The sequence below is a fragment of the Polynucleobacter sp. 73C-SIWE genome (genome assembly GCF_018882465.1).
Lineage (GTDB): Bacteria > Pseudomonadota > Gammaproteobacteria > Burkholderiales > Burkholderiaceae > Polynucleobacter.
In genome coordinates this window covers 57,672-799,467 of record NZ_JACVOK010000002.1, presented here as the reverse complement: position 1 = coordinate 799,467, position 741,796 = coordinate 57,672, and the positions used below count along the sequence as shown (strand labels likewise).

745 protein-coding genes, 21 tRNA genes, 1 other RNA gene, 2 pseudogenes and 2 riboswitches (1 of these 771 running past the window's edge) are annotated in these 741,796 nt (G+C 45.1%); of the genes and pseudogenes, 369 read left to right on the top strand and 400 right to left on the bottom strand.

The window, feature by feature from the left end; translation table 11 throughout:
* Positions 1-181: 181 nt before the first annotated feature.
* Positions 182-1,006 (top strand): uroporphyrinogen-III synthase, encoded by an 825-nt coding sequence (locus tag ICN17_RS10315; RefSeq protein WP_216237549.1) that lies wholly within the window; start codon positions 182-184, stop codon positions 1,004-1,006.
* Here the strand turns inward: ICN17_RS10315 and ICN17_RS10310 are convergent.
* The gene (locus ICN17_RS10310; RefSeq protein WP_216237546.1) at positions 1,003-1,575 is read right to left on the bottom strand and encodes a chorismate lyase; all 573 of its coding nucleotides are present in this window, start codon (positions 1,573-1,575) and stop codon (positions 1,003-1,005) included. The genes ICN17_RS10315 and ICN17_RS10310 overlap by 4 nt on opposite strands.
* A gap of 2 nt (positions 1,576-1,577) precedes the next feature.
* Positions 1,578-3,083 carry a DEAD/DEAH box helicase gene (locus tag ICN17_RS10305; RefSeq protein WP_216237544.1) on the bottom strand — a complete coding sequence of 502 codons (1,506 nt, stop codon included), beginning with the start codon at positions 3,081-3,083 and terminating at the stop codon, positions 1,578-1,580.
* Between the two features lie 250 nt (positions 3,084-3,333).
* On the opposite strand from ICN17_RS10305, the gene leuE reads away from it, so the two are divergent.
* On the top strand, positions 3,334-4,011 hold the full coding sequence (gene leuE, locus ICN17_RS10300) for a leucine efflux protein LeuE (RefSeq protein ID WP_216237542.1): 678 nt from the start codon (positions 3,334-3,336) through the stop codon (positions 4,009-4,011).
* On the opposite strand, the gene ICN17_RS10295 is transcribed toward leuE, so the two are convergent.
* Positions 4,012-5,409 carry a coniferyl aldehyde dehydrogenase gene (locus tag ICN17_RS10295; protein WP_216237541.1) on the bottom strand — a complete coding sequence of 466 codons (1,398 nt, stop codon included), beginning with the start codon at positions 5,407-5,409 and terminating at the stop codon, positions 4,012-4,014.
* A 48-nt stretch (positions 5,410-5,457) separates the two neighbouring features.
* Between ICN17_RS10295 and msrA the strand changes: the two genes are divergently transcribed.
* Complete coding sequence (msrA, locus tag ICN17_RS10290) at positions 5,458-6,030, top strand: peptide-methionine (S)-S-oxide reductase MsrA (RefSeq protein WP_216237539.1); 573 nt, start codon at positions 5,458-5,460, stop codon at positions 6,028-6,030.
* On the opposite strand, the gene pdxH is transcribed toward msrA, so the two are convergent.
* The gene (gene pdxH, locus ICN17_RS10285) at positions 6,027-6,662 is read right to left on the bottom strand and encodes a pyridoxamine 5'-phosphate oxidase (protein ID WP_216237536.1); all 636 of its coding nucleotides are present in this window, start codon (positions 6,660-6,662) and stop codon (positions 6,027-6,029) included. The two genes, msrA and pdxH, sit on opposite strands and share 4 nt — an antisense overlap.
* A 20-nt stretch (positions 6,663-6,682) precedes the next feature.
* Between pdxH and ICN17_RS10280 the strand changes: the two genes are divergently transcribed.
* The 6 genes from ICN17_RS10280 (at position 6,683) to ICN17_RS10255 (ending at position 14,608) form a co-directional block, all read left to right on the top strand.
* Positions 6,683-7,435 carry a ThiF family adenylyltransferase gene (locus ICN17_RS10280; RefSeq protein WP_216237534.1) on the top strand — a complete coding sequence of 251 codons (753 nt, stop codon included), beginning with the start codon at positions 6,683-6,685 and terminating at the stop codon, positions 7,433-7,435.
* A 246-nt stretch (positions 7,436-7,681) separates the two neighbouring features.
* On the top strand, positions 7,682-9,064 hold the full coding sequence (locus tag ICN17_RS10275) for an amino acid permease (protein ID WP_216237531.1): 1,383 nt from the start codon (positions 7,682-7,684) through the stop codon (positions 9,062-9,064).
* 12 nt (positions 9,065-9,076) lie between these two features.
* Entirely contained in the window at positions 9,077-10,195 is a 1,119-nt protein-coding gene (ald, locus tag ICN17_RS10270) for an alanine dehydrogenase (protein WP_216237530.1), read from the top strand.
* A gap of 107 nt (positions 10,196-10,302) precedes the next feature.
* Positions 10,303-10,878: a TMEM165/GDT1 family protein gene (locus ICN17_RS10265; RefSeq protein WP_216237527.1), complete on the top strand. Its 576-nt coding sequence runs from the start codon at positions 10,303-10,305 to the stop codon at positions 10,876-10,878.
* Between the two features lie 52 nt (positions 10,879-10,930).
* Positions 10,931-13,540: an aminopeptidase N gene (gene pepN, locus ICN17_RS10260; RefSeq protein WP_216237525.1), complete on the top strand. Its 2,610-nt coding sequence runs from the start codon at positions 10,931-10,933 to the stop codon at positions 13,538-13,540.
* A gap of 69 nt (positions 13,541-13,609) precedes the next feature.
* On the top strand, positions 13,610-14,608 hold the full coding sequence (locus tag ICN17_RS10255; protein ID WP_216237523.1) for a class 1 fructose-bisphosphatase: 999 nt from the start codon (positions 13,610-13,612) through the stop codon (positions 14,606-14,608).
* A gap of 20 nt (positions 14,609-14,628) precedes the next feature.
* On the opposite strand, the gene cphA (ICN17_RS10250) is transcribed toward ICN17_RS10255, so the two are convergent.
* The gene (cphA, locus tag ICN17_RS10250; protein WP_216237521.1) at positions 14,629-17,199 is read right to left on the bottom strand and encodes a cyanophycin synthetase; all 2,571 of its coding nucleotides are present in this window, start codon (positions 17,197-17,199) and stop codon (positions 14,629-14,631) included.
* Positions 17,200-19,395: a cyanophycin synthetase gene (cphA, locus tag ICN17_RS10245; protein ID WP_216237520.1), complete on the bottom strand. Its 2,196-nt coding sequence runs from the start codon at positions 19,393-19,395 to the stop codon at positions 17,200-17,202.
* Between the two features lie 204 nt (positions 19,396-19,599).
* Between cphA (ICN17_RS10245) and ICN17_RS10240 the strand changes: the two genes are divergently transcribed.
* The 11 genes from ICN17_RS10240 to ICN17_RS10190 all read left to right on the top strand — a co-directional run bounded on the left by ICN17_RS10240 (position 19,600) and on the right by ICN17_RS10190 (position 30,871).
* Positions 19,600-21,948, top strand: coding sequence for an ABC transporter ATP-binding protein (locus ICN17_RS10240; RefSeq protein ID WP_216237518.1), 2,349 nt, complete (start codon positions 19,600-19,602; stop codon positions 21,946-21,948).
* Positions 21,945-22,412 carry a DUF1854 domain-containing protein gene (locus ICN17_RS10235; RefSeq protein WP_216237516.1) on the top strand — a complete coding sequence of 156 codons (468 nt, stop codon included), beginning with the start codon at positions 21,945-21,947 and terminating at the stop codon, positions 22,410-22,412. Before ICN17_RS10240 ends, ICN17_RS10235 begins: the two co-directional genes overlap by 4 nt.
* A gap of 15 nt (positions 22,413-22,427) precedes the next feature.
* Positions 22,428-22,503 (top strand) — tRNA-Thr (locus ICN17_RS10230).
* Positions 22,504-22,817: 314 nt separating this feature from the next.
* On the top strand, positions 22,818-23,816 hold the full coding sequence (locus ICN17_RS10225) for a tripartite tricarboxylate transporter substrate binding protein (RefSeq protein ID WP_216237670.1): 999 nt from the start codon (positions 22,818-22,820) through the stop codon (positions 23,814-23,816).
* Between the two features lie 83 nt (positions 23,817-23,899).
* Positions 23,900-24,427, top strand: a complete 528-nt coding sequence (locus ICN17_RS10220) for a tripartite tricarboxylate transporter TctB family protein (protein WP_216237513.1) — start codon at positions 23,900-23,902, stop codon at positions 24,425-24,427.
* Positions 24,428-24,460: 33 nt separating this feature from the next.
* On the top strand, positions 24,461-25,960 hold the full coding sequence (locus ICN17_RS10215) for a tripartite tricarboxylate transporter permease (RefSeq protein WP_216237511.1): 1,500 nt from the start codon (positions 24,461-24,463) through the stop codon (positions 25,958-25,960).
* Positions 25,961-26,056: 96 nt separating this feature from the next.
* A complete protein-coding gene (locus tag ICN17_RS10210) occupies positions 26,057-26,428 on the top strand; it encodes a DUF2946 domain-containing protein (RefSeq protein WP_216237510.1) in 372 nt (123 codons plus the stop codon).
* 81 nt (positions 26,429-26,509) lie between these two features.
* A complete protein-coding gene (locus ICN17_RS10205; protein ID WP_216237507.1) occupies positions 26,510-28,654 on the top strand; it encodes a TonB-dependent receptor in 2,145 nt (714 codons plus the stop codon).
* Positions 28,655-28,656: 2 nt separating this feature from the next.
* A complete protein-coding gene (locus ICN17_RS10200; RefSeq protein ID WP_216237504.1) occupies positions 28,657-29,907 on the top strand; it encodes a sialidase family protein in 1,251 nt (416 codons plus the stop codon).
* Positions 29,904-30,389: a TlpA disulfide reductase family protein gene (locus ICN17_RS10195; protein WP_216237502.1), complete on the top strand. Its 486-nt coding sequence runs from the start codon at positions 29,904-29,906 to the stop codon at positions 30,387-30,389. The genes ICN17_RS10200 and ICN17_RS10195 overlap by 4 nt, the downstream gene beginning before the upstream one ends.
* Before the next feature lie 14 nt (positions 30,390-30,403).
* Positions 30,404-30,871 (top strand): copper chaperone PCu(A)C, encoded by a 468-nt coding sequence (locus ICN17_RS10190; protein WP_216237498.1) that lies wholly within the window; start codon positions 30,404-30,406, stop codon positions 30,869-30,871.
* 77 nt (positions 30,872-30,948) lie between these two features.
* Here the strand turns inward: ICN17_RS10190 and ilvD are convergent, their stop codons facing one another.
* Positions 30,949-32,643: a dihydroxy-acid dehydratase gene (gene ilvD, locus ICN17_RS10185; RefSeq protein WP_216237497.1), complete on the bottom strand. Its 1,695-nt coding sequence runs from the start codon at positions 32,641-32,643 to the stop codon at positions 30,949-30,951.
* Positions 32,644-32,871: 228 nt separating this feature from the next.
* Between ilvD and ICN17_RS10180 the strand changes: the two genes are divergently transcribed.
* Together ICN17_RS10180 and ICN17_RS10175 are read left to right on the top strand one after the other, a co-directional pair.
* Complete coding sequence (locus ICN17_RS10180) at positions 32,872-33,513, top strand: response regulator transcription factor (RefSeq protein WP_216237495.1); 642 nt, start codon at positions 32,872-32,874, stop codon at positions 33,511-33,513.
* Positions 33,514-33,579: 66 nt separating this feature from the next.
* Positions 33,580-34,569: a RodZ family helix-turn-helix domain-containing protein gene (locus ICN17_RS10175; RefSeq protein WP_216237493.1), complete on the top strand. Its 990-nt coding sequence runs from the start codon at positions 33,580-33,582 to the stop codon at positions 34,567-34,569.
* Between the two features lie 25 nt (positions 34,570-34,594).
* On the opposite strand, the gene ICN17_RS10170 is transcribed toward ICN17_RS10175, so the two are convergent.
* The 3 genes from ICN17_RS10170 to ppa all read right to left on the bottom strand — a co-directional run bounded on the left by ICN17_RS10170 (position 34,595) and on the right by ppa (position 37,187).
* Complete coding sequence (locus ICN17_RS10170; protein WP_087910253.1) at positions 34,595-34,933, bottom strand: P-II family nitrogen regulator; 339 nt, start codon at positions 34,931-34,933, stop codon at positions 34,595-34,597.
* Between the two features lie 69 nt (positions 34,934-35,002).
* Positions 35,003-36,622, bottom strand: a complete 1,620-nt coding sequence (locus ICN17_RS10165) for an NAD+ synthase (RefSeq protein ID WP_216237491.1) — start codon at positions 36,620-36,622, stop codon at positions 35,003-35,005.
* Between the two features lie 28 nt (positions 36,623-36,650).
* Positions 36,651-37,187 (bottom strand): inorganic diphosphatase, encoded by a 537-nt coding sequence (ppa, locus tag ICN17_RS10160; protein ID WP_216237489.1) that lies wholly within the window; start codon positions 37,185-37,187, stop codon positions 36,651-36,653.
* Between the two features lie 170 nt (positions 37,188-37,357).
* Here ppa and ICN17_RS10155 point away from each other — a divergent pair, with 170 nt between their 5' ends.
* Together ICN17_RS10155 and ICN17_RS10150 are read left to right on the top strand one after the other, a co-directional pair.
* The gene (locus tag ICN17_RS10155) at positions 37,358-39,418 is read left to right on the top strand and encodes a sodium-translocating pyrophosphatase (protein ID WP_216237486.1); all 2,061 of its coding nucleotides are present in this window, start codon (positions 37,358-37,360) and stop codon (positions 39,416-39,418) included.
* A 111-nt stretch (positions 39,419-39,529) separates the two neighbouring features.
* On the top strand, positions 39,530-39,703 hold the full coding sequence (locus tag ICN17_RS10150) for a hypothetical protein (RefSeq protein ID WP_216237483.1): 174 nt from the start codon (positions 39,530-39,532) through the stop codon (positions 39,701-39,703).
* A 40-nt stretch (positions 39,704-39,743) separates the two neighbouring features.
* On the opposite strand, the gene trxB is transcribed toward ICN17_RS10150, so the two are convergent.
* Complete coding sequence (gene trxB / locus ICN17_RS10145; protein WP_216237480.1) at positions 39,744-40,700, bottom strand: thioredoxin-disulfide reductase; 957 nt, start codon at positions 40,698-40,700, stop codon at positions 39,744-39,746.
* Positions 40,701-40,805: 105 nt separating this feature from the next.
* On the opposite strand from trxB, the gene ICN17_RS10140 reads away from it, so the two are divergent.
* The 3 genes from ICN17_RS10140 to serS are packed head-to-tail and all read left to right on the top strand — an operon-like array spanning position 40,806 to position 45,105.
* A complete protein-coding gene (locus ICN17_RS10140) occupies positions 40,806-43,043 on the top strand; it encodes a DNA translocase FtsK (RefSeq protein ID WP_216237479.1) in 2,238 nt (745 codons plus the stop codon).
* A 6-nt stretch (positions 43,044-43,049) separates the two neighbouring features.
* Positions 43,050-43,733: an outer membrane lipoprotein carrier protein LolA gene (locus tag ICN17_RS10135; RefSeq protein WP_216237477.1), complete on the top strand. Its 684-nt coding sequence runs from the start codon at positions 43,050-43,052 to the stop codon at positions 43,731-43,733.
* A gap of 46 nt (positions 43,734-43,779) precedes the next feature.
* Entirely contained in the window at positions 43,780-45,105 is a 1,326-nt protein-coding gene (gene serS, locus ICN17_RS10130; protein ID WP_216237475.1) for a serine--tRNA ligase, read from the top strand.
* On the opposite strand, the gene ICN17_RS10125 is transcribed toward serS, so the two are convergent.
* The gene (locus ICN17_RS10125; RefSeq protein WP_216237473.1) at positions 45,102-45,524 is read right to left on the bottom strand and encodes a type II toxin-antitoxin system VapC family toxin; all 423 of its coding nucleotides are present in this window, start codon (positions 45,522-45,524) and stop codon (positions 45,102-45,104) included. The two genes, serS and ICN17_RS10125, sit on opposite strands and share 4 nt — an antisense overlap.
* Complete coding sequence (locus ICN17_RS10120) at positions 45,524-45,769, bottom strand: AbrB/MazE/SpoVT family DNA-binding domain-containing protein (protein ID WP_087910242.1); 246 nt, start codon at positions 45,767-45,769, stop codon at positions 45,524-45,526. Before ICN17_RS10120 ends, ICN17_RS10125 begins: the two co-directional genes overlap by 1 nt.
* Before the next feature lie 133 nt (positions 45,770-45,902).
* Between ICN17_RS10120 and ICN17_RS10115 the strand changes: the two genes are divergently transcribed.
* Positions 45,903-45,992, top strand: a tRNA-Ser gene (locus ICN17_RS10115).
* Positions 45,993-46,038: 46 nt separating this feature from the next.
* On the top strand, positions 46,039-46,299 hold the full coding sequence (locus tag ICN17_RS10110) for a hypothetical protein (RefSeq protein WP_216237471.1): 261 nt from the start codon (positions 46,039-46,041) through the stop codon (positions 46,297-46,299).
* Positions 46,300-46,315: 16 nt separating this feature from the next.
* Here the strand turns inward: ICN17_RS10110 and ICN17_RS10105 are convergent, their stop codons facing one another.
* Positions 46,316-47,149: a hypothetical protein gene (locus ICN17_RS10105; RefSeq protein ID WP_216237469.1), complete on the bottom strand. Its 834-nt coding sequence runs from the start codon at positions 47,147-47,149 to the stop codon at positions 46,316-46,318.
* A gap of 187 nt (positions 47,150-47,336) precedes the next feature.
* On the opposite strand from ICN17_RS10105, the gene ICN17_RS10100 reads away from it, so the two are divergent.
* Positions 47,337-47,552 (top strand): YdcH family protein, encoded by a 216-nt coding sequence (locus ICN17_RS10100; protein ID WP_216237467.1) that lies wholly within the window; start codon positions 47,337-47,339, stop codon positions 47,550-47,552.
* A gap of 15 nt (positions 47,553-47,567) precedes the next feature.
* Here the strand turns inward: ICN17_RS10100 and ICN17_RS10095 are convergent, their stop codons facing one another.
* Positions 47,568-47,912, bottom strand: a complete 345-nt coding sequence (locus tag ICN17_RS10095; protein WP_216237465.1) for a zinc ribbon domain-containing protein YjdM — start codon at positions 47,910-47,912, stop codon at positions 47,568-47,570.
* A 60-nt stretch (positions 47,913-47,972) separates the two neighbouring features.
* On the opposite strand from ICN17_RS10095, the gene ICN17_RS10090 reads away from it, so the two are divergent.
* On the top strand, positions 47,973-49,793 hold the full coding sequence (locus ICN17_RS10090; protein ID WP_216237464.1) for an AsmA family protein: 1,821 nt from the start codon (positions 47,973-47,975) through the stop codon (positions 49,791-49,793).
* A gap of 8 nt (positions 49,794-49,801) precedes the next feature.
* Here the strand turns inward: ICN17_RS10090 and ICN17_RS10085 are convergent, their stop codons facing one another.
* The 5 genes from ICN17_RS10085 to ICN17_RS10065 all read right to left on the bottom strand — a co-directional run bounded on the left by ICN17_RS10085 (position 49,802) and on the right by ICN17_RS10065 (position 51,634).
* Positions 49,802-50,149 (bottom strand): phage holin family protein, encoded by a 348-nt coding sequence (locus ICN17_RS10085; protein WP_216237463.1) that lies wholly within the window; start codon positions 50,147-50,149, stop codon positions 49,802-49,804.
* A gap of 68 nt (positions 50,150-50,217) precedes the next feature.
* Complete coding sequence (locus tag ICN17_RS10080; RefSeq protein WP_216237667.1) at positions 50,218-50,418, bottom strand: SlyX family protein; 201 nt, start codon at positions 50,416-50,418, stop codon at positions 50,218-50,220.
* Between the two features lie 13 nt (positions 50,419-50,431).
* A complete protein-coding gene (locus ICN17_RS10075) occupies positions 50,432-50,653 on the bottom strand; it encodes a hypothetical protein (RefSeq protein ID WP_216237462.1) in 222 nt (73 codons plus the stop codon).
* Complete coding sequence (locus tag ICN17_RS10070) at positions 50,646-51,071, bottom strand: putative toxin-antitoxin system toxin component, PIN family (protein ID WP_216237461.1); 426 nt, start codon at positions 51,069-51,071, stop codon at positions 50,646-50,648. Before ICN17_RS10070 ends, ICN17_RS10075 begins: the two co-directional genes overlap by 8 nt.
* A gap of 14 nt (positions 51,072-51,085) precedes the next feature.
* Positions 51,086-51,634: a YaeQ family protein gene (locus ICN17_RS10065; RefSeq protein WP_087910234.1), complete on the bottom strand. Its 549-nt coding sequence runs from the start codon at positions 51,632-51,634 to the stop codon at positions 51,086-51,088.
* A gap of 98 nt (positions 51,635-51,732) precedes the next feature.
* On the opposite strand from ICN17_RS10065, the gene ICN17_RS10060 reads away from it, so the two are divergent.
* The 4 genes from ICN17_RS10060 to ICN17_RS10045 all read left to right on the top strand — a co-directional run bounded on the left by ICN17_RS10060 (position 51,733) and on the right by ICN17_RS10045 (position 57,624).
* Complete coding sequence (locus tag ICN17_RS10060) at positions 51,733-53,346, top strand: NAD(P)/FAD-dependent oxidoreductase (protein ID WP_216237460.1); 1,614 nt, start codon at positions 51,733-51,735, stop codon at positions 53,344-53,346.
* A gap of 25 nt (positions 53,347-53,371) precedes the next feature.
* Positions 53,372-54,787 carry an oxygen-independent coproporphyrinogen III oxidase gene (gene hemN, locus ICN17_RS10055; protein WP_216237457.1) on the top strand — a complete coding sequence of 472 codons (1,416 nt, stop codon included), beginning with the start codon at positions 53,372-53,374 and terminating at the stop codon, positions 54,785-54,787.
* Between the two features lie 181 nt (positions 54,788-54,968).
* Positions 54,969-55,598: an OmpW family protein gene (locus tag ICN17_RS10050; protein WP_216237454.1), complete on the top strand. Its 630-nt coding sequence runs from the start codon at positions 54,969-54,971 to the stop codon at positions 55,596-55,598.
* A 103-nt stretch (positions 55,599-55,701) separates the two neighbouring features.
* On the top strand, positions 55,702-57,624 hold the full coding sequence (locus ICN17_RS10045; protein ID WP_216237451.1) for an ATP-binding cassette domain-containing protein: 1,923 nt from the start codon (positions 55,702-55,704) through the stop codon (positions 57,622-57,624).
* Between the two features lie 6 nt (positions 57,625-57,630).
* Here the strand turns inward: ICN17_RS10045 and ICN17_RS10040 are convergent, their stop codons facing one another.
* The 4 genes from ICN17_RS10040 to ICN17_RS10025 form a co-directional block, all read right to left on the bottom strand.
* Positions 57,631-57,939: a chaperone modulator CbpM gene (locus ICN17_RS10040; protein WP_216237449.1), complete on the bottom strand. Its 309-nt coding sequence runs from the start codon at positions 57,937-57,939 to the stop codon at positions 57,631-57,633.
* A gap of 5 nt (positions 57,940-57,944) precedes the next feature.
* On the bottom strand, positions 57,945-58,925 hold the full coding sequence (locus ICN17_RS10035; RefSeq protein ID WP_216237446.1) for a DnaJ C-terminal domain-containing protein: 981 nt from the start codon (positions 58,923-58,925) through the stop codon (positions 57,945-57,947).
* 62 nt (positions 58,926-58,987) lie between these two features.
* The gene (locus tag ICN17_RS10030) at positions 58,988-60,535 is read right to left on the bottom strand and encodes a UxaA family hydrolase (RefSeq protein ID WP_216237444.1); all 1,548 of its coding nucleotides are present in this window, start codon (positions 60,533-60,535) and stop codon (positions 58,988-58,990) included.
* A 54-nt stretch (positions 60,536-60,589) separates the two neighbouring features.
* A complete protein-coding gene (locus tag ICN17_RS10025; RefSeq protein WP_216237664.1) occupies positions 60,590-61,291 on the bottom strand; it encodes a pirin family protein in 702 nt (233 codons plus the stop codon).
* 79 nt (positions 61,292-61,370) lie between these two features.
* Between ICN17_RS10025 and ICN17_RS10020 the strand changes: the two genes are divergently transcribed.
* The gene (locus tag ICN17_RS10020; RefSeq protein WP_216237442.1) at positions 61,371-62,822 is read left to right on the top strand and encodes a TAXI family TRAP transporter solute-binding subunit; all 1,452 of its coding nucleotides are present in this window, start codon (positions 61,371-61,373) and stop codon (positions 62,820-62,822) included.
* On the opposite strand, the gene ICN17_RS10015 is transcribed toward ICN17_RS10020, so the two are convergent.
* The 3 genes from ICN17_RS10015 to ICN17_RS10005 form a co-directional block, all read right to left on the bottom strand.
* Positions 62,823-63,275 carry a phosphate-starvation-inducible protein PsiE gene (locus ICN17_RS10015; protein WP_087910226.1) on the bottom strand — a complete coding sequence of 151 codons (453 nt, stop codon included), beginning with the start codon at positions 63,273-63,275 and terminating at the stop codon, positions 62,823-62,825.
* A 108-nt stretch (positions 63,276-63,383) separates the two neighbouring features.
* The gene (locus ICN17_RS10010; protein ID WP_216237439.1) at positions 63,384-64,658 is read right to left on the bottom strand and encodes an NAD(P)/FAD-dependent oxidoreductase; all 1,275 of its coding nucleotides are present in this window, start codon (positions 64,656-64,658) and stop codon (positions 63,384-63,386) included.
* Between the two features lie 13 nt (positions 64,659-64,671).
* Positions 64,672-65,004: a c-type cytochrome gene (locus ICN17_RS10005; RefSeq protein WP_087910344.1), complete on the bottom strand. Its 333-nt coding sequence runs from the start codon at positions 65,002-65,004 to the stop codon at positions 64,672-64,674.
* A gap of 181 nt (positions 65,005-65,185) precedes the next feature.
* Here ICN17_RS10005 and ICN17_RS10000 point away from each other — a divergent pair, with 181 nt between their 5' ends.
* The 5 genes from ICN17_RS10000 (at position 65,186) to ICN17_RS09980 (ending at position 70,396) form a co-directional block, all read left to right on the top strand.
* A complete protein-coding gene (locus ICN17_RS10000) occupies positions 65,186-66,907 on the top strand; it encodes a glycosyltransferase family 39 protein (protein ID WP_216237438.1) in 1,722 nt (573 codons plus the stop codon).
* The gene (locus tag ICN17_RS09995) at positions 66,904-68,151 is read left to right on the top strand and encodes an exo-alpha-sialidase (RefSeq protein WP_216237437.1); all 1,248 of its coding nucleotides are present in this window, start codon (positions 66,904-66,906) and stop codon (positions 68,149-68,151) included. The genes ICN17_RS10000 and ICN17_RS09995 overlap by 4 nt, the downstream gene beginning before the upstream one ends.
* The gene (locus tag ICN17_RS09990; protein WP_216237436.1) at positions 68,151-68,771 is read left to right on the top strand and encodes a hypothetical protein; all 621 of its coding nucleotides are present in this window, start codon (positions 68,151-68,153) and stop codon (positions 68,769-68,771) included. The genes ICN17_RS09995 and ICN17_RS09990 overlap by 1 nt, the downstream gene beginning before the upstream one ends.
* 175 nt (positions 68,772-68,946) lie before the next feature.
* Positions 68,947-70,008: a DUF3300 domain-containing protein gene (locus ICN17_RS09985; protein WP_216237435.1), complete on the top strand. Its 1,062-nt coding sequence runs from the start codon at positions 68,947-68,949 to the stop codon at positions 70,006-70,008.
* 19 nt (positions 70,009-70,027) lie between these two features.
* Positions 70,028-70,396, top strand: a complete 369-nt coding sequence (locus tag ICN17_RS09980; RefSeq protein WP_216237434.1) for a Rap1a/Tai family immunity protein — start codon at positions 70,028-70,030, stop codon at positions 70,394-70,396.
* A gap of 64 nt (positions 70,397-70,460) precedes the next feature.
* On the opposite strand, the gene ICN17_RS09975 is transcribed toward ICN17_RS09980, so the two are convergent.
* Genes ICN17_RS09975 through fabI form a run of 6 tightly spaced genes read right to left on the bottom strand, consistent with a single transcriptional unit; the run spans position 70,461 to position 76,806 of the window.
* On the bottom strand, positions 70,461-71,465 hold the full coding sequence (locus ICN17_RS09975; protein ID WP_370625978.1) for a Bug family tripartite tricarboxylate transporter substrate binding protein: 1,005 nt from the start codon (positions 71,463-71,465) through the stop codon (positions 70,461-70,463).
* Between the two features lie 55 nt (positions 71,466-71,520).
* Positions 71,521-72,366, bottom strand: coding sequence for a CoA ester lyase (locus tag ICN17_RS09970; RefSeq protein WP_216237433.1), 846 nt, complete (start codon positions 72,364-72,366; stop codon positions 71,521-71,523).
* 15 nt (positions 72,367-72,381) lie between these two features.
* Complete coding sequence (locus ICN17_RS09965) at positions 72,382-73,758, bottom strand: MmgE/PrpD family protein (protein ID WP_216237431.1); 1,377 nt, start codon at positions 73,756-73,758, stop codon at positions 72,382-72,384.
* A gap of 31 nt (positions 73,759-73,789) precedes the next feature.
* On the bottom strand, positions 73,790-74,674 hold the full coding sequence (locus tag ICN17_RS09960) for a MaoC family dehydratase N-terminal domain-containing protein (protein WP_216237429.1): 885 nt from the start codon (positions 74,672-74,674) through the stop codon (positions 73,790-73,792).
* A gap of 21 nt (positions 74,675-74,695) precedes the next feature.
* The gene (gene chrA / locus ICN17_RS09955) at positions 74,696-76,024 is read right to left on the bottom strand and encodes a chromate efflux transporter (RefSeq protein WP_216237427.1); all 1,329 of its coding nucleotides are present in this window, start codon (positions 76,022-76,024) and stop codon (positions 74,696-74,698) included.
* On the bottom strand, positions 76,021-76,806 hold the full coding sequence (fabI, locus tag ICN17_RS09950; protein WP_216237426.1) for an enoyl-ACP reductase FabI: 786 nt from the start codon (positions 76,804-76,806) through the stop codon (positions 76,021-76,023). Before fabI ends, chrA begins: the two co-directional genes overlap by 4 nt.
* A 50-nt stretch (positions 76,807-76,856) precedes the next feature.
* Here fabI and ICN17_RS09945 point away from each other — a divergent pair, with 50 nt between their 5' ends.
* The 5 genes from ICN17_RS09945 (at position 76,857) to ICN17_RS09925 (ending at position 83,242) form a co-directional block, all read left to right on the top strand.
* Positions 76,857-78,725, top strand: coding sequence for an extracellular solute-binding protein (locus ICN17_RS09945; RefSeq protein WP_216237425.1), 1,869 nt, complete (start codon positions 76,857-76,859; stop codon positions 78,723-78,725).
* 11 nt (positions 78,726-78,736) lie between these two features.
* Positions 78,737-79,801, top strand: a complete 1,065-nt coding sequence (locus ICN17_RS09940) for a microcin C ABC transporter permease YejB (RefSeq protein WP_216237657.1) — start codon at positions 78,737-78,739, stop codon at positions 79,799-79,801.
* Positions 79,798-80,823: an ABC transporter permease gene (locus tag ICN17_RS09935; protein ID WP_216237424.1), complete on the top strand. Its 1,026-nt coding sequence runs from the start codon at positions 79,798-79,800 to the stop codon at positions 80,821-80,823. The genes ICN17_RS09940 and ICN17_RS09935 overlap by 4 nt, the downstream gene beginning before the upstream one ends.
* A complete protein-coding gene (locus ICN17_RS09930; RefSeq protein ID WP_216237423.1) occupies positions 80,820-82,457 on the top strand; it encodes an ABC transporter ATP-binding protein in 1,638 nt (545 codons plus the stop codon). The genes ICN17_RS09935 and ICN17_RS09930 overlap by 4 nt, the downstream gene beginning before the upstream one ends.
* A gap of 137 nt (positions 82,458-82,594) precedes the next feature.
* Entirely contained in the window at positions 82,595-83,242 is a 648-nt protein-coding gene (locus ICN17_RS09925) for a C40 family peptidase (protein WP_216237422.1), read from the top strand.
* A 12-nt stretch (positions 83,243-83,254) separates the two neighbouring features.
* On the opposite strand, the gene ICN17_RS09920 is transcribed toward ICN17_RS09925, so the two are convergent.
* Complete coding sequence (locus ICN17_RS09920; protein WP_255538418.1) at positions 83,255-84,139, bottom strand: patatin-like phospholipase family protein; 885 nt, start codon at positions 84,137-84,139, stop codon at positions 83,255-83,257.
* 231 nt (positions 84,140-84,370) lie between these two features.
* Here ICN17_RS09920 and scpB point away from each other — a divergent pair, with 231 nt between their 5' ends.
* The 13 genes from scpB to arsB all read left to right on the top strand — a co-directional run bounded on the left by scpB (position 84,371) and on the right by arsB (position 97,594).
* A complete protein-coding gene (gene scpB / locus ICN17_RS09915; RefSeq protein WP_216237420.1) occupies positions 84,371-85,048 on the top strand; it encodes an SMC-Scp complex subunit ScpB in 678 nt (225 codons plus the stop codon).
* A gap of 6 nt (positions 85,049-85,054) precedes the next feature.
* Positions 85,055-86,830 (top strand): pseudouridine synthase, encoded by a 1,776-nt coding sequence (locus ICN17_RS09910; RefSeq protein WP_216237418.1) that lies wholly within the window; start codon positions 85,055-85,057, stop codon positions 86,828-86,830.
* A gap of 174 nt (positions 86,831-87,004) precedes the next feature.
* Positions 87,005-87,496, top strand: a complete 492-nt coding sequence (gene rimP / locus ICN17_RS09905) for a ribosome maturation factor RimP (RefSeq protein WP_216237416.1) — start codon at positions 87,005-87,007, stop codon at positions 87,494-87,496.
* Positions 87,493-88,974, top strand: a complete 1,482-nt coding sequence (gene nusA, locus ICN17_RS09900) for a transcription termination factor NusA (protein ID WP_087910206.1) — start codon at positions 87,493-87,495, stop codon at positions 88,972-88,974. Before rimP ends, nusA begins: the two co-directional genes overlap by 4 nt.
* Positions 88,975-88,987: 13 nt before the next feature.
* On the top strand, positions 88,988-91,729 hold the full coding sequence (gene infB / locus ICN17_RS09895; RefSeq protein WP_216237414.1) for a translation initiation factor IF-2: 2,742 nt from the start codon (positions 88,988-88,990) through the stop codon (positions 91,727-91,729).
* 18 nt (positions 91,730-91,747) lie between these two features.
* Positions 91,748-92,116, top strand: coding sequence for a 30S ribosome-binding factor RbfA (gene rbfA / locus ICN17_RS09890; RefSeq protein ID WP_216237413.1), 369 nt, complete (start codon positions 91,748-91,750; stop codon positions 92,114-92,116).
* Positions 92,116-93,027: a tRNA pseudouridine(55) synthase TruB gene (gene truB, locus ICN17_RS09885; RefSeq protein WP_216237412.1), complete on the top strand. Its 912-nt coding sequence runs from the start codon at positions 92,116-92,118 to the stop codon at positions 93,025-93,027. Before rbfA ends, truB begins: the two co-directional genes overlap by 1 nt.
* A gap of 51 nt (positions 93,028-93,078) precedes the next feature.
* Entirely contained in the window at positions 93,079-94,896 is a 1,818-nt protein-coding gene (gene typA / locus ICN17_RS09880) for a translational GTPase TypA (RefSeq protein ID WP_216237411.1), read from the top strand.
* A gap of 127 nt (positions 94,897-95,023) precedes the next feature.
* A complete protein-coding gene (locus ICN17_RS09875) occupies positions 95,024-95,278 on the top strand; it encodes a type II toxin-antitoxin system Phd/YefM family antitoxin (RefSeq protein ID WP_216237409.1) in 255 nt (84 codons plus the stop codon).
* Positions 95,278-95,694, top strand: coding sequence for a type II toxin-antitoxin system VapC family toxin (locus ICN17_RS09870; protein WP_216237407.1), 417 nt, complete (start codon positions 95,278-95,280; stop codon positions 95,692-95,694). The genes ICN17_RS09875 and ICN17_RS09870 overlap by 1 nt, the downstream gene beginning before the upstream one ends.
* A gap of 51 nt (positions 95,695-95,745) precedes the next feature.
* Positions 95,746-96,075 (top strand): helix-turn-helix transcriptional regulator, encoded by a 330-nt coding sequence (locus tag ICN17_RS09865; RefSeq protein WP_216237405.1) that lies wholly within the window; start codon positions 95,746-95,748, stop codon positions 96,073-96,075.
* Positions 96,066-96,551 carry an arsenate reductase ArsC gene (locus ICN17_RS09860; RefSeq protein ID WP_216237655.1) on the top strand — a complete coding sequence of 162 codons (486 nt, stop codon included), beginning with the start codon at positions 96,066-96,068 and terminating at the stop codon, positions 96,549-96,551. Before ICN17_RS09865 ends, ICN17_RS09860 begins: the two co-directional genes overlap by 10 nt.
* Positions 96,548-97,594, top strand: coding sequence for an ACR3 family arsenite efflux transporter (gene arsB / locus ICN17_RS09855; protein ID WP_216237402.1), 1,047 nt, complete (start codon positions 96,548-96,550; stop codon positions 97,592-97,594). The genes ICN17_RS09860 and arsB overlap by 4 nt, the downstream gene beginning before the upstream one ends.
* A gap of 66 nt (positions 97,595-97,660) precedes the next feature.
* On the opposite strand, the gene ICN17_RS09850 is transcribed toward arsB, so the two are convergent.
* Positions 97,661-98,086, bottom strand: a complete 426-nt coding sequence (locus ICN17_RS09850; RefSeq protein WP_216237400.1) for a universal stress protein — start codon at positions 98,084-98,086, stop codon at positions 97,661-97,663.
* A 292-nt stretch (positions 98,087-98,378) separates the two neighbouring features.
* Here ICN17_RS09850 and ICN17_RS09845 point away from each other — a divergent pair, with 292 nt between their 5' ends.
* The 5 genes from ICN17_RS09845 (at position 98,379) to ICN17_RS09825 (ending at position 102,862) form a co-directional block, all read left to right on the top strand.
* Positions 98,379-99,272 carry a pseudouridine synthase gene (locus ICN17_RS09845; RefSeq protein ID WP_216237399.1) on the top strand — a complete coding sequence of 298 codons (894 nt, stop codon included), beginning with the start codon at positions 98,379-98,381 and terminating at the stop codon, positions 99,270-99,272.
* Between the two features lie 6 nt (positions 99,273-99,278).
* A complete protein-coding gene (gene dusA, locus ICN17_RS09840; protein WP_216237397.1) occupies positions 99,279-100,364 on the top strand; it encodes a tRNA dihydrouridine(20/20a) synthase DusA in 1,086 nt (361 codons plus the stop codon).
* Positions 100,365-100,416: 52 nt separating this feature from the next.
* A tRNA-His gene (locus tag ICN17_RS09835) sits at positions 100,417-100,492 on the top strand.
* Positions 100,493-100,625: 133 nt separating this feature from the next.
* A complete protein-coding gene (locus tag ICN17_RS09830) occupies positions 100,626-101,927 on the top strand; it encodes a glycosyltransferase family 2 protein (RefSeq protein WP_255538397.1) in 1,302 nt (433 codons plus the stop codon).
* Positions 101,924-102,862: a hypothetical protein gene (locus ICN17_RS09825; protein ID WP_216237395.1), complete on the top strand. Its 939-nt coding sequence runs from the start codon at positions 101,924-101,926 to the stop codon at positions 102,860-102,862. Before ICN17_RS09830 ends, ICN17_RS09825 begins: the two co-directional genes overlap by 4 nt.
* Before the next feature lie 8 nt (positions 102,863-102,870).
* On the opposite strand, the gene ICN17_RS09820 is transcribed toward ICN17_RS09825, so the two are convergent.
* The gene (locus ICN17_RS09820; RefSeq protein WP_216237393.1) at positions 102,871-103,365 is read right to left on the bottom strand and encodes a hypothetical protein; all 495 of its coding nucleotides are present in this window, start codon (positions 103,363-103,365) and stop codon (positions 102,871-102,873) included.
* Between the two features lie 139 nt (positions 103,366-103,504).
* On the opposite strand from ICN17_RS09820, the gene ICN17_RS09815 reads away from it, so the two are divergent.
* The 4 genes from ICN17_RS09815 (at position 103,505) to ICN17_RS09800 (ending at position 107,725) form a co-directional block, all read left to right on the top strand.
* Complete coding sequence (locus ICN17_RS09815) at positions 103,505-104,728, top strand: HD domain-containing phosphohydrolase (RefSeq protein ID WP_216237391.1); 1,224 nt, start codon at positions 103,505-103,507, stop codon at positions 104,726-104,728.
* A 3-nt stretch (positions 104,729-104,731) separates the two neighbouring features.
* Positions 104,732-105,547: a GGDEF domain-containing protein gene (locus ICN17_RS09810; protein WP_216237389.1), complete on the top strand. Its 816-nt coding sequence runs from the start codon at positions 104,732-104,734 to the stop codon at positions 105,545-105,547.
* Between the two features lie 63 nt (positions 105,548-105,610).
* Positions 105,611-106,393 carry an SUMF1/EgtB/PvdO family nonheme iron enzyme gene (locus ICN17_RS09805; protein WP_216237387.1) on the top strand — a complete coding sequence of 261 codons (783 nt, stop codon included), beginning with the start codon at positions 105,611-105,613 and terminating at the stop codon, positions 106,391-106,393.
* 3 nt (positions 106,394-106,396) lie between these two features.
* Positions 106,397-107,725, top strand: coding sequence for an ATP-dependent RecD-like DNA helicase (locus tag ICN17_RS09800; protein WP_216237385.1), 1,329 nt, complete (start codon positions 106,397-106,399; stop codon positions 107,723-107,725).
* 3 nt (positions 107,726-107,728) lie between these two features.
* Here the strand turns inward: ICN17_RS09800 and ICN17_RS09795 are convergent, their stop codons facing one another.
* From ICN17_RS09795 to ICN17_RS09780, 4 genes are read right to left on the bottom strand one after another with little or no spacing between them, the layout of a single operon-like run.
* Positions 107,729-109,318 (bottom strand): gamma-glutamyltransferase family protein, encoded by a 1,590-nt coding sequence (locus ICN17_RS09795; RefSeq protein WP_216237383.1) that lies wholly within the window; start codon positions 109,316-109,318, stop codon positions 107,729-107,731.
* A 34-nt stretch (positions 109,319-109,352) separates the two neighbouring features.
* Entirely contained in the window at positions 109,353-110,333 is a 981-nt protein-coding gene (locus tag ICN17_RS09790) for a tripartite tricarboxylate transporter substrate binding protein (RefSeq protein ID WP_216237381.1), read from the bottom strand.
* Between the two features lie 43 nt (positions 110,334-110,376).
* Complete coding sequence (locus tag ICN17_RS09785; protein ID WP_216237379.1) at positions 110,377-111,762, bottom strand: FAD-binding oxidoreductase; 1,386 nt, start codon at positions 111,760-111,762, stop codon at positions 110,377-110,379.
* 26 nt (positions 111,763-111,788) lie between these two features.
* Positions 111,789-112,190 carry a nuclear transport factor 2 family protein gene (locus tag ICN17_RS09780; RefSeq protein ID WP_216237377.1) on the bottom strand — a complete coding sequence of 134 codons (402 nt, stop codon included), beginning with the start codon at positions 112,188-112,190 and terminating at the stop codon, positions 111,789-111,791.
* A 94-nt stretch (positions 112,191-112,284) separates the two neighbouring features.
* Here ICN17_RS09780 and ICN17_RS09775 point away from each other — a divergent pair, with 94 nt between their 5' ends.
* The gene (locus tag ICN17_RS09775; RefSeq protein WP_216237374.1) at positions 112,285-113,625 is read left to right on the top strand and encodes an aspartate aminotransferase family protein; all 1,341 of its coding nucleotides are present in this window, start codon (positions 112,285-112,287) and stop codon (positions 113,623-113,625) included.
* Here ICN17_RS09775 and ICN17_RS09770 read toward each other — a convergent pair whose 3' ends face one another.
* Both ICN17_RS09770 and ICN17_RS09765 read right to left on the bottom strand, forming a co-directional pair.
* Positions 113,626-114,354, bottom strand: coding sequence for an LrgB family protein (locus tag ICN17_RS09770; protein ID WP_216237372.1), 729 nt, complete (start codon positions 114,352-114,354; stop codon positions 113,626-113,628).
* Positions 114,347-114,694, bottom strand: a complete 348-nt coding sequence (locus ICN17_RS09765) for a CidA/LrgA family protein (RefSeq protein WP_216237371.1) — start codon at positions 114,692-114,694, stop codon at positions 114,347-114,349. Before ICN17_RS09765 ends, ICN17_RS09770 begins: the two co-directional genes overlap by 8 nt.
* Positions 114,695-114,839: 145 nt before the next feature.
* On the opposite strand from ICN17_RS09765, the gene ICN17_RS09760 reads away from it, so the two are divergent.
* The 6 genes from ICN17_RS09760 to soxA (ICN17_RS09735) are packed head-to-tail and all read left to right on the top strand — an operon-like array spanning position 114,840 to position 119,586.
* On the top strand, positions 114,840-115,289 hold the full coding sequence (locus tag ICN17_RS09760; RefSeq protein ID WP_216237369.1) for a (2Fe-2S)-binding protein: 450 nt from the start codon (positions 114,840-114,842) through the stop codon (positions 115,287-115,289).
* Between the two features lie 10 nt (positions 115,290-115,299).
* Positions 115,300-117,516, top strand: a complete 2,217-nt coding sequence (locus tag ICN17_RS09755) for a xanthine dehydrogenase family protein molybdopterin-binding subunit (RefSeq protein ID WP_216237367.1) — start codon at positions 115,300-115,302, stop codon at positions 117,514-117,516.
* 25 nt (positions 117,517-117,541) lie between these two features.
* Positions 117,542-117,982, top strand: coding sequence for a sulfur oxidation c-type cytochrome SoxX (gene soxX / locus ICN17_RS09750; protein WP_255538395.1), 441 nt, complete (start codon positions 117,542-117,544; stop codon positions 117,980-117,982).
* 2 nt (positions 117,983-117,984) lie between these two features.
* Positions 117,985-118,467 (top strand): SoxY-related AACIE arm protein, encoded by a 483-nt coding sequence (locus ICN17_RS09745; protein ID WP_216237363.1) that lies wholly within the window; start codon positions 117,985-117,987, stop codon positions 118,465-118,467.
* Positions 118,464-118,793, top strand: a complete 330-nt coding sequence (locus tag ICN17_RS09740; RefSeq protein ID WP_216237362.1) for a thiosulfate oxidation carrier complex protein SoxZ — start codon at positions 118,464-118,466, stop codon at positions 118,791-118,793. Before ICN17_RS09745 ends, ICN17_RS09740 begins: the two co-directional genes overlap by 4 nt.
* A gap of 7 nt (positions 118,794-118,800) precedes the next feature.
* Positions 118,801-119,586, top strand: coding sequence for a sulfur oxidation c-type cytochrome SoxA (gene soxA / locus ICN17_RS09735; protein WP_370625977.1), 786 nt, complete (start codon positions 118,801-118,803; stop codon positions 119,584-119,586).
* Between the two features lie 3 nt (positions 119,587-119,589).
* Here the strand turns inward: soxA (ICN17_RS09735) and purU are convergent, their stop codons facing one another.
* The 4 genes from purU to ICN17_RS09715 all read right to left on the bottom strand — a co-directional run bounded on the left by purU (position 119,590) and on the right by ICN17_RS09715 (position 123,809).
* Entirely contained in the window at positions 119,590-120,444 is an 855-nt protein-coding gene (purU, locus tag ICN17_RS09730; RefSeq protein ID WP_216237359.1) for a formyltetrahydrofolate deformylase, read from the bottom strand.
* A 35-nt stretch (positions 120,445-120,479) separates the two neighbouring features.
* The gene (locus tag ICN17_RS09725) at positions 120,480-120,908 is read right to left on the bottom strand and encodes a hypothetical protein (RefSeq protein ID WP_216237357.1); all 429 of its coding nucleotides are present in this window, start codon (positions 120,906-120,908) and stop codon (positions 120,480-120,482) included.
* A complete protein-coding gene (locus ICN17_RS09720) occupies positions 120,886-121,299 on the bottom strand; it encodes a surface-adhesin E family protein (protein ID WP_216237355.1) in 414 nt (137 codons plus the stop codon). The genes ICN17_RS09725 and ICN17_RS09720 overlap by 23 nt, the downstream gene beginning before the upstream one ends.
* 77 nt (positions 121,300-121,376) lie before the next feature.
* Positions 121,377-123,809: a penicillin acylase family protein gene (locus tag ICN17_RS09715; protein WP_255538394.1), complete on the bottom strand. Its 2,433-nt coding sequence runs from the start codon at positions 123,807-123,809 to the stop codon at positions 121,377-121,379.
* A gap of 161 nt (positions 123,810-123,970) precedes the next feature.
* Here ICN17_RS09715 and ICN17_RS09710 point away from each other — a divergent pair.
* Positions 123,971-124,059: transfer RNA gene (locus ICN17_RS09710), tRNA-Leu, on the top strand.
* A 148-nt stretch (positions 124,060-124,207) separates the two neighbouring features.
* Positions 124,208-124,552, top strand: a complete 345-nt coding sequence (locus ICN17_RS09705; protein ID WP_255538393.1) for a hypothetical protein — start codon at positions 124,208-124,210, stop codon at positions 124,550-124,552.
* Between the two features lie 3 nt (positions 124,553-124,555).
* Here the strand turns inward: ICN17_RS09705 and ICN17_RS09700 are convergent, their stop codons facing one another.
* From ICN17_RS09700 to ICN17_RS09680, 5 genes are read right to left on the bottom strand one after another with little or no spacing between them, the layout of a single operon-like run.
* The gene (locus ICN17_RS09700) at positions 124,556-124,969 is read right to left on the bottom strand and encodes a biopolymer transporter ExbD (protein ID WP_087910179.1); all 414 of its coding nucleotides are present in this window, start codon (positions 124,967-124,969) and stop codon (positions 124,556-124,558) included.
* Positions 124,970-124,971: 2 nt separating this feature from the next.
* Positions 124,972-125,664 carry a MotA/TolQ/ExbB proton channel family protein gene (locus ICN17_RS09695; protein WP_216237351.1) on the bottom strand — a complete coding sequence of 231 codons (693 nt, stop codon included), beginning with the start codon at positions 125,662-125,664 and terminating at the stop codon, positions 124,972-124,974.
* A 7-nt stretch (positions 125,665-125,671) separates the two neighbouring features.
* Positions 125,672-126,346, bottom strand: coding sequence for an energy transducer TonB (locus ICN17_RS09690; RefSeq protein WP_255538392.1), 675 nt, complete (start codon positions 126,344-126,346; stop codon positions 125,672-125,674).
* 8 nt (positions 126,347-126,354) lie between these two features.
* Positions 126,355-127,161 (bottom strand): glutamate racemase, encoded by an 807-nt coding sequence (murI, locus tag ICN17_RS09685; RefSeq protein ID WP_216237348.1) that lies wholly within the window; start codon positions 127,159-127,161, stop codon positions 126,355-126,357.
* A 24-nt stretch (positions 127,162-127,185) separates the two neighbouring features.
* Positions 127,186-128,709, bottom strand: a complete 1,524-nt coding sequence (locus ICN17_RS09680) for a fumarate hydratase (RefSeq protein ID WP_216237346.1) — start codon at positions 128,707-128,709, stop codon at positions 127,186-127,188.
* Positions 128,710-128,883: 174 nt separating this feature from the next.
* On the opposite strand from ICN17_RS09680, the gene acs reads away from it, so the two are divergent.
* The 7 genes from acs to nadB all read left to right on the top strand — a co-directional run bounded on the left by acs (position 128,884) and on the right by nadB (position 140,346).
* Positions 128,884-130,857 carry an acetate--CoA ligase gene (acs, locus tag ICN17_RS09675; protein WP_216237344.1) on the top strand — a complete coding sequence of 658 codons (1,974 nt, stop codon included), beginning with the start codon at positions 128,884-128,886 and terminating at the stop codon, positions 130,855-130,857.
* A gap of 46 nt (positions 130,858-130,903) precedes the next feature.
* A tRNA-Ser gene (locus ICN17_RS09670) sits at positions 130,904-130,994 on the top strand.
* A 61-nt stretch (positions 130,995-131,055) separates the two neighbouring features.
* Positions 131,056-133,479 (top strand): DUF748 domain-containing protein, encoded by a 2,424-nt coding sequence (locus tag ICN17_RS09665; protein ID WP_216237342.1) that lies wholly within the window; start codon positions 131,056-131,058, stop codon positions 133,477-133,479.
* A gap of 9 nt (positions 133,480-133,488) precedes the next feature.
* Complete coding sequence (locus ICN17_RS09660; protein WP_216237340.1) at positions 133,489-133,707, top strand: hypothetical protein; 219 nt, start codon at positions 133,489-133,491, stop codon at positions 133,705-133,707.
* Between the two features lie 174 nt (positions 133,708-133,881).
* The gene (locus tag ICN17_RS09655; RefSeq protein ID WP_216237339.1) at positions 133,882-135,684 is read left to right on the top strand and encodes an NAD(P)H-dependent oxidoreductase subunit E; all 1,803 of its coding nucleotides are present in this window, start codon (positions 133,882-133,884) and stop codon (positions 135,682-135,684) included.
* 21 nt (positions 135,685-135,705) lie between these two features.
* Entirely contained in the window at positions 135,706-138,600 is a 2,895-nt protein-coding gene (gene fdhF / locus ICN17_RS09650; RefSeq protein WP_216237338.1) for a formate dehydrogenase subunit alpha, read from the top strand.
* 90 nt (positions 138,601-138,690) lie between these two features.
* The gene (gene nadB / locus ICN17_RS09645) at positions 138,691-140,346 is read left to right on the top strand and encodes an L-aspartate oxidase (protein ID WP_216237337.1); all 1,656 of its coding nucleotides are present in this window, start codon (positions 138,691-138,693) and stop codon (positions 140,344-140,346) included.
* A gap of 18 nt (positions 140,347-140,364) precedes the next feature.
* Here the strand turns inward: nadB and ICN17_RS09640 are convergent, their stop codons facing one another.
* From ICN17_RS09640 to ICN17_RS09630, 3 genes are read right to left on the bottom strand one after another with little or no spacing between them, the layout of a single operon-like run.
* Positions 140,365-140,625 (bottom strand): hypothetical protein, encoded by a 261-nt coding sequence (locus ICN17_RS09640; protein ID WP_216237336.1) that lies wholly within the window; start codon positions 140,623-140,625, stop codon positions 140,365-140,367.
* A gap of 1 nt (position 140,626) precedes the next feature.
* Entirely contained in the window at positions 140,627-140,863 is a 237-nt protein-coding gene (locus tag ICN17_RS09635) for a DUF1902 domain-containing protein (protein ID WP_216237335.1), read from the bottom strand.
* Positions 140,864-140,876: 13 nt separating this feature from the next.
* On the bottom strand, positions 140,877-141,374 hold the full coding sequence (locus tag ICN17_RS09630) for a hypothetical protein (RefSeq protein WP_216237334.1): 498 nt from the start codon (positions 141,372-141,374) through the stop codon (positions 140,877-140,879).
* Positions 141,375-141,512: 138 nt separating this feature from the next.
* Between ICN17_RS09630 and ICN17_RS09625 the strand changes: the two genes are divergently transcribed.
* On the top strand, positions 141,513-141,851 hold the full coding sequence (locus ICN17_RS09625) for a hypothetical protein (RefSeq protein WP_216237332.1): 339 nt from the start codon (positions 141,513-141,515) through the stop codon (positions 141,849-141,851).
* 5 nt (positions 141,852-141,856) lie between these two features.
* Here ICN17_RS09625 and ICN17_RS09620 read toward each other — a convergent pair whose 3' ends face one another.
* Positions 141,857-142,624 carry a hypothetical protein gene (locus ICN17_RS09620; RefSeq protein WP_216237330.1) on the bottom strand — a complete coding sequence of 256 codons (768 nt, stop codon included), beginning with the start codon at positions 142,622-142,624 and terminating at the stop codon, positions 141,857-141,859.
* Positions 142,625-142,842: 218 nt separating this feature from the next.
* Here ICN17_RS09620 and ICN17_RS09615 point away from each other — a divergent pair, with 218 nt between their 5' ends.
* From ICN17_RS09615 to ICN17_RS09575, 9 genes are all read left to right on the top strand, one after another.
* The gene (locus ICN17_RS09615; protein WP_216237328.1) at positions 142,843-143,139 is read left to right on the top strand and encodes a hypothetical protein; all 297 of its coding nucleotides are present in this window, start codon (positions 142,843-142,845) and stop codon (positions 143,137-143,139) included.
* 102 nt (positions 143,140-143,241) lie between these two features.
* Positions 143,242-144,849 (top strand): EAL and HDOD domain-containing protein, encoded by a 1,608-nt coding sequence (locus tag ICN17_RS09610; protein WP_216237325.1) that lies wholly within the window; start codon positions 143,242-143,244, stop codon positions 144,847-144,849.
* Positions 144,850-144,884: 35 nt separating this feature from the next.
* Positions 144,885-145,211 carry a hypothetical protein gene (locus ICN17_RS09605; protein ID WP_216237323.1) on the top strand — a complete coding sequence of 109 codons (327 nt, stop codon included), beginning with the start codon at positions 144,885-144,887 and terminating at the stop codon, positions 145,209-145,211.
* Between the two features lie 403 nt (positions 145,212-145,614).
* A complete protein-coding gene (locus ICN17_RS09600) occupies positions 145,615-146,019 on the top strand; it encodes a hypothetical protein (RefSeq protein ID WP_216237321.1) in 405 nt (134 codons plus the stop codon).
* 146 nt (positions 146,020-146,165) lie between these two features.
* Complete coding sequence (locus tag ICN17_RS09595) at positions 146,166-147,482, top strand: EAL and HDOD domain-containing protein (protein ID WP_216237320.1); 1,317 nt, start codon at positions 146,166-146,168, stop codon at positions 147,480-147,482.
* A gap of 53 nt (positions 147,483-147,535) precedes the next feature.
* Positions 147,536-148,186 carry a response regulator transcription factor gene (locus tag ICN17_RS09590; protein ID WP_216237317.1) on the top strand — a complete coding sequence of 217 codons (651 nt, stop codon included), beginning with the start codon at positions 147,536-147,538 and terminating at the stop codon, positions 148,184-148,186.
* A gap of 142 nt (positions 148,187-148,328) precedes the next feature.
* Positions 148,329-148,616, top strand: a complete 288-nt coding sequence (locus ICN17_RS09585; RefSeq protein WP_216237315.1) for a flagellar protein FliT — start codon at positions 148,329-148,331, stop codon at positions 148,614-148,616.
* 12 nt (positions 148,617-148,628) lie between these two features.
* Positions 148,629-149,522 (top strand): flagellar hook-length control protein FliK, encoded by an 894-nt coding sequence (locus ICN17_RS10470; RefSeq protein ID WP_216237313.1) that lies wholly within the window; start codon positions 148,629-148,631, stop codon positions 149,520-149,522.
* On the top strand, positions 149,515-149,787 hold the full coding sequence (locus tag ICN17_RS09575; RefSeq protein WP_216237311.1) for an EscU/YscU/HrcU family type III secretion system export apparatus switch protein: 273 nt from the start codon (positions 149,515-149,517) through the stop codon (positions 149,785-149,787). Before ICN17_RS10470 ends, ICN17_RS09575 begins: the two co-directional genes overlap by 8 nt.
* Before the next feature lie 4 nt (positions 149,788-149,791).
* Here ICN17_RS09575 and fliE read toward each other — a convergent pair whose 3' ends face one another.
* Positions 149,792-150,172, bottom strand: coding sequence for a flagellar hook-basal body complex protein FliE (fliE, locus tag ICN17_RS09570; RefSeq protein ID WP_216237309.1), 381 nt, complete (start codon positions 150,170-150,172; stop codon positions 149,792-149,794).
* A gap of 200 nt (positions 150,173-150,372) precedes the next feature.
* Here fliE and fliF point away from each other — a divergent pair, with 200 nt between their 5' ends.
* The 17 genes from fliF to ICN17_RS09485 all read left to right on the top strand — a co-directional run bounded on the left by fliF (position 150,373) and on the right by ICN17_RS09485 (position 165,273).
* Entirely contained in the window at positions 150,373-152,025 is a 1,653-nt protein-coding gene (gene fliF / locus ICN17_RS09565; RefSeq protein ID WP_370625976.1) for a flagellar basal-body MS-ring/collar protein FliF, read from the top strand.
* On the top strand, positions 152,012-153,016 hold the full coding sequence (fliG, locus tag ICN17_RS09560) for a flagellar motor switch protein FliG (protein WP_216237307.1): 1,005 nt from the start codon (positions 152,012-152,014) through the stop codon (positions 153,014-153,016). Before fliF ends, fliG begins: the two co-directional genes overlap by 14 nt.
* Complete coding sequence (locus ICN17_RS09555; protein WP_216237305.1) at positions 153,009-153,641, top strand: FliH/SctL family protein; 633 nt, start codon at positions 153,009-153,011, stop codon at positions 153,639-153,641. Before fliG ends, ICN17_RS09555 begins: the two co-directional genes overlap by 8 nt.
* Complete coding sequence (gene fliI, locus ICN17_RS09550) at positions 153,641-155,083, top strand: flagellar protein export ATPase FliI (protein WP_216237303.1); 1,443 nt, start codon at positions 153,641-153,643, stop codon at positions 155,081-155,083. The genes ICN17_RS09555 and fliI overlap by 1 nt, the downstream gene beginning before the upstream one ends.
* Entirely contained in the window at positions 155,080-155,535 is a 456-nt protein-coding gene (fliJ, locus tag ICN17_RS09545) for a flagellar export protein FliJ (RefSeq protein WP_216237302.1), read from the top strand. The genes fliI and fliJ overlap by 4 nt, the downstream gene beginning before the upstream one ends.
* 4 nt (positions 155,536-155,539) lie before the next feature.
* The gene (locus tag ICN17_RS09540) at positions 155,540-156,667 is read left to right on the top strand and encodes a flagellar hook-length control protein FliK (protein WP_216237300.1); all 1,128 of its coding nucleotides are present in this window, start codon (positions 155,540-155,542) and stop codon (positions 156,665-156,667) included.
* Between the two features lie 11 nt (positions 156,668-156,678).
* Positions 156,679-156,996 (top strand): BLUF domain-containing protein, encoded by a 318-nt coding sequence (locus tag ICN17_RS09535; protein WP_216237299.1) that lies wholly within the window; start codon positions 156,679-156,681, stop codon positions 156,994-156,996.
* Between the two features lie 137 nt (positions 156,997-157,133).
* Positions 157,134-157,562, top strand: a complete 429-nt coding sequence (locus tag ICN17_RS09530) for a hypothetical protein (protein ID WP_216237298.1) — start codon at positions 157,134-157,136, stop codon at positions 157,560-157,562.
* 132 nt (positions 157,563-157,694) lie between these two features.
* Positions 157,695-158,207 carry a flagellar basal body-associated protein FliL gene (gene fliL / locus ICN17_RS09525; RefSeq protein ID WP_216237297.1) on the top strand — a complete coding sequence of 171 codons (513 nt, stop codon included), beginning with the start codon at positions 157,695-157,697 and terminating at the stop codon, positions 158,205-158,207.
* Positions 158,208-158,222: 15 nt separating this feature from the next.
* A complete protein-coding gene (fliM, locus tag ICN17_RS09520) occupies positions 158,223-159,227 on the top strand; it encodes a flagellar motor switch protein FliM (RefSeq protein ID WP_216237296.1) in 1,005 nt (334 codons plus the stop codon).
* On the top strand, positions 159,220-159,567 hold the full coding sequence (gene fliN / locus ICN17_RS09515; RefSeq protein ID WP_216198903.1) for a flagellar motor switch protein FliN: 348 nt from the start codon (positions 159,220-159,222) through the stop codon (positions 159,565-159,567). Before fliM ends, fliN begins: the two co-directional genes overlap by 8 nt.
* Before the next feature lie 16 nt (positions 159,568-159,583).
* Positions 159,584-160,147, top strand: coding sequence for a flagellar biosynthetic protein FliO (gene fliO / locus ICN17_RS09510; protein WP_216237295.1), 564 nt, complete (start codon positions 159,584-159,586; stop codon positions 160,145-160,147).
* Positions 160,144-160,908: a flagellar type III secretion system pore protein FliP gene (gene fliP / locus ICN17_RS09505; RefSeq protein ID WP_370625975.1), complete on the top strand. Its 765-nt coding sequence runs from the start codon at positions 160,144-160,146 to the stop codon at positions 160,906-160,908. Before fliO ends, fliP begins: the two co-directional genes overlap by 4 nt.
* 20 nt (positions 160,909-160,928) lie before the next feature.
* The gene (gene fliQ / locus ICN17_RS09500) at positions 160,929-161,198 is read left to right on the top strand and encodes a flagellar biosynthesis protein FliQ (protein WP_216237292.1); all 270 of its coding nucleotides are present in this window, start codon (positions 160,929-160,931) and stop codon (positions 161,196-161,198) included.
* An 18-nt stretch (positions 161,199-161,216) separates the two neighbouring features.
* Positions 161,217-161,993: a flagellar biosynthetic protein FliR gene (gene fliR / locus ICN17_RS09495; protein ID WP_216237290.1), complete on the top strand. Its 777-nt coding sequence runs from the start codon at positions 161,217-161,219 to the stop codon at positions 161,991-161,993.
* Between the two features lie 5 nt (positions 161,994-161,998).
* Positions 161,999-164,437, top strand: coding sequence for a tetratricopeptide repeat protein (locus ICN17_RS09490; protein ID WP_216237289.1), 2,439 nt, complete (start codon positions 161,999-162,001; stop codon positions 164,435-164,437).
* Positions 164,438-164,451: 14 nt separating this feature from the next.
* Positions 164,452-165,273: a DUF5672 family protein gene (locus ICN17_RS09485; RefSeq protein ID WP_216237288.1), complete on the top strand. Its 822-nt coding sequence runs from the start codon at positions 164,452-164,454 to the stop codon at positions 165,271-165,273.
* A 143-nt stretch (positions 165,274-165,416) separates the two neighbouring features.
* On the opposite strand, the gene ICN17_RS09480 is transcribed toward ICN17_RS09485, so the two are convergent.
* From ICN17_RS09480 to flgA, 10 genes are all read right to left on the bottom strand, one after another.
* Positions 165,417-166,220, bottom strand: coding sequence for a glycosyltransferase family 2 protein (locus ICN17_RS09480; protein ID WP_216237287.1), 804 nt, complete (start codon positions 166,218-166,220; stop codon positions 165,417-165,419).
* Complete coding sequence (locus ICN17_RS09475; protein ID WP_216237286.1) at positions 166,208-167,452, bottom strand: class I SAM-dependent methyltransferase; 1,245 nt, start codon at positions 167,450-167,452, stop codon at positions 166,208-166,210. Before ICN17_RS09475 ends, ICN17_RS09480 begins: the two co-directional genes overlap by 13 nt.
* The gene (locus tag ICN17_RS09470; RefSeq protein WP_216237285.1) at positions 167,445-168,329 is read right to left on the bottom strand and encodes an SDR family oxidoreductase; all 885 of its coding nucleotides are present in this window, start codon (positions 168,327-168,329) and stop codon (positions 167,445-167,447) included. The genes ICN17_RS09475 and ICN17_RS09470 overlap by 8 nt, the downstream gene beginning before the upstream one ends.
* A 309-nt stretch (positions 168,330-168,638) precedes the next feature.
* On the bottom strand, positions 168,639-169,376 hold the full coding sequence (locus ICN17_RS09465) for a M48 family metallopeptidase (RefSeq protein WP_216237283.1): 738 nt from the start codon (positions 169,374-169,376) through the stop codon (positions 168,639-168,641).
* 22 nt (positions 169,377-169,398) lie between these two features.
* Positions 169,399-169,773, bottom strand: a complete 375-nt coding sequence (locus ICN17_RS09460) for a hypothetical protein (protein ID WP_216237282.1) — start codon at positions 169,771-169,773, stop codon at positions 169,399-169,401.
* An 88-nt stretch (positions 169,774-169,861) separates the two neighbouring features.
* Positions 169,862-170,656 (bottom strand): flagellin, encoded by a 795-nt coding sequence (locus ICN17_RS09455; RefSeq protein ID WP_216237280.1) that lies wholly within the window; start codon positions 170,654-170,656, stop codon positions 169,862-169,864.
* Positions 170,657-170,844: 188 nt separating this feature from the next.
* Positions 170,845-171,648 (bottom strand): flagellin, encoded by an 804-nt coding sequence (locus ICN17_RS09450; RefSeq protein WP_216237278.1) that lies wholly within the window; start codon positions 171,646-171,648, stop codon positions 170,845-170,847.
* Positions 171,649-171,886: 238 nt separating this feature from the next.
* Positions 171,887-172,684 (bottom strand): hypothetical protein, encoded by a 798-nt coding sequence (locus tag ICN17_RS09445; protein ID WP_216237276.1) that lies wholly within the window; start codon positions 172,682-172,684, stop codon positions 171,887-171,889.
* A gap of 16 nt (positions 172,685-172,700) precedes the next feature.
* Positions 172,701-173,015 (bottom strand): flagellar biosynthesis anti-sigma factor FlgM, encoded by a 315-nt coding sequence (gene flgM, locus ICN17_RS09440; RefSeq protein WP_216237275.1) that lies wholly within the window; start codon positions 173,013-173,015, stop codon positions 172,701-172,703.
* A 91-nt stretch (positions 173,016-173,106) separates the two neighbouring features.
* Positions 173,107-173,868 carry a flagellar basal body P-ring formation chaperone FlgA gene (gene flgA, locus ICN17_RS09435; RefSeq protein ID WP_216237274.1) on the bottom strand — a complete coding sequence of 254 codons (762 nt, stop codon included), beginning with the start codon at positions 173,866-173,868 and terminating at the stop codon, positions 173,107-173,109.
* A gap of 210 nt (positions 173,869-174,078) precedes the next feature.
* Between flgA and flgB the strand changes: the two genes are divergently transcribed.
* From flgB to flgJ, 9 genes are read left to right on the top strand one after another with little or no spacing between them, the layout of a single operon-like run.
* Entirely contained in the window at positions 174,079-174,513 is a 435-nt protein-coding gene (gene flgB, locus ICN17_RS09430) for a flagellar basal body rod protein FlgB (RefSeq protein WP_216237273.1), read from the top strand.
* A gap of 20 nt (positions 174,514-174,533) precedes the next feature.
* A complete protein-coding gene (flgC, locus tag ICN17_RS09425; RefSeq protein WP_216237272.1) occupies positions 174,534-174,941 on the top strand; it encodes a flagellar basal body rod protein FlgC in 408 nt (135 codons plus the stop codon).
* Between the two features lie 14 nt (positions 174,942-174,955).
* Positions 174,956-175,627, top strand: a complete 672-nt coding sequence (locus ICN17_RS09420; RefSeq protein WP_216237271.1) for a flagellar hook assembly protein FlgD — start codon at positions 174,956-174,958, stop codon at positions 175,625-175,627.
* Positions 175,628-175,647: 20 nt separating this feature from the next.
* Positions 175,648-176,820, top strand: a complete 1,173-nt coding sequence (locus ICN17_RS09415) for a flagellar hook-basal body complex protein (protein ID WP_216237270.1) — start codon at positions 175,648-175,650, stop codon at positions 176,818-176,820.
* Between the two features lie 33 nt (positions 176,821-176,853).
* Entirely contained in the window at positions 176,854-177,594 is a 741-nt protein-coding gene (gene flgF / locus ICN17_RS09410) for a flagellar basal-body rod protein FlgF (protein WP_216237269.1), read from the top strand.
* A 32-nt stretch (positions 177,595-177,626) separates the two neighbouring features.
* A complete protein-coding gene (gene flgG, locus ICN17_RS09405) occupies positions 177,627-178,412 on the top strand; it encodes a flagellar basal-body rod protein FlgG (RefSeq protein WP_216198849.1) in 786 nt (261 codons plus the stop codon).
* 17 nt (positions 178,413-178,429) lie between these two features.
* Positions 178,430-179,110, top strand: a complete 681-nt coding sequence (locus ICN17_RS09400; protein WP_216237267.1) for a flagellar basal body L-ring protein FlgH — start codon at positions 178,430-178,432, stop codon at positions 179,108-179,110.
* A gap of 11 nt (positions 179,111-179,121) precedes the next feature.
* Positions 179,122-180,276, top strand: a complete 1,155-nt coding sequence (locus ICN17_RS09395; protein ID WP_216237265.1) for a flagellar basal body P-ring protein FlgI — start codon at positions 179,122-179,124, stop codon at positions 180,274-180,276.
* Between the two features lie 9 nt (positions 180,277-180,285).
* Positions 180,286-181,443 carry a flagellar assembly peptidoglycan hydrolase FlgJ gene (flgJ, locus tag ICN17_RS09390; RefSeq protein WP_216237263.1) on the top strand — a complete coding sequence of 386 codons (1,158 nt, stop codon included), beginning with the start codon at positions 180,286-180,288 and terminating at the stop codon, positions 181,441-181,443.
* Positions 181,444-181,460: 17 nt separating this feature from the next.
* Here flgJ and ICN17_RS09385 read toward each other — a convergent pair whose 3' ends face one another.
* The 11 genes from ICN17_RS09385 to ICN17_RS09335 form a co-directional block, all read right to left on the bottom strand.
* Positions 181,461-182,255 carry a flagellar motor protein MotB gene (locus ICN17_RS09385; RefSeq protein ID WP_216237261.1) on the bottom strand — a complete coding sequence of 265 codons (795 nt, stop codon included), beginning with the start codon at positions 182,253-182,255 and terminating at the stop codon, positions 181,461-181,463.
* A 2-nt stretch (positions 182,256-182,257) separates the two neighbouring features.
* Positions 182,258-182,998, bottom strand: a complete 741-nt coding sequence (locus ICN17_RS09380) for a flagellar motor protein (protein ID WP_216237259.1) — start codon at positions 182,996-182,998, stop codon at positions 182,258-182,260.
* Entirely contained in the window at positions 182,980-183,711 is a 732-nt protein-coding gene (locus ICN17_RS09375) for an RNA polymerase sigma factor FliA (protein WP_216237257.1), read from the bottom strand. Before ICN17_RS09375 ends, ICN17_RS09380 begins: the two co-directional genes overlap by 19 nt.
* A 15-nt stretch (positions 183,712-183,726) precedes the next feature.
* Positions 183,727-184,203, bottom strand: a complete 477-nt coding sequence (locus ICN17_RS09370) for a hypothetical protein (protein ID WP_216237255.1) — start codon at positions 184,201-184,203, stop codon at positions 183,727-183,729.
* Positions 184,196-185,488: a flagellar biosynthesis protein FlhF gene (gene flhF / locus ICN17_RS09365; protein WP_216237254.1), complete on the bottom strand. Its 1,293-nt coding sequence runs from the start codon at positions 185,486-185,488 to the stop codon at positions 184,196-184,198. Before flhF ends, ICN17_RS09370 begins: the two co-directional genes overlap by 8 nt.
* Entirely contained in the window at positions 185,485-187,563 is a 2,079-nt protein-coding gene (gene flhA / locus ICN17_RS09360) for a flagellar biosynthesis protein FlhA (RefSeq protein WP_216237253.1), read from the bottom strand. The genes flhF and flhA overlap by 4 nt, the downstream gene beginning before the upstream one ends.
* A complete protein-coding gene (gene flhB / locus ICN17_RS09355) occupies positions 187,560-188,744 on the bottom strand; it encodes a flagellar biosynthesis protein FlhB (protein WP_216237252.1) in 1,185 nt (394 codons plus the stop codon). The genes flhA and flhB overlap by 4 nt, the downstream gene beginning before the upstream one ends.
* A 122-nt stretch (positions 188,745-188,866) precedes the next feature.
* Positions 188,867-190,828, bottom strand: a complete 1,962-nt coding sequence (locus tag ICN17_RS09350) for an MCP four helix bundle domain-containing protein (protein ID WP_216237251.1) — start codon at positions 190,826-190,828, stop codon at positions 188,867-188,869.
* An 89-nt stretch (positions 190,829-190,917) separates the two neighbouring features.
* A complete protein-coding gene (motB, locus tag ICN17_RS09345) occupies positions 190,918-191,850 on the bottom strand; it encodes a flagellar motor protein MotB (RefSeq protein ID WP_216237250.1) in 933 nt (310 codons plus the stop codon).
* Positions 191,851-191,876: 26 nt separating this feature from the next.
* A complete protein-coding gene (gene motA / locus ICN17_RS09340; protein WP_216237248.1) occupies positions 191,877-192,740 on the bottom strand; it encodes a flagellar motor stator protein MotA in 864 nt (287 codons plus the stop codon).
* A 108-nt stretch (positions 192,741-192,848) separates the two neighbouring features.
* The gene (locus ICN17_RS09335) at positions 192,849-193,604 is read right to left on the bottom strand and encodes a class I SAM-dependent methyltransferase (RefSeq protein ID WP_216237246.1); all 756 of its coding nucleotides are present in this window, start codon (positions 193,602-193,604) and stop codon (positions 192,849-192,851) included.
* 158 nt (positions 193,605-193,762) lie between these two features.
* Between ICN17_RS09335 and ICN17_RS09330 the strand changes: the two genes are divergently transcribed.
* Both ICN17_RS09330 and ICN17_RS09325 read left to right on the top strand, forming a co-directional pair.
* Complete coding sequence (locus ICN17_RS09330; RefSeq protein ID WP_216237244.1) at positions 193,763-194,371, top strand: FlgO family outer membrane protein; 609 nt, start codon at positions 193,763-193,765, stop codon at positions 194,369-194,371.
* A 160-nt stretch (positions 194,372-194,531) separates the two neighbouring features.
* On the top strand, positions 194,532-194,960 hold the full coding sequence (locus tag ICN17_RS09325; RefSeq protein WP_216237242.1) for a FlgO family outer membrane protein: 429 nt from the start codon (positions 194,532-194,534) through the stop codon (positions 194,958-194,960).
* 29 nt (positions 194,961-194,989) lie between these two features.
* Here ICN17_RS09325 and ICN17_RS09320 read toward each other — a convergent pair whose 3' ends face one another.
* Positions 194,990-197,371 carry a response regulator gene (locus ICN17_RS09320; RefSeq protein ID WP_216237240.1) on the bottom strand — a complete coding sequence of 794 codons (2,382 nt, stop codon included), beginning with the start codon at positions 197,369-197,371 and terminating at the stop codon, positions 194,990-194,992.
* Between the two features lie 250 nt (positions 197,372-197,621).
* Between ICN17_RS09320 and flhD the strand changes: the two genes are divergently transcribed.
* The 4 genes from flhD to ICN17_RS09300 all read left to right on the top strand — a co-directional run bounded on the left by flhD (position 197,622) and on the right by ICN17_RS09300 (position 200,972).
* Positions 197,622-197,954 (top strand): flagellar transcriptional regulator FlhD, encoded by a 333-nt coding sequence (gene flhD, locus ICN17_RS09315; protein WP_370625974.1) that lies wholly within the window; start codon positions 197,622-197,624, stop codon positions 197,952-197,954.
* 17 nt (positions 197,955-197,971) lie between these two features.
* Positions 197,972-198,535 (top strand): flagellar transcriptional regulator FlhC, encoded by a 564-nt coding sequence (gene flhC, locus ICN17_RS09310; RefSeq protein ID WP_216237238.1) that lies wholly within the window; start codon positions 197,972-197,974, stop codon positions 198,533-198,535.
* Between the two features lie 79 nt (positions 198,536-198,614).
* A complete protein-coding gene (locus ICN17_RS09305; protein ID WP_216237236.1) occupies positions 198,615-198,941 on the top strand; it encodes a hypothetical protein in 327 nt (108 codons plus the stop codon).
* Between the two features lie 45 nt (positions 198,942-198,986).
* Entirely contained in the window at positions 198,987-200,972 is a 1,986-nt protein-coding gene (locus ICN17_RS09300) for a response regulator (protein ID WP_216237234.1), read from the top strand.
* A 4-nt stretch (positions 200,973-200,976) separates the two neighbouring features.
* On the opposite strand, the gene nadC is transcribed toward ICN17_RS09300, so the two are convergent.
* From nadC to pgi, 5 genes are read right to left on the bottom strand one after another with little or no spacing between them, the layout of a single operon-like run.
* Positions 200,977-201,849, bottom strand: coding sequence for a carboxylating nicotinate-nucleotide diphosphorylase (gene nadC / locus ICN17_RS09295; protein WP_216237232.1), 873 nt, complete (start codon positions 201,847-201,849; stop codon positions 200,977-200,979).
* Between the two features lie 50 nt (positions 201,850-201,899).
* Positions 201,900-203,027 carry a quinolinate synthase NadA gene (gene nadA / locus ICN17_RS09290; RefSeq protein ID WP_216237230.1) on the bottom strand — a complete coding sequence of 376 codons (1,128 nt, stop codon included), beginning with the start codon at positions 203,025-203,027 and terminating at the stop codon, positions 201,900-201,902.
* Between the two features lie 39 nt (positions 203,028-203,066).
* On the bottom strand, positions 203,067-204,452 hold the full coding sequence (locus tag ICN17_RS09285) for a phosphomannomutase/phosphoglucomutase (RefSeq protein ID WP_216237228.1): 1,386 nt from the start codon (positions 204,450-204,452) through the stop codon (positions 203,067-203,069).
* Positions 204,453-204,455: 3 nt separating this feature from the next.
* Complete coding sequence (locus ICN17_RS09280; protein WP_216237227.1) at positions 204,456-204,644, bottom strand: hypothetical protein; 189 nt, start codon at positions 204,642-204,644, stop codon at positions 204,456-204,458.
* Between the two features lie 25 nt (positions 204,645-204,669).
* Positions 204,670-206,157, bottom strand: coding sequence for a glucose-6-phosphate isomerase (gene pgi, locus ICN17_RS09275; protein WP_216237225.1), 1,488 nt, complete (start codon positions 206,155-206,157; stop codon positions 204,670-204,672).
* A 100-nt stretch (positions 206,158-206,257) separates the two neighbouring features.
* Here pgi and ICN17_RS09270 point away from each other — a divergent pair, with 100 nt between their 5' ends.
* Together ICN17_RS09270 and ICN17_RS09265 are read left to right on the top strand one after the other, a co-directional pair.
* The gene (locus tag ICN17_RS09270; RefSeq protein WP_216237224.1) at positions 206,258-207,391 is read left to right on the top strand and encodes an NAD(P)/FAD-dependent oxidoreductase; all 1,134 of its coding nucleotides are present in this window, start codon (positions 206,258-206,260) and stop codon (positions 207,389-207,391) included.
* Positions 207,392-207,411: 20 nt separating this feature from the next.
* Positions 207,412-207,501 (top strand) — tRNA-Ser (locus ICN17_RS09265).
* A gap of 45 nt (positions 207,502-207,546) precedes the next feature.
* Here the strand turns inward: ICN17_RS09265 and ICN17_RS09260 are convergent.
* Positions 207,547-208,779: a patatin-like phospholipase family protein gene (locus tag ICN17_RS09260; protein WP_216237222.1), complete on the bottom strand. Its 1,233-nt coding sequence runs from the start codon at positions 208,777-208,779 to the stop codon at positions 207,547-207,549.
* A gap of 117 nt (positions 208,780-208,896) precedes the next feature.
* Here ICN17_RS09260 and ICN17_RS09255 point away from each other — a divergent pair, with 117 nt between their 5' ends.
* Together ICN17_RS09255 and ICN17_RS09250 are read left to right on the top strand one after the other, a co-directional pair.
* Positions 208,897-210,351: an ATP-binding protein gene (locus ICN17_RS09255; RefSeq protein WP_216237220.1), complete on the top strand. Its 1,455-nt coding sequence runs from the start codon at positions 208,897-208,899 to the stop codon at positions 210,349-210,351.
* Between the two features lie 85 nt (positions 210,352-210,436).
* On the top strand, positions 210,437-212,548 hold the full coding sequence (locus ICN17_RS09250; RefSeq protein ID WP_216237218.1) for an alkyl/aryl-sulfatase: 2,112 nt from the start codon (positions 210,437-210,439) through the stop codon (positions 212,546-212,548).
* Between the two features lie 17 nt (positions 212,549-212,565).
* Here ICN17_RS09250 and ICN17_RS09245 read toward each other — a convergent pair whose 3' ends face one another.
* The gene (locus ICN17_RS09245; RefSeq protein ID WP_216237216.1) at positions 212,566-213,795 is read right to left on the bottom strand and encodes a CaiB/BaiF CoA-transferase family protein; all 1,230 of its coding nucleotides are present in this window, start codon (positions 213,793-213,795) and stop codon (positions 212,566-212,568) included.
* A 77-nt stretch (positions 213,796-213,872) separates the two neighbouring features.
* Here ICN17_RS09245 and ICN17_RS09240 point away from each other — a divergent pair, with 77 nt between their 5' ends.
* Both ICN17_RS09240 and ICN17_RS09235 read left to right on the top strand, forming a co-directional pair.
* Positions 213,873-214,862: a tripartite tricarboxylate transporter substrate binding protein gene (locus ICN17_RS09240; RefSeq protein ID WP_216237214.1), complete on the top strand. Its 990-nt coding sequence runs from the start codon at positions 213,873-213,875 to the stop codon at positions 214,860-214,862.
* A 9-nt stretch (positions 214,863-214,871) separates the two neighbouring features.
* Positions 214,872-215,669: an enoyl-CoA hydratase/isomerase family protein gene (locus ICN17_RS09235; protein WP_216237212.1), complete on the top strand. Its 798-nt coding sequence runs from the start codon at positions 214,872-214,874 to the stop codon at positions 215,667-215,669.
* 17 nt (positions 215,670-215,686) lie between these two features.
* Here ICN17_RS09235 and hemW read toward each other — a convergent pair whose 3' ends face one another.
* Genes hemW through rph form a run of 3 tightly spaced genes read right to left on the bottom strand, consistent with a single transcriptional unit; the run spans position 215,687 to position 218,203 of the window.
* Positions 215,687-216,868, bottom strand: a complete 1,182-nt coding sequence (hemW, locus tag ICN17_RS09230) for a radical SAM family heme chaperone HemW (RefSeq protein WP_216237211.1) — start codon at positions 216,866-216,868, stop codon at positions 215,687-215,689.
* Between the two features lie 5 nt (positions 216,869-216,873).
* Positions 216,874-217,464, bottom strand: a complete 591-nt coding sequence (rdgB, locus tag ICN17_RS09225) for an RdgB/HAM1 family non-canonical purine NTP pyrophosphatase (protein ID WP_216237208.1) — start codon at positions 217,462-217,464, stop codon at positions 216,874-216,876.
* A gap of 7 nt (positions 217,465-217,471) precedes the next feature.
* Entirely contained in the window at positions 217,472-218,203 is a 732-nt protein-coding gene (gene rph, locus ICN17_RS09220; RefSeq protein WP_216237207.1) for a ribonuclease PH, read from the bottom strand.
* A 53-nt stretch (positions 218,204-218,256) separates the two neighbouring features.
* Here rph and ICN17_RS09215 point away from each other — a divergent pair, with 53 nt between their 5' ends.
* From ICN17_RS09215 to ICN17_RS09200, 4 genes are all read left to right on the top strand, one after another.
* The gene (locus ICN17_RS09215) at positions 218,257-219,195 is read left to right on the top strand and encodes a YicC/YloC family endoribonuclease (RefSeq protein ID WP_216237205.1); all 939 of its coding nucleotides are present in this window, start codon (positions 218,257-218,259) and stop codon (positions 219,193-219,195) included.
* Positions 219,196-219,211: 16 nt separating this feature from the next.
* Complete coding sequence (gmk, locus tag ICN17_RS09210; RefSeq protein WP_216237204.1) at positions 219,212-219,850, top strand: guanylate kinase; 639 nt, start codon at positions 219,212-219,214, stop codon at positions 219,848-219,850.
* A 45-nt stretch (positions 219,851-219,895) separates the two neighbouring features.
* Positions 219,896-220,099, top strand: a complete 204-nt coding sequence (gene rpoZ / locus ICN17_RS09205) for a DNA-directed RNA polymerase subunit omega (protein WP_011902918.1) — start codon at positions 219,896-219,898, stop codon at positions 220,097-220,099.
* A 105-nt stretch (positions 220,100-220,204) separates the two neighbouring features.
* On the top strand, positions 220,205-222,517 hold the full coding sequence (locus ICN17_RS09200) for a bifunctional (p)ppGpp synthetase/guanosine-3',5'-bis(diphosphate) 3'-pyrophosphohydrolase (protein WP_216861848.1): 2,313 nt from the start codon (positions 220,205-220,207) through the stop codon (positions 222,515-222,517).
* 14 nt (positions 222,518-222,531) lie between these two features.
* Here the strand turns inward: ICN17_RS09200 and greB are convergent, their stop codons facing one another.
* Positions 222,532-223,032, bottom strand: a complete 501-nt coding sequence (gene greB / locus ICN17_RS09195) for a transcription elongation factor GreB (RefSeq protein WP_216237202.1) — start codon at positions 223,030-223,032, stop codon at positions 222,532-222,534.
* Between the two features lie 18 nt (positions 223,033-223,050).
* On the opposite strand from greB, the gene ICN17_RS09190 reads away from it, so the two are divergent.
* From ICN17_RS09190 to ICN17_RS09160, 7 genes are all read left to right on the top strand, one after another.
* Positions 223,051-223,127: transfer RNA gene (locus ICN17_RS09190), tRNA-Arg, on the top strand.
* 163 nt (positions 223,128-223,290) lie between these two features.
* Positions 223,291-224,454, top strand: coding sequence for an ABC transporter permease (locus tag ICN17_RS09185; RefSeq protein ID WP_216237201.1), 1,164 nt, complete (start codon positions 223,291-223,293; stop codon positions 224,452-224,454).
* Positions 224,454-225,221 carry an ABC transporter ATP-binding protein gene (locus tag ICN17_RS09180; protein ID WP_216237200.1) on the top strand — a complete coding sequence of 256 codons (768 nt, stop codon included), beginning with the start codon at positions 224,454-224,456 and terminating at the stop codon, positions 225,219-225,221. The genes ICN17_RS09185 and ICN17_RS09180 overlap by 1 nt, the downstream gene beginning before the upstream one ends.
* Positions 225,218-226,150 (top strand): MlaD family protein, encoded by a 933-nt coding sequence (locus tag ICN17_RS09175; protein ID WP_216237199.1) that lies wholly within the window; start codon positions 225,218-225,220, stop codon positions 226,148-226,150. The genes ICN17_RS09180 and ICN17_RS09175 overlap by 4 nt, the downstream gene beginning before the upstream one ends.
* The gene (locus tag ICN17_RS09170) at positions 226,147-226,773 is read left to right on the top strand and encodes a membrane integrity-associated transporter subunit PqiC (protein ID WP_216237198.1); all 627 of its coding nucleotides are present in this window, start codon (positions 226,147-226,149) and stop codon (positions 226,771-226,773) included. Before ICN17_RS09175 ends, ICN17_RS09170 begins: the two co-directional genes overlap by 4 nt.
* A gap of 42 nt (positions 226,774-226,815) precedes the next feature.
* Positions 226,816-227,601 carry an SDR family oxidoreductase gene (locus tag ICN17_RS09165; protein WP_216237196.1) on the top strand — a complete coding sequence of 262 codons (786 nt, stop codon included), beginning with the start codon at positions 226,816-226,818 and terminating at the stop codon, positions 227,599-227,601.
* The gene (locus ICN17_RS09160) at positions 227,598-230,078 is read left to right on the top strand and encodes an ABC transporter permease (RefSeq protein ID WP_216237194.1); all 2,481 of its coding nucleotides are present in this window, start codon (positions 227,598-227,600) and stop codon (positions 230,076-230,078) included. Before ICN17_RS09165 ends, ICN17_RS09160 begins: the two co-directional genes overlap by 4 nt.
* Positions 230,079-230,088: 10 nt before the next feature.
* On the opposite strand, the gene ICN17_RS09155 is transcribed toward ICN17_RS09160, so the two are convergent.
* From ICN17_RS09155 to ICN17_RS09140, 4 genes are read right to left on the bottom strand one after another with little or no spacing between them, the layout of a single operon-like run.
* Positions 230,089-230,625 (bottom strand): RDD family protein, encoded by a 537-nt coding sequence (locus ICN17_RS09155; protein ID WP_216237192.1) that lies wholly within the window; start codon positions 230,623-230,625, stop codon positions 230,089-230,091.
* A 27-nt stretch (positions 230,626-230,652) separates the two neighbouring features.
* Positions 230,653-231,270 carry a DUF3106 domain-containing protein gene (locus tag ICN17_RS09150; protein ID WP_216237191.1) on the bottom strand — a complete coding sequence of 206 codons (618 nt, stop codon included), beginning with the start codon at positions 231,268-231,270 and terminating at the stop codon, positions 230,653-230,655.
* Positions 231,271-231,284: 14 nt separating this feature from the next.
* Positions 231,285-231,746: a DUF3619 family protein gene (locus ICN17_RS09145; protein ID WP_216237190.1), complete on the bottom strand. Its 462-nt coding sequence runs from the start codon at positions 231,744-231,746 to the stop codon at positions 231,285-231,287.
* Positions 231,743-232,312 (bottom strand): RNA polymerase sigma factor, encoded by a 570-nt coding sequence (locus ICN17_RS09140; RefSeq protein ID WP_216237189.1) that lies wholly within the window; start codon positions 232,310-232,312, stop codon positions 231,743-231,745. Before ICN17_RS09140 ends, ICN17_RS09145 begins: the two co-directional genes overlap by 4 nt.
* Positions 232,313-232,504: 192 nt before the next feature.
* On the opposite strand from ICN17_RS09140, the gene ICN17_RS09135 reads away from it, so the two are divergent.
* The 6 genes from ICN17_RS09135 to ICN17_RS09110 all read left to right on the top strand — a co-directional run bounded on the left by ICN17_RS09135 (position 232,505) and on the right by ICN17_RS09110 (position 239,202).
* Positions 232,505-234,292, top strand: a complete 1,788-nt coding sequence (locus tag ICN17_RS09135) for an acetolactate synthase 3 catalytic subunit (protein ID WP_216237188.1) — start codon at positions 232,505-232,507, stop codon at positions 234,290-234,292.
* Positions 234,292-234,783: an acetolactate synthase small subunit gene (ilvN, locus tag ICN17_RS09130; protein ID WP_216237187.1), complete on the top strand. Its 492-nt coding sequence runs from the start codon at positions 234,292-234,294 to the stop codon at positions 234,781-234,783. Before ICN17_RS09135 ends, ilvN begins: the two co-directional genes overlap by 1 nt.
* A 52-nt stretch (positions 234,784-234,835) precedes the next feature.
* A complete protein-coding gene (ilvC, locus tag ICN17_RS09125) occupies positions 234,836-235,852 on the top strand; it encodes a ketol-acid reductoisomerase (protein WP_087910092.1) in 1,017 nt (338 codons plus the stop codon).
* A gap of 42 nt (positions 235,853-235,894) precedes the next feature.
* Positions 235,895-236,542, top strand: coding sequence for a phosphatidylserine decarboxylase (locus tag ICN17_RS09120; RefSeq protein WP_216237185.1), 648 nt, complete (start codon positions 235,895-235,897; stop codon positions 236,540-236,542).
* A gap of 25 nt (positions 236,543-236,567) precedes the next feature.
* A complete protein-coding gene (pssA, locus tag ICN17_RS09115) occupies positions 236,568-237,428 on the top strand; it encodes a CDP-diacylglycerol--serine O-phosphatidyltransferase (protein WP_216237182.1) in 861 nt (286 codons plus the stop codon).
* Between the two features lie 226 nt (positions 237,429-237,654).
* Positions 237,655-239,202, top strand: a complete 1,548-nt coding sequence (locus ICN17_RS09110) for a 2-isopropylmalate synthase (RefSeq protein WP_216237181.1) — start codon at positions 237,655-237,657, stop codon at positions 239,200-239,202.
* A gap of 38 nt (positions 239,203-239,240) precedes the next feature.
* On the opposite strand, the gene ICN17_RS09105 is transcribed toward ICN17_RS09110, so the two are convergent.
* Entirely contained in the window at positions 239,241-239,837 is a 597-nt protein-coding gene (locus ICN17_RS09105) for a YSC84-related protein (RefSeq protein WP_216237180.1), read from the bottom strand.
* 216 nt (positions 239,838-240,053) lie between these two features.
* Here ICN17_RS09105 and rpsO point away from each other — a divergent pair, with 216 nt between their 5' ends.
* A complete protein-coding gene (rpsO, locus tag ICN17_RS09100) occupies positions 240,054-240,323 on the top strand; it encodes a 30S ribosomal protein S15 (protein ID WP_068948469.1) in 270 nt (89 codons plus the stop codon).
* Positions 240,324-240,326: 3 nt separating this feature from the next.
* Here the strand turns inward: rpsO and ICN17_RS09095 are convergent, their stop codons facing one another.
* Complete coding sequence (locus ICN17_RS09095) at positions 240,327-240,524, bottom strand: hypothetical protein (protein ID WP_145954953.1); 198 nt, start codon at positions 240,522-240,524, stop codon at positions 240,327-240,329.
* Between the two features lie 66 nt (positions 240,525-240,590).
* Here ICN17_RS09095 and pnp point away from each other — a divergent pair, with 66 nt between their 5' ends.
* The 21 genes from pnp (at position 240,591) to ICN17_RS08990 (ending at position 260,980) form a co-directional block, all read left to right on the top strand.
* Positions 240,591-242,747, top strand: coding sequence for a polyribonucleotide nucleotidyltransferase (pnp, locus tag ICN17_RS09090; RefSeq protein WP_216237179.1), 2,157 nt, complete (start codon positions 240,591-240,593; stop codon positions 242,745-242,747).
* A 32-nt stretch (positions 242,748-242,779) separates the two neighbouring features.
* Positions 242,780-243,778, top strand: coding sequence for an NAD(P)H-quinone oxidoreductase (locus ICN17_RS09085; protein ID WP_216237178.1), 999 nt, complete (start codon positions 242,780-242,782; stop codon positions 243,776-243,778).
* 15 nt (positions 243,779-243,793) lie between these two features.
* A complete protein-coding gene (gene tpiA, locus ICN17_RS09080) occupies positions 243,794-244,552 on the top strand; it encodes a triose-phosphate isomerase (protein WP_216237177.1) in 759 nt (252 codons plus the stop codon).
* A 21-nt stretch (positions 244,553-244,573) separates the two neighbouring features.
* On the top strand, positions 244,574-244,918 hold the full coding sequence (gene secG, locus ICN17_RS09075; RefSeq protein ID WP_216237176.1) for a preprotein translocase subunit SecG: 345 nt from the start codon (positions 244,574-244,576) through the stop codon (positions 244,916-244,918).
* 86 nt (positions 244,919-245,004) lie between these two features.
* Positions 245,005-245,089, top strand: a tRNA-Leu gene (locus ICN17_RS09070).
* Positions 245,090-245,199: 110 nt separating this feature from the next.
* Positions 245,200-245,559 (top strand): NADH-quinone oxidoreductase subunit A, encoded by a 360-nt coding sequence (locus ICN17_RS09065; protein WP_011902892.1) that lies wholly within the window; start codon positions 245,200-245,202, stop codon positions 245,557-245,559.
* A gap of 5 nt (positions 245,560-245,564) precedes the next feature.
* Positions 245,565-246,047 carry an NADH-quinone oxidoreductase subunit B family protein gene (locus ICN17_RS09060; RefSeq protein WP_087910080.1) on the top strand — a complete coding sequence of 161 codons (483 nt, stop codon included), beginning with the start codon at positions 245,565-245,567 and terminating at the stop codon, positions 246,045-246,047.
* A gap of 3 nt (positions 246,048-246,050) precedes the next feature.
* Complete coding sequence (locus tag ICN17_RS09055) at positions 246,051-246,650, top strand: NADH-quinone oxidoreductase subunit C (RefSeq protein WP_216237175.1); 600 nt, start codon at positions 246,051-246,053, stop codon at positions 246,648-246,650.
* Positions 246,651-246,653: 3 nt separating this feature from the next.
* On the top strand, positions 246,654-247,907 hold the full coding sequence (locus ICN17_RS09050) for an NADH-quinone oxidoreductase subunit D (RefSeq protein WP_216237174.1): 1,254 nt from the start codon (positions 246,654-246,656) through the stop codon (positions 247,905-247,907).
* A gap of 23 nt (positions 247,908-247,930) precedes the next feature.
* The gene (gene nuoE, locus ICN17_RS09045) at positions 247,931-248,437 is read left to right on the top strand and encodes an NADH-quinone oxidoreductase subunit NuoE (RefSeq protein ID WP_216237172.1); all 507 of its coding nucleotides are present in this window, start codon (positions 247,931-247,933) and stop codon (positions 248,435-248,437) included.
* On the top strand, positions 248,434-249,732 hold the full coding sequence (gene nuoF / locus ICN17_RS09040; protein WP_216237169.1) for an NADH-quinone oxidoreductase subunit NuoF: 1,299 nt from the start codon (positions 248,434-248,436) through the stop codon (positions 249,730-249,732). Before nuoE ends, nuoF begins: the two co-directional genes overlap by 4 nt.
* Before the next feature lie 31 nt (positions 249,733-249,763).
* Positions 249,764-252,079, top strand: a complete 2,316-nt coding sequence (gene nuoG, locus ICN17_RS09035; RefSeq protein WP_216237167.1) for an NADH-quinone oxidoreductase subunit NuoG — start codon at positions 249,764-249,766, stop codon at positions 252,077-252,079.
* 8 nt (positions 252,080-252,087) lie between these two features.
* Positions 252,088-253,161 carry an NADH-quinone oxidoreductase subunit NuoH gene (gene nuoH / locus ICN17_RS09030; protein ID WP_216237166.1) on the top strand — a complete coding sequence of 358 codons (1,074 nt, stop codon included), beginning with the start codon at positions 252,088-252,090 and terminating at the stop codon, positions 253,159-253,161.
* A gap of 11 nt (positions 253,162-253,172) precedes the next feature.
* Complete coding sequence (gene nuoI, locus ICN17_RS09025) at positions 253,173-253,664, top strand: NADH-quinone oxidoreductase subunit NuoI (RefSeq protein ID WP_216237164.1); 492 nt, start codon at positions 253,173-253,175, stop codon at positions 253,662-253,664.
* A 21-nt stretch (positions 253,665-253,685) separates the two neighbouring features.
* Complete coding sequence (locus tag ICN17_RS09020; protein WP_087910073.1) at positions 253,686-254,333, top strand: NADH-quinone oxidoreductase subunit J; 648 nt, start codon at positions 253,686-253,688, stop codon at positions 254,331-254,333.
* The gene (gene nuoK / locus ICN17_RS09015; protein WP_087910072.1) at positions 254,330-254,638 is read left to right on the top strand and encodes an NADH-quinone oxidoreductase subunit NuoK; all 309 of its coding nucleotides are present in this window, start codon (positions 254,330-254,332) and stop codon (positions 254,636-254,638) included. Before ICN17_RS09020 ends, nuoK begins: the two co-directional genes overlap by 4 nt.
* A gap of 2 nt (positions 254,639-254,640) precedes the next feature.
* Entirely contained in the window at positions 254,641-256,698 is a 2,058-nt protein-coding gene (gene nuoL, locus ICN17_RS09010) for an NADH-quinone oxidoreductase subunit L (protein ID WP_087910071.1), read from the top strand.
* Positions 256,699-256,722: 24 nt separating this feature from the next.
* On the top strand, positions 256,723-258,189 hold the full coding sequence (locus tag ICN17_RS09005; RefSeq protein WP_087910070.1) for an NADH-quinone oxidoreductase subunit M: 1,467 nt from the start codon (positions 256,723-256,725) through the stop codon (positions 258,187-258,189).
* 10 nt (positions 258,190-258,199) lie between these two features.
* The gene (gene nuoN / locus ICN17_RS09000) at positions 258,200-259,699 is read left to right on the top strand and encodes an NADH-quinone oxidoreductase subunit NuoN (RefSeq protein WP_216237162.1); all 1,500 of its coding nucleotides are present in this window, start codon (positions 258,200-258,202) and stop codon (positions 259,697-259,699) included.
* A gap of 130 nt (positions 259,700-259,829) precedes the next feature.
* The gene (locus tag ICN17_RS08995) at positions 259,830-260,429 is read left to right on the top strand and encodes an NUDIX domain-containing protein (protein ID WP_216237161.1); all 600 of its coding nucleotides are present in this window, start codon (positions 259,830-259,832) and stop codon (positions 260,427-260,429) included.
* Positions 260,430-260,494: 65 nt separating this feature from the next.
* Positions 260,495-260,980: a DUF1178 family protein gene (locus ICN17_RS08990; RefSeq protein WP_216237160.1), complete on the top strand. Its 486-nt coding sequence runs from the start codon at positions 260,495-260,497 to the stop codon at positions 260,978-260,980.
* A 66-nt stretch (positions 260,981-261,046) separates the two neighbouring features.
* Here the strand turns inward: ICN17_RS08990 and ICN17_RS08985 are convergent, their stop codons facing one another.
* Positions 261,047-262,567, bottom strand: a complete 1,521-nt coding sequence (locus ICN17_RS08985; RefSeq protein ID WP_087910066.1) for a CoA-acylating methylmalonate-semialdehyde dehydrogenase — start codon at positions 262,565-262,567, stop codon at positions 261,047-261,049.
* Between the two features lie 164 nt (positions 262,568-262,731).
* Between ICN17_RS08985 and ICN17_RS08980 the strand changes: the two genes are divergently transcribed.
* Together ICN17_RS08980 and ICN17_RS08975 are read left to right on the top strand one after the other, a co-directional pair.
* The gene (locus ICN17_RS08980; RefSeq protein WP_216237159.1) at positions 262,732-263,853 is read left to right on the top strand and encodes an NADH:flavin oxidoreductase/NADH oxidase; all 1,122 of its coding nucleotides are present in this window, start codon (positions 262,732-262,734) and stop codon (positions 263,851-263,853) included.
* A 53-nt stretch (positions 263,854-263,906) separates the two neighbouring features.
* Positions 263,907-264,869, top strand: a complete 963-nt coding sequence (locus tag ICN17_RS08975; RefSeq protein ID WP_255538411.1) for a tripartite tricarboxylate transporter substrate binding protein — start codon at positions 263,907-263,909, stop codon at positions 264,867-264,869.
* Between the two features lie 7 nt (positions 264,870-264,876).
* Here the strand turns inward: ICN17_RS08975 and ICN17_RS08970 are convergent, their stop codons facing one another.
* A complete protein-coding gene (locus ICN17_RS08970; protein ID WP_216237157.1) occupies positions 264,877-266,187 on the bottom strand; it encodes an amidase in 1,311 nt (436 codons plus the stop codon).
* Positions 266,188-266,268: 81 nt separating this feature from the next.
* Here ICN17_RS08970 and ICN17_RS08965 point away from each other — a divergent pair, with 81 nt between their 5' ends.
* The gene (locus ICN17_RS08965) at positions 266,269-266,931 is read left to right on the top strand and encodes a SprT family zinc-dependent metalloprotease (RefSeq protein ID WP_087910062.1); all 663 of its coding nucleotides are present in this window, start codon (positions 266,269-266,271) and stop codon (positions 266,929-266,931) included.
* A gap of 55 nt (positions 266,932-266,986) precedes the next feature.
* Complete coding sequence (locus tag ICN17_RS08960) at positions 266,987-268,078, top strand: tartrate dehydrogenase (protein ID WP_216861831.1); 1,092 nt, start codon at positions 266,987-266,989, stop codon at positions 268,076-268,078.
* Positions 268,079-268,086: 8 nt separating this feature from the next.
* Here the strand turns inward: ICN17_RS08960 and dnaQ are convergent, their stop codons facing one another.
* From dnaQ to ICN17_RS08935, 5 genes are all read right to left on the bottom strand, one after another.
* Complete coding sequence (dnaQ, locus tag ICN17_RS08955; protein WP_216237156.1) at positions 268,087-268,797, bottom strand: DNA polymerase III subunit epsilon; 711 nt, start codon at positions 268,795-268,797, stop codon at positions 268,087-268,089.
* A complete protein-coding gene (locus tag ICN17_RS08950) occupies positions 268,797-271,895 on the bottom strand; it encodes an efflux RND transporter permease subunit (protein ID WP_216237155.1) in 3,099 nt (1,032 codons plus the stop codon). Before ICN17_RS08950 ends, dnaQ begins: the two co-directional genes overlap by 1 nt.
* Positions 271,892-273,202, bottom strand: coding sequence for an efflux RND transporter periplasmic adaptor subunit (locus ICN17_RS08945; protein WP_216237153.1), 1,311 nt, complete (start codon positions 273,200-273,202; stop codon positions 271,892-271,894). Before ICN17_RS08945 ends, ICN17_RS08950 begins: the two co-directional genes overlap by 4 nt.
* A 111-nt stretch (positions 273,203-273,313) precedes the next feature.
* Positions 273,314-273,778 carry a ribonuclease HI gene (rnhA, locus tag ICN17_RS08940; protein WP_216237151.1) on the bottom strand — a complete coding sequence of 155 codons (465 nt, stop codon included), beginning with the start codon at positions 273,776-273,778 and terminating at the stop codon, positions 273,314-273,316.
* Between the two features lie 4 nt (positions 273,779-273,782).
* Complete coding sequence (locus ICN17_RS08935; protein ID WP_255538382.1) at positions 273,783-274,565, bottom strand: class I SAM-dependent methyltransferase; 783 nt, start codon at positions 274,563-274,565, stop codon at positions 273,783-273,785.
* Positions 274,566-274,601: 36 nt separating this feature from the next.
* On the opposite strand from ICN17_RS08935, the gene gloB reads away from it, so the two are divergent.
* The 7 genes from gloB (at position 274,602) to ICN17_RS08900 (ending at position 284,448) form a co-directional block, all read left to right on the top strand.
* A complete protein-coding gene (gloB, locus tag ICN17_RS08930) occupies positions 274,602-275,411 on the top strand; it encodes a hydroxyacylglutathione hydrolase (RefSeq protein ID WP_216237147.1) in 810 nt (269 codons plus the stop codon).
* The gene (locus ICN17_RS08925) at positions 275,411-276,808 is read left to right on the top strand and encodes a transglycosylase SLT domain-containing protein (protein WP_216237145.1); all 1,398 of its coding nucleotides are present in this window, start codon (positions 275,411-275,413) and stop codon (positions 276,806-276,808) included. The genes gloB and ICN17_RS08925 overlap by 1 nt, the downstream gene beginning before the upstream one ends.
* 29 nt (positions 276,809-276,837) lie before the next feature.
* The gene (locus tag ICN17_RS08920; RefSeq protein WP_216237143.1) at positions 276,838-278,721 is read left to right on the top strand and encodes a propionate--CoA ligase; all 1,884 of its coding nucleotides are present in this window, start codon (positions 276,838-276,840) and stop codon (positions 278,719-278,721) included.
* Positions 278,722-278,959: 238 nt separating this feature from the next.
* A complete protein-coding gene (carA, locus tag ICN17_RS08915) occupies positions 278,960-280,153 on the top strand; it encodes a glutamine-hydrolyzing carbamoyl-phosphate synthase small subunit (RefSeq protein ID WP_216237142.1) in 1,194 nt (397 codons plus the stop codon).
* Positions 280,153-283,416 carry a carbamoyl-phosphate synthase large subunit gene (carB, locus tag ICN17_RS08910; RefSeq protein ID WP_216237141.1) on the top strand — a complete coding sequence of 1,088 codons (3,264 nt, stop codon included), beginning with the start codon at positions 280,153-280,155 and terminating at the stop codon, positions 283,414-283,416. Before carA ends, carB begins: the two co-directional genes overlap by 1 nt.
* Positions 283,417-283,474: 58 nt before the next feature.
* Entirely contained in the window at positions 283,475-283,951 is a 477-nt protein-coding gene (greA, locus tag ICN17_RS08905) for a transcription elongation factor GreA (RefSeq protein ID WP_087910051.1), read from the top strand.
* 26 nt (positions 283,952-283,977) lie between these two features.
* Entirely contained in the window at positions 283,978-284,448 is a 471-nt protein-coding gene (locus ICN17_RS08900) for a DUF4149 domain-containing protein (RefSeq protein WP_216237140.1), read from the top strand.
* Positions 284,449-284,509: 61 nt separating this feature from the next.
* Here the strand turns inward: ICN17_RS08900 and ICN17_RS08895 are convergent, their stop codons facing one another.
* The gene (locus ICN17_RS08895) at positions 284,510-285,136 is read right to left on the bottom strand and encodes a YhbY family RNA-binding protein (RefSeq protein ID WP_216237139.1); all 627 of its coding nucleotides are present in this window, start codon (positions 285,134-285,136) and stop codon (positions 284,510-284,512) included.
* A gap of 126 nt (positions 285,137-285,262) precedes the next feature.
* Between ICN17_RS08895 and ICN17_RS08890 the strand changes: the two genes are divergently transcribed.
* The 11 genes from ICN17_RS08890 (at position 285,263) to phoR (ending at position 297,041) form a co-directional block, all read left to right on the top strand.
* Positions 285,263-285,937 (top strand): RlmE family RNA methyltransferase, encoded by a 675-nt coding sequence (locus ICN17_RS08890; protein WP_216237138.1) that lies wholly within the window; start codon positions 285,263-285,265, stop codon positions 285,935-285,937.
* Between the two features lie 167 nt (positions 285,938-286,104).
* Positions 286,105-287,985: an ATP-dependent zinc metalloprotease FtsH gene (gene ftsH, locus ICN17_RS08885; protein WP_216237137.1), complete on the top strand. Its 1,881-nt coding sequence runs from the start codon at positions 286,105-286,107 to the stop codon at positions 287,983-287,985.
* A gap of 39 nt (positions 287,986-288,024) precedes the next feature.
* Positions 288,025-288,864: a dihydropteroate synthase gene (gene folP / locus ICN17_RS08880; RefSeq protein WP_216237136.1), complete on the top strand. Its 840-nt coding sequence runs from the start codon at positions 288,025-288,027 to the stop codon at positions 288,862-288,864.
* Between the two features lie 44 nt (positions 288,865-288,908).
* Entirely contained in the window at positions 288,909-290,252 is a 1,344-nt protein-coding gene (gene glmM / locus ICN17_RS08875; RefSeq protein WP_216237134.1) for a phosphoglucosamine mutase, read from the top strand.
* 164 nt (positions 290,253-290,416) lie between these two features.
* Positions 290,417-291,439, top strand: coding sequence for a phosphate ABC transporter substrate-binding protein PstS (gene pstS, locus ICN17_RS08870; protein WP_216237133.1), 1,023 nt, complete (start codon positions 290,417-290,419; stop codon positions 291,437-291,439).
* An 89-nt stretch (positions 291,440-291,528) separates the two neighbouring features.
* Complete coding sequence (gene pstC / locus ICN17_RS08865) at positions 291,529-292,515, top strand: phosphate ABC transporter permease subunit PstC (protein WP_216237131.1); 987 nt, start codon at positions 291,529-291,531, stop codon at positions 292,513-292,515.
* Complete coding sequence (pstA, locus tag ICN17_RS08860) at positions 292,512-293,378, top strand: phosphate ABC transporter permease PstA (protein WP_216237130.1); 867 nt, start codon at positions 292,512-292,514, stop codon at positions 293,376-293,378. Before pstC ends, pstA begins: the two co-directional genes overlap by 4 nt.
* A gap of 8 nt (positions 293,379-293,386) precedes the next feature.
* Positions 293,387-294,223 carry a phosphate ABC transporter ATP-binding protein PstB gene (gene pstB / locus ICN17_RS08855; protein WP_216861830.1) on the top strand — a complete coding sequence of 279 codons (837 nt, stop codon included), beginning with the start codon at positions 293,387-293,389 and terminating at the stop codon, positions 294,221-294,223.
* A gap of 13 nt (positions 294,224-294,236) precedes the next feature.
* On the top strand, positions 294,237-294,944 hold the full coding sequence (gene phoU, locus ICN17_RS08850; protein ID WP_216237128.1) for a phosphate signaling complex protein PhoU: 708 nt from the start codon (positions 294,237-294,239) through the stop codon (positions 294,942-294,944).
* A 14-nt stretch (positions 294,945-294,958) separates the two neighbouring features.
* Positions 294,959-295,672, top strand: coding sequence for a phosphate regulon transcriptional regulator PhoB (phoB, locus tag ICN17_RS08845; protein ID WP_216237125.1), 714 nt, complete (start codon positions 294,959-294,961; stop codon positions 295,670-295,672).
* A gap of 64 nt (positions 295,673-295,736) precedes the next feature.
* The gene (gene phoR, locus ICN17_RS08840; RefSeq protein WP_216237123.1) at positions 295,737-297,041 is read left to right on the top strand and encodes a phosphate regulon sensor histidine kinase PhoR; all 1,305 of its coding nucleotides are present in this window, start codon (positions 295,737-295,739) and stop codon (positions 297,039-297,041) included.
* Here the strand turns inward: phoR and ICN17_RS08835 are convergent.
* Together ICN17_RS08835 and ICN17_RS08830 are read right to left on the bottom strand one after the other, a co-directional pair.
* Positions 297,038-297,238, bottom strand: a complete 201-nt coding sequence (locus ICN17_RS08835; protein WP_087910038.1) for a hypothetical protein — start codon at positions 297,236-297,238, stop codon at positions 297,038-297,040. The two genes, phoR and ICN17_RS08835, sit on opposite strands and share 4 nt — an antisense overlap.
* Positions 297,239-297,320: 82 nt before the next feature.
* A complete protein-coding gene (locus ICN17_RS08830; protein WP_216237122.1) occupies positions 297,321-297,797 on the bottom strand; it encodes an MgtC/SapB family protein in 477 nt (158 codons plus the stop codon).
* Positions 297,798-297,895: 98 nt separating this feature from the next.
* Between ICN17_RS08830 and ICN17_RS08825 the strand changes: the two genes are divergently transcribed.
* From ICN17_RS08825 to ppx, 3 genes are all read left to right on the top strand, one after another.
* Positions 297,896-299,338, top strand: coding sequence for a DUF2252 domain-containing protein (locus tag ICN17_RS08825; RefSeq protein WP_216237119.1), 1,443 nt, complete (start codon positions 297,896-297,898; stop codon positions 299,336-299,338).
* 75 nt (positions 299,339-299,413) lie between these two features.
* A complete protein-coding gene (locus ICN17_RS10435; RefSeq protein WP_370625973.1) occupies positions 299,414-299,626 on the top strand; it encodes a GDCCVxC domain-containing (seleno)protein in 213 nt (70 codons plus the stop codon).
* Positions 299,627-299,724: 98 nt separating this feature from the next.
* On the top strand, positions 299,725-301,287 hold the full coding sequence (gene ppx / locus ICN17_RS08820; protein ID WP_216237117.1) for an exopolyphosphatase: 1,563 nt from the start codon (positions 299,725-299,727) through the stop codon (positions 301,285-301,287).
* A gap of 8 nt (positions 301,288-301,295) precedes the next feature.
* Here ppx and ICN17_RS08815 read toward each other — a convergent pair whose 3' ends face one another.
* From ICN17_RS08815 to ICN17_RS08800, 4 genes are read right to left on the bottom strand one after another with little or no spacing between them, the layout of a single operon-like run.
* Entirely contained in the window at positions 301,296-302,222 is a 927-nt protein-coding gene (locus tag ICN17_RS08815; protein ID WP_216861829.1) for a GNAT family N-acetyltransferase, read from the bottom strand.
* Positions 302,223-302,266: 44 nt separating this feature from the next.
* Entirely contained in the window at positions 302,267-302,671 is a 405-nt protein-coding gene (locus ICN17_RS08810; RefSeq protein WP_216237116.1) for a diacylglycerol kinase, read from the bottom strand.
* 13 nt (positions 302,672-302,684) lie between these two features.
* Positions 302,685-303,713, bottom strand: coding sequence for a glycosyltransferase family 1 protein (locus tag ICN17_RS08805; protein ID WP_216237115.1), 1,029 nt, complete (start codon positions 303,711-303,713; stop codon positions 302,685-302,687).
* Complete coding sequence (locus ICN17_RS08800) at positions 303,710-304,519, bottom strand: UDP-2,3-diacylglucosamine diphosphatase (protein ID WP_370625972.1); 810 nt, start codon at positions 304,517-304,519, stop codon at positions 303,710-303,712. The genes ICN17_RS08805 and ICN17_RS08800 overlap by 4 nt, the downstream gene beginning before the upstream one ends.
* Before the next feature lie 115 nt (positions 304,520-304,634).
* Between ICN17_RS08800 and ICN17_RS08795 the strand changes: the two genes are divergently transcribed.
* On the top strand, positions 304,635-305,411 hold the full coding sequence (locus ICN17_RS08795) for a 1-acyl-sn-glycerol-3-phosphate acyltransferase (RefSeq protein WP_216237114.1): 777 nt from the start codon (positions 304,635-304,637) through the stop codon (positions 305,409-305,411).
* Between the two features lie 66 nt (positions 305,412-305,477).
* Positions 305,478-306,383 (top strand): polyphosphate kinase 2, encoded by a 906-nt coding sequence (gene ppk2, locus ICN17_RS08790; RefSeq protein WP_216237113.1) that lies wholly within the window; start codon positions 305,478-305,480, stop codon positions 306,381-306,383.
* On the opposite strand, the gene ICN17_RS08785 is transcribed toward ppk2 (ICN17_RS08790), so the two are convergent.
* Both ICN17_RS08785 and ICN17_RS08780 read right to left on the bottom strand, forming a co-directional pair.
* Complete coding sequence (locus ICN17_RS08785; RefSeq protein ID WP_216237112.1) at positions 306,380-308,461, bottom strand: TonB-dependent receptor; 2,082 nt, start codon at positions 308,459-308,461, stop codon at positions 306,380-306,382. The genes ppk2 (ICN17_RS08790) and ICN17_RS08785 overlap by 4 nt on opposite strands.
* An 81-nt stretch (positions 308,462-308,542) precedes the next feature.
* A complete protein-coding gene (locus tag ICN17_RS08780; RefSeq protein ID WP_216237111.1) occupies positions 308,543-308,911 on the bottom strand; it encodes a hypothetical protein in 369 nt (122 codons plus the stop codon).
* A gap of 60 nt (positions 308,912-308,971) precedes the next feature.
* On the opposite strand from ICN17_RS08780, the gene ICN17_RS08775 reads away from it, so the two are divergent.
* From ICN17_RS08775 to ICN17_RS08760, 4 genes are all read left to right on the top strand, one after another.
* Positions 308,972-309,048 (top strand) — tRNA-Pro (locus ICN17_RS08775).
* Between the two features lie 37 nt (positions 309,049-309,085).
* Positions 309,086-309,162, top strand: a tRNA-Arg gene (locus tag ICN17_RS08770).
* 175 nt (positions 309,163-309,337) lie between these two features.
* Positions 309,338-309,916: a hypothetical protein gene (locus tag ICN17_RS08765; RefSeq protein WP_216237110.1), complete on the top strand. Its 579-nt coding sequence runs from the start codon at positions 309,338-309,340 to the stop codon at positions 309,914-309,916.
* Between the two features lie 11 nt (positions 309,917-309,927).
* Entirely contained in the window at positions 309,928-310,188 is a 261-nt protein-coding gene (locus ICN17_RS08760; protein ID WP_216237108.1) for a hypothetical protein, read from the top strand.
* Positions 310,189-310,656: 468 nt separating this feature from the next.
* Here the strand turns inward: ICN17_RS08760 and ICN17_RS08755 are convergent, their stop codons facing one another.
* Complete coding sequence (locus ICN17_RS08755; RefSeq protein WP_216237106.1) at positions 310,657-312,270, bottom strand: FMN-binding glutamate synthase family protein; 1,614 nt, start codon at positions 312,268-312,270, stop codon at positions 310,657-310,659.
* A gap of 169 nt (positions 312,271-312,439) precedes the next feature.
* On the opposite strand from ICN17_RS08755, the gene ICN17_RS08750 reads away from it, so the two are divergent.
* From ICN17_RS08750 to ICN17_RS08735, 4 genes are all read left to right on the top strand, one after another.
* On the top strand, positions 312,440-313,789 hold the full coding sequence (locus tag ICN17_RS08750; protein WP_216237105.1) for a glycerophosphodiester phosphodiesterase family protein: 1,350 nt from the start codon (positions 312,440-312,442) through the stop codon (positions 313,787-313,789).
* Positions 313,790-314,364: 575 nt separating this feature from the next.
* Positions 314,365-314,883 carry an arsenate reductase (azurin) small subunit gene (locus ICN17_RS08745; RefSeq protein WP_216237104.1) on the top strand — a complete coding sequence of 173 codons (519 nt, stop codon included), beginning with the start codon at positions 314,365-314,367 and terminating at the stop codon, positions 314,881-314,883.
* Between the two features lie 15 nt (positions 314,884-314,898).
* On the top strand, positions 314,899-317,379 hold the full coding sequence (locus tag ICN17_RS08740) for an arsenate reductase (azurin) large subunit (RefSeq protein WP_216237101.1): 2,481 nt from the start codon (positions 314,899-314,901) through the stop codon (positions 317,377-317,379).
* A 64-nt stretch (positions 317,380-317,443) separates the two neighbouring features.
* Positions 317,444-318,022, top strand: a complete 579-nt coding sequence (locus tag ICN17_RS08735; protein WP_216237100.1) for a nitroreductase — start codon at positions 317,444-317,446, stop codon at positions 318,020-318,022.
* Here the strand turns inward: ICN17_RS08735 and arsH are convergent, their stop codons facing one another.
* Positions 318,023-318,733 carry an arsenical resistance protein ArsH gene (arsH, locus tag ICN17_RS08730; RefSeq protein WP_216237098.1) on the bottom strand — a complete coding sequence of 237 codons (711 nt, stop codon included), beginning with the start codon at positions 318,731-318,733 and terminating at the stop codon, positions 318,023-318,025. It lies immediately after the preceding gene.
* A gap of 95 nt (positions 318,734-318,828) precedes the next feature.
* On the opposite strand from arsH, the gene ICN17_RS08725 reads away from it, so the two are divergent.
* From ICN17_RS08725 to ICN17_RS08665, 13 genes are all read left to right on the top strand, one after another.
* Positions 318,829-319,158, top strand: coding sequence for a helix-turn-helix transcriptional regulator (locus ICN17_RS08725; RefSeq protein WP_216237096.1), 330 nt, complete (start codon positions 318,829-318,831; stop codon positions 319,156-319,158).
* Positions 319,149-319,634, top strand: a complete 486-nt coding sequence (locus tag ICN17_RS08720) for an arsenate reductase ArsC (RefSeq protein ID WP_216237629.1) — start codon at positions 319,149-319,151, stop codon at positions 319,632-319,634. Before ICN17_RS08725 ends, ICN17_RS08720 begins: the two co-directional genes overlap by 10 nt.
* On the top strand, positions 319,631-320,302 hold the full coding sequence (locus tag ICN17_RS08715) for an MIP/aquaporin family protein (RefSeq protein ID WP_216237095.1): 672 nt from the start codon (positions 319,631-319,633) through the stop codon (positions 320,300-320,302). Before ICN17_RS08720 ends, ICN17_RS08715 begins: the two co-directional genes overlap by 4 nt.
* Before the next feature lie 413 nt (positions 320,303-320,715).
* A complete protein-coding gene (locus ICN17_RS08710; RefSeq protein ID WP_216237094.1) occupies positions 320,716-320,880 on the top strand; it encodes a hypothetical protein in 165 nt (54 codons plus the stop codon).
* Positions 320,880-321,707, top strand: coding sequence for a cation transporter (locus ICN17_RS08705; RefSeq protein WP_052728766.1), 828 nt, complete (start codon positions 320,880-320,882; stop codon positions 321,705-321,707). The genes ICN17_RS08710 and ICN17_RS08705 overlap by 1 nt, the downstream gene beginning before the upstream one ends.
* Before the next feature lie 17 nt (positions 321,708-321,724).
* Positions 321,725-322,060, top strand: coding sequence for a YnfA family protein (locus ICN17_RS08700; RefSeq protein WP_046330089.1), 336 nt, complete (start codon positions 321,725-321,727; stop codon positions 322,058-322,060).
* 212 nt (positions 322,061-322,272) lie between these two features.
* Complete coding sequence (locus ICN17_RS08695; protein ID WP_216237093.1) at positions 322,273-322,608, top strand: hypothetical protein; 336 nt, start codon at positions 322,273-322,275, stop codon at positions 322,606-322,608.
* Positions 322,609-322,678: 70 nt separating this feature from the next.
* Positions 322,679-323,962, top strand: a complete 1,284-nt coding sequence (locus ICN17_RS08690) for a TolC family protein (RefSeq protein ID WP_216237092.1) — start codon at positions 322,679-322,681, stop codon at positions 323,960-323,962.
* 13 nt (positions 323,963-323,975) lie between these two features.
* Positions 323,976-324,548 carry a hypothetical protein gene (locus tag ICN17_RS08685; RefSeq protein ID WP_088527196.1) on the top strand — a complete coding sequence of 191 codons (573 nt, stop codon included), beginning with the start codon at positions 323,976-323,978 and terminating at the stop codon, positions 324,546-324,548.
* Positions 324,545-325,585 (top strand): efflux RND transporter periplasmic adaptor subunit, encoded by a 1,041-nt coding sequence (locus ICN17_RS08680; RefSeq protein WP_088527197.1) that lies wholly within the window; start codon positions 324,545-324,547, stop codon positions 325,583-325,585. Before ICN17_RS08685 ends, ICN17_RS08680 begins: the two co-directional genes overlap by 4 nt.
* Before the next feature lie 10 nt (positions 325,586-325,595).
* A complete protein-coding gene (locus tag ICN17_RS08675; protein WP_216237091.1) occupies positions 325,596-328,718 on the top strand; it encodes an efflux RND transporter permease subunit in 3,123 nt (1,040 codons plus the stop codon).
* Positions 328,719-328,733: 15 nt separating this feature from the next.
* The gene (locus tag ICN17_RS08670) at positions 328,734-329,102 is read left to right on the top strand and encodes a hypothetical protein (protein WP_088527199.1); all 369 of its coding nucleotides are present in this window, start codon (positions 328,734-328,736) and stop codon (positions 329,100-329,102) included.
* A 272-nt stretch (positions 329,103-329,374) separates the two neighbouring features.
* Positions 329,375-330,595 carry an integrase gene (locus ICN17_RS08665; RefSeq protein WP_216237089.1) on the top strand — a complete coding sequence of 407 codons (1,221 nt, stop codon included), beginning with the start codon at positions 329,375-329,377 and terminating at the stop codon, positions 330,593-330,595.
* A gap of 29 nt (positions 330,596-330,624) precedes the next feature.
* Here ICN17_RS08665 and ICN17_RS08660 read toward each other — a convergent pair whose 3' ends face one another.
* Together ICN17_RS08660 and ICN17_RS08655 are read right to left on the bottom strand one after the other, a co-directional pair.
* On the bottom strand, positions 330,625-331,374 hold the full coding sequence (locus ICN17_RS08660; protein WP_088527201.1) for an AAA family ATPase: 750 nt from the start codon (positions 331,372-331,374) through the stop codon (positions 330,625-330,627).
* Between the two features lie 82 nt (positions 331,375-331,456).
* A complete protein-coding gene (locus tag ICN17_RS08655) occupies positions 331,457-332,281 on the bottom strand; it encodes a hypothetical protein (protein ID WP_088527202.1) in 825 nt (274 codons plus the stop codon).
* A 271-nt stretch (positions 332,282-332,552) separates the two neighbouring features.
* Here ICN17_RS08655 and ICN17_RS08650 point away from each other — a divergent pair, with 271 nt between their 5' ends.
* A complete protein-coding gene (locus ICN17_RS08650; RefSeq protein ID WP_216237086.1) occupies positions 332,553-333,233 on the top strand; it encodes a hypothetical protein in 681 nt (226 codons plus the stop codon).
* A 23-nt stretch (positions 333,234-333,256) separates the two neighbouring features.
* On the opposite strand, the gene ICN17_RS08645 is transcribed toward ICN17_RS08650, so the two are convergent.
* Together ICN17_RS08645 and ICN17_RS10415 are read right to left on the bottom strand one after the other, a co-directional pair.
* Positions 333,257-333,823 (bottom strand): site-specific integrase, encoded by a 567-nt coding sequence (locus tag ICN17_RS08645; RefSeq protein ID WP_088527204.1) that lies wholly within the window; start codon positions 333,821-333,823, stop codon positions 333,257-333,259.
* A gap of 364 nt (positions 333,824-334,187) precedes the next feature.
* The gene (locus ICN17_RS10415; protein ID WP_255538379.1) at positions 334,188-334,637 is read right to left on the bottom strand and encodes a hypothetical protein; all 450 of its coding nucleotides are present in this window, start codon (positions 334,635-334,637) and stop codon (positions 334,188-334,190) included.
* A gap of 370 nt (positions 334,638-335,007) precedes the next feature.
* Between ICN17_RS10415 and ICN17_RS08635 the strand changes: the two genes are divergently transcribed.
* The 3 genes from ICN17_RS08635 (at position 335,008) to ICN17_RS08625 (ending at position 336,534) form a co-directional block, all read left to right on the top strand.
* A complete protein-coding gene (locus ICN17_RS08635; RefSeq protein ID WP_216237084.1) occupies positions 335,008-335,448 on the top strand; it encodes a DUF6641 family protein in 441 nt (146 codons plus the stop codon).
* 63 nt (positions 335,449-335,511) lie between these two features.
* A complete protein-coding gene (locus tag ICN17_RS10410) occupies positions 335,512-335,856 on the top strand; it encodes a hypothetical protein (RefSeq protein ID WP_255538378.1) in 345 nt (114 codons plus the stop codon).
* Positions 335,857-336,357: 501 nt separating this feature from the next.
* Positions 336,358-336,534 (top strand): hypothetical protein, encoded by a 177-nt coding sequence (locus ICN17_RS08625; protein ID WP_216237082.1) that lies wholly within the window; start codon positions 336,358-336,360, stop codon positions 336,532-336,534.
* A 3-nt stretch (positions 336,535-336,537) separates the two neighbouring features.
* On the opposite strand, the gene ICN17_RS08620 is transcribed toward ICN17_RS08625, so the two are convergent.
* Positions 336,538-336,717: a hypothetical protein gene (locus tag ICN17_RS08620; protein WP_216237079.1), complete on the bottom strand. Its 180-nt coding sequence runs from the start codon at positions 336,715-336,717 to the stop codon at positions 336,538-336,540.
* A 304-nt stretch (positions 336,718-337,021) separates the two neighbouring features.
* Between ICN17_RS08620 and ICN17_RS08615 the strand changes: the two genes are divergently transcribed.
* Both ICN17_RS08615 and ICN17_RS08610 read left to right on the top strand, forming a co-directional pair.
* Positions 337,022-337,252, top strand: a complete 231-nt coding sequence (locus tag ICN17_RS08615) for a hypothetical protein (RefSeq protein WP_216237077.1) — start codon at positions 337,022-337,024, stop codon at positions 337,250-337,252.
* 2 nt (positions 337,253-337,254) lie between these two features.
* Entirely contained in the window at positions 337,255-337,947 is a 693-nt protein-coding gene (locus ICN17_RS08610; RefSeq protein WP_216237075.1) for a CDP-diacylglycerol diphosphatase, read from the top strand.
* 27 nt (positions 337,948-337,974) lie between these two features.
* Here the strand turns inward: ICN17_RS08610 and ICN17_RS08605 are convergent, their stop codons facing one another.
* The 3 genes from ICN17_RS08605 to ICN17_RS08595 all read right to left on the bottom strand — a co-directional run bounded on the left by ICN17_RS08605 (position 337,975) and on the right by ICN17_RS08595 (position 341,321).
* Positions 337,975-339,918 carry a PhoX family phosphatase gene (locus ICN17_RS08605; protein WP_216237073.1) on the bottom strand — a complete coding sequence of 648 codons (1,944 nt, stop codon included), beginning with the start codon at positions 339,916-339,918 and terminating at the stop codon, positions 337,975-337,977.
* A 74-nt stretch (positions 339,919-339,992) separates the two neighbouring features.
* Positions 339,993-340,232: a hypothetical protein gene (locus ICN17_RS08600; RefSeq protein WP_216237071.1), complete on the bottom strand. Its 240-nt coding sequence runs from the start codon at positions 340,230-340,232 to the stop codon at positions 339,993-339,995.
* Between the two features lie 24 nt (positions 340,233-340,256).
* Positions 340,257-341,321 (bottom strand): ABC transporter ATP-binding protein, encoded by a 1,065-nt coding sequence (locus ICN17_RS08595; RefSeq protein WP_216237069.1) that lies wholly within the window; start codon positions 341,319-341,321, stop codon positions 340,257-340,259.
* Between the two features lie 68 nt (positions 341,322-341,389).
* Here ICN17_RS08595 and ICN17_RS08590 point away from each other — a divergent pair, with 68 nt between their 5' ends.
* From ICN17_RS08590 to ICN17_RS08565, 6 genes are all read left to right on the top strand, one after another.
* Positions 341,390-342,955, top strand: coding sequence for an iron ABC transporter permease (locus tag ICN17_RS08590; protein ID WP_216237067.1), 1,566 nt, complete (start codon positions 341,390-341,392; stop codon positions 342,953-342,955).
* A gap of 106 nt (positions 342,956-343,061) precedes the next feature.
* Positions 343,062-344,072 (top strand): extracellular solute-binding protein, encoded by a 1,011-nt coding sequence (locus ICN17_RS08585; RefSeq protein ID WP_216237066.1) that lies wholly within the window; start codon positions 343,062-343,064, stop codon positions 344,070-344,072.
* Positions 344,073-344,364: 292 nt separating this feature from the next.
* On the top strand, positions 344,365-345,135 hold the full coding sequence (locus ICN17_RS08580; protein WP_216237065.1) for a methyltransferase domain-containing protein: 771 nt from the start codon (positions 344,365-344,367) through the stop codon (positions 345,133-345,135).
* An 11-nt stretch (positions 345,136-345,146) separates the two neighbouring features.
* The gene (locus ICN17_RS08575) at positions 345,147-346,493 is read left to right on the top strand and encodes an APC family permease (protein WP_216237064.1); all 1,347 of its coding nucleotides are present in this window, start codon (positions 345,147-345,149) and stop codon (positions 346,491-346,493) included.
* Positions 346,494-346,610: 117 nt separating this feature from the next.
* Positions 346,611-347,009: a VOC family protein gene (locus ICN17_RS08570; RefSeq protein ID WP_216237063.1), complete on the top strand. Its 399-nt coding sequence runs from the start codon at positions 346,611-346,613 to the stop codon at positions 347,007-347,009.
* Between the two features lie 115 nt (positions 347,010-347,124).
* The gene (locus ICN17_RS08565) at positions 347,125-347,733 is read left to right on the top strand and encodes an alternative oxidase (protein ID WP_216237062.1); all 609 of its coding nucleotides are present in this window, start codon (positions 347,125-347,127) and stop codon (positions 347,731-347,733) included.
* Between the two features lie 73 nt (positions 347,734-347,806).
* Here the strand turns inward: ICN17_RS08565 and ICN17_RS08560 are convergent, their stop codons facing one another.
* Positions 347,807-348,184, bottom strand: a complete 378-nt coding sequence (locus tag ICN17_RS08560; RefSeq protein WP_216237061.1) for a carboxymuconolactone decarboxylase family protein — start codon at positions 348,182-348,184, stop codon at positions 347,807-347,809.
* A gap of 78 nt (positions 348,185-348,262) precedes the next feature.
* On the opposite strand from ICN17_RS08560, the gene ICN17_RS08555 reads away from it, so the two are divergent.
* The 4 genes from ICN17_RS08555 to ICN17_RS08540 all read left to right on the top strand — a co-directional run bounded on the left by ICN17_RS08555 (position 348,263) and on the right by ICN17_RS08540 (position 350,615).
* The gene (locus tag ICN17_RS08555) at positions 348,263-348,649 is read left to right on the top strand and encodes a hypothetical protein (protein WP_216237060.1); all 387 of its coding nucleotides are present in this window, start codon (positions 348,263-348,265) and stop codon (positions 348,647-348,649) included.
* Positions 348,650-348,720: 71 nt separating this feature from the next.
* Positions 348,721-349,404, top strand: coding sequence for a DUF3313 domain-containing protein (locus ICN17_RS08550; protein ID WP_216237059.1), 684 nt, complete (start codon positions 348,721-348,723; stop codon positions 349,402-349,404).
* Between the two features lie 9 nt (positions 349,405-349,413).
* Positions 349,414-349,674 carry an EF-hand domain-containing protein gene (locus tag ICN17_RS08545; protein ID WP_216237058.1) on the top strand — a complete coding sequence of 87 codons (261 nt, stop codon included), beginning with the start codon at positions 349,414-349,416 and terminating at the stop codon, positions 349,672-349,674.
* Between the two features lie 44 nt (positions 349,675-349,718).
* Positions 349,719-350,615, top strand: a complete 897-nt coding sequence (locus ICN17_RS08540; RefSeq protein WP_216237057.1) for an alpha/beta fold hydrolase — start codon at positions 349,719-349,721, stop codon at positions 350,613-350,615.
* A gap of 8 nt (positions 350,616-350,623) precedes the next feature.
* Here ICN17_RS08540 and ppk2 (ICN17_RS08535) read toward each other — a convergent pair whose 3' ends face one another.
* Both ppk2 (ICN17_RS08535) and ICN17_RS10430 read right to left on the bottom strand, forming a co-directional pair.
* Positions 350,624-351,409 carry a polyphosphate kinase 2 gene (gene ppk2, locus ICN17_RS08535; protein ID WP_370625971.1) on the bottom strand — a complete coding sequence of 262 codons (786 nt, stop codon included), beginning with the start codon at positions 351,407-351,409 and terminating at the stop codon, positions 350,624-350,626.
* A complete protein-coding gene (locus ICN17_RS10430) occupies positions 351,410-351,682 on the bottom strand; it encodes a serine/threonine protein kinase (RefSeq protein WP_216237055.1) in 273 nt (90 codons plus the stop codon).
* 127 nt (positions 351,683-351,809) lie between these two features.
* On the opposite strand from ICN17_RS10430, the gene ICN17_RS08525 reads away from it, so the two are divergent.
* On the top strand, positions 351,810-353,018 hold the full coding sequence (locus tag ICN17_RS08525) for an MFS transporter (protein ID WP_216237054.1): 1,209 nt from the start codon (positions 351,810-351,812) through the stop codon (positions 353,016-353,018).
* A gap of 33 nt (positions 353,019-353,051) precedes the next feature.
* Here the strand turns inward: ICN17_RS08525 and ICN17_RS08520 are convergent, their stop codons facing one another.
* The 4 genes from ICN17_RS08520 to wrbA form a co-directional block, all read right to left on the bottom strand.
* Positions 353,052-353,237 (bottom strand): hypothetical protein, encoded by a 186-nt coding sequence (locus tag ICN17_RS08520; RefSeq protein WP_087909997.1) that lies wholly within the window; start codon positions 353,235-353,237, stop codon positions 353,052-353,054.
* Between the two features lie 92 nt (positions 353,238-353,329).
* Entirely contained in the window at positions 353,330-354,745 is a 1,416-nt protein-coding gene (locus tag ICN17_RS08515) for an FAD-binding oxidoreductase (protein ID WP_216237053.1), read from the bottom strand.
* A gap of 2 nt (positions 354,746-354,747) precedes the next feature.
* A complete protein-coding gene (locus tag ICN17_RS08510) occupies positions 354,748-355,137 on the bottom strand; it encodes a DUF2069 domain-containing protein (protein ID WP_216237052.1) in 390 nt (129 codons plus the stop codon).
* Positions 355,138-355,142: 5 nt separating this feature from the next.
* Entirely contained in the window at positions 355,143-355,745 is a 603-nt protein-coding gene (gene wrbA, locus ICN17_RS08505) for an NAD(P)H:quinone oxidoreductase (RefSeq protein ID WP_216237051.1), read from the bottom strand.
* Positions 355,746-355,767: 22 nt separating this feature from the next.
* Between wrbA and ICN17_RS08500 the strand changes: the two genes are divergently transcribed.
* The 4 genes from ICN17_RS08500 (at position 355,768) to ICN17_RS08485 (ending at position 359,497) form a co-directional block, all read left to right on the top strand.
* A complete protein-coding gene (locus ICN17_RS08500; protein ID WP_216237050.1) occupies positions 355,768-356,616 on the top strand; it encodes a YhjD/YihY/BrkB family envelope integrity protein in 849 nt (282 codons plus the stop codon).
* 85 nt (positions 356,617-356,701) lie between these two features.
* The gene (locus ICN17_RS08495) at positions 356,702-357,157 is read left to right on the top strand and encodes a CBS domain-containing protein (protein WP_216237049.1); all 456 of its coding nucleotides are present in this window, start codon (positions 356,702-356,704) and stop codon (positions 357,155-357,157) included.
* 53 nt (positions 357,158-357,210) lie between these two features.
* Positions 357,211-358,326 (top strand): chorismate synthase, encoded by a 1,116-nt coding sequence (gene aroC / locus ICN17_RS08490; protein WP_216237048.1) that lies wholly within the window; start codon positions 357,211-357,213, stop codon positions 358,324-358,326.
* 13 nt (positions 358,327-358,339) lie between these two features.
* Positions 358,340-359,497, top strand: coding sequence for an MFS transporter (locus tag ICN17_RS08485; protein ID WP_216237047.1), 1,158 nt, complete (start codon positions 358,340-358,342; stop codon positions 359,495-359,497).
* A gap of 23 nt (positions 359,498-359,520) precedes the next feature.
* On the opposite strand, the gene ICN17_RS08480 is transcribed toward ICN17_RS08485, so the two are convergent.
* The 5 genes from ICN17_RS08480 to ICN17_RS08460 are packed head-to-tail and all read right to left on the bottom strand — an operon-like array spanning position 359,521 to position 363,151.
* Complete coding sequence (locus ICN17_RS08480) at positions 359,521-360,312, bottom strand: peptidylprolyl isomerase (RefSeq protein WP_216237046.1); 792 nt, start codon at positions 360,310-360,312, stop codon at positions 359,521-359,523.
* 60 nt (positions 360,313-360,372) lie between these two features.
* Positions 360,373-360,657 (bottom strand): BolA family transcriptional regulator, encoded by a 285-nt coding sequence (locus ICN17_RS08475; protein ID WP_216237045.1) that lies wholly within the window; start codon positions 360,655-360,657, stop codon positions 360,373-360,375.
* Positions 360,654-361,202, bottom strand: a complete 549-nt coding sequence (locus ICN17_RS08470; RefSeq protein WP_216237044.1) for a septation protein A — start codon at positions 361,200-361,202, stop codon at positions 360,654-360,656. Before ICN17_RS08470 ends, ICN17_RS08475 begins: the two co-directional genes overlap by 4 nt.
* Before the next feature lie 37 nt (positions 361,203-361,239).
* Positions 361,240-361,650, bottom strand: coding sequence for a peptide-methionine (R)-S-oxide reductase MsrB (msrB, locus tag ICN17_RS08465; RefSeq protein WP_216237043.1), 411 nt, complete (start codon positions 361,648-361,650; stop codon positions 361,240-361,242).
* A 34-nt stretch (positions 361,651-361,684) separates the two neighbouring features.
* Positions 361,685-363,151, bottom strand: a complete 1,467-nt coding sequence (locus ICN17_RS08460) for a YdiU family protein (protein WP_216237042.1) — start codon at positions 363,149-363,151, stop codon at positions 361,685-361,687.
* A 55-nt stretch (positions 363,152-363,206) separates the two neighbouring features.
* Between ICN17_RS08460 and ICN17_RS08455 the strand changes: the two genes are divergently transcribed.
* Positions 363,207-363,698, top strand: coding sequence for a PaaI family thioesterase (locus ICN17_RS08455; protein ID WP_216237041.1), 492 nt, complete (start codon positions 363,207-363,209; stop codon positions 363,696-363,698).
* 14 nt (positions 363,699-363,712) lie between these two features.
* Here the strand turns inward: ICN17_RS08455 and ICN17_RS08450 are convergent, their stop codons facing one another.
* The gene (locus ICN17_RS08450) at positions 363,713-364,555 is read right to left on the bottom strand and encodes an NRDE family protein (RefSeq protein WP_216237040.1); all 843 of its coding nucleotides are present in this window, start codon (positions 364,553-364,555) and stop codon (positions 363,713-363,715) included.
* Between the two features lie 14 nt (positions 364,556-364,569).
* Positions 364,570-365,544 carry a folate-binding protein YgfZ gene (locus ICN17_RS08445; RefSeq protein WP_216237039.1) on the bottom strand — a complete coding sequence of 325 codons (975 nt, stop codon included), beginning with the start codon at positions 365,542-365,544 and terminating at the stop codon, positions 364,570-364,572.
* A gap of 20 nt (positions 365,545-365,564) precedes the next feature.
* Here ICN17_RS08445 and mltG point away from each other — a divergent pair, with 20 nt between their 5' ends.
* From mltG to ICN17_RS08415, 6 genes are all read left to right on the top strand, one after another.
* Positions 365,565-366,632 carry an endolytic transglycosylase MltG gene (mltG, locus tag ICN17_RS08440; protein WP_216237038.1) on the top strand — a complete coding sequence of 356 codons (1,068 nt, stop codon included), beginning with the start codon at positions 365,565-365,567 and terminating at the stop codon, positions 366,630-366,632.
* A 16-nt stretch (positions 366,633-366,648) separates the two neighbouring features.
* Positions 366,649-367,284, top strand: a complete 636-nt coding sequence (gene tmk, locus ICN17_RS08435; RefSeq protein WP_370625970.1) for a dTMP kinase — start codon at positions 366,649-366,651, stop codon at positions 367,282-367,284.
* A 12-nt stretch (positions 367,285-367,296) separates the two neighbouring features.
* Positions 367,297-368,427 (top strand): DNA polymerase III subunit delta', encoded by a 1,131-nt coding sequence (locus tag ICN17_RS08430; protein ID WP_216237037.1) that lies wholly within the window; start codon positions 367,297-367,299, stop codon positions 368,425-368,427.
* Between the two features lie 31 nt (positions 368,428-368,458).
* On the top strand, positions 368,459-369,250 hold the full coding sequence (locus ICN17_RS08425; protein ID WP_216237036.1) for a TatD family hydrolase: 792 nt from the start codon (positions 368,459-368,461) through the stop codon (positions 369,248-369,250).
* The gene (locus tag ICN17_RS08420) at positions 369,247-369,957 is read left to right on the top strand and encodes an ankyrin repeat domain-containing protein (protein ID WP_216237035.1); all 711 of its coding nucleotides are present in this window, start codon (positions 369,247-369,249) and stop codon (positions 369,955-369,957) included. Before ICN17_RS08425 ends, ICN17_RS08420 begins: the two co-directional genes overlap by 4 nt.
* 141 nt (positions 369,958-370,098) lie before the next feature.
* Positions 370,099-370,551, top strand: coding sequence for an ion channel (locus ICN17_RS08415; protein WP_255538377.1), 453 nt, complete (start codon positions 370,099-370,101; stop codon positions 370,549-370,551).
* Between the two features lie 4 nt (positions 370,552-370,555).
* On the opposite strand, the gene ICN17_RS08410 is transcribed toward ICN17_RS08415, so the two are convergent.
* From ICN17_RS08410 to hyi, 5 genes are all read right to left on the bottom strand, one after another.
* Positions 370,556-371,521, bottom strand: a complete 966-nt coding sequence (locus ICN17_RS08410; RefSeq protein ID WP_216237033.1) for a DUF3108 domain-containing protein — start codon at positions 371,519-371,521, stop codon at positions 370,556-370,558.
* 44 nt (positions 371,522-371,565) lie between these two features.
* Entirely contained in the window at positions 371,566-372,135 is a 570-nt protein-coding gene (locus ICN17_RS08405) for an HNH endonuclease (protein WP_370625969.1), read from the bottom strand.
* 79 nt (positions 372,136-372,214) lie between these two features.
* On the bottom strand, positions 372,215-372,802 hold the full coding sequence (locus ICN17_RS08400) for a YqiA/YcfP family alpha/beta fold hydrolase (RefSeq protein WP_216237032.1): 588 nt from the start codon (positions 372,800-372,802) through the stop codon (positions 372,215-372,217).
* Between the two features lie 9 nt (positions 372,803-372,811).
* Complete coding sequence (glxR, locus tag ICN17_RS08395) at positions 372,812-373,711, bottom strand: 2-hydroxy-3-oxopropionate reductase (RefSeq protein ID WP_216237031.1); 900 nt, start codon at positions 373,709-373,711, stop codon at positions 372,812-372,814.
* Positions 373,712-373,743: 32 nt separating this feature from the next.
* Complete coding sequence (gene hyi, locus ICN17_RS08390) at positions 373,744-374,523, bottom strand: hydroxypyruvate isomerase (protein ID WP_216237030.1); 780 nt, start codon at positions 374,521-374,523, stop codon at positions 373,744-373,746.
* A 151-nt stretch (positions 374,524-374,674) separates the two neighbouring features.
* On the opposite strand from hyi, the gene ICN17_RS08385 reads away from it, so the two are divergent.
* Entirely contained in the window at positions 374,675-375,283 is a 609-nt protein-coding gene (locus ICN17_RS08385; protein ID WP_216237029.1) for a hypothetical protein, read from the top strand.
* Positions 375,284-375,354: 71 nt separating this feature from the next.
* Here ICN17_RS08385 and ICN17_RS08380 read toward each other — a convergent pair.
* The 4 genes from ICN17_RS08380 to gltX form a co-directional block, all read right to left on the bottom strand.
* A tRNA-Asp gene (locus ICN17_RS08380) sits at positions 375,355-375,431 on the bottom strand.
* 44 nt (positions 375,432-375,475) lie between these two features.
* Positions 375,476-375,551: transfer RNA gene (locus ICN17_RS08375), tRNA-Glu, on the bottom strand.
* A gap of 35 nt (positions 375,552-375,586) precedes the next feature.
* Positions 375,587-375,662: transfer RNA gene (locus ICN17_RS08370), tRNA-Ala, on the bottom strand.
* Positions 375,663-375,740: 78 nt separating this feature from the next.
* Positions 375,741-377,138, bottom strand: coding sequence for a glutamate--tRNA ligase (gene gltX / locus ICN17_RS08365; RefSeq protein WP_216237028.1), 1,398 nt, complete (start codon positions 377,136-377,138; stop codon positions 375,741-375,743).
* Positions 377,139-377,202: 64 nt separating this feature from the next.
* Between gltX and ICN17_RS08360 the strand changes: the two genes are divergently transcribed.
* Positions 377,203-378,168, top strand: a complete 966-nt coding sequence (locus ICN17_RS08360) for an Hsp33 family molecular chaperone HslO (RefSeq protein WP_216237027.1) — start codon at positions 377,203-377,205, stop codon at positions 378,166-378,168.
* 3 nt (positions 378,169-378,171) lie between these two features.
* Here ICN17_RS08360 and ftsB read toward each other — a convergent pair whose 3' ends face one another.
* The 4 genes from ftsB to ICN17_RS08340 are packed head-to-tail and all read right to left on the bottom strand — an operon-like array spanning position 378,172 to position 382,373.
* On the bottom strand, positions 378,172-378,477 hold the full coding sequence (ftsB, locus tag ICN17_RS08355; protein ID WP_216237026.1) for a cell division protein FtsB: 306 nt from the start codon (positions 378,475-378,477) through the stop codon (positions 378,172-378,174).
* Positions 378,478-378,493: 16 nt separating this feature from the next.
* The gene (eno, locus tag ICN17_RS08350; protein ID WP_216237025.1) at positions 378,494-379,786 is read right to left on the bottom strand and encodes a phosphopyruvate hydratase; all 1,293 of its coding nucleotides are present in this window, start codon (positions 379,784-379,786) and stop codon (positions 378,494-378,496) included.
* 52 nt (positions 379,787-379,838) lie between these two features.
* A complete protein-coding gene (gene kdsA, locus ICN17_RS08345) occupies positions 379,839-380,702 on the bottom strand; it encodes a 3-deoxy-8-phosphooctulonate synthase (protein WP_216237024.1) in 864 nt (287 codons plus the stop codon).
* 9 nt (positions 380,703-380,711) lie between these two features.
* On the bottom strand, positions 380,712-382,373 hold the full coding sequence (locus ICN17_RS08340; protein ID WP_216237023.1) for a CTP synthase: 1,662 nt from the start codon (positions 382,371-382,373) through the stop codon (positions 380,712-380,714).
* A gap of 123 nt (positions 382,374-382,496) precedes the next feature.
* On the opposite strand from ICN17_RS08340, the gene ICN17_RS08335 reads away from it, so the two are divergent.
* Together ICN17_RS08335 and acnB are read left to right on the top strand one after the other, a co-directional pair.
* The gene (locus ICN17_RS08335) at positions 382,497-382,685 is read left to right on the top strand and encodes a superinfection immunity protein (RefSeq protein WP_216237022.1); all 189 of its coding nucleotides are present in this window, start codon (positions 382,497-382,499) and stop codon (positions 382,683-382,685) included.
* Positions 382,686-382,852: 167 nt separating this feature from the next.
* On the top strand, positions 382,853-385,438 hold the full coding sequence (acnB, locus tag ICN17_RS08330) for a bifunctional aconitate hydratase 2/2-methylisocitrate dehydratase (protein ID WP_216237021.1): 2,586 nt from the start codon (positions 382,853-382,855) through the stop codon (positions 385,436-385,438).
* A 68-nt stretch (positions 385,439-385,506) separates the two neighbouring features.
* On the opposite strand, the gene ICN17_RS08325 is transcribed toward acnB, so the two are convergent.
* The 3 genes from ICN17_RS08325 to ICN17_RS08315 are packed head-to-tail and all read right to left on the bottom strand — an operon-like array spanning position 385,507 to position 391,015.
* A complete protein-coding gene (locus ICN17_RS08325) occupies positions 385,507-386,268 on the bottom strand; it encodes a spermidine synthase (RefSeq protein ID WP_255538376.1) in 762 nt (253 codons plus the stop codon).
* 13 nt (positions 386,269-386,281) lie between these two features.
* Positions 386,282-390,319, bottom strand: coding sequence for a phosphoribosylformylglycinamidine synthase (gene purL / locus ICN17_RS08320; protein ID WP_216237020.1), 4,038 nt, complete (start codon positions 390,317-390,319; stop codon positions 386,282-386,284).
* Positions 390,320-390,340: 21 nt separating this feature from the next.
* Positions 390,341-391,015 (bottom strand): ABC transporter ATP-binding protein, encoded by a 675-nt coding sequence (locus ICN17_RS08315; protein WP_216237019.1) that lies wholly within the window; start codon positions 391,013-391,015, stop codon positions 390,341-390,343.
* Between the two features lie 50 nt (positions 391,016-391,065).
* Between ICN17_RS08315 and ICN17_RS08310 the strand changes: the two genes are divergently transcribed.
* Positions 391,066-391,728 carry an arylesterase gene (locus ICN17_RS08310; protein ID WP_216237018.1) on the top strand — a complete coding sequence of 221 codons (663 nt, stop codon included), beginning with the start codon at positions 391,066-391,068 and terminating at the stop codon, positions 391,726-391,728.
* Positions 391,729-391,740: 12 nt separating this feature from the next.
* Here ICN17_RS08310 and ICN17_RS08305 read toward each other — a convergent pair whose 3' ends face one another.
* The 9 genes from ICN17_RS08305 to ispD all read right to left on the bottom strand — a co-directional run bounded on the left by ICN17_RS08305 (position 391,741) and on the right by ispD (position 400,981).
* Entirely contained in the window at positions 391,741-393,204 is a 1,464-nt protein-coding gene (locus ICN17_RS08305) for a peptidylprolyl isomerase (protein ID WP_216237017.1), read from the bottom strand.
* Positions 393,205-393,304: 100 nt separating this feature from the next.
* Positions 393,305-393,380, bottom strand: a tRNA-Val gene (locus tag ICN17_RS08300).
* Positions 393,381-393,496: 116 nt separating this feature from the next.
* A complete protein-coding gene (lon, locus tag ICN17_RS08295) occupies positions 393,497-395,929 on the bottom strand; it encodes an endopeptidase La (RefSeq protein WP_216237016.1) in 2,433 nt (810 codons plus the stop codon).
* 178 nt (positions 395,930-396,107) lie between these two features.
* Positions 396,108-397,466 (bottom strand): ATP-dependent Clp protease ATP-binding subunit ClpX, encoded by a 1,359-nt coding sequence (clpX, locus tag ICN17_RS08290; protein WP_216237015.1) that lies wholly within the window; start codon positions 397,464-397,466, stop codon positions 396,108-396,110.
* Positions 397,467-397,484: 18 nt separating this feature from the next.
* Positions 397,485-398,114, bottom strand: a complete 630-nt coding sequence (gene clpP, locus ICN17_RS08285) for an ATP-dependent Clp endopeptidase proteolytic subunit ClpP (protein WP_087909958.1) — start codon at positions 398,112-398,114, stop codon at positions 397,485-397,487.
* Positions 398,115-398,155: 41 nt separating this feature from the next.
* Positions 398,156-399,493: a trigger factor gene (gene tig, locus ICN17_RS08280; protein ID WP_216237619.1), complete on the bottom strand. Its 1,338-nt coding sequence runs from the start codon at positions 399,491-399,493 to the stop codon at positions 398,156-398,158.
* A 56-nt stretch (positions 399,494-399,549) separates the two neighbouring features.
* Positions 399,550-399,636: transfer RNA gene (locus ICN17_RS08275), tRNA-Leu, on the bottom strand.
* Between the two features lie 79 nt (positions 399,637-399,715).
* Positions 399,716-400,219, bottom strand: a complete 504-nt coding sequence (gene ispF, locus ICN17_RS08270; RefSeq protein WP_216237014.1) for a 2-C-methyl-D-erythritol 2,4-cyclodiphosphate synthase — start codon at positions 400,217-400,219, stop codon at positions 399,716-399,718.
* A gap of 9 nt (positions 400,220-400,228) precedes the next feature.
* Positions 400,229-400,981 (bottom strand): 2-C-methyl-D-erythritol 4-phosphate cytidylyltransferase, encoded by a 753-nt coding sequence (gene ispD, locus ICN17_RS08265; RefSeq protein ID WP_216237013.1) that lies wholly within the window; start codon positions 400,979-400,981, stop codon positions 400,229-400,231.
* Positions 400,982-401,004: 23 nt separating this feature from the next.
* Here ispD and mfd point away from each other — a divergent pair, with 23 nt between their 5' ends.
* Together mfd and serB are read left to right on the top strand one after the other, a co-directional pair.
* Positions 401,005-404,547, top strand: coding sequence for a transcription-repair coupling factor (gene mfd / locus ICN17_RS08260; protein WP_216237012.1), 3,543 nt, complete (start codon positions 401,005-401,007; stop codon positions 404,545-404,547).
* A 23-nt stretch (positions 404,548-404,570) separates the two neighbouring features.
* A complete protein-coding gene (gene serB / locus ICN17_RS08255) occupies positions 404,571-405,458 on the top strand; it encodes a phosphoserine phosphatase SerB (RefSeq protein WP_216237011.1) in 888 nt (295 codons plus the stop codon).
* A gap of 48 nt (positions 405,459-405,506) precedes the next feature.
* Here the strand turns inward: serB and ICN17_RS08250 are convergent, their stop codons facing one another.
* From ICN17_RS08250 to ICN17_RS08220, 7 genes are all read right to left on the bottom strand, one after another.
* Positions 405,507-406,691 carry an acetyl-CoA C-acyltransferase family protein gene (locus tag ICN17_RS08250; RefSeq protein ID WP_216237010.1) on the bottom strand — a complete coding sequence of 395 codons (1,185 nt, stop codon included), beginning with the start codon at positions 406,689-406,691 and terminating at the stop codon, positions 405,507-405,509.
* 69 nt (positions 406,692-406,760) lie between these two features.
* Positions 406,761-408,119 (bottom strand): 30S ribosomal protein S12 methylthiotransferase RimO, encoded by a 1,359-nt coding sequence (gene rimO, locus ICN17_RS08245; RefSeq protein ID WP_216237009.1) that lies wholly within the window; start codon positions 408,117-408,119, stop codon positions 406,761-406,763.
* 2 nt (positions 408,120-408,121) lie between these two features.
* Positions 408,122-408,682: a polyhydroxyalkanoate synthesis repressor PhaR gene (phaR, locus tag ICN17_RS08240; protein WP_216237008.1), complete on the bottom strand. Its 561-nt coding sequence runs from the start codon at positions 408,680-408,682 to the stop codon at positions 408,122-408,124.
* Between the two features lie 118 nt (positions 408,683-408,800).
* The gene (locus tag ICN17_RS08235) at positions 408,801-409,541 is read right to left on the bottom strand and encodes a 3-ketoacyl-ACP reductase (protein WP_216237007.1); all 741 of its coding nucleotides are present in this window, start codon (positions 409,539-409,541) and stop codon (positions 408,801-408,803) included.
* A 41-nt stretch (positions 409,542-409,582) separates the two neighbouring features.
* Entirely contained in the window at positions 409,583-411,214 is a 1,632-nt protein-coding gene (gene phaC / locus ICN17_RS08230; protein ID WP_216237006.1) for a class I poly(R)-hydroxyalkanoic acid synthase, read from the bottom strand.
* A 110-nt stretch (positions 411,215-411,324) separates the two neighbouring features.
* On the bottom strand, positions 411,325-412,086 hold the full coding sequence (gene pgeF / locus ICN17_RS08225) for a peptidoglycan editing factor PgeF (protein WP_216237005.1): 762 nt from the start codon (positions 412,084-412,086) through the stop codon (positions 411,325-411,327).
* Positions 412,083-413,123, bottom strand: coding sequence for an RluA family pseudouridine synthase (locus tag ICN17_RS08220; RefSeq protein WP_216237004.1), 1,041 nt, complete (start codon positions 413,121-413,123; stop codon positions 412,083-412,085). Before ICN17_RS08220 ends, pgeF begins: the two co-directional genes overlap by 4 nt.
* A 71-nt stretch (positions 413,124-413,194) precedes the next feature.
* On the opposite strand from ICN17_RS08220, the gene ICN17_RS08215 reads away from it, so the two are divergent.
* The gene (locus tag ICN17_RS08215) at positions 413,195-414,025 is read left to right on the top strand and encodes an outer membrane protein assembly factor BamD (RefSeq protein ID WP_255538373.1); all 831 of its coding nucleotides are present in this window, start codon (positions 413,195-413,197) and stop codon (positions 414,023-414,025) included.
* An 86-nt stretch (positions 414,026-414,111) separates the two neighbouring features.
* Here ICN17_RS08215 and alr read toward each other — a convergent pair whose 3' ends face one another.
* The gene (gene alr / locus ICN17_RS08210) at positions 414,112-415,203 is read right to left on the bottom strand and encodes an alanine racemase (protein ID WP_216237618.1); all 1,092 of its coding nucleotides are present in this window, start codon (positions 415,201-415,203) and stop codon (positions 414,112-414,114) included.
* A gap of 74 nt (positions 415,204-415,277) precedes the next feature.
* On the opposite strand from alr, the gene lplT reads away from it, so the two are divergent.
* The gene (lplT, locus tag ICN17_RS08205) at positions 415,278-416,597 is read left to right on the top strand and encodes a lysophospholipid transporter LplT (RefSeq protein ID WP_216237002.1); all 1,320 of its coding nucleotides are present in this window, start codon (positions 415,278-415,280) and stop codon (positions 416,595-416,597) included.
* On the opposite strand, the gene ICN17_RS08200 is transcribed toward lplT, so the two are convergent.
* Genes ICN17_RS08200 through scpA form a run of 8 tightly spaced genes read right to left on the bottom strand, consistent with a single transcriptional unit; the run spans position 416,594 to position 425,667 of the window.
* Positions 416,594-417,094, bottom strand: a complete 501-nt coding sequence (locus ICN17_RS08200) for a DNA polymerase III subunit psi (protein WP_216237001.1) — start codon at positions 417,092-417,094, stop codon at positions 416,594-416,596. The two genes, lplT and ICN17_RS08200, sit on opposite strands and share 4 nt — an antisense overlap.
* Positions 417,091-417,606 carry a ribosomal protein S18-alanine N-acetyltransferase gene (gene rimI / locus ICN17_RS08195; RefSeq protein ID WP_216237000.1) on the bottom strand — a complete coding sequence of 172 codons (516 nt, stop codon included), beginning with the start codon at positions 417,604-417,606 and terminating at the stop codon, positions 417,091-417,093. Before rimI ends, ICN17_RS08200 begins: the two co-directional genes overlap by 4 nt.
* On the bottom strand, positions 417,606-418,334 hold the full coding sequence (tsaB, locus tag ICN17_RS08190) for a tRNA (adenosine(37)-N6)-threonylcarbamoyltransferase complex dimerization subunit type 1 TsaB (protein WP_255538372.1): 729 nt from the start codon (positions 418,332-418,334) through the stop codon (positions 417,606-417,608). Before tsaB ends, rimI begins: the two co-directional genes overlap by 1 nt.
* A gap of 33 nt (positions 418,335-418,367) precedes the next feature.
* Positions 418,368-418,835 (bottom strand): VOC family protein, encoded by a 468-nt coding sequence (locus ICN17_RS08185; protein ID WP_216237615.1) that lies wholly within the window; start codon positions 418,833-418,835, stop codon positions 418,368-418,370.
* 9 nt (positions 418,836-418,844) lie between these two features.
* Positions 418,845-420,881 (bottom strand): acetyl-CoA carboxylase biotin carboxylase subunit, encoded by a 2,037-nt coding sequence (accC, locus tag ICN17_RS08180; protein ID WP_255538367.1) that lies wholly within the window; start codon positions 420,879-420,881, stop codon positions 418,845-418,847.
* A 15-nt stretch (positions 420,882-420,896) separates the two neighbouring features.
* Positions 420,897-422,429: an acyl-CoA carboxylase subunit beta gene (locus tag ICN17_RS08175; protein ID WP_087909941.1), complete on the bottom strand. Its 1,533-nt coding sequence runs from the start codon at positions 422,427-422,429 to the stop codon at positions 420,897-420,899.
* Positions 422,430-422,439: 10 nt separating this feature from the next.
* Positions 422,440-423,465 carry a methylmalonyl Co-A mutase-associated GTPase MeaB gene (gene meaB, locus ICN17_RS08170; RefSeq protein WP_216236999.1) on the bottom strand — a complete coding sequence of 342 codons (1,026 nt, stop codon included), beginning with the start codon at positions 423,463-423,465 and terminating at the stop codon, positions 422,440-422,442.
* A 15-nt stretch (positions 423,466-423,480) separates the two neighbouring features.
* Positions 423,481-425,667 carry a methylmalonyl-CoA mutase gene (gene scpA, locus ICN17_RS08165; protein WP_370625968.1) on the bottom strand — a complete coding sequence of 729 codons (2,187 nt, stop codon included), beginning with the start codon at positions 425,665-425,667 and terminating at the stop codon, positions 423,481-423,483.
* Positions 425,668-425,760: 93 nt separating this feature from the next.
* Here scpA and ICN17_RS08160 point away from each other — a divergent pair, with 93 nt between their 5' ends.
* The gene (locus ICN17_RS08160) at positions 425,761-426,399 is read left to right on the top strand and encodes a GntR family transcriptional regulator (protein WP_216236998.1); all 639 of its coding nucleotides are present in this window, start codon (positions 425,761-425,763) and stop codon (positions 426,397-426,399) included.
* A 72-nt stretch (positions 426,400-426,471) separates the two neighbouring features.
* Here the strand turns inward: ICN17_RS08160 and ICN17_RS08155 are convergent, their stop codons facing one another.
* Complete coding sequence (locus ICN17_RS08155) at positions 426,472-426,816, bottom strand: cytochrome c (protein ID WP_216236997.1); 345 nt, start codon at positions 426,814-426,816, stop codon at positions 426,472-426,474.
* Positions 426,817-426,829: 13 nt separating this feature from the next.
* A complete protein-coding gene (locus tag ICN17_RS08150; RefSeq protein WP_087909937.1) occupies positions 426,830-427,195 on the bottom strand; it encodes a cytochrome c in 366 nt (121 codons plus the stop codon).
* Between the two features lie 177 nt (positions 427,196-427,372).
* Here ICN17_RS08150 and ICN17_RS08145 point away from each other — a divergent pair, with 177 nt between their 5' ends.
* Positions 427,373-427,831 (top strand): RidA family protein, encoded by a 459-nt coding sequence (locus ICN17_RS08145; RefSeq protein WP_216236996.1) that lies wholly within the window; start codon positions 427,373-427,375, stop codon positions 427,829-427,831.
* 2 nt (positions 427,832-427,833) lie between these two features.
* On the opposite strand, the gene ICN17_RS08140 is transcribed toward ICN17_RS08145, so the two are convergent.
* Positions 427,834-428,484 carry an NTP transferase domain-containing protein gene (locus tag ICN17_RS08140; RefSeq protein ID WP_216236995.1) on the bottom strand — a complete coding sequence of 217 codons (651 nt, stop codon included), beginning with the start codon at positions 428,482-428,484 and terminating at the stop codon, positions 427,834-427,836.
* Positions 428,485-428,540: 56 nt separating this feature from the next.
* Here ICN17_RS08140 and ICN17_RS08135 point away from each other — a divergent pair, with 56 nt between their 5' ends.
* Complete coding sequence (locus ICN17_RS08135) at positions 428,541-429,500, top strand: XdhC family protein (RefSeq protein WP_216236994.1); 960 nt, start codon at positions 428,541-428,543, stop codon at positions 429,498-429,500.
* A 15-nt stretch (positions 429,501-429,515) separates the two neighbouring features.
* Here ICN17_RS08135 and parC read toward each other — a convergent pair whose 3' ends face one another.
* Complete coding sequence (gene parC, locus ICN17_RS08130; protein WP_216237606.1) at positions 429,516-431,810, bottom strand: DNA topoisomerase IV subunit A; 2,295 nt, start codon at positions 431,808-431,810, stop codon at positions 429,516-429,518.
* A gap of 161 nt (positions 431,811-431,971) precedes the next feature.
* Complete coding sequence (locus ICN17_RS08125) at positions 431,972-433,960, bottom strand: DNA topoisomerase IV subunit B (RefSeq protein WP_216236993.1); 1,989 nt, start codon at positions 433,958-433,960, stop codon at positions 431,972-431,974.
* Between the two features lie 79 nt (positions 433,961-434,039).
* Between ICN17_RS08125 and ICN17_RS08120 the strand changes: the two genes are divergently transcribed.
* The 9 genes from ICN17_RS08120 to thiE all read left to right on the top strand — a co-directional run bounded on the left by ICN17_RS08120 (position 434,040) and on the right by thiE (position 443,068).
* Positions 434,040-435,260, top strand: a complete 1,221-nt coding sequence (locus ICN17_RS08120; RefSeq protein WP_216236992.1) for a CaiB/BaiF CoA-transferase family protein — start codon at positions 434,040-434,042, stop codon at positions 435,258-435,260.
* A 3-nt stretch (positions 435,261-435,263) separates the two neighbouring features.
* Complete coding sequence (locus ICN17_RS08115) at positions 435,264-436,496, top strand: MFS transporter (protein WP_216236991.1); 1,233 nt, start codon at positions 435,264-435,266, stop codon at positions 436,494-436,496.
* Positions 436,497-436,686: 190 nt separating this feature from the next.
* Positions 436,687-436,761, top strand: a tRNA-Arg gene (locus tag ICN17_RS08110).
* A 224-nt stretch (positions 436,762-436,985) separates the two neighbouring features.
* Positions 436,986-437,819: an NUDIX domain-containing protein gene (locus ICN17_RS08105; RefSeq protein ID WP_216236990.1), complete on the top strand. Its 834-nt coding sequence runs from the start codon at positions 436,986-436,988 to the stop codon at positions 437,817-437,819.
* A 75-nt stretch (positions 437,820-437,894) separates the two neighbouring features.
* Positions 437,895-438,003, top strand: a riboswitch (TPP riboswitch).
* 70 nt (positions 438,004-438,073) lie between these two features.
* Entirely contained in the window at positions 438,074-439,978 is a 1,905-nt protein-coding gene (gene thiC / locus ICN17_RS08100; RefSeq protein ID WP_216237604.1) for a phosphomethylpyrimidine synthase ThiC, read from the top strand.
* A gap of 14 nt (positions 439,979-439,992) precedes the next feature.
* The gene (locus ICN17_RS08095) at positions 439,993-441,132 is read left to right on the top strand and encodes an FAD-dependent oxidoreductase (protein ID WP_216236989.1); all 1,140 of its coding nucleotides are present in this window, start codon (positions 439,993-439,995) and stop codon (positions 441,130-441,132) included.
* Positions 441,123-441,320, top strand: a complete 198-nt coding sequence (thiS, locus tag ICN17_RS08090; protein ID WP_216236988.1) for a sulfur carrier protein ThiS — start codon at positions 441,123-441,125, stop codon at positions 441,318-441,320. Before ICN17_RS08095 ends, thiS begins: the two co-directional genes overlap by 10 nt.
* A 6-nt stretch (positions 441,321-441,326) precedes the next feature.
* Positions 441,327-442,145: a thiazole synthase gene (locus ICN17_RS08085; protein WP_216236987.1), complete on the top strand. Its 819-nt coding sequence runs from the start codon at positions 441,327-441,329 to the stop codon at positions 442,143-442,145.
* The gene (gene thiE, locus ICN17_RS08080; protein ID WP_216236986.1) at positions 442,145-443,068 is read left to right on the top strand and encodes a thiamine phosphate synthase; all 924 of its coding nucleotides are present in this window, start codon (positions 442,145-442,147) and stop codon (positions 443,066-443,068) included. Before ICN17_RS08085 ends, thiE begins: the two co-directional genes overlap by 1 nt.
* Before the next feature lie 21 nt (positions 443,069-443,089).
* Here the strand turns inward: thiE and thiD are convergent, their stop codons facing one another.
* Positions 443,090-443,974 (bottom strand): bifunctional hydroxymethylpyrimidine kinase/phosphomethylpyrimidine kinase, encoded by an 885-nt coding sequence (gene thiD / locus ICN17_RS08075; protein ID WP_216236985.1) that lies wholly within the window; start codon positions 443,972-443,974, stop codon positions 443,090-443,092.
* A gap of 21 nt (positions 443,975-443,995) precedes the next feature.
* Here thiD and ICN17_RS08070 point away from each other — a divergent pair.
* The 5 genes from ICN17_RS08070 to ICN17_RS08050 all read left to right on the top strand — a co-directional run bounded on the left by ICN17_RS08070 (position 443,996) and on the right by ICN17_RS08050 (position 448,748).
* Positions 443,996-444,071: transfer RNA gene (locus ICN17_RS08070), tRNA-Asn, on the top strand.
* 97 nt (positions 444,072-444,168) lie between these two features.
* Positions 444,169-445,488, top strand: a complete 1,320-nt coding sequence (locus ICN17_RS08065; protein WP_216236984.1) for a U32 family peptidase — start codon at positions 444,169-444,171, stop codon at positions 445,486-445,488.
* Between the two features lie 3 nt (positions 445,489-445,491).
* Positions 445,492-446,028, top strand: coding sequence for a hypothetical protein (locus tag ICN17_RS08060; RefSeq protein ID WP_216236983.1), 537 nt, complete (start codon positions 445,492-445,494; stop codon positions 446,026-446,028).
* A gap of 20 nt (positions 446,029-446,048) precedes the next feature.
* The gene (locus tag ICN17_RS08055) at positions 446,049-446,927 is read left to right on the top strand and encodes a transporter (RefSeq protein ID WP_216236982.1); all 879 of its coding nucleotides are present in this window, start codon (positions 446,049-446,051) and stop codon (positions 446,925-446,927) included.
* A 72-nt stretch (positions 446,928-446,999) separates the two neighbouring features.
* Positions 447,000-448,748 carry an IlvD/Edd family dehydratase gene (locus ICN17_RS08050; protein WP_216236981.1) on the top strand — a complete coding sequence of 583 codons (1,749 nt, stop codon included), beginning with the start codon at positions 447,000-447,002 and terminating at the stop codon, positions 448,746-448,748.
* Positions 448,749-448,764: 16 nt separating this feature from the next.
* Here ICN17_RS08050 and ICN17_RS08045 read toward each other — a convergent pair whose 3' ends face one another.
* Together ICN17_RS08045 and ICN17_RS08040 are read right to left on the bottom strand one after the other, a co-directional pair.
* Positions 448,765-450,441 (bottom strand): AMP-binding protein, encoded by a 1,677-nt coding sequence (locus tag ICN17_RS08045; protein WP_216236980.1) that lies wholly within the window; start codon positions 450,439-450,441, stop codon positions 448,765-448,767.
* Positions 450,442-450,449: 8 nt separating this feature from the next.
* On the bottom strand, positions 450,450-451,007 hold the full coding sequence (locus ICN17_RS08040; protein WP_216236979.1) for a 5'-methylthioadenosine nucleosidase: 558 nt from the start codon (positions 451,005-451,007) through the stop codon (positions 450,450-450,452).
* Between the two features lie 11 nt (positions 451,008-451,018).
* Between ICN17_RS08040 and ICN17_RS08035 the strand changes: the two genes are divergently transcribed.
* A complete protein-coding gene (locus ICN17_RS08035; protein WP_216236978.1) occupies positions 451,019-451,537 on the top strand; it encodes an adenine phosphoribosyltransferase in 519 nt (172 codons plus the stop codon).
* Here the strand turns inward: ICN17_RS08035 and ICN17_RS08030 are convergent.
* The 7 genes from ICN17_RS08030 to ICN17_RS08000 form a co-directional block, all read right to left on the bottom strand.
* On the bottom strand, positions 451,534-451,815 hold the full coding sequence (locus ICN17_RS08030; RefSeq protein WP_216236977.1) for a YqjK-like family protein: 282 nt from the start codon (positions 451,813-451,815) through the stop codon (positions 451,534-451,536). The genes ICN17_RS08035 and ICN17_RS08030 overlap by 4 nt on opposite strands.
* Complete coding sequence (locus ICN17_RS08025; RefSeq protein WP_087909910.1) at positions 451,812-452,180, bottom strand: phage holin family protein; 369 nt, start codon at positions 452,178-452,180, stop codon at positions 451,812-451,814. The genes ICN17_RS08030 and ICN17_RS08025 overlap by 4 nt, the downstream gene beginning before the upstream one ends.
* Positions 452,181-452,186: 6 nt before the next feature.
* Positions 452,187-452,522: a YqjD family protein gene (locus ICN17_RS08020; protein ID WP_216236976.1), complete on the bottom strand. Its 336-nt coding sequence runs from the start codon at positions 452,520-452,522 to the stop codon at positions 452,187-452,189.
* A gap of 30 nt (positions 452,523-452,552) precedes the next feature.
* On the bottom strand, positions 452,553-453,014 hold the full coding sequence (locus ICN17_RS08015) for a Smr/MutS family protein (RefSeq protein WP_216236975.1): 462 nt from the start codon (positions 453,012-453,014) through the stop codon (positions 452,553-452,555).
* A 25-nt stretch (positions 453,015-453,039) separates the two neighbouring features.
* Positions 453,040-453,339 (bottom strand): hypothetical protein, encoded by a 300-nt coding sequence (locus ICN17_RS08010; RefSeq protein WP_087909908.1) that lies wholly within the window; start codon positions 453,337-453,339, stop codon positions 453,040-453,042.
* Between the two features lie 349 nt (positions 453,340-453,688).
* The gene (locus ICN17_RS08005) at positions 453,689-454,264 is read right to left on the bottom strand and encodes a phasin family protein (RefSeq protein ID WP_216236974.1); all 576 of its coding nucleotides are present in this window, start codon (positions 454,262-454,264) and stop codon (positions 453,689-453,691) included.
* A gap of 194 nt (positions 454,265-454,458) precedes the next feature.
* Positions 454,459-455,187 (bottom strand): transporter substrate-binding domain-containing protein, encoded by a 729-nt coding sequence (locus ICN17_RS08000; protein WP_216236973.1) that lies wholly within the window; start codon positions 455,185-455,187, stop codon positions 454,459-454,461.
* Positions 455,188-455,486: 299 nt separating this feature from the next.
* On the opposite strand from ICN17_RS08000, the gene ICN17_RS07995 reads away from it, so the two are divergent.
* From ICN17_RS07995 to ICN17_RS07965, 7 genes are read left to right on the top strand one after another with little or no spacing between them, the layout of a single operon-like run.
* Complete coding sequence (locus ICN17_RS07995) at positions 455,487-456,323, top strand: alpha/beta fold hydrolase (protein WP_255538366.1); 837 nt, start codon at positions 455,487-455,489, stop codon at positions 456,321-456,323.
* Positions 456,320-456,763: a CoxG family protein gene (locus tag ICN17_RS07990; RefSeq protein ID WP_216236971.1), complete on the top strand. Its 444-nt coding sequence runs from the start codon at positions 456,320-456,322 to the stop codon at positions 456,761-456,763. The genes ICN17_RS07995 and ICN17_RS07990 overlap by 4 nt, the downstream gene beginning before the upstream one ends.
* Positions 456,764-456,778: 15 nt before the next feature.
* Entirely contained in the window at positions 456,779-457,651 is an 873-nt protein-coding gene (locus tag ICN17_RS07985; RefSeq protein WP_216236970.1) for a xanthine dehydrogenase family protein subunit M, read from the top strand.
* The gene (locus ICN17_RS07980; RefSeq protein WP_370625967.1) at positions 457,596-459,929 is read left to right on the top strand and encodes a xanthine dehydrogenase family protein molybdopterin-binding subunit; all 2,334 of its coding nucleotides are present in this window, start codon (positions 457,596-457,598) and stop codon (positions 459,927-459,929) included. The genes ICN17_RS07985 and ICN17_RS07980 overlap by 56 nt, the downstream gene beginning before the upstream one ends.
* Before the next feature lie 4 nt (positions 459,930-459,933).
* Positions 459,934-460,416, top strand: a complete 483-nt coding sequence (locus ICN17_RS07975; protein WP_216236969.1) for a (2Fe-2S)-binding protein — start codon at positions 459,934-459,936, stop codon at positions 460,414-460,416.
* Between the two features lie 19 nt (positions 460,417-460,435).
* Entirely contained in the window at positions 460,436-461,410 is a 975-nt protein-coding gene (locus ICN17_RS07970; RefSeq protein WP_216236968.1) for a tripartite tricarboxylate transporter substrate binding protein, read from the top strand.
* A gap of 5 nt (positions 461,411-461,415) precedes the next feature.
* On the top strand, positions 461,416-461,805 hold the full coding sequence (locus ICN17_RS07965; RefSeq protein WP_216236967.1) for a RidA family protein: 390 nt from the start codon (positions 461,416-461,418) through the stop codon (positions 461,803-461,805).
* 146 nt (positions 461,806-461,951) lie between these two features.
* Here the strand turns inward: ICN17_RS07965 and ICN17_RS07960 are convergent.
* The 6 genes from ICN17_RS07960 to cysS form a co-directional block, all read right to left on the bottom strand.
* A tRNA-Ser gene (locus ICN17_RS07960) sits at positions 461,952-462,046 on the bottom strand.
* Between the two features lie 77 nt (positions 462,047-462,123).
* A complete protein-coding gene (locus tag ICN17_RS07955) occupies positions 462,124-463,374 on the bottom strand; it encodes an aspartate kinase (protein ID WP_087909905.1) in 1,251 nt (416 codons plus the stop codon).
* 84 nt (positions 463,375-463,458) lie between these two features.
* Positions 463,459-464,754, bottom strand: coding sequence for a tRNA lysidine(34) synthetase TilS (gene tilS / locus ICN17_RS07950; RefSeq protein ID WP_216236966.1), 1,296 nt, complete (start codon positions 464,752-464,754; stop codon positions 463,459-463,461).
* Positions 464,720-465,691, bottom strand: coding sequence for an acetyl-CoA carboxylase carboxyltransferase subunit alpha (locus tag ICN17_RS07945; protein ID WP_216236965.1), 972 nt, complete (start codon positions 465,689-465,691; stop codon positions 464,720-464,722). The genes tilS and ICN17_RS07945 overlap by 35 nt, the downstream gene beginning before the upstream one ends.
* A gap of 9 nt (positions 465,692-465,700) precedes the next feature.
* Entirely contained in the window at positions 465,701-466,372 is a 672-nt protein-coding gene (locus ICN17_RS07940) for a DNA-3-methyladenine glycosylase (protein WP_216236964.1), read from the bottom strand.
* Positions 466,357-467,775 carry a cysteine--tRNA ligase gene (gene cysS / locus ICN17_RS07935; RefSeq protein ID WP_216236963.1) on the bottom strand — a complete coding sequence of 473 codons (1,419 nt, stop codon included), beginning with the start codon at positions 467,773-467,775 and terminating at the stop codon, positions 466,357-466,359. The genes ICN17_RS07940 and cysS overlap by 16 nt, the downstream gene beginning before the upstream one ends.
* A 60-nt stretch (positions 467,776-467,835) precedes the next feature.
* On the opposite strand from cysS, the gene ICN17_RS07930 reads away from it, so the two are divergent.
* Genes ICN17_RS07930 through ICN17_RS07920 form a run of 3 tightly spaced genes read left to right on the top strand, consistent with a single transcriptional unit; the run spans position 467,836 to position 469,996 of the window.
* A complete protein-coding gene (locus ICN17_RS07930) occupies positions 467,836-468,708 on the top strand; it encodes a M48 family metallopeptidase (RefSeq protein ID WP_255538364.1) in 873 nt (290 codons plus the stop codon).
* Positions 468,708-469,211, top strand: coding sequence for a peptidylprolyl isomerase (locus ICN17_RS07925; RefSeq protein WP_087909900.1), 504 nt, complete (start codon positions 468,708-468,710; stop codon positions 469,209-469,211). Before ICN17_RS07930 ends, ICN17_RS07925 begins: the two co-directional genes overlap by 1 nt.
* A complete protein-coding gene (locus ICN17_RS07920; protein WP_216236962.1) occupies positions 469,208-469,996 on the top strand; it encodes a UDP-2,3-diacylglucosamine diphosphatase in 789 nt (262 codons plus the stop codon). The genes ICN17_RS07925 and ICN17_RS07920 overlap by 4 nt, the downstream gene beginning before the upstream one ends.
* 20 nt (positions 469,997-470,016) lie before the next feature.
* On the opposite strand, the gene ICN17_RS07915 is transcribed toward ICN17_RS07920, so the two are convergent.
* Positions 470,017-470,805 carry an inositol monophosphatase family protein gene (locus ICN17_RS07915; RefSeq protein ID WP_087909898.1) on the bottom strand — a complete coding sequence of 263 codons (789 nt, stop codon included), beginning with the start codon at positions 470,803-470,805 and terminating at the stop codon, positions 470,017-470,019.
* Between the two features lie 129 nt (positions 470,806-470,934).
* On the opposite strand from ICN17_RS07915, the gene ICN17_RS07910 reads away from it, so the two are divergent.
* Positions 470,935-471,684: an RNA methyltransferase gene (locus ICN17_RS07910; RefSeq protein WP_216236961.1), complete on the top strand. Its 750-nt coding sequence runs from the start codon at positions 470,935-470,937 to the stop codon at positions 471,682-471,684.
* Between the two features lie 23 nt (positions 471,685-471,707).
* Complete coding sequence (cysE, locus tag ICN17_RS07905; protein ID WP_216236960.1) at positions 471,708-472,466, top strand: serine O-acetyltransferase; 759 nt, start codon at positions 471,708-471,710, stop codon at positions 472,464-472,466.
* Positions 472,467-472,478: 12 nt separating this feature from the next.
* On the opposite strand, the gene ICN17_RS07900 is transcribed toward cysE, so the two are convergent.
* On the bottom strand, positions 472,479-473,087 hold the full coding sequence (locus ICN17_RS07900) for a peptidylprolyl isomerase (RefSeq protein WP_216236959.1): 609 nt from the start codon (positions 473,085-473,087) through the stop codon (positions 472,479-472,481).
* A gap of 53 nt (positions 473,088-473,140) precedes the next feature.
* Here ICN17_RS07900 and ICN17_RS07895 point away from each other — a divergent pair, with 53 nt between their 5' ends.
* A complete protein-coding gene (locus tag ICN17_RS07895) occupies positions 473,141-474,373 on the top strand; it encodes a cupin domain-containing protein (RefSeq protein ID WP_216236958.1) in 1,233 nt (410 codons plus the stop codon).
* A 109-nt stretch (positions 474,374-474,482) separates the two neighbouring features.
* A complete protein-coding gene (locus ICN17_RS07890; RefSeq protein WP_216236957.1) occupies positions 474,483-474,668 on the top strand; it encodes a hypothetical protein in 186 nt (61 codons plus the stop codon).
* 57 nt (positions 474,669-474,725) lie between these two features.
* Here the strand turns inward: ICN17_RS07890 and bamC are convergent, their stop codons facing one another.
* The 9 genes from bamC to ICN17_RS07845 form a co-directional block, all read right to left on the bottom strand.
* A complete protein-coding gene (gene bamC, locus ICN17_RS07885) occupies positions 474,726-475,871 on the bottom strand; it encodes an outer membrane protein assembly factor BamC (protein ID WP_216236956.1) in 1,146 nt (381 codons plus the stop codon).
* On the bottom strand, positions 475,868-476,740 hold the full coding sequence (gene dapA, locus ICN17_RS07880) for a 4-hydroxy-tetrahydrodipicolinate synthase (RefSeq protein WP_216237598.1): 873 nt from the start codon (positions 476,738-476,740) through the stop codon (positions 475,868-475,870). Before dapA ends, bamC begins: the two co-directional genes overlap by 4 nt.
* Positions 476,741-476,816: 76 nt before the next feature.
* Positions 476,817-477,338 (bottom strand): class I SAM-dependent methyltransferase, encoded by a 522-nt coding sequence (locus ICN17_RS07875; protein ID WP_370625981.1) that lies wholly within the window; start codon positions 477,336-477,338, stop codon positions 476,817-476,819.
* 52 nt (positions 477,339-477,390) lie between these two features.
* Positions 477,391-478,593 (bottom strand): tryptophan--tRNA ligase, encoded by a 1,203-nt coding sequence (locus ICN17_RS07870; RefSeq protein WP_216236954.1) that lies wholly within the window; start codon positions 478,591-478,593, stop codon positions 477,391-477,393.
* Between the two features lie 29 nt (positions 478,594-478,622).
* On the bottom strand, positions 478,623-479,474 hold the full coding sequence (locus ICN17_RS07865) for a 3',5'-nucleoside bisphosphate phosphatase (RefSeq protein WP_216236953.1): 852 nt from the start codon (positions 479,472-479,474) through the stop codon (positions 478,623-478,625).
* 9 nt (positions 479,475-479,483) lie between these two features.
* Positions 479,484-480,587 carry a cell division protein ZapE gene (zapE, locus tag ICN17_RS07860; RefSeq protein WP_216236952.1) on the bottom strand — a complete coding sequence of 368 codons (1,104 nt, stop codon included), beginning with the start codon at positions 480,585-480,587 and terminating at the stop codon, positions 479,484-479,486.
* The gene (lpdA, locus tag ICN17_RS07855) at positions 480,588-482,024 is read right to left on the bottom strand and encodes a dihydrolipoyl dehydrogenase (protein WP_216236951.1); all 1,437 of its coding nucleotides are present in this window, start codon (positions 482,022-482,024) and stop codon (positions 480,588-480,590) included.
* 12 nt (positions 482,025-482,036) lie between these two features.
* Positions 482,037-483,236, bottom strand: a complete 1,200-nt coding sequence (gene odhB / locus ICN17_RS07850; RefSeq protein ID WP_216236950.1) for a 2-oxoglutarate dehydrogenase complex dihydrolipoyllysine-residue succinyltransferase — start codon at positions 483,234-483,236, stop codon at positions 482,037-482,039.
* Between the two features lie 42 nt (positions 483,237-483,278).
* Positions 483,279-486,134 (bottom strand): 2-oxoglutarate dehydrogenase E1 component, encoded by a 2,856-nt coding sequence (locus ICN17_RS07845; RefSeq protein ID WP_216236949.1) that lies wholly within the window; start codon positions 486,132-486,134, stop codon positions 483,279-483,281.
* A gap of 300 nt (positions 486,135-486,434) precedes the next feature.
* Between ICN17_RS07845 and ICN17_RS07840 the strand changes: the two genes are divergently transcribed.
* Positions 486,435-487,133, top strand: a complete 699-nt coding sequence (locus ICN17_RS07840; protein ID WP_216236948.1) for a helix-turn-helix domain-containing protein — start codon at positions 486,435-486,437, stop codon at positions 487,131-487,133.
* A 64-nt stretch (positions 487,134-487,197) separates the two neighbouring features.
* Here the strand turns inward: ICN17_RS07840 and ICN17_RS07835 are convergent, their stop codons facing one another.
* The 16 genes from ICN17_RS07835 to ICN17_RS07760 form a co-directional block, all read right to left on the bottom strand.
* Entirely contained in the window at positions 487,198-487,482 is a 285-nt protein-coding gene (locus ICN17_RS07835) for an H-NS family nucleoid-associated regulatory protein (protein WP_216236947.1), read from the bottom strand.
* Between the two features lie 194 nt (positions 487,483-487,676).
* A complete protein-coding gene (locus ICN17_RS07830; protein ID WP_216236946.1) occupies positions 487,677-488,096 on the bottom strand; it encodes a PaaI family thioesterase in 420 nt (139 codons plus the stop codon).
* 30 nt (positions 488,097-488,126) lie between these two features.
* A tRNA-Pro gene (locus ICN17_RS07825) sits at positions 488,127-488,203 on the bottom strand.
* Positions 488,204-488,228: 25 nt separating this feature from the next.
* On the bottom strand, positions 488,229-488,579 hold the full coding sequence (locus ICN17_RS07820) for a MerR family transcriptional regulator (protein ID WP_087909883.1): 351 nt from the start codon (positions 488,577-488,579) through the stop codon (positions 488,229-488,231).
* Entirely contained in the window at positions 488,557-488,880 is a 324-nt protein-coding gene (locus tag ICN17_RS07815; RefSeq protein ID WP_087909882.1) for an integration host factor subunit alpha, read from the bottom strand. Before ICN17_RS07815 ends, ICN17_RS07820 begins: the two co-directional genes overlap by 23 nt.
* Before the next feature lie 45 nt (positions 488,881-488,925).
* Positions 488,926-491,382 carry a phenylalanine--tRNA ligase subunit beta gene (gene pheT, locus ICN17_RS07810; protein WP_216236945.1) on the bottom strand — a complete coding sequence of 819 codons (2,457 nt, stop codon included), beginning with the start codon at positions 491,380-491,382 and terminating at the stop codon, positions 488,926-488,928.
* 27 nt (positions 491,383-491,409) lie between these two features.
* On the bottom strand, positions 491,410-492,456 hold the full coding sequence (gene pheS, locus ICN17_RS07805; protein WP_216236944.1) for a phenylalanine--tRNA ligase subunit alpha: 1,047 nt from the start codon (positions 492,454-492,456) through the stop codon (positions 491,410-491,412).
* A gap of 28 nt (positions 492,457-492,484) precedes the next feature.
* Positions 492,485-492,850, bottom strand: coding sequence for a 50S ribosomal protein L20 (rplT, locus tag ICN17_RS07800; RefSeq protein WP_028818624.1), 366 nt, complete (start codon positions 492,848-492,850; stop codon positions 492,485-492,487).
* A 25-nt stretch (positions 492,851-492,875) separates the two neighbouring features.
* A complete protein-coding gene (gene rpmI / locus ICN17_RS07795) occupies positions 492,876-493,073 on the bottom strand; it encodes a 50S ribosomal protein L35 (RefSeq protein ID WP_011902674.1) in 198 nt (65 codons plus the stop codon).
* A gap of 127 nt (positions 493,074-493,200) precedes the next feature.
* Positions 493,201-493,725 (bottom strand): translation initiation factor IF-3, encoded by a 525-nt coding sequence (gene infC / locus ICN17_RS07790; RefSeq protein WP_201721516.1) that lies wholly within the window; start codon positions 493,723-493,725, stop codon positions 493,201-493,203.
* 42 nt (positions 493,726-493,767) lie between these two features.
* Positions 493,768-495,690: a threonine--tRNA ligase gene (gene thrS, locus ICN17_RS07785; RefSeq protein ID WP_216236943.1), complete on the bottom strand. Its 1,923-nt coding sequence runs from the start codon at positions 495,688-495,690 to the stop codon at positions 493,768-493,770.
* Between the two features lie 111 nt (positions 495,691-495,801).
* A tRNA-Val gene (locus ICN17_RS07780) sits at positions 495,802-495,878 on the bottom strand.
* Between the two features lie 18 nt (positions 495,879-495,896).
* Positions 495,897-497,918, bottom strand: coding sequence for a bifunctional (p)ppGpp synthetase/guanosine-3',5'-bis(diphosphate) 3'-pyrophosphohydrolase (locus ICN17_RS07775; protein WP_216236942.1), 2,022 nt, complete (start codon positions 497,916-497,918; stop codon positions 495,897-495,899).
* Positions 497,919-497,931: 13 nt separating this feature from the next.
* Positions 497,932-499,800 (bottom strand): alpha/beta fold hydrolase, encoded by a 1,869-nt coding sequence (locus tag ICN17_RS10465; protein WP_216236941.1) that lies wholly within the window; start codon positions 499,798-499,800, stop codon positions 497,932-497,934.
* A gap of 35 nt (positions 499,801-499,835) precedes the next feature.
* Positions 499,836-500,486 (bottom strand): CoA transferase subunit B, encoded by a 651-nt coding sequence (locus ICN17_RS07765; protein ID WP_216236940.1) that lies wholly within the window; start codon positions 500,484-500,486, stop codon positions 499,836-499,838.
* Positions 500,487-500,534: 48 nt separating this feature from the next.
* Complete coding sequence (locus ICN17_RS07760) at positions 500,535-501,236, bottom strand: CoA transferase subunit A (RefSeq protein WP_216236939.1); 702 nt, start codon at positions 501,234-501,236, stop codon at positions 500,535-500,537.
* Positions 501,237-501,403: 167 nt separating this feature from the next.
* On the opposite strand from ICN17_RS07760, the gene ICN17_RS07755 reads away from it, so the two are divergent.
* From ICN17_RS07755 to ICN17_RS07740, 4 genes are read left to right on the top strand one after another with little or no spacing between them, the layout of a single operon-like run.
* A complete protein-coding gene (locus ICN17_RS07755) occupies positions 501,404-503,074 on the top strand; it encodes an electron transfer flavoprotein-ubiquinone oxidoreductase (RefSeq protein ID WP_216236938.1) in 1,671 nt (556 codons plus the stop codon).
* 2 nt (positions 503,075-503,076) lie between these two features.
* Positions 503,077-503,463 carry a lactoylglutathione lyase gene (gene gloA / locus ICN17_RS07750; RefSeq protein ID WP_216236937.1) on the top strand — a complete coding sequence of 129 codons (387 nt, stop codon included), beginning with the start codon at positions 503,077-503,079 and terminating at the stop codon, positions 503,461-503,463.
* A gap of 2 nt (positions 503,464-503,465) precedes the next feature.
* Positions 503,466-504,638, top strand: a complete 1,173-nt coding sequence (locus ICN17_RS07745) for a GNAT family N-acetyltransferase (RefSeq protein WP_216236936.1) — start codon at positions 503,466-503,468, stop codon at positions 504,636-504,638.
* A complete protein-coding gene (locus ICN17_RS07740) occupies positions 504,635-504,898 on the top strand; it encodes a DUF1289 domain-containing protein (RefSeq protein ID WP_216236935.1) in 264 nt (87 codons plus the stop codon). Before ICN17_RS07745 ends, ICN17_RS07740 begins: the two co-directional genes overlap by 4 nt.
* A gap of 50 nt (positions 504,899-504,948) precedes the next feature.
* On the opposite strand, the gene ICN17_RS07735 is transcribed toward ICN17_RS07740, so the two are convergent.
* Together ICN17_RS07735 and ICN17_RS07730 are read right to left on the bottom strand one after the other, a co-directional pair.
* Positions 504,949-506,556 (bottom strand): ABC-F family ATPase, encoded by a 1,608-nt coding sequence (locus ICN17_RS07735; RefSeq protein WP_216236934.1) that lies wholly within the window; start codon positions 506,554-506,556, stop codon positions 504,949-504,951.
* Positions 506,557-506,654: 98 nt separating this feature from the next.
* On the bottom strand, positions 506,655-507,365 hold the full coding sequence (locus tag ICN17_RS07730) for a queuosine precursor transporter (RefSeq protein ID WP_216236933.1): 711 nt from the start codon (positions 507,363-507,365) through the stop codon (positions 506,655-506,657).
* A gap of 91 nt (positions 507,366-507,456) precedes the next feature.
* Between ICN17_RS07730 and ICN17_RS07725 the strand changes: the two genes are divergently transcribed.
* Complete coding sequence (locus ICN17_RS07725) at positions 507,457-508,635, top strand: acyl-CoA dehydrogenase (RefSeq protein WP_216236932.1); 1,179 nt, start codon at positions 507,457-507,459, stop codon at positions 508,633-508,635.
* A 4-nt stretch (positions 508,636-508,639) separates the two neighbouring features.
* On the opposite strand, the gene mnmH is transcribed toward ICN17_RS07725, so the two are convergent.
* The 17 genes from mnmH to ICN17_RS07640 form a co-directional block, all read right to left on the bottom strand.
* On the bottom strand, positions 508,640-509,713 hold the full coding sequence (gene mnmH, locus ICN17_RS07720; RefSeq protein ID WP_216236931.1) for a tRNA 2-selenouridine(34) synthase MnmH: 1,074 nt from the start codon (positions 509,711-509,713) through the stop codon (positions 508,640-508,642).
* 5 nt (positions 509,714-509,718) lie between these two features.
* On the bottom strand, positions 509,719-510,141 hold the full coding sequence (locus ICN17_RS07715) for a thioesterase family protein (protein WP_216236930.1): 423 nt from the start codon (positions 510,139-510,141) through the stop codon (positions 509,719-509,721).
* A 17-nt stretch (positions 510,142-510,158) separates the two neighbouring features.
* Positions 510,159-510,503 (bottom strand): TIGR01244 family sulfur transferase, encoded by a 345-nt coding sequence (locus tag ICN17_RS07710; protein WP_216236929.1) that lies wholly within the window; start codon positions 510,501-510,503, stop codon positions 510,159-510,161.
* 55 nt (positions 510,504-510,558) lie between these two features.
* The gene (locus ICN17_RS07705) at positions 510,559-511,005 is read right to left on the bottom strand and encodes a YeeE/YedE family protein (protein WP_255538362.1); all 447 of its coding nucleotides are present in this window, start codon (positions 511,003-511,005) and stop codon (positions 510,559-510,561) included.
* A 1-nt stretch (position 511,006) separates the two neighbouring features.
* Positions 511,007-511,444, bottom strand: a complete 438-nt coding sequence (locus ICN17_RS07700) for a YeeE/YedE family protein (RefSeq protein WP_216237595.1) — start codon at positions 511,442-511,444, stop codon at positions 511,007-511,009.
* A 25-nt stretch (positions 511,445-511,469) separates the two neighbouring features.
* The gene (locus tag ICN17_RS07695; protein ID WP_216236928.1) at positions 511,470-512,591 is read right to left on the bottom strand and encodes a YeeE/YedE family protein; all 1,122 of its coding nucleotides are present in this window, start codon (positions 512,589-512,591) and stop codon (positions 511,470-511,472) included.
* A gap of 20 nt (positions 512,592-512,611) precedes the next feature.
* Complete coding sequence (locus tag ICN17_RS07690) at positions 512,612-512,929, bottom strand: hypothetical protein (protein WP_255538361.1); 318 nt, start codon at positions 512,927-512,929, stop codon at positions 512,612-512,614.
* A gap of 58 nt (positions 512,930-512,987) precedes the next feature.
* Positions 512,988-513,911 (bottom strand): MBL fold metallo-hydrolase, encoded by a 924-nt coding sequence (locus ICN17_RS07685; RefSeq protein WP_255538360.1) that lies wholly within the window; start codon positions 513,909-513,911, stop codon positions 512,988-512,990.
* Between the two features lie 65 nt (positions 513,912-513,976).
* The gene (locus ICN17_RS07680; protein ID WP_216236926.1) at positions 513,977-514,414 is read right to left on the bottom strand and encodes a DsrE family protein; all 438 of its coding nucleotides are present in this window, start codon (positions 514,412-514,414) and stop codon (positions 513,977-513,979) included.
* Positions 514,415-514,434: 20 nt separating this feature from the next.
* The gene (gene soxB, locus ICN17_RS07675; protein ID WP_216236925.1) at positions 514,435-516,165 is read right to left on the bottom strand and encodes a thiosulfohydrolase SoxB; all 1,731 of its coding nucleotides are present in this window, start codon (positions 516,163-516,165) and stop codon (positions 514,435-514,437) included.
* Positions 516,166-516,224: 59 nt separating this feature from the next.
* Positions 516,225-516,863, bottom strand: coding sequence for a sulfur oxidation c-type cytochrome SoxX (soxX, locus tag ICN17_RS07670; protein WP_087909858.1), 639 nt, complete (start codon positions 516,861-516,863; stop codon positions 516,225-516,227).
* A gap of 19 nt (positions 516,864-516,882) precedes the next feature.
* Entirely contained in the window at positions 516,883-517,698 is an 816-nt protein-coding gene (gene soxA / locus ICN17_RS07665; protein ID WP_216236924.1) for a sulfur oxidation c-type cytochrome SoxA, read from the bottom strand.
* Positions 517,699-517,741: 43 nt separating this feature from the next.
* Positions 517,742-518,050 (bottom strand): thiosulfate oxidation carrier complex protein SoxZ, encoded by a 309-nt coding sequence (gene soxZ, locus ICN17_RS07660; RefSeq protein WP_087909856.1) that lies wholly within the window; start codon positions 518,048-518,050, stop codon positions 517,742-517,744.
* 55 nt (positions 518,051-518,105) lie between these two features.
* Positions 518,106-518,558 (bottom strand): thiosulfate oxidation carrier protein SoxY, encoded by a 453-nt coding sequence (soxY, locus tag ICN17_RS07655; protein ID WP_087909855.1) that lies wholly within the window; start codon positions 518,556-518,558, stop codon positions 518,106-518,108.
* 67 nt (positions 518,559-518,625) lie between these two features.
* On the bottom strand, positions 518,626-519,714 hold the full coding sequence (locus ICN17_RS07650) for a c-type cytochrome (protein WP_216236923.1): 1,089 nt from the start codon (positions 519,712-519,714) through the stop codon (positions 518,626-518,628).
* Positions 519,698-521,098 carry a sulfite dehydrogenase gene (gene soxC, locus ICN17_RS07645; RefSeq protein ID WP_216236922.1) on the bottom strand — a complete coding sequence of 467 codons (1,401 nt, stop codon included), beginning with the start codon at positions 521,096-521,098 and terminating at the stop codon, positions 519,698-519,700. Before soxC ends, ICN17_RS07650 begins: the two co-directional genes overlap by 17 nt.
* A gap of 32 nt (positions 521,099-521,130) precedes the next feature.
* Complete coding sequence (locus tag ICN17_RS07640) at positions 521,131-521,466, bottom strand: metalloregulator ArsR/SmtB family transcription factor (RefSeq protein WP_216236921.1); 336 nt, start codon at positions 521,464-521,466, stop codon at positions 521,131-521,133.
* Positions 521,467-521,573: 107 nt separating this feature from the next.
* Here ICN17_RS07640 and modB point away from each other — a divergent pair, with 107 nt between their 5' ends.
* Both modB and ICN17_RS07630 read left to right on the top strand, forming a co-directional pair.
* Entirely contained in the window at positions 521,574-522,227 is a 654-nt protein-coding gene (gene modB / locus ICN17_RS07635; protein WP_216236920.1) for a molybdate ABC transporter permease subunit, read from the top strand.
* Positions 522,227-523,333, top strand: coding sequence for an ABC transporter ATP-binding protein (locus tag ICN17_RS07630; RefSeq protein WP_216236919.1), 1,107 nt, complete (start codon positions 522,227-522,229; stop codon positions 523,331-523,333). Before modB ends, ICN17_RS07630 begins: the two co-directional genes overlap by 1 nt.
* Here the strand turns inward: ICN17_RS07630 and ICN17_RS07625 are convergent.
* The 24 genes from ICN17_RS07625 to ICN17_RS07510 all read right to left on the bottom strand — a co-directional run bounded on the left by ICN17_RS07625 (position 523,323) and on the right by ICN17_RS07510 (position 545,766).
* Positions 523,323-523,940, bottom strand: coding sequence for a bifunctional 2-polyprenyl-6-hydroxyphenol methylase/3-demethylubiquinol 3-O-methyltransferase UbiG (locus ICN17_RS07625; RefSeq protein ID WP_216236918.1), 618 nt, complete (start codon positions 523,938-523,940; stop codon positions 523,323-523,325). The two genes, ICN17_RS07630 and ICN17_RS07625, sit on opposite strands and share 11 nt — an antisense overlap.
* 22 nt (positions 523,941-523,962) lie before the next feature.
* Positions 523,963-525,171, bottom strand: coding sequence for an O-succinylhomoserine sulfhydrylase (locus ICN17_RS07620; protein ID WP_216236917.1), 1,209 nt, complete (start codon positions 525,169-525,171; stop codon positions 523,963-523,965).
* Between the two features lie 60 nt (positions 525,172-525,231).
* Positions 525,232-526,770 carry an amidophosphoribosyltransferase gene (gene purF, locus ICN17_RS07615; RefSeq protein WP_216236916.1) on the bottom strand — a complete coding sequence of 513 codons (1,539 nt, stop codon included), beginning with the start codon at positions 526,768-526,770 and terminating at the stop codon, positions 525,232-525,234.
* Positions 526,771-526,774: 4 nt separating this feature from the next.
* Positions 526,775-527,341, bottom strand: coding sequence for a CvpA family protein (locus ICN17_RS07610; RefSeq protein WP_216236915.1), 567 nt, complete (start codon positions 527,339-527,341; stop codon positions 526,775-526,777).
* Positions 527,341-528,141, bottom strand: a complete 801-nt coding sequence (locus ICN17_RS07605; protein WP_216236914.1) for an SPOR domain-containing protein — start codon at positions 528,139-528,141, stop codon at positions 527,341-527,343. The genes ICN17_RS07610 and ICN17_RS07605 overlap by 1 nt, the downstream gene beginning before the upstream one ends.
* 3 nt (positions 528,142-528,144) lie before the next feature.
* Positions 528,145-529,470 carry a bifunctional tetrahydrofolate synthase/dihydrofolate synthase gene (gene folC / locus ICN17_RS07600; protein WP_216236913.1) on the bottom strand — a complete coding sequence of 442 codons (1,326 nt, stop codon included), beginning with the start codon at positions 529,468-529,470 and terminating at the stop codon, positions 528,145-528,147.
* Between the two features lie 4 nt (positions 529,471-529,474).
* The gene (gene accD / locus ICN17_RS07595) at positions 529,475-530,362 is read right to left on the bottom strand and encodes an acetyl-CoA carboxylase, carboxyltransferase subunit beta (RefSeq protein WP_216236912.1); all 888 of its coding nucleotides are present in this window, start codon (positions 530,360-530,362) and stop codon (positions 529,475-529,477) included.
* A 5-nt stretch (positions 530,363-530,367) separates the two neighbouring features.
* Entirely contained in the window at positions 530,368-531,165 is a 798-nt protein-coding gene (trpA, locus tag ICN17_RS07590) for a tryptophan synthase subunit alpha (protein WP_216236911.1), read from the bottom strand.
* 8 nt (positions 531,166-531,173) lie between these two features.
* Entirely contained in the window at positions 531,174-532,367 is a 1,194-nt protein-coding gene (gene trpB / locus ICN17_RS07585) for a tryptophan synthase subunit beta (protein WP_087909843.1), read from the bottom strand.
* A 30-nt stretch (positions 532,368-532,397) separates the two neighbouring features.
* On the bottom strand, positions 532,398-533,075 hold the full coding sequence (locus tag ICN17_RS07580; RefSeq protein ID WP_216236910.1) for a phosphoribosylanthranilate isomerase: 678 nt from the start codon (positions 533,073-533,075) through the stop codon (positions 532,398-532,400).
* A 17-nt stretch (positions 533,076-533,092) separates the two neighbouring features.
* The gene (gene truA / locus ICN17_RS07575; protein WP_216236909.1) at positions 533,093-533,920 is read right to left on the bottom strand and encodes a tRNA pseudouridine(38-40) synthase TruA; all 828 of its coding nucleotides are present in this window, start codon (positions 533,918-533,920) and stop codon (positions 533,093-533,095) included.
* A gap of 18 nt (positions 533,921-533,938) precedes the next feature.
* Entirely contained in the window at positions 533,939-535,321 is a 1,383-nt protein-coding gene (locus ICN17_RS07570; protein WP_216236908.1) for a FimV/HubP family polar landmark protein, read from the bottom strand.
* The gene (asd, locus tag ICN17_RS07565; protein WP_216236907.1) at positions 535,321-536,478 is read right to left on the bottom strand and encodes an aspartate-semialdehyde dehydrogenase; all 1,158 of its coding nucleotides are present in this window, start codon (positions 536,476-536,478) and stop codon (positions 535,321-535,323) included. Before asd ends, ICN17_RS07570 begins: the two co-directional genes overlap by 1 nt.
* Before the next feature lie 35 nt (positions 536,479-536,513).
* A complete protein-coding gene (gene leuB, locus ICN17_RS07560; RefSeq protein ID WP_216236906.1) occupies positions 536,514-537,584 on the bottom strand; it encodes a 3-isopropylmalate dehydrogenase in 1,071 nt (356 codons plus the stop codon).
* Between the two features lie 21 nt (positions 537,585-537,605).
* Positions 537,606-538,253, bottom strand: coding sequence for a 3-isopropylmalate dehydratase small subunit (leuD, locus tag ICN17_RS07555; RefSeq protein ID WP_216138958.1), 648 nt, complete (start codon positions 538,251-538,253; stop codon positions 537,606-537,608).
* A gap of 23 nt (positions 538,254-538,276) precedes the next feature.
* The gene (locus tag ICN17_RS07550; RefSeq protein WP_216236905.1) at positions 538,277-538,483 is read right to left on the bottom strand and encodes a hypothetical protein; all 207 of its coding nucleotides are present in this window, start codon (positions 538,481-538,483) and stop codon (positions 538,277-538,279) included.
* A gap of 10 nt (positions 538,484-538,493) precedes the next feature.
* On the bottom strand, positions 538,494-539,903 hold the full coding sequence (gene leuC / locus ICN17_RS07545) for a 3-isopropylmalate dehydratase large subunit (RefSeq protein ID WP_216236904.1): 1,410 nt from the start codon (positions 539,901-539,903) through the stop codon (positions 538,494-538,496).
* 17 nt (positions 539,904-539,920) lie between these two features.
* Complete coding sequence (gene gltA / locus ICN17_RS07540) at positions 539,921-541,234, bottom strand: citrate synthase (protein WP_216236903.1); 1,314 nt, start codon at positions 541,232-541,234, stop codon at positions 539,921-539,923.
* An 82-nt stretch (positions 541,235-541,316) separates the two neighbouring features.
* Complete coding sequence (locus tag ICN17_RS07535; protein WP_216236902.1) at positions 541,317-541,586, bottom strand: succinate dehydrogenase assembly factor 2; 270 nt, start codon at positions 541,584-541,586, stop codon at positions 541,317-541,319.
* Positions 541,583-542,287 (bottom strand): succinate dehydrogenase iron-sulfur subunit, encoded by a 705-nt coding sequence (locus ICN17_RS07530; protein WP_087909832.1) that lies wholly within the window; start codon positions 542,285-542,287, stop codon positions 541,583-541,585. Before ICN17_RS07530 ends, ICN17_RS07535 begins: the two co-directional genes overlap by 4 nt.
* A gap of 16 nt (positions 542,288-542,303) precedes the next feature.
* Positions 542,304-544,082, bottom strand: coding sequence for a succinate dehydrogenase flavoprotein subunit (sdhA, locus tag ICN17_RS07525; protein ID WP_216236901.1), 1,779 nt, complete (start codon positions 544,080-544,082; stop codon positions 542,304-542,306).
* 4 nt (positions 544,083-544,086) lie between these two features.
* Positions 544,087-544,452, bottom strand: a complete 366-nt coding sequence (gene sdhD, locus ICN17_RS07520; protein ID WP_216236900.1) for a succinate dehydrogenase, hydrophobic membrane anchor protein — start codon at positions 544,450-544,452, stop codon at positions 544,087-544,089.
* Between the two features lie 24 nt (positions 544,453-544,476).
* Positions 544,477-544,896 (bottom strand): succinate dehydrogenase, cytochrome b556 subunit, encoded by a 420-nt coding sequence (sdhC, locus tag ICN17_RS07515; protein WP_216236899.1) that lies wholly within the window; start codon positions 544,894-544,896, stop codon positions 544,477-544,479.
* Positions 544,897-545,028: 132 nt separating this feature from the next.
* On the bottom strand, positions 545,029-545,766 hold the full coding sequence (locus ICN17_RS07510; RefSeq protein WP_216236898.1) for a GntR family transcriptional regulator: 738 nt from the start codon (positions 545,764-545,766) through the stop codon (positions 545,029-545,031).
* Positions 545,767-545,915: 149 nt separating this feature from the next.
* Between ICN17_RS07510 and ICN17_RS07505 the strand changes: the two genes are divergently transcribed.
* Positions 545,916-546,905, top strand: coding sequence for a malate dehydrogenase (locus ICN17_RS07505; RefSeq protein WP_216236897.1), 990 nt, complete (start codon positions 545,916-545,918; stop codon positions 546,903-546,905).
* A gap of 13 nt (positions 546,906-546,918) precedes the next feature.
* On the top strand, positions 546,919-547,293 hold the full coding sequence (locus ICN17_RS07500) for a hypothetical protein (RefSeq protein ID WP_216236896.1): 375 nt from the start codon (positions 546,919-546,921) through the stop codon (positions 547,291-547,293).
* A gap of 61 nt (positions 547,294-547,354) precedes the next feature.
* Here ICN17_RS07500 and ICN17_RS07495 read toward each other — a convergent pair whose 3' ends face one another.
* Both ICN17_RS07495 and yaaA read right to left on the bottom strand, forming a co-directional pair.
* Complete coding sequence (locus ICN17_RS07495; RefSeq protein ID WP_216236895.1) at positions 547,355-548,566, bottom strand: DUF2863 family protein; 1,212 nt, start codon at positions 548,564-548,566, stop codon at positions 547,355-547,357.
* Positions 548,566-549,342, bottom strand: a complete 777-nt coding sequence (gene yaaA, locus ICN17_RS07490) for a peroxide stress protein YaaA (protein ID WP_216236894.1) — start codon at positions 549,340-549,342, stop codon at positions 548,566-548,568. Before yaaA ends, ICN17_RS07495 begins: the two co-directional genes overlap by 1 nt.
* A gap of 59 nt (positions 549,343-549,401) precedes the next feature.
* On the opposite strand from yaaA, the gene ICN17_RS07485 reads away from it, so the two are divergent.
* From ICN17_RS07485 to ICN17_RS07425, 13 genes are all read left to right on the top strand, one after another.
* Positions 549,402-550,601 carry a pyridoxal phosphate-dependent aminotransferase gene (locus ICN17_RS07485; RefSeq protein WP_216236893.1) on the top strand — a complete coding sequence of 400 codons (1,200 nt, stop codon included), beginning with the start codon at positions 549,402-549,404 and terminating at the stop codon, positions 550,599-550,601.
* Between the two features lie 8 nt (positions 550,602-550,609).
* Positions 550,610-551,341: a glutathione binding-like protein gene (locus ICN17_RS07480; protein WP_216236892.1), complete on the top strand. Its 732-nt coding sequence runs from the start codon at positions 550,610-550,612 to the stop codon at positions 551,339-551,341.
* 1 nt (position 551,342) lies between these two features.
* Positions 551,343-552,197: a 3-hydroxybutyryl-CoA dehydrogenase gene (locus ICN17_RS07475; protein WP_216236891.1), complete on the top strand. Its 855-nt coding sequence runs from the start codon at positions 551,343-551,345 to the stop codon at positions 552,195-552,197.
* A 37-nt stretch (positions 552,198-552,234) separates the two neighbouring features.
* Positions 552,235-552,714, top strand: a complete 480-nt coding sequence (locus ICN17_RS07470) for a DUF3429 domain-containing protein (RefSeq protein ID WP_370625965.1) — start codon at positions 552,235-552,237, stop codon at positions 552,712-552,714.
* A 7-nt stretch (positions 552,715-552,721) separates the two neighbouring features.
* Positions 552,722-554,035: a replication-associated recombination protein A gene (locus tag ICN17_RS07465; protein WP_216236890.1), complete on the top strand. Its 1,314-nt coding sequence runs from the start codon at positions 552,722-552,724 to the stop codon at positions 554,033-554,035.
* 10 nt (positions 554,036-554,045) lie between these two features.
* Complete coding sequence (locus tag ICN17_RS07460; RefSeq protein WP_216236889.1) at positions 554,046-554,672, top strand: 2-hydroxychromene-2-carboxylate isomerase; 627 nt, start codon at positions 554,046-554,048, stop codon at positions 554,670-554,672.
* A gap of 50 nt (positions 554,673-554,722) precedes the next feature.
* Positions 554,723-555,298 (top strand): peptidylprolyl isomerase, encoded by a 576-nt coding sequence (locus ICN17_RS07455; RefSeq protein WP_216236888.1) that lies wholly within the window; start codon positions 554,723-554,725, stop codon positions 555,296-555,298.
* A 24-nt stretch (positions 555,299-555,322) separates the two neighbouring features.
* Positions 555,323-557,146: a bifunctional chorismate-binding protein/class IV aminotransferase gene (locus ICN17_RS07450; protein ID WP_216236887.1), complete on the top strand. Its 1,824-nt coding sequence runs from the start codon at positions 555,323-555,325 to the stop codon at positions 557,144-557,146.
* 9 nt (positions 557,147-557,155) lie between these two features.
* Positions 557,156-557,716: an NUDIX hydrolase gene (locus ICN17_RS07445; protein ID WP_216236886.1), complete on the top strand. Its 561-nt coding sequence runs from the start codon at positions 557,156-557,158 to the stop codon at positions 557,714-557,716.
* Positions 557,717-557,738: 22 nt separating this feature from the next.
* Positions 557,739-558,476 carry a leucyl/phenylalanyl-tRNA--protein transferase gene (gene aat, locus ICN17_RS07440; protein WP_216236885.1) on the top strand — a complete coding sequence of 246 codons (738 nt, stop codon included), beginning with the start codon at positions 557,739-557,741 and terminating at the stop codon, positions 558,474-558,476.
* Positions 558,473-559,228, top strand: a complete 756-nt coding sequence (locus ICN17_RS07435) for an arginyltransferase (RefSeq protein WP_216236884.1) — start codon at positions 558,473-558,475, stop codon at positions 559,226-559,228. Before aat ends, ICN17_RS07435 begins: the two co-directional genes overlap by 4 nt.
* Before the next feature lie 9 nt (positions 559,229-559,237).
* Positions 559,238-560,272, top strand: a complete 1,035-nt coding sequence (locus ICN17_RS07430) for a quinone-dependent dihydroorotate dehydrogenase (protein ID WP_216236883.1) — start codon at positions 559,238-559,240, stop codon at positions 560,270-560,272.
* Positions 560,273-560,366: 94 nt separating this feature from the next.
* Complete coding sequence (locus tag ICN17_RS07425; RefSeq protein ID WP_216236882.1) at positions 560,367-561,191, top strand: IclR family transcriptional regulator; 825 nt, start codon at positions 560,367-560,369, stop codon at positions 561,189-561,191.
* Here ICN17_RS07425 and ICN17_RS07420 read toward each other — a convergent pair whose 3' ends face one another.
* Positions 561,192-562,205: a serine hydrolase gene (locus ICN17_RS07420; protein ID WP_216236881.1), complete on the bottom strand. Its 1,014-nt coding sequence runs from the start codon at positions 562,203-562,205 to the stop codon at positions 561,192-561,194.
* A gap of 98 nt (positions 562,206-562,303) precedes the next feature.
* Positions 562,304-563,191 carry a DMT family transporter gene (locus ICN17_RS07415; protein ID WP_216236880.1) on the bottom strand — a complete coding sequence of 296 codons (888 nt, stop codon included), beginning with the start codon at positions 563,189-563,191 and terminating at the stop codon, positions 562,304-562,306.
* A 193-nt stretch (positions 563,192-563,384) separates the two neighbouring features.
* On the opposite strand from ICN17_RS07415, the gene ICN17_RS07410 reads away from it, so the two are divergent.
* Positions 563,385-563,939 (top strand): phasin family protein, encoded by a 555-nt coding sequence (locus ICN17_RS07410; RefSeq protein ID WP_087909809.1) that lies wholly within the window; start codon positions 563,385-563,387, stop codon positions 563,937-563,939.
* A 57-nt stretch (positions 563,940-563,996) separates the two neighbouring features.
* On the opposite strand, the gene lpdA (ICN17_RS07405) is transcribed toward ICN17_RS07410, so the two are convergent.
* From lpdA (ICN17_RS07405) to aceE, 3 genes are read right to left on the bottom strand one after another with little or no spacing between them, the layout of a single operon-like run.
* A complete protein-coding gene (gene lpdA / locus ICN17_RS07405; RefSeq protein WP_216236879.1) occupies positions 563,997-565,775 on the bottom strand; it encodes a dihydrolipoyl dehydrogenase in 1,779 nt (592 codons plus the stop codon).
* A gap of 10 nt (positions 565,776-565,785) precedes the next feature.
* On the bottom strand, positions 565,786-567,390 hold the full coding sequence (aceF, locus tag ICN17_RS07400) for a dihydrolipoyllysine-residue acetyltransferase (protein WP_216236878.1): 1,605 nt from the start codon (positions 567,388-567,390) through the stop codon (positions 565,786-565,788).
* 13 nt (positions 567,391-567,403) lie between these two features.
* A complete protein-coding gene (aceE, locus tag ICN17_RS07395; protein ID WP_216236877.1) occupies positions 567,404-570,100 on the bottom strand; it encodes a pyruvate dehydrogenase (acetyl-transferring), homodimeric type in 2,697 nt (898 codons plus the stop codon).
* A gap of 295 nt (positions 570,101-570,395) precedes the next feature.
* Between aceE and ICN17_RS07390 the strand changes: the two genes are divergently transcribed.
* From ICN17_RS07390 to ICN17_RS07375, 4 genes are read left to right on the top strand one after another with little or no spacing between them, the layout of a single operon-like run.
* Entirely contained in the window at positions 570,396-572,822 is a 2,427-nt protein-coding gene (locus ICN17_RS07390; RefSeq protein ID WP_255538354.1) for a PAS domain-containing sensor histidine kinase, read from the top strand.
* A 36-nt stretch (positions 572,823-572,858) separates the two neighbouring features.
* On the top strand, positions 572,859-573,503 hold the full coding sequence (locus tag ICN17_RS07385) for a response regulator transcription factor (RefSeq protein ID WP_216236875.1): 645 nt from the start codon (positions 572,859-572,861) through the stop codon (positions 573,501-573,503).
* 19 nt (positions 573,504-573,522) lie between these two features.
* On the top strand, positions 573,523-574,377 hold the full coding sequence (gene folD / locus ICN17_RS07380) for a bifunctional methylenetetrahydrofolate dehydrogenase/methenyltetrahydrofolate cyclohydrolase FolD (RefSeq protein ID WP_216236874.1): 855 nt from the start codon (positions 573,523-573,525) through the stop codon (positions 574,375-574,377).
* Positions 574,378-574,396: 19 nt separating this feature from the next.
* Complete coding sequence (locus ICN17_RS07375) at positions 574,397-576,520, top strand: M3 family metallopeptidase (protein ID WP_216236873.1); 2,124 nt, start codon at positions 574,397-574,399, stop codon at positions 576,518-576,520.
* A 3-nt stretch (positions 576,521-576,523) separates the two neighbouring features.
* Here ICN17_RS07375 and ICN17_RS07370 read toward each other — a convergent pair whose 3' ends face one another.
* From ICN17_RS07370 to hrpA, 14 genes are all read right to left on the bottom strand, one after another.
* A complete protein-coding gene (locus ICN17_RS07370; protein ID WP_255538353.1) occupies positions 576,524-577,648 on the bottom strand; it encodes a formylglycine-generating enzyme family protein in 1,125 nt (374 codons plus the stop codon).
* Positions 577,649-577,655: 7 nt separating this feature from the next.
* On the bottom strand, positions 577,656-578,624 hold the full coding sequence (locus ICN17_RS07365) for a transporter (protein WP_216236872.1): 969 nt from the start codon (positions 578,622-578,624) through the stop codon (positions 577,656-577,658).
* A gap of 12 nt (positions 578,625-578,636) precedes the next feature.
* Positions 578,637-580,148, bottom strand: coding sequence for an arylsulfatase (locus tag ICN17_RS07360; RefSeq protein ID WP_216236871.1), 1,512 nt, complete (start codon positions 580,146-580,148; stop codon positions 578,637-578,639).
* A 156-nt stretch (positions 580,149-580,304) separates the two neighbouring features.
* Positions 580,305-580,913 (bottom strand): glutathione S-transferase, encoded by a 609-nt coding sequence (locus ICN17_RS07355; RefSeq protein ID WP_216236870.1) that lies wholly within the window; start codon positions 580,911-580,913, stop codon positions 580,305-580,307.
* A gap of 30 nt (positions 580,914-580,943) precedes the next feature.
* Positions 580,944-581,792: an exodeoxyribonuclease III gene (gene xth / locus ICN17_RS07350; protein ID WP_216236869.1), complete on the bottom strand. Its 849-nt coding sequence runs from the start codon at positions 581,790-581,792 to the stop codon at positions 580,944-580,946.
* Positions 581,785-583,236, bottom strand: coding sequence for a nitrogen regulation protein NR(I) (gene ntrC / locus ICN17_RS07345; protein WP_216236868.1), 1,452 nt, complete (start codon positions 583,234-583,236; stop codon positions 581,785-581,787). The genes xth and ntrC overlap by 8 nt, the downstream gene beginning before the upstream one ends.
* Positions 583,233-584,354 (bottom strand): nitrogen regulation protein NR(II), encoded by a 1,122-nt coding sequence (gene glnL, locus ICN17_RS07340; RefSeq protein WP_370625980.1) that lies wholly within the window; start codon positions 584,352-584,354, stop codon positions 583,233-583,235. Before glnL ends, ntrC begins: the two co-directional genes overlap by 4 nt.
* Before the next feature lie 26 nt (positions 584,355-584,380).
* Entirely contained in the window at positions 584,381-585,796 is a 1,416-nt protein-coding gene (gene glnA, locus ICN17_RS07335; RefSeq protein WP_087909795.1) for a type I glutamate--ammonia ligase, read from the bottom strand.
* Between the two features lie 201 nt (positions 585,797-585,997).
* Positions 585,998-586,855 (bottom strand): molybdopterin-binding protein, encoded by an 858-nt coding sequence (locus ICN17_RS07330; RefSeq protein ID WP_216236866.1) that lies wholly within the window; start codon positions 586,853-586,855, stop codon positions 585,998-586,000.
* Complete coding sequence (locus ICN17_RS07325) at positions 586,848-587,717, bottom strand: EI24 domain-containing protein (protein ID WP_216236865.1); 870 nt, start codon at positions 587,715-587,717, stop codon at positions 586,848-586,850. The genes ICN17_RS07330 and ICN17_RS07325 overlap by 8 nt, the downstream gene beginning before the upstream one ends.
* Before the next feature lie 44 nt (positions 587,718-587,761).
* Positions 587,762-588,733: a sterol desaturase family protein gene (locus tag ICN17_RS07320; RefSeq protein WP_216236864.1), complete on the bottom strand. Its 972-nt coding sequence runs from the start codon at positions 588,731-588,733 to the stop codon at positions 587,762-587,764.
* Between the two features lie 3 nt (positions 588,734-588,736).
* Complete coding sequence (locus ICN17_RS07315) at positions 588,737-589,525, bottom strand: polysaccharide deacetylase family protein (protein ID WP_216236863.1); 789 nt, start codon at positions 589,523-589,525, stop codon at positions 588,737-588,739.
* A gap of 8 nt (positions 589,526-589,533) precedes the next feature.
* Entirely contained in the window at positions 589,534-590,565 is a 1,032-nt protein-coding gene (locus tag ICN17_RS07310) for a cytochrome D1 domain-containing protein (protein WP_216236862.1), read from the bottom strand.
* Positions 590,566-590,624: 59 nt separating this feature from the next.
* Positions 590,625-594,623, bottom strand: a complete 3,999-nt coding sequence (hrpA, locus tag ICN17_RS07305) for an ATP-dependent RNA helicase HrpA (RefSeq protein ID WP_216861824.1) — start codon at positions 594,621-594,623, stop codon at positions 590,625-590,627.
* A 53-nt stretch (positions 594,624-594,676) separates the two neighbouring features.
* On the opposite strand from hrpA, the gene argA reads away from it, so the two are divergent.
* Entirely contained in the window at positions 594,677-596,041 is a 1,365-nt protein-coding gene (argA, locus tag ICN17_RS07300) for an amino-acid N-acetyltransferase (RefSeq protein WP_216237588.1), read from the top strand.
* Between the two features lie 22 nt (positions 596,042-596,063).
* Complete coding sequence (locus ICN17_RS07295; protein WP_087909789.1) at positions 596,064-596,336, top strand: oxidative damage protection protein; 273 nt, start codon at positions 596,064-596,066, stop codon at positions 596,334-596,336.
* A gap of 270 nt (positions 596,337-596,606) precedes the next feature.
* On the opposite strand, the gene rpiA is transcribed toward ICN17_RS07295, so the two are convergent.
* A complete protein-coding gene (rpiA, locus tag ICN17_RS07290) occupies positions 596,607-597,317 on the bottom strand; it encodes a ribose-5-phosphate isomerase RpiA (protein WP_216236861.1) in 711 nt (236 codons plus the stop codon).
* A gap of 105 nt (positions 597,318-597,422) precedes the next feature.
* Between rpiA and tal the strand changes: the two genes are divergently transcribed.
* Positions 597,423-598,388, top strand: coding sequence for a transaldolase (gene tal, locus ICN17_RS07285; RefSeq protein ID WP_216236860.1), 966 nt, complete (start codon positions 597,423-597,425; stop codon positions 598,386-598,388).
* Between the two features lie 22 nt (positions 598,389-598,410).
* Here tal and ICN17_RS07280 read toward each other — a convergent pair whose 3' ends face one another.
* Genes ICN17_RS07280 through rnr form a run of 3 tightly spaced genes read right to left on the bottom strand, consistent with a single transcriptional unit; the run spans position 598,411 to position 601,780 of the window.
* A complete protein-coding gene (locus tag ICN17_RS07280) occupies positions 598,411-598,596 on the bottom strand; it encodes a DUF2892 domain-containing protein (RefSeq protein ID WP_216236859.1) in 186 nt (61 codons plus the stop codon).
* A gap of 19 nt (positions 598,597-598,615) precedes the next feature.
* Positions 598,616-599,383 carry a 23S rRNA (guanosine(2251)-2'-O)-methyltransferase RlmB gene (rlmB, locus tag ICN17_RS07275; protein ID WP_216236858.1) on the bottom strand — a complete coding sequence of 256 codons (768 nt, stop codon included), beginning with the start codon at positions 599,381-599,383 and terminating at the stop codon, positions 598,616-598,618.
* A 15-nt stretch (positions 599,384-599,398) separates the two neighbouring features.
* Positions 599,399-601,780, bottom strand: coding sequence for a ribonuclease R (rnr, locus tag ICN17_RS07270; RefSeq protein WP_216236857.1), 2,382 nt, complete (start codon positions 601,778-601,780; stop codon positions 599,399-599,401).
* A 157-nt stretch (positions 601,781-601,937) separates the two neighbouring features.
* Between rnr and ICN17_RS07265 the strand changes: the two genes are divergently transcribed.
* A tRNA-Leu gene (locus ICN17_RS07265) sits at positions 601,938-602,024 on the top strand.
* Positions 602,025-602,120: 96 nt separating this feature from the next.
* Here the strand turns inward: ICN17_RS07265 and ICN17_RS07260 are convergent.
* The 17 genes from ICN17_RS07260 to ndk form a co-directional block, all read right to left on the bottom strand.
* Positions 602,121-602,618, bottom strand: a complete 498-nt coding sequence (locus ICN17_RS07260; RefSeq protein ID WP_216236856.1) for a hypothetical protein — start codon at positions 602,616-602,618, stop codon at positions 602,121-602,123.
* Positions 602,619-602,638: 20 nt separating this feature from the next.
* Positions 602,639-603,322, bottom strand: coding sequence for a dienelactone hydrolase family protein (locus tag ICN17_RS07255; protein ID WP_216236855.1), 684 nt, complete (start codon positions 603,320-603,322; stop codon positions 602,639-602,641).
* Positions 603,323-603,879: 557 nt separating this feature from the next.
* Complete coding sequence (locus tag ICN17_RS07250) at positions 603,880-604,371, bottom strand: hypothetical protein (protein ID WP_216236854.1); 492 nt, start codon at positions 604,369-604,371, stop codon at positions 603,880-603,882.
* 69 nt (positions 604,372-604,440) lie between these two features.
* The gene (locus ICN17_RS07245; RefSeq protein WP_216236853.1) at positions 604,441-606,657 is read right to left on the bottom strand and encodes a malate synthase G; all 2,217 of its coding nucleotides are present in this window, start codon (positions 606,655-606,657) and stop codon (positions 604,441-604,443) included.
* A gap of 52 nt (positions 606,658-606,709) precedes the next feature.
* The gene (locus tag ICN17_RS07240; RefSeq protein WP_216236852.1) at positions 606,710-608,050 is read right to left on the bottom strand and encodes an adenylosuccinate synthase; all 1,341 of its coding nucleotides are present in this window, start codon (positions 608,048-608,050) and stop codon (positions 606,710-606,712) included.
* Positions 608,051-608,090: 40 nt separating this feature from the next.
* A complete protein-coding gene (locus tag ICN17_RS07235; protein ID WP_216236851.1) occupies positions 608,091-609,251 on the bottom strand; it encodes an ATP phosphoribosyltransferase regulatory subunit in 1,161 nt (386 codons plus the stop codon).
* A 20-nt stretch (positions 609,252-609,271) separates the two neighbouring features.
* Positions 609,272-610,141, bottom strand: coding sequence for a protease modulator HflC (hflC, locus tag ICN17_RS07230; protein ID WP_216236850.1), 870 nt, complete (start codon positions 610,139-610,141; stop codon positions 609,272-609,274).
* Complete coding sequence (gene hflK / locus ICN17_RS07225) at positions 610,138-611,595, bottom strand: FtsH protease activity modulator HflK (protein WP_216236849.1); 1,458 nt, start codon at positions 611,593-611,595, stop codon at positions 610,138-610,140. The genes hflC and hflK overlap by 4 nt, the downstream gene beginning before the upstream one ends.
* Positions 611,585-612,826 (bottom strand): GTPase HflX, encoded by a 1,242-nt coding sequence (hflX, locus tag ICN17_RS07220; RefSeq protein ID WP_255538404.1) that lies wholly within the window; start codon positions 612,824-612,826, stop codon positions 611,585-611,587. Before hflX ends, hflK begins: the two co-directional genes overlap by 11 nt.
* Positions 612,819-613,058 carry an RNA chaperone Hfq gene (gene hfq / locus ICN17_RS07215; protein WP_087909775.1) on the bottom strand — a complete coding sequence of 80 codons (240 nt, stop codon included), beginning with the start codon at positions 613,056-613,058 and terminating at the stop codon, positions 612,819-612,821. The genes hflX and hfq overlap by 8 nt, the downstream gene beginning before the upstream one ends.
* Before the next feature lie 123 nt (positions 613,059-613,181).
* A complete protein-coding gene (gene der / locus ICN17_RS07210; protein ID WP_216138894.1) occupies positions 613,182-614,546 on the bottom strand; it encodes a ribosome biogenesis GTPase Der in 1,365 nt (454 codons plus the stop codon).
* Positions 614,543-615,709 carry an outer membrane protein assembly factor BamB gene (gene bamB / locus ICN17_RS07205; RefSeq protein WP_216236847.1) on the bottom strand — a complete coding sequence of 389 codons (1,167 nt, stop codon included), beginning with the start codon at positions 615,707-615,709 and terminating at the stop codon, positions 614,543-614,545. The genes der and bamB overlap by 4 nt, the downstream gene beginning before the upstream one ends.
* Positions 615,709-616,368: a tetratricopeptide repeat protein gene (locus ICN17_RS07200; protein WP_216236846.1), complete on the bottom strand. Its 660-nt coding sequence runs from the start codon at positions 616,366-616,368 to the stop codon at positions 615,709-615,711. The genes bamB and ICN17_RS07200 overlap by 1 nt, the downstream gene beginning before the upstream one ends.
* 60 nt (positions 616,369-616,428) lie before the next feature.
* The gene (gene hisS, locus ICN17_RS07195) at positions 616,429-617,748 is read right to left on the bottom strand and encodes a histidine--tRNA ligase (protein ID WP_216236845.1); all 1,320 of its coding nucleotides are present in this window, start codon (positions 617,746-617,748) and stop codon (positions 616,429-616,431) included.
* 30 nt (positions 617,749-617,778) lie between these two features.
* A complete protein-coding gene (ispG, locus tag ICN17_RS07190; RefSeq protein WP_216236844.1) occupies positions 617,779-619,047 on the bottom strand; it encodes a flavodoxin-dependent (E)-4-hydroxy-3-methylbut-2-enyl-diphosphate synthase in 1,269 nt (422 codons plus the stop codon).
* Between the two features lie 13 nt (positions 619,048-619,060).
* Positions 619,061-620,248 carry a 23S rRNA (adenine(2503)-C(2))-methyltransferase RlmN gene (gene rlmN / locus ICN17_RS07185; RefSeq protein ID WP_216236843.1) on the bottom strand — a complete coding sequence of 396 codons (1,188 nt, stop codon included), beginning with the start codon at positions 620,246-620,248 and terminating at the stop codon, positions 619,061-619,063.
* A 42-nt stretch (positions 620,249-620,290) separates the two neighbouring features.
* Complete coding sequence (ndk, locus tag ICN17_RS07180) at positions 620,291-620,716, bottom strand: nucleoside-diphosphate kinase (protein ID WP_087909768.1); 426 nt, start codon at positions 620,714-620,716, stop codon at positions 620,291-620,293.
* 268 nt (positions 620,717-620,984) lie between these two features.
* Here ndk and ICN17_RS07175 point away from each other — a divergent pair, with 268 nt between their 5' ends.
* Positions 620,985-621,686, top strand: a complete 702-nt coding sequence (locus tag ICN17_RS07175; protein WP_216236842.1) for a Bax inhibitor-1 family protein — start codon at positions 620,985-620,987, stop codon at positions 621,684-621,686.
* A 327-nt stretch (positions 621,687-622,013) separates the two neighbouring features.
* On the opposite strand, the gene rlmD is transcribed toward ICN17_RS07175, so the two are convergent.
* The 16 genes and pseudogenes from rlmD to dnaX form a co-directional block, all read right to left on the bottom strand.
* Positions 622,014-623,450, bottom strand: a complete 1,437-nt coding sequence (rlmD, locus tag ICN17_RS07170) for a 23S rRNA (uracil(1939)-C(5))-methyltransferase RlmD (RefSeq protein WP_216237586.1) — start codon at positions 623,448-623,450, stop codon at positions 622,014-622,016.
* The gene (locus tag ICN17_RS07165) at positions 623,443-624,264 is read right to left on the bottom strand and encodes a 3'-5' exonuclease (RefSeq protein ID WP_216236841.1); all 822 of its coding nucleotides are present in this window, start codon (positions 624,262-624,264) and stop codon (positions 623,443-623,445) included. Before ICN17_RS07165 ends, rlmD begins: the two co-directional genes overlap by 8 nt.
* A gap of 17 nt (positions 624,265-624,281) precedes the next feature.
* The gene (locus ICN17_RS07160; RefSeq protein ID WP_255538351.1) at positions 624,282-625,043 is read right to left on the bottom strand and encodes a peptidoglycan DD-metalloendopeptidase family protein; all 762 of its coding nucleotides are present in this window, start codon (positions 625,041-625,043) and stop codon (positions 624,282-624,284) included.
* Positions 625,044-625,069: 26 nt separating this feature from the next.
* Positions 625,070-625,693, bottom strand: a pseudogene (locus ICN17_RS07155) (protein-L-isoaspartate(D-aspartate) O-methyltransferase); the annotation flags it as partial.
* Positions 625,694-625,722: 29 nt separating this feature from the next.
* Positions 625,723-626,511: a 5'/3'-nucleotidase SurE gene (gene surE, locus ICN17_RS07150; protein WP_216236839.1), complete on the bottom strand. Its 789-nt coding sequence runs from the start codon at positions 626,509-626,511 to the stop codon at positions 625,723-625,725.
* 22 nt (positions 626,512-626,533) lie between these two features.
* Positions 626,534-629,611 carry a CusA/CzcA family heavy metal efflux RND transporter gene (locus tag ICN17_RS07145; RefSeq protein WP_216236838.1) on the bottom strand — a complete coding sequence of 1,026 codons (3,078 nt, stop codon included), beginning with the start codon at positions 629,609-629,611 and terminating at the stop codon, positions 626,534-626,536.
* The gene (locus tag ICN17_RS07140; protein WP_255538350.1) at positions 629,612-630,883 is read right to left on the bottom strand and encodes an efflux RND transporter periplasmic adaptor subunit; all 1,272 of its coding nucleotides are present in this window, start codon (positions 630,881-630,883) and stop codon (positions 629,612-629,614) included. It abuts the gene before it with no gap.
* Positions 630,884-630,892: 9 nt separating this feature from the next.
* Positions 630,893-632,341, bottom strand: coding sequence for a TolC family protein (locus ICN17_RS07135; RefSeq protein WP_216236837.1), 1,449 nt, complete (start codon positions 632,339-632,341; stop codon positions 630,893-630,895).
* 253 nt (positions 632,342-632,594) lie between these two features.
* On the bottom strand, positions 632,595-634,010 hold the full coding sequence (locus ICN17_RS07130; RefSeq protein ID WP_216236836.1) for a carbohydrate porin: 1,416 nt from the start codon (positions 634,008-634,010) through the stop codon (positions 632,595-632,597).
* 234 nt (positions 634,011-634,244) lie between these two features.
* A complete protein-coding gene (locus ICN17_RS07125; RefSeq protein WP_216236835.1) occupies positions 634,245-634,472 on the bottom strand; it encodes a ParD-like family protein in 228 nt (75 codons plus the stop codon).
* 1 nt (position 634,473) lies between these two features.
* Positions 634,474-634,620: pseudogene (gene recR / locus ICN17_RS10460) on the bottom strand (recombination protein RecR); the annotation flags it as partial.
* Entirely contained in the window at positions 634,598-634,966 is a 369-nt protein-coding gene (locus ICN17_RS07115; RefSeq protein WP_216236834.1) for a DUF86 domain-containing protein, read from the bottom strand. The gene ICN17_RS07115 and the pseudogene recR (ICN17_RS10460), both read right to left, overlap by 23 nt.
* Positions 634,963-635,253 carry a nucleotidyltransferase family protein gene (locus ICN17_RS07110; protein ID WP_216236833.1) on the bottom strand — a complete coding sequence of 97 codons (291 nt, stop codon included), beginning with the start codon at positions 635,251-635,253 and terminating at the stop codon, positions 634,963-634,965. The genes ICN17_RS07115 and ICN17_RS07110 overlap by 4 nt, the downstream gene beginning before the upstream one ends.
* A gap of 110 nt (positions 635,254-635,363) precedes the next feature.
* Entirely contained in the window at positions 635,364-635,978 is a 615-nt protein-coding gene (gene recR / locus ICN17_RS07105; RefSeq protein WP_216236832.1) for a recombination mediator RecR, read from the bottom strand.
* A gap of 23 nt (positions 635,979-636,001) precedes the next feature.
* Positions 636,002-636,325, bottom strand: a complete 324-nt coding sequence (locus ICN17_RS07100; RefSeq protein WP_072582156.1) for a YbaB/EbfC family nucleoid-associated protein — start codon at positions 636,323-636,325, stop codon at positions 636,002-636,004.
* A gap of 65 nt (positions 636,326-636,390) precedes the next feature.
* Positions 636,391-638,058, bottom strand: a complete 1,668-nt coding sequence (dnaX, locus tag ICN17_RS07095; protein WP_216236831.1) for a DNA polymerase III subunit gamma/tau — start codon at positions 638,056-638,058, stop codon at positions 636,391-636,393.
* Positions 638,059-638,090: 32 nt separating this feature from the next.
* On the opposite strand from dnaX, the gene ffs reads away from it, so the two are divergent.
* Positions 638,091-638,189, top strand: an RNA gene (ffs, locus tag ICN17_RS07090) — signal recognition particle sRNA small type.
* 110 nt (positions 638,190-638,299) lie between these two features.
* Here the strand turns inward: ffs and ICN17_RS07085 are convergent.
* The 4 genes from ICN17_RS07085 to ICN17_RS07070 form a co-directional block, all read right to left on the bottom strand.
* The gene (locus ICN17_RS07085; protein WP_216236830.1) at positions 638,300-638,518 is read right to left on the bottom strand and encodes a hypothetical protein; all 219 of its coding nucleotides are present in this window, start codon (positions 638,516-638,518) and stop codon (positions 638,300-638,302) included.
* Between the two features lie 165 nt (positions 638,519-638,683).
* The gene (locus ICN17_RS07080) at positions 638,684-639,313 is read right to left on the bottom strand and encodes a nucleotidyltransferase domain-containing protein (protein WP_216236829.1); all 630 of its coding nucleotides are present in this window, start codon (positions 639,311-639,313) and stop codon (positions 638,684-638,686) included.
* Between the two features lie 334 nt (positions 639,314-639,647).
* Positions 639,648-640,991 (bottom strand): VWA domain-containing protein, encoded by a 1,344-nt coding sequence (locus tag ICN17_RS07075; RefSeq protein ID WP_216236828.1) that lies wholly within the window; start codon positions 640,989-640,991, stop codon positions 639,648-639,650.
* Positions 640,992-641,205: 214 nt separating this feature from the next.
* Positions 641,206-641,562 carry a hypothetical protein gene (locus tag ICN17_RS07070; protein WP_216236827.1) on the bottom strand — a complete coding sequence of 119 codons (357 nt, stop codon included), beginning with the start codon at positions 641,560-641,562 and terminating at the stop codon, positions 641,206-641,208.
* A gap of 78 nt (positions 641,563-641,640) precedes the next feature.
* Between ICN17_RS07070 and dcm the strand changes: the two genes are divergently transcribed.
* Positions 641,641-642,678: a DNA (cytosine-5-)-methyltransferase gene (gene dcm, locus ICN17_RS07065; RefSeq protein WP_216236826.1), complete on the top strand. Its 1,038-nt coding sequence runs from the start codon at positions 641,641-641,643 to the stop codon at positions 642,676-642,678.
* A 78-nt stretch (positions 642,679-642,756) separates the two neighbouring features.
* On the top strand, positions 642,757-643,509 hold the full coding sequence (locus ICN17_RS07060; RefSeq protein ID WP_216236825.1) for a hypothetical protein: 753 nt from the start codon (positions 642,757-642,759) through the stop codon (positions 643,507-643,509).
* Here ICN17_RS07060 and ICN17_RS07055 read toward each other — a convergent pair.
* Both ICN17_RS07055 and ICN17_RS07050 read right to left on the bottom strand, forming a co-directional pair.
* Positions 643,506-644,087, bottom strand: a complete 582-nt coding sequence (locus ICN17_RS07055) for a SprT-like domain-containing protein (RefSeq protein ID WP_216236824.1) — start codon at positions 644,085-644,087, stop codon at positions 643,506-643,508. The two genes, ICN17_RS07060 and ICN17_RS07055, sit on opposite strands and share 4 nt — an antisense overlap.
* Positions 644,088-644,096: 9 nt before the next feature.
* Positions 644,097-644,660: a hypothetical protein gene (locus ICN17_RS07050; protein WP_216236823.1), complete on the bottom strand. Its 564-nt coding sequence runs from the start codon at positions 644,658-644,660 to the stop codon at positions 644,097-644,099.
* A 204-nt stretch (positions 644,661-644,864) separates the two neighbouring features.
* Between ICN17_RS07050 and ICN17_RS07045 the strand changes: the two genes are divergently transcribed.
* The 3 genes from ICN17_RS07045 (at position 644,865) to ICN17_RS07035 (ending at position 646,267) form a co-directional block, all read left to right on the top strand.
* Positions 644,865-645,071, top strand: a complete 207-nt coding sequence (locus ICN17_RS07045; RefSeq protein WP_255538348.1) for a sigma factor-like helix-turn-helix DNA-binding protein — start codon at positions 644,865-644,867, stop codon at positions 645,069-645,071.
* Between the two features lie 108 nt (positions 645,072-645,179).
* Positions 645,180-645,650, top strand: coding sequence for a hypothetical protein (locus tag ICN17_RS07040; protein ID WP_216236821.1), 471 nt, complete (start codon positions 645,180-645,182; stop codon positions 645,648-645,650).
* Entirely contained in the window at positions 645,647-646,267 is a 621-nt protein-coding gene (locus tag ICN17_RS07035) for a hypothetical protein (RefSeq protein ID WP_216236820.1), read from the top strand. Before ICN17_RS07040 ends, ICN17_RS07035 begins: the two co-directional genes overlap by 4 nt.
* A 397-nt stretch (positions 646,268-646,664) precedes the next feature.
* On the opposite strand, the gene ICN17_RS07030 is transcribed toward ICN17_RS07035, so the two are convergent.
* The 4 genes from ICN17_RS07030 to ICN17_RS07015 all read right to left on the bottom strand — a co-directional run bounded on the left by ICN17_RS07030 (position 646,665) and on the right by ICN17_RS07015 (position 649,827).
* Positions 646,665-646,979, bottom strand: a complete 315-nt coding sequence (locus tag ICN17_RS07030) for a DNA-binding transcriptional regulator (RefSeq protein ID WP_216236819.1) — start codon at positions 646,977-646,979, stop codon at positions 646,665-646,667.
* Positions 646,976-647,314 carry a toxin gene (locus ICN17_RS07025; RefSeq protein WP_216236818.1) on the bottom strand — a complete coding sequence of 113 codons (339 nt, stop codon included), beginning with the start codon at positions 647,312-647,314 and terminating at the stop codon, positions 646,976-646,978. Before ICN17_RS07025 ends, ICN17_RS07030 begins: the two co-directional genes overlap by 4 nt.
* A gap of 364 nt (positions 647,315-647,678) precedes the next feature.
* Positions 647,679-649,586, bottom strand: a complete 1,908-nt coding sequence (locus ICN17_RS07020) for a DUF3857 and transglutaminase domain-containing protein (protein WP_216236817.1) — start codon at positions 649,584-649,586, stop codon at positions 647,679-647,681.
* 19 nt (positions 649,587-649,605) lie between these two features.
* Positions 649,606-649,827: a hypothetical protein gene (locus ICN17_RS07015; protein ID WP_216236816.1), complete on the bottom strand. Its 222-nt coding sequence runs from the start codon at positions 649,825-649,827 to the stop codon at positions 649,606-649,608.
* A 202-nt stretch (positions 649,828-650,029) separates the two neighbouring features.
* Here ICN17_RS07015 and ICN17_RS07010 point away from each other — a divergent pair, with 202 nt between their 5' ends.
* The 4 genes from ICN17_RS07010 to ICN17_RS06995 are packed head-to-tail and all read left to right on the top strand — an operon-like array spanning position 650,030 to position 651,304.
* Positions 650,030-650,344, top strand: a complete 315-nt coding sequence (locus ICN17_RS07010) for a hypothetical protein (RefSeq protein ID WP_216236815.1) — start codon at positions 650,030-650,032, stop codon at positions 650,342-650,344.
* A gap of 2 nt (positions 650,345-650,346) precedes the next feature.
* Positions 650,347-650,670 (top strand): hypothetical protein, encoded by a 324-nt coding sequence (locus ICN17_RS07005; protein WP_216236814.1) that lies wholly within the window; start codon positions 650,347-650,349, stop codon positions 650,668-650,670.
* Positions 650,667-650,867: an RNA binding protein fox-1 homolog gene (locus ICN17_RS07000; protein ID WP_216236813.1), complete on the top strand. Its 201-nt coding sequence runs from the start codon at positions 650,667-650,669 to the stop codon at positions 650,865-650,867. Before ICN17_RS07005 ends, ICN17_RS07000 begins: the two co-directional genes overlap by 4 nt.
* A 2-nt stretch (positions 650,868-650,869) precedes the next feature.
* The gene (locus ICN17_RS06995; protein WP_216236812.1) at positions 650,870-651,304 is read left to right on the top strand and encodes an HAD domain-containing protein; all 435 of its coding nucleotides are present in this window, start codon (positions 650,870-650,872) and stop codon (positions 651,302-651,304) included.
* Positions 651,305-651,309: 5 nt separating this feature from the next.
* Here ICN17_RS06995 and ICN17_RS06990 read toward each other — a convergent pair whose 3' ends face one another.
* Genes ICN17_RS06990 through ICN17_RS06980 form a run of 3 tightly spaced genes read right to left on the bottom strand, consistent with a single transcriptional unit; the run spans position 651,310 to position 652,197 of the window.
* Positions 651,310-651,660 (bottom strand): hypothetical protein, encoded by a 351-nt coding sequence (locus ICN17_RS06990; RefSeq protein ID WP_216236811.1) that lies wholly within the window; start codon positions 651,658-651,660, stop codon positions 651,310-651,312.
* Complete coding sequence (locus tag ICN17_RS06985; protein WP_216236810.1) at positions 651,653-652,015, bottom strand: hypothetical protein; 363 nt, start codon at positions 652,013-652,015, stop codon at positions 651,653-651,655. The genes ICN17_RS06990 and ICN17_RS06985 overlap by 8 nt, the downstream gene beginning before the upstream one ends.
* A complete protein-coding gene (locus tag ICN17_RS06980) occupies positions 652,012-652,197 on the bottom strand; it encodes a hypothetical protein (RefSeq protein ID WP_216236809.1) in 186 nt (61 codons plus the stop codon). The genes ICN17_RS06985 and ICN17_RS06980 overlap by 4 nt, the downstream gene beginning before the upstream one ends.
* Before the next feature lie 148 nt (positions 652,198-652,345).
* Here ICN17_RS06980 and ICN17_RS06975 point away from each other — a divergent pair, with 148 nt between their 5' ends.
* The gene (locus ICN17_RS06975) at positions 652,346-653,317 is read left to right on the top strand and encodes a YafY family protein (protein WP_216236808.1); all 972 of its coding nucleotides are present in this window, start codon (positions 652,346-652,348) and stop codon (positions 653,315-653,317) included.
* Positions 653,318-653,323: 6 nt separating this feature from the next.
* On the opposite strand, the gene ICN17_RS06970 is transcribed toward ICN17_RS06975, so the two are convergent.
* The 15 genes from ICN17_RS06970 to ICN17_RS06900 all read right to left on the bottom strand — a co-directional run bounded on the left by ICN17_RS06970 (position 653,324) and on the right by ICN17_RS06900 (position 663,452).
* Complete coding sequence (locus ICN17_RS06970; RefSeq protein WP_216236807.1) at positions 653,324-653,818, bottom strand: hypothetical protein; 495 nt, start codon at positions 653,816-653,818, stop codon at positions 653,324-653,326.
* Positions 653,815-654,267 carry a DUF3293 domain-containing protein gene (locus ICN17_RS06965; protein ID WP_216236806.1) on the bottom strand — a complete coding sequence of 151 codons (453 nt, stop codon included), beginning with the start codon at positions 654,265-654,267 and terminating at the stop codon, positions 653,815-653,817. The genes ICN17_RS06970 and ICN17_RS06965 overlap by 4 nt, the downstream gene beginning before the upstream one ends.
* A 1-nt stretch (position 654,268) precedes the next feature.
* A complete protein-coding gene (locus tag ICN17_RS06960) occupies positions 654,269-654,544 on the bottom strand; it encodes a hypothetical protein (RefSeq protein ID WP_216236805.1) in 276 nt (91 codons plus the stop codon).
* A 63-nt stretch (positions 654,545-654,607) separates the two neighbouring features.
* Positions 654,608-654,883 carry a hypothetical protein gene (locus ICN17_RS06955; RefSeq protein ID WP_216236804.1) on the bottom strand — a complete coding sequence of 92 codons (276 nt, stop codon included), beginning with the start codon at positions 654,881-654,883 and terminating at the stop codon, positions 654,608-654,610.
* Between the two features lie 97 nt (positions 654,884-654,980).
* Positions 654,981-655,343, bottom strand: coding sequence for a hypothetical protein (locus ICN17_RS06950; RefSeq protein WP_216236803.1), 363 nt, complete (start codon positions 655,341-655,343; stop codon positions 654,981-654,983).
* 22 nt (positions 655,344-655,365) lie between these two features.
* Positions 655,366-655,821 carry a hypothetical protein gene (locus tag ICN17_RS06945; protein WP_216236802.1) on the bottom strand — a complete coding sequence of 152 codons (456 nt, stop codon included), beginning with the start codon at positions 655,819-655,821 and terminating at the stop codon, positions 655,366-655,368.
* A gap of 91 nt (positions 655,822-655,912) precedes the next feature.
* A riboswitch (SAM-I-IV-variant riboswitch) is annotated at positions 655,913-656,010 on the bottom strand.
* Between the two features lie 113 nt (positions 656,011-656,123).
* The gene (locus ICN17_RS06940; protein WP_216237581.1) at positions 656,124-656,669 is read right to left on the bottom strand and encodes an HD domain-containing protein; all 546 of its coding nucleotides are present in this window, start codon (positions 656,667-656,669) and stop codon (positions 656,124-656,126) included.
* Between the two features lie 32 nt (positions 656,670-656,701).
* Complete coding sequence (locus ICN17_RS06935; RefSeq protein WP_216236801.1) at positions 656,702-657,670, bottom strand: hypothetical protein; 969 nt, start codon at positions 657,668-657,670, stop codon at positions 656,702-656,704.
* 27 nt (positions 657,671-657,697) lie between these two features.
* Positions 657,698-658,561, bottom strand: coding sequence for a hypothetical protein (locus ICN17_RS06930; protein WP_216236800.1), 864 nt, complete (start codon positions 658,559-658,561; stop codon positions 657,698-657,700).
* Entirely contained in the window at positions 658,558-660,027 is a 1,470-nt protein-coding gene (locus ICN17_RS06925) for a DUF4407 domain-containing protein (protein ID WP_216236799.1), read from the bottom strand. Before ICN17_RS06925 ends, ICN17_RS06930 begins: the two co-directional genes overlap by 4 nt.
* Positions 660,028-660,255: 228 nt before the next feature.
* On the bottom strand, positions 660,256-660,606 hold the full coding sequence (locus ICN17_RS06920) for a YkgJ family cysteine cluster protein (protein ID WP_216236798.1): 351 nt from the start codon (positions 660,604-660,606) through the stop codon (positions 660,256-660,258).
* 56 nt (positions 660,607-660,662) lie between these two features.
* A complete protein-coding gene (locus ICN17_RS06915) occupies positions 660,663-661,211 on the bottom strand; it encodes a TIGR00645 family protein (protein WP_216236797.1) in 549 nt (182 codons plus the stop codon).
* Positions 661,212-661,353: 142 nt separating this feature from the next.
* Positions 661,354-661,497 (bottom strand): hypothetical protein, encoded by a 144-nt coding sequence (locus tag ICN17_RS06910; protein ID WP_201721488.1) that lies wholly within the window; start codon positions 661,495-661,497, stop codon positions 661,354-661,356.
* 144 nt (positions 661,498-661,641) lie between these two features.
* Positions 661,642-662,952, bottom strand: a complete 1,311-nt coding sequence (locus ICN17_RS06905) for a Y-family DNA polymerase (protein WP_216236796.1) — start codon at positions 662,950-662,952, stop codon at positions 661,642-661,644.
* Positions 662,952-663,452 carry a LexA family transcriptional regulator gene (locus tag ICN17_RS06900; RefSeq protein ID WP_216236795.1) on the bottom strand — a complete coding sequence of 167 codons (501 nt, stop codon included), beginning with the start codon at positions 663,450-663,452 and terminating at the stop codon, positions 662,952-662,954. The genes ICN17_RS06905 and ICN17_RS06900 overlap by 1 nt, the downstream gene beginning before the upstream one ends.
* Positions 663,453-663,666: 214 nt before the next feature.
* Here ICN17_RS06900 and ICN17_RS06895 point away from each other — a divergent pair, with 214 nt between their 5' ends.
* Both ICN17_RS06895 and ICN17_RS06890 read left to right on the top strand, forming a co-directional pair.
* Positions 663,667-664,734, top strand: a complete 1,068-nt coding sequence (locus tag ICN17_RS06895; protein ID WP_216236794.1) for a tartrate dehydrogenase — start codon at positions 663,667-663,669, stop codon at positions 664,732-664,734.
* Complete coding sequence (locus ICN17_RS06890) at positions 664,731-665,693, top strand: tripartite tricarboxylate transporter substrate binding protein (RefSeq protein ID WP_216236793.1); 963 nt, start codon at positions 664,731-664,733, stop codon at positions 665,691-665,693. The genes ICN17_RS06895 and ICN17_RS06890 overlap by 4 nt, the downstream gene beginning before the upstream one ends.
* 98 nt (positions 665,694-665,791) lie before the next feature.
* On the opposite strand, the gene ICN17_RS06885 is transcribed toward ICN17_RS06890, so the two are convergent.
* Positions 665,792-669,328, bottom strand: coding sequence for a UvrD-helicase domain-containing protein (locus ICN17_RS06885; RefSeq protein WP_370625964.1), 3,537 nt, complete (start codon positions 669,326-669,328; stop codon positions 665,792-665,794).
* Complete coding sequence (locus ICN17_RS06880; protein ID WP_216236792.1) at positions 669,325-672,315, bottom strand: PD-(D/E)XK nuclease family protein; 2,991 nt, start codon at positions 672,313-672,315, stop codon at positions 669,325-669,327. Before ICN17_RS06880 ends, ICN17_RS06885 begins: the two co-directional genes overlap by 4 nt.
* Before the next feature lie 110 nt (positions 672,316-672,425).
* Here ICN17_RS06880 and trxA point away from each other — a divergent pair, with 110 nt between their 5' ends.
* The 5 genes from trxA (at position 672,426) to ICN17_RS06855 (ending at position 678,009) form a co-directional block, all read left to right on the top strand.
* Positions 672,426-672,752 carry a thioredoxin TrxA gene (gene trxA / locus ICN17_RS06875; RefSeq protein WP_087909738.1) on the top strand — a complete coding sequence of 109 codons (327 nt, stop codon included), beginning with the start codon at positions 672,426-672,428 and terminating at the stop codon, positions 672,750-672,752.
* 268 nt (positions 672,753-673,020) lie between these two features.
* Positions 673,021-674,283, top strand: a complete 1,263-nt coding sequence (rho, locus tag ICN17_RS06870; protein WP_011903147.1) for a transcription termination factor Rho — start codon at positions 673,021-673,023, stop codon at positions 674,281-674,283.
* A gap of 163 nt (positions 674,284-674,446) precedes the next feature.
* Positions 674,447-674,794 (top strand): type B 50S ribosomal protein L31, encoded by a 348-nt coding sequence (locus ICN17_RS06865; protein ID WP_087909737.1) that lies wholly within the window; start codon positions 674,447-674,449, stop codon positions 674,792-674,794.
* Positions 674,795-674,895: 101 nt separating this feature from the next.
* On the top strand, positions 674,896-676,614 hold the full coding sequence (locus tag ICN17_RS06860; RefSeq protein ID WP_216236791.1) for a glycosyltransferase family 39 protein: 1,719 nt from the start codon (positions 674,896-674,898) through the stop codon (positions 676,612-676,614).
* Positions 676,615-676,617: 3 nt separating this feature from the next.
* Complete coding sequence (locus ICN17_RS06855) at positions 676,618-678,009, top strand: MATE family efflux transporter (protein WP_216236790.1); 1,392 nt, start codon at positions 676,618-676,620, stop codon at positions 678,007-678,009.
* Positions 678,010-678,020: 11 nt separating this feature from the next.
* Here the strand turns inward: ICN17_RS06855 and ICN17_RS06850 are convergent, their stop codons facing one another.
* From ICN17_RS06850 to ICN17_RS06815, 9 genes are all read right to left on the bottom strand, one after another.
* Positions 678,021-679,058 carry a hypothetical protein gene (locus ICN17_RS06850; RefSeq protein WP_216236789.1) on the bottom strand — a complete coding sequence of 346 codons (1,038 nt, stop codon included), beginning with the start codon at positions 679,056-679,058 and terminating at the stop codon, positions 678,021-678,023.
* A gap of 16 nt (positions 679,059-679,074) precedes the next feature.
* On the bottom strand, positions 679,075-679,665 hold the full coding sequence (lpoB, locus tag ICN17_RS06845) for a penicillin-binding protein activator LpoB (RefSeq protein ID WP_216236788.1): 591 nt from the start codon (positions 679,663-679,665) through the stop codon (positions 679,075-679,077).
* 35 nt (positions 679,666-679,700) lie between these two features.
* On the bottom strand, positions 679,701-680,057 hold the full coding sequence (locus ICN17_RS06840; protein ID WP_216236787.1) for a YcfL family protein: 357 nt from the start codon (positions 680,055-680,057) through the stop codon (positions 679,701-679,703).
* A gap of 12 nt (positions 680,058-680,069) precedes the next feature.
* On the bottom strand, positions 680,070-681,857 hold the full coding sequence (locus ICN17_RS06835) for a COG3014 family protein (protein ID WP_216861822.1): 1,788 nt from the start codon (positions 681,855-681,857) through the stop codon (positions 680,070-680,072).
* 126 nt (positions 681,858-681,983) lie between these two features.
* Positions 681,984-682,976: a tripartite tricarboxylate transporter substrate binding protein gene (locus ICN17_RS06830; RefSeq protein WP_216236786.1), complete on the bottom strand. Its 993-nt coding sequence runs from the start codon at positions 682,974-682,976 to the stop codon at positions 681,984-681,986.
* An 8-nt stretch (positions 682,977-682,984) separates the two neighbouring features.
* Positions 682,985-683,548: a disulfide bond formation protein B gene (locus ICN17_RS06825; protein WP_216236785.1), complete on the bottom strand. Its 564-nt coding sequence runs from the start codon at positions 683,546-683,548 to the stop codon at positions 682,985-682,987.
* Positions 683,545-683,697, bottom strand: a complete 153-nt coding sequence (locus ICN17_RS10455) for a DUF5993 family protein (protein ID WP_370625979.1) — start codon at positions 683,695-683,697, stop codon at positions 683,545-683,547. Before ICN17_RS10455 ends, ICN17_RS06825 begins: the two co-directional genes overlap by 4 nt.
* Before the next feature lie 63 nt (positions 683,698-683,760).
* The gene (locus ICN17_RS06820; RefSeq protein ID WP_216236784.1) at positions 683,761-684,453 is read right to left on the bottom strand and encodes a fumarylacetoacetate hydrolase family protein; all 693 of its coding nucleotides are present in this window, start codon (positions 684,451-684,453) and stop codon (positions 683,761-683,763) included.
* A 34-nt stretch (positions 684,454-684,487) separates the two neighbouring features.
* Entirely contained in the window at positions 684,488-684,769 is a 282-nt protein-coding gene (locus ICN17_RS06815) for a SemiSWEET transporter (RefSeq protein WP_216236783.1), read from the bottom strand.
* A 107-nt stretch (positions 684,770-684,876) separates the two neighbouring features.
* Between ICN17_RS06815 and ICN17_RS06810 the strand changes: the two genes are divergently transcribed.
* Complete coding sequence (locus tag ICN17_RS06810) at positions 684,877-685,875, top strand: tripartite tricarboxylate transporter substrate binding protein (protein WP_216236782.1); 999 nt, start codon at positions 684,877-684,879, stop codon at positions 685,873-685,875.
* 63 nt (positions 685,876-685,938) lie between these two features.
* On the opposite strand, the gene ICN17_RS06805 is transcribed toward ICN17_RS06810, so the two are convergent.
* The 3 genes from ICN17_RS06805 to ICN17_RS06795 form a co-directional block, all read right to left on the bottom strand.
* Positions 685,939-686,334 carry a cytochrome c5 family protein gene (locus ICN17_RS06805; protein WP_216236781.1) on the bottom strand — a complete coding sequence of 132 codons (396 nt, stop codon included), beginning with the start codon at positions 686,332-686,334 and terminating at the stop codon, positions 685,939-685,941.
* Positions 686,335-686,407: 73 nt separating this feature from the next.
* A complete protein-coding gene (gene modA / locus ICN17_RS06800; RefSeq protein ID WP_216236780.1) occupies positions 686,408-687,163 on the bottom strand; it encodes a molybdate ABC transporter substrate-binding protein in 756 nt (251 codons plus the stop codon).
* A 29-nt stretch (positions 687,164-687,192) separates the two neighbouring features.
* Complete coding sequence (locus tag ICN17_RS06795) at positions 687,193-688,215, bottom strand: substrate-binding domain-containing protein (protein WP_216236779.1); 1,023 nt, start codon at positions 688,213-688,215, stop codon at positions 687,193-687,195.
* Between the two features lie 75 nt (positions 688,216-688,290).
* Here ICN17_RS06795 and ICN17_RS06790 point away from each other — a divergent pair, with 75 nt between their 5' ends.
* The 3 genes from ICN17_RS06790 to ICN17_RS06780 all read left to right on the top strand — a co-directional run bounded on the left by ICN17_RS06790 (position 688,291) and on the right by ICN17_RS06780 (position 690,238).
* Positions 688,291-689,115, top strand: coding sequence for a substrate-binding domain-containing protein (locus ICN17_RS06790; RefSeq protein WP_216236778.1), 825 nt, complete (start codon positions 688,291-688,293; stop codon positions 689,113-689,115).
* A gap of 86 nt (positions 689,116-689,201) precedes the next feature.
* Positions 689,202-690,005, top strand: a complete 804-nt coding sequence (locus tag ICN17_RS06785) for a substrate-binding domain-containing protein (RefSeq protein ID WP_216236777.1) — start codon at positions 689,202-689,204, stop codon at positions 690,003-690,005.
* Between the two features lie 8 nt (positions 690,006-690,013).
* A complete protein-coding gene (locus tag ICN17_RS06780; RefSeq protein WP_087909723.1) occupies positions 690,014-690,238 on the top strand; it encodes a molybdopterin-binding protein in 225 nt (74 codons plus the stop codon).
* Positions 690,239-690,318: 80 nt separating this feature from the next.
* Here the strand turns inward: ICN17_RS06780 and ICN17_RS06775 are convergent, their stop codons facing one another.
* Positions 690,319-690,900: a hypothetical protein gene (locus tag ICN17_RS06775; protein ID WP_255538344.1), complete on the bottom strand. Its 582-nt coding sequence runs from the start codon at positions 690,898-690,900 to the stop codon at positions 690,319-690,321.
* A gap of 146 nt (positions 690,901-691,046) precedes the next feature.
* Here ICN17_RS06775 and ICN17_RS06770 point away from each other — a divergent pair, with 146 nt between their 5' ends.
* The 4 genes from ICN17_RS06770 to selD all read left to right on the top strand — a co-directional run bounded on the left by ICN17_RS06770 (position 691,047) and on the right by selD (position 694,422).
* Positions 691,047-691,493 (top strand): GNAT family N-acetyltransferase, encoded by a 447-nt coding sequence (locus ICN17_RS06770; RefSeq protein WP_216236776.1) that lies wholly within the window; start codon positions 691,047-691,049, stop codon positions 691,491-691,493.
* A 16-nt stretch (positions 691,494-691,509) separates the two neighbouring features.
* The gene (locus tag ICN17_RS06765; protein ID WP_216236775.1) at positions 691,510-691,938 is read left to right on the top strand and encodes a YbgC/FadM family acyl-CoA thioesterase; all 429 of its coding nucleotides are present in this window, start codon (positions 691,510-691,512) and stop codon (positions 691,936-691,938) included.
* 111 nt (positions 691,939-692,049) lie between these two features.
* Positions 692,050-693,336 (top strand): DEAD/DEAH box helicase, encoded by a 1,287-nt coding sequence (locus ICN17_RS06760; protein WP_216236774.1) that lies wholly within the window; start codon positions 692,050-692,052, stop codon positions 693,334-693,336.
* A 24-nt stretch (positions 693,337-693,360) separates the two neighbouring features.
* Positions 693,361-694,422, top strand: coding sequence for a selenide, water dikinase SelD (selD, locus tag ICN17_RS06755; RefSeq protein WP_216236773.1), 1,062 nt, complete (start codon positions 693,361-693,363; stop codon positions 694,420-694,422).
* Here selD and ICN17_RS06750 read toward each other — a convergent pair.
* Positions 694,408-694,677 (bottom strand): cupin, encoded by a 270-nt coding sequence (locus tag ICN17_RS06750; RefSeq protein ID WP_216236772.1) that lies wholly within the window; start codon positions 694,675-694,677, stop codon positions 694,408-694,410. The two genes, selD and ICN17_RS06750, sit on opposite strands and share 15 nt — an antisense overlap.
* Before the next feature lie 57 nt (positions 694,678-694,734).
* On the opposite strand from ICN17_RS06750, the gene ICN17_RS06745 reads away from it, so the two are divergent.
* Entirely contained in the window at positions 694,735-695,028 is a 294-nt protein-coding gene (locus tag ICN17_RS06745; RefSeq protein ID WP_216236771.1) for a DUF1330 domain-containing protein, read from the top strand.
* A gap of 61 nt (positions 695,029-695,089) precedes the next feature.
* Here ICN17_RS06745 and ICN17_RS06740 read toward each other — a convergent pair whose 3' ends face one another.
* Positions 695,090-695,278: a hypothetical protein gene (locus tag ICN17_RS06740; protein ID WP_087909716.1), complete on the bottom strand. Its 189-nt coding sequence runs from the start codon at positions 695,276-695,278 to the stop codon at positions 695,090-695,092.
* A 405-nt stretch (positions 695,279-695,683) separates the two neighbouring features.
* On the opposite strand from ICN17_RS06740, the gene ICN17_RS06735 reads away from it, so the two are divergent.
* Both ICN17_RS06735 and ICN17_RS06730 read left to right on the top strand, forming a co-directional pair.
* Complete coding sequence (locus ICN17_RS06735; RefSeq protein ID WP_216236770.1) at positions 695,684-697,270, top strand: rhodanese homology domain-containing protein; 1,587 nt, start codon at positions 695,684-695,686, stop codon at positions 697,268-697,270.
* A 370-nt stretch (positions 697,271-697,640) separates the two neighbouring features.
* Positions 697,641-697,862, top strand: a complete 222-nt coding sequence (locus ICN17_RS06730; protein ID WP_216237570.1) for a TIGR02450 family Trp-rich protein — start codon at positions 697,641-697,643, stop codon at positions 697,860-697,862.
* Positions 697,863-697,920: 58 nt separating this feature from the next.
* Here the strand turns inward: ICN17_RS06730 and ICN17_RS06725 are convergent, their stop codons facing one another.
* Positions 697,921-698,448, bottom strand: a complete 528-nt coding sequence (locus ICN17_RS06725) for a hypothetical protein (RefSeq protein ID WP_087909713.1) — start codon at positions 698,446-698,448, stop codon at positions 697,921-697,923.
* 106 nt (positions 698,449-698,554) lie between these two features.
* Here ICN17_RS06725 and ICN17_RS06720 point away from each other — a divergent pair, with 106 nt between their 5' ends.
* Positions 698,555-698,941: a group II truncated hemoglobin gene (locus tag ICN17_RS06720; protein WP_216236769.1), complete on the top strand. Its 387-nt coding sequence runs from the start codon at positions 698,555-698,557 to the stop codon at positions 698,939-698,941.
* Positions 698,942-698,970: 29 nt separating this feature from the next.
* Here ICN17_RS06720 and ICN17_RS06715 read toward each other — a convergent pair whose 3' ends face one another.
* The 3 genes from ICN17_RS06715 to ICN17_RS06705 are packed head-to-tail and all read right to left on the bottom strand — an operon-like array spanning position 698,971 to position 701,614.
* Positions 698,971-700,188 (bottom strand): NAD(P)/FAD-dependent oxidoreductase, encoded by a 1,218-nt coding sequence (locus tag ICN17_RS06715; RefSeq protein WP_216236768.1) that lies wholly within the window; start codon positions 700,186-700,188, stop codon positions 698,971-698,973.
* Positions 700,189-700,191: 3 nt separating this feature from the next.
* A complete protein-coding gene (locus ICN17_RS06710) occupies positions 700,192-700,704 on the bottom strand; it encodes a hypothetical protein (RefSeq protein ID WP_216236767.1) in 513 nt (170 codons plus the stop codon).
* Between the two features lie 52 nt (positions 700,705-700,756).
* Complete coding sequence (locus ICN17_RS06705; RefSeq protein WP_216236766.1) at positions 700,757-701,614, bottom strand: LOG family protein; 858 nt, start codon at positions 701,612-701,614, stop codon at positions 700,757-700,759.
* Between the two features lie 197 nt (positions 701,615-701,811).
* Between ICN17_RS06705 and ICN17_RS06700 the strand changes: the two genes are divergently transcribed.
* Entirely contained in the window at positions 701,812-702,006 is a 195-nt protein-coding gene (locus ICN17_RS06700) for a hypothetical protein (RefSeq protein ID WP_216236765.1), read from the top strand.
* 80 nt (positions 702,007-702,086) lie between these two features.
* Here ICN17_RS06700 and ICN17_RS06695 read toward each other — a convergent pair whose 3' ends face one another.
* Positions 702,087-703,502: an MBL fold metallo-hydrolase RNA specificity domain-containing protein gene (locus ICN17_RS06695; protein ID WP_216236764.1), complete on the bottom strand. Its 1,416-nt coding sequence runs from the start codon at positions 703,500-703,502 to the stop codon at positions 702,087-702,089.
* Positions 703,503-703,564: 62 nt separating this feature from the next.
* Between ICN17_RS06695 and ICN17_RS06690 the strand changes: the two genes are divergently transcribed.
* A complete protein-coding gene (locus ICN17_RS06690) occupies positions 703,565-704,449 on the top strand; it encodes an NAD(P)H-hydrate dehydratase (protein ID WP_216236763.1) in 885 nt (294 codons plus the stop codon).
* A 6-nt stretch (positions 704,450-704,455) separates the two neighbouring features.
* Complete coding sequence (locus ICN17_RS06685) at positions 704,456-705,433, top strand: DMT family transporter (RefSeq protein ID WP_216236762.1); 978 nt, start codon at positions 704,456-704,458, stop codon at positions 705,431-705,433.
* An 18-nt stretch (positions 705,434-705,451) separates the two neighbouring features.
* Here the strand turns inward: ICN17_RS06685 and ICN17_RS06680 are convergent, their stop codons facing one another.
* The 3 genes from ICN17_RS06680 to ICN17_RS06670 all read right to left on the bottom strand — a co-directional run bounded on the left by ICN17_RS06680 (position 705,452) and on the right by ICN17_RS06670 (position 708,014).
* The gene (locus ICN17_RS06680) at positions 705,452-705,688 is read right to left on the bottom strand and encodes a protein tyrosine phosphatase (protein ID WP_216236761.1); all 237 of its coding nucleotides are present in this window, start codon (positions 705,686-705,688) and stop codon (positions 705,452-705,454) included.
* Positions 705,689-705,839: 151 nt separating this feature from the next.
* On the bottom strand, positions 705,840-706,988 hold the full coding sequence (locus ICN17_RS06675) for an aminotransferase class V-fold PLP-dependent enzyme (RefSeq protein WP_216236760.1): 1,149 nt from the start codon (positions 706,986-706,988) through the stop codon (positions 705,840-705,842).
* Positions 706,989-707,102: 114 nt separating this feature from the next.
* Entirely contained in the window at positions 707,103-708,014 is a 912-nt protein-coding gene (locus ICN17_RS06670) for a DMT family transporter (RefSeq protein ID WP_216236759.1), read from the bottom strand.
* Positions 708,015-708,153: 139 nt separating this feature from the next.
* Between ICN17_RS06670 and ICN17_RS06665 the strand changes: the two genes are divergently transcribed.
* The 4 genes from ICN17_RS06665 (at position 708,154) to ICN17_RS06650 (ending at position 710,630) form a co-directional block, all read left to right on the top strand.
* A complete protein-coding gene (locus tag ICN17_RS06665; RefSeq protein WP_087909699.1) occupies positions 708,154-709,299 on the top strand; it encodes an alpha-hydroxy acid oxidase in 1,146 nt (381 codons plus the stop codon).
* A 177-nt stretch (positions 709,300-709,476) separates the two neighbouring features.
* On the top strand, positions 709,477-710,085 hold the full coding sequence (locus ICN17_RS06660; RefSeq protein WP_255538343.1) for a hypothetical protein: 609 nt from the start codon (positions 709,477-709,479) through the stop codon (positions 710,083-710,085).
* 23 nt (positions 710,086-710,108) lie between these two features.
* On the top strand, positions 710,109-710,297 hold the full coding sequence (locus tag ICN17_RS06655; RefSeq protein WP_216236758.1) for a hypothetical protein: 189 nt from the start codon (positions 710,109-710,111) through the stop codon (positions 710,295-710,297).
* A 156-nt stretch (positions 710,298-710,453) separates the two neighbouring features.
* Positions 710,454-710,630 (top strand): hypothetical protein, encoded by a 177-nt coding sequence (locus ICN17_RS06650; protein ID WP_216236757.1) that lies wholly within the window; start codon positions 710,454-710,456, stop codon positions 710,628-710,630.
* Positions 710,631-710,674: 44 nt separating this feature from the next.
* Here the strand turns inward: ICN17_RS06650 and ICN17_RS06645 are convergent, their stop codons facing one another.
* Entirely contained in the window at positions 710,675-711,775 is a 1,101-nt protein-coding gene (locus ICN17_RS06645) for an alkene reductase (protein ID WP_216236756.1), read from the bottom strand.
* Positions 711,776-711,915: 140 nt separating this feature from the next.
* Here ICN17_RS06645 and ICN17_RS06640 point away from each other — a divergent pair, with 140 nt between their 5' ends.
* Positions 711,916-712,083 (top strand): rubredoxin, encoded by a 168-nt coding sequence (locus tag ICN17_RS06640; RefSeq protein ID WP_087909695.1) that lies wholly within the window; start codon positions 711,916-711,918, stop codon positions 712,081-712,083.
* Between the two features lie 53 nt (positions 712,084-712,136).
* Complete coding sequence (locus tag ICN17_RS06635) at positions 712,137-713,303, top strand: NAD(P)/FAD-dependent oxidoreductase (RefSeq protein WP_216236755.1); 1,167 nt, start codon at positions 712,137-712,139, stop codon at positions 713,301-713,303.
* Positions 713,304-713,381: 78 nt separating this feature from the next.
* Here ICN17_RS06635 and ICN17_RS06630 read toward each other — a convergent pair whose 3' ends face one another.
* A complete protein-coding gene (locus tag ICN17_RS06630; protein ID WP_216236754.1) occupies positions 713,382-713,975 on the bottom strand; it encodes a urate hydroxylase PuuD in 594 nt (197 codons plus the stop codon).
* A gap of 26 nt (positions 713,976-714,001) precedes the next feature.
* Positions 714,002-714,580, bottom strand: a complete 579-nt coding sequence (sodB, locus tag ICN17_RS06625; RefSeq protein WP_216236753.1) for a superoxide dismutase — start codon at positions 714,578-714,580, stop codon at positions 714,002-714,004.
* Between the two features lie 154 nt (positions 714,581-714,734).
* On the opposite strand from sodB, the gene ICN17_RS06620 reads away from it, so the two are divergent.
* Complete coding sequence (locus ICN17_RS06620; protein WP_216236752.1) at positions 714,735-715,679, top strand: hydroxymethylglutaryl-CoA lyase; 945 nt, start codon at positions 714,735-714,737, stop codon at positions 715,677-715,679.
* A 66-nt stretch (positions 715,680-715,745) separates the two neighbouring features.
* Here ICN17_RS06620 and ICN17_RS06615 read toward each other — a convergent pair whose 3' ends face one another.
* The 3 genes from ICN17_RS06615 to ICN17_RS06605 are packed head-to-tail and all read right to left on the bottom strand — an operon-like array spanning position 715,746 to position 718,296.
* A complete protein-coding gene (locus ICN17_RS06615) occupies positions 715,746-716,522 on the bottom strand; it encodes a 3-hydroxybutyrate dehydrogenase (RefSeq protein WP_216236751.1) in 777 nt (258 codons plus the stop codon).
* 53 nt (positions 716,523-716,575) lie between these two features.
* A complete protein-coding gene (locus tag ICN17_RS06610; RefSeq protein ID WP_216236750.1) occupies positions 716,576-717,079 on the bottom strand; it encodes a YqaA family protein in 504 nt (167 codons plus the stop codon).
* Complete coding sequence (locus ICN17_RS06605) at positions 717,079-718,296, bottom strand: CaiB/BaiF CoA-transferase family protein (RefSeq protein WP_255538342.1); 1,218 nt, start codon at positions 718,294-718,296, stop codon at positions 717,079-717,081. Before ICN17_RS06605 ends, ICN17_RS06610 begins: the two co-directional genes overlap by 1 nt.
* Before the next feature lie 140 nt (positions 718,297-718,436).
* Here ICN17_RS06605 and ICN17_RS06600 point away from each other — a divergent pair, with 140 nt between their 5' ends.
* Together ICN17_RS06600 and ICN17_RS06595 are read left to right on the top strand one after the other, a co-directional pair.
* A complete protein-coding gene (locus ICN17_RS06600; protein WP_216236749.1) occupies positions 718,437-719,606 on the top strand; it encodes an acyl-CoA dehydrogenase family protein in 1,170 nt (389 codons plus the stop codon).
* A 9-nt stretch (positions 719,607-719,615) separates the two neighbouring features.
* Complete coding sequence (locus tag ICN17_RS06595) at positions 719,616-720,800, top strand: CaiB/BaiF CoA-transferase family protein (RefSeq protein ID WP_216236748.1); 1,185 nt, start codon at positions 719,616-719,618, stop codon at positions 720,798-720,800.
* On the opposite strand, the gene cls is transcribed toward ICN17_RS06595, so the two are convergent.
* Genes cls through ICN17_RS06580 form a run of 3 tightly spaced genes read right to left on the bottom strand, consistent with a single transcriptional unit; the run spans position 720,797 to position 723,224 of the window.
* A complete protein-coding gene (gene cls / locus ICN17_RS06590; RefSeq protein WP_216236747.1) occupies positions 720,797-722,275 on the bottom strand; it encodes a cardiolipin synthase in 1,479 nt (492 codons plus the stop codon). The genes ICN17_RS06595 and cls overlap by 4 nt on opposite strands.
* Positions 722,272-723,024: an endonuclease/exonuclease/phosphatase family protein gene (locus ICN17_RS06585; protein WP_216236746.1), complete on the bottom strand. Its 753-nt coding sequence runs from the start codon at positions 723,022-723,024 to the stop codon at positions 722,272-722,274. Before ICN17_RS06585 ends, cls begins: the two co-directional genes overlap by 4 nt.
* Positions 723,024-723,224: a hypothetical protein gene (locus ICN17_RS06580; RefSeq protein ID WP_216236745.1), complete on the bottom strand. Its 201-nt coding sequence runs from the start codon at positions 723,222-723,224 to the stop codon at positions 723,024-723,026. Before ICN17_RS06580 ends, ICN17_RS06585 begins: the two co-directional genes overlap by 1 nt.
* A 67-nt stretch (positions 723,225-723,291) precedes the next feature.
* Here ICN17_RS06580 and ICN17_RS06575 point away from each other — a divergent pair, with 67 nt between their 5' ends.
* Together ICN17_RS06575 and ICN17_RS06570 are read left to right on the top strand one after the other, a co-directional pair.
* On the top strand, positions 723,292-723,987 hold the full coding sequence (locus ICN17_RS06575) for an ABC transporter permease (protein WP_216236744.1): 696 nt from the start codon (positions 723,292-723,294) through the stop codon (positions 723,985-723,987).
* On the top strand, positions 723,980-724,687 hold the full coding sequence (locus ICN17_RS06570; protein WP_216236743.1) for an ATP-binding cassette domain-containing protein: 708 nt from the start codon (positions 723,980-723,982) through the stop codon (positions 724,685-724,687). Before ICN17_RS06575 ends, ICN17_RS06570 begins: the two co-directional genes overlap by 8 nt.
* Here the strand turns inward: ICN17_RS06570 and ICN17_RS06565 are convergent, their stop codons facing one another.
* The 12 genes from ICN17_RS06565 to ICN17_RS06510 all read right to left on the bottom strand — a co-directional run bounded on the left by ICN17_RS06565 (position 724,688) and on the right by ICN17_RS06510 (position 735,638).
* Positions 724,688-724,957: a hypothetical protein gene (locus ICN17_RS06565; protein ID WP_216236742.1), complete on the bottom strand. Its 270-nt coding sequence runs from the start codon at positions 724,955-724,957 to the stop codon at positions 724,688-724,690.
* Between the two features lie 11 nt (positions 724,958-724,968).
* Positions 724,969-726,024 (bottom strand): formate dehydrogenase subunit gamma, encoded by a 1,056-nt coding sequence (locus ICN17_RS06560; protein WP_216236741.1) that lies wholly within the window; start codon positions 726,022-726,024, stop codon positions 724,969-724,971.
* 47 nt (positions 726,025-726,071) lie between these two features.
* Positions 726,072-726,308, bottom strand: a complete 237-nt coding sequence (locus ICN17_RS06555) for a hypothetical protein (RefSeq protein ID WP_216138806.1) — start codon at positions 726,306-726,308, stop codon at positions 726,072-726,074.
* Positions 726,308-726,964 carry a formate dehydrogenase FDH3 subunit beta gene (gene fdh3B / locus ICN17_RS06550; protein WP_087909679.1) on the bottom strand — a complete coding sequence of 219 codons (657 nt, stop codon included), beginning with the start codon at positions 726,962-726,964 and terminating at the stop codon, positions 726,308-726,310. Before fdh3B ends, ICN17_RS06555 begins: the two co-directional genes overlap by 1 nt.
* A gap of 27 nt (positions 726,965-726,991) precedes the next feature.
* Positions 726,992-729,970, bottom strand: a complete 2,979-nt coding sequence (locus ICN17_RS06545) for a formate dehydrogenase subunit alpha (RefSeq protein ID WP_216236740.1) — start codon at positions 729,968-729,970, stop codon at positions 726,992-726,994.
* A 69-nt stretch (positions 729,971-730,039) separates the two neighbouring features.
* On the bottom strand, positions 730,040-730,261 hold the full coding sequence (locus tag ICN17_RS06540; RefSeq protein WP_216236739.1) for a hypothetical protein: 222 nt from the start codon (positions 730,259-730,261) through the stop codon (positions 730,040-730,042).
* A gap of 115 nt (positions 730,262-730,376) precedes the next feature.
* Positions 730,377-731,024 carry a molecular chaperone gene (locus ICN17_RS06535; protein WP_216236738.1) on the bottom strand — a complete coding sequence of 216 codons (648 nt, stop codon included), beginning with the start codon at positions 731,022-731,024 and terminating at the stop codon, positions 730,377-730,379.
* On the bottom strand, positions 731,021-733,111 hold the full coding sequence (locus ICN17_RS06530) for a 4Fe-4S binding protein (RefSeq protein ID WP_216236737.1): 2,091 nt from the start codon (positions 733,109-733,111) through the stop codon (positions 731,021-731,023). The genes ICN17_RS06535 and ICN17_RS06530 overlap by 4 nt, the downstream gene beginning before the upstream one ends.
* Positions 733,112-733,122: 11 nt before the next feature.
* Positions 733,123-733,671 carry a DUF3306 domain-containing protein gene (locus ICN17_RS06525; protein WP_216861821.1) on the bottom strand — a complete coding sequence of 183 codons (549 nt, stop codon included), beginning with the start codon at positions 733,669-733,671 and terminating at the stop codon, positions 733,123-733,125.
* A complete protein-coding gene (locus ICN17_RS06520; RefSeq protein WP_370625963.1) occupies positions 733,671-734,192 on the bottom strand; it encodes a DUF3305 domain-containing protein in 522 nt (173 codons plus the stop codon). Before ICN17_RS06520 ends, ICN17_RS06525 begins: the two co-directional genes overlap by 1 nt.
* 32 nt (positions 734,193-734,224) lie before the next feature.
* Positions 734,225-735,313, bottom strand: coding sequence for an iron-sulfur cluster carrier protein ApbC (apbC, locus tag ICN17_RS06515; RefSeq protein WP_216236735.1), 1,089 nt, complete (start codon positions 735,311-735,313; stop codon positions 734,225-734,227).
* Between the two features lie 130 nt (positions 735,314-735,443).
* Positions 735,444-735,638, bottom strand: coding sequence for a heavy-metal-associated domain-containing protein (locus tag ICN17_RS06510; RefSeq protein WP_216236734.1), 195 nt, complete (start codon positions 735,636-735,638; stop codon positions 735,444-735,446).
* A 51-nt stretch (positions 735,639-735,689) separates the two neighbouring features.
* On the opposite strand from ICN17_RS06510, the gene ICN17_RS06505 reads away from it, so the two are divergent.
* Entirely contained in the window at positions 735,690-737,963 is a 2,274-nt protein-coding gene (locus ICN17_RS06505) for a cation-translocating P-type ATPase (protein ID WP_216236733.1), read from the top strand.
* A gap of 7 nt (positions 737,964-737,970) precedes the next feature.
* Here ICN17_RS06505 and ICN17_RS06500 read toward each other — a convergent pair whose 3' ends face one another.
* Positions 737,971-738,768: a DUF3047 domain-containing protein gene (locus tag ICN17_RS06500; protein ID WP_216236732.1), complete on the bottom strand. Its 798-nt coding sequence runs from the start codon at positions 738,766-738,768 to the stop codon at positions 737,971-737,973.
* A gap of 48 nt (positions 738,769-738,816) precedes the next feature.
* Here ICN17_RS06500 and ICN17_RS06495 point away from each other — a divergent pair, with 48 nt between their 5' ends.
* The 3 genes in view from ICN17_RS06495 to ICN17_RS06485 are tightly spaced (at most 50 nt apart) and all read left to right on the top strand, a layout consistent with a single transcriptional unit that may run on beyond the window.
* Positions 738,817-740,313, top strand: a complete 1,497-nt coding sequence (locus ICN17_RS06495) for a glycosyltransferase family 39 protein (protein WP_216236731.1) — start codon at positions 738,817-738,819, stop codon at positions 740,311-740,313.
* A 50-nt stretch (positions 740,314-740,363) separates the two neighbouring features.
* Positions 740,364-741,407 (top strand): lysylphosphatidylglycerol synthase transmembrane domain-containing protein, encoded by a 1,044-nt coding sequence (locus tag ICN17_RS06490; protein ID WP_216236730.1) that lies wholly within the window; start codon positions 740,364-740,366, stop codon positions 741,405-741,407.
* An 18-nt stretch (positions 741,408-741,425) separates the two neighbouring features.
* A protein-coding gene (locus ICN17_RS06485; protein ID WP_216236729.1) for a glycosyltransferase family 9 protein crosses the window boundary here: on the top strand, positions 741,426-741,796 show its start. 889 nt of this gene lie beyond the right edge of the window; only the first 371 of its 1,260 coding nucleotides appear in the window; its start codon is at positions 741,426-741,428; its stop codon lies beyond the right edge, outside the window.

Below are 741,796 nucleotides of genomic sequence, written 5' to 3'. Positions count from 1 at the left end.
CTGCAAATTCGCTCTTTTGTCGCGAGCACTGATGGCAAAGCCATCTGCCTAGCCCATGGCAAAGGAGTAGTGCAATCACTTGCCGATGCAGAAGCACTAGGTTTGGCTGTTGCCCAAGATTTACTAGCGCAAGGTGCGGCGGAATTGATTCCGAAGATTACTAAATAAAATCATTGCAGCGATGAGCACTAAAACCATCATCATCACTAGACCTAGCGGGCAAGCGCGACAGTTGATAGAGGTTCTCACGAATAGCATCGAGCAAAGTGGCGTTGCTAAGCGTAGCCTCCCAGAAATAGTCTCATTGCCATTGCTAACTATTGTGCCTAAGACAGATGATCGGCTTGCAGATCACATGGCTACCGCTTTAACAGATGCAGATCTTGCAATCTTCGTTAGTCCCAATGCTATTGAATGTGTGATGCGTTTATTAGAGCGTGATTGGCAAGAATTTTCTAAGAAGATTATTCCAGTCGGTGTAATGGGTGGCAGTAGCAAATTGGCACTTCAAAATCATGGCATTGGCCAAGAAAAAAATCCTACGCCTGTCATCATTCCTCAGAATAATGAGCAGTGGGATTCAGAGGGTTTATGGCATGAGTTACAAGCTCTTGGCTGGGACTGGAATCACAAGAAGGTCATTATCTTTAAAGGCGAGGGTGGTCGTGAGTGGTTAGCTGACACCTTAGTAAAAGCAGGCGCAACGGTTGAGGCGATTTCTACATACACTCGCGTACCGTTAGATCTTGATAATCCTGCTTGGCACGCAATTCATGAGATGGATTTCTCAAAATCACTTTGGTTACTCACATCATCTGAAGCAGTACGTTATTTAGGTCAAGTGCTTCAGGATCAATTTCATCAGGGTCTACAAAGTGCAAGTGCCTTATGCTCACACCATAATATTGCGGATGCGGCTGAGCAGGTTGGATTTGGAGAAGTATTTACCACCGACCCTGGTGACGAGGCTCTCATTAAAGCCAGCTTAGCCTGGCTAACGATCTAAGCTTTTGAGAATCGAAGTAAGGCTGGCAAAAAAATTTCATTTACCAGAATTGGATGTCCTTTGAGTTTATAAAGGGTGCGACGAGCCCACAGGGGTGAACTCAATTCAGGATAATTCTTAGAGCACTTTTTCCACAAAGCACTACTCTTATCTAAGCGTGCAATATCTCGCGGCGGCTTTGCTTTGGAGTGTTTGCGTGTTTTAGCAAAGAGCACCGCTCCCAAAGGCTTGCTGCCAAGCCGCAGCACCGCATGATTGCTGCCACTAGAGCTCAAAGTAGGAATAACGCTATGCGCCATCACCAAAGGAATATTGTTTGCGCATAAAAGCACTTCACGTACTCTACAGCGTCTAATCTTGAAGTGGAAATAGCGACTTTCGTCACTATTTAGTGATTGAGGGCAGTCTCGTAAAACTTGAACTTCGAGTTTTTGACCAATAGCTTTCTCAATTTTTTGGGTGAGTGACCCAGTATCGCTAAGCCAGAGTTGCCACTTTCGTGGCGCCCGATGAATTCCACCGGAACCGACTCGATTCCATGAAGAACGGAGACGATTACGGTGAATCATATTTAGCTGCCGCTAAAGTTCCGACGTTGACCGCCAGACTTTGGTTTAGCAAAACGTGGGCCTGCAGGACGTGCCGGACGTGAGTCAGCGGAACGAGCAGGGCGTGAATCAGCGGAGCCATTCGAACGGGCTTCGAAATGATTGCCTGAGCGATTACCACCGCCTGAGCCACCACCACCAAAACGCGATTCAGAACGTGCGCCTGAGCCATAACGACCACCACCGCCACCACCAGAACGACCGCCACCGCCACCACCAGAACGACCGCCGGGACGACCACCGCCTCCACCAAAGCTTGGCTTGGCTTGTGGCTCAAGACCAGCGATGACTGAAGCTACGATATCTTGCTGTGTAAAACGCTCGATATTGCGAATCTTCGCGCGATCGCGATGTTCAACCAAAGTGATTGCTACGCCATTGCGACCAGCACGACCAGTACGACCAATACGGTGTGTGTAGTCTTCTGGTTTCATTGGCAAGCCAAAGTTAATCACGTGACTAATACGTGGCACATCAATACCGCGAGCCGCTACGTCAGTTGCTACCAAAATCTTGGTATGACCTTTACGTAAGGACTCTAGGCGACGCATACGTACAGCTTGAGGCATTGCACCGTGTAGGGCAGTTGCTTCATAACCATTTGCACGCAATGTGTCAGCGATTTTTTCGCTTTCAACTTGGGTGCTTGCGAACACAACTGCTTGATCCAAACTAGCATCAGCCAAAATGTGCTCAAGTAATTTATGTTTATGTGACATGCTGTCAGCCCAATGCAGCTTCTGTTCGATGTTAGCGTGCTTTTCGCCTGCATGAGCAAGTTCAATTCGCTTAGCATCTGTAGTCAATGCATTTGCTAGAGACATAATCTTTGGCGCAAAGGTCGCAGAGAACATCAAAGTTTGCTTGCGACCCGCACAACGCTTATCAATTGCCTCGAGATCGTCAGCAAAACCCATGTCAAGCATGCGATCAGCTTCATCAATGACGAGTTGCTTTACATCATCTAAGCGAATTGCTTTGCTATCGCACAAGTCGAGTAAACGACCTGGGGTTGCAACAACTAACAAGGCACCTTTCAGAGCTTGGATTTGTTTGCCATAAGGCATGCCGCCCATGACAGTTGCAATACGGATTCCCTTCATGCCACGAACTAAGTTCACCGCATCAGCAGTAACCTGTTGAGCTAATTCACGAGTAGGACAGAGCACTAATACTTTAGGTTGTGCGCGACCTGGTACAGGTGAATTATTCGGGTTATCTTCGATGAGTTGATTAATCAAAGGCAATAAAAAGGCTGCGGTTTTACCGCTACCGGTTTGGCTGCTGACCAATAAGTCACCACCAGCTAAAGCAGCAGGAATAACCTGTGCTTGCACGGAAGTGGCTTGGGTAAAACCCAGTTCAGCAACGTTTTTTAGGAGTGGTGCCGCTAGGGCGAAATTCTGGAATTCATTTCCAGCGCTTTTTGAGTCTTTCGACTCGTGTTTAGTTTCTTTAGAAAAAGTCATGCTATTACACATCCCCTCAAAGGGATGTCTCCGTATGTTGCATCCATGGTTTTATGGGATGCGATGGTCAAAGGCATCGACCATCAGACAGGCGGCAGCGCGTTTTATGAACTTCGGTGTTTATGACTTCTAAACGGTACGCTGAAATATAGCTGGGGGGCGATGAATCAAATTGCTTTAAAAAGCCTCTCATTATGACAGTTTGAGGGGGTGATTACAAGGGTTTTCCCGAATTAATTATGATGGAGAGATGGAATTTTTCTCTTTAGACCTATTCAACCCTTCAAACGCAGGAATTGTTGATTTCACGAGCTATTTGCTCGGCACCCTCTTCATCATTTTATTGCCGGGTCCCAACTCACTTTATGTCTTAACTACTGCAACGCAAAGAGGATGGAAATTTGGGGCTTGGGCAGCGCTGGGCATTTTTATCGGTGATTTAGTTTTGATGCTTGCAGTTGCCTTGGGCGCTAGTTCATTGTTAATGTCATCACCAGTGCTTTTTGCCATCATCCGAGTTCTGGGTGCGGCCTATCTAGCCTGGATGGGGATTGGCTTGCTGCGGAGTGGTCAACAGCGTTGGGCATTGGGCAGACCTTCAGAAGTTTATGAAATCCAAGCGCGTCTTATGCAATTACATCCATTCACAGCGGCACTTCTTTTATCACTGACCAATCCTAAGGCAATTTTTTTCTTCATCGCCTTCTTTTCACAGTTTATTCGCCCCGATTTTGATAATCCTGCATATACCTTTTTATATCTAGCAACCGTTTTGCAGCTGATGAGCATGACCTATCTGGCGGCCTTGATTTGCATAGGCCAATTCTGCTCAAGATTTTTTGAGAGTCATCCACGCTGGGGCGCTAGTCTCTGGATGTTGGCGGGGCTGTTATTTATTGGATTTGCTCTACGCCTATTAATTGCTTAATTACTTTAGCTGCTTTAAGAGGCGCTCAGTCTTTTTTCCATAGGGCGGTCGAGCAGGTTTAGTGCCCTTGAGAAGATTGCTGCCCAAAAAGCCACGTACTTCCAAAATAGGTTTTGCATGGCTGAAAGTATCGAAGCCCGTTTTACCGTGATAGGAACTCATGCCGCTAGCACCAATTCCACCAAATGGTAAAGACTCTACAGCGGCGTGCAATAAGGTGTCATTAATTGTCACACCACCAGAGCGAGTTTCATCTAGAACGCGCTGCATATTCTTCTTTTCTTTGCCAAACCAGTAGAGGGCTAAGGGGCGTGGTCTGCTGTTAACATAAGTAACGGCTGCGGCAGTGTCTGCAATAGTTACGATTGGCAGAATGGGGCCAAAAATTTCTTCGTGCAGAACGCGAGCTTGAGGCGGCACATCAATCAGTAGAACAGGCGCAAACCTTCTAGCTCCAGCGGATGGATTTTTGAGTAGTGGAATGGCTTTTGCACCGCGATCTAGCGCATCACTAACTATGTGTTGCCAATATTGCAACTGATCATCATCAATGGGGCCTGTGAGCTCTTCAGGATTACTAAATTGAGTTTGGGCTTCAGTCTGTAGCGCTTCAATAAATGCCGTTTGATTGCTTTGTTCAGTCAGAATGTAATCAGGGGCAATACAAGTTTGACCACTATTGAGTAGCTTGCCATAAATAATAGCGGCAGCTGCATCTTGAAGTTTGGCGCTTGGATCAATGATGGCTGGCGTTTTGCCACCAAGCTCTAAGGTCACTGGAGTGAGGTTTTCGGCAGCAGCACGCATTACTTTTTTACCAATGGCTTCTGATCCGGTAAACAGGAGATGGTCAAATGCTAGTGCAGCGAATTGTTCTGCTACGTCAACGCCACCAGTGCTAACGCAAAATTCACTTGGGTGAAAATATTCTTGAATCAATCCCGCTAAAAATCCAGAGGTGCGAGAGCTACGATCAGAAGGCTTGAGCCAAACCCGATTTCCAGCAGCAAGTGCAGCAATGGCAGGAACTAGGGCCAATTGAATGGGGTAATTCCAGGGGCTCATGATCCCAACCACACCAATTGATTGACTTTGAAGCCATGCTTCCGTAGAGCCCATATAAAAGGGAACCTCTATTTGCACAGGCTTCATCCATTCTTTGAGATGTTTGCGGGTGTACTTACAGGCCTGATACACCATCTGAAATTCAGCAAGGCGCGTTTCAATAGGGTGGCGAACTCCAAAGTCTGCCGTCAACACTTTGCAGATCTTTTCTTCATTGGCTTCAATCATTTTCTCGATTCGGCCAATACGCTCCAATCTGACCTCAAGGCTGGGATTTGGCTCAGCAGCATAGGCTGCTTTAATTTCATCAAGCTGGATGGTGAAGCGATTCATAGTTTTTAATAGTTGGCAGATATTGAAATAAGGCATTAGGATAAAGCCATGAACGAAACCCTTGATAAAAACCAAACCACTTTAGAGCGCGCAACTTTGGGCGGCGGCTGTTTTTGGTGCCTTGAGGCTGTTTATCAGCAAGTTTCCGGGGTTAAATCAGTCGTTTCTGGATATGCTGGAGGCACAAGACCTAATCCCACATATGAAGCGATTTGTACTGGCGTTACAGGGCACGCGGAAATTGTGGACATCCTCTTTGATCCCCAAGTCATTTCCTTTCGAGATCTATTGGAGATCTTCTTTGTGATTCATGATCCCACGACATTGAACTACCAAGGTAACGATCATGGCACTCAATATCGATCGGTCATCTTTACGCACAGCGATGAGCAATCCAACATTGCGCACGAGGTAGTTAAAGAGCTTGACGATTCTAAAATTTACTCTAGGACAGTAGTGACACAAATTGATGCGGCACCTACGATTTTCCCTGCTGAGGACTATCACCAGAATTACTTTGCGCAACACCCTAATCAAGGTTATTGCATGGCAGTGGTTGCGCCTAAGTTAGCAAAGTTCAGGGCGAAATTTAAAGCGCTGATAGCGCCGCAATACTCTTAAGGAGCTAGGCGGTTTACTTGCCAAGTCGATCCATTGAACTTGTAGTGAATGCGATCGTGTAACCTGGAAGGGCGGCCTTGCCAGAATTCAATTTCAGTTGGGCGTAAGCGATACCCGCCCCAATGCTCGGGCCGTGGTGGGGTATTTCCAAACTCTGCGGTGAAGCGTTTCTCAGCTTCCTCCAAAAACTCACGATTTGGAATGGCTGAACTTTGTGGGGAAGCCCAAGCGCCAATCCGTGATGCAGGAGGCCTAGAGTGGAAGTATTCATCACTTTCTGCGGCGCTCACTCGCTCTACAACTCCTTGAATTCGCACTTGACGCTCTAGTTCATGCCAATGAAAAAGCAGTGCGGCTTGAGGTCGGATCGCCAATTCTTTGCCTTTTTGGCTCTTATAGTTAGTAAAAAAGGTGAAACCGTTTTCGTCTGCGCCTTTTAGTAAGACAATACGAGCTGATGGATTACCTGCTTTATCGGCTGTAGCCAAAGTCATGGAATTGGGTTCAGGGCACTCCGCTCTCACAGCTTGGTCAAACCAAAGTTGAAAAAGTGGAATTGGATTACCCGGAACGTCAGTTTCTGAAAGCTGGCCAAAGGTATAGTTTTTACGAAGTTGAGCAATAGAGTCCATTATTTCAGTATAAAGAAGCTATGGCAGAAGACAAGATAGAAGAAAGTACCGAAGATCGTCGTTTTGGCGGGGTCTCTAGACTCTATGGCTCAGAGCTGCGTGAGCGTTTTCGTAATGCTACGGTGGTGGTGGCTGGTCTAGGTGGGGTTGGCTCCTGGGCAGCTGAGGCATTAGCTCGAACCGGAATTGGTCACCTTGTCTTGGTTGACTTTGATCATATTGCGGAGAGTAATACTAATCGTCAATTACATGCTCTCGAGGGTCAGTACGGCAAGGCCAAAGTTGAGGCGATGACGCAGCGTATTTTGCAAATTAATCCAGAGATCACATTAACTCCTTGCGATGAATTTTTAACTCCAGAAAATTTAGATGTACTCATACCAAATAATGCATTGGTATTAGATGCTACGGATTCAGTGCAAACCAAAATTGCGTTATCGGTATGGGCAAATAAAAATAATCGTGCACTAGTCATGTGTGGAGCTGCTGGCGGTAAGACTGATCCAACCTCGGTGCGTTGTGATGATCTCTCTCGAACTGAGCAAGATGCCTTATTGGCAAAAGTAAGACAAGGACTCAGACAAGATCACGGCTTCTCCAGAAACTTAAAGAAGAAAATTGGGATTCGTGCGATTTACTCCCATGAGCCTAGGGCTGGCGCTGCGAATGGTGGCTTAGCGTGCTCGGGATATGGTTCTACCGTGATGGTGACTGCGGCCTGCGGCCTTGCAGCTGCTGCTGAGATTTTGAATCTCATAGCTGCCCAAGCTTAGCTACAACTTTACTTGCACTAATTCCTTAAGGGGATTCCCTGTAGGAAATTACTGATTATTTTGCAATCAGAAATTATTTCTGACTTTCCTTGCTCTTGATTTAAAAGACATTTCTCATTTAAGCAATTTCCTTTTTATATCTTTAATCACTTTAGGTATTTTTATCCCCTAGTACATCTGCCAAGCACTCCCTAGACTCTGCTTCGTTGGTAAATCAGCCAATGACAAATCGAAAGGAGGTCTCTTTTGCAGACTGAACACACTGGCTTAAAACGCCATCTCAAAGTAAGACACATTCGCTTGATGGCATTAGGGTCAACGATTGGCGTTGGTTTATTTCTAGGATCAGCAAGTGCAATCAAAATTGCTGGGCCGTCGATTCTCTTGGGCTATTTACTAGCAGGAATCGTTGCCTTTATCGTATTGCGCGCACTTGGTGAAATGGCGGTGCATGAGCCTGTCGCGGGATCCTTTGCAGCTTATGCCAACAGCTATGTGGGCCCATTGGCAGGTTATATGGTCGGCTGGGGCTATTGGACGTATTGGGTTGTGGTTGGCATTGCTGAGGTCACTGCGGTTGGTATTTACATGGGCATTTGGTTCCCAGAAACGCCACAGTGGGTCTGGGCGCTGTCTTCGATCGTGATGATGGGTTTAATCAATCTCATCGCCGTCAAAGTATTTGGTGAATTTGAATTCTGGTTTGCCTTAATTAAGGTAGTAGCAATTATTGCCATGATTGCTCTCGGTGGATCAGTGATCTTGTTTGGTTTTACCAATGATTGGCAGCCGATTGGTTTGAGTAATCTATGGCAACACGGTGGCTTCTTCCCGAATGGTATTAGTGGAATGTTGCTCTCACTACAGATGGTCCTATTTGCCTATGTTGGTATTGAGATGATTGGCTTATCTGCTGGTGAGGCAGAGAATCCGCGCAAAACAATCCCCATGGCAATTGACTCACTAGCGTGGCGCATCTTGATTTTCTACATGGGAGCCATCTTGGTCATTCTGGCGATTTTCCCTTGGAACGAAGTAGGTCAGCAGGGTAGCCCCTTTGTGGTGATGTTTGAGCGTATTGGTCTGCGGGAAGCCGCTGGCTTGATTAACTTTGTTGTCATTACTGCGGCGCTGTCATCATGTAATGCCGGGATCTTCAGTGGTGGCCGACTCTTGTACTCGCTATCGAGCAATGGTTACGCTCCAGCCCCGTTTGCAAAGTTATCAAAGTACGGCGTTCCCCATCGAGCAGTGATCGTCACCGTTGCGGTCTGTATGACAGGCGTTGTCTTGAACTACTTTGTGCCTGATAAGGCATTCCAATACATCATGGCTGCAGTGACCTTTGTTGGTTTGATGGTCTGGATTGCGATCTTATTTACGCAACTTCAATTCCGCCGCTCATTAACTAAGGCCCAGGCCGCTGAACTTGCGTATCGCACTCCTTGGTATCCGTATTCCTCATGGTTTGCTCTGGCATTCATTTTCTTGGTAGTTGTGCTGATGGGTTTTCATGAGGATGCACGGATCGCTTTGTTATTAGGGCCGTGTCTATTAGCGGTGTATCTGGCGATGTTTTATATCGTTGGCTTACACCATAAAACAAAAAGTAATCGTGAATTTAAATAAAGGGAGATAACAATGATTATTGGTGTACCGCAAGAAGTTAAAAATAATGAGTTCCGAGTTGGATTAACTCCGGGAAATGTCAGGGGGCTTTGTAAACAAGGCCATACCGTTCTGGTTCAGCGGGGTGCGGGTGAGCAGATTGGCCTCACAGATGAGTCTTATCGAATTGCTGGTGCTTCCCTGATTGATAGTGCGGCAGAAGTGTTTCATAAGGCCGAGATGATTGTGAAGGTCAAGGAGCCTCAAGCACAAGAGTGTGCAATGCTCCGCGAAGATCAGATTCTGTTTACTTACCTACATTTAGCGCCAGATCCAAAGCAGACCAAGGCTTTGCTTGATTCTGGCGCCACTTGCATTGCCTATGAAACAGTAACTGCTGTGAATGGGGCTCTGCCACTATTGGCGCCGATGAGCGAGGTCGCTGGTCGCATGTCGATTCAGGCTGCAGCCTCTCATTTAGAAAAAACGCATGGCGGCTTGGGCGTACTGATGGCAGGTGTACCGGGTGTATCTCCAGCGAAGATCGTAATTTTGGGTGGCGGGGTCGTAGGACGTAATGCTTTGCAAATGGCTGTCGGTATGGGCGCTGATATTTGCATCTTTGATCGTGACATAGATCGCTTACGTCAGATCGATATGCATTACGGCAACCGCGTAAGAACCTTTTATTCTGATAACTTACTAATAGAGCAAGAAGTCTGTGAGGCAGATGTTGTAATTGGTGCAGTGTTGCTGCCCGGTGGCGCAGCGCCAAAGTTGGTTACCCATGAGATGGTGAAAAAAATGAAGCCAGGCTCAGTAGTGGTGGATGTGGCAATTGATCAGGGCGGATGCTTTGAAACTTCTAGGCCTACTACACATGCTGACCCCACTTTCTTAGTAGATGGTGTATTGCATTATTGCGTTGCCAATATGCCTGGTGCGGTTGCAAGAACCTCCACTTTTGCATTAACCAACGCCACCTATCCATTTGTAGAGGCCTTAGCCAACCGTGGTGTTATGAAAGCCTTATCGATAGATCATCACTTGCGAAACGGTCTAAGTGTGCATAAGGGGGCATTAACCTCTCAACCAGTGGCTCTAGCACAAGGCCTAGACTTTTCTTTGGCAGAAGAGCTCTTGCTTGCTTAAGCTGGTTTTATAGAGATTAGTAGTTCTTGTGGCTTGTGGGTACGCTGGGGATTTAAACTATCCTCAACGTACTACTGATTGCTGTATTTACTGGAACCACTACCTTCATGGATGTTTCTGCTCTAGCCCTCTCTACTGGCGTTGTCGCCTTAGCGGAGATGGGTGATAAAACTCAACTTCTCTCTTTGATGTTGGCGGCACGCTATCCCAAGCAGGCCTTAGCAATTATTATGGGCATATTGATTGCCACTATTGCTAATCATGCTTGCGCAGCTTTGCTGGGCCATTGGCTCACGACTTTGGTTTCTCCAGATGTGATGCGCTGGATTTTAGGTTTGAGCTTCTTAGGAATCGGGCTATGGCTCCTTGTCCCGGATCATATTGACGATGCAGCCGGATCAAAGGTAGCTGATCGTGCATGGCAAGTATTTCTGCTAACGGTTGGCCTATTCTTCTTGGCTGAGATGGGGGATAAGACCCAAATTGCAACGATTGCTCTAGGTGCGCGCTATGAAGATGTTTTCTCTGTAACGGTTGGCACCACATTAGGGATGATGCTGGCCAATGCTCCAGCAGTCTGGATTGGTCAAAAATTTACCAAGCGTATGCCCATTAAGTGGGTGCATGCCGTTGCCGCCGTGACCTTTATTGCCATTGGTATTGCCACGCTGATCTGGGGTTAGTAGCCCTAATGGCGAGTCTGCAGCGACTCTAGCCAAGGCTTAAAATAAACCCATGAAAACTGATCTGCCACAGAGCTTTCGTCGGCTCGAATACCGTCCTCCTGTTTATACCTTTGATCAAGTAGAGCTTGATATAGCTTTAGATCCCGCACGTACGATTATCAAAAGTCGGATTGAGGTCTTGCCAGGCAAGAGCTTTGAAGCAGGGGCACCATTAGTGTTGGTTGGCCAAGAGTTGGAGTTTGTGAGTTTGCGTATTAATGGAGAGGCTCATCGCCACTTTGAGCTCACCCCTGAATTTTTGACTATTCATTCTTTGCCAAATGAAGGTAAGGATAAATTCATTGTTGAAATCATTTGCGTTTGTGTTCCTGAGAAAAACACCTCTCTCATGGGCCTATATGTTTCGAATGGAAACTTCTTTACGCAATGTGAGGCTGAAGGCTTCAGAAAGATTACTTACTTCCTAGATCGCCCTGATGTAATGGCACGCTATCGCGTGACATTGCGTGCCCGCGAAGCTGAGTACCCCGTTCTTTTGTCAAATGGCAACTTACTCAATACTGAAAAATTGCCAAACGGATGGCATAGCGCTACCTGGGAAGATCCATTTCCCAAGCCATCTTATTTATTTGCGCTGGTGGTCGGTAAGTTAGAGTGCGTTGAGGAGACTATTACTACTAGCAGTGGCGCGAAGAAGCTCTTGCAGATCTGGGTGGAGCCCCATGATCTGAAGAAAACACGTCATGCCATGGATTCTTTAATCGCCTCGATTCATTGGGATGAAAAACGTTTTGGCCTGGAGTTAGATTTAGAGCGCTTCATGATTGTGGCAGTGGGTGACTTCAATATGGGCGCGATGGAAAACAAAGGGTTGAATATATTCAATACCAAGTTTGTACTCGCACAACCTGAAACGGCAACCGATGCAGACTTCGCCAATATTGAAAGCGTTGTTGCACACGAGTATTTCCATAACTGGACTGGTAACCGAGTAACTTGCCAGGATTGGTTCCAGCTATCTCTCAAAGAAGGCTTAACGGTATTTAGAGATCAAGAGTTTTCTGCTGATCAAATGGGTAGTGAATCGGGCAGGGCGGTTAAGCGCATTGAAGATGTCCGTTTGCTGCGTCAACTGCAGTTCCCTGAAGATGCAGGTCCGATGGCTCACCCTATTCGTCCAGATGAATATCAGGAAATTAGCAACTTCTATACCGTGACTGTGTATGAGAAGGGCTCAGAAGTAGTTCGCATGTATCAGACCTTACTCGGTAAAGAGGGTTTCCGTAAGGGTATGGATTTGTATTTCAAGCGCCATGATGGCCAGGCGGTTACTTGCGATGATTTCTTGCTGGCAATGGCAGATGCTAATGGCAGAGACCTCACCCAATTTAGAAATTGGTACAGCCAAGCAGGTACCCCGAGAGTGAAAGTTCAAGAGCATTACGATGCGAGCAAAAAACAGTATCAAATCACATTGACTCAAAGCTGCGCCCCAAGTCCAAGTCAGTCTGAGAAAAAACCTTTTCATATTCCACTGAAGATGCGCTTGATTACTAAAGGTAATGATCAAGTAGAGCAGTTATTAGAATTGATGCAAGCCAATCAAACTTGGACTTTTGACAATATTGATGAGCGCCCAGTGCTGTCGATTAATCGGAATTTCTCAGCCCCAATCCATTTAGATTTTGAGCAAAGTGAAGCTGACCTTTTGACGCTGCTCTCATCCGATGATGATCCCTTTAGCCGCTGGGAAGCTGCTCAGAGGCTAGCGATGCAAATGATTTTGAACAATCGTTTGCCTGATGAGAAATTGATTAATGCCTATCGCGATCTCTTGCTAGACCCTAAGCTGGATCCAGCCTTTAAAGAGCTTGCCTTGACGCTACCTGCAGAGTCATATCTTTACGAGCAGTGCGCTAGCGTAGATCCACAGAAAATCTTTGCCGCACGCCGTGCATTCCGCAGAGAAATTGCGAAGCAGTTGCAATTAGAGTGGGCTGCAATCTATCAACAAATGCAAACACCGGGGCCATTTAAGTCTGATGCAGTCGATTCTGGTAAGCGCGCTCTAAAGAACCTAGCTCTGAGTATGTTGCTGGAAGCCAATAAGGATGTTTGGGCGCTAATGGCAGTAAATCAATACCGCGTTGCTGACAATATGACTGATCGCTATGCTGCTTTAGCTGGCTTGGTGACTCATGGGGCGAAGGAAGCAAAAGACTGCTTGATTGATTTCTATGAGCGCTTTGCTAATGATGCCTTGGTCATTGATAAGTGGTTTGGATTGCAATCAAGTCGTCCACCCGTTGATGGTCTTGAGTCAACCCTGGGCGATGTCAAGAAATTACGTGAGCATCCTGCATTTAAGATGAATAACCCGAATCGCGTCCGTAGCGTGATTCATGCTTTCTGCTCCAATAATCCTGCAAGCTTTCACCAGGCGGATGGCAGTGGTTACGAGTTTTGGGCTGATAGCGTTCTGGCTTTAGACCCAATTAACCCTCAGGTTGCAGCTCGCTTGGCGAGAGCCTTGGATCGCTGGCGTTTATTTGCCCAACCCTATCAAGATAAGATGAAAGCAGCTCTAGAGCGCGTGGCAGCATGTCCAACCCTTTCTCCAGATACCCGAGAGGTGATTGGCAAGGCTTTAGGTAACTAGTCTTTTGGATAACAGGGCAAAATAGAGTCCTAAAGAACGTCATTAGCATTAACCATTGGAGAAATACTTTTGTCCTCAAGCACCAATAACAACTTCAAGCAATATTTAGTAAGCGCTAAACCTAAAGGCGTCGCTATTCCTGCTGGCCTGCAAGATTTATTGCTCGCAGTAGTCAATACCTGCTCGACCTTAAGTCATGAAGTAGCCCAGGGTGCTTTGATTGGTTTGCTAGGTTCTGCTGGTAGCGGTAACGTACAGGGTGAAGTACAGCAAAAACTCGACATCATTGCTAATGACCAATTAATGGATGGCGTCAAAGGCTGCAAATCACTTGCTGGTCTTGCCTCTGAAGAAATGGAATTGCCTGTACCAGTGCAGGGAACCGGTGATTACCTACTCTTGTTTGATCCACTCGATGGCTCATCTAATATTGATGTAAATGTTTCTATTGGAACCATTTTTTCCATTCTCAAGAAGCAAGATCCTAATACGCCTTTGCAGACCTCTGATTTCTTATTATCAGGACGTCACCAAGTGGCTGCTGGCTACGTGGTTTATGGCCCGCAAACTACAATGGCTCTGACTTTAGGTGATGGTGTGGTGATGTTCACCTTAAATAAAGAGACTGGCGAATTCTTATTAATTAAAGATGCTGTGACTATCTCCCCTGCTACCAAAGAGTTCGCAATCAATATGTCCAATATGCGTCACTGGGCTGATCCGGTGCGCCGTTATGTTGAAGAATGCTTGGCTGGCACCACGGGTGTTCGTGACAAAGACTTCAATATGCGCTGGATTGCATCCATGGTAGCTGACGTGCACCGCGTGTTATCTCGGGGTGGCGTATTTATGTACCCTTGGGATAAACGTGATCCAAAAAAGGCCGGGAAGTTGCGCTTAATGTATGAAGCCAATCCAATGAGCTTCTTGGTAGAGCAGGCTGGTGGCGCTTCCATTAATGGTACTCAGACCATTATGGATCTAGAGCCTACAGGTTTGCATGAGCGTGTCTCAGTGATGTTGGGGTCTAAAGAAGAAATTGATCGCTTACGGCAATACCATTCGTAAGCGATAGCCCAAGTTTGATCTTAGGGCTTTACTTTTTCTTTGAGGTAGGCAAGCGACTCTTCTACTTGATCAATCAGAATGAGGCAGATATCTCCAGCAGAGATATCCTCTAGAGCGGTATCAATCGCCTTAAATTCCCCGTGAATTTCTTTCACTTGCTTGGCTTTAGTTGCGCCTACTAAGCCTTCTTGCAATAGTTTAAGTACTTCGCCATCTTCACGACCGCGTTGGCAAGCATCTTGATACAAGATGACGTTATCAAATGAGTTCCCCAAAATACGGGTGAGATCACGAATATCTTCATCGCGTCGATCGCCGGCACCACTAATCACAACATGACTTTTCTTAGGCTTCATGGCTTGAATAGCGCTAGCTAGCGCACGCATTGCATCTGGATTATGGCCATAGTCAGCAATGACGGTTGCACCGTTGTGCTGGAACTGATTGAAACGACCTGGTACTGAGTTTGCATCGCTTTCAAAACTGTAGAGGGCGCGTGCAATTTTCTCAGCATCCAATCCGAGTGCCCAGGCGGCACCGATTGCGGCCATTGCATTTTCTACTTGGAAGCCGAGTACCCCATTTTGGGTGATTGGGATTTCGCTTACAGGGAAGCGATACACAATTTTTGCACCCTTCGAGGCAAGAATGTGGCTGCCATCAAAGTAGATCACCTTCTTATTCTTGGCGCGATGTGCTGCAATGACTGGGTGGTGTTGATTCTGAGCAAAGAAAATCACTCGGCCAGAGCACTTATCACCCATTTTGACCACGATAGGATCTGCGGCATTGAGTACGGCGGCGCCAGTAGGTGCAACGTTTTGCACGATGACACGTTTAAGAATCGCTAAATCCTCAACACTGGTGATGTAGTTCAAGCCGAGATGATCACCTTCGCCAATATTGGTGACTACAGCCACTTCACAGCGATCAAAGCCAAGGCCTTCGCGTAACATTCCACCGCGGGCTGTTTCTAGCACGGCAGCATCAACATCTGGGTGCATTAATACATTGCGAGCACTCTTGGGACCGCTGCAATCCCCAGAGTCAATCAAGCGATGATTAATGTAGACACCATCAGTTGTCGTCATTCCGACACGAAGACCGGTCTCATCTAATAGGTGGGCAATTAAACGGACAGTAGTTGTTTTGCCATTGGTTCCGGTGACGGCGACCACCGGAATGCGACCGTCATCACCGGGAGGGAACATGGTATTAATGATGTCTTCACCAACAGGACGACCTTTTCCGTATGAGGGCTTGAGGTGCATGCGCAAGCCAGGGGCAGCATTGACCTCAACGATGCCCCCACCTTGCTGCTCTAATGGTTTGTAGATAGATTCACATAAGATATCTACACCTGCAATATCAAGCCCAATCATTTGTGCGGCCGCTACAGCACTTGCAGCTACATCGGGATGGACATCATCAGTGACATCGGTGGCCGTGCCGCCAGTGCTGAGATTCGCGTTATTGCGAAGTAGTACACGTTCACCAGTTTTCGGAACATGCTGAGGAGTGAGTCCATTACTAGCTAGATGAGTTAAAGCAATGTCATCAAACCGAATTTTAGTGAGAGCAGTTGCATGACCATCGCCACGCAACGGATTTTTGTTTTCGATTTCAACCAATTCGGCAACAGTATGCATACCGTCGCCAACAACTTGAGCGGGCTCTCGACGCGCTGCGGCTGAAAGACGGTTACCAACTACGAGTAGACGATAGTCAGCACCAGGAAGGTAGCGCTCAACAATGGTTTCGCGACCAAAGCCTTGGGTGACCTCAAAGCCAGCGCGAACCTCTTCTTCAGTTTCTATATTGGCTACTACACCTTTACCTTGATTGCCATCTTTGGGTTTGAGAACAATCGAGCCACCAATTTTTTGGGCAGCACGCCAAGCATCATCAGCAGTAGTCACAACCTCACCAATGGGCACTGAAACACCTGCGGCAGCGAGTAAGTTTTTAGTGAGATCTTTATCTTGTGCGATTGCCTCGGCAATTGCACTGGTATCACTAGTCTCGGCCGCTTGAATGCGTTTTTGTTTGCTGCCCCAACCAAACTGCACCATGCTGCCTTCCGTCATGCGGCGGAAGGGAATATTGCGCTGTACAGCTGCATCAACAATAGATCCAGTGCTAGGACCTAAGCGAACATCTTCATATAAGGCCTCTAGCTCAGAAAGAGCAGCGGCGAGATCAAGCGGCATATCATTCAATGTCGCCTGAATGAGTGCAAAGGCAAAGTCAAAAGCCATGCGGCCAACAACCTCTTCGGTGTATTCAACAACGACTTGGTACACCCCAACATCGATGGTTTGAACTGTGCGACTAAAGGTCACTGGGCAGCCAGCTTGTGCTTGCAGTCCAAGGGCGGCGTATTCTAAAGCGTGCGCTAGAGACAGTTTTTCATTAGGGGCGCCACGACGCATGCTTCCAAGCTGCGGAAAGCGTTCACGAATCTTATTTTCAAACTGCGGGATCGAGTCAATCGAGCGTTCAGATGCTTCACAAGAGACAATTGCTTCTAGTGCAGTATGGCGACTCCATAAATTGGGTCCGCGTAGCATGCGGATACGAGTGATTTCCAATTAGACCCCTGAGGAATTTGTGACATCAGGCATGAAAGTTTCCACTCCTGCTTTAATAATGCTAAATGGAATCTCTAGAGCCCAGGCAGCGCCGATTGCGGCAGCAAGACTTAAATGTGGAGCCCACTCCGATTTCGGATAATTTTGGATAAAAGAGGGCACTGGGATTACCAGTGTTTCTGAATCACCTTGCATGAGGGTAATGGCTGTAGGGGTTGCAATAATGACTCTTCCCTTATTTTTTTGATGTTCGGTAATGACGCTTGAATTACGATTTTCCGAGAAATACATCACCTCGCCTTTAGATAGCTCGGCCATCTTCACAATCATTGCATCATCCGCATTCAGAACGCAAACGCCAGTAGGTAATACAACATCAACCTGAGTTCGTACTACATTAAATAATTGATCTTCATCGCTAATGTTGTGTTCTGGAAATAGACCTTGAGGATCTACGTTCAGAACTATCCCCACATGACATTGATCATAGGATAAGCCTTCGAGCAAAAGTGAGGCATTGTTATTTTCGATAACCGCCAGTTCTATTGTTCTGTTTTGTAGTGTACGTCTACCATTTTCCCAATTGGATTGAGAGGTACGAGTAATAGATCTGCTACCAAAATATAAATCTTTGCTAGAAGATAATCCAACATTCACATTGGTGAGTCTTGCAAAATGCGCAACCATTTCAGCGGTGATCGTTCTGCCCTTGCTGCCGCTGATGCCAATGATAGGAATGCGGAAATCTAAGTCTGGAGGGAATAGATGCTCAGCAATTGCTTCGCCAACGGGTTGTGGCTTACCGCTGGCTGGTTTTAAATGCATTAGAAGGCCGGGGCCAGCATTCACTTCCACAATGGCGGCATTTTGTTCAGCCAGTGGGCGGCCGATATCTTGCGCAACCAAATCTATACCGGCAATCTCAAGACCAACGACGCGCGCTGCTAAAGCTACTTGATAGGCAACATCTGGATGAACTAAGGCAGTGACATCAAAGGCGACGTTACCATTGCTCTGAATCAGCACTTTTTGATCTAATGCTGGAACACTTTCACCAGTAAGTTGTTGGCGTGCAAGCTCCAGCTCTACTGCTGAATCAATTTTTACTGGATTAAGTGGGTGCTCTTCTGCATTTCCGCGACGTGGATCAGAATTAATTTGTATTTGAACGAGCTCGCGAATAGTGTGTTGACCATCACCAGTCACCCAGACGGTCTCTCCTTTTGCAGCGGCAACCACTTTATTACCAACCACAAGAAGGCGATGCTCGTCACCGACAATGTGACGTTCCACAAGCACTTCGCTGCCTTCATCAATTGCTACTGCATAAGCAGCTTCAATCTCTTGTTGGGTGAAAAGATTGATGAATACGCCGCGACCGTGATTACCGTCAATAGGTTTAACTACAACAGGTAAACCAATATCTTGAGCGGCTTCCCAGGCATCATCGGGACTAGTAACGGTTCTACCTTCTGGAGTAGGAACTCCTGCACTTCGTAACAAACTCTTTGTTAAGTCTTTATCTCTTGAAATCGTTTCAGCAATGGCGCTCGTTTGGTCTGTTTCAGCGGTCCAAATACGACGTTGTTTAGAGCCGTATCCAAGTTGAACTAAGTTCCCGCTGGATAAACGGATATGCGGAATTTCACGGGCAGTAGCTGCATTCACAATGCAGGCGGTACTGGGCCCTAAGCACAGATCATCGCTTAACTCTCGTAACTCTTCGATGATGTTATTTTTCTGCGCAATCGGATCGCCACTATCCTGAATTAAGGTTAGCAAAAGGTCCCGAGCGTGTGTAAATGCTTTTAGAGTTACCGCCTCTTCTGTTGCGCTGACAATAACCTTGTAAACGCCTCGACCGCCTCCATCTCGGGCTCTTCCAAAGCCGCCGGGGATGCCTGCTAAGTTTTGCAGTTCAATGGTTAGATGCTCTAGGATGTGACCAGGCCAGGTACCTTCTTCAACACGCTTTAAAAAACCGCCTGGCTCTCCATAGCTGCAACGATGCTCATGAAGACTAGGGAGGCAAGCACATAGACGCTCATAGAAGCCAGGTATTTTGTCTGATGGATAGTCTTCTAAATCCCCGATATCAATCAAAACCTCTAGAGCTGGGTTATAGCTCCACATATTAGGGCCACGAAGATGCCTGTGGCTGAGAATCTCAATCGATTTATCTTGTAATTGGGGCATGTTGGGAAATTGCGAGTGCTGGGGCCGGGCATTGGCCATGACTCGTCAGACAGTCTCTCTATTTATAGTTTTTATTTAAAACTCACAAAATTAGCAAAAATACATAAAAAGGCCTACTTATATCAATTTAACGTTTTTTAGAGCTCTAAAGTTGACAGGAGCTATAAATCTAAAAAATCTAGCTCCACTATACTTTTAGTACCGATGAAGCTCGAAATCCTCCCTTTTGCCCCCGTATTGCCAAGCTATTGGCAGTCTATTTTGCAGGGTGAAAAATCTCCAGTCCGCAGCCCAGAGGCCTTGCTGGCATGGGTAGAGTTGGATTTGGATGCGGAATTGTGCTTTGAGAAAAGCCTGTTATTCCTGAATGAAGACGGCCTGTATTGGACCGATGGCAAGCAATTTGAGTCTTGGCCCATTGGGCGAGAAGAGCATTTAGCGCACGGCGACCATGCAGGGGTGGGTCATCTCAGACTGGAATCAGCCGATCACCTGCTTCGGACTTGGTATTTCACTTTGGCAGTCAATCCACAGATATTGCGTTTGCAATCCAGGTTTAAGCAGCTATCCAAAGGTGAAGAGCAAGACAATGCAGAAGCTAGTGAATACGACAAGCAAGTTTGTCAAGCTTGTTTAAGTCCAAAGCCAGCAAATTCTGATTCATGTCCCACTTGTGATCCAGAGGATGATGCGCCACCTTCCACGTGGACGCTCTTTAAATTATGGCGTTTTGCAAAGCCATACAAAAAACAACTTGCATTAGGTTTTGTGCTTACTTTGTTATCTACTGGTGCAACCCTAATCCCACCGTATCTCACGATGCCATTAATGGATCATGTTTTGATTCCGTATGAACGTGGCAATCCAATTGATTTTCATTTGGCGAGCATGTATTTGCTGGCTTTATTCGCTGCAGCGATTGTCGCTTGGGCTCTGGGTTGGTGGAAGACCTATTTACTTGCATTGGTAAGCGAGCGCATCGGCGCTGATTTGCGCAACACGACCTTTGAGCACTTACTGAAACTTTCCTTAGAGTATTTCGGCGGAAAGCGTACTGGGGACTTGATTGCGCGTATTGGGGCAGAGACTGATCGCATCTGCGTTTTCTTGTCCTTATACGCCGTAGATTTTGCAACTGATGTACTCATGATCACCATGACTGCAGCAATCTTGGTATCGATTGATCCCTTGCTTGCCTTGGTGACACTAGCGCCATTGCCATTTATTGTGTGGATGATTCATGTGGTACGCGATCGCTTGCGTTTTGGTTTTGAAAAGATTGATCGCATTTGGTCTGAAGTGACCAATATCTTGGCCGACACCATCCCAGGAATTCGTGTCGTGAAAGCATTTGCTCAAGAAGATCGTGAACTCAAGCGCTTCGTAGATTCAAATAAACACAATTTACAAATTAATGATCGCGTCAATCGTGTGTGGGGATTATTTTCTCCAACCGTCACCTTGCTTACCGAAACCGGATTATTGGTTGTGTGGGGTTTTGGTATTTGGCAAGTGGCTCACCAAAAAGTCACCGTTGGCGTGTTGATTGCTTTCTTGGCCTATATCGGACGCTTTTACATTCGCTTAGATTCAATGAGCCGAATTGTTTCTCACACCCAAAAAGCAGCAGCAGGGGCCAAGCGTATCTTTGATATTTTGGATCATGTATCCAGCGTTCCTGAGCCGATTAATCCAGCCCCATTAGAACGGCCAGTTGAAGGCCGTATTTCCATGCGTGGCGTAGGTTTCCGCTACGGTAACCGTGCGGTATCTAAAGGCATTGATTTGGATATTGCCCCTGGTGAAATGATTGGTTTGGTAGGGCATAGTGGTTCGGGTAAGAGCACATTAGTGAACCTGATTTGCCGTTTTTACGATGTGAGCTCCGGCTCGATCGCACTCGATGGGCGCGATATTCGGAGTATTCGAATCTCTGACTATCGTAAATGTATTGGCTTGGTCTTACAGGAGCCATTCTTGTTTTTTGGCACGATTGCTGAGAATATCGCTTATGGAAAACCTGATGCTACTCGGGAAGAAATTATTGAAGCGGCTCGAGCAGCACACGCCCATGAATTTATTCTGAGACTGCCACTGGGTTACGATTCTTTAGTGGGTGAGCGTGGCCAATCTCTATCGGGTGGCGAGCGTCAACGAATCTCTATCGCACGAGCACTTCTCATTAATCCAAGTATTTTGATTTTGGATGAGGCGACATCATCGGTTGATACCACTACCGAAAAAGAGATTCAGCGTGCTTTGGATAACTTAGTGAAAGGCCGCACAACCATTGCGATCGCACACCGTTTGTCGACACTCAGAAAGGCCGATCGCCTGGTGGTGCTTGATAAGGGCGAGATTGTAGAGATTGGCTCACACGAACAATTGATGGATGCTCAAGGGGCTTACTACACCTTGTATCAGGCACAACTGCGTCATGCGGCTGAGTTGGTTGAGGGCGTTGCAATTGGTGAGAGTCTTGAGGAGCGCCAAGATGAAAAGCAAGAAGAAAAATTAGAAGTCATTGCAAAGAATATTGGGGGTGGTGTATGAATAAGACCCATCAGCTAGAACGAGACTCACTTGGCCGCTTGGTTTTTATTGATGCTAAGGGTGAGCGACATCTTGGTGTTTATCCGGTCCGAGCATTCCCTATTACCGCACCTAGTGCTGGCGTTGGTATCATGAACCAGTCAGGCAAAGAAGTGTGTTGGTATCCAGACGTTGCGCTGATTCCGCAGGTAGAACTCACTTTGATTGAAGAAGAGTTAGCGGCTCGCGAATTTATGCCCGTCATTGACAGAATTACTAAGGTATCGACATTTGCCACACCAAGCATTTGGGATATTGAAACGGATCGCGGCCCAACGCGAATTCGTCTTAAGGGCGAGGAGCATATCCGCAGAATTGCAGGTAATACTTTGTTGATTGCTGATGCCAATGGCCTACAGTTTTTAATTAAAGATTCCACGCAGTTGGATAAGGTCAGCAAAAAGCTGCTGGATCGATTTCGCTAGAATAAAAACGGATTTGCCGCTTTAGCTCAGTCGGTAGAGCAGTTCATTCGTAATGAAAAGGTCGCCAGTTCGATTCCGGCAAGCGGCACCAGTCTCTCTACTAGGGTAAACACTTAGCTTTTTACTTCATCCGTCTTTTGCAGCAATCCAAGCTAATAACCATTTTTGTTATGTGCATTTATTGTGCATTAAATGCAGTTTTTTATTCTGGATCTAAGTACACTCAAGACTGTCTTTGGCTTGATTTATCAGGGTTTCTACTAGATTGCAGAAGCTCTTGTGGATCGATTTTGAAATTATTGATGGCAGTCAAGTTATGTTGAGTCATCTTGTTTAAAAATCACTCACACATTAGATAAGCCAGATATAAATTGGCAAACCATTTTTGGAGGAGCATATATGAAGATGAAGTTAAAAGGGGCATTGATTTCCACCGCCTTAGCCCTCGGTGTCGCTGGTGCATCACCTGCATTTGCTGCATGGGAACCAACTAAACCTGTTGAGTTCATCATTCCTGCTGGTCCTGGTGGTGGCGCTGATCAAATGGCGCGCATGATCCAAGGCATCATCACTAAAAACAATTTAATGAAGCAAGCAGTGATCCCTGTAAACAAGGGCGCTGGTGCTGGTGCTGAAGGCTTCCTCGCCATGAAGGAAGCTAAAGGTGATCCAAATAAGATTGTGATCACACTTTCTAACTTGTTTACTACTCCATTAGCAACAGGCGTTCCATTTAACTGGCAAGACATTACTCCAGTAGCCATGTTGGCGCTCGACCAATTCGTTTTATGGGACAACGTTGACAAGCCTTACAAGACTGCTAAGGAATATATCGATGCGGCTAAGGCAGCAGGCCCAGGTAAATTCAAAATGGGCGGTACAGGCTCAAAGTCTGAAGACCAGATCATTACTGTAGCGATTGAAAAAGCCACTGGCGCTAAATTTACTTACATCCCATTCAAAGGGGGTGGCGATGTTGCTGTTCAGCTCGTTGGTAACCACATTGATTCTTCTGTAAACAATCCAATTGAGGCAGTTGCTCAGTGGCGTGCAAATAAATTACGTGCATTGTGCGTATTTGATGACACCCGTATGCCATACAAAGAGAAGGTTACTGATACACAGTCATGGTATGACGTACCAACCTGTAAAGAAGCTGGCGTGCCTACTGACTATGTGATGTTGCGCGGCATCTTTATGGCTCCAGGCGTAACTCAAGAGCAAGTTGATTTCTATATCGAGCTGTTCAAAAAAGTTCGTGCTACACCAGAGTGGAAGAAGTTTATGGCTGATGGCGCATTCAATCAGACATTCATGACTGGAAAAGAGTTCAGAAACTGGCTCACATTAAACGAAGCTTTACATAAGCAACTGATGTCTGAGGCTGGCTTCTTAGCTAAGTAATTTGTAGGAAATTGGATAGGGCCTCCACTAGGGGGTCCTATTTTTAAGTGGTGTATTAATAACTTTATTGATAAACAAAGCAAATGTCTGAACATACAAATAATTCAAATCAAGAATCAGCGATCAGCGTTAGAGCAATGGATATCATCACTGCGCTCGTATTTATTGCGATTGGCCTGACGGTGATGGTAGGCAGCCTGAAGTTGGGTGCTAGTTGGGGCGCTGACGGTCCTGAAGCGGGATATTTCCCCTTCTACATTAGCTTGATTATTCTGCTTTCAAGCACAGTCACTCTTTACCAAGCCGCAATCGTTAATAAGAAAAAGAAAACAGAGTCATTTGTCGATAGCGAGCCTTTAAAGCAAATTATGGCTGTGCTTTTGCCTGCGATCGTTTTTGTGTTGGGCGTGCAATTGATTGGTATTTATGTTTCTTCAGCCCTTTACATCGCTATCTTTATGGTGTGGCTAGGAAAATATCCAATTTGGAAGGCGGTTGCTGTTTCTGTTGGAGTGAGCGTTGCCCTCTACCTCATGTTCGAGTTCTGGTTCCAGGTTCCATTGCCACATGGCGCATGGTTTAACCCGCTCGAGTTTGTTGGCGTGAACTAAAAAATAAAAAAGATTAGATAAAAGGAGTTCAAGTTGGAAGAAATTAGCGCTCTATTCAACGGCTTTGCCGTTGCAATGACACCCTTTAACTTGCTGTTAATGTTGGTTGGTGTAACGCTCGGTGTGATCATCGGTGTGTTGCCAGGTTTAGGTGGTGCAAACGGTATTGCGATTCTGTTGCCGTTGACATTCACCATGCCACCAACATCGGCAATCATCATGCTCTCCTGTATTTATTGGGGCGCATTGTTCGGCGGAGCGATTACATCAGTGCTCTTTAATATTCCAGGCGAACCCTGGTCAGTTGCGACAACCTTTGACGGTTATCCAATGGCCCGAAATGGTAAAGCTGGCGAGGCATTAACAGCAGCCTTCACATCTTCATTCGTAGGCGCATTCTTCGCCATCGTGATGATTACCTTTTTGGCGCCCTTGGTTGCGAAGTTTGCACTCCAATTCGGTCCGCCGGAATTCTTCTCGGTGTACTTACTTACCTTCTGTAGCTTCGTTGGCATGAATAAAGGGTCGCCATTTAAGACCATCTCAGCAATGATGCTGGGCTTTGCCTTGGCTACTGTTGGTATGGATACTGTTACTGGTCAGTTGCGCTTGACATTCGGCAATCCAGAATTAATGCGTGGCTTTGACTTCTTGATCGCTGTGATCGGCTTATTCGGTATCGGCGAGATTCTGCTTTCGATGGAAGAGGGTCTTGCATTTAAAGGTGCAGCAGCTAAGATTCGCGCTAAGGTGGTTTGGGAAACTTGGAAGCAGTTACCAAAATACTGGGCTACTTCATTGCGCAGCTGTTTGATTGGTTGCTGGATGGGTATTACTCCAGGCGGTGCAACACCAGCATCTTTCATGGCGTACGGTGTAGCGAAGCGCGTATCTAAAGAGGGCGATAAGTTTGGTACCGGCAAGATGGAAGGTATTGTTGCTCCAGAAACTGCAGCTCACGCTGCTGGTACTGCAGCGCTTCTACCAATGTTGTCTCTCGGTATTCCGGGCTCACCAACAGCAGCGGTATTGCTCGGTGGCTTGTTGATCTGGGGCTTGCAACCTGGTCCATTGCTTTTCGTAGAGAAGCCAGACTTTGTTTGGGGCTTGATCGCGAGTATGTATTTAGGTAACTTGGCTGGCTTGTTTGTTGTGTTAACTTGCGTGCCACTGTTTGCCTCTATCTTGAGAATTCCATTCTCAATCATTGCTCCAGTCATTATTGTGATTTGTGCGGTGGGTGCATACACCGTTCATAACGCGATGTTTGACGTTTGGTTGATGATGGGCTTTGGTATTCTGGGCTATGTCTTCAAGAAGCTCGATTACCCAATGGCTCCAATGGTCTTGGCCTTGGTATTGGGTGACCGTGCAGAAGATTCGTTCCGTCAATCTATGTTGTTCTCACAGGGTAGCTTAGATATTTTCTTCTCTAACCCATTGGTTGGCGGCATTACATCTCTGGCACTAATCCTGCTCTTCTGGCCATTGATTGGTAAGTTTGTTGGCAAGAAAAAGGACGCTGCTGCATAAAGCTTAGCTGGTCAAAAGCCAGTCTGATCTAGTGAAAAAGGGGCGCAAGCCTCTTTTTTCATGGAAAACACAAAATTCCGATAAAATTCCATCACCATGAATTTCCATAAAAACCGCCTCGTTCACTGGATTGCTGCTTTCGCAATCGCAATGAGCGCGCTTGCACCCGCCGTTTCTCAAGCGGTATCGCTTGCAAAGCATGGCCAAGGTTTTGCGATGGAGATTTGTTCGGTTGATGGCAGCAAGATTCAAATCAATGTACAAGGTGAAGAGCAGGAAGTAGCAGAACAAGCGCAACCTTGTCCTTACTGTTTTGCACAGAGCGTCATTACTCCAGCTTTTAATACCAACCTGAAATTCCAGGCGCCGCAAACATTGGCTTTGCTGCCAGCACTTTTCTATCAATCACCTAAGCCTCTTGCTGTTTGGGTAACTCCTCCCTCAGCAGCACCTCCTACACAAGCCTAAATATTTTTTAGGGCATAGCTTAGCTATGTAGTTGGCAACCAAGTAAATATGTTGCCGTAATGTTGTGTGGAGAAGTAAATCTTGTTTCAGAAGAAAAAAATTAGTTCACACGTAGGTATTTTGTCAGCCGCAATCCTGATTGGAGCTAGTGCGTATGCGCAAATTGCACCACCGCCAGATTATGATCAAAAACTGTCTGATATGGTTGTCACTGCAACTAAATCAGGGACTATTCTGCGTGATATGACTCAAAACACCACTATTTTGACTAAGGAAGAATTAGAGATTGCTCCAGAGCAAACAATTGATCAAATATTAAAGAACCAGTCAAGTGTATTTCTGAATGATCAACCTTTCTATGAAAAGGACCCGACAGGCCAAAGTATTAATGTCCGTGGATTAGGCAATGCTAGAACTTTGGTTTTGATTGACGGGGTCCCAGCAAATGACGCAATGTATGGAACAGTACAGTGGAATTTAGTGCCCATGTCTGCTATTCAGGATGTGGAATTTATCCGCGGTGGTGTTTCTAGCTTGTATGGAAATATGGGCATGGGTGGCGTAATTAACATCACAACCAAGCCCATTGGCGACAATAAAGGAGAGGTTTCAGGAAGTATTGGCTCTTATGCAACTGGAACAGTGGCGGTATCAAAAGAATTGGCAATGAGTGACTCATTTAAATTACGAGCATCGGCCGATTACTTTAGTACCCAGGGTTATCAAAATATTGCAACAATCTCCCCCTCATCGCAGAGCGCCTTGAAAACGGGTATGGGTAATGAAAGTGCGGAAAATGCAAATTACAGATTGCAAGGGTCTGCAAAGCTCAGTCAAGATACTGATAGTTTTTTTAATCTCGGCCTACATTCAATGTCAAACTTACCAACCGGTGGGTATAACTTTGCAAGAAAATCTACTAATGAGATGACGATTTCAGGCGGCTCTACTACAAGACTAAATACAAGCGAGCAAGTTCAAGTTAATGCCTATTATGAAAATACAACCTTGCAACAGCAAAATGTGAGCTCAACCAATCCTTATATTAATGCTACATTTCATAACCCCTATTATCAGCTTGGGGGATCGGCTCAATATACAAATAATCTTCGAGATAAGATAATTGATCAATTTATAATGAGCGTAGATGCGAAGCAATTATCTGCATCTAATTTTCAAAATAACTATGCCTCACCTGGTGCTGCAAATTATCAAACAAGTAAATTAGGAGCACTAACCTCGCAGGTTGTTGCGCAGGGAACCCAAAATTTTGTAGGTGTTTTAGGTCAAGTTAAATCAAATCTTAAATCTATCCCACTGCAGGCAACTTTATCAGCTAGAGTGGATAACTGGACTAGTCAGATCCCCACAAACTATACGCAAGCAGTCGGCGGCGCTCAGTTAAGCACCGCCGTACCCAATCAATCTAAAACAAAGCTGAGCCCCAATTTAGGGTTACTCTATCGTGTATCTAAGGAGCTAGATTTTAGAGCAGCAGCTTATCAAGCATTTCATGCTCCTGGCCTTAATAACTCAATCCGTAGTTATGGCTCTGGTGCAAGCTATGTCGCCAATAATCCATTCTTAACTCCAGAAAATATGACTGGATATGAGGTTGGGTCTGACTATCGCTGGAACGCTGGCTTTATCCAAGCAACGGCTTACAACGCAAATATTACTAATGCAATTGCTACCTATACTCTTTCAAGTAGTCAAATTGCAAGTACATGTTCTCCAGTATGTAGTTCGGGTGCCAAATCCTATAGTAATGATCAATCACTTCGTAGTACTGGTTTGGAGTTGCAGGGTCGCTATGACATCAGTTCCAAATGGGCTACCGATCTTAGTTATACCTTAACGAAAGCAGTTCTAACCTCTACTTACGGGGCAATCAGTAGCGCCTTAAATCCTACGGGCGTTCAGATCGCAGGCACACCCAGGAATATGGGAAGTGCAAATATTACATACTATCCAGTTTCAAAAACAAGTCTGACTGCTACAGTACGCTATATCGGGAATTCTTGGTATGACACAGCCCATACACTACCAATCCCAGCTTATGCAGTATTAGGTGCAAGGGTGAATCATGAGATGAGTCCAAATACAACCGTCTATTTAAGTGTAGTCAACCTCTTGAATCGAAACTACATAACGTTCAGCTCTGGTTCGCAGTACATTGCCGGTCAGCCGCAGACAATTACCGCGGGCGCACGTATCATATTTTAATTATGAAAGTATCTCGGAAATCACTTCCTTATCGCCTAGTATTGGGTGGACTCTTCATATGCGTACTTAATTTGCCAAGTATCGCTGGAGGAGAAGATCATACTTCACGTATATCGGGCTCGTCTAAAGCAATAGTCCAATGCCAGGGGGCTAGTCTAGATTGTGCTAATGCAGCCACTCCATTTTTCTCTCCTGATGGCAAGTTACTTCTGGCTTGGACTGCAAACGGAGTGGTATCGGTAGGGCAGTCTTCTGATTTTGGGAAAACACTCACATCCACAGTCAAAATTGCAGAGCATGGCAAGTCATTGGACGTTGGGAGTGATGCGCGACCTCAAATTGTTGTCGATAAGCAAGGCAATGTTTTTTTAGCTTATGCATTTTTCAAAGACTCTAATTGGAATGCGCAAATTAACACCGCAAGATCAACCGATGCTGGGAGTACATTCAGTTCGCCGGCATCCCTAGTTCAAGATAGCTCTAGCCAGCGCTTCCCCTCAGTCTTAATCAGGCCTGATAATTCTATTTTTATTTCTTGGATTGATAAACGGCTGATAGCAGCTGCAAAGCAGAGCGGAGTAAAGCGTTTAGGTGGATCAATCGCATACTCATTTTCAAATGATGGTGGAAAAACATTAAGGACTGAGCGATTTGCTAATGAGAGTAGTTGCGAATGCTGCCGTATTGGTGGAGCTTTGGATACTAAAAATCAACCTGTGATTGTCTATCGAGCGATATTCTCAGGCGGCATTCGGGATCAAGCAAGCCAAGTGATTTCTGCGAATGGCGCTGAGCCAATGCGTCGCGTTGCAGATGATGATTGGAAGACAGATGCGTGTCCACATCACGGCCCATCAATTGCGGTTTCTGGATCTGGGAAATTCCATGTAGCTTGGTATACCCAAGGAAATAAGCGCTCAGGTGTCTTTTATGCCAACTCTAGCAATCAGGGGATTAACTATTCCATACCCTCTAGGATTGGGTCAGAAGGTGCAAATGTATCCCGACCTTATCTATTAGCGATGGGTCAGCAGGTCTGGTTGGCTTGGAAAGAATTCAATGGCACTGATGCATTGGTTTACATTAAGCAATCTGCTGATGATGGAAAAACATGGGGTACTCCACAGATGGTTTCTAAAACAAATGGATATAGCGACCATCCTTTATTGGTCAATAATGGTGATGCAGTCTTTCTCTCATGGCTGACAAGGACTGATGGGTACCAATTAATTCAGGTTGGACAGCAGCAATGAAAAAATATTTACTCGCATTTGTACTTGCTATGGGAGTCACTCATCTTGCATTTGCCGATAAACCAAATCTCAAACTATATCAGGGCGGTGACTGGTCTAGTTTAGTGAAGACTGCCAATAGTACGCCAGTGGCCATTCATTTTTGGGGTGTTACTTGTCCGGCTTGCGTAAAAGAAATGCCTCTGTGGGGAAGTTTTCTGAAAACTCATCAAAATGCAAAAGTCATCTTTATTCAGGTAGATGATGTTGCCCCTGAAAGCATGCAAAAAATGCTAAATAAGGCTGGTTTAGAAAAAGCCAATAATTACTATGTTGTTGGGCCTTTTGATGAGCGTTTGCGTTATGAAATCGACCCTAAGTGGCATGGTGAGACGCCAACTACTATATTGATAGATAAAAATGGCAGAGCGACCCGGAAAACGGGATTGATGAATTTTCAACAGCTTCAGTCCAGCTTGATTGCTGGCCGAGAGAAAAATTAACTAAAGGGGTATATATGAAACGCAATACATTAGCTTTATTAGTTGTAGCTTTAGGCTTGAGTTTTTCTGTTCAAGCGCAAGAGGCGAGAGTAGGTTCAATCAAGATTGAGAAAGCCTATACCCGCTCTACGGTACCTGGCCAGATGGCTGCTGGCGGCTTTATGAAAATTGAAAATAAAGGTGGCGCTGCTGATCAATTGGTTTCTGCGAGCTCACCTGTTGCTGGTGAAGTGCAATTGCACGAGATGGCCATGGAAGGCAATGTCATGAAAATGCGCCAAGTGAAAGATATCGCTGTACCCTCAGGTGGTGAAGTCGAGTTAAAGCCAGGAGGTTTACACCTGATGTTTATGAATATCAAAGCGCCTTTAGCTGCTGGTGAAACTGTTCCAGTGAAATTAAAGTTTGCCAAAGCTGGCGAAGTGGAAGTCAAGATGCCTGTGAATGCCATGGGTCAGCATGGTGGAGCAATGAAGCACTAAGTAGCTGGCTGCATTATTTGCAGCATTAAAAAAGCCCCTAGTTTTACCTAGGGGCTTTTGTTTTAGGGTCTTGCCAATTAGCTTAAGTCTAAATTTAGGTCTGTTACTGCGCCTTTACTTGCGCTACTTGCAAGGCTTGCATACTTAGCCAGCAAGCCGCGGGTATAGCGTGGCTTCGGTTGTTTCCAGACCGCACGACGCTTAGCAATTTCTTCTTCACTGACGTTGAGCTGAATGAGCAACTTATGGGCATCGATTGTTACAGAGTCACCTTCGTGGATTAGGGCAATGACGCCACCAACATAGGCTTCTGGAGCGACGTGACCAACAACCATGCCCCAGGTGCCACCAGAGAAGCGACCATCAGTGATCAGGCCTACAGACTCACCCAGACCTTGGCCGACGAGAGCAGAGGTAGGTGCGAGCATCTCACGCATACCAGGGCCGCCTTTAGGGCCTTCGTAGCGAATGATGACAACATCGCCATCTTTAATCTTTTGAGCCATGATGGCTGCCATAGCATCATCTTCAGAATCAAAGACGCGGGCTGGACCAGTGATGGATGGATTCTTAAGACCAGTGATCTTGGCAACGCATCCTTCTGGAGAAATATTGCCCTTCAGAATGGCTAAGTGACCTTGCTTGTAGATCGGATTATCTAAAGTACGAATGACTTTTTGATCTGCGCGTGGTGCAGACGGAATATCTTTTAAGGTTTCAGCAATTGTTTTGCCGGTGATAGTCATACAATCGCCGTGCAGTAATCCACCGTCGAGCAAAATCTTCATGACTTGTGGAATACCACCAGCCTGATGTAAGTCGGTTGCTAAATAAGTGCCTGATGGTTTCATATCCGCAATGACTGGAACGCGCTGACGAATACGCTCAAAGTCATCAATCGTCCAATCAATCTCAGCAGCACTAGTAATAGCCAAGAAATGCAATACCGCATTGGTAGAGCCACCAACAGCCATGATGACGCTCACAGCGTTCTCAATGGATTTCTTGGTAATGATGTCGCGTGGACGTAAGTTATTTTTAATGGCTTCAACCAAAACACGGGCAGACTCGGCAGCGCTAGCTACTTTCTCCTCATCTACGTTAGCCATGGTTGAGGAGTAGGGCAGGCTCATGCCAAGGGCTTCAAAGGAAGAGCTCATAGTATTGGCGGTATACATGCCACCACATGAACCACTACCTGGGCAGGCATGCTCTTCCACGCCTTTTAAATCTTCTGCACTTAATCTGCCAGAAGTAAATTCACCAACAGCTTCGAATGCCGAAACAATATTGAGATCTTTGCCTTTGTAATGACCGGGCTTAATGGTTCCACCATAAACATAGATTGCTGGAACATTAGTGCGTGCAATTGCCATCATGCCGCCTGGCATATTTTTATCGCAACCACCGATGACGACAACACCATCTTGCCAAAGGCCATTGACACACACTTCAATACTGTCGGCAATCACTTCACGTGAGACGAGAGAATATTTCATACCCTCAGTACCCATGCCAATACCATCAGATACGGTAGGGGTGCCAAATAGTTGAGCCTTTGCACCAGCTTCTTCTAGAGCCTCAACTGCAGCGTCAGCCAATTTTTGCAAGCCACTATTACAGGGGGTGATAGTGGAGTGGCCATTAGCAACGCCAACCATTGGCTTTGAGAAGTCCTTATCTTTGTAACCCATGGCGTAATACATCGAGCGGTTGGGTGCGCGAGCGACTCCCTCGGTGACCATGCGCGAGCGTTCATTAAGGCGTTTCATGCTTTATTACTCCAGAAAGTGTGGTGTCGAAAGGCTCTATTGTGCCGTGAGATCTCATTGGGGGCTGAGCTTCCTATTGAAACAAAAAAGGTCGGGAAGTTATTGCAATGCAATATGAAAATCTGAGTAAATTCGCTGAGAAATTTTAATGATTAGCTATAAAGCTAATAGCTAGCCAAAACATACTGCTGTAAATTAGGTAAATTATTACTTTTCCCTTTAAATTCAATGACTAAAGTCGGCCACATCTACTTAATTGACGATGATGAATCAATGCGTATCTCTCTGGCGAGAATGTTGCGTGAACTGGGTTATTTGGTAGAGGATTACGCCTCGGCAAGTATTTTCTTGGAAAAGTCTGTGCCAGTATCTCCCGCAGTCATTCTTTTGGATATGCAGATGCCAGATATGACTGGCCTGGATCTACAGGAAAAGTTGCTCAAATTAGGCCGCAAGACCCCAATTATTTTCGTCAGCGGCCAAAGCCACCCTCATCAAATTGTTCAGGGCCTCAAAAAAGGGGCGGTTGACTTCCTCTTTAAACCCTTTAATTTGGAGGAATTGCTCAAGGCTGTAGCGGATGCGATTGATTTTGATGGTCGCCAGCTAAAGAGGATATCTATGGATGTGGAGACTAGAAGAAATTATGAAAATTTAACCCCTAGAGAGCGAGAAGTATGCGGCTGGCTAGTCAAGGGTCTCCTAAATAAGGATATTGCCGTGCAATTAGGCACAACTGATGCCACAATAAAGGTTCATAAGGCTAGGGTGATGGACAAAATGCAGGTGGATTCGGCCCAAACTTTAGTAAAAAAGTATCTTGAATCAGACCTTGAGAATCACCCATTAAATCATTCACTAAAGGGCTAATTACCCATTTAGTATTTTCGGGCTAGTATCAGTTTTATTATTTCTATAAGAGACAGACGATAAGTCGTGAATAAGTCAGTAAAGCTACCGGAGATTCGCAAAGAAGCCTTTACTAGAGCCAGAGAAGCTCTTGGCTTAAGCACGAAAGAATTGTCTGGGATGGCATGTCTCTCTGTTCGTCAGATTGAGCAAATTGAAAATGGCGAGACTAGCTCATTTTATGGTTCCCAGATCAAAGTTACTGCCGCAAAAAAAGTTGCCGGTTTACTCAAGTTAAAAGAAGAAGACGCTTTTGATTTTGGCGAACAAGCGCCCCCTGAAAAAACCATCGTAGAAAAACCTGTAGAGCCTGTAGTGACAAATAAAGTTGCCACAGTAGAAAAAGAGTCTGTACTAGACAAAAAATCCAAGCCACAGCAAGTGGAGGAGACACCCAAGGTAGTTATTAAAGATCCAAAACCCCTGACACAATTTGAGGGTAGTAAGGCATCTACACAAAGTAATCCAAAAAAGAAACTGTTTGTTCTCTTAGGTATCGCTACCGCACTCGTATTTTCAATAGTCAATTTACGCCCACTATTTTTTCCTGAGCCACCCAAGGAAGAGATTGTGGTGGAGGTGTTGCAAGAAGCGCCACCAGCCAATGCTCCGGTTGAGGAGGCTAAGCAGGCAACGGCTCCAGCTATCACATCAGCTCCAGAGCTTGCAGCTACAGCAGCGGTTTCAACAGATTGCCCTGCAGCTGACTCAGCCACAGTGACTTATAAGCCAGATGCCCCTAAAAAGGCGGGAGATATGGTTTACTTTCAATCCAAGGCATCACAAACTGTTTGCGTAACTGATGCATCTGGTAAGACCCAAAATAAAACTTTAGAGCCAGGAGTTGGCGCAAGTATTTATGGCAAGCCACCTTTTAAAGTGCTTACATTAGGTTTGAATCAGGTCGATTTGTATTTCCAGGGCGCAAAGGTACGCACAGGTGGTGCTGGCAAGACCATTATTTTAGAGGCGGCTGAAATCAGTCAGCCTGCAGCCTCAGATTCTCAGATGCGCTGAGAATCTGTATTGGCTTTAACAGAGATCACACAGCAGATTCGTTTGTTTCGCCGGTACGAATACGAATCACTTGCTCTACTGCAGTAACGAAAATTTTTCCGTCACCGATTTTTCCAGTACGCGCTGCTTTGGTAATCGCTTCAATTGCAGCTTCAACGCGATCACTGGGAACAACAGCTTCCACTTTTACCTTCGGTAAAAAGTCAACTACGTACTCAGCACCACGATAGAGTTCGGTATGACCTTTTTGACGGCCAAAGCCTTTAACTTCCGTGACGGTAAGACCAGTAACGCCCACTTCCGCTAAGGCTTCACGCACTTCGTCGAGTTTGAACGGCTTAATGATTGATGTAATTAATTTCATTTATTCCCCCTAATGCAGTAATCATACCTAGAACTAAAAGATATCGCCAAAAACAAATATCCCTTCTTTCTAGGCCCTAAATTGTGAAGTGATTGGATAGCGCCAGTCACGCCCAAAAGCGCGGGTGGTTACGCGGACCCCAGGCGGCGCTTGGCGGCGCTTGTATTCATTTAATTTAATGAGACTGGTGACCTTTTCCACGCTCTGGGCATCAAAGCCGGCGGCAATAATTTGGGCGATGGATTGGTTCTGTTCCATGTAGCGCTCTACGATCCCATCTAATACCTCATAAGAAGGCAGGCTGTCTTGGTCAGTTTGATCAGGGCGTAATTCGGCAGAAGGGGCGCGCGTCAAAATTCGCTCCGGAATCACTGGCTGGATGCTATTGCGGTAATCGCATAGTCGATACACCAAAGTTTTAGCGATATCTTTAATAACTGCAAAGCCGCCAGCCATATCGCCATATAAAGTGCAGTAGCCGACAGCCATTTCACTCTTGTTGCCAGTAGTTAACACTAAGCGACCTGTTTTATTCGAGAGAGCCATCAGTAGAGTGCCACGGACACGCGCTTGAATATTCTCTTCAGTAGCATCTGCCTTTAAACCTTTAAATTGCGCTGCCAACGATGCTTCGAGCGCATCTACTGGGCCACTAATCGGAATCTCGTCATACTGGACGCCCAAGTTTTTCGCTAGCTCGCTCGCATCGATCCAAGAGATGTCGGCCGTGTAGCGTGATGCCATCATCACTGCGCGGACTTTATCAGCGCCTAAGGCATCAACTGCAATAGCCAATACCAAAGCAGAATCCACCCCGCCCGATAGACCAATAATGACCCCTGGAAAGCGATTCTTGTTCACGTAATCGCGAACACCCAAAACCAATGCTTGATAGGCTTGCGCCTCAACACTTTGAGGTGGGCTAATGAGCCCCTTTTCCAATTGAGCAGATGAGTTGATGTCTACGATACCGAGCCCAACTTCAAACTGCGGCATTGCCATGACAAGCTCGCCCTGACTATCTAATGCAAATGAGCCGCCATCAAAGACCAATTCGTCTTGACCGCCAACGGCGTTGACATACACCAAAGGCATTTTAGTTTGTGCAATATGCCCCTGCAGTACTTCAATACGCAAGGTTTCTTTTTTCAGGTGATAGGGTGATGCATTAGGAACAAGTAAGACTTGTGCACCAGCGGCATGTGCTTGTTTTGCTGGACCCGCATGCCATGCGTCTTCACACAATATCAATCCGTAATGAATACCTGCGCATTCAAATACGCAGGCTTCTTTGCCGGGAACGAAGTAACGTACTTCATCAAATACTTCGTGGTTAGGTAATTCTTGTTTGGCATAGCCGGCAATCACTTTGCCGTTTTGTAAAACAGAAGCGAAGTTTTGTAGTCCAGCTGAAGTTTTTTTAGGATGACCTATGATTACCGTGAGATCAGAATATTGCGCAAGCTCTTTCGATAAGAGATCAAGCTGCTGCTGTGCTGCTTCAATAAAAGCAGGCCGGAGTAATAAGTCTTCTGGGGGATAGCCGGTGAGCGAGAGCTCGGGAGTAACTACGAGTTTGGCGCCTTGCTGAAAGGCATCCTGAGCGGCTTTGTAAATCAGTTGCGCGTTGCCAGCCAGATCCCCTAGTAAGGGGTTCATTTGGACTAGGGCAATTTTCTGGGCACTCACTCCGATTCACAAAGCCTTTTCTAATAAATTAAGCGTGCTCTTTGTTGTAGCGTTCAATGCCTTCCAAAATTTCTGTATGGGCATCTGCAACACCACCCCAACCTTTAACTTTGACCCATTTACCTGGTTCGAGATCCTTATAGTGCTCGAAGAAGTGTTGGATTTGGTTTAAGCGTAATGGGTTGATATCTTCTGGTTTTTGCCAGTGTGTATAGATTGGCAAAATTTTGTCTTCTGGAACAGCCAATAATTTAGCGTCTTGTCCGCCTTCATCTTCCATTTGCAAAACACCAATTGCTCGGCAACTAACAACTACGCCTGGAATCAGTGGAAATGGAGTAATTACGAGAACGTCAACAGGATCGCCATCACCAGCAATCGTTTTGTTGATGTAGCCATAGTTACATGGATAGTGCATTGCAGTACCCATAAAACGGTCTACAAATATCGCGCCACTTTCCTTATCAACTTCATACTTGATTGGATCCGCATTCATTGGGATTTCAATAATGACGTTGAAGCTCTCTGGGATCTTTTTGCCTGGCTTGACGTTGTCGAGACTCATAAATACTCCGAATAATGATTAGTAAATACCCTGATTCCAGCAAGGGGTAGCAGGGGTCATTCTGTTACATACTGATAAAGCTTAAAGACCCTAGTTTAAAGCTTTCTAAAACCTGGTCGACCTAAGCGCTAGATATACAAAACAATAAGATCAACTTTTGGGAGTCAAGCATGAGTAATGTCACTTTAGGCTTGTATTTTGCCTTGGCTTGCGGTGTCCTGGCCGTAATTTACGGTTTTGTGATGCGCGGCTGGATTTTGAAGCAAAGTACGGGCAATGCCAAAATGCAAGAAATTGCAGAGGCGATTCAGCAGGGCGCTGCCGCTTATTTATCGCGCCAATATAAAACGATCGCTGTAGTTGGGGTGGTTCTTACTATCCTCATGGCACTCTTTCTGGACTTTGCGACTGCTATCGGTTTTGTGATCGGTGCAGTGCTCTCTGGCGCATGCGGTTTTATTGGTATGAATGTTTCGGTGCGTGCAAACGTACGTACTGCTGAGGCAGCTACCAAGGGCATGAACGAGGCACTCAATGTTGCATTTAAGGGTGGTGCAATTACCGGCATGCTAGTTGTTGGCCTCGGACTTTTAGGGGTTGGCCTCTTCTTTATGTTCCTGGTATCGATTGGTGCAGGACAAGATCTCGCTTCTGTATTGCATCCGCTGATTGGTTTAGCATTTGGTTCATCTTTGATCTCGATCTTTGCACGTCTTGGTGGTGGCATCTTTACTAAAGGTGCAGACGTTGGTGCTGACTTGGTTGGTAAGGTGGAGGCAGGCATTCCGGAAGATGATCCACGTAACCCAGCGGTGATTGCTGATAACGTCGGTGATAACGTCGGTGACTGTGCTGGTATGGCGGCAGACTTATTTGAAACCTATGCAGTGACATTAATTGCCACCATGGTGCTCGGCTCATTAATGGTGGTCGGTGCTCCAGTAGCAGCAATTGTTTATCCACTCGTGCTTGGTGGCGTTTCTATTATTGCTTCCATCATCGGCTGTTCCTTTGTAAAAGCAACGCCTGGTATGAAAAATGTGATGCCTGCTTTGTATAAGGGTCTGATCATTGCTGGTGGTTTGTCATTAGTAGCGTTCTACTTTGTGACTAACTTCATAATGCCGGATGATGCTTTGGGTATTCCAGGTAGCCAATGGCGTTTGTTTGGTTCAACCGTAGTAGGTCTCTTGCTAACTGCAGGCTTGGTTTGGATTACCGAGTACTACACTGGTACTCAGTTCAAGCCAGTGCAGCATATTGCAGAAGCTTCTACTAAAGGTCATGGTACTAATATCATTGCGGGCTTGGGCATCTCCATGAAGTCCACTGCATATCCAGTACTCTTTGTTTGTGCTGCTATTTTTGCTGCTTACTGGTTAGCCGGTTTGTATGGCATTGCGATTGCAGCAACAGCGATGTTGTCAATGGCAGGTATTGTGGTTGCGCTAGATGCTTACGGTCCAATTACAGACAATGCTGGTGGTATTGCGGAGATGGCTGGTTTGCCACAATCAGTCCGTGATATTACTGATCCTTTAGATGCGGTTGGCAATACTACTAAAGCAGTTACCAAAGGCTATGCGATTGGCTCTGCTGGATTGGCTTCACTCGTATTGTTTGCTGACTACACCCACGCACTAGAGGCAATTGGTCAGCAAGTTTCTTTTGATCTATCAAACCACATGGTCATCATCGGCCTCTTTATCGGCGGCATGATTCCTTACTTGTTCGGTGCGATGGCAATGGAAGCAGTCGGTCGCTGTGCTGGTGCGGTAGTAGAAGAAGTGCGCCGTCAGTTCCGTGACATTCCTGGAATCATGGAAGGCACTGCTAAGCCTGAATACGGCAAGGCTGTCGATATGCTGACAACCGCAGCCATTAAAGAAATGATTGTTCCTTCACTGTTGCCCGTGGTTGCGCCAATCGTAGTGGGCCTCTTGTTAGGACCTGCTGCATTAGGAGGCTTATTGATGGGTACTATTGTGACCGGCTTGTTTGTAGCGATCTCAATGTGTACTGGTGGTGGTGCTTGGGATAACGCCAAGAAATATATCGAAGAAGGTAATTTCGGCGGTAAAGGCTCTGAAGCACATAAAGCAGCCGTGACTGGTGACACTGTAGGCGATCCTTACAAAGATACTGCTGGTCCCGCTGTGAACCCACTCATCAAGATCATTAACATCGTGGCATTGCTCATCGTGCCACTCTTGCCAGTGATGAGTCGTTAAGACAAGTCAGTAAAGCAATAAACAAAAAAACGCCTAGCAATGCTAGGCGTTTTTGTTTATTGTTATCGCCATTTTGATAATACGGTCTTTGGCTTAATTATTATTTAACTAATGAATAAAAATAATTTAACCAAAGTAGCTGTAGATCTAAATGACCCCAGTACTTTCCCAAGAGGGTTTGTAAATACAGATGCATTAGATGCAACTACTGATGCTGAAATTAAGCTGCATGAAAAAGAAGACGATGATCGAGCGAGATTGGATGCTTTAAACAAAAACGCCTAGCAATGCTAGGCGTTTTTTTATTAAAGAGGCTTTTATAGACTTAATCCAAAGCTTCCAAATAACGTTGTGCATCCAGTGCAGCCATACAGCCTGTGCCAGCACTCGTAATTGCTTGGCGATAGATGTGGTCCTGTACGTCACCGGCAGCAAAGACGCCAGGGATATTGGTAGCAGTAGCATTACCTTCTAAACCGGAATGAGTCTTGATGTAGCCGTTATTCATATCTAGCTGACCAACAAAGAGTTCAGTATTTGGTTTGTGACCGATTGCAATGAAAGCACCAGTGACGGCGATATCTTCTGTGCTGCCATCTTGTTTCTTGATGCGTACGCCAGTAACGCCTTTTTCATCACCAAGAACTTCATCCAATGTTGCGTTGAGTTTGAGTTCTACCTTGCCTTCAGCAACTTTAGTCATGAGGCGGTCATTCAAAATAGGCTCAGCACGGAATTTGTCGCGACGATGAATGACGGTTACTTTTTTGGCGATACCAGTTAAGTAAAGCGCTTCTTCAACGGCAGTGTTACCACCACCTACTACGCAGACATCTTGATTGCGGTAAAAGAAGCCATCGCAAGTTGCACAACCAGAAACACCGCGCCCCATAAATGCTTCTTCACTTGGTAAGCCGATGTATTGGGCAGACGCGCCGGTTGAGATAATTAAGGCATCACAGGTGTAAGTTCCAGAGTCGCCAACCAGACGAATCGGCTTTTCTGTGAGGGCTGCTGTATGAACATGGTCAAAAATGATCTCAGTATTAAAGCGTTCGGCATGCTTCAAAAAGCGGTCCATGAGCTCAGGGCCTTGGACGCCATCAGCATCAGCCGGCCAGTTTTCGACATCTGTAGTGGTCATTAGCTGACCCCCTTGAGCCAGGCCAGTAATGAGGGTAGGCTTTAAATTGGCTCGGGCGGCATAGACTGCAGCCGTATAGCCAGCAGGGCCGGAACCGAGGATAAGAACTTTGGAGTGTTTTGGAGTATTTGTAGTCATAAGCAAATTATAGATTTGCTTGTTTACAATCGGTAGAACATGGCGAGAACCGTATATCCGAAGTCCCAAATCCCCCAGCCCCCCAATAGTGATGGGCAGGGCAGGATGCCCCGCCTTCTGCTAGAGGCCCGCTGGTTCATTTCCCTGGGTTTATGCCTGGGCTTATTTGCCATTTTGCTGACCTATTCCAAGGCAGATCCCGCCTGGTCACATGCCAGCTTTGAGGCCCCTAGAAACCTAGGTGGTCGTTTTGGAGCCTATTTAGCTGATCTCATGCTCTATATCTTTGGTATCTCCTCCTTTTGGTGGGTGGTGTTATTTGGGCGCCGAGTCCTCAATGGCTGGCGTGAGCTCTGGAGTATTCCGCTCCCACCGAATCCAGATGCCAAACCAGATTCCCTACTGGTGCGTTGGTTAGGCTTTGGACTGACTTTGGCTTGCAGCATGGGTCTTGAGTCCATTCGGATGCATTCACTGTCCTGGGAGCTTCCAAGACCTCCTGGCGGCATCCTGGGAGAGCTCATCGGCGATCCCTTACAGATGTCTCTCGGTTTTACTGGCGCAACCTTAGTTCTTCTCTTTGGCCTCTGTGCCGGCTTATCCCTGTTCTTGCATTTCTCCTGGTTGGATATTGCCGAGAAAGTTGGTCGCTTCCTGGAAGTGACATTTCTGCGTATTCGGGAGCGTCGCGATAGTGAGGAAGACCGCAAGCTTGGCGAAGTGGCTGCCGAAGAGCGTGAAGAGTTCGTGGAAGAGTTTCGTGGTCGGGTAGAAGTTGCCGCTCCCGTACAAATTGTGCGTGCACCAGTAGAGATTCCAAAGAGTGCTCGTGTAGAGCGCGAGAAACAACAGCCACTATTTGTCGATATTCCAGATTCAGAATTACCACCACTAGCTTTACTCGATCCAGTACCAGAAATAAAAGAAACTATTTCTGCAGATGTCTTGGAATTTACTTCCCGCTTAATCGAGCGCAAGTTAGCAGAATTTAATGTGCAGGTTACTGTGATTGCTGCATATCCTGGTCCGGTAGTGACTCGCTACGAGATTGATCCAGCGATTGGTGTAAAGGGCAGTCAGATTGTTAATCTCTCACGAGATCTTGCACGTTCACTGGGTGTTGTGAGTATGCGGGTGGTCGAAACCATTCCAGGCAAAACTTGTATGGCTTTGGAGTTACCAAACCCAACACGTCAATCTGTGTACCTCTCTGAGATCCTCACTTCACAGGTATACAACGATAACCATTCATTATTGACTCTGGCTTTAGGTAAGGATATCTCTGGTAGCCCAATGGTGGCTGACCTTGCCAAGATGCCGCACTGCTTAGTGGCAGGCACTACTGGCGCTGGTAAGTCAGTTGGTATTAACGCCATGATTCTGTCTTTGCTCTTTAAGGCTAAGCCTGACGAAGTGCGCTTGATCATGATTGATCCGAAGATGCTCGAGATGGCAATCTACGACAAGATCCCCCATTTGCTTTGCCCTGTAGTCACTGATATGAAGCAGGCTTATAACGCGCTCAACTGGGCTGTCAATGAGATGGAGCGTCGCTACAAATTGATGAGTAAGTTTGGCGTACGTAACTTAGCCGGCTTTAATAAAAAGATTCTGGAAGCAGAAGAAAAAGGTGAGAAGCTCACCAACCCATTTAGCTTGACCCCGGATGACCCAGAGCCAATCTATAAAGCGCCAGTGATTGTCATCGTGATCGATGAGTTGGCTGACTTGATGATGGTCTCTGGAAAGAAGATTGAAGAGCTGATTGCGCGGATTGCACAAAAAGCACGTGCTGCAGGTATTCATTTGGTACTAGCAACACAGCGTCCGAGCGTGGACGTCATTACCGGCTTGATTAAAGCCAATGTACCAACCCGTATTTCTTTCCAAGTAAGCTCGAAGATCGATAGCCGTACGATTTTGGATCAGCAGGGCGCTGAAGCATTGCTCGGTATGGGCGACATGCTTTACATGGCGCCAGGTACTGGATTGCCAGTACGTGTGCATGGTGCCTTCGTGTCAGACGATGAAGTACATCGCGTGGTTGAGTGGCTTAAAGAGAAGGGCGAGGCCAATTACATTGATGGCGTGCTCGAAGGCGCTGATGAATCTAATATGGATGCTCTAACTGGTGAGAGTGGTGGCGAATCTGACCCGCTGTATGACCAAGCCGTTGCTATCGTTTTAGAAAACAAGCGCCCATCGATCTCATTAGTGCAGCGCCATTTACGGATTGGTTATAACCGAGCTGCTCGCCTCCTCGAGGATATGGAAAAAGCAGGCCTGGTATCCAAGATGGGCAACGGCGGCAATCGCGAGATTTTGCATCGCCCCTCAGAGTAAGCATCCATGTCACGATTTCTTATTTCAGCAATTCTTGCAATTGCAAGCCTCCTGTTTTCAGGCCTAGCGCTTTCACAAGCTGAGTCAGGTGCAGAGCAATTGCGTCAATTTGTGCGTAACTCTAAAACTGCTGAAGGTGATTTTGTGCAACAGCAGTTGCGTGCACCGAAAGCGAATGAACCACAAGATAAAGGTCTCAAGGTAGTGCGCCAAACCCAAGGCCACTTTGTGTTTCAACGTCCCGGAAGATTTATCTGGGACACTCAAAAACCGTATGAGCAAAAACTGATTGCCGATGGCAAGCAACTTATTCTGTGGGACAAGGATTTAAATCAAGCGACCATTCGTCCTGCAGGGCAAGCGTTAGCTGCTACACCAGCGGCCATATTGTTTGGCGAAACTTCCCTTGATCAGCATTTTGATTTAATCGAAGGTGAAGAGCGTTTGGGTATGAAATGGGCCACTCTTACCCCTAAAAAAGATCCGAATGCCAAGAATAAAAATGACCTTCCTTATACAAAGATCTCAATAGGTATGGTCAATGGCTTACCCAAGGCCCTAGAATTAATTGATGGGCTAGGCAGCGTGGTCTTGGTGACTCTGGATAAGATCCAGTTGAACGTCAATTTGCCCGCAAATCGCTTTACTTTCACGCCGCCCGCCGGCGCTGAGGTCTTACGCTTAAACTAGAGCCACAATATTCATTCAGTATCAAACAGACTAAACAGAGCAATATATGATTGATCCGCAATTACTCCGTAAAGATATCGCCGCCGTTGCTGCGCGCCTCGCCACTCGTAAATTTCAATTGGACGTTGAGAAATTCAACACCCTAGAATCTGAGCGTAAATCTTTACAAACACGTACTGAAGAATTGCAAGCAAAACGCAATCAATTATCCAAAGCCATTGGTATGAAAAAAGGCAAGGGCGAAGATGCCTCTGCTGAGATGACCCAAGTAGCTCAAGTCAATACGGATATGGAAGCTGGCGCAGCAAGATTGAGCACACTTCAAGCTGAGATTTCAGATTTCTTGATGGGCATCCCCAATCTGCCTGATGAGTCTGTACCCACTGGTAAAGATGAAACCGAAAATAAAGAAGTGAAGCGTTGGGGTGAAGAACCCCTCTTTGATTTTGAGATTAAAGATCACGTTGACCTTGGCGGTCCATTGGGTCTTGACTTTGAAGTGGCTGCCAAGATTAGCGGCTCACGCTTTGTTGTTCTCAAAGGCCCAATCGCTAGATTGCATCGCGCTTTAGCGCAGTTCATGATCGATACGCATGCCACAAAGCATGAGTACCAGGAAGTCTATGCGCCATATATGGTCAATGCTGCCTCCATGCGTGGCACAGGACAGCTACCCAAGTTTGAAGAAGACCTTTTTAAAGTTCCCCGTCAGATGGGTGGTGAAGACGCAAAGGGAACAAATTCAGGCGAAGTAAAAACAGAAAACTTCTACCTCATTCCAACTGCAGAAGTTCCAGTAACGAATTTAGTCAGAGATGAAATCGTCAATGCTGATCACTTGCCAATGAAGTATGTGGCTCATACCCCATGCTTCCGCTCTGAAGCAGGTAGTTATGGCCGTGATGTGCGCGGCATGATTCGTCAACACCAGTTCGACAAGGTCGAGTTGGTACAAATCACAAAACCAGAAGACTCCATGCAAGCATTAGAGGACTTAACTGGCCATGCTGAAAGAATTCTGGAGCTTCTCGAATTGCCATATAGAAAAGTATTGCTCTGTACGGGCGATATGGGATTTGGCAGTACCAAGACCTATGACTTAGAAGTATGGGTGCCATCACAAAAAGCCTATCGTGAAATCAGTTCATGCTCCAGCATGGGCGACTTCCAGGCAAGACGCATGCAAGCCAGATTTAAAGCAGGACAAGGGAAACCAGAATTGGTTCACACCTTAAATGGTTCAGGTCTTGCAGTGGGCAGGGCATTGGTAGCGCTGATTGAGAATAAGCAGCAAGTGGATGGCAGCATTGCTATTCCTAAAGCACTGCAACCCTATTTGGGTGGCTTAACAGTGCTCAAGCCAACCCCTTAAATAACGATAGTTTTTATCTTTAACCGAGATGCATTCTTTTCGAGCACTTTATCAAGGGTGATGATTGACTTTGCTTTGAAAGATTTTGCGGCTGCGAGATGTAACGCATCTCCAGCCCTTAAATTTGATTTACTGTCAATCACTAAAATTCCTGCAGAATAATAAGTTTTACTCTCAATAGGCATTAGCTCGATATCATTTTGGCAAAGAGTGTCAAATTTTTTCCAAGCCTCACGACTCTGCTTTTCTGTTATTTGATTAGTTCTGACTTTAAGACTGAGAGCGCTAGAAAATTCAGTAAATGCCCAAGTCGAAGAGATCATTTTTGCATAGCTTTTATCATGCCATTTATCAACGGCATCGCTTTTCGGTTCAGTTGTACACAAGGCCACAAAAATACTAGTATCGACATAGATCATTAGTAACGCGCCTTTGAGCGAACTTCCTCCATCACTGATTTACCCATCTTCAACGTAGCTCTGAATGCTCTTAGTTGAGCAGCAATTTCTTTGCGTTCTAATTTTTGAGGTCGAATGATTAATGAGCCATCCTTTGAAAGGGTTGCTTCAACTTTGTCCCCATCTTTTAGCTTGATTTCTTTGATGAAGCTAGCTGGAATGCGAAGTGCCAGGCTATTGCCCCATTTTGAAATTTGTATGTTCATGATTAGTCCTTAAATAGATATACATAAATGTATATCTATATTAATGTAAATTATTGGGTGTGGCCAGTCAATTTTTAAGCCAATATCACCCGTATGGCTTTATGTATCGGTAGCTATAATGAGTGATCGGTTCGGAGAGGTGGCAGAGTGGTCGAATGTACCTGACTCGAAATCAGGCGTAGGGTCAAACCTACCGAGGGTTCGAATCCCTCCCTCTCCGCCAAATTGTTACCTGCTTATCTGAAAGCTATTGACTAGTGATAATGCCCATGAAAACCACTTCATACCTATCTTTAATTTTCGTACTTCCCTTAATGGCTTGTAGCACTCCTGATAGCGAGTTCGGGGTTTATAAGCAATCTGATGGCGCAATTGGCGTGCATGCCCCAAAGGGTGCCAAAGAGACTGAAGTTCAGCAGGCAGCTCTTGCAGAATGTAAGAAGCTCGGTAAACAGAATGCTGTGATCGCCGAAAGCAGAAAAACGGTCAATGACCGTTTTCCCATGACTTACATTTATTTATGTAGATAAGTTTTGAGTGATCTGATTAGCTTAGCAACCACTTCTTAATAGACTTATTGACACACATTGCGTCTAAAGCAAGGCCAAAGAACTCAGAGCCATTGGTAACCATGCTCTCGATGGCTTCTACTTTTCCAGACTTAATACCCCGTAAATAAGTAGCTGCACGATAGCGTAAGAAGTGCTCAGTTTCGCCTTCTTCGTTCTCAGTAGAGCAGAGTTCAAGGCTACCGTAGCGCGTTTCTGGATTGATATTCAAAATCGCAAGACCTAGCGCGCCAATCAGTTTCTCTGGAACGGGGATTGGTACATAGGAGTAGAGTGAAATCAACATTTCTTGCTCATCTACTTCAATGATGTGATCAATATCTAAAACATCCTGTTCAGTCAATTCTGTTTCACCAGAATCGCCGCCGCCAAATGTAGACTCAAATTGCAGCATTGCAGTATTACTACCTTTGGAGATCTCGATCATGTCAGGATAGCCAAGCAAGCCTTTCCACCAATACATGAGAGAGAAGGTGCAGGGTTTTACTTCTACCAAACCTTTGCTAGTGGACTTAGCAAAGTAGAGACCATAAAACTCATCATCTTTCTCAAGACCATATTGATCCACTTTGGAAGGTTGTGACGCTACTTTCTTAGCTGCCTTTTTAGCAACTTTCTTGGTTGCTGGTTTTTTGGCTGCTGGCTTCTTGGCAGGGACTTTCTTAGCCGCTACTTTTTTCACTGCCTTTTTAGCAGTTTTCTTGGTTGCTGGCTTCTTAGCTGCTACTTTCTTAACAACCTTCTTTGCAGGGGCTTTTTTTACCGCCTTAGTAGCTACTTTCTTTTTTGCTGGAGACTTCTTTGTAGCCATGATTTATTACCCTTCTTTTGGTTGGAATGTCTTTAAGTGCTTATAGATATTACTGCAAGTTCCTTACAGTTCTCATCGGAGCTATATGGGGTTTGTCCTGCTTATGGCCATGGGCATTGTCCTATTCTTGAAGCAGGAATACACTGAAAAGAGGTAGTTTCGAATAACCTATATACCAAGGGGATCTATGTTTCCAGAATTTCGTGAATTAATTAGCAAGCTAAAGACTTCGGATCGTCACTTTTCTCATTTATTTGATAAGCACAATAATTTGGATCAAAAGATTCAAAGAATGGAGGCCCATTCAGAGCCAAGCACTCCAGAGGAGATCGAAACCCTGAAGAAAGAAAAATTGCTATTAAAGGATCAGATCTACGCTGTATTGAAGAAGGCAAGTAGCTAGCCTAATAAAAAAGAACTAAGCCTTTTTAAGGAAGCAGGCTTTTAACAGCATGCTGCCCACTTCTGTTTTGCAATCTACTTCATGGTCACCTGAGACCAAGCGAATACCTTTAATCTTAGTTCCCACCTTCAAAGTAGTTGAGGAGCCCTTTACTTTCAGATCTTTAATGAGGGTAACGGTATCACCATCCGCTAATAGATTACCGTTAGCATCTTTGACGATTAAGCCAATTTCTATATCCTCTGTTGTTGCAGTGATGGGCCATTCATAGCCACACTGAGCGCACACATAGTTGGCGCCATCGGGATAGGTCATATCTTCCTGGCAGCCAGGGCATTTAGGTAGGTTGTCAGTGCTCATAATAGGCATTTTAGTCTAGAGCCTCTCATCTCGACGGGCTCGATATAGAATGAACGCGTAATGAGTCACACCTTAAAAATCTTCCTGATCATCTTGAGTGCCGTCTTAGTCCTTGCAGGCTTGGGTGCTTGGTATGCTGCCTCTTCTATTAATCCAGCGCAATTAACGCAATTACTCAGCTCTAAAGTCAAAGATGCAACTGGACGAGAGCTCAAGATTGCTGGGCCTGTTAGCTTAAGCATTTTTCCCTCGATTGGTGTCAAGGCTGAGCAAGTGAGCTTAAGCAATGCAACATGGGCAAGTGATTCTCAAATGCTATTCTTGAAACACGTCGAGCTTGAAGTGAAGCTATTTCCTTTATTTACAGGGAACGTAGAAATTAGCAGTATTAATCTTGCGGGACTTGAAGCCCATTTGCAGACTAACAAATTAGGGCAAAATAATTGGGATTTAACACAAGTAGTTGTTGCCAGCAATTCTAAGAGCGCTGCTCCTAGCAGCACTACTCCCGCTAGCGCTGCTCCTCAAGCAACATCAGATGATAGTAACTTTGTGGCAATACAAACTATTCGCATTTCTGATGCGCGCATAAGCTATCAAGATGGCAGTAGCCCTATTAAAGTCATAGATGTTCCGAAGCTTTCGTTAACAGGTGAGGGAGGTAAAACTATCATCTTGCTGGACCTGCAATACGCTAACTATAAATTAGGCCTTAAGGGCAAGATGGGTTCCCTACGACAGGCCATCATCGATTGGGATCAAAGCCCAGTGAAGACGAATCTAGACTTCACGCTCACTCTAAATGGAAAATCATTGGATATTACTGGTAAGGTTGATAAAGCCCCCAAGGTATTGCCACAATTTGATATCAAGCTCGAGTCAAAATCGTTTGACTTGCTTCCTTTGGCCGCGGCGTCTACCGTATCCGGAAAATCTTCATCGGCTCCTAAGTCTTTGCAAGCTCAAGGTAGATACTTCTTTAGCGATGATCCTTTGCCATTTGATTTCTTACCTAACGCCAATGGAAAGATTGTCTTAGATATTGCACAGCTTGGAGCGCCAGATCAAGCACCTTTTAAGAATGTCAGCGGCACGATTGCATTTAAAGGCAATAGACTTGATGTCAATGATCTGAAGTTTGAGTTAGGTAAAGGGCAGGCTCAAGCACAAATTTCATTATCGCAAATAGATAGTCCTACACCCGCGATCTCCATGAAGGCGCTAGCAAAGGGCTTTACCTTGGAGCAAGTAGTCGTTAGCGATGATTCCAGTGCCAAGGTCAGTGGAGGTGATGCTCAAATTGCCTTTAACTTATCTGGCAAAGGTAAAAGCTTGCATCAAATCATGGGTACAGCAAATGGCAAAGCACAGATGACTGTAGGCAAAGCGCGCCTAGATTCAAAACTACTCAATTCTGCTGGTGATTTGGCTGTCACCATTATGGATGCCTTAAATCCAATGCGTAAGCAAAGCAATCAAACCATATTAGAGTGCGCAGTTGCTTATCTTCCGATTAGCAATGGCATGATTAATATTAAAGATTCAGTTGGAGTTGAGACCGACAAGTTAGATATTGTGTTGGCGGGAACAGTTAATCTCAATTCAGAGGCGATTCATCTTAAGATTGATCCGAACCAGAAATCGGGCCTCACTACTGGTATTGATCTCGGTAGCCTAGTACAACTTGAGGGGACCTTGCAAAACCCGAAGGCTGGGGTCAATAAAGAGGGCGTTGTTAACAGCGCCGTATCGATTGGCTTGGGGATCTTGACTGGCGGAATCAGTATTGCTGCTGAGAATGCAAAGTCTATGAGCACCAAAAGGCAGCCTTGTAAGACAGCAATGCACTCTTGGCCTGATATCTATCCAGGCTCTAACTAATCTGGTCTTTAGAAAACTAGGCCGCTCACAAAGAGACTAAATAAAGAAATAAAAATACTTGCAAAGAAGGCAGTCCAGAAGCTAGAGATCGTAAAGCCGCTCACAACTGTTGATACCAGCATCAGGACCAAAGCATTAATGACCAATAGAAACAAGCCCATTGTGACTACTGTTAAAGGTAGCGTAAAAAGAATGAGTAATGGTTTGACGATGGCATTTGCGAATCCTAGTAATAGGGCTGCAATCAGAAGTGATCCTCCATCAGCAAAGCGCAAGCCGCTAAAGATATAGCTGGCAACCCAAAGGGATAGAGAGGTAAGACCCCATTGCACGAGAAACAGCGTTAAGTTACCCATTTTTCTTCCTTTTCTTCTTGCAAGAAGGTCATAGAGATTGATGCCTACAGGACTATCTTATCAGTCACTTAGTAATGCGGCGGGATTTCATCTTTGAGGCTACCGCTACCACCACCTGCGCTACTGGCCTGCTCTTTAATAGCCTTGAGCTCGCGGTAGAGAAATTCGATTTGCTGTTGTTGCTTATAGACAGTCTCATTGAGTTTTTCAATGAGGTCTTCAGCAAAGCTCAATTTGATTTCTAGATTGGTAATTCGGTCATCACTCATTGGGTTTACCTCTTTATTCTGCGATAAGTTCAAAGCGACCATCCTCCATCTCTGCTTTTGGTCTAATCCAAAAATCATGTGATTGCAGAGATTCGTAAACATAAGCGGGCTCAAGAGAGGCTTCAACGTTTGCTAGAAAGACTACTTTATAAAAACCACCAGTCTTTTTGTGTTGTAGCTTGCTGCCTGGTTTAAACAGGCCTTCATCAGGCCCTGCCATTTTAGGTTTAGTCATGATACAAATCCATAATGTTGTAGTTGTCAGTAATTAGTACATTTTCTTTCAAAGCTTTAGTGGCAAACTTTAATACTTCATTATCTTTACTAATGAGAATACAGGGCTTAGATGTAAAAGCTAAATCCAGAAAGACTTGATCATCGGGATCTTGGCAGCGCCAGGGGGAGGGCAAAAGCTTTTCCTCATCCAAAATGCGTACTAAAGATCGCCATTGCTGCAGAATTTGTTCTTGTGCGGCTGACTCTAGGGAGAATAAGGGTCTTGAGATCACATCTGCAAATTCATCCAGGGTCTTAGAGCTGGCCAGAGCATCAATTTGTTTGTCAAGCAATGCTTGCTTTAAATGAATTGCTCTGAAGTCATTGAAGACAAATAGATCTAGCAGAACGTTGGTATCAAAGACGATAGATTTCATCTTGAGATGATTACTTATTCTTGATTGCTGCGCCAAACTTCAGGGGTGATCGTCACTTGACCTTGATCTGAAGAGACATAGGCCTCACCATCTTGAATATTCACATGAAGGACCATACTGCGTTCAACTAATTTATTCAGCTCATTTGCTTGAGCTGCTGGTATAGAAATGATTTGGAGGTTACGCGCACGTGTAAGTTTATTAGCAATGCCATCCCACCAAATCTTACTCGTGTGACCACCGTAGCAGTAGACAATAACTTGATCGGATCTACCGCAGGCTTTCAGAATTCGGCGCTCATCTGGTTGACCAATCTCAATCCAAAGTTTGATGGCATCGGTCAGGTCTTTAATCCAGAGATCTGGTTCATCGGTATCGCTTAGACCCTTGGTGAAGACTAAATCTTCATTTGCCTGCAATGCAAAAGCAATGATTCTGACCATCATCCGCTCCTCGGTTTCTGAGGGGTGCTTGGCGATGGTAAGGGAGTGACTGCCATAGTAGTGGCGGTCAGAGTCTGCGACGTGAAGGTCGGCTTTGTGGATAGTTGCGCGTAGAGCCATGATGCATTATCGCCTGTATGGCTCGCTACTCGAGGTAGCCTAGTCTTTAACCAGTATCATTTGTCCCTAAAGACTGAATATAGCTAGCTAAGAGCCCCATGATCCGTATCACTGAACTGCGTCTACCTATTGACCATACTCCAGAAGCCGTGGAAATAGCGATACTCAAGCGCCTGAATTTACCCCCAAAAGATTTGATTAGCTTTGAGGTCTTTAAGCGCAGTTACGATGCTAGAAAAAATGTAGCGCTCTCTTTTATCTACACAGTAGACCTCTCGGTTAAAGATGAAGCCGCCATTCTGAAAAAATTTGATGGCGATATTCATGTAAGGCCTTCACCTGATACGAGTTACCACTTCAAAGCTAAAGCCCCTGAGTCTATTGCGGCTGGCAAATCATTGCGTCCTGTAGTCATTGGATTTGGCCCTTGCGGAATATTTGCAGCACTCGTATTGGCGCAGATGGGGTTTAAGCCGATCGTGCTCGAGCGCGGTAAGAAAGTGCGAGAGCGAACTCAAGATACTTGGGGCTTATGGCGCAAGAATGTTCTCAATCCTGAATCCAATGTGCAATTTGGTGAGGGTGGGGCGGGTACTTTTTCAGATGGTAAGTTATGGAGTCAGATTAAAGACCCGAAGTTTTATGGTCGCAAAGTGATTAATGAATTTGTGAAGGCGGGTGCGCCAGCAGAAATTCTGTATGTTGCTAAGCCTCATATCGGTACCTTCCGCTTAGTAGGCGTAGTAGAAAAAATGCGCCAAGAAATTATTGATCTTGGTGGAGAGATTCGCTTCTCACAAAAAGTGATTGGCTTTGACATTCAGAACGAGCAGATTACTGGTGTCAAAATTGAAGGCTATGATGATCTACCGGCAAGTCATGTGGTACTAGCCCTTGGCCATAGTGCACGCGACACTTTTCAGGTTTTGCATGAGGCCGGTGTCTTTATGGAAGCTAAGCCCTTCTCGGTAGGTTTTCGGATTGAGCATCCGCAATCGCTCATTGATAGAGCGCGCCTGGGCCCCCATGCTGGTAATGAGCTCATTGGCGCCGCTGACTACAAACTGGTTCACCATGCCAAGAATGGCCGCTCGGTTTATAGCTTCTGTATGTGTCCTGGCGGCACTGTGGTAGCGGCAACTTCAGAGCCCAATCGCGTGGTGACGAATGGGATGAGTCAATATTCTCGTAATGAACGCAATGCCAATGCCGGTATTGTGGTGGGTATCACTCCGGATGATTACCCTGGTGGTCCTATGGCGGGTATTGAGTTTCAGCGCGCAATCGAAACCAAAGCTTTTGAGTTGGGCGGAAGAACATATGAAGCTCCAGGGCAACTGGTTGGAGATTTTCTGGCGGGTAAACCTTCAACAGAGTTTGGCAGTGTCTTGCCTTCCTACAAACCGGGCGTACATTTAACCGATTTGGCTGAGAGCTTGCCTGCGTATGCGATTGAAGCGATTCGGGAAGCATTGCCTGCCTTTGAAAAGCAGATCAAAGGCTTTTCAATGAAGGATGCTGTCTTAACGGGTGTCGAGACTAGAACCTCTTCACCTCTCAGAATTACTCGTGGACCTAATTTTCAGAGTCTCAATATCAAGGGCCTTTATCCTGCGGGTGAGGGCGCTGGTTATGCTGGCGGCATCTTGTCTGCTGGTGTTGATGGGATTAAAGTAGCAGAAGCGCTTGCTCTGGATTACTTATCAAAGTAGGTTCCACACTCACCCTTAGTCATTTATGAACCCTTCAACAAACTCTTGCCCACCAGAAGAAAAGGAAGCTCTATTTGATCCTGAGTTGCTGCAAAAGTTTGATATCAATGGCCCGCGTTACACGTCTTATCCGAGTGCAGACCGCTTTCATAATGAGTTTTCTGAAGCAGACTACTTAGGTGCATTACAGCGTGTCGCTAAAGTAGATCAGCCTTTATCTTTATATTTTCATCTACCGTTTTGCCCTAATATTTGCTATTACTGTGGTTGTAACAAAATCATTACCAAAGATCATGGACGTAGCGCTAAGTATATTAAGTACTTAGCTAAAGAAATGACAATGGTGTATGGCGCCATGGGCGCTCAGAAAAAGATCCCAATCACCCAATTGCATTGGGGTGGTGGTACACCAACCTTTCTGTCCCATGAAGAGATGATTGAGTTGATGCAGCATACCCGCGAACATTTTGAATTATTAGCAGGTGGTGAATACTCGATTGAGATTGATCCAAGAAGGGTTACTGAAAAAGACATTGCTTTATTAGCTGATCTTGGCTTTAACCGGATTAGTCTGGGTGTGCAAGACTTTAACCTTGCAGTACAAGAGGCTGTGCATCGCATACAAACTATTGAAGAGACCCAAGCAGTCATGGATTGGTCCAGAAAGTACGGCTTTAAATCTAGAAGCGTGGATTTGATCTATGGCCTGCCTAAACAAACACCCGAGACCTTTAAAGAGACTGTCGATGTAGTTTTGGCAATGAGCCCTGATCGTTTATCGGTCTATAACTATGCCCATTTACCCCACATCTTTAAACCTCAGCGTCGGATTTCTGAAGCTGATCTACCGCCTGCTGCTGATAAGTTGAATATTCTCTCCAATACAATCGAGTGCCTCTTGGAAGCAGGATATGTGTTTATTGGAATGGATCACTTTGCAAAGCCCGATGATGAATTAGCAATCGCACAGAAAGAGGGAAGGTTGCATCGCAATTTCCAGGGGTATTCAACTCAAGCAGAGTGTGATCTATTGGCTTTTGGAATATCCTCAATTGGCAAGGTAGATGATTGCTATTCTCAAAATGTCCGCACCTTAGATGAATACTATGAATCTTTAGATCATGGCCACCTACCAGTGCTAAGGGGCATGCAATTAGATCAGGATGACCTATTACGTCGTGAGCTGATTGGTGAATTGTTGTGTCAATTTTCCTTAAATACGCAAACCTTTGCCAAGGATCATCAACTTGATTTCTCCAATTACTTTAAGACTGAGATTGAAGAGCTTAAAGGCTTAGAAGAGGCTGGTTTGTTAGAGTGGCAGGGTGCCAATATGCAAGTTCCTATCAAAGGTAGGTTGCTGGCAAGACGTGTAGCCATGACTTTTGATCGCCATCTTAGAGAATCTCAAGCCAAAGGTACTTACTCCAAAGTTCTTTAATCCTTCTCTTAAGGGTAAATCTGAGCACTTTTGATGTAGATCAAATAAGCAAACAAATACTGTTGCTTTTAAGCTATTAACAAATTTACAGCGTCATTGCGTTTGATTTACATCAAACTCCTCACGATGTATCAATTCGAAAATAATCTCATCGAAATTGATAACAGAAAGAGGGATCATCATGCGTCTTAAATCACTAGTAGTAGCAATGGCTGCCGTAGCTTCCTTAGCCCCAATTGCAGCGCATGCGCAATCTGCAGAAGAAAATCCATGGATGGTGCGTGTACGTGCCGTTGATTTGCTTTGGCAAAATGGTCAGTCTGGTGCTGTTGTTCAAGGTGCTGATGTAAAAGCGGCCAATAAAGTTATTCCAGAGTTGGATGTCTCCTATTTCTTTACTAAAAATATCGCTGCAGAATTAGTATTGACATACCCACAAACAATCGACATCAATTACACATCTAGCCAAACAAAATTAGGCTCCATTAAGGCCTTGCCACCATCTTTATTGCTTCAGTACCACTTCACGAACTTTGGTGCGTTTAAGCCATATATCGGCGCTGGCGTGAATTACACCATCTTCACAAGCCGTAATAATCTCGGCAATGGAGCATATTCAGTTGATAACTCGAGTTTTGGTGCGGTTGGTCAAATTGGTATGGACTATATGTTTGATAAAAACTGGGGCCTTAACCTTGACTTGAAATATGCCACCATGTCAACAAACGTCACTACCGCCGCGGGTGCTGATGGAGGAAAGCTGACTTTAAATCCTTGGATGCCAGCCGTTGGTGTAACTTATAAGTTCTAAGAATATAGTTCTTGGTTCTTGAGGTAGGGCCCCTGAGGGGTCCTATTTTTTTGGGCATTTCCAGAAATCACTCCTCTTTCTTAGAAGTGACGATAATGTCGCCATGGCTTTAATCGTACTTACTGATGCAAAACTGGCTTTCGGCCACGTAGACCTCCTCGCAAATACTGCTTTTTCACTGGAATCGGGTGAGCGTGTTGGCTTAATTGGACGCAATGGCACTGGTAAATCTTCTCTTTTGAAGATCTTGGCTGGCATTGAAAAAATGGATGATGGGCTTTTGCAATATCAGCAAGGCCTCAGAATCGCTTATGTCCCTCAAGAGCCGATCTTTGATGCTGAAGAAACCGTATTTGATGCTGTCTCCAAGGGTGTAGCGCAGGCTAAGGCTCTGCGTGAAGAATATGAGGCGCTGAGTGTGGGCGACTGGGATGACGCCTCTCATCACCGTTTAGATGAAGTGCAATCTCAATTAGAGGCGCTGAGCGGGTGGAATTGGGAGCAACGCGTTCATGAAACTTTGGATCGCCTGCATTTAGAAGCAGATGTCAAAATCAGCACTTTATCTGGCGGAACTAAAAAACGGGTAGCACTCGCACGCGCTTTAGTGGAAATGCCCGATGTCTTGCTCTTGGATGAGCCAACCAACCACCTAGATTTAGATTCCATTGCTTGGTTAGAAGAGCTTTTAAAAGAATATCAAGGCTCTGTCATTCTGATTACCCATGATCGTGCCTTTTTAGATAATGTCTGCACACAAATTGTGGAGTTAGATCGCGGCATCTTGCGCAGCTATCCCGGTAACTTTACGCAATATGAGGTTCTCAAAGAGCAAGAGCTCAATTCAGAGTCCTTAGCGAATGCTAGAGCGGATAAGTTACTAGCCCAAGAAGAGGTGTGGATCAGAAAAGGGGTTGAGGCTCGCCGGACACGAAGCGTAGCCCGCATTGCCCGCCTAGAAAAACTTCGCACTAGCCGCGCTGAACGCAGAGACGCCATGGGTCAAGTGAAGCTAGCTGTCTCGGCCGGTGATCGCAGCGGCAAGATTGTGGCTGATCTTCAAAACGTCAGCAAGTCTTACGATAGACCGATTGTGCAGGACTTCACGGCAACCATTTTGCGTGGCGATAAAGTGGGCTTGCTTGGCCCCAATGGTGCTGGCAAGACAACGCTGCTTAAATTGATTCTGGGGACGATTGCGCCCGATTCAGGAAGTGCTACGATGGGTACTCGTATTGAAGTGGCGTATTTTGATCAAATGCGCGAAGGCCTTGACCTCAATGCTTCGCTTGAAGACTACATCAGCCCAGGCAGCGAATGGATTGAAATCAATGGCAATAAAAAACACGTTAAGAGTTATTTGAGCGATTTCTTATTCGCACCAGAGCGGACCAATTCACCGGTGAGTACTTTATCAGGTGGTGAGCGTAATCGTTTGCTATTGGCCCGTTTGTTTGCAAGACCAGCAAACGTTTTGGTATTGGATGAGCCAACCAATGACTTGGATATTGATACCTTAGATTTGCTCGAGCAATTACTGCAAGACTATAAGGGCACTGTCTTTTTAGTGAGTCATGATCGTTATTTCTTGGATAACGTTGTCACCAGCATCATTGCTCATGAAGGTGATGGATTCTGGCGTGAGTACGAAGGTGGCTATGAGGATTGGAAGATTCAAAAAGCACGTTCAGACAAAATCCGCGCTAGTAATACAAAGATTGTGGCTAAGCCAGAGCCTAAGGCCGAAGCCAAGCAAGAGCCTAAAGTAGAGGTAAAGCCAGCAGTGAAGAGTGGAGTGCAAAAACTCAATGGCAAAGAGCGCCAAGAGTTAGAAACTTTACCTTTGCAAATCGAAGAGCTGGAAATGGAGCAGGCCGATATCGGTATTGCGATGAGCAATCCCGATTTATATAAGAATGAGCCTGAGCTGGCTGCAAGCATGCAGGCTCGTTTAACAGAGATTACTGCCCAGTTAGATCAAAAGCTACAACGCTGGGAGTTACTTTTCAGTCGCTCGGAGTCTTAGGCCCTCTTATTTAAGATTTAGACGCGCGCGAAGTTGGGCAATTTCGTCTAAGAGATCAAGAGCTAGGGCAACACCGGGAACATTTAATTCCAGATCATGTGTGAGGTGTGCTGCGGTCTTGGCTCTTCTCAAAGAGTCTCCGCTAAAGCGCCAGTCTTCAGGAGATGAGCCTGCAGGACTCAGAACGCCTTCTGATACCCAAGACATAATCAATTCTTGTGGAGTGCGGGAGGCATGTGAGAGCTCAACAATGCTCATGTGAACTTCATTTTCGACAACGCTCGCTTCGATCCAAGTGGTGTTTAACTTTGTCATCGTCATCATCCCTTCAAGTGAGATCTAGGATTGAAATCAAAAGCCTTTTCAAAGTGTTGATAGGCTTCTTTTTGTGAATCTGTATTTGCTGGTGGCAGCGCAATCGTGGGGACTACATAAAGATCACCGGGCTCAGTACTTGGAATACCTTTACCTTTCAGGCGCATCTTGCGACCAGCAACGGTACCTGCTGGGATTTTTAATTCCAATGTTGAGCCTGCTGGGGTTGGCACATTAACAGTAGTGCCCAGAGCCGCTTCCCAAGGGGCAAGTGGAATATCGATAAAGACATCTTTGCCATCAACCCGATAAGTCGTATTCGGCAGGAAATCAATCTCTAAATATAGATCACCTGCAGGACCTTGTCCAATGCCAGGACCACCTTGTCCTGAGAGGCGCAGATTTTGACCAGCCTTAATTCCTTTAGGAATGCTGACGTCTAATTTACGTTCTTGGGTGCTGACGTGTCCACTAGCGTCTTGCACAGGCATATGCAATGAAATAGTCCGCTTAGCGCCGTTATAAGCATCGGCAAGATCGATCAATATTTTGGCGTGATGATCTTGTCCTTTGAAGTTCATGCCTTGGTGTGATTGGCCACCACGACCACCTTGGCGATGTTTATCTCTACCAAAGAGAGATTCAAAGAATTCACTTTGATCACCTTCAAAGCCGCCACCATAGCCTGGGTGGCCACCATTAAAACCATTATCGGAATATTCAAAACCTTCATTCCAATTTGGGGGAGGGGTAAAGTCTTGACCATTTTTCCAATTAGCGCCGAAGCGATCGTATGCTGCGCGCTTCTCGGTATCTTTTAAAACCGCATAGGCCTCGCCGATTTCTTTGAACTGCTCTTCTGCACCAGCTTCTTTATTAACATCTGGATGATATTTGCGAGCAAGCTTGCGGTAGGCAGCTTTAATTTCTGCTTCGGTAGCGGAGCGAGCCACTCCAAGCGTTTCGTAGTAATCCCTAAATTTCATAAGTCTGCATTAATCCTCATACATTGATTCTTACCGAGCTAATGATGAATTCTACAGTTCTATTAGCTCATCACCCCGATTTGCCAAGGAACAAATTCATAGTCTCCGAGGCCGAGCAATTCGCTCTTTGAGGCCTCTCCAGAGGCTGTGCGCAGAAAGAGCTCAAAAATACGTTGCCCCATCTCTTGGACGGAAATGGTTCCGTCCAAAATCTCGCCACAATTAATATCCATATCTTCGGTAAGTCGCTGATACATGGAGGTATTGGTGGCCAGTTTGATGCAGGGAGCAGGTTTGGAGCCAAACATGGAGCCTCTGCCAGTGGTAAAGGCAATTAAGTTTGCTCCACCAGCGATTTGCCCAGTAGCTGATACTGGATCAAAGCCAGGCGTATCCATAAAGACAAAACCTTTGGCCGTTACCGGTTCGGCATATTTGTAGACTTCCATTAAGGGACCAGTACCGCCTTTCATAGAAGAGCCTAGAGACTTTTCAAAGATATTAGCAAGCCCACCAATTTGATTGCCAGGACTGACTTTGCCATTAATCTGTACATCTCTACCAACGGAGTATTCATCTTTCCACCAGCGAATACGTTTGATTAACTTTTCACCGATGGCTTGGCTTGCGGCACGACGGGTGAGGGTGTGTTCCACGCCATAGATCTCTGGCGTCTCTGACAAAATTCCAGTACCGCCGTGGCGAGACAGAATATCGATAGCGGCGCCTAATGCAGGATTAGCTGTAATAGATGAGAAACCATCTGAGCCACCACATTGCAAGCCAACACAAAGATGACTTGCAGAAACGGTTTCACGCTTAGCTTTGTTTGCTTCCGGAAGGAGGGCTTTAACTGCCTCAATGCCAGCCTCAATGGTTTTACGAGTACCGCCAGTTTCTTGCATGATAAAAGTGTGCAGGTTTGTACCTGCGACCAATTCTTCTTGCTCCATTAATCCTTTTAATTGATTACGCTCGCAACCAAGGCCAACAATCAGTGCAGCTGCAAGGTTAGGGTGGCGCGCATACCCAGCCATCGTGCGGCGTAGTAACTCCATTGGTTCACCACTCATTTCCATGCCGCAGCCGATATCGTGACTAAATGCCACTACACCATCAACGTTTGGAAAGTCTTTTAATTTCTCTGGTGTAAACCAGTCGGCAATTCTATTTACTACGGTCGCAGAGCAATTGACAGTGGATAGAATTCCAATGAAATTACGCGTACCCACTTTACCGTTTGGTCTGACATATCCCTGAAAGGTCGCGCGCTCAGACTCTGGCAGCATTTGTGTTGGTTTAAATTCACTAGCGTATGCATAGTCTCGATCAAACTCCCGAAACTCCGTGTTATGACTGTGAACCATGGTGCCAGCTTCAATATCAGTATTAGCAAAGCCAACAGTCACGTTGTATTTCAGGATGGGTTGACCCTTCAGAATCTTTTTGGCGGCAATTTTGTAACCAGCGGGAACCTGGCTGCGACTTGTAAAGTGTTCGCTAGGTACTTCTGTGCCAATACCAATATCAATACGCGCCACCACAATATTATCGTTAGGGTGTAAGCGGATGATGGCGCCAGCCAATTTTTTTCCAGACGTTTCAATCATGTTCTTGTTAGTTCTTGTGTAATGGACTTATCGTAAACCTAGGCTAGCCAGGTTTTAATGACTCAGGTCAAAAAATAGTACTTCCGCATCCTTGCCATCTTGAATTTCTAGGGCAGATTCATTTTCCATGAGTAATGCATCTCCGCCAGCCAGTTTTTGACCATTCACATTCAAAGATCCTTTAATGAGGTGAACATACGCCTTACGCATGGGGTCGAGTTGCAACTGCGCAGATTGGAGTCCATCAAAAAGACCTGCATATATTCTGGCGTCTGCAAATATTTTGACAGATCCATCTTTCCCATCGGGAGAGGCAATTAAAGGCAGCTTGCCTTGTTTGTCGACTAAGGGAATAGTCTTTTGCTCATAGCTTGGTGCAATTTCTAGAACATTAGGTTCAATCCAGATTTGTAAGAAATGGGTTGTTTGGTCTTTGGCATGATTGAACTCGCTATGCGTGACACCCGAACCTGCACTCATGCGTTGAACATCTCCCGGAGGAATACTTTCGATATTGCCCATACTATCTTGGTGCGCTAGTTCACCAGAAAGAACATAGCTAATGATTTCCATGTTCCGATGACCATGTTTCCCAAAACCCATGCCAGCTGCTACACGATCTTCGTTGATGACTCTTAAGTTCCCCCAGCCCATAAATTGGGGGTCGTGATAGCCAGCAAAAGAGAAGGAATGAAAGCTTTTGAGCCAGCCGTGGTCAGCATAGCCTCTATCTTGGGATTTTCTGAGTTGGAGCATAGGTTTACTGGTTTTCGTTGGAGAAATATCAATAAGGACATTATCATTAGCTTTTGCCATTTTTGCAGATTGGTAGTGCATGGGAAGCTTTAAAGAGAATGTAAAAGAAACCTTTCTGGGTCTTTCTGAGAGCGCTCAGGAGAGGTGGACGGACTTCACCCAGTTCCTGCAAGAAACTTGGCCAGTTTTAGTTCTGCTCTTAGCGCTTATAGTGGGTATCGGTATCTATGCAGATCCACCACCACCACGACACGTGATGATAGCAACAGGAACTGCTGGTGGCTCTAGTGAGATATTGGGCAAACGCTATGCAGAGTTTTTTGCCAAGAGAGGGATTACTCTCGAGCTGGTTCCCACAAACGGAGCCCAGGAGAACATTAACCGTTTATCAGATCGAAAAGATCCCTTACAGGCAGCATTTGTGCAAGCTGGGGTTGTTCATACCAAAGATGTGACAGGCATACATTCTTTAGGCGTGATTGCTTATGATCCGATTTGGTTTTTCTATCGCGGACCTGAGCTAAACGCAAAAGATTTTCAGGGTGTAGATGGGCGGTTTAAATATTTCCTCGGTAAAAAAATCTCTATTGGTAATGAGGGAAGCGGCACGCATGCGCAAGCCATCAAGCTTTTGAAGGTCTCGGGATATGAACCCGGGCCAAACTTCGTCAACCTACCAAATGATCAGGCAGTAATAGCATTGCAACAAGGTGAGATCGACGGCGTTTTTATGGTTGATACAAATTATTCGCCTAATGTTCAGGCACTTTTAAATGATCCACAAGTAAAACTTGGAACTTTCGGGAGGGTTGAGGCATATACCAAGCTTATTCCATATCTCAGCATCCTCGAGGTGCCTGAGGGCGCGTTTGATTTAAAGCGCAACTTCCCTAATACTGATCTTAAGCTCCTTGCAACCACCACCAATCTTTTGATTGATGATCGTATGCACCCTGCAATTCAATTTTTGTTTCTTCAGGCCGCTAGTGAAATTAATGGCAAAGCAACTTTCTTTGCCAAACGGGGAGAGTTCCCGTCGTTTAAAAATACGATGCTTCCTGAAAGCCCCGTGGCAATTCACTTTGAGAATAACAACTATCCATTCTTAGTAACCATGCTTTCGTATTTACCGTTTTGGCTCGCAGAGTTGGTAAATCACATTGTATTTATCGTTCTACCATTTTTAATTCTTTCCTACCCGCTTTTGCAAGCTTTGCCAGGTTTTAGAACCCGGCGTATGCAAAATAAGATTAACCGTCTCTATTCTGACTTGAAGGGCTTCGAGCAGGAACTTCTGATTAACTTTGATCTTGGTAAGCTGAATGAATATCTAAAAAGGTTAGACCTCTTAGAGTATCGAGCCCTCAATATCAAGGTATCTAGACGTCTAGCGGGTGAGTACTACTCTTTACGCACCAGTATTGACTATGTGCGCAACTGCCTCAACCGAGGGGTTCAGCCCTACCAAATCGATGAAACATCCGTTGCCCTTGCCGGGCAAGTGCTCACCAAAATGGATCAGCCTGGGTAATTATTCGTTCTCACCCGATTTGCTAGGGTATTTGAATGAGGCATAACGTACTACTGCATTCGCCAAAGCGAGTACGAGAATTGTGATGCCCATATAGAGAATGGGAAGATCAGCCTCATGCTTGGTATTGACTAAGTCAATAATGAGACGGGTTACAGCAGTGATGGCCACATAGATCAAAAATCGAACAGGCATATGATTGGTTTTGAAATATATGCCGACCATTGCACCAATCTCAAGATAGATAAATAGTAAGAGTAGATCTTCAATAGAAGCAGATCCCTTGCTCATCATTCCCATAAAGGCAACGGCAGCTGACCACACTGTTGCCGCGCCAATTCCAAACAAGGCAATGCGATGGAATAGGGAAACAAATAGATTGCCAAGCGGTACTGTCCACTTTTCAATTGTGGCCTCTAATTTAGAAGCGTCTTTTGGTGAGTTTGGGGTCATGCGATTCTCCAGTTTCTAAATGTATTTTTGCCAGTATATTTCTCAATGAGGTTTGGAGGAATAAAAAAGAGGCCAAAAGGCCCCTTTTTTTGCAAATGTTGGCTTTGATCAACCCAAGCTATCAGCCCAAATATTGTGAGCCCAGCCCCAGGCATATACACCCTCAAGGGTAGATGGTGCTGGGGATAGCCCTCCGGAACCAGGAACAGTCTTGAAGGTCTTCTCAGTAGCGTTGTACTGGTGGACGCTAGCGACGTGAACAACTTCACGCTCGTTAACAAAGCTGTAGCAGGTATTAGTGAGAACAGGTGCTGGATTGCCTTCCCAGCCACTTAGCTCAGCCACAATTGCTGCGGCTGCTACTTTAGCGTGTTGGTTAGCCATGTGGCCAGACTTGGGCATTGCTGGTGCAATTTGAATCGAGTCACCTAAGACGTGTATATCTTTCTGCGCTGTAGATTCAAAGTTCAGGAAGTTGACATTAACCCAGCGACCATTGGAATTTGCAAGACCTGTTTTGACTGCAATCTCACCAGCACTCATAGCCGGTAGTAAATTCAATACATCCGCTTTAATGTCATCTTGAACTTCCAGTTTGATTGTCTTGGTTTTTGCATCAACAGCAGTGACGTTGTGCTTTGGTAAATACTCAATCATGCCGGTATATTGCTCAGCCCAAACTTTCTTGAAGAGTCCACCCTTAGAAGTCACATCTTGGTTGGCATCTAAAATCAATACCTTCGATTTGGGTTTATTTTTCTTGAGATAGTTCGCTACTTGGCAAGCGCGCTCATATGGGCCAGGAGGGCAGCGATAGGGTGCCTCTGGAATGCTCAGGGCAAATGTACCGCCGTCGCGCATCGCAGCCAACTGATTATGAAGAGCAACAGTCTCTGCGCCAGCCTTCCATGCTTGCAGAGTAACTCCATCTTTATTAGCTTGCGCCAATCCTTCAATGCTATTCATCATTAAAGTGATCCCAGGAGAAACAATAACTTTGTCATAGCGCAAAGTTTTGCCTGAAGCCAATTTGACAGTCTTCTTGTCTGGATCCATGCTGCTAACGCTATCTTGAATAATCTTGATGCCATGACGCTTGCTCAGATTATCGTAAGGAGAGGTAAGTTCTGCGAGGGTGCGTGAGCCACCCACTACTAAATTCGATAGCGGGCAAGAGACAAAAGAAGCATTTGGCTCAATGAGAGTTACCTTGGCGGTGTTATTTGAAAACAGGCGCAAGTATTTAGCAGCAGTTGCACCGCCGTAACCACCACCAATCACTAAAATTTCTGCCTTCTGTAAATTAGCACGGGCTGTGCCAGAGAAGCCTGCAAGTAAACCCAGCGCTGCTGCGCTCTGACCAATAAAGTGTCGACGATCCATGATGGCTTCCTTATTATTTCTTGCCAAGCTGTTTGGCGATGGTTTCAAGTTGCTCGTCAGAGTAGCCTTTAGCTAACTGCGGCATGATGGTTCCTTCTCGAGCTCCAGATTTAAATGCTTTCAATTGAGCCAGCATTTGCTCGCTAGTGAGGGTATTGATGAGAGGCATTCCACCCTCAGGCACACCTTTACCATCGGTTCCATGACAGTTGGCGCAAGTAGCAGCCAAGCTACGTTTATATAGATTACTAGCATTCGCGTTTTGCGCAAGGGCAGAACCGCTCCATTGGCTAAAGCCGATATAGAGCGCAGCTAGGATTGCGGGTTTGAGATACTTTGCTCGCATGGGGTCCATCTCCATTTGGTTTATTTCTGAATAATGTATTACTTTTTTACTTATCAGCATCTTAAACAAGAAGTTCACAAAAAGTCAGATTTGTCTCAGATGCATTTTTCATAAGCTCATGTGAAAAAGTAGAGCAAGTCAGTTTTCTCCGGCCTTCTTGCAAGCCCTATAAACTACAGGAATGCGAGGTTCATTTTCTTACCGTTCCGCCTTCTTAATCCTACTTTTAGGTGTATTTACCTATCTTTATGGCTTAGATAGTCGATTTGCCCCTAAAAACGGCGATGAATACCCCTATATGCACATTGTGCGGATGACTGCTGATGCTGGAAATTGGCTTCCTTTGCAGTCTGAGATGGACGGCATCAAAAATACCAAGCCACCCCTGATTTTTTGGCAAGGCATAGCCAGTAGTCATTGGGCAAGCGAATGGTCTTTGCTGAACTTACGCTGGCCTAGTGTTCTCTACACAGGGCTGACTGCTTTTTTCTTATTTTTAGCCGTAGGTCGATTTAGTGGAAAAACCCAAACGGGTTTGTTAGCTGCCTTGGTTTGGCTTTCTTTCTTTGCAAGCTATCGGTATGGCCGCCCATTTTTGGCTGATCCACCAGAAGTCTTTTGGATTAGCCTGCCATTTATGGCGCTTCTATATTGGGGCCGGTCTGCGTTTGAATCCAAATTCTTTTTCCCAGTATTGGCGGGTATCTGTTTTGGACTGGCTCTCTTTGCTAAATCGTTTGCTTATATTGCTCCAGCCACATTCGCCCTAGGCCTCTACTATTGGCGCTGGCGGGAGTGGAGTATTCCAAAAACGCTGACTTATGATCTATATAAGATCTTGATCGCTGGAGTTTTAGCTTTAGCGGTCTTTGCTTTGTGGTTTGCTTTTGATCCAAACCCAGAAGCAGTTTGGAAAGAATTTGTGCTGGGCGAGAATGCAGGCAAGTTTGCTGCCCGTAACTCGAACTATCTATTAGACCTCTTGCGTGGGGGCGACAGTATTTGGCTCTTGCTCTTAACAACTCTAGCCAATGCAGGCCTCTTTACTTTCGTATTAATTTCTACTCTATGGCAATGCTGGCGTGGCCGTCGCTTCCTCAATCTAGAGGAAGTTCTGTTATTGCTATTGATCTTTGCATTTTTGATCGTATTTACTTTGCCTAGTCAGCGTTCCGGTCGATATTTATTACCAGTAATGCCAGCATTTGCTGCTTTAATTGCGCTGCATTGGGAGCGCTTGCCTTTATGGGGCTTTCGGATTGCCTTACTGCTCCAGGGAATCATCCTCACACTGCTTTTATGGATAGGAAGCAATCTGCAGTTCTCTGGCTTTATGGGAACGGCTGGCGCCTGGATTTATTCTTACTACCATTGGATCTTGATGGCCGCCAGTCTCATCATCGTGCCGATTGGTTTAATCAAGCCTCACCATGCAAAGACGCTGGCATTGGCAGGATGTTTTCTGACCTACTGTGCGCTCACTAGTAGTCTTACTCCCTTGGAGGGAAAGCTAGGGCGTTATTCAGTCGAAACAATGACTCAAGTTCAAGGTAAAGATGTTTGGATACCTTGCGATTTCCGTGCTAAAGATGAAGAGTATCGTTTGCTGTTACCTGGTGCTAAGTTGCATGGCTATTTAGCCAAAGATGCAGCGAATATAGCTAAGCTCATCAGTTCATATCCCATCGTTGCAGTTCACGCACCGTTTGGATCTCAGCCGGAACTATGCGACTCCTGTCAGATTGTGGGAAAGAGAATGGAGATGCGTGCACGCCACTCTGATGATGAAATTACTCAGATGTTGCAAGGCCAGATCGGCAAACATCTATTTGTAAATGAGTATCTAGTAGTAACCCCAGCGATCGCCCCCGATCTCTCTAATGTGAAGGATGTTTGTAGATGAGTCGTGTTATTGCCCTCTGTTTTTTATTACTGGCTGCAGTAATCGGCTTCTTGCATATTGATAGTCGTCCGGCTTGGGCGCCGTTTGCGACACAGACAGCTACAACAGTTGAAGAAGACTTAGAAGTAGCCATAATCCCAAAATCTAAAAACCAAACTACTTCAAGTAAGGCAATCATTGCGAGCCCCATTGGTACTTGGTTGCCAGAGACAGGCGCTCCCTCAGTACACGCTGCATCTCTGATTGCATTAAACGATGGTGCTGTTCGAGCTTTTTGGTTTGCGGGCAGCCGTGAAGGCGCTGCGGATGTGGTGATTAATAGCGCTGTCTTTGATCCTAAGGCATCAAGTTGGAGCGCACCAACAGTTGTGATGGATAGAGTGGGTGCTGAAAAAGGCTTAATGCGCTATGTCGCTAAATTAGGGAACCCTGTCCCCGCCAGAATGGCTGATGGTCGCTTGCAATTATTTTTTGTCACAGTTTCGATTGGTGGTTGGGCGGGTAGCTCTATATCTAGTCTTATTTCTGATGATGAGGGCTTAACTTGGAGCAATCCACAGCGCTTGATTAGCTCACCCTTGATGAATATAAGCACTTTAGTCAAGTCTCCGGCAGTGACATTTACAGATGGTCGCCTTGGCTTGCCCGCATATCACGAGTGGGTTGGGCGCTTTGGTGAGTTTTTAAGAGTGGAAGCAGGGCAGGTCATTGATAAGCGCCGTATGAGTTCTGGACGCAGCGCTATTCAGCCAATGGTTTTTGTAAATGATGCCCAAGATGCCAGCGCATATTTTCGGCAGGCAAGAAGTGCGGGACTAGCAAAGCAAGTCATTGCTAGTCATACTCAAAGTGCGGGTCAATCCTGGCAGTCAACTACAGATTTACCAATCGCCAATCCCAATTCTGCGGTTGCCGGGCTTCAAATCAATAGCGGCGCCCGTATTTTGGTGCTCAATAATGTTGAAGCAGGTCGATATCGCTTGGTGTTATTGATGGCCGATGCGAAATCAGACCAATGGCAGGTAGTTGAAGTAATAGAAAATGATGAAGCATTACCAGATGGTCAGCGTAAAGAGTTTTCCTATCCATATCTCGTGAGCGTTGATGGTAATGATGCCCATTTGGTTTATACCTGGGATCGCAAGAAGATTCGTCATCGCTATTTCTCGGGGGCTTGGTTAAAGCGTGCTCAGAGCCAGCTTGCTACGACCCAAACAGAAGCTGCTTCTGAGGAGGCTAAATAATGAATAACCTAATGCAAACCTTCGCTTTGATTGAGATGTCCATCACTTGTGCGGCTGTGATGATTTTGCTCTTACAAACAACGTCTCCACAACCATTTCCGGTCATTGCCAAAGTATTGTTGATACTCTTGACTGCTAACCTATTTTTCTGGCCATTAGGTTTAGGTATGGAATTGCCACTTGTTGCCTATGTGCGAGGAGTGGTAGGCGATCTCAGCATCGTTACGATACTCTTGCTATGGACTTCATTGCTGCCCAAGAATAAGCCAGCCCCCTTCGCATTTAAGTTTGCAGTTGCATTGATGGCCATTATTTTTTATCCGCTTGCACTAGGTCTTGGCATGATGGATCCCTATGCTTGGGGTTATGGCTCAATTGCATTTTTCATTGCGGTTTTGTTCTTTGCCCTCGTATGCGGACTTGCCAATTGGAGTAAGGGCGTATGGATTATTGCCATCTCGATTCTGGCTTGGGCAGGACACTGGCATGAGTCTGCCAATCTTTGGGATTACTTGCTTGATCCATTCTTGGCAATCTGGGCTCTGACTGGATTGATCGCGGCGCTTTATAGAAGGCGCAGAGATAAAGCGCGATCTGGTTATTTATTTAGACCGGGTTAATGAGATTCACTCAAAATTCGTAAAAGATGGTGAATTTACTAAGCTATTTGCATAGATCAATATTGAGGTCAGTATGAGACAGGTAAGTCAAAGACGTATTTCTGCATGGAGTAAAAAAAGTGGATTACACATGCTAGTGATAATCGCTTGCGGATCCCTCCTCAATGGATGTGTGATGAATCCTGACCCTTATCAGCAAAGCGGATATTACACCCAGGATCCGAGTTATAACGCAGCTCCACAAACCATTTCATCTGCTCAATTGCAGTCATTGGTTTCTCCAATAGCGCTTTATCCAGATTCCTTGCTCTCGCTGATGTTGCTAGCTTCAACTTATCCGCTAGAGGTAGCCGAGGCTTATAACTGGCGAAACAGTAATGCCTCCCTGAGTGGTGACGCACTGCAAAACGCGCTGAAGGCGCAATCGTGGAACGATAGCGTGAAGTCTCTCATATCGTTTCCACAAGCATTCAATATGCTGGGCAGTAAATTGCAGTGGACTCAAAACCTTGGCAATGCTTATAAGCTCCAAGCTGCCGATACTATGAAAGCAGTACAAGTCTTAAGAAAAAAGGCTCTGAACGCCGGCACACTGAAGTCCAATAAGGAAATCACTGTTACTACAGATGTCAACGGCAATATCTTGATTGCCCCAGCCAATGTCAAAGTGGTTTATATCCCCAGCTATAACCCTACGGTAGTGTATGGACCATGGCCATATCCTGATTACCCACCTTATCCTGCTTATGACCCCGCCTGGGGAATGATGGCTTTTGGTTTAGGTTTTGCGATTGGCGATGATTTTTGGACCTATCCCAATTGGTCTAATGGCACGATTAACTCCACAACCATTAATCCATCTGGACGCATTCCTTCGCGCGCCGTTATTGGTCCCGCTAGCATTGCTAACCAGCAACGTTTACTGAACGACTGGAAAAATAATGCCACTCCACAGGAGAGGCAGGCTGCTCGCACAGATACTCAGCGTGCCAATAGTGCTTTTCAGAAAGACGCGAGCCCACAAGAAAGAGATCAAGCGGCGCGTCTAAATCAAGAGGCGCGTAATGATGCGCAGATGGATAGAGCTAATCCGAATGTATATCGCGAAGCTGCTCAAGAGAATGTTATGCGAGATCAAGCGCGCTTTGATACAGAGCAAGATCGCTCACGAAGTTTTGGAGGAGGTGGTCGTTATGGCGGCTTTGGCGGCGGCCATATGGGTGGATTTAGACGTTAACCTTATCAAGAGAAGAGTCATGAAAAAATTACCAGCAATACTCGCGCTGATTACATCCATCGCGTGCTTTAGTCATAGTGCATATGCGCAAAAAGATCTTCCAGTAAACGATGCGAGCACTGGCGCATTTGTAGAGCTCTGTAAAAATCCAAATGATGAGCAAGGCCGCAGTTTTTGTTTTGGCTTTGGCGAAGGCATATACCAATCGTATTTATCCAATCTCAGTCCAAATGCAAAGCGATCCATCTGCTTTACAAACAAAGGTGAAACTCGCAACGAGATATTGCAAAAGTTTCTGGTATGGAATACGGCAAACCCTCAGTTCAATCAAGAGAGCGCTGCTAAAACCTTAATGAGATTCTTTAGGCAAAGCTACCCCTGTAAATAATCATCTTCGAGAAGTAAAGAAAAAGGCCAGTATATGCTGGCCTTTTATTTGATGCGGGTAATGCTTAGTCTGGAATATTCGCTTTACGAATGACTGGACCCCAAACGTTGATTTCGGTATCAAGATGGTCTTTTAAGCCCTTAGCAGAAACCTTGCTTGCCGGAACAATATCAATATTCGCATCCTCTAAACGCTTTTTCACATCAGGATTATTGAGTGCCGTCTTCAGAGCAGCATTGAGCTTATCTAGAATAGGCTGTGGAACACCTTTTGGAGTGTAGACGCCATGCCAAACTTTCACTTCAAAGCCTTTAAGTCCTTGCTCATTTAAGGTAGGCACATTAGGAATCGCTGGCAAGCGCTTCATAGTAGTTGTACCGAAAGCCTTGACACGGCCATCCTTGATGTAAGGAATGGTTTGAGTAGTTTGATCACAAAGCAAATCGACTTGACCACCCAATAAATCGGTGAGGGCAGGGCCAGTTCCTTTGTAAGGAATGTTAGTAAGCTTTACACCTAGACGACTTTGAAATAACAAGCCGCAAAGTTGGGATACAGCGCCTGGACCAGCATTAGCCATTGTGACTTTTGAGCCATTGGCTTTGATATAGGCTTCTAGTTCTTTAAAGTTGTTTGCTGGTAAATCTTTTTTGCCCAAGAGCACCATTGGAACATCGGCCACTTGACCAACGTATTCAAAGCTAGTCATTGGGTCATAGGGGAGCTTGTCATACAAAGCTTGTGCTGTAGCCATACCCATGTGATGAATATAAATGGTGTATCCATCTGGGGCCGCGCGAGCTACCTTAGTGGAAGCAATCGTGCCGCCTGCGCCAGGAACGTTTTCTACCACCACTGTTTGACCTAATGCTTGACCCATTGGCACTGCAATCAGGCGTGCGATAGAGTCTGTTGGCCCACCTGCGGCAAATGGAACAACTAAGTTAATTGACTTGGTTGGCCAGTCTTTTTGCGCTAAGGCATTGCCGCTCAGCAGTGCGCCAGCGGTGAGTGCTGCAGTGATTCCAGAAAATACAAAATTCTTGATCTTCAATTTGGTCTCCATCATGTTGTTATGCAGGCTTATTCTGCCAGTTTTTGGGTCTTTTGGGGAGGGTTGCTACCTAGTGTTTACCAGCAACCGCAATGGTTCTTTGGGCTAGCAACACTACTGGGCGATCAATCATGCGTCCATCCAGCTTGACTGCACCGCCTTTAGACGCTTTATCAGCATCTATGACACGCTTTGCCCAGGCCACTTCTTCTTCTAAGGGCATGAAGGCAGCTTTGACAATACCCACTTGCTTTGGATGGATACAGAGTTTTCCACCGAAGCCCATCCGCTTAGCGCGCTCAGCATCATCTTGAATGCGGGCGACATCATCGGTCGAAGGCGTAACCCCATCAATAGGAGGGGCAATCTGCGCTACTCGTGATGCCAAGACGATTTGATAGCGGGCCGTCTGTAGTTCAGTTTCTTGTGGATCGCACACCATACCAAGGTCTGCCTGCAAATCTAAATTACCTAATGCAAGACGAATCACTTGGTTGGAGTTGGCTATTTCACGAAGATGATCTAAACCAATGGCAGTTTCAATCATCGGAATTAGTGCGGTATTCGGTAAAACTAGTGCTGCACCATTCATCTCATCAACAGACTCACTCTTTGGAATGAGTAGACAAGCAACATCGAGCGCTTGCGCCAGAATTAAATCAGCCGAGTAAAACTTACTACCCGGGGAGTTGCTGCGAATGACTAAACGCTTCTTTTGTTCAGCAGTAAAGCTGGGCCAAGCTGTCCGAATCGCATTGCGAGCCATATCTTTATCTTCGGCAGCAACGGCATCTTCCAAATCAATAATGACGCCACCGGCACCGCTATCTAGTGCTTTTGCAAAACGCTCAGGGCGAGTGCCAGGTACAAATAAAAAGTTACTGCAAAAACCGAGAGGTGTATCAAGTGGGTTCATATGGAGTGTGGTGAATTAATTACTTGGAAGTAGAGGGCCTACTTTGGCTTGTTTGCGAATATTCCATAAGGAATCAATAGCTTTACTCATCTCAGCAGTGCTCGCACCTTTGCTAAAAGCAGCAAGGCGCATTGCCTTGTCAGTAATCTCAGTGCGACTTAAGGTGTTTCCAGGATCACCTTTGGGCTCATCAACGCGCCCATCCAAAATTTGTCCATTATTGAGGTGCACTTTGACTTTGCCAATCCAGCTTTTTGGGTAGGCGCCATCAACTTCTGGATCCAGAATCATGGTGACGCGATCGCGAAAGAAGCAAATGGCGTCATCCTTAAAGTGATCATCAAATTCTTGCAGGCCAGCAAATTGATAGTGGGCAACTAGAGCAAGCACAGTACCCATTGAAAACTTGGATTGATGCACTGTGGCTGGATTTGTTACGGGGCCCAATACATCAATCGCACCTTGATGTACTAAGGTTTCTACTTTGGCAATGTCGCTAGGCTTGAGTTTGTTAGCTAACATCACTTGTAGTAGCGCATCAGCGGCCGGGTGGGTGTGACGACAGGAAGCATGAAACTTAAAGCTAGTTTCCGCTAAAGCCCAGCGAGTGCCTAATCGATCAACGAGTTTTTTAGGATCTGCATCACTCGACATCCCGGCAGCCAAACCTTGTTTACCTTCAAGGATGTGCTCAGCGCCAGTAAACCCAGCTTGAGCAATATATGCCGACATCAGGCCAGTTGCCGCAGCGTGCGCAGTATGTAGTTGTTTGGAGTCCGCAGCATCACGCAAAAATTCCCAAAGACCAGCGGATTGTGTACCAGCTGAACCAAAGGCATGCAGCATTTGTGCAGGCGATAGTTTTAATAGACGACCAACAGCAGCTGCAGCGGCAATCGTACCTGCAGTACCTGTGGTGTGAAAGACTTTGTAATGGGAGCGTCCCAAAAATTCACCAACCCGAATACCGACTTCATATCCTGCGACTGATGCCACTAACAGTTCTTCACCAGAGGCACCGATTGCTTGGGCGCAAGCTAAAGCAGGCGGAAATACCACGGTAGCTGGATGAAATACCGAACCGTTATGTACATCATCTTGCTCGGCCACATGAGAAGCGGCTGCATTAGCCATCGCTGCCAAAAAAGGGCTAGAGGTTTTACGAGAGATCAGAATTTCTGAGGGACCAGAGTGGCTACTATCAAAACCACCCATGGTTTGCGCAAACTGGGTAATGGTTTCAACGGCGCGCGAGCCTTTGCCAGCAATTGCGGAGCCAAACCAATCTACTAGTAAATCTTCGGCACGGCTCATCACATCACTTGGAATATCGCTCGCTTTTAAATTGGCAGAAAAGCTGGCGAGTTCTAGCGATAAGTGTTCGGTACTCATAAAAAATATCCTCTTAATCTTTACTAGTGCATTAAGCTAAAACAGCAGTGGCTTGCATAGTGAGCCAACCCTCATGATCTTGTGCCCAAATCGCAATCGTCTTACCGCTTGGATCTTTTTCTAAATCCGGTTTAGCAGATACCTTAAAAATATTGATATCAAATGTTGGGCGAATTGCGCGGAACTCAAAACTCTTCAGCTTGCAGCCGGGAATACTTTGACGCACCAGATCTACCAGTAGGGTGGCAATCAAAGGGCCATGCACAATTAATCCTGGATAACCCTCTACTTCAGTAACGTATTTACGATCGTAATGAATGCGATGACCGTTAAAAGTAAGAGCAGAGTAGCGAAAGAGCAGGACATCATCAGGCGTAATCGTTTTTGTCCACTGAGCATCGGTTGGGGCAGGTGTAGGAGCAACTGGTTTGTCATCAGGTCCTGGCGCATCGCGATAAACAATGTCGTGCTCTTCAATAATCGCAAGACCGTTTTGATTTGAGATCTGATGTTGGACTAAGACAAAAATCAAATCACCGGTGCGACCTGCTTTATGAGTAACAGATTCAATTTTAGAAACGCGTTCAATCTCATCGCCAACGGAAAGTCGTGCTAACCATTGAATGCGGCTACCTGCCCACATGCGACGTGGCAGAGGAACGGGCGGTAGAAAGCCACCTCGCTTAGGATGACCATCGGGACCAATTTCAGATTGAGGTGCGTGCGGCAAAAAATAGAGCCAGTGCCACAGCTCAGGCAAGAAAGTGCCCTTACTAGGCGGCAGATCGTCGCGATTTAAGGTTGCCGATAGGGCGCGCACGGGGGCTGCCGTAACGGCATCCTGAAAAGACTCGGTTTTACCGAGCCATTCTTGTAAATGAGAGATGGTTTGAGGTTCGATTCGCATAAGTTCCATTATGCCAACCTTAGGGGAGGCTTATCCCATTAAGACTGCGGCCAGATAGGCAAGAAGTCCAGCAAATGCAGACCCTCCTAGTACCGTAATCACCCCTTTTTGATATTTAAATAGTGCCAAGCCAGCCAATACACAGATCACGATTGAAATCCAGGAAATCGAAGCACCTAAGCCGCTTGGTAAAAACACGTGATAGGCAAAAAAGAGTCCTAAATTGGCGATGACGCCAACTACTGCAGCAGTAATCGCTGTCAATGGCGCTGTAAACCCAAGCTTGCCATGAGTAGACTCAATCAGAGGCCCGCCCACCAGAATAAAAAAGAAGGAGGGTAAAAAAGTAAACCAAGTAGCAACGCAAGCCCCAAGCACGCCAAACCAAAATGGATTGCTATTACCAATTAAATGTTGAATATGGCCAGCTAAGTAGCCAACAAAAGCGACCACCATGATAAGTGGACCAGGCGTAGTTTCTCCAAGCGCTAAGCCATCAATCATTTGATTGGCACTGAGCCAATGAAAATGATCTACTGCGCCTTGATAAACATAGGGCAATACAGCGTAGGCTCCACCAAAGGTGAGAAGGGCGGCTTTAGTAAAGAACCAAGCGATTTGAGGATAGAGCGTTTTCCAACCAAAGATTACAATCAATCCTGCAGTCGGCAATAGCCAAAAGCTAAATGCAATCGCACTATGTTTAATCGTCTTTTGAAGATTAAATTGAGCGTGTAGAGGAGTAGGAGTGTTGTCATCAATGATGGCGCTACCATAATGATCCGCTTTGGAATTTCCGTGAGAGCCAGTTTGCTGAAAGTATTCGGGATAGCGCTTGCCACCCCAGTAACCAATCGCTGCCGCAATCAGAACAATGATCGGAAAGGCTAAATTCAAAATGAAAATGGCTAAAAAAGAGACTAGTGCAATCCACTTTAATACTTGGTTGTGGAGGGTCCGTTTACCAATTCGCACAGCGGCGTGTAAAATAATGGCAACTACTGCAGGCTTAATACCAAAAAAGATTGCGGCAATCCATGGTACCTGTCCGAAGGTGAGATAAATCCATGACAGCGCAATCAAAATCAATAGTGATGGCAACACAAAGAGGGTACCAGCCAGAATGCCACCCCAACTACGATGCATCAGCCAGCCGATATAAGTTACTAGCTGTTGCGCTTCAGGTCCAGGTAGAAGCATGCAATAGTTGAGCGCATGTAAAAAGCGCCGCTCAGAAATCCAGCGACGCTTCTCAACCAACTCTTGGTGCAAAACAGCGATTTGTCCCGCAGGCCCACCAAAACTAATAAAGCCGAGTTTGGCCCAAAACTTCAGGGCTTCACTGAGTGGAACACTCAAGCGTCTTCCATCCCACCAACAACTTGGCTAAAGCCGTTATCAACGTAGATGATTTCAGCGGTAATGCCGTTGGCTAAATCAGATAATAAGAATGCCGCGGTATTACCAACATCATCAATCGTGACATTGCGACGCAGTGGGGCAGTTTGCTCTACGGCTTCTAAAATTTTGCTAAAGCCTTTGATGCCAGAAGCAGCCAAGGTTTTAATCGGGCCAGCAGAGATGCCGTTCGCGCGAATACCTTTAGGGCCAACTGATCCAGCGAGGTAGCGCACGGATGCCTCTAAAGATGCTTTTGCTAAACCCATGGTGTTGTAGTTTGGAACATTCTTCATTGAACCTAAGTAAGTCAATGTCAGCAATGAGGATTTGTCACGCAGCATCGGCAATGCTTCTTTTGCCATTGCAGGAAAGCTGTATGCAGAAATGTCGTGCGCAATTTTGAAGCCTTCGCGAGAGAGGCCTTCTAAGAAATCACCAGCAATTGCCTCTCTTGGGGCAAAGCCAATCGCATGCACAAAGCCATCAAATTGAGGCCAAGATTTGGCTAAATCCTGAAACAGGGCAGAAATCTGTTCATCGCTACCGACATCACAGTCAAAAATGAGTTCGCTATTGAATTCTTTTGCAAAATCGACAATCCGGTCCTTAAAGCGCTCACCTACGTAGGTAAAGGCCAATTCTGCGCCTTCACGGTGACATGCCTTGGCAATACCATAGGCAATAGAGCGGTTAGAGAGAAGGCCGGTGATAAGGATTTTTTTGCCGGAGAGAAAGCCCATGTTGTGTCCTTTGCTTCAAATATGATTAGCTATCTACAATTGTTGCATATATGCCTACCCTAAGCCCCATTCGCCAACTCGTCCATTTCTTGCTAATCGCTACGCTAGTAGCGCTTGGGGCCAATGCAGCACAGGCAGCTCAAGGGATTTCCCAGTACGGTAAACCGAAATATGCGGATGGATTTGCCCATTTTGATTATGTGAATCCCAATGCCCCCAGAGGCGGCACCCTGACTTTGCCTAATCCAGGCCAAAGAACGAGTTTTGATAAGTTCAATCCATTTACGCTCCGAGGTGTCACCGCTCCCGGAATTGATTTGATGTTTGAATCATTGGCCGAAGGAAGTGCGGATGAAGTTTCTAGTATTTATGGTTTGCTGGCTGAAGATATCGCAGTGGCTCCAGACCATAAGTCGGTAACGTTTCGTATTCGTTCAGAAGCCAAGTTCTCCGATGGCACTCCCGTTTTGGCTGCAGATGTTAAACACAGTTTTGATGTCTTGATGAGTGGCAAAGCACACCCGCGGTATAAAACTACTTTTGCAGATGTTAAAGAAGCAGTTGTGCTTTCCGAACGGGTAGTGCGGTTTGATTTCAAAAACAATAATGCTGAGCTACCCATCTTGGTAGGAACGCTCCCCATCTTTTCTCGTAACTGGGGAAAGAAGCCTGACGGTACGATCGTTCCTTTTGAGAAGATTGCCTTTGAGGCCCCAGTAGGTAGCGGCCCCTATCTGATTGAGTCTTTTAAAGCTGGTAAATCCATTGTCTATAAGCGCAACCCCCAATACTGGGCTGATCAATTAAGTAAGCCCCTTAATGTGCGGGTGGGTTTTTATAACTTCGATCGTGTGCTCTACAAACTGTATAGCGACGATGCAGTTCGCCTCGAAGCATTTAAGGCGGGGGAGTTTGATGCGATTGTTGAATACCGCGCTAAGATTTGGGCTAAGGGTTATGTAGGCTCCAAGTTTGATAGTGGAGCGCTTTTAAGAAAAGCCTTTATCAATCACAACGGCGCGGGCATGCAAGGCTTTGCCATGAATGTGCGTAAACCGATTTTTCAGGATGTGCGTGTTCGTCAAGCATTGGGTTTGGCTTTGGATTTCGAATGGCTCAATCGGCAAATATTTTTTGATCAATATGGCCGAATTAACAGCTACTTCACCAATAGTGATTTGAGTGCCAACTTTGATGGCCCACGCAAACCCACTGAAGCGGAGTTAAAACTACTCAGACCTCTCAAGGCCAAGTATCCACAATGGGTGCCTGATGCAGTCTTTGGTCCGATGCCGGCACCACCTTCAACCAAGTCACCAGATAGCCTGCGGCAGAATCTCAAGAAAGCCCGCGAACTATTAATGCATGCGGGCTGGCAGTACCGAGACGGCGCACTGCGAAATGAACGAGGTGAACCTTTCCGGATGGAGATGGTGGAAAACGGCGGATTCTTCTTGAGGGTGATTTCTGCTTACAGTCGTAACTTAGAAAAGTTAGGTATTCAGCTAGACATTCGCACGAGTGATTTTGCCTTGTATCAAAAGCGTATGAATGAATACGACTTTGATATGACAACTACGCGTTTTCCAGACTCACAAAATCCGGGCAATGAATTATGGGATCGATTTGGTAGTGAAGCTGCTAAAGAGAAGGGCTCTGACAACATCATCGGCATTCGCTCTCCCGTAGTAGATGCTTTAGTTGAAGAGATTACTAAAGCTCAAAATCGAGAAGAATTGCGCGCTGCTTGTAGAGCGTTGGATCGCGTTCTCTGGAATAGCTATTACGTTATCCCACAGTGGTACAACCCAACCCATCGTGTAGCTTTCCGTAAGGAGATGCGTTACCCAGAGCCACCTTTGTATTACCAGGCTGAGCCTTGGATTATGCAAAACTGGTGGAAAGAAGAGGCTAAATAATGCAAGAACAAATGCGCGCCTATATTTTCAAACGCTTACTCCTCATGATCCCAACGCTCTTGGGTGTATTGACCTTGACCTTTGCAGTAGTGCAGTTTGTGCCGGGTGGCCCAGTTGAGCAAATGGTGTTGGAGCTCAAGGGCAAAGGCGATGCTGCAGTAGGAGGCTCCGAGTCTTCTGGCGCTGGTGCTACTTACCGTGGCCGTCAAGGCATTGATGCGCAACGTCTAGAGGAAGTGAAAGCACTGTATGGCTTTGATAAGCCACCTTTAGAACGTTACTTCATGATGCTAGGACGCTTTGCTCGGTTCGATTTAGGTCAAAGCTATTACCAACATCAAAGTGTCTGGGGTTTAGTGGTTTCAAAACTCCCGGTATCCATCAGTATTGGTTTATGGACCTTCTTTATTACCTATTTGGTTTCGATTCCGCTAGGCATTGCAAAAGCGGTGCGTGACGGCTCTCGTTTTGACACTGTGACAAGCAGCATCATTTTGGTGGGTTACGCCATTCCAGGATTTGTATTGGGAGTTTTGTTACTGGTCATCTTTGGTGGCGGCAGCTTCTTGCATATATTTCCGTTGCGAGGACTGACTTCAGACAATTGGAGTGATTTGAGTTTGATTGGCAAGGTAATGGATTATTTGTGGCATTTGGTTCTGCCGATTACCGCCTCTGTGCTGGGTAGTTTTGCCGTCATCACCATGCTAACTAAGAATTCTTTCCTGGAAGAGATTCGTAAGCAGTATGTGTTGACCGCTAGAGCAAAAGGACTTACTGAAAAACAAGTTCTCTGGAAGCATGTATTCCGTAATGCGCTATTGCCTCTGGTGACAGGTTTTCCTGCGGCATTTATTGGCGCATTCTTTACGGGTTCACTCCTGATTGAGACACTCTTTTCATTAGATGGACTCGGTTTGCTGTCCTATGAGTCTGTGATGCGCAGGGATTACCCAGTCGTATTTGGCACGCTGTATTTATTTACCTTGATTGGCTTGTTTACCAAACTCATTTCAGATCTTTGCTATGTTTACATAGATCCTCGTATTCAGTTTGGTGCTGGAGGCGGCTCATGAGTCGTTGGCAGCGCTTCAAGCACAGTCGCGTAGGTTACGCGAGCCTTTGGATCTTCATGAGTCTGTTTGGCTTATCTATGTGCGCCGAGCTGATTGCGAACGACAAGCCCTTAGTTGTGCGTTACGAAGGGCAATTTTATTTTCCGATTGCTAAGAGTCATGCGGAAACTGTATTTGGTGGCGACTTCTCAACCCCAACAGACTTCTTGGATCCTGATATTCGTCACAACATTACGAGTAATGGTAATTGGGCAATCTATCCCCCAATTCACTATAGCTATGAGACTCTCAATTACTTTTCTCAAGTTCCCAATCCTGCGCCACCCTCAACCGAGAACTGGTTAGGAACGGATGATCGTGGGCGCGATGTCTTGGCGCGTTTGATTTATGGTTTCCGCTTATCTATTTTGTTTGGCTTGGCTCTCACCATCGTAGGGGTGACGGTGGGCATCATTACGGGATCTCTAATGGGATTCTTTGGCGGTAAATTTGATTTAATTTCGCAAAGGCTGATTGAGATTTGGTCGGCCATGCCAGAGTTATATCTATTGATTATCTTTGCTTCAATCTTTAATCCCAGCGTTTCTCTCTTGATCATCCTCTTGGCAGCTTTTGGATGGATGGGATTATCAGATTATGTGCGCGCAGAATTCTTCCGCAATCGTGCCTTAGAGTATGTCCGCGCAGCGCGAGCACTGGGATTAACCAATGTGCAAATCATGTGGCGTCATATTCTGCCGAACAGCTTGACTCCGGTAATCACTTTTTTACCGTTTCGTATGAGTGCGGCCATTTTGTCTCTCACGAGTCTGGACTTCTTGGGTCTTGGCGTCCCGCCTGGCACGCCAAGTCTTGGCGAGTTGCTCTCTCAAGGCAAAGGCAACCTAGATGCTTGGTGGATTTCACTATCCACCTTTGTGGTCTTAGTAGCTACTTTGCTCCTACTCACTTTTATGGGCGAAGCTTTGCGAGATGCATTTGATTCTCGTAAATCAGGCGCGATGAGCGGAGGTCGTTCATGAGCTTACTGCGCTATGAAGATTTCTCCATTTCATTTGGATCGGGTCGCCGTCAAAAGTTTGCAGTTAACCATCTTGATTTAGAGATTGGGATCGGTGAACGCGTTGCATTAGTAGGTGAATCAGGCTCTGGTAAGACGCTTACTGCATTGGCACCACTAAGACTTGAGCCAGAGGGCGCCAAAGTTTCCGGAAAGATTCTTTGGAATCGTAAAGACGGGCAGGGCACAGTCGATTTACTCTCATTGCCCATTCAAGATATTCGTGAAATCCGTGGTCGAGAAATTGCTATGGTGTTTCAGGAGCCGATGACGGCTCTCAATCCATTATTTACAGTTGGTAATCAAATCATTGAGGCAGTACAAATCTATCAACCATTAATGTCTAAAGCGGATTGCATTGATGCAGCGATTGATTTACTGAAAAAGACTGGCATTCCAGAACCTGAGCGCCGTTTCCACTCCTATCCACACCAACTCTCAGGCGGTCAAAGACAGCGCGCCATGATTGCGATGGCATTGGCATGTAAGCCACGCTTACTTATTGCAGATGAGCCGACCACCGCTCTGGATGTGAGCTTGCGTTTGCAGATTCTCGATTTACTCAAAGAGCTCCAGGAAGAATCTAAAGACCAGGGGGGCATGGGCATCTTATTGATTACCCATGATCTCAATTTAGTAAAACACTTTGCTCAGCGTGTAGCAGTATTAAATCAAGGTAACTTGATGGAATCGGGCCTAACTAAACAAGTCTTTACTCAACCGAGCGATCCTTATACAAAGGCACTGGTCAATAGTGAGCCGGTTCGGGACTTGGCGCCAGTGATGCCGCTAGCACCAGTACTCCTGAAGACAGAAGAGTTATCAGTGGCTTATCCAAGTTCAGAATCTATTTCTTGGTTTAAAAAAGCGCCGCCACATAAGGTATTAAAAAAGGTGAGCTTTTCCTTAAAGCAAGGTCAAACTATTGGTGTGATTGGTGAGTCAGGCTCTGGCAAGACTACGCTGGGTATGGCGGTCTTGGGTTTACTGGGAGATTCTGCAGCACAGGTAAGCGGTGATGTAGATGTTCTTGGCAATGATTGGCAAACACTCAAACCAGTAGAGCGTCGCGCAATGCGCTCAAGTCTTCAAGTGATTTTTCAGGATCCATTTGGATCGCTCTCACCGCGCATGAATGTGATGCAGATTGTGGCTGAGGGATTGGATGTGCACTTTCCAAAACTCTCAGCAACTGAACGAGAAAATCGTGTAGTAGATATCTTGAAAGAGGTTGGCATCGATCGATCAGCGCTTGCACGTTATCCACATGAGTTCTCTGGTGGACAGAGGCAACGCATTGCGATTGCGCGAGCACTCATCTTGCGCCCACAGATTTTGGTGTTAGATGAGCCTACTTCTGCATTAGATGTCTCAATCCAAAAACAAGTATTGGCACTGCTCACTGAATTGCAGAAGAAGTACAACTTAGCCTACTTGATGATTAGTCATGATTTAGCAGTTATTCGGGCAATGTCCCATGAGGTGATAGTGCTTAAAGAGGGCAAAGTGGTGGAGTTTGGGGATACTGAAACCCTCATCAAGCATCCGCGCCAGATTTATACCAAGGAGCTTTTTGCTGCAGCTGAGTTGACTTAACAGCCAAGCAAATTGACCTTTAAATGAGCTAATTTGGTGCATCTGCCCCAAATTAAGAATAAATTATCTTTATAAACAAAGACTTAAGACTAAAGTCAAGACTTGGTTAATTTAAGGTTCTTTGTTAAACTGGTCCGATGTCACTGAAAAAAGCGCTACTTTTAAAGTTCTTGGGTTTTGCCTTGGGCTTAGCGGTTTCTGTGTCGACTTACGCGGTCGATGCGCCTAATGACGTCTCTGCTGAAGCGGTAGTTCCAAAAGAAAGCATGTTTCAGGCTGGGCGCTCTTATCTCTATCGTGTATCTGATCGCTTAGTTGATACCGTTTCTGGAAAATCGGAAGAGTTGATTGATCGCGCCATGGAAGTGATTGGCGTGCGTTATCGCTCCGATACAGAATTACCTCAGTCTGGATTAGATGGCAGTAGTTTTGTTGGCTACGTGTTCAAAGACAAGCTTGGATTCTTGCTACCCCGTAAATCAACACAAATGAGTCGTGTTGGTAAGCCCATCAATCGCGATGAGTTGCAACCAGGTGATCTCGTATTTTTTAATACGATGCGTTTAACTTTTTCACACGTCGGCATTTATGTTGGCGATAACAAATTTATTCATTCCCCATCCAAAGGAACTACTGTTCGTGTTGACGACCTTGGAAGCCTCTATTGGGATAAGCGTTTTGATGGCGCACGCCGCTTAGATGGCAGTGACACTTTAAATGATGCAGAACGCAAAGAACTGTTGAACGAAGTAAAAAAACTCAAGCGTAAGTCAAGTAACCTATAAGGCGCTGGCTCTCTAGCCCCTCAGCTTTTCCTTTATTAAACCCATTTGTTCTTGTGCCGCAGCTTCTCCTGCAAGGATGGCTGCATTTCTGGATTTGAAGTCACCGCTACTCATTTGCTTGAGTTGCGGGGTAATCACAATATCGGCGCTCTTGAGCTCGAACTGATTAATACTTTTTTGCATGATGGAGATGGTGTGTTGTAACACTCCAAAAGTACCGCTGGCATCTTGATGCACTGGTTCAGAAGAGATGTTGACGGCAATCACAATAGTAGCCCCCATCTGTCTTGCATAACTCACTGGCACTGGTGCCACTAAACCGCCATCAACATATTCCTTGCCGCTAATGACGGTAGGCTGAAACACGCCAGGCACGCTACACGATGCGCGAACTGCCTGACCTGTATTACCGCTCCTAAACAAGACGCCTTTGCCTGATTGCAATTCGGTTGCCACAATGCCCAGCGGAATCCGCATTTGCTCAATTGTTTTATTTTGCACTTCGCGATTGACCATGTTTTGTAGGGCATCACCTTTAATCAGGCCGCCAAAACGGCCGACAAATGGCAAACCCCAGTCAGCGATCGTAGCTTCATCCAGACTTAAGGCAAGACGATTGAGATCATTTCCGGTTGCCCCGGATGCGAGCAGAGCGGCAATCACGCTTCCAGCACTGCTACCTACAACGATATCGGGGTAGATGCCTTGTGACTCTAGTGCCTTGATGACCCCTACATGGGCAAAGCCTCGGGCAGCCCCCGCACCAAGTACCAGTCCAAGTACGGGTTTTTTGCTCCCCATCATGCTACATGAGGAGAGGCCTGCTGCCCCAAGAAGGGTGCCAGCAGCAACGCCCAGCCCCAATAAGCGACGACGTTCTGGAGATTGGGGTTCCATAAATGGCTCAATTCGGGGTTTTGATGAAATATTGTGCATATAGCTATTGTATTGAGCCTACCTTATAATGGGTGCACGGTGAACGAAAAGGACTTCGTTTTGGCGCGAATCAATCCCCCAACTAGAATTCATGAGATGGATTGGTCGTAGTAGCTAGAGAACACCACAAACCCATTACTGAAATACATTTTTTAAAGCCTCATCAGGAATATTCCTGATAGCCCGACTTTTATGGACGATCACAACAAGCGCGTTATTGAAACAGCCCTCCTGTGCGCACAGGAACCACTCTCTGTAGCTGATTTATCTCGCTTGTTTGTTGAAGACATCACAACAGCAGATATTGATGAAGCTTTAGTAGAAATTCAGCGTGCTTGGGATGACAAAGGAATGGAGCTGGTTCATATTGCGACCGGTTGGCGTTTCCAAAGTCGTTTGTCCATGCGTGAGTATTTAGATCGCCTCACTCCCGAGAAGCCACCAAAGTATTCTCGCGCAGTGATGGAAACCTTGGCCATTATTGCTTACCGCCAGCCTGTGACTCGCGGAGAGATTGAAGAGATTCGTGGCGTTGCTGTAAGTAGCAACGTGATGAAGCAGTTAGAAGATCGTGGTTGGGTAGAAGTGATTGGCCATAAAGAGACTATCGGCCGCCCAGGCTTATACGCTACAACTAAACAATTTTTAGATGACCTCAGTTTGACAAACTTGCAAAGCTTGCCAATGCTAGAGGATGCCGCGCCGATGGCAGCGGCAGAACACTTGGGCCAAGCCATCATCGAATTTGATCCAGATGCCACAGTAGAAACTGTGATCATTAATGAAGGTCAAGAAGTCGCTGAAGATTTAGTAAATGCAGTAGTAGAAGAAGTTACCCCTGAGTCTGAGCAATCAGACGAAACAAAATAATAATTAATGACAAGCTCTAACGAAAACGATTCATTCCCGGTAGTAAATCAAGCCGTAACTCCATCTAGCGCTGACGCAGGCCCATCCAATGAGGATGGCAATAAAGCCGAAGGTCGCGAAGGTGGTGAGCGTGGTCCAAGACATCCACGCCGTGCGGGCTCAGGGAAGCATCCATTTAATAAGAAACGTCCTTTTAATAAGGATCGGCCTCGTCGTGAAGGCGGCGAAGGTAATGGTCCGCGCGAGGGTGGTAACAATCAAGGTAATCAATCCGCCAAATTAGCTCCCAATCCTGCAGAAAGCGAAGCTTTATTTGCCTCCGTTGTTTCTGGTGAATTTGATGCTGCTTTAGATGCTCCCGAAGTATTGGAAGTAAAAAATCCAGATGGCCTGAATGAGAGCGAGGTTTCTCATCAGACTGGTGCAGAACGTCGCGCCCAGCGCGCACAGCGCTCACGTGAGGATGAAGATCCTGATGCGCCGACAGAAGAAGAAATGAGTAGTTTGCAATTTGCAAACGTTGATGACTTACCGCTGAGTTTGCGTGATGAAGTCTGGTCAGATCTCGATGGTTTAGATGATGAAGCTGACGACGAAGATACTGTTAAGTTACATAAGGTATTGGCTGACGTTGGCATGGGATCCCGTCGCGATATGGAAGACTTGATTATTCAAGGGCGCGTATCGGTTAATGGGTTACCCGCACATATCGGCCAACGTATTGGGCCAACAGATCAAGTACGTATCAATGGGAAGCCAGTTCATCGCAAGATTCAGACTAAACCGCCACGCGTGATCATGTATCACAAGCCTGCTGGTGAGATTGTTAGCCAATCCGATCCTGAAGGTCGTCCAACCGTTTTTGATCGTTTGCCAAAGCCACGTCAAGGTCGATGGATTGCTGTTGGCCGCTTGGACTTTAATACCGAAGGTCTTTTGTTATTTACCACTTCTGGTGAGTTAGCAAATCGTTTAATGCATCCACGTTACGGCGTTGAACGTGAATATGCTGTACGGATCTTGGGTGAGTTGAGTCAAGAAAATACAGCGCAATTGAAGAGTGGTATTACGCTCGATGATGGCCAAGCTAAATTCTTGCGCCTAGCAATGGGTGGTGGTGATGGTGCAAATCGCTGGTACCACGTTGCATTAAGTGAGGGGCGCAATCGCGAAGTACGTCGTATGTTTGAAGCAGTTGGTCATACGGTATCTCGCTTAATCCGAACCCGTTATGGCATTTTCTTATTGCCTCCGCGCTTAAGGCGGGGGAAATGGGAAGAGATTGAGGCTGGCGGTATCTACAACTTGATGAAGTCTGCCGGCTTAAAAATGCCACAGCCTCAAGATAAGGGTCGCAATCCAAATCCGAATGGTCAAAGTCGCAATCCTGCTGCTGCAGATTTCCAACCTGATCCAATGCAAACCTCGGTTTCTTACTGGGGCTCACGCGATGCCCTAACCCTTGCTAGTGGCCATAACGGCATGACGCATCAGGGTAGAGGCGGCAGACCTGGTGGTCAAGGTGGTGGTTCAGGCGAAGGGCGCGGTCCTTTTCGTGGTCGCACCCAAGGCGGCAGACCTGGTCAAGGCGGCGGTCAGGGTGGGGGCGGTGGCCAAGGTCAAAACCGTAGCAAGGGCAAGAAAGTGCATCATGGCCAGTCTGCTTTTGTGACAGCGAATCCCCAAAGCCCAGGAAATGGACCTAAACGGGGCGCACCAAAAGGGCGAAAACCTTTCAATAAGGGCCCTAGAAAACCGAGAAATCCAGGCGAAAGCTTCTGATTTCTAACAGTTTTCCCTAAAAATCAGCTATAATTTTGGTCTGACAGCAGGTTTCTGCTGTTTTTAGTTGTTACCGACTGATGTTGCGATCAACGTAAGTCGGCCTGTTCTGAATTTCGAGAATATGGGCTTTGAAGCCCATTTTTTTTTGCCGTTTTGGTATGAAGGGAAGTTGTGAAGGATCAGCAGGTTATTTCTGCAGAGCTGGAAAACTTAGGCTACACGTTAGTAGATATTGAGCGTGAGGCTGGAGGTTTGCTGCGCGTCACGATTGAAAACCCGGATTACGAGCGTTTGATTACTGTCCTCGATTGCGAGAAGGTAAGTCATCAACTGAGCTATACCTTGCCAGTTGAGAACATTCCTTACGAGCGATTGGAGATTTCTTCACCAGGCTTAGATCGTCCTGTGAAGAGTGCGGCAGATTTTGAGCGCTTTGCTGGAATGGAAGTGGATTTGAAGTTGCGTGTGGCTGTTGGTACCCGCAAGAATTTTCGTGGTGTATTGCAAGGTTTGCTGACTGGTGAGTTGAATTCGCCTGATGCGAAATTTGGTTTGGTGTTTGAGGGTGCTGATGGTCAGCCCTCTCAATTGGAGTTTTCTTTAGCCGAGGTCGATAAGACTCGGTTGGTCCCTGTTATTGATTTCAAAGGAAGAAAGTCATGAGCCGAGAAGTTCTCATGTTGGCAGACGCCCTAGCGCGTGAAAAGAACGTTGATCAAGCTATTGTGTTTGAGGCGCTAGAGATGGCACTGGCCTCAGCCACTAAGAAACGTTATCCCAACGAAGATGTGGATATTCGTGTATCGATTGACCGTGAGTCAGGCGAATACGAAACCTTCCGTCGCTGGTTGGTAGTTCCTAACGAAGCTGGTCTGCAAGAGCCTGATAAAGAGATTTTGCAGTTCGAAGCTCAAGAGCAACTTGCTGACATGGAAGTTGGCGACTACATCGAAGAGCAGATCGAATCTTTAGCATTTGGCCGTATCGGTGCGCAAGCTGCTAAGCAAGTGATCTTGCAACGCATTCGTGATGCTGAGCGTGAGCAAATCTTGAACGACTACCTTGAGCGTGGCGAAAAAGTCATGACCGGTACCGTGAAGCGTGCTGACAAGAATGGTTTGATTATTGAATCTGGTCGTGTTGAGGCTTTATTGCGTCGCGATCAAATGATTCCAAAAGAGAATTTACGTTCTGGTGATCGTGTACGTGCTTACATCCTCAAAGTAGATCGTGAAGCGCGTGGTCCACAGATCGAACTCTCTCGTACTTGCCCAGACTTCTTGATTAAGTTGTTTGAGAATGAAGTTCCAGAGATGGAGCAGGGTTTATTAGAGATTAAAGGCGCAGCCCGTGACCCTGGCATCCGTGCCAAGATTGCTGTTGTGACTTATGACAAGCGCATCGATCCAATTGGTACCTGTGTTGGTGTTCGTGGCACACGCGTTACTGCAGTACGTAACGAAGTTGCAGGCGAAGCAGTGGATATTGTGTTGTGGTCTGAAGATCCAGCCCAGTTTGTGATTGGTGCTTTGGCTCCGGCACAAGTATCTTCAATCGTGGTTGACGAAGAGCGTCATGCGATGGATGTTGTTGTTGATGAAGAGAACTTGGCAATTGCCATTGGCCGTAGCGGACAGAACGTGCGTTTGGCAAGTGATTTGACTGGTTGGCAGATCAACATCATGACTCCAGAAGAGTCTGCTGAGAAAACAGAAAAAGAAGCTTCTTCTGTACGTCAATTATTCATGGATAAATTAGACGTTGACCAAGAAGTTGCTGATATTTTGATTGAAGAAGGTTTCAATACATTGGAAGAAGTAGCTTATGTGCCGCTTTCTGAAATGCTAGAGATTGATTCATTCGATGAAGATACCGTGAATGAGTTGCGTACTCGCGCTCGTGATTCCTTGCTAACGATGGAGTTGGCAAAAGAAGAGCGTATTGGTGAAGTTTCCCAAGACTTACGTTCTTTAGAAGGAATGACAACAGAGCTGATTGCTAAGCTTGCTGACAATCAAGTTCACACCCGTGACGACCTTGCTGAACTGGCTGTTGATGAGCTAGTTGAGGCGACACAAATTGACGAAGAAACTGCGAAAACGCTCATCATGAAAGCGCGCGAACATTGGTTTACTTCATGAGAGGAAGTAGTGCATGGCAACAACAACAGTAAAAGTACTCGCTAAGGAACTCAAACGAACCGCGGCTGACCTCTTGGAGCAATTGAAGGCAGCTGGGATCGACAAAGCTTCTGAGGATGAGAGCATTACCGAAAAAGACAAAACTGTTCTGCTTGAGCATTTGCAAAAAGCACACGGTAATGTTGAGGCTGGCGCTCGTAAAAAGATTACTTTAATCAAGCGCGAGAACTCTGAGATTCGTCAGGCGGATTCTGCTGGGCGTACTCGTACAGTTCAGGTTGAAGTACGTAAAAAGCGTGTACTAGTTAAAGCGGGCGATAAAGCTCCTGCAGTTGAGGCGGCCCCTGCAAAGGCAGCTGCACCTGCGGCAGCAGCTAAACCGATTCTTTCTGAAGAAGAATTAGAAAAACGCGCAGCTGAAGCTACTCGTCAAGCTGAGTTATTGGCTCGTCAAGAAGCTGAAATGAAGGCGGCAGAAGATGCTCGTCAAAAAGAAGTTGCACAACCGGCTGAGAGTGACGCAAAAGCAGATGCTGCCCCTGCAGCTGCTGAGAAAAAAGCGAAGATAGATAAGGCTGCAAAGGATTTAGCAGCCAGCAAAGAAAAAGAGCTAGCTGAAATTCGTGTACGTCGTGCCGCCGCTGAAGCAGAAGCTTTAGCGATTCGCGACATGATGAGTGCGCCAGCTCGCGTCCTTAAAGCGCCAAGCGAAGTTGCTGCCGACGAGGCGAAAAAAGGTACTTTGCACAAACCTGCAAAAGCAGAAGGTGCTGAAGACAAGAAAAAATCCCCCGCTAAAGTTGGCGGTAAAACCATTAAGTCCTCAGAGACATCATCTACTTGGCAAGAAGAAGGCGCCAAGAAGCCTGGTGGTCTTAAAACTCGTGGTGATGTATCCGGTGGTGTTGGTGGCTGGCGCTCTGGCGGTGGTCGCAAGAAGCAACGTCAAATTGCTGAAGCCAACGTTGATACCAACTTCCAGGTTCCAACAGAACCAGTGGTGCGTGATGTTCATGTTCCAGAAACGATTACTGTTGCTGAGTTAGCTCATGCAATGGCAGTGAAGAGTGCAGAAGTGATCAAGCTTTTAATGGGTATGGGCCAAATGGTCACCATTAACCAAGTACTTGATCAAGATACAGCCATGATCATCGTTGAAGAAATGGGTCACAAAGCCCATGCAGCGAAATTAGATGATCCAGATTTAGATCTGGGTACTGATGGTCACGATGCAGAGTTATTGCCACGTCCTCCAGTAGTTACTGTGATGGGTCACGTTGACCACGGTAAAACTTCTTTGCTCGACAAGATTCGTGCAGCTAAAGTGGCTACCGGTGAAGCAGGCGGCATTACTCAGCACATTGGTGCTTATCACGTAGAAACACCACGCGGCATGATTACTTTCCTAGATACCCCAGGTCACGAAGCCTTTACGGCAATGCGTGCTCGCGGTGCTAAGGCAACCGATATCGTGATCTTGGTCGTGGCAGCAGATGACGGTGTGATGCCGCAAACTAAAGAAGCGATTCACCATGCAATCGCTGGTGGTGTGCCTTTAGTTGTTGCGATCAATAAGATTGATAAGCCAGAAGCCAATTCTGAGCGCGTCAAGACTGAGTTGGTAGCAGAGCAGGTTGTGCCTGAAGAGTACGGTGGCGATGTGCCCTTTATTCCAGTGTCTGCAAAAACAGGCGAAGGTATTGATGCTTTATTAGAGAACGTTCTCTTGCAAGCAGAAATCTTGGAACTCAAGGCTGCTAAAGATGCTCCAGCACAAGGCTTAGTCATTGAGGCGCGTTTAGATAAAGGTAAGGGACCAGTAGCAACCATTTTGGTTCAGTCTGGAACGCTCAAGCGTGGCGATATGCTCTTAGCTGGTTCTACATTCGGTCGTGTCCGCGCGATGATGGATGAAAACGGCAAGCCATGTAACGAGGCTGGCCCATCCATTCCGGTGGAGATTCAAGGTTTGGCCGATGTTCCGGCTGCTGGTGAATCAGTGCAGGTAGTTCCTGATGAGCGTAAGGCTCGTGAGATCGCACTGTTCCGTCAAGGCAAGTTCCGTGACGTGAAGCTGGCTAAACAACAGGCATTCAAGCTCGAGACCATGATGGAAAACATGGAAGAGGGCGCAGTTGAAGCGAAGTTGTTGCCATTGATCATCAAGGCGGACGTACAGGGCTCACAAGAAGCTTTATCACAATCCTTAATGAAGCTCTCTACACCAGAAGTGAAAGTACAAATCGTTCACGCGGCTGTGGGCGGCATTACTGAAACAGACGTGAACTTAGCGGTTGCTTCTAAGGCAGTCATCATCGGCTTTAACTCACGTGCAGATGCAGCAGCACGTAAGTTAGCTGAAAACAATGGTGTTGATATTCGTTATCACAACATTATTTATGACGCTGTTGATGAAGTGAAGTTGGCTCTGAGTGGTATGTTGACTCCAGATAAGAAAGAAGAAATCACTGGTCTCGTTGAGATCCGTCAAGTCTTCTTGGTATCTAAGGTTGGCGCTATCGCCGGTTGCTTGGTAGTTGACGGGGTTGTTAAACGCACTTCAAGTGTTCGCCTCTTACGTGACAACGTGGTTGTCTGGTCTGGTGAACTCGACTCACTCAAGCGCTTTAAAGATGATGCCAAAGAAGTTCGTGCCGGTGTTGAGTGCGGTTTGTCATTAAAAGGCTACAACGACATTAAAGAAGGCGATCAGCTCGAGGTGTTCGAAGTTACTGAAGTAGCGCGTTCACTCTAAGCAAGACTCGTTTTAAGCATGCATAAATCTAGCCCGCATCGTAACCAGCGTCTCGCCGATCAAATTCAGCGAGACCTGGCCGAGCTCATTCCCCGAGAGTTGCGTAGTCCAAGCGTAGGCTTAATTACTTTGCAAAGTATTGAGCTTACGCCTGATTTAGCGCATGCCAAAGTGTTCTTTACTGTTTTAGGCGCTGAACCTGAGCATGCTTTAAAAGCGCTGCAAGAAAAAGCAGGGTACTTACATTCTTTATTATTTAAGCGTTTACATATTCATACCGTACCAACTTTGCACTTTCACTATGACAGCTCAGTAGAGCATGGCATAGAGATGTCTCGATTGATCGATCAAGCTGTGGATAGTGATCGCAAAGACGAGACTCAATAATGGCTATTCGGATCGACGGCGTAGTGCTACTAGATAAACCTGCAGGAATGAGTTCCCAAGGCGCAGTCACTGCAGTCAAACGCGCATTCAATGCTGATAAAGCTGGCCATACAGGTACTTTAGATCCAATGGCTACAGGTCTTTTGCCAATTTGCTTAGGTGAAGCCACTAAGTATTCTCAAGATTTGTTGGAAGCTGATAAAACCTATATCGCCAGAGTCAAATTTGGTTCACGCACAGATACTGGTGATGCTGAAGGCCTCACGATTGAAGAGTTGCCCCTGCCAGTATTTGCAAACGCAGCAGATATTAAAAAAGCACTGGATGCTTTACTGCCTCAATTTACAGGGCTGATTTCACAGGTGCCTCCAATGTATTCAGCGCTCAAGCGCGACGGCAAACCTTTATATGAATACGCCCGTGCTGGTGTTGAACTAGAGCGTACCGCCCGCGACATCACGATTCATCAAATTCGTTGGACCGATATTCAGTGGCCAGAAGCTACACTAGAAGTGTCTTGCAGCAAAGGTACTTATATCCGCGTATTAGCAGAGGATATCGGTAATGCCTTAGGCTGTGGCGCCCATTTAGTTGGCTTGCGCCGTACCGAAGTAGGGCATTTAAACCTAGAGCAGTCATTTACCATCGAATCAATCCAGAGTGGTTTACAAAATAGCTCAAATTACATTCTGCCAGTAGATGCTTTGCTACAAACCTTACCGCACTTAACGGTGGATGAGCAACAGGCTAAGCGTTTAGAGATGGGGCAACGTGTTCCTCTCAATCTGCCATCTATTGAAGCGTTGGTACGAATTTATCGTGCCACTGCTGCTCCCCATAACTTTATTGGAACTGCGGATTGGCGCTCTGGGGTATTGCATCCTAAGCGGCTGATTTCTCAGGCTCACTAAGAAATCATTATTTATAACCCTTTTACTTATCTTTAACTTTAGAAGCTTCACATGACTAAACGCGCACTTCGTAACATTGCCATCATCGCCCACGTTGACCACGGTAAAACTACTCTGGTTGACCAACTCTTACGCCAATCTGGCACATTCCGCTCCAATGAAAAAATGACCGAACGCGTCATGGATTCAAACGATCTCGAAAAAGAGCGCGGCATTACTATTTTGTCCAAGAACTGTGCGGTTGAGTACGATGGCACACATATCAACATCGTTGATACCCCAGGACACGCAGACTTCGGCGGTGAAGTAGAGCGCGTACTCTCCATGGTTGATGGTGTATTGCTCTTGGTGGATGCGGTTGAAGGCCCAATGCCACAAACCCGCTTCGTTACTAAGAAAGCATTAGCCCTTGGATTGAAGCCAATTGTGGTGATTAACAAGGTAGACCGCCCAGGCGCACGTTGCGATTACGTGATCAATGCAACTTTTGAATTGTTTGACAAACTTGGCGCTACTGAAGAGCAGCTCGATTTCCCAATCATCTATGCATCTGGCTTAAATGGCTATGCGGGCTTAACAGAAGATGTGCGCGAAGGTGATATGCGTCCATTATTTGATGCTGTTTTGGAACATGTTCCTGTTCGTGATGATGATCCAGATGGTCCTTTGCAGTTCCAGATCTCCTCCATTGACTACAACAGCTATGTTGGAAAAATTGGTATTGGCCGTGTAAATCGTGGTCGCGTTAAATCCGGCATGGAAGTCATTTGCATGAACGGCCCAGACGGTGCACCATTCAAAGGTCGCGTCAATCAAGTATTGAAGTTTAAGGGTCTTGAGCGTGAGGTAGTAGATGAGGCAGTGGCAGGCGATATCGCCTTGATCAACGGCATTGAAGAATTGGCTATTGGAACTACAGTTTGCGCGGTAGATAAGCCAGATGCATTGCCAATGCTCAAGATTGATGAGCCAACCTTGACTATGAACTTTATGGTGAACACCAGCCCATTGGCTGGCCGTGAAGGTAAGTTTGTGACTAGCCGTCAGATTCGTGAACGTTTAGACCGTGAATTGAAGTCAAACATGGCCTTGCGCGTTAAAGAGACAGACGATGACACTGTTTTTGAAGTATCAGGCCGTGGCGAATTGCACCTCACTATTTTGGTAGAGACAATGCGTCGTGAAGGCTATGAAATGGCAGTTTCCCGTCCACGCGTCGTGTTCCATGAAGAGAATGGCGTCAAAATGGAGCCATACGAGAACCTAACAGTTGACGTCGAAGACTCTACTCAGGGTGCGGTGATGGAAGATTTGGGCAAGCGTAAAGGCGAGCTGCAAGATATGGTGAGCGATGGTAAAGGGCGTACTCGTCTTGAGTACCGAATTCCAGCGCGTGGCCTAATCGGCTTCCAAGGCGATTTTATGACGATGACTCGCGGTAATGGTTTGATGAGTCATACCTTTGATGCTTACGCACCTGCCAAAGATGGTATTTTGGGTGAGCGTCATAACGGTGTATTGATTAGCCAAGATGATGGTGAAGCAGTTGCTTATGCTATTTGGAAATTACAAGATCGCGGCCGTATGTTCGTAAAACATGGTGATCCGGTTTACGAAGGCATGGTGATTGGTATTCATAGTCGTGATAATGACTTGGTTGTGAATCCCATTAAAGGTAAACAGTTAACTAACGTGCGCTCCTCTGGTACTGATGAAGCAGTACGCCTAGTAACTCCAATTGATTTGACTTTGGAGTACGCTGTTGAATTCATTAGCGATGATGAGTTGGTTGAAGTAACACCTAAGAGTGTGCGTGTTCGTAAGCGTCACCTGAAAGAGCATGATCGCAAGAAGGCCTCACGCGAGTAAGCTCTAAACGCATCAGATAAGCCACCTTCGGGTGGCTTTTTACTGATATCAGCATAGAAGTAATGGTTTTGATCTGTCTAAAATGTAGTAACATTGCTACATATTCCATTTTATGACGGAGGTATCAATGGTTACTACTTTGTCGAGCCGTGAATTTAATCAAGATACTGGAAAGGCTAAAAAAGCCTCTGAAGCTGGTCCAGTTGTCATTACCGATCGCGGAAAACCTGCGCACGTGTTGATGACCTTTTCTGATTATCAGCGTGTTGTGGGGAAGAGAAAAAATATCTTAGATCTTGTGGGTATGAAGGGTGCCGCTCATATTGAATTTGAACCTGCGAAAATCATCAGCCTTTCAAAGCCAATTGGAGATTCCTTGTAATGTACTTGCTAGATACCAATGTTGTATCAGAATTTAGAAAGTCTGCAGATGGGCGCATCAACAAACATGTTAAACGCTGGGCTGATGAAATTTCTCCTGAATTGATGTTTATTTCTGCAATCTCAGTGCTTGAATTGGAGATTGGAGTGCTGCAAATGGAGCATCGCGACAAGAAGCAAGGCCTTATTTTAAGAAAATGGTTAAATAAAAATGTTCTTCCAGCGTTTTTGGATAGAGTTCTCCCTGTAGATGTTGAAGTTGCACAGCGTTGTGCGAGCTTGCATGTGCCAAACCCTAAATCTGAGCGAGATGCAATGATTGCTGCTACTGCTATTGAGCATCGGATGACTATTGTGACTAGAAATGTTTCTGACTTTAGTCAATCTGGCGTCAAAATCTTTGATCCATGGGGTTAACGATTTTCATTTTGTAATACTTTTGTCATATATTTCTATATAATTGGAAATATGAAAAATAATAATGCAGTTCAAGCCTTTTTGGCACTAGGGCAGGAGTCACGGCTCAATATCTTCCGTTTAATTGTGCAGCGAGGAGATGAGGGGCTTACTCCCAGCCAAATTATCGAAAAATTAGGTATTCCAAATGCGACACTGAGTTTTCACCTCAAGGAGTTGGCGCAAGCAGACCTACTCGTGGTTGAGAGGCAAAGTCGCAATCTCATCTATCGACCCAATGCAAAACTTGTGCAGGACCTCAGTGATTTCTTATTGGATAACTGCTGTGGTGGCCAGTCTTGCGTTCCAGTAAAAGTTCCAAAGAGGGCAAAATCAATATGAAGCAATACAACGTGCTTTTTCTCTGCACCCATAATTCAGCAAGATCCATCATTGGTGAAGCTTTAGCATCAACTCATCCCAGCGGTAAGCTCAGAGGATTTTCTGCAGGATCTACTCCTGGTACGAGCGTGAACCCATACGCTGCTCAGATCGCTAAAGAGCTGGGGTTGGATACTTTTTTACTAAAATCTAAAAGTTGGGATGTGTTCGCACTGCCCGATGCTCCCAAGATGGATTTCATTATTACGGTGTGTGATAACGCAGCCGGTGAGGTATGCCCCCATTGGCCTGGACAGCCGGTGAGTGCCCATTGGGGATTCCCCGATCCATCGCAAGTACAGGGTACTGATATGGAGAAGAGGGCTGCCTTTAACGCAGTCATGAATGGCCTGAAAAAGAGAGTGGATATCTTGGCTGCTATGCCTCTTGAAAAACTAGACGCAATGTCCCTAAAAGAGATCCACTCAAACTCATGAGTTCACTGACTAAACAACTCTCCTTCTTGGATCGGTATTTGACGGTCTGGATTTTTGCCGCCATGGCATTGGGTATTGGCTTAGGTTATTTCATTCCTGGGGTAGAGGGCTTTATAAACTCATTTCAGGTGGGTAGTACTAATTATCCAATTGCGATTGGTTTAATCCTGATGATGTATCCACCCTTTGCCAAAGTGAGATATGAAGATCTGCCAGATGTATTTAGAGATAAGCAGATCTTTGCTATTGCCTTTCTGATGAATTGGATCATTGCCCCAGTCTTCATGTTCTTATTGGCCATTACCTTTGTGCCAAATCAACCTGAATATATGGCAGGCCTCATTCTGATTGGGATAGCACCCTGCATTGCAATGGTGATCGTTTGGAATGACATCGCTAAAGGGTCTACAGAATATGCTGCTGGTCTTGTAGCGTTTAATGCAATTTTTCAGGTTCTATTCTTTAGCTTGTATGCCTACATATTTCTAACGGTACTTCCACCATTCTTTGGTCTTGCAGGATCAAATATCAGCATCACCATTGGTGAGATTGCTAAAACAGTCTTTATTTACTTAGGTATTCCTTGTATTGCAGGACTGCTAACCCGATTTGTGATGCTCAAGTTTGTTTCCAAAGAGTGGTATCACGAACACTTTGTGCCCAAGATTGGGAAGCTCACTCTCATTGCACTGCTCTTTACGATTGTGGTGATGTTTAGCCTTAAAGGTAAGTTAATTCTGGAGTTGCCAGGCGATGTCTTGACTATCTCCATCCCTTTGTTAATTTATTTCGGTGCGATGTTTATCTTGACCTTTGTCATTACGGCTAAGATGGGTATTGACTACAAACGCTGCTGTACCTTGTCGTTTACTGCCTCTAGTAATAACTTTGAATTAGCCATCGCAGTAGCAATTGCTGTCTTTGGTATTAACTCTGGGGCTGCATTTGCAGCAGTAATAGGGCCTTTGGTTGAGGTGCCTATCATGATCGGCTTAGTCACTGTTGCTATCTGGATTAAAGGGCGTTACTACAAGATTGCATAAATAACAGTCGCTAATTAAAAAGGGCCGCAGAAGCGGCCCTAATTGCTAGAACTAAAGGGTGCAAAATTACTTCACCAGCAACACAGCCTGCTTTGCACTAGAGCTGACTTTTTGAGCCACTGAACCCATTAAGGCATCCAGGATTCCAGAACGACCTTTGGAGCCCATAACGATCATGTCAATTTTTTCTTTATTGGCTAAGTTGATGATTTCTTCGGCAACATTGCCGCGTTTAATCACCATAGTATGTTTTACACCCGCAGTATCTAAAGCCTTTTGCGCAGACTTCAGTTCTTTTTCGCTCACCTCTCTGAGGTAGTCGTCAATGACACTTTGTGCCACGAACTGCTTTACATGACCCAAGCCAATGTCATCATGAATGCTGGCAAGGGTAACGGTGCACTTGCTGCGGAAATCTTTGGCTAACTTAGCTGCATACTTGGCAGCATTGAGTGAAGATTTTGAGCCATCTACTGGTACTAGTATTTTCATTTGTCCCTCTTTGATTCTGAATAAATTTGTAAATTCGTAAATTTTTTAATTGCTAATGCTAATTTACTACGAAATGAGTATTCCACATATGAAATTGAGCTAGATAAGGTATTTCAGGGCTTTTATTCTGAGTAAATTGCTCTGATATTCAGTATTTGTCTAAAAATTTTGTAAATAGCCGATGTATCTATAAAAACTGTAGTGCATTTTTAACCCCAAAAACATAAAATAATTGACTTGGTTCAGCTATGCAATCACTTAAAATTGCAAGCTCCAAGTAATGGGGTATTGCATGCAAGTTAATTCAGAGGGGATCTCGGCATCACGGGTATTTTTACCTGCTGATCAGTCTTACCCGAATTTATTGCAATTCTTCATCAATCAATTCCCCCACATTGAAGTTAAGGAGTGGGAGGATCGATTTGCCAAAGGACTGGTGCTCAATGCCGAAGGCCATGCTTTTGAGGCCATGGACGCGTATCAGCCCAATACGCATCTCATTTACTTCAGGCGCTTAGCGCGTGAACCCCAAATTCCGTATGAAGAAGAAATTCTTTTTCAGGATGAGCATATTTTGGTCGCAGATAAACCCCATTTTTTACCAGTGACACCAAGCGGTCTTTATCTTCATCAAACATTACTCAGTCGTCTCAAGAAAAAAACCGGTATTCAGACACTCAGTCCGATTCATCGCATTGATCGAGATACGGCTGGCTTAGTCATTTTTTCAATCAAGCCTGATGAGAGAGCGCAATATCAAAATCTGTTTAGAGATCGACTGGTGAAAAAGGTATACGAAGCAATTGCGCCTTACTCAAAAAACTTGATAGCTCGATTACCGATCACCTATCAAAGCAGGATCGAAGAGTCTGAACATTTCTTGCAAATGCAGGAAGTAGAGGGCGAGCCTAATACCGATACTTTGATAGAGCTTCTAGAAGCTACGAAGCCGTGGGCTAAATACAGGCTGACTCCAGGAAGCGGCAAGAAGCATCAACTCCGTTGCCACCTCAATGCCTTAGGCATACCAATTAGAAATGATCAGATTTATCCAAATCTGACGCCATACCAAGAATATGACATAGACTTTTCAAAACCTTTGCAGCTTCTAGCAAAAGAAATTCACTTCAATGACCCGCTGAGCAGTGAAGATAGGTCATTTATTAGCAAGAGATTATTGGGCTAGGACTGAATGATTTTAGATAATAAAAAACGTCTCGCAGTTGCCCCCATGATGGAGTGGACGGATCGTCATTGCCGCTCTTTTCATCGCACACTGACTAAAGAAGCGGTGCTTTATACCGAGATGGTGACTACTGGGGCATTAATGCATGGCGATATCCCTCGCCATTTGGATTATTCACAGGACCAACACCCAGTAGTGCTTCAGTTGGGCGGTTCAGAGCCCAATGACTTGGCTAGGGCATCAGACCTAGCGCAGCAGTGGGGTTACGATGAGATTGATCTCAATTGTGGCTGCCCATCGGAGCGAGTTCAGCGTGGTGCGTTTGGCGCTTGTCTTATGGCAGAGCCCAATTTGGTTGCTGACTGTGTCAAAGCAATGAAGATTGCGGTTGATATTCCGATTTCTGTAAAGCATCGTCTTGGCCTAGATTCTATGGATGCATCCAGCTCAGAAAAGGATTATCAATTTGCGTTAGATTTCATATTGGCGGTAGCAGATGCAGGCGCAAGCCAGGTGACGATTCATGCGCGCAATGCAGTACTCAAGGGACTCTCACCAAAAGAGAACCGCAGTAAACCACCACTGCGTTACGAGGTTGCCGCCAAACTAAGGCTGGATGCGCAAAAACAATTTCCAAATCTTAAAGTCTTGCTCAATGGCGGCTTAGAAACCAATGAACAAATTGCTGGCCATTGGGATGACTTTGATGGCTTCATGATCGGTAGGGCTGCTTATCATTTCCCGGTAATGCTCTTAGGTTGGGACGATTTAATTCACTCCAATGGTGGAGCAGCGGGCTATCTCTTTAGTGAAACAGAGTGGCACAGAATTCAGATTGCTCTCGTTAAGCAAGTTCAAAATTGGCTTGATGAGTGTCGAGCAAAAGATAAGCCTTTTTATATTGGCGCATTCACAAGACATATCCTAGGCTTAGCTCATGGTAGAGCAGGGTCTAGATATTGGCGTCAACGGCTGTCTGATCATCATGCATTAGCCAAGGTTCAAAGCAAAGCAGCTATTGCAGACTTCTTTCTAGATGCCAGTCTGACCCTTGGGGATTGGGCCGCTTTTGAGCTAGAAACCGAAGATTAGGCCATTTTTGACAGGTTTTTGAGCAAAAAGCTATAATGTGTTCTCTTCAACGGCGGACGTAGCTCAGTTGGTAGAGTCCCAGATTGTGATTCTGGTTGTCGCGGGTTCGAGCCCCGTCGTTCGCCCCACCAAATTCAGTAAATAAAAGCTCCCAATGTTGATTGAGAAGCTTTTTTATTACTTATATTTTTTTTAGCCATTGGTTCTAAAGACCTCTAAAGGGGGTATGCTAAGAAATTAATATCTAAAATAGATACTGTTTTGTACTTTTCAGTTAAAGCCAAATTTTTTACAGCCCTGATTTTTGCCCTCTCTTGGATGGGGGCCTCCTTTTGGTATTCCCAACCTTGGTATGAGGATTTAAGTCGTGAAATAGGAGTTTACGCAGCATATTTCATTATTACCTTCATTGCAATTATTCCCGGCTTTATGAATGCCTATGTGGCAATGGCTTTGTTTTTAGACAAAAGACCCAAGGTTATTGACCAGCAAAAGTATCCACCTATTACGGTGTTAATCGCTGCGTATAACGAAGAAAAATCAATTGCATCAACCCTATCGGGGATTTTTTTACAAGATTACGCTGCAGATATACGAATTATTGTTATTAATGATGGATCAAGTGATAAGACAGTTGAATCTATAAAAGTGCTGCAATTAACTCATCCAAATTTAAGCTTGATTGATTTGGGTCGTAACGGCGGTAAAGCATCAGCTCTTAATCATGGGCTTAAAGAGGTCACAACTGATATTGTGATTTCTATAGATGCGGATAGTTATGTTCTTAAGGATGGCATTCGACATTTAGTAGGTCGGTATTTATCGGATCCCATCAACACCAAAGCGGTTGCTGGTGAAATTCTCATTCGCAACTCCAGAGAAAACTGGATTACCAAAGCTCAAGAATGGGATTACTTTTTGGGTATTGCCACTATTAAGCGCATTCAATCATTGTTTCAGGGCACGATGGTAGCGCAGGGTGCTTTTTCATTGTATGAGCGTAAAACTCTGAATGAGCTTGGAGGTTGGCCAGAGATGGTGGGTGAAGACATTGTGCTTACCTGGAAGATCCTGTCAAAAGGATATCGGGTGGGTCACGCCGAAAATGCTTTGGCGTTTACAGATTGCCCTAATACCCTAAAGCGATTTGTCCGTCAGAGACAGCGTTGGTCTAGAGGCTTGATAGAAGCATTTAAAGCAAATCCATCAATCCTATTTCAACCTCGGTTTTCTACCCTATATGTCTGGTGGAACACAATGTTTCCATTAATGGATATTGCCTTCACCTTTGGGTTTTTACCAGGAATTCTTTTGGCTTGTTTTGGTGTTTACTGGATCGTTGGCCCTATGACCCTATCCCTTTTGCCCATGGCTTTTCTTTTGAACTGGCAAATGTATTTAAAGGGCAAGGCTATGTTTGAAGAAGAACATCTCAAAGTACGCGCTAATCTTTTGGGTTTCATTTTTTACGTCTTTGCTTATGGCTTGGTTCTACAGCCAGCCTGTGTTTATGGCTACTTCTCAGAGATTTTTAATCTGCGAAAAACTTGGGGAACTAAGTGAATCCATTGAATAAGCTTCTATGGCTATTAATAGCATTTTCGGTCATTGCTCATGCAGAGGAAGAGCCAACATCCAAAATGGCTGTATCTGCTCCCAATGTCTATATTGCTTCTGATAGCGAAGGTTTCTCTACATATAAATACAATGCTGGATTTTTCCCTTTATATGAACACGGTGAAAAATACACTGGTGTCAGCTATCAGCATAATTACTTCACGCAAAGCGGTTGGGATTCTTCAGCAGAGGTTTATACCCTATTAACGAAAGCAATTAATCCTCGAACTGGGCTGGGCTATAACGCGAATATTGGATATAACTTGCAGAATGGCCACAAACTTATTACCACTGATAGTAACTATGGTTTTCGCGTCACTGACTCCACAAAGGCAGAGTTGATACTGAATCGTGATCGCGTAGAAACGCAGAATTCTTTAAATAATGGGATTTACTACACAATGGGTGCTGCAAGCGTTGAGCAACAAGTGTTAGAGAGGTTGACTGCTATAGCTATGGTTGGGAATATGTATTTTTCAGATACCAATACAAGACCATTAGTGCGCGCTAAGCTTATCTACGATCTTGTACCCGATTATGGGCTGACTGCTCAATTGCGCTACAGGCAATACCGGGATACGAACACTACTGTGCCTAACAACTATTTCAATCCAGATCACTATACCGAGACAATGATTGCTTTTGGAGCAAGAAAGAGAATTTCTGGGTGGATGCTTAGTGGTACAGCAGGAGTAGGGCGGCAAAAGGTGAGCCAAGATCCGAGTACTACAACACAGTTGTATGAATTTGCAGCAACTAGCCCTGTGGCTTCAAATAGCTATTACTTTAAAACTAGGGCAGGTTACGGTAAATCAGCGGGATTTTTGGGGCCTAATTACTTCTATCGTTACGTAATGGAAGAATTAATTATTCCTTTCTAGGCTAAAAGCTACTTACTATTTTTTCTAGCACTTCTTGCTGACTCAGCTGCTGCATTAGACATTCGAACCGCTTCTGCGGCAGCTTCAGCTGCGCGCCTTGTGGCTTCTGCTGCTTCGGCTGAAGCATGCATAGAAGCTTCCTCAGCTTGACTGGCGACTGCAGCCGCAGCGGCCGAGGCTGCTGCAGAGGCTGCAGCAGCTGCCTCTATAGAGGCCTCTGCTGATGCTGCTGCTGCATCTGCTGCTGCTTCTGCAGCAGCAATAATTGCTTCTGATGCTGCTAGCTTGGCTGCTAATGCGGAATTTTTTGCAGCTAATAAAGCCTTTTCTGCTGCTATTGCAGAACGTTTAGCGGCTTCGAGAGCGCTATTAGTAAGCGATTTTAGTCCAGCAAGCGCCTTTGTATACTGCTGATTCACCAAAATATAGCCCTGACGTAGGTTGCTTACCTCAGACTCCAGGCTAACTAGCTTCGCATAAATCTTGTCTATATCTTCTTTCATTTCTCACCCAATTGTTGTTTATCCATAATCCTATGCTTTGACTTTCAAAGCAAGGCATTTAGCAGTATTGATGCTTCTTTATTTAATATTATTTCTATTAAATTGATTTATTTACCATGATTCGATTGATAATAAAAGAATGACTGACAAAAAGCCGAGTAGCCAGGGTGGTTCTGAAAGTGAGCTACGCCTTCAACTTGAAAAGCGTAGTTGGGCCCTTTCTGCGCTATCAGAAGCAGCGGCAGCATTAGCCAGAGCGGACTCTACTGACAGGCTGATCAAAGAGGTTTGTAATGCTATTGCAGCGCAAAGCCCTTATGCTGTAGCTTGGGTTGGTCAAGCTCTCGATGATGAAGAAAAAACTATCAAAGTTTTAGGTGGCGCTGGCTCAGCTGTTGCTTATATTCAAAATCTAGTTGTGAGTTGGTCTGATCAAAAAACATCCGGAATGGGTCCCGCTGGAAAATGTATTAGATCTAATCGGTCGGCCGTACTGGCTGATACTGAAATGGATGTTGGATTTGCTCCATGGCGTGAGCTGGCTCATCAATATGGCATTCGTTCTTCTATCGGCTGTCCAATATCCGATGGCCAAGTCCATCCCTTTGGCTGTCTCTTGGTTTATTCAACTGTACCGAATGCATTTGGACCGGATGAAGTTATGCTTTTCGAAAGTCTTGCGCATGAGATAGGCTTTGGCTTGCGTGCTATTGAGCGTCAACATCAATTAGATATACAGATTCATGAAAAAGAGCAGACCCAAGAGCGATTAGCGGGAGCCTTACGCTCTACGATTGAAGCTATGTCTAAAACCATGGAGTGGCGTGACCCCTATACTGCTGGACATCAAAAGCGGGTAGCTCAAATTAGCATGGCTTTAGCTAGAAAGTTGGGCATGGATAACGATATCATTCAAGCTTTGTATATGGCTGCTATGGTTCATGACATTGGGAAAGTGGCTGTACCAGCGGAAATTTTGACCAAACCAACACATCTGACCGAGTTAGAAATGAAGATGGTGCAAGAGCATGCTGAAACTGGATTTCAGATCCTTAAAGACATTCCATTCCCGTGGCCGATTGCAGAGATGGTTCATCAGCACCATGAACGCTTGGATGGGAGCGGTTATCCCAAAGGTCTGATTGGTGATCAAATTACTCAAGAGGCAAGAATACTTGCAGTGGCCGACACTATTGAGGCGATGGCTACCCATCGTCCATATCGCCCAGCTCGTGGGCTTGATGCGGCCATGGAAGAAATTAGTGCTGAAGCAGGTATCAAATTGGACTCCAAAGTAGTTGATGCTGCACTGGAATTAATGAAAGAGGGTAATTCATTACAAGAAATCATTGAGTCAACTTAAATTATGATTCTTGGCTTAATCCTCTACACCATTAGTCTACTTTGCCAAATTTTTGCAGCTATTTTTGCTGTTACCCTATTTTTTAGAGCAAGCTCTTATCGTTTGGCTTGCGGGTTTTTAGCCATTGGCTTGACATTGATGGTGGGCAGGAGAGTCGCCCCCTTAGTTCATGCTTTGAATGACGGTCGCATTAACATTGTCGATGCTTGGCTATCCGTTCCGATCTCCTTGTTTCTTTTGCTGGGCATGTTTCAGTTCCGAAGACTGTTGATTGAGTTGGAGGATCGTAATTTCCTACTCGATCAGTTTTCAAAAATAGATTCTTTAACTGGTGCCATGAGTCGTGCCGAGACCTTTGCCAGAGTTGAGATTGAAATTAAAAAAAGCTTTAGGAGCAAAATGCCCATTGCTTTTTTAATGGCAGATATCGATCATTTTAAAAATGTGAATGATGTCTATGGCCACCCTGTTGGAGATCTAGTTTTAATTGATTTAGTAAAACGCTCCCAAGACGAATTGCGTGAAGTAGACATCTTTGGACGAGTAGGGGGAGAAGAGTTTTTGATTGTGCTGCCTGAGCTTGATCAGAAAAGTGCTAGTGAGGTAGCTGAACGCTTAAGGAAGCACATAGCTAGCAAACCCTCAGTAAATGTTGATGGTAAAGATATTTCTATCACTATCAGCATTGGTATTGCAATTTACAACCCCCATACCGATAACTTATCCTCCTCTAATATGATTTTCAAGAAATACTTCAGTCTGTGCGATCAGGCCATGTACCGCGCCAAAGAGGCTGGCAGAAACCAGATAAGCTTCTGAGCATAAATAAGTACTTCTCTTTAGAATAGTCATCATTCAATTGAGTCGCTTGGAGTTCCTGTTATGAAAAAGTTTGATTTCTCCACCGTTCTGTTTGGTTTGCTGCTAACGGCTATTGCAGCGTACTTTATGTTGCGATCATCGCCTAGTCAAAGTGCTCCTGCATCTTCTATTCCTACGGTGAAAATTGGTAATCTGATCTGGGATCAAACTGAGATGACTATTGGTGATGTCAAAGGTTTTGCTGCTACTGGTTTTGTGAGCGTCGCAGAAAAGAAGGGTGGTGGCTTAAATTATGAAAGCGGCTTTGTGCAAAAACCAGGCTGGACTTGGAAGACTCCTTATGGAGTTCCTGCTGGGGATTCTGAACCAGCAGTGCATCTCAACCAAAAAGAAGCCGAGTCTATCTGTCGTTACTACGGCAAACGTTTGCCGACTGATACTGAGTGGACTTCAGCTGCATTTTTAGAGCAAAGAGCAAATCCTCCTGCTGGCTATGCCAAAGGGCAGCGTTACCCATTTCCTGGTGGCAATACTCCAGCGGTTTCTCATTGCTTAAATGGCTGTGGTGACTATAAAGGACTGGCTCCTGCTGGCGCTCTGAATCGCGGCACAGGGCATGTCACTACCAAAACAACTAAGCCCGGTGTCAATGGTATGTATGACATGGGGGGTAATGTTTGGGAGTGGACTGCTACAGAGCGCAATGGGGGGTATATCACCCGTGGCGCATCTTGGTGGTACGGCCCAGAGAGGCAGCAAGAATCTGATGTGGAATCTAAATCTAGCGATATCACCGTGGTTTATATCGGATTTCGGTGTGTCGCCGATGCCGTGAAACAATAGGGGATGACTAGTCCTGCAATAGATTCATCCGAAATTGAAGTTACCCAAGATTACCAGGCGGTCATTGAAGCTATTGAGCGGCATGATCCTTATATCTTTGTCAGTGGTAAAGCGGGCACTGGCAAAACTACTCTCATCGGTTATCTTCGAGAAACGATTCCTGGCAATGTTGTAGTCGTTGCACCCACTGGCGTAGCTGCATTGCAAGTGAAGGGTGTCACGATTCATTCTTTCTTTAGATTGCCACCCCGCTTAATCTTCCCAGAAGAGGATATTAAGCCGCTTCGTGATAAGCGCCTCTATAAAGATATTCGCCTGCTGATCATTGATGAAATCTCCATGGTGCGGGCTGATGTAGTCGATGCCATGGATTTATTCTTGCGCGAGAATGGACCTCAAAAAGGCAAACCCTTTGGCGGCATTCAGGTGATGTTTGTAGGGGACTTATTTCAGTTGCCGCCAGTAGTATCGAGTAGCGATATGCAAGTGCTGGCTGATCGGGGCTACGAAGGTCCTTATTTCTTCTGCGCTATGGCTCTGCACCGCAAAGATGTCACCATGGTGGAGTTATCGAAGATCTTCCGTCAAAAGGATGAGCACTTTGCGGAGCTTCTGAATCGTATCCGTATTAATCAGGATATAGATGAGGCACTAGATACGCTCAATGCACAATGCTATCGAAAAGACCTCGAGGTAGATGAAGAAACCATCACACTTACTACTACCAATGCAAGAGCAGACCAAATTAATGGCGCAGGATTGCGTGCCATTACGAATGAAGTCAAAGTCTATACTGGGAAAACAACCGGAAAGTTTAATGTTGATGAACGTAACTTACCTTCAGCCAATAATCTGGCATTAAAGGTTGGTGCAAAGGTGATGTTTACAGCAACAGATCCCAATTTTCCGAAGCGTTGGGTCAATGGCACGATTGGTGTTGTTAGAGAGATGCTCCCAGACAAAGTTAAGGTGATGGTGAAGAACGGGCCATATTCCAATACCGTTGAAGTTGCTGGCCATCAATGGGAATCATATCGTTATGATCACGACATGATGTCAGGCAAGATCTCGCCAAGTATTGTGGGAACTTATGTACAGATACCCTTAATGCTCGCTTGGGCAGTAACCATTCATAAGAGTCAGGGTAAGACACTCGACAAAGTAAAGGTCGATTTATCCTCAGGCGCATTTGCATCTGGCCAAGTCTACGTTGCCCTCAGTAGATGCAAAACGATTGAGGGCATTTCTCTACAAAGACCAATTGAACCTAGAGATGTGAGTTGTGACCAAGAGATCAAACGCTTTTATTTGAACTGCTTGCCCAACTCATAATCCTTAAAATCCAGCCGCCAATCCATCTCTGCGGTGATCGCTACCAGCTATAAAGGCAGAATCAGATTCATCACTAATCTTGGCAATTGCCTGAGCACTACCAAAATCTAAACTGTTTGCAGGCATCACCGTTACTTCATGCCCCATATTTTTCAGGCCCTCAACAATATTTGCTGGCATTGCTGCTTCAACAGTTAACTTACCCAAGTCATCAATCCGCCAGCGGGGTGTATCAGAGCATGCTTGAGGGTTGAGATACTCATCTACAAATCTCATGACTACTTGAATGTGGCCTTGGGGCTGCATATTGCCACCCATCACACCAAAGGCCATCGTTGGTTTGCCATCCTTTGATAAGAAGGCGGGCAGAATCGTATGAAAAGGTCGTTTACCTGGGGCAACTTGATTGGGGTGCCCATCTTTGAGGCTAAAGCTCATGCCACGATTGTGAAGCGCAATACCGCCAGGGGCGACCACGCCAGAACCAAAGCCCTTAAAGTTCGACTGGATGTATGAAATCATCATGCCAGATTCATCTGCAGCACAAAGATAGACTGTGCCGCCAGAGTGTGGATCACCGGGGCCATAGATTCCGGCTTTATTGTGATCAATGAGTGCAGCACGGCTAGCTAAATATTCTCTATCAAGCAATGAGCTCACAGGCATACTCATTGAGCGCGCATCGGAGACGTATTCATAAGCATCCGCAAAGGCGATGCGCATGGCTTCTACTTGAAGATGAATACGCTGTGCAGAATTTGCTGGGTATTGCTTTACGTTTGCAGCTTCCAAAATACCTAAAGCGATTTGTGCGGCAATACCTGAGCCATTCGGTGGAATCTCGTGGAGGGTGTATTCACCATAATCAAATGCCAGGGGCTCAATCCAATCCGGTTTGTTATCTGCAAAGTCTTGCATGGTGAAACTACCACCAGAGGCCTTTGCAAAGTCGACCATACTTTGAGCAAGCGCACCTTTATAAAAAGATTGGCCTTCGGTTGCTGCAATCTCTTTTAAGGTCTTTGCTTGGGCAGGATATTTCCAGATCTGGCCCGCTTGTGGCGCTTTGCCATCGATCAAAAAGGATTCTGAAAATCCAGGTTCATTTTTCAGAATCGGAATGGCTTCACGCCATTGACGCGCAATGACAGGAGAAACTGGAAAACCATTCTCCGCATAATCAATGGCACGCTTAAATAACTGTGCAAAAGGGAGTTTGCCAAATTTTTTCGATAACTCAACCCAGCCAGCAACCATGCCTGGAACGGTAACGGTATTCCAACCAATCAGATCCATTGCGGATTTGCCGGCAAAATATTCTGGTGTCCAAGCAGCTGGGGCACGACCAGAAGCATTTAAGCCGTGGAGTTTTTGACCATCCCAAAGAATCGCAAAAGCATCACCACCCAGGCCATTCATGGTTGGCTCGACAACGGTTAAGGTGATCGCAGTGGCTAGTGCAGCATCCACTGCATTGCCGCCACTTTGCAGCGCCTCAATACCAGCTTGTGTGGCTAGTGGTTGAGAGCTGGCAACAGTATTTCTGGCAAGAACAGGTGCACGACCACCACTAAAGGGAGGAGAAATCAACATGGATATTTTTCTAGAAGTTAAATGCAGTAGCTAATTAGTCAACCTTGATATTGGCTGCTTTCACAGACTTTAACCACTTGGCGTGTTCGGCAGCAGTGATTTCTGTGAGTTTTTCTGAGTTAGCAAATTGGGTTTGAATACCCTGGTTAGCTAACTTACTTTTGAAGTCAGGGTTCGTGAGAATTTTCCGAATCTCTCTTTCCAAGCGAGCAACTACAGCAGGTGAGGTTCCCTTGGGCGCATAAATGGCAAATAAATTCTCAACATCGAATTGCTTAAAGCCATCCTGCTCAAGTGTTGGAACATTTGGTAACAGGGGTGAGCGCTCGCTGGAGGCAATTGCAATCGGTCTGAGTTTGCCACTTTGAATATGTGGCAGAGATGCCGTTAAGCTATCAAACATCATTAAGGTATTACCAGCAATTAAATCAGGCAAGGCAAAGCTGCTACCTTTGTATGGAATATGTGTGCCTGTAGCACCAATACGCTGCATAAACAAAGCAGATTCTAAGTGCGAGAGACTGCCATTGCCCTGAGAAGCGTAATTAAAGTTGCCATTCTTTGACTTAATAAAGGCAATTAGCTCAGTCATATTTTTGGCTGGGACACTCGGGTTCACTTCCAGAATATGAGGAACAGAGCCTACTAGAGCGACGGAGACAAAATCTTTTTGGAGAGAAAAAGGTGGGTTGTTAAAGAGTGCTTGCGCGATTGCCTGATTTGTTAAAGCGCTAAAGTGAACGGTATAGCCATCTGGATTTGCTTTGGCTGCGGCAGTCATGCCAATCATTCCGCCGGCGCCCGGTTTATTTTCAACGACTACTGCCTGACCTAATGCTTCGCCTAATGGAACTGCAATGCTGCGAGCAAAGACATCAGTCGATCCTCCGGCCGGAAAGGAGAGAATCATCTGGATTGGTTTTTTTGGCCAATCCGTATCTGGTGATGCGATGCTGGCATTCATTAAGCCAAGAGAAAGTGTGGCGCTGACAACGATGCGATGAATGAGATTCATGGGAGCCTTTGTAGTAAAAAAATTAGAGTCTTGTTGGATATGTTTATTTTTCATCTTTAAACCAATACCACTTATAAAGAATACTTTGCCCCAATCTTCTAAAGGGGGCAAGTGCTTCTGAGCGTACCTGACCAAATAGATTAGGAAATTCGAGGGGAGAGTTATAAATCGGTAACTTAAAAACTTCTGCATTGGCTTTACTTCCAGCAATAAGTTCTGCTAATCGCTTCCCAGCCCAGGTGGAAAAGGAAACACCATTACCTCCATAGCCTAATGCATGCCATACCATTTGCTTAGGGTCAGGCTGTGTAATGCGGGGCATCATGTCGTGACTGACATCTACCCATCCCCACCAAGAGTAATCAATCTGAATTCCTGCTAAAGGTGGAAACTTTCTAGCAATACCATCCGTTAACAACTTGAGATGTTCAGGTGCATTTGCATCGGCGCCACTGATTGAGCTTCGGCTACCCATTTGGAGGCGATTGTCTTTAAGAAGACGGTAATAAAAACGCAGTGTGCGCGTATCAGTTAAAAAGGTATGTGAACGAAAATTGCAGGCTGCTATCTCTGATTCTGTCAGCGGTCTAGTTACTACTGAATTAGATAAAATTGGAAGTATGCGATTCTTGATGGGCTTGAGGCCCTGCATGCCATAGCCACCGGTGCAGATGGCAATCCGCTTGGCGCGAACAATGCCGCCGGGAGTTTGAATATGATGAACTCCATTAATCGTCTCCCATCCCTGCACAGGACTGCCAGTGTAAATTTTGACTCCAAGGCTCTGGGCTTTTCTCAGAAGACCAAAAGTAAATTTCAGTGGGTGAATACCAACGCCTTCTCGCTCTAATAGAGCTCCAGCCGCATCATGATCATCACAATATTGCTCCCTGAGTTCTTGGGCGCTCATGAGTAGGGGATCATATCCAAATACATCTTTACGAACCCGCGCCTCATTCTGAAGATAAGCCATCTTCTCAGGGCGATGTGCAATATAAAGATGGCCACCATCAGTAGCATCGCAATCAATTTGACTGACCAGATCTTTGAAGTTCTCAAAGCCGGTATAAATTTCTCGATCGAGTTTTTTGGCAGTCTCTAAACCCCAGCGCTCGATCCATTGAGAGCGCGACAATCGACCGCTGGCATTTTGGCCCTGACCGCCACTCCTACTGGAGCAACCCCAAGCAGTTTGGTTGGCCTCTAAGATGACCGCTTTGATTCCATGCTCTTGCGCTAAATACAGGGCAGTAGAAACACCGGTTGAGCCAGAACCAATCACAACAACATCGGTATCAATATCTTGGCTTACTGGACCATCTGTTGATGGCGGCGTCCCGGCACTAGCAACCCAATAACTGGGGGCATAGTCTTGACCCGTTCCAGGATTTTGAGAGTTGAGGGGGTCATAAAGCGGGTCGTATTTCATGGGGATTGAGTCTAGAGCATTCCCACTTACTTTGCTGCTGGCAAGTTCGGGCGATTTTTCCGAAAGACATTTTTTAAATGAATTTTGCCGTCCTTAAAGGTGAAGACATCGACACCATCAGCCTCAACCCGAGTCCCGTCAGCAGCTGTTCCGGTGAAGGTCCATTGAGACACTCCAAAGTCTTCGTGGACAAAATGTTGATCATGAATCCATTGGGCATCGGGAAAGTTCAACCAGGCACTTTCAAAGGCCGCCCTTACAGCCGCTATGCCAACATGGCACGTGCCGCAAGCATCTGGACCAGCTGCGGTCTGAAATATGCAGTCATCGCTCATAAAGCTCATGAGGGAGTCGATATCGTGGCGGTTCCAGGCGGCGCTGAATGCCGCTAGGGTCTCAACCGTAATGGAGTCATTAGAGCTTGGCATAGGGATAGTTGGTTAAATTCATGAGGGTGATCAATGAAAAGCTATTGAATTACTATAGTATCGAATAATTCTATTAAACACATACGAGACAAGCATGAACAGCCCTTCAAAGACAGTTGATATGTCAGCCTATTGGTTGCCATTTACCCCCAATCGCTACTTTCATCAGAATCCTAAAGTGATGCAATCTGCTAAAGGAGCTTACTACTATGACGATCATGGACGTAAGCTGTTTGATGGCCTTTCTGGGCTTTGGTGCTCGCCTTTAGGGCATGCCGATCCACGGATTGGTGCAGCTATCAGCAAACAATATGAAACCATGGACTATTGCCCAGCTTTTCAGATGGCAAGTGAAGCTACTTTCAGTCTTGCAAGCCGTATTGCTAAGATGGCACCTAAGGGTTTAGATAAAGTATTTTTTACTAACTCAGGCTCTGAAGCGGTAGATACTGCGCTCAAAATTGCGATTGGATATCACCGCGTGATGGGAAATGCTTCTCGTGTTCGTATGATCGGTCGAGAGCGTGCCTATCACGGGGTAGGGATGGGCGGCATCTCGGTGGGCGGCATGGTTGCTAATCGCAAAATGTTTACTAGTCTCATGATCCCTGGCGTAGATCATTTGCCGCACACATTAAATCTTTCTCAAATGGCTTTTTCTAAAGGGCAGCCGACTTGGGGCGCTCATCTTGCTGATGAATTAGAAAAGATCGTTGCATTACATGATGCCAATACGATTGCCGCAGTCATTCTTGAGCCGGTGCAAGGTTCAACCGGAGTGATCGTTCCACCAGAGGGTTACTTACAAAAGATTCGCGAGATCTGTACCAAGCACGGCATTCTGCTGATTTTTGATGAGGTCATCACCGGCTTTGGTCGCTTGGGCGCTAACTTTGGTGCTGATCGTTTTGGTGTGACGCCTGACATGATTACCTTTGCTAAAGGGATCACGAATGGCGTGATTCCGATGGGTGGTGTACTAGTGCGCGGTGATATCTATGACAGCATTATTGGTAATGGCGGGCAAGAGCAGGCGATTGAATTCTTTCATGGCTACACTTATTCAGGACACCCAATACCAACAGCGGCCGCCCATGCAGTGTTAGATATTTTTGAGTCAGATGATGTAGTCAATCGCGCTAGAGCATTAGAGCCCGTTTTAGAAAATGGCCTGCATGCCTTAAAAGGTAAGTCTGGAATATTGGATATTCGTAACTTTGGTTTATCTGGCGCAATTGATCTTGAGCCGGTACCAGGAAAACCCGGACTGCGTGCATTGAAGGTTCTAGAAGCTTGCATTGAACGCGGAGCTCTGGTGCGTGTAGCAGGTGACTGTATTGCAGTAGGCCCACCATTTATTTCTAAACCGGAAGAAGTAGAGTTCTTGTGTAGCGTACTGGGTGATGCAGTGGATGCTGCGATGAAAGTGAATTAATTACTGATTAAATAAGTGATAGATTACTGGTATAGCGACAGCGCTGATCACACCATTCATACCCATGGCTAAGCTTGCATAAGTTCCTGCTTCAGGATGAATGCTAAATGCTCTTGAGGTGCCTATACCATGGGCACCTATCCCAATTGCAAAGCCTCTTTGCCACCACGCTTTCATACCTAGCGCATTTAAAACAAAGGGTGCCAAGATCGCCCCCAGAATGCCGGTGCTGACAGCAAAGATAGCAGTAAGTGTTGGTGATACCCCAATACGTTCTGCAATACCCATGGCAATTGGTGCCGTAACCGATTTAGGGTACATCGCCCCCGTGATACTGGAGTCGGCACCCAGCAGGTTAGCAATGCCAACCCCGCTCACTATAGAAACCAAGCCACCGGTAACTAATGAAACAATCAGTGGTATGGAGCGACCCTTTAGGCTAGCCAGCCCTCGGTAAATCGGAATAGCCAAGGAAACCGTTGCTGAACCCAATAAGAAGTGGATAAATTGCGCGCCTTCAAAGTAGGTCGAGTAGGGCATCTCGATGAGCTGAATGATGGTAGCAACCAGAATGATGGCAATGGCTACAGGATTAGCCAGAGGATTTTGCTTGGCATGCTTATAAATAGTAAGTCCGACTTGATAGGCTGCCAAGGTCAGAAAGAGTGCGAAGAGTGGACTACCCGATAGGTAAACCCAAATTTCCACAATAGAGTGCTTCTCACTCATGAGCATCTTTCCTGCTTAAAAAGCGAACTACCAAAGCACTCGACCCAATAGTCAAGATGACGCTTCCTACAAGAGTGCTCATGATTGCCAGAGCATTTGCTTGTAATTGCGGCAGAAAGAGCACCACACCAACGGCAGCAGGGACGAAGAGTAAGCCTAAGTATTGACTAAAGCCGTCTGCAACCATTGCTAGTTCAGCATTGATTCCTTTGCGCAGGACCAGCCATACAACCAAAAGAACCAAGCCAATCACGGGACCCGGTAAGGTGGGTAATAAGAATTTAGAAACTAGCTCACCCAAGCTTTGGAAGAGCAGTATTTGAACAAGGCCGGAGATCATGGGTTGATCTTACAGGGCTGAATTTATGTTGCATAGCAATAAATTCATTCTTGTTTAATATAGTCACAACAAAAGTAGGGTATAAAAAAGAGGGATATTTCGAGAGAAGGTGCCCCGATATTAAAAAATCAATAGGAGAACACTCATGGCAGAGTTAAATGTCAATGGCAAAAAATATAAGGTGGATGTGGATCCAGATACCCCATTGCTGTGGGTGATTCGTGAGCAGGTTGGTTTGACCGGTACTAAATATGGTTGCGGAGTTGGCGTATGCGGTGCATGTACCGTCCTGTTTGATGGTCAAGCGATTCGTAGTTGCTCTTTGCCAGTCTCAGCTGCTGTAGGTAAAAAAATTGAGACTATTGAAAGTCTCGAAAAGAACGGCCAGCTATCTAAAGTACAAAAAGCATGGGTTGATAACCAAGTGCCTCAGTGCGGCTACTGCCAATCTGGCATGGTGATGGCAACTACAGCACTATTACGCAATACTCCTAAGCCAACTGACGCTCAAATTGACGCAGCAGTAACCAATATCTGCCGTTGTGGCACCTTCCAAGAAGTGCGCGCAGCGATTCATGCTGTGAGCAAGGCATAAGGGGAATCAGATGACTACCAATACTAATACTTCCCGCCGCCACTTTATTGTTGGCTCTAGCGCAATTGCTACTGGTTTAGCAATTGGCTTTGATTTTTCACTCATGTCTGAGGCCCATGCTGCTATGGGTACTGGTACTACAGCAATGACACCACTCGCATCGCCAGAAATTGGTGTGTGGGTAGTAGTTAAGCCAAACGATGATGTGGTTGTGCGTATCGTTCGCTCAGAAATGGGCCAAGGCACGATTACTGGTTTAGCTCAAATGGTTGCTGAAGAGTTGGAATGTGATTGGAAAAAAGTTTCTTATGACTATCCATCTCCTGCCGAAAATCTCAAGCGTAATAAAGTTTGGGGTAGCTACTCTACTGGTGGTAGCCGTGGTATTCGTACTTCAGAGCAATATGTTCGTAAAGGCGGTGCAGCAGCACGCATCATGTTGGTTCAAGCAGCAGCAAACCAATGGAATGTGCCAGCTTCTGAATGTGTAGCAAAGAATAGCGTGATCACCCACACACCATCTGGTCGCAAAACTACCTTTGGTAAGGTGTCTGTTGCTGCCTCTCAATTAGAAGTTCCAAAGGAAGTTCCACTCAAGGATCCAAAAGAGTGGAAGTTGATTGGTAAGTCTGTCAATCGTATTGACGGAACGGCCGACAAGGTCACTGGTAAGCAAATTTACGCCATTGATTTGAAGTTGCCCGGCATGTTGACTGCAACCATTAAAGAGTCACCTGTGTTTGGTAGCAAAGTAAAGAGCTATGACGCTGCTAAAGCCCAAAGCATGAAGGGCGTTAGAAAGGTAGTTCAGGTTGGCGATACTGCAGTTGCAGTAATAGCCGATACTTTCTGGCAAGCCAAGACTGCATTGGATCAAGTGAATATCGTTTGGGAAAGCAGTCCGAATGAGAATGTGTCTAGTGCTTCCATTAAGAAGATGCTAGAAGAGGGCTTGAATGCTAGCGATACATTTGTAGGTAATACTAACGGCGATGTCAATGCAGCACTCTCTAGCGCATCTAAAAAGATTGAAGCCACTTACTTCTATCCATTCTTAAATCACGCTACCTTAGAGCCGCAAACTGCCACTGCAAAGTGGACAGCTGATTCTTGTGAGGCATGGGTGCCAACACAAGACGGTGAAGCATCACTAGCCGCTGTGATTGCTGCCTCAGGTTTGCCTGCAGATAAATGTAATGTCTATAAAGTCAACCTCGGTGGTGGCTTTGGTCGTCGTGGTGCCTTTCAGGACTACACCACTCAGGCGGTGAATATCGCTAAGCAGATGCCCGGTACCCCGGTGAAGTTGATCTGGACTCGTGAAGAGGATATGACGCAAGGTCGTTACCATCCGGTCATGATGTGCAAGATGACTGCCGCTATCGATGATAAAAAGAACGTGACAGGCCTCAATATGCGCTTGTCTGGCCAGTCTATTTTGTCAGCAGTACGCCCAGCCGTTGTTGCAACCAATAAAGGTAAGGACCCTGTTGTATACCAAGGTCTAGACCAAATTGGCGAGCATGGCATTACCTATAGCTTCCCAAATCTCCATATTGATCACGCGATGCGTAATACCCATGTCCCACCAGGATTCTGGCGTGGCGTGAACGTGAATCAGAATGCGATCTTTATCGAAACCTTCATGGATGAAATGGCAGAAGCAACCGGTATGGATGCAGTAGAGTTCCGTCGTAAGCATATGCAGAACTACCCACGTGCGATCGCAGTATTAAATGCTGTTGCCGATGGTATTGGCTGGACTAAGCCGGCTGCACCAGGTGTATTCCGTGGCCTTGCACAAATGAGATCGTTTGGTAGCTATGTTGCCGCTGCTTGTGAACTCTCTGTAAAAAATGGTAATGAAGTGAAGATTCATCGCATCGTGGCTGCTACAGACCCAGGTTTTGTGGTTAATCCAGCTCAAGTTGCACGTCAGGTGTCTGGTTCATTTGTCTATGGCCTTTCAGCCCTATTCGAAGAAGAGATCACCATCGAAAAAGGTGCGGTTGTACAAAAGAACTTTGATACCTTTGGCTCTATTCGTTTATATCAAATGCCGCCTGTTGAAACCATTGTCATCCAAGGTGGTGGCAAGGACTGGGGTGGCGTTGGTGAACCAACAATTGCAGTTGCAGCGCCAGCAGTACTCAATGCGTTCTATCGTGCAACTGGTAAACGCTTGCGTACAGTGCCATTGAAAAACAGCGGCATTAAGTTGGTTTAAAGACTGTGAAGTTGCAACAATGAGAATGAGGTATGTACTAGCAGCCAGCTTGCTAGTCGTCCTCAATCTCAGCAGCGCCATCGCTCAGTCAATTGTGGGGGATTCGATTTTCGAATCCCTTTCTTCTGCACCTGGTGATGTCAGCAGGGGTAGAGCGATCGTGGCAAGTCGTCAAACGGGTTTATGTCTCTTGTGCCATAGCGGTCCTTTTCCAGAAGAGCGTTTTCAGGGAAACCTGGCACCAGAGCTGGGAGCAAGCGTTGCGCGTCTTAATGCACCCCAATTGCGGGCGCGCATTGTGGATGCAAGTCACTTCAATCCGAATACCATCATGCCTGCCTATTACAAAACTGGACACCTCAATCAGGTTGCTCCAAAATTTGCAGGACAACCGATTCTCAATGGCCAAGAGATCGAGGATGTAGTCGCTTTTCTAGTCAGTTTAAATAAGCAAAATTCACAATGAATATGAAATTTAATTCCCCTCTCAAAATGCATCGCCGTGATTGGCTTCGAAGATTCCAAAAGCTAGGAGTATTCACTCTGGGCGTATGGTTTAGCCCCGCATTGGTTTTTGCTAAAAAAGTAGATGCAGATGAGGCTATTCAAAAAATGACTGGTAATGCCAAAATTCAAGAAGGCCGTGTGACATTGACAATTCCACCGTTAGTTGAAAACGGTAACCTCGTTGTTTTGAAAGTCAGTGTTGATAGTCCGATGACTAATGATAATTATGTCAAAGCGATTCATGTGATTGCCGAGGGCAACCCTTCCCCCAATATTTTTACGGCCTATCTAACGCCTCGTTCAGGTACCGCCAACATCACAACTCGGGTACGCTTAGCTGATAGTCAAGTGGTTTGGGCTATCGCACAAATGAGTAATGGCAGTTATTGGAAAGGGTCAGCAGAAACCTTGGTAACCTTATCTGCTTGTACGGAAATGATATGAGTAGGACATCTCGCACCCAAGTTACCGTTCCCGCCAGCGCAAAGAAGGGCGCAGTGATTGAGATCCGGGCTATTGCTCAGCATGATATGGAGTCAGGCTTCCGATATACCGAGTCTGGAAAATTAATCCCAAGAGATCTGATTCGTATCTTTACTTGTTCCTACAACAATGTAGAGGTATTTAAGGCGGACTTTTATCCAGGAATCGGCGCTAATCCACTAATTATCTTCACCACCATTGCAACTGAATCTGGAACTCTCGAGTTTAAGTGGCTTGGTGACGGCGGTTATGAGGCTGTGAATCAAGCGCGCATCACTGTTTCATAGAGTTTCTGTGCGCTTAGCAATCACTTTTCGCCTCGCAGCATTCTGCTGCTTTTTATTACTAGCGGTATCAGCCCCCATAGCTGCTTCTGAAGCCCCAAATAAAAAGCAATCGAGTTATGAGCTCATGTCTGCTGAAAATAAGGCTATGCAGGATGACCCCTCTCTAAATCCTGCCATGTTTTGGATCGCTGAAGGCGAAAGTCTTTGGCAAGCAAAATCAGGGTCAAAAAATGTTGCATGCACTAGTTGTCATGGGGATGCTAAAAAATCGATGCGTGGTATAGCAACACAATTTCCAAAGATGATCAAAGGTAAGCTGCAAACGCTTGAGGGGAAAATTAATCAATGTAGAACGTCGGCGCAAGGTGTGCCTCTACTTCCTTATGAAAATAAGGAGTTGCTCGCGCTGACTGCTTATGTAGCTGTTCAATCCAAAGGGATGCCGATTGCTGTTAAAGAAACTTCAGAAAACAAAGTTGAATTACAAAAAGGGCGACGCTGGTTTAACGAGAGAATGGGGCAGCTCAATTTGTCTTGTGCCCAGTGTCACGAAGATAGAGCAGGATTAAAGCTAGGCGGTAGCCTGATCCCACAAGGCCACCCTAATGCGTATCCCATCTATCGCTTGGAATGGCAAACTTTAGGATCTGTACAGCGCCGCTTGCGCAACTGCATGAGCGGAGTGCGGGCACAGCAGTTTGAGTATGGCTCCCCTGAAATGGCTCAGCTAGAACTCTTTCTGATGTGGCGAGCCAGGGGGATGCCCCTAGAAGCTCCAGGGGTCAGACCTTAGCTATTAATCAGAGAAGACGACTGAGGTTGCGCCATTAATCAAGACGCGGTCATGCAAGTAGTAACGCAGCGCTCTAGAAAGTACAGTGCGTTCTAAGTCACGACCTTTACGCACTAAATCATCCGGTGTATCACCATGGGTAACCCTCGTCACATCTTGCTCAATGATGGGGCCTTCATCTAAATCACTAGTCACAAAGTGAGCAGTAGCACCAATCAATTTAATGCCGCGAGCATGGGCTTGGTGATAAGGCTTAGCACCCTTGAAGCTGGGCAAGAAGGAGTGGTGTACGTTGATACAGCGTCCAGACAATTTGCTTGATAAATCATCTGACAGAATCTGCATATAACGCGCCAGAATGACCATGTCGACCTTGGAATCAGCAATGATCTCTAGTAGTCTAGCTTCTTGTGCCGGCTTGGTTTCAGGAGTAACCGGTAGATGGTAAAACGGAATATCAGCAAAATCGATGCTAGCGTATACCTCACGTGGGTGATTCGAGACAATGCCACAGACAATCATTGGCAATTCACCAATACGCCAACGGTAGAGTAAATCCACCAAGCAGTGATCTAGCTTTGACGCCATGATCAAGACACGTTTGAGATCCTTAACAGCACGCAAATCCCAGGTGAGCTCAAAACGCTTCGCAATTTCTTGAAAGCCAGACTTGAGAGTATTGCCATCCGTAGTGCAACTAAAGCTAACGCGCATAAAGAAACGTTTAGAAGCCTTGTCATCAAACTGTTGAGCCTCTTCAATATCACCGCCTGCTTGAAAGATATAGGTTGAAACTGCAGCAACGATGCCTGGTTTATTGGGGCAGGTTAAGGTGAGGTAATAGTTTTCTGTTGTCATAGCTAGATTAGTAAAAATGCAGGTAAACGCTTATTTTAGTCTTTAGACAGCGGGGCGGAGATGTTCTGCTGCTTAGCAGTATCAATCATTTGATCTGCAGGACCCATTAAGGGTGTGCTGTTATCGGTGACCGTTGGGATGGAAACTTCTATGCAGATTGGCTTAGATGACAGCGGATTCAAAAAGCTACATTCCTTTTTAGTGGCTGCTGAGGCGGCATGCTCTAAAGGGGATTTGCCTGTGGCTGCAGTGGATGCAAGGCTGGTAGCCGTTACTGGGTTCGCAACTGCAGCAGTAGCTATAGCACCTCCTGCACTACTGGCGGCAGCTGAGCCTGAGGCGCCAACAGCTGCAATAGGTGCAATACAGGCTTGTAAACCTAGGCTACAAAAAATAGGGAGTAAGCAAACCCCGAAATTAAATGGAGATTTTGTGGGCAGACTATTTTCTTTGGCAGACAACATTAAATACTCCAGCTGTCCATGAATCATTGATGACAGGTTCAAACTTGCTATCAGGAGTGTTGTTATCAGAAACTACTTTGCCCGTACCTTTACTGCCAGAAAATTCTTTAAAGGCAATTGGGCGATAGCTCATCTCAGGGCAGTTGTATTCATTGAGGCCAATAATAGAATTCACAGTCTCTTTATTATTTGGGTTTCTTCCAGGCCTCTTAAAATCTAACATGGACATGATTTGCACCTTCTCGCCGCTAACATTAGCCGTATCTAAATCAACATAAACAGCCATTACCTCGTTATAGCCCAATTCTTTCCACTCAGCATGGGCATTACTAATACAAGACATGGAGGCGGTAAAAATAGTGGCCGTAATGAATGGAGTCAATTTTTTCATGGGTCATAGTCCTAATCGGTGACTGATTTATAGCGATAAGACATTCTAAACGCCTTAGCGAGTGCTGTTGACAAGTCTTATTTACTATTCAATTCAAGTTGGCGCTGAGTCTTTTCGGGTTTCATCTGTAATGGTAGGTATTCGTTATTTGCCCACAGAGGGTTCATATTTCGATAAAGCTTGCTTTGTACCCAGCCAGATTGACCTGTTTGATAAATAAAGAGCGACTTCTCTAGATCTGAAAGGTCATAGATCGCCCGCATACTAGGGCCTTGGACTGTTTCATAGGGGTTGGTAGATTTCAGGAGTTGAGGTCTGCCAACATTAATAGAGAAGGCATCCCCAGGAAAGGGCGTCTTAATATTGAAGAGGTCGCCCAATACTGGAACTTTGCTCAGTGGTCGATGCTCTGAAGTAGCAATATGCGCTTTACCCCATGCCCAACCTTTGGGTTCACTGCCGTATTGATTACTTAAATAATCCAAAGCCTTATCAAGAGCATTATTAGAGGAGTCTAGGCAAGACTCTGCTTGATTGGTTTTGGGGTCATCACACCAAGAGCTATCAGGGTTTTGCAAGGCCAAGATGAGGGGTTGTCTAAAACTGCGCGAACCATAGCTCTCGGTAAATAAATAACTTAAGCGTGAGAATAGATTGCGAGTCAGCTGATCTGCCCAAGCATTAAAAATCAGAGCGCCAGCACTATTAACAGACATATCACCATTAAATTTTTGAATGATTTCTTGTGCTTGTGGAGCAATTTTATGATTTGAGTTGCTCGATTTAAATAAGTCTAATAAGGGAGTGGCACCGAGCGACAGGGTATCTGCCTGCATAGTTTTCATCGAACTGAGGTCATGGCTACTTCGAGATTTAATGAGCTCAACAATGCGGTCGTAACGCGTTGGCAGATCCCAATCCGCCGTCAATGGATTTGGATCGTTGGCGGCAATGATTTTTTGATTGGCAGTGGCAATCCAGCCCTGTTCGGGATTATTGCTTGCCGGTAGCTGCTCAAAAGGAACATAGCCAGTCCAATCGTATTGCTTCTCCCAGCCAAGAGCCGGTGCCAGACCATAGAGCCCTTGGTGTAAAACACGCTTAGGAGCAATGCCGGCAGCTTGATAGCTGATATTGCCTTCGGCGTCTGCCATCACCACATTTTGCATTGGGGCATAGTTTTTTCGCAGCGCTTGCTTAAAGGCATCTAAATCTTTGGCATGATTCATTTCTAAAAGGCCAACGACGGATTGATTCTCGGTATCAAGTGCTGTCCAACGCAGCGCCAAGGCAAATCGTTTGGTATCGATGCTACGCTTGGCACGTGCATAGGAATCTGAAATAACAGGACCATGGCGAGTCTCTTTGACTAAGAAGGTAATGGATGGCGAACCTTTGACGTCGATGATCTCTTGATGTACTTTAAATGGGAGCGGGCCATCAGGACCACGATACATGCCGGGATTGCTTGAATCTATTTGCTCAATATATAAGTCTTGTACATCGGGATTGGTGTTGGTAAAACTCCAAGCAAATTTATCTGTTCTTCCTAAAACCACTCCTGGGATGCCCGGTAGAGTTCCGCCAATCACATTCATTCCCGGTGCATCGAGGTGGGCAAAATACCAAATGGCTGGAGCCGATAGACCCAAATGAGGGTCGTTCGCTAGCAAAGGCTTGCCACTTGTAGTGAGCTTGCCGCTTAATGCCCAATTGTTTGATCCAATCCCATCTTTTCCGCCCGGAAGATCCAGAGAACCGAGCTCAGTTGTGGGAAGCTTTTTGGATTTTTCTTCAGATAGACCTGTGGCGGGATTAAATACATTCAGCTCTTTATAGAGCTTAGCAAAATCCATACTGCTTACCAGACTGCCTACTTCATAGGGCGGCAATACTTCCCAAATTTGTTTTGTGCTGAGGAACTGCGAGAGTTCAAAGCGTTGTAATTCTTTATCCCAGTTTCCGCCAAGATCGTAGGCCATCATCAGCATCCAGGCGACGCTATCCGTTGGTGACCAATGGCCGGGTTTAGACCCCGTTAAAAAATACTCCACTGGTAGCGCCCAGCCTAGTTGAGCATTGCCAGTATTCACGCCATCGGCATAAGCTTGCAGCAAACGTTTGGCTGCCACAGGATAGCGATCAAATTGACGCTCAGCAGCGCGCTTAATGCCAAGCGTACGAATAAAGCGATCAATCTTGACAGTCTCACCACCTAAAATTTCAGAGAGGCGACCGCTAGCCAAACGGCGATTGACCTCCATTTGCCAAGAGCGCTCAGTAGCATGTAAATAGCCTAGGGCAAATAAGGCATCTGCCTGAGTGTTGGCTTTGATATGAGGCACATCACTCTCATCAAAAGTAATGACAACAGAGTCGCTCAGATTTTTAATTGTTCTTTTGCCAGCAGGGGAGGATTGAGCAAAATATAAATAAGTCAGAACAATCAAAACTGCAATGGCCAAGAGAGTGCCACCAATGAACAAAGCGCCCCGTATAAACGAGCTCATGGCCTTGGACTTTCCTTGCAATTTCATGGGGGTAGTTTAGTGCTTTTATACGCTAGCCCGCTGGGCATGAAGATCTCTGGGCCTTCAGGCTAAGGCCCCTCTGGCGTGCTAAAATCCAGACTGTCTTGATTTATTTAGCGCAGCAGTTTCTGTTTGTGCGAGCCCGAGTGGTGAAATCGGTAGACACAGCAGATTTAAAATCTGCCGACTCAAAAAAGTCGTGCCGGTTCGATTCCGGCCTCGGGCACCAGCATTTCAATTGTTTCCTCATTCAGATCTTGAGAACATTACATTTAATCTTCCTGTTATTACTTGCTTGCACCATGACTCCGGTAATGGGACAGTCTGCTTTCTTTGACTGTAAAAGATCCGAAAGGGATTTTGTTGAAGAGTATTCCATGCAACTGACGCTTGCATCAAAGACTCAAAAGGCAAAAGTCTATTTAGATGATCGGGATTTGGATCAGTCTGATGCCTTTGGAGCGCAAGTTGTGAAGAGCGTCACACTTGCTAAGCCGAATATTTTTATAGTGATAGAGGCTAGTTTTCCAGCCGAGAACCTCATGGGCGTTCAATATCCTGCTGGCACAGTTTTAACCCACATCACTCTTGACCCAGCGACTGGGAAATTAAAGAAGGTTGAAAAAATACAGGGCGGTATTTTGGGTGCATCTTTAGGAAATGGGACTCACGTGAGTGAAGAAACCTGTTTCCCAGCTAAAGCACCAGCAAAACCACGCTAGAACTTAATCAGGTTCGGTTACAAAGCCCAACTTCGTTAAGCCGGCGCGACGAGATGCCGCCAGGACTTGAGCGACGTACTCATATTTCACGGATTTATCTGCGCGCAAATTAATCTCTGGTTGCGGTTCTTTCTGAGCGGCTTTCTCCGCATAGCCATCAAAGGTTTTTAAATCAATTGCAGTGCTGTTCCAGAAAATTTGACCCTTGCCGTCAATGCTGAGTTGAACGGATTCTGGTTTGACTTCATTGCGTACGCTATTGGCTTTAGGCAGCTCAATCTTTACTGCTTGTTGTATGACGGGTAGGGTGATGATGAAAATGATCAATAGCACCAACATCACATCAACCATCGGTGTCATATTGATCTCAGACATGATGCTGTCATCACTCTGATCGTCTTGAATATGAAAGGCCATGCTTATTCTCCAGACTTCACGCGCGCACCAGTCACAAAGTAGGCTAAAAGATCATTCGCAAAGCGATTGAGATCAGCCACCATTAATTTGTTAGCGCGGTTAATGGCGTTAAAAGCCAGAACGGCAGGAATCGCCACCGCTAAACCCAGGGCAGTCATGATGAGTGCCTCACCAATTGGGCCGGCAACTTGATCTAGCTGTGCGCTACCAGAGCTACTAATCGCAATGAGTGCGTGATAGATGCCCCATACGGTCCCAAACAAACCAATGAAAGGTGAAATCGCACCAGTAGATCCAAGAAAAGTCAGTCCCTTCTGAAAACCTGCCGCAATACCATCAATACTATTCTTGAGGCTTCTAGCCATCCACTCAGAGTAATTGAGGGTTTGCAGTAACTCACGATGATCATGAGCTTGATTCTGATGATGTGCAGAAGCAGTAGCTGCTGATTTAGCGAGATGATAGTAAGGATTCAGCGCATGGTTACTAAAGGACTGTAAACCTTGATCATAGGATGTGGCGCGCCAGAATTGATCAAGCTCGGGCTTGAGCTTGCGAAGATTGCGCAATTCCCAGAAGCGGGTGAGCAAAATAACCCAAGTAACAATTGAGCAGATGATAAGTGCGATAGCCACAAAGCGGGTGATGAAGTCGCCTTCAAGCCAAAGATTTGCTATGCCAAATGGTGTATTCATAATGTGTTTACTTGAGATTAAATTTAATTAAGAGATTGGTAGAAATTCTTTGTGGTGAACCATTTACTAAAAAAGGCTTAAAGCGATAACGTCTCCCGATTTCACTGGCAGCCCGATCAAGCCTCGGAAAGTTGCTCGATTGCAAAAGGGCAATATCTTCAACGTTGCCCGTTTGATCAATAATTAATCGCACAATAACCGTACCTTGTTCTCCAGAACGTTTTGAGAACGAAGGGTAGTAAGCATCAGCATCGGGTTGGTAGAGTACTTCCAGTTTACCAATGTCGGTCTGAATTGGCGTGCCACTTGCTCCGCCAGCAGTAGAGGGTGCCACCGCAGCATTTTGGGGTTGGGAGTCACTATTGGACTCTGTTTGCTTTTGAGCGGCTGTTGATTGTTTAGGCTCCGCTGGCGCTGGTTTTGGTGTCGGCTTTTCCTCTACCTTTTTCTTAGGCTCTTCTTTGGGTTTGGGTGGCGTGGGCTTCGGTGCAGCTGGTGCTTCCTGACTTTTGGTTGGTGAAGGGCTCACTAAATTTGCCATCACCCGCGTGTCATCTATCTTGGGTGGACGTGCGCTGAGATGAATAAATTCCAAGGCTGGCAAAGCATGCAAGACTAAAACGATAGTAATGATGATCCGTTCTGATTTGGTAAACGGCAGACGAGAGTCTAGTTTTTGCATGAGGCTGCTCATGACACTTCACCCAGCAATGCTGAATCAATTGCATATACATTTAAATCGCTCGTGAGTAAATCTTGGGACATGCTTAAAAGCGAGGCATTATTTTTACTGCTGATAAATAAAATAGAACTGCGTTTTGCAGAATGCTCATCTTGTGGCAATGCCTCAAGTACTCGTTTCAGTTGCCTTACAACGGCATCGCTTGTATCAATTAAGGTAACGCTGTCACCTAAAAGTTTGCGAATAGATTTTTTAAGGAAAGGGTAGTGCGTACAACCTAAGACCAAAGTGTCTGAGCCAGCATCCAAAATAGGTACAAGATGTTTACCTAATAGCTCTAACGTTTCTTCGCTATCTGCCTTACCAGCCTCAATCAGGGGGACGAGTCCTGCGCCAGCCTGCTTAATGAAACGACAGTGATCTGGCAGAGTGGCTAATAGTGCATTGAATTTATCGCTCTTTAGGGTTGCCTCAGTTGCTAAGACTCCTACAATCCCATTTTGCGATTGCATCGCCGCAGGCTTAATCCCTGGTTCAACACCAATGATCGGAATATCTAATTCAGCGCGGATCTGTTTGATTGCTTCTGCAGTAGCTGTATTGCAAGCTACAACAATTGCATCACAGCCTTTACTAGCCAGATGTTTGCATAAGGCAAGACTGCGAGCGGTAATCCATTCGCTGGATTTTTCCCCATAAGGGGCATTAGCTGAATCCGCAAGATAGATATAGTCGTGCTGCGGAAGCTGACGCAGAGCCTCATCCAAAATGGATAAGCCTCCAACGCCAGAATCAAAAACCCCTATGAGTGCCAAAGCGATTTAGCGCTGTGAGCTTGGTTAAGCAATCTTGACTGGAATACCAGCAATTTTTGCTTGCCATTCTTGAGGGCCAGTCTCGTGCATAGAGATGCCTTCAGAGTTAACAGCAACAGTCACTGGCATGTCTTTGACATCGAATTCATAAATAGCTTCCATGCCTAAGTCAGCAAAGCCAACAACCTTAGCAGACTGAATCGCTTTAGATACCAAGTAGGCGGCGCCACCAACGGCCATGAGATAGGCAGATTTATGTTTCTTGATGGCCTCAATTGCAACAGGACCACGCTCAGCTTTGCCAATCATGGAAATCAAACCAGTCTGGGCAAGCATCGTCTCGGTGAACTTATCCATCCGCGTTGAGGTGGTGGGGCCTGCAGGACCAACTGCTTCATCACGCACAGGATCCACTGGACCAACGTAATAGATGATGCGATTTTTGAAGCTCACTGGAAGTTCTTCCCCTTTGGCTAACATATCAGCAATCCGTTTATGGGCTGCATCACGACCAGTAAGGATTTTTCCATTTAGCAATAAGGTATCGCCGGGTTTCCAGCTTGCTACCTGTTCAGCAGTTAATGTATTGACGTCGACATGTTTCGATTTTTTGGTGTCCGGTGTCCACGTGACATCTGGCCAATCGGATAAGGAAGGCTTCTCCAGTTTGGCTGGACCATCACCGTGTAAATGAAAGTGCACATGACGGGTGGCTGCGCAGTTTGGAATCATCGCTACAGGTAGGGAAGCAGCATGGGTTGGGTATTCCATAATCTTGATGTCGAGTACTGTTGCTAAGCCACCAAGACCTTGGGCGCCGATACCCAATTTGTTTACTTTGTCATAAATCTCAAGACGCAGTTCTTCAGCACGTGTTTTAGGTCCACGCGCAATGAGTTCCTGAATATCTACGGGACCCATTAAGGATTCTTTTGCCATCAACATGGCTTTTTCTGGAGTGCCGCCAATACCAATACCGAGAATGCCAGGAGGGCACCAGCCTGCGCCCATAGTTGGAACGGTTTTTACTACCCAGTCAACGATGGAGTCGGATGGATTGAGCATCACCATCTTGGCTTTGTTTTCTGAGCCACCACCTTTGGCAGCGCAGATCACTTCAACATCATCGCCAGGAACAATTTCGTAATGGATGACAGCAGGGGTGTTGTCACCCGTATTTTTGCGCTTGCCTGCTGGGTCAGTTAAGACCGAAGCACGGAGTGTGTTTTCTGGATTGAGATAGGCACGGCGAACACCCTCGTTCACCATTTCAGAAACGCTCATCGTGGCATCAGGCCATTGGACATTCATACCAATCTTCATGAATACAACAGCAATGCCGGTGTCTTGGCACATTGGGCGATGGCCTTCAGCGCACATCCGGCTGTTAGTCAAAATTTGTGCCAATGCATCTTTGGCGGCTGCGCCTTGCTCAAGCTCATAAGCCTTACCCATGGCAGTAATAAAGTCCTTAGGGTGGTAGTAAGAGATGAACTGAAATGCGTCTGCAACACTTTGAATTAGGTCGTTTTGTTTGATATTTGTCATGGTTTTTGGCTTATTTCCACATTATTAGTAAGGTTTGACCTATTTTAAGGGTTTGCCATAGAGCAAATCCCGGGTGTTTTCACTTATCTTCTAAGGTTCCGAGGGTCTAAACCCATCATTTTGCGGCATTTTGCAAAAATAGATTATTGATTATTAGATAGAGGGCAGTGAAGCATGGAACCATTAAAGCAAGAAAACCGCGTATTTAACCCACCCGCAGACTTTGTAAAGGGTGCTGCTATTCCGGGTATGGATGCCTATAAGAAGCTTTGCGATGAAGCGAATCAGGATTATGACGGTTTTTGGGGTCGCCTTGCTAAAGAGAACATCTATTGGAAAAAGCCATTTACGAAAGTTTTAGACGAATCTAAAGCGCCTTTCTACAAGTGGTTTGAAGATGGCACAACGAATGCCTCTTATAACTGTTTGGATCGTCAGGTTGAAGCTGGTTTAGGTAATAAGACAGCTCTGATTTTTGAAGCAGATGACGGCACAGTGACTAAAGTAAGCTATCAAGACTTGCTTGAGCGCGTTTGCAAAATGGCAAATGCAATGCGTAAGATGGGCATTAAGTCCGGTGACAGCGTCATCATTTACATGGCAATGACTATCGAAGGCATTGTGGCGATGCAAGCCTGCGCTCGTATTGGTGCAATTCACTCTGTTGTGTTTGGTGGCTTCTCTGCCCAAGCTTTGCGCGATCGCATTATGGACGTCGGTGCAGTAGCCGTGATTACTGCCGATGGACAGTTCCGTGGCGGCAAAGCATTGCCATTAAAAGCAATTTGTGATGAGGCTCTTTCCACTGGCGAATGCCCTAAGGTGAAGCATGTGATCGTGAATAAGCGTACCGGTTCTGATGTTGCGATGACGGCAGGCCGTGATGTTTGGATGCAAGAAATCATGGCGAATGAAGCTACGACTTGCGAGCCAGAGTGGGTTAGCGCTGAGCACCCATTATTTATTCTGTACACATCAGGTTCTACTGGTAAACCAAAGGGCGTGCAGCACTCTACAGGCGGTTACCTCTTGTGGGCGATTCTCACTATGAAGTGGACCTTTGACATTAAGCCAAATGATGTGTTCTGGTGTACTGCTGACATTGGTTGGGTAACTGGCCACTCTTATATTACTTATGGCCCGCTCGCTGTTGGCGCTACTGAGATTGTGTTTGAAGGTGTACCAACTTATCCAAATGCTGGCCGTTTCTGGGACATGATTCAGAAACACAATGCAACCATCTTCTATACAGCACCAACTGCAATTCGTTCTTTGATTAAAGCATCTAGCAATGACCAGGCAGTGCATCCAAAGAGCTATAACTTATCTTCATTGCGCCTCTTAGGCTCTGTAGGTGAGCCAATTAATCCGGAAGCTTGGATGTGGTACTACGAGAATGTCGGTGGTTCACGCTGCCCAATCGCGGATACTTTCTGGCAAACCGAAACTGGCGGTCATATGATTACGCCGTTGCCTGGTGCAACACCAATGATTCCAGGTTCATGCACATTGCCATTGCCAGGTATTCAAGCGGCTATCGTTGACGAAGCTGGTGTGGATGTTCCGAACGGTCAGGGTGGCATCTTGGTTGTGAAGCGTCCATGGCCTTCCATGATTCGGACGATTTGGGGTGACCCTGATCGTTTCGTGAAATCCTATTTCCCAGAAGAGTTGGGTGGCACCCTATACCTTGCAGGTGATGGTGCAATTCGTAACAAAGATACTGGCTACTTCACGATTACCGGCCGTATCGATGATGTCTTGAATGTTTCTGGTCACCGTATGGGAACCATGGAAATCGAGTCTTGCTTGGTAGCTAATCCATTAGTTGCAGAAGCTGCAGTAGTTGGTCGCCCAGATGAACTCACTGGTGAAGCAATTTGCGTATTCGTAGTTCTCAAAGGTGGTCGCCCAACCGGTGACGACGCTAAGAAGATTGCGACTGAATTGCGTAACTGGGTTGGTAAAGAAATTGGCCCAATTGCAAAACCAAAAGATGTCCGTTTTGGTGATAACTTGCCTAAGACCCGTTCTGGCAAGATCATGCGTCGTCTCTTGCGCGTGATTGCTAAAGGTGAAGAGGTTACCCAAGATACCTCTACACTTGAAAATCCAGCAATTTTGGAGCAGCTCAAGGAGTCTGTATAAGCTTTTAAGGCTAAACCCTTTCGGCAATCGTATAATCATCGGTTCCGGAAGGGTGGATGAGCGGTTTAAGTCACACGCCTGGAAAGCGTGCGTAGGTTAATAGCCTACCGCGGGTTCGAATCCCGCCCCTTCCGCCAAGCAGTATCGAAACCACCCTCGGGTGGTTTTTTCATTTGCAACTTCCCTTAAGATATCAGAATGATTCACCTCAATCTGTTCGTGCTCAAAGTGTGGTGCCTACGCTTAGTGGGCCTACTCTTGGTGTTAGTCACTCTCTTTTGGGCTGGTGCCCATGTGTTTGTTCCAGGCTTTGTTAAAAAGTCTGTTGCTGAGTATGGCGATAAGATTGGTTATGACATTGCTTATCAGGACCTCAGTCTTTCTCCTTTACGATTGCGAGTAGAGATTGATGGTCTGCATCTGGCTAAAAATGGCGGCAATAGTCTCCTGCAATTTCAGAAGTTACTGGTTTCTTTAAAGTGGACCAAGCTAGCGATCGGAGAGATTGGTTTTGATGAGATTGCTCTTCAAGAGCCCAAGCTCCTAGTTGAAAAAAGAGTAATTAAAGGAGGATCTGCTGAGACAGCCCTTTGGAACTGGCAAGAATTCATTCGTGCAGTGGAGAAAAGCTTGCCACCCAGCGATCCTAAAGAAGTTAAAAAGCCTACCAAGATTTCTGTTGATCAGTTGGTAGTCAATTCAGCATCCTTAAGTTTGATTGATGCAACTTCTAATTTAAAAGAGGAGCTCAAGCCTTTTTCTATGAAGCTACTGAAGGTAGCAAACTACGATAAAAATGGTGTTGTCTCAGGTGCGCGTGGTCAGTATGACTTCAACTTGGGTTCCTTGCAGTTATTGATACCGGGCGTTAATAAGACGATTGCCTTTAATCGTGTCACGATTACTGGGGGCTTAGATAATCCAAGCCCAGGCGCCTTAGGCTTGCAATTCGATCTGCAGCTGGATCAGGGAAGCCTCCGTTCTCACTGGGATCTTAATACGATATCTAAGGCGATAGATGGCAAGATCAATATGGAAAATATCTCGCTAGCGCCGATCGTTTCCATGCTCCCTGCGAATAAAGAATTAACAGCTCAAAGCGGGCTGATGAATGCTAACCTAACAGTCAAACTTGGCGCAGACGCTGATGTGATTTCAGGTGACGTTCATTTGGTTGATGTGGTGGTTGCGGAAAAGGGCGAGAAAACCCCATTAATTCTCTGGAAGGCGGCTGAGTTACGTCAGCTGGAATACAAGCTGAGTAAGTCAGCCAATCAGTCTTCGGGAACTGGTCTGACAATCGATGAGTTGCTGATTGATCGTCCTTTACTCCGTTTTGAAATGAATGAAGAAGGCTTATCTAATTTCCGTAGATTATTTTCCAAGCCCCAAAGCGATAAGACAGGGCAGGCAGTTGCTACAGAATCTACAAATGCCCCATTTCATTTGGATATGCGCTCCGTTAACCTAAAAGATGGCGAAGTACTGTTTTCGGATTTAGCGATGCGACCAAACTTTAAGGTCGATATTAAAAAGTTCAATGCAACTTTTCTGGGGGTTAGTAATACTCCGGGACGTTTCGCTAGTGTCGCAATGGATGGAGTGGTGGCAGGTTCGGGAAGTATGAGAACGAAGGGGCAAGCTTCCTTTGATGATCCGCGTCGCAATCACGATATTGCGATGAGTTTTAGAAATCTTCCACTCACTACATTTAATCCGGCCGTCATGAACTTTGCAGGCTATCAAATTACTAGTGGACGCTTAAATCTCAATCTCAATTACCGTGCTAAAGATGGCGAGCTCAATGGTAGCAATCAAATCATTATCAAGAAGGTGGAGTTAGGGGATGAAGTGCCAGACTTTAAGGGTAAAAAATTACCTTTGGGATTGGCGATTGCATTATTAGAGGATGCTGATGACACCATTGATGTCACAGTACGAATTTCAGGTAATGTGGACTCACCAGAATTTAGTGCCAGCGGTTTGGTCTGGCAGGCGATTACCAATGTATTGACCAATGTCGCTACTGCACCCTTTAGAGCTTTGGCATCGATTCTTGGGATGGGTGGTAATGAAGGGGTGAATGCTGTGCCCGGCGAAGCAGTCTTTTTGCCTGCTGATCAAGATCGCCTAGAAAAGTTTGGCGACTATTTGGTGAGGCGTCCTAACGCTAACCTAGAAATTATGGGTACTTACGATCCCATTCAAGATAAACAAGAGCTAGCCAGAGTAAAAGCTGATACTGCTATTTTGAAGGAGGCTGGCTTTAAATTGACCGCAGGCGATCCTGTTCCCGTCCCAAGTCTATCCGACCCAAGAGTGCAGTCTGGTTTAAAAGCCGCCTACGCACAATACCTTGGCCGCATTAAATTGGGTCAGCGTTTATTGACACTTCCGGATGGTGAAGCACGCAACCAACAATTGCGCACAGAGCTCATTGCGGAAATTGATGTGAGTGATGCCCAGCTCAAGGAATTGGCTAAAACCAGAGCAACGATTGCTTATGAGTTAATGATCAAGGCAAATCCCGCTTTAAAGGATCGGATTGCCACGGGTGATGTGAAGTCAGTTGAGTCTGGAAAAGAGGGTGTGCCCCTCGAGGTTGAGATCAGAATCAAGTAGACTTGAGCCATGAATTTAAGAAAACTACCAATAATCATCACAGCCACTGCTATCACCATGCTTGCTGGCTGCGGTTCTATTGAATCTGCCGCCCAAGACGACTGCACCTCCATAGGCTGGCAGATCGGTAGCAAGGGTTACCAGGACTGCTTCAAAGCTAGGGTATATGAGCGCAAGTTAGATTACTCCAACCCTCCAGGCGACAAGCCATACCCATCAATGTTATAGACTAGGGTAAACCCTTAATTCATTCCCTTGAGCGCCGTCAAGGACTTGAGGGGTGAAATAACCCAAAATCAAGCGATTATTTGCATGTCTAACTAGACAAGTTCAGTCTCGTCTAGCAAGAGATGCTGTTTCGCACAATGGCAGTACCAGTATAAAAACTAGAGACTATAAACTATGAATCACCCAAAGCCTTCCGGAGAAGTCAAAGCAGTTGCCATTGCTACTGCAGATGATTTGAGGGAGACCATTCGTCGTAAGAGCAAACTCAAAGGTCGTCAAGCAGACGATGCATCCTTAGAGGAAGTACGGCAACTGATTGGTAATGCGCCACATCGTCGTGATTTGTTAATTGAAAATCTCCACAAGCTTAATGATGAATACCGTGCTTTGCATGATCGTCATTTAGTTGCCCTGGCAAAAGAAATGAATTTGCCAATGGCAGAAGTTTATGAAGTGGCGACTTTCTATCACCACTTTGAAGTCGTGCGTGGCAATGACCCGGTAGCGGACATCACTGTGCGTGTGTGCGACGGTATCGCCTGTGAGTTGGCTGGTGCGCAAAACTTATTAGCAAAGCTCCCGACAATTTTAGGTAACCCGAATGTCAAAGTCATTGCAGCCCCATGCGTAGGGCGCTGTGAGCAAGCTCCAGTAGCGGTAGTTCACCAATATCCAGTGCTCTTTGCGACAACCGATAAAGTGCAAGCTGCCGTTAAGAACAACTTAACAACCCAGCCGATGGCTAAAGATAATGCCAACTTTGATCCAGCGTCTTTGGTTGAACAGGGCGTTTCTCCACAAGGCGAAAATCAAGCCTTATCCCCAGACTATGTTGGCTACGAGTCCTATCGTGCCCAAGGCGGTTACGGTCTGGCAAAAGAAATTATTGATGGCAAGCGCGATGCTGAAAGCATTATTAAGGCGATGGAAAGCTCTGGCTTGCGTGGCCTAGGTGGTGCCGGTTTCCCAGCAGGGCGTAAGTGGCGCATTGTGAAAGATCAAGTTGCTCCAAAGCTTATGGCTGTCAATATTGACGAAGGTGAGCCAGGAACGTTTAAAGACCGTACTTATTTAGAGCGTGATCCACACCGTTTCTTAGAGGGCTTATTGGTTGCCGCAAGCGTGGTTGGTATTGATGCTTGTTATATCTATTTACGTGATGAGTATCACGGCTGCCGCGAACTCCTCGAGGCCGAATTAGCTAAACTCAAAGCCAATCCCCCATTTAAATTACCGACCATTGAATTACGTCGTGGAGCGGGCGCCTACATTTGCGGTGAAGAATCCGCAATGATTGAGAGTATTGAAGGTAAACGTGGTGAGCCACGCATGCGTCCTCCTTATATTGCGCAGGTTGGCCTTTTTGGAAGACCAACTCTAGAACATAACTTTGAGACCCTCTATTGGGTGCGCGACATTGTGCAACGTGGCCCTGAGTGGTTTAGTTCTTTTGGTAGACATGATCGTAAAGGCTTACGTAGCTTCAGTGTTAGCGGGCGCGTCAAAAAGCCGGGCGTGAAGTTAGCGCCAGCAGGCATTACGATTCAGGAACTCATTGATGAGTACTGTGGCGGCATGCAAGATGGCCATCAGTTCTATGGCTATTTACCGGGTGGCGCATCGGGCGGGATTTTGCCTGCCACGATGAATGACATTCCATTGGATTTCGATACCTTGCAACCTTATGGCTGCTTCATTGGATCAGCAGCCGTCATGGTGTTTAGCGATAAAGATAAAGCGCGCGATATGGCGCTCAATGTGATGCACTTTTTCGAGCATGAGAGCTGTGGTCAATGCACCCCATGTCGCGTTGGTACGGGCAAAGCTGCAAAACTCATGCAAGCCAAATCCTGGGACCAAAATACGCTAGAAGATTTAGCAACTGTGATGGTTGATGCCTCTATCTGTGGTCTAGGTCAGGCGGCGCCAAACCCGATTCGCTGTATTCATAAATATTTCCCACAAGAAGTAGCTTAAATAGGGAAAGACGAGACAAAGATGAACGCACCAACTAATCCAAAAGAGCTCGCATTACCAACCGTTGAGTTCAAGCTAGACGGCAAGACGATTGTTTCCTATGAAGGTGAAACTATTCTCAAGGCCGCTAAACGCCACGGTATTGATATTCCCCATTTATGTTTTAAAGATGGCTACCGTGCTGACGGCAACTGCCGTGCTTGCGTAGTCGAAATCAATGGTGAGCGCACCTTAGCCCCAAGCTGCTGCAGAAGTGCCACTCCAGGAATGGAAGTTAAAGCCAATAGCGAGCGTGCTGTAAAGAGTCAGAAGTTAGTGCTAGAGATGCTCCTCTCAGATATGCCTGATGAAGGCTTTAAGTGGGTGGGTGATAGCAAAGCAGAAGAGCAGAAGAATCAACATGGCGAGCTCAGCACTTGGGCCAGCCGCATGGATGTCACAGTACGCCCAGAGTTAAAAGCATTGCGTCGCGAGAAGGTTGCGAATGACATTTCTCACCCGGCGATGGCAGTCAACCTCGATGCTTGTATTCAGTGCAACCGTTGTGTCCGCGCTTGCCGTGAAGAGCAGGTCAATGATGTGATCGGCTACGCTATGCGCGGCGCCCATAGCGAAATCGTCTTCGATCTCAACGACCCCATGGGTGATAGCACCTGCGTTGCCTGTGGTGAATGTGTACAAGCATGCCCAACGGGTGCATTGATGCCTAAGGGATTAATTGGTTCGCAAACCGTTGACCGTAAGGTAGATTCTGTTTGCCCATTCTGCGGTGTTGGTTGCCAAATTACTTATAACGTTAAAGACGAAAAGATTGTTAGCGTAGAAGGTCGTGATGGCCCCGCTAATCACAATCGCCTTTGCGTCAAAGGTCGCTTTGGTATGGATTACATCCATAATCCACAGCGCCTCACTAAACCATTAATTCGCAAACCTGGTGTTCCTAAGGATGAGTCAATACTTGAAGGCAAGCAAGACTGGTCTGATATTTTCCGCGAAGCCAGTTGGGAAGAGGCGCTCGAGTTTGCTGGTGGTGGCCTTAAAAAACTCAAAGATAAGCATGGCTTGAAAGTATTGGCTGGTTTTGGGTCTGCAAAGGGAAGCAATGAAGAGGCTTACTTATTTCAAAAACTGGTTCGTACAGGATTTGGTAGTAATAACGTAGATCACTGCACTCGTCTTTGTCATGCATCTTCTGTGGCAGCACTCTTGGAGGGTGTTGGCTCTGGTGCAGTGAGTAATCAGGTGAATGATGTTGAGCACTCAAGTTTGATTTTCCTAATTGGATCAAACCCAACTGCTAACCATCCAGTTGCTGCAACTTGGTTTAAGAATGCCGCTAAGCGTGGCGCAAAGATTGTGTTGTGTGATCCACGCATGACCGAGATCAGTAAGCATGCTTGGCGCACAATGCAATTTAAGCCAGATACTGATGTAGCGATGCTTAATGCGATGATTTATACAATCATCGAGGAGGGCTTAGCTGATCAAGATTTCATCCAGAATCGCGCTAATAATTTCGAAGCCCTCAAGGAAAATATTAAGGGCTATAGCCCCGAAGCCATGGCCCCTATTTGCGGAATCCCTGCAGAGACCTTGCGTGAAGTTGCGAGAGAGTTTGCTACTACGAAGTCAGCCATGATTTTATGGGGTATGGGTGTTAGCCAGCACGTTCATGGTACCGATAATGCGCGTTGCTTAATTGCCTTAGTGAGTATCACGGGCCAAATTGGTAAGCCGGGTTCGGGCTTGCATCCCTTGCGCGGTCAAAATAACGTGCAGGGTGCCAGCGATGCTGGTTTGATTCCGATGATGTTCCCGAATTATCAACGTGTAGACAATCCAGAAGCACATGCCTGGTTTGAAAAATTCTGGGGCATGCCACTCGATAAGAAACCAGGCTACACCGTAGTTGAAATCATGCACAAGATCACTGCGCCAGATAGTGACCCCGATAAGATTCGCGGCATGTACGTTGAGGGCGAAAATCCAGCAATGAGTGATCCTGACTTAAATCATGCACGTCATGCCTTAGCTTCGTTGGAGCACCTGGTTGTGCAAGATATCTTTATGACTGAGACAGCATTGCTAGCCGATGTGGTCCTTCCGGCAAGCGCTTGGCCAGAAAAGGTCGGTACTGCAAGTAATACCGACCGTATGGTGCAGATGGGTAAGAAGGCAATTAATCCTCCTGGTGATGCTAAGCCTGATCTGTGGATCATTCAAGAAATTGCTAAACGCATGGGTCTGAATTGGAATTACCAAGGCTCCGATGATGGAGTTGCGCAGGTTTATGAGGAGATGCGTCAAGCCATGCATGGCGCGATTAAGGGCATTACCTGGGAGCGCTTAGAAAAAGAATCTAGCGTTACCTATCCATGCCTCTCAGCAGAAGACCCAGGTCGACCAATCGTATTTGATGATGCTTTTGCTACTCCTGATGGCAAAGTGAAGCTTGTGCCAGCAGACATCATTCCTGCAAATGAAAGGCCTGATGGAGAGTATCCATTCGTACTCATTACAGGTCGTCAGTTAGAGCATTGGCATACCGGCAGTATGACAAGACGCGCCACTGTGCTTGATGCTATTGAGCCAATGGCAACCGTTTCTATGAATGGTGAGGACATGACTCAGCTTGGTGTGGTAGCTGGAGATGTGATTACAGTTCAATCTCGTCGCGGAGAAGTAGGCATTCATGTGCGAAGAGATGATGGTACCCCAAGAGGTGTGATCTTCATTCCGTTTGCCTACTATGAAGCAGCAGCAAATTTGATTACTAATCCTGCCTTAGATCCATTTGGCAAGATCCCAGAGTTCAAGTATTGCGCAGTCAAACTCGCCAAAGGTGGTGATGTAGCAAAGATTATGGGCTACGGTACCAATGCCCCCGGCGGATCAAAGCTTAGTGCCAATATTTAAGTGCGCTTAGCATCAGTAAAAAGGCTCCCAAAGTGGAGCCTTTTTACATAGACCTCACTAATTTCATTTGCCCTTTAGAATGAACCTTCTATGGCCAGTTCAAAACCCACTCCTTCCCAGGCTCAAGCTGAATTACCTGTCCTCATTATTGGGGCAGGTCTTGCCGGTTTAACAGTAGCCTTACGCACAGCTCAATCTCAGCCCGTGATTTTGATGGCTAAGCGCGGCTTAGGTGAGGCCGCTACTGCTTGGGCACAAGGCGGTATCGTTGGGGTCGTTGACAAGGAGCACGACAGCATTGATTCTCATGTGGCCGACACAATTGATGCTGGCGCAGGTTTAGTGGTTGAATCAACAGCACGCTTTATCGCTGAAGAAAGTGCTGATGCTATTAAGTGGTTGGTAGAGCAGGGTGTTCCCTTTACAGCCGATGAGAGTGGGCCGATGGGTTTGCATTTAACCCGCGAGGGTGGTCATAGTCATCGTCGTATTGCACACGCTGCCGATGCCACTGGTAAGGCAATTCACGAAGTTCTATTGGATAAAGCTAGAGCCCATAAAAATATTCAGATCCTAGAGCATTGGATTGCGCTGGATCTTATTACCAATCGCCATCTTGATGCTAAGACCCAACGTAGCAAACCAAATCGTTGTTATGGCGTGTATGCTTTAGATATCAAAAATAATCGCGTAGAGACAATTCAGGCAAAGTCTGTAGTGCTTGCTACTGGTGGAGTGGGAAAGGTATATCGCTACACGAGTAATCCAGATACTGCAACAGGGGATGGAATCGCGATGGCTTGGCGTGCAGGTTGTCGTGTTGGCAATATGGAGTTTATTCAGTTTCATCCAACCTGTTTGTATCACCCCAGTGATCGCACCTTTTTAATTACAGAAGCTATGCGAGGTGAGGGTGGGATCTTGAAATTGCCAGACGGCACTCGTTTTATGTCAGAGCATGATGAGCGTAAAGAGCTAGCGCCGCGGGATATTGTTGCAAGAGCAATCGATTTTGAGATGAAAAAACATGGCTTAGACTTTGTACATCTCGATGCAACCCATTTAGGTGCAGACTTTATTAAAGAGCATTTCCCCATGATTTATGCGCGTTGCTTAAGTCTTGGTTTGGATATTACCCAAGAGCCCATACCAGTTGTTCCTGCTGCGCACTATACCTGCGGGGGTGTGGTTACTGACCTGAAAGGCAGAACAGATTTACCAGGCTTATATGCAGTTGGCGAAGCTACGTATACTGGGCTTCATGGCGCCAATCGCTTAGCAAGTAATTCATTATTGGAGTGTGTAGTTATTGGTAAAGCGGCTGCACAAGATATCTCTGAACTTAAGGCCCCAGCAATGCCGACTCTACCCCTTTGGGATGAGAGTCAAGTAGAAGATGCTGATGAGCAGGTAGTCATTGCGCATAACTGGGATGAGTTGCGCTCTTTAATGTGGAACTATGTTGGCATTGTAAGAACCAATCGAAGACTTGAGCGCGCATTACATCGCATCAAATTACTTCGCTACGAAGTGCAAGAGTATTACGCCAACTTTAAGGTAACGCGAGATCTGATTGAGTTACGTAATTTACTAGAGTGCGCGGAGCTGATTGTTAGATCAGCCCTGATGCGAAGAGAGAGTAGGGGGCTGCACTATAGCCGTGATTATCCAGGCACTTGGGCTGTATCGTACCCTACTATTTTGACTCCGCAAGCAGAAGGAAGCTCAGAAAATCAAGAAAGCTAGCTTGATTGCTCCTGAATTTTATTCTTCAGTATTTTCATCTTCATCCTCACTCTCCTCAACAAGATGAGGCAGACCTGAAATGCTCAGCAGAATATTTGCAGCCTTGATTGAACGAATTTTGCTATCTACTGGAAAATGTAGGTTAGTTGCCGGAGAGTACCAAATATCATGATTGCCACGATGACCCGCTTGGATATATTCACAACCGGCAGCCTTAATTAAGTCAATAATCTTTGGTGTGAGAGATGCACCCATGGATTGAGAGTAGACGGTCACCATGCTATTTCTCCAGAGATTGAGTTTTTACAAACTTTCGCGCAACAATTTCAATGATGATTTGTTCTTCGGTTACCTGCTTGTTCAGAAGCAGCAACTCAGGAATGAGGGATTGTAGTTTTGTTGATAGCGCTTCAATACTATCGGCCTCAGCAATAAAACCAGGAATATCATTTGATGAGGCAATCCAAATGTTTTCAGTGTTGCACCATTCGGCAAAGACTAGGTAGATCCCTTTCATAGATTTCCTATATTTACATTGATTTGATTTTGACTGTTGTCTCTAGATTTTTCTTGTTTTCAATATTGCGTTGATTCTGAGCAACTTTAGCGTTATATTTTTCTAGTTCTGCAGCTCTTGCGTTAGCAAATGCGCCATAAGTAATCTTTCTCATATACAGTTTTTCCACTAACTTTTCAAAGTTCTGGAATGTTTCGGCCTGAGCTGCTTGCATGAACTCGGTCTCATTCTCTTTTCTATATTGTTTTCCTAAATTAATACATTCCGTTAGCGATGAGTTCCATTTTGAAATCACAGCCTTTTCATTTTTCTTGGGCTTTGACTTATTTGTGAGCATTTCAATAGTTTGATTACTTGGTCCAGCTAAGGCAACTTTGTTGCTAATCATCTGAAAATCAGGGTTCTCTGCTAGATTCGCAATACATGCTGTAGTTGGGTCCACCTCTTGTGCAAAGCCCAAGATTGGACTAGATAAAAGAGTGATGGCGAAAAGCGCTATAGAAGTTTTCATAATCTGGAATGGGTCAAAATATTTTAGAGTGTATCGTGTTGATTATATTAGGGGAAATAGCTAGATTGTTTTGAATATTTTGCTTCATAAGCCGTATGCTATGATAAAAATTAAACTTTTAATCCAGCGTTCTCTCCCATGATCCGAACCGCCGATAAGGATGTTGCTCGATCCCTATGCCGCTCTTTCAATCGCCACTTTTCAGAAGGTGTTGATGTGAAATCGAGCCTATTAATGATGATGAATTCCAATAAAAGTCATTATCCTGAACTTAGGTCTATTGATGCGGAAAAAGTACTTGCTTTGTTTAACGCTCAAATCAAGGTTTTTATGCCAAGCGAATTGAGAAATATGACTATCAATATCATTCGCCATGTGGTCACAACCCACATTAATCCCAATATTAGTTCGGTAGATGGATTTCAGCTGGGAATTTTGATTGATAGTGAAATTATTCCTTTAAATAAATGGTCTTAGGGCGTTTATTTGAAGATCGCAAGCATTTTCTCTGATTCAAGATTCATTTGAGAAACTAAATAATAGTTAATACTCTGCTGTTGATTTAGCTCTTGCAGCTTAATTTGTAGGGCTGTAGCGTCGATGTTTTCAGTCGCCGCAATATAACCTTCCAGACTGGCGCTGATGCTAGACGCAGCAGTTGAATTGGCAGCCATCGCCATAGAGTTAGCGCTCAACGAAGATTGCCCCGCGCTAATATTGGTGAGTTGGGTTGACAATACGTATATAGCTGATGTTGCAGCTCCTGAGGAGGTAATACTCAGGGCGGTACAAATTGCCCCAATTGAGTCTAGATTGATCCCGGCAATTGTCATTGCGGTAGCTGATCGAGTGGCCGTGCTAATGCCGACGTAGAAAACAGCGCCTGTAGTTCCAACTAGTAGGTTTGTACCATTTACGGTTGCATTTGAAGCGGTTGAAATAATTTGCTTTGCTAGCACCAGAAAAGTCGCATTCATATTCGACAAATCTGAATCTGAGAATGTACCGCTCGAGGCGCTGCTGGCCAGTGTTTGCAGCTGATAGACAAGACTAGTGGCGCTATCTAAACCCGTTCTCGCAACATCAATAATATTTTGGGTCTGATTAAGGCTTTGCTGTCTCACTGCCCAAAGGCTAATTTCAAGGGCAATTGAGGTAGAAACGCTCCTATCAGCGGCATTGATATTGGGATTTTTTCCGGTAGCCAAACTGCGCTGGACATCATAAATACTTTGGTCAGTTTTTCTCACTGCAGCAGATAGAATTGGCCCTAAGGCTCTAGATAAATTGAGCATAATTAGTTTTCAATAGATATTTTTCGTAAAAGGAAGCCCCATCCCCTTGTTTACGGCTATTTTTAGTAAAGCTTTAGCGAATTCATGAAAAAATATTTTTTTCCTAGGATGGCCATTGGATTAGCCCTTAAGCCACTTGCTCGGCGCGCATAAAGATGTAAAATTACTTCAATATGAGTGAAACCCTAATTCCTGTAATTTTTATCATTGTCACGATAGCTTTTGTTGCTATAGCGGCTTACGCAATTAAGCTCAATGATTCTTTTGACGTGTTAAATAACAGTCAAAAATCGATGCATACGATTTTGCGGGAAACCCAGACTGAAAGCAGAAGTAATACTGATGCCATTATGGTTACTCGGGATAAGTTAGCGGATGCAATTAAAAAGCTCGAGGAAATCGAAGCGCTGATTGCAAGCTTAAATTTGGCCAAAGAACAGGTAAAGCAGCAGGTCAAAAAGACCCCGTAATTTTGACCTTTGCCCTTATGGGTAAGGTTCACTACTTATTGCATTTCCTATGCAAAGGGAATACATTTTTAACTCGATCAAATTGAATGAATTTAGGTAATTATGGGATTCTTTTCTAAATTTAAGAGTAGTAAGCCAGAAGAGCCAGAAGAGCTTGTATTGCCAGATCCAATTGAGCCAGAGAATGCCTATTTTGGCCGCGAGCCGATTGTGGATAAAAATAGCGTATTGATGGGCTTTGAGTTGTTCTTCAGAATGGGTACTGAAGCAGATGCAGAGCGTGCAAATGCAATTGCCTTAAGGCGCGCGGAAATGATTGCCGCAGGCGCGACTCCCGAAGAAATCGCAGAAAAGGATTTAAATCCAGATTCCTACTTGCCATCCGAAGATGATGACAATACTTCTGCTGAATCTGAAGGCGCTACTGAAGGGGCTCAAGAGCAGCAGGTCGAGACCCCAAGCGAGTCTCCCGAGGAGGCTGAAGCTACAACAGAGGAGTTGCCAGAGCAGCCTCCAGAGCCATTTGTAAAGCTCAGTGAAATCATGCGTGCTCTGCGTGAAAAGGGAGTGGCAAATTCACTTGGTCGTCAAATTGGCTTCATTAAGGTTAATAGAGAAATTTTGCTAGATAAGAAGTTGAGGTCAGTGCCTGCGCTTAAGTTTGCTTTGGAGATTCCCCATAAGCTTTTGGCTGATCCAGATGTTTTGAAGGAATGCGAAAGCCTCAATAGAGTTAAATATCAACTAGTACTTACCGATTTTGACCACCTATTTGAGGGTCACCAAGAGATTTTGCCGCTTTTCAAGTTTGTAAAGCTTGATCCGGCCCATAGCAATCCTGAGCAATTAAAAGCAATTATTGAGAAATGCCATGAGCTTGAAATCCGGGCTCTCGCTACTGATGTCAACACGGTAGAGGCATTCCATCAGGCTAAAGAGCTTGGCTTTGATTTATTTGAGGGCTACTTTTTTACTCACGCTGCCCCAGAAACATCTTTGCATAGAGATGAAAAGCATTTCAAGCTTTTGAAGCTACTCACGCTGCTACTCTCCAACCCTGAATTGTCTCAATTGGATTCTGAGCTTTCTGAAAATCCAACTGTGGCCAAGCATCTTATTAAGATTGCTGAAATTGAAGGAAAGAGAAAACACCGTAAGGTTGAAAACGTCCGTGATGCCGTTGTTCTTTCCGGGATTAAGCGGATTACTCGATGGACACAGCTATTGCTATATGCGAACAACAACGCAGGCGTTCATTTAGATTCCCTTCCTTTATTGCAGCACGTTTGCGTAAGGGCGTTCTTTATGGAGAATGCTGCGGGCCGTCTTGGTGCTGGCGGCGGCCTTGCTTCTACCGATTTGGCTTTCTTGACCGGTGGACTGTCATTGGTTGAGGTGCTGTTTGATAAGCCTAGCCGTGAAGTGCTCCAAGACTTTAATTTGCCCCACGTTGTGGTTGATGCGATTTCTGATGGAAGTGGCTTTTTAGGACAATTACTTGAATTGGCTCGTGCTGCTGAGTTGGGTGATGAAGATAAGATGCGCCTATTAGCGGTAGATGACCTAGAGCCATTAACAATGCAGGCTATTGCAGACGATTCCCTGCACGCTATTCGAAGCTTCGTTCAGCAGACACAAGAAGAGCCAGATGAAGACGAGTGGCCTGATGCAGAGGTTGAAGAGGCTGCAGACGAGCAGTCGAGTACATAATGCATGCTGTTGTCTTAATATAAAAAGGCTAGATCATGAGCTTTCGTAAAACATTGCTGCTATTCCCTGTAGTTTTGGCCGCCTTAAGCTCAGGACTTGCCTTTTCCCACCCTATTGGGGGCGGTCCAGTTGGTGGGCCGCAAATGGGTGGCGGACAAGTAGGTAGAAACCCTAGCTATCCTGCCGATGTATATCCCATTGTCGCGCCTTATGCCTACCCTACGAATACTCCTGGTGCCTATGACCCTATTAATTCACCCGCTGTACAGGGTGGTAGCTCGGTCACTAACGGCAATCGAACGATTAATGCAAATGGCACAACCTGCACTGTGCAAGCTGATGGTAAAAAGATCTGCAATTGAGCATTTAAACCAATGATTTCAGGGGAAGATGTGCCCAAAAATGAGGCTCAAGCGCTCATTTCGCATCTGGAGCAGTTAATCCATGATCTGGGTCAGCCCCTTTTGGTGATCCGATTTGCTATCGAACTATTGTCATCTAAGTCTGAAATGATCTCTCAGGAGGATTTGGCCGCAAAAATTACCCTAATTAGCCAGGCTATCAGTGAATCTAGCGCGATTTCTAATGCTTTAAATGAGGATTTGCAAAAATTAAAGAAATTTCTTTGATATTCATTAAAGTTTCCGAAATGGATGTCGTAAAGAAACTCATGGGAAGTGTATTAAAAGTTAGTTTTTTGGCTTTTGTGCATTTTTAATATATTTAACGTAATTTAGGAGATATTCTTTAGTTAGAGGAGGTCATATGAATATGCAGATAAATTCAATTTCATCTTATGGTGGTTCACCTGACCCATCTACTCAAGATATTAGAAGCAGATATCTGGGTGCTTTAAGCGCAGCCTTGCGCAGCGGAGATATTGATGCAGCGCAACAAGCTCTATTAGGTTTTGTTGGAAGCGGCGGTATTATTTCACCGAGCACACTCTTTGAGAGGCTTGAGCGTTCCTTGAGTTCTGGTGATAAAACCCAAATGGATCAACTATCTAGAGATATTGCTAATTCCCAGGAAGCGCAGCAGCAGAATAAGGTAGCTGGGCCTAATAATCCGCATAGCTCTGGCAATCCTAGCAATCCTACGGTTGATCACACTGATCATTCTCTATTGGTTGGCGCTAGTTTGGGCTCCCTAATTAATACTTCCGCCTAAATCCTACCTAGGTAGTCTCAAAATAGAATAGAGTGCTATTTATGCCTCTATTCAGCGGATTGAATCCGTTTTCCCCACATTACATTGCTTATATCCTATGGTGATATCCAGGGGGTATTTATTCTTTTTTCGCGAAATGGGGACACATGATTCAGTCTGATCCGGTGCTGATGGATGCAAATTCTGCGGATATTTTTCTGGGTAGAAATCCGATCCTCGATATTCGTGGAAAAATCGTTGCCTACGAAATGCTATTTCGTTCTAAGGAAAGCTTAGACAATCATACTGACGATGATGATTTAGCGGTTAGTAGCAATATCATCATTAATGCAATGAGCCACTTTGGTCTTGAAAGTGTTCTTGGCGATGTAGATGGATTTATTCCTGTTTCTGAGAAGATGCTTGTTAGCAACACCATCGATTTATTACCTCCGCGAAGAATTGTTCTAGAGTTAATTGATTTCTCTCGCTTTGGTGAAGATGCTATTACGCGCCTTCAGTCTCTAAAAAGAAAAGGCTTTCGTTTCGCTGTTGAGTGGATCAACTTTTCTATGGCGAATGAAAAAATTGTTCCCTTACTTGACTATATTAAGGTCAATCTTGCGTTGACGATGGCAGATGGTAAGTCAGTAGTTTTAAATCAATTATCGCAACCGAATTTCAAAGCGCTGGTCGCTGATATTCGGAAACAATCTCCAACACTTGCTATTTTTGCGTCACATGTTCAGACGGAAGCTGATTTTGATTTATGTAAAGACCTTGGTATTAAACTTTTCCAGGGAGAGTATTTCTCTCAGCCAACCCTACTCAAAGGCAAGAAACCAAAAGCCGAGCAATTAAGTCTTATTCAGGTCATTGGCTTGCTGTTTAAAGATTCAGACATTGCTGCAATAGAGCCATATTTTAAAAATAGCCCAGACTTAACTTTGGGTTTGTTGCGTCTAGTCAACTCCGTTGGGATTGGCGGACATATGCAAATATCTAGCGTGCGTCAAGCTTTAGTAGTGCTAGGTCAAAAACAATTACTCCAATGGATGATGCTGTTGGTCTACACCCAATCAGGCTCAAAACTAAATACTGATTTACAGCAAAGGGTGGTTAACCGCGCTAAGTTCCTCGAGCTATTGTCTCAGCAAAATGATATTGCCCAACCAGGCACTAGCGATCAGGCATTTATGGTGGGAATGCTCTCTCTAATCAATCAGGTAACTGATTTATCTCTTGAGGAAGTTTTGGCCCAAATTCCGTTGGCAGAGAAGTTGCAAAATGGATTACTCCATCGAGAGGGCTTGTTTGGTCAATTGCTTAACCTTGCAGACGCTATTGAAGCTGTGAATTTTGATGAAATGGAATCCATCAGAAAGACATTGGGCCTGACTGCTGAGCAAATCACCAATATCCAAATTCAGGCTATTCAGTGGAGTAATGAGCTTAATAGCCAAATCAACCGGGCAAAATCCTAGTTTTTTGGTATATTCAGTTAGCCCTTAATTTAACTGAATAGGATTTTCCCAGCATGACCCTAATGAGGCATATCCGCCTAGCTTTGGCTGATGATCATGTTGTATTGAGAGAAGGGCTTGCGCAAATTCTTGCCACCTATCCCGGCATAGAAATTGCAGCTCAATTGGGTTCAGCTAATGAGGTTATTAAATACGTCTCAAATCATCTGATTGATTGTTTGATACTGGATCTAGATCTGGAAGATAAAAGTGGAATTGATGTTATCAAGACCATTCGGCGCGATAACAAAAAGTTGCCAATTCTGGTGTTATCTATGCACCCAGAAAATCTCTATGCAGTCAGGGTCCTAAAAGCGGGCGCTTCTGGATATATTACAAAGTCTTCTTCAACCGCTGACCTAGTAGGTGCAATTCGGCAGGTTGCTTCTAATGCCAAATACGTTAGTGCCAATGTTGCCAATATCTTGGCAACCCAGGCCTATGAGAAGAGCTTTGATGGGGACCCCCATCAATCCCTATCGGATCGTGAGTACCAATATCTGGTTATGGTTGCCTCTGGATTAACTCTGACTCAAATTGCGGATCGCATGAAGCTGTCTACCAAGACTATTAGCATGTACCGTTCCCGTGCATTAAAGAAAATGGGCATGACCAGTACGGCAGAATTAGCACACTACGCTATCAGAAATAACATTGTTTCCTAGTAGCCTTTAAATTTAATTGGTAGAGGGCTTTTTATGCCCTTTTACAGGCTTTGGTTTTGGTTAATATCGGTATGATCTATTTATTGAAATTTACCTCTAAATCTTTTTAAGTCCTATCAAATTGATCTCCCCCCCAAGCGATATGCTTTCTCTTTATGAGGCTGTAACTGAAATTAGCAAACAAATGCTTGAGGCAGCGCGTCGGGAAGATTGGAAATGCTATGGCCAGCTAGAGTTGCTATGTAAGGGCTATATCCACCAAATACCCATGCACAATGGTAAGGTTCAGCTAAGCGCGGATGCCTTGCAAAGAAAAGTGGCCTGCCTCAAGACAATTTTATCGAACGATAAAGAAATCATGGATTTAATGCAGCCATGGATGCTTCGTTTATCCGACATCATGGGCAGTAGTGAAGGACCTAGAAAGTAGTCATCTCATTCAGTGACAATTAAGCCAATTTCCGGTGCTGAATTTAATGCACTCAAAGACCATACTACGCAAGCTACTCGGCTTGTGGTCGGAATGCAATACATTGGTCGGGTAGTAGGAATTGATTCCGAAAATATTACCTCAGTAGAAATTGGTGATCAGGTATTCAGGATGCAATTACCTGAGACCCACAAGCTTGGCGAAAGCATCAATTTACGTTATTTAGGCGCTGACCCAAAGCCTACCTTTATGGTGCTTCAGCCCAACCCCGCATCCGTTCTGCCCAGTAATGTTTTGTTGAGTGCTGCAGGAAAGGTGGTTCTAGAGGCCTTATCCGCAACTGCACAATTTGATAATCTCAACCAAATTGATGGATCAGATATGGCACCCTTATTGACATCTGCAGGCAAGCCACAGATGTCGGCAATGGAGCTCCAAAATGCATTACGTTTTAGCGGTTTATTTTACGAATCGCATATAGCGAATTTTATCCAGGGCAAAAGAACGATTGAGCAACTACGCAAAGAGATACAAAACCAAAAGGATGTTAATCGCTCTGCCATTATCAGCAAGCAATTAGATGTCTTAGAAAAGCAGCAAATTCAGTGGGCTGGCATGATTTGGCCAAAGCAATATATGCAATGGACTATTAGCAGGGATAGCGGTGAGTCAAGCCCTGAAGCGCCTGAAGAAAAATCCTGTAAGAGCACCTTAGCACTAGATCTTCCGAATCTTGGAAAAATCATTTTTCATATTGTGATGAATCGTGATCGCATTCATATTCAGATTGAAGTTGCAAGTCGACAGTCTAGGCAAGTAGTTGAAGGGGCAGTTCCAAAGTTACGCAATCATTTTGATTCCTATACCAATAAACTCGATCATATTAGTGTTCTGAAAAATGGATAAAAATAATCCCAAATCAGTACAGCAAGCTGTCGCTTTAGCTTATGAACACGGAGACTTTTCCCCAAAGGTGCTAGCTTCTGGTCGAGGTATTGTTGCAGAGCAAATTATTCATGCTGCAATGGAAAATGATATCTATATTCATGAGTCAAAAGAGCTTGTAAGCCTGCTGATGCAGGTTGATCTGGATGACTATGTGCCCGAAGAGATGTATCGGGCTATTGCAGAAATTTTAGCTTGGGTATACGAACTAGAGCAGGGGCAGTAAGAACTTAGATCTGCATGTTCATGATGTCATGGTAGGCGGACACTAGCTTATTTCGGACTTGGACTGTTGCCTGAAAAGAGATACTGGCTTTTTGGGATGCAACCATCACATCGGAGAGATTAACGCTATCGTCCCCCATGGCAAAACTTTTGCCGAGTTCCACTGCTTTTGACTGGCTATTATTGACCTGATCCAGGGACGCCTTCAGGGCCTCTGAAAAATCAACTTTAGTCTGATTATTGACGGATTGGGGTGGGGTAGGCTTGACGAGCCCATTGATGCCCCCCACCATTGGGGAGTTATTAGTGGGCTGATTTTGGGCCGCTGCCTTCAATTGCGAAAGCATGGCTTGAATCTTGCCCGAATCTATTGCGCCAATTGCCATAATCTGTCTACCATTTCTATAACCTGGATGGAGCTTAATGTAGCAGTATTGCCCCCATTCAGTTAGGTCAATAAGCCGGAAAAAAACCCTCTATTCCTTCAATTGAAAGAAAATAAAGATGCAGATAATATGTCCAAAGATAGGGCTACTGTTTATGAGGTGGCCACAGGAATTCAATAATTGGCTAAAAGGAATGCGCAGTGGAAAAATTAATGGGGCGAATGAGTCTGAATGGCGAAAATAGCGGAAAGATGCTATTGGCCTTTGGTATTGCTGCAATCGTTGCCATTATTAGTGTCGTTCTAATGTGGAGTATGGGTGGAAAGTATAAGGTCGTCTTCTCAAACTTCAATGATAAGGATGGGGGCGCAATCGTAGCCGCATTAGAGCAAATGAATGTACCTTATAAGCTTGCTGATGGCGGGGCATCAATTTTGGTGCCCGATGATCAGGTTTATCAAACCAGATTGAGGCTTGCAGCGATGGGCCTACCGAGAGCTGGAAATGTTGGATTTGAGCTCTTGGAAAATCAAAAATTTGGCGTGTCTCAGTTTGTAGAGCAGGTCAATTATCAGCGTGCCTTAGAGGGTGAGCTTGAGAGAAGCATTCAAGCTATCTCGGGTGTCGATAATGCACGCGTTCACCTCGCCATTCCCAAATCAACAGTCTTCATTCGCGAAGATCAAAAGCCTACTGCTTCAGTATTAGTCAAATTGGCGCCGGGCCGCTCCTTAGAGCAGCGCCAAGTGAGTGCCATCGTGCATTTAGTCTCCAGTAGCGTTCCTAATTTATCTACATCAGGGGTGGATATTGTTGATAGCAGCGGTAATTTGTTATCCGATCAAGGCAAGAAGGGCGAAAAAACGCTTGATGCTAGCCAGATGAAATATGTCGATGAAATTCAACGTAACGTAGCTAAACGCGTTCAGTCAATCATCACACCGATTGTGGGTGCAAAAAATGTGAAAGCAGAAGCTAATGCTGAAATTGACTTCTCCACGATTGAAGAGGCGAATGAAATATTCAAGCCAAATCAGGATTTGAAGACAGCTGCCATTAGAAGTATGCAAACCTATGAGGCTAATCAGCCTGTTAGTGGTGCTAATTCAGGCGGCGGCACTGCTGGTGGAATACCTGGCGCTGCAAGCAATCAGCCAGCAGCAAATGCGAATGCGCCAATTGCCAATGCAAGAGCTGGAGCAGGGCCTGCTGGAGCGGCCGATGCCCCTACACCTCCGGTCATGGGCAGCGATAAGAAAACGCTCACCAATTACGAGATTAATAAGACTGTTACCTATGAGCAAAAATCGATGGGTGGTATTAAAAGACTATCTGTGGCAGTGGTTGTAAATAATAAGCAGGAAGTGGACAAAGATGGCAACATCACTAGTCGTCCTTTGAATGATGATGAAAAAGCTCAAATATCTGAGTTAGCTAAAAAGGCGATGGGCTTCAATGAGGAGCGCGGTGATAGCTTAACCGTAGTGAACACTCCATTTACTGACAATAAAATTAGCGATATTCCTGATCTACCCGTTTGGAAGAATCCGAGCTATCTAGATATGGCTAAAGAATCAGGTAAGATTATTCTGAGTATCATTATTGCTTTCCTGCTTTATAGAAAAGCGCTCAAGCCAATGATGTCTAAATGGGCTTCGGGTGAGAGCATATTCCCTGGGCGTGCCAAAGCAGCCCTCGCTTTTGAGGAAGATATGGACGATACGGGTATGCCAGTAATTAAGAAGTCGCCTTATCAGCGAGATATTGATAATGTGCAGTCTCTGGCCAAAGATAATCCAAAAGTTGTTGCTGACGTAGTATCTAACTGGGTGAGTGGAAATGCCTCCTCCTAATACAGACGGCCTTAGTAAAGCAGCGGTACTCATGCTCGCCCTTGGCGAGGAGGGTGCTTCTGAGGTAATGAAATACATCAGCCCAAGAGATGTTCAGCGCTTGGGTGGCATTATGGCGACCCTGAGAAGGGTAGAGCAAGCCGAAGTGGCTGCAACCTTGCGTGAGTTTTTTAGCGTAGCGGGTGAAGGCGCAGCATTAAACTTTGATACCGATGAATTTACTAGAAACGTATTAAGCAAGGCGCTCGGTAACGAGACCGCTAGTGGCTTGTTCCAACGAATCCTCGATAGTCGCGATTCAGAGGGTATTGAAAGTTTGAAGTGGATGGATGGAACTGCGGTTGCAGATTTAATCCGCTACGAACATCCGCAAATTATTGCAACCATCTTGGTGCATCTGGAGCCTGATCAGGCTTCACAGATCTTAACTTTATTTACAGAGGACTTGCGCAAGGATGTCATGCTTCGTATTGCCACTCTTGAGGAAATTAAGCCTGCTGCGCTCAAAGAGCTTAATGCAGTGTTAGGAAAATTACTTGCCACGAATCAAGCCGGTAGCAAAAAGCAGATTGGCGGAATACGTGCTGCCGCTGAAATTATGAACTTTATTACTGGCCCACAAGAAGTGATTTTGATGGATAGTTTTAAAGAGTATGACATCGATATGGCTCAAAAAATCATGGATGAGATGTTTGTATTTGACGACATCTTGGGCATTGATGACAAAGGCATTCAAACGATTCTTCGCGATGTTCAGTCTGAGGTATTGATTACTGCACTCAAGGGTACTGGTGCTGAGCTGAGAGAGAAAATCTTCAAAAATATGTCTACTCGTGCAGCAGACATGATGAGAGATGATTTGGAAAACAAAGGTCCAGTCAAATTGTCCGATGTCGAAGGGGCTCAAAAAGAAATCCTACAAATTGTTCGCACTCTATTTGAAGAGGGTCAAATCATGTTGAGCAATAAGGGTGATGAGTCTTATGTCTAATAGGGACAATAACTTAATATTTGTAGACCTTGTTCCACCAGGCTTTGCAAATCCAATGCCCAAGGAGGATCCGGATGCGGTTCCTCAGTTAACGGCTGAAGAAATTCAGGCGGTGATTGATAAAGCTTATGCCGAGGGGCATGATTCAGGGTTCAAAGATGGCTATTCCAAAGGAAAGTCTCTAGCGCATTCTGAGAATGCGGATGAAAGGCGTTCATTAGAGACTTTGGCCGGCACATTTAGTGCTGCTATTACAGCTAAAAATATCGATATTTGTGATGATGTCTTAAATCTGTCCTTAGCTATTGCTAAATCAATGATTCAGACAGAAATCAAAATTAATCCTCTCGTAATTAAAGCGATTATTAGCGAAGCAACAAAAAAATTCATTGATGCCAATGAATTAAAACTTACAGTTCACCCTGATGATGCAACTATTGTTCGGCAATATTTGCAAGAAGAGTTGGGTGCAATGCAATGGCAGCTGCTAGAAAATTCAGAAATTGATCGCGGCGGCTGTGTTGTAGAGACGGCCCAAAATGCGATCGATGCAAGTAATGAAGTTCGCTGGAAGGCAATTACTGAATCGCTGGGTAAGAATCTCGATTGGCATGAGGGAATGTAATGAAGCCCCATGTGAATCAGGATATTCAGCAAGATTTCACTGGCTTATTGTCCTGTTTTTTAAATAATTGCAATGAAGCACTCTCCAATGTAGAGACAATGCAGTTTGCTGGCCGTGTAGTAAAGGTAACTGGCTTGGTCATTGAAGTGTCAGGCATAGAGTTATCCGTCGGCAGCACTTGCGTCATTCCTTTGTCTGATAACAAATCTATTGAAGCAGAAGTTGTTGGTTTTGATAAGCAAAAACTTTTTTTAATGCCTCAGGGTAGTACTGAAGGCTTATCGCCCGGCACTAAAGTGTATTTAAAGAGCATGCCTGCAAAGTATGGACGCTTATTTGCAGACGCACAGAATGATAAAAATCACCGTGAAGTAACGAATTCTTATAGTGCGCAATTGCCAGTTGGCTCCCAATTATTAGGCAGAGTATTAGATGCCTCAGGGCGACCCATTGATGATCTTGGACCATTGAATGCCGAGCATTTCTCTTCGCTTCAATCCGAACCTATCAATCCTTTAAAGCGATCCCCGATCGATCATATTTTGGATGTTGGGGTACGAGCTATTAATGGATTACTGACGGTAGGCCGAGGCCAGCGTATGGGTTTATTTGCTGGATCTGGAGTCGGTAAAAGTATTTTGCTAGGGATGATGGCAAGGTATACCGATGCGGACATTATTGTTGTTGGTTTAATTGGTGAGCGCGGCCGGGAAGTAAAAGAATTTATTGAGAATATCTTAGGTGAAGATGGCTTAAAGAGATCAGTTGTGATCGCCTCTCCAGCAGATGAATCACCTTTAATGCGAGTTCAAGCTGCTAACTACTGCTCAAGTGTTGCTGAGTTCTTCCGTGATGAAGGCAAACATGTTTTGTTGATCATGGATTCGCTTACTAGATTTGCAATGGCACAACGTGAAATTGCCTTGGCTGTTGGAGAGCCTCCAGCAACCAAGGGTTATCCGCCGTCAGTATTTGCAAAGCTACCAAAATTAGTAGAGCGTGCCGGCAATAGTGATGTTGGTGGCGGTACGATTACTGCTTTTTATACAGTGCTGACAGAGGGTGATGATCAGCAAGATCCAATCGCTGATTCTGCACGTTCAATTTTAGATGGCCATATTGTTTTAGATCGAGCATTAGCGGAAGCTGGACATTATCCAGCTATTAACGTAGAGCAATCGATCAGTCGTGTGATGCATAGCATCATTAAAGAAGATCATCGAGTACACGCGCAAAAATTAAAGCAGCTCAATGCAAAATATAGTCGTAACTTAGATTTAATCAACGTTGGCGCTTATGTCAATGGGGCTGACTCGATACTGGATGAAGCCATCCTAAAACATAGCTCAATAGAAAAATTCTTGATTCAAGATTTGAATGTAAGAGCTAGTATCCAGGAGAGCCTTGATGGTATGCAAACTATTTTGGAGAGCACCTCATGAGCTATTCATCTCAGGCCATGCTCTTACTTTTAAAGTTAGCCAAGCGAGAGGTTGATGTAGCTGCCGAACAGTTGGCAAAAGCACATCGTGCTGTGAATGAGTCTAAAGCCCAAAAAGAGCAGCTTTTATTTTATAGACATGAGTATGTTGTAAAAAATGCAGTGCGTCTTTCTCAGGGAATGACTGTTACAGACTTACAAAATTTCCAAGCTTTTTTAGACAGCATTGACTCTGCCATCAAAAGTCAAGAGGTAGTGATTGAACAATATCTTGAAGTCGTGAAGATGCACATGAAGTTTTGGCAAACTTGTGAGGCAAAGAAACGAAAGTATGAAATACTGATTGAAAAGAATAAGCAAGAAAAACGTGTATTAGAGCAAAAATCAGAGCAAAAATTAATGGATGAGTTTGCGATTACTCATCGCCAGTTCCAGGCAGTAGTTTTCCACTGAAAATATGGCTATTGAACTGCAAACCAGTGATTCCCAATTAGTTAAGACTAATGGGACTATATCTCTCAATGGAAATGGTGGCACCGGGGTATCTCGTTCTGGCGGAAGTTTTGGTGATGTTCTCAGCACCCAAGCCGCACTCTTTAAAATGGAGGATGGTAAGCAGGGCTTAAATACAGCTAAGCTTCTTTCCCCTGATGTCGCTCATGCCAATCAACTATTGAATCAATCCAAGACCTATAGTGAGTCGAGTGCTAAATCGATTCAGACTTTTGAGGCAAATATCAATCAGGCTGCTTATATTCTGGCCATGAAAAATGTTGCAGACTATAAGCAGGGCACTACTAGTGCTTCTCCCTTGTCTACCGTGAACAAGCTTACGCAAAATATTGCTGGTGTAGGCGTATCAGCTCTCATACATCCCGCTGCAGGTACTATGGGTTCAGTAAACCTGCGCACTGCAAATCCCCTAAATCACAAGCTAGATCAAGCTGTCTTTCAGGCTCTCCGCAATGCTACTGATGATGTAGATGACTCTGACTCATTAGTAAAAATTGATGACTCTAGTGCTGGCGGATTCTTTATGGATTCACCAAGTCATGGCCATTCACAACACCATGCTCAAGATTCTGATGAACCATCTCCTGAGGAACTTCAGGCTATGTTGGCTTTGACTGTAAATTCTGGTCATCATGTAATTCAAGATACGACTTCATCAGCTTCCAGTGCAATCCAATTGCAAATGCAATCATCGATGTCAAGTCCCGAATGGATTGCAGAATTAGCACAAAAGACTGTTGTAATGTTTGGTTCGGATAAGCATACTGCCGTCATTACTCTGAACTCAGCAGATAAAGGGTCTCTGAAGATTGTTCTTCAGGTCAATGGCGATCAAGTGAATGCCAGTTTTTATTCAAATGATGCTGATGTTTTGCAAGCGCTGCAAATTGGTATTGAGGATCTAAAATCATCCATGCTCGATGCTGGACTCGTATTAAACCAGCTGAATATAAGCTCTAGCTCCAGTTATCGCCAAAGTGAACTTGCAGCACAGGGGGATTCAGCTGCTTTTGACAATATGCCAGATGCAATGGATTTGCATTCGGCTAAGATGGTTAACTTCTACGTCTAAGAACTAAGTTCATGTACCAGCTCATCTACATTAGTTCATCCACTAAAAGTCTTTCTAGAGAAGAATTCATAGAGCTTGTTGCTCAGTCACAGAGCAAGAATGACGCCATGGGCATCACTGGTGTTTTGATGTTCAAGGATGGAAATTTCATGCAGGTATTAGAGGGTGAGCAGGAATTCATTGCCCAACTTTATTCGGCTATCAAAGTAGATCCTAGGCATACTTTGGTGAGCATCATCCAAGAGGGGCCTATTAGCCTGAGGGAATATCAGGGGTGGTCCAGTACGTATTTCAATTCTGAGGAAGGTCAGTATGAAGTCATCTGCTAACTCCATCCTCATGGGCTTTAATGACAAATGCCCAAAATTTAGGCATTCTTTTGAATTAAGGGGTTTTTTGCCTCTTATTCCCTCAATTGATCCTGCTCAGGGCTGGGACAATGGCAAAATCATAGAAAAATACCATCTTGGATAGCTCAATTAACCCCTTTCTGATTGGTTCTGGCACTGTTGAAGCCCAGTCCACTAGGGCTATTGCGCCTAATAAAGGCGCTCCCCAAAAATCCAGTTTCTTAGCTGATTTCACTAACTTACTGAGTAAAACATTGGGAGCGGGAGCTGGTATTGCGACTTCTGTGGCATTACCCGGCGTCTCTGGTTTGGGTTTGGGTGCTGCTTCCGATAAATTGGTTCAATCTTTGGTTAAAAATCTCAGTTCTAATTCTTCAGGGCCTGCTGGTAGCTCCATCCAGGTTGTGAGGCAAAATGAGTTCCGTGCTCCAGAATTGCCCGCCAGTCAAAGTTTAGGCTTCCTCCAGGCTGCATCTAATCCCTATATTTCCAGTCAAAATACCTTCAAACCGGTTAATCCGAGTTCGGTAAGTCTGAGAATTTAAATTCCCACATTTGGGAATGCTGTTTTTGGAGCCTCTAAATCAGTAGCAAGGGGCTAAATACCCCTCTTTTCTGACTATCTACGTCATAGTTTCGACTTCATAATAGTTCTTATATTAAAAACGGAGTCGTAAATGGCTATTGCACCTAACAAAAAAGACGCTAAGGACGAAGCTGAAGTTACGCGCGTCCCAAGAAAAAAATCCAATAAAAAGCTATTCGTCATGATTGCAATTGGTGTTCTTGCATTGCTAGTCGCGGGTGCGGGCGCATATTACTTTTTTGTTTATAAATCTGGTGCTGATACCGCTGAAACTAAGCCGGTTATACAAATTTTTGTACCTTTAGAGGTATTTACTGTGAATCTAAGACCTGAGAGCGGTGATTCTCAGCAATATCTTCAGGCAATCATGACCTTGCAAGTGCCAAGTGAAAAAGATGCTCAGGCCTTAAAGGATCGTATGCCTGAAGTAAGAAATCGAATTTTATTTATCCTGTCTGCAAAATCAGCCTCCGAGGTTGCTTCAGTAGATGGAAAAGTAAAACTGACTACTGAAATTATTGATTCACTTAAAAAGCCATTCATGGGTTCTGAGGCAGAACAGAATTTGACTGGCGCATACTTTACTTCATTCATCGTTCAATAAAATCGATCATTAAAAATGGCTGATGAAAATCTCTCCGACAAGGAAATAGATGCTCTTCTCAAAGATGTAGAGGAGGGTGCCGTAGAACCTGAGGTTGTAGCAAGTAATCCTGGTGAGGCTAAATCATTTAGCCTTGGGAGTCAGGAGCGCATTGTCCGTGGGCGTATGCCTACGTTCGAGAATATACACGAACGTTTTATTCGCTTATTCAGAATCAGTATGTCGACCTTTTTGGGTCGTCTAGTAGAGATTAAAGCCACTGCAGTTGAAACTTGTAAGTACAGCGAGTTTGTTGCTAAGCATAAAGATCCAACCAATATCAATCTGATCAAAATTAAACCCTTACGCGCCACTAGTTTGATGCTATGTGATCCGGAGTTTGTTTTATTTGTGGTGGATAACTTATTTGGTGGCGGCGGTCGCTTCAAGACTACTTCTGCAGGAAGGGAATTTACACCTACAGAACTACGTATTGTTGAGCGTATTCTAGATGTTTTCTTTGAGCCCTATGCAGAAGCTTGGGCACCTGTTCACCCAGTCGAATATGAATATATTCGCTCTGAGATGAATATGCAATTTGCCAATATAGCCATGATGAGCGAAGTAGTGGTAACAACCACCTTCACTATTGAGCTTGAGGAAAGAAGTTTTGAGATGGATCTTTGCATTCCTTATTCGGCTTTAGAGCCTATTCGGGATCTATTGACCTCACAAATGCAAGGCAGGGTTCAGGACGTTGATATTAAATGGATCGAGTCTATGGCCGAAACAGTCAATTCTGTTGAGCTTGAATTAGTAGCTAATCTAGGCGCTCAAAAATTATTTTTAGAAAATGTTGTGGCCTTAAGAATCGGGGATTTTATTCCCCTTGAATATGATCCATTGGTAGTAGCAACCGTTGATAACGTGCCACTTTTGCAATGCAGATATGGCACTTTCAATAAGAAGTACGCCCTAAGAATCGAAAAGTTTTTGCAATCAAACTTAAATGAGTATGTGAAGGAAGCAAAAGATGAGTAATGAAAATAACCAAGATAAAGATCTCGCCCAGGATGAGGTGCTCAATGAGATTGAAGGTAGCTCTGAAAACGAACCTATCAGAGATATCGATTTCATTCACGACATTCCAGTCCAGTTCACCGTTGAATTAGGTCGAACTAAGATCACCATCAAAAACTTATTGCAGCTTGCGCAGGGATCTGTTGTTGAGTTAGAGGGCTCTGCAGGCGATTTGATGGACATTTTAGTGAATGGCTACATCATCGCCAAAGGTGAGGTTGTAGTTGTGAACGAGAAGTTTGGTGTGCGATTAACAGAAATCATCACACCGTTAGAGCGTATTAGAAAGCTCAATAAATAATTTATTAGACGCCTCTATGCGACTCATTCAACCACTCTTTCTTGTTTTGGGATTATCTCCAAGCTTAGTGCTTGCTCAGATGTCTCAGACTGCTAGCTTTGATGATAGTTCTAGCCCGTTTAGAGTAGTTTTTGGCTTAATGATTGTGCTTGGCCTCATCGGCGCCTTTGCTTGGCTTATGAAACGCTTTAACCATTCAAAAATTGGCGGTCGTTCCGTAGCAAAAATTGTTGGTGGAGTGAATCTGGGTTCGCGTGAACGCCTCGTTGTTGTCGAACTCGCTGGTCACTGGATCGTGACAGGGGTTACTCCAGGAAATATTAATTCATTGGGTAACTTCAAGATATCCGATTTTGAGCGTGCAAGCTCAAATACTATTTCCTTAGCAAATGATCAGAGTATCGCGCCGAAAAAGAATGAAGAACCAGAGGTACTCATTGAGTCACCAATCGTTTCTAAGAATGATCGCTTTCGATTTGAGTCTCGCCCTGTGATTGAGGAGGCTCAACCTGTTGAGCGCGTAGTAGCAATGGCTAATCCAGCCCTCACTGAAATATTTAAAAGGTTGCTCAAGAAATGAATATGCAATCTTTCACAAAAGCTAAGCTCAAACTAGCGCTATTTTCAGTGCTAAGTCTCATTAGCTTTATATGCTTTGCTGCTGATAATTCTGCCTTGAACGTATTTAGTAGCTCTGCAACTGCTAATGGTGGCCAGAACTATAGTCTGAGTCTGCAAACCCTCATTTTATTGACGGCATTATCATTTCTGCCCACTATCGTTTTGATGATGACCAGTTTTACGAGGATCATCATCGTTCTTTCTTTATTGCGTCAGGCAATTGGAGCCCAATCTTCACCACCTAATCAAATATTGCTTGGGCTCGCTCTTTTCTTGACATTTTTTATCATGAGTCCTGTGTTGGATCGTGTCTATGGTGAAGCTTACAAGCCACTGAGTGAAAACAAAATTACCATGCAGCAGGCTTTAGATAAAGGGTCTGTGCCAATCAGAGAGTTTATGTTGAAGCAAACCCGTGAAGCAGATTTGGCAATGTTTCTGAACTTGGCTGGTAAAAAGGTTTCTAACCCTAGTGAAATTCCGATGAGTGTTTTAATCCCTAGCTTTATGACTAGCGAGCTTAAAACAGGATTTCAAATTGGCTTTAGTATTTTTATCCCATTTTTAGTCATCGACATGGTTGTTGCCAGCGTCCTCATGGCGATGGGCATGATGATGCTACCCCCATCTATAGTCTCCCTGCCATTCAAGTTAATGCTTTTTGTTCTGGTGGATGGCTGGCAACTGCTCATCGGATCATTAGCGAATAGCTTTCGCTAACTACCAACAAAGGAAAAAATATGTCTCCAGAAGCAGTCATGAATATCGGCAGAACGGCTATGGAAGTGACGTTGACTGTTGGCGCTCCCTTATTATTAGTTTCTCTAATTGTTGGTCTGATTGTTAGTATTTTTCAGACGGTAACTCAAATTAACGAAGCTACATTAACTTTTATTCCAAAATTGGTCGCTGTGCTGGTAACGATGATTATTGCCGGCCCCTGGATGATTTCGGTATTAGTTGACTTCATGAGCAAGTCCTTCACTAATTTTCAATTTTTAAATAATTGATCTAAGCCACGGCAGCATATGCTTACCTTCAATAGCCACATCTTTGAAACCTGGATCTTTGGACTGATGTTGCCATTGACACGAATTTTAGGTTTTATTGCTATTGCACCATTTTTTTCGAGTAAGTCTTTCTCTGCCCCAGTGAAAGTTGCTTTTGGAGTCCTGTTGGCTCTAATCGTCATTCCTGCGGTCCCAAGTCCTCCAAGGATCGATATCTTATCTCTGAATGGTGTATTGGTATTGGCTCAACAAATTCTCATTGGCTTAGCGATGGGATTGACTGCACAGATTATCTTCACTGGCATTGAGATGGCAGGACAAATTAGTGGACTCATGATGGGATTTGGCTTCGCAACCTTTTTTGACCCGCAAACTCAAAACACTACTCCCGTGATTGGCTCGATGATGAATATTCTTGCCATGATGGTATTTTTGAGTATCAATGGCCATTTGATGCTTGTCTCTGGCCTTGTAGATAGCTTTCACTCATTTCCAATTGCGATGGAATTAAGCGCTATCAATGGCATGGCGATTGCCAATTGGGGTTCACAAATTTTTAGTATTGGCTTGCAAATTGCATTGCCAATGATTGCTGCCTTACTCATTACCAATATTGCATTGGGTGTTCTCACTAGGGCAGCTCCACAGTTAAATATTTTTGGTATCGGCTTTCCCATCACGATTTGTGTTGGATTTATAGTGTTCTCATTGATGATGCCATCATTGGCGCCAGCTTATCGCTATTTCCTTGAGCAGGGCATTACCACTTCCCAATCTATTTTGAAGGCGAAGTAATCATCATGGCAAAGTTTGATAATAATCAAGTGATTACTAATAAATTGAAATTAGGCCTTGCTAGGCAGGTTGCGGGTCGCCCAGATGATGCTCTAAAAATTTATCAGGAAATTCTTCAATCTCATCCAGATAATTTTCATGCCTTGCAATTATCCGGGATGATCAGTGCGTTAAATAAAGATTTCCCAAAGGCTTTGGATTATTTAAGTAGGGCTATACAGATCAATGATAAAGAGCCAAATGTACTAAATAATCATGGTGTTGTATCTAAGGAGATGGGTTTGTATGAAGCTGCTCTAGTCAGCTATGGCAAAGCAATTCAAATCAATCCAAATCATTATGAGGCGCACAATAACCGCGGCGTTGTCCTAAAGCAGCTGGGCGAGCATGAAACTGCAGTGAAGTGCTATGAAAATGCAATCTTAATAAAGCCGGATTATATAGCTGCACATTTTAATCGAGCGGATTTATTGCAAGAAATAGGACGGCTTGAGGAGGCTTTAAAGGCATATAAAGTAGTCATTAATATTGATATAAATTGCGTTGAGGCTTATGTTAAATGTGGCCTCCTTCTGCAAAGATTGGGTCAAGATAGTGAAGCAATAAAAAATTTACAATTTGCATTAGATCTTAATCCAGCTTTACCTGAGTTACATAATTCATTCGGCGTTATATATAGAGCACAAGGAAAGACCGAAAAAGCTTTTGAAAGTTACCATACGGCAATTAAGTTAGAGCCAAATTATTCTGAGGCCCACTTTAACCACGGTGTTCTTCTACAGGAAACGGGCCAACTAGATGATGCTATCAAGGCTTATGATAAAGCCTTAAGCATCAGACCGGACCATATCGAAGCCTATAGCAATAAGGCAATTATCTACCGTTCATTTGGCGATCTAGAGTCTGGGCTTATTTGTCTTGATAAGGCAATTGAGATTAATGACTCCTTCGCAGAAGGGCACTGTAATCGAGGCCTAATCCTTCAAGGATTAAAGCGTTACGATGAGGCCATCGCTTCTTACAATAGAACTCTGGAATTAAAGCCTGATTACGTAGAGGCGATGAATAATCGCGGCGTCATACTAAAAGATCTTGGTAAATTTGCTGAATCGATGGCTAGTTTTTATGTAGCAATATCCTTAAAAAAGGATTATGCAGATGCTTATTCAAACTTAGGATTAGTCTTTCAGGAGATTAATCAGCCTGATGCCGCAATTATGCAATACAACAAGGCAATAGATCTTAAGCAGGATTTTGCGGAAGCCTACTTTAATCGCGGTGTAACCTTACAAAAGATGCAAGATTATGATGCAGCCATTAAAGATTATCAGACGGCGATTAGCAAAAAAAGTCATTTTGCTCAACCCCATAATAATTTAGGGGTTATTTTTCATGAAATGCAAGAGCTTGAGCTCTCCGTACTGCATTTTAATCATGCTATGGAAGACCCAGGAACCTTAGCTGATGCAAGTTGGAATCGATCTTTAGTATTGCTGACACAAGGTAACTATCAGGAGGGTTGGGCTGAGTATGAGTGGCGCAGAAGGGCCTCAAAATCTGGAGTGCTGAAAAATAGAGTATTTCATAAGCCATTGTGGCTTGGAAATAAATCACTAGAAAATAAAACAATTTTAGTTGTTAGCGAGCAGGGCCTCGGCGATACATTACAGTTCTGCCGCTATGTGCCGATGCTTGCTAAGTTGGGTGCAAAGGTTATCTTTGAAGTACAAAAGCCATTGTTAGCCCTAATGAAGAATGTTGAGGGTGTAGCTAGTATGACAACGACAGGTATTGAGCCCGCGGAACCATATGATTACTATTGCCCTTTAATGAGTCTTCCTCATGCATTTCAAACAACTCTGGAAACTATCCCAAGCTCTATTCCATATATCCCTTCAGATCCAATTAAAACAGAATACTGGAAAAATAAATTGGGTAAAAAGGACAAGATACGTATTGGTCTAGTTTGGTCTGGAGGATTTAGGCCAGATCAACCAGAGGTTTGGGCAACAAATAATAGACGCAATCTTCCCCTTGAAAAGCTCACAGTATTTAAAGATATCGATGTGCAATTTTATAGTTTGCAAAAAGGTGATCCTGCAGAATCTGAGTTAGTTGAAGTACTGAAAAATGGTTGGGAAGGCCCTCAAATCATTAATTATGCGAGTGAGTTAAATGATTTCACTGATACAGCCGCTTTAATTGAAAACCTAGACTTAGTCATTGCAGTAGATACTTCAACAGCACACTTGGCCGCAGCGCTTGGAAAGCCAACCTGGATCTTGAATCGTTTTGATACTTGCTGGCGCTGGTTGCAAGAGCGTAAGGATTCGCCTTGGTATCCATCAGTTACGCTTTTTAGGCAGAAGAAGCAGGGCGATTGGGATCAGGTTTTACAAAAAATTAGCGATGAACTTACATCAAAGTATCTGAGAGAAATATAACCATAATGCTCAGCTTGAAGGATGTCACAATTTGCTCAATAGATTGTATTACCCCGGATTTATCCGCAGAGGCAATCAAAATCTCAACAAAAAATATAGACTTCGGGGATTCAATTCTATTTTCAGATAGATTGCTGAGTGGGAAGTTCAGATCGATTGAGATCACACCCCTAAAATCGAGAGACGATTACTCTCGATTTGTCATTCAAGAGTTACTAGGGCACATTAAAACCAAATTCCTATTAATAGTTCAGTGGGATGGATATGTCACCAATCCTAGGGCATGGACAAATGAATTTCTAGAGTATGACTATATTGGTGCTCGTTGGCCTTGGCATAAAGATGGGCTCACGGTTGGAAATGGTGGCTTTTCTCTTAGGTCAACAAATCTCATGAGAGAAGTTTTAAATCTGCAGGTTGGTAAAGATTGTCAAGTGAATGAGGATGAGCTAATTTGCAGACTACTGAGGCCACAGCTAGAAACATATGGTATCCGATTTGCCGCAGATAAAGTTGCGGATATGTTTTCATACGAGCGCGCCACTCCAGAAATTGAAACATTTGGATTCCATGGACTTTTCAATATGTGGCGTCATTGCGATGACTCAGAACTGATTAAGCAACTTGAGGGCTTAAATCCTAGTACCCATCTTTCTGTGGAGTATCTTGAGTTAATGTTGCAGTATTTGCAACAAAAGAAATTTAGAGTCTATAAAAAATTGTTTCAATTATTGTTAAATAGTGTTGGAGAAAAATCTATTAAAGATCACCTTGCTAAATTTATTGAGGATGCCCATTTAATCGATATGATTTTAATTGCCAGCCTCAAGAGTTAATTTCAAAAAATACATTGAGTTAACCTTGCCTACGAAAAAATATACGCATTAAAGAATGGTTTACATACCCTTAATAATTTAGCTGGTGTAATTTAAAGAAATAATTATTAAATATATTCTTAATGTTCAGAAAATAGCAGCATTCAACGCAAGTGCTTTAGGGCTTGACCAGCAAAAGGATGAGTATTTAAATCTATTGATAAGATTTTTTGTTTTTCAAAATCAGAATTTAATTCTTCATATCCCTTTAGATGTTGTAAGCCCCAATTTCTCGATATATCTCCTTTAGAAACTTTATCCTTAATTTGAATTTTTCTTGCTAAAAAAGATTCGTTCCATGGTGCGTAGCCATAATGAAAAATCATTAACTCATTTACTCTAAAATTAGCATCATGATGATAAGAGAGGTGTCGACCAGGCTGATACATCCCCACCTTGTGAGAATGATAAAAACGATTTCTATAGGGGTAGGGCGATTGCCCCAATAGCATCCTACTTCTCTGATCAATTATTAAATTGTCGTCATATCCGAAATATTTTTGGGTTTGTAGTGGGCTATCGTAATTAGGGGTTATGGATATATTGTTGTCGACACAAATCATGCCTGAGGCGGCGCAACCGACCCTTCCTAATTTTTGAATTGCATGCTCTATTTGCTCTAAAGGTAGGGTTGGCATCAAAAATTCAGTTACATTTAAGGCAATTTTAAATCCAGTAACTTGCTCCTCATAATTCATCACTTCTAAATCTGTCATATAGGCATCAAATTCAGACAATCGAGTCTCAACAATATCCCAGTTAGGTGTAATTTTTTTAATTATGTCTACTGAAGAGTCTGTAGATCGATGGTTGATCATAATTCCATGATCAAAAATATTTTTATGATGATTTAACCACCAAGGTAATAAATATGACTCATTATAAAAATGGCAAATTACTGTTCGCATATTGTGGAACTTTCTGGAAAATATGTGTAAATTACAGATCCCTTTGGAATTCCAATTTCCCTAATTTTTTCAGAAATTTCATTCCTAAAATTCCAGGCAGTTATTACAAATAGTGCTGGTTTATTCAATTTTTTACACAACTCAAAATTTTCAATCTTGGTTGCTATCCCAGCTGGATAGAGCCCTATCTTTAGGGGAGACTCATCTAAAAAATAATCAGGTACTATTTCAATAGCATTAATTACGGTCATTGCCTTGGCGGCTGCCCCAACAAAAATAATATCAAAACCCCTAGATTTAAATTGATTAATATCGAAATCTAATTTTTTTAAGATGCTTGTAGCTTTATTTGAAAATGCATCATAAGTGAATTTTTCAAACAAATTAATTTCAATCTCATACTTCTCTAAGCTCTCTGAAATGCCAAAAGGTAAAGAACTAAATGCTCCATTTGAAATTTGACGCTCAGATTCATTATGGACAAGCATATAAATAGGGCTATCTCCATGGATATTAACTAGTGATGTTTTAAGTAACTTTAATCCAATCCTGGAGGCTAAAGTTTTAATGGATGATGTATTAAAAAAAGATATGTGCTCGTGATAGCAAGTGTCAAATTCATAGTTTCCAAACATTCTGGCTTGTGATGGCTGAATTAAGATTACTCCATTTTGAGACAGTTTATTTTTGCACTCCAAGAGAAAATCTTTGGGGTTGTCAACGTGAGCTAAAACATTCATACAAATAATTGCATCAAATTTCCCTTGAATTTTATTTGAATCTTGAGGCCAATAACCGTACTTTATATTTAGCCCTCTGTCTGAAGCAAGATTCACAATATTTTTTGCAGGATCAATTCCAATGGTGTTTAGACCCAATGCATTCATTTCTGCAATTAAAGAGCCATCATTTGCTGCTATCTCTAAAATTTTCCCATCCTGAGGAATCAATCCCTTAATTTCTTTCGCGAACCAGCGAAAATAATTATTCAATGTTTTTGAAGTGCCGCTAATGTACTTATAAGAGTCAAATATTAACCCTCTATCAACACAATAACTTAGTTGGGCATGCCAGCAACTTGGACAAACATTTAGAGCCAGTGGATACTTCTCCATAAGTGCATCTTTTTTTTCACTATAAGAATTCGCTAATGATTGCATTGCTAAATCTAAAACTAGTGATAGATTATTTGAATCACAGCAAAGGCACCTCGTAAGTGGATAGCTAGCCATTTTTGGACTCCATTTTTATCAAAAGCTCATGACAATCTTTGCCAAAGTCTCTCGCCTTCAAATCTGCGCCACATATATTCTTCATCATAGATGTATCAAGCGTAAAAGAATATGTTTCTGATACGCCGTTATCGATAATATTTGACCCCCATACTTCTCTGATTTGATTGGCTAACTGGCCTAAGTTACAGTTTATGCTGCCAACGTTAATAAAGCCGGGTTTATGGGTTGAAAAAATCAGCTCCCTTATTAAAATCCATAAGTCCTCTAGTAACAGAATTGTTCTATTTGATTCGGCATTTTTTAACGTAATATAACCATTTTTTTTGGCTGAAATATTCATTGCATTAAAAACTAACTCAGGTCTCAAATTTGGGCTGTAACCAGAGAGTGTTCCCATTCGAAGCCCATAAAAATTATTTAAAAACCCTTTTGCAATGTAATCAAAAGCAAATTTTGAAATGTCATATGGATTTTGTGATGGAATCGTTACTAAACTATCTTCAGTGGATGCTATATTTGTTGATGATTTTTTTGAATATAGACTCGCCGATGAGGCGTAAATAAATTTTGTTTTTTCGGGTAATTTCTTCGCAAAAGAGTATAGATTAAGGCAATTGTTTTTTAATGCACCCTCTGGATCTTCAGTAGAAAGACTCACACTGGAATGGCCTGCAAACCAAAGTACAGTGTCGTAATGTTGCAAATCCCTTTCTTCTAGTAAGGCATAGTCCTTATTGATCAAGTCAATATTTAAGGGATTTCCTCGTTTCAAGATATCGCATACCGTAATTGAGCAATTATTCTCGAGCAATTTTTCGTATAAAAAGGTGCCTATGTAACCACATCCCCCAACCAATAGAATATTTTTTTTCATTGTGTACATTGCCTTCTTTTGCTGCAGCTCTTTAATTGTGATAAATATTTTCTACTTAAATTATGAATCGTATGACAGTTTTTTAATTTATCTAGAAGAGGCTTAAAAAACAGGTAATTCAACACTTAAAAAATGAATACTTTACGAAACCTATTTAAGTCAAAATTTGAGTCTAATAATCTAAAGATATTTAGATAAATTTGCTATTTATATCTTGTTTGATCTTTAATTAATAAGAATGTGAAGAAGGAACCATGCTTTAGTTTTTTAAGTTTATTTAACTCAGATCTATAGTAAGGTATATGTCAATTAGAGCCACTTTTTTGGACAGAGATAATGCTCCCTAGATTTACTAATGTGATTCTGGGTTTTTGTTATTTCTGACTTACCATCACAAAGTATTGTTTGATAGACTGGTATCGATATCGCTTTAAATAGCTGCTCAACTTCTTTGCAATCTGTTATCAATACAATTTTTAAATTAAAGACTTTGTTTTCTAGAAGGAATGGAATGTTGGTAAGGATTTCCTGTAAGTTTCCAGATACAATTAGTGTACCAATATGTCTTTTATTCTCAATGAAATGTCTTCCAAAAACTTCATTAAAAACCATTGAGCTTGGATTGAATGTTAATGCACTCTTAAGAGCCAGCATGCCATCATTAATATCGCCACTCTCTATCAGTGCTTGGCCGCCCATGAACCACGCATCTGCAAAGTCTGGCATTAACTCAATTGCTTTGCCAAATGAATCTATTGCTAATTCATATTGTTTGCAGGTGTAATGAATTTGGCCTAACCTAAACCAGGCAAGAGAATCTTTAGAATCAATACTGAGCGCCTTTTCTATAGTTACCTGCGCTGAGTTAAGCTGATGTAATTGAATTTGGCAACCGGCTATATGATATAGGGCGCCTGAATCAGTTGGTGTATCACTGAGGACCTCTTCAAAATTGTTTAATGCCTCGTAATATGAGCCACTAATGAAACTTTCTAGTCCTCTAGAAATTAGCATTTCTTTTGTAGTAGGACTAGCAGCTATATTCATTATTTAAATACTCAATTTATATTTATTTATCGTCTGTATCAGATTTTCTGTAGTAAGGCTGTACTACTGTCTCAAGACATGCAATCACAATGCCTAAGTACTCGGTGTTTCTAGTTTGGATTGCACCATTCATAATCTGAATGCAAGTGCTATAGATCGATTTTAAAAGTGTCCTATGTTGTGAGCTTAATTTTTCGTTTAAGTTTTCTTGGATCCACTGCAAGCCTTCTGAAATTTCAAGTAACCTTTTATGGGTCATCACTGCATCAAATTCACCAGTTTGTATTTTTCTCAGTAGGGTAATAACAGACTCGAACCATTTTTTCTCAAAATCTGCCCCAGTGATATTGTTATCAATATCGATGTAGGTCTTTAGAGGATTATTTGATGTAAACATAATGTCAGTAGTAATAGGTTTTTAGGGCGCAAGAGGATTCTCTTGCATAGGTCTATATCCTACATCCAATTTTATTCATGAAGATAAATTATCTAAAGATGGTTAATACAGCAGCCGCTTGTTGATTCATTTGGGTCACCAAATAATAGTCAATCGATTGTTGATTGTTTAACTGCTGTAGTCTGGATTGCAAGGCTGTCGGATCGATGTTGTAGATTGAATCAATTGTTGCTTGCAAACCTGTCGATAGGGCATTTGCCTCTGATTGATAGGCCTTAATACCAACAGTTGCAGCGCTGAATGTAGATTGCCCGGCGCTAATTAATGATAGCTGCGATGTTAATGTTGTAATGGCGGTATATGCACCTTCAACACTCGTAATACTAAGACCAGTACAGGTGGCAGCAATCGCCGTTAAATCTAAACCAGCAATCGTAATTAAGCTGCTAGTGGTAATGCCCGACATTACAGAGAAGCCTGCACTGTTATTGAGCAAGTTTTGACCATTTACATCCGCATTTTCGCCAATATTTGCAATTTGCGAAGCGAGCTGCGTGAAGGTGGTGTTGATGGCTTCCATATCGGTTGCACTTAGGGTTCCACTAGCTGCTTGGTTTGCTAGAGATTCCATCTGCTGCAATAGATCAACGGCAGAAACTAAACCAGTTTGCGCAACGTTAATCACATTCTGTACTTGACCAAGGCTATGCTCCGTTGTTTTATATTTATTAACTTGGGAAGAGAGGCGTGTAACCTCGCTACTGTTGCCTGGATTCAGTGGTGCGCGCCCCGTTGCCAGAGCTGTGCTGATTTCATTAATTTCTTTTTCAACTTGTTTCACACCATGTGAAAGTGTTGTTGATAGGTCTGTAATCTTAGTCATGTTTAATTTACCCTTTGGTAATGTTGACAATAATGGACGTTAATCATTAAAACTTACACGTATATTATTGATTTCATAAGGCATTTAATCAGGACATTAAACAGACTTTTCTAGTCTTATTTGCCTTTTTAAGGGCTAAAAAGCAAAAAAGCCAGGTTAAACCTGGCTTTTTCGTTAAATCAAGCTACTTATCTGAATATCGCGAGCATTGCAGCTGCCGCTTGATTCATTTGGGTGATCAAGTAGTAGTCAATTGCCTGTTGATTATTCAAGGCCTGTAATCTTGCTTGAAGGGCTGTTGGGTCAATATTATTGATCGAGTCAATCGTATTTTGCAAGCCGTCAGAAAGACTTTGTGCCTGTACAGCCTGGGCTGCTAGTCCACCGTTGCTGGCGCTCAATGAGGACTGACCAGCGCTGATCAATGTTAGCTGGGAAGTTAGACTGGTAATCGCAGCTGAAGCAACTGAAGCTGATGTGATAGACAGTCCGGTACAAGTTGCAGCAATACTGGTTAAGTCCATCCCGGCTACAGAGAATGAGGTGGTGGTATCAACGCCGCACAATACGCTAAACCCTGCAGTTGCCGTTAATAAATTTACACCATTCACAGAAGAATTCGTTGCTGCGGTAGAAATTTGTTTTGCCAATTGATTAAACGTCGTGTTTAAGTATGTTAAATCAGTTGAACTCAAAGTTCCGCTTGTAGCCTGCAATGCCAAGGCTTCCATTTCCTGAATTAAGTCTGATGCAGTTTGTAAACCTGTTAGGCCTACGGTAATTACGTTTTGCGCTTGGCCAATCCCTTTACCAGCTGCATCATATTTATTTACTTGGGAGGATAGACGCGTAACTTCACCAGCATATGCAGGATTTAATTCACCCTTGCCAGTAGCTAATTGAGTTTGTACAGAGTTGATTTCTCGTGTTACTTTATTCAGACTTCCAGTCAGTGTGGAAGTCAATGAAGTGATGTTAAATGGTGAGCTCATAAAATACTTTCCTTTAGATTAAGCATATGCATTGCTTTCGCAATTCATACCACAGCACCTTTATGCCCAATGCATAAAAAATGCCAACCTACAAAAAAGCATCAGTGAGCGATACGTAGACCACATCAACAGTGCAATGCGCTAGATAAACTAGCTTAACTTTACTTCCGAGGAAGTAATTTGATTTATATCTTAATTAACGGCAGGACTTCTGAAAACTTTAGAAGTTTTTTGAAATTTATAGAGAAGATGAAGCTGAATCGTTTAATTGACTAACGATGTTGTAATTTATTTTTTGTTGGAAGTATAAATCTTTCAGTTGTGCCTGAAGTTTCGCAACATCAACGCTTTCCATCGCTTTGATTTGAGAAATATTGGTATCAATCGTGGTCTTAATTTCGGCACTTTTTTTATCCAGATTTGCATCTGCAATTTTTAGTGCTTGCTCACCATTTCTTATCTGGGTTAATGCACTTGAAATCTGGGTTAAGGCCTGGATTGCTTTTCGTGGGGTATCAACAGATACTCCGGTGAGAACGCCGGCGGTCATCATGCCATAAACATTTACTGGATTGATATGCATTCTAGATGCAGCATCTTTGGTGAGTCCAGTGTTGACATTGAGCCCGGCAGTTCCACTTAATAAATTAGTCCCATTCAAGCTTGCTCCGGTAGCTGCTTTACCAATCTTATTAAAAATCGACAAGAATCGATTATTAAAAGATATGGAATCAGAGCTAGAGATGCCTGGTGCGCTGGCCATTTGGGCCATTTGCATCATCTGTTTCAAATAGCCTGTTACAGATGTGAGGCCGGTTTGAGCCAAAGCCACTACAGATTTTGCATTTTTGATGCTGGCCTCTGGAGTGGCGTAACTTGTTACCTTTTTGGATAGATTCGCAACCTCGGTCAGCTGCGTTGCATTTAATACTTTTTTACCATCACTGATCTGCGTGTTGATCGAAGCAATTTTCGTATCAACGGCTTTGGCGCGTGTTTGATAGAGGGCTGCTAGTGCAGTGAGTGCGTCACTCATCAGTCACCATTCAAGACTAAGTCTTTTTACCAGATGTGAGAGCGCTAATTGAGTTGGAGATTAAGCTATCTGCAACCTTGCCGGTATCTACTACGAATTTACCGGATTCAATTTCATTACGAAGCGCTTCAACTTTTTTAGCATCAAATACTGGACCACTCGAGACGAGTGACTGAATCGATTGAAGGGTGGATGAAATGGTTGCAGTCGTAACATCATTCTTTACGACTGTGCTTTGAATTGGGCTAGGGCTAGGCTGAGTTTCAACGGACGAATCCGGCTTATCAACCGCATGGTTAATGCCCTTATTGATCTGTTCGTTAATCTTCATAATATTCGCTCTAATTCTAGTCCAACCATTTATGCAATACAAATGTGCTTGCCATCTCTCCTACGGTCAATTCTGGGAAAACTTTAGCTTTCTAACGAATAATTAACTCAATTTGGCCATTATTTTTGGCCGTACCTGAAATAATCGTTCCATTAGGCACTCTAACCTTCACTAATTCACCTTCAACGGCATTTGTAAGGGCTTGACCCTCGGTTGAAACCGAAAATCCTTTCCCAATTCCATTGACCCTTACATTTTGCCCCTGAGCCACAATAATGGGCATTTTGAGCATTTCTTGCTTAATAACACTGCCACTAGCTAGGGAAACTCTTGCAACCCGTCCAACTGCGGCTGATGTATCGGTGAAAAAGCCCGTTGGCAGGGTGGTTAAATCCCCTTTTTGGAGCATTAGGTCTGCTGAAGTCAGGCTTTGCCCTTGGGTGAGGTGGTTTGCAGCAACTACATAGTCACCAATAATGCTGACATTTGCCTCGACATAAATATTCCAGGCATTTGGCTGTCCGCACTGGATTCCAATGGTTGTTTTGCCCCAAGCCTTGCTATTTGAAGGAAAAAATACCTGCGGGGAAGGGCAAAAGCTTAATTTGAGGTTTTTATCGATTGGATTTGCCGAAATCTCTACTTTTCCAGGAGATCCAGCGCTTTGGGTCTTTAAAAAGGCGATCACTTTTTGGTCAAGAATCTTGGTATCTTGCCACTGCGGAGTTTGGTTTTGGGCAAAGGAGGGCTGAGCCACAACAATAGCGGCAATCATCAAGCTAGCTAATAAAAAAACCTTATTAATCAATAGCTTATATTGATTAAATGAAAAATTACCTAATGTTGACTTCATATTCAATCCCCTAAAACCTTAAGTGGTTGCGGTATTAATGCCCTGAAAAGCCTAGATGGACATTGTACGAAGACAGCTTTAGGCCAATAGGTGAATTAGGGTAGGAATTGTGCTTCTTATTCCACATTCAAATCTCTTGCTAGAGAACTACATTGTTGCAATGTCGTTGTTAAATGATCTTCATGCGTGAAGACTAGGTAAGGAGCAGAGATGAATGGTTTAGACCAACTATTAGATTTTAATGCAGCAGCTCTGAGAATTCGTGCTCACCGTCAAGAGATTCTAGCTGCAAATATCGCCAATGTGGATACGCCTAATTTTAAGGCCCGAGATATCGACTTTAAGTCGGCTATGCAAAAAGCTCTCGAAAGCAGTGCTGAGGCTTCAGGTAAAAAAAATGGTGCCCCACAGTTGAACACAACTTCGCCCTTGCATTTTAAGGGTGAGGGCATTGCTGATGGTGCAGCACCAGTAGATTCAAGTGATTTGCTCTATCGATCTGTCGTACAAGATAGTGCAGACGGAAATACTGTTGATGCAGACGTCGAGCGCTCGGCATTTGTGAATAACGCTCTGCGTTATGAGGCTAGCGTCATGATGATTAACGCGCGCCTTAAAGAAATGAACATTGCATTACAACCATAACGGTGATCAAAGGATAAATCATGTCATTATTTAACGTCTTTAATATCTCCAGCTCTGCACTCAGTGCTCAGTCACAGCGTTTGAATACCGTTGCTAGTAATTTAGCAAACGCGGAGACGATTACTAGCGCCGATGGAACGCCATACAAAGCAAAGCAAGTGAGCTTTAAGTCTGCATCTATTGATGGATCGAACTTTCATGGTGTTGCTGTTGATAAAGTGATTGAAGATCAAACTCCACCGCGCATGTCATATCAGCCAGGAAATCCTTTAGCAAATAAAGAGGGTTACGTGACGATGCCAAATGTGAATGTCACTCAAGAGATGGTCAATATGATTTCTACAACACGCTCTTACCAAAATAGTGTTGAAACAATGAATGCAGCAAAAGCAATGCTACAAAAAACTCTTTCAATCGGTCAGTCCTAAGCGAATCCTAATATATGACAACTACAGTCTCAAACCTCAATCAGCCTACTAACATTGGTGCTGCTGCAAATGCAGCAGCTGCTAGTAGTGGTAAAAAAATTCAAGATCAATTCATGACGATGTTGGTGGCTCAGATTAAATATCAAGATCCAACCAATCCAATGGATAGTTCGCAGATGACAAGTCAGCTAGCGCAAATTAGCACTGTGGATGGTATTAACCAGTTAAATACATCGATGGCAGAAATGTCTAAAACAATGCAATCTGGTCAAACATATCAAGCTTCAAGTTTAATTGGCAAGAGCGTACTTGCACCAGGTAAAGCCTTTAATTTAGTAAATGGTGCCTCAGCATTCGCTGTGCAACTTCCTACTGCCGCCAGCAGCGTGATGGTCTCCATCAGAAATTCTGCCGGCCAAACTGTCGACAGTATGAATTTAGGTACACAAAGTGCCGGCGTGATTCCTTTGACTTGGAATGGTAAAGACCAGGCTGGTAAAGCATTGCCTGATGGAGCATATACCTTGCAGGTAGCAGCTAATACTGGCGGTAAATCGGTGAATGGTGTTGGCCTGACTTATGCCAAAGTCAATGCGGTTGGTAATGATTCGAAGAGTGGCGCTACCCAATTGGTACTTGGAAATGGTGCTACTACACCATTGTCAAGCGTTATTCAAATTCAATAAATTTAATTAAGGAGTCTGTTATGGCTTTTGAAACAGGATTAAGCGGTCTACAAGCTGCTTCTGAAAACTTAAGTGTATTGGGTAAGAATATTGCCAACGTAACTACGTACGGCTATAAGTCGGCTAGTACAGATTTTAGTAATGTGTTAGCAACCCATCTGAATGCAGCTAATGCAGGAGCAGGGAGCCAGACTGGTGATGGCGTAATGATTTCTAACATTAAACAATCATTCACTCAAGGATCGGTTACCAGCACAAACTCATCATTGGATGCAGCTATTTCAGGACCAGGCTTCTTCATTACCTATGATGATGCTTTGGAGCTGACTTCATATACGCGTAATGGACATTTCTTTCAGAATAGCGAAAACTTTTTAGTGAATAGTAGTGGGCAGTATGTTATGGGCTATACCGCTGCAACAGACGGTACAGTTACAGCAACTGGGACTCCTGCAGAGATTGATTTGAGTACCTATGACATTAATCCTGATACTGCAACCCGTGTATATGAAGAAGACACTATTACCTTTTATCCATTGCAGGCAGATGGATATGTCACATTAGGCGGCTTAACTTTCACCAATACTTCGGGTTCACAGATTTCTACCATTGATCTTGCGGATATTTTTTATAACTATGCTAACGATGGCACAACCAGTGATTACGGAGACTTCTCGGGAACCTTAGGAAACTACACTTTTGCCGAGCCTGATGGCGATGGTACGTTAGTGGCTACCGGGACTGGCGACGAAGATAGTACGATTTTGGTTGACCTATGGTCTCCCATTGGTGGCTTACCGCCTGATGTGGAGGTAACTGTTGAGGGTGTGACTACAGCCTATTTGGCCGACTTCAGTATTGGTAGCGACGGCATTATTACTGGTATATACACTGATGGCAGCACATTTGATATTGCCCAGCTTGCGCTGGCCACTTTTGCTAACAACAATGGTTTACGTTCCCAGGGAAATGTCTCTTGGTATGAGACGGCCGCTTCTGGTGAGCCTACGATTGGTGTTGCAGGCTCAGAAGGCGTTGGAACTTTAACTGGATCTTCTCTAGAGGCTTCCAATACAGATCAGACAGGCGATATGGTGAAGTTACTGGCTGCACAACAAGCCTACCAAGCCAATGCTCAAACAATCAAAATTGAGAATCAAAACTATCAAACTTTAATAGCGATGGGTGGCTAACATTCTTTTAGATAAAGGATAGTTAATAAAAATATGGATAAGGCAATATATACCGTTGCAAGTGGCCTCGAGCAGATCATGAATCAGCAGGCCACTAATTCGCACAATTTAGCGAATATATCTACTTTTGGCTTTAAAGCCCAAGTAGACTCATTTCGCTCTGTACCAGTAAACGGGCCAGGGGCTGACACTCGTGCATTTGTTGCTAGCGCAACTACCGGTACTGACTTTACGCCGGGATCTATTCAGCAAACAGGCCGACCTCTCGATGTTGCTATTGAAGGTAAAGGCTGGTTTGCAGTTCAGCGTAGAGATGGTAGTGAAGGCCTGACACGCAATGGTTCTTTTAGAGTAAGCGATAACGGCATTTTGCAAACTGCAGACGGTTTAAACGTGTTGGGTGATGGCGGCCCTATTACGATTCCACCCAATGTGGTTGTTTCTATTGGTAGCGATGGAACGATTTCTAGCGTAGATGAGGCTGTCTCTGGCCGCGCCTCTACTCCAATTGATAAGCTCAAGTTAGCAAACCCAGACGAGGCTAATTTAGTCCGAGGCATGGATGGTCTATTTAACAATCGAGACTTATCCCCAACTGCCACTGATATTAATGTTCGAGTTGTTGGCAGCTCCCTCGAAAATAGTAACGTCAGCGTTGTTAGTTCCATGGTGAATATGATTTCACTCGCAAGACAATTTGACACACAGTTGATGTTGGCCAAAAAAGCTGAAAACAATAATCAACAGGCTGCCCAACTATTTCGCCTCGCTTAATCGACTGCACCGAATAAACTAAAGGAAAGATAATGTTACGATCACTATGGATTTCTAAGACAGGTCTGGAAGCACAGCAGACTCAAATGGACGTGATATCCAATAACTTGGCTAACGTTAGCACAAACGGATTCAAAAAGAGTCGTGCAGTTTTTGAAGATTTGCTCTATCAAAATATTCGCCAACCTGGAGCACAATCTACCCAGCAAACTCAATTGCCAACAGGATTACAGGTGGGTACTGGTGTTAAGCCTGTAGCGACTGAGCGTATTTTTACTCAGGGTAACTTACAGCAAACCAATAATAATAATGATTTGGCAATCAATGGCTCGGGTTTTTTCCAGATCTCGATGCCAGATGGATCAATTTCTTATACCCGTGACGGTAGTTTCCAGATTAATAACAATGGAAATGTGGTCAACTCTAGCGGCCATCCACTGTCTCCTGCTATTACCGTGCCAACGAATGCGCAATCCGTTACGGTTGCAGCTGACGGAGTGGTATCGATCACTTTGCCTAACAGCGTCGCTGTTACTCAAGTTGGAACTATTCAATTAGCAACATTTATCAATCCAGCCGGTCTCCAAGCTAAGGGTGAGAACTTGTATGTGGAAACCGCTGCATCTGGCACTCCTACGACTTTATCGCCAGGCTCGAGTGGTGCCGGCGTGCTTGTTCAAGGATTTGTGGAAACTTCAAACGTGAATGTGGTTGAAGAAATGGTGAACATGATTCAAACACAGCGCGCGTATGAGATTAATAGTAAGGCAATTACAACTTCTGACCAAATGTTACAAAAACTCGGTCAAATGGGCTAATGGCAAACATATTTAAGATGAACAATACAGTTAATACCCTTCATTCGATCGTCTATAAAAGTCTATTCGTAATCCTTCTTGGGTTGCTATCTGGCTGCGTGTCAGTAGATCCTACGACCATTACCAAGAATGATGGCCCACAAAAGACGCTGCCAGTGAGGTACACACCTCCTGCGGGCTCAATTTTTAATATAGGGTCTTACAAACCTATTTTTGAAGGTATCAAAGCTAAACGCGTTGGGGATATATTGACGGTCGTTATTTCCGATAGTACTTCGACAACAAATGCACTCAACGATAAAAATTCAAAATCTGGAGCTGCAGATTCAACTTCGCAGAATAAAGAGGGCGATTATGTCCAGCCAACTTGGGCTATCAGTAACTCTAATTCAGCCGAGTTAAATAATAGTGGTACTTCAAGTAGCGTATTTACTGGCTCTATTTCAGTAACGGTTACTGAAGTCTTGCCAAATGGCTTCTTAGTGGTTGCCGGTGAAAAGCAGTTGGGTGGCAATCAGGGAACTCAATACATTAGGTTATCCGGTGTGGTAAATCCCGCTATGATCACTACGGATAATGCTGTTTCATCTAATACTATTGCTGATGCTCGTTTTGAATATCGTTCTAATAATTTTATGGATGCTTCTTATATCACTAGCGCAATTACTCGCTTCTTTTATAGCATCCTCCCTTTTTAATCAAGATCATCATGCTATTGAAGTCCTTTAGATTGCCGTCATTTTCTTTTAAAGCTATTGCATCTTTAGCGGCGGTGTATATGCTTTGTTGTCTTGTGCTTGCTGCACCTGCGCAAGCTGAAAGAATTAAAGATTTAGTCAATCTTCAAGGTATGCGTGGTAACCAATTAATTGGTTACGGATTGGTCGTTGGCCTTGATGGTACGGGTGACCAAACCACACAAACCCCATTTACTATTCAGACCACTTTGAGTATGTTGCAGTCATTGGGGATTACGCTTCCACCAGGTACTTTTACCCAGATTCAGCTGAAAAACGTAGCTGCTGTGATTGTGACAACGACACTGCCGCCATTTGCGCAAATTGGCCAAAATTTGGATGTGACTGTCTCCGCGATGGGTAATGCCAAGACCTTGAGGGGTGGAACGCTATTAATGAGTCCTCTCAAAGGTGCTGATGGTCAGATTTATGCAATGGCACAAGGCAATATCGTGATTGGCGGTGCATCTGCATCTGCAAATGGTAGCTCTGCCACCATCAATCAATTGAATGCCGGAAGAATCTCTGCGGGTGCTACAGTTGAACGCTTGGTCCCGTATGAGCTTGCTCAGGCCAGTTTTGTCAATTTAGAGCTGAAGAATTCAGACTTCTCGAATGCCAATACTATTGCAATGGCAATTAATAAGAAATTCGGCAAGAATATTGCTCTTGCCATGGACGCTAGAGTGATCAACATTAAATCTACTGAAGTAGAGCAGGGCGATCGCGTTAAATTTTTATCTGAACTTGAGAACATTGACGTTACTACATCTAAAGGTATAGCGAAGGTCATTCTGAATGCAAGAACTGGCTCGATTGTTCTTAATCAGTCAGTGCGTCTAGAAGAATGTGCTGTTGCTCACGGTAATTTGACAGTAGTGATTAGTACAACACCTGTTATCAGCCAACCCAATGCGTTTGCTAGTGGTAGAACCGTTGAAACAGCCGTATCTCAGGTTAGCCTTAATCAGGAGCCTGGTAGCGTTATCCAGTTGGCAACTGGAGCTTCCTTATCTGAGGTTGTCAGGGCTCTCAATGCGATTGGTGCAACTCCGCAAGATTTAGTTGCTATCATTCAAGCAATCAAAGCGGCAGGTTCATTGCATGCTGAAATCGAGATTATCTAATCTGTAGCCATGGCATCACCAATTGATACACGCTCAGCAACTGATGTAAGTAATCAGTTTGCCTTAGATACCAAAGCATTGGGGAATCTGAAGCTTTCAGCAAAAGAAAATTCTCCCGAAGCCATTAAAGGTGTCGCAAAGCAATTTGAAGCTGTTTTTGTTGCAATGATGCTCAAGAGCATGAGAGATGCGACGCATTCTGAGGGCATGTTTGATAACGAGGCCAGTAAAATGTATACCTCGATGTTTGATCAGCAAATTAGCCAAAAAATTGCTGCAGGCAAGGGTATTGGGTTAGCGGATATGCTTACCCGCCAATTATCTAAAGCTGCTGGACAAACTATGCCAGCGGACGGTAGCCAAGCGCATTCTGGAATAAAGCCTAGCGCCATTTTGGGTGCTCTCAACTCAAGCAATTCGATCAATCAAGCCAATGCAGGTACAGATAGCTTATTTACATCGATGTTTGAGGCTGACATCACATCTGGATCGATCGCTGGAAGCAATGCATTTAATCGTTATGCTAATGCGTATCAAAAAATTGGTAATTTAGCTAAATCAGGTGATATTGATGCTGCCTCTGTAGCTAAGTCCATGAATGTGAGTTCTGAGTCTAGCTGGTTTGATAAAGTAAGCCGCTTTAAAAATGAGCTGATCAGCTCTGCGGAAGAGGTAGTGACATCACTTTCTAAGTCATTTAAAGATACTGCTGGACCATTTATGGATAAATTTGCATCTCATGCCCAAGAGGCAAGCAAAGCCAGTGGATTGCCAGCCAACTATATGTTGGGACAGGCTGCTTTAGAGACCGGTTGGGGTAAAAAAGAAATCAAAGCTCCAGATGGTACGCAAAGCTTCAATTTATTTGGTATCAAGGCCAGTCCAAATTGGACTGGCAAGGTCGTCAATGCCACTACCACTGAATATGTCAACGGAGTGATGCAAACTTCAGTAGAGAAATTTAGAGCCTATGACTCTTACGCTGACTCATTTAGGGATTTTGCAAGCATGATTAGCTCGAGCCCAAGATTCAAAGGTGTGATGAGCCACCTTGATGCCCCCGCTAGCTATGCAAATGCAATAGCGAATTCAGGGTATGCAACTGATCCTCAGTATGCGAAAAAGCTATACAAAGTTATTGATCAAATTGCTAAATTAAGCAAATAATACAGCGGTAGTAATAATTATTGCGTTGATGCGTTATCTTGAATTACAAAGATTGATACTCGTCTATTCTTTGCTCGACCTTGAGGCGACTCATTCGTATCAATCGGTCTGGATGAAGCAAATCCAGTGGCACTTAAATGTTCTTCATTAAGACCCTCTTCATTCAGAATTCTGAGTACTGCAGTTGCTCTTAATGCTGAGAGCTCCCAATTGGAGCTATATTCTTTATTCTTGATAGGCCTATTATCTGTATGACCTTCAATATCGATAGGGCGCTTGCTATTGACCAAGATTGGCGTAATTTCAGTTAAGGTACTAACGGCCAATGGGCTAGAGATTTTTGCTGATCCAGGAGCAAATAAAAAGCTATCTTGAATATCAATCCTAATGCCCCGGGAAACTTGAGCAACACTAATTTTTCCTTGATCAATCAGAGGCTTTAATTTCTTAATGAGATCACTGCGAGTAAGGTCCATTCTTGCCTTAGTCGAAATATATTGATCCCTTTTTAGCTTGGCGATCTCAATCGGATCTATTAAGACTAATTTTTGGTCTTTTTTCTGGTTTAAGCCGAGATTATCCTGTTGGCTTTTATCCTTGTTCTGCTCAACATTTTTGATGGGCGTAATCTGTACTAAGCTAAATGCAGATGATATCGAGCTAGATAAGGCTTCATACTTTTTTTGATTTACAGTCGAGCTTGTGTACATCACGACAAAAAAAGCAAAGAGCAGAGTTATAAAGTCTGCGTAAGATACTAGCCAGCGATCGTGATGAATTGCTTCATCTTTGATAAATTTTCTTCGCAACATGATTATTGTAGGTAGCTAGAAACTCTATCTTCTAACACAATGGTGTGGTCACCATTTGCAATGCCAGCTAATCCGTCAATCAGCATCTCATAATTTGCCAGTTCATCTTGAAGGATGGTTTTGAGTTTATTGGCAATCGGAATAAAAATTAAGTTTGCAAGACCAACGCCGTAGATAGTTGAAACAAATGCGATAGCAATACCACCACCAATCAGCGATGGGTCTGAAAGATTTTCCATTACATGAATCAGGCCAATAACAGCGGCCAGAATGCCAATAGTAGGTGAGTACCCACCCGCAGAATCCCAAACCTTGATTGCATTACGTTCTGACATTTCATATTGATTTAATTCAATTACGCCAATTTCTCTAATGGTATTAGGGGTTGCTCCATCGACAACTAAACGCAAAGCCTTTTTGATAAATGGATCAGTCGTCTCTTCCATGATTGGCTCGAGATGTAAGGTGCCTTCTTTGCGGGCGATCTGACTCCATTCCAGAAGAATGGAGGCTATTTCTGGACGATGATTGATTGGCTCAAAGAATACAAAACGCAATTTATGAAACGCTGCATTGAAGTTTTTAAGCGTACTTTGTAATAGGACAGCGCCAAAAGTTCCACAGATAACAATAATGAATGCAGATAATTGCAAGAGCGATGATAGTTTTCCTCCATCGATCGATTGACCAATGATGATTCCTAATAAGGCAAGCGCGATACCTCCTATGCTGGCCCGGTCCATAACTGCTCCTTTAATGTTGCGCGTATTCTTGCGATTGCAATACTATGCATTTGTGATACACGAGATTCTGAAATAGTTAATACGGCACCAATCTCTTTGAGATTGAGCTCTTGTTCGTAATAAAGACCCATCACGATTTTTTCTCGCTCTGGTAAGTTGTCGATCGCTTCTTTAAGCGCTTCTTTGAAGCCTCTCGAGAGTAAGCCATTGACCACATCATTATTGCTCTTGATAAAGCGATCTAAAAAATGGTCTTCATCATCTAATTTATTAACATCATCAAAGTAGATGAGCTGATGCCCAGTACATTCTGTAATAATTTGAAAGTATTCATCGATATTAATTTTTAATTTCTTGGCAATTTCGCTATCAGTTGGCGCTCTGCCCAACGATTGCTGTAAAGATGCAATTGCCTTTTCTACATCTCGCATTTGTTTGCGAATATTGCGAGGCAACCAATCGGCACTTCTCAGTTCATCCATAATCGCACCATGGATGCGCTGAGATGCATAGGTCTTAAATTGAGCGCCTTGGTTATCTTGAAACTTATTTGCGGCGTCAATTAATCCGATCATTCCTGCTTGAATGAGATCATCTACCTCGACATTGGCTGGTAATTTGGCCTTAATTTGATAGGCCATCTTTTTGACCATATCAGCATGCTCAGTAACTAAGCTATTCTGCCGGTCGACTTTTCCATCCGCTTTATACATATGACTTATCTCAATTTACATATCGCTATTATGAGCGCTTATATAAGTATTGCCAGATGCTAGGCAACCCAGATAGATAGGGTGGATGTGATGAAAGGCGTTTGCAGCCATTTTTATATTGTGAAATATGGTCTGTGACTTGTTTTCAGCGCTAGCTTTAATCAAAAAACCAAGTTCACGGTCCTCTGGGCTTTTGCTTAATAGCTTGATAATTCCATAAGCGGCCTTAATGGATTCCGAGGTTTGGTTAATGTACAGCACAATCTTATTGGCATTGAGGATCTCTAAGGGTGCACTTTGTGGCTTCCCATCTAATAGGGAAACCATAGGGATTTTGAGCATATCTAATTTTTTCGCAAAACTTGTAATTCCTAAACCATCTACTTTAGATAGCAAATCTCCTAGACTAGTCGCAGTCATGGAATCCATAGGCTGACCAAAGCACATCAGGTTTCTAAGTCCCGAAGCTTGGTCATGTATTGCTTTATGCATTAAATTGGGCCGCTCTCTTGCTGGTTTTCTTGGGACTAGCTTTAATTGAATTTAGTATTTCTAGGGTAGATTCATTGCCAGTATCTGTATCTAAGTCCTCAGCCTTATTCTGAGTGAGCAACATCATTTCTAATTCATAGTTTTTATTCAATAGGCAAATATCTTCTGGAACTCTCTGACCATTGGTTAAATAGAGCACTTTAAGTTTATTTTTCATGATGACATTTAAAGCTGAGCCTAGTGTCATTGCTTCATCAGCCTTAGTAATGATGCAAGCATCAAGACCCTTTTTAGAATAAGCCACTGCCACCGCATTTAATCCTTCGGTAGTATTGTTTGCATTCAAACATAAGACTTTTTTAATTGAAACCTTGGAGTCAGTTAACATCTGTAACTGAGTCTCAACCATAGTATCTTTATGGCTTAAACCCGCCATATCAATGAGGATCAGCTTCTTATCGGATAGTTTTTTAGTGGCAGCATTTAATTCTTCAATATTCTTGGCTACCATCATGTCAACCCCCATAATCTTGGCATAAATTCGGAGTTGTTCGTTGCCACCGATACGATAGGTGTCTGTTGAAATGAGGCCCACACTAGAATTGCCGTTTTTTAGAGCGTAACGAGCTGCGATCTTAGCAATCGTCGTTGTTTTTCCTACTCCAGTTGGACCAAGAAGTGCATATATTCCCGTGCCTTCCAAAACTTCAGACTCATCTTCAGTCGATTTAATATTCTTACTTAATAAATCTCTAGTCCATAAGAGGGCGTCTTCGTAGCCGAGATCGATTGGTAATTTTTTAATGACCCGTTTAATGAGGTCTTGATTGAAGCCCAAGTTGATGAAATTGCTAATCAGCATATTCTTGGTCTGATTATGGGGAGATGTTGCCCCCCAGGAGATATCATTCAGTTGTGACTGTAGGCTTGTTTTCATGTCACGGACCTCGGAAAGTAGTGCCTCTAAAGAATTTTGCTCTTCTTCTTTTTTAGCCACAGGCTCTTGTATCTTTTGTGCAGAATCTAGCTTGGCCTCTCTGGCATCCTGCTTACTATTAAAAAGAGCCAACATTTCTTGGGCTCTTTTAGCCAACAGTTGCTTATCACTACCAAGGGATTCTTTGGCAGCATTTTGTGGCACTGACTTTGGCGCCTGAGTCGCCGTAATCTCATGCCAACCATTAATTTCTCTATGGCTAATAATAGTCGCATCAGCACCAAGCTCATTGCGAACTTGTGTCATCACTTCACGCGCTGTTTTTGCTACAAATCGTTTTGAGCTCATGCTATTTCTCCAATTAAATTATTTACCTTCACTACTTTTGACTCTGGTAGTTCTTCATGGGATAAAACCCGTAAATTCGGTGTAAATCGTCTTAAAAATTTTGCTAATGTCAGTCGCAAAGAGGCGGGTACCAGTAAGACTGGTGAAAAACCCATTTGCTCTTGTTTTTTGGCCGCGGCAGTCGCCTCGTTAGCCAATGTCTGTGCAATGCCTGGTTCAATGGAATTGCTATTGGTTTGGGTATTAACTGCCTGCATCAGAATTCGCTCTAAATTATTGTCCAAAGAGATGACATTGAGTTCATTCGTGTTAGGGAATAGTTGCTGTGTAATTGCTCTTCCTAATTTAATTCTGACTTTGCTGGTTAACTCGGCTGCGTCCTGCGTCTGTTTTGAATTCTCAAGCAAAGTTTCCATAATGGTCTGCATATCGCGTATGGCAACACCTTCGCTTAGTAAGTTTTGCAGAACTTTTTGTACTGTAGAGATTGAAAGTAGTTTTGGTACCAATTCTTCAACCAATCTTGGAGAATCTTTGCTGAGTAAGGACATTAGCTGTTGGACTTCCATATGCCCAAGTAACTCACTTGCGTGCAGTCCAATCATATGGTTGAGATGAGTTGCAATTACCGTACTTGGATCTACTACCGTATAGCCGTAGCTTTGCGCTTCTTCTTTTTGAGCATGCTCAATCCATACTGCTGGCAAACCAAAGGCTGGATCTGTAGAGATTGCTCCAGCAATTTCAGCGGTAATGTTTCCTGGATTAATGGCTAAATATTGACCAATGTGAGACTCACCGCTGGCAATTTCTACGCCTCTGAGTTTGATTAAGTACTCAGATGGCTTGAGTTCGAGGTTGTCACAAATGTGAACTGCTGGCGTTAAAAATCCAACTTCTTGTGCAAATTTCTTTCTTAAAGCCTTAATTCTTTTAATCAGCTCGCCACCTTGATTCATATCAACTAATGGCACCAATCTAAATCCGACTTCAAGTCCAAGTGCGTCAACTGGAATCACATCCCCCCAGCTTGCCTCGAGATTTTCTTTATTGGTATCCTCTTTTAGTCTAGCTTCGGTCTCTTCCACCTTTTTGCTAGTTTTCTTGAGTGAATAAGCAATGCCCCATAAACCAGCTCCAGACAGTAAAAATGCGATGTGCGGCATCCCTGGAATTAAGCCCATTCCAGCCATAATGATTCCGGTAATCTCCAGTACTTTAGGGTTTGTAAATAATTGCTTAGTAAGCTGTGTACCGAGATCTTGATGATTTGCAACTCGTGAGATGACGATACCAGCTGCAACGGAGATGATGAGTGAGGGGATTTGCGCTACTAGTCCATCGCCGATGGTCAGCAAGGTGTAATTCTTGGCAGCAGTTGCTAACGGTAAGTCATGTTGGAGCATACCCACAACAAGACCGCCCAGAATATTGATGATAATGACCAATATGCCAGCAATCGCATCACCCCTAACGTATTTACTTGCGCCATCCATAGCGCCATAAAATTCTGCTTCCTGAGCGATTGCTTCACGTCTCTTGCGCGCATCTTCTTGACTTATGAGGCCTGAATTGAGATCAGCATCGATAGCCATTTGTTTTCCTGGCATTGCATCTAAGGTAAATCGTGCGCCAACTTCAGCAATACGTCCCGCTCCTTTGGTGACCACGGTGAAATTGATGATGGTGAGGATGATAAAAACAACGATACCAACGGCATAATTTCCACCAATCAAGAAGTGACCAAAGGCCTCAATCACTTTTCCGGCTGCATCTGGTCCGGTATGTCCTTCGGTCAGCACCAAACGCGTTGATGCAACGTTTAGAGACAGGCGAAGCATGGTGGTTACTAGTAGAACAGTTGGAAATGCCAAGAAATCCAAGGGCTTGGTTGTTTGTAAAGCAATCAAGATGACCAATATTGATAGTGCAATATTGAAGGTAAACAATAAATCTAGTGCGATAGCTGGTAGAGGCAGAACCATCATGCCTAACATCATGATGATAAAAATTGGACCAGCTACCGCTTTGGAGTTCAGCTCTTTCAAATTACTGAGTAATTGATTCAAGTTCATAAGGAAAGTGCCGTTCTGCTATTCATATTGAGTGTTAATTCTGGATCGGTGATGTGAGGATCTAACTCATCAGGCACTTCCACAGATTGAGGCATAGTTGGATATTCGCCGTCACGCCCATTAAAGCTTCTTACCTGGAATACGTAGGCCAATATTTCTGCTACAGCTAAGTAGAGTGCTTCGGGGATTTCTTGCTCAACCTCAGTATGGGCATATAGTGCTCGCGCAAGTTTTGGGGATTCCACCATCAAAATTTCATGTTCGCGGGCAATTTCTCGAATTCTTAACGCTACCGCATCACTTCCTTTTGCCAATATTCTTGGTGCACCCATTACTTCAGAGTCATATTTCACCGCCACTGCATAGTGGGTTGGGTTGGTGATCACTACATCAGCATTCTGAATCTGCGACATCATCCTACGCCTAGACATCGCAATTTGTTGCTGTCTAATTTTGGCCTTAATTTCAGGGCTACCATTGCTATCCCGCATTTCCTCACGGACTTCCTGAACGCTCATTTTGAGTTTTTCTGCATAGCGATGTAGTTGATAGGGTACGTCAATTGCAACAATAATCAGATAGCCAATCAGAATGAGGAAGAAGGTAACAATGAGAAAATTCACTGTATTGCTTAAGCCAGTTTCAATTGGCAATAAGGGCAACTTCATTAAATCTGGCAGGGAGTAGCTAATTGCTAAATAAGAGATGATTGCAATTAATCCAACCTTGCAAATAGATTTCAGTAACTCAACCCAGGAGTTTTTATTGAAGATATTGCCAAATCCGGTAATGGGATTAAGTTTAGTGATGTTAGGAGCGAGCATTTTTGTACTCATATTCCAACCGCCAATACCAATAGGGGAGAGTATTTCGCTCATTAGAATAAAAACGAAGATCGGTATAAAGACAACAATCAGATCACCGACTTGTTCATATATTTTGCTCAAGGCGCTTACAGGATCCATGGCCACCTTACTATCAAACTTCATACCGCTGATCATCAGGTTTTTTAAGGCCTCCTCTAAAAAGCCACCCATTCCCCAAAGGCATGCGCCAGCAGTGATCAATGTAGCTGCAGTGGAGAGTTCTTTAGAGCGCGGAACATCGCCATCCTCGTAGGCTTTCTGTATTCGAGAGCCCGAGGCCGTTTCCGTCTTTTCTAAATCGCTGTCATTCGCCACCAGCTACCTCAACACATTTATAGGGATAATGGCTTATTTTCCCTCAGCGGATGTGGTCTGAATCCCCAGAATAGGGGGGAAAATAGCTCACTATTCATCATAGTGAGCCTACTTTTTGGGGTTTAGAAAAGCTCCCAATCTGAGTCGTCTTTTGCTACTAGATTTTTCTTCTCAGCAGCGTTTTTAGCCTCAGCTTCGCGTTTTTCTTTTTCCAGTTTTTCGATATCTGACTTCAATATAAATTCTGAGGCAAAGGTATGGAGTTTGAGGATTTCAGGATTAGGAGAGACCACAATCAATTGATCGCTTTTCTCGATAGCATGGTCAATTTTTACTAAATCTGAGTAGCTTGCCGATAAACTCGTATTTTGTTCAGCATTGTTCAGCAAGACTTTGGAACCATCTTTGGCAATGCCATTCAAGGTTTCAATAATCTCCCTGAGCCCGCCGGTCATTTCATTGATGTTCTCAATATCATCTTTCGAGAGAGACTTTTTGACTTCATTTTTGATAATTGCAGTATTTCCATTGTCTAGGCTTGTAAAGCTAATATTCTCAATGGGGGATACTACGGTTACTTCTTTGCCACTCTTTTTTGAAGTCTCAAGCTGTTTTTTATGCAGATCATCCATTTTTTGGCAAATGGCCTGAATAGATTTAGAGGCCTCAATTGCGCGATTTTGGATAGATTTAAGGCTTCTAGCACTTGTCTTGTTCAATGCAGTGACTTTATCAAGACTATTTTTTGACTCGCCAATAATGGATTTCTGCTCAGCCGACACTGTGCGTAGTTTTTCCTGAAGAGTTTTCATTTCTTCACCAGTACCCTCGACTGTACTTGCTTGTGTTCTCACTTTAGTGAGCACCTCTTCAACCAAATCTAGGATGTAGTTAATGGTGCTAGCTGCTGGAGAATCGCCCTCACTGCCGGGCTGAACGGCAACCCTTTGGCTTAAATTTTTATTCTGTATGGTTTTGAGGAGTTCTTGAATCTCTTCGTTTGTGCTATTAAAGTAGCGCGCTATTTCCTTGTATTTTTTCTCGGACTCTTGACCGTAGCTCAGAGAGTAATCAATGGATGTATTGAGCTCTTTTGCCAGGATTTGGAATTCACCTTGGTGTTGCTCCACATTTCTTCTGCCTAAATTTTTGCCTTGTGACATGGATTTATTCAGAATTTCAGTATCGAGGAGGAATAATCTAAATTCTTCCTGAATTGCTTTTATAGCAGCAAGAACGCTACTATGATCACCTTCGCGTGTCTTTACATGAAAGTTCACATCTCCGCTGGCAACATGTCCTGCGGCTTCCAGTAATTTTTCTGGCTCGGCACCAAGGTGTGAGTCTAAGATTCTTTTTGAGTTACTTAGCAGGTAGATGATTGCAAACAATGAGCAAACGCTAACGAGTGCTCCAAAGACAATAAAGAAATACAGGTAGCCTTTCCCTTGCGAGGCGTCTTTTCTGCTTTCTTCATATTGAATTTTGATGAGGGCTTTAGCATTTTGATCCAGAATAGCGATCATGTCCCCAGAGTTGGTATAGATTTGCGATGCGAGACCAAGGTTGTTTGCAATGATTGCTGACTGTATTGCTTTTAGATCGTTACTGACCCATTCTGAGTAGGCGCCAGTGTAGGCTTCAAACACTTCCTTTTCTTGCACCCCTTTTGAGGTGATGCTATTTGTATTTTTTAACTCGTTTAACTTTGAGGCATTGCTAGCAATGAGGCCATCAATAGCCCCTACTGATTTTGGCTTTCCTTTGCCAGAGTCGTAAATTGCACTCTTAATTAGGGTATCTGTTTTTTGGATTAATTCTTTGGCATCATCCAAATTCTTGACCATCATCAGACGATTTTGATAGAGCGATTGCGCGTTATTCTGATAGAGATAAAGGCCATAGGCGCCGATCAGCATCAATACCGTATAACCAGCAACAACCATCCCCATAATTGCGGTTGAGCTATCTTTGACGCTCAGGGTAGGCAATTTAATCTTGGGGAGATTCCATGAAAAATTTGCAAACTCCGTCAATATGCTTGGGAATTGCGGGGTATTTGCGCTTAATTTAATTTTTGACATGTCGTCTTATCTCAATCTGATATGGATATTTTGATAAGATAATTCAGGAGGGTGTCTATCAAAGCCCTAAATAAGGCCAATTAACAGATCTATTTCTTGGTTTGCTTGGCCCCTGACTCTTGAATGACCTGTTTAGTGGCCTCAGAGTTGTTTGCAACTACAGAAGCGTTTTTCTCAATACGGTCTTGAGTCTTCTTATTCAGAATAATGATAGAAATTCTGCGATTCATCGGGTTAATAGGGTTAGCTTTGTCATAAAGGATTGCTGATCCCAGTCCTACGACCTCAAGCACTTTACCCTCATCCATTCCGCCTTGAATCAGCTCCCTGCGGGATGCATTGGCACGATCGGTTGATAGCTCCCAGTTGCTATAGGAGGCGGGCCCATCTGAAAAGGGGATAGCATCTGTATGGCCAGAAAGGCTTACTTTATTGCTAATGCCATTTAAAGACGAACCAACTGCTCGCATGATGGCTTTTGCAAAAGGCTCCAACTCAGCACTAGAAAGCGCGAACATCGGTCTTTTTAAATCATCCACAATTTGAATTCGAAGACCTTGATCGGTGATATCAATCAAAACCTGATTCTTATAATTTTTTAATTGGGGCTTTTCTTGAATTGCCTTCTCAATCTTTTCTTTGAGAGCGTTCAATCCTGCTTCGTCTAGTAGTTTTTGCTGCCCTTTTGATTTATCAGATGGCTTGACCTGAAATTCAGCCACGCCTTTCATGACTTCACCTTCTCTACGTGTGAGGTCTTGACCGCCGCCAGGTATCACGCTACTGGTACCGGATTTGTTTTCACCGCTAACAAAAATTTTCTCAATAGGAGTTTTGAAGTAGCCTGAAATTCCCTCTAAATCTCTTTTAGAGACGCTTGAAGATAATAGCCACAACAATAAAAAGAAAGCCATCATTGCCGTTACAAAGTCGGCATAGGCAATTTTCCAGGCACCTCCGTGGGCTCCGCCAGCAGCCTTACGCCTTCTCTTTACAACAATGAGGGGTTTATCGTCAGCCATATCTATCTCAAGCAGTTCTAAGGAACTTACTTGGTTCTAGCTTCCTTGATGTGGTCTTCGAGTTCAATAAATCCAGGACGCTCAGTAGAGAACAGAACTTTACGTCCAAATTCAACAGCAATAGTTGGTGCATATCCATTCAGACTTGCAATCATGATGACTTTAGTGGTCTGCAACATCTTGCTAGATTCAGCATGCTTTTGCTCGAGCAGGGAAGCCAGCGGTCCAATAAAGCCATAGCCCAACAAAATACCGAGGAAGGTGCCAACAAGGGCTTGAGCAATCAGGGCTCCCAGAGCTGCTGGTGGAACTGAGCCAACAGATTCCATGGTGTGTACTACACCCATCACCGCAGCTACGATTCCGAATGCAGGCATACCATCAGCCATTTTGGCAATAGCGTGGGAAACAATATGAGATTCGGCATCATGTGTTTCGATATCGTTGTCCATGAGATTTTCAATTTGAAACGCATCCATATTTCCAGACAGCATGAGGCGGAGATAGTCGCAAATGAAATCAATGAGATGGTGATCTTTTAATAGCTTGGGATATTTTCCGAAGACAGCACTGTTCTCAGGATTCTCAACATCTTTTTCAATCGACATCATTCCGTCTTTACGGATTTTGGTGAGGATCTCAAACATCATTGCCAGTAAATCCATGTACAGCCGTTTAGAGTACTGCGAGCCTTGTAAAAGGCTAGGCAATACTTTAATTGTTGCGCGAATGGTCTTGGCGTCATTACCAACCAAGAAGGCGCCTGCTGCACCACCAAAAATCATCAACAATTCAATAGGCTGCAAAAGGGCAGCAATGTGCCCGCCGGCCATAATAAAGCCGCCGAAAATGGAGAAGATAACAATGCCGTAGCCAATTAATACAAACATTGACTGTCCCTTTTTGAAAAGTAATGAGTAAGAATACTAAAAAAATTACATCCTAATTCTATGAATAAGCTCACTTTAGGGCATTATTCCTTGGAAAACTCAACGCATTCACGCTATCCGGTAGAGATAAGAGACCTTAGAATCATGGTCAGACTGCAATATATTGCTTGGTTTTACGCCCGGAACAATAAATTCATGACTGACCAACATCGAGCCTGACTTCATTTGTGCCTTACATTGTTCATACAATTTTGGCATTGCAGCTGGTGACAGATAGGCAAATACTAAATCAAAGTCGGCAAAATCTACTTTTTTATAGTTCCCGAGCCTAAAACTCACTTTAGACCTTTGGTATTTTGAGCGAAGCAGGCTAATTAGGAAGGGTAAAGGTGCTATTTCTATGCCCAAATAAGAAGACTTTGGATGGATTTTTGCGAGCTGAGTACTAAACCCTCCTAGGCCACTGCCAATTTCAAGGATTTTGAGCTGCTTATTGTGGTCAATAAGCTTAGCAACAACATCGCATGCGCCTTGTCCGGAGGGGTAGTAGGGTACCTGAGTGAGAAATACAGACCAGTACATCAGAACAAAAAGCAGAAATCCACCGAATAAAAAACCTGGCGTTAAATCCAGCTTTAATGCAAGCCAGATCGCCAATGGAAAAATAAACAGAATCCATTGCCACCAGAAAGCTAACTTTAGGGCTCTGGCAAGAAGGGCGGCGACTAGACCTTGAGTGGTTAAAAATAAGACCTCTGGTAGGGTTACAAGGAGGTATTTTGAGCAAATTTCCTGCAAAAGGAAGGATGCCCCTGCAGAAAGACAACCTACAAATAAGGCAATGAATGCTGGGGAAAGTCGCATATTCACAATATTCTCGTAACGGCGCTCATGAAATGGTAATTTGGGCCGTAATTGAACATGATGAGTAGTTTAACGAAACTGTGTTGTAAAGCCGGTCTAGCTATTGTGGCAAACCGGGCTATTGCTGATTTTGGCGCTTAATTAATAGAGGTTTTAGAATGAGTCACTACTGGTTATCAAGGGCTAAGCGCTTGAGATTGCATCTTTTGGCTGGGCTTTGCCTAACGATGATGAGCGGCCAATCGATGGCTTGGCTATTTGATTTTGGCAATTCAGGACCCCCAAAGCCTTATGTTGCCCAATCATTTCAGGATGGCGTCATCTCCATTGCTCAGCAGCTTGAAAAAAACATGGTGATGTCACCGCTAAGCAGTAAATTGATGATCGCCAATTTTGTTTCGCTTCAAGATTTAAATGAAACCTCCTCTTTTGGCCAGCTGGCATCAGCCAATTTGATGCATGAATTGCAAATACGCAACTGGAATATTATGGATCCCTTATTTACAAGAGATCTCTATATCGGACCTAGTGGGGAGTTTGCCTTAAGTAGGGACCCCAAGCGCCTTCCCGGTGCATTGCCATCATTTGAAGTCATCGCTGGTACCTACCAAACAACAACAGATTCCATTATTCTGAATGTTCGCTTGATTAATGCGCATAGTAGTAGCGTTATCTCTAGTGCCCAGGTAGTTTTCCCTAAGAGCCAAGTAATGAATGCTTTAGTTGCACAGCCTGCAGTAATGCCTATATTGAGTTTGACAAAGTAATTCTAAAATAATGTTTATGCTCCGAAAATCACTCGTTCCTCTTCTTGCGCTGCTCTTATTAGTATCAGGCTGTTCAAGTACGCAAAATCGAGTTGATAACCAATGCTTAACTTTCGAGGATAAGCTGCAAGCAACGGATTTGAGTAATCTGATGCAAAGTATGGCAACAGAATTGAGCAATGGATTGCCTAAGTTTGATCCAAAATCTAATGATTATTACGGTGTCCTGCTGGTGGCTGATTTTGTGAATGTCAACACTCTAAAGACTGAGCAAAATTCTCTGGTGATGAGTGATATGTTGCGTACTTATTTGGCAAACCTCCCGGGCAAGCGGGTTATTCAGGTGGAATTTGGCAAGGACATACGCTTAAGTGATTCTGGCGTGATCTCACTCACCAGAAACATCGATCTTGCTAACAAGCAAAAAGTAGGAGCCAATCAGGTTGTTGTTGGGACCTACTTAGATCTGCAGAGTAAATTAATTATCAATTTGCGCGCAATCGATCCTACCAATCAGATCATTTCATCTGCAGTGGTGCGTGAATTGAAGTACTCCTGTAGCGGCGGCAAGCTATATCTAACAAATTAGCCATAGCTAAAGCCAGTTATCTCAGGGGTTTAGGATGAGATGCTACCCATCAGCTGCCGAACATTGATTAATGCACTCTTGAATTGTTTATAGGGCACATTTTCTGCGCCTAATTGCTGATTCAGTGCAATGCTGCTATCCATTTCTCCGATAGCATGGTCAAAGTCTACCGTCATTTTAAATAATTCCTCTGCGCCTATGGCTGCTGCAGAACTCTTGAAATGGTGAATCTTTTTCTGTAGCGCATGAATATCATTTTTATGAATGATTTGATCTATTTCATTCATGACATCGCTAGTCTCTTGGTAAAAAAGCGAAGCGATACGCTCAAACACTTTATTTTGTTTGAGGGTCGCGATCACTTTAGGATTAAAGCCAGGTAAAGCTTGGGAATAATCAATTTCTATTTGATTAACGATTTGGACAGGCTTGCTGCTACGGGATTCATTGTTTTGCGAGAGAGTATTTGCTAAGACATTGATTAAATTTGCGGTATCAGTATTTTTGGCAACATAATCATTCATACCACTGGATAAGCAGGCATCCCGCTCCTTCGGGCTAATGCCAGCACTAAGACCAATAATAGGTAAATGCTTAAGATGTTCATGTTTACGAATTTGAATTGCCGTCGTTAAACCATCCATGACAGGCATTTGGGTATCCATCAATACAGCCGCATAGGTCTTTTTGGATAGCAACTGCAAAGCCTCAAGCCCATTATTAGCGACATCGACTTGTGCACCAGATAGATTTAGAAACTCCCTGAGGGTATCTTGAATGAGTAGATTGTCATCTACCAAAAGAAGATTCGTGCCACATAAAAGTGGATTAAATTTTGTTTTTTCAATCAATGACTTTAGGTTGGCAATCAACTGCATTGGCTTAAATGGCTTGGATAAGAAATCATTCATACCACTGGATAAGCAGGCATCCCGCTCCTTCGGACTAATGCCGGCACTAAGACCAATAATAGGTAAATGCTTAAGATGTTCATGTTTACGAATTTGAATTGCCGTCGTTAAACCATCCATGACAGGCATTTGGGTATCCATCAATACAGCCGCATAGGTCTTTTTGGATAGCAACTGCAAAGCCTCAAGTCCATTATTAGCGACATCAACTTGTGCACCAGATAGATTTAGGAATTCAGAAATCATCTCTTGAACTACGAGATTGTCTTCAACAACTAATATGGGCATATCGACGAGCTGAGATTCGATCGATTCAGTGCTTGAAGCGGCCTCATTTTCTGTTAGATCCTCTGAATTGGTGAGATAAGGCAGATTCAAAGTAAATGAAAATGATGAACCTAAATTGGGCACGCTTTTGATTACTAGATGAGAGCCCATTAAAGCTAGTATCTGATTGCTAATCAAGAGTCCTAGGCCCGATCCACCATAGATGCGAGCAATGGAAATATTAGCTTGGCTGTAGGGCTTAATGAGTTCTTTAATTTCGGATTCATTGATTCCGACCCCGGTGTCAGCAATAATGAAATGAACACTTGCCTGATTTCGATCGAGTTTTTGGCAAATCACTGAGACCTTAACTTTACCCTTAGCCGTAAATTTAATTGCATTACCAATGAGATTAATTAAAACTTGTCGTATGCGGTGCATATCTCCATTTAAGATCATTGGAGAAGCGGTATCTAATGTGCAGTCAAACAATAAGCCTTTTGTATCTGCGGCACCTTTGAACAGCCCTTGAAGATCTGCGATGACTGCATCAATTTTGAAGGGTCTAAATTCTAGGTCAAGCCTTCCGTTTTCAATTTTGGTTAAATCGAGTGAGTGATCTAGAGTTTTGATCAATGATTCGGATGACTCATTGATCTTAGTTAAATACTTAATCAGTGTTTCTGGATCCTGATGTTGCATAGCTAGCTTTGATAAGCCAATGATGGCACTCATCGGAGTGCGTATTTCATGGGATACGGTTGCTAATAGCTGAGATTTTGTTCTATTAGTCTCCTCAGCTACGCGAACTGCCTCAATTAATCTCGCTTCAGCAATTTTTTGTGGGGTGATATTGACTAAGATCCACACTACCTCCTGTGAACATTCATCAAAAAGTCGTCCAGAGACATTGAGCCAGATAGGATTGTTATTTTTGTCCTTGAGTCTAATTGTGTCGCGAAATAAATTGGCACGGTTAATCTCAACTAAAGCGTTTTTAGCAATCTTTAAAAATTCTCGTTTACTTGCAAAGAGATTGCTGATCGGGTTTTGGCTAAGTTCAACATCATTCTTGCCAATGACCTTCTGGATATAGCTATTAGCCCAAACGATGTTCTGCCGATGGGTGAGAATGATGCCGATCAGCTCACTTTGAAAGATGGCATCCCGTTGTTGCGATAGCCTATCGATACTCGATTGCAGGGGGTTAGGGCGATTTACTTCCTGATCCATTACTAAATCAATCCATATAAGGGGTTAAGACCCCCAGTTTGACCTTCGACGCATTCATTTGGCTGATTTTGCCTGGGTTGCAAATACTCAATTGCTTAGTTTAAGGGTGAAAAACCTGCTATTTAAGGCGATTATGTCAGATTTTTACTTACAAAAAGTACCGAATTCGTCTTATTTAGAAAAATTTTAAAGATAGCAAACTGACTACCTGCAACAAATAGTTTGAATTTCAATAAATGGAGGCTAGCAAGTGGAAATAGTCAATAAGTTTCAAGAGACAATCTTAGATGAAATTCGGGATGCGAATTTAAATTATTTGATGCTCGCGCAGCAAATGATCAAAGCTGATAAGGCCCATGCGATCTTTAGACTCGGCGTTAATTCTGATATTGCAGATTTAATTGGCGGCTTGAGCAATTCACAGTTAATCAAATTGGCCAGCGCCAATATGATGCTCACCAGATTCCGCTTTGACGACTCAGTGATGCTTGGCATGTTGACCAGCAATCACAAAGGTCAGTCCCAGGCTATTGCCCATAGCTCAATTTTGATGTCTTGTCAGCCAGCCCAGGCTATTGCCTAGTCTAAAAAGAGAAAACGATGAAAGTTAAAAGTATCATTGACGAAGCAGAACAGCTTCAGCTGGCTATTGAGTTAATCAAATTGGGCGCTCGACTGCAGTTATTGGAGTCTCAAACAGATTTGTCCCGCGAACGCTTAACAAAGCTCTACAAAGAGATGAGGGGCTCATCTCCGCCAAAGGGAATGCTACCTTTCTCAACCGATTGGTTCCTAACTTGGCAGCCTAATATCCATTCATCATTATTTTTAAATATTTATAATTTTTTAAAGGTTAATGCTGGACTGAGCGGCATCCAGGGGTTGGTTAAGTCTTACCAGTTGTATTTGGAGCAATACCATAGCATTGAAAAAGCCGATGACCATCCCATCAGTGATGAGCCAGTATTGAGTTTGATTCGTGCTTGGACATTAATTCGCTTTGTAGATCAAAAACTTCTTAAAACAGAAGCCTGCTCTTGCTGTAAGGGTAAATTTATTGTTGATGTTTATGATTTGCATGAAGATTACTTGTGTAATTTATGCCACGTTCCATCTAGGGCTGGTAAGTACCAAAAAAATAAGAAATACTTACTTGCAGCTTAGTAATAACCCTATTCACCTCAGGGCGGTCTCGTAGCTTTGTGTTAAGGTCTAATCTTGGTTCAAGCTGAGATTAGCCCTTATGATTTCCGATAAAGATGAGCAAGTTTTAAAAAAAATCTGCGTCACATTCAACACTAATTTTTTGAGTGGCGCCGATATGATCCAGGCCATCATTGTTGCCATTGATGCCAATAAAATGGTGCATCTGGGTCTTTCAAAGGTTGACCCCAAAGAGATTCTGAAAGTTTTTTCTCGCGATATGAAAGTACATGCTCCTTCGCATTTACGAGAATTAACAATCAATATCTTCGAATATCTCATGCTAACCCACGTGAATCCCTCTTTAAAGGGCCCAGAGGTGCGGTTAAAATTAGAGTCACAATTGGTGCCGCTCAATCTTTGGTAGCACTGTCATCCAGTGAATTGCTGGTATGCACCTTTATTGAACACTATGGATTACATCACTAAATTTCTAAGAAACACGGTTAACGACGGCAGATCCGTTTTTTTTAGTTATTTTTGGGCATTTCTGATCATTTTGATCGCCTTTGGTGTCCGGGTTTACTTTGATGCCTCTTTTGGTGATCGGTACTTTGTTACCTATGTGTTAGCGGTGCCAGCAATTGCGATCATCTTTGGTTATGGGCCTGGAATTTTTTCCATCTTATTTTCTTTCTTTTTAGTTTTGGTAGTGCAACCGGCTTATATTGCCCACTCAACTGTAAAGATCAGTGCAGTGTTGATTGTGTTGGGTTTGATTTACTTGGCATATATCTTGTTTTTATTGGCCTATATTAGGCGCACAATCGCAAAAACTAGAAGTGCTGGAATTAGAAAAGTAGATGCTGTAAGGGAAATTGTTCGCGACCAGAGAGAGATAATTTCTCTCACAGAATCAGCAATGCAACGCGCAAATGATGTCATCATTATTGCTAAAGCTATTCCAGAAATGAGTGTAGTTTATGTAAATCAAGCATTTACATCACTTACAGGGTATGCCGCGGAAGAGATTCTTGGAAAAACCCCAAAAATGTTGCATGGTCCAAAGACTGATCGCAATGCGATTGCGCAAATTACATTTGCCTTAAAAAATGGACAAGCTATTAGAAAAGACGTGCTCAATTACCGAAAGAATGGAAGTGAATTCTGGGTTGAGCTTGATATTGCTCCAATTCGTAATAATGAAAATGTGATCACCCATTGGGTTTCTATTCAGCGTGAAATTACTAATCGTAAGGAGTATGAAGCCTCTCTGCTCTGGGGTCAGAAGCAGGCTAGGCTAGCTCTTGAGGCTAGATCTTTATTTATTGCCAAAATGTCGCATGAAATGAGAACGCCAATGACAGGCATTTTGGGAATGACAACACTTGCCTTACAGCAGGATGATGCGACTAAAGCAAAGAGTTATTTAAATTCAATTCATGAATCATCTCTTGCTCTCATGAAGGTATTAAATGATATTTTAGATTTTTCTAAGCTTGAGTCGGGTCTCATGACACTTGAGATGCGGCAATTTAAGCTATCTTCCCTTGTTGAGGATATTAAAAAGTTATTTTCTGATGCCGCCACCCTAAAAAATATCCAATTAAATTGCAATTACATCGGTGATGAAGACTTGGTTGTTGTGGGAGATCGTTTTCGATTGATTCAAGTGATCAGTAATTTGGTGGGTAATGCAATCAAGTTTACCGAGAAGGGCGTCGTTCATTTTTCGCTCAATATTTTGTCTCAGGATACCAATAATGTAAGAGCTCTTTTGCTCATTCAAGATACTGGAGTCGGGATACCCGTACATGCTCAAAAAGATGTCATGTCTTCCTTTTCCCAGGCGGATAGCTCCTTATCTCGACGTTATGGTGGGACGGGCCTGGGTTTGACCATTTCTAACGAGCTCTTGCAGCAAATGAATTCGGAATTATTGTTTAAATCTTCAGAAGGTGTGGGAAGCGAGTTTTATTTTTCAATAGACTTCCCCCTTGCTGAGCAGTCTAACAATCTGCCGGATGTTGAATCAAAGTCTACTCATCTGGACAAAAGTTCTCCTCAGTTCACTGCACTAGATTTGTCTGGAAAGAATATCCTGCTTGTTGAGGATAATCAGATTAATCAAATAGTGGTTTCTGAATTCCTGGCTTTTGCAAAAGCAACGGTAGTAGTTGCTAATACTGGTATAGAAGCTCTTACTTTGTTTGGGAAAAATCAATTTGATGCGATCTTGATGGATATTCAATTGCCGCTATTGGATGGTTACGAAACCACCAGTCGCATTCGCGCAATGGAAGGCGGAAGTTCAATACCAATTATTGGTATAAGCGCAGGCGTCTCCGAAAAAGAGATTGCTAAGGCATTGAGCTCTGGTATGGATGATTTTCTTCCCAAACCTTTAAATCCAGATACGATGATTAAAACCTTAATGCGCCATATTCAAAAGGCTTGAACCATTAATTATCGGATTGCTGCAGTAATATTCTCATGGAGAAATCTACTGCATAGACATCCTTGGTCAATTTCCCAAGAGAGATGCGATCCACTCCAGTAGCAGCAATAGCACGCATTTGGTCTAAATTAATGCCACCGGACGCTTCTAGTAATGCGCGGCCTGCAGTCAAGTTGACCGCTTGTTTCATTTGATCTGTAGTGAAGTTGTCAATCAGAATGCTTTTAGCCCCCGCAGCCAGGGCTTCTTCTAATTCAGCAAAGTTCTCAACCTCAATCTGAATATCCACGCCTGCATTGAGGGCGGCAGCATTTTTTAGTGCCGCAGTGATACTACCAGCAGCAGCAATATGATTTTCTTTAATCAAAATGCCATGCCAAAGAGCAAGACGTTGGTTTTGGCCACCACCAACTCGTACTGCATATTTTTGAGCCTGACGTAGACCAGGAATAGTCTTGCGAGTATCCAATACAGCACAACCCTTGGGATTGGGGCTCACGTTGGCAATGGCCTCAACGTGTTGACGAGTAATGCTTGCGGTCCAAGAGAGTGTTTGTAGAAAGTTAATGCAGGTACGTTCAGCGGATAGCAAGGCCTGAGAGTCCGCTTCAATATTGCAGACCTTGGTATCAGGCTTCATTAGGTCTCCTTCTATATAGTGCCAAGTCACTTTGGCATTTGGATCGAGCCTTTTGAGTGTTCCTTCGAACCAATCTACGCCGCAAAGAACAGCTTCTTGTCGAACTATCAGTTCTGCCTGTACAGGTTTGCTTGGAACCAGCTGAGCAGTCCAATCACCTTTGCCAATATCTTCCATGAGTGCATCATGAATATTGCGTTGGCGTGCTTGCTCTAAAGATTCGTTGTATTCAAACATGGGGAGCCAAGGTATTTAGTAACACTAATTCAAAAGATAAACAGTAGAAATTACGCCGCACCAATATTCTTCACAAAACCATGCTGTGCTTTAGCAAGAAGATCGGGGTGATTCTTAGTGAAGTCAAGCATGCGATCGATGCAAGTAAGGGCTTCAACACGGATCCGCTCATCAATGAAGATTTCACCAGAGGCATTTTCAAGGCAATCTAAGATACCGTGCAAACCATTCATAGCCATCCAAGGGCAGTGAGCGCAGCTTTTGCAGGTGGCGCTATTGCCAGCGGTAGGTGCCTCAATGAGCACCTTATCAGGTGCTAGCTGGCGCATACGATGCAAGATGCCTTTATCAGTTGCAACAATATATTCGCTAGCAGAGCCTTCAACTACAGCCTTGATCATTGCAGATGTTGAGCCGACAACATCAGCTAAGTCAACGACAGCTTGGGGTGATTCAGGGTGAACCAAAATCATGGCGTTAGGGTGGGCAACCTTCAGAATCTCTAGTTCAGCAGCCTTAAACTCATCATGCACAATGCAGGCGCCGTTCCACAGCAACATATCTGCACCAGTCTGCTCTTGAATATATCTACCCAGGTGACGATCTGGTGCCCACAAAATCTTTTTGCCCTCTACTTTCAGTTGATGCACGATGGCCAGAGCGCATGAGCTGGTGACCATCCAGTCCGCCTGTGCTTTTACTGCGGCGCTAGTATTGGCGTAGACCACTACAACACGATCAGGATGCAAAGAACGAAACTTAGCAAAATCAGCCGCATCACATCCCAAATCTAATGAGCAGGTAGCCTCTAAGTCGGGCATAAAGACGCGCTTCTCAGGACTGAGAATCTTGGCAGACTCTCCCATGAAGCGCACACCAGCGACAATGAGATTCTTGGCAGGGTGATTTTTACCAAAGCGCGCCATCTCCAATGAGTCAGCAACAAAGCCGCCAGTCTCCATGGCTAGATCTTGAATGTCACCATCAACGTAGTAGTGGGCAACCAAGGCCGCATCTTTTTCAATGAGTAATTGCTTAATACGGGCAATGACAGCAGCTTTTTCACCGCCGTGAAGACGTGGTGGCGTCTTAGCCCAGGCTTGGACAGTGCAGGTCACTCCAGCGGAATCTTGCTGGGGGTAATCAAAAGAAATGGGGCTGCTAGGCGTCGAGCTCATGCTAAATCTTAATCGACTGTAGATATTTATGTGCGAGCGTTAAAACGGCAGCTTCGCATCTGGCTTGGCAGCCAACAATACAGCCTTAAATTCAGCTTGAATGCGGGCAATTGCTTCTTCGCTATCTGCTTCAAAGCGCATCACTACCACTGGAGTGGTATTGGATGGTCTAGCAAGCCCAAAGCCATCAGCATATTCCACGCGCACACCGTCAATCGTGTTGATGGACTCTGCAGTAGGGAACTTGGCATTGGCTTTAATGGTTTCCAGTAAAGCAAAAGGCTCGCCTTCAGCACAAGCGAGTTGTAATTCTGGCGTACAGATAGCATTCGGTAAGTCATTGAGCGTTTTGTTTGGATCTTTCTCTTTAGAAAGAATCTCCAAAAGACGTGCGCCAGTATACAAGCCATCATCAAAACCAAACCAACGGTCCTTAAAAAAGATATGGCCTGACATTTCACCAGCAAGGGGTGCACCAGTTTCTTTGAGCTTCGCCTTGACTAGAGAGTGGCCAGTCTTCCACATCAAAGGCTCGCCACCGTATTGTTTAACCCAGGTTGCCAAGTTGCGAGTACATTTGACGTCATAAATAATCTGCCCACCAGGATTGCGAGACAGAACATCTTTAGCAAAGAGCATCATTTGACGATCTGGGAAAATCACTTGACCGTCTTTAGTCACAACACCCAAGCGATCAGCATCACCATCAAAGGCAAGGCCTAATTCATTATCAGTAGTCTGTAAGTTCTTAATGAGATCTTGTAGGTTCTCAATATGCGCAGGATCGGGATGGTGATTCGGAAAACGGCCATCGACCTCACAGAAGAGTTCTTGAACTTCACAGCCTAGAGCTCTAAATAACTTGCCAGCAAATGCACCACCTACACCATTGCCACAATCAACCGCAATCTTCAGAGGGCGAGCCAACTTCACATCACCAATGATGCGCTCTAGATACATTGGGAAGATATCAAATGTAGAGCGACTTCCTTGTCCAGAAATGAATTTCTTCGCTTCAATGCGTTTACGCAATCCCTGAATCTGCTCACCGTAAATTGCAGCACCACCCAAAACCATTTTGAAGCCGTTGTAGTTTGGCGGGTTATGACTACCAGTAATCATGATCCCAGACTTGGGCTTTTTGCCATTGAGTACTTGGTTGGCGCCAAAGTACACCATGGGTGTTGCTACCATACCTAAATCGATCACATTAATGCCGGTCGATAAAAGACCTTCGGTAAGGGCCGCAATTAGGCTGGGCCCAGATAAACGACCGTCTCGACCGATAACGATTTCAGCTTCACCAAGCTCGCGCATTTCGGTGCCAAAGGCTTGGCCAATCAATTTGGCAATCGATGGATCTAAAGTCTCATCAATAATGCCGCGAATGTCATAAGCTTTGAAAATGGATGGAGAAAGTTGCACAATTTATCCCGAGGTGGATGAATGTTTATTAAAAAATTCTTTACCGATTGGCGCGCTAGCCATAACTTCGATGCTTTGAAAATTTTTATCAAATAGTGCAAGCTTCTGTTCAATATTTAGCTTCAAAGCTAAACTTGATTCTGAAGTATTTTCAATATTAATGTCTCTAGATAGAGTATTTATATTTTTCATTTGATTCGAAATTTAAAATAAAAAACTAACTATTTAATAAATTAATACGCGCAGCAGTAACAGCATCGATACTGTCATTCGCCTCTATAGGCAAGCCAGTAAGAAGTGCTTTCTCAATCGGCTTGGCCAGGACCTTGCCGTACTCAACCCCAGGTTGATCAAAGCTATTGATATTCCATAGTGTGCCAAGACTAGCGGCACGGTTTTCATAAAGAGCTAAAAGAGCGCCCAGATAAAAAGCATTGAGCTCTGGCAGAAGGAGCAAGTTGCTTGGACGATTACCTGGATAAACATCGTTTGGATTATCAGCCGCTTTGCCATGGGCTAAAGCTTGTGCTTGGGCCAAGCAGTTTGATAGCAAGATACGGTGATGTGCAACAGCCTCTGGACGATCGCTCATGGGTTTGCGTACTGCAATGAAGTCAATCGGGACAACATCGCTACCTTGATGAAGGAGCTGGAAGTAGGAGTGCTGTGCATTACTCCCTGCGCTACCAAAGACTACTGGTGAAGAGTGTTTGACTGGCCTGCCATCGCGGTCGATCGACTTGCCATTGCTTTCCATATCGAGCTGTTGCAACCATTTTGGAAACCAATCTAAGGCATCTGCATAGGGGATAGCTGCATATGCCTTAATACCTAGAGTTTCTTGCTGATGCAAGAGGGCAAGCGCCATGATGACCGGCAGATTTTGCTCAAGGGGCGCATTCTTAAAATGCAAATCCATAGCATGAGCACCAGCCAAAAATTCTTCAAAGGTTTTAAAGCCATACTGCAGGGCAATTGGGAGACCAACAGCAGACCAAACTGAATAACGACCGCCAACCCAATCCCAAAAAGGAAAAATATTATCTTCCTCAATGTCAAACTCTCTGGCAGCTGGAACATTGGCGGTTACAGCAAATAAAGAATTCGCAATTTGACCTTTGGTGCAGTCATTTGCCTTAAGCCAAGCCACAACAGCTTTGGCATTCATGGTGGTCTCTAAAGTGGTGAACGATTTAGAAACAATGACAACGCGGGTACTATTAGGTTGGGCACGATCCAGAATACGGGCAAGTTCGGCAGTATCAATATTGGCTAAGAAGTGCATACGCATGCCACGGCTCTCAATGCCAGGAACATGGGCTAGGGCTTCAATCGCTAAGCGGGGACCAAAGTCTGATCCGCCAATGCCAATATGAATGACATCGGTGACGCCAACCCATTTATTGCAAAGCGCTTCTATGCGACGCCATACTTCTGTAACAGCTGGCATCACATCTTTGCCATCGAGTATCACTGGTACTTTAGAGAGATTGCGCAAGGCGGAATGTAAGGCAGGGCGATCTTCGCTCAGATTGATATGTTTGCCAGCAAACATATCGGCGATGAACTCTTCTAACTTGGATTTGCGAGCAAATGAGAACAGGTTTGCCCACTGTGCCCCACTGATATTTTGATAAGCAGTATCAAGCACCACATCAACGGCCGTATGAGTGCTAGTAGCGATATTTTCAGGTCTAGAAGACATTCCTAGATTTTATCAAGAAGGGCCGATAAATCCTCTAAAACACTGAAAATGCTAGGATTTCGGTATATTCCTAGTTATGAATACAAAGCGGGACAAATAGATGGAGCAAGTTGACTGTGTCGTGATCGGCGCCGGGGTGGTTGGCCTAGCTGTTGCACGAGAAATGGCGCTCCAAGGCCGTGAAACGATTCTGCTAGAAAGAGAGGGCTCTTTTGGCACGATTAGTAGCGCTCGTAATAGTGAAGTGATTCATGCTGGCATCTACTACCCAAAGGATTCACTTAAAGCCAAGTTATGTGTAGAAGGTAATCGACTCCTATATGAATATTGCCGCAGTCATCAAGTGGCAACTCAGCCCTATGGCAAGCTCATCGTTGCCGATGATTCTCAGATCAATGACCTACAAGCAATTCTGTATAAAGCACAAAATAATGGTGTGCCAGAAATTAAGTTGATTTCAGGCACAGAGGCAAAACAACTTGAGCCAAAACTCAAGTGTTCTGCTGCAATACTTTCTGCAAGCACAGGAATTGTTGATAGCCATGGCTATATGCTTTCACTATTAGGTGGATTTGAAGATGCAGGCGGTATGATTGCTTACCATTCACCGTTAATGAGCGCAAAGCCCATTGGGCAAGGGGCAGAGGGTGGCTTTGAATTAGAAATTGGTGGACTTGATGGTATGAAGTTGCAAACCAAGTTACTGATTAATTGCGCTGGTATGAGTGCTCCTGCAGTTGCGCAAAAGATTGAAGGCTTGAGTAAGGAGCTGATACCCAAGGCTTATTTTGCAAAAGGAAATTACTTTTCTCTTTCTGGCAAATCACCATTTAGCCATTTGATCTATCCGATTCCAGAACCTGGTGGCCTTGGAGTACACCTTACTTTAGATATGGGTGGACAAGCCAAGTTTGGACCCGATGTTGAATGGCTTGAGATTGAAGGCGAAGAGCAAATTGATTACACCGTAGATGCCAAAAGAAGTGAGGGCTTTTATGAGGCGGTGCGTCGTTATTGGCCAGAGCTCAGAGACAACTCTTTGCAGCCAGATTATTCAGGAGTTAGGGCTAAAATCGTCCCACCGAATAGCCCAGCAGGAGATTTCTGCTTTAACACTCCGAAGGACCATGGGCTCCAAGGCCTCTATAACTTGTATGGCTTTGAGTCCCCAGGACTGACCTCCAGTATCGCTATTGCCAGGTATTTAGAAGGGCAAATCAAAAGTTCCTTATAATCTAGGGCTGAAATCGCAAAGGAAGAGTGGCAGAGCGGTTGAATGCACCAGTCTTGAAAACTGGCGAGGATGAAAGTCCTCCGTGAGTTCGAATCTCACCTCTTCCGCCAAAATACAAACCCCAGCTTATTGACTGGGGTTTTTCTTTAGAGCTTTTACTTCTTATTGCCTGATTTATTGAGAATCATCTTCTCGCCATCAGTATCAAATGCTCCATTAAAGCCCGGTGGATATTTGCTCCACTGATAACCTTTTAAGGCATGCTCATAACCATATTGAAAGAGAGCATTCATATAGTCGGTATCGAATTCTTCCTTATGTGCTTCATTAAAGTCTGAACCAATATAGGCCAAATTGAAGCCAACTTGATCCATCTTAGTCATGGCATAAATACGATAGAGGTCGCCAATGCCTTGTGTCTGGATTAGTTGAGAGATGGCTCGGCCTGCAACGCTCAAAGTGCGTCGCTCCGTTTCGTTCCAACGTGGATCTAGTCTTGAATTGCGGATGATGTAAGCCTGTCGATTGCTACGTCGTTTGACGCCCAATTCATTAGCCTTTTGCACTGCTGCAGAAGGATATAAAAACACTTGTGTACTAGCGCCGCCATCCACATGCATTTCTTGAAAAGCAATACCATCTACCAGGAAATCAAACATCACTGGTGAAAATGCGCCTGGAATCGATGCAGAAGCAAGCATGATGCGGCGAAAGAGTTCGATTGCCTCCGGGGTGCCAACACTAGCAATACGTCCCATATTCCAAACTATAGGAACGCCCGCATCAATATTGGTAGTGCCAATCAATAGCCAGCGCCCGTTGGTGTTGTATTCATAGGAAATTTTCTTAAGGAAGTCTGCATCAACATACTGGGAGATCAGCTGATATAAGGGTGTAGAGTCAGCTAAGCCATCACTAAAGATTCCCGAGATAATGCCACGCTCAACAAAAATATCCTTAGGTTTGATATTGGTATAGACATGCCGTAGCGCTGGATCATATTCTTTTCCCAAATAGGCAAAAGGAGCGATGAGAGCGCCCGTACTAATACCGGTCACTAAATTGAAAGAGGGTCTAGATCCTTGCTTAGTCCATCCCAATAAAAGACCAGCACCGAAAGCACCATCATCACCACCACCAGAAAGAGCCAAATAGTTAGCATCGCCAGTAAAGGCTTTATTACCGCGGGACTGCTCCAGTTGAATCACGTCCTTCACCATCGCATCCACGCCGGACTGGGTGGATATTAGATAACGAACGCTCGGTAAACCAGCAATTTGAGCCTTACTAAGCGCTTGAGCAGGAACGGCAGACTTACGCTCTAGAGAAGAGCACCCTATGAGAATCAGAGAGAGCAACAGAATTGCTGCAAGTGAAGATGAGCGCATATATTTTCTAGATTAATTGATTATCTTTATTGTAATTGCTGATTATTTCAAGAGTGTTATAAGGTTCATCAAAATGGACTTATTTATATATCAAGCCTGTCGTTGTAACATTAAGTCGTGAAGCTATTGATATCTATTTATTTCTTTATTCTGGCCATTATTCAGATGGGCCTATTTTTTGGTGTATTCCACTACTACCGCACGCAGAATCTAGTGAAGCCAAGTCCTTATTGGATGTCTTCGCTGCTGACTAGTATTCTGGCCTTACTAGTATTTGGAACCGGGGTATTAATGGTGGTAGATATTAAAAATCCCCAATTTAATTTCACGATAGCAAACACCTTGTTTTATGTAGCAGCCGTTCTTCAGGCGCTATTTTCTAGATCTCTCATTGGAAAAATTTCCACGAGCTTAAAAGTTGGATTTGGTATTTCCTTCGTCATATTCATCGTTGTTTTCGAGTACATGCGCTTGAATGCTAATTTCGAAATTCGTACCATATTCATGGGATGTCTAGCATCTGCACTCTATGGTTGGCAAATCATTGTGCTTATTCGGAAGAATAAGATATCCCCCTCTAAGCAATTACTTTATCTGCAATATGCCACTTCTGCAGAAATGTTCTTTGCTTTAGGTCGCATTGCTATTTTGACAGCTTCTGCATTACCGATTTTGCAAGTGGAGCAAATTCCTCAGATGCTGATCCTATTCACAATCGCGCAACTGGTAATGACAACGCTGTCCTATGTTGCCATCGGTGGTTATTGGGCCGAACAGATTGCTATTGCTAATGTGAAATCCCAAAATGAAAACCAAGAAATTAAGCTGCTTTTGCAAGAGCGTGAGCAATTAATAGGCTCTTTGCTCAAAGCCAATAAGAGTGCAAGCACAGGCGCATTATCTGCATCGATTGCCCACGAACTTAATCAACCGCTTGGCGCGTCGAGCTTAAATATTCAGTTCTTACAAAAGAAACTGGCAGAGGGTGAATTCAATCCTGAACTCCAAAAGGAGATATTGGCTACCTTGCTATCAGATAATCAACGTGCTGCAAGGATTATTCGTTCGCTGCGCTCGATTTTCTCAGACGGAGAAGTCAATACTTCACAAGTGAACCTGGGAGACTTGGTTCAGACAGTACTCAATATTGCTAAACCCGAACTCACAGCAAAAAATATCCAGGTAGTACTGCGTTTGCGACCCAATTTACTGGCTAGTGCTAACGCTAGTGAAATCCAGCAGGTCATGTTGAACTTAATTAATAATGGTATTGAAGCTTTGACTACTTCAGATCGAATCGATAAGAAGCTGACGATTGAGGGTGTGCACTCTGATGCTGGTGTGCAGTTTTCTGTTGCCGATAATGGTGAGGGCTTATCTGAGGAGTCACAGTCTCACTTATTTGAATTGCTCTCCAGCACAAAGGGTTCTGGCATGGGCTTAGGTCTTTGGCTATGCAAGCACATCATTAGTCGTCATGGCGGCTCTATTTGGTTTGAAGTTAATCCCGGCGGTGGGGCTAAGTTTGTTTTTCAGCTACCACCGGAGGCGATTCGCTCAACTCAAGTTTAGCTAATGGTATTAGCCTAAGGGCTAATTGCTATGCTACCCCTGGCTCATATTATTGAATCTCTTCATTGATAACTAGGTCTAAGGCATGAAACCCATACTCACCAATTACGCTCTTTTAGCATCTCTTCTTATTTCAGGGCTCGCATTTGCAGCAGGCGGAGGCGGTGTAGTTGTAGACCCAGGCGCAATGCAAGGCAAGCATTTTGATGTCAAAGGCAAAGCCCCTTCCAGTTTTACGGTTGAGCTACAAAACGGTTTACGCAAGTCGCTGCCGTTTGAGGATAAGCGTGACTTTGAAGAATCCAAAAAAGGATTTATTGCTGCTCCGGCTTATAAGACCATCATGGCAGATGCCGGAAACGTTGCCTGGGATATGGGTAGTTATGAGTTCTTACTACAAGGCAAAGACTTTGATAGTGTGCACCCATCACTGCAGCGCCAAGCAATTCTTAATATGGGCTATGGCCTTTATGAGGTTGTTCCTGGCAAGATTTATCAAGTCCGCGGCTTTGACTTAGCCAACATTAGTTTTGTGAAGACCAATACGGGTTGGATTGTGTTTGATCCGCTCACCGCTAAGGAAACTGCAAGAGCTGCCCTAGAGTTGGTGAACGAAAAACTTGGCAAGCGCCCGGTAGTGGCAGTGGTGTATTCCCATTCTCATGGAGACCACTTTGGTGGTGTTCGTGGCGTGGTGGATGAGGCTGATGTGAAGAGCGGCAAAGTGAAAATTATTGCCCCAGCTGGCTTTATGGATCATGCCGTAGCTGAGAATGTGTACGCAGGTAATGCGATGACACGCCGGATGTATTTTCAGTATGGCGTCTTGTTGCCCCGCAGCCCATTTGGTCACGTGGATCAATCGATTGGTAAAAATACTGCCGCAGGGAATCTCGGTTTAATTGAGCCAACTATTCTCATTAATGAGCCATTTGAAAAGATGACAGTGGATGGCGTTGAAATGGAGTTTCAAAATACGCCAGGCACTGAAGCGCCTGCAGAGATGAATACGTATTTCCCGCAGCTCAAAGCATTCTGGGCTGCAGAAAACATCACGGGCACCATCCACAATATTTATACCTTGCGGGGCGCCTTAGTGCGGGATGCCTTAGCTTGGTCTAAAAATATTAATAACGCCTTATATCGCTATGGCAATGAAGCAGAAGTGATGTTTGCATCACATAGCTGGCCACGGTGGGGTAATGAGCGTATTCAAGAAGTGATGCGCACTCAGCGCGATAGCTATGCGCACCTGAACAATGAAGTTTTGCATCTAGCCAACAATGGTGTGACGATCAACGAAGTGCATAACGTTTATAAGCAGCCAGAAAGCCTGAAGTCACAATGGGCAGCCCATAGCTATCATGGCTCTGAAGAGCATAATAGTCGTGCAGTGATTAATCGTTATCTTGGTTATTGGGATGCAAATCCAGCTACATTAATTCCCTTATCGCCAAAAGATTCTGCACCTCTTTATGTCGAGATGATGGGTGGCCCAGCCAAAATCATGGCAAAAGGCAAGTCACTTTATAAGCAAGGAAAGTATCGCGAAGCGATGGAGATAGTGAATAAACTGGTCTATGCTGAACCTAATAACGTTGCAGCAAAAGATTTACTGGCAGATATCTTTGAGCAGATTGGTTATCAAAAAGAGAGTCCTAGTGTGCGCAACAGCTTTTTGGGTGCCGCGTACGAGTTGCGTCATGGCATGCCATCTGGAGCGTCACCGAAATCCAATGGGCCTGACATGATTAAAGCCATGACTACAGAGTTATGGCTCAATTCCTTGGCGATCAGCATGGATAGCAAAAAAGCTGCTGGCATGAAATTCACTATTAACCTGAGTACTCCAGATAATGGCGAGAAGTTTGTGATTGAGATGAGTAACTCTGCGCTTACCAATATCAAAGGACAGCAAGCAAAAAATCCCAATCTCACCATCACCTTAGATCGCAGTGATTTAGAGAAGGTCATGGGTGGCCAGACTACCTTTGAAAAATTACTCTCTGAAGGTAAGGCCAGATTTGATGGCGACCGTAAATCCTTTGATCAACTCAAGAGCACATTGACGATTTTTACCCCTGATTTTGAGTTGATGCCAGGTACTAAGGCTAAGAAGCTCGATGTCAAGTCTTCGCCAAAAGTAGTGAAAGATCCTTTTGCTGCTCAAGACATGGCAATTACTGCAGGCGAGTAAGCCTGCAGTAGGGTGACTCAAGGCGCAAAGGCGCCGCCAGCTTCTAAGGTTTTAAGTTCATCGCCAGCAATGCCCAGTTCAGCAAGAATCTCACTCGTGTGCTCGCCCAGCAAAGGAGGGTGCTTGCGTACCCGTTGCGGAGTACCCATCATCTTGACGGCAAAACCAATATTGGGAACCGTTCCTTCAACCGGATGATCAATTTCCATCCGCATGTTGCGATGACGGCCATGTTCGCTATCAAACGCCTCTGGGTAGGTATTGATTGGGCCTGCTGGAATGCCTGCGGCCAATAGATCATCAACCCACTCATCACTGGCCCTAGTGATAAATGTTTTTTCTAGTTCAGTAGCAAGCTCTAAACGATTGGCTAAACGTAGTGGATTGGTTTTAAAGCGAGCATCTTCAAATAGTTCAGGACGGTCCATTTTTTCACAAAGGAGTTTCCATAACTTTTGGTTGGTAGCGCCCATCACGAAATAGCCATCAGAAGCTTTCATGGCTTGGTAGGGGGCGCTCATATGATTTGCGGTACCCAGCTTATAGGGCTCAACCCCAGTGCCCCAGTATTGCGCTGTATCCCAAATAGAAAACGCTAAAGCGGAATCAAATAGTGAGGCATCAATAAATTGACCTTCACCTGATTTGGTTTTACCAATGTAAGCAGACAAGATGCCGTAAACCGCAAACAGGGCACAGCCAATATCGGCTACCGGAACACCTGCCTTGACGGGTGGACCATCAGGATAGCCAGTCACACTCATCACGCCAGACATGGCTTGCGCCATTAAATCAAAACCAGGGCGATCTGCCCAGGGACCACTTTGCCCAAAACCAGAGATGCTGGCATAGACCAGGCCAGGATTAATAGTCTGAAGAGTAGGGTAATCAATCCCCAGTTTTTTCATGACACCTGGTCGATAGTTCTCCACCAGAATATCGGCAGTCTTTACCAATTCAAAAAAGACTTTCTTGCCCGCATCGGTTTTGAGATTGAGGGTCAAGCTACGCTTATTGCGATTCATGTTCAAAAAGCCCATGCTGTCCGAGCCCTTCATCTTGAAACCCATAGCTCCCCGAGTTTGATCACCAGTTCCAGGAGGTTCGATCTTGATGACATCGGCACCAAGGTCAGCTAAGAGCATGCAGCAGTAGGGACCAGCCATGACCTGACTCACGTCCAGTACCCTTACTCCAGCGAGGGGTAAGGGCCTAGAAGAAGGGTTAGAAGTAGGTGTTTTCGTCATTGTCTCGATGGTTTTTATATGTTTAGAATGAATATCTAATAGTATCAAACACAATTAAAACAATATTTGGAGACTGTATGTTGATTCAATTACCAAAGCTGGCTGTTCGTGGCCTGATTGCCCTAACGCTGACTTGCTCATCATTCTTTGCATTCGCTCAGCAAGCATTTCCTACAAAACCTATTCGCTTGATCGTGGGATTTGCGCCTGGTGGCGGTACTGATATTGTTGCTCGCGCCATTGCCCCGAAGATGAGCGAGATCTTGGGCCAAAGCATCATTATTGAAAACAAATCTGGTGCAGCTGGAACAATTGGTGCTGATTTAGTGGCCAAATCCAATCCAGATGGTTACACCTTGCTCATGGGGCATTCCAATTCAAATGCGATCGCACCGTTTGTATTGACAACCGTGCCCTACAATCCAGCGACAGACTTTACGCCGATTACTTACTTGGGCTATGTGCCAAACGTATTGGTTGTTAAATCATCATTGCCTGTGAACTCAGTAGCGCAATTGATTTCGCTTGCCAAATCTAATCCAGGGCAGATGACTTATGGTTCCTCTGGTATTGGTAGTACCCAGCATTTGGCGGGCGCGCTCTTTTCGAAAATTGCCGGCATCTCCATTAATCACGTTCCTTACAAGGGCAGTGGCCAAGCGATTATCGATTTACTCGGTGGCCAGATCACGATGAACTTTGATACTTTGCCGCCAAACTTACAGCAAATTAATCAGGGCGGCCTCAAAGCATTGGCGATCTCAACCCCAAAACGTTTATCGATACTCCCGAATGTTCCAACCTTTAACGAAGTCGGTATTGTTGGATTTGATGTGACTAATTGGTATTCCGTGATGGGCCCTAAAGGCATGGATCCAGCAGTGGTCAATAAGATCGATCAAGCAGTTAAATCTGCAATGGCGGATCCACAGATCAAGAAGACGCTAGATTCACAGGGATTGCAGCCTGAAGGGCCAACAACTCCTGCAGCCTTTAGTCTTTTCCTTGCAGGCGAACTTGCTAAATACCAGCGCTTGGTAAAGAGCTTAAACATTAAGGCTGAATAAGCTTTCTTCATGACGCAAAAGGATTTGGAAGCTAAGGTCGCGCAAGTCACGGTCGAGTTGCGCGACAAAATTGCTTACATCACTTTTGATCACATAGCAGCACGCAATGCCATGACGGTTGGCATGTATGAAAGCCTTAAATCCATTTGTTTGGATATTGCTAAGAATCCTGCGATTCGTGTGGCTATCTTTCGTGGGGCAGGTGGCAAGTCCTTTGTCTCTGGCAGCGACATTGCGCAATTTACTAGCTTTAAAGATGGTGAAGATGGTGTTCGTTACGAAGAAGCGATACATGACTATCTCAACCCCTTGGCATCATTGCCGATTCCCACCATCGCAGTGATTGATGGCATGGCAGTAGGTGGTGGCTTAGCCATTGCAACGTGTTGTGATTTCAGAATCTCCACACCAGATGCCAAGTTTGGCGTACCCATCGCTAGAACCCTGGGCAATTGCCTCTATCCAGGCAATATCGCCTGGTTGGCTGCCCATATGGGTATGAATATCGTCAGACGCATGCTTCTACTTGCTGAAATGATTCCAGCGAGTGAACTCAAGCCGCAAGGTTATTTGTTAGCTACCTATGATCAAGAGCAGCTTGGCAAAGAGGCGGACGCCTTGGCTGAGCGCTTATTAAAACTCGCCCCCATTACGCAAAAAGCGAGCAAGCTGGCAATGGCCAGAATCATTGCTAGTCAATTGCCGGATTGCCAAGATCTGATTCGGGAAACGTATGGCAGTGAGGATTTTAAAAATGGTGTTACTTCCTTTTTAAAAGGCGAGCCACCCGTTTGGACTGGTAAGTAAAAAGATCAGAAAGCTTTTTAGTCCAAGAACATTTCTTGTAGATTATTCAGGTAGCGTAGACCCAAAGTAGTTGGCTTTAACTTACTTGGATTCTCATCTAGCAAACCTTTTTTACTTGCCTCATCCAGACTTTTGCTAATCAGACTCAAAGGTAAACCAGTTCGCTCACTAAAGGTGTTGGTATCAACGCCATCGGTAAGTCTCAGAGCGTTCAGCATGAACTCAAAAGGAAGATCTTTAACGGCAATTTCGCGAGACTCAATCAGGGCATTGCCTTTGGACTCCATCGCTTGCATATAGGTTTCGGGGTGGCGTTCTCGAACTTGGCGAGTAATCTTTCCCGGATAAGAAATCTTGCCATGGGCGCCTGCGCCAATGCCGATGTAATCACCATAGCGCCAGTAGTTCAGGTTATGTTTGCATTCCTGATCTTTCTTGGCATAAGCAGAAACTTCATAGCGCTTATAGCCCGCTTTCATCAGAAGTTCTAAGTTCTGTTCGAAGATGGCATCAATCTCATCATCACTCGGTAACTTCGGAGGAAAGTTAGCAAAGTAAGTATTAGGCTCAAGCGTGAGGTTGTACAAAGAGAGATGGGGTGTCTTAAAAGACAGCGCAGTTTCAATATCCGATCTTGCTGCCTCAAAACTTTGATTAGGCAGCCCATACATCAGATCTAAATTGACGGACTTAAAGTGATCAAGCGCAATCTGTACAGCACGTTTTGCTTCAGCACCATTGTGAATACGGCCCAGTGCTTTGAGTTGCTCATCCTGAAAGCTCTGAATACCTAGAGACACCCGATTAATTCCTGCCTTGGCAAAGCCTGCCAGCTTATCGGCCTCCACAGATCCTGGATTCGCTTCCATCGTAATCTCCGCATCGGGCTCTAAATTGATGCGGGCGCGAACAGCGCACAGTAGCTGATCCATGCCAGCAGCAGATAAGAGGCTGGGTGTGCCACCACCAATAAAGATGCTGTGCACTTGGCGACCCCAGGTATTTGGCAGCTCAGTTTCAAGATCGGCAATGAGAGCATGAATATACCGTTGCTCATCAAAGCCGCCTAAGGAATTAGAAGTGGGATCTTTAATTTGGTGGGAGTTGAAATCACAGTAAGGACATTTCTTTTCACACCAGGGAAAGTGAATATACAAAGCCAAGGGCGGTAATGCAGTGAGGGTGGGTTGATTGAGCACAGTAATTAAGTACGGGCTTGTAATTGACGAATGAGTTCACGTAAAGCTTGACCACGATGGCTAATTAAGTTCTTTTGCGCAGGATCGAGTTCGGCAGCCGTCTTACCGAGTTCTGGAAGAAAAAAATGCGGATCATAACCAAAGCCATTGTTCCCTTTGGCCGGATCGATGATGACTCCATGCCAGCTAGCTTCAACAATCAAGGGATTTGGATCATCGGCACTATTCATGAAGACAAGGGCGCAAACATAATGTGCGCTTCGATCGGATTGATTGCTTAATTCAGTAATGAGTTTTTCATTATTGGCTACATCATTTGCGTTCTCACCTGCATAACGAGCAGAGTAAACACCGGGCCTACCATCTAGAGCATGAGCACAAATACCGGAGTCATCTGCTAGCGCTGGTAAACCGCTAGCGCTACTAGCATGACGTGCCTTAGCTAGAGCATTTTCAACAAAGGTTTGGAAGGGCTCTTCCGCTGATGGAATGCCCAGCACTCCTTGCGGAATCACCTCAAACTGTAATGGCGCCAAAAGCGCCTGAAACTCTTTGACCTTGCCAGCATTGTTAGAGGCGAGTACAAGCTTTTGCATTGACGATTTACTTCAACGCTTCAATTTGCAGTTGGGTCAGCTCGTGGATGCCTTGTTCAGCCAAGTCGAGCAGGGCGTTGAGCTCGCTTCTGGAGAAGGCTACTCCCTCAGCAGTACCTTGCACTTCAATCATGCCGCCTTTACCAGTCATCACAACATTCATATCGGTATCGCAAGCAGAATCTTCAGGGTAATCTAAATCTAAAACGGGGGTGCCTTGATAGATGCCAACGGAGATGGCAGCTACGCTATCAATGATGGGGTCTTGAGTGAGGGCGCCACTCTTGAGCAAATGATTAACTGCATCACGTGCCGCAACATAGGCTCCAGTAATTGAAGCGGTACGAGTACCGCCGTCAGCTTGCAGGACGTCGCAATCTAAGTGAATCGTGCGTTCCCCCAAAATTTGGAGATCAAAGACACTGCGCATAGCGCGACCAATGAGACGCTGAATTTCTTGGGTACGGCCTGATTGTTTACCGCGTGCAGCTTCACGATCACTGCGGGTGTGAGTGGAGCGCGGGAGCATGCCGTATTCAGCAGTAACCCAACCTTCGCCTGAACCTCTTTTATGTGGCGGCACTTTATCCAAAATACTGGCAGTACATAGCACCTTGGTGTCTCCAAAGGCGATTAGTACAGAACCTTCAGCGTGCTTAGTAAAGGCCCTAGAAATCGTGACAGGACGCAAGTCTTTGGGCTTACGGCCACTTGGACGGGTGATAGATTGGGTGCTCATCGAATTTTGCCTAAAGGTTTGGGTTGGAACAAATAAGAATCTACAATGTCCATATGATATCGAGCATGACTGGTTATGGCAGCGCTTCTCGCCAAGTCTCCCTAGGAGCGGGCGTAGTTGCTGATCTGCAGGTGGAATGTCGGGCTGTGAATAGCCGCTTTCTGGATTTAGGTTTTCGTCTCCCAGACGAATGCCGTGGGGCAGAGCCTGCTTTGCGAGAGCTGGTAAGCCAGAGTCTCTCACGGGGTAAGGTGGAGTTTAGGGCTGCTTGGCGTATCAATAGCAGTGGTGGGGCAGTCAAAGCGAATCCACAGGCTCTGGGCGCTCTCAATCAAGATCGCTTAGAGGCGCTCAAGGCTCTTCAAGCTCAGGCCCAGGAAACTTTTGCTAATGCGAGAGAGTTAAGTGTTGCCGATGTATTACGTTGGCCCGGAGTAGTATCCGAGCCCCGTGGTGAGGAAGAGGGCTGGATTGCGGCTACGATTGAAGCTGGCAAAGCAGCCTTAACAGTCTTAATGGATAGTCGCAATGCTGAGGGCAAAGCCTTGGTTGGTGTTCTCACCAGTATCACCACTAAGATGCGTGAGATTGTAAAAGTGATCGAACCCAAAGTTCCTCAATATGTAGCGCAATATCAAGAAAAGCTCACTGAACGTTTAGCAGAAGCTTTAGCAGCCCAAGAACAAGGAAAGAGTTCAAGTGGATCTGGCACTGAGTTGATGGAGCGGATTCGTCAAGAAGTCGTTCTCTATGCAGTACGAATTGATGTTGCCGAAGAATTTGCCCGTCTGAAGACCCACCTGCAAGCTGTTGATACTGCTCTAGCGGGCAAAGGGCCCGTCGGTAAGCGTTTAGATTTCTTGATGCAAGAACTTAATCGTGAAGCAAATACCTTAAGTTCAAAGTCAGTTTCTGAAGAATGTACTCAGGCTGCTCTAGAGCTCAAGCTCTTGATTGAGCAAATGCGCGAACAAGTGCAAAACCTAGAGTAATCCGTACAATTACTTTATGACCAATCTAAACCAGAACCCTTCATATCAAGGCAGCATGCTGATGATTGTTGCCCCATCTGGCGCAGGCAAATCTTCTTTAGTGGACGCTTTATTAAAAGATGACCCGGGATTGAAACTATCTCTATCAACTACTACGCGCGCTCCAAGACCAGGAGAAGTGGATGGCAAAAATTATCGTTTCGTATCAAAAGAAGAATTTATCCGCGAGAGAGATCAAAACCTCTTTTTAGAGTGGGCGGAAGTGCATGGCCATTTTTATGGCACATCTAAACCTTGGATCGAATCTCAAATGGAAGCGGGCAGTGATGTCATGCTTGAGATCGACTGGCAAGGCGCACAACAGATTCGTCAATTGATTCCATCAGTTCAGTGGATCTTCATTTTTCCACCCTCTATTGCGGCTTTAGAAGAACGCTTACGTAAACGTGGGCAGGATGATGAAGCTACTATTCAGAGGCGTTTAGCAGCTGCTCATATTGAATTACAGCATGCCCATGAGGCTGACTTCATTGTGGTTAATGACTCCTTTGAACAGGCCCTAATGGATCTAAAACATATTTTGGCCTCCAGTCGCCTGCGTTCTGGGCCCAGCATGGCCAGAAATCCAGCCCTTTTGAAGCGTCTCGGGGTCTAATCAGTTATCCTATAGGTATTGAAGCTAAATTTAAGTGAGTTCAGGATGGCCCGTATTACTGTAGAAGATTGTCTTAAAACTATCCCAAATCGTTTTGAACTGGTTTTGGCTGCGACTTATCGCGCGCGACAACTGGTTCAAGGTCACTCTCCACGTGTTGAGTCCAGAGATAAAGCAACAGTAGTTGCCTTACGCGAAGTTGCTGCTGGTGTGACTGACCGTGACATGCTGACCAAAGTACCTTTGTAATTTAGGAGTTCCGGTGTGGAGCTCCCTTTAGGAACAGTCAAAACATCGGAATTAGTAGGAGGGGTCTCGCCTAGAGAGACTTCGCTTGGAGCATCCCAAGCTGATCTGTTGAATATCTCTTCAGATACATTAAAGCAAATCAATCAAGATGGCGGTAATAAATCAGTTCTAGCAACATTGCTAGCGCAATCAAGTCGCCATCTATTTGGGCCAACATCTGCGCCCATTACCCCCTTAAAACATCAAGTTGTTTCAACCGAGAACTTACTCTCGAAGCTTACTTATCTGAAGCCTGATGAAGTAGCGCTAGTCAAAAAAGCATTTCAGTTTGCAGATACTGCTCACTTAGGGCAATACCGTCACAGTGGTGAGCCTTACATTACCCATCCAGTTGCAGTAGCTGAGTTATGTGCAACTTGGCGCCTAGATGCGCCCTCGATCATGGCAGCTTTATTGCATGATGTGATTGAAGATACCGGCTCGACTAAAGCTGACTTGGTTGAAAAGTTTGGCACTAAAGTTGCCGAACTCGTAGAAGGCCTCACTAAGCTTGATAAATTAGAGTTCCAAAGCCATGCTGAAGCCCAAGCAGAGAGCTTTCGCAAAATGTTTATGGCGATGGCGCGTGATGTCCGAGTCATCTTAGTTAAGCTGGCTGACCGTACGCACAATATGCGAACCTTAGATGCTGTCCCGATGGAAAAGCGTCGTCGGGTTGCCGCAGAAACAATCGAAATCTATGCGCCAATTGCACACCGCTTAGGTTTAAACATTATTTACCGTGATTTGCAGGATCTGAGTTTTCGCTATTCCATGCCAATGCGTTTTCGCGTCATTGAGGGTGCAGTAAAAAGGGCGCGCGGTAATCGTAAGGAAATCATTGAGAAGATTTTGCAAGCCTCGCGGATGTCTTTCGCAAAGGCCAATCTCGAAGTGGATCTGCGCGGTCGAGAAAAGACGCTTTACAGCATCTATAACAAGATGCGTAGCAAGCATGTGAGTTTTTCTCAAGTTCTAGATGTATATGCCTTCCGTGTGACAGTGCATAACATTGATGAATGCTATCGCGCCTTGGGCATTTTGCATTCTCTCTACAAGCCAATGCCAGGCAAGTTTAAGGATTACATCGCGATTCCTAAGCTCAATGGCTATCAATCGCTACATACAACTTTATTAGGTCCATCAGGTGTTCCTGTGGAGTTCCAGATTCGTACAACGGATATGCATGCGGTAGCAGAGGCGGGGGTTGCTGCGCACTGGGCTTACAAGGATGGATCACCGGATATGAGTGAGGTGCAGAACCGCGCTCATCAGTGGCTACAGTCCTTAATTGATATTCAGGATAGCAGTGGCGATTCTCAAGAATTTTTAGAACACGTCAAGATTGATTTGTTCCCGGATGCGGTTTATGTCTTTACTCCTAAAGGTCAAATCAGAGCCTTGCCTCGGGGCGCAACAGCACTAGACTTTGCATACTCCATTCATAGTGACCTTGGAAACAATTGTGTTGCTGTAAAAATTAACGGCCTGCAATTACCGCTACGCAGCGAACTCAAGAATGGTGACATTATTGAAGTGGTGACTTCGGCAAACTCCCAGCCAAATCCTGGTTGGTTAGCCTTTGTACGTACTGGTAAAGCGCGCGCCTCTATACGACATTCCTTAAAAACAAAACATTACGCTGAATCTTTGCAATTGGGCGAACGCCTCTTGGCCAATGGTCTTCGGCAGCAGGGTGTTGATGCTGCTTTGATTACCCCAGAGATTTGGGAAAAGTTAATGCATTGGACCGGCGATAAAACACGTGAAGAGGCATGCGTCAATATTGCATTAGGTAGAAGATCGCCTCAAGAGCTCGCAATTCGTCTTAAGATCTTGATAGATGATGAGGGTGGCGGTGATCAAATGCGTTTGGGTGCTGCTGATTGGATAGCATCGACTACTGAGGTCAGTCACCATCAGCGCCAGGCCATCTTGGTGGATGGGCGTGAAGGCAATTCAATTAGCTTTCAGACATGCTGCCATCCAATACCCGGCGATAACATTATTGGTTATCTCGGTAAGGGTGAGGGCCTACAAGTACATACCAACGATTGCCCAGTTGCCCTGCGGATGCTATCAAAGGATGGTGATAAGTGGGTCGAGGTAGAGTGGAGTAAAGAAGTTCATCGTGAATTTGAAGTTGATTTAGCGATTGATACTCGCCAGGGTAAAGGTGTTCTAGCACGAGTTGCTAGCAGTGTTACTTCCGCAGATTCAAACATCATGAATGTATCGATGGAAGATCGCTACAAAGAAGACTCGGTCACTATTCGTTTCACGATCCAGGTATATGATCGTTTGCATTTATCAAAGGTCATGCGCAGCCTACGCACCAACCATGATGTGATGCGAGTGACTCGCACTAGGGCGCTTTAAACCCCTAAATCATTCTAGAGATACTGGACGTCTAGTATTTCAATTTCACAAGGTCCGGTAGGAGTTTGGATTGACACGCAATCCCCTAATCTTGCTTTGATTAAAGCTTTAGCAATCGGTGATACCCAGCTGACGTGGCCTTTCTCAAGATCAACCTCATCCACTCCCACAATTGTGATTACGGTTTCTTTTCCAGCATCTGGACCCTCTAGCGAGGAGTAGGTAACGGTAGCGCCGAAGAAGACTTGTTCGGCATCAGCATCCCCATTTTTGCGGGCTAAATTGTCTACAACTATGGCAAATTCCAGTCTTTTATTGAGAAAGTGAATCCGGCGGTCAATCTCCCGAAGCCGCTTTTTGCCATATATATAGTCCCCATTTTCCGAACGGTCGCCATTGGAGGCGGCCCAGTGAACTACCTTTACTACCTCAGGCCGATCAAGGTTCAAGAGCTGCAGAAGCTCGGCTTTGATGCGTTCGTGGCCAGTGGGTGTAATGTAGTTTTTCTCTTCCATGGCATAATTATGGCTGTTGCGGCTGTAGCTCAGCTGGATAGAGTACTTGGCTACGAACCAAGGGGTCGTGGGTTCAATTCCTGCCAGCCGCACCATTTTATTGAGGGCCTAGTTGAAAAACTGGGCCCTTTTCACTTTCCCAAGCCCTTCATGAAGATCCCTTATAGTTGGGATTGGACGATTTCATGCTCTTAGCGAAATTGCCGTAATCACCCGTATTAGCACTTTAGAAGCCTACTAGAACCCCTTTTTTTGATAATGACGACCAGTACCGATACCGCCACAGTAAATACTTCGATTGCGAAGTGGGTATTGGTCGACTCAGAGAATGCCAAGGTTTTGGTTACTGGCAAAGTGGATGTCTATTCGCTGACAAATGTATGGACTCAAATACGCGAACAACAAGATGCCTGGTTAAAAAGTTCAGGTAGTCACTCATTGGTTTTTGACGCCACTCATATTGCATCGCTCGATGTCGCAGGCATTGCATTTTTAATTGACCTTGAAGAGGCGCAACAAAAATCGGGTGGCAAGTTTTCCATAGTGGGATTAGATCCTAAATATGAACCATTGCTCAAAGAGTTTGACCCAATCGTTAATTTATTTCCAGTTCCCAAAGCGACTCTCAAGAGCGGTTTCATCGTTGAAACTGGCAAAGTTACCCAGGTTTTATTAGACGATGCCAAAGGCCTCGTGACTTTTACTGGCCACCTAGCGGCTGATTTATTTTGGTCCTTACGTAATCCAAATCAAGTGCGCTGGGGCGACTTTGTTAATGCGGCAGTTCAAGCAGGTATTGCAGCTTTACCAATCGTTGGTTTAGTGTCATTCCTCATTGGCGTTATTTTGTCCTTTCAGGCTGCAATTGGGATGAAGCAGTTTGGAGCAGTCTCTTTTGTTGGTCCTTTGGCGGCGCTGGGTATTGTGCGCGAGATGGGTCCTTTGATTACGGCAATCTTGCTTGCTGGTCGTTCATCAGCCGCTTTTGCTGCTGAGATTGGCACCATGACTGTAAATAGCGAAGTTGATGCATTGGTAACTGGTGGCCTGAGTCCAATTCGCTTCCTGGTGGTACCCCGTGTGCTTGCCGGAATTTTAGTGATGCCAGTTCTCACCTTATTTGCTGACATCGTGAGTATTTTTGCTTCTATGGTGACGATGCTGGCTTATGACATCCCATTCATCAATTTTTGGAACGGGATGGTGCAAACGGTGACGATTGAGGATATTGGCTCTGGACTTATTAAGGCAACCTTGTTTGGTGTTGTCGTGTCTGCTGTTGGCTGTCTGCGTGGCATGCAAACTGGCACTGGTGCAGCAGCAGTTGGTATCTCTGCTACCCGTGCGGTGGTCAGCAGTATTGTCATGATTGTGGTGGTAGACGGCATCTTCGCATACATCTCCTATAAGACAGGCTTCTAATGGACCAGAACGCACTTGCGATTGATGTTCAGAATTTGACCGTAGGTTACGGCTCAAATATTCTTTTGCAAAATCTCAACTTCTCGGTTAATTATGGTGAGATCTTTGTGATCTTGGGCGGTTCCGGTTGTGGAAAATCAAGCCTACTGAAAAATCTCTTTGGTCTATATGAGCCCATATCAGGCGATGTCCTCATTGAAGATATGAATATCACTACTGCAACTGGTGCGCAGCGCCAAAAGATTATGACTAGCTTTGGTGTGATGTATCAACAAGGCGCATTATTTGGTTCGATGAACTTGTTGGATAACGTGACGCTATTTATGCAGGAGTACACCGATCTCCAGCAAGAGCAGATGGACCTATTAGCGCGCTGTAAGTTAGATTTAGTAGGCCTATTACCCTATGAGAGCTATATGCCGAATGAAATTAGCGGTGGTATGCAAAAGCGTGCTGCCATTGCTAGAGCAATGGCTTTAGATCCTAAGATCTTGTTCTTAGATGAGCCCTCTGCAGGTCTTGACCCCATTACTTCAGCAGATCTAGATAGTACGATTTTGGATCTCTCTAAAAATTTAGGAATTACGTTTGTGATCGTCTCGCATGAGTTAGCCAGTATTTATGCTATTGCAGACAAGGTCATTATGTTGGATAAGGAAAGCAAGGGCATCATTGCCCAGGGCGACCCGAAAGTGTTAAGAGATGCCAGTCCCGATCCCAGGGTCCATCAATTCTTCAATCGCATGATGAGCAAGGAAGCTGCATGAGTAATCATTCCAATCCAAATTATTTCCGTTTAGGCGTTTTTGTCCTTGCCGCAATCGGAGTACTAATAGCAATTATTTTGGTCTTCGGATCAGGTCAATTGTTCCAAAAATCCTTTGTCGTAGAAACCTACTTGAAGCAGTCTGTTACTGGTCTTGATACGGGTGCTGCAGTGCGCTTTAGGGGCGTCAAGATTGGCCAAGTCACCATGATTGGACTATCGGGTGATATCTATGAAAAAGACACTCCCTTCGAGAAGCGTCTCCAATACGTAGTGATACGTATGCAAATCTTTGGGGATAAATTAACCGAGGGTCAGATTGAGGACTTTGTTAAAAATAATCTGCGGGCACGCGTCAAGTCTATGGGCATCACAGGTGTTAACTATGTTGAGTTTGATTTCACTAGTAATAATTCTGAGTACACTCCACTTGTGTATCCCTGGAAGCCTGCAGAGCCAGTAATACCCTCTCTTCCCAATCAAGCGGATGAAATTATTTCCGGATTACAAAAATTTGTAAGCACGCTTAATCATACAAATATTGAGGAAACACAAAAGAAGTTTGATCAACTGTTGGTTAATTTAAATACTCTCATGGCTGGTGATGGTAAGAGCCATGAAGGCCTAGTGCGCTCAGTTCAATCTCTCAATGTCATTATGGAGCGTATTGCTAAGGTAACTGATAAGGAAGAGTTAACTATTCTCATGCGTGAATTGATCGGAACTATTGTTTCCTTGCGACAAACGGTCACTAGCATTCAAGGGGACACTACCGCAACAATTGAAAATCTGAAGCAAACCACTGAAAATCTCAATGAGTTCAGCCGCATAGCTAGTCAATCCCCATCAAGTTTGATTTGGGGTGAGCCACCTCCAAAAATCGTACTACCGATGAATGGCACGCAAGGACAATCTGGAGTTCAAAAATGATGAAGCGCATTCTTCTTTCTGTCGTAGTTTTAGGTTTATTTGCCTGCTCATTACCAAGCCGAGCGCCTGTTACTCCAACTGCCTTTATGGTAAATCCAGAGCGCAGTGGTGAACCTCTCAAGAATCGCTCAAGCCTTTGGCTCAAAATTGGCTCTGTTTCTGTAGCGCCACCATACGATGGTAGATCTTTGGTTTACCGCCTTGGCGATCAGCGTTTTGAAAAAGATTTTTATAACGTCTATACGACATTGCCAGCCGATATGATTTCGAATGCGGAGCGTCAATGGATTAACAAGTCGGGGATATTTTCTGCGGCAGTAGGGCAAAGCAACAGCTTCTTTCCTTATTACACCCTGCAAGCAACCGTTAATGAATTCTATGGCGACTATCGTGTAAAGCCCGAAGCTGTAGTGAGTATCGAGTTTTTCTTGACTGTGACTAATAGCGGTAAAGGTAATCCCCTAATTGGTAGCAATCGATATAGCAAACGTATTGCTTTAAAAGACAACACACCAGCAGCCTTAGTAATGGGCCAACAACAGGCTCTTGCAGAGATTTTTAAGGAATATGAGGCGCAGCTAGATCAACATGCTGCCAATCTGCCCAAGCCCATGGGGTATTGATCTAAAAGCAAATCTACATATCAATAGTATTTAGGAGACAAAATGGATTTAGGAATTAAAGGTAAGGTTGCATTAGTCATGGCATCTAGCCGTGGCCTAGGTCAAGCTATGGCAGTGTCCTTGGCGCGCGAGGGTGTGAAGGTAGCTGTCACTGGCCGTAATCCCGAAGGCCTAAAGCATTCGGTTGAATTGATTGAGGCGGCTGGCGGTAAAGCTTTGGCGCTGAACTGGGATCTCTCAGATATTTCCGTGATTGATGGCTTGGTTTCTCAAGTTGAAAAAGAGCTAGGCCCAATTGATATCTTGATTAATAACACTGGTGGGCCGCCTCCAACTTTAGCTGCCGGTCAGGATCCTGCTCTTTGGCAAAAAAGCTTTAACGATATGGTCCTGTCACTCATTGCTATTACTGACCGTGTATTACCCGGTATGCGGGAGCGTCAGTGGGGGCGCATTATTACAAGTACCACCTCAGGCGCCATTGCCCCAATTAAAAATTTAGCGATTTCTAATACCTTGCGGGCCGCACTGCTGGCATGGTCTAAAACATTGTCTGCTGAAGTGGCGCATGAAGGTGTGACTGTGAACATCATCATGCCGGGTCGTATTGCAACTGATCGCTTACGCCAATTGGATGAAGCCAAAGCTAAACGTGAGAATATTTCTTACGCGGATGCAGTGAAGGCAAGCCTACAGCAGATTCCGATGGGTCGTTATGGAGACCCTCAAGAGTATGGTGATGCCGCAGCATTTCTGGCTAGCCAGAATGCCTCCTTTATTACTGGCACTGTCATGCGTATAGACGGCGGTCAGATTCAGGCAATTTGAAGCTGATAGCCGACTTTCTCAAGAGTCTTAGACAAGAGCTGCGCTCTCGCGAGCTGGCTTGGCTATTTATTGCGCTAACACTTTCGGTTACAGCTTTATCCAGCGTTAGTTTTCTCGCTGATCGTATGCAAAGGGCATTTCAATTCGATGCCCGCCAATTACTTGCCTCTGATGTACTGATTGCTTCAGATCAGCCGCTCCCAGAGCGATTTATTACGCAAGCAGCTAGTCAGAATCTGAAGATTGCTCAGACGATTGTGTTCCCGAGTATGGCAACTGTGGGATCGCAGAGTAAATTAGCTTCTTTAAAAGCCGTAAGTCCACTATATCCATTACGCGGTGCTCTACAGGTGCAGACGAGCAGCTCAATTTTTAAGTCTGGGCCACCATCTGGTTCTGTGTGGGTCGATCCGATCATGCTGAGTAGTTTGCAGGCAAAGCTCGGCGATCAAATGACGCTGGGACAGAAAAAATTTCAAATTGCTGGTGTGCTTGAGCGTGAAATAGACCGCGGTGCGGGCTTTATGAACTTTGCACCACGCGTGATGATGTCATTAGAGGATTTACCAGCTACGGGTTTAATCGGGCTTGGCAGTAGGGTGACCTATCGCTTGCTGCTTGCAGGCGATGATGAACAAGTTCAGTCATATGAAAAATGGGTCAAGGGCTATATTGATTCTGAGGGCTTGCGTGGCTTACGAATTGAGACGCTAGAAAATGCACAGCCTGTAATGCGAAAGACTTTAGAGCGGGCAGAGCGCTTTTTATCCCTGATCGCCGTGCTTACCGCCATGGTAGCTGCTGTAGCAATTGCTTTATCAGCGCGTCGTTATGCGCTAAAACAGGCTGATGGTTGTGCTGTTCTCAAATGCTTTGGCGCGACTACATCCATTATTTTAAGAAAACAATTCAAAATAATTCTAGGTTTGGGGCTCTTTGCTGCGCTACTGGGATCCGCTCTCGGCTATTTAGTCCAACTGGCATTAACCTTCTTGCTAGGAAATTTGATTTTGACAAGCTTGCCCAGTATTTCAGTCTGGCCTGTTATCTGGAGCTCACTCTTTACCTTTTTTCTGTTGATTGGTTTTGCTGGACCACCAATCTTTTCATTGGTGAAGATTTCACCGATACGACTCATCCGTAAAGAATTTGAAGGTATCAATAGCTCGGCTATATGGGTTGCCACCTTTGGCTTGGGTACAGCAGCCGTCCTCATAGCGCTCGCAGCACGAGACTTAAAGTTAGCCTTTTGGGCTGGCCTGAGTTTTGGCGGGGCGATTGTGGTGTTTTCTGCTTGTGCTTGGATGGTTCTCAAGATATTAAGCAGAATTCAGACAAAGAACTTTGCTATTCGGTTTGCGATTACTGCGCAAAGCAGGCGTTCGGGTTTTGTAGTGATGCAAATCACTTCACTGGGTATTGCTTTAATGGCGCTATTAATGATCTTGTTGTTACGTCAAGATTTGTTAAATACCTGGCAAGGAAATATCCCATCAGATGCACCTAATCGTTTCATGATTAATGTGCAGGGCGATCAAAAGTCGAATATCACCGACTCCTTAGTCAATGCCGGTGTAACAAAGCCAGACTTTTACCCTATGATTCGAGGTCGCTTGGTTGAGATAAATGCGCGCGACATCTCTCCTAATGATTTTGTGGAAGATAACGCTAAACGTTTAGTAGACCGAGAATTTAATCTCTCTTATACCGATCAGTTGCCGCCAGGCAACCGCCTGACTGAGGGCAAATGGATCTCAGGTGATAGTCCGCAGATATCCATGGAAGTGGGAATTGCTAAAACACTCAAACTCAAGATGGGCGATCAACTGACTTTTGAGGTGGCAGGCGAAAAAATTACTGCGCCCATCACCTCGCTGCGTAAATTAGACTGGGGATCGATGCGGGTCAATTTCTTTGTGATCATGCCGCCTGCGCAATTAAATGCTTTGCCACAGTCCTGGATTACTTCCTACTATCAAGACCCACATCAAGGAGCGCTTGATTTTCAGATGACGCAAACTTATCCCAATCTTACAGTCGTTGATGTATCGGCCTCACTAAACCAAATACAAGATGTCTTGAATAAGCTCTCTGCAGCACTCGGATTGCTATTCGCATTTACGATCGCCGCAGCAGTCTTAGTGCTGGTGGCCGCTATTTCAGCAACCCAGGACGATCGATATCGCAATGCTGCCTTATTAAAAGCGATTGGTGCTTCACGCAGCACATTGGCCAGTATTGCGCGCGTTGAATTACTAGTGATTGGTTTTGTTGCCGGCACTTTGGCAGGCCTTGCGGCAGGAGCTGCTGCCTGGGCTTTGGGCCACTATGTCATGGAGATTGAATTTAACGCCTTTGGTCAGTCACTCCTCATGGGAGTTTGCTTTGGCGTAATTGCTTGTCTAGCGGCTGGATATCGCTTTGGTCAAAAGATTCAGAGTGCTACTGCAATTGAATGCTTAAGAGAGAGCCACTAAGTTAACTTCACTAAGTTAGTTTTACTAAGTTCTTAGGCAGCTCAACTAGGCGTGTGCCTGCAAAACGATCGGCTAAGCCTTGACGTTGCATTGGATCTCTGCGATCTAAATAAATCGTGAGCGGCCAAAAAAAGAGGGCCACTGCAAAAAGCATTTCAATAATTTGCCATTTCTCTAGGTGGAATGCCCATTGCAATAGAACGCAAGGAATAAGCCAGAGAGAGCCGTAAATATAGCGCCAAAAAGCTTGACGTTTTTTGAGTGTATAGCCTTGCTGATCAATCAAGCGAACACGCCAAGTTTGCATCGCCAATGTCTGGCCCGACTTTGTCCAATACCAAATAAAGTAAATGCCTAAGACGGTGTAGAGATATAAAAATGTTAACCAGCTTGGTAGTGAAACTCCAAACAAAATACCGAGGCCCAGGTTGGGAAGTAAAAAGGTGAGCGCGATAACCCCAAGAAGCACAAGCTGCTCATACAAGCAGCATGAAACACGGCGCCAAAATTGTGGGGAAGGTAGGACTTTGAGTTCGGCTGGCGTCATAAAACCGCTTTGAGTGTCATCAAAATACTAGTTGTTGGGTGCGCTGCTCTCAGGGGCTGAGCCAGCAGGTTCGGCCGGGAGGCTTCTTGGATTTGGAGCTGGTGGAGCCGGAGTGGTATTTGGGTTAATGGCGTGCTGCTGTAGTGTAGGCGCATTGATGGCATTTGGCTTTTTCTTGGTCTGAGTTTCAGCCAATTTTTTCTTTTGCTCATCACTGAGCTTTTGATAAGCCGTCCAAGCCTCAGCTTTTTTCTCAGCAGGAAACTTGAGGCTGCTCAAATAGTTCTCACGCGCAATACGACGCTCTTTCTGAGAAAGGTTTGACCAGCTTGCCATGCGAGATTGCAAGCGTTGCTGATCTTGTGGGCTCATTTTTGGATAGATATTGGCTACTTGGATCCATTTTTTACGACTATCGGGAAGCATGTAATCCCAATCACTTTCCAAGGGAGCTAGAATCTGCCGTTGTGCGGGTTTGAGACCTTCCCATGTTCCATCTGGTTTCTTTTCTGGAATGGCTGGAGCTTTTCCGTGAGCAGCGCTTGGCGTTGCTTGTGCAAGAACGGTCGATGTATGAATACCAAGCGAGCAGATCACTAGCGCTGCATAAGCGCTAGCAATAAAAGACTTCGGTGTCCGTAACATCGAAAGGTGCTGAATTATTTGCTTTGAACTGAGTCTGTAGCGGAATCACCAGAATCAGATAGAGGACCATTTTTCAGGAAGGCTAAGAAGCCATTGTCAGCATAAGCATCAGGTGGGACATCATCAGACAGTAGCGCCGCATCCACTTCGGCAATATCGTTGATACGAGAATCATTTTGCCAGTGAGCAATACCGATTAATCCAAATACTAGTACCGCGAGGGGCGCTATCCAGCCAAACATATCCCACATACCATTTGATCCAGAGCTCCAGTTACCGGCGGCGCCTGCAAATACGGGTTTATTAGCAAAAACTTTTTCTGTTTTTCTAACAGAGAGGGCTTTCATACGCGCTGCATGGAGGCGGTCTTTAATACCAGCAGGCAGACTGTGGGCACCTTGGCTAAGCAGGGCGGCACTAGCACGGCCAAATTGGTCTGCTTGGGTCTCGGTCAGTTGGTCATCAAAGTGTTTCACAGCGTAATTCCTTTTAATTTCAATGCTTTAGCTAGGGTCTGGGTGGCTCTAGAACAATGGGTTTTGACACTTCCTTCACTGCAACTCATTGCTTTAGCGGTTTCAGTAATACTTAGCTCATCCCAATAACGCATCAGGAAGGCTTCTCGTTGACGTACAGGTAATTTAGCAATTTCTGACTCCAAAGCCTGTAAAAGCTGACTCTGTTCGAGTTTTTGAGCCCCATCTTGGTGAATTTCACTGTCATCTGGGGCTGAAAGTGACTCTAAAGGGTCAAAATCATCGTTTTCATCGGTTTTCTTACCCATGTTGGAAAACAGGGTTACCCAGGTATTTCTGACCTTTTGGCGCCTAAACCAGTCGTGGATCCGGTTTTGCAGAATTCTCGTGAATACCAGGGGAAGCTCGGCAGCTGGGCGATCACCGTATTTTTCAGCCAATTTGATCATGGCGTCCTGAATAATGTCCATGGCGGCGTCATCATCACGCACGGCATATACGGCTTGCTTAAAAGCACGCTGCTCGACACTGCTCAGAAAGTCGGATAGTTCTTGGGCTGATGCCATGCAATGGATTAGACCTGAATCGGTAAGAATTGGGCTATTTTAGGGGATTGCTATAGAATATAAGGCTTACTACCTAGATTCTCATTCAAGAAGTGGTTTTTCCGGTAGCAGCGCCGTTCGAACTCGGGCCACAAGCAAGAGATAGAGCAGACCAAACAATTTTTTGCCGAAAATTGCAAAGGACGAAAGAAAATGAATACAAGCAGCGCCGAATTTTTAGCTACTAAAGCTAACAAAGACTCAGCAAATCAAAATATCGTAGCCGCACCTCCAGAAATGATTGGTGCTGAGATGCTCGTGCAAGCTTTGCACAAAGAAGGAGTTGAATACGTTTGGGGTTACCCAGGCGGTTCTGTTCTCTTTATCTACGATGAAATTTTTAAACAAGATAAGTTTGAACACATTCTTGTTCGTCATGAACAAGCAGCCGTGCATGCAGCCGATGGTTACGCACGTGCAACCGGTAAGGTTGGCGTTGCATTGGTAACCTCAGGTCCTGGTGTGACCAATGCGGTTACCGGAATTGCGACGGCGTATACCGACTCGATCCCAATGGTGATCATTAGCGGCAACGTGCCAACTTATGCAATTGGCGAAGATGCTTTCCAAGAAGCCGATACCGTCGGTATTACTCGCCCAATTGTGAAACATAACTTCTTGGTAAAGGATGTTAAAGATCTTCCTTTGGTATTGAAGAAAGCCTTTCACATTGCACAGACAGGTCGTCCCGGACCAGTGTTGATCGACATCCCTAAGGATGTATCAGCAACTAAGGGACCATTTGTGTATCCAGAAACTCTGGAGATGCGTTCTTACAATCCAGTAGTGAAGGGACATAGCGGCCAGATTCGTAAGGCAATTGCCTTGCTACAGGAAGCAGAGCGTCCATATATTTACACTGGTGGCGGCATTATTCTGGCAGACGCAGCGCCTGAGCTCAAAGAGTTTGCTGAGCTTTTGGGTTATCCAGTGACCAATACTTTGATGGGTCTTGGTGGCTTCCCAGGTACTAGCCCACAGTTTGTAGGCATGCTTGGTATGCATGGCACCTATGAAGCCAATATGGCTATGCAGCACAGTGATGTGTTGATTGCAATTGGTGCGCGTTTCGATGACCGCGTGATTGGTAATACACAGCACTTTGCAAGTCATCCACGCAAAATCATTCATATCGATATCGATCCTTCCGTGATTTCTAAACGCGTGAAGGTGGATGTTCCGATTGTTGGCAATCTCAAAGAAGTATTGGTCGAGATGACTGCGCAACTTAAAGCTTCTGGACCTCGTAAAAACGGTGAGAAAGTTGCCGCATGGTGGGATCAGATCAATGAGTGGCGTAAAAAAGATTGCTTGAAATACGACGAAGCTTCTCAGATTGTGAAGCCACAGTATGTTGTTCAGAAGTTATGGGAACTGACTGGTGGTGATGCTTTCATCACCTCTGACGTAGGTCAACATCAAATGTGGGCTGCTCAGTACTATAAGTTTGACCAGCCACGTCGTTGGATTAACTCTGGTGGTCTTGGCACCATGGGCGTAGGCTTGCCTTACGCGATGGGTATCAAGAAAGCATTCCCGGATAAGGATGTGTTTGCGATTACGGGTGAAGGCTCGATTCAGATGTGTATTCAGGAGCTCTCTACCTGCAAGCAATACAACACTCCAGTGAAGATCGTTTCATTGAATAACCGTTACTTAGGTATGGTTCGTCAATGGCAGGAGCTTACCTATAACAAGCGCTACTCCAGTTCATACATGGATTCTTTGCCTGACTTTGTGAAGTTAGCAGAAGCCTTTGGTCACGTTGGTATGCGCATTGAGAAGAAGTCAGATGTTGAGGGCGCGCTCAAGGAAGCAATTCGTCTAAAAGATCGTACCGTGTTTATGGATTTCCAAACTGACCCAGAAGAAAACGTTTGGCCTATGGTTCAAGCGGGCAAGGGAATTACTGAAATGCTTTTGGGTAGTGAGGATCTTTAATGCGACACATTATTTCTGTATTAATTGAGAACGAACCAGGGGCATTATCACGAGTTGTGGGGCTGTTCTCAGCTCGCGGTTACAACATTGAAGCTTTAAGTGTTGCACCTACCGAAGATCCCTCTTTATCACGCATGACAATTGTCACCATTGGTTCGGACGATGTCATTGAGCAAATCACTAAGCACTTAAACCGCCTCGTTGAGGTTGTTAAGGTATTTGACTTAAGTGAAGGTCCGCACATTGAGCGCGAGCTCATGATGATTAAGGTGCGCGCTGTTGGTAAGGAACGTGAAGAACTAAAGCGAACCACTGATATTTTCCGTGGCCGCATTATTGACGTAACGGATAAGAGTTACACCATTGAGCTGACAGGTGATGGCGCTAAGTTAGATGCCTTCATCGATTCCATTGATCGTGCATCGATTCTCGAAACCGTTCGCTCAGGTGGTTCTGGTATTGGGCGCGGCGAGCGCATCCTCAAAGTTTAATTTTTTAACTGATTTATTAAGCAATAAATATTTTTCAACACAAGGAAATAGCATGAAAGTTTTTTACGATAAAGACGCTGACTTATCCCTCGTTAAGGGCAAGAAAGTCACCATCATTGGTTATGGTTCACAAGGTCATGCACACGCATTGAACCTCAAGGACTCTGGCGTTAACGTGACTGTCGGTTTGCGTAAGGGTGGTGCTTCATGGTCTAAAGCAGCCAATGCTGGTTTGACAGTGAAAGAAGTTGCTGATGCCGTAAAAGACGCAGATATCGTCATGATGTTATTGCCAGATGAGCAAATTGCGGATGTCTACACCAAAGAAGTACATGGCAACATTAAGCAAGGCGCTGCTTTAGCTTTCGCACACGGCTTTAACGTTCACTACGGTCAAGTTCAGCCACGCGCTGATTTGGACGTCATCATGATTGCTCCTAAAGCTCCTGGCCACACTGTTCGTGGTACTTACTCACAGGGTGGCGGTGTTCCGCATTTGATCGCTGTCTACCAAGATAAATCTGGTTCTGCACGTGATCTCGCTTTGTCATACGCAACAGCGAACGGTGGCGGTCGTGCCGGCATTATCGAAACAAATTTCCGTGAAGAAACTGAAACTGACTTGTTTGGTGAGCAGGCTGTACTTTGCGGCGGCGCTGTTGATTTGATTAAAACAGGCTTTGAAGTATTGGTTGAAGCCGGATATGCTCCAGAAATGGCTTATTTTGAGTGCTTGCATGAGCTCAAGTTGATTGTTGACTTGATCTACGAAGGCGGTATTGCAAATATGAACTACTCAATTTCAAACAATGCTGAGTATGGCGAGTATGTTACTGGCCCACGTGTTGTTACCGCTGAAACTAAGAATGCAATGCGTCAATGCTTGAAAGATATTCAAACTGGCGAATACGCAAAGAGCTTTATCTTGGAAAACAAAGCTGGTGCTCCAACCTTGATTTCTCGTCGTCGCTTGAATGCTGAGCATGAAATTGAAATCGTTGGTGCTAAGTTGCGCGCGATGATGCCTTGGATTGCTAAGAACAAATTAGTAGACCAAACCAAGAACTAAGAAGTAAAACAAAAGTAGTTCAACAAAAGGCTCAGAACAACGATGATGTATCCGCACCCCATTATTGCAAAAGAAGGTTGGCCGTATTTAGCACTAGTGGGGGCTTTGACTTTATTGGTCCACTTTCTAGGCGGCATCGTATGGTCATGGCCACTCTGGATCATTTTTATTTTTGTTCTGCAGTTTTTCCGCGATCCACTGCGCATTCCTGCTTTAGGTCGTGATTTGGTGTTATCTCCAGCAGATGGTCGGATTGTTGTCGTTGAAAAAGCCAATGATCCATATGCTGGCCGTGAGGCGCTGAAGATTAGTGTTTTCATGAACGTTTTTAATGTGCATTCCAATCGTAGTGCCGTCAATGGCATGGTAAAAGAGATTCAATATTTCCCAGGCAAGTTTGTTAATGCGGACTTAGATAAAGCATCTACTGAGAATGAGCGCAATGCCGTTGTTATTGATGCCAATGGTCAGATGGTGACCTTGGTCCAGGTTGCAGGCTTGATTGCACGTAGAATTCTTTGCTATACCCATGTAGGCGATCGCCTCAAAGCGGGTGAGCGTTATGGTTTTATCCGCTTTGGTTCTAGGGTTGATATTTATTTACCCCTCACAGCTGAGCCATTGGTTAGTGTTGGTGATAAAGTGTTTGCTACAAATACAGCATTAGCCCGTATGCCAGGTCTAGATTAATTACAACTCAATACTGGGACTTTCTTTGACTACATTTCGCCGTCGTGGCCGCATTGATCGCAGTCGCCTTTCGCATAAACGAACGGGTGCAGATGAGCAGTGGGCTGAAGAATTAGATGATGGTCTTGATTTCGAGGTAGAAGAGCTACATCCTCAAAAACCACGCTTACGCAGCAAGGGAATTTATTTACTTCCCAACGCATTTACTACAGCAGCTTTATTTTGTGGCTTCTTTGCCATTGTCAATGCGATGAATCACCAGTTTGAAATGGCAGCAATCGCTATTTTTGCCTCCCTGGTGTTAGACGGTATGGATGGACGTGTTGCTCGTATGACAAATACGCAAAGTGCTTTTGGTGAACAATATGATTCTCTCGCTGATATGGTTTCATTTGGGGTTGCTCCTGCACTAGTTGCATACGAGTGGGCTTTAAAGGATTTAGGTAAGTGGGGCTGGTTAGCTGCCTTTACCTATTGTGCTGGCGCTGCTTTGCGCTTAGCCCGTTTTAATGTGAACACTGGTGTTGTTGATAAGAAGTTCTTCCAAGGTTTGCCAAGCCCAGCGGCTGGTGCGCTGATGGCAGGATTTATTTGGTTGGCTGATGACAATAAGATTCCTGTGCGCGATACCTTAATTCCGTGGGTAACCTTCTTTATTGCCGTTTACGCCGGCTTGACCATGGTCTCAAATGCCCGTTTTTATAGTGGTAAAGCCCTTGATGTGCGCTATCGCGTCCCTTTTGGCGTGATGGTCATCATGATTCTGACATTCGTTTTGATTTCCTCCAATCCGCCTTTGACCTTGTTTGGTGTATTTGTGGTGTATTCCATATCTGGCTATGTCATTTGGGCATGGGAACGGCTGAGCGGTAAGCGTTTTAGCTAATTTTAGAATTTTCGGGTATATTTAATCCATGTTGATGAATTTGTCTTTAAACAACCTCCTTCTACTAGCACTAAGCCTAAAGCTTGGGGCGGGTAAGGCCTGAGTTGATGAGATCAAAATAATTCATTAACCACCACATACCAGCCCCAGCTAATTGCTGGGGTTTTTGTTTTTAAGCTTCAAATTGAGTCATTGTTAATAAAGAGTTCAAAACCGGAGAGTAGTGATGAGCGATAAAGTAATCATTTTTGACACCACCTTGCGTGACGGCGAGCAATCCCCTGGTGCTTCCATGACCAAGGATGAAAAAGTCCGTATTGCTCGTCAATTGGAGCGTCTCAAAGTCGATGTGATCGAAGCAGGCTTTGCCGCGAGCTCTGAGGGTGACTTTCAGGCAATCTCAGCAGTGGCTGCTGCGGTTAAAGACTCTATTGTGTGTTCATTGGCTAGAGCAAATGACAAAGACATTACACGTGCCTCAGATGCCTTAAAAGCCGCCAAAGCAAAACGCATTCATGCATTCTTGGCGACAAGCCCTTTGCATATGGCTGTCAAATTGCGCATGTCTCCAGAAGAAGTTTTAGAGCAAGCTAAACGTTCGATTCGCTTTGCTAGAAACTTAGCCGAAGATATTGAGTTCTCAGCAGAGGATGGCTATCGCTCAGAAATCGATTTCTTATCTAGAGTAGTTGAGGCAGTGATTAAAGAAGGCGCCACTACTATCAATATTCCCGATACCGTAGGTTATGCGACTCCTGAGTTGTATGGTGAATTCATTAAAGCTTTGCGTACACGGGTACCGAATTCAGATAAGGCCGTTTGGTCTGTGCATTGCCATAACGACTTAGGTATGGCCGTTGCCAATTCTTTGGCCGGCGTGAAGATTGGTGGAGCTCGCCAGATTGAGTGCACCATTAACGGCTTGGGCGAACGTGCCGGTAATACTGCATTAGAAGAAATTGTGATGTCTTTGCGTACTCGTAAAGATTATTTTGATATGGTGTGCGGCATCGATGCCAGCCAAATTGTTCCAGCATCGAAGTTGGTCTCTCAAATCACTGGCTTTGTAGTGCAGCCCAATAAAGCAGTAGTAGGTGCAAATGCTTTTGCTCATGCATCAGGAATTCATCAAGACGGTATTTTGAAGAACCGCGAAACTTATGAAATCATGCGTGCTGAAGATGTGGGCTGGTCTACTAATAAGATCGTTTTGGGTAAATTATCTGGCCGCAATGCGTTTAAACAGCGTTTGCAAGAATTGGGCATTACTGTTGAAGCCGAAGCAGATTTAAATGAGGCTTTTGCAAGATTTAAAGCTTTGGCTGATCAAAAAGCAGAAATCTTTGATGAAGACATCATTGCCATCATGTCAGATTCTGCTGCTGCAGAGGAAGGTGAGCATTATCACTTTATCTCTTTGAGTCAGCATTCTGAAACGGGCGAGCGTCCTAAATCACGCGTTACCTTCCGTATGGGCGAGAAGGAAGTAAGTTCTGAGGCTGAAGGTAATGGCCCGGTCGATGCTAGCTTGAATGCGATTGAAGAAATTGCTAAGAGCGGGGCAGAGCAATTACTGTATTCAGTAAATGCCATTACTTCAGGGACTCAATCACAGGGTGAAGTGACTGTGCGATTAGCTAAGGGCGGTCGGATTGTGAATGGCGTTGGCACTGATCCAGATATTATTGCTGCCTCTGCCAAGGCGTATTTATCGGCCTTGAACAAATTGCATGATCCAAGTCAGGCAAAGCTCAACGCCCAGATGACCCCCTAAGTGACACCTTCAGTTTTTTGTAGGCGCTACAAAGATTTTTACTTGTTTAAGTCGGAGTCTTTGTAGTATTTGGTTCCTTTGCCGGTGATTTCAGCGGCAAGTCCTGTGTCTGTCAATTGGTACATCAGTACTCCAGGAGCAACAACGGAAGCATCTTGATAAGAGGCGCCATCCTTGTCGTATTTAGCTGCTGCAGTGACCTGTCCACCAAAAGTCCATCCAGAATTTACAAAGTCATTGAGCGCAGATTCGGTTTGGAAGATAAAAATATTTTGAAATGATTTAATGCCCAGGCCAAGACCTGCCTGCACCTCTGCCATATCCATGTAGACCGGTTTCTTAGATGATTTGTTGATCACTACGCCTGTGCCTGTGCCGCCACCAGCAATCAAAATTTTCATGCCGAAGTTACTAAAAGTGGCATACCCAATCGATTTATCAATGAGGTCTTTTGCCTTTGGTTGTACCTGGTAGAGATGCTTTAGGATTTCGTCATTCTTTTTGAGAATGTCATCTTTTTGCTGGGCAACTGTTTTGCTTGGGCCAAATGGATTTGAGAATTGCGCAAAAGCAGCTTGGTTAAGACTAAATCCCAATATTGCTATGGCTAATAGGGAGCGTAAATATGGGTTCATTATGATAAGTTATTGATTTATATAGATAATTTTATTATTTGAGAGATTTTACTTACTAAAGCATACCAATAGTAGGGGGTCTTTTGGCATTTTATAGGGCCTATCTGCTACAATTCGATGGCTTTGATTTATAAAGCTTTTTTGTTTTATTTTGTTTATAACGCACGACACAAATTGGGTGAAAGCTCAAGTGTTCGCAAGTAAGGAGCATTAAAAATGGCAGTTGCTGATATTAAGACGGCGGAAATCGTCAAAGAAAACGCGCGCAGCGCAAACGATACGGGTAGCCCTGAAGTTCAAGTTTCATTGCTAACAGCCCGCATCAATGAATTAACCCCCCATTTCAAGGCTAACGCTAAAGATCATCACAGCCGTCGTGGTTTGTTGAAGATGGTTTCACGTCGCCGTCGCCTCTTGGATTATCTCAAGGGCAAAGATTTGGATCGCTATCGCGCATTGATCGACAAATTAGGTCTCCGTAAGTAATTCTTATCGGTATGCAATGCCATCTTTCTTAGGGTTGTTTCTTTCCAGATTCAGTCTTAAGCAGATGGCATGTTTTTTGGGCGCTTCAAGTTCATTTGTGTAGGGGATCGTGTCATTCCAATGGGTTTCTGAATATCGATCAGAGTCTCCCTGGAATGGCATCCCTTGTGACCTTAAATCGCTCCAGTGTTGTCGTGACACTGCTTTATCCCACGACAAGCGTAATGCTCATGTGAGTTTTGCGTGAACAATTTGGAGAAGATCAGAATGACTATGTTTAAAAAAGCAGTAAAGAGTTTTCAATGGGGTAATCATCAAGTAACAATGGAAACAGGCGAGATTGCTCGCCAATCTGGTGGTGCCGTTATTGTTAACGTTGATGACACCGTAGTAATGGGTACAGTAGTTGCCTCTAAGTCTGCAAAGCCAGGCCAATCCTTTTTCCCATTAACAGTAGATTATTTAGAAAAGACTTACGCAGCAGGCAAGATCCCTGGCGGCTTCTTTCGCCGTGAAGGTCGTCCATCAGAAGGTGAGACTTTGATCTCCCGTTTGATTGACCGTCCATTACGTCCTTTGTTCCCAGAAGGTTTCTTAAACGAAGTTCAGGTTGTAGTGCATGTGTTGTCCATTAACCCAGACGTGCCTGCTGATATTCCTGCTTTGATCGCTGCTTCTGCAGCTTTGGCAGTTTCAGGCATTCCTTTTGCTGGCCCAGTTGGCGCAGCTCGTGTTGGTTACGCTAATGGCCAATACCTTTTGAACCCAACTCGTACAGAGCAAGCTACTAGTGAACTGGATTTGATCGTTGCTGGTACACAAGCTGCTGTATTGATGGTGGAGTCTGAAGCAAACCAATTATCCGAAGATGTGATGTTGGGTGCCGTGGTTTATGGCCATGATCAAATGCAAACTGCGATCAACGCAATCAATGATTTAGTGCGTGAAGCTGGTAAGCCAGAGTGGGATTGGACTGCAGCTCCTAAAGATGAGCCGTTTATTGCTAAGGTCACTGCATTGGCTGAAGCTCCATTGCGCGAGGCTTATCAGATTCGTCAAAAGGGTGCACGTTCAGACAAGCTGAAAGAAATCTCTAAACAAGTATTGGCGAAGTTATCTGAAGAAGGCGACGTTGATGCTGTTGCTGTGAGTGACATCATGTTTGAAATCGAAGCGAAGATTGTTCGTAGCCAGATTCTGAACGGTGAGCCACGTATTGATGGTCGCGATACACGTACTGTTCGCCCAATTGAAATTCGTAATGGCGTATTGCCACGTACACACGGTTCTGCATTGTTTACCCGTGGTGAAACACAAGCCTTGGTAGTTGCTACCTTGGGTACTGCTCGTGACGAGCAAATTATTGATGCTCTCGAAGGTGAATACCGCGATCGTTTCATGTTCCACTACAACATGCCTCCATTCGCTACAGGCGAAACTGGCCGTGTAGGTAGCCCTAAGCGTCGTGAAATTGGTCACGGTCGTTTGGCCAAGCGCGCATTGATTCCAGTATTGCCAAGCCCAGAAGATTTTGCATACAGCATCCGTGTTGTTTCAGAAATCACTGAGTCCAATGGCTCATCATCCATGGCTTCCGTTTGCGGTGGCTGTTTGGCAATGATGGATGCGGGTGTTCCAGTAAAAGCTCACGTTGCTGGTGTAGCAATGGGCTTGATTCTCGATGGCAATCGTTTTGCTGTATTGACCGATATCTTGGGTGACGAAGATCACTTAGGCGATATGGACTTCAAAGTAGCGGGTACTGCAAACGGTATTACTGCGCTCCAGATGGACATCAAAGTTCAAGGTATTACTAAAGAAATTATGCAAGTTGCGTTGGCACAAGCTAAAGAAGGTCGCTTGCATATCTTGAGCAAAATGCAAGAAGCTATGGGTTCAGTTCGTACAGAGCTGTCAGCACATGCTCCACGCATGGTCTCATTCAAGATTCATCCAGACAAGATTCGTGAAGTGATTGGTAAGGGTGGAGCAACCATTCAGGCCTTGACCAAAGAAACTGGTTGCAGTATCGATATTAAAGATGACGGTACAGTGACCATTGCTTCTACCAGCGCTGAAGGCATGGCAGAAGCAAAAGCACGTATCGAAGGCATCACTGCAGAAGCTGAAGTAGGCAAGATCTACGAAGGCCCAGTTGTGAAATTGCTCGAGTTTGGTGCCTTAGTAAACATTCTTCCAGGTAAAGATGGTCTCTTGCACATCTCTGAAATCTCTAACGAACGCGTTAAAGAAGTCAAAGATTACTTGCAAGAAGGTCAGGTTGTGCGCGTGAAGTTGCTTGCTGCTGATGAGCGTGGTCGTTTGCGTTTATCTCTTAAAGCCGCAATGGCAGATGAGGGTGGCACGATTGCTCCTTTAGCTGGTGCTGCTGAAGCGGCTCCTGCAGCTGACGAAACAGCTTAAATCATTTACGTCTACTACTGCGAGAAGCTCTTATGCGCGTAATGGAAATCAAAGAATTTGGCGCACCAGAAATGTTGGTTGCTGCCACTCGTCCGGATCCAGCGGTACCAAATGCTGGTACCGGCGAGATTTTGATTAAGGTAATTGCTGCTGGTATTAATCGGCCAGATGTATTGCAGCGCAAGGGTCACTATCCCGTGCCTGCAGGTGCATCCGATATTCCGGGTCTTGAAGTTGCCGGCGAGATTGTTGGCGGTGATCTAGATCATGCTGATAATCTTTTTGGTCTGAAGGTTGGCGATAAGGTTTGCGCTTTAGTGCAAGGCGGTGGTTATGCAGAGCTCTGCACAGCCCCGATTGCGCAATGTTTGCCTTACCCAAAAGGGTTCACCGATCAAGAAGCAGCTTCCTTGCCTGAAACTTTCTATACCGTATGGAGTAACGTCTTCATGCGTGGTGAGTTATCAGAAGGCGAAACACTTCTGGTGCAGGGTGGCTCTAGCGGCATTGGGGTCACAGCCATTTTGATTGCTAAGGCTCTCGGTCACAAAGTATTTGTGACAGCAGGTACAGATGAAAAGTGTGCAGCTTGTATCAAGCTAGGTGCTGATGTTGCCATCAATTACAAAACACAAGATTTTGTAGAAGAAGTGAAGAAGGCAACAGATGGCAAGGGTGTCAATGTCATTCTGGATATGGTCACTGGCACCTATGTGCAGAAGGAAATTGATTGCTTGGCCGATGATGGCCGCATTGTGATCATTGCGATTATGGGCGGCTCTAAGGCCGAGGTGAATACCGGTCAAATTTTGCGTCGTCGCTTGACCATTACAGGCTCAACTCTTCGTCCACGCCCAGTGTCATTTAAGAAGCAAATCACTCAACAACTGCATGCTCGTATTTGGCCGTTGTTAGATTCTGGCAAATTAAAGCCTGTGATTTATAAAACATTCACACTTGATCAGGCAGCGGATGCTCATCGCTTGATGGAATCTTCTGAACACGTTGGCAAGATTGTTTTGACAGTCTAGAAACTGCTACAGAATATGCGACCACTCATCGTTATCGGCAACTGGAAAATGAATGGCAATCTTGCTAGCAATGAAGATTGGATTAAGACCGTTGCCCGTGGGATGGAAAGTGGTATGCCCTCTGGTCGCAAGTTTGCAGTGTGCCCACCGTTTCCTTATCTCACTCAATGTGCGTTATTGATAAAAGAACATTCTTTAGCATTTCTTAGTTTGGGTGCTCAAGATGCATCTGCTGATATTGCTGGTGCCTACACAGGTGAAGTTGCGGCTTCATCGCTAAAAGAAATGGGCTGTAGTTACGTGATTGTTGGGCACTCCGAGCGCCGCCAACTCCATCATGAAGTTGATGAGCTGGTTGCTGCGAAAGCTTTGCAAGTACTGGATAGTGGAATGACGCCCATTATTTGTGTTGGCGAGACGGCTGATGAAAGAAATTCTGGTAGGGCAGTTGAGGTTGTTCGTGGTCAGGTTGCAAAACAGCTGACTGTACTTCAGGATCGCTTGGCAGATTGTTTGATCGCTTATGAGCCAGTCTGGGCTATCGGCACGGGCAAGGTTGCCACTGCTCAAGTAGCTCAGGATATGCATCGCGCTATTCGTTTGCAGTTAGCGGAATTTGATGAGGATGTTGCCTCTCATGTTGGAATTTTGTATGGCGGCAGTGTCAAACCTGACAATGCCGTTGAGTTGTTTGCAATGCCAGATATTGATGGCGGTTTAGTTGGAGGGGCTTCTTTGGACCCCCAGGACTTTCTAGCCATCTGTAAGGCATAGATTTTTATTTGGAGATAAATTGTGGAATGGCTTAAGACTTTATTGATCGTATTGCAAATCATTTCAGCGTTGGCTGTGATTTTGCTGGTTCTATTGCAGCAAGGTAAGGGTGCTGATATGGGAGCTGCTTTTGGCTCTGGTTCTTCTGGTAGCTTGTTTGGCGCCAGTGGTTCTGCCAACTTTTTATCTCATGCAACCGCTATTTTTGCTGCAGTCTTCTTTATTTCTACTCTAGGTATTACCTGGCTTGGTAATAAGAAGGAAGTTAGTCCTGGGGTTCTTTCTGGAACCGTTGCGCCAGTAGTGGCGCCAGCTGCCCCTGTGGCACCCGTTCAGGACCCAACTAAACCCGCAGTTCCTAAGTAAAAGAGTAGGTTTTTACAGATATATCTACCCCTAATTGTGGGTAGTTCAGTTGTGCAATGCAGTAGAATTGACGGGTTTTGCAAGATGCCGACGTGGTGAAATTGGTAGACACGCTATCTTGAGGGGGTAGTGGCTTAGGCTGTGCGAGTTCGAGTCTCGCCGTCGGCACCAAAAATGAAGAATTTGTAGGGGTTTTTGCTCTAAATCAAGGCTTTATAAAGTGAAGTATTGAACAATTTGCTGTTTAAAGAATTACCAGACGAACAAATCAGGACCATTTTTTGAATCTCGCTAATTACTTTCCTGTTCTGCTTTTTATCCTCGTAGGTATTGGGGTGGGATTAGTCCCCATGTTCCTCGGAAAGATTTTGGCTCCTTCGAAGCCTGACGCTGAAAAACTCTCTCCATATGAGTGCGGTTTTGAAGCTTTCGAAGATGCGCGTATGAAATTTGACGTGCGCTATTACCTTATTGCCATTCTCTTCATCCTGTTTGATCTAGAAACAGCATTCCTATTTCCATGGGGTGTTGCTCTGCGTGATATCGGTTGGTTTGGCTACGCCTCTATGGTGATCTTCCTTTTGGAGTTCATCGTGGGATTTGTGTATATCTGGAAAAAGGGCGCTCTCGACTGGGAGTGATAGATATGGCATTAGAAGGCGTTCTCAAAGAAGGATTTGTTACTACTACTGCGGATCAGTTGATCAACTGGACGCGTAATGGCTCTTTATGGCCAATGACTTTTGGTTTGGCTTGCTGTGCGGTTGAAATGATGCACGCTGGCGCATCCCGTTATGACTTGGACCGTTTTGGTGTTGTTTTCCGCCCATCCCCTCGTCAATCTGACTTAATGATTGTTGCAGGTACTTTGTGCAACAAGATGGCCCCAGCCTTACGCAAGGTGTATGACCAAATGCCAGAGCCACGCTGGGTTATTTCCATGGGCTCTTGTGCCAATGGCGGTGGTTACTACCATAACTCCTATTCAGTTGTTCGCGGTTGTGATCGCATTGTGCCAGTGGATATTTATGTCCCTGGCTGCCCTCCAACAGCAGAAGCGTTGATCTACGGAATTATTCAGTTGCAATCGAAGATCGCACGCACAAGCACAATTGCGCGGAAGGGCTAAGCAATGTCAGATCGTTTAGTTCAATTAGCCGCCAACCTCGAGAAAGTACTCGGTAAGCGCATTCACTCTGTTCAGATTGCTTTAGGTGAAGTAACGGTAGTTGTTAATGCAGATACTTATTTTGAATCTGCTATGTTGCTTCGCGATGATCCCTTACTGGCATTTGAACAGTTAATCGATTTATGTGGCGTTGATTACCAAGACTTCCGAGATGGTGCTTGGAGCGGCCAACGTTTTGCTGTTGTAAGTCATTTATTGTCCATCCAGCATAACTGGCGTCTGCGTCTGCGTGTCTTTGCAGCCGATGATGGCTATCCATTGTTAGCCTCTATTACTCCAGTATGGAACTCAGCCAATTGGTTTGAGCGTGAAGCATTTGACCTCTATGGCATCTTGTTTGAAGGTCATGATGACTTACGTCGTATCTTGACTGATTATGGTTTCATTGGTCATCCATTTAGAAAAGATTTCCCAATTAGTGGCAATGTAGAGATGCGTTACGACCCAGAGTTAAAGCGTGTTGTTTACCAACCTGTAACGATTGAGGCTCGTGAGATTACTCCACGTATCGTGCGCGAAGAGCAGTACGGAGGCCCGGTTTAAGTCATGACAAAAATTAAGAACTACACTCTCAATTTTGGTCCTCAGCATCCTGCGGCTCACGGAGTATTGCGCTTGGTGTTGGAGCTTGATGGTGAAGTCATTCAGCGCGCTGATCCGCATATTGGTTTATTGCATCGCGCTACAGAAAAATTAGCAGAGACTCGCACTTGGATTCAAAACGTTCCTTATATGGATCGCTTGGATTATGTTTCCATGATGTCCAATGAGCACGCCTACGTGATGGCCATTGAAAAATTGCTTCAAGTAGATGTTCCTCTGCGTGCGCAATATATTCGTGTGATGTATGACGAGTTGACTCGTTTACTCAATCATTTGCTTTGGATAGGCTGTCATGGTCTTGACGTTGGTGCGATGGCAGTGTTCTTGTATGCTTTCCGCGATCGTGAAGACATTTTTGATATGTATGAAGCTGTGTCTGGTGCTCGTATGCATGCTGCTTACTATCGCCCAGGCGGCGTATACCGTGATTTGCCAGATCAAATGGCGCAATACAGTAAATCGAAGATTCGGAGTGAATCGGCTGTAAAACGTTTAAATGAGAATCGTAGCGGCTCTTTACTCGATTTCATTGAGCAGTTTGCAAATGGTTTCGATGCTAATGTGGACGAATACTGCAATCTCTTAACGGATAACCGTATTTGGAAGCAGCGCTTAGTGAATATTGGCATCGTGACGCCTGAGCGTGCATTACAGCTTGGTTTCACTGGCCCGATGTTGCGCGGTTCTGGTATCGAATGGGATTTGCGTAAGAAGCAGCCCTATGAAGTCTATGACCAACTCGATTTTGATATTCCGGTGGGCGTAAACGGTGACTCCTACGACCGTTATTTAGTCCGTATGGAAGAAATGCGCCAATCGAATCGCATTATCAAACAGTGCGTAGCTTGGTTAAAAGCCAATCCAGGTCCTGTAATGAGTGACAACCATAAGGTTTCTCCACCGAAGCGTGTGGACATGAAGACCAATATGGAAGAGCTGATTCACCATTTCAAACTCTTTACTGAGGGTATTCACGTTCCTGATGGTGAGGCTTACTCAGCGGTTGAGCATCCAAAAGGTGAGTTCGGTATTTACTTAATTTCTGATGGTGCTAACAAGCCATATCGTATGAAGATTCGCGCACCAGGATTTGTCCATCTTTCAGCAATGGATGAGATGTCACGTGGCCACATGTTGGCTGATGCAGTAACGATTATTGGCACACAGGATATTGTGTTCGGGGAGATTGACCGCTAATAAAGCGCGCCAAGGATTATTTAATGACAACAACTCTTCAACTATCCGCTAAAACACTTGCAGACATTGCTCGCAATGTGGCGAAGTATCCTCCAGAGCAAAAGCAATCTGCTGTAATGGCTGCTTTAATTGCTGCCCAAACCGAGGTAGGTTGGGTGTCGCCTGAAGTCATTGCAACTGTTGCGAAAATATTAGAAATGCCAACCATTGCAGTTGATGAAGTGGCTACTTTCTACAATATGTACAACATCAAGCCTATTGGTAAATATAAGTTAGTGATCTGCACAAACTTACCTTGCCAATTGACTCATGGTGAAACAGCTGCAAATTATCTTAAAGAAACTCTGGGTATTGGTTTTAATGAAACCACGTCTTGCGGTACCTTTACTCTCAAAGAGGGTGAGTGCATGGGTGCATGCGGTGATTCACCAGTGATGCTCGTGAACGACAAGCGTATGTGCAGCTTTATGAGTAAAGAAAAAATTGATTCACTGCTGAGTGAACTTCGTGCAGAGGGGAAAGCAGCATGACCAGCTTGCACGATCGCCACATTAAGCCCTTGATCCTTGCTGGATTAAATGGCGATAACTGGCGTTTAAAAGATTATGAGAGTCGCGGTGGTTATCAACAGTTGCGTCGTTTAATTAACGATAAAGTTGCGCCTGATGCCATCATCACAGAATTAAAAGCATCATCATTGCGTGGTCGCGGCGGCGCAGGTTTCCCGACGGGATTGAAGTGGAGTTTTATGCCACGTCAGTTCCCAGGGCAAAAATATTTAGTTTGTAATAGCGACGAAGGTGAGCCTGGTACTTTTAAAGACCGCGACATCATGCGGTACAACCCTCATGCTTTGATTGAGGGGATGATCATTGGTGCTTACACCATGGGTATTTCGGTTGGATATAACTATATTCACGGTGAAATTTGGGAAGTGTATTCACGCTTTGAAGAGGCCTTAGAAGAGGCTCGTGCTGCTGGGTACTTGGGCAACAAGATTCTAGGAAGTGATTTCTCCTTCCAATTACATGCCTCTCCAGGTTGGGGTGCATATATTTGCGGTGAAGAAACTGCATTGCTGGAGTCTTTAGAAGGTAAAAAAGGACAACCACGCTTTAAGCCACCATTTCCTGCAAGTTTTGGTCTATATGGCAAGCCAACTACGATTAATAACACGGAGACTTTTGCTGCCGTGCCATTTGTTTTGGCAATTGGTGGTCAGGCCTATTTAGACCTCGGTAAGCCTAACAATGGCGGAACTAAGATTTTCTCCGTCTCTGGTGATGTAGTACATCCAGGAAACTACGAGATTCCATTAGGCACACCGTTTGCTGAGTTGCTGAAACTTGCTGGTGGTATGCGTGATGGCAAAGTATTGAAGGCAGTTATTCCTGGTGGTTCATCTGCTCCAGTAGTTCCGGGTGCTCAGATGATGGATCTGACGATGGATTACGACAGTATTGCAAAAGCTGGTTCGATGCTTGGTTCAGGTGCTGTGATTGTGATGAATGAAACGCGTTGTATGGTTCGTGCATTGGAACGCTTGTCATATTTCTATCACGAAGAGTCTTGTGGCCAATGCACCCCATGTCGTGAAGGTACCGGCTGGCTATGGCGCATTGTGCATCGTATTGAACATGGTCAAGGACGTCCAGAAGATTTGGATTTACTCAACGATGTAGCAGCTAATATCCAAGGACGTACGATTTGCGCCTTGGGTGATGCTGCTGCAATGCCAGTGCGTGGCATGTTGAAGCATTACATGGATGAATTTGCGTATCACGTAGAACATAAGCGCTGCTTAGATTCTGCACAACCTTTATAAGTAATTGAGTACGGGACATCTTAAAGTGAGCATGGTAGAAATCGAATTGGATGGTAAGACGGTAGAAGTTCCGCAAGGTTCGATGGTGATGCACGCCGCGAATAAGCTCGGCACCTACGTTCCCCATTTCTGCTATCACAAGAAACTGTCTATTGCTGCTAACTGCCGTATGTGTTTAGTGGAAGTAGAGAAGGCTCCTAAACCATTGCCTGCTTGCGCTACACCAGTGACTCAAGGTATGAAGGTATTTACTCATTCTGCTAAAGCGGTAGAGGCGCAACGCTCTGTGATGGAGTTCTTGCTGATTAATCACCCATTAGATTGCCCAATTTGTGACCAAGGTGGTGAGTGCCAATTACAAGACTTGGCTGTTGGTTATGGCAAGTCAAATTCACGCTACGACGAAGAGAAGCGTGTTGTATTCCATAAGAATGTTGGTCCATTGATCTCTATGCAGGAGATGACCCGATGTATTCATTGCACCCGTTGCGTCCGTTTTGGTCAAGAAGTTGCCGGCGTGATGGAGTTGGGCATGATCAATCGTGGCGAGCATTCAGAAATTACGACCTTTGTTGGTCAAACAGTCGATTCAGAGTTGTCTGGAAACATGATCGACTTATGTCCAGTGGGTGCATTAACCAGCAAACCATTCCGTTATGAAGCTCGTACTTGGGAATTGGGTCGTAAGCGTTCTGTAAGTCCGCATGATAGTTTGGGTGCTAACACTACAGTACAGACAAAAGCCAACAAAGTGATGCGTGTTGTGGCCTTAGAAAATGAAGCCATCAATGAATGTTGGATTAGCGACCGTGATCGCTTCTCCTATGAAGGTTTGAATAGCAGTGATCGCCTGACTACGCCTATGGTCAAGCAGGGCGGTCAGTGGTTGGAAACAGACTGGCAATCAGCGCTCGATTATGTTGCGCACTCATTAAAGACGATTGCTGCCGAAAGTGGCCCGGAGTCTATTGGCGCATTAGCCCATCCAATCTCTAGCACCGAAGAATTGCATCTCTTACAAAAGATAGTCCGCGGCTTAGGTTCTAGCCAAGTTGAAACACGTTTACGTCAAACCGATGTGAAGGCAGCTGCAGGTGCGCCTTGGTTAGGTATGCCAGTTGCTAAATTAAGCGAGCTAGATCGCGTACTGTTCATTGGTAGCTTCCTGCGCAAGGATCAACCTATCATTGCTGCGCGCATCCGTACTGCTGCCAAGCGTGGCTTGCAAGTAATGCGCATTGATGCTGGTGGTGATGACTGGTTCATTCCAAGTAGCGGTATTTCAGCTGCACCTAGTGCTTGGCTCAATACCTTGAGCGAAGTAGCATTGGCAGTAGCAAAAGCAAAATCTGTTTCTGCTCCAGCAGGAACATTCAATTTAGCGGTATCTCCAGCAGCACAAAAGATTGCTGATAGCCTCATTTCTGGCGAAAGCAAGGCTGTATTGCTTGGATCATCAGCAGTTGCACATCACCATGCATCTGATTTACATGTGATGGCGCAATTTATTGCAGATCAAACTGGTTCTACATTAGGTTTCCTACCGGTTGGTGGTAATGCTGTTGGAGCCGCCTTGGTCAACGCAAATGGTGCTGGCGTTGAATCAGTGCTCTCAGGTGACCGTCGCGCGGTGGTATTAATGAATATCGAGCCAGATAGTGATTTACCAAATCCAGCTCAAGCTCGTGCAGCCTTGGCCAAGGCAAATACGGTCATTGCATTGAGCGCTTATCAGAGCGCTGATTTGCTTGAGCTTGCTGACGTTATCCTACCGATCTCTCCATTTACAGAAACCGTTTCAACGTTTGTTAATGCAGAAGGCAGGACGCAGACCATTCAACCTTCTGTGAAGCCTTTGGGTGACTCCCGTCCAGCATGGAAAGTGCTGCGTGTACTAGGCGGTCTCTTAGGACTTGATGGATTCTTATTTAACTTGCCTGAAGAAGTATTGGGTGAGGCTCTGAATGAGAACTATTGCACTCACTTAAATAACAAAGCAATCAGTAACACTATTACCAATGGCAATCTTGCGCCATTTGATGGTCTTGAGCGTTTGGCTGATGTCAATATTTATGCTGGCGACCCAATTGTGCGTCGCTCACCAGCCTTGCAATTAACACGCGATGCAAAACGCGGCAATCAGGTTGGCTTAAATCAAAAACTCTTTACAGAACTTGGCTTGAAAGAGGGTGATGCAATCCGTGTATCCCAAGGAAGTCAGTCTGTTGATATGCCAGCAACACTAGAGGTAAATCTAGCGTCAGGCACAGTCAGAGTATCTGCAGGCACCATGGCTAGTGCTAAATTAGGATCGATGTTTGGTCCATTGACTGTGAGTAAGGCCTAAGGTACGAGATGGATAATTTCTTGAACCTCATCACAACCCAAGGCGAAGCTATCTTCGGTTCTTTGTGGCCGCTAGTTTGGGCTTTGGTGCGTATTGTCATCATCGTATTGCCAATGTTTGGCTGCGTAGCGTATTTAACGCTCTGGGAAAGAAAGCTCATTGGTTGGATGCATATCCGTCTGGGGCCTAATCGCGTTGGTCCATTGGGGTTGTTACAACCGATTGCTGATGCCTTGAAGCTTTTGATGAAGGAGATTATTGCTCCTGCTCAGGCTTCTAAGGTTTTGTACTTTATTGCGCCAATCATGGTCATCATGCCTGCTTTTGCAGCTTGGGCAGTGATTCCATTTCAAGCCAAGATGGTACTTGCTGATGTCAATGCTGGCTTGCTATACATCATGGCGATTTCATCGATTGGTGTGTATGGTGTCATTCTGGCTGGTTGGTCCTCTAACTCTAAATACCCATTCTTAGGTGCAATGCGTGCTTCAGCACAAATGATCTCTTATGAGATTGCTATGGGCTTTGCTTTGGTCACCGTCTTATTGACCTCGGGCTCTTTGAATCTGAGCACTATTGTTGCTTCACAAGAGCAAGGCTTCTTTGCAGACATGGGTCTGAACTTCCTTTCTTGGAACTGGTTGCCATTGCTACCAATGTTCTTGATTTACTTTATTTCTGGCGTTGCTGAAACCAATCGTCACCCATTTGACGTGGTTGAGGGTGAGTCTGAAATTGTTGCGGGTCACATGGTTGAGTACTCAGGCATGTCTTTTGCGATGTTCTTCTTGGCTGAATACGCCAACATGATTTTGATTGCAGCAGTGGCATCGATCATGTTCCTCGGTGGTTGGTTGCCTATTGTTGATTTGCCGATTCTGCGAGATATCCCAGGTTTCTTCTGGCTATTTGGTAAAACCTTCTTCCTATTGTCCTGTGTGATTTGGTTGCGAGCCACTTTGCCACGCTATCGCTATGACCAAATTATGCGTTTGGGCTGGAAGATCTTTATTCCCATCTCAGTATTTTGGGTGGTTGTCGTTGGCGCATGGGTAGTGTCTCCATGGAATATTTGGAAATAAGTTGATCAATCATGTTTAAGAAAATTTCCCAATTCCTCGATAGCTTGATGCTTAAAGATATTTTGACTGGTATGTCGATTACCGGTCGTTATCTCTTTAAACCAAAAATTACTGTTCAGTATCCAGAAGAGAAAACACCATTGTCTCCACGTTTCCGTGGACTCCATGCTTTGCGTCGCTATGAAAGCGGTGAAGAGCGTTGTATTGGCTGTAAGTTGTGTGAAGCAGTATGTCCTGCATACGCCATCACGATCGAAACTGCGCAGCGTGATGACGGTACACGTCGTACAACCCGCTATGACATTGATTTGACTAAATGCATCTTCTGTGGTTTCTGTGAAGAAGCTTGTCCAGTTGATGCGATCGTTGAAACCAATATTTTTGAATATTTTGGCGATAAGCGCGGCGACTTGTATTTCACAAAAGACATGCTTTTGGCTGTAGGCGATAAGTACGAGAAAGACATTGCCGCTAACCGTGCAGTTGATGCACCTTATCGCTAATCGGATAGAGCACACATCACCATGACATTTGATCCATCCACTTTATTTGCGGTTTTCTTTTACGCGTTTGCAGGCTTGCTAGTTATTTCTGCATTACGCGTGATTACAGCGCGCAACCCAGTACATGCTGCGCTGTTTTTAGTTCTTGCATTCTTCTGTGCTTCCGGTCTTTGGATGCTGCTGAAGGCTGAGTTCTTGAGTCTAGCGCTCATCTTGGTTTATGTTGGTGCCGTAATGGTTCTTTTCCTATTCGTGGTCATGATGTTGGATCTCGATTTAGAGCATTTACGTCGTGACTTTAGAAAATATCTCCCGGTTGCATTCTTAATGGGTGCTGTTATCGTTTTAGAACTATCGATCGTGATTATTCGTAGCTTCATCGGTACAAATGCACCTGTGCAGCCGATGCCGGAAGAGATTGCTGCAAACAATACCTTGGCTCTGGGCAGATTGATTTTCGTAGATTACGTTTATGCCTTTGAAGTTGCTGGCGTAATTCTTTTAGTAGCAATTATTGCTGCCGTGGCATTAACACTGCGTAATCGCAAAGATTCCAAATCTCAGAATATTCATGAGCAAGTTAATGTGGTTGCAGCTGACCGGATGCGCGTTGTAAAAATGGGCTCAGATATGGGTGCCAAGCAAGATACTAGAGGGGAGAAGAAATGAATATCACTCTAGCTCACTATTTAGTGCTTGGCGCAATTCTATTTGCTACCAGCGTGATTGGTATCTTCTTAAATCGTAAGAACGTCATCGTGCTCTTGATGGCAATCGAATTGATGCTTCTGGCGGTCAATATGAACTTTGTTGCCTTCTCTCATTATTTGGGTGATATGGCAGGTCAAGTATTCGTATTCTTTATTTTGACTGTGGCAGCTGCTGAGGCAGCTATCGGTTTGGCAATCTTGGTTGTGCTCTTCCGTAAGGTTGACACGATTAATGCCGATGATCTTGACCACCTAAAAGGCTAGTCATGCAATTGACCTTAAATATTCCCGTTCTCTGCGCAATTCCGCTGGCGCCATTGATTGGCTCCATGATTGCCGGTTTCTTTGGCACTAAATTGGGGGGTAACCGAATTGGTCATGGCGCTTGTCAATTTGTCACGATCTTAGGGGTAGCGATTGCCTTTGCACTCTCTTGCAATGTATTAGTGCAGGTAATGGATGGTTTCTATTTCAACGGTACTGTGTACCGCTGGATGCAATTAGGTGAGTTGAATCTGGATATTGGATTCTTAATTGATCCATTGACCGCCACCATGATGTGTGTAGTGACTTTTGTATCCCTCATGGTCCACATTTATACCATTGGCTACATGAAAGGTGAAGAGGGCTACAACCGTTTCTTCTCTTATATTTCTTTGTTTACCTTCGCCATGTTGATGTTGGTGATGAGCAATAACCTTTTGCAACTCTTCTTTGGTTGGGAAGCAGTGGGCGTAGTTTCCTACCTTCTGATTGGCTTCTATTTTGAGCGTCAGTCTGCTGTATTTGCCAATATGAAAGCGTTCTTGGTAAACCGTGTTGGTGACTTTGGTTTCATTTTGGGTATCGGTTTATTGCTTGCAAGCACTGGCTCAATGCAATATGACGTAATCTTTGCTCAAAACGCTGCCTTAGCAGCACAGACCTTACCTGGCACCAACTGGAGCTTGCTTACGGTTGCCTGTATCTGCTTATTTATTGGTGCTATGGGTAAATCGGCACAATTCCCCTTACACGTTTGGCTGCCAGATTCGATGGAAGGCCCAACTCCCATTTCGGCATTGATTCATGCGGCGACGATGGTTACCGCAGGAATCTTCATGGTGTCACGCATGTCACCATTATTTGAGCTATCGGATGTGGCCCTGAGTTTCATCTTAATCATTGGCTCTATTACTGCGCTCTTCATGGGCTTCTTGGGTATTGTGCAAAACGATATCAAACGGGTAGTTGCTTATTCAACCCTGTCCCAATTGGGCTACATGACTGTAGCTTTGGGTGTATCAGCCTATCCAGTGGCAATCTTTCACTTGATGACACACGCATTCTTCAAGGCACTTTTATTCCTTGCAGCCGGTAGCGTGATCTTGGGTATGCACCACGAACAAGATATGCGCAAGATGGGCGGTCTCTGGAAATACATGCCTATTACTTGCCTCATGATGTTGCTAGGAAACTTGGCCCTGATTGGCACACCATTCTTCTCCGGCTTTTATTCCAAAGATTCCATCATTGAAGCAGTTGCTGCGAGCCATATTCCTGGCTCAGGCTTCGCTTATTTTGCTGTGATGGCAAGCGTCTTTGTAACAGCCTTGTATTCATTCCGTTTGTATTTCTGGGTCTTCCACGGCAAAGCACGCTGGGGTCATGCTGATTCACATGCACATGATCATCATGAGCATGCAGAGCAGGGCGACGACCATGCACATCATGGTTTGGCTCCCGGCGAAAAACCGCATGAGTCTCCAGCGGTGGTCACTGTGCCATTGATTCTCTTGGCTATCCCTTCTGTGATTATTGGTTTTTACACCATCACGCCATTATTATTCGGCACATTCTTTGGCGACTCTATCTTTATTGATGTGGTACGTCATCCGATCATGAAAGAGCTCGAAGATGAGTTCCATGGCCCTATTGCAATGGCAATCCATGCTTTTAGTACGCCAGTATTGCTCTTAGTTGTGCTCGGCGTGTTAACAGCTGCAATTGGTTATCTCTGGGCTCCGAAGTTGCCTGCTAAATTTGCAGAAACTTTTGCGCCAATCAAAAAATTATTTGATAACAAATACTATCTTGATGATTTGAATCAAGCAGTCTTTGCTAAAGGTCTGATTTGGATCGGCGGGATCTTATGGCATCGTGGTGACCAGAAGGTCATTGACGGTTTCTTTGTTAACGGCAGCGCTTACACAGTAGGTCGCTTTGCCGGTGTAATCCGCCATTTGCAATCCGGTTACCTCTACCACTATGCCTTTGCAATGATTGCAGGCTTAGCGGCATTGCTAGCTTGGGTTTTGTATGCTTACCTGCCTTTTGTTCGCTAGGCCTTTGTTACTTAAGTAGCCATTATGATTCTTTCTTACGCCATCTGGACCCCGATTGTTTTTGGACTCATTATTTTGTTCTATGGGTCTGAGAAGCCATCTGCTGGTGTTCGCTGGTTAGCGCTCATTGGATCAATCATCGGCTTCATTGCAACGCTACCTTTGATTATCCAGTTTGATATTGCTAATCCAGGGATGCAGTTTGTAGAGAAGATTAGCTGGATACCGCGTTACGACATTAATTATTTCCTTGGTATTGACGGTATTTCTGTTTGGTTCATTGTGCTGACAGCATTCATCAATATTTTTGTGGTGATTGCTGCCTGGGAAGTGATTGATACCAAAGTATCGCAATACATGGCCTCATTCATGATCCTTTCTGGATTGATGATCGGCGTATTTTGTGCTCTTGATGCCTTGTTGTTCTATGTCTTCTTTGAAGCAACCTTAATACCGATGTACATCATCATTGGCGTATGGGGTGGTCATAACCGTATCTACGCAGCATTTAAATTCTTCTTGTATACCTTGCTTGGATCCTTGTTGACCTTGGTTGCCATGCTGTATTTGTATAACGTGACCAATAGCTTTGATATCTTGGTTTGGCAAAATGCCCGCCTCGATATCGTTGAGCAAATCTTGTTGTTCTTTGCATTCTTCATGGCTTTTGCGGTAAAGGTACCAATGTGGCCGTTGCATACTTGGTTACCAGACGTGCACGTCGAAGCACCTACAGGCGGTTCTGTAGTCTTGGCGGCGATCATGTTGAAGCTTGGCGCTTATGGTTTCTTGCGCTTCTCATTGCCAATCGCTCCAGATGCGAGCCAATACCTCGGCCCTTTCATCATCTTCCTATCATTGGTTGCCGTTATTTATGTAGGTGCAGTAGCCTTGGTACAAAAGGATATGAAAAAGCTCGTAGCCTATTCATCGGTTGCGCACATGGGCTTCGTAACCCTTGGCTTCTTCCTCTTTAGCCCATTAGGTATTGAGGGCGGTATTGTTCAGATGATTTCCCATGGTTTTGTGGCCGGCGCGATGTTCCTTTCGATTGGCGTGCTCTATGATCGTATGCATACCCGTCAGATTGCTGATTACGGCGGAGTCGTGCATCGCATGCCAGCATTCACTGCTTTTGCAGTATTGATGGCGATGGCCAACTGCGGTTTACCAGCAACCTCTGGATTCGTTGGTGAATTTATGGTGATATTGGCAGCGGTAGATTACGACTTTGTGATCGGTATCTTAGCTTCAACAGCCTTGATTCTTGGTGCGGCATATTCATTGTGGATGGTTAAGCGCGTATTCTTCGGTGCTATCACCAATGCCCATGTTGAGGAATTAAAGGACCTCAATGCCCGCGAATTTTTCATGATGACTGTATTAAGTATCTGTGTGATTGGTATGGGCGTATATCCAAAACCATTTACAGACATCATCCATCCTGCCGTCATTAATCTGCTGCAGCATGTTGCTGTAAGCAAACTCTGAGTAAAAGCAAATGCAAGAATTTGATCTATACGCCGTCCTGCCGGAACTCGTTTTACTTGTAGCAACCTGCTTGTTATTGGTTGCCAGTGTTTATGTACCCGAGAGAGTCGTTGCTACTCCAGCTGTAGAGCAGGACATCTTCCATACTCCACGCGGAGTAGGCTTTGTATATTTCTTCACCATCATCTTGTTGGTTTATCTGATTTTTGCATTCATGGGCCGCATGGGAGATCCAGCGCTTGTAGCTATGAATGGCTTATTTCAATCAGACCCATTCTCTAATTTACTCAAAGCCTGTTCATGTGGCGCCGTACTAGTTAGTTTGATTTACTCCAAGCAGTACCTCACTGATCGTGCACTGTTCCGTCCAGACTTTATTGTTCTGGCGTTATTAGCATTGCTTGGTCAAATGGTATTGATCTCTGGTGCAAATCTCTTGACCTTATATCTCGGTCTAGAGTTAATGGCATTGCCTACCTATGCACTGGTAGCGATGCGCCATAACAGCGAGAAGAGTGTAGAAGCTGGTATTAAGTACTTCATATTGGGTGCCTTAGCCTCGGGATTTTTGCTGTATGGCATGTCCATGCTTTATGGCGTAACAGGCTCGCTTGATCTGATTGAGATCTTTAAAACAGTTGCTGATCCCCGTATTAATCATTTGGTAATGGCCTTTGGCTTGGTCTTTATTGTGTCTGGCCTGGCATTTAAGCTCGGCGTTGTTCCTTTTCACATGTGGGTGCCAGATGTGTATCAAGGTGCACCAACAGCAGTAACGCTGATGATTGCCGCTGCACCTAAGATCGCTGCATTTGCCTTGCTATTCCGTTTATTGATCAACACTTTGTTGCCGCTCATGGGTGATTGGCAGCCAATGTTGGTGGTATTAGCAGTGCTTTCATTGGTTGTTGGTAACGTTACTGCGATTGCCCAAACTAACGTCAAACGGATGTTGGCCTATTCCGCGATTGCGCAAATGGGCTTCGTCCTATTGGGCATGTTGTCAGTCTTTGATGAGCATGCATTTAGCGCCTCGATGTTTTATGCCATTACCTATGTATTAACTACACTAGGTACCTTCGGTTTGTTAATGGTGCTCTCACGCAAGGGCTATGACTGTGAAACTTTGGATGGCCTCAAAGGTCTCAATAAGAAGCATCCTTGGTTTGCCTTTATTGGTCTGGTGATGATGTTCTCTTTAGCTGGTATTCCGCCAACCGTTGGCTTTGCCGCTAAATTGGGTGTTCTAGAAGCTTTGGTTGATGGAGAGCATACCTTCTTGGCCATTATTGCTGTCATGGCTTCTCTGATTGGTGCTTTCTATTACTTGCGCGTAGTGAAGGTGATGTACTTCGATGAGCCAGTACATGAGATGGCTGTAAGTGGCTCTGGCTATGCAAAGGGCATCCTGAGCCTCAATTGCATTTTAGTGTTGGCGCTTGGCATTGTTCCTGCTGGTTTAATGAGTCTTTGTCTTGACGCTATGCGCCGCACTTTACTGGGTTCTTAATCCTGATTCTGAACCAGATATAAAGGCTCCAATTAGGGGCCTTTATTGTTTTAGGATAACTAGATACGTATTACTACAGTGTCATTGAAGTTTTGTATCATCAGGTAATCAAAGACGAGAACGATCATTTATGACCGAGAAATCATTTAAAGATTTACCCAGCGGCGATCAGCATTTGCGAGAGGACCGCATTTCTGGAGAAGATATCTATGGGGGTATTTTCCTCAAGATGAAGCGAGATAAAGTGTCATTGCCTGACGGACAAGAGACTGTTAGGGAATACTTAACCCATCCTGGGGCTGTTGCTATCGTTGCTTTATTAGAAGATGGTAGGGTGCTCTTAGAGCGTCAATATCGTTATCCAATTGCCAAAGCTTGTATTGAAATTCCGGCGGGTAAATTAGATCTTAATGAGAGCCCGCTAGTGTGTGCACAAAGAGAGCTTGCAGAGGAAACTGGCTATACAGCAAAAAAATGGAGCTATATTCGTCGCATACATCCAGTGATTTCTTATTCAACCGAATTCATTGACATCTATTTAGCTGAGGATTTAGTGCCTGGGGCCAGTCATTTAGACCAAGAAGAGTTTTTGGATGTTTTTGCAGCGCCCCTTGAGCAGCTCATTGCTTGGGTTGAAGAAGGCGAGATTACCGATGTTAAAACCACCATCTCTACCTACTGGCTAGATCGTTACCGTCGAGGTTTAGTGCATCCCCAGCCGACTAAATAGGGTTTATGCAAACCCGATTAAAATAGTGCTATTGAATTTAGTACTTTTGCCCCTATATAGGTTTTATGAAAGTTTATAACCTTGCTTGCCCCTTAGAACACCGCTTTGAAGGGTGGTTCGCCTCTGAGGAGGATTTCCTGTCTCAACAGGATAAGGGGATGCTTGCCTGCCCTGTATGCGATAGCACGGATATTTCTCGTATGCCTTCTGCTCCCCATATCGCTAAATCTTCTTCGACGGATTTGACTGTCTCTAAAACAGATGCGGGCAGTTTGAGTGGTGATGTGGTTGCGTTGACGGGCCCAGATCATTCTCATCTAGAAGCTCAAGTTCAGGCTGCCTTTTTAAAGGGAATGCGTGAACTCATGGGCCGATCTGAGGATGTTGGCAATTCATTTGCTGAAGAAGCTAGAAAGATTCACTACAAGGAATCTCCAGAGCGTAGTATTCGTGGTCAGACTACATTAGATGAGGCAGAGGCCTTAAGAGAAGAGGGTATTGATGTTTTAGCAATGCCCTTGATGCCAGCGTTTAAAAACACACTGCAATAAGAAGCCCAATCATTCAGAGCAAAAAAATAGCGATCCGTAGATCGCTATTTTTATTGAACTGTCGTATTACTTTGAGGTCGGCATCACAAACTCTGCGCCTTTAGCAATACTCTCAGGCCAGCGCTGCATCACACTCTTTTGCTTGGTATAGAAGCGAACACCTTCTTTGCCATAGGCATTCATATCACCAAAGATGGACTTCTTCCAACCGCCAAAGCCATGCCAAGCCATCGGCACTGGAATCGGCACATTGATGCCAACCATGCCAACTTGAACACGACGGGCAAACTCACGAGCGATATTGCCATCACTGGTAAAGCAAGCAACGCCATTGCCAAATTCACACGAGTTCACTAGATTAAGAGCGTCAGTAAAGTTTGCTACTCGCAAGCAGGAGAGAACTGGTCCGAAGATTTCTTCAAGATAAATCTTCATATCTGGCTTTACATTATCAAAGAGGGTGCCGCCGATAAAGAAACCGTTTTCATTGCCCGGCACTTTTAAGCCGCGACCATCCACTAATAATTTGGCGCCAGAAGCAACGCCGCTCTCGATATAGCCAGTAATACGCTCTAAGGCCGCCTTGGTAACGATAGGGCCCATTTCGGCATCTAGCTCCATACCATTCTTAACTTTGAGAGTTTTAGTGCGCTCGATCAGTTTTGGCATGATTCTATCTGCAACATCACCAACCAGTACCGCTACTGAAATCGCCATACAGCGTTCGCCTGCAGAGCCGTATGCGGCACCAATCAGCGCATCAATAGCCTTATCAATATCAGCGTCAGGCATGATGACCATGTGGTTCTTAGCACCACCTAAAGCCTGTGAGCGTTTGCCAAAGTGAGCGCAACGCTCATAAATATAATTAGCAATTGGTGTGGAGCCAACAAAGCTCACCGCTTTAACGTCGGGATTTTCAATCAAGGCATCTACCGCTTCTTTATCGCCCTGAACCACGTTAAATACGCCGTCTGGTAAACCAGCTTCCTTCAGAAGTTTAGCCATAAACAATGAGGCTGATGGATCAGTTGGGCTTGGCTTTAGAATGAAGGTGTTACCGCAGGCAATAGCAACCGGGAACATCCACATTGGCACCATGACTGGGAAGTTAAATGGGGTAACACCAGCAACCACGCCTAATGGTTGGCGCATGATCCAGTTATCGATATCAGTAGAAACTTGTTCGGTGTAGTCACCCTTGAGCAATTCAGGGATGCCAGTAGCAAATTCTAGAATTTCAATGCCGCGAGTAACTTCTCCTTGAGCATCAGTAAATACTTTGCCATGTTCAGCAGTAATGATGGCTGCTAATTCATCACGATTGGCGTTGAGCAACTCCAAGTATTTGAAAAGAATGCGGGCTCGTCTTAAGGGGCTAGTCTGCCCCCAGCTTTCAAAAGCCTTTTGAGCAACTGCTACTACAGCATCTACTTCCTTGCGGCTGGCGAGGGCTACGCGGCGTGCTACAGCTCCCTTTGCGGGGTTATAGACATCGGCAAAGCGACCATCTTTAGGATTTACTACATTGCCGCCAACATAGTGGCCGATATCAGCATTTGAATCAAAGGCTTTGGGTGCGTTCATAGTCTCGTCTGGTTATTTCATATATGGGTTTTTGGGCATCTGAGGTCTACTAACCGCCGGGTCAGCAAGACTTCTTTGTCTCGTTTATTCTGCTTTTGGAGTATTTTATCGCTTAAGCATCATTTTCGTAATTTTGGACTAATTTCTGCTTTTTAAGGTATCCCATGAGTCTTTTGTTCTCTAGCTACACCCTGAATTCACCGCGTGGATCATTGGAATTAGCCAATCGCATTGTGGTTGCCCCAATGTGCCAATACTCGGCAAATAATGGTGAGTCAACAGACTGGCATTTAATGCATTGGGGTAATTTATTAAATAGCGGCGCTTCTTTATTCATTATTGAGGCAACGGGCGTTACTCCTGAAGGCCGAATTACTCCCGCATGTTTAGGTTTGTGGGATGACCGCACTGAGGCTGCTCTAAAAGATAAATTAAGTCGTGCGCGTAAGTTAGCACCACCAATCCCGGTATTTATTCAACTTGCTCATGCCGGACGTAAAGCCTCGAGTGCAACTCCTTGGGATGGCGGCCAACTGCTATCAACTGATCAGGGTGGTTGGGAAACCCTAGCACCTTCTGCAATTCCTCAGCTTGAAGGAGAGCGTCTTCCACATGAATTATCCAAAGCCGAACTCAAACAACTGATTGAAGACTTTGTCATTGCAGCAAAACGTGCAGAGCGTATCGGTGTGGATGGCATTGAGCTCCATGGTGCTCATGGCTATTTGCTGCATCAATTCTTATCACCAATCGCCAATCAACGTAATGACGAATACGGCGGTTCATTTGAAAACCGTATTCGATTTCCATTAGAGTTATTCGCTGCAGTAAGAGCTGCTTATCAAGGCGTTTTGGGTATTCGTATTTCGGCTAGCGATTGGATTGAAGGTGGCTGGACACCAGAACAGACTGCTGATTTTGCAAAACAATTAAAACCCTTAGGTTGCAATTTTGTTCATATTTCTTCAGGTGGAATTTCTCCCAAGCAAAAAATTGCTTTAGGGCCAAGATACCAAGTGCCATTTGCAAAGATTGTGAAAGAGCAATCAGGCTTACCAACCATGACAGTGGGTTTGATTACTGATCCTCATGAGGCTGAGGCAATCTTGCAAGACAATGATGCCGACCTCATTGCTCTGGCCAGAGCCTTCCTTTACAAGCCCCGTTGGGGATGGGAGGCAGCCGCCGCCCTGGGTGCTACGGTGACTGCGAATGAGCGTTACTGGCGCTGCCTGCCAAGGGAGGCCCAGGCTGTTTTCGGAAGCGTTAAAGTAGGGCAGCGATAAACTACTAAAAAAGTATTGAAAAATTCTAGGAGACCGTTATGAGAAAAGTACACATGACCTATAAATTATTGTTAACTGTGGCTTTCGCTACAGTAACTCAGCTTGCTGGTGCGCAGACATTTCCAGACCGACCCATTACCCTGGTTGTACCTAATCCACCAGGTGGCCTTGTAGATACATCTGCACGACTTCTCAGTGAGCCTTTGACCCGCGTAATCGGTCAACCTGTTGTAGTTGATAACAAACCGGGCGCTAGTGGCAATACCGCATATCAATTTGTTGCTAAGGCCAAGCCGGATGGCTATACATTGCTCATTTCTTATTCTGGTTATCACGTTGGCAATCCCGCGCTATTTGAAAAACTATCCTGGGATCCATTAAAAGACTTCACACCAATCGCCTTACTAACGATCTCCACCAATGTGATCGCTGTTCATCCTTCGATTCCAGTGAATAACTTAAAAGAGTTTATTGCTTACGCTAAAGCCAATCCTGGTAAGTTAAATTACGCTTCCCAAGGAAACGGTTCAGTCTCCCATATTGGTACAGAAATTTTTAAGCAGACCACTGGCGTTGATATGGTTCATGTGCCATATAAGGGATCTGGTCCCGCTATTCAGGATGTATTGGCTGGTCAGGTACAAGTTTTTATTAGTACCCCACCATCATTAATGCAGCACGTTCAGAGTGGCAAGCTGAAAGGCTTGGCAGTGACAGGTAAAAATCGCCACCCTGGCATGCCAAATGTTCCAACAACTGCAGAAGCTGGCCTACCATCATTCCAATTAGAGTCTTGGGTCGCACTATATGCGCCTGCTGGCACACCTGCTCCAGTGGTGACCAAGTTAACGGATTCAGTAAAACAAAGTTTGGCCTTACCTGAAGTTAAGGAGCGCGCTGATACCGCTGGTATTGAGGTGCGTTACCTCAACCCAGGCCAGATGGATACTTTGTTGAAAAAAGAGTTGCCATTTTGGAGTAAAGCAATTAAGACAGCGAACATCACACTAGATTAAGAATGCTTTATGCCTGATCTCTCAAAACGGGATCAGGCAACGCTAGTGCAAATGCTCTAGCTGCACTTAATAAGAAATGGTCTTTGCCTGGGCCGGCAATCAGTTGAACGCCTACTGGTAAGCCATTGGGTCCACTGGCTACATTGATATTGATGCAGGGTAGTCCAAGCATGCTCCAGTCTCTGCAAAAAATAGGGTCGCCTGTACCATCTTTAATTAATGGTGCTTCCCCTGTGGCGCTTGGGGCAATCAAGATATCAATCTCATTACTAAAGAGATCTGCTACTGAGGCTTTAGCACTCTCAACCATCAATAGATCTTTGGCATATTGCTCATAGCTAATGAGCGCGCCATCGTTTAGTAATTTACTGATTAAGGGATTAATTTTTTTAGGAAAGTGGACGCGTTCAAAAAGCAGGCTACGAGACATCTCTGACATCATGATGTTGGTTTGAGCCTGCGTTAAACCATCACATGCCTTAGGAAGTTTTTGATCGCTAACGGTGCCTTTGCAAATAGATTCTGCAGCATGCCTTGCAACTGCTAATGCAGTAGTAGTTTCTTTTTGGGCATGAGCCCAATTAGCAGTTTTGCAAATACCAATTTTGGGTTTGTTATGGAGATCATTAACAGTAGCAAGCTCATGATCACCACTCATAGCCGCAATCCCGAGGGCAACATCTTCTACACTCCGGCCAAAGCAGCCTAAAACATCCATGGATATCGATAAGCTTTTAGCACCAGCGATACTCACTTTTCCAAGACTCGGTTTAAAGCCAACTACGCCACAATAAGATGCAGGGCGAATAATTGAACCGGCGGTTTGACTGCCAGTAGCTAATGGCACCATAAAGTCGGCTACTGCAGCTGCAGAGCCGCTAGAAGAACCCCCGGGGGTGTGTTTCTTGTTATGAGGGTTAGTGGTGATGCCACCCTTGAAGGAAGCAAATTCTGTTGTGACGGTCTTGCCTAAAATAATTCCGCCAGCTTGTCGCATCAGGGCGACTGAAACAGCATCCGAGCTAGGATAGTTATTTTGATAAATAGGTGACCCATAGGCGGTTGGTAGGTCGTAGGTGTCAAATAAATCTTTAACCCCAATTGGCAGGCCATGCAGCAGACCCTGAATTGCCCCCTTATCGAGCTCTTTCGCTCTTGTTAAGGCATTCTCCTTACCAAGGCTTACCCAAGCCTTGACGATGCTTTCTCGCTGGCCAATACGGTCTAGACAGGATAGGAGTAAATCAGTGGCCTTAATCTCTCTTTTGGACAGGGCTTTTGCTGCTTGGGATGCGCTGAGGCTTTCTAGATCTTTCATAGACGATATTCTACGGTTGGTGGCGTATGATCGCAATTTACCGTTTTAAAATCCCCTCATTAGCGCAAAGCAAGTAGATCAATGAAGCAACATTCTGTCCGTGAAGCATGGCTTGAAGATGCCGTTAGACACCTTGAGCCTGTATTTTCTAAGGCTGGTTATGCCATTCCTCCAGTAAGAGTTTCCTGTGGCTTTCCAGCCTCCAGCAGCCCTCGAACAACCTTGGGCCAATGCTGGCCAAGAGAACGTTCTGGAGGTGGTGTTAACGAGATCTTTATCTCTCCCAAAATTGATGATCCAGTACAGCTGCTCGATACCTTGGTGCATGAGCTATGTCATGCTGTAGATGACTGTTTTAGTGGTCATGGAGAGGACTTCAAGGGGATTGCTCAAACAGTAGGATTAGAAGGTCCTGCTAGGATGGCACATGCTACCGAAGAGTTGACTGTGAAGCTCATGATGATCAGTCAAGAACTTGGCCCATATCCGCACCAGGCGATTGTTTTCCCACCACCAAGACCCAGTAATGCGAGCCGTAGCAAGGCTAAATGCGGTCAATGTGGCTACGAGGTCACTTTGCTCAAAAAATGGGCTAGTTATGGGGCGCCCATCTGTCCGAAGGATAATATCCGTATGCTTGAGGATGCTCCGGAAACGATTGAAAATACGACTGAGTACGATAGTGATTCAGTGACTAAGGGCGGTAAGTCTGCTCCAGATCAAATCCGCCGTGCCATCAGCTAGTGTATAAATTATCCGATTGCATTAAATAGAACTATTAATCATTGAGACATAAACCATGAACGCTAAAAAAATCTTCAAGAACCCAAAAATCGCTGTAATTCCTGGTGACGGAATTGGCAAAGAAGTGATGCCTGAGGGTGTGCGTGCACTAGAGGCTGCAAATCGTAAATTTGGTCTAGGCATGCAGTTTGACCATTTTGATTTTGCTAGCTGTGATTACTACCTCAAGCACGGCAAGATGATGCCGGACGACTGGTTTGAAACTCTCATGAAATATGACGCCATCTTTTTTGGCGCTGTTGGCATGCCTGATATTCTTCCTGACCACGTTTCTTTATGGGGCAGCTTAATTCAGTTCCGTCGTGGCTTTGATCAATACGTCAATTTACGTCCAGTCCGCTTATTGCCCGGCATTCCTTGCCCTTTGGCTAATCGTAAGCCAGGCGATATTGATTTCTTCGTTGTTCGTGAAAACACCGAAGGCGAGTATTCCAGCGTGGGCGGCAAGATGTTCCCTGATACCGATCGTGAATTTGTGATTCAAGAATCTGTATTCACAAGACAGGGCGTAGATCGCATTTTGAAATACGCCTTTGATTTAGCTCAGAGTCGCCCTAAAAAGCATTTAACTTCTGCCACTAAATCCAATGGTATTGCAATCACCATGCCATATTGGGATGAGCGCGTAGAGGCAATGTCCAAGAAATTTACAGATGTGCGTACCGACAAATATCACATTGATATATTGTCAGCCCATTTTGTGATGAATCCTGATCGCTTTGATGTAGTTGTTGCAAGTAATTTGTTTGGAGACATTCTCTCCGACTTAGGCCCAGCATGTACTGGCACGATTGCAGTAGCACCATCTGGAAGCATTAACCCAGAAGGTAAATTCCCATCATTATTTGAGCCGGTTCATGGCTCAGCTCCTGATATCTATGGCAAGATGATTGCTAATCCAATTGGTCAAATTTGGAGTGGGGCCATGATGTTAGATCACCTTGGTTATCCGGAGGCAGGCAAAGCAATTTTCAATGCAATTGAGAAGGTTCTGCTCGCTGGTCCCGGTCATGCTCCATTAACACCAGATGTTGGTGGTACAGCAAAGACCAATGATTTAGGTAAGGCGATTGCCGCCGCTATTTAAATAAGGTTTTAAGAGGCGGTATTTAAAGGGCTCCATACGGAGTCCTTTTTACTTGCTTTCGCAATTTCTGCAAGAATCTTTTCGTGTTGCGCGAGATCATCCTCGCTGGCTGCCAGTATCTTGAAATCCGTCGGTAAGGCTTTGGTATGTCCAGAGGCATCGGTGCCAACAGTGTAGTCAATTAGATCGATTGAGAGATCCTCTTGACCTCTTGTCATTGAAACGTAGACTTCAGCTAAAAGCTGAGCATCCAAAAGCGCTCCGTGCAAGGTTCGATGTTGGTTGCTGATAGAAAAACGCTCACAAAGCGCATCTAAAGAGTTACGTTTACCGGGGAACATCTGACGAGCATCTAGCAATGTATCGGTGATCTTGGCAGCCAGATTGCGAAATGGTGGGCGCTTGAGTAAGGCAAATTCATTATCAAGGAAGCCTAAGTCAAAGGCTGCGTTATGAATGACGATTTCTGCACCATCTACAAATTCGATGAGCTGCTCAACGATATTGGCAAAGATGGGCTTATCAGAGAGAAATTCACGGGATAGGCCGTGAACAGCAAAAGCACCAGCATCGATATCGCGTTCTGGATTGATGTAATAGTGAAACGTACGATCCGTTAAACGACGACCAATCATCTCAACGCAACCAATTTCAATGATGCGGTCACCAGTGGCCGGATTTAATCCAGTTGTTTCGGTATCGAGTATGACTTGACGCATTAGGTTCCTTCAAGAACGGATGGCGGAATCTGCATTGGACCGTTGCCCGCATATTTATCTAGGTAAAGATAAATCACGGGGGTAATGATCAGCGTTACAAATTGAGAGAAGATCAGGCCACCAGCAACGCTAATACCAAGGGGTTGACGCAGTTCAGCGCCAGCACCTAAGCCCAATGCTATCGGGAGGGCGCCCATCAGAGCAGCGATGGTAGTCATCATGATAGGGCGAAAGCGCAAGATGCAGGCTTCTCTAATTGCCTTTTCGGGCGTCATGCCTTGAGTGCGCTGAGCTTCTAAGGCGAAGTCGATCATCAGAATGGCGTTCTTTTTGACAATACCAATGAGCAATAGGATGCCAATCGACGCAACAATGGTGAGCTCAAATCCAAAAATACGTAAAGCCAAAATTGCACCAATAGCAGCTGATGGAAGTCCTGCCAAAATAGTGAGAGGATGAATATAGCTCTCGTATAGAACGCCAAGCAGGATATAAATGACGCCCAAGGCAGCTAATAATAAGATCACTTGACCAGATTGGTTATCTTTAAATACAGCCGCATCACCACCATAACTAGTAATGATGGATGGCGGGAGATTAACCTGCTTCACAAAGCCATCAATTGCTTTAGTTGCGTCCCCCAAGAAAACATCAGGTGCTAAGTTAAAAGAAATTGTTACCGCCGGAATCTGTCCTTGATGATTTACTGCCGTCGGGCCTATGGTTCTGACAAAGCTCGCCAGACTTGATAGTGGGATCAACTTATCTGTAGCTCTACCGCGCACATAGACCTTGTTCAAATCGGTTTCAAATTGACGATCATTTTCTGCGGTTTCTAAAATGACGTAATAGGTGTTGACGGGGGTATAGATTGTGGAGACTTGCCGCTCGCCAAATGAAGAGTAGAGGGCGGTACGGATGTCTGCGATAGATACACCAGCGCTAGCAGCTTTTTCTCGATCAATTTCGATCTTGACATTCAAGCCCTTGAGTTGCGAGTCACTAGTAACATCTCTAAACAATGGATCTGCGCGCATTTTCTGCAACAATTTATCTGCCCATTCATTCACGCCCTCAAAGCCGACGCTTTGCAGTGTGAACTGATAGCGGCTTTTACTACTACGGCCACCCAACTGTAAATTTTGTACTGGGCTCATGTAAACCTGAATGCCGGGGATTTCCCGAAATTTAGTCCTCAGACCTTCCATGACCTTGCTCATTTTCTGGCGCTCATCCTTAGGCTTCAGAATGATGAAGAATCTGCCGGTGTTACGGCCTGAGCTTTGATTGCCACCAAGAATAGATATAGATGTTGCTACGTTGGGATCACTATCAACAACTTTCGCTGCCTGATCTTGTAAAGCCATCATTGTTTTGAAAGAAACGTCTTCGGAGGCTTCTACGGTGACACGTAATTGGCCGATATCTTCTTCTGGGAAGAACCCTTTTGGGCTGTAAACAAAGAGGGCAATGGTAATGACAAAGCTAGCCAATGCCCCAATCAATACCATTTTTCTGTTTGCTAAGGCTAAATCTAGATAGTGGACATATCTTTTTAAAGTCCATTCATAAGCACGATCAAATTGCTTTGTGATTTTGTATTCTTTTTGATGAGCGCCTGGCTTGGGTAAAAAGCGGCTGCATAGCATCGGTACTACAGTTAGTGAGACAACGGCTGAGACTAATATCGACAGCGTCACAACAACAGCAAACTCTCTAAATAAAAGGCCAATTGGGCCTGACATAAAAAATAGTGGAATAAATACCGCAACTAATGACAATGAGATGGATGCGATCGTAAAACCAACTTCTTTGCTACCCTTTAAGGCAGCCTTTAAGGGATCCATGCCTTCTTCAACATAGCGCATGATGTTTTCAAGTACCACGATTGCATCATCCACCACTAAGCCAACAGCAAGTGTGATACCCAATAAGGAAATGTTATTGAGGCTATAGCCTAAAAAGTAGAAAACAAAGAAGGCGCCGATCAGGGAAATCGGTAAGCTGATAGAGGGAATGATCGTTGCAGAGGCATGCTTGAGAAACAGAAAGATAACTAAAACAACCAGCGCAATTGTGAGTAGTAGCGTTACATTGACATCATGAATAGACTCAATAATTGAGAGGGAGCGGTCGTTAATCAGTGTTAGCTGAATCGACTCCGGCATCTGCGCCTTTAGAGATGGCAGCAGTTTTTTGATTGCGTCAACAACCTCAACAGTATTGGCATTTGGTTGGCGCAAAATACCAATCGCTATAGAGCGCTCACCCTTCGCCGACGCAAAGGTTTTAACGTCTTCAAAGCTCTCTTGAACATCAGCAACATCTTTGAGATAAATTGGGTAACCATTGCGCTGCGCAACGATGAGGTTGCCAAACTCTTCGGCTCTGACAAGCTGTGGATTGGCATAGATTGTGATGAGTTGACGCGGGCCATCAAGCGTTCCAACAGGGCTATTGGTGTTGGCTTTATTAATTGCTGCAGCGATCTCATCCATGGTGATATTGCGATTACCCAAAGCATCTGGCCGAACGCTTACTCGAACTGCATACCGCTTAGCTCCATAAACCGTAACCTGTGAGACCCCGGTAATAGTGGACAAGTTTGGTGACATGAGATTTTCTGCATAAGCATTCATCTCAGAGAGACTGATAGACGGAGAACTCATGCGCACAATTAATACAGGGGTGTCAGCAGGATTAATCTTCCGATACGAAGGTGGCACTGTCATTTCAATTGGTAAACGTCGTTGGGCCCGCAAGAGGGCGGCCTGGACATCTACTGCCGCTTTATCAATATCGCGATCGCTTGTAAATTCCAGGCTAACGTTCGTTGAACCAAGTGAGTTGGTGGAGCTAATGACTTTGATGCCATCAATCGTAGAAAATTCTTTTTCAAGTGGGAGCGCTACAGCCGAAGCCATGATTTCTGGTGAGGCGCCAGGTAGGCTAGCCGAGACAGAAATGATTGGCGTATTAAAACTTGGAAGCGCGGCTACTGGAATCTTAAAATACGCAACGCTGCCAGCAATGACGGTTGCAATAGACAGTAATACCGTCATCACGGGACGTCTAATGCATAGCTCAGAAAGCGTCATTTTTGCTCAGTAGAAGGAGTTTTATCAGCAGGGGCGGCTTCCGATTTGGAGGATTTTGCTTCGCGCACCTTACTGCCGTTGCGCAAATTCTGTTTGCCTTCAACTACGATGCGATCGCCAGAATTAATATCAGTGATAACTGAGATTCCCTGGTATTCATAGGACACTTTCACTGGTTTTGCGGTGACCTTATCGTCCTTGTCAACCACATACACTAGTCGTCCATTGGGGCCAATCACAACTGCCTGCGTGGGAACGGCAATCACATCTTTCAGGGTATTTGCAAATAGCGAAACCCGTGCAAATTGCCCAGGAAGTATTTCTAGCTTTTCATTTGGAATTTGTGCCTTGACGCGAACTGCGGCAATTAGAGGGTCGACTTGGTTATCAATCACCAGAACTTGACCCTCATAGGTATTTTTTCCAGTATTGCCAATCGTGACCTTGACATTCAATGGCGCATCACCTTGTCTATTTTCTAGAATGATGGGAATGTCTTTTTCTGGGATCACAAACTGAACATTGATTGGGTTTAGTTGCGTGATGGTCACCATCGAGCCCACGCTTGAAGTAGCGGTGGAGTTTGTTGCAGTAGATACGATATTGCTTGCCTGCACCAAAGAGCCAGGGAAGACGTTAATGATGCCAGCTCTACCGTTAATCGGTGAGCGAATAGAGTCAAAGGAGAGCTGAACCTCGGCAGAACGTGCTGCTGATGCTGCAGACTTGGCATTAGCAAAGGATGTCTCTAAGCCGGCCTTAGAAATAAAGTTTTTCTCTACTAATTCTTTGGCACGTAAGTATTGTTTCTGGGCATCATCGGCCAATGCTTTCAGTCGTTCGTAATTTGCCTTGTCATTGCGATCATCCAGTGTAAATAAAAGTTGTCCTTCTTTCACTTCTTGACCATCTTTAATATGAATTTTGGCAACAGTGTTTGTCACCATGGGTCGGATATCAACAATGCTATTGGAGACAGTGGTGCCAGTCGCTTCAATAATGAGTGGGATATCTTTTTTCTCAACAACGATGCTAGTAATTGTTTGAGGGCCACCACCTTTTTTAGCTGCCGCTGGGAAGTAATATTCGTAGGCTTTTGAGCCAGCGTAAAGAACAATCAACAGCAACAATATGCGCCACTTAAAGCGGATGACAAATACTTTAGTGTCAGCGTAATTCATTTTCTTGAGCGGATGCATGTGAGGCGACAATTTCTGCCACAAGGCGCAAAGACGCGCTTTACCCGTATCCTTGATTTGCACTAATTTGGCAAACAATTGATCGAGAGAAGATTCTATTTTTGACACAGTCTCGTTTTCTTGGTTTTAATAGGGTTCCAATGCGGTTTTGGCGCTTTTTGAGTCAGAGCCATTCTCTCATAAGACGGTCTAAATAGTGCTTTTGGGGCGATATTGACTCTAGGGCAAAAACTCCTCGACACCCTTGTTTGCCAGTTGATCAGCTAGTTCATTGCCGGGATGGCCGTTATGGCCTCTGACCCAATGCCAAGAAATCTCATGATCTGGCAAAAGGGCATCTAATTCCTGCCAGAGATCGGCATTTTTGACCGGATCCTTGCTGGCCGTCTTCCAACCCCGTTTTTTCCAGCCTTCAAGCCATTCAGTCACACCTTTTTGGACGTATTGGGAGTCTGTCCATAGTTCAACGCTACTTCTTTGTTTCAGAGCACGCAGTGCAAAAATCACCGCACTAATTTCCATGCGATTGTTGGTGGTGAGTTTTTCACCGCCATGAATATGTTTTTCATGACCGCCCGAGCGCAATACAGCACCCCAACCTCCAGGGCCAGGGTTGCCTTTACAAGCACCATCGGTATAGATAACGATATGCGGTGCGGATGGCGTTGATTTGTGGTGTGACATTGCTCTAATTTACGTTCTCTTGAACTTCTTGAAGTTGATTGCGTTCTGCAGCCGGGGTAAGTTGCTGTAATGCGGGAATACGTGCTGGTGCAATTTGACCAATGAGGCGCATCCCTTTTTGCCGCTTGATTGCTGAAACTAAAAATACTGCGCCAAAAATAGGCCACCAGCGATTGCCCATAGATTCTAAGAAATCCATGCGACCCATAGAGGACTGACCTTGCAGGGGAAACTTATAACAGCCAAAGTGCCCACGATCTAATGAAAAGTTCAATAATTGCAACCAGTCCTTTACTCGTATAAGACTAATAAACTGACCATCACGCGGTAAGTAAGGATTACCAATTAATCTACTGAGGTACTGTCGCGCACCCCATAAGCTTGCAGGATTAAACCCTGAAATGATGAGTCGACCTTCAGGGCGTAAGACGCGATCTACTTCGCGCAAAATTTGATGTGGGTCAGCAGCAAATTCGAGTACGTGGGGTAACACTACTAAATCCAGACTTTCATTTGCAAATGGCAACTCAGAGTAATTTCCCTCAACCAGATGCCAGTTAAAGCGAGAAGCGTATTCGCGACTGTCACTCGAATGTAACAAGAGTGCCTGCAAGGGCATGCGGTTTTCAGCCAAGGTATTGATTTGTGGCAAACCGATCTGTACTGCATGAAATCCAAATACATCCGCAACAATTTGGTTGCAGCACTTTTGCTCCCAACCCAAAACATAGCGTCCTGGTGGGGATTGGAGCCATTTTTCCCACGAACTCCATGGGGGTGCGGGCATCTGGGAGGGGATGGGTGGGGTTGGTATCATCGTTCTATGGATAAGAATACTTTATTGCAAGTTTGGCCTATTCCGGCCTTTGACGACAATTACATCTGGTGTATCCACGATGGGAAGTCGGCTTTAGTGGTCGATCCAGGCGATTCTGTGCCCGTAGAAGACTATCTCTTGCAAAATGACCTGGCCCTCACTGGCATTTTGATTACTCACCATCACGCCGACCATACCGGTGGAATCCTCAATTTATTAAGAAGTTTTGGTAGCAATATTCCTGTTTATGGACCGGTTGGCGAGGATATTCCAGGTAGGACAGTGATTGTTAAAGAAGATGACAAGGTAGAAATTGCTTTGCCCAGAATGAGTTTTAAGGCGTTTGAGGTTCCTGGGCATACCTTGACTCATATTGCCTATTTCGCCAATATGCAGGCCAATGTTGTAGAACCAATACTGTTTTGTGGAGACACGTTATTTGCATCAGGATGCGGGCGTCTATTTGAAGGCACGCCAACCCAGATGACTCAGTCATTGGCCAAGTTTGCTTCGTTGCCGAAAAATACCTTGGTGTACTGCACTCATGAATATACCTTATCCAATATTCGTTTTGCTTTAGCTGTGGAGCCTAATAATTTGAATTTGATCTCTTGGTCAGAAAAAGCCAAAGCCTTGAGGTCGCAAAATCTCCCGACATTGCCAACGACTATTGGTCAAGAATTACAGGTCAATCCATTTATGCGTTGTGATCAAGCAGAGGTCATTGCTATGGCGAAAGAGGTCTCTAGCCAGCAATCCTTGCCAACTCCAGCACACGTCCTAGCAGTAATTCGAGCCTGGAAAGATCGATTCTGATGCGTTTGTATGCTGCGACAATTTTGCTTGTCGCTTTTCTATCCGGATGTGCGAGCACTGGCGATTGGTCTTCAGATACGCCGACTAAATCTAATCCGAATTCATCTAAAGCAACGCGCGTTAACCTCAAGAACCAATCGGTCAGCAAGGTGTATGCACCTTCCGATAATTTATGGATACGAATTCGGGATGGCTTCCAAATGGAGCCTATGAATACTCCAATTGAAATTGAGCAAGTACGCTGGCTTAGCGCAAGGCCAGATTATGTAAATCGCTCCATGGCGCGCTCTTCGCGTTATATGTTTTATATAGTGCAAGAAGTGAACGCTCGTAATATGCCAACAGAAATTGCTTTACTACCATTTGTAGAGAGTGCTTTCGTCACGCATGCCAAGTCCAGTGCAAAGGCAGTTGGTTTATGGCAATTCATGCCGGCAACGGGAAAAGATTTTCGTCTGACTCAAAACGTCTTTAGAGATGAGCGTCGTGATGTTGTGCAATCAACCGATGCTGCATTAGATTATTTACAGCGTTTATACAATCAATTTGGCACTTGGGAGCTGGCACTGGCAGCGTATAACTGGGGTGCCGGCAATATTTCGAAGGCCCAGAAACGTAATATTGCAGCCGGTTTGCCTACGGATTATCTGAGCCTAACAATGCCAAAGGAAACTCGCAATTACGTGCCAAAGCTCATGGCTTATCGTCAAATTGTTTTAGATCCACAGGCCTATGGAATTGTTTTGCCTGAACTAGAAAACCACCCATACTTTGTGGCACTCGATATTGATAACGATATTGATGTAGCAGTAGCAATTAAGCTTGCTGAAATCCCTGAGCAAGAGTTCCAAAATCTCAATCCTTCATTTAATAAGCCCGTGATATTGAGTAACGCCAATCAGCAGATTCTATTGCCGTTTGCCCATGCGGAAATTTTTCAGGCTAATCTGAAGAACTACAATAAGCCACTATCCTCATGGACGGCTGTGAAGATTGCAAAAACAGAAAGTGTTGATCAGGCTGCCAAAACTTTAGGTGTGGATGTGGATTCCTTGAGATCCGTCAATGGAATTCCAAAGGGTATGCGCATTAAGGCAGGGTCCACCGTATTAATACCAAAGACCAGTGTTCGTGCTGGCGACGTTTCATCAGCGATGGCTGAAAATGCCAGTTTGAGTTTGGAAAAGCCTGCGCCACCGCCAGCTTCAAATTGTGCAAAAACAGCCAAGGGCACTAAAAATGCCAAGTGCGCCACAGCGAAATCTGCTTCTAAGGGTAATTCTTCTGCAAAAAATGCTGCGTCTCAGCATAAATCCGCATCGACAGGACTTGCAAAATCTGCGAAAAATGGTAGTTCGGCCTCCTCCAGCAGCAAAGCGGCCACTAAAAATCCGTAAATTTCAGTCATTTTTTAATTAGGTTGACCATGTCCTATAAAGCACATCATGAACGCTCAGTAAAAGATCCAGACGGTTTCTGGGGTGAGCAGGCAAAGTTAATTCATTGGGAAAAACCATTTAATAAGGTACTGAATTACGATAACCCCCCATTTGCCAAATGGTTTGAGGGTGGCCTTACTAATCTTTGTTACAACGCAGTAGATCGTCACGCTAAAGAGCGACCAAATCAAACGGCCTTAGTTGCAGTTTCTACCGAAACTAATATCGAGAAGGCATATACCTATCAAGAGCTCTACGAAGAAGTCAATCGTATGGCTGCTATTTACAAAGCAAATGGCATCAACAAGGGCGATCGTGTCCTGATTTATATGCCGATGATTGCTGAAGCGTGTTTTGCAATGCTCGCTTGTGCACGTATCGGTGCCATTCACTCAGTAGTCTTTGGTGGTTTTGCATCCCATAGCCTGGCATCCCGTATTGATGATGCAAAACCAAAAATGGTAGTGACATCAGAGGCTGGAATGCGAGGTGGAAAAGCAGTTCCATACAAGCCTCTCCTTGATGAAGCAATTACCCTGGCTAGTTATAAGCCTGAAAAAGTATTGATCGTGAATCGTGGCCTAACTGAATTCACCACCGTTGCTGGCCGTGACCTTGATTATGCTACTGAGCGTCAAAAGCACCTGAGCGATATCGTGCCCATTGAATGGGTTGATGCAACTCATCCTTCGTATATTTTGTATACCTCAGGCACAACTGGTAAACCAAAGGGCGTGCAGCGTGATACCGGTGGATATGCGGTTGCATTAATGTCAACTATGAACCATATCTTTTGTGGCAAGCCTGGTGAAACCATGTTCACCACTTCAGATATCGGCTGGGTTGTAGGCCATAGTTACATCATCTATGGACCATTGCTAAATGGTATGGCAACAATTATGTATGAGGGCACACCACTGCGTCCAGATGCAGGTATTTGGTGGGAATTGGTTGAGAAATACAAAGTGTCAGTGATGTTCTCAGCGCCAACAGCGGTTCGTGTTCTCAAAAAACAAGATCCTGCTTTCTTGACTAAATATGATCTCTCATCATTGCGCGCCTTGTTCTTGGCAGGCGAGCCACTGGATGAGCCAACTGCAAGTTGGATTCATGATGCAATCAACAAACCGATTGTGGATAACTACTGGCAGACAGAAACAGGTTGGCCAATGCTAGCAATCCAGCGTGGCATTGAAGTCATGCCACATAAGTTTGGTTCTCCAGGCGTACCATCCTTTGGTTACAACATGAAGTTGCTAGATGATGCTACTTCAGCAGAATTAGGGCCTGATCAAAAAGGCGTTATTGCCATTGAAGGCCCATTGCCTCCCGGTTGTATGCAAACGGTTTGGGGCGATGACAAGCGTTTCGTCAGTACTTATTGGGAAACCATTCCTGGTAAGTTGATCTACTCCACGTTTGACTGGGGCATTAAGGATAAAGATGGCTACTTCTTTATCTTGGGCCGCACCGATGATGTGATTAACGTTGCTGGGCATCGCCTTGGAACTCGTGAGATTGAAGAGAGTATTTCAAGTCATCCAAACGTTTCTGAGGTTGCTGTGGTTGGTATTGAAGACAAGCTCAAGGGTCAGGCTGCGATTGCGTTTGTAATCCCTAAAAATTCTTCCAATACAGAGACCCTGGAAAAAGAATGCATGAAGACTGTGGATAGTCAGTTGGGCGCCATTGCTCGTCCTGGACGTGTTTACGTTGTAACGGCATTACCAAAAACCCGTTCCGGCAAGATTGTACGTCGTGCATTACAGGCTGTAGCAGAAGGGCGCGACCCTGGTGATATCAGCACCATGGAAGACCAGACTGTTTTGGCTCAAATTAAGACCATCATTGAGCAAAGCGCGCAGGCCTAAGGATTAAAAGCAAAACCTCCCCCAACCAAGGGTTAGGGGAGGAAACGGCCAGCAAAGTGTCAATTGGCTGGGTATTCAAGGGTTTACGAGCAAAACTGGTATCATTGCAAGGTTCGAAACTAAATAAATACCCTAGCGCTTAAAGACACTCACCTCCCGCATAAACAAGCCCCGGGGTTAGTCTTTTTGGGGGTTTTGAGCGTCGGATGGAGCAGGGACTGGAGATGGTTTGTCACCCTTGCTTCCTTCTTTTCCCCCCGCCGTGTTGGCCCTAGCCGACGGCACTATATTTCCCGGTTTTAGCATTGGCGCCCCTGGCGAAACTACCGGCGAAGTTGTTTTCAATACCGCTTTAACTGGTTATCAAGAGATCATTACCGATCCAAGTTACTGCCGTCAGATTGTGACCCTCACATATCCTCATATCGGCAACGTTGGCGTGAATTCCCAAGATGCAGAGTCTGACCAGATTCATGCCGCAGGCCTAGTCATTAAAGATTTACCCAAGCGCGTTTCTAGCTTTCGCTCTGAAGGAACGCTTGACGCCTATCTCACCAAAGCAGGCATTCTTGGAATCGCTGGCATTGATACCCGCAAGCTAACTCGTATTCTGCGTGATCAAGGCGCTCAATCTGGTGCGATTGTGGCTGGCAAATTGGGTGATAGCTATGAAGTCTTGGGCAAGAAAGCACTTGAGTTGGCAAAAGCTTTCCCAGGAATGTCTGGCTTAGATTTGGCTAAAGTCGTGTCTACCAAAAAATCCTACCCATGGCGTGAAGCTGAATGGGAATTGCATGGCCCTGAAGATAAACCTGCGTACAAAACTTTAGATACCAGCAAACCGACTAAAAAAGTGGTCGCTTATGACTTTGGTGTTAAACACAATATTTTGCGCATGCTCACAGAGCGTGGTTGTGAGCTCACTGTAGTACCTGCACAAACGAGTGCCTCAGAAGTGCTGGCCATGAATCCTGACGGCGTTTTCTTCTCTAACGGCCCTGGAGATCCTGAGCCTTGTGACTATGCAATTGCAGCAGCAAAAGAAATCATCGAAAAAGGTGTCCCAACTTTTGGTATCTGTTTAGGCCATCAAATTATGGGTTTAGCAGCTGGTGCAAAAACCTTGAAGATGAAGTTCGGTCACCACGGCGCCAATCATCCAGTGAAAGACCTAGATACTGGACGTGTAGCGATTACCTCCCAGAACCATGGTTTTGCAGTTGATGCCAAAACCTTGCCAGATAATATTCGAGTTACGCACGTCTCTCTATTTGATGGCTCATTACAAGGCTTGGCTTGGAAAGACCGGCCGGCATTCTGCTTCCAAGGTCACCCTGAGGCATCGCCTGGACCTCATGACATTGCCTATTTATTCGATCGTTTTGTGGAGCTCATGAATGCTGCCGCTGTTGGTAATAAGGGGGGCAAATAATGCCTAAGCGTAGCGATATTAAGAGCATCCTAATTATTGGTGCAGGTCCCATTGTGATTGGCCAAGCCTGTGAGTTTGATTACTCCGGTGCGCAAGCTTGTAAGGCCCTGCGTGATGAGGGTTACAAAGTTATTTTGGTAAATAGTAATCCTGCAACCATCATGACTGACCCTGAGATGGCGGATGTCACTTACATCGAACCTATTACTTGGGAAGTGGTTGAGCGCATCATCGCCACCGAAAAACCAGACGCCATTTTGCCAACGATGGGTGGTCAAACTGCCTTGAACTGTGCTTTAGATTTGCACCGTAACGGCGTATTAGAAAAGTACGGCTGTGAACTCATCGGCGCATCTCCAGAAGCAATCGATAAAGCCGAAGACCGCCAGAAATTTAAAGAAGCGATGACCAAGATTGGTCTTGGATCTGCTAAGTCTGGTATTGCGCATTCGATGGATGAGGCCTTAGAGGTTCAACAACGTATTCAGCAAGAGACTGGCAGCTCAGGATTCCCGGTCGTGATTCGCCCTTCATTCACCATGGGTGGATCTGGTGGTGGCATTGCTTATAACCGTGAAGAGTTCGAAGAGATCTGTAAACGCGGCCTTGATCTTTCACCAACCCGTGAGCTCTTGATTGAAGAGTCGCTCTTGGGCTGGAAAGAGTTTGAGATGGAAGTGGTGCGTGATCGTCATGACAATTGCATCATTGTTTGCTCAATTGAAAACTTAGATCCAATGGGTGTGCATACGGGTGACTCAATCACCGTTGCACCTGCACAAACGCTGACTGATAAAGAATATCAAATCATGCGTAATGCATCGATTGCAGTTCTGCGTGAAATTGGTGTGGATACTGGTGGATCAAACGTTCAGTTTTCTATCAATCCCGTTGATGGTCGCATGATTGTTATTGAGATGAACCCACGGGTATCTCGTTCATCCGCGCTAGCTTCTAAGGCAACTGGTTTCCCGATTGCCAAGATTGCAGCAAAGCTGGCTGTTGGCTATACCTTAGATGAGTTGAAGAACGACATTACTGGCGGCGCTACCCCTGCATCATTTGAGCCCTCCATTGACTACGTAGTGACAAAGATTCCGCGCTTTGCCTTCGAGAAATTCCCACAAGCCGATTCCCGTTTAACAACGCAAATGAAATCCGTTGGTGAAGTAATGGCGATTGGTCGTACTTTCCAGGAGTCATTCCAAAAGGCGCTACGTGGTCTGGAGGTTGGCGTAGACGGCTTGGATGAAGTGTCTACCGACTTGGATGACATCATTAATGAAATCAATGAGCCAGGCCCGGATCGTATTTGGTATTTGGCTGACGCCTTCCGGATGGGCATGGGTCTTGATGAGGTATATGCAGAAACTAAAGTTGATCCTTGGTTCTTAGAGCAAATTGAAGAACTCATCACGATTGAAGCGGAGCTTAAGCAACGTAAGATCGATAGTCTGTCAGCAGCAGAGCTGCGTGCTGTTAAGCAAAAGGGCTTTTCAGACCGTCGCTTAGCTAAATTACTTGGTGTTGATGCTTCATCTGTTCGTGCTGCACGTCATCGCTTAAAGGTAGTTCCTGTGTACAAGCGGGTTGATACTTGCGCAGCCGAATTCTCAACGAATACCGCCTATCTGTATTCGACCTATGAAGCAGAGCATGGTGAATGCGAATCTAATCCAACTACTAAAGACAAGATCATGGTCTTGGGCGGTGGCCCTAATCGTATTGGTCAAGGTATTGAGTTTGACTATTGCTGTGTACATGCAGCCTTAGCAATGCGCGATGATGGTTATGAAACCATTATGGTGAACTGCAACCCAGAAACTGTTTCAACCGACTACGACACATCTGATCGCTTGTATTTCGAGCCACTAACCCTCGAAGACGTATTAGAAATCGTTGCCAAAGAGAAGCCAAAAGGCGTGATCGTGCAGTACGGCGGTCAAACTCCATTGAAACTCGCTTTGGATCTGGAGCGTAATGGTGTGCCAATTATTGGTACCTCTCCAGACATGATTGATGCTGCTGAAGACCGTGAACGCTTCCAGAAACTCTTGCATGACTTAGGTTTACGTCAGCCGCCAAATCGGACTGCACGTGCTGAAGATGAAGCTCTCAAACTAGCTGAAGAGATTGGCTACCCCTTGGTAGTACGTCCTTCCTATGTATTGGGTGGTCGTGCGATGGAAATTGTTCATGATGGGCGTGACTTGGAGCGCTATATGCGTGAAGCCGTCAAGGTATCTCATGACTCCCCAGTATTGCTAGACCGCTTTCTCAATGATGCAATTGAGTGTGATGTCGATTGCATTAGTGATGGCACTAAGGTCTTCATTGGTGGTGTGATGGAGCATATTGAGCAGGCTGGTGTTCACTCAGGTGACTCTGCATGTTCATTGCCACCATATTCACTATCAGATGAAACGGTTGCGGAAATCAAACGACAAACAGCGGCTATGGCTAAGGGCTTGAACGTGATTGGTTTGATGAACGTGCAATTTGCCATCCAAAATGTTGACGGCAAAGATGTTATTTATGTCTTGGAAGTGAATCCACGTGCTTCACGTACGGTTCCGTTTGTATCCAAAGCAACCGGTCTACAGTTGGCGAAGATTGCTGCTCGCTGCATGGTGGGTCAAACTCTAGAGCAGCAAGGTATTAAGGCGGAAGTCAAACCGCCTTACTTCTCTGTAAAAGAAGCCGTGTTCCCATTTAATAAGTTCCCTGGCATCGACCCCATTCTTGGACCAGAGATGCGCTCCACTGGTGAGGTTATGGGTGTTGGCAAGACTTTTGGTGAAGCTTTATTCAAATCCCAATTGGGCGCTGGTATCAAGCTGCCGAAAAGTGGAACTGTATTACTAACCGTGAAAGATAGCGATAAGCCTAAAGCAGTTGAGGTTGCCAAACTTTTACATCAGTTAGGTTTCCCGATGGTTGCTACCAAAGGTACTGCAGCAGCAATAGAGGCAGCTGGTTTGCCGGTCCGTGTAGTCAATAAGGTGAAAGATGGTCGTCCGCATATTGTGGATTTCATCAAAAATGGTGAAATTTCCCTAGTATTTACAACCGTGGATGAAACCCGTACTGCTATTGCGGACTCTCGGTCTATCCGAACTAGTGCCCAAGCCAATGGCGTGACTTACTACACAACTATTAGTGCAGCACGGGCTGTAATGGATGGGCTTCTAGCTTCCCAAAAAGGCAGCAAAGAGTCTCTAGAGGTCTATTCCTTGCAAGACTTACATCGGAAGCTCATTTAATCTAAAATCAACTTTTGTTCGCGCAATTGAGCGCAAGAATTTAAGTTAGGTTGGCAGTATGAGCACAATTCCCCTTACCAAACGCGGTGCAGAACTCTTGAAAGAGGAGCTGCACCGTCTTAAGCATGTTGAGCGCCCAGCAGTGATTATTTCTATTTCTGAGGCCCGTGCCCAAGGCGATCTCTCTGAGAATGCCGAGTATGACGCTGCTAAAGAAAAGCAGGGTTTCATTGAAGGCCGTATTCAGGAGCTAGAGGGCAAGCTTTCTGCAGCTCAGATTATTGATCCTGCTTCACTAGATGTTTCTGGTCGCATCGTGTTCGGTGCTACTGTGGATTTGGAAGATCTTGAAGACGGTACTAAATTTACTTATCAAATTGTCGGTGACGATGAAGCTGATATTGCCTCTAACAAAATCTCGATTAGTTCTCCAATTGCCCGCGCCCTGATTAGCAAGGAAGAGGGTGATGTGGTTGCTGTTCAAGCACCAGGTGGTAACCGTGAAGTTGAGATTTTGGCAGTTCGCTATATCTAAGCGCAATATCAAGAGCAGCTAATCTTATGCATGCTGGCGCACAACGCCTTTTTATCTTAGTTGCTGGTCTTTGGGTTGGTAGCATTCTTACCGTTGGATATTTGGTTGCACCAACAATCTTTGGCACACTTACCGATCGTCAAGTCGCTGGCATGGTTGCCGGTAGCATCTTTAAAGTAGAGGCTTATCTCAGTACGATAGTTTGTATTGCACTGATGGTGCTTGCAAATCTGCTCGTTACGCGCGGCCTCACTCAGTACAGAATCATTCGACTAATCCTATTAGGCATGTTGCTCTGCTCGATGGTGGCTTCATTCGTATTTATCCCCTGGATGAATACCCTGAGAGATCAGGCTCTGCTTAATGGAATGCCTGTCATGCTCTCGCCATCGGCGGATCTATTTGGAAAGCTCCACGGCGCTTCTAGTATCGTCTTTATGATTCAGAGCGCACTGGGCCTTTATCTGGTTTGGCGTCTCACTAAGCCAAATCCATAACTATTTAATTTAGGCAATAAAAAACGCCGACTAGCGGCGTTTTTTAAATCAGCTCAGTCGATTAAGACCCAAGCGATTTTTTCTTAGTACTACTCATGCGTACTTTACGCTTCTTAATCGGAGCGAGTGCAGCAGCAGCTTTACGATAGCCTGGTGATGACCAGCCAATTTTTGATTCAGCTGCTTCAGAGCGCAGCACACGTTTCTTTGGCGTAGCAGATTTCACAGCTGCAGCTCTGGCAAATGGTGCAGCATTCGAAGCAGAGCGTCGATCTGATCGTTCTGAGGTGCTGGTACGAACACCAGATTTTGTTGGAGCACGATTTGGCTGACGTTTAGTGCGTGGAGCTTGTAATGATTTCTTGGTCTGCTTTGATGATCTACTGAGATTTGAAAACGCTTCCTCAACTACATCTTTGGGTTTCCATAGAACCAGTAGCTTGCCAATATGCTGCACTGGTGCAGCATCGAGTTTGTCGCAGAGTTCTTCGTATATCGCCACGCGCGCTTCACGATCATCGCCAAACACGCGAACCTTAATGAGGCCATGATGACTAATAGCAAGCTTGGCCTCTTTAATTACAGCAGGCGTTAAGCCATCACCACCAACCATTACCACTGGACTTAAGTCGTGGGCATCAGCTTTGAGGGATTTGCGTTGTGCGGGGGTGATAGTAAGAGCAGTCATGGACTTGATGATAGAGCATTGATAGCTTAAAAGGCCTATTTGGAAGGGTTTTAACAGCTTTGACTACGATTCCTTTTGCTTTAGAGGGCTAAAACTAGGAAAATGTAGGGTGAAAGTGGGTAAGTTGTGGCAAAGAATAAATTTAATAAAAGTTGGTTGCAGGATCATTTAACCGATCCCTATGTGAAGATGGCTCAGAAAGAGGGCTATCGCGCTAGAGCGGTTTATAAACTCAGTGAAATTGATGAGCAAGATCACCTCATACAAGCGGGCATGACCATTGTCGACCTTGGAAGCGCCCCCGGGAGCTGGTCACAGTACGCCCGTAATCGTCTTACCGAGTTAGGCAAAAGCAATCCCAAGATTGAATCTGGCAAGCCTGATGGTCAAATCATTGCTATCGATATTTTGCCAATGGAAGATATTGCAGATGTCAGCTTTATACAGGGTGACTTTCGTGAAGAAGAGGGGCTCCAGGCTTTAGAAGCCTTATTGCCTAAGAGCGCTGAAGGCAAGGTTGATCTCGTCTTATCCGATATGGCGCCAAACCTTTCAGGCGTGGGCGTTGCAGACGCTGCTCGAATGGCCTTTTTAGCCGAAATTGCCCTAGACTTTGCCGTAGCCCACCTCAAGCCTGGGGGTGCTTTATTGATCAAATGCTTTAACGGCAGCGGTTACAGCCAGATTGTCGAATCCTTCAAAAAGGTCTTTAAAACGGTTGCCTCCCGCAAGCCTAAGGCCTCCCGGGCTAGATCCTCAGAGATTTTTCTACTGGGTCGTAACTTAAAACCCCCTAAATAAGCTCCCTTTAGGATATTGAGGCGACAGAAGCACCCCAATAACCCCCCGAAATAGATGGGTTTATTAAATAAATAAGCCATTGGCCCTTGAAAAAGGGTGGTAGTAGAATCAAATACTTAGAAAGCAATTGGCTTTAAATCCTGGGTAGATCCAGAAAAGGAAACAATTTGAACAGCAATATGTTCCAAAAAATCGGTGTGTGGCTCATTGTGGGCTTGGTACTTTTCACTGTTTTTAAACAGTTTGATAAACCCAAGGACCAAACTCAAGTCACGTATTCCCAATTCATGGATGACGCGAAAGCGGGCAAAGTGAGGCGTGTGGATGTACAAGGCCGTACATTGCAAGTTACTCCTGCTGACGGTTCTAAATACTCCATCATCTCTCCAGGCGATATTTGGATGGTTGGGGACTTAATGAAGTACGGCGTCCAGGTTACTGGTAAAGCAGATGATGAACCCAATATGTTGGTTTCTGCTTTGTACTATCTCGGACCTACTTTATTGATTATTGGTTTTTGGTTTTTCATGATGCGTCAAATGCAAGGTGGCGGTAAAGGCGGAGCATTCTCTTTTGGTAAATCGAAAGCGCGCCTAATTGATGAAAATAGTAACACCGTGACATTCGCTGATGTTGCTGGTTGCGATGAAGCTAAAGAAGAAGTCTATGAGTTAGTTGATTTCTTAAAAGATCCGCAGAAGTTTCAAAAGCTTGGTGGTCGTATTCCTCATGGTGTTCTGCTGGTGGGCCCTCCGGGTACCGGTAAAACCCTGCTGGCACGTGCTATTGCGGGTGAGGCGAAAGTTCCATTTTTCTCGATCTCGGGTTCTGATTTCGTAGAAATGTTTGTTGGTGTTGGTGCATCTCGCGTACGCGATATGTTTGAGAACGCTAAGAAAAATTCACCATGCATCATCTTTATTGATGAGATTGATGCTGTAGGTCGCCATCGCGGTGCTGGTATGGGCGGTGGTAATGATGAGCGTGAGCAAACCTTGAATCAAATGCTCGTTGAGATGGATGGCTTCGAAAGCAATAGCGGCGTGATTGTCGTTGCTGCTACCAACCGTTCCGATGTTTTAGATAAAGCCCTGTTACGTCCAGGCCGGTTCGATCGTCAGGTTCACGTTGGTTTGCCTGATATTCGTGGTCGCGAACAGATCTTGCAAGTGCATATGCGCAAAGTTCCAATTGATCCGGATGTCAACGCTGCAGTGTTGGCACGTGGCACACCAGGATTTTCTGGTGCGGATTTAGCGAATCTAGTTAACGAAGCTGCTTTATTTGCTGCACGTCGTAATAAGCGTTCAGTAGATATGAGAGATTTTGAAGACGCTAAGGACAAGATCTATATGGGTCCTGAGCGTAAGTCAGCAGTGATGCGCGAAGAAGAGCGTCGTAACACGGCTTATCACGAGTCTGGGCATGCGGTTGTAGCCAAGATTCTGCCTAAGGCTGATCCAGTTCATAAGGTCACCATCATGCCGCGTGGCATGGCTTTGGGTGTGACTTGGCAGTTGCCCGAGTTTGATCGTGTCAATCTGTACAAAGATCGCATGATGGAAGAGTTGGCGATTTTGTTTGGTGGTCGTGCTGCAGAAGAAGTTTTCTTAAACTCGATGAGCACCGGTGCATCGAATGACTTTGAGCGTGCTACTAAAATGGCGCGCGATATGGTGACGCGTTATGGCATGAGCGATAGCTTGGGTACGATGGTTTATGTTGATACTGAATCAGAAAGTATCTTTGGTCGCAACAGCACTAAGACCGTTTCTGAGTTAACTCAACAAAAAGTAGACTTTGAGATTCGTACGCTGATCGACAGCCAATACAACTTAGCGAGATCTATTCTTGAGAATAATCGCGATAAGGTAGAAGCCATGGTTGCTGCTTTGCTCGAATGGGAGACCATCGATGCTGAGCAAATCAATGACATTATGGAAGGTCGTCCCCCAAGAGCACCGCTTCCTCCTCCTGCAACCCAGTTTGGTAACTCTGCTGGTGGAGCACCTGGACCGGCTGCTGGTAGCGCCCCAGCAACAGCTTAAAACTTAGCCGTCTGAATGGACAAGCAAGGCATACAAGAGATGCCCACAACATGGCGTTGTGGGCGTTTTCTTTTTGACTTCACCAAACGTAAACGTCCCGTGGTTATGGGCATTCTGAATGCCACACCCGATTCATTTTCTGATGGCGGTCAATTTAGAACTCCGAAAGATGCCATCGCTCAAGCGGAGTTCATGATTGCCAATGGTGTTGATCTCATCGATATCGGTGGAGAGTCAACTAGGCCAGGAGCGGAGCCAGTAGAACTTCAAGAAGAGCTTGATCGTGTTTTGCCGGTGATTGAGGCACTCAAAAACTGTGGTGTACCTCTTTCAATTGATACCTATAAAGCAGAAACTATGCGTCAGGCACTTCATGCTGGCGTTGATTGTGTCAATGACATCTGGGCATTGAGACAAGACGGTGCCGTGGATGCTGTACTAGAGAGTCAAGATTGTGGAATTGTATTGATGCATATGCAACGCGATCCATTGACTATGCAATTTAATCCACAGTATCAAGATGTAGTAGCAGACGTCACACTATTTCATAAAGAACGTGCAGAGTTACTCAGATCAAAAGGCATTACCCAAAACAGAATTGCTATTGATCCAGGCTTTGGATTTGGCAAAAGCCTTGAACATAATCTGAGCATGTTGTCGCATTTCAAGGATTTCTCGAGTTTGGGGTATCCGGTCTTAGCGGGCATATCTCGTAAATCGATGATCGGTAAGCTCACTGGTAAGGATACCAGTGAGCGAGTAGCCCCTAGCATTGCAGCAGCCATTATGGCGGCTGATCGTGGGGCCAAAATTGTCAGGGTTCATGATGTTCCGGAAACAGTAGATGCTTTAAAGCTATGGGAAGCAATAGATTGCTAGAGCCTAAGCTCTGAGCCAAAGCTTCTCAGTTTTATAATGACCCTATGAAAAAACAATACTTTGGAACTGATGGCATTCGTGGTGAAGTAGGGCAATTTCCAATTGTCCCTGAGTTTATGACTCGCCTTGGATATGCCGCAGGCATGGTCTTATCCAGAGATGCCAAACCAGGCCAACGTTGCAAAGTATTGATTGGTAAAGATACGCGTATCTCAGGTTATTTACTCGAAGCAGCATTAGAAGCTGGTTTTGCTGCCGCAGGCGTCGATGTTATGTTGTGTGGACCAATGCCAACCCCTGGAGTAGCTTACCTTACTAAAGCCTTGCGTTTATCAGCAGGCGTGGTGATTTCTGCATCACATAATCCATATCAAGATAACGGCATTAAGTTTTTCTCGGCCAATGGCGACAAACTCGATGATGACTTTGAGTTAGCAATTGAAGCTGAGTTAGCAAAGCCCATGGGATGTGTGAGTGCGCAAGATTTGGGTAAAGCATTTCGCTTAGATGATGCAGCGGGACGCTATATTGAATTCTGCAAATCGACATTCCCAGGTGATCTCAATCTGAAGAAATTAAAGCTGGTAGTCGATTGCGCTAATGGCGCCGCCTATCACACTGCACCAAATGTCTTTCATGAGCTGGGTGCAGAAGTAATTTCCATTGGGGTTGCTCCAGACGGTAGAAACATTAATGATGGCTGTGGCGCAACTGCACCTGACGCACTCATTGCTAAAGTCAAGGCAGAAAAAGCGGATTTAGGCATTGCTTTAGATGGTGATGCAGACCGTCTGCAAATGGTCGATGCCACAGGCAGACTATTTAATGGCGATGAGCTTTTATATGTGCTCGCTAAAGATCGATTGGACCGTGGATATAAGATTGGCGGTGCAGTTGGTACGCTCATGACTAACTTGGCAGTTGAGAACGCGATTAAGGATTTAGGGATTGGATTTGAGCGTGCCAATGTAGGCGATAGATACGTTCTTGAGCTCCTAAAACAAAAGGGCTGGATTATTGGCGGAGAAGGTTCAGGCCATTTACTGTGCTTAGATCAGCATTCCACAGGTGATGGCACGATTGCGGCCCTCCAAGTGCTAGCAGCCATGAGTCAAAATAAAAAGAGTCTGGCGCAGTTATTGGAGAAGGTAAGCATCTTTCCCCAGGTGCTCTTGAATGTGAAATTCAAGCCTGGTTACGATTGGAAGTCAGATGAAAAACTCAAACAGCAGATCTCCAAAGTAGAGGCTGATCTGAAAGATATTGGCAGGGTGCTGATCAGGGCATCTGGTACAGAGCCCCTTCTCAGGGTGATGGTTGAGACTAAAGACGCCAAAGTAGCCATGACGGCTGCAAAAAGTATCGCCGATTTAGTGCCGATCGCATAATTCCTAGGGGATTATTTCTCAATTTTGACCTCATAATTTCAATCTAAACCATTGATTTATTTGATTTTTATTATTGATGACAATCCTGTCATCAAAGCGTCATAGTCCAATCGTATCGTCCTTATATCGCAATGTTGCGTTATTTCTATATTAGGACTAATCACATGAAATCTTTTTTGAAAAAAGCACTCGTTATTAGCGCTATTTCATTGGCCCCAATTGCATTTGCTGCTGATATGACAGGAGCGGGCGCAACATTCCCTTACCCAATTTATGCCAAATGGGCAGAAGCCTATAAGGCAAAAACCGGCTCTAATTTGAACTACCAGTCAATTGGTTCTTCTGGCGGTATCAAGCAAATTAAAGCAAAAACAGTGGATTTCGGTGCAACTGATAATCCAGTGAAATTTGAAGATCTTGAAAAAGATGGCATGGTTCAATTTCCAGCCATTATTGGTGGAGTAGTTCCAGTTATAAACGTTGACGGTGTTAAGCCAGGTGAGATCAAATTAGACGGCCCAACCTTAGCAGATATTTTCCAGGGCATTATCTCTGACTGGGGTGATAAGCGTATTGCAATCATGAACCCAGGCGTGAAGATCCCTTCCGGTCCAATTACTGTCATTCATCGCGCAGACGGATCTGGTACGACCGCTATTTTTACTGACTATTTAGCAAAAGTAAGCACCTTGTGGAAAGATGCTGTTGGTGCTGGCGCCGCAGTGAAATGGCCGGCCGCTTCTTCAGTTGGCGGTAAAGGCAATGAAGGTTTTGCTGCAAACGTGTCTCGTGTTAAGAACTCCGTTGGCTACGTTGAATATGCTTATGCCAAGAAGAACAAGATGACCTATATCTCTTTGAAAAATAAAGACGGTAATTTTGTTGCACCTGATGATGTAACTTTTGCTGCAGCTGCTGCTGGAACTGATTGGGCAAAGATCCCTGGTATGGGCACCTTTATCACCAATGCTTCTGGTGCTAAATCATGGCCAATTAGCGGTGCTTCCTTTATCTTGCTTTACAAGAATCCAGATAACAAAGCAAATGCTGCTGAAGTGATCAAATTCTTTGACTTCGCATTTAAAGATGGCAAGAAAATGGCAGAAGAGTTGGATTATGTTCCGATGCCTGATTCAACAACAGACTTTATTCGTAAGAACGTATTTACTAAAGTTGCAACCAAGTAAGGTTTGATAGTTCTCTTTAAGTCACTTGTTAATGTACAGCTCCACAAGATTGTGGAGCTGTTTCATCATTTAAATAAGCCAAATTCATAATGGATATTCTTCAGTCTCACTCGGCTCCGACACAGCAGGCCCTTAGGATTGCTAAGTTACAGCGTGTTCAAGATTTTCTATTTCACGCAATTACACAATTCTTTGCGGTATCAGTACTGATTGCTTTGGTGGGCATCATTATTTCATTGGTGATTAATGCTTGGCCAGCTCTTGATAAATTTGGAATTGGATTCTTCTTCACTAAAGAGTGGGACATTATTAACGGTGAGTTTGGTGGCCTAATTGCTATCTACGGAACTATTGTCACCTCTCTAATTGCTTTACTAATTGCAGTACCCTTAAGTTTTGGTATTGCAGTATTTTTAACTGAGCTATGCCCAGCTCCACTCAAAAGACCTTTAGGTACCGCAGTCGAATTACTTGCTGCTGTACCCTCGATTATTTATGGTATGTTTGGTCTGTTCATATTTGCACCACTGTTTGGTGAATACATTCAGCCAGCATTAGCTGCAACCCTTGGTCAGATCCCTGGTTTAGGCATTCTTTTCTCTGGCGCATTTAACGGTATCGGTATTCTCTGCGCAGGTTTGATACTCGCGATGATGATCCTACCGTTCATCGCCTCAGTGATGCGAGACGTATTCGAAATCGTTCCGCCAGTGCTGAAAGAATCTGCCTATGGTATTGGATGTACAACTTGGGAGGTTGTTAAGAACGTGGTACTTCCTTATACCAAGGCTGGTGTGATTGGCGGCATCATGCTTGGATTGGGTAGGGCGCTCGGTGAGACGATGGCAGTGACTTTCGTTATTGGTAATGCCCACCGCTTATCCCCCTCATTATTTGCCCCTGGAAACTCAATTGCATCGACCTTAGCTAACGAGTTTGGCGAAGCTGAGCTTGGAGCGCATTATTCCTCCTTATTCGCCCTGGGTCTTGCGCTATTTGTTATCACATTCATTGTATTAGCTGTTGCTAAGTGGATGCTGATGAATATGGAGAAAAAGCAAGGACTCAAAACATGAACGGCCTCTCAAATATTAATCCTGCAATTTTTGCCAAGCGTAAGCGTGCAAACAAAATTGGCTTAGTCCTCTCTATGATGGCCATGGTCCTGGGTATGGTTTTTTTGCTCTGGATTTTGAGCGTTTTATTTATCAAAGGTTTTTCATCAATTAATTTAGATGTCTTTACGCACAGTACACCTGCACCGGGATCAGAGGGCGGTGGTTTGGCTAATGCGATTGTTGGCAGTCTCATGATTGTGGCTAGCTGTACGTTAATCAGCACTCCTGTTGGCGTGTTGGCTGGTTTATATCTATCAGAGTATGGCGATAGAAGTAAGGTTGCCTCAACCACTCGTTTCGTTACTGACATCATGTTGTCTGCCCCCTCAATTGTGATTGGTCTATTCGTGTATGCATTGGTAGTAGCACAAGTTCGTCACTTCTCGGGTTGGGCTGGCACGATTGCATTGGCTCTGATTGCGATTCCAGTTGTAGTGAGAACAACAGAAAATATGCTGCGCTTAGTTCCAGGAAGTTTGCGTGAAGCTGCCTATGCCTTAGGCACGCCTAAATGGAAAGTCGCTTTCATGATTACTTTGCGCGCTGCGAAAAGTGGCGTGATAACCGGTATCTTGTTGGCTCTTGCACGCGTGAGCGGTGAAACAGCGCCATTGCTATTTACAGCATTAAATAACCAATTCTTCTCGACCAATATGAATGCCCCAATGGCTAACTTGCCAGTGGTCATTTTTCAGTTTGCAATGAGCCCTTATGATAACTGGGTTGATTTAGCCTGGGCTGCAGCTTTATTGATCACATTTGCCGTACTCGGTTTAAATATTTTGGCACGAGTGGTATTCCGTGAGAAGGTCCAAGGATGATGAGTAATATGAAATCAATGTTTGACTTAAATAAGATTGATAGTCAAGGGGGTAATGTGGAATCAATAAATCAACAATCAGAGCAGGCTGTTATCAATGCGCTTGAAGTTCGAAATCTCAATTTCTTTTATGGTTCATTTCAGGGCCTCAAAGACATCAATCTTGATATTGAGCAGGGTAAGGTAACTGCATTTATTGGACCCTCTGGTTGCGGTAAATCTACGCTATTGCGTACCTTGAATCGCATGTATGACCTCTATCCTGGTCAACGTGCCGAGGGTGAAATCAACTTCTACGGCCAAAATATCCTGGAGCCAGGACAAGACTTGAACTTACTGCGTTCACGTATTGGTATGGTTTTCCAAAAGCCAACCCCATTTCCAATGTCCATCTATGAAAACATTGCCTTTGGTGTGCGTTTATATGAAAAGCTTTCCCGCTCAGAAATGGATGAGCGTGTTGAGTGGGCCCTCAATAAGGCAGCCTTGTGGAATGAAGCTAAAGACAAATTGAACCAAAGTGGCTTATCACTATCAGGCGGTCAACAACAGCGCCTTTGTATCGCTCGTGGTGTTGCAGTGAAACCATCTGTGATTTTGCTCGATGAGCCTACATCAGCATTGGACCCGATTTCTACCGGCAAAATTGAAGAATTGATTAATGAGCTCAAGCATGAGTACACAATTGCGATTGTTACCCACAATATGCAGCAGGCTGCCCGAGTATCTGATTACACTGCCTATATGTATCTTGGAAGCATGGTTGAGTATGGTAAAACAGATGAAATATTTATCAAGCCTAAGCGCAAAGAAACAGAAGACTATATTACCGGTCGCTTCGGTTAATTGGAGACACTAAATGCCAGATAAACACTTATCATCACAATTTGATGCGGACTTAAATTCACTTTCTAGTCGTTTATTAGAGATGGGTGGCTTAGTAGAAGCACAGATTTCTACTGCTATGCGTGCATTCACGCAAATGGATATTGATACTTGTAATATTGTTATCGAGAATGAAAAACTGGTAAACGATCTTGAGGTTCAAATTGACCTAGCTTGTACTGAACTCATTGCTAGACGTCAGCCAACTGCTCGCGACTTACGCTTAGTAATGGCTGTATCAAAGGCGATTACTAATCTTGAGCGTGCAGGCGATGAAGCAGAACGTGTTGCAAAGCGTACTAAACGCCTGATTGAGGCCGGTACCCCACACAACATCAACGTTGCCGAAATACGTCTCTCCGGTCAAATGGCCATTAATCTATTACGTCGTAGTTTGGATGCATTTGCACGACTTGATACCGTTGCGGCTGCTGAGGTTGTGGCTGAGGACCGTCAGATTGATGAAGAGTTTAGGGGCTTTGTCCGAAAACTCATTTCGTATATGTCTGAAGATCCGCACATTATTAGCACTGGCTTAGATATGCTCACAATTGCCAAGGCAATTGAGCGCATTGGCGATCATGCAAAAAACATTGCTGAGTTTGTAATTTATATTGCAAAGGGCTCAGATGTTCGCCATATACCGCACGAAGATTTAGTACGCGAAGCTAACAAAGAATAATCACAATACCTACTATGACTCACCGCATACTAATAGTTGAAGATGAGCCATCAATTGCAGAGTTGATTGCAATTAATCTAACCCATTCTGGTTATGAAGTAGAAAGGGCAATGCAAACTGATCTTGCCGTGGCAATGATGAAGGATCGCTTGCCTAGTATGGTTATCCTTGATTGGATGCTTCCCGGTAAGTCCGGTGTTCAGTTTGCAAAAGAATTACGGGCAAACGAACGCACTAGAGGCTTACCCATTTTGATGTTAACTGCAAAGAGTGAAGAGGCAGATAAGGTAATGGGCTTAGATTCTGGTGCGGATGACTATGTCACCAAGCCTTTTTCACCGAAGGAATTAATCGCACGGGTCAAAGCTTTACTGCGTCGGCAGACCCCTATAGATGATATCGGCCCACTTTCTATTGGCCCCCTAAAACTGGATCCCAGCTCCCATCGAGTCTTGGCTGTTTGGCCTAATTGTGAGCCTAAGCCAGTTGCTTTAGGTCCTACAGAGTATCGCCTGCTGCAATTCTTTATGGCTAACCCAGAGCGCGTTCATTCCCGCACCAACTTACTCGATAAGGTATGGGGTAATGAAGTTTATATCGAAGAGCGCACTGTAGACGTCCACATTAAGCGCTTAAGGGCTGCATTGACCCCCGTTGATTGCGATCGCTTTATTGAGACTGTCAGGGGTAGTGGCTACCGCATCACCAAAACGCCGACTGAGACCTAGGCCTACCTAGCCAGGTTTCTGGGCCATTTTTTGGAGCTTTTTAGAGATCGTCTAAGATTGCACCATGATTTCTGCTTTATCTCGCTTCATTTTCCTAGTTTGCCTTGCGCTTATAGGCGCATTTATTGTCTTATACAACTGGGGTGCTGAATTAGCCATTCTGACTGGAGTAGCCTTTTTATCTATTCCTTTAGTCTATTCCTACATCAATCTAGCAAAATTAAGTAAATACATTCAATCTGATTCGGTTGAGATCATGCCTCTGCCGAGTGGTCTTTGGGAAGAGATATTTTTTAAACTTCAACGTTTAGTTAAAACTCTAAAGCAAAGAATGCGCAATATCGAGCAGCAGCATGATCACTTTATAGAGGCGTTTCAAGCATCACCAAATGGAATCTTGATGCTTGATCAGGATGATCAGATCGAATGGTGTAATAGTATTGCTGAACGATTCTTTGGATTGGTTTTTAAGCGAGATGTGATGCAGCGGATTAATTTTTTAATTCGTCGGCCAGAATTTATTCAATATCTCAATAAACGTAGCTTTGATGAGCCATTGTTACTTGAGCGAATGGGTCCGGACAGTAGCCTTAGCTTGATGTTACAAGCCTTTCCTTTTGGTAACCGGCGCCATTTACTGTTGGTACAAAACGTAACTGATCTCCAAAAGGCGGATGCCATGCGCCGCGATTTCGTTGCTAATGTATCTCATGAAATGAGAACTCCAATCACGGTCCTGATGGGATTTCTTGAAACAGTTCAATCTTTGGAACTTGAAAAAGGTCAGCGCGATCAGTATTTTGAGATGATGATGTCTCAAGCGCAACGCATGAAGAGTTTGGTGGAAGACTTATTAACGCTTGCCAATTTAGAAGCTAATTCATTGCCGGCGGCGACAAATAAGGTCAATATTGAAACATCAATGGCTTTACTTAAAAACGATGCAGAAGCTTTGTCTCACGGCCATCATAGCTTTACTTTTGAAGCCCTTAGCAAACAAGATATCTTGGGCGAAGAACGTGAAATACTTTCTGCATTTAGCAATTTGGTATCGAACGCCATCCGCTATACGCCTGATGCTGGCGACATTCACGTTAAGTGGAGCGTTAATGCAGACGGACTGGGAGAGTTCTCCGTAACTGATACTGGTCCAGGGATTGCCTCAGAGCACCTATCAAGACTTACAGAGCGTTTTTACCGGGTAGATAGAAGTCGTTCTCGTGATACGGGGGGTACGGGACTTGGTCTTGCAATCGTCAAACATATTGCTAGTCGACATCAAGCGCAATTAGCCATTGAAAGTACGCCAGGAAAAGGGAGTACTTTTAAGTTGTGCTTTCCCAGGGAACGCCTAACCCCTGAGGCTTAATCCTTTTTCTTCTTTTTCTTCTTTTTGGACTCTTTAGGGAGTTTTTCCGTTTTCCCGCCAGCGTATAGGCACCAAACTTTAATTTCCTCAAGGAGCTCTACAAGATCATCATGAGGGAGGCTTTTAAGGTCAACAAGGCCAATAGCGCCACTTTCTTGTAGCTGTTTTACTGCATCTTCGTATCGATATTCACTCATGGCTTTAGCTTATTATTTCTAGGAAAAGCAATCCTATCAAAGAAATATGACAAAACACGTTTTTTAGCGTTTTAAGGCCGATTTAGTCTGGATCACCTGAGATTTCAGAGCTCCTTTTAACCCCATTCAGCCGTGCAAAAAGTCTTTCTAAGGGGCCTCCCAAGGCAAGGGTAAGTAGGATAGCTCCTAGAGCCAATCCTCCTAATACAAACTGCCCTGCACCAAAGGCAGCCCCAATTAGGGCGCAAGCCCAAAGACTGGCTGCAGTAGTGAGACCATGAACCCGTCTGGAGTGCTGCTCATGAATAATCACCCCAGCACCCAAAAAGCCGAGACCAGTAATCAATCCTTGCAAAACACGGCTGACTGCCTGAGCATCATCCTGTACGAAGTCGCTAATCAGCATAATCGCTGTGGCAGACCCAATTGCAACCAAAGAGTGTGTGCGTATACCGGCAGACTTGTGGTGCAACCACCGATTGAGGCCAAGAATAGTCCCAACAAGCAGGGCAAAAGCTAGTCTTAGGACCATAGTGCCGTATAGATTGAAATCCTGCATGCTTATTTCCGTAGAAAAGTATTTGTTGGCTCAGTGTATCCCAGCTCTTTCTTAGGCATTAACATAAGTAGATCAGTTGAATACTTAGGTAGCCCCCGATGTCTTTAGAGCAGAAACCACAATTTGCCGTCCTGAGGTCTGTTGAGTCATTCAAAGACCCGCGCCCCAGTATTAAAAAGCGTATGGCTGACGGCAAGGCTTTACGTAAGGCAGTGAGCTTTGCTGAACAGGGCAAATACACGCCTCCCAAGAACCGAATCGACCCAGTAACAATATTGGAGGCACAGGCTAGTCAACGTATTGCGTCTTTGATTCCTATTCGTTATGAGCGCATGCTGCAGTCCCCATTTGCTTTTTTTCGAGGTGGTGCTGCCATCATGGCTCAGGACTTAGCCAATCAGCCTACAACAAATGTGACTGTTCAGCTTTGCGGCGATATGCACGTATCGAACTTTGGTTTATTCGGTACCGCTGAGCATCGGTTGGTATTTGGGATTAATGATTTTGATGAAACGCTGCCTGGTAGCTGGGAGTGGGATATCAAACGTTTAGTCGCAAGTGCGGTGATTGCCTCGGATAGCATGGGGGGCGATAAAGCATTAGGTAAAAAGCTGGTTTATCGCATCGTTTTTGAATACCAAAAGCGCATGGATGAATACGCCAGAATGCCCTATTTAGATTTAGCCCAAGTATTTATTGGCGAAAAGGATATCCGCAAGCACTTTAGCAAGGAGCATCAGAGGAATCTTGATGCCTACTTGAAAGAGACAAAAGGGCAGGGCAATATTCAGGTACTTCAGAGTCTCACGACATTAGTTGGTAAGAATCGTAAGATTATTAATAGACCTCCATTAGTTGAGCATTTCAAGAAAGATGCTTATGGAGTCCATTTGATAACGTTGATCGATAAAGCGCTATTAAATTATTCCAGCACCTTGCTCGTAGATCGACAAATTTTATTTCAACGCTACTCGCTTAAAGATTACGCTAGGAAAGTTGTCGGCGTTGGCAGTGTTGGTACTAATTGTATGGTCTTGTATTTTGAAGGTGATAGCGAACACGACCCATTATTCTTGCAGTACAAAGAATCTCAAAAATCTGTCCTCACACCTTACTTAGGTGATTCTATTTATCGTGATATGGGTCATCGTGTAGTCGCGGGTCAGCGACTGCTTCAGGGTGCGCCAGATATTTTCTTAAACTTTGGTTCAGTTCAATACGATATCAACAAGAGTCAGGGATTCTATTTGCGCCAATTACGCGATATGAAGGGCGGTATTGGTATTGGTACAGGAGGAGTATCTTTAAAGAACTTCCCAGACTATGCAAAGCTTTTTGGATGGGCCTTGGCCCTAGGTCACGCACGCTCAGGTGATGCTGCCATGATTGCAGGGTATTGCGGCCAGTCCAAGGAGCTGACTGAGGCCTTATATTCTTTTGCTAGGTCTTATGCAAAGCAGAACCAACAGGATTTCGAGGTATTTTCGAAGGCCGTCAAGAGTGGCAGATTGAAGGCGGCAAGCAAAAAAACGGCTCTTTAAAGTTGAAAAGGTATTGTCATTGAGCTGGATGGGGTCTGACATATTCCTGAAATATCCACGGTTCAATATGGTCTTGTGAATACGTCCCTAGAAAAACAACACTCGACCATTACTTGTCCGTACTGCCAGGCGACAGAGACTCTGGAGATTCCAAGAGGATCCTCTCAGCATCTGTATCGTTGCCGCGCTTGTAACGCTATCTTGAAACCCAAATCAGGTGATTGCTGTATTTTTTGTAGCTTTGGAGACCTAGATTGTTCTAGCGCAGAACAAAACCTAGCCGCATAGCCTTATCCCTATTAGACTGAGCTGTAATTTCATCAATGTGTCATGGATATTTCATAAAATAGACATATTCGATAGATTATGTATTTTTAGGGACTATTTTGGCAATTCATTCTGACGACTCCGTATCTTCTTCTGGCGACTTAGTTGCAGCAGTAGATTTGGGATCCAACAGTTTTCGTATGTTGGTTGCTCAGGCTGTTAATACGCCATCGGGAATGCAACTTCGTCCTATAGATACCTTGCGTGATTCAGTTCGACTAGCAGCAGGTCTTACTGAAAACAAACTCTTAGGTAATGATGCCTATCAAAGGGGCTTAACATCGATCAGGCGCTTTGGCGAACGCATTCGAGGCTTCGACCCATCTAACGTCCGCGCAGTAGCTACGAACACCTTACGTGTTGCTAAGAATGCCCCGCAATTTGTAAAAGATGCGCAAGAGGCTTTAGGTTTTCCGATTGAGGTCATCGCAGGAGTTGAAGAGGCACGATTGATTTATATCGGTGCAGCCCATGAGGTTCCAGCAGTTCACGGCAATCGTCTGGTAGTCGATATTGGTGGGGGATCTACCGAATTTATTATCGGCAAGGGTTATGAGCCCAAACTGATGGAAAGTTTGTATATCGGCTGCGTTTCCCATAGCATGCGTTTTTTCCCTAAAGGTAGTATTGATTCTCATGCTTTTAAAGAAGCTGAATTAGCAGCTAGGCGAGAGATCCAGGTTATTGCAGGGGCATATTTGAAGAGCGGCTGGAAACAAGCGATTGGCTCCTCTGGTACCGCCAGAGCCCTTGCTGAATTAATTGCTGCCAATGACTTCAAAGGCCATAGTGATGGTTTGACTTTAGGGGGTGTGAATACTTCTAGTGGTCTCATTACGCGCGATAGCTTACGTGCCATGAAAAAGCACCTACTCAAATACGAACATATCAGTCAAGTTGAGTTAATAGGACTGAAGGATGATCGAAGGGCTGTCTGGCCTGGTGGCTTAGCCATTATGTTGGCTGTATTTGATGAGCTCGGTATCGAAGAGATGGAAGTTACCGATGCTGCTTTGCGTACTGGCGTGCTCTATGACCTTCTAGGACGCTCTCAACATCATGACATGCGTTATGTAACCGTTGAGCAGTTTATGCAGCGGTATTCCGCAGATCGTGAACAAGCAACCCGCGTTGGAAAGTTAGCTTCTGAATTCTTGCAGCAATTACCTAAACCAGATGCAGAGAGCAGGGCAGATAATGTTGCACTTTTGCAATGGGCTGCTAATTTACATGAGATTGGTCTATCTATTTCTCATAATGGGTATCACAAACATTCTGCCTACATAGCAGGCAATGCTGACATGCCAGGCTTTTCCAAAAACGATCAAGCCCGCTTAGCTGCACTCTTGATTGGTCATACCGGCAAATTAGGTAAGCTTGCAAACAATGCTGGCTTTCATGATTGGCGGATGTTGTTTTGCCTGCGACTAGCCCAAGTGCTTTGTCGTGGAAGAAGTGATGAAGACTTACCGAAGGTAAAAGTTTCTGAAAATGATGGTGCTTACCAGGTATGCATTTCTAAAGAATGGGCCCAAACCCACCCCTTAACAGAGTTCAGCCTACTAAAAGAAGCGGCCGAATGGTCTCGTATCGGCCGCTCTTACGAACTCAGTTTGAAGTAAAAACGAGATTACAAACCTAAGAAGTGTTTTGCGTAACGTGGATTGATATCCGATAAGCGCAACATGGTTAGCAAGTCTGCTGTATTAAAGTCTGGATCCCAGGCTGGTGAACTGCAAATCTTAGCGCCAAGCTTGAGGTAGCCTTTAATTAGTGGAGGGGCGTCAACTTCTAATCCACCGTTTAGCTTATCTAATGGCAGTGGGAGGCGAGGGAAGGCATGAAACTCCGTTGGCGCCATTTGATCGTCATTGAGAGAGTTGTACAAGCTCGCTGCAAAGTGGCCACCATCAGCCATCGGAATACTGGCACAGCCAAGCATGATTTCATAACCATTTTTTTGCATGTATTGTGCTAAACCACTCCATAAGGCCATGATGACCGCACCAGAGCGATAGTCTTGGTGGACACATGAGCGACCTAATTCAACCAATTTTGGGCGTAAATGATCTAAACGGGATAGATCAAATTCCGCATCAGAATATAAGCGACCTATCTCTTGGGCTTTATGTGGAGGCAATACGCGATAGGTGCCAACTACTTTTAAGGTATCTTGGTCGCGGATTAATAAATGATCACAGTATGCATCGAATTCATCAATATCTAGACCTTCTGCATTTTGAGAGAGGTTTGCACCCATTTCTTCCGCAAATACTTTGTAACGTAATCTTTGGGCTTCTTTAACTTCGTTTGTAGAACTGGCCCATTCAATTTGAAATGATGGCTTTTTCGCTTTAGTAACTGGGTTTACTATAGGTGTTATTTCAACTGCAGCAATCTCTGCACGTGCTTTAGTAGCAAATTTCTTACCAAAGAGCTTCTTGGCTAGCTTTTTAGAAAGCTTCTTAAATGGATTAGATTTTGGGGCAGCAAGTTTTTTCTCTTTTCTGATGGAGAAAATTTCAAAGGCGCCAATTGGGTTCGGAATATCTGACATAAGTAAGCCTTATTGAATGTTTGTATGACTGTAGAGGTCGTTTATTACAGTTTTAAGACAAGCGGAATGCATACTGCAGACCACATTAAAAGGGCAATGAATAGGGCTAGCATCACAGCTGCTGAGCCAAAATCTTTGGCTCTTTTGGATAAATCATGATGTTCAAAGGAGATGCGATCAATAGCAGCCTCTACGCTAGAATTTAATAATTCCACAACCAGCACCATAATCAAGGAAGAAATAAGTAAAGCCTTTTCTAAGTTGGTAGTTGGTAGGTAAAAAGCTACTGGGGTCAATATTGCAAATAGGGTGAGCTCTTGCCTGAATGCGCTTTCCTCTAAAAAAGCGTAAACCAAACCACACCAAGAGTTTTTAGCAGCGTGCCAAGCCCTAGTTAATCCTCGATTACCTTTATGAGGATTTTGATTAATGTGGTATTTGGAATTCAATTGATGCCTTCTTTTAAGCTAGTGCTGTCACGTGTACTTCAGGTGATGGAACTGGCTTGAGATGATTTACGAATTGCTCAGAAGCAGCTTTCCATGAGAATTTCTCAGCATGCGCACGGGCTACTTCACGCGGAATCTTTAATGCTGCAATACAAGCTTCCCGCAAATCTTCATGCATAGCACCAGCTGGGGAGTCGCCCAAGACATCAATAGGGCCAGTTACTGGATAGGCAGCCACAGGAGTGCCGCAGGCCATTGCTTCAAGTAGTACTAAGCCAAAGGTATCGGTTTTGCTGGGGAACACAAAGACATCGGCAGCCGCATAAACCTTAGCCAATTCATGTTGTTGCAAAACGCCTAGATAGTTAATCTCAGGATATTTTTCCTTGATGCCAGCCATCGCAGGGCCATCACCAACTACCCACTTTGAGCCTGGTAAGTCGATTTCTAGAAATGCATTGATATTCTTTTCTACGGCAACTCGACCGACATATAAAAAAATTGGATGGGCAGTATTGAGAGCCTTTGATTCTTGCATCTTAAATACATCAAGATCTACGCCTCTTGACCACAGTACTACATTGCGCAGGCCATACTTTTCTAAATCATCTTTCACGACAATGGTTGGTGCCATTACCGCCATTGATGGGCCATGAAACCAACGTATAAATGCATAGGTAATCCCGAGAGGAATGCCAGTACGAGCTTTTACATACTCAGGAAAGCGTGTGTGATAAGCAGTAGAGAAGGGGAGGTCATTCTTCACAGCATACGCGCGTGCAGATAGCCCTAGTGGACCCTCAGTTGCAATATGCATTGCATCTGGTGCGAATTCTTTAATACGGCGCGCCACTTCTTTACCTGGAAATAGAGAGAGTGCAATATCTGGATAGGTAGGGCAGGGAATGGATTTGAAACCGTTTGGGGTAATCATTTCTACTTCATGACCCATCGCGGTTAATTCAGCACGAGTTTGTTTTAAGGTGCGAACAACACCATTTACCTGTGGATCCCATGCATCGGTGATGATCATAATTTTCATAGCGCAGCCTCTTTGATGAGTGGTTGAACGGCAGGTTGGAAAGAAATTTCAGGAACCTCTAGTGGCTCACCTTTAATGTGTGGCCAATGAATAATTTTGAGCTCACCGGTATGGGTTTCAACTAATGCAGTGAGGCTCTCTACCCAATCACCATCATTGCAATAGAGTAGGCCGTCAATTTCACGGATCTCGGCTTTGTGAATATGACCACAAACAACGCCATCACAGCCGCGCAGACGCGCTTCTCTGGCCATAATGTGTTCAAAGTCGGCAATATAGCTGACGGCATTCTTCACTTGGTGCTTGAGGTATTGAGACAGGGACCAGTATTGCAAACCCATCTTGACCCGCAGCATATTGAAATATCGATTGATATACAGAATGAAGGAATAAAGCGTATCGCCTACATAGGCTAACCATTTAGCGTACTGCATTACTCCGTCAAATAAGTCGCCATGGGTTACCCAGAGCTTTCTGCCGTCTAGGGTTGTATGAATGCATTCTTCGACTACTTTGACATCACCAAAAGAGAGGCCAAAGAATTGTCTGGCACTTTCATCATGATTGCCTGGGACATAGATAACTTCAGAGCCTTTACGAGCCTTACGTAATAGCTTTTGAACAACGTCATTATGGGCTTGCGGCCAGTAAAATGATTTTTTCAGCCTCCAGCCATCGATAATATCGCCTACCAAATAGAACTTGTCAGCCTCGTTGTGCTTTAAGAAATCGAGGAGGTAGTTTGCCTGACACCCTGATGTTCCTAGGTGTACGTCTGAAATCCAGATGGCTCTGTAATGCATCATGAAACAACATTAAGCCAAGTGACTGTGTAAGCATCATGACAGTTCTAAGACACTTTTATGACGATCCATATATGATTTACGATAGTGAATATAGCCAGCCAATATGACACATACAATGCAATCCTCGCAACGTGCTACCCCATTTCTTCTATACATCACACTCTGGTTTCTAGTGTGGTTACATGTATTGCGCGGAGTAATGACCTTGCTAGTACTTTTTCCATTCCTAAATGCTAATAGCAAAAAGCAACATATCCAAAGATGGTCAAAACGACTATTGAAGATTTTTGGTATTCAGTTGCAAGTTAATAATGCTGACACTCTTCCGGACTCCACATATTTACTAGCATCTAATCACGTTTCCTGGATGGATATTCATGCGATTAATGCTTTCAAACCGATTCGCTTTGTAGCCAAGTCTGAAGTTGAGCGGTGGCCAATTTTTGGATGGATGGCAAAACAACTAGGAACGGTTTTTATCAATAGAGAGAGCTCAAGACATGCCAGGCAGGTTGTTACTGATATGGCTGTGCTATTAAAAACTCAGTCTATTTGTATTTTTCCTGAAGGTACTTCTACCATCGGCAAAAGTGTTCAGACCTTTAAGCCTAATTTATTTGAAGCAGCCGCTCAAGCAGGGGTTCCGGTATGTACTCTTGCTCTAGCGTATTTCGATCGAATTACCGGTGAACATTCTGAAGTTCCTGCTTTTATCGGAGATATGGGCTTAATAGGCTCTATGGCCAGCATATTGAAAAATCGAAGACTACGGGTAGAATTAACATTCTTTTCGCCTATCAAAGCAAAATCAGGTCAGGCATTAGATCGAAAAGGTCTAGCACTGCATAGTCAGGAGCAAATAGCTCAATACTTAGCAAAAAACTGCAATTAAACTAGTTGTAATAAATATGTCATATATTTATTCTAAAAGTATGAATATAAGGATGATATAAAGCGTATGACATCAAAACATAAAGAGATGGCCGAGTGGTACCAACGTGCTCAAGAAGAAATTCTGGATAGCATGGATGAAGAGCTTGAGATGGAGATGGATGATGGCCGCCTCTCAGTTGATGGCGACGGCAATTCAACGGTTCCCCGCAATGTTTACTTCAAAGAGTTATTCAGACTCCAAAGCGAGCTAGTCAAATTACAAGACTGGGTAGTTGCTAATAAAGTGAAGGTTGCCGTTTTATTTGAAGGACGTGATTCAGCAGGTAAGGGTGGCGCGATTAAGCGTATTTCCCAGCGTTTGAATCCACGCGTATGTAAAGTTGTTGCCTTACCAGCACCAAATGAACGTGAAAGAACTCAGTGGTATTTCCAGCGTTACATATCTCAACTTCCTGCAGGCGGGGAGATAGTCCTTTTTGATCGCAGCTGGTACAACCGAGCTGGCGTTGAAAAAGTCATGGGATTCTGCACCAAGAAAGAATATGAAGAATTCCTCAGAACAGTTCCTGACTTAGAGCGCATGATGATTAGCTCTGGAATCATTCTGATCAAGTATTGGTTCTCCATTTCCGATGATGAACAGTACAACCGATTTATGATGCGAATTCATGATCCTTTAAAGCAGTGGAAGTTAAGTCCTATGGATCTTGAGGCTCGTCGCCTTTGGGAGGCTTACACTAAAGCTAAAGAGACCATGCTAGAGCGTACGCATATTCCTGAGGCACCATGGTGGGTTGTTGCAGCAAACGATAAGAAAAAAGCTCGCTTAAATTGCATCAGCCATCTCTTGACTCAAATTCCGTATCACGAAATTGCACATCCTGAGATCACGCTGCCAGCTCGAGTCCACAATCCGGATTACTTACGTGGACCCGTGCCTCCTGAGATGTATGTGCCAGATCTCTATTAAAACGTACCCCTTAGCCCAACCATGAAGCTTCTTCCTGGCTGTGGTGCATACAGTCTCACAGCCATTGGAGTTGTTGCATACCGAATCTGCTCATTGAGTAAGTTCTTCATATTGAGATAAACAGTCCAATTCACCTGCTGAATTTTTTCTGTATACGAGATGCCAGCATTTAATAGGTTGTAACTTGGTGCTGGACCTTGTTCCCAGCTTGCCAGGCGGTTTTGCTGATAGCTATAGATATAAGTCGCATTAGTGAGCCAGCCATTGCGTTGATGCGCTATCTCAGCGCCAAGTCTTGGTGCTGGTTGTAGGGGTAAATTACCACCCGCATCAAAGCTTCCTTGCGAAGCATCACCAAAAACTCTAGCGCCAAGACCTTGCTCGCGCCAGTTATAGGTCAATTCACCTTCAATACCCTTAATGGTTGCCGCTGCCTGTTGAGCGACTACTACAGAAAAATTCTCAACATCCGGAACAGATTGACCAGTGTAATAGCCATAAATATAGTTATTAAAGCGATTGGCATAGATGCTAGCTTTACCACGCAATAAGCCACCTGTCCTTTGAATATTGAACTCTAGATTATGTGATGTTTCCTTATTGAGATTCGGATTGCCAATATCAAAAGTAGCAGTAGATTCATGAGCACCATAGGAGTAGAGCTCTTGCGCACTAGGCGCTCGTTGTGAAACGGTATAAGCTACACCGACACCATGACCTTGCATAAAGTTCCATAAACCTCCTGCAGAGTAGGACATTAAATTAAAGTTGCGGTTTTGCAAGGCGATGGTTGGCATTACACCGGTATCGACGGGTTCAGATACTAACTCGGTTCCCAGATTCGGCTTTTGTGCCACGTTGTTATAACGCAGACCAAGGTTACCTTGAAGCGAATTCCATTTGCCTTCCTCAATCCAGAAGAGGGCATTCGAGTTAGTCTTGGTGGGCGGTACGATCGCATAGCTTCCGGTACCTACTTCGCTGGCATTGAGTGATGCAGCAGAAACTTGCGCTCCAAAGGTGCCTTTCCAGCCAGCAATTGGATTGTGGGCTAATTCAAAACGTGCTTCATTGGCAATATTCTTCCACAGAGATGCTGCTTCGCCAGTATTGGTAAATTCAGTATGGTTGTAATTACTATTGGCAGCACTAAATTTGAATGATGAGAAGCCAGCAAAAGGGTCGCGCGTTTGATGCTGAAAGTCATAACGATTCTGTGACTGATTAATTGATCCACCTTCAGGTGTCGGAATGCCATAGTTATTATTTAAACGCTCAACCGATACACCGGTGTAACCGTTTTTTCCTATATAAGAAACTCCAACTCCCAAATTGTTTTGATTGCTAAAGGTATTGGGAAGTTTTCCTGTGTAGTTGTTACCCCCATTTCCACCTTCTGGAACTGTCCAACCGCCGACAGGTTCACCTTGTGACTGTGTCGAGCTGCCAGGTATGCGGTAATTGTTGGCATTATTAATTGCGGTATCTACGTGTACGGCTACTGATCCGATGGCACCATCAACCTCAAGTGATCCAGCACGTCCATTATTAACAGTTTCATAGCTTGTATTAATTGCACCCGTTGGTCTATCAGGAAGATTAGTCAGAATACGGTCATTCACCACATTCACTAAGCCACCGCTTGAGCCTGAGCCATAGAGCAGGGCTGCAGCCCCACGCAGAATTTCAACTTGGTGGGCATTTTGCATATTGTTACCAACTGCATGATCTTGGGAGATATTAGATACATCTCCAACAGATAGGCCATTTTGTAGGATTTGTACTCGTGAACCCTCTAGGCCACGTATGACCGGACGAGAAGAGCCAGCGCCATAGCCAGTAGCAGAGACGCCTAATTCATTTGCAAGAGTTGCCCCCAGCGTTGTTCCCAATTTATTGAGTAATTCATCGCCCTGCAAAACCTTAGTTGGTGTCAAGATGCTTTGAGTAGCTTCTTGAGATCCAGTAGCAGTAATTTCTAGATTTGGTATTTGTGCTTCAGCCGAGCTAAATAGAAATCCATAAATAGAAAAAGATAAAACTGTTTTATAAACAAACAGAGTATGTTTGTGATTCATTGGTAATCTCTCACTCCATACAACACCTATCAGATGCTGTATTAATCGAAAGCCTAAAAAAGATCTAGGCAGCTATAACGATTACAGAATGAAAGCAGGGGGTGCGCGCGACTGATAAGAGGCAGTAACAGATTCAATGAGAACTAGATCTACTGAAGCGATCTTCGCAGGGGTATGAGCAGAATGACGAACTGCATCAGTGTCGGCAACTGGCACGAATCCAGCTAATGTCAGTGCGTCAAATAAATGGCATGCATCTGAGCTATGGGTAACGCCACCAACAGAATCATCAGCAGAGCACTGCTCAACACTCTGGCTATGTAAGCCAGCATGAGAAATGCTGTGGCTAAAGCCAACCCAGTGGGTTCCCAAAAGGCAAAAAAGGAGCAAAGCTACTGAAAAAGCAGCTTGAAAACGCTTCAGATATTTGCTGGAAAAATAGGCAACCATGTCCCGAATCTTACAGGATTTGCCCGAAAGAGCCCTCTCGGTGTAGAATATCGATTCCGTCGGAGTGTAGCGCAGCCTGGTAGCGCACCTGCTTTGGGAGCAGGGGGTCCAAGGTTCGAATCCTTGTACTCCGACCACTTTCCCCTTATTGTTCTAGAAATACCCAGCATATAACTGCCCATAGCTCAGCTGGATAGAGCAACGCCCTTCTAAGGCGTAGGTCGCACGTTCGAATCGTGCTGGGCAGGCCAAGTATGCTTTAAACAAATTGAGTTAAAGCTTGCATTTAGCAGATAGTTCAACTTAATCAGCAGGTTAGTTGGAACCATTATTTGAACAATAACTTGTAATACAGTAGTTGAATATGTGTGTTCTACTTCATTTGCCGCAGTGCAATCGCATCAATTACTAATTTTGGAGATAGGTATGAAATTCATTAAACCTCTTTTATGTTCTTTATTGCTTGTATGTCACAGTTCTTTTGCGAATAATTTAAATCTCATGAATCAGTATGGCGAGCCTGCCATACTTGAATTAGTTGCTCCTACGGCAACTGTCACTTTAGTAAATGGTAAATCGGTGCTGACATTACATGATGTTGATAAATTAGTGGGATTTTCAGCTGGACTTCATAAAACAATCCGTACGCTTGAAGCCTATCCTGTCGCTGAATTTTCTAAAGCCTGGAACTCTTGTAATGTAATGAAAGATCAGAAAAAGCTATGGAATGCAGATGGTTTTAATGCTGTTGTGATATTTCATATGGGCACTGATTCAAATCCAAAGAATACCCATCTTGCTAAGGCACCATTGGTAAGAGCGCCTAAAGATACAACTCGTACATCAGGCAGTGATGAGGGCATTGCAAAACTAATGTTAATTAACGCTAAGCTAACTAATAACGCACTCTCATTTGACGTTACTAATGGAGGAATCGCTGCTGGTGGCTATAAGCGGGTACGGGTACTTGCTGAGTGTCTTGGAAATTTCACCCCTTCCGTTTAGGAAATCAAACGATGATGATTTGGATGCGAATTGCTCTTGTTACTGTTTTGATTATTAGCAGTGGATCAGCAACATATGCCAGTGGTCAGCCAAGTTACATCATTAGCTCAAGCAAGGTTCCCCAGCTTAATCCCATTAAATACGAAATAGCATTTGTATCGCGTTTTGATAGCCGAATTGTTGTTGACTCAGGCGCCCCAGGGCCATCTGTGGATGATGTGATCGCTGGTAGCGGGACTTTATGGGATAAAAAGGGTGTTCAAGTTGGCTGATTTGATGCGAATACGAGGGTATCTGAAAGATTAAACGCTGGCGATAAGCGTTTACTTTTCGTTAATTATTCGTTCGGCGATGGTCAGGACTCGATTGTGATTCTGGGTGTTGGAACATATACGGGAACTCTCGGCCTTATGAACCAGCAGGTTACAAATACCTTTTCTATCGTGGGTGGAACGGGAAAATTTCTGGCCGCTGGTGGCCAATGCCAAATTACGCGGATAGATCAAATTAACTATCAATTGTCATGTACGGCTTTCACTGATTATTGAATACGGTCCAGAGGTATAGAGCAAATGCGGTGTAAGTACCCTGAGAGTTCTGGCAGGGCCTCAGCATAGTGAAGTTTTAAGGCGTAGGTCGCACGTTCGAATCGTGCTGGGCAGGCCACTTTTTGGGATCTACGCAGATTGCACTCAGAAATACCCTATGTCAGTGCAGCGCATAATTTTAAGCTGTAATTTCTACCAAAATCTCGGATTAGCCTTTATCCAGGCGCTTGCCAAGTAACATTGATCACCACTAAATGCCATTTCTGGTGATTGATCTAGTAGTGAGCCAGCTTCCATGTGCATGAGATTCTTTGAAAATGGCTGCACTATGCTATTTTCATCTCGCTTCATAATGAATTCTGGATTTAGCTCTGAGGTATGGTTCAAACCTGCAGCCATTAGAATTTCTGAAAGTGCGTGAAGCGTATTTTGATGGTAATGATAAACACGATCACCTTTATCTTCTGGGTCTAGAGCTCTTTGCCTTAACTGATTTTGGGTTGCTACTCCGGTAGGACACTTATCCGTATTACAAGTTCTAGATTGAATACACCCAATAGCAAACATAAAACCCCTTGCAGAATTGCACCAATCAGCACCTATTGAGCATACCCTGACAATGTCAAATGCAGAAATGATTTTTCCTGCAGCGCCAATCTTCACTCTATCTCGAAGATTTGCTGCAATCAATGTAGTGTGAATCAAGCGCAGGCTATCCCGCATTGGCATCCCAATATGGTCAATAAATTCAACAGGAGCTGCTCCAGTTCCTCCTTCGCTACCGTCAACAACAATAAAGTCTGGAGCTAATCTTGTTTCAATCATCGCCTTTAGGATAGCAAACCAATCATCTGGTTTTCCAACGCACAACTTGATGCCAACTGGCTTGCCACTTGATTTTTCCCTTAAGGTAGTAATAAATTCGAGCATTTCAACGGGATTGTTAAAAGCGGTATGCCGACTAGGCGAAATACAATCAACCCCCATAGGCACTCCACGGGTTTGGGCAATTTCAGCGGTAATCTTGGCTGCTGGCAAAATTCCACCGTGACCTGGTTTTGCGCCCTGAGATAATTTAATCTCAACCATTTTAATTTGTGGGTCAGCGGCAACTTGAACGAACTTCTCTAGGTCAAACCGCCCATCATCAAATCGACAGCCAAAGTAACCAGAGCCGATCTCCCATATGAGATCGCCGTCATGTACTTTATGATATTTAGATACCGATCCCTCGCCGGTATCTTGAGCAAAGCCACCTAGTTTTGCACCTTTATTTAATGCAAGAATTGCATTGGCCGACAAAGACCCAAAACTCATCGCTGAAATATTAAAAATAGAAATTGAGTAAGGTTGTGCGCAATTTTGATTTCCAATGTTCACTCGCAAGCTATTAAGATTAATTGCTATTTGCGATGGAGCATTAGAGTAGCTTAGCCACTCATGTCCATTTGAATAGACATTTTCAATTGTTCCGAAAGGGCGCTGATCTGATAAATTCTTTGAGCGCTGATATACCAAAGCGCGTTGATTTCGTGAAAACGGTAATTTTTCGCTATCCGACTCCAAAAAGTACTGGCGCACTTCAGGGCGAATAAATTCAAGCCAAAATCGTAAATGCCCAATGACTGGATAATTACGTAAAATCGCATGCTTTTTTTGTATCTGGTCCATTACGCCAACTAGACCTAAAGTTGTAAAGACAAAAAATGCAAACCAAATTTTAGCTATGGAATTATCTAGAATAAGTAAGTAGCCAAAATAGATGCTGAGCACTACGGATAATTGCCAAATAAAGTAACGGGTCATATTTTCCTTGTAATTTGTTTATTAATCATACAAATAAAAGCAACAGATTTAGAGTCTTTTATTGCGGGGTAATTTTTAAATGGTTTTTAAACGACATCAAACAATTTGTAATTAAGTTGTCATATCTTAGGGTAATTATTAAAGTTCAAACTCTTGCTTAGGGGGGGGTATGCTTTACTTTTTGCAAAACACGATTGCTTCCAGTATGCGACCAATGCTGCAATGCCTCAGGATTGTTTGGCCCTTTTTAAAAGGTGTGGCAAACCCATTTATTTTTACTGAACTCCATAAAAATTACGTTACTAGAGGCGCAATCAGAAACGTACTAATTTGTCTATCCATGGCAATTAGCGTACCAGCTTATTCACAAGAATTGCAATACGGCGTGCGCCCCCAATATTTAATTGGTTTAATGGCAGAAAGTGAATTGAAAACTAAATTATTGAGTTGTTCAAAAAATACGCCACGACAATCACGTTTTTCAATTGCGCATCGGGGAGCGCCACTCCAGTTCCCTGAGCATACTGCCGAGTCTAATATGGCTGCTGCAATAATGGGAGCTGGGATTTTCGAATGTGATGTCACGTTTACAAAAGATAAGCAACTTGTTTGTCGACATGCACAAAATGATTTACATGCCACCACCAATATTTTATTAACACCTCTTGCTAAAAGTTGCCACAAACCATTTTCTCCTGCGCAAGGCGAAATTCCGGCAACCAGTGAATGCAGAACCACTGATATTACATTTGAGCAATTTAAGACCTTAAAAGGAAAAATGGATGGAGTTAATCGAAATGCAAGTAATGTTAAAACGTATCTAGCGGGCACTCCACAGTGGCGCACCGATCTTTACTCAAGTATGGGTGGGACGTTGTTAAGTCACAAAGAATCTATTGCTCTTTTTAAAAAGCATGGCGGTAAATTTACTCCTGAGCTCAAAGAGGCATTGGTACCAATGCCTTATTTGGGGTTTACACAAGAGCAATATGCACAAGCATTAATTAATGACTACAAGGAAGTAGGAATCGCACCCTCAGATGTGTTTCCACAATCCTTTAATTTGAGGGATGTAACGTATTGGATAAAAAATGAACCAGAATTTGGTAAGCAGGCAATTTATTTAGATGGGCGCTACACCTTACCGTCATTTAATCCTTCAGAACCAAATAATTTGAGGCCCACTATGGATGAGCTCTATGACATGGGAGTTCGCTATATAGCGCCACCCATCTGGGTTTTATTAACAGTAAATAAAAAAAATCAGATCGTGCCTTCAGCGTATGCGAAAGCTGCGCGCAATGCTAAGTTAAATATTATTACTTGGACTTTAGAGCGGGATGGCCCACTGGTTGAAGGAGGATCTTGGTATCATCAATCCATTAAGTCTGCAATCAAATCAGATGGGCAAATTTATGAGGTTTTAGATGTACTGGCCAAGCAAGTTGGTGTTAAGGGTGTTTTTACAGATTGGCCTGCAACCGTAACTTACTATGCAAACTGCATGGATCTTGATTAAATAAATTCTTGGGGCTCACCAAAACCTTTGTCCGATAGCCATTAGCCATTTTTTTGACATAAACCATTGTTTATATTGATTTTTCAAGTGGCTACGATTTATTTTAAGGCGTAGGTCGCACGTTCGAATCGTGCTGGGCAGGCCAAAATCTCATTATTTAATATTGTTTCAGGCTTATCAATTGTGATCTATTGACTGGATCATGATCAAGCTTGACAGCGTTGAGAAGACCTTGAGTGGGCGTAGTTGATCCAGGTGGACTACAGCGACTCAGACGAACTTTTGATCCTAGCCATTTGGCATCGATTTGACCCGACAATGCAGTGTCCGGTTATGTGATGGTTGTAGTGACTTTAAATAGGATAACTTCTGGACGATCAAAGTAGGCAAGTGAGGATTAGTTAGTTGCACAGAATAGCTAATATTAGCCAATTAGCTTTTGCTTCATCAGTTCATGCAGATTATATTTTTGCGCTGCAATAATTAAGGGTAACTACTCGTCATAATTTCTATACACAACTAGTTATTAGTGCTAATTTAGGTGTGTATTCTAAATTTCTAAGAAGGGGCGAACGATGGAATCAAATGAAAGTCGGCGTAATTTTTTAAAGGTAACTGGTATTGGCTCTGCGGTAGCTGTTGGTTCTGCAGCCTCACTAGTTAGCAATCCTGCAAATGCTGCTCCAGGTAACAGTGCAGTTTTGGCTTATCCAGAGCGTGCTATTGGCAAAGCTGCTGGTATGAAAGTAAATACCCCAGTTACTTTTAATTATCCTGATGCTAGTTCACCTTGTGTGGCAATCAAGATGGAAGGTCCTGTTGCTGGTGGTGTTGGTCCGAATAATGACGTGGTTGCCTATAGCACCTTATGTACACACATGGGCTGCCCAGTTAATTACGATCAGCAAGCGAAAACTTTCAAATGTCCATGCCACTTTAGCGTTTTTGATCCAGAACATCTGGGGCAAATGGTTTGTGGTCAAGCGACTGAGAACCTACCAAAAATCGAGCTTAAGTATGATTCCGGTACTGATTCATTTAAAGCGGTTGGTGTAAATGGCCTGATTTATGGCCGTGCTTCTAACATTCTTTAAGACAGGACAATCGCCATGACAACATTCAATGATCGTATTGCATTACCCCCAGTTGACGCTCAAAAAACCAATATGACTTGTCACTTCTGCATTGTCGGATGTGGCTATAACGTTTATAAATGGGATGCAAATAAAGAAGGTGGAAGAGCCCCAAATCAAAATGCGCTGGGTTTAGATTTCCGTACCCAACTTCCAGCAATGGCTGTAACTTTGACTCCAGCGATGACTAATACTGTGGTGGATAAGAACGGCAAGCGTTCTAACATCATGATTGTTCCTGACAAGGCATGCGTCGTAAATAGTGGTTTGAGTTCTACGCGTGGCGGCAAGATGGCAACGTATATGTACAACCCTCAAGGTATTACACAGGAGCGCCTACAGCTACCACAGTTTTATGCAGGTGATCAGTGGCTCGATACCACCTGGGATTACGCTATGGCAGTTTATGCGGGACTTATCAAGAAGATTATTGATAACGATGGTCCACGTTCGATCTTTTACTCTGCGTTTGACCATGGTGGAGCAGGCGGTGGCTTTGAAAATACCTGGGGCTCTGGCAAGCTGATGTTTAGCGCCATTCAAACTCCATCTGTACGTATTCATAATCGACCAGCATATAACTCCGAGTGTCATGCTACTCGGGAGATGGGCATTGGAGAGCTCAACAATAGTTATGAAGATGCCCAGTTGGCCGATGTGGTTTGGTCAATTGGCGGCAATCCTTATGAGACTCAAACTAATTACTTCTTAAATCACTGGCTTCCAAATATCATGGGCTCCACGATAGATAAGAAAAAGAAACTGTTTGGTAATGAGCCGGTAGGCGAGGGTAAAGTTATTTTTGTTGATCCTCGGAAAAATAGCACTATTTCATTATGCGAATTGCAGGCAAAGAATCGTACGCTACACCTAGATATTCAACCTGGTACGGATATTGCCTTGTTTAATGGCTTATTCACTTATGTGATTGAGCAGGGATGGGTTGATAAAGACTTCATTGCCAAGCATACAAAGGGCTTTGATGATGCTGCTAAAGCCAATAAGTTGTCGCTTGAAGAGTGCAGCAAGATTACTGGTGTATCTATAGATAAGCTCAAGAAAGCAGCCGAGTGGAGCTATAAGCCAAAAGCCAATGGTGTAATGCCACGTGCGATGCACTCATATGAAAAGGGCATCATTTGGGGTAATGATAATTATCTGATCCAATCAGCATTAGTAGACTTGGTGATTGCGACTCATAACGTAGGTCGCCGCGGTACTGGCGTAGTGCGTATGGGTGGACACCAAGAAGGCTATACACGTCCTCCTCATCCAACTGGCGAGAAGATTTACATTGACCAAGAGATTATTAAAGGCAATGGCCGCATGATGACTTGGTGGGCTTGTAATAATTTTCAAACATCAAACAACGCCCAGCAATTAAGAGAGGTAGTACTTAAACGCTCTCAGATTGTGAAAGAGGCGATGTCTAAAGCTCGCGGTGCCTCGTCAGAGGAAATGGTAAATGTCATTTACGATGCGACATCACGCGGCGGCTTATTTGTAGCAAGTATTAACCTGTATCCAACTTCCCTTAAAGAAGCGGCGCATATGATGTTACCCGCTACTCAACCAGGCGAAATGAATCTCACTTCAATGAATGGCGAGCGTCGTATTCGTCTATCTCAGAAGTTTATGGATGCACCGGGCGAAGCAAAACCCGACTGCCTCATTGCTGCTATGGTTGCTAATACTATCAAAGCGCAATATGAGAAAGAGGGGAACGCTGTAATGGCTAAACGCTTCTCGGGGTTTGATTGGAAGACTGAAGAAGATGCCTTTAATGATGGCTTCCGTCAAGCGGGGCGTCCAGGTGCTGGTCCGATTGATTCTCAAGGTGGTGATACTGGCTATATGGCAACTTATGCTCTCTTAGCCAAAGCTGGCAATAACGGCGTCCAGCTCCCAATTAAAGAGGTGCAAGGCGATAAACTCATCGGTACTCCAATGATTTATGCCGATAACAAGTTTGATACTAAGGATGGTAAAGCGCACTTCAAACCCTCCCCATGGCCAGGTTTACCAAAACCTGTTGAGACTCAAAAGCAAAAATATGCATTTTGGATCAACAATGGTCGTGCTAATGAAGTATGGCAGACGGCATATCACGATCAGTACAATGATTTTGTGCGCGGCCGTTATCCGATGGCCTATTTAGAAATTAATCCAGGTGATGCATCTGCCCTTGGCATTAGTGCGGGTGATGTAGTAGAAGTATTTAATGACTACGGCTCTACCTTTGCGATGGCTTATCCCGTTAAAGATGCCAAGCCTAAGCAAACATTCATGCTCTTTGGTTACGTTAAAGGTATTGCGGGAGATGTGACAACAGAGTGGGTTGATCGTAATGTTATTCCTTACTATAAAGGTACTTATGCCAACATTAAGCGTGTTGGGTCAATGAGTGACTTTAAACGTACGGTTTCCTTTAAACGCAGAGCATATGATAATGTCTAATTAATGATGTCCTAGATTGGGGTGAGTTTTCTCACCCCTTTTTTATTATTAAATGGGTGTAGAGATGGATGACATAGTTCCCTTAGTTTCAGAGTTGATGCATACGCGGCACCATATCTCTCCAAAACGTTTGGGCGACCCTGGACCATCACAGGAGCAAAAGAAAATCATCTTGGAGGCAGCAGGTACGGCGCCTGACCACGGATTAGTAACGCCTTGGCATTTTTATGAGGTATCAGATTCGGGTAGAGCATTACTTGGTAGAGTTTTTTCCCATAATTTAAAGCAACGCGATCCAGACGCAACTCCAGAGCAGCTTGATGAAGCACATAGTAAAGCTCTGCGTGGACCGTATTTACTGATGGTAGTGGCAAAATACGGTACGGGAGATAACAAGATCCCTCGCAACGAAAAGCTCATCTCCGCTGGTTGCGCTATCCAAAATATTATTTTGACTGCTCATGCAATGGGATACGGAGCTGGACTATCAAGTGGACACGCCTTGTACAGTGCAGAAATGAAGGAGCTCTTCAAATTGGAGGGTGATGATGAGCCACTAGTGTTTATCACTATAGGCACAGTGACCAAACATAAAGATGGCCGAGTTAGACCTACTTATACTGAATACAGCTCAGTATTCTAGTCAAATAGATCTTTGATTCACTCGTTTAGACAATTCCTCGGCCGACTCTTTTCGCTCACTATAGCGATCTGTTAGATGGGTGGCAACTGAGCGTGTCAATAACGTGAATTTAACTAACTCTTCCATGACATCAACTACGCGATCATAATTCGCTGAGGGCTTCATGCGATTGTTGTCATCAAACTCTAAAAATGCTTTGGGTACGGAGGATTGATTTGGAATTGTGATCATCCGCATCCATCTACCTAGAATGCGCATTTGATTAACAGCATTGAAAGATTGCGAACCACCGCTCACTTGTAATAAAGCCAGAGTCTTGCCTTGAGAGGGTCTGACAGCGCCAACGCTAAGTGGTATCCAATCGATTTGAGATTTCATGAGGCCAGTCATTGCGCCATGACGCTCAGGACTACTCCAAACCATGCCTTCTGCCCATTGAACTAATTCTCTTAGCTCAACTACTTTAGGATGTGTTTCAGGGGCATCATCCACTTGAGGTAATCCATGGGGATTAAAAAACCGTGTTTCACAGCCCATGGCCTTCAATATTCTTTCAGCTTCTTCCGCTAGAAGGCGACTGAATGATCGCTCTCTCAGCGATCCATATAAAAGCAAAATCTTAGGGGGATGACTTAATGGGGCATGAGATCGCAGCTTCTCAAGATCCGGCTTATGAAACAGTTCTTTGACAATATTAGGGAGGTTGGTCATGTATGAATATTAATGAATAACGGTTAAAAGGCACAAAACAGCTATAAAAACTCAATTTCATAAAACTGTCACAATCTTTCCATTATCATCGAATTATGAAAAATACAGAAGCCGTAAGCGCATTTGTAGCTCTTGGACAAGAGTCCCGCTTAAATGTATTTCGTTTAATTGTCCAAAAGGGTGACAAGGGTTTAACCCCATCTCAGATTCATGAGATGTTGGGTATTCCAAATGCCACCCTAAGTTTTCATTTAAAAGAACTCTATCAAGCCAACTTAATTTCGGTAGAGCGTCAAAGCCGTAATTTGATCTATCGCCCTAATGCAGATTTAGTCCAGGACTTAAGTAAGTTCTTATTGGATAACTGTTGTGGGGGTTTGTCTTGTCTACCTGTTAATTCCTCCAGAAAGGTTAAATCACTATGAAGCAATACAACATTCTTTTTCTGTGCACCCATAACTCTGCCCGCTCAATTATTGGTGAGGCATTGGCATCTACTCATCCAAGTGGAAAATTTAAAGGTTTTTCAGCAGGATCTACTCCGGGCACAAGCGTAAACCCCATTGCGGCTGACATTGCTGCAGAATTGGGAATGGATCGCACTTTATTAAAGTCAAAAAGTTGGGATGTATATGGTCAGCCCGATGCCCCCAAGATGGATTTCGTCATTACCGTTTGTGACAATGCAGCAGGTGAGCAATGCCCATTTTGGCCTGGACAGCCTGCTACAGCGCACTGGGGATTTCCTGATCCATCACAAGTGCAGGGTACAGAATTAGAAAAGCGCCATGCATTTAATGATGTGATGAATGGCCTTAAAAGACGTTTAGATATCATGGCTTCTATGCCTCTAGAGAAACTTGATTCAATGAGCTTGAAGGCAATTCACACTCAAGTATGAAAAGTTATGTAAGTGAATTTATTGGTACGGCCCTGCTACTGGCAATAGTGGCTGGGTCCGGTTTTATGGGCGAAACATTAGGCGCTGGCAATGCCGCAGTAGCCTTACTTGGAAACAGTATCGCTACTGGTGCCGGGCTTTATGCTTTGATTGTTCTATTAGGACCAATTTCAGGCGCTCACTTTAATCCAGTAGTCACTTTGATGTTTTGGAAGCTAGGGCATCTTAATTTGAAAAAGATGTTGGGTTATTGGGTATGTCAGTTTGCTGGGGCTATTGCAGGTATTGCTTTAATGCATGTCATGTTTAGCCTTCCTATCATCCAAGAATCAACAAAAGCTAGAGCAGGATTAGGGATTTGGGTTAGTGAATTAGTATCAACGCTCGTTTTGCTTTCAGTAATACATATTGGTGACAAGCAATCTAAAGATAAGGTTCCAATGTTAGTTGCCTTAACAGTGACAGCAGGCTATTGGTTTACTTCATCTACCTTCTTTAGCAATCCAGCAGTAGCTGTGGCTAGAAGTTTTACAAATACCTTTGTTGGTATTGCTCCATCAAGCGTGTTTGGATTTGTATTAGCAGAAGTAGCCGCCGCTATTCTAGTTGTAGCTTTCCTTGCATTTACAGAGCCTAAAGAAAACAAGGCTTATACAAGAGGTCTCTGATCTAGCGCTATTAGCCGCTTTCTTCTATACCCATATTTGTCGATTTACCCGTCAAATTAAACATAGAACCATCTGACCACCTATAGATTCCAGTCAATATCCACCTAATTCCACTACGCACCAAGGTTCTCGATGCCTGTGCCACACTAAAAGCCAACACTTTAAAAGCATTGTTTTTGCTGTTGTTTAGCCGCATTTTTAGAGCATCTAAGGCGTAGGTCGCACGTTCGAATCGTGCTGGGCAGGCCAAATCTTCACTATTTAATGTTGTTTCAGGCTTATCTATTGGCTCGATTGTGGCTAATCATGGTTGAGCTTGGCCGGCGTAGAGACTTACCTTGGTCTAGCGTTAGGGGTCTGGTGGACTATCAGCGACTCAGATGAGATTTTGGCCCTGGCGATTTAGTGTCGGTTTGACCCGACCCCGAGGTGTCTGGTTACGTGACGGTTGGATGGCTCTTATGGGGTGGCTTGCAGACATTCAAAACTGGCTAGTTGGCGGTGTTTGGGTGGCAGAGATAGGCCAAAAGCGGTCTATCCTCATGATCCTCAAAAATTACGCTACATTACTGATTTAATGTCAAATCATCTCAATCCCTCAATCTCTAAAACCATATTCATCGTGCCTGCTATGGATTGTCCATCGGAAGAGCAGATGATCCGCATGGCATTGGGCTCATTATCAATACACACGATGGATTTTGATATTCCCAATCGAAAATTAATCATTTGTCATAGCGAAGAGCCTAATGTGGTTCTCGATAAATTAGTTCCCTTAGGTTTTGGGGCAAAGATTGAAAGCAGCCAAGTATTAGAAGACTTTGAAATTAAGCCAATTCAATTGGATGCCGCCAAAGATGCTCAAGAGCGAAAAGTCTTAATTTGGCTCTTGGCATTAAACGGATTGATGTTCTTTGTTGAGATTATTGCGGGCTGGATTGCCCAATCGGCAGGGCTTATTGCTGATGCTTTGGATATGTTTGCCGATGCCGCAGTCTATGTGGTGGCTTTATATGCCGTTGGTAAAGCCGCACAGCATAAGCTCAAAGCCGCTAAATTAGCTGGTGTGGTTGAATTACTTTTAACTGCTCTTGCTTTTTGGCGTACGGGTTATCAAATTTACATTGGGACAATGCCTGAACCCAATGCCATGATTTGGATTTCGCTACTTGCTTTGACGGTTAATGTCACCTGCCTATATCTAATATCTAAACGCAAGAATGATGGCGTTCATATGCGAGCCAGTTATATCTTCTCCGCCAATGATGTTTTGGCAAATCTAGGAGTTATTGTTGCTGGTGTATTGGTGGTTTGGCTCAATAGCCCCTATCCAGATTGGGTCATTGGACTAGTTATCGGATTCTTAGTATTAAGCGGTGCTATTCGTATACTGCGTTTGAAGTAAAGCTAAAAGAGGGTAATTTGGAATTTATAAAACTCACAGGACTATTTGCTATTACGGCTGTAGCCGAGATTATTGGTTGTTATCTTCCATGGCTTGTATTGAGACAAGATAAGCCTGCTTGGTTGTTTTTGCCAGCGATAGTATCTCTACTATTATTTGCGTGGTTGCTAACCCTTCACCCTACCGCCGCAGGTAGAACTTATGCGGCGTATGGCGGTATGTATATTGTCGTTGCTCTGATATGGCTCAGACTAGTTGAAGGAATTGAACTGACAAGGTGGGATGTAGTTGGGGCAATAGTCGCCTTAATTGGTATGGCAATTATCGCTTTTCAACCATTTAGTAGGAGCTAGTGGCATGTTGTTTAAAACCACAGTCTAGATACAGAGTCGGGCATCCTAAGCTTTGGTCGATTCTGCCTAGGGACATCAAGAAACACTATAATTGTGTGTAGGTGTTTTACTGGTATGAGCTGTCGGTAACATCTTTATCCAAAGCTAATCCATTAAGCGTTTGTGAGAAAGCTCATAATGCAAAATACTAAGAAATATGCTGTAATAGAAACATGAGAAAAATCCTGATAATTCTGGCCCTGCTAGCTTTATCTATACAAACATCCTATGCTACGGTTTCTGCTTACTGCCAAGAAGAGCGGGCAGCAGCTTCTCATGTTTCACATCACGAGCATGAGAAGCCAGTCAGTATTGCCTCAGCTAGCGATTCTGCAAGCTACGATTCTGATTGTGGAGTCTGTCATTTGGCGCATTCTCCAGCATTGCATTCCACTTTTAGCATTTCAGTTACCTCTACCATCTTTCATTATGAAGATGCACGAGTGGAGTTTTTAGTCGATATTTCTCCTGCTCCTCCCGAAAAACCCAATTGGCTCGCTCTCGCCTAAGTTAGCGAGAGCTTTAACCTAATTCTTCTCCTCTCGCTAACTCTGTTTTGAACAAACAAATGGAGTTTTTATGTTGCGAGAGTATTCGGGCGCAGTTCGTCGCTGCGTCATTCAATTTACTGGATTGGTTTTTATATTGGGATCGCCAATAGCGCTGGCTAATGGTGAGCGCAAAGGTGAATCAGCCTTAAAGTCCTTCTATGAATCTTCATGGGAGCGCCAACCTGACTATAAGTCCTATCAGTATCGAGTAGAGGCCGCGCTTGCTAGGCAAAAAATTGCTAGCAGCCTTTTGGTAAGCCCAGCTTCGGTGGAAGTGTCGCAAAAGACCGATAGAACTAACAGTAATCAAGGCGCTAGTGAAACCATACTAGGTTTAGATATCCCCCTGTGGTTATGGAATGAGCGGTCAAGCTCAATTAATTTAGCGGATGCTGAATATAAAAAGCTTTTGTCTCAATACTATCTATCCCAATTGAGAATTGCAGCTGAAGTAAGGGATGCCTATTGGAATTACCAGAAATCAAAAATTGAGTCTGATTTAGCGCTACGCAGAAATGAGAATGCAAAGAGCTTAGCTCTTGATGTTGAAAAGAGATTTAAGGCTGGAGACTTATCTCGCGCAGATCTTCATCAGGCCAATGGCGCCCTCGCATCATCAGAAGCTTTTTTGATCGAAGCACAGGCCAACGTCATTAATGCTGAGCAAAGGGTGCGTTCTTTATTGGGAAGTGAGTACCTCAAGAAAATTCAATTCGGTGACATTGCTAAAAATATTGAACCGTTGCCTAAGGTTCCTGAAAACCTGTCAGGACTAGATTCTAGTTTGCCAATCGTTGCAGCCCTTGTAGATCAGTTAGAGGTTGCTAAAAAAGCGCTTGACTTAGCAAAGTCTCAAACTCGGGCTTCCCCACAATTACAAATATGGACTACTAAGGGCCGTGAAGTCTATGGCGTTCCCTATCAGCAATCAGTTGCTGTTGGGTTAAGAATTCCTTTTGGTTCTGATGCTCGCAATACTAATAGATTGGCCAGTGCTACAGCTGAGATGGTCGATTCAGAGGTTCGATTGTCCTATGAGCGAGAGTCTGCATTAAGTAATGTGGAATCAAATGTGGCTTTAGTGAAGTCGGCAAAAATGAAGCTTGGCGCTGCAGATAAGAGGTCTAACTTAGCCAATGAAACACGTCAATTTTTTGACAAATCATTTCGCTTTGGTGAAACCGATTTGCCCACAAGACTACGCATAGAGCTAGAAACAGTGGATGCAAATAGACAGGCTGCGATTGCAAAAATCAATTACGCAGTTTCAGTTTCAAATTTACGACAGGCCCTTGGCCTGTTACCAGAGTAAGGTCACTTTAACTATGAATTTATTGAACAAATATAGTCAGTTGGCGTCAAAACTATTAATTGCGCTATCTCTGACAATCGCATCGGCAGCTTATGCAGGGCCTGGTCATGGGGAGGAAAAACTCACCACTGCACAAACTCAATCATTACCTCGCTTTTATGCTGAATCCGATCTCTATGAGGCGGTAGGAGTGATTAACGGCAAGGAAATCACGCTCTACCTAGATCGCTACTCCTCCAATGAATTGGTCAAAGGAGCCAAGGTTGAAATTGAGCTTGAGGGTTCTAAAATTAGCTCAGAGCCTCATGGCGATGGAGAGTATCTCTTTCGCCTAAAAAATAAAATTAAAGATCAGCCTACTGCGATCACTATCACGATTAATGATGATGATGTTATCGACATACTAGCAGCCACTATCGATCTAAGCTCCTTTGAGCGCTCCTCATTGATCACTTGGAAATCAGCAATAAAGATCTTGCTTTATTTCAGCCTCTTGATGGCAATTGCCTATTTGTCTTATCGCAAGAAAGAGATGTTGATGACGCATACAAAAAAGTTAATTAAACAAATCAAGGAGCGGGTATGAATCGCAAACATAGAGATTTTGTATTTCGCCCATTTATCCTTATTGGTTTATCTGTGGCGCTATTTGCTTTTAAGGTTCACGCTGGGCCGGGTCATGGCGAGTCGGAAGCATCCCAAGTTCAGGGCGACGCCCCGAAAAGACAGTCGGACGGCAGTCTTTTTATTCCCAAGCCTGCGCAACGCCAGTTACACGTGATGACAACTCCTGGCCAGTTCGGGGAGTATGCCAAAACCTATGATTTAGCTGGAAAAGTCATCATGGATCCTAACTTTGGCGGTAAGGTGCAGGCGATTGTTGCTGGCCGTATTACGCCGGGACCAGCTGGTTTTCCATTGCCCGGACAGAAGGTTAGTAAAGGCGATGTCTTGGCGTATGTAACTCCAGAGGCTGGCCCAGGAAAATCAAGATCACTTGCGGAAAGTCGACTAAAGCGTTTGCGAGATCTTAGCGATACGGTCCCTCGTAAGGCTATTGAAGAGGCAGAAGCGGCCGTTGCGAACGAGGAATTAAGAGCCCCAGTGAGCGGAATTATTTCTACTACGGGTGTTGTATCTGGCCAAGTAGTGCAAGCAAGAGATTTAATCTTTGAGGTCGTTAATCCATCCAAGCTATTAATAGAAGCGCTTGCCTACGACTCAAATCTGAGTAAGAACATTGCTGATGGCAAGGTGGATGTCAATGGCAAAGTGATTGAGCTCAAGTATCTCGGTGGTGGACAGACCCTCAGAGAGCAAGCCTTGCCTCTTACTTTTTCTGCTAAATCGGACGATCTCCAATTTTTACCGATAGGCCAACCCATTCGAGTATTCGTAAATACCGATAGCAAGGTCACTGGAGTAAAGGCGCCTTCAAAATCATTAGTCAAAAGCAGCTCGAACCAAACAATTGTTTGGATTAAAAAGTCCCCAGAAATATTTGAGCCAAGAACAGTTGTATATGAGCCTTTAGATGGTCAAAACATTGTTATCACTAGCGGTATTAAAGATGGTGAACGAGTCATTACTGATGGGGCATCCCTCATCAATCAAATTCGTTAAGGACTAAGACATGTTTACTTGGTTATTAGATTTCAGCTTAAAAAATCGCATGATAGTGATTTTGCTCAGCGCTATATCTATGGTCTATGGTGCGTACACCTTAAGCAAGATGCCTGTGGATGTCTTTCCCGATCTGAATAAGCCTACTGTCACCATCATGACTGAGGCTGGAGGAATGGCTTCAGAAGAAGTTGAACAACTCATTACATTCCCACTCGAAACGGCCATGAATGGTTTACCAGGAGTAGAAGCCATTCGCTCAGTATCTAGCGCTGGTCTCTCTTTCATATATGTTACTTTTGACTGGTCTGTAGACATCTATCGCGCTAGACAAATGGTTTCAGAAAGACTGTCATCTATGGACGGAGCAATTCCGGATGGCATTGTTTCGCGTATGGGGCCCATTAGTTCGATCATGGGTGAGGTTATGCAAATTGCCATTCCGATTGATGAATCTAAGATTTCATCCATGCAGGTTCGCGAGTATGCTGATTGGGTTTTGCGACCCAGATTGATGGCTATCCCCGGGGTAGCGCAAGTCATTCCTATTGGCGGGCAAGTCAGGCAGTTTCAAGTACAACCGAATACTCGTCGTATGGCGGAGCTAGGTCTTAGCATATTGCAGATTGAAGATGCATTGCGGGGCTACTCTGCAAATACGTCTGGTGGATTTCTTGAGTCTAATAATCGTGAGTATCTTATTCGTCATATAGGGCGAACTTCTAGCCTTGAAGATTTAAAGAACATTGCGGTATCGAACCGCAATGGACAAACAATACTTTTAAGACAAGTTGCAGATATTACTTTTGCACCAGCAGTTAAGCGAGGCGATGCCGGTTATGAAGGTGGGCCAGCAGTCATCCTAGGTGTACAAAAACAACCTTCAGCAGATACGGTAGCGCTTACAAAAAAGATTGAATCAGCTATTGCAGAATTAAAGCAGGGCTTGCCAACTGGCATGGAAGCTCCAAAAGTAACATTTAGGCAGGCGAGCTTTATTGATGCATCCATTAGCACTTTAGAGGGTAAGCTCATCGGCGCATCAATCTTTGTTGCTGTAGTGCTGTATTTCTTTTTAGGAACAATTCGCCCGGTCCTCATCTCATTAACAGCAATTCCAGTTTCAATTCTCTTAACTGCCCTGGTTTTTAAGTACTTTGGTTTATCAATTAATACGATGACCTTAGGAGGCCTAGCCATTGCAATCGGCGGCCTAGTTGATGATGCAGTAGTTGATGTGGAAAACGTAATTCGTCGCCTTAGAGTAAATCTAGATAAAGCATCTTTAGACCAATTAAGTCCACTAGCGATTGTGAGAGCCGCATCGCTTGAGGTAAGAACCGGAATTATCTACGCTACAGCCATCATCGTTTTGGTATTCATCCCATTATTTGCATTACCAGGTATAGAGGGGCGACTATTTGTTCCTTTGGGTATTGCATTTATAGTCTCTACTCTTGCATCACTTTTAGTTTCAGTCACTATCACGCCAGTACTCTGCTTTTATCTGCTGCCCTCAATGCAGTCCCTGAGGGATCACGATACAAAGATTGTCACTTGGCTTAAAAGCCATTATGAGGTTCAGTTATCAAGGTTGTTAGCGGCGCCTAAAAAGCCTCTGATGTATGCTTTTGCATCCGTCATAGTTGCTGCTGCCAGTGTTCCCTTTATGGCGAGCTCATTTTTACCGCCCTTTAACGAAGGGACTTTACTGATCGGACTGCGTTTAAATCCTGGTGTCTCTCTCTCTGAATCGGCAGGCGTAGCTAGCCAAGCAGAAAAGTTAGTCAGGCAGGTTCCTGAAGTGACTTATGTTGGACGCAGGAGTGGCCGCGCAGAGTTGGACGAGCATGCGGAAGGTGTACACGTTAGCGAGTTAGATGTTGGTTTAAAGCCTGCGGGTGATTTAGATCGCTCCATGGCTGAGATACAGGCAGATATTAGGTCAAGATTAGTTAACTTACCCGCTGCAATTGCGATCGGTCAGCCAATCTCACATCGAATAGATCACATGCTTTCCGGGGTTCGGTCGCAAATTGCGATTAAGATTTTTGGCGATGATTTAGACGTGCTGCGTAGCCAAGCCGATCTTTTGAGATCCAAATTAGCGGGCATTGAAGGCTTAGTTGATCTAGAAATAGAAAAGCAGGTTTTAGCACCACAAATTAAGGTCCGAATTGATTACGATAAAGCAGCGCAATACGGGGTTTCAACATCTCAGATTATGGCCACCTTGCAGGGCATGGTTGAAGGGGAGAGACTCTCGCAAATTATTGAGGGTAATCGACGGTTTGCCTTAGTGATCAAGTTACCAGACTCAGCAAGAAATTTAGAAGGTCTTGCTGATATCTTGATTGATACGCCAAATGGAAAAATTCCACTCTCAAAAATTGCTAGGATTGAGGATGGGGATGGCCCAAATCAAATTAGCAGAGACGGCGGTAAGCGAAGAATTGTCTTATCGGCTAATGCCTCCAAGCGTGCCCTGTCGGATATCGTGGCTGACATTAGAGCTGTTATTTCTAATCAGACCCTTCCAGAGGGATACTTCATTACTTTAGATGGTCAATTTAAAGCGCAAGAAGAGGCATCTAAAGTAATTGGCTTGCTATCAATTGGCTCATTTCTTTTGATGTTTGCAGTTTTAAATAATCGCTATAAGTCCATACGCTTATCTTTAATGATTATGTCTAACATTCCATTGGCTATGGTCGGAGCAGTGATTGGTTTGTGGATTTCAGGCCAGCCACTCTCGATTGCTGCATTAATAGGATTTATCACGCTAGCAGGAATATCTGTGCGTAACGGAATCTTAAAAATTAGCCATTACCTCAATTTGATGCAGTCAGAAGGTGAATCGTTTAGTCTGGCAATGATTATTCGCGGATCAATTGAGCGCTTAAGTCCTGTACTAATGACAGCTTTGGTCACAGCTTTTGCCTTGGCACCATTACTATTTGAAGCAGAGCGTCCTGGTACAGAGATATTGCATCCAGTAGCAGTTGTTATTTTCTCCGGGCTCCTCAGTTCTACCCTATTGGATACTTTTTTAACGCCAGCCATGTTTTGGCTTTACGGGAAAAAAGCATCTGAAATAGCCTTGAGCAATATGAAAACTAACGAAGTATTTTAATTTAAAGGGGTTTATATGAAATCAATGATGTTGATTGCAACCTTGCTCATCAGTTTTGCTGGCTTAGTTCAAGCTGGAGCTGGCCATGAATTAAAACCAATGCATGGCGGTGTCATAGTAGAGGCTAAGGACATTGATGTTGAATTAGTTACAAAGCCTGATAGCTTATCACTGTATTTGACGGACCACGGTAAACCTATACCCCCAGATGGTGGGACAGCAAAGCTGACAGTCTTAATTGGATCAGAGAAAAAGGATTTCGAGCTACTGCCTAATGAAGGGAAATTGGAAGTGAAAGGTAATTTCGCTATTCCCAAGGGTGCTAAGGCCATAGCAGTTATCAAAATAAAGGCGAAAGTGATTACAGCAAGATTTAATTTATAAGTTAAATCACCTCAATCTATCCTATAGATTGGGCTGTTGTTAAGTAATCGGATTGCTATCGTTGATTAGTGGAGCCATGTTCCGCCAAGGTCGGCTTTAGGTCGAACTCTGCCTGCCGCTATTAAGTAGGGTGTGGGCCTTCTTTGTGTTCAGTGAAAGCCCATCACAGCCCTGATGCTGTAGTGTCGGTTTAACCGACAGTATATAATTCAGGTCGCCCAAAAGTAACTCTGAAATTAAGCTAACAAGTGTCCGGTTTCGAGACGCTTGTAATGAATAATTTATCACTCTTATTTTCTACCGTTATCGCTGATGATGAGCCCATCAAACTGCTTGATGGTGCCGTCACCCTCTACAAAAGACCTAGTAGTCACCAATGGCAATGCCGTTTTAAGCTGTCTACTGGCGCTTGGCATTCCGCTAGCACTGGATCAGATCAAGTGGCCGAAGCCACAACCCAAGCCATTGCTATCTATGAAACAGTCAAGGTCAAGCTGGCCAGTGATCTAGCCATTAAGACCAAGACTTTTCGGCAATTAGCCACGCAAGAGCTGGCTGCTGCTGCCCGAGTAGTCCAGGCCAATTCCAATAAACGTACCCATGTTGACTATATTCACATCTATACCAAGTACTTGATCCCATTCTTTGGTAACTACCAGATCAATGACATTACTCAAGAGCTAGTGGATGACTATGTAGCGTGGCGTATATCGAAGATGGGCAAGAATCCCAAGACCTATACTCAAAGACGTCATGCTGGGCTTTATAAGCGAGTAATTGAGCGAGCCAGAGATCAAGGGCTAATCCATCGAAATCGTACCATTCCATTATTAGAGGTAAACGCTGACAGGGCAGAAATTAGGCCAGCTTTTAATCAACAAGAAGTCAATTATTTACAGGAATACATGCGGGACTGGGAACGATTTGGCCGCAATCAACGCAGTAACCATATGCGTAGGCTTTGCCGAGTCTATGTGGAGTTCTTGTTAGGAACAGGCATTAGACAAGGAACGGAGAGTATGCCAATTCGCTGGAAAGCCCTGCAGTGGCATTGGATTGGTGAGCAGCGTTACCTAAGAATTTGGGTATCAGGCAAAACGGGCCCTAGATACCTAATAGCAAGACATTTTGTGATTGAGGCTTTAGAGCGTTTAATTGCTTGGCAGGCATTGCCTTATGACAATTTGGAGGCTGTGATTGAGGCCAAGCTAGATCGTAAGGTGTTTGTATTTCCCGAAGGAGATGCTCCTCATAGCCTAGATGATGTCTTTGAGCGGCTCATGGTTGAATCTAATTTATTAAAGGATGCGACAGGTAAGAATAGAACCCTGTATAGCCTACGCCATACTTATGCAACCTTTGCTCTAGCTGAAGGTATTGATATACATACCTTAGCTAGGCAAATGGGTACTAGCGTGGGGATGATTGAACGTCATTATTCAAAATTAACACCAATGATGAGTGCGGAAAGATTGGCAGGGGCAATCATGTAGTGTCGGTTTTACCCGACGCTACATATTATTTAACTGCATGCTTTAAGGGTAATTAAGTGAGTCTCATGCTTTTCTCTCACCTCTTGGTTAACACTCATCACGATATCTGAAAAAATGCTTCGAGCTGATCCTCTACCAGCCTGAACCACTTGATCTAATACATCGTCAGGCGGTGCTGGTAGACCTGCATTTTCATAAACACGACGCAAAATTGGTCGCCAATCATTAATTGGTGGAACATTCATATCAATCAAAATTGATCGATTCTGAATGCCTTTATCAATTTGATCTAAGTTATTGCTAGTCATGATGAATATGACGTCTTTACGATTCATGATTGATTTGAAGCCTGCTTGCGCTGCTGGGGTTAAGACATCAACCTCATCCATGATGATGTAATGTAGACCACTACTATTAAATGACATATAAGTGGTTCTATTTTGAATCGATTGAGTTAATTGAGCGCCGTTCTGACCTTGTGCGCAGGCAAAATAATCTGAATTAGGATCTTCTGTATCAACGATAGATCCAGCATTCATTGCTGCACAAGCAGGATTGACTTTGGCCGTTTCAATTAAGCCTGGTAATAAGTTGGCCAGAGTAGTTTTACCAGTTCCGTATAAACCATATAGAACAATCCCACAAATACCGTTAGCTGGAATAGGCAGACTTAAATCAAGTATGGATTCAAGCTTAAATCGACTATTAGGTTGTAAAGCAAAATCATCTAAACATCTGGGTGCTTGTATGACAATAGAGGGTGGTCTAGGGTTATGCATCGCAATCTCCTTAAAATAATGAAATGATTGCTGGATTTATCTTGGAAGGTAAATGCCAGCAATCATATGTAGAACAACAAGCTCAAGCAGCTTTTAATTTAGATTGGGCGGCTAAACGCTCATCTTCAATTGCTTTAGCCTCATCAGCTAGTTTCTGTGCTTTTTCTTTTTCAGCGCCGACACTGGAGCAAGCTGCTAACGCTGATTTAACTGCTGTTCCACTTTGGATGACTCTGCGGATTGCAAAACTGCCATCATCTTCTCGTGTTGCCAGCAATACAACACCTTCCTCTAGTTGCTCATTTGAGAATGAGGCATTAAGAGAATCACTTTGTACCTTCGCTAGTATTTCGCCATCGAGTACGGTACGTCCTAATTCCACCTTCTGAGCAATCGATTTGCCTTTACTAGTAGCAGAGCGTCTAACTTCCTCAACGCCACCTTTTTCACGGAAATATTTTGGTAGATCAAGTACGCTCACTCTCTCAGCCATTGCTGCCTTCATAGCTGTGCTATAGGCATTAACCCTACGACGATCAACACCAAATACACATTTCACGATCTTAGTGATTAGTGGCGAGCTGTCGCTGAACTTGTATTCATGGGTCTTGATGTAGTTCGCTAGACCTTTTTTAAGGCTTTTGGCAATATTGTCTGAGCCTTGCATCGTGTTGTTTAGGGCGTAGCAATGCTGCAAGATTCCATATAGGACATCATTGGCACTAGAAAGCTCAGTAGATTCCCAGTTTTTACGATATTCGACCAGTCGATCTATCGAATCACCGATGGCTTTTTCTGGATTGCTACCTGTTAATAAATTGCCAATTCCCACTGCAAAAGGGTTGGCATTCGTTTTTTCAGCGTTAGGGGCGCTAACGCCTGATTCGACTACAGTAGTTTCACTCATGGATTTTCTCCTGAAATTGTTAAAAATGTGATGGTGAATTCCATTCACAATCTGATTTCACTTCAGCATCCCTGTAGTGAATACATACAAAATTTAGAATTAAAAAAAGTAGGTAAATTTAGGCTGGAGATATCCGCATGGGCGGAAAACTTTGTGCGGAGCAGCAAGACTGTCATCAGGAGATGGCGAGGCTTTTCTTTAACTTTTTACGTATAAGTCCTAGCTATACCGCCGCTAGCAAGTATGTGAGACCAAAACGATTAACTAAGAAATGAGTCTTGATAATCGTAAGATCTTAGATTGTTACTCCAAGTACGGTTGTGTCTTAGATTGTCCATTTACGACTTGGTTTGAAGGTCATAAGAAGCAGCTGATGGATTCGTCTCCTCCAGTAATTGAAATTATTAAAGGCAAAGACAGGTTTTTTGTTTGTGATGACGACGTATTGCTAAAGCTTTGTAGCGATCAAGACCCCCCATCAATATCCCAACTGGTTAATGCTTTATCGCAAATTTGGCCAAATACTCAAATCAAGCAAATTCATAGTCAAGTACTTAAAGGCGCTAAATTAAAGAATATGTGGAAAGATTTGCTCCTAATCTATACCATGGCTTCAAATCCCGATACTGAGCTCTGGAGGGCTGGGGCAATGGCAATGCTAGTAGATCGCTTTATCGGGAGGTTAGACCCATTGGCAGCAAGGCACAAAAGTGGGGATGATCACATGCGGCGCCATATGACCTTAATGGTCATGAGGCACAAGGAAAGCGCTTTAAATATCTCAGAGCAGGCTGCACTTGGTATATTCCCACAACAAGAATTAGGTAAAAGCTTTCAAACCCGCTTTAATTTTGAAGATGAAAATTTTGCTAGCCGATTATTTTCATTAGGTAATCACGAGTTTGACTGCGCAAAAGATCGAGTATCGCAATTGACTAGGCATGCCTGTTAGAGTCGGTTTTACCCGACTGCCATTTAAATTAGCTCGACAGCATTCCTCTTTTGCTCATCATTGACATCGATATATCTCTGAGTCACTGCAATCGATCTATGACCTGCAAGGCTGGCTAAGATTCGAACACCAATCCCTTTATTAGCGAGGGTAGTAATAAAGAATTTTCTTCCTGAATGGCTGCTGCCACCGCTAATGCCAACATTCTTATAAAGCTGATAGAACCACACACATAAGCCATTAGCACTAAATCCCAAACGATGATCTGTATGAAAGAGGGGAATATCAGCTTCTTTTATGTATCTTGTTGTTAAGTAGTTGGCCAATTCAGCCTGTAAACGCTGTGAGACAAATACAGTCCTAGGGTGCTTACCCTTGGTTTGTGCGGCCGATAGGCGGATTTCATTTTTAATAGTGCCATCGAGATTTAATACATCGCCCATTTTCAAGCTGGCAATTTCGGCAACGCGAAGTCCACCAAGAAAGCTTGTAAGTATTAACGCTCTATCGCGCAAGGCATATTTTTTGGTGCTGACGTAATTAAGAACTAGATCTAGTTCTGTTTGAGATAGTGTTTTTGCTTGTGCCATTTAATTCTCCTTAGATAAATAAAAAGTGTGTATTTAGTATGTTTTCTAAGTCTTAAAAGGTCGACCGAAATTTGTTTATTTGGCCATCAAAAAATATCTTCCAAGAATCAATGACTTACAAGGCAGGTTAAGAAAAGTACAATTTTCTTAACCTGTTCTTTATGCAGTATTTATAAAAGATCGCTTCTTTTCGTGGGATTTAGACAACAGCTAAACGGACTTAAACCAGCGATCCTCGAGTAACACCTCAAATTCGCCCTATACGCTGTTTTTAGTAATTCCAGCTACTCAGTATTGCGAAGCTGATAGATCTTTGCGTATAGGGCTTTTTTGAGGTGAATCTTGCATGGATTTAAATCATGATTTAGTTCAAATCCACATTGGTTGCTATAAACACCGGCTTATTAACGCCAGTACTTTTACAAAGATGTACATCTAGCGTCCAGGAATCCTTGGTGTTGTTTGCTAGATCTTCAATCTCTACATGCAGCTCCTTGGTTTCTGGGGAGTAGATGCTAAATCCACCAACACCTAGCTTTGTCTTAGTGAGTGGATCGTAATGTTGGATCCAAGACATTAGAACGCCCGGTTGTTCTGCAATGCCAGCATCACTGAGTTTGCGAACAACGGCCATCTGCTCATCTGTTTTGGCGGTATTCTCCCAGTTCCTATAATCAAAGTAATCCACTAGGTATTTTTGATTAGGGCTACCCAGCTCTACTGAGCCATTGAACATAGCCCGTCTAAATAAACCTTTGCCGAAGGTAGTATTAAATTTCTCATTCATAAATCCTCTAACCGCAATTTCTCTCATATCGTTCTCCTTTTTTAAATTGATTGAGTTCTCGTTGCGAGCTGTTGCTTTCGTGGCTTGGTTGCTAGAGGAGTAGATCCAAAAAGATGTTGCTTTGAGTTTAGTTGCAGATCTCAAAGAGATAGTCACTAAGTCGTGTTGCTAGTCAGAGCTACTCATTTGCTACTCGAGTAACTAGTAACTCACTACCAGTAACTTCTTTATCTATTTGCGACCGCACTTTGAAACACAGCAACTCGCAAAAGTATTTAGCTCTTGTTAAGAAAACCCATTAATTTCTGGCTCAAAATTAGCCAAAATAAAAAAGAGGTTGTCCAAATCCTTATTCCGAAAATAAATTGAAATGGCTCTTTCATTTATAGGAGGAAATATGAGCGCATTGACCGCATTAAAACTAGTGGCTCTCAAGAAGCCGATTCATCAACCAGCGATTGTGATTCGGAGGAATAAACTTTCAAGCCGATTATGGGAGCAGATCCAGCTAGCAAAAGGGCAGATCACAGGCACACCTTTTGTGCTAATGAAATTTCGCAGCGTCAAAGATAGGGAGACAGGGATTCGTAAGCAAGTGGAAGTGCCAAAAAGAATCAAGCCGTGGTGGTTTCAGACTGAAGAAGGGAAGGTCTGCGTTTCCATTAGATATGGAGCTTGCACAATTGAATTGGCCAAAGGCAAGCCCAGTATTCAAGTTGATAGTGCCGAGGACTTAATTAAGGCACTAGAAACAGTGAAGGTTGCTGTCGAAGCAGGGGATTTAGATCCCCAGATTGAAAATGCTAGCGGAGCATTAAAAGCAGGGTTTCGCAAGTAAGTGAAATAAGGTGCCGTATTGACATTTGGTGCGGCACCATTTTCTTATCCACTAAATACTTGCATGAACAAATATCAAGCTTATGTCAGGATCAAGGGTCAGCTAGTAAATACCGCTGTTTTTGCCACAAATCCAATTCACGCTAGATTAATCTTGCAATATCAATTTGGGATTGATAGTCTAGCTAGCACCCCATCTATTGTTACCCGTGAAAGCAGGGGGTATCAAATGATTGATGAGGTTATTTCTGCTATTAAGGCTAAGCCCCCGCAAACACCCGATCAGGCCAGGGTGGCTAGCTTACAAAATCAGAAGGACGCTGCTAGCAAGGCATTAAAAGCAGAGCGTAATCGACAAAAGATTAAACGAGCCCAACAGCAGATTTCAGCTGCTCAATCAAATATCTAGCCGCGTAGTTTTTTGCGCCGCTCGAGATTTCATCCCCCACCTGATTTACGCTAAGCCCCATCAAAATAGCTAATGTGCAAAATCACGCCAAAATGCAGTGGTTTTGCCGATCTTTGTGCTTTATAAATTTCCCTGTTCGTGGGGACGAGAGGCATAGTAAAAATGGTTTGCCAAGGCTTGCCGTGGGGTCGTCCAATTTAGTGTCGGTTTAACCGACTCTACATCTGCGGATGCCACACACCACATAGTCAATTCCACTCCAAACCAATGATCTCGGTGCGCATGCCACGCCTGATCTAGTAAGGCTTAAGTCATTGTTTCTACTATTGTTTTAGCTCATTTTTAAAGCTTCTAAGGCGTAGGTCGCACGTTCGAATCGTGCTGGGCAGGCCAAAAACCCCTCAAGACTCATCCAAAATAGCTTTTTAGCAAATTCCTTGACCGCCTTCTTTTCCAGGACTACGATTTATTTCCGCTATTTCATTAGGAATGGGCATCAAAATGAATGCATTAAGTGAGACTGTCGAGAAATTAAAACAGACTGGAACTATCGGTCTGGAAGACTTTAGAAATCTCAAGATGAAAGATGTTGAAGCTCTCACTGAAGAAATCAAACAGTGGTGCCTTTATGGAAACGGTAAGCCTGAAAAGTTAGGCAGAACACATCAAGAGCACTAGAGGCTAATCTTCCAAATCCTCACTGCTGTCATCGATCCTATATTCCACTTTAATTTTCTTTAAGACCGGATGTAAAAGCGCATTCTTGTCTTTTGATGTTGGATCAGTTAAGTAACAGTAACCGTAAAATGGAATCGGCTCTTTTTCCATCAACTCGCGATCTTCAGTAGTAAAGGTAGTCATTGACGCTCTCCCTAAATTATTTAGAAGTGGTTACCTATGGGCTGTTAGAGAAATCTGAGGAGACCAGTAAGGAGCAGACTTGCTCTTCATCTCCCATAAGTAGTCTTTATTCTTGATGAATAAATGTGACAAATCTATCGTGAACTGAAATATTTGGGATTAAATTTTAAGAGGTGAAATTGTCATAAATGGCCTTGATATACAGGCTCCAAATATGACAAAGAGCTTTAAAAATTCACAGAGCTGTCATAAGAAAAGTAGAGCATCACAATCAAGTTCAATGACACATTGAGGGAGATAGAAAATGCTTGATCAAAACCAAAGCGACAAAATCATCGATTTAAGAAGAATGTCCGCCGAATATTATCAAAAGGCCGCGTGGAATCAATTATTGGCCCTAGATAACTACAGGGAAAAAAACTTTGAAGCGGCAGAGCGTTTTGCACAACTCTCATTTGAGGATCAGATGGCGGCATCTGAGTATGCAGAGTTAGCTGATGCGGAATCTTCTCTATACCTTGAGCTAGAGGAATAAAGTTGAGAATTGGAATTAAAAGCCTATGGTTTAAAGCAGTTTTTGCAACAACAGCCCTCATATGTGTGCATACACAAGTCATAGCTCTTACTGTTGCTAAGAGTGATATTTTGCTACATATTGTTTCTCAGTGTGTAGATCCTTCAAAAGAAAATTATTGTAGTAATTGCATGCTACCTCGGCGTGAGGCCAATTGTGGCGGCATTACTGAATGTAAAAAAACAAATGAAGTGTGGGCACTCAATACAAAATATGCTGCAATACGTGATATCAAGATGTGTGGATGCCCTGCAGAATTTATCCATGGTCTTGCGCTACCCAGGGAGGTTATCACTGGAGTTGAGGATCTTAATCGCGAAGAGGGTATTTGGCAGTTTGCTTGGGATAATGGAATAGAGCGCATCGAAGCTCAATCACTTGCATTGGTTGTTAATCCCAAGTCTCAACGCAGTCAAAATCAATTACATGTCCACATACTTAGATTGGATCCAAATGCGAGAGCTCGTTTTGAGCAATTCACCCCTGTTTATGTAGATAACTTGGAAAGTGTTTGGTTGGTTGCTGCTAAAGCCGCCAAATCCAAGGGGTTAAATGATTACGGTGTTCTAGTAGCCAAAGATCTTAAAGGCAAATTCCTGGTGTTGGTAAGCCCCAATAGCCCAGAAGCCGCCTTTACTGTTTGGAGGTGTAGTTAGATCAGTATCATTATGGCGCGTTATTTATTAGCTTATTTTTATTCCTAGGGGAGCGGCTGTGATGTAGCCAACAGCTGCACCAAAGCGATCTTTATAATTCTTTTTAATTAGTGGATCCAAGGTTGGTTTGACAGTGTTATGGAGCTTTCCTAGCCAGTCACCTGGATGTTGAAAGTTTGTAGTGATATACATCCAGCCATTAAGGTCATCCACCACTCCAAGTCCCGTTGCTTCAGCACCTGATGGCATTGAGGCTATGCGACTAAGCTTCTTGGTATCAACGTTATAAGCCCATATAAAGTTATTTACATGAGTGCTGCTATCTTCGCCAATAAAGAGCGTTCTTAGCTTTTCTGAAAACTTTAAATTATCCGGATTAGAAATCTTATTGGGATTAGCGAGATTGCCTAATGGGTCTTGCTCAATATCTTCTCCAACCAGGAAGGCCGAGATTGTTGTTGGTACCCATGCGCTATTGATAGGAGATCCAGACTGATCTTTTTGATCGCCGGAAAGTTTACTAGTCATGATGCCGCCGGCAATTAATGGCTTGGATACCTCAATATTACTTTGTGCATTCCAGCCTTTTCCACTTCTAGTCATGGAGTCTTGAATATTTTGCAAGGCAAAGTAGGCAACCTTATCTCTAGTATTTGCTGTCGTTCCTTCCATTTTGCTAAAGCCCATACTGCCACCCATTAAATAGGCATAACGGTGAGTTTCAAGAAACGCCGCGGCTTTTTCCATGCCGGGATTGAGCTTTACCCAATTGACTTTTCCATCATAGTAAATCTTCGTAAATGAAGGATCATTAGGATCAGTCTTTAAAACTGTCATGATGTCAGATGGCTTTAGGGTGTTAGCTAGTTTTTTAATTTCATTGCTGCTAGCGTGACCTAGCTTAATCCAACTCAGTTTTGCACCTGCATCATTAGGGTCTATTGAAAAGCCGTCACCTAGTTTTGCAACGTATAAGGTGCCAGAGGAGAGATCCTCTTCTTTATCAGCAATAAAGAGAAACATACCGCTATTGGTGTAATCATCACCCATTAATACAGTTTTTCTATCAGGCATGACTTCCACTAATTCGTGTGAAATTCTTCCAAGGCAATAATGCTTTACTAATGTTCCAGTGCCATCGTCATTCACAGTCACTTCAGGCAGATGGCCATAGTTATAGGGATTGGCGCTAGTTTCATTGCCGTAGAGATTTTTACTAAAACTCTTAAATCTAGAATTTTCATGTGCAAATGGAGCATCAGGTTCATACTCCTCGCTCGATAGGTGTGTATTCCAAGGGGATAGACTGGAGCCACATGTAATCCAGAGCCCTTGAGAGCTAGCTGTATTTACTGGTGAATATTTGACTAAAGAAAGCTTTCCGTTATTTGGATTTTGATTTAATGTCAGTACCGCAATTTGAGAGGGTAGTTGCGCATACATCTTTTCGCCGTTTTGGTTGCTGTTAGTGTATTCAAATTGAACAACTGCAAACACTGTATTTCCAGATACGCCTTTAACATTTGACTTAGTGAGTTTTAGCAGGGACATGCCATCTGGGCAATCAGAAAAGAATTGCCTTTCTTTTCCAGTCACTGACGTATCCATGATAGGTCTGTTATGAATATCAACATAGCCGCCAGCCAAAACTTTGCCGCCATTTCCATCGGTAACCATGTCACCTGTAATAAAAAAAGGCTCATAAGCTAATTTATAAGTTTTCTTGAGATTATTTTGGGTTGTGATTTCTAGAAGAGATCCAACACTAGTAGTTGCCATAGCCTCTGGATTGCTCAACGATGGTGCATCCATTGGGATAAATTCAGCAGATTTATATGCATCAGATTGTGCGGCGAACAGTGATTTAGAGCTGAATGCAGCTGCTATACCAGTTGCCCCAAGGGGTAGCATTGGCGCACCCAGAATCATCTTCATCAAAGCACGGCGCTGTTGTATTGAGGTAATATTCATGGGCGGTATCACTGGTCCTTTAAAACTCTTATTTTGGGAGTTGAATATGACAGATTGACGAATCAATCGGTTTTCTACTGCCTTCTGCGTTTCTTCCAGGTATAGGGTTCGCCATTTGGGAATTTTCCGCTAGTGATCCCATCAGCACCAAATTTTCCTGCGATCTCTAGTCCATTAAATTTGATAGTAACAAATTCACCTAAATCCTTAGCCCACTGCATAGCTTCATCTAACGTATTGAATTTATAAGTTTTCGAGTCATGTTCTATTGTGATCACTTGTTCAGTGATGTTGCTTGGATTGACGCTATTCAATTGCTGCAGCTTAGTCGCGTAGAGCTAAAAAGTGACCACATGGTCTAGAGCAAGAGTGATGCCGATTTTTTCGCCAATTGCATGATTATGGTGACTCGGCACAAGGGCTAATACTTCAACCCCAGATTGCAATTTGAGGGTGTATAAAAAATCTGCACCCCTAAATGTTTTGCTAACAACTTCTGCATGCATAGGACTATTGTCATCATGCTGAATATCATCCTCGCGGATCAGCACGTCAATTTCTTTACCAATTTCGATATTGTGACCTTGATCCATTTCAAGTTCACCGATTTCAATCTGGACTTTATCTCCAGCTAGAACTTGACCCTTAACAAATACACCACGACCAATAAAGTCTGCAACATAGCGGGTTGCTGGCTTGTGATAGAGCTCGTAGGGCTCATCCCATTGAAGTATTTTGCCTTCTGCCATCACGCCTACCTTGTCGGCAATTGCAAATGCTTCAACTTGATCGTGAGTCACTAAAAGGGCAGTAATGCGATTAGCCTTCAGAATATCGCGCATATCGCAAGCGAGCCGCTCTCGCAATTCAACATCGAGGCTAGAGAATGGCTCATCGAGAAGAATTAAATCGGGTTCTGGTGCCATAGCTCTGGCAAGTGCAACCCGCTGTTGTTGACCACCACTCAGTTCATGTGGATATGACTTGGCTTTGTCCGAAAGAGAAACTTTGCTCAGCCAATCCATTGCAACCGTATTTCTTTGTTCGCTTGGAAGATGTTGCAATCCAAAGCTAACATTTTCTAGTGCATTAAGATGGGGGAAGAGGGCGAAGTCTTGAAAGACCATACCAACACGTCTTTGGCCCGGCGGCACAAGTGTAGATGGGGAGCTTACTAGCTTAGACCTTAGGAAAATTTCACCTGATTTGAGGGGTTCAAAACCACAAATCGCTCTAAGAACAGAAGACTTTCCACAACCAGACGATCCAAGCAGGCAGCCAATTTCACCAGCCATGAGCTCAAGATTGAGGTTTTTAATTGCAATGACGCCGTTATAACCATCCTGGCTGGGGTAGCTTACTTCAAGTCCTTGTATGGAAAGCAGTGCGTGTGCAGATTTCATTACTATAATTTTCTCACTAGTGCTAATGGTTTAATACATAGTGAGAGTCTAAACGGATTGCCGAATTCATGAAACCTATTATGGTGCCCCTTGCTGTGTTTCTATTTTTGCCACTATTTGGCTTGGTCATGCCATTTTTCTCTCCAGTAGCGGCAGGTCTAGATTTACAGGCTACTAGCACTTTGAGCCATTTATGGAGCTTTGTTCTCGGCGAATATATTGTTACCACTTTGGCATTAATTTTTGGTGTTGGAGCAGGGGTATTTGTTCTAGGAGTGGGTAACGCCTGGATTATTGCGAGTTACGACTTTCCTGGAAAAAAGATATTTCAATGGGCCTTAATTCTTCCATTGGCCGTGCCAGCTTATGTCATGGCCTATCTTTTTGTAGATCTCTTGCAGTTTTCTGGCCCGATTCAGACAGCACTGCGTATTTTGCTGGGAACGGATGCCTTGTGGTTTTTTCCTGATCCAAGGTCAATGGCTGGCGCAATTTGGTCTTTTTCCTTTTGCTTATATCCTTACGTATACCTCATCACGCGGACTGCATTTATAGAACGTAGTCGACGTTTGATTGAAGTTTCTGAAACACTGGGCTATAGCCCATTTCAAGGCTTTATAAACCTGGTGCTTCCTATGGCAAGGCCCGCTATCTTTGCTGGCATGGCATTAGCCTTGATGGAGGTCTTAGCTGATTTTGGTGCGGTCTCCTATTTTGGCGTTCAAACTTTTGCTACCGGAATTTTTAAAGCCTGGCTTTCTTTTGGTGATCGTCTAGCTGCGGTCCAGTTGGCTTTGGGCTTATTGAGTTTTGTATTGCTCATCTTCTTTGTAGAGCAAAGTAGCCGTTCAAAGTTACGCTATTCTTCCCCCTCACAAGGTAGGTCACTGATAAAACGCCTCACTGGTAAGAAGGCCTTTTTTGCTTTTGCATTTTGCGGGGGAACCATACTTTGTGGATTCTTACTCCCTGCATTTGCTCTTTTGCAACTCCTGTTAAAGCAGGGGCTCTCTGTAGATATTCGTTATTTAGGCTGGTTGAGTAATTCACTGTCAGTGGCTTCGCTGACTGCACTGATTTCAGTAGCACTGGCGATTTTCTTTGCTTATTCAGTGAGAGTTCATGCTGAATTGAATTGGGTTAATCGTTTATTGAGCTTTGGTTATGCACTGCCTGGTGCCGTTCTGGCAATTGGCGTTCTTTCTTTCTTAGAGTTTTTTCAACTAGCTTGGTGGATGTCCGCTAGCTTACTGGTTTTGGTATATGCCTATTTAGTTCGTTTTTTATCCTCAAGTTTGCAAAGTGTTGAGGCAGGTCTTTCTCGCATTACGCCATCTATGGATGGTTCAGCAGCGTTACTTGGTCTTTCGAAGTCTCAGATTCTTAGAAGGGTTCATATTCCCTTGCTTAAACGTAGCCTAATGACAGCAGGTCTTTTTGTTTTTGTAGATGTGATGAAAGAATTGCCGGCAACGCTACTGCTAAGGCCTTTTAACTTTGATACTTTAGCAGTTGCTACATACCAGTTGGCTGCGGACGAGCGCTTGGCGGAGCTTGCCTTGCCTTCACTAACCATCGTTTTGGTCAGTCTTTTGCCTGTTTTATTACTCTCTAGGGTTATTTCTAAATCTTAATTGATAATCATTCGTATTTGTGATAAATTGAGCTTTCTCTCTTTTATCGCGAATAGTCATGAATCAGCAGCAACTTTTGAAATTTCTCGGAATCCCGCTTATTTTCATGGGACTCATAAGTATCGGTTCCACTCCAGCTCAAGCAAACGATAAAGAATTAAATTTATATTCTGCTCGACATTACCAAACGGATGAAGCGCTCTATAGCGATTTCACTAAAAAAACTGGTATCAAGATTAATCGTATTGAAGCAGATGACAATGCCTTGGCGGAGAGAATAAAAAGCGAGGGTTCCAATAGTTCAGCTGATGTCATTCTCATGGTAGATGCAGCCAGATTGTGGCGTGCTCAAATTGATGGTTTCTTTAAGCCCATTCATTCAAAATACTTAGAGAGTCGCATTCCGGCAAACTTAAGGTCTAAACCTGATGCTGAAGGGTCTACTTGGTTCGGATTTTCAACTAGAGCACGGCTTGTGGTGTACAACAAGGCCAAGGTGAATCCACGGGATGTCGATACCTACGAGAAATTAGCTGATCCTATCAATAAAGGCAAAGTGTGCACTCGTTCTGGCGCACATCCTTACATGCTGTCATTGATTGGCGCCATGATTGAGCGGCGCGGTGAGGTGGCTACTGAAGAATGGGCTAAAGGGATGGTGGCCAATATGGCTAGACCTCCAAGAGGCGGCGATACCGATCAAATCAAAGCCGTTGCTTCAGGCGAGTGCGGTGTTGCCCTCACAAACTCTTATTATTTAGTGCGCCTCCTCAGGTCCAACAAACCAGAGGATCAAGAGCTTGTGTCTAAGATTGGCTTTATCTGGCCGAATCAGAAAACAACTGGAACACATATCAATATCGCTGGTGGCGGCGTTGCTAAGAACGCGCCTCATCCACAAGCAGCGATTCAGTTTTTAGAATACCTTGCAAGTGATTCTGCCCAACAGTATTTTGCAGACGGAAATAATGAGTGGCCAGTGGTTGTATCAGTCAAGATTAATAATGAAGGATTGAAGCTTTTGGGTTCATTTAAGGCTGAAAATATCTCTGTTGCTGCTATTGGAAAAAATCAAATCTCAGCTCAAAGACTTTTGGATCGTGCAGGCCATAAATAAACGTTTGAGCTGATTTTTACAGCCTCCAAGCCTTAGCCACCCGTTTAAATCCTACAGGGCAGGCTTTCCAAAGGCTCTTTTAGGGCTTATATTGCCGAAAGACACACTTTCTGAGTGGTCTAATTTGTTTTGGGGCAGAGCAATAAGCTTCTTTTAATATGTGATTCATTAGCCCTGTAATAAGAAATTCACCTTAATATTTTCTTTTCATGGAAATGATATGAAGACTTTGAAAGTTTGGTTCCTTGTTTTAAGCACATTTTTTGCTTTCAATACATTCGCTCAAGTTGTCATGGATAGCGGCGATGATAAGTATCAACCTCGAGTTGGCCAAGAAGGTAAAGACGTAGTTTGGGTGCCTACCACGAATGAATTACTCGCCATCATGTTGCGAACTGCCAAAGTCAATTCCACCGATTTAGTCTATGACCTTGGCTCTGGTGACGGCCGAATTGCGATTGCAGCTGCTAAGGATTTTGGTGCACGCGCTATTGGAATTGAATTTAATCCAGAGATGGCACAGTTAGCCCAACGAAATGTTGATCGTTCTGGTGTGAGTGATCGTGTGAAGATTATCAATGGCGATATCTTTGTAGAAGATTTTAGTAAGGCTACTGTAGTCACTATGTATTTATTACCCGAACTAAATTTGGCCTTACGGCCCACTATCCTCAAGATGAAACCTGGTACGCGAGTTGCATCGCATGCCTTTAATATGGGTGATTGGGATGCAGATGTTGAAATCGATAGTCCTGCTAGAGCCTATTACTGGGTTGTTCCGGCGCAAGTGCAGGGTGAGTGGTTGATTTCCGGGATGGAGACTGATAGAACGATCTTAAAGTTGTCTCAGTTTTATCAAAAAATTGGCGGCACTCTCCAAATTGGTAATAACACGCAGCCTCTTCTGAATCCTAAATTAGAAGGAGCAATTCTCAGTTTCACATACCTAGATCGTGACAAAAGTTCACATTTTGTCATGATGTCTGTAGGGAATAATGAGCTCAAGGGCAAGTATAAGAGTAGGTCTTATAACGATAATGTCATTACTGGTAAGCGCCTTTAAGACTTGACGGGATGTCAGTAAATAACTCAGGGGTTACGCCTCAGCGTTTACTCAGCCCACTAGGCGCTATTGCCATCATTGTCGGCATCGTCATTGGTGCTGGTATTTTTAAAACCCCATCAATCGTGGCTGATATCACTGGCGATGTAGGTTGGGCTCTGACAATTTGGGCGGGTGGAGCCATCATCTCACTTGCAGGTGCCCTTTGTTATGCTGAACTAGCTACGCTTTACCCCCATGCTGGCGGTGATTATCACTTTTTAACCAAGGCCTATGGCAAGAATGTTTCATTCTTGTATGGTTGGGCTAAGGCCATGGTCATCAATACCGGATCAATTGCATTGCTTGCCTTTGTCTTTGGTGATTACATGACTAAGGTCATTCCTTTGGGGCCACACTCAGTGATTTGCTGGGCAGTATTAATCGTTGTAGTGCTGACTATTATTAATTTAGTCGGAATAGAGGCATCAGCGAACATACAAACAGCATTAACCGTTTTAGAGGTCTCAGGTTTAATAGCCATTATTGTTGCTGGCCTTGGTTTCTTCACTTCTTCACTTCCAGCTGTTGAAAATCCGCCATTATTTTCTAGTACGCCACAATTTGGTATGTTGGGCCTTGCAATGGTGTTTGTTTTGCTCACCTTTGGAGGGTGGAATGAATCTGCCTATATTTCGGCTGAACTGAAGGGCACAACACATACCATCGTCCGAGTCATTGTCTTCAGTCTTTTCATCATCTCGATCATTTATCTATTGGTAAACATTGCGCTAATAAATGGCCTTGGCTTAAAACAGCTGGCAAATAGTAAGGCAGCCTCAGCTGAATTGCTTGGCCTTGCTTTTGGTCCTATTGGAGAAAAGTTACTTGGTCTTTTTGTTGGTGTTGCTGCACTGACTAGTATTAATGCCACGATGATTGTGGGTGCCCGTACCAACTTTGCGATGGGTGAAGATTGGCATGGGCTTCGTAAGATGGCTCATTGGGAATCATCTCGGGGTACGCCGCGTTTCGCTTATATGGTGCAAGGTGTAATTAGCCTGGCCTTGGTTGGCTTTGGAGCTTTACAAAGTGATGGCTTTGAAGCGATGGTGGAATTCACTGCGCCCGTATTTTGGAGTTTCTTATTCTTGGTAGGCATTAGCGTATTTATCTTAAGAGCCAAGGATCAGAAAATTCGGGTGTTTTCGGTACCGCTTTATCCTATTACTCCATTGATCTTTTGTATTGCTTCTGCTTTTTTAGCCTACTCAAGTTTTAGTTATGCTCACAGCAAAGGGGCAGTATTGATCTCACTCTATGTCATGCTAGTAGGGCTTGTGGCACTGCTCATCCTACGGCTAAAAAAATCATTTTAATGATGGGCTGGATAATATAACTAATTACTTTTATTCCTATATCCTTTGGTGAGTGCAGCACTTAAAATCTTAGATACGCTTTAATTATTCGTAATATATTTTTATTGGGCTAATAAAATGAAAAAAATTATTGATCGCATTGATCATATTGTTTTAACTGTCACAGATATTGAGTTGACTACGCAGTGGTATGAGTTAGTAATGGGCTTTGAGAGAGAATTTTTTGTCGGACCAGAAGGACAGCCACGTTATGCGCTGCGATTTGGACAGCTTAAAATTAATCTACAAGATAAGGCTACCGAAACGCCTACTAAGGCAAGAGTTCCAACAATAGGCTCAGGCGATTTTTGCCTTATCGCTTCTGACTCATTGGATAATTTCATATTGCATCTTCAAAATATTGGCGTACCGATTGATGTAGGTCCGGTACCCAGAAGAGGGGCGCTGGGACCAATCCGATCTGTTTATTTACGTGATCCTGACGGAAATTTGGTGGAAGTTGCCGAGTATCTATGAATTGATAGTCCGATTTCCCAACGGTCAAATTGAGCTGGAGACGCTAATTATCAAGCATGATGCATGTGCACAGTACTTTCAGGCACAAAAGCTGAAAAACATTTAAAGTGTTTTTATGAATGATCCCATCCATTACACCCCGATTCAAATTTCTGATCGAGTTGCCCTATCTTTTACTAAGGGGATGCGCTTTTTTGCGGATACCTTTTTTAAGAAACGCTATGGGCACCGTGCTGTAGTTTTAGAAACGGTTGCAGGAGTCCCGGGAATGGTTGCTGGCATGTGGACACATTTAACAAGCCTACGCAGCATGAGGGTTGGCTATGGACCAAAGATTCGGACGCTTTTGGCGGAGGCCGAGAACGAAAGAATGCATCTGATGACCTTCATTGAGATTGCAAAGCCTAATCTGTTTGAGCGCTACCTTGTCTTGATAACACAGGCCATTTTCTGGAACTTCTTTTTCGTTATTTATGTATTTTTTCCACGTACGGCGCATCGTATTGTGGGTTATTTTGAGGAAGAGGCAGTCTATTCCTATACCGAATACTTAAAAGAAATTGATGAGGGGCGTATATCCAATGTGTCCGCTCCAAAGATTGCCATTGATTATTGGAAGCTTGGACCGGATGCAACTCTTCGAGACGTGGTGATTGCTGTCCGCAATGATGAAGCCCATCATCGGGATACAAACCATCAATTTGCTAGCGACTACGATTCATGATTTAAGCTGCTAATGTACGCTTGTACCTTCCAAGCTATCTGGGTAGTTGATTTCATCTAGGTTAGCTCTCCAATTAAATACCCATCTCTGCAAAAACTTCCTTGGCACATCGAAAACTATCGATTGCTGCTGGCACTCCACAGTAGATTGCCGTCTGCATCAAGATCTCTCGAATCTCATCTTTTGTTAGGCCATTATTAATGGCACCTTTTAGGTGGAGCTTTAATTCATGAGGGCGGTTAAGTGCTGTGAGCATAGCCAAATTAATCATGCTCCTAGAGCGACGATCTAGGCCCGGTCGATTCCAAATTTCATTCCAAGCATATTGAGTGACCAATTCTTGCATGGGCATATTGAATTCACCCGCATTCTTGATTGAGTTATCTACGTACTCTGAGCCCAAAACCTCACGACGGGTTTTCAACCCCTTTTCAAACGCATCTTTGTCCATATCAATTCCTTTTATTTGTTTAAACGTCAATATATTGCCACTATTAAAGCCTGCCTGTTTAACTTAGAATGAGGCTCCATGAATATTGTCAAATGCTGCATTCTCCTATTTTTAAGTGGCACTCAGCTCCTGACCGGATGTAGTACTAGCAAGCTAGAGGCGCGTCTTGAGGCAAATCCACATTGCAAGGACGTCTATAACGCTAAAACTGGTGCATTAATGCCATGCCCTGGCACAGATCGATCCTTTTATCTTGCGGTAGGTCTTGAAGCGCCAAGACAAGCTAAATCTGCACCAGTTACGAGCATTGCGGGAGATTCTTCCTCGACGAACACCCCCGCGCTTGCTGCTACAACACCTACAGGCACGACTAGATCGCAATCTTCACCCGCTATGCAGTCGGACTGTAAACCTACCATTCATAAGAAGACAGGAGTTACCATGCCTTGTCCACCCCAAGATTAATTATTGTTCGGTATGATGAATTGAATTCTTTGCCGCTTATTATTTTTTGCAGCACTTTTATGGGATTAAAAATGAAGAAGATTGCTCTTATTGCTGCAGCACTTTCGATGGCCTTGTTCATGGCTGCATGTAGTAATGCACCCAAACTTGCCACTGAAGCAATGCCTCGATCGGGATTTTTACCGGATTATTCACTGTTGGTGCCAATGTCCACTTCCGTTCCAGATGCACGCATTTGGAGATATAGAATCTCTGGAGTTAACCCTGGTGCTTATACCGCTGTTATCTTAGATCCGATCTATTTAAATCAGAGCGCGACTAAAGATGTAAGTGCGGAATCAATTTCTAAAGCACGAGCAGCATTACAAGCCTCCATTGTCGAAGCAGTGAATGCGCGCGGCAATATTAAGATCGTTACTCAGCCTGGCCCAGGTGTTGCCCGCGTTTCGGTAGGCATTACTGGCGCAGAGAGTTCAGCAAATAGTTTGCAACCATGGAATTTCACGCCTATTGGCCTTGCCATGAATGCTGCGGCATATGCCGGTGGAGTGAATGCCAAAACCCCAGCTCTATTAGTGGAGAGCAAGATTACTGACAGCCAGACTAATAAATTATTGGGTGAGGGTTTAGTAACCGTTCAGGGTGAGTCATTCAGAACCGCTGGCGGCTCTGTTGATTCATTTATTTCTATGGCAAAAACAGTCGTTAAAGTAGCTCTAGAAACCTCTGCAAACCCAAGTCCAACAGGTCAATAAGAGATATTCATGAGGACTCCTTCTAAAGCGATTTTGCTGTCTATTTGTGCAATGATGGCTTTATCGTTACCAGCGTATGCCGATGAGGCATCTCGTAATAAAGAAATTGCTGAGCGTTTTGCTAAATGCGATACAAATCGTGATGGCAAGTTGACCATGAATGAAGCTAAAGGATGCATGCCTCGTATTTATGATCACTTTAGCTATATTGATACCGGCAATAAGGGTTATGTTACCGTTGCTGAAATTCAAAAGATTGCAGACCGCTAACGCCTCAAGAGCCTCTTCAGAGGCTCTTTTTTATTGGATACGATATGACTGTAGTATTTCCTGGTTTTGAGCAAAAAAGAATTACCGTCTCATCAGACGACGGTCCTATAGAGATTGCCTGTCAAGTCGGTGGTAATGGGCCACCCATATTGCTATTACACGGCTTTCCACAAACCAAAGCGATCTGGGAGTTGGTTGCTCCAGAGTTAGCCAAATCTTTTACTGTGGTGGCTTCTGATCTCCGGGGCTACGGACAATCAGCCAAACCTCATGGCAAAGCCGATCATTCAACTTACTCAAAGAGATCAATGGCAGCAGATCAGCATGCTCTGATGCAATCTTTAGGCTATCAGCAATTTTTTTTGCTAGGGCATGATCGTGGTGGCCGAGTATCACACAGGTTGGCGATGGACTTTCCTGATAGCGTTTTGCGTTTGATGGTCTTAGATATATCGCCAACACTGACGATGTATGACAACACCACTATGGAATTTGCTAAAGGCTATTGGCATTGGTTCTTTTTAATTCAACCAGAACCTATTCCGGAAACCTTTATTGCTGCTAATCCGGAGTTTTGGATTAAGCAGCATATGGGTCGTCATGCTGGTACAGGCATTTTTTCTCCTGAGCGTTGGGCAGAATATCTTGCGGGCGCAAGCAATCCACAATGCATGCATTCCATGTGTGAGGACTATAGAGCTGCTGCCAGTATTGACTTAGCACATGATCGAGCCGATAGGGCTGCAGGTAAAAAGCTTAAGATGCCATTACGGGTCTTATGGGGAGAGCACGGCTTGGTTCATAGATGCTTTAAGCCGATTGAGGATTGGAAAGCGGTCGCTGAAAATGTCTCGGGAAAATCCGTTTCTTGTGGCCACTATATTCCTGAAGAGTTACCTGGTGAACTCGTCACTGATGCGAAACAATTCTTTGTAAGATAACAAAGCAACTAGGGCGCTACTTTGGGAGGTTTTTTCCCTAATGGTGGGCAAGGCATCACAACATCAGCGTCAACAGCCAAAATCTTTTCATCCTTTTTTGGGTATTTGACCCTAGATAAAAGATCTCGAATCAGATTTAAGTGCGTGTGTTTCTTGTTATTGGCATTCACTACAGTCCAAGGTGCTTTTACAGAGCTGGTTTGTTGCAGCATGAGATCGCGTGCAACACTGTAATCATTCCACTTATGCTGCGCTTGTTCATCGATAGGACTAATTTTCCACTGCTTTAGAGGGTCAGCTTTTCTACTCTCCAGACGTTCTTCCTGCTCTTTTTTATCAATATCTAAGTAGTACTTGATAATCTGGATACCCGAGTCAACCAGCAAACCTTCAAAATCATTTACTGATGCCATAAATTGCCTGTACTGAGCGTCTGTGCAAAAACCCATTACTTTCTCGACCCCTGCACGGTTATACCAACTACGGTTAAAGATGCTGAACTCACCAGCTGATGGTAGCTCAGCAACGTATCTCTGAAAATACCATTCACCCTCTTCACGAGAGGAGGGTTTACCAAGCGCTACAACATGGGTTTCGCGGGGACTCAGGTGTTCAGTAATGCGTTTGATGGTGCCATCTTTGCCCGCAGTATCTCGACCTTCCAAAATAACCAATAAGCGCATTCCACCTGAAATAATTTCACGCTGAAGCTTCACTAGTTCAATTTGCAGAAGGCGAAGTTGATCTTCATAATCAGAATCGTGATGAGTTTCTTTGAGATCCTTGCTCACCACTTAAGCTTCTTCATTAGTAGTAGGGGCTGGCGTAGAAACTTTTTTAGTAGGCGCCTTCTTGGATACCACTTTTTTTCTAGGCGTTTTTTTGGCGGGAGTTTTCTTGCTGGGCGTCTTTTTTGCAGCAACCTTCTTCGCGGCTGGTTTTTTGGTTACCTCCTTTTGCTCAAGCTTATCTAAAGCTTTAGCCAGCTTATCGATCAACTTTTCACGTTCTGACTCTAACTTGTCCAGTTTTTTCATTAACTGTTTTACTAATTTTTTCTGACTCATGATTTTTAACCCCTTAGATCCAATATTGACTCTTTGATCCTACGGGTTATTTATGGGCGATTCAAGCGATTATGACAATAAAACTGCTTTTTTCTGATTGCTAAAATTGGTGCTAAATTGAATGAGCATGTTTAAAACTCTCTCATCTTTGCCCAAAACGGTTTGGTTAATCGGCTTGATAAGCTTTGTGAACGATTCCGCAAGTGAGATGTTGTATCCCTTAATGCCACTTTATTTGGCTTCCGTCTTAATGGCTGGACCCAAGGCGATCGGCATCATCGAAGGTGTCGCAGAGGCCACTTCTAGTTTATTCAAGCTAGTTTCGGGAGTTGTTGTTGATAAAACAAAAAATGCCAAGGTTTGGATTGTCCTTGGTTATTTTCTTGCGGGTATCGGAAGGCCACTGATTGCATTTGCTAGCTCCTGGGTTGGCGTTTTGCTGATTCGCTTTACCGATAGACTAGGTAAGGGCTTGAGAAGTTCTCCGAGAGATGCGTTATTAGCTGAGAGCGTTCCAGCAAATCAACGGGGCATTACTTACGGCCTACATCGATCAATGGATAATGCAGGTGCGGTTGTTGGCCCATTGCTTGCTGCATATCTACTTGCGATTAATATTCCACTAAAAGAGATATTTTTGTGGGCAGTCATACCCGGCGCCATCACTGTTGCGCTAGCCCTTTGTATCAAAGAGCCTGCGCGAGATAGCCTCGTGTCATCAACTATCAAGTTCACCTGGAACCTGGATGGAATGCCAGTTGAATTTAAGCGCTATCTCTTTGCAGTGGGTTTATTTGCCCTTAGCAATTCTTCAGACATGTTCTTGCTCTTAAGAGCCAAAGAACTTGGCGTGCCTCAAGAACAGATTCCACTTTTGTGGGCATGTATTTCTTTGATTACCACCATATTTGGTACGCCACTTTCCGCTTTATCAGACAGATTTAGTCGCAAATACTTTATTACTCTTGCTTGGATGGCTTATGCACTGATATATGCGGCAATGAGCTATTCTGGTCTGACGGTTGGATGGCTTTTTGGAATATTCGCGTTATATGGACTATTTAAAGCAGCCACCGAAGGGGTTGAGAAGGCCCTCGTTGCTGACCTTGCTCCAAAGGGATTAACAGGCACAGCGTTTGGTTGGTTCAATCTATGCTCAGGAATTATGCTGTTGCCTGCCTCTTTAATATTTGGCTGGCTGTATGAATCTGTCAGCCCGACAGTGGCATTTTTATTTTCCGGACTCAGTTCGCTACTGGCAGTAATGCTGATGGCGTTTTGGGTATTTAAGCCTATTGATACAAAGCCAAAATTATCCAAAAACAAAAAACCCTAAATAAATCAGTTATTTAGGGTTTATTTTTGAAGTTCACTCTGGGTGAAAGTTATTGCTGGCCATGAAGCTAATGGTGCGTTCAAAGCCTAGAATACGGATGTAACGCCAAGCAATATCGCGATATTTGCTATCTAAATAGCCAATAGCCACTTCAGGCGTCCTTTTGGACAAGTCGATTTCTTGAATTGCACGGGCCCAACGTTTTAGTCTTGTTGACATCTTTGTCTCCTGTATGCCCATACAACGCATCAGAATTCGGTAGAGATGACAAGAATTACAAAATATTTAATAAATATTGAGGCTCAAAAGCCCTAAATTGAGACCACTTTATGGGGATTGAGGATATTTTGGGGGTCTAGGGCCCTTTTTAGGGTCTTCATGAGGTCATGAGCGACGGCACCCTTATGAGCCCTTAATCCCTCCAATTTAAGCTGTCCAACCCCATGTTCAGCCGATATGGAGCCTTGGCAACGCTCAACCTGGGAATACACCAGCTCGTGGATCGCTTTTTCATTGGCAAGGTTAAATGCCTTGGGGTCAGATCCAAGGGGTGGGGCAATGTTGTAGTGGAGGTTCCCGTCACCCAAATGGCCAAAATTAATGATCCGCACACCTGGGTAGCGTTTTCTCATTAAGGCGTCTGTTTCCTGAATAAAGCTATCCAGGGAAGAAAGCGGGATGGTGATGTCATGTTTGAGATTGGCGCCTTCTTCTGCTTGTGCCAGAGTTATATGCTCACGCATATGCCAAAACGCATTTGCCTGACTTAGGTTGCTAGCAATCACAGCATCGCTAATCAACTCTGCAGTAAACGCTTCTTCTAAGATAGTTTCCAGAAGTTTGCGTACATGTTCTTCACTTTCATGATCAGAGAGTTCAATCAAGATTGTGAAAGGAGGATTGCCTTTTAAGGGGTTGGCCATTTGCGGAAAGTGCTTCTCATTGAGGGCCAAGGATTCTTGGGTCATCATTTCAAAGCCAGTGAGTAGCGAGGTTGCTCGTTTCTGAAATAGATTCAGCAAGGCAATAGTGGATGCAATATCTTGGCTTGCTACTAGAGTCGTCCATTGGGAGATCGGCAGAGGGTAGAGTTTCATGACGGCAGCAGTAATGATGCCAAGCGTACCCTCGGATCCAATAAACAGATCTCGGAGGTCGTAACCGGTATTGTCCTTGCGTAAGCCCTTCATGCCATTCCAGACTTCACCCTGAGCGGTAACAACCTCAAGACCTAGGCAAAGATCCCGAGTATTGCCATAGCGCAGTACATTTGTGCCACCAGCATTAGTAGCGAGGTTACCGCCAATCATGCAGCTGCCTTCTGCACCAAGACTTAATGGAAACAAGAAATCTTGTGCTGCCGCTTTTTCTTGAACGGCCTGCAAAATACATCCCGCTTCAAGAGTGATTGTTTGATTGGCAGAATCAATTTCACGGATTTGGTTCATGCGCTTTAGATTCAGAATCACTTGCTGACCGGTCTCGTCAGGTGTAGCGCCACCGCAAAAACCTGTATGACCACCTTGCGGAACAATGGATACATGATTCGCAGCGCACAGCTTCACAATCTTGGCAACTTCAATAGTTGTTTTTGGAAGGAGGACTGCTAGGGCTTTACCAACATAGCGTTTGCGCCAGTCGGTAAGGTAGGGGGCTTTATCTTGGTCTTGGGTGAGAACATATTCTTTGCCAAGTATGTCGCCAAATTGATCGATCAAGCCCTGCATAGTTACTTAGCCTGAGCTTTCTTCTTGGCTAAGCTTTTGGCTTCTTGCTTAATTGGCTTTAAATAAATTAGTAAACAAACAAAACCTGTAGTTGCAAGAGTTGTCTCCAAAACCGCCATCCAAAAGTTTGCGCCAGTTTCAAGAATGCGCACCAAGCCTTCGGTGATGTAGAGCAGAATTAACATGGAAGCCCATTGCATGGTGTAAACCTTGCCCTTCCAGAGACCAGGAATGGCAAAAAGCAAAGGGATTCCTTTCAGAATGAGCCAAGAGCCTCCTGGGCGAAGGGGAGAGATAAACCATTCCCAACATACACAGAGAATAAATAAATCTACAAAGGCTGCAGTTGCAAGCAGCTGGTAGGGATTCTTCTCAAGAATTTTCTTCAGCATTGTGATTATTTTTTCTGAAGTCTAAGTGCGGTTTCAGCTAAGCGCTTACCTTGAGCTTTCGCTAAACGCTGTTCCTCTGGGCTAATAGGTGCTCGCCCATCTGCATGTGCTAAGTGAGTCACACCATAGGGGCTGCCGCCGGTATTGGAGGACATTAAATCAGCCTCACTGTATGGCAATCCCACAATGATCATGCCATGGTGCAGCAATGGAATCATCATGGTGAGCAGCGTGCTTTCTTGACCGCCATGCATACTGCCAGTGCTAGTAAAGACGCAAGCGGGTTTTCCGATTAAAGCGCCGTTAAGCCATTCCGATGAACTGCCATCCCAAAAATATTTCATGGGAGCGGCCATATTGCCAAAGCGGGTAGGGGAACCTAGCGCTAAGCCAATACATTCTTGTAGGTCGGAGTATTCAACATAAGGCGCACCTGCATTGGGTACTGGCGTCTCAGTAGCTTCACATACTGTAGAAACTGCAGGCACAGTTCTCAGGCGTGCATTTACCCCGGGAACGCTCTCGACACCCTCAGCGATGAGGCGTGCTAGCTCCTTGGTTGCGCCATGGCGGGAGTAGTACAAAACTAAAATTTCAGCTTGGCTCATATTCTTCTCTTATGATACGGCGATGCGCCTTATTCGTAACCCCCAATTATGGCTTGCTCTGGGCAAACAGCTCTGGGAGCGTAATCGTGGTCTGAATTTGAACCAGATCGCTGCCAGTCTAGCATTTACGACTACCTTGTCTTTGGTACCAATGCTCACCATTGCAACTATCTTAATTGGTTATCTGCCCAGCGTCATTCAGGTAAAAAATGCTTTCAGAACCTGGCTTCTCGATACCTATATGCCGGGCGGTTTAAACCAGCAAGTCTTTAGTTATTTAGAGCAGTTTTCCTCAAAAGCGAGCGGCTTAACTTTTATTGGCTTAATCGGCTTAGTCATCACTACCATCATGACACTAGCAGTGATCGAGGCGGCATTTAATCAAATCTTTAAAGTACAAGAACGTCGCCCTCTAGTTAAAAAAGTATTGATCTATAGCGCGGCTACTTTCTTAGGTCCCGTACTGTTGGGTGTTGGCATCTATCTCAGCGGTATTCTCTTTAGTGCATCAGAAGGCTGGATTGAAGCAGTCTCGTTTGGTTTTCGTCTACTCGCCGCAATTGCACCCATTTTTTTGGCGATCGCTGTTTACGCAGTTGTATATAAAGTTTTGCCTTATTCCAAGATTCTTTGGTCTGATGCTTTTTCAGGTGCATTCTTTGCTGCCATCAGTTTTGAATTAATGAAGTTTGGTTATGCCATTTTTCTAAGTCATACTGCCTTTTATAAAACAGTCTACGGTGCCTTTGCCATCTTCCCCTTGGGTCTCCTTTGGATTTATATGACCTGGTGGATAACTCTTGCTGGCGCCATCCTGGTTGCCAATTTACCCAATATCCGCAGCGGGCTCATTAGGGTTATTCGTTACTAAAACTAGGCTTAGAGCCCTTGATTGAATGTGTCCTTGGGGATATATTGGGCTTGTACATACCTTATGTATTGTTTTTGGAGATCAAATGAAAGTTCGTGACATCTTGCGCGTCAAGGGCAGCACCTTATTTACGGTTGCACCTGACACAGTGCTTCAAACTGCTGTACTCGTCATGAGCGAACACGATGTTGGTTCATTGGTTGTCATGGACTATGACAAACTAGTAGGTATCTTGACTTTCCGCGAGGTTATCTCTGCGTTGGCAACACATCACGGTAAGTTAGACGACATTCCAGTACGCACCGTAATGAATCAAAAGCCGCTGACTTGCAATATGGAGACCGAGATTGATGAGGTTCGTCGGATGATGTTAGTGGATCATGCTCGCTATTTACCAGTCGTTGATCAAAAAATGTTGATGGGCGTAATCTCTTTTTACGACGTTGCTAAGTCTGTTGTCGAAGCACAAGATTTTGAAAATTCGATGCTCAAAGCCTATATTCGTGATTGGCCAGAAGACACCGAAAAGGCTGCCAGCTAGCCCCTAAGCGCTTGTTTTAAGCCTATATTCCTGACAAATGACATAATGTCGATATGTCAGGAAATACTTTAGGTCTCCTCTTTACTGTTACCACTTTTGGTGAATCTCACGGTCCAGCGATTGGTGCCGTGGTTGATGGCTGCCCTCCGGGCATGCTTTTATCCGAAGCAGATCTGCAGTTAGACCTTGATCGCCGTAAGCCGGGCACATCTCGTCACGTTACCCAGCGCAAGGAAGAGGATCGGGTAGAGATTCTGTCTGGCGTCTTCGAAGGTAAAACGACTGGTGCACCCATTGGGCTGCTGATACGCAATACTGATCAACGTAGCCAAGACTACGGTGATATCTTGCAAACCTTTAGGCCGGGTCATGCCGACTACGCTTATCACCATAAATATGGCTTCCGTGATCCACGCGGCGGTGGTCGTTCCTCTGCTCGTTTGACTGCGCCTGTAGTTGCTGCAGCTGCGATTGCCAAAAAATGGCTTCATGAACAATATGGCACAGAGTTCTACGGCTATATGAGTCAGTTGGGTGCAGTGGAGATTCCCTTTAAAGATCTTTCTCAGGTGGAGAAGAATCCATTCTTTGCTGCAAATGCTGACATCATTCCTCAGCTCGAAACTTATATGGATGAACTGCGCAAAGCAGGGGACTCTTGTGGTGCCCGAATTGAGGTGCGCGCTCGCAATGCTCCGATTGGTTTAGGTGAGCCTCTCTTTGATAAATTGGATGCAGACATTGCGCATGCCATGATGGGTATTAATGCAGTTAAAGGTGTTGAGATTGGCTCCGGCTTTAAGTCTGTGGCTCAACGTGGCAGTGAGCACGGTGATGAAATGCATCCAGATGGCTTTGCTACTAATAATGCTGGCGGCACTCTTGGCGGTATTAGTAGCGGTCAGGATTTACGCGTATCTATCGCCATCAAGCCTACCTCCAGCATCATGAGTCCAAAGCAATCTATTGACTTAGATGGCAAGCCCATTACCGTTCAAACCAAGGGCCGTCATGATCCTTGTGTTGGTATTCGCGCCACTCCGATTGCCGAAGCCATGTTGGCTTTAGTGGTCATGGATCACGCCTTGCGTCACCGCGCTCAATGCGCAGATGTCATAGTGAGCGCTAAAGCGATTCCATCAGCACGGCCAGGCTCCAAAACTGATTGATTGATATAGATAGATGACATCTTCGCTTCGCTGGGCCTTCGGGTCCTTTTTCTTTTTATATTTTGCTTACGTCGGCTTAGTTTCACCTTACGCTAGCTTATTCTTTTTAGATCGCGGCTTTAGTGTCATTGAAATTGCAATCTTAATGTCGATGTTGCAAATCACCCGAATAGTTGGGCCTTTTTCCTGGGGCTGGCTTTCTGATTTTTTATCAAATCGCATAGGCATCATTCAGGTTTGTGCGTGTTTAGCGGCACTCGTTTTTCTATCCATTTATTTTTTACAGAGCTATATCAGCTTTTTTATTTGGATGTTTGTGCTCCACACTATTTTAAGTAGCTTGATGCCGTTGGGTGAGTCGGCAACGGTTCATGCTTTATTTAAAGACAATTCTTTCGATAAGCGTTACGGGCGTTTGCGCTTATGGGGCTCTTTAGGCTTCATCTTTATGGTGCTTGCTGCCGGTGAGCTCTTTCAACGCAACACCATTGAGCTTTATCCGATTGTAGGTACAGTTGTTCTGCTCTCCCTCGCCGCAGTAACCTTCTTATTGCATGAGCCTAAGATGGAACGTCGCAAAATGGTGAGGGGTGAATTACTCGTCGTGCTCTTTAATCCAGATGTCCGTTGGTTTTTACTATCCGGATTCTTTATGGTGTTTGCACATGCGGCACTGTATGTGTTTTATTCACTCTATCTTGCTGATCTTGGCTATGACAAGTTTCAAATCGGCCTTTTTTGGGCATTAGGAGTATTTGCGGAAGTGATCTTCTTTTACTTCCAAAGCAAAGTGCTCAGTCGCTTAGATGCGGAAATTGTTCTTCAAGGTGCTTTTGTAGTTGGAGTAGTGCGCTTTATTTTGATTGCTTTTTTACCCATCACTTCAGTTCTTATATTTGCGCAAATACTCCATGCGGGAACTTTTGCGGCTCACCATAGTGCAGCAACCAAGTTATTACAACGCTGGTTTACTGGACCACTTCAAGCAAGAGGGCAAGCCCTAATGGCGACTGTTTCTTATGGCTTGGGAGGTACATTAGGCGGGCTTTGTGCGGGTTGGATTTGGGAGCTCTCTCAACCGCGTGATGTCTTTGTTATGTCGGCATTTGCCTGTGGTTTAGCTGGCATGGCCATTCAGAAACTGAGACCACGCCGCTACACTAGTCCTTAAGAAAGCCTTAAGGCAAAAACGACTTACTGAATCTTGGCCTTAGCACGCAGTTTTTGCATCATCTCTGAGAACTTCGCTTTTTGCCAATTCTGATCAGCCATGATTACTTGTTTCAGTTGATCTTTGATCTCATCAAGGCTTGGTGGCTTCACATCACGAGAATCTAGCATTTTGATGATGTGATATCCAAATTGAGACTTCACGGGTTTATCAGTGATTTGGCCATTCTTGAGTTGAACCATCGCCTTTGAAAACTCAGGAACTAGGGCTTTATCAGAAACCCAGCCTAGGTCTCCACCATCCTTAGCAGAGCCAGGATCTTTGGATTTTGCTTTGGCAATCTCTTCAAAGTTACCGCCAGCCTTAATCTGAGCAATGATTGCTTTTGCATCAGCTTCTTTTTCGACCAAAATATGCTCTACGTGATATTCCTTGCCGGTGTACTGGGACTTAACGGTTTCATACGCGGCCTTGAGGTCTGCATCTGCAACACCTTCTTTTTCAGCATAGTCCTCAAATACCGCTGCAACTAATACTCCAACGCGCGCTTGCTCCAATTGATCTCGCACAGATTCTTTTTGAATCACTCCACGCTTATCGGCTTCCTGCAAAATTAATTCACGGGTAACCAGCATTTCACGGGCTTGATCACGTACTTGAGGATTATCTGGCTGACCTGATTTCTGTACCAATTTATCCAATTGGGCTTTAGGGATTGATTTCCCATTCACAATGACCGCGTTCTGAGCGAAGACGTTGCTAGATAGAAGACTTACTAAAAGGCTGAGTGAGAGAAGCTGGTGTGATTTCCGCATGGTGGTCAATAAATAAAAAGTTGGGGTAAATGGTTTGTTGCTGCTAAGTGTAATGCAGCCTTAAGTTGCGGCCTCTCCAGGCGCCATTGCATGAATGGTCAAGGCGTGGATTTCTAGTGGGATATGACGATTGAGGGCTGCATAGACAGCACGGTGTCGTGCCACTAAGTTCAAACCCTTAAATTCTGGGGCAACAATCGTGAGCTTAAAGTGCCCGCCGCCACTGGCTGCACCCGCATGACCAGCGTGTAAATGGCTCTCATCGTCAATCTGAAGATGTTCAATGGAAAATGCCTTTTGCAGATCTTGTTCAAAAAGGGCGATGCGGACTTGGTTGATGCTCATTCTGACGGATGCTCCATGTGACGCGAAAGCCAGATACCTTGAAGAATCACAAAGACCACTAGCAAACCTGTGCTGCCAAACAATTTGAAGTTGACCCAAGTCTCTTCAGAGAATTCAAAAGCAATGTAGAGGTTCAGAACGCCCATAAAAAAGAAGAAGATGGCCCAAGCCATATTGAGCCGGTGCCAAACTGAATGAGAATTCTCTGGCTTCAAAGTCACTTGCTTACCCATCAGCACTTGTATCCAATTCTTTCTAAAAAATTGGGCGCTAATAAATAAAGCACCTGCAAATAGCCAGTAAAGGGCAGTTGGCTTTAGCTGAATGAAGGTCTTGTCATGCAAAAAGATAGTGAGGCTACCAAATACAAGAATCATCACTAGGCTGATCCACTGCATCGCATCAATCTTGCGATGGCGATAATAGACCCAGAGGATCTGACCAATGGTTGCAACCATGGCGACAATCGTCGCAGTATAGATATCGCCAAATTTGAAGGCAATAAAGAACAGAATAATTGGGAATAGATCGAATAAAAATTTCATCAGGGGATTATCCAACTATTTGCATTGAGGGCCGTATTTATGGCTTGCTGGTGAGTTCAGCGTTAGCGCTAGGCTCAAAGCTTAAGGATGCAGAATTAATGCAATAGCGCAAACCGGTAGGGTCTGGGCCATCATCAAATACATGGCCAAGATGTGCATCGCAGTTGGCACAGCGTACTTCAGTGCGGATCATGCCGTGGCTAGTGTCTTTAATCTCTTTAATGGCAGATTCTTCCTCGGGTTTGTTATAACTCGGCCACCCACAGCCTGCGTCAAATTTTGTATCGGATAGAAAGAGTGGCGTATTGCAACAGACACAGGTATACCGACCTTTATCCCAATGGTCCCAATACTTACCAGAAAAAGGTCTTTCAGTGGCAGCCTCTCTCGTCACTCGATATTCAATATCGCTGAGTAATTTTTTGTATTCTTGATCTGTTTTTTTCATATGAAGTTCCTTAAATGAAGTGAATGCAAATACACTAAGAAGAACAGCTGACCTCAATAGCACTTAATTCTGGCGGCGGGGGAGATGCGTATCCTTCAAATTGCGCTTGCTCATCAAATGGGCTCTCCAAAATTTGTAAGAGTTTGGCAAGCTCAGAAAAATCTTTCTCTTGGGCTTTTTCAATCGCTACCTGAGCCAGATGATTGCGTAATATATATTTTGGATTGACTCTATTCATATTGAGCTTGCGCTTAGCATCGACGCTTGATTCAGACTTTAAGCGGGCAATGTAATCACCAAACCATTGATCCATCGAGTCGCGGTCAATAAAGTCATTCCGCATTGAGATTTCTGTAGTAGGTGCTTCGGTATTAATATTAGCAAGCCCGCGAAACAGTGTTGTGAAGTCTACCTTTGAATCATGCATTGCTTGGAGGAGTCGCTCAATCAATTGAACATCATCATCTTGTTCAGTCGCCAGGCCCAACTTATGCCTGAATAGCTTTTGCCAAGCCTGTCCATAGACAACTGGGAATTGACTGAGTGCTTTAGTGAGGAGCACTTGAGATTCCTCTTGGGGGTGATTTAATTCAAGGAGCGGAATGAAGGCGCTGGCTAAGCAGGCCATATTCCAGTGCATGATTTGGGGTTGTCGGTGGTAGGCGTAGCGACCGCCTTGATCGCTGTGATTGCAAATATGATCGATTTGAAATTGATCCAAAAATCCAAACGGGCCGTAGTCAATCGTAATGCCCAACACGCTAATATTGTCGCTATTCAGAACTCCGTGACAAAAACCCACGCCTTGCCATTGGGCAACCAAGCGAGCATTTCTCTCGCAAATCTTGTGAAACAGTTCTAAATACGGATCTTGAGCGCTACTGCAATCTGGATAGTGCTGATCTATCAATTGATCAGCAAGTTCTTTTAGTCGAACAATATTTTGTGTGGCAGCGAAATGCTCGAAATGCCCAACGCGCATAAAACTGGGTGCTAAACGAGCGCATACCGCAGCGGTTTCCTTGGTCTCACGTATTACAGGTAAATCTGAACCCACTACAGAAAGCGCTCTGCTAGTAGGAATGCCTAAAGCGTACATTGCTTCGCTGCATAAAAATTCTCGTATGGAAGAGCGCAAAACAGCTCGGCCATCACCCATGCGTGAGTAACGTGTTTTACCGGCGCCTTTGAGCTGCAACTCTTGGTTAGCAATTTCGCCTAGCAAGATTGCGCGGCCATCGCCTAATTGACCAGCCCAAACACCAAATTGATGACCGCTGTAAACCGTTGCAATGGGTTGTGAAAATTGAGATGACTGCGTTACCAAGGAATTCCCCGCTAAGACCGCCAGCCAAGATTCATCTTGTGGATAGCCGTTCTCGTTTAGAGGAATATTGATCAATTTCGCTGCCGAAGATGAAAAGCCTACCCAATAGGGCTCTGGAATAGGGCTTGGTTGGAGCTCTTGAACGGCGTCATCGCCACGTAAAGTAAAGGCCATGGCAACTATTCTAGGTGGATTTCACAAACGGTGTTTGAGCTACTAAAATGACCCCATGAACAAAAATGTCCAAATCAATCCCCAAGCCCAACTTGCCAATTTAGGTGAGGAATTAAATGTCCCATTTTTAAAGTTGCTAGGGGTTCGCTGCCTCAGCGCAGAAATGGGCAAAGGGGAGATTTTGCTGGCCTTGAAACCTGAGCACACCAATACTTGGGCGGTAGCTCATGGTGGCGTACTTCTCACGCTGATGGATGTGGCCATGGCCGTTGCTGCTAGATCTGGAGATCCTGCTGACCGCAGCGTCGTTACGATTGAATTGAAAAATAATTTTATGCAGGCTGCCAATGGAATCTTACGAGTTCGCGCTGATACCGTTCGTAGAACAGCTACTATGGCCTTCTGCGAGGCCAAGCTCTATAATGATCAAGGTGAAGTATGTTGTATGGCGACAGGCACGTTCAAGTACCTCAAGCGATTAGCAACTCGGAACGCCGATGGTGACCGCGTTGTAAATGACGATCTACGTGGCGAAATAAACGATTAAGAAAAGATGGGCCATTAAACTGGTGCAGCACTCAGAGCACCAGTAATTACGTCATGACCAACAGTGCCCGTAGCATCAAATCGACGCTCAACCATTTCAAACTGACCATCTTTACGTACCCTCAGCACAGTGCTTGAGCGCGTTCCATAAGTATCCGTTTTAATAAAAGCAGGTGACAGGGCTTTTTCCCATTCACGGCTAACACCTGTATTGGGTAACTCATGATCACTTGCATGATGTGTATCGGATAACAGCTTTAGATAATGGTCTGCATTCTTCAGTTGACCGCTATCCATCGCAAGAGTTTGAGCAAAAGCGGCCACTCGATGATTGACCTTAGGCCATGGTGTATCTAGCATGGCATTAGAGAGCCCGTAGACTCCAGCCTCCAGCGGTTGTTGGGGGAAGACTTTGCGTGGACGAATCGTTTGACCCATCATCATGCGATTACTTACCCAATGCATCTGCGCATTTTCAGGATTACTTAAATCAGCCATCAAAAGATTAAAGCCATTGTAATTTTGGAAACGCTTTACATTCTCTTGAATAAAAGTGGCTGGACCATCTTTGCCGGCAAGATACATTAATGAAAGCTCACCACGTGTTCTGGAGTCTGGATTTTTTTCGCTGGGCGCTCTAACATTAGTGAGCGCTGCGAATTTACCGGTTTTCGTAAAACCTAACCATGTGCCGGGACTTCCTAAAACATCTGCACGATCTCTGCCAGCTAAAACATGTGGGTGTTCAGGCCACCAAGAAATGCCAGCAGTGTCGCGCTCGTAAAATTCATCGCGATTAGCCGCAACTACCAATGGGTAGTCTGGATGAGATTGCCAGGCAAAAAGGATGAGACACATGTCTACTAAAAGTCCTAAATTTCAATTAATGGGTAAGGCAATGAATCTATTTTTAACACAGGTCCTTGGGCACTTCCAAGATGAATATTCCCACTTTCGAGCGCCTCTAATTTGCACTCAAGCTGGAGGTCGATTCGGCGGGGTTCTAGAGGGGAGAGGGCTGATAGAACCACCATCCCTGCTGGCTGGGATGGGTCATTTGAATGGAAAAGCTCAATTCCTGGGGCTGCAGAATGGTTGGTCATGGCATCGAGCTCAATATGAGCCAGCTGAAGACGTCTTTTAATCGCCCCACGATATTGGCTGCGAGCCACAATTTCTTGTCCTGGATAACAACCTTTTTTAAAGTCCACTCCAGCAACCGATTCAAAGTTAATCATTTGCGGAACAAATTGTTCCTGTGTTGCTAGAACAATTCTAGGGATAGCACTCATTACCTCAAGATGATCCCATTGAGTTGAGTCACCACTCAAAGATTGATTTGCATTCACTCTTTGTGCCAATAATACTCGTGCAGAAGATTTTTCATCTACTAAAACATCTGGTAGACGCAGAGCAATCTGATCATCACCAATAATAAAATCTGCAAGATTTGCATTGCTGTCAGTTAGCCCAGAAATATTCCACTCCGATGAGGCATCCGTTACTTTGACTTTGGAACGTAAAACAAACATGGATAAACGCTTGGTTGTAGTTGCTGCAATATCTTTTGAGATAAATAAAGCAAAACGATCATCCGTGGTTTCATCACTAGGAAATAGGCCAAGCCAGGCGCTCGCAAGCAGCCTTCCTTTTGGATTGCAGTAACCAACCAGTCGGACAGAACTATGGCCCTGGGCGATTTGCGGAGAAAAGGTGCGATTTAAGCCTAAAACAGAGTTGCTGAGCTGATTCTGCAGAAAACTGGCTGCATCTGCACCCTCAACCAAGATGAGGCCCCATTGAGGAAGGGTTACTTGATTTGGCGTGTTTTGGGATGTATTTGTCATGACCCTTTTATCATAGCCTGATGAGCAGAAAAATTCAGGGAAGGCGTTGCTTTCCCAATGGGAAATCAAAGAGTCAAGTTTTAAGAACCTGCTTCTTAGGCCTTCTTGCAACGATTGGCATTTTCTATATCAGCCTCTTTGTATGGCCAGTGGTCCCAGCCCACCCAAATATTGCCGATTTGAAGTCATATAAAGTCAAAATCAAACCCCAATCAGGCCTTGCTAGTATTTCTGATCAACTTAGAGAACAGGGTGTAGCAACACATTCATTATTTTTTCAGTTAAGTGCAAGGGCTTTGCTAGTTGGCTCGAAACTTAAGCCAGGCACCTATCTATTGCCAACAAGAGCAAGCTTGGCGACCATTCTGTTTCAAATTGCACGGGGCGATAGAGTCAAAGAAAGCATTGCCATCATTCCAGGAATGACTATTTGGCAATTGAGAGCGCTGATCGATTCACACCCAGCGCTCATACATCAGACCAAAGGTTTCAGCGCAAAGGAATTACTTCAAAACCTCAATCTCAATTACCCTGGACTGGAGGGGGCGTTTCTTCCGGACACCTATGTCTTTGACCCCGATGATTCTGATCTGGATATTTATCGCAGAGCATCGCATGCTATGCAAAAGCAACTATCCCAAGTCTGGCTGCAAAAAGAACAAGGCTCGCCATTAAAAACATCTTACGAGCTCTTAATACTGGCCTCCATCGTTGAAAAGGAAACAGGGCGATCCAGCGATAGGGCTCTGGTCTCTGCCGTCTTTACCAATCGCCTGAATAAAGGCATGTTGCTCCAGACTGATCCCACGGTAATCTATGGCATTGGCCCTAAATTTGATGGGAATTTACGTAAAGCAGATCTTCGCAAAGACAGTCCCTACAATAGCTATATGCGCAAAGGATTACCCCCAACCCCCATCGCTATGCCAAGTAAAGAATCTATTTTGGCAGCTGCTCACCCTGCATCAAGTAACGCACTATTTTTTGTAGCTAAAGGGGATGGCAGTAGTCACTTTTCTCAGAGCCTTAGCGAACATGAGGCGGCAGTTGATCAATATCAACGCAAACTAAAAACTGCACCCCATTAATGAGATTGAATTCAATATGACATCAATGTATCCAGGATATTTCATTAGCTTTGAGGGAATCGATGGCGCCGGCAAGAGCACTCATATCGAGGCATTTCAAAAGCTCATGCAAGAACGCTATCCAAATCGTGAAGTCGTGATGACGCGCGAACCCGGCGGCACGCCTTTGGGCGAGCAACTTAGGGGGCTACTATTAGATGCCCCCATGAATTTAGAAACAGAAGCGCTGCTAATGTTTGCCGCTCGTCGTGAGCATATTGCCCAAGTCATTGAGCCTGCCCTCATGGCCGGAAAAATAGTGATTTCAGATCGATTTACCGATGCGAGCTTTGCCTACCAAGGAGGAGGGCGGGGTCTCAGCATTGATAAGCTAAATGAGCTTGAGCGTTGGGTTCAAGGGCGTTCTAATGGTTTACTGCAACCCAATTTAACGATCTTATTTGATTTGCCTGGTGAAGTTGCTGAAGTACGTCGCTCTAAGGTCAGAGCACCAGACAAATTTGAAAAAATGGATTTGAACTTTTTTGAAAAGGTTCGACAAGAGTATTTACGTCGCGCTAAGGAAGATCCAAAACGCTTTCACATGGTAGATGCCACTCAGACTCCAGAAGTGATTTGGGATGGCTTAAAAAAGCTCGAGTTCAATATCTAGATGGGTGAACTCATGTTGGCTGAACAAAAAAAGTCTATTGCGCCATGGTTACAACCGCTCTGGGATAGCATGGATTTTGCTAGTTTTCCCAATGCAATTCTTCTGCATGGTCAACCTGGCATTGGTAAATTTGCATTTGCCCTTGAGCTTGCGAAGTCGCTTTTATGTGAGAGCGCTCACGAGGCCTCACGCCCCTGTAATCAATGTGAAGCCTGTCATTGGTTTAATACTGGCAATCATCCAGACTTCATAGCGCTTGCTCCCGAAACGCATCGGAAGTTTTTGCCTCACGCGGATTATGAAAGCGATGAGGCTCCTAGAAAAGGTAAAGTAGTTCGCGATGACTCCGATGGTGAAGTGAGCGAAAAGAAAGAGAAGAAAAATATCTCTATCGAAGAGACTCGTAGCGCTATAGAAAGCTTGTCCATTGGCTCACATCGTGGCGGCAATCGCGTTATTTTGATTTACCCATTAGAAATGCTTCGCTCTGATTCAGCCAATACCTTATTAAAATCCCTGGAAGAACCGCCAGCAAATACCATTTTTATTTTGCTGGCAGATCGCCTAGATCGTGTTTTGCCAACTATTCGATCACGCTGTCGTTTGCTTTCTGCCCCACGTCCTGATCGGGAGCAGGGCTTGGCTTGGTTGCATACAGAAATTCCTAATATTGACGGGCTCAAGGTTAGCGCTGCTGATATCGAAACAGTCTACTACGAACAGGGCGGGGCGCCATACTTAGTGTTAGATTCACTGATTGCCAGAAACAATAAAGATGAAAAAGATGAGTTAACGCTTTCTATTCAAGCTGCTCGTTATTTACTTCAGTCTATGTCTCAAGGCGTTCGTATCAATTGGCTTGATGCCGCTGAAAAGACACATAAAGCTCAATACAACTATTTACTACCCACAATGCAACGTTGGACTTCAGACCTACAAGCAGTCTTGCAGGGCACTAATCCTCGGTATTACCCAAAGCATCTTTCAACACTTCAAGGTCTATCCCGCACAGCAAAAATCCCCAAACTCCATGACTTTTGGAAGTCTTTGATTAAGGCCCGCCGTCATGAGAATCACCCTTTGGCGAACCGGGTTCAGTTAGAGGCTTTACTTTCTCAATACCAACAAGTATTTGAATCTTAAATTTGGCTGAGGCAGTCTAAAATAGCGAGCCATGTTCATAGACTCCCATTGCCATCTCGATTTCCCAGAATTTCAGTCTCGCTTGCCCGAAGTGCTTGCGAATATGAAATCGGCCAGTGTGAGCAATGCTTTGTGTGTTTCGGTAGATTTACCGGATTTCCCCAATGTTTTAAAGCTTGCCCAAGAGCATTCTCATTTATATGCGTCCGTTGGGGTTCATCCTGACTATGAAGATACGCCTGAGCCCACTTATGAGTTTCTGGTGGAGACAGCCTTAAAGCATCCTAAGATTGTTGCTATTGGCGAGACGGGTCTTGATTACTACCGGATGGGTGAGCGCAGCTACGAATCCATGGAATGGCAACGTGAACGTTTTAGGACCCATATTCGTGCTGCAATTGCCTCTAAAAAGCCCTTGATTATTCATACTCGCTCTGCATCTGAGGACACGATTCAGATCCTTAAAGAGGAGGGCGCAGATCAGATTGGCGGTGTGATGCATTGCTTTACTGAGAGCCTAGAAGTAGCTCAAGCAGCTATGGAATTGGGTTTTTATATCTCATTTTCAGGGATTGTGACCTTTAAAAGCGCCAAAGACTTGCAGGCAACCTGCAAAGAAGTTCCGCTTCATCGAATGCTCATTGAGACAGATTCACCTTATCTGGCCCCCATTCCATATCGCGGCAAGATCAATGAGCCGGCATGGGTAGCCAAAGTTGGTGAATTTATTGCCACCCTTAAAAACGTGAGTGTTGAAGAACTTGCAGAACAAACTTCAAAGAACTTTTTTGATTGTTTTCAAATAGATAGAAGATATACATGAGATTAAAGTTGAATAAATTTGGTATTGCCTTTTCGCTTATTTGCCTGGTAAGCCAGCTTTCTCAGGCACAAACCCCTGATCAAATTGCTGATTTCGCTAAGGCAGCTAAATTTGATAATGTTTCTGAGGTCAATTTATTACTTAAAAAAGGCATAAATCCCAATACTGTAGATGCTAACGGCAATCCAATGCTAATTTTGGCCATTAGAGATAAATCTACTAATGTCATTGATGCATTACTTAATGACAAGAGGATAGATGTTGATTTATCCAATAAGAGTGGTGAAACACCGTTAATGATGGCATCCATAGAGGGCAATTTACCGCTTGTTAAAACCTTGGTTTTGGGGCACAAAGCACAGCTAGACCATATTGGCTGGACTCCATTGCATTACGCCTGTGCCAAGGGGCATTTAGAGGTTGCCCAATTTTTAGTTGCCAATGGTGCCATTGTTGATTCATTGAGTGCAGGCAATACAACGCCTCTGATGATGGCGGTCCAATCTGGCAATGAGCAACTGGTGAAGTTTTTATTGGAGAAAGGTGCGGATCTTCAGCTCAAAAATGCCAATGGCCTAACGGCTATTGATATCGCTGATATCTATGACAAACCCTGGATAGGAGATGGCCTTAGGTCACGCTGGCTGAAACTTTATAAGCAAGCCTACAAAGGGCCAGTTATGCCTACAACTCCAAAGTCCCCATAATACTATCTGCGTATAATCATTATTATGTCAAATAAGATATTTCTGTAATCCAACCCTTACTCTGCCATGTTTCTAATAGACCTTTTCCGTAATGCTGACCTCCCTAGCTTTGAAACTCTATTTCGTGAAATTAATGTTGACATGGGAAATGGTCAAATATGGGAAGTTGTAGTCATAGCATGCGGAATGCTCGCAGTTCATGGCATAGCAGTGCTTGCTATTGCCGGAGCATTTCATAAGATAGATTGGTTTATGACAAAAAAGCGTATCTACGGGGCAAGCTTTTTGTCTTATTTTGTAGCGATTCTCTTAGTGATAGCGAGCCACTTAGGTGAAATAGTTGTTTGGGCCTACATCTGCGTAGCCTTAAAAGTTTTCCCCACCAATCCACAGACCTTTTACTTTGCCGGTGAAATGTACACAACAGTTGGATACGGTAATTACAGTCTTTCTGAGCAATGGAGAATTTTGCCGATCATCATCTCGTTTTCTGGAATCTTTGCAGTATCGATGTCTGGCGCAGCCTTGTATTCAATGATGGGGGCTTTGCTGAATCGACACAGCCAAAATCCTAAGTCAGGAACTGGCTTTTAATGGTTTAAGGCTTTGTTCCTGCTGGTAAGGGGCTCTTTTGGATAAAGATGAGCTCAAGCACCCTGCCATTAGCCTCCCGAGACCGAATCCTACCTGGCAGCCAATCTAAGTCTTTGGCAAGCCATATGTCAACCTGGCGCTTATAGGGATCATTTTCACGTTGCATTAGGGCGTAACGACGATTAACGGACTTTCCAAGAGATGGGATGTCCTCAGAAACCGTCTCTCCATAACTCTTAAATTGCCACATTTCTAAGGTGTTGTAATCGACAACTGGCAAAGCCCTAATATAGCCAGCCTCATCAATTTTGCTGTCCCCATTCAATAAAGATGCGAATTGAAACATGAGGCTGAATCGATCCTGTGTACCCGGAAGAAGGTCTGGAGTGAACTCCGGTTTTTCTGAGAAAAACATCTTCCCTCCTCCGCCGGCATCCCTATCAAAGCGAGAGTAGCGCGGAGGTTTCGTACCACGCTGAGTCCAGTAGATAGATGGAGCCATGCCGTAGGCATCTATAGTTCCGCGTGATTCAAATACAAAAGGTCCAACAAATGCGTAAGGGATATTGATATGAAGACGATAATTGTTTCCATCGACAATCCAGTCAATTTCTCCAGTCTGGTACTTTTGCCCATCGACGTAGGCGTCGTAATAAATAATGCCAGACTCGGGTAGCTTGAAAGCCACCCCCTGTTGATTGCCGGTACCACCCTGCTCTGCAGTTGCTAAGCCTTTAGAATCCTCGACTTTATTAGAGGAATTATCTGTGCTTACTTTCCTCTTGGGGGCCTTAGCCATCTGAATTTTCTTGGGTGGCTCGAGCTTTAACTCGGTCCTAATAATCAGGTCATCTGCGATATCTGGAACGGAACCAAAAGATAAAAATGGGATACCAAAAAATAAGATCAGGTGGCCCATTAAGGATATGAATAAGGCTACGACAATAATGCGTAACGATGTTGATTGCATCAAACCACTAGAGTATGACCGCCTAAATTGCCCTAGCTGTGAGCTCAGAGAATACCTTCAAGTAAGCGGCTGTTCCTTGGCAAATTAGCCGCAAGAAAGTCCATCTGATCGGCAAGAATATTGCGCCCCTTGAGAATCATATCTTCATACAAGCTCGGCAAGTATGGGGTGTAAAGCAAGCCCATGCCAGCCTGCTCAGGAGTTCGATTGCCCTTGCGCTGATTGCAAGGTCTGCAAGAAATTACTAGATTCATCCAAGAGTATTTACCGCCACGACTATTCGGGATGATGTGTTCGGCCTCAGCTTGATTTTCATGAATTGCATCACCACAGTATGCGCAGAGGCCACGATCACGTTTGAAGAGTTTATGTTTTGTAATAACGGGGACAACATCAAATAAATTGATTTTTGCACTACCCTTGATGGCAATGATCGAATGAAGTTCGATAACTGACTGCAAGCCACTGGCTCGAGAAATGCCACCGCGCATCTTCATGATGGGGTCGCCTAGCGTCCATAAGACACTACTATCGGCGTAATGCTTGGTTGCTTCTTCAGCGTTAACCCAACCCTGGGGAATTCCACCAGCGTCCAATTTCAAGATGCTCAGCACAAACTCTCCTTTCTCGATCTAGGCAAAGCCATCAATCGTATGACTTATCTTACAGAAGAAATATGTGTCAATCAATCATCTAGGGGGATATAAACTCCAAAACCTTTGGCAGATAGTCCGCATAGTCTGCGATACCGTGGTCGCTACCTTCAAGGATAAGCTGCTTGGCGCCCTGATAGAACTCAGCCATTTCCTTCCAATCGAGCAATTCATCACCCTTTGCTGCAATTAAAAAGTAACGGCTAGGATTGGAAATCCGCTGAATCTGTAAGGCCTTTAGCTCATCAATATATTCAGGTCGAAAATCAAAAGGCTCATCACTGTCATAGGCTGTCATCATCCCCACATGCGGGGCAAGCTCTCTAGCAGCATAAACAGCGGGATTTAAGGCAACCGCCCTACACCCATACTTTTCCGCTAAGTAGTTTGTATAAAATCCACCGAGCGAAGAGCCGATTACCACTATTCGATCTGCTTTTGACTGATCGATATGCTTTGTAACCATATCCATACTTTGCTTGGGCGAAGCAAGCAGCTGCGGACAATACCATTCCATTGAATTGTCCGCAGTAGATAGGGCCTTGACTGCTTCACTAGTCATTACAGCCTTACTTGATCTTGGGGAAGATCGAAAGCCGTGCAAATAGACCAGTAAGGTTGATGACATGCTCAGGCCTTAGGCCTTTTGGCCAATCTCAAAGTTGGCTAGCTTTTCTAAAGCCTTCACCATTGCAGAGTGATCCCAAGCCTTGCCGCCATGTGCGGAACAGGAATTAAATAATTCCTGCGCAGTAGCTGTATTAGGCAGAGATACACCCAATGCGCGTGCGCTATTTAGCGCAAGATTCAAATCCTTTTGATGCAACTCAATCCTAAAGCCAGGATCAAATGTGCGTTTCACCATACGCTCTCCATGCACCTCAAGAATCTTCGAGCTCGCAAAACCACCCATCAAAGCCTGACGAACTTTGGCAGGATCAGCCCCTGCTTTAGATGCAAACAGAAGAGCCTCTGCAACAGCTTCAATATTTAAAGCAACAATAATTTGATTAGCAACCTTAGCGGTTTGACCATCGCCATTGCCGCCGACTAAGTTGATGTTTTTACCCATCAAATCAAAAACTGGCTTTACTTTATTAAATACAGCCTCATCACCGCCAACCATAATAGAGAGCGTTGCATTTTTAGCCCCAACTTCGCCACCGGAAACTGGTGAATCCAAATAGTCACAGCCCAAAGCATTAATCTTCTTGGCAAATTCTTTAGTAGCAATAGGAGAGATAGAGCTCATATCCACGACGACTTTTCCTTTGGATAGCCCTGCTGAAATCCCTTTTTCCCCAAATAGAACCTTTTCAACATCTGGAGTATCTGGAAGCATCATCAAAATAATGTCTGCCTTTTCAGCAACCTCACTAGGACTGCCACACTGAATTGCTGATGAGGACGCAAGCTCTTGCGGGACCTTACTTCTAGTATTAATAAATACCTCATGGCCAGCTTTTACAAGATGGCCTGCCATTGGGGCGCCCATGATTCCTAGCCCAACAAAACCTAACTTTAATTTCGCACTCATTACGTCTCCTTTTGTATTTGCTTTAATTTATCTTATGAATTTAACTTCTGTATCCAGCCCAAACCTGCTTCTGTAGTGCTTGCAGGCTTGTATTCGCAACCAATCCAACCCGAGTAAGCAATTCGATCTAAAAATGTAAACAGATACGAATAGTTTATTTCGCCAGTACCCGGTTCATTTCGCCCGGGATTATCGGCTAATTGAATATGAGCAATCTTGCTCAGATTTTTTTCAATAGTACTGGCTAACTCACCTTCCATGCGCTGCGCATGATAGATATCGTATTGAACATACAAATTATCGGAGCCAACCTCGCCAATAATATCCAGGGCTTGCTGCGTAGTAGATAAAAAGAACCCAGGTATATCAAAAGTATTGATTGGCTCAATTAATAGTTTGAGATTTACTTTCTTCAACTCGGCAGCTGCGTATTTCAGATTAGATACGAAAGTATCGTGCAATAGTTTTCTATCAACTCCAGAGGGCGCTTTGCCAGCTAAACAATTTAACTGCGGCACACCTAGAATCTTTGCATATTCAATCGCTTTAGCAACACCTGAACGAAATTCATCTACGCGATCTGGGTGACAAGCGATTCCGCGCTCTCCAGCATCCCAATCTCCAGCGGGTAAGTTATGCAGAACAAGCTTCAAACCATAGTGGTCTAACTTCTGTTGAATTTCGCTAGCTGGATAGGGATAAGGAAAAAGAAACTCAACAGCCTTAAATCCAGATTGAGAGGCGCGCTCGAAGCGCTCTAAGAATGGCGCTTCCGTAAATAGCATAGTCAAATTTGCGGCAAATTGAGGCATTTCAGACCCTTATTGGGATTACATAATGAAACAGTGATCTTATCAAACCTGCAGACTTCAGTCTTAGCCTGGAATAAGGCCCTTTCTAGGCTTAAAAATGAGAAAAGTGAGCTAATATCTTGATAAGAAATGTTTATTTACAAGGAAAACAATGAATATCAAATTAACATCCATTTCACTTGCAATCGTAACCCTCTTGGCTGGCTCTTTTTCAGTGAATGCCCAAACGAAGCCTGCTGATGCTGGGGCGACAAAGCCTATGGTTATTGATGCAGCTGTAGTGGATAACCGCTATCAGCTTTATGAAGGCACTGTAGTCAAAACTGATAAAAAGACGCGGACCATTATCTTCAGCAATAAAGAAGGCGAATCTAAATTTGTAGCGGGACCAGAAATCACCAATTTTGACCAAATCAAAAAAGGGGATCGTGTCAATGTTACCTATGAACTTGCTGTTGCTATCGAGCTAATCAAAACCAAGAGTGATGGTGTGCGTAGCAAAGTAGAAACCAATACGGTTACAACATCGAAAGCTAATGAAAAGCCATCTGAGACCATTGCAAATAAAACGACCATCATTGCAGACATTGTTGCGGTAGATCGCGATAAGAAGCTAGTATCTGTAAAAGGCCCTAGTGGTAAGGTGACAACTGTAACTGTTAAGAACCCTGCTCTTCTGGCCGATGTTAATGTTGGAGAGCAAGTCAAAGTCATTTATTACGATGCAATGGCTGCTTCTATAACGACTCCGAAGAAATAACCCGTAGTGAATTTTCACCAGTTTTTTTAAAATAAAAATGCCTCCTATTACGGAGGCATTTTCTTGGAATTTGGCGGAACGGACGGGACTCGAACCCGCGACCCTCTGCGTGACAGGCAGATATTCTAACCAACTGAACTACCGCTCCAAATTACAACAAACAAAACTTCAAACAACTACAACCAAAATATTTGGCGTCCCCAGGGGGATTCGAACCCCCGTACTCACCGTGAAAGGGTGATGTCCTAGGCCTCTAGACGATGGGGACCTGGACTACTGCAAAATACAACGATTTTGAATGCTTGGTGGAGATAAGCGGGATCGAACCGCTGACCTCTTGCATGCCATGCAAGCGCTCTCCCAGCTGAGCTATACCCCCGAAATCCCACAATAAAACCGCAAGACACTCAAAACAATCCAAGATTTTAGCCTATTTTTGTACAAGTGAGCAAATTGCCTAGTGGACTACCTTTGAGAGCCTTTTCAGCACCTCGTCCCGGCCCAATACCATCAATACTGAATCAATCGCTGGGGTCTGGGTTGTAGCGAATAATGCGTAGCGAACAGGCATTGCCAAGGCCGGCATTTTGAGTCCATGCTTGGCTAGCACCTCTTTAAATGCTGCGGCGTAAGCCTCTTTTGTAGCAGTTGCATTTTGAATGGCAAGAATTAAATCCTTTAACGCAGGAACAATAGATTCTGGAATGTTGGCAGCAATCTGCTCAGCAGTATGCGATGGTGCTGGCAAGTAAAAGAGCTTGGCCCCTTCTGCAATTTCAATTAATGTATTCGCACGATCTTTTAAGAGTCCAACGACTTCAACAAAACTTGGCCCATTTTCTGTATCGATACCCAATTGATGTGCAAAAGGTTTGGTAGCCTGCGCTAATTTTGCTGGATCTGCATTCTGAATATATTGGTGGTTTAACCAAAGTAATTTCTCTGGATTGTGTTGCGCTGGTGAACGGCCGAGGCTGGCCAAATCAAACCAATCCACAAACTGTTCTTTTGTAAATACCTCTGCATCGCCATGTGACCAACCTAAGCGAGCCAAGTAATTCAGAATAGCCTCAGGTAAATAACCTGCTTTTTGATAATCACGTACGCTCATTGCGCCATTACGCTTGCTCATCTTCTCGCCAGAATCATTCAGAACTGTCGGCAAATGTGCGTATACAGGCGGCGCTCCACCCAGAGCCTTCATGATATTAATTTGACGAGGCGTGTTATTGACGTGATCATCACCACGGATCACATGCGTGATCTTCATATCCAAGTCATCGACCACGACACAAAAGTTGTACGTTGGCGTGCCATCTGGGCGAGCAATCACAAGATCATCTAACTCATCATTGCTAATTTCAATCTTACCCTTTACTGCATCCTCCCAGATCACCGATCCACCAATAGGATTTTTAAAGCGGATCACTGGTTGAACACCCTCAGGAATCGGCGGCAAGGTTTTGCCAGGCTCAGGTCTCCATAAACCGTTATAACGTGGCTTTTCTTTATTGGCCATTTGCTGGTCACGAAGCGCATTCAACTCTTCCTCGCTCATATAGCAAGGATAGGCAAGACCGCTATCCATCATCTGCTTGACGACTTCGCGATAGCGATCAATACGCTGCATCTGGTAGATTGGGCCTTCATCTAAATCAAGTCCAAGCCAAGACATACCCTCAATAATCACGTCGACAGCTTCTTGGGTGGAGCGCTCTACATCAGTATCTTCAATACGAAGAATGAAGTCACCTTTATTATGACGTGCAAACGCCCAGGGGTAGAGAGCGCTACGGAGATTGCCCAAGTGAATAAAGCCCGTGGGACTGGGGGCGAAACGTGTACGAATATGCATAAATCACATTATCTCAGGTCAGGCAAATTGGCGGCAAAATTGAAAAACGTGGATACTTTGCCCTATGAATGAATTACTAGTATTTGTCTGTGATGGAGCCCCGGTTCGCGGGGAGATTGTCTCAATCAGCACGGCTTGGCAGGCTGTTTTAGAGCGTCGCGACGATCCGCCAGTGGTGCGCCGTATCCTGGGGGATTTTGTTGGCGCAGCCACCCTCCTTAGCGCTAGCCTGAAGTTTGATGGAACATTGATTATTCAAGCTCAAAGTAAAGGACCAATTCAACTGCTAGTTGTTGAATGCAAGTCTGATTTATCGATGCGAGCTACCGTCAAGCTGTCCGTAGACCCATCAGAAATCAATCCCAATGCCAGCTTAGGTGAGCTATTAGATGCGAATAACTCTGGAAGGCTCGTCATCACCTTAGATCCGTCAGAACGTGAACCAGGCCAGCCGCCATACCAGGGCATAGTCGCCCTCCAAGAAGAGCGTGGCAATGTGATGAAGCCTGTATCGAGCGCTGCAGAGGCGATTGGACTATATATGCAAAATTCTGAGCAGTTAGAGACCAGGATTTGGTTAACTTCAAACGATTCACATATTGGCGGGCTGCTGTTGCAGCGTATGCCAGATTCCGGCGGGCATGCTCACCTTGATCCTCAGACCGCTGCTGAAGGTTGGACACGTATCCAGACTTTAGGCGAGACTATTACTGACGAAGAGCTCCTCACCCTCACGCCTGAAACGATCTTAAGACGACTATTTTTAGAGGAATCTAGCGAAAACGGGGTACGCAGTTTTCCACCTCGACAAATTCGCTTCTCTTGCCGTTGCTCACGTAAAAAAGTTGCTGATGTCTTAAGAATGCTTGGCGAAGAAGAGGTACAAGGAATACTGGATGAACAAGGCGCGGTTGAAACTGTTTGCGAATTTTGCGCAAAACCATATCGCTTTGACGCCGTAGATTGTTTACAGGTCTTTAAAACTGATTTACTGAGTGATGCTACTCGGCCGCCCTCTAGCGGACACTAAAAATTATTGCTTAATTTCTGTAGATGCAGCAGATTTATCGACTGGCAAGATTTGCACAAAAAACTCACCCTCTTTAATGAAGCCGTGTTCTGCTCTAGCCCGCTCTTCAATCGCGCGCGTTCCATCTTTCAAGTCTTTAACATCACCAGCTAATTTTGCATTGCGAAGAGCCAGGAGACTATTTTTAGCTTCCTGTAGCTCTACCTGTTTTTCCATCTCATACACTTTGAGCCATCCACCCTTACCCAACCAAAGTGGGTACTGGATTGCTATAAGCAAAACCAGCATCGAGTAGATAACTATCCGCATAAGAGATAAATCTTTTTTAAGCTTCGCGTTTTAAATTATAGAAAACAGACTTACCTGGGTATGTAGCTACATCACCCAAGTCTTCCTCAATGCGCAAGAGTTGGTTGTATTTAGCAATACGATCAGAACGGGATAAAGAGCCAGTCTTGATCTGGCCTGCGTTAGTACCAACAGCAATATCGGCAATTGTGCTGTCTTCAGTTTCACCAGAACGATGAGAAATCACTGCAGTGTAGTTAGCACGCTTTGCCATCTCAATTGCTGCAAATGTTTCTGTCAGGGTACCGATCTGATTAATCTTGATCAAAATAGAGTTGGCAATACCTTTCTCAATTCCTTCTTTAAGGATGCGAGTATTGGTAACAAATAGATCATCTCCAACAAGCTGGATTTTCTTGCCAAGCTTCTTCGTAATATCAGCCCAGCCATCCCAATCACTCTCATGCATACCATCCTCAATGGATACGATTGGGAATTGATCGGCTAAGTTACCAAGGTAATCAGAGAACTCGCTAGAGGTCAGTTGCAAACCTTCTCCGGAGAGATGGTATTTGCCATCTTTGTAGAATTCACTAGCTGCGCAATCCAGCGCCAAGAGAACATCTTCACCAGCTTGGTAGCCGGCACCTTCAATCGCCTTCATAATAGTTTGCAAGCACTCATGATTGCTCTTAAAGTTTGGAGCAAAGCCGCCCTCATCCCCTACAGTCGTTGGCATTCCTTGAGCGCCAAGGATCTTCTTGAGTTCATGGAAAATTTCAGCGCCACAACGCAAAGCATCTCGGAAGTTTTCAGCGCCAACTGGCATCACCATAAACTCTTGAATATCTAAACTATTATTGGCATGCGCACCGCCATTCACAATATTCATCATCGGTACCGGCAATTGCATTCCGCCTGAGCCGCCAAAATAACGATACAAAGGCAAACCAGCCTCCTCAGCAGCTGCTCTAGCAACCGCCATAGAAACTGCTAAGGTCGCATTTGCACCCAAGCGTGCCTTATTGTGTGTGCCATCGAGCTCAATGAGGGTACGGTCTAAGAAAGCTTGCTCAGACGCATCCAAACCAAGTACGGTTTCTGCAATCTCAACATTGATATTTTGTACTGCATTAAGGACGCCCTTACCTAAGTAACGAGACTTATCGCCATCGCGCAATTCGATCGCCTCACGTGAACCTGTCGAGGCGCCAGATGGAACCGCTGCGCGACCCATTACACCGGATTCGAGTAATACATCGCACTCTACCGTTGGGTTACCGCGTGAATCCAATACTTCTCTACCGATGATGTCAACAATGGCGCTCATGCACCTTCTCCTTAAAGCAATATGAAATTGGGATTAATAAATCTGCTGCAATTTATTTAAAGCTATTTTCTAAAAATGGGCCGCTAGATTTAACTACTGAATCAATCTCTACTAGTGATTCCAGCAACTCTTTCATGTGATGCAAGGGAACCGCATTAGGACCGTCAGATAAGGCTTTAGATGGGTCCGGATGGGTTTCCATAAACAGGCCGCTAATACCAACTGCTACTGCCGCACGAGCCAGAACTGGTACAAACTCTCTCTGGCCGCCACTCGCAGTACCTTGGCCACCAGGTAATTGAACAGAATGCGTAGCATCAAAAACAACTGGTGCATGTGCTTCACGCAATATTGCTAGACTACGCATATCAGAAACTAGGTTGTTATAGCCAAATGAAGCGCCACGCTCACAAACCATAAATTGATCTGGAAGATTGACTTCCTTAGCTGCTACTCGTGCCTTTTCAATGACATTAAGCATCTCATGTGGCGATAAGAACTGACCCTTCTTGAAATTTACAGGCTTACCGCTTTGAGCGCATGCACGGATGAAATCAGTTTGTCTGCATAAGAAGGCTGGCGTTTGAATCACATCAACTACTTTGGATACGGCCTCGATTTCGCTGATGTCATGCACATCAGTCAAAATTGGGACACCCACTTCCTTTTTAACCTTAGCCAGTATCTCCAGCCCCTTATCCATTCCTAAACCACGAAATGAATTTCCAGATGAGCGGTTGGCTTTATCAAATGAAGACTTGTAGATAAACGGTATTTGTAATGCGCTGGTAATTTCTTTTAACTGACTTGCAACATCAATAGCAGACTGCTCAGATTCAATCACGCAAGTTCCTGCGATTAAGAAAAAACGCTTGTCTAGGCCTACATCGAAACCGCATAGCTTGAATGTGCTCATAGTACCCCCTTAAGCAACTTGCTTTAATGCAGCGTTCTGATGCACCAGAGCCGCACTGATAAACGCAGAGAACAAGGGGTGGCCATCACGCGGTGTTGAGGTAAATTCTGGGTGGAACTGAACGCCAAAGAACCAAGGATGCATTGAGTCAGGTAACTCCATCATCTCCGGCAAAGACTCATTAGGTGTTCTGGCAGAAATAATTAAGCCAGATTCCTCGAGTTTTGGAACGTAGGTATTGTTTACCTCATAGCGATGGCGATGGCGTTCATTAACTTCTGCACCGTAAATTCGATGGGCTAAAGTACCCGTCTTCACTGGGCAGCGCTGTGAACCAAGGCGCATTGTGCCACCAAGGTCAGAATCATTGCTACGCTTTTCAACACGCCCTTCTCCATCCATCCACTCGGTAATCAGGGCCACAACTGGATTTTCAGACTGAGGATCAAACTCGGTACTGTTTGCTTTTGAAATGTTAGCTACGTGGCGTGCAAACTCAATAACCGCTAACTGCATGCCAAGACAGATTCCTAAGTATGGAATACCGTTTTCGCGAGCGTAACGGATCGCAGAAATCTTACCTTCAGTTCCGCGCTTTCCAAAGCCGCCTGGGACCAAAATAGCATCTAACTTTCTCAAACAATCAATACCATCCTTCTCAATGACTTCAGAATCAATGTAGTTGATATTCACCTTGGTATGCGTGTGAATACCCGCATGACGCAGCGCTTCAATCAGCGACTTATAAGACTCAGTCAACTCAACATACTTACCAACCATACCAATGGTAACTTCGTGTTGAGGATTAGCCATTTCATAAACTAAATTAGCCCATACCGAAAGATCAGCTGGCTTAGCGTTGATCTCTAGCTCTCGGCAAATCAAATCATCCATGCCTTGCGCATGCAGCATTTCTGGAATCTTATAGATCGTATCCACATCCCAAACAGAAATAACAGCTTCTTCTCGGACATTGGAGAATAAAGAAATCTTAGCGCGTTCATCTTCCGGAATTGGGCGATCAGCGCGGCATAACAATACTGTTGGCATGATGCCAATCTCACGCAACTTCTGAACAGAGTGTTGGGTTGGCTTTGTTTTTAACTCGCCAGCACTATGGATATAAGGCACCAAGGTCAAATGGACAAAGGCGCAGCTATGCAGCGGCAGGCGCAAGCTCATCTGCCTTGCAGCCTCTAGAAATGGTAGCGACTCGATATCACCAACGGTTCCACCGATCTCACAAATGGCGATATCTGCTTTGCCATCGTGACTTGCTTTAGCACCCCGCTCTACAAATGCCTGAATTTCATTGGTAATGTGGGGAATCACTTGAACCGTTTTACCTAAATACTCACCACGACGCTCTTTACTAATCACTGATTCATAAATCTGGCCAGTGGTGAAGTTATTGCTCTTGCGCATCTTCGCTGATACAAAGCGCTCATAGTGACCTAAATCTAAATCCGTTTCAGCTCCATCCTCAGTTACGAAAACTTCACCGTGCTGAAGTGGGCTCATCGTGCCCGGGTCAACGTTGATATAGGGGTCTAATTTTAGGAGGGTGACTTTCAGGCCGCGGGATTCAAGAATCGCGGCAAGCGAGGCAGCTGCGATTCCTTTCCCTAAAGAAGAAACCACACCACCAGTGACAAAAACGTATTTGGTCATCGCTTAAGCTCTGTTGGAAAAAGTAATTATAACGATAGCCATAAAATTTAAGGAACTTTCAAAATTGCTTATATATTGAGAATATTGCTCAAATCTCATTATTTTTGACCTCAAGCCACCCCTATGCGCCTCCTATTTGCCGTTCTCATCAGTCTTTTATCCCTCTTTTATTTCTTACCCTTTGCGATTGCATTTAATAGAAAACGGGCTAATTCAGGCGCTATTTTTGCCTTAAACCTCTTTTTGGGATGGTCACTTATTGGCTGGGTCGTAGCCTTAGTTTGGGCCCTAAAGGAAGAGCAAATCCTCTAATTTGGTCTAAAAAGCCTTAATTAGAGCCGTAATTGCATTTCTATTGGCTGATTTTTTAGGGTTTAAACTCTTATATAAGACTTAAAATTGCAACTATAATGACCTGATTCGGGAGAGAATTCCTGTTTAGTCTTTCTATTGATCACATTTACCTCATAGGAAACACAATGTTAGAAGCCTACAACGCCCATGTTGCTGAACGCGCAGCCCTTGGTATACCTGCCCTCCCATTAACTAAGGATCAGACTGCTGAACTGGTGAAGTTATTAAAAAATCCACCATCAGGTAAAGAGGCTGAGCTTGTAGAACTCATTACGAATCGTGTCCCTGCTGGCGTCGATGAAGCCGCCAAGGTAAAGGCAGAATTTCTGGATGCAGTTGCAAAAGGCACAGAAAAATCACCGCTGATTTCGCGCGTAAAAGCTACCGAACTATTGGGCACCATGCTTGGTGGCTACAACATTAAACCTTTGGTTGAATTATTAAGTGATGCTGAATGTGGGACTGTTGCTGCTGAAGCTCTCAAGAAAACACTCTTGATGTTTGATTATTTCAATGATGTGCTTGAGTTAGCTGAAAAAGGGAATGCAAATGCAAAAGCTGTAATGAAAAGCTGGGCCGATGCAGACTGGTTTACTAGCCGCCCTGCAGTTCCAGAAAGCATGAAGCTCACAGTATTTAAAGTGACTGGTGAGACGAATACAGATGACTTGTCTCCTGCCCCTGATGCGTGGAGCCGCCCAGATATTCCGTTACATGCAACGATCATGCTGAAGAACCCACGTGCTGGTATCGAACCTGATGAATCTGGTGTTCGTGGCCCAATGAAGCAAATCGCTGCTCTCCAGAAAAAGGGCAATCAAATTGCCTACGTTGGTGATGTTGTTGGCACAGGCTCATCACGTAAATCTGCTACCAACTCTGTTCTCTGGTGGACTGGTCAAGATATCCCATTCGTACCAAACAAGCGCTTTGGTGGCGTTTGTCTTGGTGGCAATATTGCTCCAATCTTCTTTAATACTATGGAAGATTCTGGTGCGCTACCAATTGAACTAGATGTATCTCAGATGAATATGGGCGATGAGATTGAGTTGCGTCCATATGAAGGTAAAGCATTTAAAAACGGCAAAGAGATTGCTGCATTCTCACTCAAATCACCAGTAATTTTGGATGAAGTGCGTGCTGGCGGTCGTATCCCATTGATAGTAGGGCGAGGTTTAACCGCAAAAGCCCGTGCAGCATTAGGCTTGCCTGCTTCAACAGAATTCCGTCTCCCAGTAAGCCCGCCTGATAATAAAAAAGGTTTCAGCCTGGCCCAAAAGATGGTTGGACGTGCATGTGGTTTACCAGAAGGACAAGGCATACGTCCTGGCACCTACTGCGAACCACATATGACTACTGTTGGCTCCCAAGATACAACTGGTCCTATGACGCGTGACGAATTGAAAGATTTAGCTTGCTTAGGCTTCTCTTCCGATTTAGTGATGCAATCTTTCTGCCATACCTCCGCTTATCCAAAGCCAGTAGATATTCGCACTCAACACGAGCTACCACCATTCATGACCAATCGAGGTGGTGTTGCATTGCGTCCGGGTGATGGTGTGATTCATAGCTGGTTAAACCGTTTGCTGCTTCCTGATACCTGCGGTACCGGTGGCGATAGCCACACCCGCTTCCCAATCGGCATTTCCTTCCCTGCTGGCTCCGGCTTGGTTGCTTTTGCCGCAGCGACTGGTGTTATGCCTTTGGATATGCCGGAGTCTGTTTTAGTTCGTTTCAAAGGAAAGATGCAGCCTGGTATCACCTTGCGTGACCTGGTCAACGCCATTCCTTTATATGCAATCAAAAAAGGATTATTGACTGTTGAGAAGCAAGGCAAGAAAAATATTTTCTCTGGCCGCATTCTAGAAATCGAAGGTCTGCCTGACCTGAAGGTTGAACAAGCATTTGAATTATCAGATGCTTCTGCTGAACGCTCTGCCGGTGGTTGCACTGTTCATTTGAACAAAGAGCCGATTATTGAGTACATGCAATCTAATATCACTTTGATGAAGTGGATGATTGCAAATGGCTATGAAGACAAGCGTACTCTTGGCCGTCGCATCAAAGCCATGGAAGCTTGGATTGCAAACCCGCAATTGCTGCAACCTGATGCAAATGCTGACTATGCAGAGATCATCGAAATCAATATTGATGAAATCAAAGAGCCAATCCTTGCATGCCCTAATGATCCAGATGATGTAAAAGTATTGTCTGAGGTTGCTGGCGACAAGATTGATGAAGTCTTTATTGGCTCCTGCATGACCAACATTGGACACTTCCGCGCAGCCGGTCAAGTCTTGCAAGGCAAGAAAGATATGCCAACCCGTTTATGGGTAGCTCCTCCAACCAAGATGGATGCGATGGTGTTGATGGAAGAAGGCTACTACGGTATGTTGGGTGCAGCTGGCGCACGCATGGAAAGCCCAGGCTGTTCACTCTGCATGGGTAATCAAGCGCAGATCCGTAAAGGCTCTACGGCCGTATCAACCTCTACACGTAACTTCCCTAACCGCTTAGGCATCGATACTCGAGTGTATTTAGCTTCTGCTGAATTGGCCTCTGTTGCCGCCCTCTTGGGGCGCCTGCCTACTCCAGCTGAGTATTTAGAGCAAGTGAAGGCACTAGATGCTAAGGCTGGCGATGTATACAGATACATGAGCTTTGACAAACTGAAGTCATTTAGTGATGTTGCAGATACTGTGACTGTTTAAATGAGAAATTTACAGGCTGCAAATAAAAAGGCGATCGTTTGATCGCCTTTTTTCTGATCCGTATACGGTTAAATAGAAAGCTTAGACTCCTGGCGAGCATTTTCGCGACTAATGCCCGAAACCCATTTTTGGGTTGGCAAATCTGTTTTTTCTTTGATTAACTTGGCACGGGCAGAAACATCGCGCCATTCAGCCTCTAATTTTGGGCCCTTAAAGGCAATTGCAACCACATTGCAATCATGTGATTCTGGAAATAAGAGTACGCGATTATCAAAAGCTTCACAGATATTTTTGAGATTGATATCAAAACTCTTATGACGTGAGAAGAGGTTCACGGTCAGCACTCCTGGAGCCTTTAAGATGTTGTGGCAACCTTTATAAAACTCCAAAGAGCTGGCAGATGGACCGTCACAAATGGCATCATATAAATCTACTTGGACCGCATCAAAACTACTCTTGTATTTTGAGTTCTTCACAAATACTTTTGCATCAGTTTGAATGGTTTCCAGTCGACGATCATCATCTGGCATGGAAAACATGCTTCTTGCAGAGACAATCACTGCAGGATTGAGTTCAACCACAGTTGATTTCACCGCTGGACAATGAAGATGTGTGAACTTAGTCAGAGCCCCGGTACCCAGACCCAACTGTGCAACCCGCATGCCCGGCTTGGTTTCAAGAAATAATAGCCAAGCCATCATTTGCTGGTTGTACTCGAGATAAATCTCATTCGGATCGCGAATGTGCATTGCCCCTTGAATCAGCTCAGTACCAAAATGCAAGTAGCGGATGCCACCACTTTCAGAAAAAGTTACCGGCTCCATCAACATATTTGCTTAGGAATTACTTGGCCCATTGGCGCGCATTGCGGAATAAACGCAACCATGGGCTTGCGCCGTCTGGTGTATCTAACCACTCAGGTGGACACCAGCTCATTTGGACAGCCCTGAAGACACGCTCAGGATGCGGCATCATGACTGTAAAACGGCCATCTGGAGTGGTTACCCCTGTAAGACCGCCAGGCGATCCATTGGGATTTAATGGATAAGTCTCGGTTGGATTACCCTGGTGGTCGACAAAGCGTAAGGAGGCTAAGCCTTGCTTCTGCAGATTTACTAAGTTGCCTTGCTGACTAAAGTTGGCGAAACCTTCACCATGAGCTATGGTAATCGGCAATTGACTACCTTCCATGCCTTGCGTAAAGATCGAAGGCGAAGCAAGAACTTCTGCCATGACTAACCGCGCTTCATATTGCTCAGATTGATTACGGGTAAATTTGGGCCAATCCTGTGCACCAGGAATAATTCCAGAAAGATTGCTCATCATCTGGCAACCATTACAAACACCTAGGGCGAAACTATCTTGACGAGTGAAGAAGCTTGAGAATTGATCCCGTAACTGCTGATTAAAGAGAATTGTCTTCGCCCAACCCTCACCAGCACCAAGTACGTCACCATAACTAAAGCCACCGCAAGCAATTAATCCACGGAAATCATCTAGCCTTGCTTTACCGCTTAATAGATCCGACATATGAACGTCGTAACTATCAAATCCAGCCCAGTGAACGGCATAGGCCATTTCTACGTGGGAGTTAACACCCTGCTCACGCAAGATCGCCACTTTAGGACGTGCATTCTTCTGAATAAATGGAGCAGCAATATCTTCTGCAGCATCAAATGTCAGCTTAGGGGATATTCCTGTGTCGGAGAGATTATCTAAAAGAGCAAACTCACTATCGGCACATGCTGGGTTATCTCGCAGGCGAGCAATTTGATAGCTGGTATTGGTCCACATCTTTTGTAAAACTTCGCGCGGTTCTGCAAAGATATTCTTAGCGTCGCGCCACACTTCAATGCGGCCATTGGTATTTGGTTTGCCGATGGTATGACTAAATGCACTTAAACCCAATTTACGGAGTACCGAAAATACAGCATCTCGATCCTCCCTGCGAACCTGAATTACTGCGCCAAGCTCTTCATTAAATAAAGCACGCATGGTTTGTTCATGACGGCGGCCGGAGACTTGCTGTGCCCAGTTCTTAGCATCGCCATGGTCAGGCTCCTGACCAGCATCAACAGCAATCATGTCAACGTTAATAGAGACTCCACAATGAGAGGCAAATGCCATCTCAGCAATACAGGCTAATAAACCACCATCGGAGCGATCGTGGTAAGCCAGCAGCTGATTCTGTTTGCGAAGCTCAATAATGGCTACAGCTAAATTCTTTAAATCCTCTGGATGATCTAGATTCGGCGCTTCTTTACCGGATTGTCCTAAAACCTGGGCAAGAATACTACCTGCCATACGGTTTTTGCCGCGACCAAGATCAATCAAAATCAACTCAGTATCAAGCGCTGATCCATTACTCTCTTTAAGCTTCAATTGAGGAGTCAGTGTTTTACGTACGTCCTGTACGGAAGCAAATGCTGAAATAATCAATGAAACAGGGGCAACAACTTGCTTTGCCTCAACGCCATCTTGCCAGGCCGTTGCCATCGATAAGGAATCTTTACCCACGGGGATTGAAATACCAAGAGCAGGACATAACTCCATGCCCACTGCCTTGACAGAGTCATACAGTTTTGCGTCTTCACCTGGAGCACCACAAGCTGCCATCCAGTTTGCGGACAACTTCACATCATCCAAAGAGCGAATGTCGGCAGCCAATAGATTGGTAATTGCTTCACCTACAGCCATTCGAGCAGCAGCTGGTGCATCAATGACTGCAACTGGGGTTCTTTCTCCCATGCTCATCACTTCGCCACGATAGCCTTTGTAGTCCATTAAGGTAACGGCGCAGTCTGCTACCGGTACTTGCCATGGCCCAACAAATTGATCACGAGCATTTAAGCCGCCAACAGTTCTATCGCCAATAGTGATTAAAAATGATTTACTTGCAACCGTAGGTTGTTGCAATACCCAAGCAACTGACTGGGCAAGGTCTACATCTGTCACATTAAGTTCATTAAACTCTTGGGCTACTCGCTGGACATCGCGATGCATGCGTGGAGGCTTGCCAAGCAATACTTCCATTGGCATATCAATTGGCATTGCAGCATCAGCGCCATCATCTTGTTTTGAATCACTTAGCTGCAATTGACGCTCAGTCGTGGCTTCTCCAACCACCGCAAATGGGCAGCGCTCACGCGCACAAAGAGATTTAAATAAATCTAAATCCTTTGCTTCTATCGCCAACACGTAGCGCTCTTGAGATTCGTTACACCAGATTTCAGCGGGGCTCATGCCGCTCTCTTCAAGCGGCACACTACGTAATTTGAATTTAGCACCCAGACCTGCACCATCTGCTAGCTCAGGGAATGCGTTTGATAGACCGCCAGCGCCAACATCATGTATGGAGATAATTGGGTTGTTTGTACCCATGGCTCTACAAGCATTGATCACTTCTTGAGCACGACGTTCCATTTCTGGATTACCGCGTTGCACTGAATCAAAATCTAAATCTGCAGTATTGGTGCCTGTGGCAACAGAACTGCCTGTTGCGCCACCCATACCAATGCGCATGCCAGGACCGCCCAATTGAATCAATAGGTGACCAGCCTGAATCGCCTTCTTTTGAGTATGAATGGAGTCGATACTACCAATGCCGCCCGCAATCATGATGGGCTTGTGATAACCGCGACGCGTGCCATCGAGAGTTTGCTCAAATACTCGGAAATAACCACCCAAAATTGGACGACCGAACTCATTATTAAATGCTGCTCCACCTAAAGGACCATCGATCATGATCTGCAACGGTGTAGCTATACGCTCAGGCTTGCCATACTTTTCACTTTCCCAAGGGAGATCGGTGCCTGGGATATTGAGATTGGAGACCGAGAAACCCGTTAAGCCTGCTTTAGGACGGCCGCCTACTCCAGTAGCGCCCTCATCACGAAGCTCGCCACCAGCGCCTGTAGATGCCCCTGGGAATGGTGCTATTGCGGTTGGATGATTATGAGTTTCTACCTTCATTAAGGTATGGACCAGACGAGTATCTTTTGTATAACGATGATCAGCGCCTTGAGGAACCCAAGTCTCTGATTCGCAACCAGCCATCACGGCGGAGTTATCAGAATAGGCGACGATGGTTCCATTCGGTTGTAGCTGATGGGTATTGCGGATCATTGCAAACAATGAACGCTCTTGATCATCGCCATCGATAGTCCAGCTTGAATTGAAAATCTTGTGGCGGCAATGTTCACTATTTGCCTGCGCAAACATGATCAGCTCTACATCACTGGGGTTCCGTTTAAGACGAATGAAATTTTCAGTTAAATAATCTACTTCATCATCAGAAAGAGCCAAACCTAGATCCTGATTGGCTTTATCTAAAGCACTCCTACCCTGCTCTAGAACTAGGATCCGGCTCAGAGGACGATCTTCAAGGGTTTGATACAAGGCATTTGCATCATCTACCGATTGAATAACAGTTTCAGTCATCCGATCATGAATTGCAGCTAGAGCTAGCTGCTCTAGTGCTGGGCTTAATGATTTTTTAGCCTTCCATGCAAACTGTATGCCACGCTCGATACGTAAAACATTCAATCCACATTGACGCGCAATATCAGTTGCCTTACTGGCCCATGGAGATACTGTTCCAAGACGTGGAATAACAACGGCACCTTGGCCAGAACCTGAATTCTTAGAAAACCAAGATTTGCCTTGATGAATTTTGGAATGAAACGGTTGACCGTAGGTCAAAAGGCTAGCGAGCAGCTCCTCCTCTTTGGGGCTTATTGCTAAATCAGACCAAATGAAGTGCAGATATTGCGCCTCAATAGAGTCTAGCTCGATACCTTGCGCTACTAGAGATGCTAAAAGACGCTGTTGGCGGAAGGAGGAAAGCGCGTCGGCGCCGGGCAAAAAGTGGAAAAAAGACATCCCTAGATTATAAGGTTTTGCCTACACCAAGCGTCCGCCTTGCAGGTGCAATTGGCGCTGGCACCTGCTGGCCAAGGCTCCATCGTGGGTTACCAGAATAAGAGTGGATTGATTCGCTTGATTCAGCTCAAAAAGGAGCTCAATTACCCTATTGCCACTGGCCTCATCAAGGCTCCCAGTAGGCTCATCCGCAAATAAAATGGCTGGTTTAGTAATAAAAGCTCTAGCCAAAGCTACCCGCTGTTGCTCCCCACCAGAGAGCGTTTTAGAGAAATGGTCAAAGCGCTCGGCTAAACCCACACGTTCGAGCCATGACTTCGCATTTGCTTTTGGGCTGTCCATAGCTGCGAGCTCCGCAGGAAGCATGACGTTTTCCAGCGCAGTTAAATGAGGCAACAATTGAAACGACTGGAATACAAAGCCAACCTGCAAACCTCTCAGTTTGGCCCTGCCATCTTCATCAAGTGAATTAAGGTCTTTCCCCATGAGCGTCACATTGCCCTCACTCGGGAGATCCAAACCCGCCAAAAGACCCAATAAAGTACTCTTACCGGAGCCAGAACTACCGGTGATAGCGACACTTTCCCCATTAGAGATCTCAAAGCAAATGTCGTGCAAAATGGTTAAGGTGCCATCACTCGATTGGACAGACTTACCCAGGTGATGAGCGCTTAGGACTTTTTCTAATGGACTCATAAAGACGCAGACTGATCAATAGCTGTCATGGCACTAAAACGACCGAATAGATGAATCAAAATAAACCATCAACTTTCATCTCAACAAAAGTAATTGCAATAGGCTTATTTTGCCTGTTAATTTCTTTTGTTACCTCCGCAAGGTCAAATCCAATCATTTTGGTCATGGGCGACAGTCTTTCAGCTGAATATGGCATTACCAGAGGTTCAGGTTGGGTAAAACTCCTAGAGTCGCACCTGCAAACACAGGGTAGTCCATGGATCGTCTTCAATGCCAGCATTAGCGGAGAAACTAGTGCTGGCGGTCTGACGCGACTACCCAGTTTATTGGAGCAAAAAAAGCCCCGTATCGTATTCCTTGAACTGGGTGCCAATGATGCATTACGAGGCTTATCGATTGATGAGACTGAAAAGAACTTGCGCAAGATGATTCAGCTAAGCAAAAAAATAGGGGCGAAAGTGTTGCTCTTTGGAATACAAATCCCACCCAACTATGGCCAAGACTATACAAAGAAATTTAAAGAGCTATATCCAAAACTTGCTATTCAAGAAGGTATTGAGTTAGTGCCATTTTTTATGTCTGGGGTAGCAAGTAATCCGGCACTTTTTCAAACAGATAATATTCATCCAAATGAAAAAGCTCAGGCCATACTCTTCAAAAACGTATGGGGCGCTATGGCCCCATATCAGTCAATACTCAATATACAGAAATAAGTATTACATCAATTAGCTACCAGCGCCTGTTGAAGGTGGCTTCAAAGGATTAATGGTTTTTACTTTTGCACTATCGCGCCAATAGGTCATAAAGCCTGCAAACTCAGACTGGGCTGCCAGGGCTTGAATTTGCTGTGACTGAGCTTTATGCACCTTTGCATCTACAGCAGTTGGCTGCCGAATTTGATCAACCCGATATAAAGTAACGCCAGCACCTGGTGTATTGACTGATACATAAGCAGGCAATTGATCTGGATTAACGGACATCACATCATCTAAGGCACTGCCAACAAGGTTTGTAGGTTTATTACGGGACACCCAAAATGCACTCCCAAAACCAGATGCATTCTTTGGATCTTTTTGAAGTTCTGCATAACGCTCTGCAGCAGCTGAAACAGCCAATTTTTCTGCTGCGCGTTGACTTACCTGACGCTTTACCTCTACCGCAACATCTTTAAACGGTAATGTTTGTGCGGGATGAAAAACCACTACTCGCGCAGAGACAAAAACTCCAGGTGAGGTTTGGACTGCCTCAATATTGCGTTTATTTTTTACAGCCTCATCACCAAAAAGTGATTGAACCACCTTTGGGTTGGCCAGAGGATGGTCTCTTGATATGCCGCTTGGGCCAGAGCGAGTGACACCCTTTTGACTTTGGATGCTCAGCTTTAACTTATCGGCGGCAGGCTTCAAGCTATCAGACTGGTCATAGGTTAGGTTCGCAAATTGGTCAGCTTTTTCGCTAAAGACTTTGGCATCCTCTTTAGGGTCTGCCTTAAGAACGATATATTCGATATCAATGAATTCTGGACTTTCGAATAACTTCGCATTGGCGTTATAGAAGGCCTGTAATTCTTCTTGTGACGGATTTACTTTAGCTAAGTAATTCTTGGCATCAAACGGTAAGGCCTGTACCTGGCGTTCTGTCTCATAAAGAGTAGAAATAATTTCAGAAAGCTTTGGGCTAGACAATTCTGTACGAGCAACTGAATTTACTAGCTGACTAATTTTCAAATCAAATGCCTGGCTGGCATAGAACTGCTCTTCATTCAGGCCGTTGTTGGCTAATAGTTGCTTGAAGCGTGCGTCGTCAAAGCTACCATCTGGTTTATAGAGGGCACGGATTTGTGGGATGTTTTGCAAACTCTTAATCAAAGCCTCTTTGCCTACTTGCAGACGTAAGTCACTTACTGCAAATCCGAGAATACGCTGCTGTAATAATTCATTCAAAATCGCCTGTCTAAATTGAAGGCTTTGTGCAATCTGTAAGTTGCCACCTACCCGCTCTGCTTGACGCTTTGCTGCGTTATCAACCTCTTGCGCAGTAATCGGTCTGCCAGCAACCTTCATAAGGTCGGTTTCTTTATCCAAAAAATCTGAATAACTTGCGATTCCGAAAAAAGCAAAGGACGGAACGATCACCAGCATCAGTGCAAACTGCATTAATTTTTGGTGTTTACGTACGGTATCAAACATGGAGAATTTTCGCCAGTAAAGAATAAGAATGAGGCTAGTTTACTAGGCTGATCAAGTTGAATGTTTGTGCTGCCCAGAACAGGCTATCAGAAGTAAACTTTGGTGGGCGCTGAGAGGCTCGAACTCCCGACATTCTGCGTGTAAGGCAGACGCTCTACCAACTGAGCTAAGCGCCCCAAAATATTACAGGTGGAATTGTAACCTAAGTGCCCAAAATACGGGTGTTTTCCATCCAGTCAGCCCCAGGTGGATGGGCAAAGAGGATGGAAACTCTCTCTCGTTTAATGCTCATTTAATGCTTGAGAATCTCTCCTGAGGAGACTTTTTCACTAGCCTTACTTGCCTCAGACGCCTTTTTAGCCAGTTCTTCAGGCGTTGGCTCAGGTAAAGCTTCGGGCATGCGCTCCAATGCAAGTTCCAAGACCTTATCAATCCAGCGCACAGGAACAATCTCAATTGCATTTTTGACGTTATCTGGAATATCGATCAAGTCTTTCACGTTTTCTTCTGGTATCAAAGCCAGCTTGATACCACCGCGATGAGCTGCCAAAAGCTTTTCTTTTAAGCCGCCAATTGGCAACACTTCGCCGCGCAAAGTAATCTCACCAGTCATTGCTACATCTGAACGAATTGGAATTCCTGTGAACACAGAAACCAAAGCGGTAGTAATAGCAATACCAGCTGATGGGCCATCTTTTGGAGTGGCGCCATCTGGAAAGTGAATGTGAATATCTTTCTTCTCAAACGCCTCATCAGTAATGCCAAGACGTTTTGATCTTGAGCGAACTACGGTGCGAGCAGCCTCAACGGACTCTTTCATTACATCGCCAATCGAACCTGTACGAGTAATGACACCCTTACCAGGCATGACTGCAGCTTCAATTGTTAAGAGGTCACCGCCAACCTCAGTCCAGGCTAAACCAGTTACCTGGCCTACCTGATTCTCTTTGCCTGCAAGACCAAAATCAAACATCCGTACCGATAAGAATTTATCAAGGTTATCAGCGTTCACCACCACAGGGGCAGCCTCCTTCTTGAGCAACAACAACTTCACCACCTTACGGCAGATCTTGCTGATTTCTCTTTCCAGAGAGCGCACGCCTGCTTCGCGAGTGTAGTAACGAATTATGTTTCGCACTGCGCTTTCTTCGATCTTGAGCTCATCTTTTTTCAAGCCATTATTTTTAATTTGCTTTGGAATGAGATAGCTCACTGCAATACTGGTTTTTTCATCTTCTGTGTAACCAGCCAAGCGAATGATTTCTAGGCGATCCAATAAAGGGCCCGGAATATTCAGAGAGTTAGAGGTTGCAACGAACATCACATCCGAAAGATCAAAGTCAACTTCAACATAATGATCTTGGAAGGTATGGTTTTGTTCTGGATCTAAAACCTCGAGCAAGGCACTCGCAGGATCTCCACGGAAATCCATGCCCATCTTATCTACTTCATCCAAGAGGAATAAAGGATTGCGTACTCCAACCTTGGTGAGGCTTGTCAAAATCTTACCGGGCATAGAGCCGATATAGGTACGGCGATGACCCCGAATCTCAGACTCATCACGTACGCCACCTAATGCCATGCGGACAAACTTCCGATTGGTAGCGCGAGCAATCGATTGACCTAGAGAAGTCTTACCAACCCCAGGAGGGCCTACTAGACAAAGAATGGGGGCCTTAACACGATCAACACGCTGTTGAACTGCGAGGTACTCCAAAATACGCTCTTTAACCTTATCGAGGCCATAGTGGTCTTCGTCCAACACTTTTTCAGCATTGGTGAGGTCGTTATTGATCTTGGTTTTTTTCTTCCAAGGAAGATTCACTAAAGTATCGATGAAGTTACGAATCACCGTAGCCTCAGCAGACATTGGCGACATTAACTTTAGTTTTTTGAGTTCAGACTCCGCTTTTTTCAAAGCCTCTTTTGGCATCCGAGCGGCTTTGATGCGCTTCTCGAGTTCCTCAAGATCAGCGCCCTCTTCACCTTCACCCAATTCTTTTTGAATTGCTTTTACTTGCTCATTGAGGTAGTACTCGCGCTGACTCTTTTCCATTTGACGTTTAACACGTCCACGGATACGTTTTTCTACTTGCAAGATATCAATCTCACTTTCGAGATCAGCCAAGAGGCTCTCTAAACGCTGCACTACATCGGTCATCTCCAGCAAACGCTGCTTCTGTTCAAGCTTGACTGGTAAATGAGCGCAGATGGTATCGGCCAAACGGCTCGGATCATCAATACCACCGAGCGAAGACAATATTTCTTGTGGAACTTTTTTATTCAGCTTTACGTACTGATCAAACTGAGCCATGATGGCGCGACGCAAAGCCTCGGTTTCATGCGCATCGATCGCATCAATTGCTGTTGGTGTAGCCTCACAATTGAAGTAGCCGAAGCTGTCTTCAATTTGACTTACTTCGGCACGCTGCACACCTTCCACTAAAACCTTGACGGTGCCATCAGGAAGCTTGAGCATTTGCAAGATGTTGGCAATGCAACCAACCTCATACAGATCTTCAATGACAGGTTCATCTTTAGCAGCAGTTTTTTGCGCTACTAAGAGTACGTTTTTACCGGTCTCCATTGCAGCCTCTAAGGCCTTAATGGATTTAGGGCGACCCACAAACAAGGGGATCACCATATGAGGGAAGACAACTACATCCCGCAAAGGGAGTAAAGGTAGTTGAATCGGTTCAGAGGGTAGTAATAAGTGGCCAGGCATAGGGCAAATCCTCCAAAGTAATCAAACCTCAAAAGTCTCTAAAAGTAGTGAACCACTAAATACAGACAATATTCATCAGTAGCATACTACCTATATGGGCGGCTTTTTTGAAAATTCAAGAGGAAAAAGTGTAAAAAAGGGGGGAAAATGCCCCAAAAATAGCGAAAACCCTAAGAAATTAAGCTTTTTTGCTTAAATCTACTTGTTCAGGATCTTGTTTGTAGACCAATAAGGGCTTTCCACCCTCTGCAATGCTCGATTCGTCGATAACTACCTTTTGTACATTCTTCAGCGAAGGTAGGTCATACATAACATCCATTAAAGAGCCTTCTAGAATCGATCTAAGGCCACGGGCACCTGTTTTACGAGCGATCGCCTTCTTAGCGATTGCCGATAGCGCCTCAAGACGTACTTCAAGCTCTGAGCCTTCCATGGTGAGCAATGCTTGATATTGCTTCACGAGGGCATTCTTAGGCTCCGTCAGAATTTGAATCAATGCTTCTTCATCTAACTGAGCCAATGTGGCAACTACGGGTAGACGGCCAATTAATTCTGGGATGAGGCCAAATTTGATTAAGTCCTCAGGCTCAACCTCAACTAACAAATCACTTACACCTCGATCATCTTTACCTGGGACCGTCGCATTAAATCCAATACCAGTCTTAGCTGTTCGCTGTTGAATCACTTTTTCAAGGCCATCAAAAGCACCGCCGCAAATAAACAAGATATTGGTTGTATCAACTTGCAAGAAGTCTTGATTGGGATGCTTACGGCCACCTTGGGGTGGTACGGAAGCCATGGTGCCCTCAACGAGCTTTAATAAGGCCTGTTGAACACCTTCACCTGAAACATCTCGAGTAATGGAGGGGTTATCCGACTTGCGTGAGATCTTATCAATCTCATCGATATAAACAATACCGCGTTGCGCCTTTTCAACGTTGTAGTCGCAGGCTTGCAATAACTTTTGAATGATGTTTTCAACGTCTTCACCGACATAACCTGCTTCAGTCAAGGTCGTTGCATCAGCCATCACAAATGGAACATCGAGCATACGCGCTAATGTTTGAGCTAAAAGCGTTTTACCTGAACCTGTTGGGCCAATCAGCAAAATATTGCTCTTTGCCAACTCAACACCATCTACTATCGCCTTGGCTGGTAATTTAGATTCTTTTTTATCTGCTGCCTCAACAGGCTTGCCGTCCTTATCAAGCTTCTCTTTTTTTGGCTTAGGAAGATATTGCAGGCGCTTGTAATGGTTGTAAACAGCTACTGCCAAAGTCTTTTTGGCATGGTCTTGGCCGATTACGTATTGATCGAGGTTTTCTCTGATCTGATGAGGCGTTGGTAAAGAATCATCGCCCTCTTCCTTTGGAAGCTTGGCAATCTCTTCTTGAATAATGTCTGTACAAAGATCAATACACTCATCGCAAATAAAGACGGATGGGCCAGCAATTAATTTCTTGACCTCATGTTGGCTTTTGCCGCAGAAGGAACAATGTAAAACTTTATCTGTTGTGCTGGTAGTTGTATCGCTCAAAATAGGCTCAATGAAGTATTAGGGGCGCTTCTCAATGACTTTATCGATCAAGCCGTAGTCACGAGCCTGCTCTGCTGACATAAAGTTATCACGATCGGTATCTTTAGCGATGGTCTCAATTGACTGACCAGTACGGTCGGACAAAATCTTATTTAAACGTTCGCGCAAATACAGAATTTCACGGGCCTGAATCTCAATATCGGATGCTTGGCCACGTGCTCCACCTAATGGTTGATGAATCATGACGCGAGAATTTGGCAAAGCATAGCGCTTACCTTTTTCACCAGCACATAACAAGAATGCACCCATGCTAGCCGCCATACCCATGCACAAAGTGCTTACGTGTGGCTTGATAAATTGCATGGTGTCGTAAATAGCAAGGCCTGCAGACACTGAACCGCCAGGGGAATTGATATAGAGAGAAATCTCTTTATCTGGATTCTCGCTCTCTAAAAATAATAGTTGCGCAATAACGAGGTTGGCAGTTTGATCGTTTACCTCGCCTACCAAGAAAACAACGCGCTCTCTTAATAGACGGGAGTAAATATCATAAGCACGCTCACCTCTACCGGAGGTTTCTATCACCATTGGAACCAAACCTAGAGCTTGAGGTTCTAAGTTTTCAGACTGAGAATGGTTTTGGTTCATTTACGGCGGCCCTCTTTAAGTAAATTGATAGCTTCTCTAACTTAGTGTAGTTTGCTTAGCTCTTCAAAGCTTATCGCTTTATCGCTAACTTTGGCAAGTGATGTGAAATGTTTGATCACATTATCTTCAAGTACCAGGTTCTCGATATCTTTTAAGCGGCTTGGATTGCTATAGAACCAACGAACAACCTCTTTTGGATCTTCATAGGTAGCAGCTTGTTCATCGATTTCAGCTTTGATTTGATCGGCAGTAGCAGCCAAGTTATGCTTTTTAACCAATTCGCTCAGAATCAAACCAAGACGAACACGCTTGAGCGCTTGCTCAGCAAATATTTCTCCAGGAATAGGTGCATCTTTAGCATTCGGTACGCCACGCTGCATTAAGTCTTGACGAGCACCTTCAACGAGACGCTCTTGCTCTGAAGACACTAAGGACTTAGGCACATCCAGTTCGCACAAAGTATTCAGCTTTTCCATCACTTCATTTTTTAGCAAAGAAGTGATGCGGCGCTTTACTTCGCGATCTAAATTTTCTTTTACATCAGCGCGCATTTTTTCAACACCACCCTCTGTAACGCCCATAGACAAGGCAAACGCATCATCTACTGCTGGTAAGTGGGCCCAATTCACTGATTTGACTGTAATAGTGAACTCAGCAGTTTTGCCGGCAACATCTTTACCGTGATAGTCAGCTGGGAAACTTAAAGGGAAAGATTTACTTTCGCCCGGCTTGAGACCTAAAGTTGCAGCTTCGAATTCAGGCAACATGCGACCTTCGCCCAGAACGTATTCAAAGTTATCAGCTTTACCGCCTGCAAACTCAACACCATCAATTTTGCCAACAAAGTCAATCACAACCTGGTCGCCAGTTTGGGCTGCTGTATTGGTGCCGCCGTCGCCATGCGCACCAGCTTCTCCGCGTGGATGGTAGTGAACCTGCTGTTTACGGAGGACATCAATAGCACGATCAATTTCGGCGTCGCCAATCTCTGTTACGTACTTAGTAACTTCAGCATTTGAAAAATCACCGATCTTGACTTCTGGCAATACCTCAAAGAATGCATCGAAGACAATTTTGTCAGCATCTAATTCACTCTTTGGCTCAAGACGTGGTTGACCAGCTAAAGCGATGCTCTCTTTTTTTGCTTGCTCATAAAAAAGTTCGACGGCTTTATCAAATTGCAATTCAAAATCGACTTGCATACCGTGCTGCTTCTCAACGAGATTCTTGGGCACCTTGCCTGGACGAAAGCCAGCCATTTTCATGGTCTTACCAACTTTAGCCAAACGGGCTTCACGTGCTTTAGCCAAATCGGCACGAGCGAATTCCAAAGTCATCTTGCGGTCTAACGAACCTAAATTTTCTATCTGCACAGCTATTCTCGTCTCTTAATTGAAATCAGGATATGTGAAGTCCAAGCCAAGTAGTAATCTTGTGGTGCGAGGAGGGGGACTCGAACCCCCACACCATTTCTGGCGTCAGGACCTAAACCTGGTGCGTCTACCAATTTCGCCATCCTCGCGAATATCCGCAAACTCTGCCAAGCTTAAACTTCACTCTAAAGACCGTAATTCTACAATGCTTGGGGTTTTAGAGGAGCTTTAGGCCTTGTAAAGCAATGCCACAGCATGTACTGCAATGCCCTCACCCCTTCCCAGGTGACCTAAGGATTCATTGGTTTTAGCTTTGAGGTTTACATGGCTGGGGGTAACCAAGAGGTCGGCAGCTATATTTCTGACCATTTCTGGCAAAAATATCGCTAATTTAGGCTTTTGACAAATGATGGTTGCATCCACATTTCCGACCTGAAAGCCGGCAGCCTGAACTTTTTGGAGGGCTGCGCGAAACAAGATCCGGCTATCCATATCCTTGAACTCTGGATCGGTATCTGGGAATAACTGCCCAATATCATTTAGCCCTGCCGCTCCCAGCAAAGCATCGGTCAATGCATGCAGTAATGCATCAGCATCAGAGTGCCCTAACAAACCTTTTTCATATGGCACATGTACGCCGCCAAGAATCAGTTTGCGATCTGCTACCAGAGCATGGACGTCATAGCCCTGACCAATACGGAACTGCGGAACATGAACATTACTTTGTGTCATATGGATTCTCTATGTATCTCTTGTTGGATTCAATAGCAGTTGCATCAATTCCCAATCTGCAGGATGAGTTACCTTGAAGTTTCGTGTAGCACCTTCAATCAATAGTGGTTTCACGCCAACCAATTCCATAGCGCTTGCTTCATCCGTGACATTGGCCTCCAGGCGAATGGCATCCTCTAAGGCGGCATGCAAACTCTTAAGGCCGAACATTTGTGGAGTCTGAGCCTGCCATAAATGCTCACGCGGAATGGTTTTCTCAACATGAGGTATGTTGCCGGCAATGACAGAATCAAGATCTGCTTGTTTCAAAGTGTCAGCCAAACGGACGGCCAATAAACCACCTATATTCGAACCTTGTACCGAAGTAATCAATTTTTCTATGAGCGCTGGCGTAATACCCGGTCTTGCTGCATCGTGAACTAAGGCCCAATCTTCTGCCGGCATTCCAGACTTGAGTAGTGCGGCCAAGGTATTGCGAACAGTCTCTTGACGAGTTGGTCCACCAGTAGGCAAGAAATGAATTGGCTTGCTACCGTTTGCCAGGTTTTTCAGAATAGGGTTATCAATAAAACCAGGCGAAACACCAATCCAGATAGATTCAATCTGGGGAGATTGCATGAAAGCATCGATAGCATAAGCTAGCATGGGGCGACCAGCTAATTGCTGGAACTGCTTCGGTAAATCACCGCCCAAGCGAGACCCGCTACCCGCAGTCGGCAAAAGCGCATGGCATTTCTTGGTGGATTGATTTCCTAAGCTCATACCTGATTCTATAATGAGCCTAGATGTCTGATGCATTAAATCTAGCACCCCCTATACCCGCTCCGCGGGCTGGGCAGCGCTTTACCTTTTCAGGGCTGGTGGGCTCAGCTGATGCAGCCCTGATTGCCCAGACCGCCCTCCGCTATCGTAAGGATTTTTCAGTCATGGTGCTGTTCTGTGCACAAGCACAGGAAGCCCAAAGACTGTTAGAGGAAATCCCTGCTTTTGCACCGCAACTCAAAACACGCCTTTTACCCGATTGGGAAATTCTTCCTTACGATCATTTTTCTCCGCATCAGGACTTAGTATCTGAGCGTTTAGCAACCCTTTATGAACTACTCAATGGCAGCTGCGATATTGTTTTAGTTCCGGTTACTACTGCGCTACAAAGATTAGGTCCGCCGAATTTCTTATCGGGGCATACCTTTTTCTTTAGACAGGGCGACAAACTCAATGAAGCTGCACTAAAGCTACAACTGCAGCAGGCTGGTTATGACCCTGTAAGCGCTGTGATGCGTCCAGGTGAGTACAGTATTCGTGGGGGACTCATTGATCTATTTCCGATGGGATCAAATCTACCCTATCGCTTAGATCTATTTGGCGATGAAATCGAACAGATTCGTTCTTTTGATCCAGACACTCAGAGAAGCCTCTACCCCGTTAAAGAAGTGCGCCTGCTTCCAGGACACGAATTTCCTTTCAATGATGAAGCCCGAACAGCCTTCCGAGGTCGCTGGCGCGAAGTTTTTGAGGGTGACCCTACCCGTTGCTCCATCTATAAAGATGCGAACTTAGGGATTCCTAGTGCGGGAATAGAGTCATATTTGCCAATGTTCTTTGAAGAACAATCCAGTGTGTTTGATTACTTCCCAAGATCGGGTGATCCGGTTTGGATTATTAGCACCGGAGATATTGATGGCGCAATCCGGGGGTTCTGGAAAGACACACTCTCGCGTTATGAATTTCTCAAGCATGATCTTGATCGACCTATCCTTCCTCCTAAAGAATTATTTTTAGATGTCGATGAATTTTTCGCGACTGTCAAACCACATGCTCGTTTAGCTCTTGAAAAAGATACCTCCGAGACTGCGCAATTTATTCCAGTACCAGATATTGCTGTTCATCGCAAAGATGCCGATCCAGTCAGCCGTTTACGTAAATTGGCAGCAACAGAGCATGTCCGAATCCTGCTCTGCAGTGATAGCGCAGGACGGAAAGAATCTATTCGTCAGTTGCTAGATGAAAGCAATTCTGTTGCAGGCATCGATGGCAAGCCACTCTTTCAATTAAAGCCTGAAGGCTTTGATTCGGTTGCCGACTTTATCAAAAGCGAGTCTTTATTTGGATTCACAACCGCCCCACTTTCTAATGGCTTCTCTTGGCCTGTCCAGAACCTCATCATCATTACCGAGGCGGAGTTATTTACATCAACTGCAAGACAGCGACGCAAAGGTAAAGGATCCGAAAGCGCTGATCCTGACATGCTCTTTAAGGATTTATCAGAGCTGAAGATTGGCGATCCTGTAGTGCATGCTGAACATGGTGTTGGACGCTATCAAGGCTTGGTGTTATTAAATTTAGCACCACCTAAAGAAGCGCCTATTTTTGAGGAGTTTCTCCATCTTCAATACGCTGGTGAGGCCACCTTATATGTTCCAGTTCAGCAATTGCAAATGGTCACTCGCTACGCTGGCTCTGATCCTGATTCTGCGCCGCTACATCAACTTGGTTCTGGGCAGTGGGATAAAGCCAAGCGCAAAGCAGCTCAACAAATTAGAGATACTGCTGCTGAACTTTTGGGACTATATGCAGCCCGAGCGATTCGTAAAGGTCATGCCTTTGAGTTTTCTGCACATGATTACGCTGCGTTTGCTGAAAGCTTTGGCTTCGAAGAAACGCCTGATCAAGCCAATGCGATTGCCGCAGTTATTGGTGACATGACTAGCGGTACACCAATGGATCGCCTCGTTTGTGGTGATGTTGGTTTTGGAAAAACAGAGGTGGCGCTAAGAGCTAGCTTTGTTGCCGTCATGGGCGGTAAACAAGTAGCCATTCTGGCACCTACAACCTTGCTCGCTGAGCAGCACGTGGCTACCTGGAAGGATCGTTTCGCAGATTGGCCAGTGCGGATTGTTGAACTCTCCCGTTTTAAAACGACGAAAGAGATTAACGCGGCATTAGAAGCTATAGCCAAGGGTGAGGCTGACATCATTATTGGTACGCACAAGCTTCTCTCCAAAGAGACCCAATTTGCAAATCTTGGTTTAGTTATTGTGGATGAGGAACATCGCTTTGGCGTGCGTCAAAAAGATGCTCTGAAAGCCTTGCGCGCTGAGGTTGATATCCTAACTCTCACAGCCACACCTATTCCAAGAACACTAGGTATGGCGATGGAGGGTTTGCGCGAGTTCTCGATTATTGCTACAGCGCCTCAGAAGCGCCTTGCTATTAAAACCTTTGTACGTCGTGAAGGTGACGGCGTGATTCGTGAAGCAGTTCTACGAGAAATTAAACGCGGTGGACAGGTCTACTTCTTACACAATGAAGTTGAAACCATTCAGAACCGTAAGCATGCGTTACAGGAATTAATTCCAGAAGCAAGTATTAGTGTCGCTCATGGCCAAATGCATGAGCGTGAGCTGGAATCCGTCATGCGTGAATTTGTGACGCAAAGAACGAATATTTTGTTATGCACCACCATTATCGAAACAGGCATTGACGTACCTACCGCCAACACCATCATCATGCATCGCGCTGATAAATTTGGTTTGGCGCAATTACATCAACTTCGTGGTCGTGTTGGCCGCTCCCATCACCAGGCCTATGCTTACTTACTGGTTCCAGACCCGGAAGCCTTAAGCAAACAAGCGCAATTACGCCTCAACGCAATCCAAGCCATGGAAGAGCTTGGCTCAGGTTTTTATTTGGCGATGCATGATCTAGAGATCCGGGGGGCTGGAGAGGTATTAGGCGATAAGCAGTCTGGTGAGATTCATGAAATCGGTTTCCAACTTTATACAGAGATACTTAATAGAGCTGTAAAAGCACTACGTAGTGGAAAAGAACCTGATTTACTATCGCCACTCCAAGCAACTACTGACGTTAATCTTGGTGTCCCTGCTCTACTTCCTGAGGACTACTGTCCTGATGTGCATGAGCGGCTCTCTTTATATAAACGCTTTGCCGGTACTAATGACTTTTCAGAACTCATGGGATTGAGGGAAGAGCTAGTAGATCGCTTTGGAGATCTTCCAGACCAAGCCAAGTCTTTCTATGAAACCCATCGCCTGCGCCTAGAAATGACTGGCTTTGGCATCAAGAAAATTGATGCAACGCCAGCGTCTATTCAGATTCAATTTATACCGAATCCACCCATTGACCCTTTGAAGATCATTCAATTGATTCAAAGCTCTAAGAATATTCAGCTCAACGGTCAGGATAAGCTCAAAGTATTACCCCAAAAGGATCGGGAATTTGAAAAGCTTGAGCAACGATTGGATGCGATCCGTCAAATATTACGACGCCTGAATGAGTCTGCCGTTCTAAGCCCAGCGAAAGCCAATTGATCATTCGGCATTATGATTAAGTTATGCCAAAGCAAACCCTCGTAGCCCTATCTAGAGAGCCCATATCTGAAAAGCTAGTCTTTGAGCTTAAGGATCAGGCTATTGGGTATGGAATAAATCTGCATTCTCTTGGGGGGCAGATTTCGAATGGTACTTACTATTGCGATCGCTGGGAGCCTAGCCAAGAGTTTGCTGCTACGCAAAGAGAGGATCTGCGCTCTATTGCAACACGGTTTAATAGCGACCTCTGCTTCTTAAATGCTGATCTCAAGGCTGGTGATATTAAAGTACTGGCGATGGATATGGATTCCACTCTCATCAATATCGAATGCATTGATGAGATTGCGGACTTTACCGGAAAAAAAGCAGCTGTAGCCCAAATTACAGAAGCAACTATGCTCGGCGAGATCAAAGATTTTAAGGAAAGCTTGCGTCGCCGCGTCGCCTTACTCGAGGGCGTATCAGCTGATTCCCTGGAATCGGTTTACCGGGAACGTTTAAGCCCGAATCCGGGTGCTCAAGAGCTATTAGCGGGCGCCAATGCTCGCGGCCTCTACACACTGTTAGTTTCTGGTGGATTTACTTTTTTCACTGAAAAACTTCGGCTGCAATTGGGCTTTAAGCAGGCTCAAGCAAACACGCTTGAAATCATTGACGGCAGGCTGACAGGCAAAGTGCTCGGAGATATTGTTGATGGGGTAGCTAAAGCCGCCTATCTGGATGAAGCTTGCAGCTTATTAGGCTGTACCAAAGCCAATGCCATCACTATGGGTGATGGAGCAAATGATCTCATGATGATGAATGGATCCGGCATCAGCATTGCCTACCAAGCTAAGCCTCTTGTCAAAGAAAAAGCCGACGCGGCTTTTGACCGAGTCGGCTTAGATGCTGCCTTACTACTAATCTCTTAGGTAGTTAACCTAAAAGATTCTTCGTAAATCTTCTGCCTGATTTTTGAATTACAGACGCTCAAAAATAGTTGCAATACCTTGACCACCACCAATACACATCGTTACCAAAGCATATTTGCCTTGAACGCGCTGGAGTTCATGAATAGCCTTAGTCGCAATAGCGGCACCAGAGCAGCCAATTGGGTGACCCAAAGCAATTGCACCACCATTCACGTTAGTTTTAGCTGGGTCTAAACCAAGACCCTTTGTTACTGCTAAAGCCTGTGCCGCAAATGCTTCATTAGATTCGATTACGTCGATTTGATCTAATTTCAGACCAGCACGCTCAAGAGCAAGCTTAGTTGCAGGGATAGGGCCTTCACCCATGATGTGATTCGGAACCCCAGCTACTGCGTAAGACACTAAACGTGCGATTGGCTTATGACCAGCTTTCTTCGCAGTCTCTGCATCGGCCAAGACAAAGAATGCTGCGCCATCATTAATACCAGAGGCATTACCAGCAGTAACTGAACCACCCTCCTTCTTAAACACGGCCTTCATCTTGCCCAGAGTTTCCATAGTGGTATCTGGTTTGCAATGCTCATCAGTATCAAACACGATATCGCCTTTGCGAGACTTAATCGTAATTGGAACAATTTGAGACTTGAAGCGACCTTCTTTGATTGCGTTAGCAGCACGGCGATGTGACTCAACAGCCAATGCATCTTGCTCTTCGCGAGTCAGCTTCCATTTTTCAACCAGGTTCTCTGCAGTTACGCCCATGTGACCAACGCCAAATGGGTCGGTTAAGACAGCAACCATCAAATCGAGCATTTTGGTATCGCCCATGCGAGCACCACTGCGCATTGCTGGTGATCCGTACATTCCGCGTGACATCACTTCAACACCGCCACCAACACCGTAATCACAATCACCCAACATAATTTGCTGCGCAGTAGTCACGATTGCTTGTAAACCAGAGCTACATAAACGGTTCAAGGCCATTGCCACAGATTCCATTGGCAACCCCGCCTGAATCGCAGCAACACGAGCAACATAAGCGTAACGACTATCTGTTGGAATGGTGTTTCCAACAGTTACATAATTAATCAATGAAGGATCCACACCAGAGCGGGCAACCGCTTCTTTCATGACAATGCCGCCAAGTTCGGAGGGCTCAAAGCTACTGAGGGAGCCATTAAAGGCGCCAATAGCGGAACGAACAGCACTTAAGACAACGACATCACGACTCATAACAATCCCCTTAGCTGAGCCCAAAAATAGGCTTAATTAATGATACAACCTTCATTTTTATTACATTCGTCAAGTTTCGGCTATTAGGTCATGCCCTTGGGAGCTTATGACCGTTGCACGGATGATTTCACCTACCCGATAGCGTTTTGATGGCTTGCTGGCTGGCAAAATGCGTACCAGACCATCAATTTCAGGGGCATCACCAATAGTTCTGCCTATTCCACCAGATTCATCAATTCGATCAATCAGCACCTGAACTCGTTTCCCTACTTTTTTAGCAAGACGTTGAATCGAGATTTCTTCTGCCTTGGCCATAAAGATGGCACGGCGTTCTTCTCGGATTGCATCGGGCACTGGGTTTTCTAATTGGTTTGCAGTTGCGCCATCAACCGGGGAATATGCAAAACAACCTGCGCGATCGATTTGTGCCTCATCCAAGAAGTTCAGGAGACACTCAAACTCTTCCTCAGTCTCCCCCGGAAATCCTGCGATGAAAGTGCTGCGAATCACTAAATCAGGACAAGCTGCACGCCAAGCTTGAATGCGCTCTAAATTCTTTTCCCCGCTAGCAGGTCGCTTCATTCTTTTCAGTACATCAGGATGAGCATGCTGCAAAGGGATATCAAGGTAAGGCAAGACACCATAGCCATACTCTGAAAACTCTGCCATCAAAGGCAAGATGTCATCGACATGAGGATAGGGATAAACATAATGCAATCTTACCCATGCCTGATGCTCACGAGCAATTTGATTTAAGGCATTCACCAAATCAAATAATCGTGTCTTTACCGGTTTGCCATCCCAAAAGCCGGTTCGGTATTGAATATCTACACCATAGGCGCTTGTATCTTGTGAAACAACCAGTAGCTCTTTTACGCCAGATTCAAATAAGCGCTTGGCTTCCAACAATACTTCACCAATTGGTCTTGAAACCAAATCACCACGCATGCTTGGAATGATGCAAAAAGTACAACGGTGGTTACAGCCCTCAGATATCTTTAAATAAGCATAATGTTTGGGTGTAAGCTTTACACCTGCCGGTGGAACTAGGTCTGTAAATGGGTCATGTGGTTTAGGTAAGTGCAAATGAATTGCCTGCATTACCTCATCAGTGGCGTGTGGCCCAGTAACTGCAAGGACTTTAGGGTGAATACTCTGAATGAGATCACTGCCGTCAGCATTCTTCCTTGCGCCTAAGCAGCCAGTAACAATGACCTTGCCATTTTCTGCAAGTGCCTCGCCGATTGCAGAGAGACTCTCTTCAACTGCGGAATCAATAAACCCACAGGTATTGACAACAACGAGGTCTGCACCTGAGTAATCTTTTGCAGTCTCATATCCTTCAGCGCTTAGTTGCGTGAGGATAAGCTCAGAGTCAACAAGCGCCTTAGGGCAACCTAAGGATACAAAGCCGATTTTTCCAGCCACAACTATTCTTTTTCAGATTTAGTGGGCGGCGGGGTAAATGGAAAATTACCAAAGAGATTTTGAGATCCCTGCAATTGCTCTTGCATTTTCACAAACAAATCTTTGCTCTGCTCCATGTAATTACCCATTAATCCTTGCATAAGTGGGTTTTGGAGATTCATCATTTGGGACCATGCTTCTGGTGTGCTACCAGCACCAAGACCTTTGGTTTGATCACCCAATTTATTGTGAATATCAACAAACGACTGCATGGTCTTTTCGAGATAATTTCCCATCAAGCCCTGCATGGAATTTCCATAAAAGCGGATGATTTGAGAAAGCATTTGCGAAGAAAATACCGGCGCGCCGCCAGCTTCTTCTTCGAGAATTATTTGCAGCAAAATGTTACGAGTGAGATCTTCATCTGTCTTTGCATCAATGACTCTGAATACTTCATTTGCCATTACCAAACCCTTGATGTCCGATAAGGTGACATAAGTACTGGTTTGGGTGTCATAAAGACGGCGATTGGGATACTTCTTAATGAGACGGTCTTCGCCAGCTCGTTTTGTACGGGTAACCATTTTTTTCCTTACTGAATACTGCAACGCAACATCAGCTTAGTTTATCTCCACTTTGAAGTAAAGGTAAATCAGCCGTGTTGCGTATTACTTGCTGCGCAGAAAATGCTGCACTGCAGTATTAACCAGTGTGAATACCGCCGTTTAAGGAGAAATCAGCACCAGTTGCATAACCACCATCATCAGATGCAATCCAGCAGCAGATTGAAGCAATCTCTTCAGGTGTTCCCAAACGCTTAACCGGAATGCCAGCAACAATCTTCTCTAGAACATCTTCACGAATAGCTTTAACCATATCCGTACCAATGTAGCCAGGAGAAACGGTATTAACAGTGACTCCTTTGGTGGCAACCTCTTGCGCCAAGGCCATGGTGAAACCATGCAGACCAGCCTTAGCAGTCGAATAGTTACATTGACCAAACTGGCCTTTTTGACCATTAACAGAAGAAATATTGATCACACGACCCCAGTTGTTCTCAACCATGCCATCGATCACTTGTTTGGTCACATTGAATAATGAATTGAGGTTGGTATCAATAACAGCCTTCCAAGCGTCAGGAGTCATCTTTCGGAAAACACTGTCACGGGTAATGCCCGCATTGTTTACCAATACATCAACGCGACCTACTTCTGACTTGACCTTATCAAATGCAGCAACAGTACTATCCCAATCAGATACGTTACCTTCAGAGGCGATAAAGTCATAACCCAAAGCTTTTTGCTCCGCAATCCAACGGTCTTTACGCGGTGAGTTTGGTCCACAACCTGCAATAACCTTAAATCCATCTTTTGCTAAACGTTGGCAAATAGCGGTGCCAATCCCGCCCATACCACCAGTGACATATGCGACTTTTTGAGACATTACTTTCCCCTTTAAAAAACCTTAGTTAATGATTGCTGTTCTTAAGCAGCTTGAGCTGCCTTTTCTTTTACGTATACCCCTGGTGCTGCTTCCATTTTTTTGTACTGAGCATTACCAAATGTCTTGCTAGCTGGTTTTTTCTCACCAGCAAACTGCTCAAGCCACTTGGTGTAGTTGGGCCACCAACTACCTGGAATCTGTTTAGCCTCCTCTAGCCATTCGTTTGCAGTAGCAGCAATCTGATTATTTTCAAAGTAATAGCGTTTATTTTTTGCCGGTGGATTAATCACACCAGCAATATGACCAGAAGCGCCCAGAACAAAGCGATTTTTACCTTTCAGAATATGCGTTGACTCGTAAGCGGATTGCCAAGGGACGATATGATCCTCTTGAGAAGCATATAAATAAGCAGGACACTTGATCTTACCTAGGTCAACTTTTTCACCACAAATCTTCAGCTTGCCAGGCTTTACCAAGTCATTCTGTAAATAAGTGTGGCGCAAATACCAGCAATACATATTGCCCGGTAAGTTGGTTGAATCGCCATTCCAATACAGCAAATCAAATGGTGGCGGAGAATTACCTTTAAGGTAGTTCTCAACTACGTAGTTCCAAACTAAATCGTTAGGACGCAAGAAGGAAAAGGTATTACCCAAATCCAAGCCAGGCATCATGCCGCACTTACCATTCTTGCCGCCTATGGTGTTCTCGCGTAACTCCACCATGCCTTCATCAATGAAGACATCCAAAATGCCGGTGTTGGTGAAATCTAATAGGGTAGTAAATAAGGTCAGGCTCGCCGCTGGGTGCTCATCGCGCGCAGCCAAGACAGCTAAAGCTGAAGTCGTTAAGGTCCCGCCAACACAGAAGCCCAGGATATTAATCTGTTTGGTATTGCCGATTTCTTTAACAACATCAATCGCTTTAATAACTCCTTTACCGACATAGTCATCCCAACTGACCTCGGCCATAGAGGCATCTGGATTTTTCCAGGAAACGAGAAATACCGTATGCCCTTGGGCAACCATATGTCGTACAACTGAGTTATCGGGCTGCAAATCCAAAATGTAATATTTATTGATGCATGGGGGCACCATCAAATAGGGACGCTCAAAGACAGTTTCTGTGAGTGGCGTGTATTGAATAAGTTCAAATAATTCATTACGAAATACAACGTGACCTTCTGTGGTGGCAATATTTTTACCAACTTCAAAGGCGCTCTCATCAGTTTGTGAGACCTTACCTTTTTTCATATCGCCAAGCAGGTTTGCGATTCCTTTTTGAATCGACTGGCCTTGGGTGCTAATAATGTTTTCTAAAACTTCTGGATTGGTCGCAATAAAATTCGATGGGGACAGCGCATCGATCATTTGTTCAGTAGTAAATAAAATCTTTTGTCTTGTCTTTTCGTCTGTATCTACTGCTTTAGCCAGCGACATCAGATGTTTTGAGTTCAACAAATAAGTAGCAGCAATGACCTTACTCCAGGATGAATGCCAAGCCTTACCTGCAAAGCGACGATCCTTAACCTCAATCGCTTCGGGATTAGTTGCAATATGCGCTAGCTCTGCAAAATACTCTTTTTGAATTTCTGCCAAACGCTCTGGTGGAATCATTGCCATATGGTGCGGCGCCAAAGATGGGGTCGCACCGGTATTCATGCCTGCAAACATAGTAGTCTCTTCAATTAATTAAGATCATTCTCGAGCTATAACGCGTATAAGGTTATACGCAATAACCCTAGCCGTAGGGCTAATTTAGTGTTTACCCGCAGAAATTTAGCCTACTGGGATATCCAGACTAAAGAAGCAAACCTGCCAGTGACCCCATCGCGGCGATAGGAGAAAAATCGCCCCCCATCCTTCACGGTACACATCTCTCCACCAAAAAGGGAGTTCACGCCAACCCCCTTCAGTCGATCGCGGGCCAATTGATAGATATCAGCCAAATACTTTCCAGGCTTATTGGGAATGGATGAAAAGCATTTCTGCATATCATGTAGACCAGATTCTTGAAAGCACTGCAATACATCCTCACCCACCTCAAAAGAGTCTGGGCCTATTGCTGGGCCCATCCAAGCAATCAAATCAGCAGCAGTGGATTGATGGGCAAGTTTCAGCATTTCATTGACAGTATTTTCTAGAACGCCAGCAGATAAACCACGCCAACCCGCATGCGCAGCGCCTACAACTGAACCATCGGTATTTGAAAAAAGTACTGGCAAGCAATCTGCCGTCATGATTACCAACACTTCATTCGGAATGTTCGTTACTGCAGCGTCAGCTTCAAATGGCTTACCAATCGATTGTGCGCGACTACTAGGTGTGCTCACTTCAACACTGTGCGTTTGATTTAACCAAACGGGCTCTGATGGCAAATGATTTAGCAGAATTTGACGGTTGGCCATCACCTTGGCATGCTGATCTCCAACATGATCGCCTAAATTCAGAGTCTCATATGGTGCCGTGCTGACACCGCCTTTTCTAGTGGTGAGTAATGAATGAATCCTTTTGGGAACGGGCCATGCAGGCCGAATGAAACTCATGATTGATGATCATTCTGAATGGATGCAAGTAAGGCCTCTTCCTTTGGCAAGACTGCTTCACTCATGCCGATACAGAGCAATAAGTCCATCAGATCGGCGGATGGGAGACGAAACCAAGTCATCCACTCTTGGGCTAGAGGATGTTGCAAACTTAAAGCATATGCGTGCAGAGCTTGGCGCTCAAACGGCAGTGACTTTGCAGCGCCGGGTGTTTTTTTGCGGTAAACCGGGTCGCCTAACAGTGGAAAACCCAGTGATTCCAAGTGAACGCGAATTTGGTGTGTTCGTCCCGTCTCTAGTCGACATTCAAGTAAGGCTAGTGGTGAATCATTAAAGCTGGCCTTTGCCAAACGACGAAATACAGTTGCCGCAGGTTTGCCTTGTGGGCTACCAGCAGCCATTCGAAGACGATCGCGTTGATCCCTACCAACAGAAGCTAAAACTTTGCCTTGACTTGGTGCATCACCCCACACCCAAGCCAGATATCGACGGCCAACAGTTCGTTCTTGTAATTGTCTTACGAGGGATGTTTGGGCTTGAGCAGTTCGTGCAACCACCATTAACCCAGAGGTATCCTTATCCAATCGGTGAACAATTCCCGCCCTTGGTAATGACTTTAGCTCAGGATACCGAAACAAAAGGCCATTTAGTAAGGTGCCAGACCAATTTCCAGCGGCTGGGTGCACAACTAGTCCTGGCTGCTTATTGATCACAATAAGTGAATCGTCCTCATAGATAACATCCAAGGGAATATCTTCGGGACTAAAGGCAAATTGCTCAGGCATTTCTTGCGGAAAGACCTTAATGCTTTCCCCACCTCGCAGCAAATAGCGGGCTTTTGTGACCTTTCCATCCACCATGACGGCGCCTGCCTCGACCCAAGCCTTCAGTCGATTACGGGAATAATCGGGTAAAGACCCTGCCAATACCTTGTCGAGCCTCTCCCCAGCCATCTTTAAAGGAATTTCCAGCGAGATGAAATCCTCTTCATCGATATAATCAACAGGATTCGAATCAGGAGTTTGCGGCAATGCCACGCTTAAAAAGCCTTTCAGTTATGTCCGACGTAATATCAGACGCCAGTTTAAGGCCTACCGGGCACTCTGCCATGCAAAAAAAGCCTACTTTTTTCAGCAACAACCCTCTAAGCCTACTATTGCTGGTAGTGATGGCAGCTCTATTACTCAGTGCTTGTGCTGATGGCCAAAAAGACGATACCGATATTTGGTCTGAGACTAAGCTTTATTCCGAAGCAACAGCCAAATTAAATGATGCTGACTTTGCAAAATGTGGCAAATACTTTGAGAAGTTAGAAGCACGCTTTCCATTCGGCCCCTATTCACAGCAAGCTCAAATTAATGCTGCCTATTGTTATTGGAAAGCTCAAGAACAAGCACAAGCACTTGTTGCCATTGATCGATTTATCAAACTGCACCAAGGAAGTCCTAACTTAGATTATGGCTACTACCTCAAAGGCCTTATTACCTTCAATGATGATTTAGGTTGGCTCGGAAAATTTACAGGTCAAGATCTGAGTGAGCGTGATCCTCAAGCAGCTAAAGATGCTTTTGAGTCTTTTAAGGTCGTTGTCGAACGCTTCCCTAATAGTAAATATGCTCCTGATGCCCTAGATAGAATGCGCTATATCGTCAACTCTCTTGCAGAGGCAGACGTGATTGTGGCTCGTTATTACTATCAACGCGGGGCCTATTTGGCCTCTGCTAATCGTGCACAACTAGTAATTCGAGATTACGATCGCGCACCTGCGGTTGAAGAGGCCCTTTATATTTTGTACAAGTCGTACGAGAAATTAGGAATGGTTGAGCTCAGCAACGATACAGCCCGTGTGTTCAAACTGAATTTTCCAGATAGTCCAATGCTAGAAACTGGACAGCGCGTGATCAAAGAACGCAAATGGTGGCAATTCTGGAATAAGTAATTGTTGCTTTAGTACTCAATAAAAAACCCCATTCAAACTGATTGGGGTTTTTTATTAGGAGCTCTTGCTAATTGCCGATTGCGTAGTTAATTGACAATCACCGGCACCCGTGGAGCAAGTGCACAAAGGAGTTCATAGCCAATTGTGCCACTCATCTGCGCAACATTATCAACCGCAACTCGATCGCCCCAGAGCTCTACAACGCTGCCAATTTTGGCATTGGGGGCCTTGCGTAAATCAATGCTGAGCATATCCATAGATACACGTCCAGCAATTGGGCAAATTACCCCCTTACCTTGGTTTCCATCATCAACCCAAACCGGTGTGCCATCTTTCGCGTGGCGCGGATATCCGTCTGCATAACCACAGGCGACTATACCAATTCTCATTGCTTCTGGGGCCTCAAAGCGACCACCGTAACCGACCCGATCACCCATTTGTAAATCTTGAATATCAATGATTTCACTTTGTAGTTGCATGACTGCTCGCAAATTTGCGTTTTTAATATCTGAGTAGAGCCCTGTTGGTGATGCACCGTAGAGCATAATGCCCGGTCTCACCCAATCCCCAAGAGCATTGCGATGCCACAATATCGCCGCTGAATTTGCCAATGATGTTGGAGCGTCCAAGCCTTTGATAGCATCATCAAATAATTCCACTTGGCTGCCAACAGTTGGTAAACGATCAACTTGATCCGCATTAGCAAAATGAGTCATGTGATGCATCTTGCAGCCAATCGCATGCAAACGATGAAATACCGTTCTGTACGCATCTGGTTTAAAACCTAAACGATTCATGCCCGTGTTCATTTTCAGAAAAACATTAAATGGCTTATGAGATGAATATTTTTCTAGCCATTCCACTTGTGCCTCGCAATGAACAACTAAGTCGCAAGACAATTTTTCGGCTAAGGCCAACTCATCCTCATGAAATAACCCTTCTAAAAGTAGGATTCGACCCTGCCAGCCTTGCTCCCTCAGACGTGATGCATTTTGCATATTTAGAAGCGCAAAACCGTCTGTAGAGGCTAAACCGTTTAGGGCAGCTTCAAAAGTATGTCCATAGGCCCTAGACTTAATTACAGACCAAATCTTAGACTCTGGAGCAAGTTCCCGAACTCTGTTTAAATTGTGTTGAAAGGCCTCAGTGTGAATAGATGCCAAAATTGGTCTATTAATCAGGCCACTAGCTGAACCACCCATATTCACCCCTCCTTTCGTGTTTTAATTGAATCAATGACTAGATTGTACGAATGAACCGTAGTTTTTACATCATTATGGCGGCGCAATTTTTTTCGTCGCTGGCTGATAACGCTCTGCTGATCGCAGCAATCGCCCTTTTGGCCCAGCTCCATGCTCCGGCCTGGATGACTCCTTTACTCAAATTATTCTTCGTACTGTCCTATGTAGTGCTGGCTGCCTTCGTGGGAGCCTTTGCCGACTCCCGTCCCAAGGGAAATGTGATGTTCATCACCAATACGATTAAGTTTGTTGGTTGTGTGATTATGCTTTTTGGTAGTCACCCATTATTGGCTTATGCAATCGTGGGCTTAGGTGCCGCAGCCTACTCGCCAGCCAAGTACGGCATTTTGACTGAACTTCTGCCGCCTGAAAAATTGGTCGCTGCCAACGGTTGGATCGAAGGTCTGACCGTGGGGTCAATTATTTTGGGTACAGTATTAGGTGGTGTTTTGATTAGCACCACAGTATCCCAGAGTCTCTTAGCTTGGGATATGCCAAGTTTAGAAACTGGAATTGATACTCCTGCCGAATCCGCCATCATGATCATCATGATGATTTATATCATTGCCGCACTTATTAATCTCAAGATTCCCGATACTGGAGCGCGTTATGTTGCGCAAAAGGCAAACCCCATTGAACTGATCAAAGATTTTTCTGTTTGCTTTAAGACTTTATGGAACGATCGCTTAGGTCAAATCTCATTAGCCGTCACTACATTATTTTGGGGCGCTGGCGCTACTCTGCAATTTATTGTGATTAAATGGGCGCAGGTAGCACTGCATATGAATCTCTCGCAAGGCGCCATCCTTCAAGCCATATCGGCTGTGGGTGTAGCGGGTGGTGCTGTCTGGGCAGCCAGTCGGGTACCGCTACGAAACTCTTTAAATGTACTGCCTTATGGCATTGCCATGGGATTGATTGTTTGTGTAATGGCGGTCTACAACTCTGACATGCTACCGAATACAACAATTATGATCATTGGCAAAATGCAAGTGAGCCTGAATTTGCTGCCTGCCTATATCTTGCTGATTATTGTCGGATGGCTCGCAGGTTATTTTGTTGTGCCAATGAATGCACTACTTCAGCATCGGGGTCACGTTCTGATGTCTGCTGGCCATTCGATTGCAGTTCAAAACTTCAATGAAAACATTTCAGTATTAATGATGCTCGCAATGTATTCATTGCTAATCTGGTTTGATGTTCCAATACCTTATGTCATTACTGGTTTTGGATTGGCTGTCAGCGGTCTCATGTGGCTTGTGATCAAGCGCCATGCCAGAAATCAAGCTGAATATGACTCAATGCACCTGATCGGTGAACACAAGCATTAAATATTTTGTAGCACTGACTTTGCCAGCAAGAGATCCTGCCAGAGCAAGGCTTTGTCTTTCGGCTTAGCAACTAGCTGAGCGAGGTCAAAAGAGGCGATGACTGGAATTTCTTCATCAGCCCCATTATTTAAAGCTAGGATTGTTTCGCGCAATTGCGGTAAAGCATCTTTCTCGCCAGTAATTTTTTGAGCAATACTGCCTCCAAAAGCAAATGCAACAACTGGTAAGCCACTATCTGGCGATTTGAGTTGACTCAAATTATCATTAGCATTTCGCCAAGACCACTCTTGTGGACCAAGCCCTAAGGCCCGAATCACACTCTGAAATAGGGCCTGCGCCTCACCCTGGGGTTGCGCGCCAAAAAACCACCAATGCCCTTGAGAGACTTGCCCAGGCGCTGGAGACGAGGCTTCAGGGCTAGCCTGAACCCCTTCTTCTCTAGAAGACCATTCAGTAATGCCCATTTCTTTTAAGAAGGCGGAATGTGTATTGCTCATGACTCTAGCTTAATCGATTTAGCCATCACTAGCGCATCCTCTCTTAATCCTAGTTGCAGGTCAGCTGGATAGTAGTTTTTACGTATGCCAATTTGCTCGTATCCAAGCTTTTGATACAAGGTTACTGCGGCAATATTTGAGGGTCTAGCCTCTAAAATAATTCTGGGAATATTTTGTTGTGCGGCAACGCCCTCAATTGCAGCCATCATTCTGGAGCCTAAGCCAAGTTTACGCAGCTTCGGTGATACCGTAATGTTGAGCAAATGCAATTCGTCAACAGCAGGAAATAAAATGCAGTAGGCCCATAGGATTGCTGGATCTAAATACGATCCCTTAATTGCCTGATCAATCTGCGGACGAATGCAATAAGCCCAATGTCCCGCCGCTAAGGAATCTGAAAAATTTCCTCTGGTCCAAGGATGCAGATGTGAAACAGATTCAATTTCTAAAACAGCATCTAGATCTGCAATCTGCATTGGCAAAAATGAGAGTTCAGCAGAGCCTTCAGACATTATTTAAATGCCTCTAGCCGCTCTTGGGTGGTCAGAGCCACCTTGTCACGCACATAGAGTGGCTCAAGAGCGCGGACGTTGATTTGCCGACCTTCTTCCCAAGCATTCTGAGCGTAATCCAAGATGCCAATAGCCGTCACATGGATTGCTGCGTCAAGAGAATTCATAGGGAGTGGTAGTTTTGTATTGCTAAATAATCGATTGCCATAGGCATTGATAGCACTGCCCGCTAAAAAATCAATCTCTACGAGATCTAACTCTTCTGGTTTTGATAGATAAATATCACCTATACGTTTTGCTAAGCCGTCTATTTTTGTTGAAGACTCGTATTTAGCCCAGTAAATCTCATCCATCCGAGCATCGATTGCAATGACAAAGTATTTAGGGTTGGCTTTCTTAAACGAATTTTCTTTGACGAGTTGTGCTGCTATGGCATCCAAGCTAGATACCGGCAATACAGGCAAATCACAAGAAATAGCCAAGCCTTGTACTGCCGCTACTCCAAGCCTAACGCCCGTAAATGCACCGGGACCAATGCCTACTGCAATTGCATCCAGATCACTTAACTTTAGATTAGCTTGCTGCAAAAGACTATCCACCCATGGCAAAACCAGTTGGCTAGCGCCAGCCGATACCAACTCATGTCGGAGTAGTGGTGCTTGGTCACCTAAAGATAAAGCAACCGAACACCAAGCTGTTGAGGTGTCGATGGCCAATACGCGGGTCAATTCGAACTCTTTTGATTTGCTTGAAAAGCCAAATTATGAACCCAATTGAGCAATCACTTCAGGGGGAGCTTGAACCAGTTCAATTAAGACGCCTTCGCCGCTAATGGGGAACTCATCATTTCCCTTCGGGTGCACAAAAGTGATGTCATATCCAGCCGCCCCTTTACGTATACCACCAGGCGCAAAGCGGAGACCGTTGGCAGAAAGCCATTTAACCGCCTTAGGCAAGTCATCCACCCATAAACCGATGTGATTTAAGGGGGTTTGATGGACTGCAGGCTTCTTTTCAATATCAAAGGGTTGCATCAAGTCCACTTCAATCTCATGAGCTCCTTTGCCAATGGCACAAATATCTTCATCGACGTTTTCACGCTCAGAGACGAAGGTGCTTTTATATTCAAAGCCCAACAGATCCACCCACAACTTCTTGAGGCGGTCTTTGTTTTCACCGCCAATGGCAATTTGTTGAATGCCTAAAATCTTGAATGGTTTAGCCGACATCATTGCCCCTTATTCAAAACGAATGATGAGTTGATCAACTGCCAAGCTATCACCCTCTTTGGCGCATATCTCCGCTACAACACCATCCTGCATGGCAGAGATGGTATTTTCCATTTTCATGGCTTCGATGGATGCGAGTTTTTGTCCGGCCGTTACTGCCTCACCTGCTTTAACAGCAATCTTTGTTAAAAGGCCAGGCATTGGTGACATCACCAACTTAGAGGTGTCAGGCGGAATCTTCACAGGCATACGGCGTTGCAGCTCTGCACCTAATGGGCTAAGCACCATACATTCATAATGAGCGCCATCAAGAATGAGCACATAACGGACACCACGTCGCTCTACTTGTGCGGTGATTTTATGAATGCCATTAATGGTTGCATTAAGGCAAATTTGTCCTGGACGCCAATCGCTAACGATGTCATAACGACTTACGCCATCCACCTCATCGATATAAACAGAATAAATTCCGTCTTTTAACTCAACCCGAATGGGCACTTCCACTGGATCATTCATCGATCCAGATTTTTTACCGGTAACCACTACAAACTTCTTCGCAATGATCATTTCATGACCGGCTAACTGGCCATCAATCATTTTAATATGTTCTAAATAGCGATAGCGCATGAAAGCTGCCAATGCAGCTAGGCGCTTGGGATCAGCAGGCTGTACAGAATCCTTTTTAAAGCCTTCTGGATACTCTTCTGCAATAAACCCAGTTGTGAAATCCCCACTAACGAACCGCGGATGCTGCAACAAGGCAGCCTGGAATGGAATATTAGAATGAATACCGCGAATCACAAAATCATTCAAAGCAGAGCGCATTTTCTCAATTGCTTCTGCACGATCCTTGCCATGAACAATCAATTTAGCAATCATCGAGTCGTAGTACATTGGGATCTCACCACCCTCATACACGCCAGTATCTACACGTACACCATTGATTGATTCAGGCGGTCTATATTTCACTAAACGACCAGTTGAAGGTAAGAAATTACGAAATGGGTCATCCGCGTTGATACGGCATTCCATGGACCAACCATCTAATTTCACATCTGCTTGTTTGAATGCGAGCTTTTCACCAGCAGCCACACGAATCATCTGCTCCACCAGGTCAAGACCGGTAATCGATTCTGTAACGGGATGCTCAACTTGTAGGCGGGTGTTCATCTCCAGGAAGTAGAAAGATTTATCTTTACCAACCACAAACTCAACAGTTCCTGCAGATTGATAGTTCACCGCTTTAGCCAAAGCAACTGCTTGCTCACCCATTGCTTTGCGGGTAGCAGGATCAATAAACGGAGATGGTGCCTCTTCGATCACCTTCTGGTGACGACGCTGAATCGAGCAATCACGCTCATTGAGATACACGACATTACCGTGAGCATCACCCAATACCTGAATTTCAATATGGCGTGGACCTTCAACAAACTTCTCTATAAAGATGCGATCATCACCAAAGCTATTCATCGCCTCAGTTTTACAAGCAGCAAAACCTTCAGCTGCCTCTTTGTCATTAAATGCAACGCGTAGACCTTTGCCACCACCACCAGCAGATGCTTTGATCATGACTGGGTAGCCTATGCCTTGAGCAATCTTCACCGCCTCATCAGTTGTGGCAATCGCCTCGTTATGACCCGGGATCGTATTAACCTTTGCTTCCAACGCGAGTTTCTTTGAGGCAATCTTGTCACCCATGGCAGCAATGGATTGGTATTTAGGTCCAATAAAGACAATACCCTCTTCTTCGCAACGTTTAGCAAACTGCTCGTTTTCAGATAAAAAGCCATATCCCGGATGAACTGCTTCGGCACCGGTATCTTTACACGCTTGGATAATGCGATCCATCTCGAGGTAGGACTCACGCGAAGGTGCAGGCCCTATGCACACTGCCTCATCAGCCAATTGCACATGACGCGCTTCTTTGTCGGCCTCTGAATAGACGGCAACAGTTTTGATACCCATCTTCTTGGCAGTACTCATTACACGGCAAGCAATCTCGCCGCGGTTAGCAATCAATATTTTCTTAAACATTTTCGTAGTCATTATCTGTCGGCGCCTTTACAGAGGAATATTGCCGTGTTTACGGGCAGGATTCTTCAAGTCCTTATCTTTCAACATCGCCAAGGAGCGTGCAATGCGCTTACGGGTTTCGTGAGGCAGGATGACGTCATCAATATAGCCACGACGTCCAGCCACGAATGGATTTGCAAACTTTGATTTGTATTCAGCTTCGCGAGCTGTAATCTTTCCTGGATCAGATTTCTCTTCGCGGAAGATAATTTCAACGGCACCTTTGGGGCCCATCACGGCAATCTCAGCAGAAGGCCATGCAAAATTCACGTCTCCCCGCAAATGCTTAGAGGCCATCACGTCATAGGCACCACCGTAAGCCTTACGAGTAATTAAGGTCACCTTGGGTACTGTGCAATCAGCATAGGCATAGAGTAGTTTTGCGCCGTGCTTAATGATGCCGCCGTACTCTTGCGCAGTGCCTGGCATAAATCCAGGAACATCGACCAAAGTAACAACCGGAATATTGAAGGCGTCGCAGAAACGCACAAATCGGGCAGCTTTAATGGATGCTTTGATATCTAAACAGCCAGCCAAGACCAATGGTTGATTCGCTACGATACCAATAGAACGCCCTTCCATACGGGCAAAACCAATCACAATATTTTTAGCATAGTCAGGCTGCAGTTCAAAGAACTCGCCATCATCAACAATCTTCTCAATCAACTCTTTCATATCGTAGGGTTGATTTGGGTTTGATGGAACCAGTGTATCTAATGAAAAATCAAACTCTTCATTACGATTTGCGCCTTTAATGAGCGGTGGTTTTTCACGATTCGAGAGCGGTAAATAGTTAAAGAAACGACGCAACATCATGATCGCATCAACATCATTATCAAATGCTAAGTCACACACCCCAGAAACAGTTGAATGCGTTACTGCACCGCCTAACTCTTCAGCAGTAACATCCTCATGCGTTACCGTCTTCACAACTTCAGGGCCCGTCACGAACATGTATGAGCTGTCTTTCACCATGAAGATGAAATCAGTCAGTGCTGGCGAATACACAGCGCCACCGGCGGATGGACCCATGATTAAAGAAATCTGTGGAATTACACCGGAAGCAGTAACGTTGCGCTGGAAAATCTCTGCATAGCCGCCCAAAGAAGCAACACCCTCTTGAATACGGGCACCGCCAGAGTCATTCAAGCCAATCACAGGTGCTCCAACCTTAAGAGCTTGATCCATGATTTTGCAAATCTTCTCTGCATGTGCCTCTGATAAGGATCCACCTAAAACAGTGAAGTCTTGTGAGAACACAAACACTAAGCGGCCGTTAATCATTCCATAACCGGTAACTACACCATCACCTGGCACAGTTTGATCAGCCATTCCGAAATCATGACAACGATGTTCTACGAACATATCCCACTCTTCGAAAGTACCAGCATCAAGCAAAAGCTCAATACGCTCACGGGCTGTTAATTTTCCCTTGGCATGCTGAGCCTGAATACGCTTTTGCCCACCACCCAATCGGGCAAGCTCGCGCTTCGCTTCCAGTTGTTGAATGATTTCCTTCATTTACTACTCCTTAGAAAAATTCATGGCCCATGGACTCTAATAAGCGTCTTGCCGCCACTGAAGCCGCCATAGTTCCTTGGTTTACTTGAGCACTTAAGGTCGGCAATAACTCCTGGACTGCCGCATTGTTACGAAATGCAGTCTTTAGCCCAGCATCGATTCGATCCCACATCCACGCTCCCGCCTGTTGTTTGCGACGAGATTCAAATTTGCCATTTGCTCTTTGTAGTTTTTCAAAATGGGTTACTTTGTCCCATAGTTCAGGCACGCCTTTACCTTCAAGAGCGCTCAATGTGATCACCGTCGGATGCCAAAACTCTTGATCATGTGAAGCGTGATCTGGATTCCCCTGAAAACCCAATAGACGTAAGGAGCTCGTGATAAATAATTGCGCCCGCATTGCCGCATCTGGATCAATATCCACCTTATTGATGGCAATCAAATCCGCAATTTCCATTACACCTTTTTTGATAGCCTGTAGATCATCACCCGCATTGGGTAACTGCAATAGCAAGAACATGTCTGTCATGCCCGCAACTGCAATTTCACTTTGTCCTACGCCAACTGTTTCAACGATGATGACGTCAAAACCAGCCGCCTCAGCTACCAACATAGCCTCACGGGTTTTTTCTGCAACGCCCCCCAAGGTTCCGGAAGATGGGCTTGGTCTGATGAAGGCACCCTCTAAAACAGAGAGGCGCTCCATCCGGGTTTTATCACCCAAAATGGATCCGCCCGACAAACTGGAGGATGGATCAATTGCCATTACCGCAACGCGATGTCCTTTTTCGATAAGGTATAAACCTAGCGTTTCAATCAGCGTAGATTTACCTACGCCTGGAACACCAGAAATACCCAAACGAAATGATTTGCCTGTCTTAGGAAGAAGGCTATTGAGCACTTCATCAGCACGCTTACGGTGATCTAAGCGGGTCGATTCAAGCAAAGTAATGATCTTAGCCAATGCACGACGCTGCTGGGGCGATGGTGCACCAGTAAGGTCATTAACTAAAGCCTGATCAACAGCTTCGAGCATGCTCTCTAGTCCTAATTAGGCGGGTTTGACTGATTTACGAATTTGCTCAAGCACATCCTTAGCCGAAGCTGGGATTGGTGTGCCTGGACCATAGATGCCCTTCACGCCTGCCTCATAGAGAAACTCGTAATCTTGTCTTGGAATCACGCCACCCACAAATACGATGATGTCATCTGAGCCTTGTTTTTTTAGCTCTGCAATGATGGCGGGTACTAAGGTTTTATGGCCAGCTGCCAGAGTGGAAACGCCCAATGCATGAACATCGTTCTCAATGGCTTGGCGTGCGCACTCTTCAGGAGTCTGAAACAAAGGTCCGATATCAACATCAAAACCGAGGTCTGCATAGGCGGTCGCAACTACCTTAGCGCCACGATCATGTCCGTCTTGACCAAGTTTAGCAATCATCACGCGCGGGCGACGACCAAAATCTTTTGCGAAGTCGGCAATTTCTACTTTGAGTTTTTCCCAGCCCTCGGCTGAGTCATAGGCAGCTGCATACACACCGGTCACCTTTTGAGTATCGGCGCGATGGCGCCCGTAAACTTTCTCCAATGCATCAGATACTTCACCAACCGTAGCGCGTAAACGTATGGCATTTACAGCCAACTCCAACAAGTTCCCCGTGTTGTCCTCGGCAGCCTTGGTTAATGCCTCTAATGCGGCCTGTACTTTTTTACTATCACGCTTTGCTCTAATTTCTTTTAAGAGCGCCACTTGACCATCACGCACACGATCGTTATCGATCATCAAAACATCTACAAGATCTTCTTTTTCAAGCTTGTATTTATTGACGCCAACAATGACGTCGGCGCCAGAATCAATTTTGGCTTGCTTCTCAGCAGCAGAGGCTTCAATCTTCAATTTAGCCCAACCACTTTCAACAGCCTTGGTCATGCCACCCATAGCATCAACCTCTTGAATGATTTCCCAGGCCTTATCCGCCATCTCTTGCGTGAGGTTCTCCATCATGTAAGAACCGGCCCAAGGATCAATCACGCTAGTAATATGGGTTTCTTCTTGGAGAATTAATTGGGTATTGCGAGCAATCCGACTTGAAAACTCTGAAGGCAAGGCAATGGCCTCATCAAATGAGTTTGTATGGAGTGATTGAGTGCCGCCAAATACGGCTGCCATTGCCTCAACAGTTGTTCTCACTACGTTGTTATAAGGGTCTTGCTCTGTTAATGACCAACCTGAGGTTTGGCAATGCGTACGCAACATTAAAGACTTTGGATTCTTTGGCTCAAAGGACTTCATGATGCGCCACCATAACAATCTTGCAGCGCGTAATTTAGCAACCTCTAAATAGAAATTCATACCAATTGCAAAAAAGAATGACAAGCGGCCAGCAAAGCCATCGACATCTAATCCTTTTGCAAGAGCTGTTTTGACATACTCTTTACCGTCGGCCAATGTGAATGCCAATTCTAAAACTTGATTAGCACCAGCTTCTTGCATGTGATAACCCGATATGGAAATCGAGTTAAATTTGGGCATGTGCTTGGCGGTGTATTCAATAATGTCGCCAATGATGCGCATTGATGGCTCTGGCGGATAAATGTAGGTATTGCGCACCATGAACTCTTTCAGAATATCGTTCTGAATCGTTCCAGACAGCTGCTCCTGCTTTACCCCTTGCTCCTCACCAGCTACGATGTAGCCTGCCAGCACTGGCAATACAGCGCCATTCATCGTCATCGAAACAGATACCTTGTCCAACGGAATACCGTCAAACAAAATCTTCATGTCTTCAACAGAATCAATGGCAACGCCTGCCTTGCCTACGTCACCAGTCACACGTGGGTGATCTGAGTCATAGCCGCGATGAGTAGCCAAATCAAATGCCACTGATACACCTTGACCACCAGCAGCTAAGGCCTTGCGATAGAACGCATTAGATTCTTGTGCGGTTGAAAATCCAGCATACTGACGAATTGTCCAAGGACGTACTGAATACATAGTGGCTTGAGGGCCACGCAAAAACGGCTCAAATCCAGGAAAGGTATTTGTATAGTTCAAGCCTTCGGTATCTGCAGACGTATACAGCGCTTTTAATTGAATACCGTCAGGCGTATTCCAACCCAGTTTCTCAACATCACCATTCGGTGCAGATTTCTGGGCTGACTTTTTCCAGGCATCCAAATTCGATTCTGGAACTGCCGGCCATGAATTTTTTGATGAACCGTTGATTTCTGAACTCACGAAACACTCCTGGTAAATTTGTTGCATTGCACCTAATTCCTCTAATTCTGCTTGACTATTTAGAATTTGTCCAGCTATCATGTATTCATAATTATGAATACAAAACTAATTAATCGACCCCTATATGAAGACGTAGCCGACAGACTAAGGGAGCAGATATTTAGCAAGCAATTAGCGCCAGGAAGCTGGTTGGATGAGCAGTCTCTTGCTGAGCAATTTGGGATTAGCAGAACACCAATGCGTGAAGCCATCAAGGTATTGGCTTCTGAGGGGCTTATCACCATCAAGATGCGCAGAGGCGCCTACGTTACAGAAGTCAATCGCGGTGATTTAGAGCAAATCTTCACGGTCTTATCACTTTTAGAGTGTCAGGCAGCTAAAGAATCTGCCCTTAAGGCCACTGAGGATGAATTAAACCTCCTAGACCACCTGCACCACCGCCTAGAAAAAGCTGCTGCAGACCGAGATATTGAGCAATTCTTCGAGATTAATGGCAAATTTCATGAGCTTATTCAAGAAATTGCTGGAAATCGTTGGATGAATGGCGTGATTGCAGATTTACGGAAAGTGCTCAAGCTCCATCGCAAAGATTCATTAACTAGTACCGGCAGACTTCAGGCCTCACTCGTTGAGCATCGCGATATCCTCAGAGCAATTCTCAAAAGGGATGAATTAGCGGCAGAAGCGGCCATGAGAAAACACTTTGCCCGTGGATTAGAAGCCCTCAGATAAAAGTAAACCCTATAAAGAACAAAAGCTTAGAAGAATATTCTAAGCCTTTGCTTTGTCTGCTACTGCTAGAGCTTATTTCTTAACAACGAAGTTTCCAGGTAAAGAAGCAATGTAAGCCGCAATGTCCTGCATGTCAGCATCAGAGAAGGCTTGAACCTGTGATCCCATGATGGCGTTATTACGGCCATATTGTGGATTGCCATTACCTACTTTGTACGCTTTTAGTGCGTAGTAAAGATAGTCCGAGTATTGACCTGCAAGTTTTGGATAAACCGGCAAGATTGGTGTATTGAGTCCAGCGCCATGACAAGAGGCGCAATTGGCTTTCTCGACAAGTGCCTTACCTTTATCTACGCTAGCAGCATTTGAAATGCCAATGCTTGAAAGCAAAAATACTGTAATTAGTGCGAATTTCATAAACGTGCCTCTATCACTTCAATGGGTTGTTAGGTGAGCTGGCTGTTTGCGCAGCATAGTATTCGCCAAGATCAGCCATATCTTGCTCAGATAAGCTGCCTGCAATGGCGCGCATTGTTGGATGCTTTCTTTCGCCCTTTTTGTATGCGGCTAAAGAGCTAGCGATATAGGCTGCATTTTGGCCGCCCAACATTGGAACCTTATAAACCAAAGGATAGTCAGCACGATACTCAGGAATGGAGTGGCAGCCAACACAAAGCCATGACTTGCTACTGCCAGCAGCAGCGTTACCTTTTACTTCTTGTGCTTGGGCAGCAAAACCCGTCAGCGCAAAAGTAAAGGCAAGAAGCAATTGAGGAAGAATTGTTAGTTTTTTCATAGAAATCTGTATTAATGAGTTCGATTTAAATCAATCTGCAAGAGTATAGCGGACTGAGCCGTCCAGAGCCATTGTTTAGGCCATTTGGCTAAGCAAAATCCGTAAAAATACAGAAAAATACTGGGCTAAAGCGCTTCCCAGTAAGATTCATCATCTAGTTAATATGGATGCAAAAACATGAGCAATACTTACCTTGATCGCCTTAAATCCCTCGGGATTGAGTTACCCCCAGCTGGACCCCCTGCCGCTGCTTATGTCATGGCTGCCACTTCAGGCAATACCGTTTTCCTATCTGGCCATATTGCTAAGAAAGATGGCAAACCTTGGGTTGGAAAGTTAGGTAAAGATATGGATACCGAAGCCGGCAAAGCTGCGGCCAGATCAATTGCGATTGATTTGATGTCTACATTGCAGAGTCACTTAGGCTCATTAGATAAAGTCAAACGCATTGTCAAGGTGATGGGTCTTGTAAATTCAACCGATCAATACACTGAACAACACTTAGTAATTAATGGCTGTTCCGAATTACTTTTTGAAGTTTTTGGGGATGCAGGCAAGCACGCACGAAGTGCATTTGGAGTGACTCAAATTCCCTTGGGTGCTTGCGTTGAAATTGAATTAATTGCTGAGATCTAAATTCAAGTACGTTGCAAATCAAACTTGCTGATGTCGGCATCGGTGTCAACATCAGCAATATAAGCCTGATTATCCGTAGCAAAAATCTGCACCAGCTCTGGATTCTGATCCATAAAGGGCCTGCATACCATTTCTGGAATCGCCAAAATATCTCTGATTACTTTGCGTGAAAACACCACTGGGTTCCCGCGCTGTTGCCCTACCATGGGCAATATTACTTCTTTGTGTTGATCACGTTGTTCAAATTGCCTGAGTAATGCATCAATCTCATTGCTACCCACCAATGGTTGATCACATAGTGCTACCAGTAGAACCTCGTAATCACTTTTTAAATTCTCAAGACCGAGACGCACAGAAGATGACTGTCCCAATTTAGGATGCGGATTGAGTACCGATTGAATTGGTAAATCATGATCCTGCCGGCGCTGTTTTAACTCTGCCTCAATCGCCTCTTCATGAAAACCAGTGACAACAAGAAATTCCATTGGGGAGGATGCCTCAAGTGAATGACAGAAGTGACTTAAGAGGCTTTTGCCCTCTTTTTGCAGAAGTGCCTTAGGAATTGAACCCAGGCGACTGCCCTCACCTGCGGCAAGCAATAGCACTGCCAGGCGAAGATGAGGGGAGCTGGGTTGCTTACCTAAAGACGTCATTAGCGTGATAATAAATAGGAAATTAGAAAAATAAACGATAAAGACAAAAACACAGCATGAATAGTACTGATTTAAGCGTCCTCCAATCTGCCGTTAGCTGGCTTAAAGCTGGCCACTCAGTAGCGATTGCAACAGTGGTGCAGACTTGGGGTTCTGCTCCAAGACCCATTGGCTCATGGCTTGCCATTCGGGATGATGGCCAGGTATCGGGCTCTGTATCGGGCGGCTGCGTTGAAGATGATTTAATTCGTCGCGTACAAACAGAAATTTTGACAAGGAACACCCCTGAAATGGTGGTGTATGGAGTGAGCCAGCAAGAAGCTGCTCGCTTTGGTCTTCCCTGTGGTGGAACCTTAAGACTATTGGTTGAGCCAAAACCAGAACTTGCAATGCTAGAAAGACTGCTTGAGCAAATCTCCTCTCATCAAATCACCCGCCGCACAGTAAATCTAAGTACAGGCAAATCGACTTTAAGTGACGGTTCACGTCATGATGAATTTGTTTGCAACGATCAAGAAATGCAAACCACTTACGGGCCACGTTGGCGCATGATCATTATTGGTGCTGGCCAACTGTCGCTCTACACAGCAGACTTTGCCCTTGCATCTGATTTTGAGGTGATTGTGATTGACCCTCGTGAAGAATATGCCGAAGGCTTAAATCGTGACGATATTATTTTCTTTAAAGGTATGCCAGATGATGTATTGCTTGAGATTGGGGTTGATCCACATACAGCGGTCGTAGCACTCACTCATGATCCAAAGTTAGATGACATGGCGCTCATGGAGGCCCTCAAATCTTCTGCCTTTTATGTCGGCGCATTAGGAAGTCGCAAGAACACTCAAAAACGCAAAGAGCGACTTTTAGAATTCGATCTCAACCAAGAACAGATTGATAAGCTGCATGGGCCTGTGGGACTTTATATCGGGGCACTTACCCCGCCAGAGATCGCGGTATCGATTCTGGCCGAGGTGATAGCCGTTAAATACGGCATTAGCGTTCCCAAGAAAAACTAATTTTTTCTGGTTTACTTAATTCGCCTTCAACTTGCCATCTTTCAGGCGTGGCTCAACAAAGTGTCCTTTGCGTGCACGATTACCAGCAAATGATTTGAGCGTCTTCGCATCTAAATTGAGTTCTGTTGGTTTACCGGCACGGCCAGCACCAGCATAAGTAGCGCCATTCGGACCAACCGCGATAGCTGAAGCCAAGAATTCTTTATCGTCTAGACCCATCAAGATCACGCCTTTACCACCAGTAGGTAAACGCTTTAGTTCATCTAATGGAAATACCAATAATTTAGAGGCTTGTGACAAGCAGGCAACATGCTTCATGCCAACCTTAACTTTGACTGCATCCAAAGGCGCGTCGCCAGCAACCTTGGCATCAATACTCACAAAAGATTTTCCTGCTTTATTGCGGGTACTCATGTCGGCCACATTCGCTAAGAAGCCATAACCTGCTTTAGTAGAGAGCAACACTAAATCATCTGGCTGACCAGCATAGTAAGTAACCATTTGCGAACCAGGGGCCAAATTAACAAAACTAGTTAATGGCGAACCATCACCACGAGCTCCTGGCAACTCACTGACGGGCACCGTATACACACGCCCATCACTACCAAAGCCTTGCATAACATCAACCGTACGCACCTCAAAGGTGTCATACATAGCATCACCTGCCTTAAAGCTAAATTGAGTTGGGTCATGCTCATGACCCTGACGCACCCGTACCCAACCTTTTTGAGAAACGATCACCGTCACTGGTTCATCGATTACTTTGGTTTCTGCAATAGCGCGCTTATCTTCCTGAATCAAGGTGCGACGATCGTCGCCAAAGTCCTTCATATCAGATTCGATTTCTTTCACAATGCGCTTACGCAGTGTTGTATCACTCTGGAGCAAGCCCTCTAAATCATCTCGCTCAGCTTTGAGTTCTTTAAGCTCTTGCTCAATCTTGATACCTTCAAGACGCGCCAATTGACGCAAACGGATATCCAGAATATCTTCAGCTTGGCGATCGGAGAGTTTGAATTCTTTAATCAGATCAGTCTTTGGCTCATCGCTATTGCGAATGATCTTGATGACCTTATCAATATTGAGAAGAACGATTAAGCGCCCTTCCAATATGTGCATGCGGTCTTTCACTTTACCCAAGCGATACTGGGTGCGGCGGGTAACCGTAGTAACCCTAAACTCAACCCACTCCGACAGAATCTCTTTGAGACCTTTTTGGCGTGGACGACCATCATTGCCAATCATCACCAAGTTCATTGGTGCATTGGATTCTAGGGAGGTATGGGCTAGCAAAAGATTAACGAATTCATTGACATCAATATTTTTACTCTTAGGCTCAAACACCAAACGAACTGCAGCATCTTTACTGGACTCATCGCGAACGCCATCTAAGACATTCAGAATGGTGGACTTGAGATTGTTTTGCTCTGGCGTGAGAGTCTTTTTACCTACCTTCACTTTTGGATTGGTGATTTCTTCAATCTCTTGCAATACACGCTGAGAAGAAGTTGCAGGAGGCAATTCATTGACTACGATCTGCCATTGACCACGAGCCAACTCTTCAACAGACCAGCGAGCGCGCACTTTAATGCTGCCACGGCCGGTTTCATAGATCTGTGCAATCTCTGCTGAAGAGGAAATAATCTGTCCGCCACCCGGATAATCAGGGCCAGGCATGATGCTGAGCAAATCAGCGGTTGAGAGCTTTGGAGACTTCATTAAAGCAATTGCAGCGCTCGCAACTTCACGTAAATTGTGGGAAGGAATCTCGGTTGCCATACCAACGGCAATACCAGATGCACCATTTAAAAGAACAAATGGCAGACGTGCTGGCAATAACTTAGGCTCCTGAAATGAGCCATCATAGTTAGGCGCAAAATCAACCGTTCCTTCATCGATTTCACTTAATAGCAAACCAGCAATCTTGGTGAGGCGTGCTTCGGTGTAGCGCATTGCGGCAGCACCATCACCATCCCGTGAGCCGAAGTTACCTTGGCCATCAATTAAGGGGTAGCGCAATGAGAAGCTTTGCGCCAAACGCACTAATGCGTCATAAGCAGATTGATCTCCGTGCGGATGAAACTTGCCCAATACATCACCGACTACCCGGGCACTCTTTACTGGCTTAGCATCAGCACGCAGGCCCATTTCATTCATAGAGAACAAAATACGGCGTTGAACTGGCTTCTGACCATCAGCCACTTCTGGAAGTGCACGGCCTTTGACAACGCTAATGGCGTAATCAAGATAAGCGCGCTCTGCGTAAACAGCTAAGGTCAAACTATCTTTGTTGTCTTCGTTCAGATCCATTGTTTTAGGATCATGAGGATCGCTCGGGCCCTTGGGACCCTGAGGAGATGTACTGACTCTAGGTGCTTCGTTTATCTCAACGATATCCATCTCTATTGGACTGGAAAACAAATCCGCTTGCTCTGCAGCAGGTTTTTTGCCTGGAGTTTTCTTGGTTGCCATTAAATATCTGCCTCAACTTCATTGCCGCGCTCTTCAAGCCAATCACGTCTGGCACCAGATTCAGATTTACCCATCAACATATCCATGGTTTTAAAAGTCTCATCTTCAGTCCAGGATCCTAGTGTTACTGGCAGTAAACGTCGTGTATCAGGATTAAGAGTGGTATCCCATAATTGCTCAGCGCTCATCTCACCAAGACCTTTAAAGCGGGAGATTTGCCAAGCAGATTCTTTCACGCCATCCTTGCGCAATTTATCTTCAATCGCTTGCAACTCGCTGGCATCCAGTGCATAAATTTTTTGCGCTGGTTTTTTACCGCGCGCTGGAGCATCCACCCTAAACAGAGGTGGTCTCGAAATATGCACATGCCCTAAATCAATGAGTTTTGGAAAATGTTTGTAGAACAAGGTTAATAGGAGCACCTGAATATGGGCGCCATCAACGTCCGCATCAGACAATATGCACACTTTGCCGTAACGCAAGTTCGATAAATCAGGATCATCATTTAATCCGTGAGGATCTACCCCAATGGCTACTGCGATATCGTGTACTTCATTGTTGGCAAATAAGCGGTCTCGCTCTGCCTCCCAGGTATTGAGCACCTTGCCGCGCAATGGAAGGATGGCCTGGTATTCCTTATTGCGGCCCATTTTGGCTGAACCACCCGCTGAGTCACCCTCCACTAGGAAGATTTCATTAATGGCAATGTCTTGGCTCTCGCAGTCAGTGAGCTTGCCCGGGAGCACTGCAACACCAGAGGATTTTTTCTTCTCAACTTTTTGACCAGCTCTTGTTCTTGCTTGGGCTTGCTTAATAACGAGATCAGCAAGTTTGCGACCGTAATCAACGTGTTGATTTAACCAAAGCTCTAGAGCAGACTTTGCATAGCCCGATACCAATCTCACAGCATCCCGGGAATTTAGGCGCTCTTTAATTTGCCCCTGAAACTGTGGATCCAAAACCTTGGCAGACAAAATAAAAGATGCGCGCGCAAATACATCCTCAGGCATGAGCTTGACACCCTTAGGTTGCAGAGCATGCATTTCAATAAAACCTTTTACGGCATTAAAGAGGCCTTCACGCAAACCACTTTCATGAGTACCGCCGGCAGGTGTTGGAATGAGGTTTACATAACTCTCGCGCACCGGTGCACCATCTTCAGTCCAGCAAACAACCCATGCAGCGCCCTCACCTTCAGCAAAGGAATCATCCTCCCCCGTACCAGTAGCGTATTGCTCGCCCTCGAATGGTGGAATGACTTCTGGACCATGTCCAGCCTGGGCAATCGCTTCATTAAGGTAGCCGCGCAAGCCTTGAGCGTATTGCCAAGTTTGACTCTCGCCAGATTTTTCTTGAATCAGCGTGACCTTAACGCCGGGTAGTAGAACAGCCTTTGAGCGCAAGAGGCGAATCAGATCAGCCATTGGAATAGTTGAACTATCAAAATACTTTCCATCAGGCCAGGCACGAACGCGTGTGCCATGAGACTTATCTTCCTTAGAGGATGGTTTTGTTTTGAGCTTCTCAATCACCTTGCCATCAGCAAAGGTTAAGGTAGAAATCTGTCCATCCCGCCAAACGGTGACTTCCAATCTCTTCGATAGTGCATTGGTTACAGAAACACCAACACCATGCAAACCACCAGAGAATGCATAAGCACCACCAGAACCTTTTTCAAATTTGCCACCAGCGTGTAATTGGGTAAAGACAATTTCCACTACTGGTAACTTTTCTGTTGGATGCATACCAACCGGAATACCTCGGCCGTCGTCTTCCACACTTACACTACCATCGGCATGCATGGTCACATTAATTTGCTTGCCAAATCCGCCTAAAGCTTCATCAGAAGCGTTATCCAATACCTCCTGAATGATATGCAGGGGGTTATCGGTTCGGGTGTACATTCCCGGCCGTTGACGGACTGGTTCTAGGCCTTTTAGGACCTGAATCGACGATTCACTGTATTCGGAAGTTTTACGGGTAGCCATGCGCGCAAATTGTAGTCATGTCTGAGCTTAAAGCCGAACTTTTCAAGAATTCCCCTGTCATCCATGCCAAAATCAGGGGATGGGAGCCTTAAGTCATATTCGAGTTTTAGACCTTAGCCGTGTGCTGGCTGGTCCTTGGTGTGCTCAGAATCTGGCCGACCTTGGTGCCGATGTCATTAAAGTCGAGCGCCCGGGTGCGGGAGACGACACCCGTCATTGGGGCCCTCCCTTTGCAAAAGATGTCACTGGCAAAGAAACTGAAGAATCTGCCTATTTTATTTGCATCAATCGAAATAAGCGCTCTATTACGGTGGATATTGCTAAGCCTGAAGGTCAAGAAATTATTCGCCAGCTTGCAGCAGAATCAGATGTTGTGATTGAAAACTATAAGGTTGGAGATCTAGCTAAATATGGGCTCGACTATGAGAGCCTCAAAAGAGTGAAGCCAGATGTCATTTATTGCTCGATCACAGGGTTTGGTCAAACTGGTCCCTATGCTCATCGCCCTGGCTATGATTTCATCATCCAAGGCATGGGTGGCTTTATGAGTGTTACCGGCGAAGCGCATGATTTTGAAGGCGCCAGTCCACAAAAATCAGGCGTAGCCATTGCTGATATCTTTACAGGAATGTATGCCTCTTCCGCTATTTTGGCGGCAGTTATCCATCGTGATCGCACAGGCGAAGGTCAATACATTGATATGTCCTTACTGGATACGCAAATAGCCGTGATGGCCAATGTGTCAAGCGCCTACCTAACTTCTGGTGAAGTGCCTAAGCGCTGGGGTAATGCCTCTGCCATCATCGTTCCTTATCAAACCTTTCCAACATCAGATGGTTGGATGATTGTCGCTGCTGGTAATGATGGTCAATTTAGACATTTTGTGACGGTAGGTGGAGAGGCCCATTTGGCCGACAACCCTCTTTACATAAACAATCCATTGCGGGTACAGCATCGCAAACAATTAGTTCCCTTGCTGGAGCAAATGACGCGCAAGAAAACCAAAGGGGAATGGATTGCCTTATTGGAGCAAGCAAATGTTCCATGCGGACCCATTAATGATTTCAAAGAAGTATTTGAAAATGAGCAGGTGATTTCTAGAAATATTCAACTGAATGTGCCACACCCTAGTGTTGGCAATATGAAATTAGTTGCTAGTCCAATGAAGCTTTCTAAAACACCCACCGAAGTTCGTATGGCGCCTCCAACTCTAGGTCAGCATACCGATGAGATTTTGCATGAGCGCCTCAAGCTTGATGACGCTGCGATTAATGAACTGCATCAAAAAGGAATCGTCTAAGCCATGAGCCCCTCTACGATCAAACCATCACTCACCATGAAACAAGTACTCATTTTTGGGGGCTTCATGGTGACAATGTCGATGGGTATTCGTCATGGCTTTGGTTTATTCAATCTCCCCATCACCTCCGCGAATGAATGGGGTCGTGAGACCTTTGCTTTAACAATTGCCCTACAAAATCTCATTTGGGGTGCCTTTCAGCCAATCACCGGTGCACTGGCAGATCGTTATGGCGCATTCAAGATTATGGTGGCCGGCGGCATTCTATACGCCCTGGGTTTGGCTGGTATGGCCATCTCTACGGACGTCTTTAACTTTACTGTTGCTGGTGGACTGTTGATTGGTTTAGCACAAACAGCGACCACCTACAGCGTGGTCTATGGCATCTTAGGTCGCAATGTACCCGCTGATAAGCGTGTTTGGGCAATGGGCATTGCTGCGGCCGCAGGTTCCTTTGGCCAATTTCTCATGATTCCTGCTGAGCAAGGTTTATTAAGCGCCTTTGGAGCGCAAGATGCGCTCTTATTGCTAGCTCTCATGGCAAGTCTCATGATTCCAACTGCCTACATGTTGCGTGAGAAAAACTTTGCCCATAGCAATAATCTGGGTGATCAAACGATCAAGCAGGCCTTAAAAGAAGCTATGGGTAACACTAGCTTTCGTTTGCTGACTTTAGGCTATTTTGTTTGCGGATTTCAGGTCGTCTTTATTGCTGTACATCTAGCACCTTATTTAAAGGATCTTTCTGCAAGCTATCCAGCAGTAGGAGCGCCTGCCGTAGCAACCACTGCTCTTGCACTGATTGGCCTATTCAATATCTTTGGCACCTATGGCGCAGGGATGTTGGGTCAACGCCTTCCCAAGCGCTACTTACTCTCGGGCATTTACTTGAGCAGATCTATTGCGATCATCGGATTCTTGCTCATCCCATTAAGCCCAATGACCACCTACATCTTTGCAGCCATCATGGGGTTCTTGTGGTTATCCACTATCCCACTGACAAACGGTATCGTTGCGCAGATCTTTGGCGTGAAATACCTCACCATGCTATCCGGCCTAGTATTCTTTTCACATCAGCTTGGTAGTTTCTGCGGCGCCTTTCTCGGCGGATATTTATTTGATCGCACGGGATCTTATTTAATCGTTTGGGAAATTGCTATCGTACTGGGTGTATTTGCGTTCTTAGTGAACTTGCCAGTGAAAGAGCGTGCCATTACTCGTGCAGCAAACGCATGAGTAAGCGATTTTCATTAAGGCAATTGCTGCTTTATAGTTTTGCCTTATTGGTCTTGCTGTTGATTTTTTCTGCATACTTTGCGCCCGATATGATGGTTGCCATTACAAATCAAGTTTGGGCTTTATGTGGTTGGTGATGGCTTTGAAATTGGGAATCATTTTCCCTAACACAGTTTTATATTGACGCATACTCGCCGTAGCACAATGGATAGTGCACATGCCTCCTAAGCGTGGGATACAGGTTCGATTCCTGTCGGCGGGACCACCAAATCAATCAAACTTATCCACAGGGCATGTGGATAAATCTCCAAAAGTTTTCGTAAGTCGAAGATTTTTATAGAGCGACCTAGCTTGCCTAAATTATTTGCAGTGAGTTCATGACACATTTAAAGTACGTACAAAACTTTAGTCATCGCTGTTCGATATTTTTTATGCCAGAAATCATTGACAAAAACCCTAAGACCGGCATGTTCCCTTAAACTCCAGCCTATGAACAAGCTATCAACCAGCACGCTCGCCGCATTGGAGGAAATGCTCCAAAATACAGCCCGCGCTGCCCCAGCCGACTTTATGCCGATTCAGCTTTCTCAAGGCAGTCAAGGCGATCAAGTAATCGGCTACTTAAATCCAGAATTTATCCCGTATGTTCGAGAGTCCCTTCAAGCAAATGCGATTCCACTCATTAGCATCGGAAATGATCGTTTAAATATTCACCGGGGTCGACCTAAAGAGATATCTGCGAGCCTTTACCAATTAGCCGACAAGATGCGCGTGGCTGGTTATATCCAAGGTTGGCGTAACGAAGATTTTGCCTGGCTTGATCACAATGGACACCAGCACTTTCGCTTGGAGCGTTCGGCTTTTCGCACGTTTGGCTTTCGAAGCATGGCAACCCATATCAATGGCTACACAAAGTCTGCTTCACTATGGTTGGGTAGGCGAAGTGAAACCAAGGCTACTGATCCAGGTAAGTTAGACAATATTGCTGCTGGTGGCATTTCTGCTGATGAGACGCCTTGGGTTTGCGCAATACGGGAGCTCTGGGAAGAAGCGGGTGTGCCAGCGCAAATTGCTGATCAATTAGAGCCAGTGGGTCGAATTCATATGCGTCGACCAATCCCTGCTCGCGGCTTTCATGATGAACAGCTCTATATTTATGACTTAGAACTTCCTGATCACTTTGTACCCACGAATCATGACGGGGAAGTCAGTGTCTTTATTGAAGTATCCCCAGCCGAGGCAGCTGCCCGCATTCTGGCCGATGAGTTTACGAGCGATGCCGCTTTTGTCACCGCCGACTACATCTTGCGATGCAATAAATAAGGTTTTTTAGGCCCTTAAGTGGCTTTTGATTGGGGTTATGAACCCAAAGCGGATTTCGTGGTTAAATTCCTCTTAAGGATGAAACAGGGGTGCCCTTCAAGGTGGTTTTAGCTTGAAGGCGCTGAGAAAGACCCTAGAACCCGATCCAGGTAATGCTGGCGTGGGAAGTTACATCAGACCGACACCCGGTTTCGTCCATCTAAAACTGTAAGGAGATGGACGTGAGTAAAGATAATCAAAAAACCAAACATGAAATTCCAAGCTTAAAAAGCCTAGAGCGCGACTTTGGTCAGAAGTTCGCTTACCCAGCATCAACAAAAACCTACCTACAAGGTTCACGTCCCGATGTAAAAGCGCCGATCCGCATGATCGAACAATTGTCAACTCGTGTTGGCGAAGAAATGATTCCCAATCCACCTGTACCCGTATATGACACATCAGGACCGTATAGTGATCCCGATATCGTGATTAATCTTGAAAAGGGTTTACCAAGATTGCGGGATGCTTGGATTGCAGAACGTAATGACACGATTCAACTCGCAGGCCCAAGTTCTGAATACGGAGTTGCCCGCTCTCAAGATGAAGCAACACAAAATTTACGCTTTGCACACATCAGTGCGCCGCGTGTTGCTAAGGCAGGCAATAATGTCAGTCAAATGTATTACGCACGTAAGGGTATCGTTACCCCAGAAATGGAATACGTCGCCCTCCGCGAATCTATGGGCCTAGAGCAACTTCGCAAAGATCCTGCCTACAAGCAGCTTCTCAAGCAGCACCCTGGCAAATCTTATGGTGCAAACTTACCGGATATCGTTACCGGTGAATTTGTGCGTTCTGAAATTGCTGCTGGTCGCGCGATTATTCCTGCGAACATTAATCACCCTGAATTAGAGCCCATGATTATTGGTCGTAACTTCCGCGTGAAGATTAACGGCAACCTCGGTAACTCTGCTGTGACTTCTTCAATCAATGAAGAAGTTGAAAAAATGGTGTGGTCGATTCGTTGGGGTGCAGATACCATCATGGATCTTTCCACAGGTAAACATATTCATGAAACCCGTGAGTGGATTATTCGTAATTCACCAGTGCCAATTGGTACTGTTCCGATTTACCAAGCTCTGGATAAAACCGGTGGCATTGCCGAGGATCTCACCTGGGAAATGTTCCGTGATACCTTGGTTGAGCAAGCAGAGCAAGGCGTGGATTACTTCACTATCCACGCAGGTGTATTGCTGCGTTACGTACCACTGACAGCAGATCGTATTACCGGCATTGTGTCTCGTGGCGGTTCCATTATGGCCAAGTGGTGTTTAGCGCACCATAAAGAAAACTTCCTTTACACCAAGTTTGATGAGATCTGCGAGATCATGAAAGCGTATGACGTGTCATTTAGCTTAGGCGATGGTTTACGTCCAGGCTGTATTGCAGACTCCAATGACGCTGCTCAGTTTGGTGAGCTCCATACCTTGGGCGAACTTACAGCCAAAGCCTGGAAGCATGATGTTCAGGTCATGATTGAGGGTCCTGGTCACGTTCCAATGCAGCGTATTGAAGAGAATATGACTGAGGAACTGAAGCATTGCCTAGAAGCGCCCTTCTATACCCTTGGACCATTGATCACCGATATCGCTCCTGGTTACGATCACATTACCAGCGGTATTGGCGCAGCCCAAATTGGTTGGTATGGCACAGCGATGCTTTGCTATGTCACCCCTAAAGAGCACTTAGGTCTGCCTGATAAAGAAGATGTTCGGGAAGGCATCATCACTTACAAGATTGCCGCTCATGGCGCGGACTTGGCTAAAGGCTTGCCTGGCGCACAGGTTCGCGATAACGCTCTATCCAAAGCGCGTTTTGAGTTCCGCTGGGAAGATCAATTTAATCTCGGTTTAGATCCAGAGCGAGCACGTGAATACCACGATGCAACCTTGCCGGCTGAAGGTGCGAAGATTGCGCACTTCTGCTCAATGTGTGGACCGAAGTTCTGCTCGATGAAGATCACTCAAGAAGTACGCGATTACGCTGCAACGCTTGATGCTGACGGCAATCCGAAAGCAAAAGTCATTCCGATTACTGCAGAAGCCTCTTCTGATCCAGCAAAAGGCATGGAAGAAATGTCAGCAGAGTTCCGTAAGCGTGGCAGCGAGATTTATCAGTAAATTGATCTGGGCTGATGGTGAATAGCGCTTCGTTCTCGAATAGCAAGTACGCGATTGTCGGTGGCGGCCTCATGGGCCGTCTGCTGGCAGTTGCACTTGCCCGGCAAGGCGCTCAAGTAGAGCTTTTTGATAAAGGTCACTCCAACGCCAGTGGTGCTACCGCACGCATTGCAGCAGCTATGCTGGCCCCACTTGCAGAATCTGCTATTACAGAAGATTCGGTTGTGCGCATGGGTATTCATAGTTTGCCGCGCTGGAAAGAACTGATCAGTCAGTTATCAACCCCAGTATTTTTTCAACAAGATGGCACATTGATCTTATGGCATCGGCAAGATACTAGTGATGCAGAACGATTTACTGCCCACTTAGAGCGCAACTGCCGGAATAATTCTTTGCTGCAGCTACCGCAAAAACTCAATAATGAAGCGGTACGTGATCTTGAGCCCGGTGTAGCAGATCGATTTACACAAGGCTTGTTTTTGCCAAATGAGGGGCAGCTTGATAATCGCCAATTATTGGATGCACTTCTCATCGAGTTGAATAATCTGAAGGTTCATTGCCACTGGAATACCGAGGCAAACCCAGACGAACTTCGAAAAGATCATACTTATCAAGCAGTCATTGACTGTCGTGGCACCGGAGCAAAGGATGGCTGGAATAACACCTTGCGTGGTGTTCGTGGTGAAGTGATTCGTCTTTATGCGCCAGAAGTCAGACTCAAACGCCCTACCCGCTTGATTCATCCGCGCTATCCAATCTATATCGCCCCCAAAGAAAATGATGTTTATGTTGTTGGCGCTACTGAAATTGAATCGGATGATTTGTCTGAAATGAGCGTGCGCTCAGCGATGGAGCTACTAAGTGCGGTATATACAGTGCATAGTGGTTTTGCCGAGGCCCGTATTTTGGAAATGGCAACCCAGTGTCGACCAACTCTAAAAAATAATCTTCCAGAAATCAAAGCTCGCAAAGATAAAGGGCTCTCGGATTTAATCATGATCAATGGCCTCTATCGCCATGGTTTTATGATTGCGCCAGCTGTCTTAGACTGTGCTTTAGAACTTCTAAGATCTGGCGACAGCAATACCGCGCTCGATTTAGGTCTAAACATCACTCAAGAAGCTAATAATTCTGAGGCTAGCTTATGCGTGTAATCGTGAACCAAATTGAGCATGAACTTCCCACTCAGAGCGTGATCTCTGATGTACTTTCTTTAATTGATGCGAAGCCGCCTTATGCTGTAGCAGTGAATTTGAACTTTGTACCCAAGACTAAACATAGTGAGTTTCTTCTCAATGAGAATGACGAAATAGAAATCATTGCTCCGGTTACCGGAGGTTAAATATTCATGACCGCACCATTACCCAATAATCTCAATAGCGCCGATGCTTTAGTTCTCTATGGCGAGAGCTTTGCGAGCCGGCTATTGTTAGGCACCTCACGTTACCCATCACCACTGGTCTTGGAGAACGCTGTTCAAGTATCCAATCCAGCAATGATCACTGTGAGTCTGCGCCGCCAAGGCACCTCGACTACTGAGGCACATAGCGGTTTTTGGGATCTCCTGAAAAAGATGGCCGTACCCGTTCTACCCAATACCGCAGGCTGCCATAGTCCACAAGAAGTCATCACTACCGCGCAAATGGCCCGTGAAGTTTTTGAGACCGATTGGATTAAATTAGAATTAATTGGTGATGATTACACCTTGCAACCAGATACTTTGCGCTTGGTTCAAGCAGCCGAAACATTGATCAAAGATGGTTTCAAAGTACTGCCTTACTGCACTGAAGATTTAATTTTGTGCCAACGTTTAGTCGATGTTGGCTGCCAAGCTGTTATGCCTTGGGCGGCACCGATTGGAACTGGTCAGGGACCTCTAAATCCCTATGCAATGAAACTATTGCGCGACCGCCTTAAGGTTCCTCTACTAGTTGATGCAGGTCTTGGTCTACCATCTCACGCTTGCACTGTGATGGAATGGGGTTTTGATGGCGTTCTCTTAAATACCGCTGTTGCACTTGCAGAAGATCCTGTAGTCATGGCTAAGGCCTTTGCTATGGCAGTAGATGCGGGCCGCGCCGCTTATTTATCTGGCGCCATGAAGCCACAAGAATCCGCTCAGGCGAGCACGCCATTAGTTGGCACTCCTTTTTGGCATCAGAGCTAATGAGCCTGATTCGGGATCTTGCTGAGCAAATTATTGCAGCCCATCGCAATGATGAACTATGCATTCCGATTCCCCAATTTACGCCTAGCAATCCACCACCCAGAATTGATAACGAAGCTGCTACCGATCACTATGAGCTTGCTGGTGCTCTCGCATCAATCCATATGGGCTTCATTGAATCTGATGCAAAGGTATTAGGCAAGGCCTGGTCTCGCATGGCTCAAGGCGATGGCGGCTTTAATGCTCAGAAATGGCCCAATAGACCAGAGCATTTTGATTTACTGCCCTGGACTCGAAATATGAATCCCAATGCCTTTGCTGAATGTCCATCTCGCTTAGGTTTATATGGTGTGATGCCTGATGCGGATTGGGTAAAACGTATGGTGGACGCAGAACTGCCAACAGTGCAATTACGTTTTAAGTCGGACGATAGATCCAAGATCAGAAAACAAATTAAAGAAGCAGTTGCAGCAAGTAAAGATAGCAAGACCCTGCTGTTTATTAATGATTACTGGGAGCAAGCCATTGATGCAGGCGCCTATGGTGTGCATCTTGGTCAAGAAGATATCGCCACTGCTAATTTAGATCAAATTCGTACAGCTGGTTTACGCTTGGGTTTAAGTACTCACGGTTATGCAGAGATGGTGTATGCGGATCGCTTTTGCCCTAGCTATATTGCGATGGGTGCAGTCTTTCCGACGAATTTAAAAATGATGCCTACTGCACCACAAGGCTTGGGTCGCTTGTATCAATATGCCAAGCTCATGAGCCACTATCCCTTGGTAGCCATTGGTGGCATTGATGAAGGTAGCATTCGTGCCGTTTCTAAGAGTGGTGTTGGCTCGGTAGCGGTTGTACGCGCTATCACGCAAGCGAAAGATCCAAAAGCTGCGATCAAGCACTTGCAAGAGCTAATGCAGTAGTCTGCAAGAGCAGAGAAGCTTTTAGTAATTCCCTTTTTCGTCCAACAAAGCTGTTGGATAGAAATCATGCATATGCCACAAGGGTCCTGGGCCCACGCCGATACTTAAGAAACGTCCTGCTTCTAAGCCGGCTTCCACATAGGCAATTGCTTTTGCTACTGCATGACTTAAATCATGACCTCCAGCTAAATAAGTAGCTGTCGCTGAAGCTAAGGAGCAACCTGTGCCATGAGTATTGGAAGTATTCACTCGATAGTGCTTGAATTCTTTTGACTGAATAACTTCTAAATCATCTTCAATCGTTTTCCACATCAGATAATCAGTAATTTGAGTATGGGTAGCATCAAGGTGGCCACCCTTAATCAAGACAGCCTGCGGGCCCATGTCAAGCAACTGTTGGGCAGCTAGCTTGAAATCATCAGGGCCTAAGATGTCGCGACCCAATAACAAAGATGCTTCATCCATATTTGGCGTAATCAATGTTGCCATCGGAAATAATTCCGTAATCATGGCTTGGGCTGTGTCATCGCCACCCAGGCTTGCACCAGAAGTGGCGCGCAATACAGGATCAAGCACAATCCGCTTTACTCCATGACGACGCAACGCTTGGGCTACAGTTCTCACAATCTCCGGGCTGGCCAACATTCCAATTTTGACAATATCTGCTCCGATATCCAATAAGACTGCATCAATTTGGGCTTCTACAACATCGAGGTCCACATCCTGAATACGAGTGACTCCCAGAGTGTTTTGAGCCGTGATAGCGGTGATCACTGACATCCCATAAGCCCCAAGAGCAGTGATGACCTTAAGATCAGCCTGCAGCCCCGCCCCGCCACCGCTGTCTGAGCCTGCAATGGTCAGTACTTTGGGGATCTGTACGGAGGTAGGAAGTAGAGAGCGCATCTTGCTATAATATTCGCTTATTCCTCGATAGCTCAGTCGGTAGAGCGCCGGACTGTTAATCCGTAGGTCCCTGGTTCGAGCCCAGGTCGAGGAGCCAAGTATTAAAAACCACCTTTTTAGGTGGTTTTTTCTTTATGTGGCCACCTTATTGACACTGCAACACAAAATGCTCACCCAACACTAAAATAAGGCCTATGACCAAGATCCCAGAACTTCTAGCCCCCGCCGGCAGCCTTTCCATGTTGCAAACTGCTTTCGAATTCGGAGCAGACGCGATTTATGCGGGCCAGCCTCGCTATTCTTTGCGAGTTCGCAATAATGACTTTGGGAAAATCGAAGTACTCAAAGAAGGTATTGATATTGCGCATCAGTTGGGTAAAAAGTTTTACCTGGTATCCAACCTTTTGCCTCACGGTGCAAAGACTCGCACCTATATTAAAGATATGTCCCCCGTTGTTGCCTTGAAGCCAGATGCCCTCATCATGTCAGATCCTGGGTTGATTATGATGGCCAGAGAGGCATGGCCTGATATGCCGATTCATTTATCAGTACAAGCCAATACAGTGAATGGCGCCTCTGCCAAATTCTGGCGCTCTGTTGGTATTAGCCGAGTGATTTTGTCTCGTGAACTCTCTTTTGATGAGATTGAAGAAGTACGTCAAGATTGTCCTGAGATGGAACTTGAAGTCTTTGTGCATGGCGCCTTATGTATTGCCTATTCTGGGCGCTGCCTCTTGTCTGGCTATATGTCCCATCGCGACTCCAATCAAGGCGCATGTACTAATGCCTGTCGCTGGGATTACAAAGTTAAGCCTGGACAGCAAACTTCTAGTGGTGATGTTGTTTTGCTTCAAGAGGCCCGTCGTCCAGATGAATTAATGCCTATGGAAGAGGATGAGCACGGCACCTACATCATGAACTCCAAAGACTTACGTGCTGTTGAGCATATCGAACGATTAACAAAGATGGGCGTTGACTCCTTTAAGATTGAAGGCCGCACGAAGTCACCTTATTATGTTTCACGCACCTGTCAGGCCTATCGCTCCGCCATTGACGATGCTGTAGCAGGCAGGCCCTTTAATACGACTCTGCTTGGCAATTTAGAAGGTCTTGCGAATCGCGGCTATACCGATGGCTTTTATGAGCGTCATCACGATAAAGAGTATCAACTCTATATGCGCGGCCACTCCCTCTCGGGCAGAAGTTTGTACGTTGGCGAAACACTGTATATCGATGCAGCCTCTGGCAGAGTCAAAGTCGATGTTAAAAACCGCTTCTCTGTTGGCGACAAGATCGAAATCATCGAACCTCAAGGCAATCAAGACATTGTCTTAGATGCCATGTGGAATATGGCCGGCGAGCCAATTGATGTTGCTCCAGGATCTGGTCACTTCGTGTGGATCAAACTACCACTACGCAGTCAGCATGCCTTCATTGCACGCTACACACATGAGCTAGCACCGGTTGAGACTGCCTCAGCATGCTCTAGTGGCGAGTCTTGCTGTAATGCTTAAGTAATGAAAACAAATTCAAGCACTGAAACTCATTCTGAAGGCATCAAGGAAAAGCTTGAAGGGGAGGCTAAGAAGGCTTTAGTTCTGTCTGCCTATTTTGGCACTTGGTTCTGCGCCCTGACTTTTTTAGCCATCACCAATTCAGAAGGTCATCCTATTACCTTCTCTATTTTTGGACTTGCTCTCATCAAAGCGGGCCTTTGCGCCAAGTTTATGTTAATAGCCCAGGCCATCTTTCCAATTAAGATCAACAAAACCCATGGAATTATTAAATCCCTCTTTCTTGAATCGCTTTTCTATATTTTTGTTGTTCTAAGCTTGAACTATATTGAGGCCGGAGTTGAGGGGCTGATTCACGGCAAAAACTTTATTGATGCGATGACCAGTTTTGGCCAAAAAAATCCTCTGCATGTCTTAGCCATGACTATGGTTTATTGGCTAATAGTTTGGCCATATCTTGTATTGGTTGGCATCAGATTGGCTCTGGGTGAGGATACGACGCTCAATATCCTTTTTGGCAAAAAAGATTCTGCTGCTTGATTTTTTTGAGGTCTCTAGCTTTGACCTTAAGCTCAAGAACTCTTTTTTGGATTTTTGCTTTAGGTTTTCTCTCTACCGGCGTTCAAGCTCAAGAAATTGAAGCCCGCGCTTATTCCAATGCCCCAATTGGTATTAACTTTGTAACGGGCGGCATTGCCCAAGTCAAAAGTGGCACATATAAGTTAACTACTGAAGCCATTAGCCTAACTCATATTCTGGGTATTGCAGGCCAATCGGGACGAATTAGCCTAGTGCTACCCTATTCTGAATTATCTGGTACTGGCACCTTAGGCGGCCAAGCGATTAATGCATCTGCTGAAGGTCTATCTGATCCAATGATTAAGGCCTCAGTCAACTTATATGGCGCGCCTGCACTCTCCGTAAGTGAGTTCAAAAATTATCAGCAAGACCTGATTATTGGCGTAAGCCTCGCTGCCTCCATTCCTTGGGGCAAGTACAACAGCGATCAGATGATTAATGTTGGCGGTAATCGCACAGTCATTCAGCCAGGTATCGGCGCTTCGCAAGCAGTGGGTCCATGGCGTTTGGAGTTGGCTGGTATGGCATCGATTTACACCAGCAATGCGAGCTATTTAGGAAGTAATACCTTGTCGCAAAATCCAGTCTATTCAAGCGAAACACATGTCATTTATTACTTCCCAAATACGGCATGGATATCGGCCGATGCGACTTACTTCTTTGGTGGGCAGACCTATGTCAACGGCACGCCAGTAAATGGCTCTCAAGAAAACTGGCGTTTTGGTACTACGCTCTCCTACCCGGTTGATAAACATCACTCCATCAGACTTACAGGAAGTACTGGAGTCTATTCCCGCACTGATACGAGCTATAACGCTGTTGGGATTTCTTGGCAATATCGCTGGGGTGGCGGCCTATAGGCGTTGTAGCGCCTGGATGACTACAATAAGACCTAAATAGTATTTTCATAAATATTCATTACTGAGACAAATATGAGCACCAAGCCAAAAGATCCTAAAACAGCACCCGAGACTGGTTTACGTAAGGGCTTAACGAGTTATGGCGATAAAGGCTTCTCATTATTTTTGCGCAAAGCATTTATTAAAGGCGCGGGTTATACCAACAGCGCTTTAGATCGCCCTGTTATTGGCATCATCAATACTGGCAGTGCTTACAACCCATGCCACGGCAATATGCCGCAACTCATTGAAGCAGTCAAACGTGGCGTCATGCTTGCTGGCGGCTTGCCGATGGAATTTCCGACCATCTCAATTCATGAGAGTTTTGCTGCGCCGACTAGTATGTACTTGCGTAATCTGATGTCGATGGATACGGAAGAGATGTTGCGTGCTCAACCGATGGATGCGGTTGTCATGATTGGTGGTTGCGACAAAACGGTCCCAGCACAGATGATGGGCGCTGCCTCTGCAGGCTTACCAGCCATTCAACTCATCACTGGTTCTATGCTGACTGGCTCACATCGTAGTGAACGTGTTGGCGCATGCACTGACTGTCGTCGCTACTGGGGTAAATTCCGCGCTGGTGAGATCGATGAAATTGAAAAAGACGAAGTCAATGACCAACTTGTTGCTAGCGTAGGCACCTGCTCGGTGATGGGTACTGCCAGCACAATGGCTTGCATCTCCGAAGCTCTAGGCATGACAGTTCCCGGCGGCGCTTCTCCACCAGCCGTGACTGCAGACCGCATTCGAGTAGCAGAAGAAACTGGAACTTGTGCCGTGCAAATGGCTAAAGATGGCTTAACGATTGACAAGATCCTGACTGCAGATGCATTTGAAAATGCAATTCGTGTATTACTGGCTATTGGCGGCTCTACTAATGGCATCGTTCACTTAGCAGCAATCGCCGGTCGTATGGGTCTGGAGATTGATCTAGATGCGCTCGACAAAATGGGTAATGAAACTCCCGTACTGGTGGATTTAAAACCTTCTGGCGATCATTACATGGAAAATTTCCATGATGCTGGTGGTATGACCACTTTATTACGCGAACTTAAGCCCCAGTTAAAACTCAATGTAATGACTGTGACCGGTAAAACGCTTGGCGAAGAAATTGATACAGCACCACCGAGCTTTAAGCAGGATGTTGTTCGTCCATTTGACAAGCCAATCTATCCTCGTGGCAGCATTGCCGTTCTACATGGCAATCTAGCGCCTGGTGGCGCGATCATTAAGCAATCAGCAGCTAACGAGAAGCTCATGGAGCATGAAGGCCGTGCTGTGGTGTTTGAGAATGCCGAAGATCTCGCTACTCGTATTGACAGTCCTGATTTAGATGTCACAGCCGACGATATTTTGGTACTCAAGAACATTGGCCCCAAGGGTGCACCCGGCATGCCTGAAGCAGGCTACATCCCTATTCCCATGAAACTAGCCCGTGCTGGCGTGAAAGACATCGTTCGCATTTCTGATGGGCGCATGAGTGGTACCGCATTCGGAACTATCGTATTACACGTTACTCCTGAATCAGCCATTGGCGGCCCGTTAGCGCATGTACGCAATGGTGATCGCATTCGTTTGAGCGTTCAAAATCGCGAGATCAGCTTGCTAATTTCTGATGAAGAGCTGGCTCGGCGCGCTCAAGAAAATCCAATTACATCACCGACTGCTGAACGGGGATACAAGAAGCTATTCTTAGATACTGTTACCCAAGCCGATCAAGGTGTGGACTTTGATTTCTTGAGAGCAACCAAAATGGTTGGTAAAACTCCACGCAAATAATCGTCTTGCTGTGGATTTATAAGTTTCTGAGCTCTCGGCGCAAAATCTTACCGACATTAGATTTGGGAAGTTCGTTAATAAAGACCACTTTCCGGGGGCGTTTGTAACTGGTCATATGGTCTTTGCAGTATTGCAAGATATCAGCCTCAGTTAAGTGATGGTTATCTCTGACGACATAAGCTTTGACGATTTCTCCTAGCTTACGGTGTGGTACACCAATCACAGCACATTCTCTAATGCCATCCATTTGAACCAAGTGATCCTCTACATCATTAGGAAAGACTTTAAAGCCTGCCACCACAATCATGTCTTTCTTACGGTCAACAATTTCTACATAGCCCTCATCCGTGATGAAGCCAATATCTCCTGACTTAAAGAAACCATCGGTAGTCATGCAATGTGCTGTCTCCTCTGGTTTATTCCAGTAGCCCGCCATCACTTGTGGCCCCTGAATACAGATCTCGCCGGGACTTCCATTTGGTAGTTCAACCTCATCATCATCCAGAATGACAACATCAGTACTCGGTAAAGGCATGCCAATGTGCCCTGTGAAATGTTTTTCTAGAGGCGTGTTCACACAGACTACAGGCGATGTCTCTGATAAACCATAGCCTTGAGCAATTGGTACACCTGTCAGCGCTTGCCAATGGTCAGCAGTTTTCTTATGAACTGCCATCCCCCCTCCAATCGTGATCAATAAATTAGGAAGTTTTACCTTCTTGAATTCAGGCCGATGAATCAAGGCATGAAACAGGGTATTCACGCCTGGAAAAATATTGATGTTCGGATGCTTCATCAGCATTTTGATAAAGCCGGTGATATCGCGAGGGTTAGGAACGAGAATCAACAGACTACCTTTAGCAATGCCCAGCAAAGCACAGGCCGTTAAAGCAAAAATATGAGTCATGGGCAAAGCACATAAAAATACCAATTGCTCTTCTGGCTTTTGTTTCAGACCAGGATTTAACCAGCACTCAATTTGCGCCACATTAGACAAAATATTACGATGGAGCAACACAGCCCCTTTAGAGGTTCCAGTAGTGCCGCCGGTATATTGCAAGAAAGCAATGTCATCTAGACCGATATTGGGTTTTTGAAAGTGATGCTGACTGCCTATATCAAGCGCATCTTTAAAAGTGATGTGGGCAAACTCCCAAGGAGGAATTAACTTTTTAATATCTCTGGCAACCCAATTAATGAGGCGACCTTTGAGGCCCATTAACTCACCTGGGCTGCTCACAATCACTTGCACAATAGTCTTTATAGGATTCACTTCTTGATAGATGTGAGCAAAGTTTTCCATTACCACCAGAACTGCTGCCCCACTATCAAGTAATTGCGCCTCAAGCTCACGCGCTGTATAGAGTGGATTGATATTGACCACTACATAACCGGCCCTCAGAGTACCAATCATTGCCACTAGGTACTCTATGACGTTGGGATACATTAAGGCAACACGTGCACCCTTCTCTAATTTCAGGGTTTGTAAATAGGAAGCAAAGTCATGGGAGAGTTTGTCGAGCTCTCTGTATGAGAAAAACCCACCCATCGCCTCCACGGCTTTCCGCCTACTAAAGCGCGCAAGGCACTCATCAATTAACTCAGTCAACGATGTATGGCTTAGAGGTCCAATCTCATGAGGAACGCCTTGTGGATAATTTTTTAGCCAAGGCTTAGAGGTATCTAGGGCCATATCAGTACTTAGCTCAATAATTGTCTTAACTTCTCAATAAATAGATCTTGTCCGTGGTTTACTTTTTCATGCCAATCATTACCTGAGCTCTCATTTGCATCATCCGTAATGTACTTATACGAATGCCAAGGAATTTGGTGGTGATTAGCAACATAAGCTATAGCAAATAACTCCATATCTACCAGATCTACCCCTTGACTCAGTAACCAAGGATCAGAAGCAGTGACAAAGCTATCACCAGAGCCACAAACGTACTTTCCGGAGGAAAGATATTCGAACGGTCTCTCGCAAAATGGTGTCTTGCCTCTTGGCGCCAGAGGCTCAGCCATCATATCGCGCTGAATCACTTTGCCAATGTGGAGCAAACCATCTAATTGAGGATTAATTTTTCCTGCGGTACCAAAGTTCATGATCGCGCTAGGGTTAAATTGATCAATTGCCTTAAGGCTCGTAAGTGCTGCATTAATCTTACCCAGACCAGAATAAACAATCTCCACTCCCGATGGGAGTGCATCGCGCTTGAGCTCGGATTCCAATGCGGTGATAATGAGGAGATCTGTTTTCATGTCTGCCATTAATGAATTTATTAGATTATCTACCCGGAGTGCCCGATTTTCCGAAACCTGGAATTCTCTTTAGGGATATCTCACCATTATTAGCCAATCCAGCAGCCTTCAAGGAGGCTATCGCCCAAATGGAGGCACTGGCCCAGTCTTTTGACTACACCCATATTTTAGGTATTGAATCCAGGGGCTTTATTTTTGGCTCTGCTCTAGCGCATCATACCCATAAGGGTCTAGCACTAGCCAGAAAGCCCAATAAGCTTCCCTTAGCTACCCATAAAGAATTCTATGGCCTGGAATACGGCTCTGATTATTTGGAGATTCAACAATCAACCCTTCCTGCAGGTGCTAAGGTTTTACTAATTGATGATGTATTGGCTACTGGTGGCACGCTAATTGCTGCAAATAAATTATTACGCAATGCTGGATTTGAAGTCTGTGGCGCAATTACCTTGTTAGAAATTTCGTTCTTAAATGGTAGGCAACTGCTCGATCAGCATGGCATCGCCAATAAATCGGTATTGGTAAGCTAGATTAGCTTTTTGGCACTCTTTAATAACTTCATTGCACCCCAACCGACAGCGAGAAACTTACTGGCTAACTTAGGCTTGTAGTGGGCCAGTGCTGCAAATGCGCTAGTCCAGATAATGGGATTATTTTTTAAGAAATGAAAAGCATCGACACCTTTATCAGCCCAAGAGAGTGGTTTCTCCAAGGGCTCAAAGTGCTCTGAAAACTGTTTACGCTCTCGGCTAGCCTGAGCTCTGAGCTCATGCTGACGATGCTCTAAGTCTTTTAAGGTAGCGCTCATTTAGAGAGCGCCTCACGATCCTTAGCAAGCTCAGCAATAGATGCCTCAAATAATTTGGGCATAGTGCGCAATGATTGCATGATCATTACTGCCAGAATGAGGCCAATTAATAAAAAGGCGCTAGTCAGTAAACCAAGCGCCATCATACGATCCGACTCCCAGCTATAGATAACAATCAATAGCGCGAGCATGACCAAGCCAAAGAACAAGAAAAATAAGGCGCTCACAATCATTACTAGCAAGCTAATGAATTTAGTTCTAGCAATTTGCACATCAAGTGAAATTAACTCTAAGCGAGTTTGCGCAATCGATGCACCTGTAGTTACGAGGTTTTTAATCGATGATAGTAAGTTTTCTTGGGACATATCAGCCTAGCGACGACGAATAAACAGACCGATTAATAAACCTAGTCCAGCAGCTACTCCCACTGCCTCCCAGGGATTGCGATGCACAAAGTCATCTGCACTCGCAGCTGCCGCTTTCGCCTTATCGGCTAATTGACCTTCAATACCAGAAAGACTTTCTTTAGCCCCAGCAATGGTTTCGAGGGCTTTAGATCGTATCGATCCAATAGCGCCATCTGCATGACCCTCGGTTGCCTGAATCAGTGCTTCTGCATCGGCCATGAGCGCTTTGAATTCTCCAATTAACTGGTCAGAACTCACCGTAGCTGCTTCTGTTGCTATATCGGATTTTTTGGCTGTCATGGACGTGATCCTCATTAAGATATCTCTATTCTAAGCACTTCCCGGGTGGGCGCCCAACAATAACACCGTCATTCCGGCATTCCCTTCTTTGAAGCGTTTTAGATATCTCTTCAAACCTGGACGACGTTTCAATAATGCCTGGTAGGCCTCACTTCCATAGGCCACATTCTCGCCAAAGAAGTATTCAAGTACACGGTCTGAATAACGATTATTTTCCAGCGCATCATGAATCGCCCACTTAATTCGACCACCCTCTCCGCTTGAGCCATAACCATGAATCAGAATGATTGCTTTAATTCCGAGCTCTAGGCACTTGCGCAGTTGTTCAGTGAGTTCATCCAGAGCCTCCTCAACATAGGGGCTGCCTTGCTTGATGTTGATTTCGATTGTGTCGGTAGTGAGTGTGGGCAAATGATCGGAACCACAATGCGGACACTGATTAAACAATGCCCGCACATTTCCACAATCAGGACACTCCGCGGTATATGGCACTATTAGTACTCGAAAGCCTTAAACATTAAGAGCAGTACTTACCTTCTAGAGTAGCCACATCAGTTGATTTGTCATCAATCATCTGATTTAAAGCTCTTTGAGCGATCTCACGATTCTCTGGAGTTTTGAGATGGGTATTAATCAGGCTAGATACATCCTTTCTAATGGATGTATTGCCATAGCGTAGCCCTTTTAATGTTGATACAGCTTCAGCCGAAATTTGGCATTGTTGACTCACCAATGCAGATGAGTCTGAGGGTTTGGTATTGGCGTAGGCAAATGCGGCTACAGAAATTGATACGGCGGCTAATAGAGTTTTTTTCATCTTAGTTCCTTATTTTGTGACCACAAGTTGGGCAGCAGCCCAAATCTTTTGCTTTCGACTTTCTGAGAGCGGCATACACACTTGATTCTGAAATCTCCAACTTTCTCGCTGCCTGAGCGGCAGTTAAGCCCTTCCCTACCCACTCCAAGGCTTGATGTGTTTTTGGTACTTGTCTCTTCATTTCATCTCCCAGTGAACATACTATACCACTGAAGTTGTGAACTTGTGAAGTTTATTTACATGGGAGAAACCCTAGATTGGGTTAAAAATCAGAAATTAGGGATTGGAAGAAATGGAGAAAAGAAAAAAGCCGCCCGGAGGCGGCTTTTGCAAAGCAGTTAAAACTGAATTAAGCAGCTAATTTAGCAGCAGATTTCTTTGATGGTTTTACAGCATATTGGCCTTGAATATTTGCCAATGCAGCGTCAACACTCTTCTCAAAGTTTGCGAAAGCATCAGTAGCTGTAGCGCGAACTTGGTCAAACTGTTGGAGTGAAGCATCAAATGCTGTTTGGAAAGCAGATACAAAAGCTTCAGCGCCAGCAGGTGCAGTTTTAGTAGCTTCTTTAACGAACTTTACTAAATCAGCGCGTGCATCATCGATTGAAGCATCAACTACTTGAGCAACTTCTTTATTGCCATTGCGAACAACTTGGTTCACTTTAGCTTGGTAAGCAACAGCGTACTTAGCAGCTTCTTGAGCAGCTTCTGGCTGAGCCAACTTAGCCAATTGCTGTGGATCTTTGATAGCCAACAATTGTGAGCTTGTATCTTGTGCAGCAGCCAATGCATCTTTAGCAGCAGCTTGGTTGATTTCTGCTAATTCTTGGGCACTTTCAACAGCTACTTGAGCCAAATGTTTAGCATTTTCAACAGCTTTAGCTTGAGCTTGGGCGATCTGATCGTTTAATTGAGTTTGGAACATGACTTCTCCTAATTTGGTTGGTTTATTTGTTGCGATGCACCATTGTATACATATTAATGCTGTGCTGCAACATTTAGTTGCAAAAAAAATATATAAGGAAAGAGGTGAAGAATATTTATAAAAAAATCAATAAATACAATGACTTATTAATTTTAAAGGGATCGAAAGGTGCTGAAATACGTCAAAATAGAAATCTAAGGTGCAACTGAGGCCCCCTGGACACCGTGCGTTCTTAGCGAATTAGCAATAAAACCTGAGGATTTCATTTGTGCAACAAAAGCATCCAATGCGCCCAAAGCCTCGTCACCATAGGACTTTGGAGCACCCATGGCCTGCTGAATTTGCATAAAACGGCCTGGTAAGAGTCTCAACCCAGAGAACCTTTGCATATCAAATTCCAGTTGCTGGCGAACCCCAGCAGCCACTTCCAAGCCCTCTCGCATGAATAGATCTACTACGGTAGGTGATGTTGGTGCTCTAACAATATGCGCATTACGTAATTCCCTTGTTAAATAAAGATCATATGCACTTCCCTTACCAACAACAACCCGGTTCATTGAGTCGTCAACCTGGCTATTCTCAGCAATTGGGGAGCCAGCTTTGACAAGATAGGCTCCCTCAATTAACACATAGGGAGCAGTAAAGCCAATATCTACACCACGCAATGGATCAATGGCAAAAAAACCAATGTCTGCTGCGCCATGAATAACAGCCTCAACAGACTTCCCAGCAGAATCAAAAACTACAAGATCAACATCAACCTCTAAAAACTTAGCAAACTGACGTGCAAGATCAACAGAAACGCCAAAAGCCAATCCTGATTGAGGATCACGATTTGCCAAGATGGGATTGCCAAGGTTGATTGAGGCCCTCAATCTGCCGGTAGATGCGAATTGTTCAATTATTTTAGGACTAAGAAACATGTTTATGTAATAAGTGCCCGTAAAAGTAGTCGTGTATGTGCTTGGCTGGATAAATGAGATCTTATATTAGTTCTTTCAAACATCTTGATGTATCTTATATGCGATGGGATCTTTCCACCTGTGCTTTAGGCAGAGGCCTGGGAAAGCGGAGTCCTTTCGGGTTTTTTTAGGGGAAATTTTTTTGTTTTATGAATGAATTAAATTGAGTGGCATCTGTCTGGATTAGGCTTTACAGTAGGTCAACTACAAAAAATACAGTTAAATATTGAGATACAGCTTGCATTTCATAAAGGCAAAAAATGTTAGAAGTTAGGGACGGAACGATACAAAGCGGGTCAATCAGAGCAAGGGATGGAGAATCAATCTCATATAACTTGCATAATTCGTGCAAGACGCCCAATAGACGCTTAGTACTAATCCACAGCCTTGCTATGGATGGCAGTTTTTGGAATAACAATATTCCTGCACTTGTGGAGAGTGCGAATATTCTCACGATTGACTGTCGTGGTCATGGAAACTCAAGCAAATCGCCAACAAAATACAGTATCGAATATTTTGCAAATGACCTAGAGGATGTTTTAAATCATCTTCAATGGGAGGATGCCGTCATTGTGGGCGCATCCATGGGAGGCTCAGTATCACTAGCATTTGCAATTGCTCACCCTAAACGCATAAAAGGTTTGGGCCTAATAGATACAACCGCATGGTACGGCGCTGATGCGCCCCAGAAATGGGCTGAAAGAGCGAGTAAAGCGGTCAATGAAGGCCTTTCCGCTTTAATAGACTTTCAAAAAACGCGCTGGTTTTCAGAGTCCTTTATTAACAACCACCCTAAAGAAGTGGCTCGATTGGTTGATATCTTTATAGCCAATGATGCCCAATGCTTTCAGCAAACTTGCACCATGTTGGGCGCATTTGATGTTAGAGATTCTCTTAAAGACATCAACTTTCCTACGGCAATTATTGTCGGCGAAGAAGATTACGCTACACCAGTAGAAATGGCTCAGCAAATGCATACGAATATTAAAAATTCAACATTAAAAATCATCCCCAAAGCAAGGCACTTAACGCCAATAGAATGCTCGGAAGAAATTAATGTAAGTTTAACGGCGCTAATAGCAAAGGCGTATCAATGAATATTACGGGCAAGATACAAGTACCGGCATCAATATCCGCAGTATTTCAAAAACTCAGCGACCCCATTTTTTTTGCATCCTGTATTGATGGCGTCTCAAATCTGACAGAAATTGGACCAAATAAATATAGCGCAGTATTAGAGACAAAAATTGCTTATATCAAAATGAAATTTGCTATTACTGTCGAAATAACTGAACTAGATTCTCCGCACAGAATTACCGCTAAGACCGAAGGCAACCCAATTGGCTTGGTAGGAAGATTGACCACTGTTTCAACTGCAAATTTGAGCGAATTAGATGGTGAGACCATGATTGAATATGCTATCGATATAGTGTTAACAGGCAAGTTAGGAAGTCTTGGCCAACCCGTTTTAAGATCAAAAGCAAAAGAGCTTGAAAATCAATTTGCCAATAATCTAAAAAATGCTTTTCTTAATTAAGAAAGAGTAAAAGGTATGCTGCCATTTGAATTATTAAATCCCACTAGTTTTGATGAAGCTATCAAATTACTCAGCCTAGACCCAGATAATTCCAAACCAATTGCAGGCGGTACTGCGTTAATGTTGATGATGAAAAGTCAAATATTTACGCCAACTCAAGTCATTAGTCTGCGCAACATTAAAGATGGCTCTTATATAAGAACTGAAACCAATGGAGAACTTAAAATTGGCGCACTAACCAAGCTCTCAGATATCGAAAACTCCGTATTAATCGCAGGGCATGCCCCTGTCATTTGCCAGGCAATGATTAAATTATCAAATGTCCGGGTGCGAAACGCTGCAACTATCGGCGGAGCCCTATCCCATGGCGATCCCCATATGGACTTGCCACCAATTCTGAGCTGTCTTTCTGCTGTAGTACGCACTATCAGCCCAAAGGGAAAGAGAACAATTCCAGTCGATAGTCTATATTTAGGCTACTACGAAACTTGCCTAGAGCCTAATGAGTTGATATATGAAGTTTCACTCCCAGCCAGTATCAGCCCCTATTCATCCTATATAAAGTGCACTACTAGATCAGCAGATGACTGGCCTGCATTGGGTGTTGCAGTCAATCTAAACGTTAAGGCCAATCATATCGAGTCGTCAAGAATCTTTATGGGCTCAATTGCTGATGTACCCACTAGACTAGTTCAACTTGAAGAGAGACTCACGGCCAAGGAGCCAACTCCGACCCTGCTTGCTTTAGTTGCAGATCTAGTTTCTGAGGAGATCGATCCCGTCTCAGATCATCTTGGCAGTGCTGAATATAAACGCGCACTAGCGAAGGTTTATGTCAAACGCGCACTACTCGAAGCCTATAACAATGGGGTCAACCATGCCAAATAATTTACCCCCCACCAACCAAGTTGGAAAATCACTCCCACGAAAAGAATCAAGAAGCAAGGTTACAGGAAAGGCAATATACACACATCATTTGACCTTGCCAGGCATGCTCTATGGAAAAATTTTCAGAAGCACCATAGCCCATGGAGTAATAAAATCGATTAATACGGAAGAGGCCAAAAAGATACCTGGTGTGCATTCTGTATACACAATCGAAGATGTTCTCAAAATTATTCCGGAGCCCTACTTTGGCCCTGCGTTCTTAGATCAGCCAATACTTGCTCACGAAAAAGTTCGGTATGTAGGTGAACCAGTTGCAGTAGTGCTGGCAGAGGATCCCCATATCGCAGAATATGCGACACAATTTATTGTCGCTGACTATGAGGAATTGCCTGCAGTTTATGATGAAATTGAAGCAATGACTTCAGATGCTGTTGTTCACGATGTTTTAAAGCCATCCGGAACATTCCCGGATCTAAAACACCTCATTGGAAAAAAGAATACCAATATTGCCCTTGACTACCACCTAAAGCGAGGAAATGTCGAAGATGGCTTTAGTAAGGCTGACTTTGTCATTGAGAATACCTTTCGGACTCAGCAAGTAATGCACACGCCTCTAGAACCAATGGTTTCAATGGCGCAGGCAACTGAAGATCAAATAACTATTTATACGGCATCTCAGAGCCCCTCATTTGTTAAATTAGAAATTGCTCGCTTGTTAGGTTTTCGCGAAAATCAAATACAGGTGAAGGTTCCACATTTAGGCGGTGGATTTGGAGCAAAGCTGTATATAAAACTCGAAGCCCTAGTGGTAGCTCTTTCGATGCTATCAAAAAGACCAGTTAAAGTATCTCTTAGCATGGAAGAGCAGTTCTACACGATCACGAAACACCCTACTACATTCAAAATTAAAAGTGGCGTTACTAAGGATGGAAAGATTATTGCAAGGCAATGTGATGTTTGGTGGAATGGCGGTGCTTACGCAGATATCGGACCTCGGGTGACACAAAAATCTGGCTTTACTGCGGCTGGTCCATATGATATTGATAACGTAAAGATTGATTCTTACGCACTCTATACCAATAGACCTCCGTCAGGAGCGCTTCGAGGCTTTGGAATTCCCCAATTGGTTTGGGCCTATGAAAGCCATATAGACATCATTGCCCGTCAGCTCAATTTAGACCCCCTCGCCATTCGACGCAAGAATATTTTAAAAGAAGGTCGTCCTCAGGCTACTGGGACACTAATGCAAGGCGCAGAAATTGAACTTGTACTGGAGCGACTTGCAGCCCGAATGAACTGGGATGCCCCTATTCAGAAAAGCCAAGATAAGGTTAAACGGGGTCGCGGCATCGGGATTGGCTTCAAAGCTGTTGTAGCTCCTACTACATCTACCGCTCTCATTAGCCTTGGAGCTGATGGCAGCTACATACTTTCAATGGGTACTGTTGATATGGGGCAAGGATCTGATACAGCAATGGCTCAAATTGCAGCTGAAGTCTTGGGTATCTCTGCTGCAGAAATTAAAGTAAGTACGCCTGATACAGATATCACGCCCTACGACATGGCAACTTTAGGGTCGAGATCTACCTTCCATATGGGTCATGCTGTTCGATTAGCTGCTCTCGATCTAAAAAATAAACAAGAGGATTTAGCTAAAGAAGCTGGTTTAGGAGAAAATTACAATGGTGGCATCAAGGAAATTTTCCTGAAACGATTCGGAATGCAAGCCGGCACCTTAGTGGGGTTTGGCAGCTATATACCAAGCTATACGCCTCCAGATAAAACCGATGGCTCAACAACTAATGCAACTCCATTTTGGATGATTGGAGCAACAGGTGTTGAGCTTGATGTCGATACAGAATCAGGGGAAGTGAGAATTGAAAAAATGATTAATGTTGTTGACTGTGGCAATGCAATTAATCCAAAGGTAGTTGAAACACAGCTTTCTGGCGCGGCAATTATGCAACTAGGATTTACTTTGTTTGAAAAAATGAATTTAGATCATGGCCAGGTCACAAATGCCTCATTTGCTGACTATAAAATTCCAGGTATCAATGATCTTCCTCTCATTTTTGAAAATGAGATTGTTCAGGCTTACCAACAAAATGCGCCTTATGGTGCAAAAGGTGTTGGTGAAAGCGCAACGTTTGGAGTTTCACCAGCTATTGCAAATGCGATTGATGACGCGGTTGGGGTTCGTATTTTTGAACTTCCCATTACCGGTCAAGCAATCTTAGCTGGGCTGCAGCAGCAAATGAATCACTCAAGCAAGGAATAAATTGATGAGCTCAAACAAAACAGAAATCCATTTTGTCCTCAATGGTAGCAAGGTTAGCGCAGTAGTTGGCAATAACCAGAATATCGTCGAATTACTCAATCAACTCAATTTTCGTGGGGCTAGAGAAAGCTGTGGTCAAGGTTTATGCGGTGCATGTACAGTCTTGATAGACGACATTGCGTATTCTGGCTGCTTGGAATTTGCCGCAATGCTGGATGGCAAAGAAGTGAAAACGATTGAAGGTCTTGAAAAAAACGGTGTGCTAGATCCCATACAGGAGGCATTTGTAGAGGCAGGCGCCTTTCAGTGCGGATTTTGTACGCCAGGATTTATATTAATGATTAGTCAATTGCTAGATAAAAATCCCAATCCAAGCGAAGCTGAAATACGACACTACCTATCCGGAAACCTATGTCGCTGCGGCGCCTATCCAGAAATCATAAAAGCAACTTTTTTAGCAATCGAAAAAAGAAAAGTTATTAATTAATCACTTAGAAAGGTTGAAAATGAAAAGATTCACTCTGAAAACTGTATGCTTTATCGCTATTTTGTTTGGCAGCATCGGCACGGCTTTTTCACAGGAATATCCCAATAGACCAATTCGAATCATCGTGCCATTCGCTCCCGGAGGAGTTGTTGATGTCACAACAAGGCTTCTGACTCAAAAGATGACCGAAAGACTGGGCTGGAATTTTATAGTTGATAACAAACCAGGTGGTAATGGCTTTATCGCCGTTACCGCAGCCGCAACTAGCCCTCCCGATGGTTATACGCTGCTAATGGCACACACTGGCGAGTTCTCCGTTAATCCGGCAATTTTTCCTAATATCCCCTACTCCTTAGAAAAAGATTTTTTACCGATAACCATGATCAGTGATACGCCCATGTTATTGGTGGCAAATAGCAAGATGCCTTTCAATACTTATAAGGAGATGATCGCTGAGGCTAAAAAAAATCCTGATTCCCTTTCATTTTCTAGCCCAGGTAACGGTAGCATTAACCATCTCGCGGGCGAGTGGATTGCTCTTGAAAGTGGAACCAAGATTTTGCATGTGCCCTACAAAGGTGGTGCTCCAGCAGTAGCAGCAGTTGCCTCGGGCGAAGTACCCCTTGGCGTTGTAGCCATTCCAGCAGTTGCGCCACATATCCTTTCTGGGAATGTCAAAGTTATCACCCTAACCACTAATACCAAAACAAACTACAACAAATCTTGGGCTACTACGCAAGAAGATGGTATCGGAATGGTTAATGCATCTAACTGGGTTGGCTTATTTGCACCTAAGGGGGTTCCAGATCCAATTATTCAGAAACTCTATAAAGAAGTACTGGCCACGATTGAGCAGCCTGAAGTGAAGAAAAATTTTGCTGATAAAGGTGCGGATGTTGGTGGAATGTCTCCACAAAAATTTAACTCGAGAATCCGTGAAGATCTGGATCGCTATAAAGAGATCGTAAAAAAAGCTAACCTGCGAGTCCAATAAATTACATGGGATCGAAAGTCGAGTACTTTAATCCTCCAGGGCTTTCAAAGCCTGGAGGGCACTATAGTCATGCCGTTGCTGCTAATAATTGTATTTTTATCTCCGGACAATTACCAATAACGAAAGATGGCCAAAAGCTTACAGGATCAAGCTTCAAAGACCAAACGATTCAAGCCCTAGAAAACCTCAGGTGTGCTCTTGAAGGTGCTGGTGGCAGCATAAAAAGTTTGCTACAAGTAAGGGTCTATCTAGATGACATCAATAATTGGCCCGAATTTAACTCTATTTACACAGTATGGGCTGGAGAATCCATGCCAGCAAGAGCGGTTGTTCCAACCGGCCCACTTCACTTTGGACTAAAGATAGAAATTGAGGCGATTGCAGCGAATTGCTGAATTTAAGCCCCTTAGTAGACAGGGTGAAAAGAAACCCTCAATAGGCCGAGCCCTAAAGATAAAAGCCACCCCTCAGGGTGGCTTTTGGCAACGCTTTTAGCAGCAAAGAGTGTTGTATCTCACAAACCCTTTTCTGCCTATTGACTTGGCGGAGACGAGAGGATTCGAACCTCCGATCAGAGTTTTAGCCCCGATGCTCCCTTAGCAGGGGAGTGCCTTCGACCAGCTCGGCCACGTCTCCGTATTTCTAACTCTTTACAACGACCCACAGTTTAACGGATAACCGCTACAGAGGGGTTTTACTGCCCTTTTGCAGGATTACTTCTGGTCTAGCTCAAATGCCTTATGAAGGGCCCTTACGGCTAGCTCCATGTACTTCTCATCAATCACTACAGAGATCTTGATCTCACTGGTAGAGATCATCAAGATATTGATGCCCTCCTCTGACAAGGTGCGGAACATCTTGCTGGCAATACCAACGTGAGAACGCATACCTACTCCCACCACTGAAACTTTCGAAACCTTAGGGTCGCCTGAGATCTCTTTCGCTTCGATGTGAGCTTGTACTGTGTTCTTCAGTAGGTCTAGCGCTTTTTGATAATCAGCACGTGGAACAGTAAAGGTGAAGTCAGTCTTACCATCCACCGATTGATTCTGAATAATCATGTCAACGTCAATATTGGCATCGGCAATTGGACCCAATATTTGATATGCAATACCTGGGCGATCAGGAACTCCCAAAACGGTAATCTTCGCTTCATCACGCGCAAAGGCGATGCCGGAAATAACTGCGGCTTCCATAGTGCTGTCCTCTTCAAATGTAATCAAGGTACCCGACTTCATTTCGATGTCTAAAGGTATCAATGGGTCTGTCAGGGAGGACAGAACCCGGGTTTTAACTTTGTATTTACCGGCAAACTCAACTGAACGAATCTGCAAGACCTTTGAACCCAAGCTAGCCATTTCTAGCATCTCTTCAAAAGTAATCTTGTCTAGTCGACGTGCATCCTCACAAACCCGTGGGTCAGTGGTGTAAACGCCATCAACATCGGTATAGATCAAACACTCATCTGCTTTCAGTGCAGCAGCCATAGCTACTGCGGAAGTATCTGAACCGCCACGACCTAATGTGGTAATGTTGCCATCGGGATCAACGCCTTGGAAACCAGTAACCACCACTGCTTTACCAGCGTTCAAATCACTCAGAATTTTTTTGTCGTCAATACTCTTAATGCGCGCTTTAGTAAAAGCAGAATCGGTATGAACCGTTACCTGCCAGCCCGCATAACTTACCGCATCAACACCTTCACGCATCAATGCCAAGGCTAACAATCCAGAACTAACTTGCTCACCTGTAGAGGCAATCTGATCTAACTCACGTGGATTAGCATCAGGATTAATTTCTTTTGCGAGACCGAGCAGGCGATTAGTTTCACCGGACATGGCCGAAGGCACTACAACCACTTGGTGGCCTGCGCGCATCCATTTAGCAACGCGTTTAGCGACATTGGCAATGCGCTCTGTTGAGCCCATTGAGGTGCCACCATATTTATGAACGATAAGAGCCATAAAAACCGTCTATTTCACCATCTGTAACAGGAAATGAATTTCCTGAGGATCAAAAAGGCCTTATTTTACAGGGTTTTGTACCTGCTAAGCCTTCTGTTGCCACTCGGGTCGTACCCGGGGCCCGGTGTGAACCAAATGCGGATAGCTCAGGCCCACCCCTGCAACAGCGATCAAATCGCCATCGATATACAACAGAGGCGCCTGACGTTCCCATGGAGGAACATCGCCCTCCTGAAAGAGATTTTTGAGGGTCTTGCGGGGCGTATTGGCTTTGATTTGGATCTTTTCTGATCCAGACCTCTCTTTTAGCGTAATCAGCCCATTTTTCTGGGCATCTTTAATCCATTGGCTTGCAAACCCAGGGGCTTTACTAGCAATGGGGATGGTTTTAAAAACCCATTCACCTGCCTTTACTTCCTCAACTTGCAAAACGCCACGCCAGAGACGAATGATGCTTTGGTCATGATTCCACTCTAGCTGTGCATCTGCTTTTACTACTTCAAGATCACGCCACCAAGCAGCAAGACGTTCTTGCGATGGCATCGTCATTCCATTTACCCTTAACCAATACCGCAATACATTATTGGCTGCAGGCAAATCTTTTTGTGCCAGCTTAAGCAATGGCTGATGCCCAATCCCGTTTTTCAAAAGAATATGTTTGCCATCCTGCATAGCCAAGCGATCCAGCAGACCCTGGGCCTCACCAAGCAATCCTGCACTTCGCGCCAGGTTGGCAATTGCTTCAGGTTGAATCTTTTCTAATGCGGGAATGATTGTTTTACGAATTGCATTACGACGATATTGAGAATCTTGATTGCTAGGATCTTCAATCCATTTGAGCTTATGTTCTTTTGCGTAAGCCTCTAGCTCTTTTCTGCTTTGTCCTAATAAAGGACGCCAGAGGGTGATCTTGCCCTCTTGAGCATTCAGCTCACGGCTAGCCGGCATCCCAGCTAGGCCAGCAACACCGGCGCCGCGCAGGAGCTGCAAGAGTGTTGTTTCTGCCTGATCATTTTGATGATGCGCGAGGAGCAAGTCTTCAATGCCGTATTCAGCACAGAGATCTGCAAGGGCCTCATAACGTTCTGCTCTTGCCCTAGCTTCAACATTGCCCTGCTCTTCACCCGCTAAATGCAGGAGTCGAAAATCAAAGTGCACTTGATATTTTTTAGCAAGTTTCTCACAAAAGATCAACCAGTCATCAGCCTGTTTTTGCAAACCATGATGAATATGAAACACATAAACTGCAGAAGATTTGTTTTTAGATTGCGCTTTGCAAACTGTATCGAGTAGCACAACCGAATCGAGGCCACCACTTAAGGCAACCGCAATTCGTTTTCCAAGTTTAGGACTTGGCTGTGATTTCCTTGAACTTGCCATAACTCATTAGACGTTCATGACGACGCTCAAGAAGTGAATCTACCTTCATGCCATCAAAAGTCTTAATTGACTCACTGAGGGACTTACGCATATTGGTCATCATGGTGTCATAGTCACGATGAGCACCACCTACTGGCTCAGCCACAATCTTGTCGATCAAACCCAGCGCCTTTAAACGCTGCGCGGTTAAGCCTAATTGTTCCGCGGCCTCTGGAGCCTTATCAGCTGTCTTCCACAGAATCGAAGCACAACCCTCTGGCGAGATCACCGAATAGGTCGAGTTTTGCAGCATCAGCACTACGTCGCCCATGGCAATTGCTAAAGCGCCGCCCGAACCACCCTCACCAATAATCGTCGCAATAATAGGTACTTCTAATTCCGCTTGCACATAGAGGTTACGGCCAATCGCTTCTGATTGATTGCGCTCCTCAGCATCAATACCCGGAAATGCTCCAGGTGTGTCAACAAAAGTAAAAACAGGAATGCCAAACTTTTCCGCAAGGCGCATCAGGCGCATGGCTTTGCGATAACCTTCAGGACGACTCATGCCGAAGTTACGAAGAGCGCGCTCTTTAGTATCACGACCCTTTTGGTGACCAATCACCATGCACGGTTGATTATCAAAACGTGCTAAGCCACCGATGATGGATTGGTCATCAGCAAAGGTACGATCACCATGCAGTTCATGAAAGTCAGTAAAGAGTGCGCTGACATAATCCAAGGTGTAAGGACGCTGTGGATGACGAGCGACTTGTGATACTTGCCAAGGTGTTAAGTTGGCGTAAACATCTTTAGTGAGTTGCTGACTTTTTTCAGAAAGCGTTTTGATCTCATCGGAAATATCTACCGATGATTCATCTTGTACAAAACGCAGCTCTTCGATCTTTGTTTCTAATTCGGCGATTTGCTGCTCGAAATCCAGGAAAGTCGTTTTCATAGTCTGATTTTAATATTCAACCGGGATGGGGTCGATACTTCTCCACATATACCAAGTAGCAACCGTACGCCACGGGGCCCAGTTTGCTGCCACCTCCCTTGCCTCATGGCGGCTAACAGGTTCGCCACTGAAGTAATTGAGGGAAATAGCCTTAATTAGGCCAACATCGTCCAAAGGCAGGATATTAGGGCGAATCATATTAAAAATCAGGAACATTTCAGCCGTCCAGCGCCCAATTCCCCGAATAGAGCTCAATTCCTGAATAACGCCCTCATCGTCCATATCTTTCCATTGATTGGCGTGGAGGCGCCCAGAATTAAAGTGATCAGCCAAATCTCGGATGTATTCCACCTTACGACCCGATAAACCAGCAGCTCGTAATTCTTCTACGGTAAGCGCCAAAATATTTTTGGGGTTCATTTTTTTCTTGCTAGTAATTACCACCCTATCCCAAATCGTCTGAGCAGCAGCGACAGAAATTTGTTGCCCTACGATTGCTCTGGCCAATGTTGTAAAGGCATCGCCACGAGTTACCAAAAAACCAGAACCATATTTCGGAATGATTTTTTTGAGAATACGATCCTGCTTCATAAGCTCGCGACAAGCTTGCTCCCAATACTCTGGGGCAATTTCTTGCAAGATTGATTTTTCTTTTACCGCAGTCACTAAGTTCTTCGCCATTCTGTGGTGCCGCCCGGCTTATCTTCTAAGACTACACCTTGATCTAATAGTGTCTTGCGAATGGAGTCTGACTTAGCAAAATCTTTCGCTTGCTTAGCAGCCAAACGTTGGGCAATGTGTTCCTCAATTTGAGCCGCACTTAAACCGCTCTCTTGTTTTGATCCTGCTTGTAAGAATTCGGTTGGGTCACGTTGCAAGAAATTGAGCGAAGCTGCCAGGGACTTCAATGTGCTAGCTAGCGCCTGTTTCTCGGCATCCTGGGCACGATTGACCTCACTTGCAAGATCAAAAAGCACAGCAATGGCTTCTGGGGTATTAAAGTCATCATTCATGGCCTCTGCAAAGCGTTTAGCCCAAGGGTTATGCGGATCCAAAGAATTGCTTTTAGCTGGGGCTTGAGCCAAGGCTGTATAAAGCCTTACTAAGCCAGCGCGCGCCTCTTCCAATTGTGCATCGCTGTAATTGATTGGACTTCGGTAATGCGCCTTGAGCATGAAGAAACGCAGCACTTCAGGATTAAAACTTTTAAGTACGTCGCGAATTAAAAAGAAGTTGCCTAAGGATTTAGACATCTTCTCTTCATTCACACGAATATGGCCGTTATGCATCCAATAATTGACGAATGGGGCATCGTTGTCTTTACGGTCCTTGCCATACAAAGCGCCTTCACTCTGGGCAATCTCATTTTCATGATGAGGGAACTGCAAGTCAGCACCGCCGCCATGAATATCAAAATGTTCGCCCAATAAGTCACAAGACATTGCTGAGCACTCGATGTGCCAACCTGGTCGACCCTCACCCCAGGGCGAGGCCCAGCGGGTATCTGCAGGCTCCTCAGGCTTGGCGCTCTTCCAGAGTACAAAATCCAACGGGTCTCGTTTGCCGCCAACAATTGCAACGCGTTCACCCGCATTCAGTTCATCTAATGACTTGCCAGAAAGCTGGCCATATCTTGGTAGCAAACGTACCGCAAAATTAACGTCACCATCATCTGCTTGGTATGCCAATTCATTTTCAATAAGCTTACCAATCATGCCCTGCATCTGAGCAATGTAATCCGTTGCTCGCGGTTCTTGATCGGGATGCATTAAACCCAACTCATCAGAGTCAGCATGCATCGCATCAATAAAGCGATTGGTCAGCGCAGAAATGGGTTCGCCATTTTCAATGGCGCGGTTAATAATCTTGTCATCAATATCGGTGATATTACGGACATAAAGAACTTCATAACCGCTGGCCCGCAGCCAACGGACAACCATGTCAAACACGATCATGACCCTAGCGTGGCCAATGTGACAGAAGTCATAAACCGTCATACCGCAGACATACATCTTCACCTGACCCGGTACGATGGGCCTAAATACCTCTTTGGAGCGGCTAAGGGTGTTATAGATTTGCAGCATATAGCTATAAAGGTGGGGCAAGGAGCGCCAATTTGTTAGACTGAGCGCTGAGTATATCGAATGAGCCAGTTTTATACCCCTTCCCCTATGCCTGCAACCATCCCAGCACCACAGCTAACCCCGATCAAGATCCTTGCTGCAATATTGGCGGCGGTATTCATTACGGGGTGCAGCACTCCCGCCCAACAGCGTGCGGATACGGAAATTCAGGTGGCAAATGCCCAGGCAATGAAATCCAGCGTAGGAACACCTCAAGGCTATTCAGGGGGTTACAGCCCAAATGACCCTCCGCGACTATCGGCCGATATTCCTTATGACCCACTCAATTCAGGACTCTCTGAGACCGTGGCGCTACCTTTGTTGTCTTTCTTGATTATTGAGCCAGACCCCATTACCAAAAATGCAGTGCCTTCCGACGTTGAAAAACTCGTGAAAGCCCGTAAATTTGAAGATGCTATTGATTTGATTAATACTCAACTCAAAAAGACACCTCGTAATGTGCAATTGCGTTTTGTAAAGGCTCGGGTACAAATTGAAATGCGTCAATTTAATCAAGCCAAAAAAACCTTGATTGAAATTACCCAGCAATTTCCGGAGTTGCCAGAACCTTACAACAACCTAGCAGCAATTTCTGCTAACGAGGGCAACTGGATTGAAGCGAGAGATTATTTAGAACTCGCTCTCAAGCTACGTCCTAGCTACGCGATTGCCTCGGCCAATTTAGGTGAAATTTATATCCGCCTGGGCGCACAAGCCTATGAGAATGCAGCAAAAAATACGCAACTCAATCAAGGCCAATATACCAGGCGCTCTAAGGCTCTATTGGATATCTTGAAGCCCTCACAAAGCCGCCAACTGAATCGAATAGCCAATCCGCCCGCAGAAGCAACTAATACTCCATCCACTAACCTTCCAGAAAGTAGATCTAAATAATGACCAAAGTACTGTTAAAAACCAATCAGGGTGATATCACTCTGAGCCTTGATTCTGAAAAAGCGCCTAAGAGCGTTGCGAACTTTTTGCAATACGTAAAGAGTGGTCACTATGATGGCACTATCTTTCATCGCGTGATTAATAACTTCATGATTCAAGGTGGTGGCATGACTGCCGGTATGAAACAAAAGCCTACTGGCGCAGAAATTGAGAACGAAGCAAATAATGGCCTCAAGAACGATCGCTACACCGTAGCTATGGCTCGTACTAGCGACCCACACTCAGCTACTGCGCAATTTTTTATCAATGTAAATGACAATGATTTTTTAAATCACACTGCACCCAACGCCCAGGGTTGGGGCTATGCTGTTTTTGGTAAGGTTATCGATGGTATGGATATTGTTGATACTATTCGTAAAGTAAAGACTGGCAATTCAGGCTTTCACCAAGACGTACCAAGTGAAGATGTCGTCATTGAGAAGGCAACCGTTCTCGAGGAATGATCCCGCAATATTCGAGCGCACTGCTCATCTCGGATATACACCTGACGCCGTCAATGCCCTTGACGGCGCAACGCTTTTTTGACTTCTGTGAAAAAGATGCGCCCAAGGCGCAGGCTGTTTTTATTCTTGGCGATCTATTTGAATACTGGGTCGGAGACGATGCGGCCTCGAACTCTCCATTTCAGCAAGAGGTGCTTCACGCCCTCGCCAATCTTTCAACAAAAACCAAAACCTACTATATTCACGGCAATCGTGATTTCTTAATAGGTTCTGCCTTTTTGAAAAAAACTGGTATGACCTTATTAGCAGACCCCTCTTGCGTTGAAATCGCTGATAAAAAATATGTTCTGTGCCATGGGGATGCCTTATGTACAGCAGATGTTGGCTATCAATTATTCCGCGGCATAGTGAGAAAACCTTGGATACAAAAGTTATTCCTGAATATGCCACTTCACTGGCGGCGCTCTATTGCCAATCATCTTCGCAGCAATAGTCATGCTCAATATCAAGTTGAGGCAAACAAGTCACCCTTAAATAATCAGATGAGGACCAATGTCACATTGGAGGCTTGCGCTGCATTGGTTCGAGATCAATCCGTAGAACAGTTAATTCATGGTCACACTCACTTGCCTGCGCATCACAAGGAGCAATTGGGCGAGCAAACTTGGCAACGTTGGGTTCTGTCAGATTGGGACTTAGATCATCCTGAAAGGACTACCCCCAGGGCCAGTGCTTTATCAATCGATAGTCAGGGTGTGCGCTACCTTGATCTGATTAAAGCGTAATCAGGTCACTCAATCAGTACTTAGGTCTTGGAGTATTTGGATAAGCACTGAACCATCTGTGCAAAGATTCTGGGATTAGCAGCCATTACTTCACCGCTTTTCAGAAAACCTTCTTCGCCACGGTAGTTACCTACCAAACCACCGGATTCAGTAATCAATAAAGCACCTGCTGCCATATCCCAAGGCTTGAGATCGCTTTCAAAGAAGCCATCGTAACGCCCTGCAGCAACATAGGCTAGATCCAAAGATGCTGCACCAGGACGACGTAGGCCAGCACACTGACGCGACATCTCTGCAAAGATTTTTAAATATTTTTCTAGGTCTTGGTCTTCACGATATGGAAAACCAGTGCCAATCAAAGAGCTCGCTAAGCGATCTTGAGTTGCAACACGCAATCGACGGCGATCTAAATATGCGCCTGCTCCACGAGTAGCGGTAAATAACTCATCGCGAGTTGGATCGTAGACTACTGCCTGTTGGGTCACGCCATTTACGGCCAATGCAATTGACACTGCATATTGCGGAAAGCCATGAATAAAGTTGGTTGTGCCATCTAATGGATCAATGATCCATACATTCTCTGCATCGATATTATGTTCGCCAGTTTCTTCAGCCAAAAATCCATGGGTTGGATAAGCCTCACTGAGCGTTTCAATGATTGCCGCTTCTGCGGCTTTATCCACCTCGGTTACGAAATCATTGTGCTGTTTACGATCAACCTGTAAACGCTCTAAATTAAGAGACGCTCGATTAATAACAGTTCCAGCACGACGGGCGGCCTTTACGGCCACATTTAACATGGGATGCATAAGTATTGATGGACAAATTAAATAAGAACGAGCCTGTAATATTGTCCAAACTGCATGACAATACGAAGCTAATACCCTGATTCTAAACGATTAGCGCTTTGAGCACCCCTAGAAACCCATGAGTCACCCATGAATCACGATAAATTCGAATCAATCCGCTGGGTTTTAGTCAAAACCAGTCATCCTGGAAATGTAGGCTCAGCAGCCCGGGCCCTGAAAACGATGGGCTTTAGCGATCTGCGCCTTATCAATCCCAAAATCAAAGATATTGCTAAACATTCTGAAGCGATTGCATTGGCAAGTGGCGCCCTCAATATTCTCGAATCCTCCCAGGAATCAAGCTCTTTATCCACAGCTATTCAGGGATGCCCTCTTGTACTTGGCCTCACCAGCCGAGATCGCGAATTCGGCCCTCCAGCGCTCGATTGGGAGTCGGCTCGCACCCTGATTCAAGAAACCGTTATGAATCACGGGGAAGTTGCACTAGTCTTCGGGCCCGAGAGAACTGGCCTGGATAACGAACACCTCGCCTTGTGTACCCATAGGGTTTGGCTAGAGGCTAATCCAGACTACCCGTCTCTGAATTTAGCCCAAGCCCTAATGGTCTGCGCCTATTCACTTAGAGAGCGCCTGAGTGAGGCTGAGGACCTAGCAATGCTGGCAAATCGGGAAAAATTAGCTGAATTAGCCGATCCAGCTGCAGTTGCAGCTATGCTCGATCATTGGCGTGAAGGTCTTGAGGCTATTGGTTATCTAGACCCGAGCAACCCCAAAAAACTCATGCCCAGGCTACAAGCATTATTTGCACGAAGCAGACTGCACAAAGAAGAAATTGATCTCTTACGTGGCATCGCCAAACAGATGCTCCTGAGAAAATAAGCACATCCCGTTAAAATCAATCTATGTTTAATTCACTATTCGACCAAGTCGACTCCATTATTGCCAGGGACCCTGCTGCAAGAAATCGCCTTGAGGTCATTACTTGCTACCAAGGTCTGCATGCAGTTTTCTTCCACCGCATCTCTCATTTTTTATGGAATATTGGTTTCAAGTGGATTGCACGCGTCTTATCTATGATTTCACGGTTTATTACCGGTATTGAAATCCATCCGGGAGCAAAGATTGGTCGTCGAGTATTTCTGGATCACGGCCTTGGCATAGTTATTGGTGAGACTACCGAAATTGGCGATGATTGCACGATCTATCAAGGCGTGACCTTGGGCGGCACCTCCCTATACAAAGGCGTTAAGCGTCATCCAACTCTGGGTAAGGGTGTGGTTGTGAGTGCGGGCGCAAAAGTACTTGGTGGCTTTACCGTCGGTGATGGTGCACGGGTTGGATCAAATGCAGTTGTCTTAAAGGAAATCCCTGCTGGTGCTACTGCCGTCGGAATACCTGCACGTATTTTGCATCCGGATCTACCGCAAAGCCCGGATAGCAAAACAAAAGAATATTTTTCTGCTTATGGCGTTACGCCAAATGTGGATGATCCAGTCTCAATGGCACTCAAGGGATTAATTGATGCAACCATTGAACAGGAAGCCAAAATTGCCGCACTAGAAAAGGCATTGGCCAAGTTGAGCAATACGCCTACAGATGCTTCAGGTACAAGCGATACCAAGCGCGACCTTGATGCCATTAAGGAATGGCTTAAAGAGTAATTCGGAGTTTGTTTAGTGCAGTGTGCGTGGGTTTGGAGTGCTTGATCCTAATGCAGCTCCCGGAAACTCATCCTCATCGGCATCATCTGCAACGTCGTTTGGCATGCCAAAAGTAAAACCCTCCCCGCCTTCCGGTAGACGATTTTGGATTTCATTCTCGGTGGCCGCACGGACATCTTCAACCTGTACCCAAAAACGCAATGCCATACCTGCTAAGGGATGGTTACCATCAAGCACTACTTGATTGTCTGCAACATCAGTAACGGTGTAAATCAGCGGCTCATCATCTGCATCTGATTCTTCTGCAACGTCTGATTCTTCATCTGCATCCGGTATACCCTCAAATTGCATACCCACTTCGAGTGGCTCTGGGAAACGGGTGCGTGGTTCGATCTTCAGAAGTTCTGGATCATACTCACCAAAAGCCTCATTAGGCTCAAGTTGAATAGCAGCCTCATACCCAATATCTTGGCCATCCAAAAGGGTTTCTATTTTCGGAAAAGTCCCCTCATACCCACCGTGCAGGTATACCATCGGAGAATCTGGTTCTTCAATGACATTATTTTGCGCATCGGTTAACTTATAGCGAAGGGATACGATAGTATTTTTTTCAATCTTCATGCGAAATCTGTCAAACATTCGTTTTTAATGGGTTTTTACTAAGCTTTTACTTTATGACTTCATTTTACTTGAGCAACCCTTATCAGCCGCCTCAGGCACCCCAAAATCTACCTCTCAATGAGCCCTGGGCATTATTTGGAGGCATTAGCCCTGATTTGTTCATGAAGCGATATTGGCATAAAAAACCTTTATTAGTCCGCGGAGCAATACCCGCATTTGCCTTAGCCGCTCAAAGTGATGAGAGTCTTGATAGCCCCATATCACCAGATGAGCTAGTCAAGCTTGCTTGCCAAGACAATGTTGAATCTCGCCTCGTAAAAGCGGGTCCGTGGAGTCTGAGCTCTGGTCCATTTACGAAAAAATCCATCCCCTCATTCAATAAATCTCATTGGACGCTGCTGCTGCAAGGTATGGAAGCTCATCACCCTGCCGCCGCGAAAATTTTGTCCTGGTTTCGCTTTATCCCAGATGCACGTCTCGACGATTTAATGATTAGCATTGCTGGAGTTGGCGGTGGTGTCGGACCTCATTTTGACTCTTACGACGTTTTTTTGATTCAGATGTCTGGCAGAAGGCAGTGGCAAATATCAGAACAAAAAGATTTAAGCCTAAACCCCAAGCTACCACTCAAAATTTTGCAGCGGTTTAAAGCTGAGCATAACTGGGTTCTCCAGCCGGGCGACATGCTTTATCTACCACCTCATATTGCCCACGATGGCGTTGCACTCGACGCAGGTTGTCAAACTTGGTCCGTTGGCTTTCGCTCTCCCAGCTTTAAAGAATTACTACAAGAGGGGCTATGGAGCATTGCTGAGTCTCTAGAAAACATTCCTGAACTTGAGCAGAAATTTACTGATCCAATGCAAAGGGCAACTGCTAGTGCAGAGCAGCTTCCAAAAGAACTGATTAAGCAAATTGAAGTAAAACTTCGCCAACTGAAGTTGGATCAAGTGGATCATTTTTTACCCGGCATTACTGCCTACCTATCAGAACCAAAACAGCAGGTCTATTTTGATGGACCAAGCAAGCCACTCAGCGCCAGTCAGTTCTCCAAAAATCTTGGCTTGAAGAAGCTCATCCCTCACGCTCAAACTCGCATTCTGAGTCTTGGTAACGAGGTGTTTTGTAACGGTGAGAATATGAACCAAGGTCAGACCAAAGAGATTACTAATGCCTGGCAAGCTCTATCGGCCAAAAAAGTACTTTCACCCAGAAAAATCCAAGGGGTGGAAAAGTCTAGCCTCTATGAAGCCTATATTGCTGGATGGCTTATTTTTGAGAGTTAGAAGCAATGATGGATATAATTGGTACTGGAAATCACCTAAGGGCAATCCCTAGGATTTTTCAGCACAATTACCGGTAATTGTTGTTACATTTTTTAAGAGGAAATTACAAATGAAGAAATCACTCGTATTCGCAGCAATGTTAGCTATCGCCTTGGCCGCTTGCGGTAAAAAAGAAGAAGCAAAACCTGCTGCAGCTCCTGCTGCTGCTCCAGCCGCTCCTGCTGCTGAAGCTCCTGCTGCTGCACCTGCTGCTCCAGCCGCTCCTGCTGCTCCTGCTGCTGACGCTAAGAAGTAATATTCTTCTTGAAGAAAAAAGCCGCTTCAGAGCGGCTTTTTTGTTAACTTAAATTATTTATTTACTCAATTGATCTGTCAGCAAAGTTAATAGCTGAACACCAGCCTGGCTATTCTCAGGTTTTCCATCGGCATCTTGCACATAAACATTTGCTGAATTCTCGCCAGCGCTCTTCACGATCACCTGATACTTTTTGGCCTGTAATTTGGAATCATCTTTGCTACTAAAGAGATTGGAGAAGAATCCTTTGGTATCCCCCACGTCCTTAGCATTTACATAGCGCACATAGTAAACACCGCCGGAACGATTACGATCTTCAACCGTAAAGTTAGAGCGATCCAAGGCTAGACCAACATCACGCCAAGAACGATCAAAACCAGTACTCAACTCAATATAAGCTTGCTTATTAGCTTCTTGCATTAACTTAGCTTTAGGATTTTTCGGACCCAAAGGCACTGCAACCATCGCTTTAGCTTGCTCTTGAGTCATGCCAAGACGCTCCATGAGGCGCGCTAAAAATACTGCTTCTAACTCTGGATCATTGGGACGGCTAGTCCATACCGTAGAGTTACAGGCTCCACCGTCTGTAATACACTTTTCAAGAGCACCTTTTTGCGTAATGTAAATCTCAGTTTCATTTGGCTTAGGAGCCTCAAGACGAGTTTTGTATTTATCACGCTCACCAGTGTCATAAAGAGTATCCAGGAATCCGCCAAGTGTGGAACGTAGCCAATCCTGAGGAATCTTGCTGCGGTTTTCTGCCCAATCGGTTTCCATGATGCCAGTAGATGGTGAATCAACAACCAATAAGAAGCCATTTTCCTGCCAAAAATCCTTAACCTGCGGGTATAACTCTGTAGCTGGTTTATCAACCACTAGCCAGCGGCGCTCGCCATCTCGAGCTATACGCATACCAGGGATGCCAGTCATGACGTTGCTGCGCATCTGCACAGATTTTTTCATCGCTGCGTTATATTCCGACATCGTTGCAGTGCCGTCTTGAACAATGTAACGACGATCGGCCTGAGCAGTAATTAAGTCCGGTGGATAAGATAAATTTGGGCCGCGCACTGCCCCTGTGCTCTTGTAATCCACGGTATCGTTGCTAGTAAGCGATTTACAAGCTGTCAAGACAACAGCGGCCATAATCACCAGGCCAAGAGTTGCCGTGAACCGGCAAAGTAGTTGCATCAAACTCATCATATCAAGTCAGCCTGTTTTAATGCTGCCTTCAAAGGCTCACGTAAAGACGCGCTCAAAGGGGTTAACGGCAAGCGAATGCCTGCAGTGATCATACCCATTTCATGCAGAGCCCATTTCACTGGAATTGGGTTTGCCTCTGTGAACATTGCTTTATGAACTGCCAACAATTTGTATTGAATCTCGCGGGTCTTTTTTACATCATCAGACATTGCTGCAACGCATAGCTCATGCATTAAGCGAGGCGCCACATTGGCTGTTACTGAAATATTGCCTTTACCACCCATCAGCATCAACATTGCAGCCGTTAAGTCATCGCCTGAAAATACTGAGAAATCACTATGGCCTGCACGCTTTAAATCAGCGAGCAACAAAGTGCCCCGCTCTAAGCTACCGGTGGCATCTTTAATCGCAATAATTCCCGGTACACCAGCCAAACGGACAACAGTATCACCAGCTAAATCTGCTACCGTACGGCCCGGAACGTTATATAAAATTACAGGTAGGTCAACAGACTCTGCAATTTTTTTGAAGTGGGCATACATGCCCTCTTGAGTTGGCTTGTTGTAATAAGGAACTACTTGCAAGCTAGCATCAGCGCCGACTTTTTTAGCAAACTCAGTCAACTCAATGGCCTCGATTGTAGAGTTGCCGCCAGTACCTGCAATCACAGGAATGCGGCCAGCAATATGCTCTACGGTAACGCGAATCAATTCACAATGCTCTTCTACAGAGACAGTTGGAGATTCTCCGCTCGTGCCAACAATCACAATGCCATCAGAACCTTCGGCAACATGCCAATCTAATAAAGAGCGCAAGCTGGCGTAATCCAGGCTGCCATCTTCGTACATCGGCGTAACAATAGCCGGCATGCTACCGGAAATGGTTTTTTTACTGCCTTTGGATTGAACTGTATTTGTCACCGAATATGCACCGATATTGACTGTCTTAACCTTGAAATTGTAACGGAATGCGCTCTTTTAACATGCCTTTTACAGCACAAAGGCGCTGAACCATGGCTGGTTTGGGGTCATCCACACAAATGTCCTCATAAGCAAGGACTTTGAGCCCATGACGAGCAGCAAAAGCCAATAATTCCCCTGAATTTAAGAGGAAATTAGGGTTAGATGGTTTGCCAAATTGCTCATTGCCTTGGGCAAAAGTTTCATAGATCAAGATCCCACCATCCTCTAAAAGATCAGGCAAAGAATCGATATGGGGGCGATATAGGTAATTAGTCACCACAATGCCATGAAAGCTAGCTCCATGAAGGGGCCAGATATCTTGCTCAAGATTTAGGCATTTTGGGGTAATAAAGGAGGACTGAATAGTCTCGATCGCACTGACATCTTGATCAACCGCTAAGACTGAATAAGCTAAATTGGCTAATAGCATCGAATGGCGGCCAGAACCACAAGCAAGATCAAGAACAACTCCACCCTGAGGAATGAGTGGTGCAAATCGCACCACCCAGGGGGATGGCTTCACAATCGGATCGTGCACAGAAGGCAAACCAAAGGCCTTAATCGTAGTCAAGGCCCATTGCTTCACGGACCTCACGCATTGTTTCTTGCGCAACCTTACGGGCCTTATCACAGCCATCGGCAATGATTGAGCGCAACAAGCTTGGGTCATCTAAATATTTTTGAGCGCGCTCAAACATCGGTTGCTGCTCAGCTAAAATTGCATCAATCACTGGTTGTTTGCACTCAAGACAGCCAATACCAGCAGACTTGCAGCCTTTGTCTACCCATTGCTTAGTTTCTTCATTGGAGTACACGGTATGCAATTGCCATACCGGGCATCGTGCCGGATCACCGGCATCGGTCCTGCGAACACGGGCAGGATCCGTTGGCATCGTTCGAATCTTCTTGATAACTTCTTCAGGCTGTTCGCGAATGCTGATGGTGTTGCCATAAGACTTAGACATCTTTTGCCCATCTATGCCTGGCATCCGTGATGCAGCAGTGAGCAAAGCTTGCGGTTCAGGAAGAATGATTTTGCGTGATCCCTCCAAGAAACCAAACAATCTCTCGCGATCAGCCATCGATAAGCTTTGTGCCTCTTGGAGCAAGGCTTTTGCTTGTTCTAGCGCTTCATCGTCGCCACGCTCCTGAAATGCCACACGCAATTCGGCATACATTTTGGCTCGCTTGCTTCCCAGCTTCTTGACTGCTTCTAAGGCTTTTTCTTCAAAACCTGGTTCGCGTCCATATAAATAATTAAAGCGTCGTGCGACTTCACGCGTCATTTCCACATGAGGAACTTGATCCTCGCCAACTGGCACAAATTGCGCACGATAAATCAAAATATCGGCAGCTTGTAATAGGGGATAACCCAGAAAGCCATAGGTTTGAAGATCTTTTTCTTTTAACTTTTCAATCTGGTCTTTATAGGTTGGAACCCGCTCAAGCCAGCCCAGTGGAGTCCCCATCGACAGTAATAAGAACAGCTCCGCATGCTCGGGCACTTTGCTCTGAATAAACAAGGTTGCTTGGTTTGGGTCTACACCCGCCGCCAACCAATCAATCACCATGTCCCAAACTGACTGCTCAATCACATCTGGGGTGTCATAGTGCGTGGTTAAGGCATGCCAATCAGCAGCAAAGAAAAAGCATGGATACTCGGATTGCAAACGCACCCAATTCTTGAGCACACCATGATAGTGGCCAAGATGCAAATTACCCGTAGGTCGCATACCAGAGAGAACGCGTTCAGCAAACATCTTTATTCTTTATCTTTGTTGTTAATGAATTAATGAAAGACAGACCACACTGGCGTGAGGTGATCTGGTAAATGCGGCAAATTACCTAAGTCAATGTGACTCTCATTTGGATCATGAAAATCCGATCCCCGTGAGGCTAAGAAACCATATTGTTGTGCAATCTTCCCAAAAGTTTGGTACTGGTCTGGGCTATGGCTTCCGGTAATCACTTCAATGGCTAAGCCACCAATATCTTTGAAATGTTTATACAGCTCGTCCATCTGCATTGCGTTAAGCCGGCTATAACGTCCTGGGTGAGCAATGACGGCTACACCACCAGCCGCCTTAATCCAGGCAACCGCGTCATCTAATGTTGCCCACATATGAGGAACATAGCCTGGCTTATCTTCAACCAAATAGTTTTTGAATACATGCTCTGTATCGCGGCAAACACCCTGCTCTACTAAGAAACGTGCAAAGTGAGTGCGCGAGATCAGCTGGTGATTGCCGGCGTATAGCAAAGCACCCTCATACGCTCCCGGAATCCCAACTTTAGCTAATTGCTCTGCCATCAATTGAGCACGATTACCTCGACCTTCGCGTGTTCGACGCAAGCCCTCAAGAATACCGAGATGGTCAGCATCAATACCGAGCCCAACAATGTGAATGGTTTGCCCCATCCAAGTCACTGAAATTTCTACACCAGCAAGGTAATCAATATTTAAAGCACTAGCCGCATCACGAGCGCGTTGCTGACCACCTAATTCATCATGATCAGTTAGCGCCCATAAATTCACTCCATTTGCTTTAGCGCGCTCTGCAAGTACTTCAGGCGTTAAAGTGCCGTCAGAAACTACTGAATGGCAATGTAAATCGGCGTTAATGGAGGAAAGGCTACTCATGACCCTATTTTAGGTCAAGCTGGTATCAATTACCCGGCGCGGTGCATCCAGGTAGTCACGGGACTGCATTTCAATGAGGCGAGATACGGTTCTGGAGAATTCAGCGGTAATTTGGCCCTCGGTATACAAATCTGGGGCTGGCACCTCGGCAGACATAATCAGCTTGATCTTATGGTCGTATAAAACATCAATTAACCAGATAAAGCGCCGTGCCTCATTGGTCATTCTAGGAGGCATATAGGGGACTCCAGAGAGAATCACTGTATGAAACTGATTGGCGATCTCTAGATAGTCGTTTTGGGAGCGTGGTCCGCAGCACAAAGTCTGAAAATCAAACCAGACTACGCCATTGGCCATATGCAAAGGACGGAGTTCGCGAGATTCAATATGCAAAACCGGCATATTTGCTTCTTTTTGATTGCCAATTAATGTCTGAAACATTTGACCAAGCTTGGCTTGTGTTTCTGCGCTGGCAGGCGTGAGATATGCCTCGACCTGCGCCATCTGTACACGTCGGTAGTCATTACCTGCATCGACATTCAAGATATCTAGCTTTTCTTCCAATAATTTAATTGCCGGAATTAATCGATCGCGATGTAAGCCATTGGGATAAAGTTGATCTGGCCGATAGTTTGATGTCATCACAAATTGCACACGATCCTCAAATAGCGCACTGAGTAGGCGATACAAGATCATGGCATCGGCAATGTCATTGATATGAAACTCATCAAAGCAAATCAAGCGATAGCGATTGGAGATTCTTTTGGCCAACTCATTCAAGGGATCGGATAATCCAGAGAGCTCATGCAACTCGCGATGCACTTCACGCATGAACTCATGAAAATGAATACGAATCTTTTTCTCTAATGGCGAGGCTGCGTAAAAGCAGTCCATGATGAAAGATTTACCTCGACCCACTCCACCCCATAAATAAAGGCCTTGTGGTAAGTCGGGCTTAAAGATTGCTTTTTTGAAATTATTACTGCGAATCTCTTTATAAGAAATCCACTCATCCTCGCACTGCTGAAGACGCTCAACAGCACGGAGCTGCGCGGGATCGCTTTGATACCCGCGCGCTTTTAACTCTTGCTGGTAAAACTCAATGGTTTTCAATTACATATTTAATGCACGTTGATCCGTCGCCAATGCTGCTTCGCGCATCACCTCTGACAAGCTTGGATGCGGATGACAGATACGTGCAATATCTTCAGCTGCTGCCTTGAATTCCATTGCTACAGCTGCTTCAGCAATTAAATCGGAAGCATTTGGCCCAATGATGTGAACACCCAAGATTTCATCGGTCTTGGCATCAGACAATATTTTGACAAAACCATCTGCGCGACCCATACCTAAGGCACGGCCATTGGCCCCAAATGGGAATTGACCAGCCTTGTAGGCAATGCCAGCCTCTTTCAAGGCTTGCTCAGTCTTACCAACCCAAGCAATTTCAGGATCGGTATAGATCACCCAAGGAATACAGTTGTAATCAATATGCGGCTTTTGACCGGCAATCACTTCAGCAGCTAGCACACCCTCATCCTCTGCTTTATGAGCCAACATCGGGCCACGCACCACATCACCCACTGCGTAAACGCCTGGGGCTGCTGTCGCGCAAGTATGGTCATCAATTGGAATAAAGCCACGCTCATCCACCTTGAGGCCAATCTTATCCAAACCTAATTTATCGGTATTTGGAACGCGGCCAACGGACACAATCAAACGATCGCATTCCAATTTAGCTGCTTTACCAGCGCTATCGGTGTAATTAACTACAACACCCTTCTTGTCTGTTTTTACTTCGCCGATCTTCACACCCATATTGATGTTAAGACCTTGTTTCACAAAAAGCTTTTGCGCTTCTTTAGCAATGCCGATATCGCAAGCAGCTAAAAAAGATGGTAATGCCTCGAGCACAGTGACTTCAGAGCCAAGGCGGCGCCATACTGAGCCGAGCTCTAAACCAATGACACCAGCACCAATCACACCAAGCTTCTTAGGTACAGAATCAAACTTTAATGCACCTTCGTTATCGCAGACTAAGACATTGTCAACTGGCAGGCCTGGTAAATGACGTGCTTTAGAACCAGTTGCAATGATGACGTTCTTTGCACTCACAGTGGATTTATCTTTGCCATCAATCTTAATTTGATAGCCGTCAGCACTTTTACCTTCGAAAGATGCATGACCTTTTAGCAAGGTAATTTTGTTCTTACGGAAAAGGTACTGGATACCACCGGTCATCTTGGTAACTATGTCATCTTTACGGGCAACCATCTTCTTGGAATCAATGCTGACCGAGCCAACTTTGATACCATGATCAGCTGCATGATGACCAATCTTCTCAAACTCTTCGGAAGAAGCCAACAAGGCTTTAGAAGGAATGCAACCAACGTTTAAGCAAGTGCCGCCTAAGCGTGGCTCACCTTTAGGGTCATCGTAGCTATGTGATTCTGCGCAAGCGACTTTGAAGCCGAGTTGCGCTGCACGAATTGCGGCGATGTAGCCACCAGGGCCACCACCAATGACGAGTACATCAAAAGCTTGGCTCATGATCTTCCCTTCTTACAAATCAAGGAGAAGACGTGATGGATCTTCTAAAGCATCCTTCATCGCAACCAAGCCAAGCACAGCCTCACGACCATCAATAATGCGGTGGTCATAAGACAAGGCTAAATAGTTAATTGGACGAACTACTACTTGACCATTTTCAACCACTGCACGGTCCTTAGTAGCATGGATACCTAAAATGGCAGATTGTGGTGGGTTGATAATTGGTGTGGAGAGCATAGAACCAAATACACCACCGTTAGAGATGGAGAATGTGCCACCAGTCAATTCTTCAATCGACAACTTGCCTTCGCGGGCTTTAGCACCAAACTCAGCAATCTTCTTCTCGATATCAGCCAAATTCATTTGGTCAACATCGCGCAAAATTGGAACAACCAAGCCACGTGGTGAGCTCACTGCGATACCGATATCAAAGTAACCGTGGTAAACAATGTCGTTACCATCAACTGAAGCATTGAGTAATGGGAATTTCTTCAAAGCGTGTGTTGCAGCTTTTACAAAGAAAGACATGAAGCCCAACTTCACACCATGAACTTTTTCAAACTGATCTTTGTACTTATTACGCATTGCAATCACTGGAGCCATGTTGACTTCATTGAAGGTAGTCAATATGGCATTGTTTGCTTGTGACTCAAGCAAGCGCTCTGCAATACGCGCACGTAAGCGACTCATTGGAACGCGCTCTTCAGGGCGGTCACCCATCGGAATTGGGGCGCTTGGAATTGCGGCAGATTTTGTACCGCCAGCTGCAGCGCTTAAGGCATCACCCTTAGTAATACGACCATCGCGACCAGAGCCCGCAACCTGACCAGCGCTGATGTTGTTTTCAGCCAGGATTTTGGCAGCGGAAGGAGCGGCGGCGGCACTAGCTTTAGCAGCCGGAGCGGGAGTAGCTGCTGGAGCTGGTGCTTTTGCAGGGGCTGGAGCTGCGGCAGGCGCAGCAGCAGCTACTGCAGTGCTATCAATCTTGGCAATCAATTGCTCAGCAACAACGGTACCGCCATCGGCAATCACAATTTCAGTTAGAACGCCTGCTGAAGGGGCCGGCACTTCGAGAACAACTTTGTCAGTTTCAATTTCAATCAAGATTTCGTCTTGACCAACAGCGTCACCAATCTTCTTTTTCCATTGCAAGAGTGTTGCTTCAGCAACTGATTCAGAGAGTTGTGGAACTTTAACTTCAAAAATAGCCATGATTAATCCTGTTTATATATGTATGTTGAGTTATGACGTCGATTATTTTGTAATCACATAACCTTTTAGTTTGGCAAATGCCGCATTCAATAAAGACTTCTGCTGTTCTTGGTGAAGATGAGCATAACCACAAGCAGGTGAAGCTGATGCAGGTCGCCCTGCATACGCTAGCCTCATGCCGTCTGACATGTTTTCTAGAATGTTGTGCTGAACAAAGAACCAAGCGCCTTGGTTTTGTGGCTCGTCCTGACACCAAACAATCTCTTCGAGTTTTGGGTATTTCTTCAACTCAGAAGTCAATGCCTTGTGTGGGAATGGGTATAACTGCTCCAGACGAATAATGGCAGCGTCACCAATCTTCTTCTCGGTACGTTGTTTAACCAAGTCGTAATAAACCTTACCGGAACAAATAATCAAACGCGTTACTTGTTTAGCATCGAGCGTGTCGTCACGCTCACCAATAACGGTCTGGAATCCACCTTTGGTAAATTCTGACAAAGGAGATGCAGCCTCTTTATTACGGAGCAATGATTTCGGTGTCATCAAGATCAGCGGCTTGCGGAACTGACGAATCATTTGGCGACGTAACACATGGAAGATTTGCGAAGCGGTTGTTGGCTGAACAACTTGCATATTAGTATCAGCGCACAATTGCATGAAGCGCTCAAGACGAGCCGATGAATGCTCTGGTCCTTGCCCTTCATAACCATGCGGCAACATCATTACCAGGCCATTAGCACGACCCCACTTCACTTCGCCGGAGGCGATAAATTGGTCGATCACGACTTGTGCGCCATTAGCAAAGTCGCCAAACTGGGCTTCCCAGATTGTCAAAGTATTTGGCTCTGCTGAAGCGTAGCCATACTCAAAACCAAGCACAGCCTCTTCTGACAAGATTGAATCAATCACCAAAAATGGGGCTTGATCTTTAGCAATGTGCCGCAGCGGAATATAAACACCGGTATCCCACTTCTCACGATTTTGATTGTGCAAAACAGCATGTCGATGGGTAAAGGTGCCGCGGCCACTATCTTCACCAGATAGGCGAACTGGATAGCCACTCGCCACTAGGGATGCAAAAGCCATATGCTCGCCCATACCCCAGTCAATATTGGTTTCTCCACGACCCATGGCCGCACGATCATTCAATACTTTATCAACCAAGGGGTGAACCTTAAAGCCTTCACGAGCCGTAGACACACGCTCAGCCAATCGCTTCCATTCTGTCAATGGAATGGCAGTATCTGCTTCATCAGTCCACTTCTTGTTTAAGAAAGGAGACCAATCAACAGCAAACTTACCTTTGAAATTACTCAGTACTGGATCAGAGGTTTGCTTGCCAGCGTCCATCGCCGCACGATAATCCTTAACCATCTGATCACCGGTACCTGCAGGCAGAACACCTTGGGCTTCCAACTTATCTGCATACAGCTTGCGAGTACCAGGATGGGCCGCAATGATTTTGTACATCAGCGGCTGAGTCATTGCTGGCGTATCTTGCTCGTTATGGCCAAGCTTTCTGAAGCAGACGATATCAACCGCTACATCTTTATGGAACTGAGTACGGAACTCAATGGCTAATTGGGTTGCTAGAACAACTGCTTCAGGATCATCGCCATTCACATGCAGCACTGGAGCATCAATCACTTTCATAATGTCGGTACAGTACAAGCTGGAACGTAAGTCCCGTGGGTCAGAAGTTGTAAAACCAATTTGATTATTAATCACAATGTGCAGCGTGCCACCAGTTGAGTAGCCACGAACCTCAGCCATTGCTAAAGTTTCTTGCATCACTCCTTGACCAGCAATCGCAGCGTCGCCATGAACTAATACGGGCAATACCTGTTCACCTAGTTGATCTCCACGACGATCCATACGAGCGCGCGCAGAACCCTCTACTACGGGATTCACAATCTCAAGATGGGATGGGTTAAATGCTAAAGAGACATGTACTGGACCAGCAGGTGTTGAAATATCGCTAGAGAAACCTTGGTGATACTTTACGTCGCCGGCAGGCAAGGTCTCGGGACCTTTGTGCTCAAACTCAGCAAATAAGTCTTTTGGCATTTTGCCCAATGTATTGACCAAGACGTTGAGTCGACCGCGATGGGCCATGCCAATCACAATCTCTTGAACGCCTTTAGCGCCTGCCTCATGAATCACCTCATCCATGCAGGCAATAAAGCTATCACCACCCTCTAGGGAGAAGCGTTTTTGACCAACGTACTTAGCCTGCAGATAGCGCTCTAGGCCCTCAGCAGCTGTAACGCGATCTAAAATGTGGCGTTTTTTCTCTTGATTAAATTGGGGCTTTGAGCGAATCGACTCCAACTTCTCTTGCCACCACTTTTTAATCTTTTGATCGGTAATAAACATATATTCGGCACCAATCGTGCCGCAATAGGTTTCACGCAATGCTTGCAATAAATCACGCAAGGTCATTTCGGTTTTACCAAAGAAGGTATTGCTTGTATTGAAGACGATATCCATATCGCCATCAGTAAATCCATAGAAAGCCGGATCTAATTCAGGAATATCCTGGCGCTCAGTGCGCTTCAAAGGATCAATATTTGCCCAGCGATTGCCTACGTTACGATATGCGGCAATTAATTGCTGAACAGCAACGCGTTTACGTCCTAGCTCTGAGTCAGCTGAATCAGAAATCGTTCTGATAGGACCTTGCTTTGCGCGCTCTGCAAAAGAAGCAACAATAGGAGCGTGCGCAATATCGGCTCGAGAAGAACCATCCACAGCCGGGACTTGTTTTACGTTATCAAAATAAGCTCGCCAATGATCAGCTACAGAAGCAGGATCTTGCAAGTAGGATTCGTAGAGTTCCTCTACGTAGGGTGCGTTACCGCCAAAGAGATAAGAGTTATCTCTTGATTCCTGCATCATGATGCTCACCTTTCATCGGGTTTGCCGATTAAAAACTGTGGTTAAAACCATCCGTTACGCGGCTATACCGTTTCGCGAATTGATCTGTGCAAATACTGTTACTACATCAGTAATTTAACACGATTGACCACGGCTACATAAAGGGCTTTCCCTGATTTTTGAAAGTTTGAGCTTATTTCCCTCTTGGGATGAACTTAATAAGAACTTTCCTACCCTGCTTTCAAGATTTGCCGACAGATTCCCTAAGGTTTGATTTTTATTCTCTAAATCTTCAAATGAATTAATGAAATTAAGGGAAATATGAAAACCGTTACCCCAGATATGGAATATCTCAGCACCAGACAAAGCGCCAAGATTTTGCAGGTATCGCTTGGAACTGTGCAAAAAATGGTGGAATTAGGTGAGTTAATCGCCTGGAAGACCCGTGGCGGCCATAGAAGGATATTGGCAAGCTCTCTTGAACAACAACTTCAGCGCAGAAAACGGGCTATGCGACAAAAAACCAGCCAAAACTGCATTGCTATGGGGATATTCCGCCGAACTGAAAATAGCCAGGACCTGCTGGAGTCCATTCAAGATTGGCAATTAAAAGTGGAAATGGAGGTGGCCATTGATAGCCTAGAGGGTCTAATGAGGGCAGTCTCCATTGCGCCTGACTTAATCTTTTTGGATGCCCTCATCCCACCGGTAGAGCAGGTTCACTTAATCCATTATCTTAGTAAAAACAAGGACACACAGCATATTCCTATTCTAGTAGATGAAGGTTTTATTAAGCTTCATCCTGGTGTCGTGGCACTTGCAGATGAGAACAATGGCCATAGACCCCAGTTTACGGAGAACCTGGTTGAAGAGCTAGAAAATGGTCTGATTGAGCATAATCCCCTCATTATTGGATACCCAGCGACCAATATTGAAGAAGACCAATCCTGGCCCCAGGGCGGCCGACATGAGCTATTGGAACCAATCTTTATAGAGGCGCTAGCCAAAAAATGCACCTAAAAGGCTGCTAACGATAAAAAAGGCCGCTAGTGCGGCCTTTTTTAATATCAATCAAAGCAATAACTTAGATCAGGTAGTTGCCACGATCTTTGCCATCAATCCACTTAGGAGCCTTGCCACGACCTGTCCAGGTTTCCCCTGTTGAAGGATTGCGGTATTTAGGGGCAACCTTGCCGCCACTGCTCTTAACGCCCGCTTTACGGCTAAATAAATCAGAAGCACTTAAGCCATACTGTTCAATGATTGCCTTAGCCTTAACAATTCCATCGGCTTTTTCACGTGCAATCGCCTCTTTAATCTGTTTATCTAACTGCTCGCGCTGAGCCAATAAGTCTTTATAAGAAGACATCGATATTTTTCTCCGAATAATTGATTATTAAATAACTTAATTAAGCTATTTATTGCTTAATTATATATATAAATTAATTAGGGAGTAAATATATTATTAACCTTTAATTTAAAGGTCTAAAGGGTCTTAAATTACATTAATCGATATAATTATTATAAATATTAATATCGATAATAGAAAATCTACTCAAAATACTACCTTCTGAGGGTAAAAGTGCCACTGGCTTTAGCCGTAATCTCGCCTGAGCCATTTAAAACTACTGCTTCACAGTAATTGACAGTTTTGCCAGCCTTTAAGACGTTACCCTCCACTACGATCTTGCCAGTACTGGGTCGCAAGAAACTCGTGGTCATGTCAATCGTAATAACGCCTAGGGCATGCTTTGCTGCACTTCGTGCCGCTGCAGCCATCGCAAAATCCAGCAAAGTCATGATGAGGCCACCGTGGGCAACCTGAAAACTATTCGTAAATTCTGGTTTTAGCTCAAGACTAATGCGTGATTTACCATCCTGAGCATATTCTGGGACAACGCCCAAATGATCCAGAAAAGGAATATCTAAGCCAAAGAAACTGGTTCGCTCATGTATTTGAGGTGTGTGATTTGGTGTGCTCATCTTGGAATTAATTAAAACACTAAAGATTAGTGGTCGGGGCGAGAGGATTTGAACCTCCGACCACATGCACCCCATGCATGTACGCTACCAGGCTGCGCTACGCCCCGACAAGAGACAAAATTGTATCAGTAACTATTTAGACAGAATTTGCAGAACCGCTTGTAATTCATCGCGCAGGCGGAGCTCGCCGCGCACTTCATCAAGGCGATTTCTAGCGCCACTGATGGTAAAGCCCTCTTCATACAGAAGCGCTCTGATTTTACGAATCAACACCACTTCATGGTGCTGGTAGTAGCGGCGATTGCCACGACGTTTCTGAGGGCTAAGCTGCGTGAACTCCTGTTCCCAGTAACGCAATACGTGTGAACGTACGCCACATAGCTCAGCAACTTCACCAATTGTGAAATAGCGCTTTGCCGGTATTGGGGGAAGTTGAGAGCTCGGCAGTGCCGAGCTAGCATCAAACTCGGTTTTCTCGAGCATGTGACTCCACTACATCTTTAAGCTTTTGACTTGCATGAAAAGTAACTACACGTCTTGCCGCTATCGGAATCATTTGGCCTGTTTTGGGATTTCGGCCAGGACGAGCCGATTTATTGCGCAACTGAAAATTACCAAAGCCAGAAATCTTTACTTCAACACCAGACTCAAGAGATTGACCAATACGATCAAAGAAAGCATCAATCATGTCTTTTGCTTCACGCTTGTTTAAACCAACCTGGTCAAAGAGCGCTTCTGATAGCTCATTCTTAGTAACAGTATCGTTGTTCATTAATTCAGTCATTGCTAGTCTCTTCTGTAGCTTTTTGATATTTACCTAATACTAAACCTAGCGCAGACGGGCCGCGCACTTTTTTTCTACGGCGCCCAATAAAGCCGCCATAACTGCATCAATTTGAGGGTCTTGCAGGGTTTCCTGCGAATTTAAGAGAGTAACTCGGAAAGCCAAACTCTTCTCATCATCAGCCATGCTGCTAGAACCTGCCTTAGGCCTGAACTCATCAAAGAGCTCGATAGTACGGACAAAATTCTGCTTGCTTGCTGCCATGGCATCTAATAAAGATTGCGCAGAAACATTTTGTTTCACTACCAAAGCTAAGTCACGCTGTACAGCTGGAAACTTACTCAGCTCTTCTGGTTGCGGTAAACCCAAATCTCTAATGGCGTCTAAATCCAACTCAAAAAGAACGGGGGCCTGTGGCAACTCATAAGACTGTTGCAAACCGGGATGCAGTTCTCCTATCCAACCTACTGCAGTTTTTCCTACAGCTGTTTTTAAAAAGATTTGCGCTGAACGACCTGGATGCAATGCTGGGTGTTGTGCAGCCTCGGTAACAAAATGGAGTGGATCTAAAACTCGCTCGAGATCACCCTTCACATCAAAGAAATCAACCGCTCGATTAGCACTTGCCCACTGTTCTGGAACAAACGCACCATAAGCTAAGCCGCCCACTTTCTGGGGTTGATGAAAGCCCGCAACCTTACCAGGCTGCTCTTGCGCATTGGAATCGCGGTGAAACACACGGCCAGCTTCAAACAAACGTACACGCCCTGCGCCACGATTTAAATTGGCTTTGAGGTTGCTTAACAAACCACCCCATAAAGTGCTGCGCATGACGCCATATTGACTAGCAATTGGATTGAGAACGGCAATAACATCTTTCTGCGCAACACCAGTAAGGCGCTTTTCACTTTCAAGATCAGTGAATCCGAAATTGACCGCTTCTTGATAACCCTGGAGAGCAAAACGCTGACGCAACAAATGAATGCCACGCTTAGCTTCTGCCTTTGCACTCATTTTTAATGCTGCAACTGGAGGTATGTCAGGAATATTCTCAAAGCCATACATGCGTGCAACTTCTTCAATCAAGTCTTCTTCGATCTCAATATCAAAACGATAACTTGGTGGTGTTACAACAAAAACATCACCTTCTTGCTTGAATTCAAAACCAAGACGCTTAAATACATCAACAACAATGTCATTGCTCAATGGAATGCCAATCACCTTTTCAGCTCTAGCCAAACGTATTTTCACTGTCTTACGCTCTGGTACGTTTAAAACCTGGTCATCCACTGGACCTGCTTGACCACCACATACCTCAAGAATGAGTGAAGAAAGATACTCAAGGCAATTGACGGTATTTTGCGGATCGACGCCACGCTCAAAACGATGCGCTGCATCAGTGCTGAAATTAAAGCGACGGGCACGACCCTGAATGGCTGAAGGCAACCAATAAGCTGCCTCTACATAAATATTTTGAGTGTCATCAGAAACAGCACAGTGATTACCACCCATAATGCCTGCAAGGGCTACTGGACCAGATTGGTCAGCAACCACACCAGCATCCTGCATCTTCCCCGCAGAATCTGGGCCTTGCAAAGTCACTGTTTGGCCATTGAGTAACTCCAGAGTTTCCCCTGCTTTAGCCCAACGAACGGCGATATCGCCATTCAATTTATCAATGTCAAATACGTGGGTAGGCTGACCCATCTCTAACATCACATAGTTAGACAGGTCTACTAATGGAGAAATACTTCTTTGGCCAGCATGACATAGACGCTGAATAATCCAATCAGGTGTTTTTGCCTGTGGATTAACGCCACGAATCACGCGGCCTGCAAAACGGCCGCAGAGTTCTTTACTCTCTACTGTGACTTTACGTTTGTCTTGTATAGATACTGCTGGTGGATTCCATTTGGGAGCACAAAGTGCAGCTCCAGTAATTGCTGAGACTTCTCTTGCCATTCCTATCAGAGAGAGGCAATCCGCTTTATTAGGGGTTAACTTAATCACAAATATTTGATCGTCTAGATCAAGGTACTCACGAATATCTTTACCTACTGGTGCATCAACTGGCAGTTCTAAGATGCCTTCGTAATCATCACCAAGACCAAGTTCGCGACCAGAGCACAACATGCCTTGGCTTTCTACGCCACGCAGCTTACCTACTTTGATCATGAATGGCTTACCACCTGCTTCTGCTGGTGGCAGTTCAGCACCAACTAGGGCGCAAGGAATTTTGATACCAGCACGCGCATTCGGTGCCCCACAAACGATTTGCAATTCTTGGCCAGTACCAGCATCCACTTTGCAAACACGCAAACGATCGGCATCGGGATGTTGCTCGGCAGAAAGAATCTGCGCCACTACGATCATAGTAAAGGCAGGCGCAACTGAATGCTGCTCCTCAACCTCCAAACCAGCCATCGTCATTGCATGACCCAGTGCATCGCTATCTAGCGATGGGTTCACATACTGACGGAGCCAAGATTCAGAAAATTGCATAGCGCGATCTAAGATTTAAAAATATTGTTATGCAGGGAACTGCGCTAAGAAACGCAAATCGTTTTCAAAGAAAAGTCGTAAATCATCAACACCGTAACGCAACATGGTTAAGCGCTCTAAACCAGAGCCAAAGGCAAATCCGGTATAGCGCTCTGGGTCAATCCCCATATTGCGCAATACGTTTGGATGAACTTGCCCTGCTCCAGAGATTTCTAACCAGCGACCAGCAAGCTTACCGCTGCCAAAGGCCATATCAATCTCAGCAGAAGGCTCAGTGAACGGAAAATAGGATGGACGGAAACGCACTTGCAGCTCATTTGTTTCAAAGAAAGTTCTTAAGAAATCGGTATACACACCCTTCAGATCAGCAAATGAAACACTCTCTGCAATCCACAAACCTTCAACTTGATGGAACATAGGTGAATGGGTAGCATCACTATCAACGCGATACGTTCTACCGGGTGCAATGACCTTAATTGGGGGCATTACATCAGCGTTGGCATATTTCTTGACATGCTCACTTGCATACCGAACCTGGATCGGACTGGTATGCGTGCGCAATAACAAAGGCTTCTCATTGGAATCTTTGCCATCGATATAAAAAGTATCCTGCATCGAGCGCGCAGGATGATTCTCAGGACTATTTAAGGCAGTGAAATTAAACCAATCGGTTTCAATTTCAGGGCCATCAGCTACATCAAAACCAATTGAGCGGAAGATCTCTTCAACACGCTCCCAAGTACGCATCACAGGATGCAAGCTACCTACCGCTTGACCACGGCCAGGCATAGAAACGTCGATTGACTCCGCCGCAAGACGTTGCATTAATACGGCATCAGCCAAAGCTTGGCGACGCTCTTGTAATGCAGCTTCTACTTGGGTTTTGATTTGATTTATTTGGGCGCCAGCACTCTTGCGCTCCTCAGGCGACATTCCACCAAGCGCTTTTAAACGCTCAGTGAGAACACCTGACTTACCGAGATACTTGGCTTTCGCGTCCTCCAGAGCCGCCGCATCGGCAGCTCCGAGGAAATCACGTTTAGCATCCTCGACAATTTGGTCGAGAGAAACCATTGCAGCTTAGTTTTTTAGAAACTAAGAATTAAGCTGCAGCGTTTACTACGGATTTGATCCGAGTAACCAAAGCGGCAAAAGCCGGTTTGTCAGCAATGGCCATATCAGAAAGAACTTTACGATCGAGATCGATAGATGCTTTCTTCATACCATTCATGAATACGCTATAGGTCATGTCATGCTCACGTACAGCCGCGTTGATACGAGCAATCCACAAAGCGCGGAATACACGTTTCTTATTGCGACGGTCACGATATGCATATTGACCAGCACGCATAACCGCTTGCTTAGCAATACGGAATACGTTTTTACGACGACCGCGGTAACCTGTTGCGGCATCAGTGATTTTTTTATGACGGGCTCTCGCTGTAACCCCACGTTTGACTCTTGGCATTGAATTCTCCTAATCTAGTCTGAGGTTAAGCGTAAGGAAGCATGGAGCGAATTGACTTAACGTCAGCTTTCGCAACTTCAGTGGAACCACGCAAATGACGCTTGTTCTTTGTGGTCTTCTTGGTGAGGATGTGGCGTTTGAAAGCCTGACCTCGTTTAATCGTTCCGCCTGCGCGAACCGTGAAGCGCTTCTTAGCGCTACTCTTGCTCTTCATCTTGGGCATAAAGCACCCCTTCATTTACTTGTGCAACATAGGTGGTAACCGACGGTTACTCTTCCTGTACCCAGAAGCACTTCAAACTGCCAGCACTTTTCAGTGCCTCCCTACATAAGAACCAGGTAGAACCTAGTTACTTAGCCTTACGAATGGGGGCCAATACCATCACCATCTGGCGGCCTTCCATTTTTGGAAACTGTTCAACTTGGCCATGCTCTTGCAAATCCAACTTCAAACGTTCCAACATTCTTGCTCCGATTTCTTGGTGAGCCATTTCACGACCCCGAAACCGCAACGTAATCTTTGTCTTATCGCCATCTTCCAAAAAGCGGATTAGATTGCGTAGCTTTACACCATAGTCACCATCATCTGTGCCGGGACGAAATTTCACTTCCTTCACCTGAATCACTTTTTGCTTCAGCTTGGCTTCATGCTGACGCTTGGCTTCTTGGTATTTGAATTTGCCAAAGTCCATGATACGGACTACAGGTGGTTCAGCTGTCGGAGCAATTTCAACCAGATCGGTCTCTTTCTCTTCTGCTGCAGCCAAGGCTTCACTCAACTTAACTACACCGATGGGCTCTCCATCAATTCCAATCAAACGCACTTCAGGAGCAGTAATTTCCCGGTTAATGCGCTGCAATTTTTCAGTAGCGATCTTCTTAATTCCTTTAAAAAAACAATAAAAACCGCTCTACCCCTAGCTAGGCTCGGGTCCGACTTTCTGGGATATATCCTGCTGGAGTCGGGCAACGAAGGCATCAAGAGGCATAACGCCTAAATCCACTCCGCCACGGGCACGAACGGCCACCGTATTACTTTCAGACTCTTTATCGCCTACAACTAGCAAAAATGGGATCTTCTGTAATGCGTGCTCTCGAATTTTATACGTAATTTTCTCATTCCGCAAATCGGATTCGACTCTAAACCCTTGTTTTTTCAGCGATTGCTGCACTTGTTGTGCATATGCAGCAGAATTTCCAGAGATATTGAGGACCACTGCCTGGGTAGGAGCAAGCCAAACTGGCATGTTTCCAGCGTGATTTTCGATCAAAATGCCGATAAAACGTTCTAAAGAGCCCACAATTGCCCTGTGGAGCATGACCGGGGTCTTACGACTATTGTCCTCAGCCACATATTCAGCACCTAAGCGGGCCGGCATCGAGAAATCCACCTGAATCGTGCCACACTGCCAAGTACGCCCAATGGAGTCTTTCAGGTGATATTCGATCTTAGGGCCATAAAAAGCACCCTCGCCTAGCAATTCTTCCCATTCTTGGCCGGAAGCCTTCAAAGCACCTCGAAGAGCCTCTTCCGCTTTATCCCAAATCGCATCGTCACCAACGCGTTTTGCAGGACGTAAGGCAAGCTTCACAGCAACTTCAGTAAAGCCAAAATCTTGGTATACGGCGCGGACCGCTTTATCAAAGTTGGCTACTTCAGACTGAATCTGATCTTCAGTACAGAAAATATGTCCATCATCTTGTGTAAAACCTCGCACGCGCATTAAGCCATGTAATGCACCAGATGGTTCGTTACGGTGACATTGCCCAAACTCACCGAAGCGTAATGGCAACTCACGATAACTATGCAAACCAGAGTTATAAATCTGTACGTGTCCAGGACAGTTCATCGGCTTTAATGCGTATGCACGATTCTCCGACTCAGTCGTGAACATGTTTTCTTTGTAGTTTTCCCAGTGGCCGGACTTTTCCCAAAGTGCGCGATCCAAAATTTGGGGAGCTTTGACCTCTTGATAGCCTTCTTGCTGATACACGCGACGCATGTATTGCTCAACCTCCTGCCAAATCGACCATCCTTTTGGATGCCAGAAAATCAAGCCAGGCGCTTCTTCCTGAAAATGGAATAAATCAAGTTGCTTACCTAAGCGACGATGATCGCGCTTCTCAGACTCCTCAAGCATGTGCAAATAGGCATCTTGATCTTCTTTATGTAACCAAGCCGTACCGTAAATACGCTGCAACATCTCATTCTTGCTATCGCCACGCCAGTAAGCACCAGCAAGCTTCATCAGCTTAAATACTTTGAGCTTACCGGTAGAAGGTACGTGGGGGCCACGACATAAATCAGTGAATTTGCCTTCTGCATATAAAGACACATCCTCACCCTGCGGAATAGCAGCAATCAATTCTGCTTTGTACTTCTCGCCCTGATCTTTAAAAAATTGAACAGCTTGATCACGTGGCATCACGGTACGAACGACTGGCTCATCTTTTTTAGCGAGCTCAGTCATTTTCTTTTCAAGGGCGACCAAGTCATCTGGCGTGAATGGACGGTGATAGGAGAAGTCGTAGTAAAAGCCATTCTCGACTACTGGACCAATGGTGACTTGTGCTTCTGGAAATAATTCTTTGACAGCGTATGCTAATAAATGCGCTGTAGAGTGACGCACGATCTCGAGCGCCTCAGGACTCTTGTCAGTAATGATGGCGAGTTGACTATCTTTGTCGATGACAAAACTGGTATCAACCATCTTGCCATCAACAATGCCACCTAGGGCTGCTTTAGCAAGGCCACTACCAATACTTTGAGCAACATCCGCTACGCGAACTGGGGCCTCAAACTCACGTTTTGATCCATCGGGCAGAGTAACTACAAGCATGATGACTCCATCTTATTTACTGAACTTCCGTTTTACTACTATGACCTAAAAATAAAGCGCGGCAGCTTATGGGCATCCGCGCCTTGGGTTTCCCCATTGGGTCTTATTCGTTGGTAGGCTCGATTGGACTCGAACCAACGACCCCCACCATGTCAAGGTGGTGCTCTAACCAGCTGAGCTACGAGCCTATACAGCCATAGAGTTTATCACCGGCGGCGTACTTGGGTGACCCCTTTAACCTCTTCTAGGCTATTTTGAACAAGGCGCAATACTTCAGAATCCTTCACTTCAACTGTTAAAAGGATCTGAGCGAGGCCCTTTTTAGCGGATTTACGGAGATCAATGACATGCACCCCCTGCCGCGTCAGAATTTCAAAGAGTTCGCGCATGAGATCTTGTCGATCTAGGCCAGTCACCACCAAATCAGCCGGAAACACCCGCTTTTGATCATTGTCTGCGGCTAAGTTGGCATTAGCAGTCCACGCAGTTTGAATCACTCTTTCTGGAGCTCTCTCCAAAAGACCTCTAAAAGTCTTGCAAGAGCGTCGATGAATCGAGACTCCTCTACCTTGCGTCACAAAGCCTGCGATTGAATCTGGAGGTACGGGTCGGCAACAACGTGCCAACTGCGTCAACAAAGAATCTACGCCAACTACTAAGACATCGCCACTTTGTCCACTCTTGCGAGTGCTATTGCGGAGAACAATTTCTGGTACGGGAGCTTTTTCTTCGGTACTGACCTCTGTTTTATTCTCTACAGGTTTTGCGGCAAGCCCTGCCTCCTCGTCATCAAGTGCATTGAACCAAGCGCGCACTCTAGATCTCGCTCTGTGTGAGCGTAAGTAGTTCTTATCAGGACTAATCCAATCTCGTGAAGGGCCACCATGCTTTACGGCAATGATCTCAATAGTCTGACCATTTTGTAATGAAGTCTCCAAAGGCACCATCGAACCATCTACTCGCGCACCTCTACAACGATGCCCGAGGCTGGTATGCACTGCATAGGCAAAGTCAACTGGAGTTGAGCCCTTCTCTAGTGAAATCACCTTACCCAGTGGTGTAAGTACATAGATGTGATCATCGATCTCATGATGCTTAAGCTGCTCCCAAGCATCTTCCTTCCAGGAAATCAGTTGTCGTGCCCAAGCAATCTGCCGTTCATAAGCAACCTCAGCACTATGTGTACCTTGCTGATGGGCAGAGCTAGGTTTAGTCGTTTTGGTGGGGTTGGGTGGTGTAGCCATTCCAATATAGGCGCCCTCTTTGTAGCGCCAATGCGCTGCTAAACCATATTCAGCCTGTTGATGCATTTCTTGTGTACGCACCTGAATTTCAAAAGCTGTGCCGTCTTCATTCATCACCACGGTGTGCAGTGATTGATAGCCGTTAGGCTTAGGGCGCGCAATGTAGTCATCAAACTCACGTGGCACTGGTTGCCATACGTTATGGACGATACCTAAGACTGCATAGCAAGATTTGACATCTGCCACTAGAACACGAAACGCCCTCACATCATAAAGATCAGCAAAGTCGAGTGACTTGCCTTGCATCTTTTTCCAGATGCTATAGATATGTTTTGGTCTACCTAGAACCTCACCATCAATCTGCGCCGTCTTCAGCTCGTCTTGAAGCTGCAAAACAATACGATCAATAAATGATTGACGCTCAATTCGTTTGGCATCTAGCATTTTGGCGATATCACGATAAGTATCTGGCGACATAGCTCTAAATGCCAAGTCCTCCATCTCCCACTTCATCTGCCAGATACCCAGGCGATTTGCCAAGGAAGCATCAATATTAAGAATCTCTTGCGCCCAAGCTGCAGGCATGGTCATTTTTTCATGCGCAACCCAACGTAGGGTTTGTAGACGCGAAGCAAGATAGATCAAGACAACCCGCAAATCATCACCAAATGCCAAAAGCATCTTGCGTAACATCTCTTCTTGGCCGGTAACACTTAATCCACCATCATCACGAACGAGCTTTCCCTGAGCCTGGCGTAAGCCTCGATAACCAATTAAGAGCTTTGCAGGTTCTTCGCCAATGAATTTACTGAGAGCATCTTTGCCATGCGTGCGAGCAATATTGCTTGCAGCCGTTAATGTGGCGTCATCCAAGTTAAGTGTTTGGAGTATTTGTAAAACGCCAGCAGCATGAGATTCTGCTGGCTCGCCATACCAAGCATCTGTGAATAATGCATTTGCAGATTTGTTAGAAGCATTTGCCATTGGCAACCAAGACTTAACTGAAGAATTCTTTTGCTAACGCTATTTGTTCTTTTTTCACAAATGCAGGTGCATGACCTACATTTGGAATCTCAATACTGCGCGCATAGGGGTTGACTTTGCACATCTGGGCAACAGTAGCTGCAGAAAGCAAGTCAGACTCTGCGCCACGTACGATCAACATCGGAATATGAATTTGCTTAAATGCATGCCACATTGCCACTTCGCCCGCTTTAGCCATAATTGGATTCACTGAAGCAAACGGCACGGATATATTAGGGTCATAGTGCATGATCCACAAGCCATTACGCTCAATCAGCATAGGGCCGTTATAGGTCTCCCACTCCTCAGGAGTGTGCTCACCAAAGGTAGAGCAAATTGCATTCAGTCTATTTAGAGCCTCGCTACGATTGGTAAATGAAAATGGCTGGCCAACATATGAGCCTAAACGCTTGATGGCATCAGGTTCAATTTTGGGGCCTACATCATTAATCAACATTCTTCGTATTGGGGAGTTTGGCATTGCTGCATACACCATACCAATCAGCCCACCCATCGAAGTTCCAAACCAATCAATGTGAGCCACACCAAGCGTTTTGACGAGCTGAGCAATATCAGCTACATACTGAGGTACGGCATATTGCATTGGATTGCTGAGGCGATCTGAATCTCCTCTGCCAACAATATCAGGACAAACAACGTAATAGTCTTGACACATCACTTCAGCAAGCGTCTTAAAGTCACTACCGCGTCTTGTTAAGCCATGCACACACAGCAAGACTTTTGGATTTCTGGGGTTGCCCCAAGCGTGATAAGCCATACGATGCGTGCTCTCACCATCAACGCACGTTACATAAAAGGTATCGCCCTGGTGCATCACTGGTGACACATGAATATCATCCTGCAAATTCTCATCATGAGTGTGCTCATCAACACCGCCAAATATTTCAGGCTGCAAGGTCACATGGTCAATGCCATGCTTATCCAAAAGCATCTCATTAATACGAGACATGATTTCAGGCCATTCTTGAATTTCAGCAATTTCAATGTGACCAATCAAGGCTGGAAAACTCGGTGTCATCTCCCAAACATGGAGGTCATGCACTGCTAGCACGCCAGGGACAGCTCTTAAGTCTTTACCCACTTGCAAATAATCAATGTGTAATGGCACACCTTCCATGAGGAAGTGGTATGACTCACCTAAAATAGAAATCGTTGATTTAAGAATCAAGAGTGATACCAGAATGGAAAGAATTGCGTCGATTGGCATCCAGCCAGTCAACTGGATCACAATACCGGCTATTAAGGCTGCAATAGATCCGAGCAAATCACCCATCACATGAACGAGTGCTGCACGGGTATTCACACTTTTCTTATCGCGCGAGAGCACCCAAGCAACGATGAGATTCATGACGAGACCAATGGCTGCTACTACGGTAACCGTAAAGCCATCTACTTTATGTGGGTCATAGAAACGAGTAATCGCCTCAAATACTATCCATGCAACTAAAGCCAGCATCGCAATGCTATTGACAAATGCAGCAAGCGCTTCAGCTCTACCAAAGCCAAATGAATGTTTTGGTGAGGGTGGGCGACGGGAAATTATTTGTGCCAAGAGCGCTAAACCTAAGGCAGCGGCATCAGTCACCATATGACCGGCATCGGAGATTAATGCTAAGGAATTCGCGAAATAAGCGGCGGCACCCTCAACTCCTGCAAAACCCAGTGTGAGGATCAGTGCTATTAGAAGTAGGTTTTGATTTGAGACTTGTTTACTGTGAGTATGTCTTGCATCACCCTTTTTGTGGGCATGCAACGAAGGGTCTAATTCAGAGCTAGTTTGAACTCTAGGCTTGGCTGAATGTGAACGATGGGATCCCGACATGGTGATCCCATTATTTCATTAAATGGTGAGAAGGGTTAAAAACCGCTGGTATCAACAGGGGCGCCAGTTTTGGCGATCACTTCCTCTTTAGTCACACCAGGAGCCAATTCAACTAAGTTCAAACCAGAACGAGTGATGTCTAAAACACAAAGATCGGTAATGATCTGGCTGATTACACCTACACCAGTTAATGGCAATGTGCACTTAGGCAAAATCTTGAGCTCTTCTGAGCCATCTTTCTTTTTGGCAACGTGCTCCATCAAGACAACGACATGTTTCACGCCTGCAACTAAATCCATTGCACCGCCCATGCCCTTCACCATTTTTCCTGGAATCATCCAGTTGGCTAAGTCGCCATGCTCGCTCACTTGCATTGCACCCAGAATTGCAATATTGATTTTGCCGCCACGAATCATGCCAAATGAATCAGCAGAAGAAAAAATCGATGAACCAGGCAAGGTCGTAATCGTTTGCTTGCCTGCATTGATTAAGTCTGCATCAATCGTTTCCTCAGTTGGAAATGGGCCAATACCCAACAAACCATTTTCTGATTGCAGCCACACTTCCATATTTTTTGGCACATGGTTTGCCACCAGGGTCGGCATTCCAATTCCGAGGTTTACGTAATAACCGTCTTTTAATTCTTTAGCAGCACGTGCTGCCATTTCATCTCTAGTCCAAGGCATATCAATCTTCCTAAATATTCTGTTCTGTTGCTCTTCTGTGTATGGTTATTAAGCTGTTGCAGTCAATGTGCGTTGCTCAATACGCTTCTCGGGGGTTTTGTGCAGCACCAAGCGGTGCACATAAATACCTGGGGTATGAATTTCATCTGGATGCAGTTGGCCGTTCTCAACGATCTCTTCGACTTCTGCCACTGTGATCTTGCCAGCCATTGCTACGACTGGATTGAAGTTACGTGCGGTGTAGCGGTATACCAAGTTACCAGACTTATCTGCTTTCCAAGCCTTCACCAAAGAGATGTCGGAAATAATGGAGCGCTCCATAATGTATTTCTCACCATCGAATTCTTTTACTTCCTTGCCTTCAGCAACCAAAGTACCAACTCCAGTTTTTGTATAGAAGGCAGGAATACCACAACCACCAGCGCGTAATTTTTCTGCCAAAGTACCTTGAGGTGTGAATTCCAACTCTAGCTCACCCGCTAAAAACTGACGTTCAAATTCTTTATTCTCTCCAACATAAGAGGCAACCATCTTTTTCACTTGGCGAGAGTTCAGCAAGAGACCTAAACCGAATCCGTCAACACCTGCATTATTGGCAATCGCAGTCAAATTCTGTGCGCCCAAATCTTTTACCGCTTGAATGAGTACTTCTGGAATGCCACACAGACCAAAACCACCAACAGCTATTTTTTGTCCGTCTTTTAAGATATCCCTCAAGGCATCGACTGCCGATGGGTAGGTTTTATTCATAACTTTGTCCTAATAATGCCAAAATGAGTAAAAAAGTAATCATAACGCCTCAGCGTCTTAAGCCTGGGCAGCCTAGCTACTACCTATGCACTAATTTGGTTTTTCTCTATTCGAACTAAACTAATGGGGCTGAAAAGCCTATTTTGAAGAAATTCCGGAGAATTTGAATGAATGCTGCAGAACTGCTAGAGCAATTTGGACCCAGAGAGTCCATGGACTATGACCTAGTCATCGTTGGCGGTGGTCCAGCTGGTCTATCAGCAGCGATTAAAGCCAAACAATTGGCAAATACTACTGGTAAGGATATTAGCGTCTGCGTTCTGGAAAAAGGTTCAGAAATCGGTGCACATATTTTGTCTGGCGCTGTCATGGATCCAAAAGCACTTACTGAACTCTTTCCTGATTGGAAAGAAATGGGTGCTCCACTTGAAACCGAGGTCACCCAAGATCAATTTCTATTCTTAACCTCCGATAACTCTTATCAAGTTCCGAACTGGATGTTGCCCCACTGCTTTAAAAATGAAGGTAACTATATTGTTAGTCTTGCTAACGTAACGCGCTGGTTAGGACAACAAGCTGAGAATCTTGGCATTGAAATTTTCCCCGGCTTTCCAGCTGCTGAAATTTTGTATAACGAACAAGGCGCAGTCTGTGGCGTTATTACCGGCGCAATGGGTTTAGACAAGGAAGGTAACCCTACTGATCAGTTCCAGCTTGGCATGGAATTGCGTGCGAAGTACACGCTGTTTGCTGAAGGTGCTCGTGGTCATCTCGGTAAACAGCTGATTGCGAAGTTTGCCTTAGATCAGGATGCAGACCCACAAAGCTATGGCATTGGCATTAAAGAACTATGGGAAGTCAAATCCTCTAAGAGTAAGCCGGGGTTGGTTGTTCATACTGCTGGCTGGCCCTTAGAAAGTGATACCTATGGCGGCTCATTTCTCTATCACCTAGGGGATAACAAGGTTGCTGTTGGTCTAGTGGTGGGTCTCTCTTATAAGAACCCTTATCTCTCCCCTTTTGAAGAATTCCAGCGCTATAAATTGCACCCCAAAATTCGTGAAACATTCGAAGGTGGTAAACGGATTGCTTATGGTGCACGTGCGCTCACTGCTGGCGGTTTAAATAGTCTGCCAAAGACAGTATTTCCTGGTGGCGCACTCATTGGTTGTGATGCAGGCTACTTGAATGCCTCCCGCATTAAAGGCAGTCATGCGGCCATTAAGACTGGCATGCTCGCCGCAGAAGCAGCCGTTTCTGCCTTAAATGAAAATCGTTCTGCCGATGTTTTATCTGCTTACCCAACAGCATTTCAAAATAGCTGGCTTCATACCGAACTCAATCAAGCACGTAACTTCAAGTCATGGATGTCTAAAGGGCTCTACCTTGGCACCTTGATGGTTGGCTTAGAGCAAAAACTCTTAGGCGGCAATGTGCCTTGGACCGTGCACCTCAAGCATGCTGATCATGAGTGTTTAGAGCCTGCAGCAAAACATCGGCCAATTGAGTATCCAAAACCAGATGGCAAGATCACCTTTGATCGCCTCTCTTCGGTGTTTATCTCCAATACCAACCATGCTGAGAATCAACCAGTGCATTTAACCCTGAAAAATGATTCCGTTCCGGTTGATATAAACCTGAAGACTTATGCTGGTCCTGAGCAACGCTATTGCCCTGCCGGCGTTTATGAATACGTTGAGACTGATGGCAAACCCCGCCTGCAGATCAATTCACAGAATTGTGTCCACTGCAAAACTTGCGACATTAAAGACCCCAGCCAAAACATCATCTGGATCACACCAGAAGGTGGAGGCGGCCCTAACTACACCTCAATGTAAATATGATGATCCTACACACTATGCTTCGCGTCGGCGATTTAAATCGTTCGATTCTTTTCTACACCAAAGTACTGGGCATGAATTTGCTGCGTACGACCGAGCGCCCTGAGCAAAAGTACTCTCTGGCTTTTGTTGGCTATGGCAAAGGCAATGCGGACGGCCAAGCGGAGATTGAGCTCACCTATAACCACGGAGTTTCTTCTTATGATTTAGGTAGTGCTTATGGACACATTGCTATTAGCGTTCCAGATGCTTACGCTGCTTGCGAGAAAATAAAGGTTGCAGGTGGCAATGTGACCCGTGAAGCTGGTCCAGTTGCCGGTGGCGATACCGTTATTGCCTTTATCACAGATCCTGATGGATACAAAATTGAATTAATCCAGCGCTAATAGTGATAGGCTCAGAACAATTCCAAATAGAAATCCTAGATCATCTCTCTGATGTATCTGCCGCAGACTGGAACGCCCTACTTAGCCCTGATGCCGGCCCCTTTCTGAGACATGAATTCTTAAGCGCTCTTGAAGAAACTGGCTGCGTTGGTGGCAATACTGGATGGCAAGTTGCCCATTTGGTTTTGAAGCAAGATGGCCAATTAATCGGCGCAATACCCATGTATTTAAAGCAGCACTCCTATGGTGAGTTTGTCTTTGACTGGTCATGGGCACAGGCCTACGAGCAGCAAGGTATGAACTATTACCCTAAAGCACTTTGCGCCATTCCTTTCACCCCTGTGCAGAGTTCACGCATTCTCTGCAGCCCCGAATCTGATGTGGTTGAAATTCAGAATGCATTAATTGGTGGACTGAAGACTTTATTGGCAGAAAACCACCTCTCTTCTGTGCACATACTCTTTCCAATGACTAATCAAGCAAAAGTGTTGAAGGAACAAGGCTTCTTACTGAGAGATTCTGTGCAGTTTCATTGGCATAACCAAGACTTTCAGAGCTTTGAGGAATTTTTATCAGCGCTAACCATGAAGCGTCGCAAGAATATTCGTCGTGAACGTGAGCAAGTAGCAAAAGAAGCGATTACGTTTAGGCATGTTCCTGGGAAAGAATCAACTGATCAAGACTGGGAGTTCTTTTTTGATTGTTATCAAAATACCTATCTTGAGCACCACTCAACCCCTTACTTAAATGAATCATTCTTTAAGCTGTGGGAAAAACGGATGCCAGATAATCTGCATTTAATCATTGCCGAAAAGGATGGAATTCCTATTGCGGCCTCCCTGCTAGTGGTAGATCGATCATTAGGCAAGGTATTTGGGAGATATTGGGGTGCCAAAGTATATATTCCTTGCTTACACTTCGAGACTGCGTATTACCAAGCTATTGAGTACTGTATCGCCGAAGGTATTCAGACTTTTGAAGGTGGCGCTCAAGGCGAACATAAAATGGCGCGCGGCTTTTTACCAACCACCATCCAATCTGCGCATTTAATCAAAGACCCTAGATTTGCGAAGGCAATTGAACATTTTCTCAATCGTGAGCACCAAGGTATTGGCGCCTATGTCGATGAGCTTGCCGAGCATAGCCCACTGAAATCGACTAAAGTACAGCTATGAATTCTGATAGCGCCAACCCGCAAACTCAAGATGGCTCACATTCACTCTCTACAGGGGATGATGCATCTGACTCTCCCTGTATTGGAGTTTGTACAACCCTCTATGATGAAATCTGCCAAGGTTGCGGTCGCACTCTATCTGAAGTGAGTAATTGGGTTTTTCTCTCCGATGAAGAGAAGCTATCCGTTTGGAAACGTATTCGCGAAGACGGAACTGCAATGCGTTTTCAGAGACAGAATAAAGAAAATAAGCCTGCGTAATCACTCGCAGGCTTATTGTTTCTAAAGCTGAATGGTACTTAGCTAAAAGCTTAGCCGGTCAACTCCTGACTACGTAAGTATTCTTCATAAGTCCCTGAGTAATCTACTACCGTACCGTCCATCTTCACTTCTAAGATGCGATTGGCCAATGCGGATACAAATTCACGGTCATGGGATACGAAAATCAAAGTGCCATCAAATTTCTCTAGAGCAATTTGCAAACTTTCAATTGACTCCATGTCCATGTGATTGGTTGGCTCATCCATTGCTAGGACGTTATATTTTTGGAGCATCAATTTACCCCAAATCATGCGGCCCTTTTCACCACCAGAGAGGACTTTGACAGATTTACCAATGTCATCACCAGAGAACAATAGACGACCCAAGGTACCGCGAATCACTTGATCATCGTCACCAGTATTACGCCACTCATTCATCCAATCCATGAGTAATTCGTCTTTAGCAAACATCTCAGTATTGTCTTGAGGCATTACGCCAACCTTAGCATTCTCAGCCCACTTCACATCACCACTATCAACAGCAATACCATCAAAGCGTTTACTCAGGATGGATTTGAGCAGCGTAGTCTTGCCAGCACCGTTTTGACCAATGATGGCAATCTTCTCACCAGCACGAACACCGAGCTTAAAGTTCTTAAAAATCACGCGGTCATAGGCTTTTGTAAGTGCATTGCACTCGACTGCCATGTTGTGGAGTTTTTTCTCAGTATCAAAACGAATAAATGGGTTTTGACGTGAAGAAGGCTTCACTTCAACAATCTCAATTTTTTCCAACTGACGCTGACGTGAGGTAGCTTGACGTGCTTTAGAAGCATTCGCAGAGAAGCGCGCCACGAAAGCTGCTAATTCAGCAATCTTTTCTTTGGCTTTCACGTTATTACTTAACTGCTGGGTCCGCGCCTGCACAGATGCCAGCATGTAAGAGTCATAGTTTCCTGGATAGACCTTCAGTGTTCCATAGTCCATATCAGCCATATGCGTACAGACTTCATTAAGGAAGTGGCGATCATGGGAAATGATGACGATGGTGCTCTTAATTTGATTGAGGATGTCCTCAAGCCAATGAATGGAGTGAATGTCCAAGTTATTGGTTGGCTCATCAAGCAGCAATACATCTGGATCAGAGAACAATGCTTGCGCTAGCAATACACGCAATTTCCAGCCTGGTGCAACATTGCTCATTGGGCCGTTATGTTGCTCGATGGGAATACCAATACCTAATAACAACTCACCTGCTTTTGCTTCAGCGGTATAACCACCGTACTCAGCGTATTTGCCTTCAAGCTCAGCAGCCTTCATGTAATCTTCATCAGAAGCATCTGGGTTAGCGTAGATCGCGTCGCGTTCTGCTGCAGCCTTCCACATCTCTTCGTGACCCATCATCACGACATCAAGTACGCGCACGTCTTCATAAGCAAATTGATCTTGGCGCAACTTACCGAGACGAATACCGGGATCTAAGCTGACATTACCGCTGGTGGGTTCAAGCTCACCACCTAGGATTTTCATAAAGGTGGATTTACCGCAACCGTTTGCACCAATGAGGCCATAACGATTGCCGCCGCCAAACTTCACGGAAATGTTTTCAAACAGGGGTTTTGCCCCAAACTGCATGGTGATATTAGATGCGGACAACACGGATGGTTTCTAGCTTTCTGAAATTCAATTCAACAGATACCCCCATCTTTGGGGGCAAAGACCGTTATTTTAACGGGTTCAGCTTAGAAAGGCCTAATTCAGACTTTGACCCTAAATGGGGTGAAATTCGTATGGATGTCGTAATAATCCTCATTTTCCTTGCGCTTCAGAAAATTGATGACCCAATAGGTCATTGGGGTAGCCAAGATCTCCCAGGAAGTTTTCAGGACATACTGAGCCAATGCCACCTGAATTAGCTCATGGGTAGGCCATATGCCATAGAAGGCCAGTATGTAAAAGAAAGAGGAGTCCACCAACTCACCTACCGCCGTTGAACCAATGGTGCGCATCCACAAGAAGCGTCCTTTAGTCCAAATTTTCATTTTGGCCAGAACGTAGCTATTTACCAGACTGCCGCACCAAAATGAAAACATCGAAGCCAAAGCAATGCGCCAGGAGTTACCAAAGACGGTTTCAAGGCCATGCTGATAATTGGCCATATAGCTGCCAGGAGCAACCGGGAGGGCAATCACAATTTGCGCCATGACTGCTGCAAATGCTAGAGCAGCAAATCCCGCCCAAACAGCACGGCGATCATAAGCGTAGCCGTAAACCTCAGTGAGAATATCTCCAAAAAAATAGGCAATTGGAAAGAACAAAATTCCGGCACCAAACGGAATGGTTCCGAAGTAAGGTATGTCAATCACGGCCGCTTTACCTGCGCCGATAAAGTTTGAGCAAAGCAAGACCACCACAAAGGCCGCCAAAATGAGGTCGTAATAGCGATGGTGTCGTCTAGGTGAGTCCATAAGCCTGGAAAAATGGATAATAGAAACAAGAATATCTGCATTCCTGAAAATTCGCAGGAAGCAGCAAATTTAACAATAGGATGACTAAGTAATGAGTAAAGCCAGTTTTAATTGGGCGGACCCCCTCCTCCTCGATACGCAATTAACCGAAGAGGAGCGCATGATCCGTGATGCGGCTGCTGAGTATGCGCAAGGGCGTCTCATGCCACGCATTCATGATGCCTTCCGCAACGAGACGACCGATCCTGCAATCTTTCGAGAAATGGGAGAGCTTGGTCTTCTAGGTATCACCATTCCAGAACAATACGGCGGCGCTAACCTCAATTATGTTTCTTATGGCTTGATTGCTCGCGAGATTGAACGTGTTGATTCTGGTTATCGTTCGATGATGAGCGTGCAATCCTCATTGGTGATGGTGCCGATTAATGAATTTGGTAGCGAAGCACAAAAACAAAAATATCTTCCGAAGTTAGCTACTGGAGAATGGATTGGTTGCTTTGGTTTAACTGAGCCGAACTACGGATCCGATGCTGGCGGAATGATCACCCGAGCTAAAAAAGTTCCGGGTGGATTTTCTTTAACGGGATCCAAGATGTGGATCTCTAACTCCCCAATTGCCGATGTATTTGTTGTATGGGCAAAGAATGATGAGGGTGTGATCCGCGGCTACATCCTAGAAAAAGGGATGAAGGGCTTGAGCGCTCCCAAGATCAGCGGCAAGATGGGTTTACGCGCCTCCATTACCGGTGAAATCGTAATGGATGAGGTCTTTGTTCCCACCGAAAATGAATTTCCTGAAGTTAGCGGCCTGAAAGGTCCATTTACCTGCCTGAACTCTGCTCGCTACGGAATCTCTTGGGGCACCCTAGGGGCTGCTGAATGGTGCTGGCACGCTGCTCGCCAATATACGCTTGACCGCAAGCAGTTCGATCGACCTCTCGCTGCCAATCAATTGATTCAGAAAAAATTAGCAGATATGCAAACTGAAATCACGCTTGCTCTCCAAGGTTGCTTACGCTTGGGTCGCATGAAGGATGAAGGGATTGCCGCCCCAGAAATCACCTCCATCATGAAACGTAACTCTTGCGGTAAGTCCCTAGATGTTGCACGTCTAGCGCGTGATATGCATGGTGGTAATGGTATCTCAGATGAGTATGGAGTTGTGCGTCATATGCTGAACTTAGAGGTAGTCAATACCTACGAAGGCACCCACGATATTCATGCCCTGATTTTAGGGCGCGCGCAGACTGGTATTCAGGCGTTTAGCTGATTCGCTAAGAGTTCAGCTTTGCAACGATGGCCTTTGCCGCTTTAGCAAAGGCCTCATCACTATCATTTTCAAGTTGCACAAAATTTTCCATTGTGTATTGAGGAAAATTTCTGACGATCGATGATTGATAAGAAGGATCGTAGTGCTTTACTAGCAACTCCTCAACTAACTCCGGAAAGTTGCCTGCATCAATGGCTTCATTCCATTTACTGATCTGGACTTTTCCATAGTGAGCGGTGAGTAAGGCAAGCTTACTTTTAAAGTTATCCGTGTCAGTTAGGAAGTGATGGTATTCACGAATCAACCAAGAAACTCGGGTTTGAGTGCTGGAGCGTAATTCAATACAAGCACCGTTACGGATTTTTTGCATTAAGGCATCAGGTATATGAACTCCGCCCACCTTTTTACTTTCGGACTCCACCAAGACTGGCTTTGAAGGGTCTAGATTGCGTAGCGCATTCCAAATAGCCGTCTCAAATCCTTTTTGAGATGGTTGCTCGCTATTAGGCTCATTACCTAATACTGAGCCACGATGAATCGCCAGGGCCTCTAGATCTAAGATTTGCGCACCATACTGTTTCGCTTCTTGAAGGGCCCTAGTTTTACCGCTGCCTGTCATCCCACAGACCACCTGGAATCTAAACATGCTTGCAGCATGTTCAAGGCCATCAATCACGGTCCGCCTAAAGCCTTGATAACCACTCTCAAGCTGCATCGCCTTCCAACCAATGCGATTCAGAATGTGGGTAAATGCCCCGCTGCGCTCACCACCACGCCAACAATAAATTAGTGGACGCCATTCACGCGGCAATTCGAGTAAGTTTTGCTCAATATGCAAAGCAATATTTTTAGATACTAGAGCTGCGCCAAGCTTCTTGGCTGCAAATGGAGAAACTTGTTTATAGAGAGTGCCGATCTGGGCGCGCTCTTCATTGTTAAGGACCGGAAAATTCACTGCACCAGGAATATGATCTAAGGCAAACTCTGCTGGTGATCTGACATCAATGATGAGGTCAAATTGATGTAGCTCAGAGAGAAATTGATCCAGCCATAAGATGTGTGGGTTGCTTGGCTGCATTCCGTTTACGCACGCACCTTTTGCAATATATCTTCAGGCCAAGGCACAGACTGATTTGTATTCATATCCACCCACACTAAGGTGCTACCACCTTCGGCAGCCAAGATATCAGGCTCAGTCCTCAGTGTCATGGTATGAAACACGTCCATACTGGTTCTGCCAATAGCGCCAACAAATGTTTTGAGAATAATGTCGCCTGGATAGCTTAGTTGCTTAAAGAAATTACAAAAGGCATTGATCATGATCACTGACTCACCCTCTGGAGCAACCTTGTATCCCAGCGAACTAATCCAATCTACTCGCGCTTGCTCCATATACCGAAAGTAGATGGTGTTATTCACATGGCCGTAGGCATCCATATCACCCCACCGAATCGGTGCAATCATTTCATGAACAAGCTTGCGCTCATCAGGAATAACAATGCGCATGCAATCAGACTTTCGTCTTAAGCAACTTGCAATGCAAGATGGTATAGATTGGTTGAGCGAGCTCCAGAACGACAGAATGCCAAAATAGGGCCAGGCATTGTTTTTAAGAGACGCGCCATTTCTTGAACTTGGGCAGGAGTAAATGCACCAGGAACTACTGGTAGGTAAACGTAGTTCAGGCCAAGCTTTTCAGCTTCAGCTTGAATAGAGGCATTGCTTGGTTGATTCGGGCCACCTTCACCATCTGGGCGGTTATTAATGACGCTTTTATAGCCCTGCTCAGCAATTTCCGCTAAATGGATAGCATCAATTTGGCCTAGAGTACCGAATTGATCGTTATGGCAAGTAATAGGAAGACTCATAAAACCCTCTACATTCAATAAATATGCGATAGGGTTGATTCTAAATCAGGCAGGCTCAGGCTTGCTTGGGCTTGTTTCTATGAGCCGTGAAGAATCGTTCGCAGATCTCCATACCAGCCAGCATGGCAGCCACAAATACCAGGGCTTTGAGATGGCCTGCACCAAGGGCAACTAATGCTGGTCCAGGACAAAAACCAGCAATACCCCAACCAGCCCCAAAGATCAGACCGCCAATAACCAAAGGTTTAGTGATATCGCGCCTAGTGGGAATATGCAGAGCCCCACCAAAGAATGCTTCAGATCGCTTGCTCGCAACATAAAAACCCGCAAGACCAACTATCACTGCGCCCAGCATCACAAACATGAGTGATGGATCCCAGTTGCCAGCTAAATCCAAGAAACCTAAAATCTTATGTGGATTGCTCATGCCGGAAATGATTAATCCCCATCCGAAGAGCACACCAATGCCATATTGACTAAAGAGGCCGTAATGTTTTTTCAACTTAGCCCCCGATCAAGTGACGAACCACAAAAACCATCATAAAACCAGCGCCCATAAAAGATATAGTTGCAACCAATGAGCGGGGTGATAAGCGAGACAAACCACAAATGCCGTGACCACTAGTGCAGCCTGAACCATATTGGGCGCCAAAGCCAACTAAAAGACCGGCAATCACAATTGCCAACCAACTAGAGTCAATCTCAACGATTGGAAATATACCGAAAAATAATGCTGCCAAAAATGGAGCTGTAACTAAACCTAACACCAAGCTTAATCGCCAAGCAGAGTCCTCAACCTTGGGATGCAACAGTCCAGAAACAATCCCACTAATACCCAGAATACGACCATGCAATAGTACATAGAGTGCTGCTGCAACACCTAGAATCATTCCGCCTAATAAGGACGGAATGGGTGTGAAGGAAAGCCAGTCAATTTGCATTAATGAATATCCAAACGATTGATAGTTAGCTGCAAGGATTAGGGGCAAGGCGGAATTGCAGGTAGCGCAATCCTAAATAGGCACCAAAAATAAATCCAGATAAGGCAAGAAAAGATCCGAGCGCTAGAGTGGAGATACCACTTAAGCCCTGCCCTACTGTACACCCCAGAGCAGTAACGCCTCCAAAGCCCATCAAGGCAGCGCCAAGCAAATGATTTGCGGTGTCTTCAGTGTTGCGGAAAGACTCCCAGCGGAAAGATTTGCTTGCAATAGATACAAGCGCCGAACCCAAGATCATTCCGATTACCGCAACCACTCCAACCGTGAGCACTTTGGATGTATCGCTATACATCATGAGCCAGTCTAATGAATAGGCATAAGGAGCAACAAAAGATAAGCTCTCCATACGCCCAGAATTGGTAACCAAAAATACCTCTTCCAAAGTATTGGGATCTTCTGCTACGTAACCGAGATTGCCAGAGACCCACCAAATAGCGCAGATAGCCAAACCAACAACAATTCCGGCGATAAGGTTCTCTGCTGTCCAAAATGCTTTGTTAGCTAAGGCATAGGCAATGAATGCAAAACCCATGATCAAGCCTAAAGCTAGATGAAGATTAGCGCGAGCCATTCCCAAAGGGCCGCTCAGAAGACTGGGTAAATCTTGCGGGGTACTGAAAGCGATATAGACAGTATCCAGCGTATTGATGCGAATCACACCTAAAAAACCACGCATAGTCATATAAGCAGTTAGACCGAGTACCATAAAAACAATGATCGACTTTAAATTACCGCCACCAATGCGTACTAAGGTTTTACTGCCACAGCCAGAGGACAAAACCATGCCAAAGCCAAACAAAATACTGCCAACAATAGTGGAAAGCCATAAAAACCGATTGCCGGTATAAAAGCTTTTCAGCGGATCGATCAATCCAAAATAAGACATCAAAGCAAAACCAACGATGGCAATACCAATTGCCAAGAACCACTGCCTGAGTCGATCCCAGCTAGACATAATGAATGCATCAGAAACAGCGCCCATAGTACAAAAACCTGTCTTCTGCATCACTGCACCAAGCACAAAGGCAATGGCAAACGTAGCCCAGAGCACTGACCTACTTAAAGAATTGATATCAACAACATCCATAGCGACTATATTTTGAAAATTTAAGGTTTGAATTTATAAAACTGCTTATTGAGATAAGCAACAACATCTGCCTCATCCTCAGGAAATAGGTCTAAGCGAAGTTCGGTATTACACATAGCCACCATCCTCTTTAAATTGGCTACAGACTTCACTTTGCTATCGCTACGGGTGTAGATCATGTCGCCATTGCCAAAACCTGTTTTTTTGGCATGGCAGGCATAGCATTTTTGCTGATCAATAGCCTTGCCATTGGCCAAATCCGGCGCAGCAAAAGCTGGTGCACTGAGAAGCGCGCTGAATGTTATTGCGGGAAGGAATCGAATAAGAAGCATTTTCATTACAAATCAAGGATTTAGCATTAATCCTCTATTTTAAGGCCCAATGAGCAAAATTGCCCTACTCAGCCTGAATTGAAAGGTAGACGTTATAGGCGTTCATCCGGTTGGCCGCTCTAAATAGTGGCATTCCTTCATATTCCGACCAATCTGCTTGCTTATAGGCATCCTCAAAAGGATCCATATTGATGGCCGCTACGGACATGGAATCCCGTAAATATTTCAGGTAGTTTCTAGTGAAAATAATGTCTTCGGCGGGCTTCACCGAGTAATTGCCATGCCCTGGAATCACGATATTGGGCTTGAGTTTTTCAATCTCATCTAAAGCAATGAGCCAACCCTTGCTATCAGCATTGCCAACGAATGGAATTCGACCCCGAAATACAAGGTCTCCAGCAAAGAGTACTTTTTCTGATGGCACGTAAACCATTAAATCTTCCGGGGCATGGGCAGGCCCAACGCGGCTCACAAAAAAATCTACTCCCCCAATGGAGAGTTTAATTTTATGATCAATCCAAACATCCGCTGAAACCAGCCTTGTATCAGCATTTACCCACGGAGCAAAATCAATTCTTGAGGCGATTAAACGTTGCTTTGCAGTCTCTGAAGAAAGATAGTTTCTACCCTCACCTTGCGCATAAATCTTGGCGCCGATCTTTTTAAATTCTTGCAGGCCGTAAATATGATCAGCATGATAGTGACTCACAATCAGAGCAACTACTTTTTGGTTGGTGATCTTTTTAATTTCAGCAATCAATTTTTGCGCAAGAATAGGCGAGCCTAAGGCATCCACTACGACGACGCCTTTAGGAGTCACCACAAATCCAGCATTTGAAATAAAGTTTTGATTAGCACTATTCCCCATTTCTGGGTAGCCCTTCACAAAATAGGTATGAGGTGCTACCTGAATAGGCTTTAATTGAATTGTGTCGACAGGCTTAGTGATTTGCCCATGAGCGCTACTGAATAAGATAAGGGATCCCATTAGGATCCCTATCGAGCACTTCACATAAGCAATGCTAATCCTGTAAATATTCATTTGAATATGAGTTAAGGCTTAATGTACGCAAACCCATCTTTGTATTGCAGGTCTGCAACACGCACTACGCCTGATGGCGTGAAATCTGCATCCATTGTGAATTGATCTTTCTTGAGATTACGATTCTTCAGAGTAATTTCACAGACCTCAAACTTCACACCACGGGATTTAAGTGCCCCTACTAACGGGGCATATTCCACATTATTCTTTTTATCTTTGCCACCCTCCATCAGCAGATCTACACCATTTGCGTGGGTAACAACAATGATGGTGGTTTGTGGCGAGACATCAAGGTGGTTGCGAATATTACGTAAACCTTTTAAACCTTGGGTCTCGGCATCATCGATGTGATAAACCACCTTGGTCGAACCAGATGATTGCGCATTGGCGATGGATCCAAAACCAAGGGCGATCATGGCTGCAAATATAAGATGAATTAACTTATTCATTGCTGTAACTTTCATACGGTTTAAATGGGAGCCATGCCAGGATTATTGTTAACGCCTTTGATGATTGGCTCATTCAGTTTGACAGCTTTTACAACCTTGACATCTCTTAGGTGTCTTTCCATCACATCCCAGATTGCCTCGCCACCAGCATTCTTAGCATCTTCGCTCACTGGTGCCCAGCCTGCAACCTTGTATGTCTTGCTAGCCTCAATAGGTTTGCCATTTAAGCGCATATCGGTAATACGCTTGCCAGCAGTTTGAGCTGGATCAATAGCGTATTGCATGCCGCCCACACGCACCATGTCACCACCTTGCTGATAGTAAGGATCAGGATTAAATAAATTGTCTGCAACGTCTTCTAGGATTGTTTTAATCGTCTCGCCAGTCATATTTGTGACAGTGGTGTATGGATAAGTAATCGCAGTTTGATCTAAGAGGTTCTCACGGGTAATTGCCTGGCCTGGTAAGAGGCTAGTACCCCAGCGGAAGCCGGGCGAGAAAGCAATCTCTGCATTTTTCTGCGCCATCAAACCATCAAGAATGAGCTGATCAAAGCTTCCATTGAAGTTTCCACGGCGATACAAGAGACCTTCAGTAGTGGCTAGCTTTTCATTAAGCTTAGCTTCATACGGAGCTCTGATCTTAGTGATCAACTTACTCATCGTTGGATCAGCCGGAATCAGATTGGAAAAGATTGGGAAAAGCTTATAGCGGAAATCAACCGGTTTGCCGCCCTTCACATCAAAATCCAGAACGCCTAAGAACTTGCTATTTGATCCAGCATTGGTAACTAAGGTTACTCCGCCAGCGTTCTTCACCTTCACCGGAATAGGAACGCCATCATGCGTATGACCTCCCATAATTGCATCTAAGCCGCGAACGCGAGAGGCCATCTTTAAATCCACGTCCATACCATTGTGAGATAAAAGTACAACAACCTTTGCACCCTTTGATCTCACTTCATCAATGGTCTTTTGCATATTCTCTTCCTGAATACCAAAAGTCCAGTCAGGGGTGAAATACCTTGGATTTGCAATTGGCGTGTATGGAAAAGCCTGGCCAATGATGGCCACTTGAATGCCGTTCTGCACTTTCATGACATAAGGGTTAAATACCATGTCACCAAAGTCTGCTGTCTTAATATTTTGCGCAATGAAAGAGACTTTGCCCTTGAAATCGCCATTGACAATTTCCATCACGCGCTTCTCACCCAAGGTCATTTCCCAATGCGGTGTCATTACATCAACACCAAGAGCAAGCGCTGCATCAACCATATCTTGGCCGTTGGTCCAGAGCGCAGTACCTGAACCCTGCCAGGTATCACCACCATCAAGCAACAAGGCTCCAGGACGATTCGCCTTCACTTGCTTAATTAAGCTAGCCATATGAGCAAAGCCACCCATCTTGCCGTAGTTCTGCGCCGCTGCTACGTAGTCCAGGTAGGTAAATGCGTGTGCATCACGAGTACCCGGTTTAATGCCGTTTGCTTTTAAGAAATATTCGCCAACTAAGTGCGGAGTTTTACCCTCTTGAGCGCCAATGCCAAGATTGACATTAGGCTCTCGAAAGTAAATTGGTAGCAACTGAGCATGACAATCTGTGAAATGCAAGAAATGAACGTTACCGAACTTGGGTAAGTCATAAAATTTTTGGGCAGTGCTTTGCGCATTAGCAAAGTTTGACTGCAAACTCATTCCGCCTGCAGATGCAATAGCCAAGGCCTGCAAAAAATCGCGACGACTTAAAGACATAACATTTCCCCTTAAGAAAACAGGCCTGTCGGCCTGTTCTTTATATTTTGTATCTCTACTTACTGATTCACTGGAGAGGCAGGATCAAGCAATAAGGCCATGACATCCTGAATTTGCTGTTCATTCAAGAGTTTGAAGTGCGCAAATCGTGGCATATTGCTGCAAGCGTTATAAGCCTTGGAGTTATTAATACGATTCCAGGTATAGGTAACCACTTCTTGTGAATAACCGCGTAATTTTCCGTAACCAGTCAATGAAGGACCGATATTTCCATAGGAGATTTCTTTTGCGTCAATCTGGTGACAGTTATAGCAACCACCACCAACAACAGCGTCAGCCTTGTCTGTCCAAGTTGCACCACGGCCACTTTGAGCAATCCTCTCGCCAGCCTTCCAGTCGCCAATATATTTTCCATCTGAAGGTTGCTTGATGGACTCCATATTGATTTTCTGAATCTTTTCGCGCATCTTTTCACCTTGTTTGCTACTGGCAAATACTGGATCAGAGCAAAACTTTTGGGTTGCATCCTGATTGATGCGATCTAAGCCAGCAATGCCCTCAGCTCTAAAGCTATCGGTCATCATCTTATTAAACTTTGGATCATTCTTTTGTTGAGCCACTGCTACGTTTTGCAATAAGCTTGAAGCAACAATGAATCCAGCAATAGTTAAGAGCTTTTTGATGTGTGTAGTTTTCATAATGTTCGTCTCTTATCTCTTAGCGCTTTAATCCAGGCGTTTCAACTGTTCCGCCATTGGCAGTCTTAGCCATATACATAGATAAAGCAATCGTTACATCTGAGCCATAGATTGGGAATGGGAAACGTTGCTGACGATAGCAATCATTCAAGCGCTGTTGCATTGTCCAGAACTGACCGCTAGAAACGCGGTACGCTGGCCAGTAACCCCAGCCTAAGGCTGCACCTTTTTGCTCAACGAGATTTGGTAGGTCTTGTAAGCGAATCCGTTTGCCATTTTCAGCATGGCAAGATGCGCAGGAGAAATCCATTGGACCACCCTGGAAGAAAAATGCGCGCTTACCAAGCTCATACATTTCTTTTTCTTTTGGATGATTGGTGCTCACCTTAATCTTGTCACCTTTAGATAGGGTGACTACGTAAGCAACAATAGCCTCCATGTCTTTCTTGGGCCCCTTTTGAAAAGGAGCATCAATCATTTCCTGAGGATCGCGACCCTGTAATGCCTGCATACAGGTCATCAAGCGTGACTCGAGATCTTGAACCTTATTGGTGTCTTTAAAGTAGCGCGGCAACTGAGCAGCTGCGCCCTTCACGACTCCAGGCCCAAGACCTAAATCACATTTCTCTAGAGTGGCATTTTTAGGGCCGGCTGGTTTTTTCCAAAGATCTTCACCAGCAGCTTCATAGAGCTCTGAAGGGTTTCCGTCTGCAATCATCTCGCGATATTTAGCAATATCGTCAGTTGCACTCTTTTGCGCATAAGACAATGAAGAAACTGACAACAGTGTTGCCAGCAATCCTGAGGCTAAGCCCAAGGTATATTTACGCTGCATTTGTTACCCTTTCAGAACTATTTAGACGGTGAAGACATTCGCATCAAGAAGCAGTTGCTTCGTCGGTGCGCTTATCACCCTTGCTATCTACCCAGCTCACAACAATCTTGTCACCTTTAGCGCCTTTGTATTTGAAGTTCAAAAATGGATCCTTAGAAACTGCTGGACCAAATTGACCATTCAATACATCTTTGCCATTAGCTTTGACATTAATTGTGCTGATGAACCATGCTGGAATAGTTTTACCAGCAGCATCTTTGCGCTGACCAGATTCCATATCGTGCTTCATCAAAATCTTTACGTCCACAATTCCACCGTTCTCAGCAGCTCTAACGCGCATTGGATCAGCCATGTTTTCCTCTTATAATCTAGTAATTAATTAATGGTATTCAGATGAATTGGGCGGGTTAACCGCCGCAACCACCCAAGGTAACTTTCACTTCCTTGACGGACATGCTCCATTTGCCATCGGCTTTTACCAAGGCGTATACATTGGAGGTCTGACCCATCTTGATACGTGTAGTAACAAATGGCTCTGTACCAGCAGGAATGAAGAATTGAGCAGCTAAGGCGCTTGGGTTTTTCTCAACCAAGATGGCCATTTGCTCTGCTTTAAGAGTGGTGGTAATTCCAACTGGAACCACTGCACCGTTCTCCGCAATATCAGGAGCGTTCAAAGTTACGGCGCCAGATTTATCAGGGGTACCAGCACCCAAGACCTTAAACACGTCATCAAGGCTCTTACCTTCAAAAGCGGCTTTATTCCACTCTTGAGCTTGGGCTACGCTAATGAGACCCGCAGAAGCCATTAAGCCGAAAACGGCTGAATATTTCAATAAACTGCGTCGCTGCTGATTCATAAAAACTCCTTTAATAATCTACTCTTAGTATCAAATATAGCGGTATTTCAAAAAACCTTCTGTAAATCTACTGTCCAGTAAGCATCCAGCGCACTAGAGTTGCCCTATCCTCATCCGATAGCTGCGCCTGTGGCGGCATCGGAATGGCTCCCCATACCCCTGAGCCACCATTTTTGACCTTAGCCATGAGCTTTTCTTGAGCCCCACTTTGGCCTTTGTACTTATTGGCAATATCAGCAATAGATGGGCCCACCAACTTGGCATTGGGAGCATGACATGCTGAGCAGTTCTCATTCTTAAATAATGCTGCAGGGCCCTTAGTTGTGGGCGCATGAGTATCAGCAGCATGCGCCAAACCCTCGCCTGACGAGCCGGGCAACTTTGCTATTGGTGGCTTAGTAGAATCCGATCCCCGATAAGGTCCATAGAGACGATTTTGCTCTGCAATATTGCCATGGGCATTTCTTGCGAAATCAGGCAATTCAGATCCAATTTGCACAAACTTAACGCAATTGTTCATACAAGAGGAGCCGTTGACATCCGGCTTGCCATTAATACTCCAAAAACCGTGGTTTCGAGTCATGCCATTACGGTTTGGCATCTTCTTTTGCACTTCCGCAATATTGGCATCACTCAAGACAAAATCATCTGGAACGATTTCGCCTAAGCTTAAGATAAATGCCACCAGAGCATAGGTATCGTCCGCCGTTAATGATCTTGGGGCATTCCAAGGCATTGCGCGATAAATGTAGTCCCATAATGTTGAAACCGTGGGAACCTTCATTAAGGTAGTGCGCTGAGGCTGCTTACGATCAGCCAAAGACGCAACTCTTCCCGTCTTCACATCATCAGCGGTTGTCCCGCCGGCAATCGGGGTAAAGATTTCATTGGACTCACCAAACACACCGTGACAACTGGCGCACTTAGATTCCCAAATCACTTGACCTTGCGCAACGGAGCCAGACCCCTTTGGCAGCCCCTTGAAGTCTGGGCGTACATCAATATCCCAAGCCATCACTTCGGCGGGCGTTGCGTTGCGCCCAATGCCAGGAAACTTCATAGATCCCTGAGTACTTTGTGCATAAGCTAACTGTGTACAGAGTACTGCTAAAACGACAAGCGCTAAGCGAGCAAATAATTTATCCAACTTGTACATTGCTCACCTCACCGTTTGAATCCAATTTCCAAGACTGAATCGCATTGTTGTGATAAATCGAACGATTACCTCGAACATCACGTAGCATCTTGATGGATGGCTGAATATAGCCGGTGTCATCAATTGCTCTAGACTGCAATATTGCTGGCGATCCATCCCATACCCAATCAATATTGAAACGGGTAATGGACTTTGTGAGAACCGGAGTCTCTAATCGAGCAGTTCGCCAGTTATTGCCGCCATCAAACGAAACATCAACACGTTTAATCTTGCCGCGACCAGACCATGCCATACCACTGACGTTGTAGAAGCCTTTATCCAATAATTGTTGTCCGCCCGAAGGTGTGGTGATGACAGATTTACATTCTTGGATAGATGCGTATTGACGATGCATGCCATCTGGCATCAATTCAATATAGTGAACAGCCTCGTCTTTAGTATTCCAAGGCATATCGCCCACTTCTAGACGACGCAACCACTTCACCCAGCTAACACCTTGTACGCCTGGAACGACTAGACGCAATGGAAAGCCATTTTCTGGACGCAGCATCTCCCCATTCATACCCCAAGCCACAATCGTATCCTCAAGACAGGCCTCGAGATTAATGGTACGAGTCATCCCGGAACCATCGCCACCTTCAGCCAGCAGGAACTTACCTTTTTTCAGATCAGCACCACATTCTTGTAGCAAGACTTTGAGAGGTACGCCAGTAAATTCACAGCAAGACAACATACCGTGGGTGTATTGCACAGTTGGTACGGCAACATTGCCCCACTCTAAACCAGTATTGGCGCCACACTCAATGAAATGTGTACGCGAGACTGATGGCAGTCTCATCAGGTCATTCATTGTAAAAACACGAGCATTTTTTACTAGGCCATTCACCATCAGACGATGTGTTTCTGGATTCAGGTTGTACCAACCTTGGTGATGGCGTTCGAAATGCAAACCGTTTGGAGTAATCGTTCCAAACAAACCTTGCAAAGGAGTAAATGCAACTGATGCAGCTGATACACGCGTTAAACCCGGAGATTCACGGCGAATTAAGTTCGCCTCATAGATTGATGGAACGCCATAAGGCATTGTGGCAACGTTTTTACCTAAAGTGGTTTGCCACTCTTGTTTTTCCAAAATTGCTGGATCACCCTCACCGGCAGCAAAAGCCATGGGAGCTGCTAGGCCAGCTGCAGCGCCGCCTAAGGCAGAAAAGAATCCCTTACGTAAAAAGCCACGACGCGTCTCATCAAGACCATTGGCATTAATTTCAGCAATTAGCTTTTGAGAGATAAAGTGCTCTGGCGCTTTCACAAGGCGAACTCCATTGGCGGGCTTCTCAATCGCTGAGATATCCTGTGCGCTCAATTCAATTTGCTTCTTCGTCATTTGACCTCTACGTCAGAATAAATACTTTGTCATTAATGAATACCTTCAGCAATCTTGGCGCAGACTGTCTGACACATCTCTACCGTTGCGTTATCAGCAATCGAGTAATAAACGGTGACACCCTCTTTACGTCTTAGCAAAATGCCAGCCTGATGAAGTGCTAAAAGATGTCTAGATACATTTGCCTGACTAGTGCCGCACATCTCTACCACCTCTGATACTGACTTTTCACCCGAGCATACGGCATACATGATGCGCAAACGTGCTGGCTCAGAGAGAACGTTGAAATAAGCCGCCACCTGAAAAAACACTTTCTCCATCTGCTTGGGAGATAAGTTTTTCGTCGCTTTTTGAACCTTAGCTTTCATGCGGGCTATCTATATCAATATATGCGTATAAACGAATATTTAACCTACATTCAAGAACGTTTTCTATAGAGAGATACCCTAGTGATATCAGCAGATACAATCAAATCATGGATATGGATGCCATTCTTCTCTCATTAAAGCTTGCTTTGTGGACTCTCGTCCTCATCCTTCCTTTTGGGGTCTGGGTGGCCCATTCCCTGCAAAAAGCGGGTAAAGGTAAATCCTGGATAGAGGCTGGCTTAGCACTACCCCTCGTTCTGCCCCCTACGGTTTTGGGCTATTACCTTCTCGTTGGCTTGGGCGGCAAAAGCTTTTTGGGCGTTCCACTGGTATTTTCATTTACGGGCATTCTGATTGCCTCCCTCATTGTCAATTTGCCATTTGCCATACAGCCAATACAGCGCGCTTTTGAAGCAATCAATCCAGAAATTATTGAAGCTGCTCAAGTAAGCGGGTTATCGAATTGGCAGATCTTTCGTTTGATTGAATTGCCATTAGCCTGGCGTGGCATTACTAGCGCAGCAGTGCTGACCTTTGCCCATACCCTCGGTGAATTCGGAGTAGTTCTCATGGTGGGTGGTGCAATACCAGGAGAAACCAAAACAGTATCGATTGCTATTTATGACAAGGTACAAAGTTTTGATACCGCTGGAGCTGGAGCGCTTGCTTTATTACTGCTCGGCATATCCTTAATAGCAATTGCAGTGTCCTATGGGGTCTTTGGTCAAAATCCATCCCGCAGGAAAGGCTGGAGAGCCTAATGCTAAAAATTAAAGTTACGCAGACACTGCCAAATCCCCTGCAAATCAATATTGAATGCGCTCCAGGACAACTACATGCTTTGGTGGGCCCGTCAGGAAGTGGAAAAACATCTGTTTTACGAACCATTGCAGGCCTGAGCAATGCCAGCCTTGGAAAGATTGAGTGTGACAATCAAATTTGGTTTGAGGCCAATGATTTACAGGGCACCACAACATCACTCCCCCCAGCAGTTCGCTCTTGTGGATTCCTATTCCAGCAATATGCACTCTTTCCGCATTTAACTGCTCTTGAAAATATCTGCATTCCTCTGCAAAACTCTGGACAGGAACTTGCAATGCGCCAAACCATCGCAATGGATTGGTTAAATCATATGGGAATTGCAGAACTAGCACAGCGTATGCCTCATCAACTTTCAGGTGGGCAACAACAACGTGTCGCGCTTGCGAGGGCCCTTGTAAAAAAGCCCAATGCTTTGCTGCTTGATGAACCGTTTTCGGCAATTGATGCGCCTACACGTCAAAGTCTTTACAAAATTCTGGCGGAGCTGCGTAAGGATCTCAATATTCCCATTCTGCTGGTGACTCATGATTTACGTGAAGCCGACCTATTAGCTGATCACATTACCGTTATCGACCAAGGCATTGGCTTGCAAACTGCAGCCCCACAGGTTCTCTTTCAGAAACCGAGAAACTCTAGAGTTGCAGAGCTTGTTGGTATCAACAATATGTTTGAAGGTGTTTTTAAATCTGGGAAGTTGAGCTGGAATAACAGCAGTCATGTGTTTGAAGTACTTGATAAGGGCAAAATTCCACCGGACACTCCGGTTGCCTGGGTGGTGCCCGCCGATGGATTAACTCTGCACCTCAGTCAAGTGGCTGGCAGCATTCAAGCCACGGTCCAGCAAATCAGTACCTTAGGTCAAATTGCAGTCGTTCAACTACTTACAAATGATGGTGGCCATAAAATTAGCTGGGAAGCCTCTGCAGCCGAAGTCAAAAGACTGGAATTAGAGGTAGGCAAAAACACTCATGTGGAAATGGATGGCAGCAAGATACACATCATGCCGCTTCGCCCCATAAACGATCCACGTCGCTTTACTTCTTAGCCACCAGACCTAATAAGGCAGACATACCAGCATGTCTTGCACCTTCATTCAGCTCTTTTTCATAGCAACATAAATCCAGTATTTGGAATTGCGTAGCTAGAGCCCGAATAAGCTCTTCCGTATAGAGGTGCTCTATTAAGGATGGCCCGCCTGTTTTATATAACAGCTGCTTTGGCGTATAGCCCTGTAATATGAAGATGCCGCCTGGCTTCAGGGCCTTATGGGTTTGCTGAAAAATGCGCTCTCGCATTGCCGGATCAGCAAACTGGATAAAGATTCCAATGGCAGCGTCGTATGTGCTGTCTTGCCAATGAAAGCTATCGGTATCTGAAAATGAATATTCAATTTCAACCTGATTCTCTTGCGCAAACTGTTTGGCTTTAGCGAGCGCAATATCCGATGCGTCAAAGCCAACAACTTGCATCCCTTGTTTGGCCAACCACACGCCGTTACGCCCTTCGCCATCAGCAATACAAAGAACCTTACTGCCTGGCTTTAAGTATTTTTGAGTTTGCTCAACAAGATATTCATTTGGCTCTTTGCCAAAGATGAACTCTGCCTTATTAAAACGTTCATTCCAGAACTGGGTTGCGTCAGAAAAGCCCATAGGTTGGCTTTGGTGGACTTGATTATTTTTTGAGTCCGCCAACGAGGTCACTCTTGAGGTCGTTGATATTTTCAAGGCCGACCGCAATACGTACCAAGCCATCATTGATACCTGCTGCTTTTCGGGCTTCAGGAGTTACTCGGCAATGGGTAGTCGTCGCTGGATGAGTAATCGTCGTACGTGTATCACCCAAGTTTGCGGTGATTGAGCACAACTTAGTTTGGTTAATCAGCTTAAAGGCCGCCTTTTTACCGCCCTTCAGTGTGAAGGACACAATTGCACCACCCGCTTTTTGCTGACGTTTTGCTAAAGCATGCTGTGGATGGGATGTTAGGCCTGGATGATAAACACGCTCAACTCCAGAGTGCTTCTCTAGCCACTGGGCCAAGGCGAGCGCATTCTGACTCTGTTGCTTCATGCGAAGCTCTAAAGTCTCCAAACCTTTGAGGAATATCCAAGCATTAAAGGCAGAGAGCGTTGGGCCTGCAGTACGCACGTATGGGAATACTTTGCCCATGATGAAATCTTTACTACCTACAATTGCACCGCCAACCACTCTACCCTGGCCATCTAAATACTTAGTCGCCGAATGAATCACGACATCGGCACCCAAAGCCAAAGGCTTTTGTAAAGCTGGCGTACAGAAACAGTTATCTACTGCAAATAAAGCTTTCGCTTTCTGGGCAATCTTCGAAATCGCCTTGATATCGGCAATCTCAGTCAATGGATTAGATGGGGTTTCCAAATAAAACAGTTTGGTGTTTGGTTGAACAGCGGCCTGCCATGACTTGGTATCAGCCAAATCAACATAAGTCGTTGTAATACCAAAGCGACCCAAGATATTAGTAAACAATTGAACAGTCGCACCAAACACAGAACGTGAGCAAACCACATGGTCACCTGCCTGTAAGTGGGCCATTGCCATTGTCAAAATAGCGGACATACCCGAAGCAGTTGCAATACAGGCTTCACCGCCTTCTAAAGCAGCCAAGCGATCTTGAAACATGCTGACCGTTGGATTGGTAAAGCGAGAGTAAATAAAACCTTGGTCCGCATGAGCAAAACCATCAGCCGCTAATTCTGCGCTATCAAAACAAAAACTTGAAGTCAAAAACATCGCCTCTGAATGCTCTTGATATTCAGCTGTGCGACGAGTACCAGCACGGACCGCTAAGGTCTCAAGTGCCAGCTTAGAAAAATCTGGTTTTTTACGTGTGGTTTTGCTTTTCATACTGCTATTTTGACACCGAATTGAAGAATTGCCTTGTCGAAGGCAAATTCTTGTCGCTTTTTAGTCTTCGGTGGCTAAATGCAGATGAAGCTGGGAGCGGGCAAAGTCGCTCGAATCACGCTGACGATCCGCTTTTGCGGCAGAGGTATTTCTGGCTGCCTCCAAGGCATCCAGGTAAGACTCGGTGATATCGCCAGTAATGTAATTACCATCAAAACAAGAGGCTTCAAATTGATGAATAGCCGGATTGATGTCACGTACTGCCTGCTTCATATCCTCAACGCTTTGGTAGATTAATTGGTCTGCACCAATCATCTTGTTAATTTCTTCATCGGTTCGGCCATAAGCAACCAACTCGCTACGCGTTGGCATATCAATGCCGTATACGTTCGGAAAACGTACCGGAGGTGCTGCTGATGCAAAGATGACTTTCTTAGCGCCAGACTCACGAGCCATTTGTACGATCTCAAACGAGGTGGTGCCTCGTACGATAGAGTCATCCACAATCAATACTGTTTTGTCTTTAAATTCAATGCGCATAGCATTGAGTTTTTGGCGCACTGATTTCTTGCGAACAGCTTGGCCTGGCATGATAAAGGTACGGCCGATGTAGCGGTTCTTAAAGAAGCCTTCGCGATAATCAACACCTAAATTTTTAGCTACTTGCATTGCTGCAGGACGACTTGAATCCGGAATCGGCATAACAACATCGATCTCATCGACATTTGTTTCTTTCCGAATCTTCTCGGCCAAGTAATCACCCATCCGCATGCGCACGTTGTAAACCGTCACGCCATCGATCGTAGAGTCTGGACGCGCCATATAGACATATTCGAAGATGCAAGGTGTGAGTACAGCATTGGGTACGCATTGACGGGAGTAGAAGTTGCCATCTAAATCGATATAGATTGCTTCGCCAGGATTGACGTCACGGACAAAAGTAAAGCCCAAGCCTTCTAGTGCTACTGACTCTGATGTCACCATCCATTCAGGACCTTGTGGTGTATCAATACGACCAATACACAGAGGACGAATGCCAAATGGATCGCGGAAAGCTAATAAACCATAACCAGCAATCAGAGATACCACCGCATAAGAACCTTTTACGCGGGCTGTCACTCCAGTTACAGCATTAAACATAGCGCCCTCATCCAAGGCAACGCTATTGGTTTCTTTTTGGAGCTCGTCCGCTAAGACGTTTAGTAGTACCTCAGTATCGGAGCTAGTATTAATGTGGCGGCGATCACGGTAAGCCATTTCAACACGCAGGCTTGGTGCATTTGTCAGGTTACCGTTGTGAGCTAAAACAATTCCGTATGGTGCGCTGACGTAAAAAGGTTGCGCCTCTTCTTCGCTGCTTGCTGAACCAGCGGTTGGATAACGAACCTGACCGATACCAGCATTACCTACTAAGCTACGCATATTGCGTGTTCTAAATACGTCACGTACAAGACCGTTAGCCTTGTGCATTGTGAAGGAATTACCGTTCATGGTTGCGATACCAGCCGCATCTTGTCCGCGGTGTTGCAGGAGCAACAGAGCATCATAGAGAAGTTGATTTACTGGTGAGTGGGAAATAGTTCCGACGACGCCGCACATATCTCTAGATTCCTATTGTTAATTTAGGAGTAATGGTAGGTGTTACTTTGGGTATTGACTCACCCAATTGCTTAGCCCAGTCAGCTGGCAGCCAACTTTTAATTAAACCGGTTGCCATATCCATGGCAGGTCTTGTAATAGCCTCTTTCCAGGCCACACTTTGCGTAATTGGCGTTAATGCAGCTAGAGTTGCCAAAATCACAACAACTAAAGCGCCGCGCGCCAAACCAAACACTAGACCCAAGAATCGGTCTGTCAAACTCAAGCCCGCTGACAAGATAATTTTTTGTACTACCCCGCCGCACAATCCACAAACAATCAGCGTCAGTATGAAGAGAATCAAAAAACTCAAACCTAGACTAAGTAATTCATCTAAATGAAATGTTGAGAGCCATTCTGTAGAAAGATAATTTGTATAGTGATAAGCAACCCATGCGGCCACAAACCAAGATGCTAATGCGAGCACTTCTTTAAAGAGGCCGCGAGAGATACCCACCAAAGCGGATACTAAGAGCACAACTAGGGTGAAGTAATCCACCGATGTTAGCTTTAAGGTGGATAAGTATTCCATTACTGCTTACCAGTCTCGACGAGTCTTGGCGAGAGACCCATCGCCTTAATTTTCTTCTCTGCTGCTTCTGCAGCATCTTTATCGGCATATGGACCGGCCCGCAAAACATAGAGTTTGACGCCATCCGTACCGGTCTTATTTAAGACATAGTTTGGAATCTTTTGATCTTTGAGTTTTGCAATCCAACCCTTGGCGCGCTCTTCAGAAGCAAAAGCGCCAATCTGAATAACATACTTTCCTGAACCATTTGTGGAGCCGTTATCCGAATTGGTATTTGCAAGTTTGGTGGCGTCATCCACTTTGGGCTTGGCATTATTGGCAACGATAACCTCCTCGCCAGCAGCCAATCCTAATCCAGGCGCTTTATTTGGTGCAGGTGATGACTTAACTTCAGCTTTCACTTCCGGCTTTGGATCTGGAGCAGCAACTACTTTGGGGGCCTCTTTTACCGGTTCAGGCGCTACCTCTGCTTTAGGCTTCTCTTCAGGCTTTGCTTCTGTTCCAGGAATTGGCAGACTAGTAACGATATTGACAGCAATATCGTTAGGTGAAGATTTCGGTTTGTTGTCCAAAACACGTGGCAGGCCAACTACCGCAATGAGGACTAATACGGCAGCACCAATCAATCGATGACGTGCTCTTTGTTGTTCTGGATCTTCTGTGAGAGCGAGTTCTTCTGCTTCAGCAGCGCGCTGGAAACTGCGGGGGGCAGCGCGTTTAGCGGAGCGCCTCCCTACTGAACCTAATTCAAGGTCATCAGCCTGTGTTTTTCGCTTAAAGAAGCTCGGTAAACGAATCATGGATCAATGGGCCTGGTTGTTTCGGTAAGTCATTACGCCTGCAACGGTATAGAAGGATCCGAAGATCACAATTCTATCACCCTCACCCGCTTTTGATAGGGCTTTTTGATAGGCTGCAGCAGGATCCGGGAAGCATTCGATACCGCCATCGGCTCCGTTTTGAGGCTTTACTCCCGCGGCCTCAAGCCTCTTTGCGAGCGCCAAGGCGCTAGCTGCCCTTGGGGTCGGTAAATCCGTACAAAACCAGAAATCCACAATATCCAACAAGGGCTTAATCACCCCATCAATATCCTTATCCGCCATGGCTCCAAAGATGGCGTAGGTATATGGGTGGTAACCCATTTTGTATAGGCCTTGACCTAAGGTAGCTGCCGCATGCGGGTTATGAGCCACATCTAGCACTACGGTTGGCTGCCCTGGTAACACCTGAAAGCGGCCAGGCAACTCAACCAAGGCAAAGCCATTACGAATATCTTGAGCGCTTACGGGCAAGCGCTGATGAAGTGCCATCAAAGCAGCAATCACTGCCGAAGCATTGAGAATTTGATTAGCGCCGCGTAGTGCGGGATAACCAAGACCGCTAAAACGCTTCTTGCGACCAGCCCACCCCCACTGCTGTTTATCGCCTTGGAAGTTATAGTCCCGCCCCTGTAACCAAAGATCACAACCAAGCTCTTCGGCATAGTCAATTAAAGACTGAGGTGGGACAGGATCACCGCACACTGCAATATGTCCGGGGCGGAAGATGCCAGCCTTCTCCCGACCAATCGCCTCTCGGGTTCCACCTAAGAAATCTGCGTGATCAATATCAATACTAGTCACGATGGCGCAATCTGCATCCACAATATTGACAGCATCCAAACGACCACCCATGCCAACTTCTAGCACTACTGCATCTAAGTTTGCTTTAGAGAACAGATGCATGATGGCTAAAGTGGTGAACTCAAAATACGTTAGCGTTGGTGCATCTACCAAACTCACGCGTGCATTTTCAACGGCGGTGAAGTGCTCCAACAAAAGGTTATCGCTAACCTCTTGTCCATTTACACGAGCACGCTCGCTAAATTTCAGTAAATGTGGTGAAGTGTGACAGCCAACTCGGTAACCAGAAGCCAACAAAATACTCTCGAGATAGGCGCAAGTTGAGCCCTTGCCATTAGTCCCAGCAACGGTAATTACTGGGCAATCAAACTGAAGACCTAATGCGGCTTTAACCCGATTAATACGCTCAAGCCCCATATCGATACCAACCGGGTGGGCAGTTTCAAGGTGACTAAGCCAAGCCTCTAGGCTAGAAAAAAGAATCGGAGATTGATGTGCTGTGCTCAAGCGCTTAAACGGCTGCGCTACCCGCAATCGCAGGCTCTGGAAGTTTTTGCAAGAGCGCCAATAATCGCGCAATCTCACCACGCATTTGGCGACGGTCAACAATCATATCGATACCACCCTTTTGCATCAAGAACTCAGAACGCTGAAATCCTTCTGGTAATTTTTCACGAACCGTTTGTTCAATGACGCGTGGACCAGCAAAACCAATCAAGGCTTTTGGTTCAGCCATCACCACATCACCCATGAAGGCGAAGCTAGCGGAGATGCCGCCCATAGTCGGATCAGTTAATACGCTGATATAGGGCAGACCTTTTTTAGACAGCAGGGTCAACATTGAGTTGGTCTTTGCCATCTGAAATAAAGATAACAAACTCTCTTGCATACGCGCACCACCGGTAGCAGTGACACAGAGGAAGGCACATTTCTTATCAATCGCTTCTTGAGCTCCACGAGCAAAACGCTCACCAACTACAGAGCCCATCGACCCGCCCATGTATTGGAATTCAAAGCAGGCGACTACTACAGGAATGGCTTCAATCTTTCCGCCCATCACAATTAAAGCTTCTGATTCACCAGAGGCATCATTTGCTTCTTTGATACGGTCTGGATATTTTTTGGAATCTTTAAATTTCAGTGGATCTGTTGGATAGATGTCTGCGCCGATTTCATAACGGCCTTTTGAATCGAGCAAGCTATCTAAACGCTGACGCGCACCAATGCGCATGTGATGACTGCATTTTGGACATACTGAAAGGTTCGCTTCGATATCTGTGCTGTAGAGAACTGTTTCACAACTAGGGCACTTAACCCACAGCCCCTCAGGTACTGATTTGCGATTTGCAGGATCAGTATGTTGAATTTGGGGTGGGAGTAATTTATCTATCCAGCTCATTAGTTTTAACTATCCAATGCGTCGCGAATCTCACGAATGAAGGTTTCCAGTGATTGTACTGCCTGCCCAGGGGGTGCATCCTCCAAAAGGCGAATAATGCGGCTGCCAATCACCACAGCATCTGCGCTTTGGGATACCGCCTTAGCACTAGCCGCATCGCTAATCCCAAAGCCAACTGCGATTGGAATATCGGTCTCCTCCCGAATCTTAGGAATGATGCTGGCCACATCTTGGGTATTAAGGTGAGATGCGCCTGTAACTCCCCGCATAGAAACGTAATAAATATAACCAGAAGCAATTTTGGCAGCCTCTTTAATACGCTCATGTGATGAGGTTGGTGCCAATAAGAAAATGGGATCAATACCTGCAACCCGCATACGTGCAGCAAAATCAACACACTCTTCAGGCGGGTAATCTACTATCAGCACGCCATCAACACCAGCAGCTTTTGCTTCGGTTGCAAAACGCTCTGCTCCCATTTGCTCAACAGGATTTGCATAGCCCATCAAGACAACTGGTGTGCTGGCATCTTTTTTGCGAAACTCTTTAACCATCTCCAAGCAACCATGCAATGTCACGCCGTGCGTTAATGCGCGCTCTGATGATCTCTGAATCACCGGACCATCAGCCATTGGATCTGAGAAAGGTACGCCTAGCTCAATCACGCTTGAGCCACCACGAACCAATGCATGCATTAACTCGACCGTTTGCTTTGGGTCTGGATCGCCTGCAGTAATAAAAGGAATTAATCCTTTTTTGCCCGATGCTTTTAACTCTTTAAAGAGCGCTGTAATTTTTGACATCGTTTTTCTTAACCTTCAGAACCAGTTGCTTGCGCAACGGTATGCATATCCTTATCGCCACGACCTGACAGATTCACCAAGATAGTTTTATCTTTTGGCAAGGTCTTTGCTAGCTTGCAGGCATAAGCAATGGCGTGAGAAGACTCTAACGCAGGAATGATGCCTTCAATTTGGCAACAGTCATGGAATGCCTTCAAGGCTTCCTCATCAGTAATAGCCACGTAGTCAGCACGACCAGAGTCTTTTAACCAAGCATGCTCTGGGCCAACTCCGGGATAGTCCATACCAGCTGATACGGAATGGGTTTCTGAAATCTGACCATTTTCATCTTGCAATAAGTAAGTGCGATTGCCATGCAATACGCCTGGCTTACCAACACAGAGTGCTGCTGAATGTAAGCCACTACCAAGTCCATGACCTGCGGCTTCAACACCAACGAGTTTCACTTCAGGGAAATCAATGTAGGGATAGAAAATACCCATCGCATTTGAGCCGCCGCCAACACAAGCTAAAACATAATCAGGTTGACGTCCAGTCATCTCTGGCATTTGTACTTTGCACTCTTCACCAATCACACTCTGGAAATCGCGCACCATCATTGGGTAAGGATGTGGTCCAGCCACAGTACCAATAATGTAGAAAGTGTTTTCCACATTAGTGACCCAATCGCGCATCGCTTCATTGAGCGCATCTTTTAATGTCTTAGTGCCTGACTCCACGGGAACCACTTTGGCACCGAGCAATTTCATCCGAAAGACATTTTGTGCTTGACGGGCTACGTCTACAGAACCTTGGTAAACCGTGCAGTCTAGGCCAAAGCGGGCACAAATAGTTGCTGTAGCAACGCCGTGCTGACCTGCACCCGTCTCAGCAATGATGCGTGGCTTGCCCATGCGCTTAGCCAACATGGCTTGGCCAATCACGTTATTAATCTTGTGCGCGCCAGTGTGGTTTAAATCTTCACGCTTGAGGTAAATCTGTGCGCCACCCAGCATTTCGCTCCAACGCTTCGCGTGATAAACCGGGGATGGTCTACCGACAAAGTGTTTGAGTTCGTAATGAAACTCTTCAATAAATTCTGGATCGTTTTGATACTTTGCATAAGCCTCTTTGAGCTCATCTAATGCAAACATCAATGTCTCAGAAACAAACACACCGCCGTAAGGACCGAAGTGTCCTCGTGCATCTGGCTTGTCGTACATAGCTACCTCTTTTGATTTATCTACAGCAAATTATTGGGATGATGATTTCTCATCTGCTGCGCGCACTGCTTTAATAAATTGAGCCATGAGCGCAGGATCTTTAACACCCCTGCTGCTTTCTACGCCACTAGAGACGTCAACCGCGCAAGGATGCAGACGAGCAATCGCCTCGCCCACGTTGTGCGTGTTCAATCCACCACTCAAAACGACCCGAGGCGCGTTTTCGCTTACCCATGTCTGTGGAATTCCTTGCCAATCAAAAGGAACGCCTCCGCCACCATAACCCTCGACGAGGGCATCCAGCAGAAAAGCGTTTGATTGCCTATATTGTAGGGAAAAATCACTAAATGCGAAGTCCTGCCCCACCCGGGCGGCTTTCATCCAAGGTTGGCCATCTGCCAGCTCTAAACAGCGTTCTGGAGTCTCATCCCCATGAAACTGCCATAAAGTGATTGGGGCGGCTGCCTTGATAGCAGCAAACTCCTCATCCGTAGCGTTTACGACCAATCCCACTGCGTCTACCCCTGCTGGAAGCCTAGAAATAAGCTTTGCAGCCATATTTGGGGTAACCGCACGCACACTGGGGGGATAAAAGACGAATCCGACCGCATCGACCCCGGCAGCAACAGCCGCATCAATATCTGCTGAGGTCTTTAAACCGCAGATTTTGACTCTGGTTCGCCCAGCTGAGTATGTCAATAAGCCCATAAATGAATGATAAGGCCTTAGGGCTTTGTGATTTGAGAGGGCAACCAGGAGTTTTCTAGCCAAGGGGCTGGAATACCAAATTCTTCTGGGTAAGCAATTTTGGCCAAATACAGACCATCAGGCATGAATGTAGGCGCCGCAACTTTGCGATCTTTAGCCGCCAAAACTTCCGCCATCCATTCTGGTTTTTGTCTACCCTGCCCGATTTGTAGAAAACATCCCACTAAATTACGCACCATATGGTGCAAGAAAGCATTGCCGCGAATTTTGAAATACACCCATGGCTCTTGGGAAATAATTTCAATTGAGTACATAGTCTTTACCGGTGTCTTACTCTGACATTCAGATGATCTAAACGAGCTAAAGTCATGTTCACCGATCAAACACAGGGCTGATTTTTTCATACCCTCAATGTCTAAGCGCTTATTTGGTGGCAGCAAGAGATAACCCGCGCGGCTATGGACCATCGGTGATCGACAAGGCCCTGCATGAAGCGCATAAATATAAGTACGTTCAAATGCGGAGAAACGCGCACTAAATTCTTCTGGAACTTGTTTAGCCCAATTCACGACAATCGAGGACGGTAAAAAAGAATTCACACCCCTCACCCATGAGAAATCTTCTCGCTCAACATGGGTATCAAAATGAATAACCTGCCCTAAGGCATGAACACCAGCATCGGTTCTACCAGCAGTAATCGTTTTAATTGGAAAATCTTTGCAGGCATCGCCAACAAAGGCTGAAATTGCACTCTCGAGCTCATCTTGCACCGAATGTTGATTTACTTGTGTTTGCCAACCAGAGTATGGGCTGCCATCATATTGCAAGCCAAGGGCTATACGCATTACGAGATCCTCATCGCCCTAGGCATTGCGATGCAAGATCTCAGCCAATAAACCCTGAGCCTCGATCGTAATGGTCGGGTCTACTGAATTACTCACTCGTAATACTTCTTCCAAAGACTTCTTCGCAGAAGCAAAATCTTCGATGGTGATGTAAGCGCGAGCCAAATTTAATTTGACACGCAGCGTATCCGCCAAAGGATTCGGAATTGGCGCAGGCGACACTTTGGCTACGTCTGCTGGCGGCTTAGAAAGATCTAAATCAATACCAGTAAATAGCGCTTTGGCACGCTCAGGCATTTCGAAATTGCCTGGACTTGGTTTTTGAGGTGCGTGACCAGTTGAAGATTCTGGGTCCTGAAAACTGGTGAGTTCAGAACGGCGAGCATTACGAGCGAAGCCCCATAGCAATAACCCGGTTAATGCAATTAAAGTCAGCGCCACAATAGCCGGCGCAAATCCGCCCAAGCCAAAATTATCCTCAACTGATTTTTTCTCTTTTGACTTCTCTAGGAGTCGCTGCAGATCCGCAACATTCTTTTCTAACTCTGCTACGCGAGCCTTAGCTTGTTCCAATTGCTTCTCTTGAGCAACTAGCTCTTCTGTATAGCGGCGCTCTTGATCATTGCCATCAGCACTAGAACCAATTTTTAGACGGTCTTTAGGGGAGGCTTCTGCAGTCTTAGCATTGCTAGACTTAGATTGATCTTGCGATCCACCAGCGCTCTGACTCGCCTGCCAATCGGCATTGGCCTCAGCTACAAATTGATTGGCTTCTGCTGGACTGATTGAGCGTAGTAGAGCTTGGCTTGGCTTGTTTAACTCGGCACCAGCTGCTAAACGGTTAATGCTGCCGCTTGCAAAAGCATCTGGGTTAGCCCTATATAAAGCCAGCATAGTTTGATCTAGAGTAGCGCCATCTAACTGAGGCGCCATCATCGCCGCTATCTCTGAGAGAGTTTGGCCAGGCTTTACAAGAACCTTTTGAACATCGCCTAAGAGTAGTGTGAATGTTTTAGTGATACTACCGCTAGACCAATTGAGATTTACTAACACATCTACAAATGGATCGTCTGATACTGGCACAGCATTTACTGTCTCTACCAAAACCATCAGTTGCTCTTGACGATTACGGTAAACCGAAATCTGTGTATTGAGATCTAAAACCTTGGGAGAGATTCCAAGGCGCTCATACGAAGTCTTGGGCAAAGTGCTTGCCTTGAGACTTGATAAGGCGCTCTGCTCATCTGCACTAGTCCTAATCGGAATCTCAACCCGGAGAGGCTCCCCAGATTTGGACTGCAACTGAGGCGAACCTAAAGTGATTGCCCAGGCTGCGCAAGACCAGCTCAGCCAAACAAAGCAAAGTGCTTTTACCAAGCTGCGCTGGTAATTTCTAAACATTATTTTTCGAGCAAGATTCTGAGCATACGGCGTAATGGCTCTGCAGCACCCCACAAGAGCTGATCGCCCACAGTAAAGGCAGCCAAATACTCCGGTCCCATCGCCATTTTATGCAAACGACCAATTGGAACAGTCAAAGTACCACTGACTGCTGCTGGGGATAAATCTCGCTCAGTAGTCTCACGATCATTTGGAACTACTTTAACCCACTGGTTATCGTTAGCCAAAATAGTTTCAATTTCTTTCAGCGGAATGTCTTTCTTCAACTTGACAGTAAGACCTTGTGAGTGACAACGCATCGCACCAACACGAACACACAATCCATCAATCGGAATACTGCCTGGCGTGCGGAAAGCCGGACGACCTAGAATCTTATTGAACTCAGAGCCACCCTTCCACTCTTCTTTAGTTTGACCATTCTCAACCGGCACATCAATCCATGGAATTAAGCTGCCAGCCAATGCAGTGTTACGAAAATTTTTCTTCGGAAAATCTGGGGAACGCAATGTTTCAGTAACCTTGCGATCAATATCCAAAATCCAGGATGAAGGATCGGCCAATTCAGTAGCAACGCTGTCACGCAAAGCGCCCATTTGCAAAAGCAACTCGCGCATATTCTGTGCGCCAGCACCAGATGCCGCTTGGTAAGTCATGGCGCTAATCCACTCCACCATATCAGCCTTCACCAAACCACCCATCGCCATCATCATTAAGCTGACGGTGCAGTTAGCGCCAATCCAATTCTTGCCCCCAGCTGCCAAAGCCTTATCAATCACTGGGCGATTCACAGGATCTAAAACTAATACTGCGTCATCTTTCATACGCAAGGCACTAGCAGCATCAATCCAATGACCATTCCAGCCTGCAGCACGCAGCTTAGGGAAGATATCGTTGGTGTAGTCGCCACCTTGGCAAGTCAAAATGATGTCGCAGCGTGACAATGCCTGAATGTCATTGGCATCTTTCAGAGCGGTTTCGCTCTTACTCACTTTTTTGCCATTGATCAGTGGAACCTCGCCACCTGCCTGACTGGTACTAAAAAATACTGGCTCGATTAAATCAAAATCTTTTTCGGCCAACATTCTATCCATGAGAACACTACCGACCATGCCACGCCAGCCAACTAAACCTACCAATGGTGTATTTGTATTTGCCATGATGATTAACTATCTAATAAATGATTAATTTCGATTTATGAAAGCGCTGCAACCACTGCATCACCCATTTGTACTGTAGATACTTTTTGAGTACCTTCGGTATAAATATCAGCAGTTCGTAAGCCTTGTGCTAAGACTTTTTGTACTGCTTTCTCAATTCGATCTGCTTCTGCAGGCATTCCTAAGGAATAACGCAACATCATTGCAGCCGAAAGAATGGTTGCTAAAGGATTAGCAACACCCTTTCCAGCAATATCGGGTGCGGAACCATGGCTTGGCTCGTACAGACCCTTGTTATTCTTATCAAGAGAGGCAGAAGGCAACATGCCAATAGAGCCAGTCAACATTGCGGCCTCATCTGACAAAATATCGCCAAAGAGATTGCCAGTGACCACTACATCAAAGGCTTTAGGCGCTTTAACCAACTGCATCGCAGCGTTATCTACGTACATATGTGACAACTCAACATCTGGGTAATCTTTAGAAATCCGAATCATGACTTCACGCCAGAGTTGTGACGTTTCTAAAACGTTAGCCTTATCAACGCTACAGACCTTTTTGCCACGTTTACGTGCCGCCTCAAAAGCAACGCGACCAATGCGCTCTACTTCAGGCTCACTGTAATGCATGGTGTCAAAACCTTCGCGCGCACCTTTAAATAATGGCAACTCAGAAGTGCGAATACCGCGTGGTTGGCCAAAATAGATATCGCCGTTCAATTCACGTACGATCAAAATATCTAAACCACCAATAATTTCTGGTTTCAAACTGGATGCAGCAGTCAGCTCTGGATAGCAAATTGCTGGTCTAAAGTTCGCAAATAACTCTAAGTGTTTGCGTAATCCTAAAATGGCTTGCTCTGGACGCAGTTCGCGTACAAGTGCATCATATTTCCAATCGCCTACTGCACCAAACAAAATCGCATCAGCTTTTTTAGCCAACTCTAAAGTTGCTGGCGGCAATGGATGGCCGGCCACATCATAAGCAGCTCCACCAACAGGAGCTTCCTCTAGATCAAACTTTTGGCCGAGCGCATTTAATACTCGAACAGCTTGAGCGACGATTTCCGGGCCGATACCATCGCCCGGTAGAACTGCAATTTTCATGAAAGGCCTTTAAATCTAAAATTATGGCAATTGGGTTGCAAGCCAAGGCATTTTCAGAATGCGCTCAGCTTCGTAAGCCTTGATTTTATCTGCATGGCGCAGAGTTAAGCCAATATCGTCCAAACCGTTGAGAAGGCAATACTTTCTAAATGGGGCCACATCAAAGCTGTAGGCTGTGCCATCGGGCGTAATCACCTGCTGAGCCTCTAGGTCAATGGTCAACTGATAACCACTAAACGCAAGGGTTTCATTGAACAAGTGGTCAACCTGGATTTCTGTCAAAACGATTGGTAAAAGACCATTTTTGAAGCAATTATTGTAAAAAATATCAGCAAAACTAGGGGCAATCACTGCCCTGAAGCCAAATTGATCAAGCGCCCAAGGGGCATGTTCGCGGGAGCTACCGCAACCAAAGTTTTTACGGGCCAACAAAATGCCCGCGCCCTGATAGCGGGCCTGATTCAGGACAAAGTCTGGGTTAACGGGACGCGTACTGCAATCCTGCCCTGGCTCACCATGATCCAGATAGCGCCACTCATCAAATAAGTTCTGACCAAAGCCAGTCTTCTTGATGGATTTCAGAAACTGTTTGGGAATGATGGCGTCGGTATCAACGTTCTCGCGATTAAGCGGAGCAACCAAACCTTTGTATACCGTAAATTTATCCATGATTCTGACTTAACCCTTAATGCTTACTTCACAGGGGTAACAATAACGTCCTTACCCTTGGTTTGTGATTGATTGTTTTGCTGTGTAGAGCTCGATCCACCCATTGAACTTCCCATCGTCTGCAAATCCTTACCCACCCCTTCCATAGTATTGGCGCAGGCAGAGATAAAGAGACCAAAGATAGCAGCTACGGCCAATCGAGTAATTAAAGATACTGAAGAAAATTTCATGTCTATACCCTTATGAAATCTTACGTACGTCAACAAAATGACCTTCAATTGCAGCAGCAGCTGCCATTGCAGGACTTACCAAATGGGTTCTACCGCCATTGCCTTGGCGACCTTCAAAATTACGATTAGAGGTGGAGGCGCAGCGCTCGCCAGGTTCTAAACGATCAGCATTCATGGCTAAACACATAGAACAACCAGGCTCACGCCACTCAAAGCCAGCAGCCTTAAAGATGCGGTCTAAACCCTCGCGCTCTGCTTGGGCTTTTACCAAACCAGAACCAGGCACAACCAATGCCAACTTCACATTAGCTGCCACTTTTTTACCCAGGCGATCAACCACCTTAGCAGCAGCTCTCATATCTTCGATGCGGCTATTCGTGCAAGAACCAATGAATACCTTATCAACAGAAATACTGCTCAGCGGCGTATTGGGAATGAGATTCATGTACTCTAATGCACGCTCCATGGCGGAACGCTTGTTTGGGTCTCGCTCTTTTTCTGGATCAGGCACACGCTCACTTATAGCAAGCACCATCTCTGGTGAAGTGCCCCAAGTGACTTGAGGTGCAATTTCTTCTGCGCGCAATTCAACTACGGCATCAAACTTGGCATCCGCATCGGAATGCAAAGTTCTCCAATATTGCAAGGCCTGCAGTAGTACCGGACCCTTCGGCACATATGGACGACCTTGAATGTATTCAATAGTAGTTTCATCGACGGCAACCAAGCCAGCTCGAGCGCCAGCTTCAATCGCCATATTGCAAAGGGTCATACGACCTTCCATCGACAAATTACGTATCGCTTCACCAGCAAACTCAATGGTGTAACCAGTGCCACCTGCAGTGCCGATCTTGCCAATCACAGCAAGAACGATATCCTTCGCGGTAGAGCCTGGTTGCAAGCGACCATCAACTTTGACGAGCATGTTCTTGCTCTTTTTCATGAGCAAAGTTTGTGTTGCTAACACATGCTCCACTTCAGAGGTGCCAATACCAAATGCGAGAGCACCAAATGCACCGTGTGTGCTGGTATGAGAATCGCCACACACTACAGTCATGCCTGGCAAAGTTGCCCCCTGCTCTGGCCCAATGACATGAACAATCCCTTGACGGGCATCATTCATCTTGTACTGGGTAATACCAAAGGCATCACAGTTTTGATCCAAAGTATCTACTTGCAATTTAGATATCGGATCTGTAATACCTTCTGAGCGATCTGTCGTTGGAACGTTGTGATCCGACACTGCCAAATTGGCAGAAATACGCCACACTGGGCGACCCGCCAAATTCAAGCCCTCAAACGCTTGAGGACTGGTTACCTCGTGCAACAGCTGGCGATCAATATAGATCGTCGCCGTGCCATCCTCTTCAGAGTAAACAACGTGGTCATCCCACAATTTGTCATAAAGCGTACGAGACATGAGTGCCCTTAAAACCTTTATTTGCGAACCGAGATGTTAGGAACCTTGCGTGAAGTTTCACCAACATATAACTGTCGTGGACGTCCGATCTTGTACTCTGGATCAGTAATCATTTCTTCCCACTGAGCAATCCAACCGACGGTTCTTGCCAAAGCAAAGATACAGGTAAACATTTCTGTTGGGATGCCAAGTGCGCGCTGAACGATGCCAGAGTAGAAGTCTACGTTTGGATAAAGCTTGCGGCTCACGAAGTACTCATCTTCTAATGCAATTTTCTCAAGTGTCATTGCCAACTTGAACAATGGATCATCTTGCAGACCAAGTTCAGCCAATACTTCATGGCAAGTTTCACGCATCAATTTTGCACGTGGATCAAAGTTCTTATAGACGCGGTGACCAAAGCCCATTAAGCGAACGCTAGAGTTCTTATCCTTAACTTGAGCAATGAATTCATGAATCTTATCCACACCACCTTGAGCCTGAATCTCATTGAGCATCTGCAAGCAAGCTTCGTTTGCACCGCCATGGGCTGGGCCCCAGAGACAAGCAATACCAGCAGAGATCGCCGCAAATGGGTTTGTACCTGAGGAACCGCACAAACGTACAGTTGACGTCGAAGCATTTTGCTCATGGTCTGCGTGCAAGATAAAAATGCGGTCCAATGCACGAACCAATACTGGATTCACTTTGTACTGTTCGCATGGGGTTGCAAACATCATGCGCATAAAGTTAGCGGTGTATGACAAAGAGTTATCTGGATAGATAAATGGCTGTCCAACTGAATATTTATAGGACATCGCCACCAGAGTAGGCATTTTCGCGATCAAGCGAATCTGCGCAACCTCGCGCGCATGCGAATCGGTATAGTCAATTTCATCATGATAGAACGCAGCCATTGCACCAACTAAGCCTGTCAAAACAGACATTGGATGTGCATCGCGACGGAAACCGCGCAAGAAGAATTGCATTTGCTCATGAACCATGGTGTGGTGCATGACCATATCTTCGAAATCTTTTTTCTGAGTAGCGTTTGGCAACTCACCATTAATTAAGAGAAAGCAAGTTTCCAAGAAGTCGCAATTGTGGGCCAAATCTTCAATTGGGTAGCCGCGGTAGAGCAACTCACCCTTATCGCCGTCGATATAGGTAATTTTGCTATTGCATGACGCTGTAGAAAGAAAGCCCGAGTCGTAAGTGAACTTACCCGTCTGACCATAAAGCTTACGAATGTCGATTACATCAGGACCAACAGTTCCTTTGTAAATTGGCAGATCAATATCTGGTGTGCCATCCGAAAACGAGAGTTTTGCCTTGATGTCCGATTCAATCATTTCTAATCCTTAGTCATTCAAAATTATGATTAATACATTGTTCGTTTACATGCTTTCACCGCTACTGCACCAAAAAGCTGAATTACTTCTCTTTCAGCTTTTGCAATACTGTTTTAAAGGAGTCCGACTGCATTTCCTCTTCCAGCCCAGCCACCGAATCTTTACGACCAATCAGCAAATCCATTAGGTCATTGTCATCCAAGGCCAATAACTGGCTTAATACTCTTCCCTCTTCCACGCTTAATTGTGCGCCGTAACGCTCAAAGAAACGTTGCAGAATTAAATCATTCTCTAGCAAGCCCCTGCGAGCATCACTCTTTAAACGATATAAATCTGCGTTACCGAGGGTCATACCGCCCTGCGAACCATCAACTCCTTGATTTTGCCAATTGCCTTGGTTGGGTTCAAGTGCTTAGGACATACATCCACGCAATTCATGATGGTATGGCAACGGAACAAACGATACGGATCTTCCAAATTATCCAAACGCTGGGATGTTTCTTCATCGCGGCTATCAGCAATAAAGCGATAGGCCTGCAATAGACCAGCTGGGCCTACGAACTTATCAGGATTCCACCAGAAAGATGGGCATGAAGTTGAGCAGGATGCGCACAAGATGCACTCATATAAGCCATTCAACTCTTCACGCTCTTCAGGACTCTGGAGGCGCTCTTTTTCTGGAGGTGGATTGTCGTTAACTAAGTAAGGCTTGATAGACAAGTACTGTTTGAAGAACAAAGTCATATCAACGATCAAATCGCGCACAACTGGCAAGCCAGGCAATGGGCGCAATGTGATGACCTTAGGCAAAGTCAACATATTGGTCAAACAAGCCAAACCATTTTTACCGTTAATGTTCATTGCATCTGAACCGCATACACCCTCACGGCATGAACGACGATAAGAGATTGTTTCGTCTTGCTTCTTCAAAGAAATCAAAGCATCCAACAACATACGCTCGCCAGTGAGTTCTAACTCGTAGCGCTCCATGCGCGGAGCTGCATCGACATCTGGATCGTAGCGGTAAATTTCAAATATACGGATATCACTCATTCTCTATCTCTCTTAATTAGAAAGTACGTTCTTTAGGAGGAACTGAATCAACAGTCAATGGCTTGAGCTGGACTGGCTTGTAGTCCAAGCGATTACCTTCGCTATACCAAAGAGTGTGCTTCATCCAGTTATCATCATCACGATGCGGGTGATCATCATGCGAATGAGCGCCACGACTTTCTTTACGAGCTGCTGCAGAAATCATCGTTGCATTTGCAGTCTCAACTAAGTTAGCCACTTCCAAAGCCTCAATGCGTGCGGTATTGAAAATATCAGACTTGTCTTTAACCCACAGATTTTTCGCACGCTCAGTCAACTTCGCCATTTGACGAACACCTTCGTCCATCAACTCTTGGTTGCGGAATACACCAGCGTATTTCTGCATGGTTTTACGAATGTCATTGGCAACGTCTTGTGCGTATTCACCAGAAGTGGAGTTATCTAAATTCGCAATACGCTCCAAAGTCTGTTGACCAGCATTTGCAGGTAACTTCTTGAACTCACGATTCTTGAGATTCAAGCCAACGATGTGGTTACCTGCTGCACGACCAAATACCAAGAGGTCGAGTAATGAGTTCGTACCCAAACGATTAGCACCGTGAACTGAAACACATGAACACTCACCAATAGCGTACAAGCCATTAACGATTTCATTGTGCTTGCCGTTGCCTGGCACAACCACTTGACCATTGATGTTCGTCGGAATACCGCCCATCTGATAGTGAATGGTTGGCACAACCGGAATTGGCTCTTTGGTCACGTCAACGTTCGCAAAGTTAATACCGATTTCATATACAGATGGCAGACGCTTCATGATGGTATCTGCACCGATGTGCGTTAAATCGAGTACAACATAGTCACCATTCGGGCCGCAACCGCGCCCTTCTTTAATTTCTTGGTCCATTGAGCGTGATACAAAATCGCGTGGCGCTAAATCTTTCAAGGTTGGCGCATAACGTTCCATGAAACGCTCACCATCTTTATTGCGCAAGATTCCACCTTCACCACGGCAACCTTCAGTCAACAATACACCCGCACCAGCTACGCCAGTTGGGTGGAATTGCCAGAACTCCATATCTTCCAATGGAATACCTGCGCGAGCTGCAAGACCCATACCGTCGCCGGTATTAATAAATGCGTTAGTCGATGCATCCCAAATACGACCTGCACCGCCGGTTGCCATCATGACAACTTTGGCTTCTAGGATGTAGACCTGACCTGTTTCCATTTCGAGAGCAGTAACACCAACAACATCGCCTTCGTCATCACGAATTAAATCAAGCGCCAACCACTCAACAAAGAAATTGGTTTTAGCGCGAACATTACGTTGGTACAAGGTATGTAACATGGCGTGACCTGTACGGTCAGCAGCAGCACAAGCGCGCTGCACTGGCTTCTCACCATAGTTTGCAGTGTGGCCACCGAATGGACGCTGGTAAATCGTGCCATCTGGGTTGCGGTCAAAAGGCATACCAAAATGCTCTAACTCGTAAACCACTTTTGGAGCTTCACGACACATGAACTCGATGACATCCTGATCACCTAACCAGTCAGATCCTTTGATGGTGTCATAAAAGTGATAGTGCCAATTGTCTTCACTCATATTGCCTAATGAAGCACCAATACCGCCTTGTGCAGCAACAGTGTGTGAGCGTGTTGGGAATACCTTGGTTAATACAGCAACGTTCAAGCCAGCTTCGGCTAACTGCAATGAAGCACGCATACCTGAACCACCCGCACCAACAATTACCGCATCAAAACGGCGGCGTGGTAATGATTTTTGAATCCCAGTCATCGAATTACACTTTCCACAAAATTTGGACGGCATAGGCCGCACAGGCTACGAGATAGAGAACGGTCAACACTTGGAGTGTTAAACGAATACTGACAGGCTTGATGTAATCCATCCAGATGTCACGGATACCAATCCAAGCGTGATAAAACAAACTGATGAACGCCAAGAGCGTCAATAACTTCATGAACTGGTTGGCAAACAAGCCTGACCAGCCTTCGTAAGTTGCGCCACCAGTAATGCAATAGTCAACGAGCAAAACAATCGTAAATACCACCATCACAATCGCTGTGACGCGCTGGATGATCCATTCTTTAAGGCCGTAATGCGCACCTACAACTAAGCGCTTTGGTCCAATTTGATAAATAGGCATGAAATTTCCTTAAATAATGTGCGCTTAGTACAAGCCAAATAATTTGAAACCAACTACTGCAGTCAAAGCTAGGCCGAGGAATAGAACAACGATGGCAGAACGATTCGCCTCAGACTTTTCCACTCCGATTTCTAAATCTAGCAAGAGGTAGCGAATACCAGCACAGAAGTGGTGCAAGAATGACCAAATCAAACCAAGGCAAATAATTTTTACCAGGATGTTGCTAGTGAAAGCCTGGAACTTTTGATAACTCAACTCAGAGGCAAGACTCTGATCAAAAATATAGAGGATAAATGGCAACAAAAGGAATAATGCGGCACCGCTGATGCGATGAAGAATGGAAACTTTGCCGGCCCAAGGAAGGCGATATTTAACCAGCTGGGCTAGACCAATATTTCGGTAAACCGGTCTATCTTTCTTTACATTTTGCTGTGTATCAACCATTTGCAATCTCTATGTTTGTGTGTAGGTTTAATGTAATTTTGTTGTGTCGCAACATATTCTATTGGAAACCTTAGGGGTGGTGTGGATTTTTTAGTGTTTAAATGCGTGAAATGAGGGTTTTAACGGATATTTTCAGTTCAATTTATTTTCGTAATGCTGCTCAGAAGTGTCGTACCTTGCGTGCCGAATTTCTACTGGTTTATTCCCGTAGGTAAAGGCCACACGCTCAACTGATAGGAGCGGCGCGCCCACTGGCAAGTGAAGGTGTCCTGCCAAGACTTCATCAGCAGCTACTGCCTTAATTTTTTCCTCTGCTCTGACCATATGCGTGGCGAACTGACTCTCGTAGAAAGCGTATACGGGACCATGCCAAACATTGAGCGCCTCTAAATCAAGACCCTTAAAACGAGCTCCGGGGAGCCAAATCTCTTCAAAAACAATGGGTTTGCCTGCAAAGCTCTGAACCCGATCAATATGAATGACCGCATCACCTGCCTTTAATTTAAGCAAATTGGCGATATATGGGCTCGCTTTGGTATTGGCACAAACCAAGAACTGGTTGGTCAGGTGAAACTTCTCCCCAGAATCCGGGGCTAAGCGTAAGAAACGGTATTGCCAGTCATCCTCTTGGTGGGTGGCCACAAAAGTACCCTTCCCTTGACGTCTGACCAATAGGTTCTGAGCTGCTAATTCATCGATGGCCTTGCGAACCGTTCCCTGACTGACTGCATAGCGTGCAGCCAGCTCCATTTCGCTGGGAATAGCAGCCCCAGGCAGCCATTCAGAGGCTTGCAGGCTGGCTAAAATCATCGCCTTAATTTGCTCGTACAGAGGGCTAAATGAGGCTACAGGCACATTTAATTCTGACAAATTAACTCCAGTCGATATCAATTAGATAAAATTCAGGGTAATTCTAGTCTTATATAAGACGTCATTGACAGTGTAAAGCTAAAGTCCATACACTTGAATGGATAATAGAAAAGTTTTGATTAATTAACCTTCCCCTGGAGTTATTAGTAATGGCAAAAGCCCCAATGCGTGTCGCTGTAACCGGTGCAGCCGGTCAAATCGGATATTCCCTTCTATTCCGCATCGCCAATGGCGATATGCTGGGTAAAGATCAGCCCGTTATTCTTCAATTGCTCGAAATTCCAGACGAAAAAGCTCAAAAAGCCCTCGCTGGCGTGATGATGGAACTAGAAGACTGTGCATTCCCGCTATTGGCAGGCATGACAGCCCACTCTGACCCAATGACTGCATTTAAAGATATCGATGTAGCCCTTTTGGTTGGCGCACGTCCACGCGGCCCTGGCATGGAGCGCAAAGATTTACTCTCCGCCAATGCGCAAATTTTCACAGCGCAAGGTAAAGCATTGAACGCTGTTGCGAAGAAGACCGTCAAGGTATTGGTTGTTGGTAACCCAGCAAACACGAATGCTTACATCGCGATGAAATCTGCTCCAGATATTCCTGCGAAGAACTTCACAGCGATGTTGCGCCTGGATCACAATCGCGCACTTTCACAATTGGCAGCTAAGTTAAACAAGCCTGTTGCAGACATTGAAAAATTTGTTGTGTGGGGTAACCACAGCCCAACAATGTACCCAGACTATCGTTTTGCCACCATTGGCGGCAAGTCGGTCAAAGATACGATTAACGATGCCGCTTGGAATAAAGATGTGCACATCCCAACAGTTGGTAAGCGTGGTGCTGCCATTATTGAGGCTCGTGGCCTCTCTTCTGCAGCCTCTGCAGCGAATGCAGCAATTGATCACGTTCATGATTGGGTGCTTGGTACCAATGGTAAATGGGTCACCATGGGCATCCCTTCTAAAGGCGAATACGGTATTCCAGCAGAAGTGATTTATGGCTTCCCAGTAGTGTGTGAAAACGGTGAATACAAAATGATCGAAGGTTTAGAGATTGATGAATTCTCCCGCGAGCGCATGACTCATACCCTCAACGAATTACTTGAAGAGCAAGCTGGCGTTAAGCACTTACTCGCTTAAGGAGCATACATAGATGAAGAAAAACCTTCTCACGATTAGCGTTGTATTAGTCAGCCTCTTTGCAGCTGCGCATGTCAGCGCTAGTGAGGAGGTGTTCACGTGGACATGCAGTGAAAGTAAACAGTTCAAAACCACTGGAACTACCGAGAAAGTTCGCTTAACTTGGGAATCAAAAACCTTTGACTTAGAACGTCAAACTTCATTGCCGGGTAGCCTGCGTTACAAAAACACCAACAGTGGTCACGACCTGGTTGTGTTGGGCAATAAGGCGATGTTGTTTAACATCAAAGCAGGCGTCAGACTAGCTGACTTCTGCCAAACCGCAGACATGAGAACTGGTAAGTTGCCACATTTATTTGCCGGTGCGGAGCCCTTTGTCCAGAACTAATTCTTCATCAACGCAGTGATAAAAAGCCGAGAACTACTCGGCTTTTTTATTGTTTATATTCTTAGTGAAATAAAGGTTGTTGGGTTGGCGAATCTTCTGGCATCTCTGCATGCACCGCTTCCCCTGATCTGTCGGGGAATAATGGCGCACCACAGTCATCGCATAACTCTGGATCAAAGAGCATTGCATGACGGAACACATCTTCTACGCCAGCATCATGCAATGCGTCGCAGATTTTTTTAATTGGGCTTTCATCATCTGACAAATCATTTAAGGCATCACTTGCCACGCTCTCGCGGTCATACAAAGGCCAGATCACGCCGTACATGACTTCCGAAGAACCTTTTGCGCTAAAGGAGATGCGGTATTCATCAGCCTGCTCTTCACCAAATGCGCCCACGACGCACGACAAGCCAGCAGGAAGAATGCCTAAGCCACTCTCCAAATAATTGACTGCTGCGCGAATGCTGAGAGGCCGAACATGTTTATCCGCTAAACGACAGTTCGTAAAATAAGACTCCGGCAATAAAAGCTCGAACTCGCAGCCAGGCAGTAAAGCAGCAATCGGTTCTTGCATGGCGTTTTGCCAACCGATCAAACTCACGCCACGCTCTTGACGCGCTGGAGGCTCGGCCTGCCAACGGAAGATGGGGGTTCCACTCGGCGCGCTCAGTGCGGCAATGATAAAGCGCGGATCCGCTAAGACAGCTATCGTCTCAGACATATCCCGCAACTCTAATTTCACGTCTTTATTGCAGATTGCCGCATTTGCTAGAGCCTCCGTCAATATGCGGGTTTGGCAATGAGAATGTGGCATTTGATCAATGCTATAGAGCCAGGGAACAATCGCAAGGCGCGTATCAGGTGCTGCAATTGCAGAATGCAGGGCTTGAGCAGTCGCCTCGACCATGCTGGCCTGTAATGGTCCTGAAGGAATTTGATAACGTGTGTGTGCAACGATCGGCATTGCCAGCAAGAGGACATCCCACTCCTGCCCTTCATGCTCCATCTTCAGCGACTCCGCTAGAGTTTCAGCTGAATCTGCAAGCACTTCAAATGCCACGGTATTGATACGAAAGGTTTGATCTAGAGCCGCATCAATGACATTTTGATTTTGACTTTTGAGCAAACGCATCAAGCGCACATTGAGACGCTCCTCCCAGAAGCGATCTTCTATTTGACTGCCAGAGGCAGCCAAGGAGATTGCATCAGAAACCAGCTTTTCCACTTCGGGTGAACTGCGTTGCGAAGACTTAGTGCGATGTACGGCCATTATTTTTTCTCCGCCCTTCTAAATACTGGCTTGTCCGGCTTAGATTCCGCAGCAAAATACCGATAACCATCCAAATTAAAGCCTTTTAAATCTGCCGGATCCGTAATACGGTTCTCAACAACATAGCGAGCCATTAAACCCCGTGCCCGCTTCGCATAAAACGAGATAATTTTGTACTTACCGTCCTTAGCATCCTGAAATACCGGTGAAATAATCGGACAATCTAATTCTTTAGGTTGCAAGACCTTGAAATACTCTTCTGAAGCTAAGTTGAGCAGTACAGGCTTCTTTTGCTTTTCTAATATCTTCTTGAGTGCATCTGTCACCCGACTACCCCAAAAAGCGTAGAGATCTTTACCTCTGGCATTTTTAAAGGTCGTGCCCATTTCTAGGCGGTAAGCCTGCATCAAATCTAAGGGCCTCAATGCACCGTAAAGACCAGACAGAATTCGGACATGGTCTTGCGCAAAATCAACTGCTTTGGCATTAAGGGTCTTCACATCAAAGCAATCATAGACGTCACCATCAAAAGCGTAGATTGCTGGCTTGCTGTTTTCTTCTGTGAATTTCTTGGACCAATCGCGATAGCGCCCTACATTTAAGGCGGCCAATTGGTCAGACAAGCCCATTAACTTCGATACATCCTGTGGGGAAAGCTTTTTCAGATCGGCAATCAATTTAGCGGATTCTGAAGCAAATTCAGGCAAGGTGGGCGCCTTGACCTTCACTGGAGTCTTGTAATCCAAGGATTTAGCGGGAGAAAGTACGATCAGCATGGCACAATTTGTTTATGTATTTTTACCATTCTAGCGACTACTAGATTTCTCTGCCCTAAATGACTGCGTCAGCCCCTACCCCCTCATTTCCGAGTCGGCTACCCAATGTGGGAACGACCGTCTTTACCGTGATGTCTGCGCTTGCAGCTGAACATGAGGCTATTAACTTAGGGCAAGGCTTTCCAGACTTTCCATGTGATCGCCAATTAATCGCTAGCGTGAATGAAGCGATGCTTGCTGATCACAACCAATATCCCCCCATGATTGGAGTTGCTGAACTCCGAAATGGTATTTGCCAGAAGATTCAAAACCTGTATGGCCACCACTACGATCCGGATTCAGAAATTACGATTACTGGCGGTGGCACTCAAGGAGTTCTGACAACGATTCTGGCTTGCGTTAGTCCCGGTGATGAAGTGGTCATCATCGAACCTGCTTTCGATTGCTATCGACCTGCAATTGAATTAGCGGGTGGCAAAACAATCGCCGTATCACTTCAAGTCACGCGTGATGCGAATGGTCAAGTAGCCTCTTACGAAATTCCCTGGGATGCTCTTGCAAAAGCGATCAACCCTAAGACACGACTACTCATCATCAACTCTCCGCACAATCCTACTGGCATGGTGTGGCAAAAAACCGATTTAGATCGCTTAGCGCAATTGGTGAAAAATACTTCCACACTGATTTTGAGTGATGAGGTGTATGAGCATATGGTCTATGACGGCGCCGTCCATTACAGCGTGGCCTCCCATCCCGAGTTGGCCGCTAGAAGCTTTCTGATTTCCAGTTTTGGTAAGACCTATCACGTTACTGGCTGGAAGGTAGGGTATGTAGCAGCTCCTTCTGCACTGTCAAAAGAATTCCGCAAGGTTCACCAATTTAATGTCTTCACTGTAAATACGCCAATGCAATATGGGCTTGCATCTTACTTAGTAGATGCAGCGCACTACTTAAATCTACCTGCCTTCTATCAAGCAAAGCGTGATTTTTTTGGAGCAGGTTTAGCGAAGACTCGATTTAAGTTACTGCCAACTCCCGGAACCTACTTTCAGTGCGCTGATTACTCTGCGCTCAACATTCCAGAGGCTAAATTAAACGAAGCTGATTTTTGTAAATGGCTCACTACTAAAGTGGGTGTAGCCGCTATTCCCGTTTCTGCTTTTTATGATCAACCTACCGAATCTGGCGTGATCCGCTTTTGCTTTGCCAAGCAAGAGCAAACCTTAGCCACCGCCCTACAACGTCTGCAATCCCTTTAGAGAGTCCTATGACAGCCAAAAAATCAAAAAATGTAATCGATGTTTATAGCTGGCCTACACCCAATGGTCATAAAGTGCACATCATGCTTGAGGAGTGCGGCTATCGCTTGGGTCGCGATTGGATCGCTCATCCCATCGATATCGGTGCTGGTGATCAGTTTGCCAAGAGCTTTTTAAAGATTAGCCCAAACAATAAGATTCCTGCATTAGTGGATCCTCATGGTCCAGATGGGAAGCCGATCAGCGTTTTTGAATCTGGAGCGATCCTGCTCTATCTAGCCAGCAAGACTGGCAAGTTTTTACCCAAAACCACTCGCGGTAAGTATGAGGTGTTGCAATGGCTCATGTTCCAAATGGGTGGTCTAGGCCCTATGCTTGGACAAAACCACCACTTTCGACTCTATGCCCCTGAGAAAATTGACTATGCTATCAATCGCTATACCAATGAAGCAAAGCGTTTATATGGTGTTCTCGATCAGCAGCTGAAAGATAATCCCTATATTGCAGGCAAAAGCTACTCCATAGCCGATATAGCGATTTATCCTTGGACACGCAATTGGAAAAACCAAGGCATGGAGATAAATGACTTTCCTCACTTCAAGCGTTGGTTTGAAATAATTGGTGAGCGTCCCGCAGTAAAGCGTGGCTGCGAAGTATTAACAGCATTGCGCAAGCCTTTGACTGACAACAAGGCTAGAGAGCAGTTATTTGGTTCAACCCAGTATCAAAAGAGGAAATGAAATGAAGATTCAATCAGTCGGTGTGATCGGTGCGGGCACAATGGGTAATGGTATTGCGCAGGTTTGCGCGGTTGCCGGGATTGATGTCGTCATGGTTGATATTAATGATGCCGCTGTACAGCGCGGCTTAGATCAAATCAGCAAAAGCTTAGATCGCCTCGTGAAGAAAGAGACGCTCACCACTGATGAGAAAGCTGCAGCACTCAAGCGCATTAAAGGGAGCACCTCTTACGCTGATTTGAAGGGCTTAGGTTTAGTCATTGAAGCTGCTACTGAGAACCAGGCAATTAAAGAAAAGATTCTCAAGCAAGTCGATGAGATCGTGAGTAAAGACACCATCATTGCTACCAACACCTCTTCTCTATCGATTACCAAGTTAGCCGCCCTTGATTCAAACCCAGCGCGCTTTATTGGTATGCACTTCTTCAACCCACCACCGCTCATGGCTTTGGTAGAGGTGATTCGCGGCTTACAGACCAGTGATGCAACGCATGCAGCCATTATTGAAATGGCTAAACGTGTTGGCAAAGAACCCATTACTGTTAAGAATTCACCAGGCTTTGTTGTGAATCGCATTTTGCTACCAATGATTAACGAAGCATTCTTTGTCCTGTCCGAAGGTCTTGCAAGTCCTGAGGATATTGATGCGGGCATGAAGTTAGGCTGCAATCAGCCAATTGGCCCTTTAGCTTTAGCAGACCTCATTGGTTTAGATACTTGCTTGGCAGTCATGGAAGTCTATTTTGAAAACTTCAGCGATTCCAAATACCGTCCTTGCCCACTGCTTCGTGAAATGGTTGCGGCGGGTTATCTCGGTCGCAAAACAGGTCGCGGTGTCTATACCTACGATAAATAATTTTTACCCATTCATCTCAACCAAACATTAAGTACTCGTGAATCCTATTCCACCTCTAGTAACCAAGCTGTCGTATGCCGGCCTCATTCCATTCGTAGGGCTCGCTTTAATGGTGCAGCTAGCGCCAACACCCCTCAATTATTTAAGCGCAGAATCTCTGGCAGGCTATGGGGCAGTCATTACCTCGTTCATGGGAGCTTTACATTGGGGTGCCAACTTACATACCTTGGGTAAAGCGCCTAGTGGTGATCGTTGGATTGATCGCAATACTTGGATCTGGGGTGTTATACCGGCATTAGTTGCGTGGTTAGCACTGCATATTTATATTCCGGTTGGCTTATTGATTCTGGCATCAACTTTAATCATTCAGCGCAATATTGATCAGAATACATACCAATACTATTTTTCGGATGAAGCGGCACGAAATGCCTTTATGGTGATCCGCAATCGTTTGACTTATATTGCTGCTGCTTGCTTAACTTGGGCAGCAATCGTCATTCTATTTATCCAGGCCTAACGATTCAATGAGCAGTCTTTTCGATAGCACTCCCCCGCCACCATTAGCGGAAGCCTTGCGCCCGAAAACCATTGAAGAAGTGATTGGACAAACCCATTTATTAGCAGCAGGTAAGCCACTCAATCTTGCTTTTGCCTCAGGCAAGCCGCACTCCATGATTTTGTGGGGCCCTCCGGGTGTTGGTAAAACGACCTTAGCACGCCTTTCTGCAAAAGCTTTTGATCGTGAATTCATTGCCATCTCTGCAGTATTGGCTGGGGTCAAAGAGATCCGCGAAGCGATTGAGCAAGCTCAACAAAACATGGCGCAATATGGCAAACAGACAATTTTGTTTGTCGATGAGATTCATCGTTTCAATAAGAGCCAGCAAGATGCCCTCCTACCTCACGTAGAGTCTGGCCTATTTACCTTTATTGGTGCGACTACAGAGAATCCCTCTTTTGAGGTGAACTCAGCACTGTTGTCTCGAGCGCAAGTCTATGTACTCAAGTCCTTAAATGCTGATGAGCTCAAGCAGCTATTTATTCGGGCACATCAGCATGCTATGCCAGATATCAAATTTGACGATAGCGCAATTGATACCCTGATCTCGAATGCTGATGGTGACGCACGTAGATTGTTAAATCTTGTAGAGCAAGTTCGCAATGCAGTGTTAACGCCCGGCTCACACATTGCTGTCGTTGACCAAGCCTTTATTGAAGATGCGCTTACCGTGCAGGCGCGCCGCTTTGACAAAGGCGGCGATCAGTTTTATGACCAAATTTCTGCATTGCATAAATCCGTGCGTGGGTCCAATCCCGATGCAGCCCTCTACTGGTTCTGCCGCATGCTCGATGGTGGAGTGGACCCACGTTACTTAGCACGCCGCATCATCCGCATGGCCTGGGAAGATATTGGCTTAGCCGATCCTCGGGCAATGCAATTAGCAAACGATGCCGCCCAAACCTTTGAGCGGTTAGGCTCGCCTGAAGGTGAACTCGCTTTGGGTCAAGCGGTAGTGTATCTAGCGGTAGCCTCAAAAAGTAATGCCAGTTACAACGCATTTAATGCTGCGCGTGCCTATGTTGCACAAGATCAGTCTAAGCCCGTACCGAATCATCTTCGCAATGCTCCAACTAAGCTCATGAAAGAACTTGGTCACGGCAAGGAATATCGCTACGCACATGATGAGCCACATGGCTACGCTGCCGGTGAATCCTATTTACCCGAAGGAATGCCAGAGCCCCACTGGTACGACCCAGTTGAGCGCGGTCTGGAGACACAAATTAAAGAGAAGATGGCTTTCTTACGCAAACTCGATGCAGAGCACAAGCAGAAATAGGAATGAGTCAATGAGCAAGAAAACTCCCGCCACCCTCTACTACGACATCATTTCGCCTTTTGCCTATCTGTATATCAAGCAAAGACAGCGCTTAGAGCATAAGCTCAACATTACACCAGTGCCCATCCTTTTAGGCGGACTCTTTCGAGCTACAGACAATAAAGGTCCTGGTGAAATTGCTGCAAAGCGTCCTCATACTTATCAGTTCTGTGTATGGCAAGCAGAAAAATTAGGTATTCCATTTCGGTTTCCTGAGCATCACCCTTTTATGACTGTTGCAGCCCAACGTCTGCTTGTTCAAGAAAAAGCCAATTGGACAATGGTTGAGCGCGCCTTTGATTATGTGTGGGTAGAAGGTAAAGATCCCAATCTTTCTTGGTCGGAGTTTTGTACTCATTTAGGGCTGCCAGCGGAGACTGTAAAACCAGAAAGTCCTGAGGTAAAAGCAGAGCTTATTGCCAATACTCATCAAGCCAAAGCAGATGGTGCCTTTGGTGTACCTGCCCTGATATTCAATCAACATTGCTTTTGGGGTGTCGATACCATCGATTGGGCACTAGATTACCTTGCTCGTCCCGGCATGTTTGAGGAAGCGTCCTATTCCTATGCTGGCAATGTTCCCAATGGGCTCACCTAATCCAGTTGCACAATACAATCTCTTGTATCAAATTCATTCAAGGAGTCTTTATGCGTAAGCTTTTTACCAGCCTCATTCTGGTTGCTACATGCTTTACCAGCCAAGCAGCTGTTGCAGGACCTAAAGTTGAATTTAAAACGACTATGGGAAATTTTGTAGTCGAACTTGATGATGTTAAGGCCCCTAAGACTACCGCCAACTTTTTGAACTATGTCAAAAGCGGTTTCTACAATGGCACCATTTTTCATCGTGTAATTGATGGTTTCATGATTCAAGGTGGAGGCTTTACTCCTGATTTGGTACAAAAACCAACCGATGCCCCAGTAGCATCTGAGGCCACTAATGGCCTAAAGAACAATGTGTACACCATCGCTATGGCTCGCACTTCTGATCCGGATTCTGCTACTGCTCAGTTCTTCATTAACGTCAAGGACAACCCTGCTTTGGATTACCCTAATGCGATGGGCAATGGTTACACCGTATTTGGCAAAGTCATTTCTGGAACTCAAACTATCGATGCAATACGTAAGGTGCCTACCATGGTTGCACCAGCGCCTCGCATGGGCAGAATGGCTGATGTTCCCTCCAAGACCGTGACTATTGAATCAGCCACTCTTCTGAAGTAACCAGAAGACACTAGGTTAGCCGCAATGATTTTGCTCGACGATGCGCAAAGTACAGCGGCTCAGCCATCGAGTCGCCATTATGAAAATCCGCTACAGTACTGGCGCGTTCTTTCAAGTGGAGACAATGCGCTTGATTTAGATGCAGCCCAGACTTGTTTAGCCCAGATTACAGAGTCTCTTGCTAGAGGCGAATTTGTTGTTGCTGCATTTGCGTATGAACTTGGTAGACCCATTCATCATCTTCCGCAAAGAGCACCTAGCTCAAGCCCTCATCCCCTCATCGAGGCTTGGTCATTCAAGAGTTTTGAAACACTATCTAAGAGCGAAGTAGATACTCTGATTGCCAATCGAATGGCAATGCTTGAAGATAGTGAGAAGTCTGCTGGTGTACTCGATGTTCGTGAGTCATTAAATGAAAAGCAGTTTGCTTCTGATATAGCCAATATTCAGGAATATATTCGTAGTGGTGATAGTTATCAAATTAATCATACTTACCGAATTTCTGGAAAGACGTATGGCTCACCCCTAGCCTTGTATGGCCGCTTACGAAAACGCCAGCCCGGCAGATTTGGTGCCTATATCTCACACACTGGTAATTACCTGCTATCGCAATCTCCAGAGCTCTTTATTGCTCGCGAAGGGGATACTCTAAAAGCCATGCCCATGAAAGGCACGGCTAGCGCTTTATCTGATGTCGCTAGCGCTTTATCTGAAGACCCCAAGAATCAAGCTGAGAACGTCATGATTGTCGATCTCTTGCGCAATGATCTCAGCCGCATCTCTTTGCCCGGCTCAGTAGTCGTGCCTCATTTATTCGAAGTCGCTAGGCACGGTGATGTATTGCAAATGACCTCCACCGTGCAAGGCCGAGCTAGACCTCATACCTCCCTCTTTGATATTTTGTATGCGGTATTTCCTTGTGGCTCTGTCACTGGTGCACCTAAAAAACGTAGCATGGAGATTATTCAAGAGCTAGAACAAGAAGATCGTGGCTATTACTGCGGTGCCTTAGGTTGGCTTGATCCCAGTGGAGACTTTGCTTTCAGCGTTCCCATTCGAACCATTGAGATTACAGAGGATGTGCAATCACATGCCTCCACTTTTACTTTGGGAGTCGGTGCTGGTATCACCAACGATTCAAATACACAGCAAGAATGGCAGGAATGTCGCATCAAATCTGATTTCTTGATGCATCTACCCTCCTCTACGGGTTTATTTGAAACGATTGCTATTGATCAAGGAATACCTCTGAAGCTTAAGATGCACTTAGATCGCATGCAATCCTCTGCTTTAGCTTTAAGAATTCCTTTTAATCGATCTGATGCTCAGTTCGTGGTTGAAAATGCTTGTTCATCACTCAGTCCGAAGACTTCTTGTAGGCTAAGACTTGATCTTGCCCCAGATGGTGAGCTGTCTACTTCTACCGGAGTGCTTGATACCTTAAGTGAGCCTGTCAAAATTTTCTGGGCCAAAGATATTCTTCCTGGCAATGTAGAAATGTTTTCTGGTAATGCCCTATTGCATCACAAAGTGACTCATCGCAGTCTTTATGATCTAGCCTGGCAGGCCGCTGTTCAATTGGGTGGCTTTGATGCTCTATTTACGAATGAACAAGGCTTTGTGACCGAGGGCGGAAGAACTAGCATTTTTGTTAAACCTCAAGGCAGCTCTGAATGGCTTACTCCACCAGTTTCAGCAGGTCTATTACCTGGCGTAATGCGGGCGAGCCTACTGGCCGATTCAAAGTTCAATGCCCGTGAAGCTAACCTGACTATTAATGATGTTTCAATGGCAGATGAGATTATGCTTAGTAATGCCCTGCGTGGCGCCATCAAAGCCCATTTTTAGAAAGTATTCATGAAGTATTGCCCTCACTGCGCTTCACTACTGACGATCAAGATTCCGGCAGATGATTCTCGTGAACGCTACGTTTGTGAGACATGCGGCAGTATTCATTATCAGAACCCACGCAATGTCGTCGGCAGTATTCCTATCTATCGTGAACAAGTCTTGCTATGTCGCCGCGCCATTGAACCGCGTCATGGTTACTGGACGCTACCCGCAGGCTTTATGGAGCTTGGTGAAAGCACTAGTCACGGTGCTGCCAGGGAAACACTTGAGGAAGCTGGTGCCCAAGTTGAAATAGGCCCACTCTACTCACTCTTAAATGTCCCTCATGCAGAACAAGTGCATTTATTCTATTTAGCAAAAATGCATTCCCCTGAATTTTCTGCAGGCGAAGAAAGTCTTGAAGTTGCCCTCTTTTATGAGCATGAAATTCCATGGGCGGAGCTTGCTTTCCCAACGGTAAAGCAAACACTGGAATGGTACTTTGCGGATCGTGCTGCCGGCCTTTTAGAATCAGGCAAAGAATTTCATGTCCGCAGCCGCGACGTTCTGCCATCTGAAAGAATCTAGTGGCTGATTTATGGGTCAAGGTATGAGTCAAATTACTTGGCTAGGCCCAAATGACTCCTTTCCAAATCCACTGATCCATCCGGATCCCGATCCTAGCGTTCCTGGGCTGATTGCAGTAAGCGAACGTATTTATCCTGGACAACTTTCTCAGGCATACCAACTCGGTATTTTTCCTTGGTACTCAGACAACCAACCAGTCTTGTGGTGGTCGCCAGATCCCCGCATGGTTCTGAAGCCTACAGAATTTAAATGTAGTGATTCTCTGAAAAAAAGCATTCGTCATTTTTGCCAAGATGCAAATTCAACCATTATGGTTGATGAAGATTTTGGCGCAGTGATCCGCGCCTGCGCGACGAGTGCTCGCAAAGATCAAGATGGTACTTGGATCACCCATGAAATCATGGATGCCTACACCGCATTACATGAACAAGGAAATGCCCACAGTATTGCCGTCACCGAACAAGACCAAATCATTGGTGGTCTTTACTGCGTATCGTTTGGCGGCATGGTTTTTGGTGAATCGATGTTTAGCCGTAAACCAGGGGCCTCTAAGATTGCCTTGGCAGCTCTGAGCGCCTGGTGTATCCAGAACGGGTTTGGGATGATTGATTGCCAGCAAGAGACCACTCACCTGCATTCTTTGGGCGCAGCCCCTATTTCGCGGGATGAGTTTTTAGAGCAACTGCAAATATCCTTAAACCAAACTAAGATTGAAATATCTTGGACTTTTGATAAATCAATTTTGACCCACTGGCTATGACAAGGCTAAAAGAACTTCCGCTCACTGCATTGCAGTTTTATGCCACGGCACCCTACCCTTGCTCGTATTTGCCAAATCGAATGGCGCGCTCCCAAGTTGCCACTCCCTCCCATTTAATTCATGCAGACATTTACAGCGAGCTGTTGAATGCGGGCTTTCGTCGTAGCGGTCTTTATACCTATCGTCCTTACTGCGATGAATGCAGAGCTTGTATTGCCACCCGCATCTTGGTAAATCAATTTACACCTTCTCGCAGCCAACGTCGCGCCTGGAAAAAACATATTGGTCTTGAAGTATCGGTGCTCAACTTAGGCTATCAAGACGAGCACTACCAGTTATATCAACGCTACCAAAATGAAAGACATGCTGGTGGAGATATGGATAGTGATGATCAAGATCAATACATGCAGTTCTTGTTACAGAGTCGTGTGAATTCACGCATTGTGGAATTTCGGGATGGCCCGCAGGATCCCCACCCTGGACGCCTGCGTATGGTCAGCATGATCGACATCCTAGATCAAGGCATTTCTTCGGTTTACACCTTCTTCGATACCTCCGTACATGCCTCTAGCTATGGCGGCTTCAGCATTCTTTGGCAAATTGAGCAGGCAAAAACACTGAGCCTGCCTTACCTCTATCTTGGCTACTACATTAGAGAGAGCGAAAAAATGTCCTACAAAGCCAAGTATCAGCCAATGGAAGGTTTGATTGATGATCACTGGCAGCCTTTGACTGGGTTAGCTGGGTCATAATATCTATCCATGACCGATCGTTATTCACTATTACGCCCCTGGCTCTTTTGTTTAGATCCCGAACAAGCACACAACCTCACACTCAGCAATTTAGATCGTGCTCAACGCTGGGGTTTACTCGAGCGTTTGGTTAGCAAACCGATTGCTGATCCTCATACACTTTGCGGCATTACCTTTCCGAACCCAGTAGGTTTGGCAGCTGGACTTGATAAAGATGGCAAGCATATTGATGCACTTGCTGCACTCGGATTTGGTTTTTTAGAAATCGGCACCGTAACGCCCCGCCCACAACCGGGCAATCCAAAGCCTCGGATGTTTAGGCTGACAGAAGCCCAGGCCATCATTAACCGCATGGGCTTTAACAATGATGGCGTTGATGCCTGTGTTGCTAGGGTACGTCGCTCCCAATTCTGGCAACAAGGTGGCGTTTTGGGAATGAATATTGGCAAGAATGCCAGCACACCCATTGAAGATGCAGCCAGCGATTACATTTTGGCAATGGAGGCTGTTTATGAAATTGCCTCTTACATCACAGTCAATATATCCTCCCCTAACACTCAGAACCTACGAGCTCTGCAAGGCGAAGACATGTTGCGCTCATTATTGGGCGATCTAGACGAGGCCAGAAAACGTTTGAGCGACCGCTATGGAGTTCGAAAACCGCTCTTCTTAAAAATTGCGCCTGACTTAGATACTGCCGATATTAATTTAATTGCAGACTTACTCATGGAATTTGGTATCGACGCAATCATTGCTACGAATACAACGATTGCTCGTGATGCCGTTCAAGGCATGCAGCATGGCGAAGAATCTGGTGGATTATCGGGCGCTCCAGTACGCGCTGCATCTACTCAGGTCATCAAAACACTGAAGGCAAGATTAGGCAATAATCTGCCCATCATTGGGGTTGGCGGCATTCTGTCAGGAGCCGATGCTAGAGAAAAAATGATGGCTGGCGCCAGTCTAGTGCAGATATACAGCGGGTTAATTTATCGCGGTCCAGACCTTGTTACTGAGTGCGCTAAAGCCCTGCGACAGCCCTAGAACTACCCCGAAAACCCGGGTTTTTCAACTCAGAGACCTTTAAAATAGCATTTCATAATATGCAATAGCATTTGGAATCGCTACAATAGAGCTCATGAGCACGAATAAGCCTGTCAAAAATGCTAAAAGTACCGGGGAAGTTGGTAAAACAGCTATCCAGGTGGTTGAGCGCATGATGAATCTGCTCGATGCCTTAGCCGAGCAAGAGGAGTCGAGCAGCCTCAAGAATTTAGCCGAGCAAACTAGCCTTCACCCCTCTACCGCTCACCGCATTCTGAATGACATGGTTGCCTGCCGCTTGGTTGAACGTGGCGATGGTGGCACTTATCGCCTTGGCTTAAAGCTCTTGGAGCTTGGCAATCTAGTCAAAGCACGACTCTCAGTTCGTGAAGCTGCACAAGTACCAATGCGCACCCTACATAAACTCACTGGCGAGACTGTGAACCTATCAGTGCGACAAGGTGATGAGATTGTTTACATTGATCGCGCGTATAGCGAGCGCTCTGGCATGCAAGTAGTTCGCGCCATTGGTGGTCGTGCCCCACTGCACCTGACTTCAGTTGGAAAATTATTTTTATCCAGTGATGATCCAAGCCAAGTGCGTGCCTATGTCACACGTACAGGACTATCTGGACATACTCGCAATAGCATTACCGACTTAGCTAAATTAGAGACTGCTCTTAATCAAGTTCGTAAAGAAGGCAATGCACGCGATGATGAAGAATTAGAGCTTGGGGTTAGCTGTTTAGCAGCGGCTATTTTGGATGACACTGGTAAATTAGTGGCTGGTTTATCGCTTAGCTCGCCAACAGATCGCATGCAAGCGGACTGGCTCAAAGCCTTACAGGATACTGCTCTCCAGATTTCTAAAGGAATGGGCTACAAGCCCAAAACAAGCGATCCAGGATCAACTACCTAGCTACATCAAGCGACGAATCGGTTGCGCTCCAGACGGCATCCGCTCATACCAATCACGCACTCGTACCGCATCAGCAAAACGGGATTGAGTTCCGACAGAATCTAAGAAGACTAACAATAACGGCGTATTGTTTACTCTAGCTTGCATTACCAGGCACTTACCTGCTGCATTAATAAAGCCAGTCTTTTGCAAGCCGATGTTCATATCGCCCGAACGTACTAAGCGATTGGTGTTTAAGAATTTCTGTGGTCGATTGGCAATCACCATGGTTAAATCTGGCCATATTGAAAACTCACGAATCATTTTGTACTGATAAGCAGCGCTCAGCATACGGGTAAGATCTTCAGCAGATGCAACATTCTCGCTCATGAGGCCTGTAGGGTCAGCAAAACGAGAATGATCCATACCTAACTCTCTAGCCTTGCGATTCATCGCATCGACAAATGCCGTAATGCCGCCGGGATAGTTTCTACCTAAGGTATATGCAGCACGGTTCTCAGAGGACATTAAGGAAAGTAGTAAAGCCTCTTCTCGTGTCATGACTGTGCCTCCAGCGAGGCGAGATTTAGCATAGCTACGCACATCATCTGAATTAATGACGATAGTCTCATCTAAAGGTAGCTTAGCATCCAAAACAACCATCGCAGTCATTAATTTTGTAATCGATGCAATTGGCAAACTCACAGAAGAGTTTTTTTCAAAATAGACTTCGTTAGTATCTTGATTAACAACCATTGCCACGCTGGACTTGAGACTTAAGTCATCATGCTGACCGCGTAGGCCAAGAGCCGTTGCAAATGATGGATGGGCCGGAGCAGCAGGCTCAGATGAACGAGTTACTGCAACCCGAACCGATTTTTGCTTTTTAGCAGCCTTAGTATTTTTTACTACTACTTTGGTAGTCTTGGTTTGTTTCTCTTTGTCCTTGTTAGCAGCGATTGCTGGCGCATTCATAGCAGCGCCACAGACAAATGCTGCCATCAAGATCAAAGCCCAAAATCGATTCAAATGCATCCCAAAATACCTTCGAAAACTTTCAACATACGGAATGATAATTAATTTCTCGTGTCAGCATGGATTTATTCGCCCCATATTGGACGATGAAGAAGACTCTATTCAGCAATAGTCGCTACCGTATTGACTTGGCGGGCATTTACGAGAACTACCCCCGTCATTGTCAAAGCAAGTCCAAGTGCCATCATGAGCGTAAATGGCTCATCAAACAAGAACCAGGCCATCAGTGCAGTGGTTGGAGGCGTGAGGTAGAGAAAGCTCGTTACCTTAGTCGCAGCACCCTTACGGATCATCATAAACAACAAGCTAATAGAGCCAATCGACAATGGGAATATTGCCCATAACAAGGCTCCAATTACGGATGCATTCCAGACCATCACACCCGTCTCAAAGAAATACATGCAGAAGAAACAAAGAACGGCAGAAACTCCAAACTGAATCGAAGACCCTGCCCTTAAATCAAATACTGGGCAATACTTTTTCTGATACAACGTTCCAAAAGTAATGGAGAGTAATGCGACAAAAGCCAATACATAGCTGGCTAAGGAAATGTGCGCAAAGCTAATCTTTGCCATGACTACCAACGCCACACCAGCAAAGCCGAAACCTAAGCCAATCCACTGACGCGGAGAAACTTGCTCTGATATCCACGCTGCAAACCAAGCGGTTAAAATAGGCTGCAAACCGACAATGATGGCCACCAGACCCGCCGTCATGCCCAGACGGACTGCAAACCAAACTCCTAATAAATATCCAAACTGGAGCAGCACCCCTGCTATTGCAATATGCTTTATTTGCGACCGGCTTGGCCATGTAATCCGCCACATCAAGCTTAAGGCTGCCATGGCCGCTAACACCCCCATGAAACGCCAGAATAAGAATGTCGCTGGCTCAACATAGGGCATAGCCAGTCTTGCAATCACAAAGCCTGTACTCCAAATCAGCACAAATATCGGTGCAATTGCGTTATCTAGGCTGAGCTTCATGGATCACTTTTGAGTTGAATCGTAGATTTTAGGCTTATTTGCCACCCCCTCCTAATAAGTGGAGAGCACTCTTAAGAAATGATTCTTCATGCTGCGATGCAATATTTATACAGTAAAATTCTGTAAGAGGGATTAAAGTAAGACTTAAGTGAAAAGAACTAATCAAGCGTGAACACACGCAAAAGGAATTGAAATGAACCTAACACCAGAACAATTAGCTGCAGCACAAAAAGCTAATTTAGAAACTTTGAGCAGCCTCACAAATCAAGCCCTCCAAAGTATTGAAAAATTAGTTGAGCTCAATATGCATATTGCAAAACAAAGTTTGAGTGATAGCATGACTAGCGCCAAGAAAGCGCTGGAAGTAAAAGATATTCAACAGCTCCTCGCCCATCAAGCTGAAGCAGTTCAGCCAATGGCCGAAAAGATCATGGCCTATAGTCGTCATTTATATGATTTGGCTCATGAAACCCAAAACAACTTCACCAAGTCTGCGGAAAAAGAATTTCAAGCAGGTCAACAAAAGATCAATGCTTTAGTTGAAGAGTGGACTAAAAATGCCCCAGTAGGTTCCGATGCTGCTGTGCAAGCAATGAAGCAAGCGATTGCCTCCGCTAACAATGTATATGAAACCAGCCAAAAAGCTGTGAAGCATGCGGTTAATGTTGCGCAGACCAATCTTAATAGCGCTACTGACACCGTCATGAAAGCTGCTGAGACTGCTAGCAAAGCAACCAAGAAGAAATAAAGCGTTACTCTAATGCAAAAGCCCCGATCACTCGGGGCTTTTGCATTTGTGGCTTACTTAAGCCTTCTTCTTTACTGGTGGCAAATCAGTGCAATGGCCATGTGCCGCTTCTGCAGCAAGACCAACAGACTCACCTAAGGTTGGATGCGGATGAATAGTCTTGCCGATATCAACAGCATCTGCGCCCATCTCAATCGCCAAGCAAACCTCACCTATTAAATCACCGGCATGCGTCCCAACAATACCGCCACCAATAATGCGATGAGTAGCTGCATCAAAGATCAGCTTTGTAAAACCTTCATCGCGACCATTAGCAATCGCTCGTCCACTAGCAGCCCATGGGAAAAGTCCTTTTTCATAAGCGATCCCTTGTGCTTTGCATTGCTCTTCTGTTAAACCAGCCCAAGCCACTTCTGGATCGGTATAGGCAACAGATGGAATTTGCTTCGCATCAAAGTAGGATTTTTCGCCGAATGCCGCCTCTGCAGCAACGTGACCTTCATGCACTGCCTTATGAGCCAACATGGGCTGACCAACCAGATCGCCAATAGCAAAGATGTTTTGCACATTGGTACGCATTTGTTTATCAACCGAAATAAAGCCACGCTCATCGACTTGAACACCCGCTTTACCGGCATCAATCTTCTTACCATTAGGAGTGCGGCCAACTGCAACCAAAACTAAGTCATAAGTCTGTGGTTCTGTAGGAGCATTCTCACCTTCGAAGCTCACTTGAATACCATCAGGCTTCACTTCAGCCTTAGAGGCTCGCGTCTTGAGCATGATTTTTTCAAAACGTCCGGCATTGAACTTCTCCCAGACCTTTTCGAGATCACGATCAGCTCCAGCCATGAGGCCATCCATCATCTCAGCAATATCAATGCGTGAGCCTAGCGTGCTGTAAACCGTCGCCATCTCCAAACCAATGATGCCGCCTCCGATAACAAGCATTCTCTTTGGAATACTCTTCAGCAGCAAGGCACCAGTACTATCCACAATCCGCGGATCTTCTGGCAAGAAAGGCAATTTCACTGGCTGACTTCCAGCCGCAATAATCGCTTTCTGAAAACGCACCACTTCTTTTTGACCAGTCAGGTCTTGTCCAGCGCCGCTAGTCATTTCAACTTCGACGTGATGAGCATCCAAGAAGCGGCCTAAGCCACGGACTGTTTTGACCTTGCGTGCTTTAGCCATACCAGCCAAACCACCAGTTAACTTCGCAATGACAGAGTCTTTATAGCCACGCAATTGATCGATCTCGATCTTTGGCGCGCCAAAGGTAATGCCATGCTTAGACATCGTCTTGACCTCATCCATGACAGACGTAGTGTGCAGCAATGCTTTCGATGGAATACAACCCACGTTTAAACACACGCCACCTAAAGTGGAGTAACGCTCAACGAGGATAGTATTCATACCCAAGTCAGCACTGCGGAAGGCAGCGCTATAGCCCCCAGGGCCGGCACCCAATACCAATACGTCGCACTCGTGATCTACTTTGCCGCTATATTGACCAGCTACTGGAGCTGGCGTCTTTGCTGCCGGCGCTGCCGGTACTGGAATAGCAGTTGGGGCTGGAGTTGCAGGCTGAGCTGCAGCACTTACTTCAATTTCAGCAATCGCAGAACCCTTGCTCACTTTGTCACCAAGCTTTACGGCAATACTAGTAATTGTTCCAGCGGCATCTGCCGGAACTTCCATAGTTGCCTTATCAGACTCAAGCACTAATAAAGGCTGCTCTTTTTCTACAACATCACCAACCTTCACTAACACTTCAATTACTGGCACATCGGAGTAATCGCCAATATCTGGCACGAGGATCATTTGCTTAGCCATAGATCCCCCCTTACAGCGTAGCGCGACGGAAGTCGGCTAGTAGTTGGGCAATGTACAAATTGAAACGGGTAGCCAATGCACCATCAATCACGCGGTGATCTGCCGAGAGAGATAATGGACAAATGAGTCGCGGCACAAATTGCTTGCCATCCCATACTGGTTTCATAGCAGCTTTACTTACCCCCAAGATTGCCACCTCTGGCGCATTCACGATTGGTGAGAAGTAAGTTCCACCAATACCGCCTAACGAAGAAATCGTGAAACTCGCACCCTGCATTTGGTCTGGCTTAAGTTTGCCATCACGCGCTAAGGCTGCTAACTCAGAGGTTTCTTGGGCAATTTCGAAGATACCCTTCTTATCCACATTCTTGATGACGGGCACCACTAAACCGGTTGGCGTATCTGCAGCAAAACCAATATTGAAGTATTTCTTCAGGATTAAATCGTCACCATCCAGTGAGCTATTAAATTCTGGATGCTTCTTCAAGGCCGCTACGGCAGCCTTCATTAAGAAAGCAAGCATCGTAATCTTGACGCCCTTCTTCTCATTGTCTTTATTGGTCTGTACACGGAATGCTTCTAAGTCAGTGATGTCTGCATCTTCGTGATACGTCACCGCTGGAATCATGACCCAGTTACGGCCAAGATTAGCTGCAGTCATTTTCTTAATACGATTCAATGGCTGACGCTCAATCTCACCAAACTTCGTGAAATCGACTTTTGGCCAAGGAATCAAATTGAGACCACCTAAGCTTCCACCACTAGATGCTGCTGCAGGACTACCAGCGCCACCACTCATGGCCGCTTTTACAAAAGCTTGTACGTCTTCTTGTGTAATGCGTCCCTTCAGGCCAGAGCCTTTGACCTGACCGATAGTGACACCCAGTTCACGCGCAAATTTACGCACCGATGGACTGGCATGACTTAATGTTGGGTCTACAGCAGGTGCAGCACTGGAAACTGGAGGAGGCGCTGGAGCACGCGCAATGGGAGGCTCTACTGCAGCTGGCTTTGCTACTGGCGCCGGCGCTGGTGCAGTTATCGGAGCCGCTACAGCTCCAGATGCTCCGCTTTCCAGAATCAATACAACTGACCCTTCAGATAGACTGTCTCCAACCTTCACTTTAACTTCCTTCACAACACCAGAGTGTGATGAAGGAACATCCATCGTGGCTTTGTCAGATTCAAGCACAACGATCGATTGCTCTTTCTCTACCTTATCACCAGCTTTGACCAAGACCTCGATGACCGGCACATCTTTATAGTCGCCAATATCGGGGACTTTAATTTCAATTGCTGCTCCGCCTGCATTTGAGGATGAAGTTGCGGCTGGACTAGCCTGAATAGGAGCGGAGGCTGGTGCAACTGCAGCAGCGCCCTCTTCCAAGGTAATCACTATTGAACCTTGAGAAAGGTTGTCACCAATCTTGACTTTAACTTCCCTCACAACACCAGAGTGGGATGAAGGAACGTCCATCGTGGCTTTGTCAGATTCCAGGACAACAATAGATTGCTCTTTCTCAATCTTGTCACCTGGCTTAACCAATACCTCAATGACTGGCACATCTTTATAGTCGCCGATGTCCGGAACTTTGATTTCAATAATTTGACTCATGAATTAATCTCGTTTAAACCGTCATCGGGTTTGGTTTAGTAGCATCGATGCCATATTTCTGAATGGCTTCAGCAAGTTTTTGACGATCCATTTGGCCAGCATCCACCAAAGATCTCAAAGCGGTCAACACCACCCAACGACGATCAACCTCAAAGAAGTCACGAAGATTTTCACGGGTATCAGAACGACCGAAACCATCTGTACCCAACACCTCATAACGACGACCCATGTGCTGGATCGCTGGACGAATCTGCTCTGCAAACAAACGAACATAATCCGTTGCTGCAACGATTGGGCCTGAAGTATCTTTTAAGCACTTCTCTACATGAGAAAGCGCTGGTGCTGCTGTTGGGCTCAATAGGTTGGCACGGTGAACTGAATTCCAATCACGCCCTAATTCAGTAAAGCTTGGGCAACCCCACAAATCAGAAGCAACGCCCCAGTCTTTTTGGAGCATTTCTGCTGCTTCAATCACTTCACGGAAGATGGTTCCAGAGCCGAGTAATTGCACACGCAACTTAGCATTACTGTCACCAACAGACTTGAGCTTATACATGCCTTTGATGATGTCATTTTCAGCGCCCTTCGGCATTGATGGATGAGCATAGTTTTCATTCATCAAAGTAACGTAGTAATACACGTCTTCCTGAACTTCTAACATACGGCGCATACCATCTTGAATCACAACTGCCAATTCAAATGAGAAGGTAGGGTCATAGCTGATGCAGTTCGGAATTGCTCCGCTCCATAGATGGCTATGACCATCTTCGTGTTGCAGACCCTCGCCGTTCAGGGTAGTTCTGCCTGCAGTGCCACCTAATAAGAAGCCGCGGCTACGCATATCCCCTGCTGCCCAGGCTAAGTCACCAATACGCTGGAAACCAAACATCGAGTAGAAGATGTAGAAAGGTAACATTGGTACGCCATGAGTAGAGTATGAAGTTGCGGCTGCAATCCAGTCGCACATCCCGCCCGCTTCATTGATACCCTCTTGCAAAATCTGACCAGTCTTGTCCTCTTTATAGAACATCAATTGATCATGATCTTCTGGGGTATAGAGCTGTCCTAGTTGATTCCAGATGCCCAACTGGCGGAACATGCCTTCCATACCAAAGGTACGGGACTCATCTGGAACAATAGGAACGACACGTTTACCTAAAACTTTATCGCGCACAACAGTATTTAGCATGCGCACAAATGCCATAGTTGTCGAAATCTCACGACCTTCTGCAGTTGCCTCAAGCAATGGAGCAAATACGTCTAGCGCAGGAACTGGCAAGCTTTCTGCTTTGGTACGACGCTGTGGCAAATAACCGCCCAACTCTTGGCGGCGCGCCTTCATGTATTCCAACTCAGGGCTACCTTCAGCAAACTTCACCAAAGGCATATCGTCTAGATCTTCATCTTTCACAGGAATCTCAAAACGATCACGGAAGCGACGCACGTCGTCGTCATTCATCTTTTTGGCTTGGTGAGCAATATTCATCGCCTCACCTGAACCACCCATGCCGTAACCTTTAATGGTATGAGCCAAGATTACCGTTGGTTGATTCTTGTGATTTACCGCCGCATGAAATGCTGCATAGACTTTATGAGGATCATGGCCGCCACGATTCAGTTGCCAAATCTCATCATCACTCCAGTCGCTTACTAAAGCCTTCAACTCTGGCGTGTTGAATACTGTCTCACGAACATAGCCGCCATTCTTAGACTTCATTGTCTGGTACTGGCCATCAACAATCTCGCCAAGGCGTTGCATCAAGATGCCTTTTTTGTCGCGAGCAAATAGCGCATCCCACTGACCACCCCAAACTACTTTGATCACATTCCAGCCCGCTCCACGGAACTCACTTTCAAGTTCTTGAATGATGCTGCCGTTACCGCGCACCGGTCCGTCTAGGCGCTGCAAGTTGCAGTTGACAACAAAAATTAAGTTGTCTAACTTTTCACGGCCAGCCATACCAATGGCGCCCAAAGATTCTGGCTCATCGGTTTCACCATCGCCTAAGAATGCCCAAACTTTACGTCCCTCATTCTTAATAAAGCCACGGTCTTGCATATAGCGCATGAAGCGCGCTTGATAAATTGCCATGATGGGGCCTAAGCCCATTGAGACCGTTGGGAACTGCCAGAAGTCTGGCATTAACCATGGATGTGGGTAACTAGAAATTCCTTTGCCGCCAACTTCTTGACGGAAATTGTTGAGTTGCTCATCTGAGAGACGACCCAACATATAGGCACGTGCATAAACTCCTGGAGCTGAATGTCCTTGTACAAAAATGAGATCGCCACCATGCTCAGCTGATGGTGCATGCCAAAAATGGTTGTAGCCTACGTCGTATAGAGTAGCTGCAGACTGGAAAGAAGAAATATGTCCGCCAACGTTAGTGTCTTTGTTGGCACGTAGAACCATTGCCATTGCATTCCAGCGAGTGTATGAGCGAATACGATGCTCAACATTCTGATCACCCGGTAAACGCGCTTGGCCTTCAACTGGAATCGTATTGATGTAAGGCGTCTCTGCGTGGAAAGGTTGAACAACCCCGTTCACACGCGCATGAGAAATTTGTTGATCTATTAGAAAAGCCGCGCGTTCCGGACCTTCGTTATGAATGACGCCATCAAGCGCCTGCAACCACTCTTGAGTCTCGCCCGGATCTACGTCCTGTGCATTCTGTTTACCCAACACCTGCTCTGGAACTGCGGCCATAACATGTCTCCATTTAATACGTCACAATGAGTTATTTACTTTATAGACAATATTTTAGGAAGGTGTGTGGGTGTAAACAAGCAATTTTCCACATAATGATAATATTTCTCGTAATGTGGTATTTTGTTGCGATGCAAATAAGATCTTGAATTTAATCAAGAAAAGCCATTTTCAGAAGCGCATTAAGGCAAAATAGGCCTCATTCATGAAATTTACGGCTTTTTTGAGCTTGCTCCTCAGTCCATTCAAATGGCTCCGCAAAATACGGGGCTTTAGGCTCGTATATACCCCTTTAATGGCTATTGTCATTTTTACGGCTGTCATGGGTGTCATTTTAGGGACGCTCCAACTGCAAGAAAAGAATCAGCAAGAGTCTGCACTTTTTAGAGAGCTCTCACTTGCTAAGCAGCGTATTCAATTGCGCTTTGCCAATAATCTGGATGCCTTGATCAGCATTAATCGGGAACTTGCTGCTAATGAAGATCAGGAGAGACTGAAAAGACTCGCTTACGAACAAGCTGACGATCTAGTTTTCAATAACCATGAGATTGTCAAAATTGTATGGATCAATGCGAAAAATCAGAGGCTATGGACGGCTCCACCAAGCAACAATAAAACGGATTGGATCGCTAGAACCCAGAATGACGATTTAGCCAACGAAGGCCTTGCTTCTGCAATCGAATTAAGTAGAAGCACCAGCAGAGCATCATTTAGCCAATTCATCAACTTAAATCTTCCGAGTAACGAGCCTCTAGCAAGAGAAAGAAAAACTGTATTTTGGCAAGTAGTCCCGAACATGGTCGGCGGCGAAGCTATTGGATTTTTAGCGGCTCTCTATACCGCTCAAGGTGTTTTAGATGTTGTCCCTGCAGAGCTTAAGGCCTATTACCGCTTCACTCTTTTAACTGATAACGAGAGAGTGCTCTCCATCTCCTCTGATCGAGATACTCCTAAGAGGGCATTTAGCAATCAAACCAGTTTGGATATTGGCGTCCTGAGTCCTAACCTCACTCTACGAATTGATACCTATCCACCGCCCACTAATCTCACATTCAGAATGTTGATTGGCGTAGTACTTGGCTTATGTGCCTTTGTGATTTGGAGCCTGTGGTCCGTCTTAAAGCAAATGCAAGTCCGTCAAGAAGCAGAAGCAAGCCTAAGAACCGAAACCAGCTTTCGTAATGCCATGGAAAACTCTACCCCAGTTGGCATACGCGCACACGACATGCAAAAGCGCATCACTTATGTCAACCGAGCCTTTTGCGAGATGACAGGCTGGTCAGCAAAAGAGCTGATTGGCCTCTCCCCGCCATTCCCCTTCTGGCCTGACTCTAGGCGTGATGAACTGGTTGAGAAGATGAATCGCGCCCTCAAATCTGAGGTGATCGCAAAAACAGGGATTGAGGGTGTGATTTTGCGCAGTGATGGCTCCTTGATCCAAACGCGTACTTTCATTGCCCCCTTAATTAATGAAAAGGGCAAGCAATCCGGTTGGGTCACCTCCTTAATTGATATTTCAGAGCCAAAAAAGATTCGCGAGGAGCTTGCCGCATCTCAAGAACGCTTTGTAACCGTGCTAGAGGGGTTGGATGCTGCCGTATCAGTGGTGGACTTGGAAAATGACCGGCTTTTATTTGCCAATCGCTTCTATAAAGAAAATTTTGGGGATGATTCCAAAGGCCATTTCAAATTAGTGGGCAGTGGCAATAATATTGAAACTCTGCACGATGTTGCTGAAGATTTACAAGATTCACCCCCGGGCATTCCAACCGCCTTCCTCTATCAAGAGTCAGAGTCAGAAGAAGTTCAATTTGATGACGGTAGCAATAAATGGTTTGAGGTACGTCGTCGCTTCATCCCCTGGGTAGACGGTCACTTAGCTCAACTCTTAATTGCTACTGACATCACGATGCGTAAAGAGGCAGATGATTTAGCGCGTCAGCAAGAAGAGCGCATGCAATTTACAAGTCGTCTTACCACTATGGGTGAAATGGCGTCCTCTCTCGCGCATGAATTAAATCAACCCCTGTCCGCAATATCCAATTACTGCATGGGTGTCGCTAAACGCTTAGAGGGCAATCTTGATCCATCTATGAGTAAAGATATTTTGCCTGCTCTAGAAAAAGCCTCTGATCAAGCGCACCGAGCTGGCACCATCATTCAGCGTATTCGTGGATTTGTGAAACGCAGCGAGCCTCAACGCAAGCATTCCAATATCTCTGAAATCATTAATGATGCGGTTGGTCTTGTGGAAATTGAGGCAAATCGTCATCGCTTGAGCATTACTTCTAATATTGCTAATAATTTGCCTGAGGTCTATGTAGACCCAGTTCTGATCTTGCAAGTTCTAGTCAATCTCTTAAAAAATGCCTTAGATAGTGTGCGGGAGGCCTACCCTCTCTCTTCCCGCTGGTCAGCCGCACCGGTCAATATCAGTGCTGACTTGGATACCAGCACCTTCCCAGCCATGATTCGCATTCAAGTCACAGATACTGGGGGTGGTATTGCCGAATCCGTCATGGAGCGCATGTTTGAACCATTTTTTAGCACCAAAACGGATGGAATGGGCATGGGGCTCAATATTTGCCGCTCCATTATCGAATCCCACCACGGGCGCCTTTGGGCATCCAATACCATGGACTCAGAACGGACCAAGCTGGCTGGCTGCACCTTTACAATACTGTTACCCCTAGAATCTCCTGATTCAAAGGAAAATGAATAGATATCCTATTTTTAGATTTACCTTGCGAGACCCAATATGAACTTAGTTGCTGCCAAACCAAACCAAGCTGAAGTTGTTTACGTCGTCGATGATGATGAGGCTGTGCGTGATTCACTCACCTGGCTTTTAGAGAGCAATGGTTATGTAGTGCGTTGTCATGCAAGCGCCGAGCGCTTCTTGCAATCTTTACAAAGCACAGATAAATCAACTATCTCTTGCGCTATTTTGGATGTGCGTATGCCTGGCATGTCAGGCCTCGAACTGCAAGAACGTTTAATTAGCGAAAACCTCCCAATGCCAGTTGCTTTCATTACTGGCCACGGTGATGTCTCGATGGCAGTCTCCACGATGAAACGTGGTGCCGTCGATTTCATTGAAAAACCATTTAAAGAAAACGATCTCTGCGGTCTAGTTGATCGCATGCTTGCTAAAGCAAGGGTAGATTACTCACAAGCGAGTCAACGCAAAATTACCCATAGTTTGCTCAGTAAGCTCACTGGTCGTGAGCGTCAAGTATTGGAGCGCATCGTTGCTGGCCGCTTAAACAAACAGATTGCAGATGATCTTGGTATCTCTATTAAGACTGTAGAAGCCCACCGGGCCAATATTATGGAGAAGCTCAACGTCAACACCGTTGCAGACCTGCTCCGCTTGGCTTTGTCTGATCCACAACCTAATTAATCCAATTAATACACTCGCAATGCCAGCACAATTACTAGACGGTAACGCCCTCTCTAAAAAACTACGCGCTGAAATAGCTGCTCGTGGTGCGATTGTTACCGCGAAAGGGGTTCGTCCTGGACTAGCAGTCATCGTCGTTGGTGAAAATCCTGCCAGCCAAGTGTATGTGCGCAATAAAGTAAAAGCATGTGAGGATGTTGGCTTTCATTCTGTTTTAGAACGCTACTCTGCAGAGTTAGGTGAAGAAGAATTACTGGCTCGGATTGCCACCCTCAATGCTGACCCATCGATTCATGGAATCTTGGTGCAATTACCTCTACCAGAGCATATTGCCGCTGAGCGTGTGCTTGAAGCGATTGCCCCTGAAAAAGATGTAGATGGTTTCCATGTAGCAAATGCTGGTGCCTTGATGGTCGGCCAACCAGAATTCAAGCCCTGCACTCCGTATGGCTGCATGAAGATTTTAGAAAGTATCGATTACCCCATTCGGGGTGCTCGTGCTGTCATTGTTGGCGCCTCTAATATTGTTGGCAAACCGATGGCGATGCTCCTTTTGCAAGCGGGAGCTACTGTTACTATCTGCAATAGTAAAACCCGTGATCTGGCTCATCACACCAAAGATGCGGATATCTTGGTGGTTGCCACTGGCAAACCTAAGATGATTTCGGGCGATATGGTGAAAAATGGTGCTGTTGTGATTGACGTAGGCATCAACCGCATGCCGGATGGCAAGCTCTGCGGGGATGTCGATTTTGATGCTGCTAAATATATCGCTGGCTGGATCACTCCTGTACCAGGTGGTGTTGGCCCTATGACCATCACCATGCTGCTCATGAATACTTTAGAAGCAGCAGAAAAAGCAGCCAAGCCTTAGATCCATTAAGCTAGAGGGTATGACTACAACCCTCTTTACCCTACCTGCCGCCTTACAACATAATCCGCTCCTGACTTTTGGTCGTGGCATCGCCGCGTACTCACAAGTAAAGCCTGAGCACATTGCTCCTGCAATTCAATTCTTGCTCAAGCATGCGCAAGATGCTGTAAATACTGCGACCGATCCTAAAACACCATCGAGCTGGGATCAATTAGCAGAGCCTCTCGAAGATGCTACCGAAGCGCTTGGAAGATCTTGGGGTGTTGTCTCCCATCTCAATAGCGTAGCCGATACTCCAGAGTTGCGTACCGCCTACGGAGAGATACTGCCGGAGGTCACTGCATTCTTCTCTAGTCTTGGACAAAACTTAGCGCTCTACAAGAAATTTAAAGAGCTCAAAAATAGTCCTGATTTTGCAAAGCTCAATCGTGCTCAGAAAAAAGTGATTGAAAACTCCTTGCGAGATTTTCGTTTGGGTGGCGCAGAGTTAAGTGATGCTGACAAACCGCGCTTCTCTGCTATTCAGGATGAGCAAGCTGTTCTGGGTAAAGCCTTCTCGGATCATGTGTTGGACGCGACCGATGGCTTTGTTCATCTAGTAAGCGATAAAACTGATCTTACTGGCCTGCCTGATGATGCTATCGCTGCAGCGGCAGATACTGCACAGCAAAAGGGTCTGCAGGGCTGGGCTTTTACCCTGCATTTCCCCTCTTACTATCCCGTGATGCAGTATTCCGAAAATTGGGAGCTACGTCGCCTCATGTATCAAGCTTATGTCACGCGCTCCTCAGAGTTAGCACCACAATATGGCAAAGGCAAGCTTGATTGGGATAACACTCAAAATATGTTGGATCAATTGCGTCTGCGCGATGAAGAAGCCCGTATGCTGGGATTTGCAAACTATGCAGCCTTGAGTTTGGCGCCCAAGATGGCCAATACTGTTGATGAGGTAGATCTCTTTCTGACAAACTTTGCGATCAAATCAAAACCGTTTGCTCAGAAGGATTGGCAAGAGTTGTGTGAGTATGCAAAAGCAGAGCTAGGATTTACAGATGGACTTGATCCTTGGGATATTCCATTTGCCGCTGAACGCTTAAAGCAAGCGCGTTACTCATTCTCCGAAAATGAACTCAAGCAATACTTCCCATTACCCAAAGTCTTAGATGGCTTATTCCAAGTTATTCAGACATTATTTGGTGTCAAGATTGAAGCTGCAGACTTGCCAACTTGGCATGCTGATGTGCAATCCTTTGCTGTTAAAGACCAGGCTGGAAAGATTCGGGCTTACTTCTACCTAGACCCCTATGCTCGCCCCGGCAAGCGTGGCGGGGCTTGGATGGATGATGCCCGTGGCCGTAGAGAGTTGCCTAATGGAGAAATCCAGGTGCCAGTAGCCTATCTCGTTTGTAACTTTGCTCCACCAGTGAAGGTGGATGGAGTATTGCGCCAACCGACCATTACTCATGATGATGTCATTACCCTCTTTCATGAAAGTGGCCATGGTTTACATCACCTCCTGACACAAGTGAGTGCTTTGGGTGTATCTGGCATCAATGGTGTTGAGTGGGATGCTGTCGAGCTACCAAGTCAGTTCATGGAAAACTTCTGCTGGGAATGGGAAGTGCTGGAGAAAATGACCGCCCATGCAGAAACTGGTAAACCACTACCACGAGAACTCTTTGACAAAATTCTCGCTGCTAAGAACTTCCAAAATGGTTTAGCAACCCTACGCCAAATCGTGATGTCATTAACAGATTGGCGCTTGCATTCTAGCTTTGATGTAAAGGACGCTAAAGGACATGCAGTGCTCGATGATTCTAGAAATATCGCTGATGAGTACAACATCATTCCGCAGCCTGAGATCTCTCGTTGGATTAATTCTTTCAGTCATATCTTTGCTGGCGGCTATGCTGCTGGTTACTACAGCTATAAATGGGCTGAGGTACTTTCTGCTGATGCTTACTCCGCCTTTGAGGAAGCTGCAAAGCTGACTGGGAGCGTTTTGGACGCCAAGACTGGAACGCGTTACCGTGAAGAAATCCTGGAGGTAGGTGGCAGCCGTCCTGCTGCTGAATCCTTTAAAGCCTTCCGTGGTAGAGAGCCCAGTATTGACGCCTTACTGCGCCATGGTGGCTTGGCCTAATCGCTAGCGAGTGACCGAGTCACCCTGAGCATCCTTTGCTAGCCTAAATCCCAAATGCGACATTGGGCTAAAGGGATCTGCCCCACGGCGAGCGCTAGGACGATAGGATTGGCAGTAATCTTCATTACATAAAAATGATCCGCCCCGAATGACTCGCTTTGGAGCATTTGGTGGAACACCATAATCATCAGGGTCATATGAACCCGTTGGCCCTTTGGGATTATCAATCACGTTGTTGCCATACTCTTTAGCCTGCAATACAAAGTAATCAGCGCGATACCAATCAGCAACCCACTGCCAGGCATTGCCCGTCATGTCAAATAAGCCGTAGCCATTTTGAGGAAAAGTTCCTGCGGCACTAGTGCCAATCGCTCCACCAGCTTTTGGACTCACCACAGGAAATGCTTGCTTTTTGACATCCCAAATATTGGCTGGCAGTTTTCCCTCCTGCTCTAGCTGATCACCCCACACATAGGTAGCCTGGTTTAGTCCGCCACGGGCTGCAAACTCCCACTCTGCCTCAGTGGGTAATCTCTTACCAGCCCACTTTGCATAAGCCAATGCATCTTCGTAACTGATCTGCACGACCGGATGATTCCCTTTACCATCAATATTACTTTGCGGTCCAGTTGGATGCTTCCAACTGGCACCCGGCACGTATGCCCACCACTGCGAGTAATCATTGAGATTCACTTTTGCTTTAGTGCCAACAAAAACCATGGCGCCAGGCACAAAGACTGAAGCCGGTGGCTTTGGTGTTCCCGGTGGAAGTTGTACGCGAATGGTTTCCCAATCGGGAATTTTCTCTGCAGTCGTTTTGTAATTGGTCTCTTTTACAAATTGTGCAAATTGATCATTGGTGACATGAGTCGTGTCCATCCAAAATCCAGATACTTTGACTTTATGGGTTGGCTGCTCGTTGGCTTGCGCTTTTTGATGATCGCTACCCATTAAAAATTCACCACCAGGAATCCAAGCCATTCCTTTGGGGCCTTTTACGCCATCACCCAGAAGAATTTGAGGGGCTGCCTGCTGAGGTTTTGAAAAGAAGTTACTCCATACCAGATATGTGCCGATTCCCAAAACTGTAAGTACTGCAATCAAAACACCTGTGCGACGCATATTCATCGAATTGCTACTTTCCTAATGGAATACTGATGGTTGAAATCATTGCATATCCTTCAACCCGATTTTGAGCCCAAAACTCCTTATATGCCCGTAGATTGATATAAGCCTGCTTTTTACCGATATTGAATAGATATCCAATTTGCGGACCAATAGCTGCAACTTGGGACTTGAAGGCCCCGACCCTATCTCCACTACCGGAGTCGGCAGTGAGTTGATAGTAAACATATCCCGCAATACCAACCTGCCAGTTTTGCGATACAAATTGAGAGAGAGACCAATCCAAATGGGAGTCGATACCATTCTTGTAATTGGTTTGATTATTCATCCAGTTATAGGTTGCACCTACTACGCTGGAGAATTCCAGGCCGGTAGTATTGTTCAAGTAAGTGTAGCCACCGCCTGCATCCATTGCAGCATGACCAATGCCAATACTAGAAAGACTAGTTGAACTATAGGTACCCACTGGTATATCGCCAGTCACATAGGTCATGAAATTATTATTGCCTTTGTTCCAAGCCAAACTGGCTAGGGGATATATATCAGTGCTTCCCGTTACCGAATTTGCTTTATTAAATTCAGTATTAACACTGGAGACACTTGCAAATGCAGTAGTGGTATTCGATCCAGGGCCCCAACCTATACCCACATAAGGCTGCCCACCCAAGATCTTTTCCTCTGCCGAGTAACCCAACTGAAATAAGAAAATGGATTCTCTAGCGCTCAAGCCAGCATTAATGCTTTGACCATGTTGAAAGTTTTTTGACTTATCAGCACTACCGCTATAGATGTAAGGCATCAATACCAATGACCAACCAGGTTGCGATGGCACTGCAGCCATACTAGCGTACTGACCCGACATCCAGAATGGAACGCCACCCTCATCAGCCAATACTGATTGTGATGAAAAGAAGCCGATTGAAATCAAAAGAAGTTTAGAGAAAATTCCCAAACTTCTTTCACAGAGCTGGCTATGCACTCAACATTCCTCTTAACGCTGAATAAAGTTGGTTAAGTTAGCAGGTGGGGGATTAGGGAACTTATTAACCGAGGCAAGATACTCTTGAATTATTTTGAAAGCATTCACTGAAATTGATTCGTAATTTACTAACTGTAAATCTTCATGCGGATCCATTTCGATGTTATAAATCTTTGGATAGTACATTGGAACTGAATTAGCAGCTATGCCGCCTAGCATTTGCTGTCCCGTGCCCGTGCGATTCATATCCCTAAAGTACATTCTCCACTGCTTCCAGCGAACCGCCACTAAATCAGCGCCAATAAATGACATTAAATGTTCGCGGTTACCTATTTTGCTCTTACCAGTAAGCATATCTAATTGATTGACTCCATCAATGGCTCGATCTGTTGGTAGCTTAGCGCCTAAGATCGCGGCAAAGGTCGGCATAAAGTCCATGATCGAAAACATGGCATATGAAGAGGTGTTAGGGGTGATATGACCTGGCCAACGAATAAAGCAAAAAGTCCGAACGGCTCCTTCTGTTGCCTCACCTAGATCCCCTCGGAACGGGCCATTTGATCCCATGTCAGGAGCGCCAAGACCCAATCGATCATAAGTCATCATATATTGTCCGGTGCTGCCATTGTCAGAGGCAAAAACCAAAATAGTATTGTCCTCAATATTCATTTCTTTGAGGGCATCCATGATTTGGCCAACGTGATAATCCCCCTCCATCAATTTGTCACCGTATTGACCAATGCGCGACTTTCCTGCAAATTGTTTAGAGGAAAGATTGGGTGAGTGACCCATTGAGAACGGTAGATAAAGAAAGAATGGTTTGCCAGCGGCATTCTCCTGCTTCATGAATGCAATTGATTTTTCAGTCAATTCATTATCAATTTCTGCTCTGACCTCCATCGTAAATGGCTTCACACGCTGAAGTGGTCCATTTCCCTTTTGCTGAGTAATCCAGGGCCCTTTTTCATATAAAACCTTATCGGGTACATTTGGATAGGAATGTGTTTGTATGGCTTGTGCAACGTAGGTGGCAGAATCCCAAGAGACATCCGGCGGTAAACCGTAATACTGATCAAATCCGTGAGCACCAGGCAAACTCTGAGGCGATGCACCTAAATGCCATTTTCCAAAAATTGCGGTTGTATAACCAGCATCTTTAAACAATTTACCCATTGTGTAGGCTTTTCCTGGCAAAGTACTAGGAGTTCCCGTCTCTGCAACAAGTGATAAACCATTGCGAATGGAGTATTGCCCGGTCATTAATGCAGCACGAGATGGTGTGCATGCTGGCTCAACTAAATACTGGGTCAGCTTCAGCCCACTCTTAGCCAATTCTTCAGTGCGTGGCGTAGGAGCACCCCGTAATTCACCCCCACCATAGGGCCCCATGTCTCCATAACCTACGTTATCAGCAAGAATGAAAACAACATTCGGTTTTTTTAGTTTAGGGGCTGATTGTGCAAATGCTGGTAAAGCAAGGATTGAAGTAGATAGAACCCCAACAAGTATTCTTTTTAATATCACTTCTGTCCCCCGGCTTTTAGCCTTTATATCTCATGGAATACCACACTATATCAATACTTTATTCAATAACTAATCTAATTCCCATAAGACAAAACCCCCGCTATTGCTGCTGGGGGTTTAATTTAGATCCAAAAGACTGCCTTCCTAGGCAACAACCTAATCAACCCAGGTAGGATGCTTTTCCATGATGGAATTAAAGAGCTCAGACTCTATCTGTTGAGTTAGCCACTTTCTTGCTTTAGGAAGTGGTAGCGCTTCAAATGTTGTCGGATCGACACCTGCAAATTGCCGAATGAATGGGAAGATGGCTATATCTACCCAAGACAGCTTATTACCCAATAAGTATTCATGATTATGTAGCGCACTCTCGATGGGATTTAGCATCAACTCCATTGCAGCACTGATCACTTCTTCTGTCTCTAACTCTGGATACCGATTGGGGTACTTGTATTGATCTAAGAGTGTTTTGAAGGAGCCATCATTTTTCTCAACCCAACTGCTAGCAGCTTTCTCATCCACCTGCTTCCAGCCATCTGGATCGGATTTATCTAATGCCCAATGCATGATGTCTAAGCTTTGATCAATCACGTGTCCATCGACACACAGCACAGGAACGGTACCTTTGGGTGATACCAGGAGCATCGATTTGGGCTTATCTCTTAAAGCAATCTCTCGATGCTCAAGTTGTATGCCGGAATATTTCAATGCCATACGAGCCCTCATGGCATAAGGGCATCTTCGATAGGAGTACAAAATGGGCATCATGGATGCGAGAGTAGCTTAAGTTTTCTTAGCTTAAGTTTTTTGAATGGTTGCAATCACTGGCGCATGGTCTGATGGTTGCTCCCAGGTTCTGGGCTCTTTATCAACCACGCTAGCACTACACTTTTCTCTCAGATCTTCGCTTAAAAGAATATGGTCAATGCGCATACCGGCATTTCTTCTGAAGCCCATCATCCGATAGTCCCACCAACTAAATGTTTTAGGCGCTTGCTCAAACATTCTGAATGAATCAGAGAATCCTAGATTGATTAATTCTTGGAAAGCATTTCTTTCTGGTGGCGAAACGAGGTTCTGCCCTTCCCATGCTTTAGGGTCATGGACATCAGCATCTGCTGGCGCGATATTGAAATCGCCCAATAAAGCCAAGCGTTGGTTTTGCTGTAATTCTTCTGTTAGCCAGGTTTGGAGTTTGCTTAACCAATCCAGTTTGTAAATGAACTTATCGCTATCGGGTGATTGCCCGTTTGGAAAGTAGGCTGAGACCAGTCGAATAGGTTTGGTGCCTGCAAACGGAATGGTTGCAGCCAATATGCGTTGCTGCTCATCTGTATTTGCGGGGATATTTCTGATCGGCTTCAGAAAACTGGTGGCAGCATCAGAGGCAATCGATGCAAGGGCTGCCTTGCGCACGATGATGGCAACGCCGTTGTAGGTTTTTTGGCCAGCAGCCAAACTAAGGTAGCCTGCTGCTTCTAATTCTTGGTGGGGATACTTATCATCTGTGAGCTTGAGCTCTTGTAAGCACAAAGCGTCAATCGGCTGTTGCTTAGCTTCCTGATCCTGCAACCAACGAAGTACGTGTGGAAGGCGAACCTTTAAGGAATTTACATTCCACGCCGCAATTCGAATTGAATCAGTCATCTATCCCCAGTTCCTGCAATTTCCGTGTAATCGTATTACGTCCAATGCCAAGACGCTGTGCAGCCTCAACTCTGCGACCACGCGTTACTTCTAGCGCTGCCTGCAATACTGCTTTCTCAAAGCGTGAGCATAGTGCATCGTAGACCTCTTTGTCACCATCTTGCAGCATCTTTGCAGCCAAGCGTCCAAGCCCACTCTCCCAATCACCCGCAGCGACTTTTGCAGCTGCTGGGTTTGTCGGGGAAGACTCGCCATGCAAGATGACTGGCTGTTCACCAGCCTCTGCCATGATGTCTGCCGGCAAATCACTAACTCCAATAATATTTGCAGGGGTCATGACTGTCAGCCAATGACAAAGGTTCTCTAATTGACGAACGTTACCCGGAAATGGCATGGTCGCAATTTCTTTTAAGACTTCATCAGAAAGTTTCTTAGGCTCAACCCCTAAAGATTTAGCGCAAGTCAACATGAAATGTCTTGCTAATGTTGGAATATCTTCACTCCGCTCACGCAGTGAAGGCATGCGTAAGCGAATCACATTCAAGCTGTGTAATAAGTCTTCGCGGAAGAACCCTGCAGCAACCCTTGTATCGAGATTTTGATGGGTGGAGGCAATAATGCGCACATTTGCTTTGATCGGATCTTGTCCGCCAATACGGTAAAAATGACCATCAGATAAGACACGCAGGAGACGTGTTTGTAAATCAAAGGGTAAGTCACCAATTTCACCTAAGAATAAGGTTCCTCCATCGGCTTGCTCAAAGCGACCCCGACGTAATGTCTGCGCACCTGGAAAGGCGCCACGCTCATGCCCAAATAACTCTGACTCAAGAAGATCCTTAGGAACAGCAGAAGTGCTGAGCGATACAAATGGACCCTTGGCTCTTGGGCTGTGCTTATGGAGCGCATGCGCTACCAACTCTTTGCCAGTTCCTGATTCACCTGTGATCAAGACCGTAGCATGTGATTGAGCCAAGCGACCAATTGCACGGAAGATCTCCTGCATAGCAGGCGCTTGACCGATAATTTCAGTAGCATCTTGCCTCCAAGCTGCTAACTCCTTAGAGCCTGAATCATTACGCATTCCCTGATCTACAGCACGATGAATAAGCTCAACTGCTTTTTCTACATCAAAGGGTTTAGTCAGATACTCAAATGCACCGCCCTGAAATGAGGACACAGCAGAATCCAGATCTGAATACGCAGTCATGATGATGACTGGCAAATTAGGATGACTCTGTTTGACATGCTGTAGCAAATCTAAGCCATTACCGCGTGGCATGCGAATGTCCGAGATCAGCACCTGAGGAGATTCTTTTTCAAGTGCATTGAGCACATCATTGGGATTGGAGAAGCTCTTGTGCGGAATATTTTCTCGCGACAAGGCTTTTTCTAGAACCCAGCGAATTGACTGGTCATCGTCGACGATCCAAATTGGTTTCATGATGTCTTCTCCTGCCTACGGTATGGAATTTGAATATGGAAATCAGTGCGTCCAGGGCGGCTCTCACAAGCAATAAAGCCCTGGTGTTGCTGAACAAAGGTTTGAGCCAAGGTCAGACCCAGACCACTACCACCCTCTCTCCCGGATACCAAGGGAAAGAAGATGCGTTCAATTATTTCTTCTGGAATCCCGGGTCCGTTATCAATCACATGCAAATCCATTGCTAACTTATAGCGTTTCTTTGCAATCGTGACGGAACGTGTCACTCGGGTTTTTAATTCAATTTGGGCAATACCTTGATTGATTTCTTCAGACAAGGCCTGGGCTGCGTTATGAACAATATTGAGTACTGCCTGAATAAGTTGCTCACGATCGCCCATCAAATCTGGAAGACTGGTGTCGTAGTTACGAACAATCTTTAAGCCTTTGGGAAACTCTGCTAACACGAGGCTGCGAACCCGTTCGAGAGCTTCATGCACATTGAACGCTTCAATCACATGGGCTTTGCGATGTGGCGCTAGCAAACGATCTACCAGCGTTTGTAGGCGGTCAGATTCTTTAATAATGACTTGCGTATATTCACGTAAGCCTTTTTCAGGCAACTCAAACTCTAATAACTGAGCTGCGCCACGAATTCCACCTAATGGATTTTTAATCTCATGCGCTAAATTGCGCATTAATTGTTTATTGGCTTCGACCTGTTGCGTGACACGCTCATCGCGCTCACTGCGTAACTGTTGGTCAATGGGAAACCACTCCATCATGATGAGATCTGGGTCATCCAGCGCGGCAATCACTACGTGCGCTGGGATCGAATCTTGATGAATACTTCCTGGCAATGAATGTAAAACCATTTCTTGACGTTGGGCGAATACATGACCCTTCTTTACTTCTGAAATCATGTCATTCAATGCGCCGTTATCACTAAATAAATCGTGCACAGACTGACCCTCAAGTGATTTACGGGATAGATCTAGCGCCGTCTCGGCAGCCGGGTTCACATAAACCAATTGTTGGTTCTTAGCCTCGAATACCACGATGGCATTGGGCATCTGATCAAGCAATGTCGGAAAAAAAGGAGCAGCCGAAGCTGCTCCCTTGAACGAATTGCGCAACAGACCTGCGCTCAAGTTCTTTCCTTCGCTTACAGGGAGTAGTACATATCAAATTCGATCGGATGGGTAGTCATACGGAAACGTGTGACATCTTCCATCTTCAAATTGATATATGCATCAATCATAGACTCTGTAAATACTCCACCACGAGTCAAGAACTCATGATCTTTCTTCAATGCTTCCAATGCCTCTTCCAAGCTTGCGCAAACGGTTGGGATCTTTGCATCTTCTTCTGGTGGCAAGTCATACAAGTTCTTATCAGCAGCTTCGCCTGGATGAATCTTGTTTTGTACGCCATCCAAACCAGCCATCAATAAAGCAGAGAAGCAGAGGTATGGGTTAGCCAATGGATCTGGGAAACGAGTCTCAATACGACGACCCTTAGGACTTGGAACGTGTGGAATACGAATTGAAGCAGAACGGTTACGTGCTGAGTAAGCCAACTTCACTGGAGCTTCAAAACCTGGCACCAAACGCTTGTATGAGTTTGTACCTGGGTTAGTAATCGCGTTCAATGCCTTAGCGTGCTTGATGATGCCGCCAATGTAGAACAATGCGAATTCTGACAGGCCTGCATAACCGTTACCAGCAAACAAGTTCTCGCCGTTCTTCCAAACGGATTGGTGAACGTGCATACCAGAACCGTTATCGCCAACTACTGGCTTAGGCATAAAGGTTGCAGTCTTACCGTAAGCGTGGGCTACATTTTGAACAACATACTTTTGCCAGATAGTCCAGTCAGCGCGCTGTACCAATGTGCTGAACTTCGTACCCAATTCGTTTTGGCCTTGGCCAGCAACTTCATGATGATGAACTTCAACTGGAATACCTAATGATTCAAGAATCAAACACATTTCAGAACGCATGTCTTGGAATGTATCTACAGGAGCAACTGGAAAGTAGCCGCCCTTTTTGCCTGGACGATGGCCAGTGTTGCCGCCTTCGATTTCTTTGGAGGAGGACCATGGAGCTTCTTCGGAATCAATCTTCACGAAGCAACCCTGCATGTCAGCACCCCAACGAACGCCGTCAAAAATAAAGAACTCTGGCTCTGGACCAAAGTAAGCTGTATCACCTAAGCCAGTGCTCTTCAAATACGCTTCAGCGCGTTTTGCAATAGAACGTGGATCACGGTCGTAACCTTTACCATCAGCTGGCTCGATAACATCGCAAGTCAACACCAATGTTGGCTCTTCATAGAATGGGTCAATATAGGCAGCTGTTGGATCTGGTTTGAGCAACATGTCAGAAGCTTCAATACCTTTCCAACCAGCGATAGAAGAACCGTCAAATGCATGACCGCTCTCAAATTTATCTTCGTCAAAAGCAGAGATAGGAACAGTCGTGTGTTGTTCTTTACCCTTTGTATCTACAAAGCGGAAATCAACGAAAGTACATTCTTTCTCTTTAACTAACTTCATCACATCAGCGACGGTCTTCGTCATGCAAATCTCCTCTATTAACTAAATTCGGAATTCAAACCTAAGGCATACACCCTTGTTTATTCCAGGCACCAAACATGCCTAATGGATGTATGTAATTTACTGAAGCAAACAAATGGGAACCCTCATTATTGCACTATTAAAGTGCTAGATTACCCCTAGAAATGGGTAAAAAGACTCTTTTTGCACTATTTTAGTGCAAAATTAGGAGTTGATATCATGGATTTCATAGCCGAGCTCTTGGGTGCCCGTTCTAAGGGCAATCCAAGCGCTTTCTAGTAGATTGGCATTACCTTTGATGCCTAGCTCGATATGGCGCTGGGCATATACGCCGCCCCTTTTGGCATCACCAACAGAGGGTAAGCTAAAGACCTTCACACCCGGAAAATTGACTTCAATACGCTCCATTAAGGGGGTTAAGGTGGATTCAATTCCCTTGGGAACAATAAAACTCCGCTCTGCCCAGTTCTCTTGATGAAAGAGATCTTGGTAATGCGTATCTAAGCACCAAGCCATCATCGGTGCGGCCATGACCGGAAAACCCGGAACAAAGTGATGCTCTTTAATCCGAAAGCCCGGAATCTGGTTATAGGGATTGGGAATGATGTCACTACCAATCGGAAACTCACCCATCTTGAAACGATGTTGATTCTCAGGTGTATTTAAATCTGCTTTGATGGGATCACCCTCTGCCATGGTTTGAATGCGGCCCGCAATCAATTCTTGCGCAGTTGGATGTAATGCAATGGTTGTACCCAATGCCAATGCCGCGCATTGACGCGTGTGATCATCCGGTGTCGCACCAATACCACCAGTACTAAACACCACGTCACCGCTTGCAAAACTTTCTTTGAGTGTTGCGGTAATTTGCGCAGGATCATCAGCAACATATTTTGCCCATGCCAGACTTAAGCCGCGCTCATTGAGAAGCTCAATCAATGTCGCCATATGTTTATCTTGACGACGACCTGACAAAATCTCATCGCCAATCACAATCAAGCCGAAGCGGCGTTGCGCCGTATTGGGCATGTCTATTTCAACTGCTTTTGTTACATCAACCATGGTAAGGAAGTTCCATATCAACTACACGCGATTGCACTGTTAAGGCTTTATCCAATTCTTCATCCCTCAACTCTTTTAAAGCATCTAGCAGGAAATGGCTAAACCAAAGACCAGCAAATACAAAGATCAAAGAATAAATCCAAAGCGCGACAAAGCTCACAATCGGAAATAAAACTAAGGCTAGCGCCGATGTAGCCCAGAAAAAAGTAGGCACTGCGCCAAGCATTCCAGAAGCGATGCCCATACAGAGTAAAGGCCAACGATATTTTTCTAAGAGCTGATCGCGCTCGTCAACGCTGGCATGCTTAGCAAGTACGTCGTAAGACATGAGGCGCATGGTTAACCAACCCCAGAGTAATGGCGGCAGTACGGCCACTAGCGGAGGAACCCACCACACCGGCAATGTCAACATCACTAGGGCAAGGCAGATCAATGCTGACCACAGGGTATAAATCAAACTACCCAATAAACCGCCACCCCGCTTGCATTCCAAATCTTGATAGTGCGCTTGCCTCACCACAATCTTCACAATCGTTGGAACAGTTGAAAAGGCAATCAGTACTAGCAAGCTAATGGTGATCAAGGGAATGATCAGCATGACAAAGAATAATGGCGCAATCCACGCTCTGGCGTTTTCAAAGCCAGCCCAGATCAAGCCCTCTTGAATCCAATTAGTAAACAGGGAGTTCGTTAGAAATTCACTCAGTAGAGCGAGTGCAGGAGTCCATGTGAGCCAAATCAAGCAGCCCCAAAGAATCGATACGATCAAGAATGGTCGCAAGCTTAGCCACAACATCCTTGGATGCATTGTTCCCACCAGAGCCAATCCAAAAGATTTAAATACTTGAGGCAGTCCAACCATAAAACTCCTATTGCATGCCACTTCGCACGCCTGACTTCATTGATTTACTTTGGCATGAACTCTTTAACTGAGTGCACAAGACCTTGCCACTGCTGAGTCAGAATATTGTGCGATACCTTTAGGTTTCTGACACCTGTAGGATAGACCTCTTTGGGGAAGATGGCTGTTTTAAACAATATGTCCCACCACGGAAACAAAACGCCAAAATTACAACCGCCCAATACACCAGGCTTGCCTTGTGATTCGTGACCATATCCTACCGCATGATGCATGCGATGAAACATGGGCGACACCAAAAGATATTGCGCTTTACCCAAGTGCACTTTGATATTGGCATGTTGCCAGCTCTGAATCAACTGACTCAACGCAATCAAGATAATGAATTGACCTGGGGAGACACCAAACAGAAGTGCAAAAAATGATGTTACCGCTGCATCCATAATGTCATCTAGGATGTGATTACGGTTATCGGACCACGCAGTCATCACTGTTTGACTGTGATGAAGTGCATGCAGCTGCCACCACCAATTAAAAGTATGGGAGGCGCGATGATAGAAGTAGCCCACAAGATCCAACAGGATCAAGTAAACCAGGAAGCTCACCATCGGAATAGAGGTCACTCCAGGCCACCAAGACTCGACGTTCAAACGGGTAAAACGAAAATCATGCAAGACCGAATCAATCTGAAAAAATAATCCAGATAATGTAATAAAGACTAATCCATGAAAGATACCTAGGCGATGGAATAAGGTGTAGATCACATCTGCCCTGCTCGTCTTAGCAAAACGCTCTTGAGTCTCTGCTGGGGCGAAACGCTCCCAGGTTCGGAGAACAGTCATAATCAGAAAAATCTGAATGCAGCCAAATAAAAACCAATCCATGCCATCAAAGACATCTTCCGCCCAGGACATCAAATCAAATTGATATAGAAGTGGTCCAACAATCTTGGCAAACAAAAACTCCTGAACGCTGCCGTAAGCGCTTGAGATTGCTGAAGTGATAGAACTCAAATCCATGCTTTATTTTGACTGATCTGCCAATTTTTTGTTGACCTTAGGCAAAGTGCCAAAGCAAAAGCCGCGGCCCTTGAGGTTCAGGATTAACTGCTCTAGTACTGCAGGCGCCCAAGGATCTTTTCTGGACCAAATGCCCAGGTGAGCCATGGTGATATCACCATCCTTAATCTCGCGACTAGCTTTTTCTAAAAGATGGCTATTGGGATATTGATCAGAATTTAGCTCATCACCTAAAAATCCAGCTGGTGCCCATCCAAAGTGCTGATAGCCACACATATCCCCCATCCGAATCAAAGTAGGCGAAGTTTTACCGCCAGGGGCACGCCAGATCTTTTGTAATGGCTGCCCAGTTAACTCTACGAAGCGTTGATCCACCCGGCGAATCTCTTTACACATGGAGGCCTCGTTGTATAGCACTGTCGTGCCAGCCTTAGGTCCAAACTGAGACTTCACAAAGACTTCGCCCTTAGGGCCATCTTTTAAAAAATAGGTGTGATCATAAGTATGGCTACCAAAGTGATGTCCTTCTTTAAGCCGCTCCTGCCAATAGGCTTTCCAAGAATCATCTAAAGCGAAGTCACCTCGGAAAGTCTTTTCATTGGATAGGAAAAAAGTGGCTTTGACGACTTGTCGCTTCAATATCTCAGCCACTTTTTCAGCAACTGCCATATTGCCCGTATCAAATGTCAGGTAAACCGTTTTATTGCAAGTAGTAGTTTGGGCAGACGCGCCAAATACAAAACAGCCGAGTATGAACGCGGCTGTTAGTTGAATAACTTGTTTGCACTTCATGGTGAATATTATTCCCAGGAAGCTCTAGGAGAAAAGAACACACCGTGGGGTGATTTTCCCACTGGAATCACAGTCGTTAATTTCATAGAAGGGATATCGATCACGCCTACCTTTTTAGAAAAACGTAAAGTAACCCACAAAGTCTTGCCATCAGGTGTAATTTCCATATCATCAGGCCCCGCAGGAAGGCCTGTAATATCACCAACCTTCTCTAGGGTTTGCATATTAATTAGGCTGATAGAGGATGCAATCCGATTACTCACAAAGACATGCTTCTTGTCGCCCAGGGGCCGGAAGTTATGCGCGCCCTTACCGGTTGTAATGCGCTTCACTTCTTTATGTGTCTTCCAATCAATCACCTGCACATAGTCTTCACCAGTAATACCCACCAAGAGATATTGATCTCCAGGAGTCATCCATAGGCCGGCAGGCACTTTACCTGTAGGCATTACCCACAGTACATTTTGCGTTTCTAAATCAATTGCTGCTAGCTCGTTAGAGTCTTGCAAAGTAATAAAAGCAATTTTGCTATCCGCTGTAAAAGCAATATGGCTTGGTGTCTTAGCTAGCTTTACTGTTTTGGCTAGTTTTAGATCAGCGCCATTTGCAGCATAAATATCGATACGATCTAAACGATTTCCATTGGCTACAAACCACTTATGATTTGGTGAATAGCCAATTTGGTATGGATCAATAATATTCGGGATTCTGCCAGTCAACTCACCGGTTGTGGGATTCATTAAAACAATATCATTCCCGACTGCATTGGCAATTAATAAAGTTTTTTGATCTGGGGTGATCATCAGATGATGAGGCTCCTTACCAACATGGACCGTCTTAATCACTTGACGGCTTGGCATATCAATCAAACTCACTGAGGCTTCACCTGAATTGAGAATGACCGCCAATTTTGGCTCATTAACTGTCGATGCACCTGGAGCGCCAGCAGTTTGCGCAATGGCAAGATTTACTAAAAGTAAGCTAAAGATGGAGGAGGTAGCAATATTGCGAAAACCTCTAGTTGTAATAAATGTGTGCATTCCCCTATTGTAAGCAATGAAGGCATGGCGAAAGACCTCTAAAGCCTGATGGATTTGACTTAGCGCAAGCTGGCTAAAACCTTTTCTAGTCGCTTTAAGGACATTGGGGTTGGGGTTTTGAGTTCTTGAGCATACAAAGCCACCCTCAGCTCCTCCAGCTGCCACCGGAAATCCTGCAAAGCCTGATCCTCGCTCATGGCATAAGAGGCCGAACCCTTGCTACCTTGTAGCAATTTTTGCCAAGGCCTTGAAACTGATTCCCAATCTTTTTGACATTGGGCATCCCGACTTGGATTGGAGCGTAACTTATCGATCCTCATAGCAATCCCCTTCAAGTAGCGCGGCAGGTGAACCAGCTGGCCATAAGGAGTCTCAGCTACAAACTTGGAGAAAATGAGTCCCTGCATTTGCGCTTGCATGTCGTTATAGGCGGCAGGTGATGCCGCTTTTGCGCTAGCCATCTTCTTTTGTAAATCAGCATGTGCTTGAAGTGCATTTAAGGCATGACGTGCGACCTCTTGTGCGATCAATGCTAATCGCGGCTTGCCTGCCTGTAAACGCTCAGCAAATTGCTCGGCATTGACTGGTAAGGGTTCTGTCATGAATGCACGCTCGAGCGCCAGATTGAGAATCTGCTCCAGCAATCCCTCTACCGAGCCCACATTGATAAAAAGCAATCCCAACTCTCGTATACCAGGCAATTGTTTTTGCAATGCCTTGAGAGTGTCTTTATTACTTAACACAAAGAGACGACGTAATCCTAGGTGATGTTGCTTTCTGGCTTCTAGTAAATCGTCAAATACTTCTAGATCGCAGTAGTCGCCACGATCTACTAAAGCTGGATAACCAAATAAAGTTTTATTGCCTTTTTGAATTTCTAGAGTTTCTGGTAGCTCACCAAACTCCCAGGAGCGATAGCCGCCCTGCTCAAATGTACGTGCCTTCTCTTCAGGCTTAGCACTACCCGCCCTGGGTGATTCAACCCCCAACTCAGCCTGGGCGGTCTCTTGGGCAATTGCCTGGAAAGCACTGCGGGCAGTCTCTCCATACTCAGAACGCAAGCGGGCAAGATTTCTTTCGACTTCTAATTGGCGACCATGCTCATCAATCAATCTGAAGTTCATTGAAGAATGCAAAGGTAGTGATTCAGGTCTGAAGTCGGTACGTTTGATCTCTAAACCACGCTCTTTCCGAATATCACTAATTAAGCTATCTAAAAAGTCTCCTACTCCAAATTGTTTTTCTTCCAGCCTACGCTCTAAGAATGACTTTGCATAATCCGGCAGTGGCACACAATGTCGGCGAAGTTTTTGTGGCAATGATTTGAGTAATAACAATACTTTCTCTTCGCACATACCCGGCACCAACCATTCGCAACGACGACCATCCACTTGATTGAGTTGCGTTAGGGGTACCATTAGCGTCACACCATCTTTAGGGCTACCAGGTTCAAAGTGATAAGTCAGGTTGAGCTCTGCACCACCCACCATCATTTTCTTGGGATAACGATCGACCGTAATCCCAGCAGCTTCATGGCGCATGAGGTCGGCTTTTTCCAGTCTTAACTGGCTATCGAGGTCGGGTTCTTTTTTAAACCATGCCTTCAAGCCTTCGCGATTACAAACTTCTTTTGGAATACGTGACTCATAGAAAGCAAACAGCAACTCATCGTCGACCAATACATCAGGACGACGTGAACGATGCTCCAGTGCCTCGATTTCTTTAATCAGGCGACAGTTGTGCCAGAAGAAACCAAACAAACCAGGGTATTTTTTCTTGGCATCTGCTTCGGTTTCACGATAGAGGGCTGGTGTATCCATACGCCCAAACATTTCTTCCTGAACTAAAGCTTGGCTAATGAACAACTCTCTTGCTTCTTCTGGGTTATGAGGCTCATAACGTACTCGTCGACCGTGATAGATGGGTAAACCGTATAAGGTGCCTCGCTCAAAAGCCAAGACCTCGCCCTGACGGTTATCCCAAAACGGATCGCTTAAGGATTTAATCAGACGATGAGCTGCAACTTTCTCAACCCACTGCGGCTCAATCTTGGCAATCGTACGCGCATACATGCGATTGGTTTCTTGTAACTCCCCCGCCAAAATCCAAGCGCCAGCTTTTTTGCCAATCGTTGAACCCGGCCAAATAAATGGCCGAATACCGCGGGCACCGACATAGCCGCCAGTCTTGCTATTGCGATCTTGAGACTTTTCATCCTCTTCTTTTTTGGCAACATATCCCAGTAAACCGGTTAAGAGTGATAAATGGACTTGTTCATAGGTCGCAGCAAGTCCATTTTCTTTCCAACCCTTTTCACCCAGCATCGTGTGCAATTGGCCATGTACGTCACGCCACTCTCGCAAGCGACGTGGCGATAAGAATTTACTTCTGCATAAATTTTCTAATTGGCGATTGCTATGTTTATGTTGCAAGGCATCTTGATACCAATCCCAAAGCTTTACAAAACCCAGAAACTCAGAGCGCTCGTCGGCAAATTGCAGATGCGCTTGGTCGGCTGCAGCCCCCTGATCCATGGGTCGCTCACGTGGATCTTGCGTAGCCAAAGCCGAAGCAATGATCGTGACCTCTTTTAAGGCATTCTGCTCTTTTGCCGCCAATAGCATCCTGCCAATTCGGGGATCTAGTGGTAAGTCTGCTAACTGTTTACCAATGGCTGTGAGCTTAAAGCTATTGTTAATGTCTTTGCCATCGGCGGCATCGGATTCATCAAACTCAATTGCCCCCAACTCATCTAGTAGTTGCACACCGTCAGTTATTGCTCTGCCCAAGGGCTTATCAATGAACGGAAAATGTTGAATCTTGGGTAAACGCAGTGAACTCATACGCAATAACACTGCCGCTAATGAGCTACGCAGAATTTCTGGGTCGGTAAATTTAGGACGGCTTTGATAATCAAGTTCGCTATACAGGCGAATACAAATACCATCAGATACCCGGCCGCAACGCCCCGCTCTTTGGTTAGCAGCCGCTTGGGAAATCGCTTCAATCTGAAGTTGCTCTACCTTATTGCGATAGGAGTAGCGTTTGACTCTTGCTAGTCCACTATCGATCACATAGCGAATATTAGGAACGGTAAGGGAAGTCTCAGCCACGTTGGTTGTCAGAATGATGCGACGCCCATTGCCTGGACTAAAAACTCTTTCTTGCTCCGCCACTGATTGGCGCGCAAACAAACTGAGAATTTCTGGATGAAAGCGTTGTTGCAACACATGATCTTTGCGAAGCGCTTCTGCGCAATCCCGAATCTCGCGCTCCCCTGGCAGAAATACCAATACGTCTCCAGCGCCTGATGCGCCCTCACGCCAAACATTGGCGATTTCTTCCGCGACGGCATCCGGAATTTCTTTTGCTACTTTAGATTCCTTTTTGCCATCTGGCTTAGTATCGGGCTCGAGTGGTGAATACCGCTGTTCAACTGGAAAGAGCCGTCCACTAACCTCAATCACTGGCGCCACTTTGCCATTGATTGCAAAGTGCTCCGCAAAACGTTGGGCATCAATCGTAGCTGAAGTAATGATCAGTTTGAGGTCGGGTCTTTTTGGAAGCAGTTGTCTGAGATAGCCCAGGAGAAAATCAATATTCAAGCTACGCTCGTGCGCCTCGTCAATGATGAGCGTGTCATAGGCTTTGAGCTGAGGATCGCGCTGTGTCTCTGCTAGCAAAATGCCATCGGTCATCAATTTGATCGAGGCGGTATGACTTGTCTTGTCTGCGAAACGAACTTGATAGCCAACATCTTGGCCGATGGGGGAGCCTAGCTCTTGGGCAATTCTCTTAGCTGTCGCAGTAGCGGCTATTCGGCGAGGTTGGGTATGGCCAATCAACTTACCGCCGTTGATGGTGCCTCTACCAAGGTCTAAACAGATCTTGGGCAGCTGAGTGGTCTTGCCCGAACCCGTCTCTCCACAAACAATCACCACCTGGTGGGCTTGCAAGGCATCCTTGATGATTTGCCTTTGGCCGGAGACTGGCAATTCTTCCGGAAAGCGGATCTCCAGCCTGCGCGAGGTGTTGGAAGCAGGCACAGGCTTTGGCATTGCTTTGGGTTTTTGTTGGTTTATGGGCTCTTGCACCCTATAATTTTCTCACTATGCCAACAAATGCACCGAACCAGGCCTCAAACGCCGAAGAATCTACCTCCAACTTCCCCTTTGTAGGGTGGTTGCGCGATGTTGCGCCCTACATTCATAGCTTCCGTGAAAAGACCTTTGTCATTGCTTTTGCTGGTGAGCTCGTCCAGGAAATTGGTCTTGAGAATCTGATTGAGGATATTGCGATGTTGCATGCCATGGGTATGCGCATTGTTTTAGTACATGGTATTCGTCCGCAGATTGAAGAGCAGCTCACTTTACGTAAGATCAAAAGTAAATTTGGTAAGAGTGCAATGCACAGCTATCGGATTACCGATGCCGCTGCCCTCGAGTGCGTCAAAGAAGCTGCTGGTGAATTGCGTCTTGATATTGAGGCCGCCTTTAGCCGTGGTTTGCCAAACACTCCAATGGCAGGATCACGCATCTCTGTGATCTCCGGAAACTTTATTACTGCAATGCCAGTAGGTGTTGTTGAAGGCACTGATTACATCCACACCGGTTTAGTGCGCAAGGTAGACTCCACCTCTATTACGCAGTCTTTGGATAGCAACAAGATTGTCTTGCTCTCACCCTTAGGCTTCTCGCCTACTGGACAGGCATTTAATCTCGCCTATGAGGATGTAGCTGCTTCTACTGCCGCCGCCCTGAAGGCTGATAAGTTGATCTTCTTGAGCCCTTATGCAGGTCTACACGATGCAGAAGGTGATCTGATTACAGAATTATCTTTGCCTCAGTTGCAAGACTATATGACAGAGAACAAAGAGCTAGATCTCGGCATGAAGAGTCTTCTCAATATCTCTGGTAGAGCTATCAGGGCAGGCGTGAGCCGTGTTCACTTCTTGCCATGTAATCAAGATGGTGCCTTATTAGAAGAACTATTTACCCATGACGGTATTGGTATGATGCTCGCCTCTTCCGATATTGAAAACTTGCGTGAAGCCAATCAAGATGATGTGGGTGGTATCTTGCAGTTGACGATGCCGCTTGAAGAAGAAGGTATCTTAGCTGCTCGCGGACAAGATGTTATTGAGCGCGATATTCAGCGCTTCTCCGTCATCGAACATGACCGTGTTCTCTTCGGCTGCGCTGCCCTCTTCCCATTCCCCAATGGGGTTGGTGAGCTTGCATGCCTGGCGGTTGATCCAGACGTCCAAGGTTCAGGCGACGGTGAACGCCTTCTCAAGCGTGTTGAAATGCGCGCCAAGCAAGAAGGTATTAAAAAATTATTTGTTCTCACTACCAGAACAGAACATTGGTTCTTAAAGCGCGGCTTTAAGCGGGCTACCGTTGACGACTTGCCTGAAGAAAGAAAACAAATTTATAACTGGGATCGTAAGTCCATGGTTTTAACAAAAGATCTATAAAGATTTAAGAAAGGCATTACAGATGGCACGCATGGTTCAATGTATCAAGCTCAATAAAGAATCTGAAGGAATGGATTTCGCTCCGCTTCCTGGTGAGCTTGGAAAAAAGATTTGGAATCAAGTTTCCAAAGAAGCTTGGGCTGCATGGTTAAAGCATCAAACCATGTTGATTAATGAGAACCGCCTCAATATGGCGGACCCCCGTGCTCGCCAGTACCTTCTCAAGCAAGTTGAAAAATACTTCTTTGAAGGTGGTGCAGATATGGCTCAGGGCTACGTTCCACCAGCAGAATAAATAGCATTACCTAGCTTGCTGCGGGACAGCATAAATAAATTTTTAAAACTGGTTTCCAGCTGTTGACAGTCTAAATTTGCAGGCATAGGATGTAATCGTGGTGAGACAGATTTTGTGTCCCACTACATTGGCGAAAGCCACTCTGAAATGAGCGTATCTATATGCTCATAGGCTAAGGAACTAAATCTCTTCCGAGCGCCTGCGCCATGCAATCCATGGCAAACAACCCGATGGGGAAGCCCCGTCGGGTTTTTTATTTCCTTTTGCTAACTAGAGTGGGATGCGACTAACGCCAGAGGCGTTACTGACCAATAAGATATTGGCCTTCTCTTTTGCAAATAAGCCTACTGTGATCACGCCAGCAATCTGATTGATTTGCGTTTCCATCTGAATTGGATCTGCAATCTTTAAGCCTGCGACATCCAATATCCACCCACCGTTATCGGTCACAAAGGGCTCGCTTGGGGTTTGATTTAAATCTGCACGGGTATTTTTAGCCAAACGGAGTTTGACCTTGCCGCCGAATTTCTCTAACTCTCTGCTGACCGCACCTTTTGCCAATGGGATGATTTCTACTGGAAGTGCAAAGTTACCCAGAACTGGCACCTGCTTAGAGGAATCACAAATGCAAATAAATTGCCTAGCCATAGAGGCAATAATTTTTTCTCGCGTAAGCGCCCCGCCGCCACCTTTAATCATGTGGCCTGCTGGATCAATTTCATCTGCACCATCGACATAAGCAGGTAAGCTGGCTACATCATTGGGATCTAAAACCTGAAAGCCATGTTTCAGTAAACGCTCGGTCGTTGCGTTAGAACTCGACACTGTTCCTGCAAAATGATCTTTATGTGGAGCTAAGGCATCGATGAAGCAGTTAGCAGTTGAGCCTGTTCCGACGCCTAAAATTTGTCCTGCTGGCAGCTTTAAGACTTCGTCGCGCGCCGCTTCACCTACCATTTGTTTAAGTTGATCTTGGTTCATAATCCTGCCAAACGCCTTTACTGGAACAGAGTAGTTAATGCATCTATCATATGATAATCACAAGACACCCAATCAAGCAGACCCTTTATTTAGACCAATCTAGCCATGAATAGCACCTCTTCAGCCCTAAACCAACTAGAGCAACTCAAAAAGCTCACAACGGTCGTTGCCGATACTGGTGACTTTGAGCGCATGCAAGCATTTCAGCCGCAGGATGCGACAACTAATCCATCGCTCATTCTCAAGGCAGCTCAGCAGAGTAATTACCAGGCCCTGGTGCAATCAGTAAAAAATGCGCATCCTGGTATGAGCCCTACCGACTTAGTTGACTATATCTTGGTGGCGTTTGGTTTAGAGATTCTGAAAATTGTTCCGGGGCGTGTTTCTACTGAAGTCGATGCGCGGCTCTCTTTTGATACTAAAGCAACCATAACTAAGGCTAAACATATTATTGCCTTATATGAATCACATGGTATTGATCGCAAGCGGATCTTGATTAAGCTTGCTGGCACTTGGGAAGGTATTGCAGCCGCTAAAGAACTAGAAGCGGTTGGTATTCATTGCAATATGACTCTGCTCTTCTCTTTGGTGCAGGCTGCAGCCTGTGGTGCAGCAAATGCAAAGTTGATCTCGCCATTTGTGGGGCGTATTACCGATTGGAATAAGGCTAAGCTGGGGGCCAACTGGAATGATGCTAGCCATGGTGGTGCTAACGACCCTGGTGTCACTTCAGTCAAGACAATTTTTACGTATTACAAGCACTTTGGTATTGCTACCGAGATTATGGGTGCGAGCTTTCGCAATACCAGTCAGATCCTTGAGCTTGCTGGCTGTGACTTGCTCACAATCAGCCCAGAGCTTTTAGCAGAATTGCAAAGTAGCACTGCACCAGTTATTAAAAAACTAGATGTAGATGGCGCTCAAATAGAAAAACTGTCGCCACTGAAGCTAGATGAGTCTAGTTTCCGTCTACAACTCAATAATGATGCAATGGCAACTGAGAAATTAGCTGAGGGTATTCGTAATTTCTGTATTGATACAGAAAAACTAGAAGCCCTACTCGCTAAGTAAGACCTCTAATCGCTGCTTTGTTTTACTTATTGGCGGTATCAATGCCAAGTAAGCCATAAGCGGGGCAATTACCAAGCATGCCGGTTGCTAATGGAATGATGCCAATCCAGGCCCAAGGTCCAGTAACCCCAAATACTGCTAAACCGATCAGGGTAACGCCAACGGTCATGCGGAGAACACGGTCAGTGTGACCAATATTGCATTTCATATAAGGCCTTTCAGGTAACTTACTTGGCAGCTTTATTAGTTGCTTTCGCTAGGCGCTGTCTTAATGCCTCATACAAGCATACGCCGCTTGCTACAGAAACATTCAAACTTGACACTACACCTTGCATTGGGATGCGTACAAGCTCATCACAGGTTTCACGGGTAAGACGACGCATGCCCTCACCCTCAGCGCCCATCACTATTGCGATCGGACCCGTAAGGTCAAGATCATAGATTGACTTTTCAGCTTCATCATCAGTGCCCACTAGCCAAACACCAGCCTCTTGCATCTTTTTCATGCTACGTACAAGGTTAGTTACTGTAATCACGGGCATGACTTCAGATGCGCCGCTCGATACCTTGCTGACGGTTGCATTAATAGATGCCGAACGATCTTTTGGAATGACTACTGCATCAACCCCTGCACCATCTGCAACCCGTAAGCAGGCGCCGAAGTTGTGTGGATCAGTCACGCCATCCAACACTAGGAATAATGGTTTCTTCTGAGCACTCTCAGCATCTTCCACCACTTCAGTGATCGTACGCGCTACAGTCATTTTTTCAGCCAAGGCAACAACACCTTGGTGACGATCATGGCCAGTCAGTTTATGCAAACGCTCCGCATCAGCCGCATGCAATCGTTCACCCAAGATCTCTTCAGCTTGCTTTAAAAAATCACCCATTCGTCTATCGCGACGACTGGGGTCAAAGTAAACCGCTTTCAAGCTATCAGGATCAACGCGTAAGCGCGCTTGAACCGCATGAAAGCCAACTAATATTTGTTTCATTGTTTTATTTACTCTTTATTTACGGCGAGCATTGGTGCTTCGCACCGGTGGCTTGCTACCAGCTGGTTTACCAACAGATCTTCCAGGTTTCGATTTGCCATTCTTGCGACCCGCTTTACTCTTGGATTGGTTGGCATTCAAATTACCTGCAGACTTAGCAGCATTCACATTGATGCCGCTAGGCTTTTGTGGAACCTTACTTGCAGGACGGCTCTTCTTGGAGGCTGCCTTCTTATTAGGCCTACCAGTATCCGTAGCTAAGAGCAGTTGACGACGACTAGAGACACCGCCAGCTTCTGCGCCCATCGACTTCACAAGACTAAATTCAATCTTGCGGGCATCTAGATCAACACGGCTGACGAGAACATGCAAACGATCGCCTAAGCGATAACGAATCCCGGTTCTCTCTCCTCGTAGCTCTTGACGAGCCTCGTCATACTGGAAGTAATCACCGCCTAACTCAGTCACGTGAACCATGCCTTCAACAAAGAGGTTCTCGAGCTGAATAAATAATCCAAAGTTAGCAACGCTGGTTACTGTGCCCGCATATTCTTGACCCAAATGGTCGCGCATGTAATAGCACTTAAGCCATGCCTCAACATCACGTGATGCCTCATCTGCACGGCGCTCATTGGAAGAGCAGTGAACACCTAATTGACCCCAGATTGGCAAAGCAGCGTTTGCACCTTTTGGTGTTTTAGCGCCTTTAGCAGCACCGGCTTTAGCATCACTATGGGATTTCTTGGCATTGACTGCATTCTCACGCCCTTTACCCTTGCGCGGCAGCGTGAGATTGAGCGGAACACTAGCTGGCAATACAGGAGCGTATGGCTTTTTCTGCAGAATCGACTTAATGACACGATGCGTCAGTAGATCTGGATACCTGCGAATTGGGCTTGTGAAATGCGAGTACGCTGGATAAGCTAAGCCAAAGTGGCCTTCATTGTCTGGCTGATACATCGCTTGTTGCATAGAGCGCAATACTACGGACTGCAGCATATTGGCATCAGGGCGATCTTTGATCTCGCGCATCAATTTTGCAAAATCACGGGGCTTTGGTTTTTCACCACCACCCAGTGAAAGACCTGAAGTTCTCAGCACTTGGCGTAAGGTCACCAGCTTCTCTTCAGAGGGCTCTCCGTGAACACGGTACAGGCTTAAGTGTTTATTTTTATCAATAAAATCTGCAGCACAAACGTTTGCCGTCAACATGCACTCTTCAATTAAGCGATGTGCATCATTGCGCAGGCGCGGCTCAATGCGCAAGATCTTGCCAAGCTCATTACTGATGATCTGAGTCTCAGTGGTTTCAAACTCAATGGCACCCCGCTTCTCACGTGCCGCTAAGAGAATCTTATAAAGGGAGTACAGATTACCCAGCAATGGGCTGAACTGAGCAAATCGCACAGCTTCAGGTCCCTTGCTATTAGATAGGATCTCCCAAACCGTGTCATAAGTAAAACGCTGAGCAGAATGCATCACTGCTGGATAGAACTGATAAGCCAGCACAATGCCGTTGTTATCTACTACAGAGTCACAGACCATACAGAGACGGTCTACACCTGGATTGAGGGAACACAGGCCATTCGAGATCTTCTCTGGAAGCATTGGAATGACGCGTCTTGGAAAATACACCGAAGTGGCACGTAGCAAACCTTCATCATCCAATGGATGACCTGGTTTAACGTAATGCGACACATCGGCAATACCTACAATTAAACGCCAAGCTTTGGTTTTACCGTACATAATGGGCTCGCAATACACCGCATCATCAAAGTCTCTAGCATCAGCACCATCAATGGTGACCAAAGGGATATCGCGTAAATCAACGCGACCCTCTAAATCTTCTTGTTGTACAGAATCTGGGAGTGCTGCAGCTTCTTTCATGGCAGCAGCTGAGAACTCATGGGGTACACCGTACTTGCGTACAGCGATTTCGATCTCCATACCGGGATCGTCAATCTCACCCAGAACCTCTACGACACGGCCCACAGCTTGGCGATAGCTATCGGGATAGTCAATGATCTCAACACTCACTACTTGACCTAATTTTGCTTGACCTTGTCCCTTTGGCGGAATCAAGATGTCATGGCCAATCCGATTATCTTCAGGCGCAACAATTAAGACGCCGTTCTCATTGAGCAATCTGCCAATGACCACTTTATTTGCATGTAGAACAACTTCAACAATCTGCCCTTCGGGACGACCACGTCGATCGGTTCCCAATACTCTGACATTGACCCTATCGCCGTGCATGACACGAGACATCTCTCGCTCAGAGAGAAAAATATCTTCACCACCATCATCGGGGATTACAAACCCAAATCCATCTCGGTGGCCTTGGACTGATCCTAAACGGTCAGCCTCACGTGACACCAAGTCTTTTGCTTTACGCATTTAATTCCCTCGGCAATACATGCCCTTGCTATATATCTATTGATATCTATTTTTGTTATGAATAAGCCTACTGTATCAAACCATCGAGTCCGTAGGGAAAAAGCCAAATTGGCTTAGAAAAGCCCTTGGAGTAGCCATCCCTCTATAATAGAGGCATGCCCAGGTGGCGAAATTGGTAGACGCACCAGCTTCAGGTGCTGGCGATCGTAAGGTTGTGGGGGTTCGAGTCCCTTCCTGGGCACCAAACACCTCCTCCAGTACTTCTACCCCTTACTTATATGGGGTCCAATCAACCAATTACAAGACCACCATAATGACCAAGCACCATCATGTGCTTGAGTTAGATTCCCATGGAGCGATGCAAAATCTTGGGTTTCATCTCATCCCAAAGACTTTCAAAATCTTCTATCTTTGCTTCTGATAGCTTGACTGGCTCAAAGAGTTTTCCAAAAACAATCGAGGTCTTTTTTACTAAAGTTTTTTCAAACTCCGTAAGGGCGATTGGCTTGTCATCCATATCTCGTGTTAACTCTGCGGAGCAAACAATTGCTTCCTCATCATCACGATCTACAACTGCAAACTCGATGTATTGCTGATTCTTTTCAACAATCACTAGCGTGCCACGTGCATAGGAAACGGCATCATGCTCTTTGACGATGTATGCCAAGAACTGATCCTCTTCCTCCTTCTCCATTCCCAGATCATCAATAAAGAATAGAAATTGATCCCCTTCCCCATTTACCAAGGTAAATACCTTTGGTACCACCCCATGCCCTAAGGCGAGATTGCGATAGTAAGAGGCAATTTCTACAGCGAGATTTTCAGAGAACAAATGCATAGTGAATTCTAGTGAGATAGTTACGCCAAGTTCTTTTTTAAGAACTCCATAGTTCGCTCCCAGGCCAGCTTAGCGGCCTCGGCGTTGTACTCCAAAGGAGGCAAGCCGCGCACAGCCGACTTTGGATTGGCAAAAGCGTGTTTAGTGTCGTAGCGATAAAAGTCATAGCTGGCATCAGCCTGTTTCAATTTCTCCTCTAGCTGGTCTACGCCTGCGATCGAAAAGAATTCATCATGCATTGACCAATGAGCCATCATTGGTTTCTGAATAGCTGCGGCATCAACATACTCCAATGGAGGATACCCGTACCAAACCACTGTGCCATCGAGCTCGGGAACATTACACGCCGAGAGAATAGTTAAAGCTCCGCCCATACAAAATCCAGTAACAGCAACCTTCTTGCTACCGGTCGCCTTCAAGAATTGAACTGCACCACGAATATCTTGGGTAGCAGCGTCACCAAAATTCAAACCATTCATCAAGTGCTCAGCCTCATTTGCTTCGAGCGCTAGCTTGCCGCGGTAGAGATCTGGCACTAAGGCGCGGTAACCTGCTTTAGCTAAACGATCCGCCACTGACTTAACCTCATCATCCAGCCCCCACCACTCTTGGATAACTACAACACCTGGAGCATTGGCTTGATCTGCAGGCTCTGCCAAATAACCCTCCACAGCAGAACCATCGGGTCTTTTAAATTGAATCATGAGATCTCCTTGTATTTTCTGAATACTCTATTTCAATGGTGCCGCATGCCATTATCAATCTTACGATGCCAAAAAAGACCTGCCAATTTACCTACTCAGCACTCTTTAAAGGTGTCCTTATTTCAGAAGTGCAAATTTGGGCAGCCTTCGTCAAGATTGACACAACGCATACCCACCCGCAGACTTAGGCTCAAAAACCACTCACAGAAGCTTTAACCAGGTTTTTTGCTGCCTCGCAACATTATCATGAAATTAGGAGTATCATTAGGGTATACCCTTAAGGAGACTTCAAATGGCACATTCAAACTCAGTTAGTTTTTCACAAAGTTCCAGCTTTGGTTTTAAGCCCTTGTTGGCAATCAGGGACTTTTTTGCCCTGATTTCAGCTGCATGGGCTGAAGCCAAGATCATGGAACAGAAAAGTCATAAAATTAGTGGAAATTGGTAGTTTATTGCTGATTTATCGCTAAATTTGGCTGTTTTATGCCAATTATTGGCAAAAGCCCTTGAGCACTGCTCCGGGGCTTTTTTATTAGTATTTTTGGGTCTTTATGGGCTTAATTCTTAATGTAATAGCCATAAACGCAACGATTTCCACCTCTAGATGGATTGTGTGTATCTTGAATAACTCCATCAACTATTGCCGTTAAGTGCTTGGAAACCTTCACAATTAATGTCCCGTCGGGAAGCTCATTAGGCCTCAGGTGAACTTGACAGCCCGCCCCCACCTTCATGGTTGGAACCCATTCAAATCCAAGGCCTAGGATGTAATCATGAAAGACATTGCGATGGTTACCGTTACGAGGTGAAGAACCCTTGTTATTGAGGCGCCTAGCCAAGCGATCGTTCTTGAGCTCGGCATAGTGTTGGTTAGCGCTTCTGAGGTCCTCATAGACCTGCAGATAGGGCAGCTTGGCGGCAATTGCAATGGATCTGACCACACAGTCACCAGCCCCACCCTTAAAGCCAGCCTTCTCTCTGCCACCATCATTGAGCTGCAATGGGAAGGTCTGCCGAGATTTGGAGAACGGGTTTAGAAAGCTAAACATATGGATGCACTAAACAAAAAATGGATTTGCCTTGCGACAAATCCATTCTATGGTGAGTTTCACGTCAGATTACTTTGCTTGCGCCTGCTTAACCTTCAAACGCCAAGCATGCAGTAATGGTTCTGTATACCCGTTTGGCTGCTCAAGACCCTTAAAGATCAGATCACTTGCAGCTTGATAGGCATATGAATCTTGATAGTTCGGCATCATTGGCTTATAAAGAGGATCGCCGGCGTTTTGTGTATCAACAATAGTAGCCATACGCTGTAGAGCTTCATTCACTTCCGCTTTAGTCACATATTTATGCAGCAACCAGTTGGCAATATGCTGACTAGAAATGCGCAATGTTGCACGATCCTCCATTAAACCGACGTTATAAATATCAGGCACCTTAGAGCAACCAACGCCCTGATCAATCCAGCGAACCACGTAGCCCAAAATACCTTGGCAATTATTGTTGAGAGCTTCCCGAATCTCCTCTTTAGTCCAATCTGGATATAGCGCAATTGGTACTGTTAAGAGCTCATCAGTCAAAGCCTCGTACTCAGCTGCAGTATCTAATATCTCCATGTCGGCTTGGATCTTTGCAACATCAACCTGGTGATAGTGCATTGCATGCAAGGTAGCGGCAGTAGGCGATGGCACCCAAGCGGTATTTGCTCCTGCTAGAGGATGTGCGCCTTTTTGCTCAACCATTTCTTTCATGAGATCAGGTGCAGGCCACATGCCCTTACCAATCTGTGCACGACCACGCAGGCCACAATCCAATCCTGCCAAAACATTGCGGCGCTCATAGGCTCCGAACCATTTAGCGATCTTCATTCTGCCTTTACGAACCATGGCACCGCCATACATTCCGGTATGCATTTCATCGCCAGTACGGTCTAAGAATCCGGTATTAATAAAGGCAACACGAGCTCCAGCTGCAGCAATCGCGGCTTTAATATTGACGCTCATACGGCGTTCTTCATCCATGATGCCTAATTTGACTGTGTTCTCAGGCAAACCCAGTAATTTCTCAACGCGTCCAAAGAGCTCACTAGCAAATGCCACTTCTTCGGCGCTGTGCATTTTTGGCTTCACAATGTAGACAGAGCCTTTACGGGTATTGCCAATCGCTTGAGTTGCTGGACGATTGATGTCATACAGAGCAATCAAAACCGTTACCACTGCATCTAGGATGCCTTCATAGATTTCTTTACCTTCGCCAGTAATAATGGCTGGGTTAGTCATCAGGTGACCGACATTACGCAGAAATAGGAGTGATCGGCCATGCAATGTGACAACGCCATCTTTGGCATTAACCGCGCCAATACCTGCGGTGTATTTGCGATCTGGATTGAGTGTGCGAGTAAAAGTCTTGCCGCCCTTACTTACTTCCTCAACCAAAGTACCCTTCAGAATGCCTAACCAGTTCTCGTAGGCAAGCACTTTGTCGTCGCCGTCAACAACCGCCACTGAATCTTCTAAGTCCAAAATCGTTGAGAGTGCAGCCTCAAGGACTACATCATTTACGCCCGCTGAATCAGCAGCGCCAATCGTTTTAGTCTTATCAATTTGGATATCAATATGAATACCATGATTGCGCAACAAAACAGATGATGGTGCAGAAGCATCGCCTTGGTAACCAACAAACTGCTTTTCATCCACTAAGCCAGTAGTACTGCCGTCTTTTAATTTCACGGATAGCTTTTTATCTACGACGCTGTATGCCACTACATCGCTATATAAAGCACCAGCCAAAGGAGCGGATTCATCTAAAAACTGACGTGCAAAAGCAACTACCTTAGCCCCGCGAATAGGGTTGTAAGCACCATCCTTGGTAGCGCCATCTGCTTCAGAGATCACGTCTGTGCCATACAAAGCATCATACAAAGAGCCCCAACGAGCGTTAGCAGCATTTAAGGCATAGCGTGCATTTAAGACGGGAACAACTAGTTGAGGTCCAGCTTGGAGCGCTAACTCATCATCTACATTTTGCGTAGTGGCTGTAATTTTGGCTGGCACATCATCGATATAACCAATTTCTTTCAAGTGCTTACGGTAAGCAGGCATATCTTTGATTGGGCCTGGATTGGCTTTATGCCAGTTATCCAAATCGCGCTGCAAGCGATCACGTTTTGCCAGTAGGGCTTCATTTTTTGGCGTTAAGTCCTTAACAATTTCATCAAAGCCTTTCCAAAAGTCAGCGCTCTTGATGCCAGTTCCTGGAAGGACCTTGTCTTCAATAAAACGATAAAGAGGTGTTGCCACTTGAAGGCTATTACAGGTAGTGCGTGCAGTCATGTTATTTATTTCTTATACAAAAGTTAAAAATGGGTTGAATCAGTTATTTTTATTAACCCTCGAAAGGGTGTTGTAGCAAGATGGTCTCATCGCGTTCTGGGCCTGTAGAAACCATCGCTATGGGTTTGCCAACCACTTCCTCAATACGGCGCAAAAAGTGCTGAGCTTCGATTGGAAGCTTGTCCCACTCCCGAATGCCGAAGGTGGTGCCCTTCCAGCCTGGGAAATCTTCATAAATTGGCTCGCAACGAGCAACTGTCTCAGCGCCGCGTGGCAATACATCGAGCTTCTTGCCATCTAGGTTATAGCCGACGCATAAGCGAATCGTTTCAAAACCGTCGAGTACGTCTAGCTTAGTGATGCACAAACCAGAAAGTCCATTAATCTGAATCGAGCGCTTCAAAGCAGCAGCGTCTAACCAACCGGTGCGGCGTGGTCGACCAGTGACTGAACCAAATTCTTTACCGACTTCGGCCAAACGTATACCAGCAGGATCTTGCCTGGCTGGATTGTCATGATCGTAGAGTTCACTTGGGAATGGGCCAGCCCCAACGCGGGTGCAATATGCCTTAGTAATACCCAAGATGTACTGCAAAGAATCTGGGCCAACGCCTGAACCAGCAGCGGCATTACCTGCTACGCAGTTACTGGAGGTGACATAGGGATAGGTGCCATGATCAATATCGAGCAAGGTACCCTGCGCACCTTCAAATAAGAGGTTTTGACCAGCCTGCTCTGCAGCGTAGAGCGCACTAGAGACATCCACCACCATGGGCTTGATGCGCTCTGCGTAAGACATCGCTTCTGCCAATGTCTTTTCGTAATTGACAGGCTCAGCGCCATAGTAATTCGTGAGCATGAAATTGTGATATTCCAAATTCTCACGCAACTGCTCAGCAAACTTCTCTGGATAAAACAAATCTTGTACGCGCAGTGCACGACGCGCTACTTTATCTTCGTATGCCGGCCCAATACCGCGACCAGTGGTACCAATCTTAGCCTCGCCACGCTTTTTCTCACGGGCATGGTCAATCGCGACGTGATACGGCAGGATCAAGGTAGTCGCCTCAGAAATTTTCAGACGGGATTGAACATCCAAGCCAGCAGCCTCAAGCTCACCAATTTCTTTAAAAAGGGCTTCGGGTGATAACACCACTCCGTTACCGATATAGCAGATCACGTCCTTATGCATGATTCCGGATGGGATCAGCCGAAGAATCGTTTTCTTATCGCCAACAATGAGGGTGTGACCAGCATTATGTCCACCCTGAAAGCGCACTACAGCTTTTGCATGATCAGTTAACCAATCAACTACTTTACCTTTGCCTTCATCACCCCACTGGGTGCCAATGACAACTACGTTACGACCTTTAGCTTGCTGCTGTGAAGACATATTGAAATCCAAAAAGATAATTACAAAATAGGTTAACTGTTTACTTTTTCATTACTTCCCAAGAGCTGCCCTGCTTTACTAGCTCTCGGTCACATTCATATTCGGCGGCATCAACTTTTTCTCCTGCCATGACCTGAATCACCACTTCGCCAGAATCACGTAAGGCGGCAATTGCTTGACTCAAAGCGGCGTCTTCAAGCCAAGGCGCAACAATCGCCAACTTACGTACCTTGAGTGGCGACAGGTTAGCTAAAGTCAAAAGATCCAATGAGAATCCAGTAGCGGGACGTGAGCGACCAAAAGCCTGACCTACATGGTCATAGCGCCCACCCCTAGCGATGGGTTGTGGCAACTTATCTACATAAGCAGCAAACATCACACCACTGTGATATTGATAACCACGCAGATCTGCTAAATCAATACTGATCTCTAATCCACTAGATGCACTCACTGCGGCAACTAAACGCTCGAGATCTGCCAATGCTTGATCGATAGCAGCATGTTTAGGCAATACTTTCTTTGCATTTGCCAATACTTCAGCGCAAGGACCATTGAGTTCAGTCAGAGCCATCAGTGCTTCAGTTGTTTTTGTTGGCAAACAGGCAGCCCACTTACTAAGACGTGGACGATCCTTGCTTTGCAATAAACCATACAAGGCCTCAATCGCCTCTTTATCCAACTTCTGGTCTGCCAAGATACCGGTCAAAATGCCAGCGTGCGATAAATCGAGATAGACCTTATCCAAGCCGGCAATTGAAAGGGTTTTAAGGAGCAAAGTGATTGCCTCAAAATCAGCCTCCCAAGTTGCGCAGCCATAGATCTCTGCGCCTAACTGCAAATCTTCACGAGCAGAGCTTCCAACTGGTGTACGAGCATGCGCGACAGATCCGGCATAACAAAGACGGGTAACGCCAGCGCGATTTAATAAGTGCGCATCAATGCGAGCCACTTGCGGAGTAATGTCAGCGCGCAAACCTAAGGTGCGGCCTGACATTTGATCTACCAACTTAAAGGTTTGGAGGTTGAGGTCTGAGCCAGTGCCAGTCAATAAGGAGTCTAAGAACTCCAAAATAGGAGGGGCAACTAACTCATATCCATAAGACTCATAGAGATCTAGAATCGCACGGCGCAAAGTCTCCACCTTGCGAGCCTGCGCTGGCAAAACGTCTGCAATATCTTCAGGAAGCAACCAACGATTCATGATCTGGAGAATTTACTTTCTTATTTTTTGTGCAGGAACTTAAAGAACTCGCCATTAGGCTCAACCACCATGATGTCTTTCTTATCCTTGAAAGAGCTACGGTAGGCTTCTAAGCTTTGATAGAACTGAGCAAACTGAGCATCACGTCCAAATGCCTCTGCATATAAAGCGGTTGCCTTAGCATCCCCTGAACCTTTAATCTTTTGTGCATCACGATAAGCTTCAGCCAAAATCGTATCGCGTTGACGCTCTGCATTTGCACGAATCTTGTCAGACTCAGCAGCGCCGGTTGAGCGCAATTCATTGGCTACACGCTTACGCTCTGCTTCCATGCGGCGATATACAGAATCACTGATCTCAGCCAAGAGGTCAACGCGCTTCAGACGCACATCCACAATCTCTACACCAATATCAGAGGCGTCATCAGCTACTTTTTTACGAATACCTTGCATCACCTCTTCGCGCTGATCCGAAATCAACTCACGGACAGTTCGCTTGGTGAACTCTTCATTCAAAGCAGAGCGAACCAATTGTGTCAGACGATCTTGCGCCAAGCGCTCATCACCCTTAAAGCTGATAAAGAACTTGCGAGGATCAACAATGCGCCATTTCACATAAGAATCTACTAAGAGGTTCTTCTTCTCGGCAGTAATAAAGCGCTCTGCTTCTGGATTATCAATGGTCAAAATACGACGATCAAAAAAGCGTACGCTCTCAAATGGCGCGGGTAGCTTGACACGCAAACCGGGCTCTTCAATGACCCGTACGATCTGACCAAATGAAAACACCACTGCAAATTTACGTTGATCAACAATAAAGATGCTGGAAGACAGTACATACATCAAGGCAATAAAAGCAATGCCTGCAGCAATTAAGCGATTTGCGTTCATTGTCTAGACTCCCGATCACGACTGCGAAGCCCATCGCGCTTATCAGCGGAGCTTCCTGTTGACTGCACTGGATTATTGATGCCTGTTGCACCACCTACTGTCACGCTTCCAGTTGGAGTTGATGTACCCGATTGATTTACTTGAGAGCTAGCAGCTTGTGCACTCTCAGCACTGACTTGGGCAACAATCTTATCGAGCGGTAAATAGAGGAGGCTATTGCTCTTAGTGGTATCTACCAAAATCTTAGTGACGTTGTTATACATTTCGCGCATGCTATCAATGTACATACGATCGCGGGTGACTTGTGGCGCCTTGGAATACTCAACCAAAATTTGTTTAAAGCGAGTAGCGTCACCTTCGGCGGTAGCTACCACTCTCGCTTTATAGCCCTCAGCCTCCTGAATCAAGCGAGCTGCAGTTCCCTTGGCACGAGGAATAATGTCGTTGGCATAAGCCTGACCTTCGCTCTTTAGACGCTCTTGGTCTTGACCAGCCTTGACTGCATCATCAAACGCAGCTTGCACTTGCTCGGGTGGTTGAACGTTTTGTACTGTCACGCTCGTGACGTAAATACCGCTCTTGTAGCTATCGAGAATTTTCTGAATGGAGTTCGCTAAATCAATACCAATCTTTTCACGCCCTTCATAGAGCACAGTATCCATCTTGCTACGCGCGACGATTTCACGAACGGCAGTTTCAGCGGCTTGCACGACTGTGGCATCTGGATCACGATTGTTAAAGAGGTAATCCGTTGGATCTTTGAGGCGATATTGCACAGCAAAGCGCACGTCGATGATATTTTCATCTTCTGTGAGCATAGAGGAATCTTTTTGATTGGTAGCCTTAATTAATACTGGGCGACCAACTTCAACTGAACGAACACCAGAAAGATTGACTGTTTCTTCCGCCTGAATCGGCCAAGGCATACGCCAGTTAATACCTGGCCTAGCGGTGTAATCATATTTACCAAACGTCAGGATGACGCCAGCTTGGCCTTCTTGAATAATAAAAAAGCCACTGCAAACCCAAATGAAGAATACGGCTGCAGCGCTAATGAGGATGCTAGCCTTGGAGCCAAACGGATTAGTGAAATTAAAGTTTGGCGCACTCATGCCACCATTTCCACCTCCACCCCGCTGTGATGGCGGAGGAATATCAGTGCTGCTTGGCTTATTGCTTGGCTTACTTGTTCCAGCGCCTGGCCTTTTCTTGCCACCAAATATGCCAGCAATTCTGTCATTGAAATCGCGCCAGAGTTCGTCCAAATCTGGAGGGCCAGATGGCTTATTAGGCGAATTTGTTGGTGGAGTTTCAGTTGGCTTATTAGTATCCGGCTCTACTTTTGGAGCTTGATCGCCGCCCTGCCCATCTTTAGCATCTTTAGATCCGCTGTTGTGACTGTTGCCCCAACCTGGATCATTGACCGAAAAGAGGCCTAGAAATTTACGCATCATTTGAAAAGTAGCCTCGGTTTGGAATCGAATTAAATTCAGAAGTTTCTGGTCGTTCGGGTAATGGTTCTAAAAACTCATCCGGGGCCAATTGCTTCCTGGCACGGTTGTGTTCGACCCTTATTCTATCAGTCATTTGAGAGCATTCAGCCAGGGCCGAGCGGAGCAAATCAAGACCCATGCCCGTCCTGGCCGATAGGAAAACCTGGCTTGGAAAGCCTAAGCCATCCCGCTCTAAAACCGCTCCACGGGTAAAGGTTTGGGGCATCTGGTCTATCTTGTTCATAACCTCAATCCTGGGAATCTCATCAGCCCCAATTTCCTCCAAAACCGCCTCAACTTCAGCCTTTTGCTCCCTAGCAACTGGGCTGCAGGCATCAATTACATGCAAAATCAGGTCGGCATGGATGGTTTCATCCAAAGTAGCCCTAAAGGCCTCGACTAGCTGGTGAGGCAAATCTCGGATAAATCCCACGGTATCGGAAACCACAATAGAGCCCACCCCCTCCAAATGCACCTTTCTAGAGGTGGTATCTAAGGTAGCAAAAAGCTGATCGGCTGCATAAGTCCCTGCTTTTGTAAGGGCATTAAATAAAGTCGACTTCCCAGCGTTGGTATATCCCACCAAAGAAACCGAAAAGACATCTTTACGATTACGCGCCCTCCTCTGGGTTCTCTGTTGACGCTGAAGCTTTTCGAGTTCGCTTTCTAAACGCTTTGCTTTTGTTGCTAGCATCCGGCGATCCAACTCCATCTGAGTTTCGCCCGGTCCTCCACGCACACCAATACCACCTCGTTGACGCTCTAAGTGGCTCCAAGCGCGAACTAAACGAGACATGCGATAGCGCACTTGTGCCAACTCAACTTGCGTCTTACCAATATGACTTTGCGCTCTTTGACTAAAAATATCCAAAATTAAACCCGTGCGATCCATCACATGACGGTCGAGATGACGCTCTAGGTTACGTTGCTGTGTTGGAGAAAGTGGATGATTAAAGATCGCTAACTCTGCGTTCTGCTCTTCCATCACACGCTTGAGTTCATTGGCTTTACCGGATCCAATGAATAAAGCAGGATCAGTTCTGCCTTTGCGGGCAATCACACTAGCTGTGGGTATAGAACCAGCACTATCAGCCAAAAGACTGAGTTCGGCCATGCTATCTGCAAAATCTTCACGTCCCGTATCAACACCAACGAGAACGGCGCGTGCCGCATCTACTCCAGTTTTATACAGGGCTAGCTTCTTCTATGCGGAAATCAATCGCACGAGCAGGAACGATCGTCGAGATTGCATGTTTGTAAACCATCTGTGTAACTGTGTTGCGCAGTAGTACGACATATTGATCAAAGGATTCAATATTGCCTTGTAACTTAATACCATTGACAAGATAGATCGACACAGGAATGTGCTCTTTACGCAGGGCATTGAGAAATGGATCCTGAAGTAGTTGAATTTTGTTGTTCATACTGCTCCTTATTGGTTTTTTTAATTAGGGAGTCTTGCTTTTTTTAATGAAATCTTACTTTTACAAATTAACCTTACCGAGCCTTCTATATTGAGCTTAATTATAAAAAAATCAAGTCCAAATTTAGCGCTTTTTGCCTTTTTTACCTTTATCCGCATCCACATAGGGGTTTTTGGCGGTATTCATCTGAATCCTTAGAGGGGTGCCCCGCAGCTTGAATACATCCCTAAAGCGCCCTTCCAGGTAACGCTTATAACTATCGGTTACGCCACTCAATGATGTTCCATGAATAACGACGATTGGGGGGTTCATGCCCCCTTGGTGCGCATAACGTAATTTCGGACGACCCATACCAACCCGTTTGGGTTGTTGATGCTCAATAGCTTCTTGCAAGATGCGAGTCAAACGTGGGGTAGGCAATTTGGCCATTGCGGCTGCATAGGCAGCGTCCACATCTTTAAATAACTCTTTGAGGCCCGTACCTTTTTTCGCCGAGATCGGATGTACGTTTGCAAAATCCAAGAAGCGTAATTTTTGCGCAATCTCTAAACGCGCGCGTTCTTTAACGTAGGAATCAATACCATCCCACTTGTTCACAGCAACGACTAGTGCTCGACCTGCTTCAACGATAAATCCCGCAATATGCGCATCTTGCTCTGAAATATCTTGCTGCGCATCGAGCATCAAGATCACCACATTACAGTCTGCAATCGCTTGTAATGTTTTAACCACTGAGAACTTTTCAATTGCCTCAAATACTTTGCCACGACGGCGCAAGCCAGCCGTATCAACCAATACATAAGGTTTGCCATTACGCTCAAAGGGCACTTCAATCGCATCACGGGTTGTGCCGGGCATATCAAATGCAATCACCCGCTCTTCACCGATCAACTTATTAATCAAAGTGGATTTACCAACGTTTGGTCGGCCTACTACCGCAATCTTCATTGGGCGATTTGGGTCGTTTGCCAATTCCTCTTCATCTGGCTCAGCAATGCCTAAAGAATCTAGGGCGTCATCGATTAATCCGCGAACACCGTCGCCATGGGCAGAAGAGATTGGAAATGGCTCGCCTAAACCAAGTTCATGAAAGTCTGCAGTCACGACACCAGCCTGCATACCTTCGGTTTTATTAACCGCCAGAATGATTGGGCGACCGGTCTTACGTAAGAAGTCTGCGATGACACGGTCTTGTGGTGCCATACCCAGGCGACCATCTACCAAGAAGATCACAATGTCAGATTCGGCTACAGCTTGCTTAGTCTGCTTTGCCATCTCAGCAACAATGCCGGTCTTGGCAACAGGCTCAAAGCCACCGGTATCGACACAAATAAATGCGCGCTCACCGATACGACCTTTGCCGTAATGGCGATCCCTTGTGAGCCCTGAAAAATCTGCTACTAGGGCATCGCGCGAACGGGTTAGACGATTAAAAAGTGTCGACTTCCCAACATTGGGGCGGCCGACGATAGTGATGACTGGATTCATTTAGGACTATACGCCGTGATTTTTCCACCCTGAGATTGAATCAAGATGAGTCCGCCTACTGCAATTGGAGCAGCGGAAATTTTGTTACTGTCGTGACGAATACGCGCAACCATCTCGCCATTCGCCTGTGCGAATGCATGCACATAACCCTGTGCATCACCCATGAGTAAAACTTTACCAACTGCCAAGGACTCACCTAAATCACGGAATGTGAGTTGGGTATTTTCCCAAATCTGTGTACCGTCTTTAGTAGCAAATGCAGTCACATGGGATTTTTCGTTAGCCGAAAAAACCATCTCAGTGCTTTGAGAGGTGCCGGTATAGCTCGAGTAATCTTTAAACCATAAGAGGTTTCCGGTACGTGCCTGACCACAGCCAATGCGGCCCTGATAAGAGACGGCGCAGATAATATCGCCTTCCATACTGGGTTTAGCAGTGACATCATTTAAGCGCTCGATTTCCGAGAAGCCTTTTGGAAATGACACAGGAGTTTCCCAAACTAAACCGCCATTCGCGATCGCAATCATGCCAAAGCGTCCACCAGCAAAGCCGGTCACAATTACTTCATTCCCAATTGCCAGCATGCCGTAACCAACGCGCAGCGATAAAGCGGATTGTTGGCGCTGATAAATCCACTTGCGTACACCCGTTTGCGCATCCAAACCGATAAAACGATTATCAAGTGCTCGCACAATCACCACTCCGCCAGCAACAATAGGCTCACTCAAGACTTCACTGCTAACACTGACTTTCCAAATCTGCTTGCCAGTATCGTCATAGGCATAGACGGTGCCACGGGTACTCACAGCAACCGTAGTACGACCATCAGATCCGGGGCCAATGGATAAGCGCTCAGGAACAGAGGCCTCCCAAACCTTATTGCCTGTGGCTAAGTCAATCTTTGCCAAGTTACCGCGGTGTGAAGCTGCATACACCGCATCGCCAGCCACGATTGGATGAAAATTAAAGCCTTCAGAAGAGCCGACATTGGTTGACCATACCTGTTGCATATCAAACTGATTGGTCACGGCCATTAACTCAGAGGGCTTGCGGACGCGAGAACTACCAGAACATGCAATCAATGCTGTCGCGACTACGCCCACAAGGATAGTGGTGCTAGCAAGTCTTAGCAGACGTTTCATAGCATTGATCTTGACAGTCATCACTTAGCCACTCCTCCAACGGCATCGAGCTTCACCTTCAAGAGACGGCGCGCTTCTTCTGGGAATTCTTTAGCTTGATCTAATTTTTTCCAGGCATCTTCGTAGCTTTTTTTAGCATCAGCATTTTTCTTCTGCGCTAAATACCAGTCACCACGTCGCTCTAGCCACAAAGCTTCGAAGCCCGTAATTGGGCTTTCCTTCAGAACTAGATCAGCTTCAGCGAAATCTTTTTCACTACCCTGCTCAATGAGCTGAGCTACTAGGCGTAATTTTGCTAAGGCCAAGTAACCATCATTCGATGCATTCTTAGCAGTCCAACGTAAGTAATCAAGCGCCTTTGCACTATCACCTGCATCAGATGCAATCCGTGCAGCAATCAAGCTCGACATTGCTGCATAAGGTGTGCGAGCAAAATCTTTTTGCATATCATCGGCAGCGCGCAAAGTCTGCTCTTTATCGCCCTTGGCAATAGCACTCACCATCGTTTCGTAAAGCTTGGAAGCTTCCAAAGCTTGGTTATTACGCCACCATCCATAACCACTATATGCAGCATATGCAAACAAGACAACCGTTAGAACACCAGTAATCAAATTACGGTACTTTTGCCAAAACGCTTTAAATTGGTCTAACTGTTCTTGTTCTTCTAGATCTAAAGGCATGTGAATCCAAGCTAATTAATAAGGGTTTTATTGCTATTAAACGCAATCAATAGACTCATTCTATTCGGAGGCGCCCACCAAGGCATCAATTACGGCCTCTAGTACCCCATCGAGAGGGACGGCCTTTTGCTCGCCGCTAGCACGCAAGTCTTTGATCTGAGCCTCATTCTTGGCTAATTCGTCTGGGCCAATGATGACTGCAAAGGCTGCCCCACTAGCATCGGCCTTCTTCATTTGTGACTTAAAGCTAGCAGATTGGCCATCTGGTGGGCAGAACAGGATGGTATCGACACCAGCACTACGGAGACGCTCGGCAATGATCATGGCAGCAGTTAAGGTTTCGCCGCCCTGATGCAAGACAAAGATATCGCATTGGGATTGCGCCTCTGGCAATGATCCAGAGACTTTCATGAGCTCTAAAACACGCTCCATTCCCATTGCCCAACCACACGCAGGAGCAGCTTTACCACCCATGCGCTCAATAAGTGGATCGTAACGACCACCCCCGGCAATCGTACCCTGCGCACCCAACTCATCTGTGATCCACTCAAATACAGTGAGGTTGTAATAATCCAAGCCACGTACTAAACGCGGATTAATCTTGCAAGGAATATTATTGGCTTTGATTAACGCCTGAACTGCGTTGAAATGTGCAAGAGATTCTTCGCCCAAAAAATCCAATAACTTTGGTGCACCCTCGATCAATGCCTGCATCTCTGGATTTTTAGAATCCAAAATACGCAAAGGATTACTCATCAGGCGACGCTGTGAGTCTTCATCTAGTTGTGACTTATTTTTCTCAAAGTAAGTTACCAGCGCAGCGCGATGCTCTGCACGCTCATTAGCCTGCCCTAGAGAGTTAATCTCCAAACGCACACCTTTGAGACCCAGCTCATCCCAAAGACGTTGTCCCATGAGAATAATTTCAGCATCGATGTCAGGCCCGGCAAAGCCTAAAGCTTCAACGCCAAACTGGTGGAACTGGCGATAGCGGCCACGCTGTGGGCGCTCATGACGAAACATTGGGCCGGTATACCAAAGACGCTTAGGTCCTTCGTATAGCAAATTGTTTTCAATCACGGAACGTACTAATGCAGCAGTACCTTCGGGACGCAAAGTGAGTTGCTCACCATTTAAACGGTCCTCAAAGGAATACATTTCTTTTTCAACAATATCGGTCACTTCTCCAATACCACGCTGAAATACTGCCGTTGCTTCAACAATCGGTGTTCGTAAGAACTCATAACCATAAGCACGTGTTAAATCACGCAGGACATGATCAAGATGAGCCCACTGCGCAGCATCGGCTGGCAGCAAATCATTCATGCCGCGTACGCCATTAATTTTTTGGGCTTTAGTTTTACTAGTTTGATCAGTCATTTTTATTCTTGTTCTACTAATTTAGATCTATTAGGCTTTTGCTGCGTAATTCTGCTTCACGTATTCATCCACGATGACCTGAAAATCTTGCGCAATATTTTCACCGCGTAATGTTTTGACTTTAACGCCATCCACAAATACCGGGGCTGCTGGTGTCTCCCCCGTCCCTGGTAAAGAAATCCCAATATTAGCGTGCTTACTCTCGCCTGGGCCATTCACAATACAACCCATCACAGCCACATTCATATTCTCAACACCTGGGTGAGTTTTCTTCCAAATAGGCATTTGTTGGCGCAGATACGATTGAATATCAGCAGCCAACTCCTGGAAAGTTGTGCTGGTAGTTCTGCCACAACCAGGGCATGCAATCACCATGGGCGTGAAATTACGCAAGCCCATGGTTTGTAAAATCTCTTGAGCAACAATCACCTCGTTCTCACGAGGAGCCCCTGGATCAGGCGTCAAGGAAACCCGAATCGTATCGCCAATTCCTTCTTGCAACAAAATACCCATTGCTGCAGTAGAAGACACAATACCTTTGCTACCCATACCCGCCTCAGTTAAACCTAAGTGCAGTGGATAGTCAGAGCGATTCGAAAGATCACGATAGACAGCAACTAAGTCTTGCACATTACTGACTTTGCAAGACAACAAAATTTGATTAGGGTTCATACCCAGCTCAACGGCTTTTTCTGCCGACTGTAATGCTGACTGAATCAAAGCCTCAATCATGACCTCTTGTGCAGTCTTCGGTTCTGCTAAAGCGGCATTACTGTCCATAATGGATGCCAACAGATCTTGGTCTAAGCTTCCCCAGTTCACGCCAATGCGAATTGGCTTATCGTATTTGCAAGCTGCTTCAATCATTTGTGCAAACTGTGGATCACGCTTAGCGCCCTTACCCACATTGCCAGGATTAATACGGTACTTCGAGAGTGCTTTAGCGCAGTCAGGGAAATCGTTTAATAAGGTATGGCCGTTGTAATGAAAGTCGCCAATCAATGGCACCAAGATATCCATCTTATCTAGTTGCTCACGAATATAGGGAACGGCTGCTGCAGCTTCTGGTGTGTTGACTGTAATCCGCACCATCTCAGAACCAGCACGTGCCAACTCTTTAATCTGTATCGCCGTACCAACTGCATCTGCCGTATCGGTATTAGTCATAGATTGCACGCGTACGGGGGCGTCACCACCTACGGTAATGATGTTACTTTTCCAGGCAATAGTTGCTTGACGGGTTAAGCGCTTAGGGGATGGTCCTAGCAAGAGTTTTGCTGATGAATTATTAGAGCTCATAGGGATCTAATCCTTAATTTAACTTTTTGAGCCATTCGATTGGCTGCTCTTGTGATTCTGTAATGATGTCTGCATCGTGTACTGCACGTTCACGCACTCGAGTGCGATCAATAACATCACCTGCTAACTGCCCACAGGCAGCAGCAATATCATCACCACGAGTCTTGCGCACAGTCGCTACCATGCCCGCATCTAAGAGAATGCTAGCAAAAGCGTTTACCCGCTGAGCTGACGAGCGCTTCAGACCAGACTCTGGAAACGGATTAAATGGAATCAGGTTAATTTTGCACTTAATGTTCTTCAGTAAGCGAACCAATTCTTTTGCTTGAATATCGGAATCGTTCACGCCATCGAGCATGCAGTATTCAAAAGTGAGAAAGTCTCTTGGCGCAAATGGCAAGTAACGCTCACAGGCATCGAGTAATTCATGTAATGGGTACTTTTGATTCAGCGGTACCAGCTGATCACGCAACTGGTCGTTGGGCGCATGCAATGACACTGCCAATGCAACTGGACAATCTTGTGCGAGTCGATCAATCATTGGCACTACACCCGATGTAGAAACGGTGACGCGTCGACGCGATAAACCATAGGCTCTGTCATCCAGCATTAAACGCAATGCTGAGACTACATTGTCATAGTTGAGTAAGGGCTCGCCCATTCCCATCATGACCACATTCGAGATGACGCGACCAGTGTGCTCCCAGCCCGGGGTTGGATATTTTTCAATTCTACGGACAGCTTCTGGATCATTGCGCAATAGATGCTCTGCAAACCAGAGTTGTCCAATGATTTCACCGGAAGTGAGGTTGCGCGAGAAGCCTTGATGACCTGTAGAGCAAAAACGGCAATTGACTGCGCACCCTGCTTGAGAAGAAATACACAAGGTACCTCGATCATCTTCAGGAATAAACACGGACTCAACCGCGTTACCAGCGCCCACATCCAATAGCCACTTACGTGTGCCGTCTGCAGCGTGTTCGTCTTTAATAATGGGAAGAGAGAGTACTTCCGCTTTGTCTAGCAATGTTGCTCTAAAGCTTTTTGCTAAATCACTCATGTCATTGATGTCAGATATACCCCGTTGGTGTATCCACTGCATGAGCTGCTTTGCCCTAAAGGGCTTTTCATTCAACCCCGCGACATACGCTGCCATTTGGTCAGCGTCAAAATCTAAGAGATTTACGCGCGGGGAGGTCAATGCGCCTACTTATGAATAAATAGCTAATCGATTAATCAGTGATTAACGATTAAAAACATTCATGCCTGGGAAGAAGAAAGCAACTTCCACAGCAGCTGTTTCAGGAGCATCAGAACCATGAACAGCATTTGCATCAATACTGTCAGCAAAATCAGCACGAATTGTGCCTTTTTCTGCCTTCTTAGGATCGGTAGCGCCCATCAAATCACGATTCTTAGCAATCGCGCCTTCGCCTTGCAATACTTGAATCATGACAGGACCAGAAATCATGAAGTTCACCAAATCTTTGAAGAAAGGACGATCCTTGTGAACGCCGTAGAACTGCTCAGCCTCAACTTGTGAGAGATGCGCCATTCTGGAAGCAACAATCTTCAAACCAGCAGATTCAAAACGGTCATAAATTTTGCCGATGACGTTTTTAGCGACAGCATCAGGTTTGATAATAGAAAGGGTGCGTTCAATTGCCATGCAAGACTCCAATAGTGAATTCAAAGATATTTGCCGAATGGGGTCTAAATGGCTTAAACAGCCACCCCGCTTCAGCGACCCCCAAATTATACATTGCCTGACCGTATTTACCCCTATGTCTGTAGGGCTAAGCCCTTGAATTTACAGGGCATAAGCCCTGACTTTGTAGGTCTTTTATTAGGGGGCTTGAAATTGGGGCATTTTGTCTATACTTACTGTCGACAGCCCTCCATGGGCTCATGTAATTACTTTGAAAGAAGGAGTCAATATGAGTGATCTCAACTCTTACGGCTTTGGCCAAACCGGCTCAATTAGCACTATTCAGGTACGTAACCGCGTACTACGCAATACCTATGCCCTCTTAGCCCTATCCATGGTTCCAACAGTGATTGGTGCCTGGCTTGGTGTTGCGATGGGTCTGGACCTCTTTGGTGGAAGTCCGTTTATTGGCTTCATCGTCTTCATGGCAGTTGCCTTTGGCTTCTTCTGGGCAATTGAGAAGAACAAAGAGACTGGCGTGGGCGTTCTACTCCTGTTAGGCTTCACCTTCTTCATGGGCATCATGATGTCCCGTTTAGTGGGCTTTACGCTCAACAGCTACAGCAATGGTGCGACCCTAATCATGCTGTCCTTTGGTGGCACAGCAGCTATCTTCGCAGTGATGGCGACTATCGCCACTGTGAGCAAAAGTGATTTTGCAGGCATGGGCAAATGGCTGATGGTTGGCGTACTGCTCTTGATCGTTGCTTCGCTGGCCAATATCTGGTTGCAGCTACCTGCTTTGATGTTGACTGTAATGGTCTTGGCTATTGCAATCTTCTCTGCCTTCATCCTGGTTGACGTACAACGCGTTATCAATGGCGGTGAGACAAACTACATCATGGCTACTTTAGCGATTTACTTGGATGTCTACAACGTATTTACCAACCTACTCGCCCTCTTGGGTATTGTGGGTGGCAATAAAGAGTAAGAAGACTAAGAACTTTTTAGTGTGATGTTCTCTAAGGCGCCTGCGGGCGCCTTTTTCATTGCGTAGCTTTTTGTCTGTGAACGATTAGTTCGCTACAAACATGCTCACCGCATACGATAGTGCTATCAAAATGAATATGATCGCAAAACTATCTGAGCCTCGCATGACACACTCCCAGTGTTTGATGACATGGTTAACAGCTATCTATTGCTGCACAACTTCAATCTACCCCTCCAAAAAGCTGGCAAGAATCATCACTGCACCGGGATTTAGCCTCATGCACTCAATTGGCGCCAAGAATCTGGGAAAGGGTTCTAAATCAGGGAATTAGAGTGGCTTTGGACGGTCAAAAACGGCCATTGATTCAACATGGGAGGTATGCGGGAACATGTTCACGATCCCAGCGCTACTGAGTGAGTAGCCAGCGTGATGGCACAAAATCTCGACATCTCTAGCCAAAGTCTTGGGATTACAAGAGACATACACAATACGCTCTGGAAGCAGATCACTATTGTGCGTATGCAAGTCTGCAAGCGATTTACAGATTTCCATTGCACCTTCACGCGGAGGGTCCATGAGCCAGCGCTCTGCTTTGCCCCAGGATGCAATAGTTTCAGGAGTGACTTCAAATAAATCACTTCTCATGAAACTGGCTTTGTAAGCTAAGTTGTTATGTATGGCATTTTCTTTTGCGCGTGTCGTTAAGGTTTCCAAACCTTCTATGCCCAACACTTCATTTGCTTTTCTAGCAAGTGGCAAGGTGAAATTACCAAGCCCACAAAATAAATCGAGTACGCGATCAGATGTTTTGACTTCTAACAAACGAATCGCCCTGCTCACAAGCGCGCGGTTCATCATATGATTGACTTGCGTGAAATCGGCTGGCTTAAAGGGCATCTCGATTTCAAATTCAGGTAGACGGTAGCAAAGCTTGCCATTCTCTGGATAGAACGGGGCTACAGTCTCAATCCCCTTGGGCTGCAGCCAGATCCAGACTTGATGTTGATCTGCGAATTGACGTAGCAACTGCTCATCATCTGCAGTTAATGGATTCAGAATACGAAAGACCAATGCCGTTACGGGTTTTGCTTTCTTGGGATCTTCAGAAAAGGGCTCTTCTGGCTCACCTACTGCAATTTCAATTTGCGGCATGCGATCTACGATGGATAAGCCCATGACTAATTTACGTAACTCTGGCAATAAATCAGATACATGCTTGGGCAAAATCTCACAAGCAAGCATGTCAGCTACATAACTACTCTTGCCTTCATGAAAGCCAATGAGTACTGTGCCTTTTTTAATCGAGCGATTTACCGCACTTAAGCGTGCACGATGACGATATTCCCAGGTAGGGCCGCCCATCGGTCGTAAAATTTCTTGGGGCTTGGTCTTAGCAATATGCCGCAGATCATCTTCGAGGACGCGCTGCTTCATTGCCACCTGAGCACGAATATCTAAGTGCTGCATGGTGCAACCACCACAAATACCAAAGGCTACACACTTAGGCTCTGCCCTAAATACCGCAGGCTTGAGGATCTGCCGTACTTTCGCTTTACTAAACCGGGCTTTATCACTAGTGACGGTATAAGTCACCAGCTCAGTAGGCAATGCGCCCTGAATAAAAATGACTTTGCCGCTTTGGCCTTGAATTAGTTCTTCTTCGTTTGGTGCTAAGCGGGCAATGCCTTGGGCATCCAAATCGAGGGCTTCAACTCTTACCGGCTCAGTCACTTCAATATTGACTGGCTTATCGCCTCTACGCATCCGCTGCAAAACCTTGGAGATATTCTTGCCACTGGCCACCATTGGGCTCTTTGGCCTCTTTTTCCAAATAGGCTTTTACAAAGTCAATTTCTTCCTTGTATTCATCTAAAGAGAAGCCGCCACGCAGTAATTGAAAACGGCAATACATGAGATAAGTATTTACAACATCAGTCTCGCAATAGCGACGAATGTCATCAATCTTGCCATCCTGATATGCAGGCCATACTTGACTGCCATCCATGCCCATCTTGCCTGGGAAACCACACAGCTTTGCTAGGCCATCTAGAGGTGCATTGGCTCTGCCATTGAATTTGGCCAACAGATCCATCATGTCGAGATGACGCATGTGATAACGACTGATGTAGTTATTCCATTTAAAGTCACGGCTATCGGCCTCTTGGCTCTCACCCATCTCCCAGTAGCGTGGCGCTTGAATGTGATTGGCCAGCGCACGGTAATGCAGAACGGGTAGATCAAAGCCGCTACCGTTCCAAGAAACCAATTGGGGAGTGTACTTCTCAATGAGATCAAAGAAAGCCTGAATCAATACCTTCTCGTCATCTTGCGGAGTGCCTAAGGTACCAACCTTAATTTGTGGAGCGCCTTCTTTGGTGGTTCTACGAATGACACAAGAAATGGCCACAATTTTTTGCAAGAAGAGTGGCAGAAACTCACTGCCCGTTTTGGCCGCTCTCTCAGCCATGGCTTTAGCCGCTACTTCGGCATCGCTCATGGAATCTGGATACTCTTCCAGGCGCCTTATCCCCGCTACATCAGGAATAGTTTCAATATCAAATACGAGAACGGTGGCCATGCGCTCTTGCCGAACCGTTACTGCAGATACGGTGTTGGATTGACTGGCTTACCGTTGACGCGCAATTCAAAATGGAGCTTAGGGGAATTGGTATCAGTGTCACCCATCTCAGCAATCTTTTGACCCTTACGCACACTATCGCCCTCTTTCACTAAGAGCTTGCTGTTGTGCGCATAAGCAGTGAGATAAGTATTGTCATGCTTGACGATGACTAAGTTACCGTAACCTCGCAAACTATTGCCGGCGTAAACCACTTTGCCATCCGAAGCTGCTAATACCGGCTCGCCAACCTTACCAGCAATATCGATACCTTTATTGGTTTCGTTAAATTCACCAGTGACCTTGCCTTTGGCAGGCCATGACAAACGAATACCAGGCTCCGCTACCACTTCTGGCTTAGTAGGTTCAGGGGTTGGCGCAGGCGCATCTGCTTTATCAATGCTTGGAGTCGATTTTTTATCGACTGGCTTAGCAGCTTTAGCACTTGCTGGCGGCTTAACCAAAATCAAATCACCTATTTCAATCACATTGGGATTGAAGTTCGGATTTTCTACCTTATTCCACTGCGCTACATCCCGTGGCGCCTGGCCATGATCAAGAGCAATACGCGCTAGAGTGTCCCCTCTTTTAACTCGGTAGTACCCCGGTGGCGTTGGCTCATTAGCAATAGTCCCGCCAGAGCGATCTGTGACGCTAGCAGGCTTAGTGCGAGGGGTGGAACAGCCAATAGTCAGCGCCAGAGTTGCAGACATCAGTGCAATGAGAAAGCTTTTAGGCATAGTAGGTCTTGAATTCGGCTGAGATTTCATATTACCCCTGATTGTAAGGGTACAAAAAAGACCTCGTCCAGGACAGTTCTTTGGTAGCGCTGAGAGCTCATTCTTTCAACCATGATGAGCTGCTGCTCTTTTTCATTTTTGGCAACTGGGGCAACCAAGCGTCCTCCAATAGCCAATTGGTCCAATAAGGCGTCCGGGATACCTAAACCCGCTGCCGCCAAGATGATCCCGTCAAAGGGTGCGGCTTGGGGCAAACCCAAGATGCCATCACCGTAGATCAAGCGCAGATTATTAATCCGAAATGGGCGCAGCTTCGCTCTAGCCATGTCATGCAGCGGACGAATGCGCTCTATTGAATAAACTTCATCAGCCAGCAAACTCAGCACTGCTGCTTGGTAACCACAACCTGTACCAATCTCGAGAACTTTGCCAAGCGGATGCCGAGGCTTATGCAACAACTCAATCATGCGAGCTACTACTGATGGCTTAGAGATCGTTTGCTCTTGGCCAATAGGAAGCGCTGTATCTTCATAGGCTTGTGCATGCAAACCAGCATCAATAAATGCATGTCGTGGAACGGTCGCAATGGCCTCTAAAGTTTTACCGTGCTTCACACCGCCAGCATGCACTTTGGCAGCTAGCGCTTGGCGATAGGCCGCGAATCTTTCAGTGGGAGCCTTCAACCGCGATCCCAACCACTAGAGCGCATTGCTGCTAAGCGTGCGTGATGACTTAAATCCAATTGCATCGGAGTAATCGAAATACAACCCTCATCAATTGCATGGAAATCCGTACCATCTGAATTATCTTTAACGTGTCCTGCTGCACCAATCCAATAAATCTTATCGCCACGCGGGCTATCTTGCACTACCACTGGTTGTGAGTGATGGCGATTGCCTAAACGAGTGACACGCCAGCGATACAAATCTGCATAAGGACGGTTTGGGATATTGACGTTCAGTAATGTTGCTGTACCTTCTGTTCTAGCGAGCGCTGAAATCAACATCTGTGCAACCACATCGTGTGCAGCTTTAGCGGCATCCTCAATCCGGTTCCAGCCACGATCGATTTGTGAGAAAGCAATACCAGGAACACCAAACATCACCCCTTCAATCGCTGCTGCCACTGTGCCGGAATAGAGCACATCCTCGCCCATGTTCTCGCCCTGATTGATGCCAGAAATGACTAGGTCAGGCTTTTCATCCAAGAAACCGGTCATCGCCACGTGTACGCAATCTGTGGGCGTGCCATTAATAAAGAAAAATCCATCACGCTCACCACCAGCCACTCGATGAATCGAGAGCGGTCTAGATAAGGTTAAAGAGTTAGATGCGCCACTGTGATTTTGCTCAGGCGCAATCACCGTAATGCGGCCCAATGGACGCACGGCATTGACCAGGGCAAGTAAGCCAGGAGCGAGATAGCCATCATCGTTAGAAATCAAAATATGGGGTTGACGTTCACTCATGAATATTAATTACTTTCTTAACTTAAATATTACTTGCTGGGGTTAATGCACGCCCCCTGAACCAGCCATAGATTACCGGTAAGACTAAAAGTGTCAAGATAGTGGTTGTCACCATGCCACCCACAATCACCAAGGCTAATGGCCGCTGTGCTTCAGAGCCAATCGAGTGCGATAAAGCCGCTGGCAAAAGACCTAAACCTGAAAGTGCTGCAGTCATAAGAACGGGACGTACACGCAAAGAGGCACCCTCCACCATGATGTCCTTCATCTCGCCATGTTCAGTTGCCGCCGTCTTATTAATAAAAGAGATTAAGATCACGCCATCCTGAATTGCAATGCCAAAGAGCGATAAGAATCCAAAGAATGCCGAGATGCTCAATGTTTCCCCAGCAAGATGCAAAGCAAGAACGCCGCCAATGGCTGCAAATGGCACATTGATCATCACAATAAAGGCGTCGCGGAAATTTCCAAAAGCACTCACAAGCAATAAGAAGATGCCCAGCAAGGCTAAAGGCACAATCAACATCAGTTTCTTTTGCGCCTGCTTCATTTGATTGAACTGCCCATCCCAGCTAATAGAGTAATTCGGCGGCAAGGTGATGTTTTGCTCAACCAAGATCTGAGCATCCTCTACAGCACTACCCAAATCACGATTACGTACGCTAAATTTAATCGCAATATAGCGCTTACCCGCCTCACGATAGATAAAGAATGGGCCATCTGATAACTGCACAGTAGCTACCATCGATAAGGGGATCTTAGCCCCGTCAGGAGCGTCTACTAATAAATGGCCAATATCTACAACGTCATTACGACTGCCTTCATTTAAGCGTATCGCAATACCAAAGGTCTTTTCATCTTCAAGTAAATTGGTTACGGCTGCACCACCGATCGCATTAGCAACCACAGTTTGAATATCATTCACATTAATGCCATAACGAGCTGCACGCTCGCGATCAATCTGGATATTGAGGGTTGGCTGACCAAGCTCTTTTAAGATGCCTTCGTCCTCTACGCCGCGTACTTTTTTCAGCTGATCAATGACTTCATGTGCCTTTTGATCAAGGACCTCAAGATCGGTACCATAAATCTTGATCGAGTTCTCGCCCTTCACGCCCGATAGGGCCTCATTGACGTTATCTTGAATATATTGCGAGAAGCTATAAGTAATGCCCGGAATCTGATTTAACTCTTTTTCTAGATGAGCAATGAGGTCTTTCTTGGAAGAGCCTCTTGGCATCTTGTCGGGGCTCTTTAAATAGAGCCCATACTCCTGATTGAACACGCCTGTAGAGTCAGTGCCGTCATCAGGACGACCAATCTGTGCAGCAACCTTTTCAATCTCAGGCTGCTTTAAGAAAGTCTCGCGCAGTTGATTGGCAACCTTGACAGAGTAATCCAGATCTACCGTATTAGGCAAAGTAACGCGCAGCCAAATATTGTTCTCTTCAAGGGTTGGCAAGAAGGCGGTACCCAAACGCATCATGCTGAGCAAAGTCAGACCAAGAACAAAGACCGCTACTGAGAAAACCGTTAAGGGACGATCCATCCATCTTCTGAGCAAAGGCTTATAGCTTTCCAGAATTTTGGTGATGAATGATGGGGGTTTGTGATGCAGATTCTCACCAAATACCAAAGAAATCATTGCCGGCAGGAAGGTCAAGCTCAAAATCATTGCTGCAATCAAAGCAAAGCCCATGGTGAAGGCCATTGGCTTGAAGATAATGCCCTCAACACCGCCCATAAAGAACAATGGGGAATAGGCTACGATGATGATGCCGGTTGAGTAAATCATGGCGCGCTGCACTTCACTAGTGGCCAGAATGATGCTTTGATTGAGGCGCTTACCGCCCTCCTCCAGGTGACGCATGACGTTCTCCGTCAGAATCACGGCAGAGTCGACGATCACTCCAAAGTCAATTGCGCCCAGAGAAATTAAGTTGGCTGGCACGCTCCATAAATGCATCTGAATAAACGAGACGCACAAAGCCAGTGGAATAACAGCAGCAACTACGGCAGCTGCGCGAATATTACCCAAGAAGAAAAACAACACTGCCAGCACTAAAGAAATACCAAAGAACAAGGTATGTTTAACCGTACCAATCGTGATATCTAAAAGCACTTGACGATCGTAGAACGGCTTTACTTCAATGCCTGGAGGCAATATATGTTTATTGATATTGTCGATGGTGTGGCGCACTCTTGCTAATACCTCAGTAGCATTCTCGCCGCGGCGCAAATAAACAATACCCTCAACTGAATCAGGATTGTGATTGAATTGAAACATCCCCAAACGAGGCGCATTGCCTATATCAACTCTAGCAACATCCCCAATTCGAATAGGCACACCCTTATTTACGGCAACAACAACTTGCTTGATGTCATCAATACTTTTGAGAAGGCCAACTCCGCGAACCACAAATTGCTGCTCACCACTAGGTAACAATCCACCACCAATATTGCTATTGGCATTGGTGAGCGCCAAGATCAATTGATTGACAGAGACATCCTTGGCCTGGAGACTTTCAGGGCTGACGATCACCTGATACTGCCGCACCTTGCCGCCGAATGAAGACACATCAGCTACACCCGGGGTTTGCTTGAGCTCTTTATAGATCTCGTAGTTTTGTAATGTTTTTAATTGTGTAGAGGATGCGTATTCAGAACGAACCTCATAGCGCATAATCTCGCCGGTTGCATCTGAGTCAGGGCTAATGCTAGAAGTCACACCCGGAGGGAAACTCACGTTGGCTAAATTAGCTAAGAAAGTTTGGCGAGCCTTGAATGGATCTGTAGTGTCATTAAATTTGAGTGTGACTACAGACAATCCAAATAGCGATACAGAGCGAAACGCTTGCAAGCCTGGAATGCCAGCCAATGCATTTTCAACGGGAATGGTAACTTGTTGCTCTACCTCGGTAGTACTTCTTCCTGGCCATTGTGAAATCGCTTGGATTGTTAATGGTGCAACCCCTGGATATGGCTGAATTGGTAATTTGCTCAAACTGAGCATACCTAGGCCAAGCAATACGACAGAAGCAAAAATGACAAGCACGCGCTTCTCGACTACCCCTCGAATAAAGGAGGTGAAAACGCTCACTTAGTCCTCCTGCTTGGCAAAGCGGTCATTTAACAAAACAGCGCCCTCAGCCAAGATTTGCCAACCCTGCTCCACGCCCTCAGTAATCGCAAAGCTCTTACTGTTGAGATCATAACCCTTCACTGGCACGCGCCTGAAGGTCTCAGGACCAACCTTAATGATGGCAAAGCGATGTTCACGAATTCTGACAATGGCTGATTGCGGAACTACTACTGCATCTGCAGTACCAGTAGTGAGCAATCCAGAAGCGAACATATCGGGACGCAGCAAATCATCGGTGTTTTCTACATCAGCACGAATTAATAAAGCCCTTGTCTGTGGGTCAATTGCGGGGGCAATGTAGTTGGCATAAGCAACAAACTCTTTCTCAGGATAAGCCTCAAGGTGCAAAACCATCTTTTGCCCCTGCTTAATCATTCTGAAATCTTGTTCGAATACATTACCCAAGAACCAGAGGTGCTTAGGGTCAGCTAGCGTGGCGATAACGTCTCCGGAACTCAGTGTCGAGCCAGGCTCAACATTGCGCTTCACTACAACACCCTTTAATGGTGAGCGCATGACTAAATTAGCCGTTGTCTTGCCAGTAGCTTCAATACTCTTGATATCCCCATCTCCTGCGCCTAGATTTCTCATACGGTTTGCAGCAGCTTGCTGAGTAATACGGGCATCCCCCAGTAAATCACTCATGGTTTTACTGCCCTCTAAAACCCTAGCAGTTTTAGAAGAGAGTAAATATTCTTGTTGAGCAGAAATAAACTCTGGGCTATAAAGCTCTACCACTGGTGAACCAATATCCACGAGTGCACCATCGAAGGCATAAATACGCTCAACCCTGCCTGGAGCACGCGCTGAGAGCACTTTTGATTTTTCAGCATTAAATGCAAGGCGTCCTGGTACTTTGATATTGACCGGTACTTGAACTTTTTCAGCTGACTGAAAAACATACACCTCTGGGTTGAGTTTTACGCCAGGCAACTTTAATTCCAATACGCCACTACTCTCTACTTTGAGACCCTTGCTAGAACTTTCAATTTTCACAACGCGATTTACGTTGGTCACACGACCCAGCACAATACCAATCGATAGAATTGCAAAAGCAAAAGCAGCCAAGCGAACGCGGTAACGATTCGTTGGAGAAAGATTCCAATACAAGCCAACTAAGCCAGTAGCAGCAACTTTTGCATGATGTGCGCCATCGTGCACTCCTTTGTGCAAATGCGGTTTTACCTTCTCAGGCAAACCTTTTAGAAACGCAATCAATTTATTGAGCAAAACTACTCCTTAAAAAGGCTCTTTGCCTGCAGAAACCATTAATACTGCTTGCGCTTGCAATAGATTACTCTCCGCTTGCGCCAATGCAATCTCTAAGTTACGCAATTGAGTTTGCGCAGTCAATAAATCATTAAATCCTTGACCATTATTCGAGTACTGGGTCAGGCCCACCTTATAGGCAGCATCCGCCTGTGGCACTTGGCGATCCTTCAAAAATTGGGTTTGGCTCTTGGCCTGCTCATAGGCGGCATAGGCTGTATTGACGGCCAATACAATTTGCTGACGATTCGAGATATTGCCGGCCTCAGCGGCCGCTTGATTACGTTGTGCCTGCTCTACCCCATACTTTTCTTTAGTAAAGAAATAGAGCGGAATGATGAGATCTAATTCGAACTGATAAAACATCGCGCCGTTGTTAGCAGAAAAAGGTCCACGCGGAGTGTAAGAAGAACCAATCACCTGAAAGTCTGGGAGATATGCTTTTTTGGCTAAGTCAACACCCTTGCGTGCAGCATCAAGTTGTAATGCTGAACTTTTTAAAGCGGGATGACTCGATTCTGCATAGTCTTCTAACTCCACTAAAGTGGGCACACTACTCATAGCGCGGCGCACATCACCACGGAGAACCAATTTCTCGCGGGAGTGACGGCCTACTAAGGTATTGATGTTGTTGAGTGCAACTTGTAATTGACGCTCAACATTGAACTGATCTGCTTGGGCTGCACTTTGCGCCACTTGTGCGTTGAGATATTCAACATAAGCTGCTGCATTATTGGCGTAGCGTGCTTTAGCAACATTCTTCACCATCTCTAGGCGCATGACAGACTCTTTCAGAACCTGAAGCTGCTTTTGAGCCGCTAGCGCGTTGTAGTAAAGGGTTGAGAGCTGTGCACCCAATTGCAAATAAGTAGATTCAGAGCTTGCCAGGAGCGCTTCTGCATTGGTATTCGCAATATCCGCTGCCAAACTCTTCTTTCCAGGAAACTGAAATGGTTGTGCTACCGAAATAGCGTTATTACTACTGATGCCATTAGGATTAGCAGCTGATGGTGCATTTGCACCACCTAAGGCAAATGGTGAATTGACTGGCATGCCTGACCATACCAATCCAACTTGTGGATTAGCCGGTGCAGCAATCTGCGGTACGGTTGCCTTGGCAGATAAATAGGACTCACGCAATGAAGACAATTGCGGGTTGTTCAGTTTTAACTCACTCCACAATTGACGCAAATCCATCTCGGTTGGTCCGGATGAAATCGGTTTGGTATAAATCTTGGGTATATTCGCTTTGGTAACCGGGGCAAATAACTCCGCTACTTTTGGGCTTTGCTCTTGGCTACCGAGTTGCGCGCCAATGGATGGCGGCGCTGTTAAAGAGGAGTCATTAGATTGCACAGTGACGCTGGCAGGAGCACTCTGACCACCTTGCGCAAAAGCAGAAATTGCAAAAGTCGCCATTGCATATGGTGCAATGCTTTTGAATAAATTTGCTACGTCTCTCTTACGTATGCCGTAAATCAACAAATGCGGCTACCTCTAAATCTATATAAATGCTATTTTTATAGCCCCTGATGCAGATTTAGATCCTAGAAATACCCATTTCAGGGGGCTTTTAGAGATTATAGGTGACAAAAGCCAAAAGTCTAAAAATTAGGAATGGCTATCTTATTGATTCTAAAGAAAATAATTAAAAGCTGGAACAACAGAACGCTTAAAACTCAGCATGAATCCTGAAAGATACGATGTTTACAGGGCCGCGGGCAGCGTTGTATGCCGGATTATTGATGTGCTGAAAGTTCAGACCAGCAAGCACATTCTTAATCACCTTGGCGTTGTAATACACCTCGCCAATTCTTTCTGGTCGATAGGAGATTGTCTGGCCTGCACCAGCATAGTCACCAATAAAGTAAGAGACACCCCCAGCTTGCAAATACCCTCTTCTGAAACTCGAGAGTCCGTTTTGCATCATGGAGATACCAATAGTGTCACTCGGACGCTTCCAGCTTGTGCCATTCATACCCATACCAACCGAGATTGAGTTATCCGCTTCAGTGAACGACATCGTTTCAGTATGACCATCAGATGTAAATGCACGGCCATAGATCCCTAGATCTTTTGTCAAAGCCTGCTCACCATGAATACCGACACCGGTTTTATATTGATAATTAGTACGCACATTATTAATCGCTTGCGTACCCTGGGCATTATTAGCCACTATATAATTGGTTGCATCAGAAAAGCGCGCCAGAATCATTCTGTTGCGGTAAGCAAGCACACTGACCTTACCAGGAAGGTCGGCAATATTGTGTTGCCGCTCAACTTCAATTTGGTCACCATAAGTATTAAAGATTTGCCAATTGAGATCGCGGCCATTAGGATTTTTCGGTGCAAGCATACGAGAGGCCCGCAAAACCCAATTATCAAGATACCATTCACCCGCTAGGCCAGTACTGTAGCCGCGCGCGTCAGCAGAATAGTCGTAAGCTAAGTAGGTCATATTGCCCCAGTTCATAAACTGAATGCGTGGATCTTTAGCATAGCGACTATCGTCAAAAATATCTAAAGTAGAAAACTGTCCAGCAGTCACAACAACACGATTGCTACTCACGGTTTGTGTAATTTGATTAGCTTCATTCTCAAGAACAACTTTATCGCCCTCTTGATTAAATGTCTGACGTACAAAAGCACGTGCAGAATAAAACTTAGCTTGTGCTCCAGTAGCCTTACTTCCCTCACCATTGGTAAAGCCACCCAAACCTACTAAACCAGAGAAAGGTACACCAGAGATCACCTCTGGGTTGAAATAGATATCCGTATTAGGCGCCACACGAGCACCAAAGAATAAAGTCCCTGACCAGGTATAGCTCATGGAGTTCTGAGCATTCAAGCTATTTGGACCAGAATAGCTGGATGTGAAGTTGTTGTAACGCTGATTCACGTAAGTAGTCTGGCCGTGTATGTTTACTGGTAATCCAAAGAGTTCACCCTCTGTTGGCAAATCCTGAATAGGTGATGCAAAAGTGGCAATTTGGTCCGAGCCCGAGCCCGCCTTCTGCGCGAACGCAGTTGCTCCGAGGAAAGTGCAAATAATGCTCAACAGGAGGGGTAGATAAAACTTGCGGGTCATTCACAATTTCTAATTGGGATGCCAGTGCAATGCAATAGCAAGGTACCGATAGGAAAAACTAGGCAAACACAGCTTGAGATTGAAGCCCAAGGGTGGTGCAGACCAAATTATCCCCAATAAGAAGGAATTTACCTAGCCTTTATGGCAATGGGATGACAGATTAGCGATTGGGGCTTGATGCACAGGGGATGGCACTGTGCTCTGAAAACAACTTACTAGGTACTCAAGGGATATTTAGACAGGCTTCCCAAAACGAAATTGGCTTAACTTATTGAGATTCATCTCTGCTCTACTTGCCAAAATATCCTGGATCATATCGACTTGTAGATCAGGATTGTCTTCACATGCCTTGCCTAGACGGGCCCAATACTCAATCTGCTCAGAGATGGTTCTTTTTGTAATACCCGAGGCAGAATTCGCATCATCAATTAATGACTCTGACAACTCGATAGAAACCAGCATGTTAGCGGCGATCCATTAAAGCTCTAGCCAAGGTTCCCGCATCAACATACTCCAACTCCCCGCCTACCGGGATACCGCGTGCAATACGGGTGAAATGGGTAGTAGCTTCGCCCACACATCGCAACTTATTCAAGACTAGGATTTGCTTCGATTAACTGAACTATCTGATCTTCCAAAACTGGGAGATTGATTTCGATGGTTTTCCAAATAATTGGCAAATCAACCTTAAAGTAACCATGAGCTAAAGCGTTGCGCATTTCATAGGCAATCATTAGCGGAAGTTCGGGATGAGCGGCCGCATATTCAGGAAAGGATCGTTCTATATTTTTACTTGCCTCTCCAATCACCTCAAAATTACGTATGACTGCATCTTGAATTAATTGACTCTTTAGAAAACCAAGCTCATCAATATCACTGCAATATTCTTGAATTCGTTTAATTGCTAGAAGAATATGCCTTAAGTAATCCTGCAGCCTCTGCGGGTCACGACTCATATTACTAGAGCTTGAGAGATCACTACATTACGAAAATGATCTGGCAAAGCATTAGGCGTCAAAACATCTACTGGCACACCTAACAATTGCTTTAATTTATGTCTAATGCTGCCAATATCAAACAAGGTGGTATCGGCGCTGGGATCAATCAATATATCCAAGTCGCTGCCATCTATATCGGTACTAGTGGCTACCGAACCGAAAACGCGGGCATTACTTGCGTGATGCGCTTCAACAATGGAGCGAATCTCAGCACGATGGGCATTCATGGCGATAGATGGTTTCATAACTGAGATTATCCAAAGATTTGACCTAGATATCAATATATGCTGTATTTACTTAGTTTTATGAGGTTTTTTTGGAAAAGAACCTGCACTCATAGAGCTGCAATCAATATTTAGCGGCGGTCCATCAGAGCCCTAGCTAATGTGCCCGCGTCAACATACTCAAGCTCACCACCCACTGGAATACCTCGTGCAATACGGGTGACCTTAATGCCTTTAGCTTTGAGAACTTCGCCAATGTAATGGGCAGTGGCCTCACCTTCACTCGTGAAGTTGGTTGCCAGCACTACTTCCCGAATCGGCACGCCGGTATCAGGATTTTCAATCCGAGTAAGCAAGCGATCAAAATGAATCTCATTGGGACCCATACCATCGAGTGGTGACAGACGGCCCATGAGTACAAAGTAGTTGCCTTTGAAACTTAAGGTCTGCTCGACCATCACTTGATCGGCAGGTGTCTCCACAATACATAGCAAGGAAGGATCACGGCGCTCATCAGAGCAGGTGCTACAGATTTGGGTTTCTGAGAAAGTATTGCAACGGGCGCAGTGACCAACCGTCTCTACTGCCGCACCCAATGATTGGGCCAGCACTGCGGCACCATTACGATCATGCTGTAATAGATAAAATGCCATACGCTGGGCAGACTTAGGCCCTACTCCTGGCAACACACGCAATGCCTCAATCAAACGACCGAGTGCATCAACAGGTGCTTCTATGCGTGCCATTAAATAATGAACTGATTAGTGAGTTAAAACGGCAACTTAAAGCCAGGGGGCATTGGCATGCCAGCAGTTGCACCAGACATCATTTGTGCACTAGCGGCTTCGACTTGCTTAAAGGCTTCTGTGTAAGCAGTCACGATTAAATCTTCGAGCATCTCGCGATCATCCATTGCGCCTGGATCAATTTGTACGCGCTTGAGCTCGTACTTACCAGAGATGGTGACCTTCACTAAGCCACCAGCAGCTTGGCCGGTCACCTCCAACGCAGCCAATTCAGCTTGCGCAGTTTTCATCTTCTCTTGCATCTGCTGAGCCTGTTTCATGAGGCCAGCAAGTCCACCTTTCATCATCGCTTTATTCCTTAGTACTTATGTTGATTATTTATAAATAGCTCAATTTAAATTAAAGAGGTGTATTAGAGTGGTTTAACAGAGCCACCGACTACCTTGGCACCAAACTCTTTTTCTAATTGCTGAATAAAGGGATCAGCTGCAATCATCTGCTCAGCATTCATTCTTTTCTCTTGATGAATCTGGGCATCTACCTTAGCAACTGTCTTACCCTCTACCTCACCTTTTTCAATCACAATCTTGACGGGTTTACCAAAGTGAGCAGTTAGTGCATCGGCCAAGCGCGCAACGGAAGCCTCGGAAGCTAGCTGCGGCATTGGGGTAACGATGGTTGCACGTACACCTGCTGCTGAATCATTCCAATCTTGCAGCTCTGTCTGAAAAGCTAACTGCTGTACTAAGCCTTTAACCGGCAATTGACGCATCAAGCCATGCCAATCAGGACGCTGCGCTGAATTGCCGGCTGGAGCGGAAGCAACCGCTTTGCTAGGACTGGGCGCGGCTGATTTGGCGGCAGGCGCAGATGCGGCTGGAGCCGCTTTAGCAGCTGGAGCTGGTGCAGTCGCTGGACGTACTGTATTAACTGGTGGCGCTGTTGGGGTTGATGGCGCTGGAGCAGAACCTCCTCCCCCATTACCTGGACGAAATGCCAACATGCGCAATAGCGTCATCGCAAAGCCGGTTTGCTCATCTGGTGCGAGTGATAGGTCAGGACGGCTAGTAATGGTGATTTGGTAGAAGAGTTGTGCTTCTTCTTTAGTAAGCTGAGTAGCCAAGCGACGAATCTCGCCTGCTTCTGGCCAATCATCCAATACGGACTCTGGTACAACTTGCGCTGCTGCGATCTTTTGCAACAAGCTAGATAGATCTTGGAGTGCTAATGAGAAAGACATGCTGCGCTCACCCATTTCATTTGCTACTGACAAGAGGCTTACACCATCTTTTGCAATTAAGCAATCCAGAATGCGGATTAGATAAGCATCATCTAATGTGCCGAGCATGCCACGCACAGATTCTTCAGTAACCTTGCCAGCAGCGTATGCAATGGCTTGATCTGTTAATGACAAAGCATCGCGCATGGAGCCTTGAGCTGCTTTAGCCAAAACACGCAAGGCATTGACTTCGCACTCGACCTTTTCTGCTGCGAGTACTTTTTCTAAATGCTCAACGATGAGTGGTACTGGCATTTGCTTAAGATTGAACTGCAAGCAACGCGACAGAATCGTCACTGGAATCTTTTGTGGATCAGTGGTCGCCAGAATAAATTTAACGTGCTCTGGAGGTTCTTCCAAAGTTTTGAGCATGGCATTAAAAGCGTGATTGGTGAGCATGTGCACCTCGTCAATCATGTACACCTTATAGCGCGCATTGCTTGGTGCGTATGCTGCTTTTTCTAGGAGCGCAGCAATGTCATCAACACCACGATTACTGGCAGCATCCATTTCAATATAGTCAACAAAACGACCTGCATCGATTTCCATACAGGCTGGGCATTTTCCGCAAGGCTCTGAAGTCATCTTGCCTGAACCATCTGATCCAGTGCAATTGAGGGCTTTGGCCATAATCCTGGCAATTGTGGTCTTACCTACCCCACGGGTACCCGTAAAGAGCCATGCATGGTGTAGGCGTCCCTGATCCAAAGCATGGGTTAAGGCCTTAACCACATGGTCTTGTCCTACTAATTGCGAGAACGTTTTAGGGCGCCACGAACGGGCTAGTGCTAAGGCTGTCATGTTCTCCATTCTAACAAGCTAAAATGGAATTGGATGGGCCTCCCCGCATGGTGGGTTGGATAACCTGGTCAGGTCGGGAACGAAGCAGCCAAACCCAATTTCTGCCAGTGCCGGGGGTTTGGCTCATCCACCCTCCTCCCCAATGGAATGCCCTAAGAGCAAACTGGCTTAGCTCTATGGCTGTTTAGCCCCCTGCTCCCCTAAACTCTCTTTTAATTTCTTCGCAAAAGCAGCCCTGCCTTCAGCCTCGGAAACGATCCTTAACTAGCGTTAATAAACTTTCTGCCTGCGTAATTGCTTCTGACGTCAATGCATCTGAAACTAGATCTCCTGAATAATCGATAGCGTTTCTTTGCTTGCGCAACTGATCGAGCAATATCAGTCTATTTTTATCAAGTCCAATGGTTAAGGGCAGTGCCTGCAACATGAGCTGATGATGTCCTGGCTTACTTGTTAGCACCCTATAGCCTTTTGCTTGCAATGCTGCGTGGACATTTGCATAATAGCTTTATAAGCTAAATCAAAACGACTTTCATTGCTAATGGTTTTTAATTTAGCGTCTTGCAAACTCGACTGCGCAGCTTCAATGAGCCTGCAAATCATTAAGCGATCGATTTCTATTGAATCAAGACTGATTCCGACTAGATTTTGTAGAGTGATCTGAGGCCTCGTTAGTGTGGAGTTGTTGCTCATCCCCAATAATGAAGAGCTTTGGCTTGCTCAATACATCATGGATGAAGGCTCCATTATCTTTCACCAACCTTCTCCACTCTTTAGCAGCATAGACCTTAGGGTTAATCTCTCTTCCCAATTGCTCTTGCAATGGATGCAACAGCAGAACAACTTCTGCATAACTAACTTCACCAATGAACATGAGATCAATGTCACTTTTAGTATTTACCTTTCCACTCGCAACTGATCCAAATACAAACGCGCTTTGTATTTTTTCACTTAAAGGTAACAAGGCAGTAATCAATACATCACTTAAGCCACTTGTCTTTCGCAAAACATTAGCGAGGTCTACGTAAATTGGACACTCCAAATTTGCTTGGTAATGATTTTGATTGCCTACTTTTTGAACTGTAAGTAAACCCACCTCTAACAACTTATCCATTTCCCGTTTGAGAGTACCTGGCACGGTTGCAGTGAGTCGAGCAATTTCACGCAAATAGTAAGAGCGCTCTGGATGAAGAAGAAGCAAGCCCAATACACGGCTGCGATATTCGGTGAAAAGTACGGATGAAAGTGTCGACATACCATCAATATTGCACTAATGTTGCTTTATTAGCAACTATAGTAGCTTTTAAAGCAACATTAAGACCAAATCAAATAGAGGGTCTAAAAGACCTTCAGAATCCTCAATATTCCCCAAATCATCCAAATGATTGCCAGAACGAGGACGGTCCTAGCGTCTAATGAAATTCTGAATAGTTGTAACTGCTTGTGAGAACACTCTATAGAAACTCGCAAAGGAAGCCCCCTCTATTTAGAAAAACTTAGCGTAGAGACTTTAGAGAGCAATAGGTAGAGATTGAGGATGAAATGGCTGTAGGAAAGCATCGCGCCTTCCTACACCACACCCATCAATATTACTTTTGTGAATCCGTATTACGGCCTTGAGTCACTTTCTTGCGCATGAACGCTGGCTTGACTGCTTCTTCCATCATGCAAAACGACATGGAATCATTTAAGTCAGCTACTCGATTCTTGAGCTTGTCAGAGGAATACATTAATTCTTTTTCCATCGCCTCATGATCCCGTCTCTCTAGCAGCGTACGTAGGTAGCGCACTGTTTCGGCTAACCAAGGGTTCTGAGAAGCACGCTCATCTAGCTTTCTGATTAAGCGCTCTACTGCTGACCAATTGCGGTCTCGCACAAACAGGCGGGCTTCACGCTGAATATCAGCAGCCTCTACTTCATTAAAGCGGCGGGCCACTAGCTCATTCTCTTGGGCCAACTGGTAATCCGCTAACGAGACCACACGCAACTGAGGCAGATTGACTGTGAATTCATGTCCAATTCCTTCCTGATCCTTTGCCAAGATAGTGCAGCGAAGAACTGAACCGTTATCTTGCAGATGAATAACTTCTGACATGGATAAAGAGATTGCCATCCAGACTTCAGAACCCTGGGCAATTGAAGGTAGGCAATACTGTCCGACAGTATTTTTTACATAATCATTGCGTACTTTAATTTGGCCCATATGAGACAGCAAGGGACTTTCTAGACGTATGCGTACATCTTGCCAAACTAGGTTGGTTAAGAAGCCTAATTCGGCATCAAAGGATTCAGCCAGGTCTTCTGCGCGCTGGCCATACCAACTATTGCCTTGACCGGCAGTTGCAATCGCAGTCATGAGCTGTTCATTAAAGTCAAAGCCAATGCCGACTGTTGAGGTAGTCACTCCTGCACTTGCAAGTTCTCTGACTTGTTCGCAAATACCTTCTACTGAAGTTAGGCCACGGTTTGCTTGTCCATCAGACAATAAGATCACACGACTCACCATGCCGCGCCCTGCTCTAGGGGCTAGTGTTTCAGCTCCCTTGAGCCAACCGCCATGCAAATTAGTCATGTTTCTGGGTTGAATCTCCTCCAAACGAATAGGTAATAAGGTTTTTGCTATGCGTACCGACATAGTCTCTAGCAATACCTCTATTTGATCGTCATAGATCACTACCGAGACCCAGTCATCATCTTGAAGACGAGACAGCAAGTCCAGAGCACATCGTTTGGCTTCAGTAAGCCTGCCATCACCCATAGAGCCCGAGCGATCAATCACCAGGGATACCGCTAATGGGGCACGAGTGCCGACAACAATCTCTTGCATGGGTGCACGCAGGCGCAGCAATACATCCAAGCTCTCGCCTGAATTACTAGCAAGCACCTCTTTGCGGGTATCTAGGACTACTTCTAATTGTTTTCCGTTAATCATGATTTCTCCTGTATTTGCCTAAATTTGCAGCAGGGGCAAACGCAGGCGGTTATGAATTACAGGATCAGATTACGGGGGCGGAAGCTCACGGGGTGAGCTTGGAATGTGAGAAATTAGATTCAGGTTACAAAAAAGTTGGGAAATTCCCTGCAATGAAATAAAAAGGATGAATATGCCAACCAAGAAAATAATCGCGAAGAAATAGATGCTTAAGCTATTCTGGTTTGCTTGACATATTTATTTTTCTGTAAACCCTGGGAAACCTAACCTTATTACCATGTGCATACAAAGCAAATTTTTTAATAGCCAAACGAAGTGTACCGCCAAAAATCATCACCTCGGCAGGGGTTTTAAAATGTTTTTCAGCGTAATCAGCAATTTTTTCAACAAGCTCCAAATATGCGTCGATAGATCTTGTCTCCCAAACAAGATCAATATCAAGAATGGCTTCAATACGTCTACATCTAGAAAGATAATTACGTGCGACACGATCTGATATGTTTTGCCTGCCAACTAAGAATTTAAAGAATTTTTCACCGTTCCAGGAAATTGCAACATCTTTATGTGCCATAGCAATAGGTTTTAAATTATTAAAATAATATAATAGCGCGAATGCTCAGGTTTAATGAAAAGATTGAGAAGATAGCAAATGAAAATAAGCAAAAATAAACAATACAAAAACTACTTAGAAAAAAATAGTCTCAAGTTTATTGATCTTTTTGCAGGTATTGGTGGTTTTAGAGTTGCCTTTAGTGAGCATGGGGCTCAATGCGTATTTAGTTCTGAATGGGATAAGCATGCCGCAATTACTTACAAGGCAAATTTTTCTCATCAGCCAGAGGGAGACATTACAAAAATACAAGAAAAAAATATTCCTAAGCATAATTTAATATGTGCCGGATTTCCTTGCCAAGCATTTAGCATTTCAGGCAAACGCGATGGTTTTAACGATACCCGCGGGACCCTATTTTTTGATATTGCTAGGATTGCAAAAAATCACCGGCCTGAAATTCTGGTGCTTGAAAACGTTAAAAATCTTGTTGGGCATGACGGAGGCAAAACTTTAAAGAAGATTTTGCAGGTATTAGATGAAATCGGCTACTCAACTTACTATGAAATTCTAAATGCTAGCTTTTATGGAGTTGCCCAATCAAGGGAGCGCGTATACTTTGTATGCTTCAGAAAAGATTTGAATATTGATCACTATTCTTTTCCCAAGCCAACGATGGAGACAATCTCCTTGAATGACATAATCGAAGAAAATATAGACGATAGGCAATTTGAAATTTCAAGACCCGATATTACGATTAGCAGGGATGAAAGCACAATAAATGATGACTTTATTGGGGCGGCCCTCCTAAAGCCAATACGAATCGGGACAATAAACAAAGGCGGTCAAGGTGAGCGAATTTACAGCCCCAAGGGGCACGCCATAACTTTATCAGCATATGGCGGTGGAGCAGCTGGGAAAACTGGTGCTTATTTGATTAAAAATAAAGTGAGGCAGCTCACCCCTAGAGAGTGCTTACGAGCCCAGGGTTTTCCCGAATCCTACTCTTTTCCACCCAGCATTTCCAAAAGTCAGGCTTATAAAATGTGTGGTAACAGTGTTTCTGTTCCAGTCTTACAAAATATCTACTATTCAATACTTGATACCTTAATTAGGAACAACATAAAACTTGAATAGACCATAAATTTCTCATTTTTAGTACTTTTCTTAATTCTGTTGATAAACTAAATTTTTAATCAACAAGAAATATGAAAAGTGGCCACATCTTTTACCCCCGCTCAACTCCTTGGCTCTAAAACCGCACGTGCAGGATTCAGTAACGAGCAGGACATTCGCAATAAATTTAACAATTGGAAAACAGATCTTGATGCTCAGGACTGGCTCGTAAGTCTCGGGCACCAACCGAGCACAATAAAAAGTGTTCTGGCAAGTAAAGCCCCCCACGGGATCAAGCCGGACATTCTAGTTGAAATTGTTGACAGTAAGAATCAAACAATTCAAGCTTGGATTTCCATAAAGCTCGTAAGCAACATTACTCATGGATTCAATCAGGTCGATAAAAGGTGGGTTAATGACTACGCTAGATTGTGGTCTATCCCACCTGTAACAACCGATTTATTGAAATTATTTACTGGCGATAAACCGCATTCAGTGACAAGCTCAAGGGATGCGAGAAGACTTTTTCTAACTGAATTTTCATTTTCTGACCAACAGTCAATTAAAAATTTTTTTACAACAAATAAAAGTTTGATAATTTCAGAGTTATTCGAAGGTAGGGGCATTAAAGCAAATTGGATGATGGTCACAGCGAAATCTGGTTCGAGTGTTTATTGGAAAATCGAATCAATGTCTCGAGTGCTTGCTTTATTCTCAACTGGGCCTGTAGCGGTTACAACTCAAGGTAGCTTGAAAATTGGTTTAGTAACAATGCAAAGAAAAGGTGGGGATAACGGCCGTCCTACTGCAAATATGCTTCAATTTAAAGCAAATCCTTTGCTGCTCTTTTAGGAGCCCCACTCCCCCGTCTCTTCCATCCCCTCCATGTCCTTAGGGCAAATTGGGGGGCCTAGTTCTAGGTGTTTTTTGAGCATTACCACTTCATAGCCACACTTGGCGCACTTAGCTCCTGGTCTTTTGGGCGCTTTTTGGGCCGTGGGTATTGGTAGACTTAGTCTTGCATGAGGGAATGTCCCTAGTTTTTCAGTGATTCTGATGAGGTCTTGCTTTAGGTACTCTCCTGCCCCAGCACTTCTCATGGGTCCTTTGAGTCCGACATCTAGGGCAATCTTCTTAAAGCCTTCTCCATGGCCACTTTCGCAGTTATCTACTGCGTGCACTAACTCATGGACCAAGGTGTCAAGAAAGTCCAATGGCGTTTTGAGATGTGGGGCAATGAAGATTTGATTAATGTTGTCTTCTGCTGATTTGGATGACCAGCATTGGCCTAAATGACGACCTTTGCCTCCCGTACTCGGAAATCCCACTGATACCTTTACCGGAGGAATTGAGTAGCCCCTCATTTCAAAGATTGGGGCGATGTGTTTTATAGCCTCCATGAGCCATTGCTCTCTATTTAGGTTTGTCATTCATCTCTCCTAGTGAGTGAGCTTGCTGCGGTTTTCTGCCATTCTCATGAATTCGAGATCCATAGACTTGGAGGATTTGAATTCCCAATCTTTTGGAAATGCGATTTCATCCTTACCCCAGGCCATTAGCCTTACCTCCTCCTTCTCATCCATCTCTCTGTCGGTGGCAGCTATGACGATGCGCTCATCATCACCCACCTTATTTTTTGTCTTGCTTCCTTGTTTTTTGCTGCTTTGCCTAGCTTTGCTATGAGGGTTGGCTCCGAGGTGGATGAAGTCCAACCAATAGACTCTAAAGCTGGGTCCAAAGACTTGGTCCACTAATAAGGCATCTGCATTTTGTGGGTCATCTTCATTGATGAGCATGATCTTGAGACCTTTGTCAGCGATAAACTGAAGATAGCTTCTAGCTTCTTGATGATGATTAAAGCTAATGCTGAGCAAGTCATTGCTTTCAATTAACTTGCTTTGATCATGCAGATCAAATAGGAATTGACCATAGCCGCCTTGATAGCGCTCTATGACAGATCCTTTTTTCAATAGCACGCAGACGCCTTCTATGAGCACAGGCATATCAGTTCCTTAAGTTGTGGTGGTTATTGCTGGGGTTGTTTTTTGCAGGTGTTTTGATGAGCTTATGGATGCTTGAGCTCATATATCGAGCCATCAAATTTATTTATGAATTACTCATTTTTCTCACGATGTGAAACGCGGATATGTCATACTAAATGTAGGACTTTTTATTTGTGATCGCAGGGATTTCTAATGAGGTTAGTGATGACTCAAGCATCCAACAAAAACACTAAACGGCATCGCACTCGCGTTTGGAGTTTAAATAGCACTTACAGCGCCTACACCTTGCACGAGGTCGCCGATATGCTTGGACTCACCCGCGAAAGAGTGCGCCAGATTGAAGCTAAAGCTTTGGCCAAGATTCGAAAACGCTTTCAAGAGCAAGGCCTAACCGCAAGTGACTTACTCTGAAGCGGCGCCTTAAATAAATTTACTCTAGCTCATTTATTGAGCCTTGCAATCCCTATAAATAGGTAATGGTTTTGCGACTAATCGCTTATTCACTACTCAAAGGGATATATGACAGCACAGGTTTCAGAAAGACTCATCTATGGTGGCAAGGAGATTTCCTTATTTACCAATCCTTTATCACTCTATTTAAAGAATGCAGGGATTTCTTTTCAGTCTCCCCATACCGCTAATTGGCGTGGTTATGTAGGAACCTGGGAAATTTTGGAGCATGGGGGTGTTGAGCGTTTGTATCTTGTTGGTTTGTCAGCTCACAAGACCTATGAAGAGATCTTGAGCCTCTCGGATGTCTTTCCAGGTCATGACAAAGTCTTTGCGCATTGGTTTACAGGTGAACTACGCTGCCCTCAAGGCGCTCAGTTGAAATATCGCCATATGGGCTATGGCAGTGTTTATGAATACGATCTCCTGATGGACTTTAAGCAAGGGGTCTTGGTGAATAAGCATGCCCGTCATAATGAAGTTCCCAGGGAGAAGAAAGAGAAAGACTATCCATCCTTTTTAAGAAGAGGTGCTCAGTGAGTTGGCTGATGGATTTCTTATCCGGCATTAGTCTCTTTGGGCTATCTTGGTATCAATTACTTGGCATCTATTGCCTGCCTGGAGTATCTTATGCGGCCTTTCATTTAGCTAGAGAGTTTCGCAATCGCCCTTCTGAGTTTGTAAGAGGCATGCTTGCGGCTCTTGGCAAGAAAAAGAGTGCTGTCGATCATCTGCTCAATATTTTGGTCTACGTCATTGCAATTATTTGCATTGCTCTTGGCTGGCCTCTATTTGGGATCTGGGCAATTTTTCAATCTCGCAAAGAAGCCGCACTTGAGATTGAAAGAAATAAGCCTGACTTTGATTGTTTGCCAGAACACCTAGTTAGCAAAGTAGATCCTCATGATGCTGAGACAGCGAGTTACGTCATTGATCCTTTTTGCGCCGTTCCCTCCCTACCCTTTGGTCATTTAAATCAAGGATGGACAAATTTTCTAGCTGAGATGCTTGATCCTGCAGATGAAATGTGGTCTTTCTGTATTCCCAAGGGTAGCAAGTGTGGGAAGCACCGATTTGCCGCCTCAAGCGATATTCGGGGATATGCCAAGGTTCGCAATGGCGAGATTCTGGGGGAATTTATTACCGAATGTGATTAGCTCATTATTTGAGCTCTAGCCCTGCTTTAATGAATTCATTAGGTGTTGATGTTGCTTCTTTGCTTTGTTGCTTCTTTGCTTTGTTGGTTTATTGGTTGTTGGTTTGCTTGTTTTGTATATTTTAGTGATCATCGGGATAAGGTATGAGTGCCCACAGATCAGAGGACTGTATTGATTAGTTCTTTCATAAGAAAACCATACCAGCTTGTGTATTTTTTTATAACTCTTTATTGAGTGACTCCTTTCAAAATGCGAGCAAGCGGACAGCCGGGAAAGACCGGCTGTTTTACTCTCATAAATTAGCTCAACCAAACAATGTGTTGCAAGAGCCTAATTTTTTAGATGCCACGCTTTTGCATTGGGTCATTTATATGTCATGACAAAGTTTGGCCTCTGGCTAGACTGATGCAATTTTCTTAACGGTGTCTGGGTAGCGATCTACCAAATGAATTAATAAAGCAGCCTGTGCATTTGGCTTAGCTCTTCCCTGCTCCCAATTCTCAAGAGTCCTCAAATTAGTTCTTAAATAACTTGCAAAGACTGATCTTGAGAGGTTCAAGCGCTCTCTAATAGCGACCACTTCCTCCGCATTAATGATTGCCGCAGGTTTAAAGTCTCGCTCTACCGAACGTAAAGTTGTCTTACCAAGGCGAGCCTTCTTAAGATGCTCTAATCCCTCATTGATTTCATTAAATAAGTTGCGTTTAGTCATTTCCGTGCTCCCAGCTCTTTATTTAATAAGCCCATTAAAGCCTTACGCTCCTTCTGACCTAAATCAATCATTTCATTTTTGTCATATAAGGTAAAAAGCCAAAAATGCAATTTCACTTCATACCAATAATAAATAACGCGCAAACCGCCTCGCTTACCCTTCCCTCTTGTTGGGTCACCAAATCGCAATTTTCTCAAGCCTCCAGTGCCGGCAATCACATCTCCAGCCTTCGGCGTCAACAGTAAAAAGTTCTGTAGATTTCGATACTCATCATCCGTTAAGTAATCTTGTCGATAACGCTCAAATGGTGGCAGCTCAATAAAAAGAGCCTTCATATATTAATTATACGCAACTTGCGTATAGTGTCAAGTAGCCTCAAAGCAGGTGGTTTCAGGGGCATCAATTTGCAGTGTCCTATAGAGGTAGATGTTTTTGAAGGTGTTCTAAAACTCTAGTAAGTTGGAGATTAATAAAAGATTAAAAAGAAAAACCCCCAACTAAGGGGGTTCTGACAGACGCTTGAAACAGTTTGCAATAACTCTCTCAAGTCGCTTGCTCAACATTGCTATTAGCAAGACTCCAACCGACAATGTCGGAAAACAAAATCATTTTACTTTCGACCACCTTAAGAGACAAGCAATGTCCTCGAAGATGTAATGGACATTTGTAAATACTTAATTCTTTGAGTATGGCTCTCAACTACTCATAAAAAATCTGCCCACGCATATCTTTAATAAAGACTTGATAGAAATCTTTCCACTTCTTTAGCTCTTCTGGCTCACACACAGCTCCTGGTCTTTGGATAGCTAGCTTTCTGGCTACAAAGATGTTGTTCTTGACTTCGTTGTAGGTGGCTTCGTATTCAATTCCGGCTTTTTTATAGCTGACGTTAGGCGGTATGCGGGTTACCTTGGTGTTATCGGGAAATCTGATTTGATAGGCCTCCCCTACCATTCTGGTACTACAGGAATAGGGCACGGTAAATTTCTCTGGCGGCCTATCGTTAGCAATCGAGGCTAATTCTCCTGGAGCAAGACCTACTGGCACTGTCATTGCACCCGGTCCTGGCACATTGGCAATCGCATCGAGTGTGAATTCGGTATTGGTGGTGAAGGGTTTATCGAGGTCATAGACATAACTAGTGGTGATTTTCCCTTCTCCCGTTTGTCTAAATTTTGCCAATTGATTTTTGACTAACTTATCTGACAGACTAGTTTCTGCTCCCTCGTATTTATATCTCGCACTGATTTCTGCACTACCAAAGTACATCGTGTGAGTCTTACCAGTAATGCGCCCATCTTTTTCGACTTGCATGGTGATGCCTGTTGCTGTTTGATTCTCTTCTTTCTTGGGCTTTGGGGTGCGGCCTACTTTGGCTAACTTGGTGAGCAATACCGGCTTATCCAATTCATCGCTAGGGAGCGTGCCGTAGCTTGCCATCTCTGCCGTTGAGTCTAGATATTGATCCCATGCCGGAATGTAAGTAATGACATGATTAAACGGGCCAATGACGGGGTACTTGGGTAATGAATAAGCATTACCTGAATTAATTAATGCGCTAGTCGCATTGATTCCTTTTGCAGCTAAGAGCGTTATCAGTAATGCATTATGGTCTTTGCAATCACCATAGCGGTTTCGCAGAATGCTATTGGCATCGTGGGGCACGATACCGCCATCACCAAGATAAATAGCAACATAGCGAATGTTTCTGGCGACCCAGTTATAAAGGGCTCTGGCCTGCTCCTTCTTTAAATCGAGCTTCGGATCAGCTTGAGCTTTCTTCTCTAGGCCTTTGGTAATGTCATCAGCTTGTTTTTGGATCTCAGGAGTGACTATAAATTTGTCTTTAATGCGCTCTTCATAGGCTTTAGCAAATTCTTCCTGGCTGGCAAATGTTGAGATGTAGATGTGTGGCGCATAGTCGCTGCTAGCGACTTGATACGGCTCTTTTTTCTTCATCTGCAGATTTTGGTAGGTATAGCGCACATGCCTTACCCCATCGATGACTTCATCTCTAGTTTGTTTTATCTCTTTTAGATCGGTATAGAGCTTTAAGCCTTCTGGGTAGCTTAAGTTGTATTCATAAAACTTGACTTCGGCATTGGGTGAAAAAGTCAGCCTGGTATAAAAGTATCCTGGTAGTAGCGGCTTGTAGGTGGTGAGCTTGGTCTTGTAATAGGTTTTAGATCCTGGCGTCACCTTAGGAAAGATAATGATTTTGTGCTTTTGGTCAGAGAACATAGCCGCGCCCGAGCTATTGTCATCCTCTACTGTCCGTATCGCATTGGCTGCTACGGGAATTTTTTCGCCCTTTGGCGTAATGGTGTAGGCCTCAAGGACTTCTAGCTTTGACAGCGTTGAGTTGTATGGTAGGTCTGCTTGTGACTCCATATCAACCACCAATTGAGATTTCACTAGGGTTGTGAGCTCATCAATTTGAATCACAGTGCCATCAGCTTGAATGGTTTCAGTGATGACAGCTCTTTCAAGAGCAGAAAGAGATTCTAGCTCGCCCCTGCCCGCGCTGGTAATGCCAACATTGGCTAACAGCAAGAATCCTAATAGGACTGCAGCAAGACTACTAATGGACTGGAGTGCGAATTTCATAGATTGATTCTCTTCTTAGTTAACGTCGCACATACGAATTGATATAGGCCTTACGCATCGTGACTTCACTCACCATGGGCACACCTGCGTGCTGATGCACCATTGCATAGGGTTCTTGCAGCATCGCTCTGTAGGGTGAATACAAATTACCTTTGGCATCCCTGAGTTTAAATTTTGGTAAGCCCAAAATTTTGGCGCTATCTACAAAGGCGGCAACGGCCAATGGTTTTGAGATTGGCACTGTGGAATTACCGCTTGGCGAAACCTGCAGTGGTATGAGAGTGATCAATACGAGGGTGCTGAGCATAGGGTCTGTATTTGGGTGGTGGTTTTGGCTTTTTATGGGGTAATTTGATTGTGATGAGGCATAGGCTCATTAGGTGAGCTTTGATGTTTTTATTCTGAGTTTGTTGTGATTTTGTTCACTCTTTCAGGAGTCACCCATGAAATACCTCATCACCGTCTTTTTAATTGCCCAGGCTGTTTTATTGGTGCGTGGCGCCTCTGCGCAAGCTATTTATGGCCCAACCGGAAACTATTTGGGTTACAGCCAAACTTCTCCTAGCGGCGTTACCAATATCTATAACGCTACTGGGCAGAATGTTCAATCGTTTCAGACCGATAGTGGGCAAACGAATTTCTATAGTCCAAGCGGCACTTATCAAGGCGCCTCCACAAGTCCTGTTTACGCTAGTCCGAATACTTCAATCAATACTCCACGCCAAGCGCCTCAGGCGCCTTCTGTGAAAGGTTGGTAATCATGAACATTAAAAATATGTCGATTCAATTGCTTGCTGCAACTGTGATTCTTTCTACTAATGCAGCTGCTCAAGTCACTAGTTGGGATAACTCTCCTTTGAATTACAACAATAGCCCGCTGAACTACAACAACTCACCGCTCAACTACAACAATAGTCCACTCAATTATCAAAACAGCCCACTGAACTACAACTCCAGTAACGGGGTATATGACAACAGTGGCAACCGGATTGGCTATCAAACCCAATCGCCTAGTGGCGTAACTAATGTCTTTGATAACAATGGCAATCGGATCGGTTACTCGCCTGCAGGTACAAGACAATGAAAACGTACGAATATGAATTAGTCAGAATGGAGCCAGTGTCTTCGGATATTGATACGGTTCAAACTATTCTGAATGAAAAAGGGAGTGAAGGGTATCGCTTTGTCACAGTACAGAAGTTTTGGACTCAAGATGACTACGGTCAATCGATTCAAAGGAACTTTTTAGTACTAGAGAAGGCGGATGAGGATGATCTCTAAGAATGGTGATCAGCACTTCCCAAGAAAAGCTCCTGTTTTTAGACTTTGATGGGGTCTTACATCCTTCGCATTTTGCAGGTGAGGCCCCCTTCTCACGCGCACCCCTTTTAGAGGAAACGTTAGCGCTGTTCTCTCCAAAGATTGTGATCTCTTCTAGCTGGCGCTTTACACACAATCTCGAGAAATTACAAAAGACGGTACCAACTTTTATTTCTGAGCGGATTATTGGCGCAACAGGCGCAGCGGTTATAGGCAAGCATCCCCGCTTTACAGAGATTCAAAACTATCTGCGCGGTTACGGGCCAGTCGATTGGAAAGCGTTAGATGATTCTTATTGGGAGTTCCCCAATCCTTGCACTAGACTCATCCGCTGCAATCCCAATACTGGCATTACCGATCGACAAGTCCTAGAGCTCACCCAATGGCTTAGTCAATAGCAAGGCTACAAAGCCACCGGCTCTAAATCGGGCTCTGGCTCATAGTCTTCAAACTCAAAACGCAGTTGCCCAGTCAGTGGCGTCAGACTACACAAGAATCGATCTGGAACTAACCCAATTCTCTCTTTACGCAACTCCCCTTTTCTGGGGAGGTGATAGCGAATGGCACTTTTTCTACAAAGTACCTCTACACGCCAGACTGGTGTTACTGCGGCGTCAAAGCCTGGCCAGTGCATCAGACCCATTGGCTCAATCACTTTCACAATAATGCCTTGATTAATCGAGAATTTGCTTTTGACAATCATGGCGGTCCCGCCAAGTTCACAGCGCATTGGTATATGACCATTTCTAGACATTGGTTTCACTCTCAACAATATCAACCTCATGAAAATTCATTTGTAACTGCTCTGAGTCTGCGAACTCTTCCATGAGATAGCCTTGAGGGGGTGTTAAGCGTCGTAGATAGATATCGGGCGCTGGTCCTGACGTAAAAGCCTCAATACCATTCTCACATTCATAAAATAGTGCGCCACCTTCCGTAGCTACTTCGACATTCCAGGTATAGAGCGGTTCGCTATACCCTTGCCATTCCTGAAACCCTCCAGATGAAATCACCCGCACAATGTTTCCAAGGTTTTCTGGAATCTTGCAGTTCACGGTAATAGCTAAATCGCCTACTGCGCAATTGAGCTTGCTGTTGTGTTCGCTCATCTTTTGCTCCTGTATTGGGCTTTGACTTTTTCACGCTGGGCAAACATGATGTGGCTAAAAATGCCTTGGCTAAATACCAAGAATAGGCCAAGCATGAACCAGAGCGCCAAGCTAATAGTAAAACCATGTTGCAGCGCTAAGACGCTGATAAACATGAAGAAAATGCCGATAAATTTGATCAAATTGGCCTCCGCCTAGTGGTTTACTGATATATGACTTATCGATAGATTAATTACTTGCTAGCTCATTAAATGAGCCTTAAACTAATTAAAGTTACAAAAATAATAAATATTCGTTTATTAAGCTTTTTGAGCCGTTTAAGGGGGTTTTATGAGTGATATAGAGCGTCTGCACCGCATTAAGTACATGATTCAGCAGCGTAAATGTGTGCCGATCGAAGACTTTTTGGATGAGCTTGAGATCTCCAAGGCTACCTTTAAACGTGACTTGGATTACCTACGGGATCGTTTGAAGGCCTCCATCAAGTATGACCGCTTCTTAGGAGGCTACAAGTTCGAGAACCCAGATGAAATCAACAAAATAGAAATGCCAGGTTTGTGGTTCTCTGAAAAAGAGGCTACTGCCCTTGTATTGATGCAGCACTTGCTCTCCTCTCTTGATCAAGGCGGATTGATTGGCCCACACATTGAACCGCTGACTGCCATCATTGATGGCATTTTGGGTCAAAGTGAAACTTCTGCCAAAGAATTACGCAAGCGCATCAAAGTAATCGGCATTGGTTCGCGCAAGAATTCGATTGAGAACTTCTCTGAGATTGGTGCCGCCCTACTCAAACGCAATCGCCTGGAGATCGCTTATTACTCTAAAGGCAAGGGTGAGGACACTAGCCGTGAGATCTCGCCACAGCGCCTGATCTATTACCGCGAGAACTGGTATCTCGATGCCTTTTGCCATTTGCGTAATGACTTGCGTAGCTTTGCGATTGATGGCATTCGTAGTGCTGTGCTGACGAATAAGAAAACTCAAGAAGTGACTGAGAAAGAATGTCATGAGCACTTTGCCGAGAGCTATGGCATCTTCTCTGGCAAGGCAACCCAACGTGCCAAGCTACGCTTTACCCCCGAGCATGCTCGCTGGGTGGCTGGTGAACACTGGCATGGCCAACAAGTTGGTAGCTTTGATAAAGAGGGTTACTACAACCTCGAGTTTGATTTTGATCAAGATCCAGAGTTAGTAATGGATATCATGAAGCATGGCTCAGGAGTGGAGGTGATTGGTCCAGCGAGTCTGAAAAATAAAGTCAAAGCCGAGCTTGAAAAAGCGTTTAAAGCCTACAAATAAAGCTCGTTATGCCTTCACACTTCTTCTAGGTGCTTGGGTACTCCAATCGTATGCTAAATCAATGAAGATATTTGCCTCTTGAGAGAGATATTGAGGCGATGGGACAATCCCCACCCTACCAAGATCTAGTCTGTCTGCATCCCAGCACGTCTGGATGGTTTTATTGTTAGAGACCTCACCACCTGAGTGATGTTTCATGGCATAGCAAAGGGCATCGAGTTGTTTTGGATTTAATTGATAGAAGTCTCCATGAATGCCATGAGCAAATTCTGCTGCACGCTCACCATGCTGCGGGTCTCTGCCATCATTAAATCGGCAACTATCATGCAAAAACCCAAAGAGCTCAACCACGAGAAGATCAGCCTTACGAATCTGACCAATATGCTTACCGTGATGCAGCACCCGAGCCCAATGATTAGCTCCATGAATGCCTTGCCAATCCAGTTTGAATTCGGACTTAATAAGAGCGATTAAGCCAGATCGATCATATTCATCCTTCATGATGAACCCTCCATTGGGTAGCGCAGCTTGAGCTTAATCATGCCATCATCACTAGTAAGCCATAAAAATGCATTTTGCCCATAGCGATCAGCTAGGCTCTCTGCTTTCTCAAGAGAAATACCGAGGATAAGAACACTTGACTCTCTTGGCCACAGGTTGGTTACGTCACCACCCTCACCTGCGATCGTTTTAAGCCCAAGAGAATGTACATAAGCAAGCAATGCATTTTGATTAAGCTCATTTTCCTCTGCAGATGAAAGAACACTATAGGGGTTAAAGGCCGTTAAGAATGCCGCACCATCAACCCCGTGCTTTTTCATGAGCGCAGCTAGCCCTTGACTCACCTGATCGACCGTAAGAACAATCTCTACACCGTCACCACGAATCACATAGTAAGCATCTTGATATGCCTTAACTAGCTCGGCAGAAATACAATGGGCCTTGATCAAATCAGTCCCTCCTTGCTCGTTGAGCTTCTAACGCCCGATTGATGCGCAGGTGTAATTTCAAGGCAGTTGAAAAGTAGTAGAGTTTCGGATTGAGTTTGATATTGGCATACTCCCAATCTGCTATTTCCAGTCCCACTCCTTTAGCCCAATAGTAATACTTGCCACCATCCTCAATGGCGATACCGGTATATTGATACTCAGATAGGCCCCGCTCTGCAGGATCAAACTTTTTTAATTCATCAGAATGCAGCGCTACATTAATTAACTGAAAATTCATTTTCTTCTCCTCTTTAGCCAATTGGACAAATGTCAGGGCTTGGCAATTTGGTTTAAATCCGCCCTACTTCTTAATATTGTTAGATTGCTGGCTTGGTTTTACAGCTCTATCCCAAGGGTTAGGATGCGCTGTCCAAAGACCACATCTGCCCTCTAATACTTCGCCTGCCACAAGTACTTCCGATGGTAGGCAGTAATGCAAAGCCAAACAACTTGATAGCAACTTTGTTGCATCATCCATCGCAAGTATGAGTACCCACTGTGGCACTTTTTTACGAAACTGCGCTTGATAAGCTTTTACTTTTTGCTTCCAGTGATAATCTGCTGGTATTCGATACATAGATCTCTCCTCTTTAGCCAATTCGACGCTTGTCTGGGCTTGGCAATTCGGTTTAAAGCCGCCCTGTGCTGCTTTCTTTTTTGCTGCCTATCCTCGCTTAATGGATGACAGCCTCCGCTACCTCAGGCTTTCCCTCGGGATTCTTTTTTTGGTTTGTCACCAAAAATTCCTTTGTCTCTAGGGCCGTTATTAAATAGGCATCAGTCGTATTCCGAAATGCTTCATGACCATCTTCTTTGCTATAAATATAAGTGAGGCTGTAGATCAAGTTATCACCATCCTCACCATCGACTGTGACAGTGTTGCCAGTATCGCTATCAACCACTCTAAGCCCTCTACAAAACTCTGGCTTCTCACTATCTACCCAACTCATATCGAGTCGGTCAATATCAAAACGCAGGCTACGAAATAGATTATTTACTGTAAAGCGAGCGCCATTCAAATATGTGTAATCACGCATAAGACCTCCAATGTGGATCGATTTATCTATCGGTTTCATTATCAAGACTGGTAGGCTCAAATAATGAGCTACTAGCTTTGATTTCTTCGATTGCCGGGATTTTTATCCACCAACCCGCCTGGTAATTCCGACCTTTTTTCCTCGTCTTAAAACTAAACCAATTGCTACTAGTTGTTTTAATGGGTATCTCGTACAGCCATTCATCAGTGATGCAGATATGGCCTGATGGAAAAAACCCATGGTCTGCATAATGAAATAACAGTAGGTTCAGTAAGTACTCTCGCTTTAAAAATGAATAAGCATGAGTACCATGCGGTCCATAGCGCTGTGGCGAACAGTGATCTACGATGAGCTTGGCCCGCTCAATAATTTCTTTATCTTGGACATTGGCATCAATATTGGCCACCCAAGTTTGATTACTGCCGCTCTTACCCCATGTAGTCTGAGTTCGATTTGAATCTCGTTTAAAAAAAGACATGTCATTCTCCTATTTAGCTAGTTTGACCAAATGTCGGGCCTAGCAATTTGGCTTAAAGCGCCCCAAAACAAAAAACCCACCAAGGGGTGGGTTTGTCGCTTTTGATTACCCACAAGGGGTCTCATCTTTTTAGCACCTTACTGCGTTAGCAGGTTGCTGTGGCGACAAAGCCATCTCTTGATGTAGATTGAATTATGCAGACTTTTGAGTCAATGTGTCAAGATAAATTATCACCCTCGGCATGCACAATTTTTACTATAGCAATCGTATCTTGCAAGTAACGCTTAAGGATGGCATGAGAGTTACTTACCCATCTCAGTTTGATACTCGGCCCTACCTTTTTTAACTAAAGCATCAAAAACTTTCTCTAGCTTAGAGTTTGATCCTCTAATGCCTGCCAAGACTGCAACTGCCCATTCGAAATACTCTTGTTTTCTTTTGATATCCCAACCACTGGGGGGAGAGGCCAAGATATCTCGCAAATTACAGATTTTGTCGGCCAACTTAACTAACTTTGCCTCATGAGAGGAATGAGGGGCATGTGCAATTTGCTGCAGCTTGCGCTCTGCTTTCGGTAGCGCCTTATCGTCCGTTACCTCCAAAACGATTGAGGTTACGTTCTTTCCGAATGCTTTCGTTAACTCTTCAGCTGTAGTCTCAGTATCTTCAATCGTGTCATGTAATAAGGCAGCGCATAGGACATCCCAATTTAAAACACCGCCCTCATTTACTAAGACATCCACTAAAGCGATTGGGTGATTGATATAAGGCGATGCCTCCACGTCCTTGCGACGTTGGTCTCGATGCTTGGTTGCTGAAAAAGCTAAAGCATGAACAAAGTTATTAATCATGATGTCATCCATTATAGGGATGAACTAACTTACTCAACACTCACCTGCCCAATGACTGCGCCAGGCTTTTGCAAAGCCTCGGCTCTACGTGCAAGATACTCAGGGTTCTTTGCACCGATAAGCCCTACCTGTTTATCGGTACCATTTGCACCTTGGACTACCACGGAGTCATTTCCAACAGCCTTCACTGACTCTAAGACCGAGCCATCCAACTTTGTTGCTGGTGCAATATAAGGCTTGGTCGATGCAGGAGATAAAGGAGTTACTGCACGATCAACCGTAGCCGGATCCTCAAGCTTGCTCGGTGTATTGGGGCTTGCAGTTGCTGGTGTTGGTGCCTGACTTAACTGCTCGACCTTAGCCGGAGCTACTGGCTGAACCACTGGTGGGGTTGATGTCACAGGGGCAGACGTCACAGGCGCGGCATTATGATCTTTAGTAATGCCATCCAATTCTTTAAAGGCTTCTCCTGATCGGTTCTGAATATCTTTAGCTGATTTGGCTACGTTTTTTGATCCTAGTGGTAACGCCACTAAAACATAAGTACGAATGCGATTGCCTTCAGCCACATGCTTCATCTCCACTGTTTCTACCCCAGAGATATCAACATCAGGGCAAAGACTGCGAACTGTTAACTCTGAGTTTTCAACTGAGGCAGCATCGTTATCGGCGCGGTACATCTTCATTTGGCTGCGAACCTTACCGCCGGCGCCGGTACAAATCTTCACATAGGCCATGGTTTTAGCTTTGAGGTCAGCCATCGAAAAATCGCTGCTGATGGCCGTACCATTCTCATAAATCACGCCTGACTCTTTTGGTAGCTTGTACATCCAACCAGGCGCTTCACTAATCGCTTGTTTGGCAACTCTTGATTGCTGACGGTATTCATCTTGCTGTTGATTTTGAGCTTGCTGTACTGGGTTAGTTCCACATGCAGTTAGAAAAATTCCTAATGCACCGCTTACTGCAATTCCTCGCAGATTGATTTGCTTTTTCATGATCATGATTCCTCTTTTAAATAGATTTCAAAATTTATCGACTACTGTCCATTGATTGACACCTGACCTCACGGTCACTAAGGTAAAACGTACTGCTTGGTTTAAATGCATCTCTGTTTTTGAGACAAGCTGATACACATTGCCTTTCCATTTACGCAATGCTGAATTGGACACTCCGCTTACAAGCTGCCTCGGGCTAAAACTCATCTGATCACCGATGCGTATAAAAGGCTTGTCATCTACATAAGGAAAGTTGGTACAAATTTCTTTACGAGTTGACTTGTGATCGCTAGCTATGAAGTTGGTCTGCACAATGCCTGTCTTTGCTTCTACCGTTTCTTCAAAGTAGCAACGTGGTGTAGATGTCGGGGGCAGATTGGGGCGAGCCTGCAGGTCAGCCTTTATAAGCTCTGGACTTACTTCAGATCCTTGACAAGCAAATCGAATGGACCAAATTCGATACTTGGCTAATGAGTAATAACTCTTGCTAATTTTTCCGGGATAAGCATTCCCCTCCACCCCATCAACCGTATAAAAGCGACTACGTCTTAACTGGTCATCAAGCAATGCAATCTGCTCGGTTCTTTGTTCGCAATTAGGCTCAAATCGAACTAAATCTTCGTAACTTAGGCGCTCAAACGTAGGTGAGCTAACTGGGGCGGTGGCGCCCACTGTGTTAGCCATTTTCTGTGTAGATTTTTGTTGGTTGTAATAATTAGTGCTTGAGTTATTCGCATAAGTACTCTTTACAGGCGCTTTATATGTTTGCGCTGTATAGCTAGGTTTTGTTGGGGCAACATATGGACTACTGTAGCTATAGTTGTTATAGCGAGGCGTGCTTGAGCAGGCTACCAGTAGCATTGCTAAGCATCCAGCTATTAGCAATCTCATAGGGATGACTCTGCTGATAAGCCGTTAATGCCACCAAAATTAAATACCTTCGCCCCTTCTTTGGCTGCATGACCCTGCTCTGTCTTTTTACTATCATCAGCACTTTTCGCCGTGAATGGTTTACTCATAGTTGACATTGTTGGCGTCACTACACGATTCATAAACTGATTGCCAGCCTGTGAGAATGTTTGTGTAAATTGGTGCTGAGCCTTTAAATAAGCACTGCTCTGACGCTTGAGCGCCTCCAACTCTTGGCGCAATCGTTCATTTTCAGTCTCTTGAGTGATCTTTTGCTTAACAAGATTGGAGTCGTACTCTTGCCGTTTAGCAAACTGCTCCTTTTCCATCAGAGAGTGCTCATGCTTTGCGAGAGTAATCTTCGCTTCAGCATCCAGACGTCGTGCAGTGCTTTGATTAACCTGCCCTATTGATCTCGTTTTATTTTCATAAGCAAATAAGGCTATCCGATGACCAAGAGGAGATTGCCCTGCCTGTAGCTTGAGAAGAATTGGCATAAGCTCTAAACACAATTGCAAGAGTGTGATCAGGGCGTACTTCAGCAGCGCACCAGGATTGTTGCTGATCAGGGAAGAAAGTACGTCCGCTGAGGCTATATTGATATAGGCTTCATTGATCTTTGTTGCCTTATCTAGATCCTTTGCAATATCTTTTTTTGCCGTATCGATATCGCTTTGGGCCTGAGTAATGGCTACCCCCATTTGCGCAAGCTCAGCCTCTTTAGGGCCTACATAATTTCGATGGTTTTCGCGATAGATGCCATCGATCCGCTCACATTCGCGCTTGTCCTTAGCATACAAACTAATGATGTCATGCTCATCCAAATCTGGCGCATAAGTTGTTTTCGTTTTTTTGTTGTAATCAGCAAAGCATTGTCCAACTAGACCGCGTTGCCTTACCAACTCTGGAGTTAATGAGGAAATCTCTTTTCTTAACCTAGCAGTCTTACTCTCAAGATTACTTAATCCCGCAGTCTTATCCGCCAACTCATACTTCTCCTGATAGCGCTCTTTTGCTTCTGAAAAGCGCCCATCTTTCATATCCTGAGAATGGATCGCAAGTTCGGACTTCAAAAATAATGGCATCGTAAATTGACTACTAAGCGAGCCAATGACGGTGATTAAGAAAATTCGAATTCCAAGATAGACGTATGTAAGCTTTTTATCTGCGTCGTATCGCGTATCTGCAAGGTATATAAAGTTTCGATCCAGCACCAAGACGATGGCAGCGCCAATGCTAGCGAATACAAGCGCCATCACCACTTGCCAAATAATGTGTAAGTCCATTGCCAGAAACCAGCCTGCAATGCCAAACTGCAAAGCGGCTAAGAAGGTCGCAAAGGCAATAGCTACGCCAATCTTGCTTAAACTGCCGATCTCTTCAGTTGAGGCGTCCGCAGTAATGCGATGACCAGTGAGAAATACTAAGTGCTGACGAATAGTTGACATGCATTCATCCAATAGTTGTAAGGTTGAATGCAGTATTGAGTCTTAAAGGCTCATAGAATGAGCTTAATAAATTTATGGGGAAAAATTGCCCATTTAAGCAATATATACTGTATGTATATACAGTATCATAAAATCATTCCCGAGTCCAGACCTTCCCCACCATCAACCTTGTCGGTTGAGATCTTTGTTTTACGCTGAGATTGCTCAGGCTGCTCAGGCTAAATAGTTTTAACTGACTTGCTTGTTTTGATTTAGCTTTTTCTGCTTAGCAATATGCTGTAGTTCTTGGCACTTTGCATTGATTGTTCCATCCTCATTAAGGATATTAAATTCTCGGCAAGGACTTGGTCGCTCCTCGTAAATAGAGCAGCGATAGCCGTCTTCTTTAGTGTGCCTCAGTGCAATGCAAGGTGCTCCACCTTTCTCTGTACCCTTCATGCAAGCTAAGTGATCTGTGAGCTTCGTTGTGAGTTCTCCAGGAACGACTCCAGTGCCATTACCAGCAATTTCTCCATGGTAAAAACTCACCCGAAAATGCTGGCAACACTGCCCGCATTCAAAACAGGGGTTTGATGTCATTCAGCTTGACCTTCATGGAAATCACTATTTTAGCCGTCAAGAGAATCTACTGATTCTTATTCTGAATGTGGCTTGTGGGCTGCAGTCACTATTTTTTCAGTATAAGCAATCGCTAGGGCAGACAACACAAAGGTAACGTGTATCAGCGTCTGCCACATTAAGGTCTTTTCATCATAGGATGCGGCATTAATAAAGGTCTTCAATAGATGAATCGATGAAATGCCAATGATCGCTGTTGCCAACTTCACCTTGAGAACGCCAGCATTCACATGAGATAACCACTCAGGCTGATCGGGGTGGTTTTGTAACTCCAAACGCGAAACAAAAGTTTCCCAACCACCAACAATCACCATCACCAACAAATTCGAGATCATTACTACGTCTATTAAACCGAGAACAACGAGCATTAATGCTGTCTCGGTCATGCTCTTATTAGCCATCATCTGAATGAGATGTACTAGCTCAATCCAGAATTGCCAGACGTATACACCCTGGGCAACGATGAGGCCAATATAGAGAGGTGCTTGCAACCAACGGGACATAAATATCCAACGTGGCAATGGACGCAATTTTTTATCTAGAAAAGTTTGTTTGTCTTCAATCATTCTTTAATATTAACGAAATTTGTGGCCTGGTGATTTTACTCAAACCCTTAAATGAATTAGGGGAATAAGAGGTCCGTGATCCCCCTATTCCCCGCAAAAACCGGCTACAACAACTGATTTTGAATTTGACCGCTTATATCTCTTACTGGGATCTGCGATTAAATGCCTGTTTTGTGGCACTTTCATGACGCTTGGTATTTTTCAATACTGCGCAATACGACAGGATCATGATCACTGCCAAAGAGATGCCATTAAAGTTATTCATCAAGTTACTAATTGTGTTCATTTGCTTCTCCTCTGATGTCATTGAGTTACTGCTTTTAGTTACCACTACGAATTCAGAATAATTGACTTAAAGCTCACGAAATGAGCTTGTAAAAAATCCTTGGTTTTGCTGTTGTTTTTTTCTTTGGCTTTCATCTCTGGCGCCCTATCTCACGACCGGTAACTCATCCCACTTGGTGGTGTAGTTCGGTGATTTATTACTTGATCTCATTTGCCATCCTTGCTTGGTACCGTTAGTTCCTGCAGCCGCAGATCGAATCACTGCATTGCCAAAGCGAGTGTTGATCTCATCCATCGCTTTCATGAGATGTGCTGACTTGCCCTTGCTTTCCACATCCTCAAAGAGTGATTGCTGTACTGTTGGCTTATCACCAATCAGATTCAGAATGACACCTGCTTTCTTGTATCGAAAGTGAGGTTGATAAATTTGCTTTAGGCCTGCTAGCGCTGCATTGGTTAAGGTCAGCGTGTCATCGCTTGGGTCGACCAATGGAATCGTGATGCTTTGATGGTGCTGCGGCTCGTGTTGCTTAAACGGGTTTGTCTGAATAAATACTGTGAGCGCGCCCGTAATGCTGTTTTGGGTTCTGAGTTTTTCAGCTGCGCGCGCTGCATGGGTGGCAACGGATTGGGCCAGCTCTACTTGACTGGTCACTAGCTTTCCAAAACTGCGTGAGGCAATAATTTGCTGTTTAGCAGGTGCTACTTCCTCCAACTGTAGGCAAGAGGTACCACGCAGCTCATAGCAAAGGCGCTCCATCACGACGCCAAACTGTTGGCGCATTGCTTGTGGTGAAGCTTGTAACAGATCGAACACACTCTGAATATTTTGGGCTTTGAGTTTTTTGGCGATTTGCCTGCCAACACCCCATACCTCGCCCACTTCAGTCTCACTCATCCACTGATACAGCTCTGGTTTTGCCATAGCATTCACATCACATACGCCACCGAAATGCTGATGTTTTTTGGCTAAGTGATTGGCTAACTTGGCTAAAGTCTTACTCGCACCAATACCAACGCAAACTGGTAAGCCAGTGGTGTCTTTCACTTGCTGCTTGATCTTTTGCCCTAACTCAATCGTGTCTTGGTATTGCTTTAAGACGGTTTCAATTTGCAAAAAACTCTCATCGATGCTGTAAACCTCGAGGTTGGGCGTAAAGCTTCTGAGCACCTGGACTACACGGCTACTCATATCACCATATAAGGTGTAGTTCGATGAGCAAGCCTTGATGCCGTGCTTCTTAGCAAGCTCTTGCATCTGAAACCAAGGCGTTCCCATTTTCACGCCTAGTGCTTTGACTTCGGCACTACGCGCTACTGCACAACCATCATTATTTGAGAGCACCACCATTGGCACTTCTTCTAACTTCGGTTGGAATACGCGCTCACAAGAAACGTAGAAGTTATTGACATCCACTAAGGCGAACAATGTATTGGATGGTGAAGGCGCGCTCATCACTTGCCCCCCTTGTTATATCGTGTACTGGCATTGCTGTACTTGCGCACTACCCCAACAACCACGCCCCAGATTTGCAACTCACTACCTTCATTAAAAGTAATCGCTTGGTAGTTTGGGTTTTCTGCTTGAAGTTCAACGCGCCCGCGCAATTGATAAAGACGCTTAATGGTGTATTCACCATCGACTACCGCCACTACGATGTCTTTGTGTTTTGGCTTGAGGGCCTTATCAACCACCACCTTGTCGCCATCACAAATCCCAGCGCCCAGCATGGAATCCCCCTTCACGGTAAACATGAAGGTGGCTGGCTTGTTCTGAACCAGGTAATGGTTTAGATCTAGGCCATCCTCGGCGTAATCTGCCGCTGGGCTAGGAAATCCAGCTGAAATCCGGTGGCTCAGGAGCTTGAGCTCATAGGCGGCAAAATGGCCTGCCAAGGCTTGTGGAGCTTGGCTGAGGCTTGCTTTAGTGGGGTTCATTTGCTGCGTCATAGTCATTAATATACTGTATGTTTATACAGTATATGTAAAAACCGTAAAAATGAGGCTGTTTTTGTTGTTTTGATGCCTTTGGGGTACTTTCTAGGGGCGGCTACTAGCCGTAAACCCCAAGTCCACCCCATCTCTATTTGGCAGTAATGGATTGCATAATGGCTCTAGAAGTTATTACTGCATTAACTAAAGTAACTCAGATAAAAACAGTAGGAGACAAATGAAGACGTACAAGATAGCGTCGATTCCAGGCGATGGAATTGGCAAGGAAGTGATTCCTGAATGCGAAAAGGTGTTAACTGCCTTAAGCAAAAAACATCCTGAAGTGGCTTTTCAGTTTGAGCACTTTGATTGGGGTGGCGATTACTACCGCAAGCACGGCATCATGATGCCCAACGATGGTCTTGATCCTTTACGCTCTAAAGATGCCATTTTGTTTGGTTCGGCTGGCGACCCTAAAATTCCGGATCACATTACTTTATGGGGTTTGCGTTTAAAGATTTGCCAAGGCTTTGATCAATATGCAAACGTGCGCCCTACTCGCATTCTTCCTGGCATTGAAACTCCTCTGCGCAATTGCAAGCCTGGTCAGCTCGATTGGGTCATCGTGCGTGAGAACTCCGAAGGTGAATACTCTGGTGTAGGTGGTAGAGCACATCAAGGCCACCCCATTGAAGTAGCTTCTGACATGAGCATAATGACTCGCGTTGGGGTTGAGCGTGTACAGCGCTTTGCCTTTAAGTTAGCGCAGTCCCGTCCTCGTAAGCATCTCACTGTCATCACCAAGTCCAATGCCCAGCGTCATGGAATGGTGATGTGGGATGAAATCGCCAATATTGTTGCTAAAGATTTTCCGGATGTTACTTGGGATAAAGAATTGGTTGATGCGGCAACAGCGCGCATGGTCAATCGCCCCGAATCTTTAGACACCATTGTGGCCACCAACTTACATGCGGACGTACTGAGTGATTTAGCTGCAGCGCTCGCAGGCAGCTTAGGCATTGCACCAACTGCCAACCTAGATCCAGAGCGTCGCTATCCATCGATGTTTGAACCTATTCATGGTTCTGCTTTTGACATCATGGGTAAGGGTCTTGCTAATCCTATTGGCACCTTCTGGTCAGCAGTCATGATGCTCGACTTCTTGGGCGAAAAAGCTCTCGGAGCCAAGCTCATGGCCGCCATTGAAAAAGTCACCGCCAATCCTAAATTACATACTCGTGATTTAGGCGGCGCAGCCATGATGAGTGATGTCACTAACGCAGTAATTGAGGAGATCTCCAAATGAAGCGATTTAAATTTTTGATTGTTTTACTAAGCGCCTGTTTCATTTCTGCTGGATTGCTATCAGGAGCGAGCGCTCAGCCTTTTCCAGATAAAACGATTCAGTACATCATCCCCTTTCCACCGGCTGGTGAATCTGATTTAGTAGCACGCTATCAAGCCGATATTTCTGCCAAGAAATTCAAGCAGCCCATGGTGGTCATGAATCGTGCTGGTGCTGGTGGCGCATTAGTATGGAGCGCCCTCAATACTTATCCGGCTGATGGCACTACAGTAGTAGGCGTCAATATTCCACACACAATCTTGCAGCCACTGCAAGAAGGTATTCAGTACAAGACTGAAGACATTAATGCGATCTACTACTACCACTTCACTCCCGATGCCTTGATGGTCTCTGCTGATAGTCCTTACAAGACCTATCAAGAATTTATTGCTGCAGCCAAGAAAGATCCAGGCAAGATGTCTTTAGCAGGTTCGGCCCAGTTCTCAGCCAATCACATGGCCGTTGAGCGTCTCAATAAATTGGCTGGTGTCAAAATCAATTACGTTCCCTTTAAAGGCACGGGTGATTTGATTACCGCCTTGATTGGTATGCACGTCGATGGCGCTATGGGCTATCTGCCATTAGCCATTCAGCAAAAAGGTAAGGTGCGCACACTGGCAATTGCGACTGAGAAGCGTAACCCTGCTCTACCGGACGTACCTACCTTTAAAGAGTTGGGCCTGAACTGGGTAGACGGTGCCTATCGTGGCGTTGCTGTACCTAAAGCTACCCCACTAGTGCTACAACAAAAACTCTCTGACTACTTCGCACAACTCAATGCAGACCCTGAAACTAAGAAGAAGTTAGAGGACTCTGGATTTGTGATTGTGGATATTCCCTTGGCAAAAATGCCAGCATTTATCAAAGAGAAATCTGCTCAAGCCATGGAAGATGCCAAAAATGCAGGGATGATTAAGTAAGGATTACTGATTTTTCTTTCTGTTTATTTCTGTTTAATTTTTCCTTCAAATAAAAAACCACCGCATTCGGTGGTTTTTTATTGGCAGTGACATGCACCCTACTTCACTTCTACGATCTCACCTTTAGACGAAATCAAGTAAGCCTTATTGGGTTTGTCTTTCCGGATGCGGGTGAGCTCAGTTTGATAGCCCTGTAACTGCTTGCGGTATTTTTCATACATCTCACTACCCTCTTTAGGAATAGTGAGCTTGTAATCAATGATCGCTAGATGGTCATCTAACTCCACTAAGCGATCCATGCGGTAGCTCTTACCTTCTTGGCTAGCGATATCAAGCTCATTCCAAGCTGCAATCCACTGTCCTGATGTGAGGTAAGGCTTGAGCGCTGATGCTTCTAGCACTGTCTGTGTACGCGTCACCAGTCTTTGCGCCTGCTCTTGATCTACGGATAGCCAATTCATAATCTCTTGCTCACTTGGCATCCCTGGCTTTGCGGTATTACTTGAGTCTGGTGTCAAGAACTCCAGCAGCTTATGAAAATTTGTACCCTCTTCCAATATTTCTGGGTCGGGTTCATTTTCTACTGCTGTTGGAGTAGGTTGAACTGCTGCTTGAACTGCTGCTCCACTCTCAATATCGCGTAACTGTTCTTGATGACTTCGTTTTGCCTCTTCCCAGGAAATCTGGAAATCTTCAATACTGAAAGTTTCTGCAACTGGAGGGCTCTCTTTTGTCGTGCTTGACTGCTTGGTTGTGCCGTCAGAATAAGTAGCGCTTGTCTTAATAGGCTCTATGGTAGGTAACTTGCCAAATTGAGCTCTGGCGTACCAAGATTTCTGATCTAAGCCCATTGGATTATTTGTCGTAGGCTCTTTTGCCACACCACTAATCCAAAGGCCTTGTTTGGCACGTGTCATTGCTACATACAGCAAGTTCCAGTTTTCATTCTGGCTAATCAGCTCTTCATCCTCCCGAATTTGAATACGAGGCGAGGTTAAGCCTGCCTTGGTATACATCGAGAGATGCGATGGACTTCTATCGTTCGGTGACCACTCTAATAAAACGCCAGAATGATCCGATGCACCAACCGTATGATTTGCATCCAAAATAATCACAAAGGGAGATTCCAGACCTTTGGCACCATGGATTGTCATGAGGCGTACGCGCTTATGCTGATCTTCCTCTGACATCTCGCTATCTTCATCTACTTCTGCTAGCTCGGTATCAGATTCGAGCTCAACATCACCTTCATCTGGTGTTTCATCGTCATCACTGCGACGTATTGCGTTGATCTCGTCAATAAAGCGACCTAGACTTGGATAACGACCTCCATCCTGATTGAGAGAAAGCTCCAAAAAGGCATCTAGGTTGGCAACTACCTGCGCACGAGCTAAAGGCTGAGCACTGACTGCGTACTCAAAACGCAAATTGCTCTCTTGATAAATTTGATCCAATAAGTCATGAACTGGTAAATGTTCTGCTAATACACGCCAATGCTCTAAAAAGCGAGCTGCTCTTTGGGCTGATGCATCTTGGCTATCTTGTAAAGCATCCCACCAAGAGCGGTATTGCTGATTGGCTTTGGCAATACTTAGATGCTGCATTTGCTGATCAGTAAAGCCAAAGATCGGGCTTCTTAATACTTGCGCTAGAGGTAAATCATGGCGCGGTGATAGCAATACCGTGAGTAAGGCTACTAAATCATCAATCTCAAGTGTATTGAGCAGGCCGCCAAGTCTGGAGCTGTCATAAGCCAAATCGGCTTCACGCAAGGCTCTTTCAAACTGCGGTAAATATTTACGGCGTTTGACGAGCAATAGGAAATCACTTTCTCTAGCGGGGCGCCAAAACTTGCGGCCATCTTCTTCATCCATCACTTGACGTGTGGCCATCACCTCATGAATCAGCTTACTAATCTCTTGGCCCTCAACATAGCGCTGCGTAGCTGCAACGGTTTGGTTCACATCAGTAATGGGCGCATCAAATGCATTGCCCTCTCGAGGAGCTAGCCCTTCTTTGACGTATGGGATGAGCGGTAATAGTGCGGCCTCACCCTCTTTTGAATAAATCTCATTCGGCAAGCCCTCTACTATAGGTTCCCACAAGGTATCTTGCTCATGAAAGTCATAGCTAGGTGGCAATTGCGAGCGTGCAAAAGTGTCATTCACAGCCGCATTAATTTTGGGAGCATTACGACGCGTTGTATCTTGATCTAGCGCTACCGCACCCATCTCCGATTCCAAGAATGCTTTTGCGCTAGCAAATAAACGCGGGTCGGCTCTGCGGAAGCGATAAATCGATTGCTTGGGATCGCCCACAATAAAGACGCTAGGCCGATCTTTAGTTTGGCCGTAAGCCTCAAACCAGGAGCGCAGAATCTGCCACTGCAATGGATTGGTATCCTGAAACTCATCAACCAGAATATGTTTATATTTAGCATCTAAACGCGCTTGCAAGTAAGCCGCATTGGCGTAATCTGCCATTAGCTGACTCACACCGATTTCTAAATCATCAAAATCACGCACCCGCATCGCTTCTTTGGCTGCAGCAGCATGATCCATCATGCGCTCGCTCATTGCAAACCAAGCAAGGTTTAATTCATAAACATCTTTTTCAGCTTGCCAATCCAAATATTCAATAAACGCTTGTGCCCAAGCTTGCTTATAAGCAATGTGATCTGATTCGAGATGACTTAAGCCTTCTTTTTGAAGATACGTTTTAACCGCTCCAAGCGCTTTATTATTATTAGAGCGAGATTCACCATCTCCATTTAAAAATACTAGTTGTAGGTTGCTTGCAACTTCCATGACATCACCACCACGTTGCATGCACTCCAGAGCAGAAACTAGACGTGGCAAAAATTCAGTCTCTTGAGTGCTGCTATGCGCAAAGCAGCGCACCAGAAACTCAAGGTCTGCCCTTGCTGTTGGTGCATTCCACATCTGCAGCAAAGGATTATCAAGATGAAGTCTTGGTAAAAATTGCTTGAAGTGCTCAATTGGAGTAATCCCTTTTTGCTTGCAGGCCTCTACAAAAAAAGTCCAGGCACCCCGCTGTTTCATGAGGCCATAATTGCCCATCAAGAACTTTTCAGTATTGCTTGCACCTAAGTGTTTTAGAAGAACGTCATAGTGCGCCCTGAGATCTGCTGGCAGATCTCCCCACCAATCATCTAAGCACTCGTCTAATAGTCTTTTGCCATCCTCACGCAAACTAAAGCCAGGCTGCACTTCTGCAGAGATCGGGGCGGCATTTAATAACCTGCCAAACCAACCGTGGAAGGTATCAATCACAATCGACTGAGGGCTAGCGAGCACCTTGTTATAAAGTGCCTTAGCCTGAGGCAGTAAGGCTCTCGCCTCGCTATCACCTAAACCTCGTTTAGTTAATTCATCTAACAGCGCTGCATCGCTCATGGTTGAAAATTGCTCAAGCAAACTGTAGAGGCGATCCCGCATCTCTTGCGCAGCTTTACGAGTGAAGGTTAAGGCTAGAATTTCTGATGGCTTAGCGCCAGCAAGTAAGAGGCGAATCATACGGGCAACGAGCAGCCAGGTTTTACCGCTACCCGCGCAGGCAGAAACAATGACTGACTTACTAGGATCGCAGGCGATGGCGTTATCGAACTTTTTCACCACATCCCCTTTCTGCAGATCCCTCTTGCCTCACAGTATTTGCAGACACCATCTGGTGCAAAAGCAGTCATCTCTTTTCTGGACCAAAGATTTTGCATATCTTCGGTGATTTGCCGATCAAAGACGGGCATTAACCCTGGAACACCTTCTACTTCTAAAGACCGCGTGAGTTTTTTATCTCTCTTGATGTCTAGCTTGAGCGAAACCCACTGGGCATGATCGACTTGCTGGCCTTGGAGATGAGCGCTGGCAGGATCTTCATTTGCAGCACGAGCGTAAATGAGTAGCTGGGGGTCATCTAATACATGCTCAGCGCGCTTTTTAATCTTGGTCATCGACTGATTTTTGTAATCAATCACCTCAGACTGCCCTTCGTTTTGGATATTGACATCAAAGCGATCGGCGCGCCCTTCAATTCGAATGATGCGATGCTCACCATCAAGATCAGCAAAATGTAAATCGAAGCCGACCTTATGTTCAGCATTATGATAACGCCATCCGCTAGCTTCTCTTTGGAGTTGCCAAGCTACAAAACTAGGGATTTGTTTTTGCCAATCACGCAAGGTGCCAAGTACCCTACTATCGCCTGCAATCAATCGTTTAAATTCTTTTTCAGAAATAGCCGATAACTCGCGCTCCATCCACATACGACGTACCTGCGTATTGTTGATGATGTGAGAATCTGCTTTTTGTTCTTCAGTCTTGAGTGCTTGATAAAAGTTGCGTAACAAAGCATGCAGTGACTGCCCTGCTAAAGAGGCATCAAACCCATCTTCAAACTCTTTTGCCTCTCGTAAACCCAATAAGCTTCGCACGTAGTATTTATAAGGGCAATCTCTTAAAGCCTTATAGGCACTAGGACTCATCGAGAGTGGCAAAGGCAAATCCGGATCGATGCTGGCAACTGCCTTTTGCAGGGGCCTTGCTTTTCCACTACAGGAATCGGGCTTTGCGACCACTGCCTTCCAATGCGGTAATTGCGTCTGCAAACGCTGTATCCAGGCTGATGGTCTGAGTGGTTCACCATTTTTACTTTTACTTTGCCAGAGCAAATCAACACTTGGACAAGACACTAGGAGTTGCGATAAGTCACGTGCTTGCTGAACATACTGCGCATTAATAGTAGATGTTTTGAGCAGTCGATTTAATGCGTCTGAGAAAAATAATGGTGGCTCTGAAAATGCAGGTAATTGCTGCTCATCACAACCCACTACTACCACCGCATCAAATTGGCGTAATCGCGTTGAACTTAATGGCAAGATGCTTAAGTTTGCTTGCGCCTCTTTGCCTGTCTCCTCATAAGAAGCGTCTTCTAGAACAGATTTAATGAGGCTAATCCACTCTGGCAAGCGCATAGTAATGCTTTGATAATCACTCGAGCGCAAATCAAAGGTGTTCATGACTTCTAATAATTGCTTGCCTGCGGCATCTTGCCCTAAAGCCTTGCCCATACCAGTGTCCTGCAGATTACTTTGCAAGAGCGCATACGCATTGGAGCAATTGAGATTGAGCTCTTGCCAGACATAGTGACGCTCCCGCACAAACTGGAGCAGCTTTAATAAGGCTTCATTGGGCGCAGCATCATGCGTGGCCGCATAGGCATTAGCCCGCTCAATCGCCATATAAAAGGTTTCCCAGCCAGACTTTGCCTGACTCGCAATTAAGATGTCTTCAAGTTGCGCAATCAGGCCAATACAAACCTCGGGGGGTTTTGCTATACAAGTAGCTATATCTAAATAGGGGTTTTGTAAAAACTCGAGCAAGGCACTGGCAGTGGGCCCTTCCTTAGGAGCGCGAATCAACTCTAGCCAACTATTGATTGCTGCTGCTGCTCTAGTGGTGTCAATCTTCCAACCGGTTTCATCACGAATATTTAAGGCTGGGCCTAAACGTGCTAACAATGCTCTCACCCGTCTTGCCGCTAGGCGATCCTGAGCTACTAAAGCAATATTCGTTTTACCTGCAATTAAATATGACTCAATCGTTTTAGTGGCGGCCCAGGCTAGCTCTTCAAAACGTCTTGCAGCAATCAAATGCCAATCCTGGTAATGTGCTGTTTTAATATTGCTACTGAGTTGCTGCTCTTGCTCTGTATTTAACTCAACCAGATCACCATCTGGGTCCTCTCCGGTAAGCGCTTCAGACCATAAGGCAACCGGCTGCCAATCTAATGTAATCTTAATCACTGGAGCATATTGCGCATAGCTAGCCAAGTACTTAGCCATGACCTCTTGGTCAATCGGCTTGGGGTCTGCAGTCTGAACCCAAATAAATGGGCGAGCCCGCTCTTGATTGGCTTTTGCTAAATCTAAGTGGGCTGCCATCGCAAACTGCTTGCGAAAAACGGCATCTCCAGCACCGCTGAGGTAGCGCCAGAAAGTCAACAACACTTCAGACTCTTGATCAACCACTTTTCGCGAAAGATCTGGATACGCTAGTACGATTGTTTTTTCTAATAGGGCTTCTAATTTCTTAGTCCACGCTTCTGCATCAAGCGTACTGCCCTTAGTTAATTGATTTAACTCTTCATGCAATTGCGGAATGATGGCTTCAGACAAAATATCGCAGGCATCAATCACAGACTTTGCTAAACCCCACGCGCCCGAATCACTCTCCGCTTTAAACCAAGCTTTGAGTTTGGGATGTTTACGCAGATTGATATAGACCGATAACCATCTTTCTAAATCGGTTTGTTTCTTTGGAAACTGCCATGCACCTGGCGCTGCCTCCAACCAATCTGTAAAACTAATCACTTGCGGTAAAAAGGCAATATTGCTTGGTAGATCTTTTGGTCGGTTTTGCTCTAAAGCCGCCCTCACCCCAATCAGTGGGCCAGCAGTACTGAGCACCACCAAGGGGCGTTGCTTGGTTTGCATTGCACAATCCCAAATCCCTTCTGCTAATTGGCTAAGCGCTTGGTCATTAGGCGCAATCGCCCAAGCGTATGACTGCTTTTGATCAGAAATGGCGGGGAAAGGTTGAGGCATTAATTCAGTAATTTTTGTATTTTGAGCAGAACGTTCCGCTTATTGCTAATATAAGCGTTGTAACGCCATAATTAAATAACTCGCTAAATAAGTCTAAATAAGGAATTTTCATGAGTGCCGGCATTAAATATGTAACTGACGCCTCTTTCGAACAAGACGTCCTCAAGTCCGATAAACCTGTTCTGCTCGACTTCTGGGCCGAGTGGTGTGGTCCTTGCAAAATGATCGGGCCCATCCTGGAAGAACTCGCTGGCGAATATGGCGATAAGTTGCAAATCGCAAAAATGAACGTGGACGAGAACCAAGGTGTTCCGGCTCAGTTCAATATCCGCGGCATTCCAACGCTGATCCTCTTCAAAAATGGCACTGTGGCTGCTCAAAAAGTAGGCGCTTTGGCCAAATCCCAGTTGTCTGCCTTTATTGATAGTCATCTGTAAATAGTCTCAGGCCACAGGCTCACCCGTTGAGCCTGTGGTTTTTTCCGCTTGACGTACTTGTAAGACCCGTTTTTTAGTGTAGTATTGCGTTTAACAGTAGTTCAGCGCTTTCAATAGAGCGCTCATTTCCAGCAATTTATCTCCCCCCCTTTTTTTTCTTAAGCAAATTCCCAAAATTCTGTTTTTCCACATCTGTCTGATCTCCTTCAGCACAGCGATACCCCAAAACCAATTGATCTAATCATCTTTATCAACACCCGAGAACCACATGCAATTAACTGAACTCAAAGTCCTCCACGTATCCGCTCTGCTCGAAATGGCAGCTAGTCTGGAGATTGAAAATACGCAACGGATGCGCAAACAAGAATTGATGTTTGCCATTCTGAAAAAACGTGCGAAGGCTGGTGAAACAGTATTCGGTGACGGCACTTTAGAAGTATTGCCTGATGGTTTTGGTTTCTTGCGCTCCCCTGAAGCTTCTTACATGGCTTCCCCTGACGATATTTATATCTCTCCTGCGCAGATCCGTCGCTTTAATCTGCATACCGGTGATAGCGTTGAAGGTGAAGTACGCACTCCTAAAGATGGCGAGCGTTACTTTGCCTTGGTTAAGGTAGACAAGATCAATGGTTTAGCTCCAGAAGCCCTCAAGAACCGAATCATGTTCGAGAACTTAACGCCATTGCACCCGAACCGTGTGATTAGCTTGGAACGTGACATCAAGGCAGAAGAAAATCTGACTGGTCGCATCATCGACATGATCTCCCCGATTGGTTACGGCCAACGTGGTTTGATCGTAGCATCACCGAAGTCTGGTAAGACCGTGATGATGCAGCACATTGCTCACGCAATTGCCGCCAATAATCCTGAAGCGATTTTGATTGTCTTGCTCGTTGACGAGCGCCCAGAAGAAGTGACTGAGATGCAACGCTCCGTGCGCGGTGAAGTCGTTGCCTCTACTTTTGATGAGCCAGCAGTTCGTCACGTGCAAGTCGCCGAGATGGTGATTGAAAAAGCAAAACGTTTAGTGGAGATGGGCAAAGATGTGATCATCTTGCTTGACTCGATTACCCGTCTTGCTCGCGCATACAACACCGTTGTTCCTTCATCAGGCAAAGTACTCTCCGGTGGTGTGGATGCAAACGCATTGCAACGTCCAAAACGTTTCTTCGGTGCAGCCCGTAATATCGAAGAAGGTGGTTCGTTGACCATCATCGCTACCGCACTGATTGAAACGGGTAGCCGTATGGATGACCTCATTTATGAAGAATTCAAGGGCACGGGCAATATGGAAGTTCATCTTGAGCGTCGCCTCGCTGAGCGTCGCGTTTACCCATCGATTAACCTCAATAAGTCGGGCACCCGTCGTGAGGAGCTCTTGGTTAAAGCAGAGAATCTCCAGAAGATCTGGGTATTGCGTAAATTGCTGGCCGATATGGACGATATCGAGGCGATGAACTTCATTGTGGATAAGCTCAAATCAACCAAAAACAACGGTGAATTCTTCGACCTAATGCGTCGTGGAGGCTAATTTAGGGTCCTGGGGGCTGTTTTAGCCCCTTTTAGACCCCGAAAGTGCGCTTTGTTATTGATTTCATGGCATAATTTCGCCTTTGTTGCACCCTTTATTGCTTTTAACTTGGGAAAGTATTTAGGTTATTAACTTAAACGGCTACCCGCTCATAGGACTCAAAATGAAACCTGGCATTCACCCCGAATATCGTGAAATCGTCTTTGTAGACGTTTCCAATAACTTCAGCTTCAAGACTCGCTCCACGATGTCTACTAAAGAGACAATCAAGTGGGAAGATGGCAAGGAATATCCTTTGGCCAAGATCGAGACTTCATCTGAATCACACCCTTTCTACACTGGCACCCAAAAAATCATGGATACCGCCGGTCGTGTTGAGAAATTCCGTCAGAAATTCGGTACTAAAGCTGTTGCTAAAGCTACCGGTGATGGCGCTGCTAAAACAGCTGAGAAAAAAGCTGCTGCTGCAGAAGCTAAAGCTGCTGAAAAGCCAGCTAAGAAGAAGGCTTAAATCACTTCAATTCGCAGGGTATGTGAAATACCTGCCCTGCGAGATAATTAAGGCAGCGTTTGCTGCCTTTTTTATTTTTTGTTTTTGCTTAAATAGAGTTCATGGTCAAACTTACCGCCGCCGCTACTAAATCGATTCCGCGCATCATTATTTTTGCGCTGACATTAATTTATGGTTTTGCTGGCCTCTTCTTTCGGGATCCCTGGAAGAATGAAGATGCCATCGGCTTTGGCGGCATGTGGACTTTATTCCGCGGCAATTCCATAGATTGGATTGTTCCGCACATCGCGGGTCGCGATGCCTCTCTTGGTGCACCACTTCCCTATTGGATTGGCGCGACCTTCATTGACTTATTTGGTTGGTTGATTGGTGCTGCCAATGCGGCACGTCTTTACTCTGCTGTTTGCTTTTTCTCTGCTGCCTTAGCAATTTGGTATGCCACCTATCTTTTAGGTCGTCGTCGTGAAGTGCAGCCAATGGCACTTGCTGTTGGTGGCCAACCAGACCTAAAGAGTTACGGCATGACTCTAGCGGATGGCGCACTGCTCATCTTCTTAGCTTGCGTCGGTCTAGCACAGCGCGCTCATGAAACCACGCCAATGATGGCGCAACTCATGGGCATTAGCATCGTGCTCTATGGAACAGTACGTGGCTTAGATAAACCATGGCAAGGCGGCCTTTGGACTGGTCTTGGCATTGTGATTGTTGCCCTATCCAGCAATCTCGCTCTTAGCCTCATGGTAGTTAGCTCGACGATCATTGCCGTTCTCGCTAGCAACGCAAAGTTGCGTTTTCGCTGGACATTAACAAGTACTGTTTTAGGCTTAATTGGTTTCGCGATTTGGCCAATCATTTGGTATTTAGCAGATCTTCCAGTTCATTTGCGTCACATTGCTGAAGAAGGTTGGCGCAATGTTCCAGAAATGAGAGCAACCCCTTCTATGGAATCCCTTGGGTTCCTGAGCGTGAACTTCTGGGCCTATGCTTGGCCAGTATGGCCGCTCGCCATCATTTCATTAGCGCACTGGGGTCGAGTCAAAGAAGCTGGCGCATGGCGTGCTCCCCATCTTTGCATTCCACTGAGCTTATTTATTGGTAGCTTCATTTATGTACTGTTCCGCCTAGAGGCTAATGAACACGACCTGATGATTTTGATTCCAAGCCTATCCATCATTGCTGCCTTTAGCTTGCCGATCTTAAAGCGCAGCATGATTAGCTTCATTGATTGGTTTGCGATGTTTAGCTTTACCCTCATCGCAATTGCGATTTGGATTATTTGGCTAGCAAAAGTTACTGGCTTCCCAGAATCGACCGCCTCCAATGTTAGTAGATTACTTCCCGGCTTTGAAAGTCAATTTAATCTGCTTGGCTTTGTAGTTGCCATTGCTATTACTGGAGTATGGCTTGCAGTAGTGCGCTGGAGAACTTCTCGCGCCCCCAAAGAAATCTGGCGCTGCCTGATTATTTCCGCATCTGGCACTACCTTGATGTGGGTGCTCTTGATGACGCTCTGGTTACCAACCATTAACTACGCCAAGACCTATCGTCAAGTAGCTGCTCGTTTAGCACAGGTAGTTCCAGCCGGTGCTGGTTGCGTTAACACCAGTAATATCGGCGACTCTCAGCTGGCCTCTTTTAGTTATTTCACAAAACTTCCTCTGCGTGATGACTCCAATTGCCCTTGGATGCTCACTCATAACCAATCTGAAGCTAAAGCCTACGCAAAGCTGAATAAGAAGAAGCTACATTTGCTTTGGGAAGACCGTCGCGCCGCCGACCGCGATGAACGATTGCGTCTGTACGAAGTGATCCCGGAATAAATAGTGCCGCACTTTAAACTATCGCGACTTCGCGAAGACGTTCCTGCTTTACTCAAACTCGCTGGCCCTCTTTTGATAGGCCAATTAGCAGTGATAGCTTTTGGCGTACTCGATACTGCCATGACTGCTCGCTACTCTGCCGAGGACTTGGCTGCCTTAGCGATGGCTTCAGCGATATTTATTAGCGTTTATGTTGGCCTTACTGGCGTAGTGTCTGCTCTTGCGCCAATCGCTGGACAGCTCTTTGGCGCTAAACGGCATTCTGAAATCGGCGAAGAAGTCAGACAAGCTACTTGGCTTGCACTAGGACTAACCATTCTTGGCTGTTTGATTTTGACCAATGCAGATCATGTGCTTGAGATTTCTCATCTGAGTCCGGACATAGAAGACAAAGCCAAGTTGTATCTCAATATTCTGGCGATTGGATTGCCCGCCAGCATGGTAATGCGTGTCTTGATGGCCTTACACAATGCCGTTTCTCGCCCTGCCGTCATTACTGTCATTCAACTCATTGGTCTTGGACTAAAGCTACCCCTGAACTTGCTCTTTATCTACGGCGGCTTTGGTATTGAAGGTATGGGTGGGCCTGGCTGCGCAGTCGCTACTGTGATCATCAACTGGACTTGGATGTTATTAACCCTAGGCTTCGTTCTATTGGATCGTTTCTATAGACCCTTTATGATCTTTGCGCGCTTTAGCCCTCCTGACTGGCATCGCATTTGGGTCTTGCTAAAACTAGGGGCTCCCATTGGCTTTAGCTATTTGATTGAGGTTACTTCCTTTACCTTCATGTCCCTGTTTATTGCACGCTTAGGAACAACCGCATTAGCTGGGCATCAGATTGTGGCCAATATGGGAACTGTCATTTATATGGTCCCACTCTCACTCTCCATTGCAACTATGACATTAGTATCGCAATCGATTGGTGCAAATAAACCAGAACGTGCTGAGGAGATTGGCTGGTCTTCAGTCTTCTTTACAACCGCTACTTGTATCACGATTGGTATAGCAGTCTGGCTTTTCAGAATGCAGCTATTAGATCTCTATGATCCACCAGCTGAAGTAAAAGCCTTTTCAATTCCACTCTTTTTGTTTATTGCCTTCTATCAAGTTTTTGACGCTCTACAAGTCGCTGCAGCATTTATTCTGCGCGCATATCGAATCGCGTTCTGGCCCATGGTCATTTATGCAGGATCACTATGGGGTGTCGGCCTTGGCGGCGGCTACCTCATGGGCTTTAATGTTTTTGGAAACGTACCCACATTCTTGCAAGGTGCGAATGGCTTTTGGGCTGGCAATAGCTTAAGTCTTGCATTGGCTGCCTGCTTTTTACTCTATTTGTTTAGAAGAACAGCGGAGCGCTATGAAAGAACGCATCCGCCGCTTCAGGTGTAGCATCTTTCTACTTACTTATAAACCTTTAAAGTAGAAGCATCATCATCCAGACGGCGCTTCAGATTGCGCTCATACCCAGCAGATCCTGGGTTATTGGTCACGAAATTCTGAGCTGCTAAGTTCTTGCGTACATCTTCTGCCAAATCTAAAGAAGCAAGCTTCATGAGCTTTGCCGTACTTGGTTTATAGCCAGTATTTTTGCCATCAATTTGGACATCCTTGCCTTCGCCAGAAGCGATGAATGAGGCGACGATTTGGGCTGTCTTAGTGTCAACAATATTAAAGTCTACCGTTACCTCAAGCGTCATCTGATGAGAAGTCGATTTAGTTCCAGGAATGTCTGCCACATTATCTGTATTGGAGACTTCAGCTAAAACGCCATACAGAACATAATCAGCGTCACCAAAATCACCCACTTTAATACGCTTGACGATATCAAAGAACTCATCGCCCTGGTTAGGCATAGCTACTGTTGATTGAGCTTGTACAACTTTGTAGCCTGATTGAATCAGTAAGCCACGAATTGGGTTAGCTAAGTAACGTAACTCGCCATACTCCATCTTGTTCTCATAACCGGACTTCTTAGAACTCTGAGTTTCGGCATTAGAGCTATTACTCGACGCCTGAGGATCTACAGGAGTGACCACTGGAGCAGTGGGCTTCGGATCCGATAAATCAGTGAACTTCACTGGAAATGCAGATGGGTTTGGACCACCAGTCAGAGCAGAAGCATCCGCCTTATCGGCATCTACCTCAATTGTTCTAGGCGTAATGGTTGAGGTAACGTTGTTATTGGTTTTTTGACGGGTCTCTTCAATGAAAACTAAGTTCTTGCCTTCTTTCTTGAAGTAGATATCGGTTACTGCAATTGATTTAGATTCCGCCTTCAGAGCCTGCGCATTAATCACTGGGTTCTTAGGAGGATCAGCAGCCACCCTTCCAACAATGGCCTGCTCTGGTACGACTGCAGGAGGCTTAGAAGCACAGCCAGTCAATAAGACTAGGCCCACTCCCGCACAAACTAGAAACGATTTTTTAAGCAATGGCATTAATTAAATTCCTTGATTAGCGGGTGGCAGTCTTGCGAATCTCTTTTTCATCAGCCCACTCGAGCAAGCCTGATTCGTTATTAATGAGATTTAAGTTAAAGACGTAGTAGACATCTTTCACGTCTTTAGTGCTCTTCACGATAGAGGCAATTGAACCTTCAATACGATATTGGGCGCCCTGCATATTGCCAGTTTTAGCGATCGTACTGTTCTTATAAAGGCCGGATTGATTTTGACGCTTTAACTCATCTGTTTGATTTTGCATTTCGGTAACGCTCACTGCAAAACGGACTTGACCACTCTTCATGAGTTGCGTTCGAATCTTATCGGTAATCACACGAGTATCAATATATTCAGAGGTCTTGTTCTTGACATCTGCCAAAGTCACAATCGGTGCATCCTTGCTTCCAGAAATCGCTTTTGATTGCAAAAGTGATCTCGTCATCGCTTCAGCAATGATTTGCAAGTCGGTTGAACCGTAATTAACGTTGACAGTCTCAACCGCTTTAGCATCGCCATAACGAACTTGCGGGCCTGAGCACGCTGCCAACAAAACAGCAGAGAGTGCCAATGCAGATAAATGGATAGTTTTAGTGTGGATTTTCATGATCATTTTTTAATTAAAGAGGTTTACTCTAAAGTTTATTTGTACTGATTTAACTCAAAACGAAAATCAGTAGCATCTGGTGTGGGCGCGATCCCCGTAATAATAGTCGACTGACCTTTACCAATGGTCACCGGCTTCCAGGCTTCTTCATCGCTTACAGTCATACCATTCTTGCCTAGCCATTTAAAACGATAAGCAACCAAGTTGGACTTACTATCGTTCTGAATAGTTACCTGCGCTGTTAAAACACCATTGCGCATTAAGCTACGCATATCCGTAATCTGAATACTGTCAGTGTCACCCATGCGCACTGTCATATCTTTCATCGAGGGGGTTGAGCTGCAGGCAGCTAATGCAATAGCTGCCAATAGAATCAAAAGGTATTTTTTCATTCTCGGTCTTTCTTAATTAAAAAGCTGCTGAAGGCTGTTGAGTAAACTGGGTGGCTCATAGGGCTTCAACCCATCCATATTACCGCTTGCAGGCCTGGGTATGGGGTTTACGGCTGGGACTGTGGCGGCAGATTCAGGCTCTACGGGCGCTGCAAGCACAGGGGCGCTCAGAGTTGCCTCCTCCGGTTTTGGACCCATGAAACCACTGAATAACTTCTTAAATCCGTCTAAGGCGCCCTCTTTGGGCTTAACTTCGTCTGAGGATGCCCTTGGGACTGTTGAAACAGGATTGGTAATTGTTTGTGGTGCAACGACTTGTGGTGGAAGAGGAAGCGCTGCTGGATCATTTGATGTGAGAACAGTTGCCTTATTTCTAAACATACGGATATAAATCACGTTATAGCCACCGACAAGATTTACTGTTTGACTTTGTATTACGCCCGATGGCAAAGCAAATTTCAGAACGGTTGTTCCAATCGGCAATCCCATTCTGGCCATATAAGTTTGTGCTGGCAATGTTGACCAATGGCGTACGTCCGTCACATTAATTGCCTGTAGGCCATAACCAGTAAGCATTCCTGCTATAGCGCCAATAATTGCCGCATTATTATTCTGATTGTTTTGATTATTTTTTCTAGCTGCCTGTTGCGCAGCTTGGTCTGCCGCATATTGAGTGGCTAAGGATACAAGCGCGCGCGAGGTGGCTCTCAGAACGTAAGCCGGCATCTCATCTTGAAGATTTTTCCTAGCCATTGCATCGATATTGGCCACTAACTCTGGATTAGCCACTCGATCACCGAGTTGAATATAGTTTGGCGCAAAACGATCGCTTGATTTTTCGATCACAGGAAAAGTAAGGGTCACTAATTTTGAATTTCCGCCAAAAGTCACTGACTGACTAATCTGATGGGGGCTAATTTTAGGCATATACCCTGTATCAATCATAATCAGAGTATCTGCAAAACTTTTTTTAGCTTGATTGGCAATATTAGAGTCCAACTTAGCAATACTGGTCTTGAAAAAGTTGACTGAGGGTCGCAGTTCAATTGCTAGGCGATAGCCGGGGGCAGCTAAGCTAGCCTCACCCTGGGATTCATGGATAAAGCCAGATAAATAATAGGCCGCAGGACTTTGATAAGCATTCTTCAGGCTGCGCGTCTCCTCATCATCCAAGAGATTGATGGGATATCCGCCAATATTTTGAATACGACTAGTAGCACCCCTAGTGTTCTGATTATTTTGTTGTTGTTGCTCTACTTTAGATACCGCTGTGACCTTACTTTGAATCAGTTCCTCGATCACCTTTTCTCGTTGTGCCATTTTTTTAGCCTCAACCATGGCATCGTTCCAGCGACCCTGTGATAAATGATTGAGTGCAATCGTCTGACTTAATAAACTCACCTCATATGGCTTGGGGTCGTAATTACTACTTAAGCCCTCGGATAGGATGTATGAACTCATGCTTGTAAAAGAGCGCTTGAGCTTGTCGCTGGTTGCAATCTCCCATTGCTCAACCAATTGATCTGCCGCTAATAGGTTCTGCGTGCTATTAGGGATTTGCTTTGCGCCCTGTAGTCTTTGTACGCCGCCTAGCTCTAGGTAATACAGAGTATTTTTATCCTTAAAGATACTTTGAATAGTGGCAGCAGTACTTTGCATGTCGCCATTCTTAAATTGGTCCCTTGACTCATTCATCTTGATTTGCTGAGTCTGGGTTGCACATCCAGTCAATAGGCAAGCGCCAATCATGGATATTGCTGCTCCGAATTTAGAAAAGTCTAATGCTGAAAATTTAGGCAAATTGGGTCGATTAGAAAGGGTCTGATGAATAAGTTTTCAATCGAATATCTTGAATTTGTAGCGCCTGATCTTTGTCCTACCTATATAACGCTTTAAAGAGACATAAGCTGACAAGAAAAGAGGATTTTAGGGCTCCACTTTGGCGCCAGACTGCTGAACCACCCTACTCCACTTTCGCGACTCTGCTGCAATCAATTTGGAGAGGTCCTCAGGACTGCCAGGAGCAGGATCCAAACCGCCCGATAGGAGTCTATTTTTGACGTCTGGATTTTGCAGAGCTTGTCTAGTTAACTGATTAAGACGCTTTTGAATAGATGGGGGCAAATTTGCTGGGGCCATCAAGGAGAACCATGAAATCGCCTCAAATCCAGGCAATCCCTGCTCAGCTAGCGTCGGAATCTCTGGGGCAGCAGGCGAACGCTTTAAGGTTGTCACCGCTAGAGCCTGTACCTCCCCCGCCTTAATCAAAGGTAGTGAAGAAGATAAGTTATCAAATAGCATCGAGATACGTCCGCTCACTAAATCTGGCAATGATTGTGCGCGCCCCTTGTAAGGAATATGACGAATATCAATTCCTGCCATTTCTTTAAACAACTCACCGGACATGTGCAAAGAGGTACCAACACCAGAAGATCCGAAAGTTAATTGATTTGGCTTAGCTTTTGCAAGTGCAATGAGCTCATTCACATTACTCACGCCCAGTTGTTTATTCACGATCAAAACGTTGGGAGTACTTGCCAAGAAACTAATCGGTGTGAAATCTTTCACAGGATCAAAAGACATCTTGTCATAAAGAGCCCCATTAATCGCATGAATGCCCACAGTACCAATGAGCAATGTGTAACCATCGGGGTCACTTTTGGCAACTAACTCCGCGCCAATATTGCCACCATAACCAGGACGATTTTCTACGAGCACTGGAACGCCTAAACTTTGCTGCCAATTTTCAGCCAAGATCCGCGCCAAGACATCGGGCGCCCCACCAGGCGTAAAAGTAACAATGATCTTGATGGCCTGCTTAGGCCAGACTGTCTTTACTTGTGAGTGGGCGTTTGATACGCCAGAGCAAATGAACACAGCAAGTAAGAGGCTCTTGATTAGCCTGGAAAATGGTGTCATCGGCTTTATTAAAAACTGAAGCGGTTGCGCAACCAAAGTAAGCCCTCATACTTCACAGGATCATCAGCACAGGGGCCGATGCCGCACTCCAATAAGGTAGAAATTAAATTACCGGCTACCAATAGGATAAAGATGATTACTAAGGTATTTGCAAACATGGAACGAGAACGAACATCGCGATTAGGCAACATGAGCAAAATTGCAAGGCCTAATAGCAAGCCGATATAGCCAACAAAGGCCCAGGTATAAAAATGCAACTCCAAAAAGGTAGATCCATAGCCTTTATCTCCAGGCAAGATATGCAAAAGCACCTGGCGTAATGAAACCATCATCCCTATAAGACCGCCAATAATGCCCCAACCATAATGGGCCGAGTGTGCACCACAGCGAATATTGAGAACTAAGGCAAAGCCAATGATTACAAATCCAATACGCTGCATTAGGCAGAGTGGGCAAGGCAACTCGCCAAAATAAAGCTGATCCACAAAGGCGTAAGACAGAACTCCAATAATTGCAATGAGAGCCAGTTGATTGCCAAGTGCGGCCAAAGACGGAAAAGAAGTCTTACTCACAGGCTGAGATTGAGATGAGTAGTTGCATGAGAGTGGAACCAGACAAGTAGGATTCCAACGGTAATAGCTAATAGGACCAAGCCCGCCAGACGCTTTTCAAACCAGACCAAAATAAGTCCGATCAACGCTGTCAGAAAAGGCAGGAACATATACATAGAAGAATTCTAGCGCAGACCGCCGCCAGGACATCAAATTTGCCGGCGCATCAAATATTAAATAACTTTAGTATTTAAATTAGCTAAGCCTTCAACACTTCCAATCAGTACATCACCCTTCTTCACTGGACCAACTCCTGCGGGAGTACCTGAGTAGATTAAGTCGCCTGGCTCTAAAGTAAACAAAGTAGAAAGGTAAGCAATAGTATCGGGCACATTCCAAATGAGCTGGTTTAAGTCACCCTCTTGACGCACTTCCCCATTCACCAAAAGTTTGACGGCGCCTTTCGATGGATGGCCGCACTTTGTGACCGGAGTGATTTCTCCACAAGGAGCTGCCTGATCAAATGCCTTGCCTGTATCCCACGGGCGCCCCATCTTTTTGGCCTCACCTTGTAAATCACGTCTTGTCATATCTAAGCCAACGCCATAACCATATACGTGATCCAGGGCTTTATCAGCAGAAATATTGGCACCACCTTTACCAATGGCAACTACCATTTCAATTTCGTGGTGCACATCTTTAGATAAATTTGGGTAAGCCATATCTTTGCCGTCAGTCACGATAGAGTTGGCTGGCTTCATAAAAAAGAATGGCGGCTCACGATCCGGATCATGACCCATTTCGCGCGCATGGTCTGCATAGTTGCGACCAACACAATAGATGCGATTTACTGCAAAACGACGGGTATCGCCAGTCACTGGCAGCGACACTACTGGTGGTGGGTCAATCACAAATGCTGAACTCATAAAACCCTTTCTATGGGATGCTGTGGATTAGTGTTTATTTACGATGTTTTGAAGTATGACGCAATTTCAGCAACAAGATGCTCAGAGCCAAAGCGAAGGTCAAGGCATTTGCCAGTATTAGGGGCCACTTCTCAATAATCAGGCCATAAATCAGCCAAAGCCCCACCCCAGCAGTAAATAGAGAGTACATGCCCAATGACACCCCTGATAAATCCCGGGTGCGCCAAGACTGTATTGCTTGGGGCAAAAAGGCGATCGTGGTTAAGAATGCAGCGCAATAACCAATAACTTCAATCTGGTGGGGTTCAAGATTCATGGATCCATTGTAATTAGTGAAATCCATCATTCCTTGATCTAGCACAGGAAGCTCAATTTTGGTCATAATATGAACTCGTATTACAAACCTATATAAAAAAATAAGATATGAGACAACTAATTCAAAAATCCCTTTTTATTGCACTTTGCACCACTGCCATTATGGGCAATGCCTCAGCGCAAACCGATGCAGCAACCAAGAACTATCCGGACAAGCAAGTTCGACTGGTGATTCCCTTTCCTCCAGGAGGCGCAACTGATGTGATTGGTCGCATCATGGCACAAGAGCTGTCCAAGTCACTAGGTCAGCAAGTACTCCCTGATAACCGCTCTGGAGATAGCGGCAATATTGGTGCGGATATGGTGGCTAAGTCACCTGCAGATGGTTACACCTTATTGATGGGTGCCCTCACATCACATGCGATTAATACCAACCTTAACAAAGATGGCATTAAATACAACTTAGAAAAAGATTTTACGCCTATAGGTGTTGTTGGTGTAGTGCCGCTAGTGTTTGTAGTGAACCCTTCTGTTCCCGTGAAGAATATGAAGGAATTTATCGCTTATGCCAAAGCCAATCCAGGCAAACTCACCTTTGCATCTTCGGGCGCAGGTGCACCACAACGCCTAGCAATGGAAATGTTCCGCGCACAATTAGGCTTGGATCTCTTGCATGTGCCCTATAAAGGTAGCGGTCCTGCTATGACAGACCTGGTAGGCGGTCAAGTACTCACCATGTCCGAGACTGTTCCGGCGGCACTGCAATTTATTCAAGCTGGCCAATTAAGAGCTTTAGCAGTAACCACTGCTAAACGTATTAGTCAGTTACCTGATGTGCCAACTATTACCGAAGCTACTGGCTTACCCAACTTTGATGTTGTGAGCATGTTCGGAATTTTGGCTCCTGCAGGTACGCCAAAACCGATTATTGACAAACTCAATAACGATATCAAAGTGATTTTGCAGCGCCCCGATGTACAAGAGCGCATGTTAGCTGCTGGCGTATATGTGAACTACCTTACGCCAGCTGATTCAGCAAAGCGAATTCAAAGAGAATTGAATATGTGGGCTAAAGTAATCAAGGATGCTGGAATTAAAGCGGACTAAGCCATTGAATATTCAGCGCTAGGAGTGCTTCTTAGCGCTGAATGAACTGATCGCTCTGCTGTCTTACTTCTTATTTAATCCTGCTTTGCGAGCCTCAACTTCTTTATTGATAGCTGCAATGGTTTGCGCATTCGGCGACTTCCAGTTACCACCTGAGTTATTCACCATATAAACTAAGGCATCAGCAAATCCTTCGATACTTAGATTAGGATTACCGCCTTTAGCAGGCATAGATCGCACCCCAACATAACCATGTGCCGTCAGTATTACTTGCCCCTCAGCAATCAGTGGCGCCCACTTTGCTTTATCTCCAAGCTTAGGAGCATTCAGAACGCCAGCCCCATGGCAGCTTGCACAGACTTGCTTATACGTATTTTCGCCAGACTGGGCATGCACCGATCCAACAAGAAAAACACCTAGGAAGCTAGATAGCAGAAATACAGTGGACTTTAGTTTCATGTAGAGGCTCTCTTAAACAAATGAATACCTAAGACTGTAGCCTAAATTGAGAAAAGAGGCGAAAAATCAAAAATTAAGGGGTACTGTAACCGTACCTCTGAAGAATCAATTTCGCTTGAGGGCTTTGCATGAATTGATAAAGCGTTACTGCCTCCCGTGGAGCGTTTTTGATTAAAACCATTCTCTGTTTAATTGGCTCATATAAATTACTGCTAGGAAGAATATAGCTTGTCTCTTTGCTAACCTCTGCAGACCTTGCTAAAGATAGCGCAGTAAAGCCCAAATCAGCCGCGCCCGTTACTACGTACATCGTTGCAATACCAACATTATCTGCATAGATCAACTTATCTTTAGCAATATTCCATAGCCCCTCTGCCTTGAGATACTCCACAGCAGCTCTTCCATAGGGCGCTAGCTCAGGCTTAGCAATGGCAATCTTATTCGCTTTATTGATTGCCTTGATCAATTCAGACTTGTTATCAAGTAATCGTATCCCAGTGGAGTTTTTGGAGATGATCGCCAACTTACCAATAGCGTATACAAGACCATCGTCGATTGTCTTACCCTGTTTATAGAGCTCAAGCGGAAAATATTCATCAGCAGATATGAATAACTTAAATGGGGCGCCATTCATAATCTGTGCTGAAAAATTGCCGGATGAGCCATACACAATCCTAGGCTCAGAATTACCTGCGGCCTTATAGGCTAGACTGATTTCGCTAAACGCATCCTTCATATTGGCTGCAACCGCTACAGTTGTCGTTTGCGCCCACACAAGATTTGCACAGAAGAATAAAGGGGCAAGTAAATAGTAGAGACGGAATTTCATAGCAAAACTATTCTAGCCCCGCTATTCATTTATAACCAGCCTTCAATCTGGCGATTCAGGCTAATCGCTTTATAACCTGGAGTCTCACCAGAGTAACTCCGAATCTTCCGAATCAATTTTGAAGCATCGGACTGAGAAACCATCTCTCTATGCATGGCGATGAAGAAAATTTCATCTTTCAAAGGCACAAATCCCAGCCCATTTTCTATGGCGACATTCTTAACACCCATTCCTACATCTGCTTTACTTGCCAAAATGGCATTCGCTACTGCAGAGTGAGTGAACTCCTCATGTAAATAACCATTAATGTCAGAAGGCTCAATTCCCTCCTCCATGAGCAAGGTATCCAAGAGCAATCTAGTGCCAGAACCAATTTGTCGATTAATAAATCGTACCTTTCGGTCCACCAAATCATCTATTGAACGTATCCGCAAAGGATTTCCTTTTTTAACAATCAGCCCCTGTGTGCGCTTCATGACAGGATAGATTTGTATTCCACTTTTTGATAATCGACGATGAATAGCTTTTGAACTTTTTTCATCTGAGACATGGTAGCCAGCAATATGTGCTTCATTATTCAATAACTTCTCTAAAGATTCTCCTGAGCCAGCAATTTTTAAATCAAAACCCTTAACCTCTGCTACCGCTCTTTGAATGATGGAATCGCTACTCGATAGAAATTTCCATCGAGCACTTTCTGATTTTTCTATCTTTTTAATTTCTTTTAGCAAAATGTCCTGATAGGCATTACCACTCTCATGATGATTGGCTTGCATCTCATCAATAAACTGAAGGAAGAAAGTTCCAAATTCAGTCAATATTGATCCATGGCCTTTGGTTCTCACAATCAAAGGCATACCCAAGCTGGCTTCAACTTGATTTAATTTTCCCCAGGCACCCCGATAAGAGGTGCCGGATTTCTTACTTGCCACTACTAAAGAGCTGCCACTTCCTATGTCCTTGAGGAGACGCGAGAGCCAAATCAAGTCTATAGAGCCCCTGCCCTCAGCCTGGGATTGAACAACTAACGTAGGACGGATCTCAATTTGCATATGTAATTTTTTGCATATTCAATAAGTATTAATGTATGCGATGATATCGTTTTAATCAACTATTTATTGAGTCCTATGAAAAAGCTAATCTCAAATCTATTTATTGGCGTCCTGGTAACAATCTTGATAGGCAGTTCTCAGGTGTATGCCCAAGAAAAAAGCATTGTGGTGTCATCCACTACCTCTACTGAGCAAAGTGGCCTCTTTAACTTCATCCTTCCTATTTTTAAAATGAAAACGGGGATTGATGCCAAAGTCGTTGCGGTAGGTACTGGTCAGGCTCTCGATATTGGACGTCGTGGCGATGCCGATGTTGTGTTTGTTCATGACAAGGCTGCTGAAGAAAAGTTTGTTGAAGACGGATTCTCCACAAAACGCTATGAAGTGATGTACAACGATTTTGTCCTCATCGGGCCTAAATCAGATCCTGCAAAAGTGGGTGGTGGCAAAGATATTCAAGTGGCTCTACAAAAGATTGCTGGTGCTCAAGCGCCATTTGTATCGCGTGGCGATAAGAGCGGCACACATGCTGCCGAACTGCGTTACTGGAAAGGTGCTGGCATCGCTATCGCCCCTGGCACTGCTTGGTACAAAGAAACGGGTTCTGGTATGGGTCCTGCCCTCAACACTGCTTCTGCGATGAATGGCTATATCTTGGCCGACCGTGGAACTTGGATTAGCTTTAAGAACCGTGGTGATTTAACGATCCTAGTGCAAGGCGACCCTAAGCTCTTTAATCAATATGGTGTGATGCTGGTCAACCCAGCTAAGTTTCCTAGCGTGAAGAAAGCCCAGGGACAAGAGTTTATTGACTGGTTGATCTCTAAAAATGGGCAGGAAGTGATTGCCAGCTACAAGATTGATGGTGAACAGCTTTTCTTCCCAAATGCCAAGAAATAATTGGATAGCTAAATAAAATGATCTCTTCACGATTATGGAAATATCTGCTAACTAGCATTATTGCTAGCGTAGCGATACAAACCACAATGGCACAAACCAACCCACTCAAATCTGAAGCCATTTATGGGCAAGGAAATAAAAGTTTCAAGCTAGCTACAGGTAGCCCAGGTGAGCTTGGTCTCTTGCAAGCACTCGGCGAAGCCTTTGATAAAAAAGAAGGTGCTCGTCTTATTTGGATTAAGGCTGGTAGCGGAGCGTCACTGAATCTCCTAAAGACACAACAAGTCGATATGATCATGGTGCACGCTCCTGAGGCAGTGAATAAAGCAATTGCCGAGGGTTGGGCCACCGATCGTACATTAATTGGCTCCAACGAGTTTTATATTGTTGGTCCAAAAAATGATCCAGCTAATATTAAGATTGCCACGAGTGGAGCAGATGCCTACTCTAAGATAGCTAAAGCTCAGGCTAAGTTTATTTCTAGGGGTGACAAATCAGGCACCCACCAAAAAGAAATGGATATCTGGAAAAAGGCAGGTATTACACCTGAGGGTAATTGGTACATCATTACCAATGACTTCATGACTGCCTCTCTCAAGAGAGCGAATGCGGAGAATGCTTATTTTATGTCTGACAGCAGTACCTGGGTGGCAGAAAAAGATGTGGCGCCTAATTTGCAGATTCTTTATAGGGGCGATAAGTTTCTAGTGAATACCTATGATGCGCTTGCAGCCCCCTCTAGCAAGACTTCAGATCGCGATATTGCCGTCAAATTCATTCAATTTGTCGCCTCAGATGAGGGTCAGGCCATTATTCGTAACTACGGTAAATCTCAGTACAAAGAGCCTCTTTATAATGATGCAGCATATGCAAAGCAGTACGTTCATTAGGAGAAATCATGGAACTGAAAGTCAAACTTAGCGCACGCAATACCCTGAGCGGGAAAGTTGTTGAACTCAAAATGGGTCAAACCACTTCTCACGTTAAGTTGGATATTGGTGGCGGCCACATTGTTACCGCCTCCATTACCAATGAAGCGGTTGATGAATTAAACCTCAAAGTTGGTGATCAAGCCTGGGCAGTCATTAAGGCATCCGATGTCATGGTTGCTAAAAGCGCCTAAGTAGTCAAGCTTTACGATAAGAAAAAGCCCGCATCTGCGGGCTTTTTACCAGCCTCTGGCACTGTGCCAGAGATGCTGTATTACTTCTTAGGTGTTACAAAACCAATGGCCGTATCGTCAACGAACTCAACGATTACGTCATCACCAGCTTTGAATTTCTCAAGACCGAGAACTGCTGGATCAACTTTAACCTTTTGCTTCTCGCCGTTTGGCATTGTGAAAGTAACGATACGTGTTTTTGTATCGATTGTGGAAATCTTCACTGTTGCATAGATAGTGTCGGTAGTTTCTTCAAATGGCTTAGCAGAACCTTTGCCTGCTACTGTTACAGAACGCACACCTGAAACACCTGGCTTAGCATCTTTAGCAGCAGCTGTTAAACCAACAGCAATCGCTTGTGCATGCTCCACCACAAAAATATCGCCCTTCTTTACCTTCTCTAAATCATTGACCGATTTAGCAACATTCATTTGTGCTGTGTTACCGTTTGCATCTTTTAATACAACGATGCGCTTTTTGACATCAACAGAATCAACGGTTGCAGTCAGCACAATCACTTCAGCAGCCAAAGGCAGCATCTTTGCAGGCGCCTGAGCGAAAACAGAAGTTGCAAAAGCTAAGCCCGCTGCAGCAAATAAACCGGTAAGTAAGGATTTTTTCAAAATAACTCCTAAGCAAGTAAGTAGGTGAGGTTAAGCCCAAATCTGGACCATAAATCATTGTAACCATGACCTATGTAGTTTCCTGGGCTTATTTGGTAAATTAAGCCTATATCCCTACTACAACTGACTATTCATTACCAAACCCTTTGAATACCCTAGAAATTCTCATTAAGTCCTGGCAAGAGGCTTCCCAAGAGGCCTACTCTATACGAAAGAAGGTATTCATCGAAGAGCAGGGTGTCCCAGAGAATATGGAGCTAGACGAGCATGACCCTTTAGCAAAGCATGCTTTAGCCTACCAAGATGGTCTTTGTGTAAGCACTGGGCGATTAGTGAGACTGGGTAATCATCATGCACAAATTGGCCGCATGGCAGTCTTAAGCGCCTATCGCAATCAACATATTGGCGCAGCGATTTTGAGTAGCCTCATTACTGTGGCTAAAGCAGAAGGAGTCTCAACCCTAGTGCTGCACTCCCAAATCTCTGCAGCCCCTTTTTATGCAAAGTTCGGCTTTGTAGCCGAGGGGCCCATCTACGACGAAGCAGGAATTGCCCATCGTAATATGATTCTCTTATTAGAAAAAACCATTTAATTATCACCCACTTCTTATGACTATAAGCCACCCTGCATTTCCATACGTTCATCGTGTGTGCTACTCCGATACTGATGCTGCTGGCTTTGTTTACCATGGCCGCTATCTGGAAATCTTTGAACGCAGTCGCGCAGAATGGTTGGCGCAGCGTGATCTCAGCCCAAGCAAGCTCATCAATGACTTTGGTATCTTGCTGCCAGTGAGAGAACTAACAATGCACTTTTATAAGCCCGGACGTTTAGATGATCTTTTATACATTGATCAAGTCATTGAGCATCGGGGTCGCACGCAGGTAGTAGTCAAACAAAATGCGCAGAGAAAAATTCAGAATGGCGATGAGCAAGAAATGCAAGTGATAGCCAGTGCCACATTGCATATTGTTTGTGTTGATACCACCACCCTAAAGCCCAAGGCCTTGCCAGATTGGCTCTTTTTAGCCAATTAGCCTAGATGACTTAAAATAGGGTTCTTACTGCAAACGCTCTAGCGTGGCAGCCCACCCCATTGACCGGGATAGTCGTTTAATTGAATACGGGTCAATACTTTATTGGCCCCTATGTTATTTACAGACCTCGGTTTATCCGAACCTATTCTTCGCGCTATTGCTGAGGAAGGCTATACCAGCCCCACCCCAATTCAGGCGAAGTCGATTCCTGCAGTGCTGAAAGGTGGCGATCTTCTCGCCGCAGCACAAACCGGCACTGGCAAAACTGCCGGATTTACCCTCCCCATTTTGCAGCGGCTTAGCACTATAAAACCAAGCTCAGGCAAACGCCTCTTACGTGTACTCATTCTGACTCCTACTCGTGAACTAGCAGCCCAAGTTCAAGAGTCAGTTGTCACCTATGGCAAATACACCAGCCTGAAGTCCACCGTCATTTTTGGTGGTGTTGGTGCCAATCCGCAAATTAAAGCCATCGCTGGTGGTCTCGATATCTTGGTTGCTACACCAGGACGCTTGCTTGATTTGATGTCGCAAAAATGCGTCTCACTCAACGATATTGAAATTCTCGTTTTAGATGAAGCTGATCGCATGCTCGATATGGGCTTCTTAAGAGACATCAAAAAGATTTTGGCTGCCCTACCTAAGCAACGTCAAAACCTCCTGTTTTCAGCCACCTTCTCAACTGAGATTAAAGCACTCGCAGATGGTCTCTTAAATTCACCCGCACTGATTGAGGTAGCTCGCAGCAATAGTGCTAACGAAGCGATTGCTCAGCTGATTCATCCGGTAGATCGCACTAAGAAGCACCCGCTATTAGCCCATTTGATTCAATCGAATGACTGGAAACAAGTGTTAGTTTTCACTCGCACCAAGCATGGCGCCAACAAACTGGTAACTCAATTGGAAAAAGATGGCATCACTAGCATGGCCATTCATGGAAATAAGAGTCAAACAGCAAGAACAAAAGCATTGGCTGATTTCAAGGCGGGTAAGTTAACCGCATTAGTAGCAACCGATATTGCAGCACGTGGTATTGATATTGATCAGCTACCCCATGTAGTGAACTATGACTTGCCAAACGTATCTGAAGATTATGTCCATCGTATTGGACGGACTGGGCGTGCAGGATCGAATGGTGTTGCTGTGTCTTTAGTCTGTATTGATGAGCATCAAATGCTCAGAGATATCGAAAAGTTGATTAAGCAAAAATTACCGCAAGAGGTTATCACAGGGTTTGAACCTGATCCCAATGCAGTCGCTCAACCCATTCAGCTGCGTAGTCAACAGCACCAGCAATCCAGAAAGCCTAAGACCGCTAATGGTGGAGCCGGTCGAGCGCCAGCCAAAAAAGCTCCAGCAAAGCGCTCTAGCCCACCCAAGAGAAGCTTCAGTCGGTAGAACTCCTTCGGATAAAATATTTTCATGACTCAAGATATTCAAGCTAATGAACCCCGTCTCACGTCCCTCTCTCATGGTGGTGGCTGTGGCTGCAAGATTGCACCTGGTGTTCTTTCTGAAATTCTTAAGAACGTTCCGCAACTGCCATTCCCTAAAGAATTACTGATTGGGATTGAAACCTCTGATGATGCAGCTGTTTATCAAATCAATGAGTCTCAAGCGATCGTAGCAACAACTGATTTCTTTATGCCGATTGTGGATGACCCATTTGATTTCGGCAAGATTGCTGCAACTAACGCAATCAGCGATATATATGCAATGGGTGGCACACCGTTGTTTGCTCTGGCCTTAGTTGGAATGCCCATTAAGGTTTTATCCAATAAAACAATTGCTCGTATTTTGGAGGGCGGTACTGAAGCCTGCCGTAGTGCGGGGATTCCGATTGCGGGAGGCCATACGATTGATTCCGTTGAACCGATTTATGGTTTAGTTGCCATTGGCTTAGTCGATCCAAAGCGTGTCAAGAGTAACGCAAACGCAAAACCTGGTGACGTGTTGATACTAGGTAAGCCACTTGGTGTAGGCATTCTGTCTGCCGCCCTGAAAAAAGATGTCCTGGGTCCAGATGGTTATCGCGAAATGATTTCTAACACTACTAAGCTCAATGCTGCTGGCCCCGACTTAGCAAAGCTTTCTGGCGTTCATGCCTTAACAGATGTCACTGGATTTGGGTTAGCAGGGCATACACTGGAACTCGCCAGAGGATCTAACTGCACTGCCCATATTGACTGGAGCCAAGTTCCCCTGCTATCCAATGTTCAAGCACTAGCGGATGATGGCGTTATTACTGGCGCTTCAGATCGTAATTGGCAAAGCTATGGATCCGATGTTGGCATTCCGGCAAACTTCACACCAGCGCAACTGGCCTTATTAACTGATCCGCAAACGAGTGGCGGTCTTCTCGTTTCTTGTGCCCCTGAATGTGTTCAAGAAGTGCTTGATATCTTCAGTCATCATCACTTCTTGGGTGCACGTGTCATTGGCCAGATGAGCAAACGACAAGATAAGCCTTTAGTAGTTTCTTGAGGCTAAATAGGTCACTCCAGTAGGCCCGTAGCTCTCTGAATGGGATTCTTCAAGCTCAAGCTCAAAGACATCTCCAGCAGAGTAGGTCTTGCGATTACCTTGGATTGCAATCTCGATACTTCCATCAATCACTAAAGCTTTAACTGCGAATGGATGAGTGTGCTCACCTAGTGAGCCATTGGGAGTTTGCTTGACTTCAACAGGATCAGGATAACCCTCCTGCTGCAAGATCTGAATAAATTCCGCCCTGTTCATTTCAGAACTATATCTTAGATATAAACTTCTCTTATGGATCACTAAAAGAGAATATATATGACAGCAAAAGTAATTGGGCTAATGGAATTGACAGATCAAAAAGCCTTTGAACTATACCGCAGCAAAGTTGGCCAAACGGTTGAGCTTTATAAGGGCCGTATTCAAAACCGTGGCAGTGTTACCGAGATATTTTGGAATGAATTAAATTGCAGCAGATTTAACGCGTTCGTAGAGCTTACTTTTCCGAGCCAAGAAGATGCAAAAGCTTGGGTTCATAGTCCTGAGTATCAAGCTTTGGTTGCAATACGCAATGATGCAATGAAGTTGACACTCTTTGCGGTAGCGATTTGAAGCCAATAAGGAAAAAGCCTAGCTGATGAAGGCTAGGCTTGCGGATGAAGTTGCTTGAGAATTACTTCTTAGCTTCCATTGCCTCTTTTGTAGCAGTAATTTCTTTGCGACGCTCTTTGCATGCGCCGGCGATTTCTTGTAAGGCCTTACGAGCACGTGCTGCAGATGCCTTAATGCCTTTTTCAATGAATTTTTCGTTTTCAGCTTTGTATGTTTCAAAAGCAGCCAACAATGTATCGTGTTGTGACATCTTGTCTCCCGTTATCAAATAAATATTCCTACCTACAACGGAGTCAGTATATCCCCATAAAAACAGCGGGAAATGGCCTTTTTATCAGGGATAACGCCTAGAAACAGGGTTGCTTGCAATGCCGATTCCACCCTCTTTTACAAGGGATGCCCAAACAAGCTCCTGACTATGCCTAAATGTGAGAACTTTTGAGTGTCATTTAGGCAGGAAGCACCATTTTTGCTGCACTCGCAGCAAAAAATGGCATCTGAAGACCATGCCCGGTTTCATAATGCGGTGCATTACTCTATTGCATTCAGCGCCTACACCAATCTCACTTACGATATCACCAAAGACTTTTAAGAAATTGCAATTATTGATAGAGATACTTCCCTAATTAGCGACTTACATTAACCAAGAAAAGATATGAGTATTCCAACTAAACACTATGCGTTTGTCCGCAATAAGCTCCTCAATAAAGAAGAGATTGCTTTTTTAGATGTGCGTGAGGAAGATCCTCATGCACAAGAACATCCTTTGTTTGCCGCTAATGTTCCTCTCTCCCGCATTGAGATTGATGCTTATGCCAAGCTACCTAGAAAGAATGTTCCTATCGTTACCCTCGATGATGGCGAAGGTGATGCCACCCTTGCAGCACAGCGATTAATTGCGCTTGGCTATACCGATGTATCTGTGTTCGAAGGTGGAGTTCAGGGCTGGAAAGCTGCTGGTGGAGAATTATTCCGAGATGTCAACGTACCTAGCAAGTCTTTTGGAGAGCTAGTGGAATCTAAGCGTCACACTCCCTCTCTATCAGCCCAAGAGGTTAAAAAACTCTTGGATGATCAAGAAGATGTTGTAGTGGTAGATGTACGTCGCTTTGATGAATACAACACCATGAGTATCCCAAGTGGTATTAGTGTTCCAGGTGCAGAATTGGTATTGCGTGTTCCTGAGCTAGCACCTAATCCAAAAACCAAGATCATTGTGAACTGCGCTGGCAGAACACGAAGCATCATTGGCACACAGTCTTTGATTAATGCTGGTATTCCGAATGAGGTCAATGCACTGCGGAACGGTACCATTGGCTGGACTCTTGCTGGACAAGAATTAGACATAGGTCAGAGTCGTCAATTTAAGGAAGTGAGTGAGAGCACGGCAAGCGAGGCATCAGATCGGTCACGCAATGTTGCCGACAGAGCAAATGTAAAACGTACTAACCTTGCTGAAATTGAAAAATGGAAACTCCAATCAGAGCGCACAACGTATTTCTTTGATACGCGTACGCCTGAAGAATATGAAGTAGGTCATCTTCCAGACTTTCGCTCTGTCCCAGGCGGCCAACTAGTGCAAGAAACGGAGATGGTCGCTCCAGTGCGTGGCGCCCGTATTGTCTTAGCAGACCCGAGTAGTAGCGTCAGAGCCAATATGCCAGCCTCTTGGTTGGCACAGATGGCATGGGATGTTTATGTGGTTGATGGCATTAAGAGTTCTGATCTTACTGAGAAAGGAATTTGGAAAGCGCCTCTACCCACACTACCCCAGGTTCAATTTGTGGATTCTGGCACGGTCTCGCAGTGGCTTCAGTCTGATAGCAATACGATTGCGGTGGATTTCAGTACCCACGCCAATTACGTGAAGGGTCATATTCCAGGCAGCTGGTATGCATTGCGCTCACAATTAGCTGATGCAATCAAACAGATTCCGCAAGTAGATCGCTATGTACTCACTAGCACCCCAACTGAATTAAGCATTTTTGTTGCACAAGAGTTTCAATCCCTTACTAATGCTGAAGTGTTGGTATTGGAGGGTGGCAATACTACCTGGACTGCTGCCGGTCTTGCCCTCGAGAAAGGACCTAGTCACTTAGCCTCTCCACCATTAGATCGCTATAAACGGCCTTATGAGGGTACTAGCGTTGATCCTGCAGCAATGCAGGCTTACTTAGATTGGGAGTTTGGCTTAGTCGATCAACTGGGTAAGGATGGAACCCATCACTTCTGGGTTTTATAGTCATTCGCTTCTGATGCGCGCTAGACGCGGATTCAAAATATTCGCTATGCTAAGCTCATGCACCTGAAATTGATTCGACTTAGCGTCTTGGCTCTTACTCTATTCAGCTTATTAGCCTGCGAGCGTGAAACCTATACGAGTTGGAGTTGTAACTCAGCTACGGAGATGAAAATTTCTATGGTGCTAAGAAAAGCGCAGATGGAATTTCAGAATCTCAAGCTTGACTATTGCGGCAGCCTGGGTAATCAAAGCTACTTTGATGAAAAATGCCCACCAGTGATCCAAAATTCAAGCCATGTTTTTACTCCGTCCTCTGGTGAACTCATTACCAGAGAAAGGAACTATCAATGCAATGCTCTCTAAAACAGCCATGAATCCACTGAGCCCCAAGAAACTTTTACTGACTAAATGGACAGCAGTGAAACCGATTGCTAAACAGAAGCATTTCTTGGTAAGTAAAGTCATTCTTCCGGAGCCACCAAACGAAAAAATTGAGTTTGTTGAAATTGAGGCAGTCTATACAAAGAAGGTTTCGCTGATTGCCTGGCGTGACCTCACCAATAGCGAGCTATGGATACAGGGCTGGCAATAAAAAACCGCCCCAATATTTGAGGCGGTTTTGACTGTGAATAAAGTACTGCGTTAGCTCATTAGTCAGACTTTTTCTTGGATCCCGAAGATTTCTTGACCATATCGTCAATATTCTTTTCAGCAGCGTCTGCAACTTCATTTACGATGCGGCGCCCTTCTTTGAACATCTTCTGTCCAGTGGTGGACATCTCATGAACCACTTTTGATAACTTATCTGCCTGTGCGGGCATTTTGTTTTCGGCGTCTTCAAGCCAGGTTACTAAAGAAGCGCGAACTTTCTCCAGGTGCTTTTCTGTCTCATCTGCAGCGCTATCACCGAGATCCTTTAAAACAGATTTAACTTTCTTCTGATAAGTGGCTGCGCGTTTAGCAGCCTCTTTAGCAGCCTCTTCCTGCAAATCTTTTAGCTTTGCCAAATCATTCTTAGCAGCTGACTTTGCGCTCTCCAAGGCATTTTTCATACCCCACTCCATCTCTGCAAGATGATGCTCGCTGAGCTTCTTCGCAGCCTCTAATAGCGTATGTGAGTAATCAAACATTTCTTTAGCTTTTTCACGTTGCCATTTTTGCAATTCTTTTGCATCCATTTTTGAGCTCCTATCAATAAGGGTTTATGAAAGTCTTCACTTCAACTCTATACCGAAATTAGCAAACTGCCAATTTCCCCCTAATTTAAGGCATTAAAATGACAATATGACTGAAAGACAGACAATTTATGAGGCAATCGGTGGGATCGATCGAGTAGATGAGATCGTCGACCGCTTCTACGATTTAATGGCCCTAGAGCCTGAGTTTTCTGATTTGAGGGCTATGCACCCTCAAGATCTTTCCAGCTCTCGAGAAAAGCTGAAGTTCTTCCTAACCGGTTGGATGGGTGGCCCAGATGTTTATTCACCCAAATATGGTCACCCCATGCTGAGGGCCAGACATCTCCCCTTTAAGATCGGCTTAGATGAACGTAATCAGTGGCTAGCTTGCATGTATCAAGCACTTCAAGAATGTGGCATTGAGGGTAATGTCGCCAAGCAGTTAGAAGAGTCTCTCTTTAATACTGCTGACTGGATGAGAAATCAGCCTTAATACTTTATAGGGCAAAAAGTGATTAAATCTTAGATCGCCTGGGCACAGACAAAACCACTGGCCCAAGCCCATTGAAAGTTATGACCACCCAAGTGACCAGTAACATCAACACACTCGCCGATAAAAAATAGCCCCGGATGTGCACGTGACATCATGGTCTGGCCATCTAGCTCTTTCGTATCTACACCACCTAACATAACCTCGGCCTTTTTCCAGCCCAAAGTCCCAGCAGGCTTCACAGACCAATTGGTGAGTAACTCCTTTAGGGCTTGACGATCTTTCTTGGATACCTCAGCCCATTTGCGACCACTGAGATTTCTTTGATCAGCAAAGGCTTTGGCTAAGCGCTGCGGCAAAACAGAAGACAGTATGGTCTCAGCAAGTTTTAAACGATTAACATCATCATTAAATAACGTATCACAATTAAATCCACCCTCCACCTCAACGGCACCGAGCCAGTCAATATGAATCGGCTCACCCTCAACCCAATAACTACTTGCCTGTAGAACTGCTGGACCCGATAAGCCCTTATGGGTCAAGAGCAAGTCTTCATTAAATCGGCAGGCGCCATAACGATGGCCTTTTGAACCCGAGGCAATTCTGACGGGAACACTTAGGCCAGCTAGATCATTAAGATTGCTGAAGTTATCTGCAGTAAACGATAGCGGTACCAATGCGGGCCGTGGGTCTACTACCGAAAGCCCAAATTGTTTTGCGATATCCAATGAGTAAGCAGTAGCGCCAATTGCCGGAACTGGCAAACCACCTGTAGCCATCACCACTGCCTTAGTTTTTTCAATTCCCACGTTGGTATGGACATTCCAGCCGGATGCATCGCGGGCAATAGACTCAACCGAAACAGGATTACGGATACTGACCTTACCCTTAGCGCACTCTGACATCAGCATCTCAATAATTTGCTTGGCAGAGTCATCACAAAAGAGTTGTCCCTGATGCTTCTCGTGATAAGCAATACCGTAGGTGCTCACTAGCTTGATAAACTCTTTTGATGGATATTTAGCAAGTGCACTTTTGACGAAATGGGGATTCAAAGAAAGAAAATTCGCCGGACTACTGTGCACATTAGTAAAGTTACAGCGGCCACCGCCGCTAATACGGATCTTCTCACCTAATACTGGAGCATGATCAAGAACTAATACTTTTTTTCCTAGTTGACCTGCGACTCCGGCACAAAATAAGCCGGCTGCTCCTCCGCCAATGATGACGGCATCCCATATCTTGGTCATATCCTATTTAAAACGATCAATGACTTCAGAAGAAATATTGAGTTTTTCCATGTGATGCTTGGTATAGGCTTGACGAAAGTTTTTAGTCATGGAGATCATGACCGAGGCAGTCCAGGCAAAAGCAAACATACCAGAGAAGGCAATAATGACAGCTAACATTTTCCAGCCTTCAGGCAGGATATCTTCCATGAACCCCATAGCGGTATAAGTGCTACCGCTAAACAAAATACTTTGACCTAAGGCCGGAACTAGCTTGAAAGCATACAGAGCAATACCCCAAATAATTATTTCAGCGATATGCGTTAAGAACAAACAAAAAATACTAATGTAGAAACTTAGACTAACTTCTGAATATTTCTTTTCAGCCAAATACAAAAAAGATTTAACTTCATATCGTTTGGCAATTTGCAGCAGTACAAGGCCATGAAAAATCATCACCAGCAATAGCATGACGGCACCCAGTAAGTAGCTGGGTAGATCTAGAGAGGAAGCGATGCTGGCGTCTTGTGGAGTCATGATTAGGCTTTTACGTATTTTACAGGCGAAGCGATTGCCTGGTTAGACTCTATCAACTTAATTGATAGTGATTACTGATAATTCCCCAGGCCTCTTCTGCCGTCTCAGCAAAGTGGATCACCTTCATGTCGCCCTCATCAATCACGCCAAACTCAATCATCTCCTGAAAATGGACCATCTGATTCCAAAACTCTTTACCCATCAGAATGACTGGAAAGCGGGTTACCTTTTTAGTCTGCATTAAGGTGAGTACCTCAAAGAGCTCATCAAAGGAGCCAAATCCGCCAGGAAATGCAACGATTGCTCTTGCCCGCAGCATGAAGTGCATCTTACGCAAAGCAAAATAGTGGAAACGAAAACTTAAACCTGGACTGATGTATGGATTAGGGTGCTGCTCTCGTGGCAAGCTAATGTTAAAGCCAATCGTTTTATCCCCCGCTTCAAATGCACCGCGATTAGCAGCCTCCATAATTCCGGGTCCGCCACCAGTACAAATATGTAATTTATTGGAGTCCTCAGTCTGGGCGTTGTTGTACTGGGCAACCATGGCACCAAACTCACGAGCAGATTCATAATAGCGAGAATGCAGTAAGGCTTTATTTGCTTTAGCCTTCTCATCAGCAGTCTGAGCGCCCTTTTCCATTTCCAAGGCTTTTTCATGACTCACAAAACGCGTTGAGCCAAAGACTGTGATGGTGTGATCAATGCCATGCTCGCTGAGTAGAATTTCTGGCTTTAACAACTCTAACTCGAAACGAATTCCAATCGTTTCTCTGCGCGCTAAAAATGCTTCATCATCAAATGCAAACTTATAAGACTCTTCTGAACTCTCTTCAGAAATTTGATGAGGCTCCAGACTTAAAAAATCTGTAATGGTCTGAGCGTTATTAATGGGGAGCTTTGAACTCATATGCTTGCCTTAGGTATCGGTGTCATGCCCATCTTACCCCTTACATTTATGGCAATAAGACCTAATCATTCTGCCCAAAACTTAGTATTAATACCTAAATCAGCCTGATTTAGAGATCCTTAGGGGTAGTTGGGATTTACCCCGGCTCCAACAAGGGTTAATATTGGGCTAATTTCAACCAAACTGAAGGAAAAGCAATGAGCAACCGTGCAATCATCATCATGGTACTGGTATTAATTAGTGCCACCGCCTATTTACTCATCAAAGGCGACGGCGACATTGATATGGGCGGCGAAAAGCATGGCGCAGAAGCAGCTCACATGGAAGAAGCTAAGAAAGCAGCTGCACCAGCAGCTCCAGCAGCGGCTCCAGCAGCAGACGCTAAGAAGTAATTTTTTCTTCAGCTAAATCAAACCGCGGTCCGCCGCGGTTTTTTTATGTCAATCAATACAAGCAGGATCTGGTCATTAGCCTAACAAGGGTAGGTATGTAAGCGTTCAGGGATGATGACGTTTTTCCAGCCCAATTCATCTCGGATACATTCAGCAAATACCGAGGAAGACTCGGGCTCACCATGAACCACAAAGACTGATTTAGGCGGCAGCTCAAATCCCTTCAGCCAATCTAGCAAGCCAGCCCGATCCGCATGGGCAGATAATCCTCCGATGGTGTGGATGGATGCCTTCACGAGTACCTCCTCACCAAATAAGCGTACCTTCTTAGCTTTATCCACCAGGCGTCTACCCAAACTTCCATACGCTTGAAATCCCGTAATGATGATGGCATTTTGCTCACGCGGTAGATTACTGGCCAAATGATGAACAATGCGTCCAGCATCGCACATGCCACTTGCCGAGATAATGATGGCGCCTCCTTTGATTTTATTGAGCGCCTTAGATTCCTCAACATCAGCGATAAATCGTAAATCGACAGACTCTGGATTGGCCTTGAACCATTCAAATGTTGCCTGAGACTGACTATCTAACTGTGAAAAGAAATGCTGAGTCAAATGGGTGGCAGCAGTTGCCATAGGTGAATCCACCCAAATACTTAAATGCGGCAGGCGCCCTCTTCTCACAAGATCAATCAATAGGAATAAAATTTCTTGTGTACGGCCAACTGCAAAAGCAGGCATCACAATATTGCCGTGTGCAGTCATTGTGGATGAAATCACCTCCACTAATTCATCTTCAGTATCTTGCAAGCTACGGTGCTGGCGATCTCCATAAGTTGACTCAACAAGTAGCACATCAGCATTTGAAATGACGTCGGGGTCAGGCATCAGAACTTTGCCCTTCATCCCAATGTCTCCCGAAAAAACACAGCGCTTTTTCTGGGCATTATCTTCAGTGATATCTATGATGGCTATTGCCGACCCCAGAATATGCCCTGCATTGCGAAACTCTAATTGAATACCTGGGATCGCCTCAACTACTTGCCCATATTGCAAAACTGTAAATTGCGATAAAGCGAGATCCACCTCTTCACGAGAATATAAGGCGATGGGCATTTCCCCGCGCCACTTTCCAGCTTTCTGCTTGCGATCTGCTCTATCAACATCAGCACGCTGTAAATACGCGCTATCCGGTAGCAAAATTTTTAACAACTCAAAAGTGGCGGTAGTGCAATAAATAGGGCCGCTAAATCCCTGAGCGCACAAACGTGGTAATAGACCGCTGTGATCAATGTGTGCGTGCGTCAGCACTATAAAATCAAGATCGTTGGGTGAGAATGGTAAGGGCTCTATATTTTTATTCGTAGCCTCTCGCCCACCTTGAAACATTCCATAGTCAACCATAAAGCGCTTCTGCCTTCCAGCAAGAGTGAGCTCTACAGAATGACGTGAACCAGTAACCTCACCAGCAGCACCAAGAAATTGGATCTTCATATTTTCAGCATACTCTCTCTTACAATGAGTTCAAACACCCCAATCAGGGTGATACTACTGATATGACCGCACCAACATCAAAACTGGACACTTTTGCATTAGCCAAGCGCTTAAAACGCGGTGCTAGTGAACATAAAGGCACTGCAGGTAAAGCTCTTTTAATAGGCGGCGCGCCAGGGATGGCAGGCGCCCTTTTACTTGCTGGCAATGCCTGCCTGCATCTAGGTGCTGGCTGGACCATTCTAGAAATATTAGACCCCGCATCCGCAAAAGCATGCCCAGAGTCTCCTGAACTAATGATTCGATTGGCAAGTACACAGATTGATGATGTCTTAAGAATTACTCAGCCTGATGTCATTGCGATTGGCCCAGGACTTGGTAAGTCCACTCTTGCCTCTAGATTACTCATTGGAGTACTTCAATACCCAAGCATTCCTTTAATGATTGATGCAGATGCACTCAATCTGATTGCAGAATCAAAAGATCTTTTATCGGCATTACAAAATCGTAATCAACAATTTCCTGATCAGGTTGTGCTGACACCGCATCCAGGCGAAGCAGCTAAACTACTCGGTATTGCTACAGAGAACGTTCAATCTGATCGCTTAGCCACTTTAGAACAATTAATTGCACTGACGCAATGTATTGTTGTCCTAAAGGGTCAGCACACTTTAATTGGCTCAACCAAACACCCTGCCCTGCAGTGCCAAGAAGGCAATCCAGGCATGGGCACCGGAGGCATGGGAGACGTTCTCACGGGAAGTATTGCTGCAATCGCAGTCCAGGGGGTTCGCCACCAACTCAATTTATGGGAATCTACGGGCATTGCCGTACAACTACATGCAACAGCAGCTGATAGTCTAGTTCGTCAAGGTGTTGGCCCAATTGGTTTAACCCCCTCAGAAACTATCCTGGAGATGAGAAGCTTATTAAATAAGCTGCTATAAAGTCCCATGCAATCAGCAAACGCAGCCTATCACCATCGCCGCTACCTCTATGGCATCTTGATGGCCGGAGTTGGCTCCATGCTCTTCTCTGGAAAGGCTGTTCTCATCAAACTTGCTTTTGGCTATGGCGCTAATTCAGAAACGCTTTTAGCCTTACGAATGCTCATGGCACTCCCCATGTTCTGGATAATCTATTGGTGGGAGTCTCGCAGAAAAGCAATGAGTCCCCTTGCATGGTCCGATCGATTGAAGTTAGTTTTCTTGGGCTTTTTAGGTTACTTTCTATCGAGTTACTTAGATTTTCTTGGACTGCAATATATCTCTGTTGGTCTTGAGAGAATTGTGTTGTACCTCACACCAACGATCGTGCTTCTCATATCGTATTTTGTCTTGCATAAAACGATCTCTCGTTTGCAGTGGTATGCACTAGTAGTAGGCTACCTTGGTGTATTCATCGTCTTTATTCAGGATGCAAGCTCTACCGGCTTGAGCGCATGGCTCGGCATGATCTTAGTATTTGGAAGCGCCTGCGCCTATGCAACCTATATGATTGGCTCAGGTGAAATGGTTCAGCGCATTGGTAGCGTGCGCTTAGTAGTCTATGCGAGCACCGCTTCTGCATTTTTTAGCTTAATACAGTCATCGTTTTACAACCCAAGCGCGATTTTCGAGCAAACCCAAGCAATTTATTGGTTAAGCCTATTAAATGCCGGTCTGTGTACAGTGATCCCGATGTTGCTAATTATGGTGGCCATAAACCGTATTGGCTCACCGCTAGTAGCGCAAGCCGGAATATTAGGTCCAGTATCAACTATCTTTATGGGTTATTTTATTTTGTCAGAACCCATCACCTGGATTCAAATTAGTGGAATGACTTTAGTGATCGCGGCAATGTGGTTGTTGGTTCGCAAAGACAGCCCAAGAAAAAAGTCACCGAACTCTAGTGAACCCGATGACCTTGATAAAACAGAGCCCCTAAATTGATGAAGGGGTAAATGATTACTAAGTGGCCGTGTCTGTAGTGGACTTCGATTTCTTCTTTGACTTCTTCTTTGATTTTTTCTCAGCTTTCTTTTCTTTCTTCACTTTTTTCTGAGCTTTATTTGCCGGAGCTTCTGTTGGAGTGGCTGCGGGTGTCGCTCCAGGAGCTGGATCAGCAGCCATCACTGAAATTGGAGAAATGCCAATAGCTGCAGAAATAAGAGTGGCCAGATACAGGCGGACAATACGAGCAATCATGGAATTCTCCAGGATGGTTTATGGATAATTTGATAATACTCAAAAATTTGCTCTCAATGCTTCAATTTTAGTCAAGCAACTCGCAATCCACTGGCCAGGTAAAAAAGAAAAAGGCCATCATCAGATGGCCTTGATTGAACGCGGGAAGCTATTACGCAGGCTGAGCTTCTGCCTCGGTAATCTTCTCCAGGGCTGCTGAGAGATAGCCAAGCGTACGATCTACGTGAGCTAACTTCTCCAAGCCAAATAAGCCGATACGGAATGTACGGAAGTCTGGTCTTTCGTCGCACTGCAAAGGAACGCCTGCAGCAGTTTGTAAACCCAGTGCAATAAATTTCTTACCAGATTGAATATCTGGGTCCTTGGTATAGCTCACCACTACGCCAGGAGCTTGAAATCCTTTAGCAGAAACAGAGTGATAGCCTTTGGATACCAATAAATCTCGAACTTTAGTGCCCAACTCTACTTGCTTTGCCTTTAACGCTGCAAAGCCTAGTGACTGAGTTTCTTTCATGACGTTGCGTAAGATCTTGAGCGCATCGGTAGGCATCGTCGTGTGATACACATGACCACCCTTTTCATAGGCTTCCATAATCTGCATCCACTTTTTGAGATCCATCGAGAAGCTAGTACTTTGAGTAGCATCAATACGCTCGCGTGCTCTCTCACCAAGTGCGATCAATGCGCAGCATGGGGAGCTGCTCCAGCCTTTTTGCGGCGCTGTAATCACCACATCTACATTACAGGCCTTCATATCTACCCACATTGCACCTGAAGCGATGCAATCTAATACAAACAAACCATTTACAGAGCGGACAGCTTCACCAACTGCTTTGAGATAGTCATCTGGCAGGATGATGCCTGCGGAGGTTTCTACGTGCGGCGCAAAAACTACTGCTGGTTTTTCTTTCTTGATAAAAGCCACTACCTCTTCAATCGGTGCTGGTGCAAATACACCCTGAGTAGATGCTTCCAACTGACGACCTTTGATGACGGTAATGTCGTTCGTAATATTGGCTAGGTCAAAAATTTGTGTCCAACGGTAGCTAAACCAGCCATTACGTAGAACCAAACACTTTTGATTGTTGGCAAATTGACGGGCTACAGCCTCCATGCCGAATGTACCGCTACCAGGAACGATTACAGCAGAGCTCGCGTTATAAGCATCTTTGAGCACACTTGAAATATCAACCATCACACGTTTGAACTCTTCAGACATGTGATTTAAGGAGCGGTCGGTATAAACGACTGAGAACTCTAATAAACCGTCTGGATCAACGTTGGGGAGTAAACCTGGCATAGTAATTTCCTAGGAATTGTGTGATTAGCCCTAAATGATACTGATTTAGAGGCCTTTTTGGGCGATCCTCAAAAAACCGCATTAGGAAGGCCTTTTTCGAGCATTTACCGCTTTTTACTGCTGTTTTCTTCTCGAAGAAATGACAATCCCAATCACGATCAAGGCAAACGCCAGGCCATGAAAGAGCCTCGGTGGTTCACCCAGCATAGCGGCAGACAGGATTGCCGTGAATAAAGGAATGAAGTTGGCAAAGAAAGCGGCAACTGTAGGCCCTGCCCCATTCACACCTAATCCCCAGCAACGATAAGCAATTAGTGAGGGGCCAACTGCGACAAAAAGAATGAGAGAAGCAGTCCAGAGATTGAGCTCTAAATATGCCTGACCAGCGGCAATCTCAAAAACGTCAAAGAACCCCGTCCACAATAAGCCCACAAAAACCTGCGCCATTAAAAATTCGGCCCAAGGCCATTGGCGCTCAGTGCTCACACCAGGTCGACTTAACATCCAACTATAAAAAGCCCAGGTAATCGTCGCCAACATGATTAATAAGTCGCCGAGTACCATCTCCATTGAAAGCAAGGTCGATAAATCACCTCTCGTTAATACAATTGCCACACCAAGTAGCGAGACAACTGCACCAACTAACTGTAATAGTCCAGGTTTGGTTTGATAAAAAAGAGCACCAATCAGCAACATCCAGATGGGCATGCTGGCACCAATCAAGGTGACATTGATGGCTGTTGAAGTTTCTAGCGCAAGATATAAAAGTACGTTGTAACTTCCAACGCCAAATAAGCCTAATAAGACAAAGCGCTTCTTGTTTTGCCATAAAGCACTACTAGGTGCAAACACTCTCCATCCTAATGGCAGCAACAGTAATGCCGCCAAACCCCAACGTACCAAACTGAGGGTAATCGGTGAAACAGCTGCGCTAGCCACCAAAACACGCCCAGCAATCGCATTACCAGCCCATAAAGCAGTGGCAATCAGTAAATAAGAGGTGGTTGCGAGATTCAGTTGAGGCATGAAGGAGGTGATGGTTAGGGATTTAGGGTCCCAATCGAGGGATACCCTAGCATTGTAGAAACAAATCCTTGGTATTGCTAAGATAGAGCTTAATTAGATAAATGTCTCATATAAAAGGCATTCAACAGAAGGATATATTGTGGCAATCATTACCAATATCGAAGACTTGCGGATACTCCACAAAAAACGTACTCCCAAGATGTTCTATGACTATGCAGATTCAGGTTCTTGGACGGAATCCACCTATCGCGCTAATGAATCTGATTTTCAGAAGATCAAGTTGCGTCAGCGCGTTGCCGTTGATATGACTAACCGCACAACCAAAACAACCATGGTCGGTCAAGAAGTCACGATGCCAGTAGCGCTTGCGCCAACCGGACTTACCGGGATGCAGCATGCTGATGGTGAAATTTTAGCTGCTAAAGCTGCAGAAAAATTTGGCGTCCCTTTTTGTTTATCCACGATGAGCATCTGCTCTATCGAAGATGTGGCAGAACGCACCACTAAACCATTTTGGTTTCAGCTCTATGTAATGAAAGATCGCGGTTTTATTGAGCGCTTAATTGAGCGAGCAAAAGCTGCGAAGTGCTCAGCCCTAGTTTTGACTCTCGACCTCCAAATTTTGGGTCAGCGTCATAAAGATCTTAAGAACGGTCTCTCAGCCCCTCCTAAGCTGACGATCACGAATATGATCAATATGGCCACTAAACCACGCTGGTGTCTTGGAATGGCGATGACACCACGTAGAACTTTCCGCAATATTGTGGGGCACGCAACCGGCGTAGGAAATATGTCCTCGCTTTCTTCCTGGACTGCAGAACAATTTGATCCAGGATTAAGCTGGAGTGATGTGGAGTGGATTAAAAAACTCTGGGGCGGAAAACTCATCATCAAGGGAATCTTGGATGAGGACGATGCGCGCATGGCTGCAAACTCTGGGGCCGATGCCCTGATTGTTTCCAATCACGGTGGCCGTCAATTGGATGGCGCTGTCTCTAGCATTCAGGCTCTTCCAGGAATAGTGGAAGCTGTTGGCAAAGATATTGAAGTATGGATGGATGGCGGTATTCGATCTGGCCAAGATGTTCTAAAGGCATGGGCCTTAGGCGCTCGCGGTACTATGATCGGTCGTCCATTTTTGTATGGCTTAGGCGCCATGGGTGAAGCTGGCGTTACGAAGTGCCTAGAAATTATTAAGAATGAGTTGGATATCACTATGGCATTTACTGGCCATCGCGATATCCAGAATGTCACTAAAGATATTTTGTATCCAGGAACTTTTTAAATTAGCTCAATACTCAACAACCCTCTACTTGTTTTCGGAATTGCATTTTGCGTTTGGTTTGGCAATACAATCCTCAGCCGCTATCGGACTAAAGATACTGAAACCTCTGAAGACCTGGGCATCATCCAAACAGCCACATTAACTTTATTAGCACTTCTGATTGGCTTTACCTTTTCCATGGCAATTGATCGACATGACCTAAGGGAGACCCTGGAGGAAAGTGAAGCAAATGCGATTGGCACGGAATATTTGCGAGCAGACCTACTTCCCCCGAAGGCAAGCCAGGTTACCAAAGATTTACTCATGCAATACTTAGATCAGCGTATTCTGTTCTATTCAAAACAAGAGCGCGAAAAAATCAAGGACATCCATCTAAAGACGGATCAACTACAGAATGATCTATGGAATGAGATTTTACCGACTGCTCGTAGCAACCAAACTGCAACGATTGCACTGGTGGTCTCAGGTATGAATGATGTTCTGAATTCACAAGGCTACGTGCAAGCTGCCTGGTGGAATCGCATTCCTAGCACCGCCTGGCTCCTCATGGCGGCTATCGCCGTTTGCGCCAACTTATTGGTTGGATTTGGAGCGCGTAACTTTCAGAAGAACATTGTCCTCTTCATGATTTTCCCTTTTGTTATTGCTGTCTCGTTTTTCTTGATTGCAGATATTGATAGTCCTCGAGGTGGCGTTATTCGGATTGAGCCACGAAACTTGATTACACTGAAGAACGTATTAAACACGCAGACTAAGACTGAAACCTCTTCCCCAGCCAGCAATTAAGCATCACCACAAAGGCGGTACATATGAAACGTGTAGTTGATGTCTTTAAGAACCGCGGTCGCGAGCTTGTCTGGACTTATGTAATCGACTTACAAAACGATGATCAATTTCATCCCGGCCAGCTCGACTTTGAAACTGAGGCTCTCAGGCTCTCCCAGGTCGATAAAAGAGGCGCCCTCAACGAACTCAGCGCTAAAGTTAGGCTGAACTAGTGGCGAGCTGTCCCACATTAATCCTACTGAAAACTACGGACTTTTTAGATGCCAAAAATAGCTTCACGACTTTATGGCAACATTACATCATCAAGAACGATTCACTTCCTTGCATGTTAAGGAAAGTTAAAGCGAATACTTAAGGGTTAATAGAATATGAAGCCGCTCTCTAAAAAAGCGAAGATGGCTGTTGGCTGGACAATTTTAATGACTGTTATAGGTACAGCAATGTTGCATCAATGGCAGTTCTTTGCCATGGGCTGCGCATCCATTGCTTTATTACTAGTTGCCAATCACTTCGATCTTCTGAAAGATCCTGAAGATAAAAAATAAACCCCACTTCTAACAGCGGGGTTTATTGAGTCAAGCAAATTGACTTAAAGTGCTGGATAGTCCGTATAGCCAGCTTCTTGACCACCATAGAAAGTAGCGCGGTTATATGGATTCAGAGGAGCATTCAATTTGAAGCGCTCTACTAAATCAGGATTGGCAATATAAATGCGGCCATAGGCAACCGCATCAGCCAAGCCCTCCTCAAGCACTTTTTCGCCCAGAGCCTGATCGTAACCACCTGCAGTAATAAATTTACCTTTATATATTGCGCGGAAGAGCTCTGATGTGACTGGCGCCCCATCATTCATCTTGTCTCCACCGCCAGCGCCAGTTGCTCTTGGCTCGATCATATGGACATAAGCCAAGTTGTAGCCATTTAATTTATTGATTGCGGCAGTAAACAGGGCAATCGGATCACTATCAGCAATATCATTAAAGCTGCCGTAAGGGGAAAGACGAACACCTACGCGATCACTCGAGAATACTTTGCTGACAGTCTCGATCACCTCACCCAAGAGTCGCAGGCGATTGTCTACGGAGCCGCCATATTGATCAGTACGTTGGTTAGTCTTGTCTTGCAAGAATTGATCTAATAAATAGCCATTGGCTGAGTGAATTTCGATACCATCAAAACCGGCTGCTTTGGCATTTTGTGCAGCAGCCTCAAACTCATTGAGTAAACGAGCGATATCTTCAAGGCTCATTGCCTTAGGAGTCTCGTAGTCATGCAGCTTCCAATCGGCGCCATAAGTTTGTCCTGCAGCAGCAATCGCAGAGGGTGCTTCCGGAACACCTTGCTCTGAGTGTAATGAAGAATGAGAAATACGACCCACATGCCATAGTTGCGCAACAATCGCCCCACCCTTAGCATGAACCGCTTCAACAATCTCTTTCCAGGCTGCAGTTTGGGCTGGAGAATAAATACCTGGTGTTGCTGGATATCCCATGCCTAGCTGAGAAATTTGCGTTGCCTCAGTAATAATTAAGCCAGCACTTGCACGCTGGGCGTAATAGGTCTTTGCTAAAGGATTTGGGACATCGCCAGCGACTGCGCGCATCCGCGTCAATGGTGCCATTACAAGACGGTTTTTTAACTGAATTGCGCCAAGAGTAACCGGGGTGAACATGATTTCTTTACCTGACATCTGAAGCCTTTATGAATAAGTATGAGATCGATCACTCTAACAAGAATTGATGACTTTTGCTGAATTTAGCTAAATCACGCGTCTCAAGAAAAATATTCAGATTAAATTTAAAATTGAGGCCTGATATTAAGGAAATCAATATGAAAACTTGGCAATGTATCGTGTGTGGCTTTATTTATGATGAGGCTCAAGGCTTACCAAGCGAGGGTATTGCACCTGGCACCGCTTGGGCTGACGTCCCTGATAGCTGGGAGTGCCCAGATTGCGGCGTATCCAAGTCTGACTTTGAAATGGTTCAAGTAGGCTAAGATCAGTTGATACTGCACTTCTGATTCATCCTTTATCCGCCTGGAGCTTAGCTTTGACCCAAAATACATCTCAATCTTCCAGCATTGTCATTATTGGCAGTGGCTTGGCTGGATACACCCTGATTCGTGAAATTCGTAAACTAGACAAAACAGCACCCATCACCTTAATTACCCGAGAGCCTGGTTATTTTTACTCCAAACCAATGCTCTCCACCGCTTTTGCAAGCAACAAAGAGGCTACTCAACTCGTCTCTACGCCGGTCGAAGGCATGGCAACGCAATTGGAAGTAAATATTCTCGCTGAGACTGATGTCACCGCAATTGATGTCGCAACTCAAACATTGCAAACAAGCAAAGGCGCCCTCTCTTATGCCAAGCTTGTAATGGCCTTAGGTGCTGATCAAATTCAGCTACCGTTGGAAGGTAGCGCTGCCAATGAAGTTCTCACTGTCAATGACTTAGAGGATTACGCTAAATTCAGGAGTGCCATTGCAAATAAAAAGAAGGTGGCAATTCTTGGGGCTGGCTTAATCGGCTGTGAGTTTGCCAATGATTTGGTATTGGGCGGCTATGAGGTTGATGTGATTGATTTGGCATCCCAAGCACTAGGCCGCTTATTGCCTGAAGCGGCAGCAAAAGAATTACAAAATAAACTCAGTACTGCGGGGGTGCGCTGGCACTTCTCCACCACTGCTCAAGCCATCAATCGCAATGGAAATGATATTGAAATTAGTCTTGCCAATGGCAACTCCATCTCATGTGATGTTGTACTGTCTGCGGTTGGCCTAAAACCGCGGATTGACTTAGCCAAAGCAGCAGGCATTAAGACAGGTCTAGGCATTCAGGTGAATCGCGAGCTAGAAACTAGCCAACAAAATATCTACTCACTTGGTGATTGTGCGGAGGTTGAAGGTTTGGTGCTCCCCTATGTTATGCCCATCATGCAGTCTGCAAGAGCCCTGGCACCAACACTACTTGGACAAGTGACAGCGCTTAGCTACCCAGCAATGCCCGTCATGGTAAAAACTCCTGCCCTACCAACAATAGTTTCACCACCGGCTAAAGGTACCCAGGGTCAATGGAAGACTACCGCGACAGAGGGCGGTGTCGAAGCCCGCTTCGAAGGTGACGACGGCAAGCTACTAGGCTTTGCCTTAATGGGTACGGCCACCTCGCAACGAGCAAGTCTCACCAAAGAGTTGCCACCATTGCTTCAGTAATTTGATGGCTGCGCTTTTGGAGTTGATGAAATAAAAAGGCCCGCAATGCGGGCCTTTTTATCAATAACAACGAAGTGATTAAGAAACGATCACAAACCAAGTTGTGTTGTGTGACTGAGCAACCATCAAGAACAACATTGGCACTGAGAGTACTGTATTCAAACGGGAAGTCAGCATTGCAACACGTGCAGATTTTGCCTTCACATCTGGTTCAACAGAAACAATACCAAGAGCACGTTTCTGATTTGGCCAAATAATGAACCAAACGTTGAATGCCATTACCAAGGCGATCCACATGCCCAAACCAATTGCGCGGAATGGGGCTTGTAATGTGAAGGCTTGATGTGCATAGCCATTAACGATTGCCACGATTACACCTGTAACAACGGTTAGAAGTGCTGCCCAACGGAACCAAAACAATGCAGTTGGAGCAATCACTTTGCCAATTGCTGGCTTTTGCTCGTCAGGAATTTTTGGCATTGAAGGAATTTGTACAAAGTTGAAGTACCAGAGCAAACCAATCCACATCACACCGAACATCACATGTAACCAGCGGAAGATGAATGGCAGTTCAGCAGAACTAAAGTTACCACCCAAAGCAAAGATAATAAGAATGAGAAGTACGAAACCAGCTAAAACAGTACGTCCCAAAGAGGTCAAAATTGAAGTCATATAATTTTCTCTATAGATCTCTTGGATTAAGCAAAATTCTTGCTAGCAAAATCCCAGTTAACCAGGTTCCAAAAGTTTTCCAAATATTTTGGGCGAGCATTGCGGGTATCGATGTAGTAAGCATGCTCCCAGACATCACAAGTCAACAAAGGTTTTGCATCAGTTGTCAAAGGAGTGGCGGCGTTGCTTGTTGAAACAAGATCCAGACTGCCATCTGACTTCTTAACCAACCAAGCCCAACCAGATCCAAAGGTGCCAACGGCACACTTTGTAAACTCTTCCTTAAATTTATCGAATGAGCCCCACTTAGCATTGATTGCGTCGGCCAATGCACCAGTAGGCGCTCCCCCTCCATTTGGCTTCATACCCATCCAGTAAAACGTATGATTCCAAACTTGAGCGGCATTATTAAATACACCACCCGCTGATTTCTTTACAATTTCCTCAAGGGTTGCAGCTTCAAACTCAGTCCCCTTAATCAAATTATTTAGATTAGTTACGTAGGTCTGATGATGTTTTCCATAGTGATACTCCAAAGTTTCCTTAGAAATATAGGGCGCCAAAGCATCAAGAGCGTACGGCAACTGCGGTAGGGTGTGTTCCATTTGCGTTCCTTATAATTAAATTAACCAATAAAAATACGGTATTTTGAGGTAACTATAGACTATTCTGACTTTTTTGTTTGGTCAGGCAAAATTTCAGAAATCATACTTAAAATAGAGGCTTAGCCCGCTTTGGGCATCAAATCTGCACCTCAATATGACCGGCACCCCATCCCCCCAAAACCCAAAACGAATCTTCATTCAAGAGGTAGTCACTCGGGATGGATTTCAGGCGGAAAGTCAGTTCGTCCCTACCGAGGAAAAGATTGCCCTGATCAATCGCTTAAGTCGTGCTGGATACGCCAAGATTGAAGTGACCTCCTTCACTAGCCCTAAAGCCATTCCAATGCTTGCTGACGCTGAGGCAGTCATGCGCGGCATTGATCGAGTCCCCGGTGTTGAATACACCGTCCTTATTCCGAATCTCAAGGGTGCCGAGCGTGCATTGAGCGTTGGTGTGGATGAATTCAATTTAGTGATGTCAGTGAGCGAAGCGCATAACCAATCTAACCTCAAAATGAGTCGTGAAGACTCGTTCAAAGGGCTGGCTTCTGTGATTGATTTAGCCCATGCGAACAATACTGCTACAAACATTTCTCTATCCACTAGTTTTGGTTGCCCCATGGCAGGCATGACTTCTTTACCAGAATTAATGCACTGGATAGATCGTTTTGCTGCTGCTGGTGTACGCGGCATTACCGTCTGCGACACTACGGGCATGGCTAATCCTGCTCAGGTACAAGCCGTTTGCGAAGCAGTACAAACCAAATATCCAAATCTGCAATGGACGCTACATTTCCACAATACCCGTGGGATGGGGCTCGCCAATGCTCTTGCTGCTGTCAATAGCGGCATTGATCGCTTTGACTCCTCATTAGGTGGTTTAGGAGGCTGCCCTTACGCCCCAGGAGCCACCGGCAACATCTGTACTGAAGAGTTGGTGCACATGTTAGATCTCATGGGCTTTAAAACCAATATGCAGATCGATACATTATTAGCGTGTTCAAAAGATTTGCAATCATTGTTTGGCCGCACATTACCAAGCCAACTATTAATGGCGGGTAAAGTAGATCGTATCTATGAGGCGCCCTGCCAAAGCTGAAGTCTAAAAACAAAATGCCAGCAAGATTGACATGCTGGCATTCATGGGTGAAGCATCTAGGTCTGCTTATTGCGCAGCCCAGCCACCATCCATATTCCAAGCTACCCCACGCACTTCAGATGCATCTGGACCGCAGAGGAATACTGCTAAAGCAGCCAATTGCTCTGGAGTCACAAACTCTCCAGATGGTTGCTTCTCAGAGACCAAAGCAGTCTTTGCCGCATCATTGGAAATGCCTTCTCGCTCGGCTCTTGCATCTACCTGCTTTTGAACCAAGGGAGTCAATACCCAGCCCGGGCAAATTGCATTACAGGTAATACCAGTTCGCGCATTCTCAAGAGCGGTGACTTTGGTCAAACCAATAATTCCATGCTTAGCTGCAACGTAAGCGGATTTTTGCGTAGAAGCTACCAAGCCATGTACAGAGGCAATATTAATAATGCGACCCCAGTTCCTTTTTTTCATACCCGGTAACGCATGATGGGTTGTATGAAATGCAGAGCTCAGGTTGATCGCAATAATGGCATCCCACTTGTCTGTTGGAAACTCTTCAACATTAGATGTATATTGAATGCCAGCGTTATTGATCAAGATATCTAATGAACCAAAACGTTTTTCAGTTTGCTGAATCAGATCCGCGATCTCAGCGGGCTTGCTCATATCTGCACCGTGGTAATCTACCTCTACATCACAGGCTTTGATTTTGGCGATCGCCTCATCTTTCTCACCAAAACCATTCACCATGATGTTAACGCCCTGCTTAGCCAATGCAATTGCCATTCCTAAGCCAATACCGCTAGTAGATCCTGTTACCAGGGCTGTTTTACCTTTTAAAGAAGACATATCAATATTCTCAACGAGTGAAATAATAAAAACGTAGGATACAACGAATAGATTTAGATCAGATGCAACCAATGTCCCAATTGGTGCCAATAGCTATCTGGAACTAAGGTGAGTAGCCACGTCATAGTGAGGTAGCGGAGTAACTTACCAATAAACATATAAATTAGGCACGGAAACCAAGCTAAGCGGAGCCAACCAGCCGCAATACAAAGAGGATCCCCAAAACCGGGTAGCCAAGAAAGTAAAAGCATCTTAGGACCCCGCTCTTCAAGCCAAGATTGCATTTTGCTATGTGTAGGACCTTTTAGGGATTCAAAACTATTGCGAGAGATCAATCCAAGCCACCAATCAAACATTCCGCCTAGCGTATTGCCAATAGTTGCAACGAAGATTGCAAACCAGTACATATCGGGGTTAAGCGAGGTATACCCAAATAAAATAGGCTCGGAACCTACGGGGAGTAATGTTGCTGAAACAAAGGCACTGATGAATACGGCAGGCAATCCAACGGATGGCAAACCAAACCATCCGAAAAAATGCTGGAGCGCTTGATCCATTAAGCGAGAACCCCAGATTTTTTCAGGGTCGTAATTTGTTCTTCAGTGAGGCCAGCAGATTTAAGCACTTCATCAGTATGCTCTCCTAATGTAGGAGCGCGATAACGAATTGATCCGGGATTTTGAGAAAGCTTCGGAATAATTCCGGGAACCTGAACTTCTAAGCCATCAGCAGCCCGAACAGTCTCAATTACACCCCTAGCTTCATAATGCGGATCTTCAGCAATATCTTTGGCGGTATAAATCTTGCCAGAAGGCACTTCTGCTTCAAGCAGGCCTTTAAGCACTTCATCAAGAGTGAGAGTCTGGGTCCAGGCATTAATCGCCGCATCAATCTCAGCCACCCTTCTGGCGCGGCCATCATTAAATGCCAAGGTAGGATCCTCGCCCAAATCTGATCTACCAATTAAAGCCATCAAACGCTTGTATATCGAGTCTCCATTGCCGGCGATTAATACATACTGCCCATCAGCGCATCGATATGCATTAGAAGGTGCGATGCCTGGCAAAGCGCCGCCTGCAGGCTGACGTATGGCACCAAAAGCCGAGTACTCCGGTAGTAGGCTCTCAGTCAAATTAAATACCGCTTCATACAAAGCGACATCAATCATTTGGCCTTGGCCACCGCGAGCATCTCGCTCGTATAAGGCCAGTAATACCCCAAGTGCACCATGCAAACCCGCGATCGTATCGCCAAGTGATACGCCCGCTCTCACCGGCACCTCATTTGGATGGCCAGTGATATAACGCAAACCAGCCATCGCCTCTCCAATTGCAGCAAAACCCGGCTCATCACGTCTTGGGCCATCCTGACCGTAACCAGAGATGCGCAACATAATTAACTTTGGATTTGCTTGATGTAACTCTTCCCAGCCCAAACCCCACTTCTCTAGCGTACCTGGGCGAAAATTTTCAATCACAACATCTGCCTCAAGCGCTAACTTTCTGGCAATTGCCTGGCCTTCTTTAACACGCAGATCTAAGCAGATAGATTGCTTGTTGCGCGATTGCGCCTGCCACCAAACTGAGGTGCCCTCATGAAGCATGCGCCACTTACGCAAAGGGTCGCCAACGCCCGGTGACTCGACCTTGATGACCTCAGCTCCAAAATCAGCAAGCGTCTTTGAGGCAAAGGGTCCGGCAATAAGTTGACCCAACTCTAAAACTTTGACTCCAGCAAGGATTTGTTGGCGATTCTTTTGCATGTGAAAGTTCATGTCCCTTATTTAGCTATCTATACAGAATATTCAGTTCAGAATGAGGCTATTTTCGCCTGATTTTGATCATTCTCCAGGATTTTCAAATCTTGCTTAAACTAGTGCCTAAATCACAAAATAAACCATAAAAAGAGTCCTCCATGAATCACCCTATTCCTAAACCAGATCAATATCAGGATATGCGCGAGGCCTTACGAGACCTCTGCGGAACATTCGACTCAGCCTACTGGCAAAGGGTAGATCACGAGCGAGGCTATCCAGAAGCCTTTGTAAAAGCAATGACTGAAGCGGGCTGGTTGGCCGCGTTAATTCCAGAAGAGTATGGCGGCTCTGGATTAGGTTTAGCCGAAGCTTCTGTCATCATGGAAGAGATTAATTTCTCGGGCGGCAACTCTGGCTCATGTCATGGGCAGATGTACAACATGGGCACTTTGCTGCGTCATGGGTCTGATGCGCAGAAGAAAATGTACTTACCAAAAATCGCGAGTGGTGAATTACGTCTACAAAGTATGGCCGTTACCGAACCCACTACCGGCACCGACACTACTAAACTAAAAACTACGGCTGTCAAAAAGGGTGACAAATATGTTGTGAATGGTCAGAAAGTTTGGATTTCTCGTATTCAACATTCTGATCTCATGATTTTGCTCGCTCGTACCACTCCCATTAGTGAAGTGCAGCGTAAATCTGAAGGGATGTCGATCTTCATCGTCAATCTTGCAGATGCTATTGGTAAGGGCATGGAAGTCAGACCTATTGCCAATATGGTGAATCATGAAACTAATGAAGTGTTCTTTGATAACTTAGAGATACCCGCAGAAAATCTGATTGGCACAGAAGGCCAGGGATTTAAATACATTCTTGATGGCCTTAATGCTGAGCGTGTGCTGATTGCAGCCGAATGTATTGGCGATGCTTACTGGTTTATTGATCGCGCCCGGCGTTACGCGAATGATCGCGTGGTATTTGATCGTCCGATTGGAAAGAATCAAGGTATTCAGTTTCCGATTGCGGATAGCTATATCGAAACTGAGGCGGCTAATCTCATGCGCTTTAAGGCCTGTGAGTTGTTCGACAACCATGAGCCTTGTGGGCCCGAAGCAAATATGGCGAAGTACTTGGCTGCCAAAGCGTCCTGGGAGGCTGCTAATGTCTGTTTACAAACCCATGGTGGCTTTGGCTTTGCCAATGAGTACGATGTGGAGCGCAAATTTAGAGAAACACGCCTCTATCAAGTAGCTCCAATCTCAACAAACTTGATCTACTCCTACATAGCCGAGCATGTTCTTGGTCTACCAAGATCTTTCTAATAGAACATTATGAGTATTCGCCCACTTGATGGAATTACTGTTGTTGCACTAGAACATGTCATTGCCGCCCCATTCTGCACTCGTCAGCTAGCAGACCTAGGAGCACGCATCATCAAAATTGAACGTCCTGGAGATGGCGATTTTGCAAGGGGCTACGATACTCAAGTCGATGGACTTTCATCACACTTTGTATGGGTCAATCGGTCAAAAGAAAGCTTAACCCTCGACCTAAAACAAGATTCAGCTTTAGCAATACTCAAGCGCCTACTAAAGACTGCCGATGTCTTTATTCAAAATCTTGCTCCAGGTGCGGCAGCTCGTATGGGTCTGAGTCCAGAGGTTTTGCAGAAAGAAAATCCTGGTTTGATTACCTGCGCTATTTCAGGGTATGGCAACGACGGCCCCTATCGCGATAAAAAGGCCTACGATCTCTTGATACAAAGTGAAGCAGGCTTTCTTTCGATTACAGGAACACCCGAAACACCCAGCAAGGCTGGAAACTCCATCGCCGATATTGCGGCAGGCATGTATGCCTACACCAATATCTTGGCAGCCTTATTGCAAAGAGGAAAAACTGGCAAGGGTACAGTCATCGATATCTCCATGTTAGAGGCCCTAGGTGAGTGGATGAGCTTTCCGATGTACTACGCCTACAAAGGCGCGAACCCACCAGCAAGAAACGGTGCGTCTCATGCAACCATTTATCCCTATGGCCCTTTCAAAGCTGGTGATGGTAAGACAGTCATGCTGGGTCTTCAGAATGAACGTGAATGGGTGCAATTTTGCGAAATAGTCTTAGAGAATCCAGCGCTCGCTAAAGATGAACGCTTTGATCGAAATTTCAAGCGTAATGACAAACGGTCAGAATTACTCGAGATTATCAATACCTGCTTTAGTAAGCTGAGTTCAGAACAGCTGATTGCGAGATTAGAAAAAGCTCAGATTGCCAATGCCCATCTGAATGATATGGAAGGCCTTTGGAAGCATGAGCAGCTGAGAGCTCGCAATCGATTTACAGAGGTTGGCACACCCAATGGACCCGTTGCAGCGCTACTACCTCCGGGACTCAATGACAGTTACGACTATCGCATGGATCCTATTCCAGCTGTAGGTGAACATACTGACTCCATTTTGAAAGAGTTAGGCTTGGCAGAGGCCGATATCGCCAGCATGCGCGCTAGTGGCGCAATTTAAAGCAGCGGAGAAGTGAGATGGGCTGCATTTTCAAGGTAATGATGCCAGCGAGGTCGTTTTATCCAACTAGCAAGATCAACGTAATCTGATTTCTCTAAATAAGAGTTAATGAGCTTTTGGAGTTTGACGCAGAAGTCCTCGTTATAAACAATGAGGCTGATCTCAAAGTTCAGACGCAAACTCCTTTGATCAAAGTTAACCGATCCAAAGATGGCAGTTCTTTTGTCAATCAATAGGCTCTTGGTATGCAGTAAGCCACCATGAAACTCTGCAATCTTCACCCCTGATCGTAATAAATCATCGTAATAACTCTTACTACTCCAAGCCACTAATGTTGAATCATTTAACTTTGGAATAATTAAAGTGACATTCACGCCCCTTCTTGCGGCCGCCATGAGCGCCTGCATCAAGCCATCATCGGGCCCAAAGTAAGGAGTCGTAATAGTGAGCTCTTCTCGAGCGTCAAGAATTGCAGAGAGCAGGACTTGATAGAGAATGTCATCTCGATAAACTGGTCCAGAAGCAAGTTTCTGAGCAATAACATTACCTTCGTGGGGTGAGGTAGCTGGAACACATTCATTAAAGTGGGTGATGCTAGGATTATCAACGCTCCAATCGAAAGCAAATGTCAGTTCGAATTGCGCAGCAACTGGCCCCTCAACCCGCACCATGGCATCAACCCACTCACCCACTCCTGAGTCTTGTTTAAAGGTACGGGGATCTACTAGGTTCATGCTACCTGTCCACACAATCGCACCATCAATTACAAAAATTTTCCGATGTAAGCGTAAATCGGCTCGGCGAAACTGGAATCTTCCAATCTGAATTGGTAAGGCTTCCGTTACTTGAATACCAGCATTACGAAAGCGTCGCGGCCATTGAGATTTAAACCAATCTTTACTTCCCAATGAATCCAGGAGTACGCGACATGCCACTCCTCTCTTGGCTGCAGCTACCATCGCCTCACCAACCTGATCCGCAGATCCACCTAGAGCCCAAATATAAAACTCGAGATGCAAGCTTTGCTTAGCCTGATTAATTTCATCAATGAAGCACTGCAAGATCTCTAAGGAATCGGTGTGTAGCTCAAGCTTATTACCGGCAACTACTGGAGATCCATTTTTAGCTTCCGCTAAAAGACTTAAAGCCCTACCCTCCAAAGGTATCTGCCCCCTATCCTCGGCATAGTCTTGACATGCTTTCTCCGTAATGTGCTCATACTCGCGATTCATGCGGGTAATTTTTCGTGTCAACTTGCGACCAACTGGGCGCTCGCCTATGAGAACGTACAAACTGATACCCAAAACAGGGAAAGTCATCACAATAAAAATCCAGGCAAACGCTATACCTACTGGTCTTCTAACGGAAATAATGACACCGATAAAGTAGGTGACTAATATGAAGTGAATATATAAAAGCCAATTGATATTGAGCTCAAAAATATTTTTCAAGAAAACGCTGAGTAGGTCGTTCATTTGATTTCCAGTTCTGCTGCAATGCCTAAATGATCAGATAAGCTCATCCAATCGTGCAAAATTTCTGCAGAATGAATCTTCATCCCGCGTACATAGATTCGATCCATTGCCAATAGCGGCCTAATGCTCGGGAAGGTTTTGGCGGGTGAGCCAGTGAGGGTCTCAAACACCTCCTCAAAGCCAGCTTCTTTCATGGGTGCACCCAAGCGATTACGCCAATCATTAAAGTCTCCCGCGACAATGGTCGGACCATTCTGCGTCAAATCCGCAATATATCCAATGATTTGCTCTAGCTGGCGCTCTCTGCCGCGCTCAAATAGAGCTAAGTGCACACAGAAGCAGTGAATTGGCTGATTCAATCCATCTAGTTGAGTGACGCTATGTAATAGGCCTCGTCTTTCAAACCGATAGGCAGAAATATCGTAATTTAGGCCCTTGCGCAAAGGATGCTTCGATAAAATCGCATTGCCGTGGTGGCCATCCGGATACTCCATATTTTTTCCATAATGCCAATCATGCCAAAAATCTTCTGACAGAAAGTGAGTTAGCTCTGTTAATGGCCACTGCCCAAATCGCCTAATCCTGCCCCGATGCTCTTGTTGTAATTCTTGAAGAAACAATAAGTCAGGATGATGGCTTCGCATCCTTTGGCGTAACTGATAAATGGTGGAGTGCCGATGTAAAGGAGAAACGCCTTTGTGCACGTTCATGCTCATGACCGTGAAACGAGCGCTTCTATCTTGACTCATTAAAACTGTCCTGCTGCACGCTGACGTCTTACACGTGCCAAATAGATTTCGCCCTCAACCAACTCTTGGCATTGCATGCATTTATTGCAAATAGACGCCTGCTCACGCAACTCCTCTATTGAGCCGATAGCATGGGTATCAAGGTACTCTCGCAGGTCCTCATCAAGAACCTCGTTACAGAGGCAAACTACTTCAGCCATAAGTCAGAAATTAGGGGTATGAATTGCATTAAGCTCATTTTGCCATTGCCTTGATAGAATCAGGTCCATGTTGACCGCTTTTCAAGATGCTATTGCCCTGCTCGCCCACCTAGATCGGGGGGTTTTAGGAATCGTCCTGGTTTCTCTCCAGGTCAGCTTAACTGCCCTCTTTTTTGGGACGCTCATTGGTCTACCCGTTGGAGCTTTACTCGCTACAGAAGAATTTAAAGGCAAGAAGTGGATCATCGTTGTCTTAAACACTCTAATGGGGGTCCCTACAGTCATTGTTGGGGTGCTGGTATATCTCATGCTATCTCGCTCAGGACCTCTAGGACCCTGGGGCTGGCTATTTACTACCAAGGGCATGATCCTTGCCCAAATTCTACTGACAACCCCTTTAATTGCAGCCCTAAGCCGTCAAATTCTGGAGGACTCCTGGAGAATTCATAGAGACTCTTTCCTCAGTCTCAGATTGCCATCCTTTTCACGCTTCAAATGGCTCATTTGGGACTGTCGCTTCTCCCTAACAATTGCCATCCTAGCTGGTCTTGCGAGAGCAATTTCTGAGGTTGGTGCCGTCATGATTGTGGGCGGCAATATCGATCATTCGACTAGAACGATGACTACAGCCATCGCTTTAGAAACCAGTAAAGGTGATCTCCCTCTAGCGCTTGCACTGGGCATTGTCTTATTAGGAATTGTTCTATTGGCAAATCTTTTCACATTTGCAGTTCGTCAAATTGCGGAGCGTCGCTATGGATAATATGACCGAACAATTTGAGAGGTGCATTGAACTCAAAGATATTACGGTTATCAGTAATGGCAGAACCATTCTGAATATTCCTCATGCCATCATTCCGGCTGATCGCATTACTGCTTGCATTGGCCCAAATGGTGCAGGTAAAACCACTTTATTAAAACTATTAGATGGACTCATCAAACCAGATACTGGAACAGTAAGCTACTCCTTCTCTAATAAGACTGCATTAGTTTTGCATCACACTCCGATGATTAAAGCCTCTACGAGAGCGAATTTGAGCATGGTCATGGATACAGACTCTGCTATTAGCGCTGTAGAAATTGAACAAGTGCTAGAGCGAGTCGGGTTGAAAAGTCTAGCCTCTACACCCGCTCATAAACTCTCCGCCGGCGAGAGGCAGAAACTATGCCTAGGCCGAGCAATTTTGCAAAAGCCAAACTTAGTCTTGCTAGATGAACCCACTGCTAACCTAGATCCCAACACAACCGAGCAAGTTGAAGAAATGATTCGTGGGTTTGATGTGCATGACACTGACGTGATTTTTTCTTCACATCAACTTGCTCAAGTGCAAAGACTGGCGCAATACATTATCTTTATTGATCGTGGCGAGATAAAAGAAAAGGGACCCGTAGGCCCCTTCTTTTTAGATCCCCAAACACAGGCAGCTAAACGCTACCTACATCAAGAGCTTCTAGCCGACTAATTACTTAGCCGCTGGTGCTGCTGCTACAGGAGCAACAAATGGTGGCGGTGCAGTGCAAGCAGCGGGCGCTGGTGTACCCGGAACTCTATATTGATCAGCCACTTTGTTGATTGCCTGGCAAAGTTGATATGCACCAACCCGACCCGCATAAGCAGTCTTTGCATCAGCCAACGCCTTGGCCTCTTTCGCCTCCGGAGTTAATGGAGGTAATGCAGCCATAACCGAAGTTGCAGTGAATGCACAGAATGTAAAAGCGATGATTTTTTTCATGGCCTTATTCCTTATTTATTAACTTTGTTGTACCAGAGCTCATGGTGCTCTTTTGCCCAGGTTGCATCAACGTAACCAGACATCATGCCATCTGAAGAGCCTTGCATGCCAATAGAGCCAATGTAAATGTGACCCATAGCCATCGTCATCATCAAGATCGAAGCGCCACTATGAATGATATTAGCTATCTGCATAGTTCCGCGGACGTACTCAATCTGCATGAACGGTACGATCATATCAAGCACAAGGCCAGAGCCCGAGATCACCAAGCCTAAGAAAGTCATGCCAAACCAGAACCAGATTTTTTCACCGAAGTTAAAGAAACCTGCTGGAGGGTGCTTTCCGCCAAACAGTCCGCCGAACGATTTAATCCAAGTAAGATCGCCTTGTCCAGGAATATTTCTGGTAGCAAAAAGTAGGAAGAAAATAATAATACTGAGTGTAAATAACGGACCAGAATAGTTATGGATATTTTTACAAATATTGAGGAAAGTACCGTAAGCCACTCCGCCCATTAAGGGCATAGCAAAATACTTACCCCATAAAATCAGGATACCAGTCACAGCAAGTCCAATAAAACTCGCGGCCATTACCCAGTGAGTAAAGCGTTCGAAGCCATTAAACCGCTTGATTTTGTGGCCAGATAGCGGCGCGTGTAATTTGATTGGGCCCTTGATAATAAAAACCGCTGCAATGGCAAAGAATGCGATCGCTAATAACCAACCACCATAGACGGTAATCACGCCATTACGAATCACACGCCACTGCTCACCAGAGCGCTGAATCAGAACGCTAGACTCTTTGTCTGGGATGCTAACGTAGTTATACGGATCGCTATTAGCAGATGTAAAGATTGATGGATTGGCTGGCTGAGCTTGAGCTTGAGTCCCATTAGCTAGGCTATTGGGATTGGCTGGCACTGATTTAGGAGGAATATCGACCCCACTAGGAGAAGGCAAAGGCGCCATTGCTGCGCGCTCTGCATAAGTCATTCCGCTTGCCAGAGTCAGCGACAAACCAGCAGCCACTACCAAAGTGCGTAGAACTTTAGAAAATGATCGTTTCATACACATGTCCTTAAACGTTTTCGTTTTATTTATTGTTGTTTAGTTGATCACTTAACGCGACTGTATTCGTTTTGACCCTGAGTGCGCTTATCAACAGATTCAGTCCAACTGGCTTGATTCTTTGGTGTCCAGTTTTTGGTCATGAAGCCATTATCAGCGCCCATGTAAGGCGCTACATCAGGACGCTTTGCCGCCTTTGCTGCAATTTCTGGTGGCTCAGAACATGCGGCCAACAGAGTTGCTGCTGCAAAACATAAGCCGAGAGTTTTGAAATTGAATTTCATTATTTGGCTCCTGGAATTTTTGCAGCAGGCGTTGGGGTTGGCGCTGGAGTATCTGGCCCACCATAAGCAGTAGTCCAACCAAATGCCTTGGAACCTGCATACTTGCCATTCTTTTCACGAGTTGCAACCCGGTTATTGAAGATGCCGGAGATGATATCGCTATCACCACCAATCAAAGCCTTGGTAGAACACATTTCTGCGCAGAGAGGCAACTTACCTTCTGCAAGGCGATTACGGCCATATTTCTCAAACTCAGCAACGCTGCCGTTCTCTTCAGGGCCGCCACTACAGAATGTGCACTTGTCCATCTTGCTGCGGGAGCCAAAGGCGCCCTTGCTAAGGAACTGTGGCGCACCAAATGGGCATGCAAATGAGCAGTATCCACAACCAATACAAATATCCTTGTCATGAAGGACGACGCCTTCATCCGTGCGGTAGAAGCAGTCTACTGGGCACACAGCCATACAAGGAGCGTCGGTACAGTGCATACAAGCAACTGAAATCGACTTCTCTTGGCCGATGATGCCGTCGTTTACCGTAACAACACGGCGACGATTCACACCCCAAGGCACCTCATTATCGTTCTTACAAGCAGTCACACAGCCGTTGCATTCGATGCATCGCTCTGTGTCGCAGATAAATTTCATTCTTGCCATTGTGTTCTCCTGACTTTATTTTTTGACTTAGGCAAATTTCTCGATTTGACACATAGTGGTTTTAGTCTCTTGCATCATCGTCACCTGGTCGTAACCATAAGTCGTTGCAGTATTGACCGCTTCACCCAGAACAACTGGGGCCGCACCTTCTGGATAGTACTTACGCAAGTCATTACCTTGCCACCATCCTGCAAAGTGGAATGGCACAAAAGCAGTTCCTTGATCAACACGCTCAGTCACTAATGCACGCACCTTAATTTTGGCGCCTGTAGGAGATTTAACCCAAACATAATCCCAGTTCTTAATACCGCGATCTGCTGCAGCCTTAGGATTAATCTCCACGAAGTTTTCTTGTTGCAACTCTGCCAACCATGGGTTGGAACGAGTCTCATCTCCGCCGCCCTCGTACTCAACCAAACGACCTGAGGTCAAAATAATTGGGAACTTCTCATAGAGCTTCTCATTCAAGTTTTGATCCTGAACGGTCTTATAAAGCGTTGGCAAGCGCCAGAAATTCTTCTTATCTGCAGACGTTGGGTACTTGCGCATCATTGCAGCGTTAGTGCTGTAGAGCGCTTCACGGTGAATTGGAACTGCATCTGGGAAGTTCCAAACAACTGCGCGAGCTTTCGCATTACCAAATGGATGACAACCATTCTTCATCACAACCCGTTGAATACCGCCAGACAAGTCAGTCTTCCAGTTCTTACCTTCAGCAGCTTTTTGCTCATCTTCAGTCAACTGATTCCACCAACCGAGCTTCTTCACAAATACGTGATCGAACTCTGGATAGCCGGTCTTGATTGCGGAACCCTTTGAGTAAGAGCCATCTTCTGCTAGCAAGGTCTTGCCATCTTTCTCAATACCAAAGTTGGCACGGAAGTTACCACCGCCCTCCATCACACTCTTACTGGTGTCATAGAGATTTGGTGAACCTGGATGCTTAATTGCAGCTGTTCCATAACAAGGCCAAGGCAAACCATAGTAATCTCCAGTAGTGTCGTAACCAGTTACTGGGTCAACACCACCTCGTGATTTAAGGGTCTTCGGATCAAATGTAGCAACCATTCTCATGTGAGCTTTGAGGCGCTCTGGAGTTTGGCCGGTGTAACCAATCGTCCAAACGGAGCGATTAATCTCACGCAAGATATCTTCAATCTGCGGCTCTTTCCATTGCTTTCCAGCAAACTTGGTGCTCAGCATCTTGTAGTTCTTTGACAACTCTTCACCGAAACCTAGGCGATCAGCAAACGCTTGCATGATCACATGGTCAGGTACGGACTCGAATAAAGGGTCGATGACTTTCTCGCGCCACTGCAATGAACGATTAGATGCAGTTGCAGTTCCGCAGGTCTCAAACTGAGTTGCAGCTGGCAGTAAATAAACATTGCGATTCTTGTTTACTGACTGACCCTCTGCTGATGGCATTGCAGCCATTGCAGCAGTTGCGCTTGGATATGGATCAACTACAACGAGCAGATCCAAGGTGTCCATTGCGCGCTTCATATCAAGGCCACGAGTCTGTGAGTTAGGAGCATGACCCCAGAAGAACAAACCTTTAACGCTGGTTTGCTGATCAATCATGTCGTTCTTCTCAAGCACAGCATCAACCCAACGAGAAACGGTAGTGCCTGATTTCTCCATCATGTCTGGTGCATAACGACCTTTGATCCACTCGTAATCAACACCCCAAACTGTTGCATAGTGTTTCCATGAGCCAGCAGCCAAACCATAGTAGCCAGGCAATGAATCTGGATTAGGACCTACGTCAGTTGCACCCTGAACGTTATCGTGACCGCGGAAAATATTAGTTCCGCCACCAGACTTACCAACGTTACCTAGGGCCAACTGCAAAATGCATGATGCACGAACCATAGAGTTACCGATGGTGTGCTGTGTTTGACCCATACACCAAACAACCGTGCTCGGACGATTCTTAGCTAAGGTTTCAGCGACTTTATACATTTGCGCTTCAGGTACACCGCAAGCTTCTTCAACGTTTGCAGGAGTCCACTTTTCCATTACTTCTTTGCGGATCTCATCCATACCGTAGACGCGGTCATTGATGTACTTCTTATCTTCCCAGCCATTTTTGAAGATGTGATACAGGAGACCAAACAAGAAAGGAATATCAGTACCAGAACGAATGCGTACGTACTGATCTGACTTAGCGGCAGTACGTGTGTAACGTGGGTCAACCACGATTACCTTGCAACCATTTTCTTTTGCATGCAACAAGCTCAACATCGAAACTGGGTGTGCCTCTGCAGCATTTGAGCCAATGTACATGGCAGCTTTAGAGTTCATCATATCGTTGTAGCTATTGGTCATCGCACCATAGCCCCAGGTGTTTGCTACACCGGCAACCGTTGTGGAGTGACAAATACGAGCCTGATGGTCTGTATTGTTTGTACCAAAGAAAGAAACCCACTTACGGAGTAAGTAGGCTTGTTCGTTATTGTGCTTTGATGAACCAATGAAATACATTGCATCAGGAGAATATTTCTCACGAATGCTCTTCATTTGGGCAGTAATTTCAGTAAGGGCTTGATCCCAAGAAATGCGCTGATACTTTCCATCAACCAACTTCATTGGGTAGCGCAAGCGATAGTCGCCATGACCGTGCTCACGCAAGGAAGCTCCCTTGGCACAGTAGGCACCCATATTGATTGGCGAATCGAATACAGAATCTTGACGAACCCAAACACCATTCTCAACAGTAGCATCTGTAGCGCAACCAACTGAGCAGTGGGTACAAATCGTTCTTTTAACCTCGATCTTGCCTTTACCGTCGAGCATTGCTTTGCTTTGCTCAGCAGAAACCTTTTGCACCATCGTCAGCTGGCTTGCAGCGATACCAGCACCAACGCCAACACCTGAACGCTTCAAGAATGTTCGGCGATCCATCGTAGGTACCGCCGCTTTTAAACCGCGCGACAAGCTACCAATCAAATGAGATGTGGAGCGACTGCTCTGTGGGGTGTTTGATTTACGAGTCAGACTCATATGTTGTCCCTGAAAAAGTTTTTTTATTTATTTAGTAACAGTTAAAACAATATTTAGTAATGCAACTATTTACAGCATGGTGCTTTCGTAATACTTACGCATGTGAGCAGTAATCGTATGGCCTTCGCCCTTACCTTTTACAGTGCTGCCAATTTCTTGGATGACAGCTTTGCCAATAGAGGTTTGAGAGGCAACTGCAACAGCCCCTACAGTAGCGCCTGCACCAATAAAGAACTTCCGGCGTGAAGGCTTGTTTTCTTCGCTTAAAGCAACTTTGGATTTTGTGCTCATGGCATGCTCCTATTTAATTATTCTTGATCTGCAGCAAGTGTAATTCGTATTTGCATTTTTAGCACATATGTATATCTAAATGCACCTAAGGGTTTTCCCGCAAAATGACACAACATCAAATCATGTCGAAGCTCTGTCCCTCGATTGCTAGGAATTCTCTGGTCAGCGCGGCGATTGGGTGATAGAGATGCATATCGGGAATACCCTCGATAGCATTACAAAAATCGTCATACCAAGGGCGAATGTGCTCATTAAAGAAAACCCTTTGATTTGTAAGGTTTGATATCTCGACATCATCACCAGCAATCAAGTAGCGCATCACTTCACACAGAGCTGAGATATGGTCTTCAGTCTCAGTCACCTCCTCGGCAGCCTCAAGACCAAACTCCTCAAGCGCCCTACGAATATTGACGAGTGGCTTCTCGTTTAAGTGCCCTGCCATGTAATAAGAGCCATTGAGAACAACATTAGGCTTACCAACACTAATGAAATTCAAATCAAACTCATCATGCCAAGCTTTGGCAGGATTATTTTTAGCTACCTCAACCACATCCATCCAAACTTTAGCTAAAGGCGCCTCATCAGCAGCATCCTGTTGGTTAGCAGTCGCAGCAATTTGATCCAAAAGCTCTTGATCTGGTGGTAATTGAAAAAATCTGGCAATTAAGCCGTAGAGGTCGGCCCTAGCTAAATCCTCTGGTAAACCAATATCGCCAACCTCTGTTGAGGGCTGATCTTTTGCTTCTTTTGAGATTTCGCTCATGTTTCTTTCTTCACCATATCAACTACTCGACAATCACCACACATCTTGAGTCTATCCATTGCCGCGCCCGCAAATGCGCCATGAGCACCTAACTTAGTCAACATCAGATCAACCATCTTCAAAGTTCCAAAAGCTTTACCGCAGCTAATGCAATGAAAAGCTTGGGTCTCGTTAAGCGTTGTTTTTTGCTTGCGCTGCTCTACAGTTTGCAAACGGGGGTTTAATATCAAAGCTTGTTCTGGGCATGTCTGAACACAAATGCCGCACTGAACGCACTGCTTCTCAATAAAGGAGAGGATTGGCTCATCTGGATTATCTAATAGCGCGCCCTCAGGACAGCTACTGACGCAAGACATACACAAAGTGCAGGCATCTTTATTGATATTTAAACCGCCCAACAAAGATGAATTGGGTAGAGCGGCTCCCGCCTCTGGCAATGGAGTCTTGGCTTGTTTTTGCAAATGTTCAAGCACTGCTTCCACGGTTTCCCGTTTCTGATTAGATAAGCCAAAACTTGCAGGGGTGCAAATTGCACTCAAGGAGCCACGCTGACGCATAGCACCCATTGCTTTAGAAACTGACTGCAAATCATCGACTGATTGGGCCATGATTAAATGAATGCGCTCATCAAAGCCATAAGCCTTCAATATCGCATTGGCAAGATGCGCCTGCTCTTCAAGAGTTGCGCGATAAGCGGGATCCTCGTCACCACTTAAAAGCAAGGCTACCTCAGCAAAACCATAACTGAGCGCACCCAGCCATAGATCCAAGCCAGTAGACGCAATATGCTCAATGCCATATGGAATAACAAATGACGGCAAAGCCTCAAATTGTTTAGGCATCACGTGCGCAGAGCGGCCCAGGCCATCAATGATTTTGGTGCCAGCCTTTAAGGTATGCAATAGCAGACTTGGCGCCGCAGCTTGATGAAGCTTTTGGGCTACAGCAGTAAATACCGTGGCAAGCGTTTTTAATTCTTTACCTTGATGGGGTACGCTAGGGTAGTTGTAACGCATTGCACCGGATGGGCAAGCTGTGGAACATGCTCCACAACCCATACAAAGATTCGGATTGACCTCAACACTGCCTTGACCATTTTTGAATATAGAGCCAATCGCACCTGTCGAACAAACATCAATACAAGCGCTGCAACCTACTTTACCGTTGCGACCATGCGCGCAAATTTTTTCGTTATAGACAAAATATTTTGGCTTCTCAAACTCACCCACCATCTCCAGCAATTGATTTACTACCATCGCTTGATCTAGCGGATCCTTGCCCGGTGCGAAATATCCCTGAGGTGTTTGGCTCATGCGCATCTTGGGATCAGCACGCAAATCCAAAATCAAATCAAACTCTGCATTACGTGCACGCTCCTTGCGATCAAAGGAGATTGCGCCAATACTTGCGCACGCAGTCACACATGAACGATGCGACTTGCATTTGTTTAAATCAATCTGAAAGGAGAGATCAATTGCATTCTCTGGGCAAGCTTCAACGCAAGCGCCACAACGAGTACACATCTCTGGGTCAATTGGGTTCTCGAGATCCCAATCAACAGAAAAATTGCCGAGGTAACCATCCAGCTTAGTCACTTTGCCTGTATAGATTGGATAGTTACGTACCAAAGGTAAGTCACCAGGCTCGGTACACAAAACAGAAATATCTAATGAAGCGCCGAGCTTTTCTGCCCAAGGCAATACCAAAGATCCTGCGCCAACAATTAAGAGCCTACCTTGGCTTTGATAATTGACGACGGGAACGGGCTCAGCTTCCGGCATGTCAGCCAAAGCAAGTAAAGATGCAATCTTCGGTCCCGATAGTTTGGCCTCCTGGGTCCAGCCAGCAACCTCACGAATATTGACAAAACGCAGAGGAGCCACCAAAGGCTTTTCGGACTGCTCAGCTAGCTCATTAAATAGAGCGCCCTCTTGGGTACAAGCAACCACTAATGAATCAGATCCATCAAGCGCTTTTAAGAAAGTGCCGACCTCTTGTCTACATAAGGAGCGATGCACTGGAACACCAAGCGCCTTTGTATCCAAAGGCATGGTGCCATTGCAATTACAGACTAATTTTTGACTCATGCACTATCTTCTTAAGTTTTTTTCTGGGCAGGCTCTATGGGCACTTCATCCAAATGAGCAGATTTTGTCTGCGCCGTTGAATCTGTGGATGTTAAATCAGTTTGGTCTTGAGCCTCCAAAAGCTTCTCATTGGCTTGAGAGGACGCTATTTGCTCTTCTGCCTGCTTTTCCTCTTCGGCCGTAGCATCGGGCTTACTGAAAAGCCCGAGCATATCGCTTTGCACCATTCGCTCAAGCATGCCCGGGGGTAAAGGATCGGGCTTGGAATAGTCATCTATATAGATATCTAGACCATCCATTACATTGAAATGTGGATCGGTAAACATCTTTTTGAGCGCAGCCTGCTGCACAGCAGGATCTACATCTGGCTTCATGAAGGCAGAGAAATCAGGATCAAAACGATCAATCTTCTCCACATCCTCCAAGGTTACCGGTGGTGGAGCTGGCTCCTCTGGAGAAACTGGTGCTGGGCTCTTGGCAACTTCTTTGGGCTGCTCTACTGGATCATCTGACTTTCCAGCCTTACGCTTTGACCAGCGACTTAAGAAACCCTCGGCCATTATTCCTCCGCTGGGCGCTGGGCGCCTTTGAATGAGGCTGGCTTATGTCGCTTCTTTGGCTCAGGCCGATAGTTTTCATTAACGTATTCCTGCAACCAAGAAGCATGCTCATCGCTCATGGGGACTGTATCGACTGACTCTCCACCATCAAGTAATCGGGCGGCCTCGTTATAGCTCACGCAAATGCGATGTGGCACTGCCAACGTTATTTCAGCTTTAGCAAGAGAGAGAGATTGCTCATCAACATAACGCTCAATGTCTTCCTCTAATCTCCACATCACAAACCATGCCGGTGTGGTCGCTGAAACATTGAGATAGTAGCCTTCAGCTTCATCAGGAAAAAGATTTAATTCAAAGCCGGTAAACAACCAAGACTCACCATCGTCATCTCGCCCCAAAAACTGACCTGATATGGAATTGCTTTCCAGGCTTTGTGGATTGAATTGTCCAAAATCAGGCAAGACCTCCCGAGGCGCCCATCGATATGAAACCCATGGGTTATCCAGATTTTGTTTACGCATTAATACTGCAAAGCGCATAAATCCTCAGGACCTCAAGTGTTTTGAACAACAATGCTTGGAAATTTACTACTCATATCTTTAGACAGAGTAGCAACACGAATGGCAACTTGTCGAGCGATGTTCTTATAGATTGCGCTAATAGCGCTATCAGGATCGGCCACTACGGTTGGACGCCCAGCATCAGCCTGCTCACGAATTGATAAATTCAGCGGTAACGCACCCAAGAAATCAACGCCATACTCTTTGCACATTTTTTCACCACCACCAGCACCAAAAATATGCTCTTCGTGCCCGCACTTTGTACAGACATAAGTGCTCATGTTTTCAATGATGCCAATAATGGGCACGCCCACCTTCTCAAACATCTTCAATCCCTTACGAGCATCTAATAAAGCAATGTCCTGAGGAGTGGTCACAATCACCGAGCCAGTCACAGGCACTTTTTGTGACAGGGTTAACTGAATATCACCAGTACCTGGGGGCATATCCACAATTAAGTAATCCAAATCACGCCAGCGAGTTTGACGAAGAAGTTGCTCTAGAGCGGAAGTCACCATGGGACCGCGCCACACCATCGGCGCATCTTCTTCAATTAAGAAACCAATAGAACTTGCTTGCAGGCCATGACCTTCCATTGGCTCAATCGTGTTTTCTTCAATAGATTCTGGTCGACCAGTAATGCCAAGCATCATTGGTTGACTTGGTCCATAAATATCGGCATCCAATATTCCGACTTGTGCACCCTCTGCAGCAAGAGCCAAAGCTAAGTTCACAGCGGTAGTAGATTTACCTACTCCGCCCTTACCACTAGCAACAGCAATAATATTTTTAACGCCAGGTAATAACTTCACTCCACGTTGCACAGCATGCGCAACAATTTGGCTGCTCACATTGACGCTGACATTTTTAACGCCGGGCAATTCGCGCACAGCATTAATGACAGATTTACGAATGGAGTCAAACTGACTTTTAGCGGGATAGCCTAAAACGACATCAAACGAAACATCGCCATCTTCAACACGCAAATTCTTGAGATTTTTGGCTGTTACAAAGTCAATCTTAGTATTGGGGTCCAGCAAATTCTTAAGGGCACCTTGTACAGCTTCTACAGTTACTGACACTACTTTCTCCTATACCCAGTTATTCCGAATGAATACCCAGAATTACTTTTGTTAATTTTATTGAATAGCGACTAGATTAACCGCACCAGCAAAACCTTGCTTAACAAGCGGTTATGGCCTACCTGGCAGTTTATTGAGTAACTGGAAAACCTGCGTCAGCAATGATCTGGCTAGCTTGCGCAGCCGACAAAGAAGTTTCAAGATCAACCACTTGGGATGCTAAATCAGCCTTTACCTTGGCTTGCGGATCCTGGGCTTGAATTGCCCGAGTAACAGCATTAATACAGCCCCCACAAGTCATTCCAGACACTTTTAAACTCAACATATAAGCCTCTTTTACTGTAAATATGGTCCTATGCAGTAGATTATCTTCTATATGAGCACCCCAAAAGAGATCCATTCTGAGTTATTTACTCTAGATATAGGTGGAATGACCTGCGCATCCTGCGTAGGCAGGGTTGAAAAAGCGCTAGATAAAATCCCCGGCGTGGAAGCTGCAAGTGTCAATCTGGCGACTGAACAAGCCAGAATTCGTCTGAATGCATCATCGCCCACAAAAATTGGAGAAGTCATTGCGACAGTCCAAAAGACTGGCTATGAGGCGCAATTAAGTAAATCCCATGCAATTACTGCACTGAAAACCTCGCAATCCTTTTGGGGTAGCGATGGCTTGGGCAGAGTTTTACTAGGTTTTGCTCTTTCTGCCCCATTGTTTCTGCCCATGCTTCTCATGCCGTTTGGAATTCATTGGGCGCTCTCGCCAAAATGGCAATTACTGCTCGCTAGTCCAATTCAGTTCTTTTTAGGATGGCGTTTTTATAAAGCCGGATTTAAATCAGTGATGTCTGGCGTTGGCAATATGGATCTACTAGTTGCACTAGGTACTAGTGCCGCCTATGGTTTAAGTATTTATCAAATGCTAGTCTCACCCCATGCGTCACATGAACTGTATTTCGAAGGATCAGCAGTCATCATTTGTATGGTGCTTTTGGGTAAGTGGCTAGAGGCTCGTGCCAAGCAGCAAACCAGTGAGGCAATTCGAGCACTGCAAAAACTGTGGCCAGAGCACGCTAAAGTTCTCAACCCTAACATCGCAGTCGCAGAAGGTGGCTCGCCAGATCAATATCGCGACCTGCCACTAGAGCAGGTCTTTCCAAAAGATCGAGTGCTGGTATTACCAGGTGAACGCATTCCCGTGGATGGCCTAATTTTGCTTGGTAGCAGCCATGTAGATGAATCTCTCCTTACTGGTGAAAGCGCCCCCGTCAAAAAATCCATTGGTCTAAAAGTCATTGGCGGGTCGCTCAATGGCGAAGGTGTTCTAGTCATTGAGGCGCAAGCTGTTGGCGTTGAAAGTGTTCTCTCTAAAATTATTTCTTTAGTAGAAGATGCGCAAACTCAGAAAGCACCAATTCAAAAATTAGTAGATCAAGTTAGCGCAATTTTTGTACCGAGCGTCATTGTGATTGCCATCATCACGGGATTAATCAATTGGTTTTATTTAGATTCCGCATCAATCGCAATCTTAAGAGCGGTGTCTGTGCTGGTGATTGCCTGTCCATGCGCTCTTGGTTTAGCAACACCTGCAGCCATTATGGCGGGTACTGGCGTTGCTGCCCGCTTTGGCATTTTGATTAAAGATCCCCAAGTGCTTGAACTCGCGCATCGCTTAAGTATCGTTGCCTTTGATAAAACCGGAACACTGACGATTGGCAAACCCAGACTTCTCAATTTAATTTCATTGACTAGTTCAGCTGATGATGACGCCATCTTGGCGAGTGCTGCAGGTTTGCAATTAGGCAGTGAACACCCTTTAGCTAAAGCTTTACTAGATACAGCCAAGCAAAAAGGATTGAGTCCCATCCCGCCCACAGAAAGCAAGGCGCTACCAGGCATCGGCATTAGCGGCAAGCCTAGTACTGGTCCATGGGCAGGTCAGGCCCTCTGCTTACAAAGTGTTGCGTCACTTGATTCAAACCCACATCAAGCGGAGGTTATTCAAAAGGCTCAAACTTGCTTTGAAGCTGGGCAGACTGTCTCTGTATTAGTGAATGTATCGACATCATCACCGATTGCGATCTTTGCTTTTGGGGATGAACTTAAAACGAATGCAATAGAAGCAATCGCTTCTTTGCATCAACTACATATTCGCACCGTCATGCTCTCTGGAGACAATGCTGCAGCAGCAAATCGTGTAGGTCACCTCATCGGCATTGATGAAATTTTTCCGCAAATATTGCCAAATAAAAAGGCAGACATTATTCGAAAACTGCAATCATCTAAACAGGATGGGAAGCGCCAATGGGTTGCTATGGTAGGTGATGGCGTGAATGATGCTCCGGCTCTTGCTACAGCAGATGTTGGTATAGCCATGTCTACTGGTACAGATGTTGCCATGCAAGCCGCAGGAATTACTTTAATGCGCGGAGACCCTAGCTTAGTTGCTGATGCGATCGGTATTTCCAAGCGAACCTGGAAAAAGATTCAGCAAAACTTGTTTTGGGCCTTTATTTTTAACTCCACTGGAATTCCCCTCGCGGCTCTAGGCTACCTATCACCAATGCTGGCAGGTAGCGCCATGGCACTATCTAGCTTTTGCGTACTCAGTAATGCACTGTTACTAAAACGCTGGCGCCCTTCTCATGCCTAGGTAATTTTTATTTAGGATTTTTGCGAATGAGTTCAATATCGCCGTAGATGGCACGCGCTTCTGATTTTGTGTTGTCAGTATCAGTCAACAATGCGATTCCAATAATCTCTCCCGGGGCTTCACCATAGGCTCGCTTGTAATCAGCAGCAAGGTCACGTTGATGCTTATGCCAGCTTCCTAAGTTTTCCCAACCAGAGTCAACCACAATCATCTTGATGCGCGAGGTGTGGGCATTAGCAATAATCGTGTCTACAGGAGATTTACCCGACCAGATATACATCAGTGTTGCATAAGGCATTTCTTGACCGCTAATGAGGTTTGCCATCTCGAAGTTCATTTTTTCCTTCAATGGCAATTTAGATTTATTGCCATCAAACGCAACCAAGATTCTGAGGGGAGCATCGTCGTTATAACGCTCTGCATTATCAGCTTCAGGAATAGCACTCAAGGCCTTCCACTCCCACTGTAGCCATAAATTATTTGCTTGCCTTGGGCGCAACTTCACTGCCAAACCCGATGCAGATGTTTTGGAATTAGCACTCAAAACAGTTCTGCCTTGGTAACTCTCAAGACGGTAAACCGTATTCTTTTTATAAGGCGCTATACGATAAAAATTCCAGCCATTCGGCATGCCGTTACGAGCGGTCTCGGCAGAAAATTTAGGCAATTCGTCCTGCGCTGGAAGCTTATTAGGATCAAAAGCCTGTCCAGACTCATCTTGAATTGATCCACCACCAAAACCTGCACAACCAGCTAGTGCAAGCAGCATAGAGAGCATCAAGGGATATAAAACACGTTTGAACATAGTGCTAATTGTCCCAAAGAATTGCCCGAGTAAGTCTAAAATCGTTTTATGCGCCATCAATCACCTTCAAGCTGGGCGGCAATCTGCATTTGCATAGCAGCGCTAGTTCATTTTGCCCTAGGCTTCTCAATTGAATTTTCGGTTGATGAGGCACACTACGCCTTATATGCTCAGCATTTAGCTTGGAGCTATTTTGATCACCCGCCATTGGTAGGCTGGATCCAGTGGCCGCTGGTTGCCCTTACTTCTTCAGAGGGTTTAATTCGCCTAGTGCCTGAATTTTTCTGGGCAATCGCCTGTTTTCTGGTTTATCAAGTCACACTAGAAATTCACCGCTTCATCCAAGGCAGAAACTCGGGCTACCTCACTAGCGCACTGCCTTCTGCCAACACTTGTGGTCTGATGGCTGTTCTCACTATTATTGCTGCGCCAATGCCCCATGTTCTGGCAATTGGCTTGTTACCAGATACTTTGTTGGCACCCTTAAGTCTTGGTCTGATGTTGATGGCACTGCGTTGGTTAATTCAAGATCACTTCACAATTGGTGATTGGTTATTGACCGGCGCATTACTAGGATTAGCTGGTCTAAGCAAATACACCGCCATCTTTACTGCCTTTGCTGTTCTATTGGTATTTGTTAGCGCTCGTCGAAAACCTTGGATTGGAAAAATAGGGTTTTGGCTAGCCGCTCTTCTAGCCCTTCTCTTAATTGGCCCTGTCCTGTATTGGAATTGGATCAATGACTGGATTTCATTTAAATACCAGATCGCCCATGGCAGCGGTGGTGAATGGTTATGGCGCAGATTAGCCGCATTCCTTGGAATTCAGATTATTGCGTTCGGCCCCTTACTCATCATAGGTAGTTATATCTTTCTTAAAGACTGCATACATGGAACAAAGCTATCTTTATTGTCTTTGCTTGGATTCTTTTTTATTCCCTTTGTTATTTTTGCAAGTCTCTCTGGTGGCGGTAGCCTACCCCATTGGACAACACCTGCATGGTTTTGTTTGGCACCGTTTGCTGGCATTGGTTTAGCAAAGGCTTGGTCAATTCAGCATCGCATGGTCATACGTCTTTTATTCATATTACAAATTGCGCTTTGCCTAATTGGCTTTGGATTTGTTTTATCTGGCGGCATCAGCTCGGCATCGATTAAATCCAATCCGATTGCTGATCTTTATGGCTGGAAGAGCGCAGGCCAAAAAGCTGCTGAATTAACTCAAGCTACCAAAGCAGATGGTATTGCCGTGCAAAATTGGACTTTAGGAAGTCGAGCTGCCTGGTACGCAAAACCTATCCCTGTCTTTGTACTTGATCAAAGAAGAGATCAATTTGACCTCTGGTTTGGACAACTTCCTTCGGGCGCAAATATCCTGCTGATTCATTGGTCAGGTATGTCATTTCCTCCTCCCATTGCTACAAAAGCAGGCTTTGAACGCTGTGAGCCACTGGATAGCCTAGAAATCCAGCGCTTTGGCCGGGTATTGTCTAAATTTGACTTTAGCCTTTGCAGTAATTGGCAAGGACCATCCGCAGCAGAGTAATTCCTCTCAAATTCAGGACCTTAGGCGCCCAAGGCATTATCCTTACGCCTATGAGTTCAATACCCCAATCCACCTCCAAAACCCCTTCTGGGTGGAAATCAATTCTGAAGCGCGCATGGCCTACCATCCGTATTCTGCTTTCGATTGCACTTCTCTGGAAAGCAACCAGCGGAATTGACTGGCATACCTTATTAGATTCAGAAATCAAAATGGAGCCGGCTTGGTTAATTGCAGCAGCCGCAGCAATATGCTGCGCATTTATTTGTGGTGGCTTACGTTGGGGATTCTTAATGCGAAGTGTTGGGTTTCAGGGCAGCCTGAAAAGCTATATTGCCCTCTATTTTGCAGGCGGGCTTATTAACCAAGGACTACCAAGCACATTAGGTGGAGACAGTTATCGCGCCATCACAGCAACTCACTTCACTAATAACGATAAGTTAAGCGAGACAAAAGCATTGGATGAAGAGTTGCATCATTCAGTTGATCTTGGACATGCCACACCAAAACTCCGGCTCAGCTTTGCGATGACCTTAGTAGATCGCCTTCTAGGTTTAGCAGGTAATAATTTATTGGGTGGTATCGGTCTAATACTTGGCGGCGCCACCCTTGCCGCTTGGGGGCAAGATTTGGGTTACGCTGTTTTAGGTGTGATGCTTTTGGCAGGACTCATTATCGCCGTAATTTTGGCATGGTCTAAAACCAGACAGCTATTACAAAAATTATTAGACCGTCTGCAAATGAATAATGCAATGCCAGGAATTCAATTGGCATTTTCCTGGCCCATTAATATTGTGCAAGCTTTGTTTGGGGTTGGTATACATAGCTGCATTATTTTGGCATTTAGCTTTTGCTTACGAGCCTACGGTGCAGAAGCTCCAATTGCGAGTTTGATGATTGGCCTACCAGCATTGAGTCTGCTCCTGATGTTACCCATTAGTATTTCCGGATGGGGATTACGTGAAGCCACCCTTTCCTCCGTATTGGCACTATGGGGTGTTAGCCCTTCATTAACTGTATTGGCATCTATTAGCTACGGCGCAATTACTGTTTTATCAGTGCTGCCTGGTGCATACTTTTTACTAAAACGAAAATAATTCCTTTAGAGCAAAACTATGACTATTAGCGTCAACACCATGCGTGCCATCGATCATTGGGTCGGTGTTCCACTCTGCGCAATCGCTAGCCCATTAGTAGCCCTCATGGATGGTGTAAAGAATATCCTTGGCCGTGAGCCAGAGGCCCCTAAGAAATTACTTTTCATTGAACTCTCAGAAATGGGTAGTGCTATTTTGGTTGATCCGGCTATGCGTAATGCACAAGCCCGTGGTGCTGAACTTTTCTTTCTCATCTTTAAGAGTAATCGCGCTAGCCTAACTCTACTCAATACCGTCAAACCAGAAAACATTTTTACGATTGACTCCTCCAGCTTAGGTGGCTTGATTAAAGACACCTTACACTTTTTAATCATTGCGCGCCGTCATCG

Bases quoted from the DNA above. Each gene is read 5' to 3' on its own strand.
- ICN17_RS10315 (WP_216237549.1), top strand. From the start codon at position 182: ATGAGCACTAAAACCATCATCATCACTAGACCTAGCGGGCAAGCGCGA.
- ICN17_RS10310 (WP_216237546.1), bottom strand. From the start codon at position 1,575: ATGATTCACCGTAATCGTCTCCGTTCTTCATGGAATCGAGTCGGTTCC.
- ICN17_RS10305 (WP_216237544.1), bottom strand. From the start codon at position 3,083: ATGACTTTTTCTAAAGAAACTAAACACGAGTCGAAAGACTCAAAAAGC.
- leuE (WP_216237542.1), top strand. From the start codon at position 3,334: ATGGAATTTTTCTCTTTAGACCTATTCAACCCTTCAAACGCAGGAATT.
- ICN17_RS10295 (WP_216237541.1), bottom strand. From the start codon at position 5,409: ATGAATCGCTTCACCATCCAGCTTGATGAAATTAAAGCAGCCTATGCT.
- msrA (WP_216237539.1), top strand. From the start codon at position 5,458: ATGAACGAAACCCTTGATAAAAACCAAACCACTTTAGAGCGCGCAACT.
- pdxH (WP_216237536.1), bottom strand. From the start codon at position 6,662: ATGGACTCTATTGCTCAACTTCGTAAAAACTATACCTTTGGCCAGCTT.
- ICN17_RS10280 (WP_216237534.1), top strand. From the start codon at position 6,683: ATGGCAGAAGACAAGATAGAAGAAAGTACCGAAGATCGTCGTTTTGGC.
- ald (WP_216237530.1), top strand. From the start codon at position 9,077: ATGATTATTGGTGTACCGCAAGAAGTTAAAAATAATGAGTTCCGAGTT.
- ICN17_RS10265 (WP_216237527.1), top strand. From the start codon at position 10,303: ATGGATGTTTCTGCTCTAGCCCTCTCTACTGGCGTTGTCGCCTTAGCG.
- pepN (WP_216237525.1), top strand. From the start codon at position 10,931: ATGAAAACTGATCTGCCACAGAGCTTTCGTCGGCTCGAATACCGTCCT.
- cphA (WP_216237520.1), bottom strand. From the start codon at position 19,395: ATGCCCCAATTACAAGATAAATCGATTGAGATTCTCAGCCACAGGCAT.
- ICN17_RS10240 (WP_216237518.1), top strand. From the start codon at position 19,600: ATGAAGCTCGAAATCCTCCCTTTTGCCCCCGTATTGCCAAGCTATTGG.
- ICN17_RS10235 (WP_216237516.1), top strand. From the start codon at position 21,945: ATGAATAAGACCCATCAGCTAGAACGAGACTCACTTGGCCGCTTGGTT.
- ICN17_RS10225 (WP_216237670.1), top strand. From the start codon at position 22,818: ATGAAGTTAAAAGGGGCATTGATTTCCACCGCCTTAGCCCTCGGTGTC.
- ICN17_RS10220 (WP_216237513.1), top strand. From the start codon at position 23,900: ATGTCTGAACATACAAATAATTCAAATCAAGAATCAGCGATCAGCGTT.
- ICN17_RS10210 (WP_216237510.1), top strand. From the start codon at position 26,057: ATGAATTTCCATAAAAACCGCCTCGTTCACTGGATTGCTGCTTTCGCA.
- ICN17_RS10200 (WP_216237504.1), top strand. From the start codon at position 28,657: ATGAAAGTATCTCGGAAATCACTTCCTTATCGCCTAGTATTGGGTGGA.
- ICN17_RS10195 (WP_216237502.1), top strand. From the start codon at position 29,904: ATGAAAAAATATTTACTCGCATTTGTACTTGCTATGGGAGTCACTCAT.
- ICN17_RS10190 (WP_216237498.1), top strand. From the start codon at position 30,404: ATGAAACGCAATACATTAGCTTTATTAGTTGTAGCTTTAGGCTTGAGT.
- ilvD (WP_216237497.1), bottom strand. From the start codon at position 32,643: ATGAAACGCCTTAATGAACGCTCGCGCATGGTCACCGAGGGAGTCGCT.
- ICN17_RS10180 (WP_216237495.1), top strand. From the start codon at position 32,872: ATGACTAAAGTCGGCCACATCTACTTAATTGACGATGATGAATCAATG.
- ICN17_RS10170 (WP_087910253.1), bottom strand. From the start codon at position 34,933: ATGAAATTAATTACATCAATCATTAAGCCGTTCAAACTCGACGAAGTG.
- ppa (WP_216237489.1), bottom strand. From the start codon at position 37,187: ATGAGTCTCGACAACGTCAAGCCAGGCAAAAAGATCCCAGAGAGCTTC.
- ICN17_RS10155 (WP_216237486.1), top strand. From the start codon at position 37,358: ATGAGTAATGTCACTTTAGGCTTGTATTTTGCCTTGGCTTGCGGTGTC.
- ICN17_RS10150 (WP_216237483.1), top strand. From the start codon at position 39,530: ATGAATAAAAATAATTTAACCAAAGTAGCTGTAGATCTAAATGACCCC.
- trxB (WP_216237480.1), bottom strand. From the start codon at position 40,700: ATGACTACAAATACTCCAAAACACTCCAAAGTTCTTATCCTCGGTTCC.
- ICN17_RS10140 (WP_216237479.1), top strand. From the start codon at position 40,806: ATGCCCCGCCTTCTGCTAGAGGCCCGCTGGTTCATTTCCCTGGGTTTA.
- ICN17_RS10135 (WP_216237477.1), top strand. From the start codon at position 43,050: ATGTCACGATTTCTTATTTCAGCAATTCTTGCAATTGCAAGCCTCCTG.
- serS (WP_216237475.1), top strand. From the start codon at position 43,780: ATGATTGATCCGCAATTACTCCGTAAAGATATCGCCGCCGTTGCTGCG.
- ICN17_RS10125 (WP_216237473.1), bottom strand. From the start codon at position 45,524: ATGATCTATGTCGATACTAGTATTTTTGTGGCCTTGTGTACAACTGAA.
- ICN17_RS10120 (WP_087910242.1), bottom strand. From the start codon at position 45,769: ATGAACATACAAATTTCAAAATGGGGCAATAGCCTGGCACTTCGCATT.
- ICN17_RS10110 (WP_216237471.1), top strand. From the start codon at position 46,039: ATGAAAACCACTTCATACCTATCTTTAATTTTCGTACTTCCCTTAATG.
- ICN17_RS10105 (WP_216237469.1), bottom strand. From the start codon at position 47,149: ATGGCTACAAAGAAGTCTCCAGCAAAAAAGAAAGTAGCTACTAAGGCG.
- ICN17_RS10100 (WP_216237467.1), top strand. From the start codon at position 47,337: ATGTTTCCAGAATTTCGTGAATTAATTAGCAAGCTAAAGACTTCGGAT.
- ICN17_RS10095 (WP_216237465.1), bottom strand. From the start codon at position 47,912: ATGAGCACTGACAACCTACCTAAATGCCCTGGCTGCCAGGAAGATATG.
- ICN17_RS10090 (WP_216237464.1), top strand. From the start codon at position 47,973: ATGAGTCACACCTTAAAAATCTTCCTGATCATCTTGAGTGCCGTCTTA.
- ICN17_RS10085 (WP_216237463.1), bottom strand. From the start codon at position 50,149: ATGGGTAACTTAACGCTGTTTCTCGTGCAATGGGGTCTTACCTCTCTA.
- ICN17_RS10080 (WP_216237667.1), bottom strand. From the start codon at position 50,418: ATGAGTGATGACCGAATTACCAATCTAGAAATCAAATTGAGCTTTGCT.
- ICN17_RS10075 (WP_216237462.1), bottom strand. From the start codon at position 50,653: ATGACTAAACCTAAAATGGCAGGGCCTGATGAAGGCCTGTTTAAACCA.
- ICN17_RS10070 (WP_216237461.1), bottom strand. From the start codon at position 51,071: ATGAAATCTATCGTCTTTGATACCAACGTTCTGCTAGATCTATTTGTC.
- ICN17_RS10065 (WP_087910234.1), bottom strand. From the start codon at position 51,634: ATGGCTCTACGCGCAACTATCCACAAAGCCGACCTTCACGTCGCAGAC.
- ICN17_RS10060 (WP_216237460.1), top strand. From the start codon at position 51,733: ATGATCCGTATCACTGAACTGCGTCTACCTATTGACCATACTCCAGAA.
- hemN (WP_216237457.1), top strand. From the start codon at position 53,372: ATGAACCCTTCAACAAACTCTTGCCCACCAGAAGAAAAGGAAGCTCTA.
- ICN17_RS10050 (WP_216237454.1), top strand. From the start codon at position 54,969: ATGCGTCTTAAATCACTAGTAGTAGCAATGGCTGCCGTAGCTTCCTTA.
- ICN17_RS10045 (WP_216237451.1), top strand. From the start codon at position 55,702: ATGGCTTTAATCGTACTTACTGATGCAAAACTGGCTTTCGGCCACGTA.
- ICN17_RS10040 (WP_216237449.1), bottom strand. From the start codon at position 57,939: ATGACAAAGTTAAACACCACTTGGATCGAAGCGAGCGTTGTCGAAAAT.
- ICN17_RS10035 (WP_216237446.1), bottom strand. From the start codon at position 58,925: ATGAAATTTAGGGATTACTACGAAACGCTTGGAGTGGCTCGCTCCGCT.
- ICN17_RS10030 (WP_216237444.1), bottom strand. From the start codon at position 60,535: ATGATTGAAACGTCTGGAAAAAAATTGGCTGGCGCCATCATCCGCTTA.
- ICN17_RS10025 (WP_216237664.1), bottom strand. From the start codon at position 61,291: ATGCTCCAACTCAGAAAATCCCAAGATAGAGGCTATGCTGACCACGGC.
- ICN17_RS10020 (WP_216237442.1), top strand. From the start codon at position 61,371: ATGGGAAGCTTTAAAGAGAATGTAAAAGAAACCTTTCTGGGTCTTTCT.
- ICN17_RS10015 (WP_087910226.1), bottom strand. From the start codon at position 63,275: ATGACCCCAAACTCACCAAAAGACGCTTCTAAATTAGAGGCCACAATT.
- ICN17_RS10010 (WP_216237439.1), bottom strand. From the start codon at position 64,658: ATGGATCGTCGACACTTTATTGGTCAGAGCGCAGCAGCGCTGGGTTTA.
- ICN17_RS10005 (WP_087910344.1), bottom strand. From the start codon at position 65,004: ATGCGAGCAAAGTATCTCAAACCCGCAATCCTAGCTGCGCTCTATATC.
- ICN17_RS10000 (WP_216237438.1), top strand. From the start codon at position 65,186: ATGCGAGGTTCATTTTCTTACCGTTCCGCCTTCTTAATCCTACTTTTA.
- ICN17_RS09995 (WP_216237437.1), top strand. From the start codon at position 66,904: ATGAGTCGTGTTATTGCCCTCTGTTTTTTATTACTGGCTGCAGTAATC.
- ICN17_RS09990 (WP_216237436.1), top strand. From the start codon at position 68,151: ATGAATAACCTAATGCAAACCTTCGCTTTGATTGAGATGTCCATCACT.
- ICN17_RS09985 (WP_216237435.1), top strand. From the start codon at position 68,947: ATGAATCCTGACCCTTATCAGCAAAGCGGATATTACACCCAGGATCCG.
- ICN17_RS09980 (WP_216237434.1), top strand. From the start codon at position 70,028: ATGAAAAAATTACCAGCAATACTCGCGCTGATTACATCCATCGCGTGC.
- ICN17_RS09975 (WP_370625978.1), bottom strand. From the start codon at position 71,465: ATGATGGAGACCAAATTGAAGATCAAGAATTTTGTATTTTCTGGAATC.
- ICN17_RS09970 (WP_216237433.1), bottom strand. From the start codon at position 72,366: ATGAACCCACTTGATACACCTCTCGGTTTTTGCAGTAACTTTTTATTT.
- ICN17_RS09965 (WP_216237431.1), bottom strand. From the start codon at position 73,758: ATGAGTACCGAACACTTATCGCTAGAACTCGCCAGCTTTTCTGCCAAT.
- ICN17_RS09960 (WP_216237429.1), bottom strand. From the start codon at position 74,674: ATGGAACTTATGCGAATCGAACCTCAAACCATCTCTCATTTACAAGAA.
- fabI (WP_216237426.1), bottom strand. From the start codon at position 76,806: ATGGGCTTTCTCTCCGGCAAAAAAATCCTTATCACCGGCCTTCTCTCT.
- ICN17_RS09945 (WP_216237425.1), top strand. From the start codon at position 76,857: ATGCCTACCCTAAGCCCCATTCGCCAACTCGTCCATTTCTTGCTAATC.
- ICN17_RS09940 (WP_216237657.1), top strand. From the start codon at position 78,737: ATGCGCGCCTATATTTTCAAACGCTTACTCCTCATGATCCCAACGCTC.
- ICN17_RS09935 (WP_216237424.1), top strand. From the start codon at position 79,798: ATGAGTCGTTGGCAGCGCTTCAAGCACAGTCGCGTAGGTTACGCGAGC.
- ICN17_RS09930 (WP_216237423.1), top strand. From the start codon at position 80,820: ATGAGCTTACTGCGCTATGAAGATTTCTCCATTTCATTTGGATCGGGT.
- ICN17_RS09925 (WP_216237422.1), top strand. From the start codon at position 82,595: ATGTCACTGAAAAAAGCGCTACTTTTAAAGTTCTTGGGTTTTGCCTTG.
- ICN17_RS09920 (WP_255538418.1), bottom strand. From the start codon at position 84,139: ATGGAACCCCAATCTCCAGAACGTCGTCGCTTATTGGGGCTGGGCGTT.
- scpB (WP_216237420.1), top strand. From the start codon at position 84,371: ATGGACGATCACAACAAGCGCGTTATTGAAACAGCCCTCCTGTGCGCA.
- ICN17_RS09910 (WP_216237418.1), top strand. From the start codon at position 85,055: ATGACAAGCTCTAACGAAAACGATTCATTCCCGGTAGTAAATCAAGCC.
- nusA (WP_087910206.1), top strand. From the start codon at position 87,493: ATGAGCCGAGAAGTTCTCATGTTGGCAGACGCCCTAGCGCGTGAAAAG.
- infB (WP_216237414.1), top strand. From the start codon at position 88,988: ATGGCAACAACAACAGTAAAAGTACTCGCTAAGGAACTCAAACGAACC.
- rbfA (WP_216237413.1), top strand. From the start codon at position 91,748: ATGCATAAATCTAGCCCGCATCGTAACCAGCGTCTCGCCGATCAAATT.
- truB (WP_216237412.1), top strand. From the start codon at position 92,116: ATGGCTATTCGGATCGACGGCGTAGTGCTACTAGATAAACCTGCAGGA.
- typA (WP_216237411.1), top strand. From the start codon at position 93,079: ATGACTAAACGCGCACTTCGTAACATTGCCATCATCGCCCACGTTGAC.
- ICN17_RS09875 (WP_216237409.1), top strand. From the start codon at position 95,024: ATGGTTACTACTTTGTCGAGCCGTGAATTTAATCAAGATACTGGAAAG.
- ICN17_RS09870 (WP_216237407.1), top strand. From the start codon at position 95,278: ATGTACTTGCTAGATACCAATGTTGTATCAGAATTTAGAAAGTCTGCA.
- ICN17_RS09865 (WP_216237405.1), top strand. From the start codon at position 95,746: ATGAAAAATAATAATGCAGTTCAAGCCTTTTTGGCACTAGGGCAGGAG.
- arsB (WP_216237402.1), top strand. From the start codon at position 96,548: ATGAGTTCACTGACTAAACAACTCTCCTTCTTGGATCGGTATTTGACG.
- ICN17_RS09850 (WP_216237400.1), bottom strand. From the start codon at position 98,086: ATGAAAATACTAGTACCAGTAGATGGCTCAAAATCTTCACTCAATGCT.
- ICN17_RS09845 (WP_216237399.1), top strand. From the start codon at position 98,379: ATGCAAGTTAATTCAGAGGGGATCTCGGCATCACGGGTATTTTTACCT.
- dusA (WP_216237397.1), top strand. From the start codon at position 99,279: ATGATTTTAGATAATAAAAAACGTCTCGCAGTTGCCCCCATGATGGAG.
- ICN17_RS09820 (WP_216237393.1), bottom strand. From the start codon at position 103,365: ATGAAAGAAGATATAGACAAGATTTATGCGAAGCTAGTTAGCCTGGAG.
- ICN17_RS09815 (WP_216237391.1), top strand. From the start codon at position 103,505: ATGACTGACAAAAAGCCGAGTAGCCAGGGTGGTTCTGAAAGTGAGCTA.
- ICN17_RS09810 (WP_216237389.1), top strand. From the start codon at position 104,732: ATGATTCTTGGCTTAATCCTCTACACCATTAGTCTACTTTGCCAAATT.
- ICN17_RS09805 (WP_216237387.1), top strand. From the start codon at position 105,611: ATGAAAAAGTTTGATTTCTCCACCGTTCTGTTTGGTTTGCTGCTAACG.
- ICN17_RS09800 (WP_216237385.1), top strand. From the start codon at position 106,397: ATGACTAGTCCTGCAATAGATTCATCCGAAATTGAAGTTACCCAAGAT.
- ICN17_RS09795 (WP_216237383.1), bottom strand. From the start codon at position 109,318: ATGTTGATTTCTCCTCCCTTTAGTGGTGGTCGTGCACCTGTTCTTGCC.
- ICN17_RS09790 (WP_216237381.1), bottom strand. From the start codon at position 110,333: ATGAATCTCATTCATCGCATCGTTGTCAGCGCCACACTTTCTCTTGGC.
- ICN17_RS09785 (WP_216237379.1), bottom strand. From the start codon at position 111,762: ATGAAATACGACCCGCTTTATGACCCCCTCAACTCTCAAAATCCTGGA.
- ICN17_RS09780 (WP_216237377.1), bottom strand. From the start codon at position 112,190: ATGCCAAGCTCTAATGACTCCATTACGGTTGAGACCCTAGCGGCATTC.
- ICN17_RS09775 (WP_216237374.1), top strand. From the start codon at position 112,285: ATGAACAGCCCTTCAAAGACAGTTGATATGTCAGCCTATTGGTTGCCA.
- ICN17_RS09770 (WP_216237372.1), bottom strand. From the start codon at position 114,354: ATGAGTGAGAAGCACTCTATTGTGGAAATTTGGGTTTACCTATCGGGT.
- ICN17_RS09765 (WP_216237371.1), bottom strand. From the start codon at position 114,694: ATGATCTCCGGCCTTGTTCAAATACTGCTCTTCCAAAGCTTGGGTGAG.
- ICN17_RS09760 (WP_216237369.1), top strand. From the start codon at position 114,840: ATGGCAGAGTTAAATGTCAATGGCAAAAAATATAAGGTGGATGTGGAT.
- ICN17_RS09755 (WP_216237367.1), top strand. From the start codon at position 115,300: ATGACTACCAATACTAATACTTCCCGCCGCCACTTTATTGTTGGCTCT.
- soxX (WP_255538395.1), top strand. From the start codon at position 117,542: ATGAGGTATGTACTAGCAGCCAGCTTGCTAGTCGTCCTCAATCTCAGC.
- ICN17_RS09745 (WP_216237363.1), top strand. From the start codon at position 117,985: ATGAAATTTAATTCCCCTCTCAAAATGCATCGCCGTGATTGGCTTCGA.
- ICN17_RS09740 (WP_216237362.1), top strand. From the start codon at position 118,464: ATGAGTAGGACATCTCGCACCCAAGTTACCGTTCCCGCCAGCGCAAAG.
- purU (WP_216237359.1), bottom strand. From the start codon at position 120,444: ATGACAACAGAAAACTATTACCTCACCTTAACCTGCCCCAATAAACCA.
- ICN17_RS09725 (WP_216237357.1), bottom strand. From the start codon at position 120,908: ATGTTGTCTGCCAAAGAAAATAGTCTGCCCACAAAATCTCCATTTAAT.
- ICN17_RS09720 (WP_216237355.1), bottom strand. From the start codon at position 121,299: ATGAAAAAATTGACTCCATTCATTACGGCCACTATTTTTACCGCCTCC.
- ICN17_RS09715 (WP_255538394.1), bottom strand. From the start codon at position 123,809: ATGAGCTCGTTTATACGGGGCGCTTTGTTCATTGGTGGCACTCTCTTG.
- ICN17_RS09705 (WP_255538393.1), top strand. From the start codon at position 124,208: ATGCAACTGACGCTTGCATCAAAGACTCAAAAGGCAAAAGTCTATTTA.
- ICN17_RS09700 (WP_087910179.1), bottom strand. From the start codon at position 124,969: ATGGCCTTTCATATTCAAGACGATCAGAGTGATGACAGCATCATGTCT.
- ICN17_RS09695 (WP_216237351.1), bottom strand. From the start codon at position 125,664: ATGAATACACCATTTGGCATAGCAAATCTTTGGCTTGAAGGCGACTTC.
- ICN17_RS09690 (WP_255538392.1), bottom strand. From the start codon at position 126,346: ATGCAAAAACTAGACTCTCGTCTGCCGTTTACCAAATCAGAACGGATC.
- ICN17_RS09680 (WP_216237346.1), bottom strand. From the start codon at position 128,709: ATGACAAATATCAAACAAAACGACCTAATTCAAAGTGTTGCAGACGCA.
- acs (WP_216237344.1), top strand. From the start codon at position 128,884: ATGGAACCATTAAAGCAAGAAAACCGCGTATTTAACCCACCCGCAGAC.
- ICN17_RS09665 (WP_216237342.1), top strand. From the start codon at position 131,056: ATGATTCACCTCAATCTGTTCGTGCTCAAAGTGTGGTGCCTACGCTTA.
- ICN17_RS09660 (WP_216237340.1), top strand. From the start codon at position 133,489: ATGAATTTAAGAAAACTACCAATAATCATCACAGCCACTGCTATCACC.
- ICN17_RS09655 (WP_216237339.1), top strand. From the start codon at position 133,882: ATGAATCACCCAAAGCCTTCCGGAGAAGTCAAAGCAGTTGCCATTGCT.
- fdhF (WP_216237338.1), top strand. From the start codon at position 135,706: ATGAACGCACCAACTAATCCAAAAGAGCTCGCATTACCAACCGTTGAG.
- nadB (WP_216237337.1), top strand. From the start codon at position 138,691: ATGGCCAGTTCAAAACCCACTCCTTCCCAGGCTCAAGCTGAATTACCT.
- ICN17_RS09640 (WP_216237336.1), bottom strand. From the start codon at position 140,625: ATGGTGACCGTCTACTCTCAATCCATGGGTGCATCTCTCACACCAAAG.
- ICN17_RS09635 (WP_216237335.1), bottom strand. From the start codon at position 140,863: ATGAAAGGGATCTACCTAGTCTTTGCCGAATGGTGCAACACTGAAAAC.
- ICN17_RS09630 (WP_216237334.1), bottom strand. From the start codon at position 141,374: ATGAAAACTTCTATAGCGCTTTTCGCCATCACTCTTTTATCTAGTCCA.
- ICN17_RS09625 (WP_216237332.1), top strand. From the start codon at position 141,513: ATGATCCGAACCGCCGATAAGGATGTTGCTCGATCCCTATGCCGCTCT.
- ICN17_RS09615 (WP_216237328.1), top strand. From the start codon at position 142,843: ATGAGTGAAACCCTAATTCCTGTAATTTTTATCATTGTCACGATAGCT.
- ICN17_RS09610 (WP_216237325.1), top strand. From the start codon at position 143,242: ATGGGATTCTTTTCTAAATTTAAGAGTAGTAAGCCAGAAGAGCCAGAA.
- ICN17_RS09605 (WP_216237323.1), top strand. From the start codon at position 144,885: ATGAGCTTTCGTAAAACATTGCTGCTATTCCCTGTAGTTTTGGCCGCC.
- ICN17_RS09600 (WP_216237321.1), top strand. From the start codon at position 145,615: ATGAATATGCAGATAAATTCAATTTCATCTTATGGTGGTTCACCTGAC.
- ICN17_RS09595 (WP_216237320.1), top strand. From the start codon at position 146,166: ATGATTCAGTCTGATCCGGTGCTGATGGATGCAAATTCTGCGGATATT.
- ICN17_RS09590 (WP_216237317.1), top strand. From the start codon at position 147,536: ATGACCCTAATGAGGCATATCCGCCTAGCTTTGGCTGATGATCATGTT.
- ICN17_RS09585 (WP_216237315.1), top strand. From the start codon at position 148,329: ATGCTTTCTCTTTATGAGGCTGTAACTGAAATTAGCAAACAAATGCTT.
- ICN17_RS09575 (WP_216237311.1), top strand. From the start codon at position 149,515: ATGGATAAAAATAATCCCAAATCAGTACAGCAAGCTGTCGCTTTAGCT.
- fliE (WP_216237309.1), bottom strand. From the start codon at position 150,172: ATGGCAATTGGCGCAATAGATTCGGGCAAGATTCAAGCCATGCTTTCG.
- fliG (WP_216237307.1), top strand. From the start codon at position 152,012: ATGCCTCCTCCTAATACAGACGGCCTTAGTAAAGCAGCGGTACTCATG.
- ICN17_RS09555 (WP_216237305.1), top strand. From the start codon at position 153,009: ATGTCTAATAGGGACAATAACTTAATATTTGTAGACCTTGTTCCACCA.
- fliI (WP_216237303.1), top strand. From the start codon at position 153,641: ATGAAGCCCCATGTGAATCAGGATATTCAGCAAGATTTCACTGGCTTA.
- fliJ (WP_216237302.1), top strand. From the start codon at position 155,080: ATGAGCTATTCATCTCAGGCCATGCTCTTACTTTTAAAGTTAGCCAAG.
- ICN17_RS09540 (WP_216237300.1), top strand. From the start codon at position 155,540: ATGGCTATTGAACTGCAAACCAGTGATTCCCAATTAGTTAAGACTAAT.
- ICN17_RS09535 (WP_216237299.1), top strand. From the start codon at position 156,679: ATGTACCAGCTCATCTACATTAGTTCATCCACTAAAAGTCTTTCTAGA.
- fliL (WP_216237297.1), top strand. From the start codon at position 157,695: ATGGCTATTGCACCTAACAAAAAAGACGCTAAGGACGAAGCTGAAGTT.
- fliM (WP_216237296.1), top strand. From the start codon at position 158,223: ATGGCTGATGAAAATCTCTCCGACAAGGAAATAGATGCTCTTCTCAAA.
- fliN (WP_216198903.1), top strand. From the start codon at position 159,220: ATGAGTAATGAAAATAACCAAGATAAAGATCTCGCCCAGGATGAGGTG.
- fliO (WP_216237295.1), top strand. From the start codon at position 159,584: ATGCGACTCATTCAACCACTCTTTCTTGTTTTGGGATTATCTCCAAGC.
- fliP (WP_370625975.1), top strand. From the start codon at position 160,144: ATGAATATGCAATCTTTCACAAAAGCTAAGCTCAAACTAGCGCTATTT.
- fliQ (WP_216237292.1), top strand. From the start codon at position 160,929: ATGTCTCCAGAAGCAGTCATGAATATCGGCAGAACGGCTATGGAAGTG.
- fliR (WP_216237290.1), top strand. From the start codon at position 161,217: ATGCTTACCTTCAATAGCCACATCTTTGAAACCTGGATCTTTGGACTG.
- ICN17_RS09490 (WP_216237289.1), top strand. From the start codon at position 161,999: ATGGCAAAGTTTGATAATAATCAAGTGATTACTAATAAATTGAAATTA.
- ICN17_RS09480 (WP_216237287.1), bottom strand. From the start codon at position 166,220: ATGCGAACAGTAATTTGCCATTTTTATAATGAGTCATATTTATTACCT.
- ICN17_RS09475 (WP_216237286.1), bottom strand. From the start codon at position 167,452: ATGGCTAGCTATCCACTTACGAGGTGCCTTTGCTGTGATTCAAATAAT.
- ICN17_RS09470 (WP_216237285.1), bottom strand. From the start codon at position 168,329: ATGAAAAAAAATATTCTATTGGTTGGGGGATGTGGTTACATAGGCACC.
- ICN17_RS09465 (WP_216237283.1), bottom strand. From the start codon at position 169,376: ATGAATATAGCTGCTAGTCCTACTACAAAAGAAATGCTAATTTCTAGA.
- ICN17_RS09460 (WP_216237282.1), bottom strand. From the start codon at position 169,773: ATGTTTACATCAAATAATCCTCTAAAGACCTACATCGATATTGATAAC.
- ICN17_RS09455 (WP_216237280.1), bottom strand. From the start codon at position 170,656: ATGACTAAGATTACAGACCTATCAACAACACTTTCACATGGTGTGAAA.
- ICN17_RS09450 (WP_216237278.1), bottom strand. From the start codon at position 171,648: ATGAGCTCACCATTTAACATCACTTCATTGACTTCCACACTGACTGGA.
- ICN17_RS09445 (WP_216237276.1), bottom strand. From the start codon at position 172,684: ATGAGTGACGCACTCACTGCACTAGCAGCCCTCTATCAAACACGCGCC.
- flgM (WP_216237275.1), bottom strand. From the start codon at position 173,015: ATGAAGATTAACGAACAGATCAATAAGGGCATTAACCATGCGGTTGAT.
- flgA (WP_216237274.1), bottom strand. From the start codon at position 173,868: ATGAAGTCAACATTAGGTAATTTTTCATTTAATCAATATAAGCTATTG.
- flgB (WP_216237273.1), top strand. From the start codon at position 174,079: ATGAATGGTTTAGACCAACTATTAGATTTTAATGCAGCAGCTCTGAGA.
- flgC (WP_216237272.1), top strand. From the start codon at position 174,534: ATGTCATTATTTAACGTCTTTAATATCTCCAGCTCTGCACTCAGTGCT.
- ICN17_RS09420 (WP_216237271.1), top strand. From the start codon at position 174,956: ATGACAACTACAGTCTCAAACCTCAATCAGCCTACTAACATTGGTGCT.
- ICN17_RS09415 (WP_216237270.1), top strand. From the start codon at position 175,648: ATGGCTTTTGAAACAGGATTAAGCGGTCTACAAGCTGCTTCTGAAAAC.
- flgF (WP_216237269.1), top strand. From the start codon at position 176,854: ATGGATAAGGCAATATATACCGTTGCAAGTGGCCTCGAGCAGATCATG.
- flgG (WP_216198849.1), top strand. From the start codon at position 177,627: ATGTTACGATCACTATGGATTTCTAAGACAGGTCTGGAAGCACAGCAG.
- ICN17_RS09400 (WP_216237267.1), top strand. From the start codon at position 178,430: ATGAACAATACAGTTAATACCCTTCATTCGATCGTCTATAAAAGTCTA.
- ICN17_RS09395 (WP_216237265.1), top strand. From the start codon at position 179,122: ATGCTATTGAAGTCCTTTAGATTGCCGTCATTTTCTTTTAAAGCTATT.
- flgJ (WP_216237263.1), top strand. From the start codon at position 180,286: ATGGCATCACCAATTGATACACGCTCAGCAACTGATGTAAGTAATCAG.
- ICN17_RS09385 (WP_216237261.1), bottom strand. From the start codon at position 182,255: ATGTTGCGAAGAAAATTTATCAAAGATGAAGCAATTCATCACGATCGC.
- ICN17_RS09380 (WP_216237259.1), bottom strand. From the start codon at position 182,998: ATGGACCGGGCCAGCATAGGAGGTATCGCGCTTGCCTTATTAGGAATC.
- ICN17_RS09375 (WP_216237257.1), bottom strand. From the start codon at position 183,711: ATGTATAAAGCGGATGGAAAAGTCGACCGGCAGAATAGCTTAGTTACT.
- ICN17_RS09370 (WP_216237255.1), bottom strand. From the start codon at position 184,203: ATGCATAAAGCAATACATGACCAAGCTTCGGGACTTAGAAACCTGATG.
- flhF (WP_216237254.1), bottom strand. From the start codon at position 185,488: ATGAGCTCAAAACGATTTGTAGCAAAAACAGCGCGTGAAGTGATGACA.
- flhA (WP_216237253.1), bottom strand. From the start codon at position 187,563: ATGAACTTGAATCAATTACTCAGTAATTTGAAAGAGCTGAACTCCAAA.
- ICN17_RS09350 (WP_216237251.1), bottom strand. From the start codon at position 190,828: ATGTCAAAAATTAAATTAAGCGCAAATACCCCGCAATTCCCAAGCATA.
- motB (WP_216237250.1), bottom strand. From the start codon at position 191,850: ATGGCTGACGATAAACCCCTCATTGTTGTAAAGAGAAGGCGTAAGGCT.
- motA (WP_216237248.1), bottom strand. From the start codon at position 192,740: ATGTTTGTATTAATTGGCTACGGCATTGTTATCTTCTCCATTTTCGGC.
- ICN17_RS09335 (WP_216237246.1), bottom strand. From the start codon at position 193,604: ATGCGACTTTCCCCAGCATTCATTGCCTTATTTGTAGGTTGTCTTTCT.
- ICN17_RS09330 (WP_216237244.1), top strand. From the start codon at position 193,763: ATGAGTCACTACTGGTTATCAAGGGCTAAGCGCTTGAGATTGCATCTT.
- ICN17_RS09325 (WP_216237242.1), top strand. From the start codon at position 194,532: ATGGCAACAGAATTGAGCAATGGATTGCCTAAGTTTGATCCAAAATCT.
- ICN17_RS09320 (WP_216237240.1), bottom strand. From the start codon at position 197,371: ATGGATCAGGAAGTAAATCGCCCTAACCCCCTGCAATCGAGTATCGAT.
- flhC (WP_216237238.1), top strand. From the start codon at position 197,972: ATGAAAGTTAAAAGTATCATTGACGAAGCAGAACAGCTTCAGCTGGCT.
- ICN17_RS09305 (WP_216237236.1), top strand. From the start codon at position 198,615: ATGATTTCCGATAAAGATGAGCAAGTTTTAAAAAAAATCTGCGTCACA.
- ICN17_RS09300 (WP_216237234.1), top strand. From the start codon at position 198,987: ATGGATTACATCACTAAATTTCTAAGAAACACGGTTAACGACGGCAGA.
- nadC (WP_216237232.1), bottom strand. From the start codon at position 201,849: ATGTTTGAATACAACGAATCTTTAGAGCAAGCACGCCAACGCAATATT.
- nadA (WP_216237230.1), bottom strand. From the start codon at position 203,027: ATGAGCTCGACGCCTAGCAGCCCCATTTCTTTTGATTACCCCCAGCAA.
- ICN17_RS09280 (WP_216237227.1), bottom strand. From the start codon at position 204,644: ATGAAAAATATAAATACTCTATCTAGAGACATTAATATTGAAAATACT.
- pgi (WP_216237225.1), bottom strand. From the start codon at position 206,157: ATGTCTTCTAGACCTGAAAATATCGCTACTAGCACTCATACGGCCGTT.
- ICN17_RS09270 (WP_216237224.1), top strand. From the start codon at position 206,258: ATGGAGCAAGTTGACTGTGTCGTGATCGGCGCCGGGGTGGTTGGCCTA.
- ICN17_RS09260 (WP_216237222.1), bottom strand. From the start codon at position 208,779: ATGCGCTCATCTTCACTTGCAGCAATTCTGTTGCTCTCTCTGATTCTC.
- ICN17_RS09250 (WP_216237218.1), top strand. From the start codon at position 210,437: ATGAAACCCATACTCACCAATTACGCTCTTTTAGCATCTCTTCTTATT.
- ICN17_RS09245 (WP_216237216.1), bottom strand. From the start codon at position 213,795: ATGACGAAAACACCTACTTCTAACCCTTCTTCTAGGCCCTTACCCCTC.
- ICN17_RS09240 (WP_216237214.1), top strand. From the start codon at position 213,873: ATGTTGATTCAATTACCAAAGCTGGCTGTTCGTGGCCTGATTGCCCTA.
- ICN17_RS09235 (WP_216237212.1), top strand. From the start codon at position 214,872: ATGACGCAAAAGGATTTGGAAGCTAAGGTCGCGCAAGTCACGGTCGAG.
- rdgB (WP_216237208.1), bottom strand. From the start codon at position 217,464: ATGCAAAAGCTTGTACTCGCCTCTAACAATGCTGGCAAGGTCAAAGAG.
- rph (WP_216237207.1), bottom strand. From the start codon at position 218,203: ATGAGCACCCAATCTATCACCCGTCCAAGTGGCCGTAAGCCCAAAGAC.
- ICN17_RS09215 (WP_216237205.1), top strand. From the start codon at position 218,257: ATGATATCGAGCATGACTGGTTATGGCAGCGCTTCTCGCCAAGTCTCC.
- gmk (WP_216237204.1), top strand. From the start codon at position 219,212: ATGACCAATCTAAACCAGAACCCTTCATATCAAGGCAGCATGCTGATG.
- rpoZ (WP_011902918.1), top strand. From the start codon at position 219,896: ATGGCCCGTATTACTGTAGAAGATTGTCTTAAAACTATCCCAAATCGT.
- greB (WP_216237202.1), bottom strand. From the start codon at position 223,032: ATGGAAGAGAAAAACTACATTACACCCACTGGCCACGAACGCATCAAA.
- ICN17_RS09185 (WP_216237201.1), top strand. From the start codon at position 223,291: ATGACGACCAGTACCGATACCGCCACAGTAAATACTTCGATTGCGAAG.
- ICN17_RS09180 (WP_216237200.1), top strand. From the start codon at position 224,454: ATGGACCAGAACGCACTTGCGATTGATGTTCAGAATTTGACCGTAGGT.
- ICN17_RS09175 (WP_216237199.1), top strand. From the start codon at position 225,218: ATGAGTAATCATTCCAATCCAAATTATTTCCGTTTAGGCGTTTTTGTC.
- ICN17_RS09170 (WP_216237198.1), top strand. From the start codon at position 226,147: ATGATGAAGCGCATTCTTCTTTCTGTCGTAGTTTTAGGTTTATTTGCC.
- ICN17_RS09165 (WP_216237196.1), top strand. From the start codon at position 226,816: ATGGATTTAGGAATTAAAGGTAAGGTTGCATTAGTCATGGCATCTAGC.
- ICN17_RS09155 (WP_216237192.1), bottom strand. From the start codon at position 230,625: ATGACGCCAGCCGAACTCAAAGTCCTACCTTCCCCACAATTTTGGCGC.
- ICN17_RS09150 (WP_216237191.1), bottom strand. From the start codon at position 231,270: ATGTTACGGACACCGAAGTCTTTTATTGCTAGCGCTTATGCAGCGCTA.
- ICN17_RS09140 (WP_216237189.1), bottom strand. From the start codon at position 232,312: ATGGCATCAGCCCAAGAACTATCCGACTTTCTGAGCAGTGTCGAGCAG.
- ICN17_RS09135 (WP_216237188.1), top strand. From the start codon at position 232,505: ATGAATACAAGCAGCGCCGAATTTTTAGCTACTAAAGCTAACAAAGAC.
- ilvN (WP_216237187.1), top strand. From the start codon at position 234,292: ATGCGACACATTATTTCTGTATTAATTGAGAACGAACCAGGGGCATTA.
- ilvC (WP_087910092.1), top strand. From the start codon at position 234,836: ATGAAAGTTTTTTACGATAAAGACGCTGACTTATCCCTCGTTAAGGGC.
- ICN17_RS09120 (WP_216237185.1), top strand. From the start codon at position 235,895: ATGATGTATCCGCACCCCATTATTGCAAAAGAAGGTTGGCCGTATTTA.
- ICN17_RS09110 (WP_216237181.1), top strand. From the start codon at position 237,655: ATGAGCGATAAAGTAATCATTTTTGACACCACCTTGCGTGACGGCGAG.
- ICN17_RS09105 (WP_216237180.1), bottom strand. From the start codon at position 239,837: ATGAACCCATATTTACGCTCCCTATTAGCCATAGCAATATTGGGATTT.
- rpsO (WP_068948469.1), top strand. From the start codon at position 240,054: ATGGCAGTTGCTGATATTAAGACGGCGGAAATCGTCAAAGAAAACGCG.
- pnp (WP_216237179.1), top strand. From the start codon at position 240,591: ATGACTATGTTTAAAAAAGCAGTAAAGAGTTTTCAATGGGGTAATCAT.
- ICN17_RS09085 (WP_216237178.1), top strand. From the start codon at position 242,780: ATGCGCGTAATGGAAATCAAAGAATTTGGCGCACCAGAAATGTTGGTT.
- tpiA (WP_216237177.1), top strand. From the start codon at position 243,794: ATGCGACCACTCATCGTTATCGGCAACTGGAAAATGAATGGCAATCTT.
- ICN17_RS09060 (WP_087910080.1), top strand. From the start codon at position 245,565: ATGGCATTAGAAGGCGTTCTCAAAGAAGGATTTGTTACTACTACTGCG.
- ICN17_RS09055 (WP_216237175.1), top strand. From the start codon at position 246,051: ATGTCAGATCGTTTAGTTCAATTAGCCGCCAACCTCGAGAAAGTACTC.
- ICN17_RS09050 (WP_216237174.1), top strand. From the start codon at position 246,654: ATGACAAAAATTAAGAACTACACTCTCAATTTTGGTCCTCAGCATCCT.
- nuoE (WP_216237172.1), top strand. From the start codon at position 247,931: ATGACAACAACTCTTCAACTATCCGCTAAAACACTTGCAGACATTGCT.
- nuoF (WP_216237169.1), top strand. From the start codon at position 248,434: ATGACCAGCTTGCACGATCGCCACATTAAGCCCTTGATCCTTGCTGGA.
- nuoG (WP_216237167.1), top strand. From the start codon at position 249,764: ATGGTAGAAATCGAATTGGATGGTAAGACGGTAGAAGTTCCGCAAGGT.
- nuoH (WP_216237166.1), top strand. From the start codon at position 252,088: ATGGATAATTTCTTGAACCTCATCACAACCCAAGGCGAAGCTATCTTC.
- nuoI (WP_216237164.1), top strand. From the start codon at position 253,173: ATGTTTAAGAAAATTTCCCAATTCCTCGATAGCTTGATGCTTAAAGAT.
- ICN17_RS09020 (WP_087910073.1), top strand. From the start codon at position 253,686: ATGACATTTGATCCATCCACTTTATTTGCGGTTTTCTTTTACGCGTTT.
- nuoK (WP_087910072.1), top strand. From the start codon at position 254,330: ATGAATATCACTCTAGCTCACTATTTAGTGCTTGGCGCAATTCTATTT.
- nuoL (WP_087910071.1), top strand. From the start codon at position 254,641: ATGCAATTGACCTTAAATATTCCCGTTCTCTGCGCAATTCCGCTGGCG.
- ICN17_RS09005 (WP_087910070.1), top strand. From the start codon at position 256,723: ATGATTCTTTCTTACGCCATCTGGACCCCGATTGTTTTTGGACTCATT.
- nuoN (WP_216237162.1), top strand. From the start codon at position 258,200: ATGCAAGAATTTGATCTATACGCCGTCCTGCCGGAACTCGTTTTACTT.
- ICN17_RS08995 (WP_216237161.1), top strand. From the start codon at position 259,830: ATGACCGAGAAATCATTTAAAGATTTACCCAGCGGCGATCAGCATTTG.
- ICN17_RS08990 (WP_216237160.1), top strand. From the start codon at position 260,495: ATGAAAGTTTATAACCTTGCTTGCCCCTTAGAACACCGCTTTGAAGGG.
- ICN17_RS08985 (WP_087910066.1), bottom strand. From the start codon at position 262,567: ATGAACGCACCCAAAGCCTTTGATTCAAATGCTGATATCGGCCACTAT.
- ICN17_RS08980 (WP_216237159.1), top strand. From the start codon at position 262,732: ATGAGTCTTTTGTTCTCTAGCTACACCCTGAATTCACCGCGTGGATCA.
- ICN17_RS08975 (WP_255538411.1), top strand. From the start codon at position 263,907: ATGACCTATAAATTATTGTTAACTGTGGCTTTCGCTACAGTAACTCAG.
- ICN17_RS08970 (WP_216237157.1), bottom strand. From the start codon at position 266,187: ATGAAAGATCTAGAAAGCCTCAGCGCATCCCAAGCAGCAAAAGCCCTG.
- ICN17_RS08965 (WP_087910062.1), top strand. From the start codon at position 266,269: ATGAAGCAACATTCTGTCCGTGAAGCATGGCTTGAAGATGCCGTTAGA.
- ICN17_RS08960 (WP_216861831.1), top strand. From the start codon at position 266,987: ATGAACGCTAAAAAAATCTTCAAGAACCCAAAAATCGCTGTAATTCCT.
- dnaQ (WP_216237156.1), bottom strand. From the start codon at position 268,797: ATGCGTCAAGTCATACTCGATACCGAAACAACTGGATTAAATCCGGCC.
- ICN17_RS08950 (WP_216237155.1), bottom strand. From the start codon at position 271,895: ATGACGCTTTCTGAGCTATGCATTAGACGTCCCGTGATGACGGTATTA.
- rnhA (WP_216237151.1), bottom strand. From the start codon at position 273,778: ATGTCACACCACAAATCAACGCCATCCGCACCGCATATCGTTATCTAT.
- ICN17_RS08935 (WP_255538382.1), bottom strand. From the start codon at position 274,565: ATGCCCGCACCCCCATGGAGTTCGTGGGAAAAATGGCTCCAATCCCCA.
- gloB (WP_216237147.1), top strand. From the start codon at position 274,602: ATGGATAAGAATACTTTATTGCAAGTTTGGCCTATTCCGGCCTTTGAC.
- ICN17_RS08925 (WP_216237145.1), top strand. From the start codon at position 275,411: ATGCGTTTGTATGCTGCGACAATTTTGCTTGTCGCTTTTCTATCCGGA.
- ICN17_RS08920 (WP_216237143.1), top strand. From the start codon at position 276,838: ATGTCCTATAAAGCACATCATGAACGCTCAGTAAAAGATCCAGACGGT.
- carB (WP_216237141.1), top strand. From the start codon at position 280,153: ATGCCTAAGCGTAGCGATATTAAGAGCATCCTAATTATTGGTGCAGGT.
- greA (WP_087910051.1), top strand. From the start codon at position 283,475: ATGAGCACAATTCCCCTTACCAAACGCGGTGCAGAACTCTTGAAAGAG.
- ICN17_RS08900 (WP_216237140.1), top strand. From the start codon at position 283,978: ATGCATGCTGGCGCACAACGCCTTTTTATCTTAGTTGCTGGTCTTTGG.
- ICN17_RS08895 (WP_216237139.1), bottom strand. From the start codon at position 285,136: ATGACTGCTCTTACTATCACCCCCGCACAACGCAAATCCCTCAAAGCT.
- folP (WP_216237136.1), top strand. From the start codon at position 288,025: ATGCCCACAACATGGCGTTGTGGGCGTTTTCTTTTTGACTTCACCAAA.
- glmM (WP_216237134.1), top strand. From the start codon at position 288,909: ATGAAAAAACAATACTTTGGAACTGATGGCATTCGTGGTGAAGTAGGG.
- pstS (WP_216237133.1), top strand. From the start codon at position 290,417: ATGAAATCTTTTTTGAAAAAAGCACTCGTTATTAGCGCTATTTCATTG.
- pstC (WP_216237131.1), top strand. From the start codon at position 291,529: ATGGATATTCTTCAGTCTCACTCGGCTCCGACACAGCAGGCCCTTAGG.
- pstA (WP_216237130.1), top strand. From the start codon at position 292,512: ATGAACGGCCTCTCAAATATTAATCCTGCAATTTTTGCCAAGCGTAAG.
- pstB (WP_216861830.1), top strand. From the start codon at position 293,387: ATGAAATCAATGTTTGACTTAAATAAGATTGATAGTCAAGGGGGTAAT.
- phoU (WP_216237128.1), top strand. From the start codon at position 294,237: ATGCCAGATAAACACTTATCATCACAATTTGATGCGGACTTAAATTCA.
- phoB (WP_216237125.1), top strand. From the start codon at position 294,959: ATGACTCACCGCATACTAATAGTTGAAGATGAGCCATCAATTGCAGAG.
- phoR (WP_216237123.1), top strand. From the start codon at position 295,737: ATGATTTCTGCTTTATCTCGCTTCATTTTCCTAGTTTGCCTTGCGCTT.
- ICN17_RS08835 (WP_087910038.1), bottom strand. From the start codon at position 297,238: ATGAGTGAATATCGATACGAAGATGCAGTAAAACAGCTACAAGAAAGT.
- ICN17_RS08830 (WP_216237122.1), bottom strand. From the start codon at position 297,797: ATGCAGGATTTCAATCTATACGGCACTATGGTCCTAAGACTAGCTTTT.
- ICN17_RS08825 (WP_216237119.1), top strand. From the start codon at position 297,896: ATGTCTTTAGAGCAGAAACCACAATTTGCCGTCCTGAGGTCTGTTGAG.
- ICN17_RS08815 (WP_216861829.1), bottom strand. From the start codon at position 302,222: ATGTCAGATATTCCGAACCCAATTGGCGCCTTTGAAATTTTCTCCATC.
- ICN17_RS08805 (WP_216237115.1), bottom strand. From the start codon at position 303,713: ATGAAAATTATGATCATCACCGATGCATGGGATCCACAGGTAAATGGT.
- ICN17_RS08800 (WP_370625972.1), bottom strand. From the start codon at position 304,519: ATGATGCATTACAGAGCCATCTGGATTTCAGACGTACACCTAGGAACA.
- ICN17_RS08795 (WP_216237114.1), top strand. From the start codon at position 304,635: ATGCAATCCTCGCAACGTGCTACCCCATTTCTTCTATACATCACACTC.
- ppk2 (WP_216237113.1), top strand. From the start codon at position 305,478: ATGACATCAAAACATAAAGAGATGGCCGAGTGGTACCAACGTGCTCAA.
- ICN17_RS08785 (WP_216237112.1), bottom strand. From the start codon at position 308,461: ATGAATCACAAACATACTCTGTTTGTTTATAAAACAGTTTTATCTTTT.
- ICN17_RS08780 (WP_216237111.1), bottom strand. From the start codon at position 308,911: ATGGTTGCCTATTTTTCCAGCAAATATCTGAAGCGTTTTCAAGCTGCT.
- ICN17_RS08765 (WP_216237110.1), top strand. From the start codon at position 309,338: ATGAAATTCATTAAACCTCTTTTATGTTCTTTATTGCTTGTATGTCAC.
- ICN17_RS08760 (WP_216237108.1), top strand. From the start codon at position 309,928: ATGATGATTTGGATGCGAATTGCTCTTGTTACTGTTTTGATTATTAGC.
- ICN17_RS08755 (WP_216237106.1), bottom strand. From the start codon at position 312,270: ATGACCCGTTACTTTATTTGGCAATTATCCGTAGTGCTCAGCATCTAT.
- ICN17_RS08750 (WP_216237105.1), top strand. From the start codon at position 312,440: ATGCTTTACTTTTTGCAAAACACGATTGCTTCCAGTATGCGACCAATG.
- ICN17_RS08745 (WP_216237104.1), top strand. From the start codon at position 314,365: ATGGAATCAAATGAAAGTCGGCGTAATTTTTTAAAGGTAACTGGTATT.
- ICN17_RS08740 (WP_216237101.1), top strand. From the start codon at position 314,899: ATGACAACATTCAATGATCGTATTGCATTACCCCCAGTTGACGCTCAA.
- ICN17_RS08735 (WP_216237100.1), top strand. From the start codon at position 317,444: ATGGATGACATAGTTCCCTTAGTTTCAGAGTTGATGCATACGCGGCAC.
- arsH (WP_216237098.1), bottom strand. From the start codon at position 318,733: ATGACCAACCTCCCTAATATTGTCAAAGAACTGTTTCATAAGCCGGAT.
- ICN17_RS08725 (WP_216237096.1), top strand. From the start codon at position 318,829: ATGAAAAATACAGAAGCCGTAAGCGCATTTGTAGCTCTTGGACAAGAG.
- ICN17_RS08715 (WP_216237095.1), top strand. From the start codon at position 319,631: ATGAAAAGTTATGTAAGTGAATTTATTGGTACGGCCCTGCTACTGGCA.
- ICN17_RS08705 (WP_052728766.1), top strand. From the start codon at position 320,880: ATGTCAAATCATCTCAATCCCTCAATCTCTAAAACCATATTCATCGTG.
- ICN17_RS08695 (WP_216237093.1), top strand. From the start codon at position 322,273: ATGAGAAAAATCCTGATAATTCTGGCCCTGCTAGCTTTATCTATACAA.
- ICN17_RS08690 (WP_216237092.1), top strand. From the start codon at position 322,679: ATGTTGCGAGAGTATTCGGGCGCAGTTCGTCGCTGCGTCATTCAATTT.
- ICN17_RS08685 (WP_088527196.1), top strand. From the start codon at position 323,976: ATGAATTTATTGAACAAATATAGTCAGTTGGCGTCAAAACTATTAATT.
- ICN17_RS08680 (WP_088527197.1), top strand. From the start codon at position 324,545: ATGAATCGCAAACATAGAGATTTTGTATTTCGCCCATTTATCCTTATT.
- ICN17_RS08675 (WP_216237091.1), top strand. From the start codon at position 325,596: ATGTTTACTTGGTTATTAGATTTCAGCTTAAAAAATCGCATGATAGTG.
- ICN17_RS08670 (WP_088527199.1), top strand. From the start codon at position 328,734: ATGAAATCAATGATGTTGATTGCAACCTTGCTCATCAGTTTTGCTGGC.
- ICN17_RS08665 (WP_216237089.1), top strand. From the start codon at position 329,375: ATGAATAATTTATCACTCTTATTTTCTACCGTTATCGCTGATGATGAG.
- ICN17_RS08660 (WP_088527201.1), bottom strand. From the start codon at position 331,374: ATGCATAACCCTAGACCACCCTCTATTGTCATACAAGCACCCAGATGT.
- ICN17_RS08655 (WP_088527202.1), bottom strand. From the start codon at position 332,281: ATGAGTGAAACTACTGTAGTCGAATCAGGCGTTAGCGCCCCTAACGCT.
- ICN17_RS08650 (WP_216237086.1), top strand. From the start codon at position 332,553: ATGAGTCTTGATAATCGTAAGATCTTAGATTGTTACTCCAAGTACGGT.
- ICN17_RS08645 (WP_088527204.1), bottom strand. From the start codon at position 333,823: ATGGCACAAGCAAAAACACTATCTCAAACAGAACTAGATCTAGTTCTT.
- ICN17_RS10415 (WP_255538379.1), bottom strand. From the start codon at position 334,637: ATGAGAGAAATTGCGGTTAGAGGATTTATGAATGAGAAATTTAATACT.
- ICN17_RS08635 (WP_216237084.1), top strand. From the start codon at position 335,008: ATGAGCGCATTGACCGCATTAAAACTAGTGGCTCTCAAGAAGCCGATT.
- ICN17_RS10410 (WP_255538378.1), top strand. From the start codon at position 335,512: ATGAACAAATATCAAGCTTATGTCAGGATCAAGGGTCAGCTAGTAAAT.
- ICN17_RS08625 (WP_216237082.1), top strand. From the start codon at position 336,358: ATGAATGCATTAAGTGAGACTGTCGAGAAATTAAAACAGACTGGAACT.
- ICN17_RS08620 (WP_216237079.1), bottom strand. From the start codon at position 336,717: ATGACTACCTTTACTACTGAAGATCGCGAGTTGATGGAAAAAGAGCCG.
- ICN17_RS08615 (WP_216237077.1), top strand. From the start codon at position 337,022: ATGCTTGATCAAAACCAAAGCGACAAAATCATCGATTTAAGAAGAATG.
- ICN17_RS08605 (WP_216237073.1), bottom strand. From the start codon at position 339,918: ATGAATATTACCTCAATACAACAGCGCCGTGCTTTGATGAAGATGATT.
- ICN17_RS08595 (WP_216237069.1), bottom strand. From the start codon at position 341,321: ATGAAATCTGCACACGCACTGCTTTCCATACAAGGACTTGAAGTAAGC.
- ICN17_RS08590 (WP_216237067.1), top strand. From the start codon at position 341,390: ATGAAACCTATTATGGTGCCCCTTGCTGTGTTTCTATTTTTGCCACTA.
- ICN17_RS08585 (WP_216237066.1), top strand. From the start codon at position 343,062: ATGGGACTCATAAGTATCGGTTCCACTCCAGCTCAAGCAAACGATAAA.
- ICN17_RS08580 (WP_216237065.1), top strand. From the start codon at position 344,365: ATGGATAGCGGCGATGATAAGTATCAACCTCGAGTTGGCCAAGAAGGT.
- ICN17_RS08575 (WP_216237064.1), top strand. From the start codon at position 345,147: ATGTCAGTAAATAACTCAGGGGTTACGCCTCAGCGTTTACTCAGCCCA.
- ICN17_RS08570 (WP_216237063.1), top strand. From the start codon at position 346,611: ATGAAAAAAATTATTGATCGCATTGATCATATTGTTTTAACTGTCACA.
- ICN17_RS08565 (WP_216237062.1), top strand. From the start codon at position 347,125: ATGAATGATCCCATCCATTACACCCCGATTCAAATTTCTGATCGAGTT.
- ICN17_RS08560 (WP_216237061.1), bottom strand. From the start codon at position 348,184: ATGGACAAAGATGCGTTTGAAAAGGGGTTGAAAACCCGTCGTGAGGTT.
- ICN17_RS08555 (WP_216237060.1), top strand. From the start codon at position 348,263: ATGAATATTGTCAAATGCTGCATTCTCCTATTTTTAAGTGGCACTCAG.
- ICN17_RS08550 (WP_216237059.1), top strand. From the start codon at position 348,721: ATGAAGAAGATTGCTCTTATTGCTGCAGCACTTTCGATGGCCTTGTTC.
- ICN17_RS08545 (WP_216237058.1), top strand. From the start codon at position 349,414: ATGAGGACTCCTTCTAAAGCGATTTTGCTGTCTATTTGTGCAATGATG.
- ICN17_RS08540 (WP_216237057.1), top strand. From the start codon at position 349,719: ATGACTGTAGTATTTCCTGGTTTTGAGCAAAAAAGAATTACCGTCTCA.
- ICN17_RS10430 (WP_216237055.1), bottom strand. From the start codon at position 351,682: ATGAGTCAGAAAAAATTAGTAAAACAGTTAATGAAAAAACTGGACAAG.
- ICN17_RS08525 (WP_216237054.1), top strand. From the start codon at position 351,810: ATGTTTAAAACTCTCTCATCTTTGCCCAAAACGGTTTGGTTAATCGGC.
- ICN17_RS08520 (WP_087909997.1), bottom strand. From the start codon at position 353,237: ATGTCAACAAGACTAAAACGTTGGGCCCGTGCAATTCAAGAAATCGAC.
- ICN17_RS08515 (WP_216237053.1), bottom strand. From the start codon at position 354,745: ATGCAGGGCTTGATCGATCAATTTGGCGACATACTTGGCAAAGAATAT.
- ICN17_RS08510 (WP_216237052.1), bottom strand. From the start codon at position 355,137: ATGCTGAAGAAAATTCTTGAGAAGAATCCCTACCAGCTGCTTGCAACT.
- wrbA (WP_216237051.1), bottom strand. From the start codon at position 355,745: ATGAGCCAAGCTGAAATTTTAGTTTTGTACTACTCCCGCCATGGCGCA.
- ICN17_RS08500 (WP_216237050.1), top strand. From the start codon at position 355,768: ATGCGCCTTATTCGTAACCCCCAATTATGGCTTGCTCTGGGCAAACAG.
- ICN17_RS08495 (WP_216237049.1), top strand. From the start codon at position 356,702: ATGAAAGTTCGTGACATCTTGCGCGTCAAGGGCAGCACCTTATTTACG.
- aroC (WP_216237048.1), top strand. From the start codon at position 357,211: ATGTCAGGAAATACTTTAGGTCTCCTCTTTACTGTTACCACTTTTGGT.
- ICN17_RS08485 (WP_216237047.1), top strand. From the start codon at position 358,340: ATGACATCTTCGCTTCGCTGGGCCTTCGGGTCCTTTTTCTTTTTATAT.
- ICN17_RS08480 (WP_216237046.1), bottom strand. From the start codon at position 360,312: ATGCGGAAATCACACCAGCTTCTCTCACTCAGCCTTTTAGTAAGTCTT.
- ICN17_RS08475 (WP_216237045.1), bottom strand. From the start codon at position 360,657: ATGAGCATCAACCAAGTCCGCATCGCCCTTTTTGAACAAGATCTGCAA.
- ICN17_RS08470 (WP_216237044.1), bottom strand. From the start codon at position 361,202: ATGAAATTTTTATTCGATCTATTCCCAATTATTCTGTTCTTTATTGCC.
- msrB (WP_216237043.1), bottom strand. From the start codon at position 361,650: ATGAAAAAAACAGATCAAGAATACAAAAAATTACTCAGCGATATTGAA.
- ICN17_RS08460 (WP_216237042.1), bottom strand. From the start codon at position 363,151: ATGGCCTTTACTTTACGTGGCGATGACGCCGTTCAAGAGCTCCAACCA.
- ICN17_RS08455 (WP_216237041.1), top strand. From the start codon at position 363,207: ATGAACAAAAATGTCCAAATCAATCCCCAAGCCCAACTTGCCAATTTA.
- ICN17_RS08450 (WP_216237040.1), bottom strand. From the start codon at position 364,555: ATGTGTCTCATCCTTTTTGCCTGGCAATCTCATCCAGACTACCCATTG.
- ICN17_RS08445 (WP_216237039.1), bottom strand. From the start codon at position 365,544: ATGACAAATACATCCCAAAACACGCCAAATCAAGTAACCCTTCCTCAA.
- mltG (WP_216237038.1), top strand. From the start codon at position 365,565: ATGAGCAGAAAAATTCAGGGAAGGCGTTGCTTTCCCAATGGGAAATCA.
- tmk (WP_370625970.1), top strand. From the start codon at position 366,649: ATGACATCAATGTATCCAGGATATTTCATTAGCTTTGAGGGAATCGAT.
- ICN17_RS08430 (WP_216237037.1), top strand. From the start codon at position 367,297: ATGTTGGCTGAACAAAAAAAGTCTATTGCGCCATGGTTACAACCGCTC.
- ICN17_RS08425 (WP_216237036.1), top strand. From the start codon at position 368,459: ATGTTCATAGACTCCCATTGCCATCTCGATTTCCCAGAATTTCAGTCT.
- ICN17_RS08420 (WP_216237035.1), top strand. From the start codon at position 369,247: ATGAGATTAAAGTTGAATAAATTTGGTATTGCCTTTTCGCTTATTTGC.
- ICN17_RS08415 (WP_255538377.1), top strand. From the start codon at position 370,099: ATGGGAAATGGTCAAATATGGGAAGTTGTAGTCATAGCATGCGGAATG.
- ICN17_RS08410 (WP_216237033.1), bottom strand. From the start codon at position 371,521: ATGCAATCAACATCGTTACGCATTATTGTCGTAGCCTTATTCATATCC.
- ICN17_RS08400 (WP_216237032.1), bottom strand. From the start codon at position 372,802: ATGTCATCAACCTTACTGGTCTATTTGCACGGCTTTCGATCTTCCCCA.
- glxR (WP_216237031.1), bottom strand. From the start codon at position 373,711: ATGAGTGCGAAATTAAAGTTAGGTTTTGTTGGGCTAGGAATCATGGGC.
- hyi (WP_216237030.1), bottom strand. From the start codon at position 374,523: ATGCCTCAATTTGCCGCAAATTTGACTATGCTATTTACGGAAGCGCCA.
- ICN17_RS08385 (WP_216237029.1), top strand. From the start codon at position 374,675: ATGAATATCAAATTAACATCCATTTCACTTGCAATCGTAACCCTCTTG.
- gltX (WP_216237028.1), bottom strand. From the start codon at position 377,138: ATGCATATTCGTACACGTTTCGCCCCCAGTCCCACGGGCTTTATTCAC.
- ICN17_RS08360 (WP_216237027.1), top strand. From the start codon at position 377,203: ATGAATGAATTACTAGTATTTGTCTGTGATGGAGCCCCGGTTCGCGGG.
- ftsB (WP_216237026.1), bottom strand. From the start codon at position 378,477: ATGCGGATAGTTATCTACTCGATGCTGGTTTTGCTTATAGCAATCCAG.
- eno (WP_216237025.1), bottom strand. From the start codon at position 379,786: ATGAGCGCCATTGTTGACATCATCGGTAGAGAAGTATTGGATTCACGC.
- kdsA (WP_216237024.1), bottom strand. From the start codon at position 380,702: ATGAGCACATTCAAGCTATGCGGTTTCGATGTAGGCCTAGACAAGCGT.
- ICN17_RS08340 (WP_216237023.1), bottom strand. From the start codon at position 382,373: ATGACCAAATACGTTTTTGTCACTGGTGGTGTGGTTTCTTCTTTAGGG.
- ICN17_RS08335 (WP_216237022.1), top strand. From the start codon at position 382,497: ATGCGCCTCCTATTTGCCGTTCTCATCAGTCTTTTATCCCTCTTTTAT.
- acnB (WP_216237021.1), top strand. From the start codon at position 382,853: ATGTTAGAAGCCTACAACGCCCATGTTGCTGAACGCGCAGCCCTTGGT.
- ICN17_RS08325 (WP_255538376.1), bottom strand. From the start codon at position 386,268: ATGTTGATGGAGCCGGTAACTTTTTCTGAAAGTGGTGGCATCCGCTAC.
- purL (WP_216237020.1), bottom strand. From the start codon at position 390,319: ATGTCTTTTTTCCACTTTTTGCCCGGCGCCGACGCGCTTTCCTCCTTC.
- ICN17_RS08315 (WP_216237019.1), bottom strand. From the start codon at position 391,015: ATGAGTCCATTAGAAAAAGTCCTAAGCGCTCATCACCTGGGTAAGTCT.
- ICN17_RS08310 (WP_216237018.1), top strand. From the start codon at position 391,066: ATGAATCAAAATAAACCATCAACTTTCATCTCAACAAAAGTAATTGCA.
- ICN17_RS08305 (WP_216237017.1), bottom strand. From the start codon at position 393,204: ATGTTTGATACCGTACGTAAACACCAAAAATTAATGCAGTTTGCACTG.
- lon (WP_216237016.1), bottom strand. From the start codon at position 395,929: ATGCCTGGCCACTTATTACTACCCTCTGAACCGATTCAACTACCTTTA.
- clpP (WP_087909958.1), bottom strand. From the start codon at position 398,114: ATGAACCAAAACCATTCTCAGTCTGAAAACTTAGAACCTCAAGCTCTA.
- ispF (WP_216237014.1), bottom strand. From the start codon at position 400,219: ATGACACAAAGTAATGTTCATGTTCCGCAGTTCCGTATTGGTCAGGGC.
- ispD (WP_216237013.1), bottom strand. From the start codon at position 400,981: ATGAGCTTAGGAAATCAATCCACCAAGAAATGCCATGCGCTTTTGCCG.
- mfd (WP_216237012.1), top strand. From the start codon at position 401,005: ATGTCTGATGCATTAAATCTAGCACCCCCTATACCCGCTCCGCGGGCT.
- serB (WP_216237011.1), top strand. From the start codon at position 404,571: ATGCCAAAGCAAACCCTCGTAGCCCTATCTAGAGAGCCCATATCTGAA.
- ICN17_RS08250 (WP_216237010.1), bottom strand. From the start codon at position 406,691: ATGAGTCGTGATGTCGTTGTCTTAAGTGCTGTTCGTTCCGCTATTGGC.
- phaR (WP_216237008.1), bottom strand. From the start codon at position 408,682: ATGGTTACCCGTACAAAACGAGCTGGCGAAGACCGTCTCATTAAGAAG.
- ICN17_RS08235 (WP_216237007.1), bottom strand. From the start codon at position 409,541: ATGTCTCAAAAAGTCGCATATGTCACTGGTGGTATGGGCGGGATTGGC.
- phaC (WP_216237006.1), bottom strand. From the start codon at position 411,214: ATGTTTGCAGGCATGAATACCGGTGCGACCCCATCTTTGGCGCCGCAC.
- pgeF (WP_216237005.1), bottom strand. From the start codon at position 412,086: ATGAGTTTCATTCGGCCTGCATGGCCCGTTCCCAAAAGGATTCATTCA.
- ICN17_RS08215 (WP_255538373.1), top strand. From the start codon at position 413,195: ATGCAAAAAAAGCCTACTTTTTTCAGCAACAACCCTCTAAGCCTACTA.
- lplT (WP_216237002.1), top strand. From the start codon at position 415,278: ATGAACCGTAGTTTTTACATCATTATGGCGGCGCAATTTTTTTCGTCG.
- ICN17_RS08200 (WP_216237001.1), bottom strand. From the start codon at position 417,094: ATGAGCAATACACATTCCGCCTTCTTAAAAGAAATGGGCATTACTGAA.
- rimI (WP_216237000.1), bottom strand. From the start codon at position 417,606: ATGTCTGAAGGCTCTGCTGAACTCTCATTTTTGCCAATGCAGATTGCA.
- ICN17_RS08185 (WP_216237615.1), bottom strand. From the start codon at position 418,835: ATGTCGGCTAAACCATTCAAGATTTTAGGCATTCAACAAATTGCCATT.
- accC (WP_255538367.1), bottom strand. From the start codon at position 420,881: ATGACTACGAAAATGTTTAAGAAAATATTGATTGCTAACCGCGGCGAG.
- ICN17_RS08175 (WP_087909941.1), bottom strand. From the start codon at position 422,429: ATGAAGGAAATCATTCAACAACTGGAAGCGAAGCGCGAGCTTGCCCGA.
- meaB (WP_216236999.1), bottom strand. From the start codon at position 423,465: ATGCTCGAAGCTGTTGATCAGGCTTTAGTTAATGACCTTACTGGTGCA.
- ICN17_RS08160 (WP_216236998.1), top strand. From the start codon at position 425,761: ATGAATACAAAACTAATTAATCGACCCCTATATGAAGACGTAGCCGAC.
- ICN17_RS08155 (WP_216236997.1), bottom strand. From the start codon at position 426,816: ATGAAATTCGCACTAATTACAGTATTTTTGCTTTCAAGCATTGGCATT.
- ICN17_RS08150 (WP_087909937.1), bottom strand. From the start codon at position 427,195: ATGAAAAAACTAACAATTCTTCCTCAATTGCTTCTTGCCTTTACTTTT.
- ICN17_RS08145 (WP_216236996.1), top strand. From the start codon at position 427,373: ATGAGCAATACTTACCTTGATCGCCTTAAATCCCTCGGGATTGAGTTA.
- ICN17_RS08140 (WP_216236995.1), bottom strand. From the start codon at position 428,484: ATGACGTCTTTAGGTAAGCAACCCAGCTCCCCTCATCTTCGCCTGGCA.
- ICN17_RS08135 (WP_216236994.1), top strand. From the start codon at position 428,541: ATGAATAGTACTGATTTAAGCGTCCTCCAATCTGCCGTTAGCTGGCTT.
- parC (WP_216237606.1), bottom strand. From the start codon at position 431,810: ATGGATCTGAACGAAGACAACAAAGATAGTTTGACCTTAGCTGTTTAC.
- ICN17_RS08125 (WP_216236993.1), bottom strand. From the start codon at position 433,960: ATGGCTACCCGTAAAACTTCCGAATACAGTGAATCGTCGATTCAGGTC.
- ICN17_RS08120 (WP_216236992.1), top strand. From the start codon at position 434,040: ATGGGAGCCTTAAGTCATATTCGAGTTTTAGACCTTAGCCGTGTGCTG.
- ICN17_RS08115 (WP_216236991.1), top strand. From the start codon at position 435,264: ATGAGCCCCTCTACGATCAAACCATCACTCACCATGAAACAAGTACTC.
- ICN17_RS08105 (WP_216236990.1), top strand. From the start codon at position 436,986: ATGAACAAGCTATCAACCAGCACGCTCGCCGCATTGGAGGAAATGCTC.
- ICN17_RS08095 (WP_216236989.1), top strand. From the start codon at position 439,993: ATGGTGAATAGCGCTTCGTTCTCGAATAGCAAGTACGCGATTGTCGGT.
- thiS (WP_216236988.1), top strand. From the start codon at position 441,123: ATGCGTGTAATCGTGAACCAAATTGAGCATGAACTTCCCACTCAGAGC.
- ICN17_RS08085 (WP_216236987.1), top strand. From the start codon at position 441,327: ATGACCGCACCATTACCCAATAATCTCAATAGCGCCGATGCTTTAGTT.
- thiE (WP_216236986.1), top strand. From the start codon at position 442,145: ATGAGCCTGATTCGGGATCTTGCTGAGCAAATTATTGCAGCCCATCGC.
- thiD (WP_216236985.1), bottom strand. From the start codon at position 443,974: ATGCGCTCTCTACTTCCTACCTCCGTACAGATCCCCAAAGTACTGACC.
- ICN17_RS08065 (WP_216236984.1), top strand. From the start codon at position 444,169: ATGACCAAGATCCCAGAACTTCTAGCCCCCGCCGGCAGCCTTTCCATG.
- ICN17_RS08060 (WP_216236983.1), top strand. From the start codon at position 445,492: ATGAAAACAAATTCAAGCACTGAAACTCATTCTGAAGGCATCAAGGAA.
- ICN17_RS08050 (WP_216236981.1), top strand. From the start codon at position 447,000: ATGAGCACCAAGCCAAAAGATCCTAAAACAGCACCCGAGACTGGTTTA.
- ICN17_RS08045 (WP_216236980.1), bottom strand. From the start codon at position 450,441: ATGGCCCTAGATACCTCTAAGCCTTGGCTAAAAAATTATCCACAAGGC.
- ICN17_RS08040 (WP_216236979.1), bottom strand. From the start codon at position 451,007: ATGAAAACAGATCTCCTCATTATCACCGCATTGGAATCCGAGCTCAAG.
- ICN17_RS08035 (WP_216236978.1), top strand. From the start codon at position 451,019: ATGAATTTATTAGATTATCTACCCGGAGTGCCCGATTTTCCGAAACCT.
- ICN17_RS08030 (WP_216236977.1), bottom strand. From the start codon at position 451,815: ATGAGCGCTACCTTAAAAGACTTAGAGCATCGTCAGCATGAGCTCAGA.
- ICN17_RS08025 (WP_087909910.1), bottom strand. From the start codon at position 452,180: ATGTCCCAAGAAAACTTACTATCATCGATTAAAAACCTCGTAACTACA.
- ICN17_RS08020 (WP_216236976.1), bottom strand. From the start codon at position 452,522: ATGACAGCCAAAAAATCCGATATAGCAACAGAAGCAGCTACGGTGAGT.
- ICN17_RS08010 (WP_087909908.1), bottom strand. From the start codon at position 453,339: ATGAAAAAAACTCTATTAGCCGCCGTATCAATTTCTGTAGCCGCATTT.
- ICN17_RS08005 (WP_216236974.1), bottom strand. From the start codon at position 454,264: ATGTTCCAAACTCAATTAAACGATCAGATCGCCCAAGCTCAAGCTAAA.
- ICN17_RS08000 (WP_216236973.1), bottom strand. From the start codon at position 455,187: ATGTTTCTTAGTCCTAAAATAATTGAACAATTCGCATCTACCGGCAGA.
- ICN17_RS07995 (WP_255538366.1), top strand. From the start codon at position 455,487: ATGTTAGAAGTTAGGGACGGAACGATACAAAGCGGGTCAATCAGAGCA.
- ICN17_RS07990 (WP_216236971.1), top strand. From the start codon at position 456,320: ATGAATATTACGGGCAAGATACAAGTACCGGCATCAATATCCGCAGTA.
- ICN17_RS07985 (WP_216236970.1), top strand. From the start codon at position 456,779: ATGCTGCCATTTGAATTATTAAATCCCACTAGTTTTGATGAAGCTATC.
- ICN17_RS07980 (WP_370625967.1), top strand. From the start codon at position 457,596: ATGTCAAACGCGCACTACTCGAAGCCTATAACAATGGGGTCAACCATG.
- ICN17_RS07975 (WP_216236969.1), top strand. From the start codon at position 459,934: ATGAGCTCAAACAAAACAGAAATCCATTTTGTCCTCAATGGTAGCAAG.
- ICN17_RS07970 (WP_216236968.1), top strand. From the start codon at position 460,436: ATGAAAAGATTCACTCTGAAAACTGTATGCTTTATCGCTATTTTGTTT.
- ICN17_RS07965 (WP_216236967.1), top strand. From the start codon at position 461,416: ATGGGATCGAAAGTCGAGTACTTTAATCCTCCAGGGCTTTCAAAGCCT.
- ICN17_RS07955 (WP_087909905.1), bottom strand. From the start codon at position 463,374: ATGGCTCTTATCGTTCATAAATATGGTGGCACCTCAATGGGCTCAACA.
- tilS (WP_216236966.1), bottom strand. From the start codon at position 464,754: ATGGCAAGTTCAAGGAAATCACAGCCAAGTCCTAAACTTGGAAAACGA.
- ICN17_RS07945 (WP_216236965.1), bottom strand. From the start codon at position 465,691: ATGAAAACGACTTTCCTGGATTTCGAGCAGCAAATCGCCGAATTAGAA.
- ICN17_RS07940 (WP_216236964.1), bottom strand. From the start codon at position 466,372: ATGGCGAAGAACTTAGTGACTGCGGTAAAAGAAAAATCAATCTTGCAA.
- cysS (WP_216236963.1), bottom strand. From the start codon at position 467,775: ATGCTGCAAATCTATAACACCCTTAGCCGCTCCAAAGAGGTATTTAGG.
- ICN17_RS07930 (WP_255538364.1), top strand. From the start codon at position 467,836: ATGAGCCAGTTTTATACCCCTTCCCCTATGCCTGCAACCATCCCAGCA.
- ICN17_RS07925 (WP_087909900.1), top strand. From the start codon at position 468,708: ATGACCAAAGTACTGTTAAAAACCAATCAGGGTGATATCACTCTGAGC.
- ICN17_RS07920 (WP_216236962.1), top strand. From the start codon at position 469,208: ATGATCCCGCAATATTCGAGCGCACTGCTCATCTCGGATATACACCTG.
- ICN17_RS07915 (WP_087909898.1), bottom strand. From the start codon at position 470,805: ATGCATCCCATGTTAAATGTGGCCGTAAAGGCCGCCCGTCGTGCTGGA.
- ICN17_RS07910 (WP_216236961.1), top strand. From the start codon at position 470,935: ATGAATCACGATAAATTCGAATCAATCCGCTGGGTTTTAGTCAAAACC.
- cysE (WP_216236960.1), top strand. From the start codon at position 471,708: ATGTTTAATTCACTATTCGACCAAGTCGACTCCATTATTGCCAGGGAC.
- ICN17_RS07900 (WP_216236959.1), bottom strand. From the start codon at position 473,087: ATGAAGATTGAAAAAAATACTATCGTATCCCTTCGCTATAAGTTAACC.
- ICN17_RS07895 (WP_216236958.1), top strand. From the start codon at position 473,141: ATGACTTCATTTTACTTGAGCAACCCTTATCAGCCGCCTCAGGCACCC.
- ICN17_RS07890 (WP_216236957.1), top strand. From the start codon at position 474,483: ATGAAGAAATCACTCGTATTCGCAGCAATGTTAGCTATCGCCTTGGCC.
- bamC (WP_216236956.1), bottom strand. From the start codon at position 475,871: ATGATGAGTTTGATGCAACTACTTTGCCGGTTCACGGCAACTCTTGGC.
- dapA (WP_216237598.1), bottom strand. From the start codon at position 476,740: ATGCCGGCTATTGTTACGCCGATGTACGAAGATGGCAGCCTGGATTAC.
- ICN17_RS07870 (WP_216236954.1), bottom strand. From the start codon at position 478,593: ATGTTTGCTGAACGCGTTCTCTCTGGTATGCGACCTACGGGTAATTTG.
- ICN17_RS07865 (WP_216236953.1), bottom strand. From the start codon at position 479,474: ATGAGTAGCCTTTCCTCCATTAACGCCGATTTACATTGCCATTCAGTA.
- lpdA (WP_216236951.1), bottom strand. From the start codon at position 482,024: ATGAGCCAAGCTTTTGATGTACTCGTCATTGGTGGTGGCCCTGGTGGC.
- odhB (WP_216236950.1), bottom strand. From the start codon at position 483,236: ATGGCTATTTTTGAAGTTAAAGTTCCACAACTCTCTGAATCAGTTGCT.
- ICN17_RS07845 (WP_216236949.1), bottom strand. From the start codon at position 486,134: ATGATGCAGGAATCAAGAGATAACTCTTATCTCTTTGGCGGTAACGCA.
- ICN17_RS07840 (WP_216236948.1), top strand. From the start codon at position 486,435: ATGAAAACCGTTACCCCAGATATGGAATATCTCAGCACCAGACAAAGC.
- ICN17_RS07835 (WP_216236947.1), bottom strand. From the start codon at position 487,482: ATGTCTTCTTATAAAGACTTATTGGCTCAGCGCGAGCAGTTAGATAAA.
- ICN17_RS07830 (WP_216236946.1), bottom strand. From the start codon at position 488,096: ATGAGCACACCAAATCACACACCTCAAATACATGAGCGAACCAGTTTC.
- ICN17_RS07820 (WP_087909883.1), bottom strand. From the start codon at position 488,579: ATGCTCGAGAAAACCGAGTTTGATGCTAGCTCGGCACTGCCGAGCTCT.
- ICN17_RS07815 (WP_087909882.1), bottom strand. From the start codon at position 488,880: ATGACTGAATTAATGAACAACGATACTGTTACTAAGAATGAGCTATCA.
- pheT (WP_216236945.1), bottom strand. From the start codon at position 491,382: ATGCAATTTTCTGAATCTTGGCTCCGTCAGTATGTGAACCCATCGCTA.
- pheS (WP_216236944.1), bottom strand. From the start codon at position 492,456: ATGGTTTCTCTCGACCAAATTGTCGAGGATGCTAAACGTGATTTCCTC.
- rplT (WP_028818624.1), bottom strand. From the start codon at position 492,850: ATGCCAAGAGTCAAACGTGGGGTTACAGCGAGAGCCCGTCATAAAAAA.
- rpmI (WP_011902674.1), bottom strand. From the start codon at position 493,073: ATGCCCAAGATGAAGAGCAAGAGTAGCGCTAAGAAGCGCTTCACGGTT.
- thrS (WP_216236943.1), bottom strand. From the start codon at position 495,690: ATGCTTGTAGTTACTCTGCCCGATGGATCAAAACGTGAGTTTGAGGCC.
- ICN17_RS07775 (WP_216236942.1), bottom strand. From the start codon at position 497,918: ATGGCAAATGCTTCTAACAAATCTGCAAATGCATTATTCACAGATGCT.
- ICN17_RS10465 (WP_216236941.1), bottom strand. From the start codon at position 499,800: ATGTCGGGATCCCATCGTTCACATTCAGCCAAGCCTAGAGTTCAAACT.
- ICN17_RS07765 (WP_216236940.1), bottom strand. From the start codon at position 500,486: ATGCCTTGGACTAGAGATGAAATGGCAGCACGTGCTGCTAAAGAATTA.
- ICN17_RS07760 (WP_216236939.1), bottom strand. From the start codon at position 501,236: ATGAATAAAACCTACCCATCGGCAGTCGATGCCTTGAGGGATATCTTA.
- ICN17_RS07755 (WP_216236938.1), top strand. From the start codon at position 501,404: ATGAATGCTGCAGAACTGCTAGAGCAATTTGGACCCAGAGAGTCCATG.
- gloA (WP_216236937.1), top strand. From the start codon at position 503,077: ATGATGATCCTACACACTATGCTTCGCGTCGGCGATTTAAATCGTTCG.
- ICN17_RS07740 (WP_216236935.1), top strand. From the start codon at position 504,635: ATGAATTCTGATAGCGCCAACCCGCAAACTCAAGATGGCTCACATTCA.
- ICN17_RS07730 (WP_216236933.1), bottom strand. From the start codon at position 507,365: ATGGACTCACCTAGACGACACCATCGCTATTACGACCTCATTTTGGCG.
- ICN17_RS07725 (WP_216236932.1), top strand. From the start codon at position 507,457: ATGAGTAAAGCCAGTTTTAATTGGGCGGACCCCCTCCTCCTCGATACG.
- mnmH (WP_216236931.1), bottom strand. From the start codon at position 509,713: ATGCAGCCAAGCAACCCACACATCTTATGGCTGGATCAATTTCTCTCT.
- ICN17_RS07715 (WP_216236930.1), bottom strand. From the start codon at position 510,141: ATGCGCATTGTTATTCCTGATGAGCGCAAGCTTGTTCATGAAATGATT.
- ICN17_RS07710 (WP_216236929.1), bottom strand. From the start codon at position 510,503: ATGAGTCTTCCTATTACTTGCCATAACGATCAATTCGGTACTCTAGGC.
- ICN17_RS07700 (WP_216237595.1), bottom strand. From the start codon at position 511,444: ATGCAAATTGACTGGCTTTCCTTCACACCCATTCCGTCCTTATTAGGC.
- ICN17_RS07695 (WP_216236928.1), bottom strand. From the start codon at position 512,591: ATGGATGTTGTTGATATCAATTCTTTAAGTAGGTCAGTGCTCTGGGCT.
- ICN17_RS07690 (WP_255538361.1), bottom strand. From the start codon at position 512,929: ATGAAAATGCTTCTTATTCGATTCCTTCCCGCAATAACATTCAGCGCG.
- ICN17_RS07685 (WP_255538360.1), bottom strand. From the start codon at position 513,911: ATGGGATCCCTTATCTTATTCAGTAGCGCTCATGGGCAAATCACTAAG.
- ICN17_RS07680 (WP_216236926.1), bottom strand. From the start codon at position 514,414: ATGAATAAGTTAATTCATCTTATATTTGCAGCCATGATCGCCCTTGGT.
- soxB (WP_216236925.1), bottom strand. From the start codon at position 516,165: ATGTCTTTAAGTCGTCGCGATTTTTTGCAGGCCTTGGCTATTGCATCT.
- soxX (WP_087909858.1), bottom strand. From the start codon at position 516,863: ATGAAAACTACACACATCAAAAAGCTCTTAACTATTGCTGGATTCATT.
- soxA (WP_216236924.1), bottom strand. From the start codon at position 517,698: ATGCAGCGTAAATATACCTTGGGCTTAGCCTCAGGATTGCTGGCAACA.
- soxZ (WP_087909856.1), bottom strand. From the start codon at position 518,050: ATGGCTGATCCAATGCGCGTTAGAGCTGCTGAGAACGGTGGAATTGTG.
- soxY (WP_087909855.1), bottom strand. From the start codon at position 518,558: ATGAATCAGCAGCGACGCAGTTTATTGAAATATTCAGCCGTTTTCGGC.
- ICN17_RS07650 (WP_216236923.1), bottom strand. From the start codon at position 519,714: ATGTACAAGTTGGATAAATTATTTGCTCGCTTAGCGCTTGTCGTTTTA.
- soxC (WP_216236922.1), bottom strand. From the start codon at position 521,098: ATGACGAAGAAGCAAATTGAATTGAGCGCACAGGATATCTCAGCGATT.
- ICN17_RS07640 (WP_216236921.1), bottom strand. From the start codon at position 521,466: ATGAAAGCTAAGGTTCAAAAAGCGACGAAAAACTTATCTCCCAAGCAG.
- modB (WP_216236920.1), top strand. From the start codon at position 521,574: ATGGATATGGATGCCATTCTTCTCTCATTAAAGCTTGCTTTGTGGACT.
- ICN17_RS07630 (WP_216236919.1), top strand. From the start codon at position 522,227: ATGCTAAAAATTAAAGTTACGCAGACACTGCCAAATCCCCTGCAAATC.
- ICN17_RS07625 (WP_216236918.1), bottom strand. From the start codon at position 523,940: ATGGGCTTTTCTGACGCAACCCAGTTCTGGAATGAACGTTTTAATAAG.
- ICN17_RS07620 (WP_216236917.1), bottom strand. From the start codon at position 525,171: ATGAAAAGCAAAACCACACGTAAAAAACCAGATTTTTCTAAGCTGGCA.
- purF (WP_216236916.1), bottom strand. From the start codon at position 526,770: ATGTGCGGCGTCGTCGGAACTATTTCCCACTCACCAGTAAATCAACTT.
- ICN17_RS07610 (WP_216236915.1), bottom strand. From the start codon at position 527,341: ATGGAATACTTATCCACCTTAAAGCTAACATCGGTGGATTACTTCACC.
- ICN17_RS07605 (WP_216236914.1), bottom strand. From the start codon at position 528,141: ATGATTCGTTTACCGAGCTTCTTTAAGCGAAAAACACAGGCTGATGAC.
- accD (WP_216236912.1), bottom strand. From the start codon at position 530,362: ATGAGCTGGATAGATAAATTACTCCCACCCCAAATTCAACATACTGAT.
- trpA (WP_216236911.1), bottom strand. From the start codon at position 531,165: ATGTCAAAAATTACAGCGCTCTTTAAAGAGTTAAAAGCATCGGGCAAA.
- trpB (WP_087909843.1), bottom strand. From the start codon at position 532,367: ATGTACGACAAGCCAGATGCACGAGGACACTTCGGTCCTTACGGCGGT.
- ICN17_RS07580 (WP_216236910.1), bottom strand. From the start codon at position 533,075: ATGGGCTTATTGACATACTCAGCTGGGCGAACCAGAGTCAAAATCTGC.
- truA (WP_216236909.1), bottom strand. From the start codon at position 533,920: ATGCGTATAGCCCTTGGCTTGCAATATGATGGCAGCCCATACTCTGGT.
- ICN17_RS07570 (WP_216236908.1), bottom strand. From the start codon at position 535,321: ATGTTTAGAAATTACCAGCGCAGCTTGGTAAAAGCACTTTGCTTTGTT.
- asd (WP_216236907.1), bottom strand. From the start codon at position 536,478: ATGGCAAATACAAATACACCATTGGTAGGTTTAGTTGGCTGGCGTGGC.
- leuB (WP_216236906.1), bottom strand. From the start codon at position 537,584: ATGAAAATTGCAGTTCTACCGGGCGATGGTATCGGCCCGGAAATCGTC.
- leuD (WP_216138958.1), bottom strand. From the start codon at position 538,253: ATGGATAAATTTACGGTATACAAAGGTTTGGTTGCTCCGCTTAATCGC.
- ICN17_RS07550 (WP_216236905.1), bottom strand. From the start codon at position 538,483: ATGAAATTTTCTTCAGTATCTTTAATTACTCGATTGGCCGTAGCTGCT.
- leuC (WP_216236904.1), bottom strand. From the start codon at position 539,903: ATGTCTCGTACGCTTTATGACAAATTGTGGGATGACCACGTTGTTTAC.
- gltA (WP_216236903.1), bottom strand. From the start codon at position 541,234: ATGATTGAATCGGACATCAAGGCAAAACTCTCGTTTTCGGATGGCACA.
- ICN17_RS07535 (WP_216236902.1), bottom strand. From the start codon at position 541,586: ATGACCCTCGGTAACGCAGATTTATATCGTTTAAAGAGTGATGCTCGC.
- ICN17_RS07530 (WP_087909832.1), bottom strand. From the start codon at position 542,287: ATGAGTGATATCCGTATATTTGAAATTTACCGCTACGATCCAGATGTC.
- sdhA (WP_216236901.1), bottom strand. From the start codon at position 544,082: ATGACTGGGATTCAAAAATCATTACCACGCCGCCGTTTTGATGCGGTA.
- sdhD (WP_216236900.1), bottom strand. From the start codon at position 544,452: ATGCCTATTTATCAAATTGGACCAAAGCGCTTAGTTGTAGGTGCGCAT.
- sdhC (WP_216236899.1), bottom strand. From the start codon at position 544,896: ATGGTTGATACACAGCAAAATGTAAAGAAAGATAGACCGGTTTACCGA.
- ICN17_RS07505 (WP_216236897.1), top strand. From the start codon at position 545,916: ATGGCAAAAGCCCCAATGCGTGTCGCTGTAACCGGTGCAGCCGGTCAA.
- ICN17_RS07500 (WP_216236896.1), top strand. From the start codon at position 546,919: ATGAAGAAAAACCTTCTCACGATTAGCGTTGTATTAGTCAGCCTCTTT.
- ICN17_RS07495 (WP_216236895.1), bottom strand. From the start codon at position 548,566: ATGGCCGTACATCGCACTAAGTCTTCGCAACGCAGTTCACCCGAAGTG.
- yaaA (WP_216236894.1), bottom strand. From the start codon at position 549,342: ATGCTGATCGTACTTTCTCCCGCTAAATCCTTGGATTACAAGACTCCA.
- ICN17_RS07485 (WP_216236893.1), top strand. From the start codon at position 549,402: ATGACTGCGTCAGCCCCTACCCCCTCATTTCCGAGTCGGCTACCCAAT.
- ICN17_RS07480 (WP_216236892.1), top strand. From the start codon at position 550,610: ATGACAGCCAAAAAATCAAAAAATGTAATCGATGTTTATAGCTGGCCT.
- ICN17_RS07475 (WP_216236891.1), top strand. From the start codon at position 551,343: ATGAAGATTCAATCAGTCGGTGTGATCGGTGCGGGCACAATGGGTAAT.
- ICN17_RS07465 (WP_216236890.1), top strand. From the start codon at position 552,722: ATGAGCAGTCTTTTCGATAGCACTCCCCCGCCACCATTAGCGGAAGCC.
- ICN17_RS07460 (WP_216236889.1), top strand. From the start codon at position 554,046: ATGAGCAAGAAAACTCCCGCCACCCTCTACTACGACATCATTTCGCCT.
- ICN17_RS07455 (WP_216236888.1), top strand. From the start codon at position 554,723: ATGCGTAAGCTTTTTACCAGCCTCATTCTGGTTGCTACATGCTTTACC.
- ICN17_RS07450 (WP_216236887.1), top strand. From the start codon at position 555,323: ATGATTTTGCTCGACGATGCGCAAAGTACAGCGGCTCAGCCATCGAGT.
- ICN17_RS07445 (WP_216236886.1), top strand. From the start codon at position 557,156: ATGAAGTATTGCCCTCACTGCGCTTCACTACTGACGATCAAGATTCCG.
- aat (WP_216236885.1), top strand. From the start codon at position 557,739: ATGAGTCAAATTACTTGGCTAGGCCCAAATGACTCCTTTCCAAATCCA.
- ICN17_RS07435 (WP_216236884.1), top strand. From the start codon at position 558,473: ATGACAAGGCTAAAAGAACTTCCGCTCACTGCATTGCAGTTTTATGCC.
- ICN17_RS07430 (WP_216236883.1), top strand. From the start codon at position 559,238: ATGACCGATCGTTATTCACTATTACGCCCCTGGCTCTTTTGTTTAGAT.
- ICN17_RS07425 (WP_216236882.1), top strand. From the start codon at position 560,367: ATGAGCACGAATAAGCCTGTCAAAAATGCTAAAAGTACCGGGGAAGTT.
- ICN17_RS07420 (WP_216236881.1), bottom strand. From the start codon at position 562,205: ATGCATTTGAATCGATTTTGGGCTTTGATCTTGATGGCAGCATTTGTC.
- ICN17_RS07415 (WP_216236880.1), bottom strand. From the start codon at position 563,191: ATGAAGCTCAGCCTAGATAACGCAATTGCACCGATATTTGTGCTGATT.
- ICN17_RS07410 (WP_087909809.1), top strand. From the start codon at position 563,385: ATGAACCTAACACCAGAACAATTAGCTGCAGCACAAAAAGCTAATTTA.
- lpdA (WP_216236879.1), bottom strand. From the start codon at position 565,775: ATGGCTAAGCAAATGATCCTCGTGCCAGATATTGGCGATTACTCCGAT.
- aceF (WP_216236878.1), bottom strand. From the start codon at position 567,390: ATGAGTCAAATTATTGAAATCAAAGTTCCGGACATCGGCGACTATAAA.
- aceE (WP_216236877.1), bottom strand. From the start codon at position 570,100: ATGGCCGCAGTTCCAGAGCAGGTGTTGGGTAAACAGAATGCACAGGAC.
- ICN17_RS07390 (WP_255538354.1), top strand. From the start codon at position 570,396: ATGGCTATTGTCATTTTTACGGCTGTCATGGGTGTCATTTTAGGGACG.
- ICN17_RS07385 (WP_216236875.1), top strand. From the start codon at position 572,859: ATGAACTTAGTTGCTGCCAAACCAAACCAAGCTGAAGTTGTTTACGTC.
- folD (WP_216236874.1), top strand. From the start codon at position 573,523: ATGCCAGCACAATTACTAGACGGTAACGCCCTCTCTAAAAAACTACGC.
- ICN17_RS07375 (WP_216236873.1), top strand. From the start codon at position 574,397: ATGACTACAACCCTCTTTACCCTACCTGCCGCCTTACAACATAATCCG.
- ICN17_RS07370 (WP_255538353.1), bottom strand. From the start codon at position 577,648: ATGAATATGCGTCGCACAGGTGTTTTGATTGCAGTACTTACAGTTTTG.
- ICN17_RS07355 (WP_216236870.1), bottom strand. From the start codon at position 580,913: ATGATGCCCATTTTGTACTCCTATCGAAGATGCCCTTATGCCATGAGG.
- xth (WP_216236869.1), bottom strand. From the start codon at position 581,792: ATGACTGATTCAATTCGAATTGCGGCGTGGAATGTAAATTCCTTAAAG.
- ntrC (WP_216236868.1), bottom strand. From the start codon at position 583,236: ATGAAACCAATTTGGATCGTCGACGATGACCAGTCAATTCGCTGGGTT.
- glnA (WP_087909795.1), bottom strand. From the start codon at position 585,796: ATGACGAAGACCGTCGCTGATGTGATGAAGTTAGTTAAAGAGAAAGAA.
- ICN17_RS07330 (WP_216236866.1), bottom strand. From the start codon at position 586,855: ATGGTTGATGTAACAAAAGCAGTTGAAATAGACATGCCCAATACGGCG.
- ICN17_RS07325 (WP_216236865.1), bottom strand. From the start codon at position 587,717: ATGGTTGGACTGCCTCAAGTATTTAAATCTTTTGGATTGGCTCTGGTG.
- ICN17_RS07320 (WP_216236864.1), bottom strand. From the start codon at position 588,733: ATGGATTTGAGTTCTATCACTTCAGCAATCTCAAGCGCTTACGGCAGC.
- ICN17_RS07315 (WP_216236863.1), bottom strand. From the start codon at position 589,525: ATGAAGTGCAAACAAGTTATTCAACTAACAGCCGCGTTCATACTCGGC.
- ICN17_RS07310 (WP_216236862.1), bottom strand. From the start codon at position 590,565: ATGCACACATTTATTACAACTAGAGGTTTTCGCAATATTGCTACCTCC.
- hrpA (WP_216861824.1), bottom strand. From the start codon at position 594,623: ATGCCAAAGCCTGTGCCTGCTTCCAACACCTCGCGCAGGCTGGAGATC.
- argA (WP_216237588.1), top strand. From the start codon at position 594,677: ATGCCAACAAATGCACCGAACCAGGCCTCAAACGCCGAAGAATCTACC.
- ICN17_RS07295 (WP_087909789.1), top strand. From the start codon at position 596,064: ATGGCACGCATGGTTCAATGTATCAAGCTCAATAAAGAATCTGAAGGA.
- rpiA (WP_216236861.1), bottom strand. From the start codon at position 597,317: ATGAACCAAGATCAACTTAAACAAATGGTAGGTGAAGCGGCGCGCGAC.
- tal (WP_216236860.1), top strand. From the start codon at position 597,423: ATGAATAGCACCTCTTCAGCCCTAAACCAACTAGAGCAACTCAAAAAG.
- ICN17_RS07280 (WP_216236859.1), bottom strand. From the start codon at position 598,596: ATGAAATGCAATATTGGTCACACTGACCGTGTTCTCCGCATGACCGTT.
- rlmB (WP_216236858.1), bottom strand. From the start codon at position 599,383: ATGAAACAAATATTAGTTGGCTTTCATGCGGTTCAAGCGCGCTTACGC.
- rnr (WP_216236857.1), bottom strand. From the start codon at position 601,780: ATGCGTAAAGCAAAAGACTTGGTGTCACGTGAGGCTGACCGTTTAGGA.
- ICN17_RS07260 (WP_216236856.1), bottom strand. From the start codon at position 602,618: ATGCATTTGTTCTCTGAAAATCTCGCTGTAGAAATTGCCTCTTACTAT.
- ICN17_RS07255 (WP_216236855.1), bottom strand. From the start codon at position 603,322: ATGATTCAATTTAAAAGACCCGATGGTTCTGCTGTGGAGGGTTATTTG.
- ICN17_RS07250 (WP_216236854.1), bottom strand. From the start codon at position 604,371: ATGTTTAGCTTTCTAAACCCGTTCTCCAAATCTCGGCAGACCTTCCCA.
- ICN17_RS07245 (WP_216236853.1), bottom strand. From the start codon at position 606,657: ATGACTGCACGCACTACCTGTAATAGCCTTCAAGTGGCAACACCTCTT.
- ICN17_RS07240 (WP_216236852.1), bottom strand. From the start codon at position 608,050: ATGTCTTCACAGCAGCAAGCTAAAGGTCGTAACGTAGTTGTCATTGGC.
- ICN17_RS07235 (WP_216236851.1), bottom strand. From the start codon at position 609,251: ATGAATCGTTGGTTGCTTCCTGAAGATATTGCAGACGTTTTGCCAGCG.
- hflC (WP_216236850.1), bottom strand. From the start codon at position 610,141: ATGAACGCAAATCGCTTAATTGCTGCAGGCATTGCTTTTATTGCCTTG.
- hflK (WP_216236849.1), bottom strand. From the start codon at position 611,595: ATGATGCGTAAATTTCTAGGCCTCTTTTCGGTCAATGATCCAGGTTGG.
- hfq (WP_087909775.1), bottom strand. From the start codon at position 613,058: ATGAACAACAAAATTCAACTACTTCAGGATCCATTTCTCAATGCCCTG.
- der (WP_216138894.1), bottom strand. From the start codon at position 614,546: ATGAATCCAGTCATCACTATCGTCGGCCGCCCCAATGTTGGGAAGTCG.
- bamB (WP_216236847.1), bottom strand. From the start codon at position 615,709: ATGACTGTCAAGATCAATGCTATGAAACGTCTGCTAAGACTTGCTAGC.
- ICN17_RS07200 (WP_216236846.1), bottom strand. From the start codon at position 616,368: ATGCCTTTAGATCTAGAAGAACAAGAACAGTTAGACCAATTTAAAGCG.
- hisS (WP_216236845.1), bottom strand. From the start codon at position 617,748: ATGACTGATCAAACTAGTAAAACTAAAGCCCAAAAAATTAATGGCGTA.
- ispG (WP_216236844.1), bottom strand. From the start codon at position 619,047: ATGAGCTCTAATAATTCATCAGCAAAACTCTTGCTAGGACCATCCCCT.
- ndk (WP_087909768.1), bottom strand. From the start codon at position 620,716: ATGGCAATTGAACGCACCCTTTCTATTATCAAACCTGATGCTGTCGCT.
- ICN17_RS07175 (WP_216236842.1), top strand. From the start codon at position 620,985: ATGAGTGATCTCAACTCTTACGGCTTTGGCCAAACCGGCTCAATTAGC.
- rlmD (WP_216237586.1), bottom strand. From the start codon at position 623,450: ATGCGTAGAGGCGATAAGCCAGTCAATATTGAAGTGACTGAGCCGGTA.
- ICN17_RS07165 (WP_216236841.1), bottom strand. From the start codon at position 624,264: ATGGCCACCGTTCTCGTATTTGATATTGAAACTATTCCTGATGTAGCG.
- ICN17_RS07160 (WP_255538351.1), bottom strand. From the start codon at position 625,043: ATGCCTAAAAGCTTTCTCATTGCACTGATGTCTGCAACTCTGGCGCTG.
- surE (WP_216236839.1), bottom strand. From the start codon at position 626,511: ATGAGTGAACGTCAACCCCATATTTTGATTTCTAACGATGATGGCTAT.
- ICN17_RS07135 (WP_216236837.1), bottom strand. From the start codon at position 632,341: ATGGCGACTTTTGCAATTTCTGCTTTTGCGCAAGGTGGTCAGAGTGCT.
- ICN17_RS07130 (WP_216236836.1), bottom strand. From the start codon at position 634,010: ATGACCCGCAAGTTTTATCTACCCCTCCTGTTGAGCATTATTTGCACT.
- ICN17_RS07125 (WP_216236835.1), bottom strand. From the start codon at position 634,472: ATGCTGGTTTCTATCGAGTTGTCAGAGTCATTAATTGATGATGCGAAT.
- ICN17_RS07115 (WP_216236834.1), bottom strand. From the start codon at position 634,966: ATGAGTCGTGACCCGCAGAGGCTGCAGGATTACTTAAGGCATATTCTT.
- ICN17_RS07110 (WP_216236833.1), bottom strand. From the start codon at position 635,253: ATGAAACCATCTATCGCCATGAATGCCCATCGTGCTGAGATTCGCTCC.
- recR (WP_216236832.1), bottom strand. From the start codon at position 635,978: ATGGCACGCATAGAAGCACCTGTTGATGCACTCGGTCGTTTGATTGAG.
- ICN17_RS07100 (WP_072582156.1), bottom strand. From the start codon at position 636,325: ATGATGAAAGGTGGACTTGCTGGCCTCATGAAACAGGCTCAGCAGATG.
- dnaX (WP_216236831.1), bottom strand. From the start codon at position 638,058: ATGACAGCCTTAGCACTAGCCCGTTCGTGGCGCCCTAAAACGTTCTCG.
- ICN17_RS07080 (WP_216236829.1), bottom strand. From the start codon at position 639,313: ATGTCGACACTTTCATCCGTACTTTTCACCGAATATCGCAGCCGTGTA.
- ICN17_RS07075 (WP_216236828.1), bottom strand. From the start codon at position 640,991: ATGATTAACGGAAAACAATTAGAAGTAGTCCTAGATACCCGCAAAGAG.
- ICN17_RS07070 (WP_216236827.1), bottom strand. From the start codon at position 641,562: ATGGCACATAAAGATGTTGCAATTTCCTGGAACGGTGAAAAATTCTTT.
- dcm (WP_216236826.1), top strand. From the start codon at position 641,641: ATGAAAATAAGCAAAAATAAACAATACAAAAACTACTTAGAAAAAAAT.
- ICN17_RS07055 (WP_216236824.1), bottom strand. From the start codon at position 644,087: ATGACAAACCTAAATAGAGAGCAATGGCTCATGGAGGCTATAAAACAC.
- ICN17_RS07050 (WP_216236823.1), bottom strand. From the start codon at position 644,660: ATGCCTGTGCTCATAGAAGGCGTCTGCGTGCTATTGAAAAAAGGATCT.
- ICN17_RS07045 (WP_255538348.1), top strand. From the start codon at position 644,865: ATGACTCAAGCATCCAACAAAAACACTAAACGGCATCGCACTCGCGTT.
- ICN17_RS07040 (WP_216236821.1), top strand. From the start codon at position 645,180: ATGACAGCACAGGTTTCAGAAAGACTCATCTATGGTGGCAAGGAGATT.
- ICN17_RS07030 (WP_216236819.1), bottom strand. From the start codon at position 646,979: ATGACTAAACGCAACTTATTTAATGAAATCAATGAGGGATTAGAGCAT.
- ICN17_RS07025 (WP_216236818.1), bottom strand. From the start codon at position 647,314: ATGAAGGCTCTTTTTATTGAGCTGCCACCATTTGAGCGTTATCGACAA.
- ICN17_RS07020 (WP_216236817.1), bottom strand. From the start codon at position 649,586: ATGAAATTCGCACTCCAGTCCATTAGTAGTCTTGCTGCAGTCCTATTA.
- ICN17_RS07010 (WP_216236815.1), top strand. From the start codon at position 650,030: ATGAAATACCTCATCACCGTCTTTTTAATTGCCCAGGCTGTTTTATTG.
- ICN17_RS07005 (WP_216236814.1), top strand. From the start codon at position 650,347: ATGAACATTAAAAATATGTCGATTCAATTGCTTGCTGCAACTGTGATT.
- ICN17_RS07000 (WP_216236813.1), top strand. From the start codon at position 650,667: ATGAAAACGTACGAATATGAATTAGTCAGAATGGAGCCAGTGTCTTCG.
- ICN17_RS06995 (WP_216236812.1), top strand. From the start codon at position 650,870: ATGGTGATCAGCACTTCCCAAGAAAAGCTCCTGTTTTTAGACTTTGAT.
- ICN17_RS06990 (WP_216236811.1), bottom strand. From the start codon at position 651,660: ATGTCTAGAAATGGTCATATACCAATGCGCTGTGAACTTGGCGGGACC.
- ICN17_RS06985 (WP_216236810.1), bottom strand. From the start codon at position 652,015: ATGAGCGAACACAACAGCAAGCTCAATTGCGCAGTAGGCGATTTAGCT.
- ICN17_RS06975 (WP_216236808.1), top strand. From the start codon at position 652,346: ATGAGTGATATAGAGCGTCTGCACCGCATTAAGTACATGATTCAGCAG.
- ICN17_RS06970 (WP_216236807.1), bottom strand. From the start codon at position 653,818: ATGAAGGATGAATATGATCGATCTGGCTTAATCGCTCTTATTAAGTCC.
- ICN17_RS06960 (WP_216236805.1), bottom strand. From the start codon at position 654,544: ATGAATTTTCAGTTAATTAATGTAGCGCTGCATTCTGATGAATTAAAA.
- ICN17_RS06955 (WP_216236804.1), bottom strand. From the start codon at position 654,883: ATGTATCGAATACCAGCAGATTATCACTGGAAGCAAAAAGTAAAAGCT.
- ICN17_RS06950 (WP_216236803.1), bottom strand. From the start codon at position 655,343: ATGCGTGATTACACATATTTGAATGGCGCTCGCTTTACAGTAAATAAT.
- ICN17_RS06945 (WP_216236802.1), bottom strand. From the start codon at position 655,821: ATGTCTTTTTTTAAACGAGATTCAAATCGAACTCAGACTACATGGGGT.
- ICN17_RS06935 (WP_216236801.1), bottom strand. From the start codon at position 657,670: ATGAAAAAGCAAATCAATCTGCGAGGAATTGCAGTAAGCGGTGCATTA.
- ICN17_RS06930 (WP_216236800.1), bottom strand. From the start codon at position 658,561: ATGAGATTGCTAATAGCTGGATGCTTAGCAATGCTACTGGTAGCCTGC.
- ICN17_RS06925 (WP_216236799.1), bottom strand. From the start codon at position 660,027: ATGTCAACTATTCGTCAGCACTTAGTATTTCTCACTGGTCATCGCATT.
- ICN17_RS06920 (WP_216236798.1), bottom strand. From the start codon at position 660,606: ATGACATCAAACCCCTGTTTTGAATGCGGGCAGTGTTGCCAGCATTTT.
- ICN17_RS06915 (WP_216236797.1), bottom strand. From the start codon at position 661,211: ATGATTGAAGACAAACAAACTTTTCTAGATAAAAAATTGCGTCCATTG.
- ICN17_RS06910 (WP_201721488.1), bottom strand. From the start codon at position 661,497: ATGAACACAATTAGTAACTTGATGAATAACTTTAATGGCATCTCTTTG.
- ICN17_RS06905 (WP_216236796.1), bottom strand. From the start codon at position 662,952: ATGAGCGCGCCTTCACCATCCAATACATTGTTCGCCTTAGTGGATGTC.
- ICN17_RS06900 (WP_216236795.1), bottom strand. From the start codon at position 663,452: ATGACTATGACGCAGCAAATGAACCCCACTAAAGCAAGCCTCAGCCAA.
- ICN17_RS06895 (WP_216236794.1), top strand. From the start codon at position 663,667: ATGAAGACGTACAAGATAGCGTCGATTCCAGGCGATGGAATTGGCAAG.
- ICN17_RS06890 (WP_216236793.1), top strand. From the start codon at position 664,731: ATGAAGCGATTTAAATTTTTGATTGTTTTACTAAGCGCCTGTTTCATT.
- ICN17_RS06880 (WP_216236792.1), bottom strand. From the start codon at position 672,315: ATGCCTCAACCTTTCCCCGCCATTTCTGATCAAAAGCAGTCATACGCT.
- trxA (WP_087909738.1), top strand. From the start codon at position 672,426: ATGAGTGCCGGCATTAAATATGTAACTGACGCCTCTTTCGAACAAGAC.
- rho (WP_011903147.1), top strand. From the start codon at position 673,021: ATGCAATTAACTGAACTCAAAGTCCTCCACGTATCCGCTCTGCTCGAA.
- ICN17_RS06865 (WP_087909737.1), top strand. From the start codon at position 674,447: ATGAAACCTGGCATTCACCCCGAATATCGTGAAATCGTCTTTGTAGAC.
- ICN17_RS06860 (WP_216236791.1), top strand. From the start codon at position 674,896: ATGGTCAAACTTACCGCCGCCGCTACTAAATCGATTCCGCGCATCATT.
- ICN17_RS06850 (WP_216236789.1), bottom strand. From the start codon at position 679,058: ATGCCATTGCTTAAAAAATCGTTTCTAGTTTGTGCGGGAGTGGGCCTA.
- lpoB (WP_216236788.1), bottom strand. From the start codon at position 679,665: ATGAAAATCCACACTAAAACTATCCATTTATCTGCATTGGCACTCTCT.
- ICN17_RS06840 (WP_216236787.1), bottom strand. From the start codon at position 680,057: ATGAAAAAATACCTTTTGATTCTATTGGCAGCTATTGCATTAGCTGCC.
- ICN17_RS06830 (WP_216236786.1), bottom strand. From the start codon at position 682,976: ATGACACCATTTTCCAGGCTAATCAAGAGCCTCTTACTTGCTGTGTTC.
- ICN17_RS10455 (WP_370625979.1), bottom strand. From the start codon at position 683,697: ATGTTCCTGCCTTTTCTGACAGCGTTGATCGGACTTATTTTGGTCTGG.
- ICN17_RS06820 (WP_216236784.1), bottom strand. From the start codon at position 684,453: ATGAGTTCAGCATTTGTGATTGACCCACCACCAGTAGTGTCGCTGCCA.
- ICN17_RS06815 (WP_216236783.1), bottom strand. From the start codon at position 684,769: ATGAATCTTGAACCCCACCAGATTGAAGTTATTGGTTATTGCGCTGCA.
- ICN17_RS06810 (WP_216236782.1), top strand. From the start codon at position 684,877: ATGAGACAACTAATTCAAAAATCCCTTTTTATTGCACTTTGCACCACT.
- ICN17_RS06805 (WP_216236781.1), bottom strand. From the start codon at position 686,334: ATGAAACTAAAGTCCACTGTATTTCTGCTATCTAGCTTCCTAGGTGTT.
- modA (WP_216236780.1), bottom strand. From the start codon at position 687,163: ATGAAATTCCGTCTCTACTATTTACTTGCCCCTTTATTCTTCTGTGCA.
- ICN17_RS06795 (WP_216236779.1), bottom strand. From the start codon at position 688,215: ATGCAAATTGAGATCCGTCCTACGTTAGTTGTTCAATCCCAGGCTGAG.
- ICN17_RS06790 (WP_216236778.1), top strand. From the start codon at position 688,291: ATGAAAAAGCTAATCTCAAATCTATTTATTGGCGTCCTGGTAACAATC.
- ICN17_RS06785 (WP_216236777.1), top strand. From the start codon at position 689,202: ATGGCACAAACCAACCCACTCAAATCTGAAGCCATTTATGGGCAAGGA.
- ICN17_RS06780 (WP_087909723.1), top strand. From the start codon at position 690,014: ATGGAACTGAAAGTCAAACTTAGCGCACGCAATACCCTGAGCGGGAAA.
- ICN17_RS06765 (WP_216236775.1), top strand. From the start codon at position 691,510: ATGACTATAAGCCACCCTGCATTTCCATACGTTCATCGTGTGTGCTAC.
- ICN17_RS06760 (WP_216236774.1), top strand. From the start codon at position 692,050: ATGTTATTTACAGACCTCGGTTTATCCGAACCTATTCTTCGCGCTATT.
- selD (WP_216236773.1), top strand. From the start codon at position 693,361: ATGACTCAAGATATTCAAGCTAATGAACCCCGTCTCACGTCCCTCTCT.
- ICN17_RS06750 (WP_216236772.1), bottom strand. From the start codon at position 694,677: ATGAACAGGGCGGAATTTATTCAGATCTTGCAGCAGGAGGGTTATCCT.
- ICN17_RS06745 (WP_216236771.1), top strand. From the start codon at position 694,735: ATGACAGCAAAAGTAATTGGGCTAATGGAATTGACAGATCAAAAAGCC.
- ICN17_RS06740 (WP_087909716.1), bottom strand. From the start codon at position 695,278: ATGTCACAACACGATACATTGTTGGCTGCTTTTGAAACATACAAAGCT.
- ICN17_RS06735 (WP_216236770.1), top strand. From the start codon at position 695,684: ATGAGTATTCCAACTAAACACTATGCGTTTGTCCGCAATAAGCTCCTC.
- ICN17_RS06730 (WP_216237570.1), top strand. From the start codon at position 697,641: ATGAATCCACTGAGCCCCAAGAAACTTTTACTGACTAAATGGACAGCA.
- ICN17_RS06725 (WP_087909713.1), bottom strand. From the start codon at position 698,448: ATGGATGCAAAAGAATTGCAAAAATGGCAACGTGAAAAAGCTAAAGAA.
- ICN17_RS06720 (WP_216236769.1), top strand. From the start codon at position 698,555: ATGACTGAAAGACAGACAATTTATGAGGCAATCGGTGGGATCGATCGA.
- ICN17_RS06715 (WP_216236768.1), bottom strand. From the start codon at position 700,188: ATGACCAAGATATGGGATGCCGTCATCATTGGCGGAGGAGCAGCCGGC.
- ICN17_RS06710 (WP_216236767.1), bottom strand. From the start codon at position 700,704: ATGACTCCACAAGACGCCAGCATCGCTTCCTCTCTAGATCTACCCAGC.
- ICN17_RS06705 (WP_216236766.1), bottom strand. From the start codon at position 701,614: ATGAGTTCAAAGCTCCCCATTAATAACGCTCAGACCATTACAGATTTT.
- ICN17_RS06700 (WP_216236765.1), top strand. From the start codon at position 701,812: ATGAGCAACCGTGCAATCATCATCATGGTACTGGTATTAATTAGTGCC.
- ICN17_RS06695 (WP_216236764.1), bottom strand. From the start codon at position 703,502: ATGAAGATCCAATTTCTTGGTGCTGCTGGTGAGGTTACTGGTTCACGT.
- ICN17_RS06690 (WP_216236763.1), top strand. From the start codon at position 703,565: ATGACCGCACCAACATCAAAACTGGACACTTTTGCATTAGCCAAGCGC.
- ICN17_RS06685 (WP_216236762.1), top strand. From the start codon at position 704,456: ATGCAATCAGCAAACGCAGCCTATCACCATCGCCGCTACCTCTATGGC.
- ICN17_RS06680 (WP_216236761.1), bottom strand. From the start codon at position 705,688: ATGATTGCTCGTATTGTCCGCCTGTATCTGGCCACTCTTATTTCTGCA.
- ICN17_RS06675 (WP_216236760.1), bottom strand. From the start codon at position 706,988: ATGCCAGGTTTACTCCCCAACGTTGATCCAGACGGTTTATTAGAGTTC.
- ICN17_RS06670 (WP_216236759.1), bottom strand. From the start codon at position 708,014: ATGCCTCAACTGAATCTCGCAACCACCTCTTATTTACTGATTGCCACT.
- ICN17_RS06660 (WP_255538343.1), top strand. From the start codon at position 709,477: ATGGCAATTGATCGACATGACCTAAGGGAGACCCTGGAGGAAAGTGAA.
- ICN17_RS06655 (WP_216236758.1), top strand. From the start codon at position 710,109: ATGAAACGTGTAGTTGATGTCTTTAAGAACCGCGGTCGCGAGCTTGTC.
- ICN17_RS06650 (WP_216236757.1), top strand. From the start codon at position 710,454: ATGAAGCCGCTCTCTAAAAAAGCGAAGATGGCTGTTGGCTGGACAATT.
- ICN17_RS06645 (WP_216236756.1), bottom strand. From the start codon at position 711,775: ATGTCAGGTAAAGAAATCATGTTCACCCCGGTTACTCTTGGCGCAATT.
- ICN17_RS06640 (WP_087909695.1), top strand. From the start codon at position 711,916: ATGAAAACTTGGCAATGTATCGTGTGTGGCTTTATTTATGATGAGGCT.
- ICN17_RS06630 (WP_216236754.1), bottom strand. From the start codon at position 713,975: ATGACTTCAATTTTGACCTCTTTGGGACGTACTGTTTTAGCTGGTTTC.
- sodB (WP_216236753.1), bottom strand. From the start codon at position 714,580: ATGGAACACACCCTACCGCAGTTGCCGTACGCTCTTGATGCTTTGGCG.
- ICN17_RS06620 (WP_216236752.1), top strand. From the start codon at position 714,735: ATGACCGGCACCCCATCCCCCCAAAACCCAAAACGAATCTTCATTCAA.
- ICN17_RS06615 (WP_216236751.1), bottom strand. From the start codon at position 716,522: ATGTCTTCTTTAAAAGGTAAAACAGCCCTGGTAACAGGATCTACTAGC.
- ICN17_RS06610 (WP_216236750.1), bottom strand. From the start codon at position 717,079: ATGGATCAAGCGCTCCAGCATTTTTTCGGATGGTTTGGTTTGCCATCC.
- ICN17_RS06605 (WP_255538342.1), bottom strand. From the start codon at position 718,296: ATGAACTTTCACATGCAAAAGAATCGCCAACAAATCCTTGCTGGAGTC.
- ICN17_RS06600 (WP_216236749.1), top strand. From the start codon at position 718,437: ATGAATCACCCTATTCCTAAACCAGATCAATATCAGGATATGCGCGAG.
- ICN17_RS06595 (WP_216236748.1), top strand. From the start codon at position 719,616: ATGAGTATTCGCCCACTTGATGGAATTACTGTTGTTGCACTAGAACAT.
- cls (WP_216236747.1), bottom strand. From the start codon at position 722,275: ATGAACGACCTACTCAGCGTTTTCTTGAAAAATATTTTTGAGCTCAAT.
- ICN17_RS06585 (WP_216236746.1), bottom strand. From the start codon at position 723,024: ATGAGTCAAGATAGAAGCGCTCGTTTCACGGTCATGAGCATGAACGTG.
- ICN17_RS06580 (WP_216236745.1), bottom strand. From the start codon at position 723,224: ATGGCTGAAGTAGTTTGCCTCTGTAACGAGGTTCTTGATGAGGACCTG.
- ICN17_RS06575 (WP_216236744.1), top strand. From the start codon at position 723,292: ATGTTGACCGCTTTTCAAGATGCTATTGCCCTGCTCGCCCACCTAGAT.
- ICN17_RS06570 (WP_216236743.1), top strand. From the start codon at position 723,980: ATGGATAATATGACCGAACAATTTGAGAGGTGCATTGAACTCAAAGAT.
- ICN17_RS06565 (WP_216236742.1), bottom strand. From the start codon at position 724,957: ATGAAAAAAATCATCGCTTTTACATTCTGTGCATTCACTGCAACTTCG.
- ICN17_RS06560 (WP_216236741.1), bottom strand. From the start codon at position 726,024: ATGAAACGATCATTTTCTAAAGTTCTACGCACTTTGGTAGTGGCTGCT.
- ICN17_RS06555 (WP_216138806.1), bottom strand. From the start codon at position 726,308: ATGAAATTCAATTTCAAAACTCTCGGCTTATGTTTTGCAGCAGCAACT.
- fdh3B (WP_087909679.1), bottom strand. From the start codon at position 726,964: ATGGCAAGAATGAAATTTATCTGCGACACAGAGCGATGCATCGAATGC.
- ICN17_RS06545 (WP_216236740.1), bottom strand. From the start codon at position 729,970: ATGAGTCTGACTCGTAAATCAAACACCCCACAGAGCAGTCGCTCCACA.
- ICN17_RS06540 (WP_216236739.1), bottom strand. From the start codon at position 730,261: ATGAGCACAAAATCCAAAGTTGCTTTAAGCGAAGAAAACAAGCCTTCA.
- ICN17_RS06535 (WP_216236738.1), bottom strand. From the start codon at position 731,024: ATGAGCGAAATCTCAAAAGAAGCAAAAGATCAGCCCTCAACAGAGGTT.
- ICN17_RS06530 (WP_216236737.1), bottom strand. From the start codon at position 733,111: ATGAGTCAAAAATTAGTCTGTAATTGCAATGGCACCATGCCTTTGGAT.
- ICN17_RS06525 (WP_216861821.1), bottom strand. From the start codon at position 733,671: ATGGCCGAGGGTTTCTTAAGTCGCTGGTCAAAGCGTAAGGCTGGAAAG.
- ICN17_RS06520 (WP_370625963.1), bottom strand. From the start codon at position 734,192: ATGCGTAAACAAAATCTGGATAACCCATGGGTTTCATATCGATGGGCG.
- ICN17_RS06510 (WP_216236734.1), bottom strand. From the start codon at position 735,638: ATGTTGAGTTTAAAAGTGTCTGGAATGACTTGTGGGGGCTGTATTAAT.
- ICN17_RS06505 (WP_216236733.1), top strand. From the start codon at position 735,690: ATGAGCACCCCAAAAGAGATCCATTCTGAGTTATTTACTCTAGATATA.
- ICN17_RS06500 (WP_216236732.1), bottom strand. From the start codon at position 738,768: ATGTTCAAACGTGTTTTATATCCCTTGATGCTCTCTATGCTGCTTGCA.
- ICN17_RS06495 (WP_216236731.1), top strand. From the start codon at position 738,817: ATGCGCCATCAATCACCTTCAAGCTGGGCGGCAATCTGCATTTGCATA.
- ICN17_RS06490 (WP_216236730.1), top strand. From the start codon at position 740,364: ATGAGTTCAATACCCCAATCCACCTCCAAAACCCCTTCTGGGTGGAAA.